The organism is Enterobacter sp. DTU_2021_1002640_1_SI_PRY_ASU_LCPMC_013, from assembly GCF_032389435.1.
In the GTDB taxonomy this organism is placed as follows: Bacteria; Pseudomonadota; Gammaproteobacteria; order Enterobacterales; family Enterobacteriaceae; genus Enterobacter; species Enterobacter hormaechei_C.
In genome coordinates, this window is sequence record NZ_CP135594.1 from 2,411,192 (window position 1) to 3,333,937 (window position 922,746).

Genomic DNA, 922,746 nt, shown 5'->3' on the forward strand with positions numbered 1-922,746 from the left:
TGGTCGGTGGTGACGGAATCGCCCAGCATCGCCAGAATGCGCGCGCCGTGAATATCTTTCAGCGGTGCAGGCTCCGCCAGCATTTCGTCGAAGAATGGCGACAGGCGAATATAGGTGGAATCATCCTGCCAGTCATAGGTATCGGACCCCACCACGTCGATCGCTTTCCATTCCGCTGTGCCTTCGAACACCTCCGCATACTCTTTGCGGAACATCTCGGTGGAAACTTTCTCTACCGCGCGCGCAATTTCGCGCGATGATGGCCAGATGTCTTTCAGATAGACCGGTTCATTTTTGCGATCGTGACCAATCGGATCGGTCGCCAGGTTAATGTTCATGTTTCCGGCCAGCGCATAGGCTACAACCAGCGGCGGCGAGGCCAGCCAGTTGGTTTTCACTAGCGGATGAATACGCCCTTCAAAGTTTCGGTTACCGGAAAGTACCGCGCCAACGGTCAAATCCCCCTGCTTGATCGCCATTTCAATAGGTTCAGGCAGTGGACCAGAGTTACCGATGCAGGTCGTACAGCCGTAGCCCACCAGGTTAAAGCCCAGCTCGTCGAGGTAAGGCGTGAGTCTGGCCTGTGCCAGGTAATCGGATACCACTTTCGAACCAGGCGCCAGGGAGGCTTTAACCCAAGGCTGTGGTTTGAGCCCCAGCTCTACCGCTTTTTTTGCCAGCAGCCCGGCAGCCATTAACACACTCGGGTTGGACGTGTTGGTACAGGAAGTGATAGCGGCGATCACCACGGCGCCGTCAGGGAGCTGATACTGATGCCCGTTCAGAACATAGTCCACCGGACGGTGATCTTTTTGTGCGGCGTTAACTTCCAGCTCATTGCTGGCGGCAAAGGCTTTCGGAACGTTGCTCAGGGCGACGCGGTCCTGCGGACGTTTTGGCCCTGCGAGGCTTGCCTCAACGGTGCCCATATCCAGCTCCAGCGTACTGGTAAATACCGGCTCGTCACCCGGGTTACGCCACATGCCCTGCGCTTTGGTATAAGCCTCAACGAGAGCCACCTGCTCCTCGCTGCGACCACTGAGGCGCATATACTCCAGCGTAACGCTATCAATCGGGAAAAAGCCGCAGGTCGCGCCATATTCCGGTGCCATGTTGGCGATGGTGGCCCGGTCCGCCAGCGGCAGTGAATCCAGACCATCGCCATAAAATTCAACGAACTTACCCACCACGCCATGCTTACGCAGCATCTGGGTGACCGTCAGAACCAGATCCGTGGCGGTAATGCCTTCGGACAATTTACCGGTCAGCTTAAAGCCCACCACATCGGGAATGAGCATTGATACCGGCTGGCCGAGCATGGCCGCTTCCGCTTCAATACCACCGACGCCCCAGCCCAGAACGCCAAGGCCGTTAATCATGGTGGTGTGTGAATCGGTGCCCACCAGCGTATCAGGGTAAGCTACCCACTCTTTATCCTGCAATTCACTCCAAACGGCTTTGCCGAGATATTCCAGGTTGACCTGGTGACAAATGCCGGTGCCCGGTGGAACAACGCTGAAGCGGCTGAACGCCTGCTGACCCCATTTCAGAAAAACGTAGCGTTCATGGTTACGTTCCATCTCCAGACGGACGTTTTCGCCGAAAGCATCGTCGTCACCAAAGTGATCGACGGTGACGGAGTGGTCAATGACGAGGTCTACCGGGGACAAGGGGTTAACCTTAGCCGTATCGCCCCCGAGACGCTTAACGGCTTCACGCATGGCAGCTAAATCCACCACCGCTGGCACGCCGGTGAAATCCTGCATCAGCACTCTGGCCGGGCGATAGGCAATTTCTCTGTCTGCATGAGCATTTTTCAGCCACCCTGCCAGAGCCTGGATATCCTCCTCGGTAACCGAGTCGCCATCCTGCCAGCGCAAGAGGTTTTCCAGTAAGACTTTCAACGACTTGGGTAACCGCGAAATGTCCCCAAGCGTTCTGGCAGCCAGCGGTAAGCTGTAGTAGCGCCAGGTTTTATTTTCCGCCTGTAATGTGTCCTTACTGGCTTCGCGTAGGGTTAACGACATAAGCTCCTCCTTAAAAACAGGGATGTCCTGACAATCATCAGGGCTGTAATTAAAGATAACACAAAGATGTCGTAACGTTTTGATAACAACCCAAATTGATAAATTTAGGAATGGTCCAACGCGAGGGATAAAACAAAAACCCCGCCGTGGCGAGGTTTTACGATTTAGTGCAAGGCCAGCCAGAGGAGCTGACACCAGAAGAGGATCGACGCTGAGAATACGCCGAGCCATGACCAGTATTTTACGGTTGTCATGTTATTCATCATAGGGACACCAGACTTTAATTATTTAAGGTTGCGAGGTCTGCCCTCGTTCTATATTGCTGATGTGTATTTATTAAGGAGTACAAAAGTGCACAGTCTATATTCAGACTATTTGCATCATTACGCAAAAATCAAAATTATTGTTTTTTGGGTTCGTCTTCCGCGAACACATCAATAAAGGCCTGCTGCTGCGGCGTCAGTTTCCAGGAAGCTGGCACGCTGGTTGCTGGCGCCTTACGGGCTTTGTGAGCATTGTCACGAAGCTGACACATCTCTTTTCTCGCTTCTGTACGCACCGTCATGACCATAATCAACCCCAGTAATTCCAGACAAGAAGAGCAACCACCACCCAGAACAGGGCAGAGCCAAGAAAGACCGCCAGCCAGGCTTTACGCTTAAGCGCGGGATCCCTTTGCGGTTCTTCACTTCCTGACGGCATTGCTAACCTCATACAATCGATATCGCTTATCATTTAGAGACCAAACAATTGGCACAAGTAATCATCTGATGAGATAAATCCTAAAGAAACTTTAGCCGAAAAGCCAGTGAATTTACGTATCCGAGCCCGGGAAAATTCAATCTTTTGACCAGAAATAAATAATTGAAAAGAATAATTTGCACAGCTGTAAATTAGTTTCTACTTTTGTCGCAAATTTGCGACAGTAAAACCATAGTCATCAAATGGGTTATGACGATATATGACAGTGGGCGTAGATGATGATAATTCTAATTCAGGTTTAAAGCGGAATGACGGTATCTTTCCCCAAGAGAAAGATACCGGGAGTGATTATTTGGCGGGAAGTTTAATGTCTTTAAACATCTCTTCGATGTCTTCATTGGAGCGTAACGCCACAGCTGTATCCACCACATCGCGCGTTAAATGTGGCGCAAAGCGTTGAATAAAATCATACATATAGCTGCGCAGGAACGTGCTGCGACGAAAACCTATCTTGGTGGTGCTGTGACTGAAAATATCATGCGCATCCAGACGCACCAGATCCGGGTCTGAGACAGGATCCACCGCCATGCTGGCAATAACCCCAACGCCCAGGCCCAGACGCACATACGTTTTTATGACGTCCGCATCCGTCGCCGTAAAGACAATCCGTGGCGTTAATCCGGCGCGGTTAAACGCGGTGTCCAGTTCAGACCGGCCCGTAAAGCCGAACGTATAGGTCACCAGCGGGTATTGCGCCAGTTCTTCGATTGTCACTTCGCCCTTCCCCGCCAGCGGGTGATCCGGGGTCACGACAATAGAGCGGTTCCAGTGGTAGCACGGGAGCATAACCAGATCATCGTACAGATGGAGCGCTTCCGTCGCGATAGCGAAGTCTGCATTGCCTTTAGACACGGCCTCTGCGATTTGCGTCGGTGAGCCCTGATGCATATGCAGGGAAACGCGGGGATAGCGTTCTATGAAGCCTTTGATCACCCCGGGAAGCGCATAACGCGCCTGTGTATGCGTGGTGGCAATATACAGAGAGCCTTTATCCGGCCAGGTATGTTCCCCGGCGACGGATTTAATGGCGTCGACTTTGGAGAGCACTTCCCGTGCGATGCGTATGATTTCCTGTCCTGCCGGGGTGACCTGAGTCAGGTGCTTACCGCTGCGGGCAAATATCTGAATACCTAACTCATCCTCCAGCATACGCACCTGCTTACTGATGCCGGGCTGAGAGGTATAAAGACCTTCTGCGGTGGAAGAGACATTGAGGTTATGATTGACGACCTCAACGATATAGCGAAGCTGCTGTAATTTCATGCCAGACCATCCGATTTAGCGCATGCGTCAATCGCTTAAGACGATTTGATAATAAGAAACGGGTTAACTATAACCACTATATCATTTATAGCCAGGCTGTATAGTACGGAACAAAAAATAATAACTACGTAATAAAAAAGGGCCGGAAGTCCGGCCCTTTTACAGGTAAGTTACGGTAAGGGAAGATTATTTCTTGCCTTCAACCCATTTCCCGTCGACGAAGAAGGCTGACCATCCGGTCGCTTTGCCCTCTTTCTCTGCCGCCACGTACTGCTGCTTCGTTTTACGGCTGAAGCGCACCACGGTTTTGTTGCCTTCCGGATCCTGCTGTGGCGCATCGGCCAGGTAACGCAGTTTCTCCGGCAGACGGTCGCGGAAGCGGTACAGCTCTTCTACCAGCGGCGCACGAGTTTCGCGCGATTTCGGGAAGGTGTTGGCCGCCAGGAATACCCCGGCAGCGCCGTCACGCAGCACGAAATACGCGTCTGACTTCTCGCACGGCAGCTCAGGAAGCGGAACCGGATCTTCCTTTGGCGGCGCAACTTCACCGTTACGCAGGATCTTACGCGTGTTTTTACAGTCGTCGTTGGTGCATGCCATGTACTTACCGAAGCGTCCCATTTTCAGATGCATTTCGGAACCACATTTCTCACACTCAACGATTGGACCGTCATAGCCCTTAATACGGAACTCACCTTCTTCAATCTCATAACCATCGCAGGTCGGGTTATTGCCACAAACGTGCAGTTTGCGTTTTGGATCGATCAGGTAGCTGTCCATCGCCGTGCCGCATTTCTTACAGCGGCGTTTGGCGCGCAGTGCGTTGGTCTCCGCATCGTCACCTTCCAGCACGTTGAGAACTTCGTTCTCCGGCACGAGGTTGATGGTGGTTTTGCAACGCTCTTTCGGCGACAGCGCATAGCCAGAGCAACCGAGGAACACGCCCGTGGTCGCGGTACGGATCCCCATTTTACGGCCGCAGGTTGGGCAGTCGATGCTGGTCAGGACCATCTGGTTAGGCAGCATGCCGCCCTCTTCAGGATCTTTCTCGGCTTTCTCAAGCTGATTGGTAAAATCGCTGAAGAAGCTGTCGAGAACTTTCTTCCACTCTGCCTTATGGCTGGCAACCTCATCGAGGCTGTCTTCCATCTGCGCGGTGAAGTCATAGTTCATCAACTCACGGAAGTTCGCTTCCAGACGGTCGGTGACAATCTCACCCATTTTTTCAGCATAGAAACGACGGTTCTCGACGCGAACGTATCCACGATCCTGAATGGTCGAAATGATTGACGCATAGGTGGACGGGCGACCAATGCCGCGTTTTTCCAGCTCTTTCACCAGCGATGCTTCGCTGAAGCGCGCAGGTGGCTTGGTGAAGTGCTGAGCCGGGACCAGATCAACCAGCGACAGCTCGTCACCTTTGTTGACTGAAGGCAGCGTTCTGTCTTCATCACCTTTACGCAACGCTGGCATCACTTTTGTCCAGCCGTCGAAGCGCAGAATGCGGCCGCGCGCTTTCAGGCGGAAATCACCCGCGCCGACGGTCAGCGTGGTGGAGTCGTATTTCGCTGGCGTCATCTGGCAGGCTACGAACTGGCGCCAGATCAGCTGATACAGCTTCTGGGCGTCCGCTTCCATATCTTTCAGCGATTCAGCCAGAACGGAAACGTCAGAAGGACGAATCGCTTCGTGCGCTTCCTGAGAATTCTCTTTGCTGGCGTACTGATTAGGCCCGTCCGGCAGGTATTTCTTACCGAAGTTGTCCTCGATATAGCCACGCACCATGTTGACAGCGTCCTGGCTCAGGTTGGTGGAGTCAGTACGCATGTAGGTGATGTAACCCGCTTCATACAAGCGCTGGGCCATCATCATGGTTTTCTTCACGCCGTAACCCAGACGGGTACTTGCCGCCTGCTGGAGAGTTGACGTGATAAACGGTGCGCCAGGCTTGCTGCTGGTTGGTTTATCTTCACGATCCAGAACCTGATAACGCGCTTTTTCCAGCAGCGCCACGGCGGCCATGGTCTGATCGCGATTTTCAGGACGGAACGGTTTGTCGTTGTGATGGCTCACCTGCAACGGCAGCGCATCGCCGCCCGGCGTGGTGACATTCGCATCCACTTCCCAGAACTCTTCCGGGACGAACGCTTTGATCTCGCGTTCACGCTCAACAACAAGACGAACAGCCACAGACTGCACACGCCCCGCAGACAGGCCGCGAGCGACCTTTTTCCACAGCAACGGCGAGACCATGTAGCCTACAACGCGGTCCATAAAGCGACGCGCCTGCTGAGCGTTAACACGGTCGATATTCAGTTCACCCGGCTTTTCAAACGCCTGACGAATCGCATTCTTTGTAATTTCGTTGAACACTACACGGCTGTAGCGTTTGTCATCACCCCCGATCACTTCCCGCAGGTGCCATGCAATGGCCTCTCCTTCGCGGTCAAGGTCGGTTGCGAGATAAATGTGGTCTGCTTTTTCAGCAAGCTGTTTCAGCTCGTTAACGACTTTTTCTTTGCCTGGCAGCACTTCGTAATGTGCATCCCAGTTGTGCCATGGGTTAACACCCATGCGGTTGACAAGCGCGCTACGTTCATCCTTTTTAGGCTTTTTAGCCCCTTTGGTGGAGGTAGAGTCTGCGCTCTTTTTGCTGGCTGAGCCACTGGTCGGCAAATCGCGAATGTGACCAACGCTGGACTTAACCACGTAGTCATTGCCCAGATATTTATTGATCGTTTTGGCTTTTGCCGGGGACTCAACGATGACGAGAGCTTTACCCATATTCACCTTTACCTAATTTAATTCTTCCAGGAATACGCCGCACGTTGATTTCCCTTCCGCTGACGACGAGCCATTGATATTGCGACGTCGTCAGGGGATATCAACCCCTATGTGTTACCGAACGTCAGAATGGCGACATCCAGGTCATTGAGTTTTCGGGTATTTTTCTCACATCAAAGTTCATTCGTGACGAATTCCCGGTCGAATGTCAAGCAATTCTGTTGCCAGAATGACGAAAGCGCACACTGTACCTGATAAAATTCGTTACGCAACTTTATTAGCATGCAAAAGCAAATCCCGCCAGCCAGCCCCTGTTTCTTATCCCCTCGGATAACAGGGAAAATTTGCCCCCGAAGCGACCCAGGCGTAGACTATTGTCACTGTTTAAGGAGTGGAATATGCAGAATACGACCCAACCCATTGACCGAGCTTCATTGCTTATCGAAGCAAACAAACTCATTCGCGACCATGAAGACACCCTGGCGGGAATTGAAGCGACTGGCGTGGAACAACGTAATGGCGTGCTGGTGTTCAGCGGTGAATACTTCCTTGATGAACAAGGGCTACCCACCCCGAAAAGCACCGCCGTGTTTAACATGTTTAAATACCTGGCGCATACCCTCTCAGAGAAGTACCACCTGGTCGATTAAAACGAAAACGCGAGGCATCTGCCTCGCGTTTTTCTTTACAGCAGCGGCTTTTGTCCGCGCTGCAACCAGCGTAGCAGCAGGCGATCCGCGCTTTCTGCCGCGCTATTGGTAAAACGGTCGAGCAGGCGCTTGCGTCGGGTGAAGCGCACCCCCACCAGCTCACGGCCTTCCATCAGGTTGAGCAGGAGGTCGTCGCTGGTACCCACCTCATCCACCAGCCCTTTCTCCTGCGCCTGCGTGCCGTACCAGTGCTCGCCCGTAGCCACCTGCTCAATGTCCAGCGTTGGGCGCATGCGGTGCACGAAATCTTTGAACAGATGGTGGGTTTCGTTCAGATCTTCCCGGAATTTCTGCCGTCCCTCTTCGGTATTTTCGCCGAGCAGCGTCAGCGTACGTTTGTACTGACCCGCCGTATGCAGTTCGATGTCGATCTCTTTATTTTTCAGGAAACGATTGAAGTTAGGGATCTGCGCGACCACCCCAATCGAGCCGATAATGGAGAACGGTGCCGCGACGATTTTATCCGCCACGCACGCCATCATATAGCCGCCACTCGCCGCGACCTTATCTACCGCAACGGTGAGCGGGATCTGTTTATCCCGCAGACGTTGTAACTGCGAAGCCGCCAGTCCATACCCATGCACTACGCCGCCTGGGCTTTCAAGGCGTACCACCACCTGATCCTGGGCTGTCGCCACGGCCAGCACCGCCGTCACTTCTTCACGCAAAGAGGAGACTTCATGCGCATCCATGCTACCTTTAAAATCGAGCACATAGACGCGCGGTTTTGCGTCAGCCTGTGGCGTGGCGAGCTTAGCTTTCGCCTTCGCGGCTTTGGCGTCCTGCTTATGTTTTTTCTTCTGGGCTTTTAGCCACAGCTTCTGTTGATGATCGTCAAGCAGCGCCAGAGACATCTCCTCCTGCATCTCTTTATACTGCTCGCTCAGGCGGGTAATGCGTAACTCACCACGCTGACGCTTACGCTGCGTCAGGTTGACAATCAGGACGGCAATCACCGCGACAGCAATAACCACCGTCGCGATTTTGGCCAAAAACAACCCATACTGAGAAAGTAATTCCACGCGTTCCACCTTGATTTAACCACGAATCTTTCACGCCAGTGTACAACAGCCCTGCGCAGGCGTCTCGCTCTGGACATTACCTCTGCGAGGCGGCTTCAGGAATCCCCCGTTTCTGGTTTAAATCTTTGCAAATTGTTAATTTCCCAGCGTTCTGTCCTGTAGACTGATTGAATTCTGACGCTGTTTCGGGCATAAAGCCGAAAAGTCATAAATAAAGGTGCAAGTCACGCCCAATGCGCCTGAGGAGCCACCGTGCATTATCAGCCACAAAAAAACCTTCTACAGAACCGCATCATTCTGGTTACCGGTGCCAGCGACGGGATTGGTCGCGAAGCGGCGCTAACCTATTCTGAATACGGTGCGAGCCTTATTCTGCTGGGACGTAATGAAGAAAAGCTCAAGGCCGTCGCCCGTGAAATCGAAAACGCCGGCGGTACCCCCACGCCCTGGTATACGCTCGATCTGCTGACCTGCACGCCAGCGTCATGTCAGGCCCTTGCCCAGCGGATCAGCACGCATTATCCGCGTCTGGACGGCGTACTGCACAACGCGGGGTTACTGGGCGAAGTGCGCCCGATGGATGAACAGGATCCGGAAATTTGGCAGCAGGTGATGCAGGTTAACGTCAACGGGACGTTTTTCCTGACCCAGGCCTTGCTTCCTTTATTACTCAACTCCGATTCCGGCTCGCTGGTATTTACCTCCTCCAGCGTGGGGCGTCAGGGGCGTGCGAACTGGGGGGCTTACGCCGTCTCAAAATTTGCCACCGAAGGAATGATGCAGGTGCTGGCCGAAGAGTACCAAAGCCGCCACCTGCGGGTTAACTGTATTAACCCAGGCGGTACGCGCACCAAAATGCGCGCCAGCGCCTTCCCGACAGAAGATCCGCAGAAGCTTAAAACCCCGGCCGATATCATGCCCCTTTACCTGTGGCTGATGGGTGACGACAGCCGTCGCAAAACCGGAATGACCTTCGATGCCCAGCCAGGCCGCAAACCGGGGATATCGCAATGAGTGAAGATCGGCATCAGCAGCGCCAGCAGCGTCTGAAAGAACAGGTTGATGCACGCGTGGCGGCCGCTCAGGACGAGCGCGGTATCCTCATCGTGTTCACCGGCAACGGCAAAGGCAAAACCACCGCCGCATTTGGGACCGCCACCCGCGCAGTCGGGCATGGGCAGAAAGTGGGCGTGGTCCAGTTTATCAAGGGTGAATGGCCCAACGGCGAGCGTAATCTGCTCGAGCCGCATGGCGTTGAGTTTCAGGTAATGGCAACCGGTTTTACCTGGGATACCCAGAACCGGGAAACCGATACCGCAGCCTGCCTCGCCGTCTGGGAGCATGCCAAAAGAATGCTTTCAGACCCGTCGCTGAACATGGTGTTGCTGGATGAGATCACCTATATGGTGGCGTATGACTACCTGCCGCTGGAAGCCGTGCTGGAGGCCCTCAGGAACCGCCCTGCACACCAGACGGCGATCGTCACGGGGCGCGGGTGTCATCGGGACATTCTGGAGCTGGCCGATACCGTCAGCGAGCTGCGTCCGGTTAAGCATGCGTTCGATGCGGGTATCAAAGCGCAAATTGGGATTGATTACTGAAGAAAAAAAGCCCGGTATATTCACCGGGCTTTTCAATTAACCGTTGTTATTACGGCTGCCAGAGCGGCGATTGCTGCTGACCTGGCTGTGACGTTTCACCGCACGGCGGATCTGATTCGCCTTCATGCGACGACGATCTTTCTCTACCGCCACTTTCGACGTGGTTTCTGGCGTCAGGCCAACCAGATCGCGCAGGTAGTTGGTTTGCGTCAGATCCAGTTCGGTATAGCCGCCACGTGGCAGGCCTTTCGGCAGCAGAATGTCGCCATAGCGGACGCGAATCAAGCGACTCACCTGTACACCGACCGCTTCCCACAGACGACGCACCTCGCGGTTACGTCCCTCTGTCAGGGTAACGTTGTACCACTGGTTAATGCCTTCACCACCGGTAAACTTGATGGTTTTGAACGCCGCAGGGCCGTCCTCCAGCTGAACACCACGCGACAGGTCGCGCAGTTTGTTCTCATCAACCTGGCCGAAAACACGAACGGCGTATTCACGTTCCACTTCACGACTCGGGTGCATCAGACGGTTTGCCAGTTCACCATCGGTGGTGAACAGCAGCAGGCCGCAGGTGTTCACGTCCAGACGCCCTACGGCAATCCAGCGGGCGCCACGCAATTTTGGCAGACGGTCAAACACCGTCGGGCGGCCTTCCGGATCGTTGCGGGTACACAGTTCGCCTTCCGGCTTGTAGTAAGCCAGTACGCGGCAGATCTGTTCAGCAGACTCTTTCACGGAGATAAGATGGCCGTCAATGCGGATCTTCAGCCCCGGTACGATTTCAACGCGGTCACCGAGCGTGGCGATTTTACCGTCCACACTCACGCGGCCTGCTTCAATAATGGCTTCGATTTCACGGCGCGAACCGTGGCCGGCGCGCGCCAGCACTTTCTGTAACTTCTCGCTCATTGAGCTTCCTCAGGTGTCGCCTTCACAGGCGTCGAATCAGGTCAAAAACAGGGCAACGCCCTGCTTTGATGGCCGCGTAGTATATCTGCTTACAGACTTACAAGAAAGGCTTAACATCGCCCACGCCTTCACGAATCACTTCTGGCGCATCTTCGGTGAGATCCACCACGGTGGTCGGCTGCTGGCCAAGATAGCCGCCATGAATAATCAGCTCCACCACCTTCTCCAGACGATCTTTGATCTCTTCCGGGTCGGACTCGGTAAACTCACTGCCCGGCAGCATCAGCGATGTGGAAAGCATCGGCTCGCCGAGGGTTTCCAGCAGCGCCTGGGCAATCGGGTTCGACGGCACGCGCATGCCGATGGTTTTACGTTTTTCCTGCAACAGACGACGCGGCACTTCTTTTGTCCCTTTCAGAATGAAAGTGTAGTTACCCGGCGTGTTGTTTTTAATCAGACGAAAGGCCACGTTATCTACATAAGCATAGGTCGACAGCTCAGAGAGATCGCGACACATCAGGGTGAAGTTGTGGCCGTCCGGCAGCTGGCGGATGCGACAGATGCGCTCCATCGCCCCTTTATCCTCAATTTTACAGCCCAGCGCGTAGCCAGAATCGGTTGGGTAGACAATAACGCCGCCTTTGCGGACGATCTCCACGGCCTGATTAATCAGACGTGGCTGGGGGTTATCCGGATGGATATAGAAAAACTGACTCATACTTCCCTCTCTTCAATTTGCTGTGGCTGTTCCCAGAGCTGCCAGACAGGCTCAACGCCCGCGGGTAACCAGAGCTTGCGCCCCAGTTCAATCCACGCGCAGGGCTGATGGAAATCTGAACCCTGTGACCCAAGCAGACCAAACTGACGGGCGTAGGTCGCGAGCTGCGAACGCTCATTGGGTGCCTGCTGACACTGGGCAACTTCCATCGCCTCACCGCCGCATTCGGCAAAGTGTGCCAGCAGTCTTTTCAGCCATTTAGCAGAAAGATTATACCGCCCCGGATGGGCCAGCACGGCCTTACCGCCAGAATGATGAATCACATCAATAGCTTGTTTTATTGTACACCACTGTGGGGGAACGTATCCGGTTTTCCCGCGCGCCAGATACTTTTTAAAGACATTCGCCATGGTCGTCGCCTTACCGGCATCCACAAGAAAACGGGCGAAATGGCCGCGCGTCACCGCCCCACCGTTCGCCAGCGTTCGCGCGCCTTCCAGCGCACCGGGAATATGCGCTTTTTCCAGACGTTCGCCAATCATCTCCGCGCGTTGATTGCGGCGTGTTTTTTGTTCTTGCAAAAAAGCACGCATGGCCGGATGTTCTGTATCGATGTTAAGGCCAACGATATGAATTTCGTGGTTTTCCCAGACCGTCGAGATCTCAACCCCGGCCACCAGATCCAGCGCCAGTCCGCTGCGGGCAATCTCGGCGCGCGCGGCGGGAATGCCGTCAGTGGTATCGTGATCGGTTATTGCCAGCGTGCCGACACGCATTTCAACGGCGCGATGGACCAGGGCTTCGGGTGTCAGCAGGCCATCTGAAGCCTGCGTATGGCTGTGTAAATCATAAATTACGGCGTAGGTGGTATCGCTCAAAGCACTTCCCATAACAGGTTGGAGACATCCGAAGCCCCTATGATACCGACTAACCGTGAAATACTGAAATCAGGGGTTGACAACACGCCATCGAACTAGTTAACTAGTACGCAAGTTCACACGAGAAAGGTATCTGAAAATGACAGCACATTTCGCTCTGCACGGTTGGTGGCGTACTTCCTGATCTTCGGGCAGTGTCACGCGTCTGCGAAATGCAAACAGATACCCGGCCCGCTACCCAGCGGGCTTTTTTTTGAACAGAATATGAGAACAACAACATGCAAACAGCCAAACCTCATCTCGAACTGCTGACCTGCGAGGCGGCCTATCGCCATAACCCTACCGCGCTGTTTCATCAGGTGTGCGGCGCACGTCCCGCGACGCTGCTGCTGGAGTCTGCTGATATCGACAGTAAGGACGACCTCAAAAGCCTGCTGCTGGTTGACAGCGCGCTGCGCATTACCGCGTTAGGTGACACCGTCACTATCAGGGCGTTGTCTGACAATGGCGCGTCGCTCCTGCCGCTGCTGGATGCGGCGCTGCCTTCAGGCATTGAAAATGAACGCCACCCGGACCTGCGTATTCTGCATTTCCCGCCGGTGAGCCAGCTGCTGGATGAGGATGCCCGCCTCTGCTCGCTCTCCGTTTTTGACGCCTTTCGCCTGCTGCAAAATCTGGTGGCCGTGCCGGAAGCTGAGCGCGAAGCAATGTTTTTTGGCGGGCTGTTTGCTTACGATCTGGTTGCTGGCTTTGAAGATTTACCGGAAACCGAGCAGGGAAATCGCTGCCCGGACTACTGTTTCTACCTGGCCGAAACCCTGCTGGTGATCGACCATCAGAAAAAATATACCCGCATCCAGGCCAGCCTTTTCACTCCGTCTGAGTCTGAGAAAAATCGCCTCGCGCAGCGCATCGCCCAACTGCAACATCAGATGTCAGAAGCACCGCCCGCGCTCCCGGTGCAGCGTGTTGAAAAGATGACCTGCGAGGTGAGTCAGACCGACGATCAGTACGGCGCGGTGGTACGTCAGATGCAAAAAGCGATTCGTGCCGGGGAGATTTTCCAGGTAGTGCCGTCCCGTCGCTTCTCACTGCCCTGCCCGTCGCCGCTGGCGGCTTACGATGTGCTGAAAAAGAGCAACCCAAGCCCGTACATGTTCTTTATGCAGGACAATGATTTCACCCTGTTTGGCGCGTCGCCGGAAAGCTCCCTCAAGTACGACGCCACCAGCCGCCAGATTGAGATCTACCCGATAGCGGGAACCCGTCCACGCGGCCGTCGTGCCGATGGCTCCCTGGACCGCGATCTCGACAGCCGCATCGAGCTGGAGATGCGTACCGACCATAAAGAGCTCTCCGAACACCTGATGCTGGTTGACCTGGCGCGTAACGATCTGGCACGCATTTGTACGCCTGGCAGCCGCTACGTGGCGGACCTGACCAAAGTCGACCGCTACTCCTTCGTCATGCACCTGGTATCCCGCGTGGTGGGTGAACTGCGCCACGACCTCGACGTTCTGCATGCCTACCGCGCCTGCATGAACATGGGCACCCTGAGCGGCGCGCCGAAAGTCCGCGCTATGCAGTTGATCGCCGAAGCGGAAGGACGCCGTCGCGGCAGCTACGGTGGTGCCGTGGGCTATTTCACCGCTCACGGTGACCTTGATACCTGCATCGTGATCCGCTCCGCCTACGTTGAGGACGGCATTGCCACCGTCCAGGCCGGGGCCGGGATTGTGCTGGATTCTGTTCCGCAGTCGGAAGCCGACGAAACCCGCAGTAAGGCGCGCGCGGTACTGCGCGCCATTGCTACCGCACACCATGCACAGGAGATTTTCTGATGGCTGACATTCTGCTGCTCGATAATATCGACTCCTTTACCTACAACCTGGCAGATCAGCTGCGTGCGAATGGTCACAATGTCGTTATCTATCGCAACCACGTTCCGGCCCAGACGCTAATTGACCGTCTGGCGACCATGCAAAACCCGGTGCTGATGCTCTCCCCGGGCCCAGGCGCACCGAGCGAAGCAGGCTGTATGCCTGAGCTGTTGACCCGTATGCGCGGCAAGCTGCCGATTATCGGCATCTGCCTCGGCCACCAGGCGATTGTCGAAGCCTACGGCGGTTACGTGGGTCAGGCGGGGGAGATCCTCCATGGTAAAGCGTCAAGTATTGAACATGACGGTCAGGCGATGTTTGCCGGTCTGCCGAACCCGCTTCCGGTAGCGCGTTACCACTCGCTGGTCGGCAGCAACATTCCGGCCGGGCTGACCATTAACGCCTCGTTTGAAGGGATGGTGATGGCGGTGCGTCACGATGCGGATCGCGTCTGCGGGATGCAGTTCCACCCGGAATCTATCCTGACGTCCAACGGCGCGCGTCTGCTGGAGCAAACGCTCGACTGGGCGCTACAAAAGCTGGAGCAGACCAACACCCTGCAACCGATTCTGGAAAAACTGTATCAGGCTCAGACCCTGAGCCAGCAGGAGAGCCATCAGCTGTTCTCAGCTGTCGTGCGCGGCGAGCTGAAGCCTGAGCAGCTGGCCGCTGCGCTGGTGAGCATGAAGGTACGTGGCGAAAGCCCGCAGGAGATCGCCGGCGCGGCAACCGCGCTGCTGGAAAATGCCGCCCCGTTCCCGCGCCCGGACTATCCGTTTGCCGATATTGTCGGGACCGGTGGCGACGGCAGTAACAGTATCAATATTTCCACCGCCAGCGCCTTTGTGGCCGCGGCATGCGGTCTGAAGGTGGCGAAACACGGCAACCGCAGCGTGTCCAGCCGTTCAGGATCGTCCGACCTGCTAGCGGCTTTCGGTATCAACCTGGACATGAACGCCGAGCGTTCCCGTGAAGCGCTGGATGACCTGGGCGTCTGTTTCCTGTTCGCGCCGAAGTATCACACCGGTTTCCGCCACGCGATGCCGGTTCGCCAGCAGCTCAAAACCCGTACGCTGTTTAACGTGCTCGGTCCACTCATTAACCCGGCGCACCCGCCGCTGGCGCTGATTGGCGTTTACAGCCCGGAACTGGTCCTGCCGATTGCGGAGACGCTGCGCGTCCTCGGTTACCAACGCGCCGCCGTGGTACACAGCGGCGGGATGGATGAAGTTTCCCTGCATGCGCCCACGCTGGTGGCGGAACTGAATAACGGCGAAGTGCTGAACTATCAGCTTGAGGCCGCTGACTTCGGGTTGACCCCGTACCATCAGGACGCCCTGGCGGGCGGCACGCCGGAAGAAAACCGTGACATTCTCACGCGCTTATTACAAGGTAAAGGTGAGGCCGCCCATGAGGCCGCCGTGGCGGCCAACGTAGCCATGCTGATGCGTTTACATGGCGAGGAAGATCTGAAAGCCAACGCCCAAAAAGTTCTGGACGTACTGCGCTCCGGTGCAGCTTACGATCGCGTTACCGCACTTGCGGCAAGAGGGTAAATAATGCAGACCGTTTTAGCGAAAATCGTCGCCGATAAGGCCATCTGGGTGGAAGCCCGTAAGCAACAGCAGCCGCTCGCCAGTTTTCAGAATGACGTCGTTCCGAGCAGCCGTCGTTTTTATGATGCGCTCCAGGGCGCGCGTACCGCGTTTATTCTGGAGTGTAAAAAAGCGTCTCCGTCCAAAGGCGTGATCCGCGACGATTTCGACCCGGCGCGTATTGCCGGTATCTACAAGCATCATGCGTCTGCCATTTCTGTGCTGACGGATGAGAAATATTTCCAGGGCAGCTTCGATTTTCTGCCCGTTGTCAGCGGCATCGCGCCGCAGCCGATTCTGTGCAAAGACTTTATTATCGACCCGTATCAGATCTGGCTGGCGCGCTTTTACCAGGCAGATGCCTGCCTGCTGATGCTCTCCGTTCTGGATGACGAGCAGTATCGCCAGCTCTCCGCCGTCGCGCACAGCCTGAATATGGGCGTGCTGACCGAAGTGAGCAACGAAGAGGAGCTGGAGCGCGCCATCGCGCTGGAAGCCAAAGTGGTCGGCATTAACAACCGCGACCTGCGCGACCTGTCGATTGACCTCAACCGTACGCGCCAGCTTGCGCCGCGTCTGGGCGCGGGCGTCACGGTGATCAGCGAATCCGGGATTAACAGCTACGCTCAGGTGCGCGAACTCAGCCACTTTGCCAACGGTTTCCTGATCGGCTCCGCGATGATGGAACACGACGATCTTAATGCGGCCGTGCGCCGCGTGTTGTTGGGTGAGAACAAAGTCTGCGGCCTGACCCGTGAACAGGATGCGCAGGCCGCATATGAAGCGGGCGCAATCTATGGTGGTCTGATCTTTGTTGAGTCCTCTCCTCGCGCCGTTAATGAGGAACAGGCGCGCAAGGTGATCGCGACTGCGCCACTGAGCTACGTGGGCGTGTTCCGCAATGCGGATTTCAACGACGTTGCGGCAAAAGCGGACGCGTTATCCCTGAGCGCGGTCCAGCTGCACGGCGATGAAGATCAGGCGTACATCGATGCTCTGCGACATGTTCTGGCGCCTCAGGTTCAGATCTGGAAAGCGCAAAGCGTTGGCGCCACCCTGCCCGCGCGTAACCTGAAGCATGTTGATAAATACGTGCTCGACAACGGCCAGGGCGGCACGGGGCAGCGTTTTGACTGGTCACTGCTGCGTGGCGAAGTGCTGGACAATGTCCTGCTGGCGGGGGGATTAAGCCCCGATAACTGTGTGGAAGCGGCCAAAACCGGCTGCGCAGGCCTCGATTTCAATTCAGGCGTAGAGTCCCAACCGGGCATTAAAGACGCCAGCAAGCTGGCATCGGTATTTAAAACTCTGCGTGCATATTAAGGAAGAGAAGATGACGACATTACTTAACCCGTATTTTGGTGAGTTCGGTGGGATGTATGTCCCACAAATCCTGATGCCCGCGCTGCGCCAGCTGGAAGAAGCGTTCGTGAGCGCACAGAAAGATCCGGCGTTTCAGGCGGAGTTTACTGACCTGCTGAAAAACTACGCCGGTCGTCCGACTGCGCTGACAAAGTGCCGCAACCTGACCGAAGGCACTAAAACTACGCTGTATCTTAAGCGTGAAGATCTGCTGCACGGTGGCGCGCATAAAACTAACCAGGTGCTTGGCCAGGCGCTGCTCGCGAAGCGGATGGGTAAAACCGAAATCATCGCCGAAACCGGCGCGGGGCAGCACGGTGTGGCCTCAGCGCTCGCCAGCGCCCTGCTCGGTCTGAAATGCCGCATTTACATGGGGGCGAAGGACGTTGAGCGCCAGTCGCCAAACGTGTTCCGTATGCGTCTGATGGGGGCGGAAGTGATCCCGGTGCACAGCGGTTCTGCCACGCTGAAAGATGCCTGTAATGAAGCGCTTCGCGACTGGTCTGGCAGCTACGAAACCGCCCACTACATGCTCGGTACCGCCGCGGGCCCGCACCCGTTCCCGACCATCGTGCGTGAATTCCAGCGCATGATCGGCGAAGAGACTAAAGCGCAGATCCACGAAAAAGAGGGTCGCCTGCCGGATGCGGTGATCGCCTGCGTTGGCGGCGGATCTAACGCCATCGGCATGTTTGCCGATTTTATCGACGAAACCAGCGTTGGGCTGATTGGCGTTGAGCCTGCCGGCCACGGTATTGAAACGGGCGAGCATGGTGCGCCGCTGAAGCATGGCCGCGTGGGGATCTACTTCGGCATGAAGGCCCCGATGATGCAGACCGATGAAGGGCAGATTGAAGAGTCTTACTCAATCTCTGCCGGGCTGGATTTCCCGTCCGTAGGGCCGCAGCACGCGTTCCTCAACAGCACCGGCCGCGCGGATTATGTCTCCATCACCGATGACGAAGCGCTGGAGGCCTTCAAAACGCTGTGCCGCAATGAAGGGATCATCCCGGCGCTGGAGTCTTCCCACGCGCTGGCGCACGCGCTGAAAATGATGAAGGAAAACCCGGAAAAAGAGCAGCTGCTGGTGGTAAACCTTTCCGGTCGCGGTGACAAAGATATCTTCACCGTTCACGATATTCTGAAAGCACGAGGGGAAATCTGATGGAACGCTACGACAACGCATTTGCACAACTGAAAGCTCGCCAGGAAGGCGCCTTCGTTCCCTTCGTGACGCTGGGCGACCCCGGCCCGGAGCAGTCGCTGAAGATTATCGACACCCTGATTGATGCCGGTGCCGACGCGCTGGAGCTCGGTATTCCGTTCTCCGATCCGCTGGCGGATGGCCCGACCATTCAGAACGCAACGCTACGCGCGTTTGCCGCGGGCGTGACGCCGAGCCAGTGCTTTGAAATGCTGGCGGCGATCCGTCAGAAGCACCCGACCATTCCGATCGGCCTGCTGATGTACGCCAACCTGGTGTTCAGCCGCGGTATTGATGCGTTTTACGCAGAGTGCGCCCGCGTGGGCGTTGACTCCGTGCTGGTGGCTGACGTGCCCGTTGAAGAGTCTGCGCCATTCCGTCAGGCGGCAATGCGCCACAACGTCGCGCCGATTTTCATCTGTCCACCGAATGCCGATGACGATCTGTTGCGCCAGATTGCCTCTTACGGACGAGGTTACACCTACCTGCTCTCCCGTGCGGGCGTCACCGGTGCGGAAAACAAAGCCGCGCTGCCGCTGCATCATCTGGTGGAGAAGCTGGCAGAATACCATGCTGCACCGCCGCTTCAGGGCTTTGGCATTTCCTCACCGGATCAGGTTACTGCGGCGATTGACGCGAAAGCCGCCGGAGCCATTTCCGGTTCGGCTATCGTGAAAATTATCGAGAAGAACGTGGATAAGCCAGAGCAGATGCTGGCTGAGTTACACGCATTCGTCACATCCATGAAAGCGGCCACGCGCAAGGCGTAACCGTTAACACCGTCTGGCCCCGGCGTCAGGCGGTTTTCCCTTCTCTCTTCCTGAAAGAAGCAGGTCAAAATTGATCCTGTCGATATTTTCGGTGTGAATGACTTTCCAAACTTTCGCGTAAGCGTATGATCTGGGCTCTTTTTAGCGTTACCCTTCTGAGTTCAGAGGTTATTCATGTCATGGCATTCCTTCAAACAGACTTACCTGGTTAAGTTCTGGTCACCTGTTCCGGCCGTTATCGCGGCAGGCATTCTCTCTACTTATTATTTCGGTATTACCGGCACCTTCTGGGCTGTTACGGGCGAGTTTACCCGCTGGGGTGGGCAGCTATTACAGCTGGCAGGTGTCCATGCCGAAGAGTGGGGCTACTTCAAACTGATCCATCTTGAGGGCACACCGCTGACCCGCATCGACGGGATGATGATCATTGGCATGTTCGGCGGCTGTTTTGCGGCCGCGCTGTGGGCCAACAACGTTAAGTTGCGCATGCCGAAAAGCCGCATCCGCATTATGCAGGCCGTGGTCGGCGGCATCATTGCCGGGTTTGGCGCCCGCCTGGCGATGGGCTGTAATCTGGCCGCGTTCTTTACCGGTATTCCGCAGTTCTCGCTGCATGCCTGGTTCTTTGCCGTCGCCACCGCCATCGGCTCCTACTTCGGTGCTAAATTCACCCTGCTGCCGCTGTTCCGCATTCCGGTGAAAATGACGAAAGTTAGCGCTGCCTCTCCGTTAACGCAAAAACCCGATCAGGCGCGTCGTCGCTTCCGCCTCGGTATGCTGGTCTTTTTTGCCATGGTTGCCTGGGCGATTTGCACGGCGATGAATCAGCCAAAACTCGGCCTGGCCATGCTGTTCGGCGTCGGTTTTGGTCTGCTGATTGAACGCGCGCAGATCTGCTTTACCTCCGCGTTTCGCGATATGTGGATCACCGGACGAAGCATGATGGCGAAGGCGATCATTGCCGGTATGGCCGTGAGCGCGATCGGCATCTTCAGCTACGTTCAGCTCGGCGTGGAACCGAAAATCATGTGGGCGGGCCCAAATGCCGTCATTGGCGGGCTGCTGTTTGGTTTTGGCATCGTGCTGGCGGGCGGGTGTGAAACCGGCTGGATGTATCGCGCTGTGGAAGGCCAGGTGCATTACTGGTGGGTGGGTCTGGGTAACGTGATTGGCTCTACCATTCTGGCCTACTACTGGGATGACGTCTCTCCGGTACTGGCAACAAACTGGGACAAGGTCAACCTGCTGAATACTTTTGGTCCACTCGGGGGGCTCCTGGTGACCTATGCCCTGCTGCTTATCGCCTTCTTACTGGTTGTTGCACAAGAGAAGCGCTTCTTCCGACGCGCCACCGCCAAAACTGAAACTCAGGAGAATGCCGCATGAAAGAGATCGTGCCTGATTATCGTCTCGATATGGTGGGTGAACCTTGCCCTTACCCGGCCGTCGCCACGCTTGAAGCGCTACCGCAGCTAAAGAAAGGTGAAATTCTGGAAGTGGTGAGCGATTGCCCCCAGTCGATCAATAACATTCCGCTTGATGCCAAAAATCACGGCTATACCGTGCTGGATATCCAGCAGGACGGACCAACCATTCGTTATTTAATTCAGAAGTGATTTCACGATCTAAAAAGGCCTCTCAGAGGCCTTTTCTAGTTTACTGGCTTTGGCCACCGTCGTCGTCTGAGCTTCGGCAGGCATGAATGAATGGTGAGACGTGTTCCGCAAACGGAACAGATAGCACCGTGAGGTAGGCTATGTGCTGGGCTGAACGTCGTGAACTGAAACTGTTTACCTGCACAAACCGGACACTCAAATTTGATGTTGGGGATATCCCCTCCAGCCAGGTGTGTGGAACAACCACCATACAGCAATCACCGGCTGACAGGGGATATATCTTCTGTCAGAAACGATAGCCTGCTGAGAACATAAATACCCACGGATCCAGACGGGTATTGATACTTTGCTGCTGGCCGCCAGCTTTAAAGCGCACGTCCGTATCAATGTCCATATACCAGACCGAGGCGTTGATCAGCCAGTCACGATTAATCAGATAATCCAGACCAACCTGCCCCGCCACGCCCCACGAGTCTTTCAGGCTGAGATCGGAGAGCCCGGCCTCTTTACCGGTATCGTTAAATTTCTCATCAAAGAAGGTGGTGTAGTTAACACCTGCACCGATATAAGGGCGCACCTTGCTGCTGGAATCGCCGAAGTACCACTGCGCCATCAGCGTTGGTGGTAAATGGTGCACCGTGGCAATGTCCCCGGTCGGTCCTAAACCGACGCGGTGACGGAATGGCGTGGCGGCTAAAAGCTCGACGCCAATGTTATCCGTTGCCATATACGTGAACGTCAGGCCTAACTGGGTGTTATTGCTGACGTTAAACCCGCCCATACCCAGTACATTATCGGACCCTTCCGTTGGACGCACCGTTGCCGAACCGGCACGAATAAAGAATTCGCCTGCTTCATGCGCGTACGCGCCGCCAGAGAGACTGCTTAAGATAAGGGCTGCCACCGCTAATTTTTTCATATCCGCTCCATCGTTGTGGTTTTAATTGCGGAGGAGAATATACTCACAAATGAGTAATAAGTGATCTAACACAGATCACATTAAAACCAGTAAGTTAATATTCATTGATCTAGGTTAATTTTTGGTGACGCCTCATAAAGCAATAAGTTGTTACCGCGTCAATTTTTGGCATTTCATGGTTACAAAATTTTCTGTTTTCCCTCTCTTGCGCTTCCTGTAGCGGCTGGATAATTTATCGCTCTCACAATGTGATTTGATGCGTTCTACTTTTGCAGGTGTGCCATGAGTGATCATAACCCGTGCATGACGTGCGGAGCCTGTTGTGCGTATTTTCGAGTCTCTTTCTACTGGGCTGAAGCCAGCGATGGCGGCGGCACCGTTCCGGTTGATCTCACTGAACCCTTGACCCCTTTTCTGAGCTGTATGCGCGGCACCAACCAAAAACAGAGCCGCTGTGTGGCACTGCAAGGTGAGCCTGGGGTATCCACACGCTGTTCCATTTACGCGGATCGCCCCAGCCCGTGTCGCACTTTCGCGATGTCGGGAGAGGATGGGCAGGTCAATGAGGCATGCAATCGCGCCCGCGCCCGCTATGGATTACCGCCGCTTTACAAAGATATGCTTTTCCATACAAGCCTTGATGCTGCCACCAGCGTGTTATCCGGTGTACAATTGCCGGCTAATTAACACCTGCAATACTCAAGGAGAGTGCATGTCTATCACGGCGAAGTCTGTCTACCGTGACACGGGAAATTTTTTCCGCAATCAGTTCATTACCTTTTTACTGATCGCGTTGTTGTGCGCCTTTATTACGGTGGTGCTGGGTCATGCGTTCTCACCCAGTGATGAACAGATTGCCACGCTGAGCCAGGGAGATCATCTTGCAGGCAGCGCAGGGTTGTTTGACCTTGTGCAGAATATGACGCCAGAGCAACAGCAAATCTTGCTGCGCGCATCTGCGGCATCTACCTTCTCGGGCCTGATTGGCAACGCCATTCTGGCGGGTGGCGTGTTGCTGATGATCCAGCTGGTGTCTGCCGGCCAACGCGTCAGCGCGTTACGTGCAATCGGGGCCAGCGCTCCGGTGCTGCCAAAACTGTTTATCCTCATCTTCCTTACCACGCTGCTGGTCCAGATGGGGATAATGTTGGTTGTCGTTCCGGGCGTGCTGCTGGCTATCGTGCTTTCATTCGCGCCAGTAATGGTTGTGCAGGACAAAATGGGCATTTTCACCGCCATGCGCAGCAGCATCAGGCTCGCATGGGCCAATATGCGACTGGTCGCCCCGGCCGTTGTCAGCTGGCTGCTGGCCAAAACTCTGCTGTTGCTGTTTGCGCCGAATTTTGCGGTGTTAACGCCAAACGTCGGAGCGGTTGTCGCCAATACGCTGAGCAATCTGATTTCAGCCGTGCTGCTGGTCTATTTGTTCCGCCTGTACATGTTAATTCGTCAGTAACTGGGATCGCAGAATGAAGCAGTTTCTTGATTTTTTACCGCTGATCGTATTTTTCGCTTTTTATAAGCTGTACGACATTTATGCCGGCACGCTGGCGCTGATTGTGGCAACGGCTGTGGTGCTGATTTACAGCTGGGTTCGCTATCGCAAAGTTGAAAAGATGGCGCTCATCACCTTCCTGATGGTGGCGGTGTTTGGAGGTCTGACGTTGTTCTTCCACAATGATGAATTTATCAAATGGAAGGTCACGGTGATTTACGGCCTGTTTGCGGGCGCACTCCTCATCAGCCAGTGGGTGATGAAGAAACCACTGATCCAGCGCATGCTGGGGAAAGAACTGACGCTGCCGCAGGCTGTGTGGGGGCGTCTGAATATCGCCTGGGCGCTATTTTTTATTCTGTGTGGTCTGGCGAATATCTATATCGCATTCTGGCTGCCGCAGAATATCTGGGTCAACTTCAAGGTGTTTGGCCTGACGGCGCTGACCCTTATCTTCACCCTGCTCAGCGGCGTTTATATTTATCGCCATATGCCGCAGGATGACAAGCACTGATCCTTCTGGCCAGATCGCCACGCGGTCTGGCCTCTTTTCCCGCCTTCTCTTTTCTCTACATCCTTCCTGCGAAAATGTCTGAATCATGAAGATCTTATGGAGATTGCTGTTACTTTATTGTAATGATAATGACTATCGTTAATATTCGCCATCGCATTTTTAACAAATGGAAATGAGTTGATGAATAGCATAATAAGATTTGCCCCGGCTACACTTACGCTCGCCATTTTTTCAACGCTATATTTAAAGCGCCAAACCTGTATCAATCCAGCGAAGGCTATCTGCTTTCCACCCGCGGCAATGGCTGCCCGAATAACGTTTCCGAAGGAAGCTGTTACCTGTTAGGTAACCCGGATCTGGATCCTGAAATCAGCGTGAACAAAGAGATTGGCCTGGCCTTTGCGCTGGAAGGCTACGGGGCTGGCATAACCTGGTTCCGCAACGATTACAAAAACAAGATCGTTTCAGGAACGGATGTGCTGGGCCAGACAAGCAGCGGCGCAAATATCCTTCAGTGGCAGAACGGAGGAAAGGCTGTTGTTGAGGGACTGGAAGGCAACCTCACCGTCCCGGTTATCCGCGACACGCTAACCTGGCGTACCAATGCGACGTATATGATTCAGTCTGAAAGTAAAGACACCGGCAACCCTCTGTCGATTATTCCAAAATATACCGTCAACACAATGCTCGACTGGCAGGTTAGCAGCAAACTTTCAGCGAACCTTAGCCGGACGATGTATGGCCGCCAGAAGCCAAGAGAAAATGCTGAAATCCGCAAAGAGCAGAATGCGATGTCAGATAAAGAGATTGGCGCCTATTCCATCGTTGGGATCGGCAGCAATTATCAACTGACAAAAGATCTCCGCCTGAATGCCGGGATCAGCAACCTCTTTGATAAGCAGATTTACCGAGAAAATGACGGTGCATCGACCTATAACGAACCAGGCCGTGCGTATTACGCAGGCGTGACCCTGTCCTTCTGACCCTAAGGCGCCTGCTCTGCGGGCGCTAACCCTATTCTCTCCAGCCAGAAATCATAGTAGCATCCCGCCTGAAGTCTTCAGTTACGAGTTTAAAAACAATGACAACAAATGACGCCCCACAGGGCGAACTGGTTTTACGCACACTGGCAATGCCTGCGGATACGAATGCCAATGGCGATATTTTTGGCGGCTGGTTGATGTCGCAGATGGATATGGGCGGTGCAATCCTGGCAAAAGAGATTGCACACGGGCGGGTGGTGACAGTCCGGGTCGATGGTATGACCTTCCTGCGTCCTGTCGCGGTGGGGGACGTGGTGTGCTGTTATGCACGCTGCGTAAAACGCGGCAATACGTCTGTCTCCATCAACATTGAAGTATGGGTGAAAAAAGTCTCTTCTGAACCGATTGGTCAGCGCTATAAGGCGACGGAGGCATTATTCATCTATGTGGCGGTGGATAGCGACGGTAAGCCCCGCCAGCTTCCACGGAGCTGATCCTCAGGTAAAAAAAAGCCTCCTTGCGGAGGCTTCTTTTATTCCATCTGTGCCCCGCCGTTCAGGCGGAAGACAATGTTCACAATCAACCCATTGCCGGGTTTACCGGCTTCATAGCGCCACCTGCGCATGGCCGATTTAACTTCGCGTTCAAACATATTCGCCGGCTGTGCGGACAGGATTTCCACATTATCGACACGTCCATCGGCCGTAACGTCGAATTTCACCCGTACACGCCCTTCAATACGTAACGCCTGAGCACGTGCCGGGTACTGCGGCTGGTTACGGCTCAGCGCGCGCGGGCCTGCTGGCGCCGTTACCGTCGGTTTTGTCGCGGTCGTGGTGTTATTCATCAGCGGACGTGACGGGGCGGCATTTTCAACCGGCTGCGTGGCGCGTGGCTCAACCGGACGCACTTCGCGTTTCGGACGCTCTTCCACCTTTTTGACCGGCTTGGGTTTTGGCTTCGGCTTAGGTTTCGGCTCCGGCTTATGGATCACCACCGGCGCTTCTTTCGGCGGTTCAGGAACCGGCTCTGGCTCTGGCTCGGGTTCAACAACGGGCTGTGGCGGCGGCGGCGCAACCTGCGGCGGCTCAAGATCCGCAGGCGATACCATGGTCACAGAAATTGGCTGCGCGGGCGCCGGCATTTCAATAACCTGATGAACCGAGGTATAGAGCAGACCCGCCACGACAGCACCGTGAATAACGACGGAAAGCAGCGTCGGCCATGGAAAGCGGCGAGGTAAATCAAGGGTCATCGAAGTCATAATCATCAACGTTAAAAAACCGAACCTCGATTTTAAATGCAAATAGCAATCATATTCAATAAGACACTTTGTCCTGGCGCAATTTAAGCGTACATGAGGGCAAAAAAGGGGCATCCAGATCAGGGTTTTAACATTGTTATTATCTTTACATTGCAGTCATTTGTGCTTTCACATAACGTAATTGTCACTTTTACCGGTTAAGGAGCTTTGCCGTGCTTTACGTGATTTACGCTGAAGATGTACCTGATTCTCTGGAAAAACGTCTTTCCGTTCGCCCTGCTCATCTGGCGCGTTTACAGTTGCTACAGGATGAAGGTCGGTTGCTGACCGCAGGCCCGATGCCTGCCGTTGACAGCAACGATCCGGGCGCGGCGGGTTTTACCGGCTCCACGGTGATTGCCGAGTTTGAATCTCTGGAAGCCGCACAGGCCTGGGCAGAAGCAGACCCGTACGTCGCAGCCGGCGTGTACGAGAAAGTCACGGTTCGCCCGTATAAAAAAGTGTTCTGAAACGAAAGGCTCCCTCGGGAGCTTTTGAAATCGCTTCAACACAATGAAATAAAAGGATTTATTTCAGGTCGCGTCCACAAATTGACCACATCGATAAGAGAAGCCCCGCAAATGCGGGGGTTTCTCGTATCAGTGGTAAATGATATCAATGTCCTTCTATTTTTTTAAAGACTTTAATTTAGGGAACTTCATGATTGTCCATTAATCGAAATGTGAGTCACCATTTATTTTCATAGTTCAACCATGGAGTTTTTAGTAATATCCATGTTATTATTGTTTATCTTTCCATCATGACTTACTAAACAAAGGGAATTATATGAGAATCAAAAATGAAATAGTTCAGGACGGTTATTTTTGGCTTCCTGGCGGTGAAGGCAGTAAGATATTCGGTACTTTTATTATGAGGGAGAATGAAAATATACATATCAAGTTAAAAGGTCTCTTCGAAGGTGACACTACATCTCCTGATAATGATATCTTTGATACTGTTCATGGATATACTGATCATCTTGGTTACATAACTTTCTCAGATTGTTTTTATACAAAACAGGACATTTCATTTGGTGGGATGTCAAATGGTAGCGCGACTTTATTGGTTAATCATGTTTATACAGGTGATCTACTTACTAACCCTAACGACTTACACTTAAAATCACTAACTTTTCGATTCGATCACTTAGATGAATGGTTGTCAATTTCAGGGATAAAAGTAGAGAGACAGTCGAGTAACTCAGAGAAACCTAATGCCATTTATTATAACAAACCCAACCCTATTTATTTTGATTTAGGAGAAGGGTTTAGTCTTTCTATAGATTTCTCATATTCCATACCGGGATTTCCGAATATTACTGAAGCGAAATTCACACAAAAAGCTTTTTTTAACCTTACTTCTGACAAACCTTGTGCGCTGTCTGAACTGGACAAAATGGCGCATAAGATCTTGAGATTGATATCATTATTTATTGGCACCCCATTAGTAATTTCAGATTTAGTAGCCAAGACTTTTACTGAAGATAAAATCATTAAAATATTCTATAAAAGTGCAGCATATGCAAAGAAAGAAAACATTTCTTTTCATGATATGAACTTTCTTTATAAGCATATAGAGGATGATCTTGGTGAATTAATACGAAAATGGAGCACTTCCCACGATCTCTTGCTACCATCTATTTCACTTTATTTTTCCTCTTTCACCGGTCAAAATGCCCTACTCGATGCAAGATTTCTCTCTTTAGTTCAAGGTTTAGAAACTTTCCACAGAAGAACTAGTAGTGAAAAATACATGGATGAGGACCTTTTTAAAAAATTAGTAGAAGAATTGCTGAATTCCTGTCCTGAGGAACATGTTAAATGGCTTAAAGGAAGAACTATGCATGGTAATGAAATAAGTCTTAATAGAAGGCTGGAACTCCTGATGGCTCCATTTTCAAATTTAATCGGCAATCAAAGAACCCTAGCTAAGCTAGCAAGAAAAATAAGCACGACCAGAAATTATAAAACTCACTATGACCCATCAGCTGAAAACGCAGCCGTGGATGGGATTGACATGTACAAACTCATCGTATTCATGGAATGTCTATTAAACTTGTTATTCCTAAATCATATTAACTTTCCTATCGAAAAATTAAATCTTCGCGTGGAAAATAATTCATGTAAATTGAATAAGCTTTTAAAATATTCACTTTCAAAATAAACAGCATAAATTTATACCCTCAAACAATAATAACTTTGAAAGATTGCTTTTGCGAAGATTTTTCGTCTAACATACTGAATAAAAAGAGTTCCTTCTGGTAAGGTACATATTAAAAACATCGAACAAAAGCCCCGCATTTGCCGGGCTTTCTTTTGTCACATCCACGTGATTTGTTGCTGTCCTGATTGCGTCGGGTGCGGTGGCACTGGCACGACTTCACCCGGCGATACAATGAAACGCTCGACCGTCTCAGTGGTGACGAACGTGCAACTGCAGTTGATGTTTGTGCACAGATGATACCGCTCTTTTGTCGTATCGGAAAAATAGCGACTAGTGCGAGCGTGGGCGGCGTAATGGCATTTTGGACAGTGGAACATGGCGAGTACCTCAGAGCGTTATTGATGCATCAATCTTAACCATTAAAACCTTATATATCAAACACATAAACAACTTTATTGTGTTATCTCTTCGCTTTCATACTCCACCTCCGAAACCTTAACCTCAAGCTCTAAGCCCGTCGTGTAGCCGTTCCCGTTAAGGTTATGCACCACCCGGCTGATGATCCAAGCCTGCTCGTCTATAACGCGCTTAAAGCCTTTCACCGCTATCGGCGTTTCAGGAAATAAATCAGCCCTGCCATTAGCCAGCGAGATTGAAAACTCAGCGACACCACGCTGTAGCTTGTCCCACTTTGCCTGAGCGGCGCGCATGGCCTGCGCCTTTGTCGTGTAGATGGTTGTTAGCTCCAGCACGTTGTCAGACTCACCGGCCATATACTCACCCTCGCGGGCTTCCTGCTCTTTTTTGGCTTTTACCTTTGCCATGGTTTTGGTCGCTTTCGGATCGCGCGTGCGATTTCCTGCAGAGAATTTAGATTATTCATGGGGAAAGGATGCCGCCGGGCGAGGCCAGCGGCAATTGAAAGGGGTTTTATGGTGGCTCAAACAACACACGTAGTTCTAAGATTTCTTCCACAATCTAATTTGAAATATCACGAAACTCTCTGAGAGTATTTTTAGCATCTAAAAAATCAAATTTAAATTCAGAAGCATTCCACTCACAAACCCACATTAAATATCAATACCAATAATAGCCGTCACATATCGCTTATACTTTAAACAACTCGAGCTAAGCAACAAACGCTGAACATTATCATCATGAAAACCATACTTTGGACATGATATTTTCAAGCCTCTCATTATTAATGACTCTCGAGACTGGTCAACACCTGCCATTACTTCATTAATCGTTTTTTTAGCATTGGATAAATGCTGAACATCATAATCCTGTGCATCTAACATCCGCACCAAAGATCGAATCAGATTTCTGATATTTGCAAACACACCCTGTGATTTGCAAAACGATTCCATGTAGGCAGCATCAATTGGCAACTTATTAAGGTCAAGAAGCATTTCACCCCAAGGAAAACTTATCATTCCTAATTCACGATGCTGAGCAGACATTAATTGTTCCCATCTAGCAAAACTATCGGTCACCACAACAGAACCTGTCACCTGAGCAATAAACAATGACATTTCATAATTAGGCTCCATCTTATTAAACATAACCTGCCCACTACCCTGCACTGTTGTATCTTGCAACATCATTAAGGGCGAATTTTCAGAAACCTTTTCAAAATCATCAAAGCGTAGTTCAGCCTCTTTAAAATCAATGCTCATCTGCTGAGCAATGTAATTAACTTTAGCTTCCCTTGGCAGCCCCACCGATGAATTCAACACATCTTGAATTATCAAGCTACGATGATATTGAAATTCATCTCCATTATATACAACTTGCTTATGCCTTCGTTTTTTAACCATCCTCATCATTTCCAATTTCAACTGAATATCAAATTCAGTTGGATCTGGAATAATATTAACCAAGCCCTTATCTATAAACGGTTCCAACTCAAGCATAAACAAAAACTCTTTTAGTGCTTGATATTTAAAATCCTCGGAGCGATGAATAGGATTAAATTCAGGCTTAATATTTATTGGGTTAGTTACGGGACTTTGGATTATAAACTCATCAAAAAATGATGACATCGGCACCGCATTAGAGTATATGGCCCTGATATCTAACAGACCTGAATATAATGCGCGACTTTTCCCGTCTGGTTTTGGCAGCAACGAATATATGTCTGTATCCTTAGGCCAAAGAAATTCATAAAACTCATAGATTTCCCTAACTTGCTTCTCTGACAACCCCTTTCTAACATCATCCCAGGACTTTCCATTATTAAGCCCTAACACATCTTTTATACATTGACAAAAACAAATATTCCTTTCTCTAATACTAATAAAATCCCACGTCGTTCGCATACCCACCGGTATATCTTTACAGCATTTTTTATATTTCTTTCCGCTACCGCAACCACAAGGGTCATTACAACCCATCTGTGACTCGTCTATTTTTTTTATTAGATATTCATTTTTATAAGTTGTCCTACCAAACTCATCTTGATAGTGAACGGATCCATCATCAAATTTGACAAACATTTCCCCCCCAAACCCAAATAAATCACTTAATTGTGGTAAGAGAGTGTTTTTTAGCTGAGACCAATCACATGAAATATCATCTTCCGGAAAAAGCCATTCCTCTCTTCCAGCTGCGATACATTCTTTTGATCTCGATTTAATAATATAGTTTATTTGAATTACTTGCTCTCTTGTTAGCTTGCGAGTATTGATAAAATTAATAGTATTAACCATACTCTGACGCAAACGTGTAGCATTAGTGCGTTGTTCCAAAGGATTTACATTTTCTGGAGATCGTGCATACTCTAAATTAGTTAAAATCAAACACCGATTTTTATCCAGAGGAAATATAGTCTGGGAACCCTTCAAAGAGATATCAGGGTCTCTAGGATACAGACATGCATCTGAATCAGGAGGACAAGCGTAATTATAGATAGTTACTGGATGATCCGAGGTAATGAATTTAACATCTGAGTCCTCAGCTGATACAAATTCCCTTACACCTTCTGCCCACAATGTACAATGCATAGTCCTGAGTGATTGCATCTCGACCATAAGGTTTTCCTGGGTTAAACCATGATACTGAGTTTTAATCCATTCCAAACCTTTGGGAGTTCGTAACTTTTGGGCATCCAGATAAGTAAAAAACTCCTTAAAGTTATGATGCCATTGCCCTTGGTCGTCAGTCAAAAAAGCCCGAACAGCCCTCGAACCATTATCATCGATTGGGCCAAACAATTTTCTTTCTATATCGTCATTAATATCACCATCAAATAATATTGAATATAAATCCTTTAGATACAGCTTCTGAGTGGGGTTATACCATTTTTTTTCATTGACAATTTTAACCTCAGAATTTTTTAATGGAAATTCCCTACGCGTCAAATAACATAAATGATTATCCCTCCCATCCATAAATCCCTTTTGATGCCATACCGGAACATAATGATTTTCTCGTGTTGTAGTCATTTTCCCTCACACCATTACACATAGTTAATTCATTCACAATTCATATGAAAAAACATCACCTTAGGAAAAATAAATTTTCACATAGGGAGGCAAGTTATTATAGTCAATTCAGATAGTTTGGTGTTACAAACTAACTTTAAATTATGCATTTTGCTTTAACAAATGTTTAGTGAAACTTCTTTAGATAGCCAATCACAAGCATTTCGACGAACTGCTCATGTTCTCTGCTAAATCCGAGTAGCTGCCGTTCTGCGTACTGTACGTCCTTAGCGCGCGGATTTGGCCGGTCCTTTAGGCCGTACTGATGGACACGCGCGATGCGCTGCACTTTGCCGGTAAATTCCACCACGGCACTATTTTCACGGCCACTGGCTTTCATGTACCGGTTAGTGCGCAGCTTTTGAAACATCGCCCGCTTAATCCGACCTCTTTTAGCCCTGAGAGGCTGACGCTTTCGCACCTGATACGGTGAGCCGTCCGGGGCTTTTTGCTGTTTGATGCGTTGCTGCTGCGCCGCTCTGAGCTGTTTCGCAATCTCACCGGCAAGCTTTCGACGCCCTGCAGGTGACAGAGCAGCAACCCATGCGCTTTCCAGATCACCAAGAGCCTGATAACGCAATATTGTGCTCAACGCCGGGCTGAAGGTATTAAGCCAACTACCATCAACCGCGACCTGATTACATTAGGTGGGATGTTTACTACCCTGATTGAGTCAGAAATGTATAACGGCGAGCATCCGTTTAGGGGGTTCAAAAAACTGAAAGAGCAGACTGCCGAAACGGGCTATCTCACTCTTGAGGAAATTGACGCCTTACTGGCAGCGCTTTCAGGAGATAATCGTAAAATTGCCGTCTTGTGTCTGAGTACCGGGGCAAGATGGGGTGAGGCTGCAAGGCTGAAAGCGGAGAACGTGATTCATAACCGGGTGTCTTTCGTTAAGACGAAAACCAACACACCGCGTACGGTCCCGATCTCTGATGACGTTGCGGCTTACGTAGTCGGCAAAACACGAGACTTTCTTTTTCCTGAAGCCAGTTATGCTGACTTCAGGCGAACCCTCAAAGAGGTTAAGCCCGATTTACCGGCCGGACAAGCAACACATGCGCTACGACACTCTTTCGCCACGCACTTTATGATTAACGGGGGCAACATCATTACACTGCAGAGGATCTTAGGTCATACGAAAATTGCGCAGACAATGGTCTATGCGCACTTCGCTCCTCAGTACCTGCAGGATGCGATTTCGCTTAACCCGTTGAAGGGTGCAAATGGTTGTCAGAGTGTCCACAATGTGTCCACACCCTAGCCGCTTTTTATGGCTTTTGGCTGCTAGTAGTATAACGTGAAGCCTTGTCTGGCGCGGCTTCCCAGCTACGCCAGACATTAAAAAGGCCCCCTCGGGAGCCTTTTCTTCATTCAGTGCAGCGACGCCAGCCTCGCCGCAAATCCGACAAACAGCAGACCTATCAGCCCGTTCCCCAGCTTCGCCAGTTTCTTTTTAGTTTTGAGGTAACGCGTGACAAACGCGCCTGAAAAAATCAGGAAGCTCATGTACATGAAGCTGATCAGCTCAAGCGTTGTGGCGAGGATCAGGAACGACGTGCCGGTATTCTTCGCATTGACATCAATAAACTGCACGAAGAACGACACGTAAAAGAGAATCGCTTTCGGGTTCGTCAGGCTCAGCACCAGCGAACGCTTAAGGATTGCGCTTGCCGGTTCGGCGCTACTTTCGTGCGCATTTTTTTGACGCGTCATAACGGACCAGAGCATTTTTCCGCCCAGCCACAGCAGATAAAACGCGCCCAAATAGCGGACAATATTAAATAATATCGGAGTGGTCTGGATCAACGCGGCGACGCCCGCCCAGGCCAGAAACATCAGCACGGCATCACCAATAAACACACCGGTGGCTGCCAGATAGCCTTTCTTAACGCCGTGGCCAATCCCTGTTTTCAGCACAAACAAGGTGTTCGGTCCTGGAACCAGCACGATAAAAAATGCGCCGACAACATAGGTCCAGAAATTCAGTACACCAAACTCCGCAAACACGTCTTACTCCTTTCGCTCAAAAACAGCGGGGATACCGGTAATTACGGTATCCCCTGAATCAGTTGCGCTATTGTACGCCGTTATAGCCATCAAGATAAGTCGCGGCCAGTTCGTTACCAAATAACAGGGCGTCTTTAATGTCCATGTCCGAAGACCATTTATCCTTCGCGTTGCCTGCGAACAATTCCTGCGACTTCGCATTTTCTTTCAGCTGATCGCGAATGCTTTGCGCGTATTCACTGGCTTCAGCCTGAGTCCGCCCTTCCGCGCGGTCAGCTTTGCCCCGGGCATAAAGCTCGCGGAACTGCGCCACGTTCAGCTGATAATTTTTCTGCACGCTGGAGGTGTAATTGCCGCCAGTAAAGCTGGACTGATGCGACACGAAATAAAACGCGTGCCGTTCGGGTGAGGTTTTGCTACTGGCACAACCGCTTAATATCGCAATCCCAAAGAGTGCTGCCATTACTTTTCCGTTCATCCTTTTTTCCTTTAATAAAAATGTATTCCCCATGCGAAAACATAATCTGCCAATGAGGAAAATGACGAAAGTCCTAAATCTTCCCTGAGCGCATCCAGCGCCAAAAGTACAATAAAAATCCAGAGATAAGGATTCATCTTTTAATATCATGACGTTATGGGAAGTTAGTATATCGCGGAAGCAGATGGGAAGAGACTGCAAAAATTGATAGCCTGGATGTTTAATGGGCACCTTTACGGTGCCCTTCATGCTTTTCAGATGTCCTGGACTGCGAACAACAGCGCGTTACGGTGTCTGTTCAGGCCACATTTTCTGATGGCGTGGATACGCATATTGCGGCGGGATTGTGCTTCCAGCCAACGAGCCTTACGACGACTCACCTGTCGCAACATGCGCCAGCGCCCAACTTCAGTTCTACTGCGCTTCATGTCTACAACTCTTTCTCTAACAGAGATGCCATTATATGCCTAAGCAGGCGGCAAACCAGCGCTTTTATCTGCCGTTTTTATTTGCCAGATGAATCCTGATGCGTAAACTCATAACAATACGCTTTCAAAAGGATTTTTTATTTATGACAACCTTCTACACCGTGGTGAGTTGGCTGGTCATTTTAGGATACTGGCTGTTAATTGCCGGGGTGACGTTGCGCATTCTGATGAAACGCAGAGCGGTACCTTCCGCCATGGCCTGGCTTCTGATTATCTACATTCTGCCGCTGGTGGGCATCATCGCCTATCTATCTTTCGGTGAACTTCATCTGGGTAAACGCCGCGCCGAACGCGCCCGCGCCATGTGGCCCTCCACGGCGAAATGGCTTGCCGACCTTAAAGCCTGCAAGCATATCTTCGCTGAAGAGAACAGTAGCGTGGCCGCATCTCTGTTCAAGCTGTGCGAACGCCGCCAGGGGATTGCTGGGGTAAAAGGCAATCAGCTGCAACTGATGACCTCTTCTGATGATGTGATGCAGGCGCTGATCCGTGATATCCAGCTCGCCCGGCATAATATCGAGATGGTGTTTTATATCTGGCAGCCGGGCGGCATGGCGGACCAGGTCGCCGAATCGCTAATGGCCGCTGCACGTCGCGGTATCCACTGCCGCCTGATGCTGGACTCCGCCGGAAGCGTGGCCTTTTTCCGTAGCCCGTGGGCAGGCATGATGCGCAACGCCGGTATCGAGGTGGTCGAGGCGCTAAAAGTGAATCTTTTCCGCGTCTTTCTGCGCCGCATGGATCTCCGCCAGCACCGGAAAATGGTTCTGATCGATAACTACATCGCCTACACCGGCAGCATGAACATGGTTGACCCCCGCTTCTTCAAGCAGGATTCCGGCGTGGGGCAATGGATCGATCTGATGGCGCGGATGGAGGGACCGATCGCGACCTCAATGGGCATCGTCTACTCCTGCGACTGGGAAATTGAAACCGGGAAACGCATTCTTCCCCCGCCGCCGGATGGCAATATCATGCCGTTTGAGGAAGCCAGCGGGCACACTATCCACACTATCGCCTCCGGTCCTGGCTTCCCGGAAGATCTGATCCATCAGGCACTGCTTACCGCCGCCTACTCCGCGCGGGAATATCTGATCATGACCACGCCCTATTTCGTTCCCAGCGACGACCTTCTGCATGCCATCTGTACAGCGGCACAGCGCGGAGTGGATGTGAGCATTATTATGCCGCGCAAGAACGATTCGCTGCTGGTAGGATGGGCAAGCCGCGCGTTCTTTAGTGAGCTGCTGGCCGCAGGCGTTAAAATTTATCAGTTCGAAGGCGGCCTGTTACACACCAAGAGCGTGCTGGTGGACGGAGAGCTGAGCCTGGTGGGTACCGTCAACCTCGATATGCGCAGTCTGTGGCTGAATTTTGAAATTACGCTGGTCATTGATGACGCCGGATTCGGTGGCGATCTGGCGGCGGTTCAGGACGATTATATCTCCCGCTCACGCCTGCTGGACGCCAGACTGTGGGCGAAACGTCCGCTGTGGCAGCGAATTGCCGAACGACTGTTTTACTTCTTTAGTCCGTTGCTGTAAAACGTGCCCAACGATGTTTAACAGGTAGTCATCATGGAAATGGATCTGAACAATCGCCTGACCGAAGACGAAACGCTCGAACAGGCCTACGATATTTTTCTCGAGCTGGCGGTCGATAATCTCGACCCTGCTGACGTCATTCTTTTCAACCTGCAATTTGAAGAGCGTGGCGGTGCTGAGCTGTTCGATCCGGCTGAAGACTGGGCCGAACATGTCGATTTTGATCTCAACCCGGACTTCTTCGCCGAGGTGGTGATTGGCCTGGCAGATGAAGACGGCGGAGAAATTAACGACATCTTTGCCCGCGTCCTGCTGTGCCGCGAGAAAGATCACAAACTGTGCCATATTCTCTGGCGCGAATAATAAAAAAGGCTGCCCGCGCAGCCTTTTTTATTTAATCCGGTAAGGCATTTCCACAGCGGTGACAAAACCGCGCGCCGGGTTCATGATTCCCCTGCTGACAATTCAGACATTTGCGTTGCTGCTTGCTGTTCTGGAAGGCGCTGCTCATATGGGTGGTAATTAACCCCGTCGGAATCGCTATCACCGAATAGCCGATCAGGATAAGAACCGATGCCACAATACGTCCGAGCGGCGTATGCGGGGTAATATCACCATAGCCCACGGTGGTCACCGTGACGATAGCCCAGTAAACAGACGCATTAAGCGTGGTAAACCCGTATTTCGGCCCTTCGATTAAATACATAAGGGAGCCAAAAACGATCATCACGATACCAATAAACGAATAGAAGAGAATCAGCTGGTGGCGGGCGCTGACAATGGCAACCCAAAAAACCCGCAGCGACGGCATAAAGCGCAGCAGTTTGAGAATTCGTAACACACGAATCGCCCGCATTGCGCGCCAGGCAAACACATAATTCAGGCTGATCTCAGGCCACAGCCACATGACATACAGCGGCAGGATGGTGGCTAAATCAATAAATCCCCAGAAGCTGAAAACGTATTTCGCCGGATTTGGCCAACTAATGACCCTCAGCACATATTCCGCAGTAAACACCAGCGTGACAATCAATTCCAGCCAGACGAAAACGTGCCACTCCTCATACGTCATGTGGTACTGCGTTCCGGCGCCGGATTCGATAAAGATAATAATGACGCTAATCAGCGCAAATAAACCACACAGACCTTCGAAGCGGCGACCGGAAACCGTTTCAGGATCAAATAAAAGGTGATACAGCCGCTGACGGGCCGACGTGAATAATCGCGACACATTAACCTCGAAAAATAAGGGCTGACATCATGTCAGCCCTTGCGATTATAACGGGTCTACTTTCAGGCAGGAAACCGCATGTCGGAAACTGCCCTCCAGAACCGGCCGTGTTTTTGCACATTCCGGGCCGGCTATTGGGCACCGCGTACGGAATACGCAGCCTGAAGGCGGGTTGATTGGCGAAGGCAGTTCACCTTCCAGAAGCTGAATGGTTTTATTTTTTTCCAGGTCGGGGTCCGGAACGGGAACCGCAGACATCAGCGCTTTGGTATAAGGGTGCAGCGGATTGTGGTACACCTCATCATACGTGCCCAGCTCCACGGCGTGGCCCAGATACATGACCAGCACACGGTCCGAAATGTGTTTTACCACCGCCAGATCGTGGGCGATGAAGATCAGCGACAGCCCCATTTCCCGTTGCAGTTTCTGTAGCAGGTTAACCACCTGGGCCTGGATGGAAACGTCCAGCGCCGAAACCGGCTCATCACAGATAATCAGTTTTGGTTCAAGGATCAACGCGCGTGCGATACCGATACGCTGGCACTGACCGCCTGAAAACTCGTGTGGGTAGCGGTTGATGAGGTTAGGCAACAGACCCACCTTGAGCATCATCGCTTTCACCCGATCGCGAATTTCATGGCGCGGCATCTTCGGATGATAGGTGCGCAGCGGCTCGGCAATGATTTCGCCAATGGTCATACGCGGGTTCAGGGACGCAAGCGGATCCTGGAAAATCATCTGGATGTCGCTGCGCACCTCGCGCCATTCATCCGGCTTCATCCCCAGTAGATCTTTGCCAAGCCAGGCCACTTTTCCGTCGGTGGCTTTCACCAGGCCGATGATCGCCCGCGCAAACGTCGATTTGCCGCAGCCGGATTCGCCCACCACGCCCAGAGTTTCGCCTTCGTACAGGCGCAACGTGACGCCATCCACCGCTTTCAGGGTTTTGGCAGGCTGCCAGAACCACTGTTTACCATCTTTGATATCGAAATGGACCTTCAGGTCAGCGATTTCGAGCAGCACATTTCTTTTTTCGTCGATTGCGTTCATACCAGCTCCTCCAGCGGCTTAAAGCAGGCACGCAGACGGCCTGGGGCAAACGCTTCCAGCGGCGGTGCGCTGTTACAGATTTCCATCGCATGCGGACAACGCGGCTGGAACGGGCAGCCTTTTGGCAGACGCAGCAGGTTTGGCGGGTTACCCGGGATAGTCAGCAGCGACTCCCCTTCCGCATCGAGACGCGGTACGGCATTCAGCAGCCCGATAGAGTACGGATGGGCTGGCTGGTAGAACACATCGCGGGCATTACCGTATTCCATCGTGCGGCCTGCATACATGACTAACACTTTGTCGCAGATCCCGGCAACGACGCCTAAATCGTGGGTGATCATAATGATGGCGGTGTTGAACTCGCGCTTCAGCTCGTTCAGCAACGTCATGATCTGCGCCTGAACGGTCACGTCCAGGGCGGTGGTTGGTTCATCAGCGATCAGCAGTTTTGGCCGGCAAAGCAATGCCATCGCGATCATAACGCGCTGACGCATACCGCCGGAAAACTCGTGCGGATACATGCGCATGCGCTTGCGTGCTTCAGGCATTTTCACCGCATCCAGCATTTTGACGGACTCTTCAAACGCTTCGGCTTTACCCAACCCCTTGTGGAGCATCAGCACTTCCATCAGCTGTTCGCCCACCCGCATATAGGGGTTCAGGGACGTCATCGGATCCTGGAAAATCATTGAAATCTGCTCGGCGCGCAGCTTGTTCAGCTCATGTTCCGGCAAATTCAGGATCTCTTTCCCGTTAAACGTCGCCGAACCGCCGATCACGCCGTTTGACGCCAGCAGGCCCATCAGCGCGAATGCGGTCTGGGATTTACCGGAACCGGATTCGCCCACAATGCCCAGCGTTTCACCGGCACGCAGGTCGAAGTTGAGATCGTTAACGGCAGTAACATCACCGTCGGGGGTTTTAAACGTCACGCGGAGGTCTTTAACGTCCAGCAGTGCGCTGGTCCGCTGTTGCGCCTGTGGCGCGGTTGCCGTTTCAATAATGGTCATGACGGCGCTCCTTAACGGTCTTTCGGGTCGAGGGCATCACGCAGGCCATCGCCGATAAAGTTGAAACAGAACAGGGTGACGACCAGGAAGCCCGCCGGATACAGCAGTAACCACGGTGACACTTCCATGGAGTTTGCGCCATCACTTAACAGAGCGCCCCAGCTACTCAACGGCTCTTGCGTACCTAATCCCAGGAAGCTCAGGAAAGATTCAAACAGGATCATACTTGGCACCAGCAGGGAGGCGTACACCACCACCACGCCCAGCACGTTAGGAACGATATGACGCACCACAATATTGGCGGTAGAAACGCCGCCAACCTGTGCGGCTTCGATAAACTCCTTACGTTTGAGGCTCAGCGTCTGGCCGCGCACAATACGCGCCATATCCAGCCAGGACACCATCCCGATCGCCACGAAGATCAGCAGGATATTTTGACCAAAGAAGGTCACCAGCAGAATGACGAAGAACATGAACGGGAAGGAGTTCAGGATTTCTAGCAGACGCATCATCACGGAGTCCACTTTCCCGCCGAGGTAACCGGAAAGCGAACCGTAAAGCGTGCCGACGATCACCGCCACCAGCGCCGCCGCGATGCCAACCATCAGGGAGATACGGCCGCCAATCGCCACACGCACCAGCAAATCACGCCCGGAGGAGTCGGTGCCGAAATAGTGCCCGGATTCCATATCCGGCGCGCTGGACATCATGCCCCAGTCCGTATCGAAATAGGTGAACTGAGAGAGCATTGGTGCCAGGGTTACGAACAGCGCGATAAGCACCAGCACGACCAGGCTGGCAACGGCGGCACGGTTATGCATAAAACGACGGCGGGCGTCCTGCCAAAGGCTACGACCTTCGACCTCCAGCTTTTCACTGAAGTTTTCCAGCGCCTCGCTGTTTTTCTTACTCAACATCATGGCGTGCTCCAGTTAGTAACGGATTTTCGGGTCGATAACGGCATATAGCACATCGACAACGGCATTAAACAGAATGGTCAGCGCGCCCACGAGGATCGTCAGGCTCAGCACCAGCGAATAGTCACGGTTAAGCGCCCCGTTAACAAACAGCTGCCCGATGCCCGGCAGGCCATAAATGGTTTCAATCACCATTGAACCCGTGATAATGCCGACGAAAGCCGGACCCATATAGGAGAGTACCGGTAACAGTGCAGGCTTGAGGGCATGACGGAAAATAATCCGGCGCATCGGCAGCCCTTTCGCACGGGCGGTACGGATGAAGTTCGAGTGCAGGACTTCAATCATTGAACCGCGGGTAATACGGGCGATGCTGGCGATGTAGGCCAGAGATAATGCCACCATCGGCAATATCATGAACTTCAGCGCCCCGCCGTTCCAGCCGCCCCCGGGAAGCCATTTCAGGGTTATGGCGAATATCATGACCAGCAACGGCGCGACAACGAAGCTGGGGATAACCACCCCGGTCATTGCGACCCCCATTACGGCGTAATCCCATCGGGTATTTTGTTTTAGCGCAGCGATAACGCCCGCAGTGACACCGAGAACAACGGCCAGGATAAATGCAGCAGCCCCTAATTTAGCCGATACCGGGAAGCTGGACGCCACCAGGTCGTTAACGGAATAGTCTTTATATTTAAATGACGGACCAAAATCACCGTGTGCAAGTTGCTTCAGATAGTTGAAGTACTGCGTGGTGATAGGATCGTTTAAATGGTATTTCGCTTCGATGTTGGCCATAACTTCTGGCGGAAGCGTGCGTTCACCGGTAAAAGGACTGCCCGGTGCAAGACGCATCATGAAGAAGGAAATTGTAATTAGAATAAATAACGTTGGAATCGCTTCAAGACAGCGACGCAGGATAAATTTCAACATTGCCCGTACCTTCTGGCGTGTGCCTGATGAATGTTACAAAATAGACACAGTGGGGCAAGCTCGCTCGCCCCACGTATTGCCATTAATGCTTGATAATATAAAGATTCTTAACGGAAATATTATCCAACGGGTCTTTACCGGTATAACCCCCTACCCATGGTTTCACCAGGCGGGCGTTAACGTAGTAGTAAACCGGAACGATCGCAGAGTCTTTATCGAGCTGTTGTTCTGATTTCGCGTACAGATCGGCGCGCTGGGCGTCATCTGCCACCTTCAGGGTTTCGCCAATCAGCTTATCAAACGCCGGGCTCTTATAGTGTGCGGTATTGTTCGAACTGTCGCTCAGCATGGTGTTCAGGAATGAGGTCGGTTCGTTATAGTCCGCACACCATCCTGCACGAGCCACGTCAAAGGTTCCCTGGTGGCGCGTATCGAGGAAGGTTTTCCATTCCTGGTTTTCCAGCTTCACGTTCACGCCGAGGTTTTTCTTCCAGATTGACGCGACGGCAATAGCCAGCTTTTTATGCAGATCGGAGGTGTTGTACAGCAGGCTAAAGGTCAGCGGCTTGTCGGCGGTATAGCCAGCTTCAGCCAGCAGTTTTTTCGCTTCTTCGTTACGTTTTTCCTGGGACCATTTGAACCATTCAGGTTCAACCAGCTTCATACCGTCGGTGTAAGGCGGGGTGTAGCTGTAAGCCGGCAGGTCGCCCTGATTCTTCACTTTATTCACGATAATGTCGCGATCCAGAGCCAGCTTCAGTGCGGTACGAACACGTACGTCGGTGAACGGTGCTTTCTGGTTGTTAATTTCGTAATAGTAGGTGCACAGATACGGATCGACGTGAACTTCTTTAGGGATCTCTTTTTTCAGCTTCTGGAACAGTTCAATCGGCATATTGTTATAGGTCATGTCGATTTCACCGCTGCGGTAGCGGTTCACGTCCGTCACTTCAGAAGAGATTGGCAGGTAGGTGACCTGATTGATAACGGTCTTCGCATTATCCCAATACTGCGGGTTGCGCTCCAGCACCATACGTTCGTTAACGACCCAGTCCTTCAGCTTATATGCACCGTTGGTCACGATATTCGCAGGCTGCGTCCATTTTTCACCAAATTTTTCTACTGCGGATTTTGGTACCGGGGAGACGGACGGGTGAACCAGCAGCTTATAGAAGTACGGAACAGGTTCGCTCAACGTCACTTCAAAGGTGTTGGCATCGATGGCTTTTACGCCCAGGTCGGTAACTGGCTTTTTACCCGTGATGATGTCATCGATATTGGCAATATGGCCATACTGGAGGTAACTCGCATACGGAGAGGCGGTATTCGGATCCGCCAGACGCTGCCAGCTATAGACGAAATCTTCGGCGGTAACCGGCGTACCGTCGGACCATTTGGCATCTTTACGCAGATGGAAGGTCCAGACTTTAAAATCTTTGTTGTCCCATTTTTCCGCCACGCCCGGAGCCGGGTGGCCGTCCACGTCAGTCACCAGCAGACCTTCAAACAGATCGCGGTTAACGTTAGACTCTGGAACTCCTTCAATTTTGTGCGGGTCAAGAGACTGCACTTCCGCACCGTTATTACGTACCAGCGTTTGCTTCTCAGCCAGCTGAACACCAGCAGGAACGTCCGCAGCCATTGCAGCGTTGCCCGCGATTAGCGCAGTTAAAATCCCCGCCGCTACCAGACTTTTTTTTGTGATGATGGACATTGTGTTGATACTCCACTCATTATAATGACCGGCCTTCGCCAGTTGTGTAATCCCCTGTTGGGGCCTGTACAGCGCAGGAGTTTTTTTTGCTACTGTCAGGTTCTTTTTTTACTTCTTGCTATCACCGACTTCATTATTACTGACCGCTCGTACGGCGGTCTTGCGTCGATTCTTTACACCTCTCCCCTGTCAGAGAGATGCGTTGGATATCTTATGTGAGGGCTATATGAAAATAGTTCTCATCAACTTGTTTAATGCTGCAAAATATAAGGCCGGAAAGTACCAAATGGTGCCAACTCTCGCCAATACATTTTGCAAATTTGTTAAGCATTTCTCTTTTACGATGGCTGGCATAACTATGGCGCCAGCCCTGGCTTACGCCGAAACCAATAAAAAGAGATGTAATTCATACAGATAAGAAATTTTGTTGCTACAAACGCGACGACATAGCTTACCTGATCGATTTTTCACGATAATTTAACAATTGATTATTATTTAGCACATTCGTCTGAGTCAGCGTCGAAATTACTAATATCATTTCGGTTATCTGTCAGCAAGCCCCAGAGTATCATGTGAGTAAAATAACAGAGGGTTTGAGGGATTTATGCGCGGCAAGGGGAAATGAAAATAAACAACCCCTTGAAAAACAACAGAAGAGGATTATTAGTAGAACTTATTATGACTGGCGCCTATTTCAACTTTATTTATATGATTTGCAGATAATCACGTAAAAAAAACGGAGCCGCTGGCTCCGCTCTTTCAAATGAAAGTCAGTGTACTAACCCGGGGAATATACTTTTTATACCGGTAACGATAAATTCGATGCCCAACGCCATTAACAACAGACCCATGATACGGGTAATCACGTTGATGCCCGTTTGTCCCAGCAAGCGAACCAGCCATGGCGCCATACGAAATACACCCCAGCAGCACAGCGCGAACAGCGCAATAGCGACGGAAAAGCCAATCAGGTTCATCAGGCTGTGGTAGCGCGTTCCCCAGACAATAGTGGAACTGATCGCCCCCGGGCCCGCCATCAGCGGCAGTGCCAGTGGCACGACCCCGATGCTCTCGCGGATAGCTGTCTCTGATTTTTCCTGCTTGTTCTGTTTATCCTCCCCCAGCTTGCCGCTGATCATCGACATGGCAATCGTCACCACCAGGATCCCGCCTGCTATACGGAACGAATCAATCGAGATGCCGAAGACCTGAAGAATGGCGTCCCCGAGATAAAGAGACGTAAGCAAGATGATCGCCACCGACAGGTTTGCCGTCAGGTTGGTTTTATTTCGTGCCGCAGCCGTCTGATAGCTGGTCATACTAATGAAGACAGGGATGATCCCTACCGGGTTAACCAGAGCAAACAAGCCGATAAAAAACTTGAAATATGTAGGGAAATCAAAGAGCGTTTGAATCACATTAAGCTCCGCAATTGAGCATGGCCAGGGAGAAACTGCGTGTCATGATAAATCCGCGCTGAAGATACGCTTTTTAGCCGCATACTTCACCAGAAATCTGTTCTTAAACGTTATCAATTCATGATGTTAAACATTTGTGTAATCAATGATATCGCTGCTTCCAATAGTTACTTAATTATTTAACAGTAGAATAATTAGCACAAAATAACCCTGCTGAAAGGTATCAGCTTAGGACAAAATTGATCTCGATCATAATTTTCGTACTCAGAAGTGAGTAATCTTGGTTACGCCGCCAGGGAGATCACCTATCAAAAAGGTATGATGCTAAGGTAAGGCTCTTTTAGTAAATTAGTGAGCTGGAGCAGTGAGTAATCCTTTGTTTTACTGTGTGTTACGCAAGTGGGATCGGCTCTGACTATACTGTCAGACGTATCGAGCGCTGGTTTACTAAAAGAGTTTAAACATTATCAGGAGAGCATTATGGCTGTTACCAATATCGCTGAACTGAACGCCCTCGTCGAGCGCGTAAAAAAAGCCCAGCGTGAATATGCCAATTTCACCCAAGAACAGGTTGATAAAATCTTCCGCGCGGCCGCTCTGGCTGCTGCTGATGCTCGAATCCCTCTCGCTAAAATGGCCGTTGCCGAATCCGGCATGGGTATCGTTGAAGATAAAGTGATCAAAAACCACTTTGCTTCAGAGTATATCTACAACGCCTATAAAGATGAGAAAACCTGCGGTGTGCTGTCAGAAGACGACACTTTCGGCACCATCACCATTGCAGAACCGATCGGCATCATTTGCGGTATCGTTCCAACCACTAACCCAACCTCTACCGCCATCTTCAAATCTCTCATCAGTCTGAAGACACGTAACGCAATCATTTTCTCCCCGCATCCACGTGCGAAGGACGCCACCAACAAAGCAGCAGATATCGTGCTTCAGGCAGCCATTGCTGCGGGTGCGCCAAAAGATCTGATCGGCTGGATCGACCAACCTTCTGTTGAACTGTCCAACGCACTGATGCATCACCCGGACATTAACCTGATTCTGGCGACCGGTGGTCCTGGTATGGTTAAAGCTGCGTACAGCTCCGGTAAACCAGCCATCGGCGTAGGCGCAGGTAATACCCCTGTGGTGATCGACGAAACGGCTGATATCAAGCGTGCTGTTGCCTCTGTGCTGATGTCTAAAACCTTCGATAACGGCGTTATCTGTGCATCTGAACAGTCTGTTGTCGTGGTTGATTCGGTATACGACGCCGTTCGTGAACGTTTCGCCAGCCACGGCGGCTACCTGTTGCAAGGTAAAGAACTGAAAGCCGTTCAGGACGTGATTCTAAAAAATGGTGCGCTGAACGCGGCTATCGTAGGTCAGCCTGCATATAAAATCGCTGAGCTCGCTGGCTTTAGCGTCCCTGCTACCACCAAGATTCTGATTGGTGAAGTGAAAGTCGTTGATGAAAGTGAGCCGTTTGCTCACGAGAAACTCTCCCCGACGCTGGCAATGTACCGTGCGAAAGATTTCGATGACGCGGTAGACAAAGCAGAGAAGCTGGTGGCGATGGGCGGTATCGGCCACACCTCTTGCCTGTACACCGACCAGGATAACCAGCCTGAGCGTGTTGCTTACTTCGGTCAGAAGATGAAGACGGCACGTATCCTGATCAACACCCCTGCTTCTCAGGGTGGTATCGGTGACCTGTACAACTTCAAACTCGCACCTTCCCTGACTCTGGGTTGTGGTTCCTGGGGTGGTAACTCCATCTCTGAAAACGTTGGTCCAAAACACCTGATCAACAAGAAAACCGTTGCTAAGCGAGCTGAAAACATGTTGTGGCACAAACTTCCGAAATCTATCTACTTCCGCCGCGGCTCTCTGCCAATCGCGCTGGATGAAGTGATTACTGATGGCCACAAACGTGCGCTCATCGTGACCGACCGTTTCCTGTTCAACAATGGCTATGCAGACCAGATCACCTCTGTTCTGAAAGCGGCTGGCGTCGAAACTGAAGTCTTCTTTGAAGTTGAAGCTGATCCAACCCTGAGCGTTGTACGTAAAGGCGCTGAACTGGCGAACTCCTTCAAACCTGATGTGATCATCGCACTGGGTGGCGGTTCCCCAATGGACGCCGCGAAAATTATGTGGGTGATGTACGAACATCCGGAAACTCACTTCGAAGAACTGGCGCTGCGCTTTATGGATATCCGTAAACGTATCTACAAGTTCCCGAAAATGGGCGTGAAAGCGAAAATGATCGCCGTCACCACCACTTCCGGTACTGGTTCAGAAGTGACGCCATTTGCCGTTGTGACTGATGACGCAACCGGTCAGAAATACCCGCTGGCTGACTACGCACTGACGCCAGATATGGCTATCGTTGACGCCAACCTGGTCATGGAAATGCCGAAATCACTGTGTGCGTTCGGTGGTCTGGATGCGGTAACTCACGCTCTGGAAGCTTACGTTTCCGTACTGGCTTCTGAGTTCTCTGACGGTCAGGCTTTGCAGGCGCTGAAACTGCTGAAAGAAAACCTGCCAGCTTCTTACAACGAAGGTTCGAAAAACCCTGTTGCGCGTGAACGTGTACACAGTGCGGCAACCATCGCGGGCATTGCGTTTGCTAACGCCTTCCTGGGTGTCTGTCACTCCATGGCGCACAAGCTGGGTTCACAGTTCCACATTCCTCACGGTCTGGCGAACGCCCTGTTGATCAGCAACGTTATCCGCTATAACGCCAACGACAACCCAACCAAGCAGACTGCATTCAGCCAGTACGACCGCCCACAGGCGCGCCGTCGTTATGCTGAAATCGCAGATCACCTGGGTCTGAGCGCACCGGGCGACCGTACTGCCGCGAAGATCGAGAAACTGCTGGCATGGCTGGAGAGCCTGAAGGCTGAACTGGGTATTCCTAAATCTATCCGCGAAGCAGGCGTTCAGGAAGCTGACTTCCTCGCTCACGTAGATAAGCTGTCTGAAGATGCATTCGATGACCAGTGCACTGGTGCTAACCCGCGCTACCCACTGATTTCCGAACTGAAACAGATCCTGCTGGATACTTATTACGGTCGTAACTTCACTGAAAGCGATGTCGCTGCCGTAAAAGTTGAAATCCCCGCAGTTGTAAAGGCTGACAAGAAAGCGAAGAAAAATGCTTGATTGACAGTATGATAAAAAAACCCGCCGCTGGCGGGTTTTTTTATATCTGAGGATCCGTAAAACATTCTTATTATTTTCGATTGTCGCCCTGTAACGCCGTCAGCGAGCCTACAGCCAGCGCCTCTTTATAATGCTTGCGGCAGACCGAGACATAACGTTCATTGCCTCCTATCACCACCTGCTCGCCATCAGCATAGGGTTTACCCGACTGGTCCAGGCGAAGAACCATACTTGCCTTGCGGCCACAAAAGCAGATTGTTTTCAGCTCAACCAGCTTATCCGACCAGGCCAGCAGATACTGACTGCCGGCAAATAACTCCCCACGAAAATCGGTACGTAATCCATAGCAAAGAACGGGAATATCCAGCTCATCAACGACCTCTGAAAGTGCATGGACCTGCTCTCGGGTCAGGAACTGGCTTTCATCTACCAGCACGCAATGGACAGGCTTAGAGGCATGCTCGGCACGAATGTCCTCCAGCAGGTCCGTTTCAGGGTTAAACAGCCTTGCAGGCGACGAGAGCCCTATTCTTGAGCTCACCTTCCCTGCCCCAAAGCGATCGTCGATTTCGGCGGTATAAACAACGGTACGCATCCCCCGCTCCTGATAATTGTATGAGGATTGCAGTAACGCCGTCGATTTCCCTGCATTCATTGCCGAATAGTAGAAATAAAGTTGTGCCATTGGCCGAAGAACCCTAATCAATGTGTAATATTCCCGATGGATCATTGTACCATATTTTGTACCGTTATCAGCGGCGGGCTGCGCTCTCCAGCCTGCCATGCATCAGTAAATCCTTCGCGAGTGGCGCAAAATAATGCGTTAAAACAGGCAGTAAAGGCATTAAACACTGACAATAAGGTGAGTCCGCAACCAGAGATAACACTTCTTTTTATAGTGTCTTCTTCGTTCATTAAAATTCACTATTTATTAACTATTCTTGTCTTCGCTGCGCTTACTCGGGGTAATACAAAAGGCTGATATTTATCAACCGCAACTATAATTCCTGAGGTAAAAGTCACAAAACATACACGCAAATGACGCGCTTTTGCCGTTTGAAACGATATCTCACAGACCCAACAAACAATGAAATTTAAGTTAGCGTAATTAATAATAGCGTCGTTTATTTTGTATTTTTTGAATTCCTTACATTCCCACCTATTGCACAAGTGAAATTAAGGCTCTATTATTAGGACAACAAACCCACCCCCATTATAAGTTTGAGATTACTACAATGAGCGAAGCACTTAAAATTCTGAACAACATCCGTACTCTTCGTGCGCAGGCAAGAGAATGTACCCTTGAGACGCTTGAAGAAATGCTCGAAAAATTAGAGGTTGTAGTTAACGAACGTCGTGAAGAAGAAAGCGCTGCTGCGGCTGAAATCGAAGAACGTACACGTAAACTGCAACAGTATCGTGAAATGCTGATTGCCGATGGTATCGATCCAAACGAATTGCTGAACAGCATGGCTGCGGCTAAAACCGGTACCAAAGCAAAACGCGCGGCACGTCCTGCTAAATATAGCTACATCGATGAGAACGGCGAAGAGAAAACCTGGACCGGCCAGGGCCGTACTCCTGCTGTAATCAAGAAAGCAATGGACGAACAAGGTAAACAACTGGATGACTTCCTGATCAAGGATTAATCTGGAAAGATTCTGAAAAATCCCGCTTAATGCGGGATTTTTTATGCCTGTAATATTTGCCCGAACATCTCCTTACATTCTGTCATATTGTGAGGCTCCCTATTTAACGTCCTTGACAATCCCCCGCCAATTACGGAGCGACAGGCATAAAAAAACCGGTGGGCATCGCTCCACCGGTCTTGTTCACTGGGCTGTGAGTTTATTACTTAATACCCACGCTACCTTTGAGCCAGGCTTTAAATTCTTCACCCAGGCTGTTATGGCGAATACCATATTCGACGAATGCCTGCATATAACCGAGCTTATTCCCGCAGTCATGGCTCTTACCTTTCATATGGTAGGCTTCCACGGTCTCTTTCTCGATCAGCATATCGATAGCATCCGTCAGCTGGATTTCATCGCCCGCACCCGGAGGCGTTTTCGCCAGCAGAGCCCAAATTTCAGCACTCAGGACGTAACGACCAACGACAGCAAGGTTAGACGGCGCGACGTCCGCTTTAGGTTTTTCAACAACGCCAACCATCGGTACGCTTTCGCCAGGTTGCAGGTCAACGCCTTTGCAGTCAACCACGCCGTAAGCGGTCACGTCGTCGACTGGCTCAACCATAATCTGGCTGCTGCCGGTTTCGTCGAAGCGTTTAATCATTTCCGCCAGGTTTTCCTGGGAAAGATCGGACTCGTACTCATCAAGAATCACGTCAGGCAGAATAACCGCGACCGGCTCATCACCCACTACCGGGTGTGCACACAATACTGCGTGCCCCAGGCCTTTCGCCAGGCCCTGACGAACCTGCATAATGGTAACGTGTGGAGGGCAAATAGACTGCACTTCCTCCAGCAACTGGCGCTTAACGCGTTTTTCCAGCATTGCTTCGAGTTCGAAACTGGTATCGAAATGGTTTTCGATAGAGTTTTTAGATGAATGCGTCACCAGCACAATTTCGGTGATACCTGCTGCAATACATTCATTCACGACATACTGGATTAATGGCTTATCAACCAGAGGCAGCATCTCTTTTGGGATTGCCTTCGTCGCTGGCAACATCCTGGTACCCAATCCCGCCACCGGGATAACGGCCTTTCTGACTTTCGAATTAAGGGCAGCCATTGAAATTCTCCTGAACTGTTCAAGTTTTGAACTTTTATGCATTGAATAACGCGTTGAGTATACAGTCTCAGCCACTAATACGGGTCTGAAAAGAACGCGTTGCCGATCAATTAAGACAAATACGCATGAAACTTGCAGCGATAGTAGCACTGCCAGCAAAAACACAGGTAAAGCAATCTGAAAAATAAAATCTGACTGCTTACTCCGTGGACAACATTAAGCGTAACCGCCCTCCGGCACCCCAAATTTGGCACTGCCAGGAGGTGCAGCGATGGCTAATTTGATTAAGGTAAGTATTTCCCAGCGTTCCCAACGGCACGCCGTTACTCACCTGAATATGGTGTTCGCCGGTATTCAGCGTGGCATTTAATCCCGCAGAGACCAGAATAAGGTTATTCAACCCGCTGTGATAATAGCCAACCAGAAGCGGGAACTGCCCCGGCAAATTGGCCTGGCGAAAAAGTTGGTTGACCTGTTTTAGTAAACTGCCTAACTCAGGAAGTCGTTGCCCCTGATGGGATAATTGTTCCTGTAGCAATCCATTAAACAGCGCCCGGAGTAATAAGGCCGCCAGAACGCCGTTATCTCCCGCCCGGGTAACATCCAGGCAATAAAAAGCGAGGTCAGAATCTGATAGCGGCGCAATATCCAGCACCAGTCCAGGCTGGTCAGCCGCTACCAGTTGGCGATAATTCACTCTGCAATGAGAGATATTTTGCTGCACCGGCGGCTGAAGTTCCTGAAGCAGCTTCGCGGCCGCGAGCGGATTACTGACTAAAGCATCCCAGTCCTGGAAAAGACGTTCTTCTTCTTCCACCCGGGAATTAAACATATTGGGATACAGGCAGGCCAACACCGTTTCACGCAGACGGTTCAAATCTTTAACCGGTTTGAGCAGAATATCCTGCACACCTAAACGCAACGCCTTAGCAATATCCGCCATATTTTCGGTGGCCGAGATCACCAGTATCGGTGTCTGATAACCTTCATTACGCAGATTTTCCACCAGCATTAATCCGTCCATGCGCGGCATCTCAAGGTCGCAGATCATCAGATCAGGCGCCATGCTGGCCATTTTTTCCAGTGCCTCGACGCCATCTTCGGCAAGGGACGTGGTTGCACCCAGTGAGGATAACCACGAATCCAGTAGCGATCGGAAAACGGGCTCGTCTTCAACTATCAAAATATGTTTTCCGGCCAATGGCTGTGTCATGGTTCCTCCCCTGGCTGACAGTTACTCAATAGTGGCATGCTATTGGTACTATCGCCTGTCAGATTTTGCTGAAGTAATCAAAAAAGTGCTCAACGTGCTGTACGCACAAAAGGCAACAGTTCATCTATTTTCTTTTCGACGGCTAACGAGCCCGCTGCTATGGCGGCCTCAGCCCGGTGGAAATCAAGGGTAGAGATTTGTGGACAATAGGGTTGAATAAGAATATCCGGAGGATCGCCAGCCATACGATTTCGCTTCAGGCGATTCTCAAGGATTTGAATAGAGGTCGTCATGATTTCAATGGCGTTCGGCGCAGGCACCGCGCGACGGGCGGTCAGGCGCCCTATTCTGCCGCGTAATCGCGCATGCCAGGCAAGTTTCTCTTCTTCCGCATCATCGCTTTGAAGATTAACCGGCATCAAATCTTGCTGCATAAGGTGTGCGTCGTGCTGTAAATCCACGGCAATAACGATATCCGCCCCCATGGCGCGGGTCAGAGAGATGGGTACAGGATTCACTACGCCCCCATCAACGAGCCAGTAGCCGTTGTGAGGCACAGGCGCCATTAACCCAGGCATGCTACAGGATGCACGAACGGCGAGATGAATATCCCCTTCGGTGAGCCATAACTCCCTGCCCGTACTGAGGTTGGTTGCAACGGCACCGAAAGGCATTTGGCAGTGGCTGAAGTCAGCGAGGGGCATTATCTTACGAAACTGATTGAACACGCGTTCGCCGCGCAGCAGGCCGCCACGCTGCCAGGAGAGATCCATCAGGCGCAGCACATCCCAGTAACTGAAGGAGCGCACCCAGCTTTCAAGCTCCGGGAGCTTACCGCAGGCGTACGCGGATCCGACCAGCGACCCGATAGAACATCCTGCGACAATATCAACGTCAATCCCCATCTGGTTTAAGGTATTGATAACGCCAATATGTGACCAACCCCGGGCTGCACCTGAGCCCAACGCCAGTCCAATTTTTACCTTTCTCATTAGCCCTGTTTTACTTCCCCTGGATTCCCGACATAGCGTCAACGCACCTGCTCAGTTAACATATTGCTACCTTAAGCGTTTAACGCCTTATTTTTTGTTCCAGGAAGAGAATCGTGTCTCAACTCTGCCCCTGTGGTAGCGCTCTGGAGTATAGCCTATGTTGCCAGCGATATCTTTCTGGCGAGCAGGTTGCACCAGACCCGTCACACCTTATGCGCTCGCGGTATACTGCTTTTGTGATCAAAAACGCAGACTACCTGATTAAAACCTGGCATCCGTCCTGCCATGATGCCGATTTTCGCCAGGAGATTGAAGCCGGATTTGCCAACACCGTCTGGCTGGGCCTCACCGTCTTTGAAGCCGCTCCCGGCCGCGATGCCAACGAGGGCTATGTCAGTTTTGTCGCCCGCTTTAGCGAACAAAACAAGCCCGGCGCCATCATTGAACGCTCACGGTTCTTAAAGGACAGCGGGCAATGGTATTATATTGACGGCACACGTCCGCAATTTGGTCGTAACGATCCCTGCCCCTGTGGTTCAGGAAAAAAATTTAAAAAGTGTTGCGGCAGTAATGCCTGACAACTCAGACTTCGCAAATACATAAACAGGATTTCCCGGCGATGCAATCATTACAACGTAAAGTTCTGCGCACTATCTGTCCCGATCAAAAAGGGCTGATCGCACGAATTACCAACATTTGCTACAAGCATGAACTGAATATCGTGCAGAACAACGAGTTCGTTGACCACCGTACCGGTCGCTTCTTTATGCGTACCGAACTGGAAGGCATTTTCAACGACACAACCCTGCTTGCCGATCTGGACAGCGCCCTGCCGGAAGGCTCGGTGCGCGAGCTGAACCCGGCGGGCCGTCGCCGCATTGTCATTCTGGTCACCAAAGAGGCGCACTGCCTGGGCGATCTGCTGATGAAAGCCAACTACGGTGGCCTGGACGTCGAAATTGCCGCCGTCATTGGCAACCACGAGACGCTGCGTACGCTGGTAGAACGTTTCGACATTCCGTTTGAGCTGGTCAGTCACGAAGGCCATACCCGTGAAGAGCACGACAACCTGATGGCAGCTGCGATTGAAGCGCATAACCCGGACTACGTGGTGCTGGCGAAATATATGCGCGTGCTGACGCCATCCTTCGTGGCGCGCTTCCCGAACAAGATTATCAACATCCACCACTCCTTCCTGCCAGCCTTTATTGGCGCGCGTCCGTATCACCAGGCATACGAGCGTGGGGTGAAGATCATTGGCGCAACCGCGCACTACGTGAATGACAATCTGGACGAAGGTCCAATCATCATGCAGGACGTGATTCACGTGGATCACACCTATACAGCAGAAGATATGATGCGTGCTGGCCGTGACGTTGAGAAGAATGTACTGAGCCGTGCGCTGTATCAGGTACTTGCTCAGCGCGTCTTTGTGTACGGCAACAGAACGATTATTCTTTAATCCCTCGGAAAATGAATTGATTAGCTTTACGCCTTTACGGATAAAAAGCAGGCAAACAGCTTCATTTTCCTAAAGGAATGCTTTACAGGGGCGTCTCATTTGATATGATGCGCCCCGCTTCCAACAGGAAGCAGGCCAGTTAAAAGTATTACCCCGTGGTGGGGTTCCCGAGCGGCCAAAGGGAGCAGACTGTAAATCTGCCGTCATCGACTTCGAAGGTTCGAATCCTTCCCCCACCACCATCTCCAGCTTTACCTCAAAATATGAATTACCCCTGGTGGGGTTCCCGAGCGGCCAAAGGGAGCAGACTGTAAATCTGCCGTCATCGACTTCGAAGGTTCGAATCCTTCCCCCACCACCATCACTTCCAGATTCTTAAGCACTCACTCAAGCACAATGCTCCATATTTCTCGATGCCGGGAGTAATCCTTCCCTGCCTGTTTTCCCCGGTGGCGCTTCGCTTACCGGGGCTACGAATAGGGTCTGTAGGCCGGGTAAGGCGCAGCCGCCACCCGGCATCCGCACGCCCCCCCTGGATCGGGGACAAAAAAAACCCCGCAAATGCGGGGTTGGATTAATACAGCGAATCAGCGACGAGCACGCACAACCTGATATTTGCGCGTCAGGTACTCCACCGGCGCACTCCAGATGTGCACCAGGCGAGAGAACGGGAACAGCACAAACAGGGTCATACCCAGCACCAGGTGAACGCGGAAGATAAACGCCACGCCGTCCAGATGCTCAGAAGCGCCCCCGCGGAAGGTCACGACAGACTGCGCCCATCCAACCAGCTTCATCATCTCGCTGCCGTCCATATGCTGCGCAGAGAATGGAATGGTCAGCAGACCAAGCGCACACTGCACCATCAGCAGGGAGAGGATCAGGATGTCCGCTCCGGTCGTGGTAGCCCGCACGCGTGGGCTGAACAGACGTCGTTTCAGCAGCAGCAGACCACCCACCAGGGTCATCACGCCACAGGCGCCGCCGGCAATCATCGCCATCTTCTGCTTCACTTCAATCGGCAGCCACGCTTCGTACATCCAGTGCGGGGTCAGCATCCCCAGGAAGTGGCCGGCGAAAATTCCCAAAATCCCGATGTGGAACAGATTTGACGCCAGGTTCATCCCTTTACGATCCAGCATCTGGCTGGAGGCAGCACGCCAGGTGTACTGGCCATAGTCATAACGCAGCCAGCTTCCCACCAGGAATACGGTGCCCGCGATATACGGGTAAATGTCAAAGAAGAACATATTCAGGAAGTGCATTAGTGCTGTCCTCCGTTAGAGATATTCAAATATTGCGGAGCCACCGCTCCGGCAAAACGACGCTGATGCGCGGAGATTTCAGATTCGCCACAGCTCTGGTCAGCAAAGAATTTCACCTGCTCTTCTTCCCAGACGGCATCCAGTGCTTGTGGGGTATCGTCACGGGCTTCATCCGCAATTTTTTCCGCCACTTTTTGACTGTCAACCGAGGCGTTAGCCAGTTTCACCAGCAGATCGAACAAGACTGCATAGCTGCTCTCACGTTGCTGGAGACGCGCGCCGAGCAACGCCAGAATAGGAGCAATGTCCTGCAACCCGCCCAGCGCTTCCTCTTTCGGCAACTGTGCCAGATATTCCAGATACAGCGGCAGGTGATCCGGCAGCTCGCGGCTGTCGAGTTGCAAACCGTGCTGCTCGTAATGGGCCATCAGATCCACCATCGCCTGACCACGGTCGCGGGATTCACCGTGAACGTGTTCGAACAGCAGCAGAGACGTGGCACGGCCCCGGTCAAACAGCTGGCTGTAGTCCGCCTGCGCATCAAGAAGATCGCGTGCCAGCAGATCGCGGAGGAAAACGCCCAGCTTCTGGGCATCCTCTTTATCCAGGTTTTCAGATGACGCGAGTGCATCAAAGAGTTCCTGTTGATGCTGCACAAGCGCAGCATCAGGGTACTCGAGCAGACGCGAAACAATGACGAGTTCAATCATTGGTGCGGCTCCGTTTTGCTGGTCACATCCATCGCGTCAATGCGGCGGCTGTTGAACAGGTTGAATTTGCTGTCTGACCCGTGGCAACCGTCGCCAAAGGTAAAGCCACACCCACTTTTCTCCGGGAAGGCCTCGCGAGCCAGTTCACGGTGGCTGCTCGGCACCACGAAACGATCTTCGTAGTTAGCGATTGCCAGATAGCGGTACATCTCCTGCGCCTGCGCTTCGGTCAGACCAACCTCCTCCAGCGCGCGGGTATCGTTAACGCCGTCAACGGTTTCCGCACGTTTGAAGTGACGCATCGCCAGCATACGTTTCAGCGCCAGCAGTACCGGCTGGGTATCCCCTGCGGTGAGCAGGTTGGCCAGATACTGAACCGGGATACGCAGGCTTTCCACGTCCGGCAGAATGCCGTTGCTGCCCAGTTCACCCGCGTCCGCCGCAGACTGAATCGGAGACAGTGGCGGCACGTACCAGACCATCGGCAGCGTGCGGTATTCCGGGTGCAGCGGCAGGGCCAGCTTCCAGTCCATCGCCATTTTGTACACCGGGGACTGCTGTGCGGCGTCAATCACGCTCTGCGGAATACCGTCTTTCAGCGCCTGCTCAATAACCTTCGGATCGTTTGGATCGAGGAAGACGTCCAGCTGACGCTGATACAGATCTTTCTCGTTCTCGGTGCTTGCGGCATTTTCAATCGCGTCCGCGTCGTACAGCAGCACGCCGAGGTAGCGGATACGACCTACGCAGCTCTCTGAGCAGACGGTGGGCATACCGGCTTCGATACGCGGATAGCAGAAGATGCACTTCTCAGACTTACCGCTCTTCCAGTTGAAGTAGATTTTTTTGTACGGGCAGCCGGTGATGCACATACGCCAGCCGCGGCACTTGTCCTGGTCGATCAGCACAATGCCATCTTCTTCACGCTTGTAGATGGCGCCGCTTGGGCAGGTCGCCACGCACGCCGGGTTAAGGCAGTGTTCGCACAGGCGTGGCAGGTACATCATGAAGGTGTTTTCGAACTGGCCGTACATCGCCTTCTGCATGTTCTCGAAGTTCTGGTCTTTGGCGCGTTTTTCGAACTCGCCGCCCAGAATCTCTTCCCAGTTTGGACCGCTGGTAATTTTGTCCATGCGCTGGCCGGTGATCAGCGAGCGAGGACGGGCGATCGGCTGGTGTTTGCTTTCCGGCGCGTTGTGCAGGTTCTGGTAGTCGTAATCAAACGGCTCGTAGTAATCATCAATGCCCGGCAGATGCGGGTTAGCGAAGATTTTACCCAGCAGCATGGCACGGTTACCCATGCGCGGTTGCAGTTTGCCGTTGATTTTACGGATCCAGCCGCCCTTCCACTTCTCCTGGTTTTCCCAGTCAGTCGGGAAGCCGGTACCCGGCTTACTTTCCACGTTGTTGAACCAGGCGTACTCCATACCTTCACGGCTGGTCCAGACGTTTTTACAGGTGACTGAGCAGGTATGACAGCCGATGCATTTATCCAGATTCAGCACCATGCCGACTTGTGAACGAATTTTCATTTTACGCTCTCCTGTACCTGGTCATTACCTTCGCCATCTAACCAGTTAATATTCTTCATCTTACGTACCACCACGAACTCATCGCGGTTCGATCCTACGGTGCCGTAGTAGTTAAAGCCGTAGGCCAGCTGGGCATAACCACCGATCATGTGGGTCGGCTTCGGCGTAATACGGGTCACGGAGTTGTGAATACCGCCGCGCTGCTCGGTGATCTCAGACCCCGGCAGGTTAACGATACGTTCCTGCGCGTGGTACATCATGGTCATCCCGGCCGGTACACGCTGGCTCACCACCGCACGTGCCGTCAGGGCGCCGTTGCTGTTGAACACTTCGATCCAGTCGTTATCTTCGATACCCAGATCTTTGGCGTCCGCTTCGCTCATCCAGACGATTGGCCCCCCGCGCGACAGCGTCAGCATCAGCAGGTTGTCGCTGTAGGTGGAGTGGATACCCCACTTCTGGTGCGGCGTCAGGAAGTTCAGCGCCTTCTCAGGGTTACCGTTCGATTTCGCGCCCATCACCGTTTTCACGGAGCGGGTGTCGATTGGCGGACGGTAAACCAGCAGGCTTTCACCGAAGTCACGCATCCACTGGTGATCCTGATACAGAGACTGACGGCCAGAAAGCGTGCGCCATGGGATCAGCTCGTGAACGTTGGTGTATCCGGCGTTATAGGACACATGTTCATCTTCAAGGCCAGACCAGGTCGGGCTGGAGATAATCTTGCGCGGCTGGGCCTGAATATCGCGGAAGCGGATTTTCTCTTCCTCTTTATTCTTCGCCAGGTGCGTGTGGTCACGACCGGTAAACTCGCTCAGGGCCGCCCAGGCTTTCACCGCCACGTGGCCGTTGGTTTCCGGGGCCAGGGTCAGGATCATCTCTGCCGCATCAATTGCCGTGTTCAGCATCGGCTGGCCTTTCGCCGGGCCGTCTGCTTTGGTGTAATTGAGCTTGCGCAGCAGGTCCATTTCGCTCTGGGTGTTCCAGGCGATGCCTTTACCGCCGTTACCGATCTTCTCCATCAGCGGGCCGATAGAGGTAAAGCGTTCGTAAGTTGCCGGGTAATCACGTTCAACCGGAATAATGTGCGGCGCGGTTACGCCCGGGATCAGGTCGCACTCGCCTTTTTTCCAGTCCTTCACGTCCAGCGGCTGAGCCAGTTCGGCAGCGGAGTCGTGCTGGATTGGCAGCGTCACCACGTCGGTCTCTTTGCCCAGGTGCCCTACACAGACTTCAGAGAATTTCTTCGCGATGTCTTTGTAAATTTCCCAGTCGCTTTTTGATTCCCACGCCGGGTCAACGGCCGCAGACAGCGGATGAATAAACGGATGCATATCCGACGTATTCATGTCGTCTTTTTCGTACCAGGTGGCAGTAGGCAGCACGATGTCGGAGTACAGGCAGGTACTGGACAGACGGAAGTCCAGCGTCACCACCAGATCCAACTTGCCGTCGAGACCGTTGTCTTTCCACTCCACTTCTTCCGGCTTCACGCCGCCCTGCTTGCCGAGATCTTTACCCTGAATACCGTTTTCGGTACCGAGCAGGTATTTCAGCATGTACTCGTGGCCTTTACCGGACGAACCCAGCAGGTTAGAGCGCCAGATGAACAGGTTACGCGGATGGTTTTTACCGTTCTCCGGCTGTTCTGCCGCGAAGCGGATTGAGCCGTCTTTGAGGGATTTAACGGTGTAGTCCACCGGTGACATGCCCGCTTTCTTCGCCGCTTCCGCAATACGCAGCGGGTTCGTACCCAGCTGCGGCGCAGACGGCAGCCAGCCCATGCGTTCAGCACGCACGTTGAAGTCAATCAGGTGGCCGCTGTAGCGGGATTTATCCGCCATCGGCGACAGCAGCTCCTGGGCGGTAACCGTCTCGTAGCGCCACTGGCTGGAGTGGTTATAGAAGTAGGAGGTGCTGTTCATGTGACGGGCCGGACGCTGCCAGTCAAGGGCAAACGCCAGCGGTTGCCAGCCGGTCTGCGGACGCAGTTTTTCCTGGCCCACGTAGTGCGCCCAGCCGCCGCCGCTCTGCCCGACGCAGCCGCAGAAGATCAGCATGTTGATCAGGCCGCGATAGTTCATATCGAGGTGATACCAGTGGTTCAGACCGGCACCGACGATGATCATGGAGCGACCGTGGGTTTTGTCGGCGTTTTCCGCAAATTCGCGGGCGATACGGGTGATCTGGGCGCGTGGCACACCGGTGATCTGCTCCGCCCAGGCTGGGGTATAAGCCTTCACGTCATCATAGCTGGTCGCGCAGTTTTCGTCGTTCAGGCCGCGCTCCAGGCCGTAGTTCGCCATGGTCAGATCGTAGACGGTAGTGACCAGAGCAGTAGAACCGTCCGCCAGTTGCAGGCGCTTCACCGGCAGCTTGTGCATCAGAACGTTTTGCAACTCAACCTTGTTGAAGTGCTCAGAACCTTCACCACCAAAGTACGGGAAGCCGACATCGGCGATCTCATCCTGGCTGCCCAGCATGCTGAGACGCAGCTCCGTCTCTTCACCCGTGGTGCCGTTACGCTGCTCCAGGTTCCATTTGCCTTTTTCGCCCCAGCGGAAGCCGATAGAACCGTTTGGCGCCACCAGCTCGCCGTTGCTGTTGCAGGCGACCGTTTTCCACTCCGGGTTGTTTTCCTGACCCAGCGCGTCCACCAGATCCGCGGCACGCAGCATACGGCCTGCGGCGTAATAGCCGTCACGCTCTTCGAGCATCACCAGCATTGGCATGTCGGTGTAGCGACGCACGTAATCGGTGAAATACTGGCTTGGCTTGTCGAGGTGGAATTCACGCAGCATGACGTGGCCCATCGCCAGCGCCATTGCGGCATCGGTACCCTGTTTCGGCGCCAGCCACAGGTCGCACAGTTTGGCGATTTCGGCGTAGTCCGGGGTCACGGCGACGGTTTTGGTCCCTTTGTAACGTACTTCGGTAAAGAAGTGCGCATCCGGGGTACGGGTCTGCGGAACGTTAGAGCCCCAGGCGATGATGTAGCTGGAGTTATACCAGTCGGCGGACTCCGGCACGTCGGTCTGCTCACCCCAGGTCTGAGGCGACGCTGGCGGCAGGTCGCAGTACCAGTCGTAGAAGCTCAGGCAGGTACCACCGATGAGTGACAGGTAGCGCGCGCCGGAGGCGTAAGAGACCATCGACATCGCCGGGATTGGCGAGAAGCCTGCCACACGGTCAGGACCGTAGGTTTTCACGGTGTAGACGTTGGAAGCCGCAATCAGCTCGTTCACCTCTTTCCAGGAAGAACGAACGAAACCACCGCGACCACGCGCCTGTTTAAAGCTTTTCGCTTTGTCGGCATCTTCAATGATGGAGGCCCAGGCATCAACCGGATCGCTGTGCTGCGCTTTCGCTTCACGCCACATTTTCATCAGGCGTTTACGCATCAGCGGGTATTTCAGACGGTTGGCGCTGTAGAGATACCAGGAGTAGCTGGCCCCACGCGGGCAGCCGCGCGGCTCGTGGTTCGGCATATCCGGACGGGTACGCGGATAATCGGTCTGCTGCATTTCCCAGGTCACCAGACCGTTTTTAACGAAAATCTTCCAGCTACATGAGCCAGTGCAGTTTACGCCGTGGGTAGAACGGACAACTTTGTCATGCTGCCAGCGTTGACGGTAACCGTCTTCCCAGTCCCGGTTGGTATCCAGAACCTGGCCGTGCCCATCGGCAAAAGTTTCACCCTTCTGTTTGAAGTAGCGAAACCGGTCCAAAAATTTGCTCATCGGGTATCTCCTGTGTGGAGCCTGTGGCTCTCTAAATCGACATTGCTGATTTGCAGCGAAGGTAACGCTATGAAAGATGGTGAGAATTGATAACGATCAAGACGAAGGGGGACTCTGAGGGGAGGTATTAGATCAAATACCACCAAAGCGGTAGCCGTTAATATTTTTTAACTTTATGATTTATATGGATATATTTTATTTATCGTACAATAGGTGAGGCAAAATTTAACATCTTAGGTATTAAGGGGTAGAAACACCTGTAAAGCGATGGCGATCGCAGCGTTACCTGCGTATGACCACAGGAAAAGCTATTAGTATGTTGTAACTATTTAGCGATTAAAAAAAGCGCGGCACTCAGGCCGCGCAAACGGATAATCAAGCTTACTTGTTTTTCTTGGTATTACGGCCATATACCAGCCAGGTGATGACCACGCAGGCGATATAGAAGACGAGGAATATTTTCATCGCACCCGCCGGAGAGCCGGTCAGATCCAGTGAGATGCCGAACGCTTTTGGAATAAAGAAGCCGCCAATAGCGCCAATCGCAGAGATAAACCCAAGCGCCGCAGCGGTATCGGTGGCGGCTTCACGCATTGCCTGCTCGTCGCTCCCACCCTGCGCTTTCACGCGGTCCATGGTCAGCTTGCGAAAGATGACAGAGATCATCTGGAAAGTAGACGCACTGCCCAGCCCGGCGGTCAGGAACAGCACCATGAATACGCCGAAGAAGGCAAAGAAGTTACCCCCCTCACCACCCGCAGGCAGCGTCAGGAACAGCAGCGCACAGAAGATGGCCATCACAACAAAGTTCACCAGCGTAACGCGCGTTCCCCCCAGACGGTCGGAGATCATCCCGCCCAGCGAACGTGCCAGCGCGCCGATAAACGGACCGAAGAAGGCAAACTGAAGGATCTGCACGTCCGGAAACTGGGTTTTAGACAGCATGGCAAAGCCTGCGGAGAAACCGATGAACGAGCCGAAGGTCGCCAGATACAGCAGCGCCATCACCCACAGGTGGCCACGCTTCAGCACCGGCAGCTGCTCGCTCAGTGACGCTTTGGACGCGGACAGATCGTTCATGAAGAACCACGCCGCCAGGGTAAAGACCACCAGGAACGGTACCCAAATCCAGGAGGCGTTTTGCAAGAACAGCACGGAACCGTCGGGCTGCGTCACACCGCCGCCGCCAAAGGCCGCAAAAATGGAGACAGAGATCGCCAGCGGGGCAATCAGTTGCATCACGCTCACGCCCATATTACCGAGGCCGCCGTTAATGCCCAGCGCACCACCCTGCTTCGCTTTCGGGAAGAAGAAGCTGATGTTTGCCATACTGGACGCAAAGTTCGCCCCCGCAAAACCGCACAGCAGAGAGATAATCACGAATACGCTAAACGGTGTGGAGGTATCCTGCACCGCAAAACCGAGCCACACGCACGGTACGATCATGATCCCGGTACTGAAAGCCGTCCAGCGACGACCACCAAAGACCGGCACCATAAACGCGTAAGGAACGCGCAGCAGTGCGCCTGAAAGCGACGGCAACGCGGTCAACATAAACAGCTGATCGGTGGTAAAGGTAAAGCCCACTTTTGGAAGGTTAACCGCAACCGCACTAAACAACATCCAGACGCAAAACGCCAATAACAGACATGGAACGGAAATCCACAGATTACGACTTGCTACACGGTGGCCGCGCTGTTGCCAGAACGCCGGATCCTCTGGACGCCAGTCTGTAATAACGGCACCAGTTTCCCTTTCGGGAGCGGAAGAGTGACTCATAGACACCTCTGATTCTCGAATGATGCTGCAAACATTAGGGCTTTAGAACGGCGGTAAGTTGATATAAATCAAAGGAAAAGTGGGAGGTTTTGCGGCGAAAAAAAAGCCATCACTCTTAATGAGTAGATGCAAAACGTAAAAAAGGTGTGGTTTTTCACGGTGCTGACGCATCCCTGCTTCGTCCACCCACTAACCGTTACCCCTCTGGCAATTTAGAGGTAATCCTTTATTGGTATGGGTATACTCCAGGGTATGCACCAGAATAGCGCCATTCCTGCAATCAGGTCACGTCAGGAGCCCGGCAACTCTATGTTAAAAAGATGTTTATCTCCGCTGACGCTGGTTAACCAGCTGGCGCTTATTGTTCTGCTGTCCACCGCTATCGGTGTGACCGGCATGGCTATTTCTGGCTGGCTGGTACAGGGTGTACAGGGTAACGCGCATGCCATCAACGAGGCAGGCTCGCTACGTATGCAGAGTTACCGGCTGCTGGCGTCGGTGCCGCTGACGCAGGCTGACCAACCGCTTATCGATGAAATGGAGCGTACCGCATTCAGCCCTGAACTGGAAAGAGCCGCCATCCGTGACGGTCAGCAATCTCAGCTTAAGGCGCTTCAGGGCTACTGGCATACCCAGCTGGAGCCTGGGTTAAAGCGGGCGGAAGACCGGGAAACGGTCGCCCGGGACGTCGCCGGGTTTGTGTCACGCATCGATCATCTTGTCTCCTCATTCGATCGCACCACAGAGTTACGCATTGACCGTGTGGTGATGGTTCACCGCGCAATGGCGCTGTTTATGGGTTTGCTGCTGATTTTCACGGTTATCTGGCTACGCGCGCGGTTGCTTAATCCCTGGAAACAGCTCCTGGCGATGGCCCGCGCCGTCACACAGCGCGATTTTACCCAGCGCACGCACATCAGCGGGCGCAACGAAATGGCGATGCTCGGCGAGGCGCTCAACACCATGTCGGCAGAGCTATCAGAAAGCTACGCGGTACTGGAACAACGCGTCCAGGAGAAAACCGCCGGGCTTGAGCAGAAAAACGAGATCCTCTCTTTCCTCTGGCAGGCGAACCGTCGCCTGCATATGCAGGTCCCGCTTTGCGAACGTCTCTCGCCGGTACTGAACGGCCTGCAAAATCTGACTCTGCTCCGCGATCTTGAGCTACGGGTTTACGACGTTGAAGATGAGGAAAACCATCAGGAATTTACCTGTCAGTCGGACATCTCCTGCGACGATAAAGGGTGTCATCTGTGCCCGCGCGGCTTGCCGCCGCTTACCACCAGCGGCACGACCCTCAAGTGGCGGCTGATGGACAGCCATACCCAGTACGGTATTTTGCTGGCCACCCTGCCCGCCGGACGTCACCTGAGCCACGACCAGCAGCAGCTGGTCGATACGCTTGTTGAGCAGCTCACGGCCACGCTGGCGCTCGACCGCCACCAGGAGAAACAGCAGCAGCTGATCGTGATGGAGGAGCGTGCCACCATCGCCCGCGAGCTGCACGACTCCATCGCCCAGTCCCTCTCCTGCATGAAGATGCAGGTGAGCTGCCTGCAAATGCAGGATGAAGGCATGCCCGAGAGCAGCAAACAGCTGCTCAGTCAGATCCGCAACGAGCTTAACACCTCGTGGGTTCAGCTTCGCGAGCTGCTGACCACCTTCCGTTTGCAGCTCACCGAGCCGGGGCTGCGCCCTGCGCTGGAGTCCAGCTGTCAGGAGTTTAGCGCCCGGCTGGGCTTCCCGGTGAAGCTGGATTACCAGCTGCCACCGCGTTTTGTCCCCTCTCACCAGGCGATCCATTTGCTGCAAATTGCCCGCGAAGCCCTGAGCAACGTGCTCAAGCATGCCGAGGCGACGGCCGTCACGGTCACCGTCAGCTGCCAGGATAATCAGGTGAAGCTCAGGGTTCAGGATAACGGCCGCGGCGTGCCGGAAAATGCCGAACGAACGAACCACTATGGTTTAATTATCATGCGAGACCGCGCGCAAAGCCTGCGCGGTGATTGCCAGGTTCGCCGGGGAGAGTCAGGTGGCACCGAAGTAGTGGTCACCTTTATACCCGAAAAGTCCCTCATAACTGCTCAAGGAGAAAACCATGACTAATCAGGAACCGGCATCTATCCTGTTGATTGACGATCATCCGATGCTGCGCACTGGCGTTAAACAGCTTGTCAGCATGGCGCCAGATATCACCGTCGTCGGGGAAGCCAGTAACGGCGAACAGGGTATTGAACTTGCCGAATCGCTCGATCCTGATTTGATCTTGCTCGATCTCAACATGCCGGGCATGAATGGCCTGGAAACCCTCGACAAGCTGCGGGAAAAATCCCTCTCTGGCCGGGTGGTGGTCTTCAGCGTCTCAAACCATGAAGAAGACGTAGTCACCGCCCTCAAGCGAGGGGCAGACGGCTATCTGCTGAAAGATATGGAGCCGGAAGATCTGCTCAAGGCGCTGCAACAAGCTGCCGCAGGCGAGATGGTGCTGAGTGAAGCGTTAACGCCGGTACTGGCCGCCAGCCTGCGTGCGAACCGCGCCACGTCTGATCGTGACGTCAGCCAGTTGACCCCGCGCGAGCGTGACATTCTGAAGCTGATTGCCCAGGGGCTGCCGAACAAAATGATCGCCCGCCGTCTGGACATCACCGAGAGCACGGTCAAAGTGCATGTCAAACACATGCTGAAAAAAATGAAGTTAAAATCCCGCGTCGAAGCCGCCGTCTGGGTGCATCAGGAGCGCATTTTTTAACTTACTCATCCGGCAGCAACTTCCACCGTGGATCGTCGGCAGGCATTGCGACGAGCGGTTGCACCACGGAAAGCGTGATCTCATTGGAGGAGACACGCTGCCCATCCTTATCTTCCACCACGGCCGTAAGCCGCCATGTATTTTTCGCCCCTTCCGAATCATCCCATGCAGGCATGATCACACTCCAGCCATCGCTGCTGTTGCCGTTTGGCGGTGAGGTCAGGCTGAGCGCCTGGGTATCACCCAGCCAGTGGATCTGCCGGATACCGTGCGTGCTGCGAATTTGCAGCTTCAGCATCACCGTTTCGCCTGACTTAAGATCCCACGGCGGCGTGGCCAGATATACCGAGAGGGTTTTGCGCTGACGGAATTCCATCACGGGCAGATTATCGCGATCGGGTGAATCATAGCGGCTGCCCCGCAGCGATCGCGTCGCCGCCACTTCCCCGGCGGAAAGCTGTTTCGCCAGCGGCACGCCAAAACGATAGTTGAGCTTCAGCCCGAGGTTATTCTGGCTAACGCCGCTCTCCCCCTGCTTATGGGCAGCCGTCAGGGTGACCAGCGGTACGGGGGTATAGTTCAGCCCCAGGTTGACCGCAACCGGGTTGTGATACCCCGTACCGCTGTTAAACAGATCGACGTTATCGCCAAAATACTGTTCAAAGCTGACGCTGGTGTTCAGGTGGTGAAACCAGGGAAGCCAGGCTTTGGCCGTTACGTCGTATCCGCGCGCCATGCGCTGCTCGCGGATGTCGGAACGCGGCTGCCAGCCAGCGAACGGCTGGTAGTAATTGGCCGACAGGCGCAGGTTTTCACCCCACGCCTCTGCGCCCAGCCCGGCACGTTGCAGGTTGTCTTCCAGCAGGTTGTCGTAAAAAGTGTTGTAGCCCAGCAGCCAGTTTCCGGCAACCCAGCGCTGACCTGCCCCGACGTTACTCACCAGCCCGTCTGTCTGCTGCGTCAGCCCAAGCTGGCTCCAGCTCAGATAACGGGTGTTGTCGTTCCAGGGGATAAACCAGCTTCCGCTGCTGCCGTTAAAGTTGCCGTCGTCATCCACCAGCACATTGACGTTGGCGTTTCCCCAGGGTGAAAGCCAGGATGCAATCTGCTCGTTGACTTCCCCGCTCACGGCATCCCGCACCTTGCCAAACGCGAACTGTCGCGCCTGCTGCCCGGCCGTCAGGCCGTTATCGGTCATACTGGCTTCACCGAAGGCCTTTGCCATTTCAGCCAGATGCTTTTCGCCTTCGCTGCTCGGTTGCGCCATACCGAGATCCGGCAGACTATCGCCGTTGTTATCAAACGGATTTTGCGCCTGCTGCACGAAGGATTTCGGCGCACCATGAACGGCTCCAGCCGTAAAAAGGGGGAGTAACAGCAAAAAACGGATGCGGGACGATACAGCCTTCAACGTCGTCAATCAGAACCTGTGTTTATGAACAAACACTTATTATGTTAACGCCATAAGCCCTGAAAACCAGTCTTAACAGAAATTTCAGGAATATCCTGAAAAGATTTATCGGATGGCGGCTTCGCCTTACCCGACCTACAAATTCGTACCGGTGCGAAGCCGCCACCCGACGCCCTTACACTATTATCCCAACAGCGCTTTCAGCTCCGGCACGCAGGAACCACAGTTCGTGCCGCAGCGCAGCTTCACGCCCAGCGCTGGGGCAGAATCACAGCCTCCGGCTATTGCCTTACGTATCGTATTTTCACCCACGCTGAAGCAGCTACAGATAATTCGCCCGGGATCGGCATCTTCGTCCGGCCGTTGCCCGTGCAGCAGCGCATGGCGTTCAGCAAGTTGGACGGGCGCAGCAGCAAAGGCTTCTTCAATAAACGCATGCGCCAGCGCCGGCAGCGTATGGCCCTCCCAGTAGCCCAGCATCAGCTCGCCGTGATGCCAGGCGAGCACGCTGCTGCGTTCTCCCGTCTGTGCCACCTGTAACTGCCAGCCCCGACCGCTGGCGTACGCCATGATCCACGACAGCAACGGCTGCTCCCCCGCCACCGTCAGACGTGAGGCTTTACGCCACCAGCAGACCGACGGCGGCAGCGCTGGCAGCTCGCGGGCATACAGTTCACCCTGCCAGGCGGGTAGCCAGGGCATGATCCTCACCGCGGTTTGTTTACTCTCCGGCTGGCCGGACCCGGCATCAACCCGCCCTTCCACCAGCGCGTTGACCTTCCCCTGCCGGGCAAATTGCGCGTTCCAGTGCATCGGCGCAAACAGCTCGCCTGCACGCTGCGCGGTGGAGAGACGTACTCTGGCAACCATCACTCCGCGCGGGGAGCTTACCCGCGCCAGCTGGCCGTCAGTCAGCCCGGCGCGCGCCGCATCGGTTGCGTTCATCTCAACAAAAGGCTCATCGATATGCTGCATCAGACGCGGAACATACCCCGTGCGCGTCATGGTGTGCCACTGATCGCGGATCCGCCCGGTATTCAGTATCAAGGGGTACAATTCGTCGACGCCTGCCCCATGCGGGGAGGGGTCAACCGGAACAAGCGTTCTTTGCGGGAAATCACCGGCATGCCACTGATACGGCGCCAGCTCGTCCCACGCCTCTCGCGACAGCGACGCCAGTTCGCGCAGGTTTAGCGCCCGTTCGCCGTTATTTTCAAACGCCGTTAGCGCCGCATGTTCACAAAATATCTCCTGAGGGTGTTCCCAGGCGAAGGCATCGCCATAACCGAGCTGGTCTGCGACCCGGGCGATGATCCACCAGTCCGGTCTGGCCTCGCCCGGCGCAGGCAGAAAGGCGCGCTGGCGGGAGATACGGCGTTCAGAATTGGTCACCGTGCCGTTTTTCTCGCCCCAGCCCAGGGCGGGAAAACGGATATGGGCAAACCGGCTGGTGTCCGTCTCCTGCATCACCTCAGATATCATGACCAGCGGGCAGGCCGCCAGAGCCTGGCACACCGCGTGGCTGTCGGGAAGTGACACGGCAGGGTTGGTGCCCATGATCCACACCGCCTTCACCTCGCCGCGGGCAATGGCGTCAAACAGTTCCACCGCCATCAGGCCCGGGGTCTGCGCCAGCCGTTCCGTTCCCCAGAAACGCGCCACGCGCGCGAGATCGTCCGGCTCGAAGTTCATGTGCGCCGCCAGCTGGTTCGCCAGTCCCCCCACTTCCCGCCCGCCCATGGCATTTGGCTGTCCGGTCAGCGAAAACGGGCCGCAGCCAGGACGGTTGAACTTCCCGCTGGCAAGATGCACGTTAATGATGGCGTTGCACTTGTCGCTGCCGCTGGAGGACTGGTTGATCCCCATGGTGTAGAGCGTGATCGCGCGTGGCGCGGTGACAAACCAGTCGTAGAAGGTGCTAATCTCGTCTGAAGGCAGATCGCAAAACGCCGCCACGCGAGGGATCGGCCACTCGCCGCGCCCCTGGATCAGATTGAGCAACCCCACAAACAGCCCGGCGTCGCTGCCGGGTCTGAGCGCGAGGTGGAGATCGGCGATATCGCAGGTGGCGGTTTTACGCGGATCGATCACGACCACTTTCATCTGCGGATTGTTGTGTTTTGCCTGCACCAGCCGCTGATACAGCACCGGATGCGTCCAGGCCGCGTTCGAGCCAACGAGTACCACCAGATCGCTGTTTTCCACGTCCTCGTAGCTGCACGGCACCACGTCTTCACCGAAGGCGCGTTTGTAGCCCACCACCGCCGATGACATGCACAGCCGCGAGTTGGTATCAATGTTCGCCGCCCCGATAAAGCCTTTCATCAGCTTGTTGGCGGCATAGTAATCCTCGGTCAACAGCTGGCCGGAGGCATAAAACGCCACCGCCTGCGGCCCCCATTCGTTGATGATGTTCCGCAGCCGCTCGCCCGCTTCGCCCAGCGCCTGCGGCCATGCCACCTCCCGGCCATCGACAACCGGGCGCAGCAGTCGTCCCTGTAGCCCTGTGGTTTCCCCAAGGGCAGATCCTTTTACGCACAGACGACCGAAATTCGCCGGATGAGTTTCATCCCCCCGAATGCTCACCTTTTCACCGTCTGCGCTGGCGACCACGCCGCAGCCCACCCCGCAGTAAGGGCACGTTGTCCGGGTTTCCGTCATGAGGCCTCCGCACGCATCACCAGCTCTTCATTTCCAACCCATACCTTACCGTTTTCAATTTTTACCGGCCAGGCACGCACCGCAGGCGCCCCGCTCTCAGCCTGACACCCGTCGCGCAGACGAATACGTTGCTTGTAGAGCGGCGAGATCACCACCGGTTCCCCCGCCGCATCGCCGAGGATGCCGCGTGACAGCACGTTCGCGCGGCTGCCCGGCTCCCGATCGTCGAGGGCATAAACGGTTTTGCCAAAGCGGAACAGCGCAATCGGTTTGCGCCCAAGATGCGCGCCAATGCCCGCCTGCTCCGGGATCTCGTCGATGTTACAAATTTCCTGCCAGCGCTTGTTCTCCTCCGCGGCGGGGACGTTCACCGCGGTGCGGAACAGCGCCAGGCGGTCAGGATCGTTAAGGGTGGTTTGCCATTCGCACTGGTAGGTCTCCACCACCCGGGCCATCTCCTGCTCCAGCTCAAGGGCGATCCCCAGGCTGTCGTTGAGGATCACCTCGCGCAGATAGTCGAGGCCGCCTTCCAGGTTATCCATCCAGGTACTGGTGCGTTGCAGACGATCTGCCGTGCGAATGTAGAACATCAGGAAACGGTCAACGGTGCGGATCAGCGTTTCGTCGTCCAGATCGCTGGCGAAGAGATCCGCGTGGCGCGGCTTCATCCCGCCGTTGCCGCACAGATAGAGGTTCCAGCCTTTGTCCGTGGCAATCACCCCTACGTCTTTGCTCTGCGCCTCTGCGCACTCACGGGTACAGCCGGAGACCGCCATTTTGATTTTGTGCGGCGCGCGCAGGCCCTTGTAGCGGTGCTCCAGCCTGACCGCGAGGCCGGTGGAATCCTGCACGCCGTAGCGGCACCAGGTCGACCCGACGCAGGATTTCACCGTGCGCAGGGATTTCCCGTAAGCATGTCCGGTCTCAAACCCGGCCTCCACCAGCGCCTGCCAGATTTCCGGCAACTGTTCGAGCGTGGCGCCAAACAGGTCAATACGCTGCCCGCCGGTAATTTTGCTGTAAAGGCTATAGCATTTCGCGATCTGGCCGATGGCGATCAGCCCGTCGGCGGTCACTTCACCCGCAGGCATCCGCGGGACGATGGAGTAGGTTCCGTCCTTCTGAATATTGGCGAAATAGCGGTCGTTGGTGTCCTGCAACGGCAGATGCGCCGGTTTCAGCAGATACTCGTTCCAGCAGGAAGCCAATACCGATCCCACCAGCGGCTTACAGATCTCGCACCCGTGCCCCTGACCGTAGCGGCTGATAAGCTGGTCGAAGGTGCGGATATGGTTGACGCGCACCAGGTGGTAAATCTCCTGACGCGAGTACGGGAAGTGTTCGCAGATATCCTTTTTCACCTCCACGCCCTGCGCTGCAAGCTGGAACTCCATCACCTGCTTCACCAGCGCGCTACAGCCTCCGCAGCCGGTCGCCGCTTTGGTGCACTGCTTAATGGCGCCGATATCCGTTGCGCCCGCGCTTACCGCCTGGCAGATATCCCCTTTGCTGACGTTATGACACGAACAGATCTGCGCGCTTTCCGGCAGCGCCGCCACGCCCAGCGCTTTCGGCGCGCTGCCTGACGATACGGGTAAGATCAGCGTTTCCGGCTCTTTTGGCAGGCTGATGCCGTTGAGCATCATCTGCACCAGCGTGGCGTATTCGCTGGCATCGCCCACCAGCACGCCACCCAGCAGGGTATTGCTGTCGTGGCTGACCACAATCTTTTTGTAGATTTGCTGCGGCCCGTGCGTCCACTGGTAGCTCAGCGCGCCCGGCGTGCGCCCGTGGGCATCGCCAAACGACGCCACATCCACGCCCAGCAACTTGAGTTTGGTACTCATATCCGCGCCGGTGAAGCGCTTCTCCTCACCCGCCAGCACAGCGGCGGCCACGCGCGCCATCTGGTAGCCCGGTGCCACCAGGCCAAAGATTTTCCCCTCCCACAGCGCGCATTCACCGATGGCAAGCACATCCGGATCCGAGGTCCGGCAGCCGTCGTCAATGCAGATCCCGCCGCGCTCGCCGACAGCCAGCCCGCTGCTGCGCGCCAGCGCGTCCTGCGGACGAATACCGGCAGAGAAGACCACCATGTCCGTTTCCAGCTGTTCACCATCGGCAAAACGCAGCACCAGCCCGTCGTCTGTGGTGGCAATCTCCGTCGTCGATTTACTGGTGTGTACCCCTACGCCCAGCGCCTCAATTTTCTTGCGCAACATTGCCGCGCCGTCGCTGTCGAGCTGCACCGCCATCAGGTTAGGCGCAAACTCCACCACGTGGGTTTCCAGCCCGAGCTGCTTAAGCGCATTCGCCGCCTCCAGCCCCAGCAGGCCGCCGCCAATTACCACGCCGCGGCGAGAGCCTGCCGCATGGGCCGCAATGTTGTCCAGATCGTCAAGGGTGCGGTAGACAAAACAACCCGGCAGATCGTTGCCCGGAACGGGCGGTACGAACGGGTACGAGCCGGTCGCCAGCACCAGCTTGTCCCAGTGAGTCTCATGGCCACTGGCGGTACGCACTACGTGTGCATCACGATCGATAGCGACGATCTGCTGCGAGAGGCGCAGCTCAATGCCGTTTTCGGCAAAGAACGCCCTCGCCACCAGCGAGAGCGAGTCCGCGCTGCGTCCGCCAAAATATTCCGACAGATGCACGCGGTCATAGGCGGCATAGCGCTCTTCGCCAAAAACAATAATCTGATACTGCTGATGCAAATTGCGGTTAACGCAGTCTTCGAGGAAATGATGGCCGACCATACCGTGCCCAACCACCACCAGAGTAGGTTTTGTCATAGCGTTCTGTCCTGCAACCTGCGGTTGCGTTGTGAAACGATCGAACAGCCAGTCCGCGTGGGCGGGCGCAGCCGTTGCCAGTAAATCGGTAAAGGTTGCCGCGCTGCGGCAGTCACCCAGCAGCAGCACGCCAGCCAGCGCCCCCTGATGGATCAGTAAACGTCGATAGTGACGAGTCAGCGGATCCCATGAACTCCAGACCACATCGTCCGCCTGCGCCGTCGCGCGTCCGAGGCTGAACAGCTCCAGCCCGGTCACCTTAAGGCGCACGCCGTTGTCGACAAGGGTAAACGGCGCGGTGACCTCCCCGGCCAGCCGCGCGGCAAGAATATCCGCCTGCGCCAGACAGGGGGCGACCAGACCAAACGTCTGGCCGTCAATTTCGCAGCACTCGCCGATGGCGTAGATATCCGGCACGGAGGTTTGCATCTGCTGATCCACCACGATGCCGCGCGCGCAGCGAATGCCGCTGGCTTTTGCCAGCGCGACGTTGGGCTGTACACCCGTAGCCAGCACCACGCGCGTGGCGGCGATGCGGCGTCCGTCGAGCAACGTCACGGCATCGTCAGCGATGGCCGTGATGCCGGAGGCGAGTTCACAGCGTACGCCCCGCTTCGCCAGCGCCTCGTCAAGCAGCAGTCCCGCCTGCTGATCCAGCTGCTGTTCCATCAGCCACGTGCCGCGATGGATAAGCGTGACGTTGTCACCGTTTCGCGCCAGCGCTGCCGCTGCCTCCACGCCGAGTACGCCGCCGCCCAGCACTACCGCCGGCCCGGAGATATTCTGGATGGCGCGGGTCTCTGCCAGGGTGCGAAAGGTGAACGCATGCGGTGCATCGCCGCCGGGGATCGGCGGCACTACAGGGGTAGACCCGGTGGCAAACACCAGCGCATCCCAGCCCAGCGTGCGAGCAGAGGTATGCACTTCACGCGCGTTGACGTCTACTGCGAGCGCCTTTTCTCCTCGCAGCACCGTCACGCCTCGTGCCGTGTACCAGTCTTCATCGTGCAGACAGATGTGCTCCGCCTGCTTTTCGCCACCCAGCACTGGTGAAAGCTGGATGCGGTTGTACGCCTGCTCAGGCTCGTCACCGATGACGGTGACAGCGAAACGACCGGGAACACGCCCGGTGAGCGACGCAATCAGCCGGGTTGCCGCCATACCATTACCGATAATGACCAGTCGCATCGTGCCCCCTCATTACGCCGCTTTCGGCTGTTTTTCGTAGAGGAAATGGAGGATCTGCTGGCGCATGTGGTGATAGCGGCTGTCATCCGCCAGCTGCACCCTGTTGCGCGGGCGCGGCAGATCGACGCGCAGGATCTCACCCACGGTGGCCGCCGGGCCGTTGGTCATCATCAGTACGCGGTCAGAGAGCAGTACCGCCTCGTCCACGTCGTGGGTGATGAGCACGATGGTGGTGTTCAACGCCTGCTGGATCTGCATCACCGAGTCCTGAAGATGGGCGCGCGTCAGCGCATCGAGCGCGCCAAACGGCTCATCCATCAGCAGCACTTTCGGCTTCATTGCCAGCGCCCGGGCAATCCCGACGCGCTGCTTCATACCGCCGGAGATCTCCCCGGGGCGCTTATGCAGCGCGTGGCCCATCTGCACCCGGTCGAGGTTGTGCTCAATCCACGCTTTGCGCTCAGCCTTACTCATGGTGTGACGGAAGACCTGATCCACCGCCAGCGCCACGTTGTCGAAGCAGGTCAGCCACGGCAGCAGGGAGTGGTTCTGAAACACCACCGCGCGCTCGGGCCCCGGCCCGGCGATTTCGCGGTTGTCGCAAATCAGCCCCCCTTCCGTCGGCAGCGTGATCCCGGCGATGAGGTTCAGCAGCGTCGACTTGCCGCAGCCGGAGTGACCAATCAGACTGACGGTTTCGCCCTCGTGGATATCAAAAGAGACGTTGTGCAGCGCCAGAAACTCGCCGCTGGCGGTGGAAAAACGCTGGCTCACGGCCTGGACCTGAATTAACGGTTTCATCTTCACTCCTTATTTTTCCTGCCAGCTAAAGCGACGGGCGATCAGCATCAGCCCCTGCTCCAGCAGCAACCCGACCACGCCAATGATGACGATGGCGATGAGAATGTTTTCGACGTTGAGGTTGTTCCACTCATTCCAGATCCAGAATCCAATGCCTAAACCTCCGGTGAGCATCTCGGCGGCGACAATCACCAGCCAGGCAATGCCAATGGAAAGACGTACCCCGGTCAGCACCGCAGGCAGCACGGCGGGGAAAAGAATGCGGCGCATGATGGTCCACTCTGAGAGTTGCAACACCCGGGCCACGTTGAGGTAGTCCTGCGGAATACGGCGTACCCCTTCAGCGGTGTTGATCACCATCGGCCAGATGGAGCAGATAAAAATGGTCCAGCTCGATGCAGGCTCCGCTTTCTGGAACAGCAGCAGGCCGATAGGCAGCCAGGCCAGCGGGCTGACCGGACGCAGGAGCGCGATCAGCGGGTTAAACATGCGCGAGAAAAAGGTGAAGCGGCCAATCAAAAAGCCCAGCGGAATGCCCGCCAGCGCCGCCAGACCGAAGCCGATGGCAACGCGCTGCAACGACGCCAGCACGTTCCAGCCAATGCCCATATCGTTTGGCCCGTCGCGATAAAACGGATCGGCAAACAGGGTCATGGCCGAATCGAGCGTGCTGAGCGGCGTCGGAAAGCCTTTACTGTTTATCGCTGCCAGCTGCCAGAGCACCACCAGCAGGCCGAGACCGAGCAGCGCCGGGATGACGCGCTGTAAAAAATCATTCATCCGACGCGTAAACGCTGGCGCACGACGGCGAACCTGTAGCGGAGGCAGGACAATCACTTCCCCGCTCTCTGACGTCTCTTGTGGTTTTGTATTTTGCAGATGCTGCATACTCAGGCCCCTTTACGGTGAATGGCGAAGCGGTTGGCGTACCCTTCCGGATCGGTGCCGTTCCAGACGGTGCCGTCCATCAGGGTGCTGCTGCGATACGGTGATGACGGTGTGGACATGCCGCCCACGGCGGTCGCGGCATCCTGCCAGACCGCGGTCTGGTTAATGCGCTGTGCAATGCCCTCGTAATCCGGCGCGGCGTTGAGCAAGCCCCAGCGGCGGAACTGAGTTAAGAACCACATGCCGTCTGAGAGATACGGGTAGCTCACGGCACCCTCGTTGAAGAAACGGATCGGGTGCGCATCCTGCCAGCGCTGACCGACCCCGTTGTCGTACTCGCCGAGCATGCGTCCGGTGAGATACTGTTCCTTGCAGTTGAGCCAGGCGCGGCGCGAAAGGATCTGCGCGGTTTCGCGTTTGTTTTCCGCTGACGCCTCGATCCAGCGCGCGGCTTCCATCACAGCGCTCACCAGCGCCCGTGCGGTGTGCGGATTTTTCGCCACCCAGTCGCGTCGGGTGCCGAGGATCTTTTCCGGGTGATCGGCCCAGATGGACTGTGACGTGGCGGCGGTAAACCCGATGCGGTCGTTAATCGCCCGCGCGTTCCACGGCTCGCCGACGCAAAACCCGACCATGTTGCCAATGCGCATGTTCATCACCATCTGCGGCGGCGGCACCACCACGGTGCGCACGTCGTCAAACGGGTTAATCCCCGCGCTGGCCAGCCAGTAGTAGAGCCACATGGCGTGGGTCCCCGTCGGGAAGGTATGCGCGAAGGTGTAGGTTCCCGGCGCCTGCTGCGCAATCAGCTTTTTCAGCCCGTCGAGGTCACGAACGCCCTTCTCCGCCAGATCGCTGGAGAGCGTAATGGCCTGACCGTTCTGGTTGAGGGTCATCAGGTTCGCCATCTGCTGCGGCTTGCCCGCGATACCCAGCTCCAGACCGTACAGCAGGCCGTAAAGAATGTGTGCAGCGTCCAGCTCGCCCGCCACCAGCTTGTCGCGCACCGCCGCCCAGCTCGCCTCTTTGGTCGGCACAATAGTAATGCCGTGTTTTTTATCGAACCCCTTCAGGGCCGCGATAACCACGGGCGCGCAGTCGGTCAGGGGGATAAACCCGATACGCACGGTATCCTGCTCCGGCTTATCTGACCCCGCCGCCCATGCGGCCTGCATGACACCCGGCAACAGCATCGCACCACTCGCCAGCATGCTGGCCTGCAATAACCGCCGTCTCGACAAATCCGCCATAATTGCTCCTGAAAAAAGGCAAAAAAAAGCGCCCGACGGTGCTGAAGCACCGCTGGACGCCTTTATCCCGAAGACGCATGCACCGCCGTTGGCGCATCGTCGAAAATGGTTAATCTGTTAATGCAAAGGTAATGCCAGCTTTTCATCCCCGGCGTTACGGGGTTTCTGCAAGAAGAGCGCTGTATTACGCACCTCAATCAGGCATAAATTGCCCACTGACTGTGCAACTACTCCCCAGGGGGTATCTTCCACAGATTTTTCACCGTAAGCAGCGCACGGGCGATATCTACCATGCGTTGGTTTTTATCCATCGCCATTTTGCGCAGGGCGGTCCACGCCTGCTCCTCGCTCATGTTCTGGTGCGTCATCAGCACGCTTTTGGCTTTGTCGATGGTCTTACGCTCCTCCAGCGTGTCGCGCAGGGAAGCAAGCTGACGGGAGAGTTGCTCAATTTCACGCGCCTGCTGGCGCACCAGCGGCAGCAGCGGTTTATCCGGAAATCGCGCCAGGATATCGTCGTGTTCATCGTCTGCGTGCAGGTTTTCGCTATAGCGGCGCTCCTCAACTGCCGTCATCAGATCGGCAATTGCCACCTCCTCCAGCGTGCGCAGGTGCTCAAGGCGCGCGGTTTGCAGGGCAAACCATTTGAGGGCGGTATCACCGTTATCTGCCGGAGGCTGGCGGGTGCACGCTTCACGCCTGAGTTTTTCAGTCTCCAGACCCGGCTGGCAGTTAAGGATAAACGTCTCCTGCACGTCTGGAGTGCAATGGGAGATAAAAACCTCAAAGCAGGCCTGCTGGCCATCAATGCGATCCACCAGCCGCTGGCGGGTTTCATCGTCAAAGAATCCCTGGGTGAAACCAATAGCCCCCAGCGCCCGCTCTTGTCCCACAAGTTCTTTGCCCTGCATCAGGCTGTAAAGGGCCACAAATCGGCCCGCGATGTGCGGATCGTCAATGCTGTCGCTGAGTTGGGGTACGATACTGAGCAAATGTCGCAGTATGCGGCTGTAATGTTCCATCGCCTGCGGCGCGGTGACGCATTGACCTGTAACGCCATCACGCAGCGCCGTTAGCGTCTCAAGGCCGTGCAGTGCGCTGGCAATACGTTCGCACAGGGCGCTGCCCGGCAGCGGTTCGTTAAACTGAAGGTGCAATGCGGCGAGGTTTTCATCCACCAGGGCCCTGCTGGCCTTGCATTCAGGCGCGTACAATTTGCCCTGCGAGCAGAGCCAGACATTTGACGCACCGCGCTCGCACTGTAGCATATGCACCAGTCGACTGATGCCGTTCACCAGTGCGCCCAGCTGCGCCAGTCTGCCGAGCTGTTCCTCGCGCAACATTCTCGCACGCTGGAACCATTCGGTTGCGCCAGGGGAACTGCCAGCCACTATCGTCATCGTTTCTCTCCCCGATACGTATTCTTCGGTACGAGAAGCAATATTCGTGCCTTTTCAAAGAACAGGAGTCAACATGCAGAAGATTGTGATCGTCGCCAACGGTGCGGCCTACGGCAGTGAATCCCTTTTTAACAGCCTGCGCCTGGCAATCGCGCTGCGCGATAAGGAGAGTGAGCTGGAGCTGCGCCTCTTTTTGATGTCCGACGCCGTCACCGCCGGGCTAAAGGGGCAGAAACCCGCAGAGGGCTACAACATTCAACAAATGCTGGAGATCCTGACCGCGCAAAACGTTCCGGTCAAACTGTGCAAAACCTGTACCGACGGGCGCGGCATTACCGGGCTGCCGCTGATTGATGGCGTGGAAATTGGTACGCTGGTGGAGCTGGCTGAATGGACGCTTTCCGCCGATAAAGTATTAACTTTTTAATAATAACCCGCTAAAAATATTATTTTCTTATGGACGCGGTTTCAGCATCAAGTTTACCTGCACCGTTGCCGATAGGCATGGAAACAACACAGCAGGTATTACACTTATGTTCAGATCCATACGCGCCCGCATCATTGCCGCGACGACAGTCTGTCTGGTCGTCGCCCTTCTTCTTAATACCATTATTAACTTTCAGGTCACGCGCCAGGATAATCAGCAGTCGCAGCGCGATATTCTGACCAGCACCAGCGCCAGCCACAACATGGCGATTGCCGACTGGGTGAACAACAAAATGACCGTCATCACCTCGGCGCAGCCAGTCGCGCTCAGCGACGATCCGGTTCCGGTGTTTAAACAGCTTGCGCTGGCGGGTGGATTCACCAACGTCTACGTGGGTTATGCCAGCAAAACGGCTAAATTTTCTGACCCAACCGGGGTACCCGCTGATTACGATCCCACCCTTCGCCCGTGGTATCAGCAGGCCGTCAGCGCTGATGGCCCGGTAGTGACTGCACCCTATGTGGACGCGGGCACCGGGAAACTGGTGGTGACGTTCGCGGTACCCGTTAAAGAGCAAGGTGCCCTGAAAGCGGTGGTGGCGGGCGATGTGGCAATGGACAGCGTGGTAGCTAACGTGCGCGGTATTCACCCGACCCCGGCCAGCAGCGGACTGCTTCTGGACAGCAACGGCACCGTTATTGCCGGCAGCGATCCTGCGCTGACGCTTAAGCCTTTTACGGAGACGATCAAAGGGACCGATTTTGCCACCCTGAAAAGCGGCAACCTGGTTGACGGAACGTTTAACGGACGCGAAAAAACGTTCCTGGCCACCGCCGTACCGGGGACGCACTGGCTGCTGGTTGTGGCGCTCGATAACGGCGATGCCACCGCCGGGATGCGGTCATTGCTAAAAGCATCTGCACTGTCTCTGGCGATCCTCGCCCTGCTGAGCGGAGCCCTCATGCACCTCCTGATTGCCCGCCTGCTTAAGCGGCTGTCCGGTATCCGTGACGCGATGAACAGCATTGCTAACGGTACTAACGATCTGTCGCAGCGTCTGCCGGATAAGGGGGGCGATGAAGTGGCGCAAATTGCGCAGGCGTTTAACGCCTTCAGCGATAAGCTTTCTGTGGTGATGGTCCAGCTGCGTGATGCCAGCGCCTCAGTGAAAAACGCAGCGCATGAGATTGCGGCAGGTAATCAGGATCTTTCCGGGCGTACCGAGCAGGCGGCATCAAGCCTTCGCGAAACCGCCAGCGCCGTGGAAGAGATCACGGCCTCCGTTACGCAGTCAAACGAGTCGGCAGCAGAAGCGAATGAACAGGCGAGCAAGGCCTCTGCCGCCGCATCCCGTGGTGGCGACGTCGTCGCTCAGGCCATCAGCACCATGCAGTCCATCGAACTGGCTTCCGCGAAAATCGGCGATATCACCAGCGTCATTGACGGCATCGCCTTCCAGACCAATATTCTGGCGCTTAACGCCTCGGTGGAAGCGGCGCGTGCCGGGGAACAAGGCCGTGGGTTCGCGGTCGTTGCAGGGGAAGTACGTAACCTGGCCAGCCGCAGCGCTCAGGCGGCGAAGGAGATCAAATCCCTTATTGATTCCACCACCGAAAGCGTTGCAACCGGCTCCCGGTTTGTGCACCTTGCGGGCGACAGCATGGATGAGATCCGCGCCAGCGTCGGGAGCGTGTCAGGCATTATGCGTGAAATATCCATTGCCACCCGCGAGCAGATGAAAGGGATCCATGAGATTAACCACGCGGTGACTCACCTGGATCGCATGGTGCAGCAGAACGCCGAACTTGTTGTACAGTCTGCTGCGGCGGCCAGCGCGCTGCAAAGCCAGGCGGGCGACCTTGCTGAGACCGCTGGCCATTTCCGCATATAATTTTTCCCGGGCGCGCGTTAAGCAGGGTAAATGCGCGTCCGCTGAAAGGTTTCAGGGATTTTGTCATTTTTGTTTAATCGTTGCGCCATTTTTTGATCGAAATCAGCATCCCATCCCTGCCCCTTTGGTGTTATTCAATGAGTAAATTGTGAACAACATCACGCTCGGGATGGGCAAAAACGACGGGGTATAAAATGGCACGAGTTAAAACGAGTCTGAAACTGTTTGGCGGGGATACGGTAGTGGTGCGTTGCTCAGAGCGTTGCCGCATCCATCTGATGAGTACAAAAGGACAGAAGCAATCACAGGCAGATATCCTTACCGTCCAGGACGATAAGGCCTGGCTGACGGTGCCTTACACCGGCACCTGGGATGTGCTGATCGACAGCCACAGCCAGTCGCTCGAACATTCCGTAAGTTACGTGGCGGCTTAACAGTAAACGCCCGGCCAGCCGGGCGTATTATCAGGCAAAACCCGGCCGCAGCGTATTGCTGAGCGGGTTCCCTTCCAGCAGCGCTTTCACCTTCACCACCAGCTCACTCAGACAGTCGTCCTGCATGCCGAGACGCGTCAGCTCCTGATCGAGCGAGAAAAGGTACTGGGCGTTAGTGCCCAGCGGTCCGCTGGCGGCGGCAATCAGCGGGGCAATCACCTGGGTTCGGGTGTCGGCTTCATACAGCGGGTGGCGCGGATCCATAATGAACACCAGCGCGTTGACGGTGCGCCCGTCATCCAGTTCCAGCTTGCACCAGCTGGGCATATAGCAGCCGGTAATCATCTCGCGCTTCCACAGCAGCGTCAGCTCATCTTCCAGCGTGGTATCCGGTAGCCGGTATGCCACGCCCGTGGTGCGCCCGCCCTCTTTTAGTGCAAGCATGCGGCCAGGCTGACAGGCGCTGCCGCGTCCGGCGGTCAGGCGCAAACAGAAGGCGCGGTGCCAGCCAGGCAGCGTTCCGGTTGCTGATTCAACAAATTCGAGCGCCGGGTTCCACATCAGCGAGCCGTAACCAAAGATCCAGACCGGGCCATCATCCGGGCGGCAGGCCAGCGTTGCCGCAAGCGACGCCGCACGTTGTTCAGCCGACCACAGAAGCGATTCCTCAATAGCACCAAATGCCGTCTTACAATCTGCCTTCATCAAGAAATCACGCGTTAACACATTCCACCTCCGCCACTGCATGCTTCCTTGCGACATCTGTAATTCGCCTTCCCGGCATTCTGTGCTGTTCATTTTAACAGCAGTTGAGCAACGATAAGCAATTCGCGGGCCAGATGCAATACAGCGGCAGGTCAACCGCCTGAAATGTCAAAATGGAGGCAGCGTGTTATTTGGCGGCTATTTCTTTTTGTGCCATTTATCATCGTCCCCTTTCTCATAGTCATTTTTCACGGCGGCCCAGGCCACCTTATGCGCCGTCTCTTCACGGCTGGCATCGTCCCGGCGATCTTCTTTATCTTTGTACTGATCCCAGGCGCTGTTAAAGGCTTCTTTGTAGATATCCTGGGCGTGGGCAGGCAATACGTTTTGCACGTTATCCGGTAATTCGCTTTTCGATTTGTATGGCATTGTTAACCTCTCTTTTGGCTAAAAGGTAAGTGTGGACGACGATACGCGAGGGTGCCACCCGACAGAAAGAAATGAACAATATAAAAACGCAATTCATTGTTATTAAACCAATATTTAACAGAGATAAGGCATTATAAGCCTCAGGCATAAAAATTTTAATAAAGGGTAAAATTAAGTAAAAAATACAGGGTATTTAACAGATTTCTGTTAATTTAATACCTTTAAAATCTATCTATAATTACAAGCACCTGCATTGTTGGAGAAACACATGACAGCAACACACGAGGCGGTAAAAACCCGCCACAAGGAGACCTCTCTCATTTTCCCGGTTCTGGCACTGGCTGTGCTGCTCTTCTGGGGAAGCAGTCAGTCATTGCCAGTGGTTGTGGGGATCAATATTCTGGCTCTGGTGGGTATTTTAACCAGTGCATTTAGCGTGGTACGCCATGCGGATGTGTTAGCCCACCGTCTTGGAGAGCCGTATGGGTCATTAATTTTAAGCCTTTCGGTTGTGATTCTTGAAGTCAGTTTAATTTCCGCATTAATGGCCACCGGCGACGCCGCGCCAACGCTAATGCGCGATACGCTCTACTCCATCATTATGATTGTTACCGGCGGCCTGGTCGGTTTTTCACTTTTATTAGGTGGTCGCAAATTTGCCACCCAGTACATGAACCTCTTTGGCATTAAACAGTACCTGATCGCCCTGTTCCCGCTGGCGATTATCGTGCTGGTGTTCCCGATGGCGCTGCCGGGTGCAAATTTCACCACCGGCCAGGCGCTGCTGGTGGCGCTGATTTCCGCGGCGATGTACGGCGTGTTCCTGCTGATCCAGACCAAAACGCACCAGAGCCTGTTTGTTTACGAGCATGAAGACGACGGCGACGACGATGACCCGCATCACGGTAAGCCGTCGGCGCACAGCAGCGCGTGGCATACGGTTTGGCTGATCGTGCATCTGATTGCCGTTATTGCGGTCACCAAGATGAATGCGAACCCCCTGGAGGCGCTATTAACTGAACTGAACGCGCCGGTCGCCTTTACCGGTTTCCTGGTGGCCCTGTTGATCCTGTCGCCAGAAGGCCTGGGAGCGCTGAAAGCGGTGCTCAATAATCAGGTGCAGCGTGCGATGAATCTGTTCTTCGGCTCCGTTCTGGCGACCATCTCCCTTACCGTTCCGGTGGTGACGTTGATTGCCTTTATGACGGGGAATGAATTGCAGTTTGCGCTGGGTGCGCCAGAGATGATTGTGATGGTGGCATCCTTGCTGCTGTGCCAGATATCCTTCTCCACCGGCCGCACCAATGTGCTGAACGGCGCGGCGCATATGGCGCTGTTTATTGCGTATCTGATGACGATATTTGCGTAATTTTTTTGCCGGGTGCGCTGCGCTTACCCGGCCTACGAAACCCGTAGGCCCGCGCAAGCGTAGCGCCGCCGGGCAAAGAAAAACCCGCCGAAGCGGGTTTTTTTATTAGTTGCTGGTATCCAGCTCGTCGAAGCTCTTCACCAGATCGTCAATCGCTTTGATCTGTTTCAGGAACGGCTCCAGCTTATCCAGCGGCAGCGCGGATGGACCGTCGCATTTCGCGTTCGCCGGATCCGGGTGCGCTTCAATGAACAGACCCGCCAGGCCGGTTGCCATACCGGCGCGCGCCAGTTCGGTCACCTGCGCACGACGCCCGCCAGACGCGGCGCCAAACGGGTCGCGGCATTGCAGGGAGTGGGTCACGTCGAAAATCACCGGGGACTGGTTAGAGACGTTCTTCATCACGCTGAAGCCCAGCATATCCACAACCAGGTTGTCATAACCGAAGTTTGAACCACGGTCGCACAGGATCACCTGGTCGTTACCGCCTTCGATAAACTTGTCGACGATGTTACCCATCTGGCCAGGGCTCACGAACTGCGGTTTTTTCACGTTAATCACGGCACCGGTTTTCGCCATCGCTTCTACCAGGTCAGTCTGGCGAGCGAGGAACGCCGGAAGCTGAATCACGTCTACCACATCAGCCACGGGCTGTGCCTGAGACGCTTCGTGCACGTCGGTGATCACTTTCACGCCAAACGTCTGTTTCAGCTCCTGGAAAATCTTCATCCCCTCTTCCAGGCCCGGGCCACGGTAGGAGTGAATGGAGGAGCGGTTGGCTTTGTCAAAAGAGGCTTTAAACACGTACGGGATGCCCAGCTTTTGGGTCACGGTCACGTAGTGTTCGCAGATGCGCATAGCGAGATCGCGGGATTCCAGAACGTTCATACCGCCAAACAGCACGAACGGCAGGTCGTTTGCCACGTTGATATCACCAATGCTAACCACTTTTTGTTTCATAGGATCGCCTTATTCAGGTGTGAATCGGAATTAAGATTAATGCAGTGTAATGTGTTTATGCGCGATCGCGTTAATCTGCGCGCGGATCATCTCGCTGATCGGGTCTTCCGGACATTGCTCGACGAAATAATTCAAATCATTCAGCGCCACGTGCTCGCAGTCGAGCTGCGCATAAATCAGGCCGCGGTCGCGGATTTCGTACGGATCTTCCGGATTGAACTGCAACAGCACTTCGCTTGCGCGCAGAGCCAGCTCCATCTGACGCTCTTCCATCAGCGCAGACTTCAGCGTATCCAGGAGCTTGCGGATCACTTCGGCGTTATCGGCTTCATCGAGATCTTCATTGAACAGCTCAGCTATCGGGCTGATGTTGCCTTTCAGCCAGACGTCCAGCGTATGCTCATCCAGCGTGTCGCCGTTAAACGGATTGATTAACCACATCTCACCGTCCAGCCACTCCGCCCGCAAAATCATCTGCGTCGGGAAAATGACCGGCACCAGTGGAATATCCAGCTCGTGCGCAACCCACAGTAAAATGGCGCCCAACGCGACGGCGCTGCCCTGACGATTTTTCAACACCTGGTCCAGCCACAGTGCGTCAGACAGGCGGTACACGCCTCGCGTGTCGCAGAAACCCCATTCGCCGTAGAAAAGCTCAATCAGCTTCTCTAATTGCCAGTCCTGCGGACGTGCCTGATTGATCTCCTCGCGCGCCAGGCTGACCAGATTCTCCAGTTCAGCGTAAACGTACTGTGACGTAAAATCGTCGCGGATCATCTCTGAAATCAGGATCATACCATCGCAGAGCGGCACTTTGTTAAATTCGAAATCGGCTAAGGACCTCATGACTTACCCCAGTAACGGTATTCTTGTGGTGGCGAGTTTAATGATGATGTACAGCACCACCAGACCCAGCAAAAAGGCGATAAACCCTGTCTGCTGGCTGCGCGGACGATGACGCCCAAGCGCGATAAAACCCAAAACGATGTAGATGATAACGCCAAACAGCTTTTCAGTCAGCCATGCGCCTTTATCAGTAAATGGCAGATAGCCGGTTTTCCACATTAACCCGGCTCCGGAAAGGAACAGCACCGTGTCGATACAGTGCGGGGCGATGCGTACCCAGCGGGCGTTAACCAGCGGATTGTTGCTGTAGCGCCACCAGTAGCGGGCAATGAAAAAGCCAATGGTCAGGGCAACGGAAACCAGGTGAACGGAGATCAGCAGCGTAAACAGGCTCATGACCACTGCCCCAGCGTCAGACGTTCATTGCCGCCGTAATCCCGGCAGGTTTCCACGGCAGCGTATCCGGCACGCGTAAACAGCGCTCGCACCGCCTCTCCCTGCGTCCAGCCATGTTCCACCAGCAGCCAGCCACCGGGAAGCAAATGTTGTCGTGACGTTGTCACAATGTGATCGAGATCCGCAAGTCCCTGATTCGCAGCGACCAGCGCGGTCAACGGTTCAAAACGCACGTCGCCCTGCGCGAGATGCGGATCGTCTTCGTCGATGTAGGGCGGATTGCTGACAATCATTTCGAACACACGGCTTTCAAGCGCGGCAAACCAGCTGCTTTGCAGAACGGAAACATTGTTCAGCCCCAGCCGTTCAACGTTGCGCCGCGCGAGAGCGACCGCATCAGGCATTACGTCTACCGCCGTCACGGTGCAGTACGGTCGCTCGCTGGCAAGCGCCAGCGCAATCGCGCCGGTGCCAGTACCGAGATCGAGGATCTGACACGGCTGCGCCGGTAACCGCGCCAGCGCCTGCTCCACCAGACACTCGGTGTCCGGGCGCGGGATCAGCGTGGCCGCTGAAACGTACAGCGGAAGTGACCAGAACTCGCGTTCGCCAACCAGGTGCGCCACCGGCTCGCCGGTTTTACGGCGGGCAAGCAGCGCCTCCAGCTGCGATTGCTGTTCAGCGGTCAGCGCGGTTTCGCCGAAAGCCAGCAGATACGTGCGGGCTTTACCCGTCACATGCTCAAGCAGAATTTCGGCGTCACGCTTCGGGCTTTCACTTGCAGAAAGCTCACTGGCGGCATGGCGTAACCAGCGCTGAAAATCCATTAATCCTGCTCGGACAGTGCCGCCAGCTGGTCGGCCTGGTATTCCTGCACGATAGGCTCAATCAGCATATCGAGCTTGCCTTCCATCGCCTCATCCAGACGGTAGAGCGTCAGGTTGATGCGATGGTCGGTTACGCGACCCTGCGGGAAGTTATAGGTACGGTTACGGTCGCTACGATCGCCGCTGCCCAGCAGGTTACGGCGGGTAGAGGCTTCCGCCTGCTGGCGTTTCGCCATTTCAGCCGCGTGGATACGGGCGCCCAGCACGGATAACGCTTTAGCCTTGTTCTTGTGCTGGGAACGTTCATCCTGACACTCAACCACAATCCCGGTGGGCAGGTGAGTAATACGGATAGCGGAGTCGGTGGTGTTAACGTGCTGACCACCTGCCCCTGAAGAGCGGAAGGTGTCGATGCGCAGATCCGCCGGGTTGATATCCGGCAGTTCCGCTTCCGGCAGCTCCGGCATCACCGCCACCGTACAGGCTGACGTATGAATGCGTCCCTGTGATTCTGTCGCAGGCACGCGCTGCACGCGGTGACCGCCGGATTCAAATTTCAGTCGACCGTACACGCCGTCGCCGCTGATCTTGGCGATAACCTCTTTGTAGCCGCCATGCTCGCCTTCGTTGGCGCTCATGATCTCCACGCGCCAGCGACGGGATTCGGCATACCGGCTGTACATACGGAACAGATCCCCGGCGAACAGCGCCGCTTCGTCGCCACCGGTACCGGCGCGGACTTCCACAAAGGCGTTACGCTCATCATCCGGATCTTTCGGCAGCAGAAGCACCTGAAGCTGCTGCTCCATCTCTTCTGAACGCGCTTTTGCGTCCTGCAACTCTTCCTGCGCCATCTCGCGCATCTCAGGATCGTCGAGCATCATCTGCGCGGTTTCGATATCTTCCTGGACCTGTCGCCAGTCGGTAAAGCATTTTGAAACATCACTTAACTGCGCGTATTCACGCGACAGCGCGCGAAAACGTTCCTGGTCGGCAATGGTCCCGGCATCACCGAGCAGCGCCTGGACTTCTTCATGGCGCTCGTGCAGAGCTTCCAGTTTAGCGACGATAGAAGGCTTCATAGGCGTAAATGCACCTTGTCTTAGAAAATGGGTATAGGGCGCTATTCCAGCCCGAGGCTGTTGCGCAGAATAGTCAGGCGTTCATCGTCCCCGTCACGGGCAGCCTGCTGAAGAGATTTGGTTGGGGCATGGATCAGGCGGTTGGTCAGTTTCCAGGCTAAATCCTGCATAATCGCCTGCGCGTCGCCGCCCTGTTCAAGGGCCGCTAACGCTTTGGCCGTCAGGTCATCACGCACCTGCTCCGCCTGACCGCGGTATTCGCGGATGGTCTCGCTGACGCTTTGCGCGCGCAGCCAGGCCATAAATTCGCTGGTTTCCTGTTCAACGATGGTTTCCGCCTGCACAGCCGCCGCCTTACGCTGGGCAAGGTTGTGCGAAATGATGCTTTGCAGGTCATCCACGCTGTACAGGTAGGCGTTCGCCAGTTTGCCCACTTCCGGTTCGACATCACGCGGAACGGCGATATCCACCAGCAGCATCGGCTGATTGCGGCGGGATTTCAGCGCACGCTCGACCATCCCTTTCCCGATAATCGGCAGCGGGCTGGCGGTAGAACTGATAATAATGTCCGCCTCTTTCAGACGTTCATCGATGTCGCTCAGCGCAATCACCTCAGCGCCCACTTCATCTGCCAGCACCTGCGCACGTTCGCGGGTGCGGTTGGCAATGATCATCTTCTTCACCTTGTGTTCGCGAAGATGGCGCGCCACCAGCTCGATGGTTTCGCCCGCCCCCACCAGCAGTACGGTGACGGTCGACAGGGATTCAAAAATTTGACGGGCAAGGGTACAGGCCGCGAAAGCAACCGAAACCGCACTGGCGCCAATGTCGGTTTCGGTTCGCACACGCTTCGCCACGGAGAATGACTTCTGGAACATTCGCTCCAGTTCGCTGGCTTTCAGATGCCCTTTCTGGGAATCCGCGAAGGCTTTTTTCACCTGGCCGAGGATCTGCGGCTCGCCCAGCACCAGCGAATCCAGACCGCTGGCCACGCGCATCAGATGGCTGACCGCATCGTTATCCTGATGCCAGTACAGACTGTTGCGCAGCTCCTCTTCGTTGAGGTTGTGGTAGTCACACAGCCAGCGGATCAGCGCCTCGTGCAGGTTATCCTGCTCCTCCACGCTTAAATAGAGCTCGGTACGGTTGCACGTCGACAGCACCACGCCACCCTGCACCATCGGCTGTGCAAGCAGGCTGTCCAGCGCCAGGTCGAGCGTATCCGGCGAAAACGTAACGCGTTCTCGCAGTGAAACCGGGGCCGTTTTGTGGTTAATACCGAGTGCTAATAGGGTCATGTTGAGCGGGAGTAGTACCAGCGTTAATAAGGTTAGCAGGACGCATCATACAGGATGCGCGAGATCAATAAAAGAGACTGCCCCCTTTCGGAGTAATAGCTTACGCCACGCTTTGAGATAATTTGAACGTAGACGGTGGCACCCTTCAACGCTAGCATTAACAGTTATAACTGCAACGTATCTCAAGGATTTGTCATCATTATGACCCGAATGATTCGCCTGCTGCCTCTGGCGGCCCTGGTTCTGACCGCCTGTTCCGTTCATCAGCCGAAAGGCCCGGGCAAAAGCCCTGACTCACCGCAGTGGCGTCAGCACCAGCAGGATGTGCTGAAATTAAGCCAGTACCAGACCCGCGGTGCATTTGCTTATCTCTCTGACGAACAAAAAGTTTACGCTCGCTTCTTCTGGCAGCAAACGGGTCAGGACAACTATCGCCTGCTGCTGCTGAACCCGCTGGGCAGCACCGAGCTGGAGCTTAACGCGAAGCCTGGCGAAGCGCAGATCACCGATAACAAAGGCCAGCACTACACGGCAACCGACGCCGAAGAGATGATTGGCAAGCTGACCGGGATGCCGATTCCGCTCAATAGTCTGCGCCAGTGGATCCTTGGCCTGCCGGGTGATGCGACCGACTATACGCTCGACGATCAATACCGTCTGAGCCAGGTAAACTACACCCAGGGCGGTAAAACCTGGAAAGTGGTGTACAGCGCGTATGACAGCAAGACGCAACCGTCGCTGCCGTCCAATATGGAGCTGACGCAGGGTAGCCAGCGTATCAAGCTGAAAATGGACAACTGGATCGTTAAATGATGACCCACTGGCCCTCTCCCGCAAAACTGAACCTGTTTCTCTACATTACCGGGCAGCGCGCTGACGGCTATCACACCCTGCAAACGCTGTTTCAGTTTGTCGATTACGGCGACACCATCTCCATCGAACCGCGTCAGGACGGGCAGATTTGCCTGCTGACGCCGGTCGACGGCGTGGCGCATGACGATAACCTGATCGTGCGCGCTGCCCGCCTGCTAATGAAAACGGCGTCGACGTCGGGTCGTCTGCCGGCGGGAAGCGGTGCGGATATCCGTATCGACAAACGCCTGCCGATGGGCGGCGGTCTTGGCGGCGGCTCATCAAACGCCGCGACTGTACTGGTGGCGCTTAACCACCTCTGGGGCTGCGGTCTGACGACGGACGAACTGGCAGCGTTAGGGTTGACGCTGGGCGCCGATGTACCGGTGTTTGTGCGCGGCCACGCGGCGTTCGCTGAAGGTGTCGGTGAAATCCTCACGCCGGTCGATCCGCCGGAAAAATGGTATCTGATCGTTCACCCTGGCGTGAGCATTCCTACCCCGGTCATCTTTAAAGATCCTGACCTGAAAAGAAATACCCCGGTACGGTCAATAAAAACGTTATTAAATTGTGAATTCAGCAACGATTGCGAGGATATCGCAAGAAAACGTTTTCGCGAGGTTGATGCGGTGCTTTCCTGGCTGTTAGAATACGCGCCGTCGCGCCTGACCGGTACAGGGGCCTGTGTCTTTGCTGAATTTGACACCGAAACCGCCGCCCGTCAGGTGCTTGAGCAAGCGCCGGTTTGGCTGCATGGTTTTGTAGCACGCGGGATGAACACCTCCCCCCTACAGCAGGCCATTCTGGCGCAGACTGAGTTTCGGTGACAACGTCACCCTGTTCCAGACGTTGCATCGCGCTCTTTAATACACCGCCTGGATAGCGTTTGCTTAGGCCCCGCAGTTTGCGGCGAACGCTATCCACCACTGGACGCATGCCTGAGGTTCTTCTCGTGCCTGATATGAAGCTTTTTGCTGGTAACGCCACCCCGGAACTAGCACAACGTATTGCCAACCGCCTGTACACTTCCCTCGGCGACGCCGCTGTAGGTCGCTTTAGCGACGGCGAAGTCAGCGTACAAATTAACGAAAATGTACGCGGTGGTGATATTTTCATCATCCAGTCCACCTGTGCTCCAACGAACGACAACCTGATGGAATTGGTTGTTATGGTCGACGCGCTGCGTCGTGCTTCTGCTGGCCGTATCACTGCTGTTATTCCTTACTTTGGCTATGCACGTCAGGACCGTCGCGTCCGTTCCGCGCGTGTGCCAATCACCGCTAAAGTTGTCGCTGACTTCCTGTCCAGCGTCGGCGTTGACCGCGTACTGACGGTTGACCTGCACGCAGAGCAGATCCAGGGCTTCTTCGACGTGCCGGTTGATAACGTATTCGGCAGCCCAATCCTGCTGGAAGACATGCTGCAACTGAATCTGGACAACCCGATTGTGGTTTCTCCGGACATCGGCGGCGTGGTACGTGCTCGTGCTATCGCGAAGCTGCTGAACGATACCGACATGGCGATCATCGACAAACGCCGTCCACGCGCTAACGTTTCTCAGGTGATGCACATCATCGGTGACGTGGCTGGCCGCGACTGCGTGTTGGTGGACGACATGATCGATACCGGCGGTACGCTGTGTAAAGCCGCTGAAGCGCTGAAAGAGCGTGGTGCGAAACGCGTATTCGCTTACGCCACTCACCCGATCTTCTCCGGCAATGCGGTAAACAACCTCCGTAACTCCGTCATTGACGAAGTTGTGGTGTGCGATACCATTCCACTGAGCGACGAGATCAAAGCGCTGCCAAACGTGCGTACGTTGACTCTGTCCGGGATGCTGGCCGAAGCGATTCGTCGTATCAGCAACGAAGAATCGATCTCTGCAATGTTCGAACACTGATCGAACACGGCCAAAAAACCCGCTACGGCGGGTTTTTTTGTTTATAGTATTTATTTGTATGACTTATGCCTCCTTCACCTGCCATTCACATGACAGATGATGCGCACACGGATGATAGATAATTGTGAAAAACGTAACCTCCTCACATGTTCTGCCCTTTCGCGCCCTCATCGACGCCTGCTGGAAAGAGAAATACACATCGTCACGCTTTGTTCGTGACCTGATAGCCGGGATCACCGTCGGGATTATTGCCATCCCGCTGGCGATGGCGCTGGCGATTGGTAGCGGCGTCGCGCCGCAGTACGGGCTGTACACCTCGGCCGTTGCGGGGATTGTGATTGCGCTGACGGGCGGGTCCCGCTTCAGCGTCTCCGGCCCGACTGCCGCCTTTGTGGTGATCCTCTACCCGGTTTCCCAACAGTTTGGTCTGGCAGGCCTGCTGGTTGCCACCCTGATGTCCGGCATCTTTTTAATTCTGTTTGGTCTGGCCCGCTTTGGTCGCCTGATTGAATATATTCCCCTTTCCGTAACGCTGGGGTTCACCTCGGGGATTGGGATTACCATCGGGACCATGCAGATTAAGGATTTCCTCGGCCTGCAAATGGCCCATGTTCCGGAGCACTATTTACAGAAAGTGGGCGCGCTGTTTATGGCGTTGCCGACGGCCAACCTGGGCGATGCAGCCATTGGCATCGTTACCCTCGGCACACTTATCGTCTGGCCTCGCTTAGGCATTCGTCTCCCGGGGCATCTGCCCGCTCTGCTGCTGGGCTGCGCGGTGATGGGCGTTGTCAACCTGCTCGGTGGACAGGTCGCCACCATTGGCTCCCAGTTCCACTATGTTCTGGCGGACGGCTCACAGGGCAGCGGCATTCCGCAGCTGCTGCCGCAGCTGGTTCTGCCGTGGGACATGCCGGGCTCAAGCTTCACCCTAAGCTGGGATTCCCTTCGCGCTCTGCTGCCTGCCGCGTTCTCCATGGCAATGCTGGGCGCGATTGAATCCCTGCTCTGCGCCGTCGTGCTCGACGGCATGACCGGCACTAAGCACAAAGCCAACAGCGAGCTGGTCGGCCAGGGCTTAGGGAACATCGTTGCACCGTTCTTCGGCGGTATTACCGCTACGGCTGCGATTGCCCGTTCCGCCGCGAACGTACGTGCGGGCGCGACATCACCGGTTTCGGCGGTCATTCACTCCCTGCTGGTGATCATGGCGCTGCTGATCCTTGCCCCGCTGCTTTCATGGCTTCCACTCTCTGCCATGGCTGCGCTGCTGCTGATGGTGGCCTGGAACATGAGTGAGGCGCATAAGGTGGTTAACCTGCTGCGCCGTGCGCCGAAAGACGACATTATCGTGATGCTGATCTGCATGTCGCTGACCGTGCTGTTCGATATGGTTATCGCCATCAGCGTCGGCATTGTGCTGGCCTCGCTGCTCTTTATGCGCCGCATCGCGCAGATGACGCGTCTCTCCCCGGTTAACGTTGAGGTGCCTGACGATGTGCTGGTGCTGCGCGTGATTGGCCCGCTGTTCTTCGCCGCAGCGGAAGGTCTGTTCAGCGATCTGGAATCCCGCATTGCGGGCAAACGGATTGTGGTGCTGAAATGGGATGCCGTCCCGGTGCTGGATGCCGGCGGTCTGGATGCCTTCCAGCGCTTTGTTGCGCGTCTGCCGGAAGGCTGTGAACTGCGGGTGAGTAACCTTGAATTCCAGCCCCTGCGCACCATGGCGCGCGCGGGCGTGCAGCCGATCCCTGGCCGATTGTCCTTCTACCCTAACCGTGAAGCTGCGTTAGCAGATCTATAATCGTTCCGAAAAGCCAACACATAAAAAAAACGACTCATTTGAGAGTCGTTTTTTTATGTTCATTATTTCTACAGACTAGCTATGCTTGCGCTGGTCGCGGCGGCATCGTTTATCGTAATGGCGCACCCACCAGTATTTATCGCAGACTTCCTCATGTCCGCTCACGCGCGCCCCGGCGAGCCACAATACCGCACCAAGGAAGATACTCAGCACCGCGCCATGCGCAAAGTATTGTGGGAGGTCAAGCTGCGGTAATTGGTTTAAGATTGAATAACCGACACCGGCGACCATCACGAACAGTCCCAACCCCATTAGCACGTTACCGAGCATTGAAGCGTTTTTGCGTTTCATATGTCACCTCCGGAACTTTGGGTTGTCAGGGGAAAAGCCCCTTCTCCTTGTGTGTAAAGTATAGACAACGCCTCTTATATGAGTTGCGTGAATGATCACATTTACTGATAACTCCCGGACAAAAATTTACAAATAAGACATTGAACAGCTTGAAATTCTAATTGTTCAAAGAGGAAATTATTCGCATTTCGGTGTACAGCAGGCAGAACTTTGTCAAGCGGCGCGCCAGACAGTAAACTACGCGCCAGATCTGGAACCCATTAGGAAGTAAATCGTGACGATTAAACTGATTGTCGGCCTCGCCAATCCGGGCGCAGAGTATGCCGCTACCCGCCATAACGCCGGCGCCTGGTATGTTGATCTGCTGGCGGAGCGTTTGCGCGCTCCCCTGCGTGAAGAAACCAAGTTTTACGGGTATACCTCACGCATCAATCTTGCGGGTGCTGACGTGCGGTTGCTGGTGCCAACCACCTTTATGAACCTGAGCGGCAAAGCCGTGGCGGCCATGGCAACATTTTATCGCATCAATCCGGATGAGATCCTGGTGGCCCACGACGAACTGGACCTGCCGCCAGGCGTGGCGAAGTTCAAACTGGGCGGCGGTCATGGCGGCCACAATGGTCTGAAAGACATCATCAGCAAACTGGGTAATAACCCTAATTTCCACCGTTTGCGCGTGGGAATCGGCCATCCGGGCGATAAAAACAAAGTTGTTGGTTTCGTACTGGGTAAACCACCGGTTTCTGAGCAGAAGTTGATTGACGAAGCGGTGGACGAAGCGGCCCGCTGCACCGAGATTTGGCTTCAGGACGGCCTGACGAAAGCCACCAATCGACTGCACGCTTTCAAAGCGCAATAATCGGCGCCCTGGGGCTTTTTTACCGCGCGTCGCGCGGGTTACGTGTATAATAGGCGTAGTTATTTACTTTTCTTCAATCGGTTATCGTTAACGGATTGATTATCAAGATATTAAGGTGATTTAGAAATGGGATTCAAATGCGGTATCGTCGGTCTGCCAAACGTGGGCAAATCCACCCTGTTCAACGCGCTCACCAAAGCAGGTATTGAAGCGGCGAACTTCCCGTTCTGTACCATCGAGCCGAACACCGGTGTTGTTCCTATGCCCGATCCGCGTCTGGACCAGCTCGCGGAAATCGTGAAGCCGCAGCGCATTCTGCCAACCACCATGGAGTTCGTGGACATCGCGGGCCTGGTAAAAGGCGCATCCAAAGGTGAAGGCCTGGGCAACCAGTTCCTGACCAACATCCGTGAAACCGAAGCGATCGGCCACGTTGTGCGCTGCTTCGAGAACGACAACATTATCCACGTTAACAACAAAGTAGATCCGGCTGACGACATCGACGTCATCAACACCGAGCTGGCCCTCTCTGACCTCGACACCTGCGAGCGCGCCATTCACCGCGTGCAGAAGAAAGCCAAAGGCGGCGACAAAGACGCGAAAGCGGAACTGGCTGCGCTGGAAAAATGTCTGCCACAGCTGGAAAATGCCGGCATGCTGCGCGCGCTGAAAAACCTGACTGACGAAGACAAAGCGGCGATCAAATACCTGAGCTTCCTGACCCTGAAGCCAACCATGTACATCGCCAACGTTAACGAAGACGGTTTCGAGAACAACCCGTATCTGGACAAAGTGCGTGAAATTGCCGCGGCTGAAGGTTCTGTAGTGGTTGCGGTTTGCGCTGCCGTTGAATCTGATATTGCAGAGCTGGACGACGCCGACCGCGAAGAGTTCATGGCCGAGCTGGGTCTGGAAGAGCCGGGCCTGAACCGCGTGATCCGCGCGGGTTATGAGCTGCTGAATCTGCAAACCTACTTCACCGCTGGTGTAAAAGAAGTGCGAGCGTGGACCATCCCTGTGGGCGCGACCGCGCCTCAGGCGGCCGGTAAGATCCACACCGACTTCGAGAAAGGCTTCATTCGCGCGCAGACTATCGCGTTTGAAGACTTCATCACCTACAAGGGTGAGCAAGGCGCGAAAGAAGCAGGCAAGATGCGTGCGGAAGGGAAAGATTACATCGTTAAAGATGGCGACGTGATGAACTTCTTGTTTAACGTTTGATTTGTTTTGAATGAAAAAAATCCACGCTTTGGCGTGGATTTTTTTTCGCGTGTCCTATCAATAGATAACTAGTTTGCCCGCTGGCCAAGTACCTGACCATCCACAGGGCATATGCCCAGCTTCATAAACATTAATTAAGCCTTCAAAAGCGAATGGCTCATGTAGTAAAGAACTATACGCATCTTCAAGCAAGTAATTCACAAGGTCCCATTTTAAGTTCTCAGTCATTGATCCTTTCTCAGACTCTGGGAAGATTATTTTTGGGATAATATCATTCTCCACAACTTTCTTAGCTTCTTTGACCAAAGAGTTCCAATATTGATATTTGTTAGTGTGTTTTTTTGCGAGATAGCCCGTTATTTCATAACCAGCCTCCAAGGTGGCACTTTCCCATTCATCGCTATTCAAGCCTTTTATAAATAAGCTAAGGGACTGAGCCTGGATAACACCAGGGAGTGTCGTTGCTACACCAAGATTAACAAACCAATTAATATTATTTAACCTATGTATTGCTAACTGGGATATCTTCATTTTTTAACCTGATTTATTCTACATGGGATTCTAGCTGCTTTCATACCACCAAGCCTGTCATGCTGTTTTATAATAAAACCCTATGATTTGTGTCACAGAGCTTTATTAAAAATATGAATATCAAAACAACAGCAATCGAAGTAAATAAATCGATTAAATTTTTAAATATTCTTTAAGAAAGATCTTCTTCTGCTACTAATCCATTAACAAAATTGGCAAATGAATTTGTCAGATATCTTTGAAGTTTTATGTGATTCTCTTGCATAGTCAAATCCTCATCAAAAGAATCTGTAGCAAAATATACTATTGAGTAATTGTCTAAATCTAGACAGAAGAAATTCCCTCCCCAATCATTTGCGAAAGGAAGCAGGTTTTTAGGAATCACTTCCCTATCCAACATGCTGATATAACAACCGTCGATTAAAGATCTAGGGTCATTATTTGTCTGACTATTATAAACAAACGGTTTAAACCCTGCCACCTCTACTGGCTCAAAATCTTCATCACCGTCCCACCAACTTTTCTCAGGAGTGCCACCATTAAATTGCAGATAATGTGAAACGAAATCATCCGGAAGAGTAATAGATAATTTCTCTTCCGTTCTAGTAATATCTGCACGTCCAATCTTTTTTTCACAGTTACTGAAATGGTTCATAGGTTATACCTCACTGATGACAGTTTGCACGCAATTTTTTCGGGACACGCCCCTTCAACCAGCCTTTAGAATGAGAAACAGCAATGGCTTCTTGGGAACCATATTTTACACCAAAATATTTCTCGAATTGTGAGACTGAGCCTTTATGTGGGAAAGTAGCTTCATGCGCAGAAGTTTTTACTAATTGCATTGTTGTCCTTCCTGTGGCTGGGTCAAAATCATCGACATGATGCCATGTATATCCAGTTGCATCGCTTTTAGAAATACCGGCTGCCTTGAAAGCCTCGGTGAAATCTCTATCTCGAGTTCCTTGCATTGTAATAGATACAATATTCTGTTTTGTTCCATTGATTGGGAAAAGATCTGGGCTTCCTGTAAAGTCGACTCCCTTTAATGCCAACCCCCACGGATCCACCCATCCCAGCGCATTCGGCGCATACTGGTAAAGGTTTATCCCCCCCGCCAGCCCTATCGGGTCCTGTTGCGTAAACCGCCCGCAGTCCGGGTCGTAATACCGGAACAGATTGTAGTGCAGCCCTGTCTCACGATCCAGGTATTGCCCCTGCATGCGCAGGTTCTGAGAATATCCTGATACCTTCGTCTCGCTTTCCCGTAGCAGCTTGCCCCAGGCGCTGTTCACCCCTTCCCAGCGCACCTGCCCTTCGCTATCCGTCATCCGCTCCGGCGTGCCGTTGGGCTGACAGTGGAACCAGAAGATTTCCGGGGCATCAACGCCGTCAATACGTGCCAGCGGATCGTAGCTGTCCTGATCGCTGTAGACGTAGGTCAGCGGCACGTCCCCGTGCACCTCCTGCAACAGCCGGAACCCTTCCCAGACAAACCGCGTGGTGACCGGCTTGCCGGTTGGCTGCCCGCCCAGCATCTGGCGGCGCGTTTTGCTGATGCGTCGCCCGAGCGGATCGTAGCGGAAGCTGACCTGCGTCTGCGGCCTGTTGCGGTCCCGCGGCTGGCTGATCACCTCCGTCAGGCGGTGCTCACCGTCGTAGCGGTAGTGCCAGCGGGTCTGTCCGTTATCTTTCTCCACGGTGCGTCCGTGGACGTCATAGCGCCAGCGAATGCCGTTCAGCTGCGTCAGCCGGTTGTGCGTAACCTTCTCAGCAGATCCTTCGAGCGGGTTACCGGTAGTATCCCAGCGGTGCAACCAAGAGCACTGAAAATTACCGGTAACTATATCCCGGCGATGCAGGCGGCCAAGACGGTCATATTCGCTGCGGGTTCGTTAGTGTTAGTAGTTTGCGCCACGGTTGAATCCGATAATACTGAACTGGACGATGCCGACCGTGAAGAGTTTATGGAAGAGCTGGGTCAGGAAGGGCCAGGCGCGAAAGAAGGAGGCAAGATGCGTGCATAAGGAAAAGACTACATTGTTGAAGATGGCGATGTGATGAACTTCTTGTTTACGTTTAATTTTTATGAACGGGAAAAATCCACGCTTTCACGTACATTTTTTATTAGGGAGTCAAAAAAATATCTTAAAGATCTGACTTCTTGCTCACCTCCAAAGAAATGATTTGTGTAGTCGCAAGCTTTAACGTCTGAAAAGGCACCTCGATTAATCACTCAACAAGTAAGGCCAGACTCTAATACTTAGCGAGGCTGACACCACCGTTTCTTAGGAGAGGTCTGCCGGTCGACAATAATATATCCTCTAAATCCCTTTTTTTGCGAGCGGGAATCGTTAAAAGTTTTGAATCGCATTTTATCATAATAAGCAGGGCCTGATCGAGACAACGCGTTACGCTTCATACCATTTAAATAAAACCAATCATGCCAGCCATTTTGGTTTTCCACATAGCTAAAGACAACAACCCCTTCTTCGTTCAGATGATTTTTAAGTAATAGAAAAATGTGCCTCGTGGCAGTGCAGGCAAAGAAGCTTTTGCCCTAAGCATCAAATAGGGTTACAACGGTTAATAATGGCTTTTTATCGGTTAACACAAAAACTAACTCGCGTGTTGTAAGACCATTGCATAATCTAAAATGGTATGCTGAAAATTTTTTTTACCCTTTAGCAATGATAACGTATCTATGATTTGTTCCATTCTTTATCCAGAACATTTCATCTTGAGGTAACGTTCCATTACCGCAGAAATCAACAAGCTCACCTTGCCAACCATCAGGAACATATTTTTGATAATGCATACTTTCAACATACTCCGAATATAGTCTTTTATTATCAAAATCTATAAGCAAATCCGGCATAAGATCATATATATCCCACCAAGTTGTTTTTTGCGAAAGCCTACTAAAAAACTCATCAGCTATGTCATCCTTATCGAATGAATAGCCATCTTTAATTAACCCATCAATAAATATCTGCGCGTTTTCTTCATTTACTACGGGTATGTCATATCTTTCCTTATGGACATCCTGTAGATTTATTTCCACCCCACTTTTCACAAAATCCTCTATCCATTTAATTCTATCTAAAACCCACATTTCTTTGAACGCCACGAACCAATAATATATTCCTTCTTTCTTTACTATCACAAGGAGATCATCATCTTTATTAATATTCATATAGTAACCTATTTTACATTACCGGAGCCTGGAATCGCTACTTCTTCAAGCCATTCTGCCCATACTGATGGTAATACATACGATCTACCTGGCGTTGTTGGATCAACGTGCTTAGGAGCCAATCCCCCTTGATTTAACGGATTAAGCATGCGTCAGGGGGTTGTGCGTGTCCTTTCCAGCAAGTCGTTCGAGGTGGATTACCAGCAGACGATCGCAGTTGTCATAATTTCATTATTGCGTACAGCTGGTAAAAGACTTTTAAATGCTCAGAGTCTAATATCTAAAGACTTTACACTTAAAAGAATGAGCATGACGTAAAGAAAAAGGGAAGTTGCGTGCAGAAAGCAAAAAATCAAATCGTTAAAAATGGCGATGGGATGAACTTCTTGTTTAAAGTTTGATTTGTTTTTTATGAAAAAAACGAACTTGTGCACTCTTAGGAAAATAGAACTCAAGGTATTTTTCAGCTCTGTCTTGAAACGTTCGGTCTTTGACGTAGTTATAAGAACCATTAAAATATTTGTACGCTTCAGCAAATTGATTCAACTCATAAAAAACCATGCCGAGGACGATTAACGGCGCTGTCTCTATATCCGATCCACGTGTACTAAGTATCCTCTCCCCCCATTTTTTCGCCTCATCGTTCTCCTTGAGAGCAAAGCAAGCACTGTACATGTACGCAGAGTTGCAGTTGGCAATTTTCCATTCGATCTGCGGCTCAGGAAGAGCCTGCCGGACATTTTGTTATTGCTCTAAAGCCTCGGCTTATTTTTTTATCATGAAATTCGTTTCCTTTTTCTACAAGAGATGTAAATATTATTCATGTGTTTATTCATTAGCAATAGCAAATAAACCTCCTCACCTATAAAAAGGGGAATAAGAAATAAATGCTTTTAGAAGCAAGGAGGTATCTAAGACAGTAAATCTTTATTATTAAAAAACTTAAAAACTAACCAAAAAAGAATTTCTTAAACCCTTCAACCTCAACATCTTTTAGTTTAGTTTTAAGCATCACATCGATATCTTCCAGAAAATCTTCTCTTAAATTAAATTCATCATCTGTAGCATCACCATCATAATTATTTTGTTCCATCTCAATAGCAGAACAAAAAGCATTCAAAAAGTCAGCTAAGGAACCAGAAATTATAAAGTTTCGTTTTTGAATGCTACCATAAACAGGAGATGTTAGATTTTGGGTGTCACAAAAAAGAACGTCACCATTTCTTTCAGCAAAGATTATATATTCATCGCGCCAAGCCGTATCATTTTGAACTCGCCAACCGGATAATATTTCGTTGAGATCTTGAGGTTCAATAATCTGTAAATAAAAAGTACCATCAAATGTTGGACTGTCATTTAAAATCAAATGACGATAAAAAAAATCAACCTCCCCATTTAAATTCACGGGAAAAGAAGTCTCATTTTCATCGTCTGTATAGTCTATCTCTCCCATATTCAATTCATTCATTTTAAATTTGTTCACAAGATCTTGGACTGCATTTTTTATGTTCATCTTTCCACCTATAATTGCTTACATCGTTGTCTAGATTTTAGTGTTCTTTCTCTATCGATTAAGCGCCCACGCGTCGAGTTCTTAGTATTCCCTCTATGTCCTTGATCACCATGGACATGCTCATTGAACTTGTCGGGATGGTTATGATTTTTCAAGAATACAATGTTCCTCGGATCACCTTGCCATTTGGAACCAAGTGTACCATTGCCTTCTACCGAATTGATATGATGCCCGGTATAGCCTGCCCGGGACATCACAGAGGTTAGGCTCTTGTTGGGAGTCTTCAAAATTAAATCCCTCTCTTGCGCTGTCCAATTTCTTGTGCCAGCCCCACCATCCTGCAATAAGGCTTTTTCTTGCACCCATGCCCTAGAAATAGCAGAGCTTCTAGCTCCACCTTGAGCAGAAAGAGAATCATGTGGCCGGTAACGAATGAGATCGTCAGGAGTCAACCCCCACGGATCTGCCCACCCCAGCGCATTCGGCGCATACTGGTAAAGGTTAATCCCTCCCGCCAGCCCTATCGGGTCCTGCTGCGTAAATCGTCCGCAGTCCGGGTCATAATACCGGAACAGATTGTAGTGCAGCCCTGTCTCACGGTCCAGGTATTGCCCCTGCATACGCAGGTTCTGGGAATATCCTGATACCTGCGTCTCGCTTTCCCGCAGCAGTTTGCCCCAGACGCTGTTCACGCCTTCCCAGCGCACCTGCCCTTCGATATCCGTCATCCGCTCCGGCGTGCCGTTGGGCTGACAGTGGAACCAGAAGATTTCCGGGGCATCAACGCCGTCGATACGCGCCAGCGGGTCGTAGCTGTCCTGATCGCTGTAGACGTAGGTCAGCGGCACATCACCGTGCACTTCCTGCAACAGCCGGAACCCTTCCCAGACAAACCGGGTGGTGACTGGGTTACCGGTTGGCTGTCCGCCCACCATCTGGCGACGCGTTTTGCTGATGCGTCGTCCGAGTGGGTCATAGCGGAAGCTGACCTGCGTCTGCGGCCTGTTGCGGTCCCGCGGCTGGCTGATGACCTCCGTCAGGCGGTGCTCGCCGTCGTAGCGGTAGTGCCAGCGGGTCTGGCCGTTATCCTTCTCCACGGTGCGGCCGTGGATGTCACAGCGCCAGCGAATGCCGTTGAGCTGCGTCAGGCGGTTGTGCGTGACCTTCTCAGCAGACTCTTCAAGCGATAAAGGTTCTGTAGTGGTAGCGTTTTGGAACGCGGTTGAATCCGATATCGCTGAAATGAACGACGCCGATCGTGAAGATTTCATGGCCGAGCAGGGTCTGAACCGCGTGATCCGCGCGGGCCATGAGATGCTCAGCCTGCAAACCTACTTCACCGCGGGCGTAAAAGAAGTGCGTGGACCATCCCTGTGGGTGCGACTGCGCCTCAGGCGGCTGGTAAGATCCACACCGACTTCGAGAAAGGCTTCATTCGTGCGCAGACTATCGCGTTTGAAGACTTCATAACCTACAAGGGTGAGCAAGGCGCGAAAGAAGCAGGCAAGATGCGTGCGGAAGGGAAAGATTACATCGTTAAAGATGGCGACGTGATGAACTTCTTGTTTAACGTTTGATTTGTTTTGAATGAAAAAAATCCACGCTTTGGCGTGGATTTTTTTATGGAGTAACGAACTTATCCCCTTTTGCGCAGATAGAACTCCAGATATTTTTTAGGTCTATCCTGAAACGCACGCTCTTTGCCGTAGTTATAAGCATCGTTAAAATATTTATACGCTTCCTCGAATTGATTTAACTCATAACAGACCATGCCGAGATCGATTAAGGGTGCAGTGTCTATATCCGATCCACGTGTCCGTAATGTCGTCTCTCCCCATTTCTCTGCCTCAGCGTAATCCGCGTGATCAAAATATGCGCTGTATATGCAGGCAGAGATCCAGTTGGCGAGCTCCCATTCGAGCTTTGGCTCAGGAAGAGCTTGCCAGGCTTTTTGGTATTGCTCTAAAGCCTCGACGTATTTTTTATCATCGTGAAACTCGTTTCCTTGTCCAATAGTATATTATTATAGATATTATCATACTTAAGTCCTTGCCCTTTTAAATAAAAAACCTTGCCTAAGAAACCGCCAGAAACACCATAATATATGGTTAAATTTTTATTTAAAATTATAAAGTTATTACATTGCAATCAATCATTTTATAGCAAATATTTTTTAGTATTAATGACTCTATGACATTCCAATCACCACCACCGAGGCCAGCTCCTATCCTTGGCATTTGTACAGAAAGGCGATTCACTAAAGCAAAGTCAGATAATTTTTCAAGACAAACTTCCAGAGAGTCATAACAAACGTATTGTTTCTTGTCGTTGATATTTTTCTTTATACCATCCTGCGCATACATATTAGCAATAAATATCTTCTCCTGAGCATCAACCATAACAAAATCAACCATTCCTAATTCTGGGAAGTTATTTTCTTTGAAGCTACTAAGATAGCTTTTTTTTGCCGCAGGATATTTATTTGAAAGGGACAGAACAAAACCTTTACCCCACTTCCCTTTATTGTTCACAATATGAGCAATAACTGTGGATTTTTTCAAAGGTTCCACAGCATCTCCAAACAAGTATTTTATTCGCTTTTTTTCTTGCAATGAACTCGTTGATGTTTGCCAGAAAACTTCAAATTCCTCATTCGAAATTTCTTCGGCGTCACTTAAGTCCAGGTCGCTTTTCTTACCATCATACAGCAGGAAGCCAACTTTTTCATTTTTATCTAGCAAAGAGGAAGAAGCATAATAATTACCATCTATAATATTTATTTGTCGCGTGGCTACCTCTCCTATGAACTCATTGAGAATAGTCCCTTCACCTGCAATAAAATCAACACTTCCTTTATAATATTTTTTCACCTCAACCACAACTCCTCCCACTTTTAACAATTCTTTTAGAGACATCAAGATCTTTTGTGTTTAAGATCAAAAATGTATTTTTCCGGGGTTCAATTACATCTAAGCCAGTAACATCTATTTCGACAAAATGGCTTATACCTTTTAATTTCCTCGCATCACCATATATATCAGCTGCTAATTGACCCAGAGACATTTTTCCAGTTCCTCCAACATCTTTGAGTGTTCGTCCGCCAATCATTTCAGGTCTGATATTAGTGAAGTATTGTCCATCCCCGAAACGGGCGTGTATATCTCCTGATGAAGGTCTTATTACACCACTTTCCGTGATACCTTTCATCCCTTCTTCAGTCGTGTAGTGAATTAATGTTTTAGGAGTCAACCCCCACGGATCCACCCATCCCAGCGCATTCGGCGCATACTGGTAAAGGTTTATCCCCCCCGCCAGCCCTATCGGGTCCTGCTGCGTAAACCGTCCGCAGTCCGGGTCGTAATACCGGAACAGATTGTAGTGCAGCCCTGTCTCACGGTCCAGGTATTGCCCCTGCATACGCAGGTTCTGGGAATATCCTGATACCTGCGTCTCGCTTTCCCGCAGCAGTTTGCCCCAGGCGCTGTTCACCCCTTCCCAGCGCACCTGCCCTTCGCTATCCGTCATCCGCTCCGGCGTGCCGTTGGGCTGACAGTGGAACCAGAAGATTTCCGGGGCATCAACGCCGTCAATACGCGCCAGCGGATCGTAGCTGTCCTGATCGCTGTAGACGTAGGTCAGCGGCACATCACCGTGCACTTCCTGCAACAGCCGGAACCCTTCCCATACAAACCGGGTGGTGACTGGCTTGCCGGTCGGCTGCCCAAACAGCATCTGGCGTCGCGTTTTGCTGATGCGGCGCCCGAGCGGGTCATAGCGGAAGCTGACCTGCGTCTGCGGCCTGTTGCGGTCCCGCGGCTGGCTGATGACCTCCGTCAGGCGGTGCTCGCCGTCATAGCGGTAGTGCCAGCGGGTCTGGCCGTTATCCTTCTCCACGGTACGACCGTGGATGTCATAGCGCCAGCGAATGCCGTTCAGCTGCGTCAGGCGGTTGTGCGTGACCTTCTCAGCAGAGCCTTCGAGCGGGTTACCGGCAGCATCCCAGCGCCACTGCTCCTGGCCGGGCAGCGTGCCGTCCTGAACCAGCAGACGTCCGGCGCTGTCATACTGCCAGCGGTACCAGCTGAACGGGTTATCGTCCCGCTCTTCGCGGACCAGGTTATTGCGATAGTCGTAATCCCAGCGGCGGGACCAGCGGCGCGGCGACGGGCGCTGGGCATTGCCGGTAAAGACGTCCCGGCGATGCAGTCGGCCAAGGCGGTCGTATTCGCTGCGGGTGGTCAGCAGCCCCTGCGTACGGCTGGTTTCACGGTGGAGTTCGTCGCGGGTAAAGTCGGAGACCGAGAGCTTATCAAGGGCAATGCTGAGCAGATGCCCGCTGCCGTAGTAGAACTGTTTCAGCTCCCGGCCATCGGGCAGCGTGACGGAGGTGCGGTTACCCAGCGCGTCATACTCCCACGCCAGCTCCCCGTGCTCGCCCGTTTCGCGCGTGACGCGCCCGAGCGCGTCATACTCAAACACAAGCTCCTGCTCGGCCTCGGCGCTCCAGGCATCGACTGAAAGCGCGGGATGCAGCCCAATCCGGCTCAGAAGGCCGGACGGGGTGTAGTGGTAGCGGGTCTGCCCCTCCGGCGTGGTGCGGGCGACCAGCTGGCCGCTCGCGCTCCAGGCGAAGGCATGGGTAATGGCCTCCGGATGTCCGCCGGCAAAGGTGCGCGCTATCGTACGCCCGCAGGCATCGTAGCGATACTGCGAGGCCACGCCATCCAGCCCAACCTCTTCCAGCAGCAGCGAGTCCGCGCCCCAGCGGAACTGATACGCTTCGCCGTTTTCGTTTTCCAGGGCAATCAGACGCCCGCGGCTGTCCCAGCGGCGACGCACCTCTTCACCCTGTGTATTACGGGTGGCGGTTAAGCGCCCTGCCTCGTCGTATCTGAACTCGCTCTCTTTCCCGTCGGCGCCCGCATGCTTCACCGGCAGACCACGTTCGTTCCATTTGAGCGACTCGGTCCAGCCTTCTGGTCGGTCGAGCTGCACCGGACGCCCTGCGGCGTCGTAGCGGTAACGCGTCTCTTCGCCGTCGGCGCTTATCTCAGCCACCAGCCAGCCCAGCGGATGATAACGGTATTGTGTCACTCGGCCCGAACAGTCCGTCGCACGCACCATCTGCCCGGCCTCGTTGTACTCCTGGTAACGGCTGTTCCCGGCGGCATCGACTTCTTCCACAACCTGACCAAACTCGTCCCGACGCAGCAGCGTGGTCTGCCCCATCGGATCCACCACGCGTTTCAGCCCGTGATGTTCGTCATACAGGAACCGGGTGGCGCTACCGTCGGCTTCAATGATGGACGCCGGAAGCGCACGGTGCTCCAGCCAGGTGGTGGTGCGGGTATTGCCGTCGGCGTCGATCTCCTGCACCCGGTTGCCCATATCGTCATAGACGAAGGTGACGGCATTACCCAGCGGATCGATGCGACGCGTGAGGAGTTCGTTGTCATCCCACTCGTAGCGCCAGTTCTCACCGCGCTCGTCAACGTAGCGAACAATCAGGTTTTGCGTGTTCCAGTAATGCTTTCGCGTCTGACCGTCGTAGTGATCGACGGTCGTCAGCCCGGCGGCTAAATCGTAGGTAAAGCGACAGCCGTCGCCGGTGCTGGTGCGATTTTCCACCACGCGCCAGTGGTCGAATTTTTGCCAGCGGTATTCGCTCTCCAGCCCGCCCGGCAGACGGTGCCAGACCATCAGGCCATCATCGTTATAACGGTATTCACGGGTGACCACGCCGGAGGCATCCGTTGCGCTGGCCAGTTGGCCGCGCGCGTCGTACCCCCACTGCATCAGCGGCCATGTCTGGTTGCCGTCAAAATGGCTCGCCGAGGTAACGCGCTGCGGGAAACGTTCATCGTCATAGCGCAGGGTGACATCGATCGCTCGCGGCTCATCGTGCAGACCTACCAGCCGCCCGTGCTCATCCCATTCCGTCAGCAACGCGTTGCCGTATTCGTCGCTGAGGGAGGCCAGGCGCAGGATGGAGGGGTTAGCGCGGGTCGGTTTATACAGACGCCACACCGCGCCGTCATCGTCGGCAATCGCCACGTCTCCGCTCTCATTCCGGCGGATGATAATGCCTTCGCTGATGCTGTAAAACGCGCGGTCGACCGGCGGCAGTTCAAAGCTCAGCTCGCGCCCGGTTTCATCGAACCAGGTGGCGTTGTTTTCTTCCAGCGTCAGATAGCTGTCAAAGGTGGTAGCCCAGCCCAGACCAAACAGCCCTTCGCGGGTGGTCAGGCTGTTGTAGCTGCGCTGCCAGCGCAGCGGAAAGCGCCCCGGCAGCGAGAAATCGAGTTCGTCGTCGTCATTCAGCACCTTCACGCCGGTAGCGGCGTGAACCGGGTGCGAGGAGCCGAACACGGCGTTGACGGCCATATCCGCCAGCATCCCGCCACCGGCAGCAGCCAGCGCGCAGGGCATGTTTTTCAGGATCTTGCCCGGACGCCCGCGCAGCAGGGAGAGCGCAATCATCCCCAGCGCCAGACCCGGCGTTTTGCCGCTTTTGATGTCGCGGACCGTGAGCGTGTCGCCGCCAATGATCACGTTCGGGGATACGTCGTCGGAAACGGTGCCCTCGCAGGTGGTGCGATCTTTTGCGCGCACCGCAGGCTGTCCGTTGATGAAGACGCTTTTAGATCCTTCCGCCAGATACTGTGGCCCGGAGTGTTTATCACACGCCACCTTGTCTTCTTCCAGCGGCGAGGTCCCCGCGGCGGCAGAGGCGACGCTGGGCTGCCACATCTCGCTGCCGAACTGTCCGGCAGCGGAGAGCAGCATGCCCGCGTAGTCGGCAAAGCTGCCCGGCGACTGCGGCTCAGGGGACGGGGTATCGGCAGGCGTTAACGTCCCGGCGGCGCGCGCAGCGGGAAGTTTATTTGTCAGAACATTGCTCGAACCGGTGGTGATTTTGCCCGCGGGCGACGGCGGGAAAAGCGCGTTACCCAGCCCTTCAGCGGCGTTGCTGATATCGTCGGTGATCCCGGCGACGTTCGCCAGAACCCCACCAATAATGCCGCTCAACAGACAGCTGGAGCCAATTGCCGCCACGCCTGCTGCTGCTGCCCCGGCTCCCAGCAGTGGGGCCGCAACGGTCGCTGCCGCGCCCACCGCCGCGCCAATCACCGCATAGGCAGCGCCTTCCGCCACAATGCTGGTAATATCAGCAAAAATGCTGGAGTGAATAATCTCGTCGCCCTTACGGGCCGCGTTGTTATCGCTCATGCCTTACACATTCCGGTTGTCGTTTAGCGTCAGACTCTGCTTCAGTGCGCTCCAGCGCGCCTCGTCCTCTTCCGTAAAGGCTTTTAAGGCCGAGAGGGTAAAAATCATCAGTACCGGTTTGCCTGGCGTCTGTACGGCCAGCTGTTTTTGCCACAGGCGCTGGCCGTTACGGTCAAAGGTGGTCTCAACTTCTACCCCATCAATGTTGCCGGCAGGCCCGGCTTTTACGTGCTGAAATTCGCTCTGGGCGATCTCACCCATCTGAGGACGCAGCACGCCCCACTGCCGGTGAAACTCTTGTTCGTAGTCGCTGCCGTCCGGGATAACGCCGCGGCTGACCACCACGGACAGCCCGCTTTCGTCATCGCGAATGATGTTCATGCTGTTGTCCTGCCAGGCGGCAGGAAAAAGGGTAAAGGAACCTTCCTGGAGGGTGTATTTCATCGGTGAACTCGCGTCTAAAATTGCTAAAGGGTTTTACGTGCCGCCACGGACAACCCGGCGGCAGACAGAAAGCGGTTACTCTTCCGGGGGCGTAAATTTCTCCTGCACCGCCGCATCAATATCCCCTTTATGCCCCGATCCCGGTGCTGTTGTGCCCGGTTGGGTGCCCGACGTATTCAGGTGCAGCTTGCCGCCCGTGGTGATATAGCCGTCCCCTTCAACGAAGAAGTTGAACTCTTTGCCGATCAGGTTAATTTTGCCGTTAGCGTTAAGCTCAATAGCACTCTCGCCCGAGACCAGCCGCAGCTTCGTCCCGGAAGCAATAACATACTGCTCTACCGCCGCATCCAGCTTGCCTTTACCCGTCAGGATCTCGGTTCCGCCTTTCACGGCCTGGGTCTGATTAGCCTCCACGCGATGCAGCTCATTTTTCTTCACGTAATGGCTGCGCGCGCCGCCGACGCTGTGCGTTTCATCATTTTTAACGCTGGTGTCCATGTTACGCTCGGCCTGGATCCACACCTGCTCTGCGCCCGCCTTGTCCTCAAAGCGCAGGGCGTTGGCGTTATCCACGGAACCGTCTTTTGTCCGGCTCATAAAGCCCATCTGCGTCGCGGCAGCCGGCAGCGCCCACGGCGGCATGCTGGCTTCGTTATACACGCGGCCGGTGATAATCGGACGGTCCGGGTCGCCGTTGATAAAGTCCACCACCACCTCATCGCCGACGCGCGGGATCTGCACCCCGCCGTAGCCCTGGCCCGCCCAGGCGCTCGACACGCGCACCCAGCAGGAGCTGGTGTCATCGCCCTTCGCCAGACGGTCCCAGTGGAACTTCACCTTCACGCGGCCATATTTGTCCGTCCAGATACTCTCCCCCTGCGGACCCACGACTTTCGCCGTCTGCGGGCCGTAGGTGCGCGGCCACGCCGTGCTCTGCGCCGGACGGTAGGACACCGACGCCGGGATAACGGTGAAATCGGTGCGGTGAATGGTTTCCCCCTCACCGCTCGCGTAGCGGTTCTCCTCGAAGTGGTAACCCGCCGCCGTCACCAGATACTCGCCGTTGTCACTGAAGAACGGCGCGTTGGTCAGGGTAAAGATGTGGCCCGGCGCAATGCCCGCCGCCGTGGCCGTCGCCTGAATCTGCTGATGCTCCACCTGCCAGCGCTCCTGACGGATGCGGGCGTAGAACTCCGCATGCCCTGTCTCCACAAAGCGGCCCGGCCAGTCGTACACGTCGATGCTGCCCGGCTTCGGGGACGCCGGGTTCTGCTGCGCCTGGAACAGCCACGCGTTCGGCTTGCGGAAGTCATAGTCGTCGAGGCTGTAAATTCCCGGCGTGACGCTGTCCTCCAGCGCCCACTGGCTGATGCCCTCTTCATCCGTACTGCCACCGGACGGCGTCTGATGGTAAGGAATGACCTCATAGCCGCTGAACGGCTGGTGCTGGGTGGCGGCGTCGGTCAGTACCAGAGTGTGTTTGTCGGCCTCGTGGCTGAAGTAGTACGCAATCCCCTCCAGCTCCATCAGGCGGCTGATAAAGTCCAGGCTCGATTCCTGATACTGCACGCAGTAGTCCCACACCCGGTAGCTGCCGGTGAGTTTGTCTTCGAGGTTAACCTGATGCTCACCCAGCAGGGTTTTGACAATCTGCGGTACCGTCTGGCCCTGGAAGATACGCAGGTTACGGTCGCGCTTCATCGGCCACAGGTCCGGCTCCACCGTCAGCTGGTACACCGCATAGCGGGTGCCCGTCAGCTCCACGGCGCTCACCGCCACGCGCGTCACCTTGCCGTTGATATAGCGGGGGGTGAGCAGGTTCTGCGTGGGGATGGTCACCGTGACCGGCTGGCCCAGCAGCTTGCTGCGGTCAATGCGCGCGTCCGTACCAAGCAGGGTCAGCGTCAGCGCGAACGACTCGGACATCGCCTCGCGGCCGGAGAGTTTCCAGAAGAGCAGCCCCTCAACCGGGAGCTGGACGGTAATTCGGTTGAGCATAATCTTTATTCCGTAATGGTTTATGCTGGGAACGTTTATGAACGTAAAGCTAATTTCGACGAGATGGATTTGGATTGATGCAATGCTGGGTTGATTTGTCTGAAGGTACGAACTTTCGTATTTATAAATCCAAAGAGTGCAGGCTTATGGAAACTCCGGAAAAAACCTTATCTCTGGCTTTCATGAAAGTTGAGCAATCACTTAACCGGCGCAGGTGGCCACACGCCCCCTTTCTGAATAAGTTTCTCTTTTATTTCGTTTAACTTCTCGTATTGCTCGCTGCCTCGATCAAGTCCACTCAGCGCGTCCGCAAGCGCATTGCTCATTGACCAGCCATTTTTAGCCTTAACTGACGGGTCCGCTCCACGATCGAGCAGTAACAAGACATGATCGTAAGCCTGGTTATCCAGCGCATCAAACACCAGCGTTTTACCCAGTGAATTGGTTGCATTGACGTCAGCTCCGCTATCGAGCATGGCTTCCAGCGTCTCTGTATTTTTCGCTTTTAGCGACTGGAAGATGATGGGTTCGTGGAAGACCTTATCTTTCACATTGGGCGAAAGGCCACCCTCCAGCATAGCGTTGATCCAGTCTGCGCTGTCCCCCTTCAGGGCAAATTCGGCAGGGCTGCTTTTTCCCTGCGGTCGAGGCTGGAGCGGATCTGCGCCGGCCTTAACAAGCAACGTAATCACCTTTAAATGGGGCGATGTTTTTTTATCATTAATCGCGTTGCCGATGGCCCAAAAAAGCAGGGTCATATCCTGCTTTCCCGGTTTATTAAGATCGCTGTCTGGTGCAAGCGTCTTCACCGCGTCGACATCACCTTCTTCAATCGCTTTCGCCAGTTCAAGCTGCTGACCGCTGAAGTAGTCCTGTGGATTAAGGTCCATATCCTGCTTACACCCCTGAATCATGAATAAAAAACATAACGCGACAAAAGCCATCAACCGTTTTTTCACAATCGACTCCCGATTATCGAAATATCCTCGTCCTTCTGTTGCTCTATGCAATCAATCGCCTGATTAATCCCGTGGCGGTCCAGCGCGCTTCCGGTTCCACCGGGAAGATCGTGGGGTATTCCGGCAGCATTAGGGCTCAGCGCAGAGATTTCCTCTTTGAGGATCCACGAAGGGACATGCCCTTTCATCGTTTTCAGATCCTCCCAGGGGTTAACTTCCTGAATCTTCGTCAGCAGCTCACCTTCAACCCGATAAGCCTGGATATTATCCGTACTGCCTAATATCTTGCCGCCGTATTTTTCTACGGTTCCGGCATTCAGGCCGGCGGCGTTGAACGTCCACCCCGCTTTCCCGCTGCCCATGGAGGTTGCAGAGGCGAGGCCACCGCCAAGGGAATGACCGGCAATATCAATATTCTGGCCTGACCTTGCCAGCTCCTTACCGATACTCACGGCCTTTTTATAATAATCTGAAGCCATACCCATGCCCTGTGAGAAGTTATTCGACCAGTCAGCCCCGTTTACCACCGGCGCCAGCTCCCCTTTGGTCAGTAAAGAGGAGACATTCTCAGACAGAGAGGCGAAACCAGGCTCGCGCGATCCCCTGAATACCAGCGTGGGGTTCATATCTGTACCAAACACTTCCGGCTTTGGTTGATAGACGCGCGCCAGAAAATTGGGGGACGTATCATCGTCAAAGAGCATTGATTTGTTCAGCCCGAACTTTCCTAACAGCGCATCGTCATTACTGATATCCGTCCACCCCTCCGGCACGCCCGGTGTGGTTTCCAGCGGGTTCACGGTCTTATAAATATTTTCCGCAAGCTTCGCTTTTTCCACCGCGATATTATTCGCCGCCAGACGCTTCGCGGCGATCTGGGCATCCGGATAAAGGCTATTACTCCCCTTCGCAATCAGATCTTTACGCGCCTGCCAGCGCTCTGCTTTGGTCATCTTCTGAAGCTGCCCGGCATAGGTTTTACCGTCCTTGCCCGGAGTAGGTTCATCCGGCACCTGTGCCGTTTTAGATTTCACCACCTGTTTTGGCAGTACCGTTGGCGCAGGGCGAGATCCGTACGTTCTCACCATGGTTTCGTAGCGGTCGACAATCGTACTCACCGGATACCAGCCCAGGCCGACCAGCGAGGCAGCCTGGAGTTGCCCTTTGGTATTGATATAAAAAATTTCCGTTACTGATGACCAGTCACGAAAACTTTCGTCAATGGCAACCACCCTGCCCATCTCTAAATCCTGCGCGATCAGCGTGCGGGTATCGCGCCCGGACTGATAAGGATTCGCACCGGTGATCGTGCGCAGCAGATCGTAGCGCGTGAAGAGCGAGCGCAGCGAATGGTCGGGAACCGACATAATCCACTGTCCGGCAACGGACGGGCGGATAATTTTCGCAAACAGCGCTGGCGAGACGTTCTCGTGGAACAGATAGACAAACTTGATGTTATACATTCGCTCCGTCCTGTTACCCGCAGGCTTACGGATTCACCAGCCAGGTGCCTGGCTTCGCAATATCCAGCGTCTGGGTACGCGTTCTTCCATTGCCTTCCAGTTCAATGCGGGTCTCGCCCGCAGGCAATTTCAGCGATGCGTAACCGTTATTCCCCGGACGCAGCGCTTTAGACTCGCCGTTCACCTTCAGCGTCTCGCCATCAAGCATGCGGATGTAGACCAGCGCGACCGGGCTGGCGTCGACAGGCGGCGCACTCTGCTGCGCCGTAGCCGGTGGCGCTACCGGCTCGCTCACGTCTGCCGTTGCCGGTCTGGTTTCCGCCTGGGAGGAGGTCTCAGCCAGAGGGCTTACGGCAGGGGTTTGCGCCGTCTGCTCTGGCGTTTCCTGACTGCCGCCGCCGAACAGCATCGCACCGGCAACCACCCCAACCAGCACGCCCGCGGCCACCAGCCCCGGAAGCTTGTAACGTCGCCAGTCCAGCGCGGAAGCAGATGTCTCCTCTTCCACCGGCACCAGCATCGTGCCGGTCTTCTTCGCGGTAAGCACCTCGTCGATACCGGCGACGGGCATCTCGATCAGCGCCGCGAACTCCTCAATGGATTGCGGACGGTCTTCCATATGCAGCGCCAGCGCCTTGTCGATGGCCTGTAGCAGCGGGATGGAATAGCCCTGCGGCATCAGCTCCACCAGCGGTTTGCAGGTGTCCTGAATCGAGCGTACCACGCTGACCGGTGGCGGAGAGCCGACGATGAGGGTGCGCAATACGGCGCCGAGCGCGTAGATATCCGTCCACGGCCCCTGCTCGCTTTCATTGTCGTCGGTATACTGCTCGATAGGCGCGAAGCCCGGACGCAGCATGGTTTCCGTCTCATCCGAGAGATTACCGATGGTGCGGCGCGCCGATCCGAAATCGAGCAGCACCGGCAGGCCGTTATCCTGAATCTGAATGTTATCCAGCGAGATGTCGCGGTGCAGATAACCCTCGTCGTGGATCGTTTTGATGGCGCCGAAGAGCATTGGCAGCATGCGGCGGATCCACGCCTCGTTAATCAGCTCCGGTTTCTCTTCGCGCAGACGCGACAGCGTGGTACCGCTGTAAAACAGCGTCCCCATATAGGCCGTGTCGTTTTGCACCCAGAAACGCAGTACGTGCAGCAGGTTCGGGTGGTTAAAGCGCGCCAGCAGGCGGGCTTCCTGGATGAAGCTGTTCAGACCGGCAGAAAACGCTTTGCCGAAGCGCTCGCTGCGCAGCACCAGCGTCATATCCTCGCCGCGCACGGCGAGGGAGGAAGGCATAAATTCTTTGATAGCGATAGTGCGTTCGAGCTGGTGATCCCAGGCGCGATAGACGATGCCGAATCCGCCGCCGCCAATCACCTCTTTTATCTCAAACTCATTGAAACGGTACCCGACCGGGAGCGCGTTTGGGACAGTCCGATTGTTATCATTATCCGTCATCTTTTACAGTTCTCTTGATGATTATTACGCGGCAAACTGACAGTGGAACTCGCCCTGCTCGCAGGTGACATGCAGACGTCGGTACTGCTCGTCGCTGCGGCTGGCGGTAAGTAAAATCTGGCTCATCTGAGGCAGCAACGTATTGGTCAGAATCGCATCCACCATACGCCCGCCCGACTCAACCTCGGTACAGCGCTGAACAATCTGTTCGACCACGCTGTCGTCAAATTCAGAAATAATGTTGTGATTCTCTTCCAGACGACGCTGAATGCGCCTGAGCTGAAGACGCACAATCTGCCCCAGCATCTCGTCGCTCAGCGGGTAATACGGCACCACCAGCAGGCGGCCCAGCAGCGCAGGCGGGAACACCTCCAGCAGCGGCTGGCGCAGGGCGCCGCTTAACGCGTCAGGCTCCGGCATCAGTTCCGGGTCGGCGCACATGGCTGCGATCAGGTCGGTGCCGACGTTAGAGGTCAGAATAATAATGGTGTTACGGAAATCAATGTGACGCCCTTCGCCGTCCTCCATCCAGCCCTTGTCGAAGACCTGGAAGAAGATCTCGTGCACGTCCGGGTGCGCTTTTTCAATTTCATCCAGCAGCACCACGCTGTAGGGACGGCGGCGCACGGCCTCGGTTAAGACGCCGCCTTCACCATAGCCCACATAGCCCGGAGGCGCACCTTTTAACGTCGAAACGGTGTGCGCTTCCTGGAATTCACTCATGTTGATGGTAATAACGTTCTGCTCGCCGCCGTAAAGCGACTCCGCCAGCGCCAGCGCGGTTTCAGTTTTACCCACGCCGGATGGCCCGCAGAGCATGAATACGCCGACCGGTTTGTTCGGATCGTCAAGCTTCGCCCGCGAGGTTTTTACCCGACGGGCAATCAGATCCAGACCGTGACGCTGACCAATAACCCGCTGGTTCAGCGTGTCGGCCAGGTTCAGCACCGCGTCAATCTCATTTTTCACCATCCGGCCCAGCGGGATCCCGGTCCAGTCTGAGACCACCGCAGCCACCACGTTCTCATCCACCGCGGCAAACAGCAGCGGTTCGTCACCCTGTAAGGTCTTCAGCGCCTGCTGCTGTTCTGCCAGCTGGCCGCGCAGTTCAGCCGTATCCTCATCACCCGCCGCAAACAGCGCGGCACGCAGACGGATAATCTCCTGCACCCGCGTGCGCTCTTCTTCCCAGCGACGAGCCAGGGCTTCGCGCTGGGTTTCGAACGCGTCACGTTCGGCGGTTAAGGCCGCCACACGCGCCGGATCGCCCGCCCCCACGCGCGCTTCGCGTTCAGCAATCTCCAGCTCCACGTCCAGGGCCGCCAGGTGACGCAGACAATCTTCCAGCTGGGCAGGCGGCGCGCTCTGGCTGACGGCCACGCGCGCGCAGGCGGTGTCCAGCAGCGCCACCGCTTTATCCGGCAGCTGACGCGCAGGAATATAGCGATGCGACAGTTTCACCGCCGCGCTGACCGCTTCGTCGAGAAGTAAAACCTGATGATGAGTTTCCAGCGGCGACACGGTGCTGCGCAGCATCAGCACGGCTTTGGCTTCGTCCGGCTCGTGAACCTGTACGGTCTGGAAACGGCGGGTCAGCGCCGGATCTTTCTCAATGTATTTTTTGTATTCCGCCCAGGTGGTCGCGCCGATGGTGCGCAGTTGCCCGCGCGCCAGGGCAGGCTTGAGCAGGTTAGCAGCATCGCCGGTGCCCTGCTGACCGCCAGCGCCAATCAGGGTGTGGATCTCATCGATAAACAGAATAATTGGCGTGGCGCTGGACTGCACCTCGTTAATCAGCGCCTGGAGGCGCGCCTCAAATTCCCCTTTCATGCCCGCTCCGGCCTGAAGCATGCCGATATCCAGCAGCCACAGCTGAACGTTTTGCAGCGGCTCCGGCACGTCGCCGTCAGCGATACGCAGCGCAAGCCCTTCCACCACCGCCGTTTTCCCGACGCCGGCTTCCCCGGTCAGCAGGGGGTTGTTCTGGCGACGACGCATCAGAATATCGACCATCTGGCGGATCTCTTCATCGCGCCCCACCACCGGGTCGATTTTCCCTTCCCGGGCGCGCGCCGTCAGATCCTGACCATACTGCGCCAGCGTGCCCTGCGCAGCCGGTACGGCCCCGGCAGGCGCGTCCGCAGCGGCGGCGGCCTGCTGGCTCTCTTTGCTGCTGGCGCAAATGGCGTCGAACTGCTCGATCAGCACCTCGACGTTAAGACGGGTGAACTGCGCCGAAATGCTTTTCAGCACGTTAGCCAGATTCCACGTTTTCAGTATGCCGATCAGCAAATGGCCGCCGCGGATGCGGCTGACGCCAAACTTCAGCGAGCCGTAGACCCAGGCGCGCTCGACGGCGCTGTCGATATGCTCGGAAAGATCAGACACGGAACTCGCGCCACGCGGCAGGGCATCCAGCGCCGCTACGATATCGCGTGTCAGCTGCTGTTCATCAAGGGCGAAGTGACGGATGACCTGTTGCAGATCGCCATCCTGCTGCTGCATCAGCTGATGCAGCCAGTGCACCAGCTCAACGTACGGGTTGCCGCGCAGCTTACAGAAGGCAGTCGCGCTTTCCAGAGAGGTAAATAACAGCGTATCCAGTTTGCCGAAAAGCACGGCACGGCTAATTTCTGACATGTTAGTTTCCATTAACAATGATTCGGTATACGGAAGGATTATCGCTCTGCGCGATACACCAGATCGCCACGCGGAACAGGCTGAGGCTGAAGGCCGAGCCAGGTGTTGTACCCTAATCGCCCGGCACTACCGAGCGTGGCGCCCTGCACCGCATCGGCGCGCAGGATCACCCGTGTTTCCCATTCAAATTCCACCCCGGCGTACTGTCGCACCCAGTCGCGCAGCTCGGTCACCCACCCTTCGCCCGGCAGAAAACGGTTGTAGTCGTCTGCGCTCAACGGGCCAATCTCAAGCCGAAATTTATGCTGCACGTCGCGTACCGCAATGCCGAGAAAAGCGGACTCTCCCATGCGCGGCATACGCCGCCCCTCGCCCAGCTGTGCCTGCTCCCGCGTTGAGAGCGGCATCCACTGCGGGACGTTGGCCACCAGCCTGACCGGCACGTTGAAATAGTTGCGCAGGATTTTCTCCAGCCCTTCCGGGTCCCGTCCGTGGCGGGTCAGGTGCCCGGCGTGAGTAAAGCGGGCGTGCGCGCTCAGGCTGCCTTTCGACATCTGGGCAGGCTGCCCCATACCAATCAGCGATGCCAGATACCCTTCGAAGCGCCTGTTGTCGTCGCGATCCAGTGAAACGGCAGGCTGCGCGTCCGCCCAGGCGCGGTAGAACAGCAGCGTCAGGCGGTGGTGAAAGAGGTCGGCAAACGCGCTGAGGCTGTGATCCTGATGATGATGAATACGCTCGCGGGCATACTCAGTCATGTGCACCGGCAGCGGGCCGTTAGGACCAAACAGGCCGAAGCTCAGTATGAAAACGTCATGCAGTCCGTTCTCTTCCCGCTGCCGGACCTCAGCAACCGTTGACGGCGCAAAGCCCATTGAAGGCTGCTGACCAATACGCAGCGGCTCAAATTTAGGCAGCGGCGCGCGCCCCAGCGGGTAACGTTCACCGCCCTGGGCATCAATGCGTCTTAACAGCTGGAACAGATCATAGCGCCACGGCGTCTCGCGCACCCCGCGCCAGAACGCATCGGGCAGCGGCGTCAGGCGATGCACGCGCAGCGTTGCAGGGGCAACTTCACTCATACCAGCGCCCTTTTACCCATGCGCGGCGCCCAGTAGCCGATTTCACCACGCTGCTGGCTCTTGAGCGTGAACTCCGTAAAACTGTTGATGGAGACCAGGCGGGCAAAAAGGCGTTCCAGCACGCTGCCGAAAAGCCATGGGCTGGCGCCGGAAAAGGCGCGTTCGTCCACCGTCAGGGTGATGCCGATCCCGCGGGCGAACACCACCGGGCCGGGTTCAGGCACGCGACGGTGCACCGGCTCCAGCACGCAGTGACGAACGCCATCCACCTGACGGGCAACCGGCGTCTCGGCAAGGTTGGCGTATAGCCCTAACAGCTGACGCAGCGCGGCTGCGCCCTCTTCGTTTTCGCTGTCCATCAGGCTGAGGTAGTTCATTTGCAGCTGGCTAATGAGCCGCCAGGTGCTGAACCCTTCGGCCAGCGCCGGACGCGGCGGCGTCGGGCCTTTACGCAGGGTTAACGCCTTCACCGGCATGGAGTCGGCCATAATAAACTGCCCAAGCTCCTGCTGGAGCATCAGCGGCAGGTCACGGCTGGTGCACAGCACCTCGGCGGAAATGTAGCGCAAATTCTCCTGCCACGGCGCGTGCTGCGCATCCACCAGCGAGACGAAGACCTCCGAGCCGATATAGCCCGTGCGGGTGCCATAGCGCAGCGCGTGTTCGGAGAGAACGCGCTGCTCACGGCGCAGGGAAAAATAGGCGCCGTAGTTGCCCGCGTCTCCGCTCCAGGTACTCCAGAACGGACGAAACGTCTGGTCGTCCCGCTGACCATCCGCGCTGGCATAGATTTTTTTCACGGCATAAATTTCATAATCCAGCGGGCGGATGTTATCCACCACCAGGTGGTATTCATGCTGGCTTTCGCTCAGCTTCTGCCGGGCCGCCACTTTCGGGAACAGGTTGATCACCGGCGTGCAGTGCAGCGCCAGGTGGCTGGCATCCACCACGCGCTCCAGCTGATCGTCGCTCTTGTCGAGCAGAATGAAGATATCAAACGCTTTTTCGTCTTCGCAGCGCTGGATCAGCTTGCCCAGCCCGCTCAGGCTGATGAAACGAAAACGCGCCGGGAACGCAAAGTACTCCTGCAACAGGCGATAGCCGTCGAAGTTGCGCAGATCGTCCGGGAGCAGCGCCTGGTCCGCATTAAAGCCTTCCTGACGCAGGGCGTCAGACGACAGCAGCTGGCGCTGGGGCTGCTTGCTGACCGTCTGGCAGACAATACCCGCGTGGTGCTCCATCACCAGCTCCAGCAGCTTCAGCGCCTCGATGTCCGGGCCGCTTAAGAAGAACTCCAGGCGGTCAAAGTCCAGGTGCCCGAGATGCTGCGGGCCATCGCAGGCAATGCGGATCCGTAAGGCGCTGCTGATCCCCCGCTGGCTCAGGCCGAGCTGGGCCAGCGGCAGATCGGCGGGAACGCCGCCCAGCTCGATCCGCTCAATTTTTAACGGCAGCAGGTTCACCTCGTGCGCCGTGGTATAGCTGCACGTAACGCCGGTTTTTTTCAGCGCCAGGCTGTCCATCATGGTGCCGCGCGGCACAATAAAGCCTTTGCTCAGGTCGCCGCGGCTGCTGTCGGGCTGAATTTCAGCGATCGCCATCGACGGCGTAGGCGCCAGATAATTTGGCGCAATCATCTCCAGCATACGCTGTGAAAAGCGCGGAAATTCGGCGTCCATTTTCATCTGCACGCGGGAGGTCAGGAAGGCGAAACCTTCCATCAGGCGCTCAATGTACGGGTCCGCCACTTCGATGCCGCGCATGCCGAGCCGCCCCGCCACTTTCGGGTAGCGTTCGGCGAACTCTGCGCCCATCTCGCGCAGATAGGCCAGTTCACGGTTGTAATATTCGAGCAGTTTGCTTTCCATAATTACCCCGCATCCTTCAGTTCAAAATGGCCGTTCTCAAGATCGACGTCAGTGCGAAAGAGAAATTCCAGCGGATACGGCACGCACCACAGGCGACCTTTGATTTCGATAGACAGAACGTTGTGCAGATCTAACGAGGAGGTATCGGACACGCAGCGAACCTGAAGCCCCTGCGGCAGGATCCGCGGTTCAAAGTTAATAATCGCTTCGGTGAGCTTGCGCTGAATGTCGTGCCATTCAATATCGGACATTCTTTTCCCCGCCAGCGGCGCCACGCCAAAGTTAACGACGGAACGGCTCACCTGCGTCAGCCCGCTCAGATCGCTGGAGGCATCGTGGTTAATGGTGTTAAACAACCACTGTAAATCCCGCAGGACGTTACGACGCAGCGCGGCGTGGGTAATCAGATTGCTGTTGGCGGACTCGCGTTTTTTTTCCGGATCGTTATCCGTCAGGCGATCCAGCAGTGAGGGCTGCATTTTGTCGCGCGCCCCCACTTTCTCCTGCCTGCTGCGGGCCTGCCAGCCGCTGCGCAGCAGATCGCCTTCGCCAGCGGGATTACTCATCCGCACCATCCGAGGTAAATGTCACCAGGCTCAGGGTAAGCAGCGGGCTTTCGCTTTGCTCGCTCAGCCAGGCTTTCTGCCCCATGCCTTCATACAGGGCGCCGTCATCGTCCAGCGGGAGCCACTCGGTGGTACGCCCCAGCTTAACGCTGTCTGGCGCCCCGTCAGCAAACGGATAACGCGCCGGGATCTGACACACCTGCTCGGTGCCGTCCGTGAGGCGGACCAGCGCATGACGCCACACCAGATCGGTTACGCTGGCCGGAGCCTGAAAACGGATCGCGTCGATGGCGCAGAACGGCACCCAGAAATAACGGCCATTGACCAGGGTTTCACACACCGGCCCCAGACGGGCATCGCCGTCCATCAGCCATTCAAAGGTGTGGCTCTCTTCATTCTCCAGCGTGACCTGCCCGCGGCTTGCCGGGGCCTGTTCGAGTGCCGCCAGGCGCAGCGTTTGCGCTTGCCCGGCGCTTTCGGTCAGCGCCTGGGCTAACGTCGTCAGCCACGGCCACTGCGCCTCGGGCATTGCCGGTCGCGCCTCTCCCGCGAACACGCGCGCACGCTGCTGTTCACCCTGAATGGCCTGCTCCAGCAGCGTTACGGTCGGTTTTGCCTGCGGCTTCAGCGCCAGCCAGCTCTTCAGTTGCGTCAGGGCGCGCGCCCAGTTGCCGCTGAGGATCAGAAACTGCACAAACGCAGCGCGCAGATCGGCATCCGCCGGACGGGCTTTGATATCGGCTTCCAGGCGAAGCAGCGCGTCGCTAATCGACTCCCCCGCCAGACGTTGATAAAGCGTATTCATAGCCCCTCCTTAATTCGCCGCGCGCCAGGCGCCCACTGCCGGATCGCGCAGCTGCGGGCGCAGCGTGTCAATCAGAACAACGTTCAGCTCCGCGCCCGGTGCAACCCATGCGCTCCAGATCTTCTTCACCTCTGCGATACGCGCCTGGAGTCTGGCGTCGTCGCTGGCGATCTCACGGGTGATTTCCACCGCCACCGTGCCGTTGCTCTTCCAGCCGTTCAGGGTGCTGTCGTACGGCAGGATCATCCAGCTCTGGTCGCTGTTCGGGGTGCTGAAGACCATGCGTTCTTTGTTGACGGAGGTGATCAGCGCCTTTTCAGGATCGACCGCGTTGTTCAGTCCCATCACCGGGAAGCCGTGAATGTAGGTGACCGGAATCGCTTTCTGCGTCCCGTTACGATTCTGCGTCACCACGGTGTGGCCGCTGAGCCAGCTGCCGTTGCCGCAGCGGGTGGTGTCGGAATCCGGAATAAACAGCGCTGGCGCGGAGGAGCCGCCCTCCCAGAAGGTGCGCAGGTGGCAACCGTCCTGAAGCGTGAACTCCTGCCATGGCGTACGATCTGCCGCCACGGTGTGCGTCTCCGGATTCTGGTCAGGCGGTAGCAGCGCGCCTGAGGTGGTGGTCGTTGCCGCCGCCGCTTCCTGCTGCTTCACCACCAGCGCCCAGTCCTGCGCTTTAGCCGCTGTGCCCCGGGCAAGCGTCGTGCCTTCCGGATCGTTAAGCGTCCAGTTCAGGGTATTCAGCTTGCTGCACTGGTGCTCCAGCAGCGAGCCAAGGCGCGGCACGAAGTTTTCCAGCACCGAAACCTCTTTCTTGCCGTTCGCCACGATACGCAGCGCCACGTCCGCCTTACACCAGCTTTGCGGCGTATTGTCTTTAATGTTGTCGATCCAGATATCCAGCTTCTGCGCAGGAGACTGCACGATGCGGAAGTTTTCAGCCTGTGCGGTGGTCGCCACCGTCAGAAGAGCCAAACCCGATAGCCAAAGTTTCATATCAATCCTTGTGTGTCTAATCAGTTCCGCAGGGAAGAAATTGTGCTGCGTCAGAGAGCGTATGCAGCAAAGTGGTGTCCTGAGGGTTGCCCATCCACACCGCCACGGCGGTATAGTTATCCTGAGCATTGCCCTCCTGTTCGGCATTCTTTTGAATGATTTGGTTCATTAAGGTCAGCCACTCCTGTGGCGTATTGACCATGTGCAGCGACTGCTTCATCTGCTCTTCGCTGACGCCGTGCCAAAAACCGTCGGTGCAGAGCAGGAAGGCATCACCGTCCTCAACCTGCACGACATCGCTGTAGCTCGCTTCCGGTCCGCCATTCTCAATACCCAGCGCCAGATACAGCAGGTTGCTGTTGAGATCGTCGGTCTGATGCCCGGCATCTTTCATCTGCTGGACGAGGCTGTGATCGGTGGTGACATGCCACAGCCAGCCGCGGCGAAACAGGTACAGGCGGCTGTCTCCGGCGTGCGCCCAGTAAGCCAGACGGTAATCCCTGTCGATAAACAGGCTGACCAGCGTGGTGCCCATCCGGCGATAGTCCTGCACGGCCTGTTGTTCGCTGAGAATGGTGCGGTTCGCCGTTTGGACGTAGTCACGAATATGCTGCGCATTCAGGTGCTTGTCGCCGTCAAAGCGGGAAATAATGCTGTTGCGGGCCAGCTCAGCGGCCACCTCGCCGCCCGGCAGGCCCGCGATGCCGTCACAGACGACAAAGCAGGCTGAACGTTCCCCGATGGTTTCTCCCGTCTGATCCTGGTTGCTGGCGCGCGTCCCCTGGCGGGAGAGAGAAGCCGTTGCGATATTCATTTTTCTTCCGATCCGCTTTGTGAGTCTTTGTACTGATTGACCTCCATGTCATAGGCATGGAGGAAGGCTTCGCCAAACAGGGTATGGAAGTCGTCCTCGATCTCGCCCGCCGTCTCGCCATAGCTGCGAACGAAATAATCCCACAGCGCGGCTTTACGGCTGCCCGGCAGCGCCATGCGTGATGTCATCCCGTTCTGCTTCGCCTGCTCTTCCAGCTGTTCCGGGTTAAAGGATTGCAGCATGGCGGCGATAATGGCGCGGATACCAGAGATCATCCCTAGCTGGTGTGCCTGGAGATCGATCAGCGCATCACGCACCGATTTGGTCGGCGGCATAAAGCCCGGCATCGGCGTGCCGAACATCTGGATCAGCACCGTTTTCCCGGTCGGCAACAGTTTGAACGGGTTGTTCGCATCGTCGAGCACCATAGTCATATCGGCTTTCACCCCACGCTTGAGGATGGAGCGCGAGGAGAGCAGCGCCACGGTCCCCTGCGAGAACATGCCCAGGATCTGACCCAGCTGACGCATATTTTCCCGGTCAAACTGCGGCACCGGCTGCATTTCGCTCAGGCCCATGCCCTCCAGCAGCGCCTCCAGCAGTTCGCCCTGAAGCACCTCGCCCCGCTCGCCGATCTGCGCGGAGGCAGCAGGCGAAGCAGCGTTTTTAACCGGGTCGATACGCAGGCGGCCTTTAGGCGCCTGCGCGTTGCTGCGCGCCACGGCCTGCGGTGTTGGCATGGTGAAGCCAGCGTAATCAGGGCGCGCGGGCTCCTCTTCCGCGCGCGGCGCGTCCTGTGGTTCAGTCGGTTCCGGATCGAACAGCGGTGAGCTGGCCAGCGCATCCTCTTCCTGTGCGGCTTGCGCTTCAGGCTTTGGCTCCGGCTTATCGGCCACGATTTCATCCGGATGGGTTAACGGCGCGCCGCCCATCAGGCCGAGAGGGTCATCGTGACGCGCGGCAGGTGCGCTCGCCGACCCGCCAAACAGGGCTAACGGATCGAGTTCGTCCGACGCCTCTTCCTTTGGCTGGGCAGGTTTGCTTTCGTCCGGCTGTACCAGCGTTGAAGGGGTGACATCGTCAAAGATGCTCTCTTTTTTAAACAACGCTTCATCGCTGAACAGCGTGTCCGGGTCAACGTTTTTACGTTCAAGCGACGGATCGGCATCGTTGAACATCGCCAGCGGGTCTTCGGCATTCCGCTCCGGGGCCGCAGGCTGGGAGAACGGGTCGTGGGAGGCCGCGGGCTGTGGTTTTGCCCGGTTGCTGGAGATGCTGTCGGAGATGGAAAACTCCTGCATCAGGCTGTCCCAGATTTCCGACGGCACGGCCGTAGGTTCAGCTTTTCCGCGAGGCGCGGCGCTGGCCGGTTTCGGTTGCGGCGCTGGTGCAGGTGTCGCCGCTGGGCGCGCCTGCTGCATGCTGGCCGCCATGCGGCTTACGGGCTGGGTGTCATGAATGAGTTCGCTGACTTCAATGCGATAATCATCAATACCGAGAATATCCCCATCCTGAAGCTCAACCTGACGCCCACGCTCCAGCGGGATATCATTCAGTACCACGCGGGTAACGCTGCCGCGGTTCGTGACGCGGCATTCGCCACTGGCGTCGACGTGAACGATGGCCTGCAAACGCGAGATGGTGCGGTCATTGTCCGGCAGCACCAGATTGTTATCCGTACCGCGCCCAATGGTGCCGCCCGGGGCATAAAAATCACAGCTGCTTTGCGGCGGCTGATGACCGGGTTTCGTAGAAATAATCGTGAATCGCATGGCGTATTCCTGCTGGTATGATTAGCGCTCAAACGCTGCCGCTCTCGGGGGTGAGAACGGCGGGGTTTGGGGGTTAAGGGCTGATTGAAGCTATTTGACTACATTCAGGAAAATAATGCCGATAAGCAGCCATAGCGTAAAAAGTAAGGCCTGAACTTTATAGCGTCGATGCAGTTTTAATATCCAGCCGATTCTCTCTTCCGGTAAAGCCTGAACGAATTTATAGGCATCGTCCTGAACATTTCTGTCTTTGGTAAATTTCATCTTCACGCCTTTGCGAAGACGAACAAACCAGATTATTTTTTGATAGTTCGCCAGCGAACCAAAAAATGATGCGTAATTTGTCACCAGATCGAGATCGTAGCCTTTTTGCCTATATTCTGAAAGAAGCTGATTATATTCGGCCTCGTGTTTTTTAAAATAACGGGAACTGATGAAGTCCATAATTACGACAAGTAAAAATAAAACAACAATCAGAAATAAAAGAATATTTTCTAAATTCACCATAGCTTATCCATGACATATTCAGTTGCTCCACCGGCAACTTCGCCACCAATGTATCCACCCGCAGCGGCGCCTACCACAGAACACGCGAGCAACCCTACACCACCTGTTGCCACGCCCAATGCAACACATACGCCAGCCCCAGCCATGGCGCCATATTTTCCGCCATAAATCCCGCCCGCAAGACTGGCGCCAAATTGACTGTACTTCTTAACGGCGACTTTGGAACAACTCTGCTCTCTACCTACTGTACAGGCATCGTAAACTTCATTGGTTGTGTTTGCACCAGCGAAGCCGATAGCAAGCCATCCTCCCATTTTCAGAAAACGGGCAGCTTTTGAAGCATTGTCTACATATGTTGAATACCCTCGTATCGAGGCAACACCCGCAGTACTCCATTCGTGGACAATTGACCTGCTTGATAAACCTAAAGCGTGCTTGATTTCTTCATAAGGTTTCAGTTTCAGCGTGAGTCTGGACAGCTTATTTAATAAAACGTCCAGCTCAGAAAAAAGTTTTTGCCTTTCAACAAAAAACTGCTGCCCGATCAATGTGCCTTGCGTTCTGTATTGATTTTGATAAGCCAGTTCGATAGCTTTTAATTTCTTTTCTATTTCGCTAAAGTACCTTTCACCTGCATCAGCAACCACCCCAAGAGATTTATCCATAAAATTAGTTAATGCTGCGATGGTACTAAAATGCTTGTTAAAGAAATTAGCTTCATCTGTATTCAGTTCTGCCAATGCTCCATTAACCTTTTGCTTTGCATTTTGTAATTGTTTTAGCTGAACCGCATTTTCAGCACCCGTAGCATTAAGGATCAATATTTGCCCGGGTTTTAACCACCGTGTGTCCCTGTTCACTTGCATAAAATAACGTGCCGCTTCACTGTCTGGTTTATTGAACAGCAGCCTTGCCTGGAAATCTAACGTACCAGCCTGCTGAACAACACAATAACCAGGAGCAACCGTTGATTTTACGCTCATATTGACATCCCTTTGCAAACGAAATTAAGTCTCTGTAAATAATGACCGGGGAAAACTCCCCGGTCACGCGCGCAATTACGCTTCTTTATTTTCTTTGATGTTCCAGCCAGCGCTGCTTTCAGCACCTTTACCACCGGCAGTGGTCTGCTCCCAGTACTGCTGTTTCACTTTCGCAGCCTGGAATGCATAGGTCACGCCAACGGTATCGCCGTTGTCTGCACCCGTGTACTGAACGGAAGTCACGAGAACGTCTTCCAGGGTGATGCGGGTGTATTCAACCTGTTGACCACCCGCTTTGCAGACGGACAGTTCAACTTTGGTCAGGTGTTTACCGCTTGCGCAGTGTTTCAGGATTGCTGTAGTGGATTTGTCGATCAGAGCGTTAACGTGCAGATCGTTAAAGTTCACTTTACCGGCACCGCCGCCACCGCCAACGCTCATATTACCTGGCTGGGACGCGCCCCAGGAGAAGGAGGTAATATCAGTCCAGCCGGTGTGGTTAGAATCTTTAGATTCGCCCGTAACACCCTCGACCTTCAGAAACATATCAATAGCCATAATATCTACTCTTCGTGGATGAACAATATTGCTTTCGAAAAAGCCCTTATATGGCAAACAGGAAAGCATGGGGCTGAATAAAACCGTCCATATTTTACCTCTGCCTCATATCAAACGACCCGTGTCATTTGACAGTCTTACATTCCCCCTGAACGAAAGGAAAGAATGTGAAGTCTTATATTATTGTGGATTATCCTGAATCCAGGTGCGGTCAGGATTTCCGATGATTAATTGAGGAACAAGTTGATTAAGTTCGTCACTATGATAAAGACGCAGGCAGTTTAAGGTTACGCCTTTTACATCGGGTTTTCTCTCAGAATGAAAGGCATTGGTTGCGCCTTTATATTTATTAATAAGAGCATTAATTTTGTCATTGCCATTTTCAATATCGAAAGGCACCCATTCCAGTAATGCGCTACTGCTACGGGCTGCATCCAGAGAAAACTGGCTTTTATCATCTGCAACTTGTGCCAGGCAGCGAGAAAAAACAACGTCTTTAACAACTTGCTTATAAGGCATTTTTTTGACAAACGACACCGGATCGTCAGTTGCATACACAGAGGCGGAACTGGTGAGCAACAGTAGACTAGCAATCATTTTTTTCATGGCAACTCCCAAAAATTAGCTTTGGTCGTCGTGTAATTCGTCTCCGGCGCATTGAAATAACAGTGATCCGAACAGGTTAAACCATTCCAGAATGTTGCATGACCTGCGGCGTCACTCCAGCCCTGTACCTCAAACAGAATGACGCCCTTTTTGTTGGCTAATTGCTCAACGGGTAAGGAAGGATAACTCACGATCATGTCAGGTTTACCCCACTGACGCGTCAACCAGGCAATGACATCCTTTACGCGGTAGAAGTACCATTTATTATCAGCACCGGATACCGTGAGATTTGCAATACGCGGAACGGGATGCCCGGTATAGTTAAGAACATAACTCATCCGTACGGCACAACTATTTGACCACCCGCCCTCATCTGGCGCTATTTCGAAGTTGTGCTTAACTTTGCCGCCGATAACTTGCTTAACTTTGCCGATAGAATCATTTGCATCGTAAATACGTGTTGCCGCCGCCCAGGCAGCAACAAACGAAGGTCTCGCGGTCATATTTCCTCTCAAATTTCCATACTATAAAGCTAACGCCGGGCATGGCCCCCCGGCGGCAATTATCATTACGCGTCCTTCGTCTTCAGCGACGGCAGTTTAGATACCAGACGCAGGGAAACGGTCAGACCTTCCAGCTGGTAGTGCGGACGCAGGAAGAACTTCGCGGCGTAGTAGCCCGGGTTGTCTTCGATTTCCTGCACCTGCACTTCCGCCGCCGCCAGCGGTTTGCGGGACTTGGTTTCCTGGGAGGAGTTAGCCGGGTCGCCGTCCACGTAGTTCATCACCCAGTCGTTCAGCCAGCGTTCCATCTCTTCGCGCTCGCGGAAGGAGCCGATTTTGTCGCGCACGATGCACTTCAGGTAGTGAGCAAAACGGCAGCAGGCGAACAGGTACGGCAGACGGGAGGCCAGGCGCGCGTTCGCGGTGGCGTCCGGGTCATGATACTCGGCCGGTTTTTGCAGGGACTGCGCGCCGATGAAGGCGGCGAAGTCGGAGTTTTTGCGGTGCACCAGCGGCATAAAGCCGTTTTTCGCCAGTTCCGCTTCACGACGGTCGCTGATGGCGATCTCGGTCGGGCACTTCATGTCCACGCCGCCGTCATCGCTCGGGAAGGTGTGGCACGGCAGGTTTTCCACCGCCCCGCCGGATTCCACGCCGCGAATCGAGGTGCACCAGCCGTACTCTTTAAAGGAGCGGTTGATGTTGGCCGCCATCGCATAGGCAGCGTTTGCCCACGAGTAGCTGTTGTGGTTCGCGCCGTCGGTCTGCTCTTCAAAATCAAAGCTGTCGACCGGGTTGGTGCGAATGCCGTACGGCAGACGCGACAGGAAGCGCGGCATCACCAGGCCCAGATAGCGGGCATCTTCGGATTCACGCAGTGAACGCCAGGCAGCGTATTCGGTGTTCTGGAAGATTTTGGTCAGGTCGCGCGGGTTAGCCAGCTCCTGCCAGGACTCCATCTGCATCACGCCCGGCGCGGTGCCGGTGATGAACGGACAGTGGGCCGCAGAGCCGATGCGCGCCATCTCGCCCAGCAGCTCAACGTCCTGCGGGCTGTGGTCGAAGTAGTAGTCGCCCACGATGCAGCCAAACGGCTCGCCACCGAACTGGCCGTACTCCTGCTCGTAGATTTTTTTGAAGATCGGGCTCTGGTCCCAGCCCACGCCCTTGTAGCGCTTCAGGGTGCGGCCCAGCTCCTGCTTGGAGATGCTCATAAAACGGATCTTCAGCATCTCGTCGGTTTCGGTATTGTTCACCAGGTAGCTCAGCCCGCGCCAGGCGCTCTCCAGCTTCTGGAACTCCTCGTGGTGAATAATCTGGTTCACCTGCTGTGAAAGCTGCTCGTCAATACCGGCAATCAGGTTCTGAATGGTGCGGTAGGTATCGTTTGAGAAGGTCACGGTGTTTTCCAGCGCCTGCTGCGCCAGGGTTTTAACCGCGCTTTCTACGGCAGAGCGCGCCTGATCGGTTTTCGGGCGGAACTCTTTATTCAGCAGCGCGCTGAACTCGTCCTGGCTGAACGCCTGGCCCGCCTGCTGATCGTGTTGTTGAGTCTGGTTGCTCATCGATTATTCCTCGCTACCTTTCGCACTTTCGTCATTTTTTGGCAACTGGCTCAGGGATTTGAGCAGCGTCGGATCCTGGAGAATTTTCGCGATCAGCTCTTCCGCACCGTTTTTACCGTCCATGTAGGTCAGCAGGTTGGAGAGCTGGGTACGGGCTTCCAGCAGCTTGTTCAGCGGCTCTACTTTGCGGGCCACCGCGTCCGGCAGGAAGTCGTCCATGCTGTCGAAGGTCAGATCGACATTGAGCTTACCTTCGCCGGTCAGGGTGTTATCCACCTGGAACGCCACGCGCGGCTTCAGCGCCTTCATGCGTTCGTCGAAGTTGTCGATGTCGATTTCCAGGAACTTACGCTCGTCGACGGCTGGCAGATTTTCCACCGGCTTGCCAACCAGATCGGCCATAACGCCCATCACAAACGGCAGCTGAATTTTGCGTTCTGCGCCGTAGATCTCTACGTCGTACTCGATCTGCACGCGGGGAGCACGGTTGCGTGCGATGAATTTCTGTCCACTGTTACTCATTGCCATGATGTTCTCCATCAAAGATGCGCGGTGAAGGTGAAACGGCAGACTCCATGCCTGTCGTCATAATGCCAGGACGCGTCATTCGCGGCGTCCAAAGATGTTTTCCAGTTGGTTAACGCCGTCTGGCGCCAGGTCGCGAATAATGTCCATAAAGTTGAGTTCAGACAGCCGCTGCACCCGTTCAATCATCAGCGGTGCGGGATGGCTGGGTTCGTACTGCGCAAAATACTGTTTCGCTTTTTCCAGCATCAGCTGGGCGTCGGCGCGGCTGGTCACCTGCACGCTGCGCCAGTCCGTCACCTGCTGAACGGGCGACGCGGCCACCGGCTGCGGCTCGGCAAGCTGTTCAGCCTGCGCGTCACGGTTCGGCAGCAGCTTGCTGATATCGGTCACCTGACAGGCGCTGGAAACCAGTCCGACAGTTTTCAGCAGCTGTTCCATCTCCGGGACGCCACTTTCCCCGAGATAGCCGGTAAGCAGTTCGCGGATGGCCAGAAGGCGTTCGTTGATCACGATTACCGCTTCGGTGCCGGGCTGATCGCCCCGGGCCAGCTCATCGATCAGTCGTGGACGACCGCCCGGATAATCCGGACACTCGGTTTTACTGCCGTCAAGCAGCGCCTGGGCGTCACGGAGCGCAATCTCATCGCCGTTTGAGCGGAGCAGTGAGGCGTTACGCACCGCGACCGTCAGGTCAGATTTATCACTCAGCCCGGCGAGGGCGTTGATGCGGTAGAACGGATCGGTTTCGCCATACTCTTCCAGCAGCGGGTAAAGTTGCTCCCAGTAACGGGACAGGGCTTCCTGCACCAGCAGTAGCCCGTCGGCGTAACCTGCCAGCCCGCGACGACGCGTCCAGGCATGGGTTAACGCCAGCATGACGCGAAGATCTTTGGTGCGTCCCAGCAGGCTGGTGGCGAGTTTTTCCACCGTGTTCCAGTCGGCAGGCTCTGCCGGAATGATGGTGTCGCCAAACTGCTGCTCGGCTTTGCCCTGACTGGCCTGACCCATGGCCTGGAAATCAGCGTCGTACTCCAGATTTTCACCGCAGGGGTTATCGGGGCTTATCGGCGCGAGAAATTCATCGATATTCATAAGATCCCTGCTTATTCAAACATAGGCGGGTAAAGACCGTGGCGGCCCGGACGGGCGCCGCCTGCCGGATCGAACAGCAGCGTAAAGAGCTGCCCGGTGAAGTTTCCGCTGTGGACGTGGGTGTACAGCGGATAGCCGTCGCAGCGGTTTGTCCACCAGTAGCTGGTCTGGCGCAGCGGATCAAAACACTCCGCCGCCTGCGGCCAGCCCAGCGTGCTCTGACCATCGTCGTCATAGCCAATCACGTCGAGAATGTCGGAACGCTTTTGCGGCTCAACCGGCTGGGGCGCCGGGATGGTCATCAGCATTTCATCCAACTGGGAGGCAGAATAGCTGTTACGCACCGCGTGCAGCCCCAGACGGCCAAGCTGCTGGTACCAGCTTTCAGCCTGCCCGAGCAGGCGGGATGACCACTCGGTCGGGGTGAAACTCAGTTGCAGGCATACCGGATAGTGGCGGCCTACGCTGTCACGACCCGGCAGCAGGCAGCCCATCTGAATCATCTGGCTACCGAGCATCGGCGGGACGACAAAGTTCCACACCGGGGCTTTTGAAAACAGGCGCTCGCCGCTGCGCTGCTCTTCCTGTTGCCAGGCCAGCAGGCCGACCTGGAACCAGTGCGACCACTGGCGTTGCAGGGTATCCGGAAAGCGACGCTGCAAAAAATCTCCGGCGCTGGGTAATTTGCCATACCAGCTATAACGGTTCATCGCAGGGGTATTTGTCATACGGCTGTCCTTGCGGTTATGGGCATGAGAAACGGGGAAGCTGGAACGGGTTGCGGATGCTGTTCGGGGCAAACTCCAGCGTGACCTGATGTCCGTCGACGTTGAAGGTCGCCTGACGGCTCAGGCTACCCGCGCCAGGACTGGTGCGCGCTTTGTCGAAAAAGCGGTTGAGCGCCCAGGAACCGTTGGTCACCAGCGTTGCGGTGCTGCCATTGGTCAGACCGAGCTGCATACGCACCTGGTTCGTCCCGCCCGGCCCCGGCCAGTTCATGATCTGCACCGCCTGCGGACCGTGGCTGTAGCGCAGCAGCTGGCCGTCCACGTCCAGCGTCAGGTTCAGAATGGTGTTGTCCATCCGCACGGTGCGCACCGTCACCCTGAAGGATGGCGTGGTCGCGCCGTTGGCAAAGAAGGCATCGCGGACAGACTGCGCCTGCTGGAACGGACGCAACAGCCCTTCGCTGCCCGGCAGCGTTTTACCGTCGATGCCCGGCATAAAGCGCCAGTTCGCCTGGGTGGTGTCCACCTTGTTGGTCAGGTTGTCGCGGAAAAAGGTGTCCATCAGTCCGGTGCCCGGCGCGAACATGCGGGCGAGATCGTCCGGCGTCACCTCGGTGCTGGCGCTGCGCACCAGTGGATAACGCCCGGCAATCGCCTGACGGCAGAACCCACCCACTTCCACGTTAATGCGCTTACGCACGTTCTCCAGATCGCGACGCTGGGTATCGCTGCTGGCGCCGACGGCCATATTGCTGAACATGGTTTGCAGCCCGCCCGGCAGACGTCCCGCGCTGGCTTGCAGGCGGCTGATTGCATCACCGCCCGGCGCAGGCATACCGCTGTTTGCCGCATCCTGAACGGCGGTCAGGTAGCGATAAAGCTCGTCAACCTGCTTAAGAAAATCGTCAAAGACGATGGTCTTGCCACCCTTCTCCAGCGGCTGCGCCAGCTCAATCATCGGCGCATAGTGGTCAGTCACCAGTTGTTCAGGCGCCTGCGTCACAACCGCGCCCTGCGTCGGGGCGTTGTCACCGTTGCTGAACAGCGCTTCCAGCGTGCGGGTGGCGCGGTTGCTTTGGTCTTCCGCTTTCTGCGCATCTTCCGGCGCAGGCGCAGTGCGCGACAGGGTCAGCACCTTGCTCAGGTTAAGCACCAGACGGCGCAGCGGCGAGTTGGTGCCTGAAAGCAGGCGCGCGGTGTTGATGCGCTGGGAAAGATCGGCGCTGTTGTTGAGCTGAATGTCAGCGAGAAAGCGATCCCAGTTGACGATAAAGTCGCGCATGTAGAGCTGGCGCACGGCGTTGTCGATCTGCTGTTTATCTTCCTGGGCGGTGGTCGCTCCCAGTACCCAGGCGTCGTCCTCGTGCAGGGCGGTGGTCACGCTGTCGATCTGGTCGTTGAAGCTCTTCCAGTAACCGTCCGGCGTATAGAGGCCCGGTACGCCTTCACTCACCGGCTTGCCGCTTTTACGGGAAAACACCAGCTCGCTCTGCGGGCCGCCGAGATCTGAAAGCGAAACCGGCTTCAGGTTCTCATCATGCTCCAGCAGACGTTTCAGGCGGCCATATACGCGAGTTGAGAGCGGCTGCTGGTTGATAAGCGCCCTTTCACGTGCCACCAGATCCTCATCCTGCGCATACGGTGAAGCCTGAATTTTTGGCTCCAGCAGCTGCGTCAGGTGCCATTCCAGCTCCTGAAGCTGCGCCTGCGTCACGTTCTGCGGCAGGTTGCGTTGCAGGTTGAGCATCACCCACGAGTGCAGGAATTTGCCGTCATAGTGCTTCGGCTGATAGAGCATCTGATAGGCTTTCAGCGCCTCGTAGCTGTACTCCACGTCGCTGCCGTTGTCGTTGCGCAGCCAGGTGGTAATGTGCATCGCCACGGCGGGCAGCAGCATCTGATCCAGCGCCTTCTGGTACAGAGACTGCGAGGCATCGCTGACGTCATCCCCGCGATAAAGCCCCATGCGGCGGGAAACCGGCGGGTCGTTAACGTCGAAGGCATTGCTTTTCGGCAGATCCACCAGGCTGTTAAGCAGCGGCAGAAGTGCAAACAGATCGCGCTGGGGCTGGTTTTGCAGCGCCTTGCTCTGCTGCTCCAGCATCGGCACTTTTGCGTCCACTTCTTCCAGATAGGCTTTATTTTTGGCGTAGCTGGTCAGCCACAGGCCACCCAGGATCACCAGCAGGGCCAGCAGCGCCGCGTAGCCGGACCACATCACGGCGCGGTTGCGCAGTTCCCACCAGCGGTTTTCCCCGGCGATGCCCGCTTCCTGGAAAATCACGTTTTGCAGCAGGTTTTTAATGAAGAAGCTTTGGCCCTTCGCGCCCGGGATCGGCGCCTCTTTGCTCACCGAATCCCAGCGCGTGCTTTCCCCCCCTTCAGGTAAGGAGAGCGCGCGATTCAGCTCGCCCATCACGCGGTCAAACGGCATCCCTTCCTGAGTGCCGCTGGCAAAGTAGATGCCGCGCGGCGAAAATTCGGTTTCGAAGTTTGAGCGAGCAAAGACCGTGCTCAGGTAGTCAGCCAGCAGCGGACGCAGCGCGGCGAACTCCTGCGGGAAGAGATAGGCTTCCGCACGGGTTTTGGCGTCATGCTCTTTGAGCATGGTTTCCGGAAGGCCAGCATCCAGACGCTGTTGCAGCAGGGAAAATTCCTGCTGGAAGTTGCCCATCAGGTCGTAATCGGCGTGTTTGGTCTGCTCCCACGGCAGCGTAAAGCCCCAGATCTGGTCGCGCTGGGCTTTGTCGTAATCCGCAAACCAGGCGCGGAAGCCTTTAAGCAGGTCCGCTTTGGTCACCATCACATACACCGGGAAGCGAATACCCAGCTGTTCATGCAGCTCGGAGAGACGCTGGCGCAGGTTGACCGCCTGCTGGCGCGAGGCCTCAGCGGACTGCGAAAGCAGGTCGGAAATGCTGATGGTGATAATCACGCCGTTAATGGGCTGGCGACGGCGGTATTTACGCAGCAGGTTGATAAATTCCAGCCACTCCCCGGCGTCCTGAACCTGCTCGCTCTCCTGAGTGGTGTAGCGCCCCGCGGTATCCAGCAGAACCGCCTCGTTGGTAAACCACCAGTCACAGTTGCGCGTGCCGCCAATGCCGCGCAGCGCGGTTTTACCGAAGCGATCCGCCAGCGGGAATTGCAGCCCGGAGTTGGCCAGCGCGGTGGTTTTACCTGAACCCGGCGCGCCAATAATGACGTACCACGGCAGCTGATAGAGGTACTGTGTGCTGAAGCGCTGCGTCCACTGCGCGCCATGTCCCGCTTTGCTGAAGTGGGCTTTTTTCAGCATCTGGGCGGCTTCATCGAAACGCCCGGCAAGGATCTGCTCCTCGCTGTTCAGACGTTTCTGCGGATCGGCCGCCTCCGGGCTGGTGGTATTTTCGTTGAGCTTGTCCATCAGCTTACGGTTCAGCCAGGCGTTATACAGCCGCGGCAGAATGTGGCTCTGGGCCCAAATCAGGTAGACCACCGCAATGCTGATGACGCGGTTCTGCTCTGATTCAAGGGGCCGGGTATCCACGATGGACAACAGCGGGCCAATCATCCAGATGACCGCCGCGAGCGCCGTTACGCCCAGGAAGCTCCACAGAATGCGATTGGTCAGTATAGAAAGTAGAGTTGTCAGCATCCTTAGTTTCCTTGCGGCAATCCGTTCAGCTCGGCCTGGGTATTGTCAGGCGATACCAGCAGCGTAATCTCTACGCGGCGGTTACGGGCGCGATTTTCAGGCGTGGTGTTAGGCGCTACCGGGTTGATCTCACCCCGCCCTTCGGCTTTGACACGCTCAGGCTGTGAGAGGCTACCCTGGAGCTGTTTTTGCACCGAACGGGCGCGCTCAAGCGAGAGTTCATAGTTGGAGGCGAAGCGTGCGCTGCGGATCGGCACGTTGTCGCTGTACCCCACCACCAGAATTTTGCCGCTGACGTTATTCATCGCCTGGGCGATGCGGTCGATGACCGGCTCATAGCGATCGCGCACCACCGTTGAGGCCGAGGCAAAGAGTCCGTCCCCTTTCAGGATCACCACGCTGCGATCCGCCTCATCCTTAACGGCCACCAGACCGGCATCAATTTCTGGTTTCAGGAAGCCGCGCAGGTTCAGCACCGCCGGCAGCTGACGCGCAGGCTGCTGGATCGTGGTTTCCGGCAGTTGGGACTGGTAAATTTTCGCCAGCACCGGGCTGGTGTTATCACCCAGACGCCAGTTCAGCACGATATAGAACAGGCAGGCGATAAAACCGACCAGCGCCACGCACGCCCAGAGTGGGATCATCGGCCGCCAGAGCTTGCGCAGAACGGGGCGATCTTCCGGGTGCGGCGAGAGCGGCGGCGGATAGCTGCCGCGCACGCCACGGATCATCTGCCACAGGCGCTGTTTGATGGTTTCAAGCTGGGTCCGGCCATTGTCCAGCACGCGGTAGCGGCCTTCAAAGCCGAGCAGCAGACAGTAGTTGATCATCTCCAGCAGCAGAATGTGTTCGCGCGGATTCTGCGACAGACGCGCCAGCAGCTGGAAAAACTTCTCACCGCCCCAGGTTTCGTTATGAAACGTCACCAGCAGACCATTGCTTGACCAGACGCCGCTGCTTCCCCACGGGGTCAGCGCGGCGGCTTCGTCCAGCGCCGTGCAGAGGCAGTAGCGCGCGCCGACAATCACTTCATACGGTAAGCCCGCCTGCTGGCATCGCACTTCGAAACGGCGAATTTCGTCAATCAGGCGCTGGCGCAGCCCGACCTGATCGTCGTGGGAAACCGAATGACGGATTTGCGGAATCGCATTGAGCAGCGGATTGGCGGCCGCCACCAGCTGATTGTTCCCACTGGCTCCGGTAAACACGGCATCACTGCCGGTATCCTGTCGTTCCTGCATATTAAGCGCTCGCTTTATTATTCTGTCGGGCTACGGATGGCCCAGAACTCCATATCGAGACCCGGGAATTCCCCTGCGAGATGCAGCGCGAATGCCCCGGACTTGTCCATCTCGTGCCACAGTTCGCTGCCCCTCTCGAGCTCGAAATAGCTGTAGCCTGCATGCCACGGGATCTGCGGCGGCGCGACGGGCATTGCCCGAAGCATGATGCCCGGCAGCTGGAGCTGAACCAGATCGCGAATTTTCGACACTGGCGCAACCTTCATCTGGGCAGGGAAATGGGTTTGCAGGTGTTCGCCGGGGACATTGGCTTTTACCGCCAGCACGAAGCCAAATTCGCGGACCATGCTGGTCTCCGGCACGGTGGCGATGTTCAGCCCGTGGGAGCGTTCGTGCAGCGGCAGCTGGATGGCATGATCTTCCATGACCAGCGACAGCCCCTGACGCAGCATCAGCATCAGTTTGCTGAAGCAAACGGCGAGATCGTCATGGTCGTATACCGGCAGTATGCTCTCTGCGGTACGCTGCGGCGTCCAGGTGGCGAGCTCCGTGGCAAACGGCAGCCAGCTGCGCCAGAGCGCTTCAGGGTGAAGCAACGGCAGCGTTTTTAAATGTGAGACGTCGCCAAGGTGGCGGTTGATCAGCGAGAGAAGCGTGAACTCAACCATCTCGGACGTATTGAAACGCCCCGGCTGGCGCAGTCGACCGCCGATCTGCTGGCTACGCTGCACCAGCAAGCCGTGCAGGTCATTGATCATACCGTACAGCTGCGGGCTGTTATTGGCGTTCAGCATTGGCGGAATGTAGCTGTTATCCAGCCGCACGTGGTTGTCGTTGCGCTTTTCGGTAACGTACGCCACGCCGATGGCAGTCCATTCTGCCGTCAGATCTTTCTCCAGCATCAGGGTCAGACGCAGGCGGCCAAACTGGACCGTCGCCTCCCCGACCGACATGGCGTTGTCGTCTTCCACCTCTTGTTCAAAGGTAATAAAACGCGCCAGAGAAGACTGCTCCTCGCTGAAAATCACCTCTTCACGGCCACCGCGACGAACCGGCAGCGCAAGCACCACCTTTTCATTGGTGAGATTATCGGGGATTTTTAGCGGAGCCGGACCGTTGCGGTCGCTGCGAACCTGGAAAAAGGTGCCGTCAGGCAGCAAACCGCTACAGTAGCTCAGGGCAATACACCCCTGGCGTAGCATCGCTTCATCCAGCTCAAGGTCGAGAAAGCCCCAGAGATACGATCGCTGCAAGGCCCCCCACTCACGAACGTGGTTGAGGAGGTAGCTTTCTGTCCGCTGAAAATGGTGGGGACGCAGGAACATGCCCTCGGTCCAGACGACCTTTTCTGCTTTCGTCATGATGATCTCTTTCCTGTTATGAAGGGCGTTACTGGCTGATGACCCGGATACCATTTACGTCAAGAAAGACGCTGGCCTGGAGTTCATCTGCGGACCATTTCCAGAACTGGTAAATCGCGTTTTCGCCGGGAACAGGCAAAGGAAGTGAGACGCGCCATTTTTTGCCGTCCAGCGCCTGGTATTCCGCCATCACGCCGATATAGCGCGCTTCCGGTGAGCTTTGTCCGCTCAGGGTTTTCGAAAGCTGGCCCGGCATCAGGAAGAACACATCGCTGTTCAGCAGATTCGCGCCAAGCGTGGCTGACGCGTTGTTCTGTAAGGAGTAGAAGTCACTGGACATGAAATCCGCATCGGATTTCAGCAGCAACACTCTGACCTTAAGCGGCGCAGAATCATTGATTTGAGGATGAGCCTGAAACTGAAGATTGTAGCGGGAGGGGTCGCTGTGTGAAGACGACGAACAACCACCGATCAGCGCAAGAATCAACGCAAAAAAAGGGAACCACATCCGATGAAAATTTTTATTATTCATAAAAATATGCTCGTGAAACCCGTTTAGTTCAGGATCCAGGTACCGTTCGCGCTGTCTTTGCAGGCTTTGCTGTTGCCATCGACATCAACACAGGTGGTTTTCTTACGCGCTTTCGGGCGCAGTGCCTGTTTACGCACGGTGGCTTCGTACTGGTCAGCCTTGATCACGGCACGCATCGGCACATAACCAATCAGCTGTTCACTCCCTTCATCGGCCAGCGCCATCCAGAAATGTTCAACCTGCCCCAGCACAACGTAAGTTTTGCCGGTCTCAAGCGTACGGATCACTTTTCCGCCGTAGTCAGGACGGCTCATCAGGGATGCCGGGTACATGGCACGGTACGGTTCATTCACCTGAGTGAACTCCGCCGGAGGGGTAACAGCGTGACGGTGCGTCAGCGTGATGCCATTCACCTGGCTGGTCACAATCGTATCATCGGTGATCGCTGGTTTCTGCGGCGCCTTACAGCCCGCCACCGCCATAACAAACAGAAGTGATAACAATACGCGCAGTTTCATATGCTTTTCCGTAGCGATATTTAGAGGATGAAGAGAGGGGATAAAATTTGACTTAGGTGCTATTGTTAAAATAGTCAGGTTTTTCCGGGGCGTTACTATTATTTGGGCATAGCTACCGCACGAGCCTTGAGAATAAGGCCCAGCGTAATCCTGACATATTTTGACAAACGGTAAGCAAGTTTACATGAGCTGGTCACCTTTTCAATATTTCCTTTCTCTCTACTACTGTTTAATGAAGCAACCGCCCCACCCTGAGATTAATCTGAAAAATACACAAGTCATGCAACACCATGATTTAAAAACAAAAATATACAAAAGAGAACCATTATCACTAACGTAACATCGCTATTTTCGCCACTACCATAATTAGTAGAATGGAGAATTTTTCAGTTGCGCATGAATATATTTCACATGAATTATTTAATGTATTGATAGCATCTCTACAAAACTCAGGGACGCCATCCCAGCGAATTAAGAAAACATAGTAAGGATCGAGAAATTAATTTCACGCCACAAATTAACTTTATGCTCCCTCTTTCTGACGGTAATTTTTTCTCTTCCGGGTCGTATGAATAATTAAGCCTCACTACAATTTCATTCACCAGAGCATTGCTTAAAATATAACCACACCCTCCCGAATGGCGGATAAAAACGCTGCTTTCGCCTGGCGAATTCTATTTTGTATTTTATCGTCACTACACTATCGCTTGCTTTTCTTCATTGCGACGACTTATTACTAACATGATGAAAATTTGTTATGCGTTCTTTGCTTTTCCTGGCCATAGCTCGCAGCACGAGCGGCAAAGACAGTGTAGTTGGGGTACAAAAGACGTGCCGTGGCCAGCATCGGGCGTTTGAACAGAACCGTGGATCATACAGTCAACGCTCTCCTCTTGACTTATTTTGTGATAAAGGTACTTTTCAGGACATGAAGAAGATCCTGATTATCGTTCCCGATGGTGGCATGTTGTTTGAGGCCGCCGGTATCGCCGACATTCTGATGCAGGCCAACCGGCTGCACCCGGACGGCTTTGCGCAGCCCCGCTACCGCATCATTATCGCCACCACCCAGCCTCATCTGGTGATCCACGGCCAGTCCGGCTTGAACCTGCTGGCGGACTATCGCCTGCCGGAGCTGGATCCGCGCGAGCCGCTGGACACGATCATCATTACCGGCCGCGGCATGAATGAGCTGGAGAGCACCGCCGTGGTGGACTGGCTGCACCTGGCCGCGCCGCATGCGCGACGCGTCGCCTCTGTCTGCGGCGGGGCCTTGCTGCTGGCACAGGCCGGATTGCTCGATGGGCGCCGGGCAACGACCCACTGGCGGCTTCTGGAAACCCTGAAAACCCGCTATCCTGCGGTCAACGTTGAGGGTGGCCCGCTTTATGTTCAGGATGGCCCCGTCTGGACGTCCGGCGGCGTCAGCTCCGGGTTTGACCTGACGCTGGCGCTGGTGGAGGATGATTACGGCTTCACCCTCGCCCGCAATGTGGCGCAGGATATGGTGATGTACCTGCGTCGGCCTGGCGGCCAGCTACAGTTCAGCCGCTATAATCTGGAGCAGTCTGGCGCGACCGGACCCGTCAGCGAACTGCAAAGCTGGATCCTGCAAAACCTCACCGCAGATTTGTGCGTCGAAAGGCTGGCCGAACGGGTCGCCATGAGCCCGCGCAACTTCACCCGCGTGTTCACGCATGACGTGGGCGTGCCTCCGGCCCGTTATGTCACCGAAGCGCGCCTGGCCGCCGCCCGACAGCTTCTGGAGCAGACCCAGGATCCGCTTGAGGTCATTGCCGAAAAAAGCGGGTTTGGTACCAGCATCAACCTGCGCCGCGTTTTTGAAAAGCAGCTTCATCTCACGCCGGGCGAATACCGCCAGCGCTTCCACTGCCGCAGAATGGCGTAATATGATCCTTTTTTGTCATTTACGCCATCTGACCTGACGCCTACAGTAACTCCAGACAACACAGATAAGGAGTGCATCATGGTTAAGGTCGGTATTAACGGTTTCGGCCGTATCGGACGTAATGTCCTGCGCGCGGCGCTGGGCAACCCAGATCTCCAGATTGTGGCCATTAACGATCTGACGGACAGTAAAACCCTCGCCCATCTGCTGAAATATGACTCTCTGCTCGGCACGCTGCCGGTGCCTGTGGAAGCGGCGGACGGCGCGCTACAGGTTGACGGGCAACGCATCACCGTATTCAGCGAACGCGACCCGGCAAACATTCCGTGGAAAGACGCTGGCGTTGAGGTGGTAATCGAAGCCACAGGCTTCTTCACCGAACGTGAAAAAGCGGCGGTGCATATCACGAGCGGCGGCGCAAAACGCGTCATTATTTCCGCCCCGGCTAAAAATGATGATCTGACGGTGGTAATGGGTGTGAACCACACGCTGTACGATCCGGCCCAGCATTTTGTGATCAGTAACGGGAGTTGCACCACTAATGGTCTGGCGCCAGCGGCGCAGGTGCTGCACCAGCAGTTTGGCATTGAGCACGGGCTGATGAACACCACGCATGCCTACACCAACAGCCAGGCGCTGCATGATCAGCCGGAAAAAGATCTGCGCGGCGCGCGCGCGGCAGCATTATCCATTGTGCCTTACTCCAGCGGCGCGGCAAAAGCGCTCGGGAAAGTGATCCCCGAGCTGGACGGTAAACTCACCGGGTATTCTCTGCGCGTGCCGGTTCCGGTGGTGTCGATTGTCGATCTGACGGTGACGCTGAGCCGCAACGTAACCGCCGAAGAGGTGAATGACGCGTTCCGTCAGGCTGCCACCAGCGGGCCGTTGAAAGGCATCCTGGGCTACAGCGATGAACCGCTGGTCTCCAGTGATTATCAGGGCGACCCGCGCTCATCCATCATCGACGGGCTTTCAACGCTGGTTATTGGCGGGAATATGGTGAAGATCCTGTCGTGGTATGACAACGAATGGGGCTTCTCCAACCGTCTGGTGGATCTGGCGGTGCTGATGGATAAGAAAGGGTTGTAGCCGATCGCATTGCCGGGTGACGCTTGCGCATACCCGGCCTGCAAAATGGCCCCTCTGCCTGCTAACAGGGGGGCATCATGACACTCTTCAGAAATAATATTTAAACCGCACACGACCGCCATAACGATCGTCGTTCTTATCGCTTCCCTTTTTCGGCGACGCGTTCACCCACGAAGCGTAGGCACCCAGGTAAATGTTAAAGTTCTTCATCTTCATTACGTTGGGAATAAGGTATGACGCATGGACAGTGTGAATATCATACTCACCCGGATCGGTGATCCAGCAATCATTCTCACACTCTGCGTCAAAGGTTGAAGTGTTAAATTCGTCGATTTCGTTATGCGCATAAATATAGCCCAGCTCAGCGTTACGCCACAGGGCATTGACGCCGGAGGTGAAGTCCGTTTCGTCTGCGGCGTCAAGATACGCTGTGTTGAGATTCACGACTATGCCATCCTCAGGATCGGCTTTCAGACCATCCCAGGTCATGGTGAATCCGTAACCGGTGCGGTCAGACTGATCGACCCAACGACCCGCGTCATCCCGATAGCCATAAGCATTGTTGACCAGCTTGGTTTCCATGGCGACGGCCGTTGAGAACGGGCCGTCCTGCCACGAAATAACTGGCCGGACATAGGCGACGTTCTTATCATTTTCCAGTTCCGCGCCATGGTAGCGCTGGTCGACGTACAGATCGCTGCCGTCTTTGAACAGCGTATTCAGCTCGAAATACCAGTTATCCAGCGTTTTACTCATCAGGAAGTTACCGCCGCTGTCGGTACGGCCACGCCCCTCTTTCAGCATATAAATGTAACCATAGCCGTCGCTATAAAGATCGTCCGCTGTATTGCCTGAGTATTCAACAAAGGTATCCTGGTTGAGCGGGAACATATCGTAGGCTTCAAAACGTCCAACTTTAATTTCCCAGTCGTTTTCTGCGCCAAAGAAAAATACCGCATCATCAAGGTACATTTGCCCTGCCAAATCGCCCAGTGGTTGTACAGAAAATCCGGAAAAATGGCCGTTATCCATTTTTCGATAACCATCAAACCCCAGCAAAATACGACCATTAATATCCCACCGTTCTTTATCTCCCGGCGCCCAGTCGCTATTAGCACTTTGCTTAACAGAAGTCAGACTGCCGGTTTTGCTGGCAGCATCCATATTAAATTCCACATCGCCATAAAATTTTATATCTCCAAAGCCCGAAAGCGTCAGCTTCGGTGGTGCGTCTTTATTGACGGGCTCTTCTGACTGGACGACCACGGGAGCAGCCTGCTGACTGGCCGCCTGCTGTTGTTTCAACGCCTCGATTTGCGCCTCCAGTTGCGCCAGTTTTTCATCTACGCTCGTCGCGCTTTGTGCCGCAAAAAGAGAGCCAGAACAGAGTGCCCCCACGAGGACAACCATTTTTTTTAATTGCATAGAATCCATCCTGAAATAAAAGTGAATACCCAAAGTGATGGGCCACTCTATTTCGTCTAAATGTTTTTCGGCAGGCTATTATGTTTTTTGTTATGTCGGTTATGTTTTTTACTTTGTGTGACCTTCACGGAAAGTTATTCGCGGAATGTAATAAAGAAACACAACCCCGTTCACAGAATTAAAAAAGGTTGCAACCCATAAGCCTGGTCAATATTCATAGTGTGCCCTGACAGGATATTTAATTAAAATCATTCCCCAAAAAACATTCCCCGAGTAAATAGTTTTCGGCGCGCTTCTCACGTCCGGGCGCGGCGGTAAATTGTCTGGTAATGCGCAAAATGGGATATCTAACACGCGAAGCGGGCAATATTCGTCTAAGGTTTTCAGGTGATTGACGACAGCGGTGACGCTGCCCAGCGACGAATGGAGATGAACCGATGATAAAAACTCGAATGCTACGCCCTGGCTTGTTACACCTTACGTTGGCAGGCGCCCTACTCGGTGTTACCGCATTTGGTTATGCTGAAGACCAGCCAACGAGCCAGCAAAGCTCACCTGATATTCTCCTTGGCCCCCTCTTTAATGAAGTACAGAGCGCCAAACTGTTCCCGGATCAGAAAACCTTCGCGGATGCCGTTCCCAAAAGCGACCCGCTAACCATCCTGGCGGATTACCGGATGCAGCATACCCAGTCCGGTTTTGACCTGCGCCACTTCGTGGAGATGAACTTTATCCTGCCGAAGGAAGGTGAGAAATACGTTCCCCCTGAGGGCCAGAGCCTGCGCGAACACATAGACGATCTGTGGCCTGTACTGACCCGCACCACTGACAAAGCGAACAAATGGGACTCCCTCCTGCCCCTGCCAAAGCCCTATGTCGTGCCGGGTGGACGCTTCCGCGAAGTCTATTACTGGGACAGCTATTTCACCATGCTGGGCCTGGCCGAGAGCGGCCACTGGGATAAGATCGGCGACATGGTGGACAACTTCGCTTACGAGCTTGATACCTGGGGCCATATCCCTAACGGTAACCGCAGCTACTACCTGAGCCGCTCTCAGCCGCCGTTCTTCTCGCTGATGGTGGAATTGCTGGCCACGCATGACAGCAACGCGTTGAAGAAATACCGTCCGCAGATGGAGAAAGAGTACGCTTACTGGATGGAGGGGGCTGATGGGCTCCAGCCTGGTCAGGCGAACAAACGCGTGGTGAAGCTGGATGACGGCTCGATCCTCAACCGCTACTGGGACGATCGGGACACGCCGCGCCCTGAGTCGTGGCTGGATGACGTGACCACCGCCAAAAATAACCCTAACCGTCCGGCCACCGAAATTTACCGCGATCTGCGCTCTGCCGCAGCCTCGGGCTGGGATTTCAGCTCCCGCTGGATGGACGATCCACAGAAGCTGGGTACCATCCGCACCACCAGCATCGTGCCGGTGGATCTGAATGCGCTGATGTTTAAGATGGAAAAACTGCTGGCCCGCGCCAGTCAGGAAGACGGCGATAACGCCAGTGCAAGTAAATATGACGCGCTGGCCTCCGCACGTCAGAAAGCCATGGAGAGCCACCTGTGGAACGATAAAGAGGGCTGGTATGCGGATTACGATCTGAAAACCGGGAAGGTGCGTAATCAGCTGACGGCCGCAGCCCTCTTCCCGCTGTACGTGAAGGCCGCATCACAGGATCGCGCCGATAAAGTGGCCGCAGCCGCGTCGTCACGCCTGCTGAAACCGGGCGGTATTTCTACCACCACCATCAACAGCGGGCAGCAGTGGGATGCGCCGAACGGCTGGGCGCCGTTGCAGTGGGTAGCGGTGGAAGGGTTGCAGAACTATGGTCAGCAGAAAGTGGCGATGGACGTAACCTGGCGTTTCCTGAAAAACGTTCAGCATACCTACGATCGCGAGAAGAAACTGGTTGAGAAGTACGATGTCTCTTCGACCGGTACCGGCGGTGGCGGCGGTGAGTATCCGTTGCAGGACGGTTTCGGCTGGAGTAACGGCGTGACGCTCAGGATGCTGGACATGGTCTGTCCGAAAGAGAAGCCGTGCGACAGCGTACCGGAGAATCAGCCTGCGGCAAACGATGATGTTGCACCTGCGAAACAGGCGGCGCAGTAGCGCCCCTCACCCTGACCCTCTCCCCGGTGGGGCGAGGGGATGGTTCCGTGCAATAGATTGGCCCGGTAGCGAAGCGCCACCGGGCTTTTTTCAGAAGCTGTAACTCGCCCCGACCTGGAACGTGCGGTCACGGCCTATCCAGCAGTTGGTCGCGTCATAACAGGTGAGCGTCTCTTTGTTGGTGACGTTCTGCGCGCTCGCTTTCAACGTCAGCCCCTCCAGCGATGGCGCCAGCTCGCCCATGCGGTAAGACGCCGCCAGATCGTATTGCGTCGTACCGCCCAGCTTGCCTGCGTCGTTGGCTGGCGAGATCTCCATCGGCCCGGTGTAGCGTGCCCCTGCCCCCAGCGTTAACCCTCTCAGCGGCGTGCTGTCTAAGGTGTAATCCCCCCACAGATTAAAGGCGTTCTCAGGGACCTGCGTCGGTCGTTTGCCCTGATACTTGTCATCTTCGGTATTGATGGCGTGGGTGTAGGCATAGTTGGCAATCAGCGTCAGGTTATCCGTTGGACGACTCATAGCGGAAAGCTCCGCGCCTTTCGATTCCACTTCCCCGGTCTGGCGATAGTTGAGGAAGCCCGGATCGCTGGTCACCACATTTTTCTGACGAATGTTAAACACCGAGGCGGTGAAGGTGGTTGCGTATTCCGCCAGCAGGTATTTCACCCCACCCTCCACCTGCTTGCTGGTGGTGGGCTTAACGTCTTTCGCGGTCAGCGTGCCCTGCGGCGATACCGGGGCGAACCCTTCCGAATAGCTGATAAACGGCGAGAGACCATTGTCGAAGGCATAAAGCGCGCCCAGTCGCTTGGTGAGGCGATCCTGCGATACCCAGGCTTTGTCACCGTTTTGCAGATAGTTGGTGGTGACAGAACGGTAGTCGTCATAGCGCAGGCTGGCCAGCACGTTCAGCCCGCCAAACGCAATCTGATCCTGGAGGTAATAGCCATTCTGCTGATAGCTGAGACGGTTTTTCTGCGCGGTTTCAAGCCCCAGCGCATCGTTATCGATCTGCGAGTGATCCGGATTACGCATATCGATACCCGGTGTGGACGAGGCGTAACGATAATGGAAGTGAGAGTTCAGCTTCTGGTAGTCAAAGCCCGCCAGCAGATGATGTTTCCAGTCCCCCAGCGCGACGGTTCGGGTGATCTGGTTATCAATGTTGAAGCTCTGTAAATCTTCATCCGTGGTATAGGCGAAGCGGTTAAGCTGGTAGAACTCGCTGCCCGTCCCGGTGGAATAGGCGCTGCGCTGGTGGGTGTCCACGTCAAAGTAGCGCGCTTTCTGGCTAAAGCCCCAGCCACTGTCAAACTCATGTTCAAAGCTGTAGCCCAGCATCCACTGACGCTGCTTAAAGCCGCTCCACTCATCCCCGGCATAGTCACGACGATCGGCGTATTTAGACCGCAGATAGCTAAGCGGCATCGGATCAGACGGCGTCAGGCTCGGCGTATTTTGCGCCAGCGCGTCAATGGTCAGGCGCGTTTTGTCGTCCGGCTGCCAGGTCACGGAGGGGGCCACCAGATAGTTTTCATAGCGCGTGGTGTGCGCCTGTTCGTCACTCTCTGTCGCTTTACCCAGCAGGCGATAGTTCCAGTCGCTGGTCGCAATCTGCCCCGTGGAATCCAGGTACCCCTCTTTCAGATTGCGGTTTCCGGTGTTAAAGCCCAGTTCTGTTTTCGCCTCTTTCTGCGGCTTTTTACTCTGAATATTGACCAGCCCGCCCGGGGAGCCGCCGCCATACAGCACGGATGACGGCCCCTTCAGAATATCGACGCTCTCAATCAGCAGCGGATCGATTCGCGCTTTAGTGTTCCCGGTGACGTTATAGGGAAGTTGCAGGCCGTTGTAGAACTCCTGCTCGACGTTAAACCCGCGGATTTTGTACTCGCTCATGTAAGAGGTGCTCCCGCGCACCTCCGTGGAAACGCCCGGCGCATAGCGCAGGATCTCGTTTACCGAACTGGCGTGCCGCTGCTCAATCTCTTTAGCGGCAATGGTGTTGATCACCTGCGGCGTTTTACTTTCCGCGACGGCTGATTTCGTGGCGCTGTTGGTCCAGGCAGGGAGCGCGCTGCCCTGCTCTGTACCGGTCACCACGATTGTGGGTTCTTCTGCAAAAGCCTGTGTTTGCAATGCCAGCGTGACGGCGCCTGCCAACGCGCATAACGCAAAACGTGAGGTGCTCATAGTGTCGTCTTGTTATTAGATGGTGTTGGGAACGCCAATTATTATCATTTCCATTAGCAAATCAATATCGGCGGAGAAAAACAGATCGTTTGTATTAAGTTTCATGCCAGCGTGCCGATAACCCAGAGACAGTCTGTCATCTATCGAGGAGCCATCTGGCGTGAGTAGCTACAGTGAGCAGTTCCTGAAACAAAATCCGCTGGCTGTATTAGGGGTGTTACGCGACCTGAAAAAGGGCGAGGTGCCGCTGCGCATCAACTGGTCAACCAGCCAGTTTATCAGCAAGATCCTGGACGTGACGGCAGAACACCTGATCGTGGATCTGGGTAGCCAGAGCGAAGAAAACCGTGCCGCGCTACAGGCAGAAAACCTCTCGGTGATGGCCGAAACGCAGGGGGCTAAAGTCGAGTTTATACTGCCCCGCCTGACCACGATCGCGTACCAGGGTTTGCCTGCGTTTATCGCTCCCCTGCCCGCTAACCTCTGGTTCGTGCAACGCCGCGAGTTTTTTCGCATCAGCGCCCCGCTTCACCCGGCCTATTTCTGTAAGGCAAAAATGCCGGACAAAAAAGAGTTCCGCTTTCGTCTCTTCGACCTGTCACTGGGCGGGATGGGCGCGTTAATGGATACGCCGAAGCCGGAAGGACTGGTGGAAGGCATGCGTTTTAGTCAGATTGAGCTGGATATGGGCGGATGGGGACGCTTCTGGTTTGACGCCCAGCTGATTGCCATCAGCGAGCGTAAGGTGGTGGACAGCAAAAACGAAACCATTACCACGCCGAGACTGAGCTTTCGCTTTCTGAATGTCGGTCCAGGCGCCGAACGCGAACTACAGCGCATCATCTTCTCACTGGAGCGTGAAGCGCGGGAACGCGCGAATAAAGTGCGCTGAAAGGCGTCGGGCAGCGTGCAGCCGCCCGACAAAGGCGTTACATGGCGTCCATCGCTTTCTGTACTTTCCAGATATAACGTGGAGCTTGTGCTGACGGATGATTCTTCACAACGTGCTCGAAGAATTCATCTTTATCCATATCGTTAATCTCTTCTATCGCCTCTTTGCGATCGGATGAGAAGGTTCGCAGCAGCGCGCCGGCTCCGTTAACGTACGACACCACCAGCGCATATTGCATCACTTCCGGATCGTCAATCCCCTTCAGAATGCCATGCTCCAGAATGCTCAGGTAAGCGGTTCCCATAGAGATATTACGTTCCGGGTTTTTCAGCTCGCTGGTGGATGGCTGTCCCTTCCAGCCCATGTAGCGATAGACCTCTCTTCCCGCCGTCGAGGCTTTTAACTGCATCAGCCCCACCGCATTCGATTTACTCACCAGCGTCGGGTTGCCGCCGGACTCCACGGCAATGATCGCCGTGATCAGACGCGGGCTCACGCCCCAGGCCTTCCCGGCTTGTTCGCTGATCGGCATCCACTGCATGGCCCGCTTTACCGGCACTTCAGGGTTCCAGGGGGGATTTTGATAATCATGTTTTGAACTACAGCCAGCGAGCAGCACAATCAAAAAAGCAAACCATCTCAATTTCACGTCATCTATCCTTATAGCCGGTCATCGCGGTACGTCGCCCCTTGAAGCAGGCGGCGTATAAGCGGCATGATATAGACAATTAGATTCTCATTCAGCAAGGAATTGCCATGCCTCAGTTTCATCTCATCGCACCGTCAGGCTACTGCATCAACCAGGAGGCGGCACAGCGGGGCGTTCAGCGCCTGCTGGAAATGGGCCATCAGGTAGAAAATCAGACAATTATCCCCCGCCGCATGCAGCGTTTTGCCGGTACGGAGGCGCAGAGACTGAGCGATATCAACAGCCTGCCGACGCTGGAAGGTGAAAACACTATTGTGCTGGCCGTGCGCGGCGGCTATGGCGCAAGCCGGCTGCTGGAGAGCATCGACTGGGCCGGGCTGGCCGCGCGCCAGCTGCAGGATCCGCTGTTAATCTGCGGACACAGCGATTTCACGGCGATCCAGCTCGGCCTGCTGGCGTTGCATAACGTCATTACCTTTAGCGGCCCGATGCTGGCCGGCAACTTTGGTGCGCCGGAACTGGATGCGTTTACGCAGGACCATTTCTGGCGCGCCCTGCAAAACCCGACGTTCACCGTCGAGTGGCAAGGCAATGGACCGCACTGGGAATGTGAAGGACAGCTGTGGGGCGGCAACCTCGCGATGCTGGTGTCGCTGATTGGAACGCCGTGGCTGCCGCAGATCACGGACGGCATACTGGTGCTGGAAGATATCAACGAACACCCGTTCCGCGTCGAACGTATGCTGTTGCAGCTGTATCACGCCGGGATTCTGGATCGGCAGTCGGCCATTGTGCTGGGCAGTTTTAGTGGTTCAGCCCCCAACGATTACGATGCGGGCTATTCCCTGGAGACGATGATTGATTTCATTCGTTCCCGGCTGGATATCCCGGTGATCGCCGGTCTGGATTTCGGCCATGAGCAGCAAACCGTTACCCTGCCGCTGGGTGCCCAGGCGCACCTTGTACTCGATAATTCAGGCAGTCGGTTAACAATCAGCGGTCATCCGGTCTTAAAGGCATAAAAAAGCCGTTATTCCCCCTCAATAAAACGCAGTTAACGTTGTTATTATGTTAGGGTTTTAATAACAGCGTTCACATTGAGGTGGGAGTAAGACGACATTGGGTGCCACAGCGATAATCAGTCTTTTCATTCTGGGTTCCATCCTGGTAACCTTTAGCATTTTATTAAGTTCATTTTCATCGCGTCTTGGCATACCTATTCTTGTCATTTTCCTGGCTATCGGCATGCTTGCCGGGATCGACGGTATCGGCGGTATCCCCTTCGATAATTACCCTTTCGCCTATATGGTGAGTAACCTCGCGCTGGCGGTGATTCTGCTGGACGGCGGCATGCGCACCCAGGCAAGTTCGTTTCGCGTTGCCTTAGGCCCGGCGCTGTCTCTGGCGACCGTCGGCGTGCTGATCACCTCCGGCCTGACCGGCATGATGGCGGCCTGGCTGTTTAATCTCGATATAATGGAAGGCCTGCTGATTGGCGCGATTGTCGGCTCTACCGATGCGGCAGCGGTTTTCTCGCTGCTCGGCGGCAAGGGGCTGAACGAACGCGTTGGCTCCACGCTTGAGATTGAATCCGGCAGTAACGATCCGATGGCGGTGTTCCTGACCATTACCCTGATAGAGATGATCCAGCAGCACGAAACCGGCCTGAGCTGGATGTTCGCCTGGCACATCCTTCAGCAGTTTGGCCTCGGGATTGTCATTGGTCTCGGCGGCGGTTACCTGTTACAGCAAACGATCAACCGTATTACGCTGCCTTCCGGCCTTTACCCGCTGCTGGCCCTGAGCGGCGGGATCCTGATCTTTGCCGTCACCACCGCGCTGGACGGCAGCGGTATTCTGGCGGTTTACCTTTGCGGTTTCCTGTTGGGCAACCGACCGATTCGCAACCGTCACGCCATTTTGCAGAACTTCGACGGTCTGGCCTGGCTGGCGCAGATTGCCATGTTCCTGGTGCTGGGCCTGCTGGTGACGCCGTCGGACCTGCTGCCTATCGCCGTACCAGCGCTGCTTTTGTCGGCCTGGATGATCTTCATCGCCCGTCCGCTGTCGGTGTTTGCCGGGCTGCTGCCGTTCCGCGGGTTTAACCTGCGTGAGCGGATATTTATCAGTTGGGTGGGGCTGCGCGGCGCGGTGCCGATTATTCTGGCAGTGTTCCCGATGATGGCCGGGCTGGACAACGCCCGCCTGTTCTTCAACGTCGCCTTCTTCGTGGTGCTGGTGTCGCTGCTGTTCCAGGGGACGTCGCTGGGCTGGGCGGCGAAAAAAGCCAAAGTGGTGGTACCGCCCATTGGCTGGCCGGTCTCCCGCGTGGGGCTGGATATTCACCCTGAGAATCCCTGGGAACAGTTTGTCTACCAGCTAAGCGCCGATAAGTGGTGCGTGGGCGCGTCCCTGCGCGATCTGCATATGCCCGCTGAAACGCGCATTGCCGCCCTGTTCCGGGATAACGCCCTGCTTCACCCGACCGGCAGCACGCGGCTGCGTGAGAACGATATCCTCTGCGTGATTGGCCGCGAGCGCGACCTGCCTGCCCTCGGCAAGCTGTTCAGCCAGTCGCCCCCGGTGGCGCTGGATCAGCGTTTCTTCGGCGATTTTATCCTTGAAGCCAGCGCCCGCTTTGCGGATGTGGCGCTGATTTATGGCCTGGAAGGTGGACTGGAGAATCGCGATAACCAGCAAACACTGGGTGAAATTATTCAGCAATTATTAGGGGCTGCGCCGGTCGTCGGTGACCAGGTGGAGTTTGCCGGGATGATCTGGACGGTAGCGGAGAAAGAAGATAACGCGGTGCGCAAAGTCGGCGTAAGGCCGATGGAGGAGGAGGCGGAGTAGCTGCTTTTTTGCCGGGTGGCGCTAACGATTACCCGGCCTACGTTCGGGCTTTTGTAGGCCGGGTAAGGCGAAGCCGCCACCCGGCACACACACACACATGTTACACCGTCACAACAGGCACTCTTGGCGCCAGCGCGCACATCAGCTCATACCCGACGGTGCCCGCCGCAGCGGCCACATCATCAATTTTAACCTCGTTGCCCCACAGCTCAACCGGTGACCCGATCCCCGCCTGGGGACACGGCGTCAAATCGATGGCCAGCATATCCATGGAAACGGTGCCTACCGTGCCGGTGCGCACGCCATCGACCCACACCGGCGTGCCGCTTGGGGCGATGCGCGGATAACCATCTGCATAGCCCCCCGCCACGATACCGATGCGCTGTTCACCTGCTGCCCGATAGCGGCTGCCATAGCCCACCGTATCGCCCGCTTTCAGGGTTTGCACGCCGATAATCTCGCTTCGTAACGTCATCACCGGCTTCAGGCCGCTGTTGGCAATATCCTGCCACTGACCTGAGGGTGACGCGCCGTACAGTACGATCCCCGGACGTACCCAGTTGTAGTGCGCCTCGGGATGCCAGAGCGTTGCCGCTGAGTTCGACAGCGAGCGCGGACAGTCCAGACCTTCTGCCGCCTGCTCAATGCGGACCATGGCATCGGCAATGCCGTCCGGCTTTTCCGCATCGGCGAAGTGCGCCATCAGCGTCATCTCACCGACGTTTTTCAGCGCACGAAGCTGCTGCCAGACCGTATGCACCCGTTCAGGCTGGAAGCCCAGACGGTTCATCCCGCTGTTCACTTTGAGATAGATATCCAGCGGGGCATGCAGCTTCGCGTCCTGGATGGCCTTGATCTGCCAGTTACTGTGAACGCTGGTCGTCAGGCGGTACTTATCCAGCAGAGGCAGATCCTGCGCATGAAAGAATCCTTCCAGCAGCAGGATCGGTCCTTTCCAGCCGCGCTCGCGCAGCAGGATGGCCTCTTCCAGATTCAGCAAGGCAAAACCATCGGTGCCGCCGAGCGCACTCCAGATACGGTCGATACCATGACCGTAGGCGTTGGCTTTCACCACCGACCAGACACGAGAACCCGGCGCAGCACGGCGAACAATTTGCAGGTTATCCTTCAGCGCCTGCAAATCCAGCTGGGCCAGAATGGGACGGGACATGACGACTCCTTAATTATGCGCGCCGTGCAGGTGTTGTGGACGCGATGGGGTAAACCCTGATTGATAGCGTGCGGCGCTCAAATCGTCAAACGGAATTGCCGGCGTCCGCCCGGAGATCAGGTCGCTCAGCAGTTGGCCCGAACCGCAGGCCATGGTCCAGCCAAGCGTGCCGTGGCCGGTGTTGGTCCACAGATTTTTATATGGCGTACGGCCCACAATTGGCGTGCCGTCCGGGGTCATTGGGCGCAGGCCGGTCCAGAACGTTGCCTGCTCAATGAAGCCGCCGCGCGGGAAGAGATCGCCCACGACCATCTCCAGCGTTTCACGACGCGGTTTGAGCAGCTCGGTATTGAAGCCTACGATTTCCGCCATGCCGCCGACGCGGATCCGGTTATCGAAGCGGGTGATGGCGATTTTGTAGGTTTCATCGAGAATGGTCGAGACCGGCGCGCCGCTGTCCTCTTTCACCGGGATGGTCAGGGAGTAGCCTTTCAGCGGATAGACCGGGATATCCAGGATCCCTTTCAGCATCGCGGTTGAGTAGGAGCCAAACGCCATCACGTAGGCATCGGCTTTGATCACCTCTTCCCCACACTTCACGCCGTAAATCTTCTCCCCTTCCGACAGCAGTTTGTCGACAGAAGTATTGAAACGGAATTTCACCCCGGCCTGCTCACACATGCGCGCCAGACGCTGGGTGAATAGCTGGCAGTCGCCGGTTTCATCGTTCGGTAAACGCAGACCGCCCGTCAGCTTATGCGCGACCTCGGCAAGCGCTGGCTCCACCTGCGCCAGCTGGCTGGCTTCCAGCAGCTGATACGGTACGCCCGCATCTTCAAGCACGGCGATATCGCGGGTCGCGTTTTCGTACTGTTGCGCGGTACGGAACAGCTGAAGCGTGCCGCCCTGACGCCCTTCATATTCAATGCCCGTTGAGGCACGCAGCGCCTTCAGGCAGTCGCGGCTGTATTCCGCCAGCCGCACCATACGCCCCTTGTTTTCCATATAGTGGCGGGTGTCGCAGTTGCGCAGCATCTGCCACATCCATTTAAGCTGGAACTGCGTGCCGTCAAGACTTATCGCCAGGGGCGCATGTCGCTGAAACATCCATTTGATCGCCTTCAGCGGAACGCCCGGGGCCGCCCACGGCGCAGCGTAGCCCGGAGAGATTTGCCCCGCATTCGCCGCGCTGGTTTCCAGCGCCGGACCGGATTCGCGATCGATAACGGTAACCTCATGTCCCGCCTGACTTAAATACCAGGCGCTGGTTACGCCAACGACACCACTTCCCAGTATGACAACACGCATAGCCACTCCATTATGAGCAAAAGAACAATCATCTAATTACAGATTGATAACCTAGTTGAAAATATTATTCAACATATGACTTTTTTATGGTGACTCAACTCACATATCCCGCTGTATCAGGGGATGGCGCTTATTTGGGATCTCCTGCTGCGCGTTATTTTTAACCAGTAGAAAATTCTGTAGGCACCGCTTTTTTTGCCGTATCGAAAACGCGAAATCGCAAAGAAAAAATTTCTGCGCCCCGCGTATTTGAATGGGGTGATCTATGCTTGAAAGGAGGCTCTCCAGTCAGAGAGAGCGACCAACAACGAGGGCGCGCTAATGGCTACACTAGATTCCATGTCCAGGGACAGCACCCGTCTGAGCGATGGACCCGACTGGACCTTCGAGTTGCTGGATGTCTACCTGGCGGAGATCGACCGGGTGGCCAAACTCTATCGTCTGGATACCTATCCCCATCAGATTGAAGTCATCACCTCGGAACAGATGATGGACGCTTACTCCAGCGTCGGGATGCCAATTAACTATCCGCACTGGTCGTTTGGCAAAAAATTCATTGAGACAGAGCGGCTGTATAAGCACGGGCAGCAGGGACTGGCGTATGAAATCGTCATTAACTCTAACCCGTGTATTGCCTATCTGATGGAGGAGAACACCATTACCATGCAGGCGCTGGTGATGGCGCACGCCTGCTATGGACATAACTCGTTCTTCAAAAATAACTATCTGTTCCGCAGCTGGACGGACGCCAGCTCCATCGTCGATTACCTGATCTTCGCCCGCAAATACATTACCGACTGCGAAGAGCGCTACGGCGTGGACGAGGTGGAGAAGCTGCTGGACTCCTGCCACGCGCTGATGAACTACGGCGTTGACCGCTATAAGCGCCCGCAGAAGATCTCATTGCAGGAAGAGAAAGCCCGGCAGAAGAGCCGCGAGGAGTATCTGCAAAGCCAGGTGAATATGCTGTGGCGCACCCTGCCGAAACGTGAAGAGGAGAAAACCGTCGCCGAGGCGCGTCGCTACCCTTCCGAGCCGCAGGAAAACCTGCTGTACTTTATGGAGAAAAACGCCCCGCTGCTGGAGCCGTGGCAGCGTGAGATCCTGCGCATCGTGCGCAAGGTGAGCCAGTATTTCTATCCGCAGAAGCAGACCCAGGTGATGAACGAAGGCTGGGCGACCTTCTGGCACTACACCATTCTTAACCACCTGTACGACGAAGGAAAAGTCACCGAGCGGTTTATGATGGAGTTTCTGCACAGCCACACCAACGTGGTATTCCAGCCGGCATATAACAGCCCGTGGTACAGCGGCATTAACCCGTACGCGCTCGGCTTTGCCATGTTCCAGGATATCAAGCGTATTTGTCAGTCGCCCACCGAAGAGGACAAATACTGGTTCCCGGATATTGCCGGTTCCGACTGGCTGGAAACGCTGCACTTCGCGATGCGTGATTTTAAGGATGAAAGCTTTATCAGCCAGTTCATGTCGCCGAAGATCATGCGTGATTTCCGCTTCTTCACCGTACTGGATGATGACCGCAACAACTACCTGGAGATCTCCGCGATCCACAACGAAGAGGGTTATCGCGAGATCCGCTCGCGCCTGTCATCCCAGTACAACCTGAGTAATCTTGAACCGAACCTTCAGGTCTGGAACGTGGATCTGCGCGGCGACCGCTCCCTGACGTTGCGCTATATTCCGCACAACCGCGCGCCGCTGGATAAGGGGCGTAAGGAAGTGCTGAAGCATGTGCATCGCCTGTGGGGATTTGACGTGTTGCTGGAGCAGCAGAACGAAGATGGCAGCGTGGAGCTGCTGGACCGGTGTCCGGCGCGGTTGAATACGCTGTAGTTTGTTGCCGGGTGGCGGCTACGCCTTACCCGGCCTACGGGTTTTGTAGGCCCGGTAAGCAAAGCGCCACCGGGCGAAAAAAAACCTCTCAATCGAGAGGTTTTTTCTTTTACCGGCCCTGAATCGCCAGATCGCCCGGCAGCGTTTTCTGCATCCGGTGCCAGATTTCACCGGAGTCGTGGCCGTAACGACGCACCGTTTCATAGACCTGATCGTGCAGCCCTTCGGTGCAGAGTTTGCTCAGTTTATGGTAGAAGCCGAGCGCCAGGCTGCGGGCTTCAGGGTTAGCAAAGTAGTGACGACCAATGCGCGTATATAACCCTTTCATTCCATTCAGGATCAGACCGTAAACCGGATTGCCGGAAGCAAACGCCAGACCGCGGAACACATTGTAATCCAGGGTCGCAAAGGCATCCGCGTGGTCTTCCACCTCATTAGCGGTGGCAAGCACTTTCAGCGCATCTTCAGGATGCTGACGAAACGCGGTGCGGATGAAAATGGTGGCGATGTTGGTGCGCACGGAAAGCAGATTATCAATCAGCTGCGGTACGCTTTCGTGGTCGAGACGCGCCAGCGTTTCCAGAATGTTCAGCCCGGACGTTTCCCAGAAGTTGTTCACCTTAGTGGGTTTGCCATGCTGTATCGTCAACCAGCCATCGCGCGCCAGACGCTGGAGCACTTCTCGCAGCGTGGTACGGGTGACGCCAATCAGTTCAGAGAGTTCGCGTTCAGCAGGTAGAATTGATCCCGCAGGGAAACGATTATTCCAGATGCTTTCAATGATGTACTCTTCCGCGAAACCCGCCGGGCTCTGCGCCTTAATGACCATAGTGAGATTTCCATTACACAGCTTTAGCAAATTGCACTCATCATACCAGAGGCGCGCAGAGGCAGATAGCGCAGCAGAGACAGAAAAGAGGGATCGCCGTTTCATTTTTATGAAATTTACAAATGGCTTAATCCCCCGCTCTGCCGCCATTTTTGCGTATACTGATGTCTTGTCTTATTTGACGGGTAAAGGACGTCTGTCGTGGAAATTTCATTTGGGCGCGCGCTGTGGCGCAACTTTTTAGGTCAGTCACCTGACTGGTACAAACTTACTTTACTGGTATTCCTGGTCGTTAATCCCGTTATCTTTTTGCTGGATCCCTTCGTTGCCGGGTGGATGTTGGTCGCCGAGTTTATCTTTACCCTGGCGATGGCGCTGAAGTGCTATCCGCTGTTGCCCGGCGGGCTGCTGGCGCTGGAAGCCGTGGTCATCGGAATGACCAGCGCGGAGCATGTTAAAAACGAGATAGCGTCGAATCTTGAAGTCCTGCTGCTGCTGATCTTCATGGTGGCGGGGATCTACTTTATGAAGCAGCTTCTGCTGTTTATCTTCACCCGTTTGCTGCTGAGCATTCCGTCGAAAACGCTGCTCTCGCTGGCGTTTTGCCTCGCCGCGGCCTTCCTCTCTGCCTTCCTGGATGCGCTGACGGTCGTGGCGGTGGTGATCAGCGTCGCCGTGGGCTTTTACGGGATTTACCACCGGGTGGCCTCGTCTCGTCCTGGCGATAACTTGCAGGACGACAGCCACGTTGAGGCGCACAACCGCGATGTGCTGGAACAGTTCCGCGCGTTTCTGCGCAGTCTGATGATGCATGCGGGCGTGGGGACGGCGCTGGGCGGCGTGATGACCATGGTCGGGGAGCCGCAAAACCTGATTATCGCCAAAGCGGCTGAGTGGCATTTTGGCGAATTTTTCCTGCGCATGGCGCCGGTCAGCGTGCCCGTGCTGGTCTGCGGGTTAGCAACCTGTGTGCTGGTCGAAAAATTCAACCTCTTTGGGTATGGCGCGAAGTTACCCGAGCAGGTCCGCCAGGAGCTGCATAAGTTTGACGAGCAGAGCCGCAAACAACGCACGCGCCAGGAGACGCTGCGCCTGATTGCACAGGGTTTTATCGGCGTGTGGCTTATCGCTGCGCTGGCCTTCCACCTTGCCGAGGTGGGGCTGATTGGCCTGTCGGTAATTATCCTTGCAACCAGCCTGGGTGGCGTTACGGACGAACATGCTATCGGAAAAGCCTTTACCGAAGCGCTGCCGTTTACCGCCCTGCTGGCGGTGTTTTTCGCCGTCGTGGCGGTGATTATTGACCAACATCTGTTCGCGCCGATCATCGCATTTGTGCTTCAGGCTACGCCAGATTCGCAGCTAACGCTGTTCTATTTGTTTAACGGTCTGTTGTCCTCTATATCCGATAACGTCTTTGTCGGGACGGTATACATCAATGAGGCCAAAGCCGCGATGGAGCAAGGGATTGTCAGCAGTGAACAGTTCGAACTGCTGGCGGTGGCGATCAACACCGGAACCAACCTCCCCTCCGTGGCAACCCCGAACGGTCAGGCGGCATTCCTCTTCCTGCTGACCTCGGCGCTGGCACCACTCATACGACTTTCTTATGGAAGAATGGTCTGGATGGCGCTGCCGTATACGCTGGTGCTTACCCTGGTTGGTTTGCTGTGCATCAAAATTACTCTCGTTCCCTGTACGCAATGGTTATTGCAAGCAGGTATACTTGCGGCGCATTAAAATTCGTTTACACTGCGCTGTCTAAGCATGTTCCAGGGAAATGATTATGTTGCGATTTTTGAACCAGTGCTCACGCGGTCGCGGAGCGTGGTTGTTGATGGCCCTGACCGCCTTTGCGCTGGAAATGGTCGCGCTGTGGTTTCAGCATGTGATGGGGCTGAAACCTTGCGTACTGTGTATTTATGAGCGTTGTGCGCTGTTCGGCATTATGGGCGCGGGTCTGGTAGGTGCGATTGCACCCAAATCACCGTTACGCTATGCGGCAATTGCCATCTGGCTGTACAGCGCCGGGAAAGGGATTGCGCTTGCCTGGGAGCACACCCAGATGCAGCTTCACCCGTCGCCGTTTATGACCTGCGATTTTGCCGCCCGCTTCCCGAGCTGGCTGCCGCTGGATAAATGGCTGCCGCAGGTGTTTGTGGCCTCCGGTGACTGCTCTGTACGCCAGTGGGAATTCCTGACGCTGGAGATGCCGCAGTGGCTGGTGGGCATTTTTGTCGCCTACTTTGTGGTGGCGTTGCTGGTGCTGATTGCCCAGCCGTTCAAACCAAAGAAACGCGATCTTTTTGGAAGGTAAAAGCAAAACGGCAACGTCAGTTTTGTAGGTCGGGTAAGCGCAGCGCCACCCGACAAGATTGCGCATAATAAAAAACCCGCCTCGGCGGGTTTTTTATTATCACCGATTAGGGTGATTCATAATGTGGTCTTCCCAGTCGCGCACCTCGGACTCTTTCACCGCAATGTGGCGCACGGAAATACGTTCGCCGTGCATCGCCGCTTTCGACCCCGTCAACAGCGGATGCCATGTCGGCAGATCTTTTCCTTCCGCCAGCAGGCGATACGCGCAGGTATGCGGCAGCCACTCAAAGGTCGGCAGATTTTCACGGGTTAACTTGATGCAGTCCGGCTCATATTCGAAACGGCGCTCATAGTTGCGGCACTGGCAGGTTTTGATGTTTAACTGCTTGCAGGCTACGTTGGTGAAATAGATCTCGTCCGAATCTTCATCCATCAGCTTATGCAGGCAGCACTGCCCGCAGCCGTCACACAACGATTCCCACTCCGCGTCGGTCATGTCGTCGAGAGTTTTGCTTTGCCAGAAAGGAATGTCGTTCATCAGGATGTCCACACGTCAAAATAGAGCGCACCTTATAACGAGTCTGGCACGTTGATGCAAGTTTTGCCGCCCTTTTCAGGCGGCAAGGTGCTTTTACAGCACGCGGGTTTTCAGCGACAGGCCGTTAAAACTGACGTCCAGTTCGTCGCCGCCAAGCAGCGGCCCCACACCTTCCGGAGTGCCGGTGAGGATCACGTCGCCAGGTTTCAGGGTGAAGAAGCGGCTCATGTAGGCGATCAGCGGAACGATCTTATGGATCATGTCAGCGGTTGTTCCCTGCTGGCGGATCTCGCCGTTGACCTTCAGGCTGAGCGGCGTGTTCTGCGGATCGTCGGTAAATTCACTCACCGGAACGAAACCGGAAATCGGGCATGAATTATCAAAACCCTTGGCTTTTTCCCACGGCTGCCCCGCTTTCTTCATTTTGCCCTGGACGTCACGCAGCGTCAGGTCGAGCGCGACACCGTAACCCGCAATCGCTTTCTCTACATGCTCTTCGGTTGCCTGGCGCAGCGTCGCGCCGATCAGCACCGCCAGCTCCACTTCATGATGCACCGAACCCAGTCCCTGCGGCAGAACCAGCGGCTGGCGAATATCGCACAGTGCGGTTTCTGGCTTAATAAACAGAACCGGCTCTTCCGGCACGGCGCTGCCCATCTCCTGAATATGTTTTGCATAGTTGCTGCCCACGCAGACCACTTTGCTGACGGGATAATCCAGTAATGCACCTTGCCAGTTATGATGTTGATACATGGTCGACCCCTAATCGGTTGATGAGTTGTTCCCGGAAGGACCCGGGCTTATTTCTTTCCGCTCAGCTCAAGGTGCTGTTTTAATAAATTCTCCGGTGGCGGCGGAAGCTGTAAATAATAGCCCTGCTCGATTAACGCCTTTTTGACTTTCTCAAGATCGGCGTTCACCAGCTTCTTACGACCGTCCAGCGGCAGCAGCATCGCCAGCTGCGGTCGGCCAAAGCTTTTCATTAATTCTTCAGGCACGCGGGAAAAATCGTCTTTCTTTTCGACATAAAGGTAGGTCCGGTCGCGGCTGGTACTTCTGTAGATCACACAAAACATGTTTTTACTCTGAATTAATGGGTGGTTGCTTGCCTCAATATACTCCTGACTATAACATGCCTGATACTCTTCGGAATATCGCGGCGATGTGTTGCGGTTAATAGCAAATTGAGTAAGGCCAGGATGTCAAATACGCCCATCGAGCTTAAAGGCAGTAGCTTCACCTTATCAGTGGTTCATTTGCATGATGCAAAACCCGAGGTTATTCGTCAGGCGTTAGAAGACAAAATCGCGCAGGCTCCCGCTTTTCTTAAGCATGCTCCTGTCGTCGTCAATGTAAGCGACCTTGAGGGGCCGGTTAACTGGAAGCGACTCCAGCAGGCCGTCGTCTCCACGGGGTTGCGCATCGTGGGTATTAGCGGCTGCAAAGACGCAGAGTTAAAAGCCGAAATTGAACGCGCGGGTTTGCCCTTGTTAAACGAGGGCAAAGAAAAAGCCCCGCGTGCAACGCCTGCAACCGTTCCCGCTCCCCCGCCTCCGGCGCAAAATGTAGCCCCAGTCACAAAAACGCGATTGATTGATCTGCCGGTTCGTTCCGGTCAGCGCATTTATGCGCCAAACTGTGATCTGATTGTTACAAGCCACGTCAGTGCGGGCGCAGAACTGATTGCAGATGGCAATATTCACGTTTACGGTATGATGCGTGGGCGTGCGCTTGCGGGCGCCAGCGGCGATCGAGAAGCACAAATTTTTTGTACTCACCTGACGGCAGAACTGGTGTCTATCGCAGGTGAATATTGGCTGAGCGATAAAATCCCAGCCGAATTTTATGGCAAAGCGGCCCGTCTGCAACTGGCAGATAACGCTTTGACCGTTCAACCGTTAAATTGATCCCTTTTAACAAGGAATTTCTATGGCACGCATTATTGTTGTGACTTCGGGTAAAGGAGGCGTTGGCAAGACCACCTCCAGCGCGGCCATCGCTACTGGTTTGGCCCAGAAGGGAAAGAAAACCGTCGTAATCGACTTCGATATCGGTCTGCGTAACCTGGACCTGATCATGGGTTGCGAGCGTCGCGTGGTGTATGACTTTGTGAACGTCATTCAGGGCGATGCCACGCTGAACCAGGCGCTGATTAAAGATAAGCGTACCGAGAACCTCTACATTCTTCCGGCGTCTCAGACCCGTGATAAAGACGCGCTGACTCGCGAAGGCGTGGAAAAGGTGCTCGACGATCTGAAAAAGATGGAGTTCGACTTCGTGGTCTGCGACTCCCCGGCCGGTATCGAAACCGGCGCGCTGATGGCGCTCTACTTCGCGGATGAAGCCATCATCACCACCAACCCGGAAGTCTCGTCAGTACGTGACTCCGACCGTATTCTCGGCATTCTGGCCTCGAAATCCCGCCGTGCGGAAAATGGCCAGGAGCCAATCAAAGAGCACCTGCTGCTGACCCGCTACAACCCGGGCCGGGTGAACAAAGGTGACATGCTGAGCATGGAAGACGTGCTGGAGATCCTGCGCATCAAACTGGTTGGCGTGATCCCGGAAGATCAGTCCGTGTTGCGCGCCTCTAACCAGGGCGAGCCCGTGATCCTGGATACACAGGCAGACGCAGGTAAAGCGTATGCGGATACCGTTGACCGTCTGCTGGGAGAAGAACGTCCTTTCCGCTTCATTGATGAAGAGAAGAAAGGTTTCCTCAAACGCCTGTTCGGAGGATAAGTTATGGCATTACTGGACTTTTTTCTCTCGCGGAAAAAAAGCACCGCCAACATCGCAAAAGAACGTCTGCAAATCATTGTGGCGGAACGTCGTCGTAGCGACGCCGAACCGCACTACCTGCCGCAGCTGCGCAAAGACATTCTGGAAGTGATCTGCAAATACGTGCAGATTGACCCGGAAATGGTCACCGTTCAGCTGGAGCAAAAAGACGGGGATATTTCGATTCTGGAGCTGAACGTGACGCTTCCGGAAGCGGAAGAGTCGCGTTAATCCGTTTGTGGTTTTGTAGGCCGGGTAAGCATCGCGCCGCCCGGCAATTTCCCCGGTGGCGCTGCGCTTACCGGGGCTACAATTCTTTAGCGTGGATACCCTTCCAGCAGGGTGTTCAGGCGTTCGGCCATCAGTTCCCCCCGCCATCCGGCGACCAGTTCCGGTAAACCATTTTGCGGTTTCAACTTCCAGTGCCAGTTCAGCAGCTGGTTAATCTGACGACGTGAAGCCAGCAGTTCGGCACTCAGTTTGCTTTCCCCCGCCACCGTCTGCACCAGCGCTTTGATATCTTTGAACGCCTTGCGGTAGCCCGGCATATCCATCAGGTTAAGCAGCTGTTCTGGCAGTGCGTCCTCCGGCAGCTGCTGAGCTTTCTCTACCATCGCGAGCAGCGTTTTACCGTGGAAACGGATCTCACTTCCGGAAAGGCCAATGCTGTCCAGCTCACCAAGGCTACCCGGCATATAGCGCGCCACCGCCCACAGGTGTTCTTCACGCACCACGAAGTTAACCGCCAGATCGCGCTCACGCGCTTTACGCAGACGCCAGTCAGCCAGCAATTGCAGACAGGCCAGTTGACGGGTGCGCAGCTGCCAGGCGTTGGTGATGTCACGCCAGGCTTCTTTCGGATCAACCACTTCCTGGCGACGCTGCTGCGTCATGCGGCACTCGTCCAGTGCGGCAGACAGCCAACCGGACGCCTCAGCCTCTTTCATGAGCTGGCCGGCAATTGGAAGAAGATAAAAGACGTCTGCCGCGGCGTATTCAAGCTGACGCGCCGTCAGCGGACGCGCGAGCCAGTCGGTACGCGATTCGCTCTTATCCAGCGTCAGACCGGTGTACTCTTCCACCATCGCCGCAAAACCCCAGGAGAGCGGACGACCGCTGAACGCCGCGAGGATCTGGGTATCAATCAGCGGCTGCGGCATGATGCCAAAGGTGTTGAGAAATACTTCCAGATCTTCACTGCCCGCGTGCAGATATTTGGTCACGGCGGTATCCAGCAACAGCTCGCGCATTGGTGCCCAGTCGGTAATGCCGAGGGGGTCAATCAACGACACGTGTTTGCCGTCATACATCTGAATCAGACCCAGCTGCGGATAGTACGTTCGGGTGCGGACAAATTCCGTATCCAGGGCGATAGCGGGAAATTCACGCGTCACCTCGCACAGCGAAGCCAGCTCGTCGTTGGTAGTGATCATCTGGTAATTCAAATCGGACTCTCTTTTGTTTGCGCCCATAAAAAACGCCGGATTAACCGGCGTCTGGGCGATTAACGTGAAGCTCAGGCCTTATTGTCCACTTTGGCACGGGCTTCGTCACGTAATTCTCGTCGTAATATCTTCCCGACGTTGGATTTCGGCAGCTCATCCCGGAATTCCACCAGCTTCGGCACTTTATAGCCCGTCAGCTGACGGCGACAAAACGTTATCAGCGCATCCTCGGTCAGAGAAGGATCTTTCTTGACCACAAATATCTTCACCGCTTCACCGCTGCTGCCGGAAGGAACGCCCACCGCCGCCACTTCCAGCACGCCGCTGTGCTGCATCACCACGTCTTCGATTTCGTTCGGATAGACGTTGAACCCTGACACCAGGATCATATCTTTCTTGCGATCGACGATGCGCAGGAAGCCTTCGTCATCCATCACCGCGATGTCGCCCGTGTGCAGCCAGCCGTCTTTGATGATCTCATCCGTGGCATCCGGTCGTTGCCAGTAGCCCAGCATCACCTGCGGCCCTCTGACGCACAGCTCTCCTGGCTCGCCGTGAGGCACTTCGTTATCCTCATCATCTACTAGTTTTGCTTCCGTCGACGGGACCGGCAGACCGATACTGCCGCTGTGATAGTCGATATCATGCGGGTTAACGCTGACCAGCGGGGCGCACTCCGTCAGGCCATAGCCTTCCAGCAGATACTGCCCGGTGAGTTTCACCCAGCGCTCGGCAACCGCCTGCTGAACCGGCATCCCGCCACCCGCAGAGAGGTGCAGCGTGGAGAAATCGAGCTGCTGGAACTCTTTATTGTTAAGCAGCGCGTTAAACAGGGTGTTCACGCCGGTCATGGCGGTGAACGGGTATTTCGCCAGCTCTTTGACCAGCCCCGGAATGTCGCGCGGGTTGGTGATCAATACGTTTTGACCGCCAAGCTCAATAAACAGCAGGCAGTTCATGGTCAGCGCAAAAATGTGATACAGCGGAAGCGCGGTGATCACCAGCTCCTTGCCCGGGTGCAGCAGCGGCCCGTAGGTGGCATTAACCTGCTCAAGGTTCGCCAGCATATTTCGGTGGGTCAGCATCGCCCCTTTCGCCACGCCGGTGGTGCCGCCCGTGTATTGCAGAAATGCCAGATCCTCGGACACGATCTCCGGCTTCACGTACTGCATCCGGTAGCCCGCATGCAGGGCGCGGCGGAAGGAGATGGCATCCGGCAGATGGTATTTCGGCACCAGCCGCTTAACGTATTTAACGACAAAGTTGACCAGCGTACCTTTCGCGGTAGAGAGCTGGTCGCCCATGCGCGTCAGGATGACGTGTTTAACCTGGGTTCTTTCAACGACTTTTTCCAGCGTGTGGGCAAAGTTGGAGACAATCACAATCGCCGCCGCGCCGCTGTCATTCAACTGATGTTCCAGCTCGCGCGGGGTATAGAGCGGGTTAACGTTAACCACGATCATCCCTGCCCTGAGGATCCCGAACAGCGCCACCGGGTATTGCAGCAGGTTTGGCATCATCAGCGCGACGCGATCCCCTTTCTGCAAGCCCAACCCTTCCTGTAAATAGGCTGCAAACGCCCGGCTGCGCTCTTCCAGCTTACGGAAGGTCATCACTTCGCCCATATTCACAAATGCAGGCTGGTCAGCGTAGCGCCGTACCGAGTGCTCAAATAATTCAATCAGGGATTGATAACGGTCAGGATTGATCTCCGCAGGGACATCCGCGGGATAACGGTTAAGCCAAACCTTTTTCAATGCATCACCTCTGAAATGAGTGTTCGTCGTCATCACAGCCCCGATAATAAACAGTTTGTTAACATTATATTAACTCAGCGTACCAGTTTATTAATTGTTCAGATTGCAGGTTGCGAAGCGCGTCACTCTTTTTTTTCGTTTTATCCGTAAAAAAACAGAGACAGCGGCTGAGCCGCTGTCTCTTTCCTAACAATAACAGTAAGTTACTCAGTTACGATTGTTTGAACCTGTGCAGGGCCTGGATTGTACCAACCCCAGCCACCGTAGCCGTAACGATACGGATGCGGTCCCCACATCCACGGATCGATTGGCTGTGGCGGCATCACCACCTGCTGGGCGATACGCCAGCGTTTGTAGCCGTTCACCTGCATGGTCATAAATTTGTATGGCGTATTGCCGATTTTCCCCGCCACCGAACCGGTAATCGGCCCGACGACGGTTACCAGCTGCCCGCGGAAATCTACCGGATCGAGGAAGCCGCTGACGTCAGCGTAGATCCGCCCGCGCGAGGCTTCACCCAGAACAGGCCGCGCGCCGTCATCCAGCGGGACAGTGGCAATCTCCAGCTGGGTTTTCCCCTGCTGGTTTAGCACTTCAACCACCTTGCCGCCAAACCGCGCTTCCTGCCCGACATACAGCTCCGGGGCATTCATCACGCGTACCAGATCCTGCTGTGGCGTCGGGCTGGTGCCCTTGATCGCATCAGGAACGGTGACGCACCCGCTCAGTGCTATGGCAACCGCGCCTGCCATAAGAAAGCGTACAACTTTAGTCTGAACCGCCATGATGCGACTCCTTTTTCTCAGTTCCTGTTACTGAGATTCACTCGCGGCCAGGAAGTTTCTTCCACGCGACGGTGTTTCGTAAATAAACCGGTTCAGCATGTTCAACCGCCACGGTTTTTCCTGCGGCAAGTAGCTGACAGGCAATCGGCAGCATATCTTCTGCGGCGGGCAGGAGCATGTTACCGTCCACCAGCGTAAGGCCGGTGTCCTTCGCCATCTCAGGCCATGCTGGCCAGCCGGTTCCGACCGTCGCCCACTCACCGGAGAGCTGTTTCAGGCGCCCGGTGACGGCTTCAGGTTTAAGCACCGCTTCCGTCTCTTCGCCGTGCCAGACGCCGTTTTCGTCACGGGTGTACTCCGCCCAGTAGACTTCCCCCATGCGGGCATCAATTGCAGCCAGCACGCGGGTGGCGCCGGTCATGCGCCAGGCGCCCTGAGCCATGGTCGCAAGCGTTGAGACGCCGATCATCGGCAGGTCAGCGCCCAGCGCCAGCCCCTGCGCAATGCCAATCCCGATACGTACGCCCGTAAAGCTGCCCGGACCACGGCCGTAGGCCAGCGCGTCGAGGTCAGTCAGGGCGGTGTTGCCCTCGGTTAAAATGGTTTTTACCAGGGGCAGAATACGTTGGGTGTGTTCCCGTGGGCACTCTTCGAAATGAGCAAAAGTCGTACCGTCGTTCCACAGGGCAACGGAACAGGCCTCTGTCGCGGTATCAATAGCCAGAATTCGCATCAGTCGTCGCGCTCTCGCAATGGTCAGTCACAAAATGGCGCGCATCTTAACACACTCCGGGAAGAATTACTCCGCCGTCGGGTTCGCCAGGAAGCGGACAGCGCGTTTAATATCCCGCGTGCGCGGCGCGGGCGGCAGGCTGGCGAGGAAGGTCGCGCCGTAGGGACGCATCACCAGGCGGTTGTCGCAGATCACCAGCACCCCGCGGTCGGTGACGTCGCGGATCAGTCGCCCTACCCCCTGTTTAAGCGTGATGACCGCGTCCGGCAGCTGGACGTCGTCGAACGGATCGCCCCCGCGCAGACGGCAATCCTCCATGCGCGCCTTCAGGAGCGGATCGTCCGGCGATGTGAACGGCAGCTTATCGATAATCACCAGCGAGAGCGTATCGCCGCGCACGTCCACCCCTTCCCAGAAGCTGCTGGTCGCCACCAGCAGGGCATTACCGGCGCTGACAAACTGCTGGAGCAGCTGGCCTTTACTGGTTTCCCCCTGCAACAGCACCGGTAGCGTCATGGTGGCGCGGAACTGCTCGGCCAGATCGCGCATCATGGCGTGTGAGGTGCAGAGCATAAAGCAGCGCCCGTTGTTAGCCTCAATCATCGGCTTCAGCATGGCCGCCAGATGGCGCGCCGCGCCCGGCTGGTTAGGCAGCGGCAGATTGCGCGGCACGCACAGCAGCGCCTGTTTCTCATAGTCGAACGGACTCGGCAGAAGCAGGGATTCCGCCTGCTCAATGCCGAGGCGCTCGGTAAAGTGGTGCAGATCGTCATTGACCGACAGCGTGGCCGAGGTAAAGACCCAGGTGCCGGGCTTTTGCGCCATCACCTCTTTGAATTTATCAGCAACGGTCAGCGGCGTGAGCGCCAGGGTGAAGTGGCGCGAGGTACATTCGTACCAGTAGCTGTAGCCCGGCTGGTTGATCTCTTTCAGCCGCTTCAGCCGCCCACGGTAGAGCGTGGCGCGCTCGAAAGCGGCGTCGAGCAGCGCTGAACGTCCGAGGGACAGCTTCGCCACGTCGTAACAGAGTTCAAGGGCATCATCGAGCAGCAGCAGCGCGCGCTGGATATTTTTGTCTGCGAGCAGTTCGCGCAGGTTGCCGCGATAGCCCGGCTCGCCAAGCTGTAAGCGGAAATCCTGTGCGCATTGCGCCAGGCGGTCCGCGCACTTCTGCAACTGCTGGGTATCTTTGAGTTCGGTGCGATAGGCAATGGTAATATCTTTCGCCAGATCCTGAAGCTGACGGCTGGAGAGCGACTGACCAAAATACTGGCTGGCGATGTCCGGTAGCTGATGGGCTTCATCGAAGATCATCACCTCCGCCTCCGGGATCAGCTCGCCGAAACCACTGTCCTTGACCACCATATCCGCAAGAAACAGGTGATGGTTCACCACCACCACGTCGGCGTCCATCGCGGTTTTACGCGCTTTCACCACAAAACAGTCTTTATACAGCGGGCAGTCGCTGCCGAGGCAGTTGTCATTGGTGCTGGTCACCAGCGGCCAGGCCGGGGAGTCTTCCGGCACGCTCGCGCAGGTGCTGATGTCGCCCTCCTCCGTCTGGTTGGCCCAGGCGCGCAGGACGATCACATCGCTCAGGGTTTGTACCGGCAGGTCGCCGCCCGCCAGCGCCTGCTGTTCGAGACGCTCCAGACACAGGTAGTTAGAGCGCCCTTTCAGCAAGGCCAGACGCCCTTTGTATTTCAGCGCTTTCGCCACCGTGGGTAAATCGCGGCTGTAGAGCTGATCCTGGAGCGCTTTTGATCCCGTAGAGATGATCACCTTCTTTTTCGCCCGCAGCGCAGGAGCGAGGTAAGCATACGTTTTCCCCGTACCGGTGCCGGCCTCCACGACCAGCGGCTGCGCCTTGTCGATGGCGTGCGCGACGGCATGCGCCATCTGACGTTGGGGTTCGCGCGGTTTAAAGCCGGGAATAGCCTGTGCTAACTGACCTTCTGGGGAAAAATCGTCTGCCACGGTGTTCTCTCACTGTATTTTTGCACAGGGATTATGTCAGCCCCTTCTCTCCGGTGCCACCCCAAATAGTGACGACGGCGGAACATTATGGCAGTCTTGCCGCCTGACGACGAAAGATAACGAGGATATGTTTATGACAATTACGCGCATTGATGCCGAAGCCCGCTGGTCTGATGTGGTGATCCACAACCAGACGCTGTACTACACCGGCGTCCCTGCCAATCTGCACGCCGACGCCTTCGAGCAGACCGCCAACACCCTGGCGCAGATCGACGCCGTACTGGAAAAACAGGGCAGCGACAAATCCCGCATTCTGGATGCGACGATTTTTCTGGCGAATAAAGACGATTTCGCGGCGATGAATAAAGCCTGGGATGCGTGGGTGGTGGCGGGTCACGCGCCTGTACGCTGCACCGTACAGGCCACGCTGATGAAACCGGAATATAAGGTTGAGATCAAGATTATCGCGGCAGTGTAAGCCGGTTATTCTTCATCTTCATCCTCAAAGCGCGCCACGATCCGCTCGCCGGTATGGGTGGCGCGAAGTTCTTCCGCGACCTGGGAAATTGCCTGTCCGCTGCTCATCCCCTGGGACATCAGCTCCTGAATACGTTCAACGGCTTTCTGCTGTTGGTCATGGCTGAGAGAAGGTAAACCTGCAAACATCGTTAACTCCTGCTAAATTATTCGCGCTAATTATTTCACGCTGCCCGGTAGTATGCCATACATGAACATGCGCTTCCCCACTGTTATGACCTTGCCCTGGCGTGCAGACGCCGCCGAGTTCTGGTTTGCCCGTCTGAGCCACCTGCCTTTTGCGATGCTCCTGCACTCCGGGCATGCGGATCATCCCTACAGCCGCTTTGACATTCTGGTGGCCGACCCGGTTAAAACGCTGACGACCGATGCGCTGTCGCCAACGGACGATCCGCTGATGCGGCTCCAGAACGAGATCCATGCTCTGGGCTTATCTGCCACACCGGATCCGGATCTGCCTTTCCAGGGGGGCGCGCTGGGCCTGTTTGGTTACGATCTGGGTCGCCGTTTCGAAAAGCTGCCCGAGCATGCGCAGGCGGATATTTCCCTGCCGGATATGGCGGTGGGGCTGTATGACTGGGCGCTGATCGTGGATCACCGTAAGCAGACGGTTTCTCTGCTAAGCCACCGGGACGTGCAGGCGCGTCTGGCCTGGCTTGAGGCGCAACGGCCCGCCGCCCCGGAACGCTTTATGCTAACCTCCGGCTGGCGCTCGAACATGAGCGCGGAGGAATACGCGGAAAAATTCTCCCGCGTGCAGGCGTATCTTCACAGCGGCGACTGTTATCAGGTCAACCTCGCCCAGCGTTTCCAGGCGGCATACGAGGGAGACGAATGGCAGGCGTTTACCCGCCTCAATGCCAGCAATAAGGCCCCGTTCAGCGCATTTTTACGCCTTGAACACGGCGCCATCCTCAGCCTTTCGCCTGAGCGTTTTATTCACCTGGCTGACGGTATGATTCAGACCCGCCCGATAAAGGGCACCCTGCCGCGCCTTGCGGATGCCGACGCCGACCGTCAGCAGGCGGAGACGCTGGCGGCCTCGCCGAAAGATCGCGCTGAAAACCTGATGATTGTCGATCTGATGCGCAATGATATTGGCCGCGTCGCCGAGCCGGGCAGCGTGCGCGTGCCGGAGCTGTTCGTCGTGGAGCCATTCCCGGCGGTGCATCATCTGGTCAGCACCATCACCGCACGTCTGCCGGCCTCGCGAACCGCCTGCGATCTGCTCCGCGCCGCGTTTCCGGGCGGCTCCATTACCGGCGCGCCGAAGGTCCGGGCGATGGAGATCATCGACGAACTGGAACCGCATCGCCGCAACGCCTGGTGCGGCAGCATCGGCTATGTGAGTCTGTGCGGCACCATGGATACCAGCATCACTATTCGCACCCTGACGGCCTGCGACGGTAACCTGTACTGTTCCGCAGGCGGTGGCATTGTGGCCGACAGCCAGGCGGAGGCGGAATATCAGGAAACCTTTGATAAAGTGAATCGTATCCTGAAACAACTGGAGAACTCACGGTGAAGAAAGACAACCTGACGCTGGATGATTTTCTGTCGCGCTTTCAGCTTCTGCGGCCCCAGGTTAACCGCGCCACGCTGAATCAACGTCAGGCGGCGGTGCTGATCCCGGTCGTGCGTCGTGAGCAGCCGGGTCTGTTGCTTACCCAGCGCTCACCGCATATGCGAAAACACGCCGGTCAGGTTGCGTTCCCGGGCGGCGCGGTGGACAGCACCGATGCATCCCTGATTGCCGCCGCACTGCGCGAAGCGCATGAGGAAGTGGCGATCCCCCCGGAGGCGGTCGAGGTGATCGGCGTGCTGCCGCCAGTGGACAGCGTAACCGGTTTTCAGGTCACGCCGGTCGTTGGCATTATTCCGCCCGATCTTCAGTATCACGCCAGCGTCGATGAAGTTTCAGCGGTATTCGAAATGCCGCTGGAAGAGGCCCTTCGTCTGGGTCGCTATCACCCGCTGGATATTCACCGCCGCGGACACGATCATCGGGTCTGGCTGTCGTGGTATCAGCATTATTTTGTCTGGGGCATGACGGCAGGCATCATTCGTGAGCTGGCCCTGCAAATCGGCCTGAAGCCTTGACTATACTTTACATTCCACCCTTTTCTGGCAGGTTTGCGATCGGCGTCGCGCTATTAGCAAAACCATCGTTAACCATTAGTTTAATTCATGTGAATAGTTAAGCCGAGGTTGGTGTTCCCTCTTACACTATGCGCAGTTATAACATCGTTACTGGAACCCCAGTAACCCTGTCAGGAGTGTGAAAGTGATTAGTATATTCGACATGTTCAAAGTGGGGATTGGTCCATCTTCTTCCCACACTGTAGGGCCGATGAAGGCCGGTAAACAGTTCGTCGATGATCTGGTCGAAAAAGGATTACTGGAAAGCGTTACCCGTGTCGCCGTAGACGTTTACGGTTCACTGTCATTAACGGGTAAAGGCCACCACACCGATATCGCCATTATTATGGGTCTGGCGGGCAATATGCCGGACACAGTTGATATTGATGCCATTCCGGCATTTATCCGCGACGTGGAAACGCGCGGTCGTTTGCTGCTGGCTAACGGCCAGCACGAAGTGGACTTCCCGCAGGATGACGGGATGCGTTTTCGTAGCGACAACCTGCCGCTGCATGAAAACGGCATGACCATCCACGCCTGGAGTGGCGAAAAAGAGATCTACAGCAAAACTTACTACTCCATCGGCGGCGGCTTTATCGTTGACGAAGAACACTTTGGTAAAGAGAGTGCGGGCGACGTCAATGTGCCCTATCCGTTTAAATCGGCCACCGAGATGCTGGGCTACTGCAAAGAGACCGGTCTGTCCCTGTCAGGCATGGTGATGCAGAACGAACTGGCGCTGCACAGCAAGAAAGAGATCGAAGACTATTTTGCTAACGTGTGGCAAACCATGCGCGCCTGTATTGACCGCGGGATGAACACCGAGGGTGTTCTGCCTGGGCCACTGCGCGTGCCGCGTCGTGCCTCTGCTCTGCGCCGCATGCTGGTCACTACCGACAAGTTCTCCAATGACCCAATGAACGTGGTCGACTGGGTGAACATGTTTGCCCTCGCGGTTAACGAAGAGAACGCAGCGGGTGGTCGCGTCGTGACGGCGCCGACAAACGGCGCGTGCGGTATCGTTCCGGCGGTGCTGGCCTATTACGATCACTTTATTGAGCCCGTGACGCCGGACATCTATATCCGTTATTTCCTCGCGGCAGGTGCTATCGGCACGCTGTACAAGATGAATGCGTCCATCTCCGGTGCTGAAGTGGGCTGTCAGGGTGAAGTGGGCGTGGCCTGCTCTATGGCAGCAGCGGGTCTGGCGGAACTGCTGGGCGCCAGCCCTGAGCAGGTGTGCGTGGCGGCGGAAATCGGCATGGAGCACAACCTCGGTCTGACCTGTGACCCGGTTGCCGGCCAGGTGCAGGTGCCGTGCATTGAGCGTAACGCCATCGCCTCCGTCAAAGCGATCAACGCCTCACGTATGGCGATGCGCCGTACCAGCGAGCCACGCGTGTCGCTGGATAAGGTTATTGAAACTATGTACGAAACCGGCAAGGACATGAACGCGAAGTACCGTGAGACCTCGCGCGGCGGTCTGGCCATTAAGGTGCAGTGCGACTAAGCTTTCCTTTCGCCCATCTGCAACGGATGGGCGAATTTTCCCCTCTCGTCTCGTCGCTTCACGTATTCCCCACTACACTGTCACTGTTGCGTCTGGCTTTTCCGGCCGGTGCTTAACAGGCGACCGTTCATGCAAACTGCACAAACGATCATTAAAGACTATCGCCGAAAACGCGTTATCGTCTGTGTCACGGTTGCGCTCGTTACGCTCGTCCTGACGCTGGGTATTCGCTTTATTTCACAGCGCAACATAAATCAGGATCGGATCCACGACTTTACCCACCACACCGTGCATGCGCTTGATAAGGTGCTTCTTTCGTTAGAGGCCCAGCGGGAAACGCTACTTTCACTGGTTGGCATACCCTGTTCCGAAGCAAATCTGATCCTGCGAAAACAGGCGGCGATCCTCCAGACCGTACGCTCCATCACCCTCATTCAAGACGGAATACTGTATTGCTCAAGCGTCTTTGGCAGCCGTAATGTGCCCGTCAGTGAGTTTGTGCCGGAGCTGCCGGTCAGTGAATCCAGGCTGTTGCTGCTGACCGATCGGTGGCTGGTAAAAGGCAGCCCGGTACTGATTCAGTGGTCTCCCCTCGCGAGCGACGGCAACGACGGGGTGATGGAGGTGGTGAATATCGATCTCATCACTAAAATGATTCTCGAGCCGCAGCGGCCGCAGATCACCGACGTTGTCCTGAGAGTGGGAGATAACTTCCTCCGCGACGGGCAACAGGTGACGACTACGCCGACCTTCGATGAAAACGCCTCCCTGCTGGAACAATCGTCACAACATTACCCTTTCAGCGTCACGGTGAGCGGCCCCGGGCCTGGCGAAATGGCGTTAAAAAATCTGCCCACCCAGCTGCCGCTGGCGTTAATGCTCAGCTTACTGATGGGCTATATCGCCTGGCTCGCCACCGCGCGGCGCATCAGTTTCACCTGGGAAATCAATATGGGAATTGCGGCCAGGGAGTTTGAGCTCTTCTGCCAGCCGCTGGTGAATGCCCGCACCCGGGAATGCGTCGGCGTCGAGATCCTCCTGCGCTGGAACAACCCGCGTCAGGGATGGATTTCGCCCGATGTCTTTATCCCTCTGGCCGAAGAACATAACCTGATTGTTCCACTTACCCGCTACGTCATCAGCGAAACGGTGCGGCAGATAGGCTATTTCCCGGCCTCGCGCGATTTCCATATCGGCATTAACGTGGCCGCCAGCCATTTTCGCCGCGCTGCGCTGATCCAGGATCTCAACCGCATCTGGTTTAACGCCAGCCCTGTTCAACAGTTGATCGTGGAGTTAACCGAACGCGATGCGTTGCTGGATGTGGATTACCGCATAGTGCGGGAGCTGCACCGCAAAGGGGTGAAACTTGCGATTGATGATTTTGGTACCGGCAACAGCTCACTTTCATGGCTAGAAAAACTGCATCCGGATGTGCTGAAAATTGATAAATCCTTCACCACCGCGATCGGCACCGACGCCGTGAACTCAACGGTAACGGATATTATTATTGCGCTGGGTCAGCGGCTGAATATTGAACTGGTTGCGGAAGGGGTGGAAACCGAGGAGCAGTCACGCTACCTGCGCCGTCACAGCGTACATATTTTGCAGGGGTACTTGTATGCGCGGCCAATGCCGCTGCGCGAATTTCCGAAATGGCTGGCGGAAAGTCACTCTCCGCCAGCCCGCCACAACGGACACATCGTGCCCTTACTGCCGTTACGCTAGATAGCGTTACTCTTCTTCGTCGTGTGCAGAGTGCTCTTTAACAATACGCACCATATCAACGCGATAGTCGTTGGCTTCGACGATGGTAATTTGCAGCGGCGGCAGCTCCAGCACATCACCAATACGCGGGATCTGCCCGTTAACGGCAATCACCAGCCCCGCGACGGTGGCAATGTCTTCATCATCATTGACCACGTTTTCGACGCCCAGCGTGTGCGAGAGCGCGTGCAGGTCGGTGGTGCCTTTCACCAGCCAGCCGTCACCGTCGGCAACGATTTCCGGGGTTTCATCCGCATCAGGGAATTCACCGGCAATGGCTTCCAGCACGTCCAGCGGCGTCACCAGGCCCTGTACCACACCAAATTCATTGGTGACGATAACAAAGCTCCCGCGGGCACGACGCAACACGCCCAGCAGGTTGATCGGATCCAGCGTCTCCGGTACCACGATGGCGGGCGACGCGGCCGCTACGGCCTCGACGTTAACGCCCTCTTCCAGCGCCACCAGCATCTCTTTCGCGCGTACCACACCGATAATCTCATCCAGCTCACCCCGGCAGACCGGGAACAGGCTGTGTGGCGAGGAGAGCAGCTGCTGACGAATTTCGTCGACGCTCAGGTTGGCGTCCACCCAGCTGATCTCACCGCGCGGCGTCATAATGCCGCGCAGGGAGCGGGAAGCCAGCGAAAGCACGCCGTTGATCATGTAGCGTTCTTCTTCCACAAACGCGCCTTCCGGCACCGGAACCGGGTTACGGTTCTCGTTATCAGCCTGCACGTTGACCTGACGACGTCCGCCCATCAGTCGCAGAATCGCATCTGCGGTACGGGCTCGCAGCGGCTGATTCGACTGCTGCTTAATAAAGTTACGGCGCGCAATCTGGTTAAACAGCTCGATCAGAATCGAGAAGCCAATCGCGGCGTACAGGTAGCCTTTCGGAATATGGAAGCCAAACCCTTCTGCCACCAGGCTCAGACCAATCATCAGCAGGAAGCTCAGACACAGCACAACGACCGTCGGATGCTGGTTGACGAAACGCGTCAGCGGTTTTGACGCCAGCAGCATTACCGCCATCGCAATCACCACCGCCGCCATCATCACCGGCAGATGGTTCACCATGCCGACTGCCGTAATCACCGCATCCAGAGAGAAGACCGCATCAAGCACCACAATCTGGAGAACAACCACCCAGAAGCTGGCGTAACCCTTACCGTGGCCATCATCGTGCTGCCGGTTCTCCAGCCGTTCATGCAGCTCTGTTGTGGCTTTGAACAGCAGGAACAGTCCCCCCACCAGCATGATTAAATCGCGGCCGGAGAAGGTGAAATCCATGACGGTGAACAGCGGCTTCGTCAGGGTAACCATCCACGAGATCACAGACAGCAAGCCCAGACGCATGATCAGCGCCAGCGAGAGGCCGATCAGACGGGCTTTATCACGCTGTTTCGGCGGCAGCTTATCCGCGAGGATGGCGATAAACACCAGGTTATCAATACCGAGAACGATCTCCAGCACGACCAGCGTAAGCAAGCCTACCCAGATTGACGGGTCCATTAAGAATTCCATGACACGCTCCTGCTAAAGGAATGACAAAACGGTGCCCCGCTAATTTCGGGCATTTCAAAGGGAATGAGAGTCGATGCGTGGCGAAGATCGCCGATGAATAAGGCGCGGAATGGCCTGGAAGATGACTGACGTCGGTGACGGTCCATATAGTGGGCTGTAGCCCTATACTCCTGAATAATTAAACGGACGCTAAACATATCAGAGACAATTGGTTTTTAGCAAAGATTTACGTTCCTTTGCAAACTTCTGTAACACACGCGGATTAACTTAAAGAAAAATCTGTAAGGCGTAGCTAAATTACGGATCTTCATCACATAAATTATTTTTTCACTATCTAAAATAATTCGCGGAAGTCTTAGTTTTTTGAACTCTAACCCTTATCTGAATCGATTCGGTTCGCCAATACGATTCTCAGTACGCCTGCCTGGCAGACGTATACATGATAATAAAAGGAGGTAGCAAGTGACCATTGCTATTGTCATAGGCACACATGGTTGGGCTGCGGAGCAGTTACTCAAAACGGCAGAAATGCTGTTGGGCGAGCAGGAAAACGTCGGCTGGATCGATTTCGTTCCCGGTGAAAATGCCGAGACGCTGATTGAAAAATACACTGCTCAGCTTGAGAAGCTGGATACCAGCAAAGGCGTGCTGTTTCTCGTGGATACATGGGGCGGCAGCCCATTCAACGCTGCCAGCCGCATTGTCGTCGATAAAGAGCATTATGAAGTCGTCGCCGGGGTGAATATTCCGATGTTGGTGGAAACCTTCATGGCGCGTGACGACAACCCAGGTTTTGATGAACTGGTGGCACTGGCGGTGGAAACCGGTCGCGAAGGCGTGAAGGCGCTGAAAGCGCAGCCGGTTGAAAAACCGGCACCTGCCCCTGCTGCACCAAGGGCGGCAGCACCGGCGAAGCCAATGGGTCCGAACGATTATATGGTTATCGGCCTTGCGCGTATTGATGACCGTCTGATCCACGGCCAGGTGGCAACACGCTGGACCAAAGAGACCAACGTACAACGCATCATCGTGGTCAGTGACGAAGTGGCCGCCGACACTGTCCGTAAAACCCTTCTTACCCAGGTTGCACCGCCGGGCGTCACCGCGCACGTCGTGGATGTCGCCAAAATGATCCGCGTTTACAACAACCCGAAATATGCGGGTGAGCGCGTGATGCTTCTCTTCACCAACCCGACAGACGTCGAACGCATTGTTGAAGGCGGCGTGAAAATCACCTCCGTTAACATTGGCGGTATGGCATTCCGTCAGGGCAAAACGCAGGTCAACAACGCGATTTCAGTGGATGCGAAAGATATCGAGGCCTTCAACAAACTGAATGCACGCGGTATCGAACTGGAAGCCCGTAAGGTTTCCACGGACCAGAAACTGAAAATGATGGATTTGATCGGCAAAGTGGGGAAATAAGCCCGGGCCGGTTTTTCATATAGAGCTTATGTAATAGGAGAAGTGCAATGGAGATTACTACTCTTCAGATTGTGCTGGTGTTCATCGTCGCATGTATTGCGGGTATGGAGTCCGTACTTGATGAATTTCAGTTCCACCGCCCTCTGGTGGCCTGTACGTTGATTGGCGCCGTTCTCGGTGACATGAAAACCGGTATCATCATCGGTGGTACCCTGGAAATGATCGCCCTCGGCTGGATGAACATCGGTGCGGCAGTTGCGCCAGATGCCGCGCTGGCGTCCATTATTTCAACCGTTCTGGTTATCGCTGGTCATCAGAGTATTGGTGCCGGTATCGCGCTGGCCATCCCGCTGGCCGCAGCGGGTCAGGTGCTGACCATTATCGTCCGTACTATTACCGTGGCCTTCCAGCACGCGGCGGATAAGGCGGCCGAAAACGGCAACCTCACCGCGCTCTCCTGGATCCACGTGTCTTCCCTGTTCCTGCAAGCGATGCGTATCGCAATCCCTGCGGTTATCGTGGCGATTTCTGTCGGTACCAGCGAAGTTCAGGGCATGCTGAATGCGATCCCTGAAGTGGTTACCAGCGGTCTGAATATCGCCGGGGGTATGATCGTGGTGGTCGGTTATGCGATGGTCATCAACATGATGCGCGCGGGCTACCTGATGCCATTCTTCTACCTCGGCTTCGTTACCGCTGCGTTCACCAACTTCAACCTGGTTGCGCTGGGTGTGATTGGTGCGGTGATGGCGATTCTTTATATCCAGCTCAGCCCGAAATACAACCGTGTCGCGGGTGCCCCTGCACAGGCTGCTGGTAACAACGATCTCGATAACGAACTGGACTAACAGGTGAGCGAAATGGTTGATATGACAAAAACTACCACTGAGAAAAAACTCACTCCGGGTGATATTCGTGGCGTGTTCATCCGTTCTAACCTGTTTCAGGGTTCATGGAACTTCGAACGTATGCAGGCGCTCGGCTTCTGCTTCTCCATGGTGCCGGCCATCAAACGCCTGTATCCGGAAAACAACGAAGCACGCCGTCAGGCAATTAAGCGTCACCTGGAATTCTTTAACACCCATCCTTATGTTGCGGCGCCTGTTCTGGGCGTGACGCTGGCAATGGAAGAGCAGCGTGCGAACGGGGCTGAAATCGACGATGGTGCCATCAACGGTATCAAAGTTGGTCTGATGGGGCCGCTGGCAGGCGTGGGTGACCCGATCTTCTGGGGTACCGTGCGTCCGGTCTTTGCGGCGCTGGGCGCCGGGATCGCCATGAGCGGCAGCCTGCTCGGTCCTCTGCTGTTCTTCATCCTGTTCAACGCGGTGCGTCTGCTGACCCGTTACTACGGCGTGGCGTACGGTTATCGTAAAGGGGTGGATATCGTTAAGGATATGGGCGGCGGCTTCCTGCAAAAACTGACTGAGGGGGCGTCAATCCTCGGCCTGTTTGTAATGGGGGCGCTGGTTAACAAGTGGACGCACGTGAACATCCCGCTGGTGGTATCGACGATCACTGGTCAGGATGGTCAGACGCGCGTTACCACCGTGCAGACGATTCTGGACCAGCTGATGCCGGGCCTGGTACCGCTGCTGTTAACCTTCGCCTGTATGTGGCTGCTGCGTAAGAAAGTGAACCCGCTGTGGATCATCGTTGGCTTCTTCGTCATCGGTATCGCGGGCTACGCCGTCGGCCTGCTGGGTCTGTAATAAAATGCGTTACCGACCGGGGGCTTGCCCCCGGTCTTTTTATCTGGAGGATGAATGACTGTCACGGACACCGTACTGGTTTTATTTATTGTTGCCCTTCTGGCTTACGCGATCTATGACGAGTTCATTATGCCTCGCCGCCACGGCGAGACGCTGCTGACCCTTCACCTCTTACGCCGTGGACGCATTGATGCGTTTATCTTCGCCGGTCTGGTAGTCATCCTGATTTACAATAATGTGACCAGCCACGGCGCAATATTAACCACATGGTTATTATGTGCGCTGGCATTAATGGCGATTTACCTGTTCTGGATCCGCTCGCCAAAACTCATTTTTAAAAAACACGGATTCTTCTTCGCCAATGTCTGGATAGAATATAACCGTATTAAAGAGATGAATTTATCCGAAGACGGGGTTCTGGTGATGCAATTAGAACAACGCCGCCTGCTCATCCGGGTCAAAAATATTGATGACCTGGAAAAGATCTACAAATTACTCGTTAAAACTCAATGAGTTAATATTATAGCATCGGCTATATATTGCATTATTCTTAAACCAGAAATATAGCCGATGCTATATCTCCTCTGTTAATTGCCTTATATTTGTTAACGATATTTTCACGCATAAATCTAAATGAAAATCGTTATCAATATAGTGGCTATATAAAGCCATCTTCGTTGTTGTTTTATATTCTCAAAATATGTTAAGGTTGCGCCCGTCGTTGGGGAGTAGCCGATTTCCTGCCTGCGGGAAATGTACGTGTCAACATACTCGTTGAAAAACGTGGCGCGTACGGATCGTTTTCAGCACACTTACTGTGTCAAAAGCGATCAGGCGAGACCATAGATACATCAACTGCTGTTTACTGGGGGCAGTGATGTGTCATATGGATATCCCCGGTCTGGACGCTCTTATGAATATCTCCGCTACGATCCTTCTGGCTTTTGGCATGTCCATGGACGCATTTGCCGCCTCTATTGGTAAAGGTGCCACCCTCCATAAACCTAAATTTTCCGACGCCCTGCGTACCGGTCTCATCTTTGGCGCTATCGAAACGCTGACGCCGCTTATCGGCTGGGGTCTGGGGATGCTCGCCAGCCAGTTCGTGCTGGAGTGGAATCACTGGATTGCTTTCGTGCTGCTGGTGTTCCTCGGCGGACGCATGGTGATTGAAGGCTTTCGTGGTAACGGCGATGAAGATGATGCGCCGCTGCAACGCCACGGCTTCTGGCTTCTGGTGACAACCGCCATCGCAACCAGCCTGGATGCAATGGCCGTGGGTGTCGGTCTGGCGTTTTTACAGGTCAATATTATCGCCACCGCGCTGGCGATTGGCTGCGCCACGCTGATCATGTCAACGCTGGGGATGATGGTGGGTCGGTTCATTGGCCCGCTGTTAGGCAAACGCGCCGAAATTCTGGGCGGTATCGTGTTGATCGGGATTGGTGCCCAAATCCTTTGGGCACACTTCGCGGGTTAACCTTCGCGCTGCCAGCAATGGATGCTGAAATCCGTCTGGCAGCGAAATTCTGTTTGCGCTGCCAGCGTTTCCCACACCTCTGGTTTTGCCCGCCACGCAAACGGCGTCATTTGCAGTAACGCCACCGCCTCACTTCCCTGCAACGTCATTTCATACGCTACCGACTGCGCCTGCTTTAACGCAAAGCCCGCCAGCTGTTCAGAGTGAGGCGCATGCAGGTGAACTTCATCATAGATCAGCCCTTTTAGCTCCAGCAGATGACGCGGCCCTGGCGTGACGGTGATAACCCAGCCACCGGGCTTAACGACGCGCGCCAGCTCCTCAGCCTTGCACGGCGCATAGATACGCACCACGGCGTCCATACTCGCTTCCTCAAACGGCAGGCGGTGGCTGGAGGCCACGCAGAACGTTACCGCTGAGTAGCGTTTTGCTGCCGCACGGATAGCCACTTTCGACACGTCCAGCCCGTAAGTTTCGGCGCCCTTCTCAGCCGCCACGTCAGCAAACGTGGCGGTGTAGTAACCTTCGCCGCAGCCGATATCCAGCATGGCGGATGCGCCTTCTGTCAGATATTCACGGAGTAAGACGGCAACGGCATCCCTGAGCGGTTGATAGTGCCCGGCATCGAGAAACGCCCGGCGCGCCTGCATCATCTCCGCGCTGTCACCCGGGTCCCGGGAGCGCTTGTACTGTACCGGCAGAAGATTTACATAGCCCTCTTTCGCCCGGTCAAACTGATGTCCCTGTGGACAGATAAACGTTTTCTCCGCGCGCGTCAGCGGCGCGTGGCAAAGGGGACAACTGAAAGACATGACAGCTCCAGGCGTAAACCAAAAGGCGAAGTGTACCGCTATTCGCCAGGGTTATAAACGGCTGGGTGACGCATCACGATCAGATGGTCAGAATCTGCCGGCAGCCCGTCTGGCTTCACGTTTTCCAGGCGCAGGACGTTACCCATAATTTCGCTGAACACGGGCGCAGAAACGGCCCCGCCATAGTAGGCACCATTTTGCGGATCGTTGATCACCACCACCAGCGCGAAACGGGGATCGCTGGCAGGCGCAACGCCTGCGGTATAGGCGACGTATTTATCCACATACTTACCATGTTCATCGATTTTTTTGGCCGTCCCGGTTTTTATCGCCACGCGATAGTTACGCACCGCCGCTTTGACTCCACCGCCGCCGGGTAACGCAACGCTCTCCATCATATGTTCCACCTCGTGAACAATTTCCTCGGGCATCACCCGCTTGCCAATCACCGGCGGGTCGATACGGGTAATGGACAGAGGCCGTTCAATGCCGTAGCTGCCGATGGTGGCATACACATGCGCCAGCTGGAGGGGGGTTACCATCAGGCCATACCCAAAGGCAAAGGTCGCCCGATCTAACTGACTCCAGAATTTTCGCTGCGGCAGTAAGCCTGCGCTTTCTCCCGTTAAACCAAGCCCGGTACTCTCGCCAAAACCAAAGTTTTTATAGGTATCCAGTAACCGTTGCACGGGCATCGCCAGCGAAAGACGGGATACGCCTGTGTCGCTGGATTTTTGCAAAATCCCGGTCATCGTCAGCTCGGGGTAGTAGCCCACATCACGAATACGATGACCATCAATGGTGTAGGGGTGCGTGTCTATCACGCTGTCAGGCTGTACCAGTCCCTGCTGTAGCGCCGTCATCAGCACCAGGGGCTTAACGGTAGAGCCAGGTTCAAAGGTGTCGCTGATCGCGCGATTGCGAAAATCATCCAGCGTTGCCCCTTCCCGGTTGTTGGGGTTGAAGTCAGGGAAGCTCGCCATCGCCAGAATTTCGCCCGTCCGGATATTAATCAGCACCGACGCGCCTGACTCGGCTTTGTTCCACGCCACGGCATTATCCAGCGCGTCTTCGGTGATAGTTTGCAGGCGTTCATCGATACTAAGCTGGATATTATGTGCAGGTACGGGAGCCACCTCCGTGAGGTTCTCAACCACATGCCCGTAGCGATCTTTCCTGACCAGCCGCACGCCTGCCTTCCCGGTAAGCTGCGTGTTAAAGCTTTTCTCGACGCCCTCAATGCCCTGACCATCAATATTGGTGAAGCCAATCAGGTTCGCCGCCACGTGCCCGGCAGGATAAAAGCGGCGGGACTCATCGCGAAGGTTGATGCCGGGGAGACGCAGCTTATCGATCCACTTTGCCTGGGCGGGATCAACCTGACGGGCCAGGTAAATAAATCGCCCGTGCGGGTTACTGTTAATTCGCGATGCGAGCGTGCTCAGAGAAAGGTGTAAGGCATTTGCCAGGGCCTGCCAGCGCGAGTCAAAACCGATCCCCCCTTTTTCCAGCACTGTTTTGGGATCGGCCCAGACGGCCTGGACGGGTACGCTCACCGCAAGGGGTCGCCCTTCACGGTCAACAATCATCCCACGCGGGGCGTCTATCGCCACTTCGCGCAGGGAGCGCATATCCTCCTGCTTCACCAGATTATCCGGTTTGATAATTTGTAGCCACGCTACGCGGCCCAGCAGAAACGCAAGGCTACAAAAGATGGCGAGACACAGAAGTGCAAAACGTGCCGGAGTAAAATTTCCGGTGGTGGTTATTGTCTTTTTTTTCACCTTAACCCCAGGGCTGTTAATCAACGCCCTGATTTAACGGGAAAAGCGGATAATAAGGCGGGAAAACAATGCTAATAATCTCGCGGGTTTGCAACAAGATAATAACAGAGGAGGATTACGTAATATTTTGAAAAATAAGCGAATAAAAAAGCCCCGCATCGGCGAGGCTTATGTCTGAGATCGAAGCGCTGAGCGCTTCAGTCAGCAGTGATTCGATCAGATAGCAGTTACGTTAACCGCAGCTGGGCCTTTCTGGCCATCCTGAATTTCGAACTCAACGTTCTGGCCTTCAGCCAGAGTTTTGAAGCCGTTACCCTGGATTGCAGAGAAGTGTACGAACACGTCTTTGCTGCCGTCAGCAGGAGTAATGAAACCAAAACCTTTAGACTCGTTGAACCACTTAACTTGACCTTTAATCTTTGCCATTTGCAAAATTCCTTAGAGTGTTTTCTTAGCCCGCAGGCTTTGACATAGATAAAACTGAGACATTACTGCTTGAGGCACTAATATAAGGTTCGGCAGAGAAGCGGTATTCAACGACAACGTGTTTACTCAGGACTTCTTTACTGAAAATGCCACACATAAACAGAACTGTACCTCGTTTGACCCAAAACGTGTTATCACACACAACGTTTAATATGGCAAGCCATTTTTAAACGTGTCTCGATCCGCCGCACAAATTCAGACGTTACTCCATAACAATCTGCACAGTTATGCGAATTGTTAAATGAAGCGCCACCTGACCTCACTGCCCGCAGGGTGCGTTGACGCGCCCTGTAATCAAAGACATTTTAAACATAGCTCAATCATTTCAAAGCGTCCATCCCAATCCCAGAATTTCTTTAAAGGAATGACTGAGTTAGAACATTTTGTGAAAAGTTATGCTGAAAACATTGCAACGCACCAACATGTGTCAGGGAATATACGATGTTAATTACATTTTGCTAACTGTATTAAAAACCACCATTTAATAAGTGTTATTCTGCACCAAAATAATGAAATTTTTATGACTCTGCCTCAAAACAAGGCAAGCAAAACGTTTCGATAAAAATAAAACACTTCAGGAAAGATAAAGCACACTATTTATTCAACGAAACTGAATTTGTTAAATAAGGATAAATATTCGCCAGTTTTCAGTGTGCTAAAACATGAGTTAACTGCTGCTTAATTAAATGCAGGGATGTTGTGGGATGCATTTGATAAGGGAGGGGATTTACGCCGTACGTCAGGCCACCTCCCCGCTCCGGGCAGACTATCGTTCAGCTACCAGGCGAATGAAGTCTTCCTCGTCTTGTTGTTGAGCAACAGCGTCCTTCGGTACCGCTTTCTCCTCCGGCTCGTTGGCTTCGCACAAACGACGCAGCAGTGCAGTCTGCCGTTTCTGCTGATCGAGCAATGCTTCCAGCAGCTCAATCTGTTCGTTTGTGCGGGAGCTGGCGCGGTTAACGAAAAACCACAGCACCAGCCCAACGACCAGCACCACCAAAGACATTACCAGGGATGCAATGCTCAGCAGCCCCGAATTCAGTAACTCACCCATTTCACCACCTCAGTAAAAACCGCTATTTTACCACTGCCGCCGCGTAAGGACATCACTCAGCGTAAAAATGGTCTCTACCAGGGGATAAACTTATTGATTGAACAAATGCCGCTAAAGAACTGTACATCCTGATCGCACATCACATTGATAGTCTGCGTCCACAGCACCACGCATGCTATCAACACTATAATCAGAATTACCCAGCGTATTTTTTTCACTCCACACTCCGTCTTATGACCTGATACAGCCAGGTTATCACGGTTATCTTAAACAGGGGCTAACTGTACCTTCAACAGACGCTTTTCGGAATCATGCACTTGTTTCACTGCGTAAAGCCGTTACGCTTACTCTATGACAACAAAGAAAAAAGAGGCAACGATGCGTTTACTTATTCGTACAGTAATTGTACTGGCCATTGTCTGGATCGGCCTGTTATTAAGTGGGTACGGCGTATTAATGGGGAGCAAAGAAAATGCCGCGGGTCTGGGTATCCAGTGTAAATATCTTACCGCCCAGGGGATAAGCACGGCTCAGTACATCCATTCCGACAGCGGGATCATCGGGTTAACCAACTGTCCTGTGCTGCGTAAATCATCTGTTGTGGTTGATAACGGTTAATCAGCGCTGAACTTCGCTTACAGAAACGCCGCAAAAGTGCGGCGTTTTTATTGGTGGCGTCGATCAGAACGGATAATCGTTATAGCCCATCTGCTCTGAAATTTTGCGCGCTGCGGTATGCAGAATCGCCACATATTCATGAAGACGCTCTTCAGAGAAACGCAGCGTTGGGAACGAAATGCTCAGGCCCGCAATGACAACGCCGAAGCGGTCAAACACCGGCACACCGATGCAACGCAGCCCCTCTTCCTGCTCTTCGTTATCTTCCCCGTAACCCTGCTCACGCACTTTATCCAGCACGCTCAGCAGTTCTTCCGTACTGGTAATCGTGCGGTCGGTGCTGCGTTTGTACTCCACCCCGTCAAGGATTTGCTTCACCTCTTCGCGATCGCGCCAGGCCAGCAGTACTTTACCAATTGCGGTGCTGTACAGCGGGTTACGACGACCAATGCGTGAATACATGCGCAGGTTGTACATGGAGTCAATTTTGTGGATGTAAACAATGCTGTCTTCATCCAGCGCACCGAGGTGAATTGTCTCTTTCGTCAGTCGTGAAAGTTCACGCATCTGAATGTCAGCGCTGCGGATCAGATCCACGTTCTGCAAGGCACGGGCGCCCAGTTCAAACAGTTTCAGGGTCAGAGAATATTTTTCTGATTCTCCTTCCTGCGCGACATAACCCAATGATTTCATCGTCTGCAAAAAGCGATAAACGGTGCTTTTCGACATCATCACACGCTGCGACAACTCTGTAATACCAATTTCACGCTCTTCTCCGAGCGCCTGCAAGATGCCAAACACCTTCAGCACGGAAGAAACAGAATCTGGCTGCTTATCCAAATCTGCGATTGCCATTTATCACCTCATGGAGAGTGTTTTATAAAAATCAGAACCGGTTTTTATTATAAATTCGTGTGATGCGTGCTGCAATCTATCTGGGTTTACTTCGTTACAAATCTGCGACATAAAACCGAAATAACGATGCTAAAATAGTTACTCTGAAAATAATTTCACGCTGAGTCATTCTTTCCCCATGCAAAAAAACGTTTCTGATGGCCTGCCCTTACCGCAGCGGTACGGGGCAATTGCCACTATTGTCATCGGTATTTCGATGGCTGTCCTTGACGGTGCGATTGCCAACGTGGCTCTTCCTACCATTGCCAAAGACCTTAATGCTTCGCCGGCAAGCTCCATCTGGATTGTGAACGCGTACCAGATAGCGATTGTGATTTCCCTTCTGTCACTCTCTTTCCTGGGCGATATGTTTGGTTATCGCCGGGTTTACCAGTGCGGGCTGGTGGTCTTTACCCTCACCTCGCTCTTCTGTGCCCTTTCAGATTCACTGCACACCCTTACGCTGGCGCGTATCGCGCAGGGCTTTGGCGGCGCGGCGCTAATGAGCGTGAACACGGCCCTGATACGGCTTATTTATCCTCAACGCCACCTGGGGCGCGGCATGGGCATTAACTCCTTTATTGTGGCCGTGTCGTCCGCTGCCGGCCCAACGATTGCCGCCGCCATCCTGTCCGTTGCCTCGTGGCAGTGGCTGTTTGCCATTAACGTGCCGCTGGGCATTGTGGCGATCTTCTTCGCCCTGCGCTATCTTCCGGAAAATGGTCCGAAAAGCACCATGCCACGTTTCGATCTGCCCAGCGCCGTGATGAACGCGCTGACTTTTGGCCTGCTGATTACCGCGCTGAGCGGATTTGCGCAGGGACAGTCTCTGTCGCTCATTGCCGCAGAAATCGTTGCCATGCTTATCATCGGCTTTTTCTTTGTACGACGTCAGCTGGCGCTGCCCGTGCCGTTACTGCCGGTGGATTTGCTGCGTATTCCGCTGTTTTCGCTATCCATTTGTACCTCCATTTGCTCGTTCTGCGCCCAGATGCTGGCGCTGGTTGCGCTGCCGTTCTTTTTGCAGAGCGTGATTGGCCGTTCGGAAGTGGAGACAGGCTTGCTGCTCACGCCCTGGCCGCTGGCAACCATGGTGATGGCCCCGCTGGCCGGTTACCTTATTGAGCGCGTCCATGCCGGGCTTCTGGGGGCGATTGGGCTGGTTGTCATGGCGGTGGGACTGTTTTCGCTGGCGCTCCTGCCCGCCTCGCCGGGGGATCTGGATATTATCTGGCGCATGATCCTGTGCGGGGCCGGTTTTGGTCTGTTCCAGTCCCCTAATAACCACACGATTATCACCTCTGCCCCACGTCATCGCAGCGGTGGCGCCAGCGGGATGCTGGGCACGGCAAGACTGTTAGGGCAAAGCACCGGGGCCGCACTGGTGGCGTTGATGTTTAACCTTTCCGGGCAGAATGCGACACACGTTGCGCTGATTACCGCAGGGACCCTGGCGACCCTCGCGGCTGTCATTAGCGGCCTTCGCGTCACCCAGCCAAAGGCGCAGGCATAAAAAAACCGGGCGGAGAATGGCTCCAGCCCGGTTCTTTTCAACCCGATTACGTTACTTCAGGTATTCGCCGCTACGCAGCGCTTCAATACGTTTATCCAGCGGCGGGTGAGACATAAACAGCTCGCTCAGCGACTTTGATTTGCCGTTGATGCAGAAGGCCATCATGCTGTTTGCTTCCTGCGGCTCGTAGCTGGTTTTAAGACGTTGCAGCGCAGCAATCATCTTTTCACGACCCACCAGTTTCGCGGAACCGGCATCCGCGTGGAACTCACGATGACGGGAGAACCACATGGTAATGATGCTTGCCAGGATACCGAACACCAGCTCCAGCACCATTGAAACAGCAAAATAGATCAGCGGGTTGCCGTTGCTCTCTTCACCCTCATCACGGTTGCCACCCATAAACCCGGCAGCAATCTGTGCCAGAATACGAGAAATAAAGATAACGAAGGTGTTCACCACCCCCTGGATCAGGGTCATGGTGACCATATCGCCATTGGCGATATGGCTGATCTCGTGAGCAATAACCGCTTCCGCTTCGTCACGGCTCATGTTTTGCAGCAGGCCGGTACTGACGGCCACCAGGGACGCGTCACGACGCGCACCGGTAGCAAACGCGTTAATATCCGGCGCGTGGTAGATGGCTACCTGCGGCATGGCAATGCCCGCCTGCTTTGACTGCTGAGCAACCGTGCTCATCAGCCACTGCTCCATATCGTTACGCGGTTGCTCAATAACTTCACCGCCCACGGATTTCAGTGCCATCCACCTGGACATCAGCAGTGAAATGAAAGAGCCACCGAAACCAAACAGCAGCGCCATAATCAACAGACCCTGAACGCTGCTCGACTGAATTCCCGTCAGGCTTAGCACCAGCCCGAATACCACCATCACCGCCAGGTTGGTGAGCAGGAAGAGCGCGATTCGCATCATAATATTCTTTTAACCTCAGTTTAACAAAACGCACTATGCGATTACCCACATCGTATGGGTATTACGACTATTTTCAAGCATCCAGACGGCGTAAGTCACCAGAAAGACACAACTTTACACAATTGGAAATCTGCCTGACGGAAGGAGGAGGTACATAAAGAAACAGGCACAATTTCTTGTGCCTGTTGGGGGATTATTTTGTCGGAGCAGGTTGCAGGGCGGGTTTCTCTTTTTCCAGCTTCGCGAGATCAAGCGCGATATGCACCGTCTCGTCCAGATACGGATCGGGCTCCTGGTAATCCTTAGGCAGATCGTCCAGTTTTTTGAGCAGAGGCTTGCCTTCACGTTTGAAGCGATCGTTGATACGCGCCAGACGTGTCGCGTCATCTTCATTGTTCTCTTTCTCACGCTGGGCGTAGTTCAGAGACACAATGTTCCGTTTCGCTTTCAAAGCGTTGAAACGCGCGATGTCCTTCATGATGTACTGGAATTCCGGATCCTTCCCGATGCGATCGTTGTGATTTTTCAGCAGTTCCGGTCCGAACTGTTTCATATCACCCGATTTCACGAATGTCGCGGCATCAATGCTATCCCACGGCAGCGCGTTATCTTCAAACTTCTCGCCCGTTTCCGTCTCTTCGGTACCTGTCGGCATCATGATATCCGGCGTCACGCCTTTGCGCTGCGTACTGCCGCCGTTGACGCGGTAAAACTTCTGAATGGTGTACTGTACTGAGCCCAGCGCAGGCCACTCAGGGCGCAGCATCTGGTCGTAAATACGGTTCAGAGAGCGGTACTGCTGAACGGTGCCCTTGCCAAACGTCGGTTCGCCGACGATTAATGCCCGGCCGTAATCCTGCATGGCAGCAGCGAAGATTTCCGATGCAGAGGCGCTGAAGCGATCGACAAGCACCACCAGCGGACCCTTATAGTAGACCACACCATCGGTATCGGCATCTTCACGCACTTTACCGTTGTTATCGCGCACCTGTACCACCGGGCCAGACGGGATAAACAGCCCGGAAAGCGAGACGGCCTCGGTCAACGCCCCGCCGCCGTTGCTGCGCAGGTCAATGATCACGCTGCTGACATTCTGCTTTTCAAGCTTCTGGAGCTGCACTTTCACATCATCGGTCAGGCCGACGTAGAAACCTGGGATATCCAGAACGCCAACCTTCTCTTTACCCACGGTTTTCACCGACATTTTCACCGCGCGATCTTCCAGACGGATACGCTCACGGGTGAGAGTAACGATACGGGTTTTAGTCCCCTTACCGGCTGGCAGGATCTCCAGGCGAACTTTGCTGCCCTTCGGCCCTTTGATCAGCGCAACAACGTCATCAAGACGCCAGCCAATCACGTCCACCATGCTCTTTCCGGTTTGACCCACACCGACAATACGGTCGCCTACGCTGATCGCTTTGCTTTTCGACGCAGGGCCACCGGCCACCATGGAGTTGATTACGGTGTAATCATCGTCCATCTGAAGCACAGCACCGATACCTTCCAGAGACAGGCTCATTTCGGTATTGAACTGTTCGGTGTTACGTGGAGAGAGATAATTAGTGTGCGGATCAATTTCATGCGCAAACGCGGTCATCGCCAGCGAGAAAACATCTTCACTGTTGGTCTGCGCCAGACGACGAATAGCGAATTTGTATCGACGATTTAACGTCTCACGGATCTCTTTCTCGTCTTTGCCTGTAAGCTTGAGGCTCAGTTCGTCATATTTGACTTTTCCGTCCCACAGCGCATTCAGTTCAGCCTCGTCTTTCGGCCATGGCGCTTTGCTGCGGTCCAGATTAAAGGTGTCGTTGCCGGTGAAGTCCATCGGACGTTCCAGCACTTTCAGCGCGTATTGATAACGCTCAAAACGGCGCTTTTGCGATAAGTTGTACAGATCGTAGAACAGATCGAGCTTTCCGGAGCGCAGCTCATCACCCACTTCGGATTTGCGTTTAGCGAACTGTTCGACATCGCTGGCCAGCAGTACGTTATGGCTGTAATCCAGCAAGTTCAGATAACGGTCAAAGATTTTGGCCGAAAAGGCCTGATCGAGATCGAACTGACGATAGTGCGAACGAGTAAAGCGCGACGTCACGCGCTCACTCACCGTCCCGTGCTGAGTCTCTTCCTTGAGCACCGGAATTTGATCAACACGCGTAATATCGTCCACAGCGAAAGCGTGGCCTGTTATAGCAAACAGGCCAGCCAGCGCGGTGAGCTTAAAAAAAGTGTTCATGCCAGGCTCGGCCTCCGTTTCAGAACAACAAGTGTTCTGCGCGTACTATCATTGACATACCAGAAGTCAGCTGTACACGAACGCCGTCTTTGGTGATTTCCAGTACGGTGGCGTCCATCGCATTGTTACCCGCTTTGACCTTCAGAGTCTGACCGACGCTCAGTGCGTTAATGTCAGAAACTGGGGTATGGCGCGGCTCTTCGCGCGGCGCACGTGGGGCTTTAGCTGCGGGTTTGTCAGCACGCGGTTTGCGATCGTTATTTTCAGTACGACGCGGTGCCGGGCGCGGTTTACGCTCGCGACGAGGGGCGTCTTCCTGACCGTTTGCCGCTGCGGCTTCGCGTTTTTTCGCCTGCTGTTCCGCACGCTGTGCCTGCACGCGAGCTTTGGCTTCTTCAAGCTGCTTACGCGCATGTTCTACGTGTTGCTCGTCCAGCTCACCGCACGGGTTGCCGTCAAGGTCGACACGGGTCGCACCCGGCTTGATACCGTACAGGTAACGCCAGCTCGAGGTATAAAGGCGCAAGGCAGAACGAAGCTGCGTTTTGCTGAGGTTCATCTCCCCCTCAACGCGCGCGACCAGATCCTGAAAGATACCGACTTTCAGAGGACGCGCTTCACCTTCAGCGCTGAAGCACTGCGGGAAACGCTCGGCCAGAAATGCGATAACTTCTTTACTGCTATTCAACTTAGGTTGATTTTCCATGAAATTTCCTGATTACAACGGACGTTGCCAACAAGCGCAGGCATGAACAGGCGACATTATAATGACGCTATCAGTAAATGCTACGTTATCCGTTGATTATCCTGCGACGCTCGCAAAGAATTTAAGATAATCGGTCTCTGCCAGAACATTTTCCAGGTTTGCGGCCAATGCGCGCAGCCCCTGCTCATCCTCGGCAGTAAAGCGGCTGAAGACCGTGCTGTCGATATCCAGAACGCCAATAATCTGATTTTTAACCATCAGCGGCAGTACGATTTCAGAATTGCTGCTGGCATCGCAGGCAATGTGGCCGTCAAACGCATGAACATCTTCGACACGCTGAACCTGACGGGTCGCCACTGCGGTACCGCACACGCCACGACCTACCGGGATGCGTACGCAGGCGAGTTTACCCTGGAAAGGCCCCAGCACCAGCGTGTCACCTTCCAGCAGATAAAAGCCCGCCCAGTTCACGTCAGAAAGGCGTTCGAACAGTAACGCACTGGTATTTGCCAGAGTGGCTAAGAAACTGGTTTCCCCTGCCATTAATGCCTTAAAATCGCGATTCAGATCCGCGTAGAATTCTGTTTTGTTCATTATTCAACCACTTAGTTATCTTACATAGTTACCGCATAGCCTATTAAAATAAGCATTAAATGCGCTCATGCTCAAGATGAATCCGTTCATGAGTTATTATAACTTTCAACAATACTAATCTGTGTGCGACTGATGGCCCTAAAAACACCCCAAATTACGCCGACACGAAAGATCGTTGTCCGTACGGTAAGCCAGGCTCTGCCCCGTGCACATTATCAGCGTTGTCCCCAGTGCGATACGCTTTTTATGTTGCCGAAGATGAAATCGCACCAAAGTGCTTTTTGTCCATGCTGCGATGCCAAAATCCGCGATGGCCGGGACTGGTCATTGACGCGTCTGGCGGCAATGGCGGTCACCATGCTACTGCTGATGCCCTTCGCCTGGACCGAGCCGCTGTTAAAGCTCTACATGCTTGGCGTGCGTATTGACGCTAACGTGTTGCAGGGGATCTGGCAGATGACGCGCCAGGGCGATCCGCTTACGGCCGCCATGGTGCTGTTCTGCGTCGTCGGCGCGCCGTTGGTGCTGGTCGCGGCAATTGCCTACCTGTGGTTTGGCAACATTCTGGGGATGAACCTGCGCCCTGTCCTGCTCATGCTGGAAAAGCTCAAGGAGTGGGTGATGCTGGACATCTATCTGGTAGGCATTGGCGTGGCCTCCATCAAGGTGCAGGATTATGCGTTTTTACAACCCGGCATTGGCCTTTTCGCGTTTATTTCACTGGTCCTGCTGAGTATTTTGACTCTGATTCATCTGAATGTTGAACAGCTTTGGGAGCGATTTTACCCGCAGCGCCCCGCGACCCGGCCTGATGAAAACCTGCGCGTCTGCCTGGGCTGCCATTACACCGGTTTTCCGGATAAACGCGGGAGATGCCCACGCTGCCACATTCCGTTAAGATTGCGACGCAACAACAGCCTGCAAAAGTGCTGGGCGGCGCTAATCGCCTCCCTGGTATTTTTGTTCCCGGCCAACATGCTGCCGATCTCCGTAATTTATGTGAACGGCGCCCGTCAGGAAGATACTATCCTTTCGGGGATTATCTCTCTTGCGCACAGTAACGTGGGGGTCGCCGCCATTGTTTTCATCGCCAGTATTCTGGTGCCCTTTACCAAAGTGGTGGTGATGTTTACGCTGCTTATCAGCATTCACTTTAAATGCGAACAAGGACTACGCACCCGCATCCTGCTTCTGCGATTTGTGACCTGGATTGGTCGCTGGTCGATGTTGGATCTGTTCGTGATTTCGCTGATGATGTCGCTCATCAATCGCGATCAGTTACTTGCTTTTACCATGGGACCCGCAGCTTTTTATTTCGGCTCTGCGGTGATATTGACTATTCTTGCAGTGGAATGGCTGGACAGCCGCTTACTTTGGGACGCACATGAGTCAGGAAACGCCCGCTTCTCCGACTGAAGCGAGAATTAAAACAAAACGCCGCATTTCGCCATTCTGGTTGCTGCCTGTCATCGCGCTGATGATCGCAGGCTGGCTTATCTGGACGAGCTATGAAGATCGCGGAAGTACCATCACGATTGATTTCCAGTCTGCGGACGGCATTGTCGCCGGACGTACCCCCGTTCGCTTCCAGGGGGTGGAAGTGGGTACCGTGCAGGATATTTCCCTTGGCAAAGGGCTGAACAAAATCCAGGTCCGGGCGAGCATTAAGTCTGATATGCAGGATGCCCTGCGTGCCGAAACGCAGTTCTGGCTGGTCACGCCTAAAGCCTCCCTGGCCGGCGTTTCCGGGCTGGATGCGCTTGTGGGCGGTAACTATATCGGCATGATGCCCGGCAAAGGTGAGCCACAGGATCACTTTGTTGCGCTGGATACCCAGCCGAAATATCGGCTGGATAACGGCGATTTGATGATCCATCTCCGCGCGCCGGATTTGGGCTCGCTGAACAGTGGTTCTCTGGTCTATTTCCGCAAAATTCCGGTAGGCCGCGTTTACGACTACGCCATTAACCCGAACAAAGATGGCGTGACCATTGATGTACTCATCGAGCGCCGTTTTACCAACCTGGTGAAAAAAGGCAGCCGCTTCTGGAACGTCTCAGGCGTCGATGCCGACCTGAGCTTAAGCGGTGCGAAAGTGAAGCTTGAGAGCCTGGCGGCGCTGGTGAATGGCGCTATCGCCTTTGACTCACCTGCTAACTCCAGCCCTGCCGCCGCAGAAGATACCTTTGGCCTGTACGCCGACCTGGCGCACAGCCAGCGCGGTGTCATCGTCAAGCTGACCCTGCCGGATGCCAAAGGCCTTAAAGCCGGTTCGACCCCGCTGATGTACCAGGGTTTAGAGGTCGGGCAACTGACAAAATTAACCCTCAATGCGGGCGGTTCCGTTACCGGCGAAATGACGGTGGATCCGAGCGTGGTGGATCTCCTGCGGGAAAAAACGCGCATTGAACTGCGTAATCCGAAGCTCTCCCTCAGCGACGCCAGCATCAGCTCTCTGCTGACGGGAAGCACCTTTGAGCTGATCCCCGGCGAAGGTGCGCCGAACAAAAACTTTGTTATCGCGCCGGCGGATAAAGCCCTGCTGCAAAAACCCGGCGTGTTGACGGTTACGCTGAATGCACCGGAAAGCTACGGTATTGAAGCCGGGCAACCGCTGATCCTGCACGGTGTGCAGGTGGGCCAGGTCCTCGAACGTAAGCTTTCGGAAAAAGGGGTCTCCTTCTCCGCCGCCATCGATCCGCAGTACGGCAACCTGGTCCACGGCGACAGTAAATTTGTGGTTAACAGTCGGGTCGACGTGAAGGTGGGTCTGGACGGGGTTGAGTTCCTCGGCGCCAGCGCCAGTGAGTGGGTTAACGGCGGGATCCGCATTCTGCCGGGCAGCAAAGGTGCGCTGCGCGAAAGCTATCCGCTGTTCGCCAATCTGGACAAAGCCATTGAAAATAGCCTCGGCGACCTGCCAACCACCACGCTGACCTTAAGCGCTGAAACGCTGCCGGATGTCCAGGCGGGCTCCGTCGTGCTTTACCGTAAGTTTGAGGTGGGGGAAGTGATCACCGTTCGTCCTCGTGCGGACGCGTTTGATATCGAACTGCATATCAAGCCGGAGTACCGCAAGCTGCTCACGCCAAACAGCGTGTTCTGGGCTGAGGGTGGCGCGAAAGTGCAGCTCAACGGCAGCGGGCTGACCGTACAGGCATCGCCTCTCTCCCGTGCCCTGCGCGGTGCGATCAGCTTCGATAACCTGAGCGGCGCCGGCGGCAACATGCGTAAAGGTGACAAGCGGATCCTCTTCCCGTCCGAAACCGCGGCGCGCGCGGTCGGGGGCCAGATTACCCTGCACACCTTTGATGCCGGTAAACTGGCAGAAGGCATGCCCATCCGCTATCTCGGCATTGATATCGGGCAGGTCCAGAAGCTGACGCTGATCACCGCGCGCAACGAAGTGCAGGCGACCGCCGTGCTTTATCCGGAATATGTGCAGACGTTCGCCCGGGCAGGCTCGCGCTTCTCGGTAGTTACGCCGCAAATTTCTGCCGCAGGGGTTGAGCATCTCGATACCATACTTCAGCCGTACATTAACGTTGAACCGGGTCGCGGCAACGCACGTCGTGAATTTGAGTTGCAGGAGGCCACCATCACCGACTCCCGTTATCTGGACGGTCTGAGCATTGTGGTTGAAGTGCCGGAAGCCGGTTCGCTGGGCATCGGTACGCCGGTCCTGTTCCGCGGCATTGAAGTAGGGACAGTAACAAGCCTGACGCTGGGTAATCTGTCCGATCGCGTGATGGTCGGCCTGCGCATCAGCCAGCGTTATCAGCATCTGGTGCGCAACAACTCGGTGTTCTGGCTCGCTTCAGGCTACTCGCTGGACTTCGGCCTGACCGGTGGCGTGGTCAAAACGGGGACCTTTAATCAGTTCATTCGCGGCGGCATTGCCTTCGCGACGCCGCCTGGCACGCCTCTGGCGCCTAAGGCGCAGGCAGGTAAACACTTCCTGCTGCTGGAAAGTGAACCGAAAGAGTGGCGCGAATGGGGAACGGCGCTGCCGCGTTAATCTCGCAGGCTCCGGTGTCAACGCGCCGGAGCCTTTATGTTACACTGCGCACCTGAATGTTTCCCTGTGGTGTGCCCGTGGCTCAAAACTCCGTATTTCTTCCCGAACAATTCCTCGCACAGATGCGCGAGGCGCTTCCAGCTCATCTCTCTTTCGACGATTTCGTCGCCGCCTGCCAGCGCCCTTTGCGCCGGAGTATTCGCGTCAATACGCTGAAAATCAGCGTCGGGGCGTTTCTGGATCTCGTCTCCCCCTACGGCTGGCAATTAACGCCGGTGCCGTGGTGTGAAGAGGGGTTCTGGATCGAACGGGATGACGAGGAGAGCCTGCCGCTTGGCAGCACCGCCGAACACCTGAGCGGGCTGTTTTATATTCAGGAAGCCAGCTCCATGCTGCCGGTTGCCGCGCTGTTTGCCGACGGGAACCAGCCTGAGCGGGTTATGGATGTCGCGGCAGCGCCGGGCTCTAAAACCACGCAGATTGCCGCCCGGATGAACAACCGCGGCGCGATCCTCGCCAACGAATTTTCCGCCAGCCGCGTTAAAGTCCTGCATGCCAATATCAGCCGCTGCGGGATCCACAACGTCGCGTTAACGCACTTCGACGGTCGCGTGTTTGGCGCTGCCCTGCCGGAAGCCTTTGATGCCATCCTGCTCGACGCGCCCTGCTCCGGCGAAGGCGTGGTGCGTAAAGATCCTGATGCGTTAAAAAACTGGTCCGTTGAAAGCAACCTGGAGATCGCCGCCACGCAGCGCGAACTGATCGACAGCGCGTTTCATGCCCTGCGCCCAGGCGGGACGCTGGTTTACTCTACCTGCACGCTGAATCGCGATGAAAACGAGGACGTCTGCCTGTGGCTCAAGCAACGCTATGTGGATGCCGTCGAGTTTCTGCCGCTGGACACCCTCTTCGACTCGGCCAGTCATGCGGCCACGCCTGAAGGCTTCCTGCATGTCTTCCCGCAGATTTACGATTGCGAAGGCTTCTTTGTTGCCCGTCTGCGTAAAACCCGCGCCGTCGATCCCTTGCCTGCCCCTAAGTTTAAGGTCGGCAACTTCCCGTTCACGCCGGTCGAAGGCCGTGAGGCGGCACAGGCGCAAGCGGCTGCGAGCAAAGTCGGCCTGCACTGGGATGAGAGCCTGCGCCTCTGGATGCGTGACAAAGAGCTGTGGCTGTTCCCGGTCAACATCGAACCGCTGATTGGTAAGGTGCGTTTCTCCCGCCTCGGTATTCGCCTGGCGGAGATCCACAACAAAGGCTATCGCTGGCAGCACGAAGCGGTCATTGCGCTGGCCGGCAGTGAGAACACCTTTGCCCTGACGCATCAGGAAGCGGAAGAGTGGTATCGCGGTCGTGACGTTTACCCGGAAGACGGCCCGTCACAGGATGAAGTCATCGTGACGTATCAGGGTTATCCGCTGGGGCTGGCGAAAAAAGTCGGCTCGCGGCTGAAAAACAGCTATCCGCGCGAACTGGTACGCGATGGCCGTCTGTTTACCGGTAACAACCGCAGCGCCTGAAAAAAAGCGCATTTTTTTACTGGCGATTTCGCTCTCCTTGTCTAGGATCAAAAATGGGTGACTGCACTGGTCATACCAGATTTTGGGCAACAAACCGGAGAGCATTATGACGAAAACCAGCGTACGCATTGGCGCTTTTGAAATCGACGACGCTGAATTGCGCGGCGAATCACAAGGCGAACGAACGTTAAGTATTCCCTGCAAATCCGATCCGGATTTGTGCATGCAGCTGGACGCCTGGGATGCAGATACCAGCGTCCCGGCGATCCTTGATGGGGAACATTCCGTTCTGTACCGTGAGCATTACGACAGTAAAACCGATGCCTGGGTCTTGCGTCTTGCCTGACCCAAAGAGAACCCGCCCGAAGGCGGGTTATTTATTACTGAAGCTGCGCCAGCGTCAGAAAGCCCCCGAATACTGCCCCCGTATCAATGTAGTGCAGATTGTTAAAATCGTAGCGTTTGTCCACAGGCGTATGTCCAAACCAGAAGTGATCCGCGCCGCTAATGCCCTGCCCTTTGCCCACCATAAAGCCCATTAACCGGTCGCGATCCCACAGCACGCGCTGGGCATCCACCGGCTTATGCCAGCCATATTCGGCGGAGGGATAATCCGCATGAGCAATCACGTTCAGACCGTTTTTGCAGGTTATTTCAATAATGTGCGGTAAGTCCCGACACGCATCGAGTAAACCCTTCGCCTGTTTTTGTTGAGCGTCCTTAAGCCCGGTATACCAGTTACCGCCATTTATCGACCAGAGACTAAAATCATTATTTTCAAGCGCATCTAACGCCATTTGCTCGTGATTACCGCGTACCGCATAAAACCAGTTTTCCTGCATCAGCTGTAAACATTTTACGCTGTCAGGCCCGCGATCGATAATATCCCCCACCGAGATCAGCAGATCCGTATCAGGATTAAAATGCCGTCGTTTCAGCTCATCTATAAGCCACTGATAGCAACCATGAATATCGCTGACAACCCAGACATGACGCCAGTGTTCTCCCTCTATTTTCTGATACATAACGCCTCCTGTAAGAAGTATAGCTGCCACAGAAAATGTCATGAGCTGGCGTTGGATTTTGCGAATCCAAACAAACCATAAACCAGCCGGAAATAAAGATCGCTGCGCTATTAATCCCTTATTCCCTGGCCTTTAAAATAGAGCGGAATAAAAAGAGGGATTTTCACGTGTCAAACATACACCTGCAAAACGATGTTTTTTATCCGCATCGCACAAATATTATTTCTGAACTGGTGAGAGGAAAACGCGTTCCCGGCCCAATCTGGCACAAACGTGATTACCGGTTAAAGTTCCTACTGCGCTCGCTTTTATTCTGGTCCTCCACCCATCGCATGCTGGAGGCATTATCCGGGCGCGATGATTTCGACAGGCTGCTCGCCTCTCAAATTACCTTGCCGAGCAAAACTCACCGCCAGTATCTGATGCGCGGCCTGAACTCAAACGACCGGGCCGATGCTATCGTCAGCCACTATCAGTGGATTGATAGTCTGAAAAACATCGCCCTCGCCCACGCGCTGACCAGCCCGCAAGAGGTGCCGGTTGTCCGGTTCGAGGCAAAAAACGGCGAAATCTATACCGTCCACGCCTCGTCCGCAGGTAAGGCCGAACGCGAAGGCGAAAGCACGCTTTGGCTGCACGACAATGACAATACGCTGCTTGCCAGCCTGACGTTCTGTGTCGCACGCAGTAACGGCCGTATGGTGCTGGTGATCGGCGGCCTCCAGGGTCCACGTCGTCATGTTTCACGGGAGGTGATTAAGCAGGCTACCCGTGCCTGCCATGGTCTTTTCCCGAAACGCGTGCTGATGGAGGTGATCTTCCAGCTTGCCTCACGCTCGAACATCAGCGCGATTTTTGCCGTCAGCGATGAAGGCCATGTTTTCCGCGCGCTGCGCTACCGTCTGAGCAAAGGCCGTCATTTTCACGCCAGCTACGACGAGTTCTGGGAAGGCCTGAACGGAAAGAAACTCTCCCCCTTCTGCTGGCAGATGCCGCTCCAGATGGAGCGTAAAGCGCTGGAGGAGATTGCCAGCAAAAAACGCGCCGAATACCGTCGCCGCTTTGCGTTACTTGATGATATTGCGGCTTGCGTACAGGCGCGCATTGATCCCGCAGTCGTCTCAGGCAAAAAACAAACAAAAATTTAACAAAACAGCCAAAAAGGACTGGACTTACGCCTGCCGGGTTGTGGTATGTTTGAGGCAGGCGCACAGGAAGTGAACCTTCTGCTGAGACGAAAACCGGATTTTATCGTTTATTTTCAATCAGATAAAAAGAGACCGAATACGATTCCTGTTTCCGCTTCAACCAGTCCTTTTTGAATTTATTCAAACACTTACATATCAGAAACCCGTTTTTAACGGGTTTCAATGCTTACCAATACATCCATTCAAGATCAAACCGTTGCCATCTTTTTCGAGTGGGCGACGAGTGAACTTCGGGATCGCTTCGATCCGAAATCTCCCCAACTTTGCGTAGCTCCTTCCAGTTTCGAAACACGCAGCTTTACGCCCTCCCATACCATCAGCATAATCCCCACCGATCCGATTGTAAGACTTAACCAGCGCGCGCTACTTTTTCTCCCTGCCCTATACTTTCAGTCTTACTGACTGGAGGTTTCTATGTGTGGACGTTTTGCACAAGCCCAAACCCGTGAAGAATATCTGGCATATCTGGCCGATGAAGCCGATCGTGGCATAGCTTATGACCCGGAACCTATTGGCCGATTCAACGTCGCACCCGGTACCAAGGTCCTGCTACTGAGCGAACGCGACGAGCAGCTGCACCTAGATCCGGTTTTCTGGGGCTACGCACCTGGATGGTGGGGCAAACCGCCATTGATTAACGCGCGTGTAGAAACCGCAGCCACCAGCAGAATGTTCAAGCCTCTCTGGCAGCATGGCCGGGCGATCTGTTTTGCCGATGGGTGGTTCGAATGGAAGAAAGAAGGCGACAAGAAACAACCCTACTTCATTCACCGGGCCGACGGGCAGCCGATATTCATGGCGGCGATCGGCAGCACGCCATTTGAACGCGGCGATGAAGCAGAGGGCTTCCTGATTGTGACATCTGCTGCTGACAAAGGACTGGTCGATATTCACGACCGCCGGCCACTGGTTCTGTCGCCGGAAGCTGCAAGGGAATGGATGCGCCAGGACGTAGGCGGGAATGAAGCTGAGGAGATCATTGCCGACGGGACAGTGCCCGCCGACAAGTTTATCTGGCATGCCGTTACGCGCGCCGTTGGCAATGTGAAGAACTAGGGGCCGGAGCTGGTCGAGCCGCTTTCTTGAGACTGGTAATCATATCGGCAATCCGTCGTCTAATGCGCGGTTGATGAAGAACGTCACTCGGCCAAGAACTTCGACCTCTTGCAGTGCGTTTCCTTCTATTGCCTCTCCATCATCTGTAATGAGCGACTTTCCCATCAACTTGGCAAACTGCGTATGACCATCGCAAAGTATAAGCAGCACATCCCCGGGCGCGCATTTGGCTGCTGGCTCAATGACTGCAAATCCTGAATCAGTTTCAAGCACCCTACTTTCTGCGCCGATGTTGCAAATCACCTCGGGTGAAAGTTGGCGCTCGACATAATCGCTTGCAGGTGATGCAAATCCCATTACTGGACCCTCCCCATGTTACGCAGGATCCAGTATCTGTTATCGCTACCGTCTGTCGTCTTGTCAGCAAAGTCTTTTTGGTATCGCTTTATCCAGGCATTCGCTTCTTCGCGCGTGTAGTGCCAGTTGAACTCCCGCAATTTCTCTACGAATGCGTCTGTGGTCAGGTAACGATACCCCTTGGGGTTTAACTCTATGGCCGCAACAAACGCGGCATGAATGTCTGCTGTGCGTGGCATAATCACCTCACAAAATAACTGTATGCATATACAGTATCGTCAAATATGAGGGTCGATCAAGTTTCACAGTGGTGCTAAACTTCAGACCTTTCCGAATTGACTGATTTATATAATGTTAAAGCTCTTTGCTAAGTACACATCAATCGGCGTCATTAACACGCTGATTCACTGGGTTGTGTTTGCTATCTGCATATACGCGTTTCACACAGGTCAGGCGCTTGGTAACTTCGCCGGATTCGTCGTGGCAGTGTCATTCAGTTTCTTTGCAAACGCCAGGTTCACGTTTAAGTCTTCGACAACCACGATGCGCTACATGCTGTATGTAGGGTTTATGGGAACCCTGAGCGCAGCTGTTGGTTGGGCCGCCGATAAGTCCGGTATGGCTCCGATCGTGACTCTCATTCTTTTCTCCGCCATCAGCCTGGTGTGCGGTTTTATTTATTCAAAGTTCATTGTTTTTAGGGATGCGAAATGAAAATTTCTCTCGTCGTTCCCGTCTTCAACGAAGAAGACGCGATACCTATTTTTTATAAAACGGTTCGGGAATTTGAAGGGCTTCAGCAGCATGAAGTAGAGATAGTCTTCATCAATGACGGCAGCAAAGACGCGACAGAATCAATAATTAACTCGATTGCCATTGCTGATCCGCTTGTGGTTGCGCTGTCGTTCACTCGAAACTTTGGGAAAGAGCCAGCTCTATTCGCCGGCCTTGATCATGCAACTGGTGAGGCGATCATCCCGATTGACGTAGACTTGCAGGACCCTATCGAAGTCATTCCTCACCTTATCGAGAAATGGCAGGCCGGTGCTGATATGGTTCTGGCTAAACGCTCTGATCGCTCAACAGATGGCCGACTGAAGCGCAAGACAGCTGAGTGGTTCTATAAGCTGCACAACAAGATCAGCAATCCGAAGATTGAAGAAAACGTTGGTGACTTCCGTCTCATGTCTCGTGAGGTTGTAGAAAATATTAAGCTTTTACCTGAGCGTAACCTTTTCATGAAAGGTGTCTTGTCATGGGTTGGTGGTCGCACTGATGTAGTCGAGTACGCCCGTGCCGAGCGTGTTGCAGGCAGCACGAAGTTTAACGGCTGGAAGTTGTGGAACCTGGCACTTGAAGGGATCACAAGCTTCTCTACATTCCCTCTGCGTATGTGGACTTACATCGGCCTGTTTGTTGCTGGGGTGGCATTCCTTTACGGCGCGTGGATGATTTTCGACACTTTGGTGTTCGGTAATGCTGTCCGTGGATATCCATCTTTACTGGTATCTATTCTTTTCCTTGGCGGCATTCAATTGATCGGTATCGGCGTACTGGGAGAATACATTGGCAGGATATATGTTGAAGTAAAAAATCGTCCAAGATATGTGCTTAAAAACAAGGGCAAGAAAGATGATTGAACAGTTCTTCAGCAGATACAAAATTGCGTACATTGCAGGATTAGTGTACATCCTTCCTATCATTATTGCAGGACGTATGTTCAATGATGATATAGGAAGGGCAACGGAGGGTTATACTAAATGGGGTGTAAACGGAAGGCCACTAAGTGACTGGATTATGGAGGGTCTAAGCTTTGGATTCCCTATAAGTAACCTTTCCCCTTTCACCATAATTATTGCATTGCTAATTACTGTGCTCTGCGGCGCTCTACTTGCTGAGCACTTTGGTGTTGAGGATAAGGCAAAAAGAAACATACTGGCTTTTTCTTTTATTATATCTCCGTTTTATTTAGAGAATCTTTCTTATCAGTTCGATTCTCTGCCTATGGCTTTATCATTATTATTCGCATCTCTTGCGTTCACAATCCCAGGAAAGTTCAGACCTTTAGCTGGCTGTGCAGTTGGCACCGTCTTGCTGATTGGCACCATGTGTCTTTATCAGCCATCTATAAATGTGTACATCATACTAGTTTGTTTTGCTGCAATACTAGCTGGAATAAATAGCGAAGGTCGCATTTTACTTACCGCTTTATACAAAGCCATATCATTACTTGTAGCTCAGGTGATTTACTCTTTAGCAATTGTGCCTGCCTTTATCGAGGGTGATTACAACACAAATCACAGTATTATGATTACTGAAAAACCAGATCCGGTAGGTCTGCTTTTTAGTAATGCTCAAGCATTTTACGATAGAGTATTAAACTCACTAGATACAACGGCATACGTGATAGCAGTTGCTCTGGTAGTATTGCTATTAGTGATATGGATAAAGTCTTTATTTACACACAATAACAATAAAAACAAATTAAACCTTGCGTTTGATAAGTTAACTATACTCATTGCATTTCCAGTTATTTTTATATGCATAGCTGGCCCCTTACTATTACTCTACAAACCAGTGACAAACCCCCGCGTATTGCTTGGCGTTAATGCCATAGTATTCATTGGGGTATTCTGTTCGACATATTTCTTAAGCCGATACTGGAAATTCCTGATGATTGTACCAGTGGTTTACGCGTTCTCACTTTCCGCAGCGTATGGGAATGCTTCAACCATGCAAAAAAGGCTTGATGAATATCGGGCAATAGTAATTGCCAAAGATATTAACAATTTAAATAAACCATTTAAGAATCTTGTATTTATAGGCATGCCTGACATTTCCAAAGTTTCTAACAGATACGCAGATAACTTTCCAGTAATTCGACAATTGATAACTCCGTCAATTAGAGAGAACTGGGTTTTTGCAAACTATTTTATGCGACAGTATGGCGTTTACCTTAACTATATTCATATAAGCAAAGGTAGGAATGAAAGGGATGTTCTTTGCTCGCAAAATAAATGGAATAAAAGCAATGATTACATTCTGATGCACAACGATGAGACTATTGTGGTGGATTTTACAAAGTGCAAAGGTAAAAATTAAAAAATAGGCCGCTTGAGCGGCCTTATTTTAAACAATTAGCTGGAATGTCGGCGGTGTCCCGGAGAAGTCCCCAGACTGTGTACATACCCAGCCTAGTTTCACTGATGTCCCTGGCGTAGTGATAAATATTTTATCCCCGCTGTACCACTTACCTGCTGTTGGGACTGCTGCGGCATGGAAGATGCGACAATTAGCTGTGATAGCACTGCTGATATATGGCCCAGTATTAACCTGCACGGCCTGGCCCACAGCAAAGTCTATCGTATCGTTTCCAATATTAGTCATTCTCACCGTCGCCGTGGTTGATCTGTAATTCTGATACCCAACCTGAGAACCAGCGAACTGAGCTGTCAAAGGCAAAGTGAAGTAAGCAATACTTGCCGATGTGAGCGTCCCGGTGGTGTCGTTGAAATCTATCGTCCAGTTACCTAACTGGATCCTTGAGCACCCTGAAAAATCTGCCATGCCTAGGTATGAACCGGTTACGTAATTAGCCCGAAGACTCACATCACCGATGTACAAATCTGTTATGCCCTGCGTGATAGAGAACATTGAATGCAGAATGCTTGGCCCCACTCCTGCAAGTACGCAAGACCCATCAATCTTACCGATGCGTACAGTGCTATTCACGTTATCAGGCCTGCTTCTTAATATTGGCATAATAGAGGAAGAAAAATTGTTATCTATGTACAGTACATCTATTCTCAAGGTTCCACTGTATGAATATGTGATGCCATAACCTGAGGACTCCCTGATTCGAAGAACTCCGATATTTAATATTCCTCCAGCGTTCACGACGGGCTCTCCAAGACCATTATCTACAACCATAGAACCGATTGTTACCCTGCTTCCATCAAGGCAATAAATACCGTTGTCGTGTATTAGTCTCGCAGTAATTTGCCCGAAAGTAACTTCTGAGGTAGAAGCCACAATAATTCCGCCCTGACTATCGTATATATCAACTTCTGGATAAGTTCCCCGTTGAGCAGTGGATGATACTGTAAAAGATGCTGGCTGCGGGTCAACACCAGAACTGCCTTTTTGTATGTTGCGTACAACTAAGGACATGTTATTACGGATGCCGTCGTCCTGTATGGCATTCTGTATTCCGTAGGTGACCCGGTCTGTGCCTAAAATATTCGACACTTTGACGCGTCCTACAGTGTCAGTTCCTTTATTGATAAAGCCACCAGCGCCAAAGTTCTGCATATCAATATCGATGTCATACGTTACATTCGCTCCAGTCAATGTCAGGAGCGTACGACCGTATGCCGTGGAAAAATCAGCAGTAGAGGCTTTCATTCTCCCGGTCAGGCTGAACCGACTTGAAGGGATGCTAACGACATTATAATTCTCCCCCATTATTTTCACGTCAAGACCAGAGGCGCATGCTTTCAACAGGCGTGCAGAGTTGTCAGATCCTGTATTCCCATCCCAGCATCCATATTCTTCTGTGCTGACCTGTTTATTTTTGACGCACCGCCGCCACACAGCTCCGCCGGACGTTTTGATATAAAGACCGCCATCTTCTACCAGCGATCCGGGATTAACACTGCGGAAGAAGCCGCCACCACCAAATTTGTCTGAGTAATAATTTTGTACCCGGATTAACTGGCCAATGCTCTTTGGTTCAGTTTCACGGAGGGTGGCTACATCTGGACACTCACCAAGCAATCTGAACCCATCAGTATTCCCTAATTGTGTTCTAAGAGATGCGTCACCAACACTTAACCATGCTCCAGGACCTATGCCGCCTGTAGATTCTGGAGTGGAGTCAGGAGATACCACCTTCGGGAAAGGACCGTCCCAGCGATAATATTCGCCGGTCGCTTCAAGTCGCAGAACCTGGTTTGGAAGCGTAAGCGTATTTCCGTCTTCAAAGCTGTCCAGGGTGATATACCCGAACTGGGAGATGGCCTGCTGTGCCAGCCAGCGCAGGCCCTCGATCGTATAATGCTTATTGCCGAAACGGTCAATGTAAGTCCATCCCATCGAGGTAACGAACTCGTCAATTTTCCCGGCGTTGTATTTCAGATCAATCGGTGATTCGCTCGGGACCGGTTTCTGAGTAGGTGTGGTAGCCATATTGATTCCATAAAAAAACCCGGCGCGGTGCCGGGTCTGGTTGGTCGGGGACGGCTCTTATTGGTAGATGGCGTCGCTGTATTCCGCGACGGTCAGAGATACCGTGTTATCTGTGTTCGGTTTGATGCTATTGACCGTCCATAGCTGACTGTCCAGTTCCTCAACTGTCGCAATGAGATAGCGCGACGGGAGCTGCACAGTGTCACCGTTCCATATGTTGAGCTGAATGTTAGGGATAGTCGCGGTGAATCCGTACTTCGTGTCGCTACGGGCGGTGGCCGGATAACGAAGAGTTGGGTTACCCAGGCTGTCGGTCACCAGCACGTACATATCCCCGGAAAAGGTGATCGGTTCGCTGGTATCGAAGTTATCGCCGGCGCGCCCGGTGATGTATCCCTGTTGCTGGTTGCTGTCGTAGATGTCGGGCATCTGAATGACGCTGCCTACCTGAATAATTCCGTCCTCGAAAACTTTGGCGTTCATCTTCACCCGGGAGTAAATCAGACGTTTCGTTTCGCGCAGCGCGCGCTCCCGAGCCTGGTACTCATTACGGAAACCGACGATCTCCAGCTTGTTCGGGTTCTCAGCTTCCTGCTCGACGATGGCGCCGTTCAGCACGCGGTAGTTGATGTACGTCTTGTTGTTCGTGGTCGGGTGAACATAGGAGACTTGCACGCCGTCATAACCGCCAGGCAGCGTGGCTTCGTACGTCATTTTGTACTCGTCCGTCTTCATGTTTGCCCGGTTGAATACTGCCGCCGGGTAGTCAACTTTCTGATCCCTGGTGAAAGTGAGCACACCGTCATCCCAGTAGGCCACCACTGAAGCCGCGTTGCAGATCGCTTGCACGCGGTCGCCGAGAGAGTCATTCTCATCGTCAAACGTGTAGTCGAAGTAGCCCAGACGCTCGTCAGGCAGGCTTTCAGCAATAGAGTACAGACCGTACAGGTCAATGCTGCTAACCGGCTGTGCACCCATCACAAGCCAGGTGTGCGCCACAGCATCAGCGAACGAGCGCGACGGTCTCAGTGTGTAATCCACCGTCTGCGTGTCGAGGTCGTACGTGATGGTATGACGCGTCACCAGCGCGTTATATTTGCGCTCACGGCTCCCCAGCGCGTTCTCTGTCGCCCTCACCTTCACCCGCACCAGCGTGTCGGTCGGGTGGACGACATTCGTGCGGATGTTAATGCTGTGGATCTCTTCGACCTTCAGCAGTGACGCGTCGCCGGAGTTGTCCGTGCGCTGGAAGCTGACCGCGTACTTCCCGAACCCGCCGATCGGAGTGATCTTGTCAGTGCGATAAAACACCTCACTCGTCGACTGGTGCGGCGTCGTCTGCCGGTACGTAAACGTCTGCTGCGTTCCCGGCACCTGGTTGTAGTCGTCGTCGATTTTCCAGATGACAACCTTCCAGTTGGTCTCTTTCTTCCCGCCGAGGCTGGACTGAGTATGCAGCCACAGCTGCGTTGACTCGACCGGGGAGAAGAACGGCCCCACTACCAGCGCCTCGTTATCGTTCAGGATAAACTTCGTAGTGTTGATCGTGGCGTTAGCCGGAATGTCCTGCGGCCCCTCCAGCTGGTTCATCGTGAACGTGTACCAGCGCACCGGGTTAACAACCGCGCCGTCGTTTGTTTCAACGGCGGAGATCAGCGTTCCGGAGAATGTCGCATCGGTAGTAACGTTGCCGGAGGCCGTGCTATACGTCACGTTGATGGTGAAGGTTACAGCGTGCGGCAGCACCAGCCCCATGAAATAGTCGAACTCAGCCTGCTTAACGATTTTCATCGCTATCTGGCCGCCGGAATACGTTCCGTTGACCACCGTGTTTGCCGTTGCTGTTTCGATCGGGAAGTCGCTGGCTTCGTTCTGCCCGGGAACCTCCTGACCGTCAACATCATCGAACCCGTAGCCTTCGACGATCTGCGGGATTACTTCGCCAGGCTGGAAGAACTGGAATTCGGCACCGGCCAGAGAGCCCAGGCTGGATTCTGAGTAGCGCACTGACTCATAATCGTATTTGCCGATCCCGATGCACATCCACTCTGTAACGTACTTCAGGCCGCCGTCGGTGGACGTCTGGTGCACGTATTCGAACACCGACTCCTGAATCAGATCCGGGAACGAACGAATCTGCCCGTAAATGTCCGGCTTGGCCTTGTAAACGCGCGCGGTGTTTGTCTGACCGGTCAGGCTATTGTTCGGTGAGTCGACGGTATTACCGCCGTTGTTCGCGATTGCCGGCTTCGGCGCCAGGAACGAAAACACCTGGCCCACCACTTTAAAGATCGGGCTCAGGATGTCGCCGACAATACCCTTTGGCTGGTCGAATATCTGGATGTGGTCCAGTTCGCTCAACTCAAACGCCAGCTCGTCATCGTCGCCCAGCTTAACTCCGTTGCGGACGATCATCAGATCACGATGAAATGTAGCGTCATTGGCCACCAGCCAGTCATAAAAAAGGGTGCCGTTTGGCACCCTGCAACGCAGCTTAGGCGTTCCTGGAAAATTCGATATCTCAACCAGCGCCATATTCGAAAAACTCCACTTTGGTGAATGCCCGCTGAATGACCAGCAACGAGTCCATGCGTACGCTTCCACTTTCGCCTCGCGAGTGCAGCGCCTTCCGGTTCAGCACCAGTCCAACGTGTGCCGGCTGCGCGCCGCGGTATCCAACGAATATCCCGCCCTCGACCGGCTTATCGGCCTGGCGCCAGAAGACGACGTCGCCCTGATAGCAGGTGAAGAAGTCAGCCCCGGCTTCGTAGTCCGGCGTCTGGTGCAGCTCAATGCCGAGGACATGGCGGTAATACAACACGCACAATCCCCAGCAGTCGACTTTCTCGAACGAGCAGGCCCGGTTAGCCCACGGCACGCCGATCATCCTGCTGATAAAATCAGAGGTACTGAAGTCCCGTGTACTCGACTGGATCATAAAGGCGACCAATATTGTTATTCAGAGGGTTGGTGACGGAGAGCGTGACCGATGCGGCATCAGCATCGATATCCACCGTCTTGACGTAAAGCTGCCACGACTTAATCGGCACCGACACATCGCCGCTGTCGAAGATCTGCCGCGTGGCCGTGATGGCAGTCAGCCTGGCCGCACCCTTCCACTGTTTCATCAGCGCTTTGATATCCGAAGACAGCCGCCCAAGCTTCACCGTCGCGTCGATAACCGGAGTACCACTCTGCTGACTCTCTTCGATTTCAAAGCGCGCTGGCGTGTACGTCTGGCCGCCGAGCGTCTTCGGGAAGAACTGCTTATCGACCAGGCGGACATAGCCAAATGATGGATGGTAGAACGTGATGGTGTCGTACAGCCCGCGCGTCGGGCGCTGCTGCTTGTATTGGCGGAAATTCATGTTTAACCGCTCCTAAAAGTAAACCCCTTGTGTCTTTTGCGCTTTCCCGCCACACAGTTTCTAACTGTCGCGTAATCAAAGCCCATACCCCTAATTTCTTTTTCTCCACATAAGGTGTACTCTTCACCTGTACTCAGTCGTGTAGCAATAACTGGCGCTGAGAATCGGTGATGATTCTGCCCAGATTTTGGCACCCTCAGTCCATGAGTTAAGGCGTGAATGTTATTGTCAGAGTGAGTGCACCACTCCAAATTACTCACGGTGTTATTCAGCTTGTCACCATCGATATGATTTACCACCTCTCCTTCAGAGCCACTTCCCAAGAAATGAGAGGCAACAATCCTATGAACGCTCAATTGCTTGCAACCATTTTCATTGCATAGCGTTACGTGCGCGTACCCCCGAACAGTTCTTGGCTTAAGAATTCTTTCTTTGATATTCCTTCCATCAGAAGTAAGCCTCGCAAGGCTGGTAATCATCCCTGATTCTGAAACGGTATAAAAACCTTCATAACCATCTATTGGCATTACGCGCATGATTCATTTTCCAGTGGCTTATATATCACTGATTATATCATTTTATATAGGCATCACGGCACTCTCGGTAAAGATTCCGGGTCGCGCCCGTCAGGATAACCAGTAACAACGATATCCAGCCACGAATCCCATGGCGGCGGTAGTTCAACAATGATATCGTCGAACTCGTCGTCAGCGTTGTACAGATGGTTGGCAATAACGGTTCCTGTCCATGTCACCACCCCGCCAGAAATATTGGTCTGGACAGGGAAGCCATCTTTCGTAAAGTGAAGCTCCTGAACTTGCAAGCCACTACCGCCAAGATTTATCGGCATTCTGAACCAATAAAGACCGCCGTGAAGATAGTTGGGACTACGTAACCATTGCTGAAATGCTCGGTCTTCCGCCAAGGTGAAAATCCACGTCAGGGACCAGGTCACTTTCAGGTCGTCGGTTTGATTCTCGAAGATAGCCGGGCCGACCGCTGGCTGATCAGTCTGGAACCCGGTATCGAGCGTCATGTTTTTGCTGACCTTCTGCGCCAGCGGCAGCCAGTCGGGATAGTCGATAATTGGCATCAGCCCTGCCCTCTTGGCGTGCGTTTAACGTTCATGTTGCTGGTTATTGCGTTACTGATTGGCCCACCGTTATTCAGGTCAGCGACGATCACATCCACAGTCACGCCGCCATTGCCGTCAGAACTGGCCTGCGCATCTATTGATGAGCCGTTATAGTTCTGAACATTTAAGACAACGTTGATGCCTCCGCCACCCTGCATATCCTTATTGCTGATTACCTTGCCGTTGTCGCCCGGTATCATGTACTGCTTACCGGTGCTGGCCTGGTAAATCTCTGGCTTACCTCGCTCACCTACCTGATACATGCTTCCCGCTGACACAGGTCCGCCATTGTATCTGGCTCCAGCCAAAGCCAGCCCTTGAGCAAGCCCAACGGTAGATGCAATACCAGCCATCGCTGGCGCTGAGTTTGCGCCAAAGGATGCAAGGCTGGCCAGCGCTGCGGCTGGAGCCCATGCGGCCGCCGTCGTGGTAGCCATACCGACAGAAGCAGCGGTAGAAGCTGCGCCCAATGTCTGACCGATAATGAAGTTTTTGAGAGCCTCTACCCCAACCTGGACTAGCGCATTTACCACGCTATTCAGCATCGTGTTACCGAGTGAGCGCATAGCATCCTGCGCTGACATCGTTCCGGTGATCAGCCCGGTTAACGCATTGGATGCATTACCTGAAAACGCATCCACCGCGCTTGTCAGCATTTCATAACCAAGACCTTGTTGACTGAGCAATTGCCACTGAGCGGCTGTCATCTGCTCATTGAACTGGTTTTCCTGCGCAGTCTTTAAGGCAAGGTACTGGGCATCGGTAGCTGCCTTTGCAGCAACGAACTGATCGTAATTTATTTTCCCTTTTTGGTAACTTTGCTGGAGTATCGCCTGTTCCTGCTGCTGATATTGCTGCATCAGGGCTAACTTCTGGTTATTTTCGTTCACCAGTTGCTGTACCGGGTCAACTTCGGCTCGGGCAGAAGCTACCGGATTGACTGTGGCCTGGGCGTTAATCTTGGCGAGGTTATTCTGGTGCTCGAGCGCCATTTTCTCCGTGGCAGCGTTATACTCCTTGAGATCTATTTTCCCAGCGTTCAGTGCGGCCTTCAGATTTTGCATGGATTCGGCGTAGGATTTATTCTCCGCCTGCAAAGGGATTGCCTTAAGTGCTTCAGTTACCCCTCTGGCTGCCGCTGCTGCATCCCATGCTTTGGCGGCGTATTCTCCAGCCTCTTTAATCTGTGCTTGAGTTGCAGCGCTACCGAGTGACTGCTGAGCATTCAGAACAGCTTGCGCACGAGACAACTCACCCAAGCTTCCTGCGGAAAGTTGCGCCTTCTGTCTAAGCTCTTCCAGCTTTTCGTTAACGGTCTGCTGCGCCTTAGCATATTTTTCTGCTTCCTTTTCGGCCTGAGTCTTTTTCTTTTTCCCTGTACCAGCAACAGCCTTTATCTCGATCGGCTTTGTGTTTGCCGCGGTCTGTGATGCTTTGGAAACAGCGTCCAGGTCGCCAACCAGCATGGCGGCTTTATTGCTTAGCCCGGCCAGCGCTTTGTTTTGCGCCTCCCAGCCATCAAGCCCAAGCCATGACCAGGTTCGCGCCCGGCGGGTAAACATCTCTGCTGTGCTGTTCAGTTCTGAAATCTGCGCATCCGCTGAGATTGCCTTCCCCACCAGCCTGTCGAGAGAGGCCGTCATCGAGTCGATAACCGCAACCAGTCCTGTGCTTGCGCCTGTCGCCTGGTTAACAGAGTCAATCATCGACAGGAATGAGTTTGTCAGCGCGGTATTAGCCTGTGAAAGCGTGCGCGGGAGTTTCTCGAACTCTGCATTCACTGAACCGGTTTGCTTCTGAATTGCGTTGAGGGCATCTTCTGCCGTCAGTTTCCCGTCCAGCATCAGCTGACGAAGCTCTCCGATGCTTACACCCATCCCGGCGGCAATCTGGCGCGCCAGTTCCGGCATTTGCTCAAGGATGGAGTTGAACTCCTCAGCCCGGACAGTGCCGGAGGAAATTGACTGGCCGAACTGACGAAGAGCATTCGCCATTTCTTCGGAAGAGGATCCGCCAATGCGACCTATTTTCTGAAGTGTTTCGGTGAGCTGGATGATCTGGCCGTTCGTCGCGCCGGTATCGCGCAACGCCGTGCTGAGAGTCTCCCACAGCTTCGCTGTATCCTGTAGCGAACCACCCGTTGCCGAACTGATGCGCATCAGACTCTGCATAGTCTGCGAGGCTGTCGCTGCGCTACCAGTGAGCCTCTCTATACGCGCGTTGAGCTGGCTCATGTTATCAGCAGCAACGAGAAACGCCTTACCCCAGTCAACTACAAGTGAGGCGGCAATTGCCCCGGCGACGCGGTTGATGTTCGTCTGCAACTCATCCATCTTTTTGGCTGCATTGGTCGCCGAGTTGCCGATGGAGTCGAGCGACTTATTGGCCTTTCCCTGCGCCTTGAGCAAGCCAGATACATCGGCCTCGATGTCGTAATAAATCTCGCCTGCTTTCTCAGACATCAGTTTTCTCCGGGCATAAAAAACCCACCGGTTGGTGGGTTAGTTATTCGTGTAGTTTATTGGCATCGTTCGATGTAGGCCGGCGGTGGTGGCGTATCTTTCGAGCTGAGGAAGTGATCACCAAGGGTGTAGTCGACACCTTTTGAGAACATCCCCTTCGATTTCATTTTCAGCTCAACAAAGAATGGATGAAACCCTGCATAGGCACCGAACCCGTTCTTTCCGTTGATTTCCCCGCAAACAACTGCGTTAACACGGCCATCATCGGCATCTGTCATCTTCACGACTTTCACGTTACGGAATTGTGCGCTGCCAGGATCCAGCAGATTGGCGGACACTTCAAATTGTGCCAGCGAAATTGCCTTTTCCTCGCCCGGCTTGCAGCCAGCCAGAACCAGTGGAATCACCAAAGCCAAAAGTATTTTCTTCACTCTTATCCCCTGAGTATTTTTGTCGTGCCATCATACGCCCGGTCGGTCGGGGCTGGTACATCCATTATTAACTCAGGCCGCCTTCTTTGCTGATTTTTCGCGCTCAATCATTTCCTGCCACCGGCGATCGTCATCTTCCATAACCGCGTCATACTCTTCCTTGGTGAAGCCTTTCTGGTCAGGATATTTGGCGTTAAGCATCATGGCGAATTCGGTCATGGTAAGGTTTTCAGCCTCTTCCCTGCTGATCCCGAAATGGTTGCGCGCCGCCATGATGTATTCAGTCGCATGAAACTCCGGCGTCGTTTCCTTGCTTTCGTGCTTCTGCAACTTACGAACCTTCGCCCGTCCGATAACGCCATGCATGATCAGTGACTGAGCTATCAGAATCAGGTTCTCAGGCGGAAGCGCGCCGCGGTGCCATACGAATGTGCGCCTGCCAGTACGTGAAAGCTCATGCCAGCCTGTCAGCTCAGAAACGTCCTCGTCACAGCAGGACTGAATGACGTTAATAGCCGAGAGCAATGCCTCACGGACAAATGCGGCAGAACCTGCTGCATCAAGTGCCCAGCGTGGCAGCGAAACGTCACCGAAATAGTGGGCGTAAAATCTGCGCTGATGCTCTGGTATCGCACTGTGAATTTCGCGCGCCGCCTCAAGCATTTTCGCCACATCGTCATTGAACAGCGCATAGAAGGTGCGGACGATATGCTCTGGCTCGCCGATTCGCGTCATATTACGGAACGATGGCCGGAAGAAGTATTCACGGCCGCCAGCACCAATCAGGCACTCGCCAATTTCTTTCAAAGGGGTCATATCGCTCTCCATAACCAGTATCAAGGGCAGCACGCCGCCCTTTGTAGTGATTACGGTGCGGCAGTCACGGTAACTGCACAGGTGTCGGTGAAATCACCGTCAGCAGTAGTAGCCGTAATAGTCGCGGTGCCCTCGGCTACTGCTGTCACCAGGCCGGTTGAACTGACGGTGGCGATGGATGGCGCCGAAGTCGTCCAGGTGATCGCTTTATTAGTCGCATCGGTTGGCTGAACCGCGCCGCTGAGTTGCTGGGTTGCTCCAACGACCAGAGAAGCAGTTGCAGGAGTTACTTCAATGCCAGTGGCCGCGATAGAATCAGCTACCTTAAACACAACAGTGTCAGCGTCGTAGACCTTCCACTCGCCGGAGAAGGTGGAGATATCGTTGGTACCGAAATCACCAGACCATGATGTGGTGTTCATGTAACCCTGGATGTAAGTACCGGCGTTCTCACCCGCAAAGTCGAACCGCACCCACAGGTTAGGCTGACGGCCTGCCTGCACTTCGTCAAAGATGTACTTCGACAGACGCCACGCGCCGATCTCGTTATCTTTATCAGACTTGCGAAACTCCCCTTCGCCGGAGATCGTCAGATCCATGTTGTTGACCAGGTTCTCCACCAGCCCTTTAGCATCATCTGCCTCGGAGTTGATGGTGTTCATCGAATAGTCGATGCCCTTGGTCGTCATAGCGCCGAGACGCTTCCACTCGGAAAGCGCTGGCACTGCGTCGGGACAGCCAAAGGCCATGCGTAGCACAGCTACTTTCCCGATCAGCTTGCCAAAATCATTAGCACAGCCTTGCATGTGTACCTCTCAAATAAAAAAGCCGCCGAATGGCAGCCTGATGGGTTGGTGATGGGGTTATTCGCCGTAGACGCAGGAAAATTGTAGGCGGAAGACGCATCGCCCTTCTGCGGTAAGAATTGGTGATGGAAGATTGCCCATATTTTGAATCATCCCGAGGCATTCATCAGCCAGAGGGTTGTCCTGCACATATTTCAGTAACTCTTTAGCCTTTTCTGTGGCTAGGCGTCGCTTATCTTTTGCCGCCACAAGATCAACGGAGACATAATAATCTGCGCCCAAATCGTTCTGGATTTCCGTGCCGCCATTTGGACGAAAAACGATAAAGGAATCAGTTAACTTTCCCGAATCTTCAAAAAACAGTAACTGCACTATCCAGCCGGTGGTAAGCCCTGCGGCCACAAAAGAGTTTTTAACCCTTTCGAACATAGCATCGGTCATACTTGTAACTCCTTACGCATGATCTCCGCACGTTGCTTTTTGGTTTTCTTAACAGCCTTTGTTAGAAATTGAGGCTCTCCATGTGGATCCCAGAAATTACCCTGATTGGAAGCAAAGGCTGTTCTTCCGTCACCGGTCTGAAAAGCCGCCACGCTGGACCTTGGCTTACCCTTTAACTTTCCAGAGGCTTCGTGGACATATGCAGCGTATTCAGCAGAGTAACCAATAGTTCCAACTACCTTTGTCCCAAGCAGATTCACGTCCTGGTATTGTGAATTAATCAGATTCGAAGTATCTATTGGAGTCATTACGGCCGCTTCACTACCAACAAGCATTAGTGATGCCCTGATTCCTCTAACTATTTTGCGCCCCTTGACGTCGTTTATTATCGCATCTAGACCGCGTTTTGCCTCAGCAACCCCCTTCACTTTGATGCCCATGGCTACACTCCCGTAATTATCGCCCAGTCATCTTCCAGACCGTCGAGAGTGTCGTTCCAGCGCGTCACGTGACGGACCTCATCAGCACCTGCTACGACCGGATCCTGCTCAGCACTAACACCAATCAGGATGTAATCGCCCTCATCAGCTAACGCATACGCAGTAAAGAAGGTGTTTTTTACGACAACCTCTTTACCGATGGAGCCGAGCTTTGCAGACAGGCCGCCGATGTAGTCGCACATGATGGTTTCAGGCGGTTCATATGGGTCGACAGGATCGCCCCACTCGTCATTACCGCCCGCTCCCTTGCGCCATATCGTGCATGGCTTGTTGTATGACCATGAAGCAGTAGACGACATCAGCCCTCCTTCCAGCGCAGCACCTTCGCGCCGGTCGCCCGGATGCGCTCACAGTTGATATGCCACTCGCCGTCCGACTTAACGTAGCCGGTAGTCTCCCGCCCGGTGTCAGTCATCACCCAGACACGTACGAATGAGCGCGGCAGCCCGTGCTTAACTGATTTGTACGTCATCACTTATCTCCGCACATGCAGCCGCCCTTCCCGATCCAGATACCTGCAAACGCTGGCGCGGCGGTAGGGTCGGCAGGAATGAGAGCAGTGGCGCATCCGTATTTATCCAGACCGCGGAGCAGGTTTAGCGACCCCTTCCAGCGATCTGAGAACGACTGATAGCGGAATGATTCTGACGCCCCGCTCGGCGCGGTGTGGCTGGATACGTACTTGTCACCCTGCCCCAGAGCCATCATGCCCAACAGGTAGGACTGGATCAGTAGCGCGGTAGCCGGTGAGTAGTGCGCATCAAGGCATTCCTGAATGCTATTAGCCTGCTCTACGAGCGCTTCTAAGATGAAATCAGGCAGCGTTATACCTACTGACTTCAGATATTCTTTGGCCTGTTCTGTGGTAATCATGCGGGCCTCTGATAAGCCCTCCGGAGAGGGCATAAAAAAACCGCCTTAGCGGCGGCTGTTATTCAGCAGGGAAAAGCTTTTCGAGTTCGCCATCCGGTAACAGCTCACTGAGCTTTTCAGCGCCCAGATTGCCTTTGAACTCAATGCCCAGCTGGGTCAGGCGCTCCTGAATGATCTCTTTGCGAGATTTTTCACCGGTACCGGCATCAGGTGTTGCAGGTTTCAGCTCACCACCAGCCTCACCTTTCATCAGACGGACGTTAGACTTCAGCGCCGGGTGAAGATCTTTCAACTCCACCACGTCGCCAATCTTCACGCCGAACCATGGGCGCACAACTTCGTATTTAGCCATGCTGTTTCCTTACGCCAGGTTAGCGCCGTAGACAACGCCGGACAGGCCCTGATCGTCTGCGGTGATTTGCAGACCTTCAGCAGACATGATCTGGAAGTTGTAGTTAACGTTTGGCAGTGGACGCGGCAGCGGAACAACCCCGACAGCCATGCCCACCAGTGGAGAGATCACGTCACGGCGACGAACGTACGCGATAAACTCGTTACCGGTCAGCGCGAAGCTCATGCGGATTTCTTTCACCGGCGCGAACGGAAGAACCGCCTGCAATACAGTGCCGCTTACAACGCCATTCACCACGTACGGCTGAGCCAGGTTCGCCCAGATTTCCGGGGAAACCCACATTACATCGTATGCGGCGACTTTGTTCGTGCGGGCGTTAGTACCGAATGCGCCTTTACCGAAGAACGCAAAGAGCGCGGTCATGTCGGCAGTAGTAAGGTCGATATTCGCGCCACCAGAACCGGACCCGAGGTTGATCTTCTTGGTGTTTCGGTGGTTCTTAATGCCCTGCGCCGGATATGACTGAACCTGAATTTTTGAATCACCGTTCAGGTAGTAGTTAACTCGCTTCTGGTTGAACTTGCGCATCTTCGCCATCTGCGAATCCAGCACCAGATCAATGCCTACAGAGTTAAGGCCAGCAGCATGACGCCAGTTAACACCGTAGCCAGCAGTGAACACCGGAATCGGGTCGCCGTCGCTCGCGTAGTCAGTGTGGTCGAAGGAGAACGGTGCCTGGCCATCGATGCTTACTGACACGTCGTCAGCGATGTCGCCTACCACGTTATACAGCTTGGCGGTTTTACCGACCGGCAGCACCGTCTGAACGCCGATCAGGTCGTTCACGATTTCCATGCCGATTTCTTGATCACGCAGCTGGAGCACCTGACGGTCAATCTCAGCCCAGAAGTCACGGGATAAGCCGCCCACTGCGTTACAGGCCAGCATGTCAGCAGTCATCATCGCGCGGTTAGCGGCAATGATGGAATCGTTCTGTAGGTTCCACATGTTGCGGTTTGCCCACAGCTCATTCCAGTGCCCGCCAAGGCGGGAGTTTGTCGCCAGCGTCTCTTTAGAGAAGTACATATGTGTTTGTCCTTTTGTTACGCGCCAGCAGCGGCGGCAGTGCCAACGCGCATGCGCACGCGGATGAAATCGGTAGTGCTGGCAGCGATGGTGTATTCATCCTGGCTATATCCGATCACTGAATCAGTGTCATCGGTTGCCAGGGTAAACTGACCGGCAGTGCCGAGCTTGATCGGGCTGTCTTTTTTATACGCACCAGGCAGGCAGCGCAGCGCCAGCTCACGACCTTCTTCGACGTAGTTGCCTACTGCCGAATCGCCGGCAGGGATTTCTTCGGTGATTGTCAGGCCCTGGTGGTAACCGACATCGATGATGTACAGGCGTCCGGTTAGCGCAGTGGCCTGAGCGAATTCATCGGATGAGTTGATGGTTGCGGCGGTACCCGGAAGTAGCGCTGCGGCCGTAGTGCGGGTTTCGGTCTTGTACAGAGACTGACCGTCGATATTAACGCGACGATAACGTGGCATTATTCCGGCTCCTTACTTGAAGTGTTCGTCTGCGGCAGGTGCGCCAGTTTCTTTGTGCTGTTGAGCATTGTTGGTGCCCAGAGGAGCAGCTTCGCCCAGCGACTTGAACATTGCGTCCAGCGCATCGCCAGAAAGCGCGTTGGCCACGATGTCGCCATGGACCTTAGCAACCGCATCACGCTTGGCTTTCTCTTCAGCGCGGGTGTTAGCAGTCAGGGTTTCCGCGAGCTGATTCTGATTGGCTTGCAGCGCATCAACCTTTTCCGCGAGAGGCTTAATAGCCGCTTCGGTATTGGTCGCAACAGCCTGGCCGATCATGCTGCCGATTTGTTCCAGTTCTTCTTTGGTTAAAGGCATGTCGCCCTCCGTTTTGTGGTTTGGTGCAGGCTGTTCCTGCGGTGTGAATAGAGCTTTGAATTTGTTGGCGACGACTGTCACCCATGATTCCTGGCGCGCAACTGCGGTTCCGGTATCGTCGATGGTGATCTTCCCGCCATCAGCGGAATAACCGTAAACCTGAGCGTCTCCACCATTGCGTACGATTACCACTTGCGAGTCAGTGAAATCAGCAACCCACGCATACTGGTTCTCTCCAGGAGCAAACTTCGCCTTAGCTGCGCGATCTAGACGCTGCTCGCGCTCCCGGTAGGATTCGCCTACCAGTGCTCCGGAGTTCGCCTTAAGTGGCTGAGCGAGGTCAGCGTTAACCATCAGGCCAACGCCCTGCTCAGGGGTGGCTGCCCCGACTTCATGCAGCAGGATCGCGTCGTGGTCCATGCTGTAGATCTTGGCAACCCAGTCAGCGCCGGTAGCGCGTTGCTGCTCGTTCGGTTCAAGCTGGTCGAGGAAAGCGGCCACGCTGGTATGAATGGGTGGCACGTCATCACCGCGCTCAATGGCTGCGACACGCTCAAGCAGTTCTTTACCGCCTTCTGACTCACTGGCGCGAGCCACATCAACCCACTTTTCGAGGTAAATGCGATTGCCGGACTTCTTAACGTTGCGGTTCCATGCGCCGATATGGCCTGCGTTAATCCCCTCTGGCGAGAAAGCAGAAACGAACTGGCCGTTAACCTGAGGATGACCCAGCGGCGCCAGGGTGCCTTCCAGCCCCTGATAGTGGGCATTGATTTCATCTTCCGTGTACAACCCGCCATTCATGACGACGTTCGCCGGAAGTGTGTAACTCGGCAGCACTAGGTGCTCGCGATCGTTGTATGTTTCACGCCGGATAGACTGGCTGTTCACCTTCGTGGTGATGTTGACCTGCATAGGCATAGTTATTTCTCCGCCCAGGCGTAACCGCGCGCCTGCATCGATTTATATTCCTGTTTGAGTTTGGTAATGGTGTCCGGGAACTGAGGTTTGCCGTCGTCATCGACCAGAACTGACTGCTGGCTGCATTTGCAGTTGATGGAGTTGCCATCCTTGCTGTACCAGTCACGGACCTCTTCATTGGTGTAGAGGTGGGCGTGACGCACTGCATGGGTATGTCGGGTGGTCGATGACAGCGCCGAGATGTGAACCAGAAGGGTTTTAAGGCCGAAGAGGTCATTCGCCTCTTGATCTTCATCCCACTTAGCCCTGCGCAGTGCGGTGGTCACTTCTGTACGCGCGATTCTGTTCGCCCGGCGTTTCTCGATGCCGGTCTGGTCTGTCAGGTTGCGGGCAATATCCAGCGGATTGAGACCACGCCCCACGCCATCAGTCAGCACACGCGCCATATCGCGCTTAACGTCAGCCGTCAGCCCCTTCATTTCCTCAAATACACGCGCATGCACCAGCGCCATTCGTTGCTGGTACGGGTCGCTTGCGAGGATGGAAGCCAGCGACTCACGACCAGCGGCGTACACCGGCGACTGCTGGCTGAGGTTGTAGAATGACTGCCCGGTCCCTTTCTCCGATGCCAGATCGATGTACTCGTAAAACCACAGGTCGTAATCGCCACCTTCAAGCAGCACCTGATCAACCAGATAACTGGCATCGTTCAGGATGATGGAGAGTAGCGTTGGGTTTAGTTGGTATTCGTATCTGGCGTTTACTGCAAGGGAGGAAGGTATTTTGTCGAGTGCTGATTTGTACGCTTTGCCAATCTTATTCATTCGCCTGGCGAAGTCTTTCATTGCCCGGCGCTCCAGCGCATCAGCCCCGGTCGGATCCTGATAGTTACGCGGCAGAATCGGTGGCTTCGGCTTCTTCGTCGCCATCCTCTTCTCCTAAAGGCTCTTCGTCGTCATTGTCATAGCCCGCAGCCGTGCGAATCTCTTCACGGGTGAACGCGGGTTCATCGCCGCTGCCCTGCATGGTCTGGTTAATCTCACCCATGGTCTTGGCGTTAGTGAGCTTCTCAGTGCCGGTCTGTTCGTTCAGGTCATCCCAGATAACAGCCTTTTGGCTAACAGAGTCGATGATTTGCAGTTCAATCAGCTTGTCGCAGAAATCCTCTATCTCGAAAGCGAGGTCTACACGGCGCGACTGGCAGCGAGCGTTGAAATATTTCTGGTCTTCGGTGCTGGAGCGCTCAGCTTGCTGATTACCAACAAGAATACGCGTCGGGATATCTACCCCGGCAGCGCCGGTTTGCAGGTTCACGTCATAGGTCGGAGACGGGTCTGAAACTGGAGAAACCAGAGATGTTACGCTTGCTCCTTGCAGGGAAAGCAAAACATCGTTCCCACGGTTCATTTCGCGAGCCGCCTCGTTGAACTTGTCCTGCAATTCGTCAACGCTGACGTTGTACATTGATGCCAGGCTGCCGAAGTCGATTTCTTTATCGAAGCTCAGCGCCAACTGCCGGGCGGCGTTCTTGAGGAATGACTCACCAGACCCGCCCTCTACTTTCTCAAGGCTCACAAAGGCGTTATAAGCGGGCTCAAGAAATCCAATGGCATCATCTGAGTAATCACCAAGGATGAAAACGCGGTCGGGATGGATATTAACGCGGCGACTTGAACCATTCGGCAACCGTTCGGCGTACTGCCACATTTTCGGCTGACCGTAAGTCTTCGAGTTCAACCCAGTGTCCCACTCGCTCACCGTGAGCGATCCGGCCCACGCCACTGATATTTTCTGAAGACCTCGCCCTTTGGTAACCGGAAGGTTCCAGTCTTTTTCATCGCGGACGTGCAGAAGGATGCCTGCATAACGACCGACAAGGCGACGGCGATCAGCCTCGGCAAATGAGCGCCAGAACCGGTTGTTGAATACCTGCTTTGACTTTTTTTCCCAGGCGGTTTCGTTTTCGCTCTCGTCGGCATCATCACCCTCGATGATTTCCGGGTTCGTCTGCCAGCACTTGCCCACCAGCTTCTCTACTGCGCCGTGAGCTATTCCTCCGCGTCGGTACAGGGCGTAGAGGTTTTCGTAGGTTACCTGCTCAGGGAATCCATACTCGCACCAAGCAGAGTGGCGCTTATTGTCCAGCCCCATTGTAGGCGCCAACAGCCCCATACGGGCGCGCGCCATCCGCGCATCGTTAAGAGCGTGATTTACCGCAAGTGTTAATTTATCGCTCATTCGTGCCTCGCAAATTCGCCATGAAGACTCTCCCTCATCTCAATTAGCCAGGCCTCAACTACGCTTCTAGATGCAGAGAACTTGCGGTGGATTTTTCCGTTATCCCAAATTCTTCCCTGCCACCCGCAGTTTTTTGAGTGCCACGAAAGTCCCTTAACGCCGGATGAGTTATCTTTCCGAAGTGGGGTGTTCTTTAGGTTTTCTGCTCTCGTTGCTGGGCGAAGGTTTTCGATTTTGTTATTGGTGGTATCGCCATCTTTATGGTCGACATCAACCAATGACCCAAGCGCGCCATGCATCAATACCCATACCACTCTATGGGCAAGATACTTTTTCTTATTGATGGTGACGTAGTAGTAACCACGCGCGCCGTTGTAGCTTCCGGCATGGTCTCCGGCTTTAACTCTCCCAGAGCTTTTTATCCACACCAGTCCAGTTGGGCTTGAGGGGTTGTATGCAACACACTCCCGGATTTTATGTATGTCAAAGCCCCCGTTATCACCAACGGCGAGAGTTAATTTGTCAGTCATGGATTGTCCGTTGGTGGATTTATGGCAATAAAAAAGGCCGCCGTGGCGACCTATAACTTAATTAGTGCTTATTGCTTGTCTGGCTGGATGCCGGATAAATAAATTTCGATTGCGCCCGGATCTACAGGGGATTCGCTAACTGATAACTGGTCAAGTTTGATAGTAAACTCAGAAGTACTTATTGAAGAAACAAGGCGTACCTGAATCATCTTGCCTATGCGTGCGACTAATTCTTTGCAAACTGAAGAACAGTCTGAAGGAATGCCACTCGCTGTAACCTCAATATGCCCACCAGGAGTAGGCTGGTAATAACTGAACTTAACAATCTCTCCCAAAACAACGTCTTTTTCTTGTCCGTAATTAACTTGTACTACAGTTTTCTGATCAATCATGCCGCCTCCATAGGTCGATTTCACAACATATTATCGGCATCAATCTGTCCAACTTTAATTCACGTTCCCCTTAATCTCTTAGGGATCATCATCCCGGCCACCTGGCCCTTGCGCTTAATGTGTCCGTCGAGGCTGTAACGAATACCGTCCCAGCAATGCTCGTAACCATCGGCGAGCTTCGGCAACACCTCACCGGTGATGCGGTCCGTTTTGTACGACCACATGCGGGCCTCGCGCGCGACGTTCTTGCAGCGGGGATGGATAATGATTTCGTCGAATCCGCGAAGGTGCGCGATCCCGTCCTCAACGCTACCCTGCCACTTATCGGCAGCCGAGATGTTGAATCCCTGCCGCTTGAGATAGCTTATCGTCTCAGGTCGTGCCGCATCAGCCTTAATTGGCCAGTCACGCGATCCGGGGATTGTGTCGTATAGCTCTGGCATGTGGTCGAGCTCTGTCTGCTGCCCGTATGCCTCGTACTCAATGTACAGCCGGTTGTGCAGGATGAACGAACGCACCAGTGTGTTAGGGTCTTTGGCGAAACCGAAGTCGGCACCGAAGAACAGGCGCTCAGGTTCTTTCCAGAGGTTTTCCGAGAACTCAGCGATCCGGTATTTTCCGGCCAGTACCTGCTTATCTGAGTTTTCAAGGTAAGCCCCCTCCCAAACCCATGCATATGTTGCCGGGTCGAGGCGGCGTTGGTCGTTCTGTCGCTCACCTTCCAGCACGTCGGGGAACCACGGGTTATCCGTGTAGTTCATTTCAACGGTGATGCAGTCGTCACCAGCCTCTTTGCGGAAACGCTTATCCGTGGCGCTACCGTCGCGCTCCGGGTTCCATGTTACCCAAATCTCTGAACCTTCCTCACGGACTGTCGGGCTCAACTTCTGCCAGGCTATTTCGCTGACTGATTCAGCCTCATCAACCCAGCACAGCAGGATGCGAGCTTTCGACTTGATGCTGTCGAGGTTATGCCGCAGACCGCAGAACACGTAGTTAACGCTCTTGTCGATGGTGCGGATGTACTTCTCGCCGATGTCAAAGTTGGAAGCCAGCCAGGGGACAGACAGGATCGCCTGTTTCACCTCCTGCATGCTCGACTCTTCCAGCGAGTTCATGAACTCACGCGCGCAGAGGACCACACCGCTCTCACCGTTCATCATCGACTGATACGCCTTTACGGCTGTCATCAGCGCAAATGTGCGCGTCTTGGCGCTACCACGCCCACCGTGCGAGCACCGGTAACGTTTATTCACGGCGGTGAACAGCGGCGCAAGCTTCGCGGGGATCGGCAGTTGAACGGCGTTACTCATGCTTTCGGCTCAACAGGTAGTAGCTGGATGATTGTCGGCTGCGGAGTCATGCTGCCATCAGGGCTTGTGTGCTCGACTTTCTGGCGATTGGTGTAGGCATCGCCCATTTCTTTGGCGGCCTGCTCGATAAGCTGCGAGGTCATGCCGTAGTTCTTCATCTTTTCAGCATTGGTCGCCATTCGGTCGAGAACGCGCAACCGGTACGCTTTATTTGCGATCGGAATGTCACCGATCTCATTCTGGAATCGTTTACGGGTAGCGTTGAACAGGTCAATCCACTTCTGGCTCAACTTGGCCGCCATTGCATTGCCGGGCGTATATTGCGACACCTGCTGCCGTGAGACATCGATGTCATATTCAGCCTTTACAAGCTCAATGACTTTTACCGGGGTCTCGTAGCAGGCGAGTGATTGAACGATGAAGGCTTTAACCTCTGTCGATAATGCTGCCACAGGCTACCTCCATGACAATCTGAATAAAGCGTTACGCCAGCTTTAGCATGCACGTCCCGCATGACCTGGCTATATCGATATGAGCTACTTCTGCTGGCGCATTGGCAGCATCAACGAGCTCCTGCACTTCTTTACTGGCACCGTATCGACGTACGACACCAGTGAATTCTTCGACGTCGTGGCCGCGCAGTGTAAGCACTGGCTGCCCGGTCTCTTTGTTGAACTTAGGCGCACCGAAATCATCGGTGGCCTGGGCAATGTGATAAAGCTCATGCTCTACCAGTGCGCAGAACTCAAGGTCACTGCATTGTGAGCAGTAATCGGCCGCCAGTGTGATGATGAACTTCGGGATTCGCCCGAACCATTCATGCATCTGCTGTTCCATTCTGGCTTTCTGCCAACCACCGGCGCGGAGCATTACCTGTTCGGCCTGACCGAGAACGTAGCGCCCTTTCTTCGCAAACGAATCTGACGCCCACATGAAGCAGAGATCCGCCTCTAATAGGTGTCCGTGGTCAGGGTTATGGATGCTGCCGGTATCGCTGATGATTTGGCGACTTACCCATTCATGCACTTCATTGGCGGGAATGAGCCTGGTGTATGGCTGCCAGTTCTCGGAGTCGATAAAGTTAACTGGCGGATATGGCCTGCGCTCGTCATCGTTCTCCATGTCTCACTCCGTAGGTAGCTCGATTCACATGCATCAGGAAAAGTGCTATAAGAAAAATCCAATAATTTTAAAAGGAATATCTTCATGCCAAGCTACAAGTTCAATCCGCAAACCGGATCTATGGAAATCGATCAGCCAATTTCACGTATTACAATAGACAATACCGGGGTAGTTAAATCAGAAGAAAACGTCATTGATGGTGTAACCACTCAGTACTTCGAATATCAAAACGGTGGCTATGTAACAGTAAAAAAACTCGATGGTAGCAATGAGATTTCAGGTCACAACGTGTCGGTTTCATTTGCAGAAGATGAAGACAAACCTGGCCACGTTCATGCAACATATAAGATGCGTGATTAAAATCTTTAGCCACCTAAGTTAGGGTAAGTTCAAACGACTGGGTGGCGCGATTTTTTGCGTTACTCAGTTTTTAACATAATAGACCTTTACATCCCATCTGCCGTTACTGGCGTGAACTCCACTCGCTTCACATCAGCAGGAGCGAAATACAGCCACTGGCCCGTTTCCGTCGCCAGCGGCACAAAGCCGTTAACCAACTCAGGCTGACGTCGTGACATCTTGCCCGTGTATTCGCCGCCGTCGTTCGTAGTCAGTTTGATGATGTAGATGTCGGACATTAAGAGCCTCTTTATCCGCTAAAGGGGATAATGGATTGATTATCCTTTGCAGGGGATAATCTTTTAACCCTCACTATAGAAGGTATCGAAAGTCCAACGCGTTGGACTTCTTGCTTAGTAATAAGAGACCACTATAGAAAGGCCAATCCCAGCCTGAGAAACCTAATTTGAAAAGGAGATTAGATGCTTACTTCCCATGACTGGGTTGCGATTCTGCACGCCCCAACAACATACCTACTTGTCCGGTTTATGCTGAGCGTTATCCATCACAGGATAACTGGAAAGCCATTGATTTGATAATAGAGTTGCCATTACGATGAGCCAACCCATGGTGATGGCAACAAAAAACCGCCCTGAGGCGGTTAATTATTTTTCTCTTTAAAGTAATAACCAATAATGAATCCGAGCGAAGTGCCAAGGGCTCCGATTATGACGGCAAGAACTTTATCGAGTTCTAGTAGCTTTACGCTTGCAATTTCATTGTCAAGGCCCTGGGAGTGCAGATCCTTCATCCATCCAATGGCAAGAGAGTTGTACCAGAGAACAAAACCAAAGCAGCCAGCAATTAAAATGAAGAAACAGATTAGGAACGTAATTGTCAACGTACTTCTTGTCCTTCCATCTCTGTGTAAATTGTTAATGGCGCTTTCTTCAACAACAGAAATTTTACCCTTATTGCTTTGAATTTGTGACTGATTTTGTTTTATTTTGTCACTTATTTCCTGAATGCTAATCGCCATTGATATTCACGTCTGACGACGCCCCCAATGCTTTAACTACTTGGGTGTAATCTCTCCACATAGATTGGTTATAGTTGTGGGAGTGAAGTGTTGATTGAAGTATCGGCTCCAGAAGACCTTTAAGCTGCAACCAAACAGCCTGCTCCTCCTCTGTCATAGATTCTTTGAGAGATAAAGTTTGGTAGATAGAGATCACATTTTGCGACAAAGAGTTTAGATCTTCATTTATCTGATCAGCTGTAGCCCTAAACTTCGCCAACTTTTCAACCATTTGTTTCTTATTGATTTTTTCCACTACTCACCTTCAAAGAGAATGAAACTAAGGAGGAAATATAACATGTTCCAACTTCGTTTTTGTACTTCCTGTACTTGTGGCTAATATTTATCCTTATCTCGACCCCTAGAAGATTCTATCTCCCTAATTCCTGCCTTATCCAGATTGCACTGCCCCAGCGCCGTGTATAGCTGAGCGTTTAACTCCAGACTTGCCTGCCAAGTGAACGGAACTGCCATTCCGGGGATCGGCGTGTCTGCGGTCAGGTCAGCGCTTATCGGCACCACTGGGGCCGGAACGTAAACCGTCTGCATATTCCCGCAGGCTGTCAGCAGCGGAAGAAGGAACAAGCTGGTTAGCGCACGGATCGCCTTCAAGCGCCTGCCTGATGTAGACAATGCGCGTTTCGCCCCTTTGAGCCAGTTCGTTCTTAGCATTCTGGGTAGCCTGTGAGATGTCGCGGATGATGTTCATCGTGGTGATCACGTTGTTGGTGATCGCCTCTGATTTGTCTGCCCTGACCGTTGCTTTATCGCGCTGGTCTTTGTAGGCGATGGCGTTGTCGCGATAGCGGTTCACGAAGAACGCCAGCACGCCGATTACCGCCACCACAATCAGTTGCAGCCAGTAACGCTTTACCAGTGCGCTAATCACGGCAGGAACAGAGCGCGCTCCGCCTCACGCCGACGGGTCAGGCCGTTTATGACTTTGCCACCAGCTTTATTCCAGCGCAGGAACTCATCGGCAGCGCCAGCGTAATCTCCGGCGTTGAGTTTTCGCAGAAGAGTAGATGTCGACAGTGACCGGGCGCCGAGGTTGTACGTGAACGACACCAGGGCGTCGAATTGCCCCTGAGTCAGACCGACTTTAACCAGACGGGACACGTCATTTTCATAGCTGACCAGTCCGGTCTTCAGCAGGCGCTCAGCCGTTTCCTGCTTAATCGTCATCCCAGCGCGGATTGGTTTGCCGTCGACAGGCTGAGTCCAGCCATAGCCAATCGTCCAGACGCCAACGCTGTCCTGGTACGCGGTAAGCTTGCAGCCTTCGAACTCTTTGATCAGGGCAATGCCTTTATCACTGGTTTGCATTCTTCATTCCCGTCAGGCGCTCCCAGAAGTACGTCAGTGCTACGGAGCCCATCGCCCCGCTAATACCAGACGTAACCAGGATCATGTAAAGGCTCAGACCGCTTTCAACGCTGATCAGGCCACCAATGAGACCGGTAAAACCGGACACTGCAATTTGTGCCAGCGCGTTGATCCAGCTCCAGGTGGCTTTGTTCTGCTTAACGTCAATAAGGTATCGGACCAGGCCGCCCCAGCATGACAGAGCAAGGACAATCAGCCATGACACTCCGGCAATGCTTTCTTTATCTTGCATACGTTTAGCCATATCACCTCCGAAAAACGGGGTGCTGTTTGTGTAGTGGGGAAAGGCCGTCAGACACGATAGATACGTGGCATCTGGAATTGATTGTCTGCGGCCTGAATAAAAAACCCGGCGACAGGCCGGGAAGATGAGGGTAAGGCAATGTCGGCTCTATGGCCGAAGGGTCCCAGGTAGTGGGTTTGGGTCGCCCGTCTGGATTCGAACCAGCAATCAACCAATTATGATTTGGGAGCTTTACCGCTTAGCTACAGGAAAATAAAAAGGCCGCCTGAGCGACCTGTCTGTTGAGTTGCAACTTCACCACATTTTGAGCCCACGTAAAAAGCCTCTTAGGCCTTCAGCGTGCCTCCTGTAATGCGATGTGCACTCATCGATAACATCATGAGCTGACACAAAGCGAAGCGACTTACAACCGACCTCTTTGTGCAACTTGTTTTTGACGTTGAATATTCGAACACTAAAAGCATCATCCACCTTTCTGATTTCGTAACGATAGGTGATGTTGTTAGTGCCGCCAACATAAAGCTGGAAGTTCTTCATGATGAGGCCTCTCTGTTTTCACTGGAGGCCATATTTTACATAAGTAAAAAAAGATTATTAACTTTTAAAGACCACTTGGTTTACATAAAGCACAAAAAACAAAGCCCCGCACGGTGGCGAGGCTCTTAATTCTTTGTCGACCTACGAAGCTATGGCGACGATATCAGACTTACATGAAATATATGCGTTTCAGTTCGGTTTTGCAAGACTTACATCTAAATTTGTCGCCTTTTGTTGTGAACGTGATCGCGTTACAGAGATAAGCGCACCGCTATCGAGTCGCTTAAAGTTGTTGCGCATAGCCAGCCAATGAGGCAAATACGTTTCTGTCCAAGTGGATTTAGCCACGCCCGCCAGTTCCGCCAGCGCCTGGTATTCATACGTTTCCCGCCCCGCCAGCTCTGCTTTCACGTCCTGCGCCGCCAGCCAGATAAGCTTCTTCAGGCGTTCCATCGTCTTGCCGGCCACTTTCTTCGTGCTGAGCTGTTCCCGGAACTCTTCCCACGCCCACTGGGTGATCGACACCTGGTATTCAAAGCGGGTGTTCTCGCTGTAGTTCCACAGTAGCCACGCTTTCTGATGTTCTTCCAGAGACAGGACAGCACGGCGCCAGGATGCCGTAACGAACTCCAACGGGCCCACCAGCGCGATGGATGATCCCTTAGCGCGGGACTGGTTGCCGCTCATCGGCGGGCCGTCAGGGTTAACTTTCCGGCCGGTGACCGGGTCGGTGATTTTCTTCCGGCCCCGGCTGCGCACCGTCGCGGTGAATTGCGCGTTCTCGGCGAAAGCTACCAGCTGCCCTTTCGTCGCCCCGCTCAGATCTGCGGTCGCCACCATGATCTGCTGACGTACGTATTCCAGTTGCTGACTGTTCATCATGCGGCTTCCTTCTGTGGCTGGTTTGTTTTTGTCTGGCTGTGCTTTGCTACTGGCGGCATGCTGGCGCGCTTTACGCTTTCGGCCTGGTACCGCAGGAAGTCTGTGTGGTTCATTCGGCCTCCAGTTCGGTGATGGTCAGTTCAAGCCTGCCGCCTTTGACGATCGGCATTCTCTTCACGCTGTAGTAATCAACCTGCTGGTCATCGAGCCAGAAACCGGATTTCGTCAGGGCATCGAATGCGGCCTTTTGTAGATTGTCCAGGTCCCGGCGGCGGCGATCCGGCATGTGGCACTCGATACGGATTTTCACGGGCGTGGTCAGGCCGATATCGAGCATTGAGTCTTTGATAATTCTGGCGACGCTGTCTCGGTACGCCTGCCCTTCTGCGCTGATGTGCGTGCGCCCGCGATTATGCCGATAGTAGCGGTTGTTGCTCGGCGGCCATGGGAGACTGATGCGATATTCATTCATGCTTTTACGAGCCCCTCTTTAAGCCAGATGACCTGAGTGCGAGCCATGCCTTCCAGCGCGCACTCCTTTGCATATTCCGCATCGACCAGGCGGGTGCGGCGATCAATCTCGTCGTGGCAACTGCTGCATGCGATGGTGGCGATCAGGTCAGGCGGCTTGATTCCGGTCCCGCAGAGGCCAGCAATACGGATGTGGGCCAGTACCGAGGTTTCAGCGTTGCCGTTGCATACGCCGGGGATCCGCACCTGACATTCGCGGCCGCGTGCCGCTTTGCATAAATTAGCCATGCGCCCTCCTCGCCGCGAGACTCAGCCATTTCTGATCCACCAGGCGGGCGGTGTAGTCTTTCAAGGTCGGGATGTCGGACGGCTTAACCGCTGGCTTGCGCTGGCGGCGCGCCGGAACGCTGAAGATTTCGTTGGTGATGACGCGGGATAGTGGAGTAGACATCACGCCTCCTGCTTATCGCGCAGCTGCTGGTATTCGCAACCGTTCGGAATTGTCAGGGCCAGGCCGAACTGGGCGCACCACATTTCAACCTTCACCAGGAAGATATGCATTTCGCCTGTATCGAGGTCGGCGGTGTGGCGTGGCTCCCAGGTCGTGGTTTTCTCACCGGTGATGAAGTCGGTGTAGGTCACCTCTTCACAGCCGAGATAGGTTTTCTTGAGGTTGCGCTTAACCCACTCCGGAGTCGCGTCGGTACGTCCGGAGCTAACCAGGTACTCGCTGATTTCCGTGTACCACATGTGGCTGAGCGCGTTCTGCGACAGGCTGCGCTTCTCGCGCCATGGTTTGACTTGCAGGCGGAAACATTGCCCGGCATCCAGCAATGGCTGAATCTGCTGGCCAATGGCCGCGAAGTTGCCGCGATGGAGTTTGATGCCGTCTACTGGCAGAGTCATACGGCCTCCTTAACGGAAACCGCAGAATGCAGAAAATCGCAGGTGCATTTCTGCATCTGTGACAAGGTGAGGAGTTCAGATTGTGGTCGCATTTAAGTCCCCTTAAATGCGCAGAAGTCACCGGAGTTGTTCAGGCTCCGATGACATGATTATGGCGGGTTGATTTTGATTAATCAAATTTTGCATTTACTCACCACAAACTTAATTTTTTCTCCAAAAATTATTAGACTAAGGTGCCACATGTTTGATGTGTCAGTGCTGATCGCAAGGAGCGTATGTGCCATTACCAGAAAAGCTAACCTATGTGCATGCAGCATTAAGTGCCGCGTTTGCCTTCGCCTTGATTAGACATTACCTTGGCGGGGACAAGGATCCCTCTGTTAAATCCAGGTTGTTGATAACAATTCTGATTATGATGTCAGCTGCCGCGCTAGCCGCTGGCTTTTTTTGGCCCGATTACCATTCATGAGAAAAATGGCCTTGAAGAGAAATTGTCTGGCGATTGTAAATGAACCCTCACAACTCAAATTTCTTTCACCTATTTAAATACGCAGACTAATAATTACTGTAACTTTAAGACTCCAATCAACTGGCCGGAGGGGACCATCCCCAACATCCAATTCAAGTGCCAGGTTTGTTCGAACAAAAAGTTCTTTTTTACGACCTTTAGTTCAGACTTAAACCAACCTCATGGTGCGGTTTGCTCCGTCTGTGGAACACGCCTCACCTCTATATCTTGCATACCTATACCGAGACGGAGACGGTGGCAAAAGAAGGGTGTTTAGAACGAGGCCTCACCTGAGGCCTCCGCTGTCTCATCACTTCACCTCCTGCTGCGGTGCTGCTGGCCGAGGGTGCCAGTGGGTAAAGGTGCTGGCTGGTAGCTTATCGTATTCCTCGTACCAGTCCTGCCATTCCTTGCCATCCCACGCATAAGCAGCGTACTGAACCACGTCGCCACAGCATGTGATAACTGGCACACCGATATGCGGCATCCTCTCACTGCAAGCCACCCAACCATCCTGAATCACCGGATAGTTGCCGCTGGGCGACTCGGCAATTTTTGGCGAAGAATCCAGAGCTGGCGCGGTCTGCATGGTGGTGGGCGACTCGGCGTTTTCGGCACCCTGAAGCATGGCGGCGCGGCAGGATAAGATGCCGGCCTTAACCTTGTGCCATGCCTCGTGGTCACGGTCTGAGATACGCAGAACTTCTTCCATTGCTGATAGCAGTTCATCAGGCACAGATACCGGCGCTGGAGGGGCGGAATAGAGCTGATTAACTCCATCGGGCATTCCCGAAAAATCGCTATCGTCTACCGGCCCAGCGTTTAACCAGTGATTGCCTGACACTTCCACTTCAAATACCGGCTCCGCTTCGAGCGATGCCAGCGCTAGCTTCATCGCAGCGAGCGCATTGGCCGCATCTTCGTTTACTGCGCCGGGCACAGCATCGCGCTCTTCTTCAAGCTCCATTATGGTCTTCACTAGCCATTCTTTTAGGGTAGTGCTCATTGGGCGGCCTCCTTGCGAAGTTGGACGGCGATGTCTTCGAGTACTCTATCAGCGAACGAGCGATCGAAATCCCCCTCTGGCGCATCAGCCATAAACTCTGTAGATGTGAGAATCATCCGTGCGATGTCTGCCGCGTTCTTCGCCGTGTCATCGATAAACCCAGCCTCCCATGCGGCCAGCATCCTGTTAGCAACAAAGTGAGCGCCTTCCTTGTGGGCCTGCGCCCGCATTTTAGCCAGCAAAGCGTCGGTCGCTGGTGTTTCGTCCAGCAAATCAGTCAACGCATCAAATTCGGAAGGCTTGACGACATATTTCAATTCGTCACCGTTAATCTCACACTCTTCTGATGTTTTGCTTACTGCGGTGATTGCATTTTTCAGCCCCGCATTCTCCGCAGCCATCGCCGCGCACTTGGCTTCAAGCTCGGATAATCTGTCACTGCATTCCGCCAGCACCATATCAACATCAGTATCCAAAGGTGGGACGTGCATACTGGCGAGGCCTTTGGTGAAATCGTCAAGAGCCTTTTCGATTCGTTCTTTCAATGCTGGATGTGTATTATTTTTCATGCTCTCACCCCGTATACACTTAAAATTCGTTTCATCACCGCGCTGTTACGGCACTCCTGGCAGATCACGTTTGTCTCTGTACGCCGAACCAGCTTCGAATTTCCCTTCGGCATAGCAGGGATAGTTTCCGGTGCGTATTTCATGCCGTAGCTGGTCAGCCGATACAGCCGCTGGCCGTGCTTGCCTTCGAACTCGATCAGGCCGTCTGCTAACAATGTGCTTAACGGGCCGGAAATCTTTTTGGTGGTCATGCCGATCATGCTGGCAATGCGAGCACTATTCAGGCCCGGGTTGTTACGCAGGGCTGCAAGAATCTGCCCACGGATTGTTATGGTCATATCACACCATCCCGTTCGACTTGTTGCGGTTGTACTTCGCCTGAAGCAGCTGGATCGGCGTTGGCCCGTGTTCGGCAGCCGGTGCTGCAATTGCCCGGCGCACCGGCGGCACTGGCTTACCATCGGTGACGCGCTTCTCCCACATGTCCAGAAGATCACCCGCCTCGCGTGCCAGCTCACCATGCGTTAACTGGCGCTCTGTGCTGCGATGACGCAGTTCTACGCAAATGTGGTACATGACCGGCTGCGACCAGGGGAATTGCTCGCTGGAGGTGAATTCGAACGAACGGTTACGCCAGTCCCAGTATTCGGCGATCACCTGGTCAACGTTGACGCCCAGCACCCCGCCGCTCTGTTTGCACCAGGCGACGAACTGGCCCGGCGACGGCAGGAATGGGCGCTCCTGGCGGCGGGCAATGCGCATACCGGCATCGACCTGAGCCATGGTGTGGATCCCGTTCTCCTGAAACGCCAGCAGCCACTGACGGCGGAATTCGTTAAGGTCTTCCTGGGTGCGGAAGTTCGCCATGCTGGCCGGGAACGCGGCACGCAGCTGGTTGAACAGTCCGTTGAATACCTGCGCTACCTGCTCGACCGGCGCTCGTTCCTGATACTGCTCTGGCAGGTTATGAGCCATGCGACTCATCTGCTCGCGGTCGTGGTTACGCATCTGCTCTGCAAGAGATTTCATCGAATCACCTCATAGGCCCAGTCAGTGTTGTTGAAGTCCAGATCCGGCTTAGCCGCACGCTGCCCACCTACGGCGTTTCGCTGCATCGTCAGCTTGTCCCACTGCTTACGCAGGCTTTCAGGGCTCAGGATGTTGGTCTGCCAGAAGTGGTGTTTGCTTGCCCAGTCATACAGCGCACAAATGTCCTGGTGCGACCGGTTGTCTATCTGGCGCATCAGGCGAACGGTGTTAGACCAGGAGGTCATGTCCGGGGCTTTGCAGGTTGGGTTAATCAGCTTCACCCTGGAGGAAATCCACTTAGCGATCTCGAGGTCTTCAGCCGATCCCCACTTCGCACCGGATGGGGTGTAAACCGCAGCGTCTGGATGAGCTGATAAAAATTTCTTCAGACGTGCGTCAGAGGATTCGTCAGAATTCTCGGACGAAGATCTTTTAATGTTTTTATTGATGTTATTACATTGTTGTTCATGATTCTCGGTGAAACGCTCGGGTAAATGCGCTCCGTTATGCGCGGCATAACCTTCCGAAGCTGCGCCATTACTGGATTCGCCATGCTCGGCATTAAGCGCGGAGATATGCGCGGTGATACGCTCGGGTAAATCGTCCATTTTTTGAGCATATTCAGCGTAATTTGTGATGGTTATCACAGAGCCCTTTCGCTTCTCTCCGGAGCGAGAAATCATCCCTTCACGCTCGAAAACATCAAGCATCCTGTCTACGGCGTGGCGACTGCATGGCTTCCCTTCCCTGTCGCATAAATTCAGCCCGAGATCGGCTGAGGTGGTGACCAGTTGTCCGGTTTGCAGCGGCCATTGGCGACCTTTGAAGTTTGCTGTATATGGCTGGCGAGCAGCACACAGCAGCAGGTTTTCCCACAGCGTGCGCAGGAAGACGTCCTTCGACCAGGTTTGCTTAAGAACACTCCGGTACAACGGGATGAATCCGGTTTTCTGGTTCTCCATCCGGTTGCTCCTGGCGGCGGAATGCGCCGCGAAATTTGCGTAAGCGACGTTCGACACAGTTAAACCTCCTGCGCCTGGCGTTTTGGATTAGCGTTTGTCATAATGACCTCGCAATTGACTAGCGTTTGTTGCACCAGAAAGTCGGCTCTGTTCGCGCAGACCGGCTTTCGCCATTTCTGTAGTTCTCACATGACCCCCAGCATCGATGTAACCATCGTCATCAGCGGCCCCACCTGCTCCGGCATGAGGCGGAACAGCGACGCTATACCCTCGCTTACCTCTTTCAGCTTCTGATGCTCTGGAGCGTCCAGCAGCACTGCCTGCTTAGCCTCGGCACACTCTTTCATCGCAGAGGCGATCAGCGACATCGTGTCGTTCTGTGGCGCCAGGCGGTTGCGAAATTCCAGCGGCAGAACGGCCATGATTGCGGGCGTCAACTGGCGCACGTTCTCGCGGTACTGCTCAGAGTCGAAACGGTTATCCAGAAAGCGAAAAAGTTTCTGGCGCGCCCTGCTGATGTCTTCCGGGAAGCTGATGGCGGTCCCGCCCTGCTCCCGGTACTCGTTGATGATCAGCGCCGAAACGACGTCCTGATTGTCCAGCGCAGACGACCATGCCCGGACCGCATCGCGGATCTTTTCGTGGTCCGGCGCCGCCTTAGGTTGAGCGCGGTTTATCATCGCTCCAGGGTGTATTCCGGTATTGTGTTGATACGCAAGTGAATGCATTTGCTATTCCTGATGTTCCTGTTTCTTACTGTGAGGAAATTCGCGGTACTCGACCGCCTTAACCTCGCCAGTAGGAAGCTTGTTGATGAAAATCTGACGGCCGACCCTGATCGCTTTGCTAATTGCCGTTTGATGGACACCAATGGCATCAGCTGCTTTTACCTGGCCAACTTCGTCGACATACTCGGCGAGTGAAATTTTCATGTTTAGCGTTGCTCCTTACCGTTAATACAAAAACAATACCACAAGTATTAGATAAATCAATACCGCCGGTATTTTAAAAATATGAGCTTTGGTATTAATATCTGATAATGGAAAAGAAAAAGATCCTCACCCCCGCTCAAGTGGCTGACTCACAGCGTTTAAAAGCCCTTTACGAAGCGAAGAAAAAAGAACTGGGAATTACTCAGCAATCCATTGCGGACGCGCTGGACATATCTCAGGGTGCCGTCGGCCATTACCTGAATGGAAGGAATGCTTTAAATACAGCGGTAGCATCAGTATTTGCGAGGCTTCTTGGGGTTAGTGTCTCTGATTTCAGTCCGTCACTTGCGAAGGACATCTCTGACATGAGCTCGGTAGCATCGGAGAATACTTCGTTCGCCGGGCATTATTCACCTGGCTCAAAATATCCGGTGATTAGTAAAGTCCAAGCAGGCGCATGGTGTGAAGCTGTTGAGCCGTACACCCTAAAGGATGTAGACCTTTGGCTTGAATCAGATGCTCACATTCAGGGAGAGGCGTTCTGGCTGCAGGTAGATGGTGACTCGATGACAGCCCCTGCTGGTCTTAGCATCCCTGAAGGTACCTTCGTTCTTTTCGATACGGGCCGCGAGGCGATCAACGGCAGCCTAGTAATAGCAAAGCTATCTGATTCTAACGAGGCGACGTTTAAGAAGCTGGTGATCGATGGTGCACAGAAGTATCTGAAGGGGCTCAATCCCCAGTGGCCGCTTGTGGCAATTAACGGCAACTGTCGGATCATAGGTGTCGCTGTAGAGACAAAATTACGATTGATATAATTTTAGCGTTAACGGTTCAAAGTTAACTGTAACGTAACCATGACTCACACGGAAAGTTAAATGAACTTCTCTATCTTCGGTGGCGATATCGACCTAGGCGCAATGCCCGACAGCATTAAAGAGCTTAGGATTTTTTGGGAATCGTTGTATGATAAGTGCCCTGTAATAGCGTTGCTCTTGATATTGATGGTTCCGGTGACGTTGCTTTATATCATCTACACTGTAGGTAGCATCTTTAAAAATGAACGATCTCTTGATAAAAAGGTCGTAGAAGCAATGAAGAAATCGAAAAAGAGGGGGAAAAAGAAATGATTGTTAACATGCTGTCAGCTCTTGCCCTTGCTTTAGTTATCGTTGCGTACTGGGTATTGTGCCGCAGGCGCGCATTGAGATATCAGAAAAAAGCTGTAGAGCTTATCGAAGAATACTTTGAAGATAGGGGTGTTCCAGAAGTAGATAAAGAGTCGTTGTATCGCTCTTACCGTCTATCTCGTAAATTTTATATGTTGCCCTTATGCGCCATGGCGTGTCCGTTCGTCTTGGCTTACATGTTGATAGCAAAAGGCAAGCTCGACATTAAGCCAACTCAGAGAGCGAACAACAAACTCTATGATGCAGCTTTTGATCAGTGCATGAAAATGACAATCAGCAAAAATCCAATATCTTCTATATTGGCGATTGCGTTGATTGGATTAAGTTTTGCTTTCGCAATCCCGGTTGGTGTCATCCTTAACAGACTGTCATCAATGCCTACAGCTGCTGGAATAGCAAACCTTTTTGCAACCATAAGCTCAGTGGCTTCAAGAAAAGCTCACGGCCACTAATATTACAAACCCGGCCACCGCGCCGGGTTTCTTATGCCTTTAACCCTACTCGCCTACTCTCTCCATCCCTCTGATCTTCTCTTTGCTTCCAGCTCAGCCACTTTAACTAACTGCTTCCTTTTCTTCATGATAGTTATCAGTTGCCGGTATCCGTGGTGCGCCGGTGCGTAAAACTCAGCCGGGTATTTGTTACCCGTCAAAGCTTCGTACTCAGCAGCCTGCTTGTTATGTTTTGCCTTCAGCGCGGGGAAAGCTAGTTCAGCTAAAGCCACATGTTGCTCGCAGAACTGGATGGCCCGTTCAAGATTATCGCCAACGTCTCGTTGCTTATAGTGCTCTTTGATTTTCTCCTGGAGTTTGAAGTGCAAATCAACTATCTGCTCGTCACTAAGCCATCGAAGGCCGCCAACCCACTCCTTAGTATCCATTGCCGCCTCAGCCTGCTGTTTTTTTCAGCATATCACCGGTATTTACAAAAATAAATTCTCTTATATTTCATATCAATAGTATTAATCCTTAATTTAATAATACTAGAAGTATTGATATAAGTTAATACCGCTAGTATTGTTACCCCATCGAAACGAAACATCGACAGCTGAGCGAAGTTAGCCAGCGGCGGACAGCAAGTGGCCTGCTTTTTAAAAACATGCAAAGTCGGAACAGCACTCGGTAATCCTGTTTAGACCCCAACGCACAAAATGCGGCGTATCACCGGCGGCGAACCGGTCGGTGAGAAGGCTACCCCCTCGCGAGAGCGATAAAGGCGTGGGAACGGGCAACACTGGCGGGATGAGAGGTGCGAAGCGCAAACAGATTTATTCCAGTCCATTCGAAGCTGAGTGGGCTGGGCTGAATCAACCCACGCAACAAAGGAGCTTCTATGCGACGGCAAAGCTATATCGCTCACAAATAATTGGTACCACAAATGCTTTCGGAAACCCCGGCGATGTCGGGGTTTTTGGTGAGTGCTTTGGGCTGGCAGACGGTTATCAGCTAGTTGGTGAGGTAATGGCTCACCAAGGCGACGACGGCCTTCCTTGCTTCATTGTGGGGAGCCAGCACCAAAGCATTTCTCCCGCATCAGCGGGTAACGACAGAGGGTAAGGCGATGGAGTGGATTAAGTGTAGTGAAAGGCAGCCGCTGAAAAATCGACTGCTACTGCTTTTTGTTGATGGTGATTATGAGTTTGGAAAGTTGCAGGAAGATGATTTTTGGATCTACACAAACGGCGCATTTAAGAAGCGCTATGCACCTCAGGAAGTAACGCATTGGGCAATGCTCAATCACCCTGAATAACCCGCCACGGCGGGTTTTTTATCGGTCATACATAGGCAGATTTTCGAGTCTGCCCATTTATGACAACCGGCGGCCATCCACCGCTCATTAGCGCAGAAGTCTTGTATTAACCGTTCCGTTCGCCGCGATAAGGCCAAGAGGGTTTATGAGAAAAGAACAGCCAATATCACGCCTGACTGAGCCAGAAATGGCAAAACTCGCAGTTAAGACGGTTCAGGAATTTGTTAATGCCTGCCACTGCCAAAACGAAGATGACGTTCTTCTGGCATTAAGCTTCTGGCTGAATGTGGGCATGGAAGCGGGTGAGCTTGTCCAGCATGGGCATAAGGTTGTCCTGCAATGATGACAGTCACCCACAACGGCAAGCAGTACACCGCCAAAAAGCTCAACGATAACGAGTGGCAGCTGACGTCGGTATCGGCACCGCGCGACAAGCTGACGCTGAACCGCTGGCAGATGCATATAGCTGGCCTCCTGGAACAGGTTGAGGTGAAGGTATGATCAACCACTACGGCACCACCCCGCTCATTCGCCAGTGCGTCACGCCCGGCATGATGGCAATGCATGAAGGCCGAACCTATCGCGTCTCAGCAGTCATTCAGGAGCGCAAATGGGTGTACCTGCACACCGACGCAGAAATCATCCGCCTCAGTGACTGCGTGATTGACGTCCTTCTGGACGGTCACGGCAACCCTATCCAGCACTAACCACCCTATTCAACCGATCGGCCTGGCTCAATGCGGGCGGGATCTGCACATCCAAATTTCAGGAGTTCAGCCATGAATATTACATGCGAGTGCGTTGATATGCGCACGTCCGTCGGGCCACACAACACCATCAAAGTTGAGATGGAAGGCGTTATCCTGGCCGGCACAGTTAAAACCCGTGACGTACTACCCCAGCTCGATGGCGCAGAAGTCATCGAGTGGCTGGCTGAGCAGGGTTACATCATCACTCATCAGGAGCGCGCAGCATGACGGCCGCAGAACGTTGGGATGAAGAGTCATTCCTGCGCCTAATGCGCGACGTGCTGCCGGAAAAGCCGGAAGGTGATGACGAGCCAGTTAACCTGGCTGCCGAGCGGCAGAACCCGATCATTAGTTGGGATGAATTTGCGGGGAACTACACATGACAGATAAAAAAGTATACGCCGCCATTAGCAGCGTTGCTTCAGCGCTGGCTGAGAAGGGTATCAGCAAAGAAAGGAAGCAAGGTAGTCAGGTCAATTACGCGTTTCGTGGTATCGACGACATTTACAACGCGCTGGCCCCGGAGTTGGTAAAAAACAAACTCCTGATCCTACCCCGCTACACCGAACGCACCAGCGTCGAGCGAACCAGCAAAAATGGCGGTGCGCTGTTCTACATCACGGTTCGTGGTGACTTCGATTTCGTCAGCACCGAGGACGGCAGCATCCACACCGTCACCACCTATGGTGAAGCGATGGATAGCGGCGACAAGGCCACAAACAAGGCCATGTCGATAGCATACAAATACGCGGCGTTTCAGGCGTTTTGCATCCCAACTGAGGAAACTGCAATCGACGCGGATGCCGAAACCCATCAGGTGCAACCGGCAGATGCCGATCAAATTCTCGCTGAATTTACTCAGTACGCCAGTACTGAAAACGACAGCAAAAAATTGCAGGCGCAATACGCGACAACATGGTCACGTCTGAATGGTTTTGCTGATCACCAGGCTAAATGCAAAGACGTCACCGGCATTCGACTAAAAGAACTTAAACAGGCGGCTTAAATGGCGATTAACACAATCACAGTGTCAGGAAATGTCGGTAGAGACGCGGTACTGCGCGTCACGCCAAACGGGAAACACATCGCCTCGTTTTCACTCCCGGCAAAATCTGGGTTTGGCGAGAATGAGAAGACATCATGGCTGAATTGCAAGATGTTCGGGGCAATGGCCGAGAAGCTCTCTGGCGCGATTGTTAAGGGAGCAAAGGTTGCTGTTACTGGCGAGTTTGTAATTGAGGAGTGGACTAAGCAGGACGGTTCGCAGGTGCAGACACCGACAATCCTGGTACGGGATATCGATCTCCCACCACGCGGCACGCCAGGAAATGATAACCCCCGTCAACAGGCATCATCGCATCCACAACACCAACGGCAACAACTCTCACCGGCACCACAACATCAACCAAGCGAACCACCAATGGACTTCGACGACGACATACCCTTTTGAATCATCTCCCGGTCAGGAGAAACCAATGAACAAATTTACCCCCGAATATCGAAAACATCTTCTCCGGCCAATCCCTGACCGGAAACTTAGCCCGCAAGAACGCGCCGATCGCAAAGAGCTTTACCAGATCATCCGTGAGGAGCGTGAGAACGATACATCACCGGAAAAACCATCGACTTACAGGCCATGTGATCCATATCTGAATGACAACCGCAAAGGTCTTGGCGGTGCTTCAAGGAGTGACTAATGACTCACGCTCACGACGACATCAGGGTTGGCGCTCTGTGCCTTCCCTTCATTGGTAACGGCTGGCTAATGCCATGGGGTGAAGTGGTCAGCAATCCATTAAAGGCGCAGAGGCTCGCTGAGGAATATCGGGAAAGGCAGGAGGCTGCATGAATAACATCCCCCACCAGGATATAGACTCCCTCATAAAATAAGGCGCCCTTTTCGTTTCAAACCATTCTGGCGGCAAAGATAGTCAAACGATGCTTATCAAGCTGCTTGAAGTTATCCCGCCACAGCAGATCGTCGTGGTGCATGCTTCGCTTGGCGCCATGGAATGGCCGGGCGCGCTGGAGCTGGCACAAAATCAGGCAGAGGACGCTGGCCTGCCGTTCATCGTCGCCAGGGCGAGAAAGACCCTGCTGGAGATGGTAGAGCGCCGATTTGAAAACCGCCCGGAGGTGCCGAGTTGGCCCTCAGCCAGCACCCGCCAATGTACCAGTGATCTTAAGCGTGGCCCTATCCAGCGTGAAGTGAGAGCCTACGCAAAGGCGAACGGTTTCAAGGTGATCGTCAACTGCCTCGGTCTACGCGCCGAGGAGTCGCCTGGTCGAGCTAAGCGTCAGGTATTCCGCAAGAACGAAACTGATTCCAACTCGGTGCTGACCTGGTACGAATGGTTGCCAATTCATGAGCTGAAGGCCGAAGAGGTGTTTGTTTCAATTCGCGAGGCTGGTCAGGAACCGCATTACGCTTATGCGCTGGGAAATGAGCGCCTGAGCTGCGTGTTCTGCATCATGGCAAGCCGAAACGACCTGCGTAACGGTGGACGGCATCACCCCGAGCTGCTTGAGCAGTACGCAGCGCTGGAGGAGCATACCGGGTACACGATGCACATGAACCGCATCCCGATAAAGGAGCTGGCAGCATGACCGTAAAATATTCCCTTATCTACGCGGATCCTCCCTGGTCTTACGGCAATACCATCAGCAACGGCGCTGCTGCCGATCACTACTCCACCATGAAGCTCATCGACATCAAGCGCCTGCCTGTGTGGGAGCTTGCCGCCGAAAACGCGGTGCTGGCGATGTGGTACACCGGCACGCATAACCAGGAAGCTATCGAGCTGGCCGAGGCCTGGGGCTTTACCGTTCGCACGATGAAAGGCTTTACCTGGGTGAAGCTGAATCAGAACGCGGAACTGCGCATCAACAAGGCGCTGGCCGATGGTGAAGTCACCGACTTTTACGACTTTCTCGATCTGCTTAACACCGAGACGCGCATGAACGGTGGCAACCACACCCGGGCCAACACCGAAGACCTGTTAATTGCCACCTGCGGCGCCGGGCTTGAGCGAAAGCACGCCGGGATTAAGCAGGTGGTATATAGCCCGCTCGGCGCGCACAGCGAAAAGCCATGGGAAGTGCGCCACCGGCTGGAGCTGCTTTACGGTGATGTGCCGCGCATTGAGCTGTTTAGCCGCAGCGCAGCGCCAGGCTGGCACCACTGGGGAAATCAGTGCGCCACCGCCGCGGTTGAATTGCTGCCCGGCTGCGCCATCGATGTTGTGAAAACGGAGGCCGCATGACGCCAGCAAATGAAAACGCAATCCGCGCCGCCTGCCGCCGCTGCACCGAGGAAATCCAGCAGGCCATGCGCAAGAAGCCAAAGCCAAACTGGAACGAAACGGTGACTCCCATCATCAACAAGCATCACAAGAAAATTGAAGCTCTGGGAGTTAGCCTCCTGGAGTTCGTCGTCAAAACTGGCCGCCTAAATGGGCGGTTTGGAGCCGAACAATGACAACAGAATTTAAACCCCTACCCGTCGAACGCGACCAATACGGCTACTGGACTCACCCGCTTTACGATGAATTTTTCGATGGGCGTGAATATATCTCACCTGATGAATTCAACGCATGGCTGGATAAGAGCGGCCTTGAGTGGAAAGTGGTGTACCGCGATGAAGATGACGTCGACCCCGATGTGGACGGCTATGACATTTCAGCGTGGCAGCCAGAAACACCCGCCGGTGGTGGTTGGTTTGTCGGTTCAATTCACGACACAGAAGATGGTGCCGTCTGCATCTGGCTGCGGCACGCTGGCGGTGCGGCATGAACAGAGCCGCACCCGTTGATTTGAGGAAAAGCCTCGAAATTGCCAACCACCTGGCGCACATCGGGATTCGCTTTGTGCCGATCCCGGTGGCGACCGAGGAAGAATTCCAGACGCTGGCCGCCGAGCTATCTCGACGGCTTGAGCAGATGGCAGTCGAAGCCGAGAAGAATGATGGCGGTGCAGCATGAATGCACTAATCACCAGGTCGCTAAAGCGGCCTTTTTTATTGCTGGCGTTCACCTTCAACCGAATTAACCGACAGTTCCGGGAGCATTGACCATGGCCGATATCATCGACACCGCAGCAGAGATTGAAGAGCTTCAGCGTAACGCTGCCATTTCCGCTCACCGCCTAAACCGCAACGCTGTATCAGCTGAGCATTGCGCTGAATGCGGCGAGGATATCCCGGAGCCGCGGCGCGCTGCCGTTCCCGGATGCCAGACATGCGCGGATTGCCAATCCGTCATTGAGCTGAAGAATAAGCCGAGGGGGATCCAGTGAAAGAGCGCGGAATGATTTTTAACGGCGAGCTTATATACGACTGCATGGATATTGTTTTGCTGTAAACAATAAAATTGCATTAACATCCTATATGGTTTTAAGAAAAGTAGAGCGATAGTTTCTGGAAGGTTAACAACGACTCAGCCATAAAGAGGAAAGAAATGCCATATTTTATCTTTTTTGAACAGGGTAAGCAGCCCACAAAACATTCTGTAAGTAGATTCCCTGAAGATGTTGATTTGTTTCAGGCTAATGGAACAAAACGCCATGTCTATACAGCATCCATTTTCCCTGAAAATAAAGAGTATTTTTATGCATATGAGAAAGGTTCTGCGGAACCAAGCGAAAAGGACGTTCTAGACGCAGCTAAGATATTGGACATTCCTCCCGTCATAAGACACATCTGACATATCAAACCCTAATACCGCCCAATGTGGCGGTTTTTTTGTGTTATTAGATAATGATTGATGATCATTAAGAAGGCTTGATCGCCAATAAGCGCAGGAATGGCGTACATAAGCTGCTGTTTTTTTTCTGAAAATTGATTGTTTAGTTAGCTGAAACCTCACCCTTACTTCCCAAAACAAATAACAAAAAGTTTCGACGCAACTGATAGCCAGTTATGAGCTGGCTATTGGGTGCGAAAGCGCCACCTCGTGATCCCTTTTGCCCGGCCCCGCGCCGAGCTTCTTTTTACCTGATTTCGATTAATCAACACGTCAACGCGGCCTCGCATATAATGCCAGGTGGCTAAGGAGTTCTCATGGCTAAGCTTCTCAATTTGCAGGAATGGGCTGCTGAGGTCTACACGACTCCACCCTCCCTTTCTACTCTGCGTAGATGGACGCGGGAGGGGCGAATTTATCCCGCGCCTGAGCTGCACGGAAAGGAATATAAAGTTCAGCCTGACGCTATCTACGTGGATCCGCGCAAGAAGAATCTGCGCGCTAAACCGAAACACACCAAACTGCCGTCCGGCGGCACCTTACTGGAGAGACTGACTCATGGCGAAAAGGCCAGTACGTTACGACGCTAACCTGCCCCGTAACCTGACCTATCGTAAAAGAGACAGACTTTACAGCTGGCGCAATCCGGTGACCGGGCAGGAGATTTCTCTTGGCCGGATTGATCGCAAGGATGCTGTTGCCCAGGCCATTGAGGCCAACAACTACATCGACCAGAATTACCTTCCCTCTTCTCTCCTGGATCGCATAAAAGACGTGCCCACTTTCACAGTGGCTGCATGGCTGGAGCGTTACGAGGTGATTCTCGAGCGGCGCGAGCTGAAACCAAACACGATGAAGGTCAGGCGAAACCAGATCGCAACCATAAAGGAAGAGTTCGGAAAAATACCCCTCGCATCAGTCACCACAAAGGATATCGCCTCATTCCTTGAAGCGTACATTCTCTGCGATAAAAAAAGCATGGCTTCCGGGCTACGGTCTGTTCTGATGGACATCTTCAGGGAGGCGATTGTGGAAGGACATGTCGACAGGAACCCGGCAGAACCGACGCGAACGCCGACACCGAAAGTTAAGCGGGAACGCTTGCTGCTCGAACAATTCACGGTCATCCGCCAGGCTGCGTTAACTCATTCTGAATGGGCGCCAAACGCATGCGATCTGGCACTGGTCACCGGCCAGCGGCGGGAGGATATCTCACTGTTCAGGTTCAGTGACATTAAAGATGGGAGGCTTTTCGTTACGCAGGAGAAAACAGGTCACAAACTGGCACTTCCCCTTGATTTGAGGCTGGACGTCGCCGGGCTTGTGTTGCAGGATGTCATTGATCGTTGTCGGTTGAACAACCCTTCCGACTTCATGCTTTACTCGCCGGTTCGCCGCGGGGGTAGAAAGCCGGGGCCGCTGACTCCTGACGGACTCACCCAGGCCTTTGCAGAGATAAGGGATTCGACCGGGTTAAAATTCGGACCTAACCCACCGCCTTTCCATGAGATTAGAAGTCTGGCGAGCAGGCTCTATGAAAAGGAGCGCGGAGAGGATTTTGCTCAGCGTTTACTTGGCCACAAAAATTTAACAATGACCAAAAAATACCTGGACGCACGTGGTGCAGAGTATGTTATGGTTTAGACAGGATATGGAATATTCGAGTAATTTTCGGGGGATTTCGTGTTAACACCTAAAAAACCCTTGAAAAACAAATAGATAAAAAGAGACCGAATACGATTCCTGTATTCGGTCCAGGGAAATGGCTCTTGGGAGAGAGCCGTGCGCTAAAAGTTGGCATTAATGCAGGCTCAATCGCCTTGCCCTTTAAGAATAGATGACGACGTCAGGTTTTCCAGTCCACAGCAAAAGTGGTCTGAAAAAAAGCGTCAGAACATCACTAAATGTGAAAAACCGCAGAGCTTTTACAAGCACCTGCGGTTTTTTTTTACTGGAAACCTGACGGCTAGCAGAGCTTTTCAGCGCGCTCAATAAACGGCGCCAGACTCTTCTTCTGCCCGGGGTTTGCCGGGTCATCTACCTGGATCACGCTGACAGGCTGTCCGTTACTTTTCCCGCTGGCAACCTGCTGCTCCGCCACGTCATTTAACGGATACTGCACGAGCGTACTGGGATTGATGACATACAGTGCGTTACCGGGACGGCAGGTAAGCATGACTTCTTCACGATTAAATGCCCAGTTGTCCTTACCCACTTCAAACCGGCTGACGGTGATGACCTGCGGCGCGGCCAGCGCACTGGTGGCACAGGTGAGAAGTAAAAGAGAAAGCAGTGTCTTTTTCATATGTTATTTAACCTTGTCAGAAGGGTTCCCAGGTCGCGAACAGGCTGACGGCCGCCAGTACCAGCGCGCCCAGCACCACCTCTGCCTGTGTCATCCTGATAAAAATCTGTTGTTCCCGCCCGGCCTCCGGGCGAAAGCGTGGCACAAGAAAATACCGATTCGCCAGCGCAATTGCCACCATCATCATGACCAGCGCACATTTGAACAACAACAGCTGGACATAAGGCGCCTGCCACGGCACGTTTATGCCAACAATAAAGAGCGTATTGATTATCCCGGTCAGCAGCACGCCTGCCACGGCGTAATGCCCCACGCGGGAGAAGCGCATCATGGTAAAGATAGCGGCTGGCTGCCAGCGGCCTTTCGCCAGACGCATGCAAAACAGCAGCGGCAGTAAACCACCCACCCAGGTCGCGGCGCAGAGCAGGTGAAGCGCATGGTTGAGACGATGCAACGCTCCCGGTGCGCCACCGTTCATCGCGGCATGTCCCACGCCCGCCAGCAGCACCAGCTGCCCCATCGCGAGCAGTAACAGCCGTGAGCCTTTTTGCGGGGTAAGCCATGCAGCGCCCGCCGTCACAGCGGCCAGCACCATTTGCCACAACCAGACGCCGCCAAATTGCGTTCCCAGCACGCTGCGCCAGACCGCCGGACGAATGACATCGCCCCAGCCGTTGCCCATCAACCCACTTTGCAGGCCAAACATCAGCAGAGCCGCTATCAGGCTGATTAAGGCCGCGAGTTTCTGCTGCCGCTGGAAACGCCGGATCATGAGGCGCTGCAACGAAGACGGCGCAAACCAGACGCTGTAGAGCGCGTTGCCGAAAAGCAGCATCAGCGCAGCAAAATGGATAAAGCGTAACGCGACGTAGCTCAGGGTCAGCATGCTATTTCACGCTAAAGTGATAGCTGCCTTTGGTTTTGTGGCCATCCACGGAGACCACATGCCAGTCCACCGTGTAGGTGCCGGACGTCAACGGTTTCTCAAGAGGAACAATCAGCTTTGCGTTATCCTTCTCGTCACGCTTCACCGCGCCGGTCTGGATCTTGTGCTGCTGTGCGTCTGTCACCACCACGCCGCTGAAGGCAGGCTCAATGCCTTCCGAGAAGTTCAGGGTAATGACCTCTGGTGCCACCGCAACGGTATTTTCCTGCGGGGATTGCTGCTTAAGATGCGCATGGGCCAGAACTGAGGGCGTGATGGCTGAAGAGAGCAGAAATGCCAGCGCGCACGCGACACGGGAAGGGGTAAAATGCATCACAATCATTCCTTTTCGTTATGCCTGAATGCTAAAGAATAACTCTGTATAATTAACGAGTCGAGGAACATCCTTTGCTCCCTTGTCATCGTTGAACAATCGCGGTAACGTTGCCGCCGCAGAAAAAGGAGAAGGAAATGAACGTTAATCTGGCCGCCCTTCCTCAGGACGAGATGGACAAAGTGAATGTCGATCTCGCCGCCGCGGGGGTCGCATTCAAAGAGCGTTACAACATGCCCGTCGTGGCTGAAGTGGTAGAGCGTGAACAACCCGCGCATCTCCGCGACTGGTTTCGCGAACGTCTCATTGCGCATCGCCTCGCCTCCGTCAATCTCTCGCGCCTGCCGTACGAACCTAAAGTTAAATAAGCTTAACGTCTCGTTACACTTCCTTACGCGTTATGTGGCAGGATAAGAAAACCCTGATAAATTTAGGTGTAATCTTAAAATCCCAGCGACTTAGTGTATAAGGAAGTCACGATGTCACGATGGAATATTGCCGCGGCTCAGTATGCCCCGCGGCACAACTGTGTTGATGAGCACGTAAAACATCACCTGTACTTTATTGCCGAGGCTGCCTGGCATGGGTGCGATTTGATCGTCTTTCCGGAGCTTTCGCTTACCGGCCCAGGCGGAACATCCTTACCCCCACCCCCTGACGATTTGCAGCTTGCCCCCCTCCTTCACGCCGCCCAGTCACGTTTCATCACGGTGATTGCTGGTATTACACTCCAGCAACACGGCCAGCGCCAGAAAGGACTCGCGCTTTTCACCCCTAACCTGTCGACCATCCGGCGTTATCCGCAGGGCAACGGTGCGGGTGTTATTCCTGGCGATAAACGGTTAACCATCGTGGATAACCAGGCTGACGCCCCGGAACTGGACCCGGAGGCAACGCTGTTCACCAGCAGCCTGGCCGTGGGCGAGCATCGCTGGCGGCAATCCATCGGTTCGTTACAACGCTTCGCGCACAAGTACGCCATCGCGGTATTAATGGCGAACGCGCGCGGCGGTAGCGCGTTATGGGATGAAAAAGGTCAGCTGATCGTACGTGCCGATAAGGGAGAACTGCTGCTAACCGGTTCTTTAGGCCAACAGGGTTGGCAAGGCGATATCATTCCATTAGGCTAGGCATTTTAGGATCAGGAGCGATCAATGCTGCGCGTTATCGATACCGAAACCTGTGATTTGCAGGGTGGAATTGTGGAAGTCGCTTCTGTCGACGTGATTGACGGAAAGATAGTCAACCCAATGAGCCATCTGGTGCGCCCGGATCGTCCCATCAGTGCGCAGGCGATGGCGATACATCGTATTACGGAATCGATGGTGGCGGATAAGCCGTGGATTGAAGAGATCATCCCTCTTTACCACGGTAGCCAGTGGTATGTGGCCCATAACGCCAGCTTTGACCGCCGCGTGCTGCCGGAGATGCCCGGCGAATGGATTTGCACCATGAAGCTGGCGCGCCGTCTGTGGCCGGGGATCAAATACAGCAATATGGCGCTGTATAAGTCGCGTAAACTCAGCGTGCGGACGCCGGAAGGGCTGCATCATCACCGCGCCCTTTACGACTGCTACATCACCGCAGCGCTCCTGATTGATATCATGAATACTTCCGGCTGGACGCCAGACGATATGGCGACCATTACCGGGCGCCCCGCGCTACTGACCACCTTTACGTTCGGAAAATATCGCGGGAAGCCAGTATCGGAAGTGGCGGACAAAGATCCGGGCTATCTGCGCTGGCTGTACAACAACCTCGACAGAATGAGCCCGGAACTGCGCCTGACGCTGAAGCATTATTTAGGCGAAGCCTGAGTCCCCGCCCGGCCTGGCAGCGTATCCTGCGCCAGGCCAATCAAAAAGGCGTACTCCAGCGCCACCCCTTCATAGGATTTAAATCGCCCTGATTTCCCGCCGTGCCCCGAGTCCATATCGGTACACAGCAGCAGCAGATTATCGTCAGTTTTCAGCTCACGCAACTTCGCCACCCATTTCGCGGGCTCCCAGTACTGTACCTGGGAATCGTGCAGGCCGGTGGTCACCAGCATATGCGGATAGGCTTTCGCCTCGACGTTATCATACGGGCTGTACTCTTTCATGTAGCGATAATAGGTTTCATCCTGCGGGTTCCCCCACTCCTCAAACTCCCCGGTGGTCAGTGGAATGGACTCATCCAGCATGGTCGTCACCACGTCCACAAACGGCACCTGGGCGATAACCCCTTTAAACAGTTCAGGCCGCTGGTTGATCACGGCGCCCATTAGCATGCCCCCGGCGCTGCCCCCCATGCCAAAGCAGAGCTGCGGATCGCCATAACCCTGCGCGATCAGCGCATCGCAAACATCAAGGTAGTCATTAAAGGTATTTTTCTTTTTGAGAAATTTTCCGTCTTCATACCAGTGCTGACCCAGCTCGCCGCCGCCGCGAATATGGGCAATCGCATAAACAAAACCGCGGTCGAGCAGGCTCAGCCTGCTGCTGCTGAAATCGGCGTCCATGCTGGATCCATAGGAGCCATAGCCATAGACGAGGATGGGGTTTTTACCTTTGTTGAAGTGCGCCTTGTGATAGACGAGCGACACTGGGACTTCAACGCCGTCGCGTGCGGTCACCCACAGGTGCTCACTGCGATAATTTTCCGACTCAAAACCCCGGACCTCAGCCTGTTTAATCACCTGACGCTGCCCGGTGTCCATATCCAGTTCAAACAACGTATCCGGGGTGGTCATCGACGAATAGCCGTACCGCAGGCGGGACGATTCCGGTTCCGGGTTAAAGCCGATCCACGTTACGTAAGCCGGGTCATCGAACGCAATGCCCACCACTTCGCGGGTTTTGCGGTTGATTTGGCGGATACTGGTCAGTCCGCGCTGACGCTCTTCCACCACCAGCCAGTCGGTAAACAGGGTGAACCCCTCCAGCATCACCTGATCGCGCGCGGGAATTAACACTTCCCATTTGCGTTCATCGCGCACTTTGGTTTTATAAAGGCCAAAGTTTTTGCCCTCGCGGTTCGAACGCAGGTAAAAGCTGTGCTGGAAGTGATCCAGGCTGTACTCATGATCTTTACGGCGCGGCAGGAAGCACAGAGGCTGCGCATCCGGCAGCTCTGCATCCAGCAGCAGCACTTCTGAGGTGGTGGCGCTGGAGAGGAAAATGATCACGTAGTGGCGAGACGACGTTTTGTGCAGGCTGACATAGAACGTCTCGTCTTTTTCCTCATACACCAGTTCATCGTCGGCGGAATCGGTCCCCACCGTATGACGCCAGACCTGATAAGGCAGCAGCGTTGAGGCATGCTTTTTAACGTAGTAGACCGTTTCTGAATCGTTACACCAGACGAAATCGGGGGAGACATTATCCAGCATTTCGGGATACCAGTTTCCCGTTTCAAGATTGCGGAAACGCAAACCGTACTGGCGGCGGGAGAGGTAATCCTCAGCCAGCGCCATAATGGCGTTATCGGGGGAAATGGACATGCCGCCCAGCGTATAAAACTCACTGTGGGCCGCACGTTTGTTGGCATCCAGCAGGATCTCCCATTCGTCCCACTCGGCGCTCAGCACAGACTGGCGCTGGTAGATGGGATATTCGTTTCCCGGCTCATAAATATGGCGATAGCGATAACCGTTTTTGCACCACGGGGCAGAGACATCACGCTGGGGGATACGCTGCACCATTTCCTTCAGAAGTTGATCCTGAAGCGCCTGCTGGCTGGCCATGACCTGGCGGCCATAGTCGTTTTCCTCGTGCAGATAGTCCAGCACCTCTGGCCGGGAACGAGAATCGTCCCGCAGCCAGTAGTAGTTATCTATACGCGTATCGCCATGCGTGGTGATCGCATAAGGAGTACGTCGGGCTTTTGGAGGCATGGCATTCTTACTTTTTCGTTTTACATCCTATAAGGTTGGCAAAACACGCGTATGATGCAAGCGAAACATGGCCTTCTAGCCCACGAGGGTCTGCTTCTGCTGCTGAATATCCTGCTCAATTCCCTCACGAACGTCCTGTGGGATCTTCAGCGCATCGCCCAGGGCGTTCAGGTAGCTGCGCTCCATAAAGTGATCGATATCGATGGCGGCACAGCTCAGAAAATAGAGTTCCAGCGCCTCTTCTTCGTTTTTCACGCTTTGCGCCAGACGCTGCGGATCAAGCGGCTGTTCGATCGCCTGCGCCACCAGCGCCCTGCCCTGCTCCTCAACGCCCGCTTCCCGCATCTGCTGTTCAATTGCGGCACGTTCACTGGCATCAATATGCCCGTCGCTCTTGGCCGCAAAGACCAGGGCGAGGATCAGACGTTCGGTGCGTAAATCTAACGGCGATACCTGCTCCCCGTACTGCGGTTCATCCTGATGCGCGCTGCGCACATTGTCTTTGTATTTGTTCCATAAGACGGAGCCTGCAATAGCCCCTCCGCCTGCCAGCAGCGCGCCGGTACCGTATTTGGTAAGCAGTTTCCGCGATGATTTATTGGCAACCAGCAAACCGGCCAGCCCGCCGAGCGCACCCGGCACCAGCAGCTTGCTCAGACCCTGCTCGCCGGACGACGAGCCTTTTTGTCCCAACAGGGATTGCAGTTGATTCATCCAGCCTGACATATTTTTCCTCACGTAACAGTGCGTAACCTTCACAGCCTAAGCGAGCGGGTGTCAGGAAATGTCTGTCAGTACTAAAGAAGCGCAAATTTCACCCCTGTCCGGTTATCCCCATACAAGACAGACGCAAACGTTTTCGTTTATACTGCCCGCATCTTTTTCAGGGGGATTTTTATGACTCGTTTAGGAACCGCGCTGCGTCCCGCCGCGACGCGCGTCATGCTGTTGGGATCGGGTGAACTGGGTAAAGAAGTGGCCATTGAATGCCAGCGTCTGGGTGTGGAAGTGATTGCGGTGGACCGTTACGCGAATGCGCCCGCCATGCACGTCGCGCATCGCTCGCACGTCATCGATATGCTTGACGGTAATGCGCTGCGGGCGTTAATTGCCGACGAAAAACCGGATTTCGTGGTACCTGAAATTGAGGCAATTGCCACTGAGATATTGGTTGCCCTTGAACAGGAAGGGCAGCGCGTGGTGCCCTGCGCCACTGCGGCAAAACTGACCATGAACCGGGAAGGCATTCGTCGCCTGGCGGCAGAAGAATTACAGCTCCCGACCTCCAGCTACCGTTTTGCCGGGGATAAAGCTGCGTTTCTCCAGGCCGTAGAGGAGATTGGCTACCCGTGCATCATTAAGCCGGTAATGAGCTCCTCCGGCAAAGGGCAGAGCTTTATCCGCGACAGCAGCACGCTGGACAACGCCTGGGACTATGCCCAGCAGGGCGGCCGAGCCGGGGCCGGGCGCGTCATCGTGGAAGGCGTGGTGAAGTTTGATTTTGAAATTACCCTGCTCACCGTCAGCGCCGTGGATGGCGTTTATTTCTGCGACCCGATTGGTCATCGGCAGGAAGACGGCGATTATCGCGAATCCTGGCAGCCGCAGCAGATGAGCGCGCTGGCGCAGGCACGCGCACAGGAGATCGCCCGCAAGACGGTGCTGGCGCTGGGCGGCTACGGCCTGTTCGGCGTGGAATTGTTTGTTTGCGGCGACGAGGTGATCTTCAGCGAAGTCTCCCCTCGCCCGCACGATACCGGGATGGTAACGCTGATTTCACAGGATCTCTCCGAGTTCGCGCTGCACGTACGCGCTTTCCTCGGCCTGCCGGTTGGCGGCATCCGTCAGTACGGCCCGGCAGCCTCGGCGGTGATCCTGCCGCAGCTGACCAGCCAGAATGTCACCTTTGATAACGTCGAAGGTGCGGTTGGCGCAGGTTTGCAGGTCCGGCTGTTCGGCAAACCGGAGATCGACGGAAGCCGTCGTCTGGGCGTGGCATTAGCAACCGGAGAAAACGTGGACGAAGCCGTCGCGAGAGCAAAAAGAGCGGCTGCGAACGTCAGCGTAGCAGGATAAAAAAACGGGCCGAAAGGCCCGTTTTAACTGTCTGGCTGGCCGGGTTAGGCGCAGCCGACACCCGGCAAACAAACTTACTGTTTCGCGCCTTCTACCGCTTCGCGAGCCAGTTTAGTGATGCGATCCCAGTCGCCTGCTTCCAGCGCATCCGCCGGAACCAGCCAGGAGCCGCCGATGCACAGCACGCTTTTCAGCGCCAGATAGTCACGGTAGTTGGCCGGAGAGATGCCGCCCGTTGGGCAGAAACGCACCTGGGAGAATGGGCCCGCAATCGCCTGCAACGCTTTGGTGCCGCCGTTCGCTTCAGCCGGGAAGAATTTGAACTCTTTCAGGCCGTAGTCCATGCCCAGCATCAGTTCAGAAACGGTGCTGATACCCGGGATCAGCGGAATAGAACCTTCGGTTGCGGCTTTCAGCAGGGGCTCAGTCAGCCCCGGGCTGATGGCAAACTGTGCGCCCGCTTCGGTCACTTCCGCCAGTTGCTGCGCATTCAGAACCGTACCGGCACCAATGATCGCTTCCGGCACTTCTTTGGCGATAGCACGGATCGCATCCATCGCACAGGCGGTACGCAGGGTCACTTCCAGAACGCGAACGCCACCCGCAACCAGTGCCTTCGCCATTGGGACAGCGTGCTCCAGTTTGTTTACCACAATAACCGGCACGACAGGGCCAGTGGTCAGGATTGCTTCTGCACTTGTTTTCCAGTTTTTCATCAGAGTTTTCTCTCGCCAGATCGTTAAAATCAAGTCGTCTTAAAACGTAATACAGGTTGCGCCCTGCTCCGCACCGGAGAGTTTCTCACGCAACGCACCAAACATTTCGCGTCCGGTACCCACGCGTGACGCGCTCAGGTCAGGAATATGTGGCTGACGCGCCGCCAGCTCTGCTTCATCCACCAGCAGGGTTAACTCGCCTGTCTGACCGTTAACGCGGATCATGTCACCATCACGCACTTTCGCCAGCAAGCCGCCGTCGTAGGCTTCCGGGGTGACATGAATCGCTGAAGGCACTTTACCGGATGCCCCTGAAAGGCGTCCATCGGTTACCAGTGCAATTTTGAAACGGCGGTCCAATAATACACCAAGCGGCGGCATAAGTTTATGTAATTCTGGCATCCCGTTCGCTTTTGGTCCCTGATGACGCACCACGACCACACAGTCTTTATCAAGCAGACCCGCGTCAAAGGCAGGTAAAACGTCGTGCTGGCTTTCAAACACCACCGCCGGGGCTTCGATAACCTGATTCTCTTCCGGTACGGCAGAGGTTTTCATCACGGCACGTCCAAGGTTACCGCTCAGCACTTTGGTGCCGCCGTGAGGAGAGAACGGCTGTTCGAAGGTTGCGATAACCTGAGGATCGAGCGAGTCGCTCGCCCCTTCGCGCCAGTCCAGCTCACCGTTGTTCAGCCACGGTTCAAGGGTATAGCGATGCAGGCCAAAGCCCGCCACCGTGTTGACATCCTCATGCAGCAGGCCGCCTTTCAGCAGCTCGCGCATCAGCACCGGCACGCCGCCCGCGGCCTGGAAGTGGTTGATGTCCGCCGGACCGTTCGGGTACAGACGCGCCATCAGCGGTACCACGGAGGAGATATCGGAGAAGTCATCCCAGTTGATCAGAATGCCCGCCGCGCGCGCCATCGCGACAAGGTGCATGGTATGGTTGGTTGAACCGCCGGTCGCCAGCAGGGCGACAATCCCGTTTACGATGACTTTTTCATCCACCATTTTGCCCATTGGCATCCACTCGTTGCCGTTACCGGTCAGGCGCGTCACCTGACGGGCTGCGGCTTCGGTCAGCGCTTTACGCAGTGGCGCATCCGGCTGGATGAACGACGAGCCCGGCAGCTGCATACCCATAAACTCCACCACCATCTGGTTGGTGTTGGCCGTACCGTAGAACGTACAGGTGCCCGGCGCATGATAGGACGCGGCTTCCGCTTCCAGCAGTGCCTGACGGTCCGCTTTTCCTTCGGCATACAGCTGGCGGATACGGACTTTTTCCTTGTTTGGCAGACCGCTAGCCATCGGGCCTGACGGCACAAAAATCGCTGGCAGATGGCCAAACGACAGCGCGGCCATCACCAGCCCCGGGACGATTTTGTCGCACACGCCCAGATAGAGCGCGCCATCAAACATGTTGTGAGAGAGGCCCACTGCCGCCGACATGGCGATCACTTCGCGGCTCAGCAAGGACAGCTCCATACCGTCCTGGCCCTGGGTTACGCCATCACACATGGCCGGCACGCCGCCTGCAACCTGGCCCACCGCGTTCACGCTGTGCAGCGCATTGCGGATGATAGCCGGGTAGGCCTCATACGGCTGGTGGGCTGAAAGCATGTCGTTATAGGAGGTAATGATGGCGATATTGTTACGCAACATGCTTTTCAGCGCGTCTTTATCACCAGGCTGGCAGGCCGCAAAGCCGTGGGCCAGATTCCCGCAGGCCAGCTGAGAGCGATGGACAGTTTCACTCTTCGCCTGTTCGATGCGGGCAAGGTAGGCAGCACGGGTCTCTTTCGAGCGTTCAACGATGCGTTGTGTTACGCGTAACAATGTCGGATTCATAAAAGCTCCTCTAATTTATCTGTCCAGGCTCGGGAGTTTACACAGTTTCTGACGGTTGTTAACAACGCTGAAACGCCTGATATCCGGAGCACAGGGGCAAAATGTCTGAAGGGAGTGTAATAAAAAAAGCTCCGCGGGTGAATCCACGCGGAGCTTAAAAGATAAAAATTATGCCACTTGCTGTGTTAGATCATGTTACCGGTAAAATAACACCTTTGGGCTAGAGACGGGGTTATTCAAACTCGTTCCAGGAGCGTCCATCACGGGTGATCATCGCAACGGAGGCGACAGGTCCCCAGGTTCCCGCCTGATACGGTTTTGGCGCGTCCTGATCGGCTGCCCACGCTTCAGTGATAGAGTCGACCCACTTCCACGCCTCTTCCACTTCATCGCGGCGGACGAACAGCGCCTGGATACCACGCATGGTTTCCAGCAGCAGACGCTCGTAAGCATCGGCGAGATGCGTCTGGTTGAAGGTTTCAGAGTAGCTCAGGTCCAGCTTGGTAGTTTGCAGGTTGTGTTTGTGATCAAGGCCTGGCACTTTGTTGAGGATCTGAATATCCACACCCTCGTCCGGTTGCAGACGGATGGTCAGTTTGTTCTGCGGCAGTTCCTGCCAGGATTCTTTGAACAGGTTCAGTTCCGGATTTTTGAAGTAGACCACCACTTCGGAGCATTTTGCCGGCAGACGTTTACCGGTACGCAGGTAGAACGGCACACCGGCCCAGCGCCAGTCGTCGATATCCACACGGATCGCCACAAACGTCTCGGTGTTGCTGGACTTGTTCGCGCCCTCTTCTTCCAGATAGCCAGGAACTTTTTTCCCCTGGGCAAAACCTGCGGTGTACTGGCCGCGCACGGTTTTCTCACGCACGTTGGAGCGGTCAATACGGCGCAGTGATTTCAGCACTTTCACTTTGGCATCACGAATGCTGTCGGCCGTCAGATCTGACGGTGGAGACATGGCAATCATGCACAGAATTTGCAGCAGGTGGTTCTGGATCATGTCACGCATCTGGCCGGCCTGGTCGAAGTAGCCCCAACGGCCTTCGATGCCCACCTCTTCCGCCACGGTAATTTCCACGTGGTCGATAGTGCGGTTGTCCCAGTTGTTCACGAACAGGGAGTTGGCAAAACGCAGCGCCAGCAGGTTCAGTACCGTCTCTTTGCCCAGATAGTGGTCAATACGGTAAACCTGACACTCCTCAAAGAACTCGCCCACCTGGTCGTTGATTTCACGCGAGGTCGCCAGCGACGTACCCAGCGGTTTCTCCATCACCACGCGCGCCGGTTTGGCGTTCAGCTTCGCTTCGCCCAGACCTTTGCAGATGGCGCCGAAGGTGCTTGGGGGCATGGCGAAATAGTTAATAGTGACACGATTTTCCTGGTCAAGCATTTCACCCAGACGGGTAAAGGCGCCTACATCGTTGACGTCCAGGTTGCAGAAATCGAGACGCCCGCTCAGCTTATCCCAAAGGCTTTCATCGATTTTCTCTTTCATGAACGTTTCGAGCGCCTCGCGCACGACTTTGGTATAAGCCTCCTTATCCCAGTCTGCGCGTCCTACCCCAAGGATTCGGGTGTCGGGATGGATCTGGCCCGCTTTTTCGAGCTGATACAGGGAAGGCAGCAATTTTCGGCGTGCAAGATCGCCTTTCGCGCCGAAAATGACCAGGTCACATGCCTGGGCTGTTTGCGTTACCGCCATGTCATTCTCCTCAGTTAGATCGCCTGGTACTCTGCCAGGTATCGTTGTAATTTTATTACAATGCACTGTACTGCTTTTACGCGTTTCCTGAAACCATTAGCGCTTAACGTCGCGTGCGATACGGTGATTTTTCGTCACCCGGGCCATAACGCCCGTCTGATGACGCAACAAACGTCGATTCTTTGCGCAACAGGGTCAGAGCAAAACCCGACGTCGATCAAGTAATGAAAAAAAACAACAACATTTCTTGTCGACGATTACCCTTTCGGGAGTCCCGGGGGTAATATCGGCTAAATCGAATCAAGATTTCATCTCTTTATGAAATCGTTTATGCCCTCATGAGCGTCTTGTTAACAATGAACATGCTGGAAAAAATCCAGTTTCAACTGGAACACCTTAGCAAATCCGAGCGCAAAGTGGCTGAAGTTATTCTCGCCGCGCCCGCTCAGGCGATTCATTCAAGCATCGCTGCTCTGGCACAGGAATCGGGCGTCAGCGAACCGACGGTCAATCGATTCTGTCGTAGTCTGGACACGCGCGGCTTTCCTGATTTTAAACTGCATCTGGCCCAAAGTCTGGCAAACGGCACCCCGTATGTTAATCGCAATGTAGATGAAGACGACAGCGTTGATGCTTACACCGCAAAAATATTTGAATCGGCTATGGCCACGCTCGACCACGTTCGCCAGTCTCTGGACATGAGTTCAGTGAATCGCGCGGTCGATCTTCTCACGCAGGCCAAACGGATTGCCTTCTTTGGCCTTGGCTCGTCCGCCGCCGTGGCGCATGACGCCATGAATAAGTTCTTTCGCTTTAACGTGCCGGTGATTTACTCCGATGACATTGTGCTGCAACGCATGAGCTGTATGAATTGTAGTGAAGATGATGTCGTGGTACTCATCTCCCATACGGGCCGCACCAAGAGCCAGGTGGAGCTGGCGCAGCTCGCGCGTGACAACGATGCGATGGTCATCGCCCTGACGACGGCAGGTACGCCGCTGGCCAGGGAAGCGACGCTCGCTATTACCCTGGACGTACCGGAGGACACCGACATGTACATGCCGATGGTCTCCCGCCTGGCGCAGTTGACGGTCATCGACGTGCTGGCGACCGGTTTTACCTTACGACGGGGCGCAAAATTCCGGGATAACTTGAAGCGGGTCAAGGAAGCCCTGAAAGAATCGCGTTTTGATAAAGAATTGCTTATAAAGAGCGATGTTCCCTAATAACTACGATGTACGATTTACGGCATTCGGTCCCCTCGCTACTGCCTTGCGATAGATGAAGGCCGATTCTATGTTCACGCAACACCAAAGTTGTTTCAGTCAACGGAGTATTACATGTCCAGAAGGCTTCGCAGAACCAAGATCGTCACCACCTTAGGCCCGGCCACCGACCGCGATAATAACCTCGAAAAGATTATCGCCGCGGGTGCCAACGTGGTGCGCATGAACTTCTCTCACGGTACGCCAGAAGACCATAAATTACGTGCCGACAAAGTGCGTGAAATCGCAGCTAAACTGGGCCGCCATGTTGCTATCCTCGGTGACCTGCAAGGTCCAAAAATCCGCGTATCGACCTTTAAAGAAGGCAAAGTCTTCCTCAACATCGGCGATAAATTCCTGCTGGATGCCAACCTGAGCAAAGGCGAAGGCGATAAGGAAAAAGTGGGTATTGACTACAAAGGTCTGCCTGCTGACGTTGTGCCTGGCGACATCCTGCTGCTGGACGACGGACGCGTACAGCTGAAAGTGCTGGAAGTTCAGGGTATGAAGGTATTCACCGAAGTGACCGTCGGCGGCCCGCTCTCCAACAACAAAGGCATCAACAAACTCGGCGGTGGCCTGTCTGCCGAAGCGCTGACCGATAAAGACAAAGCGGATATCGTGACCGCAGCGCAGATCGGCGTGGATTACCTGGCCGTCTCCTTCCCGCGCTGCGGCGAAGATCTGAACTATGCTCGCCGCCTGGCGCGCGATGCAGGCTGCGATGCGAAAATCGTTGCGAAAGTGGAACGCGCTGAAGCGGTCTGCGATCAGGACGCGATGGACGACGTGATCCTGGCGTCTGACGTGGTGATGGTTGCCCGTGGTGACCTGGGCGTGGAAATTGGCGACCCTGAACTGGTCGGTATCCAGAAAGCGCTGATCCGTCGCGCGCGTCAGCTGAACCGCGCGGTGATCACCGCCACCCAGATGATGGAATCCATGATCACCAATCCAATGCCGACCCGTGCGGAAGTCATGGACGTGGCGAACGCCGTGCTGGATGGTACCGATGCGGTGATGCTGTCAGCGGAAACCGCGGCAGGTCAGTATCCGGCAGAAACCGTGGCCGCCATGGCGCGCGTGTGCCTGGGTGCAGAGAAGATCCCAAGCATTAACGTCTCTAAACACCGTCTGGACATTCAGTTCGACAACGTGGAAGAAGCGATTGCGATGTCTGCGATGTACGCAGCCAACCACCTAAAAGGGGTCACGGCGATCATCACCATGACCGAATCTGGCCGTACCGCGCTAATGACGTCCCGTATCAGCTCCGGTCTGCCGATCTTCGCCATGTCCCGTCACGAGCGTACGTTGAACCTGACGGCGCTGTATCGCGGCGTGACGCCAGTATACTTCGACAGCACCAACGACGGCGTGGCCGCCGCGCACGATGCCGTGAACCTGCTGCGCGACAAAGGTTATCTGGTATCCGGTGATATCGTTATCGTGACGCAGGGTGACGTGATGAGCACCATCGGCTCAACCAATACCACCCGCGTACTGACCGTAGAGTAAGCTCCGCTCCCCTCTCCCCTAAGGGGAGAGGGGTGAAGGTTTCCTATTTCTTCGGGAAAAGCTCTTTACGCTTGTACGGCTCTGTTTCGCCAGGTTTGCGCGTTTTGAGCAGCTTCAGGATCCACGTATATTGCTCCTTATGCGGCCCCACCAGCACCTCCACCTCTTCATTCATGCGACGTGCGATGGTGTGATCGTCTGCGGTCAGCAGATCGTCCATCGGCGGACGTACCTCAATGCTCAGGCGATGCGTTTTACCGTCATAAACCGGGAACAGTGGGATCACGCGGGCGCGGCAGACTTTCATCAGGCGACCAATCGCGGGTAGCGTGGCTTTATAGGTTGCGAAGAAATCGACAAACTCGCTGTGTTCCGGGCCGTGGTCCTGATCGGGCAGATAGTAGCCCCAGTAACCCTGACGTACCGACTGAATGAAAGGCTTAATGCCATCGTTTCGGGCGTGCAAACGCCCGCCAAAGCGACGGCGCACGGTATTCCAGACGAAGTCGTAGATTTTGTTTCCCTGATTATGGAACATCGCCGCCATTTTCTGGCCCTGCGACGCCATTAACATCGCCGGAATGTCTACCCCCCAGCCGTGCGGCACCAGGAAAATCACCTTTTCATCATTGCGACGCATCTCGTCGATGATCTCCAGCCCTTTCCAGTCAACGCGTTCGACGATCTTCTCCGGCCCTTTCAGCGCCAGTTCCGCCATCATCGCCATGGCCTGTGGCGCGGTGGTATACATGTCATCAATGATTGCTTCGCGTTCGGCGTCGCTTTTATCCGGAAAACAGTACAACAGATTTATTTGCGCGCGGCGGCGTGCGCTTTTACCTAAGCGCCCTGCCAGGCGCCCCACTTTGCCGAGCACCGGATCGCGGAGGGAAGCAGGTAGCAACGCCATGCCAGCAAACGCGTATACGCCAAGCCAGGCGCCCCAGTTACGCGGGTGGCGAAAAGATTTTTCAAACTCGGGAATGTACTCAATATTGTTTTTTTTGGTTTCCATGCGGGTTCCAGGGTCTGGTGACGCAAAAATATATTCGGATAGTGTAGCGAGGCTGCCGCCCGCGCACAAAAGAAAAAGCCGGCGCATACTGACGCCGGCTTTTTAAATCAGGAGAGCTTAGTCGAAGCGCAGCTGCGGCATCACCTCTTTCACCTGCGCCAGGTAATCTTTGCGATCTTTGCCGGTCAGCCCTTCGGTACGCGGCAGTTTTGCCGTCAGCGGGTTAACCGCCTGCTGGTTGATCCACACTTCGTAGTGCAGGTGCGGACCCGTCGACCGGCCGGTGTTACCGGACAACGCGATGCGATCGCCACGTTTCACTTTCTGGCCCGGTTTGACCAGCAGTTTACGCAGGTGCATGTAGCGGGTGGTGTACGTACGACCGTGACGAATAGCAACGTAGTAGCCAGCAGCACCGCTGCGTTTCGCCATGACCACTTCACCATCCCCTACCGCCAGCACTGGCGTGCCCTGCGGCATGGCGAAGTCAACGCCACGGTGCGGCGCTACGCGGCCAGTTACCGGGTTCAGACGACGCGGGTTAAAGTTGGAGGAGACGCGGAACTGTTTCGCCGTTGGGAAACGCAGGAAGCCTTTTGCCAGACCCGTACCGCTGCGGTCATAGAACTTACCGTCTTCCGCGCGAATAGCGTAGTAGTCTTTGCCGTCTGAACGCAGACGAACGCCCACCAGCTGGCTCTGCTCGCGCTTACCGTCCAGCATTTCGCGGGACATCAGGACAGAGAACTGATCGCCTTTTTTCAGTTTGCGGAAATCCATCTGCCACTGCATGGCTTTGATCACCGAGCTGATTTCAGCGCTGGTCAGGCCGGCATCGCGTGCGCTGGAAACAAAGCTGCCGCCGACGGTCCCTTTCATGACGCTGTTAACCCAGTCGCCCTGCTGCAATTCGCTGGTCATTTTGAAACCGTTTGCAGTGCGATCGTAGGTGCGGGTTTCGCGACGGGACATCTCCCAGGTCAGACGTTGCAGATCGCCGTCGGGCGTTAGGGTCCAGGAAAGCTGCTGACCAATTTTCAGGTTACGCAGCTCTTTATCGGATGCGGCGAGCTGGCTGATGTTGCCCATGTCGATACCGTACTGGTTCAGGACGCTGCTCAGCGTATCGCCAGTAGATACAACATATTCATGAATGCCGGCTTCATTCTGGATCTTGTCATCCAGCTCATCCTGGGGAATCGCTTCATCTTCCTGAGCGGCCTGATCGATAGGCTCGCTGGCCTCAGGCAGCAGAGAGCGGATCTCGCTCTTCTCCAGTTCGATGGTTTTAATGATTGGGGCGGAACTCGGGTGGTAAACATAGGGCCGCCAGACGGCGACCGCTAATGTGAGAACTGTAAGCGACCCCAGCATAACGCGGTGGGGTCGAGGCAGATTGTTAAATGCCAGGGCGACAGAGCGGGCTATCTGTTGCACGTATTCACTTCCTCGTTAATCTCCTTTCAGGCAGCTCGCATACTGATTCGCCAGTTGGCTGAGGAACTGCGAATAGCTCGCTTTGCTCAACTGGATGTTCGTACCTAGCGGGTCAAGGGTTCCCATGCGCACGGATGTTCCCCTGGCCACGGCTTCTACGACCGCTGGCCTGAACTGTGGCTCAGCAAAAACGCATGTCGCTTTTTGCTCAACCAACTGTGTTCTGATTTCATGTAAACGCTGCGCACCAGGCTGAATTTCAGGGTTGACGGTAAAATGCCCCAGCGGGGTCAGACCGTAATGTTTCTCGTAATACCCGTAGGCATCATGAAAAACGAAGTACCCTTTTCCTTTAAGCGGTGCGAGCTCGTTACCCACCTGTTTGTCGGTTGCAGCTAATTGAGCCTCAAAATCCTTCAGGTTGGCGTCGAGTTTGATTCGACTTTGCGGCATAAGTTCCACTAATTTGTCGTGGATTGCAACCGCTGTAAGCCGCGCTATCTCTGGGGAGAGCCAGAGATGCATGTTGTATTCGCCGTGATGGTGATGGTCGTCACCTTTTTCACCGTGAGCATGGTCGTGGTCGTGTTCGTCACCCTCGTCCTCAGCTCCTTTCATGAGTAACGGTTTCACGCCGGACAGCCCGGCAATCGTCACCTGTTTCTCAGCGGGAAGCTGACTGGCTGACTTCTGCATGAACGCTTCCATCTCAGGACCAATCCAGACGACTAAGTCCGCGTTCTGTAAGCGTTTTACATCAGATGGACGCAGGGAATAATCATGCTCGGAAGCACCATCAGGCAGCAGAACCTGGGTCTCAGTGACCCCATCCGCGATGGCAGAGGCGATAAACCCAAGCGGTTTAAGCGAAGCGACAACGGCGGCGTTAACATCTTGTGCTGTTGTACCCCAAAGAGCAGCGGATAAAGCTGCGAAAAGAAGCGTATTTTTCTGTAACATAATGCGACTAATCATCGTAATGAATGCGTGGAATGTGATATTATAACATTCTATGACTTCTGCAAGCTTAAATTGACATGACGACTTTAGTTTCTCTTGAAAATGTTTCGGTCTCATTCGGCCAGCGCCGCGTCCTTTCTGACGTGTCGCTGAATCTGAAGCCCGGCAAAATACTCACGCTGCTCGGCCCTAACGGTGCAGGCAAGTCGACGCTGGTACGCGTCGTATTAGGCCTGGTAGCCCCTGATGCAGGTGTTATCGTCCGCCAAGACAAGTTGCGTATCGGCTATGTGCCGCAAAAATTACACCTCGATGCCACCCTGCCCCTGACGGTGAGCCGCTTCCTGCGCCTCCGTCCCGGTACGCGTAAAGCGGATATCCTCCCGGCGCTGAAACGCGTTCAGGCGGGACATCTTGTTGAGGCGCCCTTGCAAAAGCTGTCGGGCGGTGAAACCCAGCGCGTATTACTTGCCCGCGCCCTGCTCAGCAGCCCTCAGCTGCTGGTCCTGGACGAGCCGACGCAGGGTGTTGACGTCAACGGTCAGGTTGCGCTGTACGATCTGATTGACCAGCTCCGTCGGGAGCTAAACTGCGCGGTGCTGATGGTGTCCCATGATCTGCATCTGGTGATGGCCAAAACCGACGAAGTGCTGTGCCTGAACCATCACATTTGTTGTTCCGGCACGCCGGAAGTGGTGTCAATGCATCCGGAATTTATCTCTATGTTTGGCCATCGTGGCGCCGAGCAGCTGGGCATCTATCGTCATAATCACAATCACCGCCATGATTTACAGGGACGAATCGTCCTGCGTCGGGGAAATGGACACTCATGATTGAACTGTTACTGCCCGGCTGGCTGGCCGGGATTATGCTTGCCTGCGCCGCGGGTCCACTCGGCTCGTTTGTCGTCTGGCGCAGAATGTCCTATTTCGGCGATACGCTGGCCCATGCTTCATTGCTGGGTGTGGCGTTTGGTTTGTTACTGGACGTGAACCCGTTTTATGCGGTGATTGTCGTCACTCTGCTGCTGGCTGCCGGTCTGGTCTGGCTGGAAAAACGCCCTCATCTGGCAATTGATACCCTGCTCGGCATTATGGCGCACAGCGCCCTGTCGCTGGGCCTGGTGGTAGTGAGCCTGATGTCAAACATCCGCGTGGACCTGATGGCCTATCTGTTCGGCGATCTGCTGGCCGTCACGCCCGAAGATCTGGTTTCTATTGCCATTGGCGTGGCAGTGGTGCTCGGGATCCTGCTGTGGCAGTGGCGAAATTTACTGGCTATGACCGTCAGCCCGGATCTGGCCTTTGTCGACGGCGTGAAGCTTCAGCGCGTGAAGCTGCTATTGATGCTGGTGACGGCGTTAACCATCGGCGTGGCGATGAAGTTTGTCGGCGCGCTGATCATCACGTCGCTGCTGATAATCCCTGCCGCCACGGCGCGCCGTTTTGCGCGTACGCCGGAGCAAATGGCCGGTATCGCGGTGATTATCGGAATGATCGCGGTCACGGGCGGGTTAACTTTCTCGGCGTTTTATGACACGCCAGCAGGGCCGTCGGTGGTATTGTGCGCGGCGGTGTTGTTTATTTTCAGTATGATGAAAAAGACCGCGCAGTAGTCAGCATATCCCCGGTGGCGCTTCGCTTACCGGGGCTACCATTTATCGCTGCTTACGGCATCGCGGGCGGCGTAATGCCGAAATGATTCCACGCCCGCACCGTTGCCATACGACCACGCGGGGTACGCTGCAAGAAGCCCTGCTGGATCAGATACGGCTCCAGCACGTCCTCGATAGTCTCACGCTCTTCGCCAATTGCCGCCGCCAGGTTATCCAGCCCTACCGGCCCGCCAAAGAACTTATCCAGCACCGCCAGCAGCAGCTTACGGTCCATATAGTCAAAGCCTTCGGCATCGACATTCAGCATATCCAGCGCCTGGGCGGCAATCTCAACGGAAATCGTGCCGTCGTGCTTCACTTCGGCAAAGTCACGCACGCGGCGCAAGAGACGGTTAGCAATACGCGGCGTACCGCGAGAGCGTTTCGCCACTTCAAACGCCCCTTCCTCGCTCATCTCCAGCCCCATGTAGCGCGCGCTGCGGCCAACGATATGCTGAAGATCTGCAACCTGATAAAACTCCAGGCGCTGCACAATACCAAAGCGGTCGCGCAGCGGAGAGGTCAACGACCCGGCACGCGTCGTCGCGCCAATCAGGGTGAACGGCGGCAGATCGATTTTGATGGAGCGAGCAGCCGGACCTTCGCCGATCATGATATCCAGCTGATAGTCTTCCATCGCCGGGTAGAGCACCTCTTCCACCACCGGTGACAGGCGGTGGATCTCATCGATAAACAGCACGTCGTGCGGTTCAAGGTTGGTGAGCATTGCCGCCAGATCGCCTGCTTTCTCCAGTACCGGGCCGGAGGTGGTACGCAGGTTAACGCCCATTTCATTGGCGACGATATTCGCCAGGGTGGTTTTACCTAACCCCGGCGGCCCAAAAATCAGCAGGTGATCGAGCGCATCGCCGCGCAGCTTTGCCGCCTGGATGAAAATCTCCATCTGAGAACGAACCTGCGGCTGGCCGATGTACTCATCCAGCAGTTTGGGACGGATCGCGCGATCCACCACGTCATCTGGCTGAATAGTGCCTGCCGATACCAGGCGGTCTGCTTCAATCATCCTTTACCTCACAATGCAGCGCGCAGCGCTTCACGAATCAGAGTTTCACTGCTGGCATCCGGTTTAGCAATTTTGCTCACCATCCGGCTGGCCTCCTGAGGTTTATAGCCCAGCGCCACCAGCGCGGCAACCGCTTCCTGCTCGGCATCATCATCAGATGCAGGCGCGCCCGGGGAAGTCAGCACCAGATCGGCTGCCGGCGTGAACAGATCGCCATGCAGACCTTTGAAGCGGTCCTTCATCTCGACAATCAAACGCTCGGCGGTTTTCTTCCCGATGCCCGGAAGTTTAATTAACGCAGCCGGATCTTCACGCTCAACGGCGTTCACAAACTGTGGCGCTGACATACCGGACAGAATCGCCAGGGCCAGCTTCGGCCCGACGCCGTTGGTTTTAATCAATTCGCGGAACAGGGTGCGTTCCTGTTTGTTATTGAAGCCGTACAGCAGCTGAGCGTCTTCACGCACCACAAACTGGGTAAAGACAACCGCCTCTTTGCCCGCCTCCGGCAGCTCATAGAAGCAGGTCATTGGCATATGGACTTCATAGCCCACGCCCCCCACTTCCAGCAGTACTAACGGGGGTTGTTTTTCAATGATGATGCCTCTGAGTCTGCCTATCACGTGACGCTCCTGCGTTCTGGAAGAAATTAACTGCCGACATAATAAAAAAAGGCTGGATAAACATCCAGCCTGATTTGTCATTATCGTAACCTGCCTCGCGCCAGATTGAGCCGCGACTCGCTCATTTGCATCGCATTCTGGCTGACGTGACAGTGGGTAATCGCAATGGCCAGCGCATCGGCGGCGTCGGCCTGCGGGTTCGCGGGAAGCTTTAATAAGGTACGCACCATATGCTGCACCTGGCTTTTCTCCGCGCTACCGATGCCCACCACCGTCTGCTTAACCTGTCTTGCCGCGTATTCGAATACCGGCAAATCCTGGTTCACGGCAGCGACGATGGCAACGCCGCGTGCCTGACCGAGCTTTAGCGCCGAATCAGCGTTTTTCGCCATAAAGACCTGCTCGATGGCGAAATAGTCCGGCTGGAACTGGGTGATGATCTCCGACACGCCCGCATAGATGAGCTTCAGGCGCGACGGCAGATCGTCCACTTTGGTGCGAATACAGCCGCTGCCGAGGTAGGTTAGCTGGCGTCCCACCTGACGGATAACGCCATAGCCGGTGACGCGTGAGCCGGGGTCAATCCCGAGAATAATCGACATCACGCGTCTCCCGTAAACGGTTTACAGGCTCTCATCAGAGAGTCGCTGCAACCTCATCAGAGATTTCACCGTTGTGATACACTTCCTGCACGTCGTCGCAGTCTTCGAGCATGTCGATCAGACGCAGCAGTTTGGGTGCGGTTTCCGCATCCATGTCCGCTTTGGTAGACGGGATCATGGAGACTTCAGCGTTATCCGCCTTCAGGCCAGCCGCTTCCAGCGCATCGCGCACGGCACCCATCTCTTCCCATGCGGTGTAAACATCAATAGCGCCGTCGTCGTAGGTCACCACGTCTTCCGCACCGGCTTCCAGCGCCGCTTCCATGATCGCATCTTCGTCGCCTTTCTCGAAGGAGATGACGCCTTTTTTGCTGAACAGGTACGCTACAGAACCGTCTGTGCCCAGGTTGCCGCCAGTTTTGGTGAACGCGTGGCGCACTTCCGCAACGGTACGGTTACGGTTGTCGGACAGACACTCAACCATCACCGCCGTACCGCCAGGACCGTAACCTTCATAAATGATGGTTTCCATGTTCGCGTCTTCATCACCGCCCACGCCACGTGCGATGGCACGGTTCAGGGTGTCACGCGTCATGTTGTTGGACAGGGCTTTATCCACCGCTGCGCGCAGACGTGGGTTAGAGGCCGGATCGCCGCCGCCCAGACGCGCCGCTGTCACCAGCTCACGAATGATTTTGGTAAAGATTTTACCGCGTTTGGCATCCTGTGCCGCTTTGCGGTGTTTGGTGTTGGCCCACTTACTATGACCTGCCATAAAAAGTTCTCCAAAAATCGCGCCTTCTCAGGCAGCGTTAATTACAAATTCTTCAATCGCCTGCCGGTTGCTCCACGACTTGGTCAGTGCGGCAGCATCCGCCGCATTCACCCAGCGGTAGGTCAGGTGTTCCGTGAACACGATCTCCCGCTCATGGGGAAGCGCAAGGCAGAACCACGATTCCGTATTGCGCTCAATTCCCGGTGCATAGCGATGACGTAAATGGCTAAAAATTTCAAACTCCACCGTGCGCTGACAGTCCTTCAGGGTCAGTTGCTCGTAAGCAACATCAATGGCGACCTCTTCCTTTACTTCACGCGCGGCGGCCTGCGGCGCGGTCTCCCCCTCTTCCAGGCTGCCGGTAACCGACTGCCAGAAATCCGGATCGTCGCGCCGCTGCAACATCAGCACCCGCTTCGTGTCTTCTGCATAAATGACCACCAGAACCGAAACGGGACGCTTATATGCCATATCAGTTTTTCTCTTCCTTCTTCACCACCTCAATGCCCAGCTCAGCCAGCGCGGCCGGGTTGGCAAAGCTTGGCGCTTCAGTCATCAGACACGCCGCTGCGGTGGTTTTCGGGAAGGCGATCACATCACGGATGTTGTCGGTGCCGGTCAGCAGCATGGTCAGACGGTCAAGACCGAAGGCCAGACCAGCGTGCGGAGGGGTACCGTACTTCAGGGCGTCCAGCAGGAAGCCAAACTTCTCGCGCTGCTCCTGCTCGTTAATGCCCAGAATGCCGAACACGGTCTGCTGCATTTCACCGCTGTGAATACGCACGGAACCGCCGCCCACTTCGTAGCCGTTGATGACCATATCGTAGGCGTTTGCCACCGCGTCTTCCGGCGCCGCTTTCAGCTCTGCCGCCGTCATCTCTTTTGGCGAGGTGAACGGGTGGTGCATCGCGGTCAGGCCGCCTTCACCGTCGTCTTCAAACATCGGGAAGTCGATTACCCACAGCGGCGCCCATTTGCTTTCGTCGGTCAGGTTCAGGTCTTTGCCAAGCTTCAGACGCAGCGCGCCCATCGCATCCGCAACCACTTTCTTGTTGTCTGCGCCGAAGAAGATCATGTCGCCGTCCTGCGCGCCGGTGCGCTCAAGGATCGCTTCCACGATGTCCGCATTCAGGAATTTCGCCACCGGGCTGGTGATGCCTTCCAGACCTTTTGCACGCTCGGTTACTTTAATATAGGCCAGACCTTTCGCGCCGTAGATCTTGATGAAGTTGCCGTAGTCGTCAATCTGCTTACGGCTCAGGGCAGCACCGCCCGGAACGCGCAGGGCAGCCACGCGGCCTTTCGGATCGTTAGCCGGGCCAGCAAAGACCGCGAACTCAACGGCTTTCACCAGGTCTGCCACGTCCACCAGCTCCATCGGGTTACGCAGGTCTGGTTTGTCAGAACCGTAGCGACGCTCGGCTTCCGCGAAGGTCATGACAGGGAAATCGCCCAGCTCAACGCCTTTCACGTCGTTCCACAGGCTACGCACCAGGGCTTCCATCACCTCACGCACCTGCTCAGCGGTCATGAAGGAGGTTTCCACATCGATCTGGGTAAATTCTGGCTGACGGTCAGCGCGCAGGTCTTCGTCGCGGAAGCATTTCACGATCTGATAGTAGCGATCGAAGCCGGACATCATCAGCAGCTGTTTGAAAAGCTGTGGTGACTGCGGCAGCGCGTAGAATTTGCCTTTATGGACGCGGGATGGCACCAGGTAGTCGCGCGCGCCTTCCGGCGTGGCTTTGGTCAGCATCGGGGTTTCGATATCAAGGAAACCGTGGTCATCCATAAAACGGCGCACCAGGCTGGTGATTTTCGCACGGGTTTTCAGGCGCTGAGCCATTTCCGGACGTCGCAGATCCAGGTAGCGGTATTTCAGACGCGCTTCTTCGGTGTTGACGTGGTTGGAGTCCAGCGGCAACGCTTCCGCGCGGTTGATGATCGTCAGATCGGACGCCAGCACTTCGATAGCGCCGGTCGCCATGTCGGCGTTGACGTTTTTCTCGTCACGCGCACGCACGGTGCCCGTCACCTGAATGCAGAACTCATTGCGCAGCTCAGAAGCCAGCTTCAACGCATCAGCGCGATCCGGATCGAAGAACACCTGAACGATACCTTCGCGGTCACGCATATCAATAAAGATAAGGCTACCAAGATCGCGACGACGATTGACCCAACCACACAGGGTGACCTGCTGCCCGACGTGGGACTGACGCAGCTGCCCGCAATATTCTGTACGCATGAGATATCCCTTAATTAGCCGCAGGCTGATTGTCGCCTGTCTCGCAGGCTACGATGTCGCAGCTTTCTGTATGTCACAACTGGATGAAAAAAGGCGGCTATTATACTGGAAATTCTGCCGCACGATAAGAGCGAAGCACGGCCTGACGCGCGTTTGCTGAACTCTTATTGCCTATTCTCACAAAAATTAACAAAATTATCCGACCGATAACAGGCCATCACGTCGTAAGGTGTAGAAAAGCAATCATTTGACGGGAGTGACGATGTTTACACTTGATGCCACCAAAACCGCCCTTGTGGTCATTGATTTACAGGAAGGCATTCTGCCTTTTGCCGGTGGTCCGCACACCGCTGACGATGTGGTCAGCCGCGCTGCGCGCCTGGCAGAAAAATGCCGCGCCAGCGGCTCGCCTGTTGTTATGGTGCGCGTCGGCTGGTCCGCTGATTTCGCCGAAGCGTTAAAACAGCCGGTTGATGCCCAGGCCCCGGCGCAGGCGCTGCCGGACAACTGGTGGACATATCCTGTCTCGCTCGGTAAACGCGACAGCGATATAGAAGTTACCAAACGCCAGTGGGGCGCATTCTACGGCACCGACCTGGAGCTCCAGCTGCGCCGTCGCGGGATCGACACGATTATTCTGTGCGGGATCTCCACCAACATCGGTGTGGAATCCACCGCCCGTAACGCCTGGGAGCTGGGCTTTAACCTGGTGATAGCGGAAGATGCGTGCAGCGCAGCCTCTGCGGATCAGCACCAGGGCAGCATGACCCATATCTTCCCGCGTATCGGTCGCGTGCGCAGCACGGATGAGATCCTCAGCGCGCTATGATGTACGTGGGCCTGCCCCAGTGGTCGCACCCGAAATGGGTGCGCCTGGGTATTACCAGCCTTGAAGAGTATGCCCGACACTTTAACTGCGTGGAGGGCAATACCACGCTGTACGCCCTGCCCCGCGCGGAGATCGTCGAACGCTGGCGCGAGCAAACCACCGACGACTTCCGCTTTTGCTTTAAATTCCCGGCGACCATCTCCCACAACGCCGCGCTGCGCAACTGCGATGATTTAACCCACGAGTTTTTCACCCGGATGTCGCCTCTGGCCAACCGTATTGGCCAGTACTGGCTCCAGCTTCCCGCCACGTTTGGCCCGCGCGACCTGCCTGCCCTCTGGCAGTTTCTCGACGCCCTGCCGCATGGCTTCACCTACGGCGTAGAAGTAAGGCATCCGGAATTCTTTGCCAAGGGCGACGCGGAGAAAGCGCTCAATCGCGGCCTGCATGAACGATCGGTCAACCGCGTGATCCTCGACAGCCGCCCCGTACATAGCGCAATCCCGCACAGCGAAGCCGTTGTTGATGCCCAGCGCAAAAAACCGAAAGTGCCCGTCCACGCGATCGTAACGGCACAGAACCCGATGGTCCGGTTTATCGGCAGCGATAACATGCAGCAAGATGAGGAGATGTTCGCCGTCTGGCTGCAAACGCTGGCGAAATGGGAGCACACCACCACGCCGTACCTTTTTTTACATACGCCGGATATCGCACAGGCGCCTGAACTGGTCGATGCTCTCTGGCAGGCCTTGCAGCAGGCGGTTCCGTCGGTTGGCCTCGCGCCGTCCATCCCACAACAATCTTCTCTTTTCTGAAATCACCCCCTATCATAGAGACGTGCCATCTGCCAAAAACAGGGAGTTAGTATGGTCAGCGCGCTGTATGCGGTGTTAGGTGCATTACTGCTGATTAAGTTTTCATTTGATGTTGTGCGCCTGAGAATGCAGTACCGCGTCTCGTACGGTGACGGGGGCTTTTCTGAGCTACAAAGCGCAATCCGCATCCACGGCAACGCGGTCGAGTACATTCCCGTCGCGTTAATTTTACTGCTGTTAATGGAGATGGATGGCGCAGAAACCTGGATGGTGCACGTCTGTGGGCTGCTGCTGATAGCAGGGCGTTTGATGCATTATTATGGTTTTCACCACCGCCTGATCCGCTGGCGTCGTTCCGGCATGAGCGCGACCTGGTGCTCGCTTTTGCTGATGGTGCTGGCTAACCTTTGGTATATGCCGTGGGAGTTGGTTTTCTCCTTCCATTAGCGCACAATATGCCCCTTTATTTTTCCCGGATTTTTACGTTATGTCAGATCGCGACACGCTTTTTTCCGCGCCTATCGCCAGCCTGGGCGACTGGACCTTTGATGAACGGGTAGCCGAAGTCTTCCCGGATATGATCCAGCGTTCTGTTCCCGGTTATTCCAATATTATCTCCATGATCGGCATGCTGGCGGAGCGTTTTGTTCAACCCGGCACGCAGGTCTATGACCTGGGCTGTTCGCTGGGAGCGGCAACGCTGTCCATTCGTCGTAACGTTCATCACGAAGGCTGCAAGATTGTGGCTGTCGATAACTCACCGGCTATGGTTGAACGCTGCCGTCGCCACATTGACGCGTATAAAGCCCCTACGCCTGTGGAGGTGGTAGAAGGCGATATCCGCGATATCGACATCCAGAACGCCTCGATGGTGGTACTGAACTTTACCCTTCAGTTCCTGGTGCCGGACGATCGTCAGCGGTTGCTGGATAAAATTTATCAGGGCCTGAACCCGGGCGGCGCGCTGGTGTTGTCTGAGAAATTCAGCTTTGAAGACGCCAGCGTGGGCGAACTGCTGTTCAACATGCACCATGATTTCAAGCGTGCAAATGGCTACAGCGAGCTGGAGATCAGCCAGAAGCGCAGCATGCTTGAAAACGTCATGCTGACGGATTCCGTAGAAACCCACAAAGCGCGCCTGCGCAAAGCCGGATTTGAACACAGCGAACTGTGGTTCCAGTGCTTTAACTTTGGTTCTCTGGTGGCGCTTAAAGCCGGAGACGCAGCATGATCGAGTTCGGTAATTTCTATCAGCTGATTGCCAAAAACCACCTTTCCCACTGGCTGGAAACCCTGCCTGCGCAAATTGCCACCTGGCAGCGCGATCAGCAGCATGGTCTGTTGAAGCAGTGGTCCAACGCCGTGGAGTTTCTGCCTGAACTGACGCCTCATCGTCTGGATTTACTGCACAGCGTGACGGCTGAGAGCGAAGAGCCGCTCCCGGCCGGGCAGATCAACCGCATCGAAACGCTGATGCGTAACCTGATGCCGTGGCGCAAAGGGCCGTTCTCGCTGTACGGCGTAAACATCAACACCGAGTGGCGTTCCGACTGGAAGTGGGATCGCGTTCTGCCGCATTTATCCGACCTGACCGGGCGCACCATTCTGGACGTGGGCTGCGGTAGCGGCTATCACATGTGGCGCATGATCGGCGCAGGCGCGCATCTGGCCGTCGGTATCGATCCGATGCAGCTGTTCCTGTGCCAGTTTGAAGCGGTGCGTAAGCTGCTGGGTAACGACCAGCGTGCGCACCTGCTGCCGCTGGGTATCGAGCAACTCCCTGCCCTGAAAGCGTTTGATACCGTTTTCTCGATGGGCGTGCTGTACCACCGTCGTTCCCCGCTGGAGCATCTCTGGCAGTTGAAAGATCAGCTGGTCAGCGGCGGCGAACTGGTGCTGGAAACGCTGGTCATCGAAGGCGATGAACATGCCGTTCTGGTGCCGGGCGATCGCTATGCGCAGATGCGCAACGTTTACTTCATCCCTTCCGCGCTGGCGCTGAAGAACTGGCTGGAGAAATGTGGATTTGTCGATGTACGCATCGCCGATGTGTGCGTGACGTCAGTTGAGGAACAGCGCCGCACCGACTGGATGATCACCGAATCGCTGGAGCAATTCCTCGACCCGGACGATCACAGTAAAACCATCGAAGGCTATCCGGCCCCGATGCGTGCGGTATTGATTGCGACCAAGCCGTAGCCTTTAGCCGGGTGGCGGCCGCGCCTTACCCGGCCTACGCGTCGCACGTTTTCTCCAAAATAGTTCAAGTTGCAGCAAGGCGGCAACGCAGCGAATCCCCGGGAGCTTACATCAGTAAGTGACCGGGGTGAGCGAGGCGGCCAACGCGGCTGCGGCTTGAAATATGAAGGAGAAAAAAAGGCCCCTGTGTAATTTGCAGGGGCCTGGTACAAGCAAGCATCATATTGGGCGACATGATGCGCGGTAAAAATCGGTACGTTGCTACACGTGATGACGTTCAATCAACGATTTCATTACCGCAACCGACTCTCCATCCACACCGTAGCGCGAGTACTCATCCGCTTCAGCATCCGTCGACATTGACAACCCTGTATTGCGATAACGCATGGGTGAAGGTATCCATTTACCCGCTGAGCTATGAAGCTCTTCAACCCCTGCGTTTAAAAACAGTTCCAGATTGCTGGCGCGTACTCCTGCGCCCGCCATGATTATTGGAACACCGGAATGTGCTTTTAGTTCCGTAATTAATTTCAGTCCTTTTTCAGCCGAGGACTGCTGGCCCGACGTCAGAACGCGCGCCACGCCCAGTTCTGCCAGCATATCAAAGGCTTGTATCGGATCCTGACACATATCGAACGCACGATGAAAAGTGACCGCCATCCCCCGGGCGGCGCGCATGACCTGACGCATACGCGGAAGATCGATGTTGCCGTCTTCGTCCAGCACACCGATCACCAGCCCCGGAAAACCGGAATCACGGACGAGGGCGATATCCTCAAGCATGGCACTGAACTCACCCGCCGTATAACAAAAATCACCGCCGCGCGGGCGAATAATCGGGTGCACCGGAATGGTGATGGCCTGGCGGGCTGATTTCAGCACGCCAAAGGACGGAGTTAATCCCCCTTCTTTCGGTGCCGCGCAAAGCTCGATGCGATCGGCCCCCTGCCGTTGCGCAGTGACGGCACACTCCACGCTGTAACAACAAATTTCCAGCAGCGCCATGTCATCCTCCTTAAATTTCACTCAACGTACCATCGTGGCACGTTGCCCGATTAATGTCTGGATCGACGCTCACAATGCTTACGCTTCGCTGGCGACGATCTGCTCGATAGTCCAGGGATGGAATTTCACCGTCACGTTGCCGTCCGTTACGGCAAGCGTAGGGTTCGGTAAGCGTTCGCGCTCCCCTTTTGGCGAGCTGGTTTTGACGAAAATACCCGGCTGGCTTAACCCCTCGTCGGAAAGCAGCGCCAGCGCACGGGCGTTCAGCGTCTCGGGCTCCCCAGGCAGAACAATTTCGATATGCTCCCAGCCTTCGTGCGGATAACGCTTCTCTCCTGGCCAGGGCAGTTCCACAACGGTGAATTGCCAGTGCGCCACCGTTACCGGCGCGTGAAGTTTGAACAGGCAGATCGGGCGACCGTTAATGATATTCTCCGACAGCAGTTCTCCGCACTGCTCAAAGCCACGCCGCCAGCGTTCGGCGGTGGCATTCTGGTGGCAGCGCAAAGAGATGTGATCGGCCTCAAGCGGCGCGATATCCAGCCCGAGACGGGTGGCAAGTTCTGTGAACGCCTGAGTGAAGCGCGGTAAATCTGCGGAAATATCATGCAGTTCGTCAATGGTATGCCAGTTCGCCATAGGTCAGTCTCGTTTCGTGTCGCAAAGCCGCTAATTTACTCTGTTGCCCTCTGTCGACCAACCGCAGAATCACGGTTTTTTCGACTGCATGATTATGCATACCGTCTTCGCCTGGATTCTGAGCGATCTTCGCCCCCCGCAGGGCTGACGCCCGAAGGCATTTGCAGTATACTCCCGCCCTAAATTCTTAAACTGGCGTGGGTGTTTTTTACCCGCATCAAAAACGTAAGGTATCCAGGTGAATATTCAGGCTCTTCTCTCAGAAAAAGTCAGTCAGGCACTGATTGCCGCAGGTGCGCCTGCGGATTGCGAACCACAGGTTCGTCAGTCAGCGAAAGTACAGTTTGGCGACTATCAGGCTAATGGCGTGATGGCAGTGGCTAAAAAACTGGGCATGCCGCCGCGACAGCTCGCTGAGCAGGTACTGACGCATCTGGATCTCACCGGCATCGCCAGCAAAACCGAAATCGCCGGTCCAGGCTTTATCAACATTTTCCTTGAGCCTGCGTTCTTGGCAAGCCACGTTGACGCGGCGCTGAAATCTGACCGTCTGGGCGTGGCTCAGCCAGAAGCGCAGACCGTGGTGGTTGACTACTCCGCGCCAAACGTGGCGAAAGAGATGCACGTCGGTCACCTGCGCTCCACCATCATCGGTGACGCGGCGGTGCGTACCCTCGAGTTCCTTGGTCACAAGGTGATCCGCGCTAACCACGTAGGCGACTGGGGCACGCAGTTCGGCATGCTGATCGCGTATCTGGAAAAGCAGCAGCAGGAAAACGCAGGCGAAATGGCGCTGGCAGACCTGGAAGGTTTCTACCGTGAAGCCAAAAAGCACTATGACGAAGATGAAGCCTTCGCCGAGCGCGCACGCAGCTACGTGGTGAAACTTCAAGGCGGCGACCCGTACTTCCTCGAGATGTGGCGCAAGCTGGTGGACATTACCATGTCCCAGAATCAGCTCACCTATAACCGTCTGAACGTGACCCTGACCCGTGACGACGTGATGGGTGAAAGCCTGTATAACCCGATGCTGCCAGGCATTGTGGCGGACCTGAAAGCTAAAAATCTGGCGGTGGAAAGCGAAGGCGCAACGGTGGTGTTCCTTGATGAGTATAAAAACAAGGAAGGCGAACCGATGGGTGTGATCGTCCAGAAAAAGGATGGCGGCTATCTCTACACCACCACCGACATCGCCTGTGCGAAATACCGTTACGAAACCCTGCATGCGGATCGCGTGCTGTATTACATCGACTCCCGTCAGCACCAGCACCTGATGCAGGCGTGGACTATCGTGCGTAAAGCGGGTTATGTGCCGGATTCCGTGCCGCTGGAACATCACATGTTCGGCATGATGCTGGGTAAAGACGGTAAGCCGTTCAAAACCCGTGCGGGCGGCACCGTGAAGCTTTCCGATCTGCTGGATGAAGCGCTGGAACGCGCGCGTCGCCTGGTGGCCGAGAAGAACCCGGATATGCCTGCTGACGAGCTGGAGAAACTGGCTAACGCGGTTGGGATCGGCGCGGTGAAATACGCGGATCTCTCCAAGAACCGTACCACCGACTATATCTTCGACTGGGACAACATGCTGGCGTTTGAAGGCAACACGGCGCCATATATGCAGTACGCTTATACCCGCGTACTCTCCGTCTTCCGTAAAGCCAATATCGACGAAAGCGTGCTGGCGAATGCCACGGTGACCCTTACCGAAGATCGTGAAGCACAGCTGGCTGCCCGCCTGCTTCAGTTCGAAGAGACGCTCTCCGTGGTCGCGCGTGACGGTACGCCGCATGTTATGTGTGCTTACCTGTACGATCTGGCCGGTCTGTTCTCTGGCTTCTACGAACACTGCCCTATCCTCTCTGCCGAGAGCGAAGCGGTGCGTCACAGCCGTCTGAAGCTGGCGCAGCTGACGGCGAAGACACTGAAGCTCGGTCTGGATACCCTGGGTATCGAAACCGTAGAACGTATGTAAAAAAGAAACCCGGCGAGCGCCGGGTTTTTTATTATCAGAAATATTTCCGCAAATATTCCGTCAGACACAGAATCGCCATTGCCTGGCCATACGGCATCGAGGTCAGCGGTATCTGGCGGTAAAACGCCAGATCGCTCCCCATCCCCGTCCCGAAGGACGTTTGCAGCAGCTCCCCTTCCGGCGAGATGTTTTGCACGATGCCGCGAATCGCTTTCTCCGCCACCTCTGCGTACTCTGCGCCGACATAACGCTTGCGCACGGCTTTCAGAATGCCGTAAGCAAACCCTGCCGTGGCCGACGCCTCCAGATAAGAATCAGGATCGTCCAGCAGCGTATGCCACAATCCACTCTCGTCCTGACATTTTGCCAGTGCGGCGATCTGCGCGTTCAGTACCTGCACCAGATAGCGACGAACGGCGTTGTTTTCCGGCAGATCCACCAGCTCGAGGAAATCCGGGATCACGATGGTCAGCCAGCTGTTGCCGCGCGCCCAGCGGGCCCGGGCAAAGTTGTGATTACCGTCGTAATTCCAGCCGTGGAACCACAGCCCGGTCTCCCGATCCATCAGATTCTGTACGTGGAGCAGGAACTGATAGATCGCCTCCTCGACGTACTCCGGCTTGTTCAGCAGCTTGCCGATTTTCGCCAGCGGCAGCACCGTCATCATCAGCGTGTCATCCCACATCTGCTGATGGTTCTCTTCCGCCAGGGTGATGTGCTGCATGCCGCCATGTTCGGTGCGCGGCATCTCATTCATCGCCCATTCCGCCCAGCTTTCCAGCCACGGCAGCCAAGCAGGGTTTTTGGTCTCTTCGTAGCGATACGCCAGCGTCAGGAACGGCGACATGGTATTCACGTTTTTGGTGGTTGCGCCTTCAGCGAAACGGTCAGCAAACCAGCTGTCGATAATCTCGCGCATGCCTTCGTCACCGGTCTGGCAGTAATACTGCCAGATACCGTATAAACCGACGCCGTGGGTCCATTCCCATCCGGCCCAGCCTTTGGTGTCGATCACGCGCCCGTCGTCCAGCCGCAGCAAAAACTCACCCGTTTTGTCGTGGATATTGACCAGGTTATGCGTCACCTTTTGAATCAGCGATTTCAGCTCATCCCTGGCGATAAAGCGCTCAGGCTGACGCAGTAACGGGCTATGTTTGACAGGCCAAACTTTCATCATCTTAACCTCTGTTGTATGTCGAATTCAGTACCGCGCGATCCTTCAGCGAAGGGGCCGCTGGCTTATTGCGATTCAGATAACCGATGTTGTTGTTGCCCCACAGGGATTCATACGGCATTCCCGCCAGCATCTCCACGGTAGCGCGGGCCTGCGGGGTCACCGCCTCTGGCATCGCATGGCCGGACTCGCGCATTTTCGCGGTCTCTTCACGCAGGGTGCTGTGGGTCTGCAAATTGAGTTTGAAGCGCAGGGAGACAAGGAAGCCGCAGAACAGCACCAGAATAGTGCCAACGCTCAGGATCATCAGAATGGTGTGGCTCACTTCCGCAGGTTGCACTTTTTGCCCGCTGACAAAGCCCGACATCTGCATCACGATCCCCACCAGCATCACCGCACCGGCCTGAGACGCTTTACGGGTCAGCGTCATGATGCCCGCGAAGATCCCTTCGCGACGCTGACCGGTGATCACTTCGTCCACGTCAGCAATGTAGGTGTAGGTATTCCACGGTACGTAGTTGATACCCCCGCGGCCAAGACCGGCAACCGCAGAGATCAGCAGCAGCAGAGCGTAAACGTCGCTCAGGCCCGCGTAATAAAGCACCGCGTAAGAGAGCGAGGCCAGACCAAACAGCACGACCACCATGCGGTAAGACGGCGCAGGTCCGAAGCGAATGCACAGCGGGATCATGCCGATCACGGCGAGGAACTGGAAGATGGCCATCGTGCCCAGCAGGTTGGACGCCATTGACGCCTCCTGCATCAGCACAAATACCACGTAATAGGTGAACACCGCATTAAAGACGTCCTGGGCGATGTAGCCGCCAAGGTACATCCCCAGATGCTGGCGGAAAATCTTGATGCGCAGCGTCGAACTTAATTCGACAAAAAGACGGTTCAGGCTCTGGCCCAGGGTCAGCTTTTTCTTCTCTTCCTCGGCACGCAGAGCCGCTTCAGACCACTCTTCGCGCGGACGCTCCCAGGTGAAGAACCAGACGAAAGTAAGCATCAGCGCGCAGAGTACGGAGAAGACCAGGCTTGCATAGAAGAAGGAGATCGCGTTGTCTTTGCCGAAATGCGTGAGCAGGATCCCCGGCAGGAAGGAGGCCAGAATGGCGGACATCTGCGCCATAGAGATTCGCGCCCCGGAGAATTTGGTTTTCTGTTTGAAATCGTCCGTCATCTCCGGCACCAGCGTTTCGTACGGCACCAGGATCATGGTGTAGACGATATCAAAGATCAGATAGGTCAGCAGGTAGTACCAGAAACTCATGTCCCCTACCCACATCAGCGAGTAGCTGAAAACGCAGGGAATACCGAGCAGGATGAAGAACTTACGACGGCCAAAACGCTTGCCCAGCCATGTGGTGCCAAAGTTATCGGTTAAAAAGCCCATTAACGGGCTGACAACCGCATCCAGCACCCTTGCGGCAGCGAAGATAAAGGTTGCTTCAATCGGTGTGAGTCCACAGAAGGTGGTATAAAAATACAAAAGCCAGGCGGCCGTCAGGGCGGTAGTCCCCGCCCCGAGGAAGTCCCCTGACCCGTAAGCAAAATAATTTGCGAGTCCAATTTTACGTGTTTTCATTGCCGTCAACCCTAATCAGTTTTGGGAGACTCCCTGTAAGCAACCTCGTCCGGGAGTTTTTACACGGCTACAGTAAAAGTATCGACCTGTTGATACCTTTCTGTTTCTGCCATCACAAAGTGGTGAATGGCAAAAACGCAAAGAGTGTCAATACGCGTGTCACTGATTTATAAAACAGCGTTTCTTTTGTATCAAAAGGGAAGGTCATTTTTGCGAGCCAGCCTTCAGAAATGCCTGGAGACTGGCGAAAAGGCGGGCAGTTAGCGGTAGTTGACGAGCACCTCGTTGCGCTGAACCTTCAGCGCCGGGATGAGACGTCCACCGCCTGGCACTTCCCAGATAAAGCGTAAAGGCTCCTGAGCAGACACCCCGTTGAAGGCCTGGGTAGTGCCACGTTGTCCCTCGATTTCCGCGCAGCGGGTCAGCGAGCACAGCCGCACCCGCAACCCGGCCGGTGTGGGTCCCGTCAGGGTATAATTCCAGGCCACCAGCGTCATCTGCCCGGACACGGGCTCAGAGGCGGACAGCGGACGGGAGGAGATCGACTCCCCCCGATGGTTGAGCGTTAAGCCGATACTGCTGGCCTGCCATGCCCCCTCGCCTGCGGCCTGCGCCGCCAGCGGGAAAAGTAAGATCCACAGCCACTTACGCATTATTTCCCTCCTATGGTCGCCGTCATGCGAATATTGCGGTTATCGGATAGCTCCATATTCGACAGCACCACCAGCTGGTTCAGGCTCCGGCGCAGGAAGCGCGACAGCAGCGGACGCAGCGCGTGATTCACCAGCAGCACCGGCGGCGCGCCCAGCATCTCCTGACGCGCCAGCGCCTCCTGGGTTTGCGCCAGTAATCTGTCCGCCAGACCCGGCTCCAGCCCGCCACCGCCCTGCAACGCCTGAAGCAGCAGACGTTCCAGCGGCGTATCCAGGCCAATGACCTGCACTTCGCCGGTTCCCGGGAACCATTGCTGGGTAATGGCGCGTCCGAGCGCCACGCGTACCACCGCCGTCAGTTCGTGCGGATCGCTTTGCAGCGGCGCATGTTCGGCCAGCGTCTCAAGGATGGTGCGCATATCGCGAATGGGCACCTTCTCATCGAGCAGATTTTGCAGCACTTTGTGCAGGGTGGTTAAGGTCAGTACGCCCGGCACCAAATCTTCGGTCAGCTTCGGCATCTCCTGCGTTACGCGGTCGAGCAGCTGCTGCGCCTCCTGACGTCCAAACAGTTCCGCGGAGAACTGGCCAATCAGGTGGTTGAGGTGCGTCGCCACCACGGTACTGGCCTCAACGACCGTGTAACCCTGAATCTGGGCCTGCTCTTTCAGGGCGCTCTCAATCCAGATTGCCGCCAGACCAAAGGCCGGGTCGGTCGTCTGCTCACCCGGCAACGTGCCTGCGGCGGTGCCCGGGTTAATCGCCAGCCAGCGGCCGGGGTACGCATCACCGCTGCCGATTTCCACCCCTTTCATCAGGATGCGGTAGCGCGCGGGCGGGAGATCCATATTGTCCCGGATGTGGACCACCGGCGGCAGGAAGCCCATATCCTGGGCGAATTTTTTACGAATGCTGCGGATACGGCCAAGCAGCTCACCATCCTGCTGGAAATCCACCATCGGGATCAGGCGGTACCCCACTTCCATCCCCAGCGAATCTTCGAGCTGTACGTCGTTCCAGGTGGCTTCCACCGCCTGGGTGTTCTCAGGCATTTTGACCGGCGCAGGCTCTGCCTTAGGCTGCGTTTCCCGGCCACGCATCCACCAGGCAAGCCCCAGCAGCGCAGCGGTGAACAGCAGGAATACCAGGTTTGGCATGCCCGGCACCATACCGAGCAGGCCCAGCACCGCCGCAGAGAGCAGCATAACGCGCGGGTTGCTGAAGAGCTGCCCCACCATCTGCTCGCCCACGTCCTGATCGGTACTGACGCGAGTCACAATCACGCCCGCCGCGGTGGAGATCACCAGCGCCGGGATCTGCGCCACCAGACCGTCACCAATGGTCAGCAGCGTATAGCTTTCCGCCGCGTGGCCCATGTCCATGCCGTGTTGCAGCACGCCGACGAGCAGGCCGCCGACGACGTTAATCACCATGATCAGAATGCCCGCGATGGCGTCACCGCGCACAAACTTACTCGCACCGTCCATGGAGCCGTAGAAATCTGCCTCCTGGGTCACTTCGGCACGGCGTTTTTTCGCTTCATCTTCCGCGATCAGCCCGGCATTCAGGTCGGCGTCGATGGCCATCTGCTTGCCCGGCATCCCGTCGAGCACGAAGCGCGCGCCCACTTCAGCGATACGCCCCGCCCCTTTAGTGATAACCATGAAGTTGATAATCACCAGAATGACGAACACCACGATACCGATGGCGAAGTTGCCGCCCACCAGGAAGTGACCGAAGGCTTCGACCACCTTGCCCGCCGCCGCCGCGCCGGTGTGCCCTTCCATCAGGATGATACGCGTGGAGGCAACGTTCAGCGCCAGGCGCAGCAGCGTGGTGAACAGCAGGATCGTTGGAAACGCGGCGAACTCCAGCGTGCGCTGGGTGAACATCGCCACCAGCAACACCATGATGGACAACGCAATGTTGAAGGTGAAAAGCAGGTCGAGGATAAATGCCGGTAACGGCAGCACCATCATCGACAGAATTAGCAGGATCAGAATCGGTCCGGCAAGGATCTGCCATTGCGTCGATTTCAGGTTGCCGGGCAGGCGCAACATTGCCACCAGATTAGCCATCAGTGTCCTTCTCGTTCAAAAAATCCAGTGCTTCAGGCACCGGCAGGTTCTCAGGTTTTACAGGTCGTTGACCGCCCGCTAAACGCCAGCGTTTCAGTTGCCACACCCAGGCCAGCACCTCTGCGACAGCGGCGTAGAGCTGGCCCGGGATCTGTTGTCCAATTTCCGCGTGGCGATACAGCGCGCGAGCCAGCGGCGGTGCTTCCAGGATCGGCACACGGTTTTCCGTGGCGATTTCACGAATGCGCAGCGCAATCAGCCCGGCCCCTTTCGCCACCACTTTCGGCGCGCTCATTTTGTTTTCGTCGTACTGAAGCGCCACGGAGTAGTGAGTCGGGTTGGTGACGATGACGTCGGCTTTCGGCACATCTTCCATCATGCGCCGACGCGCGGCGGCGCGCTGCATCTGGCGGATACGGCCCTTAACGTGCGGGTCGCCTTCCATCTGCTTATATTCATCGCGGATGTCCTGACGCGACATTCGCAGCTTTTTGATATGGGAATAGATCTGGAAGATAACGTCGAACGCCACCATCGGAATAATGCTGAGTACCACCAGCAGCGAGCATAACCCGACCAGGTTCAGGGCATTCTTCATCGCCGTCATCGGGGACTCGCTGATCAGGCGCATCATCTCCGGCCAGTGGTGCCACAAAAAAAACCCGGCGGTACTGCCCATAAGAAGCGATTTCAGGATCGCTTTAAGAAGCTCAGCCCCGGTTTGAGCGGAAAACATTTTCGCAATGCCGGGGAACGGATTGAGCTTAGAGAATTTCGGTTGCAGCGATTTACCGCTGAACACCAGGCCACCGAGCATGACCGGCGAAACCAGGGCCACGATGACCACGCCCGCGATCAGCGGCAGCAAGGCGAGCATCGCGCTTTTCACAAGGTTGATGATCTGAATGAGGATCAGATTGGGGTCATTGACCATGCTGTGATCAAAACGTAAGCCAGCAGAAAGCATTCCCGCCAGTCTGCGGGCGAGCATCTCCCCGCCCCACCAGATTATGCAGACGCCCACCACCAGGATCAGCAGGGATGTCAGCTCTCGGGATCGGGGGATCTGCCCATCCTCACGGGCTTTTTCAAGTCGGTGGGGTGTGGGGGCTTCTGTTTTGTCGTCGTTCTCTTCTGCCACTGTGCCTGCTCGCAGCCCATTAATTCACGGGTATCATGCCTAAGAATTACTTTGGCAATCGCGTAAACAAACCAATAAAAAGGGCCGATTTAATCCCTTAACACCCATTACGCCTGCCCCTGGTTTCGTTTCTTGCGTAACGCATTCCAGTTTTAAAATTTTCATTCTGGACCGTCTGGTAACCCCTGATTGGGTTTGATAGCTTTCCTTAAAGGCCTCAATAAAAAGGATGTTTTATGAAGTGGAGTAAGTTGTTAAATAGCAGCAGACGCAAAGATAAAGAGAAAAATCCGGATTCAAAAAAGTCAGACCTCGCCGCCGGTAGGCAAGAGATTGAACGAGACTTTGACCGCTTACTCTTCGCAGCGCCAACCCGTCGTTTAGCTGATAAAACGCAGGTTTTCCCACTGGATCTGAATGACAGCGTACGTACCCGATTGACCCATTCCCACGAAGTGGCGAATTTTGCCAGAGGCATCGGGATGCGTCTTGCCTTTGAAATGAAAGAAGAAATATTTGGAAGCGACTGTAACCACTTAATACTGGAACGCGATGTCCCCGCTCTGTTGGCAACGATTGGACTGGCACATGATTTGGGTAATCCTCCTTTCGGGCATCAGGGAGAGGCAGCGATGGCGACGTGGTTTCGTCGCAATTTGGCTCCCCTGGTAGCGCATGATTTCGATGAAGAAAGCGGCAGGATATTCAATGATTTCATGAACTTCGATGGTAATTCTCAAACGCTTCGCCTTGTGACCAGACTTCAAATTATCAATGATAATTATGGTTTGAATCTTACCTATGCGTCACTTGCAGCCATGATTAAATACCCTCAGTCCTCCTACATCAAAAACAAGAAATGGAGTAAACATGGGTATCTGTTCTCGGAAGAAAAAGTGGTACATGATATTTGGCAGGAAACAGGCCTTTCTGAAGGACTCAGACATCCTTTTACCTATTTAATGGAAGCGTGTGATGACATAGCGTATTCAATTCTTGATGCGGAAGACACCATAAAAAAAGGGCTGGCATCCTATCAGGATCTGATTAGTTTTCTGACAAGCTGGAAAAACGGAACAGATCAAACAATTAATCAGTTGGTAAAAAAAGTACAGGATAAGAATCGGGAATGGGACGACCGAAAACAAGAGCTCTCCCCCGCCGAAATCAATGATATGAGTATGCAAATGTTCCGTGTGCACGGAACAAATGTACTCATTACGAGTGTTGTTGAGGCTTTTCGACAGTGCCATAAACAGCTTTGCAATACCGAGTGCGCTATTAAGGACCTGATCAGTATCAGTGATGGAAATGAACTTTGTTCAGCGTTGAAAAAATTTGATCAAACCCGTGGCTATCGTCATCGAACCGTACTTGAGCTGGAGCTGAAAGGCTCAAACTACATACAGGGACTCATGGACATGCTCTGGGTAGGTATAAGGGGTCGTAAAAGCGGTGGAAAGGAATGGGATACACCCTTTGGTCGTTATGCTTATGGCCGAATCTCTGAAAACTACCGCCGAGTGTTTGATGATAAAGAAAACAACTTACCCCCCCTTTATAAAGAAGCGCAGTTGCTCGCTGATGCTGTTTCAGGAATGACAGACAGTTATTTGATACGCCTTCACGATGAGCTAAAATCGCTTTATGAATATGAAAGTCGTCTCCAGCCATCAACGCCTTAAGCTAAGAATCGAAGATTTCTTTGACGTTAGCGAAGAGCGAAAGCAAGCCAGAGCGCTCATCGACGCTCTGGCTGAGCGCTCGCACGCGTGGATTTTTGGCGGGATGATTCGTGATATCGGCCTTTTTGGGCGTGGAGGCTTTACTTCGGATATCGATCTGGTCATTGATCTGTCACGAGAAGAGCTGATTAACGCGCTGAACAGACACAACATCGAATGTTTCAGCGTAAATAAGCTGGGCGGGATCCGCTTCCATTACATGAGTCTGGATTTTGATATCTGGAGCATCAATGATACCTGGGCCTTTAAGAACAGGATTGTTGAGTTTAAAGATACCTACAGCTTGTTGAATACAACGCTGATGTCATGGGATTCAATTCTTTACGATGTGAAGAAGAAACATCTCATTAGTCCTGATAACTATCTCCACGACTTGCATCACCGTCGGCTTGAACTCGTATTACAGAAAACACCTAACGAAGTGGGTTCTGTTATCAAGATCTTGCGCACAATCTATAACAAGCGAGTCCAGATCCTGGGGCCGCAGTTGACCGATTTTTTGTTACAGGCTCTGCATGAACACAGCTTTGACCAGCTAAGGCAGTATGAATACGGTAGTTATCGCTCTTCTTCCTTTAGCGTCGAGGATCTGCGTCGTCTCAAAGAAGACCTCTGTCATTTCCGAACCGGATTCGATATAAAAATTCGAATTTAAACCATAGAAAACACCACCTCAATGAGGTGGTGTTTTTACATTAAAAACCAAGACTGTCCAGCAGATCGTCCACCTGATCCTGGCTTGCCACCACGCCCGCTTTGCTGGTGTCAAGCTGTGGACCATTGAGCAGGCTTTCGTTCTCGCGTTTCGGACGGGCAGCTGGTTCCGGTATGTTCTCCAGCAGCACCATCAGCAGCTGACGTTCAATCTCCTGGATCACATCCATCATGCGCTTGATCACCTGGCCGGTGAGGTCCTGGAAATCCTGCGCCATCATGATGTCCAGCAGCTGGGCGTTAGTGAAGCTGGTGTGGCCCGGCACGTCACCCAGGTACTGACGGGTATCCGTTACCAGTTCGCGGGCATCCGCCAGCTCAATAGGGTTCTCAAACCACTCATCCCAGCGTTTGCTCAGCGCTTTCGCACCCTTCTCCATCGCATCCTGGTGCGGCTGCGAGGCTTCAACGCTGTTCAGCGCACGCTCGGCCGCCTGCGCGGTCATCTGCACGACGTAGTCCAGACGGTCGCGCGCGTCAGGGATGGCTTCCGCCGCTTCGGCGATAGCCTGGTCCAGCCCCAGCTCACGCAGGCTGTCGCGCAGCATGCGGGTCAGGCTACCAATGCGGGCAATAATGTCGCTCGGCGAATGTTCTTCAACGGGTTTCATAGCAGGTTGCAACATATCCATCACCTCACATGCCGAGTTTCTCGAAGATCTTCCCGAGCTTCTCTTCCAGAGTCGCCGCGGTGAATGGCTTCACCACGTAGCCGCTTGCGCCCGCCTGTGCGGCGGCAATAATGTTCTCTTTCTTCGCTTCTGCGGTCACCATCAGCACCGGCAGAGAGGCCATGCCCGCATCCGCGCGGATGGTTTTCAGCAGTTCGAGACCGTCCATGTTCGGCATGTTCCAGTCGGAAATCACAAAACCAAACCCGCCAGCCTGGAGTTTGTTCAGCGCATCCACCCCGTCTTCTGCTTCTTCAACATTGTTGAAGCCCAGCTCTTTCAGCAGGTTGCGCACAATGCGACGCATGGTGGAAAAGTCATCCACAACCAAAAACTTAAGCTCTTTATCCGCCATAAAATAATACTCCTGAGTCAAATACGTATTGCCTGTCCGGCACTGATTTTCGCCAGCATCTGCTGGCTTACCTGGCTAAGATCGACCACTTCGCTTACGCCACCCATATTGATGGCCTCGCGCGGCATGCCGAACACCACACAACTTGCTTCATTCTGCGCAATCGTCCAGGCGCCAGCCTGGTGCATCGCAAGCATTCCGGCGGCGCCGTCGTTGCCCATCCCCGTCAGGATCACCCCAACGGCGTTGCGCCCCGCATGTTTCGCCACCGAATGAAACAGCACATCCACCGACGGGCGGTGCCGGTTAACCGGCGGCCCGTCATGAATTTTGATTTGATAGTTCGCCCCGCTGCGCGCCAGCTCCATGTGCTTGTCACCCGGGGCGATATAGGCGTGACCCGGCAGCACGCGCTCGCCGTCTTCCGCCTCTTTCACGCTGATCTGGCACAGCTTATTCAGGCGCTCCGCGAACGAACGGGTAAACCCTGGCGGCATATGTTGCGTGATCAGAATACCCGGGCTTGAGAGCGGCAATGGCTGGAGTACATGGCGAATTGCCTCTGTTCCTCCGGTTGACGCCCCAATGACCAGCAACTTTTCCGAGCTGAGTAACGGCCCTGCCTTCAGGGTTGCCGGAGCTGCCATCGGCTTGTGGGCCGCGAGTTTTGCGCGCGACGCGGTACGGATTTTCTCGGCGATCATCTCGCTGTACGCCAGCATCCCCTCGCGAATGCCGAGCTGCGGCTTGGTGACAAAATCCACCGCCCCCAGCTCCAGCGCGCGCAGGGTGATTTCTGAACCTTTACCGGTCAGAGATGACACCATCACCACCGGCATCGGGCGCAGGCGCATTAATTTTTCCAGGAAATCGATGCCATCCATGCGCGGCATTTCAACATCCAGCGTCAGCACGTCGGGGTTATATTTTTTGATTAAATCCCGCGCGACCAGGGGATCGGGTGCTGTCGCCACCATCTCCATATCGCTGTGGCTATTGATGATTTCGGTCATGATCTGACGCATCAGCGCCGAATCATCGACAGACAATACCCTGATTTTACTCATGCTTTTTCCTTACTCAGCGCATATACCGTTTGCCCACGCAGGCTAAACTCACGCACGAGGTTGCTGAAGTTTTCCGAGTGCCCGGCAAACAGTAAACCGTCAGGCTTGAGCAACGGAACAAAGCGACGCAAAATGTCCTGCTGCGTCGTTTTATCAAAATAGATCATCACGTTACGGCAAAAAATGGCGTCGAATGGCCCCGGAACGTTGTACTGCTTATCCAGTAAATTAACGGGAGCAAATTCCACGCAGTTCGCCAGCTCCTGGCGTACGCGCACCAGTCCTTCATGCGGGCCGGTACCGCGCATGAAGTAACGCTGTAGCTGCTGAGGAGACAGCGTTTTAAGCTCATCCTGGCGATAAACGCCGTTACGGGCTTTTTCCAGCACTTCGGTATCGATGTCGCTGGCGTACACTTTCCAGCGGCCCGGCGCCATGCCCAGGGTGTCCGCCAGGGTGATGGCCAGCGAGTACGGCTCTTCCCCGGTAGAGGCCGCCGCGCTCCAGACGCGATACTCTCCGCTACGGCGACGGGCGTGTTCCGCCAGCACCGGGAAGTGATGCGCCTCGCGGAAAAACGCGGTCAGGTTGGTGGTTAATGAGTTGATAAATGCCTGCCATTCGGCGCTGTTCTGGTTCGCTTCGAGCATGCTCAGATAGCGGCCAAAATCATCCAGCCCCAGCGTACGCAAGCGCCGCACCAGCCGGTTGTAGACCATGTCTCGCTTATGGTCCGCAAGCACGATCCCCGCACGCTGGTAGATTAACTGACATATCCGACGAAAATGCGCGTCGGACAGCGCGAGGCGCTGTGTCATCTGCAACAATAATGACGTTTGCCCTGAGGGCATGGGTGATGTCATAGCGCCTTCTTAATCACATTCAGGATACAACGGGCACGGCCTGTGACCGTCCGACTTCTGTTACTGCTTCAACGTGCTCTTTCACATTAAATACGGCGACCAACCCGGTAAGGTGATCCGCCTGGTTTGCCAGCTGATCGGTAGCCGCCGCCGCCTCTTCCACCAGTGAGGCGTTCTGCTGCGTAACCTGATCCATCTGTGTAACGGCCTGCGCCACCTGCTCAATACCACGGCGTTGTTCATCAGACGCCGAGGCAATCTCGCCCATAATGTCGTTAACCCGCGTCACGGAGGTGACAATCTCGTGCATGGTCTGCGCGGCGGTATCCACCAGCGCGGAGCCCTGCTGAACGCGGGAGACCGACTCTTCTATCAGCCCTTTGATCTCTTTCGCCGCATTGGCGCTGCGGCTGGCGAGGTTTCGGACTTCACCGGCAACCACCGCGAACCCGCGCCCCTGCTCCCCGGCACGCGCCGCTTCAACGGCCGCGTTCAGCGCCAGAATATTGGTCTGGAACGCGATACCGTCGATGACGCTGATAATGTCGCCAATTTTCTGCGAGCTGGCGGCAATCTCCTGCATCGTGCTGGCGACGTGAGAGGCCTGATCGCCCCCACGTTTCGCCGTCATCGCCGCCTGTTTTGACAAGTCGGACGCCTGACGCGCGTTATCGGCGTTCTGGCTTACCGTCGCGGTCAGCTGCTCCATGCTGGCCGCCGTCTGCGCCAGCGATGCCGCCTGCTGTTCGGTGCGGGATGAGAGATCGTTATTGCCTGCCGCAATCTCGGAAATCCCGGTATGCATGGCGTAACTGCCCTGGCGAACGTTGCTTACCGTTTCCCGCAGCGACCCCTGCATCGCCTTCAGGCTGGCGAAAATCGCTGATATTTCATTCCTGCCATACACGGCCACCGGACGCGCCAGGTCGCCCTTCGCCATACTGTCGAAGTGGCTGCTGACGATGGCCAGCGGCTGGACGATCATTTTGCGCGACCACCACAGCGAGCCGCCGGTCAGCAGGGCGGCCAGGATCACCATGGTCAGGAATATCGCCCCTGACATGCGGTAGCTGGTACGGCTGTCCGCACCGGCACGCGCCACAAACTGGTTAATATCCTGCTGCCATGCGTTAAAGCTGCCGTCAAACGCCGCCTGAGACGCCTGTACCGGCGCAGTCAGGAAGTCAGAAAGCTGGTTGTTCTCCAGCCACGTCGCCTGATGGTCGAGATCGCCGTACCACACATCAAAGGTCTTTTTCATGGCGACTTTCAGCGCTTTCTCTTTCTCACTGACCGCCTCCTGCGCCATAAAGGCCTTAAACTGCGCGTCGGCCTGCTTCAGGCTGCTGCGGGCCACGACCATCAGCGTCTTAATATCCTCCGGCGGATAGCTCAGCGCGGTTAACGTCCCTGCTTTGTTCAGCGCAGTGCTTGCCTGCAACAGCACGGCACGCGTTTGTGCCAGTGCGGAGCGCTGCTGATTACTCGTCTCAACTTCCTGCAAATTCTGATAGCCATCGCGAAACGCCCAGAAAGACAACCCGTTACTGCCAACCTGCAAAACCCCACACAGGATCAGAATCAAAAACAGTGTGGTCGAGATACGAATACGATTTAACATCCACGCTCCCATCAAGCGGCAAGCAGCCGCGGTTTAATTGTCAGTCAAAATGTTTCCCAGTTTTCATCTTGTCCGGTCACCGCTGCGCGCGTACGTGTTGTCACGGGCGCCGGGGTTGCTTCGCTGTACGCCGACCGCGAGCTGACCGTATTTGTCGTTTTTGAAGTAAGACGGAACGCCGAGACGGCCATTTTCAGGCGGCTCGCCTGGTCCTCCAGCGCAGCGGCCGCGGCAGCGGACTCCTGCACCAGGGCGGCGTTTTGCTGCGTCACACGATCCATTTCCGATACCGCCAGGGCGACCTGGTCAATACCACGACTCTGCTCATCCGATGCAGAGGCGATTTCACCCATGATGTCCGTCACGCGCGTCACGGCATTCACGATGTCATTCATGGTTTCACCCGCACTTTCCACCAGCACCGAGCCGGTATCCACGCGTGAAACAGAGTCTTCAATCAGGGCTTTGATCTCTTTCGCCGCATTGGCGCTGCGGCTGGCGAGGTTACGCACTTCGCCGGCGACCACGGCAAACCCGCGCCCCTGCTCGCCCGCACGCGCCGCTTCAACGGCCGCGTTCAGCGCCAGGATATTGGTCTGGAAGGCGATACCGTCGATTACGCTGATGATGTCGGCGATTTTCTTCGAGCTGTCGGCAATGTCATGCATGGTTTTCACCACGCCGTCGACCACCCGACCGCCGCGCTGGGCGGTGTCGGACGCGCTTTCTGCAAGCTGCGACGCCTGGCGGGCATTGTCGGCATTCTGCTTCACGGTCGCGGTGAGCTGCTCCATGCTGGCCGCCGTCTCTTCCAGTGCGGATGCCTGCTGTTCGGTACGGGACGAGAGATCGTTGTTGCCCATCGCGATTTCACTCGTGCCGGTATAGATGGCATCCGCCCCCTCGCGCACGTTGGCGACGGTATCAATCAGCGAACGCTGCATATGGTCGACGCTGGTTGCCAGCTCGGTGATCTCATTGCGGCCAGAAACGGTCAGCGTTTTCGTGAGATCGCCCCGGCCAATATCACGGATATGGGCAATGACGCGGCCAAGCGGGTTAAGAAGGATATGACGAATGCCGTACCACACGGCCACCAGTACGATGACCAGCGCGAGGGCGAGAACCGCCATCTGCCATTTAGCGAAACGGTAGTCGTTCTGGCTTTGCGTGAATGCGGAGTGATAAAGCTCGCCGCTGGCTTTGGCGTACTCGCCGAGCGCCGCGCCGAGGGCGTTCTGCATTCCCTGGGTCGGCTGCGCGAAATAGGCGTCCATATTGCCCTTCTCCAGGAACTGCACCAGCTCCGTGAGGCCGGCGAAGTAGGCCTGATATTTTTCATCTATGTTCGCGCTCGCCTGCGCCATTGCCGGCTGAGGGGCGATTTTTTTGAAGGCGTCGTAATGTTTCGCCGCGTCTGCCAGCGTGGCGCGCGCATTCTTCAGCAGTTCCGTTTTTGCGCTGCTCTGCTGGTTATTTGGGTCCATCATCATGCGGGCAGACGAGCGGCTCAGGTTGATACGCGTCTGCAACATCAGATCCCAGGTCGTGGTCAGTTCGCTTTGCTGCATTCGCAAATCGTTCGAGGCCGCGAAGCTGTCCTGGTTCTGTTTTAACGACGAGAAAAAGAGGCCGCCAGAAGTAAGCTGAAGAAGTGCGAAAATGACCAGCACCATCATAAGCATTGTGACAACGCGGATACGGTTCAACATACAACACCTTCTCATAGATTTATTAACGGTGTTATCGGCACAGGCCACAGGAACTTTACATTTGCGAAAGGGAAAAGCGCGGAGGGTCAGAACGCGACGTCGACAATCAGCGTGTCGGTATAGGTTCCGGCAGGCGGCGTGGCCTGGCTGGTCAGAACTTTGGCGGTGTAGTTGTAGGTACGTAAAAGCCCGTCCGTACTGACCTGCGATGAGCTGGCGCTGGCCCAGCGCTCGCTGCCGCTGCCGCCCCAGCGGTTGCTGGTCGCCTCTTTATAGATGTCGTAACTCATGAAGTTGCTGCCGCTGACCATACGACGCACGTTGTTCAGGGCATTTGCCCCATTATTAATGCCTATGGTGTAGGTGCTGCCTTTGGTGCAGGTGACGGCAACCGACTGTGAAACGGTGGGAAAATTTTGCACCAGCGGCGCGCTGTTAAAATTCACGTCCGGCGTGGTCATGGTGCTGCAATCGTTGGTGACGGTCATGTTGAGGAGGATCGAGGTGGTTGCCGTACCGGTTTGCGGGGTCAGGCACGCTCCGACCGCGCCAACGGCGCACACGTTGTAGTTAATGCTGAACGTTAACAACACCTGATACGGCCCGGCGGTGACGTTCTGCCCCATTACGGTCCGGAAATAAAGGGGAATGTTGTAGCGCCTTGAACCCAGCAGCCCGAGCAGCGTATTTCCGTTCCAGGTATAAGCTTTGCTGATTTGTACTTCACTGTTTCCGCCGCAGCCGGACGCCCCGCACAGCCGCGCAGGGATGACATCGGTAATAGCCGCGTTGTCCGTACGCTTCATGGTCGCCCGGCTATTCGCGAAGACGGATGCCGAAGTGTAATTCAGCGTCACCGAGTCGTTGGTTAACAAGTTGAGAACAGTGTCGCAGGTCACCACCAGCGTGCCCGTCGTTTCCACTTCCCCGGTGCCGCTGAGTGCGAACGAGGTGATGCTGCCAAACGAGGCATTCACCGTACTGACGGTACAGGCCGCCCAGCTGCCGCCGGAGCACAGCAGCAGGAGCGCGATTAACAGGCGTCTCACGGCGCCTCCCGACAGGTCAGCGGACCGTAGGTTTGCAGCTTATGTTCAGGGTTTGCGCCAACGGTCAGCGTTGCCGTACAGCGTTTACCCTCCGGGGTGATGACCTCGAGCGGATTCACGTCGTTGAGGTTTTCCAGCCAGGCGAGGCCGTCGTAGCCGACAACCGCGCTGCTGCGGGACGCGCGTCTGACCTGGCTTCCTACCGGGATCGCATTGCCCTGCGCATCGTGCAGGATCACGCTGGCAACCCGCTCCTGCTCCATCGGGAAATCCACCAGATAACCGTTATGCCGACGAATCGCCACCCGACGCTCGGTCTCTTTCAGCCGGGTATCCGCGGGTAAGTTCAGGGTATCAATGCGGTAACTTGCCGGGTAATAGGCGGAAACGCCGCTCACCAGCAGATAGCCTTTGTTATTGGTTTTTCCGACCGGCTGGTTTTCGTAGCTGACGGGAACATCCGGATGTCCGTCGGTGCTGATCACCACAAACGCATCGTTGATTTTGTTCGCCGCAAACAGCTCACCGTCCATCAGCACGACAGAGCCCATCGCCTCGCCCCACCAGGTCATCATGCCCTTCTCACCGTAGCCGCCGCCCTGTAGCTCCACGTTGTTATTCCGCCAGCCGAGCGTGGCCTGCTGATAGTTACTCGACCGCGACTGGTTGGCCCAGGCCATGTTCCAGCTAAATCCGCCGTCTGAAGGCATCGAGTGGTTGTAGTTAATGCGTTGAGTGCTGCCTGCGTCAGGGGTGTTTTCAAAGGTGACGGCGGCGCTGTCACGTTCGCCGAGGGGAACCTGCAACGACAGCGCAACCGTCCAGTCGCCCCGCTGCTGGTCACGGCTGGCAGCCAGATAAATACTGCTTGAGCCCCACAGATTACGGCTCCAGGAGAGGTTGAGCAGCTCAGTTTTCTGGCTGTCAAAACTCTCAACGCCGATCCATGCCGCGCCGATATTGCCGTATCCGCCGAGGTTAAAGGTTAAGGAATACTGGTCGGTATTGCGGCTCAGGCTGGCAACGGGGTTATCATTTTCATCATAAACGGTGGGCTGATCGTACAGGGCGAGATTGCCAAAACCACGATCACGTCGGGTATGCTGGGTCGCTACGCTAAACTCGCTGGTGTTGTATTGATAGCCCCAGTTTATCTGGCCGCCGCTATCGCCGCGCATGCGGCTTTGGGTCCACGAGGTATTTACCACGCCAAAACGCCCGAGCTTCAGTACCGTGCCCGCGCCGCCAAGCGCCAGCGACTCCGCCCCTTCCGCATGCCCCTCCAGCGTCAGCCAGTCGGTCACCCCGTAGCGGTACGATCCGCTGCCCGCCGCCGGGCCATAGTCAAGATTCTCAATACCGTAGTTACGCCGCAGGCTGCCCAGCGTCACGGCGCCGTCGCTTAACCCCTGCTTAAGCAGATCGCTGCTGACATAAAACGGCAGCGTGGTACTCACCTGACGACCCAGCGCATCAGTGGTAACCAGTACTGCATCGCCAGCACCGTTGATATACGGCAGATTGGTGAGGGTAAACGGCCCCGGCTGAAGGCGGGTGGAGCCGGAACGGTAGCCATTAATAAAGAGATCGACCGAGGTCGGGACAGCCGCCTCGCCGGAAAACGCCGGCAGCGGCCAGGTCACCAGATCCGGACGCAGGGAGAAGTCGCGCCCGTAGCTGATCCCGCCCATGCGCACGCTGGTGCTCCAGCTCAGCGCATCGCTGATGACGTCCCCGGCGGACCAGGTGGTGGCATCCTCTTCGTTGGTGATCAGTAAGGTAGAGTCATAACGCACGTACCCTTCCTGCTGCCCGCTGTTACCGATGAAATTCTGCCGGGCGTAACCCGTCGATGAAAATGAATAATCCTCATTGAAATAGCGGAACTCGTGCCATACCGATGCCTGGCCGCCCGTGTGTTCGGAATGGTTGGTATAAACGTCGTAATTGAGCAGCGCGCCGCGGCCATAGTGCGGCTTGCTTTGCGTGCTCTGTTCGCTGAACGGCGTGATCCGCGCCGCGACCCAGTCCCGGGGGACCGTCAGCAACAGGCGCTGGGCCGTGCTGTCGTACTCTGCGCGTACCGACGTAAGCGTCGAGAGATTCACCTCTCCGGCTGGCACATGCGCGGGCGGCAGCCCGGCGCGGAGCAAATCCGCGCCCGAAATAAACCAGGCTCCCTCGCGCTGCGTCACCGGCACCACCAGACCCGTGTCATAGTGGTTCAGCACCAGGGCGAGCTGAAATACTGCTTCGCCGTTCATCGTCCGTGCATCCGGCGGCGGCGGTAAACTGTCGTCGCCGGTTTCGGCAAAGGCGCTGGTACTGACGCAAAGCAGGATCATCATCGCCGGTTTCAGTTGACGGGCGTCGATTGCCATTGCGTATCCCTGGCATTAATTTGCGCGCTCATCCGGTTCGGCTGATAAATCCCTGCCGGAAGCGGCCAGCTTCGGGTGCTGCCTGGCAGCACATAACCCAACAGCCCCTCGGCAACCGTGCGTTTTTGCCCGCCCTGCTCAACCGCAACCTGGCTGAGCCGGACGTGCACATCCCCCTGATTACGGACCTGAAGCGCGGGTTTCCCCCCTTCCTGAACGACCCGCCAGCTCAGCTGTTGAGTATTCGCCAGCGCGTGGTGCGCCCCTTCGTTGAGGGTGGGGATCCCCTGCCCATAAACAAATAAGGGAATGGAATAGCGCATTTGCAGTTTGAGGCCCATGGACGGTTCCGCTTTGGCATCCGGCTGGGGAATTTCATCCACAATAATGCGGTAGGCCTGCTCAACCCCCGACGGGATTGTCCCCTGCTTGATCAGGCGAATAAGCTGTTTACTGCCTTTGGCGATGGTCACGATCGGCGGGCTGGCGACCACATCCTGCTGGGCGGTGTAACGCTCATATCCTCCCTCCTGCTTCCAGCGCACAATACGCACCTGCATTGTCGTGGCGCTGTTGCCCTGATTCTGGATCCACAATTCAGTTGCTCTGGCCTCTGCCGAAAGCCACGGATCGATGGGCCACAAAAGAATGGTTGCCGCTGCCTGCGCCTGGCCCGCTGCCAGAGCCGTTGCCCCCAACAGACCCACCAGGCCTGATCGCTTGAAAAATGGCTTCATCGATGTTCTCCCTTTCCTACCATGACAAGGTCACGGTGAGTTGATCTGAATATGTTCCCGGCAGGCTAAACCCCGTCAGGAGCGCGACGCCAAAAAGAGGCAGCGCGATGTTATTGCTGTTGGTATAGGTAATCTGTATGGGCTGGTTAACCCCAATTTCGCTGTTCGCCGCCAGAGAGCTGCTGCTGTAGAGCCGGTAACCAACAACTTCGGTCCCACCTGAACGCGTCATCCGTCGCACCGAGCTGTAATTCTGGCCGCCGTCAATGCTCATGCTCAGCGCCACGCCCGGCGTGCAGGCGATGGACAACGCACCGTCGGCGACAAAGCTGGTGCTGACCGGCGTGTTGTCCACGCCGTTACGGGTTCCAAAATCCAGCGTCCCAAAGCGCCCGCCCGTGCCGGTACTCACCGAGCACCCTGGTACTACCGTCGCGCTCACCCTGAAGGACTGGGAGGTCACCGCTCTGGCGTCGCAGATCATCATCAGCCCGACGATCAGGGCCAAAAAAGGGTGCACGACGCCCTCTGCGCTTTCGCGCAGACATAAACACAATGCCTTCATGGCTGAATCAGTAGGTGACGCTGACGTTAATCGTGTCGGTATAGGTTCCCGGTACAAGCGTTACGCTATTGCCGCCGCCCGTTATGCGCCCGTAGAGGGTATAGCTGTCCACCCCGCCCGCCGTGGAGGCAACGGGCAACGCGGCGTTGTTAGCGATCACGTTGTTGTACCCGCTGTCGCTATAGAGGCTGTATGCCACGCCCTGTGCCGCATTGGCGGTGTTCACCAGATAGCGGGCGGGTGTGCCGGGGGTGCCGACAACGGTTCCGGGTGCGGTCGCGTTGGTGTTGCCGGTGATCGCCACCGTGTAACTGGCAGTGGTACATTGAATGGTAAAGGTGTTTCCGCCGCTGGCCCCGGTTAACTGGGTTGTCAGGGTGGAGAATGTCGCAGGATGGGTCCCGAAATCGAGTGTCCCGAAGTTAATGCCGTTTTGCGTTGGCGAGCCGTTGATCAAACAACCGTTCGTCAGCGTCAGCGTCGCCCCGATAGTACCGCTACTGGTGACTGCCAGCGCCTGACCGACAGTCGCCGCCGTCAGCAGTGTACCCGCGCAGATAAAAAGAAGTGTTCTTTTCATTTACCACCCTCCAGAAGAAATAATGGTCCGCTTACCCTATTTTATTCATACTGTTCAGTATGTTAGCCCCGCTTAAACATTCCCCGGCGCGGTTACTGAGAATTTAGTTTATGGTTCACGCTTCAACCACTTTCAGCGAAGGTGAGACACCCGCCCTCCAATTAACATACTATTAACAAACATTACAAAGAGTTAGCAAAATAAAACGGGCATTATTCTTGCTTAATTTGAGGATATATCGCCTGTAATGTGATCCGCATCACAATATATCGTCATTGTAAAAACAACGAATTTCATAAAAATTAAAAACAAGTTGTAACTCACGCAGCTTTACTTCAATTTATGCCCCGAATATTTTCCTGCGCTTAAATAAAAATTTTGTATGCATTGACGCAGGAAACTCTTTTAGCGCATAGAGGATCTTTTTGTGGCAAGTGCAAACAAACTCACGCTCTTCATCGTGATTTTCATGCTGGCGGGCATTCTTTCAGGTGCGGCAATCCATGAGTATGCTTCGCCCGACGCGATACAGGCCTGGTCGGAGAACATCACCCTGCTGACCGATATTTTCCTGCGGCTGATTAAGATGGTGATTGCCCCGCTGGTGTTCAGCACCCTGACGGTGGGCATTATGAAGCTGGGTGAAACGTCGACGATTGGGCGCGTCGGGGGTAAAGCGATGGTGTGGTTTATCAGCTCATCCGTACTTTCCATTCTGGTGGGGCTGTTTATTGTTACCCTTGAACAACCCGGCAGCGGTCTGAACCTGAGCATTCCGACAGAGACGGTTGATACCGGCCTGGCCGTTAGCGGGATGTCGCTGAAAGCCTTCCTGTCACACACTATTCCAACCAGTATTGCCGGCGCGATGGCGAACAATGAGATCCTGCAAATTGTGGTCTTCTCGATGTTCTTCGGCATCGGCGGCGCGTCATTAGGTCAAAAATTCAACGCCCCGCTGGTGGCGGCGCTGGATGTGGTCTCCCACATTATGCTGAAAGTGACGGGCTATGTGATGTACGTTGCGCCGCTGGCCATTTTTGCCGCGATTTCGTCCGTGATTGCCACTCAGGGTCTGGGCATTTTGCTGAACTATGCCTCGTTCATTGGCGGTTACTATGTGGCGATCCTTCTGACCTGTCTGGTATTGCTGGCGGTAGGTTACATGGTGCTGAAAAAAGAGATTTTCCGTCTGGTGGCGATGCTGAAAGATCCGGTGCTGGTCGCGTTTACCACCAGCAGCTCAGAAGCGGCATACCCGAAAACGCTGGAGCAGTTAGCGCGCTTCGGCTGTTCACGTAATATCGCCTCTTTCGTCCTGCCGATCGGCTACTCGTTTAACCTGGTCGGCTCCATGGTGTACTGCTCGTTCGCCTCGATGTTTATCGCCCAGGCATACAACATTCACCTGAGTTTCACCGAGGTGACGGTGCTAATGTTAACGTTGATGCTGGCCTCGAAAGGGATTGCGGGCGTACCGCGCTCGTCGCTGGTGGTGCTGGCGGCAACTATTCCGAGCTTTAACATTCCGGTGGCCGGGATCCTGCTGCTGATGGGGATTGACCATTTCCTGGATATGGGACGATCGGCCATTAACGTGCTGGGGAACGGGATTGCGACGGCGATGCTGTCGCAGAATGAAGGGGCGCGGGAAGCGGAATCAGCGCTGGTGGAGCAGGAGGCGTAAGGATACAAAAGAGCCGGGTGGCGCTGACGCTTACCCGGCCTACGTGTTCGAGCCATTTGTAGGCCGGGTAAGGCGAAGCCGCCACCCGGCTTTGTTTTATGCTACATGATTCGCCGCGATATCCAGCAGCGCCATCTCTTCGCTGTTCAGCAGCTTCTCAATATTCACCAGAATCAGCATACGCTCGCCGAGCGCACCCAGCCCCGTCAGGTATTCCGTCGACAGCGTGACCGCAAACTCCGGCGCAGGACGGATTTGATCGGCGGTCAGCGACAGCACATCAGACACGCCATCCACCACGATCCCCACCACGCGCTGCCCCAGATTCAGGACGATCACCACCGTGTTATCGTTGTACTCCACATCGCCCTGGCTAAACTTCACGCGCAGGTCCACGATAGGCACAATCACACCGCGCAGGTTGGTCACACCCTTGATAAACGCTGGCGTGTTCGCAATGCGCGTTACCTGGTCGTAACCGCGAATTTCCTGCACTTTCAGGATGTCGATACCGTACTCTTCATCCCCTAAAGTGAAAACCAGGAATTCCTGTCCAGATGGCTCGCCCGCCAGTTTCGTTACGTTACTCATACCGGTCATGTTATTACCTTTTACTTAATCAGGCGGCTGTGTTCGCCACACGTTGTTCACGATTTAATCCCTGAAGTGCCGATACATCGACGATCAGCGCGACGCTACCATCACCCAGGATGGTGGCAGCAGAGATCCCCGGCACTTTGCGGTAGTTACTTTCCAGGTTCTTAACCACCACCTGATGCTGACCAATCAGCTGATCGACCAGCAGCGCGTAGCGGCGTCCGGCGCTTTGCAGGATCACAACGATACCCTGCGTGGCCTCGGTTTTTGCCCCGTCCACTTCAAACACTTTCCACAGTTCCACCAGCGGCAGGTACTCGCCGCGCACTTCGAGCACGCGCTCGCCGCCCGCCAGCGGATGCAGATCTTCTTCACGCGGCTGGAGGGACTCCATCACCGCGTTCAGCGGCAGAATAAAGACTTCGTCCGCCACTTTAACGGACATGCCGTCAAGAATGGCCAGCGTCAGCGGCAGCAGGATGCGAATCGTGGTGCCCGCGCCCTGCTTAGACTGGATCTCAACGTGACCGCCCATCTCCTGAATGTTACGTTTCACCACGTCCATGCCCACGCCGCGGCCGGAAACGTCGGTGACCTGCTCTGCGGTTGAGAAGCCCGGGGCAAAAATCAACATGCCCACTTCTTCGTCGGTCATATTTTCGTTGACCGCCATTCCCTGCGAAATCGCCTTCGCCAGAATGCGCTCGCGGTTCAGGCCCGCGCCGTCATCGGTCACTTCGATGCAGATGTTGCCGCCCTGATGTTCCGCTGACAGGATCAGGTTGCCCACGGGCGATTTTCCAGCTGCTACGCGGTTTTCCGGCAGCTCGATGCCGTGGTCGAGGCTGTTACGCACCAGGTGCGTTAACGGGTCGATAATGCGTTCAATCAGGCTCTTGTCCAGCTCGGTGGAGCTGCCCATCAGCGTGAGTTCGATCTGTTTGTTGAGCTTGCCGGCCAGGTCGCGCACCAGGCGCGGGAAGCGGCTGAAGACATATTCCATCGGCATCATGCGGATGGACATCACCGATTCCTGCAAATCGCGGGCGTTACGTTGTAACTGGCCCATGCTGGTGATGAGATCGCCATGGGTCACCGGGTCCAGCTCGTTGGAGCGCTGGGCCAGCATCGACTGGGTGATGACCAGTTCACCCACCAGGTTGATCAGCTGATCCACTTTCTCCACCGCCACGCGAATGCTCGTGGACTCGCTGGAACGCGCCGCTGGTTTTTCACCGCGGGCCGGAGCGGCCGTCTCTTTTGGCACGGCTTTCAGGGCCGGGGCAGCGGCAACTACCGCAGGGGTATTCTCTGCCGGAGCAGGCGCTTCAACGGCCGCCGCCTCGGTTTCAAACGCAATCTGATCCGCTTCAATCACGAAGCAGAGCACCGCCACGATGTCATCCTGGCCGATCCCGCCGTCGAGCGTCGCGGCCAGGCTGTCTTTGCCCTTCACCACGTTGCTGAGCGTCGCCAGGTTCCCCAGCTCCTCTTCCAGCAGGTTGACCTCGTTCTCCTTCAGACGTGACAGCACCACGCGCAGTTTTCCTGCGGGCGCGTCAGGCGCCGTATCGGGTTCGGCCACGGCGTCAACAACGCTCAGTTTTGCCGCAGGGACAGCGGGCGCAGACGCCTCACCTTTGGCTTCCAGCGCTAACTGACGCAGCGCGTTGCAGATGTATTCAAAGCTGGCGGCATCAGGCTCTGCCGAACTTTTATAGGCGTCGAGCTGTTCCTGCATAATATCTTTCGTTTCCAAAAACAGGTTGATAATGTCGGTATTGAGCTGCATCTCACCGCGTCGTGCTTCATCCAGCAGGTTTTCCATTAAATGGGTGGTTTCCTGCAAAATGGTAAATCCAAACGTTCCGGCACCGCCTTTAATGGAATGCGCCGCACGGAAGATGGCATTGAGCTGTTCTGAGTCCGGTGCCTCTGGCACCAGATCCAGCAAATGTTGCTCCATATCGGCCAACAATTCGTCGGCTTCATCAAAAAATGTCTGGTAAAAATCGGTAATATCCATGCTCACGCTATCACCTCGGATTGGCTGGTGGCGATGTTGGAACGGCAGCCGAAGGGACGGCCCCAGGCTGTTTTAAATCGTCCAGTGACTCATTCTGACTTTCGGCGTTTTCATGCAGGATGGCCTGCTCCGCCTGCTGGTTCAGCACTAAAAGACTGATACGACGGTTGATGGCGTCATCCGGTCCGCGGTCGGTAAGGCGCATGGTTGCAGCCATGCCGACCACGCGCAGGACCTTGCCATCATCAAGCCCACCCGCCACCAGCTCGCGACGCGAGGCGTTGGCGCGATCGGCAGAAAGCTCCCAGTTGCTGTATCCTTTCTCTCCCGTGGCGTACGGGAAATCATCCGTGTGTCCGGACAGGCTAATGCGGTTTGGAATACCGTTCAGCACCGGTGCAATCGCACGCAGAATATCGCGCATGTAAGGCTCCACGTCGGCGCTGCCGGTTTTAAACATCGGCCGGTTCTGGCTGTCGATGATCTGAATACGCAGCCCTTCCTGTACCAGGTCAATTTTCAGATGCGGACGCAGCGCGCGCAGCTTAGGGTCCGCTTCAATCAGCTGATCCAGGTCACCGCGCAGTTTTTTCAGGCGCGCCTGCTCCATCCTTTTTTTCAGCTCGTCGATGTTAGGCTGTTTTTTCACTTCGCCCTGCTGCTGGGTGTAATCGTCACCGCCGCCGGGGATCGGGCTGTCGCTGTTAGAAATGCGCGGCCCGCCGGTGACCGCCGTCGCCAGCGGCGTCCTAAAATATTCCGCAATCTGAATAAGCTCTTTCGGGCTGGAGATGGAGATTAGCCACATCACCAGAAAGAAGGCCATCATGGCGGTCATAAAGTCGGCGTACGCGATCTTCCAGGAGCCGTGAGAACCGTGCCCGTGCCCCTTATGCTTGCGCTTTTTTACGATGACGATCGGATGGGACTGGTTTTTCATGCGTCCTCAGTTGTCGTCTGTTGGTTAGGGTTTTTCACCGCGCGCACGTGCTCTTCCAGTTCGATAAACGACGGACGTTCGCTGGAGTAAAGCGTCTTACGACCAAATTCGACGGCAATCGGTGGCGCATAACCGTTGAGGTTTGAGAGCAGCGTAATTTTCACGCACTGCATCATTTTGGTGGTTTCGGCGCTCTTCTGGCGCAGCACGCTCGCCAGCGGGGAGATAAAGCCGTAGGCCAGTAAAATACCGAGGAACGTCCCCACCATCGCGTGGGCAATCAGCGCCCCCAGTTCAGCCGCCGGGCGATCCGCCGAGGCCAGAGCATGAACGACGCCCATGACCGCCGCCACGATGCCGAACGCCGGAAGCGAGTCGCCCACCAGCGCCAGGCTGTTGGCCGGTACTTCGGACTCGCTCTCGTGGGTTTCGATCTCTTCGTCCATCAGGGCTTCAATTTCGAAGGTGTTCATGTTGCCGCTGATGATCAGTCGCAGGTAATCGACGATAAAATCGAGCATCATCGCGTCGGCCAGAATACGCGGGTAGCTGGCGAAAATTTCGCTCTCTTTCGGGTTTTCGATGTCCCGCTCCAGCGAGAACATCCCCTGCTGACGTGACTTCGCCATCAGGCGATAGAGCAGCGCCAGCAGATCCATATACATGCTTTTGGTGTATTTCGAGCGACGAAACAGCAGCGGAATCGCCTTCAGCGTGCCCTTGATCGATTTACCGTTGTTACCAACGATAAAAGCCCCTACCCCTGCACCGCCGATGATGACAAGTTCAGCCGGTTGATAGAGTGCTCCAAGGTGCCCGCCGGTCATCATGTAACCGCCGAAAACTGTACCGAGAACTACCAGGTAACCTAATAAGATAAGCACGACATCATCCTTCCGCTAGTGACTATGGCAGGACGTTCATTTCGAGCGCATGACCTGAACGCAGGGTAAAAAAAAGCAGCGGTAATCGCTTACCGCTGCTGGAATCTTGCCCACAGGTTCGGGTTAAACAGCGTGTTCGATCTGTTCATCCAGCAGTTGTGGAATAATATCGGCAGCATCCCGGGAAAGTTTACGTCTTTTTACGGCTCGGGATGGAGGCTGGCACAAACTACAGGCGAAGCTGCCCGCAGGCTGGTGCGCGTGGGTAATGAAATTGCCGTCACAGCAGTTGCAGCGGGACAATTCAAGCATTCCGCTTTCAACAAAACGCACCAGCGTCCAGGCGCGGGTCAGCGCCAGCAGGGGTCCCTCTTCCTGCTGCGGGCATTGCTCAAGGTAAAGTTTGTAGGCTTTGATCACGGCATCAACGCCGCTGCATAAGCCCGTTTTAAGCAGGTACTGCCAGGCGTTACAGAACATGGAAGCATGAATGTTCTGCTCCCAGGTCATGAACCAGTCAGTCGAAAACGGCAGCATGCCTTTTGGCGGCGGGCTACCACGCAATTCTTTGTACAGCTTGATCAGACGACCACGGCTCAGCTGCGTCTCGCTTTCCAGCATTTGTAAACGCGCACCGAGCGTGATGAGTTCCATCGCCAGCTGGATATCACGGGCTTCCTGAACAATGCTTTTTTCGCTCATTGTTAAGCCCTTTTCTTCCGGGCTACGTCATCAGGCTGGCTGATTTCGTTGAGCAGGCGGGTGGAGAGAAGAATACCAGTGTGGATCTGTTGCAGATCGTCCACGCGGGATTCCTGAGTCAGACGCGTAATGGTCTGCGGGTTATCAAAACGGAACTGGCAGACAAGTTGATTGGTTTCAGCCAGCTTGACCATTTGCGGGAGGGTTAATCCACCCAGCATGGTTGCCATCTCTTCGTTAACACCCAGACGAAACATCGCTGACGGTTTGTCCTGACTAATCAAACGCTGCGCGAGCAATAAATACGACAAATTGATGTCATAAATATGTTTTAGCAACTCGGATGTATGCATTTTTCCCATCCCGAATAACCAACTATTATTTTTATGCGGAAAGACCGCACCCCGTGATGTCGCCGGGAAATCACCCGGTATAAAAAGAAAAGGCCAAATGCATAGTTGAATTTAGGTTTGTACGTCGTAAAGCGCGTGACCGGTTAACATGGCCAAAATGTCGGTTACACATTTTATCTTTTCTTACAAATAACTAAGATTTTTCCTAATTCGACGCAAACTCTACTCGTCAGTTTTGACACATACAATGCAGCCCCCCCTGGAATTTAAAAAAAATGTGATCTACGTCACATAATTTACGCGAATGTAACCCATAAATCCATCAGCGTGACTTGTAATTTGACTATTTATTGAGCAACTGAAGCTTGTTTATATTCTTATGGAACGAATACTCATGCAGAGGGATGAGGGGATCGGGTATGAAAATTGCTACGTCGAAGAAGCACTGCCCTTTCGCGTCACAACGGGCGCGAACGCCAGAGAAGAGGCGGAGTTAATTAAGTAAAAACAGCAGCTTAAGTTTTCCTTTCGAGAAAAAAGTTTCCATGGGTAACCATCACGCTTGCGTTGACGATCGGTTAACGCGATTTAACAGCCCGGAAGGCTAAATGTGTGATTTACGTTAAGTTGTTAATTACTTTCATTTAGCGTCCCCATTTCGTTATTCTTCTTATAAGAATAATTAATGAATAATTATGATAAGCTTCACACTATTGTCGCATGTGCCTCTTGCAGAAGCGGCAGATTCGCGGTAAAGCTTGAGAAACGTGTCATTCTGACATAAAAGGAGTGTGTGATGAGTTACTCCCATCTTCTTGTTTCTGTTGCGGTTTCCCCCGAAAGTCATCAACTCGTCGCCCGTGCCGTTTCCATTGCCCGCCCGAATAATGCCCGCATAAGTCTGATTACCCTGGCGGCTGAACCCGAAATGTATAATCAACTGGCAGCGCCAATGCTGGAAGATATTCGTGAGGTTCTTCAGGAGGAAACGCAGCAATTTCTGCGCGAGCTGGTTGAGCGGGCAAAATATCCTGTCCACCAGACGGTGATTGCCACCGGCGAGTTAAGTGGACATATTCTCGACATTTGTCAGAAACAGAATGTTGACCTGGTCATTTGCGGAAATCATAACCAGAGCTTTTTTTCCCGGGCGGCATGCTCGGCAAAATCCATCGTTTCGTCAAGCCAGGTGGATGTCCTGCTGGTGCCTCTCGGGGGCAATTAATGCCCCCGGAGAAAATCAGGCGAGTTTAGGGAAGGTCGCGATCTTTTTTTGCAGATCACCTTCCTGAGTTTGCGGCTGGATCGCGCGCAAATCGTCAATAAAACGCGCCTGCCAGCGGTTGATATCATTCTTAACGATGGTCTCCATCATTTCTGAATGACGTGAAATACGTTCCGCAAGCGGCATGGTTAACGCGCGGTTCAGGGCATTTGCCACGTCATCGCGATCGTAAGGGTTCACAATCAGCGCCGAGGTTAACTCGTTTGCCGCACCGGCAAATTGGGACAGCACCAGCACGCCCGGGTCAGCAGGATCTTGTGCTGCTACATACTCTTTTGCCACCAGATTCATCCCGTCGCGCAGCGGGGTGACCAGCCCGACGTCCGCATAGCGGAACACTTTCATCAGGATTTTGCGCTCAAAGTGCTGATTCAGATAGAAAAGTGGAGTCCAGCCGAGCTGACCATAGCGCCCGTTGATGCGCCCTGCTTCGGTCTCCAGCTGGTGACGAATATCCTGGTAAGCCTGAACCTCACCGCGCGAGGTCGGCGCTATCTGGGTATAGCGGATCTTGCCGTGATGCTGCGGGAATTTATCCAGCAGGGTTTCATAAGCGAGGAATCGCTCCGGCAACCCTTTGGAATAATCCAGTCGTTCAACCGAAAAGATATTCTTAACGTGCTTGAGTTCGTCCTTGAGCTGGGCAAGCTTCGGTGGCAGCGGACCAGAGGCCTGCTCGGCGATTTCGTCTGGCTCAATACCAATCGGGTAGACTTCGGTATGGAAATTTCGTCCCCACGCGGTGTGAGATTTGCCGCCGTGAGTGACCAGCCGGGTTTTACCCGACACGCTGTCGAGGAACGCCAGCCTGTCATTTTCCGTCTGGAAACCGAGCAGGTCGTAATCAGACAATGCTTCAAGAATTTCATCATGCTGCGGCAGCGCCGTAAAGATCTCCGGGGTCGGGAACGGAATATGCAGGAAGAAGCCGATTCGGTTCTTCACACCTCGTTTTCGTAGCTCCCTGGCGAAGGGCAGCAGATGGTAATCGTGGATCCATAAAATATCGTCATCTTCGATCAGCGGCAGCAGTTTATCTGCCAGCAGCGCGTTAACGCGCATGTAGCCTTCATAGGATTCACGCTGGAATTTCACCAGATCCAGACGATAGTGAAACGCTGGCCACAGCACGGCGTTTGAGAACTCGGAATAATATTCATCGTAGTCCTTCTCGCTAAGGGCGAAGGAGGCCCACGTGATATTGCCCCGTGACACCTTTTTTAGCGGTTTCTCATCATTACTGATTTCCCCGCTCCAGCCAAACCAGAGACCACCCGCGGCTTTGAGGGCACCTAATACCCCGACCGCCAGGCCACCGGCACTGGCTTTTTTATCATCCGGCGGTGCGATGCGATTAGAGACGACGACTAAGCGACCCATAATGATTTCTCCCGTTGTTTTGCGCTATTTGTTGTTGTTGCTGGTTAGCGACGTCAGATATCCACTGCCAGACGCTGGCGACATTTTCCAGCCGCCATCCGGCAATGGTTTCACCAGATCCAACCTTGACAGACATGCCCTGGGCCTGGTTTACCACCCTGAACCCGGCCTCGTCGGTCAGGTCATCCCCAAAAAAGACTGGCGTACGCCCTTTGAACGGCGCTTCCGCCATAAACGCTGCAATGGCAGCGCCTTTATTAATTCCTGCCGGTTTAATCTCGACCACACATTTACCCGGCTGTAACGCCAGCTCCGGATGGGCTTCCGCCACGCTTCTTGCCACCGCAAATATCGCCGCCTCATGATGGGGCGCCTGACGGTAGTGCAGCGCAAAGGCCATGCCTTTGGCTTCCAGTTCCGTACCGGGAAGCATTTCCAGAGCCGAAGAGAGTTGCGTATGCAGCGCCTGAATCAGCGTGTCGGGGAGTGAAACTATATGCAGTTGATCATGGATATCGCGGCGCTCCGCTCCGTGCACACCGGCCAGCGGAAAGTGATAAGGACTGGCGAGCACGTCCAGCTCGGCCATTGAGCGCCCTGAAATCAATGCCAGTGCCCCCTCGTTCTGTCGGGAGAGCTGCTGCAAATTCTCTAACACCGTGTCCGGTACAACGACGTCATCCGGATGCGGTTCAATCCCGGCGAGCGTCCCGTCGAGGTCAAAAAAGAAAGCAAATTTTCCGGGCAGTACAGGCGGTGCGGTTAACAAGTCAGCCACCCTAATCCTCCTTACAGTGAACAAAACAGCCATGTAAGTATAGACAGTGTGACGGTGCTCGCCATTTGGCAACCGGCCCGTCAGCAAAACTGGCGGGCCGGTCAGGGGGTCAACTATGGTTAATAGTTGAGCATATTGATGGCTAAAAATAAATCAGACGGTACGCTTCGCTTTTTGCTTGTAACGGTCGAAGATCACCGCTGCCAGCAGGATCAGGCCGCGTACGACGTACTGAGAGAACGGAGAAATATTAAGCAGGTTCATGGCGTTCTCCACGGTCCCCAGAATCAGGATCCCCGCCACCACATATGAGATTTTTCCGATGCCGCCCTTGAGGGAAACGCCCCCTAAAACGCAGGCTGAGATGACGATCAGCTCATAACCAATGGAGGTCATTGGCTGGCCGCTGGTCATACGCGACGCCAGAATAATCCCCGCCGCCGCCGATACCAGCCCGGAAAGCACGAAGATAATGATCTTGGTCCGTACGACCGGGACACCCGCCAGACGCGCCGCCTCTTCATTGCCGCCAATCGCCAGCGTGTTACGGCCAAAGGTGGTGCGGTTAAGCAGGAAGCCGAACAGGATAAGACACGCGACCGTCAGCCAGATTGGCGCAGGCAGCCCCAGCCAGTTCGCATAGCCCAGCGTGAAGAAACGCTCGTCTTCAATCCCCACGGCTTTCCCGTCGGAGATGATATAGGCCAGACCGCGCACGATTTGCATGGTCGCCAGCGTCGTAATCAGGGCGTTAATCTTCAGGCGCGCAATGACAAACCCGTTCACCAGGCCGCTCAGCACGCCGAGCAGCAGCCCGGCTAGCACGCCGATCCACAGGCTTTCGGTCATGTTGATCACCACGGCAGTGGTGACGCCAGCACAGGCAATCACCGAGGCAACCGACAGGTCAAAATCGCCGGAGGCCAGGCAGAACAACATTCCGCAGGCCACCATGCCGGACATGGAGATAGCCAGCCCCAGCCCCTTCATATTGATGAACGTGGCGAAATTCGGCACAAAAATCGCGCAGGCGACGAACAGGGCAGCAAAGACCACCAGCATGCCGTACTGGTCCCAGATGCGGCCAAAACTGAAAGCCGACTTCGGCGCTCCGGATGTAGTAACAGAGGACATCATTGACTCCTTACTCAGGCGACAGCCTGGCTAACTTTAGGCATGGCGAGACTCAACGCCTGTTGTTCATTCGCCTGTTCATGCAGCAATTCACCGGCAATTTCACCTTCACGCATCACAACAATGCGGTCGGCGACACCCAGCACCTCAGGCAGATCGCTGGAGGCGAACAGGACCGCCACACCGCGTTTTGCCAGTTCATAGATGACGTTATAGATTTCGTGTTTCGCCCCCACGTCGATACCGCGCGTTGGCTCATCCAGCAAAATGACCTTCATATCTTCCGACAGCCAGCGCCCCAGAATGGCTTTTTGCTGGTTGCCGCCGGACAGGTTCATGATCAGCTGTTCAGCCCCGGGGGTTTTGATGTTCAGCGAACGGATATGGTGATCCGCGTTGCTCGCCTCCCAGCGGTCGTTAATCAGACATCCCGCGCGGATGAACTTGCGCCGGGCAGAGATGTTGATGTTGTCGCGCACCGAGTGCACCGGAATAATGCCCTCGGCCTTTCGATCCTCCGGGCAGAGCATAATCCCCGCGTTAATCGCCTGCGCAGGCTTCTGAATATCGACCTTTTTCCCGTCGACGAAAACCTGGCCCTGGGTTATGCGGGTGCCGCCAAACAGCCCTTTCATCAGCTCGCTGCGCCCTGCCCCCACAAGGCCAAACAGCCCGACGATTTCGCCGCTGCGCACCGAGAGTGAAATGGGCGTGCGCACGCCCGGGGCTTTGACGTTATCCAGACGCAGACGCTCAGGGCCATACTCGCGCGGTTTCCAGTGGTAAATATCCCCCAGATCGCGTCCGACCATCGCCTGCACCAGTTGGTCATGGTTGACCTGCTGCATATCGGTGAAGGTGCGCACGTAGCGGCCATCTTTAAACACGGTGATGGCATCGCTTAAGGCAAAAATCTCTTCCATTCGGTGAGAAACGTACAGAATGATGCGGCCCTCTTTGCGCAGCTCGCGGATCACGCGAAAGAGATTTTCTATTTCACGCGCCGAGAGCGAGCTGGTTGGCTCGTCAAAAGCGATAATTTTGGCGTTACGTGCCAGCGCTTTGGCAATTTCCACCATCTGCCACTGGCCGATGGAGAGATACTTAAGGGGCGTTTGCGGATCGACATCCAGCCCAAGGTGCTTGAGCTGCAAGCCCGCTTCATAGTTGAGCAGCGAGCGGTTGACCACGCCGCTTTTATGCGGAAGCTGGCCCAGATAGATGTTCTCCGCCACGGTCATTTCAGGAATGAGATGCAGCTCCTGATAGATGATGGCGACGCCCGCATTTAACGCTGCCGTGGTGTCGGCAAAGGCCACCTCTTCGCCGCGAATAGCCAGCGTGCCGGTGGTGGGCGTATAGTTGCCGCTGAGAATTTTTAGCAGCGTGGATTTTCCCGCGCCATTCTCCCCCATCAGGGCGTGAACCTGGCCGGCATAGCAGTCGAAGCTGATATCGGTCAGCGCGTTTACACCGGGGAACGTTTTACCGATGCCGCGGAAAGAGAGATACGGATCAGACTGTTGCATAACGACTCCGTGATTCCTGTAGTGTGTACGTCTGGCCCCTCACGGTGAGTGAGGGGCGCAATCACAGCGTATTACTTACCGCCCAGTCCTTTTTTCGCCAGCTCCTCTTTGAAGTTATCGCGGGTGATCAGCACCACATCGGTCACTTCGGTGAATTTCGGCGGCTCAACCCCTTTGGTCACCCAGTTGTAGAGCATTTCGCTGGATTTATAGCCGTGGACATCCGGGCTTGGCAGCAGAGAGCCGTAGAAACCGGTCGCCTGCGCTTTAGACAGTTCGCTCACGGCGTCAACGCCGTTGATGCCGATCCCGATCACGTCCGGTGCTTTAAAGCCCTGGCCTTCCGTTGCACGCACGCCGCCCAGTACGGTGTTGTCGTTCATCCCCACCACCAGCCAGTGCTTCACTTCCGGATGCTGGACGAGCATGGAGTTCGCCGCATCAAAGGCGCCCGGAATATCGTTGGATTTGGTCGGTACTTTGTAGATCTGTTTTTCCGGGAAGCCAGCCGCTTTCAGGGCGTCCATGGACCCGGTAGTACGACGACGGGCGGTGTCCAGCTCGTCAGCGGTAATGGCCATCACGGCGGTCTCTTTGACATCCCAGCCGCGTTTTTGCATCTCTTTGTAGAGCTCCTGGCCCTGACGCTCACCGATTTTAGTGGCCGCCATCATTACCAGCGGAACGGTATCCATCGGTTTACCTTTGGCGTTCACGAACTGATCGTCCACCGCAATCACTTTCATGTCGTAACCGCGCGCTTTCGCGGCAATCGCTGACCCCAGTTTTGGATCCGGCGTACAGATAACGAAACCTTTCGCGCCGCTGGCCGCCAGGCTATCAATGGCGTTCAGCGTTTTCTCACCGTCAGGTACGGCGATTTTAATTACCTCAAATCCCAAATCTTTTCCGGCTTTATCAGCAAATTTCCATTCGGTCTGGAACCACGGCTCTTCCGGCTGTTTAACCAGAAAACCGAGCTTTAAATTTTCAGCGATAGCGGATTGTGACATAACGGCAGCCAGGCCGATGGCCGCCAGCGCTTTAGTAAATTTGTGCATGGTAAACTCCAGCTTTAGCATTCTTATCTGTAGGGAATAATGGCGAACAACTTATTTAATCGGACTTAAAACAAGGCATTAGCGCTTACCTCGTCATAAGCGTTATTGCTGGAGATAGTTTTAGCGGGAAATTAATCATCCATAAGAGAGCGACATCACACCGCAGAATTACAGTAATTGCGTACATAAATTCAGCGAAAAATGACATAAAAAAGGACGTAATTGTCCTACAAATGGAAAGGAGTTAAGCAGGATTATCCATAAGGTCAGCTAAGAAATCCCTGTAACCCGGACGCCTTAGCGCCCGGCAGAAAAATTACCAGCGGTAATAGATGTGTTCAGCATGATCGCGCACGGGGGCGTCGTCACCCAACAGACGAGCAGAGAGCGTCAGCGCAAAGTCAAAAGCGTGCCCCAGCCCCTTGCCGCTGATGAGGTTATTATCCTCAACGACCGGCGCATCCACATATACTCCCTCATCAACGCTCTGCCAGAGATCGCCGGAACAGACGTAGCGACGCCCCTTCAGTAGCCCGTTACCGCCCAGCACCCGCGCGGCCGCAGAGCAGATTGGGCAGATGAGTTTGCCGTGCTCGTCATGCGCGGAAACAAAGCGGAGCACCTGCTTGCTAGCCGCAAGATTGACGCTCCCCTGCGGCCCACCGGGCAACACGACTGCGTCATACAGCGTATTAATGCGCTCCGTTAACGTACTGTCAGCCACCATGGGGATATTGTGGTAACTCACTACCGCACGGGACTCCGCACAGGCCAGCGTCTCCACCTCAATCTGTAAACGCCGCAGAATATCAATCGTGATAATCGCTTCTGCTTCTTCAAAACCGGGTGCCAGCAGCACCGCAACGTTAGCCATCATAAACCTCAACGAATGAAACGATGTAAAACAGTGTTTCATTTTCACTCTTTATCAGATCACAATCTTGCGACGCGATCACAGAACCGTATATTGAGTGAAAATTGATTTAGCTCAAATTTGATACGACAGGATATATTTGCAGATATTATTTCTGATTTAACACTTTTACAGAATTTCCCGCCAAAGAACGTTTCCTGAAACGATAAAAATGAGCGATATTAATTTTACACCCATTAAAATCAACAAGTTATATTAAATCCAATCTCTTACCCCTCTTTCTGTTCTGGGCTATATTTAAATTTGTAATGTATGGTAAACACAGTCCGATTAAGAGTTTTCTTAAGTCAAAGAGAAGCGTATGCTTATTTTAATCGAACACAGGAAGTGAATTTTCGAGTTTTTTACCTTGCAGAAATCTATTTCTGCCATTCAATCGTCAATACCTGCCGGGTCAGGTTAAGTAGCGGACATCAAGTCCCACAGTCAATAAGGATATGAGAATGACTACCCAAACGATGATGCAAAAACTGAATGCCCAGATGAACCTGGAGTTTTATGCTTCAAATCTGCATCTGCATTTGAGCGCGTGGTGTTCCAGAAAAAGCCTCAACGGCACTGCCACCTTCTTTCGTACTCAGGCGCAAAGTAACGTCACGCACATGATGCGCGTCTTTAACTTTTTGAAAGCTGTCGGGGCAAACCCTACCGTCAAAGAGCTTGAAACGATTGAAGATAATTACACTTCTCTGGAAGAACTGTTTCAGAAAACGCTCGAAGAGTATGAGCAACGCTGTGCGAAGCTGAGCAAACTGGCTGATGAAGCCAAAGCGCAACGGGACATCATTACCCTCAAGTTTTTACGTGATATGGACAGAGAGCAGCAGCAGGATGGCATGCTGCTGAAGACGCTCGCAGATGAAATCCGCAACGCGAAACGCGCGGGGATTTGTCTGGAGCAGACGGACCGCCATCTTCTCGACATTGCTACCGTGCAACACCACTAGGTCCTTCACCCGCTCCCGTCAGGGCTGAGAGTTCCCCACAAAATAATGCCTGCACAGACGGCCCCCTCTCCCTTGAGGGAGAGGGCTGGGGTGAGGGGGAACATACGGCTCTGGTGGTCATTCCGTTCACTTTATGTTCCTTGCTACTCTGTCACGGCATAACCGGTGAACGTGCCAGGGTGGCTCAGTCGCCACCACCCTGGCGACCCGGGCTTCCGGCGGAAAATCGCCGCTTCGCGGTACCTTCGGCTTATTCCTTCCGGCTTATCGGGGACGGGCGGAGGTAACATCCCTGTAAAGCCCGCCCTCTCGGCGCATCCCTGCGCCTCGCCCCGGCCTACAGGAAACGCCTCAGCGATTTACAGCCGGACCGAGGCATCGCTGAAAGCCTTCAGTTATTCTGAAGGCAACGTTATCGCTATTGCTTTCAAATTACTGGGGATCCCTCAGCCCGTCAGGGAGTGGGTACCAACTCCCTGCTTTTGCTGACATTTAACAAATCAGATCTTGCTCCCAATGAATAACCATACATCGTGTAATGATTTGTTTAATTACATTCATTAACGAGGGAGCATCATGATCACCATTGAGTTTATTGTCATTATCCTCTGCCTGCTGATAGGCACCCGCTTCGGCGGGATGGGCCTGGGGCTGATAAGCGGCATCGGCCTGTTTGTTTTGAGTTTTGTCTTTGGTCTGCAACCCGGTAAACCGCCGGTTGACGTGATGCTCACGATCCTCGCCGTCATCGGCTGTGCGGCCACGCTACAGACCGCCGGTGGCCTGAATGTAATGATGCAGTTTGCAGAGCGCCTGCTGCGTAAACATCCCCAGCACATCACCCTTCTCGCACCGTTTACCACCTGGATGTTGACCTTCCTGTGCGGGACCGGGCACGTCGTCTACACCATGTTTCCCATTATCGCGGATATCGCCCTGAAAAAAGGCATACGCCCGGAACGGCCGATGGCGGTGGCCTCGGTGGCATCTCAGATGGCGATCACCGCCTCCCCCGTTTCCGTGGCCGTCGTTTCGCTGGTCTCGATTCTTGGTGCGCAGCACGGTATCGGCCACGCGTGGGGGATCCTTGAAATTCTTGCGGTCTCCGTACCGGCCTCACTGTCTGGCGTCGCCATTGCGGCACTGTGGAGCTTGCGTCGCGGGAAAAACCTCGCAGACGATCCTGAATTTCAGGAAAAGCTGAAAGATCCGAAACAGCGGGAGTTTATCTATGGAGGAACGGAGACGTTGATGGATCAACGTTTCCCGAAACAGGCCTACTGGTCCACGTGGATCTTCTTCGCCGGGATTGCCGTAGTGGTCCTGCTGGGTGCGCTGCCCGAGCTGCGTCCGGCGTTTGAGATCAAAGGCAAAATGACGGCCCTGTCGATGAACCTTGTCATTCAAATGATGATGCTGATCGCCGGGGCCATCATGCTGATGACCTGCAAGGTGAATGCGTCGGCCATTTCAAACGGGGCGGTATTTAAGGCGGGGATGGTCGCGATTTTCTCGGTGTTTGGCGTGGCGTGGATGAGCGATACCTTTTTTCAGGCGCATCTCGACGAGCTGAAAATTGCGCTGGAGGGGGTGGTGAAAAGTCATCCCTGGACGTATGCCATCGTGCTGTTCCTGGTATCAAAACTGGTCAACAGCCAGGCTGCGGCCTTGACCGCGGTCGCCCCGATGGGGTTGATGCTGGGCATCGATCCGAAAATGCTGGTGGCCTTCTTCCCGGCATCCTACGGCTACTTTGTGCTGCCCACCTATCCGAGCGATCTGGCCTGTATCGGGTTCGATCGCTCCGGCACCACCCGCATCGGTAAATTCATCATCAACCACAGCTTTATTCTGCCGGGGCTGATTGGCGTCAGCTGTGCCTGCGTGGTGAGCTATCTGCTGGTGCAGACGTTCTTCTGATCCTTCTGCGGGCGACAGGCTCTGTCGCCCTTCGACGTAAAAGCAGAAAAGAGTTTCTAATTTTAAAACATCGGTTTATTTTAGTGTGACTCACCCTGCGGTGTGAAGCGGAGTTCAATCAGCGCAATCGCTTTCTGGATCGCGCGGAGCGTAACCGGGTCCGCCGCAGCAGGATGGTTGGTGAAATCGATGTTTTTCAGTTGGGTCGACATCTTTTCGCGTACCTCAACCGGCGCGATAACGTCAATCACATCAAGGATTTGTTTGATAACCAGCTGGCAGGCGACGACGTCAGATACCAGTTCCTGATCGGCGCTCAGGTTTTGTGACATGGGGTTCTCCTTATTCAAAGGCCGCCATAGTAGCAAAACAGACGCCCTTCCATCTCCCTCTCGTCGTCCGCAGACATAAAAAAACCTGCCGAAGCAGGTTTTTTTATCAGAACATCGCACCCGGTGGGACGTCTTTAAACGTTGTGCAGTAGTTTGCCCACATGCTTTTCAGGATTTTGCGCAGTTTCATTATGTTGCTCCAGTAACGTGTTATGCAGGTGTTATTGTCAATACGCTTATAATATGACCACCATCACAAAAATCAACCATTTTGCGACCTGCATCACGGTTATTAAACCCTCAGTGCTGCTGGTTTGTTAAAAAAAGCCATGATAAATCCGCACGTTACAGGCTTATAAATTCCAGTAAATGTTTATAAAATTTTTTGAGCGGGCAGGAAGAGAATGAGTGAAAACGTATCCGGCAAAGAGAGCCGTGGATTATCGCCTGCGGCGCTGCTGGTGGCCGGTGCTTTCTTTATGGAGTTTCTGGATGGGACGGTGATCGCCACCGCGTTGCCGGATATGGCAAAAAGCTTCGGCGACCAGGCGGTGGATCTAAATATCGGCATCAGCGCCTATCTGATCACCCTGGCCGTACTGATCCCCGCCAGCGGCTGGATCGCCGACCGCTTCGGCGCGCGAAAAGTGTTTGCCCTCGCGCTGGCGATCTTCACGCTGGCCTCGGTATTTTGCGGCCTGTCCACCACGCTCGATCAGTTCGTTGCGATGCGCGTCCTCCAGGGCATGGGTGGCGCGCTGATGGTGCCCGTAGGTCGCCTGGCCGTGCTACGCACCACGCCAAAACATCAGCTCATCACGGCAATCGCCACCCTGACGTGGCCTGCGCTGGTCGCGCCGATCATCGGCCCGCCGCTGGGTGGGTTCATTACCAGTTATGCCGACTGGCGCTGGATCTTCTTTATTAACGTGCCGCTGGGGATAATCGCCATTTTGCTGGCACTGCGCATCATTCCAGACCTGCATGAAGATACGCGCCGACCGTTTGATTTACCGGGTTTTGTTGTCACCACCCTTGCCATGGTGAGCCTGGTTTATGCGATGGAGTTGATGGGCGCAGAGCCTCTGCGAACAGGATTAACCGCCACGCTGTTTATCGTCGGTGTCGTCGCCTTAAGCCTGGCGCTGCGTCACTTTAAGCGGGCAACCTGGCCGATGATCAGGCTCGATGCGATGCAGGTGCCGACGTTTCGCGTCACCCTGTACGGCGGATCGCTGTTTCGCGCCTCCATCAGCGCGGTTCCGTTCCTGTTACCGCTGATGTTCCAGGTCGGCTTTGGCATGGACGCGTTCCATTCTGGCCTGCTGGTGCTGGCGGTTTTCGTTGGCAATCTCACCATTAAACCGGCGACGACGCCGCTTATCCGCAGCCTGGGGTTTAAGCGGCTGTTGCTGATTAACGGTGCGTTGAATGTCCTGGCGTTGCTGGCCTGCGCGTTTCTTACGCCGCAGACGCCCGCGTGGCTCATCATGCTGATCCTTTATCTGGGCGGCGTTTTCCGTTCGATTCAGTTTACAGCCATCAGTACGCTGGCTTTTGCGGATGTGCCATCGGCGCAGATGAGCTATGCCAATACCCTGTTTTCAACCGCAACGCAGCTTGCCGTGGGGCTTGGGATCACGCTCGGGGCGATTGGTATTCGTATCGGGGAAAAAGTCAGTGAAGCGATAGGGGTTGCCGGTATGCCGGGAATGAGCTTCCGGCTGGCATTTGTGGCGATCGCGCTGATCTGCCTGGTGGGAATGGTTGACACGCTGCGTCTGACTAAAGATGCGGGCAGCGCGGTCTCATCGAAAAAGTAACGCTATCTGCCGGGCAGGCAACGCACCGCCCGGCAAAGTAAATCAGCCAACAATACCGCGCACGAAGGCTTCAATCTCTTTGTCCTGGCAGTTCTCGAAGAAGCACTGCTGGAAGCGCTGGCCTGATACGGCGGTTTTAACCAGCTCAGGATCGATTGCTCGCAGGGTATCCAGATAGTTTTCTTTCACCACCGCCGCTTTCACCTGGTTCAGGATCCCGGCGTTACGCACCTGCGGCTCTTTACGCTCTGGTGGATAGCCTTCGCCATTGCGTCCGGTAAACGCTTTCTCAAAGATAAAGCGTACGTTCAGTTCTGCCCCCCAGCCGAAGCCCTTCGCAAACGGCAGAGAAAGCGCGTTACCGTTGTTGATTTGCGCAAACAGGAAAGCATCCGCAGGATCGATGCAGTAACCGCAAATCACACCCGGATGGATGTTCAGGGACATCAGCGCGCCCTGCCCGGTACCGCAGCCGGTAACAACAAAATCAACGGCTTTAGCGTTAAGCAGAATGCTCGCCATGATGCCCAGGTGAATATAGGTGAGATGATGATCGTTCTCATCACTCATACCGACGTTATAGACCGGAAAACCTTTCTCATCAGCAACGGCTTTCAGCTCATTAAGGATGATGGGATTCTTAGCGGCCTGGCTGTTTTCCATCATCAGTGCAATTTTCATCTTGTCTCTCCTGAATGCATGGCGGGCGATCCCGCTGTGGATACCTTTTCAACTTAACCTTACTATCAAACAAACGCACTTTCAAATTAAGTGAAAACTTGTTTTAAAAAACAAAGATGCGCTCACAATTTCGCGCGGTGGCCCGGCTCGTTGCACAGTGAGAGGGCAGATCCTCCGGCTATTCCAGCCATTGCGTACCATCGCGTTGGTTACAATGGCGTATTTCCCGTCACGCAGAGTGAACCATGAAACGTGTAATCATAGCCGGAACGATCCTGTTGCTCGCCGGGTGCAGTATCAACCGTCAGGCAGAAGTCAGCAGTACGGATGCCCCAAACGGAATTGTGCGCCTCGACTATGGCCAGGCCATGCTGCAAAACGCCTGGTCTGATGAGTATGTTAATAACGGTACGGCAACCAAAGCCTGTCAACATATGGGCTACGCCACTGCGTCAGCCTACGGGCAGCCAATTAAAACCTGCACCCTGATCAGCGGTTCACTCTGTCTGAACGAAAGTGTGACCATTCAGTATAAATGTCAGGGATATGCTGTTACCTCTTCCAGCCAGAATCCGTGGTATTAACCGCTACTGCCAGTCACGCTGGCAGTTTATTTAATAAGAACTAAAACAATTCTCATTAATAAATATAAATGGCGGCAATGCGTTTTATTCCCATTCGTATTTTTAATAAAGAAATATTTATTTTACTTTTTGCAAATAATTAAATAACAAATTATAGTGTCGCTCATCGTGAACCAGAATTAATAAACCGGAGCTGCACCATGTTAAAAACTGAAATGATCGACAAGCTCAATGCGCAAATGAATCTTGAGCTTTTTTCTTCCCTGCTTTATCAGCAGATGAGCGCCTGGTGCAGCTATCACAGCTTTGAAGGGGCGGCCGCCTTCCTGCGTCGTCATGCCCAGGAAGAGATGACGCACATGCAGCGTCTGTTTGATTACCTGACGGACACCGGCAGCCTGCCGCGCATTGATAACGTGGCATCGCCTTTTGCCGAATACGGCTCTCTTGATGAACTGTTCCGCGCCACCTATGAGCATGAACAGCTGATCACCCAGAAAATTAATGAACTGGCTCATGCCGCCATGACCAGCCAGGATTATCCAACCTTTAATTTCCTTCAGTGGTATGTGGCTGAACAGCACGAAGAGGAGAAGCTGTTTAAATCCGTGCTGGATAAATTATCTCTGGCAGGTAAATCCGGGGAAGGTCTGTACTTCATTGATAAAGAGCTGTCGACGCTCGATACCCAGAATTAACAGAAAAGCGGTGCTGAGTTTTCAGCACCGCATTATTTAATGGCGGCAGATTTTACTTTCGTGAGTGGAAAATCCGTCTGCTGCCGGAATGAATTTTCCGCGCGCCGCCAGAAACGCCACCAGCTCCGCGGCCGTCATCTCTGAAGCTGAACAGGTATGGAAACGCGCCGCTTCGCCAAAGCGGGCATGTATCGCCTCAACCAGACTCTCCTCCGTATAGCGCTCACCTGACTCAATCATCATATTCAGCACGTCGTGTCCGTGAATTGACATGGTTACCTCTCGCAAATAAAAAGCAGACTAAACGCTCCCTCCACGGCACGCTTTGCGCTGGCTCAGGTTACCCTTTTCTTTTTGTAAATTAATCATTACACCCTATGTAACGGTGATTTGACGAGATAGTGCTTTTCCCTTACTCTGCGCCGCAGAATGAGTCGCGGTATGGAAGCGTTGTAGAGGAAAGCGTGAAGAACAGAACTCTGGGAAGTATTTTTATCGTCGCCGGAACGACAATTGGCGCAGGAATGTTGGCCATGCCGTTGGCTGCCGCCGGCGTCGGGTTTGGGGTTACCGTAGTGCTGCTGGGCGGTCTGTGGGCCCTGATGTGTTACACCGCGCTATTATTGCTGGAGGTTTATCAGCATGTCCCTGCCGATACTGGCTTAGGCTCCCTGGCCGCACGCTATCTTGGACTCTACGGGCAGTGGATCACCGGTTTCAGCATGATGTTCCTGATGTACGCCCTGACTGCCGCTTACATCAGCGGCGCCGGGGAGCTGATTGCGTCAAGTATCAATGACGGCTTCGGTGCGTCGCTTTCACCGGAAACAGGCGCCATTGTCTTTACGCTGATTGGTGGCGGCGTAGTTTGCGCGGGCACATCGCTGGTCGATCTGTTTAACCGTTTTTTGTTCAGCGCCAAAATTCTCTTCCTGATTGTGATGCTGGTGCTGCTGGCACCGCATGTGCACAAGGTTAACCTGCTCTCCCTCCCGCTGGAGAAAGGTCTGGCGCTTTCGGCCATCCCGGTTATTTTCACCTCCTTCGGTTTTCACGGCAGCGTGCCGAGCATCGTGAGCTATATGAACGGTGATATTCGCAAGCTGCGCCGCGTCTTTGTTATCGGCAGCGCCATTCCGTTGATTGCTTACCTGTTCTGGCAGCTGGTGACGCTGGGCAGTATTGATTCCAATACCTTTATCGGCCTGATGGCAGAGCATTCTGGTCTGAATGGATTCCTGGTTGCCCTGCGTAACGTGGTGGCCTCTTCACACGTGGAGCTGGCGGTACATCTGTTTGCAGACCTGGCGCTGGCAACCTCCTTCCTCGGCGTGGCGCTTGGCCTGTTTGACTATATGGCGGATCTGTTCCAGCGTCGCAATACCGTTGCGGGACGCTTACAGACGGGGGCGATGACCTTCCTGCCGCCGCTGGCCTTCGCGCTCTTTTACCCGCGCGGGTTTGTGATGGCGCTGGGGTATGCTGGCGTGGCATTATCGATTCTGGCCCTGCTGCTGCCTTCCCTGCTGGCGTGGAAGAGCCGCATGCAGCATCCGCAGCAGGGGTATCGCGTGGCGGGTGGTAAGCCGCTGCTGTGCGTGGTGTTTGGTTGTGGGGTGGTGATTATTCTGGTGCAGATTTTGATTGCAGCGGGGATGCTGCCGGAAGTGGGGTAACTTATTTATACAGGTCCTGAGGGACTGTTCCGTTCACCTTAAGATCAACAGAATATAATTTTTTCACAGCATGTGAACGGGATAAGGGGGCCGCCGCGGCCCCCTTATCCATCCCCGCGGCCCCGCGGAAAATCGGTGCTTCGCACTGCGCTCACCTCCCGACCATCTGCCTGCGGTCGGCTCAACTCGACATCCTGTCTCGATTCGCCTCTGGCCGCCATCCATGGCGTCCAGCCCTTGTCATCTGGTCTCCGGTTCGCCGATTTTAGCGGGGACTCAACACCCGTGCCCCATTCAGGCCACAAAAATTAATGATTTAATGCAGGCAGCAGCTCTTAAACTTCTTCCCACTCCCGCACGGGCACGGATCGTTACGCCCCACCTTCGACCCGTTCACGATCGGCTTTTTCGCTTCCGGCTGCTGCGGGTTAGCCACCCAGTAGTTATACAAACGCAGCGCCGCAGGCTGAATGCTCTCGATGCTGGCCATGTACTCCTCTTCGGTCAGCGCATCCAGCTTCTCGCTGTTCTCTTCCGTCCCGTGCAGGGCAATCACCGCCAGGTCCGCTTCCAGCGCTTCCGGCAGGGATGACCAGTCCGTCAGCGCCACGCCGCGCATGTAGCCATAGCACCACTCTTCCACCACGGTATAGCTCTGACCGTCAACGTCGTTATAGCCAAACAGCGGTTCAAACTGATCCGGGTATTCGCTCAAACGCTCGGCAATATCGTTCATGTGCTTAAAGCAGAGATCGATAAAACGGTTCATCTCACGATCGTTTTTCCAGCGCGGAATATATTTCTCACCACCCCAGACCGCCACCAGCCAGGTGTCGGGCTCCACCACAACGGGACCGGAAAGTACTGCGGTAAGCATGCCGTCCAGTTCGGACACGTCAATCACGGATGCATCGTCGTGACCGTAAGAGATTAATGTCTCTTCCAGCCACGCCATCTCGCTTTCATTTAATGGGCCTTCAGCCATTGCTGATACTCCTGATAAAAAAAACGATCCTGACATATATCGCCGCGCGTGCCTATCTGAAGTTTAGGTCTTTATTGCTGCAAAAACGTGCAAATCGTGACCGTTGCACAACTTATGGGCTTTGTTGTTAAGGAGATGTGATCTCCGCTGTAAATTCATCTCATCCCGCAAAGGCGCATAAAACGGCGCTCTATACTCAACGTGTTGTGACCCGGTCAAGGGATTAACCATTCTGGCAACCTTTTTGCTTAATGTTCTGCGCGCTTCGCGGTGCGTGGGATCCTCGCCGTATTAAGCATGAGATTGCTTCTAAAGTGCATTTTGTTCTCGCTCTTGTTTTTGGATTTACGATGCCATCAGGCGTTCGGGTTTATACCTGGTGCAAAAACCTCTTTGCTAAGGAACATAATAATGTCGCTGAAATTTACCAAAACTCCCCTCTCCCTGGTGCTGGCCGGTTGTCTGGTGACGGCCTTTTCCGCGCAGGCCGATATCGTCATCGGCGTGGCCGGGCCGTTCACAGGCCCGAACGCAACCTATGGCGATCAATACTGGCATGGCGCTACGCAGGCGGCGGAAGACATTAACGCCGCTGGCGGGATCAACGGTGAGAAAATCAAACTGGTTCAGGGCGACGACGCCTGCGAGCCCAAACAGGCCGTCGCCGTTGCCAACCGCTTAGTCGATCAGGATAAGGTGAAAGCGGTCGTCGGCCACTTCTGCTCCTCGTCGACCATGCCCGCCTCCGAGGTCTATAGCGATGCCGGGATCCTCTCCATCACCCCCGGCTCAACGAACCCGCTTATTACCGAACGTGGCATGAGCGATATATTTCGCATGTGCGGACGTGACGACCAGCAGGGCCAGGTCGCCAGCGATTTCATTCTTGATAAGCTGAAAGCCAAACGGGTGGTCATCATCCACGATAAAGACACCTACGGTCAGGGGCTGGCGGACGCCACTAAGGCGGCGCTGGCGAAACGCGGCGTGAAGGAGGTGATGTACGAAGGGTTATCCCGCGGGGAGAAAGACTTCAACGCGCTGGTGACCAAAATCGGCGCACAAAAACCGGACGTGGTGTTCTTCGGAGGCTGTCACCCGGAAGCAGGCCCGCTGGTTCGCCAGATGCGTGAACAGGGCGTGCAGGCGAAGTTCTTCTCGGGAGACTGTATCGTCAATGAAGAGATGGTCACCGCCGCCGGTGGGGCGCAGTACACCAACGGTATTTACATGACCTTCGGTAAAGATCCGCGCCTGATCCCGGAAGGAAAAGCCGTCATCGAGAAATTCCGCACCGGTAAATTTGAACCTGAAGGATACACCCTCTACGCCTACGCGTCTGTGCAGGCTATCGCGGCGGCATTCAAGGCCACGAAAGGGACGGATTCCGCAAAAGCCAGCGAGTGGCTGAAGGCCAACCCTGTCGACACGGTGATGGGTAAAAAAGCCTGGGACAGCAAAGGTGACCTCAAAGTCTCTGACTACGTGGTCTACCAGTGGGATGACAAAGGCAAATATAAAGAAGTGCCATAACGGGACGGAATCTGCTCAGCGCCGGCAGGTCTGACTGTCGGCGTAACCCTTTATTCAGGTGCGCGACCATGAGTACATTCTTCCTGCAACAATTAATTAATGGCTTAACGCTGGGTTCGGTCTACGGTCTTATCGCCATCGGCTACACCATGGTGTACGGCATCATCGGTATGATCAATTTCGCCCACGGCGAAGTGTATATGATCTCCGCCTATCTCTCGGCCATTGGCCTGGCCCTGCTGGCGTTTTTTGGACTCCACTCCTTTCCGCTGCTGATCCTGGGGACGCTGGTTTTCACCATCGTGGTCACCGGCGTTTATGGCTGGACGATTGAGCGCATCGCCTATAAGCCGCTACGCAACTCGACGCGTCTGGCACCGCTGATTTCGGCCATCGGGATGTCGTTGATACTGCAAAACTACGTCCAGCTCAGCCAGGGCCCGCGCCAGCAGGGCGTGCCCACCATGCTGGATGGCGTGCTGCGTTTTCACCTCGGCGAAGGGTTTGTCCAGATAACCTATACCAAAGTCTTTATTCTCATCGCCTCGTTCGCGGGCATGCTGGTGCTGACCTGGATTATCAACCGTACCCGCTTAGGACGCATGTGCCGTGCGGTGCAGCAGGATCGTAAGATGGCCTCCATTCTGGGTATCAACACCGACAGAATTATTTCGCTGGTGTTTGTTATCGGCGCAGCCATGGCCGGGCTGGCGGGCGTGCTGATCACCATGAATTACGGCACCTTTGATTTTTACGTCGGGTTTGTTATCGGCATCAAGGCCTTTACGGCGGCGGTGCTGGGCGGCATCGGCTCTCTGCCCGGTGCGATGCTTGGCGGGCTGATTCTGGGCGTCGCAGAAGCGCAATTCTCCGGGATGGTGAACTCGGATTATAAAGACGTGTTCTCGTTTGGATTGCTGGTCTTAATTCTGATCTTCCGTCCTCAGGGGCTGCTGGGCCGCCCTGTCGTGGCTAAAGTGTAAGGAATAACGCGATGACCTCTGACGGTTTTTCCCTGAAGCGCTGCATTCTGGACTCGATTTTTTCCGGAATGATCGCCCTGATTATTTTCGGCCCGATTGCGGGCGTGATACTGGATGGTTACAGCTTTACCTTTGACGGCCAGCGGCTGGCGTGGATTGTAGGCACGGTGATGGTGGGACGCTTTTTACTGAGCGCCTTTTCAGCTACGGCGGCCGGAAGACGTTTACAGGCACGGTTTGAATCCGACAATGCGGGGGTGTATGTCCGGCCGCCGGCGTATAAAAGCCGCATGCGCTGGATCATTCCGCTGATTGTCACGCTGGCGATCTGCTTCCCGTTTGTGGCCACTAAATACGTTCTGACGGTTGCCATTCTCGGACTGATCTACGTCCTGCTCGGTCTTGGGCTGAACATTGTTGTTGGCCTGGCAGGGCTGCTGGATCTGGGTTATGTCGCCTTCTATGCCATTGGCGCTTACGGGCTGGCGCTCGGGTATCAGTATCTTGGACTTGGGTTCTGGAGCATGCTGCCGCTGGCGGCGCTGATGGCCGCGGGCGCGGGCGCTCTGCTCGGCTTTCCGGTGCTGCGCATGCACGGGGATTATCTCGCCATCGTCACGCTCGGGTTTGGCGAGATCATCCGCCTGGTGCTGAACAACTGGCTCACCTTCACCGGCGGGCCTAACGGCGTTTCAGCCCCTGCCCCGACCTTTTTTGGCCTGGAGTTTGGCCGACGCGCCAAAGAAGGCGGCGTCCCCTTCCACGAGTTCTTCGGCCTGACCTATAACCCCAACTTGAAGTTTATCTTCATCTATGCGGTGCTGTTCCTGGTAGTCATGCTGGTGCTGTACATTAAACACCGGCTGACCCGAATGCCCATTGGACGGGCGTGGGAAGCGCTCCGTGAGGATGAGATTGCCTGCCGTTCAATGGGGCTAAATCACGTTCTGGTCAAACTCTCGGCCTTCACCCTGGGCGCATCGACGGCAGGTATCGCCGGGGTGTTTTTTGCCACCTACCAGGGGTTTGTTAACCCGACCTCTTTCACCTTTTTTGAATCGGCCCTGATCCTCGCCATTGTGGTCCTGGGCGGGATGGGCTCCACCGTCGGCGTCGTACTGGCCGCCTTTGTGCTGACCGTCACGCCGGAACTGCTGCGCAGCTTTGCGGAATATCGTGTGCTGCTGTTTGGCATGCTGATGGTGGTGATGATGATCTGGCGTCCTCGCGGTCTGATCCGCATCAACCGCAGCGGATTTGCCGTGCGTAAAGGAGTAGCGCCATGAACGCAACGATTTTGCGTGTAGAACATCTGATGATGCACTTCGGCGGGATCAAGGCCTTAAACGACGTCAATCTTGAGGTGCAGCGCGGCTCCATTACCGCACTCATTGGGCCTAACGGCGCGGGAAAAACGACCGTCTTTAACTGCCTGACCGGTTTCTACCGGGCCTCCGGCGGCAACATTCTGTTCAATGCACGAAATAAAACCACCAATGTCATTCAGGTGCTCGGTCAGAAATTCCAGCCGGGCGACTGGCTCAACCCGGCGCAGCTTGGTCAACGCCTGTTCTATAAAATGTTTGGCGGCACACATCTGGTGAACCGCGCGGGTCTTGCGCGCACGTTTCAGAACATCCGCCTGTTCCGCGAAATGTCCGTTGTGGAAAACCTGCTGGTGGCACAGCACATGCGCGTCAACCGCAATCTGCTGGCGGGGGTGCTGAACACCCCTGCGTATCGTCGGGCAGAAAACGATGCGCTGGACCGGGCGTTTTACTGGCTGGAGGTGGTGGATCTGGTGGATTGCGCGAACCGTCTGGCCGGGGAAATGTCCTATGGTCAGCAACGACGCCTCGAAATCGCCCGCGCCATGTGTACCGGCCCGGAGATGATTTGTCTCGATGAACCTGCTGCCGGCCTGAACCCGGTGGAGACGCACAAGCTGAGTGAGATCATCCGGTTCCTGCGCGACCACCATGACATCACGGTTTTGCTGATCGAGCATGATATGGGGATGGTGATGGGCATTTCAGATGACATCATTGTGCTCGATCACGGCGATGTGATTGCCAGAGGTAAACCGGCTGAGATCCAGCACAATGAAAAAGTGATTGCCGCGTATCTGGGCACCGACGAAAGCGAGGTAAACCTGTGAGCGAACCGATGCTTCAGTTTCAGGATGTGGATGTTTTCTACGGGGTGATCCAGGCCTTGAAGCAGGTTTCGCTTGAGGTTAACAAAGGGGAAACCGTGGCCCTGATTGGCGCTAACGGCGCGGGGAAGTCAACATTACTGATGTCTGTGTTTGGTCAGCCCCGGATCCGCAACGGGCAGATCCTCTTCTGCGGCGAGGATATCAGCCACAAATCTACCCACTATGTTGCCACCGGCGGCATCGCGCAGGCACCTGAGGGGCGACGCATTTTCCCGGATATGTCTGTAGAAGAGAACCTGCTGATGGGGACAATCCCCGTCGGCAATCAGCATGCAGCGGAAGATATGCAAAGCATGTTCGACCTCTTCCCCCGCCTCAAGGAGAGACGTAACCAGCGGGCGATGACGCTCTCCGGCGGTGAACAGCAGATGCTGGCTATCGCCCGCGCGCTGATGAGCCGTCCCAAACTTCTGCTGCTGGATGAACCCAGCCTCGGCCTCGCGCCAATTGTGGTTAAACAGATTTTCCAGACGCTGCGCGAACTGGCCCGTAACGGAATGACGATTTTTCTGGTCGAGCAGAATGCGCACCACGCGCTGAAGTTGTCCGACCGCGGCTATGTGATGGTTAACGGGCAGATTCGGTTAAGCGGCAGCGGCGAGGCGTTGCTGAAGGATCCGGAGGTGAGGAAGGCGTATCTGGGTGGAGTGTGAAATGAAAAGGCTATAGTGAGAAAAACTCACAGTAATCCGACATGTGGCTGGTATCCGATTCGCCCACAGTTCTTCAGCTTGGTCTTTAAGCATATCTCCACTATGCTCGCTGGCTGCACGGGCATGAACAACCACCAGTCAACCACGCCACACTGTTGCACAGAGCGTGGTATGGCATTTGATAACTTCAGAGTCCATCAACTTTTAGTTGATTATTGAGCGACCGTTGAAGTAAACCGTTTAATATACTGCGTACCATTATCCTTTACCTGTTTAGAGTAGTTTCATGAAGAAAATAGCATTTATCATCCCATTGCTGTTAACTGCTTGCAGCGCTAATCAGCTTGATTCAAGGGCGCAATCTGTGCGTGTTACTAACGGCGATCCAAAAGGTGATTGCACTTTCCTCGGGACAGTTACAGGTGAGCAAGGTAATTTTCTCACCGGTGGCTGGACTTCAAATGCCAATCTGGAAACTGGCGCTTTAAATTCACTACGCAATAATACGGCAAAGTTAGGTGGAAACGCAGTTTCCCTTATAACTAACCGGGCTGGTAACAGCGGTTACTACGATGGTAACGGTGGCGGTTCACAAGAAACTAACGTTGTTATCACCGGTAGCGCGTGGCGCTGCAATTAAATCTATATGCCGCAGTGTACCGACGTATCAGTATGGTGTCTTGCGGCCCTTATTTCCTTGTAATTGTTAAGAATTATTGATTTAATTCACTCTGCAAACTGTTACAAGGTGAAATTAATGAATAAAATAACTAATGAAGGGGCTAAAGTCTACACGCCATTTACGCTGAATCTTTATGACTGGTGGGTTCTCAGCATTTCCAATAATTATGCATGGCGTTGCCCGACAAAGAAGTACCTGCTTCCTCACTTTTTACAACATTTAAGTTTGAACCATCTTGATATCGGAGTCGGGACCGGATATTACCTCAGAAGTATCCCCGCTAACTGCAACATTTCTCTTATGGATCTAAATTCTGCCAGCCTGAGTGCTGCATCAGCAAAGGTTGGGGAAGCGAGAATCCAGAGTAAAATTATACACGATGTTTTTGAATGTTATCCTGAATCACTCCGTGATAAATTTGATTCTATATCCATGTTTTATCTTCTTCATTGCCTTCCGGGAAGTATGTCAGACAAAGGCACCGTCATTGAAAACGCCAAAATGGCTTTGACTAAAGATGGCGTTCTTTACGGTGCAACCATCCTGGGTGATGGAGTAATACATAATGGTTTTGGAAAGAAGCTAATGACTGTTTACAACCGAAAAGGTATCTTTTCAAATACCCATGACTCTGAGGATGAATTGAGAAAAATACTTTCAAGGCATTTTGTTAATGTTGAAGTCATCGTTAAAGGAGTTGTAGCTCTTTACACTGCTTACAGCAAGAGATAACCAAAACTCGCCATTCCATATTATGGGATGGCGTTTTCTTCATGCTATCTGGCCGGAAACTTTTTATACAGAGTGCACACCGCAACGTCGTAAATAATTGCCACCTGCTTACTGTCCACTCCGTTTGCGACCAACCTGCCTGAGCCCATTGCTCTGGAGTAAATTTCGGACATCTGCCACCTATTCACCTTTATCACGGGCTGCCGCCAGTCCTGCCCGGGTGCGTTCAACGTTCCACTCCCTTTCTATCTCGGCCAGGACTGACATTATGTAAAAATGAAACGCCCCACTGAGCTGGAAGTGTCGATGCTGTCCATTACATAGTTAGTGGAGGCTTGTTTTGCACAAGCTTAAACTCGTGAAGAGTATCCGGTATACCTGACCGACGAAGCTGAACGTAACATCGCATACGATCCGGAACCGATTTGTGTGTACAACGCTGCCCCCGAAACAAAAGTATTATAACGCGACGAGCAGCTGCATCTCGATCTGGTGTTGCGAGGCTACGCATTTGGATGGTGGTACTATTACGAGGAGTAGTTGCAACATCCGCCCTGGCACGGAGCAGACCAACCAGCTGGTTGACAGGTCCGCTGTGTGCGAATTGCAGACTTAGTGAGATAACAAGTCCTGCTTTTTAAAGTCAAAATCATGGCTCGAGCCCACCGTGAGCTCTCCTTCCTGTGATTCCAGAGCCAGCAACCCCCTCCTCTCCCTGAGAAGTTTTTTTTGTATCCTACACTAAAAGCCCTCAAACAATCTCATAACCCTCATTGACCTTCAAGTTGACTTTAAACCTATACTACAGTTACGGTTGAATCAAGGCCGGTAACAGGATCGGTACTTATCAGTTAGTTCTGCCCTTTACGAAGAGTTGAGCAGGATAAGCACTGCCTAATGACAGTTTATCTGAGTGGAGAAGTGACATGGGTTATGTAACAACTCGCGATGGCGTTGAAATCTTCTACAAGGACTGGGGTCCAAAGGATGGTCAAGTTATTTTTTTCCATCACGGCTGGCCTCTGAGTAGCGATGACTGGGACGCCCAGATGTTATTCTTCGTAAATAAAGGCTTCCGCGTTGTGGCACATGACAGACGTGGGCATGGTCGTTCGGAACAGGTATGGGATGGCCACGACATGGATCATTATGCAGATGATGTTGCAGCCGTTGTGGAACATCTCAATGTACAGGGCGCAATGCATGTTGGCCATTCAACCGGCGGTGGCGAAGTTGTACGTTATATTGCCAGACATGGTGAAGATAAAGTTTCAAAAGCCGTGTTAATCAGTGCCGTACCGCCATTGATGGTGAAAACCGACAATAATCCACAGGGAACGCCCAAATCAGTATTTGATGACCTGCAAGCGCAACTGGCTGCTAATCGCGCCCAGTTCTTTTACGACGTTCCTGCTGGACCTTTTTATGGATTTAACCGCTCCGGTTCGGCTCCTTCCGAAGCTGTTATTTATAACTGGTGGCGACAGGGTATGATGGGGAGCGCCAAAGCGCATTACGATGGGATCGTTGCTTTTTCGCAAACCGACTTTACTGAAGACCTGAAAGGAATATCCATCCCTGTACTGGTGATTCATGGCGATGACGATCAGGTTGTCCCTTATGATGATTCCGGTAAGTTGTCGGCTGAACTGGTCAAAAATGGGAAACTCAATACTTATAAAGGAGCTCCCCACGGCATACCCACTACACACGCTGATCAGGTTAACGCAGATCTTCTTGCATTTATAAACAGTTAACCTGGCTGATAAAATATCTAAATTCTTTACTCCGTTACCGGTATTTTGTACCGGTGACGGAGTCATCATGGTTGTGTACAAGGGAGCCGTGTCTTACAAATCAGGCTTTGTTAATTAACTCTTCATACTGAAACAGATCTGGCACAATGTCTGCCAGATTACTTAATAGAATGAAGAACCGGCGCATCAACCTGCATCAGCCTCATAACCCGCAACATATTTTCCTGGCATGAAATACCCTCCGGCCTGTTTTCGATGCCACTGATTAAATTCAGTATCATGGTCTGATTTTCCCTCAGTTGCTGCTGTAGGAGTCGGATCTCCTCAACCCTGGATTCAAGAGAAGCAACTAATCCTTCATGGTTCCAGCTTCCTTTACCCTGAGGTAATACCTGACGGATTTGCTCAAGCGTGAACCCAAATCTTTGTGCCCGGTCAATAAGCATGAGTATCAATGCGGTCTCAGGCGGATAATGGCGATAGCCATTATCCTGTCGGGGAGGAGCACTGATCAGGCCTTCCGCCTCGTAATAACGTATGCGGGAAGGTGTTAGACCCGTCGCTTTTGCCAGATCTCCTATCTTCATTTCATCTCCGGTGAATGTCTTGACATTAAAGTTAACTTTAATCTTATACTTTTAAAAAAGTCAATGTCCCGGTACATCAGCCAAAAATTGTATGAAGAGGAAATAAATGCAAACGATTCTGGGAGCAAGCGGACAGATTGCCCGGGAACTTGCCCGCGAGTTAACACATTCCTTCAGTGCTGACCTAAGGCTTGTCAGCCGCAATCCGCATAAGGTCAATGACACTGATACCCTTATGTCAGCTGATTTGCTTGATGGCAGTCAGACCCTGAATGCGGTAAAAGGTAGCCGCATTGTGTATTTTGCAGCAGGCCTACCACCGGATTCCTCCCTCTGGGAGAAGCAATTTCCGGTGATGCTTCAGAATGCACTGAATGCCACCCGGCAAGTAGGGGCTCATTTTGTCTATTTTGACAATACGTATATGTACCCTCAGGACAGCAGACGACAGACGGAAGACATGCCGTTTCAGCCATCTGGGAGAAAAGGGCGTGTCCGGGCAATGATGGCGAACATGGTGCTAGAGGAGATGCTGCGGGGTGAGATTCCTGTACTCATTGGTCGTGCCCCTGAATTTTATGGGCCCGGGAAAACCCAAAGTTTTACAAATGCTCTGGTTTTAGACAGGCTTAAAGCAGGAAAAAAACCACTCGTCCCATTGCGTGATGACACATTACGAACGCTCATCTGGACCCCCGATGCCAGCAGGGCTTTAGCGCTGCTGGGTAATACTCCAGATGCTTATGGCCAGACCTGGCATCTGCCCTGCTGCGAAGAACCAATTACATATGCGCAATTTGTTTCTCAGGCATGCAGTGTTTTTGGAAAAGAGACCTCATGGTCTGTTCTCAATAAAATCCCCTTATACATCGCAGGTATATTTTCTAAAGGGCCGCGAGAATTGCGAGAGCTCCTTCCGCGCTACGAAGCAGATAATCTTTTTGATTCTTCAAAATTTAAGTCACGTTTCCCGGACTTTCGTATAACAACTTATCGGCAGGGCCTGGAAAATTTATACACTGAATGGAAAGCAACATCTGCGTTAAATAAAGATGACTAACCACTCTGGCTGGTTGTTAACAACAATCTCTGACAAACACCAGAAGGTTCTAGCATGATTCGGTCTATATTACATGTTGTTACCAATGTATCTCATTATGACGACCCGGTGCATAAAACCGGGCTTTGGCTGTCAGAGCTCACTCATGCGTACGATATTTTTGCAGCTCACGGCTTCAGACAAATAATCGTGAGTCCAGCAGGTGGCCAGTCCCCCTTAGAACCACGATCCCTCAAGTGGCCATTTTTAGATAATTCTGCTCGGAACTGGCTTAGTGATCCTTCCAGAATGGAACTCCTTGAGAATACTCTCAGTCCTGAGCAAATCGACTCCTCTGAATATGACGCAATTTATTTCACTGGTGGTCATGCTGTTATGTGGGATTTTCCAGAAAATGTTAGGCTTCAGCAAATTACGCGGGATATTCATGAACAGAGAGGCATTGTGTCCTCTGTTTGCCATGGTTATTGCGGTCTGTTGAATACCCGCTTATCTGATGGTGAGCTTCTCGTTAAGTCCCGTAGAATCACTGGCTTTTCATGGACAGAGGAAATTCTAGCGGGTGTCTCCCGTGAGATGCCATACAACGCGCAGCAGGAGATGAAGCAAAGGGGAGCCAGATATGAGAAGGCTTTGCTACCATTTACCCCCAACGTTGTCGTTGACGGGCGACTGATCACAGGACAGAACCCATTTTCAGCGAAGCTGACAGCCATGCGCGTGGTGTCACTTCTCGATTATTGACGCCAGAATTAGACTGAGATTCACGATTGCGAATCCCCCGTTTTTATAAAAAGCCTCAAATTGATTCGGAGCAATTTTGAATGATGTCTGTAGCTGGTAGTTACTGATGTTAAGTTCTGAACTCAACCTCTTGAACGTTAACAGGATAGATGAGATGAAATTGATTGAGATAACAAAACCAGGCGGCCCTGAAGTGCTTAAAGTAAGCCAGGGCAAAATACCGGAATGTGGTGAGAACGAGGTTCTCATTTCAGTAAAAGCCGCAGGGGTAAATCGTCCTGATATTATGCAGAGGGAAGGGAAATATCCTATGCCGGAGGGTGTTACCCCTGTCCCTGGACTAGAAGTTGCTGGGATCGTACATGCAATTGGGAAAAACGTTACTCACTTTTCAGTCGGGGATCGTGTTTGTGCGCTCACCAATGGTGGCGGATATGCTGAATTTTGTGCCGTTCCGGTCAGTCAGGTGTTGCCTGCGCCAAATAACTTAAGCCTTACGGAAGCCGCTGCACTTCCTGAAACATACTTTACTGTATGGGCCAATCTTTTTGCTCTGGGGAAAGTGAAACCTGGAGATGTTGTACTAATCCATGGTGCCGCAAGCGGTATTGGGACAACCGCCCTCGCCTTATGCTCTGCCATGAATATTAAATTATTCGGTACCGTAGGAAGTGATGAGCAAGTTCTCGCTCTGAAAAAGTACGGGGAGATGATTAACTTCAGGACACAGAATTTTGAAGAAGAGATTCTGGGCAGAACTGACGGGAAAGGGGTTGATGTTATTCTTGACATTGTCGGTGCCTCATATTTCAACAAAAATCTGCATATTCTGAAAAAAGATGGACGACTCGTGCTGATTGGTTTTATGGGGGGAAGGGTTGTTAAGGAGTTTGATATTCAGGAGCTCATCCTTAAAAGAGCCCTGGTAACAGGCTCAACGATGAGGAGTCGGAATAACGCGGAAAAAGGAGAAATAGCCCAACAGCTGATACAAAATGTATGGCCTTTAATCGAATCAGGAAAGTGTAAACCTGTCATACACCGGGTTGTTAAATTTGAAGATGTCCGGACAGCACATGAATTACTTGAGGCCGGAAACCACATAGGTAAAGTCATTCTTACCCTTGAATAAATGGACATCCCCGCATTTAGTGCGATGAGTTTAGCGGGCGTGAGTATATCCATTCAAGCCCGGGAGGATTATACAATCCTCAGCGGTCCCGTCCCGGGAAGTTGCATTATAAGATTGGAACCCATTAACATTGCAGGTGTATAGGCACCTCCTGCAACCTGATTCACCATCAGGAACTCAACCACGGTTAGTCGGGGGGCAGTAATGCCCTCTGTTTGTGGCGAAGCCGAATGGCGAAAGAATGGCGAATGGCGAAAATTAGGCAATAAAAAACCACCTTTCGGTGGTTTACACGACACTGCTTATTGCTTTGATTATTCTGCATTTTCCCATGGTAGCCGGAGTGGGACTTGAACCCACACAGCGCGAACGCCGAGGGATTTTAAATCCCTTGTGTCTACCGATTCCACCATCCGGCCAGGGAAGAAAGTGGAGGCGCGTTCCGGAGTCGAACCGGACTAGACGGATTTGCAATCCGCTACATAACCGCTTTGCTAACGCGCCTTAAATCTGTTGTCTTTCGACCTGCACCCGCAAACTGCCGATGCATTAATCTGGAGCGGGAAACGAGACTCGAACTCGCGACCCCGACCTTGGCAAGGTCGTGCTCTACCAACTGAGCTATTCCCGCATGTCATCAAGTAACTATTTAACTACTTCCTAACCACTTGATTTCATTGTCGTCCGGCTAACTGTGCCGCCGTTCGATGCGTTGCATTCTACTGATATGACGTTTTGAGTCAACGTTATTTTTTGCATCTCAGGATCGTTTGCTGAAAATTAAGCCGAAACGATCACTGTTCAAGCAAATCACCGCGCGCAGCGTTCAAATATTGCAGCATTGACCACAGCGTCAGCACCGCCGCAACCCACAGCAGACCAATGCCGGCCCACTCTACCCAGGCATTCGGACGCCACAGCATCCATACCAGCGCCGCCATCTGTGCGGTGGTTTTAACTTTACCGATCCAGGACACCGCCACGCTGCTGCGTTTACCCAGCTCCGCCATCCACTCGCGCAGGGCAGAGATAATAATCTCACGGCCAATCATGGTCGCGGCAGGCAGCGTCACCCACCAGGTATGATAATGTTCCGCCACCAGCACCATCGCGATTGCCACCATCACCTTATCCGCAACCGGATCGAGGAACGCGCCAAAGCGGGTACTCTGGTTCCAGCGACGCGCCAGATAACCGTCAAACCAGTCCGTCACGGCAGCGATCAGGAAAATAAGCGCACAGGCAAAAGGCGCCCAGACGACCGGCAGGTAAAATGCCAGGACGAAGAACGGAATGAGCACAACGCGAAAGAGAGTGAGCAACGTAGGGATATTAAATCGCATGATGACGGTAACTGTCTGTTGTCAGTAAAATTTAGCTCTATGTTGCTACAGAGCCCTCAATGTTTCAACGAGTAGTAGATCTTTTCTGCCAGCCCTTGCGAAATACCCGGCACTTTTGCAATTTCTTCCATACTGGCGTTGAGTAATCCTTGCAATCCGCCCATATACTTCAACAGCATCTGGCGACGTTTTGGCCCGACGCCTTCAATCGTCTCAAGGGTACTGGTATTTTTCACTTTCGCCCGTTTTTTACGGTGCCCACTGATGGCGTGATCGTGCGACTCATCGCGGATATGCTGGATCACGTGCAGCGCAGGGGAATCCGGCGGCAGGCTAAAGCCCTCGCCTTCCGGCTCAAAGAACAGCGTTTCCAGGCCAGCCTTACGATCTGCCCCTTTCGCTACCCCTAGCAGCAGCGGATGGTTCTTATCCCACTCCACGTCGAGCGATTCAAATACCGCCTTCGCCTGCCCCAACTGCCCTTTCCCGCCGTCGATAAGGATAACGTCCGGGATTTTGCTCTCTTCAATCGCTTTACCATAGCGACGGCGCAGCACCTGGTTCATGGCGGCATAATCGTCACCGGGCGTAATGCCGGTGATGTTATAGCGACGATACTCTGCCCGCAGCGGACCGTTGGCATCAAAGACCACACACGACGCCACGGTCTGCTCACCCATCGTATGGCTGATGTCGAAGCATTCCATGCGTTTCACTTCCGGCAGCTTAAGCAGCGTAGCAAGCGCGGTTAAACGCTGGCTGACGGTCGACTGCTGGGACAGTTTGGTGGTCAGCGCCGTGGCGGCATTGGTTCGCGCCAGCTTCAGATAACGCGCGCGATCGCCGCGCGGTTTCGTCTGAACATTCACCCGGCGGCCTGCCAGCTCTGAAAGCGACTCCGCCAGCAGGGTTTTATCATCGAGCGTGAAGTCGAGCAGGATCTCCGAGGGCAGCGTACGCATCTGGCTGCCCTGCAAATAAAACTGGCCGACGAAGGTCTCCACCACTTCACCCAGCTCAGTGCCGCCCGGCACTTTCGGGAAGTAGCTGCGGCTGCCGAGCACTTTGCCCTGACGAATAAAAAGCACATGAACGCAGGCCAGACCGGCGTCAAAGGCTACGCCGATAACATCGAGGTCGTCGCCCGTATTGGAAACAAACTGCTTCTCGGTCACCCTGCGCACCGCCTGAATCTGGTCGCGGATGCGTGCGGCCTCCTCAAATTCCAGCGCCGCGCTGGCTTTTTCCATACGGGCAATCAGTTGCGTCAGCACCTGATCGTCTTTCCCGGCTAAAAACAGGCGGACATATTCCACCTGCTGCGCGTACTCTTCTTCGCTCACCAGCCCTTCAACGCACGGCCCCAGGCAGCGGCCAATCTGATATTGCAGGCATGGCCGGGAGCGGTTGCGATAAACGCTATTTTCGCACTGGCGAACAGGAAAGATTTTTTGCAAAAGCGCCAGCGTTTCCCGCACGGCATAACCGTTCGGGAACGGGCCGAAATATTCACCTTTTGCATGCTTAGCGCCACGATGCATCGCCAGCCGCGGGTGCGTGTCGCCGCTCAGGAAGATAAACGGATAGGACTTGTCATCGCGCAGCAGAACGTTGTAGCGCGGCTGATACAACTTAATGTAGTTGTGCTCAAGGAGCAGCGCTTCCGTTTCCGTATGCGTTACGGTGACATCAATGTTATGTATAAGTGCGACCAGCGCTTCGGTTTTACGGGAGGCAAGGTTGCTGCGGAAATAGCTGGAAAGGCGTTTCTTCAGATCTTTCGCCTTACCGACATAGATAACCGTACCGCCAGCATCGTACATACGGTAGACGCCTGGCTGGCTGGTGACGGTTTTCAGAAATGCTTTTGAATCGAACGCTTCACTCACTGACTTATTAACGACTCCGCATTGCACAAACCATGGCGAATGGCCAGGTGAGTCAGTTCGACATCACCGTGAATGTTCAGTTTACTGAACATTCGATAGCGATAGCTGTTGACCGTTTTCGGGCTGAGATTCAGCTGCTCTGAGATCTCATTCACCTTCTGACCTTTAGTGATCATCAGCATAATCTGCAATTCGCGCTCAGACAAACTGGCAAACGGAGATTCCGTTTTTTCCGGTTCAATCTGACTCAGAGCCATCTGTTGAGCAATATCAGAAGCGATGTAGCGCTGCCCGGCGTGTACGGTGCGGATCGCATTGACAACTTCCTGCGGCGCGGCGCCTTTACTGAGATACCCGGCAGCACCCGCCTGCATAACCCTGGCAGGCAGCGGATTTTCGGTATGGACGGTCAGCATGATGACTTTGGTATCAACGAACATGCGCGCGATTTTGCGCGTGGCTTCAAGCCCGCCAATACCGGGCATGTTCATATCCATCAGCACCACGTCTGCGGAGTTAGCGCGACACCATTTGACGGCATCTTCGCCACAGCACGCCTCGCCGGCAACTTTAATACCCTTTATATCTTCAAGAATGCGTCGTATCCCTGCGCGCACCAGTTCGTGGTCATCAACAAGAAGGACGTTGATCAAAGGAAATGTCTCCAGAATAGGGATAACGCTACTGACTGCTAATTGGGTTTATATTAACGGTTTTCCATGCAAGATTAAAACGCTAAAAAATCGGCTATTCGATTCTGGTCTCGTTTTTGGAAATTAAGCTGTACAGTAAGTGGAAAGAAAACCCTTGCCCGCCGGGCTTTTACCGCTATTTTTTAGCATCGACATTCGAAAAGTTACTAAAACAGTTGTTAACTCAAACGAAAAAGAGCGCGCGATTTTTTGTAACAACAATTAACGAATGGCGAACCGGGGATAAACATTTAATTGTCGCTAACATATTGGACAGAGTACCTTCATAATCCGCGCCGCCCAATAATCACTGCGCGATAAGTATAAAAAACAACCACTGCATTTTTTGCCGTAGCTTGTGGTATACTCCGCCGCCTTAACTTTCATCGTCGCGCTCATGCGCTGTTTTATAATGAGGAAAATAAATGAGCACACCTGAATTTGCCACTGCCGAGAATAACCAGGAACTGGCACAGGAAGTAAACTGCCTGAAGTCGCTGCTGACGCTTATGCTACAGGCGATGGGCCAGGCTGATGCTGGTCGTGTGATCATTAAAATGGAAAAACAGATCGCGCAGATGGAAGACCAGGCGGAATCCGCTGTTTTTGCCAATACGGTTAAGCAAATTAAACAAGCCTACCGCCAGTAACAAAAACGGCTGGATGCAAAGCATTCAGCCGTCTTCTCGTCTGACACGCAGAACGTGATATCAGTCAGATAAGCCCCGTCGCCGCGGCATAACACGCTATCTGGATCTTATTCGGTGCGTTGAATTTCTTCTGCATATTCTTTTGATGGAAATTGACGGTATTTTCCGAGATGGAGAGAATGATGGCGATTTCTGCCGACGTCTTCCCTTCTGCGGTCCACTTCAGAATTTCCCGCTCACGCTTGCTGAATTTCATTTCAGGCGGCATCACCGTCTCATGTTCAAAGCGCAACAGTGTGGTGAGCGCCATCTGGACGAGCATTTGTAAACGCAGCTCAATTTCTTCACTGGATATCGAGTGTGCCTGTAAGCTGGTACATGACACGGAAAGGAAACCGAGCGCATGATTTGGCATCATCAGACACTGCGTTATTCCCTTGCGTAAACCGTGGTCCCGCGCGCCGTCCCATAATTGCTGGGCATCCGTGAATAATTCATCCGTCCAGGGCAAATGTCCCTGAATGAAATTCTCCGGCTTCAGCACCGGGTCAATGGCGAAATAATTCTCGGACTGATATTGCGCCATCCATTGTTGCGGATAACTGGAATGGACGGATGTTCGCGGGCGGGTAAATGGCACAGGGTGTCGAACACAAAGCGCATAATAATCGAATTCAAGCGCCTGCGTTTGTCGCTGAAGTTCCTGATATACCTCTTCGGCACAGGTCATTTCCTGAAACCGGAGGAAGCATTCCCGTCGCCAGGTGAAAAAGTCTATATCCCTCATACTTACTGAATGAAGCCTCTGATAAAGATAATCATTATTATGGTGAATATAACCTAACACATAAAGCATGATTATTTATATAAAATATCGGCCACAGGTAGATTATCTTTAATTTAGCGATGGCTTATCCACATCAGGCGGAATAAAAAAGCAACAGAACGGAGTTTAAGGGAGGATAATTTGCTCCAGAAGCGGCATCTGGAGCAAATTGAACGCTAAAATGCTACTGCATTAAGAATTTTTCAAGGAACTGACGGGTACGGGGCTGCTGCGGATTGGCAAACAGCGCTTTAGCCGGCCCCTGCTCAACTATTCTCCCCTGATCCATGAAAATAGCCCGATCGGCAACGTCTCGAGCGAAGCTCATTTCATGCGTCACAATCACCATCGTGCGTTTCTCCTGCGCCAGCTGTCGGATCGTGTTCAGTACTTCCCCGACCAGCTCAGGATCGAGCGCGGACGTAGGTTCGTCAAACAGGATCACATCCGGGCGCATCGCCAGCGCGCGCGCAATGGCGACACGCTGCTGCTGCCCGCCAGATAAGCGACGCGGATAGCTCGTCTCCTTCCCTGCCAGCCCAACCTTCGCCAGCAGCTCGCGGGCGCGGACCGTCGCGTCTTCCTTAGGTTCACCCTTGACGATGACCGGCCCTTCAATAATGTTTTCCAGCACCGTGCGGTGCGGAAAGAGATTAAAGCTCTGGAACACGAAGCCGACATGCTGGCGCAGGCGGCGAATCAGCCCTTTTTGCTGGCTGATGGGTTTCCCGGTATCAATGGTGATATCACCCACGCGGATCGTCCCGCCTTCGGGCTGCTCCAGTAAATTGATGCTGCGCAGCAGCGTGGTTTTGCCTGACCCGCTCGGGCCGATAATTGCTACCACTTCGCCCTGCTCAACCTCAAGGTCAATGCCATGCAGCACCGTTTGCCCGTGGAATTTTTTCACCAGGTTTTTGACGTCAATTGCACTCATTTTGGATCACGCTCCTGGCGGTTAAGCTGGTTTTCAAAATAGTTTTGCAGAGCGGACAGCACCGTCGCCATCACCCAGTAAATCAGCGAGGCCGCCAGATACATGGTAAACACTTCCAGCGTGCGCGAGGTGATCAGCTGCGCCTGACGGAACAGCTCCGGCACCTGAATGGTCGCCGCAAGCGAGGTGTCTTTCACCAGGCTGATAAAGCTGTTGCTCAGCGGCGGCAGCGCCACGCGCGCCGCCTGGGGCAGGATCGCCCGGCGCAGCGTCTGCCACGGGGTCATCCCGATACTGGCAGCCGCTTCCCACTGTCCTTTATCGATGGACGAGATCGCCGCACGCAGCGTTTCAGAGGTGTACGCCGCCGTATTCAGCGACAGGCCAATCATCGCCGCCGGGATCGGATCCAGCTCGATACCGAACTGTGGCAGCCCGTAGTAAATCATAAACAGCTGGGCGATAAGCGGCGTTCCGCGGAACACGGAGATGTAAAACCGCGCCAGCCACCGCACCGGCCAGATGTTCGACATGCGCATCAGTGCCAGCACAAACCCGAGCACCAGCCCGAAGAACATCCCGCCGATACTGAGCTGTAAAGTAAACACCGCGCCCTTAAGCAAGAACGGCAGCGAATCAATAACCAGTTGAATACTTTCTTGCATTATTATTTTTCTACCTGATTTTTAGACATGAGGATGATAGGCAAACAGCGCAGGCGCCCCGCCAGTATGAACAAACAAAATGGGTCCTTCATCCTTAAAGCGCTTGCGGGCGATGCCGTCGATCAGGCCCGCCATTGCCTTGCCGGTATAGACCGGGTCGAGCAGAATACCTTCGAGACGGGCCAGCAGCTTAACCGCCTCCATCCCTTCATCATTGGGGGTGCCATAGCCCGGCGCGAAATAGTCATCCCACAGCAGTATTTCCGCCTTCGCCTGAAGCGCAAGCTGTTCAGCCACCGCCTGTTGCAGGGTGACGACTTTCGGCTTCTGGTCCGCAACGCTTCTGGAAACCGTCACGCCAATCAGCTCGACCTCCGGCATCAGTTGCTCAAGCCCGACCGCTAAACCAGCATGGGTCCCCGCACTGCCGGACGCCACCACCACCGAGGATAAACTCACCGCGCCTTCGCACTGCTGAGCGATTTCCAGCGCGCTCTCAACATAGCCGAGGGCACCCAGCGCATTCGAGCCGCCAACCGGGATCACGTACGGACGAAAACCCTGCGCTTCCAGACGCGTCGCCAGCTCGTCGAGCTGTGCAGCCGGGTCGGTCAACGCGTCGACCATTTCAACCTGCACGTTGAACAGATCCAGCAGCAAACGGTTACCGTTAGTCAGGTAATTCTCTGCCTGCGTCCCGATCGGGTTCTCCAGCAGGGCTACGCAGTGGAGTCCCAGCTTCGCCGCCACTGCCGCCGTCTGGCGAACGTGGTTAGACTGAATTGCCCCGGCGGTGATCAACGTGTCAGCCCCCTCACGCAGGGCATCGGCGGCGAGAAACTCCAGCTTGTGCAGCTTATTTCCGCCCATCGCCATGGGCGTCACATCGTCACGCTTAATGAATATATCGCGCCCCAGATAGTCAGAAAATCGCGGCAGATACTCCAGCGGCGTGGGTGCGCCGATAAATTCCAGACGGGGAAAGCGCGTTAAATTCTGTAGTGACATGGTTCCTCCGGTCACGCAAACAATTGTTATTTCATTATGCACGCAGACGCGCGAGAAATAAAAAAGGCGCTTTTAAAAGCGCCTTTTTTGTCAGTCAGAGACTTATTTCGTCACGTCTGCGCCGAACCATTTCTCAGAAAGCGCCTTCAGGCTGCCGTCTTTCTGCATCTCAGCAATGGCGCCGTCGATGGCTTTCAGCAGATCCTCGTTACCTTTACGCACCGCCACGCCGGACTCCTGACGGGAGAACGCATCACCCGCGACAGCCAGGGTATTGTTGGTTTTCTTCACCAGATCCAGCGCTGCCAGGCGGTCAACCAGAATGGCGTCAATACGGCCTACGCGTAGATCCTGGTATTTCGTCGGGTCATCATCGTAGGTACGGATGTCCACGCCCTGCACGTTCTGGCGCAGCCACTCTTCGTAGTTGGTGCCCAGACCGACGCCGACTTTCTTACCTTTCAGGTCCGCTGCGGACTTGATGCTGCCTTCGTTACCTTTCTTCACCAGCGCCTGAATACCGGACACGGTGTACGGCGTGGAGAAGTCATACTTCTTCTTACGCTCGTCAGAAATGGTTACCTGGTTAATCACCACGTCAATACGTTTGGAATCCAGTGACGCCAACATCCCGTCCCATTTGGTGGGTTTCAGGGAGGCTTTAACGCCGAGGTGTTTCGCCAGCTCCTGCGCAAACTCCACTTCAAAACCGGTCAGTTTGCCGTCGTCGCCCTGGAAGCTGAACGGAGGATAGGTTCCTTCCAGCCCAACCAGCAGCGTGCCGCGCTCTTTAACTTTGTTGAGCAGATTCTCTGCCGCGAACGTTTTCACGCTCATCCCCGCGACCAGCGCAACGGCCATCATCCCCATCAGCGCCTGACGACCCAGAAGTGCTAATTTCATAAGTACCCCGATACAGTGGAATTTTTGAGTAGTGTAGAGAAATCGCCTGCAACGTCAAAGGCGGCTGCGCTACATCTTATTCTTTTTTAATATATATCAGAAGTTGTTCCGGCGCGGACTTTCTGCTTTATGACGCCCGGCATCTGGACTTTATATTGCGCGTACTTTCGCAGCGCGATGCGGTAATTATTGGTACTGGTGGCGGGCAACCAGGGTTCCAGATTTTCATCCAGGTATCCGGTCGTCAGCAGATCGCGGGAGATATTTTGCATGGTCAAATGCTGACCCAGGCGGCGCAGGCGAACCACGTATTCACGCACGGTGCCGTGACTCATCTCCGTTTGTTCAAACAGGAATTGCTTGAAGCCGATAATATCGAAGAAGTCGCTTTGCTCTTTGCAATGGAGATCGCCACAGAAACGGCAAAGCGCTACCCACTCTTTTTGCTCTTCAAGCCAGGCGGCTTCATCCATCAGCGTGTCGAGGCGGGAAATCGCAATCTTATTCACGATTTCACCGCGACGAACCAGCGTGATGCGGTCGAGTAATTTTTTACAGTGGGCGCAATGCGTCTGGCTGTGTTTAAAGTCTTTCAGGTAGCGGCTTAAAGGCCGTCTTTTAGATTGCTGCACCGTCATGATAACTCCTGGTTGTCAATACGTTGTGCGGCATTTCCAAGGCGAATAACTCACCTATAACTTACCCAGTTTTGTGCGCAGGCGTTTAATGGCCTGGCTGTGCAGCTGGCTCACCCGTGACTCGCCCACCTCCAGCACGGCGCCAATCTCTTTGAGATTGAGCTCTTCCTGGTAATAGAGGGTTAACACCAGTTGCTCACGTTCCGGTAAAGCTTCAATCGCTTCCATCACGCGCTGGCGTAAATTCCCTTCCAGTAAGTGGTGTAACGGGTTTTCTTGCTGATGTTCATCCGTCACCAGCTCGATGCTATCGCCATGCTCTTCGCGCCACTCATCATAAGAGAAGAGTTGGCTGTTATTGGTATCGAGCAACATCTGGCGATACTCTTCAACAGGAATGCCCAGACGCTCCGCTACTTCGGTTTCCGTCGCGTTGCGCCCCAGCTCCTGCTCCAACTGCCCCATCGCATGCGCCACTTCGCGCGCGTTGCGGCGAACGCTGCGCGGCACCCAGTCGCGGCTGCGCAGCTCGTCCAGCATCGCACCACGAATACGCTGCACTGCGTAAGTCGTAAATGCCGTTCCTTGCAGAGCGTCGTACCGGTCAACTGCATTCAATAACCCGATACCGCCCGCCTGTAGCAGATCGTCTAGTTCCACGCTCGCCGGCAAACGCACCTGGAGGCGCAATGCTTCGTGACGCACCAGCGGAACATAACGCTGCCACAGCGAGTGTTTATCCATTACACCTTCAGCGGTATAGAGTGAATTCACGATAAACAGCCCTGCGTTAGTTGAGTTATCGGCATGATTATCCGATTCTGGAGGGGTTTTAATCGGGTGAATAGTGGGTGAAATGAGGGGTTATTTGGGGGGTTACGCGTAAATGCGGACAGAAAAAACCCCGCCGAAGCGGGGTTTGAGCTTAATCCGGCGATTAGCCTTGCAGCAGAGACAGAACCTGCTGAGGAACCTGGTTAGCTTTGGACAGCACGGAGTTACCGGCCTGCTGGATGATTTGCGCTTTAGACATGTTGGACACTTCGGTCGCATAGTCGGCGTCCTGAATACGGGACTGCGCTTCAGACAGGTTGGTGGTGGTGTTGTTCAGGTTGGTTACCGCAGAGCTCAGACGGTTCTGTACCGCACCCAGAGAAGAGCGGAATTCGTCTACTGATGCGATTGCAGAGTCCAGCGCGGCCAGAGGGCTGGCTGTTTTGGTGACAGAATTATCATCCACAGCATCAGTAGTGGTCGTTACTACAGCTTTGTCTACAGTAGCTGGTGTGGCAGTGGCATCACCTTTAGTGAATGCAACGGTTGCCTTAGTGTAGTTACCATCTGCATCCTTAGTCGCGTACTGAGTAGCACCGTTTTTATCTTCATAAGTATACAAGTCAACAGCGTTGCCAGAAGTATCTTTAATGTCTGCGCTAGCAACTGTTACGTCATCAGTACCATCTTTACCTGTTACATTTGAGCCAACCGCAGTGAAACCACTGGTAACGTTGAAGTCATTTAGGCCCAATTTAGTTGAATTGATTTCTTTCAGGTTGATAGTGATGGTCTGACCGTCGTTAGCACCTACCTGAATTTTCATTTCCCCGGTTTTAGACAGCACGTTCACGCCGTTAAACTGAGTCTGTTGTGACACACGGTCAATTTCAGCCAGACGGGAGGTGATTTCATCCTGAATAGAAGACAGGTCGGATTCAGAGTTAGTTCCAGTCGAAGCCTGAACGGTCAGTTCACGAACACGCTGAAGGTTGTTGTTGATTTCAGACAGCGCGCCTTCAGTGGTCTGCGCCAGAGAGATACCGTCGTTAGCGTTACGTGCAGCCTGAGTCAGACCTTTGATGTTAGAGGTGAAGCGGTTAGCGATAGCCTGGCCCGCAGCGTCATCTTTCGCGCTGTTGATACGCAGACCAGAAGACAGACGCTCGATAGAAGAAGACAGAGCGGACTGGTTCTTGTTGATGTTGTTCTGAGTGATCAGCGAGAGGCTGTTGGTATTAATGACTTGTGCCATGATTTCGATTCCTGTTGTTCATCAAATCTGTTTGGTTAGATTTGGGTTTCCACCCTTCGGCTTCATCGCCGTCAAAGGTGTTATCGTCTGGTCCAAACCAACCTTTAGATATTTTTTCAGGATCGCGTTAATTTTTTTAGCCACGGAAAAGCTCTTCTCTATTACCGTTATTCCCGCCATTAAAAAAAAGAAATTAACCGTAAACTTTCCCCCATTAAGGCCGATAACCCCACTATTCGTTCTACGTGTCGATAGATTAAGGAATAAATATGGCAAGTATTTCATCATTGGGGATTGGTTCGGGTCTTAAGTTAGCAGACATTCTGGATAGTCTGACCACGGCCGAAAAAGCACAGCTGACGCCAATTTCCAAACAACAGACATCGTATACCGCCAAGCTGAGCGCTTACGGCACGTTGAAAAGTTCACTGGAAGCGTTTCAGACCGCCAACACCGCGCTGAATAAAGCCGACCTGTTTACAGCGACCAGCACGTCGAGCAGTACCACGGCATTCAGCGCCACCACTACCGGCAGCGCGATTGCCGGTAAATACACCATCAGCGTGTCGCAGCTGGCGCAGGCGCAAACCCTGACGACCAAAAACGCGCAGCCGGATACCAAAACGGCCATTGCCACGGCTGACAGCAAGATCACCTTTACCGCCGGTAACGGTAAAGATCCGGTGACCGTCGATATCAGCGCGGCAAACTCCTCGCTGACCGGCATTCGCGATGCGATTAACAAAGCTGACGCCGGCGTGACCGCCAGTATTATTAACGTCGGTAATGGTCAGTACCGTCTGTCCATCACCTCCACCGAAACCGGGGCGGACAACGCGGTCAGCATCAGCGTGAGCGGCGACAGCGCCCTGCAATCCTTTATGGGTTACAACGGCACCAGCACCGACGCCAGCAACGGCATGACAGAAAGCGTCACCGCGCAGAACGCCAAGCTGAAGGTGAATAACGTCGATATCGAAAATAGCAGCAACACCATCAGCGATGCGCTGGAAGATATCACCCTGAACCTGAACGATGTCACCACCGGTAACCAGACGCTGACGATCGCTAAAGATACATCGAAAGCGGAAACGGCGATGAAAGCCTGGGTGGATGCCTACAACACCCTTCAGGACAGCTTTGCATCATTAACCAAATATACGGCGGTTGATGCGGGTACAGATGCGCAGGATTCCAGCAACGGTGCCCTGCTCGGAGACAGTACGCTGCGTACTATCCAGACGCAGTTGAAAACCATGCTGGGCAACTCCGTCGGCGGAACCGCCTATAAAACGCTGTCTCAGGTCGGCATTACCTCCGATCCAAGCACGGGCAAGCTGGAGCTGGACAGCGACAAGCTGAAAAAAGCGCTGACGGATAACCCGTCTGCCGTGAAAGATTTGGTTGTGGGTGACGGTAAAACCACCGGGATCACTACCACCATGGCCACCCATCTGACTGACTGGCTTTCCAGTAAAGGCATTATCCAGGCGGCCAAAGATGGCGTCAGCAAAACGCTGAATAAGTTAACGGATCAATATAACGCCGTGAGCGAACGTATTGACGCGAGAGTGGCGCAGTACAAAGCCCAGTTTACCCAGCTGGACGTACTGATGACCTCGCTGAACAACACCAGCAGCTACCTGACGCAGCAGTTCGAAAATACGTCCAGCAACAAGTAGTAAACGCTAATCAGACCCGAGGGGGATAACATGTACGGCGCAAAAGGCACGCAAGCCTACGCAAAGATAGAAGTTGAAAGCGCGGTGATGAGCGCCAGCCAGCAGCAGCTGGTTATCATGCTATTTGATGGAGCCCTCAGCGCGCTGGTACGCGCGCGTCTGTTCCTGGCAGACGGTAATATCCCGGCAAAAGGGCTGGCGCTCTCAAAAGCCATCAACATTATCGAAAACGGGCTGAAGGTTGGCCTGGTGGAAAATAACGGTGATGAGCTTACGCAAAACCTGATTGCCCTTTATGCCTATATGGTACGTCGCCTCCTGCACGCCAACGTGAATAACGACGCCAGCGCCATCGAAGAGGTGGAAAACTTGCTGCGCAATATCGCTGACGGGTGGAAGGAGGTTGCCGGTACGCCACAACTGATGCAGGACGCCGTCTAATGAGTAACGCACCGCAACTTTATGCCCTTTATCAGCAACTCCTTGAGCAGAGCCAGTTGATGTTGCGACTGGCCCGGCAGGGACTATGGGATGATCTGATCATCTGTGAAACCGACTATGTTAATGCGGTGCACTCACTGGCTCGTCTCACTCAGGAAAGTGAACCTTCGATGCAGATTCAGGAGCAGCTTCGCCCGACGCTGCGGGTGATCCTGGACAACGAAGGCCAGGTAAAAACGTTGCTGCAAGCCAGAATGGATGAACTGGCGAAGCTGGTTGGGCAATCCTCCATCCAGAAAACCGTTCTCTCCACCTACGGTAACCAGGGCGGTCATGTCCTGGTTCCGCAAAGTAATAGCGATATTAATTAGCCATTTAACTGGCGTTCGAGCGTTAACCGTTGCGTTCGCCAGGCATTTCTGCCAAACCTGCTCCATACTTGAGTTTCGCGACCTCATGGAGATGGTGCATGCGCAACCCAACACTTTTACAATGTTTTCACTGGTACTACCCCACCGGCGGTGAACTGTGGCGAGAAGTCACGGCATTAGCCCCCAACCTGAACGAAATCGGCATCAATATGGTCTGGTTACCGCCGGCATACAAAGGGGCATCCGGCGGCTATTCCGTCGGGTATGACTCTTATGACCTTTTCGACCTCGGTGAGTTTGACCAGAAAGGCAGCGTCGCCACCAAATACGGCGATAAAGCCCAGCTGCTGGAGGCCATCAACGCCTTAAAAAGCAACCAGATTGCGGTGCTTCTGGACGTGGTGGTCAACCATAAAATGGGGGCCGATGAAAAGGAACCCGTCCGCGTGCAGCGCGTGGATGCTCAGGATCGCACCCAAATCAGCGATGAGATCATCGAATGCGAAGCCTGGACGCGTTACACCTTCCCCGTTCGGGCCGGGCAGTATTCGCAGTTCATCTGGGATTACAAATGCTTCAGCGGTATCGACCACATTGAAAACCCCAATGAGGACGGTATCTTCAAAATCGTGAACGACTACACCGGCGAAGGCTGGAACGATCAGGTCGACGACGAAATGGGCAATTTCGATTACCTGATGGGTGAAAACATTGATTTTCGCAACCACGCGGTGACGGAGGAGATCAAATACTGGGCGCGCTGGGTGATGGAGCAAACCCACTGCGACGGCTTCCGCCTGGACGCGGTAAAACACATCCCGGCCTGGTTCTATAAAGAGTGGATTGAGCACGTCCAGGAGGTGGCCCCGCAGCCGCTGTTTATCGTGGCGGAATACTGGTCTCACGAAGTGGATAAATTGCAGCACTACATCAATCAGGTGGACGGTAAAACCATGCTGTTTGATGCGCCACTGCAAATGAAATTTCACGAAGCCTCACGCCAGGGACGCGACTACGATATGAGCCAGATTTTCACCGGTACGCTGGTGGAAGCCGATCCGTTCCATGCCGTGACGCTGGTAGCCAACCACGATACCCAACCCTTGCAGGCGCTGGAAGCCCCGGTTGAAGCCTGGTTCAAACCGCTGGCCTACGCGCTCATCCTGCTGCGTGAAAACGGCGTGCCGAGCGTATTCTATCCGGATCTTTTTGGCGCCAGCTATGACGACACCGGCGGGGATGGCGAGACGTATCACATCGATATGCCGGTGATTGAACAGCTCCACGAGCTGATCCTCGCCCGGCAGCGTTTTGCCCACGGCGTGCAGACGCTGTTTTTCGATCATCCAAACTGCATTGCGTTCAGCCGCAGCGGGACTGAGGAGCACCCGGGCTGTGTGGTGGTGCTGTCGAATGGTGATGACGGCGAGAAGACCATCTGCCTCGGGGAGAATTACGGCAATAAGACCTGGCGTGATTTTTTAGGCAACCGCGAGGAAACCGTGACCACGGCGGCGGATGGCGAAGGGACGTTCTTCTGTAACGGGGGAAGCGTCAGCGTCTGGGTGATTGAGGACGCGCTGTAGTGCTGGTACAGTGCGGTCTGATGCCCTCACCCCGACCCTTTCCCGCAGGGAGAGATATCCCCAGTAATTCGAAAGCAGAAGCAATAATGTTGCCTTCATAATAACTGAGGGCTTTCAGCGATGCCCTGGTCCGGCTGTAAATCGCCGAAGCGTTTCCGTAAGGCCGGGGCGAGGCGCAGGGAAGCGCCGAGAGGGCGTGGCCTGCATGGATGCAGGCTCATGCCCGGCCCGATAGCCTGAAGGAAAAAGCTGAGGGTACCGCGAAGCGGCGATTTTCCGCCGGGAGCCCGGGTCGCCAGGGTGGTGGCGACTGAGCCACCCTGGCACGTTCACCGCTCATGTCGCTACAGAGTAGCAAGGAACATAAAGTGAACGGAATGACCACCAGAGCCGTATGTTCCCCCTCACCCCAGCCCTCTCCCTCAAGGGAGAGGGGGCCAACGGTGAAGGCATTATTTTGTGGAGATCCCTCAGACCACGGGTAGAGGGCGCAAAACCTAAAACGGTTACGGAAGCTTACTCTCCAGCGGATTCTTGCTCAGGTAATCTGCGCATTCCACCGTTGGACGGTCAACCTTGTACAGTTCCATACCGTCATACTCCAGCGCCGCTCCATCACGCTCCAGCGGATAGACATCCAGCTTACGCGTCACGTTGTAATAATCATCTGAACGCAGCATGATCTTACCCGGCACCGCGATAACGCGCTGCCACTGACGGCAATCCAGCGTATCCCCCTCTGGCGTCACCACCAGCGTGGCGATCGCTTCCGGGCTCACCATCGCGCTCTGCGGCCCTTTCGACTGCCAGTAACCTGCCAGTTGCGAAGGTACCGGGTGCTTAATCACTTCCTGATAGTTATCTACCTGAACACATCCCGCTAACGTCAGCATCGCAGCCACAATTGCTACTTTTTTCATCATCTTTCCTGCATGCGAAGAAAAAAATATTGTGGCATTAAAGCCATCAGGCTGCCAGCGTAAGATAGGTATTGATTAAACCTGCATGCCCATCACTTCCTGGTATGCCGACACCAGCTTGTTACGCACCTGCAACCCCATCTGCAATGACACCGACGCTTTTTGCAGATCGGCCATCACATCGTTGAGCGCCACGCCGGGTTCGCCAAGGGTAAATTTCTCAGCCTGGGTACGGGCCGCGTTTTGCTTGTCGCTGATCCGGTCCAGCGCCGCATGCAGTTGACCGGCGAAGCTAACGCCCGGCGGCTGGTCAGCCACGCTCTGATTACGGGCGGTCATCGCCGTTGCCTGTAACTGACTGAGTACCCCTTCAATGCCCTGTATAGCCATGACTCTCCCCTGGATGGTTTTTTACGAGGTCAAGACTAACAGCTTGTCAATAAGATAATGGCGGTAAATAGCGTTAAAAAACCAGGTTATTTGACGCATAGAAAATCCCGAATCATCAAATAATGGCAGGGCCATCAGTATGGAACTTTTGTCGTGTTTGCCGACCCGGGAGTCAGTTTTGTTTCTCTACACGAATAACGTAAACCACCAGGATTTAAGAGGTGCGCAATGAGTGCGACAGCAGCATCGACAGCGCCGCAGAATAAATCACTCGAGTGGATGAACCGCCTTCGCGCCAACCCTAAGATCCCGTTGATTGTGGCAGGCGCTGCCGCCATTGCGATCGTTGTCGCGATGGTCTTATGGGCAAAAAGCCCGGATTACCGCACGCTCTACAGCAACCTTTCCGATCAGGATGGCGGCGCCATCGTCACCCAGCTGACCCAGATGAACATCCCGTATCGCTTTGCCGATAACGGCGGTGCGCTTGAAGTACCGGCAGATAAAGTGCACGAGCTTCGCCTGCGTCTCGCCCAGCAGGGGCTGCCAAAAGGCGGCGCGGTTGGGTTTGAGCTGCTGGATCAGGAAAAATTCGGCATCAGTCAGTTCAGCGAGCAGGTTAACTACCAGCGCGCGCTGGAGGGTGAGCTGGCCCGTACGATTGAAACCTTAGGCCCGGTGAAAAGTGCCCGTGTGCACCTGGCGATGCCTAAGCCGTCCCTGTTTGTCCGCGAACAAAAGTCCCCTTCTGCCTCTGTGACCGTTAACCTCGAACCTGGCCGTGCGCTGGATGAAGGGCAGATCAGCGCCGTCACGCACCTGGTCTCCAGTGCGGTGGCCGGCCTGCCGCCGGGTAACGTTACGCTGGTGGATCAGAGTGGTCATCTGCTGACGCAGTCCAACACCGCCGGGCGCGATCTCAACGACGCTCAGCTGAAATACGCCGCGGATGTGGAAGGCCGTCTCCAGCGTCGCATCGAAGCGATTCTGGGCCCGGTGGTCGGCAGCAGCAACGTACACGCGCAGGTCACCGCGCAGATTGATTTCTCGAATAAAGAACAGACCGAAGAGCAGTACGCCCCGAACGGGGATGCCTCCCGCGCCGTGTTACGCTCGCGTCAGATCAATGAGACGGAACAGGTCGGCGGCCAGTATCCTGGCGGTGTGCCGGGCGCGCTCTCTAACCAGCCTGCGCCTGCCAACGCCGCGCCAATCTCCACCCCGCCGGCAAACCCGCAGAACGGTCAGCAAACGAATCAGCAGACGACCTCGACCGCGAACAGTACCGGCCCGCGTAACAGCAGCCGTAACGAAACGACCAACTACGAAGTCGACCGGACTATCCGCCATACCAAACTGAACACGGGCGATATTCAGCGTCTCTCTGTTGCCGTGGTGGTGAACTACAAAACGCTGCCGGACGGTAAACCGCTGCCGCTCACGGCGGAGCAGATGAAGCAGATCGAAGATTTAACCCGCGAAGCGATGGGCTTCTCTGAAAAACGTGGCGATACCCTCAACGTTGTGAACTCACCGTTCAACCCGGTGGATGAGACCGGTGGCGAACTGCCGTTCTGGCAACAGCAGGCGTTCTTCGATCAGCTGATGTCCGCAGGTCGCTGGCTGCTGGTGCTGATTGTCGCGTGGCTGCTGTGGCGTAAGGGCGTTCGTCCTCAGCTACAGCGCCGTGCTGAAGCCGAGAAAGCCGCGCTGGAACAGAAGAACGCGCGTCCGGACGAGGAAGAAGCGGTTGAAGTGCGTCTCAGCAAAGATGAACAGATGCAGCAGCGCCGTGCTAACCAGCGTATGGGCGCAGAGGTGATGAGCCAGCGCATTCGCGAAATGTCAGATAACGATCCGCGCGTCGTCGCGCTGGTCATCCGTGGTTGGATGGGTAACGAACATGAGTAATACGCTTACAGGCACCGATAAGAGCGTCATCCTGCTGATGACCATTGGCGAAGATCGCGCGGCGGAAGTGTTTAAACACCTCTCCCAGCGAGAAGTGCAGATCCTCAGCGCGGCGATGGCCAACGTGCGCCAGATCTCCAACAAGCAGCTGACAGAAGTGCTGGCGGAGTTTGAGCAGGAAGCCGAGCAGTTTGCCGCACTCAACGTCAACGCCAACGAATACCTGCGCTCCGTGCTGGTTAAGGCGCTGGGCGAAGAGCGCGCCGCCAGCCTGCTGGAAGATATTCTCGAAACGCGCGACACCGCCAGCGGGATCGAAACGCTCAACTTTATGGAGCCGCAAAGCGCCGCCGATCTTATTCGCGACGAGCACCCGCAGATTATCGCCACCATTCTGGTCCACCTCAAACGGGGTCAGGCGGCCGATATTCTGGCGCTGTTTGACGAGCGCCTGCGCCACGACGTGATGCTGCGTATCGCCACCTTCGGCGGCGTCCAGCCAGCCGCGCTGGCGGAGCTGACCGAAGTGCTGAACAACCTGCTCGACGGCCAGAACCTCAAGCGCAGCAAAATGGGCGGCGTGAGAACGGCAGCGGAAATCATCAACCTGATGAAAACGCAGCAGGAAGAGGCGGTTATTACGGCGGTACGCGAGTTCGACGGCGAGCTGGCGCAGAAAATTATCGACGAGATGTTCCTGTTCGAAAACCTGGTCGAAGTGGACGACCGCAGTATCCAGCGCCTGCTTCAGGAGGTGGACTCCGAATCGCTGCTTATCGCCCTCAAAGGCGCCGAGCAGCCGCTGCGCGAGAAATTCCTGCGCAACATGTCCCAGCGTGCGGCCGATATCCTGCGCGACGACCTGGCCAACCGTGGCCCGGTGCGTTTGTCTCAGGTGGAAAACGAACAGAAAGCGATCCTGCTTATTGTTCGTCGTCTGGCAGAAACCGGCGAGATGGTGATAGGCAGCGGAGACGACACCTATGTCTGATGAACTGTCGTGGAAGCGCTGGACGCCTGACGACCTCTCCTCTCCCACCGCAGAGTTCACCCCTGCCGTTGTGTCGTCCGACGAGGGCGACGCCGGGGCGGGCATCCCCGAGCTGAGTGAAGAGGAACAGCGCGCCCAGATGCTGGCCCAGATGCAAATGCAGGCGCACGAGCAGGGCTTCAACGCCGGGATGAACGAAGGCCGTCAGACCGGGCACGCACAGGGTTATCAGGAAGGGCTGGCGAAAGGTTTAGAGCAGGGCATCGAGCAGGCGCGCCAGCAGCAGGCGCCGCTGCATGCCCGCATGCAGCAGCTGGTGAGCGAGTTTCAGCACACGCTGGATGCGCTCGACAGCGTGATTGCCTCGCGCCTGATGCAGATGGCGCTGGAGGCGGCCCGTCAGGTGATCGGCCAGACGCCGGTAGTGGATAACGCCGCGCTGATTAAGCAGATCCAGGCCCTGCTCCAGCAGGAGCCGCTGTTCAGCGGCAAACCGCAGCTGCGCGTTCATCCTGATGATTTGCAGCGCGTGGAAGAGAGCCTCGGCGCGACGCTGAGCCTGCACGGCTGGCGGCTGCGCGGCGATCCGTCGCTCCATCACGGAGGCTGTAAGGTCTCGGCGGATGAGGGCGATCTGGATGCCAGCGTCGCGACCCGCTGGCAGGAACTGTGCCGCCTGGCGGCACCGGGAGTCGTCTGATGACCGCTCGCCTTACGCGCTGGCTTAACACGCTCGATAATTTTGAAACGAAGATGGCGCAGCTGCCATCCGTTCGTCGTTATGGACGCCTGACGCGCGCCACCGGTCTGGTCCTGGAAGCCACGGGGCTGCAACTTCCGCTCGGCGCCACCTGCGTGATTGAGCGTCAGGACGGGGGGGAGACGCGTGAAGTGGAAAGCGAAGTGGTCGGGTTCAACGGTCAGCGCCTGTTTCTGATGCCCCTTGAAGAAGTGGAAGGGATTTTGCCCGGCGCCCGCGTCTACGCGAAAAACATCAGCGGTGACGGCCTGCAAAGCGGCAAACAGCTCCCGCTCGGTCCGGCGCTGCTGGGCCGCGTGCTGGACGGAAGCGGCAAACCGCTCGATGGCCTGCCCTCCCCTGATACCAACGAAACCGGCGCGCTGATCACCCAACCCTTCAACCCGCTGCAACGCACGCCAATCGAGCACGTACTGGATACCGGCGTGCGGCCGATTAACGCCCTGCTCACCGTGGGACGCGGCCAGCGTATGGGGCTGTTTGCCGGCTCCGGCGTGGGTAAATCGGTCCTGCTCGGCATGATGGCGCGTTATACCCAGGCGGACGTTATCGTGGTTGGCCTGATTGGTGAGCGTGGTCGCGAAGTCAAAGATTTCATCGAAAACATTCTGGGTGCGGAGGGCCGCGCCCGCTCGGTGGTGATCGCCGCGCCTGCGGACGTGTCGCCGCTGCTGCGTATGCAGGGTGCCGCCTACGCCACGCGTATTGCGGAAGATTTCCGCGACCGGGGCCAGCACGTGCTGCTGATTATGGACTCCCTGACCCGCTACGCGATGGCGCAGCGTGAGATTGCGCTGGCCATCGGCGAGCCGCCCGCGACCAAAGGCTACCCGCCGTCGGTCTTCGCCAAGCTCCCGGCGTTGGTTGAGCGCGCGGGGAACGGCATCAGCGGCGGAGGCTCCATCACCGCGTTCTATACGGTACTGACCGAAGGCGATGACCAGCAGGACCCGATTGCCGACTCCGCGCGCGCGATCCTCGACGGCCATATCGTGCTGTCGCGCCGTCTGGCCGAAGCCGGGCACTACCCGGCCATTGATATTGAAGCGTCGATCAGCCGTGCGATGACGGCCCTGATCACCGAGCAACACTACGCCCGCGTGCGTAACTTCAAACAACTGCTCTCCAGCTTCCAGCGCAACCGCGATCTGGTGAGCGTCGGGGCGTACGCCAAAGGCAGCGACCCGATGCTCGATAAAGCGATTGCCCTGTGGCCGCAGCTGGAGGCATTTCTGCAACAGGGTATTTTTGAACGCGCCGACTGGGAAGATTCCCTCCAGGCACTGGAGCTGATTTTCCCGCAGGTGTAACACAGGTGGAGGGCGAAGGTCATGGCGCAGAACAGCACGTTATCAACGCTGAAAGATCTGGCTGAAAAAGAAGTTGATGATGCCGCATTGCAGCTTGGCGCAATGCGACGCGGGTGCCAGCAGGCTGAAGAACAGTTGAAGATGTTAATCGACTATCAGCATGAATATCGCACCAACCTTAACACCGACATGACGCAGGGCATTGGTAGCCAGCGCTGGATTAACTATCAGCAGTTTATCCAGACGCTGGAAAAGGCGATTGAGCAGCATCGCCAGCAGCTCAACCAGTGGACGCAAAAAGTCGATACCGCGCTGAATTTCTGGCGCGAGAAAAAACAGCGGTTGCAGGCCTGGCAAACCTTACAGGACCGGCAGATTGCAGCCTCGACCCTGGCGGAAAACCGTCTGGATCAGAAAAAAATGGATGAGTTTGCCCAGCGCGCATCAATGAGGAAACCAGAATGATCACACTGCAACAACTGCTGATGACCGACAGCGACCCGTCCGGCGGCACGCTGACCGGGAAAGGCGCTGAGGGCGCGCAAGATTTTCTCTCTCTGCTGGCGGGCGCGTTGACCGAAACCACCGGCAAAGGCAAAGATGCCCCGCTGACGCTGGCGGACCTGAAAGCGGCGGGCAGCAAGCTGTCGACAGCGGCAAAGGAAAAAAACGGTGATACCACGCTCCAGGCCAAAATCGCCGAGCTGCTCTCCCGTCAGGAGACCCTGACTGGTGAAGATACCGCCGTCTCCCTGCAAAGCCTCGTCTCCGGCCTGAAACCCGCCGCGAATACGGATGCGCTGAAGGCGCTGACCCAGCCGGAGGCGAAAACAAACAGCGAGACCACGACTGAAGAAGAGGAGCTGGCCGGGTTAAGCGCGCTGATGGCGATGTTACCGCACCAGCAGACCACCATCCCGGTCGCGACGCAGCCTGCGAGCACCGGGGAGATCGCCCCCCGTGCCGCCCTCCCCTCTGCGCTAGCCCAGACGGACAACGGCCAGCATCAGCCGCTTAGCCATGCGTTAACGGGTCAGGAAAAAATGCCGGTTCAGGACAGCGACACGTCGCTGCCCGCCACGGCAGCCGTTACGCCAGCCGTCGCCGCCGTCGCAGAGAAGCAGGACGTAGCGAGCGCGGCGTCGTCTGCCGCCAGCCCAACCGCGACGCTGGCCCCGATCGTCAGTCACCTGGCGCCTTCACAGCCTGCCGCTACCGTTGCGACAGCGCCGGTGTTAAGCCAGCCGCTGGGCACGCACGAATGGCAGCAGAATCTGAGCCAGCACATCACCCTGTTCACAAAGCAGGGACAGCAGACCGCAGAGCTGCGTCTGCACCCGGAGGATCTGGGTCAGGTGCAAATTTCGCTTAAGCTGGATGACAACCAGGCGCAGTTGCAGATGGTTTCGCCCCACAGCCACGTCCGCGCGGCGCTGGAAGCGGCCCTGCCGATCCTGCGCACGCAGCTTGCGGAAAACGGCATTCAGCTTTCCCAAAGCAGCGTCAGCAGCGAGGGCTTTGCCGGGCAACAGCAGTCCTCATCCGGGCAGCAACAGCACACTTCGCGTTCCGGCCAGCATGGCGGGTTTAACGATGAGAGTGAAGAGTTATTGCCTGCCCCTGCCGCCCTGCAATCCGCCGCGCGCGGCAGCCGTGCCGTAGACATCTTTGCCTAAACGCCAGAGGTAACGTGATTATCCCCGTCTTTTCCACGCTTTGACCTAAGCCGGACACGGGATAATCACCGTATTAAGCTGTACCGAAACAGGAAGCTCGTATCAGATGACAGACTCCGCTATCACCAAAAAAAGCAAGCGTTCCATCTGGATCCCGCTGCTGGTGTTGATTACCCTCGCGGCCTGCGCCACCGCAGGCTACAGTTACTGGCGTATGCAGCAGGAACCCTCCAGCGCGGCCGCCAAAGCTGAAGCGCCGCCTCCACCGGCGCCGGTCTTCTACCCGCTGGATACGTTCACCGTGAACCTGGGCGATGCGGATCGCGTGCTTTACGTGGGTATTACGCTGCGTCTGAAAGATGAAGCGACCCGTGCACGCCTGAACGACTACCTGCCAGAAGTGCGTAGCCGTCTGCTGCTGCTGTTTTCTCGTCAGGATGCCTCAGCGCTCGCCACCGATGTGGGCAAGCAAAAGCTGGTCGATGCCATTAAACAGACGCTGGCGACCCCGCTGGTAAACGGCCAACCTAAGCAGGAAGTCACTGACGTTCTGTATACAGCCTTCATTCTGCGGTAACGACATGGGCGACAGTATTCTTTCTCAGGCAGAAATCGATGCGCTGCTCAACGGCGACAGCGATAAAAGTGACGAACCGAAGCCGGGTCTGACCGGCGACGATAATATTCGTCCCTACGATCCCAATACCCAGCGTCGCGTGGTGCGCGAGCGTTTACAGGCGCTGGAGATCATCAACGAACGTTTCGCACGTCAGTTCCGTATGGGGTTGTTTAACCTGCTGCGTCGTAGCCCGGATATCACCGTCGGTGCGATCCGCATTCAGCCGTATCATGAGTTTGCCCGCAACCTGCCGGTGCCAACCAACCTTAACCTGATCCATCTGAAACCGCTGCGCGGTACCGGTCTGGTTGTGTTCTCGCCAAGCCTGGTGTTCATCGCGGTGGATAACCTGTTCGGTGGCGATGGCCGTTTCCCGACCAAAGTGGAAGGCCGCGAGTTTACCCATACCGAACAGCGTGTGATTAACCGCATGCTGAAGCTGGCGCTGGAATCCTACAGCGACGCGTGGAAAGCGATTAACCCGCTGGAAGTGGAGTACGTGCGTTCCGAGATGCAGGTGAAGTTTACCAACATCACCACCTCCCCGAATGACATCGTCGTGAACACCCCGTTCCACGTCGAGATCGGCAACCTGACGGGCGAGTTCAACATCTGTCTGCCGTTCAGCATGATTGAACCGCTGCGCGAACTGCTGGTGAACCCGCCGCTGGAGAACTCGCGTCACGAAGATCAGAACTGGCGTGAAAACCTGGTGCGTCAGGTGCAGCATTCACAGCTGGAGCTGGTAGCCAACTTCGCCGACATCTCCATGCGGTTATCGCAGATCCTGAAATTACAACCCGGCGACGTTTTGCCGATAGATAAACCCGACCGCATTATTGCCCATGTGGATGGCGTACCCGTGCTGACAAGCCAGTACGGCACGATTAACGGCCAGTATGCGTTACGCGTTGAGCACTTGATCAACCCGATTTTGAATTCGCTGAATGAGGAACAGCCCAAATGAGTGACATGAACAATCCGTCCGATGAAAACAGCGGAGCACTGGACGATCTGTGGGCTGACGCGTTAAACGAGCAGAAAACGACGCCGACGAAAAGCGCGGCAGACGCGGTCTTTCAGCAGTTAGGCGGCGGCGAAGTCAGCGGCACGTTGCAGGACATCGACCTGATTATGGACATTCCGGTCAAGCTGACCGTTGAGCTGGGTCGCACCCGCATGACCATTAAAGAGCTGCTGCGCCTGACGCAGGGTTCCGTGGTGGCGCTTGACGGTTTAGCGGGTGAGCCGCTGGATATTCTGATCAACGGCTACCTGATTGCACAGGGCGAAGTAGTGGTGGTGGCCGATAAATACGGCGTACGTATCACCGACATCATTACCCCTTCCGAACGCATGCGTCGTCTGAGTCGTTAAGTATGAAAACCCAGGCAACACTGTCCGCGCCCTCCGCCGTACCCGGCTCACCGCTGCTCCAGGTGAGCGGCGCGCTGTTCGGTATTATTGCCTTTATCCTTATCGCCGCCTGGCTGGCAAAGCGTTTCGGTCTGGCGGGGAAAACGGCCGGTACCCGCGGGTTGAAGGTCAGCGCCAGCACCCCGCTAGGACCGCGCGAGCGCGTGGTCATTGTGGAGGTGGAAGATGCACGACTGGTGCTGGGCGTGACCGCCTCCAGCATTAACGTCCTTCACACGCTCCCCCCTGCGCCTGTCACGGTGGAGGCTAACGCCCAGGCCCCTGCGGATTTCCAGTCCGTAATGAAGAGTTTGCTCAAGCGTCCCGGGAGATCCTGATGCGCCGTTTGTTATTCCTTACGCTGACAGGCCTGGGCCTGTTCGCGCCCTCTGTGTATGCGCAACTGCCGGGGCTGGTTTCCACGCCGCTGGCGAACGGGGGACAAAGCTGGTCCCTGTCCGTGCAGACGCTGGTGTTCATTACCTCGCTGACCTTTATCCCGGCGATCCTGCTGATGATGACCAGCTTCACCCGCATCATCATTGTGTTTGGCCTGCTGCGCAACGCGCTCGGCACGCCGTCCGCGCCGCCTAATCAGGTGCTGCTGGGTTTAGCCCTGTTCCTGACTTTTTTCATTATGTCGCCGGTGATCGACAAGATTTACACCGAGGCCTACCAGCCGTTCAGCGAAGATAAAATTTCCATGCAGGTTGCCCTGGAAAAGGGGGCACAGCCATTACGTGAATTTATGCTTCGCCAGACGCGCGAAGCGGATCTGGCCCTGTTTGCCCGTCTCGCTAACACCGGTGAGTTACAGGGGCCGGAAGCGGTGCCGATGCGCATTCTGCTCCCGGCGTATGTGACCAGTGAGCTGAAAACGGCGTTCCAGATTGGCTTCACCATTTTCATTCCGTTCCTGATTATTGACCTGGTGATCGCCAGCGTCCTGATGGCGCTCGGGATGATGATGGTCCCACCCGCAACCATTGCCCTGCCCTTTAAGATCATGCTGTTCGTGCTGGTCGACGGCTGGCAGCTGCTGGTCAGCTCGCTGGCGCAGAGTTTCTACAGTTGAGGAGCGCGCAATGACGCCTGAGTCGGTCATGATGATGGGCACGGAGGCGATGAAAGTCGCGATTGCCGTCGCCGCGCCCCTGCTGCTGGTTGCGCTGGTCACCGGTCTGATTATCAGTATTCTCCAGGCCGCCACGCAGATTAACGAAATGACCCTGTCGTTCATCCCGAAGATCATTGCCGTCTTCGTGGCGATTATCGTTGCCGGGCCATGGATGCTCAATTTGCTGCTGGACTATATGCGCAACCTGTTCACCAATCTGCCTTACATCATCGGCTGACGGACGATGCTGCATTTCACCAGCGATCAGTTTGTTCAGTGGCTCGGGATCTATTTCTGGCCGATGCTGCGCATCATGGCGCTGATCTCCACCGCCCCCATACTCAGTGAAAAGTCGGTGCCTAAACGCGTCAAAATTGGGCTGGGCATCGTTATCACGATTATCGTTGCCCCTACCCTGCCAGCGGTGGATATCCCGATCTTTTCCCCGAATGCGATCTGGATTGCCCTGCAACAGGTGATGATTGGCGTGGCGGTCGGGTTTACGATGCAGCTCGCCTTCGCCGCGGTACGAACGGCGGGTGAACTTATCGGTTTGCAGATGGGCCTGTCTTTCGCGACGTTCGTTGACCCGGGCAGCCATCTGAATATGCCCGTGCTGGCGCGTATTATCGACCTGCTGGCGATGCTGTTGTTTCTCTCGTTCAACGGCCACCTGTGGCTCATCTCGATGCTGGTGGACACCTTCCACACGCTGCCGATTGGCGACAACCCGGTAAACAGCAACGCGTTTCTGGCGCTGGTGCGGGCTGCCGGGCTGATCTTCCTCAACGGGCTGATGCTGGCGCTGCCGATCATTACCCTGCTGCTCACCGTTAACCTCGCATTAGGTTTACTCAACCGAATGGCTCCGCAGCTGTCGGTATTCGTCATCGGCTTTCCGGTGACTTTGACGGTTGGCCTTTTATTAATGTCATTATTGATGCCACTTATAGCCCCCTTCTGCGAGCATTTATTCAGCGAGATATTCAATCTGTTAGCGGATATTGTCAGCGAACTTCCACGCAAATAATAACCCGCAGTGTTTGCAATGTCTTTCTGAGGATATTCCTAAAAATAATCTCGAAAAACATCTACCAGGATATATCTGACGCGGTTTAAATGTTTCTAACCACCTCACAATACTTAATATTTACTTTACTTTAAGATGATTCCTGGCAAATTATACGTAACTTTACGGGATAGTGAGTTCGCCTGAAAGTCTTTGTCATGCTCACAGGTTTTATTAGATTTTTTCCATCCCGTATGGCTGTTTATGAGCTCTCAGGCAGGTGGTGAATTATCGTTACGCATTGAGTGAGGGTATGCCATGTCAACGATCATTATGGATTTATGCAGCTACACCCGGCTAGGGTTAACCGGGTATTTAGCAAGCAGAGGGGTAAGAAAGAGAGACATCAACGATGCACACACCGTTGAAGAACTCGCAGCCGCTTGTGACGCCCACAAGCCCGGCGTGGTGTTTATTAATGAGGACTGTTTCATTCACGACCCCGCTAACAGTCAGCACATTAAGCAGATCATTAATCAGCATCCTAAGACCCTGTTTATTGTTTTTATGGCGATCGCCAATATTCATTTCGATGAGTATTTGTTGGTGCGTAAAAACTTATTAATCAGTTCGAAATCGATTAAACCAGAGTCGCTTGATGATATCCTGGGCGATTATTTGAATAAAGAAGTTAAGAATGTAGGGGCGATTAACTTACCCACCCTATCATTAAGCAGAACTGAATCAAGTATGCTAAGAATGTGGATGGCTGGACAAGGGACAATTCAGATCTCAGATCAGATGAATATCAAGGCAAAAACAGTATCGTCACACAAAGGAAATATTAAAAGGAAAATTAAAACGCATAATAAGCAAGTCATATACCATGTCGTACGCCTGACAGATAATGTGACGAATGGGATTTTCGTTAATATGCGCTAATTTGCACGGCCATGTTGTACCCTACCTTGATCTCTGGCCTGGCCAGAGATTTTGCTTTTCAGTAGCCGGAGCCGGGGAGAAGACGCCCCCGACGCCGCCCTATTCCGCCGTTTCCACAAAGATCCCATCCGGGTGCCCCAGTTCGTTGAAGAACCAGATGCCGAGCGGGTAATCTTCCAGCGACACCAGATACATTGTGCCTTCATTAAATTCTTCTATAGCCAGCACCACGCCCGGGCGGCGCGGCCCACCGTCCGTTTTGACGGTTACCCGATCGTTGACCTTCATACATTCCTCCTGTGGTTTTGAGCCAGTGTAGAACAAATTGCATTGCCTGGCATCGCCACCTGGCGCGAATGGCGTTTTTGTGTGCGGTCTATACTTAACTGTTGAGACGATTAAATGAGGAACCCGCCATGAAGACCGACAAAGAGTACAGCGACACCATTAAGCGTGAGGTTGAAGTGGATGTCGATGCCCTGCTTGCCGCCATCAATGAAATCAGTGAGTCCGAAGTTCATCGCGCGGAGGATAATTCCGACCGTGTCGTGGTCAATGGTAGGGATTACCATACCTACCGTGAACTGGCTGAAGCATTCGAGCTGGATATCCATGACTTTAGCGTCTCGGAGACGAACCGCTAAGGCGAAAAAAATCCCGGTCATGGGGATGACCGGGATCAAACTTGCTTATGCAAGAAGCACTTGTAAATTCGTTACACCAGGAAATCTGATGCAGGTAAGACATTATCCCCAACGGAATAGTCTTACAAGCATATATTCTCTTAGCGAATATTATATTTTATACATGTGAATTTTGGTTATGAGTATAAACATGCGCCGCCTGTGGGTTTGTCGGGATCGTTTCCACTTCAACGGCGCGTCAATGCCTGTTTTTTTAAGATTTATCTTAGGTGAAATCATCACCCGGGAGACGTTATGCCTTCGTTTGAGGAGACTCTGCTTGTTTTTACCGACCTCGACGGCACGCTGTTGGATTTTCACACACTCGACTGGCAGCCTGCGGCCCCCTGGCTGGAAAAGTTAATGGATGAACAGGTACCGGTCATTCTGTGTAGCAGCAAAACCGCGTCCGAGATGGATGACATCCAGCAGGAGCTGGGGCTTGGCGGGTTGCCCTATATTGCGGAAAACGGCGCGGTGATCCAGCCTGACGTACGGTGGGAAAACGCCGCACGGTTCATCTCAGAAAAGAAGCATGACGATATCCGGCAGTGTATTGCCCGGGTACGCCAGGAGATGCATCTGAAATTCACCACCTTCGATGACGTGGACGAGCGCGTGGTCGCCGAATGGACCGGGCTGAGCCGTCCCCGCTCGGTGTTTGCGCGTAAACACGAGGCTTCCGTGACGCTGATCTGGCGTGACAGTGATGAACAAATGGAACGCTTTGCCGCCGAACTCGCCCGGCAGGGGCTGAAGATCGTCCAGGGAGCACGCTTCTGGCATATCCTGGACACCTGCTGCGGCAAAGACGTGGCGGTTCACTGGCTTGTGGAACAGTATCGCCTGCACGAGGGTTCCGAACCGACGACGCTGGGCCTGGGCGACGGCCCCAATGATGCCCCGCTGCTGGACAGCGTAGGCTTTGCCGTCGTGGTGAAAGGCTTCAACCGGGAGGGTATCAGCCTTAAGAACAACGATCCCGCCCGGGTTTATCACACTCAGCACACCGGGCCGACCGGCTGGTGCGAGGGGCTTGATTACTTTTTGACGTGATCCTGCCAGATGACCTGGTTACGCCCGCGCTGTTTCGCCTCATACAGACGCGCATCGGCGGTGGATTGCAGATTTTCGAAGTGATAATTGCCCTTCTCCTGCGCGCCAGAGACGCCAAACGACGCACTTACGCGCAGGGTGGTACTTTTCTTAATCAGGATCTCTTTGCTGTCGATACGCTCGCGGATCTGCTCTGCGACTTCCGCCGCCTCTTCAAGCGTCATGCCCGGCAGCACCACACAGAACTCTTCGCCCCCGACGCGTCCGGCAATATCTTTAGTCCGGAGGGTGCTGGCAATCAGACCCGCGGCATGGGACAACACCTTATCACCCGCCTGATGCCCGAACCGATCATTGATGCTCTTGAAGCAATCAAGATCGATCTGAATGACCGAGAAAGGCAGCGACTGCTGTTCACACTGCTTCGCCAGCATTTTCGCCTGCTCGAACAGCGACCCACGATTATTCAGCCGGGTCAGAGGGTCGTGCCAGGCCTGCCATTGCAGCGAGTTCTGCATCGAATACATATTACTGACCATGCGCCGGATCACCAGCCATGAGATGAGCAGCATCGCGGTGAACAGCGCCCAAAGCAATGCCAGCACAATGCTGATGCTGCCGAAATCACCGCGCACCCCTTCGTCCAGGGTGTGCACGCGCAGGACGATGCCATCAAAATGGTCGAGACGCTCCCAGCTGACAAAACGACTCCCCAGGCGAATGCCGCCTTCAGAATCCGATTCTATCGCGTGCGCTATCTGCGCTAATTCGCGCGCGTCAAAATGATTAACGTCCGCAGCCGGTGATTCAGACGTTGCAAGCTGGGTAAGCCGACTGTCATACAGTTGGTATTCCCCTTCCGGGTTATCGCCCACGGCTTCCACCAGCAGGCGACGCAGGGTGGCAAAGGTGAAATCCATCGCCACCACGCCATACCAGACGTGATTGTAATAAACCGGCACGCTGGCGGTGATCAGCGGCTTTTTGCCGACAAAGGTGGAAGGCGGCGAGATAAACCAGCGCACGGCACGCGCACGGTTTTCACGCTCGGACTGTTGGGTAAACCAGGGCTGAGTGACCAGGTGGTAATAGCGCTGCACGATATCGCTGGAATTTCCCGGCGTATCCGTTTCCAGAAAGAATCCGGCGCGAGAGACATAAATCACGCGCTCTTCGTTGCGGGAAGGGCTGGATGCCAGACGCAGCAAATACCCCACTTCAAGCGCGGCGGACAGTTCATTATTAAGGTACTCATCATCACGGTTCAGAAGGGTCGTCTTTTCAACGAAGGCATCCGAAACACCGTTGATCGGTAACGTGCGCTGTTTATCAACCGCAATTTGCCAGCTGGGGGACGTGCGCAAATGCGCAAAACGCTTTACCGCATCATGCAGCACGCCAAACGCCAGCGGCGTTTCCAGGGCATCACGCATGCTGTGGCGAAAAAACAATAACTTATCGACGCTGAACTGAAGCTGTCTGTCCAGCGCACTGGCAACCGTTTCCAGATGGTTACGCTGGCTGGAGATATAAGCATCTTCCAGTACCACAACTTCGCGCCAGGTCAGGAGGGTGGAAAAGATCAGGACAACGATAAAACAGAAGTTAACAATCAAACGGGGATTGCTACGCTTATGCAGCCACTGCAAAAAAGATTGTTTTACAACAAAGGTATCGTGCTGCACACACACTCCCTGATTGTCGCTCACCATCCGATATGATAAGTCTTCTGCCAGTAAAAACGCCCGGCAAGGCCGGGCGTTGTGTGATTAAGCCTTGTCGCGTTTTTGCCTTTTATTAGCAGGCTGAAGCTCGTCTTCGCGAAAAGCCTCCCGCTTAATGCCGTATCCATCATGCCACCGACACTCCACCATTCCGCTGGAATACCCGGTGACGATCATACCTGGACCACCATTTTTGGGCTTAACTTCATCACTGATCAAAAAGACCATACCTGCCTCCTGTATCAGGGTGAAACGTTTTCAATTTAGACGAGGAATGGTCTTTTTGCACCCGGGGTCAGCAATAATTAATGCGATTTCCCGCGTACTTTTCCAACCAGCTTAACAACGGCTACCACAATCAGACCGACGATAAAGCCCAGCACGAGGTTAAGCAGTGTGGGCAGAATTGCAGCAACTACCGCTCCCTGGCCTGACGCAAAATGTTCAATCATGTGATGCAGCGAAGCAACACCGTGCACGATAATTCCGCCGCCGACCAGGAACATCGCCAAGGTTCCCACCACCGACAAGGTTTTCATCAGCCACGGCGCCAGCACCAGCAGGCTTTTCCCAATGCCGCGCGCAATTGCGCTGGATTTTTTTTCCAGCCAGAAGCCGATATCGTCCAGCTTGACGATCAGCCCGACCAGGCCATAAACCCCTATCGTCACGAGGATCGCAATGCCGGACAGGATCAGCACCTGGTTTATCAGAGGGGCATCTGAGACGATCCCCAGCGTAATCGCCACAATCTCGGCCGAGAGGATGAAGTCCGTGCGGATCGCGCCTTTGACCTTATCACGCTCGAACGTTTTTGGATCCTGCGCGGCCAGCGCTTCCAGACGCTGCTGGCGCATTTCCGGGGTGTCTTTCTCTTTGCGTGCAGCGAACATATGCAACACTTTTTCGGCACCCTCGAAGCACAGGAACGCCCCACCAATCATCAGCAGGGGCGTAATGGCCCAGGGTATAAAGGCGCTAATCAGCAGCGCCAGCGGAACGAGGATCACCTTGTTAATAAAGGACCCTTTCGCAACGCCCCACACCACCGGCAACTCACGGTTCGCCCGCACGCCGCTGACCTGCTGCGCGTTAAGCGACAAATCATCTCCCAGTACCCCGGCGGTCTTTTTCGCCGCCAGTTTTCCCATAACCGAAATGTCATCCAGCAAGGTGGCGATGTCGTCCAGTAATGTTAATAAGCTACTTCCTGCCAAAATCTCTTTCCTTCTTTTTTTGCTAATTAAGTGAATAGTATGGAACAAAACTCACCGCCCGGAAACTGGCACCTCGCGTCAACAAAAATTTCACATCAACAACACAATTAAAGCACTCGCCAGGCTGATAGTTTTGGCGTTAACTATGAGCGAACTTTTTATTTCGTCGTGAGGGACTATGCGTTTCCGGCATTTATTACCGCTCATTGGAGCACTCTTTTCCCTGTATATCATCTGGGGGTCCACCTATTTTGTCATTCGTATAGGCGTGGAAAGCTGGCCCCCGCTGATGATGGCCGGTATTCGTTTCCTTACGGCCGGCGTGCTGCTGATGGCGTTTTTATTGCTGCGCGGCCACAGACTACCGCCGCGGCGTCCCCTGCTTAACGCCGCCCTGATTGGCCTGCTGCTGCTGGCGGTGGGCAATGGCGCGGTAACCGTCGCCGAACACCAGAACGTTCCGTCGGGCATCGCCGCAGTAGTCGTCGCAACCGTGCCGCTGTTTACGCTCTGCTTTAGTCGCCTCTTCGGGATCCGCACCCGTAAGCTCGAATGGCTGGGCATCGCGATTGGGCTTGTGGGTATCATCCTGCTGAACAGCGGCGGTAACCTGAGCGGGAACCCCTGGGCTGCCGTTCTGATCATGATCGGCTCCATGAGCTGGGCCTTCGGCTCGGTCTACGGTTCACGCATCGAGCTGCCCTCCGGGATGATGGCAGGTGCGATTGAGATGCTCGCGGCAGGCATTGTGCTGCTGATGGCCTCCGCGTTGACGGGTGAAAAACTGGCGGCGATGCCAGACCTTTCAGGTTTCCTGGCCGTCGGGTATCTGGCGCTGTTTGGCTCCATTATCGCCATCAACGCCTATATGTACCTGATTCGCAACGTCTCACCGGCGGTTGCCACCAGCTACGCCTACGTTAACCCGGTGGTTGCCGTGCTGCTGGGTACCGGTTTTGCGGGCGAAGTGCTGTCGACGATTGAATGGCTGGCGCTGGGTGTGATTGTCTTTGCCGTGGTACTGGTCACGCTGGGTAAATATTTGCTGCCCGCGAAACCGATTGTCACGAGGTGTGAGGTGGAGAAACCGTGATCGGGTGAATGCCCTGGGTATCGATCTGCGCGGCCTGACCGCCGCCGCAGATCCACTCTTCCAGCCGCTCCGTCAGTTCCACGTCATTCAGCTTCATTCTTCCACGCAGCGCGCACTCCCAGACAATCAGCACCCGCCAGCCCTGAGCGTAAAGCTGAGAAACATCGCGTTTATCACGCTCGACGTTCCTGCCAATCTTCTCCAGCCAGAAGTCGGTGCGTGTCGCCGGGACTTTAAACAGATAGCAGTCGTGATGATGCCAGAAACAGCCGTGGGTAAAGATGATGCACTGGTACGCGTCGATGACGAAATCAGGACGCCCGGCAAGCGTGGCATCCTGAACCCTGAATTCAAACCCGACGGCGGTCAGGAGGCCCGCGATCCGTTTTTCAATCGCGGTATCACGCGTGCCGATGGCACGCATGTTTTTACTGCGCGTGGCCTTATTGTGAACGTCCGCCATCGACGGCCTCGCTCTGACGAAGCTGAACGGCCTTGCTGATGCGTGAGGCCAGCAGTTTAGCTACCGCGGCAAAGGCGGGCACCACCACCGAGTTGCCAAACTGACGATAGGCCTGGGTATCCGACACCGGGATGCGAAAACTGTAGCCCTGCGGCGTCTCAAAGCCCATTAAGCGGGCGCACTCGCGCGGCGTTAAGCGCCGCGGCCGGTGCTGTTGGTTCTGTGGATCGTCAAAATCTTTTTCGCCCAGCGCCTTATCCCAGCCGCGATCGATAAGAATTTCCGCACCATCTTTGTAATAGCGCGCCGACAGCGTACGCGTCACGCTGTCAGGATTAAGCGGATTGACCATGCCAAACCCAAAGCCATTGCCTTTGGCCTGATGCTTTTTGGCATAGCGATAGAGGTATTTCCACAGCACCGGGGTCAGAATGAATTTCGCATCGACGGCGGGCTCCAGCAGATCGGCCACCGTCGGGCGGCGCGCCGGATACAGCGAGGGCAAATCACGCAGCGTAAAATCGCCTTTCAGATTGAGATCGCGGCGGAAGCCCACCAGCACGATGCGTTCGCGGTGCTGCGGCAGGAAGTGTTTGCCGTCGATAATTTTCGGATCGTCCGGCCCCATGTCCTCTGCATCCGCCACGTCATAACCCAGTTCATCCAGCGTTTGCATGATAATGCGGAAGGTTTTGCCGCCGTCATGACTCTTTAAATTCTTGACGTTCTCCAGCACAAAAATTGCCGGGCGGCGGGCATCAATGATCCGGGCAACATCAAAGAACAGTGTGCCCTGCGTATCGCAGGCAAAGCCGTGTGCGCGTCCCAGCGCGTTCTTCTTCGACACGCCTGCCAGCGAGAACGGCTGACACGGAAAGCCCGCCAGCAGCACATCGTGCGCCGGAATAGTATTGCGAATGTGTTCGGCGGCCTCTTCATCGCTGACGCCGGTTTTGTGGCTCAGCGTGACATCCCGAATATCCGCGTTGAACTGGTGCGCATCGGGATCGCAGTACCAGTTGGCTTTATAGGTACGGACGGCATGTTTGTTCCATTCACTGGTGAATACACACTGCCCGCCAATAGCTTCAAAGCCATGGCGAATGCCGCCGATACCGGCAAAGAGATCGATAAAGCGAAAGGCATAATTTGGATGCGCAGCAGGAGGACGCGGCAGCAAATTTTGCAGATAGCGGAACTCACCGTCGCTCAGGCGGTGCCCTGCCCTGTCGCTTATCAGCAGCCGCTTGAGTATCGCCGGGCTCCAGTGGCTCTCGCCATGGGCCACCAGCTGGTTTGCCAGCGTTTTAGCATCATACATTTCCAGCAGCTGACGCAGGAGTGCCTGCACGGCTGCCGTTGATTTCTCAACCCGCTCAGGTGCGGGCACAGTCACTGATCGATTTTCCTGCATTCTCTTAACCGGACAATAAAGACAGAAAACAGAGTACCACAGTTCAGGATCGCACACTGCGACGGAAATGGGTCAATATCTGGCTGTCGGTTCCGAGGTAATCGCCCTGTAATTCGGCACTCAGCTTCGCCATAAACTGAATCAGAAAATCGGCATTGTGACGCGCAAGTTCGCGCCCCCGCGCGGTTTGCATGGTGTCAGGCAGGCGCAGGAGTTTGGTCTGAAAGTGGTCGAGCGCGAAGGCTTTATCATCCAGCGCTCGTGTTCCGGCGAACGGGTCGTCGGCATCAAACAGCGCGGCGCCCAGCGCACCGGAGACGGCAAAGACGCGCGCCAGGCCGATAGCGCCTAACGCCTCCAGCCGGTCGGCATCCTGCACAATTTTGGCCTCCAGGCTTTGCGGCGCGATACCGGCACTGAAGCTGTGCGCTTCAATAGCATGCTCAACGGCTGCATAACGATCCGGCGGAAAATCAGGAAAGTCGCGACTGAGGATCTCACGCGTTTTTCGCGCTGCCAGCCGCGAGGAGTGGCTACGTTCCGGGTGATTTTTCGGCAGGCTGACAATGTCATGGAAGTAGCATGCGGTCAGCACAACCAGCGGATCGCTATCCTCGTCAGCCATAATACCCTGCGCCGTCATCCAGACGCGGTGAAAATGGGCGATATCGTGCGCCGCATCATCAGTAAAATGATTTTCGTCGAGCCAGCGCTCAAAACGGTGTTGCCACTGCGCAAGTTCCATCATCCTGTCCTGTTGCTCAAAAGTGAGTGAATTATAATACACCCGAATTAAAATCCTTTATAAATAGAATTACGAAATACTTAATAATAATTACCCGCTATATTTTCAATGAATTAATTCATATGAAAAATAAAGAGATAAAAAGAAATATTTTGTAATATTTTTACCACTTTAATTACATTTATTTTTGAACCTAAATAATAATCCATAGAATAGTATCAGCCATGTAGTTACGGAGGGTAATTACATATATTCAGACAATTTATATTTAAAGGGAATATATAATGAAAAGAAAAGTTCTGGCAATTCTCGTACCCGCGTTATTAATGGCTGGCGCAGTAAATGCGGCGGAAATGTATAACAAGAATGGCAACAAAGTTGACCTGTACGGTAAGGTTGATGCGCGTCATACCTTCTCCGACAACCCTGGCGACGACGGCGATGAAACCTATGTACAGGTGGGTTTCAAAGGCGAAACGCAGATCACGAACGACCTGACAGGCTATGGCCAGTGGGAATATAAAACCTACGCTAACGACACCGAAGGCGCAGGGGATAAATCTTTCAACCGTCTGGCATTCGCTGGCCTGAAATATGGCGACTACGGCTCATTTGATTACGGCCGTAATTACGGCGTCGTGTATGACGTTGAAGCCTGGACCGATATGCTGCCGGTATTTGGTGGAGATTCTTACACCTGGACGGATAACTATATGGTTGGCCGTACTAACGGTGTGGCGACCTACCGTAACAATGATTTCTTTGGTCTGGTCGATGGCCTGAACTTTGCGCTGCAATATCAGGGAAATAATGAAGGTGGACCAAACGAAAATCAGGAAGGCACCAAAAACGGCCATGATGACGTTCGTTTCCAGAACGGCGACGGCTTCGGTATGTCTACCACCTATGACTTCGATTTCGGCCTGACGCTGGGTGCGGCTTATTCTTCCTCCGACCGTACTAACGACCAGGTCGCTTACGGCGCTGGCACCTATAACCGCTTCAGCAAATATGCTGGCGGTGAACGTGCGGAGGCGTGGACAATCGGTGCTAAATACGATGCTAATGATGTCTACCTGGCCATGATGTATGCGGAAACCCGTAACATGACTCCGTACGGCAACGATGGCATCGCCAACAAAACACAGAACTTTGAAGCCGTAGCGCAGTACCAGTTTGACTTCGGTCTGCGTCCATCCCTGGCGTGGGTCTATTCTAAAGGCATCGATTTGGGCGGTAACGATTATCACCCAGGCAATGGCTATGACTATGTAGACCAGGATCTGGTTAACTACATCGACGTGGGCGTGACCTACAGCTTCAACAAAAACTTCTCCACCTACGTTGATTATAAAATCAACCTGCTGGACGAAGATGATGCCTTCTACAATGACAACGGTATTGCTACCGATGACATCGTTGGCGTAGGCATGACCTACCAGTTCTAATCCCCATCAATATTAAAGCCCGCGATGCGGGCTTTTTTTATTTGACGCTGAAATATTACGGCGCTTCCTGCAAGGCCAGGCGAACAAACCCGTTATTCTGCGCCAGCAATTCATGCGCTTTCCAGGCATCCAGCCCCGTCAGCACCATCAGTACCGCCGTTTTGCACTGGTGGTTACAGCTTTCCAGCGCGGCCTTCGCCTGCGCCCGGCTACATCCCCCTGCTTCCATCACAATGGCAATTTGTCGTTCGGCCCATCTGGTGTTGCTTGCCTCCAGATCAACGCGCAGGTTGCTGTACACCCGTCCGGAACGTACCGCCAGACCGGTGGTGATCATATGCAGGATCATGCTTTGCGCAATGCCTGCTTTAGCGTTGGTATACCCAGCCACCACATCCGCGCCCAGATCGGGAGCAATGACCATGCTCGCCAGCTGCGCCGCTTCACTTTGCGCATCCTCCGTAATGAGCGCAACCGTTGAACCCAGAGACCACGCATGACGCATCGCGCCCCATACCCATGGGGTTTTGCCGCTGACGGACAGCGCCAGCATCATGTCATGCTCGCCAAATTCTATCGTCTGAAGGTCGGCAACGCCGCGCGCGTAGCTACCGGCGTGATCGCCTGCTGTCATCGCAATGACGGGATGTTTTCCCGGCGCAAACGCTTCTGCCGCCTGTTCAGCCACGCGTCCGGACGCGCCCGCGCCGGTCAGTACCAGACGTCCGCCGTGGCTAAGCGTCGCCGCCGCGTTATCCACCACGCGGGCCAGCATACTTAAGTGAGGGGTAAGTGCAGAAGAGATTTGCGCGTCATCCTGGTGTATGACGTTAAGCATATCCAGCGTCGATAATCTGTCGATGTTCGTGGTGCTGGCGTGCCGTCTTTCCCTGGCCGTACCGGTAAGCATAATGCTCATAAACTGCCTCCTTATTATGAGTACCCTCACACTATAAAGTGTTTTATATAGGTCACCTGAGAGGAGGCTCACGAAACGCCTCTCTTTACATGGCTTTATGAAACGCCCGTCATCAGCGATAATTAGCCCTTTCTTATTCATCGCGGAGTGTTAATGAGCGATTTGCAGCCCTTCCCCCCGACGCGCAAGCGCCCTATGAAGCTGAATACGCTGGTTACGCTGATGGTGTGCGCGATTATCGGCTCGGTGCTGCTGGTGGTCTTCGCGCTGTACTCTGTGCAGATCACCCGCGCCACGCGCGATGACGTGAAAGATACCGCGCTGGGTATCGCCCGGACGCTGGCCGACAGCCCGGAGATCAAGCGTGGCCTGATGGAATCGCCGCAGGCTGGCATCATCCAGCCGATTGCCGAGGCGGTGACGAAGCGCAACGACCTGCTGTTTACCGTGGTCACCGACCTGCGTGGGATCCGCTATTCCCATCCAAACGAAGCGCTGTTAGGTTTGCATTTTATTGGCGACGATCTGACGCCCGCCCTGGAAGGGAAAGAGAATGTCTCCGTTAACCGCGGCGCGCTCGCGGAAGCGCTGCGCGTCTTTACGCCCGTGTATGACGATCGGCACGACCAGATCGGCGTGGTGGTGGTGGGTATTTCGCTGAATAAAGTTGAAGATCAGATTGCCCGCGGGCGGCTCAACGCCGTTTGGACCATCTTATTCAGCGTTCTGATGAGCTCAGTGGCGATATGGGGTCTGGTCCGGGTTCTGAAACGTATCCTCTTCGGGCTGGAGCCTTACGAGATCTCCGCCCTCTTTGAGCAGCGCCAGGCCATGTTGCAGTCCCTGCGCGAAGGCGTGATGGCCGTGGATATGCACGGGCGCGTGACGATGATTAACCACACCGCCAGAGAAATATTACTCCTGACCTCGGGCCAGCACTCCGAAAGCAGCAGTGAACCACTGCTGGCCAGCCTGCGCGAAGTATCCAGGACCGGCATTGCCCGCCAGGATCAGGAGATCGGCTGTAACGGGCGGCTGCTGCTGTGCAACATGGTCCCCGTGAAAAGCCAGAATCAGGTGATCGGGGCGATCAGCACGTTTCGCGATAAGACCGAAATCAGCCAGTTAATGCAGCGTATTGATGGCATGGTCAGCTACGTTGATGCCCTGCGCTCCCATACGCATGAGTTTATGAACAAGCTGCACGTGATCCTCGGCCTGCTGCACATGAAGCGCTACGATAAGCTGGAGGAGTACATCATCCAGACCGCGCAGAATTATCAGACGGATATCGGCGCAATACAGCGCAAAGTTAAATCGCCGGTCATTGCGGGCTTCCTGCTGGGTAAAATTAACCGCGCTAAAGAGGCCGGAGTGACCCTGACGCTGGCGGAGGAGAGTCAGCTTCCCGACACCGCCAATGAAGAGCAGGTTGCGGTGCTGATCACCGTGCTGGGCAATTTAATCGAAAATGCCCTGGATGCGATGGAAGGCCAGCCGGAAGGCGAGATCGGCCTGCTGCTACATTATCAGAACGGCTGGCTGAGCGGTGAGGTCAGCGATGACGGTCCCGGCATTGATCCCGAGCGGCTGGAGGCTATTTTTACAAAGGGCTACTCAACAAAAGGTGAAAACCGCGGCGTTGGGCTGTTCCTTGCGCGTCAGCAGATCCAGAATCTGGGCGGAGATATTACCGTCGAGTCGGAGCCTGGCGTATTTACCCAATTTTTTGTTCAGATCCCCTGGGATAGCGAGAGGAATATCGCGTGATAAATGTGTTAATTGTCGATGATGACGCCATGGTAGCCGACCTCAACCGTCTGTATGTTAACCGCGTTGAGGGTTTTAGCTGCTGCGGCGTCGCTTCCACGCTCAACCAGGCCGAGGCGTTGATCGCCAACCCAGGCCAGCCGATCGATCTGGTGCTGCTGGATGTCTATATGCAGCAGGATAACGGGCTGGATCTGCTGCCCATCATCCGCGCGTCGGGCCGCCCGATTGATGTCATCATGATCTCGTCGGCCTCCGACGCCACAACGATCCAGACCTCAATGCACTATGGCGTGGTGGATTACCTGATTAAACCGTTCCAGTTCCCGCGTTTTGAAGAGGCGCTGAACGGCTGGAAGGCAAAGCGCAGCCTGATGGGATCGCATCAGTATTATGAACAGGCCGACGTCGACAGGCTGATCCACGGCGGCGCTCCGGAGCTGGCCGACAGCAAAAAATTACCGAAAGGCCTAACGCCGCAGACGCTGCGCACCATTTGCCAGTGGATCGACAGCCATCCGGAGATAGAATTTTCCACCGACGATCTGGCGAATGCGGTCAACATTTCCCGCGTCTCCTGCCGCAAATACCTGATCTGGCTGGCGCAAATTAATATCCTGTTCACCAGCATTCACTACGGCGCTACCGGCCGGCCGGTATATCGCTACCGTTTGCAGCCGGAACAGGTCGGCCTACTCAAACAGTACTGCCAGTAATTCGGTAGCTGTCGTCCAGAAGGGTAAAACGGAAGTGGTGCATCGAGGAGATCACCACTTCTTTTGTTTTGGTGACAAAGATGGCTTCAATATCGGGGCGCGAACGCAGCGCGGCGCAGCCCTTTTCCACGCCCATGCCGTAGATCAGCGTGGTCCAGATATCGCCGTCGAGGGAGTCTGGCGAAATAATCGTCACGCTGTCCAGTTCGTTATCCAGCGGGTAGCCGGTGCGTGGGTCAAGTATGTGGTGATAACGTTTGCCGTTCAGCTCGAAGTAGCGCTCATAGGTGCCTGACGTCACCACCGACCGGTTTTCGACCGTCATGGCGCCAATCAGCGCGTCACCGGCGAACGGTTTTTTCAGGCCGACGCGCCAGCCGCCCTCCGGCGAGCCTAACGTCTGGACGTTGCCGCCAAGGTTGATCAGCCCAAGTTCAACGCCCTCTTTATGCAGGTAATCCCGCACCCTGTCGGCGATATAGCCTTTAGCAATGGCCCCCAGATCGATCTCCATTCCCTGGCGAGTAAGAAACACGCTGCTGTTGGCTTCATCCAGCACCACGTCCGCAGGATGCGTGATGCCCAGCAAGGCGGCGATCTCGCCTGCGGGCGGTACCGCGTCCCCCTTAAAGCCAATTTTCCAGCGCTTCACCAGCGGGCCGATCGCCAGGTTAAAGGCGCTGTCTTTAAGCAGGCTGGCCGCTTTCGCGCAGCGGATCAGCTCGAACACCGGGCGACTGACGGCAACCGGATGCTGACCGGCCGCATGGTTGATGTCCATTACCTGGGAATGCGCTCGGTTAACGGTAAGCAGATCTTCGTACTGTTTGATCAGGCGAAACACGCGAGAGGCAAGCGCTTCGTCATGGGAAAAGAGTTTCAGGAGGATGGGCGATCCCATCAGAACGGCGGAGTAGCTGTAAACGCGATGGCTATCAGGCATTTCATGAGTCCTCAGATGTAGCCCCGGCAGGCACCGCGCCGCCGGGGAAACAGGAGCCTTACCGTGTTTTCGAACGCATAGCCGCCTGATGTCCTGCAAGCGTACCAAAAATAATGATATCTGCCACCGCGTTACCGCCGATGCGGTTACCGCCATGGATGCCCCCGACAACCTCACCCGCAGCAAACGCTCCCGGCAATACGTTGTGGTTGCTGTCCAGCACGCAGGTTTCTGTGTTAATGGTCACGCCGCCCATGGTGTGGTGAACGCCCGGTGCAATCTGAATGGCGTAGAACGGCCCTTCGTTGATTGGCGCACGCAGCGCGGTGGTGCGGCCGAAATCATCGTCGTGCTGTTTCTCCACAAAGCCGTTGTAGCGTTCCAGCGTTGCCAGGAACTGGTGGTGATCCATCCCCAGCGCTTCCGCCAGGGCTTTTGGCGAGCTGGCGCTGGTAACAAACCCTTTTGCGATGTACTCATCCGCGGCTTTGTTTTTGGCGCGAACATGCTCGTCAAAGACGATGTAAGCGTATTTCTCCGGCAGCGCGATGATCTGCGCCGAGACTTTGTCGCGGGTCGACATTTCGTTATAGAAGCGGTTGCCCTGCTGGTTTACCAGAATCGCCCCGCCGCCGCGGATGGATTCGGAAATCAGATACGACGTTTTCTGCTCAACGGTTGGGTGGATCTGAATTTCGCCCATATCCACGGTGCCCGCACCGATACGCTCCAGCAGCGCAATACCGCCTCCGGTCGCCCCTTTGTGGTTGGTGGTAACAAACCCTGCCAGATCCGGACGGTATTTCACCACCATCTGGCTGTTGGCGCTGAAGCCGCCCGTTGCCACAATCACGCTTTTGGTTGCCACGGTGAGGGTTTCGTTCTCTTCGGTGGTCAGACGCACGCCGGTCACTTCGCCATTTTCGAAAATGATGTCGCTCACGGAGGTATCCAGCATCACCTCGATGTTGCGCTTATTGACGTTACGCACCAGGCCGCTGATCAGATACCCGCCCACTGCGGAACCGTCTTTCGGACGGTGCGTACGGTCGATGCTCATCCCGCCGGTGGTGGTAATGTCGTTCAGCATAATGCCGCGCGTGGCCAGCCATTCGATGGCCTGCGGCGCGTTCTCGACAAAGCGACGCAGCAGTTCAGGGTCGTTCTTGTTGCCACCGCCTTTCAGACTTTCCTGGTAGAACAGCTCTTTGCTGTCCTGAATACCTTTCACGCGCTGGAAGCGGGTCTCCGCCGCGTTCATCCCGGCCGAGGCTTTAATGGTGTTCCCGCCGATGGTGGGCATTTTCTCGACGATCAGCACGCTCGCGCCTTCGTCATGCGCCTGAATCGCCGCTGCCAGACCGGCGCCGCCGCTGCCGACCACCACCACATCCACGCTTTTAGTCTCATTCGGGTCAGCGCCCTCTTCCGCCGCCAGCGCTTTGCTGGATTTCAGCATCGCCTTCGAGACCGCTTTTTTCACCGCCTCGCTCTGGCTGGTCGCGCCCGTAATCGCGTCCACGTGCGGGGTGTTGGCATCCAGAATACGGGTACGGATCTCTTCGAAGCTGGTGACAAACTCGACGTCTTCACTCGGGCCGGAGGCCAGTTCGATATCGGCGATGCGGTCGGTTTCGAGGCTGACGTTAATCACCAGCTCGTTAGCATCGTCCTGCACTTTTTCAATAAAGGTGCCCGGTTTGAATTTAGATTCGCCCATGCTCATGTCGCGGATCATCGCTTCCACCAGCGAGAAGCGCCACAGCGGTTCCGGGATGCTCAGTTCTTCGCGTCGGGTGCTGTCCATAAACAGCTCCAGGCTTTCGCCCGCCGCGATGCGATCGGTCCAGTCCGGATAGGCGATGGTGGCGCGGCCAACGGCAATCAGGTCGTAACCGTGATCCAGCGCTTCATTCACATCCGTGGCATTCACCACGCCGCCAACGCCCATTACCGGTACCTGCGCCAGCGTGTCAGAGCGCATGGCGCAGTATTTTTCGATAAGTGGCGTCGGGTCCTGAGTATCGACGATAGAAGGACGCAGGGCGGCGCCAAGGGAGAAGTGGAGATAATCCACCCCGCGCGCGGCCAGTTTTTCCAGCAGATACAGGGTGTCTTCGAAGCGAATGCCCGGGACTTCAAGCTCTTCCGGAGAGAAACGGTAGCCAATGATAAACGCGTCGTCCGCGTACTGGCGCACCATCTTGTGGGTAATGTCCAGCACCGCCAGCGGGAATTTCGCGCGGTTATCGCGGCTGCCGCCCCACTCGTCGTCGCGCTGGTTAGAGTTCGGGGAGAAGAACTGCTGGATCAGATAGGTATTCGCCCCGTGGATTTCGACGCCGTCGAACCCGGCCTGAATTGCGCGGCGCACGGCTTCGCCAAACTTGCCGATCATGCCTTCCACCTCTTCCGCGGTCAGGGCAACCGGCGTGGCGGCACCGTCACGCGGCGCGGCAACGGCGCTTGGGCCAACCGGCGTGCGACCGCCGATCAGTTTTGGGTCGACCATGCGACCGCCGTGGTAGATTTGCAGCAGGGCTTTGGAGCCTTTTGACTTAATGGCGTCAGCGATTTTTGCCAGCCCGGCGATTTTCTCGTCGTTATCAATACCAATTGCGCCCGGGAACGCCAGGCCGAGATCGTCAACAAAACAGCACTCAACGATGATGGTGCCAATGCTGCCAGCGCGGGCGCGGTAGTACTCCACCAGCTCGCTGGTCACGGTACCATCGTAATAACCGGTACAGGTTGTCATTGGGGCCATTAACAAACGGTTTTTCAGTTCAGTACCATTCGGTAATGTGAAGGGGCTTAAAATACGTTCGTTAGTGCTCATAATAGAAACTCCAAACTTTAAAAATTAAGAATTCGTTATCGGGATGATTTTTTATTTCGTGTTTTTTGCCGATGTCATGATAGTAATATAAAGCTTTTTTTAGTTTCCAAAGCCATTACGTTAGTTAATAAACTATTTAATCCCTTCGGTAACATTAATAACACATTGGTGTTAGCGGGAATGTTTCACCTGTTCACAATAATTTAAAAAAAGTTAAATTAGAAAAGGTCAAACCAATACACCACGCCTGGTAAAAAACCTTATAATACAACAACAAACAAAATCACCAAAATTTAAATGTTATAGTTTTGATACATAAAATGCGTAAAATCAGCGAATAACCACACTACTCAGAGTGGTTATTATAAAAAGTATAAAAATAGCCATTCAGTTCCGTTTTTTTGATCGCGATCAATAGTTATGGCATTCAAAAGAGCAATATAAAAACATCATCATTTTTTATTTAGCGCAAACCAAAATGCGTTAAATCGCTATTAGTGAAAACACAAATCCGCACCTTAAATAACTAAAAAAAGCAAAAAGGATATTTCAATCGAATTTGTGTTTTCGCCGGGCGACGAATTTTTGACAACTTAAGACGTGAAACTATGAATACAAAAACTGCTGTAACGCCTCCTGCGGCGAATCTGGCATCAAATGGAACAGCAAAACGACTGCTGATGATGGCTTTGCCCGTCATTGTTGCCGTCCTGCTGTTGTTTGTCCCCGTTCCGGAAGGGCTGCCGCCTTATGCGTGGCACTACTTCGCCATCTTTGTCGGCGTCATCGTCGGCTTAATTTTCGAACCGCTGCCGGGCGCCGTGATCGGTCTTACCGGCGTCGTGGCGATTGCGCTGTGCAGCCAGTGGGTACTCTTTAGCCCGGAACAGCTGGCTGACCCAAAATTCAAGCTGGCGGGCGCCTCCTTTAAATGGGCGGTCAGCGGGTTTGGTAACTCCACCGTCTGGCTGATTTTCGGTGCCTTTATGTTCGCCGCAGGCTACGACAAAACCCGCTTCGGCCGCCGTCTGGCGCTGATTCTGGTGAAGTACCTGGGCCGTCGCAGCCTGACGCTCGGTTACGCCATTACGTTTGCGGACCTGCTGCTGGCCCCGTTCACCCCGTCCAACACCGCGCGCAGCGGCGGGACCATCTACCCGATCATCGCCAACCTGCCGCCGCTGTACGGTTCAAAACCCAATGACCCAAGCGCGCGCAAAATCGGTTCATATCTGATGTGGGTAGCCATCACCGCGGCCTGTATCACCAGCTCGATGTTCCTTTCCGCTCTGGCACCTAACCTGCTGGCGCTGGCGCTGGTAAAAAGCACGGTTGGAATTGATATCTCCTGGGGGACCTGGTTCCTCGCCTTCCTGCCGCTGGGCATCCTGCTGATCCTGACCATGCCGCTGCTGGCTTACTGGTTCTACCCGCCGGAAGTGAAGGTAAACAACGAAGTACCGCTGTGGGCGACCCGTGAACTGGAAAAACTGGGCAAACTGTCGCGCAATGAGATCCTGCTGCTGGTGTTCGTGTGCTGTGCGCTGCTGATGTGGATCTTCGCCGCGGCGTGGATTGAACCGGCCATGGCTGCCCTGCTGATCGTTGGCCTGATGCTGTGGACCGGCGTGCTGGAGTGGAACGATATCACCGGTAACAAAGCCGCGTGGAATACCTTCGTCTGGTTCGCCACCCTGGTGGCGCTGGCGGATGGCCTCTCCTCCACCGGTTTTATCAGCTGGCTGGGTAAAGAAGGCGGCCTGCTGATGAGCGGTATCTCTCCGGGTGTCGCCACCATCGTGCTGCTGCTGGCGTTCTACCTGCTGCACTACCTGTTCGCCAGCACCACCGCGCACACCACGGCGCTGCTGCCTGCGATGCTGACCATCGCCTCCACCATTCCGGGCATGAATATGGAAGTGTTCGTTCTGCTGATGGTGACCTCGCTGGGCGTGATGGGGATCATCACCCCTTACGGTACGGGTCCAAGCCCGATTTACTACGGTAGCGGCTACCTGCCAACCAAAGACTACTGGCGCCTCGGCACCATCTTCGGTGCCATCTTCCTGGCGGCCCTGCTGCTGATTGGTTATCCGTGGATGTCCATGATGTTCTGATTCCTGACCGCCGGACATTTCCTCCGGCGGTTAAATTTTTGTGGAGCAAGCTATGTCAAACAAACCCTTTATCTACCAGAACCCCTTCCCCCTCGCGCATGACGACACCGAATATTATCTGCTGACCAAAGAGCACGTTTCCGTTGCCGAGTTCGACGGTCAGGAAGTGCTGAAAGTCGAGCCAGAGGCGTTGACCCTGCTGGCACAGCAGGCCTTCCACGACGCGGCATTTATGCTGCGCACCTCTCACCAGAAGCAGGTTGCGGCTATTCTGAGCGACCCGGAAGCCAGCGAGAACGATAAGTACGTTGCCCTGCAATTCCTGCGCAACTCCGAAATTGCGGCGAAAGGCGTGCTGCCCACCTGTCAGGATACCGGTACGGCAATCATTATGGGTAAGAAAGGCCAGCGCGTCTGGACCGGCGGCGGTGACGAAGCGGCGCTGAGTCAGGGCGTGTATAACACCTATATTGAAGACAACCTGCGCTACTCGCAGAATGCGGCGCTGGATATGTATAAAGAGGTGAACACCGGCACCAACCTGCCCGCGCAGATCGACCTCTACAGCGTTGATGGTGACGAGTATAAATTCCTGTGCATGGCGAAAGGCGGCGGTTCCGCCAATAAAACTTATCTGTATCAGGAAACCAAAGCGCTGATCACCCCGGCGAAGCTGAAAAATTATCTGGTTGAGAAGATGCGGACCCTCGGCACCGCGGCCTGCCCGCCTTACCATATCGCCTTCGTTATCGGCGGAACCTCAGCGGAAGCCACGCTGAAAACCGTCAAGCTCGCCTCTGCGCGCTACTACGATGGCCTGCCAACCGAAGGCAACGCGCACGGCCAGGCGTTCCGCGACGTCCAGCTTGAGCAGGAACTGCTTCAGGAAGCGCAAAACCTCGGCCTTGGCGCGCAGTTCGGCGGGAAATACTTCGCGCACGATATTCGCGTGATCCGTCTGCCGCGCCACGGCGCCTCCTGCCCGATCGGCATGGGGGTCTCCTGCTCCGCTGACCGCAACATCAAGGCGAAGATTAACCGCGAGGGGATCTGGATTGAGAAGCTGGAGCACAATCCGGGCCAGTATATTCCTGAATCCCTGCGCCAGCAGGGAGAAGGCGACGTGGTAAGCATTGATCTGAACAAGCCGATGCCCGACATTCTGGCGCAGCTTTCCTCGCACCCGGTATCCACCCGCCTGTCGCTGAGCGGCACCATCATCGTGGCGCGCGATATCGCCCACGCGAAGCTGAAAGAGCTGCTCGACAACGGGGAAGAACTGCCGCAGTACGTTAAAGATCACCCGATTTACTACGCAGGCCCGGCGAAAACGCCAGAAGGTTACGCGTCTGGCTCACTCGGCCCGACCACTGCGGGACGTATGGACTCCTATGTGGACTTACTGCAATCCCACGGCGCGAGCATGATCATGCTGGCGAAAGGTAACCGCAGCCAGCAGGTCACCGACGCCTGCCATAAGCACGGCGGCTTCTACCTCGGCAGCATCGGCGGCCCGGCGGCGGTGCTGGCGCAAAACAGCATCAAGAGCCTGGAGTGCGTGGCGTATCCTGAACTGGGAATGGAAGCCATCTGGAAAATTGAAGTGGAGAACTTCCCGGCGTTTATCCTGGTGGATGACAAAGGCAACGACTTCTTCCAGCAGATCCAGAATAAACAGTGCAAAGGGTGCTCACAGCGCTGAACGTTTCCATAACGCCGGAAGCAGCGACAGCGTATCGTTGATCAACCCGCGCTTGTCGCTGCCCGGCTTCCAGATAGTGACCATCGTCTGGCTTATCCCCTGGCTGCCCACTTCGGTGGGCAGCCTTTTTACATTTTTCCACTGCGTTGCCTGAAGATGGGTCGGCAAAAACCCCCAGCCGCAGCCCTGCTCCAGCAGGCTGCGCAGCATCTCCAGTTCGTTAGTGAAAAGCGTGTGCCCTGAAATTTGCAGGCGACGGGCAACCGGCTCGTCTGACGCGGGATGCATAATCACCTGTGGCACCAGAGAGAGATCGAGCAGCGACACCGGCGACGCAACCTCCGCAAAAAGCGCCGTTGCGGCGTAAAAATCCATTTCGATCGCCCCCAGCGCCCGCCACTCCATCTCATTGCCCACGCTGCGGTTGCGCGCCTGGCAGATCCCCAGATCGGCCTGACCGTTTGCCAGCATCGCTTCCGCCTCATCGCGCGATGCGCTGGTCAGGCTCAGGCGGATCTTTTTCGTCGCCAGTGTGGCAATCAGCGCCTGTAAAAAAGCTCTGGGGGTGAACGGATCGTAAGCGAGGGCAATGTCCTGCGTCGCGCTGTCCGGTACCGATCTGGCAAACGCCTCAAACGCTTTGACCTGGCGCATCAGCAGGTGCGCCTGTCGCTGAAGCTGCTCCCCCTCCGGCGTCAGGCGCAGGCTGCGCCCCTCCCGCAGGAACAGAGCGTAGCCCAGCCCATCCTCAAGGAAATCGATCAGATCCCGCAGGGTAGTACGATCTTTGCCGAGTTTACTGGCCGCCTTCATCAAACTGCCATGCTCAGCGACGGCGGTGAACGCCTCAAGCTGGGCAAAGGAATAGATCAGTGATGCCACGTCATTCTCCACGCGATTTTTACGGGGGATTTTCCCCCATAACGCGTTTTTTATTATAGGCCGCAGGTTCTTAAACTGAAGTCCTTCCTGAGCCAAACGAGATAAATATGAAAATCAAAACAAACCGCACGCTGCTCGCGGCGCTGGTTGTCAGCAGCCTGCTCTCGCCCGCTGTTATGGCGGCCTGCAACGGTACCGACCTCACCACCTGTCCGGCGCCTTTCGATGCCAGACTCCCGGACGCGCATACCATGCTCACCTGGAGCCAGGCCGATCGCGTGGTGGGCTTTCGCAATGACTACCGCAACTACGCGGGGGATGTGTTCCGCCACGGCAACGCTACGCCGCTGCTGCCCGCAGAAAAACCGCTCACCGATGCCCGCTATCAGGTGAAGGGTAAGAGTTACACTCTTCAGGATTACCTGAAACGCCAGAACGTCAGCGGCATGCTGGTGCTGAAAAACGGCAAAGTGGCCTATAAATACCTGGGTGAAGGCAATACCGACTCAACGCTCTGGACGTCGCGTTCCGTGGGCAAATCGGTGGTCTCCGCGCTGGTGGGTGCTGCAATTAAAGAAGGGAAAATCCACTCGCTGGACGACCTTGTCACCCAATACGAACCTGACTTAAAAGGCACCGCCTGGGAGGGCGTAACGCTAAAACAGCTCATCACCCACACCTCTGGCGTGGCGTGGAACGAAGATTACACCAACCCGCAATCTGACTTCGCCCGGCTTACCGAATGCGAAGCGAAGCCGGGCACCTACAACTGCGTGCGCACCCTGGTGAAAGGGTTACACCGTGAACACCCGGCGGGCGAAAACTGGTCCTATTCCTCGGGTGGCGCCTGGCTGTTAGGCGATGTGCTTGAGCGCGCCACCGGCATGACGCTCGCGGCGTATCTGGAGAAAAGCATCTGGCAGCCGTACGGCATGGCGAGCGACGGCGTGTGGCATGCCTACAGCAAAGGCCAGCACGACGTGGGTGCGCATGGGTTCAACGCCACGCTGGAAGACTGGGGGCGTTTCGGGGAGTTTATCCTGCATAACGGTACGCTGCCGGACGGGAAGCAGATCCTCCCCGAGGGCTGGGTGAAACAGTCCTCAGCCTGGACACAGGCCAAAGGATCGGTGTCCGACGCGCATCCGAAGGGGTTATACGGCTACCAGTGGTGGAACAACGAAGTACCAGCCACCGCCACACACGTGGAGCCGAAAGTCGAAAATTCGCTGAAGGATTCCCTGTGGGCGCTGGGTATTTTTGGTCAGATGATCATGGTTAATCAGAAAGAAAATCTGGTTATCGTCCAGTGGTCCACCTGGCCGCAGGCAGAGCCGTCATTCAGCGCCCAGCCGCTGGAAGCGTCGCTGATGTTTAGCGCGATTGCGAACGCGCTGCGCTGATAATCCCAAGCCAGGCCCCGCCTGGCTTCTCACCTGCGCGATGTCACAAAACAGCGATATCAGCAACTTAGCGAAATCGGGTAAATAAAAGATCACCGAAATGTTAAGTTATTGTTGAATATGTAAATACTGGTCAACGCTTTGTCATTAATGCACCACACGCATCAGTCCATGCGCTATTTGCGCTTATTAATTTCCACTTCCTGATCCAGTTTTCAGAAACAGACGAGCATAACGTCACTATAAAACTGGAGATAATCATGGTTTCCTCAACCTCACCTGCAACGCTTCGTGCCAAAGCGGGCGCGATTTTCCGCGTCACGTCGGGCAACTTTCTTGAGCAATTCGACTTCTTTCTGTTCGGCTTTTATGCCACCTACATCGCCCATACTTTTTTTCCGGCAAGCAGTGAATTTGCGTCGCTGATGATGACCTTCGCCGTCTTTGGCGCGGGCTTCCTGATGCGTCCGATCGGGGCCATTGTGCTGGGGGCTTACATTGATAAAGTGGGTCGCCGTAAAGGGCTGATCGTCACCCTGTCAATTATGGCCGCCGGAACCTTCCTGATCGTGCTGATCCCTTCTTACCAGAGCATTGGCCTGTGGGCGCCGCTGCTGGTGTTGACCGGCCGCCTGTTGCAGGGTTTTTCGGCAGGCGCCGAGCTGGGCGGGGTTTCGGTTTATCTGGCGGAGATCGCCACGCCGGGCCGCAAGGGTTTCTACACCAGCTGGCAGTCGGGTAGCCAGCAGGTCGCCATTATGATCGCGGCGGCGATGGGCTTCGCCCTGAATGTGGTGCTGGAAGAGAGTGCCATTCGCGAATGGGGGTGGCGTATTCCGTTCCTGTTTGGCTGTCTGATTGTGCCGTTTATCTTTTTCCTGCGCCGCAAGCTCGAAGAGACCGAGGAATTCAGCGCCCGTCGCCACCATCTGGCAATGCGTCAGGTCTTCACAACGCTGCTCGCCAACTGGCCGGTAGTCGTCGCGGGCATGCTGATGGTGGCGATGACCACCACCGCGTTTTACCTGATCACCGTTTACGCGCCGACCTTCGGTAAAAAAGTCCTGATGCTCAGCGCGTCGGACAGTCTTCTGGTCACGCTGCTGGTGGCGGTGTCCAACTTCATCTGGCTGCCGGTGGGCGGCGCGCTGTCGGATCGCTTCGGGCGTAAACCGGTGCTGATCGCCATGACGCTGCTGGCGCTGGCGACCAGCTATCCGGCGCTGACGATGCTGGCCGCAGCCCCGAGCTTCTCAATGATGCTGACCGTGCTGCTGTGGCTCTCTTTCCTCTACGGCCTGTATAACGGCGCGATGATCCCGGCCCTGACGGAGATCATGCCAGCAGAGGTGCGCGTGGCGGGCTTCTCACTGGCTTACAGCCTGGCAACGGCGGTCTTTGGCGGTTTCACGCCGGTGATTTCGACTGCCTTAATTGAGTACACCGGCGACAAAGCCTCTCCGGGCTACTGGATGAGCTTTGCCGCCGTTTGCGCCCTGCTGGCAACGCTTTATCTCTATCGTCGTAGCACGTTAATCCTGCAAACTGCCGTTAAGGAGTGATCCCTCATGCTTACATTCAGAATGGTGATTGCCGCCCTGACCTTCGCCGCCCTCAGCGCGGGCGCGCTTGCGCAGGATGTGACGGTGATGATTTCTGGCGGCTTCAAAGCGGCGCTGGAGAAGCTGACGCCGCAGTACGAAGCGCAAAGCGGCGACAGGCTCATTGTGATCTCCGGCCCGTCGATGGGCAAAACGCCGCAGGCCATTCCGGCCCGGCTCGCCCGGGGCGAAAAAGCGGACGTGGTGATTATGGTGGGCGATGCGCTGGCGAAACTGGAACAGGATCGCAGGACGGCGGCGGGCTCCCGCGTGGAGCTGGCGGATTCGCCCGTCGGGATGGTCGTCAAAGCGGGCGCGCCGGTGCCGGATATCAGTACGGTGCCTGCCCTGCGGCAAACGCTGCTGAAGGCGCATTCCATAGCTTATTCCGACAGCGCCAGCGGCCGGTATGTAGAGAGTCAGCTGTTCCGTAAGCTGGGCATCGACGGCCAGGTTCACGATAAAGCGCACCGGGTTGAGCGCATCCCGGTGGCGTCTGAAGTGGCAAAAGGGAAATACGATCTCGGCTTTCAGCAGGTGAGCGAGCTTCTGCCGGTCCCGGGGGTGATGTTTGTGGGTAAGTTGCCTGACGACATGCAGTACATTACCCGTTTCGCCGGAGCCGTAACGCAGAAGGCTGACCATCCCGAACAGGGAAAAGCGCTGCTGGCCTTTCTCTCTTCGCCACAGGCCGCCAGCGTCATTACGGCAACGGGCTTAACGCCCGTCAGTGCACCTCGCGATACTGCTCGGTAATCAGCGTTTCGAGTTCGGCAGCAATATAGGACTGGATCCGCCCGCGGCGGCGGATCAGCCCCACGGTTCGCCTGACTTCAGGCTCGGTTAAAGGTACCGACGTCAGCAGCGAATGCTCTGCGCGGGGCATTGACATGGCGGGAACGGCCGCAATGCCGATCCCGGCTTCAACCATCCCCAGCATGGTCGTCACGTGCCGCGTTTCGCAGATGCTGGGGCGTTCAGGCCGAATATGCCCGACCCGCTGGTCGAGAAGATTGCGGTTGCCGGAGGTCTTATCCAGACCGATATAATCCTGCTGATAAAAAGCCTGCCACGTCAGGCTTTTTCTTTTTGCAAGCGGGCTGTCGCGCCGGCAGGCAGCCACGTAGACATCCTCCACCAGCGGGACAAACTCGATGTCGGGCTGCAAACTCCGGGCAAAGCAGATACCAAAATCCGCCTGTCCGCGGGTGACGGCCTCGATAACATTTCCGGCGCTGCTGTCGATCAGTTTTATGCGCACGCGGGGGTAACGGGACTGAAAGCGGCGGATAACATCCGGCATAAAGTAACAGGCGGCGGACGGCACCGTCGCCACGGTGATTAGCCCCGTACGCTCCTCGCTGGCCTTATCGATATCCGAAAGCATGGACTCCACATCAGCAAGCAGCTGTCCGCATCGGTCGGCAAAGGTCTGTCCATACAGGGTCAGCGTGACGCGCCGGGTGGTTCTGTCGAACAGTTTTGTCCCCAGTGCCGCCTCCAGCTTTTCAATTCTGCGACTCAACGCCGACTGGGAAAGGCAGATAGACTCCGCCGCAAGACGGAAATTGCCATATTCCAGTAAAGCGCGGAAGGCATAGAGATCGTTGAGGTCAAAATTGACGGGCATACTGACGGGATCCTTAAGCACGGTAGGGTAAGAAGAGATTTATCATAGTCGCGCACGACATACTTCACAAAATGAAGGGGATACCCCTAAAGCGCTATCAACCTGACGGCACATAGTGATAGTTTATGCGGGCTGGATTCCTCTTAAACAGGCTGCCAGTCTGCATGCAGCCGAAGAGGAGTGTCATACTGCTTAACAGAGTATGTTGGCATGCTAACAGCCCCTGACCTTTCCATTTTGTTCACGTGCGAGTAACGAGCAAAGCGATGATTAAGTGGCCCTGGAAAACGAACGACGCTGGTCGAAATATGGCGCTGCCCTGGGATGAGGCTCTGGCGATCCCCGTGCTGGCGAATCTCTTGCCTGAAGAGCAATCAAAGCTGATTCAGCTGGCCGAGCGTTTTTTACAGCAAAAACGGCTGGTACCGCTACAGGGCTTCGAACTGGATCCGCTTAAAAATTCCCGCATCGCCCTGCTCTTCTGCTTGCCGGTGCTGGAGCTGGGTATCGAATGGCTGGATGGATTCCACGAAGTGCTGATCTACCCGGCGCCGTTTATCGTCGATGATGAGTGGGAGGATGACATCGGGCTGGTGCACAACCAGCGTATGGTGCAGTCCGGGCAAAGCTGGCAGCAAGGGCCAATCATCCTCAACTGGCTGGATATTCAGGACTCGTTCGATGCCTCGGGCTTCAACCTGATCATTCACGAAGTGGCGCATAAGCTGGATACCCGCAACGGCGATCGCGCCAGCGGCGTGCCGCTGATCCCGCTGCGTGAAGTCGCGGGATGGGAGCACGACCTGCACGCGGCGATGGAAAACATTCAGGATGAGATAGACCTGGTGGGTGAAAGCGCGGCCAGCATTGATGCCTATGCCGCGACCGATCCCGCCGAGTGCTTTGCAGTGCTGTCCGAGTATTTCTTTAGCGCACCTGAGCTTTTTGCCCCGCGCTTCCCGGCGCTGTGGCAGCGTTTTTGCCAGTTTTATCAGCAGGATCCGCTCCAGCGTCTACGGCAAAGTGAGGACGCAGCCAGCACATCCTCTCATCCGTTCCACTAATGTTCAGCAGAGGTACGATCGGTCGATCGTACCCACACGCTCACCGCGAGAAACAGCAGCGCCATTCCCCATGCGGCAGTAATCAAAAACTGCTCACCGTAAAAGCGCGTCACCACGGGTACCAGCAGCGCGCTGGCCCCGTACCCCAGCGTATGGCTGGTGGCGATCACCCCTGCGCCTTTGCCCGTCGTCAGCCGATCGTTGAGCAAAAGCTGGTATCCCGGCGTTGCCATGGCGGCCCCCAGCGAAGTGATGACAATTCCCACGTAGAACAGGGCTAAACTGGCGAGACACATCAGCCCAAGACCCGCCACCATCAAGACCGCGGCAATTAAGAGTAAAACTCTCGGGGTAAAATGCTGCGGGCGTACCACCAGAAACTGCGCCGCCAGGGTCGCCAGCGCGGCCAGGCTCAGCAGCAGCGCGACATGATGGCTGATTTGCACGGCATCGGCATTAAATAACGGGTAAAGATGCGGCGATAAACCAAGCTGCATCAGGCTGACCAGCGCCGCCAGCAGCAGTGCCAGCACCAGGAAAGGCAGCATGGAGGCCTGTAACCGCGTCGACTGGTGCGCCACCGGCGGCAGCGGGGGATCGGCGGCTTCGCGCAGCACCAGCAGAAGCGCGATAAACGGTGCCAGCGCCATCAGCCAGAGCGGTGCGACCGGGCTGACGCTGAGCATCAGCGCGGCCAGGGGCGGTCCCAGCAGACGCCCGCAGCTCAGGCCAGAGCTTATCGTCGCCAGCGCCGCCATCCTTTTATCCAGCCCCGCGCGTTGAATGGCCCACGTCTGGGCCGCAGGCACCAGCCCTGATACCGTCAGGCCGTACAGCATGCGCGACAGCACCAGGCCTGCCATTCCCCAGAAAGCATTCAGCGCGCCGTTCGCCATCGCCCAGACCACCAGCGCCATCACGACAAAGCTCGCCAGATAGCCGCCCAGCGAGGCCAGCATAACGATCTTACAACCGTGCCGCTCGCTCTGGCGTCCCCACCAGGGCGATGCGGGTAAAAAGAGCATCGAGCCGAACATCAGCAGCCCGGCCCAGACGGAGAGCGACAGTCCGGTCAGGGAGACCAGCTGCGGCAGCATAACCAGCAAACCGTTTTGCCCAATACCTAATAAACCGGCACCCAGTGCCAGGGGCCAGTTAGCTTTAGGGGTCACAACGTCAGTGAGATTCTCAGTACGGGTGCGCATAAAATTGTGAAGATAATGTCAATAAATGTGTGGAAATTATGAAGTTTATGAAAACAAATATTGCAAAAATAGTTGCCACTGTAAACAGAATGAATATCATAACGAGAATTATTATCAGTCATGGAATGAGGTACAACTATGCGTACTCTGCCCCGCTCCGCCGGTACAGATGTTGCGGCCCAGTGTTTTTTGAACGCGCTGCTGCGCGAAACGAAGGACTGGCATTATCTTCCCGCAACCCGTGCGGATGAGTTATCACAGATTCATATCCCGCTCTCACCAACCCAGGCCATTCGGGTTCCGGTACGCTATTTCTCCCCCACGCAGCATCACCAGTATCGTTTTCCGGCAACGCTGATTCAGGCCGACAGCGACGGCGGTGACACGGTCACATTTCATCAACTGATTGATTTTATTATTCAAAAAGAGACGGTAAAAGGCGAGCTGGATGCCGATACGCTGGCTCGCTTTAAGCAGCGCGTCCTGGAAAGCCATACGCACACCTGGCAGGCCATTGATTTACGCCACAACTGGGCAAACCTGCGCGATAAGCCGCTGACGTTTGCCGAAGCGGAACAGGCGCTGCTGGTCGGCCATGCTTTTCATCCTGCCCCAAAGTCGCACGAGCCGTTTAACGAGGCCGAGGCGCGTCGCTATCTGCCGGATTTCGCCTCCCGCTTCCCGCTGCGCTGGTTTGCGGTTGAGCATGAGCTGATTACCGGCGACAGCCTGAATGTCTCCCTGCGGGAACGTCTGCTGCGCTTTGCAGCGCAGAGCGCGCCGGCCCTTCTCGGTCACTTCACCGACACCTGCTGGCTGCTGCCGATGCACCCGTGGCAGGCCGACTATCTGCTGGAGCAGGACTGGTGCCAGCGTCTGGTAGAAAAAGGCGCCCTGCGCGATCTGGGCGAAGCCGGTGCGCAATGGCTGCCCACCAGCTCTTCCCGCTCGCTGTACAGCGAAACCAACAGCGACATGATTAAGTTTTCCCTGAGCGTGCGGCTGACCAACTCCGTGCGCACGCTGTCGGTGAAAGAGGTTAAGCGCGGCATGCGCCTGGCGCGGCTGGCGAAAACGGCACGCTGGCAGGAACTTCAGGCGCGCTACCCGACCATGCGCGTGATGCAGGAGGACGGCTGGGCGGGGCTGTGCGATGAGCACGGCGTCGTTCAGGAAGAGAGCCTGATGGCCCTGCGCGTCAACCTGCTGTTCGATACTCCTGAAACGCAAACCAACGTGCTGGTGAGCCTGACCCAGGCCGCGCCGGACGGCGGCGACAGCCTGCTCGCCGCGGCGGTGCGTCGTCTGAGCCAGCGTCTGGATCTCCCGCTCGCCCAGGCCGCGCGCTGCTGGCTGGACGCCTACTGCGACCGGGTATTGCTTCCGCTGTTCAGCGCCGAGGCGGACTACGGTCTGGTCCTGCTGGCGCACCAGCAAAATATCCTCGTTGAGATGCAGCAGGATTTCCCCGTCGGGCTTATCTACCGCGACTGCCAGGGCAGCGCCTGGACCGAAGAGGCCGACGCGTGGCTGAAAGAGTCGGGCGAAACCGAGGTGGAAAACCGCTTCGGTGAGAGCCAGCTGCTGCGCTACTTCCCTTATTACCTGCTGCTGAACTCTACCCTTGCCGTCACCGCCGCGCTCGCCGCCGCCGGCTTCGACAGCGAAGAGAACCTGATGTCCCGCGTGCGTGACGCGCTGGCGGAACTGCGCACGACGGCGAAGCAGACCCGCTGCCTCGATTACGTGCTCGACAGCCCGACCTGGAACTGCAAAGGCAACTTTTTCTGCTATCTGCACGATCGCAACGAAAACACCATCGTCGATCCGGCGGTGATCTATTTCGACTTTAGCAACCCGTTTTATAAGGAGAAGGCGTGATGGCAAACGCGAATATCGTCCATTCCGGCTACGGCTTTCGCTGCACGGCCACGGAACAAAACCTGCCGCTGACGCTGGGTCTCGACGGCAGCGCGGTGCTGGAGCGGCTGACCGGGCTCCCGGACGGCTGGCTGGTGGACGCCCTCGACCAGCTGTTTGTTGCCGCGCCCGCCCTGACCGGCATTACCCTGCCGTGGGCAGCCTGGCAGGATGAACCTCAGGCGCAGGCGCTGTTTAGCCTCGTTCACGGGGATTATCTGGCGCGTGAAATTTTCTGGCAGCTGCCGCTGTGGCTGAAAGGCGAACGTCCGCAGGCGAGCGGCGGAATGCAGTTTGACGAAAGCCGTCAGCTGTACGTCCCGCTGCGCCCTCACCGCCCGCAGAGCGAGGTGTACCGCCGTTACGATCCGCAGATTAAGCGCACCCTGAGCTTCCGCGTGGCGGACGTGGCGCTGGACGGCGAGCGCTTTACCCGCTGGATGAATAACCCGCGCGTAAATGCCTTCTGGGAGATGGCGGGACCGCAGGCCGAGCAGGAAAACTACCTGCGCCGCCAGCTTGATTCGACGTACTGCTACCCGGTTATCGGCTGCTTCGATGACCAGCCGTTCGGCTATTTTGAACTCTACTGGGCGGCAGAAGATCGCATTGGCCGCCACTACCGCTGGCAGCCCTTTGACCGCGGGCTGCACATGCTGGTGGGTGAAGAAAACTGGCGCGGCGCGCAATACATCCGCAGCTGGCTGCGCGGCCTGAGCCACTATCTGTATCTCGATGAACCGCGCACCACGCGCATTGTCGCCGAGCCGCGCTTCGACAACCAGCGTCTGTTCCGCCATCTGGCGTCCGCCGGTTTCGACACGGTGAAAGAGTTCGACTTCCCGCACAAACGCTCCCGTCTGATCATGAGCGAGCGTCACCGCTTCTTCCACGAGGTGGAACTGTGAACGCACTCTGGCAGAAAGTGAACCGCGAGATGGTGGCGAAGATCCTCGCCGAACTGGAATATGAACGCACCCTGCGCGCCGAGCCGGTTTCGGCGGACAACTGGCGCATCAGTATGGGCAACGCGTGCTGGCAGTTTCGCGCCACGCGTGGGATATGGGGCTGGCTGCATATTGACCCTGATACCCTGACCACCACCAGCGGCGCGGCGGTCGAAGCGGAAAACGCGCTGCTGCAACTGGCCACCGTGCTGGAGATGAGCGACGCGCAAACGGCGGAGCACATGGAAGATCTCTACGCCACGCTGCGGGGTGACATGCAGCTGTTGCAGGCGCGTGAAACGCTGGATGCCGATGCGCTGATCCACCTCGACCCGGACGAACTACAGTGCCTGATGCGCGGTCACCCGAAGTTTATTTTCAACAAGGGACGCCGCGGCTGGGGGCTGGATGCCCTGCGCCTGTACGCGCCGGAATATCGCGGGCGTTTCCGCCTGCACTGGGTCGCCGTGCAGCGCGAGCGTCTGGTCTGGAGCAGCGACGCCGATTGCGATATTAACGCCCTGCTCTCCAGCGCCATGGACGATGCCGAGCGCGAGCGGTTCGACGCCCGCTGGCAGGAGCTGGATCTGGACGACAGCTGGCTGCCGGTGCCGCTGCACCCGTGGCAGTGGCAGCAAAAAATTGCCATTCATTTCCTGGCGCAGCTCGCGCGCGGTGAGATGGTAGAGCTGGGTGAGTTCGGCGATGAGTATCTGGCGCAGCAGTCCCTGCGCACGCTGACCAACGCCAGCCGTCGCGCGCCGTATGACATCAAGCTGCCGCTGACTATCTACAACACCTCCTGCTATCGCGGTATTCCGGGCAAGTATATCGCCGCCGGTCCGCTGGCCTCGCGCTGGCTACAGCAGCAGTTCGCCAGCGATGCCACGCTGATTCACTCCGGGGCGCAGGTGCTTGGCGAACCCGCAGCCGGATATCTGTCGCATCCGGGTTATGCCGCATTGCCTGAGGCGCCGTACCGCTATCAGGAGATGCTGGGGGTGATCTGGCGCGAGAACCCATCCTGCTATTTACAGGATGGCGAACAGGCGGTGCTGATGGCGGCGCTGATGGAAACCGATAACCAGGGGCGCCCGCTGATTGACGCGTGGATCAAACGCTCGGGGTTAACCGCTGACGCATGGCTGGAAAAGCTGTTTGAGGCGACGGTGATCCCCTTCTACCACCTGCTCTGTCGCTACGGGGTGGCGCTCATCGCCCACGGCCAGAACGTCACGCTGGTGATGAAAGATTACGTTCCGCAGCGCATTTTGCTGAAGGATTTCCAGGGCGACATGCGCCTGGTGGATGAAGATTTCCCGCAGGCGCAGAGCCTGCCGGAGCAGGTAAAAGCGGTGACGGCGCGCCTCAGCGCGGATTACATCATCCACGACCTGCAAACCGGCAACTTTGTCACGGTGCTGCGCTTTATATCCCGCCTCACCCTGCAATGCGGCGTGAGCGAAACCCGCTTCTATCAGATCCTGGCGCTGGTGTTACGTCGCTATATGGCCGCCCATCCGGATCTTGCGGCGCGCTTCGCCAAATTCGACCTGTTTAAGCCGCAGATTATTCGCGTGATCCTCAACCCGGTCAAACTGACCTTCTCTGAACACGACGGCGGCAGTCGCATGCTGCCGAACTACGTCTGCGATCTTGATAACCCTCTTTTTCTGGTCTCCCAGGAGTCAGCGCAATGAAAACCTATGATTTCATCGGCATTGGTATCGGTCCGTTCAACCTCAGTATTGCCGCGCTGGCAGAGGGGCTGGACGGTTTTAGCTCGCTGTTTCTTGAACGCAAGCCGCACTTCTCCTGGCACCCGGGGATGATGGTGCCGGACTGCCATATGCAGACCAGCTTCCTGAAGGATCTGGTCAGCGCCGTGGAGCCTACCAACCGCCACAGCTTCCTGAACTATCTGGTACAGCGCAAAAAGTTCTACCGTTTCCTCACCACCGAGCAGCGCACCGTGTCGCGCGAGGAGTTTGCCGACTACCTGTGCTGGGCGGCGGATAACCTCACTAACCTGGCCTTCAGCCAGCAGGTACAGCAGGTCAGCTTTGATGAGCAAAACGGCCTGTTTGAGGTCGTGACCCAGCGGGATCGCTTCCTGGCGCGCCACGTCTGCGTGGGGATTGGGAAGCAGATCAATCTCCCAGACTGCGTCACCGCGCAGGACGACACCTGCTTCCACGCCAGCGAAATGATGCTGCGCACGCCGGATTTAGCGGGCAAGCGCGTCACTGTCGTCGGCGGCGGCCAGAGCGGTGCGGATCTGTTTTTAAATATCTTCCGTGGGGAGTGGGGGCAGCCGCTGAGCCTCAACTGGGTGTCGCGCCGCAACAACTACAACGCGCTGGATGAAGCCGCGTTTGCCAATGAGTATTTCACGCCGGAGTACGTGGACAGCTTCTCGACCCTTGGTGACGACGCCCGACGTCAGATGTTGCAGGAGCAGAAGATGACCTCCGACGGGATCACCACGGAGTCGCTGCTGGCCATCTATCGCGCCATGTATCACCGCTTCGAAGTGCTGCGCGAAAAACCCTGGGCGCATCTGATGCCGTCCCGCTCGGTGACGGCGCTGACGCGCCAGGAAACCGGACATCGCCTCAGCATCCAGCATCACCTGGACGGCGGGCGCGAACAGCTGGAGAGCGACGTGGTGATTTTCGCCACCGGCTACCGCGCCGTGCAGCCCGCGTTTCTCGCCCCGCTCTCTTCCCGACTGCGTCTGGATGAGAATGAAGCCTTCTGCATCAACAACGATTTCACCCTTGAATGGGACGGCCCGCAGAGCAACCGCCTGTTTGCCGTCAATGCCGGGATGCACCGTCTCGGTATTGCCGAACCCCAGCTCAGCCTGATGGCCTGGCGCGCGGCGCGAATTTTGAATCGCGCTCACGATGACGAGCCGTTTGAGCTGGCAACCACCCCCGGCGTGATCCACTGGCGGAGCACCACCAGCCCGGAGAGCAGCCAGGTTTTTAAATCATTAATGAAGACCACCGAGTACTGACACACACATTCAGGATCAACATAACAATGAAACGTTCTCATCTTTGGGTTTTAAATCCGTGCTTGCTTGCCATGCTTTCTACCTCTGCGTGGGCGGAAGAACAAAAGGAAGAAGATATTGTGGTCTCCGCCAGCCGGGCACATCGCAGCGTGGCAGAGATGGCGCAAACCACCTGGGTTATTGAGCGGGCGGAAATTGAGCAGCAGGTTCAGGGCGGGAAAGAGATTAAAGACGTGCTGGCCCAGCTGATCCCCGGCATGGACGTCAGCAGCCAGGGACGTACCAACTACGGCATGAACCTGCGCGGTCGCTCCATGATGGTGATGGTGGACGGCGTACGTCTGAACTCTTCCCGCAGCGACAGCCGCCAGCTCGACTCTATCGATCCGTTCAACATTGACCGTATCGAAGTCATTTCCGGCGCCACCTCGCTGTACGGCGGCGGCAGTACCGGCGGTCTGGTGAACATCGTCACCAAAAAAGGCCAGCCGGAGACCGAAGTGGAGTTCCAGACCGGGGCAAAAAGCGGGTTTAACAGCCATAACGACCATGATGAGAACGTCTCCGCAGCCGTGAGCGGCGGCAATGACAACGCCTCTGGCCGTCTGTCGGTCTCCTATCAGCGCTACGGCGGCTGGTATGACGGCAACGGCGACGAGGTGATTATCGATAACACCCAGACCGGCTTGCAGTATTCCGACCGTATCGACGTGATGGGGACAGGCACCATCAACATCGACGATCATCAGCAGCTCCAGTTAACCACGCAGTACTACAAGAGCGAATCCGACGGCAAGCACGGCCTGTTCCTTGGGGAGAATTTCGCTGCGGTCACGGGCGATGCCAAAGCCTATAATAAAGATAACCTGAACTCTGACCGTATCCCGGGCACAGAGCGTCACCTGATCAACCTGCAATACTCGAACACCGATTTCTGGGGTCAGGATCTGGTTGCGCAGATTTACTACCGTGACGAGAGCCTGACCTACTACCCGTTCCCGACGCTGAGCAAAGGCGCGGTGACCAGCATTGGCGCGTCCCAGCAGAAAACCGATTTTTACGGCGGCAAGCTGACGCTGAACAGCAAGCCGATAGACGACCTGACCCTCACCTGGGGTGTAGACGCCGATCATGAAACGTTCGATGCCAACCAGCAGTTCTTTGACTTGAGCAAAGCGGCGGCGAGCGGCGGCATGGAGCTGGACAATGCCTACAACGTGGGCCGTTATCCGGGTTACAGCATTACCAACCTCGCGCCGTTCCTGCAAGCCAGCTATGACATTGACGCCATCACCCTCAGCGGCGGCGTGCGTTACCAGTACACCGAAAACAAGGTGGACGATTTTGTCGGCTACGCCCAGCAGCAGGCAATCGCCACGGGCAAAGCGACCTCCGCTGACGCGGTGCCGGGCGGGAAAACCGACTACAACAACTTCCTGTTTAACGCCGGGATCCTTGGACGTCTTACCGAACAGCAGCAGCTGTGGTTTAACTTCTCCCAGGGCTTCGAGATCCCGGACCTGGCGAAGTACTACGGCTCCGGCACCTATCAGCTGGTCGATGGTCACTATCGCCTGCAAAACAGCGTCAACGTGAACGACTCAACGCTGGACGGTATTAAGGTCAATGCTTACGAGCTGGGCTGGCGCTTCACCGGCGATAACCTGCGTACCCAGGTGGCGGCCTACTACTCGCTCTCGGATAAAACCATCACCATCAACAAGAGCGACATGACCATCAACCTGGAGGACGATAAACGTCGTATCTATGGGGTTGAAGGCCAGGTGGACTATTTCTTCACCGACAGCGACTGGAGCACCGGGGCGAACTTTAACGCCATTAAGTCCGAAACGCGTGAAAACGGGAAATGGGAGAAGCTGACGGTCGACAGCGCCAGCCCGTCTAAAGCCAGCGCATGGGTTAACTGGGCGCCGGGCGACTGGGCCCTGCGCGTGCAGAGCACACAAACCTTCGACGTGTCTGACGCCGACGGTAAGAAGATTGATGGCTATAACACCGTTGATTTCCTGGGCAGCTACGCCCTGCCGGTGGGCAAAGTCAGCTTCAGCGTGGAAAACCTGCTGGACAAAGACTACACCACCGCCTGGGGCCAGCGCGCACCGGGGCTGTATAGCCCAACCTATGGCTCACCGGGTCTTTATACTTATAAAGGCCGTGGACGTACGTTTGGTCTGAACTACTCCGTTCTGTTCTGATCCTGCGCGCCGCCTGCGGGCGGCGCATTTTGCTGTGCAATTTGAAAGCAAATTTGCTATTAAATCATCGGTTTGCTGAAATTCTCGGCAAACGAACAAAAACGGTGTTTTCCCCTTTGACAAGGCGCACGCAGGTCGATAATATGCGCCTCGTTCACACGATTCCTCTGTAGTTCAGTCGGTAGAACGGCGGACTGTTAATCCGTATGTCACTGGTTCGAGTCCAGTCAGAGGAGCCAAATTTGAAAAGCCTGCTTTTAGAGCAGGCTTTTTGCTTTTGTGGGTTACAACACAAACTCGTAATGAGAACCATCGGGTAGTTCTACATCCAGCCGTAGCTTCCCTCCGGCGGCCTCAACGTAGCGTTTCAAAGAAGAAAGCTTAATATCGCGTCCTGCCTTTTCCATGACGGCGACAGTAGGTTGTTTAATACCCAACGCCCTGGCCATATCTACCTGCGTTTTTTGCACTTTTTCACGTAACTCGGCCAGATGGATATTGAGCAAAATATCCGTTGCCATTGCCTGTGCGCTGGCAACAACCTCAGGTTTTTCATCTGCAATAAGCTGCTCCAGGGTTCTGCCCATCGCGTTAATTCCTCTCTTTTAATGTGTTCAGCCAGCGAGTGTATTCCCGATCCGCAACGAGAAGCATCTCATCGTAAAATCGCCTTTCATTACCGTCCTTATTGCCCGCACACAGTACAATACCCGTACGGTTCGGATCGAAAGCGAAAAATGCCCTCAGCGGATCACCCTTACTCTGAATACGCAACTCTTTCATGTTGCTGTGGCGGGAGCCTTTCAGCGTATCGGCATACGGTCTGGACAGACCCGGTCCCCTCTCCTGCAAAACAAGTAGCGCGGCCAGTACGCTGGCTCTCTCGCTATCGTTTAATGAGGTGAACCAGTCGTCAAACCTGTCCGTAGTTTTAATCGCCCACACGGGACCTCCTTGTACAACATAGATCAAAAACTATATAGATGCAAAACTATAGTGCCGATTATGCAGACAGATTGGCTGGTATGCAGGTTAAGGATGCAAAATATGGAAGCCGTCTTCAGAAATAAAGGAGAAACAGGGTGAAGGGGGAATACAAGCCCGGAAAGCGCAGCGCACCCGGGCAAACGCGTAGTTAAATCTGATAATCAATCGCCACTTCTTCCGGCTCCATCACCTGGCGTTTGATCTCATCTACGGAGAGCCCCGCATTGCACAGCTCGATAAAACGCCACACATAGTTACGCTGAAGCTGCCCGCGCTTCAGCCCGAGCCAGACGGTGTTCGCATCGAACAGATGACGCGTATCCAGACGCACCAGATTACCAGCCTCATATTCTCCGCCAGACTGCTCGGCCACCAGGCCAATCCCCAGCCCTAACTCGACGTAGGTTTTGATCACGTCGGAATCCTGCGCGCTCAGCACCACGTCCGGCGTGAGCCCTTTACGCTTGAACGCTTCATCTATGCGCGAACGCCCGGTAATGCCCTGCCGGTAGGTGATAAGCGGCCATTTGACGATCTCTTCCAGCGTCAACGGTGAAACCTGGTTCAGCGGGTGTTCGGCGGGTAATAGCAGGCTGTGGTGCCAGCGGAACCACGGGAACGCCACCAGCAGCGGGTCATTGCTCAGCCGTTCACTGGCGATACCGATATCGGCCCCACCGTTATGCAGCAGCACTTCAATTTCCTGCGGCGTGCCCTGGATCAGTTCGAGACGTACGTCCGGGAAGATCTCACGAAATGCTTTGATAACCGTCGGAAGGCTGTAACGCGCCTGTGTATGGGTGGTGGCGATAGTCAGCACACCGGAAGCGTCGTTGGTAAAGAGATCCGCCAGCCGACGAACGTTGCTGGCCTCGTTGAGAATGCGCTCAGCGATGGTCAGCAATGCCTTGCCTGGCTCGGTCATACCCAGCAGGCGCTTGCCGCGACGGATAAAAATTTCAATGCCTAACTCCTCCTCCAGCTCGCGGATATGTCGGCTGACGCCCGACTGAGAGGTGTAAAGCATATTGGCGACTTCGGTCAGGTTGTAATCCCGCCTGGCCGCCTCACGAATAATTTTAAGTTGCTGGAAATTCACAATTCACTCCGGCGCATCTGACATAAGGCTATTGTTAGAGTCAGGCGGGCTGGAGAACAAATAATAAAAACCAGCATCTTATGCTTATTTGGAATATCAGCTGACGAGTTGCAGCTCGCGATTTTCCAGCGACGGCTTACTGACCAGAGACATCAGGATCTCTTTCACCGCCTGCGCCTGCGGTGACAGGGAGCCGCGCGCGGACATATTCAACGACAGCGGTAAGCTCATGGATGGCGTGGTGATGCGGGCCATCCAGCCGTTCGCCGCGCTGCACAGTGAACGTGCGGCAGACTCGGGCAGAACCGTTACACCCATGCCGCTGGCAATGGCGGCAGTCAGCGTGGAGATGGAATCAATCTCGCCGATAATCTTCGCCGTCAGACGGCGCAGCGAGAACGCTTCGTCAACGCGCACGCGCACGGCACTGTAGTCGCGCGGCAGGAACAGGTTCATCTCTGCCACAGCGGTTAAATCAATGCTCTGACCGGGACAATCACGGGTACCGACCAGGTAAAGATCTTCCTTCAGCAGCGGCTGGCTGGTGATCCCGGCAACCGGGGAGCGATCGTACAGCACCGCCATATCCAGCTGACCGTTGAGCAGTTTGTCATTGAGCACGGAACCACTGTTCTCATGCAGATAAACCAGCACTTCCGGTAGCTCCGCGCGCACCGCCTGAAGCAGCGGCATGGTGACAGACGATGCGGCCGTTCCCGGCGCCAGGCCAATGGAGACATGGCCGCTCAGGGTCTGACCCACATTGTGCACGGCCAGCTGCGCCTGTTCACACTGACGCAGGATCGTGCGGGCATGGGTATATAAAATTTTTCCCGCTTCGGTAGGCGTTACGCCGCGCTTGGTGCGGATCAACAGTTGCTGGTCCATTTCGCCTTCCAGAGTCGCGACCTGCTGGCTCAGCGCAGGCTGCGCGATATGCAGCACTTCAGCCGCCTGGGTCAGGCTGCCGATATCGACGATTTTTACGAAGTATTTCAGTCGTCTTAAGTTCATGTTGCCCCCTGTTCGAAAATAGCGTGCCGGTAACGGCTGTGTTGTTAAACAGGTTTTGCAATATGGATGCCAGTTTTTTGCAGCGGGTGTATGTCTCTGCTAAGCGGCTGAAAATAAGGAAAGCCAATCACTAGTGCCTGTTTTGAGACGGGGACAACGGTTTCCGATCTGCCCCATTCGGGGTATATCTGCACAATAATGGTGCATTCCGTTGGCAAAAACATCACTTTGCTGGTTTTGTCAGCAAACAGTTCAAAGTCGGCGATCCATCCTTTGACAAGGCGTACGCAGGTCGATAATATGCGCCCCGTTCACACGATTCCTCTGTAGTTCAGTCGGTAGAACGGCGGACTGTTAATCCGTATGTCACTGGTTCGAGTCCAGTCAGAGGAGCCAATTTCCTGTTTTCATGCATCCTTGCGAATCATTATATGATGTTAGTTCAACAGGTTAGCGTGAAAATTCTTCCCGGTGCATTTTGATTTTACCCTCCGCATCGGGAAAAATTGGTGGTCAAATCTGGGGTCAGGTTAGTTCGATAATGGAGTGACCCCCATATGTCCCTTACCGACGCGAAAATCCGCACTCTCAAGCCTTCTGATAAACCCTTTAAAGTCTCCGATTCCCACGGTCTGTATCTGCTGGTCAAACCGGGTGGCTCACGTCACTGGTATCTCAAGTACCGTATTAACGGTAAAGAATCCCGCATTGCGCTGGGTGCCTATCCTGCCGTCTCCCTCTCTGATGCGCGACAGCAGCGTGAAGGTGTCCGTAAAATGCTGGCGCTGAATATCAACCCGGTACAGCAGCGGGCTGCTGAACGTGGCTCACGAACACCGGATAAAGTTTTTAAAAACGTGGCGCTGGCGTGGCATAAAAGTAACCGGAAATGGTCGCAGAACACCGCTGACCGTCTGCTTGCCAGCCTGAACAATCACATCTTTCCGGTTATCGGGAACCTGCCTGTATCAGAACTTAAACCCCGTCATTTCATTGACCTGCTTAAAGGGATCGAGGAAAAAGGTCTGCTGGAAGTTGCGTCCCGCACGCGGCAGCACCTGAGTAACATAATGCGCCATGCGGTCCATCAGGGGTTAATCGATACGAACCCGGCAGCAAACCTTGGCGGCGTGACCACACCTCCTGTCAGACGGCACTATCCTGCCCTGCCACTGGAGCGACTGCCTGAACTGCTTGAACGTATTGAGGCATATCATCAGGGCCGCGAACTTACCCGGCTTGCCGTCCTGCTGATGCTGCATGTGTTCATTCGCTCCAGTGAACTGCGTTTCGCCCGCTGGTCAGAGATTGATTTCACAAACCGGGTCTGGACGATACCCGCGACGCGAGAACCCATTATTGGCGTGCGTTATTCCGGGCGCGGGGCCAAAATGCGAATGCCGCATATCGTCCCCCTCTCAGAACATGTCATCGCCATTCTGAAACAGATTAAAGATATCACCGGTAATAATGAACTGGTCTTCCCCGGCGACCATAACCCGTATAAGCCAATGTGTGAAAACACGGTCAACAAGGCATTGCGGGTTATGGGCTACGACACAAAAAAGGATATCTGTGGCCACGGCTTTCGGGCGATGGCATGCAGTGCGCTGATGGAATCGGGTTTATGGTCAAAGGACGCAGTAGAACGCCAGATGAGTCATCAGGAGCGCAATACCGTGCGCATGGCTTATATTCACAAGGCAGAACATCTGGAAGCCCGCAAGGCGATGATGCAGTGGTGGTCCGATTATCTGGATATATGCCGTGAAGCCTACGTTCCACCATATTTCCTTATCAGAAAATAAAGCATTACGCCAGATAGTTCATGAACTATCTGGCGTAACAAATCAACCCCATATCGGCGTCAATTGATATGGTTTTTTTTAGTTTAAATCCCATGACTGCGAAGGAGTAATGACTCCTGTAGGGTATTTGCTTTTGAAAAAGGCTATAGCCTCTTTGCGGATGTTCTCTACAGAACATTCCATAGTCTTAAAACAGCCGACAAAGGAAAACTCTAAGAGATGCAGATCAGGCTCCTGACGTATCGAACACGCTGCTGGTTTAGGGCGAGAAGGTACTCGGCTATTAACTTGACGTGAACATTACTGTGTTTGCTTCCCAGCCCCACTCATTCTCCCGGTAAAACCGGATTGTTATCAAGACTGATTAAATAGCAAATAAAAACAACTTTCTCGTGAAAGATTGCATTCACTTTAACGGAATTGAAAACATCACACGCAAAATATCATGTAACTTTCATGGTTTCATGTGATAAGCTAACTCACGTCCCTTGTAAAGTTACATGAGTTTATCTTTCCGATGCGAGTTTGCAACGTCTTATGGTGCGCGCACATCACAAAGTAACGCAGGTAAACGCTGTGACATGTAGGGGCCAACAAACAACTTAACTTTACCTTTATAACCACATGATTTTTGGAATGATTTATGACTGTATCGTTCAAACGTCGCATGTTGTGCTTAACCGGTACACTGGCTGTAATCGGGCTGTTCCTTTCAAAACAGAGCGTCATACCCGGCGCGTATGCACTTGAGACATCAAACTTTAAAACGGTGCGAACTACGTCCGCAGTTGTTCATACGGTAAACGACTGGGTCGAATTCTCGGGAAAACTGGAAGCCACCGATGAGGTCACTGTACGTTCAAAAGTTACAGGCTCGATTGTGGATGTTAAGTTCAGGGATGGTCAGTTGGTCAGGAAAGGCGATATTTTATTTATTATCGATCCAGCCCCTTATAAGACTGAACTGGCCCGGGCTCGTGCAGCATACGCGCAGGCAAAAGCGAAGCAGGACTTGGCATTGCTGGATCTGTCCCGGGGTAAAAAACTTATCGGGACCCATGCTATCTCACAGCGCGATTATGACGTTCTGAACAATGCCGCTCGGGAATCGAAAGCAGCCAGGGAGATTGCCGAAGCTGAGGTCGAGAGCGCCAGGCTCAGCGAAAGCTATACCCGGATCACCGCACCGGTAACTGGCCGTATTTCCAGAGCAGAACTGACAGTCGGTAATCTGGTCGCAGCCGGTATTGACAGTCCAGTTCTTGCATCCATTGTTGCTCTTGATCCCTTGTATGTCGCTTTTAATGCGGATGAACGAACCTATCTTAATTATATCGACAAGCTTTCAAATAAAGACAAACCTGAAGTGCTGGTAGGACTGGCCGATGAAAAAGATTATCCACATAAAGCCATTCTTCATTCTGTGGATAATCATCTCAGTACTGAAACCGGCACTATCAGGATGCGCGCACTTCTTGATAATCCATCATCAAGGTTGCTTCCCGGTTTACAGGCCCGGGTCAGACTCCAGGCAAGCAGATCTTATACAGCAGTATTGATTGATCAGACACTGATCCGCACCGACCAGGACAGACGCTATGTTCTGGTAGTCGGAAACAATGACAAAGTTGAATATCGCCCCCTCGAACTGGGAAACAAACAGGGGGAACTGATTGTTGTGAAAAAAGGCCTCAATAAGGGTGACAGAGTTATTTCCGGTGGGGCGCAGTTGGTCAGCCCCGGTGAAACAGTCGTTGTCAGCAAAGATGAATCCCCTTCTTCAAAATCCCGGGAAGGAAATAAGTCATCATGAAAGTATCAAAATTCTTTATCGACAGGCCGGTTTTTGCTGGAGTACTGTCTGCGTTGTTCATTCTGGCAGGGATTATCGCCATATTTCGTCTACCGGTATCGGAATACCCACCGGTTGTCCCCCCATCCGTTATCGTTCATGCCCAGTATCCTGGAGCCAATGCCACCACGATTGCACAGACGGTTGCAGCTCCAATTGAGGAAACTGTGAACGGCGTAGAGAATATGCTGTATATGCAGTCACTTTCAAATGAGGATGGCAATCTCTATCTGACAGTGACCTTCAAACTGGGCACAGATCCCGATCAGGCTCAGCAATGGGTGCAGAACCGGGTGTCGCAGGCTCTGCCCCGGTTACCTGAAGATGTCCAGCGACTGGGTGTCACAACGAATAAAAGCTCGCCGAATATCACACTTGCCGTTCATATGATATCGCCTGATGGCAGATATAACGATAATTACATCAGTAATTACGCCATACGTAACATCAAAGACCAGCTCTCGCGTATTGAGGGAGTTGGCCAGGTATCAGTATGGGGCCCCGGTGGTTACGCGATGCGAATCTGGCTTAATCCTGATGCTATGGCTGCTCGCGGACTGACGACATCAGATGTCGCCTCTGCTATCCGTGAACAAAACGCCCAGTCACCAGTGGGAAGCGTTGGCGCAGCCCCTATGGCAGAAGAAACACCGTTACAGTTGTCAGTTAATGCCAGCGGTCGGCTTAAAACGGCTGAAGAATTTGGCAACATTGTGCTCCATGCCCGACAGGATACCAGAACGACATTATTGAAGGATGTCGCCCGTATTGAACTGGCCGCTGAAAATTATGCCATGCGTACTTACCTGGATAAAAAGCCTGCGGTAGCGCTGGCCATACAGGAGTCTCCGGGCGCAAATGCTCTGGAAATTGCCTCACAAGTAAGTCGCACAATGAACGATCTGAAAAAACAGTTCCCTGAAGGACTGGATTACCAGATAGTTTATAATCCAACCAAATCAGTCAGGGCGGGTATAGAAGCTGTGCTTCATACTCTTTTTGAGGCCATACTCCTCGTGGTACTGGTTGTTTTTCTTTTCCTCCAGACCTGGCGAGCATCAATCATTCCTCTGCTGGCTGTTCCCGTTTCGATAACCGGCACAATGGCATTTCTGTACCTTTTTGGGTTTTCAATCAATGCCCTGAGCCTTTTTGGCCTCGTCCTGGCTATTGGCATTGTCGTTGATGATGCCATTGTTGTTGTTGAAAATGTAGAAAGAAACATAGAAAGAGGCATGACGCCATATCATGCCGCCTGCAAGGCTATGCAGGAAGTCAGTAGTCCCATTATTGCGATCGCGCTGACGCTGAGTGCCGTATTTGTTCCGCTGGCTTTTATGAGTGGCCTGACCGGAAGGTTTTATCAGCAGTTTGCAGTGACAATAGCAGTTTCAACAATTATCTCCGCTATTAACTCCCTTACGCTCTCACCGGCTCTCTCTGCCATGCTGCTGAAGCCACGTGATTCAGACAGCGACTGGCTTACGCGCATTATGCATCGTAGTTGTGGACGGTTCTTTACGGTTTTCAACCGCCTGTTCAACAGTAGTGCCAGGCGATATGAAAAAGGTGTTGGCGCGCTTGGCCAGCGCAAGATTCTGATTATGGTGATTTATGGCATTCTGCTGGCAATCACGCTGTTCCTGGGCAGGTCTGTTCCCGGGGGGTTTATCCCTGCTCAGGATAAGGAATACCTTATCAGTTTTGTGCAGCTTCCTGCTGGCGCATCATTGTCCAGAACAGACCGGGTACTGGAAAAAATGAATGAAATAGCACGAAGTGAGCCAGGAGTATCTTCCACATCTTCTTATGCTGGATTGTCTGTAAACGGCACCACCACAAGCCCTGGTTCCGGTCTGACATTTGTCCTCCTCAAGCCTTTTGAGCAACGGCCAGGCATCAGCGCAGATGATGTTGCCGCCTCTCTGAATGCCAGATATCGGTCACTTCCCGGCGCAGATTTTGCGGCCGTTTTCCCGGCACCACCCGTTATGGGTCTGGGTTCCCTGGGGGGATTCAAATTGCAGCTTGAAGACAGAGGAAATATCGGTTACGACGGAATGGCCGAAGTACTTCGACGCTTTCAGGCAGAAGCAGCTAAATCACCTGTGCTGACGCCACTTTTTTCAACGTACCAGAATAATTTTCCACAAATTAATGTCGATATTGACCGTAATCGCGCCAAACAACTTGGGGTGAACATCAGTGATATCACTGAGACATTACAAACCTATCTTGGCTCATATTACGTAAATGATTTCAATATAATAGGTCGTGTATATCAGGTAAGAATGCAGGCTGACGCAGAGTTCAGGGCAACCCCGGAGGATATACTGAAACTACAGACCCGAAATGCCGATGGCAATATGGTACCGCTGTCTGCCATAGCCCGTATTGAGCCGACACACGGTCCTGAGCTGGTTACCCGTTATAATGGTTTTACAGCGGTCGATCTTAGTGGCGCGCCTGCTCCGGGCTATTCTTCAAGTCAGGCGATGGAAGAGATTGAACGTATAGCAAAGAAAACGCTACCACCCGGCGTAGAGTATGAGTGGACAGACCTGACCTACCAGCAAATTCTTGCAGGCAACAGTGCCGTCTGGATTTTCCCACTCTGTGTATTCCTGGTATTCCTGGTGCTGGCTGCCCAGTATGAAAGCCTTACGCTCCCTTTGGCTGTCATTATGATTGTTCCAATGAGTATCCTTTCTGCACTTACCGGGGTGTGGCTCACTCATGGGGACAATAATATCTTTACGCAAATTGGATTTATCGTCCTGGTCGGGCTGGCATCTAAAAATGCCATTCTTATCGTTGAATTTGCCCGTGAACTTGAACTTTCAGGTAAGTCTGCCTGTGACGCAGTGAAGGAAGCATGCCGTCTCAGGCTGCGTCCTATTCTGATGACCTCTCTGGCTTTCATCATGGGTGTAATCCCCCTGATGGTATCGCATGGAGCAGGCGCTGAAATGCGTCAGGCTATCGGGATATCGGTATTCTCTGGAATGCTTGGCGTCACCCTTTTTGGCTTGTTTATGACTCCCGTGTTCTACCTGTTAGCCCGACAAATATCAGGGAAACCACTGCACTCGGCCACTTTACCGGACGCACCTGAGGAACGGCCGGTAACAGAACAGGCTTCAGACTAAAAATTCATGATGACCTTTCAACAGCCGGACACTATATGATGCCCGGCTGTTGAATTTATTTATGTTTAAGGACTTCCGGCACAAGCTTATCAAGGGTAAGTTCAGCAAAGCGGTTCGTAATCAGACGTCTCGCCTCTTCAAGCGTATCACTTATTTCATTGTTAACTGCATCCTCTATCAGGCATTTGTCATGCTCAGTCGCCCAGCCTATTGAAAAAAGTTCAGTGCTGCCAATAGCGTGGAAAACCTGAAGGAGAGTGATGTCTCCGAGAGGTTTCTGGAGTGTCCAGCCACCTCCATGCCCTTTTTCAGAATGAATGATACCCGCCTGTTTGAGCCCCTGGAAAAGGCGTCTGACCACAACCGGATTCGTATTAATCATCGAGGCTATATCTTCGGAGGTAACGGGATCGCGGATTTTATCCATATGTATCAGCACGTGTAATGCACGGGACAGCCGATGGTCTTTTCTCATTTTTAATCCTGTTTGCTGCGGAATTTCTTATGAAACTTTCGTTGTTGCATAAGTGGTGGGATATCATGTATCTTATACTATTACATGATATCCATACAGAGAGTATTTTTATGTCATTCGAAAATGTGTCAGAACAGTTATGGGTCTGCCTCGTCATTGCACTGATGTCCAGTTGCATTTCAATCACCGTCACACAGCAGGAAATGTTTCGCCCGTTGCGTGAATGGATGGTCAAAAAAAATGCCATGATAGGCTACCTTTTCAGTTGTTTTTATTGTTTTAGTCACTGGGTGGTTTTTGCCGGTGTTGCAATTTACAGGCCCGTTCTTGTTCATTCAGGCTTCTGGTTAATTGACCTTGCGGTTACGGCATTCTTTACCATCGGTTTAACGGCCATGTTCAGCGGGATCATTCTGAAAGTGATGAGAAACGCTATTGCCAAGGCGATTGAAGAAAAAGAAATGAAAGACAAGCTGGGTTTGTAACTCGAATGGAGCCTGAAAACCTGGTGATGAAAGCAGGACGGTTAGCCCGGCAATCTGCGCATATAAATGGCAGGACTGCTTTACGCTTTCACACCAGGTTTTGCGATGTTTTTACATTCGTCTTCCACGCAGCTCACAGATGTACAGGTACAAACTGGTTCTGGCTGCCGGTGTTGATGTGCCGGCAGGTGTTGCTGACATTTTTGTTACGAACGAAAATCCCACAGGTTATTCAGATAAACTTAATATCAGCATGAACTGTTAGCGTCCTGGCGTCTCAGTCCGGTTTGCAGTGAACGTTTGCGCATGAATATCGACAGTTGCAGATTAGTGTGTCGACGTCGCTGCTTCGAGTTGCGCAGGTTCCATCAGTGCGAATGCTGTGCGCATTTTACGCGTCTCCTCTCCGGGGCTGCGACCAAACAGTCTTTTGAACTCCCGATTGAACTGCGACGCACTTTCGTAGCCGACCCGCGCTGCTGCCCCTGCTGCAGTAACGTTGTCCCGTATCATCATCAGTCGCGCCTGATGAAGACGCACTGACTTGATGTACTGGATGGGAGAAGTCGCCGCAACGGCTTTGAAATGCGCATGAAAAGCCGGTACGCTCAGGCCAGCTTCGTGCGCAAGTGAAGCCACATCCAGTGGCCGGGCGTAATCGAGGTGGATACGCCGTAACGTACGCGCAATACGTCCAAAGTTGCCATGACAGGCCAGCGCAGCACGAATGGCTCCGCCCTGTTCACCCAGCAGAACACGAAAAATCAGCTCTCGCACAATCCCCGGCCCCAGAACCCGCGCTTCAAGTGGTGAAAATAATACCTTCAGAAGACGAACTGTCGTATCTGCCAGCGTGTCGTCAAGTGGTGTGGAGACAATGCCAACGGGTGAACCTGATGCAGTGGCATGGTGATCGACAGCCATAACCAGGTCTGCCACCGCTGTCATATCCAGACGAATGGACACAGCAAGCAAAGGCTCTGCCGGGCTGGCATCTGTCTCGCTTGAAAATGGCAGAGGTACTGACAGCACCAGGTAGTGCAATGGGTCGTAGTGGTAAACCCTGTCAGCCAGGTAACCTCTTTTGTGCCCCTGACAGACAATAACAATGCCTGGTTCGTACAACACGGGGGTACGCCCCAGTGCGCCGTCAGCACGCATCAGACGCACGCCATCCAGCAACGTACGGGTGTGACCTTCATGTGGGGCGAGCTGGCAAATCATAGCCGCCATTTCGGACTGTTGAGATATGGAGGGCAATCTTTCTGGCATACAGCAGACCTGCTAATTGAATTTAATGATTATATTTTCACTCCCTGCATGCTTAAAAATCAATAAAGAAAATAGGATTAGGCAATGATGCAAGAGAGTCAGGCCTGTCGTCGTATATGTCCTCTCTTTATGATACCAGCCTGTTTGATATTCCAATGACATTCCCTGTCCCGCCCGGTGACAGGCAAGGAGGAGTGATGAAAACAGTGGTATCAGAAACGTCTAAAGTGGTCATTCTTACCGGTGCCAGTAGTGGTATAGGTGAGGCCACAGCCCGTCATCTTTCCCGGAAGGGGCATCATTTGTTTATCGGTGCCAGACGTATTGAAAAACTGACCGCACTGGCGACAGAGTTGCGGGCAACGGGGGGTAATGTTGATGCCATGGCAATTGACGTCACACGACCAGAAGATTTGCAACGCATCGCAGCCAGGGCGCTGGAGAAGCACGGACGCATTGACGCGCTCATAAATAACGCTGGCGTTATGCCACTCTCACCGCTGGCAGTGTTGAAGGTCGAAGAGTGGAACCGCATGCTGGATGTCAATGTTCGGGGCGTTCTGCACGGGATAGCCGCCGTCCTGCCGATCATGCAGGAGCAGGGTTATGGTCACATTATTAACATTGCCTCTACAGGCGCGTATACGGTCTCGCCCACAGCCGCTGTCTATTGCGCCAGCAAGTTTGCCGTGCGCGCTATTTCTGACGGGCTTCGGCAGGAGACCGACGCGATCCGGGTGACGCTGGTCAGCCCGGGAGTGGTCGAGTCAGAACTTGCCGATCATATTACGGACGAAACAGCCCGGGCTGCCATGCGCGAATTCCGGCGCATCGCCTTACCTCCGGAGCCCGTGGCGCAGGCAATCGCTTATGCCATTGAACAACCCGCTGACGTTGATATCAGCGAGCTCATCGTCCGCCCTGTGGCCAGTCCTCATTAACCGTAAACATGTTTTCATTTATTCAGGAGTGTTCATGTCAGAGTCAGGCTCTTTTTCCAGGGCTATGCCCTTTGCAGGCCGTGTTGCGATCGTCACCGGTGCCGCCAGCGGTATCGGCCTGGCGACCGTCGAACTGTTGCACCGCCAGGGCGCACGTATCGTCGCAGTTGGCCGGGGGGATAATGTCAATGCGCTTGCACGCGAAGGCGTTGTCCCTGTTGTCGCCGACGTGACTCAGGAAGCCAGTGCGGAACTGGCCGTGCGGACTGCAACAGAACAGTTCGGTCGCCTCGACGTCTTAATCAACAACGCAGGCATCATCATCAACCAGCCGGTGGCAGAAATGACGCTCAGGGAATGGAACCAGGTCATGGCTGTTAATGCCACAGGCGCATTCCTTTTCTCAAGGGAAGCCATGCGCCCAATGATGGCGGCAAAATCGGGTGCAATCGTTAATATTGGTTCTTACGCCTGTTATCAGTCTTTTCCCGGTATCGCCGCCTATGCAGCTTCCAAGGGGGCGCTGGCACAGTTAACCCGTACACTCGCGCTGGAGGCTATCGCTCACGGTATTCGTGTTAATGCAGTCGGCTCCGGAGATGCGGTGACAAACATCACGAATACAATCCAGCCCGACGGGCAGGCATATCTGGCAGAGCATGGTCGTAAAGCGCCTGTTGGTCGTGCAGCCCACCCCGATGAAATCGCAGAAGTCGCAGCCTTTCTGGCGTCAGACAGGGCCAGTTACATTGTCGGCGCAGTAGTTATGGCCGACGGTGGCATGAGTGTCGCCATTCAGTGATGCAATTCATTTTTCAACAACAGGAGTCTCCATCAATGCAACAACAAACCTCCCCTGCAAAAGTCTGGTTTATCACCGGCGCTGCTCGTGGTATTGGCCTTTCGCTGGCACGCCAGTTACTTGCACGAGGCGATGCCGTAGCCGCAACCTCCCGCACCCTGACCAGTCTGCGTCAGGCATTTGGCGACGATAACGCGCGACTGCTTTCGCTGGAGGTGGACCTGGTGAACGAAGTCAGCGTTCAAAAAGCCATCGACAGCACCATTGCCGCCTTCGGGCGCATCGACTGTGTGGTCAACAATGCAGGCTACGGCCAGCAGGGCACCATTGAAGCATTAACCGACAGCGAATTGCGTCGCAATTTCGATGTTAACGTGTTTGCTCCCCTGCATGTACTGCGCCATGCCCTGCCGCATATGCGTACGCGGCGCAGCGGCCATATCTTCAACGTGGCGTCGATCGTGGGCTTTCAGGGCGGTTACGCGGGCTGGGGCAGCTATGTCGCCAGCAAATTCGCACTGGCCGGTCTGACCGAAACCCTGGCGGCCGAACTGGCCGAGCTGAACATCAGAGCCACAGTGGTCTATCCTGGACCGGTGCGCACCGGGTTCCTGTCGAAGGAGACGCTGGTCGTGGCCCAGCGCACAATCGCTGACTATACCGAAGCTCAGGCCTCGCTGGACCTCCATCTGAACGGTCTGGACGGCAAACAGGCGGGCAATCCTGATAAAGTCGCTTCTCTGATACTGCAGGCGGCCAGTGCTGACGCCCCACCCGTGCATCTTTTTGCAGGTAAGATTGCCAACACTCTTGCTGAACAAAAAATGCATGCAGTGAGTCAGGACCTTGATGTCTGGCGAAGAGCGTCAGACGCCACGGATTTTGAAGAGTAATAACCCATTCCCCGGGGACATGTGAACCACACTGTCCCTGATTTTCTTTCTGGAGGATATCTCATGCATGACAGCCTGCCTGCGGAAAAAGCGTACCGTATTCTTGAAGCTGGTCCCGTTATTCTGGTGTCCACCAGGGGGACAGATGGCCGAACGAATCTGATGACCGCAGGTTTCCACATGATGATGCAGCATGCCCCACCGCTGGTCGGTGTTATTATCGGCCCCTGGGATTACAGCTATCAGGCGCTGTCAGATACCGGGGAATGTGTTCTGGCTGTACCGCCAGCCGGGATGGCAAAGGCCGTTGTGGACATCGGTAATTGCTCGGGGGAAACAGACGACAAATTTGCGCGTTTCGGCCTGACGCCCGTCGCCGCGCAATCGATCAGTGCGCCTCTGGTAGATGAATGCCTGGCTAACCTGGAGTGCAGAGTGGTGGATGACCGCCAGGTGCGGCGCTATAACCTGTGGGTGCTGGAAGTTCGGCGGATTTGGCTTGACAGCGCATGGCAGGAACTGCGCCTGCTCCACCATCAGGGCGACGGCCGTTTCAGTGTCGACGGAGAGATGCTTGACCTTAGTGACAGGATGGTAAAATGGCGCGACCTGATGAACTGAATGTTGTTCCATTCTGACTACAAGCGCTTGCTGGCAATACATCACCGGTAAAAGCCGGTAATGTATTGTCATGAAAAAGGACGCAGGTCTTGTGATCCATCCCGTAGCAGGATCTTACGGCCAACAGAATGAAAATGTACGCTAAAAAGTTAACTCTCTTTTTACTTTACTGACGATTATCCGGGTGACTTAACATCGTTCTGCTCCAGTCATAAAAAGCGCGAACTGACGGTGGTATATACCGGCTATAGGGGTATACCAGGGATAGCGGTAATTCAGAGGTGCTGTTCTCCAGACAGGAGACCAGTTCCCCGCTTTGCAGGTACGGCATAGCCAGATAACTGGCGACACGGATTAACCCAACCCCCTCTATCCCGGCCTGAATATAGGCATCGGTATCGTCAACGATTAGCACCTCTCTCATACGGATCGCCCGATCCCCACCATCAAGGGTAAAAAACCATTCAGTTGTGCGTCCGGTGCGGTGATTCAGATAGCCAACCGCGTGATGCTTTTCCAGTTCATCCAGTTTTTGCGGCTTGCCGAAAGCATCAATATAAGACGGCGCGGCCAGAACTACCCAGGTAAAACCAGGCAGTGGGCGGGCAACCAGGGTTGTTGAATCTTCGATCCTGCCAGTACGGATCACGCAGTCATATCCTTCCCTGATGATATCCTCAACATTATCGCTTGAGCACAGCATCACTTCCAGCCCGGGGTACTGGCGGAGAAACGACGGGAGTCCGGGGATAATGCAATGTCGGGCGAGGGACTGGGGCATCCCCACTTTGAAACGGCCTCCTGGCTGCTCAGATCGGGCGGGAAAAGACGACTCCATGGCCGCAATATCCGTCAGGATCCTTTTGCATTCGTCGTAGTAGCGCAGGCCCTCCGCCGTGATGCTGAGTTTGCGGGTAGTACGCTGCAAAAGCTGGATACCAAGCCAGGATTCCAGCTCCCGGATAACCCTAGAAACCGTAGAGCGTGGCAGACCCAGCACTTCTGCCGCTCTTGCAAAGCCATGAGTTTCCACCACGCTGACATAGACCTGCATTGCTGCCAGTTTATCCATCCTACCCTCTTGCCTGTAGATATTGATTATCCCGTCAGAGCGAACAGTCTAACCCGGTTTAGGGATCTTATCGAACGTACATCATCGCCCTACACTTTCTCCCGGACACTGAACACGGCTAAAATAGTATAAGGAACTAACATGGCAGAGCATAAATTACACTCAGGTGAAAAAATACTGGTGCTGGGCGCAGGACAACTCGGGGCGGCTGTACTGCAGCATCTGCTCCCCGCAGTCTCTCAGCGAGAAGGCACTGTGTGCGTTATCGTTTCGCCTCGTGCCAGGGATGAACAAGGTCAACTGCGCGCTTCCACGCATCAAAAATATGTGGATGCCGAAGCAAAATTAATCCCTCTGGACATCGCCGACAGCACGATGGACGCCCTGAAGGATCAGTTTAAAGAGTTTGATACCGTTATCAATTGTATGGGGTTTGTTGCAGGCGCAGGCACCCAGATAAAAATCACCCGCGCAGTACTGGAAGCCGGAGTTAACCGCTACTTTCCATGGCAGTTTGGTGTTAACTACGATGTCGTCGGCAAAGGCAGCGGCCAGCCGGTCTGGGACGAACAGTATGATGTAAGAACCTTACTGCGAGAACAACACAACACCGAATGGATCATTATCTCCACCGGTATGTTTACCAGCTTTCTCTTCGAGCCTGCATTCGATGTGGTGAATTTATCCGCACGGACTATCAATGCGCTGGGGGGATGGGACACACAGGTTACAGTAACTTCTCCGGAAGATATCGGCCGACTCACCACCGACATTTATCTACATCAGCCGCGTATTGCCAACGAAGTGGTGTTTGTTGCAGGAGAAACGACTTCCTATGGTGAACTGGCAGAAACGGTCGAGCGAGTGACACAACAAACCTTTGTAAAAAAGGTTCTGACCCTGCCGACCCTGCTGGAGGAATTGCAGGCCAGCCCGGATGACCAGATGCTTCGCTATCGTGCGGCCTTCGCCCGAGGAGACGGTATGTGGTGGCCGATGAACGACACCTGGAACGTGCAGAATAATATTCCCACGCAGAATATCGCAGCCTGGCTTAAGTCATGCATTTAATTATTAATCAAGGGATTATCAATGAAAACTACCATGACGTTGTTATTCGTCTCTATAGTCCTGCCTTTTTCAGTCTGTGCTCAAACCGTGACGGCAACAGGCGATACGGAGCAGACGGAAGAAAAAAATTCGCCAGCAGGCTGACAGGGATTATAAAATCACCGAAGCCCGCATGGGAAATAAAGTACATATCACAGCAGAAAAAGTCCTGCCGGAATAAATAGATCTGGGTGAAACAGCCCCTTGAATTTACCAGGTATGGCTGTCGACGCAGTCAAGGATATTTATATCGTATTACATACTGGAGGTTTTTATTTTGATTCGTCAATAAATTTATAAAGTATAACGGGTGGGTAACTGAGAGTTTTACCGTACGTGTCAGGTAAAACTCCCCCACCATCATGTACAGCAACTCCAGTCTCCCCCCCTGCAGCAGTACTTGCGGATACCTAGTTCAGAAAATTGCGAATGACTTACACACCCGGCATATCTGAATGACCTGTTCTGAATTCCTGGGGACTGCTTGCAGGCAGATATCATTGCGTAACTAAAAAAGTCATATAAGATTTTGTCCTAAATAAAATCAGGATGTAAGGTGCCTGTTAAACAAAATAACGATTTAATGGAAACCAAATAATGTTTAGTTCTGTAATCTGATAATTTATAATAATTTGTACGGTTGTGAAATTTAAAAAATTACCGTCAGGTAGAGAGGCGAGTAACTGGCGTGGCTACTCACCTCACACCCGATATATGAATACTACAGGATACTGATAGTATTTTTCTCGTGGCTCAAATTTTCAGCCAATTAAGTCCTGCAACTCACTGACCGTATTGTGGCTTGAGTACCTGTCAAGCAGACCAAACAACGGGTCCCATTCATGGATTTCAAGTTTAGCGATGAGACCTTCACGAGCAAAAGGGTCCGCACTGATCATGGACTGGACTTCATCGCGCGTCTCAGCCCTGAAAATAAGAAATCCCGCCCGCAGCGGCGTGTTTTTGAGCGGACCGGACGCTAACAGTTTGCCCTGTTCTATCAGCCCTTTCAGATAAATCACATGCTCGCGCACAAAGGTATTCCACCCGGTGCCATCCGGATGGTCCATTCTGACAATATAAATGTGCATCGTTTTTGCTGTCCTGTTCATGAGACAAAAAATAAGCATAATAAGTATTAGCAGTTTTTAAAATTCGCCAATATTGAGTTCTGAAACAACCAGGAGTAGCGAATGCTGGATAAACTTACCGGAATGCGGGCCTTCGTTGTTGTGGTTCAGACAGGCTCTTTTGTTGCGGCCGCAGACCGGCTCGATATGTCGCCTCAGATGGTGGCCCGCCATATCGCCACACTTGAGAAGCAGCTTGAAACGCGCCTGCTTAACCGAACGACGCGCAGGCAAAGCCTGACGCCGGCAGGCTCGCTGTACTACAGGCGTTGTGAAACAATTTTACAAGCCATCAACAGTGCAGAACGGGAAGCAAGCAGTTCGAGTGCGATTCTTGCAGGTACGCTACGGCTGAATGCGCCGGTAACATTCGGCCGTTATGTCTTAGTGGATTTTTTGAGCATATTTCTTGAGCGTTATCCGCAAATGCGTATTGAACTTATTCTTTCTGATGACGTTATTAATCCTGCTTCAGAAGATTTTGACCTGGTGATACGCATCGGCGAGCTTGATAAGAAACTCAGACTTGCGGCAAAACCGTTTCCTGCGTACCGATTTATTGCATGCGCTGCTCCTCAATACCTGGCAAAGTACGGTCATCCAGAACAACCTTCTGATCTGAAACATCATGAGTGTCTGGTTTTTGCACCTTGGTCTGCGGGATTAAGCCATTACTGGCCTTTTTCCAGCAGTGAGGGATATGCGGAAGTGATGGTAAACTCTCGCCTGGCTATTAACGACTGGGGAGCAATCCTTGAGGCGGCATTAAGAGGTACTGGCTTGCTATTTGGTTATGAAAAGGGACTTGAACGATTTATTAAAATGGGAAAACTCGTTCCTGTTCTGGAAGATTTTAATATTCCCCCTCGGGAAATGCATTTATTGTATGACCCTTCTCGGGCTAAAGAAAACCGGTATAAAGTTTTTATTGACGAATTGTATGAACATCTTAGCTAATTATTCCGCTAAGCCTTTTAATAACAGCAATCTCACTTAGGCATCACTGCTGTCAGTCAATTTCACTGCAGATGCGCAATAGCCTATCTCATTGGGCTATTTATTTTGCCATTAGGAACGAACATTCACCTGAAATCTGAGATGAAATTTCTTTTTTATTTAAGACACCTGACTTGTCTTGAAGTAAGGCTATCTCCTCTGTTCAGGTGGTTAAATTCAATCTGCCATTACAAAACCAGCAGAACGGTGTTAGAAGTGAGGGATTTTTGAAGTGCCCCCCTCCCTGGACATTCTCAGAATGGGCAGTACCTGCAATTTTATCCGTTGGAACAGACATCTGACTTAAACCGGTGTCCGTGCTGCGCTGCAAACGCTTCGAGCGGCAGAGTATTGCCCTCAGGCACGGTGATGGTGATCGGCGCCCCCACCAGGCGGCTGCCCTCGGGAGGGAGGGGGTAGGTTACAGCAGATGCAGCGGGAACCAGAATACCAAGCGTAAAAACGAACGAGGCAAATCGAATCATAGTGTTCTGTACTCAGTCAAAGAGAAAGCCTGCCGGTGGGCAGGCTTAGCCTACTCATTCAGTCATCTTTCGTCGTGCGCCATCTCCGGGTAAGGACTTTTTCTGCTTCAACAATCATGAACATCGCAAACCCAATCAGGAAGGTAATGATCCAGTAGCGGAACGGTAGCGCTTCGGTACCGAACAGCATTTGCATGAACGGCGCATAGATGATCAGAAGCTGAAGGGCCAGAAGTACGCCGCTCACGATCCATATCCCCTTGTTAGCCAGCAGACCTTTACTCAGGGAGAAGCCGTCGGTGACGCGGCAGTTGAGCATGTAAAACCACTGTGCGGTGACCAGCGTTTGCAGCAACACGGTGCGAATGAACTCCGGTGAGTAGCCGCGTGGTTGCAGCCAGGCCTCCAGCACAAAGGCGCTGATGGCAATCATCAGGCCGACAAACACCACTCGCCAGATTGCATAACCGTCCATCACATGCAGGTTTGACTTACGCGGCGGCCGGTTCATGATGTCCTTCTCACCCGCTTCAAACGCCAGGCCAAACGACAGCGTTGCCGAGGTTGCCATGTTCATCCACAGGATCAGTACCGGCGTTAGTGGGATCAGGTTCCCCGCCAGCAGGGCAATAATGATCAGCAAGGCCTGGGCGATGTTGCTCGGGATAACGAACAAAATGGTCTTTTTCAGGTTGTCGTAGACCCGACGCCCTTCATGGACCGCCCGGGCAATGGTGGCAAAGTTATCATCCGTTAACACCATATCGGCGGCTTCTTTGGTGACTTCAGTACCTTTGATCCCCATCGCGATGCCGACATCCGCCCGCTTCAGCGCAGGCGCATCGTTCACCCCGTCCCCCGTCATCCCGACCACTTCCTGCTTACTTTGCAGCGCCTGCACCAGGCGGAATTTATCTTCCGGGCTGGTGCGGGCAAAGATATCGTATTTTTGCGCCGCCTCGCTCAGCTGGTGATCGTCCATCGCCTCCAGCTCGCGCCCGGTAATGGCGCTCGCCGCGTTGCCAATACCCAGCATCTGTCCAATGCTCATCGCCGTTTGTGGATGATCCCCGGTAATCATTTTCACGCGAATGCCCGCCTGCAAGCAGTCGGCAATGGCCGAAATAGCTTCCGGGCGCGGGGGATCCATCATGCCCGCAATGCCTAGCAGTATGACCCCTTCTTGCAGATCCGCATGCGTCAGCTCGCGCTGCCCGCTGGCAGCCGGTTTCCAGGCCGCAGCCACCATGCGCAATCCCTCGCGCGCATACTCTTCAATCTTCTCTTCCCAGTAGTGCAGGTTGAACGGCTCCAGCCCGTTTTGGGTCTGCTGGTGCTGGCAAAGACGGAAAAGGACGTCCGGCGCACCGGTGATTAACATCACCTCTTCGTCGCCCAGGCGATAGAGGGTGGACATGTATTTATATTGCGAATCAAATGGGATTTTACTGCGCAATTCGGCGTCAATTGCCGGAAGCGGAATTTTGGCCGCCAGCACCTTCAGCGCGCCTTCGGTAGGCCCGCCGGTGATTTTCCACAGCCCCTGCTCATCTTTGATCAGCTGGCTGTCATTACAGAGATCGACGGTGCGCAGATAGCGCTCCAGCACAGATCCCGGGTTCACGGTGACCGGTGTCGGATCGTCAACGGTGTGAATAGTACCCACCGGCTCGTAGCTGTCTCCGTCCACGCGGTAGGTGGTGTCCGCGGTAATCACCGCTTTTACCGTCATCTCATTCATGGTCAGGGTGCCGGTTTTATCCGAGCAGATAACCGTCATCGCCCCCAACGTTTCCACGGTTGGCAGCTTGCGAATAATCGCCTTGCGACGCGCCATCGCCTGCACGCCCAGCGAGAGGATGATCGAGATAATGGCCGGTAATCCTTCCGGCACCGCCGCCACTGCAAGGCTAATCAACGACAGCACCAGCTCTGATACGGGCATATCACGGAAGATAAGACTGAAAACGAACAGCGCCAGCATCATCACCAGAATGGTGATAAAAATGGTCTTGCCGAGCTTGTCCATTTGCACCATCAACGGGGTACGGTGTTTTTCAATGTCTGACATCATCTGGTTGATATGGCCGAGTTCGGTCTCCCCACCGGTCGCCACCACCAGCCCTTTTCCCGCGCCGGAGCTGACGGTGGTGCCAGAATAAAGCAGGTTGTAACGGTCGCCTAACGGCAACTCCCCGTGGAGCGCATCGCTGCTTTTCTCCACTACCGTGGATTCGCCGGTGAGAATAGCTTCTTCCACCCGCAGATTGTGCGCCTCTGTCACGCGAAGATCGGCAGGAATGCGATCCCCGGCGCGTATCACGACGATATCTCCGGGCACCAGTGCTGTCGTCGGGATAGTTTCATGGTTGCCCTGCCGGATGACCACAGCCTCGCTGGAGAGCATATTGCGAATACTTTGCAGCGATTTCTCCGCATTGCTCTCCTGAATATGGCCAATCAGGGCGTTAATGATGGCTACCCCAAGAATGACAAACATATCCACCCAGTGTCCCATTATCAGCTTCAGCAGCGCCGCCGCCAGAAGGACGTAAATAAGGACATCGTTGAAATGGGCCAGAAAGCGCAGCCAGCCAGGTTTACCCGGTTTTTGCGGTAAGGCATTTTCACCGTATTTTTCCAGCCTGGCGGTGGCTTCTGTACTGCTAAGTCCGTCGAGGCTGGATTGGATATTTGTCAGGGTTTCATCAACGGTTTGTTGATAATACGGACGGTGAGGCTTTTCTGTTATCATCGTTCCTTCCTCGGGTTCTTTTCAGAAATCACCTTGCTTTCATGACATTAACGAATAACGAAAACAGGAACATGCGCGTAACGAACGATACTCGCCGCCTCTGACCCTAATAAATGAGTTTGAATATTTGGATTACGCGATCCCACAATAATCGCACCGACGTTAAGTTCATCGGCCAGTTTGATTACCTCATCACGTATATTCCCGCTGCGAACATGTAGATGGACATTTGCTTCCGGCAGGTTGATTTTCTTTACCAGCGCAGCCAGTTTTTCTTTAGCATTATTAATCATATATTCATCCATCTTTCTCGCGTCTGCAATAAAACCGCGGGTCAGTTCCGCCGAGAACTTTGGCATAACGTACAGCAGATGGACATTACCCGATGCGCTTTGCGCCAGGAATTGGGCATGCTGTAGCGCTTTATCAGACAATGCTGTTTCGTATACATCCACCGGCACCAGAATCGTTTTATACATATCAAGCATCCTTTTTATAACCAACACAACAGTGAGTGAATCAGGAGAGATCGCATCAAACCCATGGGTACAGGCGTGAATGCCTTTTACGGAAAAAAAGGAATGAATGCTATTAAACGTAGCACAGGAATATCAGGATGTTATTCAAAGGGGATACACCATCGTAACGCTTGTTTCGCCTGAGTATGTCACGCCACTAATAATGGTTATTTAACATTTATTTATTCACCGACTATGCTCATAGTCAGGCATGCAACACGTTTATTCTCTTTATCCCGCGCCACCTTCAACCTCATGGAGGAATGCATGTACGGTTTAAGCCTGATTCGCCTTGGTTTGTTTATTGCGCTCGCCATTATCGCCAGCACAGCAATCGGTTTATTTACCTATGTGGTCGTCTCGGCCCTGGCAGAATAGCGCCACCCCAGCATTGATGACGAAATAAATAAAACAATTATTATCAGGGGAATACTGTGAAGCGCTACCTCTCTCTTCTGCCTGCTGTTTTATTGCTGCTGACGGCGTGCGATCCGAAACCCGACCGCGCCGCGCCCCTGCCGAAAATGGTAAAAGTCGCAGAGGTGGTCAAGGCCGGCAACGCGCAGCAGCGCGTGTTTCCCGCCCGTATTGAATCCGGCGATGCCACGGATCTCGCGTTCAAACGAGCCGGGCAGATTGAGACCCTGGACATTCGCCAGGGTGCCGTTGTCAAACAGGGGCAACGGCTCGCCAGCCTCAACGCCCGTGAAGCCCGGCAGCGCCTGAACGACAGGCAAACGGCGGCGACCCTGGCTCAGCGGCAATTCGCCCGCTTCCAGACCCTGGCGGGACGCCAGGCCGTGTCGAAAGCCGAGATGGATGTCCAGCGCGCCAACCGCGATTCAGCAAACGCCGCGCTACAGATTGCGCGCGAAGAATTAAGCCAGATGACGCTCGTCGCCCCCTTTAGCGGGACAGCGGCCAGCGTCCATGTGCGAAATCATCAGGTCGTCTCCGCCGGCCAGCTCGTCGTCACTTTGACCCGTACCGATCTGCTGGACGTGGTGTTCAGCCTTCCAGAGAACCTGTTTAACACCTTCGATATTCGCAATGCGCAGTACAAACCGGTAGTGAGGATCAACGCCCTGCCCGGTCGCGAGTTTACCGCTGTGTACAAAGAGCACTCAGGCAGTAGCGACAGCAACACATTGACCTGGCAGGTGATTTTAACCATGCCCCGCCCGGATGATTTTCCCGTCGTGGGCGGCGTCAGCGGAACGGTCACCATCAATTTAACCAACCTTCCGGCTGGTGTGGGCAGTGAGGCGCTGGTAGTGCCGGTTGAAGCGGTCTTTAACCCGGATAACCGCCCGCGCAATGAGCCACATGTCTGGGTGGTGACGGGCGAAGGCGATACGTTGCACCTTGAAGATCGTAAGGTCAGCGTGGGGCAAGTCAGCGCTGAAGGGGTCGTCATCGTCGGTGGGCTTAAGGCCGGTGAACGCGTGGTGGCCGCAGGCGTTGGGGAGTTACATCCCAACCAGCCGGTACGTATCTGGACGCGTGAACGGGGACTGTAATGGATATCTCTCGTCAGTTTATCAGCAACCCGGTTCGCGTCTGGCTGACGATTTTGCTGCTGGGCGTAGGCGGCATTATTGCCCTGTTGAACATTGGCAGACTTGAAGATCCGGCGTTTACCATCAAAACGGCGGTAGTGATCACCCATTATCCGGGCGCGTCGGCGCAGCAGGTTGAGGAAGAGGTCACCCTGCCGCTGGAAAATGCGCTTCAGCAGTTACCTTATCTGGATAACGTCAGCTCCATCTCCTCCAGCGGCCTGTCGCAGATCACGGTCAATATAGCCTCGCGCTACCACTCAAATGCACTGCCGCAAATCTGGGATGAACTGCGTCGCCGGGTCGGAGATGCCGCCAGACAGTTTCCACCCGGCGTAGTGACCCCGTTTGTGAATGACGATTTTGGCGATGTGTTCGGCTTTTTCTTTGCCATTTCCGGAGATGAATTCAGCAATCCGGAACTGGTCCGGTATGCCGAGCAGCTGCGCCGGGAGTTGGTCCTCGTGCCAGGCGTGGGCAAAGTGGCCATCGGCGGAGCCCTCACTCAGCAGATTAACGTGGACATTTCTCTGAGCAAAATGGCCGCGCGCGGGATAACGCTGAACCAGCTTTCTGCCCAGCTCAGCAGGCTGAACGTGGTCTCCAGCGCGGGAGAGATCCCCTCCGGTACCGAGTCAATTCGTCTGCATCCTACCGGTGAATTCGAAAGTATTGACGAGCTGGCCGATCTCATCGTGACCCCGCCCGGCGTTGGGGCGGCTACCCGCTTACGGGATATTGCCACCCTGTCACGCGGGCTGGATGCGTCCCCTGCCAGCATCTACCATGCCAACGGCAGAAAAGCCGTCACCATGGGCGTCTCCTTTATCCCCGGCGTTAACGTGATCGACGTGGGACATGCCCTGGAGGCGAAGCTAGAGCAGATGTCAGCCGAGAAACCAGCAGGTATCCATATCGACCTGTTTTACGATCAGGCGGCGGAGGTCGGGCATTCCGTTAACGGATTTATCATTAACTTCCTGATGGCGCTGGCGATTGTCATCGGCGTGTTGTTGATCTTTATGGGCTTACGCAGCGGGATCATTATCGCCTTTTCCCTCGCCCTCAACGTGCTGGGCACGCTGCTGATCATGTATCTCTGGGGTATTGAACTACAGCGCATTTCACTGGGTGCGCTGATCATCGCCCTCAGCATGCTGGTCGACAATGCCATTGTTATTGTCGAAGGGGTACTGGTAGCCCGGCAGCAGGGCTCGTCCCTGATGAACGCCATTAGCGACATTATTCGCCGTTCTGCGCTGCCGCTGCTGGGTGCAACGGTCATCGCCATCCTGGCCTTTGCGCCCGTCGGGCTGTCACAGGATTCCACCGGCGAATACTGTAAGTCGCTGTTTCAGGTCCTGCTGATTTCGCTCATGCTGAGCTGGTTCTCAGCCCTCACCATTACGCCAGTGCTGATTAAGTGGTGGCTGTTTAAACGAGATGCTGCACCGCCAAAGGCCGACGAAACGGATCCCTATGACAAACGCATCTATCGGATCTATCAGGGTGTGCTCAACGCGCTGTTACGGCGTAAAGCGCCAACGCTGGTAGTGATGGCCGCACTGCTGGCCGCCGCCATCTGGGGCTTTGGCTCGGTGCGGCAGAACTTCTTCCCCTCCTCCAGTACGCCAATTTTCTTTGTCGACCTCTGGCTCCCTTACGGTACCGACATTAACTGGACCGAGAAGATGACCGGTGATATCGAGAAAACCATTAACGGCCAGCCAGGCGTGGAAACTACGGTCTCGACGATTGGTCAGGGAAGTATGCGATTTATTTTGACCTACAGCGGACAGCGGCAGTACAGCAACTATGCGCAAATTATGGTGAGAATGGACGACCAGCGTAACATCCCCGCCCTGACCCGCCACATGGATGAATACATCGCACGGAACTATCCGCAGGTTAACGCCAGCACGAAGCGGGTGATGTTTGGCCCCTCCGGCGACAGCGCCATTGAAATACGTATTAAAGGCCCCGATCCGGACAGGCTGCGTCTGATCGCCAGCCAGGTAGACAACATCCTTACGCGCGATCCGGCGACGGACAGCGTCAGGAACGACTGGCAAAACCGCAGCAAAGTGATCCGCCCGCAGTACGTCACCGCGCTGGGACGTGAGCTTGGCGTGGATAAGCAGGACGTCGATAACGCACTGGAGATGAATTTCTCCGGCAGTCGGGCAGGACTGTACAGAGAAGGCAGCGACCTGTTGCCCGTGGTGGTGCGCCCGCCGGAAAGCGAGCGGCTGGACGCCAATCACCTGAATAACGTTCTGGTCTGGAGCCAGACCCGGCAGCAGTATATTCCGCTGAGCAACGTCATCAGCGGCTTCGCGCTGGAGTGGGAAGATCCGCTGATCCTGCGCCGTGACCGCTCCCGCGTGCTGACCGTGCAGACCGACCCTGACCCGCTAAGCCAGCAAACCTCCGGCGATATTCTCGCCCGCGTGAAGCCGCAAATTGATGCCCTGCCCCTGCCCCACGGCTACAGCATTGAGTGGGGCGGTGACGCGGAGAACTCCAGCGAAGCGCAGCAGGAGCTATTTACCACGCTGCCGCTCGGCTATCTGGTGATGTTTGTGATCACGGTGCTGATGTTCAGTTCGGTGAAAAACGCCGTCGCCATCTGGCTGACCGTGCCGCTGGCGCTGATCGGCGTGACGCCGGGGTTTTTAATTACCGGCATCCCTTTTGGCTTTATGGCGTTGATTGGCCTGCTGAGCCTGAGCGGGATGCTGATCCGCAACGGCATTGTATTGGTGGAAGAGATAGAACAGCAGAAAGCGCAGCAGGATCAGCACAGTGCGATCGTTTACGCCGCCACGTCGCGCCTGCGTCCCATCCTCCTCACCGCCTTTACGACCGTACTCGGCCTCGCCCCTCTGCTGCTGGATGTGTTCTTCCAGAGCATGGCCGTTGTGATTATGTTTGGGCTTGGGTTTGCTACAATCCTGACGCTGCTGGTACTCCCCGTAATTTACGCGTGTTTCCATCGTAAGGACAAAGCTGAACAACAATGAATGCGACAGGGCTGAATATCATCAAGACGCTGGGGTGTATGACGGCGGTTACCTTTTTCACCATCTACAACACCTGGGATCATTACGATTATGACTATCACTGGATCCTCGGTTTTTTAACCTTCATTTCGACCATCGCCACGCCGTTATTTTTTGTGGTTGCAGGGTATCTGGACGGGCAATCCCGACACGGCACGCGCTGGCAGCTGGATAAGATCAAAAGCCTGGTGATCGTCTTTCTGTTCTGGGTAACGATTTACTACCTGTGGGAGCCCTATCAGCGCGGATATCTGATCCAGCCCTGGTTCGTGTTCGCGTTTATCGTGATTTACACGTTTCACCCGGTGGTGGAGTGGCTCAGCCAGCGACGAACGCTCTTTTGCGGGGTAATTGCCGCCCTGCTGCTTTTCTCATACGGGTACGATTTACTGTCAGCCCTCTATCCTGATGCCCATGTCCTTTCATTGTCGCCGCAGTATCGCCTGTGGACGTGGCTGCTGTTTTATCTGACGGGGCAGCTCTTTTGCGATCCGCAGATCGCGGCGTGGATCGGCCGCAAAAATGTGGTCAGGGCAGCGGTCATCGCCATACCGTTTATTTATCTCTTCACGTGGTTTTACGAACGGCACTTCTTTTTTGCGCTATTTAAAGCAGACAGAAACGCCTTTATTCTCACCGGATCGCAAATCTACATTCTGATTATTGCCCTGGTGATTGCGGCCAACGGCGTGCGTTTTCGCCGCAATGCGGAGTTTAAAGAGTCCGTGCTGGCCGCCATTAGCAAAACCATGACCGGGGTCTATATTATGCACTACTCGGTGTTTCACCTGCTGACCGCGCTCATTCCGGTGACGTCCCTGAGCACCAAACTTGCTCTGATTGTGCTTACGTTTGTTACGTCGGTCCTGTTTTCGCTGCTGATCCTGTCCAACGCAGTGGCCAAAAAAGTGATCACCCTCTAAAAGCCCAGGCGCAGCCAGGCAAACAGCACGTTGCCGTTGTTGTAGGTCCCGGGAATATAGGTGAACTGGACGGTGACGCGCTTATATCCGGCAGAGAAAAGCGGGAAGATAAACGGCAGCGGGACATAGTTGGCAAAGTCGTCGCGTGCCGTGATCCCCGCAGCGGCCCCCAGCCCCAGACGGAAATCTTTTGCGTTATCCAGATACCAGCCTTTCTCCCAGCCGTAGCCCATCGCAGGCTGCCATTCGTTATGTGAATCTTTGAACATCATGGCAAAGAGCGCGCTCCAGTTGCCCTCGTCGTTGTAGCGGGACACGCCCAGCCCCCCGCCCCACGGCATTTCGTTGTAGTTGTCGGTTTTCTCTTTGTCATACATGAATCGAGCATGCCAGCTCAGAAACGGAAGGTAGAGATCGTAACGATCCGGCTGTTCCCAGGTTTGCGCAATATCGTCCGTTACTGCATCCCACCAGCGGTGAATACGCTGTTCGCCATAGACTTTCGGCTCCGCATGCAGCGGAGATACGACTAAAAACAGGACTACCCACAGTGCAGGAAAGAGGCGTTGCATCGTTATACCCTCAGCTTACGTTACGCAGCGATCGTTATTACTGTAAACCATTCAGCCCTAACCGGAGCCAAACAGGCTGATTTATGTTGTCGCCCGATAAGATGAAATTTATTTATTCTGCGCTTTCAGGAAAGATAAAAACGTTTTCTCAGGCCGCCTGTCGCGGTAGTCTCATACATTCCGTCAATATGACGGCCGTGATGTGAGTGACCTTTTCTTATACCAATAATTAAAAATCAGTACAGACAGGACAACTATGGACTCCACCCTTATCTCCGCTCGCCGCAACGAGGAGACACCTTCGCTTAACCGCGCCCGCCGCGCCGCTTTAGGTAGCTTCGCAGGCGCCGTCGTCGACTGGTATGACTTTCTGCTCTACGGTATTACCGCTGCGCTGGTCTTTAACCGTGAATTCTTTCCCCAGATCAGCCCCGCCATGGGCACGCTTGCTGCGTTTGCCACCTTCGGCGTCGGTTTTCTGTTTCGTCCTCTGGGCGGGATAATTTTCGGCCACTTCGGCGATCGCCTTGGCCGGAAACGTATGCTGATGCTCACCGTCTGGATGATGGGCATTGCCACCGCGCTGATCGGTATTTTGCCCTCCTTTGCCTCGATTGGCTGGTGGGCTCCGGTGTTGCTGGTGACGCTGCGCGCCATTCAGGGCTTTGCCGTCGGTGGTGAATGGGGCGGCGCGGCATTGCTGTCCGTGGAAAGCGCGCCGAAGAATAAGAAAGCGTTTTACAGCAGCGGCGTGCAGGTGGGTTATGGCGTGGGTCTGCTGCTCTCCACGGGCCTGGTGTCGCTAATAAGCCAGCTCACGACAGACGAGCAGTTCCTGAGCTGGGGCTGGCGTATTCCGTTTATCTTCAGCATTGTGCTGGTCGTGGTGGCCCTGTGGATCCGTAACGGCATGGAAGAGTCGGCTGAGTTTGAACGGCAGCAGCGCGAAAAACCGGTCGCGAAGAAACGGCTGCCGGTGATGGAAGCGCTGGTGCAGCACCCTGGCGCTTTTCTGAAAATTATCGCCCTGCGCCTGTGCGAACTGCTGACGATGTATATCGTCACCGCCTTTGCCCTGAACTATTCCACGCAAAACCTCGGCCTGCCGCGGGAATTGTTCCTGAATATTGGCCTGGTGGTGGGCGGGATCAGCTGCCTGACCATCCCCTGCTTCGCCTGGCTGGCGGATCGCTTTGGCCGTCGACGGGTGTATATCACCGGGGCGCTCATCGGCACACTCAGCGCCTGGCCGTTCTTTATGGCGCTGGAGGCACAGTCGGTCTTCTGGATTGTCTTCTTCGCGATCATGCTTGCGAACATCGCTCACGATATGGTGGTCTGCGTGCAGCAGCCAATGTTCACCGAGCTGTTTGGCGCAAGCTACCGTTACAGCGGCGCGGGCGTGGGATATCAGGTGGCGAGCGTGGTCGGCGGCGGGTTTACGCCGTTTATCGCCGCCGCGCTGGTAACGTTCTCCGGCGGTAACTGGCACAGCGTGGCGATTTATCTGCTGGCGGGTTGCCTGCTTTCTGCCGCCACCGCCCTGTTGATGAAGGAAACCGCGCACAGCTGATCTCCTCACTTTTGTTTCACAGGCGTGTGACATACTATCGGGTAAAGCCGCACACCTGTGGAACAAGGAGACAGACATGAATAATAAGGGCTCCAGCCTGACCCCGGCTCAGGCGCTGGAAAAACTCGACGCACTGTATGAACAGTCCGTCAATGCACTGCGCAGCGCCATCAGTGACTATATCGAAACAGGGAAACTTCCCGATGAAAAGGCCAGAACCCAGGGCCTTTTTGTTTATCCATCGCTCTCTGTCACCTGGGACGGCAGCGCCAGCAGCAATCCGAAAACCCGCGCCTATGCGCGTTTCACCCACTCCGGCTGTTACAGCACGACCATCACGCGACCTGCGCTGTTCCGCCCCTATCTGGAAGAGCAGCTTACCCTGCTGTATCAGGATTACGGCGCGCATATCAGCGTTGAGCCGTCCCTGCACGAGATCCCTTACCCGTACGTGATAGACGGCTCAGCGCTGACGCTGGATCGCTCCATGAGCGCGGGGCTGACCCGCCACTTCCCGACCACTGAGCTGTCGCAGATTGGCGATGAGACGGCGGACGGGATCTATCACCCGGCAGAGTTTTCACCCCTGTCGCACTTTGATGCCCGCCGTGTCGATTTCTCGCTGGCACGCCTGCGCCACTACACCGGCACCCCAGCCGAACATTTCCAGCCGTTCGTGTTGTTTACCAATTACACCCGCTATGTGGACGAATTTGTCCGCTGGGGCTGTAGCCAGATCCTCGATCCGGACAGCCCTTACATCGCCCTATCCTGCGCGGGCGGGATCTGGATCACCGCCGAAACCGAAGCACCGGAAGAGGCCATCTCCGACCTGGCGTGGAAAAAGCACCAGATGCCAGCCTGGCACCTGATCACCGCCGACGGTCAGGGCATTACGCTGATTAACATCGGCGTTGGCCCGTCGAATGCGAAAACCATCTGCGACCATCTGGCGGTACTGCGCCCGGACGTCTGGCTGATGATCGGCCACTGCGGAGGCCTGCGTGAAAGCCAGCTGATTGGCGATTACGTCCTCGCCCACGCTTATTTGCGTGACGACCATGTCCTTGACGCGGTTCTGCCGCCAGATATTCCTATCCCGAGTATCGCGGAAGTGCAGCGCGCCCTTTACGACGCCACCAAAGAGGTGAGCGGCATGCCGGGTGAAGAGGTGAAGCAGCGCCTGCGTACCGGTACGGTCGTCACCACCGACGATCGTAACTGGGAGCTGCGCTATTCCGCCTCCGCCCTGCGTTTCAATCTCAGCCGTGCGGTCGCAATCGATATGGAAAGCGCCACCATTGCCGCGCAGGGCTATCGCTTCCGCGTCCCTTACGGCACGCTGCTGTGCGTGTCCGATAAACCGCTGCACGGCGAGATCAAACTGCCGGGCCAGGCGAACCGTTTCTACGAAGGGGCGATCTCAGAGCATCTTCAGATTGGCATTCGCGCCATCGATTTACTGCGTGCAGAGGGCGACAAACTGCATTCCCGCAAGCTGCGCACCTTCAATGAGCCACCGTTCCGCTGATAACAAGGACCCACTCACCCGGCCTGGGATTCCGTAGGTCGGGTAAGCGGAGCGCCAGCCGACAATTTCACGAACGCAGAAAAGCAAAAAGCCTGCTTTAAAAGCAGGCTTTTTAAATTTGGCTCCTCTGACTGGACTCGAACCAGTGACATACGGATTAACAGTCCGCCGTTCTACCGACTGAACTACAGAGGAATCGTGTGAACGGGGCGCATATTATCGATGCGCCCTGAGGATGTCAAAGGGTGAATGCAGATTTTCAATCGTTTGCCGATTTATTCTCCACTTCGCACATTTGTCAGGCACTTGCCGTTTCCGAAACCTCCTGCTCCGGTTTTTTTCGCGGATATTTCCACAGCCAGCGCCCGCTCACCATTCGCCAGTAGAACAGCGCCCCGCGCACGGCCCAGTCAAGGAACATCCCCAGCCAGACGCCGACAACGCCCATACCCAACATTACCCCCAGCGTGTAGCCCGCCACAACGCGACAGCCCCACATGCCGAGCATGGAGACCCACATCGCAAACCGGGCATCGCGCGCCCCTTTCAGCCCGGCAGGAAGTACCCAGGACGCGGCCCAAATTGGCATAAACGCCGCGTTGAGCCAAATGAGCACCTTCACGACCTCCTTCACGTCATTTTCATGCGTATAGAACGAGGCCATCAGCCCGGCAAAAGGCGCAGTTCCCCACGCAATCGCCGTCAGTCCAATAGTTGAAAGCCAGAAGACGTGCCGAAGTTGCCGTTCCGCCTGCCCTATCTGCCCCTTTCCGAGACGTCTGCCGGTGATGATCGTCGACGCCGACCCCAGCGCGTTTCCCGGCAGGTTAATGAGCGAGGCGATGGAGAAGGCAATAAAGTTGCCGGCGATGACGTCCGTTCCCATCCCGGCAACAAACATCTGCGTCAGCAGTTTCCCACCGTTAAACAACACGGATTCGATGCTGGCCGGAATCCCGATCCCCATCACTTCCCAGATAATGGCGAAGTTAAGTGGACGAAAATAGCTTTTCAGCGTCAGGCGCAGCGATGGCGTAATTCCCGCCATCAATACGCCAATTATCGCCGCCGCACCAATATAGCGGGAAATGGTTAGCCCTAAACCCGCGCCGACAAAGCCCAGCCCCTCCCAGGAAAAGACGCCGTAAATCAAAACGCTGCTGATAATGATGTTCAGGATGTTCATGCCGCCGTTGATCAGCAGCGGAATTTTGGTATTTCCTGCTCCACGAAGCGCACCGCTACCAATCAGCGCGATGGCAGCCGCCGGATAACTCAGCACCGTCATTTCCAGGTAGGTGAGAGCCAGATCCTTCACCTCGCTGGTCGCTTCTCCCGCGACAATGTCGATAATTTCTTTGCCGTAATAATGGATAACCGCCGCAAGGATGATCGAAAAGAGGGTCATGATCATCAGCGACTGTCTGGCCGCTTCGCGGGCACGCTTCGGATCAAGCTTGCCCAGGCTAAACGCCACCACCACCGTCGTACCGAGATCGATAGCGGCAAAGAAGGACATCACAACCATGTTGAAACTGTCCGCCAGCCCTACCCCGGCCATGGCTTCTTTACCGAGCCAGCTCACCAGAAAGGTGCTCAGCACCCCCATTAGCAGGACGCAGGTATTCTCCAGGAAAATAGGCACGGCAAGGGGGGTGATTTCACGCCAGAACAGAACTCGATAGCTCTTACGTTTTGCATACCAGGGCGTGCGCATAATCGCCTGGCGTAGGGGTGCGGTGACGTTCAAAATGGACCTTAGCGAGAAAGTTGAAACTCCATTTCAAATGATGGGGCAGAAATGCGTATCCTGCAAAGTATTTTCCATAAAATTATGTTTGGATTTACAACAAAATGACGACAGAATCATCAAACAAACGCTTTTGCCTGAGATCAGGTTTGACAAAAGTTTTTTCGCCGCTAAGATAAGCCTCCACAACGATTCCTCTGTAGTTCAGTCGGTAGAACGGCGGACTGTTAATCCGTATGTCACTGGTTCGAGTCCAGTCAGAGGAGCCAAATTTAAAAAGCCTGCTTTTAGAGCAGGCTTTTTGCTTTTCTGCGTTCGTGAAATTGTCGGGTGGCGGCTTCGCCTTACCCGACCTACGTGATAACAGTCCTGTAGGCCCGGTAAGCGCAGCGCCACCGGGCAACAGAGTGTGCGATTACTCGCCTTTAGCGTCGACGTTTTTGATTTCGCCCATCACTTTCAGCTTCTTGGAGATGTCGCGACGCTCTTTGGACAGCTCAGCGTTTTTGATGATGTAGTCATCAACGCGATCTTCATAATCGCTCTTCATGCTGGCGATGATGCCCTGAATAGCTTCAACGCTCATGCCAGGCTTGATGTAGTCGCTCAGGTTGTCCAGCAGCAGGACACGTTTCTGGTTGTCACGGATCTTCTTCTCTACGTCCTGGATTTCGCGCTGTAGCTTGTTTTTGCGGCGGAACAGGCGGACGAACTCCAGAACATCCTGGAACGAAGGCTTGGTAGTTTCCATTTTTACACCCCTGATAATGTGAGATTCGGATTCGTTAAAGCAACCGTTTTAACAGACAGCGGCTGCGAATGACAATGAGTATATCGTTTAAAACCATCATAACCCTAATTGTTGCTGAATCGAAGCAGCAGGCATCACATACGCTTTTTATTTGCGCAGCGCCCGGCAAATCAGCTGCGATAACAACTCCAGCTGTCGCGCCAGCTCCATACTCAGCCAGACATAACCATGGATGGGCGTTTCCGCCACATTGTCTCCCTGGCGCTCATTCATCAGCTGTTTAAGCTCGGCGACGATTTCGTTCAGCCGCTCGCTGTTCGCCCGTATCGGCTGTGGGTTACCTTCGTAGAGCGCATGGGCGATGGTCAGCAGGGTTTGTTGCGTCATCTGCTGCGTCTCTTTCAGCGTATGCGCGTTGAGCATCAGAAGATGGCTGGGGCGTGAGGCCCAGTGGGCATTGATTTGCAGTTCAAGCATACAGACCAGATTACGGCTGACCGTCTGAATAGCTTCAAAAATGGCTTTCTGGATATGGGTTTCTTTGCTTGCCGGGGTAATCAACCCGCGCATTTTGACCACATCATTGAGGATTTTTTGCAGGTGCTTTTCCAGCCGCGGGCGCTCAATCAGATTCGGCGAAAACCCGGCCTGGTAGACCCGGTTAAATGCCGTGACGTAGTTTGCCATCTGAATGCGCCAGTGCAGGAAGGCGCGCTGCGGCCAGATACCGGTAAACAGCATGGCGAGCAACGAGCCGAGGATCACGTCCCCGCTTCGCCACAATGCGGTGGTCATATCGCCCGCCGGTGCGCCGACCACAACCGCGAGCGTAATGCCAATCAGCAGCGCCTGATACGGTTTCTTGCCAAGGGCAAGCCACCCGCAAAGAAACATCGCCACCGCGCACCACAGCAACATGACCGGAAACGAAATCAGCTCCAGCTTCAGGGCGATAAGCCCAAGCGCTGAGCCTAAAACGGTGCCGCCTATGCGTTCGAAAGCGCGCGGGACCACGTTCCCCCAGAATGAGATCGGCCCCATCACCACCACCAGCGTGATCAGCGGCCACGTCCCTTCCGGGATATCCAGCAGACGAACCAGTACGAAGGTCAACACAAACGCCAGCGCAATGCGGCAACCGTGCACCACGCGATAATGTTTGTATAACCGAATTTCAAAAGGGGTTAATGACTTGTCGGGGCGCACACCCGTCTCCAGCTCTACGGCAAACCACAATTGTACTGTGTTTTCAGCCGGGTGGATCGCGCCCGGCTGAAAAACCCTGCATTCCGCAGGATTATCCCACTTTGTGCTCTACCGGTACAAACATCTCAATATCCCAGTAGCCGTCAGCATTGCCATCGTTCAGATAGCGTTCGAAGCAGGGTTTTGCTGCAATCTGGAATTTGTTGTCTTCCAGCAGGGAGTTGAAGAACTGATACCATGGAGTGGCGAAATCATGATTTTCGACGCGCGCGGCGGCAATAGCATACTCTCCGGCAGCAATTTCGGTCATCATCACCCCTTCGCTGTTTTCAGGAATAGTGAAATCGTCCGCTACCGTTACGGCGGTAACGCAGCGGAGCTTTTCTGCCGGCACGTCATCCGGATTGTCATAATAAACGGCCACCCACTCCTGCGGCTGAATATGACGCCCGTCTACCCACATGACCAGCTGTTCAAATCCCTGCTTGACCGTCTTTTCCCACGGCCCCACGAGATGAAAGCCAGCGATCGTACGTTTCTGTTGCTGCCTGATGCTGTAGTCCATGCTGCCTCCGTTTATTACTGTATATATATACACTGTAAAGCAGAATCGAGATTATCGGCAAACCAGGAGTGTTTATTATGTGAGCAGACTCGCAACACTGCCAGTCTGCCCAAAAAGGTCAGAGTTTATGATGCAGATAATCGCCGAGGCGGGAGAAAAGGCCGCCCTTTTCAACGCTTTCCAGCGTAACCAATGGCCAGTGCGCTACCACCTTGTCACGATCGTACAGCTGGATCTCCCCTACCCGCTGATGCGCGGCGATCGGCGCTTCCAGCTCTTTTTTATCCATCACGTATTTCGCCTTGATGTTTGGCACTTCCGATTTGGGTAATGCCAGCCAGAAGTCCTGATCCGTGCCCAGCGCGATCTGCTCTTTATCGCCGTACCAGATGCGCTCGGTTCCCACCTTTTTACCGTTATGCAGGATCTGCACCGTATCAAAATTTTGCTGTCCCCAGTGCAGCAGCTTGCGCGCCTGATCTTCACGTCCTTTCGGGCTGTCTGCCCCCATCACCACCGCAATCAGTCGACGCTGACCGTCCACCGCGGAGGCAATCAGGTTAAAGCCCGCGCCCGAGGTGTGACCCGTTTTCAGGCCATCCACGTTCATGGTCTTATCCCACAGCAGGCCGTTGCGGTTCTGCTGGGTGATGCCGTTCCAGGTCAGGCTCTTTTCGCTGTACATGTGATAGAACTCAGGCTCGCCGTGAATGATGGCCCGGGAAAGCACGGCGAGATCGTAAGCGGAGCTGTGCTGACCCGGTGCATCCAGCCCGTGTACGGTTTCGAAGTGGGTATCGCGCAGGTTCAGCTTTTCAACGTAGTCATTCATCATCCTGACGAACTGCGGCTGACCGCCCGCCACGTGATCCGCCAGCGCCACGCAGGCGTCATTGCCGGAATCAACAATCAGGCCGCGGCTGAGATCGCGCACGGAAACCCGATCGCCCTCCTTCAGAAACATCAGCGACGAACCGTCAAAGACCGGATTGCCTTTTGCCCAGGCGTCACGTCCGACCGTCACAATGTCATCGGGGCTGATGCGGTGGCTATCAATAGCACGATCGACAACGTACCCCGTCATCAGTTTGGTCAGGCTCGCCGGATTACGCTGCTGATGTTCGTTGCCCGCCGTTAAGATTTGACCCGTGGTGTAATCCATCAATACCCAGGAGCCAGCCTGGATGGCAGGCGGCTGAGGTGAAAAATCCAGCGGCTCGGCAGCCAGCGCGGATGAAATACTCGAAGCGAGTAAAGAAACAGCAATAAACAGACGGCGTTTCAACGGTATATCCTCAGGTCAGTAAAAATCGATGACCTTTTTACGGGAGTTCTGATGTCGTTACCTGCCTTAATTGCAAAAAAATGTGACAGCACGCAGATTTTTTCGGAACAAATCTCGCAAATTTCTTGCCTGACGGTGCTTTTTATTCGGACTGCTCACCCCAATCGTTTACCATAGAGACGTCAATTTTTAACAGGATGAGATTACTGGTGTCTGACTCTGCCGCGCGCCCGACTTTTTTGTTCCACGATTACGAAACCTTTGGCACCCATCCGGCGCTGGACCGACCGGCGCAGTTTGCGGCTATCCGAACCGATGACGAATTTAACGTCATTGGCGAACCCGAGGTGTTTTACTGTAAACCCGCCGATGACTATCTGCCGCAGCCGGGCGCGGTGATGGTGACGGGCATCACGCCTCAGGAAGCGCGGGATAAAGGCGTTAGCGAAGCAGAATTTGCCCGTCGCATCCACGACCTGTTCACGGTACCCAATACCTGCGTGGTGGGTTACAACAACATCCGTTTTGACGATGAAGTGACGCGCAATATCTTCTACCGCAACTTCTACGATCCGTATGCCTGGAGCTGGCAAAACCGCAATTCACGCTGGGATTTGCTGGATATCATGCGCGCCTGCTATGCGCTGCGCCCGGAGGGGATTAACTGGCCGGAGAACGACGACGGCTTGCCGAGCTTCAGGCTCGAGCACCTGACGCGGGCCAACGGCATTGAGCACAGCAACGCCCACGACGCGATGGCAGACGTTTACGCGACCATCGCAATGGCAAAACTTGTAAAAACCGCGCAGCCGCGCCTGTTTGAGTATCTGTTGAGCCATCGCAGCAAGCAAAAGCTGATGACGCTGATTGACGTGCCGCAGATGAAACCGCTGGTGCATATTTCAGGGATGTTCGGTGCGTGGCGCGGGAATACAAGCTGGGTGGCGCCGCTTGCCTGGCATCCGGACAACCGTAACGCCGTCATCATGGTGGATCTCGCCGGAGATATCTCCCCGCTGCTTGAGCTCGACAGCGACACCTTACGTGAACGGCTCTATACGCCGAAAGAGGCGCTGGGTGACCTGCCAGCCGTACCGGTAAAACTGGTGCACATCAATAAGTGCCCGGTGCTGGCGCAGGCCAACACGCTGCGCCCGGAAGACGCCGACCGGCTGGGGATTAACCGTCAGCACTGCCTCGATATCCTGAAAGTGCTGCGCGACAACCCGCATGTGCGCGAGAAAGTCGTCGCCATTTTTGCCGAAGCAGAGCCGTTCGTGCCGTCTGAGAATGTGGATGCGCAGCTTTATAACGGCTTCTTCAGCGACGCCGATCGCGCGGCGATGAATATCGTGCTGCAAACCGACCCGCGTAACCTGCCCGCGCTGGATATCACCTTCGCAGATAAGCGCATTGAGAAGCTGATGTTTAATTATCGCGCGCGCAACTATCCCGGCACGCTGGATGAAGCAGAGCAGGAACGCTGGTTACAGCATCGGCGCAACGTGTTTACGCCGGAGTTTCTTAATAGCTACGCCCAGGAGCTGGAGATGCTTTACGGTCAGTATGAAGGGAATGCTGAGAAGCAGGCGCTGCTGAAAGCGCTGTTCCAGTATGCGCAAGAGATTGTCTGAATAGCGGGTACAAAAAAGCCGGAGGCGATGTCTCCGGCTTTTTTTTGCCGGGTGGCGCTAACGCTTACCCGGCCTACGAAACTGTAGGTCGGGTTGAGCATAGCCGTCACCCGACACAGTCTTACGCGACGTCTTCGTACTGAGGAACCGGGTTGCGGAAGCTTCTGGTCACGCAAGCCAGGTAAATCAGACCGATTGCACCCCAGATCAGACCCAGAACCATTGAGCTCTCTTCCAGGTTGATCCACAGGGCGCCCACCGTCAGGGCACCACACACTGGCAGCACCAGATAGTTGATGTGGTCCTTCAGCGTCTTGTTGCGCTTCTCACGGATCCAGAACTGCGAAATCACGGAGAGGTTAACGAAGGTGAACGCCACCAGCGCACCAAAGTTAATCAGCGCCGTGGCCGTTACCAGGTCGAATTTAATCGCCAGCAGGGCAATAGCGCCCACCAGCAGCACGTTCCACGCCGGGGTACGCCATTTAGGATGCACGTAACCGAAGAAGCGGGTTGGGAACACACCGTCACGGCCCATCACGTACATCAGACGAGAAACGCCCGCGTGCGCAGCCATACCGGAAGCCAGTACGGTGACGCTGGAGAAGATCAGCACGCCCCACTGGAAGGTTTTACCCGCCACGTACAGCATAATTTCAGGCTGTGATGCATCCGGATCTTTAAAGCGAGAGATATCCGGGAAGTACAGCTGTAAGAAGTAAGACGCACCGATGAAGATCAGGCCGCCAATCAGCGCGGTCAGGAAAATCGCTTTCGGGATCACGCGCTCAGCGTCTTTGGTCTCTTCAGACAGAGAAGAGATACCGTCGAAGCCCAGGAACGAGAAGCACAGGATAGTCGCACCGGTGATCATCGGCACTACGTGCGCGCCTTCAGACCAGAACGGACGGGTGCTGGTCAGCGTACCTGCGCCTTCCCCGTGGGAAACGCCGTAAATGATCAGCCCAACGATAACCGCAACAATCCCCATCTGAAGGATCACAATCAGGGTGTTGAAGTTAGCCACGGTCTTGATACTGCGCAGGTTAGAGATGGTCATAAAGGCCACCAGCGCCACAACGAAGATCCACGACGGCACGGAAGGCACCAGCGCTTCGAAGTAAATTTTTGCCAGCAGAATGTTGATCATCGGCATGAACAGGTAGTCCAGCAGTGATGACCAGCCCACCATAAAGCCAACCGCCGGGCTAATGGATTTCTGAGCATAGGTGTACGCAGAGCCTGCGGACGGGAAACGGCGAACCAGTTTACCGTAGCTCAGCGCTGTAAAGAGGATGGCGACCAGCGCAAAGGCGTACGCCGTTGCAACGTGACCGTCAGTAAGGCCTGATACGATACCGAATGTATCGAACAGCGTCATCGGTTGCATATAGGCAAGGCCCATCATAACAACCGGAATCAACGTAAGCGTTTTACGTAATTCCACGCGAGAGGTGTTTGGAGTTGCGTTATGCGACATAGTTATTCTCCTTTACGGTGATAACCGCCACGTAAGCGAAAAATTGCCCCATTTCTTTCTTCCTCAGCGACAACAACTGTCGGATTTTAGTAAATATCTATCCGGTACGAAGCCCGGCCTCTTGGTTTTTAGTTTCGTTTCGTACATGCAAAAAAAAATAACCGACGCCTTTTATATCGTCGATTATTCATTTGTTTGCAGCGGCGGCATTTTGCCCTATTCCAGATACAAAAGGCAATACATTGAGAAACCTGCCCATAAATTAATTTTACTAACTGATTGATTTCCCATCATCTGCCTGAGCGTAAACTGTGGCGATAGCACTATTTGCTAAAATTTCGTCTCGCCACCAGGCGCTGGCAAGCCCGGCGGTCTGTTCATTCCAGCCCACCCATACCGATTCGTTACTGCTTTGCGCTAAAACCTGTTTTTCTACCAGCGCTCCGCTGTCAATAAACCGCTGCGCTAAATAACGGGGAAGGTAACCGCACCCCAGGCCGCTTATTTGCAGCTCCAGCTTGGTTTTAAAATCAAAAACGGTGATGGCCTCCTGCTCATCCAGCAGCTGCGATGAAATGCCGCATTCGGGGCGAGAACTGTCTCCAACCACAATGGCGCGATAGTTTTTAATGACGCGTCGGGTAACAGGCTCCGGTTCATTCGCCAGCGGGTGATGAGGCGCAACGGCAAAAACCTGCTCCAGAAAACCGAGCCGCGCAAAACCAAATTCGCTCAACTGGGGAGGCTCATGCAGCGCCCCAACGATGATATCCGCCCTGCCCTGCGTCAGGGCCTCCCAGGAACCGCCCAGCACGCCATTGATAAAAACCAGCCGGGTGACGCTGTGGCGCTGATAGAACGCCTCAATAAGCGGGGTAAGCAGGGAGAAAGGGAATGTATCATCAACCCCAATCACCAGCTCATTTTCCCAGCCCTGGTGAAGTTTGACGGCCTGTTTTTCCAGCTCGCGAACCGTATGCAGCACGTCACGCCCTTTTTCCAGCAGCATCTGCCCTGTACGGGTGAAACGCGCGCGATGCCCGGTGCGGTCAAGGATTTGGATATTAAGATCGCTCTCGAGCTTTTGCACGGTGTAGCTCAGAGCCGAAGGGGTTTTATAGAGCTTCGCCGAGGCGGCGGCAAAGCTCCCCTCTTTTTCCAGCGCATCCAGAATAACAAGAACATCCAGCAGCGGTTTCATCTTCGCCCCCTTGCGGTGTGCGATTGTCTCCGCCGGCGCAATTATTCCATGGGCATAACCAGCGGATCGGGATACTGATATTCAAATCCCAGTTCATGGCAAATACGATTGCCATCAATAATTTTGCCTTTGCGTTCCCCCTGCGCCTCGCTGAATACCGGCGGCGCCAGGCCCAGCTGGCGCGCCATCAGCGGATAAAAGGTACTGCGCGGCGGATGCGAAGGCGCACATATATTATAGATGTGCCCCCCTTTCGGAGCCTGCAAAAGCAGTTCAATTGCACCGATAACATCCTCAAGATGCACAAGATTAACCCCGTGCTGGCCATCCGGCGCAGATTTACCGGCAAAGAAGCGCCCCGGATGACGCCCCGGCCCCACCAGCCCGGCCAGACGTAAGATATCCACCTGCGTGCCAGGCAGATTGTGCAGCCAGTCTTCCAGCTCTTTCAGTACCCGGCCGCTGGCGGTCACCGGACGGCGCTCGGTGTTTTCTTTCGCCGTACCGTCGATATCGCCATAGACGGAGGTGGAGCTGGTGAAAATGATACGCGGGATATGGTGCGCCAGGGCGCTGTCGACAATCTCCTGCACCGCCTGCAAGTAAAAAGACTCACCCGGGCCGCTGCGCCGCGCCGGTAAGGTAATGACCAGCGCGTCCACATTCATCAGTTCATCCAGCTCGTCGGTATCGCAGATAAGCTCGGGTTCGAGACGCAGCTCGACACCATCAATGCCGCACATGCGTGCCGCTTCAACCCCATCTCGGGTGGTCTTACTCCCTGTCACCTGCCAGCCTTTCGCGGCTAATGACATCGCCAGTGGCATTCCTAACCATCCTAACCCGACAATCGCGACCTTTTTCATTACATTCTCCGCTTAACGATGCCTGTTATAAGGCTACGCCAGCCTGGTGGAACGCACAATTCATACCATCAATATGAAATGAATTAATGATCAAAAAAAGCCCTTGCTTTATGGCGTACAACTGGTTTAGGTTAAAAGACATCAAATGCATAAGCATTCAACGAGAATTTATATGACACGCGTTCCTTTTAAAAACCACCATCATCACCATCATCCTGACTAGTCTTTCAGGCGATGTGTGCTGGAAGACGTTTGGATCTTCCAGTGGTGCATGAACGCATGAAAAAGCCCCCGGAAGATCTTCTTCCGGGGGCTTTTTTTTGGACCGCATTCAGACAGGTTAAAACAGGCTAACGAGGAACACAGAATGTTAGATAACTCACGTTTACGCATAGCTATTCAAAAATCAGGCCGTTTAAGCGACGATTCACGCGAACTGCTGGCCCGCTGCGGGATTAAAATCAACCTGCACACCCAGCGCCTGATCGCCCTGGCTGAAAATATGCCGATCGACATTCTGCGCGTACGTGATGACGATATCCCGGGCCTGGTGATGGATGGCGTCGTTGATCTCGGCATCATCGGCGAAAACGTACTGGAAGAAGAGTTATTAACCCGCCGCGCGCAGGGCGAAGATCCGCGCTACTTTACCCTGCGTCGTCTGGACTTTGGCGGCTGCCGCCTGTCGCTGGCTACGCCGGTCGATGAAGCCTGGGACGGCCCGGCCGCGCTGAACGGCAAACGTATCGCCACCTCTTACCCTCACCTGCTGAAGCGTTACCTCGATCAAAAAGGCGTGCAGTTTAAATCCTGTCTGCTGAACGGCTCCGTTGAAGTGGCGCCGCGTGCGGGCCTGGCCGATGCCATCTGTGACCTCGTCTCCACCGGCGCCACGCTCGAAGCGAACGGCCTGCGCGAAGTGGAGGTGATCTACCGCTCCAAAGCCTGCCTGATTCAGCGCGACGGCGAGATGGCCGACGCCAAACAGCAGCTCATCGACAAGCTGCTGACCCGCATTCAGGGCGTGATTCAGGCGCGTGAATCCAAATACATCATGATGCATGCGCCGACCGAGCGCCTGGACGAAGTGATTGCCCTGCTGCCGGGCGCTGAGCGTCCAACCATTCTGCCGCTGGCGGGCGACCAGCAGCGCGTGGCGATGCACATGGTGAGCAGCGAAACCCTGTTCTGGGAAACCATGGAAAAACTGAAGGCGCTGGGCGCAAGTTCCATTCTGGTGCTGCCAATTGAGAAGATGATGGAGTAACGACCATGAGCTTTAACACAATCATCGACTGGAATACCTGTAGCGACGCGCAACAGCGCGAGTTGCTGATGCGCCCGGCAATTTCCGCCTCGGAGAGCATCACCCGCACCGTGGCGGAGATCCTCGATAACGTCAAAGCCCGCGGGGACGACGCGCTGCGCGAGTACAGCGCGAAGTTTGATAAAACTGAGGTCGACGCGTTACAGGTTACCGAGCAGGAAATCATTGATGCCAGCAATCGTCTGGGTGATGACATCAAACAGGCGATGGCCGTCGCGGTGAAAAATATTGATACCTTCCACACCGCGCAGAAATTGCAGGCGGTGGATGTGGAAACCCTGCCCGGCGTACGCTGCCAGCAGGTGACACGCCCGGTGGCGTCCGTTGGCCTCTATATTCCCGGCGGCTCTGCCCCGCTGTTTTCGACCGTCCTGATGCTGGCCACCCCGGCACGTATTGCCGGTTGTCAGAAGGTGGTGCTCTGCTCTCCGCCACCGATCGCCGATGAGATCCTGTACGCGGCGAAGCTGTGCGGCGTGCAGGCGATCTATAAAGTGGGCGGTGCGCAGGCGATTTCCGCCCTGGCGTTCGGGACGGTATCCATTCCTAAGGTCGACAAAATCTTTGGCCCGGGCAATGCGTACGTGACCGAGGCGAAACGCCAGGTCAGCCAGCGTCTGGACGGCGCGGCGATTGATATGCCTGCTGGTCCGTCTGAAGTGCTGGTGATTGCCGACAGCGGCGCTACACCGGATTTCGTGGCCTCTGACCTGCTCTCGCAGGCCGAGCACGGCCCTGACTCGCAGGTGATTTTACTGACGCCAGATGCCGACATGGCCAAACGCGTGGGCGACGCCGTTGAGCGTCAGCTGGCTGACCTGCCGCGTGCGGAAACGGCACGTCAGGCGTTATCCGCCAGCCGCCTGATTGTGGCCCGCGATCTTGACCAGTGCATCGCCATCTCCAACCAGTACGGTCCTGAGCACCTGATTATTCAGACCCGTAACGCGCGTGAACTGGTCGACAGCATAACCAGCGCAGGCTCGGTGTTCCTCGGCGACTGGTCACCGGAATCCGCCGGGGATTACGCCTCCGGCACCAACCACGTACTGCCCACGTATGGCTATACCTCAACCTGCTCCAGCCTGGGGCTGGCGGATTTCCAGAAGCGCATGACCGTGCAGGAACTCTCCCGCGAGGGATTTGCCTCGCTGGCGTCGACCATTGAAACCCTGGCCGCCGCCGAGCGCCTGACTGCCCACAAAAATGCCGTGACGCTGCGCGTTGCCGCCCTGAAGGAGCAAGCATGAACATCGAAGAATTAGCCCGCGAAAATGTCCGTCTCCTGACGCCCTATCAGTCTGCGCGTCGTCTGGGCGGCAACGGCGACGTCTGGCTGAATGCCAACGAATATCCCACGGCGGTGGCCTTTGAGTTCTCGCAGCAGACGCTGAACCGCTACCCGGAGTGTCAGCCGAAAGCGGTGATCGAGAACTATGCGCAGTATGCAGGCGTGAAGCCTGAGCAGGTGCTGGTCAGCCGTGGGGCTGATGAAGGGATTGAGCTGCTGATCCGCGCCTTCTGTGAGCCGGGTAAAGACGCGGTGATGTACTGCCAGCCTACCTACGGGATGTACAGCGTCAGCGCCGAAACCTTTGGCGTAGCCTGCCGCAACGTGCAGGCGCTCGACAACTGGCAGCTGGATTTGCAGGGCATCGCCGATAACCTTGACGGCGTGAAGGTGGTGTTTGTCTGTAGCCCGAACAACCCCACCGGGCAGATTATTCATCCGCAGGATATCCGCACCCTGCTGGAGATGACGCGCGGCAAGGCGCTGGTCGTCGCTGATGAAGCCTACATTGAGTTCTGCCCGCAGGCGACGCTGACAGGCTGGCTTGAGGAGTATCCGCATCTCGTTGTGCTGCGTACCCTTTCCAAAGCCTTCGCCCTCGCCGGCCTTCGCTGTGGATTTACGCTGGCAAATAAAGCGGTTATCGACCTGCTGCTGAAAGTGATCGCCCCGTATCCGCTCTCAACGCCGGTTGCCGATATTGCGGCACAGGCGCTGGCCCCGCAGGGCATCAGCGCGATGCGCGAGCGTGTGGCGCAGATCCTGGAAGAGCGTCAGTATCTTGTTGATGCCCTTAAAACGATTCCGTGCGTGGAGCAGGTGTTCGACTCGGAAACCAACTACATCCTGGTGCGCTTCACCGCCTCAAGCGCGATATTTAAATCGTTGTGGGATCAGGGCATTATCTTACGAGACCAGAATAAACAACCTACCCTGAGCGGCTGCCTGCGTATTACCGTCGGCACCCGTGCAGAGAGCCAGCGCGTGATTGACGCCCTGAAAGCGGAGAAAGTATGAGTCAGAAGTATCTCTTTATCGATCGTGACGGCACCATCATCTCGGAGCCACCCAGCGATTTTCAGGTCGATCGTTTCGACAAACTGGCGTTTGAACCCGACGTGATCCCGGTGCTGCTGAAGCTTCAGAAAGCAGGCTATAAGCTGGTGATGATCACCAACCAGGACGGTCTGGGCACCGACAGCTTCCCGCAGGTAGACTTTGACGGCCCGCACAACCTGATGATGCAGGTGCTGACCTCGCAGGGCATCGCCTTCGACGAAGTGCTGATCTGCCCGCATATGCCTGCCGACGAGTGCGACTGCCGCAAGCCAAAAGTGAAGCTGGTTGAGCGTTATCTGGCGGAAGAGGCGCTGGATAAAGGCAACAGCTATGTGATCGGCGATCGCGTCACGGATATCACGCTGGCGGACAACATGGGCATTGCGGGCCTGCGCTATAACCGCGACACGCTAAACTGGGCGATGATTGGCGAGCAGCTCACCCGACGCGACCGCTATTCCCACGTTGAACGCAACACCAAAGAGACGCAGATCGACGTGAAGGTCTGGCTCGACCGCGAAGGCGGCAGCAAGATCCACACCGGCGTCGGTTTCTTTGACCACATGCTGGATCAAATCGCCACTCATGGCGGCTTCCGTATGGAGATCACCGTTAAGGGCGACCTGTATATCGACGATCACCACACCGTGGAAGATACCGGCCTGGCGCTGGGCGAAGCCCTGAAGCTGGCGCTCGGCGACAAGCGCGGCATCAACCGCTTCGGCTTTGTTCTGCCGATGGACGAGTGCCTGGCGCGCTGCGCGATGGATATCTCCGGGCGTCCGCACCTGGAATACAAAGCCGACTTTACCTATCAGCGCGTGGGCGATCTCAGCACCGAGATGGTGGAACACTTCTTCCGCTCGCTTTCTTACACTATGGGCCTGACGCTGCACCTGAAAACCAAAGGCAAAAACGATCACCACCGCGTCGAGAGCCTGTTCAAAGCCTTTGGCCGTACCCTGCGCCAGGCGATCCGCGTGGAAGGTGACGCCCTGCCCTCGTCGAAAGGAGTGCTGTAATGAACGTGGTGATTCTGGACACCGGATGCGCCAACCTGAACTCCGTACAGTCGGCGATTATGCGCCACGGCTACGAGCCAGAGGTGAGCCGCGACCCGGACGTGGTGCTGCGCGCGGATAAACTCTTTCTGCCGGGCGTTGGCACCGCCCAGGCGGCGATGGATCAAATCCATGAGCGCGAGCTGGTGGATCTCATCAAAGCCTGTACTCAACCGGTGCTGGGCATTTGCCTCGGCATGCAGCTGCTTGGCCGCCGCAGCGAAGAGAGCAACGGCGTTGATCTGCTGGGCATTATTGAAGAAGACGTGCCGAAAATGACCGACCACGGCCTGCCGCTGCCGCACATGGGCTGGAACCGCGTTTATCCGAAGGCGGGCAACAGGCTGTTCCAGGGTATTGAAGACGGCGCGTACTTCTATTTTGTTCACAGCTACGCCATGCCCGTGAATGCCTACACCATCGCCCAGTGCAATTACGGCGAGGCGTTCACCGCCGCCGTGCAGAAAGATAACTTTTACGGCGTGCAGTTTCACCCGGAACGCTCCGGCGCCGCCGGTGCGCAACTGCTGAAAAATTTCCTGGAGATGTGATGATAATTCCCGCTTTAGATTTAATTGACGGCACGGTTGTTCGTCTCCACCAGGGCGATTACGGGCAGCAGCGCGACTACGGCAACGATCCGCTGCCGCGGTTACAGGCTTACGCAGCGGAGGGCGCTGAGGTGTTGCACCTGGTCGATCTGACCGGCGCGAAAGATCCGGCCAAACGCCAGATCCCGCTGCTTAAAACACTGGTGGCTGGCGTGGACGTCCCGGTGCAGGTGGGCGGCGGCGTGCGTACGGAAGCCGATGTTGCCGCCTTACTGGACGCGGGCGTGGCGCGCGTGGTAGTGGGTTCGACCGCTGTGAAAGATCCTGAGAGTGTCAAGGGCTGGTTCCGCCGCTTCGGTGCGGATGCGCTGGTGCTGGCGCTGGATGTGCGCATTGACGCGCAGGGTAACAAGCAGGTCGCGGTCAGCGGCTGGCAGGAAAACTCCGGCGTAACGCTGGAAGAGCTGGTCGGGATGTATCTCCCCGTAGGGCTGAAGCACGTCCTGTGCACGGATATTTCACGCGATGGTACGCTCGCAGGCTCTAACGTCTCGCTGTATGAAGAGGTTTGCGCGCGTTATCCGCAGGTGGCGTTTCAGTCCTCTGGCGGTATCGGCGACCTGGCGGATATCGCCGCTCTGCGCGGAACCGCTGTACGTGGCGTGATCGTGGGTCGCGCGCTGCTTGAAGGCAAATTTACGGTGAAGGAGGCGATTCAATGCTGGCAAAACGGATAATTCCCTGCCTGGACGTGCGTGATGGTCAGGTTGTAAAAGGCGTGCAGTTCCGCAACCACGAGATCATTGGCGACATCGTTCCCCTGGCAAAACGTTATGCCGAAGAAGGCGCAGACGAACTGGTATTTTACGATATCACCGCCTCCAGCGATGGCCGCGTGGTGGACAAAAGCTGGGTGGCGCGCGTGGCAGAGGTGATTGATATTCCCTTCTGCGTGGCGGGCGGGATTAAATCTGCTGACGATGCGGCGAAAATTCTCTCTTTCGGTGCGGACAAAATTTCGATTAACTCCCCTGCGCTTGCAGATCCGGAGCTGATTACGCGTCTGGCGGACCGCTTTGGCGTGCAGTGCATTGTCGTGGGGATCGACACCTGGTTTGATACCGCGACGGGCAAATATCACGTTAACCAGTACACCGGCGATGAAAGCCGCACGCGCGTCACCCAATGGGAGACGCTGGACTGGGTGCAGGAAGTACAAAAACGCGGTGCGGGTGAAATCGTGCTGAACATGATGAACCAGGACGGCGTACGCAACGGTTACGACCTCGAGCAGCTGAAAAAAGTGCGCGCGGTCTGCCAGGTTCCGCTGATTGCCTCCGGCGGCGCGGGCACCATGGAACACTTCCTGGAAGCCTTCCGCGATGCGAACGTAGACGGCGCGCTGGCGGCCTCCGTGTTCCACAAACAGATTATCAATATTGGTGAGTTAAAAACGTACCTGGCCGACCAGGGCGTGGAGATCAGGGTATGTTAACAGAGCAACAACAGGCGCAGCTGGACTGGGAAAAAACTGACGGATTACTGCCGGTGGTTGTACAGCATGCCGTTTCAGGCGAAGTGCTGATGCTGGGATACATGAACCAGGAGGCACTGGCAAAAACGATCGACAGCGGCAAGGTGACGTTTTTCTCGCGCACCAAACAGCGCCTGTGGACGAAAGGGGAAACCTCGGGTCACTTCCTGAATGTGGTCAGCATTACGCCAGACTGCGACAACGACACCCTGCTGGTGCTGGTCAACCCGATTGGGCCTACCTGTCACAAAGGCACCAGCAGCTGCTTTGGCGAGGCGAGCCACCAGTGGCTGTTCCTCTATCAGCTGGAACAGCTGCTGGCAGAGCGTAAATCAGCAGATCCCGAGAGCTCGTACACGGCGAAGCTGTACGCCAGCGGCACCAAGCGTATTGCGCAGAAAGTGGGTGAAGAAGGTGTTGAAACGGCGCTGGCGGCCACCGTGCATGACCGGGAGGAGCTGACGAACGAAGCGTCGGATTTGATGTATCACCTGCTGGTGCTGCTTCAGGATCAGGAGCTGGATTTAACGACGGTGATTGAGAATTTGCGGAAACGACATAAATAAAAAAAGACCGGGGAGACCCGGTCTTTTTTTGTGTGTAAATCAGGCTCTTGGCTTGTAGTTTCTCAGCGCGTTACGGCCGAGGACGACACCAGAACCGATAATTCCGCCGAGCAGTACTGCAAGGATGAGGGTAATAGCAATTTTCGGGCTGTCGCGTCGGATAGGCAGGTTCGGCTTCATGACGTAACGATAGACGTGAATAGTGTCTGGGTTAACGTTGAGGTTCTGAATATCCAGTAAATTTTGTTTGGTTTGGTAGTAAGCGCCTGAGAAGACCAGCGGGCGAGACGCTTCGTTATCAACCATTGACTTGAGCGCTACGGTACCCAACAGGAACATGGTTTCCTGAGTAACATCCTGAGTCTGTTGAAGCTGCGGAGTGGTGATCTTAGCGGCTTCTGCGTTCTTCAGCGCCTCAGTAATCTGCTTGATGCGTAGATCTTTCTGCTCCTGAGCAACTTTCTCCTGATTCTGGAGGGAGTCGTTCAGGGTTGTGATCTGCTGCTTGAGGTTATCTCTGAGATCAAGCGTCAGTTCTTTTGCCGTCTGCTCGTCAACCTGCTGAATGTACTGAGCTAATTGCTTTTGAGCTGCTTCAGCGGATTCGCCCTGATAGCTTACGGTTAAAGGCAAACTTTGTCCTTTAACGGTAGGCTCAATAGTCAGTTTTTCCGGATCTTCCTGATTCTCCAGCGCCTGAGCTAATGCCGAGAAGGAGGAATTGAAACGTCCAATAGCACGATTCTGAATGTCTAACATGGAGGGAGCTGCCCCGCCATAGAGGATATTCAATGCATTGGAATAGGTGGCGATTTGTGCCGCATCAGGCTGGGCTATGATGGCTGATGACGTCCATTTCTCTTTGGCTACAGTGATGTAAACGCCAGCAAGAACGATAAAAGCAGCAATAAAAGCCCCTATTACCCACTTACCACGCCACAGCTGTAGCATTACATCAAGTAAATCAATTTGCTCCGGGTCATTGTTACGTGCGACCAGGTTATTGTTGTTTTGCGTCATACAATCCCTAACAGATGAAAAAGGGCAAAAATAATCTTGTTCCCTTAGTGTATCTGTTGCTGAAGAATTTTCTATAAGAATCCGATGAGTTATATCGGAAAGATGGGTTATGTAAGTTCAAGGCGACGCGCTATCATAGTCGGATTCTGATGTCTGGGGCATCAACAAGAACACTGTGAATGAGGGAAGCTATGAAATTTCTGGTAACGGGCGCGGCGGGCTTTATCGGTTCTCATGTCAGCAAGCGCCTGCTTGATGCAGGGCATGAAGTTGTTGGGATGGATAATCTGAATGATTACTATGACCCTAACCTCAAGCTCGCTCGTCTCGAACTGCTCAAATCCGAGAGTTTCACCTTCCACAAGCTGGACTTAGCGGACCGCGAGGGCATGGCTGCGCTCTTCGCCAATGAGAAATTTGACCGCGTAATCCATCTTGCCGCACAGGCGGGCGTGCGTTACTCGCTGGAAAACCCGCATGCCTACGCTGATGCTAACCTGGTAGGTCACCTGAACGTGCTGGAAGGCTGTCGCCACAACAAGGTTCAGCATCTTCTGTATGCTTCATCCAGCTCTGTTTACGGCCTCAACCGTAAGATGCCGTTTTCTACCGACGACTCCGTAGACCATCCGGTATCCCTGTATGCGGCAACCAAAAAAGCCAATGAGCTGATGTCGCATACCTATTCGCATCTGTATAACCTTCCGACCACTGGCCTGCGCTTCTTTACCGTCTATGGCCCGTGGGGCCGACCGGACATGGCGCTGTTCAAATTCACCAAAGCCATGATTGAAGGCAACAGCATCGACGTATACAACTACGGCAAGATGAAGCGCGACTTCACCTATATCGATGATATTGCGGAGGCGATTATTCGCCTACAGGACGTCATTCCTCAGGCCGATGCCGACTGGACAGTCGAAACCGGTTCGCCAGCAACCAGCTCTGCCCCGTATCGCGTGTATAACATCGGCAACAGTTCACCTGTCGAACTGATGGATTACATCACCGCGCTTGAAGAGGCGCTGGGCAAGGAAGCGGTGAAAAATATGATGCCGATCCAGCCGGGGGACGTGCTGGAGACCAGTGCGGACACCAAAGCGCTGTATGACGTTATTGGGTTTAAACCACAAACCTCAGTCAAAGAAGGCGTGAAAAACTTCGTCGACTGGTACCGCAACTTCTATAACGTTTAAAAACAAAAAACCCGGCAGATTGCCGGGTTTTTTTATATCACGATTTTAATCAGTCGCTGCCGAACAAATCGCGGGTATAGACTTTATCTTTCACGTCCGCCAGCTCTTCCGCCATACGGTTGGAGATAATTACATCCGCTTCTTTCTTAAACGCATCCAGATCGCGAATGACGCGGGAGTGGAAGAACTCGTCTTCCTGCATGGCCGGTTCATAAATAATGACCTGCACGCCCTTCGCCTTAATACGCTTCATGATCCCCTGAATGGAAGAAGCGCGGAAGTTATCGGAACCGCTCTTCATGATCAGGCGATACACGCCCACCACTTTCGGCTGACGCGCCAGAATGGAATCCGAGATGAAGTCCTTACGCGTGCGGTTGGCATCCACAATGGCGGAAATCAGGTTGTTCGGCACCGCCTGATAGTTTGCCAGCAGCTGCTTGGTATCTTTTGGCAGGCAGTAGCCACCGTAACCGAAGGACGGATTGTTGTAATGGTTACCGATACGCGGGTCAAGACACACGCCCTCGATGATCTGACGGGTGTTCAGACCTAAGCTCTCGGCATAGCTGTCAAGTTCGTTGAAGTAAGCCACACGCATCGCCAGATAGGTATTGGCGAAAAGCTTAATCGCCTCTGCCTCGGTGGAATCGGTGAACAGCACCGGAATATCTTTTTTGATTGCGCCTTCCTGAAGCAAAGCAGCAAAACGCTCTGCACGCTCGGAACGCTCGCCAATCACGATACGGGATGGGTGCAGGTTATCGTATAACGCCCTGCCCTCGCGGAGAAATTCCGGCGAGAAGAAGACATTATCAATACCCAACTCTTCTTTAATCGATTTGGTGAAACCCACTGGAATTGTCGACTTGATGATCATCACTGCGTTCGGGTTGATTGCCGTAACGTCTTTAATCACCGCTTCAACGGTAGAGGTATTGAAGTAGTTGGTTTTGGGATCGTAGTCGGTTGGCGTGGCGATGATGACGAAATCCGCATCGCGGTAAGCATCTTCTTTGTCCGTGGTAGCGCGGAAGTTCAGCGGTTTGGTCGCGAGGTATTCTTCAATCTCTTTATCGACGATCGGGGACTTCTTCTGGTTAAGCATGTCCACTTTTGCCTGCACGATATCCAGCGCAACCACTTCATGGTTTTGTGCAATCAGAATACCGTTTGAGAGACCAACATAGCCTGTTCCGGAGATGGTTATTTTCATTTGTTTGACTTCTACACGTTTGAGTTTTTGATGACCATAACACAGTCACCACAATGATTAACTAAGCGTTTTTTATCGCTAACCTTCATTCGCTGTCAAGGTTTCAGGTTTTTTGAAAAATGTTTTTGCTCAACAAAAAGACCTGTCGTTACACTAAGCAAAGCACCTGTTTTACAGCGACAATAAGACGTTAAAGGGCAGTCGAGAGTAAGTAGAGGAAAACTGCTTACTTCGTCAAATCAGACTAATCCCTTGGTCAGATTCAGCAGATACTGACCATACCCGGTCTTTTTCAATGGTTCAGCGAGTACCCGAAGTTGTTCGGCATCAATAAAACCTCGTCGGAACGCAATCTCTTCAGGACATGATACTTTTAGCCCCTGTCGCTCTTCAATTGTGGCGATAAAATTGCTTGCTTCGATCATACTCTGATGCGTTCCGGTATCCAGCCAGGCGTAACCGCGCCTCATCATCGCGACAGACAATCGTCCCTGCTGCATATAGATGCGGTTGATGTCGGTAATTTCGAGTTCACCTCGCTCGGACGGCGTTAAACTTTTGGCCATCTCAATCACATCGTTGTCGTAAAAATAAAGACCGGTTATTGCGTAATTACTCTTGGGTTGCTGAGGCTTCTCCTCAAGGCCAATTGCAGTACCGTCTTTATCAAACTCAACGACGCCATAGCGTTCCGGGTCGCTGACATGATAGGCGAATACGGTCGCACCCTCTTGCTGGCTTGCTGCGCCTTCAAGCAGTCTGGGGAGATCGTGTCCGTAGAAAATATTATCGCCTAATACCAGCGCACAATTATCCTCACCGATAAACTCTTCACCCAAAATAAACGCCTGGGCAAGGCCATCCGGGCTCGGCTGCACTTTGTACTGGATATGCAATCCCCACTGGCTACCGTTTCCGAGCAGTTGTTCAAAACGGGGAGTGTCCTGAGGCGTGCTGATAATCAGAATATCCCGTATACCTGCCAGCATAAGCGTAGAGAGCGGATAATAGATCATTGGCTTATCGTAAATTGGCAACAATTGCTTACTTACGGCCATAGTCACGGGATAAAGACGTGTACCCGATCCGCCAGCTAATATAATCCCTTTACGTTTCGTCATTTACTTACGCTCCCCATAATTTTGCTCAATCCAGCTCTTATAGGCGCCGCTTTTTACATTCGATACCCACTCCTGGTTATTCAAATACCATTCAACCGTTTTACGGATGCCGCTTTCAAAGGTTTCCAGGGGAGTCCATCCGAGCTCGTCGCTAATTTTATGAGCATCAATTGCATAACGTCTGTCGTGTCCAGGACGATCCGTGACATAAGTAATTTGTGCGCGATAGGATGTTTCTTTCGGTACCATTTCATCGAGCAGATCACAAATGGTCTGAACGACTTCAATATTTTTCTTCTCGTTATGGCCGCCAATATTATAGGTTTCTCCCGGCTTACCCGTGGTCAGAACCGTATACAGTGCACGAGCATGATCTTCAACGTATAACCAGTCACGGATCTGATCGCCCTTTCCATAAATCGGCAATGGTTTATCATCCAGCGCATTGAGGATAACAAGAGGAATCAGCTTTTCAGGAAAGTGGTATGGGCCATAATTATTCGAACAATTTGTCACAATCCCGGGTAAACCATAGGTGCGTATCCAGGCTCGAACTAAATGGTCGCTGGATGCTTTTGACGCTGAGTAAGGGCTGCTTGGCTGGTACGCTGTTTTCTCAGTAAACAGCGGTAACGGGGTGGAGTCATAATGTTCATCGGGATGAGGCAGATCGCCGTAAACCTCATCAGTTGAAATGTGATGGAAACGGAAAGTAGATTTTGCTGCCTCATCCAGTGAAGACCAGTAAGCACGGCTTGTTTCTAACAGGATATAGGTGCCAACAATATTGGTTTCAATAAACGCAGCGGGACCGGTAATAGAACGGTCGACATGGCTCTCGGCAGCCAGGTGCATTATCGCATCAGGCTGATGGATAGCAAAAATACGCGCCATTGCCTCTTTATCACATATATCGGCATGCTCAAAAACATAGCGTTCGCTATCGCTTACTTCACGCAAGGATTCCAGATTACCGGCATAGGTCAATTTATCAACGTTAACAACGCTATCCCGAGTATTGCTAATAATATGTCGGATAACCGCGGAACCGATAAAACCGGCACCGCCAGTAACTAGAATTTTCACGCAATCTATTCCATTAAACAGTAGGTGGATAGGGCAAGATAAAAAAGCCCGGTATCTCTACCGGGCTCGATGGCATGGCTAACCGTATATTAATCCAGCCATTCGGTGTGGAACACACCTTCTTTATCCGTACGCTTATAGGTATGCGCACCGAAGTAGTCACGCTGTGCCTGAATCAGGTTCGCTGGCAGAACGGCAGCACGATAGCTGTCGTAATATGCCACCGCAGCGGAGAAGGTCGGAACCGGGATACCATTCTGCACCGCGTACGCAACAACATCACGCAGCGCCTGCTGATATCCGTCAGCAATTTGTTTGAAGTAAGGTGCCAGCAGAAGGTTTGCGATACCCGCGTTTTCAGCATAGGCATCGGTGATTTTTTGCAGGAACTGAGCGCGAATGATACAGCCGGCACGGAAGATCTTCGCAATCTCACCGTAGTTCAGATCCCAGTTGTTCTCGTCAGATGCCGCGCGCAGCTGAGAGAAGCCCTGCGCGTAAGAGACGATTTTACCCAGATACAGCGCGCGACGGACTTTTTCTACGAACTCCGCTTTATCACCAGCGGGTTTAGCCTGAGGACCAGACAGCACCTTAGATGCCGCAACACGCTGCTCTTTCAGAGAAGAGATATAACGTGCAAATACGGATTCGGTGATCAGGGACAACGGCTCACCCAGATCCAGAGAGCTCTGGCTGGTCCATTTACCGGTACCTTTGTTCGCGGCTTCATCCAGAATCACATCAACCAGGTATTTACCCTCTTCATCTTTCTTGGTGAAGATATCTTTGGTGATGTCGATCAGGTAGCTGTTCAGCTCGCCTTTGTTCCACTCGGTGAAGGTCTCTGCGAGCTCCTCGTTGGAGAGGTTCAGGCCGCCTTTCAGCAGAGAGTAGGCTTCAGCAATCAGCTGCATGTCGCCATATTCAATGCCGTTGTGAACCATTTTCACGTAATGACCAGCGCCATCAGGACCGATATAAGTCACACACGGCTCACCATCTTCCGCAACCGCAGCGATTTTGGTCAGAATAGGCGCAACCAGTTCGTACGCCTCTTTCTGACCGCCAGGCATGATTGATGGACCTTTCAGGGCGCCCTCTTCACCGCCGGATACGCCGGTACCAATGAAGTTGAAGCCTTCAGCAGACAGTTCACGGTTACGACGAATGGTGTCCTGGAAGAAGGTGTTGCCGCCATCAATAATGATGTCGCCTTTATCCAGATACGGTTTCAGTGAATCGATAGCTGCATCGGTACCTGCGCCCGCTTTCACCATTAACAGGATACGACGAGGTGTTTCCAGAGACTCAACGAACTCTTTAACCGTATAGAAAGGAACCAGTTTTTTGCCTGGATTCTCAGCGATGACTTCTTCGGTCTTATCACGGGAGCGGTTGAAAACGGAGACGGTATAACCACGGCTTTCGATGTTGAGCGCCAGGTTGCGCCCCATCACTGCCATACCGACAACGCCGATCTGTTGCTTGGACATTACATACTCCTGTCAGGTGTGGTCGCCGCGAATGATAGCGGCTTGGGAATCACTTCTCATAACTCTAAACAATACTAAAGTCGTTATCAAATAATTTCACAAAGCATTAACTATTTTTTATGTTCAAAAGTTACCTGCAAATATTATTAAATGGCTTTAGCGATCGAGTACTATCACGCGTTATTTATATGGTCAATAAACTCATCATTCTTGAAAAATCGCACTAATTCAAATTTCTTTGGCTGGAATGAACTTGCATTAATGATTAGATTTTCGAGATCTTCGATATCCCAACAAATCATTGCAAATTCCTTTTCCCCCATATATTTAGCAATGTCAGACTGATGTTTATCCAAACGATCTAAATTTGGGGCAATGATGATTTTTTTCTCGTGATCTAAAAGAGAAAATATTGATCCAGCGCCTGCGTGACTGATTACAAGATCATAATGAGAATATTCGTTCTCAATAGATTGAATAAATTCAACTTCCTTGTAATTTTCTGTTTCAGGGTTTGACAGGCCATTCGCCTTTTGGCACATAAAAAAATTGTTGGCCATATGTGGAAGCGCTGAAATTGATGCAATCTGCTTGATAAGTTTATCAAACCGAGTGGTGCCTACGGTCACTAAAATTTTCATAGCACTCCGGAAAATTTGGCTTTTTTATACTGTTTTAAAAGCGTCTTGTGCTGCACATAAAACTCATCCGCAATTAAAGACATGATTCTACCAGTGAAGGACTTCGTTTCGAATCTGGACCATGTTTCGAGATGAATTATTTTTGCACCAACAATATATTTAAAATAAAAAGCGGGAATAAGAGCTACACCGGGTCCCGTTGAAACGACCACTTTTATTCGATGAGTTTTATGAATCTGTAAACAGACCTTGATCTGATGTAACTGATTGAAGCGAAGCACACTAGTGAACGTTGAGTATTTATTTCTAAATTCACGAGTGACATAATGCTTATCAGACCATTCTTCCTTAATTTTATAATCTGAGAGACTGATTTTATTTTTATTTATTTCTCCACCAATTCTTTTCATCAATCTGTTCATCTGGGCTCGGTGTCCTCCCTCGCCGTAAATGAATAAAGCACTATCCTCTATGTTCATGTTAAACTGCTTCTCCATTCTTAAAAGCCGTCCTGATCAGGATTCTAAAATAAGCGTATCTGATTAAATATAAAACCATCAGGAATAAAGACATTATTGGGATAAGATATATCACCGAAATACTAATGAAGTATTGCCATAACAAAAACAATGACAGAACCACAATAAATACAAAAAAGTTGAATATCAGTGAGATTTTTTCTTTACCAAGGAATAATATTATATTTGACTGAACTAATGATAGTTGCGAAGAGAGAGTAAAAAGCATTACAGGCACGACAATTGCCAGTATTTCGTTAAAGGTTACATAGGAAAGCGATAATTTAACATAAAAGATTAGTGGCAGGATACTACCAAAGCATACGAGCGCTGATATGATGATAACTTTTTTATTTATCGCAAGATAAACTTTTTCTTCTTTGGACTTAGCACACTCCACCAACTCTCGATAAAAGTAGTTCATGTATGCACGTGAGAAGACAGATATAATTCCAATTATGCTAATTGTGAGACCCAGTACCGACATTGATTCATCGGGAAGTAACTCACGGGAAAAGTAAGGTAATAGAAAAACGATCCCTGTAGAAATGAGCCCCACGAAGCCAACATTTAGGGAGAATTTCCAATCCAGCCCATTGAAAGCCTTGCTATCAGATACGGTTATCCATGCTCGCTTAACATATATATAGTAAATAATTTGGTTAATTATTGTCGCGATTAAGTAAGCAAGGAAGAAAATATCAAGAGGCTTTAAAGAGACAAGATGTAGTTTGCACAGCAGCATTCCTGCCGCGAAAAGAACCAGCGCTAGCAAATCATAAATTAAGCCAGGGAGTGCCTTTTTATAATAAATATAATAATAACGATAGATTTGGTTGATAGCCAGACATGCAAGAGAGCCAGCGAATATTAAGGTGTCAATTAAATTTAAGTCAAGTGTTGGAGTCGCCAGTGCTAAGGTAATAACCGAGGCTGCTGCAATACTAAGGAGTAAAACGTAATTAAAGTATTTCATGCTCACTTCAGAGCCATCTTTAATGAGCGTTGTACCAAGTCCCTGACCGAGGAATATCACTGCAACAGTTAAGAATGAATAATAAACAGCAAAGAGCGCAATGTCTTTTTGGACAAACACAAGAGTCAACAAAAAGAAGATTATAACCCTTGCTGCTCCAGAAGATACAGTATATCCAAGCCAAATTAATTTATTAATTACAAACATTTAAATGCCTCAAGCAGCTTCGTTTGCGCTATTTCTTTCGTATAGCTGTTTAAGACCGTTTGCTTAGCCTGATGAGACATCGCTTGAAGCGTTTGTGGTGACATCTTGAGCATTTGCTCAATTTTAATTTTATAGTGTCCGTCCTCGTAAACAATAAAACCATTTTGGTTATTATCGATGAACTCGTTGAAAGAGGGGATATTACTTAGAAGTGGAATCATCCCCGTAGCCATCGCCTCCAAAGGAACCAGTCCAAGGCTTTCACTTTCTGAAGGATAGATTAGCACATCATGTTCCTGAAAAATTTCAGCCAAGCGAACGTGCCCTACGGCAGGCGAAAATTCAATATTTGGTAAATGAGCTGCACTTTTCACTAACGAACTCAGCTCTGGACCATCCCCAACAATAGTTAAGTGAATTTTACTTTTATCATCGTCGGACAGGTTTTCAATTGCCTGTATTGCCAGATCCACACGTTTACTCTTGATGAGTCGTCCAGCAAAAAGTAGTTTAAGCGGAACACCGAATTCACGATTTTTAAACGCAAAGAGTTGGGTATCAACGCCGCCAGAAGGGCTTATTGCACATTTAACTTCATCGAGTTGATATTCATTTTTGGTAAATTCCAGATAAGACTTTGAAGGAAACACTATTTTTACCGCATTTTTCAACGCATTAGAAACAATTGCCTTCTTAATACGAAAGAACATTCCACTGGTTCCGTTGAGCCGCTTAACGTCACCGCCGTGTACGTGCACTACAATTTTTTTTCTTCTGACACAATTGCCCATTTTTACCGGCAGATAGCAATGAGACGCATAATGCAAATAAAGACAATCACTTTTGGTCAAAAGAACTTTAACCAAAATAGAGATATAAAAAACAAGATAGTTATAAATTTTAGTAACTTTGCTTTTTGAGATTTTATTAAGAACACATAATTCAATATCATGTCCATTATTACGCAGCGAATCAGCTGCGTTTTTAACGAACCCGCCCAGATGTGGCGTATCCGAACCTGGATACATATTACTTATGAGCAAAATTTTCATTCGAAGGCCTTTTCAATAGACAACCAACTATCGTGCTAATCGCTTTAATGATCATTACACATAAAAAGAATTTAAATGAGATATACATAAACACTTCTAAACCGTCACGCACCCAGAAGAAGCAGTAGCCAATGCAGGTTATAAATGTAATCTTTATCGTAATCATCCTGGTTTTTTTGGTTACTGCGTCAATGAGTTTTAATGTGCTTCCAGTAATAAGTCCCCAAAGCCAAAACCAGGTTGTGCCAAACATAATAATAAAGCTACCTACTATCGTTGGTGATATGGTCAACTGCGTATCCATATTCAGGATATAGGTTGTATAAAAATAGCCGTTATTCAAAAAGTTAATCGGTTTTGACTCCCATAAAAAACGAGGAACAATAATCGCAAACTCATTGAAGAAGGTTGAAAAATACTGAATATTACCTGTTTTATCAATATATTCAATAATATCTTTGATTGCATAAATCGGAGAGAAAGAATCTAAAGCGAATGAAATCATGACTGATGAGCCAGACAGAAGCATACTGATCACATCATCAAGACTGGATCCATAACGCAGAGCACCCAATACAATTAAAGCTACACAGCAACATGCTGATAGTATAGCTATTTCATTTATACGGAGTACTTTTTTCTCATAGGCAAAATAAGTTATAGCAAGAACTGCCGCGCCCATTACATTTCTTGAGCCGCCTATAACGTAGTAATAAACAGAACCACAGAAAATAGCCAATGCGGTTGCCAATATAAAACGTAATTTAGTAGGTTTACGAAGAAAGAACACAATCGAGGAAGGAACAAATGCGTACATTAAAATAATTGACAGGCCGCCACCCGAATTCTGTTCAAGACGAGCTTCGTAACCACCACCAAATGCGACCCCATTATTTTTCACATAAATCATTAAAGCAAAAATGTATAAAACCAGACCACAAACGACAAATATTTTTGAGTTAATACTTCTGAACCATGAATTAGACAAATCATCTGAATGATTATACCGCGAGGACACTTTTATTGGTGTTATAAAATATGACAAATGGATTGCGAACAAACTTAAGAATGAGAACCAAAATACCTGAGTATATCCCTCCTCTAGCGGAATACCCTGTATCCAGACAGATAGATAATATACAAAATTCACCACGAAGTAAAAAATAGTAAAAACGCGAATATATACGCCTTTTATAAAGTATATGGTGCAAATAATATATAAAAGAGGAAGTAAAAAATACAGAGATGCCATCAATCTGCCTTTAGGTAAAATATTAGCATTACTAATAAAGGGAATGAGCCACAACGCTCAATATGGTCGGGCCACGCTACCGCCCCTGGCTCCTAAGCTACCAACATGCTTATATTCTATAACAAATTTTTGAACGCCGAATACGCAGGTCCGGTTCATAAAAATATGCGGATAATTGTCTGACGTATCTCACTTAGAAACAAGCAAAAAGTTATAGACTATCGTACTAAGACTCGCTCTTATCTGTGTCAGAAACATTAAAAGGTGGTAGCGTTCTATCCATTCCGAACGCTTACCACCTTAGATCAATACTTTGCGGGAGTATACCGAAGGTTTAGTGCTCTTTAAGCAACTTCTCAATCCGGCTTCTGAACTTCGCCCCTTCCTTCAGGTTACGCAGGCCATAGTTCACAAACGCCTGCATATACCCCATTTTCTTACCGCAGTCATAGCTATCGCCGGTCATCAGCATCGCATCAACCGACTGCTTCTTCGCCAGCTCAGCAATCGCATCGGTTAGCTGGATACGATCCCAGGCGCCCGGCTCGGTTTTTTCCAGTTCAGCCCAGATATCCGCATTCAGCACATAACGGCCGACTGCCATCAGGTCAGAGTCCAGGGTCTGCGGCTGATCGGGTTTTTCGATAAACTCAACGATCCGGCTCACCTGCCCTTCCGTCTCCAGTGGCTCTTTAGTCTGAATAACAGAATACTCAGAGAGATCGCCCTTCATACGTTTCGCCAGCACCTGGCTGCGGCCCGTCTCGTTGAAGCGAGCGACCATTGCCGCCAGGTTGTAACGCAGCGGATCGGCGGAAGCGGTATCAATAATGATGTCCGGCAGAACCACGATGAACGGGTTATCACCCACCACCGGGCGCGCGCAGAGGATTGAGTGCCCCAGACCCAGCGGCTGCGCCTGACGCACGTTCATGATGGTCACGCCAGGAGGACAGATAGACTGAACTTCTGCCAGAAGCTGGCGCTTAACACGCTGCTCAAGCAGCGCCTCGAGTTCATAAGAGGTGTCGAAGTGGTTCTCAACGGCATTCTTCGAAGAGTGCGTCACCAGAACGATTTCTTTGATCCCCGCAGCAACAATCTCGTCGACGATGTACTGAATCATCGGCTTGTCAACGATCGGCAGCATCTCTTTAGGAATGGCCTTTGTGGCGGGCAACATGTGCATGCCCAAACCCGCTACCGGTATGACTGCTTTCAAATTAATCATTATTTCTTCCACCTTAAAATGGTTGACGAATTATAGCTTTTAAACCTGTTTTCGCCAGCATGTTTTGCCGTAAATATGAAGTAATCCTAGGTCACCCCACCACAAATTACAGTAGTTGTAATCTGAATAGATCGCGATTCCGTACCAGGAATAGTCGCAAAATAGGCTGTAGGATTACCTGTGCGGCAGCGCAAAATTCAACCGTTCCGTATTCACCACGTGTTGATCGACCCGATCAATATCCACCGAACTCTGCCCCTTTTCATTAACCGCTTTTATGTTCGCGAGCGACAACAGCGTCTCGTTTTTGGCCATAAACTTCCCACGCACGTCTTTGCGCAAGTCGAAGTTCATCTTAAGCGCTGGTCCCGTCGCTGACTCCTGCATCACGTTGATATTACGCAAGAAAAGGTGCTGTGGCTTGTTGTGCAGCTCAAGCGTTGCCCGCTGCATGTTGACGTTGGTGATGGCAACAAACGAGGTGGCATTGCCGGAAGAAATCTGTATCCCGCGCAGCTTATAGGCAAGCTGTCGGTTATCCAGGCGAATATCGTTAAGTTTGAAGTTTTGCGGTATCGACAGATAATCGCCCTTGATCACGCCATACCCGATTAACATTCCGGCGCTGTTCACCATATCGATATTATCAATAACGAAATTATCACAGCCATAAATAGCTACCGTCGCGTTATCAATTCCGGCCTTTTTACTGAAGTCGGGAGTAATATTGCTGGCCTTGATATTACGGATCACAAAGTGTTTACCGTTTTCAACATGGACCAACTGCCGACAGTTGCTGCCGGTGATATTTGCCACCACGAAGTTTTTAACGGTCTGCTGTTCCGGATAGTCATTGTCGTACGTGCTGCCAGCCAGCCCAATGCCTATCCCCCAGTTGATCTTGCCGTTTGTGCAGTTGATGTTATCGATCACGTGGTCAGAGATCAGGATATTGCGGTCGTTAATCGCCACGTTCCACTCAATCGCGTCACCCTGCAAGTGGCTGAATTTACTGTTGGTTATGCGCGCACCGACCACCTGATTATGAAAACCCTGGCGCAGAATGGCGTAGTTGGCCTGGCTCACGGCAATGCGATCGATAAGCAGGTTACGCATCACTCTCGGCTTTTTACCGCCGATGTAGATCTGGGTGACGGGGCCGAAGCCGCTCATCGCCAGCCCTTTAATGACACAGTCGGAGCCACGCACGTCCAGCGTAATGTTATGCGTGCGCCCCTCTCCTTCCCCAATGACCTTACAGCCTTCCTGGAGCACAAACCGCCCGCGGCCATTGCCCTTCAGCGCACCGCGGATCAGCAGGGTTTTGCCATCAGGAATGAAAATGCCGGTATTGATGTTTCCACAGGTTAACCCGGCGGGAACAACAACGGTATCGCCCTCGGTAAATGCCTGCTTAAAGGCGGCGATCCAGTCGTTATTGTTGTAGCGATCGACAGAAACCGTCTTCCCGGTTGCCGCCCGCACAGCGCGGGGCGACAGCAGCGGCATGGCAGCCAGGACGGATAAAGAAGAGACAAATCGGCGTCGGGTAATCTTTTTCAGCATACAACCTCAGCGTTACAGCGTTTGCAGCAGGCTCGCTAACTGGCGATTAATCACCTGCTGATTGAATTCTGCTTCAACTTTTTGCCGCGCATTTTGCAGCACAGGGATCAGCGTCTGCTGATCGATATCACTGAACGCAGCCAGACGATCCGCCAGCGCCAGCGCATTGTTTTCAGGGACCAGCCAGCCGGAGTGTTCAGAGGTGATCAGCTCCGGGATACCGCTGTGTAGTGTCGAGACCACCGGAATGCCGACCGCCATCGCCTCCATCAGCGCCACGGGAATGCCTTCCATATCGCCGTCGGCGCCGGTTACGGAAGGCAGCAGGAACACATCCGCATCATCAAGCATGGCTTTCACTTCGTGGCTCGGCTTGAAGCCCGGCATCTCGACCACGTCTTCCAGCTGATACTGTTCAATCAGCGTGCGCAGGCGACGCTCCCACGGCCCGATGCCCAGGATGCGGTAGTGGAAGTCCACGCCGCGCGCCTTCAGCTGGCGACAGGCTTCGATGGCTACGTGCAGCCCTTTCTTTTCGGTCAGGCGGGCAACAGAGATAATTTGCAGCGGCTTGCCCGGCACCTTGACCGGTCGCTGGGTGAAACGTTCCATATCCACGCCCATGCGTGAAACGGTGATTTTCTCGCTCGGGCACCCCATAGTTTTCAGGCGTCCGGCCCACAGGTTGCTTATCGGCAGCATCATGTCGCCACGGCGAAACAGCTGCTGATATTCCGGCGTGTAGTGGTTCAGTACTTCCCGGCTGGAGATGTCGATACCGTGGAAAATGGTTGCGATTTTGCCGTCAATCACCCCCAGCTCACGCAGTTTTGCCGCCGTTACGCCCGCCGGGCCAAAGTGGGCGATAAAGACATCGGCCCGGTACGGCTGGGCCGTTTGCCCGCAAATGGCGGAAAGGATCAGGTTGCGGGCCTCCGCCCCATAGCGCGACATATTCAGCGCCCGCCACGTCGAGGCGCGATGAAGGCCGCGCAGCGTCTGGCTGGCGCGATGGCGCAGTTTGTTCATTCGTCCGGTGGGTTCATCCTGCAACCAGCGGGTTTTCGCCTCCAGCACATACCGGGTATACGCCGCATGGGTGTTTTGCGTATCGCCCTTTTGCAGGGCGATAATCTCCACGTCATACCCCATATCGATAAACGCGGTGATTTGGTTCAGCACAAAGGTTTCAGACGACAGCGGAAATTTCAGTAAGAAGAAACCAACCTTCATTTCCCCTCCCGGACGCGGTCGAGTACGGATTTCACCATGCCAATACCTTTTTCGCGTTCGGCTTTTACCGCCACCGCCAGACGTTCGTTGATCGCAGGCAGCTGACCGAGCGTGTCGCCCACCATCGCACCCAGCGACCCGTCCAGCAGATGACGAATATCAACGGCCATTTCCGGCATGCCGAGCTGCTGCATAATGCCCGCGGACTTGTGTTCGTAGTTAATGGCGATGGCTGGCGTGCCGAAGTTCATCGAGATAATGGCCGAGTGCAGACGCGTGCCCACGGTCAGGTCGCAGGCGGAGAGCAGCTTGCCCATCTCAAGGTCGTTCAGCTCGTCCATCACCACGTGATAGCGGGACGGATCGTTCACCAGGTTGCGCAAGTTGAGCGCCACCATACGGTCATCTTTGTTGTAGCTGTCGATACCGGTACAGGTGGAAAGCGCCAGCACCTGGTAACCGCTGTCCAGCACGCGGTTCACCACATCGGCAAAGGCTTTCTCGTACGCCGCCTGGGTCGTGCCGAGGCGTTTATCGAACGGAGCAAGTTCACGCAGGGTAATGGCGACGGTTTTCTGCTTTGCCGCCACGTCCAGCCAGTGCTGTACCGCGTAGCTGGCCTGGAAACTGTCATCCTGATGATCCACCAGCCAGGCGGTGTCCACACCGTGCTCCACTTTGGTGGTGTCGATTTCACTGCGCTTCATCATGTCGAGGCTGACCGATTCACGCAGGATCAGCGCGTCGCAGTGGCCGAAGACATAGTTCGCCAGCTGGTTAAACTGCGGATCCTGGAATGGCCCGACGCTGTGGCCAATCATAAACAGCGGCTTTTTCGCCATGAACGTACAAAGCGCATGCTCAAACTGTGGCACGCCGTAGAGATCGACGAAGAACGAACCGCCCACCTGGATAATGGCGTCATAGCCGGACAGCAGACGAACAAAATCGGTAAAACCCTGCGCGATGGCGATGTTGCGCAGCTTGCCGGTGTCGGTCACGCGAGAAAGCAGCACCTGATGCTGGTAGCGGCGACGCAGCACTTTCTTCACGCGCCCCATCACCCCCGCGGCGTTGTTGTGCTGTTTCATCTGGCTGTAGAGCGGGTCGCCCATCACCGGGCGGTTCAGTAACCAGGATGAGCTGACCGGATAACGGCTCATCACATCCACTTCTGTCTCAGGCTTAAGGGTGTTAATTGCATCCAGTAAACCGCGCAGGATGGCGCTGTCGCCACGGTTGCCGCAGGTATGGTTGCCAAGAATAAGTAATTTCATAATGGCCTCGTAAAATTAGCCTGCGCGAAGCAGCGTTTTCATTTTTTCGTTACGGCAAAACTGGCGCTTCATCTCGACCACCAGCGCATTGCGTGACAGCACAATCATCACGGCGAACGCCAGCGCGCCTGCCGCGACCTGCACCGCAAGCAGCGCCGCCAGCGGCAGATGCCCGTTGAGCACCACGCCCAGGCCGTAGCTCACCGCAAGCGTCGGTAAGGAGAGATAAAACGGCAGCCACAGGCTGAGGATGTACTGACGGTAGCTGGAGCCCAGCACCGGTTTGATCATCACGAAGTAGCTCAGCACGGTATTGACGATTTGCACCAGCAGGAAGCCGAGCGTCACGCCAATGGCGCCCGCCGTGTGGCCGCCCACAATAATTGCCGGAATAAACAGGAAGGTTTTAAACACGTTGAACTTGAAGCTGATATCCACGCGCGCCTTCGCCATTAGCAGAGAACCAATCGGGTTCCCCACCGAGCGCAGCAGCCCCACGACGCACAGCAGTTGCAGGATCGGGATGATGCTGTTCCACTTCTCGCCAAACACCAGCGGTACGAAATTGCTGGCAACCACCATCAGCCCCAGCAGCACCGGGAAGTTGATGATCCCCACGACGGAGAGCAGCTTGTAAAAGTTCACGCGCAGCTTTTCGGTATCGTCCTGAATTTTGGCGAACGCCGGGAACAGCACGCGGGTAATGATAGGGTTGAGCTTCATCGGCGGGACAACCGCGACGTTATACGCCAGGTTGTAGCCACCCGCGACGCTCGCGCCCAGAATGCGCGCCAGCACCAGCGTGGAGAGGTTAGTATTCACGTAGTTGATAATGCTGTCTGCCGTCAGCCACGCGCCGAAGCGCAGGTTGGATGAAACAGACGCCAGCGAGAAATGCAGCCCCGGACGGTAAATCTTGCGGCCAAAGTAGCCGAACAGCAGCGTACGTACGGCAGAGTTAACCAGGTAACCGAGGATGGCGGTCATCGCCAGCGGCCAGAAATGGGCGCTGACCACGGTGAAGGTAAAGCCCGCCAGCACGGCGCTGGTTTCAATCATGCCGATTTTGTTGAACTCCAGCTCCTTCTGCATCAGCGCGCGGAACTGCTGCCCGTGCGGGATCACCACGAAAGCGAACGACAGGGTGCGCATCAGCGGCGCCAGGTCCGGGTTATGCAGCACGCCGGCAATCACATCGCTCAGCAGGAACACCAGCACAAAAACGAAGATACCCAGCCCGACGTTCAGCCAGTAAAGCGTGGTCAGCTCCAGATGGCTGATCTCCTTACGCTGGATAATGGAGTTGGCGATACCAAAGTCCGACAGCGTATCGGCCAGGGCGATAATCACCAGCGAGACGGTCAGCAGACCAAACTGGTGATTATCGATAATGCGCGCCAGCACCGTCATCTGCACCAGGCCGAGGCCAATGATGACGATGGTGGCCATGGCTGACCATTTCGCGCCGCTGATGGTTTTTTCTCGTAAGCTCATCTTAGTACGCCGCTTTGTTCACGAAGCCTTTGAAAACGGTCAGAAAAACAATCTTGATATCGAACCAGAGGCTCCACTCGCGGATGTACTCCAGATCGAACTCGATACGTTTTTCCATTTTTTCCAGCGTGTCGGTCTCGCCGCGCCAGCCGTTGATCTGCGCCCAGCCGGTGATGCCTGGCTTCACCTTATGGCGCAGCATGTAGCCTTCAATCAGGGTGCGGTACTGCTCGTTATGGGCCACGGCGTGAGGACGAGGCCCGACGATGGACATCCCGCCGGTGAACACGTTGATGAACTGCGGCAGCTCATCGAGCGAGGTACGGCGCAGGAAGTTGCCCACGCGGGTGACGCGCGGATCGTTCTGCGTCGCCTGGGTCACCACCTTGTCGTTCTCCATCACCTTCATAGAGCGGAATTTCCACACCATGATCGGCTTACCGTCCATGCCGTAGCGGGTCTGACGGAAGATGATCGGCCCCGGCGAGCTGAGCTTCACCGCCAGCGCAATGCAGCACAGCACCGGGGAGATGAGCAGCAGGATCAGGGACGAAAGGACGATATCTTCCACGCGCTTCAGCACGCGGTTAATCCCCGACAGCGGCGTGTCGTACAGTGGAACAACCGGTACCCCGTTCACCTCTTCAATACGGGAGTGGAGAATATTGAAGGTGAAGACATCCGGGATGAGGATCACCGAGCAGGTGGTATCCGCCAGCTCGCGCATCAGTTTCTTGATGCGGGATTCATCTTTCATCTGCATGGCGATGTAGACGTTATGAATTTTGCCGGCTTTCGCATCGTCAATAAGCTGTTCGTAGTTACCTGCCCAGTCGGACGGCACGCCGCCGGGCTTCGCGTCGTGATAAATCCCGACCACTTCAAAACCTAACCACGGCTCTTTGCGGAAGCTGTCGAGCAACACCTGTCCCACCGGCAGGTCGCCCGCCACGGCAACGAAGCGACGGTTATACCCGCGGTTGCGCAGCCAGCCCGCGCCAAAGCGGATCAGCGAGCGGCAGACCACCATGCCAATGCTGGTTAACAGATACCAGCAGAGATAGGTCACAAGACGGTTATCAAAATCATGGCTGAACGCCACCAGCCCTGCGCTGAAAACCAGGCTTAAGGTCCAGTTCTGGAGCAGCAGCATCAGTTCGGTGGTCATTTTGACGCCGCGCCATGAACGATAGAAATCGGTCATGCCGCCGATCATCTGAAACACCACCAGCGCAATCAACGCCATCAGCAAGTGCATGTATAAGAACGACTGCCCGCTGACCCAACACACCGCCCACAGTCCGCCGACCATGATGGTGATATCAGAAAAACGCTGCACCATAGAGATTAACGATGCATTCGTTCTCGCTCGTTCGCGCTTTTTTAGATTTGTCATCGTTGTTCCTTTAGTTCTAAACCTTACCCCTCGCCCCTCACCCCGGCCCTCTCCCCAAAGGGGAGAGGGTGTTCAAGTTCCCTCTCCCCTTTGGGGAGAGGGTTAGGGTGAGGGGTAAGGTTTTCTTTTTACTGATTCAACAGCGCCAGAATGTCCTTCGTTCGGGCTTCCATCAGCGCGGTATCGGCGCGGGACTCCACGTTCAGGCGCACCACCGGCTCGGTGTTGGAGGAGCGCAGGTTGAAGCGCCACTGCGGGAACGCCATGCTGATACCGTCGGTACGGTCAATCTCCAGCGCATGAATGGCAAAGTGATGTTCTACGCGGGCAATGGCCTCAGCGGGCTGTGCCAGTTTGCTGTTGATCTCCCCGCTCGCCGGGAACGCCGCCATGCGGTCGCGCACCAGTTCGCCCAGGCTCTTCCCTTTCAGGCACAGCAGCTCAGTCACCAGCAGCCACGGGATCATCCCGCTGTCGCAGTAGGCAAAATCACGGAAATAGTGGTGGGCGCTCATCTCGCCGCCGTAGATGGCGTCTTCCTCACGCATACGCTCTTTGATAAACGCGTGGCCGGTTTTGGACATCACCGGTTCGCCGCCCGCGGCCTTCACCACGTCGACGGTGTTCCAGGAAAGACGCGGATCGTGAATGATTTTCGCCCCCGGGTTTTTCTCGAGGAACGCTTCCGCCAGCAGGCCAACGATGTAGTAGCCTTCGATAAACTGCCCTTTCTCGTCGAACAGGAAGCAGCGGTCAAAATCGCCGTCAAAGGCGATACCCATATCGGCGCCGTGCTCAATCACCGCGTTGCGGGTGTCGTCGCGGCACTCCGGCAGCAGCGGGTTAGGGATACCGTTCGGGAAGTTGCCGTCAGGCGTGTTGTGCACTTTGACGAAGGTCACCGGCACGTTCAGCGCCTTAAAGCGGGCTTCAAGTGCATCGACAACCGGGCCTGCCGCGCCGTTGCCGGAGTTAATCACCAGCTTCAGCGGTTTGAGGTTCGCCACGTTGATGTAGCCCAGCAGGTGGTCGATGTACTCTTTTTGCAGGTTAATCTGCTTATAGCTGCCGCGTGTGGCTTCATTCACCGGCGGGAAGTCGTTGGCCTCGGCCAGACGCTGCACGTCACGCAGGCCGGTGTCACCGCTGATAGGACGCGCGCCCTTGCGTACCAGCTTCATGCCGTTGTAGTCCATCGGGTTATGGCTGGCCGTCACTTCGATACCGCCGTCCACGCCCAGGTGGAAGGTGGCAAAATAGATCTCTTCGGTACCGGAAAGGCCAATGTCCAGCACATCGACGCCCGCGTCCTGTAGCCCTTTCGCCAGCGCCAGCTTCAGGGATTTGCTGGTCAGACGCACGTCGCCGCCCAGCACGATAGTTTGTGGTTTCAGGTATTCGCCGTACGCGCGGCCGATGCGCCACGCAATGTCTTCGTTCAGCTCTTCGCCCAGCTTGCCGCGAATATCGTAGGCTTTAAAACAGGTTAATTTTTCCATGATGACCCCTTTTTCAGGCAACAGTTGGCCCTGACCATGTAATGGCCAAATTTATTTTTGTCATTCGTAGGCCCGGAAAGCGCAGCGCCACCGGGCATGATGCGGAGTGCTACACGCGCCCGTAGCGATCCTGGAAGCGGATGATGTCGTCCTCTTCCAGATAGGAGCCGGAACGCACCTCAATTAAGTCGAGCGGAATTTTCCCCGGGTTCTCCAGACAGTGCGTCGCCCCCAGCGGAATATAAATGGACTCGTTTTCACCGAGCAGCTTCACTTCACCGTCGATGGTCACTTTGGCGGTCCCCGCCACCACCACCCAGTGTTCGGCGCGGTGATGGTGCATCTGCACCGACAGCCCTTCTCCCGGCTTCACGGTGATGCGTTTCACCTGGTAACGCTCGCCGGCGTCGATGGAGTCATATTTGCCCCACGGGCGGTAGACTTCGCGGTGAATATGGTGTTCGTGGCGGCCATCGGCCTTGATCTGCTCCACCACTTTTTTAACGTCCTGCACGGCATTACGGTCGGCAATCAGCACCGCGTCTTTGGTCTGCACGACCACCAGATCCTTCACCCCTACCGTGGTGACGAGGCCAGATTCGGCGTAGACGTAGCTGTTTTCCGTTTTGTGGCTGATCACATCCCCGTGATGGACGTTACCCTCCGGGGTATGCGCGCTGATCTCCCACAGTGACGACCAGGAGCCGACGTCGCTCCAGCCAGCATCCATCGGTACCACTACCGCATCTGCCGTACGTTCCATTACCGCATAGTCAATGGACTCTTCCGGACAGGCGAGGAAGGCTTCTTCGTCCACGCGGATAAAATCGAGATCCGGATCCACCACCGCCATCGCTTTTTCGCAGGCGCGTAAGATATCCGGGCGATATTTTTCCAGCTCTTCTAGGTAGCGACCGGCGCGGAACAGGAACATACCGCTGTTCCAGTAGTATTCACCGCTCGCCACGTACGCCTGCGCGGTTTCCAGATTCGGTTTTTCAACAAACTGCGCCACGTCAAACGCCACGCTGTCGCCTTCACCCGGCGTCACGCTGCCGCGGCGAATGTAGCCATAGCCGGTTTCCGGGAGATCCGGCACGATGCCGAAGGTCACCAGCTTGCCGTTCTCAGCGTAAGGAATCGCCGCGCGTACCGCGTCGCGGAAGGCCTCTTCCTGCTGGATGACGTGGTCAGCCGCCAGCACCAGCATCAGCGGGTCGCAGTCCGGGCTGCTGCGTTTTGCCGCCAGCGCCGCAAGGGCAATGGCAGGCGCCGTGTTGCGTCCGGCAGGCTCCAGAATGATATTTTCGGTCAGTTTGTTCAGCTGGCGCAGCTGCTCGGCAACGATAAAGCGGTGCTGTTCGTTACAGATCACCACCGGGCTTTCACACTCCACGCCGTGCAGACGGTTAACCGTCGTTTGCAGCATGGTGAGGTCGCCTTTCAGGCACAGAAATTGTTTTGGATAAAGCACGCGGGACAGTGGCCACAACCGGCTCCCGGATCCACCCGCCATTACGACCGGATACAAAGTGGTTTGACTCATGATTTATCCCCGTATATCTGCAATAAATTGGCTCAGCACGTTCTCTTTCTCGAGCGTGCGTTCGGCATATTCACGTGCCACCGTGTTCTCTTTTGGCATGGCGAGTGCCTGCTCAATTCCGGTCACCAGCGCAGGAACCGATTCCGGCTCCACGCAAACGGCAATGCCCGGGTAGCTGTTGCACAGCTGGCCTAATTCTGTTGCGGCTTCTGCCGTAATCACCGCGTTTCCGCCCACTGCCAGAATGTTGGTCAGCTTGGACGGCAGCACCGCATCCGCCGCGCCGCGTTTTTGCACCACCAGATGGCAATCCGCCATTTTCAGCAGCGCGGGCAGCGCGTCATAAGACTGAAGCGGGAAGAAGCGGATGTTGGTCAGTCCGCGCTCGCTGGCCATTTTTTCCAGCCGCGCTTTACCGCCGCCCTGCCCGACTATCACGAACATCCACGGGTGTTCGCTCAGCTGAAGCGCGGCGTCAATCACGCTCTCCAGCCCCTGTTTTTCGCCGATGTTGCCTGAGTAAAGAATGATTTTTTGCTCAGCAGGCAACCCGAGCTGCGCGCGTAACGCCTGCGCATCCTGGTCTGTCACATCGCGGAAGCGCGCCACTTCGGACCAGTTCGGAAAGAAGATCACTTTTTCCGCCGGGACGCCCTTCTCCTGCGCCTTGTTCATCATCGAGCGCGAAATGGTCGAGACGTAATCCACGTTGTGCAGGCCGCTGCGCTCAAAGGCGCTGGCGAGCTTCGCCACCTTGCCGCCCTTGCCTTTCCCGGCCATTCCCAGCCCGAGCATGGCGTCCACTTCATAATCCTGAATGTGCAGCAGGGTGCGCGCGCCGGAGAGTTTGCCCAGCAGGCGCATGCCTGGCGTGCAGAACAGCGTCGGCACCACGCCGATGATGCGATCCGGCTTCCAGCGACGCTGCGCCATCAGCGGGAAGAAACTGCTCAGGGCAAAGCTGCCCAGATGAATTAAACGTTTCAGCGTCGAGGGCTGTTTCGGCACGTAGAGCGGGCAGCGCCAGACGGTCGCGGCCCCCTCTTCGCGGCGGTAGCGCCAGCTGGAATAGCGTTCGCCTACCTTCCACTCCGGGTAATACGGCGGGGCAGTAATCACCCGCACGTCATGTCCCTGGCTCGCCATCCACTCGACCATCTCGCCGGTGTATTTCCCGATACCGGTAAGCTCCGGCGAGTAGTTAATTCCGTAGACGAGGATTTTCATAGACCTGGCACCTCGGCCTGACGTTCGGCAAGGAAGTACGCCCGACTGTTGTCATGGACGTTGTCGCTTGCCAGCAGCGCCTCTGGCGTTAACCAGCGGTAATCGTCATGCTGAGAATCAGGCAGACGCAGGTCTGCCTCACTCACCTTCAGGCGGAACCCCAGCACGATGTAGTGCGTGGTGAACCCGGTGCCTGAAAAGTTATCGTCATAGAAGTGCTGCCAGACCCCGTAAAACTGGCCCGCTGCCATCGGCAGTTGCAGGCCCAGTTCCGCCAGAGTGAGACGCTCAAACGCATCGGTAAGCGTCTCATCCTTCTGCACGCGCCCGCCGGGCACGAACCAGAAGCCCTGTGCAGGACGATTGGTTCGTTTCCCCAGCAAGAACTCGCCGCGTTCGTTCTCCACGATCAAATCGATTGAGATCAGCGGAGTGGAACGCACTACCGTGGCAAAATCTTCCTGACTTAAAAACATCATTACCCCCGGAAGCGGTGCTGGTTTTCCAGGAACCACTGGTAGGTGCTGGCCAGCCCCTGCTCCAGTGAGACCTCGTGATACCAGCCCAGCTGATGCAGACGGGTCACGTCCAGCAGCTTGCGCGGCGTGCCGTCCGGTTTGGTGGCGTCAAACACCACGCGTCCTTTGTAGCCCACCACCTGCGCGATGGTCTGCGCCAGCTCGCGAATGGTGCAGTCCACGCCGGTCCCGACGTTAATGTGCGACAGCATCGGCTCGGTGTTTTCCTGCCACACCTCGCGATCCAGCTCCATGACGTGAATGCTGGCCGCCGCCATGTCGTCCACGTGCAGGAACTCACGCATTGGCGTACCGCTGCCCCACACCACCACGTCCGGGGCGTTTTCGGCAGTCGCCTCGTGGAAACGACGCAGCAGCGCCGGGATCACGTGCGAATTGCTCGGGTGGAAGTTGTCGTGCGGTCCGTACAGGTTGGTCGGCATCACCGAGCGATAGTCGCGGTTATACTGACGGTTGTAGGATTCACACAGCTTGATCCCGGCAATTTTGGCAATCGCATACGGCTCGTTGGTGGCTTCAAGCGTGCCCTGCAACAGTTCGCTCTCCGCGATCGGCTGCTTCGCCATTTTCGGGTAGATACAGGATGAGCCGAGGAACAGCAGCTTATTCACGTTGTGCAGATGCGCCGCGTGAATGATGTTGCTCTCAATCATCATGTTCTCGTAGATGAAATCCGCCGGGTAGGTGTTGTTAGCGACAATGCCGCCCACCTTCGCCGCCGCCAGATACACCTGGTCGATACGTTCGCTGGCGAAGAAGTCCTGCACCGCAAGGCTATCAAGCAGGTTCAGCTCGTCGCGGGTGCGAACAATCACCTCAACGTCGCCGCGCTGTTCCAGCTGGCGGACAATCGCGGAACCCACCATTCCGCGATGACCGGCGACAAAAATACGTTGTTTTGTCATTCTCAGGACTCCAGCGCGATGGCAACCTCGTAGCCATGAGACTTGAGCAGGGAGTGTTTTTTCGCTGCTTCAAGATCTTTGGCCACCATCTCGGATACCATTTCTTGCAGGGTGGTTTCTGGTTTCCAGCCCAGTTTCTCGTGCGCTTTGGTTGGGTCGCCCAGCAGGGTTTCCACTTCAGCAGGACGGAAGTAACGCGGATCAACCTGGACAATCACGTCGCCTGGCTTCACGCCCGGTGCGTCGTGGCCGGTTACGGAAACAACGATACCCTTCTCTTCCACGCCGGTGCCTTCGAAGCGCAGCTTGATGCCCAGCTGTGCCGCAGCCATCTCAACGAACTGACGTACGGAGTACTGCACGCCGGTCGCGATCACGAAGTCTTCTGGCTGTTCCTGCTGCAACATCATCCACTGCATTTTCACGTAGTCTTTCGCATGGCCCCAGTCACGCAGGGAATCCATGTTGCCGAGGTGCAGGCAAGACTCCAGGCCCTGAGCGATGTTGGCGATCGCGCGGGTGATTTTGCGGGTCACGAAGGTTTCGCCGCGACGCGGAGATTCGTGGTTGAACAGAATGCCGTTACAGGCGTACATGCCGTAGGATTCACGGTAGTTCACGGTGATCCAGTAAGCGTACAGTTTCGCCACAGCGTACGGAGAACGCGGGTAGAACGGCGTGGTCTCTTTCTGCGGAATTTCCTGCACCAGACCGTACAGCTCAGAGGTAGATGCCTGGTAGAAGCGGGTTTTCTTCTCAAGACCAAGGAAGCGAATCGCTTCCAGCAGACGCAGCGTACCCATCGCATCCACGTCAGCGGTGTACTCCGGGGACTCGAAGGAAACCGCAACGTGGCTCATTGCCCCCAGGTTGTACACTTCATCCGGCTGTACTTCTTGCAGGATGCGGGTCAGGTTGGAGGTATCGGTCAGGTCGCCGTAGTGCAGATGGAATTTCGGGTTTGCCGCATGCGGATCCTGGTAAATGTGATCGACACGCTCGGTGTTGAATGAAGAGGCACGACGCTTAATACCGTGAACTTCATACCCTTTTTCCAGCAGCAATTCTGCCAGGTAAGAACCATCTTGTCCGGTAACGCCGGTGATGAGAGCGACTTTAGACATGTTTATATTCCTCTGTACTTATCAAAGTTTTTCAGTTTCAACGCGTTCGCGTATCACCACTGCGGGGTTGCCACGGCAAATTTTATTTGCCGGAAGCGATTTAAAAACGCTGCTGCGGGCACCGACTACCGTGCCATCGCCAACAGAAACACCGGGTGCAACAAAGACGTCTGTTGCCAGCCAGCATTTTTCACCGATCACAACAGGCGAAGCGGTAATATCAAAATGCGGGCTCATAAAATCGTGGCTGCCGGTGCACAAATAACACTTCTGTGAAACCACCGAATTTGCGCCAATCGTAATCTCGCCAAGGGTATATAACACCGCGTCATCCCCAACCCAGGCGTAATCCCCAAGCGTTAATTTCCAGGGATAAGTAATTTTCACCGAAGGTCGAATGACTACGTTTTTTCCTATTTTTGCGCCAAACAGACGCAGTAAAAATGCGCGCCAGCGGTACAGTATTTGCGGCGACCAGGCAAATAACGTTGCCTGTACAGCCCACCACAGTTGAACTTTAATACCGCTCCCGCCCCGAAAACCTTTCGGCACGGAGAATCCATTTAATTCCTGCATTACGTTTCCTTATATCTCAGGCTTTGTTATATAAGGCTTTCGCTTTACCCGTCGTTTTCAGACGTAAGAAATAAGATAATTCCGCCCAGAACCCCGGCACGCGTAATATTTTACGCTGCACGTTTTTGGCATCCTGGCACAGTTCCAGATTATTCGAGGTTGACACGCCACCCATTGAAAATTCAGATACCAGTCCTTTAATTCGACGGAACGGGTAGCCAGATTTATACAGGCTGGCGGCCAGGGCATAATCTGATGACACTTTATAGCGCAAATCGTAAGGCTGTTTTTTCAGGCCGCTCATTGGGAAGAAAATAGCCTGATGGCTGGCCGGGAGGCTGTGGTAGATATACCAGCCTGGTTTCGCGCCGCGCAGCACTTTTTTCCCCTCGCCGAAATCAAGCAGCGCATCACCGATAAACATGGCATCTTCTTTCTGGCGCGCCAGCTGACGGGCAAACAGCGCCACATCTTCATGGAACACATCGCCGGAATTGAGGAAGATCGCGTAACGCCCCTGCGCCATGTTGATGCCTTTATTCATGGCATCGTAAATACCTTTATCTTTCTCGCTGATGTAACGTAAGTTGAACTCACCGTTGAGTTTTTCCAGGAACTCCGCCGTGCCGTCGTTCGAGCCGCCATCGACCACGATCCACTCAAAAGTGAGGCTCGGATCGCGCGCCAGGTTGCGCAGCGAGCGCCAGGTTTTTACCACCCCTTCGTAGTTACGAAAGGCGACAGTAATGACGCTAAGAAACATAAATCACCTCATTTCGTCATACGCTCGTAATATTCAGCGCTTTGCGCAAAATAAACGGACATACAATTAAGAATGCATATTCCGGGCTAAATATTGACCCGGTAAAAAACAACGACACCGGTGTGAACAGATAAAGTTGCACGCGAAAGTTCTGGTTATCACCAAACGCGTTAATCATCATTTTGAAAACTTTAAACAGATACCACAGTGTCAACAGTACGGCGAACCAGGAAAAATAGATAATTAACAGATACAGACCATTGTCTATGGTTTTACCGACATCCGCACCGTTAAAGATTCCGAATGATGCAACATATTCGTAAAGTGAGCCGAATCTTACTACGCCATCAATATGGGTTAAGGAATAACCCACCATCACCAGTGGACCAATGATGCGATAATAGGACGACGAACCTTCCGTTCCCAAATCACCCAGACGTTCAGAAATGTACGGAAACGCAAATATTACGCCCACTAAAAATACCGTCAGAGAGATTATCGCCAGCGGCAGTTTTTTCTTAATCGCCTCTTTGTTCAGGTACTGGAACGCCCACTCCAGCAGGTAAAACAGAATAAACGTCATTACCCCGGAGAACGACCCTGACAGAACGATTCCTGCAAGAATCATAGCATCGGTCTTGGGGGTTTTGATACCGAACTGTTTGATGCTGAGCCAAATTGAGATTAATGCCAGAGCAAAAAACGCCGGTTCAAAATAGAGCGCGGTTGTACGCTTGCCACCAAACTTAATGAAGTTCAGTACATAGCTGTTACTGTATATAAGATATTTCGAAATTATTTCCATCAGGCTACTGCCGCCTGTGAGAATAATTTGCGCCATCTCCATTGCCGCAAGCACAACAATCAGCCCGACGACAATATAAAAGAACCTGAGGATTTTCCTATAATTGTGCGGAGAAATAGTTTTAAAGCGAATACTCCACACCATGCCAATAATGATAACGATATAAACAAACAGCATGGTGGAGGTGACATATTTGCTGGCGTCCAGCGACTGACCAAAGATGTAGTTAAACGCCGTCAGACCAAACCCGATGCCCAGTGAAATCATCAGCTTTTTGAGGTTAAGCTTGTCAACGTAAAGCAACAGCAGAACCGGCAGGAAGGTGACGATAGTGATCGGGAAGCTTTCACCGAGCTGGGCAATCTTAACGTTGACCAGCAGGTAGATCAGCGGCAGCAGCAGATAACTACAGATTCTGATAGAACGAGACATACTCCTCCAGCATCTGTTGTCCACTGTACGCTTTACGGCTGCGGTTGCGGAACGATTCCAGGTCAGTGCCAAAAACAGCCTGCGCGATATCGGCCTTCGACAACTGCACCAGCGGCAGCACCTCATTTTCACTAAAGGTTTTACCGCCCGATTTCTCCAGCACCTCACGCGCGGCGTCGCTGTGGGTGGCAATCACCGGTACGCCGATGGAGAGCGCTTCGCACAGGATCAGCGGGTAGTTGTCCACGCGGGAGCTGAACACCAGCGCGTCCATACCGTTCAGCGCGCTCATCAGTTTGCGCTTGTCGGTTTCAAACCCGTGGTTCACCACGTTAGCGCCTTCGAACGGCGAGAATTTGCCAAAGGTATGCAGTTCAATTTTGTCGCCGAGCGCCATCATGTCGCGCACCAGCTGCTGGTTGGTTTTGCCGTCGTAGCGCAGGTCATGGGCGACGACCGCAATTTTCGGCTTACCGGGGGTAACGGCTACGGGCGTCAGTTCGGCCAGGATCGCTTCCGTTGCCACATCAATACCGTTGTTGATGATCTGGCAGCGCCCTGCTCCGTACAGGCTATTAAAAGCGTCCGCCACGTGCTGGCTTGGGGAGATAAAGGTGCAGCCGAGCGAGAGCATATCGCGGAACAGCTGACGCTTACCCTCAACCAGCTGATGCGCGCGATCGACCTTCACCGGCGGGTAGTTGCTGAGCGTAGGGCATTTCTGGCAGTTATCTTTCCAGCCTTCGCAGCCGTCGGTAAAGGCGCAACGTCCGGTCACGCTCCAGTGGTCGTGCAGCGTCCAGACAAATCGGGTATCCGGCTTGTGCGCCTTCACCTTGCCACAAAACGCCACCACCTCTTCCAGATTCAGCCAGTAGCTGTGCAGCACGTGGAAGTGCAGCACAACCGGGCCGCGAGTGCGGGTGACGGTGCGGTAGAGATTATTCAGGTTGCCGAACAGGTCGCGGTTAAACAGGCGGAACAGCGCAATATTGGCGATGGAGGTCAGACGTGGCGTCTGCTTCAGCACCTGCGGATAGTTATCATGGCTGACGCTTTTCTTGCCGCCTTTACCGTAACCGTAAACAAAGCGCGACTGGAGTCCTTTTTGCAGCGCGCGCTGGTGCAGATCCAGCGCTACGCCTGCCGCCCCGCCCTCTGCGAGGCGTACGTTAAATTGCAGAATGTTCATTTAATCACCTTCACGCGGGCTTTCTCGCCCACCACCAGCGCGTTGTCCGGAATGCTGTCCAGCACCACGCTGCCTGCGCCAATCGTCACGTTATTACCCACGGTAATGTCCCCGATCATCACCACGTTGGCGCCCAACTCGACGTTATTGCCAATCACCGGGCAGGCCAGGCTGTCTGGCCCGCGGTTGCCGATTGTCACCCCGTGGCGAATGGTGAAATCATCACCCGCGACGACGAACTTGTTGATGACCACCGCATAGCCGTGATGAATGGTAAAGCGGCGGCCAATGGTGGCAGCGGCCTGAATTTCATAGCCAAAAAAGCATTCGGTGATGATGCGGTACAGCACCAGCACCGGCGCGGCCCAGATATTGTTCAGCACATTTTTTTTGCGCCACACCGAGCAAAAGTGCGCAATACGGTAGGCCAGAACCATGCAGCACGGGCGCAGGCTCCAGCTGTTAGCGCGGCAATCTTCCAGAAACATTATTTCCCCCGAAGCCCGTCAGCCAGACGCTTGCCGTTACGTACCGACAGCAGCGTCAGCAGCGTGCGCCAGTTCATGCGCTTATTACGGATCTGATACAGGGTGAAGAGCTGATACTTCCGGCTGGCACGGTCAAACTTGTCCTTGTGCTTGCGGTAAAAATGGAAGTAACCCGAGAATTTCTTCGGCGACGAGGTGATTTGCATCTCCCCGTGATTGATGTGCAGGATCTGCGTGGCCTCTTCCACCTTCCACGGCTCGCCGTACTCCACCACCATCCGCAGGAAGATGTCGTAATCCTGCGCGGCCTTCAGCTCGGTATCGAACAGGCACTCCTTAAAGCGCCATGCCCAGGTAAACACCTGATTGCCGATAATGTTGCGCTTGTAGAACAGGCGGCGGGAATACGGTGATTTCGGATACAGCGGCAGGCTGGCCGGCTGCGAATAGACCTCGCCCTGGCAAACATAGTCATTGGCATACAGAAACGCGTGGGTCACCAGCTGCGCTTTGTGCGACAGGAAGATTGACAGACGGTTTGGCGTCCATTCGTCATCGTCGTCGATACCGGTCAGATACTGCCCTTTCGCCTGCATAATCGCCTGGTTGCGCACCGCACACGCCCCGGAGTTGATGGCGTTGTGGGTGTACACCACGCGCGGGTCGTTCAGGTCTTCAACAAACTTTTGCAGTTGTTCGTAAGAGGAGGAACAGTCATCCACGATAATCAGTTCCCAGTTATCGTAATCCTGACGCAGGACCGATTTAATCGCGCGGATCGCCAGCTGCTGACGATTCCATGTCGGCATATAGATAGAAATCAAAGGGCGTTGTGTGGTCATGGTCTTCCCCTTATCCCTCACCCCGACCCTCTCCCGGAGGGAGAGGGAGAAAAGCTGCACCATGCAGTCCTCTCTCCCCCCTGGGGAGAGGGTTAGGATGAGGGGGATTATTATTTACTGTCAGACTTGTATTCGTACTCGTAGTAGCCGTAATCCTGATACCCGGTCGCGCGGCGGAAGATGGAGTTCAGAATGACCCCCTTCACCTCAATACCGTTCTGCTCAAAGCGGCTCAGGCTGGTTTCCACTTCCTTCAGGGTGTTCACCGCATAGCGTGCAACCATCAGCGTGGTGCCCGCATGACGCCCTACCACGGCAGCGTCGGTGACCGCCAGAATTGGTGGGGTATCGATCAGCACCAGGTCATAGTTTTTGCTCGCCCACTCAATCAGCTGCGTGAAGCGCTCGCTCATCAGCAGTTCAGACGGGTTCGGCGGCACCTGGCCACGCGGGATCAGGTCAAATTTCGGAATCGACGTCGGCTTGGCGCTCTCGCTGATTTCCCCTTTACCGAGCAGGATTTCCGACAGACCGTTAACGTTGTTGGTCCCCAGCAGCTCATGGGTGTAGCCCTTACGCATATCGCAGTCGATCAACAGCACGCGCTTGTTGGTCTGGCTCACCACCGCCGCCAGGTTGGCGCAGACGAAGGTTTTACCGATTGACGGGCTGACACCGGTCATCATCAGGACGTTGTTTTTGGCCTGCATCATGGCGAAGTGGAGGCTGGTACGCAGGCTGCGCACCGCTTCAATCGCCAGGTCAGTCGGGTTACCCACGGCCAGCAGCTGGCTCTGTTTGTAACGCTTGACGCCCTTAACGGTTTTGACGCTGTCACGGGACTTCTGCCACTCTGAAAGCGGGATGCTGGCGTACACGCTGATCCCGTTCTCTTCCAGCACCTGCGGGCTTTCGATACCGCGGTTGAACAGCGAGCGCAGCAGCACGCCGACAATGGAAAGCATCAGGCCGAGAATAATGCTGCCGAGGATAATCAGCGCTTTCTTCGGCTTCAGCACGCCCGGCTGGGTAATCGCCGGGTCAACGATACGCACGTCGCCGACGGTGCTGGCTTCGGTGATTTTCAGCTCCTGCTGTTTGTTCAGCAGCTGCATGTAAACCTGCTGGCCGGATTCCACATCACGCGTCAGGCGTACAATTTCCTGCTGCGTCTTCGGCATCGCGGTCACGCGGTCATTCAGCTTCGCCTTCTCTTCTTCCAGGGTACGACGTTTCTCCAGCAGCGTGCGGTACGCCGGGTGACGTTTGGTATAGAGCTTGGAAATCTCCGCCTCTTTGAAGGTCAGCTCGTTCAGCTGCGCATCAATATTCACCATGGAGTCGAGAACCGATTTCGCCTCCAGCGGCAGATCGACGGAATCCTTGTCCTGACGGTACGCGTTCAGCTTGTTCTCAGCGTCATCCAGACGGGCGCGCACCTCCGGCAGCTGTTTACTGAGAAACGCCAGGCTTTTTGCGGCTTCCGCTGACTTACGCTCAACGTTCTGCTCCAGATAGTTGCGGGTGATGCTATTGAGGATGTCGCGAATTTGATCCTTGTCTTCACCGGTGAAGGTCATGCTCAGGACGCCGGTGTCCTTGCCGTTTTCGGTGACGGTCAGGTTGTTTTGCAGGTTGTTGATCATCCCGAGCGTCGAGAATTTGGTGACCGTAAACTCCCCGCCCTCATGCGCCTGAATTGCGCTGACCTTGATGCTGACGCCCTCTTTGGTCAGCATCTGCCCCACCTCGCCGCGTGCGCTGAAGCCCGCGTCGCTGGTCAGCTGATACTGTTTTGGTCCCAGCACTGTCAGGGTAAAGGTTTGGTCCCCTGCCCCTTTTGGGATCACGAAGTCGGTCACTTTTACCGTATCGTTACTGCGCCCCATCAGGCGATCCCAGCCTGCGCCAAATACCGGGAAGGTGTTTTTGGTGACCGCGATATCCAGCCCCAGATCGTGAACCGTTTTGCCCAGTACCAGGCGCGACTGGATCAGCTGAATTTCGGCTTCCGATGCCGGCGGCTTGTTGGCCAGCGCCGAGCCGATATCCTGAACCAGCGAGTTTCCGGTATTTTGTTCGATCTGCACCAGCGCGTCGGCGCTGTAAATAGGCGTCGCGAACAGCGTATAAACGATCGCCGCCACGGCAAAGATGGCGGTAATACCCAGCACCCACCATTTCGCTTCAATAACGGTCCCTACCAGGCGACCGATATCGATTTCATCACTGCCCGACGTCGGGGCGGCAGAAGGTCTTGTTTTTTCTGTCATTGTTATCCCTGCTGAGCTTTCAGTGCCTGCGCCCACTGACGGGCAGACTGGTCTAGTAAGGTGTATACCGCCTCAAAGGCCTCGCGGCTCTTGCGATACGGATCGGGAATTTCGCGCTCACCATCCCAGTGACCAAACAGCATCACCTTGCCGCGCATCTCCGGTGCGATATCGCACAGCGCGTGAATGTGGCGTTTTTCCATCGCGAGGATCAGGTCATATTCCCGGCACATCCGGCCAGAGACCTGACGGGCAACGTGCCCGTCGAGTGAGAGGTTATGCTCAAGGGCAACGCTTGCGGCACGTTCGTCGGCACCTTTTCCGACCAGCGCGCCCAGCCCTGCGGAGTCGACCGTTAACGCAGGCTGGTAATTTTTCAACAGCCTTTCAGCCGTGGGGGAACGGCAAATGTTCCCCACGCACACCACCAGAATTTTGTTAAACATCGCGGCTTACCAGTTATGAACGTCGCTCGCCGTATCCGTCATGTAGCGAACGCCACTGATGGTAGGCAGCAACTGGTTGATCAGACGGTTCCAGCGGGCAACCGGCGCGGTGGTGACATAGACCACATCGTACGGCTGGAGACGGAACGACGTTGCCATGACCAGGGACGTCGCGTCGGACATATCCAGCTGGTAGATGTTGGCAATCTTGCCCTTCGCGTTTTCGCCTTTGATAGGACGGATCACGAAGATACCGCTGGCGTTGGAGGCGGTCAGATCGATGCCTTCCGCATTGCCCAGCGCTTCGGTCAGGGTCATACCGCTGAAGTCCATCTTGAGGGTGCTCTGTTTCTTCACTTCACCCATCACGAACACTTTCAGATCGTCGTTGCGCGGCACGTACAGAATATCGCCCGGATAAAGGAGGCGGTTCTGGGTCAGGTCACCGTTTTGCATCAGCGCCTGAAGCGAAATGCGCTGCTCTTTGCCGTTGTGGGTCAGCACCACGTTGCGCCAGTCAGCGCCGTCGGTTAAGCCGCCTGCGGCATTGATCGCATCGAGAACGGTGAGCGGGACGTTAGTGATCGCCTGCTGGCCGGATTTATTGACCTGGCCAGAGATATAGGCTTTCTGGGATCGGAACGCGGCGATATTAACGTCCACCTGCGGGTCAGCAATGTACTGCGCCAGGCGGCCGGTAATATCACTACGGATCTCAGCAAGCGTTTTGCCCGCGACGTGCACTTTGCCAATGTAGGGATAGAACATGGTGCCATCGGACTGTACCCAGTTACCGGTGTCGCTTGAGCTGCGGTACTGGCCCGCAGGCGTGGTCAGCTCCGGGTGATCCCAGACGGTCACGTTAATGACGTCACCCGGACCCACGCGATACTGGTAAGAGGCAATTTCCTGGTCCAGAGACATATTTGGCTGAGCAACATTTGGACGTGGGCGTAATTGTTCTACCAGACGTGGGGTTAATGGATACACATTCACCATTTTGTCGAGATCAAAATCAGCATCCTGCTGTTTAATCACATCCTTGCCCATTGTCGACATATTGCTGCCGGGAAAGACCGTGCAACCACTCATCAAGGTCACAGACACCAATAATGGCATCAATTTCATTTTGGATTTCATCATTGATTATTTATCACTTTGGCAGAGTAATTATCCTGTGCAATTAAAATAAGCGCGGGTCGTGGTGACAATCAGAATGTAGTTAATCATTTAGCAATATAACTGGCATCAGTCCTAAAAAAAGCTTATTCATCCATTGGCTATTGACAGAATAATTGAGGCTGATTCACACGCTTTCAGGCACGCTACCGCCCTTGGCTTTCAGTTACCAATCCACTGACTAAACAATGCGTTATGGTTAGACACCCTCTTGGATAAGGCCTTTTGCGAAATATATCAAACGCCTCACAGGGGCGATTGATAATGTATAACCTTCACCAAAGACCGAAACAAAAATAGCAACAAGGAGATTTAACATTTGATGCTGGAAGAATTGTTGCAGCTAACCTAATAGCAGGCAAGGAGACAACCGTCCTAATATTCGTTTTTAAGATTAATATTAAGAGCAAAGTTTTAAGGTTTTCGGATTTTCTTTATATTGACAAAATAGATCGCCGGACCATTTATTGCGATATATCCTAAATATCGTTTTATGTAATTAAATCTTCGCAATTAACTTATTTACACCGCCCGGCAAATGGGGTTTACCTGAGTGTAGCATTAAGAGAAATCTCACCCCGGCATTGCAATTTCCGTCGGCTTTATCCATGATCGAAGTGTGACATTAGTCATATAACAGAAGGTATTGCATTTACTATGGAATGGATTGCCGATCCATCAATCTGGGCCGGGCTGGTGACGCTGGTCGTCATCGAATTAGTGCTCGGCATTGATAACCTGGTGTTTATCGCCATCCTTGCCGATAAATTACCCCCTTCACAACGCGACCGCGCCCGGGTGACGGGTCTTCTGCTCGCCATGGTGATGCGTCTGCTGTTACTGGCCTCAATCTCCTGGCTGGTGACGCTGACCAAACCCTTATTCAGCGTGCAGGGTCTGAGCTTTAGCGCCCGCGACCTGATCATGCTTTTCGGCGGATTGTTCCTGCTGTTCAAAGCCACGGTTGAGCTTAATGAGCGGCTGGAAGGAAAAGACAGTGAAAACCCCACCCAGCGACGCGGTGCAAAATTCTGGCCAGTGGTCGCTCAGATAGTGGTGCTGGATGCCGTCTTTTCTCTCGACTCCGTGATCACGGCCGTCGGGATGGTTGACCATCTGGCGGTGATGATGGCCGCGGTGATCATTGCCATCACCCTGATGGTGCTCGCCAGTAAAGCCCTGACGCGCTTCGTGAACAGTCACCCGACTATCGTCATCCTCTGTCTGAGCTTCCTGCTGATGATTGGCTTTAGCCTGGTCGCGGATGGTTTTGGCTTCCATATCCCGAAAGGGTATTTGTACGCCGCCATTGGTTTCTCAGTGCTGATTGAGTTTCTCAACCAGCTGGCCATTTTCAACCGTCGCCGTTTTCTCTCCGCGAACCAGACATTACGACAGCGCACCGCAGATACGGTGATGCGCCTGCTGAGCGGCAAAAAAGAGGATGCCGAGCTGGATGCTGAATCCGCGGCGATGCTTGCCGACCACAGCGACGGGCAGATCTTCAACCCGCAGGAACGCCGGATGATAGAGCGCGTGCTTAACCTCAACCAGCGCTCGGTGAGCAGTATTATGACCTCCCGCCATGACATTGAGCATATTGACCTGACGGCGCCGGAAGAGCAGATCCGCGCCCTGCTGGATAAAAACCAGCACACCCGGGTGGTTGTCACCGGCGGTGAAGAGGAAGAAGAGCTGCTGGGCGTGGTACACGTGATTGACCTCCTGCAACAGCAGCTTCACGGCGAGCCGCTCAACCTGCGGGCGCTGGTGCGCCAGCCGCTGGTCTTCCCGGAAGCGCTACCGCTGCTCTCCGCGCTGGAGCAGTTCCGCAACGCGCGTACCCACTTCGCGTTTGTCGTTGATGAGTTTGGTTCTGTGGAAGGGCTGGTAACGCTCAGCGACGTGATGGAAACCATCGCCGGTAATCTGCCTAATGAGGTGGATGAGATCGATGCGCGTCACGATATTCAGAAAAACGCCGACGGCAGCTGGACCGCCAACGGCCATATGCCGCTCGAAGATCTGGTGCAGTTCGTTCCGCTTCCGCTGGATGAGAAGCGCGAATACCACACCATCGCCGGTTTGCTGATGGAATATCTGCAACGTATTCCGCAGCCGGGCGAAGAGGTCCAGGTGGGGGATTACATGATCAAAACCTTGCAGGTTGAGAGCCATCGCGTGCAGAAGGTGCAGCTGATACCGCTGCGCGGTGAAGATGAGATGGATTTTGAGGTGTAAAAAAGCCGGGTGGCGCTTCGCTTACCCGGCCTACGGTGTCTGGCTTTTATAGGCCGGGTAAGACAAAGCCGCCACCCGGCACAACAGGCATCACAGCTTATCGAGCAGCTTTTTCACATCCTTACCTGACTGAGACTCTTTATTGCGGTCCGCCCAGTCATTCAGCCGACGTTTCGCTTCATCCTGAAGATGTTTACGCAGGATCTGATCGACCTGCAAACTGTAATTCAGCGCCTGCCATTTTCCGTATACGCGCAGCGGTATCGGCGTCTCTTTCAGGAACTCCACAAGCTGGCCTTCGCCTTCCCAGCCAGCCTTCACGCGGACGTTGAAGCGGGTGTCTGCCGTCTCTTTCACCAGATCCAGCGCGCCGGTTCCGGTCAGCGCCAGCAGTGACGAAGTCCCCTGCATGTCGTCCAGCGAGAGCTGACCGTTGTCGAGGGCAAGCTCGCTGGTAAAGCTGTCCAGACGGGTTGCGCTGTCGTAGTTTTCATTCGCTTTCACGCTGCTGCTGCGCTCTACCGCCTGCTGCACCAGCTGCTGGAAGTTCAGCCCTTCCATGCGCGAATCTTTCAGCTCAACGTGCGCCTGCCCCTGCCAGCTACGACGGAAGGCGTCCGCATCAATCTTCGTACCAGAGAAATCCCCTGCCAGCGACAGCTGCCCCGTGAGGGCAATCGGGTAATTAAAGGCTTTCAGGATGGTGCCAATCTCAACGTTTTCCAGACGCGGCTGGAACGCAGCGCTGGCAACGTCTTTGCGTACATCCAGCGAGCCCGGCAGGGAGAGGTTCCCTGCTCCCATTTTTCCGCTGAGCTCGGAGATGACCAGCAGGCCGTTGTGGTTGAACATCTGGCTGCTGACGTCAGTAAAATCAATCCCACGCCAGCGCACGCTGTTCGCTTTCAGCAGAATGTCGGCGGTAAATCCGCGCAGGCCGTTGTAGTCAGGCTGATCGAGATTTGAGGAGATCACCGGACGCGACTGCGTGACCTGGCTTTGCCCCACCTGCGTGGCTCCCTCATCGGTCGCGTTCACCGGTTGGGGCGGAAGCAGGTTCTCGAGGTTCAGCTTGTCGAATTGCAGATCCAGCACCCACTTAGGTTTCTCATCAAGCGTGACGCTCGCCTGCCCCTTCAGGGCACTGTCGTTGGCCTGGAGGTTGAGCGCGTTCAGTTCGAGCTGTTTGCGCTCTTCATGCCACACCGCCTGCATCGTGCCCTGGCCGGCAATCCCCTTCGCGGGTAAATCCGCGCCGGTCAGCTGCCAGTTAAGCTGCTGAACGTCCGCCGTCAGCTGGTGCGGATAATCAGAGGCGTTCACGTTCGCGTTCATCGACAGGTTGAGATCGCGCTGATTGCGGTTGATCCGCCCGGAGAACTCCATGGTGGCGTGATGGTTGGCGTCCTGCTCCATCCTGAGGTTGATATTGCGTACGGTGATCTGTTCGTCATCTTCATGCTGGAAAACCAGCACGCTGTCAGCAACTTTCAGATTACCAATATCGAACGACCAGCCGGTGTCAGACGGGACGTCAGGCAAGGTGTTTTCACGCGGTGCGACCGGAGCATCCGCCTGACGAACGGCTTCGGTTTGCGGCGTAAGCTGAATCACCGCCCCTTTCAGCATCACCTGTTCAACCTGGAGCTGATGGGATAAGAGCGGGATGAGCGCGACATCAAGACGCATGTTATCCGCCGTGACCAGCGGCTGCGCGGCACCCGGCGCGGTGAGGGACATACGTCCGGAGAGAATGCTGAGCTGAGGCCAGACGTGCCAGCGCAGCGGCCCGTCCAGCTTGAGTTCATACCCGCTGCGCGCTTCCACCTGCCGCACCATGTAGGCCCGGAAGTCATTCGGGTTAACCAGCAGCACCAACGCTGAAAGGCCAGCCACCAGCACCACCAGCAAAATCATCAGCGTTGTCAGAACTCTTCTCATGGCTTCCTCAGTGAACTCACAGATCAGTCTTTATCGATACGACTGGCAACCGCACCCTGCTGGTCGCGATATTTTGCGTCCTGACGGCGGTTATAAGGACGGTCTGCCGGGCCGGTCAGCGGTTCAAAGCTCAACGCACCAATCATCATTCCCGGACGAAGCGCCAGCGGCAGTTTACCGGCGTTAAAGAACTCCAGCACGATACGGCCAGACCAGCCCGGATCGATACGGTGCGCGGTGACGTGCACCATCAGGCCCAGACGCGCCAGGGAAGAGCGTCCGTCAAGCCAGCCGACCAGGTCCGCAGGCAGCGTGACCGATTCAAAGGTCACCGCCAGCGCCAGTTCGCCAGGATGGAGATAAAACGCCTCTCCTTCTTCGATGACGATTTCGTCGCTCATGACGCGATCCAGCGCCGCACTGACTTCGTCTTTCGGCCCGCTGAGGTCTATAAACGGTGCCGTGTGGCCGCTGAAGGTGCGGAATTTATTCCCCAGACGCACATCGACGGTCACGCCGTTAATACGCTCAACCGGCGGACGCGGGGTGATAGACAGGCGGCCTTCATCCAGCCAGGCTTCTATATCGCGGTCACAAAGACGCATGGCACTTTCTCCTTTCGTGCATCGCGCCCTGAAGCCTTACGGCGTCAGGGCAAAACCAGGTTATCTCTGAACGGTACACAATTCACACGGCTTATTCAAAAAACTGACTGATTTTCGCTTTTAAGATATCAATGGCAATACGGTTTTTACCGCCGCGAGGCACGATAATATCGGCGTATTGTTTCGAAGGCTCAATAAATTGCAGGAACATCGGGCGAACGGTTTTCTGATATTGCGCCATCACGGAGTCCATGGAGCGGCCGCGTTCGTTAACGTCGCGTTTAATACGCCGCATCAGGCAGATATCCAGCGGAGTGTCGACGAAAATCGAGAAGTTCATAGATTCGCGCAAACGGGCGTCGGTGAGCAGCAAAATCCCTTCAAGGATAATCACCTTCTTGGGCTCGATACGGATCGTTTCCTGGGTGCGGGTATGTTCCACGTAGCTGTAGACGGGCAGCTCAATCGCCTCGCCGCGCTTCAGCGCTTCCAGATGCTGGAACAGCAGGCTGTGATCCATCGCACTGGGGTGGTCGTAGTTGGTTTTTACGCGCTCTTCCATCGAAAGATGGGATTGATCTTTGTAATAGCTATCTTCGGGAATCACACCGATATGCTCATCACCCACTTGTTCACGCAGTTCGCGATAAAGCGTACTGGCAATAAGACTTTTACCTGAAGCCGATGCGCCGGCGATGCCTATGATGACGCACTGATGAGACTTATCAGTCATAAATTTAGCGACCTGATTAACCTGGATGTAAGGAAGGACGACGCCGGAGCGTCAAACGCGGCAATTATAGGGATTTCGGGGGCGTGATACCAGTCGAATGCGCAGGTTATGCGAGGCGGGCTGAAAAGCGCCGTTTCACGCCTTTAGCGAAATTTTTACGCGCGGTTTTTCGCCATTTCATCACCCTTCTTCGCAGAGTAACTATTTTATAAGTCTATGAAGTCAAAATCTGACCACTCAGCATATGAATTGTAAAATGTTTGTACTAGCATAAACCAAATTATTAATTTCACGCGTCCGGACCTGGCTCCTGACAACATGGCGTCCCTGGATAGAGCGGTAATGAATAAACAATACCAGCGGGTTTTGGTTACTACCCCACATCCTTTACTGCGGCTTGTCTTTCTGGGTCTGGTCACGTTCATCTTCACCTTATTTTCCCTCGAGCTGACTCGCTTCGGTACGCTGCTGGCGCCACTATGGTTCCCGACTTCAATTATGATGGTGGCGTTTTACCGCCATGCGGGAAAAATGTGGCCCGGCATTGCGCTCGCCTGCTCCTTTGGCAATATTTTTGCCTCGTGGATGCTCTTCTCATGGGCATCGATCAACATCACCTACACGGCGATCAATATCATTGAGGCCACGGTTGGCGCGCTGTTACTGCGTAAGCTGCTCCCCTGGTATAATCCGCTGCAAAACCTCAACGACTGGGTCCGGCTTGCCCTCGGCAGTGCCCTGGTGCCGCCGCTGGTGGGGGGCGTTCTGGTTCATTTTCTGGTGCCGAGCGCGGAGCCGCTGCGTAATTTCCTTGTCTGGGTACTTTCAGAAGCCATTGGCGCACTGGCGCTGGTGCCGTTAGGTCTGCTGTTTAAGCCGCATTACCTGCTGCGCCACCGCAACCCGAAACTGCTGCTGGAAACGCTGGTGACCCTGGTCGTCACGCTGGTTCTTAGCTGGACGGCAATCACCTGGCTGCCGTGGCCATTCACCTGCATTATCGTTCTGCTGATGTGGAGCGCGGTCCGTCTGCCGCGTATGGAAGCGTTCCTGATATTTTTATTCACCATCATGATGGTGTCCCTGATGATGGCGCGAAATCCGCTCTCCATGACGCCCTCCAGCATGATCGTCACCTTCAACGCGCCGTGGCTCCCCTTCCTGATGATGCTGCTCCCCGCCAACATTATGACGATGGTGATGTATGCCTTCAGGGCCGAGCGTAAACATATTACGGAAAGCGAAGAACGTTTTCGCAATGCGATGGAGTATTCCGCGATTGGTATGGCGCTGGTGGGCATTGAGGGCCAGTGGCTCCAGGCCAACAAGGCGCTGTGCAATTTCCTCGGTTACAGCCAGTCTGAGCTTCAGTCGCTCACGTTCCAGCAGTTAACCTGGCCGGAAGATTTAAATACCGATCTGGAGCAGCTGCAACAGCTGATTCACGGCGAGATCAACACCTACACCCTCGAAAAACGCTACTACACCCGCAGCGGCGAGGTGGTGTGGGCGCTGCTGGCCGTCTCCGTTGTGCGCCATGCCGACGGCACGCCGCTCTACTTTATTGCCCAGATTGAAGACATCAACGATCTGAAACAGACCGAGTGGGTGAATAAGCGTCTGATGGAGCGTATCACTCTCGCTAACGAAGCCGGCGGAATCGGGATTTGGGAGTGGGATCTCGAGCCGGACGTGATCAGCTGGGATAAACGAATGTTTGAACTGTACGAGATCCCCCCGCACATCAAACCCACCTGGCAGCTCTGGCATGCGGCCATGGTGCCTGAAGATCGTACGCACGCCGAACAGGTCCTGCGTGAGTCACTCCAGGCCAGGGTACCTTTCAAGCTGGAATTTCGCATTCGCGTCAAGGATGGCATTCGCCACATTCGTTCGCTGGCGAACCGGGTGCTGAACAAACAGGGCGAAGTGGAGCGGCTGTTAGGGATCAACATGGATATGACCGAGGTGAAGCAGCTGAACGAGGCGCTGTTCCAGGAAAAAGAGCGCCTGCATATCACCCTCGACTCCATCGGCGAAGCGGTGCTGTGTACCGACATCGACATGAACATCACCTTTATGAACCCGGTCGCCGAGAAGATGAGCGGCTGGTCGCAAAGCGAAGCGCTGGGTCAGCCCATTCTGAAGGTGCTACACATTACCTTCGGCGAGAACGGTCCGTTAATGGAAAACATCCACAGCGGCGATATGTCCCGTACCGATATCGAACAGGATGTGGTGCTTAACTGCCGCAATGGCGGCAGTTTCGACATTCATTACAGCATAACCCCCCTCAGCACTCTGGAAGGACACACCATCGGCTCGGTGCTGGTGATTCAGGACGTCACCGAGTCGCGCAAAATGCTGCGCCAGCTGAGCTACAGCGCTTCCCATGACGCCCTTACCCACCTGGCGAACCGCGTCAGCTTTGAAAACCATCTTAAGCGCCTGTTGCAGACGGTACAGGAGACTCATCAGCGTCACGCGCTGGTCTTTATCGATCTTGACCGTTTTAAGGCGGTGAACGATACGGCAGGCCACGCGGCGGGCGACGCTCTCCTGCGCGAACTCTCTTCGCTGATGCTGACCATGCTGCGCTCCAGCGACGTGCTGGCGCGTCTGGGCGGCGACGAGTTTGGCCTGCTGCTGCCGGACTGCAACGTCGAAAGCGCACGCTATATTGCGGGCCGGTTGATCGACGCCATCAACAACTATCATTTTTCCTGGGAAGGACGCCTGCACCGCATTGGCGCCAGCGCGGGGATTACGCTGATTGACGACACCAATTATCAGGCTGCGGAAGTGATGTCGCAGGCCGATATCGCCTGCTACGCCTCGAAAAACAGCGGGCGCGGCGTGGTCACCGTCTACGAACCCCAGCAGGAGCGGATCCACAGCACGCGCAGCATGATGTCGCTGGATGAGCAGTGGCACATGATTAAAGATAACCATCTGCTGATGATCGCCCGCAGCGTCGCCTCGCCGCGCATTCCCGAGAGCAGCAGCTTCTGGCTGATTTCCTTGCGGCTGTGGACCAGCCAGGGAGAAGTGCTGGAAGAGCATGCCTTCCGCGCCGGGCTGGCGGAGCCGGAGCTGCTGCACGCCCTGGACCGACGTATATTCAGCGAATTTTTCCGTACCTATGCCGCACAGGTGGCGGCCAAAGGAATGGGCGTCGCGCTGCCGCTCTCAGAAGCGGGTTTAGCCAGCGTCACGCTGGTGGATGAGCTACTCGACCTGATCACCAGAGGTCCGCTGCCGGCGCGGCTGCTGCATCTGGCGATCGCCGTTGATGTGCTGAGCAATACGGATGAAAACGTGCAGCAGGGTCTGCAAAAGCTTCGTCAGGCCGGCTGTCGCGTGGTGCTAACCCGGGTCGGACGCGATATGAACGTCTTCAGCCAGCTCAGCGCCAACACCGCTGATTATCTGCTGCTGGATACAGACATGGTGACCAACGTCCACGGCAATCTGATGGATGAGATGATGGTGACAATCATTCAGGGCCACGCCCAGCGTCTGGGCATAAAAACCATTGCCGGGCCATGCCATCAGTCGATCATGATGGATACGCTGTCGGGCATCGGCGTTGATTTTATTTACGGCGACACCATCGGGGAAGCGCAGCCGCTCGATCTACTGCTGAATACCAGCTATTTCGCCATCAACTGACGGCGACCAGCCGTCGGTGTACCAGATATGTAACAGCGCATACGAGCGCCACGGCTGCCAGCGTTCGGCATAGCGACGGATCTGCGCGGGCGTCATACCGGCAAAGCGCTGTTTAATCAGATAGTCATCCGGCAGGAAAACATCCTTCGCCTGCCAGCCGCGCAGGGCCAGATAATTCGCGGTCCAGCGCCCGATGCCGGGGCGCTGCTGTAGCGCCTTCATCCCGGCCTCAACGTTCGCAGGCGGGAACAGCGGGAATTCACCGTCCACCACCGACTGCGCCAGATGAATCAACGACTCCGCACGCCTGAGCGGCATCCCGAGGGCTTTCAACGCCAGCGGATCTGCCGCGGCCAGCACCTCTGGCGGAGGAAAGCAGAGATAGCCCGGCGCATCCTCAATGGGTTCACCGCACAGCGCCACCACCCGTGACGCCAGTTTTGCCGCCATCGCCACGCTCACCAGTTGCCCGAGAATGGCGCGCACGCCCTGCTCGTATGCATCCATCGCGCCGGGCAAACGTAAGCCCGGCCGCGCCGCGCCGAGCTCGCCGAGAGTCTGCGCAATGTGCAGCGGGTCGCAATCGAGGTCAAACAGGCGGGAGATGCGGTCGAGGCAGATATCCGCCACCGTGCTCAGGCCAGGGCTGAGCGACACCGCCAGCGTAGGGGTTGCGCTGTCTGGCGTAACCCGGAAAACGCCCTGGTGCCCGGCATAGCCAAAACTGCGCTCGTAGTAATCCTCCGTAACGGTCTCAACCCCCGTGACCGCACGCGCGGCAAGAAAGCCAAACATCCACGACCAGTCGTAGGGCGGTTGCCAGTTCAGAGTGTACATCGTCTCTCCTTTTGTATTTACCTCAGCATAAACCGAAAGATCGCGTTGCGCCTTGCTTTCATATTCCTGTTGTCGCCTGGCAGACATTTCGCTAAAGTCTCGCCCCTTCTCACCGGCATGGGGATTTATTGTGTTTATTGGATTCGACTACGGCACCGCAAACTGCTCGGTTGCGATAATGCAAAACGGACAACCGCAGCTCCTGAAAATGGAAAACGGCAGTACGCTGTTGCCGTCAATGCTTTGTGCGCCCACGCGTGAAGCGGTGAGCGAGTGGCTGTTCCGCCACCATCAGGTTCCGGCCACGGCGGCGGAGACCCAGGCGCTGCTGCGCCGTGCGGTCAGCTTTAACCGCGAGGAAGATATCGACGTTACCCCGTCCAGCGTGCAGTTCGGCCTCTCTTCCCTCGGGCAGTACATTGAAGACCCGGAAGAGGTCTACTTCGTTAAATCGCCGAAATCCTTCCTCGGCGCCAGCGGCCTGAAGCCGCAGCAGGTGGCGATGTTTGAAGACCTGGTCTGCGCGATGATGCTGCACATCCGCAATCAGGCGCAGTCCCAGGTGCCGGATGCCATCACCCAGGCGGTGATTGGCCGTCCGATTAACTTTCAGGGGCTGGGCGGCGACGAAGCCAACCAGCAGGCGCAGGGGATCCTTGAGCGTGCAGCGCACCGGGCAGGCTTCCGTGACGTGGTGTTCCAGTATGAGCCGGTTGCGGCGGGGCTGGATTTTGAAGCCACGCTGACGGAAGAGAAACGGGTGCTGGTGGTGGACATCGGCGGCGGTACGACGGACTGTTCATTACTGCTGATGGGTCCCCAGTGGCATCACCGTCGCGATCGTGAAAATAGTCTGCTGGGGCACAGCGGCTGCCGCGTGGGCGGTAACGATCTTGATATTGCCCTGGCCTTCAAGAGCCTGATGCCGCTGCTCGGCATGGGCGGTCAAACCGAGAAAGGCATCGCCCTGCCGATCCTGCCGTGGTGGAACGCGATTGCCATCAACGACGTCCCTGCCCAGAGTGATTTTTACAGCACCGCGAATGGCCGTTTCCTCAACGATCTGGTGCGTGATGCGCAGGATGCAGAGAAGGTCGCACTTCTGTATAAGGTGTGGCGTCAGCGCCTGAGCTACCGCGTGGTGCGCACCGCCGAAGAGAGCAAAATTGCCCTTTCCGATCGTCCAGAGCATGCGGTTTCGCTGCCGTTTATCAGTGACGATCTGGCTACGGCTATCACTCAGGAAGGGCTGGAAATTGCGCTGACTCAGCCGCTTCAGCGTATTCTGGAGCAGGTGCAACTGGCGCTTGAGAACGGCAACGTGAAGCCGGACGTAATTTACCTGACTGGCGGTAGCGCCCGTTCGCCGCTGATCAAGAAAGCGCTGGCGGAACAGCTGCCGGGGATCCCGATTGCCGGCGGCGATGACTTTGGCTCCGTTACGGCAGGGCTGGCGCGCTGGGCGCAGGTGGTGTTTAGCTAGCATTGGTGCGGTCTGGTGCCCTCACCCCGGCCCTCTCCCACGGGGAGAGGGTGAAAACCGCTGCGCCACACTCAGACAATTCCCGACAGTCTTCCATATTTCCTCCATTTTTCCGCTGTGTTAGCTGACTAAACTAGTATCATTCCCCGAAAGAGTTTCAGGATGAGAACGTATAACGATGAAAGGCAGTAACAAATCCCGCTGGGCAATCGCCGTTGGTCTGATTGTGGTGGTCCTGGCCGCCGCCTGGTACTGGCACAGCCAGTCCGCGAACTCCACGGCACCTGCTGGCGCTAATAGCCCCTCACAACGCTCAACGGGCGGCGGGCGCCACGCTATGCGCGGCGGTGCGCTGGCACCGGTGCAGGCGGCAACGGCGGTGAATAAAGCGGTGCCTCGTTATCTCTCCGGGCTGGGAACCATCACCGCCGCCAACACCGTGACGGTACGTAGCCGCGTGGACGGTCAGTTGATGGCCATCCATTTCCAGGAAGGTCAGCAGGTAAAAGCCGGCGATCTGCTGGCGGAAATCGATCCAAGCCAGTTTAAGGTTGCCCTGGCGCAGGCGCAGGGGCAGCTCGCGAAAGACAAAGCCACCCTCGCCAATGCCCGCCGCGATTTAGCCCGCTATCAGCAGCTGGTAAAAACCAACCTCGTGTCGCGCCAGGAGCTGGACACCCAGCAGTCTCTGGTCAGTGAATCTCAGGGCACCATCAAGGCCGACGAAGCCGCGGTCGCCAGCGCCCAGCTCCAGCTCGACTGGAGCCGGATCACCGCGCCGATTGACGGCCGCGTGGGCCTGAAACAGGTTGATATCGGGAACCAAATCTCCAGCGGCGATACCACGGGCATCGTGGTGATCACCCAGACGCACCCTATCGATCTCGTCTTTACCCTGCCGGAAAGCGACATTGCGACGGTGATACAGGCGCAGAAGGCCGGAAAAACGCTGGTGGTTGAAGCCTGGGATCGCACCAACAAGCAGAAGCTGAGCGAAGGTTCGCTGTTGAGCCTGGATAACCAGATCGACACCACCACCGGCACCATTAAGCTAAAAGCACGCTTCAACAATCAGGACGATGCGCTGTTCCCGAATCAGTTCGTCAACGCGCGAATGCTGGTCGCGACCGAAGAAAACGCGGTAGTGATCCCGACGGCGGCCCTGCAAATGGGCAGTGAAGGCAACTTTGTCTGGGTGCTGAACAGCGAAAACAAGGTCAGCAAACACCTGGTGAAAACCGGCATCCAGGACAGCCAGACGGTGGTGATCAGCGCCGGGCTGTCCGCTGGCGACCGCGTCGTGACCGACGGTATTGACCGTCTGACCGAAGGGGCGCAGGTCGAGGTGGTGGAAGCGCAGGATACAGGAGCAAAAGCCTGATGCAGGTGATGCCGCCGAGCTCTACAGGTGGGCCATCACGCCTGTTTATTTTACGTCCGGTTGCGACGACCCTGCTGATGGTGGCGATCCTGCTGGCCGGGATCATTGGCTACCGTTTTCTGCCCGTGTCGGCGCTGCCGGAAGTGGACTACCCGACCATTCAGGTTGTCACCCTCTATCCGGGCGCCAGTCCGGATGTGGTGACGTCCGCCATCACCGCCCCGCTGGAGCGTCAGTTTGGCCAGATGTCTGGCCTGAAGCAGATGTCTTCCCAGAGCTCCGGTGGCGCTTCGGTCGTCACGCTTCAGTTCCAGCTCACGCTGTCGCTGGACGTCGCTGAGCAGGAGGTGCAGGCCGCGATTAACGCCGCCACAAACCTGCTGCCGTCTGACCTGCCGAATCCACCTGTTTACAGCAAGGTCAACCCGGCGGATCCGCCGATCATGACCCTTGCCGTGACTTCCTCCGCCATGCCGATGACCCAGGTGGAAGACATGGTTGAAACCCGCGTGGCGCAGAAGATTTCGCAGGTGACCGGCGTGGGGCTGGTGACGCTGGCGGGCGGTCAACGCCCCGCCGTGCGCGTCAAACTGAATGCCCAGGCCATTGCGGCGCTGGGGTTAACCAGCGAAACCATTCGCACCGCCATCAGCAGCGCCAACGTCAACTCAGCGAAGGGTTCGCTGGACGGCCCGACCCGCGCGGTCACGCTCTCCGCCAACGACCAGATGCAGTCCGCCGATGAGTACCGTCAGCTGATCATTGCCTACCAGAACGGCGCGCCGATCCGTTTGGGCGACGTGGCAACCGTTGAACAAGGCGCGGAAAACAGCTGGCTCGGGGCGTGGGCCAATAAGCAGCAGGCGATTGTCATGAACGTTCAGCGCCAGCCGGGCGCGAACATTATTGATACCGCCGACAGCATTCGCACCATGCTGCCGCAGCTGGTGGAAAGCCTGCCAAAATCGGTCAGCGTGAAAGTGCTCTCTGACCGCACCACGAATATTCGCGCGTCAGTGACCGACACCCAGTTCGAGCTGATGCTGGCGATTGCGCTGGTGGTGATGATCATCTACCTGTTCCTGCGCAACGTCCCGGCAACCATCATTCCCGCCGTCGCCGTGCCGCTCTCGCTGGTCGGCACCTTCGCGGTGATGGTGTTCCTCGACTTCTCGATTAACAACCTGACGCTGATGGCGCTCACCATCGCCACCGGGTTTGTGGTGGACGACGCCATCGTGGTAATCGAGAACATCTCGCGCTATATCGAAAAAGGTGAAAAGCCGTTAGCCGCCGCGCTGAAGGGCGCGGGGGAGATCGGCTTTACCATTATCTCGCTCACCTTCTCGCTAATTGCGGTGCTGATCCCGCTGCTGTTTATGGGCGATATCGTCGGGCGGCTATTCCGCGAGTTTGCCGTGACGCTGGCGGTCGCCATTCTGATCTCTGCCGTGGTGTCGCTGACGCTGACGCCGATGATGTGCGCCCGCATGCTGAGCCACGAGTCCCTGCGCAAGCAAAACCGCTTCTCGCGCGCCTCCGAGCGGATGTTCGAGCGCATTATCGCCGCCTACGGCCGCGTGCTGGCGAAAGTGCTGAACCATCCGTGGGCAACGCTCGGCGTGGCGCTCGGCACCCTGGCGCTCAGCGTCATGCTGTGGATTTTCATTCCGAAAGGCTTCTTCCCGATTCAGGACAACGGCATTATTCAGGGCACGCTTCAGGCGCCGCAGACGGTCTCCTTCGCCAACATGGCGCAGCGCCAGCAGCAGGTGTCTGAGATCATCATGAAAGATCCGGCGGTGGAAAGCCTGACTGCCTACGTGGGCGTGGACGGCACCAACCCGTCGCTCAACAGCGCCCGCCTGCAAATTAACCTTAAACCGCTCGATGACCGCGACGATCGCGTTAACGCGGTGATTGAACGCCTGCAAAGCGCGGTGGCGCGCGTGCCGGGCATTGAGCTGTATCTGCAACCGATCCAGGATTTAACCATTGATACGCAGGTGAGCCGCACGCAGTACCAGTTTACGCTCCAGGCCACCTCGCTTGAGGCGCTGAGCACCTGGGTGCCGCAGCTGGTGGACAAGCTGAAAGCACTGCCGCAGGTTTCTGACGTCAGCAGCGACTGGCAGGATAAAGGGCTGGCGGCGTACGTGAACGTCAACCGCGACACCGCCAGCCGTCTGGGCATTACCATGTCCGACGTGGATAACGCCCTGTATAACGCCTTTGGCCAGCGCCTGATCTCCACCATCTATACCCAGGCCAACCAGTATCGCGTGGTGCTGGAACATAACACCGAAAACACGCCCGGGCTGGCCGCGCTGGACACGGTGCGCCTGACCAGCAAAGACGGCGGGATTGTGCCGCTCAGCGCCATTGCCAGCGTGGAAGAGCGTCACACCCCGCTGTCGATTAACCATCTCGATCAGTTCCCGTCCACCACCATTTCGTTCAACGTGCCGGACGGGTATTCCCTGGGCGAAGCGGTGGAGGCCATTCTGGGAGCGGAGAAAGAACTCAGCTTCCCGTCCGATATTCAGACCCAGTTCCAGGGCAGTACGCTGGCGTTCCAGGCCGCGCTGGGCAGCACCGTCTGGCTGATTGTCGCGGCGGTGGTGGCGATGTATATCGTGCTTGGCGTGCTGTATGAAAGCTTTATCCACCCAATCACCATCCTCTCCACCCTGCCGACGGCGGGCGTGGGGGCGCTGCTGGCGCTGATGCTGGCGGGGAGCGAGCTGGACGTCATTGCGATCATCGGCATCATCCTGCTTATCGGCATTGTGAAGAAAAACGCCATCATGATGATCGACTTTGCGCTGGCCGCCGAGCGCGAGCAGGGTATGGCGCCGCGCGAGGCCATTTACCAGGCCTGTCTGCTGCGTTTTCGTCCGATCCTGATGACCACCCTCGCCGCCCTGCTGGGCGCGCTGCCGCTGATGCTGAGCACCGGCGTGGGGGCCGAACTGCGCCGTCCGCTGGGCATCGGGATGGTGGGCGGCCTGCTGGTGAGCCAGGTGCTGACGCTGTTTACCACGCCGGTTATCTACCTGCTGTTTGACCGTCTGGCCCTGTGGACGAAAAGCCGCTTCCCGAAACGTGAAGAGGAGGCGTAAGTGAAGTTTTTCGCCCTCTTCATTTACCGTCCGGTGGCGACGATTTTACTCTCCGTCGCTATTACCCTGTGCGGCGTGCTGGGCTTCCGGCTGCTGCCGGTGGCCCCGCTGCCGCAGGTCGATTTCCCGGTGATCATGGTCAGCGCCTCGCTGCCGGGTGCCTCGCCGGAGACCATGGCGTCATCAGTGGCGACGCCGCTTGAGCGCTCGCTTGGGCGAATTGCCGGGGTTAACGAGATGACCTCCAGCAGTTCGCTGGGCAGCACGCGCATCATTCTGGAATTTAACTTCGACCGGGATATCAACGGCGCGGCGCGTGACGTGCAGGCCGCGATAAACGCCGCCCAAAGCCTGCTGCCAAGCGGCATGCCGAGCCGTCCAACCTACCGCAAGGCTAACCCGTCCGACGCGCCGATCATGATCCTGACGCTCACGTCAGAGACCTACTCCCAGGGCGAGCTGTACGATTTTGCCTCCACCCAGCTGGCGCAAACCATCGCCCAGATTGACGGCGTGGGCGACGTGGACGTCGGCGGCAGCTCTCTGCCCGCCGTGCGCGTGGGGCTGAATCCGCAGGCGCTGTTTAACCAGGGCGTGTCGCTGGACGACGTGCGTTCCGCCATCAGCAACGCCAACGTGCGTAAGCCGCAGGGCGCGATTGAGGACAACAGCCACCGCTGGCAGATCCAGACCAACGACGAGCTGAAAACCGCCGCCGAGTATCAGCCGTTGATTATTCACTACAACAACGGTGCGGCGGTGCGCCTGAGCGACGTCGCCAGCGTCACCGATTCGGTGCAGGACGTGCGTAACGCCGGGATGACCAACGCCAAACCGGCGATTTTGCTGATGATCCGCAAACTGCCGGAAGCCAACATTATCCAGACGGTGAACAGCATCCGCGCGCGCCTGCCGGAGCTCCAGGAAACGATTCCGGCGGCCATCGACCTCCAGATTGCGCAGGACCGCTCCCCTACCATCCGCGCCTCGCTTGAGGAGGTAGAGCAAACGCTGATCATCTCCGTCGCGCTGGTGATCCTGGTGGTGTTCCTGTTCCTGCGCTCGGGGCGCGCCACGCTGATCCCGGCGGTGGCGGTTCCGGTATCGCTGATAGGCACCTTTGCCGCCATGTACCTGTGCGGGTTTAGTCTTAACAACCTGTCGCTGATGGCGCTGACGATTGCCACCGGGTTTGTGGTGGATGACGCCATCGTGGTGCTGGAAAATATCTCGCGCCATCTGGAAGCGGGCATGAAGCCGCTCCAGGCGGCGCTTCAGGGGACACGCGAAGTGGGCTTCACGGTCCTGTCCATGAGCCTGTCGCTGGTGGCGGTGTTCCTGCCGCTGCTGCTGATGGGCGGCCTGCCGGGGCGACTGCTGCGCGAATTTGCCGTCACGCTTTCCGTCGCCATCGGTATCTCCCTGGTGATTTCGCTGACGCTGACGCCGATGATGTGCGGCTGGATGCTAAAGCGCAGCCAACCGCACTCGCAGCCGCGCAGGAAAGGCTTTGGCCGCGTCCTGATAGCGATGCAGTCAGGCTATGGCAAATCGCTGAAATGGGTGCTGAACCACACGCGTCTTGTCGGGCTGGTGCTGATAGGCACCATCGTCCTCAACGTCTGGATGTATATCACCATCCCGAAAACCTTCTTCCCGGAGCAGGATACCGGCGTGCTGATGGGCGGTATTCAGGCGGACCAGAGTATTTCGTTCCAGGCGATGCGGGGCAAACTGCAAGACTTTATGAAAATCATCCGGGAAGATCCGGCCGTGGATAACGTCACCGGCTTTACCGGCGGCTCGCGCGTTAACAGCGGGATGATGTTTATTACCCTTAAGCCGCGCGGTGAACGTCACGAAACGGCGCAGCAGATCATTGACCGCCTGCGGCTGAAGCTCGCCAAAGAGCCGGGGGCAAATCTGTTTTTGATGGCCGTTCAGGATATCCGCGTCGGTGGACGACAGGCTAACGCCAGCTATCAGTACACCCTGCTCTCAGATGACTTAGCTGCCCTGCGCGAGTGGGAGCCTAAGATCCGTAAAGCGCTGGCCGCGCTGCCGCAGCTGGCGGACGTGAACTCCGACAGCCAGAATAACGGCGCCGAGATGGCGCTCACCTACGATCGCGAAACCATGTCCCGCCTGGGCATTAACGTTGAAGCGGCCAACAGCCTGCTTAACAACGCCTTCGGGCAGCGTGAAGTCTCCACCATCTATCAGCCGATGAACCAGTACAAGGTGGTGATGGAAGTTGATCCGCGCTACACCCAGGACATCAGCGCGCTGGACAAGATGTTTGTGATCAATAATGACGGCAAGGCGATCCCGCTGTCTTACTTCGCCAGCTGGCAGCCGTCGAACGCGCCGCTGTCGGTGAACCACCAGGGGCTTTCCGCCGCCTCGACCGTGTCGTTTAACCTGCCAACCGGTTCGTCGCTGTCTGAGGCCAGCGACGCCATCAACCGCGCCATGACCCAGCTCGGGGTGCCCTCCTCCGTACGCGGCAGCTTTGCCGGCACGGCGCAGGTGTTCCAGGACACCATGAACTCGCAGGTCATTTTGATTCTGGCGGCTATTGCCACGGTTTATATCGTGCTGGGCGTGCTGTACGAAAGCTATGTGCACCCGTTGACCATTCTCTCCACGCTTCCCTCTGCGGGCGTGGGGGCGCTGCTGGCGCTGGAGCTGTTCGGTGCCCCGTTCAGCCTAATCGCGCTCATCGGGATCATGCTATTAATAGGTATTGTGAAGAAAAACGCGATTATGATGGTCGACTTTGCCCTGGACGCCCAGCGTAACGGCAACCTGACGCCGGACGAGGCGATATTCCAGGCCTGTCTGCTGCGTTTTCGCCCGATCATGATGACCACGCTGGCCGCGCTGTTCGGTGCGCTACCGCTGGTTATATCCGGCGGTGACGGCTCTGAACTGCGCCAGCCGCTGGGGATCACGATTGTCGGCGGCCTGGTGATGAGCCAGCTGCTGACGCTCTACACCACGCCGGTAGTCTATCTGTTCTTTGACCGACTGCGGCTGCGTTTTTCGCGTAAAAAGAGAACCACGGTGACCGAGTAAATGACCGACCTACCCAGTAACGTTCGCTGGCAATTGTGGATCGTCGCGTTCGGCTTCTTTATGCAGTCGCTGGACACGACCATCGTGAACACCGCCCTCCCCTCGATGGCGAAAAGCCTGGGGGAGAGCCCGCTGCACATGCATATGGTGATTGTCGCCTACGTGCTGACGGTCGCCGTGATGCTGCCCGCCAGCGGCTGGCTGGCGGATAAAGTCGGTGTGAGAAACATCTTCTTCACCGCCATTGTGCTGTTTACCACCGGGTCGCTGTTTTGCGCCCAGGCCAATACCCTCGACCAGCTGGTGATGGCGCGCGTGCTACAGGGCGTCGGCGGCGCGATGATGGTGCCCGTCGGGCGGTTAACGGTGATGAAAATTGTTCCGCGCGAGCAGTATATGGCGGCGATGACCTTCGTCACCTTGCCCGGTCAGGTCGGCCCGCTGCTTGGCCCGGCGCTGGGCGGTATTCTGGTGGAGTATGCCTCCTGGCACTGGATCTTCCTGATCAACCTGCCGGTCGGTATTATCGGCGCGATTGCCACCCTGACGCTGATGCCGAACTATAAAATGCAGACCCGGCGCTTTGATTTCGTTGGCTTTATCCTGCTGGCGTCTGGCATGGCGACGCTCACCCTGGCCCTCGACGGGCAAAAAGGGCTGGGGATATCCTCCCTGTCGCTCGCCCTGCTGGTGGCGCTGGGGATCACCGCGATTCTCTGGTATCTGTGGCATGCCAGAGGCAACGCTAACGCGCTGTTCAGCCTGAATCTGTTCAGGAATCCCACCTACCGTCTTGGTCTCTTCGGCAGCTTTGCCGGACGCATCGGCAGCGGCATGTTGCCGTTTATGACGCCGGTGTTTTTACAGATTGGGATGGGCTTCTCGCCGTTCCACGCCGGGCTGATGATGATCCCGATGGTGCTCGGCAGCATGGGGATGAAGCGTATTGTGGTGCAGGTGGTGAACCGCTTTGGCTATCGCCGGGTGCTGGTGGCCGCTACGATCGGGCTGGCGTTGGTTTGCCTGCTGTTTATGGCCGTGGCGCTGCTGGGCTGGTACTACATCCTGCCGCTGGTGCTGTTCTGCCAGGGTATCATCAACTCCATGCGCTTCTCGTCGATGAACACCCTGACGCTGAAAGATCTGCCGGACGAGCTGGCGAGCAGTGGTAACAGCCTGCTGTCGATGATCATGCAGCTCTCCATGAGCGTGGGAGTCACGGTCGCCGGATTGCTGCTCGGCATGTACGGTCAGCACCATCTCAGCGCCGACACCCCCGTCGCGCATCAGGTCTTTTTATACACTTACCTCAGCATGGCGGTAATTATCGCCCTGCCCGCTTTTATCTTTGCCAGAGTACCGAATGACACGACCAAAAACGTCGTGATCCGACGCGGCAAAAGGAGTGCACCATGAAATTCTGGCGTCCGGGGATCACCGGTAAGCTTTTTGTGGCAATTTTCGCCACCTGTATCGTCCTGCTGATTACCATGCACTGGGCGGTGCGGGTCAGTTTTGAGCGCGGCTTTATTGACTACATCAAGCACGGTAACGAACAGCGACTACAGGGCTTAAGCGACGCGCTGGGCGAACAGTATAGCCTGCACGGTAACTGGCGTTTTCTGCGCAATAACGATCGCTTTGTGTTTCAAATCCTGCGCTCGCTGGAGCACGATAATGACGACGACCGCCCGGGGCCGGGCATGCCGCCGCACGGCTGGCGCACCCAGTTCTGGGTGATAGATCAGGAGATGCGCGTGCTCGTTGGCCCACGCTCTCCGGTACCGCCGGACGGTACAAAGCGCGCCATCATCTCGAACGGCGCCACGGTGGGCTGGGTTATCGCCTCGCCGGTCGAGCGGCTGACGCGCAACACCGACATCAACTTTGACCGCCAGCAGCGTCAGACCAGCTGGCTGATTGTCGCGCTTTCTACCCTGCTTGCGGCGCTCGCCACCTTCCCGCTGGCGCGCGGCCTGCTGGCGCCGGTTAAGCGCCTGGTGGAAGGCACGCACAAGCTGGCGGCGGGTGATTTCTCGACCCGCGTGGACACCCGCAGCCAGGATGAACTGGGCAAGCTGGCGCAGGACTTCAACCAGCTCGCCAGCACGCTGGAAAAAAACCAGCAGATGCGCCGCGATTTTATGGCCGACATTTCGCACGAGCTGCGCACCCCGCTGGCGGTGCTGCGCGGCGAGCTGGAGGCGATTCAGGACGGCGTGCGACAGTTCACCCCCGAGTCCGTGGCCTCGCTTCAGGCGGAAGTCGGCACGCTGACCAAGCTGGTGGACGATCTGCATCAGCTTTCCATGTCCGACGAAGGCGCCCTGGCCTACCAGAAAGCCCCAGTCGACGTGATCAATATCCTTGAAGTCGTGACCGGCGCATTCCGCGAACGCTTCGCCAGCCGTGACCTGAAAATCAACCTCTCGCTGCCGGACAGCGCGGTGGTATTTGGCGACAGAGATCGCCTGATGCAGCTGTTCAATAATCTGCTGGAGAACAGCCTCCGCTACACCGACGGCGGCGGCGCGCTGCATATCTCCGGCAGGCAGGAAAACGGGCGCTTTGCCCTGACCTTTGCGGACTCCGCCCCTGGCGTGAAAGATGCGCAGCTGGAAAAACTGTTCGAGCGCTTCTATCGCACCGAAGGTTCACGCAACCGCGCCAGCGGCGGTTCCGGCCTTGGGCTGGCGATTTGCGTTAACATTGTTGAGGCCCACGGCGGCACCATCCGCGCCGCCCATTCGCCTTTTGGCGGGGTTAGCATTACAGTAGAGTTACCTCTGGAACGGGATTTATCGAGGGAAGCATGACCGAGTTACCGATTGACGACAACACACCGCGTATTTTGATCGTGGAAGACGAGCCTAAACTTGGACAACTGCTGATCGACTATTTGCGTGCCGCAAGTTACGCGCCAACGCTTATCAGCCACGGCGACCAGGTGCTGCCCTACGTGCGCCAGACGCCGCCGGATCTGATCCTGCTGGATCTGATGCTGCCGGGTACCGACGGCCTGACCCTGTGCCGGGAAATTCGTCGTTTCTCCGATGTGCCCATCGTGATGGTGACGGCCAAAATCGAAGAGATCGACCGTCTGCTGGGGCTCGAAATCGGCGCCGACGATTACATCTGCAAGCCTTACAGCCCGCGGGAGGTGGTCGCTCGGGTGAAAACCATCCTCCGCCGCTGTAAGCCGCAGCGTGAATTGCAGGTGCTGGATGCGCAAAGCCCGCTGATCGTCGACGAAAGCCGCTTCCAGGCGAGCTGGCGCAGCAAACTATTGGATCTCACCCCAGCGGAGTTCCGCCTGTTGAAAACGCTCTCCCACGAGCCGGGCAAAGTGTTTTCCCGCGAGCAGCTGCTCAACCATCTGTATGACGATTACCGCGTGGTGACCGACCGCACCATCGACAGCCACATCAAAAACCTGCGCCGCAAGCTGGAGGCGCTGGACGCCGACCAGTCGTTTATTCGCGCGGTGTACGGCGTGGGTTATCGCTGGGAAGCGGATGCGTGCAGGATTGCTTAATATTTGCTTTAACGATGATTACCTGCCCAGGTAATCATCGTTCTTCATAACATTCACTTTCTAACAACACCCCTACCTGATTTGACAATTGCAAATTGTAATGTTTGATGTTAAAAACGAAATAAATCACAATATTACGGCTTCAAGAAATGCAAAATGTTATTGGTAATTTATTCATTATCATCACCACAGCTATAAGCGTTGCCAGCCTTTTCTTGGGGTTATTTGCTTATAATAAAAAAATGAAAACAAAAGCAATACAAAAAATAGAACTCCTCATACCTAAAAAAAACAGAATAACCAAGTTTTCCGAGCAATGGGTAAGCGCTTTTTTCCTGGCATTCGGTAATCATGCATTCTCAAAAAGGCAATTAATCACCATACCGTTTTTATTGATTTTATATTCCAGTATCTTATTTGTAGTTTGGTATCTCTGGGTGCTGACTTTTAGAAATCCTGAGCACATCATTCCTCAACATCTGCCATTGACCATTAAAGTTGCATTACATGACTTTATTCATTTTGGCTTTTGGTACTCTTTACTGCTTGATGTGATGTCAATTTATCTTATCAGAGCTTACATTAACGCAGGTCTATCGAAAGGGTTTTCGTCTGTAAAATCGATCGTTTATTTTTCTTCAATTGTTCTGGGCGTTATGCTCTCATTTACACTTATCGTCACCCATCTTAAAAATGCTTCGATTGAGGACCTCTATATCCAGCAAGGCCTGTATTTTGAAGACAGACCTGTAATGACATGGAACCCGCTGGAAGTGATACGGTCTTCACTGGATTTCATCGATAACGAAACCATGATTATCTTTACCTCAAAAGGGGCAATATCTAACTACTTCATTCCGCAGGCTATCATGTTTTACCTTTCCATGTTTACGCAATTGACGCTGCTTATTGTTTTCATCAGCTATATGATCACAAAAATACTGCATAACATTCGAACAGTTGCCATCTGGACAGTCAAGTATTCTGGAACGGCTACGATGAATGCCATTGGTTTCATTCTTATCGCCGGTATTATTCTACTTGCTTTAATATATTTGTGTTTGTATGTCATATCGCTAATGGTTTAAAGATACGAAGTATTATGTCATCTGAAAGGGGTGAGGCGCTTTACCTCCCCGCCCCGCAGCGCTACAATGCCCGCCCTTAAAGTGGGGGATCTCCCCTTACCGCTGCACCAGGTGCACGCGGATCTGACCTGTCATCAGAACGAGAACAAACATGTTTAAACCGGAACTCCTTTCCCCGGCGGGAACGCTGCAAAATATGCGTTACGCTTTCGCCTATGGTGCCGACGCCGTCTACGCGGGCCAGCCGCGCTACTCGCTGCGCGTGCGTAACAACGAATTCAACCACGAGAATCTTCAGCTCGGCATCAATGAAGCGCATGCCCTGGGCAAAAAATTCTACGTGGTGGTGAACATCGCGCCGCACAACGCCAAGCTGAAAACGTTCATTCGCGACCTGAAGCCGGTCGTGGAGATGGGGCCGGACGCGCTGATCATGTCGGACCCGGGTTTAATCATGCTGGTTCGGGAGAACTTCCCGGAGATGGACATTCACCTCTCGGTGCAGGCTAACGCCGTCAACTGGGCAACGGTGAAATTCTGGAAACAGATGGGGCTGACCCGCGTCATTCTGTCCCGCGAGCTGTCCCTCGAAGAGATCGAAGAGATCCGCACCCAGGTGCCGGATATGGAGATCGAAATCTTCGTTCACGGCGCGCTGTGCATGGCCTACTCCGGCCGCTGCCTGCTCTCTGGCTACATCAACAAGCGTGACCCGAACCAGGGCACCTGCACCAACGCCTGCCGCTGGGAATATAACGTTCAGGAAGGCAAAGAAGATGACATCGGCAATATCGTGCACAAACACGAGCCGATCCCGGTCACCAACGTTGAGCCAACGCTGGGTATCGGCGCGCCTACCGACAGCGTGTTTATGATCGAAGAAGCCAAACGTCCGGGCGAATACATGACCGCCTTCGAAGACGAGCATGGCACCTACATCATGAACTCCAAAGATCTGCGCGCCATCGCACACGTCGAGCGTTTAACCCAGATGGGCGTACACTCCCTGAAAATCGAAGGCCGCACCAAGTCTTACTACTACTGCGCCCGTACCGCACAGGTGTATCGCAAAGCCATCGACGATGCCGCCGCCGGCAAACCGTTCGACACCAGCCTGCTGGAAACGCTGGAAGGTCTGGCGCATCGCGGCTATACCGAAGGTTTCCTGCGTCGTCACACCCACGACGACTACCAGAACTACGAGCATGGCTACTCTATTTCCGAACGCCAGCAGTTTGTAGGCGACTTCACCGGCGAACGTAAAGGTCCGCTGGCCGCCGTCGCCGTCAAAAACAAATTCACTAAAGGCGACAGCCTGGAGCTGATGACACCGCAGGGCAACATGAACTTCCGCCTCGAGCACCTGGAAAACAAAAAAGGTGAGGCGATAGAGGTCGCACCTGGCGACGGCCATGTGGTCTGGCTGCCGGTTCCTGAAGAGGTAGAGCTGGAGTTTGCGCTGCTGATGCGTAATTTTGAAGGTGAAAATACCCGAAATCCACACGGCAAATAGTCAATCAACGGGATTTTTTCACGCTGGGATAATTCTTAGAATCGGATCACATACCGCTTCGTTCAATACGGGTATTATCCCCCCGCTGAAAAACATAACCCATAAATGCTAGCTGTACCAGGAACCACCTCCTTAGCCTGCGTAATCTCCCTTACGCGGGCTTATTTTTTTTACCCCTGAAAGTTAAAATGGAGTTGCGTTGACCTGGTGGGGGGTCGTGTCGGCATTTGGCATAGCATATAAGGGAATCGTACAGACAAAGGATCTGTATCCCATCTTTTAATGGATTAGAGAAGGATGAAAACTATTCGGAACATTCCTAATTGTAAGAGATGGCAGCCCCCTTACTCTTGATTCAATAACAGCCTACGATTCACCTGGACGGAGAGAGATGAAGTGACATTCCCAGGTCAGTTTTCAAAGGATATTCCAGATTACGAAATCGCACGTAGTCTTGGTCTTGCCTCTGGCTGCGATATAAATTTCACAGCACTTGCAGGTCAACTGGACTGTAGCAGAAATTTTAATCAGGCCGGGATTATCTACTCAGACGGTGCACGTCAGTGGTTAGTAAGGCCATCAAGAAGAATTGCGACACCAAACGAAAGCTCGGTTAGTCATGTAGTCATAACCAAAGTAAATGCCTCGTTAGTTAACCCTGTTCAGGCAACAACGGCGACGATTAAGTCCCCTTCCCTGGCAACTGAAATTGGTTCAACGGCAATTTCCTGCGGAGCCGCAATACTTACTGTTGTACTTGCGGCAGGTGCCGGCATGGCTATTCCACTCACCGCAGGGTCTTCCGGTGCTATAGCCGCTGTGATCTTGGCCGGTGGTGTTGCGACAGGAATTCAATGTGCAAATGGACTTGGCCGCCTGTCGTTGATTGCTATGAATCATGATGACTATGTTGCGTGGATGGACTCCCAGGAGTGGTATACAGCAACCAACACAGCCATGGATGCGATTTCTCTTGCCGGGGCTGCTGCGGGTTTAAAAAGCGCTGTATTGACCTATCGCCTTCTTAACCGTTCATCGTCTGAGAGTTTGCTCTCTTTATTACAAAAAATGAGCCGGGCTGACCGTACGCGATTAACAGAGGAGATTATTCGTATCCGCAATCCCGGCATCTCGAATTCAGGTGTAAAAGCCGCAATGAAAGCAGGCGTGTATCCTAAACGTTATCCGTCAGAAGCGTTGCAGTTGCTCTTACAGCGTGAGTTGCTGAACACCATTTCAAATTCCTCTGCCTTTGTTGGAAGTGCTATCTCAGGAAATATCAGAAATCCGCAGAATGTTGCACAAACGGGTAAATACATTTTTGGTTTAATTCAGTCTTTTTCATTTACAGGAAGTTATTGACTCGTCCATGATGAAATACATTAAAAATAGCCTTACATTAAGTGCCTTGGTTAACAGTAAAATGGCGACCGATGATCTCCACCAGCTTGAAACATTAAAAGAAGAATTAAAAGATCAGTTCGGCGTTCCTGTGGGCGTACATATGACAGGGATTCCTCTGGCAGTTAGCACATTACTTGCTATTTTTTGCTACGCCATGGTGCAAGTTTCCCTCTGGCTGTTGCTGTTTCGCTGGCTCGGCTTAGCTGAATTTAAGGTTATGATGGGAGTATTCATTGCAGCAATTGTGTATTGTCTGATAGTGATGAGCACGATGTTTCTGACTACACGGGGATCTTTGCCTGGATATAAACTGCATATTTTCGTCATTACGCTGACAGGCATAATGAGCATCGTTTATTTCATCTGGACAGGGATTTCGCTTTTAATCGGCCCTGTTGAGAACTACACACCGCAAATAACCTCTTTGTTGGGGCTGGGTTTTTTCTGTCTGAACATTAAGTGGATGGATTCATCGATTTTTTACCGTTCAATTGCGCTAACGCTACATAATCGGGTCTGGCGTAAGCAGCTCAAAATTGAGGCAAGGCCAACGTCAGGCCTCTAACGTTAACCACAATTGCCATTTGAGTGCCAGTAACAGCCATGTAAGCGCTACGGGGTTCTTTGGTCGGGTTCAAAGGCCCCCTTACGCGGGCTTATTTTTTTGCCTTTCATCCTGTTCTTACCCGCTTTTTCCTTCTCTGGGATACACTCTTTCTATAGTTAAAAAAGGGAGCAACCCGGATGGCATCCTATCCAGACAGTTTATTAATTCTCAATGGCAAAAGTGCAGGCAACGATCTGTTGCGCCAGGCGATCACCGAATTGCGTGAAGATGGCGCGCGCATTCACGTGCGGGTGACCTTTGAAAAAGGCGATGCGGCACGCTATATCGACGAAGGCATCAGGTTAGGTGCTGAGACCATCATTTCAGGCGGCGGCGACGGAACAATCAACGAGATCGCTGGTGCGCTTATTGACCTCAACACAGCACATCGCCCGGTGATGGGCATTTTACCGCTCGGTACCGCCAATGATTTTGCCACCAGCGCCGGCATACCTGAGGATTTAGGCAAAGCACTGCAACTGGCTATCCTCGGGAAAGCGACCGCCGTCGACATTGCACAGGTGAATGAAAGAACCTGCTTTATCAACATGGCTACGGGCGGTTTCGGCACGCGGATCACCAGCGAAACGCCGGAGAAGCTGAAAGCCGCGCTGGGCGGCGTCTCGTACCTCATTCACGGCCTGATGCGCATGGACACCCTCAAGCCCGACAGCTGTGAAATCCACGGTGAGAACTTCCACTGGCAGGGCGACGCGCTGGTGATTGGTATCGGCAACGGACGTCAGGCAGGCGGCGGACAGCAGCTTTGCCCGGAAGCCCTGATTAATGATGGTCAGCTACAGCTGCGCATTTTTACCGGCGACGGGCTGCTGCCCGCGCTGTTTACGACGCTGACGCAGCCAGAGGAGAGCCCCAATATCATCGCCGGGAAATCCGCGTGGTTTGAAGTGATCGCCCCACACGGTATGACCTTTAACCTTGATGGCGAACCGCTGAGCGGAGAGAAATTCCGCATCGAAGTTGTTCCGGGCGCGTTGCAGTGCCGATTACCGCCGGATTGTCAGCTCTTGCGCTGATGGTTTGCCGGGTGGCGGCTACGCCTTACCCGGCCTACAGGACCGAGCGCGTAGCCGCCACCCGGCTAAAACCCGCACAACCCTAATACACCGCCACCTCCCGCGCCATCTCGCGGGAATACTGCTGTGAGGCATTGACCAGCATCCGCGTATAGTCGGTTTTGGCCTGCCCGGCGACCAGTTCGTCCACCGTCAGGCTTTCAAGGATTTTGCCATACTGCATTACCGCCACCTTCTGACACAGATGGGCAATCACGCCCAGATCGTGGGTCACCATCAGGTAGGTCAGGTTCGACTCACGCTGAAGTTCCGCGAGCAGGTTGAGGATTTCCGCCTGCACCGAGACGTCCAGCGCCGAGGTAGGTTCATCCAGCAGCAGCACCTGCGGCTCCAGAATCAGCGCCCTGGCAATCGCCACGCGCTGGCGCTGCCCGCCGGAAAGCTGGTGCGGATAGCGATCGCGAAACGCCCGGTTAAGCCCAACTTTATCCAGCAGGGCGTGAACGCGCCGCTCCCGATTTTTTATGCGGTGAATGTGCAGCGGCTCTTCCAGAATATCGCCGATAGTGTGACGCGGATGCAAAGAGCCGTACGGATCCTGAAATACCATCTGCACCCGGCGGCAGCGTTCCTGGCTGATACGTTTTTCCAGCCGCTTGCCGTTAATCGCCAGCTCGCCCTCCCAGTGGGTAAACAGCCCGGCAAGGCATTTCAGCACCGTGGTTTTGCCCGAACCGGACTCCCCCACCAGGCCGTAAATCTCGCCGTCCCTCACGCTGATATTCACATCGTCCAGCACCTGATTACGCTTCTCGCCCTCGCCAAACGTCAGGTTAAGGTGTTGTATCTCGATCATCTCTGCTCCTTACTCGGTGAGCCAGCTGGCCTGACGCTGTAATACCGGCAGCGTCGGTCGGCGATGGTTGATTTCCGGTAGCGCGCTGATGAGCCCCTGGGTGTAGGGATGCCTGGCGTTGTGCAGATCCTTCGCGGCAATCGACTCCACCACCCGTCCGGCGTACATCACCAGCACCCGGTCGCAGAAGCTGTGCACCAGGTTGATGTCGTGGCTGATAAAGATCAGCCCCAGACCGCGGGACTGCACCAGGTCATCCAGTAACCCCAGCACCTGCAAGCGTACCGACACGTCCAGCGCCGAAGTCGGCTCGTCGGCAATGACCAGCTCCGGATCGGCGATCAGCATCATGGCGATCATGATGCGTTGCCCCTGCCCGCCGGAAATCTCGTGCGGACAGAGGTGATACACCCGCTCCGGCTGGCGAATGCGCACCACGTCGAGCATCTCCAGCACTCTGGCTTTGGCTTCCGCCTTGCGCCCCGGATGATGGGTCAGCCAGGCTTCGGCAATTTGGTCGCCCACGCAGACCACCGGGTTAAGGGAGTATTTCGGGTCCTGCATGATCATCGAGATGCGCTTGCCGCGAATGCCGCGCATCTGCGCCTCGCTGACGGCCTGTAAATCGACATCGCCAAACTGCATCCGCGCGGCGCGGATCTGCGCTTTGGCCGGATGCAGGCGCAGCAGCGCCCGCCCGACGGTGGATTTACCGGAACCGGATTCACCGACAATCGCCAGCTTTTCGCGTCCGAGCTGGAAAGAGACGCCGCGCACCGCGTGGGTGACCGCGCCGCCGTTGATAAAATCGACGTGGAGATCGCGCACGTCGAGCATCGGGTTATTCGCTACGAGGATCGAGGATGTCACGCAGGCCATCTCCTAAGAAGTTGAACGCCAGACTGTTGATCAGGATCGCCAGCCCCGGAATAGTCACCACCCACCAGCACTCCATCATGTAGGTACGACCGCTGGAGATCATCGCTCCCCACTCCGGCTCCGGCGGCTGTGCGCCAAGGCCAAGAAAGCCCAGCCCGGCGGCGGTGAGAATGATCCCCGCCATGTTCATGGTGATGCGGATAATCACTGACGGCAGGCACAGCGGGACAATGTGACGCCACAGTACGCGCACCGGGGAAGCACCCTGAAGCCGCACGGCGGAGATAAAATCGGCCTGGCGCAGAGAGAGGGTTTCGGCGCGCGCCAGACGGGCAATCGGCGGCCAGGCGGTGAGCGTAATCGCAATCACCACGTGCTCCAGCCCCGGCCCGAGCGCCGCGACAAACGCCAGCGCCAGCACCAGGCTGGGGAAGGAGATAAAGATATCGGTGACGCGCATCAGCACCGCGTCCACCCTGCCGCCGAAATAGCCTGCGGTCACGCCCAGCAGCAGCCCCAGCGGGCCAACGGTCACGGAGACCAGCAGCACGATGTAGAGCGTGATGCGCGCGCCGTACACCAGCCGGCTGAAGATGTCCCGGCCAAACTCGTCGGTGCCGAACCAGTGCAGTGCGTTCGGGGCGACCAGCGCGTTATTGAGGTCCTGCACCAGCGGGTTGTACGGCGCGATCAGCGGGGCAAACGCCGCCACAATCAGCAGCAGCAGGATAATCCCGCCGCCGATGGCGGTGAGCGGATTGCGCGCCATCTTGCCGACGAAGCCCGCGGCGCGGCCCAGCGTGCGTCTGATACGCTGGCGGCGTTCGGATGGCCCGGTCCCCAGCGGCGAATCCAGAGAAACGGTCATGATTTCGTCCTCGGGTCAAAGAGTTGATACAGCATGTCGGAGAGCAGGTTCAGCATCACGAAGATGACCCCCACCAGCAGCACGCAGCCCATGACCGCGTTCATATCCCCGAGCAGCAGGCTGCCGGTGAGATACGAACCGAAGCCCGGCCAGGAGAAGACGGTTTCAATCAGCACCGCCCCCTCCAGCAGCGAGCCGTAGGCCAGCGCCACTACCGTCAGGAGCTGCACGAGAATGTTGCGAAACGCGTGATTCCAGATCACCTGACGTTCAGTTAAGCCCTTCACCCGGGCAGTGATAATGAACTCCTGCGACAGCTGCGCCAGCATGAAGCTGCGTGTCATGCGGCTGATGTAGGCCAGCGAGTGGAAGCCGAGCAGCGACGCGGGCAAAACCAGATGGTTAATGGCGTTCCAGAACACCGCGCCGTTCCCGGCCAGCAGCGCATCCACCGTCATCAGTCCGGTGCGGCGTGGGACTACCCCCTCCAGTCCGAGATCCAGACGTCCCGCGCCTCCCACCCAGCCAAGCCAGGCGTAGAACAGCAGCAGCCCCATCATCCCGACCCAGAAAATCGGCGTGGAATAACCCGCCAGACTGATGATGCGCACCACGTAGTCGGAAACGCTGTTGCGCCGCGCCGCCGCCAGTACGCCCAGCGGAATGCCCAGACCCGCACCGACGATAATCGCCATCGTAGCCAGCTCGAGCGTCGCCGGGAAGACGCGCAGAATATCGGCAGTCACCGGTTTACCCGTCAGCAGGGCATTGCCCAGATCGCCGTGCAGCAGGTTATTGAGGTAAATACCGAACTGAGCCAGCAGCGACCGGTCGAATCCCAGCTGGTGATAGACCTGCTGATAGGTGCTGTGGTCGGCATCCGGTCCGACAATCGCCAGCACCGGATCAACGGGCATTACGCGGCCGATGAAAAAGGTCAGCAGCAGAAGGCCGAACAGCGTCACCACCACCTGCGTTAACCGCTTTGAGAAGCGTCGGGTCCGTGAGCCGGGCGCGAGAATTGCCACACTCATTTGTCACCTCCGGTTTTGTAGACCTCACGCAGGAAGGTGGTGGCCGACGGGTGCGACTGGAAGTTCTTCACCTCGTTACGCACCACCACCGAATCGACCATCTGTGACAGGGGGATCATCGCCGGGATCAGTTCGTCGTAGCGGACCTGGATCTGCTGGTAGTCGGCGATCTGTTTTTCCGGATCGCGCTCCAGCAGGGCCTTGTCGATCATTTCATTGAGCGGCTTGTCGTAGAAGCTGGTACGCCAGCCCTGGAAATTGGTCAGCCGGGCTTCGTCACTGTTGTCCGGGTTATAGACCAACGCCCGCAGGCTGGAGTGCGGATGGGGTTCGACGCCGCTACCGCCGCGCCCCACCAGCATGTCGAACTTGCGCTCGCGCATTGCGCCGTAAATCTGGTTCCCGGTGCCGGTGATGATTTTGGCGTTGATGCCCGCCTGCATCAGCGTCGACTGCACGGCGATGGCGATATTGAGGAACGGCTGATCCGCCAGCACCCGCAGGGTGGTGTCAAACCCGTCCGGGTAGCCCGCCTCCGCCAGCAGCTTTCTGGCGCGCGGGATATCGAGCCTATAGCCCGGGTCCGGCAGCGTGGACGGCATACCGGCCTTGATCGGGCGCTGGTGCAGCACGCCGTAGCCCGGCATCAGCGCGCTGTTGATGCCCTGATAGTCAATCAGATAGCGCACCGCTTCGCGCACCTTCGGGTTAGCGAAATGCGGCTCTTTCATGCTCATCGCCACGTAGTAGACCGTGCCTTTCTGCACGGCTTCGACGGTGAGCTGCGGGTCTTTGCGCAGGGCGTTAATGTCCGCCACCGCCATGTTGTTGGCAACGTCGAGGTCGCCTTTCTCAATCATCAGGCGCAGGGTTTGTGACTCCTGGAAATGACGCAGCACCACCCTGCTCATTTTGGGTTCTTCCCGCCAGTATTGCGGGTTGCGCTGCATGCGCAACATGTCCTTCGCCTGCCAGGTTTCCAGCATAAACGGGCCGGAACCCGCTTCGTTAGTGGTCAGCCAGCGGTTGCCCCAGTCGTTATTCACCGCGTGCTGCTGCACCGTTTTGCTGTCGAGCACGCCGAGGTTGCCGAGCGCGCCGAGGGAGTAGATCACCAGCTGCGGATCGTTAGGCTTAGGCAGAACAATTTGCACCGTGTAGGCATCGGGGGCGCTGATTTGGCTGTCGATGTTTTGCTTAGAAAATCCATACGACTTCCACACCGAGGCTTGGGCAAGGTTGAGGTGCAGCAGACGGCGCATCGACCAGACCACATCCTCCGCCGTCAGCGGGTTGCCAGAGTGGAATTTAACGTCGTCACGCAGGTGAAAGGTCAGGGTTTTACGGTCCGGCGAAATATCCCAGGACGTCGCCAGCGCGGGCCGGACGTTGGTGAGCGCGTTCGGGTCCAGCTCCACCAGCGAATCGTAGAGATTGACCACTATGCCGACCACTTCGTTACCGGTCATCGCCGCCGGGTCGAGTGTCAGGAGGTTGTTCATATTCATACCGATGATGAGCTGGTCGGGCGGCGTTTTTGCATATGCCGCACCGCTCCCCATCATCAGCGAGAGCGCGAGCAGGCACGCCCCGGCTAAGGGAGATCGTTTCATGTATATATCGCCTGTAGGGTACGTTTTTATCTGTCAGTCGTGGCTGACGGTATTGGCTTCGATATATGCAAAATTAATGTCTTCGCCCAGTCCCGGGCGGGTCGGCAGGCTGACCATGCCGTGTTCGTCCATCGGGTCCACCAGGCTGTTGAGGTACGCCGCCGGTTGGTCGTAGTCGAGGAACGGGTGCAGCAGGCCGCGCTCGTACCAGCGGCAGTTTTTGATGGCGCCAATCACCGCCAGGCTCGCCGCGCCGTTGCCGTGAACTTCGCAGTCCATCCCGAAGGCTTCCGCAAGGTTCGCCACCTTCAGCGTCGGAGAGATGCCGCCCACGCCGTTTGACCCCGCGCGCAGGATGTCGCACGCTCCGGCTTTGATCCAGTCCGCGCGGCTGTGGTGCTTTCCGCCCAGGCTTTCCGGCCCGATAATCGGGATCGACAGATTTTCCGCCAGCCAGGCGTAGGAGGCCATGCTCTCCTCTTCCATCGGTTCTTCGAACCAGGCGAAGTTGAGTTTCTCAAGCTCTTTACCGATGTACAGCGCCTCGGTGCGGCTATACCAGTGGTAGCCGTCGATCATGAGATCGATATCCGGCCCCACCGCTTCACGCACGGCGGCACAGGCTTTGACGTCCATCTTAGGGTTGGGCGCAAAGGAGACCGGCGGCATCCAGGTGTGCAGCTTGATGGCCTTGTATCCGCGCGCCACCAGCGTCTCGGCAAAGCTGGCGTACTCTTCCGGCGTGGATAATCCGCCCGGCAGATCGTCGCCGCACATGGTGCTGCCATAGGCCGGCACCTTATCGCGATAGCCGCCAAGCAGCTTCCAGACCGGCAGGTTGAGCTTACGGCCAATCAGATCCCATAGCGCCTGTTCAACGAAGCCCAGCGCACGCTCGGTCAGCTGATGCGCGCTTCCCCGCTGCCAGTGCGCCAGATCCTGCCAGATGCGTTCCCGGTTGAATGCGTCCTGCCCCACCAGCACTTTGCGAAAGAAGGTATTGACCACAAAGGGGCGCACCACTTCCGGCGGCGCGAACGAATATCCGCGGGTGCCCTCTTCTGCCGTGATGGTCAGCATCGCCATTTTGGCCATGCTCTCCGGCCCAGGATGCGAATGCCCCGCGGCGTCAGAGACCCGACGCGTCGGGTACTGAAAAACGGTGACGTTAACAGATTCAATTTTCATTATCAGTCCTTAAGTCCGGCGATAAGCCCAGATGCAGAAAATGACAAAGGGGTTTTATGATTTTAAAAATGCGTTTCAGTATGTAATTTAAGCATAAAAAATCAGCACGTCCTCGGACAAAACGCGTTAAGGAGAGGCTATTTTTTGGGCATATGCACGGTCGGACGTGACAATTTTCACAAAAGCGCGGGGAAATGTGAGGTTGATCGGGAGACGTTATTTGAAGGTAAGCGCAGAAGCAGGAATATGCTGACCGGCAACAACCCGCGGAAACTTCTGCGCTTACAAATCAGTCAACTAACCCGCTTCCGGGGCTGGAACGGCAAGCGTTTCCAGCAGCGCATGCATAGACGCATACCGGCCACTGGCATTGTTAAAGCTGGCATGATGGCACGCTGGCGAGACGATGAGGGTTTTGAGCCCCGCACTAAGGGCGGCACGGTAGCCGCTCTGGCTGTCCTCAATCACTATGCACTGCGAGGCCGTCAGGCCTAATTTTCGCAGCGCCGAGAGATAGACGGCAGGGTGCGGTTTTCCGTAGCGTTCATCGTCGGCGCTGCAAATGACCTCAAAATAGTGACCCATCCTGAGTTTCTTAAGCACCGCATGCACGATTTCATGCGACGAAGAGGTGGCAAGTGCAATCCGGTAACCTGCCTCACGAAAATACGACATCACGTCGTAGATGCCCTCTATCGCTTTGCCTTCCCGGCCAATCAGTTCGATGATGCGCAGACGAATGGCCGCTTCAATCATTTCAGGATCGGCCTCAAGTTTGCAGTATTCGCACCAGGTCCGGGCAATCTCATCCAGCCGCTTGCCTTTCGTCAGTGACTCACACTCTTCGTCGCTGACCTCAGCACGCCAGCCTGCCAGAGCTGCTTTCTGCGCCTGACGCCACAGGCCTTCGGAGTCAATGATGACGCCATCCATGTCAAAAATTACCGCCTTAACATCCATCATACGTCTCCGTGAATGGCCCGACGCTGCCGTCAGGCCTGAATAAATTACGAAATTCCGACCGTTTCACCCTTACAGGTTTCCTGACGAACAAACCCAGGCTGTTCAACCCGAATAAACGGACACAGGATGAAGGCCACGACATACAGCGCCGTGTAGGCAATGACCACGCCGAGCGTGCTGAACCAGGGCAGCAGCACCACGGCAATCGCCGGCGCAAGGAAGTTAGACAGGCCGGCTGACAGGTTATACACCGAAATCGCCGCCCCCTTGTGCCGCGGCTCCAGCGCCGGGAACACCGCCGCCATCGGTACGAAGGCCGCCACAAAAATCCCCAGCGCGATGGCCGGCACCAGTGCCATGGCAAAGTTATGCCCGAAGTGCTGCGGAATGTAGTAAAACGCCAGGCTCGAGAGCGCCATCCCGATGCAGCCAAACCAGCGCACCACCCGCATCCAGCCCATTTTTTCCGCCACCACGCCCCAGAAGACGTTCGAGAAGATGGTGGTGAAGAAGAATACCGCCCAGACCTGAAGCCACTCGGAGGTGGTGAAGCCCAGTTCGTCAACAAACATCATCGGCATGATGACGGCAAACCCGAACAGGGAGAGGGTGTTGATGATACGCACCATGCTGGAGAGCAGAATACTGCGGTTGGTGTAGAGCAGCGTCGCTGCACGGCCCAGCTCGGCGAATTTTTCCCGGGTGGAGAGAGTCTGCATATGCCGTGGCGTTTCCACCTTACGCAGAGAGACCAGCGCAATGATCCCGCCGGTTACGCAGAATGCCAGCGCCAGCCACAGCGTGCCCATCTCCCCGATGTGCGGAATGGTAAAGCTCGGAATGTAGCTGCCGAACACGCCGATGCCGATAGAGTAAACCGCCCAGAACCAGCCCAGCGCCGCGCTGGTACTGTCGCTGCGAACGTTATGCACAATGGCGACGATAAAGGCATAGAGGAACAGCGGATAGGCCAGGCCGCGGATCCCGTAGAACAGCAGAATTAATGCGTAATTTGCCTGACCCAGACCAAAAACGAGAAACAGGACGTGGAAAACGCACCACAGCACGAAGCCAATCAGCATGGTTTTTTGCGGGGTGATGATTTCAGCCACCACGCCGGAAATCCATGCGGAGAGCGCCGCCGCGAGACCGTAGAGCGTGAAGGCGAAAGAGGCCTCAGCAGGCGTGAAGCCCAGCGCCTTAATATAGTGAGACAGAAATGCCAGCTCGAAACCATCGCCCGTCATAAAGACCGCGATAGCGATATACCCCCAGACCAGACTCAGGGGTAATCCCAGCCATTGTTTGTTATTTAACGACATATTGACCTCGTTTTTAGGGTACAGGGAACCGCTCCGGCAGCATCGCCGGAGGGTCTTTGCCACAGAATTATGGGTTTCGGTAGTTCAGGTCGTTTTGGTAAAGCGCGTTAAACTGCCGGTAACGCGTCATCAGCGCACGGTGGCGCGCCGGATCGCTGCGCCAGGTTTTATAGACTTCAGGCTTTTCGCACACGGAAGCCAGCGGCTTACCGGCGGCGAGGCAGGCCAGCCGTGCAGCCCCCAGCGCGCCGCCGGTTTCACCGCCCTTATGCGTCACCACCGGCATCGCCAGGATATCGGCCAGCAGCTGGGCCCAGAAAGGGCTACGCGCCCCGCCGCCGACGAGAGAACATTGTTCAATCTGCGTGCCGCTCTCCTGCAACACGCGAAGGCCATCGGCAATCCCGAAGCTAACGCCTTCCAGCACCGCATACCCCATCAGCGCACGCTGGCTGGAGTGCGTTAGCCCCCAGAACATGCCCCGGGCATTGGGATCGTTATGCGGCGTACGTTCCCCGGACAGGTACGGCAGGAACATTGGCGCACTCGCTTTCTCCGCATCGCTTAGCTGGGCGATCTCCTCAAGCAGCTCCAGCTCCGTGACGCCCACCAGACGGCAAAACCACTGCAAACAGCTGGCGGCGCTTAACATCACGCTCATCTGGTGCCACAGGTTTGGCAGCACGTGACAGAACGCGTGCACGGCGGACTGCGGCGCCGGACGATAGGCATCCGTGACCACAAACAGCACGCCGGAGGTGCCCAGCGAAATAAACGCATCGCCCGGTGAAACGGCCCCTACCCCTATCGCGCTAACGGCGTTATCTCCCCCGCCGCCGGCAACGATAACCGAGGGGTTCAGACCCCACCGCTGCGCTACCGCAGGTTCGAGTAGCGCCGAGACCTCACACCCTTCCACCAGCGCAGGCATGGCGGCACGCGACAGTCCACATTTATCCAGCAGTGCATCCGACCAGTCTCGTTTTCCCACATCCAGCCACAGCGTCCCGGCCGAGTCCGACATATCAGAGATTTTTTTTCCGGTCATTTTGAAGCGCAGATAATCCTTCGGCAGCAGCACGGTGGCGAGACGGCTGAAGTTCTGCGGCTCATGACGGCGCACCCAGAGCAGCTTTGGTGCCGTAAACCCCGGCATTGCCAGATTCCCCGCCACCTGGTGCAGCTCGGGCGCCATCTCTTCCAGCTCTGCGCACTCCTGCGCGCAGCGGGTGTCATTCCACAGGATGGCCGGACGCAGGGGTTCACCCGCGGCATCCAGCAGTACCGCACCGTGCATCTGTCCGGAAAGGCCAATGGCTTTTATCGCCTGCCAGTGGTGGCCGCACTTCTCCCGGAGGGTGGCAATCAGGTATTCGGTTGCCTCCCACCAGGCTTCCGGCGATTGTTCAGACCAGTGCGGCTTCGGACGCTGTATCGTCAGCGGCGCGCTATGGGTGGCGACAACGCCGTTGTTTTCGTCAATGACCAGCGCCTTTACTTCTGATGTGCCAAGATCGATGCCCAGATACATACCCACCTCTCACTTAATCAGCGCGTAGACGTCAGCGATTTTTTCACGCAGAAGCGCGGCAAAATCTTCCCGGCCGGTCAGATCGCCAAACAGGGCGGTATCGCTGGCATATCGGGCTATCGGATCGTCCGATTCGAACATCGCATGTACCGCAGAGGCGTTGAGGATACCGTCCTGGTATTCATACGGCAGCTTGCCGTGATGCCACTGCTCCATATAGACGTAGAACAGCGCAGGCAGCATCGCGGTAGCGTCAGGACGTACCCCGCGCTGGTAACATTCACGCAGCGTTGGGGCTATCATCGCCGGGATCTTCGAGAACCCGTCGGCCGCCACGCGCTGGTTGGTGTCCTGAATCCAGGGGTTGGTAAAACGCTTAAGCACCACGTCGCGGTAGGCTGGCAGATCGATGCCATTATCTCCCAGGCAGGGAATGACATCTTCCGTCACGTAGCGGTCGGCAATCTTGTAGATAAACTCTGTCAGCGTGCTTTCATGGATATACTGCTGCCCGACCAGAGTACCCGCCCAGGCGATACAGCTATGGGAGGCATTGAGGATGCGGATCTTCGCCTCTTCATAAGGGATGACGGATCCCACCAGCTCCACGCCCACCGTTTCCAGCGCGGGACGAACGTCGCGGAAATTGTCTTCAATCACCCACTGAATAAAGCGTTCCCCCATAACCGGGGCGTTATCGTCTATGCCCGTCCGGGCCTTAATGCGCGCCGGGAGATCGGCTGCCGGACGCGGTGTGATGCGATCCACCATGGTATTCGGACAGGTCGCGTTAGCGCTCAGCCAGTCGATGACCCTCTGTTTGCCGCTGAGGGTTAAGAATTCAATCAATCCGTCGTGGAAGCGCTCGCCGTTATGCCGCACGTTGTCACAGTTAAGCAGGGTTACCGGACCCGCTCCGTTCGCCATACGCGCTTCGAGCATCCGGGCAATTGTCCCGTAGATGGTTTTACAGCCGCCCTTAATATCGCTCGCCAGATCGGCATTGGCCACATCCAGCCTGTGGCTGGTATCCAGATAGTAGCCCCCCTCCGTCACGGTAAACGCGATGACCCGAGTCTGCGGGTTCGCCCCTTCGGCAATCAGCGGCTGCAAATCCGCCTGCCACGGGATCAGCGTCTGAATCGAGGCGATCTCTTCATAGTCTCTCTCGCCTTCCGGGCTGACGGTCTCCAGTACATATCGCCCCTTCTGCGCGGCCAGCGCCTGCACCACATGTTCGGCATCGTTGCGTATATTGCCGGCAGCGATGTGCCAGCGCGTATCGCCGCCGGCAATCAGGCGGTGCAGATACCACGCCTGATGCGCACGATGAAAAGACCCCAGCCCAATATGTAGCCATGTGTATTTCTCGGTCATTGTTCTGTTCTCCAGTGAGGTTATGGCTGAACTGTAGATGATCATTTGATTAAAATAAGAGCTACAGATCACAAAAGAACAAATGACCATTCAAATAACAAATGACCAATAAAGAGCAAACCGCTTGCCTCAGCGCGGAGCACCCGCCAGAATGACAGACAATTGTTGTGGGTGTTGACCGCCCTCAACCCCACTCTTGAGGCAGGGAAACGTGAGCAAAGAAGATGACATCAGGCTCGATCAAAAAGTGCGGGCGGCATGGATGTATTACATCGCCGGGCTTAATCAAAGCGAAATTGCCAGCCAGCTCGGCACATCAAGACCGGTGGTGCAGCGGCTGATTGCCGCCGCGAAAGAGGAAGGCATTGTCTCGATTGGGCTTCATCACCCTGTCGCTAACTGCCTCGATTATGCGCAACTTCTCGCGGAAAAATATCACCTGACCCACTGCAACATTGTGCCCGTCTACCGCAATGAAAGCGCGCTGGATAGCGTGACGTTTGGCTGTTATCAGCTGATGGCCCGCTACCTGCAAGGTGATAAACCCACGGTTGTCGGAATTGGCTCCGGACTGACGCTAAAAAAAACCATCAAGCGTATCGATTTTGACAGCCACAACACCCGCTGTGTCGCCCTGATCAGCGCCATGAACGAGCACGGGCAATGTAACTATTACGATGATGTGCCGTTGCTGCTGGCGCGTAAAATTCAGGGAAAATATTACCAGTGGCCGGCGCCGCGCTATGCTCAGTCCAGCGAGGAGCATGAGATGTGGTGCTCAAACCGCCTGTTCCGTAACGTCTGCGCCGTGGCGGATGCAGCCGATGTGATTTTTGTCGGCATCGGGGCGCTGGGCAGGCAGAGCCCTATCTTCAAAGACGGGTTTATCGATGAGGCACAGCTGGAAGAGTTGACCCAGCGCGGTGGCGTTGGCGAAATACTCGGACGCTTTATCGATGCCGACGGCCAGGTCATCGACAGCCAGATTAATCGCTTTATTACCAGCTACGATATTCGCCAGAGCCAGTGTCCACGTATTGCGGCCGCCTGCGGCGAGGATAAACGCCCGGCGATCCTTGCCGCCCTCAAAGGCGGCTGGGTAAACGGTCTGGTGACGGATGAACAGACCGCGCGCTGGCTGCTGACGCGTCAGGGCTAGCCCGTGACGCTCTGGCTGCCAATCAGTTCCGGTGGGATCTCAATACGTCTGACCGAGGTATCACCGGAATCGAGAATTTCAAATACCTTCTCCAGCATCGCCGGGACGTCCTGGCGCACCATGTCGATATCATGTCCCAGCAGAGAGACAAATGGGTCCCAGTCAAAACAACCCATCGGCGGCTGATTTTGGCCGGTCTGCCCGTATTGGGCCAGCCAACGTACCACCCCCTCCAGCGAAATGGTCGAATTGACAAACAGCCCCTTTAGCGCCGTCGATGGCGACGGGAAGGTGGCTCTGAGCTGCTCCTCCACGCGCGATGACGAGTACCCGGTGACCAGCAGCTGCTGTTCCGGAACGGTCAGCCCATGGGCCTGATGGGCATCAAGGAACCCGCGCAGGCGCTCTGCGGTGTTGTTATCACTCCGGCGTCCGCCCACGAAGGTCAGCGGAGCCAGCGAACCAAACCGTTTAAAGCTGCTGGCGAGGATCCGCTCTGTCAGCATCTTCGCGCCGCCGTAGTTATCCGAAATGATAGAGGGTGCCAGGGTACCCGGCAGATCCAGATTTAGCGTAGGTACGCCCGCCTGATGACAGAGTTCAGCAATTTTGTCCGGGTGTGTCGCCCCCGTGGCAATGACCCAGTCAACCTGCCAGGAGAGCATGGCACGGGCGGCATCCAGCTCGAGTTCCGGCTGACGGCGTGTGCAGGTAATAATCGGCAACAGCCCTCTGGCACGCGCCATCTCTTCGAATTTTTCCGCTATAGAGCCGAAATAGCGGTTGTCATATTTCGGCACAATCATGCCGATAACGTTCGATTTCTTGCTGCGCAGCAGGCTTGCCTGACGGTTAACCGCGTAGCCCTGCTCTTGTGCAATGCGGGTTACCTTCTCTGCCAGGCTGGCGCTGATGCGGCGTTTCTTCCAGTTGCCATTCAAAATAGCACTCACCGCGCTGGCAGAAACGCCGGTGAGTTCCGCCAGATCGTAAATGGTCGTTTTCTTCGTTTTCTCAACGCGCGTCACAAAATCGCCTCTTCATTTTGAATGTCTCTTGCTGGAGAAATAAGCAAGTGCTAGATCTGCTTCATCGATTGAGCAGTTTGCTTCACGCGTCAGTCAGAACCCCCGTTCTTCACGCGAAAGCAGACACACCCTAAAAATCATCTCTGCATAAAGGATTATAAAATGAATCACTCTGTCCCCTCCATGAATAGTTCCCTTCAGGGCAAAGTCGCTGCTATCACTGGCGCCGCCTCAGGTATTGGCCTGGAGTGTGCAAAAACGCTGCTCGGCGCTGGCGCTAAGGTGGTGTTAATCGACCGTGAAGGCGAAAAGCTTCAGCGCCTTGTCGCCGAGCTGGGCGAGAACGCGTTTGCCCTGCAAATCGATCTGTTCAAACCCGAGCAAGTCGACGCGATGCTGAGCGACATTGTCGGCCTCGCCGGCGGCCTGGATATTTTTCACGCCAATGCAGGCGCCTACATCGGCGGGCCGGTTGCTGAAGGCGACCCGGACGTCTGGGATCGCGTACTGAACCTGAATATCAACGCCGCCTTCCGCTGCGTTCGCGCCGTACTGCCGCATATGATTGCGCAGAAGTCAGGCGATATTATCTTCACCAGCTCCATTGCGGGCGTGGTGCCGGTTATCTGGGAGCCGATCTACACCGCGTCCAAATTTGCCGTTCAGGCGTTCGTGCATACCACCCGTCGTCAGGTCGCGGAACATGGCGTACGCGTCGGAGCCGTTCTGCCTGGGCCGGTAGTGACGGCTCTGCTCGACGACTGGCCGCAGGCCAAAATGGATGAAGCGCTGGCAAACGGCAGCCTGATGCAGCCGATTGAAGTCGCAGAATCGGTGTTGTTCATGGTGACCCGTTCGAAGAACGTTACCGTCCGGGATCTGGTGATTCTGCCTAACAGCGTCGATCTTTAAGGGCCGCAAGGATGAAGAGTACACCAGAAACCGTTATCGGCGTAGACGTCGGCTCCGGCAGCGTCCGCGCGGGCATTTTCGATCTCAGCGGCAGGCTGCTTTCCCACGCGACGCAGAAAATTGCCACCGTGCACCGCAGCGGAAGCCGCGTGGAGCAGTCCAGCGCCGAGATCTGGCAGGCCGTTTGCCGCTGCATCCGCGAGGCGCTGGCGCGCTCCGGGACGACTCCGCAGAGCGTTGCCGGCATCGGGTTTGACGCCACCTGCTCGCTGGTGGTGTTGGACAACAATGGCGAACCGCTGGCGGTCAGCCCAGACGGTGAAGCGGAAAACAATATTATCGTCTGGATGGATCACCGTGCGACAGACCAGGCGGAGCGCATCAACGCCACCCATCATCCGGTGCTGGACTACGTTGGCGGGAGAATATCGCCCGAAATGGAGACGCCCAAGCTGCTGTGGCTGAAAGAAAACCACCGAGAGATCTACGATCGCGCCTGGCAATTTTTCGATTTGGCCGATTTCCTGACCTGGCGCGCGACCGGCGATCTCACCCGTTCCATCTGTACCGTAACCTGTAAATGGACGTGGCTGGCCCATGAGAATCGCTGGGACCCGGACTATTTCCGCACCGTTGGCCTGGACGAGCTGGCCGGAGAAGATTTTGTCCGCATAGGGCAGCATATTGCCGCCCCCGGCACCCCTTGCGGCGAGGGCTTAACGGAGCAGGCCGCGCGTGAGATGGGCTTGCTGCCAGGCACGCCGGTGGCGGTAGGGTTAATTGATGCCCACGCTGGCGGCATCGGGACGTTGGGCGTTGGCGGCGGCGCGCTGAACAATCTCGCGTATGTTTTTGGCACCTCATCGTGCACCATGACCAGCGCCGAGAGCGCCGTTTTTGTGCCCGGCGTTTGGGGGCCTTATTTTAGCGCGATGGTACCTGGGCTGTGGCTGATTGAGGGCGGACAAAGCGCCGCGGGTGCCGCTATCGATCGGTTATTAAGTTTCCATCCTGCCGCACCGCAAGCGCGCCAGCTGGCACAGGAATCAGACCTGCCGCTGCCGGTTTACCTGGCGGACCGGCTTTTACAGACCTTCGCCACCGCCTCAGAGGCGGTGAACCTGGCAGCAGGACTGCACGTGGTACCCGAATTTCTGGGTAACCGCGCGCCCTTTGCCGATCCCCATGCGCGGGCCACGATCTGCGGGCTGGGCATGGAGAACGATATCAATAACCTGATGGCACTGTATGTGGCCGGTCTGTGTGGTATCGGTTACGGTTTGCGACAAATCATTGACGCCCAGCGTGAATGCGGCGTACAGACCGAAAATATCGTTATCAGCGGCGGCGCGGGCCAGCACCCTTTCGTCCGCCAGCTGCTGGCAGATACCTGCGGGCTGCCGGTGTTAGCGACCCAATGCAGCGAACCGGTATTACTGGGTTCGGCCATTCTCGGGGCGGTGGCGGGAAATATAGCCCCTTCAGTGACCGATGCCATGAAACAATTTACCCACGTGGATAAATATTTCTATCCGCAAGCGAACTATCAGTCCCTTCATCTGCGTCGATACGAGGCTTATAAGCAGTTACAACAGACTGCGACAGTAATCAGAGAATAAATACACGTCAGTATATTTAGAGAAAAAGACAATAAGAAAACTCACGCCGGAATATTTCCGGTGTGGGCTTACCTGTACGCTACAAACGAGGTCAATATGTCCGAAATAAATAAACAGTGGCTGGGATTGCCGCTGAACCTGCTATGGGGATATCTGGCGATCGCGGTCTTTATGACGGGTGACGGTTTCGAGCTGGCATTCCTGTCGCACTATATTAAATCACTGGGCTTCACGCCTGCTGAAGCCTCTTTCGCCTTCACGCTCTACGGTCTCGCGGCGGCGCTCTCCGCGTGGATCTCCGGCGTGGTGGCTGAAATCATCACCCCGCAAAAAACCATGCTGATTGGCTTCGTGCTGTGGTGCGTTTTCCACGTCCTGTTTCTCGTTTTTGGTCTGGGTCAGGCAAATTACGCATTAATGCTGCTGTTTTACGGGATCCGCGGCCTGGCCTATCCGTTATTTTTGTACGCCTTCATCGTGGTCATTATTCATAATGTGCGTAGCGATAAATCCAGCTCGGCGCTGGGCTGGTACTGGGCGGTTTATTCCGTAGGTATTGGCGTGGCGGGCAGTTATATTCCGAGCTTTACCATTCCGCACATCGGGGAGATGGGCACCCTGTGGCTGGCACTGGCGTTTTGTCTGGCGGGGGGAATCATCGCCATGGTATCCCTGCGCAGCGTCAAAACCCCAACGCACATGCATAATCTCTCCACCCGGGAAAAATTCGCCGAGCTGGGCCGTGCAGCGACGCTGCTCTACACCAACCGCAGTATTCTGCTCTCCAGCATGGTGCGTATCATCAACACCCTCTCCCTGTTCGGGTTTGCCGTCATCATGCCGATGATGTTTGTTGACGAACTGGGCTTCACCACCTCCGAGTGGCTTCAGGTCTGGGCGGTATTCTTCTTCACCACCATCTTCTCGAACGTCTTCTGGGGCGTGGTGGCGGAAAAAATGGGCTGGATGCGGGTGGTGCGCTGGTTTGGCTGCATCGGGATGGCGCTCTCGAGCCTGGCGTTTTACTACATTCCGCAGCACTTCGGGCATAACTTTGCCATGGCGCTGGTCCCGGCCATCGCGCTGGGGATTTTTGTGGCGGCCTTCGTACCGATGGCGGCGGTGTTCCCGGCGCTGGAGCCGCGGCACAAGGGGGCGGCGATTTCGGTGTATAACCTGTCAGCCGGTCTGTCTAACTTCCTTGCGCCGGCGATTGCCGTGGTGCTGCTGCCCTGGTTCAGCACGCTCGGCGTGGTCATCGCCTATACGGTGCTTTATCTGCTGGCTTTTGTTCTGTGTGCCTTTATCCGCGTCACGCAGCCGGGCTTAGAAAAAGCAAATAGCAGCAAGAGAGGGATGGCGGGTCTGCTGAATACTCCTCATCCTGAAACGCTGAAGGAGTAAGCGAGAGAACTTTCCTGCCGGGTCACGCTTATCCCGGCAGGAAGATGCGTGCGATTAGGCAATCGTCACTTTATTGTCCAGATAGACATCCTGAACCGCATTAATCAGCTTCACGCCGTCGGCCATGGATTTTTTAAACGCCTTGCGGCCCAGGATCAGCCCCATTCCGCCGGCGCGTTTGTTAATCACCGCCGTGCGCACCGCGTCGGTCAGATCGGTTTCACCGCCTGCTGCACCGCCGGAGTTAATCAGCCCGGCGCGGCCCATGTAGCAGTTAGCCAGCTGGTAGCGCACCAGATCGATAGGGTTGTCGCTGGTCAGCTTGCTGTAGACGCGGTCGTCGGTATAGCCAAAGTTCACCGCTTTATACCCGCCGTTATTCTCGGCCATTTTCTGCTTCACGATGTCCGCGCCGATGGTTGCCGCCAGGTGATTTGCCTGACCGGTCAGATCCGCTGATACGTGGTAATCCACGCCGTCTTTCTTAAACGCGTTGTTACGCAGATAGGCCCACAATACGGTCACCATCCCCAGCTCGTGCGCGCGCTCAAACGCGGCAGAGATCTCTTCTATCTGCCGACGCGACTGCTCAGAGCCAAAATAGATAGTCGCCCCGACCGCTACCGCACCCATGTTGAAAGCCTGTTCGACGCTGGCGTACAGTGTCTGGTCGTATTCGGTTGGGTAGCTCAGGGTTTCGTTGTGATTCAGCTTGACGAGGAACGGAATGCGGTGAGCATAGCGGCGGGAAACGGAGGCCAGCACGCCATACGTCGATGCCACACAGTTACAGCCCGCTTCAATCGCCAGCTCGACAATGTTTTTCGGGTCAAAGTAGAGCGGGTTAGCAGCAAACGACGCTCCCGCCGAGTGCTCTACGCCCTGGTCAACGGGCAGAATGGAGAGATAGCCGGTCCCGCCCAGACGACCGGTATTGTAAAGCGTCTGCATGTTTCGCAGTACGGCAGGCGGACGGTTGTTGTCGACCATGACGCGGTCTACGTAATCATGGCCAGGCAGATAAAGCTGGTCGGCTGGAATGGTCATACAACGATGCTGTAAAAGGCTGTCGGCGTCTTTGCCAAGCAGTTGCGCAATATCAGTCATAGTGATGCTCCCGTAAGTCCGACATGATGTCGGAGCGTGTGATCCAAGCCCACGTTTTTGCAGGCAGACTAAGCCTGGTACCGACTTAACCTATTTTCCACCATTTGCAACTTTTTTAAGCACAATCTGCTGGCTCGTTTCGTGTACAACATTTTTGTTACACTGATCAAACAATCGCCTTAAAGGTATTTAAAAGGTATTATCACATGGTATGTTACATGCGTACCTCTGACATGCAGGATTAAAAAATGAAAACGAAAGTCCAACTGTCATTCATGATGTTCGTTGAATGGTTTATCTGGGGCGCATGGTTTGTGCCGCTGTGGCTGTGGCTGAGTAAGAGCGGGTTTACCGCCGGGGAAATTGGCTGGTCGTACGCCTGTACCGCGATTGCCGCGATCCTCTCTCCCATCCTTGTCGGCTCGCTGACGGACCGTTTCTTCGCCGCCCAGAAAGTGCTGGCCTTGCTGATGTTCGCTGGCGCGATTCTGATGTATTTCGCAGCACAGCAAACCCAGTTCAGCACCTTCTTCCCGCTGCTGCTGGCCTACTCCCTGACCTATATGCCGACCATCGCGCTGACCAACAGCATCGCCTTTGCGAACGTCGATGACGTGGAGGCTGATTTCCCGCGCATCCGCGTGATGGGCACCATCGGCTGGATTGCCTCCGGCCTGGCGTGCGGCTTCCTGCCGCAGATGATGGGCTATAGCGACATCTCTGACACCAATATCCCGCTGCTGATGACCGCTGCCAGCTCCCTTCTGCTTGGCGTTTTCGCGCTGTTCCTGCCGAATACCCCGCCGAAGAGTACCGGCAAGCTGGATTTCAAAGTGATGCTGGGGCTGGATGCGCTGATCCTGCTGCGCGATAAAAACTTCCTGGTGTTCTTCTTCTGCTCGTTCCTGTTCGCCATGCCGCTGGCCTTCTACTATATCTTTGCCAACGGCTATCTCACCGAAGTGGGGATGAAAAACGCCACCGGCTGGATGACCCTCGGCCAGTTCTCTGAAATCTTCTTCATGCTCGCTCTGCCATTCTTTACCAAACGCTTTGGTATTAAGAAGGTCTTGCTGCTGGGCCTGATCACCGCCGCCATTCGCTACGGTTTCTTTGTTTACGGCGGCGCCGAGCAATACTTCACCTACGCCCTGCTGTTCCTCGGCATTCTGCTGCACGGAGTAAGCTATGACTTCTATTACGTCACCGCGTACATCTACGTGGATAAAAAAGCGCCCGTGCACATGCGCAACGCGGCGCAGGGCTTGATCACGCTGTGCTGTCAGGGCTTTGGTAGCCTGCTGGGTTACCGTCTCGGCGGCGTGATGATGGAAAAAATGTTCGCATATAAAGAGCCGGTGAATGGGCTGACCTTCAACTGGGCCGGAATGTGGACGTTTGGTGCAATCATGATTGTGGTGATTGCCGTGCTGTTTATGCTGTTTTTCCGCGAATCGGATAAAGAGATCACCGCAATTGAGGTGGTTGATGGCGATACCGCGCTGACACGAGGGGAAGTTAAATGAAACAAGACCGTATTCTCGGTGCTCTTTACGGGCAGGCGTTAGGGGATGCGATGGGGATGCCGTCGGAGCTGTGGCCGCGCAAGCGGGTGAAAGCGCACTTCGGCTGGATCGACCGTTTCTTACCCGGCCCGGCTGAGAATAATGCCGCCTGTTACTTCAAGCAGGCCGAATTTACGGATGATACGTCGATGGCGCTGTGCCTGGCCGACGCGATTATCGAATGCGACGGGGAAATTAACCCTGACGTTATCGGTAAGCATATTCTGGACTGGGCGCTGGATTTTGACGCGTTCAATAAGAATGTGCTCGGCCCGACCTCCAAAATTGCCCTGAACGCCATCCGTGACGGCAAGCCGGTGAGCCAGCTGGAAAACAACGGCGTCACCAACGGGGCGGCGATGCGCGCCTCCCCGCTGGGATGCCTCCTGCCAGCCACGCGTCTGGCGCACTTTGTGGAACAGGTTGCGTTAGCCTCCAGCCCGACCCATAAATCGGATCTCGCCATCGCCGGTGCGGTGGTGATCGCCTGGGCGGTTTCACGCGCTATCGACGGCGAGCGCTGGCATCACATCGCCGATGCCCTGCCGGGTATTGCCCGTGCGGCGCAGGAGGCGAACACGACCACCTTCAGCGCATCGCTTTCCGCTCGTATTGAGCTGGCCCTGAAAACCGTGCGCGAAGCCAACGGTACCGAGTCCGCCAGCGAGCAGATCTATCAGCTTATTGGCGCGGGCACGAGCACCCTTGAGTCCGTTCCGGCGGCGATTGCGATGGTCGAACTCGCGGGCACCGATCCGAACCGCTGCGCGGTGTTATGCGCCAACCTGGGCGGTGATACTGACACTATCGGCGCGATGGCAACGGCCATCTGCGGCGCGCTGCACGGTGTACAGGCCATTGATCCGGCACTCAAAAACGAACTTGATGCCGTAAACCGGCTCGATTTCGGCCACTACTGTGAAAAACTGCTGCACTTCCGGGAGCAAAGGGAGGGCGTATGAGTGCTTTTGCCCGCCGTCTCGAAACCCTTCACGCCACGCGCCCCGTAACGGTACTCGGCGCGGCGGTCATCGACGTGATTGCCGACGCCTACGCCCTGCCCTGGCGCGGGTGTGATATCGAGCTGAAGCAACAGGGAGTGAATATTGGCGGCTGCGCGCTGAATATCGCCATCGCCCTGAAGCGGCTCGGCATTGCTGCGCAAAACGCCCTTCCCGTCGGCCACGGCGTGTGGGCCGATATTATCCGTAACGCCATGGCGAAGCAGGATCTGCACAGCGCCGTGGAAGCGGAAACGGGCGATAACGGCTGGTGCCTGGCGCTGGTGGAGCCTGACGGTGAACGGACCTTTATGTCGTTTAGCGGCGTGGAGAACCAGTGGCAGCAGCGCTGGCTGGACGGGTTAAGCGTGCCAGCAGGGAGCCTGATCTCTTTGTCCGGCTACCAGCTGGCGTCCCCCAGCGGTGAGCTGCTGACGGCCTGGCTGGAAAGTCTTCAGGATGCGACGCTCTTTATCGATTTCGGTCCGCGCATCGCGGATATTCCCGACCCGCTGATGGCGCGGATCATGGCCTGCAAACCAATCGTCTCGCTCAATCGTCAGGAGGCGGAACTTGCCGCCGAATGGCTTGGCGTAAACGTGGAAGAGCTCGGCACACGGTGGCAGCAGAGGTTTGGCGCTGCGCTGATCGTACGCCATGATAAAGACGGGGCAGTCTGGTACGACGGTGACGCTTCCGGACACGTTCCGGCGTTTCCTGCTACCGTGGTCGATACCATCGGCGCGGGTGACAGCCATGCGGGAGGTACCCTTGCCGGGCTGGCCGCGGGATGGTCACTGCCAGAGGCGGTGCAGCTTGGCAATGCCGTAGCCGCCTGGGTAGTCAGCCATCGCGGTGGCGACTGCGCGCCCACGCGCGAGGCCCTACTCCTCGCACACAAAGACGTATAGGTCGCTGCGGCAGTAGCTGATGCTGTACTCAATTGGCCGGTGCTGTTGATCGAGCGCGACTTGCTTGATCACCAGCACCGGTATCTTATCGTCCATCTTGATATGCGCCTGAAACTCGCTGTCCGGCATCCGGGCGCTGACGCGGGAACGGGTGCGCTGCGGAAAGATATTCTGGCTGCGGAAGTAATCGTAAAGCGAGACGCCGATGTCGTCCGGATTGGGGATTAATCCTACCGGTACCCAGGACTCCTCTATTGATACCGCATCGTCATCCACGTAGCGGATGCGCTTAAGCAGAAATACATCGCTGTCCGGCGCAAGGGAAAGGTGGCGGGCGATCTCCTCCGGACATTTCACGACGCGTTTATTAACCCACAGCGTGTTGGGCGTTTTGCCCCGCAGCACCACCTGCTGAGAAAACCCGCGCGCCTCTTTTAGCGAATATTCAAAAATATTGTTGATTTGCGTACCGTATCCACGCGCGCGGGTGACGACGCCGGCCTCTTCCAGCGCCTGCATCGCTTTACGCACCGTAATGCGCGACACACCGGCCAGCTGGCTCAGATCGCGCTCGCCAGGCAAAATATTACCGTGCGCAAGCACGCCGCTGCGTACCGCGTTTTTAACCGTTTCGGCAAATTTCAGGTACAACGGCGTGTTGTCCGGTGCGGCAATTCGTTCCTTGAGTTGAGCAATTAACCGGGTATGCGCTTGTTCCATCTCTGTTTTTCTCTGGCATAAGGTTTTATGCCAGTATACGGCTTACCACCATGCATGAAAATGGTGAACCGGCCCAATACCGTGACCCACTTCCAGAGAATCTGCTTTTGCCAGCGCGCACGAGAGCCAGATCTTCGCCTCCTGCACCGTATCCGCCCAGTTCGCATTTCGGGGACGCAGCGCCGCCAGCGCCGCCGAGAGCGTACATCCCGTGCCGTGGGTGTTTTTGGTCTGTACCCGCGGGGCAGTGAAACGTTGAGCGCCATCGCGGGTGAAGAGCCAGTCCGGGCTTTCTGCATCATCAAGATGACCGCCTTTCATCAGCACCGCGCTGCATCCCATCGCCAGCAGCGCATTGCCCTGCTCTTTCATCTCACGTTCGTTTTGCGCGTGTGACGCATCCAGCAGCGCGGCGGCTTCAGGGAGGTTTGGCGTGATCAGCGCCACCTGCGGCAGCAGCTTTTTACGCAGGGTGTCGACGGCAGAGGCGGAGAGCAACGGATCGCCGCTTTTGGCCAGCATCACGGTATCGAGCACCACGTTTTTTATCTGATAACGTTTGAGACGTTCAGCGACCGCTTCAACAATGTCCGCCTCTGCAAGCATGCCGATTTTGGTGGTGTCGATGCGTACATCGCTGAATACCGAATCCAGCTGTGCGGCGACAAAATCCGGCTCAATACGATATACCGACTGTACACCACGCGTATTTTGCGCCACCAGCGCGGTGATAACCGAGCATCCGTAAGCGCCGAGCGCAGAGAAGGTTTTCAGGTCTGCCTGGATCCCCGCTCCGCCGCTGGGATCGGTTCCCGCAATAGTCAAGGCATTAATGCGTGTCATACCAGCTCCTCCAGCGCGTAAAGCGCATCCAGAAACGCCGGGGCAAAGCTGCCGGGGCCCCGGCTGTGAGTCAGTGCAGCTGACCCTGCGCGCTTCATAAAGCCGCAGGCTGCCGTCGCATTATCAAGCCTGTCGCCAGGCAGCGAACAGCAGGCGGCGACGACCGCCGAGAGCGCACAGCCTGTTCCCACCACGCGGGTCATCAGCGGGTCGCCGCCTGCGACCGTACGGGTTCGCTGACCATCAGTGATATGATCCACTTCTCCTGTGACGACCACAACGGCATGGGTCTGACGGGCGAGCGTCTGCGCAGCGGTCAACGCGCTCGCTGCCGTATCGGTGGAATCAACCCCGCGCCCGCCCGCACTCATTCCGGCAAGGGCGAGGATTTCGGAGGCGTTTCCACGAATGGCCGCAGGTTTAAGGGACAATATTTGCTGGCAAAATCGGGTGCGGTACGCCAGCGCGCCAACCGCAACCGGATCCAGAACCCAGGGCGTACCCGCGGCTACCGCGCTCTCAATGGCCCGACGCATCGACTGGGCGCGCGGCGCGGTGAGTGTACCCACGTTGATGAGCAGGGCATCGGCAAGCGCGGCAAACTGTTCCGCCTCCTCGGCTTCGATCACCATTGCCGGGGAAGCACCCAGCGCGAGTAAAACGTTGGCGGTGAAGGTCTGCACGACATCGTTGGTCATACAGTGCGTGAGCGGGGAACGGGTTCGGAATTGATGTAAAACGTGTGAGTCGAGCAGGTCAGGCTGCATGGTTTCGCTCCTGCCGTGCGTGAAGAAGCGATGACCGGGTAGGCATCTGACTTCCCTACGCTGGCATTATCCAGATCAGGTAATACGGGTATTTCTCAGCCTTCAATGAAGAAGGGCACCCCGAGTCATGAAGATTGAATCTCTATACTTTTTGCCAGCTTAGGGGAAGTGGGTTGCTGTTGCAAGCCCCGCCTTTCCGGTCATCGCATCTACAACTTGAAAATAAGCATAACCCCTAATTTAACCCCCATTTTGACCCCCACCCCAGATAGCAAAAAAGGTCATAAGCATCGCTTCCCTCTCAACAAGACATAAACCATCAGAAAAGCACTCCGCCACAGCAATTAGGAATAGTCTGTATTTATTTTTATTTATATAAATCAAATTGATACATCAATCGTTTTTATCGATCATATATTGCTTATTGATCGTTATTATTGATCAATTTTTATAAATGGAGCATTATCAGCCTGTTACACTCACGGAGAAGACTCATGCAGACTGAATTTATCGCAGAACCAATAATGAGCATTGACGAGAGATTACTGGGGGTTGAGCTTCTCACTCGTTTCATTTCCAGTGAAGGGCGCTCACATCATCCGGAGTATGTGATTTCATCCTGGGATTTGGATAGGAAGCGACTCTTTCTGTACGAGCAATGCGGTTTCATTGCCAGCAAACAAAAGTGGTTCGAAAGGAATAATCTGTTTTGCACACTAAACATTGATCAACAAATGGCTTTTCTCGTTCGGCACGATCACATATTGATAAAAGCGTTTGAATCTATGCCATTCGTCAAACTTGAGCTTTCTGAGCATTTCCCTGGTTTGGATAAGGGATTGAAAAGCCCTTTGTTAAAATCGCTGAGCCAGGGTGTGAATGGACTATGGCTCGATGACCTTGGCGCAGGAAACGCGAATGTTGTTAGTTTGATGGAAGGATACTTTGAGGTTGTAAAGGTAGATCGCTGCTTCTTTAATCAGCAGGTGCAGAAACCAACCTTCTACCCGCTGATTGCTTCCATTCAAAAACACTGCGGCAAAGTTATTATCGAAGGGATTGAGAATCGAGAATATTTGGGAATACTGCGTGAGGTGGGGATTTGGGGATTACAGGGGTATCTTTTTAAATCTGTCCCCTTTAAAAACGTGGATTTATTGCTGTAGTGATGAAAACATCAAAAAAGGGGCTTACGCCCCTTTAATGTATCACCCGCCTATACTGCTTTGACCGCTACTCATTGAAAGCGTTAACGACTGTGCGAAGCTGGCTTGTGAGGCTCTCGCCTGGAAGTCTACATAGTCGGCTAATCTGCCTGTGTCAGATTGGATCGTCAGTGGTACGGACGGTGCAACCGTCAGGTTAAATGTAGGATTCAGATTATACGCTGGTGCTTTGCCGCTGCTGAGTGACATTGCAGAATCACGCAGAGAATCACCTGCAAGGTTATATTGATTCGCCGCAGTCCCCGCTTGCTGATTACCTAAGCCCAGCCAATCTTTGATAGCCGGAGCCACTGAACGGGTATCGAAGCCCGTCTTATCAGCGATCCACTGCGCAGCATCATTGGCAGAGCCTGTAACAGCACCATCATAGAGAGCCTGGGCCGCTGGTTTATCTTTTTCAGCAAACCATTCAGGGAAACGAGCGCGAAGCCCAGAATTCAGATCGGACACTACACCGGAGATTTCAGAAACAAATCCTGTCATCTGAGATGCCAGATTACCTAATCCCTCACCTAATAGCCCTGCACTCTGATTGATTACCTCTGTATTTTTCACCAGCTCATCACCACCATCAGCAAATCCTTTCATAAAGCCTGTAAAAATGCTGTTATCAACGCCGTTCATCAAGTTACCCATCGCAACGGACAGATCGCCGTAAGCGTAAGTTTGCTTGATCTGCTCGTTGTTCAGCGTCTGACCGCTATCAATAAGGCTTTTCAGGGTAGAAATAAACTGCTCGCCATTATTCTTGAACAGGTCTACATAGTGCGCCCCATCATCGAAAATGTTCTCCAGCAGGTGAGCAATCTCCCCATCTGAATATCCGCGACGTTGCCCTTCGTTAACAGTAGATTGAATGAGATCCAGGGGATTATCCTCGAAAGGAGAAAGCTGCGATTTGTTCCAACCAAACTTGTTAAGTATTTCCTCGATGTTGGCGTTGCCGCCCTTCCATTTTCCGCTCTTCTGATCGAATTGGCTGTTCATCAGGGTTTCACTGATTTTCTCGCGGGTATCTTTCCCGAAGCCATCTGTGATCTTGTCCACATTGGCGCTCTGAACACCGTGTTGTTGCCCCCAGGAGACAATCGATTTCACTGCATTTGGGTTCAATTTCATGCGTTCCGACATACGGACAAGCTCAAGATTTTCATTCCCTTTGTCACGGATACGGGACAGGATGCCAGCGCCGCCAGCTAAAGCCGCTGTTGCGCCAATAAAGCCAGCACCACCTCCGATCAAAGTATGTCCTCCTTTGATACCAGCCGCCGCTCCTGCATAGTCGGTTTTCTTAGCATGGCGTAATGCTGCCGCCTGTGCTTGTGTGGATGCCGTCACTTTCGCTTGAAGAGCCGCCTCACGGCGCATAAGGGTGATTCTTTCACGTAGTTCATAGTTTAACTTCGCGCTACTGATCTGGTTATTACGGAAAAGCTCAGTCTGCTCGTGAGCGAATTTGGCAAACTGGTATTGCTTCGCCGGATCAAGGCCGTATTTGCCTGCAATGCCTTTCATCTGGAGAATGGATGATCTGCGTTTCAGGTCGGCTGTCTCGTTACGCTTCGCAATTTTTGCCGATTCTCTCGCCTGTGCTTTCCCTGCTTTTTCTGCCTGGCGTTGTTGCTGTTTTAGATCATTAGGCGTTTTAGAAGGGGCGGATTTTGCGTCTGCCACTTTTTCACGTATCGCTTGTCTGCGCTGCTTTTGAGCCTGAAACCGAATTTTCGGGTCTTTAATCTTAGAAAAATGGCGTTGAAGATCATCAGCGGCTTTCTTCGCCTCTGCAATGTCCTCTTTCGAAACTTGAAAACGTACCGTGTTGACGATAGAACTTGTGTGAATCTCAAGCATTACCACCGCCTTGTTTCTCAATAAAGAAGTCGATAGCTTTTGACGGGGATTCGCCGTATTGGTGCATACGCTGACGAACTCCGTTATAACTCACGCCGTAAATCTTGCAGATCTGAGCTAATGTTAATAACTCAGTAGCATCGTCTATTTTCACTGTACCTGATGTGGCACTCTTTACGATTAGTTCCATTATTTACCTCTTAAACAAAAAAAGGGGAAAGCGTATTTCTACGCCCTCCCCCTCTCGTGGTTTTCTCTTTAATCGGGATTACTCAGACAGAGATCCGAATACAATAGCCGTAGGAATATTATTGATCGGTAGGAAGCTGGATTCCGTTGCAATAGATGGGAACTGCCATTTAGCATCTGCAATCACGTATTGGTGATGTAACCCTGCCTCTTTACCTAACGTCAGGTGACGCACCCCGATTCCGGTGTGTAGAACAAGCGCGTTGGCGCTGTCAGACATACGAGGAATAACGGCGAAACCGTCCACACCGATTTTGTCAGTGATGAGGCTGTAACCAGAGAGATCGATCACCGTAACACCGTTCAGAGTCCAAACTTCATAGGCCGGATTTGCTGACGCTGTACGTGTAGCGAAGTTTTCACCGCTTTGAAGTGGTAGTGTGTATACCATGAAATCTTTCACCGATGGGTGATAACGAAGGGCTTTAGCAGCCTTACCAGCCGCCAGGATCACTGTCCCTTGTTTCTGCTGTGCCAGACCATCACCAAGCGCCACATTCTGAATACGTGTGATTTCGCTTAGTTGCTCGAAGATGTTCGCCGTGCCGCTCACGTCAAGGGTGTATTCTGTGCGACTACCGCCAGCGAGGAAATCAAGATCACCCTGTCCGGCAAACTCGCTATCAACACGCAGACCAAGCAAAGCGTTAACCAAATCCACTTCAACGGCGTTATTAGCCATGCTGTATTGTGAATCGGAGAAATCACTAAGAGCAATGCTCACCTGATCGGCTGTGTCACTAACACCTCTTGAGGCGTACTGTTGCAGATCTAAACTGGTGACGCTGTTCAAAACACCGAAATATTTCATGGTGTACAATGAGTTAGTAAACTCTGGACGCTGTGCGCTGTTCCAGTCTGATTGAGCGTATGGGCTATTTTCCTTCGCTACCAGATTTTTTACATCGGTTATTTTTTCAAGCGCGATTGTATTGACTGCGTGGTGTTCCTCTCGGAATAATCCGAGGGTGGTGATGATGGTGTTGAGTTGGGTACTGAATACGAACGGGCTTGTAAATGATTCGTAAATAGCGCCGCTAAATAAATCTTTTGCCATTGTTATTATTATCCTTGAGGTTATTACGTAGTGCGAAGCGCTACAGTGTCGAAGTCTGAGAAAGTGAAGCCGAGCGTTGCAAGCTGAGCCTGAGCTAATGAATCATCCAGACCGCCAAACTCGATCCCCGCAAGGGATAGAATGACGTGTACAGGGGAAGCCACAATAAAGGCTTTGCTTCCTGCTTTGACTGGCTCGACCACTACGTAAGCAATGTCACCAGGGGTGACAGCTTTTGCACCTGTTGCGGTTACGAGGTCGCCAACAATGAGAGAATCGGGAATACCGGATTCCACACGGATCAGCTTGTCCTGGAGAATGGCATCGCTTGTATATGCGATCACTTTGTATCGAGCGTGGGAGTTATCCCCGTTCAGGGTTTGAAATGTTCCAAACTGCATTATTATTTTCCTTGAGCTAATGTTTTTAATCGTGCCTGTAGTCCTTCAAGAGGATTAACAGGAGTATTTAAATTTTTGGTTATGGTGTGCTGTGAAAATTTTAATTCTTCAACTGAGCACCCTGCACATTTGGCAATAACTGAAAGCTGATCATCTGTATAAGATGTTATTTCATCAGCCAGCTTGTTAATATGCGTAGTAGAGTTCATCAGGAACATATCGTTCCTCCTAACTAATCTTGTTATGACCGAAATAAAAATAAAGCCAACTTGTTACGGTCGGCTCTATTATAGCGGGGGAATAATCTTAGGAGAAAACCCCGCTGATCACTATCACGTGATTTGCTTTCACGCTGGCAGATGTGATCAATGGAATCTCAATATCATTGCTGGAAACAACAATAGGAGAATGCCAGACGTAACGTAGAAACATCATTGACGCTTAGTTTTGTCTGACTACATCCACCCTAACGGAGTGAATGAGAGTTAAAGAGCGGAATGCTCTTCTCTAAAATAATGAGTTCTCAGAGGAAGGAAGAGAGCGCCGGATTATCCCCGGATCATCCCGGAACAGGGCAGCGCTCTCCCCTTGTTAGACCGATATCAAGGAAAGTGAAACGACACATAACAAAACCGTAAGAGAGAAGTAACGATTTTAGAGAAGAGGGCTAATTTCGTAGCCATCCCCTCACCTGGAGCTACCAGGGAATCTATAGATGAAGCAGAGGAATGAGTTTTATCTCACCCATATCTAATTATAACCGATTTCGTTATGAATGTCAATAGGAATCATTATCATATTGAGAATTATTTTCATCACACTGTGCGAGCAGGTCGCTTAATTCATCCTTACACGCTTCCAGAGACAGCGCCGACTGTGTAACCTCTCCTATCAGTTCCTGATCCTCGCGTAGACTGTCTGAGCGCTCTACAGAGAGAATAATCCCTTCCAGCGCCACCGCTGACAGGTGAAGCATTTTAACAGCGTCAGAGAGGCTCTCAGGCGCGTTCTCAGGGCTTGCCTTATATACGGCGTTCACTGCCTCAAGAAGCGGAATGTGTAGCTGGTCGTGAAATTCCTGTAGCATTAGGTCAATATCGATTTTAGTCATTATTCATTTGTTCCATTGTCATTTTGATTTTATTTGCAGCAGCCAGGAAAGGCGCTGCGAGAGTAAGGATTCTGTTTTCAAGGTCATCAAGTGCCATTATTTTTTCTTCATCTGTCAGAAAAGCATCATTGATGACATTCTCGATTTCATCGTAATACCATTCGCAACATTTAACGTGCTGCGCGAATCTTTTAGTTTGTGTTGTCTGTGTGTGCATTATTCTGTGTTGCTGTCTCCGATGTTAAATAGTTCATCAAAATCCCTGACTCCCGCCACGGTGTTATTCATTGCGTTGAATGTGAGGTAATGACGTAAAGAGGTGAAACCGAGGCACTGCCATTTTTTAAGCTGGCTATCATCCCAGGTGTAAACCTTCCGTTTACGTGGGCGGTAATACGCACCAGGACAGGAAGTGAGGATATCATTCAAAGCAGCCCACTCTTCCACAGAGGGCGGTTGTGAATGCACTTCTTCAACGTGTTCTATTAGTTCACCAGGGATTTCTTCAAGAGACTTTACGTACAGGCGGGAAGGCTTAACTCTGGTGGTGTTCTCTCGCTCAATGCGTGTGAGCGTGTTCCGTTCTTTCTTAGACATTGCACCTCGTCTTAGTGATTCGAGGTGATGAAAGAAACGTTATGGTTAACGTCAAAATCGTAATACCCGCCCCTGCGAGTAATGGTGATCACCTTCGCGTCTTTTAGGAGCGAAAGCCAATATCTGATCCCGCTTTCCGAGTAGCCCAGGGCAGACGCCAGGGTTTTGACGCTGGAACGGAATGTTCCATTCTCACGGTGGAGTCTTGCAAGGTGGTTATAGATTCGTCTGCATACTTCATTGCATCCGAGTTGAAACTTTGTATCTTCGTTCAATAGGTATAGGCTATTCATAATCCTCCTGGTTAAAATGGTATTGGGTCGAATCTTGAATAAAGATGCGGGTGAAGTTGTTCAAAGCGTTCCTCTAACCTCTCCTCAATTCTTTTTGGTAGGCGTTTACCGTCATTCTGTAGGACACGACGCGCATACGCTGTAAATGTGTCGAATCTTTGGCTTTGTCTCAGACTTTCGGGACGTGAGAGCCGCTCACAAACAGCCTCAACAATCACATCATCATCAATGACCATTTGATCGCTTTCCGTGGTTGTTGCAACGCTTTCATGGGTGCCCTCAGCAACGATCACAGCATCCTCTATGACATTAGTCATTGTTGGTGCTGGCGGTTCCAGGTGTTCTGGTGCATCCCAATTCGGCGCATCATCCTGCGTTTCCTCTGCGGTAGCTGGTTCAGGCGCTGCCTGGTGTGTCACTACGTCAGAAATGATATCAGGCTGCACTGCCAGTGCTTCTGGTGGGGTAATGTGCGCATCAGTGATCGGAAACGTGCGGTAAACTTTGGAACGATAACCAGGGTTTTTCTCTTTCGTGATTAGCCCTGCATCTTGCAGCTTCTTAATGAGTTTGCAGGTTCTCTCCCTGGATAAATCGATCACCTTTCCAAGTTCTACCTGACTTTCGTAACAGAAATTCCCTGAGTTTTCCCATCCCTGAAAATAGCAGTACAACTTTTGCGCCTTGGGGCAAAAGTCCATGTAACCATCCTGGAGGTTGGGAGAATAAATTCTGGGAATGTCTCGGAAATAATGTGGGGTGTTAATTGTACGATCTTTTACTTCACCAGTTTTCTTGTCGGTGTATTGGTAGTCTGCCTTAATCTCGGCGAGGGTTTTTGCCATTGTTCTATGCTCCTATGTATGCTCAGTAAATTACGAATGCTCTTCATTTGGGTTTTCTCCGCTTCTCATTCGTGGGGGGATGTAAATGCTGTTTCGTAGTTGTTACGCGCCAGCTTTCGAATATTTAACCGCCAGGTTTTGACACTCTTCAAGAAGTAGTGCGCTTACGCTCATTTTTCGGCGCTTTGCTTCTTTGAACAGAATCTGGAATGTGGCATCCGGTATCATTAACGATGTGGACGGCGGTAGTTTGGTTTTCTTCTCGATCATTCTGGTTTCCTCCTGGGTTAGCTGGTCACTGGGGTGAAATTTGGCGTTGCTCGCCATTCATCAAAGCGTCGGATCGCTTCCTCGAACATTTTCACCCTGTCCGTTTGTTCACTCTTACGCGCTCGGACAAGTGAACTGTAAACAAGTGTTCGTGTTGTTCGGCCTGTAATCAAATCGGCGTAGATTTGGTCAACGTTGAAGTAACGCATGTTGTTTGCTCCTGTTTGGTTTTCTCCAGACGCAAAAAAGCCCCCGCACCAAAAACCTGGTGGAGGCTGCAATTCATGCGTATGGAATGTTGTCAGATGGGTTAGATGATAATGATTATCACCATACTTTTAATAGTACACTAAAAGCACACATGTTGTCAAGCTATTTTTCAATAACTTCGAAAAAGTCAAGTGCATTACGTGCTTTATACCAAAAATGGATGGTTGCTGTCAATTGAAATTTGTGGTAGAACTTGCCACCAGAGAAGATAGCCACAAGAAACTCACAAAACAGCCTGTAACACTCTCTGCGGCGTTCTGACGTACTGAGGCTACCTCTTCATTACCTACCCTCTCAAAACCGCTTACAGCGCGTCTGAGGCGCTCTATTTGCATCACTGCCGCCCTCTGGCACTTATCCCACACCAACACCAAGAATCTGCACTCAGAAGATTGAGCGGTAGCGAGATCGGACAGGTGTAGATGATTGGATATGTTGGCTTAGTGAATCGTAACACGGTGAGCTTTAGCCCCTGACTTACTGAAACCTTGCATGGGTGAACGTTAGTTCATGAATGGATGGTTGAAGTTAGTCAGCTTATCAGATGGACAATCAACGGTAGTTGGTTGGTCAGATGGTAATTCCGCGCACAGCGCAAAGATGAATTACGCCGTGGGCGTAATGTGCATGTGCCTGACTCACGTCAAGGCCAAAGCCTGGCACAATCCCAACTTGTAAAGAGGTGTAGCTTGCGCAGCGCTGTGAGCGGAACGAGGCCAGCCAACGTAGCCCGAAAGGAAGCGAAGTAAGGCTGCTTGCCAGGAGTGACGGCGATAGGCGCCAGGCAAAAGATCTTTGCGACAAGCGCAAAACCATGAAAGATAGTCTTATAGATCTTAGTATTATAGTTAAGTAGTCTTATAGAGTGACATAACGTCACAGATAACGTGCCCCAGGTGTGACGCAGCGTCACAGAAGTAGTTTGTAAGTGTGACATAACGTCACAGATGGGATGATTAGTATGTGTGACGCTCCGTCACATAGCCGGGTTTTTCCGTGTGTTCTCGTGCAGAGAGTGACAATACGTCACTATACAACGGTAGATCGTCGCCCTGCTCACTACGAATCGCACATGCAACAATCCTAAGAAAAACCAGAGGCAAATCTTAGATTAACCCTATCAAAACCCTACATTAATAACGTCAAAACCTATCTTAAATGACAGGTAAAGAATCGGTGTAGATGTAGGTCAAAGTGGATTGTTCACTTTCATTGTAAGAATGCTCAACTTAGCCAAACCCTTATGTAGCGCGGATACGCCGCTGTTTGTCATGAAAACTACTTTGCACCCGTGCCGGATTCGTTGAACGAGTTCTTTAAAATTGAAACAATGTTTCTTTTTCCATGCCAAAACCCGCCAATTAGTTAGCATTATAATCATTTCATGATGCAATCAGTTGCAAGTGCATAAACTCCGCATAATCTGTGCATACAGGCAGGTTAGCGCCGCCCTCGCCTAACAACCTCAGATTTATCAGAATAGAATCAATTAGATAGACAACAACCACACACAACCATCTGTAGTGTGATGTTCCGGTGATACCGCTCTTCTTCGTGCCGATCTGACTATTTGGCAACGTCCAAACACATGTTTATAAATGCCAACATTATGAATTTGTTGAAGATATTTCAAAATCATGCAGATTTCGATCTGGGTGTGCCTGATCTTCGCGTTCAGCACTGGACACAACCGCGCCATTTACCACACATAACGAAGATCAATTTTTGATCATTTCTTATTTCAACATACTGAAATTGATCATATTATTTTTTAATTAAGTTTAGATGTGTGTCCTTATGGGAGGGTAAATTGAACAGAGCAGTGGTGTTAGATGAACAGCAAGCCAAAGCGATCAGGGAGTGGTTAAACGCTCATAACAAAAGCCTGATAGCTGACGTTACATTAATGATGCAAGCCGCCGTACTGCGTGTGGGGGATGCCGTAGCTTTGCGCTTCGACGAAGTGATCAACGGTGAGATTGACATAGAAGAACAGAAGACAGGGAAGCGTAAAGCCCTCACCCTTCCGGCTCCAGTGGTGCAGATGATCGCACGTCGCCGTGCTGAGTATCCGCATGATGTGCATGTGTTCAGGAGCCAGCGTAACCGATCAATGAACAAGCAAGCGCCTGTACGACGCGAGGAAGTGAGCAAGCAGATCGCAGAGGCCGCTAAAGCTATCGGTATTCATGGCACTGTATCTGCACACAGTTTTCGAAAGGCGGGAGGCAATGCTCTTTTTAAGCGTTCTGGAAATAACCTGGCCCTCGCTATGACCGTGCTCAATCACAGCAACATCACTGACACCAGGCGCTATCTGGAATTAGACAAGCAAGCCGTTAGCCGTGTGATCAATGAGATGGATTTATAAGGGGTACACATGAAAAACAGCTTACTGGTGCTGACACTGGGGATCATGCCAGCCCCGGCGAATGCCGGACAGATAACCCTGATTTTCAGTGATGAACAGGAGACTGGAAACGCGAAGATGGCTGGACGTTGTTAGAAAAATCGTTAGCCTTAGCTGCAACTCAACAAAACATTGAAATTGCAAAAGGGGTAACGTACGGTGATTTTACATTCACAAGCGAAACATTTAAGGAAGAATATAACAGCATACCTGGACATGAAATTGATATAACCTATCCAATTGTTTCTAACCATACTCATCCTCGATCAGCAAAGATCATATCTAACTATTTCAAAGGTCGTGCCGCGAGCTTGGTTTTCAATAACAGAACTTCACCTTGGCCAAGTAATTTTGGTTGGAGTGAAGAGTATAAAAGCACTTATACCAGTGACTATATTGAAGGATATTACATTGCATACTGTAATAACCATATCCTAAGTATTCTCCATAATGTTAGTTGGTATGGCGCAGGCGCAGCTCACCCGAACAGTCATTTCGATGTTAGCAATTTCGTTGTAACCGACGATGATTATTCCTATAAATTTTCATTATATGACCTCTTCATTGATGAAAAAGGGTACGATGCTATTAACAAAATTAAAGAAAGGCTCATATCGGATGCGCCCCGTGTATTCTGGGAAAGAACTGGAGAAAAACCTGAGGAATCTGATATGGAATGGTTAATTAGGGGGATAACGGATAGTACATTGAATATTTTCACCATTAGTGAATCAGGATTAACTTTCCATTTTGCTCCATATGAGATCCACTGCTACGCCTTAGGTCAGTGGGAGTTATTCATATCTTTCTTTGATATCATTGATTATCTTAAGCCAGACGGTATTTATTCATTAATTAAAGTCGTATAAATTCGTTAATGGCTACCTTTGTCATGAAATGAGGAAGGAAGAAGTAAATAGTTAGAACCGAGGTAATTTAACGTATATGTGAAACTTCGCCTCCCCTGAAAATTAAGTTAACCGCTGGCTTTGTGCGACGTATAATGAGGTCAGCGGTTTAAAATGCCAGCCATAACCGGAAGATTGTTTTATGGAACCACAGGCTTTAAAAGGATAGACACTACCTTTGGCAACATCACTCCAGGGGCTGATGCACCTTTTTATGGAATTTTTCCTTGCTTCTGATAATAATCCTTCCAAAATCTCATCGGTGACTCTCCACAATAATCAGACAATTCTTTGAAATCAGAATTAAACTGAGGGAGATTTTTAGCCAATGTTATTTGTTTCGGTAGTGCACCTGTACCATCTCCAATAACTTTAAAAGTCATTGCACCGCGCTTTCTATCCTCGTTGATTAATTCCAGTGCCGCAACTGTTTGCATTTTACCCTCATGCAACTGCTTCAAATAGAACTTTCGGTTAAAGAAGAAGTCACGGAATGTTGGCGCGTCTGCTTCAAGCCTAATATCCCACGTGAGGGGTAGAGCATCACAGATTTTTTCACTCATCAATTCACCGCTCGCGCTTCCGTCCTCGGATGCCTCCATACTCAAAGTCATCTTTGGTTGTGAAGGATCTAATCCCAGGTCGCCACTGTCGACTAAGTATTCAGCATTTGTTGACCATTGACCTGTTAAAAATTCACTATCGTAGATGTAGGTCTTCTTCAATTCCTTATACGACGAAGGAATTTTCACTAAACTATCTAAGGCACCACTGAAACTGGTCAGAAACCCCGCAAGATAGATTAAAACGTATTTACCCCATTCGAGTTTTTTCATGAGCATCCAGCACGAGAATTTTTTTATATTTTACGTAACCATCAAAATTTTAACAACAGTAGCCATATTGCCCGTTGGGGAGCCTACTTAGGACGCCCAATCAATCCCATCAATCACATAAGAAATTGAGGATAAGGGGAACGTATGCAGATAACGCTTAGTGATCCCTCCGCTCTTCTCGTGGCCTACTGTCTGTTGAAGATGAAGAATATTCGTCACCCAACCTGCCATTGCCGAAGAACAGACGGAATGACGTATGGAGTGCAGCAACCGCCGTTGCCCGTAATCATCTTGATACGGAATCCCAAGCTCATCACGGAGATCAGCGAACATTTTTCCGATCTTTGTCATGTTCGATCCTGCCACCTCTGAGAAAATCCGCTCTTTCCATTGGCGATCAACATAGTCCATAAAACCCCATTCGATCAGCTTGGGATGAATAACTACCTGCCTTGTGGCATTTTCCGTTTTGCCCTGGCCTCCCTCCGCAATCAGGAAATAATAGCGCTGACTATCTTCATCGTATTTGATCTGTGACTTCTCCAGTTTGGCAATCTCCCCCCTTCTGGCTCCAGTGTACGCCAACAACAATGTGATCCATTTTTGCCAGTTATCTGGCTGCTTGAGCGCCCATCCCACAAATTTTCTCATTTCCGCCGCACTGTATGCGCCAAACCTCGCTTTCGACGGTGCAGCGACGACACCATCAGTTGGCGATTTAGGCAGAATGTCTTTGCCCTCGGTAAGAAAAGTTTTGAACAGTGATTTGTAGATCTTGAGATGCTTATGGATGGCCTCAACACCCACCAGCTCATCAGGTGGCACATCATCACACTCGATCAATTGCTGAACCGTCATTGACCTATAAGGCTGCACCACACGCTTAGGCAAGTTTTCAACAACTTCCATCACCTGCTTAATGTCTTGTTTGGTAATCGTCGTGACATCAGTTTCCCCTCCCAAGACAGTTAGCAGCACTTCCATGTAGCGCTCATTTGCCATTGAGATCGATTTCGTCCAGTTGCGCCCCTTTTCATCTTTGTACATAGCCCACGCATCCGACAGGGTTAGCACTTTTTCCGGTTCGGCTGGCGGCTGAGGTTCCACGAGTTCAGAAGGAACAATTATCTGCTGTTGGGGTAAGAGTGGATTTCTTGCAGCCCTGCGTTCTGACGCGATCAGATTTGATAAGAACGCTTCAAACACAGGGAGCGGAGTAGTTAATGATTTAAGAAAAGGGATATGCGGAAGGATGCTGATCATCAAAGCAGATGCTTCACGATAGCTGTCAGTGGACAGTGATTTTTTGTATGACCGCCCATCAGATAAGCGGATCTGAATGTAGTAGTTACCGTACCTCTTGAAGGTGTACGGAAGTGATTTTAACCTCATAAACATCCCCTTTTTGTACCTCAAGTGCATTCAGCACGGACAAAAAGAGATGCAATCTCATGATAAGTAGGCCAAATTTTGGCCCCCTACGCTGGCATTATCCAGATCAGGTAATACGGGTATTTCTCAGCCTTCACAAAGAAGGGCACCCCGAGTCAAATAAAAAAATCAAAAGCTTGCGATTAACGTCCCGTTAATCCCTGTTCTGGATCATGCCAGCGGAAAGCCAAAGACTCAACCCTAAAAAATGCTCTATGTTCCAGCTTGTATCCCAAGCTGTATCCCACATCCAAACGACAAAAAGGCCGGATTGCTCCAGCCTCGTTTTGTTGTGATCTTTCGTTGTTGTTCTCGAATTCATTGCTGAACCAATAATAAACCTTGAAGGTAAGCTGTTAGGAGTCGAACTTCTTACGCGGTTTACGTAATTCTGTGGTAAAGGATTTCCTGTTATCTTCGACCTTAATGCACGTAAAATGACCAGACACATTTTGGGAAGGAGTCTTTAATGGATATTGCGCTGCTCAACAGGGGCTGGAACAGAACATGGTCAGATACCATGGTGAATCTGGAAGCCCGGAAACTCGTCGAAACAGCAAACCGGCTGTCAGCATTCTATTTGCAAGATGGTCTTACACGTATCAAGTTTGTCGAAGAGATAAAACAGGTGGTAGATAAAGAATTTGAAACTGCACGACGGGCCAAAACCGATGAAGAATGCATTGCATGCATCAAAAATCTGCGTGCCGAAAAGGATAATCTGCACGAACAAGAACGCCTGTTAAGAACCAGAGCCGCACAGCTTTATGCAAAGGTCGAGTTTGTCAGGGAAAACAATAAAATCGTCGGATACGTGATTTCGGCAATCCATATAGTGTTATCTGGGGCAGCATTATTTGGTGGGATGGTTATGATGTCCACTATGACCCCTGTCGGAGTTCTTGCAGGAGCAGTTTTATTTATTGATGGTATTAACGGTATAACAAAAGAAGCAAGCCATCTTCGCTATGGTGAACAATCCAAATCGGAAGGAATTTTTGCTGATGGCGCAATAGAAACCGCACAATTTCTGGGGTTTAGCCCAAAAAATGGATTAGCTTTTTATAATGCGATGACTCTGGGGGCTAGTGTCTATAGCATCTACGGCTTAGCAAGGAAACCAGGGGCTTGGCGATTATTTCGTTGGTTGCCGCGTGATTACTACCGAAAAGTTGATACAATGAGCAAGCCTAAGCTGACGATGAAAATCGCTGGGTATGGTGTCAAAGCGAAAGTCATTTTTGATCTTCTGGCTACTGATAACAGTACTAATTAATATTTGTTCGCCCTACAGAATCGCCAGGATTTATAAGCAAGTACAGGCGGTTGTATAAAAATTGCAACCGCTGCACCACAAGAAAGGCCAATTGCACCAGAGAAAACACTCTCCTGAGATGCGAATATCACCAGAAAAATGAATACAGCAAGACAACCGGATACAACCCACATAGCGAGAATAAAACGCCTTGCCAGGTCCCTAATGGCATTCCCCAACGTTCCGCCATAGCTTTCAACGTTGTTTTTTATCTTCTTCAAATCCGATGGTGTAAAGCCAGAACTCAACAAAGCCTCATCAGTCACTTTCATATCGTCTCGTCCCTTATCTTCCAGAAGTGTTTTCCCAATCGCTGATTGTGCAAGCAATCATACTGATGAACTTTACAGCAATCCAGCCGAAACTATGCGGCAGACTCTACCGTCCTTTCCTTAGTCCTGGTAGTACCAAGACGTTACAACCAAGCCAAACCATCTATCACATAACAAACTGAGCGTAACGGAAAGGTGTGCAAATAGCGTCTGGTAATACCAGAGCCGCTCTTCTCATGACCGACCACCTGTTGCAGATGTGCCAGGTTACCCACCCAACCAGCTAAACAGCCAGAAATCATCGTATGCCAAAAGCTATGCACCCAATCGCCGCTGCCCATAATCATCAAGATAAGGAATGCCAAGCTGATCTCTAACATCTGCTAAGACCTTGCCGATCTTCGGCATGTTTTTACCAGATACAGGCGAGAAGATTTTCTCTTTCCATTGGCAGTTAACAAAATCAAGGAAACCCCACTCGATCAGTTTGGGATGGATCGCCACCTGCCTTGTAGCGTTCTCGGTTTTACCCTGCCCTCCTTCCGCGATCAGGAGATAGTGCCGCTGGCTATCTTCATCAAATTTGATCTGTGATTTCTCCAGCCTGGCGATCTCCCCTCTTCTGGCTCCCGTATATGCCAACAGCAAGGTGATCCACTTCTGCCAGCCATCAGTCGGAGACTTCTCCAGAATATCTTTATTGTCAGTCAGGAAGGTTTTGAACAACGATTTGTAAATCTTCAAATGTTTGTGGATAGACTCAGCGCCAACCAAGTCTTCAGGTGGCACATCATCACACTCGATCAGTTGCTGAACAGTCATCGACCGATAAGGCTGTACAACACGCTTTGGAAAGTTTTCAACAACTTCCATCACCTGCTTGATGTCCTGCTTGGTTATCGTCGTTACGTCTGCTGATGCACCGAGGACAATTAACATGACTTCCATAAAGCGCTCATTGGCCTGTGAAATTGCCTTCGTCCAGTTTTGGACTTTCTCCTTTTTGTACATATTCCAAGCGCCAGCCAGTGTTAACACATCCTTTGACTGTACTTCAGTGTGTTCTTCCTCATCTTCTGAAGGTGTAACAACCTCGCGGTATTCATGAGCAACCATCGGCTGAATATTGCGCCGCACATCATTCAGAAATTGGTGCGCCAGCCATTGTTCATTCTGCTGCTTCAGACTATTGCCATACTCAGAAAGACGCTTACCGAAGTGATCCGGTTGGATGGTTCCACGTTGGACCAAAGGTATTACAGGAGAAGCAAAAGACATGAGCAACTGCGCCTGAGTGTGGCTGTCAGTCTCTAACGACTTACGGAAAAACTTATTATCAGGCAGGCGAAAAAGAACGTAATAAACCCCGTTACGTTTAATGGTGTGGCGTATGGTTTTGTGTCCCATTTGGAGAGCTTCAATGTGTTACGGCTGAACAATACGGGACGAAAAGGAGTAATAATCTTTTGATTTATATGAGGATAATCGCCAGGACTACGCTGGCATTATCCAGATCAGGTAATACGGGTATTTCTCAGCCTTCACAAAGAAGGGCACCCCGAGTCAAATCATTTATAAAACAAAAGCTTAAACAATACTTTGTTATTTAGTGTACCCGTGGTTGAGCCTACTGACAACCTTTTCCCTTTATCTCACTGTCTTAGAAAGTACAGACGGGTTCAGGTTACACAAAAAATGAGAAATTCCATTGTTCATTTTCCGGTATTATTTGTACTGAATAAATAACTAACAATGAATTCACATTGCAAACATCTTTATTTAATGTCTACATTGAAAATCTTACGGAAGAATATCTTACCCGTTATTTAAACACACCCACTCGATAATGTTTACTTTCAGCTTTAAAGGTTGTGATTTTCATTTGAAAACCCCCGTGTAAATCATAATTTCCATCACTTAAATAAAACCGTATAAATGTCAAAATAAAATATCATTAAAATCATAAGGTTAAATTAGGACAGTTCGCAAGTATGTAATAACAAATTGATTTCAAAGAAGAAATAACGCAATAACCTTATTTCCCTTCATTCTTACCATTAATAAAAAACATGATTAAAATCAATATTTATTGCCGCGAAATATTTATAGTTTCGCTCCGTTACCAACATAACTATAAAATTCGACACACTTAAACTTACCCATTCAGCTCTGCTTAAACAAACGTTAGCAATATCGATAGCGTATATTTTATCTGCCAAACACTGTGAGTCATTTCAAATGAAACCTGTTAGTAAAACCGTAATTGCTGTCGCTATTATCGGTGCTCTTTTTGCTGGTTCAATGAACGTAGCTAAAGCTGCTTATGTAAATGTAACTCTTAACGATAATGTTACCAATCCAGGTACTTTTATTCAGGTTCAAGGGACTGACAACACCGCATATAACCTTGATAACATCAAGGCTAGCAACACTCAACAAGACGGACAAATCTATAATCTGCAAGGGGATATTGTTAAAGCAAACATTGCTATCAATAATGCGCAAGATACTGCTAACACTGCTGTAAATAAAGCTGATGCTGCTCAAGCTGGTGTTAATGCTAATGCACAATTTAACTCTACTTTGAATCAGAAAGTAGATGATAACAAAGCTGATCAGATTACCACCGACAACAAACAAAATATTTTGATTAATGACATTGAAAACAAAGCAGACACAGCTTTACAAGGTGTTGTTAACAATGGTTCCGATATTAAATCATTGCAAGATGATAGCGCGTTACAAGGTTCTGTATTGATTAACCATGATCAACGGATCACCGCTTTAGAGAACCAAACACCACCTAAAGACGGTGTTAATGGTAAAGATGGTGTTGACGGTAAAGACGGGGCAACGGGTGCTACAGGCGCTGTAGGTGCAACTGGTGCGCAAGGTTTGAAAGGTGATACAGGCGCACAAGGTATAGCTGGGAAAGATGGTGCTCCAGGTGTTAAGGGTGAGAAAGGAGATAAAGGAGATTCCATCAAAGGTGATAAGGGCGACACTGGCGCTAAAGGTGATAAAGGGGATGCAGGTAAAGCTGGCTCTAACGGAATCACAACTACCATCACTAAGAAAGAAGTTGATACTAAAACTATCAATCTGGTTAAGTCACTCAATAACCAAACTACAGCACAAGCTAAAGATCTGAAAGCTACTCAACAAGTGTTCGCACAAGCGCAAGCTAACACTAACTCTCAATTCAAGAGCCTGAAAGATGAAGTTGATAGCAATCAGAAAGAAGCCCGTTCAGGTGCTGCTAGCGCTGTAGCTATCGCCTCTATGCCTCAAGTAGAGAAAGATCAGGCTGTAATGTTCTCTGCTGGTGTAGGTAGCTTTAAAGACGAGCAAGCTGTTAGTGTGGGTGCATCCTTCCACGTTGGTAGCAACACCATCGTTAAAGCTGGCGTAAGCGATTCTACAAATAATGATCTTGCTATGGGCGCAGGTATCGGGATTGGCTTTTAAGTAAAACACGTAACTCGACTACATTCATAATAGAGGGAGCTTTTCAGGGCGACAGTACTTCGCTGATGGAAAGTATGATGATGGCCAATAACATGCTCAAACACATTTTTATTTCAGCTGCCCTGTATCTAATGCTTATTTCGGTCGGCGTCTGGATCGGCATTATGTACGTTTCTTATTATTTGTGTCGTTTTTAAGGTGATAAAATGAAAAAATCAATGATGCTAGTGTTAAGCGCTGCCGTACTTGCTGGGTGTATTTCGCCTGCGCACGCCATAAACGCCCATTATAGCGCTCAATTAGAGCGTTCGGGATGCACGCAAATTAGCGCTGGCGATGGCTCTTGCGATATCAGCAAAACCAAAGCGGAAAACGCGGCACAACACGAACCAACGACATCCGTTCACGATCCCCTGCGTGAAGCCTCGTTCTCGTCGGATACGGTTAACGCCACGCTTTCTAACGGCTTTTTTAGCGCTACCGTTAACGGCAAGAAAGCCAGCGTTAAACGCCTGAATGCGAATTTCTATGAGATCCGTGGTAACGGTTTTGTGATATCGCTAAGCCTGGATGAAAACGGTATTACGGACGCGTCGTGGAATAAAACGAAGGGACGCGAACACGGTATTTTACGCGTTAGCCAGAAATAAACAGCGTAAGGAGGCTCACTGCCTCCTTTTCACCTGACAATCGCACGATTTGTCACACTCTTTTGTCTGATTTTACAATGCGGATAAATCATACGTAAGCTGCTGTTTTTATTTAGCATAAAGTGCGATTTTCCCCATACAAATGGCGATCTTCCCTGCCCTGTGCCCTGTGTCACAAAACAGTAAACAAATTAACCATTGAGCCCGGTGGCAAAAGGCTCTATATTGGCGGCGTTTTTTTCAGGCCCCATCTGTTTTTTAACTTTTTATTCAATCGTTGCTCATAACGAAGCGGCGGTTGTAGGAGTGATATGATGACGGATAAAGTCCGTATTGACACCGTAGATGCCCACAAAAGCAACGAAACCTATCTGGCCCGTCAGGCCGAATTTGAATCTAACGTCAGGAGTTATCCGCGCAAACTGCCTTTAGCGATCACGAAAGCAGAAGGCGTGTGGATCACCGATGCAGATAATAAAGAATACCTTGACTGTTTAGCAGGCGCAGGCACCCTCGCGCTTGGACACAATCATCCTGATGTGCTGAAAAGCATCCAAAATGTCATTACCAGCGGCTTGCCGTTACATACCCTGGATCTGACCACGCCGTTGAAAGACGCGTTTTCAGAATACCTGCTCTCTCTGTTGCCTGGTCAGGGCAAAGAGTACTGCCTGCAATTCACTGGCCCGTCCGGGGCTGACGCCGTTGAAGCGGCGCTGAAGCTGGCGAAAAAAGTGACCGGTCGTAGCGGTATCATCAGTTTCTCTGGTGGTTACCACGGTATGACCCACGGCGCACTGTCCGTCACCGGCAACCTGTCTCCGAAAGAAGCGGTTGACGGTATGATGCCAGAAGTCCAGTTCATGCCTTACCCACACGAGTACCGTTGCCCACTGGGTATCGGTGGTGAGGCGGGCGTGAAGGCGCTGACCTACTACTTCGAAAATCTGATTAACGACGTCGAAAGCGGCGTGCGTAAACCTGCCGCAGTGATCCTCGAAGCCGTTCAGGGTGAAGGTGGCGTGAACCCGGCGCCTGTTGAGTGGTTGCAGCGCATCCGTAAAGTCACTCAGGAACACGGTATCCTGCTGATCCTCGACGAAGTCCAGGCTGGCTTTGCCCGTACCGGTAAATTCTTTGCCTTCGAACACGCAGGCATTGAGCCAGACATCATCGTGATGTCTAAAGCAGTCGGTGGCGGTCTGCCGCTGGCCGTGCTCGGTATCAAAAAGCAGTTCGATGCATGGGCGCCAGGTCACCATACCGGTACTTTCCGCGGCAACCAGCTGGCGATGGCTACCGGTCTGACCACGCTGAAGATCCTGAAAGACCAGAACATCGCGGGCAAAGTAGCTGCACAGGGCGAATGGCTGAAAGGCCAGCTGAAAGAGATGGCGAAACGCTATCCGGTGATCGGCCACGTTCGCGGTCTGGGCATGATGATCGGTATTGAAATCGTTAAGCCACATGAAGCGGCCGACCACATGGGTTGCTTCCCGGGCGATGGCGAGCTGTCTGCACTGATCCAGAAGAAATGCTTCGAAGCGGGTCTGATTCTGGAGCGTGGCGGCCGTAACGGTATCGTTCTGCGTCTGCTGCCTTCTCTGCTGATCAGCGATGACGAGCTGAAAGTCTTCCTGGATAAATTCGAGCAGGCACTGCTTGCTGCGGGCGTTAGCCCGGCGTAACCGGAGTTGTTGAATACGATGTCTGATTCAAACCCAATTTTGTTCTCCTCTGCGCAGAGCATTGAAGCTTACCAGCAGGCGATTGAACAAAGCACTCAGGCTGTGATGCAGTGGCTGAAACAGCCTGAGATGTACCAGGGCAAAACGGTCGCGGAGCTGCGCGACCGTATTAAGCTGGATTTCAACCCGAAAGGGCTGGGCAACGAAGCGGCGATTGAACGCGCCGTGGAGTTCTTCCTGAAAGACAGTTTGTCCGTTCATCACCCGCAGTGCGTGGCGCACCTGCACTGCCCAAGCCTGGTGGTTAGCCAGGCGGCGGAAGTGCTGATCAACGCCACTAACCAGAGTATGGACTCCTGGGATCAAAGCCCGTCCGCAACCATCATTGAGATCAAACTGATCGAGTGGCTGCGTACCCGCGTGGGTTATCAGGCTGGCGACGCAGGCGTCTTCACCAGCGGTGGCACCCAGAGTAACATGATGGGGCTGATGCTGGCGCGTGACGCATTCTTTGCGCGTCAGGGCCACTCGGTTCAGCAGGACGGTCTGACAGGCGATCTGCGTAAGATCCGCGTGCTGTGTTCGGAAAATGCCCACTTCTCCGTGCAGAAAAACATGGCGCTGATGGGTCTGGGCTACCAGTCCGTGGTGCAAGTGAAAACTGACGAATTCTCCCGCATGGATCTCACCGATCTGGCGGCGAAAATCGAACAGTGCAACGCGAACGGCGAGCAGATCCTGGCGATTGTGGCCACGGCCGGTACGACCGATGCGGGTGCTATCGATCCGCTGCGTGCTATTGCTGAGCTGGCTGCGAAACAGAATATCTGGGTGCACGTTGATGCGGCCTGGGGCGGCGCGCTGCTGATGTCTGAGCAGTATCGTCACTACCTGGACGGTATCGAGCTGGTGGATTCCGTCACCCTGGACTTCCACAAGCAGTTCTTCCAGACCATCAGCTGCGGTGCGTTCCTGCTGAAAGAAGCGCGTCACTATGAACTGATGCGCTATCAGGCGGCCTATCTGAACTCTGAGTTCGATGAAGAAGCGGGCGTACCTAACCTGGTCTCCAAATCTCTGCAAACCACGCGCCGTTTCGACGCGCTGAAACTGTGGATGAGCCTGGAAGCGCTGGGTCAGGAGCAATACGCGGCAATCATCGATCACGGTGTGACGCTGGCGCAGCAGGTTGCGGCTTACGTGAAAGAGCAGTCTGCTCTGGAACTGGTGATGCAACCCCAGCTGGCAAGCGTGCTGTTCCGCTTCCGTCCGCAGGCGCAGCTGGATGACGCCGGTATTGCCCTGCTGAACCAGAAAATTGGCGATGCGCTGCTGGAGTCTGGCCGTGCAAACGTCGGTGTGACCGAGCATAACGGTATCACCTGCCTGAAGCTGACCCTGCTGAACCCAACCGTGACGCTGGAGGACGTAAAAATCCTGCTGTCTCTGGTTGAGCGTACCGCGCAGGAAGTGATGGCGAAGTAATACTTATCCCTCTCCCACCCGGGAGAGGGATTGTTTTTCCCGCGCTAACGCCTTTCCCCTTTTTTCCTCGAAGCATAACCGTATTCATACTGGCTGTACCCCGAGCTGTAATACAGCGCTGCGGATTTAACAATATCGTTGAGGATTGTGCCGCTGACCTTCACGCCAACGTGCTGTAACCGTTTAACGGTATTCTCCATCTCTTTCACGCTGGTTTTATCGAAACGGGCAACCATTAGCGTTGTTCCGGCTGCTCTGGCAACCAGCGCGGCATCGGTGACGGCCAGAACCGGCGGTGTATCAATGATGACAATGTCATATTGCTCGTTAACCCAGGACATGACGGAAAGGAATCGTTCGCTTAACAGCAATTCTAACGGGCGCAGGGGTTCCGGGCCGCAGGTGATGACGTCAATTCCCCCTTTTTCAGCATGCTGAATGACCCCCGCTAAGTCGCGTTTCCCTTCGAGCAGGCAGGACAATCCGTGGCGGTTCTCCAGACCAAAAATATTATGAACATAGCCCTGGCGCATATCCGCATCAATAAACAGCACCCGCTGACCGCTCTGCCCGGCGATGGCCGCCAGGTTCGTCGCCACCAGCGTTTTTCCGCAGTCCTGCGTGGGGCCAGAAATCATCACAATGCGGTTCTCAGCCTCCATCATGGTGAAATGCAGACTGGTCCGCAGCCCGCGTACTGCTTCAACAAACATATCAGCAGGGCGATCGACGGGCAGGAAAGGCACATCCGAGGTTTTGTGTTTCCAGCGACGAGAAAACGGATTTTTTCTGCGCAACTGCGTTTTACTCCACAGCCACTGTGAACGTGGCAACGTAGCCAGAACCGGCATCCCCTGCGCTTCCAGCTGTTCGGAAAGCGTGATCCCACGTTTGAACGCCTGACGTACCAGCACGGTCCCCATTGAGAGCATTAGCCCGAACAGCGCGCCAAGAACGATGATTAACGCTTTACGCGGCTTTATTGGGTCCGGCAGCGTAACAGCCTCATCAATGATCCTCACATTCCCGACAGCGCTGGATCGGGAAATATTCAGCTCCTGCTGGCGCGTCAATAGCTGTAAATAAATCGTGCGACCCGACTCAACATCGCGGCTCAGGCGTAAAATCTCCTGCTGCGTGGAGGGCATAGCTGACACACGGTTATTGAGACGCTCCCGTTCCCGCTCAAGGGTCTGTCTCTTTTCATGCAATGCACGATAGGTAGGGTGACTCTTTTTAAAGAGCTGGGAGATCTCTGCCTCCCGGAACGTCAGCTCATTTAGCTGATTCTCAACGTTAACAACCTGATCCAGGACAGATTTTGCCTCCAGAGACAGGTCCACCGAGTCGCGCTGCGCCCGGTAGGCATTCAGCCGCGCTTCTGCCTGATCCAGGTCCGCGCTGATTTTCGGCAACTGCTCCTGTAAAAAATCCAGACTACGAGAATCCTGAGCCTCCTGGCGCGCGATATTTTGCTGGAGATAATTTTCAGCAATTGCATTCAGCACCCGGGCGATGTTGTCAGGATCTTCGCCCGTCAGGGTTAAGGTCACGATACCGCTCTGTTTCTCCGATTCCGCAACCGTGAGACGCTTCTTCAGCGCGTTGATCGTCTCAAGCCGCGTCAACGACTTAAGCGAAAATTGCGTGCCTGGCATCGCCTCAATCGACGTCACCAGCAGAACGATCCCTTGCGTAACCAACGTTTTCCCAACCCGACCATCTGCCTCAATGTTTTCGCCCGTCAGGTGATACTTGCCTGCTCCCTGTACGGTCAGCGTGAGCTCTTGCGCTTTGCCTTCCACCTGCGGGATCTGGAGTTCGCCTAACGTTATGTTGCCCTGCTCACGCCCTTGCAGACGCTGCCAGAGATGCCCCACCACAGGCAAAACGCGCGGCTTAGCCTGCTGCGTCAGACCTAATTTGTCGACGGTCTCGCCGAGGATCATGCGGGATTTCAGCAGTAAAATTTCAGGGGCAACATCCGGCGACACATCGGTGCCCAGCTGGCTCAAACCTTTGAGCAGGTTGTTATCGTGTTTGTTTTCTATTTGCACCATGGCATCCGCCTGATAAACAGGTGGCGTAATCCAGGCATAGAGACCGGCGCACAGGATGGACAGGAACGTCACGCACAGAATCATCGTGCGGTGGTCGATCATCTCGACGAGCAAACGAACGAGATCGACTTCATGTTGTTGGGGTGCCGCTGCACCATAATTGTCTGTTGTGTAAGACGACATTAATGCTTCATTCCTTGCTGACCTAAACGACGTGCCCATTCCTGACTGGCTTTACCCAATAGCCCGAACACATATTCAAACGCTTCCCGGCTTTGACGGTAGGGATCGGGGATCTCCTGCGGCTCCAGCCATTGCCCAAAAAGCAGCGACTTTCCTCGAATCTCCGGCGCCATGGCCGCAATGAAGCGAAGATGTTCCGGCTCCATAACCAGGATAAGATCGGATCCCTGCATCAGATTGCGTGTCAGCCTGCGCGCCACATGGCCGTCGAGGGAAATCCCATGCCGCCAGGCTACGTCCTGGGCGCTGTCATCCGCCGGGCGCCCTTCAAGCCCGAATATGCCCGCCGAGGCGATATATCTGTCGGGCAGGTGCTGGCGTAAAAGCCGCTCCCCAATTGGAGAACGGCAGACATTTCCGGTGCAAACCACGAGTATTGATTTGAACATTATTGCGGCCACGATCTGATGTAACGAACCGTTTCGGTAAGGTCATGCACCCCGCTGATGGTCGGAACAAGCTGTGATATCACGCGATTCCAGCGGGACAGTGGTGCAGTGGTGACATAGACAATGTCATAGGGCTCAAGCTGAAACTCGGTGCCTAACACCATGGCTGACGCGTCCTGAGCATTGAGCTGGTAGAGGTTGGCAATTTTTTCTGAACGCTCGCTTTTCGGCAGCGAACGAATGACAAAAATTCCGGTGGCATCGGCCATATTCTGGTTCAGCCCACCGACATTGCCCAGCGCTTCGGCCAGGGTCATGCCGCTGCGATCCATTTTCAGCGTGCTCTGTTTAACGACCTCGCCCATGACGAACACTTTCAGCGCATCGTTACGGGGGACAAACAGAATATCGCCGGGATAGAGCAGCTTATTTTGCGTGAGATCGCCATGCTGCATCAGCGCATACAGCGAGAGGCGCGTGTCCTTCCCATTATGCGTCAGCACGACATTGCGCCAGTCTGCGTCGGCAGAGAGCCCCCCAGCGGCGTTCACGGCATCCATGACCGTTAACGGAATATTGGTAATAGCCTGCTGCCCCGACTTCACCACCTCGCCCGTCACATAGGCTTTTTGTGAGCGAAAAGAGGCGACGCTGACGTCCACCTGCGGGCTTTCAATAACATTGTTCAGCCGGGCCGTGATCTCCTCGCGTACCCGTGCGACCGTTTTGCCAGCCACCTGCAATTTACCGACATAGGGATAGAAAAGCGTGCCGTCGGCATTGACCCAGTTACCGGTGTCACTGGCGCTACGATACTGCCCTGCCGGGGTTGTCAGTTCAGGGTGATCCCAGACGGTGACGGTCAGAATATCCCCAACGCCGATACGGTATTCCCAGTTTTTGACCTGTTCATCCAGATTAGGATTTGCCTGAGATTTCAAAACCGATGGCCGCAATTTTTCAATTAACGAAGGCGTAAGAGGATAAACATCAATCCGTTTCTCCAGACGATCATTTGCATCTTCTGCGGCAATTATCTTTTTCCCAGCGAGATCGAGATGCTGGCCAGGGGAAAATACGCAGCCAGATAATGGGGTAATAATTAAAAATAATATCGATACAACTGTTGTGTTTTTCATTTATTACATAATATCTTTTATAGTAGTGATTATCGTACACAGGATAAAACTGTTACACTTTACTCAAGCACAAGCTGCTGTTATTCAATGAATTAACAGAACCACAAAGAGTATTTATAAAACCACACGACATTCCTTTGGACAGACTTTTACAGCCCTGCATTGTCTTAATCAGGCATTCGGAAAGAGGGTTTCAGGCAATCTTAAATGTTCTATTTGTTGAATGCATGCCTGAATCTTAGTAAATTTGCCTGGAAAATGTTTTTTCAGAATTAATTAATAAACCAATAATTATGTTATCTGTATAAGCTCATATTTATTCGTCGAAGTAATAATTAATGACGGTTGCGACTACACAAAACCGTGCACTTTTGTTACATTTTTTGCAAACTCACCCTGTGAGGATACTTAAAATGAACTGTCTGCCATCCGTTTGCGGATCTGCACACAAAAAGTATCAGTAACGATATGACTGGAGAAAAAATGGCTAAGCGTAAATTGTTGCTTCTGGGTGTATTACTGTCACTGGTGGGGGCCGCGCACGCTGCACCGCAAGCATCGACAGCGCCTTCCGGCATCAAGGCCTATGAAGAACAAGAGTTTATTGCCGATTTTACGAAGTTTAAAATCGGCGACACCGCGCCCGCGCAGTATCAGACGCCTGAGTACACCATCAAACAGTACCAGCTGCGTAACCTTCCTGCGCCCGATGCCGGCACACACTGGACCTACATGGGTGAGAATTATGTTCTGATTGGCGATGCCGATGGCAAAATCTACAAAGCCTATAACGGAGATATTTTCTATCACCGCTGATACGATCCTAATCCGTCCGTGGCAGGAGAGCGATCGCCCTTTCCTGCGCACGCTCTTCCTTCACGCCCGACGTGAAGCCTGGCCGTGGCTGGACAGTTCTGCGTGGCAGCTTGAAGATTTTGACGCGGCAACCCTGGACGAAGGGATTTGGGTGGCGGAGCAGGATGGGCACCGACTTGGCTTTGCCTCAGTCTGGACGAACGATAATTTTCTGCACAACCTGTTTGTCGATCCGAACTATCAGAGCCTGGGCGTCGGACATGTGTTGCTTGAACACGTGCAGAAGACGTTTACCAGCACGGGTTCACTCAAGTGTCTGGTGAAGAATGAGCGGGCGGTTGCGTTTTACCAGCGCCACGGCTGGCACATTGAGGCGACGGGAGATTCTCCGGACGGAGAGTATTATTTGATGCACTATCGGCTTGGGTAAAGTCAGGTGGCGCTACGCTTACCTGACCTACAAAATCGAGCCAGGCCGGGTAAGGCGAAGCCGCCACCCGGCACTAACGCGCAGAGGCGTTACACCGCGCGGAAGGCGATTTCACCCGGAATGACTTCGCCCTGCCAGTAAAGCTGCGCCGCAACGCGCCCCGCCAGCTGACGATAGATTTCCGTGAATTCGCTATCCGGACGGCTGACCACCGTTGGCTTACCGCTATCCAGATCTTCACGCAGTGTGATATGCAGCGGCAGTTGCCCCAGCAGTTGCGTGTGGTATTGCGCCGCCAGCTTTTCGGCGCCACCGGTACCAAAGATAGGCTCATGGTGCCCGCAGTTGCTGCAAATATGCATGCTCATGTTCTCAACGATACCCAGTACCGGCACCTCCACCTTCTCGAACATGACGATGCCTTTTTTAGCGTCGATCAGCGCGATATCCTGCGGTGTGGTGACCACGACGGCGCCGGTAACCGGAATGTTCTGCGCCAGCGTCAGCTGGATATCACCGGTGCCCGGCGGCATGTCCAGTACCAGATAATCGAGGTCAGGCCACATTGTCTCCTGCAACATTTGCAGCAGCGCCTTGCTGGCCATCGGGCCACGCCAGACCATTGCGTTATCGTCCGTGACCAGGTAACCAATGGAGTTGGTCGCCAGACCGTGCGCCACGATTGGCGCCATGTGGGTGCCGTCCGGCGAAGTTGGACGCTGGTTTTCCGCCCCCAGCATGTTTGGAATGGATGGGCCGTAGATATCCGCATCCAGAATGCCGACTTTCGCCCCTTCTGCCGCCAGCGCAAGCGCCAGGTTCACGGCGGTTGACGATTTACCCACCCCGCCCTTGCCTGAACTGACGGCGATGATGTTCTTCACGCCGTTAACGCCCGGCTGGTTTTTCACGCGTTTCAGCGTGGCAATGCTGTGGCTTAGCTTCCAGTCAATTGCTTTTGCGCCGGTAATGCGCAGCAGCTCAGAGCTGGTTTGCTCTTTCAGGGCATCAAAGGCGCTGGTCCAGACGAACGGCATCTGTAGCTCAATGTGCAGCGTATCGTCCAGCCATGCGACGTGATGAAGCGCTTTCAGCGTCGTGAGATTGTGCTTCAGGGTTGGATGCTGAAAATTAGCCAGCGTCCCGGCGACCATTGCTCGTAAGGCTTCCGGTGATTTGGCCTGGGATTGAGAACTCATCCCGACTCCTTTGTTCTTGTGAATAAGACCTTAGACAAACAAGTTTACCTGAAAGGCCGCGGTTTGTGCTTACTTAATAATGCCCCTTTTGGTAATATCGAAAACCCTTTTCACAGTTAAAAGAAGTAATGCCTACTATGACTCAAGTCGCGAAAAAAATTCTGGTAACGTGCGCCCTGCCGTACGCCAACGGCTCAATCCACCTCGGCCACATGCTGGAGCATATCCAGGCTGATGTCTGGGTCCGTTACCAGCGAATGCGCGGCCACGAGGTGAACTTCATCTGTGCGGACGATGCCCACGGCACGCCGATCATGCTGAAAGCGCAGCAGCTGGGCATTTCCCCGGAACAGATGATCGCCGAAATGAGTCAGGAGCATCAGACCGATTTTGCTGGCTTTGACATCAGCTATGACAACTATCACTCCACGCACAGCGACGAAAACCGCGAGCTGTCAGAGCTGATCTACACCCGTCTGAAAGAGAACGGTTTCATTAAAAACCGCACCATCTCTCAGCTGTACGATCCGGAAAAAGGCATGTTCCTGCCGGACCGTTTCGTCAAAGGCACCTGTCCGAAATGTAAATCCCCGGACCAGTACGGCGATAACTGCGAAGTGTGCGGCGCAACCTACAGCCCGACCGAGCTTATCGAACCGAAGTCCGTGGTCTCCGGCGCGACGCCGGTGATGCGTGACTCCGAGCACTTCTTCTTCGACCTGCCGTCGTTCAGCGAAATGCTGAAGGCGTGGACCCGCAGCGGTGCGTTGCAGGAGCAGGTGGCGAACAAAATGCAGGAGTGGTTCGAATCCGGTCTGCAACAGTGGGATATCTCCCGCGATGCGCCATACTTTGGCTTCGAAATCCCGAACGCGCCGGGCAAATATTTTTACGTCTGGCTGGATGCGCCGATTGGCTACATGGGGTCGTTCAAGAATCTGTGTGACAAGCGCGGCGACACCGTCAGCTTCGACGAATACTGGAAGAAAGATTCCGATGCCGAGCTGTATCACTTCATCGGTAAAGACATCGTTTACTTCCATAGCCTGTTCTGGCCAGCAATGCTGGAAGGCAGCAACTTCCGCAAGCCGACCAACCTGTTCGTACATGGCTACGTAACGGTGAACGGCGCGAAGATGTCTAAATCTCGCGGGACGTTTATTAAGGCCAGCACCTGGCTGAACCACTTTGACGCGGACAGCCTGCGCTACTACTACACCGCGAAGCTCTCTTCCCGCATCGACGATATCGACCTGAATCTGGAAGATTTCGTGCAGCGCGTGAACGCGGACATCGTCAACAAGGTGGTGAACCTGGCGTCCCGTAACGCAGGTTTTATCGCCAAACGCTTTGACGGCGTGCTTTCTGCCGAACTGGCCGATCCTGAGCTGTATAAAACCTTCACCGACGCCGCCGCTGCGGTTGGCGAAGCCTGGGAAAGCCGTGAATTCGGTAAAGCCATTCGCGAAATCATGGCGCTGGCAGACGTGGCCAACCGCTATGTCGACGAGCAGGCGCCGTGGGTGGTGGCGAAACAGGAAGGCCGCGACGCCGACTTGCAGGCGATCTGCACCATGGGTCTGAACATGTTCCGCGTGCTGATGACCTGGCTGAAGCCGGTTCTGCCGCAGCTGGCAGCCCGCGCGGAAGCATTCCTGAACACCGAACTGACCTGGGATGCCATCCAGCAGCCGCTGCTCGGCCACAAGGTGAACACCTTCAAGGCGCTGTATAACCGCATCGAGATGAAGCAGGTTGACGCGTTGGTGGAAGCATCCAAAGAAGAGGTGAAAGCGGCTGCCGCACCGGTGACCGGCCCGCTGGCGGACGATCCGATTCAGGAGACCATCACCTTTGATGATTTCGCCAAAGTCGACCTGCGCGTGGCGCTGATCGAAAACGCGGAGTTCGTGGAGGGTTCTGACAAACTGCTGCGTCTGACCCTGGATCTGGGCGGCGAGAAGCGTAACGTCTTCTCCGGCATCCGTTCTGCGTATCCGGACCCGCAGGTGCTGATTGGTCGTCAGACCGTGATGGTCGCCAACCTGGCACCGCGCAAAATGCGCTTCGGCATCTCTGAGGGGATGGTGATGGCCGCAGGCCCGGGCGGGAAAGATATCTTCCTGTTAAGCCCTGACGAAGGCGCGAAGCCGGGTCAGCAGGTGAAATAACAAAAAAGCCGGAGAGTGTCTCCGGCTTTTTTTTGCCCGGCGGCGCTGCGCTTGCACGGGCCTACGGGTTTTGTAGGCCGGGTAAGGCGAAGCCGCCACCCGGCTAAAAATCACTCCTTCGGATGATGCACCCGGTGGGTCAGCCCGCGCAGGAAATTACGCAGGAACTGGTCGCCGCACTCGCGGTAATTTTTGTGGTCCGGCGCGCGCATCATGGCGGTCACTTCCGGCACGGATACGCGGTATTTTTGCTCCGTCATGATCGCCACAATATCGTCCGTTTTCAGCGAGAACGCGATGCGCAGCTTTTTCAGCACCGTGTTGTTGTTCACCCGGCGCTCCAGCGCCAGCTCTGGCGCGGCCGGATCTTTGCCACGCTTGTCGTAAATCAGGCCGTTCAGGAAACCCGACAGAATGATGTCAGGGCAGCGAACAAAGCCCTCTTCGTCTTCTTTGGTCATCCAGGTGTCGAAACCGGCAGACGTGGATTCCATGTCGGAGAGCGCAAGAATGCGCACCATGTCATTATTGTTCGCTTTCAGGGTGTAGCGCAGGCTACGAAGAATATCGTTACTTAGCATAGAGCCTTCGAATGTCGATGATGCAATGGCGCGCAGTGTACCAGTTTTACAGCCCTATCGCCTCTTTCAAACTTTTCAGGTAGCGGCGGCTGACCGGGACGGTTTGCCCCGCGCGCAGCACCAGCTCGGCCTGGCCGTTATCTTCCAGACGGATCTCCTTCAGGTGCGCCATGTTCACCAGATACTGACGATGGCAGCGGATCAGCGGCGTGCGGCTCTCCAGCGTGCGCAGGGTCAGCTCGGTAAAGCCTTCGTTGCCTTCGGCGCTGGTGACGTATACCCCGCTCAGACGGCTGCTGACAAAGGCAACGTCGTCCATTTGCAGGAGGTAAATCCGGCTGTGCCCGGTACAGGGGATAAACTTCAGGGGCTGCTGATGCTCCGGCAGCAGCGTCACGTCCTGCACGGTACGCTCCTGATGCAGGCGGGTCAGGGTCTTTTCAAGCCGTTTCTCTTCAATCGGCTTCAGCAGATAATCAAACGCGTGCTCTTCAAACGCCTTTACCGCGTACTCATCAAAGGCCGTCAGAAAGACGATATAGGGACGGTGCTCCGGGTCGAGCATGCCGACCATCTCCAGCCCGCTGATGCGCGGCATCTGAATATCGAGGAACAGCACGTCCGGGCGCAGTTTATGCACCGCACCGATGCCTTCAATCGCATTGGCACATTCCCCCACAACCTCGATATCACTCTGCTCCTGCAACAGAACACGCAGGTTTTCCCGTGCTAACGGCTCATCATCGACAATCAGCACTCTTAACATGCGTTCTCCTCCAGCGGCAATCGTAAGGTAATTCGGGTATAGCGGTCTGGCTCACAGGCGACGGTGATACCGCAGTCGTCACCAAAATGCGCGCGCAGGCGTTTATCCACCAGGCTCATGCCCAGACCGCCTGACGCGGAAGCTTCATACAGCCCCGCGTTGTCTTCAATATCCAGCACCAGATGGCGGTTAAAACGGGAAGCGGAAATCATAATCTCTCCACTTCCCAGCAGCTGCGACGTCCCATGCTTAATGGCATTTTCTACAATCGGTTGCAGGGTAAAGGCCGGAAGATGCTGATACGCCAGATCGTCCGGGACGGATAACGACACCTGTAAACGTGACTGGAAGCGCGCTTTTTCAATTTGCAGATAGGCGTTTACATGCTCAATCTCGTCCGCGAGGGTGACGATCTCCGAGGGTCGCTTCAGATTTTTGCGGAAAAAGGTCGAGAGAAATTGCACCAGCTGCGCGGCCTGATCGCTGTCGCGGCGGATCACCGCTTTCAGCGTGTTGAGCGCGTTAAACAGGAAATGCGGGTTCACCTGAGCGTGCAGGAGCTTAATTTCTGACTGCGTCAGCAGCGCTTTTTGCCGTTCATACTGCCCCGCCAGGATTTGCGCCGAAAGCAGCTGGGCGATCCCCTCCCCCAGCGTGCGGTTGATGGAGCTGAACAGGCGGTTTTTGGCTTCGTAAAGCTTAATAGTGCCCATGACGCGCTGGTTTTCGCCCCGCAGGGGAATGACCAGCGTAGAGCCGAGTTTGCACTGCGGATGCAGGGAACAGCGGTACGGCACTTCATTTCCGTCGGCATACACCACTTCACCCGTTTCAATAGCGCGCAGGGTATAGGCCGAGGAGATCGGTTTGCCCGGCAGATGGTGGTCGTCGCCGGTGCCGGTAAATGCCAGCAGCTTTTCGCGATCGGTAATCGCCACGGCTCCGATATCCAGCTCTTTATACAGCACCTGCGCCACCTTCATACTGTTCTCCTCGTTGAATCCCTGCCGCAGGATCCCTTCCGTCGACGCCGCAACTTTTAAGGCGGTGGCAGAAAATGCCGAGGTGTATTTTTCGAACATGGCGCGTTTGTCGAGCAGAATGCGCATAAACAGCGCCGCACCTACGGTATTGGTGACCATCATCGGTGCGGCAATGCTGCTGACCAGATGTAACGCATCGTCAAACGGGCGCGCGATCAGCAGGATGATCGCCATCTGCGCCATTTCCGCCACGAAGGTAATCGCCCCTGCGGTAAAGGGACTGAACACTTTATCCGGGCGACCGCGCTTAATCATATAGCTGTGGACGAGACCACCGAGCAGCCCTTCGACGATGGTGGAGATCATGCAGCTCAGCGCCGTCATACCGCCCATCGAATAGCGGTGCAGGCCGCCGGTTAACCCCACCAGACCGCCGACAACCGGGCCTCCGAGCAGCCCGCCCATTACCGCGCCGATGGCGCGCGTATTGGCGATGGAATCTTCGATATGGAGACCAAACCAGGTCCCCATAATGCAGAATATGGAAAATACGACGTAGCAGAGGAATTTGTGCGGCAGACGGACGGTGACCTGCATCAGCGGGATAAACAGGCGCGTTTTGCTCATCAACCAGGCGATGACAAGGAACACGCACATCTGCTGAAGCAACAGCAGCACCAGATTAAACTCGTACATACTCACAAACCGCACATTCTAAAAACGCGTAACATACACTGATAGCGGTTAACTTTCTTTGAAACGTGCCAAAAAAGCGATAAATCGTGTCCGCCATCACACCTTTTGCCGGAGATAACCTGTCTTTCGTATAATTTGTACAAAAAAGAATCAAATCTTCCTGGTTCCGCAAAGTGGGTCTACAGTTAAGCTGGGGACGCGCAAGCCTGGGGGCGAAAATGGCGCTTTACACAATAGGTGAAGTGGCACTCCTGTGTGATATCAATCCCGTTACGCTACGGGCGTGGCAGCGACGGTATGGATTGCTTAAGCCGCAAAGAACGGACGGCGGGCACCGCCTGTTTAACGATGCGGATATTGACCGGATCCGCGAGATCAAAAGCTGGATCGACAACGGCGTACAGGTCGGCAAGGTAAAATCGCTTCTGAGCCAGGACGATCCCGATACGCAGCTTCTCTGGCGCGAGCAGCAGGAAACGCTGCTGAGGCTGTTGCAGAGTGGCAATTTGCAGCGTCTGCGCGGCTGGATCAAAGAACAGGGTCGAGACTACCCGGCGCAAACCCTGATCACCCATCTTTTTATTCCCCTACGGCGTCGGCTTCAGTGTCAGCAAACCACCTTACAGGCACTGCTCAGCATGCTTGATGGCGTGCTGATTAACTATATTTCCGTCTGTCTTGCCTCAGCGCGGAATAAAAACAGCAAAGATGCGCTGGTGATCGGCTGGAACGTACACGATACCACCCGACTGTGGCTCGAAGCCTGGATTGCCACCCAGCAGGGCTGGCGCGTTGACGTGCTTGCCCACTCCCTGGCCCAGCTCAGGCCGGAACTGTTTGAGGGACAGACGCTGCTGGTCTGGTGCGGCGAAGTCCCCTCCGCTTCCCAGCAGCAGCTCCTGACGGAATGGCGCGAACATGGTTATCCCGTTTACTCGCTGGGGCCAAATGCGTCGTAACGGCATTTAATGGTTCATTAACAGCTGCGCTTCACCGTATAATTGTTCCGTTAACAACAGGAGCACATGATGAAGGCAACGAAACTGGCCGTAATTACCCTCTTTGCACTGATGGCCATCAGCGGTATCGGTGGCGTTATGCTTGCAGGTTATTCATTTATTGTTCGCGGCGGTGTTGGCTGAGGTATCCGGCCAGGCGTTCAAACAGGCGATCCACCACAATCGCCGCCAGCGCAACCAGAACCGCCCCCTGAATAATGTAAGCCGTATTAAACCCGCTTAACCCGATAATGATCGGCGTTCCCAGCGTATTGGCTCCGACCGTCGAGGCGATGGTTGCCGTACCAATGTTGATAATCACGGACGTTCGCACGCCGGCGATAATCACCGGTGCGGCCAGCGGCAGTTCGACCTTCACCAGCCGCTGCCAGGCGCTCATCCCCATCCCTTCCGCTACGCTCAGCACCGATGCAGGCACCGCCGCAATCCCCGCCAGCGTCCCTTGCAGAATGGGCAACACGCCGTACAAAATCAGCGCAATGATGGCAGGCTCCTGCCCAAAACCGATCGCCGGCACGGCAATCGCCAGCACGGCCATCGGCGGGAAGGTCTGCCCCGTTGCGGCGATGGTCTCCACCAGCGGACGAAACTCCCTGCCCGCGGGTCTCGTCACCGCAATACCGGCGCCTGTGCCCAGCACGATGGCAATCACGCTTGACACCGCCACCAGCCAGAAGTGCGCCAGGGTGAGATTAACAAAGCTCTCCTGCTGGTACACCGGGCGCGGCAGCCCGGGAACAAGCGCATTAAACAGCGCCGCGCTGTGCGGCATCAGGTAGAGTAAGGCGATAAACAGCCCTGTCAGCCAGAGTAACGGATCACGGACCCACTTCACGCGTCACCTCCCCCGCCAGCAGATCGCGAAAATGGATCGTCCCACATGGCGTCCCCTGCCCGTCCGCAACGGGTAACACCTCGCACTGCCGGGCGACAAACGCCGACAGGGCATCGCGCAGGCTCATCCCATCGTGCAGCGGTTCACCACCGATTTGCGCATCCTGCGGACGCAGATAGTCCCTGACGGTGCGCAGCGAGAGCAGCCTGACGCCCAGCTCGCTGCGGCCAAAAAATTCACGCACAAAATCATTCGCCGGCGAGGTTAACAGCTCAAGCGGCGTACCCTGCTGGACGACTTCGCCGTGATCCATCAGTACCAGACGATCGGCCAGCCGCAGCGCTTCGTCGATATCATGCGTCACCAGCACGATGGTGCGCCCTAGAATACGGTGGATGCGGCTCATCTCCGCCTGAAGTGCGCCGCGGGTGACCGGATCCAGCGCGCCGAAGGGCTCATCCATCAGCAGCACCTGCGGGTTAGCGGCCAGCGCGCGCGCCACCCCGACCCGCTGCTGCTGTCCGCCGGAAAGCTGGTGCGGATAGCGGTCGCGAAGCGACGCGTCCAGGCCCAGCAGCGCCATCAGCTCGTCGACACGCTCATTGATCTTCCCCCGGGACCATTTTTCCAGCTGTAGCACGGTGGCAATGTTCTGGGCCACCGTCCAGTGGGGAAACAAGCCGATGGACTGAATGGCGTAGCCCATACGCCGCCGCAGTTCCAGCACCGGCAGGCTGCGGATCTCCTCTCCGGCAAAGCGAATCGTCCCGCTGTCATGTTCCACCAGCCGGTTGATCATCTTCAGCGTCGTCGATTTTCCCGACCCCGACGTCCCGATCAATACCGAGAACGCCCCCTCGGCAAAATGCAGATTGAGGTGGCTTGCCGCCGGACGGCCCGCAAAGGTTTTACTCACATCATGAAATTCAATCATTGGCTCTTCTCCTGAGCAGCGCGAGCCACAGGGCAAACAGGGCATCCAGTACGACCGCCAGCGCAATCGTGGGCACAACGCCCAGCAGCACCAGATCCAGCGCGCTGCTGAGCAGCCCCTGGAAGACCAGTGCCCCAAAGCCGCCCGCCCCGATCAGCGCGGCAATCACCGCCATCCCCACGGTTTGCACCGTCACCACCCGCAGGCTGCGAACCAGCAGCGGAAGCGCAAGCGGCAACTGTATTTTCCAGAAACACTGGCGCGCGCTCATCCCCATCGCATGGGCGCTTTCCAGCACGTCGGGCGGAACCTGGCTTAACCCCGCCACCACGCCGCGCACCAGCGGCAGCAGCGCATACAGCACAAGGGCGATAAGGGCAGGCGTCAGCCCGGTTCCGGCAATGCCTGCCGCGGCCAACGCAGGGAAGGATTTCACCAGACCGGCCAGAGGGGCAATCAGCAGGCCAAACAGGGCAACGGAGGGGATGGTCTGAATAACGTTGAGCACGGTAAAGACGGCACCCTGGCGGCTGGGATGCCGGTAGCACCCTATACCCAGCGGCACGCCCAGCAGCAGCGCCGGGATCAGCGTCCCGAACAGGATCGTCAGATGTTGCGCCAGCGCGTTGTCAAACACCTCCTGGCGGTTGACGTACTCTTTTAACAGCGAGAGCTGATTCAGATCGCCGCTGAAGAGGATCAGCAGAGGGATAACCCAGAATTGCGCGTTCAGCAGCCAGCGCCAGACGGGTAGCGGCGTGAGACGGCGAATGGCATCGCTACAGACCAGCAGACAAAGTGCCAGCCACAGCCACAGCCCGCTGCCAATCGACGTGCGCGCCAGCGGGCTTTCAACCGAGGCCATCTGCGTTGCCGCCTGTCCCGCGCTCCAGAACAGCACGATAAACAGTGCTTCGCTGAGCAGAAGCGTCAGCCAAAGGGCGGCTCGCCCTGGCCAGAAGGCTAAGGCTACAGTACTCGCCAGCGCCGCGCCCAGTAGTAGCGGCGTAAATGACCAGATCTGCCAGAGCGCGCGCGGTTCGCCCGACACCAGACGGTTTGGCGCGACATTTACAAAGGGTAACGCGACCGCCGCAATGGCCACACAGGCCAACAGCAGCAGGACGCGGTTATGACATTTTATTGGCACAGCCTTGTCCTGTTACTTCACAAGCCCTTGTTGTTTCAGGAAGTCGGCAGCCACCTTTTTGGCATCCAGCCCCTCAACGGCAATGCTGGCATTCAGCTGTTGCAGCGTTTTCGCATCCAGTTTTTCAAACACCGGTTTGAGCCATTCCGCAATATCCGGGTAGGCTTTCAGCACCGCCTCGCGCACGACCGGGGTTGGGGCGTAAATTGGCTGAACGCCTTTCGGGTCGGTCAGGGTTTGCAGACCAAGCGCCGCGACCGGGCCGTCGGTGCCGTAGGCCATCGCCGCGTTGACGCCGGAGGTTTGCTGCGCCGCCGCCTTAATGGTCACCGCCGTGTCGCCGCCCGCCAGCGAGAGCAGCTGAGACTGATCGAGCTTGAAATCATAGGCTTTTTCAAACGCTGGCAGGGCATCAGCGCGCTCGATAAACTCTGCCGAGGCCGCGAGCTTAAACTCGCCCTTCTCTTTCAGGTAGCGGCTGAGATCGTCAAGCGAGGTGAGCTTGCCTTTCTCGGCAATATCTTTACGCACCGCGATGGTCCAGGTGTTGTTGGCCGGTGCCGGCGTAAGCCAGACCAGCTTATTTTTTTCCGCGTCCAGCTTTTTGACTTTTTCGTACCCGGCTTTGGCATTTTTCCAGGCCGGATCGTTTTCATCCTTGAAGAAGAATGCCCCGTTGCCGGTGTATTCCGGGTAGATATCCAGCTCGCCGGACGTGATGGCACCACGTACGACAGGCGTGGTGCCAAGCTGTACTTTATTGACCGTTTTCACGCCGTGGCTTTCGAGTACCTGCAAAATGATATTGCCGAGCAACGCGCCCTCGGTATCAATTTTGGAACCCACCTTAACCGGCTCTGCGGCCTGTAGCGGCAGGCTTAGCGCCGCCAGAAGCACCGCCGATCCTGTTATCCCCTTAATAATCGTCATTCTGCTTTCCTCATTATTTTGTGGCCTTTTTCATAGGCTTGAGACAAAAGCGTAGCTTAAAACAGCGAATTTAACCGTTTTTCGTACAAGATGAGAGGCATCCCCCGCCAGGCGGGGGATGGGGAGGAAGGTAAGATTATTGCAGCTCGAATTCGGCTTTGTTCACGCGGGCGGAATCCACGCCAATGAAGACGTTGAATTTGCCAGGCTCGGCATCGTATTTCATCTGCTGGTTCCAGAACTTCAGCGCATTCACGTCAATCGGGAAGCTGACCGTACTGGTTTCGCCCGGTTTCAGGTTGACCTTCTCGAAGCCGCGCAGCTGTTTCACCGGACGGCTCATGGAGGCCGTGACATCCTGAATGTACATCTGGATCACCGTCGCGCCTTCGCGTTTGCCGCTGTTGGTCACCTCCACGCTGGCGGTCACTTTGCCGTCATGCTTCATCGTAGGCGCTGATATTTTCACGTCAGAGACCTTAAAGGTGGTGTAGCTCAGGCCATAGCCAAACGGATACAGCGGGCCGTTCGCCTCATCGAAATAACGAGACGTGTACTTGTTCGGCTTGTCGGCGTTATACGGACGACCGGTGTTCAGGTGGCTGTAGTAAACCGGGATCTGCCCGACGGAGCGCGGGAAGGACATCGGCAGCTTGCCGGACGGGTTGTAATCGCCAAACAGCACGTCGGCAATGGCGTTACCGCCTTCGGTACCGGCGAACCAGGTTTCCAGAATGGCGTCAGCCTGCTGATCTTCTTTCACCAGCGCCAGCGGACGGCCGTTCATCAGCACCAGCACCAGCGGCTTGCCGGTGCCCTTAAGGGCGGCGATCAGATCGCGCTGGCTTTGCGGGATAGTGATGTCGGTCCGGCTGGAGGCTTCGTGCGCCATCCCCTGCGCTTCACCCACCACCGCGACCACCACGTCGGACTGCTTCGCGGCGTTCACCGCTTCGTCGATCATCTCTTTCGGCGTGCGCGGATCCACCTTCACCGCTTCCTCATACTGGTTGAGGAAGGTCACGATGTCTTTATCGTTGGTGACGTTCGCGCCTTTGGCGTAAACCACTTTTGCATTATCACCCACGGCGCTCTTAATGCCGGTCAGCACGGTAACGGACTGATCCGCCACGCCTGCGGCGGACCAGCTGCCCATGACGTCACGCTTGCTGTCGGCCAGCGGACCGACCACGGCAATGGTGCCGGATTTTTTCAGCGGCAGCGTGTCGAGACGGTTTTTCAGCAGCACCAGGCTTTCGCGCGCTACTTCCCGGGCTTCTTTACGGTGCAGACGGCTTTCGGCGTTGGTGTCCGCCGGGTCTGAATCCTTCGGCCCCAGATGGCTGTAAGGATCGTTAAACAGCCCCATGTCATATTTCACGTTCAGCACGTGGCGAGCGGCGTCGTCCAGCTCTGCCATCGTCACTTTGCCGCTCTTCACCAGCCCCGGCAGGTATTTGCTGTAGTACTCGTCGCTCATGCTCATGTTGATGCCGGACTTGAGCGCCACGCGTACCGCGTCTTCCGGATCGGACGCCGTGCCGTGTTTAATCAGCTCTTTAATCGCGCCGTGGTCAGAGACGGTAATGCCCTTAAAGCCCCACTGGTCGCGCAGCACATCTTTCAGCAGCCACGAATCGGAGGTGGCAGGCGTGCCGTTGAGAGAGTTCAGCGCTACCATCACCGCCCCGCTGCCCGCGTCCAGCCCTGCCTTGTACGGCGGCATGTAGTCGTTGAACAGGCGCTGTGGGCTCATGTCGACGGTGTTGTACTCTTTACCGCCCTCCACCGCGCCATAGGCGGCGAAGTGCTTGACGCTGGTCATCACCGAGTAACGATCTGCCGGGCTTTTGCCCTGCATCGCTTCCACCATGGTTTTGCCCATCGTGGCGGTTAAATACGTGTCTTCACCGAAGCCCTCCGAAGCGCGGCCCCAGCGCGGATCGCGGGAGACGTCAACCATCGGCGCCCAGGTCATATTCAGGCCGTCGTCTGCGGCTTCATATGCCGAAACGCGCCCGACGGTTTTCACCGCATCAAGATTAAAAGAGGAGGCTAAGCCGAGGCTAATCGGGAAGACGGTACGCTGGCCGTGCACCACGTCATAAGCGAAGAATAGTGGAATTTTCAGGCGGCTCAGCTCCATCACCTGATCCTGCATCTTGCGGATATCCTGGCGGGTAACGGTGTTAAAAATGGCCCCTACCTGCCCGTCTTTGATCATCTCGCGAATGGCTTCTTTCGGGTTATCCGGACCGACGCTGATCAGGCGCAGCTGGCCGATTTTCTCATCGACCGTCATCTTTTTGAGTAAATCCGTGACAAAGGCGTCGCGGGCTTCGGGCGTGAGCGGGTGATTACCAAACAAATCCTCTGCCAGCGCAGGTTGCAGCGCCAGGCTGACGGCAACACCTACAGAACATAGCCATTTCATGTTGTTATTCTCTCTCATCAATAACCGCGGGAAGCACCCGGCCAGACCGTGCGAAAAGCGCAGTGTGCCATAAAGCCTGAAAACCTTGCAGGGTTATTCTCTGATTTTTCTCATGAATACCCGACCGCTCAACGGCTAATCGCGCTATGCTTTACAGCGAGAAATTTGCCCCACCACAAGGAGTGGAAGATGTCTTCTGTTCGAACTGACGATAACACTACATTTATTAACGAACTGTCTCGCCTGGTTGGTCACTCTCACCTGCTTACCGACCCGGCCAAAACCGCCCGGTATCGGAAGGGCTTTCGCTCCGGCCAGGGCGACGCGCTGGCGGTAGTCTTCCCCGGTACGTTGCTCGAACTGTGGCGCGTGCTCAGCGCCTGCGTTGCGGCAGACAAGATTATTTTAATGCAGGCTGCGAATACCGGCCTGACCGAAGGCTCCACGCCGAACGGCAACGATTACGATCGTGACATCGTGATTATCAGCACCCTGCGCCTCGACAAACTGCACCTGCTGGACAAGGGCGAACAGGTGCTCGCCTTCCCCGGCACCACGCTTTACTCGCTGGAAAAAGCGCTTAAGCCGCTGGGACGCGAACCGCACTCGGTGATCGGCTCATCGTGCATTGGCGCCTCGGTGATCGGCGGGATCTGCAATAACTCCGGCGGCTCGCTGGTGCAGCGCGGCCCGGCTTACACGGAAATGTCGCTGTTCGCCCGTATCGATGAAAACGGCAAGCTGACGCTGGTTAACCATCTGGGGATCGATCTGGGCGTAACGCCAGAGCAGATCCTCAGCAAACTCGACGATGACCGCGTAAAGGACGAAGACGTTCAGCACGATGGCCGTCACGCGCATGACCACGATTACATCACCCGCGTGCGCGATATCAATGCCGATACGCCGGCGCGCTATAACGCCGATCCGGATCGCCTGTTTGAATCCTCCGGCTGCGCGGGCAAGCTGGCCGTTTTTGCGGTGCGCCTCGATACCTTCCCGGCAGAGAAAAAGCAGCAGGTGTTTTACATTGGCACCAATCAGCCGGAGGTGCTGACAGAGATCCGTCGTCATATTCTGGCCGAGTTCACTCACCTGCCGGTGGCGGGCGAGTATATGCACCGGGACATTTACGACATCGCCGAGCGCTACGGCAAAGATACCTTCCTGATGATCGACAAGCTCGGCACCGACAAAATGCCGTTCTTCTTCACCATGAAGGGCCGCACCGACGCGATGCTGGAGAAAGCATCGCTGTTCAAACCGCACTTCACCGACCGCTTTATGCAGAAGCTGGGTAACGTCTTCCCGGCGCATTTACCGGAGCGGATGAAGACCTGGCGCGACAAGTATGAACACCATCTGCTGCTGAAAATGGCCGGGGACGGAATTGCCGAAGCGCAGAGCTGGCTCACCGAATTCTTCAAAACCGCCGACGGGGATTTCTTTGCCTGTACGCCGGAAGAAGGCAGCAAAGCCTTCCTGCACCGCTTCGCCGCGGCGGGTGCTGCCATCCGTTATCAGGCGGTGCATTCCGAAGAGGTGGAGGATATTCTGGCGCTGGATATCGCCCTGCGTCGCAACGATACCGAGTGGTTTGAACATCTGCCGCCGGAGATCGACAGCAAGCTGGTGCATAAGCTCTATTACGGCCACTTTATGTGCTATGTCTTCCATCAGGATTACATCGTCAAAAAAGGGGTTGATGCACACGCGCTGAAAGAACAGATGCTGGCGCTGCTGCACGAGCGTGGCGCGCAATATCCTGCCGAGCACAACGTAGGACACCTGTACAAAGCGCCGGAGACGCTTAAACAGTTTTATCGCAAAAATGACCCTACAAACAGTATGAACCCGGGCATTGGTAAGACAACGCGGAAGAAATACTGGAAAGAGAGTGCCGAAACAGAGGAACACAATACGCAAGCCTCTGATGAACTCTTATAGCCAAATTTAAGAGATTGTTAAGCCCTCCTCAAACGTACTAGAGTATCTGCCTGTTGCCAGAGAAACGTTTTTCTGGCTTTCCAAACATGGAGCGGGCAGAACATGTCGGCTGTAGAAATTTTCCCCGAAACTGAAATCGAGGTGCGCGACGCCCTTCCTGACGATGCGCATGCCATCTCGGCGATATACGCCTGGCATGTGCTTCATGGCCGTGCGTCCTTCGAGGAAGTTCCTCCCACCGTCGATGAGATGCGTCAGCGGATGAAGAGCGTGACCGACAGCGGTTTACCGTGGCTGGTTGCGCTGTATCGCGGCATTGTTGTCGGCTACTGCTACGCCACGTTTTATCGTCCACGCCAGGCCTACCGGTACACCCTTGAGGAATCCATCTATGTGGATGCCAGCACTACCGGGCGCGGGTTTGGATCGGCCTTACTCCAGGCACTGATCGCCCGTTGTGAACAAGGGCCCTGGCGGCAGATGATTGCCGTGGTTGGTGACGGAAACAATAATGCGGGATCGTTACGGCTGCATAAAAAACATGGCTTCGAGGTTGTCGGTCAACTGCGCAGCGTGGGGTATAAGAAGGGCGACTGGCGGGATACGTTGATCATGCAGCGTCCACTCAACGATGGTGACTGGACGCTGCCGGAATAGGCGCTTTCGCCCGGTGGCGCTTCGCTTACCGGGCCTACGTATCGGGGCCGCTTTAGGGCAGTAGGCCGGGTAAGGCGAAGCCGCCACCCGGCTCGCAAGGGCGGCTCAGTCGTTCTGCGCCGTCGCCATCTGTTCTGCTTTCTGCTTTTTATACGCCAGCGCTGAAGCCGGCACCGGCTGCACTTTCCCGGTTTCAATCCAGGTGCGCAGGCGGCTGGCGTCCGCAAAGTGGGTATATTTGCCGAAGGCATCCATCACCACCAGCGCCACTGGCTTACCGTTAAACACGGTGCGCATCACCAGGCAGTGCCCTGCCGCATTAGTGAATCCGGTCTTGGTTAACTGAATATTCCAGTTATCGCGATACACCAGATGGTTAGTGTTGCGGAACGGCAGCGTATACGCCGGGCTCGAGAATGTCGCCATCTCCTCACGCGTGGTGCTGAGCTGACCAATCAGCGGGTATTGCTTACTGGCGATCAGCAGCTTGGTTAAATCACGCGCCGTCGAGACGTTATGGATCGACAGACCGGTTGGCTCCACGAAATGGGTATTTTTCATCCCCAGCGCTTTGGCTTTGGCGTTCATCGCGCGAATAAACGCGTCGTAACCACCAGGATAATGATGGGCAAGGCTCGCCGCCGCGCGGTTCTCAGAGGACATCAGCGCCAGCAGCAGCATATTTTTACGGCTGATTTCACTGTTCAGACGCACGCGAGAGTAGATCCCTTTCATCTCTGGCGTGTGGCTGATATCCACCTTCAGCTTTTCGTCCAGCGGCAGTCGTGCATCAAGCACTACCATCGCGGTCATGACTTTGGTTATGGAAGCGATCGGGCGCACCAGATCCGGATGACTGGCGTAGATCACCTTGTTGGTATTCAGGTCAACGATCATCGCGCTGCCGGACGCAATCTGGGGTTGCGCAGCAGCGGTGGCGACTGCGGTCGTTTTGGCGATGGCTGGCGCGGCAGCGGACGCGCCCAGCAGCAGCGCCAGGCTCAGTAATGAAACTCGGAATTTCAGCATGGTGAGACTTCTGATAATTATTCACGCACGTAATGACGTACACCGCCTGCGTCAACGGATAAACGCAGGCTGGCATCGGCATCATAGCGGTCACCGTGCGTTGTCGCCAGCGGAGAATCGTGAACAGATGCTGCATTGCTGGCATTTACGCCAGCAATGCAGTGAGCTTAAAAGAGACGGTATCCATAACCCCACAGAATAACCGTCAGGGCCAGTAGCGCCTCGAGAACCAGTACGCCGATGGCAAGCGTGGAGCTGGAGAAGCTCAGGCCCTCTTCTTTATTGATATTGAGGAAGGTTGGCACCCCTACATACAGCAGATAACCGGTGTAAAAGAGGGCAACCGTACCGATCAGCGCGCACAGCCAGACCAGTGGATAGAGCGCGACAATACCGCTTAAAAACAGCGGGGTCGCGACGTATCCGGCGAAGACCATACAGTGTGCCAGCGACGGGCGCTGCGGATAGTTGCGCGCCATCCAGTGGATGACCCGCCCCATAACCGCCACCCCGGCCAGCATCAGGCCATAAAACAGAATGGCCAGGTACAGTCCGGTAAACCAGGAAAGCTGAACCACGGTGCCGTCACCAAAGTTCCAGCCTATCTGCGTAGTACCAATAAACGCGCAGACCACCGGCACCGCTGCCATCAGCAGGACATGGTGGGTATAGTGATGCGCGACCGTTTCGTTCTCGTTACGGATCACCTGCATTTCACGATCGGGATGGGAGAAAAGTCCCCAGACATGGTTCATAACGCCCCCTTGTTGTCGGCCCGTCAGCGATAGCTTAAGTATAATGCAGGCTTTAGATTATTTTATGTACAGTGGGAAATTTCCGTTGATTGCCGCGCGGTTGATGGATGGGGTATATGCTTAACGCAGGCACAGTAAGGGAGATGACGTTTACGTAATGGATATCAACGGTCTTATTGAACAATATGGATACGCCGCGCTGGTGATCGGCAGCGTCGCGGAAGGCGAAACCATCACGCTGCTGGGCGGGGTGGCCGCACATCAGGGATTGCTGAAATTCTCGCTGGTGGTCGCCGCCGTCGCGTTGGGCGGTATGATTGGCGATCAGCTGCTCTACTTTCTGGGGCTGCGCTTTGGCCCGACCCTTTTGCAACGTTTTACTAAGCATCAAAAGAAAATTCGCCGTGCTCAGCGGCTTATCCAGCGACGTCCCTGGCTGTTTGTGATTGGCACCCGCTTTATGTACGGCTTTCGCATCATTGGGCCAATACTGATTGGCGCGAGCCGCTTACCGCCGAAAATCTTCCTGCCGCTGAACATTCTCGGGGCGATTGCCTGGGCGCTGATTTTCACCACGCTTGGCTACGTGGGTGGCGAAGTAATAGGTCCGTGGCTGCATAATCTCGATCAGCATCTAAAACACTGGGCCTGGTTGATCCTGGTTGTTGCGGTGGTGATTGGGGTACGGCTGTGGATGCGGCACAGAGAGAAGAGGCGGGATCAGGAGTGAGTGCGGCCTGATGCCCTCACCCCGGCCCTCTCCCACAGGGAGAGGGGGTTTTTAGTTCCCTCTCCCTGTGGGAGAGGCTTAGGGTGAGGGGAATGCTTATTCCGCAGGCTTAAACTGCGGATTCGCCAGCATAAAACCGCCGTCGACGATAAACGACTGCCCGGTGGTGTAGCTGGCGTCGCTGTCACACAGCCACGCCACCAGGCTGGCAATTTCTTTGGTATGCCCTGGCCGTGCCAGCGGGATTTCCGGCATTGCGCCTTCTTTCACTTCGCTGTCGTCCATATCATTCATCGGCGTGGCGATTGCTCCGGGCGCAACGGCGTTCACCAGAATCTTATGTTTGACCAGCTCCAGCGCCATCGACTTTGTTAACCCGCCCAGCGCATGTTTGGCCGCCGTATAGGCGCTGGCGTCCGGCAATGGCGTATGTTCATGCACCGAGGTGATATTCACGATCCGCCCCCCTTCCCCCTGCTTCACCATCTGACGCGCCGCGATTTGCGAGCAGAGAAACGCGCCGTCCACGTCAACGGTGAATATGTGCCGCCAGTCGTCAAACGACAGGTCCAGAAATGGCGCTTTATTCATCGCCCCGGCATTGTTAACCAGCACATCCAGCCGCCCGAAACGCGTAATCAGGGTTTCAATGGCCTTTGCGCCTTCCGGCAAATTGCTTAAGTCGAGATGAATGGCCTCGGCACGCTGCCCGCGCGCTTCAATTTCACGGCAGGTTGCCAGCGCCCCTTTCTCATCTGAATGCCAGGTTACTCCGACATCAAACCCGCGTTCGGCCAGCATCAGGGCCGTCGTTTTGCCAATTCCTGAATCCGATGCGGTAACAATTGCGACTCGCGTCATATCCACCTCCTGAAAATCTGCAAAGAGGTAAGTATAGATAATGCGCAACTTTAGCCGTGATGATATCCGCCACCGAGCGCGGAAGTGAGCTGGAGCGTGGCATCCACGCATTGACCTTTCAGCATCAACCCGGCAATACGCTCTTTGAGCGCCGGAATTTTTGCTTCACTCACCCGGGATCCGGCAATGATCCCCGCGCTGAAGCGCGCCTGTGCCAGCGCAACGACGCGCGCCGCATCTTTTTCGATCTGCTGCTGGTGCTGATTTTTGGCGGTCAGCGTTTCCACTTCGCTGGCCGTCCGGGCAACCTGGTTTACGGCATCTACCACGGCCTTGTTGTAGTTCGCCACGGAGAGGTTGTTTTGCGCCTGGGCGATATCCAGGTTCGCATTCAACCGACCGCTGTCAAAAATTGGCAGCGTCAGCCCGGCGGTTACGCCCATTTGCTGCGCAGATGAGCGGAACAGGTCACTCAGGTGCAATGCATCCTGCTGCAAGAATGCCATCAAATTGATGTCAGGGTAGAACGCGGCTCTGGCGGCATCCACTTCGCTCATGGATGCTTCGATATACCAGTGCGCCTCCTGCAAATCCGGGCGCCGAGCCAGCAGTTCATAACCGAGCGTTGATGGCAACGACGCCTCTGCGTCAGGTAAGGCATGCCGGGCGAGCGTGACTGAAGGGGTATGGGTCAACGCATTCAGACGCGCCTCAATGACCTTCATTTTGCCGTGCACGTCAGCGAGCTGTTCATCGGTTTTGCTGGCATTAATATCCGTTTCAACGCCTTCCACCGAGGAGGTAATGCCGTGCTGATAAAGCTCACGATCGGCACCGATGATATTTTCCTGCTCCCGTTTGATTTGCGCGAGTACGTCACCCACCGCGACCTCGGTCTGCCAGTCCCAGTACAGCCGCGCGACGCTGCTGGCGAGCAGCTGGCGGGTCTGCTCCAGCTCCGCTTTTTGCGCATTCACCTGACCGATGCGGGCCTCAATTTGGGCGCGGTTTTTACCCCATAAATCCAAATCCCAACCCGCCGTCAGACCAAAGGTGCCGTTGGTGTACCAGGGGCCGGTTGTTCCCGCCGCCGGATCGGTCAGCGCAAATGGACCCATCAGCCCCTCTGCCGACATTTTTTGCCGTTCAACATCTGCGGAAAAATCCAGCTGTGGACCCTCAGCAGCGACAGCGGCTTTCGCCTGTGCTTCCGCCAGGGTAATACGCTGACGGGCAATTTGCATATCCGGCGCATCCGCCAGCGCTTTGTCGATCAGCGCGTTGAGCTGGGGGTCGTTAAAGTCTTTCCACCATTCGCTTTTTGGCCAGTCGGCATGACGCAGTTGGGTATTTACAGCTGCGGCGGCGGCTTGCGTTTTTACTGGAGACACCGTGGCATGTTCCGGCGCGCAGGCGGCCAGCATAAAAACAAGAGGAGCACTCAGAGATAAAGTAAGAGAACGTTTCATTACGCCATGAACTCAAAAAAATAAAGGCGCAACTTACGCTTACTGACGTTCCGTTTTTTAGTAACGCGTGGCAATCCGCATATTGTTATACATTTTCATATCCGGAAATTTATTCCCCAAGACAATGATTTAATTTCATGTATTCATGCTAATTATGAATTGGCTGCTACACTTACTTCGACAGACATACGCAGGAGAGGCGAATGAAAATATTATTGTGGGTTATTTTGATTATATTTCTGATAGGGCTGCTGGTGGTTACCGGCGTATTCAAGATGATTTTCTGATTCTGTTGCCCGGCTCCGTGCCGGGCAAACTCTTCACACTTCGCTCAGGATTTTGACTGGATCACCCGGGCAATATCCGCAGACGTCTGTAGCGTACGGATCTCCTGAAATAATCCCAGCGCGTCGTCGTACTCTTTACGCAAATAACTCAGCCACTGCTTAATGCGCGCGACGTGATACAAGCCGGTATCGCCCTGCTTTTCCAGCCGCGTGTATTTTTGCAGTAGTTTCACCACATCCGCCCACGGCATCCGCGGCTCATTATATTTCACCACCCGGCTGAGGTTCGGCACGTTCAGCGCACCGCGGCCAATCATCACGGCATTACAGCCGGTCTCTTTGAGGCAGGCCTGCGCGCTCTCGTAATCCCAGATTTCGCCGTTGGCAATCACCGGGATCGTAAGCCGTTTGCGGATCTCGCCAATCGCCTGCCAGTTAATGCGCTCGGCTTTATAACCATCCTCTTTGGTTCGCCCGTGCACCACCAGCTCGGTGGCGCCCGCCTGCTGCACCGCGTCAGCAATTTCAAACTGCTTGTCGTCGCTGTCCCATCCCAGACGCACTTTGACCGTCACCGGCAGGTGCGATGGAACCGCCTCACGCATGGCCTTTGCGCCGCGATAAATCAGCTCCGGATCTTTAAGTAGCGTCGCCCCCCCGCCGCTGCCGTTGACCAGCTTTGACGGACAGCCGCAGTTAAGATCGACGCCGTACGAACCAAGCGCTACCGCGCGGGCGGCGTTTTCAGCCAGCCACTCAGGATACTGGCCGAGCAGCTGGACGCGCACCAGCGTACCGGACGGAGTGCGGCTCTGACGATGCAGTTCCGGGCAGAGACGATAAAATGATTTTTCTGGCAGCAACATATCGACCACGCGCAGAAACTCCGTCACGCAGAGATCGTAATCGTTCACCTCGGTAAGCAGCTCGCGCACGAGAGAGTCGAGCACACCTTCCATCGGGGCCAGTAAAACACGCATTCTGAGTACCTGTGAAAAAAGACGCGCTATAGTAGCTGCTCTCTATGTATGTTGAAAGCCCGGCGTTCCATTGCGGAATATCTGGTATGCCCAAAATTCATGATGTGATCCGTGGCACATTTTCAGGTTTAATTGTATGATGAATACGTCTCAGCAAGGACTTTCACCATGAGCAAATCACTGAATACTATCTGGCAATACCTTCGCGCCTTCGTCCTCATTTATGCCTGCCTGTACGCCGGCATTTTTATCGCTTCGCTGCTGCCGATTACGATACCCGGCAGCATTATCGGCATGCTGATCCTGTTTGTGCTGCTGGCATTACAGGTGCTGCCCGCGAAATGGGTTAATCCGGGGTGCTTCGTTCTCATTCGCTATATGGCCCTGCTTTTTGTGCCTATCGGCGTTGGGGTGATGCAGTATTACGATGTGCTTAAAGCGCAGTTCGGCCCGATTGTGGTCTCCTGCGCCATCAGTACGCTGGTGGTATTCCTGGTCGTCAGCTGGAGTTCACACATTGTGCATGGCGAACGCAAGGTCGTCGGGGAGAAAACAAAAAAATGATGGCGAATATCTGGTGGTCCCTGCCGTTAACCCTGGTGGTGTTCTTTGCTGCGCGTAAGCTTGCGGTGCGTTTCAAAATGCCGTTGCTCAACCCGCTGCTGGTCGCCATGGTGGTGATTATTCCTTTTCTGCTGCTCACCGGCATTCCTTATGAGCGTTACTTCGCCGGGAGCAAGATCCTTAACGATTTGTTGCAGCCTGCCGTGGTGGCGCTGGCGTTTCCTTTATATGAGCAACTGCATCAGATCCGCGCGCGCTGGAAATCCATCATTACCATCTGCTTTGTGGGTAGCCTTGTTGCGATGATCACCGGTACCTCGGTGGCCTTATTGATGGGCGCGTCGCCGCAGATCGCCGCCTCTATCCTGCCTAAATCCGTCACCACGCCGATTGCCATGGCCGTAGGCGGCAGCATCGGGGGCATTCCGGCCATCAGCGCCGTGTGCGTGATTTTTGTCGGTATCCTGGGCGCGGTGTTTGGTCATACGCTGCTGAATATCATGAAAATTCGGACCAAAGCGGCACGCGGTCTGGCAATGGGTACCGCCTCGCACGCGCTGGGCACCGCACGCTGCGCGGAACTGGATTATCAGGAAGGGGCATTCAGCTCGCTGGCGCTGGTGATCTGCGGGATTATCACTTCCCTGGTCGCGCCGTTTATCTTCCCGGTTATTCTGGCAGTATTGGGCTAAAATTTGCGATACGTCGCGCAAATTTCATTTTCATTTCATAAGTTGCACACATAATGAGATTTGGATCACATATAAAGGCCGTGCGGCTCCGTACACTACCGATCCATTAACCTTGATGAGGCAACGTCATGCATCCACGTTTTCAAGCTGCTTTCTCTCAGCTTGCAGAGAATTTGCAATCAGCCCTGGCTCCGGTTCTGGCGGATGCGCATTTCCCCGCCCTGCTGACGGCAGATCAGGTCACGACGCTTAAACAGGCAACGGGGCTGGACGAAGACGCGCTGGCTTTCGCCCTGCTGCCCCTTGCGGCTGCCTGCGCCCGCGCTGACCTCTCCCATTTTAACGTAGGTGCAATTGCGCGCGGCGTGAGCGGGACCTGGTACTTCGGCGGAAATATGGAGTTTCTCGGTGCGACCATGCAGCAAACCGTCCACGCGGAGCAGAGCGCCATCAGTCACGCCTGGCTGCGCGGCGAAAAAGCCCTGCGCGCCATCACCGTCAACTATACCCCTTGCGGCCACTGCCGCCAGTTTATGAATGAGCTGAACAGCGGTCTTGAACTGCGTATCAACCTGCCGGGACGCGCACCGCATACGCTGGGTGATTACCTGCCGGATGCTTTCGGCCCGAAAGATCTTGAGATCAAAACCCTGCTGATGGACGAGCAGGACCACGGTTATGCGCTCTCGGGAGATGAGCTGAGCGAAGCGGCCATTGCCGCCGCCAATAAAAGCCACACGCCATACAGCAAATCTCCAAGCGGCGTCGCCCTTCAGTGCCGCGACGGCCGCATCTTCACCGGCAGCTATGCAGAGAACGCCGCATTTAACCCGACGCTGCCTCCGCTCCAGGGTGCCCTGAACCTGCTTAGCCTGAACGGGTATGACTACCCGGATATTCAGCGTGCAATCCTGGCTGAAAAGGCCGATGCGCCGCTTATCCAGTGGGACGCGACCGCAGCCACGCTGAAAGCGCTGGGCTGTTCAACCATCGACCGCGTGCTGCTGGCATAATCTGTTCGGCGGGCAGAGTTGCCCGCCAGTCTGACGAAAAACCCCTCAGTTGAATCGCTGTTTCTTGCGCTAACCAGGCGGGTACAGTAGCCTGAGGGAAATTTCATCATCGGTACGAGCCATCTGCATGTTAAAGCGCGTGTTTTACAGCCTGTCTGTCCTGGTCGGCATACTGCTGTTGATCGTGCTGGGTCTCGACCGCTGGATGAGCTGGAAAACAGCCCCCTACATTTTTGATGACCTACAGGATCTCCCCTACCGTCAGGTTGGCGTGGTGCTTGGCACCGCCAAGTATTACCGCACCGGTGTCATAAATCAGTATTACCGGTATCGTATTCAGGGCGCGCTGAACGCCTATAACAGCGGCAAGGTGAACTATCTGCTGCTGAGCGGCGATAACGCGCTGCAAAGCTATAACGAGCCGGTGACGATGCGCAAAGATCTGATTGCCGCAGGCGTCGACCCGGCCGATATCGTGCTCGACTACGCCGGATTCCGTACGCTTGATTCCATCGTGCGTACCCGCAAGGTGTTCGACACCAATGATTTCATCATTATTACCCAGCGTTTCCACTGCGAACGGGCGCTGTTTATCGCCCTGCATATGGGCATTCAGGCGCAGTGTTATGCGGTGCCATCGCCAAAGGATATGCTGAGCGTGCGCGTACGTGAGTTTGGCGCCCGTTTTGGCGCGCTGGCTGACCTGTACTTATTCAAACGTGAACCGCGCTTTTTAGGCCCGCTGGTGCCGATCCCAACGATGCACGAAGTGCCGGAGAATGCGCAGGGTTACCCGGCGGTAACGCCAGAGCAGTTGCTGGAAATTCAGAAGAAGTAATCCAGTTCCACAATGCGTGATATAAAACGCATTACTCTCTTTTTAGTCACCTAATGAGTGATATAAGTAGCACTACTTGTTTTTATCACTGACTATGAGTAATATTTTACACATTGTCGCGTTATGGAGGTGAGATGGAGACGTTAACCGTACAGGCATATCTGAACGAAACATGGACGGATATCGCTCTCATCAAATATCCAGGAAGTGAAAAAAATGACTGGAATACCACGCAGTTAGACTATCTCACTGAGTATGCGATTAATTATCTCGACTATGATGATTTTCACGCAGTCTCAGTCAATCACCCTGTATCACTCTTTTTTGATGACCATGGCCAACCGGGCTGGCTGCGATTTATCGACGATATCATTCCCGCCGGAGCAAGTCGCCGTTACTGGATAAATGCGCTCAATATCAGTGAATTACCCGTTGGCCAGCAAAATTTCTTATTGCTGAAATTTGGCACAATGTCCCCTGTCGGGAATTTGCGCATAAAGGAATCCGTCCCAGAATGGAATAAATTCGCCAGCACTAAAACGTTTACGGTTGCGGACGTCATCAATCGTGCGGCCGATTTTCTGGATTATGCCCAGGAGAGAGGCGCGGCGGCGGGTGGTGCAACCGGTGCTGGCGGTGAAGCACCTAAACTTTTGCTGCGCTGTAGTGAAACTGATGCCATCTGGATCGATACCTGGCAAAACGAGCCGGATAATCGGGACCGCTATTATCTGGTTAAATATCCACGCGGTAACAGGACAGAAGTGGATTGTAATATTCTGCGGGCTGAATTCCATTATTACCATGAGCTTAACGCGATGGGTATTTCCACGATCCCAGTGGAAACAATGCGCCTTGAAGAAGGTAGCCATTACCCGTCTCTGTGGTTACCGCGTTTCGACATAGTGAGAAATGAGCAGAACCAACTGGTCAGGCTGGGTATGGAATCAGTGTATTCGCTATTACAAAAGGCACCCGGCACCCTCCTTGATCATGAGACAACGTTGCGCGCGTTAATTAATAAAATCACCTCCAGCCATATGGTTCAGCAGCAGGGCTATCATTTTGATATTCCGGGTTTTGTAACAGAATGGGTGCGTCGCGATCTGCTAAATATTATTTTTGGAAATAGTGACAACCATGGGCGAAATACCGCCTTTGTGAAGGCTGAAAATCAAATTATGCTCTCCCCTGTGTATGACTTTGCTCCGATGAAAGCCGATCCTGAAGGGATACCAAGAACCCTGAAGTGGTCATTATCTTGCGAATCAGGGGGGGATTATAATTTCAACACTATCGCACAAACGCTGGCAGAGTGGATCCCTCCCGCAACGTTACTTGACGCTCTGCATGAAACAGCCGTTCAGCTTATTGATCTCCCGGAAAGACTGGCGGCGCGAGGCGTTCCGGAACAGATAATGGAAATGCCCGCGATTGGATTTCGCTACATCACGGATAAACTTTCCCGTTGGGGTTTATTATGAAAACATCTAATGAAGCTGAATCAGAGCTTTTACAGACATTAGCTCAAGTACGCAGCGTAAACAAAAAGCGACATCATGACGAGGCGGAAGATCCGGACAAGTCATCGGTAGTGAAGAGGCAACGCGTTTCACAAGGCTTAACGCGGATTAGTACTCTCGATCGCCAGGCTGTATTGCATGCAGCCATACGGGACATTTTGCTGGGGAAAATCACACAGGGAGAGGCGCTGAAAAGGCTCAGGGTCGAGGTGTTAGGGCTGAAGCAGGATGAATATGCAAAGCTGGTCAGCGTATCCCGGAAAACATTGTCGGATGTAGAAAATAACAGAGGCAATTATTCCGCTGACGTTATAAATAAAATCTTTAAACCCTTTGGGCTTCAAACCGGACTAGTGCCCGTTTCAAAATCGCTTATCGCTTCACTTTTTTCATAAAAAAACCCGCATCGCTGCGGGTTTTTTCATTCCAGCGCTTACTTCTTACGCGCGTACTTCAAGGAATCCAGCGCAACCGCGAAGATGATGATGGCGCCCTTGATGATGTACTGCCAGTAGGGGTTCACGCCGATGTAGGTCAGGCCGTAGTTGATAACGGTGAAGATGATCACACCGGTCACCACGCCCAGCACGGTACCCACGCCGCCGCTGAAGGAGACGCCGCCAACCACGCAGGCCGCAATCGCATCCAGTTCGTACATAAAGCCGAGGTTGTTGGTTGCAGAGCCGATACGGCCTGCTTCCAGCATCCCGCCGAAGGCGTAGAAGACCCCGGACAGGGCGTAAATCATCAGCAGGTTCAGAGCCACGTTGACCCCGGAGACTTTCGCCGCTTCAGGGTTACCGCCGATAGCAAAGATGTTTTTACCGAAGCGGGTTTTGTTCCACAGGATCCAGACGAACGCCACCGCAATCAGCGCATAGAAGGTGATGTAGGAGAGACGGAAGCTGCCCAGCGCAACAAACCCCTGCGTGAAGGTCGAGAAGCCGCTGTCGAAGCCAGAGATTGGAGACGCGCCGACGAAATCGTAGTACAGGGAGTTGATACCATAAACGATGATCATCGTGCCAAGCGTGGTGATGAATGGCGTCACGTTCAGGTAAGCAATGATGATGCCGTTAATCAGGCCAATTACCGCGCCGATGGCGCACACGATCAGGATCACCACGAAAATCGGCATGGTCGCCATCTCCGGGAATACCTTGTTGGCGTTTTCCATCGACTGCAACAGGGTCGCCGCAATGACCGCCGCCAGACCCACCTGGCGCCCTGCCGAAAGGTCAGTCCCCTGGGTAACGATAAGTCCCGCCACGCCAAGCGCGATAATAATACGTACGGAAGACTGGGTCAGAATGTTACTCAAGTTCAGCAGACTTAAGAACGTAGGGTCCTGGAAAATAATAATCGCCAGCAAGACTAAAAGAACAACGTAAATACCGCCTTCTTTCAGATAAGTGAGAAAACTTTTTTTATTTAACGCACTCATGAGGAGCCCCTGATCTTAAAGGTGCAAAGACGCAAGACGCAAAATTTCGTTTTGCGTTGTCGTTTTGGTTTCAACAATACCGGCAACGAGACCATTGCTCATAACCAGAATACGGTCTGTGATCCCTAACAATTCCGGCATTTCGGAAGAAATAATAATGATCCCTTTATCTTTTTTCGCCAGCTCGGCGATCAGCTGGTAAATCTCAAATTTTGCACCCACGTCGATACCGCGCGTAGGTTCATCCAGCATCAGAATTTCAGGCTGGGTTAATAGCCAGCGACCAATAATGACTTTCTGCTGGTTCCCTCCCGAGAGTGAGCCAATTTGCGTGCGGTGGCCCGGCGTTTTCACGCGCATGGAGTCAATCACCCACTGGGTATCGCTCTTCATGCGGGAATTATCCAGCAGCCCGACTTTGTTTTTGTAATTGCGAATATTAGAAATTAACGAGTTAAAGTTAATATCCAGATAAGCATAAATACCGGTGGAACGACGCTCTTCCGTCACCAGCGCAAAGCCATTATTAATGGCTTCGTTGGCGTTGTGGTTGTTGATCTTCTTACCGTGCAGCGTAATGGTGCCTTCGGCTTTCTCACGGATACCAAACAGGGTTTCCACGATGTCGGTGCGCTTGGCGCCCACCAGCCCTGCGATGCCAAGGATCTCCCCCTTGTGCAGATCGAAAGAGACATCGCGGATAGACGGCTGACGCAGCGAGGTCAGGTTACGCACCTCCAGAATCACTTCGCCTGGCTTGTTTTCTTTATCCGGGAAACGCTGGTTCAGAGAACGGCCAACCATCATGGCGATGATCTTGTCCATATCCAGCCCTTCCAGCGGCTGGGTGGCGATCCACTGGCCGTCGCGCAGGATGGTGATTTCATCGCACAGCTGGAAGATCTCTTCCATTTTATGTGAGATATAGACAATGCCGCAGCCGCGATCTTTCAGCTTACGAATAATGGTAAAAAGGTGGTTAACCTCTTTTTCCGTTAATGACGATGTCGGTTCATCCATGATCACGATTTTCGCATCATAGGAGAACGCTTTGGCAATTTCGATCATCTGCATCTGGGAAACGGATAATGTCCCGACGCGTGCGCGCGGGTCGATATCAATATCCAGCTCATCAAAAATGGCTTTGGTGTCGCGATACATTTTATCCTGATCGACAAAGACACCTTTGGTTGGATAACGACCCAACCACATATTATCCATAACTGAACGTTGCAGAACCAGGTTTAATTCCTGGTGTACCATCGAGATACCGTTCTCCAGCGCTTCTTTCGCTGAATGGAAGTCGATCTCTTTTCCCTGAAAAAGAATGCTGCCAGAATCTTTTTGATAGATCCCAAAGAGGCATTTTAATAATGTTGATTTACCCGCACCGTTTTCACCCATTAACGCATGAATAGAGTGTGGACGAACTTTTAAATTAACATTATCGAGCGCCTTAACACCGGGGAATGACTTGTTGACACCGGTCATTTCCAACAAGTATTCACCGGACGACTGAGTAGTTGTGCTGACCATAATTATACCTTGTTGGCCTCGCATATCGCGTTATAAAAGGGCGCAACGAATTGCGCCCAGTGAAGACAATGCAGATAACTTATTTACCGATAAACTCAGCCAGGTTGGACTGGTCTACGCCCACGTAAGGAACGCGAACGATTTTGTTGTCAATTTTCCAGTTAGTCCCGTCAGCGGCGCCTTTACCGTCGGCCAGGTTTTTCGCCAGATCGAAGGTGGCTTTCGCCTGGTTGTTGGCATCGTTCAGCACGGTACCGGCCATAGCGCCAGATTTCACCAGCGCCAGCGCTTCTGGCAGGGCATCCACACCGAACACAGGAATGGCGGACTTGTTGTGGGCTTTCAGGGCTTCAACGGCACCCATTGCCATCGCATCGTTGTTGGCGATGACCACTTCAATTTTGTTGGCGTTCGGACCAGAGAGCCACGCGTCCATCTTATCTTTCGCCTGAGCGGTGTCCCACATTGCGGTGTCTAACGCCAGCTGCTGGGTTTTCAGGCTCTTGTCGTTCAGCTCTTTAATAACGTAGGTGGTACGTGCTTCAGCATCCGGATGGCCCGGTTCGCCTTTCAGCAGAACGAACTGAATCTGACCATCTTTGTTCAGATCCCAGTTCGGGTTCGCCGCCCAGTGTTTCGCAATCAGATCGCCCTGGATAATCCCGGACTCTTTGGAGTCGGTACCCACGTAATACGCTTTGTCGTAGCTGTCCAGCGCCTTACGGGAAGGTTCTTTGTTGAAGAAGACAATTGGCACGTTCTGGCCGCGCGCTTTCTCGATCACCGTGCCTGCCGCCGCCGGGTCAACCAGGTTAATAGCCAGCGCTTTCACGCCTTTTGCCAGAAGAACGTCAATCTGATCGTTCTGTTTGGACTGGTCATTCTGGGAGTCATTCATCAGCAGTTGCACGTCTGGCGCTGATTTAGCATCTTTTTCAATTGCTTTACGCACAACGGACATGAAGTTGTCGTCGTATTTATAGATAGTCACGCCAATACGGGTATCCGCTGCGTGCGCTGCTGCGCCAAAAAGCATGCTTGCCATGACAGCAGACAGAGTCAACACCTTCTTATTCATGGTATCTCCGGTTTTTTTTTATGCAGGGTAGTTCTTGTGAAAAACGGTCGGCGGGCAGAAGTTAATAAAACGTTACTGATCGCCGAAGTTCACTTATAAAATGTCCAGCTTCCGTGTTCGGTAACGCTCCAGAAATGCGTTTTATTCGTTGTTTGAGGCATGCTGGTAACGGTAAAAGTGAATAATCACCGTTACATTGTGTTTCAGCCCCTAAAACGCTGACATCATAGACAGCGGCTTGTTAAGATACTGTGAATTTACTCACAGATTGAAAACGGTTACATCACGTGATGTTATCAGTTAGTGATCGGAGCCACAGTTTGTCGGATAGCGACCGAATGGCGGCGTACTAAAGTCGGCATAAAACAATGCGTTGCGTCAGGATCTAACAGCCCTGCCGCCCCCTGTAACGCCAGCTCTGTCGCCAGTTTCGCCATCGACGCAATGGGGTAACGCACCGTTGTCAGCTGCGGATCGGTGTAACGGGCAATCGGGATATCGTCAAAGCCGATCAGCGATAAATGCTGTGGCACCGCAATGCCGTTGTCTTTCAGCGCGGTAAGCGCACCTGCCGCCATGCTGTCGTTATAGGCAAACACGGCCGTCAGCTGAAGATTACGCCCCAGCAGTTCCACCATTGCCGCTTCACCGCCCTGCATGTCCGGCGAACCGGTACCTACCCAGCTTTCCAGCGGCGCAATGCCCTGCTCTTTCAGGGCGTTTTGCCAGCCCTCGCGGCGCATCATGTCGTCTTCAATACCGTGGCTGGAGGCCAGATAACCAATGCGCTGATGGCCGTTGCTGATGAGCATCCGCGTCGCCATCATCGCGCCGCTGATGTTATCCAGACCGACGCAGCGGTGCGCGTAGCCGGGGACGATACGATTGATCAGCACCATGCCGGGGATTTGCTCCATAAACCCGGCCAGCTCTTCATCGCTCAGGGCTTTAGAGTGCACAATCAGGGCGTTACAGCGCTGGCGGATCAGTACCTCAATGGCATAACGCTCTTTTTCAGCCTCGTGATAGCTGTTGCCAATCAGCACATATTTCTGGTGCTGCTGGGCAACGACGTCCACCGCTTTGACCAGCGCGCCGAAGAAGGCGTCCGACACGTCCATCACCACTACGCCAATGGTATCGCTGACCTGCGTCGCCAGCGCCTGGGCATTAGCGTTTGGCCGGTACCCCAGCTGGGTCACGGCTTTCATTACGGTTTCACGCGTTTCAGGGCTGACCAGCGCACTGTTGTTCAGCACGCGGGAGACAGTAGCAACAGAAACACCCGCCTGGCGGGCGACGTCACGAATGGTGATCATATTCACCACCCTTTAAAGGATTGCAGCAACTCACAGACACCCCCTGTGTTTAGCAAGGTGGCTATTCTGGCAGCGAGAGAGAGGAGACTACGTGAAGAAGCTCACACAGATGAAAACGCTTACATCCGTTTTGTTAATGATTGTGATCCAGATCGTTATCTGGATGTATTACGCAATGACACGCCCGAAGCACGGGCGGTTAACCGTCGCCATGCCCATTCCAGCGGGCCCTGGCGGAAAAAACGCAGCCAGACAACCGAAAACACCACGTTAACAATCCAGACCGGAATAACAAACGCCAGCAGCGTCAGGCGGTCGAATTTCATAAACAGGCCGAATCGGTAGAAAAGCGTGGTGCATATCAGCGTTTGCAGGATGTAATTGCTTAACGCCATCCGCCCAACGCAGGCCACCGCACTGACGATCCACAGGCGGGAAAGCTGGGGCCAGAAGCCGTAGATCAGCGCCGCATAGCCAATAGTCTGGAACGGCGCGCTCAGTTCGCGCGGCACCTGCAACAGGAACGCACACCAGCGGTAATCCCACTGAAGATGCCACTGCATCATCACCGCCGGGAGGTTGATGATCACGCCGAGCAGCACCAGCCCTGCTCCCGTACGACGATAGTGTCGCAGGCTAAATTCCCCTTTCAGCCAGCCGGTGCGCATCAGGGCTGCGCCCATCAGCATCATCCCCGCCAGTTGCCAGCCGTATTGCGCGCCCAGCGCCAGCAGGTTATCGCCGAGCATATCGGCCCGGTTGCCTATCGCTTCCATGCCGCCTTTCAGCTTCCAGAACTGCTCATATTGCAGGTTGGCCGCATCCGGGATCCATGAACGACTGGTGGAAGCATCGGCAATCATGCCAAGCAGCAATAACACGGCCAGTCCCATGACATAGAGCATCACGCCGGTATTAAACAGGCTTTTCACACCGGGCGCGTCGCGGATCAGCCGCCAGCAAATCAGCCCCACCAGACCATACGCGAGCAGAATATCGCCGTCCCAGAACAGCAGCCCGTGAATAAAACCGAGGATAACCAGCAGGGTTAAACGCGACTGGATCCAGCGCGTACCGCGTTTGAGGAGAAGCTGAAGTCCCGCGCCAAACAGAAGCGCAAAGAGGGTCAGGAATTTAACCTGTGCAAAGAGATCGAGGATTGCCCACGTCCAGGCGTCGCTGCGCGTGATGTCGCCATACCACGCAGGATTCAGATAGGCGGCCTTCGGCAGACCGAAGGCGCTGATATTCAGCAGCAGGATACCGAGAATGGCGACGCCGCGAACAAAATCGAGCGTGACGTTTCGCTCCATGGTCCCTGCCCTGTCTGATTAGTTGTGGTGACGCACGGCGCGCAGGAACTCCTGGCGGGTGTTCTGGCTCGATTTGAACAGGCCGCCCAGCGAAGTGGTGGTGGTTGCGCTGGTTGCATCACGCACGCCGCGCGCCTTCACGCAGTAGTGCACCGCGTCGATAGACACCGCCACGTTGTTAGTACCCAACAGAGTTTGCAGTGCGGTCAGGATCTGCTGCGTCAGACGCTCCTGCACCTGCGGACGCTGGGCAAAAAACTGCACGATGCGGTTGATCTTGGACAGGCCAATGACCGTATCTTTTGGAATATAGGCCACCGTCGCTTTACCATCGATGGTCACAAAGTGATGCTCGCAGGTGCTGGTCAGCGTGATATCGCGTACCGTCACCATCTCATCGACCTTCATCTTATTTTCAATGACGGTGATTTTCGGGAAGTTCGCGTAATCCAGGCCGGAGAAAATTTCGTCGACGTACATCTTCGCGATGCGGTGCGGCGTCTCCATCAGGCTGTCGTCGCTCAGATCGAGATTCAGCAGTTGCATGATCTCCGTCATATGGCCGGCGATCAGACTCTTGCGGGTATCATTGTCCAGCTCCTGCACGGGCGGGCGCAGTGGCGTTTCAAGACCGCGCGCAACCAGCGCTTCATGGACAAGGGCTGCTTCTTTACTGAGTGATGACATTCTTTTCTCCTGCAGGTGTGGCGTCTTTTGCCCTCGTTGTGGCAAAAGTGTGCGCTCATTGTGCGTGAGGCGACGCACATAATCCAGTATTCACGACGATAATTATTGCAATTGCTGTTGCCTTTCAGCCTGACGGTTCCAGACTAACGCTCCGCCAACGAACAGCGCGATCCCCGCCAGCCCCAGCGCAGGTTCCAGCCGATGCGTGAGCCAGGTCGACAGTGCCGACGTGACCGGACCCACCAGCTGACCAATGGCATACCCGGTGGTGAGCAGTCCCGCCATATAACGCGTGTGGTCTGGCGCCAGCTCGCGACCGAACAAAAGAGAGAGCTGCACGGCGCAGAGGAACCCGCCGCCCACCAGCAGCCCACCCGTCAGCAAGCCGCCTATGCCCGGCAGCAGCCAGGCCGCCAGCACGCCAATCCCCTGTAACCACAGAACAATCGCCAGCCTGCGGTTAGCGCTTGATGTATGCCGCAGGGCAATGCTGAGCGCAATTCCCACCACCGAGGCGGCGCCAAATATCGGCCAGACAAACTGGGCAAACAGGCTGCCGGGAAAACGCACCGCCGCCATTTGCGATAAAAAGGTCGCCGGGAGGATATAGCCGAACCCTGCCAGGCTGTAGCTCCAGACCAGACGCTTGAGATCTGCGGTCAGCAGCAGCGGTTCAGGCGCGGTACCGGGCCGATGGAGCTGCCCGGACCGCGGCAGGTAGCGCGCCACCAGGGCAATCAGCACTAGCGCCAGCACGCCATAGATTTGCCATGCCGCCCCGGCCGAGAGGGATTTCGCCTGAATATAGACGGCGAGCAACCCGCTCAGGGCAATCCCCGCGCCCGGACCGGCAAACACGGCCGCGCTGAGGCCCGGTTTGCCCAGCTGCCCCAGCCGCTCGTTGGTCCAGGCGGCAATCAGCACCATCGACCAGCCGCTCATGCAGCCGATCACAAAGCGCAGCAGACCGTGAACGACGGCATTATCTGCCGCCGCGGAGAGCAGCGTCAGCGCCACCGCACCGGTGATGCCAAGCCAGAGACGCGTTTCAACGAAGCGATGGGCGCGCATGGCATCCCATGCCCCCACCAGATAGCCCAGATAGTTCATTGCCGCCACCAGCCCCGCGCTGGTAAGCGTGAGTTGCCCGGCGGCTATCATCAGCGGCACCTGAGGCGTGAAGGCGAAGCGCCCTATCCCCATCGCCACGACCAGAACCACAAATCCGCTGAGCGCGATACGCAGCGCCATGATCGCTCCAATTGTTAAAGAAAAGTAAATTTATGATGCAACATCTCGCCGTCCTGCGAAAGTGAAAGTTGCTCACAGGTCAATGAAAACTCTGTATTATGCGTTTTATGAATCGTCTTACCTTTAAGGAGCCCTGCATGGAACTGCTCGAAGAGCATCGTTGTTTTGAAGGTCGACAGCAGCGCTGGCGGCACGACTCCACCACGCTGAATTGTGCTATGACGTTCAGCATTTTCCTGCCCCCTGCGGACAATCCACCGGTGCTGTACTGGCTTTCAGGCCTGACCTGCAACGACGAAAACTTCACCACCAAAGCGGGTGCCCAGCGTATTGCCACCGAACTGGGCATTGCGCTGGTGATGCCAGATACCAGCCCGCGTGGCGATGACGTGGCCGACGATGCCGGATACGATTTGGGTAAAGGCGCCGGGTTCTATCTCAACGCCACGGAACAACCGTGGGCGAGCCATTACCGCATGTATGACTACATTCGCGATGAACTGCCTGCCCTGGTGCACTCTCAGTTCGCGGTCAGCGAGCGCTGCGCGATAAGCGGACATTCGATGGGTGGCCACGGGGCGCTGATAATGGCGCTGAAAAATCCGGGGAAATACACCAGCGTGTCCGCATTTGCGCCGATTGTGAACCCAACGCAGGTGCCGTGGGGGCAAAAAGCCTTTACGCACTATCTGGGTGAAGATGCAGAAAAATGGCAGGAATGGGACAGCTGCGCGTTGATGCTGGCGAGCGACTCGGCGAATGCGATTCCGATGCTTATCGATCAGGGCGATGCGGATCAGTTCCTCGCCGGACAGCTACAGCCTGCGGTGCTGGCGGAAGCCGCGCGCCAGAAGGACTGGCCGCTAACGCTGCGCATTCAGCCGGGATACGACCACAGCTATTACTTCATGGCGTCCTTTATTGAGGATCATCTCCGCTTCCATGCGGAGCATCTGTTCAGGTAAGTTCCGCCTTTTGCCCGGTAGCGCCTCCTGCCTACCGGGTCTTTCCCCTCCCCCTCATTTACATAATTCTATCCGCTTGAATCCAGGCTGGTTTCCTTACATCTTCGTCAAACACAAATGATTTCAATTATCATTTGTGTTTACAATTCTACATTCTTTTGTACAATTCCAGGCTCTTCTCCATCTCAAAGAGTTCTTACAAGACAAAAACATACAGTTCTCAGGGTTATCCCGATGGAGTTTTATTCATTTTTATACGGAATGTACAAATGACAATACCGCGCATTAAGCTCCTGGCCGTCGCCATTGGCGCTGCCACATGTTCCCCCTTCGTTCACGCAGCCGATCAGGACACCGTTGTCGTCACCGCGACGGGTTTTGAACAAAAAATCCAGAATGCCCCCGCCTCCATCTCTGTGATTTCAAAACAGCAGATTGAAGATAAAGCCTACCGTGATGTTACCGATGCCCTGAGAGACGTCCCGGGCGTTGTCGTCACTGGCGGCGGGAGCAGCAGTGATATTAGTATTCGCGGCATGGCCTCTCAGTACACCCTGTTCCTGGTGAACGGCAAACGCGTCAGTACGCGAAGCACCCGCCCCAACAGCGACAACTCGGGTATTGAACAAGGCTGGCTGCCGCCGCTGGAGTCCATTGAGCGCATCGAGGTCATCCGCGGCCCGATGTCCTCGCTTTACGGCTCCGATGCTATGGGTGGCGTAATTAACGTCATTACCAAAAAAGTCTCGAACACTAAAGCCTGGACCGGTTCGTTGCATGGCGATGCGACCTTCCAGGAAAACAATGATTCCGGCGATATCTTCCAGACCAACGCCTACGCTTCTGGTCCCCTGATCGACGGACTGCTGGGCGCAAAAGTGACGGGGCTGTTGTCACGCCGCGCAGAAGATAAAATCGTGAACGGCTATAACGAGCAGAAAATGCGTAACGGTGGCATTACGCTGAACTTCACGCCGGACGAGAAGAACGATTTCGACCTCGACTTTGCTCGCGAGCTTCAGGACAGAAACAGCACCCCGGGGATGTCGAAAGCGGCTGAAACCTGCCGGGGAACAACCTGTACGCCAAATACCAAAAGCGACTCGCGCTATGAGCACACGACCTACTCCTTAACGCACAGCGGGTATTACGACGACTTCAATACCACCAGCTATATCCAGCAGGAAGAGACCAATAATCCAGGTCGCAAAATGCGCTCCTATAACACCACCTTCAACAACCAGAACCAGATTTTCCTCGGCGATCATACGTTGACCCTCGGCGGGCAGTATCGTTATGAGAAACTGCGCGACAAGGGTAATCAGCTGGAAGCTGCTGACGGACTGAACAAACTGACGCGCTGGAGCTGGGCCCTGTTTGCCGAAGATGAATGGGCAATGACGGAAAGCTTTACGTTGACCGGCGGTCTGCGTATGGACAAAGACCAAAACTACGGTACTAACTGGACGCCGCGCGGTTACGGCGTATGGCACCTGGCCGATCAGTGGACGTTAAAAGGCGGGGTTTCGGCTGGCTATCGTGCGCCGGATCTGCGTCAGTCGTCTGCCAGCTGGGGCCAGGTAACGGGTGGCGGCCGTCTTGACGGTATCATCGTTGGCAACCCGGATCTGAAACCAGAGAAGAGCCTGAGCGAAGAGCTCGCCCTGCTCTGGGATAACAACGATAACCTGAATGCCGGCGTGACGCTGTTTAATACCGACTTCAAGGACAAAATTACGGAAGTTCGCCGCTGTAACAGCAGCGCCGATCCCGCCTGTACGATTGGCGATCACAGCTATGATTTCGTCAGCGATCGCGTCAACGTGGACAAAGCCAACATGCGCGGTGTGGAGTCCTCCTTCGGGTGGAAGATCACACGTGATGTGAACTGGACTGCAAACTACACCTATACGGAGTCCGAGCAGAAGAGCGGCCAGTTCTCCGGCAAGCCACTGAACAAAATGCCGAAACACATGTTCAACACCACCCTGGACTGGCAGGCGACGCCCGACATCGGATTCTGGAGCCGTCTGAACCTGCGCGGTAAAACGTCTGAGTACCTGAGCCGCACGTCAATGTCCCAGGGTACGCCGTCCTACACTCAGGTTGATGTCGGTATGCGCTACAACGCCAACAAAAACCTGCTGGTTACTGCCGGTGTGTATAACGTGCTCGATAAGCAGATTGATTACGATACGTATGACACCGTGCTGGATGGCCGTCGCTATACCGTCGGCATGACCTACAGCTTCTGATCTGCCCATAAAAAAGCCCGCTCAACTGAGCGGGCTAAAAGGGAGGAAGTGCGGTTATTGTTTAAATCGTTCCGGGAAATCCATTTCACTGTAGCGAACGAAGCGTGTTCCTTTCGTCAGTTTGTAGCCAAACCAGATGATCAGGAACAGCGGAATGCCAATATAGGTGGCCGTGACGGCACCCCAGTCAATGGTGTCCGCAAGGAAGGCCTCATAGTTCTGACCCAGGGTAATAATCAGGCACAGAACGAAGGCGAAGATCGGCCCCAGCGGGAAGAACCCTGACCGGTACGGCAGATTATTGAGATCATGCCCCTGCTTGACGTACCCGCGACGGAAACGGTAGTGGCTGATGGCAATGCCCAGCCAGGCAATAAAGCCCGTCATACCAGAGGTGTTAAGCAGCCACAGGTAGACCGTCTGATTGCCGAACATGGAGGTCAGGAAACAGAGACCCGCAATCACCGTGGTCGCATACAGCGCGTTGCGCGGCACGCCACCGCGAGACAGTTTCGAGAAAATACGCGGCGCTTTACCGTCGCAGGCCAGGGTGTAGAGCATGCGGGTGGAGGCGTACATCCCGGAGTTACCCGCAGACAGTACCGCCGTCAGGATCACCGCGTTCATCACCGCCGCGGCAGAGAGCAGACCCGCGTGCTGGAAGACCAGCGTGAACGGGCTGACGCTGATGTCTTTCACATCGTTACGCAGCAGGCTTGGGTCGGTATACGGAATGATCAGGCTGATAATCAGGATCGCGAACACATAAAACAGCAGGATACGCCAGAACACTTGACGCACCGCGCGCGGAATGTTCTTCTCCGGGTTTTCGGATTCACCGGCCGCGATACCAATCAGCTCGGTCCCCTGGAAGGAGAAGCCGACAATCATCGCCACGCCAATCATCGCCGAGAAGCCCCCGGCAAACGGCGCATCGCCTATTGTCCAGTTACTCCAGCCCGCCGGTTCAGCCCCTTTGAAAATACCAACGATCATCGCCACACCGACGACGATAAAGATGATGACGGTTGCCACTTTAATCAAAGAGAACCAGTATTCCGCTTCGCCAAAGCCGCGCACGGAGATGTAGTTCAGCAGGAAGATGACCGCCAGGAACAGGGCGCTCCAGATCCAGCCTGGCGTGTCCGGGAACCACCAGGTCATTACCAGCTGTGCGGCGACGAGGTCAACGGCGATGGTCACCGCCCAGTTGTACCAGTAGTTCCAGCCCAGCGCGAAGCCGAAGCCTTCCTCAACGTATTTTTGTCCGTAGGTCGAAAACGAACCAGACACCGGCATGTATGCCGCCAGTTCGCCCAGGCTGGTCATCAGGAAGTAGACCATCAGGCCAATCAGGATATAAGAGAATAATGCCCCACCCGGGCCGGCTGCCGAAATTGTTGCGCCAGAGGCAACGAAAAGACCCGTACCGATGGAGCCGCCAATGGCGATCATCGTCAGGTGACGCGCCTTAAGTGCGCGACGTAGCGCGGGCGCTTCTGTGGTTTTAGTTTCTGAAACCATGTGAAAATGCTGTCCATTCAATAAATGAGGCGCGATTGTAGCAGACGATCTGCGTTGCTTCCGGCAGAAATGCTCAGTTATAAGAGAGCTTCATGACTCGGTCAGGATTATAAGTAAAGCATAAAAATGTGGGGTGATAAGCGCACATAGCCCCGGTAAGCGAAGCGCCACCGGGGAACGTTAAATGGCGCAGTAGCGCAGAAAACGCTGGAGTGAGCTGGAAAGGTGTTTCTGACGATGATGGATGCACCACAGCGTGCGCACCAGCTTCGGCAGCGGAACGGGGATCTCAACCAGAGAGCCGGTTTCCAGCTGTTCGGCAATCACCCGTCGGGAAAGACAGCTAATGCCCAGGCCATGACGCACCGCATGCTTAATCGCCTCGGAGTTACCTAACTCCATCCCTAACTGGAACTGCGGCAGATGGGACAGCAGCAGATAATCGACAATCTCACGCGTGCCGGAGCCCTGCTCTCGCAGGATCCACTGCGCCTGCGCCAGACGCTCCAGCGTCACCTCGCCCTGAAGTAAAGAAGAGGCCGGGGAGGCAAACACCACCAGCTCATCCTCCAGCCAGGGTTCCGCAATGATATCCACGTTGTGGCACGGCCCTTCGATAAGCCCGATGTCCACGCGGAAATCGATCACCGCGTTAATCACGTCCTGGCTGTTGCCGACGCTCATTTCCAGCGGCAGGGTCGGAAAATCCCGGCGGTAGCGGGCAATCACTTCCGGCAGGATGTAGTTACCGATCGTGCTGCTGGCGTAGACGCGAATAGCGCCGTTGTCCTCGCGGAACAGCTGTTCGATCTCCGTTGCCTGCTCCAGCAAGGCCAGGGCACGCGGGTACAGCAGGCGGCCATGCTCGTTCACCACCAGCCGCTTTCCTACCCTGTCGAAAAGCTGAACGCCCAGTTGCCCTTCAAGATCGGTCAAGGCCGCGCTAACGGCGGACTGCGAGAGCGCCAGCATTTGTGACGCCTGGGTTGTCGAGCCGCTTTTCAGCACCTCGGCAAAAACTTCCAGCTGACGCAATGTAATGTGCATGGTTGCTTACCACTTATAAAGATTGATTATAAATATATAATCAATTTTATTTTTAAGCCAGAGCGCCGTAACCTTTAGCCAGACAAAGGAGAAGGTTATGTCAGAAATCACCTTACAACATCATCGTACAGTGTGGCACTTCGTGCCGGGTCTCGCGCTCAGCGCCGTGGTTACCGGCGTGGCCTTATGGGGCGGGAGTATACCGGCGGTTGCCGGCGCAGGGTTCAGCGCCCTGACGCTGGCCATTCTGCTCGGCATGGTGGTCGGGAACACCGTTTATCCACACATCTGGAAATCCTGCGACGGCGGCGTGATTTTCGCCAAGCAGCATTTATTACGTCTCGGGATCATCCTTTATGGCTTCCGTCTCACCTTTTCGCAGATTGCGGATGTGGGTGTCAGCGGGATTGCCATTGACGTCCTGACCCTTTCGAGCACCTTTTTACTGGCGTGCTTTATCGGTCAGAAGATCTTTGGGCTGGACAAACAGACCAGCTGGCTGATCGGTGCGGGTAGCAGCATCTGCGGCGCGGCGGCGGTACTGGCAACAGAACCCGTCGTTAAAGCCGAAGCCAGTAAAGTCACGGTTGCCGTCGCGACGGTAGTTATCTTCGGTACGCTGGCGATCTTCCTGTATCCGGCCATGTATCCGCTGGTGGCGCACTGGTTTAGTCCGGAAACCTACGGCATTTATATCGGCTCCACCATGCACGAAGTGGCGCAGGTGGTGGCGGCAGGTCACGCCATTAACCCGGAAGCGGAAAACGCGGCGGTCATCGCCAAAATGCTGCGCGTGATGATGCTGGCCCCGTTCCTGCTTTTCCTCGCGGCGAGGGTTAAACAGCTTGCTCCGGCAGGCGGCAGCGAGAAAAGCAAAATCACCATTCCGTGGTTTGCGATCCTGTTCATCGTGGTCGCTGTCTTCAACTCTTTCCACCTGCTGCCAAAAGCGATGGTGGATATGCTGGTGACGCTGGATACGGTCCTGCTGGCGATGGCGATGGCGGCGCTGGGCGTCACCACACACGTCAGCGCGCTGAAAAAAGCCGGCGCGAAACCGCTGCTGATGGCGCTGGTGCTGTTCATCTGGCTAATCGTTGGCGGTGGTGCGATTAACCTTGCGATACACAGCCTGTTGGCATAAACCATCTCGTTCTTCTCCTGTTAACCCGCTATCATAGGCATTTCGGGTTAACAGGAGTCTTTTTATGAAATATGTTGGAGCGCACGTCAGCGCTGCCGGTGGCCTTGCGAATGCCGCCATTCGCGCCGCCGAAATCGAGGCGACCGCTTTCGCCCTGTTCACCAAAAACCAGCGCCAGTGGCGCGCCGCAGCGCTCACCGCTGAAGTGATTGATGATTTCAAAGCCGCCTGTGAGAAATACGGCTACGGGCCTGGCCAAATCCTTCCCCATGACAGCTACCTCATTAACCTAGGTCACCCGGTTGCCGAGGCGCTGGAAAAATCCCGCGAAGCGTTCCTGGATGAGGTTCAGCGCTGTGAACAGCTGGGGCTGACGCTGCTGAACTTCCATCCCGGCAGCCATCTGATGCAGATTGACGAAGACGCCTGTCTGGCGCGCATCGCCGAGTCCATCAACATTACGCTGGATAAAACCAAAGGCGTCACCGCAGTGATTGAGAACACCGCCGGTCAGGGCAGCAACCTTGGCTTTAAGTTCGAACATCTGGCGGCGATTATTGACGGCGTGGAAGATAAATCCCGCGTGGGGGTGTGCATCGATACCTGTCACGCCTTTGCCGCCGGCTATGACCTGCGCACAACCGAGGCCACGAAAAATACCTTCGAGGAGTTCGAGCGTATTGTCGGTTTTAAATACCTTCGCGGTATGCACTTAAACGATGCGAAAAGCGCGTTCGGCAGTCGCGTTGACCGCCACCACAGCCTGGGCGAAGGCAATATCGGCCACGATGCGTTCCGCTTTATCATGCAGGATGCCCGCTTCGACGGCATTCCAATGGTGCTCGAAACCATTAACCCGGATGTCTGGGCGGAAGAGATTGCCTGGCTGAAGGCGCAGCAAACCGCTGAACAGGCGGCATAAAAAAAGCCGGGCTGCTTACGCACCCGGCTTTTTTTGTAGGTCGGGTAAGGCGAAGCCGCCACCCGACACCTCTTTTAGGCTGCTTTTGCGACCACTTCCGCTTCCGGGCGCTTCAGCACCGCGTAAGACAGGCCTGCCACCAGCGTACCGGCAACAATCGCCAGCAGATAACCCAGCACCGGCGTGATGGCGCCAGGGATGAGCAGGACGAACAGACCGCCGTGCGGCGCCATCAGTTTCGCACCTACCGCCATGGAGATAGCCCCCGTCACCGCACCACCCACGATACAGCACGGCAGAACACGCATTGGATCGCGTGCCGCAAACGGGATTGCGCCTTCGGTGATGAAGCACAGGCCCAGCACCAGCGCCGCTTTACCGCCTTCCTGCTGCGCTTTATCGAACTTACGGCGGGCAATAATCGTCGCCAGACCGAGCGCCAGCGGAGGCACCATACCGGCCGCCATGATCGCCGCCATCGGCGCGTAGGTCTGGGTACTCAGCAGGCCAACGCCAAACGCATATGCCGCTTTGTTCACCGGACCACCCATGTCGGTACACATCATACCGCCGAGGATTGCGCCCAGCAGCACCGCGTTCGCCGTCCCCATGGTTTGCAGCCAGTGGGTCAGACCTTCCAGAATGCCCGCGACCGGCTTACCAATCAGGTAAATCATCGCCAGACCGACCACCAGGCTGGAAATCAGCGGGATGATCAGGATAGGTTTCAGCGCCTCCATACTCTGCGGTAGCTTCAGCTTCGAGCTGATCAGCTTCGCCACATAACCGGCGAGGAAACCGGCAATGATACCGCCGATAAAGCCAGAACCGGTGCTCACGGCGAGCATACCGCCGATAAGACCCGGCGTCAGACCCGGACGGTCAGCAATGGAGAAGGCGATAAAGCCCGCCAGCACCGGCACCATCAACGCAAACGCGGAGCCGCCGCCAATCTGCATCAACGCGGCCGCCAGTGTGCCCGGCTCTTTAAACGCCTCGATACCAAAGGCGAAGGAGAGCGCAATACACAGGCCGCCCGCCACCACCATCGGCAGCATGTAGGACACGCCGGTCAGCAGGTGACGATACGCGCCCGCAGACTCTTTTTTCCCTTCGGTCGCAGTTTTAGCCGCACCGGTTGCCTGATACGGTTTGGCTTCTGCCAGCGCCTTATCAAATTCCTGCGCGGTCTTCTTCAGCGCCAGGCCGGTAGAGGTACGGTACATCGGCTTGCCGGCAAACTTCGCCAGATCCACTTCGATATCCGCCGCCACAATCACCAGATCGGCTTCCGCCACCTCTTCCGGCGTGATGGCATTGCCCGCACCAACAGAGCCGCGGGTTTCAACCTTCACCCACCAGCCACGTTTTTTCGCTTCGGTTTCAATGGCTTCAGCCGCCATAAAGGTGTGCGCCACACCTGTCGGGCAGGCCGTTACCGCAACAATGCGTTTCGGCCCAGCGGCGGCAACCGGCGCCGCCTCAACAGGTGCGCTGTAAACCGTCGCATGACCTTTTGCTTCGCTCAGAAACAGTTCAGGGTGTGCCACCGCGCGATTAATATCACCCAGCCACACTTTTTTGCCGTTCAGGGCGCTGTCAGCGGGGATTTTGTCGCCCAGAACAATCGCCATTTCAGCATCACCCGGGTTATCAATGATATCCAGATGCGCTTTTTGTGCCGCCGCGCCCAGCAGGGTCTTCGCCATATAGGCACGAGCCTGTCCGAGACCGGAGTCAATGATCAGCAGCGTTTTCATTATTCCTCTCCTGCTGTTAGTTAAAAGGTTTTAAGTCAACGCGCGCCATCATCGCGGCTAACTGGGTACGATCGGTAATACCGACATTGCTCTGGCTCACGGCCAGGGCCGCAACGGCGGTAGCAAGACGTAAGGTATGTTCACTGGATTCGCGCATCAGCAGACCGTAGATCAGGCCGCCAACCATCGAATCCCCGGCACCCACGGTGCTAACCACCTCCATTGAAGGCGGTTTGGCAATCCATTCCCCGGAGGCGTTAACCCACAGGGCACCTTCTGCACCCAGCGAAATCACCACGTGAGCGATACCCTGCTCGCGCAGCGCATGGGCAGCGTCAATCACATCCTTTAATTCTGGCAGCTTACGGCCCGCCCAGATCTCCAGTTCGCGGCGGTTAGGTTTAACCAGCCATGGCGAGGCTTTCAGACCGGCGACCAGCGCGTCGCGGCTGCTGTCGAAAATAATGCACGGGCACTGGCTGCGCAGGCGCGTCATCCAGTCGGTGAACGCTTCCGGGCTGACGCCGGACGGCAGACTGCCGCTGACGCACACCATGTCAAACTGGCCCAGCCAGCTCAGGGAATCGGCAACAAAGCGCTCCCAGTCAGCCGGGGTCACTTCGAAGCCGGAGAAGTTCAGATCGGTCACTTCACCGTCTTTCTCGGTCAGCTTAACGTTGATGCGGGTACGGCCCTGCACAACCTGAAAACGGTTAGCGATGCCCAGTTCACTGAACAACTGCTGAAAACCATCCTGGTTGTCTTTACCGAGGAAGCCGCCTACGGTGACGTCGATGCCGAGATCTTTCAGCACCTTCGCCACGTTAATCCCTTTTCCTGCGGCATGCAGGCCGGTCGTCCGCACCAGGTTAACTTCGCCACGCTCAATTTCCGGACAGAAACCCACCAGATCGTAAGCCGGGTTCAGCGTAATGGTCGCAACACGTCTGCTCATTATGCGCCCTCCCCCAGACCGGCCGCGATGGCGTCGCCAATCGCTTTCAGCGCCTGTTCAGCATCCGCACCCTGCGCGGTAAAGCGCAGACGATGGCCTTTCTTCACGCCCAGCGCGACAACTTTCATCAGGCTGCGCCCGTTGGCTGGTTTACCCGAACCGTCCAGATTGGTCACGGTGATCTCACTTGCAAATTGTTTAATGGTATTCACCAGCATGGTGCCCGGACGGGCATGCAGGCCGTGTTCGTTACGCACCACGTACTCTGCGCTCAGCAGGTCATCCGTCAGCGCATCGTCGCTGGTCAGCAGGGCCAGCACCGTCGCCGCGTCTGCGTTCAGCAGTTTTTCAGCTTTATTGTTCAGCAGCAGATCGCCCAGACGCTTCAGCACGGATACCGGCTGATCGTCCGCCATGGCGACCGTTACCAGCATCGCGGCGCGTTCGCCGTCTGTCTCAAAGGCAACCGCAGCACGGCTGACCGCGATAGCGCTACGCAGGTTGCCTTCAGCACTGTCGTTCAGCCAGATGCCCTGACCCAGGTTTAATGGCTTATCATTGATGGCGCGCGTCACAAAAGTGGTATCTGCCGCTCCCACTTCTTTCAGGCGGGCCGCGTTCAGCGCCTGGAGCGTCAGCAAATCGGACGTAACGACGTCCAGCGTCAGGGTTTCATTATCCAGCTTCAGCGCTTCGCTCTGTTTTTCGCCCATCAGCAGGGCACGCAGCTCTTCAGCAGTGGTGGCGGATTTAAGCTGTTCCGCGACGGCATCATCGCTCAGCACGTGCGTCAGCTGACGCAGCAGGCCCAGGTGTTCGTCACCGCTGGCCGCGATGCCAATCGCCACATAAGCCACCTGACCCTCGCCCCACAGCACGCCCTGCGGGAACTGGAAGACCTGCACGCCGGTTTTCAGCACCTGATCGCGGGTGTCCGTGGTGCCGTGCGGAATTGCAATACCGTTACCGAGGAAGGTGGAGGTCTGCTGTTCACGCGCCAGCATGCCGTTGACGTAGCCGTCAGCCACGTTGCCAGCCTGCACGAGCGCAGCGGCGACCTGGCGAATAGCCTCTTCTTTATTCCCGGCCTGTTCGCCCGGGTGAATATCCTGAACAGATAACTGGAACATGATTCTCCTCTCCTGCTGAAATTGAATCGTTTCAGCTTAACTGAGAAACCAGGCGCTAACCTGCTTCGTCAGGACAGGCAAGATAGCGCTGAAACGTTTCAAGAAGTCTTGTCTTTTCTACAAAAGGTTGCAAGAAAAGTTACATTTCTTGTTGCAGAATTTAGAAGTGCAGCACATTTCTTCTTCAGTCGGGAGGTTTTTGCTGATGTTCAGCAAACAGGTTCAGCACGCTTCAGCGAAACGGCGATAAACTGAAATGCTATTTTGATTTATTGTGGCAATCTTGATTTTGCCCTCTGTTTATTTAATGACAGGCGGCGTAAACTCCGCCTCTCTCTGTTACTCGCAAAGACTGAACATGCATAACACCCCCGCTGCCGCCTCACCAAAGCCTTTTGATTTGACGTCAACGGCGTTTTTGATCGTTGCTTTTCTCACCGGTATTGCCGGTGCGTTACAAACGCCTACGCTGAGCCTGTTTCTGACCAACGAAGTTCACGCCCGCCCGGCGATGGTTGGCTTCTTCTTCACCGGGAGCGCCATCATCGGCATTTTCGTCAGCCAGTTTCTTGCCGGGCGTTCAGACCGCAAAGGCGATCGCAAAAGCCTGATCGTTTTTTGCTGCCTGCTTGGAGTGTTTGCCTGCCTGCTGTTTGCCTGGAACCGTAACTACTTCATTCTGCTGTTCGTGGGCGTCTTCCTGAGCAGTTTCGGCTCGACCGCCAACCCGCAGATGTTCGCCCTTGCCCGCGAGCATGCCGACCGCACCGGGCGAGAAGCGGTGATGTTCAGCTCGATACTGCGCGCGCAGGTGTCGCTGGCCTGGGTGATTGGCCCCCCGCTCGCCTACGCGCTGGCGATGGGTTTTGGCTTTACGGTGATGTACCTCAGCGCAGCCGTGGCCTTCGTGGTATGCGGCGCAATGGTCTGGTTCTTTCTGCCCTCCATGCGCAAAGAGCCGAAAGTGGCGACCGGTACGCTGGAAGCTCCGCGACGTAACCGGCGCGACGCGCTGCTGTTATTCATTATCTGTACGCTAATGTGGGGAACCAACAGCCTCTATATCATTAATATGCCGCTGTTTATTATTGATGAGCTGCATCTGCCGGAGAAGCTGGCCGGGATCATGATGGGAACCGCCGCGGGGCTTGAGATCCCCACCATGCTGATTGCGGGCTATTACGCGAAGCGCTTCGGCAAGCGCTTTTTGATGCGCGTCGCCGCCGTAGCCGGGCTGCTGTTTTATGTCGGTATGCTGACGGTTCATACGCCAGCCCTGCTTCTTGCTTTACAGGTGCTGAACGCCATTTACATCGGTATTCTGGCCGGTATCGGCATGCTCTACTTCCAGGATCTGATGCCGGGTCAGGCAGGCTCTGCCACCACCCTTTATACTAATACCACCCGCGTGGGCTGGATTATTGCAGGCTCACTGGCGGGCGTTGTGGCTGAAATCTGGAACTATCATACGGTGTTCTGGATTGCGCTGGTGATGTGCGTCCTGACGCTGAGCTGCCTGACGCGAATCAAAGATGTTTAAGGCGCGGTGAGCGCTTCCAGCTCAAGCAGATAAGTGATGGCCTGCTGGCGCGTACTGCCGCACATTTCGGCGGTTGGCTGGAGCCCGGAGCACACCTTCGGGCGCAGGGGCGAGCCAAAGATCATGCACAGGTTAGTGTCAGAGAGCTGAACGCAGCGGGTATTGGCAGGCTTGCCCTCCGGCATGCCTGGAATGGGGCTTGAGATGGACGGTGCGGTACAGCACGCGCCACAGTCGGAACGACAATCCATACATGCTCTCTGTTGGTGGCAGATGCCCGCGCAGTCGGGCATTGCGCGCACAGTAACACCTTTTATGTATTGATAGCAAAACCCACGAATTCCGCTTGCCTGAAAGGCCGCGCGCGAGTAATTTGGCGCGATATTTTTTACCTCCCGTAAACAGGATTACTGCAATGCCAAGAGCGAACGAAATTAAGAAAGGTATGGTACTGAATTACAACGGCAAACTGCTGATTGTGAAAGATATCGACATTCAGGCACCCAGCGCCCGTGGCGCAGCAACGCTGTACAAAATGCGTTTCTCCGATGTCCGCACCGGCCTGAAAGTGGAAGAACGTTTTAAAGGCGACGATATCGTCGATACCGTGACCCTGACCCGTCGCTACGTTGATTTCTCCTACATCGACGGCAACGAATACGTGTTCATGGATAAAGAAGATTACACCCCGTATATCTTCACCAAAGATCAGATCGAAGAAGAGCTGCTGTTTATTCCTGAAGGTGGGATGCCGGACATGCAGGTGCTGACCTGGGATGGCGTGCTGCTGGCGCTGGAGCTGCCGCAGACCGTTGATCTGGAAATTGTTGAAACGGCGCCGGGCATCAAAGGCGCGTCTGCAAGTGCGCGTAACAAACCGGCTACCCTGACTACCGGTCTGGTCGTACAGGTGCCAGAGTACCTGTCAGCGGGCGAGAAAATCCGTATCCATATCGAAGAAAAACGCTATATGGGTCGTGCTGACTGATCGTGCTTTTCGCCCGGTGGCGCTACGCTTACCGGGCCTACAAAAAACCGGCTCTGATGCCGGTTTTTGTGTTTTTGTAGGCCGGGTAAGGCGCAGCCGCCACCCGGCAACAACCTTTACAGCAGTTCAGGATACTTCGTCATTTTCAGCGCCAGCTCGATACCGCGCACTTCCGCCATCCCTTTCAGACGGCCAATCGCCGAATACCCTGGATTCGTTTTCTTGCGCAGATCGTCCAGCATCTGGTGCCCGTGATCCGGACGGAACGGGATAGGACGTACATCCCCCGCCTGCTTACGACGTACCTCTTCAGAGAGAATGGCATCCACCACCGCAACCATGTTCACATCGCCGCCAAGATGGGCTGCTTCGTGGAAGGTTTTCGGGTTCTCTTCACGGCAGGTTGCACGCAGGTGGGTGAAATGAATGCGATCGCCGAAGGTTTCGATCATCCGCACCAGATCGTTATCCGCCCGCACCCCATACGAGCCCGTACACATGGTAAAGCCGTTGTAGATGCTATCCACCGTCTCTTTTAGCCACTGCATATCTTCAATGGTCGACACGATACGCGGCAGGCCGAGGATAGGGCGCGGTGGATCGTCCGGATGAACCGCCAGCCGCACGCCGACTTCTTCTGCCACCGGCACAATAGCGCGCAGGAAGTGCGCCATGTTTTCACGCAGCTGGTTTTTATCGATATCGCCATATTCCGCCAGGCGCGCGCGGAACTGATCGAGGGTATAACCCTCTTCCGCACCGGGCAGGCCCGCGATGATATTGCGAACCAGCTTCTCAATGTCCGCTTCACTGGCGGCATTGAACCACGCCAGCGCCTGCTGCTGCTCTTCGGCGGTGTAGTCTGCTTCCGCCCCCGGACGCTTCAGAATGTGCAGTTCGAAAGCCGCAAAAGCGATTTGATCGAAACGCAGCGCCTTCGAACCATCGGCCATTTCATATTCCAGGTCGGTACGCGTCCAGTCCAGAATTGGCATAAAGTTATAGCAGACGGTATCAATACCGCAGGCTGCCAGGTTGCGAATGCTCTGCTGATAATTCGCAATCCAGGTATCACACTCACCGGAGTGGGTTTTGATATCTTCGTGAACCGGAATACTTTCCACAACAGACCAGGTTAACCCCTTCTCTGCCAGCTGAGCCTGACGCTTTTGGATTTCCTCCACCGGCCACACCTGACCGTTCGGAATATGATGCAGCGCCGTGACCACACCCGTTGCGCCAGCCTGACGCACATCATCAAGAGAAACCGGATCGTTCGGCCCGTACCAACGCCAGGTTTGTTCCATTGCCCCACCCTCTCAAGTTGTTATACCAATATATGTTACTTCAATGACGACTACCATACATGTTTAATCGAAGTGGTCAATACAGCACACGGCATTGATTGATCAAACTCACATAACAGGGATATTTACGGCTTACCAATTTAATTTGTTGTCATATAACTTTACACTGGCATTGTTAATTAATGGTTAATCAGGTGTGTATTACATGAAGACTATTGCCTCCACCGCGCTTCCTGCTCATGTCCAGCAGCCCCGCTACGATCGCGAGCAGTTACGCTCCCGCATCGTCCATTTCGGTTTTGGCGCGTTCCACCGGGCGCATCAGGCGTTGTTAACAAACCGGGTACTGAATGCCAAAGGAGGCGACTGGGGAATTTGTGAGATTAGCCTCTTTAGCGGCGATATCCTTATGGGCCAGCTCCGGGCGCAGGATCATCTGTTTACCGTGCTGGAGAAAGGTGCCGAAGGCAATCAGCCCATTATTATCGGTGCGGTAAAAGAGTGCCTGAACGCCAAACTCGACTCGCTGGCAGCCATTATCGAGAAATTCTGCGAACCGCAGGTGGCAATTGTCTCCCTCACCATTACCGAAAAAGGCTACTGCATCGATCCGGCGACGGGAAAACTGGATATGCGGAACAGCCGCATACTGCACGATCTCGAGCACCCGTCTGAGCCGCATTCCGCGCCGGGTATTCTGGTTGAAGCCCTTCATCGCCGCCGCGAGCGGGGCCTGCCGGCGTTTACCGTGCTCTCCTGCGACAATATTCCCGACAACGGCCATGTGGTGAAAAACGCCGTTCTTGGCATGGCCGGAAAGCGTTCCGCAGAGCTGGCCGCATGGATCGAGGCGCACGTGAGCTTCCCTGGTACCATGGTCGACCGAATCGTGCCCGCCGCCACCGACGCCTCACTCGCGGAAATCACCCAGGAACTTGGCGTTGAAGATCCCTGCGCCATCAGCTGTGAACCGTTCATTCAGTGGGTAGTGGAAGATAACTTTGTCGCCGGGCGTCCGGAGTGGGAGGTTGCAGGCGTACAGATGGTTGAGGATGTCCTGCCCTGGGAGCAGATGAAACTGCGGATGCTGAACGGCAGCCACTCCTTCCTCGCGTATCTGGGCTACCTTGCCGGCTACGCGCACATAAATGAATGTATGCAGGACGACAGTTTCCGCGAGGCGGCCCGCAGGCTGATGCTGAATGAGCAGGCCCCTACGCTGCGCATCACCAACGTTGATCTGACAGCCTATGCTGACAGCCTGCTTGACCGCTTCGCCAACCCGGCCCTACAGCATCGTACATGGCAAATCGCCATGGACGGCAGCCAGAAGCTGCCTCAGCGCATGCTGGATGGGATCCGCATGCATCTTGAGCGTAACACCGCCTGGCCATTACTGGCGCTGGGGGTGGCGGGCTGGATGCGCTACGTCAGCAGTACGGACGAACAGGGCAACGCCATTGACGTACGCGATCCGCTGAGCGACAAATTTCAGGCCATTGTCGCTACCAGCAGCGACGCAGAACGCGTTAGCGCCCTGCTGACGCTAAATGAAATCTTTGGCGACGACCTGCCGCAAAACCCTGTCTTTGTCGAGGCAATCACCAGCGCGTACCAGCGCCTCGTCCGGCTCGGCGCGCGCCAGGCCGTTATCGAAACGTTAAAAATTTAGCGATTATTGCGTTTAAGGCGAACGGTTTTGTGCTCCGTTCGCCCTCCCTCTTCTCAATGCCCGATTTTTTCGTCAGGATGATAGATAGTTGTTACTACATCACAATTATTTATCGGAGCGCACGTGACCAAAACCAACCTGATCACCGGTTTTCTAGGCAGCGGTAAAACTACGTCCATTCTGCATTTGCTGGCCAATAAAGACCCGGCGGAAAAGTGGGCCGTGCTGGTCAACGAATTTGGCGAAGTGGGGATCGACGGCGCGTTGCTCGCCGACAGCGGCGCGATGGTGAAAGAGATCCCGGGCGGGTGTATGTGCTGCGTGAATGGTCTGCCGATGCAGGTCGGGCTGAATACGCTGCTGCGTCAGGGCAAGCCGGACCGTCTGCTGATTGAGCCCACCGGGCTGGGGCATCCTAAGCAAATCCTTGATTTACTGACCGCCCCGGTATACGAGCCGTGGCTTGAGCTGCGTGCGACGCTTTGCCTGCTCGACCCCCGCCAGCTGCTGGATGAAAAAGCGATCAATAATGACAATTTCCGCGACCAGCTCGCCTCGGCAGATATTATCGTGGCGAATAAATCCGATCGCGCGACGGCTGAGAGTCAGGCCGCGTTCCAGTCCTGGTGGCAGCAGGCTGGCGGTGGACGTCAGTATGTGCAGACGACCCAGGGCAACATTGATGGCGCCCTGCTCGACCTTCCCCGCCTCAACCAGACGCAACTGCCTGCCAGCGCTGAGCATTCGCATAGCCACGGCGCGAAGCAAGGCCTGGCTGCACTGAGCCTGCCGGAGCATCAGCGCTGGCGTCGCAACCTGAACAGCGGCCAGGGGCATCAGGCCTGCGGGTGGATCTTCGATGCCGATACGGTTTTCGACACCATTGGTATACTGGAATGGGCGAGACTCGCGCCGGTTGAGCGGGTAAAAGGGATCATGCGCACTCCGGATGGTCTGGTGCGCATTAACCGTCAGGGCGAGGATTTCTTTATTGAAACCCAGAACGTCGCGCCACCCGACAGCCGGATAGAGTTAATTAGTGCGGTTAATACCGACTGGAATGCCCTCCAGTCAAGCCTGTTGAAGCTTCGTTTAAGTTTGGGCGGCTAACGTTGCCCCTGATTTCACACATTGCTGAAGACTATGACGACTCGACTTCCTGCTATTTTATTGCTCAACGCTGCCGGCCTGGCGATCTTTTTCTCCTGGTATATCCCGGCGGATCACGGTTTCTGGTTCCCGCTGGATTCCGGGCTGTTCCACTTCTTTAACCAGGCGCTGGCGAAGAGTGAAGCCTTCCTGTGGCTGGTGGCGATCACCAACAACCGCGCGTTTGACGGCTGTTCGCTGCTGGCAATGGGCTGTCTGATGCTCTCCTTCTGGCTGAAGGAAGACAAAACGGGTCGTCGCCGTATTCTGATTATCGGCCTGGTGATGCTGCTGACGGCCGTGATTATTAACCAGCTGGCGCAGCATCTGATGCCGGTTAAACGCGCCAGTCCTTCGCTCTTTTTCCCGAATATTAACCGCGTCAGCGAGCTGCTTCATATTCCAACCAAAGATGCCTCGAAGGACAGTTTCCCGGGCGACCACGGTATGATGCTGCTGATTTTTGCAGGCTTCATGCTGCGCTATTTTGGTAAAAAAGCCTTCGCCATCGCCCTGGTTATTGTGGTGGTATTTGCATTCCCGCGGGTGATGATTGGCGCTCACTGGCTGACAGATATCGCCGTAGGCTCCCTCACGGCGGTGTTAATTGGTTTACCGTGGGTGCTGATGACCCCACTCAGCGATCGCATAATAGGCATTTTTGATCGCTATCTTCCTGGCAAATTTAAACAAGCTGGAAACAAATAAATAACGAAAATTAACACCATTCATCAGGGATCGTTTTCGATCCCTGCGTCACTTCTTTTCGGCGTCATTCAACGCTGTCATCACCCCGTCATACAATTCGTGATAAAAATGAAGCAATTGCAGGGATTACCGATATGAATGGCGGCATTTTGAGCAATTCCGCGCTGTAACTTTGTGTATCACATTTTCTTATAAAAAAACGGACTTTTTTGCTCGCAATACCCCGTGCAATCGGTTAACCTCGAACTCGTTTTGCCCCACTGAGATAATTATTATCATGGTGAATAATTTTGTGCGTTGAGCCACAGTTTTCACCATAAAGAATTGTCTCATTGTGAACAGATTATTAGTCTCGTCACGGTTGGCATTTTTATAACGATATTTTCGTTAAGGACTTCAAGGGAAAACAAACAAAATGGTCAAATCTCAACCAATCTTGAGATATATCTTGCGGGGGATCCCGGCGATTGCAGTGGCGGTTCTGCTTTCGGCATGTAGTACGACGAACACCGCGAAGAATATGCATCCTGAGACGCGTGTTGTGGGAATGGAAGATTCCTCTTCACTGCAAGCCTCTCAGGATGAATTTGAAAATATGGTACGTAATCTCGACGTTAAGTCGCGTATTATGGATCAGTATGCTGACTGGAAAGGCGTGCGTTACCGTCTGGGCGGCAGCACCAAGAAAGGCATCGATTGTTCCGCATTCGTACAGCGTACGTTCCGTGAACAGTTTGGGTTAGACCTTCCGCGTTCTACTTATGAACAGCAGGAAATGGGCAAATCCATTTCGCGCACTAAACTGCGCACGGGCGATTTAGTCCTGTTCAGAGCGGGTTCAACCGGTCGACACGTTGGCATCTATATCGGTAACGATCAGTTTGTCCATGCTTCCACCAGCAGTGGTGTGACGATTTCCAGCATGAACGAACCTTACTGGAAGAAGCGCTACAACGAAGCTCGCCGCGTTCTGAGCCGTAGTTAATATTGCTGTCGTATCGTTGGTTATCCCTTGGCTGGCGATACGATAAAAAAAGCACTGCTCCGGCAGTGTTTTTTTTTGCCCGTTACACTGATAACTATCCAGCGGCATTTCAGGAATCACGACATCTATGTTTACCCGCTACTTCTCCAGCAACCGCAAGATTCTGTTTCTCAGTTTCCTTACGGGGTTATTCACTGCCCTGCTCCTGGGAGCATTACAGTTTTACTGGAGTTATCACAAGCGAGACGTCAGATTCGATACCCTTATTACCGATTTAAGCGTCTACATGGAGAGCTATTTTGATGAGCTCAAAATGTCGATTGATACGCTCCAGCCACTCACGCTAAACAGCTGCGAGGAAGTGAGTGCCGCCCTGACCTCCCGGGCGGCCTTTAGCATCAACGTGCGCGCCTTTTTGCTGGTCAGGGATAAAAACGCCTACTGCTCTTCCGCCACCGGCCCGATGAATGTCCCTCTGGAAGCGCTTATTCCTGAACTGCACATCAATAAACAGGTTGATATGGCGCTCCTGCCGGGCACTCCTATGCTGCCGGACAAGCCCGCGATTGCCATCTGGTATCGCAACCCACTGGTGAAGGACGGCGGTGTATTTACCTCCGTTAATCTTAACCTGACTCCTTATCTCCTCTACACCTCAAGACAGGATGAGTTTGCCGGTATTTCCATCATTATTGGCGATTATGCGTTATCAACCCATTCCGGAACGCTGGTCCCTGCGCGTGATTTGCCTGATATCCCGGTCCGTACCGCCACGCTGAAAAATGTGCCTCTGACCATCCATGTTTATGCGGAAGCCTGGACGACCGATGAAGTGCTGTACGCCCTGTTTTTCGGCCTGGTCTGCGGTATCGCGGCGGGCCTGTTGAATTTCTATATTCTTACTATCCGTCTTAATCCGGGGAAAGAGATCCTCACGGCCATCAAGCGCGACCAGTTTTACGTGGTCTATCAACCCGTCGTGGATGCGCAGTCGCTCAAAATGACCGGGCTGGAAGTCCTGATGCGCTGGAAGCATCCGGTGATGGGAGAAATTCCGCCGGATGCCTTTATTAATTTCGCTGAAGCGCAGAAGCTGATTGTCCCGCTGACGCTGCATCTTTTTGACCTGATTATCCGCGATGCCCCTGTCCTGCAAACGGTGCTCCCGCCTGGGGCCAAGTTTGGGATCAACATCGCGCCCGGTCATCTGCATGCGGAAAGCTTTAAAGAGGATATGCGCGCGTTTGCCGCCGCCCTTCCACCCGATCACTTCCAGATTGTGCTGGAAATAACCGAGCGCGACATGATCAACCACCGCGAGGCTAATCAGCTATTCGAATGGCTGCACGTAGAAGGTTTTGAAATCGCCATCGATGATTTTGGCACCGGCCACAGCGCGCTGATCTATCTGGAACGCTTCACGATGGATTACCTGAAAATTGACCGTGGCTTCGTGAATGCCATCGGGACTGAAACCGTCACCTCGCCAGTGCTTGACGCGGTGCTGACGCTGGCAGAACGCCTGAATATGTTAACCGTTGCCGAGGGTGTTGAAACGCCGGAGCAGGCGGCGTGGCTGCGCGAGCATGGCGTGAACTATCTTCAGGGCTACTGGATCGGCCGCCCGATGCCGCTGGAGCAGTTCAGGACGTGGCAACCCGACATCACGCTCGGGGAATAATTTCACAATCACGGCGCTGTCCCTTATTATTCTGTTCAACCGAGCCTGCCTGTGAACAAAGGGATCCGCCGCACTATGATTATGCGCGTTGTGTTGACGCTATTGACGCTGGTGAGCCTGTCGAGCCAGGCGCAGACCATCAAAGAGAGCACGGCCTTTGCCGTCATTGGCGAGCCGAAGTACGCGGTTAAGTTTAACCACTACGATTACGTCAACCCCGCCGCTCCGAAAGGCGGAAACGTGACGCTTTCCGCCACGGGAACGTTTGACAACTTTAACCGCTTTGCCCTGCGCGGCGTGGCGGCAGCACGTACCGAATCCCTCTATGACACGCTGTTCGTCACCTCCGACGACGAGCCCGGCAGCTATTATCCCCTGGTTGCTGAGAACGTGCGTTACGCCGATGATTTCAGCTGGGCAGAAATCGCGATTAATCCGCGGGCGCGTTTTCACGACGGTACGCCGGTTAGCGCCCGTGACGTGGCATTCACCTTTCATAAATTTATGACCGAAGGCGTGCCGCAGTTTCGTCTGGTGTACAAGGGCACCACGGTGAAAGCCATCGCCCCGCTGACCGTGCGAATCGAACTCCCTGAGCCGAACAAAGAGAATATGCTGAGCCTGTTCTCCCTGCCCGTCATGCCCGAATCCTTCTGGAAAAATCATAAGCTGAGCGATCCCCTCTCTACCCCGCCGCTGGCCGGAGGGCCGTATCGCATTACCGACTGGCGAATGGGCCAGTACGTGATCTATTCCCGGGTGAAAGATTACTGGGCAGCCACGCTGCCGGTAAACCGGGGCCGCTGGAACTTCGATACAATCCGCTACGATTACTACCTGGATGATAACGTGGCCTTCGAGGCATTTAAGGCAGGCGCGTTTGATTTACGCGTCGAGAACAGCGCCAAAAACTGGGCGACCCGCTATATCGGAAAAAATTTCGCGAAAGGGTATATCGTTAAAGACGAACACAAAAACGAATCCGCGCAGGACACGCGCTGGCTGGCGTTTAATATTCAGCGCCCGGTTTTTTCCGATCGTCGGGTGCGTGAAGCCATTACCCTGGCGTTTGATTTCGAATGGATGAACAAAGCGCTGTTTTACGGAGCCTACAGCCGGGCGAACAGCTATTTCCAGAATACTGAATATGCCGCCCGTGATTATCCCCACGCGGACGAGCTGGTTTTGCTGGCGCCAATGAAAGCGGAGCTCCCGCCGGAGGTGTTCACCCGCGTATTTGAACCGCCCAAATCCGACGGAAACGGGTTCGACCGGGACAACCTGCTGAAAGCCAGCAACCTGCTGGATGATGCTGGCTGGGTGCTGAAAAATCGGCAACGGGTTAATGTGCAAACCGGTAAACCGCTCAGCTTCGAACTGCTGATTGCCTCCGGCGCAAACGATCAGTGGGTGCTGCCATTTAAGAAGAACCTTGCCCGGCTTGGCGTCACCATGAATATCCGCCAGGTCGATATGGCCCAGTTAACCAACCGCAAGCGCAGTCGCGATTACGACATGATGCAGACCCTGTGGGCCGCGCAGCCGTGGCCGAGTTCAGATCTGCAAATCTCCTGGGCATCGGGGTATATCGACTCCTCGTACAACGCCCCGGGCGTAAAGAGCCCGGTGATTGATGCGCTGATTGCAAAAATTGTCGCCGCTCAGGGCGATAAGAACAAGCTTCTGCCGCTTGGCCGCGCGCTCGATCGGGTCTTAACCTGGAACTATTACATGCTGCCGATGTGGTATATGGGCGAAGATCGCGTGGCCCGCTGGGATAAATTCTCCCTGCCTGCCGTTCGCCCGGTCTACACCCTCGGCTTTGACACCTGGTGGTATGACGTGAATAAAGCCGCAAAACTGCCCGCAGAGCGGCGTTAAGGAGTGACGATGGGCGCTTATCTTATCCGCCGGCTGCTGTTAGTGATCCCGACGCTGTGGGCCATCATTACCATTAACTTTTTTATCGTCCAGATCGCCCCCGGCGGTCCGGTGGACCAGGCAATTGCGGCAATAGAATTTGGTCACGCTGGCGGCATGCCGGGCGGCGGCGGTGAAGGAATGGGGGCCAGCCATGCCCGGACGGGCGTGGGCAACATCAGCGAAAGCCACTACCGGGGCGGTCGCGGACTGGATCCGGAGGTGATCGCCGAGATTACCCATCGCTATGGTTTTGACAAGCCGCTGCACGAGCGTTATTTCAGGATGCTCTGGGATTATGTCCGTTTCGATTTTGGCGACAGCCTGTTTCGCAGCGCCTCGGTGTTAACCCTGATCAAACAAAGCCTGCCGGTTTCCATCACGCTCGGACTGTGGGGGACGCTGATTATTTATCTGGTCTCCATTCCGCTGGGGATCCGAAAAGCGGTCTACAACGGTAGCCGTTTCGATATCTGGAGCAGCACATTCATTATCATCGGCTACGCTATCCCGGCGTTTCTGTTTGCCGTGCTGCTGATTGTCTTTTTCGCCGGCGGCAGTTATTTCGATCTCTTCCCGCTGCGCGGGCTGGTCTCTGCGGATTTCAGCACCCTGCCGTGGTATCAGAAAATCACCGATTACTTCTGGCACATCACGCTTCCGGTGCTGGCAACGGTCATCGGCGGATTTGCGGCGCTTACGATGCTGACCAAAAACGCCTTTCTTGATGAGATCCGCAAACAGTACGTCGTCACCGCGCGCGCCAAGGGTGTCGGTGAAAAGCAGATCATGTGGAAGCACGTTTTTCGTAACGCCATGCTGCTGGTGATTGCCGGTTTCCCCGCCACGTTCATCAGTATGTTTTTTACCGGCTCGTTGCTGATAGAAGTGATGTTCTCGCTCAACGGATTAGGGCTGCTGGGCTATGAGGCCACCGTCTCCCGTGATTATCCGGTGATGTTTGGCACACTCTACATTTTCACCCTGATCGGCCTGCTGCTGAACATCATCAGCGATATCAGCTATACGCTGGTCGATCCCCGTATCGATTTTGAGGGCCGCTGATGTCGCGTTTAAGCCCCGTCAATCAGGCCCGCTGGGCGCGTTTTCGCCACAACCGTCGCGGCTACTGGTCGCTGTGGATCTTCGCCGTCCTGTTCGCCTTAAGTATGTGTTCGGAACTGATTGCCAATGATAAACCCCTGCTGGTGCATTTCAAAGACCGCTGGTATGTACCGGTGCTGGCCACCTACAGCGAAAGCGATTTTGGCGGCCCGTTTGCGACGCCAGCCGAGTACCAGGATCCCTGGTTACGTGAACAGATAGCGCAGCACGGCTGGGCTATCTGGGCGCCGATTCGTTTTGGCGCGAACAGTATTAACTTCGCCACGTCCACCCCCTTCCCTTCGCCGCCTTCCGCGCAAAACTGGCTGGGAACGGACGCCAACGGCGGCGATGTGCTGGCGCGCATTCTCTATGGCACCCGCATCTCGCTCCTGTTTGGGCTGCTGCTGACGCTCTTTAGCAGCGTAATGGGCGTTGTGGCGGGTGCCGTGCAGGGCTATTACGGGGGTAAAATAGATTTATGGGGACAGCGCGTGATTGAAGTCTGGTCCGGTATGCCGACGCTGTTTCTGATTATCCTGCTGTCCAGCGTGGTACAGCCTGGCTTCTGGTGGCTGCTCGGGATCACCGTCCTGTTCGGCTGGATGGCGCTGGACGGGGTGGTGCGCGCGGAGTTTCTGCGTACGCGGAATTACGACTATATTCGCGCTGCGCAGGCGTTAGGCGTGAGCGATGGCGCAATCATCTTCCGTCACATGCTTCCCAATGCGGTGGTGGCGACCCTCACCTTCCTGCCGTTTATTTTGTGCAGCTCCATTACCACCCTGACGTCGCTTGATTTTCTTGGTTTCGGTTTGCCGCTGGGCTCACCGTCCCTTGGCGAACTGCTGTTGCAGGGCAAAAACAATCTCCAGGCCCCCTGGCTGGGCATCGCCGCATTCCTCTCCGTGGCGGTGCTCCTTTCCCTGCTGATTTTTATTGGCGAAGCCGTGCGCGATGCCTTCGATCCCAACAAGGCGGTATGACATGACCCGGCCTCTTCTGAGCATAGAGAACCTGTCGATTGCGTTTTCAAAACAGGGCGAATCACGCACGGTGGTGACGGATTTATCGTTGCAGATCCAGCGCGGAGAGACGCTGGCGCTGGTCGGGGAATCCGGCTCCGGTAAGAGCGTTTCGGCGCTGTCGGTGCTGCGCCTGCTCCCTTCCCCGCCGGTCAGCTATCCGCAGGGGGATATTCTGTTCCATAGACAATCGCTGCTGAACGCTGACGAGCAAACCCTGCGCGGCATTCGTGGCAACAACATCGCCATGATTTTTCAGGAGCCGATGGTGTCGCTCAACCCACTGCATACCCTGGAAAAACAGCTCTATGAAGTGCTGTCACTTCATCGGGGAATGCGTAAAGAGGCAGCGCGGGGTGAAATTCTGGACTGCCTTGAACGCACCGGTATCCGTAATGCGGCGAAACGGCTGAACGATTTCCCGCACCAGCTTTCCGGCGGCGAGCGCCAGCGCGTGATGATTGCAATGGCCCTGCTCACGCGCCCCGAACTGCTGATTGCCGATGAACCTACTACCGCGCTGGACGTCACGGTACAGGCACAAATTCTGCAACTGCTGCGCGAACTGCGCGACGAGCTGAACATGAGCCTGCTGTTTATTACGCACAACCTGAGCATCGTGAAAAAGCTCGCTGACACGGTGGCCGTGATGCAAAACGGCCGCTGCGTGGAACAGAACCGGGCATCCGCCCTGCTGAGCGCGCCTCAGCACCCGTATACACAGCGCCTGCTCGATAGCGAACCCGCTGGCGACCCGGTTCCGCTTAACGCTGACAGCGCGCCGTTGCTGAGGGTTGAGGGGCTGTCGGTGTCATTCCCGATCCGCAAAGGCATTTTGCGTCGCGTGGTCGATCACAATCATGTTCTGAAAGAGATGAGCTTCGCTCTGCGTCCGGGCGAATCGCTTGGGCTTGTGGGCGAGTCCGGTTCAGGCAAAAGCACCACCGGCCTGGCGCTGCTGCGCCTGATCGCCTCTCAGGGAAGCATTGTTTTTGACGGCATGCCGCTGCAAAACCTGAATCGCCGGATGATGCTTCCCGTGCGTCCGCGGTTGCAGGTGGTATTTCAGGATCCAAACTCTTCGCTTAACCCGCGCCTGAGCGTATTACAGATTATTGAAGAGGGCCTGCGCGTCCACCAGCCGACAATGACGGCGCAACAGCGTGAAATCGACGTGATGCGGGTGATGGCGGAAGTGGGTTTAGATCCCGAGACCCGGCACCGGTATCCGGCTGAGTTTTCCGGCGGACAGCGCCAGCGTATAGCGATTGCCCGCGCGCTGATCCTGAAACCGGAGCTGATCGTGCTGGACGAGCCAACCTCTTCCCTGGACCGCACCGTGCAGGCGCAAATTCTGGCGCTGCTGAAGGGGCTACAGGAAAAGCATCGGCTGGCATATATCTTTATCAGCCACGATTTACAGGTGGTGCGTGCGCTTTGCCATCAGGTGGTGGTATTGCGGCAGGGAGAAGTCGTTGAGCAGGGAGAGTGCCAGCGCGTATTCACCGCGCCGACGCAGGATTACACGCGCCAGCTATTGTCCGCTGACTAGCACTCAGAAAGGATATTGACCGGAGAACGGCTCGGCAATGGCCACGCCGAAGTTTTTCAGACGACAGGTGGCGGCAAACTCATCCTGGCTGTTAACAAACAGGCACGGCTCACCTTCGCATTCCAGCACGGAGCTGTCCACTTCGATGTCCGTCAGCGCCTGGCTGAGACGTTCCATGACCGGCCACGCATTTTCATCGCTCGGGCTGAGCAGTTTGAGGGCCACCAGACAATTATCCTCCCCGGCAACGCTTTGCGGAATCGGTTCAACTTTCGAACCTGCAAAACCCGTCGACCAGCGATAGCTCTGGGGCAAGCGATGGACAATCGAGAGTTGTAATGTATTCACGTTCAGATCCCCGGAAGCAAATTTACTTCACAATTTATTTACATTTATAGTAACACATCATCGCCAACCTGCACTGTTTAGCGGATTTTATAGGCGTTGCAGGCTCGCGTCGGCGCTATATGTACCCGTTTCTGCGATCTAACTCAACCTTTTTAAATACAATGATGTGACTTTTTACACAAATAGATTTTACATAAAAGAAACAAACACAGGGTAAACGAACGGAGGGTTGGTTGATATGGGTCAACAAAAAGGCCCGTCACGGGCCTTAAGTGGTCATTTATGCGCCGTCTTTCGCGGCCGGCTGGCGTAAAGATAGAAGAGAATGGAGCAGGTCGCGCAGAGGGCAATCGCCCACAGCATCGGCCAGGCGGTATTAAACGTCGCCGTCGAGAGCAGCGCCCCGACTATCGCGCCAATTCCGAAACGGAACGTTCCTGCCAGCGACGAGGCGGTGCCCGCCATATGCGGAAATTCGTCGAGGATCACCGCCATCGCGTTGGATGAAACCATCGACACGCAGCCGACAAACGCCGCCACGCCCACCACCAGCGCCCAGAAACCGACGCCCAGCAACGCGCTCAATACCAGCCAGATAGCCATCACGAACTGGATCCACAGCCCGGCGCGGAACATATTCAGCGCCCCAACCCGCCGGACAAAGCGGCTGTTGATAATGGTCATCACAAACAGGAACACAATATTCAGCGCGAAGTAGTAACCAAAATGCTGGGGTGACACATGGTTCAGTTCGATGTACACAAACGGCCCCGCGCTCAGGAACGAGAACATTCCGGCAAAGCTGAAGCCGCTGGCCAGCATATAGCTCAGCACACGCTTATGGCGAAACAGCGAGGCAAAGTTGCCAAGCGTGGTGCGAATGTGGAACTTCTGACGTCGCTCGACCGGCAGCGTTTCATCGATAAAGACGAAGATCATCACCGAGGCCAGCAGCGCGGCAATCGCCAGGATCCAGAAAATCGCATGCCAGCTGAACCACACCAGGACCGCCCCGCCCACCATAGGGGCGACCAGCGGCGCAATTGTCGTGACCAGCATGACGAACGACATCATGCGTGAGAACTCTTCCTTCGGGTAGACGTCGCGCATCAGCGCGTTAATCACCACGCTTGCCGCAGCCGCCGCCAGGCCATGGAAGAAACGCATCACAATCAGCTGATCGATACTCTGCGCCAGCGCGCAGGCCACCGCCGCCGCGGCAAATATCAATGTCCCGCCCAGGATAACCGGTTTACGCCCCAGGCTGTCTGCCATTGGGCCATAAAATAGCTGACCGAGGGCAAAACCAAGAATGTAGGTGCTGAGCGTCATCTGCGCGCTGCCTGCCGGTACGCCAAACTGCGCGGAAATCACCGGCAGCGCGGGCAGATACATATCGATAGACAGCGGCATCAGCATGGCCAGCAGGCCAAGGATAAATACAATTTTAAACGACGAGTGTGGCCTGGTGGTCACAGGGTTCTCCTGAATTTAGCGTGAAGGCAGCCCGACGCTGGCAATCTCTTCTTCCGTCAGCGGGCGATATTCCCCTGGGGCCAGGTCTGGATCGAGTTCAATCGCGCCGATACGTTCACGATGCAGCCCCACAACGTGGTTGCCCACGGCGGCAAACATCCGTTTCACCTGATGGTAGCGGCCTTCACTGATGGTCAGACGGACATCCGTGGGGGTGAGGATTTCCAGCACCGCCGGTTTGGTCAGATCCTTCTCATTATGCAGCTGAACGCCTTTCGCGAATTGCTCTGCCGTGTCATCCGAGACCGGAGACTCAAGCATCACCCGATAGGTTTTCTCACAGTGATGGCGCGGGGAGGTGATGCGGTGCGACCACTGGCCGTCATCGGTCATCAGCACCAGGCCGGTAGTATCGATATCCAGTCGCCCTGCCGCATGCAGCTTGTGCGCCACAGGTTCGTCGAGGAAATAGAGCACCGTCGGGTGATCCGGATCGTCCGTTGAACAGACGTAACCTTCCGGTTTGTTGAGCATGAAGTAGCGCGGGCCATTCTGCTGGGTCAGCGGGTTGCCGTCATACTCCACCTGGTGCTCAGGCTGGAGTTTAAAAGCGCTGTCTTTCACAATGTCGCCGTCCACGGTTACGCGGCTGGCGCGAATTTCACGCCCGGCAATAGCGCGGCTTACGCCGAGTTGCTGAGCGATAAACTTATCAAGTCGCATGAAATCTTTTTAGCCTTAATGGTGCTGGAAGTCGGACTACGCGTCCGAAAAAGAAGCAGTCAGAAACAGTTCAGTATAATGGTCTGGTTGCGCCACTCAAGGGAAAAAGTTTCGTGGCATACTATATGCGAGTTAACTGAATAGAGAAGCCATGACGTTCACATTACGCCCCTATCAGCAGGAAGCCGTTGATGCCACCCTCGCCTGGTTTCGCAAGCATCGGGAGCCCGCCGCCATCGTTCTCCCGACCGGAGCCGGTAAAAGCCTGGTGATTGCCGAACTGGCGCGCCTGGCCCGCGGACGCGTGCTGGTGCTGGCACACGTCAAAGAGCTGGTGGCGCAAAACCATGCCAAATATTGCGCGCTCGGCCTGGAGGCCGACATTTTTGCCGCCGGACTGAAGCGCAAAGAGAGCCACGGAAAAGTGGTGTTTGGCAGCGTACAATCCGTTGCGCGCAACCTGGAACTGTTTCGCAGCGAGTTTTCCCTGCTGATTGTCGATGAGTGTCACCGCATCAGCGATGACGACGACAGCCAGTATCAGCAAATCCTCACTCATCTGAAAAAGGTGAATCCTCACCTCCGTCTGCTTGGCCTTACCGCCACGCCGTTTCGTCTGGGCAAGGGCTGGATTTATCAGTTTCATTATCACGGCATGGTGCGTGGCGATGAAAAGGCCCTGTTCCGCGACTGTATCTATGAGCTTCCGCTGCGCTACATGATCAAGCACGGCTACCTGACGCCGCCGGAGCGGCTGGATATGCCGGTCGTGCAGTACGATTTCAGCCGCTTACAGGCGCAGAGCAACGGGCTGTTCAGCGAGGCAGATCTTAACCATGAGCTGAAAAAACAGAAGCGGATCACGCCGCATATCATCAGCCAGATTGAAGAGTTCGCACAAACGCGCAAAGGGGTGATGATTTTTGCTGCCACTGTCGAACACGCGCGCGAAATTACGGGGCTGCTGCCCGCCGACGACGCGGCGTTAATTACCGGTGAAACCCCCGGCCTGGAGCGCGACAGCCTGATTGAGGACTTCAAAGCTCAGCGGTTCCGCTATCTGGTGAATGTCTCCGTACTAACCACCGGCTTTGACGCCCCGCACGTCGACCTGATTGCGATTCTTCGCCCGACGGAATCCGTCAGCCTGTATCAGCAGATTGTTGGCCGCGGGCTGCGTCTGGCGCCGGGCAAAACCGACTGTCTGATCCTTGATTACGCCGGTAACCCGCACGATCTCTATTCGCCGGAAGTCGGCACGCCAAAAGGCAAGAGCGACAACGTGCCCGTTCAGGTTTTTTGCCCTGCCTGCGGGTTTGCCAACACCTTCTGGGGGAAAACCACCGCCGACGGCACGCTGATCGAACATTTTGGCCGCCGCTGTCAGGGCTGGTTTGAAGACGATGAAGGCCATCGCGAACAGTGTGACTTCCGCTTCCGCTTCAAAAACTGCCCGCAGTGCAATGCCGAAAACGACATTGCCGCCCGCCGCTGTCGGGAGTGCGACACGGTCCTGGTCGACCCGGACGACATGCTGAAAGCGGCGCTGAAGCTGAAAGATGCGCTGGTGCTGCGCTGTTCCGGCATGGCCTTACAGCCCGGCGCGGATGAAAAAGGCGAGTGGCTAAAAATTACCTACTACGACGAGGATGGCGCAGACGTCAGCGAGCGGTTCCGGGTCCAGACGCCCGCCCAGCGCACCGCGTTCGAGCAGCTCTTTATCCGCCCGCATACCCGCACGCCTGGCGTGCCGCTGCGCTGGATAACCGTGGCCGATATCGTGCGCCAGCGGGCGTTACTGCGCCATCCTGATTTTGTTGTCGCCCGTAAAAAAGGGCAGTTCTGGCAGGTGCGTGAGAAGGTCTTTGACTATGAAGGACGCTTTCGCCGGGCAAACGAATTGCGCGGTTAACGGGACTTTTCGTTGATGCGCGAGCCATTTGAGTATAAAATGCCGCCCGCTTCACATCCGTGAGGCAGAACACTCACCTGCTGCTGGGTCGCCTGTAGTAGGGTTTTAAATACAGAGAGAAATCAATGTTCACTATCGAAGCAGAAGTACGTAACGTGCAGGGTAAGGGTGCGAGCCGCCGCCTGCGTACCGCAAACAAGTTCCCGGCTATCGTTTACGGTGGCGAAGCTGCTCCAGTTGCTATTGAACTGGATCACGACAAAGTATGGAACATGCAGAACAAAGCTGAATTCTACAGCGAAGTTCTGACCATCGTTGTTGACGGTAAAGAAGAAAAAGTGAAAGTTCAGGCTGTTCAGCGTCACGCGTTCAAGCCAAAACTGACTCACATCGACTTCGTTCGCGCGTAATCGCAAACCTGTCGAGAAAAACCCCGCGTTTGCGGGGTTTTTTTATGGCTGTTACTTACCGCCTGAGGTGCGACGCTGGAGCTGGTCGCGCAGATTCGGCGGCGTGCCTTTAATGGTCAGCGTGTCGGTGGCCGGGTCCCAGAAGATACGTTCCCCGAGCAGCATGGCATCAAAGTTAATGGTTAACCCACCGCCGCTACCGGCAAATTTCGTCAGCTGACGCAGCGTACTGCGATCCGCCGGAAAGCTCTCTTCCAGCTCATAGCCTTTTTCCGCAGTAAATTCCTGGAAGCTGACTTCGCTGACGCCTGCCAGCTCTTTGGACAGCGACTCCAGCTCAATCTCTTCTCCAGCCTGTAGCTGCTCGTTGCAGTAGCTGTAAACCTGCTGACGCACGGTCTGACGCTCAGATTTATCAAGCTGCGCCTCAGCCGTAAAGTCATCCACCGCCTGGAGGAGACCTTTGTTCTGCGCTTTGGCATTCAGCCCTTCGCTGGCGCCGAGGAAGTCCATAAAGAAATCCGCCACTTTGCGGCCCACACGGCCTTTAAGGAAGGTCAGATAGCGCGTTGATTCCGGGTTGGTTTCCCATTCGGTTAAATCGATACGCGCCACAATATCCGCATGGTTGATATCCAGGTAGTGCGTTGAGCTGATATCCAGCTGCTCGTTCACGCGCATACTGCTTAAGTTATTCAGCACGGTGACCAGCAGATACTCTACCGCCAGATAACGGTAGTGGCAGAACAGGACGATACCGCCATCGGCGAAGGGATATTTCGCCAGCTCGTCACGCAGACGGCCAGTAGCAGCGCGGCTGAATGCCAGGAAATCCTCTTCGCCCTGACGTTGCAGGCGCAGGCTATCCGCCAGTTCGCTCTCTTCGCTGAACAAGCCATAGGCTTTATTTTTCGCGCTGTAGACGCGATGCAACTCCGCCATCATCTCGACAACGGTAGGCGTTGGTTCCAGTAACGAATCGCGCAGCACCACTTCAAGGGTTTGCTCATCACGCTTGATAAGCTGGTGCAAGGCAATCTGGTTGATTTCCAGACTCATGATAAACTCTCCTTTTAGACCGGGCGGTATTCAACCACCACCAACGCATGTGTGCAACAGAAGATAAAAAAGGGGAAAAAAAGCTGTTGCTACGGTAATATGTCGCCCTTCTCTCAATAAACTGATTTTGATTTATGCCACAACATTCCCGCTACAGTGACGAACACGTTGAACAATTGCTCAGTGAGCTGGTCAACGTACTGGAAAAACATAAAACGCCAACCGATCTCTCCCTGATGGTTTTGGGAAATATGGTTACCAACCTGATCAATACCAGCGTTGCTCCGGCTCAGCGTCAGGCGATCGCCAAATCTTTCGCCCAGGCTTTGCAGTCCTCCGTTAGCGACGACCAGGCACACTAAGGGAAACGAACAACAGTTTATGGTGACGAATCGTCAGCGCTACCGTGAAAAAGTCTCCCAGATGGTCAGCTGGGGGCACTGGTTTGCCCTGTTCAACATTCTGTTGGCGATGGTGCTCGGCTGCCGTTATCTGTTTGTGGCGGACTGGCCAACCACGTTAACCGGGCGCATCTACTCGTGGATGAGCCTTGTTGGTCACTTTAGCTTTCTGGTCTTCGCCACCTATCTGCTGATCCTGTTCCCACTGACGTTTATCGTCATGTCGCAGCGGCTGATGCGCTTCCTGTCCGCCATTCTTGCGACGGCGGGCATGACGCTGTTGCTGATCGACAGCGAAGTCTTTACCCGCTTCCACCTGCACCTGAATCCTGTCGTCTGGGAGCTGGTGATTAACCCGGATCAGAACGAGACCGCGCGCGACTGGCAGCTGATGTTTATCAGCGTGCCGATCATCCTGCTGATCGAAATGCTGTTCGCCACGTGGAGCTGGCAAAAACTCCGCAGTCTGACCCGACGCCGCCATTATGCGAAGCCCGTCGCGGCGCTCTTTTTCGCCTCATTTATCGGTTCGCACCTGATGTATATCTGGGCAGATGCGAACTTCTACCGCCCGATTACCATGCAGCGCGCAAACCTGCCGCTCTCCTATCCGATGACGGCGCGTCGTTTCCTCGAAAAACACGGCCTGCTGGACGCTCAGGAGTATCAGCGTCGTCTGGTCGAACAGGGTAATCCGGAAGCGGTCAGCGTGCAGTATCCCCTGAGCGATCTGAAATATCGCGACATGGGGCGCGGTCAGAACGTGCTGCTGATTACCGTCGATGGCCTGAACTATTCCCGCTATGAGAAGCAGATGCCAGCGCTGGCTGAATTCGCTGAGAACAACATCGTATTCACTCAGCATATGAGCTCCGGTAATTCGACCGACGCGGGTATTTTCGGCCTGTTCTACGGCATTTCACCGAGCTATATGGACGGCGTGCTGTCGGCCCGTATTCCGGCGGCATTGATTACCGGGCTTAATCAGCAGGGCTACCAGCTGGGGCTGTTCGCCTCTGATGGTTTCAACAGCTCGCTGTACCGCCAGGCGCTGCTGTCTGATTTCTCACTGCCCGCCGCGCAGAGCCAGTCTGACGATCGGACCGCTGACCAGTGGATAGACTGGCTGAAGCGCTATGCGCAGGAAGATAACCGCTGGTTCTCCTGGGTTGCGTTTAACGGCACAACGCTTGATGACAGCAATCAGAAAGGCTTCGCGCGCCGCTATAGCCGTGCGGCGGGCGATGTCGATGCGCAGATCGGCCGCGTGCTGACCGCCCTGCGCGACGCGGGCAAGCTGGACAATACGGTCGTGATTATCACGGCGGGGCATGGCGTGCCGCTCGGCGACGAGGCGAAGGGCATGGAGTGGTCGCGTCCGAACCTGCATGTTCCCCTGGTGATCCACTGGCCGGGCACTCCCGCGCAGCGTATCAACATGCTCACCGACCATAAAGACGTCATGACCACGTTAATGCAACGGCTGCTGCACGTCAGCACACCGGCAATTGAATACTCGCAGGGACAAGACCTCTTTAGCGCCACGCGGCGTCATAACTGGGTCACGGCTGCTGGCGGAAACACGCTGGTGGTGACCACGCCGACGTTGTCCCTGGTGCTGAACAGCAACGGCAATTACCAGACGTATAACATCGAAGGCGAGAAGCTGAAAGACCAGAAACCGCAGCTCAGTTTGCTGTTGCAGGTGCTGACAGACGAGAAGCGCTTTATCGCTAACTGATTATTTATGAATCAGTTAGCGTTGCTTGCCCCTTGCATTCAAAAAGGAATCGAGTAGTATTCCTTTTATGCGTCGGCACGTAGCGCAGCCTGGTAGCGCACCGTCATGGGGTGTCGGGGGTCGGAGGTTCAAATCCTCTCGTGCCGACCAAATTATCCCACAACTTTTGTCTAATACAGTCCAGACAAGGCCATAAATCACTGATTAAACAGTAGGTTAAACAGACCTACAGTTTAATCAGTTGTCTACAGAAAGCCATCTTGATACATTGAAATCCAACCTTCTTGGGCATAGCTATGGGCATACACTGATGTGAGTACCCAGAGCCCTATGCCTATACATCTTCATAGATCCTATGGGAGGACGGTTATGGCTCGTCAGACAAAACCCTTGAGCAATACGGAAGTAAAAAATGCTAAAACTACTGACCGTACTTTGATCCTGTATGATGGGGACGGCCTGGAATTGCAGGTCACCCCTAAAGGTTCGAAACTCTGGCGTTTTCGTTATTACAAACCATTCACACGTAAGCGTGCGATGATTAGCCTGGGTTCCTACCCTTCAGTCTCTCTATCTGAAGCTCGTCGACTTCGTGAAGATGCTCGTATTCTTTTAGGGAAAGATATCGATCCGCTCGAGTATAAAAAGACAGAATACTTACTCCAAAAAAGTGCTACTGAAAGCACATTTGAAAAAGTCGCAAGTGAATGGTTCAAAACTAAAGAGTCAGCGGGACTGGCAACTCATACGTTAAACGATATCTGGCGTTCTTTGAGCAATTATGTGTTCCCACACATCGGATCCCTGCCTGTTGCAAATATCACTGCTCAACAATTTATTGGAGCACTGCAACCCACTCATGCGGCAGGACGATTAGAAACGGTGAAACGACTGAGCCAGCGTATTAATGAAGTCATGGATTATGCTCTTAACTCTGGTCTGATATCTGTCAACCCAGCAGCCAGAATCGGACGAACGTTTCATAAACCCAAAGTGAAACATCGCCCCGCCCTCTCACCAGAACAATTACCACTTTTGATGAAAACTCTGGCATTTGCCAGTATCAGAAGGCAAACCCGTTGTCTGATTGAGTGGCAATTACTCACCATGACCCGCCCCGCGGAAGCCGCAATGACTCGTTGGGATGAGATCGATTTTGACACAAAGGAATGGCGTATTCCAGCTGGCCGCATGAAGATGAAACGTGAACATATCGTGCCACTTTCAGAAGAAGCTCTGGCCATTCTCGAAGTGATGCGCCCTATCAGTAAGCACAGGGATTATGTTTTCCCTGGATATAGAAATCCACTTGAAGCAATGAACAGCCAGACGGCAAATATGGCGCTTAAACGTATGGGTTTTAAAGGCTTGCTTGTAGCACATGGTATGAGGGCGATAGCATCTACTGTACTCAATGAGAAAGGATTTCCTCCAGACGTAATCGAGGCAGCATTAGCCCATATTGACACTAACGAGGTCAGGAGAGCATATAATAGGGCGCAGTATCTGGAGCAACGCAGAGAAATGATGGGCTGGTGGGGAAAGTATGTAGAGTCAGCGTCATACAGCAAAACTAGTGTCGGTGCCATGGCTGAGTAAAACAATTATGAATGAAGTAACCTTTATCTTCGTGATGGTAATTCAATTTTACCTCACCAGTAAAAAAATGAGTGTGGAAGTGAGGCCAGAAATTTTACCGCAACCCATTAATTGAAAATATTCCTTATAAAATAATGTGTTATATATAAAAACATGATTATAGATTCATCTTTTCAATTGAATGCCTTAAATCAATTTTGGCAAAAATCTCGTATACGCCGTAAGTTGGCTTAGCCGTGCTATTTGTGCTGGCTTAGCATCATTGCTTCTCATGTACGCTGGCTATTGCAATACACGCCTTTTGCGGGAACTAACTCATCCCCCTCACAGATATAGCCATCAAGATTACTATTACAACCATCTGTCCTACAGCCAGCGCCCAGCTTTCGCCGACTCAGCGAACATACGAATAGTCAGCGGCTTAGATACTTACTTAACAGGTTCGTTAGTGAACCACCTCCGATAGGACATTTCTCTTTTCAATAGGTAATTCGAATCGAAGTTAATCACTGAAAGGTCAACATTGAACTTCTTACCATAGCTTTCTATGGCTAAGCCAGCTCATCCCATTCGGTGTATTATTGCAGTGGTGTATCCATCTCAACTTGAACGAGCTGAAAAGTAAGAGTCTCCGCTAATGAGAAATGTGCCTCGAAGGTCTCAGCAGCCACGAGGATGCCAACACCAGGCAGAATACTTTCATTACTGGCTTCAACCGTGTTTCGGCAGAGCAGCAAAATACCCCAAAGTTCTGCACCGACTTGTAGCAGAAAGTGCAGAAGATTTGGATGACATTTTCGTCTGGCAGGAATCACGTAACCTATAGAAACGCTGACTTTCCGTTACGATAAAATGATTTTTCTTGTTGGATCTACGAAGAAAATACTGCGTTGCGGGTGAAAAATAACAGTTTCTGACTACCCTGACGGCACACTGGCATTCAAATATGGTTACCGTCAGCTTAAATATCAGGAATTCGATAAGCTGAAATGCATCAATCAGGAGCAAAATGTTGATAAAAAACGTCTTGGTGAAGTCCTGAAACTAGTGCAGGACAGGATGGATGAGCTGGAAAGAGTTGGCAAACGGGACAGAGGTATAAAGATGCCCAGGCGGCGTGCGCAGGCCAGAGTCCGGAAGCAACTGAGGGCAATTAATCCGGTGCTTGTAGATCCGGAAGAGCTCAGAGCCAGTCTGAAACACTATCCCCTGCTCTTTTTGGACTCTTCGGTTCAAATTTATCTGTGGCAGTGTGATGAAGTGCAAAATTCTGCAAACACGCCAGTTGGTTTTACAACCAAGAACCCTCATTACTCTTCTGGTCTTACTAGCACAGCACATACCTTCAAGAATAATAAGGGGATACCAGAGTATGGCAAGATGTACGGCTCCTGTACGTGGACACACCTCGGCAGCGGCAGCTGCTGCCTGTCCTGCATGTCGTAATCGCAGTGGCTATAGCCGCAGTAGCTACAGTTATGATAGTTATTCTTCTTACTCCTCATCGAGCACTAACGGTGGCGGAAGTTATGGAGGCAGTGGCGGAGGATCCAGCAGCAGCAAAAAGCCACGCTGGTCAAAATCGGGGTCTTCCGTTTCTTACACTACAGCCCAAGTACAATCACTCACGCCGATTCGACAAGCGGTTGAGAAGCTTGCCGCAGAGAAACCAGACCTGCGCGACGTTTTTCTGTGCCATGCCTGGGATGACCGACAAGGTATAGCCAAAGAGCTGCACGATTTGCTCGAAGCGGCAGGTGTCAAAGTATGGTTTAGCGAAAAAGATCTTGCCCTTGGAGTTCCTATGATGCGTGCCATTGATAAAGGATTGGCAAACTCTCGAATTGGCCTAGTATTGGTAACTCCCGCATTGTTAAACCGCCTTCCTAAAGAAGGGGTTGCCGATAAAGAGCTTTCTGCTTTACTGGCAGGTAACCAGCTCGTTCCTATTGTGCATAACACGACGTATGAAGCTCTTCGTAATGTCAGTCCCTTGCTTGCATCCCGAAGTGGCTTGGATACGGGAGAAGATACACTGGCAGTTGTTGCAACAAAAATCGCAGAGCTGATTACTGTTTAGTTTAGCGAGGCACAACACGTTCTAATATTGATGGCTAATGAATCTGGTCTGCTATTGCAGACCAGATATCTTGAATACTTAATGTTTCCTTCCCCATTGGTCGTGTCACTTCAGGTGACCTTTTAAACTGGTTCAAAGAGATGACCTTTTAAGCTTGTAATAACGGTATGAGAAACCTGGCGGGCGTTTCCGGTAACTGACAGGCAAAAGGCGGTGGCAAATATACCGGAAACGACCGGATACGCGCCTGATAGATTTTACCTGGCGGCATAGTCATACAGCCTGCAGGATCCTCCCCCCTTGACAGGAAAATAACGTGAAAAGTCACGTTATACCGTCTTTCCCTCCCCCGGACACACAACCGGACTTAGCAGCGTGCAGAATATCCCGTTAAAACGACAGTGATGAAACGGGACAGGATGTACAATTTTAATACCGCGCATACGCGTTCTCACAAACGCCTTCCGTCAGGCTACGCTCCTGTCCCCGGGCATCCACATGGCCAAAAGATCTTGTGTGGTTTAGGCAAAACTGAAGCCGGCTTAAACGTCATAACCCCCCACTCTTAGTCTTCCTAAGAAAATTCCTGGTTCTGCAGTCCTTTGTCACGATAAGCTGTAATTCAGGTCTATAGCTATCCGGCAAGCGCTACTTACCACAACACAGGTTAAGCTGGTATGCCTAACCGGCATCCCGCCTCAATACGCGGTAGTTTTTCTTCAAAGTGGAGGCGAAGTGCCTCAAGGAGCCATGTCCGGCATTTCACGCGTTAGTGTCCATTAAAAATGATGGACACTATTTTTCCGGAAACGGAGTCTGCTGCGCAGACGGTCTAATTGAGATGTATATGGTCTTACCCCGTATTGCAAGACTGCAGTTATGCCTACGTTTTAAACGGCAGCGCAACGAGTCCCGGCGGGATTTGGGATCCTGATTGGTGTTGAAATATTTCTCCTGACATTTCTCTGCTGGCAAGCCCATCTGACCTAGCAACAAAAGGACAAATACTTTTCTGGAAAACAGTCGCTGGCTGGTTTGGCGAACGGGATGTCGAAGGTTTTGTTGGCATAGCGTTACTCGAGATATGCACGATTACCACTATCGCGGACTATCAGCTGATTATCCGGCGTATTGAGCGTAAACTGTAAGCGTTCCTGGCGACGTTAAGCCCCCGTTGCGCTGACACCAGACGCCGGCAGGAACGCGTCTCAGCGAGACCGGACACTCCGGACTCGCCAGCTTCATAGACACCACAACCACGCATTGAGGGCTATGACGGTCACAGATAACTGGATGCTCAGACGCTTTTCATACTTTGATCGATTGTTTTCAGAAGTGTAGAAGCAAGCGACGTCTGATCCCCTAAGTTCTGCTGGGTATTCAAATCCATGTTATGCAAAAATGCCTGACAAAGCTTTTTAAATTCAGAGCCGCCCTCTTGCCACCGACCAACAAGACCGGACACACCCTTATTTTCGTTACCCAGCAAATAATCTTTGGTTACCGGACCTGTCAAATATCCATCTACACGATCACTGGCAATCATACTTGCCAGCATATTCACACCACTAAATTCATCTGTCGGCCATCCTAGGGTTTTTAGATACGTTTTATCGCTTTCTGTCAGATTATCTTCAACCTTGTACGAGGTAAACTCATGGCCACACGGTAAAATTTCTTTTTTATACGTAGGCTTAAAATCCGCATCGCTCTTTAATGTTTTATCGACAGCACTGACTGTTTTTGGTTTACTATCTACAAGTTCATCTTTCATTGTTTTAAATAAACCGGAAAAAGAAGTACTGATTTCACTTTTTTTATAATTTATTTGACTGGCTGAATTATTAACATTCACATCTGATACCAGCATATTACACCTCTGTCTGTAATACATAACCGGCCACCCGATGTGACCGGTTATGATTCTACTTAAACATAAAACACGGTGCAATCATATCCATCAATATATGGCGGATTGAACAGCCCACCGGAGAGATTACCCACTTTCATCCTCAGAGCCAGTAAGCAGTCAGCCGGGTAATTATTACCGGCCGCATTGATAGTGCCGCTGCCAGATGCGGTTATGTCGGCAAACCCCAGTTCTGCACCGGCAGGTGTAAGGATATACAGACGAACGCCGATCTGGCTAGTCCAGCTACCAAATCTATCGCGGTCATAGTTATATTTAATATGATCAATTTTACCCGATGGCGTACTGCCAAGCGGTGACAGAGTTGAACCGGTGACCCATTCCCCCCCATTTACTGGATGTGGTCCGAGACCAGCACGATACCAGCTACCGGCGGCTAACGTTCCCAGTGACTGTTCCGCCTCAATGTGTTTTTTTACGATTTCCGCCAGTTCACGGTCTTCCTGGCCAGGAGGTGTATTAAAAAAGACCACATCATGATGATTTTTTTTGCTGACATCCGGAGGAAGAATTAACTTACTCATATATGTGACTCCTTTTCGTCTATACATAAATTATGCGCATGATAACGATGCCAAGTAAGCATAAACCGCCATAGCCGATTCTTTCCACATATATATAAAAATATAACTCACACTCTCAATCTATATGGAGCATCCAGCAGCTTCACTCTAAAAAATTAATCATTGTTATTGAGAACAATTCACAAGAAATAAATAAACAACAGTGATAAATAAATTTCAAATAAAAACCTGACGGCTGCAACTTATTTTTACAGGTAATTAACCATAACATCCGATTGCCCGCACCGTCTGAGAGGCCTTGAGGACGTTTCCGGTAACTGACAGGCAAAAGGTGGTGGCAAATATACCCGAAACGACCGGACATCTGAGACGTTGGGCGGGCGTATGAAGGCTATCCCTGATGCGCATGTCAGGATGAGCCTTTAACTACATGCATCCTTCGGGTTGCGCCGTCAAGAATGCATCAAGTTTCAGTCCGCCTGAGCCGACCGGGGAGATCGTATTTCGCTCAAGCGGTCATAGACTAAAGGCGATAAACTCCGCAGTGTGTCCATCACGACACCGCAGCAACGTACGGTACCCGATGCCGCCTGGGCACAGCCCGGTCCGGGTTTACTGACGCGGCGCATAAGTCCTATCTCCTGCAGTATGCGTATGACGGCCAGTACAAAGTTAAACGCCTGAGCAACATGCACGGCCTGTGCCATCAGTATATCTAAACAAGGCATGCGGCACCTATCGGCTGGAAGGTCCACAGCGCAGGCGGGCCAACCGCCAGAGAGCTGACCCCGGCCCAGCGTTAGAGCGACGCTCAGGCCCATCAGATCATCAGCCATGAACTGAGGCACAAAGCGAACGCAATTAACAAAGCTGTACCTGGGGCGTTAGTTGCCAGTCAGCTTCGGTGCATCCACAGGTCATGCACCTGGCCTGCCAGCATGAAGTAGGCTGCCCCCAGTAATATGATCAGCAACACAAGCCCTCTGGACTGGGCCGAAAAACGAGTGAAACGCGCCAGAGAAAACCAGAGAGAAGACAAGGCCCCTGTCGCACGCTGGTTCATCAAAGCCAGATAGTGCAGTGATCGCATCGTGGCGACAAACGTTGCCCCGATCCCCATCGCTACCCCGGATAGCTGGCACAGTATCCAGATCCGCTGAGAATCGTTCAGCACGCGCCAGTAATAATCAATGATCCCGTAAAAAAAAGTCGCCTCGCGTGCGCCGGAAATGATCCCCGCCTGAGCCAGTTGCATCAGGTATAACGATGCGCCCATCGCAATCAGTGGCATGAATATATACCAGACCCATTCGACGCTGCTGAATTGCCCCCGCATCGCAGAAGCCAAACCGGCCGCCAGTATAAAAGCCGTGCAGGACAATACGACGCTGTCCCAGTAATGCAGGACATCATGGACATAGCGGCTATATCCCCAGATAACCACCGCCATCACAATAAATACGGCCCCGAACCATGCCAGACCGTCATTCGACGACGAAACGGTACCCCGGCTCTGTTTCACCACGATGGTTTGTTTAAAAACAATCATCGCTTGTTGCACGGTAGCGGGGGCAGCAGCCGGAGGAGACTGATTGAGTCCGGCAAACAGCATACCCAGAATGGCTCCTATAAGCGGGGAAATCACAGCACTTTGTATCAGCGGGTTGTTCACCCAGGTCATAAACGCGTCCAATCACGACTCCTTTGCATACTTATGAGGTTATACAAGACAGAAAGAAAAGCCGCCTGCCGGGGGGGCAGCCATTACCTGCCCCCCCGGCAGGCGGCTTATTTATCGGCCCTGCTGCATTTTCTGTATTTTTATTGGTCTTTCTAGATCATGGTGGAAAGACTCAGAAAGCCATATTTAACTTTCCGTAATGGAACATCACACCTAGCTTGAAACTCTCGCGGTTTCGGTATCCCCTGGTTTTAATTCTAAGTAGTCGGATCTGGCTGTTCAGCGCCTCAGCATTACAGTTCGAAACACGATGACGCATGGCATTCAGTATTCCTTACAACCGTTTTTATGTTTCTGTCAGCGTTTTTCATCATCGATACCTCACAGTTAACCGACTGTGATATTCACCGCAACCAGCCATTCATGTGTTCTTCACTCCAGGGCTGATCCCAAATATTTATTGCCTGCTCTTTCAGCGTCCAGCACGGGCTTATCTGATGCATTTGTTTACGCAGCCACTTCAGTTTCTCCTGCCGGAATTCCGTCATTGATTTGTCGTTGTACTGCCACAGAAAACGTGTCCCCTTTTGCCTGGCGACGACTTTCGGCTGGAAGGGGAGAATGTTCATTCTGGCGGTTCTATTCACCACTTCGCCAGGTTACTTAGCCACATGGAACCAGTCGAAGGCTATTTTCTCAACCGCACAGGATAAGTGGATTCCCGCCGCACGTATATATCTCGCATTCCTGTCTATTGAGAGTATTTTGCCAATCTGCAACTGTCCATGAGTCAGGGACCGAAGATAAGCAGCAGGACTTTCTGCGCTGCGGTCACCCGTTAAAGCCAAAACCCGTCCATCGCGGTCAGAGACCACCTTTCTATAGCGATATCCTTGTTTAAAAACAATTTCATTTACATTCATATGGCGCGCTGCAAACGGCTTTTTTATCCGTGCAAGCCCTCGCTTAAACGCGTGAGTCGTAATGCATCAACAGCATTCCAATGGGGCTTCAGTTGGTTCTTAACGGCATCAACAGTGCAGTTTATCAGCCATGAGAGCTCGAAAGATTCAAACACCAACAAATACCGGCTGCCGACCCCCACGCAAGGAAGAGGCAGAGTCTGCCTGCCATGCTCCGTACACATAATTCTGGGAACATGACCTTCAACTAAAGCCGCGGGCTGACAGACATCAAGATGCCGCCATTTACGGTGGCGGCGATCATGAATGGGACACGATTTTCCGCAGGTCTGACAGGTTAACCGGGCATTTTTTCTATACCTCACGGTACGGTAAAAGAACCGGATCGCTCGTCAAGGAACAGGGATTCAACCTGCCACGGCGCGGACAAATTGAGAATGTGGGCATAGTGGGATTTTTCGTCCATATAATTTTATGGTGATGCTTACCTTAAAATTATATTATTATTTTTCGCCCATTTTCTTAATCTTCCATTAGCGTTGGCGTAAGGTGAAGAAGTATTAAATGAGATCATTCTTCCCATCGTCCATGTTGTGTACCATGGTTTTCCATACAAAACTTCATCAGTACGCGCATCAATAAGCTTTATAATTTCATTTTTTACAGTCTGAAGTTCAGATACTAATAAGTCATAATTTAACTCATTGTAATCTGAGTAAAATTTTTGAGCAAGAAGACCAAGCTGGTTCCATTTGTAGCCAGTTTCCGGGAAATCGACAGGCAGACCTTTGGCATCAGCAGTGATCCACTTTACAACCAGAGAATTCCATCCGAGCAGATACGAAACAAGGTCACGAACACTCATCTCTGTACCCATAACATGCCCATCCATTGAGCTATCAGAAGTAATGTCGGGCGGGATAGAGTTAAGGTAACTAATTAATTTACTAAAGTTTTTATCAATAGCTAAAAGTAGTTCAGCTTTTGTCTGCGGCACACTCATAAATAATTCCCTCACATTTAAAAAGAGACACCATAAGGCGCTGTGTGGTGTTTGAAAATTAATCAATTATGTCCTAGTCACCAAATTAGGGGAAGATCCGTTTATAATCAGTCGATTGGTCTGTTTACCGTTCGTGCGCAGAAGATACTGGCGTGTCGTTGTAGTCATCACCGTCAAAAACACAAGGCTTTGCTGGGCATCATTGCATTACGGTCATGATTTCAGGCTGTACTCAGCCAGCTAAAGCACGATACAGAATAATCATCTGACCTGCAATTCGTTGATGATAAAGGTTAGGCCCCGTGAATCCCGTCCGAATATTGCATAACTATCCGCTTAGCACGTCTTTCATCAGGGTTCGAATCGATTACGACTCATCATGACCGTTTATAGTCCCTGCAATCTTTCCCCTTTATTTTTAATGAAGAACAGGCAGACTCCGCAAACAACGGTTTGACATGTCGGGGAAGCCCTTATCGTAAAATATGTTCCGTTTCCCAAACGGAGCCCTTAATTGAACAATTAAGGGCATTCGTGCTCAGGTAAGTACCAATAATAAAAACTCGCGCTACGCTCAATATTACCCGTCTGGCTTACACCAAACCCGACGGAATCACAAGCCTACCGCTTCTCTCTTGAGTCCGGCATGTGCCAGGCAGCGATAGGCTACTCTGGCAACTTTACAGCGTCAGTGGATGAATGCTCAGGAAACTACATTAATGTCCGGCTTCAAACGCACATGATGAGTTTGCTATGAGGAAATGATGTGAAATATCTTATATTTCACTCGAAAATCAATGATTGGACTTATGCATAACGCAGGAATATTTCGGACGTTCATGAAAGGATTGATAGTTGAGATGGAGCGTTTTCAGGCTCGAAAAAAGCATGCTGTCTGTTGTCAGAAAACGATGTTAACAACCGTAAGGACGACGACCATGAGGATACGCCACCTTTATTATTTCTTGATTGTCGCAGAAGAACAGAATTTTGCTCGTGCTGCGGCCAGAGTACATATTGAACCTTCTCCACTGTCTCGTGCTATTAAGGAATTAGAGAACCAGCTTGGCGTGAGACTTCTTGACCGAACCAGAGGACGTATAAAGCTGACATGGCCAGGAGAGATTTTCCGTGAAGAGGCGCGCCGGATGCTCTGTTTCTTAGATAATGCAAAGACCCGTGTGCATTCCGCCTCTCTGGGTTACTGTGGCCGGGTACGTATCGGCCTCACAGATGGTCTTGCCCAACCGAAACTTACACAATTACTTGCACGATGCCGGGAAGATGAACCCCGGACCGAGATCCGGATCGTGGAGATGACGGTCAACGAAATGCTTCAGGCTCTCTATCATGATCAGATAGACGTCGGTTTTTCGGTGGAGGGTGAGAATACCGAAGGTTACGCAAAGCAAATGATCTGGGCAGATCGTCCCGCAGTAGCGATCCCCACTCACCACCCGCTGCTTTCCTTTGAGAAGATTCCCCTTATTGAAGCTCTTCGTTATCCTCTCATCCTCTGCCATCCCGAACAGTGTGCCGGGGGTTATAATGTCATTCGCAGGTGGATCGGTGATCACTCACTGCCTTTACCTTCCATTGCCGAGTATGTTTCTGGCCATGAACCAATGATAATGCTTGTTGCAGCCGGCTATGGTATTGGAATCGGTATAAAGTCGCAGATTGCGCTCTACCGCCACAGTGATGTGGTTATCAGACCGATGGCAGATGAAATTCCAGATACTCCGACATTTGTGGTAACTTCTGACAAAACTCTCTCACCTGAACTACAACGTTTCATCAAACGTGCACTGGAAATCGGTAATTTGTCCACCAACTGACATGGATCCCGCATGGCATCCATTAGAAACCTTATAAGGTGCCATGCTTTTTTCGACACGCATCGGACCAAAAAAGTATCCTTATTCAGTTGCAGCAGGATTTTTATATGACAATTCGATGAAATCAACCGCATCCGCTATCGACAAAAAACCGAAGTATCTGCATGTCAAGCTGCGTTTACGTAACTTGTACGACGATTCAGATCATCCATCCGACAAATAAATACAGACGCAATCTGTACATTATTTAACCGCACAAGCATCTTCACTCACGATGCTTTATCAAATTCTTGCGGCCACCAATACTGGAGCCTTTCAGGTTCGCTCTTACGACTGAAGGTATCAGCAAGAGCAAAACCATCAATGCGGTGGTCTGTACAATCCTATTGTTTGTAGTGTTCTAACGGTCGCATTTATCTAATACGGATTGTACCTAAGAAATTCCACCAAGTATCAAGGAGTGACCACAATGTACCAACAGAACCCCGCTCCATTAACAGAGCGCCGTATATTGCGACGCGCAGAAGTTGAGGTAAAGACAGGCTTTAAGCGAGCTCATATCTACAGCCTGATGAAAGATGGTAAGTTTCCCAAGGCGATAAAGCTGGGGGTCCGCGCCGTAGGCTGGGACTCGGCTGAGATCGAACAATGGATCATCGAACGCCTTAAAACTCGCATCTGACTCTGCTTCCTGAATGCATTTTAAGAGGGGCCAGCCATGCAGGCGATACCAATTATCCCGACAAAAGGTGATGCGACCATCGCAGCGAATTCTGGCAGCGTCATCGCCGATGCTGGATTGCGGATATTGTTGCTTGATCTTGATAGCCAGCCAACGGTCCCATCGTACTACGAGGTAAAGGATCGGGCGCAAGGTCGCATTTATAAACAGTTAGCATTTAACCAGCGAAGTATTTCGCGACCAATCTCTCGCACAGCTACGGAGAGGCCAGGCATAACCCTGTCTAATGATGAACACAACCAACTGAATACTCTGTTGCTGCCTGCCTCTGATAGCGGAATGAGGCTGCGAAATCTGCTGCCAGTATTTCAACGCCGTAACGATCTTATGATGATTGACATACAAGGCTCTTGCACAGTGCTTTTTGAGATTGACATAATAGCATCAGGGGCTGTGGTCGCGCCAGTAACTCCCGGCATTCATACTGCTCCAGAGCCACGGCGCGGTACCCTTAAATTAATCGAAGTTATCGCCCCTTATCATCACCCCGGCATCGATATACCACCGTTGCAATTGTTAATCAATCAGGCACCGCCAGACTCAGAGAATTCCCGCTTATTCCGGCCGTCATTGCGCATGATCTTCCATGAAAAAATAGGCGAGGATGCCATGCATACTGAAGTCCTGGCAATCGGAGCACTTCCACATGTGGCAACGCAAAGCCTGCCAGCCCACCGGGGTGAATACCGACGTCCGGGAGTCGGAGTAGTCCTCGCTACGCTCGATATTATTCGACGACTGGCCACCGGGTTGTCCCAGCATTGGCGTGTGTGTTTCAGCCATTTGTCTGGCAAAATCGGCAGGAGACATTCTCATGTCAATCGCTCATGAACTTGCTCGAGGCCACAAGCAACTTCTGCCTCTCATTGAATTTGCACTGAGCGAAGGCTGGAGCGTTTCCCGCACGTCCGGCGGTCACCTCAAATTCATCAAGCCGGGATTGCCGCCAATTTTCACGAGTTCGACGGCCAGCGATCACCGTACTGAACGCAACGCCCGTGCCATGCTGCGCCGCGCGAAAGTTAAGGATGCCATAGCCAGCCCTGACGGAAAGGAGACCGGCCATGTCTGATATCTCCGAACAAAAAATAGCTGCCAGGTTAATGAGCGATGGCTTCGTGCGTACAGATCCGGTAACAAGTACATTGGCAGATCCTGTCACAGACACCCCGGTGATCGTGACACTTGATGAGTTGCGCCCGTACGAGCTTGATCCGCGTCTTACACGCAACCCTCTCTATGACGAAATCAAGACCTCAATCCGCGAACGCGGCCTGGACGCACCGCCACCCATCACAAGACGCCCTGGTTCATCTCACTACATTATTCGCAATGGTGGCAACACACGGCTGGCTATACTGCGTGAGTTATGGGCAGAGACCAGGGATGAGCGCTTCTTTCGTATCAGTTGTCTGTTCCGCCCCTGGCCTGAACGGGGCGAGATTGTCGCTCTGACCGGACACCTCGCAGAGAGCGAATTGCACGGCAGCCTTTCGTTCATCGAGCGCGCACTTGGCGTCGAAAAAGTTCGTGAACTCTACGAGCAGGAAGACGGCAAGTCACTGTCGCAATCAGAGCTTTCCCGGCGCCTCAGAGCCGATGGCTATCCAGTGCCTCAACCCCATATCAGTCGCATGCAGGAGGCCATCCAATACCTGCTGCCAGCGATCCCACAGGTCCTCTACGGAGGGCTGGGTCGCCATCAGGTAGGGCAACTGACCAGTTTGCGCCGGGCCAGTGCCAGGGTTTGGGAGGCACACGCCGCGGTCAGACAGGTTGATATTGATTTCGCCACGCTGTTCCAGGATGTTCTTGCCGTCTTTGATAACACAGTCGGCAACTTCAATCTTCAACGCGTCCAGGATGAACTGATCGGGCAGATGGCCGATCTACTCGGTGTGGTATATGACACCCTCGCTCTCGAAATCGTCGACGCCGAGAAACGCTGGCAAATTCTGACCAGTGAACCCGTCGCTGCACCGCCAGCTAAACCTTGCGTGGCGACGTCGCCACAACCCGTACCAGCGCACCGTTCTCCCCTACCCCCTTCGTCACTGCCGCCCCTTGAGGCGCCGGTACCAGAATCCAGTATGCAGACAAAGCCAGGCCCGGTACAACCGCCCGTTTCCGTCGATGAGCAGGACGAAAAGGACGAGAGGTCAATGCTGATTCAGGAGCATATTGTCTCGGCCGCTCCAACGACCGATCGCCTTCTGTCACTTCAGCGCCTGATTGCCGACCACACCGGAGAGCCGCACAATAATTTCGAGAACAACGTCCTTCAAGCCATCCCCGTACAGGTCGGCGGTCTTTATCCGATCTCAGATATATGGTACATCGACCCTGATCTGAACGATCCCGATCGGTTGCGCACGCATATTGCACAGTTCGCACTGGAAATTGCCACTGAAGCTGGCGTGGGAGACCATATCGTCCCGTCCGATTTCGGCATCGGCTTCTCATGCACAGATCAGCTCCCACAGATCCCACACGCAGACACCGCCGTCACGATAGCGTCTCCCAGTGCAATCCTGACGCTATTGCACGTTTTGAGCGCACCTTATCTTCCGGCCAGCGCCTCCGCGACGCGTCTCGACACGGCACGACTGGCAGAGGAGTTGGGCGTCCTGCTGCTTGGAATGGCGCAGCCGATCACTCCGCCCCGGAACCATTTCCATATACTCACCGACAATGGACTGGTGAAATTGTTCCGTCTGATGCGCCTGGCACGCCGACTGCTGGAGCTCGAGGCTGGCATCAAGGGTGGCGATGGCATCATAACCGGGTCTTGAGGGAGGACACCATGTCGAATCCTCATCCTCTCAATCAGGCAGTGATCGCGCAGGCACTCCACGATTTGCGCAACGGTCAATTGCGCCGCGCCAAATCCATGGGATTTGAGGATGAAGATCTCGATGCGCTCAAACATCCCGCCATGGCCAGTGTACTGGCCAATGCCCGGGTATCCTGGTGCTCTGTGACAATAAATCGAGATGTTGTGCAACGCCTGCTGCACCAATGGGACAACGTGCAAAAGGAAATCCATGTCATCGATCGCCTGTTGACCCTTGGTGCCAGCACTGAACTTATCAGTCGTTTCTATGGACTGACACATCAGGAAATTGCTGTGCGCCGCGGCGTCCTCGGACTCCCCAAACGCAAGGGGCGCCATCCCGTCCTGACAGAGGAGCAGGATTGCGACCTCTGGAACCGCTGGACGGACACGGTCAAGGAGAACGGTGTGGCGTTGACCGACGAAACGGTGATGCTTGGCATCGCCGCAGACCTTGCCGAGAGCATGGGTCTGCCCATCTCTGTCATCTGGAGCGCCATTGTCAGGTGGATCGATGAAGGACTGATTTGAGCATGGACAACTCGCGGCAATCAAGCGGTCCCGTATCGCTGGAGTACCTTTTCGATGAGGCGCTTCAACAAATGCAGGCTCAGCAACCGCCTCCAGCTCCTGCCCAATCAGTTCCTGCACACCAGACTGACGGTTTTATTTTCAGCGGTAATCGCCATGACTCCGTACCTCGCGCTTTACTCACGGACAATCGCCTGACACCGCTGGAGCGCAATGCCTGGCAAGTGTTCCGGTTGTTGCTCAACGAGGATGGCATCACGGCGTTTCCAACGTACGACCAGCTTGCCCCCTGGCTAGCATCGATGCCATGCGCCACCAGAGCCTCGCATGAAACGGTCGCGCGCGCGCTGACCTTGCTACGCCTCACACGCTGGATCAGCCTGGTACGACGCCGGCGCGACTCCAGGACGGGGCGCATCCTGGGCAACCTATATGTACTGCACGACGAACCTCTCACACCCTACGAAGCCATCCAGCTTGATGCTGATTATCTGTGGCTTGTCAGCCAGTCACTGGACCACGCAAGCAAATCCATCCAGCGCGTCAGCGTCCACACGCTCAAGGAAATGACCGACGATCCCCTGCTCAGAGGACGTGAGCTGCCGAGCCGGCTGCAGGTGCTATCACAGCGTCTGAAAATACAAGGTTGGGTTGAGCCGAAAAGTTATCCACAAGCTGTGGGTAACTACGATTCCGAAGATGGACAAAATGACCTTCTTCGGAATCGTGACGACCTGTCTTCGCCATCCGAAGCAGGCGAAAAAACCAGCAAAACCGACTCGCTTCGGATTCCGAAGACCGATAGTACAGTACGTAAAGAAAAAGAAATAAAAGAAATCAGTACAGTACCGCGCGGGTTGGGCATGCTTCACCTTCCCGAGCGCTTCAGGTTACTCAAGGCTGAACAGCAGTCAGGGGCATTAGCCGCGTTGCAGCCGGTTGATCCCGATCTGCATCAGGCTGTTCTCGATGAGTGGGATGCCCGATGCCGCGCCAGCACTGTTCGCAATCCGGCCGGTTACTTGTTTGGCATTATCCAGAAAGCCATGCGCGGTGAGTTCCGGGCCTGGGCTGGACAGAGGACACAGCCCGAGACAACGTTTACACGGACCGAGCAACCACGGCAACAACCCGTAGATCCAGAAATGGCTCAGGCCCATATCGCCCGACTGCGCTCGATGCTTCGCTTGTCGTAAATCTTACCTCTGTCGTCGAGTAGTCGCGGCCATATCAGGTAATTGGTCGTCATCGACCATGGCGAGTAATTCCACTCAGTTCCATAGTCGCCTATACCCCGGGTATAGCTCAACACACAGCCTTCCGGTGGCTGCACCCTGATTTCTGCCCTGTTTGACAAGGCTGTAGTCCACTAAGAACCATAGACGCCTATCCCCCGGGTATAGTGCAACATACAGCCTTCCGCCCTTGACTTGCGCCACCCCGGCCCGACCAAGAATTCGATTATTCCCGGGAGGAGATGCAGGCCTACACCAAGGGTACAGAAGAACAGGCTCCTTTTCCGTACCGGAGCAATTCCGGAACGTTGCTCCCGCAAACAGGTTCCCGCTTACGAAACCGGGCCAGTCGCGCCAATGCCGGCTCACAAACAGGCACAGCTTTGGTGCGGTTTGATGACTGACGGCCTTCCGGCCAACGGCGATGCTGCCCCCTCGTTCCAATACCGGGAGTCGCCAACATGGCAAACGAAACAGAATCTATCCAGTTGAACCTGGGGGCGTTGCGCAGCGCGATGTCGCTGACGTTGCATACCCACCATGCCTCACGCATCTGGCACGGGCGCACACCATCCGAAGGCAAACCCGGCATCATCGGCCTCAACGGCTTTGTCGCCATCATGAACAAACTGAAGCGCGGCGCAGAGCAGGACGATCCCTATTCGGACTGGTGGATGCTGCGAATCGAAGACAAGCTCAGCACAACCAGGGAACAGCTTCAGGCCCTGCGTGAGCAGGTAGACCAGGCACTCTCCGACATCCCGCAGGCGCTCAGCCTCGGCGAAAACCTCAATGTACAGCCCGTCAAGCTACCGCTGTTCGTCTCATCCCAGTTGGGTTTTATGGCGGTTTATCTTCTCGCCGACTATGACGATCTTGCCCGCCGTCTGATCCTCGCGCATCACACGGCCCTGATCGATCGCAGCACCCTTGAACGCTGGCTGGGAGAAGGAGCGCATTCCCTGCGCAGCCTCTTCAGCCTGGCGCAGCAGTACCGCTACTCCGGCACGAAACGCGACGACTTCGCAGCCAACAACGCAATTGCACGTGCAGCAATTGAGAAGTATGGCGAGCTGCCGCAGGATGTACTCGAAGGCGAGCGCCGCTCCCGCTTCGCACCGCCGCTTATCCGGCGTTCGCCTCTGGCCTCGGGCACCAGCCGGTCCGGAACATCGGCTGTCGTACCGGCCAGTGACACCGACCAAGCTGCGCCAGCCGATTCCGATGACGAACCCGAGGGTGAAGCATCCGCGTCTTCGGACGAAGAGGATTCATCAACATGAACGCGCCAAGCCGCTTCGAAGCGCTGGAACAGGCTGACTTCCAGAAGCTGGAACACGCAGCCTACCTAAAAGGCCTTTTAAGACCCTTTAAAGGTAATGGGGAGCTTGCGACCTGGGCCAGCCAGTGCGAAGCACTGCGGGACGACCTGATTGGACTGGCGCAGTGCAAAGTGCTGGCGCAGGCCCGCAGCCATCCCTTCAACCTGTTGCCCGTTCAACTGTCGCAACAGACCACTGGCGCAGGGACAACCTTTCTTCGCTGGCGCAACCTCGATCGTTCCAGCATGGGCGTGGCGCTGTGGGAAGGACTGATTGCCAGCCCCGCCACGCCGATCGGCCTGATTGACGACCTCCTTGCGCTGGAACAGCAGCGCATCGTGCTGAACATGCAGATCAGCCTGTGCCACACCCTTGCCCGGCAGGGTATGGAATGCGCCAGCAAGGTGACGTCGGCGCATGCGGCATATCAACGCCGGGCCGCCGGCAGGACCGGTACAGATCCATCTAACGAAGGCTATCGTCATGAGCAGGACTGATGCTACTGCGCAGTCCTGGTTAAACAGCCCCCGTACTGGCGACTACTGCCAGATGTTGAGATGGATGAACCTTGATGACATAAGGGTGCAAGCCTTCCCACGGAGGTCATTTCGTGGTGTTCCGGGACAACTTCGTGCCACCCCACATTTTCGCCGGCTCACGGGGTGGCAATACCGTACTCGACTCTTTCACGGGCTGCGGCATGACCACCGTGGTCGCGCGCAGCCTGCAACGGCATTGCATCTGTTGCGAATTGTACCGGTCGTTCATCGACCTGCAGCGCCTGCACTGATGCCATTCAATCAGACATTTCCAGCCAGTAAGGAGTTTCCACTATGAGCACGCATTTCTATGGCGAAGGCAACATTGGCTCTGCGCCGGACTACCGGGAGTTTCCGAACGGGAACGAAGAACCAAGAAGATTGATGCGTCTGAACGTCTATTTTGACAACCCTGTCCCGTCCAGGGACGGGTTTGAAGACCGCGGCGGCTTCTGGGCCCCCGTGGAAATCTGGCACCGCGAAGCCGAGCATTGGAAGGGCCTGTACCAGAAGGGCATGCGCGTTCTGGTCGAAGGACGCGCCGTTCGCGACGAGTGGGAGGATGCGGAAGAAAACGAGCGCGTCACCTTCAAGATCGAGGCGCGGCGGATCGGCATCCTTCCCTATCGGGTCGAGGCCGTAACGCTCGGCGCGAAGCCACAGGAGATCGAGGGCGAAGCGGAGACGAAGCCAAAGGAGACCAGGGGGCAGAAGGAACCGAAGCAGGGTAAGGCGTAAGAATAGGCAGCACCGAGGGCGGGTGTAGCAACCAACACACGCTCTCAATGCGCCAGTGATCTTATGTCTCCCTGGATGTGCTCTGCACCTGCAGCGACATTCACTTTACTCAGGGTAAGTCCACTGGATTCCACTGAGTTCCGCTTGCGCACCGATGGCGAAGCCACTGTACATCGTTCTTTTGCGACGATTATTACTCACTGCCGCAACGATGTACCCGGCGTGCAAGAAGTCGGTCATCATGGAGTCCACTTTGTTTACTGCCCGCCGCTACTCTTACCGGCATGCTGGTGCTCATTCAACGATCACCATGTCATTGCCGGGGAGGCTGCATGCGACTGTATCTGTGCGAGAAGCCCTCGCAAGGAAAAGACATCGCCCGAGTGCTGGGTGCCAGGCAGCGTGGTAACGGCTGCTACAACGGACCCGGTATCGTCGTGACCTGGTGCATCGGCCATCTGGTCGAAGCGGCGCCACCGGAAGCTTATGGGGAGCAGTACAAGCGCTGGTCCATCGAACAGCTTCCGATTCTTCCAGAGCGCTGGCGCAACGAGGTCAAGTCCACCACCGCCACGCAATTCAAAGTGGTCAAACGGCTGATCGCACAAACCAGCGAACTGGTGATTGCAACCGACGCGGACCGCGAGGGGGAGATGATCGCCCGTGAGATCATCGACCTGTGCGGCTACCGTGGATCCATTCAGCGGCTCTGGTTGTCAGCGCTCAATGATGCGTCCATCTGTAAGGCGCTGGAGGCCCTGAAACCGTCGAGCGAGACATTGCCAATGTACTACTCGGCACTCGCCCGTTCACGTGCGGACTGGCTGATCGGCATGAACCTCAGCCGCTTGTTCACCCTGCTCGGCCGGCAGGCTGGCTATCAGGGCGTGCTGTCCGTCGGTCGTGTGCAGACCCCTACACTGAAGCTGGTCGTTGACCGCGATCGTGAGATTACGCGTTTTGTTTCCGTGCCGTACTGGGCTGTCGAAGTAAAGTTAGCCCATTCGGGCCAGGCATTCTCCGCCACCTGGGTACCACCCGAAGGTACCAGCGATGAGGCTGGAAGGTGCGTGCAACAATCCGTGGCATTGCATGCGGCAGATCAGATACGCGATGGCCGCAACGCGCTGGTACAATCGGTGGAAACCGAGCGCGTGCGCGAAGTGCCGCCACTGCCTTTCGATCTCGGCACGCTGCAGGAAACGTGCTCCAGGCAGTTCGGCCTCGACGTCCAGGAAACGCTGGACATTGCCCAGGCCTTGTACGAAACGCACAAGGTGACGACCTATCCGCGCAGCGACTCCGGCTATCTGCCGGAAAGCATGTTTGCCGAAGTGCCGGCAGTGCTCGACGCCATTGTTACCACCGATCCCAGCCTGCGCCCGCTGATCGACCGGCTCGACAGAAATCAGCGTTCACGCGCCTGGAACGACGCGAAAGTGACGGCCCACCACGGCATCATCCCGACGCTGGAGCCCAGCAATCTTTCAGCCATGTCGGAGAAGGAACGGGCGGTGTATGGTCTGATCCGTGCGCACTTCATTGCGCAGTTCATGCCCCACCACGAGTTCGACCGGACGGTAGCACGGTTCTCGGCAAGCGACCAGTCGCTGCAGGCGAACGGCAAACAGGTGATTGTTCCGGGCTGGCGGCTCGCACTGATCAACGGCGAAACGGAGACGCATGACGGCAAGGACGACGAACCCGCTCAGCGGAGCCAGATCCTGCCGCCTCTGAGCAACAGCACCCGCTGCGGTATCGAGCAGGTAGAGTTGAAGGCGCTGAAAACAATGCCACCCAGGCCCTATACCCAGGGTGAATTGATCAAGGCCATGAAAGGCGTCGCCAAACTGGTGACCGACCCGCGGTTGAAGCAGAAACTCAAGGAGACGACAGGCATCGGCACCGAAGCCACACGCGCCAGCATCATCAACGGCTTGCTCGGCCGGAGCTATCTGGTCAAGAAAGGCCGTTCCATTCGCGCTTCGGATGCCGCGTTTACGCTCATTGACGCTGTGCCGTTCGCCATTGCCGATCCGGGTACGACGGCCGTGTGGGAACAGGCCCTGGACATGATTGAAGCTGGACAGATGACGCTGGACACGTTCATCGAAAAGCAATCCATCTGGATCACGCATCTGGTCCGGGAATACGGAAGTAGCAGCTTGTCCATCAAGGTCCCCGAAGGTCCGACCTGTCCTGTATGTGGTGCCGCGACCCGGCAACGTACCGGCAAGACCGGCGTCTTCTGGTCATGTAGCCGTTACCCCGACTGCAAGGGCACCGTGGAGATCGAATCGTCCGGTGGCAAGCGTCCGGGCACCCGCAATCGGCGCGCGCCCCGCAAGACTTCCTGACGTCAGACACGTCCTGCCCATACCGCGATTCCCAGCGGTTGTCAGGCATTGCCCTGCCAGTGGCGGGGTATCCCGAGCATGTCTCCGCCTTCTGCAAAGGCATGTTCCCCTCCAGCGGTTCGTGTCGCCGGGAGGGATGAAGGTGTTTTCCTGCCCGGTTGCGTAAACGCAGCCTGTTGATCAGCGATTTCTCTGTCCGATCCGAAGGGTCTCCTGGCACCCTGCATGCGTGGCGCCAGGAGACCCTTCCGGGACGACGGTGTTCGATTCCGGTGCCCGCCGGTGAAACAACGGGTTCCTTTTGTGCGCGGATGTGCGCCAGACGATGCCGGCCCCAGCCACGACACGGGTCGGGTGCGACCGCTGACACAGCGACAGACTCATGACGACAGTCTGAGCCCTGTGACAGCCCACAGGTGGTTTCCTTGTCAGTCGCTGGAGGCATTCAGCCTCCAGCGCCCTGTTCCTCTCCTTCTTCACTTTGCACCACCGCCGTCCATTGGTCGCGCGGTCAACCACTACAGCAAAAGGCAGGAGAATACGGACAAGATGCTCGGGCCGGATCTGATCGCACGCTCCGTCGCGGTGCGTGGACGGGAAGGCGGCGCAACGGCCGGGCTGGGTATCGCAGTCGCAATGGGCTTGCTGGCGCGTCAGGCGGTTCATGCTTACCGAATGCGAGTGTTTCCAGGGAATGCCCGACAACTACACCCAAGGGCCGTATTGTGGCAAGCCTGCAGTCGATGCACCGCGCTACAAGGCGATCGATAATTCGATGGCCGTCCCCTGCATCACCTGGCTTGGCCAAAAGCTCTCCAGGTTCATGGACATATAGCTTCTGGCCCACAAGTATCATGGCATGCAGTAACGCCGTACGGCCAGTTGCGCACACGTCAGCGGACAGAATGGGCTCACGTGCTTTCGCCCTGACGGCTGTTGCTATGACATGGACCTTGTAGCGGCGCGCAGATGCCACAGGGCGACTTCCCGTGCATGCTCAAACTCTTCCTCGTCGCCCATTAGCGCGGCCACGTTGGCAACCGCTTCGCATGCCACCCAGGCGAAGACGAGCTGTTCGGTTTCCAGATCGCCGCGCAATTCATTGACCCGCTGCCCCTGTTCAATCAACTCTCGAAAACGTGTCCGTTTGTTCTGTCGGTAGGTCTGGATACGCTCACGAATTGGCCCCGGGCGGCAACGGAATTCGCTGCTAACCGCATTGAGAAAACACCCGCCGGGCAACGTTCTTGATCGCACGAAGTCGTACCAGCCCTCCAGCAATGCGGTCAGGCGATCCAGAGGGCTGTTCCTGAACATTGCCGGTTCGACCACGGTACGCCGGTAGATATCCATCGCCTCGTCGAGCGTCGCCAGTTGCAACTTTTCCCGGCTACCAAAAAGCACCTGGATGCTGCTCTTGGGGACGTTCGCCTCGCTGCTGACGCGACCAAAGGTCAGCCCTTCCAGTCCCGTTTCGGAAGCCAGTCGAACGGCTTCGGCCAGGATAGCACCGCGGGAGCGATCTCCCCGCTCACGACGACCGTCCCGCGACCCTGTGCTGACTGTATCGATCATGAAAACTCCTCCATTGCAGGTTTGCATGTTGTCTATTATAGTAACAAATACGATCGTATGTATTTATTTTAATGAGATACCCACTGCAAATCCTTATCTCTCCCTCGGGCCTGACGTCCAGAAGCCGCTGGCTAGCTCTGGCCACACTCTTGACAGGTAATTTCGTCGTCATTCTTGATCTGTTCATCGTCCATGTGGCGGTGCCCGAAATGCGTGCAGGGCTACCGGCCTCAGAGGTTCAGGTCCAACTGGTGTTGGCAAGCTACGCCGCTTCCTATGGCATCTGCCTCATGAACGGCGCGCGGCTTGGGGATATGTATGGACGCCGCCGCATCTTCCTCTTCGGCATGGCTCTGTTCACCGCAGCTTCGCTGGGCTGTGGTATGAGCCCGACTGCTGGTGTCTTGATCGCAGCCAGAATCGCTCAAGGCATGGGTGCTGCGTTGCTAATGCCGCAGGTACTGGCCTCTATTCGTCTGCTGTTCGCGGACACGGATCGGACGCGGGCGTTCGCCATCATGGGTGCCGTACAAGGCGTGGCGGCTTCGGTATCGCAGTTACTCGGAGGCTGGTTAATCGAACACGGGCCCGGCGACCTGGGCTGGCGCATGGTATTCCTGATTAACCTACCGATCGGCGCCCTGGCGCTGATCGTGGGACGCAGGGTGCTACCGGAATCGACGCTGATGCAGGCCCGCATCGACATCGCAGGATCGCTTACCGGTGCCGCTGCCATCGCATTGATGCTGGTCCCGGTCATGCTTGGCCGGGACCAGGGATGGCCATGGTGGTCCTGGTGCATGCCACTGCTATCGGTGGCGGTATGGGCTGCATTCCTGTGGCATGAACACCGGTTGGCGAAATCGGGCGGCCTGCCGATGTTCGACGTTGCTCTATTACACAACCGCCCCTTCCTGGCTGGCGCCTTTGGCATGTTCTTCTTCTACTCGGCCATCAGTTCGTTTTTTCTGTCACTGACGATGCTACTGCAAGGGGGGCTCCATCTCTCACCGCTGATGGCAGGACTCATCTTCACACCTTCGGCCGTGGCGTTCTTTGCGGGCTCACTGGCGGGTCCGCGACTACAAAACTACATGGGCGAAGGAACCTTGTTTGCCGGGCTGTGCATCTTCGGCCTGGGACTGGCACTGGCGATATGGGTGGGTTGGACAAACCCTGACAGTTTGGCCTGCCTCGTAATATCGCTGATACTCAACGGTTTTGGCCAGGGCATGGCGATTCCGGCGGCGCTCGGCATTCTGCTGGGCCGCGTGGCTGACGCCCAGGCCGGCGTGGCGTCGGGGCTGGTCAGTACCTTGCAAGCCCTTGGCAATTCGGCGGGTGTCACGATCGTCGGGGCCATCCTGTTCACCGGACTGGCGCACATACCGGGCGCAGAATCAAGTAATCATGGTGTTGCCCTGGCACAGGCCACCTCATACAACATCCTGGCGACTCTGATCAGCCTGGTATTGTTCAACTGCACATTGAACAGCAAGCCGGAAAGACAAGACGGCTGACCACGAAATTACATCATTTTCGCCGCATCTTCTTGGTGCCAGCCCACGAACTCCACTTCGCTGGCGCGGACAGCTTCGGGCATAGCGGGCGAACGGATGGAACACATGCGCTATTGCCCGCATCCCCGCGCTATGAAATCGGTCGGGTGTGCGCGCTCTCGGGCAACAGGAGCTTGCGTGCATCCTTCAACAACAGCAGTAGCTGCTGCTCCCGTACGGGTGATGCCTCGAAACCGAAGCGCTGGTAGAAGCGTGCGGCCTCATCATCGATCGGATGCGTCAGCATGGCCCGCACGCCAGCTTGCTCGGAGATGATGACCGTGCGCCTGATTGCTTCCTGCAGCAACCCCACGCCAATACCGCACCCGTGCTTACGCTGGTCGACAGCCAACCGCGCCAGGATGACAACGGGAACGGGATATCCACCCATTCCCTTTCGCACACGATCAGGCGCTTCGAGGGTATCGATCTGGCCCACTGTCAGGCTGAAATACCCAACGACCCGCTGTTCGTCGGCCACGACATAGGTTTTGGCTGAGCCGCTGGACTGTGACTGCCGGGCATGCCGCACCAGCCAGTCGTTCAAACTGGCTTTGCCGCAATCGAATTCGTCGAGCGCATGCCCTGCGGCGAGCGCTGACGGCTCCGTCAATGCCATCAGCTACTCCACGGTGCGGGACGCGAGAACAGATCCTTCAGCCCGGCATTGTCCTGCGCCGGCCGATCCAGCAGATCCAGAAGCGCGTGCGACTGGCTGCCCGAGACCACGAACAGGCGCTGGTCAAGCAATGTCTGTTCAGCCGCCTGATAGGCGCTGTCAAGGATGAAGTCCGTCATCGACTTGTGAGCGACATCGGCCGCCCGTCGCAACACGGCTTCCTGCTGCTGCGTTGCACGCAGCCCGAAGCGCGCGGTTTTCGTTGCTGAAGTACCCATAGAAGCATCTCCGAAAGTTGCATTTTGTACGATACGTTAGCACAACAGGCGTACAAAATCCAGCCCCACCGTGCAGGACAACAAGGTTGACCCTGCACGCGGATTGGCCCGGGACGGCAGCATCTACCGCTGCCAGTCTTGCGGCAGGTGTTGCTGATCCCGATCAGCGCCATGCCAGCAGCCAGGTCTTCAGGCTGCGCCGTGAAACAACCACGTAGACCGATCCAGTCCGCCTCGCATCGTTTTCGCGGATGCACGCCACAGCCGGCGTAGATGCACTTCGTCCCCGCGCGATCACCGCTCTTCCAGTTCACGCCCGGCGCCAAGCGGCCAGCCACGGCGCATCTTCGCTCGCGCTTTCATCCTTCGCGTCCACTTCGGCGCACGACTTTCAGGAGGCCTCAATGGGCACTATCCGTCTCAAAACCAATCAGCACCGTCTGATTTCCAACCTGCGACATGCCTTCAATCCGCAGTCCATGCTCGGTGAACTGCTGCAGAATGCACGGCGAGCCGGTGCGAACCAGATCCACATCACTGTGGACGACGCCTCGATCACCGTCAGCGACGACGGCACCGGCATCGCCGACATGCAATCTCTGATTCATATCGCCGAATCCGGCTGGGACCCGGAACTACAGGCGCGTGAGAACGCCTTCGGCATGGGCGTGCTTTCGACCTTGTATTTTTCCAAACATCTGTCGGTGCATTCGGGTACGCAGGCGTTCAGTGCCAGCACCACGACCATCATCCACGGCGATGGCATTGAGGTCCATGCTAAGGAAGCTCGCATCGGCACGGAGATTCGTCTCGATGGTGTGCAATCTCCAACCTCCGGCGTCCATCTGTTGACCTGGGTGGCACAGCAACTCAAGAAACTCTGCGAAGCCTTTCCGGTGCCTGTCTTCCTCAATGGCACAGAGCTGGTTCGACCACTGGTCAATCCCGACCTGCAATGGCGCGAGACGCCTGTCGGCCGGATTCTGCTCAACCTGGAGGCTTCATGCGTCCAGTGGCAGTGCTTCCTGCAGGGGCTTCCTCTCGGTTTTCCGCCCAGAGCATCGAATTATCATGTGGTCATGCTGCGCGATGACATGATCGCCCGGCTTCCTGATCGGCAGCATCTGCTCAATGAGGCTGACGAATATGTCCGTATCCAGGCGGCGATCAATCAAGCCTACCGTCAGGCCTTGATCGAATCCAGGCAGCAGTTGCCGGGCAGCGAGTTCGTGGAGCACCACGCCGAAAGGTGCCTTACCTCATCCAATGCAGACCTGCTCAACGATATCCCATTCGTTCCGTTGGCATGGTTCCGCGACTGGCACGACACTCCTCCAGGACATTGCCGCTTCTGGGAACGCTATCACCGGACCGGAATATCGGCCAGTGAGGGTCTGAAGGAGGTCGGCGTCTGGTGCATCGACAGCGAGGACGATGATCAGTCGACTGCCGAGGTCTACCTTAGTGCTCGCAAAGGGTTTCTGCTGGAGGAAACACGGCTGGATTCTGAGCATTGGCTGATGCCCATGGTCCGAACGATCAGGCCCGAGCAGATTGTCGTCCAGCATGCCACCAGGCTTTATGAAGACAATCACGCCAGCCTGGCGGACGGCGCTCTCTCGCTGGTTCTGGTCGAAGGCCTGCGCGTCAGCCTGGAAGGCGAGCCCGGCGAGTATCCGGTACATGCCGTGCGCAGGGTCGACACCCTCTACCTCACCGTAGACGTGGGCTCCGTCACCCGGCTGATTTCGGACTACATATTCGATGACCGTTACGACGAAGCCAGTGAGGCCGAGGACGAGCGGACCATCGATACCTTCATCGCCATCGGCTCCTCGCAGGACCCGGTTCGCGTCATCAGCGCCTTGTTGCCGGACATGCTGCGTTATACGCCTCAGCCGAAACTGGCAGGCGCGACGGTGCGGCTGGTCTTCGATGATGAAGGCAAGCTACATACGATCACCAATTGATCCACCTCACAAACGCTCCGTCGGGAGCGTTTTTTTTGGGCAATAGGGCCAGGTCTGCATTCCGATTGACGCAGGACGAAGACGCACTGGATCGTCATGCTCATTCCCATGCGTTGCTGATGTTTTCAGCGCCATGCCAGCAGCCAGGGTCTTTCCGGCTGTGCCGTGGAGTTCTCCGCGCCGACCCACCAGTCCGCCACGCATCACCTTCGCGGACGCACGCCATCACGGCGTCGATGCATTTCCATCAACCCACGGGACGCTTCCACTTCCGTAGGGATGTGGCGCCTCCCGCCATTGTCAGGAGAACACCATGTCCATTGCTTCACATCCCCAACCCCGGATCGGCCATCTGGCCTTGTTCTGGGTCGGCAAGCGTCTGCCCCTACGAGTGCTGAGAAGCGCAGCAGGCTACTACATCGGCACGACCGATGAAGAAGGCCCGGTCTCGCGCGAGTCCATCGAATATTTCCCCAGTATCGAAGTTGCAGCGACCGCTCTCGAAAACGGTGAGTGGCAGCAGCGTTCGCATCCTTGATCGTACAGCAACAGGAGTCATAGCGATGAACCTGAAAATTTCTCTCCCCCAAGAGGTCGTCGATCAGATCGCGCTTGAAGAAGCGCATATCGCATTGGCGCCATCCGCCTTCTTCCGTACCTGGAAGCGCGGCGTGGAGATCGCCGGTGTCGCGTGGTTTGGCGACGGCACCCGCGAAGGATTTCTGAATGCGGCCAGCAAATGGGATCTGCGGCCCAACTTGCTTCTGCTCAACGATGCCCTGAGCGTCCTAAGTGGCGGACAGCGGCTCTTCCTTTCTGCAATGGTCAGCTTCTACAATAACCGCGAGGGCGCTGCGATGCTCAAGCGTATCGGCTTCGAGGGTCTCACCGATCTCGGCGGACTCGACCTGGAACGCAGGAAAGTGATCGCGCAACTGGTGCTCAACTACAGCGGCTGGTGAGCCCGGTTCATTGTTTTCCGACCGACTGCTCGCCTCTGTCCTGGCGTCTCCCTTCTACTCCCCATGCAGATGCTCATGTCCGCAGGGACGTGGCTCCGCCCATTCATCGAGAGAAGCCATCATCATGGCGAATAATTATTACGAAGCTACCGGCGTTCTGATGCTGGAAGACGTTACGCCTGTTATCTCCGCACTGTTCGGCGCTTTCAATCTCGACGCCAATTATCTAGGGAACGGGCGGGCATTCATCGCAACGATCGCCGAAACCAACGATCCGCAATGGAGTGACGTGCTGGAGGGCCTGACGAACCTATCCACTCAGCTCAACATTTCACCTGGTGAGGAACCCGAGACGACAATCGATGTGGTTCTTGAAGCACTCGCCAGGCATTTCCACGCCGATCAGGACGAAGATCTCGAAAACCTTATCGAACATCATCCGTTTGATGGTGACGCAGACCTCGAAGCCTTGTTCCTGATCGCCTCTTGCTTCAACGATGGCCATAACTTTATCGCTATTCAGTTCGAGGGTTGCTGGTACTGCAGCAAACCAAGGCTGTTCGAGTTGGGTGGTCATGCCTGCTTCATCAGTCGGGAGATCAGGCTTTTCGGGAACTCCGCTCAGGCGCTGGAACTCGCAACTGATCTGCAAAAGGCGCTGCGGGAGGGCGATCTGACTGTAGCAACCGCCCGCATAACACTTAAAACGGCAAGACTGCTTGCCGGGGTTCAAGATCACAATAGCCGCCGGGAACTGCGGCAACGCATAGCCGAGGGTCTGCTCCAAAATCAGGACTGAGCTTTCGACCAAGGCTGCGCATTTTATCCACCCACCGGGGCGTTATCCCCGGAGGGGGCGCTCCGCCTAACTCGCTGAAGAAATCTCATGTCCCAGACTCTCAATCCCTTCATCCGCGGCTATCAGCACTTGCATTTCGTCCGCACGCTTTGCATCACCCACGCAGACGACAGCCCGCCAGTCTGGCGGCCGCTGCATCCCAGCCAGGCGCATCTGCCTGACGAACAGATCGCGCAGTTTCCCTGCATTCTGTGCAACGACTTTGCGTTGATCACCGAAGGCCAGGAAATCCTGAAGGAACTGGAAAGCCAATGTCAGACCGATGGAGTTGTGCGCACGGTAGTCTATGCCATTACCGGCGATGACTTCGATCAGCCTGTTCATATCGCAGACACCTACTCCGGAAAATCTGCGGAGGAAGTGATCCACCGACTGAACTTCGAGACCGGCTTTTACAGCCGGTGCTGGGAAATCAGTACGGCGCACATTACCGAAGAGGCTTCCCGCTACCTGGCCGAGTTGGCTGATATCGCCACCCCGACTGCCTTCCAGTTCATCGCATTCCGCATTCCCTGTAGCCCGGCGATTGGCGTAAAACTGATCGCCACGCCATGGACAGATGAGAACCTGTTGCAGATTGAGGGCATTACCGCTGCACAACTGCGACAGCAACATCTGGACAAGGGCATGCCGGAATCTCTGGTTGATACTCTCCATCTGGCGGCTTTGGCCGACATCCGCATCCTGATCTTCGATGCCGATGCCCCGATCCTGGATGGACTGCCACAATATGAAGAATAACTGTAGATTGAAATTAGAGCCTCCTCGCGAGGCTCTCTTTTTTATAGTTCCATGTGGTTCGATTTTGTATTTTCTGGAAACCTTATGACGATGCCGTCCGATACCGAAGTTGCCCCTGTACAGAAACCCGATGCAGCTTCTGCCAAGCTGAAGCAAGCTGTCAGAAACATCGTGGCTGCAAAGGACGCATTGGATGCAGCGCTAGATTACCTGCTTCGACATTCCTCGTGCCCCCTGAGCTGCCCAATGCAGCCGGTTCCGCTGTCGATGTTTCCGCCTTCACCAGGGCCATAGTGCCTTTTCTGGATTTGCGGCAATCGGTCGGCAGCGCGCGCTCATGTTCCACTCGACATGTTACTGGGCGAATCCTGGCGGTGAAGGGAGGCACCCTCCGCCACCGGGCTTGCCGACTATTTGCTGCAAGATGAACGCTCGACACCGGGAGACCGAGACCAGGCCATCGTGTTTGAGATCGCTCCGCTGGGAGTGTGGTTCGCACACGAAGGCAAGAACCACGTCCACTTCCTGCGCTCCGGTGGTGCAATCGAAATGCCTGCGATAGTGACCACCGTTGATTACCCGGCCGCCAGCCGGCTGGCGCTCTACCGTCTGGCAGTTGCTGGCAGGGAGAAGATGTGGTGCATGTTGGACGACCGCCTGGCAAAGCGTTTACGGCTACCAAAACTGACCCATACGCTCTTGACAGCCTACGGCCTCACCCCCGCGAACACCAGGCCAAAGAACCTGCCTTCGCCTCACATGATTACCGACGCACTTCAGCAGCAGGAGCGCCATGGAGGGAACGGTCCGGATATCGACCTGGACGTGCTCCGTGGACGCATTGCGGAAAAAGCCTCCGGGGAAACGTTCACCGAACTCAGTCTGCTGGACGCCCTGGCAGGCGGCCTGCTCAGAACCCGGTGACGGTGGATCGCATCCGCCAGCACGATTCTTCTCGGCGTCCTGGCGCTGAGCATGGCGTTGCCGCAGCCCTGGGGGAGCGAGATCCGATTTCTGGCCACCGGCGTCATTGGCGGGTTTGTCGCAAGTTTGATGTTCCCCTGGATGCAGGTTCGTCACAAGCACCTGCGACGCGACGATCTGTGATCCCGCAACGACGGAATACGTTGAAGAGACTGCTCCGATAGGCGCTAACAATTCGCAGCGCCATAGATCAACCTGACGACATGTTTGCTGGCGTTGCCGGCTGCATGCCCAGGCAGTCGAGACCTTCAAGACTGCGGTGCCTCGTTGCACTGGTTGGTCTGTTCTACCGGCGCATTCCGCACCAATCACTCAACCCACAAGGGACACCCTCCCTTGTGGCGGGAATCCCTTGCTTTTTTCAAGGAGTTCCCATGGACCGTTCTCTCATCAAGTCCCTGATGCCTTCGCTTGTCGCAGCCCATGTGCCGCGCAATGCGCGAGGTTTCAAGTACCGCGTATTTGACGATCAGCCACAAGTGTCGGCATTCGGCTTCTCGATCGACCCCGATGCCTTCGACGGCAAAGTGGTCGCGACCACCGGCGATGCCATCATCGTCAGGGTCAAACCCACCGAGTTCGCGGTGCTCGATCCCAACCTGGTGACTTCGGTCCCCGAAGAAGGAGCTAGGGTGCATGTCCAACCCTACGCGCGGCGCCGGTTCGACGGCCTGCGTGCGGACACCCCGGAAGAGCGTACGGAGATGACGTCTGACGGCATCCCCTACACCGTCAAAACGCATGTCCTTGGTTCCGCACCGGCCAAGCTGCCCATCCCCAAGCCACAGTGCCTGGAACTGGGCCAGCTCATCCAGCAACTGGAGGAAATGCCGGCGCCCGATGGCTTCCGGCGTATCACCCACATGCTGGTCGATGCGGGCGCCCGTGACTTCACCTGGGTCGATCCAAAGCCGTCCAGGATCATCGAGACGCCTCCGGCGATCAGCTTCGCGGTTTCGACCGGGAAGTTCGAGGGCCGGGTGACGATCCTTTATGACCGCGCCGGCGACACCTACGTGGTGGAGCTGCATTGCGATGGCGAACTGGTCGATCGGCACGACGAGGTGTATTTCGACATGCTCGGCGAAGTGCTGGAGCATCTGATCGATGACGGGCGCTGGCGCCTGATCGACGTGAGCGTGATCAACGCCAAGGCTTCACGGCGACGTCAGGCGGTGTCGGCGTGACGTCCACGGCAAGCGGCTCCTGGGTGGTGTATTCACCCAACGAGTCAGCCGTCAGCGACAGCGCCGGTTTCTGGTCCAACGAGTTCGGCTGGGTCCTGCTCGACCAGGCGACACGCTTCTCGAAGGAAGAGACCGGGAGCTTACAGCTTCCGCTCTCGACTGGCCGTGATGCGCGCTTCGTTCCATGGCAGGAAGCCCGGCAGTATTACGGCTGAATCCGTACCCTGGCGGGGACTTGCCCTTCACGCTTTCCATCCACTCAGATGTAGGGCCTTTTTCTTCAACGTTGAGGTATCCATCATGTCAGAAATCACTTGCAGTACATCCTCACAGACCATCGGGGAGACCCATCCCGCGTTCAATGAAACCGCGTGGAGGGCTGTTTGCGAGAAGTTCGCCGTGCAAGCCAACAACGGCTGCGGACTGTCTCACGACTACTACGTCGAACGCTTCAGTTCACAGGTTGAGATACACATTGCTCTACTGCCTGAATGCCAGCGCGCACAGGCTCTGCAGATAGCACAGGAATGGGACTATGCAACACCAGTCGAAAGGCAGGAAACCCGGTACTGGAATGCACAGAATGGCTACTGCACACACGGAATTGAGCTGGGTTGCTGCCCGGCCGGTTGCGGTTCTTAGGGATTGGCACTTAGCCCCATTGCTGATCACCCAGCAAGCCCCCGCCTCGGGGGCTTCTTTTTTTCAGCACCCCGATATCGCACACCAGGCTCCGCCGCTGTTGAGAAACAGCATACAACCGGGTTACGCCGTGCGCGCTACACGACAATCGGCATGCTCGCACGACTCACGTTCAGCGGCCGAACAATAAGGCGACAGGCCAGTACCCATTCCGGATGGCCGTCCAGAGAAGCAGATGCCACGCTACAGCCATGTTGCGCTGACCACGGTCAGCAACATGCCCAGGTAGCCATGATCTTCAAGGCTACCGCGCGGTTCCGTCCGCGTGATCACACCAGTTCGCATTCGGCATCCCAGCGCGAACGACCGTCGAGCAATCGGCGGTGATGCCAACCTGGTTGTTGCCGGATCTCACGATCCATCAACCCGCGCGGGGGTTACACACCTCCCGTACGGGGTCGGTGTGTCTCCGCTTTTTTGTCCTCAAGTCTGGAGATTCACCATGACCACTTCCAACGAAAAGTCCTTTTTCGACTTGCACATCACCGGCCTCGGCTACCTCAATCGCATCCGCGAAGTGAAGCCGAAGAAAGGTGATCCGTTCCTGGCTTGCGATATCGCAGCGCTTAATGGTCCGAGCAACGATGTCTCGTACGTGCGTTTCGATACGCGCGTTTCGGGCACCGATGCCCAGCACCTCATTCGTCGCTGCATCGATGCCGTCGAGGCGGAGAAGAAAGTGATGATCGGGTTCCGCCTGGGCGACCTGTGGACCGACACCTTCACCTATTCCAAGGGTAAGCGCGTCGGCGAACAGGGTGTCAGCCTGAAAGCCCGCCTGCTGTTCGTCAGCTGGATCAAGGTCGATGGCGTTCTGAAGTACAAAGCCGAACCCAAGCCGGCCGAGTCCGAACAGGACGCTGCGGAGCAATCCGCAGCGCCTGCTCCTGCGCCGCAGGAAGTGCCGGTTCCGGAAACCTCCGAGCCGGTCAACGAACCTGCAGACGAAGCCGCCGATGCGCAAGCACCAGCACTGGCCGAGTCGTTCTGATCCGCAAGGCCCCCTCACAGGGGCCTTGTTCTTTTCATCAGCCGGGCATCCCAGACACAGCGCTGTCGGCGGAGCCCGCTCGTCCATTCTTCACCAGGAGCACTCTATGATTACCCTTCCGGGCCAGTTGGCCATCAAGACAATCCACGGCAGGAATGGCGACTTTAATGTCGGCCACTTTTCGACCAGCATTGGTGAGTTTGTCATAAAGAATTCGGGATTGGACCAGTATAACGAAGGCAAATACGACGGTGATTTCGTCATCGCCAAAATCCGCCCCTCCACCTACAACACCAGTGGGCGGATGATCATCGAAATCCGCGCCCATCTGGGTGGTATGCCCCTCTCAAACAGCGATCGCCTGAGCAAGGACGAAGCCCAGCGGCTGAGCCCGCAGGAGATCGTTCCTATTGATGAGGAAGCGCAGGCTCCTGCCGCAGCCACCAGGCCTCCAGCCAGGACCAAGGCCCGCAGCATGCGCGATCCACTGGTCGACACCACGCCGTTCGGAAGCGAACCAGCGGCAGCATCACCCACCGACGCCTCGGCTGAAGATGACGACGCGGCACTGTTCGGCATGCTCTGGCCGTTGAGCGAAATCGTGAAACTCGACGCAACCGTCGACCGCCGCATCCTGCGTCAGCAGCGCGACCGTCTCGATGCGATGGGCTATCGGTTTGAACCTCTGTTCCAGGACTGGCTCCAGGTCAACGTCTGACCGGCGTTGATACATCACCCATCGGGGCGCCTCCCCGATGGAACAGCGTCCGATGATTTCAAAAGAGGAGCTTCATCATGAGTCGACACTACTTCGACACCTCCCACAAGGGATTTCCCATCATCGTCGTGCTCGGCTGGGACCGGCCGATGCAATATTTTTTCCTGACCATCGAAAAGTCTGCCGAGATAATCGACGACGCCATGCAGGTCGAGGACGACCACTTCCTGTACAGCAATCTGCACGAGACCGATCCTTTCGGTCATAACCTTGACTACTACCGCGAGGTCTTGCGGTATTTTCAGATCATCGTGCCCGAGAGCCTGTTCAGAGAGGCGCAATCCGACGCCGCAAGGAATGTCGGCAATCGCCTCACCAGGCATCAGGCGGATGGTTCATTCACCGAACTGGGGATCTGAAAGGCCCACGTTATCCCTGCCAGGGCATTCACTGCTCTGTTGAGCGTGCTTTACGTGCGTACCACGATCACAGATGCACAGCGCGTTCGGCATCCGCCTTTCGAGTCGTCTGAACTTCCCGTCCATCAGTCTTCGGACTGACCCTGCATCGCAGGTTTTCCACGCACGCGTGCGCGTCTGGTTTTGGCCAGTCGTCGATTTCGCTTGCCCAATCCTCAAGGAGATAGACATGCAACTCGCATCCCGTTTCGCATCACGTTCCCCGATCCTGCGTGCTGATCATCCTCTGTCGGATGACCAGATCCGCGCAGTTGCTCCTTCCATCTACGCGGACGCCCCGCACGAAAGCCGCTCCTTACGGTACAGCTATATCCCGACCTCCGCCGTTCTGGCGAAACTCCGCAATGAAGGGTTCGAACCCTTCATGGTGTGCCAGACCCGCGTGCGTCGTGAAGACCGTCGCGAGTTCACGAAACACATGATCCGTCTTCGCCATGCAAGCCAGATCAACGGCAAAGAGGCGAATGAGATCGTCTTGCTGAATTCACATGATGGCACCAGCAGTTACCAGATGCTGGCCGGCATGTTCCGTTTCGTGTGCCGGAACGGTCTGGTGTGCGGCGATATCGTTGGAGACGTTCGTGTGCCTCACAAGGGCAATGTGACGGACCATGTAATCGAAGGTGCCTACGAGGTCCTGAGCGGCTTCGACCAGGTGCAGGACTCCCGCGAAGCCATGCGAGCCATCACGCTCGACGATGGGGAGGCGGAAGCCTTTGCGCGATCGGCCCTGACGCTCAAGTACGACAGCGACACCAAGGTGCTGCCGATAACTGCAAGCCAGGTTCTGGCAACGCGCCGGTTCGATGACAACCGGCCGGATCTGTGGTCGGTGTTCAACCGGGTACAGGAAAACCTCGTCAAAGGAGGTCTGTCCGGTCGGACTGCCTATGGCCGTCATCAACGCACGCGCCCTGTACAAGGCATCGATCAGAACGTCCGCCTCAATCGGGCGCTGTGGCTGCTGGCCGAAGGCCTGCGGCAACTGAAAAACTGATCTGACGCGGGAATTGCTCGTTTCAGGCAATTCCCGAGGTTTTCACCCACCGCTCCTGACGGAGCATTCCTCCCCCACGAGCTGGTGCTGCCCCTGGACCTTCCAAAGGACACGAACATGCCCGATACAACATCTTCGCAACCGCTTCTTCGCATTGATGAATGCCCCGACCTGATGGCCAAGAAGATCCTCGTCTCGCAGAACACATCGGGAGAGGAGGTGTGCCGGAGTCCGGGTTGGATGCACTCAACACGGACGGCAATTCGGTAGAAGTGGCGATAGCAAGACAACTTGTCGCTGCCTGATCACCATGCAGCACTTCAACAGCCCTTCGGGGTCGTTATTTATCGTCAGTAAAGGACGTCAACCATCTGATGAAACCTTGGTCTTGATCGCTTTGATCCAATGCTGCGTAGTAGAGCAGTCGAAGATGACGATCCTCGTCAATCGTAAGCTTCGTGTATTCGAAAGCGACATGGCCGTAGCCTGTAAGAGATAAACGCTGCCAACTCATATTCAGACCATGGATGGTCTGTTCCTGCCACCAAGCTTTGAAATCGGGAGAGACCTTTTCCAGGTCCTTGATCAAAGCGCAGATATCAGGCTCTTGCGTCGCCCGGACAAAATCTCGCCGGAACTCAGATAGCAGGTGGAGGGCTTGATCCTCCCAAGGGCTAAACAACGCCTGAGTTGCAGGATCAGCGAATAGCATCCAGAGCAGGTTCCGGCGTTCCGGGGCATGTTTTGAAAAGTGGAACACTCGGTCTGCGGCTTGGTTCCACGCCAGCACATCCCATCGAAGATTGATCACGTAGGCAGGGCGTAGCGCCAGGTCGCCCATCAGACGGTGGACGACTTGCGGTACGACACACCATGTCTTTCCTGGTTCTGCGGGAGGACGCTGCTGGCTTAGCAGATAGAGATACCGGCGCTCAGCGGCGTCCAGCTTCAGGACCCGTGACAGGTTGTCCAGAAATGTCGCCGATACGCTGATATCACGCCCTTGCTCCAGCCACGTGTACCAGGTCAATCCGACTCCGGCCAATGCAGCAACTTCCTCGCGTCGCAGGCCTGGCGTACGGCGGCGTCCGCCAGACGGAAGACCAACATCAACAGGATGCAAGCGCTCGCGCCGACTACGCAGAAAGTCAGCTAATTCCTTTCGCGTGCGCTCCATCGTTCTAGCTGTGCTCATCCCATCACCTTTAGTAACAGCATAAATGGTTAGATTGTAATAGACAAATAAGTTGCACACAATAGGTGCGACTTGCCCCAAAGGCGTGCAAAGCCTTCGGGCAACCATTGAAAAAGGATGAGTGAAATGTAGCCAGAGCTAAGAGGAAATAACCATGTACCAAACTTTACTGAATGAAAAACTAAGTGCCTTGAAAGTATCCGGGCAGTATCGGACCTTTGTGACACTAAACAGAATTTGCAGCCAATATCCGCTATCCCTCCACGCAAGACCCTGCGTACAAAGGACTGCGAACCTCGCTGACCACGATCATGGCTAATCCGGCTTCTCCGGTATTGCCATTGCTTGACCGTGACCGTGACCGTGTTACCCAAACCCTGGGGAAACCTCCTGACAACCTGTCTCCCATGTATGACCGCATGGGCATGGAATTGGCAATCGGCCTGAATACCTGGCTGGCGGAATACGAAGTGTCACTTTCTTTTTAAACTGCAACTGTGGGGCGACACATGTGTCGCCCCAATTCTATTAGTTGGAAACCTATGATGTCGAACTACAAAAAAAGCTCACCAGTCTATCTCATATCGTTGGGGGCATTTGCCCTTGGGATGGCCTCCTACGTTACCGCTGGGCTCCTGCCGATGATCGAAACGGCTTTTTCTGTGTCCGTAGCGATTGCGGCGCAGTTGGTCACCGCCTTCACGCTGGCCTATGGGCTGGGCTCACCAATCTTTGTCGCGTTGTTACCCGCACATCAGCAGCGAGCAGACTTGCTGTTCGCCCTCGGAGTATTTGTTCTGGCCAATGCAGCCAGTGCGCTATCCACTGATTTCACGGTTCTGATGGTTTTCCGCGCCATCGCTGGTATTGGAGCAGGTGTCTATCTCGCGATGGGCATTGCCGCCTCTGCGGCGCTTTCCCTCCCTGATCAGCGAGGGAAATCAATCGCCGTAATCATGGGAGGTATGGCCAGCGGAACAGTGCTGGGCGTTCCTTTGAGTCTGCTCCTGGCGGAACAACTCGGCTGGCAATCTGCGCTGTGGCTGGTCACGCTGCTGGGGGGCATTGCTTTCGTAGGGCTGTTTGCCCGGCTTCCTGCATTGCCAACGGCACAGGCAATTCCACTCAAGGCCAAGCTCGCATTGCTCACAGATAGCCATGTGGTGGTCATCCTTTTGGTTTCCCTGCTCGCGGCGATTTCCAGCTTGGGAATGTATACCTTTCTGGCTCCGCTGATAGCTGCCGCTGAACCAGACTCATCTCCCTCAGTTACGCCATATCTTTGGGTATGGGGTGTTGGTGGAGTGCTGGGCAGCTTCCTGATCGGTCCTCTGGTGGATCGTGTAAAGGGACCGACGCTGACACTGTGGATTATGGCCATTCTGGCAGTTGCTCTGCTTTTACTGCCAGTCTCGTTGTCAACCGGCCCATGGTTGGTGATGCTTCCGATCGCCGTTTGGGGTGCCGGGGGCTGGGCGCTGCAGGTTCCTCAAAACAATGAGTTGATCAAAGCTCGTGAACAACAGGGTGATGGCAATCTTGCTGTGGCGTTGAACGAATCCGCCCTCTATCTGGGAAGCGCGCTCGGCGCTGCATTGGGAGGAGTGTTACTTCTCCAGCAATGGCCTGCGTGGATGTTAGCGACGAGCGCAGGGGCAGTCGCTATTATCGGCGCAATACTTCAACTGCTTAACTTACGCAGGAAGTCATGACTCGCATTACTACGGCCCTCCGGGGCCGTTTTTTTGAGAGAAGAAATCCCATGTCACTATAGCGGAGATAAACCCCGAGGCCAGCAGCGTCAGCAAGAGGCCACTGGCCAGCTCCAATGGCACCGCCTCGAGCGAACATACTCGCTTGATGATCGGCTGTGTGGAGTCCAGCACAATCGCGCCGCGATTCCAAAACGCCTGAGTGACGAAGCGAGTCTGAGCAGGCCGGCTCATAGCGGCCGCTCTCTGAAATGAAAAATAGGGGCAGCCGGCAGTTCCCTTTGTTTGCTGATGCCCCCGCCATGAACGGCGATTGTGACGGTTCAACGCTTCAGAGAACCGACACATGCAACCATTCAGCCACTTCCATCGCCATCTGGCGGGCTGCGGCCTGCTGATCGCAGCCGCACTGATGGTTGGCTGCGCCACGACGACGCCTCCGCCGAAGGCCGCCCCCATCGCGAAGCCGGCGATCGTACCGGCAAAACAGAAGCCGGAATTCGTTCCGGTCGTTCGCTATGGACGTTATACCCTGGTCGAACTGGCCCCGGCATCGGCACAGCAAGACCTGCTGTTGCAGGTGGTCGATATCGCCATACCCGACACGCGCACCGCGACCGTGGGCGATGCGTTGCGACACGTCCTGCTACGTTCCGGCTACCAGCTCTGCTCAGTGGGCGAGATCACCGCACTCAATTCACTGCCGTTGCCGGCATCCCACTATCGGTTGGGGCCGATGCTTCTGCGTGATGCCCTGCTGACGCTGGCCGGTTCTGCGTGGGATCTGAAAGTCGACGATGGCGCCCGCCGCGTCTGCTTCACCCGCGCTCCCCAGCCAGCATCTGCCCTGAGCCAACCGGCCGCACACTCTTCCTCGAAGGCGGCCGGTCACGTTGAGAAACGCCCGCTCACCACGGAGGTCCGGCCATGACCATCATCCCCGGCTCCGGCCACCGCTCGCGCGTACCGCTGCTGCGCGTGGCCACCATCACCTGGGTCTTGCTGATCAGCGCTGGTGCGGTGGTCAATCATGTGGCGCTGTCCAACCTTGCCACACAGGCCGGGGACAGCGCACAAAGTACGCAAGTCGCTGTCCTGGAAGCCAGGCTGGCAGAACTGGGGCAGCAGCTCGAAGCGCAGCGGCAACAGCCCGACACGTTGACGACCGCGCAGTTCGAAACCGAGCGCCTGGCCATCGAGCAACGGGTTTCCAGGATCGAGCAGGCGCTCGGCGAACGGCTGACAGCCGAAAGCCTCTCTCCATTGCAAAGCCGCATCGAGCAGTTGGAGGCCCGCCTGGCGAAAGCCGCCCAGGTCGCTCCCACCCCAACCCGGACGCTGAAGAACCCGGCCACCAGGCCCAAGGTGGCGGCGCCTCCATTCAAGGTCATCGGCCTCGAAATGCGCGGCGGCGAGCGTTTTTTGTCGATCCAGCCTACGGGAGCCGCTGCCTCCTCCCTGACAGGCGTTCTGCGGCCCGGCGAAACGGAGGCCGGCTGGCGGCTGGAAACCATCGAAGACCACACCGCGGTGTTCCAGAACGGCGGCCAGGTTCTTCGCGTGGTCGCGCCATAGGAGGGCCAGATGAACTGCAGGATCATTTCGCTTGCGTTGGCGACCAGCCTTGCCGTCTGCGCCGTCTCCGCGGCAACGGCGCAGAACGCACGAACAGCCACTTCTCCGGTTGTTCCCGGCCAGGAACAGCCTGCAATTACGGCCAACAGCGATGAACAGAATGCCCGCGAATGGGGGCTTCGCCCGGAGGAATGGACGCGCTACCGGGAAGTGATGCAGGGGCCTCTGGGCATCTTCTCGCCCAATCTCGACCCGTTGACAGCACTTGGTATCGAGGCGCGTTCGGACGATGAACGTCGCCGCTACGCCGAATTGCAGGTGCAGGTTGAAGCACGTCGCGTCGAAAAAACACTGGCGTATCAGCGCGCCTACGACGCCGCCTGGCAACGCCTGCATCCCGGCATGCAGCGCGTCAATCTGCCGGGAGCCAACATCGCTTCCAGTGCGAATGCCGCATCAAGCGATGCGCGCCGTATGGCCGTATTCGTCAAGGACGAATGCGCCCCATGCGGTCAGCTTGTCCAGCAATTGCAGGCTTCGGAAACCGAATTCGATCTCTACATGGTCGGAAGCCGCCAGGATGATGCCCGCATCCGCAATTGGGCGAAGCGGGCACGTATCGACCCCTCCCGTGTCCGCAACGGCTCCATAACCCTCAACCATGACGCAGGCCGCTGGTTATCACTGGGTCTGCCGGGAGATCTGCCAGCCGTCGTGCGGCAGGTTGGCGATCAATGGCAACGGAAGTGAAGCGCTACGCGCGCCTGCTCGCGCTGCTGGCCGGCTTCATGGCCGGAACCACCCAGGCTACAACCCAGGAGATACCCCCACCTGCCTACCAGCTTGCAGCGAAACGCGCCGATATTCCGTCCCCGGTCCTGTATGCCGTGGCCTTGCAGGAAAGTGGCCTGCAGCGTGGCGGCCGGCTGGTTCCCTGGCCCTGGACTCTGAACGTGGCTGGCGCGGCCCGCCACTTCAGCAGCCACGCAGAGGCCTGCGACGGGCTACGCAAGGCGCTACGCGAAGTTCCCCTGACACGCATCGACGCCGGCCTGGCTCAAATCAACCTGGGCTACCAGAAGCACCGCTACAGCAGCCCCTGCGATCTGCTCGATCCATACCGCAACCTCGCCATCGCGGCCGAAATCCTGCGCGAACAACACACACCCGGCGAGGACTGGTTGGTCGCCATCGGCCGCTATCACCGCCCGGCCGGCGGCGCACCCGCTGCGCGCTACCGGCGCAGCGTCAGCCAGCACCTGGCGCGCGTGGTCGGTCCTTCCCGTGCTGACGCTTCCACAAGGAGGAATACACCATGAAACCTGCCTTCGTCGCCACCGTGAGGCCGATTCTTTGCGCTTTGTTGTGCACAGCCGGTCTGCCAGCCCTGGCGGCCGGCCAGCCACCTCTCGTCGTGGTCGAGGATCATGGAGGCGCCTCCGCTCTGCCTTACTACCAGGCGCTGGACCTGCCGCCACACCGGGATCAGCCGGGTCCGCCGCGTATCTTCGTGCCGCCGGCCGAAGGCAAGACCTTCAGCGAAGCCGATATGCTGCCCGTGCGCTCGGAGCGGCTGTCACCCGGCGATGAGCCTCGCCGGGTGATACAGGCTCCGGGCCTGACACCCGTCTTCCTCATCGGTGATGACGAACGCTCACGCGCCTGGTTGCTTGAACGCAAAGCAGCGTTGCACGAAATCAGCGCCATCGGTCTCGTGGTCAATGTCGGATCAGCAGAGACACTGGTGGGACTGCGTAAACTGGCACCCGAGCTCACCTTGTCCCCCGTATCGGGTGACGACCTCGCTCAGCGACTCGGACTGCGGCACTACCCGGTCCTGATCACCGCCAGCGGCATCGAGCAGTGAGCAAGCCGTCATGGCCCAGCCTCATGCAGTCGAAGTGCTGCTGCGGCCAGCGGTGGAGCTATACACCGTTGCGGTTTGCGCTGGCGCCGCGTTGCTGTGCATGGTGGCACCCTGGTCACTCGCGTTAAGCCCGCTGCTGGGATTCAGCAGCACTCTGGCATTTCTCGTATTTGGCGGCATCCGCCTGCGCGAGGCGATGGCCATCCTGCGATACCGCCGCAATATCCGCCGCCTGCCTCGCTATGTCATGACCAGTCGCCAGGTGCCGGTCAGCCGGCAGCGTCTGTTCATCGGCCGCGGTTTTCGCTGGGACCAGCGCCACACGCACCGGCTGATGCAGACCTATCGACCAGAATTCCGGCGCTACGTCGAGCCGACACCGATCTACCGCCTTGCCCGGCGCGTTGAAGAGCGCCTGGAGTTCGCACCGTTTCCGCTTTCAAAGCTCGCTCGGGTGACTGCATGGGACAACCCGTTGAATCCCGCGCGGCCGCTGCCGCCGGTGGGAGGCATGCCACGCCTGCACGGCATCGAGCCGCATGAGATCGCCGTCACCCTGCCGCTCGGCGAACGGGTCGGCCACTCGCTTGTGCTGGGCACCACGCGCGTCGGCAAGACCCGGCTGGCTGAGTTGTTCATCACGCAGGACATCCGCCGCAAGAACGCCGCCGGCGAGCATGAGGTCGTGATCGTTTTCGACCCCAAGGGTGACGCAGACCTTTTGAAACGGATGTACGTCGAAGCCAAACGCGCGGGGCGCGAGGGCGAGTTCTATGTGTTTCATCTCGGATGGCCCGACATTTCGGCGCGCTACAACGCCGTGGGGCGTTTCGGCCGCATCAGTGAAGTGGCGACCCGCATCGCAGGGCAGCTTTCGGGCGAAGGCAACAGTGCGGCGTTCCGCGAATTTGCATGGCGTTTCGTCAACATCATCGCAAGAGCTCTGGTAGAGCTGGGACAGCGGCCGGACTACCTACTGATCCAGCGCCATGTGGTAAATATCGACGCCCTTTTCATCGAATATGCCCAACACTACTTCGCCAGTCATGAGCCGAAGGCGTGGGAAGTCATCGTCCAGCTTGAAGGCCGGATCAACGACAAGAACATGCCCCGTCACATGATGGGCAGGGAGAAGCGCGTCGTCGCGCTGGAGCAATACCTCTCCCAGGTGCGCGTGTACGATCCCGTGCTCGATGGCCTGCGCTCCGCCGTGCGTTATGACCGTACCTATTTCGACAAGATCGTCGCCTCGTTGCTGCCGCTGCTCGAAAAGCTCACGACCGGTAAAATCGCGCAACTGCTCGCGCCTAACTATTCCGATCTGAACGATCCACGACCAATATTTGACTGGATGCAGATCATCCGCAAGAGGGCGGTCGTCTACGTTGGCCTGGATGCCCTGTCGGATGCGGAGATCGCCGCAGCGGTCGGCAACTCGATGTTCAGCGATCTGGTTTCCGTGGCCGGACACATCTACAAATTCGGGATCGATGACGGGCTTCCCGGTGCCGCCTCCGGGGTGAAACTGCCGATCAACATCCATGCTGATGAATTCAATGAACTCATGGGCGATGAATTCATCCCCATGGTCAACAAGGGCGGCGGTGCCGGCCTGCAAGTCACGGCCTATACCCAGACCCTCAGCGATATCGAAGCGAGGATCGGCAACCGTGCCAAAGCTGGCCAGGTGGTCGGCAACTTCAATAATCTCTTCATGCTACGCGTGCGCGAAACCGCAACCGCTGAGTTGCTCACCAGGCAGCTTCCAAAGGTCGAGGTCTACACCACGTCGCTGATGAGCGGGGCCACCGACAGTTCGGATATTCGCGGGCAGACCGATTTCACCAGCAACACCCAGGACCGCATCACCACGACAAGCGTCCCATTGATCGAGCCGGCGCACGTAGTGGCGCTACCGAAAGGACAGGCCTTCGCATTGCTGGAAGGCGGAAATCTTTGGAAGGTGCGCATGCCGTTGCCAGCCCCAGATCCCGACGAGGCGATGCCCAGGGATCTGCAACAACTGGCGGGCTATATGCGTCAGCACTACGTCGAGGCTGGCGACTGGTGGGAAAACCAGGTGCTTCCCGGACGACAGGATGAACCGCTACCGGACGACCTGCTGGACGACTTCCGGCACATAACCGCAGCCGATGGCGAGGCGGTTGTATGAGTGATCCGGCCACTACCGCGCAACGCCAGCAGAATCGCCAGCAAGGGCTGATCGCCAGCATCATCACGATGCCGTTTCGCCTGTTCGGCGTTCTGTGCGGTTCGTTGCTCCTTTGTATCGTCATCGAATGCGTGGGCATGCACCTGTTCTGGCCGGACGAAGGATGGCGGCACGCGCAGGGCATGCTCGACTATGAACTGTCCCAGCTCTCCGGTCATTTCACCCGCAGCGCTCTGGTACAGGAACCGGGGCGCACTGCGCATTGGCTGGTCGAACAAGCCTACGATTGGATCTTCGTCAAGACCGGCCTGCTGGAGTGGATGCGCAACGCGGCGAACCAGGCCAGTGCTCCCAGCCACAGCGGAACACGCGATTTCCGGTACTACATCAGCCAGGCATATGTCTGGATAGAAAGCTACCTGATCGCTGCGGCGTTCATGGCCCTGGTGTTCATCGTGCGCCTGATGGTGCTGGTGCTGACATTGCCGCTGTTCCTGATGGCCGCCTTCGTGGGGCTGGTCGACGGCCTGGTGCGCCGCGACATCCGCCGTTTCGGCGCCGGGCGCGAATCCGGCTTCATCTATCACCGCGCCAAAGCATCGCTGATGCCGCTGTCCGTGCTGCCCTGGGTGATCTATCTGGCGCTTCCTGTTAGCATTAGTCCATTGCTCATCCTGCTGCCAGGCGCAGTACTGTTGGGGTTGGCGACTGACATCGCAGCCGGAAGCTTCAAGAAATACTTATAGTTGCGACGTGAAAGTTATTTCATATTTAAAAAACAAAGAGTCATTGCATATGAAATATAACTATAAGCTTCACCAGTTATTGTCAAACACATAAACGCTGAGTGGCAATTGATCTGTTGTACGATCAACAGTAGCCCACGAGGACAGGCATGGCGGGTAACGGCTTTGCCGGAAGCTCCTTCGGAAAGTAGCCATCGTAAAATGCGGCCAGTGTCACGAGATAGTTTTTCGCGGCGCCACTGCTTGACATAGATGAGGGTACCGACAGGCGTGCCAGCCTTGCCGATGCAGACCAGGATTTGCTGGCGTATCGAAACCGCGGATTTCATAGCGCCCCCGATGCGGGCGGCTCGCTGCGCACGCGTTTGGGAAGGTCTTCGTCCATCAAGGTCAGGCCGATGTCGTCGCGCGCGGTATCCAGCAGCCCCGACAGGGCCTGTATCTCGCCGAAGACATGCAGGGCGCGGGCAAAGAAGTGGATAGGCACGCGTGCATCGCCTTTTTCCATGCGACGTACAGTAGATACCTATGCGCCCATACGCTCGGCAGGCAGTGGCAGTGGCAGTGGCAGTGGCAGTGGCAGTGGCAGTGGCAGTGGCACATTTAATTTATCACTCTTACAGGCGTATTTATTTTTTAATCTGTTTCCATGAGACAGACTATTGCACTCCCCCCCCCCAACTTTCAATAACCGTTCCCAGGAGAGCGAAGTTCACTTATTAACACTCTCATAGGAATAATAATTTTTGCATCGTACGAGAGTTGCCAGACTGCGCGTCGTGCCTGTTTCCAACGAAAGCGTAAGAGCAGTATTCGCTTCCCCCACACCGCGCTCCAACAGCCTCAAGACGCACATACACCGGCATCCCCAGAATGTGGTGAATCGCCCGTTCCCATTGTTTGCGGTTTTCGCGCGCTCATCACCGCAGCATCAGGCCATTACGCATCAACGGGGAATGCAAAATGGTTCCGTCCTGTCACTTGGCACTTGCAAAGCGCAGCGTATTAGCTGCGGTGCTGCTTGCCTGCCTGTCGACGGCTCTGCCAGCGACCGCGGCCGACGACAGCAATGAGAAGGAACACCTGGCGGCAGTCGTTCGCCAGCTGGACCTGCTCGATCGCCTTGCGAAGCAGTCCGCCGTGTCCGCATCGCAGGAACGCGCCCGCTATCACTTCGACTATACGCGCCTTGCAGCTGACCTGCAGCGCATGCGTGCCGGTATCAACGACTACCTGACACCGCAGCGCGCCCAGCCGCGCGACCCCGGAGCGTTGCAGGGAGATTACCGACAGGAACCCGAACAGGAGCCGAAGCAATGAATGCCAGCCAGATCAACGCCTTCCAGGCCAATGGCGGCTTCACCCCATCCGCCGTATCCGTCGTGCTGCTCGGCACCGTGTTCGCGGTGCTGCTGCTGTGGGGCGTGTGGGCACTGCGCACTGCCTATGTCGGCTGGTCGGAACAGCGGATTTCCCAGCGTCAGTTTCTCGGTGTCGCGGTGCGTTTTTTCGCCATGTACGTCGTGCTGACTTTTTTCCTCCTCTCGTAACGCAAAGGCTCACATCATGAATCCGGTTTCGCATCTCTTCCGTTTCACTCGCATTGCGGCCCTGGCGTCCCTGCCGGTGTTTGCCATGCTGGGTTCATTCGCCCATGCTCAGGGCCTGCCCACGCTTGAAGACCCGTCGCGCGGCAAGGGTTCGGGCATCATGGATACGCTACGTAATTACGGCTATGACATCGTGATGCTGATCGCCCTGCTGGTTGTGGCGTCTATGTTCGTAGGTGTTTGCTACCACGCCTACGGCACCTATGCCGAAATCCACACAGGCCGCAAAACGTGGGGACAGTTCGGCCTGACCGTGGCGGTTGGTGCGGTCCTCCTGGTTGTTGGCATCTGGCTGCTCACCGAAGCCACCGGCGTTCTGTGAGGGAAGAACATGCCTGAACATCAGGACGTCCGGCCTGACGGAACGGTTGCGTTCCTCCCGCATCGCCTCAATCGCCATCCCGTGGTCGTGCGCGGCCTCACAGCGGATGAGTTGTGGGTGTGCGCAGGCCTGTCGGGCACGGCAGGTCTGTTAGTGGGCATTCCGCTGGCCATTATTTACTCAATGATCGCCATCGCTCCCACTGCCATTGTACTCGGCATCGCCACCGGTGTTTCCGCCGGAGGCAGCATACTGCGCCGCCAGAAGCGCGGAAGGCCTGATACCTGGCTGTACCGCCAGATCCAGTGGTACATCGCGCGACAGCATCCGGGTCTGGCCCAGTTCCTCGGCGGCCGCGACCTGGTGACCCGTTCAGGCTACTGGACGACCAGACGGAGGGCCAGCTCGTGAGCCGGTTCAGGAACGAGATCACCCATCTCCAGTCACATATCATGACCCTACGCCTCGGAGCAGGCGCTTTGTTCCTGGTCGCCCTGGTGATGGGGATCGGCTGGTGGAGCGCACCGCGCGACCTGACCATCCACGTGCCACCGGATCTGCGCTCGGGCAGCACCCGGAAATGGTGGGAGGTGCCGCCAGAGTCGGTTTATTCCTTCTCGTTTTATATCTGGCAGCAACTCCAGCGCTGGCCCGTCAATGGCGATGAGGACTATCCCCGTAACATTCATGTGCTGTCGCCTTACTTCACACCATCCTGCCAGAGTTTCCTGCGCCACGACTACGAGTCTCGACGTACGGGTGGCGAACTGCGTCAACGGGTTCGCGGGATCTATGAGATCCCCGGTCGGGGCTACGGCGACGACCCAACCCTGCGTGTAAAAGCAGTCTCGGACCGCGACTGGATCGTCACGCTGGATGTGACGGCGGACGAATACTACGGTTCCGAACAGGTCAAGCGCGCGCTGGTGCGCTACCCCCTCAAGGTCGTGCGCTCGGATGTCGATCCGGAACGCAACCCATTCGGTCTGGCCATCGACTGCTACAGCGGTGCGCCGCAGCGCATCACCACCCCCGACCCCGTGACACCGACCGGTACAACATCCGGCGGGCTCGGCGGCGCTTTGGGAGAGACGCCATGAAACATGTCCTTTATACCCTTGGACTGCTGGTGACCACGAGTTTGCCGACCACGGCCCAGGCGCTGGAAATCCTGCGCTGGGAACGACTGCCGCTGGCCGTGTCTCTGCAGGTGGATCAGGAGCGCGTCGTCTTTATCGACCGCAACGTCCGCGTCGGCGTACCGGCATCGCTGACAGGCCGCCTGCGTGTCCAGAGCGCCGGCGGCGCGATCTACCTGAGAGCCAGCGAGCCGATCGAGCCCACCCGGCTGCAACTGCAGGACGCCGACAGCGGCGCGCTGATCCTGCTGGATATTGCTGCCGAAACGGCGCCAGCAGGTCAGCCACCGATGGAGCCAGTGCGCATTGTCGAAGCTGAAGGTACACCCACCCGTTACGGCGACCTGGCAGCGGCGGCAAAGAGCGATGAAAACGGCGAGCAGGAAGCGGTCTCCCACACGGCACGCGAGACGCCCGTGCCGGTGGTACTGACGCGCTATGCCGCCCAGAATCTTTATGCCCCCCTGCGTACTATTGAGCCGGTATCAGGTATCACGCGCGTCACTCTGAAGCGCAACCTGCCGCTGGACACTTTGCTGCCGACCCTGCCGGTTCGCGCTCGAGCGCTCGCTGCCTGGCGGCTTGATGGCCTTTGGGTGACCGCCGTGCGCCTCACCAATACTTCGAAAAGCAGGCTGTCTCTCGACCCACGCCTTCTGCAAGGCGACTTCATGACGGGAGCATTCCAGCACAACACGCTGGGGCCGGCTGGTTCGCCCGAAGATACGTCGGTGGTTTATCTGGTCACGAAAGGACACGGCCTGGCCGAATCACTGCTGCCTGCGATCAGTCCCGTCAATACGGCGCTGAACCTGCCGGAACCGAAGACACCAGCACGGAAAAACGGAGACTGTCATGAAAGGTAATGGTCTGCTCAAATGGCTAATGGTCCCGATGGCGCTGTTGCTGGTGTTCGTTGGTGTGAAGTTGTTTTCCGGCGGGGGGAGTCAGCCCGACCGGGACGGCAGAGCCCAGCTTACGCCTGAAGAAGCCAGGACACTTGGCATCGAAGGCGATACGCCGCGGGATACGGTGGCGACCCTGGTGGGCCAGGTCCGGCAACTGCGCACCGAACTGCAGGCTGCGATGACCGACAACAAGATCCAGAAAGCGGAGAACGAACGCCTGCGCCAGCGTGAGGGCGCCATTGATCGCCGTATCCAGAGCGCCCTGGAAGCCGAGCGCAACCAGTTGAAAAACGACCGCGAACAGGTCGCCAGCGAACGCCAGCAAACCCAGGGTTTGCTGCAGGAGCTACAGCGTCAGTTCGAGAACCTGAGTAGCAAGAACGGTCACGCCGATCTGCCGGTCGGTCTTGGCCTTGAACCGGGCGATGGCGCAGGCCTCGGAACCGATGGCGTGCGCTGGATCGAGCCGGAAGATGCGCGCAGCGATGGCAAGAACCGCAGTCCCGGCACTACGGGGAACTTCACATTCCCGAACAGCTTCCGCCCGGCACAGAAAACGCTCGACACCAAACAGAATACGGTCGTGGATGCCGGTCGCAAAGCGGCCGGCATCTCCACCGCCAGGCCGGTCTATACCGTGCCGACCAACGCCACGCTGATGGGTTCGATTTCAATGACGGCCTTGATCGGGCGCGTGCCGGTTGACGGAACCGTGAACGATCCATATCCCTTTAAAGTTCTGATCGGTCCGGACAACCTCACCGCCAATGGCATTGACATTCCCGATGTCGCCGGTGCGGTCGTCAGCGGCACGGCGTCGGGCGACTGGACGCTCTCCTGCGTGCGTGGGCAAATCCGCTCGGTCACATTCGTGTTCCATGACGGAACCATCCGCACGGTGCCGGAGGACGGCGAACGTGGCAGCAACCGTCAACAGAACAGCAACGCCAGTGGCAACAATACGCAGGATGGACTTGGCTGGATCAGCGATCCCTGGGGCATTCCGTGTGTTAGCGGCGAACGGCGTAGCAACGCCCAGCAATATTTGGGCACCCAGGCGCTGATCACCGCTGCCGGAGCGGGTGCGGCGTCGCTGATCAAGTCGGACAACGGCAGCGTCGCGGTGGTCGCCAACAACAACGGCTCGCTCGGTACGGTCGGCATTTCCGGCAACGAAGCGATGGGCCGCATCCTGGCCGGTGGTGTCCAGGACATGTCTCAGTGGGTGAACAAGCTCTATGGCCAGGCGTTCGCAGCCGTGTACGTCAGGCCCGGCGCCAGGGTCGCGGTTCATCTCGAACACCCCCTCATCATCGATTACGACCCGAAGGGGCGCAAGGTCGATCATCGTCCCGGAGGTGCTTCTGATGTACAGGATCTGGATTAACGGCCTGACGGTGCTGGTCATCGCCGTAGCGCTTGGCGGCTGCTCAACCAGCAAGGAAAAACTGCTGCCTCACGATGGGCAGAACATGCTGGATATCTGGAACGAGGAAACCGGCGGAAACGCCCGCGGCGGCCAGACCGCCCGGCAGTTGCTCGACGCAAGGCAGTCGCTGCGCCGCCCGCTGACCGAAGCCGATATGAAGGCCGCACCGGTAGTGAATGCCAGCTACACCCGCACAGCACAAAACGAGATCTACCGGCAGTTCCAGCGCCTGCCGAATCCCGATCTCGTGATGTACGTGTTTCCCCATCTCGCGGGCACCGATCCGGTGCCTGTCCCCGGCTACACGACGGTCTTCCCGCTGTACCAGCGCGTGCAGTACGCCATGCCGGGCGAACGAACCGAGAATTACTGATGGGACCGTTCTTCAAACGCCGCGTTACGCAGACACTTGCGGATAGCAGCTCCTCGCCAGATGCTCCACAGGGCGCATGGGAGCGCTATCTCGCGCAACTGCAGGCCCATGGAATCCCTGAACCCGGCAAGCGGGATGCCAGCCGCAGGCCAGCGACATTGAGCGATGAGCAGGCGCTGTACGACGTTTCGCCGTCCTTTGCCGACCTGCTGCCGTGGGTGGAATATCTGCCGGAGTCCAGGTGCATGCTGCTGGAGGACGGAGTTTCCGTCGCTGCGTTCTTCGAACTGATGCCGATCGGCACGGAAGGACGCGAGGCATCCTGGCTGGCACAGGTCCGCGACGCGCTGGAAAATGCAATCCAGGACAGTTTCGATGAGCTGGACGAGTCCCCCTGGGTGATCCAGTTGTATGCCCAGGATGACGCTGACTGGAACCGCTATCTTTCCACCCTTGAAAACTACCTTCAGCCCCGCGCCAGGAAAAGTGCGTTCACGAATTTCTATCTGCGTTTCTTCGGACACCATCTGCGCGCCGTCTCCAGAGAGGGAGGGCTGTTCGAGGATCGCACCGTCACGCGCTTGCCCTGGCACGGGCAGACGCGCCGTGTCCGGCTGGTCGTTTACCGGCGCGTCGGTAACGCGCCGGCCCGGCGCGGACAATCGGCTGAGCATGCACTGAATGTCATTTGTGAACGCCTGGTCGGCGGCCTGGCCAATGCTGGCGTGCAGGCGCACCGCCTGGATGCCGCCGCTATCCATGCCTGGTTGCTGCCCTGGTTCAATCCCGGTCCGGCCCTGCTGGGTCCGACAGCCGAAGACCGTGAGCGGTTCTATCGTCTGGCATCCTGGCCGGAAGTGACCGGAGAGGACGATCTGGAACTTGCCAGCGGCACCGATTTCGCGCAGCGGCTTTTTTTCGGCCAGCCGAGGTCCGATGCGGAAAACGGCCTCTGGTTCTTCGACGGCATGCCCCATCGCACCATCGTGCTCGACCGCCTGCGCACGCCGCCGGCAACCGGTCACCTGACTGGCGAAACCCGCAAGGGGGGTGACGCCTTCAATGCCCTTTTCGACCAGATGCCCGAGGACACGACCATGTGCCTCACTCTGGTGATCACACCCCAGGACATTCTCGAAACCCATCTGAACCATCTGGCGAAAAAAGCGGTCGGGGAAACCCTGGCATCGGAACAGGCGCTCAAAGATGTGCAACAGGCGCGCGGGTTGATCGGCAGTTCGCACAAGCTGTATCGGGCTTCACTGGCGTTCTATTTGCGCGGCCGCGACCTTGCCGATCTCGATAGGCGCGGCCTTCAGCTCGGCAATGTCCTGCTCAATGCTGGCCTGCAGCCTGTACGCGAGGAAGACGAAGTTGCTCCGCTCAACAGCTATCTGCGCTGGCTTCCCTGCGTTTACGACCCCGGCAAGGACAAACGGCAATGGTACACCCAGCTTATGTTTGCCCAGCACGCGGCCAATCTGGCTCCGGTCTGGGGACGCAGCCAGGGAACCGGCCATCCCGGCATCACCTTCTTCAACCGCGGCGGCGGCACCGTCACGTTCGACCCGCTGAACCGGCTCGACCGGCAGATGAATGCGCATCTGTTCCTGTTCGGTCCCACCGGATCGGGCAAGAGCGCGACCCTGAACAATATTCTCAACCAGATCGCCGCGATCTACCGCCCGCGGATGTTCATTGTGGAGGCAGGCAACAGCTTCGGCCTGTTCGGTGATTTTGCGGCGCGGCTGGGGCTCACAGTGCATCGCGTCAGGCTGTCACCCGGTACCGGCGTGAGCCTCGCACCGTTTGCTGATGCCTGGCGTCTGGTCGATACGCCGGGCAAGGTGCAGACACTCGATGCGGATGCGCTGGACGAAAGCACAGGAAAAGAAGAAACAAATGAAGGCGACGAACAGCGTGATGTGCTGGGCGAACTGGAAATCACCGCCCGGCTCATGATCACTGGCGGCGAGGATAAGGAGGAAGCCCGAATGACACGGGCCGATCGGAGCCTGATCCGTCAGTGCATACTGGAGGCTGCAAAGCGCTGCGTATCCGAAAAGCGCACAGTCCTGACCCGAGATGTACGTGATGCGCTGCGTGAGCGCGGAGGAGACCCCACCTTGCCTGAAACGCGCCGCACACGCCTGCTGGAGATGGCCGATGCAATGGATATGTTCTGCCAGGGTATCGACGGTGAAATGTTCGACAGGCCCGGTACACCATGGCCTGAGGCGGACATCACCATCGTCGATCTGGCGACCTTCGCGCGGGAGGGTTACAACGCACAACTCTCCATCGCCTATATTAGCCTGATCAACACGGTGAACAACATCGCCGAACGCGATCAGTTCCTCGGGCGTCCCATCATCAACGTGACCGACGAAGGGCATATCATCACCCGGAACCCGCTACTCGCACCCTATGTTGTGAAAATCACGAAGATGTGGCGAAAGCTGGGAGCCTGGTACTGGCTCGCCACTCAAAACCTCGACGATCTGCCGAAAGCGGCAGAACCTATGCTCAACATGATTGAGTGGTGGATCTGCCTGAGCATGCCGCCCGATGAGGTGGAGAAGATCGCCCGCTTCCGGGATCTCAATGCATCGCAAAAAGCCCTCTTGCTCTCGGCAAGGAAGGAAGCTGGCAAATTCACGGAAGGGGTGATCCTTTCAAAGTCGATGGAAATACTGTTTCGCGCCGTTCCACCGAGCCTGTATCTGGCCCTCGCCATGACTGAGCCGGAAGAAAAAGCCGAACGCTACCAGCTGATGCAGCAGTTTGGCATCAGCGAACTCGATGCGGCGTTCAAGGTAGCCGAAAAAATCGACCAGGCCCGCGGCATCAGCTCTTTACCGCTGGACGCACTCAACTGATGCGCAAAACCTGAAGCCCCCCACTACCCGGGGTTGGGCAAACTCGCGTTGTTTACTTCAGCATTTGGCCGGTTATGTTCAACTGTGAGGACAAATCATCACTAAGCGGCTCGACATTGCGGCGGGCTATCAGGAATCTGTCATGCAAATATCGTTTCTTACACGTTTTCATCGCCGCATGCTCGGTCCTCTGACTGTTGTCGTGCTTTCTTTACTGCTTGTAACCACGTGGTACGAGGCAAGCCGCACCAGCTTACCGGCAAAAGACCACACGGAAGATGTTGCTGCTCTACAGTATCCCCGTAACCCGCCGTGGCGTTACGGACAAGCCGATGCACGTTTTACACTGGTTTTGTACGCTGATCTTGAATGCCAGTATTGCAGGAGATATTACCCGGTGCTCAAAGCCTGGGTTGATCAGCATCCTGAGACGAACCTGCAATGGCATCATCTGCCCCTTCCCATGCATGAACCGGCAGCATCGCGACAAGCCCAACTGGCTGAATGTGTGGGTGAATCCAGTGGTCAGGCGGCGTTCTGGCAAGCGGTCACCTGGATTTATCAACAGACTCGTGGCGATGGTGCTGGATTACCCGAAAGCATCTCGTTCCCGGCACTCACGCCAGCCATTCAACTCTGCCTGAATAGTCCCCGACCAAAAGCAATCGTTCAGGAGCAGGCCAGCGAAGGTGCGCGTGATGGGGTCACCGCCACTCCAACCCTGAAACTGAGCGATAACCAGAATGACCGGACTCTTTTCCTGCCCGGCCCAGTCGAAGGTGATGCGCTACTTTCAGCGTTGGATTTGCTATCCGCAGGCAGTAACGCCGACCAGGCAGAGAACACCGAAATGTCCGCTGATGTTGTCAGCGTCATGCCCAGGTAGCCTTCGATCATCAAGGCTACGACGCGAATTGCTCGCGTTGATCGATCCCGTTCGCATCGCATCCGCTCCGCGAACGACCATCACCTGTGTGATGGTGGATGCCTGATATTCAGCACATTACGTCTCATCATCCCATGAGGGCACCCTCCTGGGTGTACTCCCCTATACTTCCTTTGGAGGTCGCTATGTCCACTATTCCATCCATTCTCGATGCTCATCGGGATTCGAAAACAAATCCGTTCAATTTGCACGATGACTGGATTATTGAGCAGGCCATCGCCTTATTAGAACAGCGTGTGTTCAGGAGTGGGCCAGCACTGGAAGGCCCTGACGCCGTCCGGGATTATCTGCGTCTGAAATTGATGGAAGAAGCCAACGAAGTCTTTGCCGTTGTGTTTCTCGATAATCGCCATAAGGTTCTCGCGTATGAGCCGATGTTTAAAGGCACCATCAACGCAACCACCATATATCCAAGGGTGGTCGTCCAGCGAGCGCTGACCATCAATGCCGCCGCCACAATTTTATGCCACAACCATCCCTCGGGCATGGTTGAACCCAGCCAGGAAGATCGCACGATCACCGCCCGTCTGAAAGAAGCATTGGCAATGGTGGATGTTCGGGTTCTGGATCACTTCATCATCGGTAAAGGCAATCCTTATTCCTTCGCCGAAGCTGGTCTGCTGTAGCCATTGCTGGTGCGCATACCTTCGGCGGGATCCTTATCCAGTTAGCTTTCAACTCTGTGCGGGCTATTCCGGCCTGTGGTGGTGGAGGGTCAGTGAGTTCCTCTGCAAAGCCTCATATGAAGTAAAATATGACAATTTTCCATGCTACAGGCCTGCGTTTACGCGCTTGCATCCTCAGGTTCAGTCTGATCGACCATTTCTATCGAAGCCATCCAAGAAAAGTGATTCAACTGGAAGTCGGATGATCATTGGTGGGAGCTCGGTCTCCCACTTTCATACGCTTAAACAGAGCCAACCTGAGCCTCACGACGTTGAATACTCATGCCAGGCGTGACTGGACAGCCACCCGCAGATTGGCGACGAATCCCCTCTGGTCGGGATTGCGAAAACGGAGGAATGGCAGATTAACCAACACCACTGGCGCCAGGTTGTGGTAATTCAGCTATCACCCCGACGATAAAGAAAGCCGTTTGGTCATTTCCCTTAGACTACGCTGGCGGAACCCCGTGATAAGCGCGATACAGCGCAAGCTACTGGAGTCCTGTATCGGCCCTTCTCAGCTTCGTAAGGCGGACATCAGCGTTATTGATGAATCCCGAATGTTTCGTACGTCGTCACCACGTGGCAAAACAGTTGCCTTAAACTATGGTTGGAAGCCCATCCCTGTAAAGTCCTCAACTGCCTGAAACGCTATGTTTTTCCCGCCATTGGGTAATGGTTATCGCTCAGGTTGAAACCCGCCGTCTGGCGCAGCTGGTGAAGGCGATTGACGATAGAGGCGTGCATGACGGTGTCGGCCGGTACGCCTGCATCTGACCAAAATCATGTGCTACGCCTTACAACAGGATCTGATTAAATATAATCCGGCTTATGATTTTGAGGGTGTCGTGCCCCCCGGTGGTAACCTAACATCACTCCGCCCCCCGCAACTGAAACTCCTGCCAGAACTGCCGGAGAGGATGAGTAATTACAAAGGGAGGGAATTGACTCGTCTGGCGCTGGAGCTCAATCTGCATGTCTTTCTGCGCTCCAGTGAACTACGTTTCGCAACTGGATGAGTTTAACCTGAAAGCCCATATCTGGAGGGTGCCTGTAAAGCGTGAGGCCGTAACGGCGTGAGGTTTTGAGAGCGTGCCACAAAAATGAAGGATGAAAATCTGGTGCCGCTGGCGCAACAGGCGGCTGTTCTGCTGAAACAGATTCAGACGATATCTGGCGAATCAGTTTTTGTTTTTAGGCTACACGCGTCAAATATGAACGTATGAGATTGACTGAAAACAAAAAAAGGGATAAAATAAGAGCAATTTGCATTTTGTGCTCTTTCAATACAAGCTGCAATACATAGTTTTCACATGTGTTTACTAAGTCTTTGAATTTAAAATAATCAGTTTTAGATTTTTTTCCTTCACAGCGATAAGGTGATCCATATGACTGATGTACGTATCACATGCATTACACTCTCTGATACCAATGCTATCCACGAACATATTACTCATGTAGGCAGCCCTCAGTTCAATCCGCAAGGGAGTAAATGGACAGTTGCGCAGGTTATAGCGGCGATTGAAAAAAAAGAGCATACTTTTCATGTAACTGATGAATATGGCAACACAGCCTATGTTGGTGTTGTAGATCCCAAAGATGGACGAAAGAAATTTATCCGAACTTATGCCGATGGCAAATGGAACAACAATCTTCTTTCGTTACCACAATGTTAAAACTACAGGGGCGAAAGCCCCTTCAAAAAGTCAAGAGCAAAAACATGCTGAATAAAAGGCGATGTCCTCAAAAAAGAATCCTGAAAGAAACCTTGAGACAGTACAGGACTTCCTACGTTTTTTCTCACTCTGTTTAAATAAAAAAATTGACTTTAAGAGCTTCATTTTCAGGGAGTACGAACATGCAAATCATAAACTTATCCCATCAGGTTTGCGAAGCGATAGCTTTCAATAAAAAAGGATTCAGGCCGAAGCTGCCATTCTTAAAAGTGTTATAAGATATCTAACAGAAATGAGCTGGTTCCACCACCTGCAGAATGTTGGTTTAAGGGCGATATTCATTTAGTTACAAACCAATTTGTGGTTGCCGATCGTCATGAAAATGAAAAATGACTCCCGGCGCATGAAACTATATCGTATGCTATTTTTATTGAGGTATGACTACCCCGCTCATGTACCCAAGTTACCATGGAATTGCAAAACATTTATATTTTCTCAAAACATTGGGGATGAAAAACCTCGTCAAGAACTTCTATATTGAGGAATGATGCATCGTTTTTTTGCGAGACATTATAAAATATTTATCCTTCTGATTTTCCTGTATACAAATTTCGGCCATATCTAAATAACTGTTCCTAATAGTAGATCACTTCCGGGAACTTACACCAAATTGAAGGTACCCTTCAATATTGAAGTGTTTAAACGACAATCAAAGATCCAGCTTTTCCAGCAATATCCGTCTGTACACATTAGTCTGCCGTTTGATGAATCCTGTCTTTTTATAAAGCTCATTTGCTGCTACACGTCCTGAACGGGACGTCAGATCAATATAACGTGCTCCGTAGGTACGTGAGTAAACAATAGCAGAATGAAGTAATTCAGAGGCGACCCCTCTTCGTCTGAACCGGGTACCGACAATCACGTCTTCAATGATACACTTCTTACCCGACAGCAGTGTCACGCAAACTAATGTCAACATACCCGCTGGTGCTGGTATTGCATCATCATAAGCCACAAATATTTGTACCGATTCAGAGTTAATAATTCCTTTAAGAACATCGGCTTCCAGATCTGATGCTGTTTCTGACAGTTCAGACAGTAAATTCGTCAAATCGGAAACCAGAGTTTCAGTTACTGATGAAAGACATTCAACCCTGATGTTCTGCATTCCAGCACCGCTCCTGTGAGTTTACTTATATGGCTGCCCATATTCAGGCAATAGCGTATTTTTTCAGGAACTCAGTCCCGGTTGTGGGATCTGACCAATCGTCAGAGACTCCAAATCACCAGCCGGACTGAGCAATGCCAATTATAGCTTCCATTTCCCGTACTGAACGACGCATGATGCAGAAAACTGTTCACAGAACAAAGGATAAAAACCATGCCCGCAGACTGACCGCCATGCTGATGCTGCACCGGGGCGACAGTGTCAGCTATGTTGCCAGAACACTCTGTTGCGCCCGCTCATCCGTGGGCGATGGATTAACTGGTTTACGTTATATGGTGTGGAAGGCCTGAAGTCCTTACCCGCAGGGCGTGGCCACCGCTGGCCGTTTGAACATATCTGTGCACTGCTGGGTGAACTTGTAAAATATTCTCCGGGCGATTTTGGTTATCAGCGTTCACGCTGGAGCACGGAACTGCTGGCGATAAAAATCAGGGATATAACCGGATGTTCGTTACATGCCTCCACGGTTCGTCGCTGGCTGCCCGCTGCTGGTCTGGTATGGCGCAGAGCTGCCCCCACACTGTGTATCCGTGATCCGCACAAAGATGAAAAACTGGCGACGATAAACGAGGCACTGGCACAGTGCAGCCAGGATCACCCTGTGTTTTACGAATACGAGGTGGACATCCATCTTAATCCTAAAACCGGCGCAGACTGGCAACTACGGGGTCAACAAAAACGCGTGGTAACGCCGGGTCAGAATGAAAAATACTATCTGGCAGGCGCACTGCACAGTGGCTCGGGCAGAGTCAGCTATGTGGGAGGCAGCAGCAAGAGTTCATCGCTTTTTATCAGCCTGTTGCAACATCTGAAGGCGAGTTACAGGCGGGCAAAAACGATTACGCTCATCGTGGATAACTACATCATCCATAAAAGTCGTAAAACACTGGGCTGGCTAAAAGAGAACCCGAAGTTCAGGGTGATTTACCAGCCGGTTTACTCACCATGGGTGAATCATGTTGAACGCCTGTGGCTGGCATTGCACGAAACTATTACCCGTAATCACCAGTGCCGCTCAATGTGGCAATTGTTGAAGAAAGTCCGTCACTTTATGGATACCGTCAGTCCGTTCCCAGGTGGAAAACATGAACTGACAAAAGTGTAGCGGTATTAGGATCACTTATTTAGAAATCATGGAAGCCCGATTCATTGCCTGGCTGATCTCCTTCTTAATTAAGTCCAGATAACGCTTGAATCGCTACGGGGTTAGCAGATACCTGTGAGTCATTTAATATGCCTTAAAGAAAGGTGTCCATGAGAGGTGTACGTTATCCCGTTTTGGTGTTTTGAACTTCAGTGTCTTCCCTGGCCTGTTGTTTTGTTGAGCTGCAATAGGATCCAGTTCCTGTTGCGTTTATTGGTCTTCCGATTAGCCAGTCACTCCCCTTGACGAGACGAGGTAAAACGGACACTCCGTATTTCCGATTGTTGACTGACGCACAGGCAGGTTCCGGATGAACTTTGAGGCTCACAACAACATGTTTCAGGAGTCCGGCCATGCTCGACCTGTTTTGCACCCGATCCGGGCCGGTACGCTTTCCCTCGGCAATAGCCTGCGCCTTATACATTGCTCTGGGGCCAGCCAGCCAGGCGGCCAACGCCGTCGAGGTGACGGTCTTTACAGACCGGTTCGTGACACTGACATCCACGGCCAACGCCACTGTCATCCGCCTCGATGCGGTTCAGGATATCGAGGCCAGCCTCGCGGAGGATCTGCCCCATGATCCGAATCACGCCCAGACCATTGCCCTGGGACGCCTGCAGCAGGGCGGAGCACGGCTGCAACGCGATCTGACGTCCGCCTGGCAGGGCGTGGCGGATGCATGGATCCTCAGCATTTCGAGCGTTCCCGCAGTCGTGGTCGACCGGCGCTACGTTATCTACGGCGAACCGGACGTAGCCAGAGCAGTTGCTCGTATTGAGGCATACCGGAGGACGCAGCCATGAAACGCACTCGCCGCCTCCGTGCAGTAATTACAGCACTGATGTTTGGAAGCGCGTCGTCAGCTTCCGCACTCAATACTGCAACGATCACAGCTTCTGCTCTGTCTCCGGACTGCCTCGAATACAGGGTCGTCGGGATCTGCTACTGGCTCTTCTGCACGACCTTCGGCTGCTCGGTACGAACATCAGTGAAAGTGCGGCACTATGTGCCGGATGCCGTGGTATCCAGCTACGCCAGTACCGGCGCGAACCCGTGGGTCGAAGTGCGGGCCATGAGCATGCCGAACACCACGGCACAGGCCGGTGGCGATGGCACGACAAACCAGGGTCACGAAAACAACCTGTCGAAATTCAAGAACGCTGACGTGATCGGCCATCCCGGCAGCGCGGTCCTGGGGCAGCTCGCCAGCGCTTCGGGCTATTCCTGCAAGGGTGCCGGCACTGCCTTCATGCCATACCTGCTGAGTACACTCGATACGGTGGCCTGGCGCTACAACGTGCCGGAGACCGTCTATCCGGAAGCGCTGCTCCCCGGCATGCGGGAGATCGGCGCGCGAACCTCTCTCAACCTGTGGGGCTCCGTCTATCCGAGGGGCGGTTTCCTCCACCAGACCGACGATTACAAGAGCGGAGCCGTTGTCGCGCAACGCGCCGGCGATATCGTCACCCGCCGTGGCCAGACCCATGTCTACCAGCCCCTGCTTGCCACTGCGCGCGACGGCTACTGGCCGGCTGGTGAGCTTGTCGAAGGCGATGCCGCCACGGGCAAGTGGCAGGAACTCACGCCAACCATGTCCCGCTCGTGCGCCATTTTCCCCCATTCAAACCAGCGCGTACAGGCCCTTCAGGGTGACTATGCCTGGACTCTCTGGCGGCCATACAGCTGCTGCCAGCGCCGGGGCCAGACATTCCTTGGCAGCGTGGACTTCGGTGGAGGATATGAACGATGACTTCATCCCCCCTCACTCCTGCTGTCCACAAGTATTTACGTCGGGGCCTGCTCGTTTACGCCCTGACGGCAGCATCCTCTGGGGTCGTCGCCCAGACGAGCGTCAACGACTATGGCCTGCAACATCGCGGCAGCGTCATCGGCGACGATGTGCTGTACAGCATCGGCGGCGGCCGGGCTGTATCAATGACTGGCGCGGCCAACATGCGCTCGATCGGCGTTGGTACTGGCTGGAACAGCAATCTGATTTGCGGCGACATGAGCCTCACCACGACCCTTCAGAACCAGTTGAACGGGATCACCAACGGTTTCCAGACCATCATGTCAAACGTGATCCAGAACGCCACCAGCGCGGTGGCTTCTTTGCCCGCGCTCATTATCCAGCGCGCCGATCCCGCTCTCTATAACCTGCTCTCCAATGGCGTCCTGCAGGCCAGGCTCGACTTCGATCGCTCGAAGCTCACCTGCAGGGCAATCGCGAACCGGATGGCCGACACGGCAGGTGGCCAGCTCGGCTGGGACCAGCTCGCGGAAGGCATGGCGCTCAAGAAGGCCGTTGCCAGTACTGATGCGGTTTCCGCAATCGAGGAAGCCGAGAGCAGCAAGGGCAATGAGGGCGTTCCGTGGGTGGGTGGGAATAATGCCGGTGGAACAGGACAGGCACCTGTCCGCGTGGTCGCCGACGTAACGCGTGCCGGCTATAATCTGGTCAATGGCCGCAGCATTGATGACACGTCCTCCATCGATTCCGGCAGTTGCGGCGACCGGCTGACATGCCAGACCTGGAGTTCTCCCCAGGCTGCAGTCACCTGGGCCACACGAGTGCTTGGTGAGCAGGAACAGCGCACATGCGAGAGCTGCACGAAGACGCAGACTACACCCGGCGTCGGGCTAACCCCGCTCATCCAGGAAGAATACGAGGCCAGGCTGGAAATCCTGCAGGAACTTATCTCGGGCAGCCAGCCGATGAGCTTCGACAACCTGCAGAAAGCCAGCAGCACGTCGCTACCAATCACTCGTGGCGTGATCGAGGCGCTGCGTGATGAACCCGACCAGGACATTCTCGCACGGCGCCTTGCTTCCGAGGTTGCGCTCGCCAGCGTACTGGAAAAAGCCTTGCTGCTTCAGCGCACGCTGCTGACAGGGCGGATGGAGCCGAATGTGGCAGCGAACGAAATGGCCCAGGATGCGGTCACGCAGGAGAGCAACATTCTCGACCGCGAGATCAACAACCTCAGGACCGAGCTCGAACTGCGCCGTGAGCTGGCTAATAACTCCCCGATGCAGATCATCCAGCGCCACAGCACCCGGGCCGCGGGTTCGCGCGGCGTATACCAGGGTGATCCCATCCCCAATCGCCTCGACGAGTTGCAGCGCCCGCAATCGGGAGGAAGCAATCCATGATCCCGGCCTGGCTTCGCTGGCGATGGCTGTTCAATCGCCGCGTCGGTTACGCACTGCTCTTAACGGTCCTGCTGTTCGCTATGGCGATCGCCATCAACGTGATCGGCATCCGTGTGCTGGGCAGCATCGAGAGCTGGGAGCGCTGGATGGACGAGCATACCGGCTATTTCCTGGCCTGGCGTCTGCTGCTCTACACGGGCATCGCCTGCGGATGGCGATGGATGCGCAAACGGGTTCTGGATCGCGAACCCGGTACGGCATCACACGAGCGCCTTATCCGTGTGGAAATCGCCGGCGTGGCAGCTCTGGTGGTCCTTGAAGGCAGCTTGCTGCTGCAATCCCCTTAGGACGGAGGACTCAATGACGCTCTACACGTCCGATTACCTTGAGTATTACCTGACCCTCGTCGGATGGATCGTCCACAACGGCATATGGTCGGTCCTGGTTGCCAGCGGCCTGTTCGCGCTTCCGTTTCTCACCATCGTGATTCAGGAGTGGCTGAAAGCGCGCGCGGAAGGGGCCGATGAAGGCAACAAAGGCATGCTCTCCTCAATGCGGATCGAGAACCGGGTGTTCGTCGCCATCGTCGTTATCATGTTCGCCGGCATTCCGTTCATCGACGTGGATCTCAACACCATCAGTTTTGACCAGTCACGCTCACGCCAGTGCCAGGTAAACGTCCCCGCGCCCGGCGATACCGGCTGGAGCCAGTCATTCACCACGCTCAACAACCAGTCCGCCAAGGTACCGGTCTGGTGGTTTTTCATGCACTCGATCTCGAAGGCGGTCACCAGCGCCGCCGTCGCGGCAATCCCGTGCGGAACTGACCTGCGGCAGATGCGGATGGACATCGACAACACCCGTATCGACGACCCCCTGCTGGCTCAGGAAGTAACAGATTTCGCGCTCAACTGCTATGGCCCCGCGCGGGCCAGGCTGTTCATGAACCGGCCGAACCTCAGTGAGGAGCAGATGGCTGACGTCAGTTGGATCGGTTCAAGTTACTTTATCGACACGCCGGGATATTACGACACCTACCGCTCCAGCACACCCCGCGAGTCCTGGCCTTACAATGACAGTCGCGATGCCGGATTGACTGAGGTACCGAGCGGTGCCGGATATCCGAATTGCCGGGAATGGTGGTCAGATGGCTCAACTGGCCTGCGCGCTCGCCTGCTGGCTCAGGTCAATCCCAATCTGCTTTCGCGCATGGCGAACTGGGCCGGCTTCATCTCCAGGACCGAACTGGACGATTCGGTGATCCGCGCGATTGCCGCTCCCCGGCAACAGAAACTGAATCAGGGCACCGTCTACACTGACTACGGCGGACAGATCGACAAGACCTTGACGAATATCGTGACGAGGGGGGCGGGTGATGCGGGGTTGGGGGTTGGCGCCCTGGGTTTCTTCCCGGCGATGGACGTCATGCGCCAGGCGTTGCCCATGTCGTTGTCGCTGCTCAAGATGGCGCTGGTGATCTGCATCCCACTCGTGCTGGTGATCGGCACCTATGACCTGAAAACCCTCGTCACGGTGAGCGTGGTACAGTTCGCCCTGTTCTTCGTCGATTTCTGGTTCCAGCTGGCGCGCTGGGTCGATTCCACGATCCTGGACGCGCTCTATGGCTGGGGGTGGGGCTACAACCGTCCGATGACCAATTTCGATCCGGTGATGGGGCTCAACAACGCCTTCGGGGATATGCTGTTGAACTTCGTCATGGCGACGATGTTCCTGGTGTTGCCCGGGTTCTGGCTCGCCGGCCTTGGCTGGATTGGGATTCGTACGGGGCACACACTTCAGGGACTTACTGAAGGAACCAAGGGTGCTACGCAAGCTGGCTCGAAAGGTGCAGGAGCCATTTCCGGCAAGCTGAAGTGATTTTACCGGTCAAAGGTCCTTTTCATCCGGATAATCCGGGTGATCGTAGTCATTGTAGATCACGGGATCGTAGCCTGGCGTTTTTCTAAGCTCATGAATATCGAGGAACGGCCACTCGTCCTCTTCCGCTGCATCGCTGCTTCCGGCTGATCGGGCAAGTGCGACTAAGAACAGGAATATCATGGCCAGCCAGAAGGCGACATAGAAGATAACGCCGAGCACCCCAAGCTTGACGGCCCACACCAGAGCGGTTGCGACACCACCCGGTGTTCCAACAGAAACCAGCCACACGACGACCCTATGCTCGCGGCGCAGATAAGCACGCCAGACCTGGCCGAGCCAACGGCCGAAACGTTTTGCAATACTGTTGCGGGTTGTTGTATTCATGCTGATCACCTGCTCTGCGTTGCACGATAGCTCCAGTTGCCTCCTGCTCGCCTAGTGCAATCATTTCACTACGAATGGATTTCGTATAGTCAGACTGTCTTCCAGTATCTGCCCGTGATTCATGTCCTCGCTGTAGAGCGTGCTGCAATTGGCTGATGCTGCGGCCGCCACAATGCAGGCGTCGTAGAACGACAGGCGATGTTGTTCCGCCATCCACCGGGCCTGATCGTGGGTCGTCTCCGTCAGCGGAACGACCCTGCAAAAGCTGCGCACCAGTTCCAGGAACTGGGCGATCTCATCCCAGCTCATCTGAAGCTTGCGCTGGCACACGTTTGTAACCTCGTTGAGCACCTGCACGCTGATGACAGGGTAAGTCTTCAGCAACGCCTCCGCACTATCGGCCTTGGCCGCATCGGCCGATAGCAGATAAAGCACCACATTGCTGTCGAGAAAATGTTTAAATTTAGCCACGGGCATTGGCTTCGTCACGACTGAAACTGAAATCTTCCGGCAGCTTGCCGCGAAAAGCACGCAGACGTTCCAGTAAGGCATCGGCACCGGGTTTTTTGCGAACCGCGAATGTACGCGGATCATCCACGATGATTTCGATATCGTCCCCTTCACGCAACTCCAGCGCTTCCACCAGCGTGGCCGGGAGACGCACGGCGAGACTGTTACCCCATTTGGCGACTTGCATGCTTAACCTCCTCCATAGATATACTTTGCCATTGTATATCCAACACGCCTAAATGCAAGGTCCTGCTGTGCCGCATCCGATGAACGGCGTAAAAAATCCGTGTTCGCCACAGGGGAATATCTCTTACAAGAGGCTTGAGGGTCAATGGACCGAAAACGTACGCCAAGAGCATAACCGTTTGATAAATTTATATTTATCTATGAATCATTGCCCTGTTTTTTTACATTGCTCGGTAGACGAATGTTCTGGTAGCATGACATGCATCGACGGAGGGTCTTGCCATGCCTGATAAATGTTTTCCCCATTTCCAATCAGATACCGATACTGTTATTCCCGTTTCTGTCGTTAGAGGGATACCTCCCGGACAATGCCGTGCTGCTCTCCATCTTTTTTGGAACGCTTTTTCCAGAAAATTGCGTTTCACTCTCGGAACTGAGAAGAAGACCCTGCGATTTCTTGAGCGTTGTATAGCTCCAAAACAAACCGTATGTGCGATTGATTCTGCCGGGCAGCTTGCTGGTTTTGCTGCTATTAAAAGTAGCCAGTGTGCGTTTATCAATCCAACACTTGCCACTTTTTTCAATGAATACGGAATCCCGGCAGGTTTTGTTCGCGCATTAATAATGAATCAGCTGGATTATAAGCCTGCCGTTAATGAATTAATGATAGAAAGTATATGTGTAAACGAGTGTTATCGGGGAATGGGGATTGGACAAATCCTTCTTTCGCATATTAAATATTTAGCTGTTCAGCAGGATAAAAACCTTACTCTGGATGTTATTGCAGAGAATAACGGTGCAAGAAGACTTTATGAACGTACCGGGTTTTATGAAATTGGGCGAAAAAAACTCTTTTTTTCCGCCCCTCTGTTTGGCTTTCGGCACGTAATAAGAATGCAGTTTAGTCCTCACAGTCCTGATTCAGGATCCATGATGAGACAGTCCTGAGTGCCCCGGGCGAATATGCGTATTTCCCTGACAGCAGAAACAATCCCTGTTTCCAAAAGGGCCACTGAGAGGAAAGCTGATAATCAAACCATTCACTTCGTAAAAGCCCGTGAGTTGCCCCCGGCAATTTCCTGATACAGCGGGGAGTGCCCGCTGGTAGTGCTTTGGCCCAGACTGCGGTTGTTTCATCAGCGTCTACATTCCGGTCATCCTTGCCCATCAGAATTAACACCGGAGTATGTGTGGCGGAAATATCTTTCGTCGCATCAGCCAGGGAATTCCTGCGTTCGAAGTCCTGGCGCATACATTGGGAGTTGCAGGGAAGAACAACTGCTTCTTCTGTAAACTGGCGGTCAAAAACCACTGCTTCATGTTTTTTAGCATCCTGAATATCATTCAGGGAGCGACCTTCGACTTTAAGTCGTTGTCCTGTATAATATATGCTCTGATCTCGCCAGTTTATCGCCGCACCTATCAGTACAGTAAATTCAGTTGTTGTAAGTTGGCTTGCCTGCGGTACAACCCAACCTGCCTGCGAGAAGCCAAGATAACCTCCGCGACTTTTTTTTAGCTCTGGCTGTTCTCTCAGTTTTTTTAACGCCAAAACCGCCTCCTCTGCGCGATCTGACATCGTCTGTGCCAGCCAGTTACCTGTACTATTACCCACACCAGGTTTATCCCATGAAAAAACAGCAATTCCCTGTGAGACAAGAAATTTAACCAATGGAATATATCCACCTTCTGACCAGCGGTCCTGAGGTCCGTCTCCATGAACTAAAAGCACAAATGGAGGAGAAACCTTACCGGGAGGAAGAATCAACGTCCCCACCAGAACATCGTTATTATGCTTAAAAGATACAGTATGTTGTTGCCCGTACTCTGAAAGATCGAAATCAGATAATCGGGTAAGTAAAAAAATAATGAGAATGACAATCATAATTGAAAATGACACAATATATTTAAGCATATATAACTCTTTATAATTTATAAAAATCAAATATCAGCTGATTCTTTTAATACTTAATAAACGGTTGAGCGTGCAATATTGAGTTCCCGTGATATTTTTTGTTGCACTGTATCCATTGTTTTAAGGGTTATTATTTTTGACCGTTCCACAGTTCGTTTACGTCCAAAACGAACGCCATTCAGCCTAGCTTCCTGTCGACCTTCATTTGTGCGCTCCAGTACTCTTCTTCTCTCAGCCTGCGCCACGGCAGTCAAAATAGTCACCACCATTTTCCCCATTTCACCGTCGGTACTAAACTCGTCGTCGATAAAACGGATAGCCACTCCCTGGGCGTCAAATTTTTTTATCAGTTGGATCATATCGGCGGTATCGCGACCATGACGGTCAAGTTTATTAACCAGAACAACATCACCGTCTTCCACTTTCATACGCAGCAGGTCCAACCCCTCCCTGTCGGTTGAACTGTCGGATGCCTTATCCGTAAATATAAGGTTTGCTTTCACACCTGCGTCTTTGAGTGCTTTGACCTGAAGATCAAGAGATTGCTGATTGGTTGAGACCCAAGCATAACCAAAAAGTCGCATAAAAATGTACCTTAAATCGAATATCGGACAACTCCTGTCTATTATTACAAATTTACGATTTAATAGACATATAAATGTAGCCATTTTACGATGTCCGATAATCTATAATATTTCGGACAGTTACAAAGTTGTTAACAAATAACCGTCAGGAAGGTTCAGACAGCAACAGGCTGCGGGTGAACTCCGTGGACAGCCACCCCAGCTCGGTGTTCATGACCGCTTCACTGTGCGCCGCCCCGGCTTCCGGCCAGAAGAAAGCGATGCCGATATATTTAATCAGCAGGCTCAGCAGCAGCGAGGATAGTACCACACCCACTAGGGCCCACGGCCAGCCCCAGAGCAGGTTATACAGCATGCCGTGTTTGCGCTCCGGCAGCGTTTGCTGCTGCTGGGGACGTTTTACCTCAGCCATTCTCGCCTCCCGTGACCGGCACGTTCAGGACCGGACCGTCCCGCCACCAGGATTCACCGCTGTGATAGTTGCGCCGCATCTCCTCCGCGATTTTCTCAATACTTTCCGGCATCAGCACATCATCAGCATCCCCGGCAGGCAGCGGCATGCGAATCTTCCATAGCTGCCCGCCTTCCAGCAGGGCAAACGCCTGCCCTTTCGGCAGCGTCACGATATCGGCCGGCTCCAGCAGCGGGACTTTTACCGTCCCGACGCGGTCCTGGGTGCTGGAGGTAAAGTCCTGGTCAGCGTTGACATCTGCCGTGTCCTGGTGCCCGGAGACCAGCGTTTTGGTGTAAATCTCCACTTGCGGCAGCTGCGTGGTCAGCAGCTCGGCGGTGCGGTTTTCCCTGACACGCAGCATAATGAGGTTGTTGAAGTTACCCTGTACCTGGGCCGTCTTGGCCGCATTCCCGATGCGTGCCTCAATATCCGAAGAGGTCTGGGCATCAGAACGTTTACGGCTCATGCCTGTTTCCTCTCGCTGTGGTAACCAAAGTCATAGCTGCCTTCCTGAAATGCCGAAAAAAGCGTATAGCGCCCGTCAAACTTAATTTTCACCGTGCCGGTCGGCCCCTGCCGCTGTTTACCGACAATGATTTCAGCCACCCCGGCATCAGGGGTCCCGGGGTTGTAAACCTCCTCCCGGTAGATAAACATGATGAGGTCCGCATCCTGCTCCAGCGACCCTGAGTCACGCAGGTCGCCATTGTTGGGACGTTTATCGGCCCGCTGCTCCACCTGACGGTTGAGCTGGGAAAGCGCCAGTACCGGACAGCCCAGCTCATTGCCAAGTGCCTTGAGCGAGCGGGAAGTTTCTGATATTTCCTGGGTGCGCTTTTCCTGTTCGGGGAACGGACAAGCTGCAGATAGCCCAGCATGATGAGAGAGGGACGGCCATATTTACGGACATAACGCCGGGCACGGGCGCGCAGTGTGGCCGGAGTCTGGTAACTGGTGTCATCGATAATGAGGCGGTTTTGCCACTCAATAATGCGGCCGGTGGCCTCAGACACACGGGCCGTCTTCATCATCCATATTGCCGCTGCGAAGCCGGCTCACCTCCACCCGGCCATCCATCGTCAGTCCGCATCAACAAGAAGCGTTCTGAGGCCAGCATCAGCAACAAAACCGGCAAGGTAAGCAGCAAACGTGGATTTGCCTTCTCCACCTTTGGGAGAGATAACGGGAAGTATTATCATTTTGCACATCCAAATCAAGGTGTTGGATGTATGCCCAAATGAATGATCACATTTTTACAACAAAGGGAATAAGCCCTTAACATTTCGGCAATTGGATTGAAAATCCCCGTGTCCTTGGTTCGATTCCCGAGTCCGGCACCAACATTTAGTCCATAGACATCCATCAAAGTTTGTGAATTGCTAAAAATCAGCAAGTTAAATTGGTCTCACTGTACATAACGCTGGCTGGTTAGGCGAACGGGATGTCGAAGGTTTTGTTGGCATAGCGTTACTTGAGATATGCACGGTTGCCACCATCGCGGGCTTTCAGCTGATTATCCGATTTATTGAGCGTAGACTGTAGCGTTCCTGCCGACGTTAAGCCCCGTTGCGCTGACACCAGACGCCGGCAGGAACGCGTCTCGCGAGTCCGGACACTCCGGACTCGCCAGCTTCATAGACTCCACAACCACGCATTGAGGGCTATGACGACCACAGATAACTGGATTCTCAGACGCTTTTCATACTCTGATCGATTGTTTTCAGAAGCGTAGAAGCAAGCGACGTCAGATCCCCTAAGTTCTCCTGGGTACTCAAGTCCATAATATGCAAAAACATCTGGCATAATTTTTTAAATTCCGGCCCTTCTCCCTGAAGACGATCAACAAGACCGGCGATCCCCTTGCTCTTGTCACCAAGTAAGTAATCTTTGGTAACCGGACCGGTCAGAGATCCGTCAACCCTGTCAAAAGCAATCCAGTTGGCAAGTTCATTAACACCACTTGCGGTGGCTGTCGGCCATCCCAGGGATTTAAGATACGTTTTATCGCTTTCTGTCAGATTATCCGCAACGTTGAACGAGGTATATTCCTGACCTGACGGTAAAATTTCTTTTTTAAATTTCGGCTTAAAATTCGCATCGCTCTTTAATGTTTTATCGACAGAACTGACAGTTTCCGGTTTACTGTCTACATGTTCATCTTTCTTTGTTTTAAATAAACCGGAAAAAGAAGTACTGATTTCACTTTTTTTATAATTTATTTGACTGGCTGAATTATTAACATTCACATCTGATACCAGCATATTACACCTCTGTCTGTAATACATAACCGGCCACCCGATGTGACCGGTTATGATTCTACTTAAACATAAAACACGGTGCAATCATATCCATCGATATACGGTGGGTTGAATAATCCGCCAGTAACATTCCCGACTTTCATTGCCAGCGTCAGACGACAGTTAGCAGGAATACCGTCTCCCGTAGCAGTGACCGTGCCACTACCGGACGCAGTGATATCCGCAGTACCCAGTTGAGCTCCAGTCACATTATTATAAATAATTAACATAACTGAAATTTGACTTGTCCAGCTACCATATCCGTCCCGGTCATAGTTATAATTAATATGATCAACTACACCAGATGGGGTAGATCACAGAGGAGACAGTGACCCATTGACTACCCACACGCCTCCTTGAGTAGGGTGTGGACCCAGACCGGCACGATACCAGCTACCGGCGGCTAACGTTCCCAGTGACTGCTCCGCCTCAATGTGTTTTTTTACGATTTCGGCCAGTTCACGGTCTTCCTGACCTGGACGCGTTTTAACAAAAACCACATCATGATGACTTTTCACACCGACATCTGTCGGAAGAATTAACTTACTCATTTATGTGCCCCCTTCCGTTTACAATGACATTATCCGCACCTTAAGCAAGGCGCAATTAAGCATAAGTAGTCAGAGCCGATTCTTTCCACATAAATATTAAAATTTAATTCACCATTTCCATCCATATGGAGTATCTAGCTACTTAACTCTAAAAAAATCAATCCTTGTCACTAACAATAATTAACAAAAAATAAATAAACAACAGTGATAAATACAGTTCAAATAAAAAACTGACGACCGCGACTTACTTTTGCACGTGATTTACCATAACAACTGATTGCCAGCATCGTCTGTGTAACAGCAGGAAGCCAACTGATAAGAAATCCCGGCGATCGCTGAAGGGTGACGATATGCTGGAAGCTTTGAAAGCCTTACAGAGTCGTTCTGATGAAATATTCGGTTATAATACTCAAAAGATATAGGGAATAATATAGAAAAAGACATGGGCTGTAGTTTATTTAAGGGCTAGTCGATATGACCCGCATCAATAAGCGCCATACGAAGATGCTTTTGAATGAAATCTGCTTTATAAATGCTGTATCGGTGGGTATTATTTTCACATAATAGCATCGCATTTTTTTTCATTAAAGCATACTGAACAGCTACGTCATTGTTTTTAATCAGGTAATCACGAAATGCCAGATGTTTTACTATTTGAGCATCCCCAGTGGTAAAAGCATGGATGTGATGACTACGCTGATTTCCTCCTTTTGTGAAGTACCTACGATTTGAAATGCCATGTTCACCACGCACAGTATATCCGGCACGCTCCATTGCCTGATTCAGACTGTCCAGTTCATCAAGATTAGTAACTTCAATTAATATATCTATCACTGGTTTAGCTGATAATCCTGGCACCGAGGTGCTACCAATATGGTAAATCTGGGATATCACTTTACCAAGAGTCATCTGCAACAGAGAACGTTCGCTCTCAAATAACGCAGGCCACATTTCATCATATTCAGTAACAGTCAACATTCGCATATTCAACAATCACCCTTTTAATGTATTTTAAGTATTCACAATAACATAAATCGAATCTGCTGGCTTGCAGACAATACCTGTCTTCATAACGTTTAGGACATTTCAATTTTGCTGGCAGGCGGATATCTGAACTTAGCCTTAACAGGAGAGGCCCTGAGGGCGTTTCCGGTTGCTGACGGGCAAAAGGTGGTGGCAAGAACACCGAAAACGACCGGAAACGCGCCTGACAAATTTTACCTGACTACACAGTCAGGCCGCCAGCTGAATCCTCCCCCTTAGCCAGAAAATAACGCGGGAAGTCCCGCTTTCCCCCCCGGACACACAACCGGACTTAGCACAGTGAAGAATGTCTCGTAAAAACGACAGTGCCGGAACGTGACAGGGTTATGTATTTGTAATACCCGATCTCATCATCTCATGCCCAGGCGGTCATTGGCAGAATAGTCAGCACCGGTCACCTACACCGGGTTTTCACCGGCTCCCCCGCCTGCTCACGCACCACCCGCAGGCACATACCATCAGGCATGGGTGCGAACATTCTCAGATGGCTTACCAGCCTCAACGTTTATCATCCTTCTCGTGACTCCGCTGACGAGCTGACTAGTTGTGCCACTCCCCACGGACGGCCTTCTTTTTTTGCTCAATGCTGTTAACAGGCTACCAGCTCAGTACACCCTTATCGTCTGCGGCAATTTCTGCTGCTTGTTTTTGCTGCAACACACCCTTTTACCTGCCCGCAGGTGGGACGGTCACTTTAAAGCGACAGCGCAAAGTGACCGTCCGCATATTGCCCCAGCCCGTCCTTGTCCGCGCGACTTCTGTCGGAACCGCCACCATCTGACAGGACATTATAGCCTGCCATTATCCTCGTCAACCATCGACTACCTAAGGAGGAAAAGACCGAATGCCGAGGCAGGCCGGAAGGCCGAGGGGAATATCCTGAAAACCGTCAGGCGGCCGCACCGAGTGCATCAACGTACCCCGCAACACCTCACCTGACACACCGCCCCGGTGCAGGTATTCGTCTTCTGACCAGCGTAACCGGGGAAAGGTCAGAATCATTGCCATTTGGTAACCATGGTGGGGAAATAAATGGGTATGCACCATTAAGGGGAAATGCGGGATAGCATAATTAAAACAACATTCTATCAATTAGGAAATTATAACGCAGAAAAAAAATAGGTAACATGGCTTATAACCCAGAGAAAAAATAACTCTAAGCAGCGAAAAAATAACCAATTTTAAAAATATCTGATAAATTCAGGTTTAAATCTTCTTTATCCATGAGTACTGATATGTTTTTGGGGCAGGGAAATGAGTTCTTCGTCTGTAGCTACCTAAATCTTCATGTGAGCAATAAGTGCACTTATTTACAAAGTCAATACTACTTTTCGGAACACCCTCGGAAATCAAAATAGTTTTACAAAATAATGAAATATCAAAATAACGACTATTTACACTCCTTTTTTTTGCAAAGCGTCCTGGTTCGGAGTCATTAAAAGAATTCGTTAATCTAAAATATAATTCACTATAATCCCTCTTTATTTTTTAACCATATCAGAAGAAAGGAGCGAAATCATAAAATCAGATGAAACTTCGTAACAGCAAGACATAATATGAGGCCCACCAGCCACTATTATATCACTACTGGACGTATAGTTAGCATTAAACTGACGCAAACAGTTTTGAATCACTCCACTAATAATTCCCCGCCAGCCTGCATGTACAACCGCGATACATTCACCATCAATAGAAGATAAAAGTAAAGGAATACAATCAGCAGTAACAATATTTATTGGCATACCTTGCAATGATGTAAATATAGTGTCGGCTTCAGTTTGATTTGCAAAGGTAATCATACTGTTGTCATTGAAGCAAAAAACCTCAGAACCATGAATCTGGTGTACTCCAACAGAAATATCGGGATCAAAGCACCTGGATTCGGTGACATTAAGGAAAGCATGTTCGATACCAGGTAATTCTGAAAGTAAAGATGAATAAAAAGGCATAATTAATCAACCTCGCTCAACTGAGTTGCTATAGATGAAACAGCATTATCCTCTATATACTTAATCGAACCAAAGAAATTATTCGGGATAAAGGAAAAACATAGTACTTGCTATACTTATTTCAAATATAGCCAGAAATAGAAGAAATGCCACTCATGGTTAGGCGTATAGCGCTGCAAGTTGACCTTGTGGCCGGCTGGCCACTCGATGCCGTACTGCCGGCAGTAGAGGCTGTTTGTGGTCGAGACGCCTGACCATCATGCGGCGCACGCAGGTGTTGCCGATTCATACCAGGCGTGAATAGCCTCATCGTCCAGCCAGAAAGGAGAGAGAGCCGGGGTTGATGAGGGCTTTGTTGTAGGTCTTACAGTTGATGATTTTGAACTTTTGCTTTGCCATGGTGGCCCGATGCTGAAATAACATGTAGTGATCAGATCCGCCAGTCTCCTAAAAGTTCAATTTATTCAACAAAGCCCCAGCAGGCAATAAACCCAATCAAAATAATTAATAAATGTGACTTGTATTTTTTAATGACTTCAGATGTCCAAACAAGAAAGGGTCAAATCTGGTAACATAAAAATCACGATTTTAATAACCGTAAGAAAAAAAACTGGTGGATTTGTGTTATGGATAATAATGAAATAGTTTTCTCTAAAAATCAGAGCATTGCTATTTGGGATGCTTTGAATAAAATACCCAGTAATTATGACCAAGAGGAAAACCCATTAGATTTTGAAAGTTTAGCAGCTAACATACTCAATGAAACCATTGAAAAAAAATGGTTTTAAAAATAAAGGAGAAAGTTGAAAGCAACCACTCACCATATTTATTAATAAGAAACTTTTTGTCAATAAAAGATTTACCCCCAACCCCAACGGATGACAAGAGTCCTGATTCACAGGGTTGGCGCGTTCCTGCTGCCGCGCTTATGGGATTACTCAGATTAACCGGTCACTCAGCACGCTCTTTTCTGGATGAAATGAATGGACGTCTCTGTCATATGGTAATGCCTGCTAAAAATGATGACAAAAGCTATAAACGCTCTACTAAAGAGCTTTTATTTCATACAAAAGTAGTCAATGGTTATTTCATTGAAGAAAATCCATGTATAGGACAACCTGTTTCACCTGAATCATTTGGGTTAATTGGATTACGTAATCCTGATAATATTTCTACTACGTTATTGCCATTACGCTCAGTGCTTGCAAAACTGGAGCCTGAAACGATTAATGAACTAATGAAACCTATTTTCCATTCAAACAGTCAGTCCTCATTTGACCGCAACATCTGCATTGATAATATTCCAGTACTAAAGATATTAAATGATGGTGCAATGGGAATACGTTATAGCCATAGCAAATTGACGACAAAAGATAAAAATGGAATTGAAGCGTTAAAAATTTTAACTGAATTAATAAACTCATCTAAAAAAACACTCCACATCTCACTGAATCCAGGCGATATATTGTTAATTAATAATAGAACCAGTCTCCATGGGCGCACCACTATAGCTAGCTCTGCAAAATTTAGTGGTTTAGATAGATGGCTATTGAGAGTTTATGGATATAAACTTAGCACACTGCCTGTGCTGAAAACCCAAAATGATAAAAAACATGTTATGGAAGTTACTCAATGACTGAGCTGGAAACTAAAATAATTCATTTCTTAAATCTTGAAATGGCAAATAATAGTGATGCTTCACATGATCTTGGACATCTAAAACGAGTGGCGCAAAACTGTAAAAAAATTCAAAAAAATGAAGGAGGAAACATAGAGATATTAATAATATCAAGTTATTTTCACGACATTATTAGTTTGCCAAAAAACTCTCCTGATAGACATCGCTCATCTGAGTTCGCAGCTCAAAAAACAATAAACATATTAGATAAATATTTTCAGGAGATTCCTTCAAATTATTACGCACCAATAGCTGACGCAATTCGTTCCCATAGTTATAGTGCGAATATTTATCCAAAAACCTTAGAAGCAAAAATTTTACAGGATGCTGACCGGCTTGATGCGTTAGGCGCAGTGGGTCTGGCAAGAGTGTTTTACATAGCAGGCAGACTTAACCAAAAATTATTTGATGATAGCGACCCATTCGCCCAAAATCGTCTCTTGAATGATAAAGAATACGCCCTTGACCATTTTTACCATAAGCTATTTAAATTGCCCGACACACTTCAGACCAATAAAGGGAAAGAGCTAGCAAAAGAAAGAGTAGCTATACTCAATAACTTTATCGAAAACTTAAAAAAAGAACTCGTTAATTGATAACCGTCAGTAAGGATAGAAAATGATTATTGATTGCGTTTACAAAGCTGTTAGAACCCAGAATGAACTTCAACATGCCATGGAGATATTAAACTCTGCAGATATATTATCAGGTGATTCATCTATTGTAAGGCAATATGAAAAAAATCTTTGTGAATACTTCCATAAAAAGCATGCAATTGCTGTATCCTCTGGTACAGCAGCGCTTCATGCGAGTCTAGTGAGCACAATCAAGCCCGGTGATGAAGTTCTGGTTCCAGTAATTTGTGTTCCAATGACAATTTCAGCAGTTCTTCAGGCTGGAGGTGTCCCTGTTTTTTATGATTGCCGCCCCGATTCATTTCGTCCGGATCTACCTTCGCTGGAGAACAAAATCACCACTTCGACTCCGGTACTAATTTCTGTCTCTATGTGGGGGTATACATCTCTCGATCAAGACACACTATCCTTTTGTAAAAAATACGGCATTACAATAATAGAGGATGCAGCCCAATCGGCTGGTACACGTTCAGCTTTAGGTTATGACGGAACTATTGGTGATATTGGGTGCTTCAGTACTCATGAGTTCAAATTAATCAGCACGGGTGAAGGTGGATTTATTCTTACTGATTCAGAATTTTATGCAGAGAAGATCAGATCTTTCACCCACATAGGATTTAGTGAATCGCGCAAAAGCTTCGGTTATCATGACGGATTAAACTATAAACTCTCTGCATTTCAGGCAGCTATCGGAATTATTCAACTCGCTAATCTCGATATAAAAATTCAGGGTAGGAATGCCAGAATTGCACAATGGATGCAACTCGCGAATAGCAATCACATTCATTTTATGCAAGATAAAAATATAATCCGACATAATGGATATTCGCTATGTTGTTTGCTGGATGAGTTTTGCAATCTTACAGGAAAAGAGCTGGCCATCAGTCTTTATGAAAAAGGTATTAACACTGACACTTTCAGATATAAAAATACAATAGTTTGTAATTACCCTCTCTATGCAGACTTTTACTCTCCGCCAATATATAAAAGTGATAACTCACAAGACTTTCCCAATGCAACAAAATTAGTGAGTAAGATGCTTGTTTTACCTTGCCATGAAAGAGTAAGTAACGAAGCTATTAAACAAGCAACTCTAAGTATCCAAGATATTATTGAGGAATAATAATGCCATTATTTCTAGGTGTGTTGGCAAATATAATCTGGGGTTTAACCCCAGTATATTTCTATTTTTTCAGAAATTATGATGCTTATAATGTAATTTTTATGCAGGTGATTTCAACTTTAATTTTATTGTTGTTTTTACGAGGTCATCGGTTCTCACTAAAACTTATCTTATCACATATTTTCACTGCTGGCCTGCTATTCATAAACTGGTTAAGTTATTTTCTCGCTATTCAGTCTGGTAGAACCATTGAAGCATCTCTCGGATACTTACTACTACCTTTTTTAACGATCCTTTGCGGGGTTTTCCTACTTCGTGAGTCAATTACCAGGAATACTGTATTGTCGTTATTTATCAGTTTGATAGGAGTTTTATTTCTTATTTATACAAATAAGCAAATCCCATTTTTTGGTATCATGATTGCAGCAAGCTTTGCAATCTATATAACCATTCATAAGTTGATGAAAAATCATGACCCTGTCACATCGCTACTCCATGAACTATTAATAATTATGCCGTTATTCCTGGTTTTTTCCTATTTATATAATGATCGATTAGTAATTGACCTGTCTAATAACTTGGCATTACTTCCGCTAGGAGTAATTGTCACCTCCCCTTTAATACTCTACCTGACAGCTATTAAAAGTTTAACGCTACTTAAAGCTGGAGTTATACAATTGATTTCCCCGATCATTATCGTCATCGTTTCTGTATTACTTTTCAAAGAGCCAATGGGAATCCAAAATTTAGTTTCATACATGGTGATAATCGCAGGTTTCATGTCCATTATCTTATGTAAAAAAAATATTAATTAAGGTGCTATACTATAATGGAATTTCAAGAAACAAAAAATGAAATCGTTAAAACAATTATTGTTCTTAACAAAAAATACATGCAAAAAGATAAAAATGAAGGTTTCCTGGTAGGTGCAACGAGTTTTTCGCTACACATGAAAAATCTCATTAAAAGAAACAATGGTCATGTTGGTTCCCTTTATTACGAGAGAGAAGATAATATATCCGCACCAATTTTATACAAGGAAGGTAATGATAGTGATTTTTCTTTGTGTATTAAATTTAACTATTCTATGCCGACAGATATGCTAACGGGAACATTGAGGAATGCTTTTAGTATATTTTCAGAACGACTAGAAAACCCTTATGATAAGTTTATAGTATATTATCAAACAGATACTCTTTTGTCATATCACCCCGTTGAAATTCCTTATTGCGTGACTCACCACGGTCCTTTTATTGAGGATTTCGTGCATCACTACTCCTATAAGGAAGCTAGCTACGCATTTGGTGGAAATGATAAAGTAAATCATCTTTTCAAACAACAAAATAAAGGGATTTCTGTTCTTAAAAATGGAAATGGCTTCGCTATCTTGCATTCATCAATACAAAAAAACTATCTTTCTAATAAAGGTATACCACAGGAAAAATGCTTAAAAATTACGCCACCTGTTAATCTGCCCATACATATCATTAGTGATGAAATTAATATCCCAACCATTCATGAATTTATGGAAAAAATCACTGCAGACGATATAATTTTATTGACAGCCGTAGCAAGGCTTGACTATTTCAAAAATATTGAAATGTTCCTTAAGGCATCAGTTAAACTCGCTGAGACTAATCAGAGAATAAAGATTTTAATTATCGGAGATAATCAAGATTATGAGGAGAGACGTGAAAAAATGCATAACATGATTCCATTAGCCATTAAGGACAGATTCATTATTTATCCAAAACTTTCACCAACAAAATTAAACTCAGTATTTAGAGCATTGAAGAAAAAGGGAATTTTTGTCTGTACTTCTCGCTATGAAACTTTTGGTATTACCCCTCTTGAAGCTGCACTTTCTGGTATCTATACACTTATGCCAGCTCTTGACTCAGTTGAAGCTTCGCTCTACTTTAAAGATGAGGATCGCTTTTATTATGACACCACAGAGTTAGTTGTTAAACTAAAAAGTATAATAAAACTTGAAACTTATAATAACACAACCCAACAGAAGTATATTGAAAATATTTTCTCAACAAGCAATTTTAGCCAGAGTGTCTACAAAGCGTGGGATGCAATGTCTACTTATCTCAAGCAGAAAACAACAATACAATAAATAGATAAAACAGGCAGGTATAATAATCATACCTGCCAACGAGTATAGTATTAATTGAATCAACTTGCGACATACTTAACACCAGCAATTACATACCATTGAGTTTTAATTATCTCACGTGTATACTATTCAATGTATTATACGGAGACAATAACAATGAAAACCAACAGAAAACAAGATTTGTTATATTCTTGGTTTTTCCTGCAAGTAGCGAAACATCAGGGTTTTTCATCAGCAGCCAAGAAAATGGATGTATCGCGCTCATCGATAATGTCAAATATAAAAAATCTTGAGGAAAGATTTAATATTAGATTTATTAATAGAAACACACGTTCCTTTTCCCTTACTCCTGAGGGTAGCTATCTGTATGAACAAACATTAAAAATTGATGAGATATTAACTGAGACAATTAATTCGTTAGAAGAGTTGTCCTCCTGTATCCGCAGAGAAATCGTTATTAAGCTGCCACTTTTATTCGATGTACCAGAAATACATCATGCAATCTCTTGTTTCATGAATACTTATGCAGATATTATTGTACACACTACTTACGATGATTATTTAGGAAACTTAATTGAAGAAGAAGTCGATTTTGCCATCCACATTGGAACATTGCCGGACTCAGGTTATTACTCAAAGCTCATAGATAATTTTGAATCTTATATTTTTGCCTCACAGGCATACCTTGACTCTCACGGAACACCATTACATCCTGATGATCTTACTCATCATAAGTGTATTAACTTTGTTCATTGTTTGACGGGTAATAAGTGGCCATTCAGGAACAAAACTACGAGAAGTTTAGAGTTATTCCCTCTTGGACAAACTTTAAGGGTTTCAAGTGAAAGAGCGGTAGTGTCTTTCGCTGAACAAGGTTTAGGTATCGGCTCAGGACTAAGCTTTCTTTGTCTGGATAAAATCAAGAACAAAACACTATTACCTGTTTTACAAGAGTGGACATATCCAATACCCGCTTTTTTCATTTTCCACTCAAATAGCCACCTCAATTCATATACTCGTTTGTTAATGGATACTCTTGATGCCGTGATCAAACAGCTAAAAGAAAAGTGACTTAACAGTAAGCGTACAGCGGGAACCGTATTGACGGGGGGCTTTGTTGAATAAATCGAACTTTTAGGAGACTGGCGGATCTGATCACTACATGTTGTTTCAGCATCGGGTCACCATCCGTGCCTTAAACAAAATGACGCGAGCAGACATGCCAGAAAGTGTACGAATTGCCTGAGAATTGACTGAAAGGGATAGCTTTTATTTAACCCCGATTTATTCAACATAGTCGTTCCTGAGCAAAAAAGATTATTTCTTTCCATTACATAAAATTAACATCTTCTGACCCGGAACTCAGAAATTCATGAAGGGCGCGACGACAAAGGGATGCCTTCAGTGCCCGTATTCCTGCACATCAAAACTGGCCTGCAGCGTTATATTCAAGGGCCAGGCAAGGGCAAAAGGTCAGCAAGGGGCAAGGGAATGGGGCCCAAGGGGAATGGGCCTGTCTGAAAAGGAAAAGGCTCTACTGTTACCGCGATATCAGGTGCTCTTATGTTCTCGCTGTTCCAACGAAAACGATCCGTTCAGGCTGCTACCGTAGTGTCTGCTACTGCCATAAAAGGTAAAGGGCTGATGCGGCCGGAACCGGCCACTTCTCTGCTGGCCACGTCTCGCAGGCAGAAGCTGCTGGAACATATCTGGCAACGCACATCGCTCTCACGCACGCAATTCGGGGTGTTGTATCTCAGACCGCTTGAACGGTACGCCGAACTGGTCCAGCAATTTCCCGCGTCGGAATCGCATCATCATGCCTATCCCGGGGGCCTTCTCGATCACGGGCTTGAGATCGTCGCCTATGCACTCAAGCTAAGGCAGTCCCACCTTCTACCGTCAGGAATGACACCCGAGGACCAGGCCGCGCAAGCCGAAGCATGGACGGCCGCCACAGCCTATGCCGCGCTGCTCCATGACATTGGCAAGATCGCCGTCGACCTGCATGTCGAGATGAGTGATGGCAGCGTGTGGCATCCCTGGCACGGGCCGTTGCAGCAGCCATACCGCTTTCGCTATCGCAAGAACCGCGAGTATCGCCTGCACAATGCTGCAAGCGGATTGCTCTACAACCGCCTGCTCGAGAGTGAAATTCTCGACTGGCTTAGTGGCTACCCTGAGCTATGGTCAGCACTGATCTATGTGCTGGCGGGACAGTACGAGCATGCCGGCGTGCTGGGCGAACTGGTCACCCAGGCCGACCGCGCTTCCGTGGCGCAGGAACTCGGTGGCGACCCGGTTAAGGCGATGGCTGCACCCAAACATGCGTTGCAGCGCAAGTTGCTGGAGGGGCTTCGCTACCTGCTCAGGGAAGAGTTGAAATTGAACCAGCCTCAGGCTTCAGATGGATGGCTGACACAGGACGCGTTGTGGCTCGTCTCCAAGACGGTTTCTGACAAATTGCGCGCACATTTGCTGTCGCAGGGCATTGAGGGGATCCCGGCCAACAACACGGCTGTGTTCAACATCCTGCAGGACCACGGCATGCTGCAGGCCACATCTGACGACAAAGCCATCTGGAAAGCGGTCGTCACCAGCGAGTCAGGCTGGACGCACACATTCACGCTGCTTCGGCTCGCACCGGCACTGATATGGGAAGGCAGCGAGCGTCCGCCGACGTTTCAGGGCACCGTGGAGGTGGTGCAGGAGGATGCCGCTTCCGCAGACGTGTCGCCTGTGACAACGCCTGTAGCAGAGCCGCCTTCGCGTGTATCCGGAGTTACATCCACACCTGCGCCCTCCTCGGGTGCACCCGCCGTTCCAGACACCACCAGCGATAGTGTCGGTGACCTGCTGGATTTGCTCGGGACGGCGGATACTGCGTCATTGTCAGTCACGGCATCTTCAGATAAACCGACCATCACCGACCAGACTTTAGCGCCGGGCAGGCCCGCACCTGCCACTCGACAGTCAGAGACCGAGACGAACGATGTCCGGATGCCTCCGTCCGGGGAGCATTTCATTGTCTGGTTACGAAGTCATATCGAAGCCCGTAAGCTGATCATCAACGATACAAAAGCTCTGGTGCATACTGTGGCCGATACGGTGTATCTGGTCAGTCCGGGCATTTTTCAGCGCTACGCACAGGAGCACCCACAGACAGCATTCCTGGCCAGGCAGGAGCAAATCGCAGACTGGCAGTGGGTACAGAAACGCTTCGAGAAATTGCATTTGCACCGTAAACAGGACAGCGGCCTCAACATCTGGACGTGTGAAGTCTCCGGGCCGCGAAAATCGCGCCGCCTGCATGGTTATCTTCTGGAAGACCCAAAAAGTATTTTCCCGGAAGTGGTACCAAACAACCCATATCTGGCACTTCTCATGAGCACATTCCCCCCACCGCAGGCAAGTAAACCGTCCTGGTTTCCTTAAGTCTCCTCACGAATATGTTGAACCAACAGGCATGCCCTCTCCTCACACTCAATGTTCTGATCCAACTGGAGATATACCGGACTACGCGTCCCTTATTCAGCAACGGAGAAAGAGAGACTGGGGGTAATGAACCGGAGGCTGTCACTGACAGGAACTTCTTATTGATGTTAGCATGCTTATCTGCCGGGCGAGACGATCCTGCTAACCGGGGGCGGTTTGTTCTTAAATAGTCTCGTTCCGGCTTCAATCACCTCTGGCCCGCTTTGCCTGCTTAGCAGCGTACCTGACACCACCTTTTTGCAGGACGCCAGAAAAGATTCTGCTTCATCAAAGCTCATCCATGATCCTGAGTCAGCTCCGGTAATTCAGTTCTCCCTCATAGGTCAGGCTCATGCTTTGGTATCCTGGAGCTTATCGGGGGGACAGGTCCCTTTTCAAGCAACTGCCTGTATTGTCTTTCATAGAGGTTCATAGTGAATACACCTTTTTCAGTAACAATACCGTGCACTTTATACGACACTTATAAATATAATGACGTTTATGGTTATAAAAAATGGTTGTAATGGGGATGTAACATAGTTCGTTCTTTGCTCATAGCAGCCCCAGTGCCACCTATCCGTCCGCTCTGTGCCCAGGCTGTGTGAAAACACCAAATCACCTTTTGGCCTAGACGATGATTTCATACGATCAACCATTCTTTATCAACCCATGCGACGGACTGACTTTTTATTAAAATTATAGACATACAAATCAATACTGCGGGAAAGGGCTGCAATAGCGCAGAACCCAGACTCAGCTGTGGCGCTTTATCAGTTAAAAGGAGTAAATATGGAAGTAACGGTAGAACTGTGTCCGCTACATGAATGGGAATCCATGGTGAAAATTTTTATCGAGATGGAAGAACATTATTATGGCAAGGGCATCATTCAGGAACCACTGTTGAAGAATTACCTCCGCAATCGACTGTTCAGTCAGCTCTCCGGTACTCTGGTGGTCAGGGCTCGCTGCGACGCTCATATTATTGGGCTGGCGTGCTGCAGTATTCTCTACCCTTCTCCCCGGTACAGTGGTCAGTTGCACGTTAAAGAGCTTTATATCACCCAGAGTGAGAGAGGGAAAGGCACTGGGAAATCTATGATGCGCTTTATTGCAAAACTCGCTCTGGAACATGAGTGTCAAAGCATCAACTGGAATGCCGAGAAATCAAACGCTGGAGCAAACCGTTTTTATCAGTCCTTAGGGGGCAGAATAAATGATGGCATTGTGAGTTATTATCTCCATGGTGAACTCCTGAGTAAACTGACTTCCGAAAGTTCAGCAGAACCTGGCGGCTATACTGGTTAGGCTACCACACTGCCGATTATGCTTGCCGGGGAGGTCGAGAGTTGATTAAGATTCAATCAATGACTTGCGCGTTAAAGTGGTACAGAAATGCCTCAAATAACACTCCATTTTCTGAACGCTCATAAAAAACTCACCGTTCACTGTGAATGGCTTCAAACTAAACTGACCGATACCTACGTACAAGCTGCAAGGTTGATGCCGATTCCTTCACTGGATGTCGTGGTTAAGGCCGGTAAGTATGTTATCCCTGAAAAAGGGCATGCCGGTTTTTGTCCTGAAGCTGGCGTTATCTACATAACTGTCGATCCTGAAAACCCCGCATTCTGCAAAAACGATGCGCATTCTATTGAACGTATGTTTGCTCATGAACTGCACCATGCTGCAAGGTGGACAGGACCGGGATACGGCTCAACGCTGGGCGAGGCGCTAGTCTCTGAAGGGCTTGCCGGACATTTTTCACTTGAGATTTTTGGTGGTGAACCTGAGCACTGGGAAAGCCTCAAGTTCGACACTGTTGAGCCCTACGGTCCACAAATACTGGAAAACTGGCATCGCACTGATTACGATCATAATGGCTGGTTTTTCGGAACCGGAGATTTTCCAAGGTGGCTGGGATATTCCGCAGGGTTCAACCTGATATCCAGGTATCTCGCAGCATTCCCCCATTTGAAAGCTTCAATGCTGGCAAACATAAAAGCTGAGGAGTTAACAGGTTTTATATGAAGTGCCGATTCCTGATTTCTCTGAAGCCAAGGTTTTACTCATGAGCGAAAGCTGAATAGTCCGCTTCTTGCTGTGAGATCAAAGCGGACAGCAGCCTGCAATCCCGTCTGCTCCATACCAAAACGTTTAACGCTTGTGCCACTCAATCAAAATTCACAGGTAAGAACTCGTATCTGAGAACACAGGTACGCCCCGCTTTTTCAGCTGTTCTTATTGAGGGTAAATTTTCCGGAAGAATCGTTCCTGTCATCAGACAAGCGTCCCGGCTAAAGTGGTAAAGATGGTTTTGCAGCAAACACTGTGCCCGCGAAGCCAGAGAGCGCCCGCGAAACGCGGGAAGGATGACTTCTTCAGTAACGCGATAACCCTTTAAAAAGGCCACATCCCCCTTTTCGCAAACGATCAGTCCGGCACGAACGCCTTGTTCGTTAACAATATACGCATTGCCTTGCAGAATATGGCTTAGGAGGTCTTCGTTATTTATGGAGCACAGGTGCCCGGTCAAGGCAGGAATTGTGGACAACGTATGCTGGTAGGCCTCAGCCAGAGCCTGTCGGCACCATTCGAAATCAGCGCTTGCAGCGGTCTTCAGGGTAATGGCGTCATCATAATATTCTGGACCATTAGGCAGGCAGGACGCATATATAAGCTGATCTGTCACCCCCTGAAAGGTATGGTAGCCAGGCGTGAGCTGGCGAATGTGCAGTGGCTTTAACTCCGCCCACTCCCGGCTAACAGCTTTGAGCACGGAATCATCAATGACTGCGCTTGAAGCGACTATATCAATAAAAGGGCAGTTAATATCGCCCCCCCTGTAACGCGCACCTGTCAGAAAATATTGACTATTGATGCGGAGTTTTCGCTGTAAAAAATATGCCCGGGGCAATCCCACCTCTTTCCACGGAAATTGCTCCGCGAAGGTGTTGTCGAAGCATTTTTCTTCATGCCCGTAGATCCATTTTTCAAGCCAGCTACAAAGGGTTTGCTTTGACAAAGGTAGCTCTGCATATTGGGAAAGCATATACCCAAGCATCATATCCATCTGAAATCGTCCCCTGTGGCAAGTCAAGCTCCCCGAGTGTTCTGTTTTTTTATTCATATAGCAAGTGGATTCTTAAGCTGTAAACTCCTCTTTTCGTTCCAGGCAGGCTGTTGATTTGATCAAGGCTGATACACACTCTGAGTGATAATGCGGTCTATATGCGACGCTTACAGAAAAGACACAATCAACAAGGTTGTTGCAGACGTGAGGCGAAACGCAGCACCGCGGTCACCAAACTGTGCTGCAACAACTGCGGAACAACAACAGACAAACATTCATCAACGGAAATGGCACAACAGCCTGTTTCCCGTATCCCTTACAGGCGGGACGTTCCTTTTCTTTCTCTGAATGCAGGTTGCTGATAGCGTGCAATGAGGCGGCGACGTACCACCCGACGGTACAGTCCCTGACGATGACAGTCCTGCGCCAGATGGTACAGTTCATCGTAACAAATATCCTTGTGAACCACGATCCAGTCTTTGACCGTCTGCTGCAATGTATCGCTGGTATGGCTGAGTGCGACAAGGTCCGTACCACTTACCGGTGCTGAGGGAATATTATCCGGGAAATGGTATCGTTTATGGATTGTGACGACAGGTGAACCTGCCAGGTTAAATAAACCTGTCACTACCAGAAGTAACATCATTCCCGTAACTGTCAGCAGCACTGCACCGGGCTCCGGTCGCAGGTCACGCGCACTGACGATGGTGAAACCGATACAGGCGGTCCAGACAAGCAGAGCCCCTGTCAGGGCTGGTCGGTGAATCGTCATTCTGGTTCTGTGATGCTCATTCTCGCGGGCAATGGCGTTCTTTACCATGTGCCGGATGAGCGTGATATCACTCTCTGGAGTCATCGTGCAGCCCCTCCTTTTATTGGCTCAGCGAAAAAGCGTCGCGGTAGAGGTGCTGCCAGTAACGAAGCCGTTGCCGGAAATACTGACGCATGGCGGCGGGCTGAGCCCGTTCCAGTTCGCTGATGTTATGTTCTGGTGTGCGGTCACGGCTGAGGCACATGGCATGAAAAGCGGCCATGTCAGCGGCGATACGTTGCTGCTCTTCAACAGAAAGCGGGACGAAATTTTCCATCATGCATATCCTCCTGTTTGCGGCGATCCCATACAAAAAGAACGGATGCTGGTGTTAAGTCAGGTCTCCCGACAGAAGCCGGGACTGTTTGTGAGTGTTAAAAACTACTCCCCGGAATCGGTTCTGTAAACTTCGTCTCACTACCACAGGCCGGGTGCGGATGTAGGTTTACCCTGGCAGGTCACCTGCAGGATGTTGTCCTGCAGGTAAGGTAATAAATTTCCCTGGTGTAACGGCACAAAAACTAACTGACTGTTAATTAAGTTTTTTTGTATATAATAAGCACTATATAGTCACTATCTTAAACCAGTTTAAACTCTTTGATGGCTAATTACACTACCTTATTGCATTTTTCTGACTACGGTAGGTATATGGCAGAGCCATTTTTGAAAAACAGAACCCGGTTTACCTCTTCACTGGACAATCAACTCGTGCCGCTTTTCAATGCGTTAGCACAAAAAACACGCATTCCCAAGAGCCGGTTACTGGATGAGGCTATAGAGGATTTACTGAAGAAACACAATGTTACAGACAGTTCTAAAGGCGACCTGAAGACCTGATCGGTCAGCAAAAGAGACTGGAAAGGTTACTGAAATTGATGAACCTGCCCATATAACCTTACACATGCTGTGACCACTTGTTATTTTTGAAAGATTTTGGTGGCTATCAGTTAATGAGCTTTCTGCGTCCATTAGCTGATGGTCATGGAATCGTTCACTTTTAGCTCTGTTCATACAGCTACCAAATGAAGAATCTCCTGGATTTTTCATTCCGTCATTTACGAGAGTTTTGCCCGACTGAAGTCGTCCGGTTGGAATTGGCCTCATCCTCACTCACTGCTCTCAGAACAGATTAGCTTTGTACAGAACATTTCGCAGGAGCAAGCCAATGACCGATTACCTTCGTAGGCAAAAATTTTAAGTTCCGTAACGCGGATTATTGATGGGAAAAAGACCAAGAACTCTTTTTCCCATCATTCACGAAAATTCACTAAAACGTGATACAGATCTGCTGTGATGGATTATGATAAAGTACCATAAAACCAGCCCTTATTCTTTTATGGATATCGATGAAGTCGCCGATAATTTTTTAATTCCCGATAAAAATATACATCTGTTAACTTCACTCAAATGATAAATAATTTTTAAAATAAAACCGCAGCCACTTTCACATAACTGTAGAGTCCGGAAGATATTGGAAGTGGCTTTATTTAATTTTTTCACCAGCTATTACTCTTATTATTATCGCAGTAATGAATGCCACACAACCTCCAGCGGCTAGTACAGTGTAGGATATTTCCCATTTTCCCGTCAGATCCATCATCATACCAAAGCATAATGGGGAAAAAGAACCAATACCGAATCCTAACAGAGATCTGATCCCCATTATTCGTCCGAGCATTTTCGGATCAACATTATCCGCAATAGCTGCTGAAAGGACACCTGAATCGCCAAGGATGAAAAAATTCCCAATGAACGCACACACAAGAACCCACCCCGTTCCCCATGTAACTGTCCACCCTGTAAGTAACGAGCACAGCCCCCCCAGACCTCCCATAACGATTAATACAGTCGCCCGGTTAAAATAATCTGAGATGGTACCCACAATAAACGTCGACAGCATACCGGATAAATGGATGACAGTTGCAATCAACATGCTGTTTATGACAGGGCTGTTTTGATAAGGAATTAGAGTGTTGTAAATCAGACTTGGCGTCCACGTCCAGCTACCCAGAAGCTCCCAGCAATGTGCAATATATCCAACCAGCAGGAGCAATGCCACGGCATTCCATTTTCTTTTTCTCCTTTCATTTTGTGGATGTGAAAGCTTCGATGGTAAAACACGATCTGAAACATTTCTTAGCGCCAGGCTACTCGTCACACTCCCTGCAAAAACACAACCTGCGCACAGATAAAATGCTGCCGCCGTACCCCATGTTGAGGCCCCCCACGATGAAATAAATAAAGAAAAAAGATATCCAAAGGAACCGCCAGCCAGGATCATTCCTACCGCATAGCCTCGTCTGGCTGCGCTGTGCATTTGTATCGCCATCATAATTGCTGGCGTATATGCTCCTCCCTGCGTCAAACCTATAAACCCTATCAGTAACGCTGCAGAAAAATAAGAATGGGCAAAAATCCCAAATAAAAGTAGTGCTATGCCCCCGATCCAGGAAAAGACAAGATATACCCGTCGGGGCCCAAAATAATCGCTTAGCCATGAAGCAGCAAAAAGCGCAAGCGCATTACTGATATTAAATATCGTCTGCAGTGAGCCTGCATAAGAGGCATCCATATGCCACTCGTTACGGGTCACAGGCAATGCCCCTGCAAGAGCCATCGTTCCGATACAGCATGCGGCCCGGCCAACACAAAATAAATAAAATACGTTCAATTGCATTACCGATGATTGACTGTCTGATAAAAAATCTTAGAAGGTACAAAAGCGTGTGACAAACGATCTTTTCTCAATGAAATAGTTGAGTTATAGTCAACCAATGATACGAATTCGTACCCTTCCTCATTTGCTGGCGTTTGATGCAGCTGCCCGTCATGAGAGTTTTTCCCTGGCGGCGATGGAGCTTTGCCTTACGACCGGCGCGGTCAGTCGTCATATCACCAATCTGGAAACAAAGCTGGGTGAAGAGCTGTTTTTCCGTGGACATAAAAAGGTGAAACTTACACCGCGGGGAAGAATATTTGCGCTGACCTGCAGAAAAATACTGGATGAACTGGCGGCGGCTGAAGCAGCGTTTACAGAAAAACCTGCAATTCATTATATTACGATTAACTGTCTGCCCACCTTTTCCATGTACTGGTTATTACCAAGGCTGGCTGATTTTCACCAGGCCTGTCCTCACATTCACATCAACGTTGTCACCAGCACTGGTATGATTACTCCCGGTTCCGATTTTGCCATTCGGCGCGATCCGATTCATTTTCCGGGTATGGAAGCGGTACCGTTTCTTGAAGAGAGAAGTATTTTAGTATGCAGCCCCGCCAGTTTCCTGAAGCAACAAGCACAATCTCCGGACAATACTCTCATCCATATCCGCGTTCGCAATGATTTGTGGGATAAGTGGTCTGCTCAGGGATTAACGTTACCCGAAAACATCACCCGCCATGTTCATCTTGACCATACTTTTGCTGGTATCCATGCCGCCGAGGAGAACCTGGGGATCGCGCTTGTTCCACGAATTTTTTGTGAGAAGCACCTGGCCAGCGGGCGTCTGGTCTGGCTTGACAGCTATGGCACCCTGCTGTCGGGTAACTATTTCCTGGTCAGGCAGAAAAGAGAAACACCGGCCATGCGGGAATTCATTACCTGGCTCAGGAACAGTGTTTTTACTGCACCATTAGAGCCAGGGAAGTATGAATGAGATATTATTTTAACTAAGCCGGATGTGTACCTTCTGAAATATTTTCACAAGGTTTCCAGTCCGATTGGTTTACCGGTTATATAATCGTTTCAGGCCATCCTTCAGATCCTGTTTCAGATCATCCATATCTTCAAGACCAATCTGAAGCCGCAGCGTCATACCTTCGGGAGACCACTGAGTGGCCGTCCTGTATTCAGCGCAGTTAAAAGGAATAATGAGACTTTCAAACCCTCCCCAGGAGAATCCCATCCCGAAAATGCTCATATTATCCAGCATGTCATCAACATTATTCTGATTAAACCGCTCCTTAAGCACTATAGAAAAGAGCCCTGTGGAGCCGGTGAAATATTTTTTCCAGTTTTCATGTCCAGGACATTCTTCAAAAGCCGGATGCAGTACTCTGCTGACTTCTGGCTGACTCTTCAGCCAGTGCGCTATTTCCAGTCCGCGGACTTCAGCCTCTTTTACTCTCAGGTACATCGTACGTAATCCTCGCAGCGCCAGGAAACAGTCCTCAGCCCCCGGCAACATAGCCATTGCATCATAGGCCTCTCGTAATGCAGGCCAGTGAGACGCGTTTGCTGATACCAGCCCCATCAACAAATCTGAGTGCCCACTGAGATACTTTGTACCTGCTTCAACGGACAGGTCAATTCCATGCTCGTGAGCCCTGAAAAACAGAGGTGTCGCCCAGGTATTATCAATAATTGTGCTGATACCATGTTTTTTGGCTACGGCCACAATTGCGCCAATGTCCTGAACTTCGAAGCTTTGCGAGCCCGGGCATTCGAGCAGAATTGCCCGGGTATTTTCCTTAACAAGCCCTTCAATATCAGCCCCAACAAGTGGGTCGTAGTAGGATACCGATACGCCATATTTTGCCAGTAGCGTATTACAGAAATTCCGGGTTGGGCGATAAACGGAATCCGTGACAAGGATGTGATCTCCTGCCCGGGTCACAGAAAAAAGGGCCAGTGCCAGGGCGCCCAGACCTGAAGGTGAAATAACCGTTCCGGCTGAATCGCTCAGAGCAGACCATGCATTTTCAAGGTTCTCAATAGTTGGCGTCCCGGCTGTACCATAAGAAAACCGGGCTTTTTTATTACGGATATCTTCACAGTTTTTATAAACCACCGTAGAGCCCCGATAGACAGGCGCATTGACAAAACCACTTTGCTCTTCCGGATTTCTGCCCAGCATTGACAAACGTGTACTAATTTTAAATTTTTTCAGTTCTGAATTGTGTTTCATTGGTTAACCTTTTATTCGAAAAACTTAAAAAAGGGTGAGAGACAGAGCAGTACACCGGTTCCTGAGATAAAGAGCACACGCCCGGAATAGTATTTCCTTAGTTGCGGGACCTTAAACACAAGGTAGCAAGGGATGATGCAGGAGACAATTCCGTAAACAGGTGCGCCTATTTGCTGCAGTAACAGTACCGGAAAATGTGTCAGAACCCACACCCACAACAAGAGAACGATAAATACTGAAACACCGATACTGACACCTGTTTCATTAATAGACTTCTCATCTACAAAGCGCGAAAGGATGTTCATTACAATCCCCTTCATGGCTTCCTGGAAACCAAGGAAGATACCAAAAAAAGCAGTTACAATGGCAAAGATGTTCAGAAGAATGGACATTATTCTGACAATCTCCCCAGGAATAACTTTCGCCACAATTGCCATTGCTGAAATATTATTTTGCGCAGCTTCAGTAGCCTGTTCATGACTTAAGGAAAATGTAAAGGAAAAAGCGAAGAAGAGTACTGCGCACACCAGTATTCCGTAGGCAATACGGCTAACCCGTAATGCCCGTAGCGTGGCAATTTGCGGATCTGATTCTATTTTGCGGAAGGCAACATTCATGGGGCTAAGGATCTGAACGAAAAGGATGGAAAACAATGTGAAAGGGAGCGTCAGTACTGTACCAACCAGTAATTCTCTGATGGGAGGAAAATTACTGATGTTCCGCATATCCCAGTGGGGGATCATAACCAGTCCCAGCAGTACCACCACCGCCAGCTTTATCAGTACCATAGGTCCTGAAACCTTGAAAAGCAATTTTTCCCCCTGAGCAGCAATGCTGACCAGTAAGGCTAACACCACAAGTCCATACCACCAGTTATCCGACAGCTTGTCAGCCGTTATCTCAAATGTCTGGAAATACGATGCGCTGTCAAACGTCGCCGCGAGGGAATAAGTCAGCATCCCTTTGAGAAGCATTATAAAATATGCGACACCGAGGAAGAACCCCCAGTTTTTCCCAAGATAAAATGTTATTACACCGGAATAATCTTTACATTCAGGACTTTGCGATAATGTTTTTAGATAAAGAGATTGCATCATATAAAGTGCCGGGTAGGCAATCAGTACTGACAGAGTAAATACCCAAATCCCTTTCAGTCCAATCTGGACCGGAAGAAAAATAATCCCGCCACCGATTGCCATACCGATACAAAGAATAACCCAGCCGGCATCATAGGCTGTAAAAGGTATTTTGTCAGAGGTTATTCTTTCAGAAATATCAGAGTTGTTGTTCATGATGTTACCATTATGTAAGTTAAACAAGAAACATCTTCTTTTATAGATAAGCACACTGACTTTGACATCTCTAATACAAAAATCTTATTCTGTGATCGAGGCGGTATAATTTTCATAATTAATGAATTATTCTCAACTCATTATTGAACATATGGAAAATATAATAAAACAGCTTGAAGCACATTAACTTTAATATAAAAATAAACATACTTAAGACATAACATTATTTATAATACTTAATCAATTTACTGATAAATAACGAATGGAGAATTATATGTTAGGTTCAGGTACGTTGAGTCAGCTAAGCGTTTTCGTCAGAATAGTTGAAGCAGGAAGTTTTACAAAAGCAGCCCATGAATTAGGACTTTCCTGTTCAGCCGTCAGTAAAAGCCTGTCAAAACTGGAAGGACAACTGGGAAAAACTCTAATAAAAAGAACCACAAGGAATATATTCCTTACAGAACATGGTGAAGCAGTGTTTAATCGTGCCATTATGTTGCTGGAAGAATGTGAAGATATGTTTTCTCAGGTCCGCAGTTATTCCGAGCCGGAGGGGCACCTGCGATTATCCTGTTCTGTTGCCTATGGTTCTAAAGTCCTGCCAGATTTAATCACTACTTATCAAAAAAAATATCCACGTGTAAAATTCCATGTTGATTTAAATGATAATATAATCAATTTATCAGAGACTAATTTTGACATGGTCCTGAGGATAACAAAAAAGCTTACTGAGTCTGATAGTAATTACTATCTTGGACAAATCAACTGGATATACTGTTGCTCACCTCAGTACCTTTCTGAAAACCCAGAAATAAAAACTCCGGAGGACCTTATTAATCATCGATGTCTCACCAATCCGGTAATGGCTTACCATGACAACTGGGTATTTTCAGGTGAAAATGGAGAAATAATGATACCTGTTGAATCAGTTATCACCTCTAATTCAAGTCTTACATTACTGAATATTTTACTAAATAACGATGGTATCTCCTGTCTTCCGGACTATCTGGCTTCAATATATATAAAAAAAGGAATCCTTTCACATATTCTTCCTGAATATCACGCTGGACTCTCACATCATTTGTATGCTATTGAAAAGAAAGCAAGATATATTAACCCGTTAGTGAGAACGTTTATTGAACACTTAAAACACGAATTAACCTTACCAGAAAACTTATCGGACTAGAAAAAATTATGATACCGGCATAGATTACCTCGTCGGTACAGAAAAAAATATTAACTGACATCATTTTTATTTATAATCATCGGAAAAATGCCTAGGGCATTCGGTAAATTATGAATAAGCGTAATGTGAAACAGATCAACCGGCAACTCAGTTTTAGGGAAGCATTAATGAGGTCAGTTGAATTGACTACCAGTGTTAACGATATACGAACCAATCAGCATAACTACTAAAACCAGTCAAGAAGTTATTTACATCCTTTTTTAGTCAACGCGACGTCACTTTCAACCAACGTTACGGACGTTTTCGATCTGTACAGTATTTTTCCGCAGTAAAAACCACGCTCCGGTTTGCCTGGAAAAAGATTTATACACAACATGCAGTAGCGGAGGATACCCTTAAAAAAACAATGGAGGCGTAAAGGACGCACTGGCAGAAAGCAGCTCAATTAAAGCCCGGCGCTACGGAAGGGAAAAGAGTCATATACCTAGTGAGACACATCCGGGCCATCATATTTAAATTTCCGCTGCAAGTGCATTTCGATGCATCAGGTCTGGTTGCCAGGTATCGTTAACTGGCAGGGAAGTTGTCCCAGCTTGTCACGAATATCTTCGTCAAGACGATCATCAGTCACAATATCGGTCAGGGAACTGAGAGGAATGACATTAAACAGTGACCATGCTCCATATTTTGAGCTGTCTGCAATCAGAACACGCCGTCGCGCATTAGCAACGATATCACGCTTAACACCAGCCTTTTCTTCTGTCGGCGCGGTTACCCCTTTCTCAATGTCCCAGCCGTTACAGCTTAAAAAAGCGATATCCGGCCAGATATTCTGCAGCAGCTTCCTGCCATGTTCGCCAATACAGGACTGGCTGGATTCATCAATATGCCCTCCGATAATGGTGACTTCAATTTGCTTAAACTCAGAGAGAAATAAGGCAACGTGCAGATCGCTTGTAATAACCCTGAGCGGTAAATGCGTCAGCTGTCGTGCAAGTTCAATCGTGGTCGTTCCCGCATCAAGAACGACCGCATCGCCAGCTTTCACCAGCGCGGCAGCCGCGCAGGCAATGGCGTGCTTTTCTGACAGGTTACGCTGCATCTTTTCCATCGTCGTCGGCTGTGAAGGGATAAACCGGTTGAGGGTGACGCCTCCATGCGAGCGGCTGACCACCCCCTCCTGATCAAGTTTGATCAAATCGCGACGGATTGTCGCAGGAGAAGCGTTTGTTACCGCCACAAGCTGGTCAACTGTGACCAGATTATGCCCCTTCAGATAATCCATAATCTGTTCTAACCGGTTATATCCTTTCATTTTACTCCCGTGTAATTTGCATGGCTAACTTAATGGAAATCGCCATACTTTCCGGTTTCGCTATTCCGGTCCAGGCGATATCAAACGCGGTACCATGGTCCGCAGAAGTACGGATAAACGGCAACCCTGCTGTAATATTAACCCCATCGTAAAAGCCCAGCAATTTTAACGGAATATGTCCCTGATCGTGATACATCGCCACCACAATGTCGTACATGCCTTCATGACACTGCATAAAGACAGTATCCGGCGGACACGGGCCGGTAACATTAAGCCCTTCAGCTTTCATTGACACAACTGCCGGACCCACGGTTTTGATTTCCTCATCCCCGAACAGTCCGTTTTCCCCGGCATGCGGATTCACGCCAGCCACGGCGATGCGCGGGTTTTCGTAACCCACTCGTTTTAAGAAAGAATCTGCCACACGAATCACCGTTTTTACCCGATCCTGATTTAAGGTATCAAGGAATTTACGCAACGCGATGTGTGTTGTCACATGAATGACTTTCAGTTTGTCGGTGTAAAGTACCATTGCATAATCTTTACTGTCGGTCAGGTGTGCCAGCAGTTCTGTATGCCCCGGATAGAGGTGCCCTCCCATATGAAGCGCCTCTTTATTCAGCGGTGCGGTGGCAATGGCTTTTACTTCCCCCGCCATGGCCAGTTCAGTGGCACGCCTCACACACCGGTAGGCAAGGTCACCGGCCTGAGCCTGTACAACCCCCGGAGCCAGGGAGTCAGGATCGTCGAGAGGTTCATCCAGAATGTTAATCACGCCTGGAGCAAACGACGCCTCGCTTACCCTGTCAATAACCCGCAGCTCAGCGCAAGGCGTAAGATTGAGGGCCTGTATACGTTTAAATGTCTGCGCACAGCCAACCACCACAACCGGAGCGCCGGACAGTTCCCCTGTAGCCAGTGATTTCAGAATAATTTCCGGACCAATCCCTGCAGGATCACCCATCGTTACAGCAATAATGTTATTCACCTGTCTTCTCCTCAATAAAATGCAGAACCTTAAGCAACGTGGTTTCGTCACCAAAACCGCCTGCCCTGGTCATCACCGGTCGTTGCCATTCGCAACCTGAAAAATATCCCCACGGGACGCATCCGGCGACGCGCCCATGAATTTGAAAACCTCTGGCCCCCAGGGCACGGGCAACGGCAATCGCCACATCACCACCGGAGAGATATATTCCGTCCGGCGCAGAACGCCGCAATACGTCACGAGTCAGCGCACCCAAAAATTCACAGATTCGTTCACCACATTCCGCCCGGCTTATCCCCCACCTTTCGCAGACAGCCGTCACCCTGTGCCGGGCGAGTGCATCCTGAGAGGTATAAACCAGGCAGTGGTCCCCCCGGTTCAGAGCGGTAATAATGGTTTCCTGATAATGCGCGGCGGAAGACTCAAAAATGTCATTGATATCAATGAAAACCTGCTCACACCGGGTATGCTGCACGGCGTAAGCCAGCTGTTTCTGAGCGATTTCACTCATCGATCCGACCACTGCAAGCCCTGCCGGATGTTTTTCCGGCACCAGACGACGCGCCAGAGCCTCGCACAGTCCGGCAGATCCCACGAGGAGTGGTTTATCCCTGGCCTGCGTGGCATGCCTGATGATCTCATCCAGATCGTCATCCGTTTGTGCATCGACAATCAGCACCGCCGGAAACGCTGATGTCCCCACAGCAAGAGCCGCAGGCAGTTCGCGGGGCTGGATATTCCTGCAGTTTCCTGAAAACAGCTCTGCGATATTCTCGCTGACGACAGGCGTCCTGGGATCGCTTGCAAATTCCGTCTCCGTCAGCACCACCCCATTAACCAGGCAACGTCCCCCAAGGGTGATCCGTCCTGCAGCAGGAAACGCCGGGGCAACAATCACTGCCGGGCTCCCCGTGACACGCTGCATGGCCATGACTTCTTCACCGGGATTTCCCCGAAGTGTCGAATCTATTTTTTTTACCATCCATGCCGGTGAATGCTGACGAAGTACAGACTGCATCATCTGCATCACTCTGGATGCCGCCTGATGGCCGGGAAGTGCACGACTGTCGCTGTTAAGGATAAGCGCCTGTGCATCACTTTTATATTCCGCATCAAGCGCCACTTCGGCGGACAACCCCGCCAGTGCCAGGCTGACTCCCGCATCATTCGCGCCCGTGAAGTCATCAGCCATAATCAGTACCGTCTGGTCTGAGTTCAGTCTGTTCATCCCTACCCCGTATCGTTTAACCTTCAATGATTATATTCAATCACATTTGATTAAGTGTGAGCAAGATCAACTTATTTAATTCGCAGATAAATTATAAAATCAGGCACAGCGTGAGAATGACTGAAATTAATGATTGATTTTAATCATTGGTCGAAAAGTGAGGAGAACAGTGTGGTAACGATTAACAGTACTCTGATTAGCGGCGCGGGGGCCATTCCCGCGCTTGCCCCATTACTTGCAGGGAAACAAAAACTCTTACTGGTCAGCGACAGCAATATCATCAGGCTTCCTGCAACCCAACAGATTCTGGTGTTGCTGCAGGAAAACGATCGCGAAGTACAGATTATTGACAACGTGCCACCTGAGCCGAGTCAGCATGATGTGAGCGCCATTATGTCTGACGCGCTGGCAGAGGGAACAGACCTGGTCATTGGTATTGGTGGCGGGAGTGTCCTGGACGTTGCCAAACTGTTATCAGTTCTGTATCACCCGCAATCCCCCGGTCTGGAGGCATTGCTCGCCGGTGAAAAACCGACCGGACGCATTACTTCGCTGCTGATCCCCGCTACGGCAGGCACGGGTTCAGAGGCGACGCCGAACGCCATTCTGGCCATTCCGGAACAGAATACTAAAATCGGCATCATTTCCCCGGTACTGCTGCCTGATTATGTCGCATTACTGCCGGAACTGACCACGAGTATGCCGGCGCATATCGCCTCCTCCACCGGTATTGACGCATTATGTCACCTGATCGAGTGTTTCACGGCCACTGTCGCCAGCCCGGTCAGTGATAATGTTGCGCTGACGGGATTGCGTAAGCTGCTGCATAACATTGAAACGGCAGTGACTGAACCTGAGAATCTGAATGCGCGTCTTGAAATGTTATGGGCCTCATACTACGGCGGCGCAGCCATCACGCATGCAGGTACTCATCTGGTGCATGCGCTCTCATACCCTCTCGGGGGCAAATATCACCTGCCACACGGCGTGGCAAACGCCATTCTTCTGGCCCCCTGCATGAAAGTGGTTCGCCCCTCTGCCATCGAAAAATTTGCTCAGGTCTGGGATCTGGTGCCTGAGGCGGACATGACCCTGACTGCAGAAGAAAAATCACACGCTCTGGTGGAATATTTTGCCGCTCTCGTAAAACGACTCAACCTGCCGGATAACCTGGAAGCCCTGGGCGTTCCACGCGAGGATATTCCTTCTCTCGCTGACGCCGCGCTGAACGTGAAACGCCTGATGAATAATGCGCCCTGTTACGTTGATCATGCCGACGTACAGGACATCTACCGTACCCTTTTCCGGACAAATTCACCTTACAGGAGGATGCAATGAGAAAAAAAATTGAGGGGGTGTTGACTGCCATCGTGACGCCATTTGACAGCGAAGGGGCATTCAGTGACGCAGCCCTGCGACGCCAGGTCCGCCGGCAGCTTGATGCCGGTAACGGCATTTTTTGCGGCGGCACTAACGGTGAGTTTTTTGTACTGAACGAGCAGGAGAAAGTGGCGGTCACCGCCACCTGCGTTGACGAAGTCGCTGGTCGTGCGAACGTTGTGGCACATATCGGTGAAATATCCACACGGGAAACCATCCGTCTTGGGAAACAAATTGAAAAGCTGGGCGTGGACGCAGTTTCTGTTATCACCCCGTATTTTGTCCCCTTAAAACAAAATGAATTAATTACCCATTATACCGCTGTTGCCGATGCACTCAGCGTGCCGGTGTTTTTATATAATATTCCTGCCCGCACCGGGAATACACTCGAACCGCAGACCGTCCTTAAGCTGGCGCAGCATCCCAATATTATTGGCATCAAGGACAGTGCAGGCAGTTATGAAAGCCTGAGCAGTTTCCTCAGTGCAGTAAAAGATACGGACGATTTCAGCGTCCTTAACGGTCCTGATTCACTCATCCACCAGGGGTTTGTTGACGGTTGTTCCGCCTGTATTTCAGGCCTGGCGAACGTTGCACCGAAAGAGATCAACGCCATATGGGCCCTTTTCAGAGCGGGTGATATTGAAGGCTCACGACAGGCGCAGGAAAACGTAACCTCTTTGCGGACAGAACTGTATAAAGTTGCTTTTTCCCCCGCAGCCGTAAAAAAAGCCCTCGATATTATGGGCCATGATGTCGGGGAAAGCCGTTACGCTGTCGCGTTTGATCCACAACAGGTAAGCACTATACGCCAGTTAGTGGCCGGTATAGCCCGTTAAGCATTTTTAAATCGTCATAAGAATACCGGGCACTTTCCAGTGCCCCGGCTTCATACGCCCTGTTACGAGAGGCAAAGATGAAAACATTTACCGCTGAAGATACCCTTATTATTATCGGGATAGTTGTTGCTTATATTATTTTTACCACCTGGCTCACCTTCCGTCTCCGCAGTAAAAATTCCGGGGATTTTATGGAAGGTTCACGCGCCATGCCCGCTTTTATAGTGGGCATTCTCCTGATGTCAGAATATATCGGTGCCAAATCAACCATCGGAACCGCTCAGGCCGCATTTGAAAGCGGTATCGCCGCCTCATGGTCCGTTCTCGGTGCGGCAATTGGTTTTCCGTTATTTGGCCTGATACTGGTCAGGCGAATTTACAGCACCGGCAAAATCACCATTTCCGGCGCAATTGCTGAAAAATATGGAAACAGTACAAAAAATATTATTTCCATCATTATGATTTATGCCCTCCTGCTGGTAAACGTGGGTAACTATGTCAGCGGCGCGGCGGCTATCTCAACGGTGCTGCATGTGAACCTGCCCGTGGCAGCATTCATCACAGCCATCGTCAGTACCTTCTATTTTGCGTTCGGTGGGATGAAAGGCGTCGCCTGGGTCACCATGCTGCACAGCGCACTGAAATACTTCGGCGTTCTTGCGATCCTGGCTTTCGCCCTTACCCAGACCGGCGGTTTTAAACCGATGATTGAACAGATGCCGGCATTCTACTGGACCTGGGACGGGACAATTGGTGTCAGTACAATCATCGCCTGGCTTATCGGCACCATTGGCTCTATTTTTTGCACCCAGTTTGTTATCCAGGCGATCTCGTCAACCAAAGATGTAAAATCTGCCCAAAGATCCACCTGGATTGCCTTCTTTTTCTGCCTGCCCATTGCCTTTGCCATCGCCATTATCGGTGTTGCGGCGAAATACCTGCATCCGGAAATTAACAGTCTGTATGCCATGCCCGTTTTCCTGCAGGACATGAACCCCTGGCTGGCTGGTCTGGTGACGACCTCGCTTGTGGCCTCCATTTTCGTCAGCGTGAGCACGGTGGCACTGGCCATTGCTTCCCTCGTGGTAAAAGACTTCTATGTTCCGATGCGCAATCCCACACAGGAACAGGAATTTAAAGCAACGCGCTGGATTTCCCTCTTTATTGGGTTCCTGCCCCTGATTTTTGTTCTTTTTGTACCGGAAGTTCTTAAGCTTTCCTTCTTTACCCGCGCCATTCGTCTGTCAATTACCGTGGTAGCCATCATTGCTTTCTATGCCCCCTTCTTTAAAAGTGCCCGCGGAGCAAACTGCGCGTTGTTGGGGGCGTGCATTGTGACTTCTGTCTGGTATCTGCTGGGCGATCCTTACGGTATCAACAACATGTATATTGCCCTGCTCACACCGGCAGTGATTATGGTTATTGACCGTCTGATCCCCAACAAAGCCGGACATAAAACGTCTGCCCCGGTAAATAATAATGGAGTCTGATATGAACATAACAGTAAATCGCGACGGTCTGCTTCGTCCGGACGAAGATGACAAACGCATCATGACGGCCATGCTGCCTTCGGTCTGCCCGCAAAATCATGCCGCCAATATTCTGCCTTTGCCGGATGGTTCGCTTATGTGCGTCTGGTTCGGTGGCACACAGGAAGGTATTGCCGATATTTCTGTCTGGAGCTCCCGCCTGAGTGCCGGAAGTGAACGCTGGAGTGATGCAGTTAAACTCTCTGATGACGCCGGGCGTTCAGAGCAAAACCCGGTTCTGTTTCTCGCACCGGATAACACGCTGTGGCTGATGTGGACCGCACAGCTTTCGGGCAACCAGGACACCGCGATTGTCCGTTACCGTACCTCAGGCGATCTGGGAAAAAGCTGGGGAGAAATTGCGACCCTCCTGGATAAACCCGGCACTTTTATTCGCCAGCCGGTCACCGTATTACCCGACGGTAAGTGGTTACTTCCGGTCTTTTATTGCCGCACGAAGAACGGTGAAAAATGGGTGGGAAATGATGACATCAGCGCAGTAAAAATTTCCTCTGATGAGGGTAAAACCTGGCGGGATGTTGAGGTGCCTGAGAGTCAGGGCTGCGTGCACATGAATATCACACCTCTAAAAGATGGTACCCTGGTCGCGCTGTTCCGCAGCCGCTGGGCAGATAATATTTACTGCAGCCACTCTGCCGATGGCGGTGAAAGCTGGTCGGTGCCTGAGCCAACCCCTCTTCCGAACAATAACTCCTCCATCCAGGTGACCACCCTGCGGGATGGCAGGCTGGCGCTGGTATTCAATAATATGAGTGCCGCCGGTGCATCCGAACGGCGGGCCTCACTGTATGATGAAATAGATGATGGCGACGACAGCCGTAAGGAGCCCGTGGTTACTGAAGGACGCACTGCATTCTGGGGCGCGCCACGTGCGCCAATGACGGTGGCCCTGTCTTCCGATGGCGGCAAAAGCTGGCCATGGCAGCGGGATCTTGATGTGGGCGATGGCTACTGTATGACCAATAACTCTCTCGAAAAGCTTAACCGCGAGTACTCCTACCCCAGTATTAAACAGGGAGAAGACGGGCAGTTACATATTGCCTATACCTACTTCCGCCAGGCGATAAAGTACGTTCGCATTTCACCTGAATGGGTTCAGGAGACAGCGTCATGATTATTGGTAATCTGAATGCCCTGCCGCTGGCAGGGTTACCCTCCTTTCTGAAGTCCGTGCTAGCAGATCCGCGCTGCCGGTTTGAAGCACTGCAGGCCAGGGAAGACGGCCGCTGGCAGCCAGAAGGTGTGGACTGGTACTGCAACCTGGGCCCCGCACAGACGCAGTCTGAATCCCGTCGCCATACGGAATATCATCATCTGTGGGTCGACATACAGGTGATGCTGAAAGGAACCGAAATCATCAACGCCGGCGCACAGCCGGCTATCCACCCGGATGATGAGGAGCGTAAGCCCGACCTGTTTATTACCACAGAAAGCAGAAAAAATGTGGCAATAACGCTGATTCCCGGGGATTTCGCTGTATTTTTACCCGGAGAACCACACCAGGCGCTGTGTGCTGCACAAGAACCTCAGACAGTACGTAAAGCCGTTTTCAAAATACCACTGAGTAAAACGGAGGTCTGAGTGCGTCATGCCATAGTCACCGGAGCAAGCTCCGGAATAGGCGAAGCAATCGTCACCCGCTTACTGGAGGAGGGCTGGCGCGTGACAGGGCTGAGCCGTACGCCGGTATTACGGGATAACCCGTCCTTTGACAGTGTTAATGTCGACCTCAGCGACAGTGATGCTCTGCAGGCACTTTTACCTCTGCTTGCCCTGCCCGATGCGGTCATTCATGCTGCAGGAATGATGGCAGCAGCGCCACTGGGTGAACTGAGGCCAGAAGAAGGTGAGCGTCTGTGGCGGTTGCATGTTGGGGTTGCTGAGAGGCTGATGAATCACTTTGCCCCACAAATGTCTGCCGGCGGGCGGATCGTGATTATCGGGAGCCGGACGTCACGGGGCATGGCTGGCCGGTCACAATATGTGGCGACCAAAGCGGCACAGGTGGGAATGGTCAGAAGCTGGGCTGCAGAGCTGGCTCCCAGGGGCATTACGGTTAATGTGGTCGCTCCGGGTGCAACACAAACTCCGATGCTGGGCGCACAAGGCAGGGAAAGCTCTCCCGTGAAGGTTCCCCCAATAGGCAGGTTAATTAAACCTGAAGAGGTGGCCTCCCTGACAGCGTGGCTGCTCTGCGAGTATGCCGCCCCGGTTACAGGTCAGGAGATACTCATCTGCGGCGGCTCATCTTTATAAACCACATACTCCGGGCTTCATTGACAATGTTCGCGGACCGGACGATAACCATTTCGGCGGTCAAACACCTTTAAAACTACGCTGGAATAGTTTCAGTAACCGAACGAAGCGGGCCGAAATACTTAAAGCAGCCGCGGTGATAGTGTGCGAAGTTCATCCGACAGATGCTCATGGAATAGACTTAGAAGACGGCTAGCGGATCGCTTTCATTTTTTTATTGCCATTGATGGGCAATGGAAAATGAAAATCAGTCAGTGGACTGACGATAAAGAGGGGTAAGAACTTGAATTTGTTAACGATAAGTGCTCCCGCCATTTTATGGCTGTTAAGCAGTTGATTTCGAAGACGCTGGTCAGACAATATGGTCACAAACGTGACGTGTGTGAGATCACTCCAGAATAAAGGAAGGCTCGTTTTTAGCGACGTTGCGGTAAGCTTACTCAGGCTAAAGTGTACTTGAGCAACTGCTCTTTTAACGTCCTCAGAATACAATTTACTAACCACATTGCTGATAAATTATCCAGAATGAAATAGTATTGAGTGCCCTAGAGGCCCAATCATATTGCCCGGATAAGTGATTTAAGATCCTTCTAGCGTTATGACTATGTAGTCAGGTAATATTTATCGGGCGCGTTTCCGGTCGTTTTCGGTGTACTTGCCACCACCTTTTGCCCGTCAGCCACCGGAAACGCCCTCAGAGCCTCTTCGACTGTAATTGCAAGTTTAAAATGTCACCTTTATCTCCACTATTGAAATGTCTGTTCCCGGAACACAGTCAATGATTACTCAGACTCCGGTGTATATCGTCAGCCAGGTCCTTAACGCATCATCTGGGCCAGACGGTCATATCCGAGACAATGAGAAAACGGAAAATCGCATCAGTCCCCGATCCGTGTTCCGGCCTTCAAATGGATAAGGAACATCTGCCGCTGCTGGATAATCAGAACCCGCCATGACGAAACGAAATATTTGCCAGCGCTGGAGGCGCGAAAATCGCCCTACTGATGCCGTAGAATGTCTCAGGGCGTGAACCGGACGCTACGGCTATAATGATGTGCAAATTAACTTGAAACAGGTTACGGGGTAAACTATACCGGAAAGTGTACAATACCATGTCTCTGTTATGGTGGTAAGATCATCGGGGTCAGGGTCAAGGTGCCTGGACGAATAATGGGGATCAGTTCTCTGTTAGGATTTGGTATTGATCCCTTTTCTCCATTATGTTTTGGTATGGTAATGGATTTAACCGGAAGATGGGAAATGTCCTACAGCGTGCTGGCCGCAGGCGGAGGGGTGGCATTTATCGCTGCGATAATCATAAAAATACTGGTTTTCAATAAATAAAAAAGTCACTGATGATATCAGCTCAGACTCCAGCAATTGTGCAAGAGTGCCTGTAAATATCTGTTCAATAAAATTACGAATAAAACCTTACTGGCACCACGGGAAATAGATTCATACTCCGTAATGCCAGTAATATTATTCACAGCATTCGAATGGCATCATTAAATGACCATCACTACGCTTACTGTTAGTTATCCTCTAAATAAAAAGTACTTTCCGAAGATGTTTTTATCATTTTAAGCTTCAGCCATCAAACTGTTCAAACGCTTCCATGACTTTTGTCGAGTAAACATATGCGGCTCCGGCATTTAAGGTAATAGCCGTGCCAAGTGCCTCTGCGACCTCTTCTTTTGTGGCTCCAGCTTTACGTGCGGAAGAAGCATGAGAAGCAATACATCCTTCACATCGGGTTGTCACAGCCACTGCAAGTGCTATTAATTCGCGGGTTTTTGCATCCAGATGTCTGGACTTATGTAATGATTGATTTAAAGAGGAGAAGGCTTTAATAACTTCCGGGTTCGCTTCGGCCAGAGTGGTTGCATTGGTACGTAATTCGTTTAGTGTGTCTTTCCAGTTTTGCATCTTTCTTCCTCACTATGGAATATTGAGAAATGTATTTTTGGGACAGAGACAATCCATATTCAACAACATAATGTGATCAGCAATCAGGATATGCCGTACATATAATTACTACACTAAAACCATAACCCGGTCAAATAAAAACACTCTATAGAGTAGAAAGCAGACTTATTTAATTAAAGAGAATTACTTATTCACAGTTCATGAAAAGATAAAATCGTCATTGCTACCTAATAATAAGATATTCACTGGATGCATGAGAAAAAAACTCAACTGGAACCATAGTCACTGAATTTTTCACCGAATTTAAGTATGAAATTCAAAAATGCTTGAGCAGCTGGCGTCAGTGAACGATGCTCACTTAGATATATATCAAAATTACGGTTAAGTACCGGTTGCTTAAGCGGAACAAGCCTCAATCCATAACTGTCAGCCAGTGTTGACACAAACGGACCAGCCAGGACAACACCAGCACCTACCGCAGCCATGGCCAGTGCCGTTGCCATGTGATTAACAACAAACGCCACCTTAAAAGGAGGAGAACTCCCAATACTGAGAGCAATAAAATCGATTGATTCGCTCCCCACCACAATGACAGGCTCTTTCTTGAGTTCTCGCCAGGTTACCTCCCGACCAACAAAACGATGTTCCGGATGGCATACAACATGAACGGGGACAGAGAAAAATGGAATTTTCTTTATGTCCAGATGTAATTCTCTTTCAGGTCCCAAACCTAACTCTGCCCCCCCTGTGAATACGTTCTGTTGAACCTTTGCCATAGGTACATCAACAGGCACTATTCTAATTCCCGGGAATTCAAGAGTAAATGCTTTGATCATTTGCGGCAAAAGTGTGCATGCGATTAAGGGTGCTGCTGCAATATTAACGACTGCAGAACGTAGTTCTTTCAGGTCACGAACATAACGTTCAGCCTGGTTATAATCCTCAACAATTTTAGTAGCAAAAGGCAAAAATGACTCACCCATGACAGATAACCTCACAGATCGTGAAGAGCGATCAAAAAGTGTGAAACCAGTCAAAGTTTCTAATTCTTTTATAAGGAGACTAACCGCTCCCTGAGTCAGATGCATTAGCTTAGCTGCACTGGTAAAACTCCCTGTATTTGCAACAGTTATGAATGCTGAAAGCTGACGGAAAGTATAGTTCATTAGCAAGCCTCATAAATCTATTAAAAACCTTCGCTTTACTAATAGTACAGCTAAATGCACTATTTTTCCATATATTTACAAGCAGTATAAGTCACACTCTCTAACCATAATATTATTTATTTTACTGATTAAAGATTACGAGAGGTTTAACATGTCTTTAGATAAAACAGCATCTGAAACCCTACAAACAGACAAACCATCACGACAACGCTTTCATATAGTGGGAATGCTATTCATTGGGATCATGGTCGCTTATCTTGACCGGGTCAACGTATCTGTATTTGCGGCCGATAGTGATTTTTTAAATTACTTTGGCATTGCCGGAAATCCTGTGCAAATTGGATTAATGATGTCTATTTTCCTAGCAGCATATGGCATATCCGGGATTGTGTTAAGCCCAATAGGTGATTATCTGGGCCCACGGAAGTCAATGACTATATGTATTATCACAATGGCAATCTCAATGCTCATCGGGGGTGTCAGTACAACTTTCATCGTATTCCTTGTTGCTCGCGTTATTCTTGGTCTCGCAGAAGGCTGGTATTACCCGATGCAAAATCTTTATGTTAAAAACTGGATCCCACCAAGAGAACGAGGTCGCGCTAATGCGACGTGGGTGATTGGCCAGTCACTCGCCCCTGCTATCGCGATGCCATTGTTTACCTGGATAATTGCCGAACATGGCTGGAGGGAAAGTTTCTTCTTTTGCATGGCTCTAAGCCTTATACCTTTATACCTTTTCTGGTTCCGATCAACAGATAAACCAGAAGATCATAAAAAAGTTAACAAAGAAGAATTACAACACATCCAGAATGGTCTTGCTGATGAACGTTCTAATGCCAGTCAGCAAACTAAGTTAACATTTAAAGAAAGAATTAAACCGTTTGCTAATAATCCCAAATACTGGTTACTTGTCTTGTGGTATATCAGCCTGCAGGTTGTGTACTGGGGTCTGGTATCCTGGCTTCCGGCTTACCTGAGAACTGCTAAGGGCTTTTCCTGGGCAGAAATGGGGTGGCTTGCTTCTATGCCATTTGTTGCTGCTGTTTTGTTAAAAACAGTAAATGGAATTCTGAACGACAAGATTGGAAGAAGTGCTCCATTATTATTCCTAGCTATGTTCCTGGGTGGAATTTTTATCTTCCTTGCATCTATTGTAACAGGCAAATATCCCGCCGCATTTTGCATGATTTTCGCCTTTGGATTTGCGTCAATGGCAACTTCTTCCGCATGGACTTTGCTCCAGACGCTGATCCCGGCAAGTTCACTTTCTTCAGCGAGCGGCATAATGAACGGCCTTTCTTTAGGACTTTCCTCTCTGTCGCCTGTTTTCCTTGGTGCAATTATTCATTTTACTGGTAGCTATGATACTGGCCTTTTTGGTCTGGTTGCAGTGTGCGCAATTGCCTCTGTCGCATCCGGTATTTTAGTAGCTAAAAAATGTTAAGAAATAATTCTTAGTGGAAGGAGTAATTATATGAAGATTACAAGTGTTGACATCATCGACGTTAAAAATGATTTCCAGAGTGCGAGCAGTAAATGGCGACCAGTGGTTGTCCGTATCAATACCGATGAAGGGATCAGTGGTTTCGGCGAGGTAGGGATGGCGTATGGCGTTGGCGCCTCTGCAGGATTTGGTATGGCGAAAGATCTTGCACAGTTACTCATTGGCATGGACCCAATGAAGAACGAAGCCATCTGGGATCTTATGCAGAAAAAAACATTTTGGGGGCAAGGTGGTGGTGTTGTATTTACCGCAGGAATGAGCGGCATTGATATCGCCCTTTGGGATATTAAAGGAAAGGCGCTTAATACGCCTGTTTATCAACTGCTTGGTGGTAAAACAAGAGATAAAATCAGAACTTATGCAAGTCAGTTGCAGTTCGGCTGGGGTGAAGGTTCTGATAAAGCAATGCACGTGGAGCCCTCACAGTATGCAGAAGCAGCCCTTGTCGCCGTAGCCGAAGGATATGACGCCATTAAAGTAGATGTACTGGCTATGGATCCACATGGGAACTGGAATAAACAAAATCTGTGCGGCGTTATGCCTGATAAAGTTTTACGCCTCGGTTATAATCGCCTGAAAGCCATGCGTGATGCCATCGGGCCAGATGTTGATATCATCGTTGAAATGCATGCCTTTACAGATACAACGGCAAGTATTCAGTTTGGAAAAATGATTGAAGAACTGGGTATTTTCTATTATGAAGAGCCGGTTATGCCGCTTAACCCCAAGCAAATGAAAAAAGTGGCTGATAATGTGAACATACCGATTGCTGCGGGCGAGCGTATTTTCACCCGCTGGGGATTCCGGCCATTCTTTGAAGACGGTTCGCTTTCTGTCATTCAGCCAGATATTGCTACCTGTGGCGGAATTACTGATGTGAAAAAAATATGTGATATGGCACATGTCTATGATATGACGGCCCAGATCCATGTGTGCGGCGGCCCCATTTCGACAGCGGCCGCGCTCCATATGGAAGCCGCAATCCCTAATTTCATTATCCATGAGCTCCACCGTTATGCATTGCTTGAGCCTAATATCCGGACCTGCAAGTACAATTACCTGCCCAAAAATGGAAGCTACGAAGTACCAGATCTTCCGGGAATTGGCCAGGAACTGACGGCAGAAACAATCGCAGAATCAGATAAAGTTACAGTAAGGTAGTAACCAGCCACAACTCCGGATGCCTCCTGGAGTTGTGGCTCTTCATTTTATTATTTTTCCACAAGGTATAAATATGAAACATCGCCTTGTCATTACTTGCTCAATGCCAGAAGGCATTAATGAACATATTTCTAAAAATTTCGATGCTTTGTTTGTTCACCGGTCACTGTCTGATTATCATCAGTTAATTACTCTCCTTGAAAAACACAAAGCTGAAGGTGTACTGACTGGCGGTAATATAGAACTAAGCAAACAGGCTATTGATAAATTCCCCTCAAGTGTCAAAGTAATCTCAACTTATAGTGCAGGTTACGATAATATTGATACTGTGGCTGCCAGAGCGAGAGGGATAATTGTAACCAATGTCCCTTCAGGTTCAACGGAATGCATTGCTGATTTTACAATGATGTTACTTTTATGTGCAACTCGCAGAGCCAGAGAATATCATGAATTAATGCAATCAGGCTGGGGAAGAGTACTCGGGTTTGGGGAAATGCTGGGAGTCAGAGTATCAGGAAAAACACTTGGAATTTTAGGTATGGGTAAAATAGGACAAGAACTGGCCCAAAGAGCCAGAGGATTTAATATGAAAATAATTTATCACAACCGAAACCGTCTCCCTCCGGAGCAGGAACTTGGGGCCAAGTTTTTCAAAAACCTTAACGAGATGTTACCGCATTGTGATTTTCTTTCTCTTAATGCTCCCGGAGGGACGGGTTCAGACCATATTATCAACCGAAAATCACTGGCATTGCTTCCGGAACGAGCCATCCTTGTTAATACAGCGAGAGGAAAATTGATTGATGAGGATGCATTACTGGAAGCTCTCGAATCGGGGAGACTGGCAGCAGCGGGCTTAGATGTATTTGAATCAGAGCCAGATTACAACCAGAGATTCAAAGGGCTAAGTAATTTATTCCTGACTCCTCATGTTGCCAGTGCAACAGTCGAATCACGCTCTTTTATGGTATCCAGAGCCCTTGATAATATTTCAGCGATTTTATCCGGCAAACCGCCATTAAATCCAGTCTGAAATATAACATCAACCATAAAATAGCCTCAAAGGTTTATGACGTTTCGGAAAACCACCAAAATGGACTAGAAAGCTATCATCACCGCCAGTGAAAGAGCAAAACATGCTTATTCATAAGCAATTAAGGGCACCAGTATCCAGACAGCCATCAAGGTAATATGTTTGAACATATGAGAAGCCAGTGAAAATTGGATTTAATTATTTCTACAGCACTTGATCCTAAAGCGCCTGGAGAAAGATTTCCTGTTAGGAGCGGGGGGAGTCATGGTATTATCAGGTCACGATATGGACAGGATTTTGAATGAGCGTCTCTACTTTCACTTCAACAGGTGTCAGCAGATCCACGTCAACCCCCGGTACATGAATCGAAACAATCAGACTATAGCGTGCGTCAGAATCGTATCGTTCCAGGGCCTGACGCGTTCGCCACCATCCCTGTGCAGGAAAAACGGCAAGTTTGCCACAGTTCGCCAACTCTGCGGCGGAGCCTCGCCAGATATCCTGATGTAGCGAGCCGCGGTGACGCTGATTAGCGCCTAGAAGCCAGTTGTTATCATTTCCCGTTCGGCGGTCCCCCTCTTCTTCCGCGGCGGCATTCACGCGCACAATGAAGTCTTCATCTCTTTCATGAGGACGCTTCATCACGAAACGCAGGCGGTGAGAAGGATAATGGAAGCGCGATTTATGCCCGCGGGCGGACGGATTAGGTTCAATGAAATAGGAAAGCGTTACGCGCATCTCAACCTCAGCCCCCTGTAGATTCAGAAGCTCATCCACAGGCCAGGGCAGGGCATGCAGGTTCATGTTCCGGGTTTTTACACCTTTGCGTGTTTTAATATAAGGCTTCAGGCTACTCTCCTCCACCAACGTCAGGCTATTGCTGACGCTCCAACAGGCCAGCTCCATATCTGGAACTCCCCATCCACAATGGCGTACCAGACTGGCATACCCCGTCTGACTGTTCGAAGGGAACATACGCAGCATTTCTGGTGTCCAGCGCGCAGAATGAGTAATGAGCGCGCGGATGGTCTCAGGGCGATAACCAGGATAAAGATCCATCAGGCTGGCAGCCATTCGGGCACATAACGCAGAGGCCGCACTGGTAGCGTTCGTTGTCCAGTAAAGACGACGATGTGGATTGTATGCGGTAGTTAAAAGTTCCAGCTCAGGGAAGTTGTCGGCATCGTTGCCGTTAGATGCTGCATTACCGCCCTCAAACACCACGTCAGGCTTGAGCGGCCATTCACTGCTCCAGGCTGAAGAGGTTGAGGAAAAAGGGCTTACGCCGCCCGCAGCTGCAACAGGCCTGTAATCAGCGTAATCCAGCGTGGTTTTCTCCGTAAAGGCCCCAACAGTCAGCGCATTCCACGCCTGCCCTGGATCGTGTATCTGATTAACCGACAGGCTGTCCGGATAGGTATTCCAGTGATTACGGTCAAAAATATTGCCCGCTGAGAGCACAAACAAACGCGGGATAGGATCCCCCGCATCAGCATCGGCGGCAAGGCTGTCCACCATCGCCGACCAGGCAGATGGGCGGCCAAAATCACGGTAGAACGTTGACGTTACAGCAGAACTGAAAACGCGGCGCCTACCGCCGTTAAAGACCTCTGGCCGGTTTACCGCCTCGCTGAAGAGTCGGGCATGCTGTTTTGCTTCGCCCACGTTTGCTCCCTGCGCAGGCGTAAGTTTTACCGACTCGAGGCGGTGCCTGATGACAAGAGTTTTTCCAGAGGAGAGCGCATCATAAAGGTCACCGAATGCAGCCAAACCCGCCATGCCGGTACCGTGGTCGGCACGATCGTCAGTCCCCCAGTCTGGATTGACGGTATGCATATCATTGACGCTTAGGAGCGGTTCAAGGAGAGGGTGTCCCCGGTTCACGCCCGAGTCAAGTAGGCACACAAAGGGAACATCTTCCTCTTCGGCGGGAGCTTCAAGGCGAAGTAGCATTTCCTGAGCCCACAGGCGCTGATCATCCTGTCTGAGGCCGGTGAAAAATTCTGCAGTGTCTTTAGCCCGCCTCAATTCAGCAATACAGTTAAGTAGCATTGTGCCCTGAGCGAGTTGCTGTTGTGACCCAAACATCCAGGTCACGGTACGTTCAGGAAATGTCACAATGTGCTCACTTACCTCACAGGGCGTTGCTTCTACAAGCATCCTGAAATCGTGAAGAACGGCCAGGCGATCGCCTTTCACGGGGAGCCAGACTTCCCACCAGAATGCCAGCGCTTCGTCCGCCGGGAGCAGATCCGGAACATCAGTCCAGAGAGAACGGAGGGTTGCAAGACGAATGTCTGCCAGGGTGTTGATCAGTGGCTTATTATCAGCGGCGACACCATCCGCGCGTTTTTTTCGGTTTACATAATCAATCAGATAATTTTCGAAGTGCTCGATTTTACCTTCGGGAATAAACACATTTGCTGAGATAACATCCCCATCCTTCCGCACACTAAGCAGTTCGATTCGTTGTGTAGGGTCACGTGGCGTTTCGTACTTCAGGCTTTCAAATGCCAGCGGCACATCCGCCCGGCCCACAAATTCCACCTGTACCCCCGCACCGCTGCGCAGTTCGGCCTGGCCCTGCGCTTCCTGGTTCTGAGCTGCAATAATGCGTATACGCTTGAGTCGACTCAGGAGGAATCCGGCGTGCTGTTCCCGGTTGAGTTCAGGCAGTGCAGGACGGTTACCACCCGAGGTATGAGCAGTATATTTGAGCGCTGTTGATGTTCCCGGAAGTGTCAGGTGTAGTCTTCGTTTATTTGTTGGTTCCGTCATTTTTAGCTGGGCTCAGTCTCTTATTCATCAGCCTTTTACCGATATCATGCCGCTCTTCAAGCGCTTTTTTAAGCAGGCTCAACTCTGCGCAACTGCTGTCATTCATGATGGCATCTTTGATTGACTCATCTGCTGCACGGCAAATTTCCGCATAGCTTAGTCCTTCCAGAAGCGGGGCCACACTGGCTCTGCGAAACGGTTTAGGAGCAAAGTCACCCAAACGCGTCTGCAGCAGAGCCTGCGCCTGCTTCACAGAGGGCAGATGATATTCAATTACGTCATCAAACCGGCGAAACAGGGCATAATCGAGAACTTCAGGATGGTTAGTTGCAGCAATGATAACGCTATTTGAATTGTCCTGTTCAATCATCTGCAGAAAGCTGTTCAGTACGCGTCGAATTTCACCTACATCGTTAGTGAGGGTGCGCTGCGAACCAATAGCATCAAACTCATCAAAGAAATAGACGCCACGAATCTCAGCAATGGCATCAAACACCTGACGCAGCTTTGCGGCAGTTTCACCCATAAATTTAGTGATAAGCGCGTCCAGGCGAACCTGAAAAAGCGGGATCCCAAGCTCACCCGCCAGCGCAGAGGCCGTCAAAGTCTTTCCGGTTCCTGGCGGCCCAACCAGTAACACTTTGCGGCGAGGTGACAGCCCGTGTTCACGGATACGGTTCATCATCCGCTGCTCGCGGATAATTCGCTGAAGCTGAGATTCGGCTGAAGCTTCCAGCACAACATCAGACAAACGGTAGTCTGGCTCGCTGATAATGAGCAGGTTGCCAAGATCGGTACGAGACTTCGCAGCACCGGCAAGCGGTACAAGCTTGCCGTCTTTACCGCTGGCAAGCTTTGCTTTGCCTTTATCAAGCATGCCTACCAGCTCTTCAGCCAGCCGACCATGTCCCTGCCGTGCTTCGTGCGCAGCAACTTGCATGGCCACTGAGTAAAAGTGTCCATCATCGCGACTGATATGCGATTTAATAAGTGCTTTAATTTGCTCTGCGCTTGCCACGTTGTTAACCCTGCTATTCTGAGCCTGTAGAGGCATACATTCACTTAAGAGTGTAGCAATGAAGCAGATCCCGAGTAAATGTTATTCACGCTATCCCCCATTATTAAGACCTCATAGAAATCACAGTGTGTTGCGCCGAAAAATTACCAGCCATGTAATCTCAGATCGGCCTTAAACCTTGCTGCTTTTTCAGGTTCTGAACGCTACAACGATATTTGGTGTTAACGATTTTATGTCCGTTGTTCGCTCATAACAGACCTGGTCCGGTGTCATTCTGACCGACACATACCAGAAGCAGATGCCCCTTCCCTATCCAACACCCATCTCATAACATTAGAAAAAACAACAAATTAAAAATGTCAATGTCATACAACTTCACCTTCAATTGTAATGAGAACCATTCTCATATTAAAATGGTCGCGTGATGATTAACTTTTGATGCATTCCGCATGTCTGACCGCGCCGCCAACACCGCTGCATTAACGCTTGAATCGCTTTACGGCGCGCATTACGGCTGGCTTAAAAGCTGGCTTACCCGCAAGCTGCAATCCACCTTTGATGCTGATGATATCGCTCAGGACACGTTTGTGCGGGTGATGCGTGGCGATACGCTCTCAACTGTTCGCGACCCCCGCTCCTTCCTCTGTACTGTTGCCAAAAGGGTGATGGTCGATCTTTTCCGTCGCAACGCGCTGGAAAAAGCATACCTGGAGATGCTCGCGAATCTGCCAGAGGCGCTGGCACCCTCGCCCGAAGAGCGCGAAAGCCAGCTGGAAACCCTGCAACTCATCGATACCATGCTTGATGGCCTGAACGCGAAAACGCGAGAAGCCTTCCTGCTTTCACAGCTGGAAGGATTAGCTTATAGCGAAATTGCGCACACGCTGGGTGTCTCCGTCAGCTCAGTGAAAAAGTACATCGCCAAAGCCATCGAGCACTGCCTGCTGTTTCGCCTGGAGCACGGTTTATGACTCCTTCACTTACCGACTCCCGCCGCCAGGCACTGCGCTCGGCATCGCACTGGTATGCGGTATTAAGCAGCGAACGTGTCAGCCCGCAACAGGAAGCACGCTGGCAGCAGTGGTATGAAGAGGACAAGGATAATCAGTGGGCCTGGCAACAGGTTGAGAATTTGCGCAGCCAGCTTACCCGCCTGCCGGGTGAGTTTGCCAGCCGCGCGCTGCACGACACGCGCCTTACCCGCCGCCACGTCATGAAAGGTCTGCTCCTGTTACTCGGCGTCGGTGGAAGCTGGCAGCTCTGGCAATCTGAAACCGGTGAAGGCCTGCGTGCAGACTACCGCACCGCGAAAGGTGCGATCGGCCAACAAAGGCTGGAAGATGGCACACTGCTCACACTCAATACGCAAAGCGCGGCAGATGTCCGTTTCGACACACATCAGCGCATCGTCCGGCTCTGGTACGGCGAGATTGCCCTCTCCACAGCAAAAGACAGGCTGCAACGCCCTTTCCGCGTTCTGACACGCCCGGGACAGCTCACCGCATTAGGCACAGAATTTACCGTCCACCAGCTGGACAACCTTACGCGTCTTGCGGTTCAGCAGCATGCCGTTGAAGTCTCTCTGGCAAATCCTCCGCATAAAAAACGTATCGTAAAAGCTGGCGAGAGCCTGACATTCAGCGCTTCGGGATTTGGCCCGCTGACGTTAACCGATAACGAAAGCGCCAGCTGGACGCAAGGGCTTCTGAGCTTCAGCGATAAACCCCTGGGTGAGGTGGTTTTTACACTCAGCCGCTACCGCAACGGTATAGTGCGCTGCGATCCCGCAGTGGCCGGGTTACGGCTGAGCGGGACCTTCCCGCTTAACAATACCGATGCGATCCTGGACGTTATCGCCCAAACGCTTCCCGTGAAAATTCAGTCAGTTACGCGTTACTGGGTCCATATCTCTGCAGTATAAGAAAAATAATTCTCATTTCGATTGTCCTTTTTCACCGTCTCGTTCGACTCATTACTGAACACAACAAAAATGATGATGGAGAGGGTATGACGCCTTTATGCGTTTTTCGCAAAACAACACCTTTGGGTAACGCCATTCGCCTGAGCCTGCTGCCGCTGGCCGGGCTGTCGTTATCTGCCTTCGCTGCGCAGGTTGATATCGCCCCGGGTTCGCTCGACAACACCCTTAACCAATATGCCGCGCTCAGCGGAATTACCCTCTCGGTTGATGCCAGCCTGACGCGCGGCAAACAGAGTAACGGTCTCCACGGTGACTACGACGTCGAAACCGGGCTGCAACACCTGCTGAACGGTAGCGGCCTGCAGGTGAAGCCGCTGGGGAATAGCAGCTGGACGCTGGAGCCTGTTCCTGCGCCCCAGGAAGACGCCCTGACCGTGGTGGGCGACTGGCTGGGGGATGCGCGTGAAAACGACGTATTCGAACATGCTGGTGCACGTGACGTTATCCGCCGCGAGGATTTCGCCAAAACCGGCGCAACATCCATGCGCGAGGTGCTTAACCGCATCCCTGGCGTTACCGCTCCGGAAAACAACGGCACCGGCAGCCACGATCTGGCGATGAACTTTGGTATTCGCGGTCTGAACCCGCGCCTGGCCAGCCGTTCAACGGTGCTGATGGACGGTATTCCCGTGCCGTTTGCCCCTTACGGCCAGCCGCAGCTTTCACTGGCGCCCGTCTCACTCGGCAATATGGATGCGATAGATGTGGTACGCGGCGGTGGCGCGGTTCGCTACGGCCCACAGAGCGTGGGCGGCGTGGTGAACTTTGTTACCCGCGCTATTCCGCAAGACTTTGGCATTGAAGCAGGCGTAGAGGGTCAGCTCAGCCCAACATCCTCACAAAATAACCCAAAAGAGACACACAACCTGATGGTGGGCGGCACGGCAGATAACGGTTTCGGCACCGCGCTGCTTTACTCCGGGACGCGTGGCAGCGACTGGCGTGAACATAGTGCAACGCGCATCGATGACCTGATGTTGAAAAGCAAATATGCGCCGAACGAGGTGCATACCTTTACCAGCCTGCTGCAATACTACGACGGTGAAGCCGACATGCCCGGCGGCCTATCTCGTGCAGATTATGACGCCGACCGCTGGCAGTCCACCCGCCCGTATGACCGCTTCTGGGGTCGGCGTAAGCTGGCAAGCCTGGGCTACCAGTTCCAGCCGGACAGCCAGCATAAATTCAACATTCAGGGCTTCTACACCGAAACGCTGCGCAGCGGCTACCTGGAACAGGGCAAACGCATCACGCTTTCTCCGCGTAACTACTGGGTTCGCGGCATTGAACCACGCTACAGTCAGAGCTTTATGATTGGCCCAACCGCGCACGAAGTGGGCGTAGGTTATCGCTATGTGAGTGAATCCACCCACGAAATGCGTAACTACACCGGCACCAGCGGCGGTCAGTTACCGACCGGATCAAGCCCTTATGACCGCGATACCCGTTCCGGTACCGAGGCGCACGCCTGGTATCTGGATGACAAAATCGACGTCGGAAACTGGACCATTACGCCTGGGATGCGCTTCGAACATATCGAGTCATACCAGAACAATGCCATCAAAGGCACGCATGAGGAAGTGAGCTATAACGCCCCGCTTCCGGCGTTAAACGTGCTCTATCACCTGACTGACAGCTGGAATCTTTATGCAAACACCGAAGGCTCGTTCGGTACAGTACAGTACAGCCAGATTGGCAAGGCTGTGCAAAGCGGCAATGTGGAACCTGAAAAGGCGCGAACCTGGGAGCTCGGAACCCGATACGACGATGGCGCGCTGACGGCGGAAATGGGGCTGTTCCTGATCAACTTTAATAATCAGTACGACTCCAACCAGACCAATGACACGGTTACCTCACGCGGTAAAACACGTCATACCGGGCTGGAAACTCAGGCGCGTTACGATCTCGGAACGCTGACGCCAACGCTCGATAATGTCTCCGTCTATGCGAGCTATGCGTTTGTAAACGCGGAGATCCGCGAAAAAGGCGACACCTACGGCAATAAGGTGCCATTCTCCCCGAAACATAAAGGCACGCTGGGCGTGGACTACAAGCCGGGCAACTGGACCTTCAATCTGAACAGCGATTTCCAGTCCAGCCAGTTTGCGGATAACGCCAACACTGTGAAAGAGAGAGCCGACGGCAGCACCGGGCGCATCCCGGGCTTTATGCTGTGGGGGGCACGTGTGGCCTATAACTTTGGTCCACAGATGGCTGATCTGAACCTCGCATTCGGCGTGAAAAATATCTTCGACCAGGCGTATTTCACCCGCTCTTACGACGACAACAACAAAGGCATCTACACAGGCCAGCCTCGCACGCTGTATATGCAGGGGTCATTGACGTTCTAAATTCTGGTTGCCCGGCCTGCAGTCTGGTTTTGTAGGTTGGGTACCGCCGCCCTTAGAATAAGGCTCATTACGATAATGGGGCAGGTCAGCAAGCAGGTTTTAACGCCGTAATCGTTTCGGGTTCCTGGTTTCCGATCCAGATTGCGGGAAATGACTGACCGATGTTCGGGGCTATATGTCCCGTGATGACTGGAGCAATACTGCTGCCAACAGCGATTTATGTACTATTTCCGGAGGCTCCTTCAGACAGCGTAACCGTCATTCCTGCCCGAAATGACAGTGACACTTACTAATGGAAAATCATTACTGTAGAGACAGGAATTGGCTCCGCATTACCAATAATTCCCCTCTTTTTGGCATGTTGTCTGCATTGCAATGCATCAGTCACTTCCGAACAAATCTCGGGTATAAACTTTATCCTTAACATCCTCCAGATCGGGTGCCATACGATTTGAAATAATAACATCTGCCTGTTGTTTGAAAGCAAGCAAATCTCTTTCAAGACAGGAGTTAAAGAACATCTCTGCCTCAAGAGACGGTTCGTAGATAATCACGTCAACGCCCTTTGCCTTAATGCGCTTCATAATACCCTGAATTGAGGATGCACGGAAATTATCAGAGCCGCTCTTCATAATCAGTCGATAGATCCCCACTACTTTCGGTTTCCTGGCAAGGACTGAGTCGGCGATGAAATCTTTACGGGTCCGGTTAGCGGCAACAATGGCAGAAATGATATTATTCGGTACAGACTGGTAGTTTGCCAGTAATTGCTTGGTATCTTTTGGCAGACAGTAACCACCATAACCAAATGAGGGATTGTTGTAATGATTGCCAATACGAGGGTCGAGACATACCCCCTCAATAATCTGACGTGAATTCAGGCCCAGGCTTTCTGCATAGCTGTCGAGTTCATTAAAATAAGCCACACGCATCGCGAGATAAGTATTGGCAAAAAGTTTGATCGCCTCAGCTTCAGTCGAACCGGTAAATACTGTGGGTATGTCTTTTTTTATTGCTCCTTCCCTCAACAACTCAGCAATTTTAAATGCGCGTTCAGATCGTTCACCAATGATAATCCTGGAAGGGTGCAAATTATCGTAGAGAGCCCTGCCCTCGCGCAAAAATTCTGGTGAAAAGATAATATTTTCAGTATTAAATTGTTCTCTCATCGCAGCAGTAAAACCTACAGGTACCGTTGACTTGATAATCATTACTGCATAAGGGTTGATTTCTGTCACGTCCCTGATGACCGACTCTACGCTGGAGGTGTTAAAATAATTCGTTCTGGTGTCATAATCGGTAGGCGTTGCAATAATGATGTAATCAGCGTTTTTATAGGCAGCCTGTTTATCAAGGGTCGCTTTGAAATGAATATCTTCTGATGTTAAAAACTGTTGTATTTCCCTGTCGACGACAGGCGAGATACGATTATTCAACATCTGAACGCGTTCTGGGATGATATCCAGCGCAACAACCTCATGATGCTGTGCAATAAGCAATCCATTAGACAAGCCAACGTATCCGGTTCCTGAAACAGTAATTTTCATTCAACTCCCTCATAACAAGTACATTTATAAAAACCATTACAACTCACACTAAAATTACCGCATGAAAAGTTTGGCTTTTTCCGAAAACCTACAAAGCAGAAAAATATCATGCTATATAGTTTTATACTATACCCCTTCATGAAGTCCAACTTTCCCGGACAGGTTCAAATTCAAGCTTCACATCACATAAGCAGCACAATGTTATTGCCGGACTCAACATAACAAACCATGTAATAATAAACATCCCGCTCCTACAACCCGACAACAATTAATAAACAGTTGTGACTAATCAAACCCACAGACAACGCTCAGCAACGGGAGCTATCTGCTTTATTAGCATGCAATTAAAAGCCTCCATGCAATATTCTGGATATATCGCATATCAGCATCAAAAGGTCATTCGCCCCGCCGTACCAGTAGCAACAGAAACAGATACCTCACCTAAAATGATGTGATATGTAAGTATATATTATAAGAACGCCTGTTTTCTCATGAAGCCTGCCCTTTGTTGCCTCTCCGGCTATCCTTCTTTATACAGTGTATCAGCACGACTCCGGTAACGATAAAACACACGCCGACTAACCCGCTAAGTGAATATGGCTCATGTATGTCAGGAATAAATAATGCCATAAGCCAGACAACAGCGTAACTCAGACTCAACAGTGAGTATGCTTTACCCAGTTCCATTAGCCTCAGGGCCAGAAACCATAAAAACATTGATAAGCCATAACAAAGCAACCCCAAAAATAAGAAATAACCCGGCTCACTACCTGTGAGCAGGGCATGAAAAAATGCCCTCATGTCGAGCAATGGTGGCATGCCAGCCATCGCATATTTCATGGACAACTGAGCGACACTCACCAACAGTACACTGCATAAAGCAAACAGAATTCCCATTACTGATACCCTCCCAGCATGATGACGCCGCCGATGATAAACATTATGCCAGTCCAGTGGCGAACCGTAACAACCTCCTTCCAGATTATTTTTGCGGCCAGTGTTACCCATATAAAATTCAGGCTCAGCATTGGATAGGCAAGGCTGACCGGTGTGGTTTGCAATACCCATAACCACACCACCATGCCAAACGACAACAATATTACCGCAATCAAAAGCCATTTAATCGCATGATACCGTTGACTTTTGTCTTGTGGACTGGCCGCTATTTTCTGGCAAACCTGACCCATACAGGTCAACAGACTGACTGTTAAGATCCCGCACAAATTCATGGTCGTTGATTATACTCCAGATAGATAAATCTGCCGCTCCTGAATACATAATCCGGCTCGGGAAAATGCATCAGTACATCATTGTCATGTTTACCCGCCAGAAGGACTAAAGAAATATCACCTTCACTACGGTGCAAACGGAGCCATTCGTCAAAATCAGACGCTGAAATATATTTATATGATGAGTCAGGGTAGCTGAGACCATAATCCATCTCTCCTTTGTGGTCGAAGAAATAAATATCGCTACGTTTTAACTCCCAGGCTAAACCAGCAGCAACGCCCGGATTGTTAGACAGGATATAACGACTCGCAGAGAGGGGCTCTCTTAGTGTCTGAATAAAATGCTGGGGCTGTTTGCTGTCAATAATGTGCTGTGGAACGGCATAACCGATGAGCAACGCCACGCCAAGCGGACAGAGCGCGGAAAGTACCCAGCCCCTTTGGCCACTACAGAGGGCGAAAATGCCTCCTGCGGACCAGAAGGCAAATGCGATTAAGGCACTGTAGAATGCCACAGGCTCTGCAGATGAGTAAAGCGGGCGGGGCATAACGCTGCTGAAAAACAGGGCTATTAAGCCGATCACACCGAATACGATGTTAATCCACGCATTGGCTTTAAATATTTTGCTGTGGACGGCCTGAAGATGAAGCGCTGCGTGCGCCATAAGCAATGCCAGCGGAGCAAAACAGGGAAGGATGTAAGTGAGCAGTTTTCCTTTCGCGATGCTGAAAAAAATAAGGGGCATTACGACCCAGCCCAGTAAATAGAACAATGCAGGCTCACTGGCTTTTTTTGTCCACCCATGGTGCAGTGCATGTGGAAGTAACCCAAGCCAGGGCAGTGTACCGAGAATGATAACCGGAATGTAATACCAGAACGGCGCTTTATGCTGTGCTGCATCTGAATCGGCTAATCGCTGGATATGTTCAACCCAGAAAAAATAGTTCCAGAAATCAGGTTCTCTTAAAGCAATAGCTATCGCCCAGGGCAATGTTATCAACAGGGCGCTGAATACAGCCAGCCACCCATAAGTGACCACCTGTTTCCAGTTTCGCATCAGGCATATCCACGGTATGACAGCCACAACGGGGACCACCAGGGCGAGAAAACCTTTCGTCATGACGCCCATACCACAGAGTACACCAAGCAAGAGATACCAGAAGATTTTTCCCCTGACAGTCCGGGACAGGGTCGTTTTCCAGAATGCACACATAGCAGCGGTCAGCCAGAGCGTGAGCATCGGATCGAGTACGGCATAGGTACCCACACCATAAACCAGCAAAAATGTCAGGTAGATCACAGCCGACATCACTGCCAGGCGTCGGTTTTTCCACTGAGACCATGCGAACCATGCCACCATTACAGCAGAGAGGGTGATGGATAATACTGAACCAGACCGGACAGCCAGGTTACTGTCTCCAAATATCCATTGCCCGATATTGTTTATCCAGTATCCCATGACCGGTTTCTCAAAATAGCGCAGGCCAAACAAGTGGGGGACGATCCAGTCTCCCGAGGCAAGCATTTCCCGGCTAATTTCAGCATACCGCGTCTCATCCGGCTGCCATAACATCCGCAAATTCAAAGGCAGTAAATAAAAAAGTGTAAACCCTGAAATTAAAAGGATCAGACAGTTATTTTTTTTTGACATTCAGGATGAGCCCTCCGTTTGATAGCCTAACCAGCCTTCCCGTCCGGGTTGTTCGCTGCGAATCACTTTTCCTGTGGAAAGCGTTTGACTGTCCCGGGGAAGCAGTTCACCCAGCGAACAGAACTGAATACCTTCTTTTTCAGCCTCAACCAGTAATGCATCAAACCTTTCTGCAATGGTAATCCCTTCCACCTCCGCATGGATCGTGTAGACATGCGTTTTATCTTCCATCTGGATCAAATCCATCAGATAACGATTGAAGTCCATTGCATTTATGTTACGGCCCACGACTTCATCCCATGTGGGTAAAGTAACCGGGATTTGTACTGTCCCAGTCGTTCCGTCTGAGAGGCAGGGTCTGAAGGGACTGCTGCCACGACAGTCACTGTTATAGCGAAAACCAAAGGATTCCTTGATGCGAATGATCCTGCTATCTGCACGCCAGCCTGCCGCGGCGGAACATGTTACTGGCTGATTGATTATGGCTTCCAGCGCCTGTTTGCCACGTGAGATTTCATCGTACAGCCGTGCTTCACCCCAGACACCTGCAAAAGCCTGCCATGAAAAGTGATCCCAGGCATGCAGACCAATTTCATGGTCCCGCGCTGTTTCCCGGATAATCCCGGCATTTCCTGCTCCAATAATACGCCCCGGCCAGGCCGTGCCGGCGAGCAGAATATCCCAACCATATAGCGATGCAGCACGGGAACGTAGCATTTTCATGAGAAATGCCGGCTTGAGGAGTCGCCATAAATGGCGCCCCATATTATCGGGCCCGACACTGAAAAAAACGCTGGCACGAATGTCATGTTTCCGCAGTATATCCAGGAGGCGCGGCATCCCGTATCGTGTCCCGCGCCAGGTATCAACATCTATGCGAAGGCCGACTTTCCTCATCAGTTTCTTTCCGCCAGTTCCACTGTCTGAAGGAAGAAGTCCAGCGTTTCCTGAACAGTGGTTTTCATCTCAACCTGTGGAGACCAGTTCAGCAGGCGCCGGGCATTACGGATACTCGGTTTCCGGTGTTCAACATCCTGATACCCTTTACCATAATAACTGCTGCTCTCGACCTCCCTGTAACCCGCAAAAGGTGGAAAATAATGGCGTAACGGATGTGTCTCGAAACACTCAAGCAACATTTCGGCCAGTTCCCTGATGCTGGCTTCGTTCTCAGGATTGCCAATATTAATGATCTGACCATCACAGATTCCGTTTTTATTTTCAATGATACGGAAAAGTGCCTCAATGCCATCACTGATATCAGTAAAACAACGTTTCTGACGCCCCCCGTCAATCAGTTTAATCGGTGAGCCTTCGACCAGATTCAGTATCAGTTGTGTGATGGCCCTGGAACTGCCTATTCTTGCTGCATTCAGGTTATCAAGTCTTGGCCCCATCCAGTTAAATGGGCGGAATAGAGTAAACTTCAGGCTCTCCTTTTCTCCGTATGCCCAGATAACACGATCTAACAGCTGCTTGGAAACAGAATAAATCCAGCGTTGTTTATTAATGGGACCAACAGTGAGGGGGGAATGGTCCTCATCGAACACTTCATCTTCACACATACCGTATACTTCAGACGTTGAAGGGAAAATGATACGTTTATTGTATTTCACACAGTCACGAATGATTTTAAGGTTCTCCTCGAAATCCAGTTCAAAAACCCTCAGCGGATTTCGGGTGTATTCTATCGGAGTGGCAATCGCAACTAGGGGCAAAACAACATCACATTTTTTGATGTGGTATTCGATCCATTCGGAGTGGATACTGATATCCCCTTCCACAAAATGGAACCGCGCATTATCGAGGAAGCGGCTGACGGCATCCGAACTGATATCGAGGCCATAAACTTCGTAATTATCGTCCTGCAATAATCTTTCCGTCAGATGATTACCAATAAAACCGTTTACGCCCAGAATTAAGACGCGGGTGGGACGTTGAATGGGCCCCGCATGGAGAGAAGAGATAATCGCTCCACTCACCAGCCCTAATGCTCCAGCCAGCTGGTGTCCCTGCATATAAATACCATTTTCAGTCTGGCCAGTAACCACCTCCAGGGCACCTTCACCACAAGAAATGAGCAACGGAGAGGTACTTATCACTGTCCCCGGACGCGTGGCATGTTTATCCATATGCATTATGGATTTCCAGACGATGAACTTTGTTGCGCCCACATAACTGAATGCGCCAGGCCATGGCTCAGAAACGGCGCGAACGAGATTGTGAAGCTCAGACACAGGTTGTGACCAGTCAAGCCTGCCATCATCAGGGGTACGACGACCAACACGGGTCGCTTCGTCTTCATTTTGTACACTTTCCGGCCATGAACCACTTCTGATCACGGGTAAACAGCGGCGTAACAGCATCTGCGCAGATTCACACATTTTACGGTGTAAAGTCAGGGCAACGTCTTCAGGTTCAATTGGGATGGCCAACTGATCCACAATGTTACCCGCGTCCGCACGTGTGTTCATACGATGTAGCGTGACCCCGGTTTTCTTTTCTCCGTTAACCAGCACCCAGTTGAGTGGGGCACGCCCGCGGTATTTCGGCAATAATGAACCATGCAGATTAAAAGCACCGATGCTGGCCGCCGCGAGAATTTCTTCGCTCAGCAGATTACGGTAATAGAAAGAGAAAATGACGTCTGGTTCTTCTTTTTTAACGTGGTTAACCCATAAAGGATGGTTTATATCTTCAGGAGCATAAACAGGAATGTTTTTTTCCGCTGCCAGTTTTGCCACTGAACCAAAAAAAGGATTCTCTCCCTGGTTATCAGCATGTGTGTACACTGCTGTGATTTCATAACCAGACTCCATCAGGGCATTAATACCCGTACAACCCATATCATGATAGGCGAAAACAATGGTTCTCATGATTAATTATCTCTCTCAGAACTAGCAGGCTTGTCATTAGTGATGATGCTGTGGATAAAATAGCGTGGTCGGGCACGAACGTCGTTGTAAATACGTCCGATATATTCGCCCAATAACCCCATACCGATAAATTGTGCACCAATGAATGTAAACAGAACGGCAAAGAGCATAAAAACACCATCAGCAGCCCATTGCGGTCCCAGGGCCAGACGTAAAATAATCAACAACAATGAAAGCAAAAACCCCGAAAGTGCCACAATACTCCCAATAACGCTCAACAGCCTCAGTGGGGTTGTCGTAAGACAAGTCACTAAGTCGTACATCAGGTTGATAAGACGCATAAAGCTGTATTTGGAATCCCCAAACTCACGCTCAGCGTGGTGAACCGGGATCTCAATGGCATTACGTGCAAACGTATTCGCAAGAATAGGAATGAACGTACTGCGCTCCTGGCAACGAAGCATAGCTTCCACGATATTTCGACGATACGCGCGCAACATACATCCATAATCGCCCATGACCTTACCAGTAGTATGCTGGATTAGCCGGTTGATCATACGTGACGCGGTTTTACGAAAAAGGCTGTCCTGCCGATTCTGTCGCACAGTCCCCACCACATCAAAGCCTTCCTCAGCTTTAGCAACCAGCCGCGGTATCTCTTCAGGAGGGTTCTGAAGATCTGCGTCAAGGGTGATTATCAGGTCGCCACTGACACGACTGAACCCGGCCATAATGGCGGAATGCTGACCATAGTTCCTGTTTAAAAGCATCGCGATGATATGACTCCCTGGCGCACGGGCAGCCAGCATTAACTGTTCAGCAGAACTGTCGTTGCTTCCGTCATCCACCAGCAGGATTTCATAATCTTTTTCCGTTTGTGCACACGCCAGCTCTGTCCTGCGAATAAGCTCAGGCAGAGATGCTTCTTCGTTGAAAACAGGGATGACAACGGAAATTTTTGTTAAAGGATTTTCGATGGACATCTCACTGCCCCTGAATTTCATGGAGTGCGTCAATAACGCGGTTTGTGTCATCATCGGTCATATCCGGAAAAAGAGGCAAACTACAGATACGAGCGCTGTTCCATTCAGTATTCGGAAGTGAAATACCCGGGAAGTGTTCACGATAATATTTTTGCGTGTGCGCCGCACGGAAGTGAAGCCCGCTACCGATTCCTCTTTTCTTTAGCTCTTCGATTAATTTATCCCTGTTGATGCCAGTAAGATGCTCATCCACACGAATAATGAATAAATGCCATGCATGAAGATGTTCCCACTGAGGAATGGCAAGCGGGAGATAAGGCGTATTAGTCAGAGCTTCCTTATAGTGAGCTGCTATCTCTGCACGACGAGCATTAGCCTTTTGAAGTTTCTTGAGTTGTACGACTGCAATTGCGGCATTCAGATCTGCAAGGTTGTATTTAAATCCGGGAGAGATCACCTCAGCCTGAGGGGCCCGTCCCTGCGTCTGTCGATCAAAAGCATCAACGGCCAACCCGTGAAATTTAAGGCTCCGGATCCGTCCAGCAAGTTCATCGTCATCCGTCACAACTAACCCCCCTTCCGCGCATGTCATATTCTTGATTGCATGAAAAGAGAAAATGGCAGTACCGGCATTTCCGACATGCTTACCCTTATAAAGGGTACCGGCAGCATGCGCTGCATCCTCAATGACCGGAATACCGTACTTCTGGCCAATCTTTTGAATAGCGTCCATATCAGCCGGAGCTCCTGCATAATGGACAGGAATAATAGCCTTAGTTCGTGAGCTGATCGCGGCTTCAATTGTTTCAGCACTGACCATAAGATTATGCCTATCAACATCAATCATGACGGGAACAGCACCCAACAGGACAATCATATTTAGCGTTGAAACCCATGTCATCGAAGGAGTAATGACCTCGTCTCCCGGACCAATACCTAGCGCCATTAGCGTGATATGCATTCCTGCGGTCGCAGAACTAACCGCTATGCCGTGCCGGTTACCGGTTAACCTACAAAAGGAATTCTCCAGTTCCAGATTTTTAGGCCCAGTTGTGATCCAGCCGGATTCCAGCACCTCCCTGACTGCCTGCTGCTCCTCTCCAGACAAGGAAGGACGCGAGAACGGCAAAAATTCGTTCATGATTTACTACCCCTGACACAGATGGACTATATTCCGATGAAACGTGGTCATGATAGAAGGGTAATGTGTAAATGATGTGGAGAAACCGTTCAAAGACCAGGTGAGGTGAAGGAAAAGTGTATAGAGACGTTAGAATATGTATTAAATGGTTAAAAGTAACATGATTAAAAAATCATTTCGACAGCATGTGAGGCTCAAACTAACAGATAAACGCTCATGATGACTGCTGCGGGGTAATAATATAACAGGTTTATGAGTAATCAACTTATTCAATGTGCTTACCCGCCCGTACAAATCGCCGTCATTTTGCAAAGACATACCTCGACCATACGAGACACCCACTATCTTGAAAAACGAAAGGTTTAAGACACCTTTTTCAATAAGGATACAAGGAGCATGTTAACATCACGGATATAATGAATGAAGCTTCCTTGTATGTTTGTTATAGCATAGCACGATTCAGTTGAACCAGGCAGGAGCGCTTCGATGCAGGCTTTTTACTCGCGGCAGTATTCAAAAGATAAATAGTGAAGCAACAGCGTCGATAAGACACTTCAAAGCCGTTGCATGAACTTTCCTGTCGTTTATAATCATTCTGAATCGCAAATGGTTACAGTTTCAGTCCCTTACCATTAATCATAAGGCGAGTTTAAATACAACTATGTGTAATCGGGATAGATTTAGTGGAATCCACTGGAGACCGGGTATGTTAGATGGTGAAAAGAAAATTGTTTTGTTAGCTGAGGATGAGACTGATATTGCGAAAGTTGTTATTGCCTATCTGGAGCGGGATGGCTTCGAAGTCCTGCATGCTATTGATGGGGAGATCGCATTAAGGATTGCTGAGCAGAACAACCCCGATTTTATTATACTTGATATAAAAATGCCCAAAAAAGATGGCTGGCAGGTACTCAGAGAACTGCGCAACGCGACTGATACTCCCATTATGATGCTGACCGCCCTGGATACTGATATTGATAAAGTCTTTGCGCTAAAAACAGGTGCAGATGATTATCTCGTCAAACCTTTTAATCCCGCAGAACTGATGGCTCGAGTCCATGTCATTTTAAAAAGAAGCCAGTACCACCAAAAAGATGAGATACTAAAAATCTATAAAACAAAAAATCTAGAGATCAATAAAACAACACACGAAGTCTTTGTAGGACCGGCACGTATTAACCTCTCAGAAGAACTGACCTCAACTGAATTTAAAATATTAATGCATCTTATCAGATACCCTAAGCGGGTATTTACACGTGAAGAGATTATGGATGCCTGTACACATGAGGGTAACATAAGTGAACGCACCATTGACAGCCATATCAGTAAGCTGAGAAAGAAAATACAACAAGCGGGGGTATTTTATGTCCCCGAAAGTGTCAGGGGTTTCGGCTATCGTCTTGGGGACTGATTATGAAAAGAAAGACAATTCTTCAAAAGCTTTTTGAACTTCTCAGTATTCTGACAATTCTTGTTATGGTTGTCACAACGTTAGTGTACTATATCTACGGATTCTTGGTTAATCTGAATATGGATGAGATGGTCCCGGATGATTTTGACTATCTCAATACATTAGTCTCCACATTAACCTCCATTCTTATCGCCTTCTTTTTTTCTGTCACCTTTACCAAAAGGCTATCTCCGCCGCTCGCCTCTATAGCTTCTGCAGCAAGATCTATCGCTGAAGGTGATCTTAAAGCCCGTGCCGACAGTGGACATAATGAACTGATTGAACTTGACAATATGGTCAGAGATTTTAATTTAATGGCCGAAAAGCTGGAAATCATGTCAAGAGATATGCAGGTATGGAACGCGACTATCGCTCATGAACTGCGAACACCAGTGACTATCCTGCGGGGTAACTTACAGGCAGTTCTGGATGGTGTCATGCAATCCGATCATGAACACACGTTGTTACTCCTAAATCATGTTGATAACCTGGCTTCGCTGATTGATGACTTACGTATTGTGAGCCTTGCGGATTCAGGGAAAATAAGATTGTACAGAGAGCACACATCCATTAATGAAATGCTGCTGGAAATCAAGAAATATGTCACCCCAGAGTTCCAGCTTCACAATAAAAACCTTGATATCCGGGCAGAAGAGATTGTCGGATATGTTGACAACGTACGACTGAAACAAGCTGTAATGGCACTACTTCATAATGCATTACAATATTCCAATGAAGGTAAAATATCCTTATCATGTTATTGTACGCATAATAAAATAATAATCTCCGTTGAGGATCAGGGGCCCGGGATACCTGAAGAACATCGTGCTCATATATTTAAACCTTTTTATCGCATACATGAAACACAACGTCTTACCCGCAATTCATCTGGTCTTGGATTATCTGTTGTCAAAGCTATTGCTGATGCTCATGGAGGTTCAGTTACGTGTGATATGAACTGCAACGGGGGAACGGTTTTCAAAATTATTCTTTAATGAGTTTTAATAGAACTTATATCCAGGCCGGATTACGCATTTTACTTGAAATGATTACCTTGTTGAGAGCATAGTGCTATTATAAATATTTATGAAGATACATTAAATTCAGTTCAGGGGCTGGGGGACTAAATATAATCCACATAAAGTAAAAAGCAGTGAATGACAGTAACATTCAGTTGCATTACGTGAAAATATCAAAAATCAAACGAACTCATGCAGGACCATGAGTGTTCATAACGTTCTAATGCAGCAAGCTCTGCATTAATTTTTGTCACAGATGAGTACTCCATTAATATAAAATCGTCCTGACTAGCAGCGCTTGTAATTTCACATTGTATGATCGCTGAATCAATAGCGACGATAATGTCAAGTATTAAGTTCGAACATCGTTCGTTGTGGATTTCAGCAGATAATGTATTTTTACCTTCTTTAAGAAACTCCCGGGATATTTTCAATCCAGCAATCGATGAACACATGAGGGATTTATCCACTCGCCCCTTCACAACCATCTGACTTACAATACCCGACAGTATTAATATAACTGACTTAATGTCATTGTGAATTGTTTTTAAGATATCACCCTTGTTACTGAAATTGTTTTTTGTAACAAAGGGAAAGCAATCATGATCATCAATATATTGATATAATAACGTCACGACTTCAGTTGGGGTAATGTTGATTAACTTTATCTTAGCATTCACTGATGCTTTCAATTCATCATCTATCTCTATCTTTAGCGAACCCATGATACACATTATTTCCTGAAGCGATTAGGCATTTATAAAATAAAACCCTACACCAGCCATCTTTAACTGGTATAGGGTTAACATCAGAACTGGTAAACAGCCCCAAAACCAACAACATTGTCTGTATTAATACCAAGCGTACGGACAGCATTGTTATTATTTCTTAGCAGATTGATTTTATAATCTGCATACACCGACATATTTTTATTAAAGTAATAGTAGGTACCAATGTCTATATATTTTACCTGATAAAAATCACCCACACCCTCTTTAGAGGCTTTAGACTGCAGGTAACCAAGGGATGGACGTAAACCAAAATCAAACTGATATTGTGCCAACAGTTCAAGGTTTTTAGTCTTATCAGTTACCCCTGTAATATTGCCTGCGAGCGCAGTCATATTACGCGTTTCAGCATATGTTGCAGCCAGGTAGATATTATTTGCGTCATATTTTACTCCTGTAGCCCATACTTCAGCCTGTTTCGCGTCGTTAAGGGTATTTGCACGCTGCTGTTGTGTACGGTTTGAATTCGAATAGGCAGCTGCCGCTGAAATGCCCATACCAAAGTTATAGGAAACTGATCCTCCCCAGCCATCACCATTCTGAGAAAGCACATTTGCCCGCCCATTGTTATTTTCCGTGGGGCTTCCATTTTTACCCTGATATTGCAGGGCAAATGTAAGGCCGTCCACGAGTCCGAAGAAATCAGTATTACGATACGTTGCAAGATTGCTGGCACGACCCGTCATAAAATTATCAGCTTTTGTATAGGTATCGCCCCCAAAAACAGGCAGCATATCCGTCCATGCCTCGACATCGTAGACCACCCCATAATTGCGCCCGTAATCCAGGGAACCATAGTCACCAAATTTCAGTCCTGCAAATGCCAGACGCGTCCAGCTGCTGTTGTCTGATTTCTCAGGTTTGTTGCCCTGTATATTATACTCCCACCGCCCATAGCCGGTCAGTTGGTCATTGATCTGGGTTTCCCCCTTAAAACCGAGTCTGACATAGGTAGCATCACCATCAGCCCCTTTATTTTTGGACGTAACATGGCGCGCGTCGACTTTACCATAGAGATCGAGCTTGTTTCCGTTTTTGTTATAAATTTCTGCAGCCCAGGCTGACTGAGTAGCCGTGATAGCCACTAAAACAGCGAGAATTGTTTTTTTCATCATTTAATCTCTTCTATTAAATTTAGCCACTGTATTTACCCCATCACGTTAAAATATAACCCCGGGGTTGAGACGTTTGTATATCATCAGAAAAAACAAAATCAACACCTGTTTTTATAAAATCTTACAAACACTGATGATATATATTATCTCTCCCACCTCCCTGTAGAACTAAAATCTTTTAGGCTGTAAATTTAAAACAAAAACAGAACAATCATCCTAAAAAACATCACAAAGCAACTAATAACACCAAAAATAATACTTTGTAATAGTATGAAACATACATTGAGAGCAGGTGCAGAATATTGAGGAAAGGTGTAGAAAGTGAATATAACGTTCTGGTTCTGAGACACCCCCACGCTGAAATAGTTTCATTCTCAATAATAGTAACGACAATCATATACAGACTAATTCTAAATTACCCATTCTTATTTTGACCATCCCGAGAGCTGACATGGAGGATCATGAATACTGTCTATAGCTGGTTGGACGGTATTATTATGGCCCATAATGTTCAGCCGCAATGATGTGGTTTGATATCCCTAAGGAACGCTAACGTGCCGTGTGATAATGCGTTTTAACCGATACTGGAAATGACTTAGCATGAAATACGTGCAATATTCACCCCAGAATTTAACATTTTCTTTAACCGTACACCGTCGTGTATATCAGCACTGACTCATAAAGTACTGTCTATGGCGAAGAGTGTTACCCTGAAGCCAGATGGAGGCTACAGAGTATGACGCCTGTGCTCGTACAACTGAATAACGGGGGGAGTCCCGGCAACACCTATACGTCTTTCATGCAGCTGAGTATTTAATTTCGAATCGTTGTTCCTTAATAATTAAACGAGATCCTCCTTGTCATTCTCAAAATAGAAATAAACTAATTTTCACCGAAACAGCTGTACTTGCATGTTGTTATCTTATTGCCCACCTCTGGTTCTAAACAGAGGGATCATTGTTGTATTAAGGATTTTATGATTTGTATTGGCTTGTGGATCTTTCCTTATGTGTTCTGTCCCAACAGGGCGAAGAGTCCGTATGTCACTAGTTCGAGTCCAGTCAGAGGAGCCAATTTCCTGTTTTCATGCATCTTTGCGAATCCTTATCTGATGTTGATTCAAGAGGTTAGCGTGAAAACTCTTCCCGGTGCATTTTGATTTTACCCTCCGCATCGGGAAAAATTGGTGGTCAAATCTGGGGTCAGGTTAGTTCGATGACGGAGTGACCCCCAAATGTCCCTTAACGACTCAAAAATCCGCAACTTAAAACCATCCGCAAAACCCTTCAAAGTTTCTGATTCTCACGGTCTGTACCTTCTTATCAAACCAGGCGGCTCACGTCACTGGTATCTCAAATATCGTATAAACGGTAAAGAATCCCGCATTGCACTGGGTGCCTGGCCTGCCGTCTCCCTGTCTGATACCCGCCAGCAGCGCGTAGGTATCCGTAAGATGCTGGCGCTGAACATCAACCCGGCACAGCAGAGGGCTGCTGAACGCAGAGCCTGCACACCAGAGAAGGTGTTTAAAACAGTGGCGCTGGCATGGCATAAAAACAATAAAAAGTGGTCGCAGAACACCGCTGACCGTCTGCTTGCCAGCATGAACAACCATATCTTTCCTGTAATTGGTCATCTGTCCGTCACGGAGCTTAAACCCCGTCATTTCATTGACCTGCTGAAAGGCATTGAGGAAAAAGGGCTACTGGAAGTCGCGTCCCGTACGCGGCAGCACCTATGCAACATCATGCGGCATGCGGTCCATCAGGGATTCATCGACAGTACCCCGGCGGCAAACCTTGACGGCGTGACGGCTCCGCCCGTCAGACAGCATTATCCTGCCCTGCCGCTGGAACGACTGCCTGAACTGCTTGAACGGATTGACGGTTATCATCAGGGCCGTGAACTGACACGGCTGGCCGTCCTGCTGACGTTGCATGTGTTCATCCGTTCCAGTGAACTGCGCTTTACCCGCTGGTTAGAGATTGATTTCAGAAACCGGGTCTGGACGATACCCGCCACTCGAGAACTCATTGCAAACGTGCGTTACTCCGGACGCGGTGCCAAAATGCGCACTGCTCATATTGTCCCCCTCTCAGAACAGGCCATAGCCATTCTGGGACGGATTAAGGAAATATCCGGCGGGTATGAACTGGTGTTCCCCGGCGACCATAATCCGTATAAACCGATGTGTGAAAATACAGTCAATAAGGCACTACGTATGATGGGATATGACACGAAACAGGATATCTGCGGGCACGGTTTCCGGGCAATGGCGTGCAGCGCCCTGATGGAGTCCGGTTTATGGTCACAGGATGCGGTGGAACGCCAGATGAGTCACCAGGAGCGCAACACCGTGCGTCTGGCTTACATTCATAAGGCTGAGCATCTGGAAGCCCGCAAGGCGATGATGCAGTGGTGGTCAGATTATATCGATACATGCCGGGTCGCATACGTACCACCTTTTAACACAGGGCGGGATAAAAACAACGAAGCGGCATGACCAATAACAAAAAGCTGTATCAGCATACCCTAGTACAGCTTTATTCATTTCTGATGGCTTGTCAACCCCGCAACCCCGACCCGTCGCTGCCTGTAGAAAGCTGTTACACGATAACAACACGCTTGCGCCGTCAGCCCTGGAGTGCCACTTCATTTGAGAGCAAGGATCATCCATACTGCCCCAGCGACGAGAACGGCATCAATGAGAAGCTCGAACATGTGCGTCTGGAGTATCTGGACGAGACGTTTCGCAATCATCGAACCGACGAACAATGCGATGCCGATGGCAAGTCCATGTGTGAGGACAGGCTGCGCGAGTGCGCCCGATATACCGAACGTAGCTAGCTTGCCAGCGTAGAGCAGGATTGCGCTTGCCGCCTCTGATCCCAGAAATACGCCGCCACTCATTCCGTAGCCGGTGAATACTGGCACACTGAGCGGCCCGGTAGAGAGCACGAATCCGGTCAGGAACCCGACGATCGCCCCGGCAAAGCTCATATGCCAGATGTTCAGATGTTCAGATGGAGATTCGATCGTCTGATGAGACGACGCAGCGGGATCATCGCAAGGAAGAAAGCTGCCAGGAATACCTCCACTGTGCCAGGAGAAATCGTAAGTAACGTGTGCGCCCCGAGAACAGCCGCAGGAACTCCCGCCAACGAATAGGCAAACACCGGTCGCCAACGAATCTCATGCCACCAGACAATCACCCGTCCCATGTTGCCGAAAAGGGAGACGATCGCCATAACTGGCACAGCAATCCGTGGCCCGTACGTGGTGACGAGGACGGGCAGCATGATTAACGACGAGCCAGTGCCGACGACACCGCTGAGTACTCCGGCACCGAGAGCGAGGAAGAAGAGAAGTAAAAGTGCAATCATCGGCTTTAGGATCAACCAGGGCCATCGCTCGCAGCCGCAAGAAGCGGCACCAGGATGTCGCTGATCGGCGTTGGAATGCTGTGAACCCGGCCGCGACGCGCAATGACGCCGTTGCGGATATCCCATTCGAGCGGTCGGCCAGCTTCTCGATCCGTGAGGATGGAGGTGCTCATGTCTGCAGGAGCCACCCGGAACTTATCGAGGATCTCCTGCGGCACTTCGTCTCCGAGTTCAGCGCCCTCTGCACGTGCCACGGTCAGGCATTCCTGCAGATAAGCCAGCGTAAGCCTGGCGATATCAGCACGGCCAAACATGCCTGAGCGGCGGTGCGTGAGTGCCATGAGTCCAGCCACCGCATTCTGCATCAGCTTGCGCCAGGCCAGGGAGCTGAAATTCGCGGCCAGATCTACGGAGCACCACGTGCCTTGCAGCGCTGCGGCCACTACACGGGAAGCTGGTGCGTCTGGCACGCTGAGGCGCGCCTCACCACGCAAGCGTACCGAGCCATCGGACTGCGCTTGTGCAGGGAACCACACGACAGCGGGAACGATCTGTCCGGGCAGAGAGTACGTAGCGAGCCTGTCCAACTGTTCGACCCCGTTCTGGAGCACGCAGACAACCGTCTCCGGGCCAGTCAACGCCCTGAGCCATTCTGCTGCCGCGTCGATTTGTGTGGACTTGACTGCCAGAAAGATAAGATCAACCGTGCGAGTGATTTGTGCCGGATTCGTCTGTACCGGACCGGGTACGGTGATAAAGCGGTCGCCATCTTGCAAGGTCAGGCGATCGCGGGGAGTACGTCCACACAGCAATGGTGTGCGGCCGACTTCGTGTAACGCCGCCGCGACTGTTGTGCCGATGGCACCTGGACCTAAAACAGCAACAACTGTATTGATTTCAGTGTTCATGAATGCGGACTCCTTGCAACAGAATCTAATTACGTGGTGGTTGTGCCCTTCCCAAAGGACATGTAATATATTACATATGAACAAAGAAATTGGTAATAGAATTTCAGAAGGTGAGCAGCGGTTACAGCAATGGCTTGGCAGCATTCACGCCCGAAGCGGCGACATCGCTGCAAGTGAGGCTAAAGTTGTCGATCTCCTGCTTGTCGATCCTTTGTTTGTCGGTACAAGCACGGCAGCACAGGTTGCCACCCGTGCTGGTGTATCACCGCCGACAGTAATACGCGCTGCACGAGCGATCGGGTTCACCGGGTTCACTGAACTCAAGATAGAGATTGCCCGGGCTCGTGGCACTGCCCAATTCTTTGCCCCGCCTGAAGTTCTTACAGCGGATGCGACGCTGGCATCAGTGCTGGAAACATCAATTCGTGCTGGTGTAGACGCACTGACTGCGCTCAGCGGTGCTATCGAAATCTCCGCACTTGATGAGGCGGTCGATTTAATCCAGAGCGCACGCCAGGTATTTGCATTTGGTGCTGGTCCCTCTGCGACGGTTGCCGCTGATGCGGTCTTTCGTTTGCGGACGGCGGGTGTGATAACCGTCAGTATCCAGGATTATTTATCAGCGATGATTGCTGCTCGTCTACTCGGTCCAGGCGACGTCATCATCGTCGTCAGTTCAACAGGGCGTACATCATCCACACTCTCCATCGCTGATGCAGCATCCTCGGCAGGAGCATCGCTTATTGCAATAACTAACCAGTACGATACCCCACTGGCGACACTCGCCAACGTTTCGCTCGTTGTTGGCGGAATGCCACTCCCGGCACAGATGGCCGCTGCCGGGAGTCGACTGGCCCAGCTCGTCGTTATTGATACGCTGGTCGCTGCTCTCACTCTGCGGGATAAAGAACAAAGTCGCCGGGCTGAACGGGCGGGTATTGATTTGCCCGATATGTCCTGATGCAGTTCAGCACGGTAGCAATGATTCTTACTGCTGCGGTAGCTCATGCAGTATGGAATATAGCCTCAAAATACAAGAGGGAAGACACTCTTGTGTTCGTCTGGGCGTACAGCTGTGCCTCAGCATTGCTGTAGGTCCCGTTCAGCCTCATTCTGATAGTTGAGGGACAACAGGAGCTCGACTGGAGACTCGCTGTCGGCGCAGTTATCTCGTCTGCACTTCATATCGCTTATTCTCTAATCTTGCAGGCTGGCTACGAGCACGCCGAACTGGGTGTTGTTTATCCGATTGCCCGGGGAAGTGGACCAGTTCTGACGATACTGTTTGCAACCCTTCTCATGGGAGAACGGCTTTCACCAGGCGCTTTACTCGGCGCTTTTATCGTTATCGCTGGTATTTTCGTTGTCACCGGCAATCCGTTCAGGAGCGGAAGCCGACCACTACAGGGAATGCTTTGGGGGGCAGCGACAGGCACCGCCATCGCTGGCTATACACTCTGGGACGGTTATTCGGTAATCTCTCTGCACCTGAATCCAGTGAGCTACTACGCCAGCACACTCCTGCTACAGAGTCTTATTCTTACCCCTGGTGCGATGCGGCGACGAAATCGCATTCCAACTGCTGTACGTGTGGATATCATCCCAATCCTTATCATTGCTGTATGCTCTCCCCTTGCCTACATCCTTGTACTGACAGCCATGCAGAGCATGCCACTGGCACTCGTCGCTCCTCTCAGGGAAACATCCATTATTGTCGGCTCTCTTCTTTCGTACTGCCTGTTTCGTGAAAATCATCTGGCACGCCGGATTGCCGGTGCAGTGATGGTGCTGACCGGCATCGCAATAATTAGCCTTTGATCGCTTCGTTGGATGCCAATCGTCGTCTCATTGTCAGCGTGGATCGTTCGTCGATATACTCTGTTCATGGTACAGGTATCAAGTCCGCTTCCTCTGTCTGTGGCTGTTAGCGCCATTGAGATAAGACTGTATAAACCGCCATCAGTCCTAGTATTGGCATCCCGTACCACCATTATTTAAATGTTCTATGGACACACGCTGTTATTTGAAGGTTAATCCCTAGTCGAATGATTATCCATGTGAGTGCTTTTCCAGCCAGGCCTGATGGGATATGGCTGGCATAGATAGTTCAGTTTTCATCACCAGTTTGATCGCAAAGCTATGCCACATAGCACTATTGGCTTTATAATCATTAACGGTAAAAGTGGTATTGAATAGTGATACTCCGATGCAACACATTCAACATGTAGCCTGATTCTGATAACCGCTTTCGTTAGAAATGGCTTACTCCATAGCGAGAGTTCGTGATGCTCAAAACAGAAAATCTCAACACTATGATATCAATTGATGAGATTCACTTTGCTGACTGGCAAATCTGGCCACAGCTAAGGATTCTGTTACATCGGGGTAAGCCAGTAAGAATTTCTGCCAGAGCTTTTGATGTTCTGGTTGTTCTGGTGAGTGCCAGAGGTAAAGCGGTAAGTAAAGAATCTTTACTTACGCAAGTGTGGGGAAATGAAATCGTCGAAGAAAATAATCTTCAGGCACAAATTTCAGCTATACGCCGCATACTGGGACATGACCGCCATCTACTGGTTACTGAATTTGGTTGTGGTTATCGCTTTAATATCAACAAATCGCCAACTGAACCGCTCTCTAAATCAAAAATACCTGAGCCCGCTATTACCCCTTTTCTAGCGTCGATTCTGGGGCGTGATAAAGCTGTGCAGGAATTATGCGCCTTATTGGATCAATACCGTCTGGTGACGATTACAGGCTCAGGGGGCGTGGGTAAGACTCGTCTGGCATGGGAAGTCGTCAGCCTTACACACTCGCATTTTCCTGATGGTATATGTGTGGCTGAACTGGCGCATATCACCGAAGCATCCAGCTTGCTATCTGTTATTTCACAAGCGCTCCATCTTCCATTAGCTGCCATTCATAATGATGCCAATTTACGGCAACAGCTTGCACGGCGTCGATGTTTACTGCTGATTGATAACTGTGAACATGTAATTAGTGAACTGGAAGCAGTTATTACGTTTCTCCTGCACCTGGCTCCCCATATAAAACTGTTGTTGACCAGCCAGGTAGCGTTACAGGTTGCCGGCGAGCAACAATATCTACTACCGCCATTACAAGTTCCTGAGAGCGAAGAGGCTGATACCCACGATTTACTGACTTTTTCCAGTGTCCGCCTCTTTATCGAACGCGGGCAGGCCAACCGACATAATTTCCATCCATCAGCCAGCGAACTGTCGTTGATTGGCGAGTTATGCCGTCATCTTGACGGTCTGCCGTTGGCGATTGAACTTGCGGCCTCCCGTCTGCCAGTCATGAGTGTCAAAGAGATCTATAGCCGACTGGAAGACCGTTTCCAGCTATTGAGCAATACGCACAGCTCTCTGGTGCCCAGACATCAGCAAATACTGACCACGCTGGAGTGGACTTATCAGTTACTCAACACACGTGAACAAAGATTATTTTGCTCTCTGGGGATCTATACCGATATGTTCAGTGTGAAATCAGTAAGCGACTTTCTGCTTATTAAAGACAAACATCGCTGGCAGGTTGTTGACGATCTGCAAAGATTGCTGTCTTTATCCCTGATTCAGGTCAGTACTCAGGTACCAGAGACCCGTTTCCGCCTGCTGGAAACCATGCGCCAGTTCGCATGCGATAAACTCAGGCAACAGGGTGAATATACTGGTATTGAGGCCCGTTTTGCCGGTTATTATAAAGATCTGGTAGAAGAGGCCCGAGGTGATTGGTTTATGCTGCCAACGGGACAGTGGCGTGAACGTTATAGCCATATGCTTAATGATTTGCGGAGTGTATTACAGCAAACGTTGACTGAGGGGGCTGATCCCTCTAAAGGGCTTGAGATCTTACAAGAGATGACCCCTTTTTGGATTGAATATTCACTCTACGATGAATGTCAGCGCTATATCTATCCTCTGCTTTATGAAAATACTTCTCGGGTAGTATTAACGCTGCACCAGAGAATGAATCTCAGCGCTGTAGCAGGTAAGGCGTCAACCTGGGCAAAAGGCCCTACGCCTGAAACACATTCAGCCTGGAAAACTGCACTGGCGCTTGCAGAAAAGCTCGACGACAAAGAAATACGTTTACAGGCTCATTACGGATTATGGTTGTATTATCTCCGTACTGGCGAGCTGGATAAAGCGCTTGAGCATGCGCAATCTATGTGCGAGCTAGCACGGTCCATTAGTGACGAGGAGGCGATGGCAACCGGGCTGCGTATTCTCGGTGTATCCCTGCATTTTTTGGGACGTCATTATGTCGGGCGTGATTATCTCCAGCAATCTCTTGACTGGTATGAACATGGCGAATTAAGTCACTCTTTCCGTTTTGGTCTTGATCAAGAGACCGCCGGTCAGGCCTTTCTGTCTCGTTTACTATGGTTACAGGGTGAGTATAAGGCCGCGAAACATATGGCATGGCGCGGTGTTAAAAAAGCCGCTCGTTTGCAGCATGTCTGCTCTCTTTGCTGTGCACTGGCTGAAGGCGCTTGTATGACAGCGGCACTGGATCGTAATCCACGTTGGGTTATAAGGGCCGCAAACTGGCTTATTCATCTTGCAGAAAGGCATGATTTGTATTTCTGGAAGACATACGGCGAGCTGTTTCTTGTTTGGGCCAAACAGTTCAGTCATACCGATGTTAGTCAGACCACACTGTTTAGCTCGTTGCGGGCTATGGGATTAGACTGGCAATATTCCCCCTTGTTGTCGGAAATTGATACCGGGTTATCGCTGAGAACCGCCCGCCAGGATCATGAAAACTGGTGCACGCCTGAGCTGATGCGTCTTTCTGCCACTCAATTACCTCCTCAGGAGCAACGCCTGCTGTTGGAGCAGGCCCTGGACAAAGCGCACCAGCAACAGGCTCATGGCTGGGCCCTCCGTATTGCTTATTCATTGGCGACATTGCAGGCTGAAGCCGGGGAAAAATGGGCTGCTAAACAATTGATACAGGACGCTTTACATGATGTTGATGTCTCAGATAGGGCGACGGATGTAAAAAATGCTATGGCACTATGTGCCCGAATTGAGACCTGAATATTTACGTCTCACGGTTATTAACATCCCCAGGATCACGAGCCCTGCCCCCGCTGTAGAAATCAGCGCCCAGTTATGAGTTGTCTCCCATATCCAGGTGGCAGTCAGTGAGCCACATGCTCCGCCAATAAACATAACGCACATAAATAGTGTATTAAGGCGGTTTCTGGCCTCCGGACGCAAAGAGTAAATCGTGTGCTGATTAGCTATTAGTACACATTGTTCACCCGCATCCAGTAGTAGAATGCCCACCACCATACCCGCCATACTGTTCCATCTCCAAAAAACAGCCCAGGCTAGCAACATGAGTATCACACCAAAAACAACCATTCGGAATGGTCCTTGACGATCGCTGAAACTTCCCGCCAGAGGCGCGCACAAAATACCGATTAACCCCAAAGCAGCCAGGGTTCCGGTTACCCCTGCACCATAATCGTAGCGATGAGCTAACCAGAAAGGGAGCACGGTCCACAGCACGCTGAAGGAGGCAAACAGCATTGCTTGTGTAAGAGTTGCACTACGCACCTGCGGCTCGCTTTTCCACAGCTGTCCTAATGAACGTAATACCGCCAGATAGTTAAACTTTGGCGTTGGCAACGACTGAGCAGGCAAAATGCGCAAGATGAAAAATATAGCCAGCAATGTCATGATCGCGCCGGACAAAAAGACACCGCGCCAGCCGAAATACTGACTAATAAGGCCTCCGATAGCCCGGCCAGCAAGGATACCTGCCAGGACACCGCTCATCACCGTACCCACGGTTTTACCTCGTGCAGAAGTTCTGGAAAGCGAGGCGGCAAGCGGCACTATCTGTTGGGCTACTGTTGCAGCCATCCCGGTAAGGAAGGAGAAGAACACCAACACTGTCGCCGTTGGGGATAACATCATGCCGATCAGTGCCAGGAAAAGCACCTGCGCTTGACGCAGGATAAGCCGCTGACGTTCAATATAATCGCCCAGTGGGATCAGAAAGAATAAGCCCACCGCATAGCCTAACTGGGTGCCCATGGGGATCAAAGAAACAGCCCCCCATTCATTGGGAAAGGATCCGGCAATTAAATTCAGGACAGATTGATTAAAATAAATATTAGCCACAACAATACAACAAATAATCCCCAGCATAAGAATCCTGGCAGAAGAAAGCTCGTGATTGTCCGAACGCATTGACCACTCCTGGCACTAAACTCAATATTGTCTGGAGTATAAGCAAAGGCGACACCCAACTCTTTGACCATTTTTTTCAGACACCTGAATTCTGATGCACAAGCTCCTGAAAAAGAGATTTGTTACTAATACTGCTCATGTTATTGACTGTGCTTAACTTGAGGAGCAACAAATGGATTTAAAACTGACTGGAAAAGTGGCTCTGGTAACTGGAGCCCGTACCGGAATTGGTTTCAGCATTTGTGAAGAATTGGCCGTGAATGGTGTGCATTTAGTCATGGTGGCCAGACGAGAACCTGAGCTGATTCTTGCTGCGAAAAAAATTTCAGATAAATACGGTGTTTCGGTGCTGCCTATTGCCGGGGATGTGACTGATCCCAGACTACCTTCTTTAGTGGTTGAACAAGCGGAAAAGGTTTATCAGCGTATTGATTTACTGGTGAACAATGCCGGAAGAGCCCATGCGGGCACGCTGTTAACCACTTCGGAAGAAGACTGGCAGATAATGACTGAGACCAAATTCTCCGCCATGCGACGTTTTTGTAAGGTAATCATCCCCGGGATGCAGAGACGAAACTGGGGGCGTATTGTCAATATCTCATCCATTGGCGGAATCTACCCTAATCCGCAACTTACCGCCTCACACGCACTGAGCGCCGCTATCAACAACCTGACCCGTAGTTTAGCACTTAGCGTGGCTCCGGATGGCATTCTGGTCAATGCGATCGGAGTGGGTGCTGTCGCGACGGATAACTGGGCGCAGAACATGCTACCGAATGTCCGCAATCGTCGTCCTGAACTGGCTGACAGAACAGACGAAGAGGTAATGGCATTACTGGGTAAAGAGAAAACGCCTGTGGGCCGCTTTGGACTTCCTGAAGATATTGCTGCAATTGCTGCGTTCCTACTTTCTGGGAGGAATCAGTTTGTTACTGGACAGACAATTGAAGCATCAGGCGGAGCAGACAGATTTATGTAATATCTTCCATTCAACTTAAATAATGTTTGAGGATTGAATTAGTTTAACCTGATATTTGTTCTTCTTTTCAATCACTGCGAAATATGAGGCCGGACATGGGGGACTGAAACGCTAAGAAGCCCCCGCGTCAATATAATCCAAATATTATAACGTAATAGATCCCGCACCATGAAATTAATTTCACTGGAAAATTCATGGTGTTTTTTAAAAAAATAGAAACAGAGGTGAACCACTATGTCAAAAAAACAAACACTATCAAACACAAAATATAGTTCGCCTGACTGGCTGACTATCCGTGAAGCAGTCGAAGTGATAAATAAAAAAGGACTGAAAATTAAAAAAAAGTGACATTTACAGGCATGCATTACATGGCAGCATTCATCTCTCTATTTACTTTCAGTCGCCAATTACATTACGAAAAATACAGAGGTCGGGCTACAAAGTAAGGCTCAGACCATCTGATACGTCATCAATAAATCGTTTATGCCTTCTTGACAAAAAAGCGTTTATTGAAGGACATAATTTTATTGTTAGCACTACTGGCAAATATATCATTCCCACAGAGAGAGTTATTGACACTCTATTGATTGGATATGAATATGTTCTAGTACAAAAATTACTTGCCCAATCTCTTAAAATACCATTACCTGTAACAGGAGCTATTGATTTTAATCATGGCATAACAGTTAGCTTACAAGGAGAACCATTTCAACTATTCGATAAAATGACATGGGAAGAAAGAATAACACAAAAAATTATGCAACTCCCTAAAAACATTTCACCAGATGTACATGAAGAGATATTCTCAAAGAAGATAAATAACTACCTGGGGAAAGAGTATTTCCCGGCTCATATTTTACCTCGGGATGCCTGGTTTGTTATTCGACATGCTGAACTTGATAAAGTCATTGACATCATAACCAATAGCAGAGTGCCCCCATTATCTGCAACGCGAATATCAACACCACTATCTCGTTTTTTCTGGCTGGCCTGTAAAAACAATGAAGTCATCCGTCCATTAATTAGTAAACCGTACAAACTACTATCTATTTTCGAACAATGGGCATCTGACGAAGGCATTACCGACAGGCTCAGTGGTGATACGTTAAAAACTGCACTCGTACGCGGTTCCCCCACATCAATGTCGGATTGACGCAAGTGAATTTTACCAAACCCAAATGTCCGTATTAAGGACTCTAAAATCAGTAATACGGACATAATTAGTTTTTTTGACTCTTTTTTCGTTGTCACCTCAAGGGATATTATATTTCTGCATTACGGGTATAAATACATATCATCAATTACCAAGCATTAGAAATGTAAAAACAAAACAGTACTTAAATGCTCACAACCCCACACATACATAAAAGCCACTCCTTATTCAAGGAGGATTTAGCCGACTTGCATAGGTTCGATCGAATCCAAAATGCGCAAAATAGATTAACCTTAATTTATCCAACCATTAAATACACACATGGGTTCGTAATTATATTCCAATTAACGAATCCAAAATTTACTCACCAATACATTACACATGCAAAAACACGAAAACATACATTGCACAGAAAGACTTAGATTCATTTACAATAAAATAAATGAGTGATTTCATTTCGTTCAACAAATCTATAACTGAGGTACTAAGGCCATGATTACTAGATGAACCCGTCCATAATCCAGATAGTTACTAAAGATTTAAAAACTCATCCTTATGATACGAGTAATTACCTTGCTCCCTAGAAGACTTGCTTTTAATATTTACGGCATTTTTTCTATACCGGTGCGGTGGGACATTATACCTTTTCCGAAATGCCCTGGTTAATGATTGCTGAGAGTCAAAGCCAAATCGCATCGCGATGTTTATCAAAGGTTCATTTGTTGTAATAACAGCCTCTAAAATAAGACATAATTTTTTCTCTCTGATAAAACCTCCCAGGCTCTGCCCTGTTTCAGAAAAAAACAGTCTCTGCAAATGCCATTTTGAATATCCGGACCTGATAGCCACATCATCAATTTTTAGTGGCATCTCTATATTTTTGTTTATCCAGATAATTAAGTCATTTACAAAATCTTTTCTGTTTTTCATAACCGAAACCTTAGAATTACTCTACTAGAAATACATTTTCATCAGGCATATAGTTCAAGAGCTGACAATCCCTAAGTTCTGCATAAATCCTCAATAGAAACCATACTTTTTATTATGGTGTGATGGATATACTCGCAGACAGTCCAGCCACCAATTCAACTCCCTCCGGCAATCTGTCAATATGAATCCGAACCGGGATACGCTGCGCGAGCCGCACCCAGCTAAAGGTTGGCTCGACATTAGGCAGGCCAAGCCCCCCGGTCTCGTCATTGTTATCATCTATTCCGCGTCCGATACTCTCAACATGACCCGTGATCACCGGCTTAAATCCCATCAGCGTAATGTGTGCAGTATTTCCCGTGCGGATATGTTGCAACTTAGTCTCTTCAAAATAGCCAACCACCCAAAAACTATTGGCATCAATGATGGAAACTTTAGTTTCTCCCGCTGTGGCATAGTCACCAGGGCGAAGCCGCAAATGTGTGACATAGCCCGTAACCGGAGACCGAACAATAGCATGCGATAAGTTAAGCTCTGCAAGGTCCAGCGCAGCCAGTGCACCGTGGTAATTAGCCGCAGCGACGCTGGCTGCGCTGGCTGTTTGTTGTAAATCCTCGCTGGAAATCACCCCTTTAATCTGAGAGCGTCGCCTCGCCGCATCCTGGCGCATCAGCATTTCATGACGTTTCGCCTCAACATCAGCCTGGGCGCTGACCACTGCCAACCTCAACCAGTGCGGGTCAATGGAATAGAGCACATCGCCCCGATTAACCCACTGATTATCGCGGACGGCCACATTCAGAACCGGTCCAGAGACATCCGGCGCAATCTGGACCACATCCGCACGAACCCGACCATCGCGGGTCCAGGGGGTTTGCACATAATGTTTCCAGAGAATAAAAGCCAAAAGCGTAGCAACCGCCACAGCGCTGAGCGTCAGCAAATAGCGGCCCAGTAGAGAAAGTAACGATTTCATTTTAAAAACCCCAGTTCGGTCAGTCCCTGCAACAACAGGTAAAAAGTAATAATAAAGATGGAAAAATCGATCATCGGGCGAAACGGCAAGCGACGGTAACCCTTGCTTAGCGAGAAAAGATGCACGAGTAATAGCGTACAGGTGAGCGCGACGAGGGAAATTAACAGTAGACCGGGTACAAAAACGCCCTCAATATTGAAATCATTGATCATCGGCAGGCTCCATTTCCTGAGTGCTTAATGCGCAGTACAGATCAACCAGTTGATTAACATGATGCTGCGATAGTTCATCTGCTACGGACAGGCTACGCTCAGTCAGGCTGACAATCCGTTCAAGTAAGGTGTTAATATCCGTCGGGTGTGTAAGACAATTGAGAACCTCTTTTATTTCTTTGTCTGCATGCGCATCCCATCGGCGTAATCGCATTACACACAGGCCTATACGCAGGGTGTGCAAAAGATGATTCAATGCCTGTTCTGATGACTGTCCGCTGCGCGGCAAACGCGGCAGTATCAACGCAGCCCGATCGATCATCAGGTTGATCCAGAGAGTTTCATCAGTATTCAACACACCTTTCACGCTGCGGTTAATATCGCGCTGGCATAATTTAAGCAGGCGTTTTATTGCCGCATCTGCCTGCACAGTCTGCAGAAAGCCCATGCTGAATACCGCAAAGCCAGTTGCAGAAAATAATGCGATAGAGGTATTCACCGCCACGGCAAAATCCCCGCTGTAATGAGCACCCAGCTCGCACAAAATAGGCAGCGTCAGTGTGATCCCCATCGCCATAAACGTGGTGGGCGGCCTTGCCTGGAGCGATCCGGCAAGCAGATATACCGGAGCTAGAACCACTACCAGCACGATAAAATCACTAACTTGCGGTAGGAGAACGAAGCTGTAGATCAGGCTTATCACAACGCCCCAGAAGGAGCCGATAATGTACTTAACAATATGCGGGGCAGGCGTATCGAAGCTGCCAAACAGTGTGCAACAAACGCCAAGGATAGAAACCGCCGTACCACCATCAGGCCATGCCGAGAAAATCCACACCAGACAGCCGCTCATGATGATGGCGAAAGCGCCCAGTGCGGTGCGGGCAGCAGTAAGAGGATCGCGGTGGAATACATACCCTTTCACGGTATTCATTTCCGTGTGCGCAGGCGTCTGTTTCGCGTGATGAATGGCATCCGAAAGACGATAGCACTGCTGCACAAGGACAATGGCCTCTGTCAGGTAGCGCATAAAACTTACACGCAGCGCTTCTTCAAAAGTCAGCTCATACACTGAATAGCGCTGTAGTAATTTTTCACTGCATTTTTTGAGCGCTTCCCCCTCGCTTTTGAATTTTCCTTCATCTTTGCAGGCCAGCCAGACCTCAACATCGGCCATTAAAATTTGCACATCGGAAGGTATCGTCGCTATCAGCGCTAAACGGTCACGTAACTCACAGTTAACAATGACTAATCGCGCAAGCCTGTCATGAAGCCTTTTTCTCGCTTGCCGGACCGGCACAGAGAACGCAAAATCATAAGGGATATGATGGCTGATGCCCTGCAGGAACTGCAATGCCAGTGCCATATGCAGCGGCGAGGAAACAGGATCGGGTTTGCCTGTTAAAGTCTCTGCGATACGCTGTCGCGCCGCGAGTAGCGTCTGCGACAATTTACTGTTGAACTGGCCTGAGATGCGCGCGGGCAATACATAACGATGAATAAGTGCCGCGCAGAAGATACCGATCATGATTTCCTGTACCCGAGTGATAGCGATGTCAAAAATCGCGCCAGGATCGGACACCGCAGGAAAACCAATCAGACTCGCAGTGTAACCAGCAAGTACAAAACCATAGGCCCGGGGCGTGCGTTCCAGCAAGGACAAATAGAGGCAGAATGTAATCCAGCCTGTCAGTATCACGCTGCAAAATACGGGGGAATTCACGAACGTGGGTACAATTAATACCGTCATGCCCGCGCCGATTACCGTTCCCACTAGACGATACAAACTTCTGCTTAGCGACGCTCCGACGGAAGTTTGGGAAACAATATACACGGTGATAATGGCCCAGGAAGGCCGCTCCAGGCCAATTGATAACGCAATGTAGTATGCGAGCATCGCTGCGGCAAAACTCTTCGCGGAATAGAGCAGAGCGTTCGCATCATTCAGTAGTGAAGGAGAAGCCATACCGCGAAGACCATGGCATATCGTGTGTAAAAAATGAAAGTAACTCGCGTTAATTTTTTTCATGCCGGAAATTATCACCGGCTTGCATATCCACTTAAATACTCTATTCTGTCAAAAAATACCTAAATGTTGCCAATCTATGTTACCCCCACTTGCCAATACGCTGTTCGATCCGGATACCACCTCCTGCCCCGCAGTCGCGCGTCATTTGGATTTTGTCGATTACGCAGCCGAAGTGCCTGTGCATACGCACCGCAAAGGGCAATTGATTATTGCCCTCTATGGGGCGGTCATTTGTCGCGCCGAAAATGATATCTGGATCGTGCCGCCTGATTGTGCCGTCTGGATCCCCGGGGGAGTGCCACACAGCGCAAAAGCTACCTGGAATGCGCATCTCAACTATCTGTTTATCGAACCCGGAGCTGTTGCGCTGCCGGAGCGATGCTGCACTCTGGCTATTTCGGGTCTGATCAAAGAACTCGTTGCTCGTTTAACCCGCGAGGGCGTCGGATACCCACCAGAAAGCCATCTCGCCAGACTGACCAGAGTAACACTTGATGAATTAGCCACCATGCCTCAGCAGAAGCTGAGCCTCCCTGTGTCGTCGCATCCTAAAATCCGCGCCATGGCCGATGCTCTGGTCAGTCAACCTGATGACCGAAGCACATTCAAAACATGGGCAAAAAGACTGGCGCTTAGCGAGCGTTCTCTCGCGCGTTTAATGCTGCGCGAAACCGGGTTGACGTTCGGACGCTGGCGTCAGCAACTGCAACTGATAATTGCTCTCCGGGAACTGGCTAGCGGCGTTTCGGTTCAGAATGTTGCAGCTAATCTGGGGTATGAATCGGTTAATGCATTTATCACCATGTTCAAAAAAACAATGGGCAGTACACCCGCGCACTATTTTGCCGAACGGAAAACAAGCTCACACTTAACCGATATATAGCGACATCAGGTTATCCAAGAAACCAGAGGTGCGTCATAGAGCCGTACGCAGCATCCCGACGTATCCGTCTCCCTGTGCGGGGTACCACACCACAGAATCTTTACCGCATGGAACCTCCAGCCAGTACTATAAAGCAATATCCTCCGTATTATTGTTCTGCGTTATTGCGTCATGTTCAATAATTATACTGTCTGCTGATGCCTGGGAAGTGATGTTATGTATGTACGGTAGTGCATCCGGAAATGGCGGCGGCAGTGAATATCACTCCGCTGAATGAGCATTCTTTAATATCGTAAAAAAGAACCGGCATGGTTTTCTGCCTGACCATACGGCTGATGCCAGAAAATCGTTCTTACTTGATTGTGATTCGGCAGACCAAGTAGCTATCAGCCAGGTTATTAATAAGTATGGCCGCGTCCGTGGTTAATACTGGCGGACCGGGAGCAAGGGCGTGACGGTTTTCAGGTTTTTACGGCTTCTGTTTTTCGCGGATTAAGGAGCGAAGAAACAGGGGCCGTAAAAATGAGGCAGCGGAAAGAAATATTTTCGCGGGTTAAGGAGCGAAAATAATTTAGGCACCGCACCTCACCTGCAAACAGCCGCGCCCACGCGGATTTTGCAGGCCGGGGGGAGCCGGATAAATTTCGCCGCCCCAGCGAGCGAAAAGCTGTCGCCCACGACAGCGGTTTACCCGGGGGGCACAGCCCCGCACACCGTCGCGGCTAAGTCTCCGGCCCAAAGCCGGTAGCGTGGCACGACCACCCTCTTTAAAGGTCAGCTTCCCTTTTATTCCCGCTGCAAGGAACGAGCAAAGGGAAGAAAAAGGCGAAAGCGACCGTCTTAAAGAGGGTGGTCGCGCGTAGCGCGTGACGGTGTGCCGCCTTTGACCCTGGGGGTTTTGACGCAGCGTTCAGCGGAGTCATTACCCCCATGTGACAGGCAGTGAGGGCGTCCAGCCCGAACGTAATGACACACGCCGTTGCCCGTGATTCGGTCGTTTCAGGTGGCGGACGACCACGGGTCGGCTGTCATCTGAAAGCGCGGATAGCTGACAACGGCATGATCTCTCCACACCCAAAAGGCCCTCGGGCCGTTAGGCACTTCACCAATAAATAGACTTTTTTATTTGAAGCGAGGCACGATCCAACGCTACAAACTCATGATTGTTCCGATTGACCGATAGCCGCAAGTCCCCACTGACGCTTGCGAGAGTGGGTCTACCCATTCGAACACGCTATTTTTACTGACCTGCTGCCCGTTGAGTAACACACTACGCCGTTAGCAATGCCCGCTGCTGACACAAAGCGGCCAGCCCAGTTGGCGGTCAGGTCCGCTATGAGCGAACTGCGGACATCGTGGAGACAACGTGCTGCTGGGTGCGGATGTCCCACGGCACGTCATATCGCTCGCCGTATTACTTGTTATTTTTTTTTGAAACGAGAAGTTGATACAATTCCTTCAGGGATAAGGCTAATAACTCATTCTCCCTGATGAGATTTTTATCAGCGTCTATACCCTCTGCGCATGATTCATTTAAATAGTTCAGAGTTTCCTGATCATCATCCAAGCATTCATAGCTGCCTGAATAAAATTCATCGCAACTTGCTTTGTTATTTTTGTCAATGTAACCAATGCATTGAATCACGCCTTTAACAACTTCAGCAGCAGAATAAACAAAGTAACTGCAGTCATTTATATAGCGTTCAACATCAGAAATCATATAAAAATAGTGCATAGAGGTTTTTTCAATTTCAAATTCACTTGAAATCGTAGCAGCTTCACATTCAAGGTCTTTCAGACTATCTAACATTATGGAAAGTTTACATTGTTTTTCTTGCACAGTTTCATTCTTAAATAACTCTCTACCCTTTGCCCTGACATTTATTCTTTCTTCAATTGCATAAATATAAGCAGGATATACACGGGACCACACTTGGTTTACTTTCAGGATTAACCGGTCTCTTTTCAGCCTTTCTTTTTTAGCTATAAATTCTGCATATAGCGCAGCATCCTCTTCGCACCATACATCAACTTTTCGTTTATAACCTAACTTTAATTCTTTCCCTACGCATACAGGAAACAAAGGATCAAAGTCCTTTAAGTATTCAAACTCACTTAGATAGAATCCTATATTATAACGATTAAATAATTGTCTAAACTCTTTTCCACTTAAGGTTTTCATTGTCTCGTCCACTCCATTTTCATTAAAGCAAAGTCAACAAGATAAAACCATAAACACTCTTACACAACCAGTTGATGTTTTTCAAATAGAGGATAATATAAGACAAGCATAACCTCGACTACTCCTACCGTTGTTTTGCGTCACAGAGCGCCTGCCGGACAGCTGCATCACAGACCAGACGGAACTACTGCCGTCGATTAATCAGATGGCAGCGCATGAACACGCTCAACAACCCGTTTGACAGCTTCAATTTTGAGCTCTTCTGGATAACGTTTACCGTGTAAGTATCCCTGCAAAATGAGCCATCAACTTTTAGGGAGTCTCTGGCACTCCAGCTTCCGCTTCTGGCACAGAACAGACAGCCCTTATAGATGTGACAATAGTAGCGATCACCAAATGCATGAGACCGCTCAAATCAGTTTTATTTAACCAGTTTTGGTTGGTGGTCTTGACAGGGAGAGCTTTCAGGTTTAGCTTACTTATTAGCCAGTTATTGGCAAAGGCGATCCCAGTCAGAGGAGCCAATTTAAGGGAAGCAGACGTTCACTGACGTCTGCTTTCTGCATTTCTATCAGTTGGTTATCCCCTTCTTCAAGTTCACCCTCGTTCACTAAAAACCACTCGAAGCCATATCATTTTGATGGTAAAAATGCTGGTAATACTGGTTCGATTTCCCTTTTACCAACAAACGAGGGAGTGTTTTCATGTCACTGACTGATATTAAAGCAAAAAATGCAAAACCCCTTGAGAAGGAATACAAGCTAACTGATGGCTTTGGTATGTTCCTTCGTGTTACCCCTAAAGGTTCGAAATTCTGACAAATGGCTTATCGTTTCGAAGGGAAGCAAAAACTCTTCTCTATTGGTGTTTACCCTGCTGTTTCTCTTTCTGACGCAAGACAACGCCGTGATGAGGCCAGAAGGTTTCTTGCTCAGGGCATTGACCCTATTGCAAAGAAACAGGCAGAGGTTAAAGAACTCAAGGCCAAGCGTGATAAGACACGTTGCTTCGCTATGGTGGCAAAAGCTTGGTTTGCCACGAAAACAAAATGGTCAAAAGATGATGGTGATTCCGTATGGAAGCGTCTTGAGACCTATGTCTTCCCGGCGATTGGAGATAAAGATGTTGCTGAACTGGATACGGGTGATCTGCTGGTTCCGGTGAAAAAGGTCGAAGCACTTGGTTATCTTGAAGTTGCCACGCGCATTCAACAATACATTACGGCGATCCTCCGCCATGCAGTCCAGCAAAAACTGATACGCCATAACCCTGCCTATGATATGGAAGGTGCTGTTCAGAAACCACAGACTGAACACCGCCCGGAACTGGAAGAAATTTCTCAACTACTGAAAAAAATTGCCGAATACAGAGGTCGCAGGTTAACTATACTGGCTATTCAGCTCAATTTGATGATTTTCATTCGTTCCAGTGAGCTTCGTTTCGCTCGCTGGTCTGAGATTGATTTCAAAAGTAAGTTATGGGTGATACCCGAACAGCGGGAAGCAATTGAAAACGTCAAACATTCGACTCGTGGGGCCAAAATGAAGCGTAAGCACTTCGTTCCCCTTTGTAAGCAGGCCATGAAGATATTGAAAGAGATCCGACAACTGACTTATGAAGAAAGTCATGATGACGGATTAATCTTTACTGACTGTTATGACTCGTTTAAACCCATGAGTGAAAACACCATCAACAAAGCCCTGCGCAATATGGGCTATGACACGAAGCAGGACATCTGTGGACACGGTTTCCGCACACTGGCCTGTGTAGCCTTAATTGAGTCTGTGTGGTCAGAAGACGCTGTAGAGCTTCAGATGAGCCATAAAGCAACAGCGTTCGTGCTGCTTATACCCACAAGGCTAAGCACCTTGACCAGCGCCTCCTGATGCTCCAGTGGTGGGCTGATTATCTGGATGCGAACAGCAACGGTATGGTCAGGCCGTTTGAGTTTGCGAATAATCCGCTGTAAAATCATGACCTGAAATCTATAGTAAGTTCGATGTTAAAACTTACTATAAGTAATAAATTATGGTATCCATACTAAAGGAAATGATAATCAATGGAGAAGGAAATACCACTTTATCAAAATGAGTATGGTTTACCAAAAGATCGGGCAGCAGAAATCCGTAGAGCTTACCAGTATCAAGATTCAGTTGGCGCTCAACTTTTGATTCTTGCAGTTAAAAATAATTGTTATACAGAGGTATGGTTCGAGCATTACGAAGATATCATAGCAATAAAAGTAGATGGGTATATCGATGTTTACCAAGTGAAAACAAAAATTTCTGATTCTAAATGGAAATCCAATGATGCTGAAATCATTAAAACAATCAGCAGATTCTGTGAGTTAGAGAAGCTACATGGGCAAGCCATTCAAAAATATTTTTTTCATTCAAATAACGATGTATATATACCTCAATCAACATCTACTATCCCAGAAGAAATAGTAAAAAGCCCTTTAAAGATAAAGGAATTATTTGCTTGTACGGAAATGGATGAGAAGTTAACCCATCTATTAAATAAATGGGTAGGGAAAATTGACCAACCATACGACATATTGGTTAACGTATTAGCGAAGATAGAATTTATCAAAGGGAAATCACTCACAGGATTTCAATATGAGATTACCGCAGATTTAGCAACCCTACCAAAGATACGAAATCTTTCACACGACAAAATAAAAAACATAAGTGATGATCTATTAAGTATCATTAATAAAGCAAACTCACTTGATACAACTGCTACTAATTCCTATTTGTCAATAATAGACACTAATGGTTTAAGTAAAAATCAAAACTTAAGTAAGAGAGTGAAGGTTTGTGAAATAAAAAAACTAATTAATGCTGAAAGCAATAAAATAAGAAATGGAAAAATAATAAAAATACTATCTGTAGCTACTGTGATCATCATCCTTTTCATTATAGCATTTTTAAATCTCAAACCTGAAAGCTTACTTGAACGTTCTGTTCGAATCATCAACTCATCAAGAAGCAGAACTACTCCACCTGAGTTTGATGAAGCTATTTCTGCTATTAGGAGTAATGATTTATCTCTTGAGGGCATTGATCTATCAGGAGCAAATATTCAATGCAAAGATATGTCAAAACTAAACCTACGTCGTAGCGTCCTAACTAATTTGATGGGGACTGGTGCTAATTTTGATAACGCAAAACTTTATTTGTCTCAATTCAATAAAAGTGAACTTAATGCTAGCTCTTTCAACAATACGGTAATGGATGGAACCAATTTTAAGGACGCAAATATGCTTGGTTCATCCTTGAAAAAAGCCATTGCCCGTAATTCAAATTTCAGTAAAACAACACTCAATGGTGCAAATCTGTCTGACGCAGATTTTTACCACTCAAATTTCAGTAGCGCTGATTTGTCACAATCTGAACTTATATCGGCAAATTTACAGCACTCTATATTAACAAACGCGAACCTAACTGGAGCAAATATTACAAATACAGACTTAAGGGATTCTATAGGATTGAAACAAAATATGTTAGATAAAGCTTGTTTTTCGCCTAAACAGCCACCATTGATCTCTCCTCCTTTAACTCTCCCCAAACAGAGTTGCTATAAAACAGAAGCAGAACATGATGATCGATATGTTCTGCAATATGCTCTTAAGGTCACAGGGATGATGGCGGTTATTAATGGATTTTGTGGTAAGGGGAAAGTAATTGATAGGCCTTCTGATGTATCTGGTAGACCTGACTTAAATATAGAAATCAATATTGAACCAAATGCACGATAATACATATTCATGAAGAAATTAGATAACTCAAGATTCAACATGCTAAATGGAAAAATTATAGTTTGGAACATATATAAAAAAGAATACTCCAATGGGAAAACGATAAAGCCCCTCTCAAATTTTCACTCTATTATTTCAGGAGCTTGCTATATTTTTTATCAGTCTATTTAGTGCAGGGCCTGACAGCATATCTAATAGTTATTTTTTATAGCTGGCTACATTAGGCTTTGCCATATCGACATTATTAAATATATGTTTCTCCTTATTTTATACGTTCATGAATAATGAAAAAGAACTTATTTTTGAAATCCACACCTACAGCCGTACTGGTAATATTATTAAGTTTATCATTATTACTTCCCGTGCTGTCATTTATATTCCTTATATTCTATTACTCTATATATATAGGTTTTATCGTATTAACTTGCGTTATCGCCGTAAAACATTCGAAGAAGATTATTTCTAATGAAATTAAAGAAACAATAAGTAAGCAGGCAAAAATAAGAAAAATGCTAATTAATAAAAAGAAATATTATGAACCTGGCATCTTTTTTAAACATAATGACTTCCCAATTCTTACTCAAGAAGAAGAAAAAAATAGAATTATTGAGTTTTATTTTCATATTAAAACTAAAATAACCATAGATAATTGGATGAAAACGATAAACCAAGATAAAATTAACATTAATACAAAAGCCTTAACCGAATATTTATTAGTCATTCTGTCTGAAATATACAAGTCAGAGGACTCGAACAATGAATTATTAGAAGAAATAAAAAAGATTCTTCTTTTATGTGCTACTAAAGTGAAAAAGTGTAGCGGGGTTTCAAAATGGTGTGATAACCGACAAGTAACCTTGAGGATGAGCAATCTCGCCTTGACTAAACACCCTTTATTTACTAAACAATAACTAATTGTTTTATATCAATTACTTTAACCTAAATAGCGACAACAATCATATTGAAAGTGAAAGTAATGCAAGGTGCTCATAGTTAGATAATTACGACAACAACCGATTGTTTTTAATTGACATTTAAATCAAAAGAAAACAATAATGATGGTAAATAATAGAGTTGTTTTCGCGATCCCATTAATAACAGGAGGTACAGATGAAGTTCGAGTCCAGTCAGAGAGCCAATTTCCTGCTTTCATGCATCCTTGCGAATCCTTATCTGATGTTGATTCAGCAGGTTAGCGTGAAAACTCTTCCCGGTGCATTTTGATTTGCCCCTCCGCATCGGGAAAAATTGGTGGTCAAATCTGGGGTCAGGTTAGTTCGATTATGGAGTGCCCCCCATATGTCCCTTACCGACGCGAAAATCCGTACACTCAAACCTTCTGATCGCAGCAAGGGCCGCAGCGGCACCTCCGCCGACTTCATCAATCCAGCCATCATCATCATCCAACTCATTAGGCCCTTCATCATGACGAATGTCTTTCTGCTGATTAATGCCAATAACTGACTGGATAATGACTGATCTCGCTGAATCAGAGACGCTCGCAAGGTAGTCAGAACAGAGGATCTCTTCCCCGCCCTTGCGGATAAAAAAATCGATATCGTTCTGTTTTATCGCTAATACCGGCTGTGCCAAAAAATCATTGATTAAGATTTTATTGCTGGCAACGCTGGCGCGAATTTTTCCTATTGAATGAAGAAAATCACTTGTTTGGTTCATGTTGTATCATTCCTTTTTCATGGCAATGAGTTTCAAAAACGTAATGATCACAGGTACTGAAACTTCAATGATAAACAACACGAGAACGCAAGTAGCGTTGCTATCACCATTGCGCCAGATACCTGACAACGCCGACAATAAGAAGAAAGCAACAGCAGAGACAATCATGGACAGGCCATAAATACGATTGGCCCTAAACCAGATTGAAGGGTTATTTAACGTTAATGCGGTTCGGACACCGTACCAGCGATTGGGGTTAATTTTTTGCTGGGCAAGGGGGATGGCAATAACAAGTAGAAGCAGACTGCCAATGCTGAGGTAGAAAAAATTCTCGTTCACTGGATACTCCTGCCCATGATTTTCTCGAATAAGGCTGCCATTACCATAACTTATATCAGAATGAAATATGACACTCAATATAGCTGACTCACATCAATATATCCCGGCAAATAAGGTTAAAAAATGATTCAGATCAAAAAAACATAATTAAGGATAGCATTGATGATAACTTCTAAATAAATAGTAATTGCATCAACCTTTTTCATTGTAATATTTTAATCCTGACAACATTTTTCAGGACGAATGTCGACCCTGCAAATTTGGTATTGATTATTGTGCACAGCCAAAGATGTCTGCCGAGTGTAGATTAAATCTCGAGAGGAGTTCTATATACAGACGGCTAGTTCGTTCAATGCTCTGTAAACAGACTGATGACATAAATGATAATATAAAGGCGTTCTGTTTTCTCGCATGATACATCAAAGAAAAATATGTGAAGAACAATATTTGATGATCTTACTTGCACTACATTTTACCAAGTGGAATCCTTTCCATGGATTTTAAGATCCCATTGAGTAGTATCGCAAAGGTTACAGGGCCGACGCCTATATTCCTTACTCTCTGGTGAGCAACAATAAAGTGATTGCTAACGCCTCTGCAAATATCATCGATCTGGTCTGGTAGGGTGAACCCCGGCGCTATATTCAAATCGGCACCGTGATGACCGATGTCGACCATCGCAACAAAGGTCTGGCCGGTCAGCTTGTTAATGAAATTCTGGCGGACTGGCAGGATAATGCCGACGCATTCTTTCTCTTCGCTAACTCAACAACCGTTGATTTTTATCTAAAATTCGGCTTCAAGCGCACCGACGAACATCAGTATATTATGCCGGTGATGCCCGCATCTGGCGTCTTCCGCAAGCTGGATATGGACCAGCCGCAAGACGTTGCGCTATTGCAGCAGTACTATCAAAAATCAAATCCATTTTCACAGTTGCGGTTACAGAATAACTTCGGTTTATTAATGTTCTACTGCTCCGCTTTTATGAAGCACTTCGTCTATTATTCTGAGAATAAATCAGGCTATCGCGATTGCAATGCAAAACGGTCCGGTGCTGATCTTCTTTGATATTTTCTGCGATAGCGGCCGCTCGCTATCAGCCATTATTAACGAGCTTGCCGACGAAAATAATTATCAGGCCATACTGGGCTTTACCCCCCAAAGAGAACCGGGTTGGCGAGTATGAAAAAATCGAAGGCGAAGATATTTTGTTTATCTACGGACAAAAAGAAAATATCTTCAAAGAGAATAAACTGATGTTCCCACTGTTATCCCACGCCTGAACCTGAGCAGCAGCCGTATCCCTATGGCTGCTGCGCTTCTCAGCCTCTGCAGCCTGCAGTTTTCTTCCGGCCAGCTACAAAATATAGAGACTGGCATACGATAATGAAAAGCGTTATCATAAGAAATAAATAATTACATCTGGCATTAGATTTTAATCAAAACGCTTTAAAAAGAGCCAGAACACGCTAATAACGGTACACCACCAGTTAGCCATGAGCAGTGTCATCAGTTTACCTTATGGATAAAGGAGAGATGACGCATGAGCACGCATACCGCAGCTCAACACCACGCTTCAACTGACCGGTCAGAACCGACTGAGTCAGCGAATTTTTCCGGGTTTCCCGCCCTTTTAGTTGGCCTGTGCTGCCTGCTTCCGCTTAATGTACTCGCCGCAGAGAGCGAAGAGCAGGAGAAAAAGCGCACGGATAGTAATTATCAGGATCAGGACCTGATGATCGTTACCGGCGAAAAAACCGCCCGTTCGCTACTCGATACCGGCTCCAGCGTTGAGGTATTCGATAGCCGACAGATCGACAGCATGCCGGGAGCTGAAACCGTCTCAGACCTGATGCGCATGACTGCCAACACCGTCGATATTGGTATCGGTAACGATCTGCCCACCGTGCGCGGGGTGGATGGTTCCGGGCCGAGCACCGGAGCCGGAGCGTTTCTCAGTGGTACCCGTCCGCGCCTGGGGCTTTCTCTTGATGGTCGCTCGCTGACCTACAACGAACAGGCCTACGGCCCGCAGTCGCTGTGGGATATGGAACGGGTGGAAATTTTTCGCGGACCGCAGAGCTATATTCAAGGCCGTAACGCCATTGCCGGGGCCATCGTGATGACATCAAAAGACCCGGATTTTGGCTGGGAGAGCGCCTTCAAAGGCGGCGCGGGTAATCAGCACTCGTCCCAGCTTGCCGCGATGGTCAACGCTCCGCTGATTGAAGAACAACTGGCTTTCCGCGCCAGCGTTGATCGCCAGCGGCGGCGCAGCGATATCGATTTACCAGCCTACGATCCGGTCGGCGATCCGAGCGAAGTACAAACCACCAGCGCTCGCGCCAAGCTGCTATTCAACCCGGCAGGCCTGCGCAATCTCACCACCAAACTCACCTTCAACCACTCCGATAGCGGAGCCCCACAAAACGAAAGCCTTAACCCGATGCCGCACCCAACCAGCTCTCGTTACGACTGGCGGCGGGCGGTGTTCAAAAGCAACGTCAATAGCGGTATCTGGGATCTTGCCTGGGAAGGCGATGACGGCCTGCGGCTGGAAAACCGCTTTATTTACACTGGATTCCACATTAACCGCTACGTCGCCGACGGCCTGCCAAAAGCCAAAATCGATGGTACTGAAGTGCACGTCGAACCCGTCGTGCACTTCGGCAATAGCGACAGCCGCCTGCGGGGGTTTGCCGGATTACGCTATTTCGACGCCTCACAGGATGAGTCAGTCTATATCTTTGGCGGTTCCACCTTCACCGACGATACCCGCACCAGTTCAGCCTACGGCGAGCTGACCTGGGCGGTCACGCCGCAGGTGGATATTACGACCTCCACCCGCCTTGAGCGCGAGCACCGCAAACGTCTCGGCGGCAGCCAGAGCGTGCGCATTGATTTTGACGAAACCTACAACGTCTTTTTACCGAAACTGGACGTTGCCTGGAAACCTGAGGCCAATCAAACCTGGGGGGCACGCGTTGCGCGAGGCTATAACGCCGGCGGCGCGGGGATCACGCTGAGCGCGCCGATCACCAGCTACAACTATGACTCGGAATACGTCTGGAACTATGAGCTTTATACTCGCCACGCCTTGAACGATGGCAACGTAGTCTTAACCGGCAACCTTTTCTACAACGACTACAAAGATATGCAGCTCCCCTATTACCTCGCCGCCAATTCTACGGTAATCCGTAATGCCGATAAGGTTGAAACCTGGGGCGCAGAGATGGGAGCCACCTGGACACCGCGTTGGGATTTGGAGCTTTCCGGCAATATCGGTTTACTGAAAACCAAAATTGCCGAATTCCCCGGCAGCGGCGTTGAAGGTCACGAGTTGGCCCGTGCTCCTGCGTATACCGCCAACGTCGGCGCCGCCTGGCAGGTTGCCAGCGGCTGGGAGCTGAGCGGCAACGTCGCCTTCTCCGACTCCTACTACTCCGCCTACGACAACGACTCACGCGGCCGCATCGGCTCTTACTGGTCGGCGAATGCACAGCTGGCTTACACCTTTATGTACGGCCGGGCGACGCTGTTCGCGCAAAACCTGTTTGATTCCGACCGCAAGGTGATGGTCAGCGGTAACGATGTTTATACCGCCATTCAGCAGCGCTCACGTATGATTGGCGCCGCCGTGGAATTACGCTTTTAATGAAAACATTGACTGGAGATAACAGGATGTCTGGGATCCACTCTCGCTTATTCGCCGCTTCGCTTATCGCGGTAGCTTCGTTTACTCAGGCGCAGGAGATGCTTATCAAGCCGGAAGATATTCATCGCGCCGCCGTCGCACCAGCGGTAGTTGAGCTGGCCTGGAGTGCAAAACAAAATGCCGTGTTTGTCAGCTCTCCGGACTGGAAGGATGAGAAAAAATCGACCGTTCTGCGCCTCAATCCGCAAACTCTGGAAACGCAGGCCACCATCTCTATTGATGTCAAAGGTTTTGGCGTCGCGCTGGACGATGAGAATAATCGTCTCTATTTGACCGAAGGCTTCAACGGCAGCGTGGGGATTGTTGATATCGCCACCAACCGCAGTCTCGGGTCAATCAAATTACAGGAACAGGTCAATATCGAGTCAGCCTTGCGTAAAGCGGGCATGGCCGGTGAACACCTTGATTTTATGCTTTCTGAACTTAAACGTTTTAAAATCAGCGAAGGCTATCTGTATAAAGTCCGCGAGGCGCGATTTGATGCCCAGACCGGGCGTCTGTTCCTGCCCGGCCTCGGTTACGGCGTGGACAGCGTGCTCTACGTGGTGAATACCCGCACCGGCAAACTGGAGAAAACCCTTCCCGGCTTCGGTTTCTATGCCGTCGGCATCGCAATTGATGAAAAAGGACGCCGCGTATTTGTTTCAAATATGCAAGGTCAGCTTTTTTCCGTCAATGCCGATACACTGGAAATAACCAGTAAGCATGAGATCCAGGCCGATCAACTGCTGAATCTGGTTTATGACCGCAAAAACGATCGGATTCTGGGCGTTGACCAGGGGATCGATCGCGACAAGTACCGCAACTATCATCTGAAAGAAACCTACACTCGCCGCAGCAGCGGGCATCGCCTGTTCGCTCTGAACGCTCAGGACGGCAAACTTCTGGCCAGCATCGAGACCAAAGAAGTGCCGATTTCCCTGCTGCTGGATGAGGATAGCGAAAGGATCTACGTCACCAATCGCGGCGGCATTCGAGTGGAGAAAGGCACGGGCTCGCTTTCCGTCTTTGAGAGTAAAACACTGGCTCATCTGCAAACCCTTCCGCTGCTTCCACACCCAAACAGTCTGGCGCTGGATAGCAAAACGCACGCGCTGTTTGTCACCGTGAAAAACGATGGAGCGGCGGCAAAAGCCAATAATAACGAGAGCGTCGTGCGCATTCCTCTACGCTGATAGTTGATTCGTAGAACGTTGAGGCCCGGCTTGCTGTCGGGCCTTTTATTGCCATCACCAGCCACTGTTCAAACGCCTGCAGCGCTGATTCATTGATCCCGCTTTCCAGCGGCTTCACCAGACAAAAGCGCTTACTCAGGCTGCGGGCCTGCGGCCAGGGTGCAACCAGCAGCCCGCATTCGAGCTCTTTTTCGACATAAACCTGAAACACCAGCGCAACGTCCTGCCCGGCCAGCGCGGCGGTGATCGCCATTTCATGCAGTACGTAGCGCACCCCCTGCGCCGGTTTATCCAGCATAATTCCGCACTCTTCAGCGTAGTGATGTTAGGTATCGGGATTCTGCCGTCGATGAATGCGCGGCAGCTCGTTCAGTTGGCTGACGATGTCCCTTCCCGTGAGTAAGGCTGAGTGGCACACTGGCAGCAGCCTCTCCTTAAACAACACTTGTATGTGCATTCCGGCCCATGCGGGATGTTCAAAGTGAACTGCCGCATCAAAACCGCTGCCGGTGATGATAAATGGATCGGTTCTGACCGCGATGTTCAGCGTGATATCCGGGTGCTGGCGATGAAAATCGTCCAGGCGGGGAATTAGCCAGCTGTTGGCGAAGGTGGGCGGCGCGGCGATTTCCAGACTTCGGCTGCCGTTCGCTGCCCCCATCAGATACTGAGTGTCGCGTTCAAGCCGTTCCAGCGTTTCGCGTACATGGTGGGCATAGCGTACCCCGATAGGGTTCAGCCGTACCCGGCTCCCCGTCCGCTCAAACAGCTTACAGTTCAGCAGGGACTCAAGCCGGACAATTTGTCGGCTGATCGCCCCTTCGGTAAGCGATAGCTCTTCCGCCGCGCGGGCGAAATACCGTGCCTGGCGGCAGCCTCAAAGGCCTGCAGAGAGGTACTGCTGGGGAGTTTTCTTCGCATAATATGAATCTCTACTGGCTTGAGCATTGATGGCAAAATGTCATTAAGCAATGAAATAAATGACGGTCGCCGAAATGGCGGAGTCGTTTGGGATAACCTACCCTCATGATGCTTATCACCAGAATTTGCGTTTCTCCAGCGTCAGCTTCCGTAATACCAAAGCAACCAGCATTTCTTTCCTGCACGACAGTCAATTTGATGAGGTGACGTTCGCCAACACGCCGCAGGCTTGGGCGTTTTTCGCCTTCAATGACGTGACACTCGCCGATAGCCTTCATCAGCAGACCATCACCAGTGGGGAAAATGACAAAGTCACCTTTGAGGGAGCAATGAAATAGCACGGTTCTCCGGCGGCGCGAGCCCCCAGATTTAACCGAGCTCAATCCCTGATTTAAATGGCTTTTCCCGATGCTTTCTCCTGATAAACCCGGCGCTTAAATTCAATTTCATTATCCTCTCAACAAACCGCTCGCGACCAGGAAGGCCAGGATGTACACTGTTTCCAGTTGCGAACGATGAAGCACCCTTCAAACGACATCATCACTTAAATACTGGCATTCAGCAGCAGGATTAACTTACTTACAGACATTAAAACATGCAGCTTAAGCCACTCACTAAAGGTCGTTTTCATAGCATTTGGCAGCAGGACGATGCGTTTATTGAGAGAACATTTCGCGAACGGCTCTCAGACTCGCAGCTTATTGCTGAAAATGAACATCTTTATCATCAGGGCCAGGTTGTAGACCGTTGAATCATGGTCGAATCAGGTAGAATATCCCTACGTTACAGCGCGGAAAATGGTCGCCGTTTTCAGCTGGGCACGATGGAATGAGATGAGCAACTTCTTGCTGAAATGGAGTTTTTCACACGCTATCGTTGCCAGCTCGATATCGTGCCTGAAGACCCCCTTACCGTTGCGGTATGCAGCTGCAAGCGCTTTGAAGAAGTGCTCAATCAACTTCCAAAACTGGCGATATTTTTTGCCAGCGCGATGGCGGTAGACTATCAGGGCATGCTTGAAATCTTCTTGCACCGCATGCTCTACCCCATCGCTCACAATTTACTCTTTCAGTCTTTATGCTCTCTCGGGGACCGAAACTGGTGGTTTTTACAGGAAGGGAATTCATGATGTCATGTAAAACACAACTGAACCGGAAAATAGACAAGAACGCTCAATGCAAGATCGGGACGATGAAATAAAAAGGCATTAACATCCATTATTTTTTGATAAAAGGATTTTAGAGGCAGTCATGATAATTGCAGATTGTTCATCGCCATCAGGTAACACATATTTTGTTTTTCCACATATTTTGAAACCGAGGTTTTTATAAAATTCAATGGCCCCTATGCTGACCTCTAATACAATGACTTGCATAGCGGTATTTTTGGGGATCGCATTCGCAACGGCCTCTATCATTGCACGCCCGGTACCTGAAGATTGTGCGTACTTGATGACATAAACACCCCATATGTATGCAACATTATCCCGTATGGCATACATACAGCTACCGATGATTTTTTTACCCATCATTGCCAGCACGACATGAATATCTTTATCATCTAATAAACCACCTAAACTTTCATCATCTAATGTCCTGATCATAGTCAGCGTTATGTCTTCCCCTAATTGTTTTGTATATGTTTGACACCAGCACAATTTTAGAAATTCTCTCAACGCCTCTCGTTCAGAAACACTCTTTAAATTAAAATTTTTATTTATATTCATAACAAAACACACTCAGCACAGGACAAATATAAATTTAGCAGCACACGGAACAGCTACGCAATGATTGTAGGTATATTAACATTCTGATGAATAATACATCCATCATATTGCTCCCATACAGGTATTGTTTCCTTTTCAAAGGCATGGTGATATGCAAATATATTTACTGGTATCATTTCTCTTTCAATGAACATTGAACCCGTACCTTTCTGGTAATTCTCAATTACAAACGGGTCAGTAATGTTAAAAGAAAAATAGGATAAATCATTATGTAAGGCATTACCACTTCTCGCAAATTGACCGAATGAAACACTGATGCCTGGAAGTTTCATCTCAATCAGTTCACGGACAGAAGTAACTTTTAATTTTCCAGTTTCAGAACTGCCTTTGCATTTTATATGCAGATTATGCAACATAACCAGTAATCTGTGTTCAGGATATTGATTTAAAAGCATCATCAAATTATCTGCCATTTTACCTGCTCGCCATTCATAATATAGTGAGCCGAGCTTGTACTTCTCATACAGGAGAACTTCTTGTTGCCTGTACTGTCTCCATTGTTCCGGAAAGTCATGAAGCCGGCGCCGGGGGATGCAATCTATTCCCAGAGAAGGAATATCATTTTTAATTGACCATGCAAGAATATCCTGAATTTCCCTGTTCCTCATTACCTTCGGGAAGTTAGCCATCCTTTCTATCGCGTTTTCATGTAAGTTATGGGAAAATGACATTCCGGAGCTGTCTGCTTCAAAAACGAGAATGCTCATTTCCTTAAAGTGTTTTCTGGCAACAAACAGCCTGAACGTATTAAATCTGTCCACGCCATGAATTGATTCACCCAGAAAGACAATTTTCTTGTCAAGAAGAAATTTATCAAGCGAAATAATCATTTCATTCCCCGGCCAACCAGATTCTATTCTAATATTACAAAAAAAGTAATTTTCATACAATGATGAAATTCAAACAAAAGGAATATAATTCATAAATTGTGACTTTCCTGATTCAAAACATTAACGAGGGAGACAGATGAAGATATTTCCAAAGAGTTCATGTGGGTTGGCACGGTAGCTGCAAATCAGGTGGAGGGGGCATATCTGGAAAAAAAGGAAAGTCTTGTTGGCCTCAGGTCTGCAGCCGCATGGTATCTTCGGAGACGTATTAGAGCGCCTGCCGGGTGACAAGGGTACCCTGAGTATGGAATGTAATTCGCATCTAACCAATTAAGAGTGGGGCTGGCAAATTGATGTAGGTTTACGTACCTTGAACAATGTCCTCTGGGATAGTTACCAGAAACCGATTTTTATCGTAGAAAACGGACCTGGAGCGAAAGATAGCATCGAATATGCCCTCCGCCCGTCCCCATTTCAAGCTGACGGGAGTGACTGAATTTTTGTTCTGGTGTTGCACAAACAATGTTGTAAAATGCGCAACTGGCTGCAAATTGTTTATATTCGCACTATCGATAATGAACGGCCAGAGCGGCAGGCAGGCTAACCTCTGGTTTGCCTGCCGCACTCCTCACCCTGCATAATCAGCTTGTCTTTGCCCGTGCCTTCCCGGCAATACCTCACCGCAGCTAATACTCACTGACTCATCAATGACCATAACAACGCCCCTGCTCTGTTCTGCAAATCTAACTTCAGGGCGTCATCAGCTAAACACGAAAAGCATAGGACGATTCACAGGCCCGATTATGTCGGCAGTCTGGTAAAAAGAACCATAGCGCTTGTTGCTACAGGCCAGCTTCAGTAGCCATCGTTATATCTGCTCTGCAGTTTATAACGTCGTTTGGTTTCAGCCCTCCGCCCATCTGGTGGAATACTGGAGGCCATACTGATACAGTGCTCACGCCGACGGGCGATTGCCTCCCGCGCTTTATCGCCCATGGTGTTATCAAGTACCACCAGCCAGCGACGTGCCGCCCGGTGCCACTGACCGCGATTCTCCAGCTCTTCAGCAAGTTTATCGTTCAGCTCCATATTGCTCCGTCTGTCAGTCATTGCATCTGACCGTATAATACCGTGTTTTCTTTCACTCCGGGATATAGGTTCTTTCATCGGTCCCACTGCAAAATGGCTCCTGAAGCCTTACTGACGTAGTACATCCTGTGTGTTCTGCCACAGGAGGAAACAGCCACTCTAGAGCGTATATCAGAGGCTATGCGCCAGCAGAAAGGTATCCTTTGCTCGTGCAACACGTGAAGCTACCTCGTGTGTTCGTAAAGCCCCCTCCTCCTAGCCAACTGTTTTCTTAAGAGCCTGGTTGGACTAATCCCCAGTCCATGGATGGACGGCTGGGGATAAATAATAATGTCAGGCCAGGCCGACCAGTCCACGAATAACGTAGCGGATTAATGCCGTCATTTCTTGAATGTGATTTTCGTCACAGAACCAGTCTGGAGTTTATCCCCTGCAGTCCCATACATAGACACCAGATAAACAGCGCCATCAGTCGCGACGGCCAGGTGGTTTGGCGTATCATCCACTGGGATATTGGCGACCAGTTTGCCGTCCCGATCCAGAACAGCAACCGTTCCGCCCGCACGCGTCGCGGCGAAAACCTGCGACGTCACCGCATCCCAGACGACAGAGACGCCTCCGGCACCGATGTAGGTATCCGCGAGAACTTTGCCACTCGCATCAAGAACCACGACATTGTTTGTTTCCTGTGATGCGACATAAAGACGACCAGTCTCAGGATCGCGAGCGATGTCGGTTGCGCCCCGCGCCTCAGGTACTTTCACCGTCGTGCTCTTGCCCGTTTTGAGATCAATCCAACCCACCCATGGCGTATCGCGGCTGACGCCGTAGAGTTTCCCACCGGTGCTGTCGAGGGCAAGATCGGTGCTGTTAAACAGGGTTTTGCCACGCTCTACCAGGAACTCCAGTTGGCCGACGTGTTCAAGTGTATTTGTGTCATATACCTCGACAAAACCGGTCAGCGCTGCACTGACATAGGCGCGATTGTGGCTTTCATCAATAATCACATCGCGTGGGTGCGCGACCGAACCTTCCGAGAAGACTTTCACGACGGAAAGCGTTTTTGCATCATAGACGGTCACCGTCTCGGCAAGGGTGTTCGTCGTCCAGACGTGATCATGGACATTGTCGACACCGACACCGAAGACACCAATCTGCTCACCCTTTCTGTCTTTAGGCAGCTCGGCCTCGGCTTCGACAGCTAGGGTTCCGGCGTTCAGTCTCAGCAGGCGGCTACCATCCTTCGGGCCGCGTGCAGAGGTAACGAACAGCGTCCCGTCAGCCGAAACTGCCGACTGGTACGCTCGCTCGCCGACGGGCTTTGTTTGCAGGCTGAAAGCCTCAGCGTTTTGCGGGGGTACAACCTGGGACAATTTCAACATGACCTGCGACACGCTGGCGGGATTTTGCGTGATAACCGTGAGTGGATGAAGGCCTGGAGCAGCATCGGCTGGAACCGTCAGCGGAATAGTGAGGTTTCCCTTCTCGTCGGCGGTCAGTGGTTCAGGGGTCAGGACTTCATCCCCCTTTAGTATGGTGACGGTCGTGCCCGTCTGAAGGTTCTTAATAGCTATAGAGGTTTTATCTCCGGGCTTAACAGGTACTTCCCGTGATCCGGCACGGATACTGCCAGGAAAGGTAGTAGTGGCGGTTGTCCACTGGCTATTGGCAAATGCAGTTGTCGCAGTTAATATCGCAACAGCGGAGGCCAGCAGTACTGAACGGACTGAAATTCTTATCATCTTATCCCCATAAATTGTATTGATGCAGCACCTCAACGCAGACAATGCCAGCGTTCACGTTAATCACCGGTTGTCACCCACTCGTCTGGTCTTATTTGCCGCCATGAGAAATATATGTTGGCACTGGCAGGTAAAATATATCACATCCAATGGAAATGATTATTATTCTTGTTTCTGAAAATCTCTCAAACTGGTTGAGTTCGATTAATAGAGAGGGCTCTGATGAACCTAATCTTCTGTATTTTAGGAAGTTTCATGAATCAAGGCGCATAACAGAATTCTTTTCCGTCAGTTACAATCGCGTTTAAGTTACCGTCCTTTCGGTGTCACATTAAGGTTTACTGATTAGACAACTTTTTCTTAAAACAGCTTATAGATAAGCGTTCAGCGAGTGCCGTATTGCCAGTTATTTATCGGTGAAGCACCCTGCAGGGTCATCAACATCCTGATGACCATTCCGCATGACTCTGAGAAACTCAGCTGATTCGGCCAGTAACCTTTCAGATGTTCCGCCATTTTTATCATCTGATATCTCACCAGATTTTACGCCAGTAATACCCCCACAGTTCCTGCTCCACAAGCTTCGGCTTTTTACTTCTCAGCGTCAACCTGCTCAGTTGCATCGTCTGTTTTATCTCCCGGTAATCCGGTCCCCCTTGTGTTATTGGAATGGAGGCCTGCTCTTGAGTATTTTACGGGAAAAAATTGATCACCAGTGTGGCCATGAATCCTGTCTGACAGCAGGTGAAAAACCAGTATGTCAGGAAGACTACATAAAATTATTCATCTGCATTTTCTGGGGATTACGTGATATAACTGTCGCCAGCGCCTTTACCTAGACATTCACTATCTTGCGCTTGAAATACCAGTAACCAGTCCGCTTATGACGATCCCTGCGATACCCGCCAGCACTCCTATAGAGCTCCATTAGTCCGGACTGAACTTTGCCAGAACACCATTCCGGATCATGTTTCCGGAAGTGTCCAAGGCGATACCGGTTACAAATTTGTTCATATTGGCCCCCCCCCCCCACCTCCGCATCAGGGAAGCGTCATGGGTGGAGGATAAATAATACCTCTCAGATGAGAGGTCATCTGATTCATAGGTAGAAAAAACCCGCATACGCGGGTTAAGAAAAACAAATTTTCTTTAAAAGGCATGTCCATCATCACAAGGAAATGCTTGGTTGAATTTTCCTGTATAAGTGAACGTTTGACAACAAATAATGATAATTAACTTATTTTTCGAGTAAATACGATCGTATGCGAATATACGGTGGTGCTGATCTAGTAGGATCAGAGAATAATACAACAGCAGTACGAACTCTGCGTGCTATCTGCCTTGGCAAGAAGAATTATATCTTCGGTAATGTTCACGGCGGGCGAGCATGACCCCTGCTGTACAGACTGATCGAGACGTACCGTCTGAACGGTATCGATCCGGAAGCGTACCTGTACCACAGTTTGAGTTTTCTGCAGGAATGGTTTTCTAACTGGGCTGAAGAATTTCTGCCGTGAATCGTAGTTATTACCACTAAATAACTGGCAATAAGGCGCTCACTGAGCGCTAACGAAAGTTAGGTAACACACTGGTAGTTCCGCATCCCTTAGGCTGGCCGATAACGACAATTACTACATAACCGATGGCAGGCGCACGTTTGCCAGTTCACCGGGGTTCAGTGTTTACCACACCATTACGCAGCCCAGAAAGTAACGGCATGGCAGAATGGATGTAAGACTATAATAATCTGCATCCGTATAAGGGCGAATATCATGATGCCATGTTATCAGTTAATTAGCCGCGTCCGTTTTATCAGAAGCTACTCCTTCACCCACCATTATTTGGTGGTGGATACTTTGTCGAATGTGTCAGAAACTCACCAGAGCGCATTGAGAAGATGCTTACTATTCGATAGGATAATAATAATGAGAGTATATATAATTACAGATAATCACCTTCTCTTTTCTGGGATGAAATTTATATTAACAAAACATAACATTAACCTATGTCTATTCTCTATTCAGGATATGAGAAGCCATGATGCCCACTGCAGTGATACTTTTTTTATCGAATGTCAGCTTAGAGAGGCTGATATAGAGCCATTGAGTTCGTTATACACAGCTGGTGCTAGGATCTGTTTCTTGCAAAGAAGCCCGATCGCCTGGAACGGTGAATTCGCGCCAAATTTTGTTGATATTACAGTTCAAATCGCGGATCTTACTCCTGCCATTCTTGACATCATTTATCTGCCCGTACAGAGTAGTCAGAATATGCTTACTTTGACAGTAAGAGAATATTCCGTTGCGCGCATGCTCCTTAGTGGACACTCAGATGAAGATATTGCTTCTTCTTTTTCAATCACAAAACGCACGTCCAAAGACTATATTCACTCTGTTTTAAAGAAGCTTGGAGGGAAATCCATTGCAGAACTTTTCCTCCAGAAAAACATGATTTACGGTAGCATTTCCGCCACCCCGGGACTTAACGTCTTAACGGCGGTTAATGAAGAAATTCGTGACCAATCCTCTGAGATTATCGTTCAACGAGCGTAACCGGTTAGACGGATCTCAGCCTGAGCATCTGACTGTTCTTTGTTAATAGAAGAGTCCGGCCCGCCTTTCTTTACCCAGGAGTAAAGACTGTGGGTGGTGATATCGAGACGTATTGCAACGCTGGAAACAGAATGGTCACGATCAACAACCTGTTTAACTGTTTCAATTTTAAACTCTTCAGAATAACGCTTACTACTCATGGGCGCCTCTCTGTAAGCCATTTAATGGCTCTGAGGTGTCTGTTAAAGCCGTGGCGATTCGCACAGCTACTTCGGAGTGGGATCCACCAAGAATTATCATTGAAATTAAAATGATAAACTCAAAGAATATACTTTGAGTTTATCTTAATTAAAAAATCACTCTGTAACTATTTCTTTACCCTCAATAATAAGAGAATCTTCTTTTAGAATGATGCCTTTAAAGAGAAGCTGTTCAATTACCTCTGAAATAACTTTACGTAAAGTTCCACTTGTGGCTTTAAATCCAAGAGATCTAGAGATAGACATAACTATCTCTTCTTCTGTCGCACCAAGGTTATTTTTTACTACCTGAGAAATTCCGACAGCAATCTCTTGAGGCGGCAACATTTCGGATTTACGCAGTCCCGACGACTGAACATTCTGTCGGTTTCGTAAGATAATATTTGATTTCTGATGTATTAAAAATTGTCCATCCTGATAGATATTACCTTTATTGCAGACCAGATTAACAGCTCTGTTCACAACGGCCTCAATTCTGGCCCCTGCACGTTGTAATCCCCAGGCCGTTCGCAACCTGGTGATAACCTCGCTTACATGAACAGGAGATTCAACCTCAACTATCTGCTCAATAATTTCGCTGAGAATACCCAAGGGGGTTTCATGCAGTTCATACCCCATATTAGCGGATGGAATGGCCTCCACATAGGCAATATCAGAATCTTTCGCAGTATCCGAATCGACAAGACCAATTTCTACTACTGGTCCCCTATCGACAGTCACAATTTCAACAGGTACTGCACGAGTCCTTTGCCTCAATTGTTCAGTCCGTTCTGATAGCTCTTTCTTGGCAGACTCTATAGCCTGGAGTGTTCGTTCCAGTTGTTCTTCAGGACGGTGGAACCAATCCGTACTCCAGATACGATGGATAATCCACCCATGATCTTCAAGTACAGCCTGACGCAACCGATCGCGTTCTCGCGCAGAACGTGATGAATGATAAGCACGACCATCGCACTCAATACCAATCAAGTATCGCCCAGGCATATCTGGATCAGCAATAGCTAAATCTATAAAGAATCCAGCAATACCTACCTGAGGATGGACTTGATAACCCGCTTTCTGAAGCGCATCAGCAACCTGCTCTTCAAATACACTATCCATTTCTCTTTCAGTCCGTTGAGCTAACGATATCCGACCGGTACGGGCATATTGCAGGAAGAGTTTAAAGGCAAATACACCCTTGCCCTTTGCTCTTTCCAAATCAATATCTTCGTCTGTGATCGAAGCGAAAACCTCACATCGACGTTTGGCTCGGCTGATTAATACATTCAACCTTCTTTCCCCTCCCTCTGACCCCAGGGGACCAAAACGCATCGCCATGTATCCTTGCGTATTTCTGGCATAGCCGACGGAGATCATAATTACATCACGTTCATCACCTTGTACGTTCTCAAGGTTTTTAACGAAGAAAGGCTCGCTCGGATGCGCATTGAAGAACTCTTCTAAATCGGGATTCAGACGGCGTAGTAACTCGAGCTCGTCCTGAATAGCCTTACGCTGGGAAACAGAAAATGTTGCAACACCGAGCGACTGTTCCGGATATTTACGGGCATGCTCCATGATTGCTTTAGCGACAGCTTTAGCTTCTATCGTATTGGTTCCCTTACCGCCTGATTCGAACACACCATCCGGGATGTGATGGAATTGCAGTCCCATACCTGCTTCCTGAGTATACGGGCTCGGCACGATGAAGAGTTTATTCTCATAGAACTGGCTATTGGATACAGCAATCAACGATTGATGACGGCTGCGATAGTGCCACCGCAGCATACGTTGAGGTAATCCCCTGGCAACAAACAGGCCCAACACACTCTCTATATCAGCAACCTGAGATATTTCATCATCATCATTCGCAGCAGATTCTGTCATTTTAGCGAAGAATCGCGTAGGTGGAAGTTGGCGTTCATCCCCGACGACTACAACCTGCTTACAGCGAGCAATTGCGCCAATCGCATCAACTGGTTGTATCTGACTCGCTTCGTCCATGACCAAGAGATCGAACTTTTGTTTTCCCGGGATGAGGAATTGAGCAACAGATAACGGGCTCATCATCATGACCGGCTTGAGTGCCTGAATCGCCACTCCAGCCTTTAGCATTAACTGACGAATGGGTAAATGCCCCCTTTTTTTCACCATTTCCGAACGCAGAACTCCCACAGGGCCGATACCACCACTCCTGGATGGGATTTGTCTATGATGGACACGCGCAACCTCAAGACTGGCGGCTTTGATACGTTTAAGGTCAAGCTCTGCAAATCCTGCAACCTGACGAGAATGAAGCTCACCATCAAAACGTACTAAATCGGGTTCTTCGAGAGCCATAATTTTAAGTAACGACTCAAAATAGGTCCGCTCGACGGCAGAAATAGCAGAATCTAGCGAAAGATCCCCACTAGCAAGTTTTTCTACTACTTCAGATAATCCATATTTTCGGGCCTGCGTAACACGATGCTGGTACGCAACCCATTTAGAGAGTTGTTCTGAATTTTCTGCCCATGTTTGAAGCTTCTCGCACACAAGCGCTATCTTTAATTTATCAGATGATGAACCCAAAAGGGTTTCGATTGTTCCTTTTAATTCCCTCGCGACTTGTTCCAGTCCATTGACTATCTTTTGGCTGGACAGATGAGTTTCTCGTGCAATATGGGCAGTTTCAGCTCTGTCTGTCAGTTTTGCCGCTACGAAACGTAACGCACAGTTCTCCTCTAACCAGGAACAAGCCTGACTCAGATAATCCCAATCAGATGACAGCTCTTTCCACTGTTCGTCAAAAGCGCTTTTTGCAAGCGGGGCTTCTGCACGTATTTCTGCAATCAGTTTCTGCAACTCAACTATTCGGGTGATTAGCTGGCTACGCTCATCAATACGAGCAGGAGGGTTAACCATTACACGAAAGCATTGTTCATCAATCGCTATGAGATTTTGGATTTTCTCTTCAATGAAAACTAATGAGACGCGGGTGATAGATACCTGATTGGAAAAATATTCCTCAGGTGAAAAACCGAACGCGCTCCATAAGATGTCTAACTGGGTCCGAACTTGCTGCAGTAACTGGCTTAGTTGTTGCGCACGAAGCTTCACACCTTCGCGGTCAATAAGCCGGCTGGCCAACAAACGAGCCTCAGCGCCTACACCACGGAGCGTTCTCATCCATTCAACTAATGCCATTAAAGAAGAGCTGTCACTTCTTTCGCCGCGCCAATCACTACCGAAAGCAGAATGACCAAAATCATTACCTTCCTGAATTTTTTTCCTCTCTGCCTGAGCCTTAATCAACTTGTCCAACAATAAGATCTGCTGCTCAACGGGCAACGAGCGATCTTGCAGTAAAGAACCAACAAGTCCCCTCGCTTTTCTCCAGTTTCCATTGAGATATCGGAAAATACCAGTATGGCTAGCCAGGAGATTTCTGGCCTCCTGAACATCCGTATTCCAGGCTACCTCATTAATGTGGGAATCAAGAGCTTCGCTAACGGTTCTGAAGGAGGCAATCGACTTAACCAGCTCAGCAGCTTTCTCAATACCATGATCCCAGACTGATGCGATAAAGGCGTCGGGACTGGCGTTAGGGGCGGCAGCAATTCTTTCACCCAAGGTGATGAGACGTTCGATTTCCTGAACGGTGTAATACCCTTCCTGAGTACCGAGTTCTTCATGTAAACGAGCAGCATCAAGACGCAACTTAGATAAAGGTTTAACCAGAGAACGAGCGGCAGAAAAACCATTAACCTGAAAATCACGAGGAAGCCTTGCCAGCGCATCTTCCAGTTCGGTAACTGGAGTTTCAATTTCTTCAGTTACTATATCTGCCACAAGATCCAAGCGAGCTTGCTGATACTGCTTACCCACTGCAATAAGTCGTTTAACTGCAGGCGCATTATCATGCCAAACAGCAGAAATAAAGGCCTTCGCTGACAGGTCGGGGGCTTTATTGATGCATTCAGCAACCTCCACTAATTTATCAATTGAAGAGAATGTTTCCGGTACGGGTGTAACAGAAAGCTCAGCAGACAGATTTGCAACAACGTTTTTAAGACATCCAACATCTCTTTCAAGCTCTTGCAGACGTGGAAGTAATTTTTCTACATCTATAGGTAATATCTGCTCAAGACCAACGCCATTCCACGGATGCTGAGCGGGCAACCCCATATCCCGGATGCGATCAACAATCTCTTTCACGAGCTCAAGACGTTTCTCAAGATCGCTGGCATTCCAATGCTCAAATTTTTCGAGATGAAAATCGGTCGGAGCCTGGCCTAACTGACGTAACCGAACAAGATGCCCCATGACCTGATAGGGAGAGAAAGTTGAAGGATGATATATCTTATGCAGCCTTGCCGGATGCTCGTTAAGTTTATCCCTCGCCTCCGTTAGGTTTCCTACCAGTGTGTCTGGGAACTCACCTCTTGGAGATCCCAGCTCCCAGACCCTTTTCAATTCCTCCAGGAAGACCCTTTTATTCGTCTTATTACTATGCAACTCTAAACAGGCGTCGCCCACACCCGCATGGTCAAGGCGACGTTTCACCACTTCAAGCGCGGCCATTTTTTCTGCGACAAATAAGACAGTTTTGCCATCTGCCACTGCAGAAGCAATGACATTCGCAATCGTCTGAGATTTCCCTGTCCCAGGAGGACCTTGAATAATAAGGTTTTTCCCTTTCCGTACATCATGGATAGCAAGAGTTTGGGAGGTATCGCTATCCATGATATGGAGCATATCCCTCGGCGAAATAAAAGGATCTATAGGTGCATCATCTGAAATCCTTTCATCCCTCTCATCAAACCCATCAACCATAAGTGACTGAATAAGAGGTTGTTCTGTGATATTGTCATTCTCTGGCCAGTTTTCTGGATCTAAATCCCGGTACATGAGGAACTTAGCGAAGGAGAAGAACCCCAGAGTAATATCGTTTTCTTGAACGCTCCAGTCAGGTTTTGTCTGCACCGCCTGAGCGACCTCATTGATATACCCTGAAAGATCCAGCTCCTCATCGGTGTTGATCTTAGGCAATAAAATCTCATGTGCTCGCTGTAGATATGCTTCCAGAGAAAGGTTTTCACTAATCTCATCCTGCCTTGCCCGTAGTTTAAACCTCTCACCAGCAGTTCCACGCTCAAGAGACACGGGGATCAAGATTAAAGGGGCATATCTGACATTTTCTTTATTATTGGGATCAATCCATTTTAAGGTTCCGAGCGTCAGATAGAGTATGTTTACACCCTGTTCTTCTTCTAACGTTTTAGAATCGTGGTAAAGATCCAACAATCTCTTTTGCAAACCTTGCGGAGTTAGCCTTGTTTGTAGTTTTGTATCCTGATGCTCAGCACTGATCGCTTTCGGAGCTACATCATCATCAAAAACAAGTAACCTATCATCCACAAGAGATTCATCCGAATCAGTTTCAATGTCCTCAACATCAATTAATTCCCCCTTCCTGCCTACCCGTCCCGGTAGAAAAGTAAATGCTTTCCCTTCTTTAACCAGTAAACGATAAATCTCAGTAGACCTCTCATCGATAATGTCTAAGAGTTTGGCAGTCTTAGAGCGAGGGATATTGAGGAGTTTATTGCGCGCAGATAAGTCAAGAAGCTCTGTGCGAGCTCGTTCTAGTTTTTGCTGAAGAGAAAGACTGGTATTCTTAAACAGTGAATCTTCGTTATTATACATGGCTGGGATTCCGTGGGTTCCATAAAATCATCATTGCATACCCAGTCTGTAGCGTAACGAAGGTATTCAACGTCAGAATGTTACCATCTTAGCCATTTTTTTAGGATAATTCTAATCGATATCGTTGAAATCAAGGTTAGTAAAGCCCTTTCACACTAGCTTCTATTCTGCTGAGTGGGGAACAGGCTTTAGCCTGTTTCCCGTAGAGTGACACACCTCACTGTTAAGGCATCTTTATCTGTGACAGAAAAACAAAAATCTACAACACATATAAAATTAATTCTGCGTAAAACAAAAAAAACAGAATAAAACTCTCCTCTCTTCAACCAAGAGCCTGTTCATATAAAATATATTTTTTCTAGTAACACCTATTGGTAATCATTCGGTTGATCTTGACAGGAAGGAGCTTCTGGCTTAGCTTTTTATCATCCAGTTAGTGGCGGATATCCCGGTCCCAAAACTACATAACTGTTCCTAATAGTAGATCACTTTCTGATATCCACACCAGATCGAAGTGTATTCTTCAGTATTAAAGTGCTGAAAGGACAATCAAAGATCCTACTTTTCCAGCAATCCCCGCCGGTACACATTAGTCTGGCGTTTAATGAAGCCAGTCTTTTTATAAAGCTCATTCGCCGCCAGACGTCCTGAGCGGGACGTCAGATCAACTTAACGTGCTCCGTAGATACGTGAGTAAGTAATGAAACACCAGTGTACAGAAGTTAAGCTACTGCGCCGACGGAGTCAGAGGCACAGAATAATACGAAAACGTTTCGGTCTGCTATACAACTGCTGATCACCCCTCGCAGAATCCCCCCATAGCCCCTCTAACACAGCCACAACAGAACCCAAGGTAACAACCTGATGTGTCAGCCTCGCATATCCAGCGCGGGAATAGCCGGTAATGGCTGTTCCTGCCGCAGCTATAATAAGATGACGCTATCATATTGAATTACTATCAGTTTTGACAGACAGTACGAGTTGTATACCTACAAAAATCATGAGCTTTAAAAGCATATTATCGTCGTGTTATACGCAACAAAATGAGTTACAAACCGACGTAATTTGCAATGAGACAAAGGCGAGTGTTATGTTATTACATAACTTATGACAACAATGCATTTTACATGAACAACAATCTCCCTTACCCCATACCTGTGCTTGATGCAGCAAATTTGTGCATTGCGATAGATGCTCATCATCTGGTCAGAGATATCAACTTACGCGTGTTTAAAGGAGAACGAGTTTGTATTATTGGTTCATCGGGGTCAGGCAAATCGTTAACAGCGAAAGCTATCATCGGTACATTACCAGCAGAGCTGAAATTACAGGGTACAGTCCGAATCAATGGAGTTGAAATTAGTGGAATACCACCTTCCCGTCGACCACAGACTACCCGTGTATCGGCTATCTTTCAGGATTCCTCTACTGCCCTCAATCCATTAATGCCGGTTGGCCGTCAGCTGGCTCTGGCATTGAAAACGAGTGATGACGCAGTGCTGACTTCCTTACTGGACTCACTAAAGCTGAGCGATATCCCTGAATTGCTGAATCGATATCCTTCTGAGCTTTCCGGTGGTCAGCGTCAGCGGATCTGCATCGCTCTTGCCCTTGTGGGGAAAAACGATTTACTGATTGCGGATGAACCAACAACAGCGCTGGATGTGATCAGTCAGCAGCAGGTCTTACAGGTACTGAGCAACCGTACAACGCCTGCATTTTCACCGGCACTGCTTTTCATTACCCACGATATTGCCGTTGCCGCTCAGCTCTGCCAGCGGGGGATCGTGATGGAAAAAGGCGAGATTGTAGAGTGTGGCACCATGGTGCAACTTCTGAATACTCCAGAACATCCTTATACACGCAAACTGGTTCAGGCAGCACGAAATGCTGATCAGTTACTGGCAGCACACTCTCATGAGGTGCTGGTCGGATGAATTCTTCATTTAAATTTGCCACTCATGATTTCATTCACGTCGACAATATTACTAAGTATCGGGGCAGAGCCGTTTCGCCCTGGCCCCAAAATGCCCCGAAAAGTGCCATTCTTGAACATTTATCTCTGACGCTACGGCGGCATGAACGTGTGGGGCTGGTTGGTGTATCAGGCTGTGGAAAGTCCACATTGCTCAAGGCAATCCTGGCCCTGGAACATATTGATAACGGGACGATTTATTGCGACGGGAAGATTGTTACTCCTGGCTCTGCCCGCTCCCTGAGATGGTATCGTCGCCGGGTTCAGTATCTTCCCCAGGAGCCAGCAAGTACACTTCCTCCCTTGATGCGGATTAAAGATATCCTCAGTGAACCGCTCAGGCGACTGAGTCATAGCGGTAACGCCCTTCCTGACCTTGCCCAAGCCCTAGAACAGGTTGAGCTCAGTCCCGGATTCCTGGACAAGCCAGCCGGTTCGCTTTCGGGAGGTCAGGCTCAGCGTGTCGCTCTGGCAAGGGCGTTAATTATCCAGCCGGTTTTCTTACTGGCAGATGAACCGGTAAGTGGGCTTGATTTGCCATTACGTGAACAAATCAAATCCCTGCTCTTACGGGTAGCGGAAGAAAACCGTATGGGGTTACTACTGGTATCCCATGACATATCTATGCTGGCAGGATTATGCGAAAGAACTCTGGTCATGGAGGCCGGTAAAATCATTGAAGATCGCCCGACTCAACAGTTACTGCACTTGCCCCATCATCCTCATACCCGCCAGTTACTTAAAGCCGTACCAGGGATTTTGTCAACCCGTCTTTGACGGGCAGAACACAAACATATTATTAATTTTAACGAAATGAATACCATGAAGCCGGAACAGATCTCAGGGAAGAGCTTACAATCTTTACCTCCATTACTGCTGACCAGCCAGTTTATATTCAATACCGGATTTTATGCAGTTGTCCCTTTTCTTGCGATTTACCTGCGGGATGACATGCTACTGTCAGGTGCAGCCATTGGTCTGGTTCTTGGCCTCAGAACATTTTCGCAACAGGGCATGTTTCTGGTGGGCGGGGCGCTGACCGACAGGTTTGGTGGGCGCATCGTCATCCTCTGGGGCTGCCTAATCCGTATCACGGGATATTTGCTGCTTGCGACCAGTACTTCGTTATGGGGAGTAACTCTGGGTGCCTGTCTGACCGGGGTCGGTGGCGCACTCTTCTCGCCAGCGATAGAGTCCCTGATAGCGCAAGCCGGTACACAAAGTGAAAAAGAAGGCAAACGTAGCCGTTCCGAATGGTTTGCGTTGTTCTCTGTTTGTGGGGAACTGGGTGCGGTCATCGGGCCGCTGCTGGGAGCGTTGCTGACAGGATATAGCTTTCAGTATGTGGCTCTGGGTGGTGCGGTCATCTTCCTTCTTGCGCTTATTACGCTGTATTTCTCTCTGCCTGCAAATCCTAATCATCGCGGCCACCTGCAGATCGCCCCCTGGTGGACCGCATTTCAGCAGAAACGCTTTGTTGCCTTCATTTTCGCGTACAGTGCGTATCTGTTCAGTTATAACCAGCTATACCTGGCGTTACCTGTCGAACTGCGTCGTTCTGGTGGGAGTGAGTCAGATCTTGGACCTCTGTTTATGCTGGCCTCTGTGTTGATTATATTCCTTCAATTACCACTGGCACGTTTTGCCCGGCGGAGAGGGGCATCACAGATGTTACCTGCTGGTTTTTTACTGCTGTCACTAGCCTTTTTTAGCGTTGCGCTGTTTGCCAGTACATCGCCTCCTGACAACGGGTTACGCCTGCTCCCGGCGATTTCACTGGTGACGTTGCTGACATTCGGCCAGATGCTCATTGTTCCTGTCGGTATGGATCTGATCCCCGCGTTTGCCGGAGATAAAAATCTGGGGGCACATTACGGGGCACTTTCATCCATGGGAGGCGTGGCCGTCCTGGCAGGAGGTTTTGGGTTTGGCGGATTACTGGATCAAGCACTGGTTCCTTCTGCACTTGCATATATTCCATGGTTGTTAATGGGCTGTATTCCGTTATGCAGTTCTGCAGCCATGCTGTTTATTTGCCGGGGTTTACCCCTCCGCCGCACAGTTGATCAATAAGGACTCTTGAATGAATACGGATAAAACATTTTGGCCGGTTTACGGGCTTCTTTCAGCAACCCTGCTGCTGACCGGTTGTTTTAATGAACCGCAGGACGAAACAGTCAATGCCAGAGAAGACAGAATTAAAGTGGCACATCTTCTGCCGCCTCGCTCTGGCCTGACACCGCTCAGTGATGACGCGTTTAAATTATCGCGATGGAGTACAGTAGAAACGCTGGTAGTTCTCAATAGCGCGGGTGACGCGCAACCGGCACTTTCGACCCGGTGGCAACAGGTTAATGAAACCACCTGGCGCTTTGAATTACGCCCGAATGTCATGTTTCATGATAACACAGCGCTGAACGCACAGGCTGTCGTCAACGCCCTCAGCGTCGCGGCCACAGCCACGCCCAAACCGCGAATTCTTGATGGTGTAAAACTTACAGTGAGGGCTGAGAGCGATAATGCCGTGCTGGTTTCTACCGAAAAGCCGGATCCTCTTCTCCCTCAGCGACTTTCCAGTCCTCAACTCGCGATTCTGTCCCTGAATGCATATAAAGAGCACGGCGTTGTGGATCCGGTCAATGCAGGGACGGGACCTTTTATCTTACGCACCGTGAACGGAACGAGTAGCGCATCGCTAGATCGTTTTGATGGTTACTGGGGTGGGAAAGCGAAAGCCAGCGGCATTGACGCCAGCTTTGTACCGGATGGCGCTGCGCGTGCGGCCGCATTGCGCACCGGTACCGCCGATATCATTGAAGCCATTCCCGTATCTCAGGCTCCTCTTCTGGATCAATCCCTGGTGCATGAAGTGCCGATGCCCAGAACCAATACGCTTTATCTCAATACCGCCCGGGGGGTGATGAAAGACCCCGCCATGCGCGCAGCGGTAAGGGAGGCCATAAATCGTCAACAAATTGTTGATACGGTATATGAAAAACGGGCCGATGTTGCAAAGGGACTTCTAGGGCCCGCGTTACCGTGGGCTGATCAATTACGTAAGCCTGTCACCAGTCCCGTCAATCCCGGTACGCCAGGAGGTGCAACCATAACACTGGCGACTTTCAGCGATCGTGCTGAATTACCGGAAGTTGCTGTTTATCTGGCTCAGCAACTGACAAGTGCCGGCTTTACGGTAAAACAGGTAGTTCGCGAATACTCTCAGATTGAGGCTGATGCACTGGCCGGTAAGTTTGATGCCTTTATCCTGTCCCGTGCCACCGTTCTGGATTCGGGTGATCCCGTCGCCTATATGTACAGCGATTTCTCCTGTGAAGGCTCGTTCAATATTTCCCAACTGTGCCGCCCGATGATTGACGAAGCGCTGAAAAAAGCCAGTGAAACGCCAGCCGGTGAGGCCCGCCGTCAGGCAATCATGAAAGCAGAAAATATGATCCTTGCCAGCGATGCTGCTATTCCTATGTTGCACGAACGAGTCATTCAGGGGGAGAGCGCCGCACTGAAAAACGCGGTTCGTGATCCTCGTGAGCGTATGCTTATTAACAGCCAGACGCAGTTAGTCGCTGGCGATCAACGCTCTACAGTACAGTGATAAAAGGAGTTGGTAATCAATGAGTGAATCGCTGTCCTGCCGGATCTGTTCCAAAATTAATCAGGTCAATTATCTGGTCCCAGGTTCCCTGGTGACGTTGCTGTCACGAACCATGACGCTGGCCGGTATTATCGTACTGATTGGGATGTTGCCATGGCTTTCAGGTCAGGATCCAGCCCTGGCATTACTTCGTGCACGCTCCGCCGAGCAGGAAGCGACGTCAGAAGCACTGGCAGCGATTCGACTTTCACTGGGGCTAGAACAGGGTCCACGGCAACTGCTCATTAACTGGATCAGTGGCCTCCTGCAGGGAGATGCCGGAAAATCCTGGATTTCTGGGCACCCGGTTCTTCCCGGTATGCTACAGGCGGCCCAGGTATCACTGACATTGATGATCATGTCTGCCGGAGTGGCTTTCTTCCTGGCAACTGTGATTTGTGTTCCTACTTTTCGCCGCGGACTCCATGGACGCTCGTATCGTTCGACAGGCTTCTTTTCGGCAATATTTACCTCACTGCCCGAGTTTCTGTTGGCATCTTTTTTACTGGTCGTCGGCGCAGTCTGGCTGGAATGGTTCCCCCCTTACGGCTGGAATAGTCTGCACTATGCAGTATTGCCCTCACTGGCAATGGGAATACCGGCAGGCGGCTATCTGGGCCGTATTTTCTCTGATGCATTAGCCGCGACTTTCAGTGAGAACTGGATTATCACATGGACAGTCTCTGGAATATCCCGATGGCATATCACCTGCGCAGTACTTAAACGAACATTATCCACTGTGATGCCGTTAATTGGTCTTATCCTGGTCTCCCTTACAGGAAGCGCAGTGGCGGTAGAAAAAATATTTGCTATCCCAGGACTGGGGAGAGCAACGCTGGGAGCCGTGGTCGCGCTGGATCTTCCTGCGTTACAGACAGGTATTCTATTTCTTCTGGTTATTGCTTTTTTGTTCGGAATACTGGCTGCTGGCATCAGATATCTCATCCTGGGCCGGGCGTTACGTACTTCATCCATGCCAGCAACAAAAGAGCCTGATGAAGACAATGGCCGAATGTCATTCATCCTGCCGATTATCTGTGCTGTCGCGTTGACAGTGCTTCTGTTGACTGGCTTACCGCGGGATCCTTATTTGTCAGGATTCCCGCGCTTGGCTCCCCCATCTTTTGCATTGCCCTTTGGCGCTGACGCAATGGGGCGTGATTTGCTCGCGCGTGTTGCACATGGCACTGTGCATACCTGTATTCTGGCGCTAATCGTCTCATTTATTTGTTTGTGTCTCGGATTAATAATTGGTCTCTTTCCCCGCGTGTTTGTAGGACCAACCGAGATGGCTAATGCGTTACCTCCTGTCATTGCTGGTTTGCTTGTCGTGTCAGTCAGCGGTCCCGGCAGCTCGGGGGCCGCCATCGCAATAGCAGCTGTAGGCTGGGCTCCCCTCGCCACGCATACTGCCGCGCTGGTCACTGAAATTCGTGCCAGACCTTATATTAATATGCTACCCGTTATCGGAGTTGGCTGGTTACGCCAGAATCTGTTCTATGTTTTTCCTGCGTTAATTGGCCCTCTTTTCCGTCATGCCATGTTACGATTACCCGGAATTGCGCTGGCTTTAGCATCACTGGGATTCCTCGGACTTGGAGCCTCGCCACCTGAGCCGGAATGGGGAAGGGTTCTTGCTGAAGGGATGCCTTATCTGGAGCGTGGTTTTTGGGTGGTACTGGCTCCGGCATCTGCGCTGGGGATACTGTCAGTCATGGGGGTAAGTCTGGCGGGGTTAACGGGTCGAAAAGTTAAGCGCGTATGATGCTCCTTTGTCGCAGAAGCTGTTTTTGAAGCTGGGGGCATCATCTTCTGTACCCGTATCTGGCTGGTTGCCTGTATCACCGATATCTGAAAAAACCTTCAATGGCATGGAACGAGATACAGAGGATCTGCGTGCGCAACTGAAGAAACTGCGCCGAATGGTGTTCTGCACCCGTTCAGAAAAACTGAGCCACGAGGTGACTCATGTTAAAGCGCGGCTGAAACAGCTCAAACAGGAAAGTGATCGTTGCAACGGGCGCGAAGACGCCCCTCAGGTTCCCTGCCAGTCACGATACCGTCACCCGCTTCCACGGGAACACCTTTCCCCTGAAAGGCACCGACTGGAGCCCGCAGAACCCTGTAGACTGCATGAGGTGGAGTGGCAGTCTGCGTCGTCAACTCAGGGATATCAGCGCGGTGCAACTGGAGCTGGTTGCCAGCCCCCTGAAAGTAATCCCCACAGGCAGGATGTGGACCTGACGGTGGCGCAGCTCTCCAATTGGGTAGAAGCATGCTGCCGGTTAATAGTCCGCTGGAGGAGTCGCTTTACGGCCAGGTGATAGACACCCGCAAGCTGCATACGGATGACACTCCGTGCCGGTGCTGGCATCGGACAGAAAAAATACGAAAACCGGGCGCATCTGGAGCTATGTACGAGATGACCGGAATGCCAGTTCACCAGATCTCTCAGCAGCGTGGTTTGTGTACTCTCCGGACCGGCAGGGAAAACATCCATAGCCGCCCCTTCGTCCCTTTCGGAGTATCCGGCAGACGGATGTGTTCACAGGTTATGATCGACTGCTCAATGCCAGACGTTAGGATGGTGCACTGATCAAAGTAGCGGGCTGGCCCCATGTCCGCCGATAATCTACGACGTGTACATCAGCAGTAAAAGTGCCATAAGAAGAAGGGCCCGAAACGCATCGACGAGATGTACGCCATCGTGGTGTAAATACGTGGCAGACCGAAAGCAGAGTGTCTTGCTGTCAGACAGGCGCGAAGTAAACCGCTGCTGGCATCAGAGACAATAAATCTTATATTTGTATCCATTTTTAAATGGTTATATGGTACATGATTGACATATCTTTGATAAAAAAGGATTCTTATCAGCATATTCTTCTAAAATACAGTCCATGAATGACCCCCAACGAATGAATTACTCAGGTTCACGGTGCTTGCTCTCAAGAAAGCTATAATTTTCAAAGCTGACTCAGTCCACTTGTATAGCATGGCGTTACTGCCAGAGTTGCATGGTCCCACCATGGATTGCGGGTGAGTTTCACGTGCTGAATACTAAACCCCGCTGAAATAATTTCATTCTGCAACGAAATGAGCGGCATCAGTGCTCTCCATGGCATGCCTTTCCTGTAAAGGATATGTCTTATCGCGTCATATTGCTGGCGGTCTTCCTCATATCCTGGCTCACCGCACATACTGCTGATAATGAACGTCCCGTTTTCCCTGAGCAAACGTCTGACCGCTCTGTAAGCCTGTCCACGTAGGTTTCCCGTAAGACAGTGCATGCAACTGCCGTCAAAAATCAGATCGAAGCGATTTTCCCCCAGTTGCACCAGCGAGCAGACATTATCGTGCAGAAAAACGCCTGAAATCCCCTGTCGTGCGAAATTTTCACGCGCCCAGTCAATAGCTGTTGGCGAAAAGTCCACGCCACAGACATGATATCCTTTCCGGGCAAACCACAGGGATGCCATCATTCCGTTGCCACACCCCAGTTCCAGGATATGGCTCCCCGTCTCGGGTAAATGGTCCGTGGCGGCCAGTGAATCGAGCGTTTCTGTCAGTTTTGCCCATGCCCGGGGATAGCCATCACCAGTCCAGGCGGGTTTATCGTTATTACGGAGTTCCTGGTATATCTGCTCGTAGGTTTCCATTATGCTTTCCCGGTCACTCTGCATTAAACCACCTCAGGCCCTTTCATAATGCTGTGCCACGGATGAATGCCTGTTCTGGTGCGGTGAGCTTTTATGCCCGGGATTGCATACCTTATGTGTACCGCGGAGATAGTATCTGCCATCAGAGGAGGGTCTCGTTCCTCCAGGACAACCATCCATACCTCGCTGACCATTATTCCCGGCAAGCCCGGCTCCGCCGTTGGCATCATTTGTACGCCACAGTCTGTACCCGTCCCTTGAGTCACTCTGCCCGGAATATGTGAATGCTGAAAATGCCAGGGCAGACAGCAGATAAAAATTCAATGCCTTACTCATACTTTATCCTCTTTTCGCATCCACTATCTGACTGTCATCGAATCAGCCTGCTGTTCAGTCACTTTCAGACCCGTCCTCGCGAGCGCAGTACGGAGAGCGTCCCGGATGGTCATCCTGCCTCTAACGGGATTTACCCTGACCGCAGCCGTTCTGTTGAGGTCCGCCCTGATAAAACACCCGGTGCCGTGCGCCAGTTGCTGAGCAGTTTCATCAAACCGGGAGAAACTGATGTCATAATCCGCAATGGTGTCACACTTCCCTTCTGGCACATGAACGTGCGGGGAAGCACCGCATGAAATAATTAACAAAACCATACCAGTACTCAAAATCTTTTCAGAAATACACGTCAATGCCCGTTTCGTTACATTCACCGGATGAATCCTTATGACACAGCGATAATAGTGACAAAGTTATTAACTTGTTATTTCAGTGAGTAATTTTTATTTAATAAATTTATCAGCAAAGGTAAGAAACTGTTCCCAGTCATAAGGCGTGATATCGTGTCCACCAGAACGAATGTGATAACTCAGCGTTCCCGAAAGTGGCGTACTGATTCGTGGCATTTTCCGATACACGGGTTCACTATCAGTTTTACCTGCAAGCTTCCACACAACTGCGGCTTCTTTTAATCCAGTGAATTCGCCCATAGGGTCAGACCATAAATCATCCTCAGCACTGGCAACATACACTGGCCGGGGAGCAAGAAGACTGATAAGGCAGTGGGCGTCAACGGGCATTGTTTCTTCTGCATCTGAAAATGACTGATACTCATCAGTAAACCAGTGCGGAAAATGCGTCGCAATATCTGAAATCCTTTCGCCAAACTTTCGACGGGAAATAGCGCAACCCCCTTCTCCTGATTCATTCGCAATCACACCGGCAAAACGCGCGTCGCTGGCAGCAGCCCACAGAGAGGCCTTGCCCAGCCGGGAATGCCCTGTCGCAATAACCCTCTTTTCATCAATGGAGTAAACTTCTTTGAGACAGTCCAGTACCTTACTCATCCCCCAGGCCCAGGTGGCAATCGCTCCCCAGGTAAAGGGGATATCAGAATATGCATCGAACAACGGCTGTACACTCTCAGTCCGCCCGTCACGTTTATCCGGAAAGAAATCGGCATTGTGAAAACTCACCACGGCATAGCCCCGTTGAATAATCATTTCGAGAGGCCACCTTGCACTGTGTACCCCTGCCGAATCCGCAGTAGCATGTCCGGTATCGTCAATGCCGAGTGAGGGCCGCGGAAAAGTCCATGCGCCTGATAAAGGGAGGGGAAACAACCGGGTCAGGGACTGATTACCCAGCACATTGGGGCCCAGAAATGCAGGCACAGGCCCCTTAACATTGAGAGGACTGAAAACGACAAATTGTGTCAGGCGTATATTCCGGTCACTCAGATATAAATCGTAACGCTGAGCCCGTATCCCTTTTATCGTGTTGACCTGTTCTGAACCGGCTTTCTGGCAATGAACCTTTGCCTGTAACGGTGAAGTACCAAAAATACACTGTTCATAATCTTTCATTATTTCCGGCCTCTTCCTGGCAAACCATTCTTCAAAGGAAGATATATGCCTCCCGTCAGGCATCGATAATAAATCAGGCAATATCTGGGATACGACTTTCTCTTCATCATAATTGGGGCTGGAACCCTCCGGGCCTGCAAAAATATTCCGGGATTTATACACAAAACCGCCTTAGTCTTTTTGATGATGCGCCAGTGCACAGTAACATTCAATATCAGTAACGTCATTCAATCTCTGATCGGTTTTTTTACTGGTTGGATGCTCGATTCCCGACGCCCACTACAAACAGAGCCTGACCGGCTCCTTACTGAGCAACACGTGAAGCTTGTCAACAACCACCTGGCTCCCGGGTGTGATATATCTTGAAACAGACCACCTCGTTCTACACATCCATTCCTGGAAAGGCGAAAGCAGACAGACATGTGAAAGCAGTTCTTCTGTGCAGCCCTCAGACCATGTCTATTCATTTATGCAGGAAAAGCGCAAATGACAGAGCACTGAACGTCGATTATTCGCACGGGAAGAGTGGCAGAGTTTCCTTTATTACCAAGTCGTACAGCAAAATCGGTATTTCCTTTAAAAAAGTCTCCCGCGATCGGTGATCGTAATATCAAGTCTGAACTCAGGAAGCCGGAACTGGGACTAACGAGTTGCGGGGTATGTCACGGCGGCCTCCCTGTACTACAGGACTACAGGAATGAACAGGCACTGGAGGGAACGCTGCTGCCTTAATCTCCCAGAAATGCCTTTACCCCGTTTCGGATATGGGGGGATTGTTGTCTTAACTAAGCCTGGCGTATCCCGTTTCCGTACATACTTCGCCACATGTATACCCATTGCAAGTATACGCGATTCCGCCATAGTGCATACGCAGCATGCCGGAACTGCTGACACGCATATTGAGTTATCTGCAGGAACGGGAATTGAGGCAACTTGCCGTCCCTGCTCACACGAAATGTAGGCTATGGATGTCATGTCTGATATCCACATTTACCTTCAAAGATGCATTTCGAGCGTTTCGGTTAAGATAAAAATCCGGACATAATGTTAATCTCCCCGTAACAGTTTCCCATCACGCTGACTGGCTGAAGACTGTATAAGTTTACGCTGCTTGCCCAGCACTTTGATACCGATAAGTGTAATAATCCATGCCATTCCCCCCATAACCAGGTAGGTATCTGCAAAACCATGTTTATCATAAAAATAACCAGCAATAGGGTTGATTGCCGTGATACCCAAGTAGTTAAAGCAACCCAGAACCATGTAGATGGTACCCGTCAGTCTTTTATCAAAATATGCGGCCAGATATTTGAAAATCGAAACCAGCAGTAACGACATCTCCAGGCCATAAATCGGTTTAATCACAATAATCATCCAGGGATGTGTTGCATATGCGGATAAAATAAGCCTTAATCCGATAATAAAACCAGCAAGCAGCAGACCATTTCGTGCGCCAATGCGATTGATAAGGAAAGGTACCGTAAACATTAACGCGAATTCACAGGCAGACTGTACAAACCCCATATATCCCAGAGCGGAATTCCCCGTCTGGTGATCAGCAAAAAAAGTGACAAAGTATCGTGGAAACTGCTGTTCTGCACTCTGCATCATCCAGATGATTCCACCGTAGAAAAGCATCAGCACCCAGAAACCTGCGTCATGAAAAAGCAGTCCGAGATCCTGTTTATTAACCTTTTCTTTTTTAGCCGCATTGACAGCCTGCCAGTCGATGCCCTCGCCGGTGGTCTTGAGAGAAAGTAAAACAAGAAAGACCAGTACCGTTCCCGCTGACGTAACAATAAAATTAAGGTGAGGGTTAATATTAAATAACTGTCCGGAAAATACAGAGGCCACGGCCCAACCAGCGGACCCCCACATCCGCACCTGACCGAACTCAAATCCCCAGGCTCTACTGTAACGGTCTGCATACGATTCAAAAACTAAAACCCCTGCAAGGTAGGCAGTTCCCAGATAAAGCCCACCAATAAACATGCCAGCAATCAGGTTTGTTTGTAACAGAGTTTGATAAATAAAAATGAAAAAAGGAGCAGCAAAAACAGAACATATTGCCACACAGAGCAATAAATTTTTCTTTAGCCCCAGTTTATCCATGATATAACCAAACACAGGTTTTATAATCAGTGCAAATAGTGCATTTACGGAAAGAACATATCCTATATTCACACTACTGAGCCCAATATTGTCCCCTAACCAAATAGCCAGAAAAGACCAGGTGGCAGACCACGAAAAGTAAAATAAGAATAAGCACAGGCTTATGCGGATATAAGCGTTTCTATTAGACACGGCCATCGTCATAATTTACTCCAAGATACTCATCAGGCAAAGAGTGGAAGGCACAACATGTTGCTCTGTCGCAATATCTCGCTGAATGGGAAGCGCTTCCCATCTGAGGAAGTGAGTCGGTTGTGTCTGGTATAACTCCGGCAGAATCTGAACCTCCGCAGAAGGATCAATACATTGCTCGGCTATATAATATTTTTCTGGTAATGGCTTCACCTCACCATAACATGTGTTAATGAGGGTAAGGTCCTTATCATCTATCCACCATTCACCGCTGATACCATTGCGCAGTGCAAATGTCACAACAATATAGCTGCCATTATGGTATGGCGAGGAGATAATCACCTCCGGTGGGATGGAGCCCATTCCTTTAAAATCCCAGCGGAAGTTCCAATCACTCAGTTTTTTTATTATCCACCGCTCACCTTCAGGACGCGCTATCCATGCCTGCGAGTTCCCATTTTCATCATAACGATGCCACGTTATTAATACATTTCCTGCATTATCAAAGCCGATATTCTGGCTCATATTGATCAGTCCGTGCTCCACTGGGGCAGGATCAACAATGTCTCCACTATCCCGTGTTGCTGGTAATGATATGGGTTTTCCGTCATGGGTAAACCAACGCAACAGATCCGGACTACGGGCGTAAGACAGATCATGGCATGTTTCACAATGCGGTGTGTCACGCCACATCCAGATCATATGCCACAGATTATCCGGACCAAACACAGGCAGACGGGCATAGGCATTCATTTTCCCCATACCACTCAGCAGAGGTTTATCGAGCAATCTTTCCCAGCAATGCCCCACGTCATTCCAGCGATTATAAATATCATCTCCATTTCCGCTTTCTCCATCACGATAACGGAACAGTAACTCGCCATTATGGCCATAAAAAAATAACGGATAAGTCGTGCTTTCTTCTCGTTCTCCTGTCATTGTTTGTTGAACAAGAGAATGAATGTCATGATTTTTTTGCGAGCGAAACCATACTAACTTGTCTTTGTGCATATTTCCTGATAAATGGATATGGCCTTCGTTATCCATCGCGAGCGTTAAATAATTATGGCTGTCATGTTCAGTCTGATGCATAAAGCGGTTTCTATCAGGAAGCCATTCTCCCTGAGGCTGGCTATATACCCATTCTTTACCATCCAGTTCTCTACTGGCAACAGTGATGCAATGCTCGGGGTCATAATAAGCAACATATATTTTATCCCGAACAAGAAGAGCATAATCTACTGTAAAGTCGGAACAGCAGGGTCCTATCGCTGAAATGGCTATAGATTCACTTTTTTTATTCACGTATCGTCTCCTGAATTTATTTTAATAAACGTCAAAAATGGGTTGTTTCTGATGATTTAAAACCTATACCTGCATTCATGTTTTATGATTTTTCAAAAAAATTATTTTTGAGAAAATGCTCATCAGACTTTATACACCTATTTCTGAACATGAAAATAATTCATTATCCACGCCTCTGTGCAGCAGAGAGCATAAATATATTTACCGATGAAATAACCAATGGGCTTTATGTGGTTATCATGTGTTCTACTGATAATGAGTGCAAGCATGATAAAAGCCTTCAATCTGTTTTCTCCGGTCTGAAGTAAATATGTTCTTCCTGCGCCACCACTTCATCTGGTCTACCTGTCATCATATTTGCAATCCGGAAAGCGAATTCAAAAGAAACTCCCAGACCTCGTCCTGTGATAAGATTTCCATCCACGACAATATCTTCTCCGGTATATATCCCGTCAGTACACCCTTTCCATAAATTACCGGAGCAAGTATACTGTCTCCCTTTAAGAAGCTGGTTCATACCCAGAACCCGTGCCGGCGCCGAGCACAATGCACACAACCATTTTTCTAATGCTTCATGCCGTTTGATAAAGCTGATAACCTTCTGATTCGATGATAAGGATATAGTTGACTTCGGCCCTCCGGGTATGATGACCGCGTCATAAACGAACTCCATTATATCTTCAATTCGTTTATCTGCATTGATTGATAAAGAAAAATAAGCATTTGTCATTATCAAGCCGGAGCAGGATATGATATCAACACCAATACCAAGCCTTTTCAAAACATCATAAATTATAACGGTTTCGGCCTCTTCAAAACCGTCTGAAATCAGTAACGCAGCTTTCATAATTTCCCCCTTTGCTGTCGGTCAGTGTGGACCGACCACAACATAATGATGGTTAGAAATAGTAACGGGCCCCCACTCTGATACGATATTGTTCCTTATTGTAATCGACCCAACGGTCAAGCCAGGATAACTCAAGATACGGTTTCCAGTGCTGATTGTAGGTGTAAATCAGTTTGTTATTGAGTTCCCAGCTATGGTCCTTACCCGTTTTCTGATTGAAATCGTTAACGGCGATGTAGTAGTCTGGTTCAAACGTATAGGACCAGGTATCGTTAATCTTCAGGTTCCAGTACATGACAAACTGATGGGTGTCATTTTTATCAAATTCGCCTAATGTATTAAGCGTGTCGTAATTCTTATGATTGTAGCGATAACGGGCAGTGACATTAAAATCTGGGGTGAACTTGTAATTTATATCTCCATATCCGGATATACCTGACCCCGCATTGCTGGTATTAACTAGCCCACCCAACTGGAATGTCAAGGCAGGTGTTGCCTTATACACCGGATACCATCCCTCCAGCTCATTATAACTGCTTTTAAGTTCATTCCAGCGATTAGTATTATATGCATTGGTATACATAATCCCTGCGCCATTCTCAAAACTGTACCCCGCACGCAACGCAAGTTCATGTTTATCGGAGGCTGTATTATACGCTTCCCTTGCTTCAATATATCCGGCAGCAGTAGCTATTTCTGAATAAAATGCAGAGGTGAGCACTACTATTAAAATAGCATTATAGAGTTTCATTGTTTTTTCCTGTTTATAATTAGTAATGAATTATATTATTATCAGAAGTAAAGACATTATTTAAAGACTATCATCACCCTCCTTAATTGAGCGCCCCCAGAGGGGCGTTCTGTTTACCAGTAAAGCTTCCAGCTTTGAGTCATGCGCACCAGCGCTTCAACGTAAAAATAATCTCCCCAGCTTGCACACTCATCAACACCTTTATTACTGGCAAGATGATATACAGAATGTTTAAGCAAACCATTACAGGGGTCATTTTTTTCGGCCAGATAGTTCTGAGTCAATGAAGACATAATCTTTCTGGATGCATTCAGATAATGTTTTTTTTCCGGATCCGTCACTGGTAAATGTTTACAAAGTTCAAGTAATCCACAGACCGCTATTGCCGCAGATGATGAGTCGCGCAGAGCATCTGTGCCGACCAGTGCGAGATCCCAGTGACACACGCCGTCTTCTGGCAGACGATTGAGGAAATAATTCGCCAGCCGTTTCGCCAGTTCCAGTAATTTTCTGTCGCCAGTATAAAGATAACTGAGTGTAAACCCATAAATACCCCATGCCTGTCCCCGCGACCAGCAGGAATCATCCGCATAACCTTGTTGAGTATTGCCGTAACGGGGTTCTCCACTTGTGACATCCATATAATAGGTGTGGTAAGTCGATGCGTCCTCACGAATTAGATAGCGTGCAGCCTGACATACGTGTTCATACGCAGCCTGTGCAAAACGCTGATCGCCTGTTTGCTCGCTGGCCCAGTACAGCAGCGGAAGATTCATATTGCAGTCAATAATCATCCTTCCTGCCTGTTCTGGATCAGAAAGATCGCCCCAAGCCTGAATAATACGGGCTTTCTCATGAAAGCGTTCCAGCAATGCTTCAGCTGCGAGCAGGGAAAAACCACGGGCGTCCCTGTTACCTGTCAGCCTCCATGCTGCCACACATGAAAGGGTGTAGAGAAATCCGAGATCATGGGTATTCGTGTCGTGGCGACCAGCAATACGCAGCCCGAAAGAACGTACATTTTTTTCAGCCATCAAACGGTACTTTTCGTCCCCGCTCATCTCCCAGGCAAGCCATAGCTGTCCGGTCCAGAAACTAGTTGTCCATTCCACGTTATCTGTCAGCGGATAATAGCCATTTACGCAGGTCTCTGCGGGGAAATACTCACCGAAATCCGTTAAATTACGGCTGATCAGTTCAAGAACCCGCTGACGTGCCTGTGCTAACTCATCATAAAACTGACGGTTATCCGGAGATTCATCCGTCATATCAAGCAACGGTTCTTTCACGATATTATTTAACATATTTCGATTCCTTTACGATCAGGTCTTATGGCACCTGTTTATTGATGGACTTTTTTTGGGGGATTCGGGTTATTAACTCTGACTGAGAGGTCTCGATTACTCCGACAAGCAGAGAGTGTCAGGGTCGAAATCAGTGTAAAGCCGAGAGCAATACATCCCATAATAATGTAAGTCTTTTCAAAGCCGATTTTGTCATAGAGCTGACCCGCTGGGGCAGATACCACTACGTTACCTACATACAACATGGCCTGGTAACCCAGCAGATACATGGTTGCGTTAACGCGTTTGTCAAAGTGTTCGGCAATGTATTTGAAAATGGAAACCAGTAACAGGCAGATTTCCAGACCGTACAGCGGTTTGAGTACGGAAATGAGCAGATGGGAATCACATACCCCTGAAATGATGAGACGGGCTCCCACAACCAGGCCGACTATTAACAGACCCTTCTTAGCCCCGACATAATTCACGAAGGCAGGAATTACCATATACATGATAAATTCCATGCCAGACTGTACGGTACCCAGATAACCAAATACCGCATTTCCCTGATGTACATCATCAAAGAAAGTCACAAAATAGCGGGAGAACTGCTGTTCCGCGATGAACATCATCCAGGCCACACCGGCAATATACATACAGAACGCCCAGAATTTACCACTTCTTAATAATGCCCAGACGTCCGCGGGCACAATTTTCTGCTGAGAAAGTACTTCACTGGCATGAGAAGTATGCGTATTAACTTTCAAACTGAAAAGGACAAACAACATTATCACGGATGTGACGCTACCCAGGATAAAGTTATATGCAGGAGAAAGATTAAACAGAATACCGGAAAAAGAAGATGCCACCGCCCAACCCAGTGAGCCCCACATCCGTATCTGTCCAAACTCCATCCCATTGAGGCGACTGTAACGGTCCGTATAGGATTCACATGCGGCTACACCAGCATACCAGGCAAAACTTAGATATACAGCACCAACAACTATCCCTAGCATAGTACTGGATATCAGCAGAGGCTGATAAACATAAATAAAGAACGGTGCCATCAGTGCAGACATAGCAACAACGAAATAGAGCAGGTATTTATTCATTCCCAGCTTGTCAAGAATATATCCATACATGGGTTTCAGGATAACGGAAAAAATACCATTCACTGCAAAAACCGTACCAATGACGGTACCACTCAGGTTTGTTTTTTGTCCCAGCCAGATAGCCAGCAGTCCAATACTTGCAGACCATGTGAAGAAGTACATAAAAATAAATGAACTTATTTTATAATACTCAGCCCGGTTTGATGATGTTATATTTTTCATAAACGCCTCGTTAAGATGCAGCCATTTATTGCAGGTTCAGATACTGGCAGAGATATATTTCTCTCTACCGGCATGACGGACACAAAGAGTATTATCCCGAATACTTAATTGAGGTCTGGTGGTATATTTCCTGTTTTTCTCTCCTTCAGCAGAAACGGCACTGACAAACCAGCTTATCCCTCGAGGGACCTCACCCGACAAAGTGGGAATGGCTCCACATTCAGCAAACATAATGCTGCTGTTGGGAGGAGTGACGACATAACCAGGTACCCTGCGAGCATAAGGTGATAAATCACGAATAACACTCGAACCATTTCCTGCGCAGAGATGACTTTCCCGATCGTCTCCCGGAGTAAAAATGTCTGCGCCATTCATCACTGCGAAACCGCCTTCAACAGCCTTTAGGTTTCGAGCGCTGTCGATACGGTGAACACGAACGTGCCATTCGCCGCAGGGAACAAGCCATGTATCAATATGAACGTCATGCCACGGAGACCAGCGAGACTGGATATAGTCATCATGGACGGAAACCAGATCACATCCTCTCCTTCCACGCCAGTAATCATCATTTTCACTTAGAAGTAGCATGGAATCACAGGCAGCATGTTTAATACCATATCGTCCCCGCTCAATGGTAAATCCGAACAGGCAGGAATAAGCAAATTTGGTATATTTTGCCTCTGTATTGACGTAATTATTAAGTTCCAGTTGTCCGGAAGTCAGCATGTAAACATGCCTGCTATTCTCAGGGTGCAAAATTATCTGTGAAGCCTGAGGAATTACGTGTTGTTCTTTCAGCGTCGGAAGCGGCTGTTCTGTAGATAACCAGAACTCACTATCTTCAGGAATGGCCAGGATAAGGAAATTCTTTAGTGACCAGTAGGGAGATCCCGGTGAATTATAATCTTCGCAGAATGCCAAATTGGGATAGGCATAACCTAGAGTCATTATTCCATCCCGATCCAGAAAAGGTTTGTTCTGCCACCACCGTAAATTACGCAAAATCAGTCCCTTCACCTGCCCTGGATCGAGAACATCCAGCCCAGAAAAGGCCACTGCACTCCAGAACGCGACAGTAGCAAACCGGTAAGTCAGACTACGACCAAAAGGAATGGAGGAACCATCTGCCGCTGACATGTAGACAAAGTCGTTTGCAAATAACCGGGCACGGTTACGCAGTTCTTCTGCCCGTAGTGGATCGTCTTCGTTATTCAACGTGGCATAAATCAAACCATAAAAGTGGAATGCCATGGAGATGTAATAATCACGGGGACGGCCATTGCCATCTGAATACCATCCCCTTCCCAGATAGTAGGCTTCCATCATTTCGAAACGCTGATTAATGACGTCCGGGTCCCAGGGCAAACCCGCCCGTTTAAAACCCAGCTGAACCATAATGGCAAAATAATTCCAGTTACTGTCCGGCATAACGGCAGTCGAAATCTGATTCAACCAGTGATAAAAATGCGACAGTTCTGTTTCAGAGAATTTATCTGTCAATCTATCCTGCAACAGCGCCAGTCCCAAGCCATAAACTGCCATTTCAACAAGACGTTGGTCGTACGGACCCGTGTCTCCCCAGTACATCGTTGATTGAGGGTCTGTCCCTGCTTTAATCATCTCAATATAGTGATTGCTAAAATGCTCATTCTCTCCGGAAGCCATAAGTGGGAAAACGCCCCACAAAGCGCGGGATAACCCTTCCATACGGGCGATTTCTGGACCGTAATGTGCACAGGTATCACCGAGCGAAAATCCGGCATTGTCCGAAGAAAAGTGCTTGTTGAGCGGTTCCAGTAAGGTGGAAAGAAAGTGAATCACATCCTTCCTTGAGGACAAAGGATTTGATTTGATTTTCTCGTAGCACATGCTGTTACCTCTGATATAAAGTCTTTTCCATCTGTTCCGGTAAGGAAATACCCGGGATGAACACAGAACCAGTTGATGCGCCGAGGATAAGGAGGACTTATTGCTCAAAATGTTATCAACTTCACATATCCAGCAAGGTAATGGCACATTATTGTTGAAAATTTAAAAATACGTTTCATTAATACCATTCTCCAACTGAAAACTTGGAAATATTGCACCATGGTTTCTCCGTTTATTACCGACAAACTTGAACATATCCCACTCCGGGACAGCATTATCTCGTTCAACCGGCTGAATGCTAATCCTGTCCGTTACCATCACTGGCATCAGTGCCTGGAAGTTATGTATATTGAAGAGGGATACGGAGTGGTGATTGCAGATAACCGGCATTACACGTTGCGCCCTGGAAGACTTTTTATCTTCCCACCTTTCACTCTGCATAAAATCATGGTTGAGGAAAGCACGGCCAGCACTTATCGTCGGACAATCATCCATGTTGATCAAAGTGCACTATTGCACTCCTTCGATGCCTTTCCACACCATCAAAAGAAATTCAGTCAGTTGTCCACGCGAGGAAGTCAAGCGTTTGTTGCCGACCTTACCGAGTTGCATCTCTGGCTTACTACTCTGTTTACACATTACAGTATGCTTGCGGAAGAACATGAACTGGACAGAGAAAATGTCGCCACTTTACTTCTGTCCCTGTTCAGTATGCTACCAACACCAGAAAAGGATGTTCAGGCGAATGAATACAAGCTTTCCGCTCAGGTGATGTTATGGGTGGAGGAAAATTATATGAAGAAAATCAGCCTGGATAACATGTCATTAGATTTAAACAAATCAAAAAGCTATATATCCCGGAGATTTCATGCAGAAACAGGAGAAAAGATTAATGAGTATATTACTACCTACAGATTAAGAAAAGCCTGCGAGTATCTACAACGAAGCCCGAGGAGTGTCAATGAGATAGGAAATCTGGTCGGTTATTCCGATGCAACCTATTTTATTACTGCATTTAAAAAAGGGATCGGCGTCCCTCCTTTGAAATATCGTAAACGCCATCAGAAATGAAAGTCTCTCACCTACTATTATTTCAGGCATTCGGATAGACAGAGCTACAAATCGGCTATCACGAAATACAACGCCTTGTTTACATGCTGAAACTGAAGAATAAACTCGTCCGTTGAAATTCTTAGCCACTCACAGCATCCCACCTTTCTGTTCCTGAAGGGCCTGCTGACAGTATTCATGAAAACAATTTGAAGTAATGGCGCGCTTGAGGGGCGAGATCATTTGTAGCACTTCATAATTCTCCATATTAATACAGAAAGAAAAGTTAGATGCGGTCACTCCTTCCGACCCAATGCCAAATACCTGTGTGATTCATAGATATCATCTTACCATCATGACTTGTTATGAAAAGCCTGAACACTTTATCCAAAGCGATGCTCAGCGCCTGGGAATGACAGGGTGATCGTGAATACTCTGTCAGCTTTCGTTAATTCGGATGGACTGATACAGATCGATGTGATGGTGCTATGTCACCATCACCTTTACCGGCTTATAGGTTTTTTCTGCGTTCTGTAAGATCCTGAAACTGGGCAAACCGGGCCCACTGGCCATAAGTGCCGACAGATGGATACAGAGTATCAGAGTCGGGATTATGGCTTGCAGATATACCAGTTTTTTACACTGTACAAGGTACAAATTCAGAGCTTTTGGCTCCGCAGGATTGAACAGAAGGGACAGTTACAACTTGGTACCGGCACGGCAATGCATGTGCCCATTGGTAACGTCTGAGAGGTAATACCGTGCTGACTGTAAAAATCACTGAGAATGCCGTTCTCTACCGTTCTTAGCTGCTGCCCTGAAAACCCGGGCGCCTAGTGCATCTTTCGCCTGAAAAGCCATCGCTTGTGCCGATGCCATCGTTAAAGACAGGGCAATGATCTTTCTGATTTTCATCTACCCCCTTGTGAAGTTTTCTTTAGAAACTACAGGCAGGTCAGTGTATACGTGAGCTCAATATGGTTATCTCAGAGCGTGAAGGCTTCGTTAACAACCATTTAAGACTTGTGCAATACCATGTATCGATATGTATAGCAAAGCCGCTGGAACATCAGCGGAAAAATGAGCGTCATTGGTTCAGCATATGACCTGCTATTTTAGATCCGTTATTGCAACAGATAGAGTAACCTGAAATTGGGATTAATGTTCAGCGTACAACCCCACGCAACGCGGTGCAGAAAGCACAGTTACAGCCTGCTATCGGCGCAATCTGTGTCATTTCTTCATTTTTCGCTTCGGAAGGAATGGCGTGACCATTGGGAACCGAAGTGACATTCGCTTTCTGACCAACAGGCACAGGCGATGTCGACACGAATGTCGCTGCATGGAAAGATGTCACTAACAGTGTCGCTCCAACAATACTAAATACTTTCATTTCATCGCCCATTATACATAACAGCAGTACGTCAATTTAACCCTGCCTGATATTGAAAGCCAGATATTATCGCTGAAATAGTATGCACATTTATTACAAAATGACACGCAACCAGAGTTCATCATACTGAAGTGTAAGATAGCCCCATGTAATAACCCTCTCTCTTTGTACTTACTGGGGGTCAGCGATGGAGAATAATCTTGGCTTTACGACCAGTGAAATTCACCTGAACCTACCCTGGCCGTTGAAGTTTGACTCCGGGCAAGCAACAACCACTGTGGAAATTGCCTGATAGATGAGCATTAACCATCGCTACATGGCGGGCGTCCAGTACGATAAAAACGCGATCGGATCCAACATAGCTCCTGTAATGCCACTTCCTGATCGCACTGTTCCGACATAATATCCCTGTCAACCGGACCAGTAAGGCCCGCATATCAACGTATAAAAATGGCACCTGCAGTAGAATAACTCCCTCACTGTTCTGAGGTCACAGGAGGTATCACAATCTGATAGTCAGCACAGCTCGCGATGGGGTCTTCATCATGCGTAATCAGAACCACTACAGCTCCCGTACATGCCCGTTGCTTAAATCGAGTAGCCACCTGCAAAAGCCAGCCCGGAAGTGGGCTCATCAAAGATAAACACTTCCCCTGTGCTCCTGCAGGGCAAGCGACACGATACCCTTTTGTCACGGACCACCAAAGAGCGCCACAGGATGAAGCTCAAGCAACTTGCTCAGTCCCATATTCACAATCACGTTATCCAACGCCTGTTGGTGACTACACATCGCCCATCCGCAACTCCTGTGCAACGCTGGCACCGAAAAGCTGATGATTGACATCCTGGACGCCATTTTCACCACATAGACTCATAACTCGACCACGATGGAAATGCAATGCTCGTTTTCCTGGGTGGTGATTGGTGATAAGTTATTCCGTCACTAATGGCCGATGTTCAGCAACCGTCAGAAGCAGTTTTTTCAGGGGCTGCGGCTGGGTTCTACAGAGGACTGTCCTTTCTTCTGGGTATCAGGAATGAACTATATTCATTCCTACCGTACGCATCGGTATGATGGAGGCTGGAACGAGATACCTGGATGGGAGTACGTTCCCATGAATGCTCAAATCTAACGCCGTTTTACTAACGACATTTTGCAATGTTGGCGAGACAGCCCTCCCCCTTACAGAGCTACTGGATTTAACTACCGGCCTACGCCACACCAGGGAAAGGATACATTATCGCGCACACTGGGCTGCCAATCCGAATTATGCCAGCCCTGGTCCGACAACACAGGACGATAGCCAGTCTTTATCTGAAAGTTATTTTTCTGGTCGTATTGGCCTCAACTATACATTGGGTGATGACCGGAACGCCTATGCCACCTGATCTCATGAGCACATATCCGGCGGATTCAGCAACTGGGATACCAGTATCTCCAGCAGAGAGTCGTCAACACCTTATAAAGCCTCTATCGTTGACAGTTATGAGATTGGTGCGAAAGCATTGATCCCTTCACTTCACCGGGAATTCAACCCGGCTTTATGCTACAGCAGAACCCGCAACGATCATTACTATGCCCTGATCAATCCCAGCCGTAGTTTTGCAACCGTTACTGAAAATCTTGATACAAAGAGTCAAGGTGAAGAGATATCTGCAACCTGGAGGCTCAATATTGACTTCATGCTAAAAATTGGCATGGATTATATATACGCTGGCGACGATAACTAAACTCCCGGAAAACAGCCAGTCTGGCGGGCAAGAAGGAAATCGTATTCCTGATGTAGCACGTTGGGGGCTTCGCTCGACACGGACTACTCGCGCCCCATGCAAGTTGCAGACTTACAGGTCGTGTTCAACACCAGCCTGAATTATCGCTATAGCAGTCAGCGTGGAAGCTGATGTCGGCAACAACTTCTAATCAGGAGAAACTTATCTACTGCATGCGAGACTGGTTTTTAAGAGCACTTACGAGGATGTCTACCTGAGGTCCACCCAACTTGCTGAATAATCGTAGCCCGATTTACGGATTCTACTATCCGACTGTGGATGCGGATTATGGTGGAACGGGTAGAGACGCCCGGGTAGGGACGATCAGAGAAGGTCTGATTGTAGGCTTAAGCTACCTGTATTATTTCTGACTTTATCGCACCGTAAATCCCCCCCCTGTCATTTACGGTGCTCCCTTCTCGGGTGGCCAGACAACCCGTTTTATCAAACGACCAGTGAAATAATTCCATTGTTCATTATTTGGTAATAGCCGGACAGGCTTGCGCCAGCGGGGAACTATGGTGTCAGAGTCTGGACCCGTCGCAGGGCAACGCGTTGGTGGGATGCTTCTGTCTGGTAAATCTCAGCAGCATCAAACCCAAAGAAATATAGAATTGGAATTTTCTAGCAGTTGCATGTTTATGGGGGCTCACTCGGGTAGCCACGCACATCCTCATAATTAGACGGGTTTACCACGCCGTAAAAACCAGTACAAACCGACTGAAGATGTTGAAACGTCATCCGTATGGCATGCGAGTTTCAAATAATTGACACTACGAATTATAACATAACTCAGTTGTAAAGCCGCTCAACAAAGTAAAAAACATTGTTGATGAATTTTACACTATCAGAAGTGATGATTGCTTGTTTTCATTTTTAGAATATAAATATATCCAAATCGACATTTCGCAGATGAAAGCTAGTGAACATATATTATTTAAATCAGATCATATTCCAGTTAACTATCAAAGCGGAAATTCAAATTAACGATGAATACGCATCTCGTACTGCACGTTACATTCACCCTGTTATAAATTTGTAACAACTGTTTATTAAACTGTTCTTCTGAGTCATATAACCTAAGAAAACAACAGGAAGTCGATATGAGCAGACCCCTTAAGTCGGTGTTTAAAAAGGAGCACAGCGATGAGATCAGTAACCACAGCGTGAACCCCGTCTTTTCTGATGTAGTCAGCGCTTTTATGTCCCGTCGCCGCTTTCTGCAAATGGGAATGGTGGCCGGCGCTGCCGTTTCCTTTCCCTATCTAGTCAAGCCGGAAAATGCCTTCGCGGCGAAGGCAAATCCCTCAGCATTATCCAAAGCGGTGTCGCTGGGCTTCACCAGCATTCCCGTTTCGACCGCAGACACTGTCACCGTGCCGGAAGGCTATGTAGCCCGTCCGTTTTATCGCTGGGGTGATGCTGTGGGCATAAAGGGCAATCTGCCGGAATTTAAATTCGATGCCAGCAACACCACCGACGAACAGGCAGCGCAGGCCGGTATGCACCATGACGGCATGGCCTGGTTTAGCCTGCCGCAGGGCGAAGAGAACCCGACACACGGCCTGCTGGCGCTCAACCATGAGTACATTGATAACGGCATGCTGTTTAAAGACGGTACCGCCAACTGGGATCTTGATAAGGCCCGTAAGGGCCAGAATGCGATGGGTATATCAGTTATCGAGGTGGAAAAAGATAACGTGGGCTGGCACGTGGTCCGTCCCTCCAGCTTTGCTCGTCGCATAACCGTCAATACCCCCATGCAACTGAGCGGTCCGGCGCGTCGGCAGGCGTTGATGAAAACCGCCTCCGATCCGCAAGGTGAAGTGGTACTGGGCACCATGCAAAACTGCGCCAATGGTCAAACCCCGTGGGGAACGTACCTGACCTGTGAAGAGAACTGGTCGGATATTTTTGTTAAAAAAGCGCCGCGTAACGTGCTGGAGAAGCGCTACGGCATTAGCGATAGCGATGAATCCTATCGCTGGAACGAGGTTGACGAACGTTTCAGCGTCGATAAAACGCCCAACGAGCCGAACCGCTTTGGCTGGGTGGTGGAGATAGACCCCTACGATCCGACCTCCACACCACGCAAACATACCGCATTAGGCCGCTTTAAGCATGAAGGTGCCGCCGTGACACTGGCGGGTGATAACCGCGTTGTGGTCTATATGGGCGACGATCAAAAATTTGAATACATCTATAAATTCATCTCCGAAAACAAATATGACCCGAGCGATCGCAAGGCAAATATGCAGTTGCTGGAGTCAGGCACGCTCTATGTCGCCAGATTTAATGACGACGGTTCCGGCGACTGGCTGCCGCTGATTTTCGGTGAAAATGGCCTTGATCAAAGCAATGGTTTCGACAATCAGGGCGATCTTCTGATCAAAACGCGGCTTGCTGCCGATACGGTGGGCGCAACAAAAATGGATCGCCCGGAATGGATCGCTGTTGATACCCATGCGAAAGGCAGCGTGTATTGCACGCTCACCAACAATTCCGATCGCGGTAAAGAGGGCAAAGCCCCGGTAGACGCAGCCAACCCGCGCGCCAACAACCAGTTCGGCCACATCATGCACTGGCGCGAAGAGGGTGCAGACCCCTCCTCAGCGAAATTTACGTGGGATATTCTGGTGCTCGCCGGGCGTACTGACAGTGACGATCCTGAAGCGAAAGGCTCCATGCAGGGGGCAGAATTCGGCAGCCCTGATGGGCTCTCCTTCGATCACCGCGGCGTGCTGTGGATCCAGACCGATGTCTCCTCCAGTACGATTAATAAAAAAGCGTATGAAGGGATGGGGAATAACCAGATGGTGGCGACCCTGCCCGGCACCAATGAGTATCGCCGCTTTTTGACCGGGCCACGCGGGTGTGAAATTACCGGTATCGCTTTTACGCCGGACAACCGTACATTGTTTATTAATATCCAGCATCCCGGCGAAGGCGGCGACGACATTACCGATCCGGGCAACCCTCGAGCTATCTCCAACTGGCCAGATTCCAGATCAGACGGACGACCACGCTCTTCAACAGTAGTTATTACTAAATCAAATGGCGGGATAATCGGTACTTGATCCATCTGGTGCCCTTTTGGGCACCATTTTTTATGGCAACAGCTTGATCCTCCCTACATTCCGCCAGGTATCAAACAATTAATCTCGCTGTTATCTGAGGGAATTAACCTTAGCCTTTTATGTTTTCTCTTACTCGCTGAAACGATTATCAATTTTAACGCTACATTAAGCCTTGCTTCGTACATGCACGTTCCTTATCAAAAAATCGATTAAACGTTTACATCTTAATTGTTATGTTATAACGTTCCAAAAAGTAACTAATTATGTGGAATGGATGTCATGCACGACTACTCTTTGCGTTTTGCAAATCTGGCGCTGGGTTATGAGGGTTTACCTGCGATACAAAATATTACCGGGACGATACAAAAAGGCTCCCTTACTGCCATCATTGGCCCTAACGGTTCCGGTAAGTCAACACTGCTTAAAGGTATCGCAGGGATTCTGGCTCCATTAAGTGGCTCCTGTGCCGTAGAGCCAAAGGCGCGCATTGCCTATCTGCCACAGATATCGGAATTGGATCGCACTTTCCCTGCAACTGTTTCAGATTTAGTTTCCCTGGGTTTGTGGCCTGAAAGAGGGTTACTCCGTCATCACAGAATTGAGGATCGTAAACGGCTTATTGATGCATTGGGGTCAGTAGGATTAGCAGGGTTTGAAAAAAGACAGATTAGTGCATTATCCGGGGGGCAGCTTCAACGCGCGCTCTTCGCACGGGTCATTCTTCAACAGGCAAACATCATCTTGCTTGATGAGCCTTTTAATGCCATTGACGCCACTACTATTGATGACTTGCTTGTGCTGATAAACCGCTGGCATGCTCAGAAACGTACTGTCTTAGCTGTCATGCATGATATCGGTCTGGTTAGAAATCATTTTCCACAGGCCATGTTGTTAAACGGTGAATTAGTGGCATGGGACGAAACAGAACAAGTTCTGCGCCATACCTCACTTCTACCGACACAGGATATGGGCACAGCAGGAGCTTTGCCTGGGCAACATGAGGCTACACATTCATGAGCTGGTTTTATGAATGGGTTCTTGCACCTTTTGTCGGATTTGGTTTTATGCGCCGGGCGCTTTATGGTTCATTTCTGCTTTGTTTAAGCGCTTGCCCGGTTGGCGTTTTTTTAACATTACGCCGTATGAGTCTGGTTGGTGATGCCATGTCACACGCTATCTTGCCCGGTGCTGCATTTGGCTTCTTACTCTATGGATTAGATATATTACCGATGACTATTGGTGGGCTTGTCGCAGGGCTGATAGTTGCTATTTTTGCTGGGGCGGTTTCCCGCTTAACAGTGCAAAAAGAAGACGCTTCAATGGCGGCTTTTTATTTGATCTCACTCGCAGTCGGCGTGCTCATTGTATCGCTTCGAGGCTCAAGTGTGGATCTTATGCATGTCCTGTTTGGCACAGTGCTTGCACTCAATCACGAAGCGCTGTTGTTAATTTTCTCTGTCGCGCTGCTCACACTTCTGCTGGTTTGTATATTCTGGCGCGCACTTATTGCTGAGTGCCTTGACCCTTTATTTCTTCGCTCAGTTTCACGATTGGGATCGCCAGTCCATTTTATTTTCCTGGCCCTAGTGGTACTGAATCTTGTCGCCGGTTTTCAGGCACTCGGCACTTTACTCTCTGTCGGGGTAATGGTCTTGCCAGCTGTGACGGCTCGTTTCTGGACGAGACGTGTAGCGACAATGTGCATTGCCTCTGTCCTGACAGGAATGCTTGCATGTATAAGCGGTTTGTTATTTTCATTTCATTTTTCGCTACCTTCAGGACCGTCAATCATATTATCTGTGGGAATTATGTATCTTGTCTCTGCTGCTGCCATGATGGTGAAAAATATCCGTTTAAAAAAACTTCGTTAATCTTTTCACTACAAATCGAGGAAATTATTTAATGAGAAAACACGGTTTTATGTCTTTATGCATCCTGACGACATCAATGCTTTTTTTATTTTTTACTTTCCCAGCGAAAGCGAAAATTAATGTCATAGCAAGCTTTTCTGTTATTGGCGATATGGCAAGAAACATCGGTCGGGACCGCATCGAACTGCGTACTATTGTCGGCCCTAATGGCGATGCCCATGTTTATGAGCCCTCTCCTGCTGACGCGATCGCTATGTCTAAAGCGGATGTCATACTGGTAAATGGTTTACAGCTTGAAGGTTTTATTTCACGGTTGATCGAGGCAAGTGAAACTTCCGCACCGGTAATTGAAACAACAAAAGGAGCAAATATTCTCCAGGACCCGGCCGGCGGACACTATCACTTTTATGACGGTAAAGCGGTCTTTCATGCTGCACCGTTTGATCCACATGCCTGGCAATCAGTAGGGAATGCCAGAATATATGTGAAAAATATTTCAGAAGCCTTTTGTGCACAAGATAAAAGTAATTGTGATTTTTATCAGGCTAATGCCCGTGCTTATGATGAAAAACTTGCGGCTCTGGAAAATAAAATTATTAAGACTGTCGCTACGATCCCACAAGAAAAGCGTACTGTCGTCGTAGGCCATAATGCATTCAAATATTTTGAACAGGCATATGGTATACATTTCCTTTCCCCTCAGGGTATATCCACCGAATCAGAGGCCTCTGCCGCTGACGTTGCCGGCATACTTAAGAAAATTAAAGAAAATAACGCATCAGCGGTTTTTTCTGAAAATATTTCCAATCCACGTCTGGTTGAACAAATAGCCAGAGAAGCTGGCCTTAACGTGGCTGGCGTGCTTTATACAGATGCCTTGTCAGAACCAGGAGGACCGGCTTCTACCTACCTGGAAATGATGGAACATAACGTAACGGCGATTGCAACAGCGGCGAGCAATAGCCGTAATACCCAGCCATAAATACCCGCCGATTAGTTTTATATATGATGGAGAACATTATGAAGAAACGCTTATTAACTACTTCAATCTCAACGCTGCTTTTGGGCCTTTCTGTGATGCCTGCTTTCGCAGATGAAGACGTAACCGCATGGCGTCTGTTCGTCGCCGATCATGATAAACCCGTGGTGAATGTTATTGATGCACTGGATGGAGATAAGCTCGCAACATTTAATGTTAAAGGCCCTGCAAATTTATCTCGCAGCGAAAGTGGTGCCACAATTTTCGCTATCCAGGGTAGTGCTGGCGTAGTATCCACAATCGCTTCAGGCATTGCTTTCCATGATCACGGAGATCATGCAGACATTGATATTGACGCTCCAAAACTATTACCGCTGGAACTAACGGGTAAAAAACCTGGTCATTTTGTTGAACGTCAGGGCAAAATTGCCCAGTGGTTTGACGGGGAAGATAGCGCGCAAATCCTGGGTGAAAGCTCCGTTCTTAAAGGTCAGAAGAATATAACTAAAGTAAATGTTGTTGCGCCACATCACGGCGTTGCTGTTCCTTACGATAATTATGCTGTCGTATCCATTCCCAACCCTGATGATGCGTCAAAACGACCTGTCGGCGCTCGCGTGGTGGACCTGCAAGGTAAAAAAGTGGGTGATGATGCCTTATGCCCCGGACTTCACGGCTCAGCCGGCTCGGGTGATACTTTTGCCCTATCATGTGAGACTGGCCTCCTGCTGATTACGCAAAAAAATGCGGCACCGGTTATCAGGCACCTTCCCTACGCGAAAACGTTGCCAGAGGGAAGCACATCCACCTTGATCGGTGGTAAGGGAATGCAATATTTTATCGGTAATTATGGGCCAGACCGGATTATTCTGGTCGACCCTACCGAATCGGATAGCTTCCGTTTGATTCAGTTGCCTACCCGTCGAGTCCATTTCGTTGTAGACCCGGTACGCGCGAAATTCGCCTATGTGTTTACAGAAGACGGAAAGCTTAATCGAATAGATGTCCTGAAAGGAGAAATTTCGCAGTCAGTGCGTGTCACTGATCCCTATTCAATGGATGGCCACTGGAATGATCCGCGGCCGAGAATCGCAGTCGCTGACAATAAAATTTACGTCACCGATCCGTTGAAAAGTAAAATTATTGTGTTAGACGCTACTTCTTTTAAAAAGACCAGTGAAATTAGCGTCGAAGGGCAGCCATTTAATATTGTTGCAGTCGGAGGTTCAGGAAAAGTACATGGTGAACATCACGATCATGAAGCTCATCATCATGATGATGACCACGCTCATTAATACTTGTAAAACCTAACAACGCCTTTCACAGTAGATCTGCTGATAGCAGATCTACTTTATGGCTTTAATAATCTTTTTGAATTTACCCTAGGAATAACATCCATGAATATCAAATTCCCTTTCATATTATTCACCTCACTTTACAGCATTTACTGCTCTAGTTGATTACATCAAAATCTTTTCAGCTTTCAGCTCTTACAAGTAATATATTTATTTAACTATCTCAAAGCTTTTGACTACGCAACATTGAACAGAAAGGGCAATTGCATCCAGGTACTGCCACAGCAGCACAGGTTCCTAAAGTCGTCGTCTGGAACTGCCTGCTATGCTGGCTGTAAAAGTTACTGATGATGCTGTCTTCTGTTGTGCGCAACTGCTTTCCTGAAAGATCTGAACCAGTCGTATCTTTCGCCTGAAATGCCAGAGCCGAAGTCGAAGCCATTGTCAGGGAGAATGCAATTATCTTACTGATTTTCATGTTAACCTCTTGTTAAATCTTCCTCTGAAACTACAGTATGAAAAAAAGCATAACAACCAGTTATCTTTCGGTATGCGGAATATGTGCCTGTATGTTATAAAATAACATAACACACCCGCAAAAAAATGATACTATTGGGCTGTGATGTTCCTCTACAAAAGGCGTTCTGGCTGACTGTAACCAATGCGTACGCGGGCTATAATGGCCAGATATAGCCTAGCATCACACACCTTGTCGTATTTTTGCAAGCTTAAACGCTTCAGGCCTGCCCATGTTGGACAGGCTTTTTGTTAATGCCGCTGAACAGGATCTAGTTTATTAGCTTTCTGATCCTCATTTCAGTGGTGAACACCGACTGGGAAATTACTGTGCGGCCGGGAAATGTAACGTAGCAAAAGCAGGAAAATCCTTTGCCGTTTTCCCAAGTAATCTTTCAGGAGAGAAATCACTCAAAAGCGAAGAACGCTTGTCGTGGAGAATCTCTTCCGCGCAAAGCCGTCCGATCAACGGCCCCAGTGTCATGCCACTGTGCGTCACCATGAGGTAGATCCGTCGCTTAGCAGAGATGTAACCAAGTCCTGGAAGTCCATCTGCCGGTCGGGAACGCTGCCCAACAGCTATACGTTCCAGCTGTGCCATTTCCATATTATTAAATAGCTTCCGTAGCCTTTTGTGCATTTCTTCACCGATATAGCCATCTACCGGTGCCGGGTTTGCAGGATTGGCAAAGCTGTCAAGGTCAGGACACTGAAGCAGTAATCGCCCCCCTCCTTCTGGCCGGACATTTAACCCTGGCGTGATTAAATTCGCCTGTAACTGGGTTAGCACCGGGCACGTATAGCCCAGAAAACCACATGCGATTTTATTTGGCTGGTTCGGATCGATCATTGCCAGTTGCTGCCCAAGTAGCGAAGCAAGTTCGGCAGACCATCTTCCCGCCGCAATGACTATACTGTCTCCCTGCCAACGTTCGCCATTGGCAAGGCTTATCTCTGCCCTATTATTTTCTTCAGTTAACTCTGTCACTTCGCTTTGTGTTTTCAGTTCGGCGTTATAAACACGAAGCTCGGACACCAGCCATGCCATAAAAACGGAAGGTACCAATAAGCATTCACCTGGAAAATACCAGATATCTCCCGCATGAGACCCCACTCGGATTTCAGGGACTTTGCGCTTAAGTTCATCTGCGGAAAGGTTCTGAACAGGATAGTTCAGTTCCGAAAGACGGCTAACCCGGTCTTGTAACCGTTTTTGCTCTGGCGCACCAGCCGCCCATTCATAAGTCCCTGTCGCTTTTAGCCATTGACCTTCTGTGGTCCGTTCCTGTTGTAGCCGGATATGCTCGTCAATCGCCAGCGCATTAAGATGATGATAACTTTCCGGTGTTTTGCCATTTGAATTAATCCAGGCAAAAGTCGTGCTGCTTGTCCCCGCCCCCACATGGCTACGCTCAAAAACAGTGACTTTTGCTCCCTGTTGCGCCAGGGAACGGGCCACGGACAGCCCGAGTACGCCAGCACCAATAACTGCTATTTTTTTGACCGACATGCCTTTCCTCCTTTTTATCAGCTTCCTGACGTTGGGCTTTATTGTGGCTTATCGCCAGGTTCATTCAATACGATTTCCATTGAAGGAGCTGATGTAAGCTTATCTTTATATTCAGCTGATATGTCAGGAAGGCTGGTAAACTGACCATCAAGAAAAAGAAAATCTATCTTACTGGCAATATCCTCCAGCGCTTCGATTTCTGTTTTGAGATTTTCCCCCTTTTCCTTATTGCCATCCAGAAGCCAGTCAATGGTGCCGTTTTGTTTGGTTAATCCACCAAGATCAATGACATGACCATCGATATTCTGTGCAAGAATGCGGTTTTCACACAGGAAAAGTAGATAAGGCATACGGTCTTGTTTACTGGTTTCGACCATAACTGCTTCCTCCAGATTATTGGGCTGATACAAATGATTCGTCAGAATTCGCAATAAAAATATGAATTAAAGTATAGAAATTCTCGCTGATTATGTCGTTTGCTCTCAGCGGTGCTCCTGCTTAGCGACTAAGGAATTTTGTAAACAGGGAATCAATATTCCCGTTGATGTTGATTAAGCCACTGGGCTACCGAGCTGGCAAAGTAAGTCAATATGCCGTCTGCCCCGGCGCGTTTGAAGCATATAAGTGACTCAAGCACCGTTTGCTCTTCGTCGAGCCAGCCATACCGGAACGCGGCCATATGCATCGCATACTCACCAGAAACCTGATAGGCAAAAACGGGTACCGCAAAAGTGTTCCTGGCTTCTCTGATAATATCCAGATATGGCATGCCCGGCTTAACCATCACCATATCTGCCCCCTCCTGCAAATCCTGAGCAATTTCATGCAACGCTTCCTTCGCATTCGCCGGGTCCATCTGATAATTCTTTTTGTCCCGCTTGCCCAGCGCCATGGCAGATTGAGTGGCTTCGCGAAAAGGACCGTAATAGTTTGACGCGTATTTCGCTGAATATGCCATGATCTGAACAGTCAGCAGGCCATTCGTTTCAAATGCCTGCCTGATATGCCCGATGCGGCCATCCATCATGTCGCTTGGCGCGACAATATCTGCACCCGCTTCGGCGTGCGTAAGCGCCTGTCTGGTCAGAATTTCTTTTGTCGGCTCATTAAGCACATATCCATGTTCGTCAATGATGCCGTCCTGACCATGTGACGTATAGCGACTGAAAGATTGTCCAGCCCCTGGGATGCCAGAAAACCGCGCCAGGCGCATTGTCCTGAAAATGAAACAAATCCAACTCCCGACCCAGCTTGCGATGGTCGCGTTTCTCCGCTTCAGCCGTTTTCTCAAGCCAGCCATCAAGCTGTTTTTTGCTTGCCCATGCCGTGCCATAAATCCGCTGCAGTTGTACATTGCTGGCTTCCCCCTGCCAGTACGCACCAGATACGTTAAGCAACTTCATATTTTTCAGAAAACGAAGATCCGGAATCAGTGGGCCATTAAAGCCGTCTGTGAACTGTTTGAGATGGCATAATGTCACCGGCTCATCTGCCGGTATTTCCATCAGCCTCGTTGATTTGAATTTCTCTCCCTGCCGCTCAAAACAGTCGACTGCTTGCGCTCGCGTAACCTGCTCTTTAAAAACCGGCGGGTTTTCGGCGATCAATTTTGTCATGTGCTGCTCAAGTTTCAGCAGATCGCTGCTGGTAAAAGGCTTATCTGTCGCGAAATCGTAATAAAACCCTTCTTCTGTCAGATGCCCTTCAACCCCCCTGGCAGAGGGAAACAGCTGATTTACAGACGCAGCAAGAACGAGAACGCAGCCACGGCGAATCGGGTCCAACGCTTCTTCGTCAAAAAGCGTGATGATATTGAGCGTGCCACTTTTCTGCACTGCCTCGATCAGATCGATATATTGGCCATCGATTTCAGCATACACGGCGTTTTTCGCGACGGAAGAACCGATACTTTCCGCGACGTTCTGCAACGTGGTCCCTTTTCTGACGAGCTTCAGAGAGCCATCAGGAAGAGTAAAGGTGAGAGGTTCTGACTCTGTTATAAGCGCTTCTGACATTTTCGTATCCCGACATAGCTCAGTGATTAACAGCAACTATGTTGCATTAACCCACAAATTAACGCAACCTTGTTGCATTAAAAGCGCCACTCGGGAGTACCTGAATATGTTAAGGGAAAGCACGGAAATGTTATTAAATGGTAAAGATAATCTTTACCATTTAAATACGTCTCACGTTAAGGCATACAATTTACAGTATGATATAACGTATAACTGATAACTAACTACGATTCTGTCAGGTGGAGAAAATGTTTCAACTTTTGCTCGCCTTGAGAACGGTGTTAAGCGCCATCGCAAAAGACTGAACATATCTGGATAGACATTATCAAATGAAAAACAAAAGGTTACACTCCCCCCTCCTGCCAGCGGAATGACAAAGAACATGGTGGGATAGCGAATACAGACGGAAGAGGTAATATAAAATGAAAAAGCGCATTGCCTGCCTGCTTTCATTCCTGCTTTCATTGTATACCTGTACAGCACTCGCCAGGCATCAACAACTAATGCACAATGTATACGATACGCAAGAAAGCCAGAGCAAAGTTAACGAAATCCTGTCCGCCGTCTCTTTTCACGGGAATGAACTTAGCTATGGCGAACGTATCGCTGAGATATCTTCCCGTTTACTCGGGACCGCTTACCAGGCACATACGTTGATCGGTTCATCTTCGTTGCAGGAGAGGCTGGTCACTAACCCCAGTACCGTGGATTGTTTTACTTTTATTGATTATGTTCGCTCCATGGCACACGCCAGTAGCTGGCAAACTTATGTATCTGAACTTGTTAAAACCCGTTATACAAACGGAATGATTGATTTTACTGGCAGAAAACATTTTTTCACGGACTGGGCGGTCACATCTCCGCAAAATGCACAAGATGTTACTCAGGACATCAGCCCGTATACTATTACTGTCAACAAACAGCTAAACCAGAAGAATAAAAAACAAGAATATGTTAAGGGTCTCGGCATTATCTCACGCCGGATAAGCTATATACCGGCTTCTGCAATAGATAAAGAGGTAATAAATAAACTGCAAACAGGTGATTACGTGGGTATTTATTCAACAAAAAGAGGACTGGATGTTTCACATGTTGGGATCATTATCAAAGCCCACAATAACATCTGGTTCAGAAATGCATCGTCATTAGCGAAAAACAGAAAGGTGGTTGACTCACCTTTTATTAGATACATGGCTACAAAACCGGGTATTGTAGTTTTACGAGAGAAAACAGATCAATACCCCTGAAAAGGAGAATAGTGTGTCAGGCAATAGCGCCTTTACCCACGCCCTCAAAGGCATGGACTTCTATTTTCGCTGCGGGTAAACCGTGCTCAATTGATTGCCTGATAAATAAAGCCAGTGACTCAACCGTGGTATCACACGGCAGAATATCTACAACCTCAGAACAAAGCATGATTTCAAAGTACCCCTGAAAACTCCGCCAGGAAGAACATGTCAGCCCCTTATGCCAGTATGCTACGGCACGCGGTGACAGTGTTGTAACGGTAACGACATCTTCCCGACTTAACAGATAAGCGTTATTCCATCGTTTTGCCCATTCCTGTTCCCGCATATAGCTTCGCTCACCATCCACAAAAATTCTTATTGCAGAGCGATGCCCATGCGCTATTCTCTGGCAATTTCCGCGGTGTTTTTTCAGTCCATGCGAGTAATGATAACTGTCACCATTAATAGTTTCCGGCCGTAACGTTATCGTTATGTCTTTTACTCCCTGCGGCAAATACGCCAGTAAATGTTTTTCTATTTGGGATTTAAGGCAACGGGAAGTAATATTATCTGCCTGGACCAGCCAGAAACTCTCCTGCGGCCCGGAAATAAAACACCGGGTCTCCCCATTCTTACACAGCATGGCAACTTCCGTCGTAGTGCCTGCATGACTAACAATAATATGACTATTTTGTTCCGGCACAATCAGGACATGATCGGCCAGTTTATCAATTTCATGTTTGATACTTTTTTTTGCATGTGAGAAATCCATTACCATTAATTCAGCATTCAGATCCCCCTCAAGAATAATATTAACGATAAGGCTATCGCCAATCAGTCCGGCTTCCGCATTAAGGAAACTAAAATCCATGACCGTCAGATTATTAATAAAAAGTTTCACCACCACCTCTTTAATAAAACAGAAAAGCCTCTTCCGCAAAAGGGTTAAAGAGGCAAGTATGAATTTGCTACATTAATAACAAATCGTTAACAATACGGTTTTATGTTAACGGCACCAGCCGGGCCATACTCAGAATTCATTTCGCAACAGCTGATAACCTTCCACCAGTTTGACATTAGTGCTGGCGACTTCTTCTGAAAATTGTAAAGAAGCGGGGTCCACTTTCGAATAACTCTTAAGATCGGAATCTGGCCCCACGCGTTCCGTTGATGGAATATAGGTATTCTCAGGCAAGGTAACGCCATCCACAACTGCATTATAGCGAATAACACAACCCGTCTGAATATGACAGTTAAACAACACGCTGTTGAATCCAATAAATACCCGCTCATCAACCTGACAGGGGCCATGCACTATTGCACGGTGGGCAATAGACGTTCCGCTTCCTATCGTCACTGGTGCGCCACTTTTTGAGTGAATAACCACCCCGTCCTGAATATTAGAGTGGGAATGGATAATGATAGGATCCATATCCCCTTCTGCATTTAGCTCGTCAGCACGGATAACCGCATAGGGTCCGACGTAAACATAATCATGAATAATGACACGTCCACAAATTACCGCGGTGGGATCGATATAGGCCTTTGTTGACACCACTGGGGTATGACCTGATGGGTTTTTACGTAACATTTTTACTTCCTTTCCAGTGAATACGGGCAACGGCATTATGGGGATGCAGGCTTTCCTGATGCTCAACCCTGATATCAAATGCTTCACAAAAGGGTGCACAACGAAAAACATTATTGAGCCGACGGGCAGCATCTTCGCAAAACATCAGATTCTGACCGTTAGCCAACGCAAAAGCCTGTTCGTCGCTCCGCTTGACGACCGTTTGCACGGCTGTCCCGAGAGCAACTTCAGCATAATCAATCAGCTCAAGCACAGGCAGTGATTTTGCTTCAGGATTAAGACGGATATTCACCCATGCCCAGCTTCGCTGGCTGTGCGGGGTTGCCGGCATTCCTTTCTCAACAAGCCAGTCGGCTATCTCTGCTGCCGGGAGCCTGTCGATCCGGTTACCAAAGTCTTTGCTAAACTGCAAACCCGCAACGTGGCGGCTAAGCGCAGCGGAAGCCGGGCAGGTTGACGAATAAGGGATACCCACTTTGAGGGTAACCGTAAAAGATTGCCTGAGTTCGGCGCTCAGAGTCAGAGGATAGGCTTTCCAGCCGGAGTGATTAGAATTTAACGACTTACGCGACAGTAACAACTCCCCTGAGATCTCAATACTGGCTTCATCACTACGTCCCTGATGAGACACCAGAAATGCTTTCAACACATGTTGCAATAATGCCGGTGTGATTTCCCCTTGTGTCAGTTCGTCCAGAAGAAGATAAAGGCGAGACATATGGATCCCCTTTTCAGCTTCAGGTGAACTGAGAAGGTTTATTCCGGCATTAACCTTTGCGGCTACCGGCCTGCCTGCGATATCTACCGGCAGATCAATTTGCTCCATACCGACCCAGGATAATGACTCACCCTCATCGTCGCCCTTAGTGGACTGAATATCCGGTAGCATGCCGGGGCATAGGGTTTGTTTCGCTGCCATTCTCATATTTACCTGCCTGATCTGATATTTACTCTCATCCCTACCCTCCCGCCGCCTGAGCTACCGCTTTATTTCTTTCGGTACTGAACCTCAACTTTTTCCTCCTTGGTTTTGGCTTCAATACTTAATTCTGCGGTGGGCCTGAGTAGCAGGCGTTGCAGACCGATAGGTTCGCCTGTATCCCGGCAGAAGCCATATTCTCCTTTTTCAAGCCGTATAAGCGCTGCATCATATTTCGGCAACAGGCGGCTTTCTCTGTCTATCTGTCTGAACAGCAGACGTAACTGCTCTTCACGAATGGCGATGTCACCTTCGTCACCCGTTTCTGGATTATCCTGCAGTTGTTGCTTCATCTGGTCTATATGATCAAGCACCTCCTGCCTTTCGTGGCGGATAAGCCGCCGGAAGTAGTCCTGTTGCACATGATTCATGTAATCTTCTGGCGGCATAGCCAGGATTTTTTCTCGTTCAGCGCGGGTAGGTTTAGTCATGTCCTGTACCGATAAAATTGCGTAATGAAACGTTATAACATAACATCAACTATCGCTGCAAAATAACCTGTTAAGCCAGCCGGGCCACTTTCGTGGGCCAGGGATCGTGGAAAATCCCCCCCTGCTGCCACCAGAGAATTTCCTCTTCAGTGAGAAAACACTGGCGCAATGCGAGGGCAAAATCGTCAATTTCGCCGCTCTCGCCAATAACAGTCAGGCAGCAGCGCCGGTCACCAAATCTGCCAGGCATTTTTGCCAGTTGCTGACGGATAGCTGCGCGTTCTTCCTTTGTCAATGAATTATCAGTGTGAGTCAGGACCCCGGCTTTCCAGTAGCTTATGAATTCGAGATTGATGCTCCCTGCTGCCTGGTTCCACAATAATGCCAGGTCATCTCTTCCCGGTAGCCAGAAAAACCCCTTGCTGCGGTAAACGCCTGCGCCCATGAAGCGATGGCAGATATCCCACAGCCGCTGCGGATGAAATGGACGGTCATCCTCAATGACTCGCCACGAAATATCATATTTTTTGTTGGGTTCAGCCAGCAAAACTGCGTCAATGGCATCCTGAAGCTCATCGATAAGTAACGCCACCCGATGAAAATCGTAATCCGGCATGGAAAGCAATTCATCCAGCTGTAAATTTCCCCAGGGCACGGCCATAATTGCAACCTGCGGATTAAGTGGATGTATGGCTCTGGCTACCTCAGTAACCACATAGAAGGGTAACCGGTCGTTTTTGGTTAGTAAGAGCTTATTACAGAACATAATCTGTTCTGCCAGCAGGCTTTCCACTCCCCGGGTCCCTTTGTTGAGGTGTTCCTGGAAAACCGGAATAAGCTTCTTTCCACCATCGTAGTCATCATTAAGCATGACCGTATCTACAAGAGACAAAAATGCTTTGAGACTTACCTGGGTGTGTTCTCGCAGATAGCGGACCAGGGGAAGAGGATGGCTGCTGCCTGACGTTTCCAGTAAAATAAAATCCGGAGACCTTTTTTCGAGCAGGTTTTTCAGCGCGGAATCCAGCTTCTGGATCCCACTTCTGCTGCTGATACTGTCTGCTGAAATACTCACAAAATTGTTACTGGCTGCATCAACGATTTCTGTGTTGGCTATCAGGACGCCATCCACATCAAGTTCACTCATGTCATTAACGATGACGGATACAGCCATTCGCCGTTTGTGTGCCTGTGTAAGAAGGTTTTTTAGCAGAGTAGTTTTCCCTGCCCCCAGAAAACCATTAAGGATAATGAGCGGTGTTCTTTTCATAGCATCCAGCCTTATGCCGCTAAACGTTAATGCAATCAAGTTGCAATAATACCGGCTTCCTGCCAAAATTCAAATGACATGACTCGGGGGGGAAATATGACAACACCAGCAGCCAAAACGTATGACTGGAAGCAAACGTTGCGCACACATGGTTTGCGGGCAACGCCATCCACCCTTGCTACACTGCAGTGCCTTGAACATGCCAGCCAGGCCATGAGCCATGACGATTTAACTCAGCAACTGGGCGAGCAGGCTCCCGATCGTGTGACCCTTTACCGAATACTGGAGCGGCTAATGCAGGTAAGTATTGTCCAGCGTTATACCGACTCGGCAAGAACTCAGCGTTTCGCTCTGACCCAACGGGCTGCCGTAGGACTTTTTGAATGCGATAACTGCCATCATGTTATTCCTATTGAGCAGGATCCAGCCCTGGAAGCGGCCATTGAACTGGTAAAATCACATCTCACTGGACATGGTATGACCGAACGGGAAATTACCCTTTCCAGCCATGGTATCTGTCCGGACTGTAATCGTACTATCACCAAATAATTTTTTTCTTATCCCGGACGACTGTTAATTAGCGCCAGGTGTGTTCGTGTGCTGCTATCTAAAAATAATGAGGTAAACGTAATGATTAAACTAACAAACACACTTGGTATGCAAAAGGAGCTATTAGTTCCGGTTAAAGAGAGCAAAATCGGCATGTATGTATGCGGCGTGACGGTTTATGACCTTTGCCATCTGGGGCACGCCAGAACCTTTGTAGCTTTTGATATGATTGTCCGCTACCTGCGTTTTCGCGGATACGATGTGACTTTCGTGCGTAACATTACTGATATAGATGATAAAATTATTCAGCGCGCCCGTGATACGGGAAAGGACTGGCGCAGCCTGACAGAACGGATGGTGCATGAAATGCACATTGATTTTGCAAAGTTAGGTATCCTGCCACCAGACTTCGAACCTCGTCCCACAGAGCACATCCCCCAAATCATCAGTATGATCGAACGACTTCTGCATCGACAATTTGCTTACATTGCAGAGAATGGTGACGTCATGTTCTCCACTGCATCGGCAAAAGACTATGGAAAGCTTTCGGGACAGGATATTACCATGCTTCGTGCCGGGACCCGCATCGAAGTGAATGAGTATAAACGCGACCCGCTGGATTTTGTTCTCTGGAAACGGGCAAAACCCGGCGAGCCTGTCTGGCCATCACCCTGGGGTGAAGGGAGACCTGGCTGGCATATTGAATGTTCTGCCATGAACTGCCATTACCTTGGTACCCATTTCGACATTCATGGCGGTGGCTCGGACCTGATATTTCCCCATCATGAAAATGAGATTGCCCAGTCCACCTCCGCCAATGATGGCCCTTACGTAAATTACTGGCTTCACACCGGCATGGTGACGGTGAATAAAGAGAAGATGTCGAAATCGCTGAATAACTTTTTTACCCTGCGCGATATTCTGCACCGGTTCGATGCCCAGAGTGTGCGCTTCTTCCTGCTAAGCGCACATTATCGTAAGCCGCTGAATTATAGCGAGGAAAATATTCACCTCGCGCGCGCCTCTCTAACACGGCTCTACACCGCATGCCAGTTCGCTGACGGGTCTCGATCTGAACAGCATGATGCATGGCGGGCCAGATTCTGTGAGGCAATGGATGATGATTTCAATACACCCCAGGCGCTTGCCATTTTATTTGAACTGACAAGAGAGATTAACAGGCTTTGCGGAACGAATGATGATGAAGCCGCAGCACTTGCCACCACGCTGAAAGACCTGGGGAATGTGCTGGGTTTGCTTGAACAATCAGCGGATGCCTTTTTGAAAAACCGCAGTGATCTTCATCCTGCAGAACTGCAACTTATTGAAAAGTTAATTCACCAGCGCAGTGAGGCGCGACGTATGGGCGAATGGGACAAGGCCGATCGTTTAAGAAATGAATTAGCGGAGCAAGGCATTGAGCTTGAAGATGTCGGCGAAAATACCTCATGGCGTATCCGATAAGGTGTCCCTCTGGATGTAAAAAATTTCAACATCAATTGTTATGTTATAACGTAATGCAAAGGGTAATTCTATGAACCAACCACGCGAAGTCGTTATTGTCGGTGCGGGTCCGGCTGGGGTGGGTATGGCGGCGCTTCTTCGTCGGAGCGCCGTACAGGATATCCTTGTCGTGGATAGTCACGAAGTGGGTGCCTCCTTTATGCGCTGGCCGGAAGAAACCCGCTTTATTACTCCTTCTTTTTTTTCCAATCCGTTCGGACAAGCCGATCTTAATGCTGTGACGCCTGACAGTTCCCTGGCACTTTTCTGCGGTGAAGAACACGCCGGGGGAAACACGTACGCAAAATACCTCAATGCCGTGCTGGATGAGTATCAGATCCCCGTCATGGCCCCCGCCAGGGTTGTTAAGGTGGCCTTGCTCAGTTCAGGTCATTTTATGCTGACAACAGAGACAGGAGAGAGAATTGAAACGCGCTCATTTATATGGGCTACAGGTGAATTCCAGTTCCCTGACCGGCAGATTTTTCCGGGAGCAAAAATGTGTTGCCATTACGCTGATGTGTCCAGCTGGAAGGACTTCCGAAAAGGCGATTACATCGTGATCGGCGGCTATGAAAGCGCGGTGGATGCCGCTGTAAACCTGCTGGAAAATGGTTCATCGGTAAAAATGTTGACCCGCTCAGCCCCCTGGTCAGCTAACCATATCAGCGATCCCAGTCTATCGCTTTCTCCTTACACTCGTGAGCGTTTGAACAGAGTGATGAATCACCGTCTTTTCGAAATTTATGAAGATGCGGATGTCTGTGAAGTAATCAGAATGCCCGGCCCGGGAAGTTCTTACAAAGTCCATACCACAAACGGACGCGCCTGGGCTACTGACGAGGTACCTGTGCTTGCTACCGGCTTCCAGTGTGGCGGGGGAGCAAAGCAACTGGCTGCTTTTTTTGAATGGAATGATGATGGTTATCCGGTATTAACGGACGAAGACTGCTCAACCCTTTTTCCTGGTTTGTACCTTGTCGGCCCTCACGTGCGGCATGCCGGTAATATTTATTGCTTTATCTATAAGTTCCGTCAGCGCTTTCCCGTCGTGGCAGAAAGTATCACGCGTCATCTGGGCCTGCCCTCTGAAGGAGTACGGGACTGGTGGGTTCTGCCTTCAGAGCCTGATTGCTGTGCCGATGAGGACTGTGCGTGCTGAGGTCCGTGTTTATGCAATCATTCGTTTTAATGGGATTAGAAAGTGCAGGAAAATCTACCCTGTTTAATATTCTGACGGAAAGTGCTGCCAGTGATGAGCGTAATTTCAGGGGATCGACCGTCGTATGTCGGGAAGGTCACATTAATGATGCGGGGATCTGCCTGGTTGATACACCAGGTATACGTTTTCAGAGCGACAGTGAAACCACGAAACTCGCCCTTAATGCGCTAAACCAGCATTATGGCATTCTGGTGGTTCTGCGGGCCACACACGCTCAGCAGGAGTGGCAAACGCTCTGTCACCTCATACCGCCACAGGCAAAACACCTTGTTATACTCCTGACCTTTGCTGATAAGATCAGAAAGGGCCTTCGGGAAGTGACTGTATACCTGAGCGAAACATCAGGTGCGTCTGTACTGGCAGTCAATGCCCGGGAAGCTGGCAGCAATGTTCGCCAGGAAATAGTGCAGTTGCTGTTGCAGGATAAACCTGCACCCTCCGCTGTCTCTTTACCCCGTCATAAGATACCGGTAATTCATCTGCTGGCTGAATCTCCTCAACAAACGATATTTGAACATCGCTGGGGTGGAAAAGTTGCTGCAATAATATGCCTTTTCCTGCTGTTTGCCGTTCCGGTATGGGGGGCATGGCTGCTGTCAGATTTCATTCAGCCTGTCATTGACAGTGCGGTTATTCAGCCGCTTGAGAATATAACGACCAACTGGCCCGACATTCTGCAAGCATTATTTGTCGGCAATTACGGTCTTTTTAGCCTGGGACTCTATTCTTTCGTATGGGCCTTTCCTGTGGTGGTACTGGTCGGAATATCTCTTTCACTGACAGACGACAGTGGGCTTAAGGAAAGAATTACAGCGACGCTGGATCCCTGGTTGCGAAAAGTGGGTCTCAGCGGCCAGGATCTTATTCCAGTATTAAGTGGGTTCGGCTGTAATGTCGTGGCGGTTTTTCAGAGCCGTTCGTGTTCGCGATGCACCCGGCATGCCTGTATAAGTATGATTAGCTTTGGGTCCGCTTGCAGCTATCAGACCGGGGCGACGCTTTCTCTTTTTAATGCCGCCCATCAACCCTGGCTCTTTATCCCCTATCTCAGTCTGCTGTTTATCACAGGCGCAATACATACGCGACTCTGGAACGGGTCGTTGAAGCCTGGCCAAAACCAGCGTCTGACAGAGCTCACCTGGCTACAATGGCCGCGCAGGCGAAACGTGGCGTGGATGCTGAGAAATATCCTCCGTCAGTTCCTTATGCAAGCTATGCCACTGTTCCTGATTATCTGCCTTATTGCGGGAATGCTTGATTACGCAGGTATCACCCGCTGGCTGAGCGAAACTACTGCGCCTTTACTTCATCTTTTTAAACTGCCGGCAGAACTGATGCCAGGGATCATTTTTTCACTGCTAAGGAAAGATGGTTTGATGGTGCTCAATCAGGATGGCGGCAGCTTAATACAGTCCCTCAGTACATCACAGATACTGCTACTTGTCTGGCTCGCCTCTACGTTGATGGCCTGCCTTGTCACGGTATTTACCATCGCCCGGGAAATAAACTGGCGGTTTGCCGCGGCAATAGCAGGAAGACAGGCGCTGAGTTCGTTGGTTGTGGCTCTGGTGATATCCCTGTTATTCATTCATGGAGCATGAATATGATCCCCAAAACATACCAGCAATGGTACCGGTGCATTACAGAAGAATGTGGCATTCCCCTGACGCAGGCATTCATTACATCCCGCCTGGCTGTTCTTCAGGATCCCGGACACCAAGAAACCAGACGTTTTGTCTCGTTATATGGGCAACATCATCTGAATAGTGTTGTACAGTGGTTCAAAAAAGCTGGGGAAGAATTGTTGTAAATCGGCCCCCTTTTCGCTCTCATACGAAGGCACCCGACAAATGCGGGTGCCTTCGATTCATTTTTCGAACCAGGGCTCAACAGGATCGGAATAATACCGCCACTTTTGAGGCCCTTCTGCCATTTCTGCATCCGTTAACAGGGCAGATTCCAGCCTGTTGCGCAGTTCGGATTCATTCATATCCATTCCAATAAAAACGAGTTCCTGACGGGCATCACCAATGCCATCTATCCAGTTAGACATGATGAACTTCAGTGACTCAGCATCCTCTGGCCAACGTTCTTTCGGCACACTCGCCCACCACATGCCCCCCAGCCCCTGGCGCGCAATGCCACCTGCCTGTGACCATGAACCTGCAAATTCCGGACGGCTGGCCAGCCAGAAGTACCCTTTTGATCTGACGACGCCATCCAGCTCGTTTTCCATCACCTGCCAGAAACGGGTCGGATGAAAAGGCCGACGGGCGCGAAAGACAAAGCTGGAAATTCCGTATTCTTCTGTCTCCGGCGTATGTTCACCGCGCAATTCTTTCAGCCAGCCAGGTGCCTGAGCGGCTTGATCAAAATCGAACAGACCGGTATTGAGTACGTTATCCAAGGGGACCTGTCCAAATTGCGAAACAACAATCCTTGCCCGTGGATTAAGCGAGCGTAAAACCGCCATCAGTTTTTCTTTTTGCGCTTCACTGATAAGGTCAACTTTATTAAGGACCAGCACATCACAGAATTCAATCTGATCGATCAGCAGGTCAACCACGCTCCTTTCATCGCCTTCACCGAGCGATTCTCCGCGTGACTGTATACTGTCTTGCGAACCATAATCCTTCAGAAAATTGTACGCATCCACCACAGTGACCATAGTGTCAAGGCGGGCCACCGTCGAAAGGCTTTCACCGTCATCGCCCGCAAAGGTAAAAGTTTCAGCAACAGGCAGAGGCTCAGATATACCGGTGGACTCAATGACAAGCTGATCAAAACGCCCTTCTTTTGCCAGACGATTAACTTCGAGAAGAAGATCTTCGCGCAATGTGCAGCAAATGCAACCGTTGCTCATTTCAACCAGTTTTTCATCAGTCCGGGAGAGTTCTGCACCACCTTCCCTCACCAGGGCAGCATCAATATTCACCTCAGACATATCATTAACAATGACAGCAACACGACGGCCTTCCCGGTTGTTCAGAATATGGTTAAGCAGTGTCGTTTTCCCTGCTCCCAAAAATCCCGAAAGTACGGTAACCGGCAGGCGTTTATCGCCATGAAAATTTGCACTGACTTCGGACATTACCTTACATCTCCTCAGATATTCGTTGTGTTCGGATTAACCAGGATCGTTGAGCACGGTTAGCTCATCGCCTTTGATGGCGTTGTAAAAACAACTCCGCCGACCTGTGTGGCAGGCTCCACCTTTTTGATCCACAAGCAGTAGTACCGCATCTCCGTCGCAATCCAGACGGATATCATGTACTTGCTGAACGCAGCCGGAGGTCTCACCTTTTCGCCAAAGGCATGATCGGGATCGCGACCAGTAACAGGCTCTGCCAGTCAATAAGGTTTCATCAAGAGCCTGTTGATTCATCCAGGCCAGCATCAACACCTCTCCAGTGTCATATTGCTGTGCAATCGCAGCGATCAATCCATGAGAATTCCAGGGTATTGATGCCTGGATATCTTCAAGTTTAAAAACTGCACCTGCATGGGCTTTTTCCAGTAAGAGAAACATTGGCACCTCACTTATCATGTGTTATGTTATAACGTAACAATCAAATTTGCCAGTTCTTCTTTACTTACATGGCACGATCAAAACATCAGTAGATTTCCATCGTTTCAGGACAAGAAAAGATAACATCGCTTGAAAATTACAGGAGGCCCGGTGAGTAATAGCCCATATTCTCTAAGTACAAGGGACACTGCATTATCGTCTACGGATTGTTCCGGGCTGAGAGAGCTGATTGAGAGTAAGAAAATACGAATCACACCGCTCCGGGAGAGAGTTTATAATTTCGTCAGTCATGCTAAAGAAAAAGGCATTAGCGCATACCAGATACTGGAATTAATGAAGAAATATAATCCGAATGCAAAACCGGCTACGGTTTATCGTTCTCTGGATTATTTGCAACAGGCAGGGATTATCGTAAAAATAGAATGCTGTAGTAAATTTATCAGAAAAAATAATTTATCCTCTGATGTTGTAACTCTTTTTTTGATTTGCTCAAATTGCGGAACAATAATTCAACATACTGACCACCTCATTCATACTTACATTGAGAAAAAAGCAATAGATTATGGTTGTGCTGTACAAAAAAAAGATATTGAAGTTAAAGTGATTTGCCCTGATTGTCGAGGAAAGGGTTAAATCACCAATACGAATAATTATTGAAATCGAGCCAGGCGGTAAATCAATTTTAAAATATCTAAAAGCCATCACACTATTACCTGACTCCATAATAAATATAACCGTCCACAAGGAGTATCGGTTGCTTTCATAATTGGCGTCAACAACCTCAATCATTCACAATGAATAAAAGACGTCAGAGCCTGATTTTTCTGCCTTAAATGACCTTAACAGGCCGTATTTCTGGACGAATTTCGTGCGAGTATGGTGATAATAAACACCCCGCCAATGCCCGCCGTAATAATGCCAATTGGTAGTTCCTGCGGTGCCAGTATCGTCCGGCTGACTATATCGCCGCCACACAGTAATATTGCACCCCAGACGCCACACAAAGGTAACAACAACAGATGCTTAACTCCTGCAAAATGCCGACACAAATGAGGCACCATTAAGCCAACAAATCCAATCACGCCAGTCAATGCCACCAACAACGATGTTGCCAGGGCGCAACAAAGAAAAATCTCGATCCGCAGACGACTTACGTTAATCCCCAGCGACAGCGCTGTCTGTTCTCCTGCCAGCACGCCATCCAGCGAGCGCCACCGCAACAGAACAAAGGCAATCAGTAGCACCAGGCTGAACACGGCAAAGGGCAAATTGTCCCAGCTGGCTAAACCCAGACCGCCCAGAGACCAGAACAGTACAGAGCTGGCCGCCCGCTGATCGCCGGAAAAAATGAAATAGCTGGTCAGCGCCCCGAACAAAAAAGAGATAGCAAGCCCGCAGAGAATAAGATGCTCAGCTCCGCGTTGCTTTTTAAAATGAAACAGCAGCATCACTACGATGGCGGAACATACGCCACCGACAAACGCCGATACCGGGAGCGTAAATGCACCGAGTCGATCGCCAAAGCGGGTGATCACCAGTACCGCCCCCGCTGACGCGCCGGAGGATAGCCCGAATAAAAAAGGATCGGCCAGATCATTACGGGTGGTAGTCTGTAACAATGCCCCCACCATTGCCAGTCCCGCCCCGGTCAGCACAGAGAGTAACATCCGGGGGACGCGTAAATCGGTCACGATTCTGCTGACCATGGCAGATACCGGCTCATTCGTCAGCTTCAGTGCTCCCAGCACCTGCATTAGCGACAGTGGCACTGTCCCTCTGGTAATACTGAATAACATCAACCCGATCAGCACCACCATCGCTCCCCACATCGCCCAGTGATAACGGTACGACATGAGCATCACTTCGCCGCTGTCGGGTACATTGCCCGCGCGAGTTTTTCCACCGCATCAACGTTAGCGGGTCCCGGCGTCAGTTCAGCATATTGAAGCTTCAGGTAGCGCTGATGCTGTACCGCTGGCGTCAGTTTCATTAATGGATGTTTCTCCAGAAAACGACGCAGCGCATCTGCCCCGCTCCCCGTCTGGTAATCCAACAAAATAATAAAATCCGGCTCAGCCGCCGCGACGCTTTCCCAGGAGGTTGTGCCCCAGCTGGTATCCAGCGCCTCCATTGCATTTTTACCACCAGCCGCCTCAATAATGGCCGTAGGCATCGCATATTTACCACTGGTAAACGGTTTATCCTCGCCTGAGTCGTAGACGAACACCTTTAAAGGACGGGTACCTGCCGCTGGCTTCGGCAGTTCGTTTAACCTCTTTTTCCAGCCGCTGACCAGGGCCTGTGCGTCATTGCGCCTGCCAAAAATCTTACCCAGCGTGAGGACATCGTTATACAGCAGATCCATGGTGGCTTTATTTTTGTGCGCAGTGGTGAACACACAGCTTTCACTCAGAACAAAAGTTTTGATGCCATATTTGCTTAGCGTGTCCGGCGTCACTTCGCCGCCCACTTTCATTCCATAGTTCCAGCCAGCGAAAAAGAAATCAGGTTCGGGGGCCAGTAATGTTTCAAGGGTGGGATATTTTGGTGCCAGTTCCGGGATCGAACCCATCGCCTGTTTAAATTCCGGCGTCATTTTGTACCAGCCACTAATACCGGTCAGCCCAACGATGCGATCCTGCAAATGCAGTGCAAACGCCATTTCTGACATATTAAGGTCGTTAATAACCGCCCTTTTCGGCGGACTGGCGAAGGTGACAGGCGTCCCACAACTTTCAATAGTCACCGGGAAATCGGCAGCACTGGCTGCTGAAGCTGACAGTACCGCCAGCAGGGATATAAACCGTTTTTTCATTACTGACTCTCAGGGAATAATTTATGCACAATGCGGCACTTCAAAAATACGTAACGCCTTTCCTGTATGAGGATGCGGCACGGTAAAACTGGTCAAGCCAAAGACGGGATAAAGGTATTCTGATACCAGTACCCTCTCCGGCGTGTCACAGATCACTGACTGCCCCTGAGACAGGAGAAGAACACGGTCAGCAAAGGATCCTGCCAGTGTCAGATCGTGCAATACCGCCACGACGGTGATCCCCTTACTTTTCACCAGCGAAAGGAGTTCCGCACGTCCGGGGGGATCGAGATGGTTGGTGGGTTCATCAAGCAATACCAGCTCGGGCGTCTGTGCCAGCACCCGAGCCAGCGCGGCCCGCTGTCTTTCGCCACCGGAAAGCGCAACCAGTGAGCGCCTGCGTAGCCGCTGCAATCCGGTATCTTTAATGGCTTTTGCGACAATCGCATCATCTACATTGCGCGGGACATCCCCGGCATGAGGGATACGCCCCAGCGCCACATAGTCCTCAACGGACAGTCTCATATCGGGTGTATCATTCTGCGCCAGAACAGCAACCTGTCTGGCCCGCTGTTGCCGGGATAAAGCAGACATGTCGCGGCCCCGCAGACGAATTTCCCCTTTCAGATGGGTCAGTTCCTGACTGATTGCTCTCACGAGGGAAGTTTTACCGCTGCCGTTAGGCCCGATAATGGCCAGACATTCTCCTGCTTTGACCGCAAAATGGATGTCTGAAAGCAACGTCCCGCCGCCTGGCCGCGACAGAGAATGGATATTAACGCTGAGAATACTCTCCAGCGTATCAAAATAATCTTTTTCAATCAGATTACTTACGATATTACGCTTCACGGTGTTCCTTCTTGATTTCTGTACTGGCAATTAGGACGCCGTCGACATCCTGTTCGTTCAAATCGTTCACGATGACGCACATCGAAGCTGCTTCTGGAGTATCTGCATTAACAAATTTTTAACCGCGTGGTTTACCCTGACTAAGGAAACCGTTCAGGACCGTTAGCGGTTCTCTCTCCATTTAGCCTCTCTCAGTGGTGACCAATCAGCCGCAGCAATTTGACTGTTCCATCCGCATAACCAGCGGTCAGATATTCCCCCTCAGGATGCCAGCACAGCGCGCTAACTGCTTCGTCATCAGCCAGAATCGCCAGTTCCTGCCGTGTTCCTGCATCATAAAGGAACAGGATGCCGTCCTCCGCACCGCTGGCAAGCCACTTACTGACGGGACTGAACGATAGCGCCGTAATTGTTCCCAGATGTACCGGCAGGTAATCAGGCTCAGTGCCTTCCGGCCCCTCGCCACTGCAATCCCAGATCAGCATTTCCTCCCCAGCACCAGTAGCAAACAACTGCCCATCATGGCTCCAACAGAGATGACGAACCTTTGAGTTATAACCACTCATCTGGCACGATTTTTCTACAGATTTCGCCCAAAGCAGCACGATACCTTCCTGGCTGCCTGCTGTTATCCACGCACCATCCGGACTGGCGGCCAGACTGAGTAATGATCCTTTCCAGGAATAATTTCGTATTGGCTCTGCTTTGCCGGGTTGCCAATGGCTGACCTGACCGTAACACGACGTCACAATACTGCCGTCAGCCATCCATTCCAGCCCTGTCAGCGTGCTGTCCACAGGCTCAAAAGCCTGCTTAAGTAACCCCCGGTCATCCCACAGTTTGAGTTGCTTACCGGCAATGCTGGCAAGCATACCACCAGATGACCAGGCCAGTTTTTCCACCCAGCCCCGCCCCGCTTTCCAGCATGCGGAGGGTTCGCCAGTTACCGGCTCCCATATCACAATAGAATCATCCTGGCCCCCGCTGGCGAGTTTCTGCCCGTCCGGCGACCAGGCCAGCGCCGTCGTACCTAATTCATGTGCTGAATGCCGCCATAGCATACGACCATCATCCCCCGAGTAAAGCGCAACCTCGCCATCTGCACTAGCGCAAGCCAGTAATTCCCCAGACGGCGACCAGGCTAACAGGTTGATATAGTCATTAGCATTCGTCGCCCACAATGGAACCAGCTGCTGTCGAAATTCAGTACTACCTGTCACGCCAGACATGCCTGTACTCCCCTGATCAACATCTGACGATCCAGATTGCGACCAATAAAGACGATCTCACTGCGTCTTGGCTCTCCGACTTTCCATTCACGATCAACATTGACATCCATCAGCATATGAACCCCCTGAAAAACCACCCGCTGGTCTTTTCCTGCCAGGTTCAGAATGCCCTTGGAGCGGAAAATATCCTGTCCCCGCGATGACAATAGCAATCGTAACCAGTTGTTCAATTTATATTCCGATAACGCACCGTCCACGGTAATACCTACGGACGTCACTTCCTCGTCATGGCTGTGTGCTGCGCTGAAGGCGCGGGATATGACAGGCTTTTGCGCCACATTATTACAGTACAGCGCCAGTTCAAACTCTTCAGGCAGATGCTCGGTTACCAGTGCATAATTTCCCTCTTCGGGGATCGCTATTCTCAGCGTCTGTGCTCCGGTTTCAGGGACCAGGAGCGATACAACCCGAGGTGAAGGAACCAGTTCAACATCCACTTCCCCCCGCAAACTGTCACGGGAAAATGCGTTATCAGCCTGCGCGATAAACTGCATAAAGGTGTGTTCGTTGCTTTCAGGTACGGCAGTAAACAAAACATCGATGGACGGATCAGACCCGGTGGTGTAATGCAGTTCGGTTACGCCCGCCGATAAATGCCAAATGCCTGCCCACTCAAACGGATATTCAGGTTCCAGAAACTGTGGACGTTCCTGTAAGACGCGCTGTAAATCAAACCCACCGACATCCAGCACCGTAGGGATATCAACTTCTGCATTCACGGTGCGTTGGATCCGCGCGAGGGCGTTCATGCTGCGCAGGCGAACCTCCAGTTCGTCCAGTTCAGCGGGTGAGACAAGATCGGCCTTATTCACCAGGAGAACATCGGCAAATGCGATTTGTTCGCAAAGTTCACTGCTGTCGTCCAGATGCAAACCGGCATGTTTGGCATCCACCACTGTGATGATACCGTCAAGACGAAGTGCAGAACTAACTTCATCATCAACGAAGAAAGTCTGTGAAACCGGCCCGGGATTGGCCATCCCGGTGGTTTCGATCAGGATACGGTCAAACTTATCGCAGCGGCGCATCAGACGACTCAGGATACGAATCAAATCGCCCCGCACCGTGCAGCAGATGCAGCCATTATTCATCTCAAAGACTTCTTCATCTGCATTGATGACCAATGCATCATCTATACCGATTTCACCGAATTCGTTCTCAATAACCGCCACCCGCAGGCCGTGCTGCTGGCTGAGAATATTGTTCAGTAGTGTGGTTTTGCCTGATCCCAGAAACCCGGTCAGAACGGTAACGGGAATACGATTATCTGTATTCATACTAAGCCTTCTTTTCATTCCGCCCATATCTAGTATGTTATAACATAACAATAAATAGTTAAGCTAATCTGTATTTTGATTCGGGGAAAACCATGGCAACAAATCTATTCTTCCAGCTTTATCTGCAAGTCCTGGATGGTTCATCACTTTGGGTTAATTAGCCCGCTTAACCGGGAATAAACTATCAACATGACCAGCAATATTTTTGTAAACAGGTTAACTATAGGACTACTGGGTAGACAATAAGTGTGCATGTCAAAGCTGTCTGAGCTCATCGGAAACCGCATCAACAAGTTCATGATCGTGACTTATCATCAGCACGCCACCGCCTTGATTAACAAATTGTTTTACCGCATCCATCAACGTTGCCGTTGTCGCAGGATCCAGCATGGACGACATTTCATCCAGAATCATAAAGTCAGGCTTCGTTGCCAGTGCCCTTGCCATTGCTGCTCTCTGGAGCTGTCCGTCAGACACCTGACCAGGATATCGGTTAAGCAGGTCTGGCGTCAGGACCACTCTTGCCAGAATGGCTTCAATATCAGCATCAGGCCTGGCTGTCTGCATGATCGTTTTCTTTAACGTCAGCCGGGGATCGCATGAACGCCGGGGAGACTGAAATACCATACCGATTTTACCGCGGGTCGCTGCACCGGAACGGGTCCGGACATTTTTGACCTCAATACCATTACAGATAACACGGCCGGCCGTGGGGACAACAAGACCAGCCATTACCCGCCCGAGCGTTGTTTTTCCCCGTCCTGACGGTCCGGTTAATCCCACTATTTTCCCGGGAGGTATTATCAGATCAATTCGATCAAGGATACGCACCTCTTGCCCGCCGGGGCGTCTGAACTCAACAACAACATCACTGGCAACTAAACCCTGCATTGCGCCTCCTCCGATAAAGCGAGCCGTGTTTCATAAGTGTAATCATCGGCAAGGTTTGTCAGTTCCGGCGGTGTACCCGGCATCCGGTGTAACCCATTTCGGGGCAGGGCAGCCAGTAAGTCCCGTGTATACCGACTTTGTGCACCGCCATTTAAGACTATTTTTGATTCACCGCTTTCGACAATCCGGGAGGCATAACAGACGCTCACCCTGTCTGCCACGCCGGTATCAACAAGCGCGCTGATATCATGTGTAATTAACATAACTGCTGCACCCCGATCGGCAATCTGGCGTAACAGACGAAACATTCCCGCTTTACGTTCCGGATCCAGAGACGCCGTGGGTTCATCTGCAATGACAATGTCAGGTGCACCCGCCAGGGCAAATGCCACTGCCGCGCGTTGAGCCATCCCTCCCGAAATTTCATGTGGATACAGTTCCAGTACATCAGGGTCGAGACCAACCTGAATTATTAACTGTTCCGGCGACAGGGTACCTTTAAGAATAGTGATGGTTTCCGCCAGTTGTGCGCCTACGGTCCGGACGGGTGTCAGAAAAGTGGCAGCAGACTGAGGGACAAGTGCAATGTGTCTTCCGGAGAAATCATTTTGTTTTCCAAGGATATTCTGTCCGGAATAAACCACTTTTCCTGTTACCCGCGCGGTTGCAGGTAACAGACCTGTGATAGCCTGCGCAATGGTGGACTTTCCGCATCCGGATTCGCCAATAAGGGCATGAATTTCCCCCCGTTCAAGGGTCAACGAAATATTCGTAGCAGAATGCACCATTCCCCCCTGCCTCAGCGGTATCCGTACAGTTAATTTATCAATCATTAGGATCATCTGAATGACTCCTGTTTACCGGTGATCCGCTTTCTCAAATCATTACCGATGATCGATACGGATAATGTTGCGCCAATCAGAAACAGGCAGGGAAACAGTAACATCCACCAGTGCCCCAGAAGTATCGCGCCCTGTGCATCGGATAATAATGTGCCCAGCGATGGCATGTGGGGAGGAAGTCCAAGCCCGAGGAAAGACAGTGTCGATTCATGCCAGATAGTATGAGGAATAAGCAGTACTAAACCGATCAGAGCCTGCCCCAGAGCCGCTGGTGTCAGGTGGTGCCATATTATCTGCCACCGGTTCATGCCCGAGAGCCACGCGGCTTCAATAAATTCCGCATGCCTTATGCCAATGATTTGGGCCCGTACCACCCGGGCGATATAAGTCCAGTGTGTCAGAACCAGTGAAGCAATAATGGCGATGACGGAGCCCTTAAAAAGCGAGACGATCAGTATCCCAATCAGGAGATGAGGAAGCGCATTTACGCCATCGGTTGTTCTCATAATGGCGCGGTCAACCCATCCTCCGCTCATTCCGGCAAGCGTGCCGAGAACAATGCCGAAGACACAGGAGAATGCAGCCGTTATCGTTGAAATAACCAGCGAGATACGCAGCCCCTGTGCGATACGTACAAAAAGATCGTGCCCGTCAGAATCCGTTCCAAACACAGCCTGCTCGCCAGGAGGCTGCCCTGACATAGTGAAATCCGTCATCACTGGATCGACATCGCTCGCCCAGGGAACAAGGACGGCATAACCAATGATGAAGAAAAATACCGCCCATGTCACACACAGGGGAATGTTCAGGTGGCGCGGAGAAAGCGATAAGATTTTAAGCATCAGCGTCAACCCGCGGATCAAGAATAACAAACAGAATGTCGGAAAGAAGATTGCCGACCAGAACAAGTACCGTTATGGCGACGGTCAGGAATGTCAGCAACGGGAAATCCAGTGACTGTGCACTCCGTACAAGGGCACTTCCCAGACCCGGCCAGGCAAAGATGGCTTCCACCAGAACTGAGCCCGCCACCAGTTCCGGTAGCCTTGACCCCACCAGGGCAATAAACGGTGGCAGCGCTGTCGGTATGACATGATGGCTGATGATCCGGCTGTAAGGGATCCCACGGACACGGGCCCCACGTATGGCATCAGAAGCCAGCACATCCAGTATTGACTCCCGTAGACTCAGGATGAGCCAGGGAAGTTGCGTAATACCCAGTACAACGCCCGGCAGGATCAGATGTATCACGGTGGATGCCAGGGTGGCCTCCTGACCGGGCCAGGTCAGCCCGCCTGTCGGAAGCCAGTTGAGATACAACGCGAAAATACTCAGTGCCGCGAGCGCGAGCACAAAAGGTGGAATGGTCTGTAAAATGGTCGCCAGCACAGAAATGGCCCGATCCACCCAGCCGTTCGGATGAAGCCCGGCACGAACGCCGAGCACAAACGCGAGAAATACGCTGATGAACAGGCCGGTGAGTCCCAGCAGAAGTGTCCAGGGCAGACGCTGATGCATGACCTGCATCACAGGTTGCTGATACGCTCTGGAGGTTCCCGGATCCCCGGAAAATATGCCTTTGATCCATTCCCACCATGCCGCATACCACGGCATATCAAGATTCAATGTTGCAGCCAGACTGGCCTGCTGCTCATGTGTCATTCCCCCGGCAAGTCCCCCCAGATACGCATCAAGCGGATCGTAAGGACTGACCGTGGCGAGGGCAAAGATGCCCAGCGTCACCAGCAGTAGCAGGGGCACCAGGAAAGCCACGCGTCTGCTGACCATCAATAGAATTTCATGGCGGCGGCGATGCCATCGCCCGGAAGAGATTTTCATTACCTACTTTTCCCATTCCTCAATGGCGAACCAGGGACCAAAACCCACACCGTGAGAATGCGGCTCCAGAATTTCTTTAACGTTCTTAAAGCCCTGTTCCCGCTGCACGTAAACATGGTTCAGATAAGCCAGTTGCAGTACGGCGGGTTTTTTATGGTATTCCTCCTGGAGTTCCCGGTAGAGTTCGGCCTGTTTATGACTGTCAGTCTGGGCCCGCGCTTCATCAAGCAAACGGTCTATCGCCGGGTTACGGTAATCAGAGGCATTATCCCAGCTGGCGCCGACACCCGGTTCAGCATATTTTGAGTGCAGAATATGATAAATTTGTCCGTCAACTGAATACGGCACCACACCGCCACCCAGCATGACCGGGGTATTTGCATAAACTTCACGCGTAACTGATTTGGAATCCCTGGCCGAAGGGGTCACCTGAATGCCAATTTTCTTTAAGTCGTTCACAGCAGCAAGCGTAAGATCCCGGCGGGAGCGATCGCGGTTAGGGTAATAAATGACCTCAAACGCGGCACGCTGCCCATTTTTGACTCGAATACCATCCGGCCCGGTTTTCCAGCCAGCTTCATCCAGGATTTTTTTAGCCCGTTCAGGGTCATAGGTAAATTCCTGCGCCGGATCGTATGCTTCACCATAAAAGGGAGCCAGGAATGCCGAGTTAGCGACACCGTATCCTTTCAGTACATACTTAACCATATTTTCACGATTAACCGCATAGTTTACGGCCAGTCGGACAGCATCATCCCCTGTGACAGGGTTTCCGGCCGGAAGGCTGATTGCACGCCAGTCCCCGGATTTAACCGAAATGACATTAAATTCAGGTGGTTTAAATGTTGAAGCCAGCTCTGCAGGCAGAACGGTCCCGTCACCTTCTCCGGCTCTGAGCTGCTGGGCACGTGCATTATCATCAGCGGTATAACGGAAGATAATTTTATGAACTTTGGGTTTAGGTCCCCAGTAATCAGGCCGCGCTGTCAGGATTGCCTGATCCGGTCTCAGTTCGGTGAGCGCATACGGGCCGGTACCCACAGGTTTATTATTAAGGAGAGAGGTTTCTGCGCGGCCCAGATGAGCGAAATCAAAAGCTTCTGATGGCGCAATACCATTTATCAGGCGGCGATCAAAATTCGCGAGTGGTTCTTTCAGGGTAAATTTAACCGCATCTTTCTCTGCTTCTACGTTTTCAATATTGTCCCAGGTGGAAATTTCAGTGGAAGCTGAACGGGGGTCAATCAGTGCCTTGTAGGTTGCGACAACATCTTCCGGTCCAAAAGTCGTTCCGTCCGAAAATTTCACATCTGTGCGTAAGGGAACTGTCCATACCTTGTTATTTTCACTGGCAACTGCCGGACCGGATGCCAGTTTTGGATTCAACTGAGGCTGGCGGTCAAAAACCCCCGTTTCTACCCGGTAGAGTCCCTGGTAGATATGCGACTCGCCACTTCGTCCGTGGCCCAGCACCGGATTGTAGCGGCCAAGCTCGTAGCTCTCCAGGATGACAACCGTATCAGTGCCAGCCTGAGCAGAAGTCTCAGCAGAAAAGCCGGAAGGAGTAAGAAACAACGCGCTGGCAATTACGCTGGATAAGTACAGCGGTGCAAAGTAATCAGATACTTTCATTAATATTCCCCTGCTAAAATTATTTACCATTCCCGCTCCTTTAGGGACGGGAAGTCATTATCAGAAACTGTAGGTTACCCCGACGCGATAACGCGTCTGACGTTCGTCCGTATATTTACTGCCCGGGACGTTAGCCACGGCCACATAGGGTTTCCAGTTTTTATCTATCGTGTAAGAGACTTTAATATCGTGGGTCCACTGATAATCTTTATTGTCTGCAACTGGCGAGTAATATTCAGAATTAGTTTTATGATATTCCAGTTCATATTCCATTCCCCAGTTTCCCGGCAGACGATAACTGACAACGGAGGTTATTGTAACCCCTTTTTCCTGTGTGTCCTTCTCTGTATTGATATTGCCGCTATAACGCTTGTAGAACGGACGCAAGCGTAAAGACCAGTTAAGATCGTCGGTAAAATATACGTAGCTTTTTACATAGGGTCTGTAATTTGTATAACTGCTGTCAACCGCCAGATTGATACCGCCCTCTAGAGCAAATAATTTGTTCAGGCGATACAAATAACTGGGGACCACTTCATAGCCATCACTGACATTTTCATGGTAAACTTTATTGCTCTTAGCGTCAGAATCTCCCGTTTTCCATTTTACTTCCGAAGACAATCCGAAACCATTACTGAATCTGTGCGAAATAAGCAAACGATCCTTTTGCGAATTTTCAGCTGTATCCTTGACTTCATGTCTATAATCTATACTGACTGCTAAAGCATTGGCACTTAATAACGATGCAATTGTAAAGGCAACTACTTTTATATCCATAATAAACCCCAGTTTTCAGTATTGAAAAAATCCAGTAATAGTAAAAAGAAAAATCAGTAACTAGTTTGGGGTTTTGCTTGTATCCAACACAATGTCATTCTGTGTTAAAATTTCAGGCTCATTGCTAAAAATCAGTTTTAATGCCTTTATGCAGATACAACAAACTGATAACAAGGTGATATGCAGTAAACAAGCACGCGGACATATGTAATCCCTTCTCAGATCAAACCAATCTTTCTTGATAACCGCATACGCCAGACAAGCACTTGAAATCCCCCAAACAGCCGCTTCAAATGATACGTTATAACATAACATCTATTAATGTAAACACAAAATTTCTTACACAACTTACATATTCAAGATAGGGCTTTCAGGGTAGGCATACCGCTCTGCAGGAAGAGAAAAGCATATTTTTACTCACAATATCAGCAAGTTAACTTCACCCCGATTCCTTTATCATTATAATGATGTCAGGCTATAGTAGCGAGTTAAGGCAATATATTTGCTTTAAAGAGCGCTGAGTTAGCCATGCTGGTTAATCAGCCCCCCTCTGCTAAGTGATGGGAAGTAACATTTGAGGAGTATAATTAAAGTACAGTGAATTATTGTATGTCCGGTCGTCGCCAGAACCATCCCATTTCAAATTGTAACATCCTTATTGAAACTTCGCGCCAAGAAGAGTTTAACCACACCTCTGAAATATATTTTTTTATTGAAAAATGCTTAATCAATAATATTTTACACTAAAATCCTTATCCCCTGAACAAACAGACCTGAGATTTGTCCTAATGTCTGTCGTCAATTTAACAAGGAATTATCACGTTGAAAATATCACCTCGTGCAGCATGGGTGTCTGTATTCATAATAAGTATCCTGCTCTGGATTTTCATTTTTATGGGGGCGCGGTATGTCTTCTGACAAAAAGATATTTAATCAGCAGAAAGATCCCCATCAGCTAACTGAACTCAGGGAAAAGCTGAAATCGCTTGGATTGACTGAAGAGCAGCAAAAATGGCTCGAATCCGTATTAGTAGAGCAAGAGGTAAGAGATACAGACGATCCAGAGCAGGAGTAGTGATTATGACAATCTGGAAACGTACCTTACCGCAAACTCAACCGCAATTGATTATAAGCGGGATTATATTTAATCTTAACATAACAGTTCACATATCAATCACAAGTTAATATTTCTATCTAACTTAATCATTAATCATGGGTGGAAGCTGTATATCATGAAAAAGACTAATAACGAAGTTGATTATTTTAACATTCCAACAGGTAAGCTAGTTGAAGAATGTACCTTTCCCCGCCATGAAGGGAGGATTTAGAAATAGTAACCGCCTCATTAAAATAGGTTTCCATAATATGGAATATCATACTCAGTCCATGATTTGATATAAGATGTATATAAACCGAACGCATTGTCTGTGGCAGAAAACGTACGATAGATGATAGCGAAAAAAACACAATATAGTAAGTATCGCTTGCAGCGATTTATCGTTCACACTTAATGGTGTATTTAATGCTTCATTGACCTTCATTTTGTGACATCAGCATTCTTTATTGAGAGGTATTCCTTTGATTTCACTTTCCTAACTAACCGTAAGAATTTCACATGAGACATAGGAATGCCTTAGAACCATTGAAGAGTCAAGAGCTGAGAATCTCAGCAGGACCACCGGATATCTACTGATATCACATCTTTGACATTCAGTCCCGAAAGGAGATTTTCAACGTCACTGCAGTCCGCCGGGAAAATGAACCTGCTAACATTCCACGTTCAGCAGCCGTGAACTCCGGGCATTGCGGGAATTACTGAAAAAGAAAAAAAGATGTGTTCCGGGGATTGACCGGACAGAATGTCCCACAAAATATCGGGCTTGAGGGAGTAACGAAACAGCAGGCGCGAGCTGATGCAATCACGACAGCAATACGTACTGTTGTTCATTTTACATAAACGCTATACTGACCGCCAGCTCTTGTGGTGAAACTTTTCTGTCGTGTGCTGTATAAGCCTCCCGAGTTTTGGTTAGAATTACCTTAATCATATCAAGACCTATCCGCCCAGATTGATTTCTTTTGCGAAGGGTATGCCGCTCGAAAAGACTTCAGCCCAGCGATCGGGAAAAATTTACTTCCACCAAAGCCCCTCCCAATTCCCAGCGTCTACAGCGAAAACTCACCCTGACCATATGAATGGAATATATATCCCTGAGTCAGTAAACAACAAGAAAAACCCCTTAAGAATTAAACAGATCATATACCGCTGTGGTAACCGCTGTCTGGAGGGGTATATGCCTGTTTGAAGCGCTCTTTTATTTTTCTTGAAATATTAATGGGGCGACGTATTACTCTCTTACACGCAGAACTGTAAAAACTTTGATGCAATTCGGCAACGATTATGGTTTAGTGATGATGCTGAGCAAAGTTACAAAATTTTATAAAACAGGAAGCAGGTTAAGCCCACCTCTTTTTTACCTATTTTTAACTGGATATCATTCCTCTCTGCCTCCTCAAAACCTCTTTTTTGATAGAACTGAAAGGATGACCCTGAGTCGGTAAAAAGATAGACAAGTTTTCCTTTTTCAAGCCTTTCCAGTTCATTAAGAAGCAGGGTTCCCACCCCCTGCCCCTTCGTTTCTGGTGCAACCGCGAAAAAATTCACTTCTCCCGCCGGATGATGGTTTTCCTTCAGTTTTTTCAACATCATGTTATTAACTCGATCATAACAGCCCGATGTTTCTGAAAAAAGCTTATGCACGAACCATTCGAAGGCCTTCACATACATACGTCGGAGCAGAGACTGGAAAAGCTTGGGCCGACCACACATATCGACCAGGAGTACCCCCACCAGTTGGCCTCCTGCGTACGCACCAATTGCACAGGTGGCCTTGAGTAGTTCAAGATTCCAGAAATAATGGCTGTACAGGTAAAGTTGCAGCTTACCTGATGTGTACCAGTTAAGATGCATTCCTGAAACCGCGAAATGTCTGGCACGGTTGAAATCTTTTTTACATATTGTTTTTATTATAAAATCCATGAGTTGCCTCCGAAAAAAACTGGTCAATCATAACTTCTTTTCAGGGATAGTATCCAAGATGACTTATTCAGCCAGGCAAATCAACTTATTTAGTCACACCACATCCGGCCCCTTCATAAAAATGTACTAAGTTGACATAACCTTCACTGAACATTGACCGAAAGTTGATAAAAAGAAGTTAGCCTGTCTGGAATATAATATCCGGGATGAAAACCATGTTCAAAGATAAATTAAAAATGCTGGAATATCGCTTTAAGGTCGTTCGCGCTAAAATGGTCAGCGACGAATCTTACCGTAAAAAAAAATTTAAAAAACTCTTTGGCAAGGAGCTGAATCTGTTCCCTCCTCGGACTCTTAATGAAAAAATAAACTACAGGATGATTTTCCAGAGAAATGATTTTTTTACTATCATCGCGGACAAAATAGCTGTGCGGGATTACATTGAACGTAAAGTTGGGAAGGAGTATCTGATCCCTTTACTGGCTATATATGATGAAATAAAAACGTGCGATTTCAATAGTCTTCCTGATAAATTTGTAATGAAATGCAATCATGACAGCGGAAGCGCCATTATTGCTTATGACAAATCAGAGTTAAATAGAAATGAAGTCGTTCGTCATTTTAGATGCCACATGAAGAGAAATCCTTATTACACCAACCGCGAATGGCAATATAAAAACATCAGGCCACAAATATTAGTTGAGGAATTAATCGATGTGTTTGAAGGCAGAAGCAAAGATATCACACCTGAAATGTTCCGAATTCACTGTTTCCATGGAACACCTCATTTCATAGAGGCTGATTTTACCACATCTGATGGCAGAGAATTTTCAAATATCTATAGCCCTGAATGGGAGTTACAGCCTTTTAATCTGGAATGCATAAACACACCATACCCCATTGAACGCCCCTCTACATTAAGCAAAATGCTTGAACTGGCGGGGAAAATTGCAGTTGACTTTGATTATTGCAGGATAGATCTTATGTCCGGCCAGGAGCAGATTTATTTCAGTGAGATCACCCTTACGCCTGAAAGTGGTCAGCTGAAATTCCATCCGCAGGAATGGGATGCTCGTATGGGAAAATACTGGAATCTTTGAGTAAGCCATCTGTCATTTAAATACCGGGCATCCGATGGGTGCCCGGTAAAAAATCAGAAGGTATAGAAGGCACCAATCGTAAAGGTGAAATAATCGTCCTTATCAGTAACAGGACTGTGCCTTACCCGCTCTGGAAGTGTGGTGTAGCGCAGATCTGCATAACCGGACCAAGTATCGTTGAAGGAATGCTGCCAGTTTATACTGTAATCAACCGCATTTAGCCCACCTCCTGCGCTGTATTTTCTGAAACCAGAGTCAACGCTCTGTTTATTATTTACACCGAACCACGTATTATTAAAACGCGCATCGCCATATTTACGTTCAGTGCTCACCATCACCGTATCATTGTCATCATCAAATAACACAGCGTTAAGCTTGATATTATATTGCATTCCCTGACTTTCTGTTAATGGTGCAATAATATTACCCTCAAACCCCAGCCAGTCCGTCATCCACCACCCCATCGTGCTGGTTGTGGTCAGTGCGGTTTTTATTTTACCCATTCCGCGAAGTTTTTTGTCTCCCTCCTGAAACCAGGAATCCTCGTCTGTACGTCCGGCCGAATAACCAAGCGTCTGGCCAAGGTAGAGGCCGTTATTAAATTCATGAAGATAGCCGGCTCCCTTTTCTGTATTAAGGAACCACTCGCCGCTTCTCCACTCAAAAAAAGGAGCGGCCTGCCAGGTATATTTATCTGATCCGGTATATTTGGGCGCATACTGAGAAGCCGCACCAATAGTTAGTTCAGAACCACTGTTCTGAAGTGCGGCTTGCGATGAAAACGGCAGTACAATTAATATTGCCAGCGCGACTCTTATTTCCTTCATAAAACTCCCGGAATGAATTATGCTTATCAAGAAAGCGCAGTATGCACATAATTAATCAATTTACACACAAGATTCAGTCAAGATTCAGTCAAGGTGCAAATGTGAAACGTGTTTTAATAATTGAGGATGATCTGGATGCGGCTAACGTGCTTGAAGCTTATCTCAAGCGCGAGCAATTCCAGACATCTCTGGCCAACAATGGTCAACGAGGTCTCGAACTGGTTTTCAGCTGGAAACCCGACATTATCCTGCTGGATGTCATGCTCCCCGCCATGAGCGGAACGGATGTCTTGCTTGCCGTGCGGCGACGAAGCGACGTTCCGGTTATCATGATCACCGCCCTGAGTGAAGGGCCAGAAAAAATCAGCGCCTTACGTTTCGGTGCCGATGATTACGTTGTTAAGCCGTACAATCCCGGGGAAGTTGTCGCCCGGGTTCATGCCGTTCTGAGGCGTTGTACCGGTGTACGGACGGGTGATGTCCTTCAGTTCAGAGAACTCAAGGCCGACATGGAGTCCATGACAGTCCGTGTGGAAAAAGGAGATGGTCAGGCGATCGCCCTCGATTTAACACCGACTGAGCTGTCCTTGCTGCTCACCTTCCTGCGGGCTCCACATAAGGCATTTACCCGGCAGGCACTCCTTGAAGCCTGTCTGCCGGAAAGTGACGCACTTGAGCGGGTGGTTGACACACATATCTATAACTTGCGTAAAAAGCTGGAAGCCGCCGGGCAGACTGATATTCTGCTCAATATCAGGGGGATCGGGTACAGGTTTGCGAGAACATGAAAACAAAAGATATGCATCGGAATGATACCACTTCATTATGGCGATGGATCTGTAAGCGCCTGATATCTCTGGCTGTCGGTAGCATAATCATCATTGCCTTTCTGATGTGGGTACGTTTTTATGTCGAAAATAAATGGCATGAGTACCGTATGCCAGAGGATGTCCGGGCAGAACTCTCTGTACTGATCAAGCACCCGGAACAGAATATTACCCGATACCATGAAATTATTGATACATGGTATGGCATCGCCTATTCAGATCCGCGGATGGGAGTGGTGGACTGGATGATACTGGGCGTACTCGTTCTTATCTTTATACCAGTAATCTTCTGGCTTACCCTAAGAACGGCCCGTCCTGTTTCACTCCATATCAGCAGGCTGGCGCATGCTGCGAGAGCAGTTTCTGAGGGGGGCTTTGGCACAAAAGTTCCCGTACCGGACACGCTTCCTCTTGAACTGCGTAGCCTCAGTGAGAACTTTAACGGGATGTCCATGCAGCTCGAACGATATGAAAAGGATTTAAAAAAATCGCATGTCATTATGGCACATGAACTGCGCTCTCCGCTGACAGCCGCCATTGGTCGACTACAGGGGGTTATTGATGGTGTCTTTGAACCCAGTGAAACGCAACTTGGCATGATTATGCGCCAGTTGAATGAACTTAACCGGCTTGTCGATGACCTGCACTTATTGAAACTTGCCGATGCAGCACAACTTAACCTTACCCTGATCCCCACCGATCTCGGTAAGATTATCAGGGAAAAGGTGGCATGGATTACTCCCTCGGCGAACAAATCCAGCGTAAACATTACCTGCCATGGGGCTCCTGGCGTAACCTGTATGGCAGATCCGTATCGCATTGGTCAGGTATTTTTGATCCTGATGGATAATGCCCTCAAGTATGCCGCTGACGGCGGTATTCTTGATATCAGTTACGAAATCACCGAAAAAGATGTCAGTGTCGTTTTCCGTGATCACGGCCCGGCAGTATCTGATGAATTCCTGGAAGATATTTTTACTCCTTTTGTACGTGAAGATTTGTCCCGGACACGTCATTCCGGCGGCTCAGGGCTGGGATTGTCCATTGCCAGGGCTATCTGCCACGCCCACGGCGGCAATATTGCAGTTGAAAAAAACAGAAACCGCGGATTGACCTTCAGAGTCACACTGTTACGGAATTAATTATTTTTCCGTTGATGATTCCTTAACAGAAGATCTGCTGAATCTTGTAGATAGTGCGTTTAAATACATGGTAAACGGGGGCTTACCATGTCATCAGATTTTTTATTATGTTTAATATCTGTTTATCACAAAATTGCCAGAGATGGTACCCTTCTCCTCACCATCGTTTTTTTTCTTGTTTTTATGGAGATAATTATCTGCATCATAGTAGATGCCCCTGGAAAGGATAAACAGGAATGAGCCTGTAACAGACGAAAGCTATAATATCAGCGATTTCCCCATCGGGTGAGCCAGCCCTGATAAGTTTGTGGTCCCTGTATTCCTAGTACAGACCGATGGAGATGTCATTTTCTTTTTCCTGCATTCGTAAAGTTCACGTATATCATTTATGTTATTCCACATCAGCAGGCTAACCGGACTGAACTCACAGAAGCAGGATCCAGTCCTCCGTTTGGGTCATTAAAGTACAGGGTATCTTCATTTCCGCTATAAAGGAGCAGATCGATACAGGGCGCACTTTTATAGAAGAGCGCGTTACCAAAAACCATGTGAGGTAAGGCACTGAGTATCTCCTGTATTTTGCTTTTGTCGTAGCATCTCACTCTGCCAGCAAAGTGCAGCTTAAAAAGGTTCACGTATAGCTCGGCAATATCCGAAGCAGCCATTTCATTCAGTCTGTAGCTTTCACCGCCCTGATGAGACATTGCCTCAGTTCACTGTTCCTTTTCGTGTGGTTTTGGCTGAAAAAGTCTCCCTCAACAGATATATTTTCCTCTTTTCTCTGAGCGCAAAAGTAACATTTCGAATATTCCTCCGATTTACAGCAGACATTCTGTTTGTTTTTTGGAAAAATAATTTTGCTATGTGCTACTGGTATAACGACTTCATCATAAGAAGTGGATAATTACACCAGAAATTAAGGCCAACATTTTTACACTCTGTATCGAAACAAGCCCCCCTCACTTCCCCCTTTATCTGATAGTGACAGATATAGTCATTCACACCCTGAGCGTGACATTTTTCAGTGATTCAGGGTATGCGCTTACTGGCTACGAATATTGTGCCCGTATCATGTGGTTTGATGATTGCCGCTTTGCTTTCGAGCCAGTAATGGCTCCACGTTCGTTAACGTCTATTCAGGGCAAGCAGACAAATTCCATTTGAATGAACATACGCTGAGGCGCTTGATACCTGGGCCTGGCACGAGTGACATCAAAAGGTGAAAGGCAGGATTTCTGTTGCGGTTAAGCTGAAGAAAGGCCCGACTCCAGAAATCCCCGTTTGTAACTGTTTTCCCGGTGCATGATGACCCCGCGGCACGAAGGACGCCCCGCAGGATGCCGAACTGGCATTAGAGTTAATGTTCACGCTATCCCCACGAGATAAAAGCCCGGTCACGACATTGCGGATATCCGGTTACTCCGGGCTGTGGAATGGTTCTCACATCGGGGTAGCCTGCTACTGTGTGAACTGATTATGCAGTGGCTCAGCCTGCAACAACTGAAACGCGCCAGGCCGACACGATCCGCAACGTTCTGAATGCCCAAGTTGGCCGCACAGTAGCCCTTACGGGGCAGCATGTTGCGAGTATTGGTAACACAATTCCATTGACTACAGACCCGAAAGCTATAGCAGCGAACGCTTTGATGGCAACAGCGCTGGTGCCCCAAATCAAAGTCGTGAGTGAAATCATCAAAACTACTGACGAAGGAATCGAAGCGTTGTTTAACACATAGCCAGATGCTGATCTGTTCAAATCACTTCGATGCAGGCATTACAGCAATAACCGGGCGGAGTGGTCAGAAATGCAGGGGACAATGGCGCTGGCAATATGTGAGGCTCGTCCGACAGATATTCGTGGGATGGGCAGCCAGGACGGTTAACGCATCATCTGGGCCAGACGGTCTTATCAGGGACAATGAGAAAACGGAAAATCGCATCAGTCCCCGATCCGTGTTCCAGCCTTCAAAAGGATAAGGAACATCTGCCGCTGCTGGATAATCAGAACCCGCCATGACGAAACGAAATATTTGCCAGCGCTGGAAGCGCGAAAATCGCCCTTACTGATGCCATAAAATTTGTTGAATGTCTCTGAGTGTGGAGCGGGCGTTAATTTATTATTCTCCATAAAGAAACGTACAACATCCGGTATATATTGACACTTCGTCCATATTAAAGAAAGGCTTTCTGATAGATACTGACGTCTGACCGTTCCCGCCCGAACAGTCAGTGTCTGATGCCCATAAAAGCTCTTATTATTTATTAAATGGTGTTGTCGCCCCCCATGACGGAGAACAGTTTCACGCTTTGTACCAGATATTTTAAACGGGCGCTTAGCATTTGTTTCTGAAGTTCTAGTAGCTCATTTTTTTTCTGTATCAGGTTTTCCCTGCTGATTTGTCCAGCCGTCCAGGTTGCCTGTGCCATCTGATACTGTTTCAGCGAGGCCGCATACACGGATTCACTTTGTTCATACTGCTGTTTTATCGATGCCTGCCCGGCAAGCGCATCCGAGACGTCCCTGAAAGCCTGCTGAATCGCTTTCTGATAATTTACGATTTCAATATTTTTATTCAGCTCAGCAATGCTCAGATTTGCTCTGTTTTTCCCGCCATCGAACAGTGGCAGATTAACTGACGGAACGAAACTCCAGTTAGCTGTACCGCCTGATAATAGGTCTCCCAGTTCAGCTGAGGAAGAGCCCCCCGCCGCCGTGATAGATACTGACGGGAAAAAGGCGGCCCTGGCTGCCCCGATTCTGGCATTAGCCGCTTTGAGCTCATATTCTGCTGCCACGATGTCAGGACGACGAAGCAGGACATCGGAAGGTAACCCGCTTTTAAGGGAAGGAAAATGCCAGTCCTGATCCAACGTCACACCAGTGAACAATGAAGCAGGCAGCGGCCTGCCAACGATAAGCTGAAGCGCATTATAATCCTGCTGCGCCTGCAGACGAAGCCTGGCCAGTTCAGCCTCTGCGCGCCCGGCATCCTTTTCAGCATCAATGACTGCATCCTGGCTTAGCTCGCCAGCCTGCATTGCTTTTCGCGACATGTCCTTTTGCACCAGTTTGTTTTCCAGTATCGCGCGGGCAACTTCGACAGCCTCACGATCGGCCAGGTAAGCCAGGTAGGTACTGACAGACTGTTCCATAAGGCTGAGGCGCAGCGCCCTCGAAGACGCATCTGCGGCCAGGTATTCGTTCAGGGATGCATCCCTCAGACTGCGCAGACGTCCCCAGAAATCAACTTCCCATGAGGCCGAAACCAGTTTGACATCGTACTGATGATAGGTCACCGCACCAGTATCGACAGTATCAAAAATGCCGGCTGGCTCATGTGCAGCAGTCTTTTCGGCCGTAAGACTGACGTTGGGGAAGTAGGAGAGCCGGTCAACACCATACTGCGCTCCAGCTTTTTTCAGGTTAAGTGCCGACACCTGCAAATCCTTATTGCCATCCATAGTTAGTTTTAGCAATTGCTGAATCTTGCTGTCGCTGAAAAATGGGTCTGAAGCATGTGTTGCCTCATTTCCATCGAAGGAGATATCATGCTGGTTCCATGCCAGTGGGGCCGGACTTACAGGTCTGGTGTATTCAGGGGACAGGCTGCAGCCGGATATCATCAGTACAGTCATCATTGTGACGGTTAAAAAAGAAAGTCTCATTGTTCCTGGGGCCATTACCCTGTCTCCGAAATATCATCGTTTTTCATGCCAGACAGAACTCTCGTCTGTAGGGGGTCATTATCCAGACCTTTATCAATAAATGGTCAAGAGTGATTCAAGGAAGCTGTAATATATCGCGTCATTGACGATTGTTTTTTCGATATTGATTATTTCTTGACAGTCTCTTCGGTGTTCCTTGTTCATTTTATGGTGTAATCGCGGCATGAATTAAACCGAGATGAGCGCTATGCACTTTCAGAACACAACAAAGAGCCAGAGTCTGCCCTTGGCGTATCCAGCCAGAAAACGTATGGCGGTAACGATCTGTGCACTATTTATTCCACTGTTCATGTCCGGATGTGATGACACACCGTCTGTCTCCAGCGACGCCCTGCGTCCCGTCAAAACCTGGACGGTACCGACTGCACAACAGGCGCCGTCGTCAGCATGGACGGGAACCGTTGAACCTGCTGAAGAAGTCACGCTGCATTTTCGTATTGACGGCAGACTCGCTTCCAGACCTGTCGATATTGGCTCTCCGGTGACAAAAAACCAGACCGTTGCCACCCTGACTGGCTCCCAGAGCCAGGAAGAAGTGGCTGCTGCACTTGCGGAGTATCAGGATGCGTTTGCTGCAGAAAAAAAAGGGCGTCAGGATCTGGAGCGGACCAAAAAGCTTTATGAAATCGGAACGGCTTCTCGGGCACAACTCGAAGAAGCCATCGCATCTGTTACTGCATTGAATGCGCGGAAAGTACGGGCACAGGCGCAGAAATCCGGGGCACTTAACGAATCGGGGTTCAGTACCCTTAAAGCCCCCTTTGACGGTATCGTCACGCTTTTCACTCCCTATCCGGGACAAACTGTCACCGCTGGCCAGGATGTGGTCAGAATAGCCTCAAGAAATGCAGAAGTGCAGTTCAGTGTGCCCGCTACTGTGGCAGCGAAACTGCATGAGGGAGACAGCATTTCAGTCATTGCAGGTGAGAGAAAAACCAATGCACGGATCCGCTATATCAGTCCCCAGCTTGATAACAGTACCCGGACAAGTCTGGTCCGGGCTAGTCTGTCGTTACCCGAAAACGCAATACTATATGGCAGCGCTGTGTCAGTTGAGCTGAATGAAAACACTGGTAAGGTGATCCCGTTGCCCGCCTCCTCCCTTATGCGCGCAGGCAATCAACCTGCTGTATTTGTCGTTGATCCAAAGACCCATAAACTGGAATCCAGGGACGTTACCATACAACGTTATTCCGTTGACAAGGCATACGTTTCTGCCGGACTTCAGGCTGGTGAACAGGTGGTTGCTGCTGGCGTAAGCACCCTGACGGACGGTGAAAAAGTGGCTATCAGTGCAGGGGCCGTGAAATGAATTTTGAAAAATATAACCTTTCGTCCTGGGCCTTGGGCCACCAGCAGCTCGTCAGTTTTTTGCTGCTGATTATTATGGTTGCAGGCTGTTTGTCATTTACGTCACTTTCCCGGGATGAAGATCCAGCCTTTACCATTAAAACGGCGATCATCAGTGCAGACTGGCCTGGTGCATCACCGGAGGAGATGGTGAATCTCGTTGCCGATCCGATTGAGAAGACCGTTCAGGAGCTACGCTGGTTTGACAGCGTTGACAGCCAGACCCGTGCTGGTCACACAGAAGTGACCGTTAATCTGCTTGATGCCACCCCGCCTGCAGAAGTCAAACCCTCCTGGCAGGAACTGCGAAAGAAAATGCGCGATATTGCCGCCACTCTTCCCGACAGTGTTGGCGAACCAGTGGTTAATGATGAATATGACGCCACTTACGGGACCATCTACGGTATTACTGCTGATGGATTCAGCAACGCAGAACTGAGAGACATAACAGACCGTATCCAGCGTGAACTGCGTACCGTTAAAGATATCGGTCGTACAGTCCAGCTTGGCATCCAGCATGAACAGATAGTACTCAGCTTCTCCGCGCGTCAGCTGTCCACGATGGGGATTTCGCCTGACGACATCATGTCGGCGCTCAGGAAAAATAATGCCGTCACCCCCTCAGGTAGCCTGCGTACACTCAATGATCGGGTCAGCATCGATGTCAGCGGAACCAGTCTCACCGAGGGTTCATTAAAGCATATCAGCCTGCGTTCCGGTGATCGGACGCTGCCCCTTACTGATATTGTCAGTATTACACGGAAGCCTCCGCAAACACCTGAACCAGTTTTCCATGTCAACGGTCAGCCGGCTCAGGGTATTGCGATTGCTATGCTTCCTGGCGGCAACATGCTTGAGTTTGGCCCCGCACTTGACCAGAAACTGGAGCAGATTAAAGCCACATTACCCCACGGAATAACGGTATCGAAAATTGCCAACCAGCCTGCCATCGTGGATGAGGCTGTGGACGGCTTTCTTCATGTCCTGATGGAAGCCATTGTTATTGTTATGGCAGTTTCCTTTGTTTCCCTTGGTCTTCGTGCAGGTCTGGTGGTAGCTGTAGCGATTCCAATTGTGCTGGCGCTGACATTCACGGGCATGGAGCTGGCCGGCATCGGACTTCAGCGGATATCCCTAGGTGCACTTATTATCGCCCTGGGTCTTCTGGTCGATGACGCGATGATCACTATTGAATCAATGGTTTCGCACCTTGAAAAGGGAGAACCACTGCGAAAAGCAGCCTCCAGCGCCTTCGTGAAAACGGCATTTCCAATGCTGACCGGCACACTGGTGATGATTGCGGGCTTTATTCCCGTAGGTTTTGCCAAATCCATGGCTGGAGAGTACTGCTATTCACTTTTTGCAGTAATCTTCATATCACTGCTTAGTTCCTGGGTTGTTGCAGTCCTGTTTTCACCGATCAGCGGGGTGTGGTTGCTTGCTGGCGCCAAACTCCATAAACATGACGAAAACAGGAAAGGTCGCCTGAGCCGGGCATATGAATCGCTTCTCTCCTTCTCTCTTCGTCATCGTCTCGCGATTACCGTCTCATCCGTGCTGCTTTTTGGGCTATCCGTCTGGAGCAGTCAGTGGCTGAAAAGTGAGTTTTTCCCGGCGTCGGACCGTCCTGAACTTCTTATCAGTATGACATTGCCGGAAAATACCACGCAGCAGGCAACGGAAAGCCTGACAAAGCGGCTGGAACAAATTCTGGATAAAGAGGATGGAGTCCAGAGCTATTCCTCATACATTGGTACCGGAGCCGTACGGTTTTATCTGCCAATGGATGTCCTGTCAGATGCTGAAAATATTTCGCAACTGGTTGTGGTGGCAAAAGATCTGGATACCCGTAAAGCACTGCAGGCAAAACTGACCGGAATTCTTCATGATCAGTTCAGCGATATTGTCACGCGTATCTCCCCACTGGAACTGGGGCCCCCAGTAGGCTGGCCGCTTAAATACAGGGTGACCGGGCCGGATTTCAACCAGACGCGGATCTATGCCCGCCAGTTATCAGCAATTCTGTCGAAAGATCCACGAGTGACGGGTCTTAACATGACCGCAGGCGATCCACAACGTGCGGTAAACATTCACATTGACCAGACTGCTGCAGGCATGGTCGGCCTGACTTCTGAGCGTATTGCCGACACGCTGAACATGTTCTATTCCGGCGTGCAGGTGACTGAACTTCGTGAAGGTAACCGCCGCACAGAGGTCATTTTGCAGGCAAGCGAAGCGGACCGTAATAATCTGGCCGGCCTTGAAGGTACGCTCATCACAAGTGAGAGTGGTGCAAGGGTACCTTTATCCCAGGTAGGATCATTCTCATGGGGTTTAAAAAACCCGGAGATCCAACGGCGTAACAGGGAATCTTCTGTGACTATTCAGGCTGATGTCACTAACGGACAAAACGTCGACAATGTCGGGAAAGAACTGTTACCACGTATCGAAGAATTCAGGGAAAAAATGCCGACAGGGTATAACGTCTCCGTGAGCGGAGCTTCTGAGGAGTCGGATAAAGGTAACGATTCCCTGATGTCCGTTCTGCCGGTGACTATTATCGTCATGCTCGGAGTGATGATGATACAGCTACAAAGCTATTCACGTGTGATCCTGGCCACACTGATGGCCCCTTTCGGCTTCATTGGCGTTGTAGCGGCTTTACTGCCTACCGGAACGCCGCTGGGGTTTGTGGCACTTCTGGGTGTTATTGCCCTGAGCGGTATGATTATTCGTAACGCCATCATCTTGATCAGCGAGGTTGATGAAAATCTTAAACTGGGACTGGCAAATAATGAATCTATCGTGAATGCGGCGAAGCACCGGGCCCGCCCTATCATGCTGACAGCCTGTGCAGCAATTTTCGGTATGATCCCCATAGCAAGGCAAGTATTCTGGGGACCAATGGCATTTGCCATTATCGGTGGTCTGGTTGCTGCTACCTTTTTCACACTGACTCTTTTACCAGCACTTCTAAGTTTTTTACTTGACCATGAGTCCCGTCGGACTGAAGAGATACAATAATAATTAGTATGGGGCAGTATGTGACTGCCCCCTTCTTTTTGTCAGATTAATTGAGGTTTCACATGCACATAACCATATGAAACCTCGATGATGATGCTCTTTTCATCGGCCAGACAGCCCACCTCATCGAACAAAATGTCCCCCTTGATAAATCCTTAACAGATAATTGATAAGACGTTGAATTTTTGATGTTATTTTACCTGCTTCCACCTTGGAAGAGGAATAGCGATAAAACATTAATCTGTATTCGATGATGATCCAATTTATGAAATTCGACTAAATAAAACAGCAAGGAATAAATCCCCACGTTAATTGTTTTGATATGAATCATTGATTCACTCGAAGCGGATAAATAGACAACAGTAAAATAGTAAAAAAACAGGCATCATATAAGTTAAGGAGATAAAAAGTGAAATGTAACGAAAAAATCGACGTCAGTATAATCATCCCCGTATTCAATGCAGAAAAAACACTGCCATCACTCATTAATTCGTTACTTTCAGAAACAAGGGTTAATATCGAAATTATAGTTGTTGACGATGGCTCAACTGACAACACTAACGAAATTTTAAAAAAAATAACAGATAACAGAGTCGTCCTGGTGGAACAACCAAACAGAGGGGTTTATGCAGCCAGAAATCTGGCATTAAGCATGCATCAGGGACGCTGGGTCATGTTCATCGATGCAGATGACGCAATATCAAAAGATTTTGTTTACAACCGGTTACTGGTGGCAGAACAAGGTAACTTCGACGTTGTCATATTCAATGGACATCGAATCGGCATCGATAAAAAAAGTCTCCCTCAACCTGTTCACAAAAAGCAATTATATAATTGCCCATTATCAGGCCATGAATGGATTGATATTTGTGTTAAAAACAAAGAATGGCCACACTACTTATGGCTCCAGACAATAAAATCTGAATATATTAAAAAAAATGAGTTATCTTTTATACCGGGATATAGTCACAAAGATATCACCTGGACGGTAGACCTTGCTTTAAAAAACGGCTCATTTTATATATCCAGCCTCTATGACTATACCTACATGATTAATACGGCTTCCATAACACAGAGAAGTGATTATTATGACAAAAGAGCAACAAGTTATATCGAAGTTATTAGCTATATCCTTAGATGTGCTCATGAACAACAGAGCAAATCCCTCAAGTCCAGATTGCAGAGCCATGCATTAGTTGAAGCAAGACACTTTCTCGGCTTACTGAGGAGAAAAGTGATACATAAGCATGCGATTCGTTTGGATTTTAATAAAAACATTGATCTTGCTGATTTATTCCGAGGTGTCAGAAGTATGAGTGATCTATTCTTTTTTGTAAAATTGTTTTTAAAGACAAAACGATAACATCCATCAAAATAAAATTATTCTACATGCAACATATACTGGGTTAGTTTATATCATCAATTGAATATCTTTCCCACTAAAGAGCTTCACGAAATAGTAGCTTACTGGGATGAAAAATAATCCGGATTGTAATCTGCTATATCGCCAAACCACATGGGGCTTTACAGGAGTTCACTACATGTATATTGGCGTTGCAAATACATCCTTGTATGGATCACAAAGTAACATTTCACGATCCTGAGAGATATACTGGGCAAGGATCTTTACAGGGCAATCTACATACTCTGCGGCATAAAAAATTGTGAGGTTCTTGAGTTAATTGCTAATCCAAATCGTATGCATTTGGTGTAATTATCCTACCTAAATTTCGATATCAACTCTGTTGGAGCATCTGAAAGGACGCAGTGCTATCAGGCTCTACTATCGTTTTTCACATATACGAAAGAAGTTGTGTGGTAATCACTTTTAGTCCTGTCGTTACTTTTTAGATGCTTTCGGGGTGAACGAGGAAATTATCAGACAATATGTGAAGCATCAGCAGAAAACGAAACAAACACATGAAAAGCAGATGAAATTGTAAGGGCTGGAAATGAAAGATGGCAATAGACCGCTTCAGGGGGCAGTCTCCCCCCTGTAAGAAGGTAGCTTTTTACTGTGACGACATTTCTCTTTCAAAAGAACGTAATATTGTGCTCAACTTGACAAGGCCTTCATAATTTCCATCCTGGAAATACTGATCATTAACAAGTTTTATTTGCTCCAATTTTGTCAAGGAATCATACACCTGATGAGCCACACTGTGTACGTCAAAAATATCTTTTCTGTCAGTTCCCTGCAAATACTCAGCCTTCAAGTATACTGTTAACCTGTTAATTACACTGGTGTTTTTTAAGTAAATAGAGGAAAGAACTTCTTGTTTTATCTTTGCTGAAGAAGTTGGAGATTGAATAACAGGTATTGCTGTTTTGTTCAAATTTGAAACTATTTCCGGCGTTGAACTACTACACGCGCTTACAAACGCTATGCATATAAAAACTATGCCTCTCGTTCCATTGACAATTTTCCTATAATCCTTAGTAGATTTAATATACATTATTTAATATCTCACTTACGTAATTCATATATTCTTCCCTTCCACGATCACAGATGGTTCTGGCATGCCTGGTAAACACATAACTTGCGTTTTTAATTCCAGGCACATTAATCTTGATTATCTGATACCTACATCAAGATTCAATCAATAATCCATCAACAAACAATCAATTCCGATAAGATACATTAAAATCATTACTAAAATACAAAACCCTGTACCTTACATTGCATATTATTTGCAATTTTAATTATTTCATACTTATGACAGGACTAAATATTGTAGGCCTTCCACGGCAACAAATGATTATTTTTTTAACCTTATTCTGATAAAGCTTTCTTCTTCTACTGCTTTTGGCGTAAATAGAACAGGAACAAACCATCGTAAAGCTACTCTATCTTCTAAACGATATTTGACGGCCGACGAAACTGCAGGTCTTATTTTCCTATTGCGTATCACTGAAATTATATGTAATGTCGATGAATTAACCAAACTATTATAAATAAATTCATCATTCTATGAAATATACGACACGCCAACACAATGGAGGAATAAATGCCCAAGTCAACAAATGCTCATATCCACTTCCGCATATTTCCCATATACGTTTATGTAGGTTAAGGTACTCAACAGTTAGGATATTTTATACCCAGCAATATGAGTATAGTGCCGGGTAGACATTACTATTCAGTAGAACGACTCTCTAGTGAAAGAGCTTTCTGCGGTGTTATGCTGGAAGAATGTGTTAACCAACTGCATTCCAACGTCGAAGAGATGAAGGCCCGCACTGTGCCAGATCCAGATATAGTCATTCCCCCCTGAGAATTACACTTTTCAGTGATTCAGGGCATGCGCTTACTGGCTACGAATATTGGGCCAGTATCATGTGGTTTGATGATTGCCGCTTTGCTTTCGAGCCAGTAGGTACTCCACGTTAGCTAACGAATACTCAGGGCATGCAGACAAACTGTATGGCTATATTTCTTTCGAAGAACGTGGAATGCATACCAATCCCCGATAAAAAGGAGTTGGTGATGACTGCAAAAGATCAGTTTGCTGCTCATGTTGGTCTGGACTGGGCGGATAAAAAGTGCCCCTGACCCCGAAAATGATCCAGCCGTAATCAGGAATAACCGACTTCTGATCCTGACCCCGAATATGCTCTAGTCATAATCAGGAATAAACGGCTTCATGTTGGCTGCATGTTCTGGCAACCGGCAGATTTTTCAGCGAATTCGGATGGCGTCATCCAGCCCAGTGCTGAATGGGGACGCCTCTGGTTATAGTGTATGCGCCAGGCCTCGATTTTGCACCGCGCATCCTCCAGGGACATGAACCAGTCTCGTTCAGACACTCCTGGCGCAGCCTGCCATTGAACGACTCCACTGGGACATTGTCCGTCGGTGTTCCCGGTCGAGAGAAATCGATACGGATCCCCCGTTCATACACCCACTTGTCCAGCATTTTTCCTGCAAATTCAGAGCCGTTATCGGTTTTCAGCAACTGTGGTAAGGGGCGTCTGAGCGCTATGCTGTTCAGCATCCCTGCAACCTCCGTTGAACGCAGATCCCCAAACATTCTCGCGTGAATTTTTTTCACAAAAGCTCTCTGACCGGTTTGTCCTAGAAATGAACTTGAAATGCTTCCCTGGGTCGATACCAATAAGGAGGTCACTTGTGCTCTGCTTCTGTCTGTCGATGAGAGGTATAGTGAATTTCATACTCTTCCCGGTATAGAGTTTCGCCCCATAAAACCGGTTTGTTATCAGAAGTTAAATAGGTATGCTGCCGTACAAGGATAGGTCGAGTGCGTTTGATTTTAAGCTGCTGCGCCGCTTCTTGGTCAGGAAGAGCTACCCGAACCTGATTTGTGATAGTCTGTATATCTATTCTCAATACGTGTTCAAATATATTTTGAAGTGCGTTCGCTTCTAATTCCTGTTTGTCTATTTGCAATGCAAAAATAGAGGGCATATAGCGTATTTCAAGCGCGATAGGTTGCTGATTAATCAAGCGAAGCCTTAACAACCGGTGAATGCGTTCCTTTTTTGAAAGCATCAGTTTAGTTTGTAACAGTTCGGATGTTGTCACAGGAGTGAACTCTACGACGTGATACTCAAGATGTTTATCGACGCCAATCAGATCCTTTTCGAAAAAACCAAGTGTTTGCGTATCCATTACGGTGACAACAGAAGAATTTTTGACGAAAGTTCCTCGCCCTCTCACGCGTTCAATCAACCCATCATTAAGCAAGCCTTGCATCGCGTGAACCACGGTGGCGCGTGTTGTATTAAATTGTGCAGCGAGTTCATTTTCAGAAGGTAGAAGCTCGCCTTGTTTATAAACATTTTGTGCTATTCCGTTGCGTAACGCTTCTCTAATCTGCATGTAAATCGGCAAATTGCGATGCATGTCAAAGTAATCCTTTTTTTCAGGTTGCATAGTCAACTAATCAATCTAGAAAGTAATGATATGTCATTCTAGCAGATTTTATCTTCAGGTGTGGCCAGGTAAACGCACATAAAATGAGTCAGATAATATGATTTTTGATACGCATGCACATGTTTTTGTTCGGGGGCTGCCATTGGCTCAGCATTGTCGTTATATCCCTGATTACGATGCCACTCCAGAGAACTACATCACCTATTTAGATCGATTCGGTATTGATGCTGGTGTATTAGTACAACCCAGCTTTCTTGGGACAGATAATCATTACATGCTGGAGGCCTTGCGCCGTTATCCAACACGGTTTCGCGGTGTGGCAGTGGTAGAGCCAAATGTTTCACGCGCTGAGCTTAATGAAATGGCGCAATCAGGTGTGATAGGTATTCGTTTAAATTTGATCGGTGCTGATTTACCCAATTTTGCATTACCAGAATGGCAACAACTCATTAATCATGTAAAAGAGTTGGGCTGGCATGTTGAGTTGCATCGGGCTGCGAGTGATTTGCCTAATCTAGTTAGGGCATTGCTCAAGTCAGAAGTAAAAATTGTTATTGATCACTTTGGCTTACCCTCTCAAGCGGACAAACAAAACGATCCTGGATTTCAGTTTCTACTTGAACATGCTGCAAGTAATAATATTTGGGTTAAATTGTCTGGTGCTTATCGCAATGGTGGTGCCGCGACTGCGGATGAGAATGTCAAACCTCTGATTCCTCTTCTACTTCAACATTTTGGTCCCTCGCATTTATTGTGGGGAAGTGACTGGCCACATACGCGATTTGAGGACACATTTAACTATCAGAAAACATTCGAATTATTTAAATATACAATACCTGATGTTGAGATAAGACAATATATTCTCTCGAAGAGTGCGGAGTCACTTATTAATTAAATTTCAGGAAAAATTGGAAGGTTGACCATGAGCATTTTTTATAAAAAAAGCTGGTACAAGTGGATTGTGTTAGTGGTTTGTATCCTTGCCTATTCGTCAGGAAATCTGGTGCGCTGGAACTATACGGGGATCTCTCAATACCTTATTGGTGAATGGAATATTGGTAAAGAAGAGTTAGGGATACTGGGATCCGCGTTTTTTTACGCTTATGCAATAGGGCAAAGTCCGTGGGGAACACTTACAGATATACTGGGTGGCAGGAAGGTTATCTCTATCGGTATTTTACTGACTGCTGTTATGTTTTCCCTCTTCGCTTATGCAGGTGGATATCATATTGCCATTATTATCAGGGCATTAATGGGGTTTGTTGGCGCAGCAACATTTGTTCCTTGCATGGCGGTACTTTCTCGTTGGTTCAGTAAAAAAGAGCGAGGTATGGTATTAAATATCTTCTCTGGTACTGGTGGAGGATTAGGTGAGCTTTGGTCATTTTTATTAATGCCATTAATATCATTATTTATGGTAGGGGGCGCTACTGTATTTGGATTAAGCTCATGGCGTGCCTCCACTTTAATTATGGCCTTCGTTACACTGGCGATCATGATGCTATGTTTTGTCGGTATGCGCTCGGATCCATCGGAGTTAGGACTACCTTCTGTTGCCGAGCAAGAGACGTGTAAGCAGGTAAAAGATAATAGCTACAAGGTTACCCTGCTTAATGCTTTACGTGATCCATGGTTCTGGGTAATTACGTTTTCCTGGCAAGGTTTTACAGTTTCTTTACGTCTCCTGCCTGCATGGTTGCCTATTTATGCCGCAGCTTACTACAAGCAGACTCAGGGATTATCAAACGTAGAGGCGATGGTTGCGGGCGGAATGATGGCATCTGTGTATGTTGCTGGCCGAATCCTGGGAACTCCCTTATTTGGTAAATTATCTGATTTTTTGCTGATTCGCCATAGTGTCCCTAGGACACTTATGATTGCTTTTTTTCATATATTCATTACACTATCGATGTTTGTTTTAAGCTATCAGATGCCATCTACACTACTATTTGCAATATTAGTTTTTGTAATCGGCGCAGCAATTAATATGTTCCCTTTGGTTAACGCAGCTGTTGCTGAAATCTGGCCGGTTAAAACGGGTGGTGCATTAATGGGAATGGTGAATACGGTCGGCCAATTGATTGGCGCTTCTGCTTTAGCTTATAGCGGATTCATGGCGGGAAAATTCTCTATTGCTGGTGCTGGTTACAGCTTTGAATATCGCGGGATTTGGTATTTGGCAATGATATTTAGCTCGATTTCCATTATTGCTTCTCTTTTAGCCATGCACCGTGAGAAACAAAGTATTAGAGAAAATGCAGCGAGCCAATAATATGAAATTTAATGATATTTTTGGACGAGTTAAACGTTCAGAAAACAGAAAGATGGCCGCCATTACGCAATTCCTTAAAAAGAATGATTTAAGCGTGGATACCACCGTCGAAGTTTTTATTACCGTTACGCGCGATGATCGTCTTATTGCCTGCGGCGGTATTGCCGGAAATATCATTAAATGCGTTGCTATCTGCCAATCCGTGCGCGGCGAAGGGCTGGCGCTGACGCTGGCTACAGAGTTAATCAACCTCGCCTACGAAAGGCATTGTACGCACCTCTTCATCTACACCAAAACAGAATACGAAGCGCTCTTTAAACAGTGTGGCTTCTCAACGCTGGCTGATGTGCCTGGCGTGATGGTGCTCATGGAAAACAGCAATACGCGCCTGAAACGCTACGCTGAATCCTTAACGAAACTGCGTCATGACGGGAAAAAAATCGGCTGTATCGTCATGAATGCCAACCCCTTCACAAACGGGCATCGCTACCTGATCCAGCAGGCCGCCGCACAGTGCGACTGGCTGCATCTGTTCCTGGTAAAAGAGGATACGTCGCGTTTTCCGTACGAGGACAGGTTTGATCTGGTGATCAAAGGAACAACGGATATTCCACGCCTGACTGTGCATCGCGGTTCCGAGTACATCATCTCGCGTGCGACCTTTCCGTGCTACTTCATCAAAGAACAAAGCGTCATTAACCACTGTTACACCGAAATCGACCTGAAGATTTTCCGCCAGTACCTGGCGCCAGCATTGGGTGTAACACACCGTTTTGTCGGCACGGAACCGTTTTGCACCGTCACCTCCCAGTACAACCACGATATGCGCTACTGGCTGAAGACGCCAACGCTTCCCGCCCCCCCCATCGAGCTGGTGGAAATTGAGCGGCTGTGTTTCCAGGAGATGCCGATTTCCGCCTCCTGGGTGCGCAAGCTGCTGGTTAAAAAAGATCTCACGGCTATCGCACCGCTGGTTCCCAACCCCACTCTGCACTATCTGCAAGGCATGGTTGAACGTAACCCGTCCAGCGCGGTAGTCCGCCAAAAGACCCCGCATTAGAAACAGGTGAAAAATGAAAATAGACCAGGCTGCCGTCGCTGGCACACTTGAGTCCGGTGATGTGATGATTCGCATTGCTCCACTCGACACGCAGGATATTGACCTGCAAATCAACAGCAGCGTTGAAAAACAGTTTGGCGACGCCATTCGCGCCACCATTCTGGATGTGCTTGCCCGTTATAACGTCCGCGGCGTGCAACTAAATGTTGATGACAAAGGCGCGCTGGACTGCATTTTGCGTGCGCGGCTGGAAGCGTTACTGGCTCGCGCCAGCGGCATCCCCGCTCTGCCGTGGGAGGATCGCCAATGATTTCCGCCTCTCTGCAACAACGTAAATCCCGCACCCGACGCAGTATGCTGTTCGTCCCCGGCGCAAATGCCGCGATGGTCAGCAACTCGTTTATCTACCCGGCCGATGCGCTGATGTTCGACCTGGAAGACTCCGTCGCGCTGCGTGAAAAAGATACCGCTCGCCGTCTGGTGTATCACGCCCTGCAACACCCGCTGTACCGTGATGTGGAAACCATTGTCCGCGTTAATGCGCTGGATTCCGAATGGGGCATTAACGACCTTGAAGCGGTGGTTCGCGGCGGCGCTGACGTTGTCCGTTTGCCGAAAACCGACACCGCTCAGGATGTTACCGACATCGAGAAAGAGATCCTACGCATTGAGCAAACCTGCGGCCGTGAACCCGGCAGCACCGGACTGCTGGCCGCAATCGAGTCGCCGCTGGGCATTACCCGCGCCGTTGAAATCGCCCACGCCTCCGAACGTCTCATCGGGATCGCGCTGGGGGCGGAAGACTATGTGCGCAATCTGCGTACCGAACGTTCCCCGGAAGGCACCGAGCTGCTGTTTGCCCGCTGCTCCATTTTACAGGCGGCACGCTCCGCAGGCATTCAGGCGTTCGATACCGTCTATTCCGATGCCAATAACGAAGCGGGCTTCCTGCACGAAGCGTCACACATCAAACAGCTGGGTTTTGACGGCAAGTCCCTCATCAACCCACGCCAGATTGAACTGCTGCACAACCTGTATGCCCCGACGCTTAAAGAAGTCGCCCATGCGCGTCTGGTCGTGGAAGCCGCAGAAGCCGCCGCCCGTGAAGGCCGCGGCGTCGTCTCCCTGAACGGCAAAATGGTAGACAGCCCGGTGATTGAACGCGCCCGTCTGGTGCTCTCCCGTGCAGAACTTTCCGGCTTTGCGAAGAATAAGGCAAAAAAATGACGCAGAAAATCGAACAACTTCAACGACAAGAACGGATAGCGGCCTTTAATCGCCATGCCGAAAGCGAATTTTCCGCTTTTCAGAGCACTTCGAAACTGAATTTACAGGCGCAAAAACGGCGCGATAAAAAACTGTGCGCCACGCTTGAAGAAGCCATCCGCCGTTCTGGTTTACAGGATGGAATGACCATCTCTTTCCACCACGCTTTCCGTGGCGGCGACCTGACGATCAATCTGGTGATGGACACCATCGCCTGTATGGGCTTTAAAAACCTGACGCTGGCCTCCAGTTCGCTGAGCGATTGCCACGCGCCACTGGTCGGGCATATTCGCCAGGGCGTCGTGAGCCGAATTTACACGTCTGGTCTGCGTGGCCCCCTGGCGGAAGAAATCTCCCGCGGATTGCTGAATGAGCCCGTACAAATTCACTCCCACGGCGGTCGCGTCCATCTGGTGCAAAGCAGTGAGCTCAATATCGATGTGGCCTTCCTCGGCGTGCCGTCCTGCGATCCGTTTGGCAACGCCAACGGTTACACCGGTAAAGCCTGCTGCGGTTCGCTGGGCTATGCGAAAGTGGATGCCGAAAACGCCCGCCAGGTTGTTCTGCTGACGGAAGCGCTGCTGCCGTATCCGCATAATCCAGCCAGTATCGCCCAGGACCAGGTGGATCTCATTGTGCAGATCGAACGGGTAGGCGACGCCGACAAAATTGGCGCAGATGCGACCCGCATGACCACCAACCCGCGTGAACTGTTGATCGCCCGCAGCGCGGCAGACGTGATTGCCAACTCAGGCTATTTCCAGGAAGGCTTCTCTCTGCAAACCGGAACCGGCGGCGCCTCTCTGGCAGTAACCCGTTTTCTGGAAGACAAAATGCGCAGCCGCGATATTCACGCGGATTTCGCGCTGGGCGGCATTACCGCCACGATTGTCGACCTGCATGAAAAAGGGCTGATCCGCAAATTGCTGGACGTACAGAGCTTCGACCGTAACGCCGCAGAATCGCTGGCCCGCAACCCGAATCACATCGAAATCAGCGCCAACCAGTACGCCAACTGGGGCTCAAAAGGCGCATCGGTCGATCGTCTGGATGTCGTGGTGCTGAGCGCTCTGGAGGTGGATACCCGGTTCAACGTGAACGTGCTGACCGGTTCCGATGGCGTACTGCGCGGCGCGTCAGGCGGTCACTGCGATACCGCCGTTGCCGCCGCGCTGTCGATCATTGTCGCGCCGCTGGTTCGCGGCCGCATTCCGACGCTGGTCGATAACGTGCTCACCTGCGTAACGCCTGGCTCCAGCGTCGACATTCTGGTGACCGACCACGGCATCGCCGTTAACCCGGCGCGCCCGGAGCTGGCGGAACGCCTGAAAGAAGCGGGAATGAAAGTGGTCTCCATTGAATGGCTTCGTGAACGTGCGCAGTTGCTCACCGGCCAACCCCGCGCCATTGAATATACCGATCGCGTCATCGCCGTAGTGCGTTACCGCGACGGTTCGGTCATTGACGTTGTTCATCAGGTGAAGGAATAAGCCATGCACCTGCTCCCAGAACAGGCCACTCGCCATGCGGTTTCCATTCCCGAGCTGCTCGTCAGCCGTGATGAGAGACAAGCGCGGCAACATGCCTGGCTGACGCGCCATCTCACTCCACTGGTCTCCTTTACCGTGATGGCGCCCGGCCCGATTAAAGACAGCGAGCTTACTCGCCGAATCTTCAATCACGGCGTAACCGCCCTGCTCGCCGTGGCGAAAAAAGCAGGCTGGTCTGTCAGGGAACAGGCTGCACTGGCCTCAGCCAGTGGGCCGGAAGGGTTCCTCGCCATTGAGGCGCCGGCCCGCGATCTCAAGCTCGCCACGATCGAGCTTGAGCATCAGCATCCGCTGGGACGTTTATGGGATATCGATGTGCTGACGCCGGAAGGCGACATTCTGTCCCGCCGTCATTTTTCGCTTCCTGCCCGCCGCTGCCTGTTGTGCGAGCAAAGCGCCGCTGAATGCGCCCGGGGGAAAACCCACGCGCTTTCCGACTTACTTATTCGCATGGAGGCGCTGCTGCATGATGCCGATTCCAGCCACATCAACTGATTCCGCCGCCATTCCTCAGACGCTGCTTGACGCGTACGCCCTGCTGGCGTGGCGCGCCATGCTGACTGAAGTCAATTTATCTCCCAAGCCGGGTCTGGTCGATCGCATTAACTGCGGCGCGCACAAAGACATGGCGCTGGAAGATTTCCATCGCAGCGCGCTGGCCATTCAGGGCTGGCTGCCGCGTTTTATCGAATATGGCGCGAGCTGCGCGCAGCTGCCGTCAGACGACGTACTGAAAGGGCTACGTCCATTAGGTATGGCCTGCGAAGCCGACATGTTTCGCGCCACTGCCGGCGTTAACACGCATAAAGGCAGCATATTTTCCCTGGGACTGCTCTGCGCCGCCATCGGACGCCTGCACCAGCAGCGTTCCCCGATCACACCTGCAAACATCTGCTCGACCGCCGCAACATTTTGCTGGGGTCTGACCGAGCGTGAACTGCGACAGAACAATCAACAACTCACCGCAGGTCAACGCTTGTACCAACAGCTGGGGTTAACTGGCGCGCGCGGCGAAGCCGAAGCGGGTTACCCGTTAGTGATCCGCCATGCTTTACCACACTACCGCGCATTGCTGGGGCAGGGGCGCGACCCCGAGCTGGCGCTGCTCGACACCCTGCTGCTGCTGATCTCAATGAACGACGACACCAACGTCGCATCACGCGGCGGCGCGGAAGGCCTGCGCTGGATACAACAGCAGGCGACAACATTATTACGGCAAGGAGGCATACGTTCTCCTGCCGATCTTGAACATCTCCACCGGTTCGATCAGCAGTGTATTGCACGCAACCTCAGCCCTGGCGGCAGCGCCGACTTGCTGATCGTCACCTGGTTTTTAACCGCCCTCACCAGGGTACCTGTTTATGTGAAATAATAAAGATGTATCAGGAGTTAATTGTGTTAAAAGAATACCGTAAGCACGTAGCTGAACGTGCAGCCGAGAGGATTGTGCGCAAACCCTTAGATGCAACCCAAATGGCCGCGCTTGTCTAGCTGCTGAAGAACCCGCCTGCGCGCGAAGAAAGAGTTCCTGTTAGACCTGTTATCGCCCCAGGGTGGCTTCCCTCAGCATCAGGGGTCAATCGCTGATTAATGCCCTAGTAAATGATCAGAGGAGAAGAAAACTATGCGTTCCGCTTCATCGAGGTAATGTACCAGAAAAACCGCAACTGAAAATGGCGCAACAACTACCACTCGATTTCTACCGGATACTGAAGATGAAGAATAAATCCCTGCTAAATCAATGGGTCGCTGACGTTAGTGAGGGTGGACTCATTGACCTTCATCGTGTTGAAGTGGGGATAGAAGCTGATGCCACAGTGATAAGCGAAGCATGTATTCTCAGATACGAGTTTTTACCTGTAATGTTTAGTTAATCGGCATATGCATTAATTGTCAAATGCAGAAACATGATAATAGACTGAACCTGAGCATTAAACCAGTTGTCACACGGTGATCTAATTCTGACTATATCACTATCCTCTTCCTGTAAAGCGGACAATGTGAGGAGCGTTTAGGTCTGCTACGAGCGACAGCGGACCTTCAACTTCAAGAGAGCTGTCTGATTATTTTGCGCTAAAATTACATATTTTTTCCAATAGAGTACCTTTTCCAAGGCGACGAATTCCCGTTAAGGTTTGAGGTGAGTAGACCGCCGTTTAACCGGACGGTCCCCTCCTCAGAACCGGACTTACGGAACTACCGCATCCGACTCCCGACAGATCAGTGTCCCCACACATATTCAGCGAGAATGGAACATTGACTGGGTTCTCCATCGCGATGAATATCCCAGCATTTTCAGGATCAGATCCAACTTTTCCCATGTCGCATGTCGCATGTCGCAAGCCACACAAACTATCACCTGACTTGCTTGAACTGTGGACAGTAAAGTGATGCCTAAAACATTGTTGTCATCAATATAGTTAAACACCACTTATTCATCACACATAACCCTACAATGCCTATAGAAAATTTTTACGCACAGCAACCGTAATCGCATGTCAGTTTTGATTTCTGGGGTTATGTTAAGTCATTGAGAATGATTTCCTATTTTAGGCATACCTTTAGGCATAGCTAAAAAATACGAATTAAATTAAAACAATTAAATCATAAAGTTATCACCTAAAGTTTTTTCCTCTCGTGCCGACCAAAACTACACAAAAAAACCAGCCGCTTATGGCTGGTTTTTTATTGCCTGTCTCCGCATGCGCAATGCTTAGTGTTTTTCACGCCCACCGAGAAAGAAAATCCCCAGCGGAATCGCCAGCAGGACGGTAAACACCAGGCTGTAAACAAAGATCATCGCCGATTGCAGGACAAACATGCTGGTTGTCCAGGCAGAGAGCGGGATGTTGTACTGCTCAATCACACCGACAATGGTTGCTCGCCCCACGCATGCAGCAGCAATCATAAACACAACCAGTAACGCCAGCAGGAACTTGCGGCCTTCAGCTGTCTTCAGTTTTTCCCGTACCATCTCCCCTCCCTTTACAGATGAATAACAATAATTAACGCGTAAAATAACACGATCGCCGCACCGACTCCACTACAGCATTAAACACCAATAAATGAATATAAAAGCAGTGCATTACTCCGTTTAAAATGAAAATGTGAGTAAATTACGCCAACCATTCACGTGATATATGTTAGTCTTTCCAGGATCGTTTTAACAAAAAGGAATGACAGTGAAAAACGCACCTAAATTTGCCATCGCCCTCATCGCCGCTGCGTGCGCCAGCAGCAGTGCTTTCGCCAGCGAAACCCGGAAAGAGCAGCCGCTGGAAAAAGTTGCTCCGTATCCGCAAGCGGACAAAGGGATGAAGCGCCAGGTTATTCAGCTCCCGGCTCAGCAGGATGAAGCAAATTTCAAAGTTGAGCTGTTAATCGGCCAGACGCTGGAAGTGGACTGCAACCAGCATCGTCTGGGCGGCCAGCTGGAAAGCAAAACGCTGGAAGGCTGGGGCTATGACTACTATGTCTTCGACAAAGTAACCTCGCCAGTCTCCACCATGATGGCGTGCCCGGACGGCAAGAAAGAGAAGAAATTTATTACCGCGTATCTGGGTGATAACAGTCTGCTGCGCTATAACAGCAAGCTGCCGATCGTCGTATACACGCCGGAAAACGTGGATGTGAAATATCGCGTATGGAAGGCGGATGAGACGGTAGGACAAGCGGTAGTTCGTTAAAAATAAGTCGGGTGGCGCTCTCGCTTACCCGACCAGGAAAGGGTGCGTTCTGGTGCCCTCACCCCAGCCCTCTCCCTCAAGGGAGAGGGGGCCGTCTTTGTGGGGAACCCTCAGCCCACCGGGAGAGGGAGAAAACACTAAAAACGGTAACGGATGTTACCGTTTTGCGTTTACCTTACAGCGCGATATCCGCTACCGGCTTGCTTTCCGCCTGAGGCTTCAGCTCTGCCTTTGGCGCAGAATCCGCAGCCTGCGGTTTGACGTATTGTAGTTGCAGAACGCGGCTGGTGTATTCCAGCTCTTGTTCCGTGGCTTCAACGTTACCGTTCAGCTTCGTACCGTAGGATGGAATAATGGTTTTCAGCTTCGCCTGCCATTCCGGGCTGGATACTTTATCCTTAAACACTTTTTCCATCAGGTGCAGCATGATTGGCGCAGCGGTAGACGCCCCCGGAGATGCCCCCAGCAGCGCGGCAATGGTGCCATCCTTATCGCTTACCACTTCGGTACCCAGGCGCAGCACGCCGCCCTCTTTCGGATCGCGTTTGATAATCTGCACGCGCTGACCCGCCTGCCACAGACGCCAGTCTTCTTTCTTCGCCTGCGGATAGTACTCTTTCAGCGCCTCGAAGCGTTCTTCATCAGAGAGCATCACCTGGCTAATCAGGTATTTCACCAGATCGAAGTTATCCAGCCCCACGTCCATCATTGGCTTAACGTTTGACGTCGTGGTCGCGCTCAGCAGATCCCACAGGGAACCGTTTTTCAGGAATTTGGTGGAGAATGTGGCGAACGGCCCGAACAGCACTACGCGCTTACCGTCCAGCATGCGGGTGTCGATATGCGGAACGGACATCGGTGGTGCGCCCACAGAGGCCTGACCGTACACTTTAGCCAGATGACGGTTAACCACTTCCGGGTTTTCCGACACCAGGAACTGGCCGCCGACCGGGAAGCCCGCGTAGTCGTCCGCTTCCGGAATACCGGACTCCTGCAACAGTTTCAGCGCCGCGCCGCCCGCACCGATAAACACGAACTTCGCCTTAATCACATGCTCGGCTTCGTTGTTTTTCAGATCGGCAACGGTCACGCTCCAGCTGTTATCCGCGTTGCGCTTGAAACCACGCACTTCGGAGCTGAGTTGCAGGTTAAAGTTCTCTTTTTTCTTCAGAGAGGACACCAGCTGACGGGTGATTTCACCGTAGTTAACGTCTGTACCAATTTCAGTGCGGGTCGCCGCTACTTTCTGGTTCGGATCGCGGCCTTCCATGACCAGCGGCGCCCACTCTTTGATTTGAGCGTGATCTTCAGAGTATTTCATCCCGCGGAAAAGCGTGCTCTGTTGCAGGGCAGCGTAGCGCGCGCGCAGGAAGTTGACGTTTTGATCGCCCCACACAAAGCTCATGTGCGGTACGGTGTTGATGAAGGAGTGTGGATTGTGCAACACACCGCTGTTCACCTGGTGAGACCAGAACTGACGTGAGATCTGGAACGCTTCGTTGATCTCTACCGCCTTCTCGATACTAATGGAACCGTCCTTTTTCTGCGGCGTATAGTTCAGTTCCATGAGTGCCGAGTGCCCCGTCCCGGCGTTGTTCCAGCCGTTAGAGCTTTCCTGTGCCACGCCATCGAGGCGCTCGACCATGGTCATGGACCAGTTCGGCTCTAATTCCTGAAGATACGTTCCCAGCGTGGCGCTCATGATGCCGCCACCAATTAAAAGGACATCCGTTTCCTGCTCTTTTGGTGCGTCAGCCTTCGCCGCCATCGAGACGACGTTCAGCCCCACGGCCAGAGAAAAGAGCACGGCAGTCATTTTTTTCATCATTTATGCCTTAGTTGAATAGTGCTTGATGCGTGGAAATTACAGGTGAAACACGCTGCGGTGGCACGGTAGCAACTTTTAAATATTGTTTAAAGGTTACGAAATTATTGTAATTGTGAAATTTAATGATGGATTGTTTGTAGGGATTTGGCAGACAGGCTGGCACCCGACGATTTTCCTGGCTATCATGCTGCACTTTGTGATCGCGCGCACGGAAGCCTGCCCCTACCAGCGAATTGTTATGTCATTACCCCACTCGTCTGTACCTCAAGAAGGCCATGTCGCCACTGTTTTACGTTCGCCTCACCGTCTGATGCGCGAAACCCTGGCCGGTGTGATTACCGCGCTGGCGCTGATCCCGGAAGTGATTTCGTTTTCCGTGGTCGCGGGCGTGGATCCGAAAGTGAGCCTTATCGCCTCCGTGGTGCTCTGTTTCGCCCTTTCCCTGCTCGGCGGGCGTCCGGCCATGGTGACGGCGGCGGCAGGTTCCGTCGCGCTGGTGATTGGGCCGATGGTCCATCAACACGGCGTACAGTACATTCTGCCCGCGGTGGTGATGGCAGGCGTGATTCAGATCCTGTTCGGCGCGCTGGGTATGGCGCGGCTGATGCGCTTTATTCCCCAGTCGGTGATGACCGGGTTTGTTAACGCCCTTGGCATTTTGATTTTCTTTGCCCAGGTGCCCCATTTCTGGAGCCGAAGCCCGCTGATTGTGGGCCTGTTCGTGCTGACACTGCTGATTGTGCTGTGGGTGCCACGCTATATCAAAAGCGTGCCTTCTCCGCTGATTGCCATTGTGCTGCTGACTTTGTTCACCGCCACCAGCGGGCAAATCCTGCCGACGGTAGGGGATGAAGGTTCCATGGGCGGCGGTTTGCCGGGCTTTACGCAACTGCTGGTGCCGCTCAATCTGGAAACCCTGAGCATCATCTGGCCGTGCGCGCTCAGTATCGCTTTCGTTGGCCTGCTGGAATCCTTGTTGACGGCAAAACTGGTTGACGAGCTGACCGCTACCCCCTCCAGTAAACGCCGCGAGAGCATCGGGCTGGGCGTGGGCAATATTATGGCCGGGTTCTACGGCGGCATTGCGGGCTGCGCGATGATTGGGCAGACCATCGTTAACGTGGAGATGGGGAAAGGCAGAAGCCGTATCTCCACCCTTGCGGCGGGCATCGTACTGCTGGTGCTGGTTACGGCGCTCAGCGAGGTGATGGCCAAAATTCCGATGGCGGTACTGGCGGGAATTATGGCCATTGTGGCCGTCAAGACCTTTAGCTGGCATAGCGTTCAGCCCGGAACGCTGAAAAACGCGCCGGTGGCTGAAACCGTCGTGATGCTGGTGACGGTTGTGGCAACGGTTTTCACCGGCAACCTGGCAATTGGCGTGCTGGGCGGGATTATGATGATGTTCATCCTCCCTGCCCGACTTAAGCAAAAAGCGCTGGCTACAGAAGAAAAATCGTCGCCAGTCCAAGAAAAATAAAGAAACCGCCGGTATCGGTAATGGCGGTGATCATCACGCTCGATCCCACCGCGGGGTCGCGCCCCAGCCGGGTCATGGTCAACGGGATAATCACGCCCATCATCGCCGCCACCAGCAGGTTCAGCACCATTGCCAGCATCATGACCCCGCCCAGCGCCATATCATCATACAGCCACCAGGTAATGCCGCCCATGATGCCGCCCCAGACCAGGCCATTAATCAGCGCGACGCCCATCTCCCTGAAAATCAGCCACGAAAAATTACCCGGCTGAATGTTTTCCAGCGCCAGGGCGCGAACGATCATGGTGATAGTCTGGTTGCCGGTGTTCCCGCCGATCCCCGCCACAATCGGCATCAGCGACGCCAGGGCCACCAGCTGGGAAATGGTATGTTCGAAGCCGTCAATAACGCGGGACGCCACGAACGCGGTGCATAAATTGATGGCGAGCCACGCCCAGCGCGTTTTGACGGCCTTGCCGACGGAGGCATGAACGTCATCTTCGGCACTAATCCCGCCAAGGGCACGCAGGTCGTTATCGGTCTCTTCATAGACCACGTCAACGATCTCATCGATGGTCAGACGCCCCATCAGCTTGCCCACCGAATCCACCACCGCCGCGCTCACCAGGTCATCACGTTCGAAGGTACGCGCCGCTTTTTCGGCATCGTCTTCCGGCGAGAAGACCATCGGCTCGGTTTCCATGACCTCACTCACCCGCTGCTGGGTGCTGTTCAGCAGGATCGTTTTCAGCTCCAGCTCCCCGAGCAGGGTTTTATCCCGCGAGGTGACGAACAATTTATCGGTGTTGTCCGGCATACTGCCCAGGCGACGAAGATAGCGCTGCACCGTACCCAGGGTGACGTCCGGGCGCACGGTGATGACGCCAAACTCCATGATCGCGCCGACGCTGTTTTTCTCGTAGTGCATCACCTGACGCACGCGCGCCCGCTCTTCCGCAGGCAGGGAAGCCAGCAGGCGTCCGGTCAGGTTGCGCGGAAGATGCTGAACGAGGTAAATCTGCTCATCGATATCCAGCGTTTGCAGGGCGTCAAGAATGTCCCGGTCGCTCATCTCATCGATAAGGTCATCCCAGACGTTTTCCGAGGCTTCAAGCAATACCTGACCGCGCTCGTGATCCTGCACCAGCCGCCACAGGGCGTGGCGCTCTTCGGAAGGCAATGCCTCCAGGGTGTCCGCCAGGTCCGGGGGCGGTAAATGTGCAACCAGCGCACCTACCTCAGCAATATCGTCGGCCAGCGTGCCGACATCATATTGCTCAGCCAGGGTTAGCTTACCCAATAACGTTGACGTAACCGCTTTATCGGTCGTCAGGAGCCAGATGAGCCGCGCACGCTCCTGGTCACGCTGCCTGGCGCTGTTTTTCTTTAATACCGACATCAATCATAAATCCATTAAATGAGTTGGCGTTAAGCATAGCGCGGGGATATGTAAATAAGAATAAACGGCGGGTCGGGATGGAGAAAAAAACGGCATATATGAAAAATTAGTGTGCCGGGCGCCACCCGGCACAATTGCAATCAGGCCGTACGCGCCACCGCGTCCCGTGACGCCGCATCACGCTCATCGCCGGTCAGCTCGCTCAGCTTGCCGTCGCGCATCTCCAGCAGACGGTCGGCGTGAATGAAGTAGTGATCGTCATGGCTGATGGCAAAAATGGTTTTTCCCATCGCCTGCATCAGCGGCAGCAGTACCTGATAAAACTCGCGACGGAAGTGCGGGTCCTGATCGGCGGCCCACTCATCCAGCAGGATGATGTCGCGCTCTTCGGCCAGAGCCAGCAGCAGCGCCACGCGTTTCTTCTGCCCTTTCGACAGTTTGAGATTCAGGATTTTGCCATCCTGAAGCTCCAGCTTGTGCGACATTTGCAGGTGCGCAAGCCACTTCTCCACCAGCGCCGGATCCGCCTGCTGCCCTTCCGGTCCCAGCAGCCGGTCGAACAGCCAGACGTCGGTAAATACCGCCGAGAAGAGCTTGCGGTAGTCCTCCGGTTTCTCCGCGCTCAGCGCTTTACCATCCAGCAAAATTTCACCCGCCTGCGGCTGGTAGAGGCCCGTCAGCAGCATCGCCAGCGTGGATTTGCCGCTGCCGTTGCCGCCGATAAGGAACAGCAGTTCGCCGCGATGAATGGTCAGGTTTATCGGCCCTACGGAGAAGGCGTTATCCTGATAGCGGAAGGTAACGTTACGCAGCTCCAGCGTTTGCCAGTTCGGGAAGGCCTGCGGGCGCGGGAACTCAGCCTTAAACGGCGCAAGGTCGAATTTCTTCAGCTTGTTGAAGGCCACCTGAGCGCTCAGCAGCGTTGGCAGTGCGCCAACGGCCGACAGCAGCGGCGTGCGTAAAAACAGCAGCGTCAGGGAGTACGTTGCCGCCACGTTGGTATCCGCCCACCCCAGGCTATTCGCCATCCAGAACACCAGGCCAATGGCGCCCAGCATCATGATGTTGGACCAGTTCACGGCGCTCAGGTGGAACGTATCGGCGCGAATAATGTGATGACGATATTCGTGCGCATCCGGGATATAGAGATGGTTGAAGATATGCTCGGCACGCTCGCGGTTCAGCGTCAGCTCTTTGCGCCCTTCCAGCACCGTCTGATAATCGTTATAGAGCTTGTCTTCCGTTTCGCGCAGCACCGCCATGTGCTTATAGACGCGTGATACCAGCAGGAATCCGCCCCAGATGGTAATAACAATCCACAGCGCCGTTACCGCCAGCATTTTGCTGGAGAGCCAGGCGAGATAGGCTGCCGAGCCAAATGTCAGGATGATCCCCTGCACCAGCTCCGGCAGGCGCACAAAGGCGATGGTAATGGCGCGCACATCGCTGGTCAGCCCCGCCAGCAGAGAGGCACTTCCCAGCTGCTCGATGCGTTCCACCTGAGTATCAAGGATCCGTTTGATGAACTCACTGCGCAGACGGAAAACGAAATGGTGGCCGAGGGCGGTCAGCGCCAGCTGTGACCCGAGCGTGACTGCCATCAGCAGCAGCAGTAACCCCAGAAATTCCGGCAGGACGGAGAGTGACGTGTCGACCATTTCGATCAAACGCACGTTAATGAAGGCAATCAGGCCGATCCCCAGCGCCGCGCTGGCAAGGCTTAACGCCATCACCGCGATAAAAGGCCAGCGATACTGCCGCCAGACAAGAAGAAGTAGTTGCATGCAGAGCAATCCGGACAAGAAAAATCAGCCAGCAGTGTAAACTGCCTTTCACACACATCAAGAATAATTCTTATTTTTATTCTCTGTATGCCGCCTGACGGAACGTGAGGTTGTAGCGAAACGCCCCCGCCACCGGGTGATCGCCAGGTTTAAGCGGCTGAATACCGTGGTAAAAAAGCCGTGATTCACCGCCCCAGACCACCACATCACCATGCTCCAGCATCAGCCGTTTGAGCGGGTCGTTGCGCCGCAGGCCGCCAAACTGAAAGACAGCGGGCAGCCCAAGGGATACCGAGACAATCGGCGCGCGCAGGTCCGGCTCGTCCTTATCCTGATGCAAGGAGAGCTTTGCCCCAACGGCATAGCGGTTGATAAGACAGGCATCGGGTCGAAAATCAGGATATCCGGCCGCCACGGCGGCAGCATGACACAGCGCCTGAAACGCCTCCGGCATCGGCGGCCACGGCTGATCCGTCAGCGGATCGTTCGCGGCATATACATAGCCCCGCTCATTCGTCGCCCATCCCAGTTCGCCGCAGTTGGTCATCGCCACGGACATGGTATACCCGCCCGGCGTAACCATATGGCGAAATGGCGAACAAGCGGTAACGGCATCAATACCGTCGAACAGCGCCGCCGCGCGGGAAAGCGCGAAGCGTCTCAGGATCGTCGCCCCCGGCGCGAGCGGCTCGTGCCAGGGTTCAGCATCAGCAAAAAGATCGAGCATTATCCCTCCGGGTTGTTCGCCTCACGTTTCAACAATAGCATCTTACGCGCTGCGCCCCAGCGATAACCCGACAGCGCACCGTCGTTACGCACCACGCGGTGGCAGGGGATGACTATCGCCAGTTTGTTGGCACCGCAGGCCCCCGCCACGGCACGTACGGCATTGGGTTTACCAATGGCCTTCGCCACCTGCTGATAGCTTGCCGTTTCACCGCAGGGGATATCCCGCAGCGCCTGCCAGACCTGCTGCTGGAAGGCGGTACCACGGATATCCAGCGGCAGCGTCAGCGGCGTCTCGCGGCTGTCGACAGAGGCAATAACCTGCCGAACACGCCCGGCAAACGCGCCTTCCATCGGTTCACGGACGGCAAGCGGAAACAGTGACAGCAGCTCAGCCGTCAGCCCGGCGGCGTCATCACCCAGCAGTATTGCGCAGATCCCGCGCTCGCTTTCCGCCACCAGACAGCGGCCCAGCGAGCAGTCACTGATGGCATAGCGGACCGCAGCCTCTCCGTTGCGGTACTGTTTTGCCGTCATGCCCAGCGCGCCGTTGGCTTTACGGTAGTAACTGCTGCCGTCCGGAAAGCCAGCGGCCAGTACGGCGTCGGTGATTTTACCGCCCTGTGCAAGCAGGCTGCGCAGGCGTTGTTCACGCGCGGCCTGCTGCCATGCTTTCGGCGTCATGCCGGTGACGGATTTAAACAAGCGGTGGAAATGGAACGGACTCATGGCAACCTGCTGCGCCAGTGCCTCCAGGTTCAGCGCGGCATCCTGTTCAAGCAGTCGACAGGCCAGCGCAATGTTGGCCTTTTTCTGCGCCATAGGGTCGACCTGGTCCGGCCTACAGCGCTTACAGGGGCGGAAACCCGCCTGCGCTGCCTGGTGAGCATCAGGATAAAAGCAGACATTTTTACGCAGCGCGTGGCGGGCGCGGCAGGACGGACGACAATAAATGCCGGTCGTCTGCACGGCAAAGACAAACTGGTTATCCGCACGCGGATCGCGGGCCAGTACGGCCTGCCAGCGATCCTCATCGGTAAGATAGGTTGTGTTTTTCATTATCGGCTCCTCTTACAAGCATACGCTCAGCTTGCCTGAACGCCACCGAACAAAAACCCGCAACCTTGCTTTTTAATTTTTTTCGCTCACCAGGAAGCTGTTGAACTGCGGCGAACTCCAGGTTTTAAATCCGTCAGCCTCTTTGGTGATCATATAGACGGCCAGCCCTTCCTGACGCACCACCTCTTTGGCCTTCTCCGTGCCGAGCACCATCAATCCGGTATCCCAGGCATCCGCTTCCAGCGCGGTTGGGGCTATCACCGTTACGGACACCAGGTTGTGGGTAATCGGGCGTCCGGTTTGCGGATCAATCACGTGCGAGATACGTTTGCCATCCAGCTCGTAATAGTTGCGGTAGCTTCCGGAGGTGCTTATACCGTGCCCGTTGATGTCGACAATCGCCTGCACCGCGTTCTGCTGATCGGTTGGTTTTTGGATGGCCACTCGCCACGGCCTGCCGCTGGCGTTCATGCCCCGGCTGACGAGCGCGCCCCCGACGGAAACCAGATAACGCGGAATACCTTCCTGCGCCATCAGGGCCGCGAGATGATCCGCAGCATACCCCTCGCCTACCGTGGAGAGATCCACAAACAGGTCGGGAATATCTTTTTGCAGGTATTGCTGACCGTACTGGGAGATCACCGCCAGATGCTGTAACCCCGTACGGGCGCGGGCGTCGTCGATGGCGGCTTGATCGGGTGTAGTCACCGGCTGCTTGTTGGGGCCAAATCCCCACAGGTTCACCAGCGGCCCCACGGTCACATCCATTGCGCCGTTGGTTTTGTAGCCCACGCGCATGGATTCCGTGACGATATCGGCCATCGCTTCGCTCACCGGCCACAGCGAGGTGCTGCTGGAGCGATTGAAACGCATCAGCGCTGAGTCATTTTTATAGGTAGAGAGTAGCTGATCGTCGGCATCCAGCTGCGCCTGAATTTTACCGCGTAATTCTTCAGCGCGGGATTTATCAATATCAATCACGCTGACGCGCCAGAAGGTCCCCATGGTTTTCCCTTCCAGCACCGTCGCGGCGGGTGCGTCGATTTTTGTGGGCTGTGTGGAAGAGTCACACGCGGTCAGGAGTAAAAAAGTCGCCAGAACGCTGGCGCGTAAAAAAGTCATATCCATTGGTTATTATCCTCATGCCAGGGCGGCAAGAGTACACTAAAACAGCGTATTTGTAAGACCCTAAAAAAGCATGAAAAAAGGGGCCTGTCGGCCCCTTTGTCGCTGTATGAGCAATTAGAACTGGTAAACCAGACCCAGCGCGACGATATCGTCAGTACCGATACCTGCTGCGCGAGTGAAGTCGTTCTCATCAACCAGGTTGATTTTGTAATCAACGTAGGTGGACATGTTTTTGTTGAAGTAGTAAGTCGCGCCAACATCAACATATTTCAGCAGATCCTGGTCGCCGTAGCCGTTTTCCAGGTCCTTACCTTTAGATTGCAGGTACGCCACGGATGGACGCAGACCGAAGTCGAACTGATACTGCGCAACCACTTCGAAGTTCTGCGCTTTGTTAGCCCAGCCCAGGTCGCCCGCACGGGTCGCGTTGTAAGTCTGA

845 protein-coding genes, 11 tRNA genes, 43 pseudogenes, 4 riboswitches and 2 other annotated features (2 of these 905 only partly in view) are annotated in these 922,746 nt (G+C 53.0%); of the genes and pseudogenes, 408 read left to right on the forward strand and 491 right to left on the reverse strand.

Going from position 1 to position 922,746, the window contains the following annotated elements; translation table 11 throughout:
- From acnA to topA, 6 genes are all read right to left on the reverse strand, one after another.
- Positions 1–2,027, reverse strand: the 5' portion of a protein-coding gene (gene acnA, locus RS584_RS11485; RefSeq protein WP_017693321.1) for an aconitate hydratase AcnA. 649 nt of this gene lie to the left of the window's left edge; 2,027 of the gene's 2,676 nt are visible here — the first part of the coding sequence; its start codon is at positions 2,025–2,027; its stop codon lies off the left edge, out of view.
- Between the two features lie 164 nt (positions 2,028–2,191).
- The gene (ymiC, locus tag RS584_RS11490; protein WP_032103392.1) at positions 2,192–2,290 is read right to left on the reverse strand and encodes a small membrane protein YmiC; all 99 of its coding nucleotides are present in this window, start codon (positions 2,288–2,290) and stop codon (positions 2,192–2,194) included.
- A 137-nt stretch (positions 2,291–2,427) separates the two neighbouring features.
- Positions 2,428–2,592 carry a hypothetical protein gene (locus RS584_RS11495; protein WP_162183706.1) on the reverse strand — a complete coding sequence of 55 codons (165 nt, stop codon included), beginning with the start codon at positions 2,590–2,592 and terminating at the stop codon, positions 2,428–2,430.
- Between the two features lie 8 nt (positions 2,593–2,600).
- Positions 2,601–2,741, reverse strand: a complete 141-nt coding sequence (locus tag RS584_RS11500; RefSeq protein ID WP_213083754.1) for a YmiA family putative membrane protein — start codon at positions 2,739–2,741, stop codon at positions 2,601–2,603.
- A 336-nt stretch (positions 2,742–3,077) separates the two neighbouring features.
- Positions 3,078–4,052 (reverse strand): HTH-type transcriptional regulator CysB, encoded by a 975-nt coding sequence (gene cysB / locus RS584_RS11505; protein ID WP_006810844.1) that lies wholly within the window; start codon positions 4,050–4,052, stop codon positions 3,078–3,080.
- A 186-nt stretch (positions 4,053–4,238) separates the two neighbouring features.
- On the reverse strand, positions 4,239–6,836 hold the full coding sequence (gene topA / locus RS584_RS11510; RefSeq protein WP_017384217.1) for a type I DNA topoisomerase: 2,598 nt from the start codon (positions 6,834–6,836) through the stop codon (positions 4,239–4,241).
- Between the two features lie 398 nt (positions 6,837–7,234).
- On the opposite strand from topA, the gene RS584_RS11515 reads away from it, so the two are divergent.
- Positions 7,235–7,486, forward strand: a complete 252-nt coding sequence (locus RS584_RS11515) for a YciN family protein (RefSeq protein WP_003856804.1) — start codon at positions 7,235–7,237, stop codon at positions 7,484–7,486.
- 35 nt (positions 7,487–7,521) lie between these two features.
- Here RS584_RS11515 and sohB read toward each other — a convergent pair whose 3' ends face one another.
- Positions 7,522–8,568 (reverse strand): protease SohB, encoded by a 1,047-nt coding sequence (sohB, locus tag RS584_RS11520; RefSeq protein WP_023296716.1) that lies wholly within the window; start codon positions 8,566–8,568, stop codon positions 7,522–7,524.
- Between the two features lie 252 nt (positions 8,569–8,820).
- Here sohB and RS584_RS11525 point away from each other — a divergent pair, with 252 nt between their 5' ends.
- On the forward strand, positions 8,821–9,582 hold the full coding sequence (locus RS584_RS11525; RefSeq protein WP_017384219.1) for a YciK family oxidoreductase: 762 nt from the start codon (positions 8,821–8,823) through the stop codon (positions 9,580–9,582).
- Complete coding sequence (gene cobO, locus RS584_RS11530; protein ID WP_315749881.1) at positions 9,579–10,169, forward strand: cob(I)yrinic acid a,c-diamide adenosyltransferase; 591 nt, start codon at positions 9,579–9,581, stop codon at positions 10,167–10,169. The genes RS584_RS11525 and cobO overlap by 4 nt, the downstream gene beginning before the upstream one ends.
- A gap of 36 nt (positions 10,170–10,205) precedes the next feature.
- Here the strand turns inward: cobO and rluB are convergent, their stop codons facing one another.
- The 3 genes from rluB to rnm form a co-directional block, all read right to left on the reverse strand.
- A complete protein-coding gene (rluB, locus tag RS584_RS11535; RefSeq protein WP_003856794.1) occupies positions 10,206–11,081 on the reverse strand; it encodes a 23S rRNA pseudouridine(2605) synthase RluB in 876 nt (291 codons plus the stop codon).
- A 97-nt stretch (positions 11,082–11,178) separates the two neighbouring features.
- Positions 11,179–11,799, reverse strand: a complete 621-nt coding sequence (locus RS584_RS11540) for an L-threonylcarbamoyladenylate synthase (RefSeq protein ID WP_003856793.1) — start codon at positions 11,797–11,799, stop codon at positions 11,179–11,181.
- Positions 11,796–12,689, reverse strand: a complete 894-nt coding sequence (gene rnm / locus RS584_RS11545) for an RNase RNM (RefSeq protein WP_023303837.1) — start codon at positions 12,687–12,689, stop codon at positions 11,796–11,798. Before rnm ends, RS584_RS11540 begins: the two co-directional genes overlap by 4 nt.
- 127 nt (positions 12,690–12,816) lie before the next feature.
- On the opposite strand from rnm, the gene trpL reads away from it, so the two are divergent.
- The 8 genes from trpL (at position 12,817) to yedF (ending at position 21,104) form a co-directional block, all read left to right on the forward strand.
- Complete coding sequence (gene trpL / locus RS584_RS11550) at positions 12,817–12,861, forward strand: trp operon leader peptide (protein WP_071524153.1); 45 nt, start codon at positions 12,817–12,819, stop codon at positions 12,859–12,861.
- Positions 12,838–12,932: a sequence feature (Trp leader region), on the forward strand. (Overlaps the previous gene by 24 nt.)
- A 23-nt stretch (positions 12,933–12,955) precedes the next feature.
- A complete protein-coding gene (locus RS584_RS11555) occupies positions 12,956–14,518 on the forward strand; it encodes an anthranilate synthase component 1 (RefSeq protein WP_193042501.1) in 1,563 nt (520 codons plus the stop codon).
- On the forward strand, positions 14,518–16,113 hold the full coding sequence (gene trpD / locus RS584_RS11560; RefSeq protein ID WP_017384223.1) for a bifunctional anthranilate synthase glutamate amidotransferase component TrpG/anthranilate phosphoribosyltransferase TrpD: 1,596 nt from the start codon (positions 14,518–14,520) through the stop codon (positions 16,111–16,113). The genes RS584_RS11555 and trpD overlap by 1 nt, the downstream gene beginning before the upstream one ends.
- 3 nt (positions 16,114–16,116) lie before the next feature.
- Complete coding sequence (trpCF, locus tag RS584_RS11565; protein WP_315749883.1) at positions 16,117–17,475, forward strand: bifunctional indole-3-glycerol-phosphate synthase TrpC/phosphoribosylanthranilate isomerase TrpF; 1,359 nt, start codon at positions 16,117–16,119, stop codon at positions 17,473–17,475.
- Between the two features lie 10 nt (positions 17,476–17,485).
- Positions 17,486–18,679 (forward strand): tryptophan synthase subunit beta, encoded by a 1,194-nt coding sequence (gene trpB, locus RS584_RS11570; RefSeq protein ID WP_315749885.1) that lies wholly within the window; start codon positions 17,486–17,488, stop codon positions 18,677–18,679.
- Positions 18,679–19,488 carry a tryptophan synthase subunit alpha gene (gene trpA, locus RS584_RS11575; RefSeq protein WP_015570379.1) on the forward strand — a complete coding sequence of 270 codons (810 nt, stop codon included), beginning with the start codon at positions 18,679–18,681 and terminating at the stop codon, positions 19,486–19,488. The genes trpB and trpA overlap by 1 nt, the downstream gene beginning before the upstream one ends.
- A 174-nt stretch (positions 19,489–19,662) precedes the next feature.
- On the forward strand, positions 19,663–20,874 hold the full coding sequence (gene yedE / locus RS584_RS11580) for a selenium metabolism membrane protein YedE/FdhT (RefSeq protein ID WP_017384226.1): 1,212 nt from the start codon (positions 19,663–19,665) through the stop codon (positions 20,872–20,874).
- The gene (gene yedF / locus RS584_RS11585; protein ID WP_003856774.1) at positions 20,871–21,104 is read left to right on the forward strand and encodes a sulfurtransferase-like selenium metabolism protein YedF; all 234 of its coding nucleotides are present in this window, start codon (positions 20,871–20,873) and stop codon (positions 21,102–21,104) included. The genes yedE and yedF overlap by 4 nt, the downstream gene beginning before the upstream one ends.
- A gap of 286 nt (positions 21,105–21,390) precedes the next feature.
- Here the strand turns inward: yedF and ompW are convergent, their stop codons facing one another.
- Positions 21,391–22,023, reverse strand: a complete 633-nt coding sequence (gene ompW / locus RS584_RS11590) for an outer membrane protein OmpW (protein ID WP_047365562.1) — start codon at positions 22,021–22,023, stop codon at positions 21,391–21,393.
- A gap of 282 nt (positions 22,024–22,305) precedes the next feature.
- Between ompW and RS584_RS11595 the strand changes: the two genes are divergently transcribed.
- The 5 genes and pseudogenes from RS584_RS11595 (at position 22,306) to yciA (ending at position 25,509) form a co-directional block, all read left to right on the forward strand.
- A complete protein-coding gene (locus tag RS584_RS11595; protein ID WP_315749888.1) occupies positions 22,306–22,710 on the forward strand; it encodes a YkgJ family cysteine cluster protein in 405 nt (134 codons plus the stop codon).
- 25 nt (positions 22,711–22,735) lie between these two features.
- Entirely contained in the window at positions 22,736–23,479 is a 744-nt protein-coding gene (locus tag RS584_RS11600; RefSeq protein ID WP_315749890.1) for a YciC family protein, read from the forward strand.
- Between the two features lie 13 nt (positions 23,480–23,492).
- Positions 23,493–24,032 carry a septation protein A gene (locus RS584_RS11605; protein WP_003856762.1) on the forward strand — a complete coding sequence of 180 codons (540 nt, stop codon included), beginning with the start codon at positions 23,493–23,495 and terminating at the stop codon, positions 24,030–24,032.
- A 239-nt stretch (positions 24,033–24,271) separates the two neighbouring features.
- Positions 24,272–25,015: pseudogene (locus RS584_RS11610) on the forward strand (TonB-dependent receptor domain-containing protein); the annotation flags it as partial.
- A gap of 98 nt (positions 25,016–25,113) precedes the next feature.
- Positions 25,114–25,509 carry an acyl-CoA thioester hydrolase YciA gene (yciA, locus tag RS584_RS11615; protein ID WP_003856759.1) on the forward strand — a complete coding sequence of 132 codons (396 nt, stop codon included), beginning with the start codon at positions 25,114–25,116 and terminating at the stop codon, positions 25,507–25,509.
- A 38-nt stretch (positions 25,510–25,547) separates the two neighbouring features.
- On the opposite strand, the gene tonB is transcribed toward yciA, so the two are convergent.
- Positions 25,548–26,270 carry a TonB system transport protein TonB gene (tonB, locus tag RS584_RS11620; RefSeq protein WP_032619568.1) on the reverse strand — a complete coding sequence of 241 codons (723 nt, stop codon included), beginning with the start codon at positions 26,268–26,270 and terminating at the stop codon, positions 25,548–25,550.
- Positions 26,271–26,491: 221 nt separating this feature from the next.
- On the opposite strand from tonB, the gene RS584_RS11625 reads away from it, so the two are divergent.
- Both RS584_RS11625 and RS584_RS11630 read left to right on the forward strand, forming a co-directional pair.
- Positions 26,492–26,788, forward strand: a complete 297-nt coding sequence (locus tag RS584_RS11625; protein WP_003856755.1) for a YciI family protein — start codon at positions 26,492–26,494, stop codon at positions 26,786–26,788.
- 316 nt (positions 26,789–27,104) lie between these two features.
- On the forward strand, positions 27,105–28,481 hold the full coding sequence (locus RS584_RS11630) for a HEPN domain-containing protein (RefSeq protein ID WP_315749892.1): 1,377 nt from the start codon (positions 27,105–27,107) through the stop codon (positions 28,479–28,481).
- Positions 28,482–28,636: 155 nt separating this feature from the next.
- Here RS584_RS11630 and RS584_RS11635 read toward each other — a convergent pair whose 3' ends face one another.
- From RS584_RS11635 to RS584_RS11650, 4 genes and pseudogenes are all read right to left on the reverse strand, one after another.
- Entirely contained in the window at positions 28,637–28,858 is a 222-nt protein-coding gene (locus RS584_RS11635) for a DNA-binding transcriptional regulator (RefSeq protein WP_315749894.1), read from the reverse strand.
- Between the two features lie 75 nt (positions 28,859–28,933).
- Positions 28,934–29,323 (reverse strand): annotated as a pseudogene (locus tag RS584_RS11640) (phage late control D family protein); the annotation flags it as partial.
- 228 nt (positions 29,324–29,551) lie between these two features.
- Positions 29,552–31,927: a DUF4238 domain-containing protein gene (locus RS584_RS11645; RefSeq protein ID WP_243452351.1), complete on the reverse strand. Its 2,376-nt coding sequence runs from the start codon at positions 31,925–31,927 to the stop codon at positions 29,552–29,554.
- 166 nt (positions 31,928–32,093) lie between these two features.
- Positions 32,094–32,549: a phage virion morphogenesis protein gene (locus RS584_RS11650; protein ID WP_080296607.1), complete on the reverse strand. Its 456-nt coding sequence runs from the start codon at positions 32,547–32,549 to the stop codon at positions 32,094–32,096.
- On the opposite strand from RS584_RS11650, the pseudogene RS584_RS11655 reads away from it, so the two are divergent.
- Positions 32,499–33,233 (forward strand): annotated as a pseudogene (locus RS584_RS11655) (tyrosine-type recombinase/integrase); the annotation flags it as partial. The gene RS584_RS11650 and the pseudogene RS584_RS11655 overlap by 51 nt on opposite strands.
- 110 nt (positions 33,234–33,343) lie before the next feature.
- On the opposite strand, the gene leuE reads toward RS584_RS11655, so the two are convergent.
- The 4 genes from leuE to RS584_RS11670 form a co-directional block, all read right to left on the reverse strand.
- Positions 33,344–33,979, reverse strand: coding sequence for a leucine efflux protein LeuE (gene leuE / locus RS584_RS11660; protein ID WP_045911825.1), 636 nt, complete (start codon positions 33,977–33,979; stop codon positions 33,344–33,346).
- A gap of 67 nt (positions 33,980–34,046) precedes the next feature.
- Complete coding sequence (locus RS584_RS11665) at positions 34,047–34,457, reverse strand: Exc2 family lipoprotein (protein WP_315749898.1); 411 nt, start codon at positions 34,455–34,457, stop codon at positions 34,047–34,049.
- An 11-nt stretch (positions 34,458–34,468) separates the two neighbouring features.
- The gene (locus tag RS584_RS23395; protein ID WP_208971014.1) at positions 34,469–34,594 is read right to left on the reverse strand and encodes a KPN_01571 family protein; all 126 of its coding nucleotides are present in this window, start codon (positions 34,592–34,594) and stop codon (positions 34,469–34,471) included.
- A 117-nt stretch (positions 34,595–34,711) separates the two neighbouring features.
- Entirely contained in the window at positions 34,712–34,885 is a 174-nt protein-coding gene (locus tag RS584_RS11670) for a YciY family protein (RefSeq protein ID WP_017384232.1), read from the reverse strand.
- A gap of 143 nt (positions 34,886–35,028) precedes the next feature.
- On the opposite strand from RS584_RS11670, the gene cls reads away from it, so the two are divergent.
- Both cls and RS584_RS11680 read left to right on the forward strand, forming a co-directional pair.
- Positions 35,029–36,489, forward strand: coding sequence for a cardiolipin synthase (gene cls / locus RS584_RS11675; RefSeq protein WP_003856750.1), 1,461 nt, complete (start codon positions 35,029–35,031; stop codon positions 36,487–36,489).
- A gap of 33 nt (positions 36,490–36,522) precedes the next feature.
- A complete protein-coding gene (locus RS584_RS11680; protein WP_003856748.1) occupies positions 36,523–36,852 on the forward strand; it encodes an HI1450 family dsDNA-mimic protein in 330 nt (109 codons plus the stop codon).
- A 31-nt stretch (positions 36,853–36,883) separates the two neighbouring features.
- On the opposite strand, the gene RS584_RS11685 is transcribed toward RS584_RS11680, so the two are convergent.
- The 7 genes from RS584_RS11685 to RS584_RS11715 all read right to left on the reverse strand — a co-directional run bounded on the left by RS584_RS11685 (position 36,884) and on the right by RS584_RS11715 (position 44,765).
- Positions 36,884–37,720: an ion transporter gene (locus tag RS584_RS11685; protein WP_315747928.1), complete on the reverse strand. Its 837-nt coding sequence runs from the start codon at positions 37,718–37,720 to the stop codon at positions 36,884–36,886.
- A gap of 45 nt (positions 37,721–37,765) precedes the next feature.
- Complete coding sequence (gene oppF / locus RS584_RS11690; protein ID WP_315747929.1) at positions 37,766–38,770, reverse strand: murein tripeptide/oligopeptide ABC transporter ATP-binding protein OppF; 1,005 nt, start codon at positions 38,768–38,770, stop codon at positions 37,766–37,768.
- Positions 38,767–39,780 (reverse strand): ABC transporter ATP-binding protein, encoded by a 1,014-nt coding sequence (locus RS584_RS11695; RefSeq protein WP_017384234.1) that lies wholly within the window; start codon positions 39,778–39,780, stop codon positions 38,767–38,769. Before RS584_RS11695 ends, oppF begins: the two co-directional genes overlap by 4 nt.
- An 11-nt stretch (positions 39,781–39,791) precedes the next feature.
- The gene (gene oppC / locus RS584_RS11700; RefSeq protein WP_003856740.1) at positions 39,792–40,700 is read right to left on the reverse strand and encodes an oligopeptide ABC transporter permease OppC; all 909 of its coding nucleotides are present in this window, start codon (positions 40,698–40,700) and stop codon (positions 39,792–39,794) included.
- Between the two features lie 12 nt (positions 40,701–40,712).
- Positions 40,713–41,633: an oligopeptide ABC transporter permease OppB gene (gene oppB / locus RS584_RS11705; RefSeq protein WP_003856738.1), complete on the reverse strand. Its 921-nt coding sequence runs from the start codon at positions 41,631–41,633 to the stop codon at positions 40,713–40,715.
- 82 nt (positions 41,634–41,715) lie between these two features.
- Positions 41,716–43,347, reverse strand: a complete 1,632-nt coding sequence (gene oppA, locus RS584_RS11710) for an oligopeptide ABC transporter substrate-binding protein OppA (RefSeq protein ID WP_003856736.1) — start codon at positions 43,345–43,347, stop codon at positions 41,716–41,718.
- A 770-nt stretch (positions 43,348–44,117) separates the two neighbouring features.
- The gene (locus RS584_RS11715; RefSeq protein ID WP_315747931.1) at positions 44,118–44,765 is read right to left on the reverse strand and encodes a YchE family NAAT transporter; all 648 of its coding nucleotides are present in this window, start codon (positions 44,763–44,765) and stop codon (positions 44,118–44,120) included.
- Positions 44,766–45,245: 480 nt separating this feature from the next.
- Here RS584_RS11715 and adhE point away from each other — a divergent pair, with 480 nt between their 5' ends.
- Entirely contained in the window at positions 45,246–47,927 is a 2,682-nt protein-coding gene (gene adhE / locus RS584_RS11720; protein ID WP_032103375.1) for a bifunctional acetaldehyde-CoA/alcohol dehydrogenase, read from the forward strand.
- Positions 47,928–47,997: 70 nt separating this feature from the next.
- Here adhE and tdk read toward each other — a convergent pair whose 3' ends face one another.
- On the reverse strand, positions 47,998–48,612 hold the full coding sequence (gene tdk, locus RS584_RS11725; RefSeq protein ID WP_003856726.1) for a thymidine kinase: 615 nt from the start codon (positions 48,610–48,612) through the stop codon (positions 47,998–48,000).
- 41 nt (positions 48,613–48,653) lie between these two features.
- Complete coding sequence (locus tag RS584_RS11730; protein WP_315750047.1) at positions 48,654–48,842, reverse strand: hypothetical protein; 189 nt, start codon at positions 48,840–48,842, stop codon at positions 48,654–48,656.
- Between the two features lie 320 nt (positions 48,843–49,162).
- Here RS584_RS11730 and hns point away from each other — a divergent pair, with 320 nt between their 5' ends.
- Positions 49,163–49,576, forward strand: a complete 414-nt coding sequence (gene hns, locus RS584_RS11735; protein ID WP_003856724.1) for a histone-like nucleoid-structuring protein H-NS — start codon at positions 49,163–49,165, stop codon at positions 49,574–49,576.
- A gap of 202 nt (positions 49,577–49,778) precedes the next feature.
- Here the strand turns inward: hns and galU are convergent, their stop codons facing one another.
- From galU to rssA, 3 genes are all read right to left on the reverse strand, one after another.
- Complete coding sequence (galU, locus tag RS584_RS11740; RefSeq protein WP_003856723.1) at positions 49,779–50,684, reverse strand: UTP--glucose-1-phosphate uridylyltransferase GalU; 906 nt, start codon at positions 50,682–50,684, stop codon at positions 49,779–49,781.
- 199 nt (positions 50,685–50,883) lie between these two features.
- A complete protein-coding gene (rssB, locus tag RS584_RS11745; protein WP_003856721.1) occupies positions 50,884–51,897 on the reverse strand; it encodes a two-component system response regulator RssB in 1,014 nt (337 codons plus the stop codon).
- A gap of 89 nt (positions 51,898–51,986) precedes the next feature.
- Positions 51,987–52,889: a patatin-like phospholipase RssA gene (gene rssA / locus RS584_RS11750; RefSeq protein WP_315747933.1), complete on the reverse strand. Its 903-nt coding sequence runs from the start codon at positions 52,887–52,889 to the stop codon at positions 51,987–51,989.
- 113 nt (positions 52,890–53,002) lie between these two features.
- Here rssA and RS584_RS11755 point away from each other — a divergent pair, with 113 nt between their 5' ends.
- From RS584_RS11755 to RS584_RS11770, 4 genes are all read left to right on the forward strand, one after another.
- Positions 53,003–53,467, forward strand: a complete 465-nt coding sequence (locus RS584_RS11755) for a YchJ family protein (RefSeq protein WP_315747934.1) — start codon at positions 53,003–53,005, stop codon at positions 53,465–53,467.
- Positions 53,468–53,508: 41 nt separating this feature from the next.
- The gene (purU, locus tag RS584_RS11760; RefSeq protein ID WP_003856715.1) at positions 53,509–54,351 is read left to right on the forward strand and encodes a formyltetrahydrofolate deformylase; all 843 of its coding nucleotides are present in this window, start codon (positions 53,509–53,511) and stop codon (positions 54,349–54,351) included.
- Between the two features lie 157 nt (positions 54,352–54,508).
- Positions 54,509–54,593, forward strand: a tRNA-Tyr gene (locus RS584_RS11765).
- Between the two features lie 34 nt (positions 54,594–54,627).
- A tRNA-Tyr gene (locus RS584_RS11770) sits at positions 54,628–54,712 on the forward strand.
- 226 nt (positions 54,713–54,938) lie between these two features.
- Here the strand turns inward: RS584_RS11770 and narI are convergent.
- The 5 genes from narI to RS584_RS11795 form a co-directional block, all read right to left on the reverse strand.
- Positions 54,939–55,616, reverse strand: coding sequence for a respiratory nitrate reductase subunit gamma (narI, locus tag RS584_RS11775; RefSeq protein WP_015570365.1), 678 nt, complete (start codon positions 55,614–55,616; stop codon positions 54,939–54,941).
- Positions 55,616–56,326, reverse strand: coding sequence for a nitrate reductase molybdenum cofactor assembly chaperone (narJ, locus tag RS584_RS11780; protein WP_315747935.1), 711 nt, complete (start codon positions 56,324–56,326; stop codon positions 55,616–55,618). Before narJ ends, narI begins: the two co-directional genes overlap by 1 nt.
- Positions 56,323–57,858 carry a nitrate reductase subunit beta gene (gene narH / locus RS584_RS11785; RefSeq protein ID WP_017384243.1) on the reverse strand — a complete coding sequence of 512 codons (1,536 nt, stop codon included), beginning with the start codon at positions 57,856–57,858 and terminating at the stop codon, positions 56,323–56,325. Before narH ends, narJ begins: the two co-directional genes overlap by 4 nt.
- Entirely contained in the window at positions 57,855–61,598 is a 3,744-nt protein-coding gene (locus tag RS584_RS11790; RefSeq protein ID WP_315747936.1) for a nitrate reductase subunit alpha, read from the reverse strand. Before RS584_RS11790 ends, narH begins: the two co-directional genes overlap by 4 nt.
- Before the next feature lie 381 nt (positions 61,599–61,979).
- Positions 61,980–63,377, reverse strand: coding sequence for a NarK family nitrate/nitrite MFS transporter (locus tag RS584_RS11795; protein WP_017693303.1), 1,398 nt, complete (start codon positions 63,375–63,377; stop codon positions 61,980–61,982).
- A gap of 309 nt (positions 63,378–63,686) precedes the next feature.
- Here RS584_RS11795 and narX point away from each other — a divergent pair, with 309 nt between their 5' ends.
- Together narX and narL are read left to right on the forward strand one after the other, a co-directional pair.
- Complete coding sequence (narX, locus tag RS584_RS11800; protein WP_193042512.1) at positions 63,687–65,483, forward strand: nitrate/nitrite two-component system sensor histidine kinase NarX; 1,797 nt, start codon at positions 63,687–63,689, stop codon at positions 65,481–65,483.
- The gene (narL, locus tag RS584_RS11805) at positions 65,476–66,126 is read left to right on the forward strand and encodes a two-component system response regulator NarL (RefSeq protein ID WP_003856701.1); all 651 of its coding nucleotides are present in this window, start codon (positions 65,476–65,478) and stop codon (positions 66,124–66,126) included. The genes narX and narL overlap by 8 nt, the downstream gene beginning before the upstream one ends.
- Before the next feature lies 1 nt (position 66,127).
- Here the strand turns inward: narL and RS584_RS11810 are convergent, their stop codons facing one another.
- The 7 genes from RS584_RS11810 to nasR form a co-directional block, all read right to left on the reverse strand.
- Positions 66,128–67,546, reverse strand: a complete 1,419-nt coding sequence (locus RS584_RS11810; RefSeq protein WP_315747937.1) for a YchO/YchP family invasin — start codon at positions 67,544–67,546, stop codon at positions 66,128–66,130.
- A 174-nt stretch (positions 67,547–67,720) separates the two neighbouring features.
- A complete protein-coding gene (locus RS584_RS11815; protein ID WP_315747938.1) occupies positions 67,721–70,198 on the reverse strand; it encodes a nitrate reductase in 2,478 nt (825 codons plus the stop codon).
- A complete protein-coding gene (gene nirB, locus RS584_RS11820; protein WP_315747939.1) occupies positions 70,195–74,181 on the reverse strand; it encodes a nitrite reductase large subunit NirB in 3,987 nt (1,328 codons plus the stop codon). The genes RS584_RS11815 and nirB overlap by 4 nt, the downstream gene beginning before the upstream one ends.
- A gap of 12 nt (positions 74,182–74,193) precedes the next feature.
- On the reverse strand, positions 74,194–74,982 hold the full coding sequence (locus RS584_RS11825) for an ABC transporter ATP-binding protein (RefSeq protein WP_032648515.1): 789 nt from the start codon (positions 74,980–74,982) through the stop codon (positions 74,194–74,196).
- Positions 74,983–74,991: 9 nt separating this feature from the next.
- Positions 74,992–75,870 carry a nitrate ABC transporter permease gene (ntrB, locus tag RS584_RS11830; protein WP_032671624.1) on the reverse strand — a complete coding sequence of 293 codons (879 nt, stop codon included), beginning with the start codon at positions 75,868–75,870 and terminating at the stop codon, positions 74,992–74,994.
- A gap of 2 nt (positions 75,871–75,872) precedes the next feature.
- The gene (locus RS584_RS11835; RefSeq protein ID WP_315747941.1) at positions 75,873–77,120 is read right to left on the reverse strand and encodes a CmpA/NrtA family ABC transporter substrate-binding protein; all 1,248 of its coding nucleotides are present in this window, start codon (positions 77,118–77,120) and stop codon (positions 75,873–75,875) included.
- A 227-nt stretch (positions 77,121–77,347) separates the two neighbouring features.
- A complete protein-coding gene (nasR, locus tag RS584_RS11840) occupies positions 77,348–78,520 on the reverse strand; it encodes a nitrate regulatory protein NasR (RefSeq protein ID WP_033486841.1) in 1,173 nt (390 codons plus the stop codon).
- A gap of 73 nt (positions 78,521–78,593) precedes the next feature.
- On the opposite strand from nasR, the gene RS584_RS11845 reads away from it, so the two are divergent.
- The 3 genes from RS584_RS11845 to RS584_RS11855 all read left to right on the forward strand — a co-directional run bounded on the left by RS584_RS11845 (position 78,594) and on the right by RS584_RS11855 (position 81,272).
- On the forward strand, positions 78,594–78,947 hold the full coding sequence (locus RS584_RS11845) for a DsrE/DsrF/TusD sulfur relay family protein (RefSeq protein WP_015570354.1): 354 nt from the start codon (positions 78,594–78,596) through the stop codon (positions 78,945–78,947).
- 106 nt (positions 78,948–79,053) lie between these two features.
- On the forward strand, positions 79,054–80,838 hold the full coding sequence (locus RS584_RS11850; protein WP_315747942.1) for a methyl-accepting chemotaxis protein: 1,785 nt from the start codon (positions 79,054–79,056) through the stop codon (positions 80,836–80,838).
- Between the two features lie 194 nt (positions 80,839–81,032).
- Positions 81,033–81,272: a hypothetical protein gene (locus RS584_RS11855; RefSeq protein ID WP_015570352.1), complete on the forward strand. Its 240-nt coding sequence runs from the start codon at positions 81,033–81,035 to the stop codon at positions 81,270–81,272.
- Positions 81,273–81,302: 30 nt separating this feature from the next.
- Here RS584_RS11855 and RS584_RS11860 read toward each other — a convergent pair whose 3' ends face one another.
- Positions 81,303–81,998: a gamma-glutamylcyclotransferase gene (locus RS584_RS11860; protein ID WP_017384255.1), complete on the reverse strand. Its 696-nt coding sequence runs from the start codon at positions 81,996–81,998 to the stop codon at positions 81,303–81,305.
- A gap of 177 nt (positions 81,999–82,175) precedes the next feature.
- A complete protein-coding gene (gene chaB, locus RS584_RS11865) occupies positions 82,176–82,406 on the reverse strand; it encodes a putative cation transport regulator ChaB (protein ID WP_003856674.1) in 231 nt (76 codons plus the stop codon).
- 268 nt (positions 82,407–82,674) lie between these two features.
- On the opposite strand from chaB, the gene chaA reads away from it, so the two are divergent.
- Positions 82,675–83,775, forward strand: coding sequence for a sodium-potassium/proton antiporter ChaA (chaA, locus tag RS584_RS11870; RefSeq protein WP_003856672.1), 1,101 nt, complete (start codon positions 82,675–82,677; stop codon positions 83,773–83,775).
- 105 nt (positions 83,776–83,880) lie between these two features.
- On the opposite strand, the gene kdsA is transcribed toward chaA, so the two are convergent.
- From kdsA to hemA, 6 genes are read right to left on the reverse strand one after another with little or no spacing between them, the layout of a single operon-like run.
- Positions 83,881–84,735 (reverse strand): 3-deoxy-8-phosphooctulonate synthase, encoded by an 855-nt coding sequence (kdsA, locus tag RS584_RS11875; protein WP_003856671.1) that lies wholly within the window; start codon positions 84,733–84,735, stop codon positions 83,881–83,883.
- Between the two features lie 36 nt (positions 84,736–84,771).
- Positions 84,772–85,581, reverse strand: coding sequence for an invasion regulator SirB1 (sirB1, locus tag RS584_RS11880; RefSeq protein WP_006810913.1), 810 nt, complete (start codon positions 85,579–85,581; stop codon positions 84,772–84,774).
- A 3-nt stretch (positions 85,582–85,584) separates the two neighbouring features.
- Positions 85,585–85,977: an invasion regulator SirB2 gene (sirB2, locus tag RS584_RS11885; protein ID WP_063133431.1), complete on the reverse strand. Its 393-nt coding sequence runs from the start codon at positions 85,975–85,977 to the stop codon at positions 85,585–85,587.
- On the reverse strand, positions 85,974–86,804 hold the full coding sequence (prmC, locus tag RS584_RS11890) for a peptide chain release factor N(5)-glutamine methyltransferase (RefSeq protein ID WP_193042506.1): 831 nt from the start codon (positions 86,802–86,804) through the stop codon (positions 85,974–85,976). The genes sirB2 and prmC overlap by 4 nt, the downstream gene beginning before the upstream one ends.
- Positions 86,804–87,886: a peptide chain release factor 1 gene (gene prfA, locus RS584_RS11895; RefSeq protein WP_003856667.1), complete on the reverse strand. Its 1,083-nt coding sequence runs from the start codon at positions 87,884–87,886 to the stop codon at positions 86,804–86,806. Before prfA ends, prmC begins: the two co-directional genes overlap by 1 nt.
- A 41-nt stretch (positions 87,887–87,927) precedes the next feature.
- Positions 87,928–89,184 carry a glutamyl-tRNA reductase gene (gene hemA, locus RS584_RS11900; protein WP_003856666.1) on the reverse strand — a complete coding sequence of 419 codons (1,257 nt, stop codon included), beginning with the start codon at positions 89,182–89,184 and terminating at the stop codon, positions 87,928–87,930.
- A 201-nt stretch (positions 89,185–89,385) separates the two neighbouring features.
- On the opposite strand from hemA, the gene lolB reads away from it, so the two are divergent.
- From lolB to dauA, 4 genes are all read left to right on the forward strand, one after another.
- Positions 89,386–89,997, forward strand: coding sequence for a lipoprotein insertase outer membrane protein LolB (gene lolB / locus RS584_RS11905; protein ID WP_003856665.1), 612 nt, complete (start codon positions 89,386–89,388; stop codon positions 89,995–89,997).
- Positions 89,994–90,863 carry a 4-(cytidine 5'-diphospho)-2-C-methyl-D-erythritol kinase gene (gene ispE, locus RS584_RS11910; protein WP_315747944.1) on the forward strand — a complete coding sequence of 290 codons (870 nt, stop codon included), beginning with the start codon at positions 89,994–89,996 and terminating at the stop codon, positions 90,861–90,863. The genes lolB and ispE overlap by 4 nt, the downstream gene beginning before the upstream one ends.
- A gap of 125 nt (positions 90,864–90,988) precedes the next feature.
- A complete protein-coding gene (gene prs / locus RS584_RS11915; protein ID WP_003856663.1) occupies positions 90,989–91,936 on the forward strand; it encodes a ribose-phosphate diphosphokinase in 948 nt (315 codons plus the stop codon).
- Between the two features lie 124 nt (positions 91,937–92,060).
- Complete coding sequence (gene dauA, locus RS584_RS11920) at positions 92,061–93,740, forward strand: C4-dicarboxylic acid transporter DauA (protein WP_058685770.1); 1,680 nt, start codon at positions 92,061–92,063, stop codon at positions 93,738–93,740.
- Between the two features lie 75 nt (positions 93,741–93,815).
- Here dauA and ychH read toward each other — a convergent pair whose 3' ends face one another.
- Complete coding sequence (ychH, locus tag RS584_RS11925; RefSeq protein WP_003856655.1) at positions 93,816–94,091, reverse strand: stress-induced protein YchH; 276 nt, start codon at positions 94,089–94,091, stop codon at positions 93,816–93,818.
- Between the two features lie 274 nt (positions 94,092–94,365).
- Here ychH and pth point away from each other — a divergent pair, with 274 nt between their 5' ends.
- Together pth and ychF are read left to right on the forward strand one after the other, a co-directional pair.
- The gene (gene pth / locus RS584_RS11930) at positions 94,366–94,950 is read left to right on the forward strand and encodes an aminoacyl-tRNA hydrolase (RefSeq protein ID WP_148972647.1); all 585 of its coding nucleotides are present in this window, start codon (positions 94,366–94,368) and stop codon (positions 94,948–94,950) included.
- Positions 94,951–95,076: 126 nt separating this feature from the next.
- Positions 95,077–96,171, forward strand: a complete 1,095-nt coding sequence (ychF, locus tag RS584_RS11935) for a redox-regulated ATPase YchF (RefSeq protein WP_003856650.1) — start codon at positions 95,077–95,079, stop codon at positions 96,169–96,171.
- Between the two features lie 57 nt (positions 96,172–96,228).
- Here the strand turns inward: ychF and RS584_RS11940 are convergent, their stop codons facing one another.
- The 3 genes and pseudogenes from RS584_RS11940 to RS584_RS11950 form a co-directional block, all read right to left on the reverse strand.
- Complete coding sequence (locus tag RS584_RS11940; protein ID WP_017384271.1) at positions 96,229–96,702, reverse strand: hypothetical protein; 474 nt, start codon at positions 96,700–96,702, stop codon at positions 96,229–96,231.
- 172 nt (positions 96,703–96,874) lie between these two features.
- Complete coding sequence (locus tag RS584_RS11945) at positions 96,875–97,357, reverse strand: SMI1/KNR4 family protein (RefSeq protein WP_315747945.1); 483 nt, start codon at positions 97,355–97,357, stop codon at positions 96,875–96,877.
- 10 nt (positions 97,358–97,367) lie between these two features.
- Positions 97,368–98,594 (reverse strand): annotated as a pseudogene (locus RS584_RS11950) (RHS repeat-associated core domain-containing protein); the annotation flags it as partial.
- Here RS584_RS11950 and RS584_RS11955 point away from each other — a divergent pair.
- Positions 98,553–98,729: pseudogene (locus RS584_RS11955) on the forward strand (hypothetical protein); the annotation flags it as partial. The pseudogenes RS584_RS11950 and RS584_RS11955 sit on opposite strands and share 42 nt — an antisense overlap.
- Before the next feature lie 650 nt (positions 98,730–99,379).
- On the opposite strand, the gene RS584_RS11960 reads toward RS584_RS11955, so the two are convergent.
- From RS584_RS11960 to RS584_RS11975, 4 genes and pseudogenes are all read right to left on the reverse strand, one after another.
- Entirely contained in the window at positions 99,380–99,898 is a 519-nt protein-coding gene (locus RS584_RS11960; RefSeq protein WP_315747946.1) for a hypothetical protein, read from the reverse strand.
- A gap of 949 nt (positions 99,899–100,847) precedes the next feature.
- Positions 100,848–101,411 (reverse strand): hypothetical protein, encoded by a 564-nt coding sequence (locus RS584_RS11965; protein ID WP_017384278.1) that lies wholly within the window; start codon positions 101,409–101,411, stop codon positions 100,848–100,850.
- Positions 101,412–101,419: 8 nt separating this feature from the next.
- Positions 101,420–101,773, reverse strand: a complete 354-nt coding sequence (locus tag RS584_RS11970; protein ID WP_071524148.1) for a hypothetical protein — start codon at positions 101,771–101,773, stop codon at positions 101,420–101,422.
- An 84-nt stretch (positions 101,774–101,857) separates the two neighbouring features.
- Positions 101,858–102,595 (reverse strand): annotated as a pseudogene (locus RS584_RS11975) (RHS repeat-associated core domain-containing protein); the annotation flags it as partial.
- On the opposite strand from RS584_RS11975, the pseudogene RS584_RS11980 reads away from it, so the two are divergent.
- Positions 102,591–102,988 (forward strand): annotated as a pseudogene (locus RS584_RS11980) (DUF933 domain-containing protein); the annotation flags it as partial. The pseudogenes RS584_RS11975 and RS584_RS11980 sit on opposite strands and share 5 nt — an antisense overlap.
- Positions 102,989–103,537: 549 nt before the next feature.
- Here the strand turns inward: RS584_RS11980 and RS584_RS11985 are convergent.
- From RS584_RS11985 to RS584_RS12125, 29 genes are all read right to left on the reverse strand, one after another.
- The gene (locus RS584_RS11985) at positions 103,538–104,326 is read right to left on the reverse strand and encodes a macro domain-containing protein (protein WP_052683444.1); all 789 of its coding nucleotides are present in this window, start codon (positions 104,324–104,326) and stop codon (positions 103,538–103,540) included.
- Positions 104,283–108,641 carry an RHS repeat-associated core domain-containing protein gene (locus RS584_RS11990; protein WP_315747947.1) on the reverse strand — a complete coding sequence of 1,453 codons (4,359 nt, stop codon included), beginning with the start codon at positions 108,639–108,641 and terminating at the stop codon, positions 104,283–104,285. Before RS584_RS11990 ends, RS584_RS11985 begins: the two co-directional genes overlap by 44 nt.
- A 3-nt stretch (positions 108,642–108,644) precedes the next feature.
- A complete protein-coding gene (locus RS584_RS11995; protein WP_193042414.1) occupies positions 108,645–109,085 on the reverse strand; it encodes a DcrB-related protein in 441 nt (146 codons plus the stop codon).
- 75 nt (positions 109,086–109,160) lie between these two features.
- Positions 109,161–111,083, reverse strand: coding sequence for a type VI secretion system Vgr family protein (locus RS584_RS12000; protein ID WP_165747035.1), 1,923 nt, complete (start codon positions 111,081–111,083; stop codon positions 109,161–109,163).
- A gap of 197 nt (positions 111,084–111,280) precedes the next feature.
- Positions 111,281–112,027, reverse strand: coding sequence for an ankyrin repeat domain-containing protein (locus RS584_RS12005; RefSeq protein ID WP_315749971.1), 747 nt, complete (start codon positions 112,025–112,027; stop codon positions 111,281–111,283).
- Between the two features lie 11 nt (positions 112,028–112,038).
- A complete protein-coding gene (locus tag RS584_RS12010) occupies positions 112,039–113,505 on the reverse strand; it encodes a hypothetical protein (protein ID WP_063859192.1) in 1,467 nt (488 codons plus the stop codon).
- Between the two features lie 25 nt (positions 113,506–113,530).
- Positions 113,531–114,964 (reverse strand): serine/threonine-protein kinase, encoded by a 1,434-nt coding sequence (locus tag RS584_RS12015; protein ID WP_315747948.1) that lies wholly within the window; start codon positions 114,962–114,964, stop codon positions 113,531–113,533.
- A 24-nt stretch (positions 114,965–114,988) separates the two neighbouring features.
- Positions 114,989–117,604, reverse strand: coding sequence for a type VI secretion system ATPase TssH (tssH, locus tag RS584_RS12020; protein ID WP_032648551.1), 2,616 nt, complete (start codon positions 117,602–117,604; stop codon positions 114,989–114,991).
- Between the two features lie 38 nt (positions 117,605–117,642).
- Positions 117,643–118,686 carry a type VI secretion system baseplate subunit TssG gene (gene tssG, locus RS584_RS12025; RefSeq protein ID WP_315747949.1) on the reverse strand — a complete coding sequence of 348 codons (1,044 nt, stop codon included), beginning with the start codon at positions 118,684–118,686 and terminating at the stop codon, positions 117,643–117,645.
- Positions 118,683–120,554, reverse strand: coding sequence for a type VI secretion system baseplate subunit TssF (tssF, locus tag RS584_RS12030; RefSeq protein ID WP_023296775.1), 1,872 nt, complete (start codon positions 120,552–120,554; stop codon positions 118,683–118,685). Before tssF ends, tssG begins: the two co-directional genes overlap by 4 nt.
- A gap of 2 nt (positions 120,555–120,556) precedes the next feature.
- Positions 120,557–121,120, reverse strand: coding sequence for a type VI secretion system baseplate subunit TssE (gene tssE / locus RS584_RS12035; protein WP_015570336.1), 564 nt, complete (start codon positions 121,118–121,120; stop codon positions 120,557–120,559).
- Positions 121,113–121,925, reverse strand: a complete 813-nt coding sequence (locus RS584_RS12040) for a type VI secretion system accessory protein TagJ (protein WP_315747950.1) — start codon at positions 121,923–121,925, stop codon at positions 121,113–121,115. Before RS584_RS12040 ends, tssE begins: the two co-directional genes overlap by 8 nt.
- A 9-nt stretch (positions 121,926–121,934) precedes the next feature.
- Positions 121,935–122,921, reverse strand: a complete 987-nt coding sequence (locus tag RS584_RS12045) for a hypothetical protein (protein WP_315747951.1) — start codon at positions 122,919–122,921, stop codon at positions 121,935–121,937.
- A gap of 16 nt (positions 122,922–122,937) precedes the next feature.
- The gene (locus RS584_RS12050; RefSeq protein WP_003859969.1) at positions 122,938–123,735 is read right to left on the reverse strand and encodes a PP2C family protein-serine/threonine phosphatase; all 798 of its coding nucleotides are present in this window, start codon (positions 123,733–123,735) and stop codon (positions 122,938–122,940) included.
- Positions 123,732–125,507 (reverse strand): type VI secretion system-associated FHA domain protein TagH, encoded by a 1,776-nt coding sequence (gene tagH / locus RS584_RS12055; RefSeq protein WP_315747952.1) that lies wholly within the window; start codon positions 125,505–125,507, stop codon positions 123,732–123,734. Before tagH ends, RS584_RS12050 begins: the two co-directional genes overlap by 4 nt.
- Before the next feature lie 90 nt (positions 125,508–125,597).
- A complete protein-coding gene (locus RS584_RS12060; RefSeq protein ID WP_315747953.1) occupies positions 125,598–126,014 on the reverse strand; it encodes a hypothetical protein in 417 nt (138 codons plus the stop codon).
- Entirely contained in the window at positions 126,008–126,997 is a 990-nt protein-coding gene (locus RS584_RS12065; RefSeq protein ID WP_315747954.1) for a hypothetical protein, read from the reverse strand. The genes RS584_RS12060 and RS584_RS12065 overlap by 7 nt, the downstream gene beginning before the upstream one ends.
- 75 nt (positions 126,998–127,072) lie before the next feature.
- A complete protein-coding gene (locus tag RS584_RS12070) occupies positions 127,073–127,555 on the reverse strand; it encodes an Hcp family type VI secretion system effector (protein ID WP_014884229.1) in 483 nt (160 codons plus the stop codon).
- Between the two features lie 180 nt (positions 127,556–127,735).
- Entirely contained in the window at positions 127,736–128,161 is a 426-nt protein-coding gene (locus RS584_RS12075; RefSeq protein ID WP_017384300.1) for a T6SS amidase immunity protein Tai4 family protein, read from the reverse strand.
- Positions 128,158–128,664, reverse strand: a complete 507-nt coding sequence (locus RS584_RS12080; RefSeq protein ID WP_017384301.1) for a type VI secretion system amidase effector protein Tae4 — start codon at positions 128,662–128,664, stop codon at positions 128,158–128,160. The genes RS584_RS12075 and RS584_RS12080 overlap by 4 nt, the downstream gene beginning before the upstream one ends.
- A gap of 65 nt (positions 128,665–128,729) precedes the next feature.
- The gene (gene tssC, locus RS584_RS12085; RefSeq protein WP_006810956.1) at positions 128,730–130,229 is read right to left on the reverse strand and encodes a type VI secretion system contractile sheath large subunit; all 1,500 of its coding nucleotides are present in this window, start codon (positions 130,227–130,229) and stop codon (positions 128,730–128,732) included.
- Between the two features lie 3 nt (positions 130,230–130,232).
- The gene (tssB, locus tag RS584_RS12090) at positions 130,233–130,757 is read right to left on the reverse strand and encodes a type VI secretion system contractile sheath small subunit (protein ID WP_008502644.1); all 525 of its coding nucleotides are present in this window, start codon (positions 130,755–130,757) and stop codon (positions 130,233–130,235) included.
- A 75-nt stretch (positions 130,758–130,832) separates the two neighbouring features.
- Positions 130,833–131,849, reverse strand: a complete 1,017-nt coding sequence (gene tssA, locus RS584_RS12095; protein ID WP_315747955.1) for a type VI secretion system protein TssA — start codon at positions 131,847–131,849, stop codon at positions 130,833–130,835.
- Between the two features lie 11 nt (positions 131,850–131,860).
- Positions 131,861–132,577 (reverse strand): type VI secretion system-associated protein TagF, encoded by a 717-nt coding sequence (gene tagF, locus RS584_RS12100; RefSeq protein WP_315747956.1) that lies wholly within the window; start codon positions 132,575–132,577, stop codon positions 131,861–131,863.
- Positions 132,578–132,593: 16 nt separating this feature from the next.
- Entirely contained in the window at positions 132,594–136,214 is a 3,621-nt protein-coding gene (tssM, locus tag RS584_RS12105; RefSeq protein ID WP_045335080.1) for a type VI secretion system membrane subunit TssM, read from the reverse strand.
- A 2-nt stretch (positions 136,215–136,216) separates the two neighbouring features.
- Entirely contained in the window at positions 136,217–137,455 is a 1,239-nt protein-coding gene (locus tag RS584_RS12110) for a DotU family type VI secretion system protein (protein WP_003859963.1), read from the reverse strand.
- 17 nt (positions 137,456–137,472) lie between these two features.
- On the reverse strand, positions 137,473–138,816 hold the full coding sequence (gene tssK, locus RS584_RS12115; RefSeq protein WP_015570328.1) for a type VI secretion system baseplate subunit TssK: 1,344 nt from the start codon (positions 138,814–138,816) through the stop codon (positions 137,473–137,475).
- A gap of 28 nt (positions 138,817–138,844) precedes the next feature.
- A complete protein-coding gene (tssJ, locus tag RS584_RS12120) occupies positions 138,845–139,348 on the reverse strand; it encodes a type VI secretion system lipoprotein TssJ (RefSeq protein WP_032103578.1) in 504 nt (167 codons plus the stop codon).
- A 23-nt stretch (positions 139,349–139,371) separates the two neighbouring features.
- Positions 139,372–139,866 carry a hypothetical protein gene (locus tag RS584_RS12125; RefSeq protein WP_006810964.1) on the reverse strand — a complete coding sequence of 165 codons (495 nt, stop codon included), beginning with the start codon at positions 139,864–139,866 and terminating at the stop codon, positions 139,372–139,374.
- Between the two features lie 928 nt (positions 139,867–140,794).
- Between RS584_RS12125 and RS584_RS12130 the strand changes: the two genes are divergently transcribed.
- The gene (locus RS584_RS12130; RefSeq protein WP_315747957.1) at positions 140,795–141,775 is read left to right on the forward strand and encodes a GlxA family transcriptional regulator; all 981 of its coding nucleotides are present in this window, start codon (positions 140,795–140,797) and stop codon (positions 141,773–141,775) included.
- Between the two features lie 78 nt (positions 141,776–141,853).
- Positions 141,854–142,864: a type I glyceraldehyde-3-phosphate dehydrogenase gene (gap, locus tag RS584_RS12135; protein WP_033486825.1), complete on the forward strand. Its 1,011-nt coding sequence runs from the start codon at positions 141,854–141,856 to the stop codon at positions 142,862–142,864.
- Between the two features lie 87 nt (positions 142,865–142,951).
- Here gap and RS584_RS12140 read toward each other — a convergent pair whose 3' ends face one another.
- The gene (locus tag RS584_RS12140; RefSeq protein ID WP_315747958.1) at positions 142,952–144,289 is read right to left on the reverse strand and encodes a carbohydrate porin; all 1,338 of its coding nucleotides are present in this window, start codon (positions 144,287–144,289) and stop codon (positions 142,952–142,954) included.
- 437 nt (positions 144,290–144,726) lie between these two features.
- Between RS584_RS12140 and RS584_RS12145 the strand changes: the two genes are divergently transcribed.
- Positions 144,727–146,409 carry an alpha,alpha-trehalase gene (locus RS584_RS12145; RefSeq protein WP_150326175.1) on the forward strand — a complete coding sequence of 561 codons (1,683 nt, stop codon included), beginning with the start codon at positions 144,727–144,729 and terminating at the stop codon, positions 146,407–146,409.
- Between the two features lie 90 nt (positions 146,410–146,499).
- Here the strand turns inward: RS584_RS12145 and RS584_RS12150 are convergent, their stop codons facing one another.
- The gene (locus tag RS584_RS12150) at positions 146,500–148,602 is read right to left on the reverse strand and encodes a TonB-dependent siderophore receptor (RefSeq protein ID WP_193042405.1); all 2,103 of its coding nucleotides are present in this window, start codon (positions 148,600–148,602) and stop codon (positions 146,500–146,502) included.
- Positions 148,603–148,762: 160 nt separating this feature from the next.
- Between RS584_RS12150 and RS584_RS12155 the strand changes: the two genes are divergently transcribed.
- Positions 148,763–149,494, forward strand: a complete 732-nt coding sequence (locus RS584_RS12155) for a flagellar brake protein (protein ID WP_165747043.1) — start codon at positions 148,763–148,765, stop codon at positions 149,492–149,494.
- 37 nt (positions 149,495–149,531) lie between these two features.
- Here RS584_RS12155 and emtA read toward each other — a convergent pair whose 3' ends face one another.
- Complete coding sequence (emtA, locus tag RS584_RS12160) at positions 149,532–150,143, reverse strand: membrane-bound lytic murein transglycosylase EmtA (protein WP_017384310.1); 612 nt, start codon at positions 150,141–150,143, stop codon at positions 149,532–149,534.
- 107 nt (positions 150,144–150,250) lie between these two features.
- On the opposite strand from emtA, the gene ldcA reads away from it, so the two are divergent.
- Both ldcA and RS584_RS12170 read left to right on the forward strand, forming a co-directional pair.
- Positions 150,251–151,165 carry a muramoyltetrapeptide carboxypeptidase gene (gene ldcA / locus RS584_RS12165; RefSeq protein ID WP_315747959.1) on the forward strand — a complete coding sequence of 305 codons (915 nt, stop codon included), beginning with the start codon at positions 150,251–150,253 and terminating at the stop codon, positions 151,163–151,165.
- Positions 151,166–151,262: 97 nt separating this feature from the next.
- Positions 151,263–152,996, forward strand: coding sequence for a potassium/proton antiporter (locus RS584_RS12170; RefSeq protein WP_315747960.1), 1,734 nt, complete (start codon positions 151,263–151,265; stop codon positions 152,994–152,996).
- 100 nt (positions 152,997–153,096) lie between these two features.
- Here the strand turns inward: RS584_RS12170 and dadX are convergent, their stop codons facing one another.
- Both dadX and RS584_RS12180 read right to left on the reverse strand, forming a co-directional pair.
- Positions 153,097–154,167, reverse strand: a complete 1,071-nt coding sequence (dadX, locus tag RS584_RS12175; protein ID WP_032653929.1) for a catabolic alanine racemase DadX — start codon at positions 154,165–154,167, stop codon at positions 153,097–153,099.
- Positions 154,168–154,176: 9 nt separating this feature from the next.
- Complete coding sequence (locus RS584_RS12180) at positions 154,177–155,475, reverse strand: D-amino acid dehydrogenase (RefSeq protein WP_015570317.1); 1,299 nt, start codon at positions 155,473–155,475, stop codon at positions 154,177–154,179.
- Between the two features lie 321 nt (positions 155,476–155,796).
- Between RS584_RS12180 and RS584_RS12185 the strand changes: the two genes are divergently transcribed.
- The gene (locus RS584_RS12185) at positions 155,797–157,329 is read left to right on the forward strand and encodes a SpoVR family protein (protein WP_315747961.1); all 1,533 of its coding nucleotides are present in this window, start codon (positions 155,797–155,799) and stop codon (positions 157,327–157,329) included.
- A 109-nt stretch (positions 157,330–157,438) separates the two neighbouring features.
- Here RS584_RS12185 and fadR read toward each other — a convergent pair whose 3' ends face one another.
- Positions 157,439–158,158: a fatty acid metabolism transcriptional regulator FadR gene (gene fadR, locus RS584_RS12190; RefSeq protein ID WP_003859951.1), complete on the reverse strand. Its 720-nt coding sequence runs from the start codon at positions 158,156–158,158 to the stop codon at positions 157,439–157,441.
- 201 nt (positions 158,159–158,359) lie between these two features.
- Here fadR and nhaB point away from each other — a divergent pair, with 201 nt between their 5' ends.
- The gene (gene nhaB, locus RS584_RS12195) at positions 158,360–159,898 is read left to right on the forward strand and encodes a Na(+)/H(+) antiporter NhaB (RefSeq protein ID WP_196322742.1); all 1,539 of its coding nucleotides are present in this window, start codon (positions 158,360–158,362) and stop codon (positions 159,896–159,898) included.
- 46 nt (positions 159,899–159,944) lie between these two features.
- On the forward strand, positions 159,945–160,475 hold the full coding sequence (dsbB, locus tag RS584_RS12200; RefSeq protein WP_017693268.1) for a disulfide bond formation protein DsbB: 531 nt from the start codon (positions 159,945–159,947) through the stop codon (positions 160,473–160,475).
- Between the two features lie 99 nt (positions 160,476–160,574).
- Here dsbB and RS584_RS12205 read toward each other — a convergent pair whose 3' ends face one another.
- The 3 genes from RS584_RS12205 to RS584_RS12215 form a co-directional block, all read right to left on the reverse strand.
- The gene (locus RS584_RS12205; protein ID WP_015570314.1) at positions 160,575–161,015 is read right to left on the reverse strand and encodes a YcgN family cysteine cluster protein; all 441 of its coding nucleotides are present in this window, start codon (positions 161,013–161,015) and stop codon (positions 160,575–160,577) included.
- 93 nt (positions 161,016–161,108) lie between these two features.
- Positions 161,109–161,768, reverse strand: coding sequence for a fumarylacetoacetate hydrolase family protein (locus RS584_RS12210; RefSeq protein WP_017384317.1), 660 nt, complete (start codon positions 161,766–161,768; stop codon positions 161,109–161,111).
- Positions 161,769–161,815: 47 nt separating this feature from the next.
- A complete protein-coding gene (locus RS584_RS12215; protein WP_315747962.1) occupies positions 161,816–162,091 on the reverse strand; it encodes a YcgL domain-containing protein in 276 nt (91 codons plus the stop codon).
- Positions 162,092–162,214: 123 nt separating this feature from the next.
- On the opposite strand from RS584_RS12215, the gene minC reads away from it, so the two are divergent.
- From minC to minE, 3 genes are read left to right on the forward strand one after another with little or no spacing between them, the layout of a single operon-like run.
- Entirely contained in the window at positions 162,215–162,922 is a 708-nt protein-coding gene (gene minC / locus RS584_RS12220; RefSeq protein ID WP_015570311.1) for a septum site-determining protein MinC, read from the forward strand.
- 22 nt (positions 162,923–162,944) lie between these two features.
- Positions 162,945–163,757 carry a septum site-determining protein MinD gene (gene minD / locus RS584_RS12225; RefSeq protein ID WP_315747963.1) on the forward strand — a complete coding sequence of 271 codons (813 nt, stop codon included), beginning with the start codon at positions 162,945–162,947 and terminating at the stop codon, positions 163,755–163,757.
- A 3-nt stretch (positions 163,758–163,760) separates the two neighbouring features.
- Positions 163,761–164,027, forward strand: coding sequence for a cell division topological specificity factor MinE (gene minE / locus RS584_RS12230; RefSeq protein WP_003859937.1), 267 nt, complete (start codon positions 163,761–163,763; stop codon positions 164,025–164,027).
- Positions 164,028–164,113: 86 nt separating this feature from the next.
- Here the strand turns inward: minE and rnd are convergent, their stop codons facing one another.
- The 5 genes from rnd to RS584_RS12255 all read right to left on the reverse strand — a co-directional run bounded on the left by rnd (position 164,114) and on the right by RS584_RS12255 (position 170,493).
- The gene (gene rnd / locus RS584_RS12235) at positions 164,114–165,229 is read right to left on the reverse strand and encodes a ribonuclease D (RefSeq protein WP_315749973.1); all 1,116 of its coding nucleotides are present in this window, start codon (positions 165,227–165,229) and stop codon (positions 164,114–164,116) included.
- Between the two features lie 83 nt (positions 165,230–165,312).
- On the reverse strand, positions 165,313–166,998 hold the full coding sequence (gene fadD, locus RS584_RS12240) for a long-chain-fatty-acid--CoA ligase FadD (RefSeq protein WP_017693264.1): 1,686 nt from the start codon (positions 166,996–166,998) through the stop codon (positions 165,313–165,315).
- A gap of 203 nt (positions 166,999–167,201) precedes the next feature.
- Positions 167,202–167,783 (reverse strand): Slp family lipoprotein, encoded by a 582-nt coding sequence (locus RS584_RS12245; RefSeq protein WP_315747964.1) that lies wholly within the window; start codon positions 167,781–167,783, stop codon positions 167,202–167,204.
- A gap of 37 nt (positions 167,784–167,820) precedes the next feature.
- Positions 167,821–168,516 (reverse strand): tRNA (adenosine(37)-N6)-threonylcarbamoyltransferase complex dimerization subunit type 1 TsaB, encoded by a 696-nt coding sequence (gene tsaB / locus RS584_RS12250; protein ID WP_015570308.1) that lies wholly within the window; start codon positions 168,514–168,516, stop codon positions 167,821–167,823.
- A 66-nt stretch (positions 168,517–168,582) separates the two neighbouring features.
- A complete protein-coding gene (locus RS584_RS12255; protein WP_023303884.1) occupies positions 168,583–170,493 on the reverse strand; it encodes an ATP-dependent DNA helicase in 1,911 nt (636 codons plus the stop codon).
- A 133-nt stretch (positions 170,494–170,626) separates the two neighbouring features.
- On the opposite strand from RS584_RS12255, the gene RS584_RS12260 reads away from it, so the two are divergent.
- Complete coding sequence (locus RS584_RS12260; protein WP_045911200.1) at positions 170,627–170,971, forward strand: RidA family protein; 345 nt, start codon at positions 170,627–170,629, stop codon at positions 170,969–170,971.
- A gap of 5 nt (positions 170,972–170,976) precedes the next feature.
- Here the strand turns inward: RS584_RS12260 and RS584_RS12265 are convergent, their stop codons facing one another.
- A complete protein-coding gene (locus RS584_RS12265; protein WP_003859925.1) occupies positions 170,977–171,159 on the reverse strand; it encodes a YoaH family protein in 183 nt (60 codons plus the stop codon).
- 61 nt (positions 171,160–171,220) lie between these two features.
- Between RS584_RS12265 and pabB the strand changes: the two genes are divergently transcribed.
- The 4 genes from pabB to RS584_RS12285 all read left to right on the forward strand — a co-directional run bounded on the left by pabB (position 171,221) and on the right by RS584_RS12285 (position 176,407).
- On the forward strand, positions 171,221–172,555 hold the full coding sequence (gene pabB / locus RS584_RS12270; RefSeq protein WP_017384323.1) for an aminodeoxychorismate synthase component 1: 1,335 nt from the start codon (positions 171,221–171,223) through the stop codon (positions 172,553–172,555).
- The gene (locus tag RS584_RS12275; RefSeq protein ID WP_017384324.1) at positions 172,552–173,130 is read left to right on the forward strand and encodes a CoA pyrophosphatase; all 579 of its coding nucleotides are present in this window, start codon (positions 172,552–172,554) and stop codon (positions 173,128–173,130) included. Before pabB ends, RS584_RS12275 begins: the two co-directional genes overlap by 4 nt.
- 184 nt (positions 173,131–173,314) lie before the next feature.
- On the forward strand, positions 173,315–174,679 hold the full coding sequence (gene sdaA, locus RS584_RS12280) for an L-serine ammonia-lyase (RefSeq protein ID WP_045907225.1): 1,365 nt from the start codon (positions 173,315–173,317) through the stop codon (positions 174,677–174,679).
- Between the two features lie 129 nt (positions 174,680–174,808).
- Complete coding sequence (locus tag RS584_RS12285; RefSeq protein ID WP_315747965.1) at positions 174,809–176,407, forward strand: cyclic diguanylate phosphodiesterase; 1,599 nt, start codon at positions 174,809–174,811, stop codon at positions 176,405–176,407.
- A gap of 6 nt (positions 176,408–176,413) precedes the next feature.
- Here the strand turns inward: RS584_RS12285 and yoaE are convergent, their stop codons facing one another.
- A complete protein-coding gene (gene yoaE / locus RS584_RS12290; protein WP_006810992.1) occupies positions 176,414–177,973 on the reverse strand; it encodes a CNNM family cation transport protein YoaE in 1,560 nt (519 codons plus the stop codon).
- Complete coding sequence (locus tag RS584_RS23400) at positions 177,961–178,170, reverse strand: protein YoaL (RefSeq protein WP_077579975.1); 210 nt, start codon at positions 178,168–178,170, stop codon at positions 177,961–177,963. The genes yoaE and RS584_RS23400 overlap by 13 nt, the downstream gene beginning before the upstream one ends.
- 265 nt (positions 178,171–178,435) lie before the next feature.
- Here RS584_RS23400 and manX point away from each other — a divergent pair, with 265 nt between their 5' ends.
- The 5 genes from manX to mntP all read left to right on the forward strand — a co-directional run bounded on the left by manX (position 178,436) and on the right by mntP (position 182,590).
- The gene (gene manX / locus RS584_RS12295) at positions 178,436–179,398 is read left to right on the forward strand and encodes a PTS mannose transporter subunit IIAB (RefSeq protein WP_017384327.1); all 963 of its coding nucleotides are present in this window, start codon (positions 178,436–178,438) and stop codon (positions 179,396–179,398) included.
- 47 nt (positions 179,399–179,445) lie between these two features.
- Positions 179,446–180,246: a PTS mannose transporter subunit IIC gene (manY, locus tag RS584_RS12300; protein ID WP_003859914.1), complete on the forward strand. Its 801-nt coding sequence runs from the start codon at positions 179,446–179,448 to the stop codon at positions 180,244–180,246.
- A gap of 12 nt (positions 180,247–180,258) precedes the next feature.
- A complete protein-coding gene (locus RS584_RS12305; protein ID WP_006810994.1) occupies positions 180,259–181,110 on the forward strand; it encodes a PTS mannose transporter subunit IID in 852 nt (283 codons plus the stop codon).
- 54 nt (positions 181,111–181,164) lie between these two features.
- Entirely contained in the window at positions 181,165–181,623 is a 459-nt protein-coding gene (locus RS584_RS12310; RefSeq protein WP_315747966.1) for a DUF986 family protein, read from the forward strand.
- 198 nt (positions 181,624–181,821) lie between these two features.
- A riboswitch (yybP-ykoY riboswitch) is annotated at positions 181,822–182,022 on the forward strand.
- A 1-nt stretch (position 182,023) separates the two neighbouring features.
- Positions 182,024–182,590 (forward strand): manganese efflux pump MntP, encoded by a 567-nt coding sequence (mntP, locus tag RS584_RS12315; RefSeq protein ID WP_023296797.1) that lies wholly within the window; start codon positions 182,024–182,026, stop codon positions 182,588–182,590.
- Here the strand turns inward: mntP and rlmA are convergent.
- From rlmA to mgrB, 6 genes and pseudogenes are all read right to left on the reverse strand, one after another.
- Positions 182,587–183,402 (reverse strand): 23S rRNA (guanine(745)-N(1))-methyltransferase, encoded by an 816-nt coding sequence (rlmA, locus tag RS584_RS12320; protein WP_315747967.1) that lies wholly within the window; start codon positions 183,400–183,402, stop codon positions 182,587–182,589. The genes mntP and rlmA overlap by 4 nt on opposite strands.
- Positions 183,403–183,440: 38 nt before the next feature.
- Positions 183,441–185,186 (reverse strand): peptidoglycan glycosyltransferase FtsI, encoded by a 1,746-nt coding sequence (ftsI, locus tag RS584_RS12325; protein ID WP_032648589.1) that lies wholly within the window; start codon positions 185,184–185,186, stop codon positions 183,441–183,443.
- 216 nt (positions 185,187–185,402) lie between these two features.
- Positions 185,403–185,612: a transcription antiterminator/RNA stability regulator CspE gene (gene cspE, locus RS584_RS12330; protein WP_001062678.1), complete on the reverse strand. Its 210-nt coding sequence runs from the start codon at positions 185,610–185,612 to the stop codon at positions 185,403–185,405.
- Between the two features lie 12 nt (positions 185,613–185,624).
- Positions 185,625–185,769 (reverse strand): annotated as a pseudogene (locus RS584_RS12335) (DUF2627 domain-containing protein).
- A 669-nt stretch (positions 185,770–186,438) separates the two neighbouring features.
- Positions 186,439–186,726 (reverse strand): YebO family protein, encoded by a 288-nt coding sequence (locus RS584_RS12340; RefSeq protein WP_017693259.1) that lies wholly within the window; start codon positions 186,724–186,726, stop codon positions 186,439–186,441.
- Positions 186,727–186,800: 74 nt separating this feature from the next.
- Positions 186,801–186,944 carry a PhoP/PhoQ regulator MgrB gene (gene mgrB / locus RS584_RS12345; RefSeq protein WP_003859906.1) on the reverse strand — a complete coding sequence of 48 codons (144 nt, stop codon included), beginning with the start codon at positions 186,942–186,944 and terminating at the stop codon, positions 186,801–186,803.
- A gap of 160 nt (positions 186,945–187,104) precedes the next feature.
- Here mgrB and RS584_RS12350 point away from each other — a divergent pair, with 160 nt between their 5' ends.
- On the forward strand, positions 187,105–187,344 hold the full coding sequence (locus RS584_RS12350) for a YobH family protein (RefSeq protein ID WP_017384332.1): 240 nt from the start codon (positions 187,105–187,107) through the stop codon (positions 187,342–187,344).
- Between the two features lie 63 nt (positions 187,345–187,407).
- Here the strand turns inward: RS584_RS12350 and kdgR are convergent, their stop codons facing one another.
- Positions 187,408–188,199, reverse strand: a complete 792-nt coding sequence (kdgR, locus tag RS584_RS12355) for a DNA-binding transcriptional regulator KdgR (RefSeq protein WP_015570299.1) — start codon at positions 188,197–188,199, stop codon at positions 187,408–187,410.
- Between the two features lie 178 nt (positions 188,200–188,377).
- Here kdgR and RS584_RS12360 point away from each other — a divergent pair, with 178 nt between their 5' ends.
- Positions 188,378–189,751 carry an MFS transporter gene (locus tag RS584_RS12360; protein WP_017693257.1) on the forward strand — a complete coding sequence of 458 codons (1,374 nt, stop codon included), beginning with the start codon at positions 188,378–188,380 and terminating at the stop codon, positions 189,749–189,751.
- Between the two features lie 51 nt (positions 189,752–189,802).
- Here RS584_RS12360 and htpX read toward each other — a convergent pair whose 3' ends face one another.
- The 4 genes from htpX to RS584_RS12380 all read right to left on the reverse strand — a co-directional run bounded on the left by htpX (position 189,803) and on the right by RS584_RS12380 (position 194,226).
- Positions 189,803–190,684, reverse strand: coding sequence for a protease HtpX (gene htpX / locus RS584_RS12365; RefSeq protein ID WP_015570297.1), 882 nt, complete (start codon positions 190,682–190,684; stop codon positions 189,803–189,805).
- 193 nt (positions 190,685–190,877) lie between these two features.
- Complete coding sequence (gene prc / locus RS584_RS12370) at positions 190,878–192,926, reverse strand: carboxy terminal-processing peptidase (RefSeq protein ID WP_039270564.1); 2,049 nt, start codon at positions 192,924–192,926, stop codon at positions 190,878–190,880.
- 19 nt (positions 192,927–192,945) lie between these two features.
- Complete coding sequence (gene proQ, locus RS584_RS12375; protein WP_315747968.1) at positions 192,946–193,632, reverse strand: RNA chaperone ProQ; 687 nt, start codon at positions 193,630–193,632, stop codon at positions 192,946–192,948.
- A gap of 96 nt (positions 193,633–193,728) precedes the next feature.
- Positions 193,729–194,226, reverse strand: coding sequence for a GAF domain-containing protein (locus RS584_RS12380; protein ID WP_315747969.1), 498 nt, complete (start codon positions 194,224–194,226; stop codon positions 193,729–193,731).
- A 132-nt stretch (positions 194,227–194,358) separates the two neighbouring features.
- Here RS584_RS12380 and yebS point away from each other — a divergent pair, with 132 nt between their 5' ends.
- The 4 genes from yebS (at position 194,359) to RS584_RS12400 (ending at position 200,110) form a co-directional block, all read left to right on the forward strand.
- Positions 194,359–195,642 (forward strand): membrane integrity lipid transport subunit YebS, encoded by a 1,284-nt coding sequence (gene yebS, locus RS584_RS12385; RefSeq protein ID WP_193042397.1) that lies wholly within the window; start codon positions 194,359–194,361, stop codon positions 195,640–195,642.
- The gene (locus RS584_RS12390) at positions 195,611–198,244 is read left to right on the forward strand and encodes a PqiB family protein (RefSeq protein WP_193042396.1); all 2,634 of its coding nucleotides are present in this window, start codon (positions 195,611–195,613) and stop codon (positions 198,242–198,244) included. The genes yebS and RS584_RS12390 overlap by 32 nt, the downstream gene beginning before the upstream one ends.
- 56 nt (positions 198,245–198,300) lie before the next feature.
- Positions 198,301–199,764 (forward strand): 16S rRNA (cytosine(1407)-C(5))-methyltransferase RsmF, encoded by a 1,464-nt coding sequence (gene rsmF / locus RS584_RS12395; RefSeq protein ID WP_410493075.1) that lies wholly within the window; start codon positions 198,301–198,303, stop codon positions 199,762–199,764.
- A gap of 106 nt (positions 199,765–199,870) precedes the next feature.
- Positions 199,871–200,110: a YebV family protein gene (locus RS584_RS12400; protein ID WP_003859885.1), complete on the forward strand. Its 240-nt coding sequence runs from the start codon at positions 199,871–199,873 to the stop codon at positions 200,108–200,110.
- 34 nt (positions 200,111–200,144) lie between these two features.
- On the opposite strand, the gene pphA is transcribed toward RS584_RS12400, so the two are convergent.
- Positions 200,145–200,789, reverse strand: coding sequence for a protein-serine/threonine phosphatase (gene pphA, locus RS584_RS12405; RefSeq protein WP_060460316.1), 645 nt, complete (start codon positions 200,787–200,789; stop codon positions 200,145–200,147).
- Between the two features lie 167 nt (positions 200,790–200,956).
- On the opposite strand from pphA, the gene RS584_RS12410 reads away from it, so the two are divergent.
- A complete protein-coding gene (locus RS584_RS12410; RefSeq protein ID WP_060460315.1) occupies positions 200,957–201,937 on the forward strand; it encodes a VirK/YbjX family protein in 981 nt (326 codons plus the stop codon).
- A gap of 474 nt (positions 201,938–202,411) precedes the next feature.
- Positions 202,412–203,053 (forward strand): SOS response-associated peptidase, encoded by a 642-nt coding sequence (locus RS584_RS12415; RefSeq protein WP_315747971.1) that lies wholly within the window; start codon positions 202,412–202,414, stop codon positions 203,051–203,053.
- 39 nt (positions 203,054–203,092) lie between these two features.
- Here RS584_RS12415 and RS584_RS12420 read toward each other — a convergent pair whose 3' ends face one another.
- Together RS584_RS12420 and RS584_RS12425 are read right to left on the reverse strand one after the other, a co-directional pair.
- Entirely contained in the window at positions 203,093–203,410 is a 318-nt protein-coding gene (locus RS584_RS12420) for a hypothetical protein (protein WP_315747972.1), read from the reverse strand.
- Positions 203,410–203,649 carry a hypothetical protein gene (locus RS584_RS12425; RefSeq protein WP_315747973.1) on the reverse strand — a complete coding sequence of 80 codons (240 nt, stop codon included), beginning with the start codon at positions 203,647–203,649 and terminating at the stop codon, positions 203,410–203,412. Before RS584_RS12425 ends, RS584_RS12420 begins: the two co-directional genes overlap by 1 nt.
- A gap of 112 nt (positions 203,650–203,761) precedes the next feature.
- On the opposite strand from RS584_RS12425, the gene RS584_RS12430 reads away from it, so the two are divergent.
- The 3 genes from RS584_RS12430 to RS584_RS12440 are packed head-to-tail and all read left to right on the forward strand — an operon-like array spanning position 203,762 to position 206,512.
- Entirely contained in the window at positions 203,762–204,124 is a 363-nt protein-coding gene (locus tag RS584_RS12430; RefSeq protein WP_058687452.1) for a GtrA family protein, read from the forward strand.
- On the forward strand, positions 204,121–205,050 hold the full coding sequence (locus RS584_RS12435; RefSeq protein WP_058687453.1) for a glycosyltransferase family 2 protein: 930 nt from the start codon (positions 204,121–204,123) through the stop codon (positions 205,048–205,050). The genes RS584_RS12430 and RS584_RS12435 overlap by 4 nt, the downstream gene beginning before the upstream one ends.
- Positions 205,043–206,512 (forward strand): glucosyltransferase domain-containing protein, encoded by a 1,470-nt coding sequence (locus tag RS584_RS12440; RefSeq protein ID WP_180993953.1) that lies wholly within the window; start codon positions 205,043–205,045, stop codon positions 206,510–206,512. The genes RS584_RS12435 and RS584_RS12440 overlap by 8 nt, the downstream gene beginning before the upstream one ends.
- 27 nt (positions 206,513–206,539) lie before the next feature.
- Here RS584_RS12440 and RS584_RS12445 read toward each other — a convergent pair whose 3' ends face one another.
- The 26 genes from RS584_RS12445 to RS584_RS12570 form a co-directional block, all read right to left on the reverse strand.
- On the reverse strand, positions 206,540–208,597 hold the full coding sequence (locus RS584_RS12445; protein ID WP_253132853.1) for a hypothetical protein: 2,058 nt from the start codon (positions 208,595–208,597) through the stop codon (positions 206,540–206,542).
- 57 nt (positions 208,598–208,654) lie between these two features.
- The gene (locus RS584_RS12450; protein WP_315747974.1) at positions 208,655–211,132 is read right to left on the reverse strand and encodes a host specificity factor TipJ family phage tail protein; all 2,478 of its coding nucleotides are present in this window, start codon (positions 211,130–211,132) and stop codon (positions 208,655–208,657) included.
- Positions 211,119–211,484, reverse strand: a complete 366-nt coding sequence (locus RS584_RS12455; protein WP_315749975.1) for an NlpC/P60 family protein — start codon at positions 211,482–211,484, stop codon at positions 211,119–211,121. The genes RS584_RS12450 and RS584_RS12455 overlap by 14 nt, the downstream gene beginning before the upstream one ends.
- 13 nt (positions 211,485–211,497) lie before the next feature.
- Positions 211,498–211,965: a hypothetical protein gene (locus tag RS584_RS12460; RefSeq protein ID WP_063407846.1), complete on the reverse strand. Its 468-nt coding sequence runs from the start codon at positions 211,963–211,965 to the stop codon at positions 211,498–211,500.
- Between the two features lie 2 nt (positions 211,966–211,967).
- Positions 211,968–212,501 carry an NUMOD4 motif-containing HNH endonuclease gene (locus tag RS584_RS12465; protein WP_315747975.1) on the reverse strand — a complete coding sequence of 178 codons (534 nt, stop codon included), beginning with the start codon at positions 212,499–212,501 and terminating at the stop codon, positions 211,968–211,970.
- A gap of 53 nt (positions 212,502–212,554) precedes the next feature.
- Complete coding sequence (locus tag RS584_RS12470) at positions 212,555–213,058, reverse strand: hypothetical protein (RefSeq protein WP_315747976.1); 504 nt, start codon at positions 213,056–213,058, stop codon at positions 212,555–212,557.
- Positions 213,058–215,562, reverse strand: coding sequence for a tape measure protein (locus RS584_RS12475; RefSeq protein WP_315747977.1), 2,505 nt, complete (start codon positions 215,560–215,562; stop codon positions 213,058–213,060). The genes RS584_RS12470 and RS584_RS12475 overlap by 1 nt, the downstream gene beginning before the upstream one ends.
- Positions 215,563–215,618: 56 nt before the next feature.
- Positions 215,619–215,993, reverse strand: a complete 375-nt coding sequence (locus RS584_RS12480; RefSeq protein WP_255401205.1) for a membrane lipoprotein lipid attachment site-containing protein — start codon at positions 215,991–215,993, stop codon at positions 215,619–215,621.
- A gap of 72 nt (positions 215,994–216,065) precedes the next feature.
- A complete protein-coding gene (locus tag RS584_RS12485) occupies positions 216,066–216,809 on the reverse strand; it encodes a DUF6246 family protein (protein ID WP_315747978.1) in 744 nt (247 codons plus the stop codon).
- A 50-nt stretch (positions 216,810–216,859) separates the two neighbouring features.
- The gene (locus RS584_RS12490) at positions 216,860–217,615 is read right to left on the reverse strand and encodes an Ig-like domain-containing protein (RefSeq protein WP_059512186.1); all 756 of its coding nucleotides are present in this window, start codon (positions 217,613–217,615) and stop codon (positions 216,860–216,862) included.
- A gap of 57 nt (positions 217,616–217,672) precedes the next feature.
- The gene (locus tag RS584_RS12495) at positions 217,673–218,056 is read right to left on the reverse strand and encodes a hypothetical protein (protein ID WP_128111505.1); all 384 of its coding nucleotides are present in this window, start codon (positions 218,054–218,056) and stop codon (positions 217,673–217,675) included.
- The gene (locus RS584_RS12500; protein WP_315747979.1) at positions 218,053–218,496 is read right to left on the reverse strand and encodes an HK97 gp10 family phage protein; all 444 of its coding nucleotides are present in this window, start codon (positions 218,494–218,496) and stop codon (positions 218,053–218,055) included. Before RS584_RS12500 ends, RS584_RS12495 begins: the two co-directional genes overlap by 4 nt.
- A gap of 2 nt (positions 218,497–218,498) precedes the next feature.
- The gene (locus tag RS584_RS12505; RefSeq protein WP_032665488.1) at positions 218,499–218,855 is read right to left on the reverse strand and encodes a hypothetical protein; all 357 of its coding nucleotides are present in this window, start codon (positions 218,853–218,855) and stop codon (positions 218,499–218,501) included.
- Complete coding sequence (locus tag RS584_RS12510) at positions 218,855–219,028, reverse strand: hypothetical protein (RefSeq protein ID WP_059364071.1); 174 nt, start codon at positions 219,026–219,028, stop codon at positions 218,855–218,857. Before RS584_RS12510 ends, RS584_RS12505 begins: the two co-directional genes overlap by 1 nt.
- Positions 219,028–219,429 carry a hypothetical protein gene (locus tag RS584_RS12515; RefSeq protein ID WP_153688522.1) on the reverse strand — a complete coding sequence of 134 codons (402 nt, stop codon included), beginning with the start codon at positions 219,427–219,429 and terminating at the stop codon, positions 219,028–219,030. The genes RS584_RS12510 and RS584_RS12515 overlap by 1 nt, the downstream gene beginning before the upstream one ends.
- 58 nt (positions 219,430–219,487) lie before the next feature.
- Positions 219,488–219,781, reverse strand: a complete 294-nt coding sequence (locus RS584_RS12520; protein ID WP_315747980.1) for a hypothetical protein — start codon at positions 219,779–219,781, stop codon at positions 219,488–219,490.
- A gap of 9 nt (positions 219,782–219,790) precedes the next feature.
- A complete protein-coding gene (locus RS584_RS12525; RefSeq protein ID WP_315747981.1) occupies positions 219,791–220,867 on the reverse strand; it encodes a major capsid protein in 1,077 nt (358 codons plus the stop codon).
- Positions 220,868–220,884: 17 nt separating this feature from the next.
- Positions 220,885–221,334 carry a hypothetical protein gene (locus tag RS584_RS12530; protein WP_032669780.1) on the reverse strand — a complete coding sequence of 150 codons (450 nt, stop codon included), beginning with the start codon at positions 221,332–221,334 and terminating at the stop codon, positions 220,885–220,887.
- 12 nt (positions 221,335–221,346) lie between these two features.
- A complete protein-coding gene (locus RS584_RS12535) occupies positions 221,347–222,612 on the reverse strand; it encodes a hypothetical protein (RefSeq protein ID WP_315747982.1) in 1,266 nt (421 codons plus the stop codon).
- Positions 222,613–222,614: 2 nt separating this feature from the next.
- Positions 222,615–223,541 carry a phage minor head protein gene (locus RS584_RS12540; RefSeq protein ID WP_315747983.1) on the reverse strand — a complete coding sequence of 309 codons (927 nt, stop codon included), beginning with the start codon at positions 223,539–223,541 and terminating at the stop codon, positions 222,615–222,617.
- Entirely contained in the window at positions 223,501–224,850 is a 1,350-nt protein-coding gene (locus RS584_RS12545) for an anti-CBASS protein Acb1 family protein (protein WP_315747984.1), read from the reverse strand. The genes RS584_RS12540 and RS584_RS12545 overlap by 41 nt, the downstream gene beginning before the upstream one ends.
- A complete protein-coding gene (locus tag RS584_RS12550; RefSeq protein ID WP_315747985.1) occupies positions 224,847–225,380 on the reverse strand; it encodes an HNH endonuclease in 534 nt (177 codons plus the stop codon). The genes RS584_RS12545 and RS584_RS12550 overlap by 4 nt, the downstream gene beginning before the upstream one ends.
- Before the next feature lie 68 nt (positions 225,381–225,448).
- Positions 225,449–225,772, reverse strand: a complete 324-nt coding sequence (locus RS584_RS12555; protein WP_288764501.1) for a hypothetical protein — start codon at positions 225,770–225,772, stop codon at positions 225,449–225,451.
- A 59-nt stretch (positions 225,773–225,831) separates the two neighbouring features.
- A complete protein-coding gene (locus RS584_RS12560) occupies positions 225,832–227,085 on the reverse strand; it encodes a PBSX family phage terminase large subunit (protein ID WP_315747986.1) in 1,254 nt (417 codons plus the stop codon).
- A complete protein-coding gene (locus tag RS584_RS12565) occupies positions 227,082–227,537 on the reverse strand; it encodes a DUF2280 domain-containing protein (protein ID WP_315747987.1) in 456 nt (151 codons plus the stop codon). The genes RS584_RS12560 and RS584_RS12565 overlap by 4 nt, the downstream gene beginning before the upstream one ends.
- A gap of 31 nt (positions 227,538–227,568) precedes the next feature.
- Positions 227,569–228,207, reverse strand: a complete 639-nt coding sequence (locus tag RS584_RS12570) for a putative metallopeptidase (protein ID WP_315747988.1) — start codon at positions 228,205–228,207, stop codon at positions 227,569–227,571.
- Positions 228,208–228,291: 84 nt separating this feature from the next.
- Between RS584_RS12570 and RS584_RS12575 the strand changes: the two genes are divergently transcribed.
- On the forward strand, positions 228,292–228,567 hold the full coding sequence (locus RS584_RS12575) for a hypothetical protein (protein ID WP_315747989.1): 276 nt from the start codon (positions 228,292–228,294) through the stop codon (positions 228,565–228,567).
- Between the two features lie 86 nt (positions 228,568–228,653).
- Here RS584_RS12575 and RS584_RS12580 read toward each other — a convergent pair whose 3' ends face one another.
- The 20 genes from RS584_RS12580 to RS584_RS12675 all read right to left on the reverse strand — a co-directional run bounded on the left by RS584_RS12580 (position 228,654) and on the right by RS584_RS12675 (position 239,056).
- The gene (locus RS584_RS12580) at positions 228,654–228,845 is read right to left on the reverse strand and encodes a hypothetical protein (protein WP_315747990.1); all 192 of its coding nucleotides are present in this window, start codon (positions 228,843–228,845) and stop codon (positions 228,654–228,656) included.
- Between the two features lie 362 nt (positions 228,846–229,207).
- A complete protein-coding gene (locus RS584_RS12585) occupies positions 229,208–229,585 on the reverse strand; it encodes a hypothetical protein (protein ID WP_315747991.1) in 378 nt (125 codons plus the stop codon).
- Positions 229,575–229,880, reverse strand: coding sequence for a hypothetical protein (locus RS584_RS12590; RefSeq protein WP_315747992.1), 306 nt, complete (start codon positions 229,878–229,880; stop codon positions 229,575–229,577). Before RS584_RS12590 ends, RS584_RS12585 begins: the two co-directional genes overlap by 11 nt.
- A 246-nt stretch (positions 229,881–230,126) precedes the next feature.
- Complete coding sequence (locus tag RS584_RS12595) at positions 230,127–230,513, reverse strand: DUF2570 domain-containing protein (RefSeq protein ID WP_315747993.1); 387 nt, start codon at positions 230,511–230,513, stop codon at positions 230,127–230,129.
- Positions 230,510–230,950 carry a lysozyme gene (locus RS584_RS12600; RefSeq protein WP_315747994.1) on the reverse strand — a complete coding sequence of 147 codons (441 nt, stop codon included), beginning with the start codon at positions 230,948–230,950 and terminating at the stop codon, positions 230,510–230,512. Before RS584_RS12600 ends, RS584_RS12595 begins: the two co-directional genes overlap by 4 nt.
- Positions 230,937–231,242 carry a phage holin family protein gene (locus RS584_RS12605; RefSeq protein ID WP_122008274.1) on the reverse strand — a complete coding sequence of 102 codons (306 nt, stop codon included), beginning with the start codon at positions 231,240–231,242 and terminating at the stop codon, positions 230,937–230,939. Before RS584_RS12605 ends, RS584_RS12600 begins: the two co-directional genes overlap by 14 nt.
- Positions 231,243–231,431: 189 nt before the next feature.
- A tRNA-Ile gene (locus RS584_RS12610) sits at positions 231,432–231,506 on the reverse strand.
- A gap of 474 nt (positions 231,507–231,980) precedes the next feature.
- Positions 231,981–232,670: a bacteriophage antitermination protein Q gene (locus RS584_RS12615; protein WP_032652813.1), complete on the reverse strand. Its 690-nt coding sequence runs from the start codon at positions 232,668–232,670 to the stop codon at positions 231,981–231,983.
- Entirely contained in the window at positions 232,670–232,786 is a 117-nt protein-coding gene (locus RS584_RS12620) for a hypothetical protein (protein WP_094166857.1), read from the reverse strand. Before RS584_RS12620 ends, RS584_RS12615 begins: the two co-directional genes overlap by 1 nt.
- A complete protein-coding gene (gene rusA, locus RS584_RS12625) occupies positions 232,783–233,145 on the reverse strand; it encodes a crossover junction endodeoxyribonuclease RusA (RefSeq protein WP_058687461.1) in 363 nt (120 codons plus the stop codon). Before rusA ends, RS584_RS12620 begins: the two co-directional genes overlap by 4 nt.
- Complete coding sequence (locus RS584_RS12630; protein ID WP_028013586.1) at positions 233,142–233,432, reverse strand: DUF1364 domain-containing protein; 291 nt, start codon at positions 233,430–233,432, stop codon at positions 233,142–233,144. Before RS584_RS12630 ends, rusA begins: the two co-directional genes overlap by 4 nt.
- Positions 233,425–233,595, reverse strand: a complete 171-nt coding sequence (locus RS584_RS12635; protein ID WP_315747995.1) for a NinE family protein — start codon at positions 233,593–233,595, stop codon at positions 233,425–233,427. The genes RS584_RS12630 and RS584_RS12635 overlap by 8 nt, the downstream gene beginning before the upstream one ends.
- Positions 233,595–234,050, reverse strand: a complete 456-nt coding sequence (locus RS584_RS12640) for a YbcN family protein (RefSeq protein ID WP_023277185.1) — start codon at positions 234,048–234,050, stop codon at positions 233,595–233,597. Before RS584_RS12640 ends, RS584_RS12635 begins: the two co-directional genes overlap by 1 nt.
- Before the next feature lie 818 nt (positions 234,051–234,868).
- Positions 234,869–235,564 carry a DUF551 domain-containing protein gene (locus tag RS584_RS12645; protein WP_315747996.1) on the reverse strand — a complete coding sequence of 232 codons (696 nt, stop codon included), beginning with the start codon at positions 235,562–235,564 and terminating at the stop codon, positions 234,869–234,871.
- Positions 235,561–236,133 (reverse strand): ead/Ea22-like family protein, encoded by a 573-nt coding sequence (locus RS584_RS12650; protein WP_410493076.1) that lies wholly within the window; start codon positions 236,131–236,133, stop codon positions 235,561–235,563. Before RS584_RS12650 ends, RS584_RS12645 begins: the two co-directional genes overlap by 4 nt.
- Entirely contained in the window at positions 236,130–236,471 is a 342-nt protein-coding gene (locus tag RS584_RS12655; protein WP_315747997.1) for a winged helix-turn-helix domain-containing protein, read from the reverse strand. Before RS584_RS12655 ends, RS584_RS12650 begins: the two co-directional genes overlap by 4 nt.
- A 1-nt stretch (position 236,472) precedes the next feature.
- A complete protein-coding gene (locus RS584_RS12660; RefSeq protein WP_315747998.1) occupies positions 236,473–237,162 on the reverse strand; it encodes a replication protein P in 690 nt (229 codons plus the stop codon).
- Positions 237,159–238,124, reverse strand: coding sequence for a replication protein (locus tag RS584_RS12665; RefSeq protein ID WP_315747999.1), 966 nt, complete (start codon positions 238,122–238,124; stop codon positions 237,159–237,161). The genes RS584_RS12660 and RS584_RS12665 overlap by 4 nt, the downstream gene beginning before the upstream one ends.
- A 185-nt stretch (positions 238,125–238,309) precedes the next feature.
- Positions 238,310–238,852 carry a toxin YdaT domain-containing protein gene (locus tag RS584_RS12670; protein ID WP_032680701.1) on the reverse strand — a complete coding sequence of 181 codons (543 nt, stop codon included), beginning with the start codon at positions 238,850–238,852 and terminating at the stop codon, positions 238,310–238,312.
- Between the two features lie 3 nt (positions 238,853–238,855).
- A complete protein-coding gene (locus RS584_RS12675; RefSeq protein WP_006176184.1) occupies positions 238,856–239,056 on the reverse strand; it encodes a Cro/CI family transcriptional regulator in 201 nt (66 codons plus the stop codon).
- Between the two features lie 107 nt (positions 239,057–239,163).
- Here RS584_RS12675 and RS584_RS12680 point away from each other — a divergent pair, with 107 nt between their 5' ends.
- From RS584_RS12680 to RS584_RS12690, 3 genes are read left to right on the forward strand one after another with little or no spacing between them, the layout of a single operon-like run.
- A complete protein-coding gene (locus RS584_RS12680) occupies positions 239,164–239,874 on the forward strand; it encodes a LexA family protein (RefSeq protein ID WP_060460443.1) in 711 nt (236 codons plus the stop codon).
- Between the two features lie 60 nt (positions 239,875–239,934).
- The gene (locus RS584_RS12685; RefSeq protein ID WP_060460444.1) at positions 239,935–240,186 is read left to right on the forward strand and encodes a hypothetical protein; all 252 of its coding nucleotides are present in this window, start codon (positions 239,935–239,937) and stop codon (positions 240,184–240,186) included.
- Positions 240,183–240,698: a hypothetical protein gene (locus RS584_RS12690; RefSeq protein WP_060460445.1), complete on the forward strand. Its 516-nt coding sequence runs from the start codon at positions 240,183–240,185 to the stop codon at positions 240,696–240,698. The genes RS584_RS12685 and RS584_RS12690 overlap by 4 nt, the downstream gene beginning before the upstream one ends.
- Before the next feature lie 53 nt (positions 240,699–240,751).
- Here RS584_RS12690 and RS584_RS12695 read toward each other — a convergent pair whose 3' ends face one another.
- Positions 240,752–241,126 carry a hypothetical protein gene (locus RS584_RS12695; RefSeq protein WP_060460446.1) on the reverse strand — a complete coding sequence of 125 codons (375 nt, stop codon included), beginning with the start codon at positions 241,124–241,126 and terminating at the stop codon, positions 240,752–240,754.
- Positions 241,127–241,806: 680 nt separating this feature from the next.
- Here RS584_RS12695 and RS584_RS12700 point away from each other — a divergent pair.
- The 19 genes from RS584_RS12700 (at position 241,807) to RS584_RS12790 (ending at position 249,127) form a co-directional block, all read left to right on the forward strand.
- Complete coding sequence (locus RS584_RS12700) at positions 241,807–241,995, forward strand: DUF551 domain-containing protein (protein ID WP_045907316.1); 189 nt, start codon at positions 241,807–241,809, stop codon at positions 241,993–241,995.
- A gap of 145 nt (positions 241,996–242,140) precedes the next feature.
- The gene (locus tag RS584_RS12705) at positions 242,141–242,338 is read left to right on the forward strand and encodes a hypothetical protein (RefSeq protein ID WP_045328631.1); all 198 of its coding nucleotides are present in this window, start codon (positions 242,141–242,143) and stop codon (positions 242,336–242,338) included.
- Positions 242,335–242,496, forward strand: coding sequence for a hypothetical protein (locus tag RS584_RS12710; protein ID WP_154400843.1), 162 nt, complete (start codon positions 242,335–242,337; stop codon positions 242,494–242,496). Before RS584_RS12705 ends, RS584_RS12710 begins: the two co-directional genes overlap by 4 nt.
- Positions 242,493–242,702 carry a cell division protein FtsZ gene (locus RS584_RS12715; protein ID WP_006809788.1) on the forward strand — a complete coding sequence of 70 codons (210 nt, stop codon included), beginning with the start codon at positions 242,493–242,495 and terminating at the stop codon, positions 242,700–242,702. Before RS584_RS12710 ends, RS584_RS12715 begins: the two co-directional genes overlap by 4 nt.
- A 72-nt stretch (positions 242,703–242,774) precedes the next feature.
- On the forward strand, positions 242,775–242,972 hold the full coding sequence (locus RS584_RS12720) for a hypothetical protein (RefSeq protein ID WP_039273286.1): 198 nt from the start codon (positions 242,775–242,777) through the stop codon (positions 242,970–242,972).
- Entirely contained in the window at positions 242,969–243,127 is a 159-nt protein-coding gene (locus RS584_RS12725; protein WP_157843358.1) for a hypothetical protein, read from the forward strand. Before RS584_RS12720 ends, RS584_RS12725 begins: the two co-directional genes overlap by 4 nt.
- Complete coding sequence (locus tag RS584_RS12730; RefSeq protein ID WP_315748000.1) at positions 243,124–243,750, forward strand: ERF family protein; 627 nt, start codon at positions 243,124–243,126, stop codon at positions 243,748–243,750. Before RS584_RS12725 ends, RS584_RS12730 begins: the two co-directional genes overlap by 4 nt.
- Positions 243,751–244,194 (forward strand): single-stranded DNA-binding protein, encoded by a 444-nt coding sequence (gene ssb, locus RS584_RS12735; RefSeq protein WP_315748001.1) that lies wholly within the window; start codon positions 243,751–243,753, stop codon positions 244,192–244,194.
- A 25-nt stretch (positions 244,195–244,219) separates the two neighbouring features.
- A complete protein-coding gene (locus RS584_RS12740; protein WP_048339497.1) occupies positions 244,220–244,441 on the forward strand; it encodes a hypothetical protein in 222 nt (73 codons plus the stop codon).
- On the forward strand, positions 244,441–244,593 hold the full coding sequence (locus tag RS584_RS12745; RefSeq protein WP_121909535.1) for a DUF1317 family protein: 153 nt from the start codon (positions 244,441–244,443) through the stop codon (positions 244,591–244,593). The genes RS584_RS12740 and RS584_RS12745 overlap by 1 nt, the downstream gene beginning before the upstream one ends.
- Positions 244,594–244,682: 89 nt before the next feature.
- Positions 244,683–245,351 carry a phosphoadenosine phosphosulfate reductase family protein gene (locus tag RS584_RS12750; protein WP_315748002.1) on the forward strand — a complete coding sequence of 223 codons (669 nt, stop codon included), beginning with the start codon at positions 244,683–244,685 and terminating at the stop codon, positions 245,349–245,351.
- Positions 245,348–246,007: an MT-A70 family methyltransferase gene (locus tag RS584_RS12755; protein ID WP_315748003.1), complete on the forward strand. Its 660-nt coding sequence runs from the start codon at positions 245,348–245,350 to the stop codon at positions 246,005–246,007. The genes RS584_RS12750 and RS584_RS12755 overlap by 4 nt, the downstream gene beginning before the upstream one ends.
- Complete coding sequence (locus tag RS584_RS12760; protein ID WP_315748004.1) at positions 246,004–246,222, forward strand: hypothetical protein; 219 nt, start codon at positions 246,004–246,006, stop codon at positions 246,220–246,222. The genes RS584_RS12755 and RS584_RS12760 overlap by 4 nt, the downstream gene beginning before the upstream one ends.
- Positions 246,219–246,536 (forward strand): hypothetical protein, encoded by a 318-nt coding sequence (locus tag RS584_RS12765; protein ID WP_305869881.1) that lies wholly within the window; start codon positions 246,219–246,221, stop codon positions 246,534–246,536. Before RS584_RS12760 ends, RS584_RS12765 begins: the two co-directional genes overlap by 4 nt.
- Entirely contained in the window at positions 246,533–246,724 is a 192-nt protein-coding gene (locus RS584_RS12770; protein WP_315748005.1) for a DUF1382 family protein, read from the forward strand. Before RS584_RS12765 ends, RS584_RS12770 begins: the two co-directional genes overlap by 4 nt.
- A 91-nt stretch (positions 246,725–246,815) precedes the next feature.
- Positions 246,816–247,037: a TraR/DksA family transcriptional regulator gene (locus RS584_RS12775; protein ID WP_315748006.1), complete on the forward strand. Its 222-nt coding sequence runs from the start codon at positions 246,816–246,818 to the stop codon at positions 247,035–247,037.
- A gap of 161 nt (positions 247,038–247,198) precedes the next feature.
- The gene (locus RS584_RS12780; RefSeq protein WP_063932422.1) at positions 247,199–247,444 is read left to right on the forward strand and encodes a hypothetical protein; all 246 of its coding nucleotides are present in this window, start codon (positions 247,199–247,201) and stop codon (positions 247,442–247,444) included.
- Between the two features lie 356 nt (positions 247,445–247,800).
- Complete coding sequence (locus tag RS584_RS12785) at positions 247,801–248,073, forward strand: excisionase (protein WP_023300430.1); 273 nt, start codon at positions 247,801–247,803, stop codon at positions 248,071–248,073.
- The gene (locus tag RS584_RS12790) at positions 248,042–249,127 is read left to right on the forward strand and encodes a tyrosine-type recombinase/integrase (RefSeq protein ID WP_315748007.1); all 1,086 of its coding nucleotides are present in this window, start codon (positions 248,042–248,044) and stop codon (positions 249,125–249,127) included. The genes RS584_RS12785 and RS584_RS12790 overlap by 32 nt, the downstream gene beginning before the upstream one ends.
- Positions 249,128–249,449: 322 nt before the next feature.
- Here the strand turns inward: RS584_RS12790 and RS584_RS12795 are convergent, their stop codons facing one another.
- The 3 genes from RS584_RS12795 to yobA are packed head-to-tail and all read right to left on the reverse strand — an operon-like array spanning position 249,450 to position 251,047.
- A complete protein-coding gene (locus tag RS584_RS12795; RefSeq protein ID WP_060460457.1) occupies positions 249,450–249,788 on the reverse strand; it encodes a YebY family protein in 339 nt (112 codons plus the stop codon).
- A 16-nt stretch (positions 249,789–249,804) separates the two neighbouring features.
- Positions 249,805–250,674 carry a copper homeostasis membrane protein CopD gene (gene copD / locus RS584_RS12800; RefSeq protein ID WP_060460458.1) on the reverse strand — a complete coding sequence of 290 codons (870 nt, stop codon included), beginning with the start codon at positions 250,672–250,674 and terminating at the stop codon, positions 249,805–249,807.
- A 1-nt stretch (position 250,675) separates the two neighbouring features.
- Positions 250,676–251,047, reverse strand: coding sequence for a CopC domain-containing protein YobA (gene yobA, locus RS584_RS12805; RefSeq protein ID WP_017384342.1), 372 nt, complete (start codon positions 251,045–251,047; stop codon positions 250,676–250,678).
- Between the two features lie 137 nt (positions 251,048–251,184).
- On the opposite strand from yobA, the gene RS584_RS12810 reads away from it, so the two are divergent.
- The 3 genes from RS584_RS12810 (at position 251,185) to exoX (ending at position 252,864) form a co-directional block, all read left to right on the forward strand.
- Positions 251,185–251,415 (forward strand): DNA polymerase III subunit theta, encoded by a 231-nt coding sequence (locus RS584_RS12810; RefSeq protein WP_003859784.1) that lies wholly within the window; start codon positions 251,185–251,187, stop codon positions 251,413–251,415.
- Between the two features lie 111 nt (positions 251,416–251,526).
- Positions 251,527–252,177 (forward strand): carbon-nitrogen hydrolase family protein, encoded by a 651-nt coding sequence (locus RS584_RS12815; protein ID WP_058685749.1) that lies wholly within the window; start codon positions 251,527–251,529, stop codon positions 252,175–252,177.
- Positions 252,178–252,201: 24 nt separating this feature from the next.
- Entirely contained in the window at positions 252,202–252,864 is a 663-nt protein-coding gene (exoX, locus tag RS584_RS12820; RefSeq protein WP_015570288.1) for an exodeoxyribonuclease X, read from the forward strand.
- Here exoX and ptrB read toward each other — a convergent pair.
- Both ptrB and RS584_RS12830 read right to left on the reverse strand, forming a co-directional pair.
- The gene (ptrB, locus tag RS584_RS12825) at positions 252,846–254,921 is read right to left on the reverse strand and encodes an oligopeptidase B (protein WP_315748008.1); all 2,076 of its coding nucleotides are present in this window, start codon (positions 254,919–254,921) and stop codon (positions 252,846–252,848) included. The two genes, exoX and ptrB, sit on opposite strands and share 19 nt — an antisense overlap.
- 75 nt (positions 254,922–254,996) lie before the next feature.
- Complete coding sequence (locus tag RS584_RS12830; RefSeq protein WP_315748009.1) at positions 254,997–255,647, reverse strand: tellurite resistance TerB family protein; 651 nt, start codon at positions 255,645–255,647, stop codon at positions 254,997–254,999.
- A 171-nt stretch (positions 255,648–255,818) separates the two neighbouring features.
- Here RS584_RS12830 and purT point away from each other — a divergent pair, with 171 nt between their 5' ends.
- Complete coding sequence (gene purT / locus RS584_RS12835; RefSeq protein WP_315748010.1) at positions 255,819–256,997, forward strand: formate-dependent phosphoribosylglycinamide formyltransferase; 1,179 nt, start codon at positions 255,819–255,821, stop codon at positions 256,995–256,997.
- A 74-nt stretch (positions 256,998–257,071) separates the two neighbouring features.
- Here the strand turns inward: purT and kdgA are convergent, their stop codons facing one another.
- The 3 genes from kdgA to zwf form a co-directional block, all read right to left on the reverse strand.
- Positions 257,072–257,713, reverse strand: a complete 642-nt coding sequence (gene kdgA, locus RS584_RS12840) for a bifunctional 4-hydroxy-2-oxoglutarate aldolase/2-dehydro-3-deoxy-phosphogluconate aldolase (RefSeq protein WP_003859774.1) — start codon at positions 257,711–257,713, stop codon at positions 257,072–257,074.
- Positions 257,714–257,752: 39 nt separating this feature from the next.
- A complete protein-coding gene (gene edd, locus RS584_RS12845; RefSeq protein WP_017384346.1) occupies positions 257,753–259,564 on the reverse strand; it encodes a phosphogluconate dehydratase in 1,812 nt (603 codons plus the stop codon).
- A gap of 232 nt (positions 259,565–259,796) precedes the next feature.
- On the reverse strand, positions 259,797–261,272 hold the full coding sequence (gene zwf, locus RS584_RS12850) for a glucose-6-phosphate dehydrogenase (RefSeq protein ID WP_003859771.1): 1,476 nt from the start codon (positions 261,270–261,272) through the stop codon (positions 259,797–259,799).
- 356 nt (positions 261,273–261,628) lie between these two features.
- Here zwf and RS584_RS12855 point away from each other — a divergent pair, with 356 nt between their 5' ends.
- Both RS584_RS12855 and pyk read left to right on the forward strand, forming a co-directional pair.
- Complete coding sequence (locus RS584_RS12855; RefSeq protein ID WP_003859769.1) at positions 261,629–262,498, forward strand: MurR/RpiR family transcriptional regulator; 870 nt, start codon at positions 261,629–261,631, stop codon at positions 262,496–262,498.
- A gap of 114 nt (positions 262,499–262,612) precedes the next feature.
- On the forward strand, positions 262,613–264,055 hold the full coding sequence (gene pyk, locus RS584_RS12860) for a pyruvate kinase (RefSeq protein ID WP_003859767.1): 1,443 nt from the start codon (positions 262,613–262,615) through the stop codon (positions 264,053–264,055).
- Positions 264,056–264,098: 43 nt separating this feature from the next.
- Here the strand turns inward: pyk and lpxM are convergent, their stop codons facing one another.
- The 3 genes from lpxM to znuA form a co-directional block, all read right to left on the reverse strand.
- Positions 264,099–265,070 (reverse strand): lauroyl-Kdo(2)-lipid IV(A) myristoyltransferase, encoded by a 972-nt coding sequence (gene lpxM / locus RS584_RS12865; protein ID WP_015570283.1) that lies wholly within the window; start codon positions 265,068–265,070, stop codon positions 264,099–264,101.
- Between the two features lie 117 nt (positions 265,071–265,187).
- Entirely contained in the window at positions 265,188–266,507 is a 1,320-nt protein-coding gene (gene mepM, locus RS584_RS12870; RefSeq protein ID WP_003859762.1) for a murein DD-endopeptidase MepM, read from the reverse strand.
- A gap of 15 nt (positions 266,508–266,522) precedes the next feature.
- Positions 266,523–267,467 (reverse strand): zinc ABC transporter substrate-binding protein ZnuA, encoded by a 945-nt coding sequence (gene znuA, locus RS584_RS12875; protein WP_032103662.1) that lies wholly within the window; start codon positions 267,465–267,467, stop codon positions 266,523–266,525.
- Positions 267,468–267,544: 77 nt separating this feature from the next.
- Between znuA and znuC the strand changes: the two genes are divergently transcribed.
- Positions 267,545–268,300 carry a zinc ABC transporter ATP-binding protein ZnuC gene (gene znuC, locus RS584_RS12880; RefSeq protein ID WP_017384350.1) on the forward strand — a complete coding sequence of 252 codons (756 nt, stop codon included), beginning with the start codon at positions 267,545–267,547 and terminating at the stop codon, positions 268,298–268,300.
- Positions 268,297–269,082: a zinc ABC transporter permease subunit ZnuB gene (znuB, locus tag RS584_RS12885; protein WP_315748011.1), complete on the forward strand. Its 786-nt coding sequence runs from the start codon at positions 268,297–268,299 to the stop codon at positions 269,080–269,082. The genes znuC and znuB overlap by 4 nt, the downstream gene beginning before the upstream one ends.
- A gap of 52 nt (positions 269,083–269,134) precedes the next feature.
- On the opposite strand, the gene ruvB is transcribed toward znuB, so the two are convergent.
- From ruvB to aspS, 6 genes are all read right to left on the reverse strand, one after another.
- Entirely contained in the window at positions 269,135–270,145 is a 1,011-nt protein-coding gene (ruvB, locus tag RS584_RS12890) for a Holliday junction branch migration DNA helicase RuvB (protein ID WP_315748012.1), read from the reverse strand.
- A gap of 8 nt (positions 270,146–270,153) precedes the next feature.
- The gene (gene ruvA, locus RS584_RS12895; protein WP_003859751.1) at positions 270,154–270,768 is read right to left on the reverse strand and encodes a Holliday junction branch migration protein RuvA; all 615 of its coding nucleotides are present in this window, start codon (positions 270,766–270,768) and stop codon (positions 270,154–270,156) included.
- Positions 270,769–270,848: 80 nt separating this feature from the next.
- Positions 270,849–271,370, reverse strand: a complete 522-nt coding sequence (gene ruvC, locus RS584_RS12900) for a crossover junction endodeoxyribonuclease RuvC (RefSeq protein ID WP_003859749.1) — start codon at positions 271,368–271,370, stop codon at positions 270,849–270,851.
- 34 nt (positions 271,371–271,404) lie between these two features.
- Positions 271,405–272,145, reverse strand: a complete 741-nt coding sequence (locus RS584_RS12905; protein WP_003859747.1) for a YebC/PmpR family DNA-binding transcriptional regulator — start codon at positions 272,143–272,145, stop codon at positions 271,405–271,407.
- A 27-nt stretch (positions 272,146–272,172) separates the two neighbouring features.
- Entirely contained in the window at positions 272,173–272,616 is a 444-nt protein-coding gene (gene nudB / locus RS584_RS12910) for a dihydroneopterin triphosphate diphosphatase (protein WP_023296808.1), read from the reverse strand.
- A gap of 1 nt (position 272,617) precedes the next feature.
- The gene (gene aspS / locus RS584_RS12915) at positions 272,618–274,390 is read right to left on the reverse strand and encodes an aspartate--tRNA ligase (RefSeq protein WP_017384352.1); all 1,773 of its coding nucleotides are present in this window, start codon (positions 274,388–274,390) and stop codon (positions 272,618–272,620) included.
- Positions 274,391–274,652: 262 nt separating this feature from the next.
- Here aspS and RS584_RS12920 point away from each other — a divergent pair, with 262 nt between their 5' ends.
- The 5 genes from RS584_RS12920 to cmoB are packed head-to-tail and all read left to right on the forward strand — an operon-like array spanning position 274,653 to position 278,233.
- The gene (locus RS584_RS12920; RefSeq protein WP_017384353.1) at positions 274,653–275,219 is read left to right on the forward strand and encodes a hydrolase; all 567 of its coding nucleotides are present in this window, start codon (positions 274,653–274,655) and stop codon (positions 275,217–275,219) included.
- Positions 275,216–276,034, forward strand: a complete 819-nt coding sequence (locus RS584_RS12925; protein ID WP_315748013.1) for a DUF72 domain-containing protein — start codon at positions 275,216–275,218, stop codon at positions 276,032–276,034. The genes RS584_RS12920 and RS584_RS12925 overlap by 4 nt, the downstream gene beginning before the upstream one ends.
- 51 nt (positions 276,035–276,085) lie before the next feature.
- Positions 276,086–276,481 carry an MAPEG family protein gene (locus RS584_RS12930; protein ID WP_003859737.1) on the forward strand — a complete coding sequence of 132 codons (396 nt, stop codon included), beginning with the start codon at positions 276,086–276,088 and terminating at the stop codon, positions 276,479–276,481.
- Between the two features lie 40 nt (positions 276,482–276,521).
- Positions 276,522–277,265: a carboxy-S-adenosyl-L-methionine synthase CmoA gene (gene cmoA / locus RS584_RS12935; RefSeq protein WP_003859735.1), complete on the forward strand. Its 744-nt coding sequence runs from the start codon at positions 276,522–276,524 to the stop codon at positions 277,263–277,265.
- On the forward strand, positions 277,262–278,233 hold the full coding sequence (gene cmoB, locus RS584_RS12940) for a tRNA 5-methoxyuridine(34)/uridine 5-oxyacetic acid(34) synthase CmoB (protein WP_015570275.1): 972 nt from the start codon (positions 277,262–277,264) through the stop codon (positions 278,231–278,233). Before cmoA ends, cmoB begins: the two co-directional genes overlap by 4 nt.
- 261 nt (positions 278,234–278,494) lie before the next feature.
- Here the strand turns inward: cmoB and cutC are convergent, their stop codons facing one another.
- Entirely contained in the window at positions 278,495–279,238 is a 744-nt protein-coding gene (gene cutC, locus RS584_RS12945) for a copper homeostasis protein CutC (RefSeq protein WP_315748014.1), read from the reverse strand.
- 78 nt (positions 279,239–279,316) lie between these two features.
- A complete protein-coding gene (locus tag RS584_RS12950; protein ID WP_015570274.1) occupies positions 279,317–279,877 on the reverse strand; it encodes a VOC family protein in 561 nt (186 codons plus the stop codon).
- 238 nt (positions 279,878–280,115) lie between these two features.
- Between RS584_RS12950 and argS the strand changes: the two genes are divergently transcribed.
- Complete coding sequence (gene argS, locus RS584_RS12955) at positions 280,116–281,849, forward strand: arginine--tRNA ligase (protein ID WP_023294934.1); 1,734 nt, start codon at positions 280,116–280,118, stop codon at positions 281,847–281,849.
- A 34-nt stretch (positions 281,850–281,883) separates the two neighbouring features.
- Here the strand turns inward: argS and RS584_RS12960 are convergent, their stop codons facing one another.
- The 5 genes from RS584_RS12960 to flhB all read right to left on the reverse strand — a co-directional run bounded on the left by RS584_RS12960 (position 281,884) and on the right by flhB (position 288,483).
- Positions 281,884–283,023, reverse strand: coding sequence for a glycoside hydrolase family 105 protein (locus tag RS584_RS12960; protein ID WP_026080697.1), 1,140 nt, complete (start codon positions 283,021–283,023; stop codon positions 281,884–281,886).
- A 4-nt stretch (positions 283,024–283,027) separates the two neighbouring features.
- A complete protein-coding gene (locus tag RS584_RS12965) occupies positions 283,028–284,611 on the reverse strand; it encodes an MFS transporter (RefSeq protein ID WP_017693238.1) in 1,584 nt (527 codons plus the stop codon).
- 260 nt (positions 284,612–284,871) lie between these two features.
- Positions 284,872–285,264, reverse strand: a complete 393-nt coding sequence (locus RS584_RS12970; protein ID WP_023303901.1) for a flagellar protein FlhE — start codon at positions 285,262–285,264, stop codon at positions 284,872–284,874.
- On the reverse strand, positions 285,264–287,342 hold the full coding sequence (gene flhA / locus RS584_RS12975) for a flagellar biosynthesis protein FlhA (protein ID WP_003859723.1): 2,079 nt from the start codon (positions 287,340–287,342) through the stop codon (positions 285,264–285,266). The genes RS584_RS12970 and flhA overlap by 1 nt, the downstream gene beginning before the upstream one ends.
- Positions 287,335–288,483: a flagellar biosynthesis protein FlhB gene (gene flhB, locus RS584_RS12980; protein WP_017693236.1), complete on the reverse strand. Its 1,149-nt coding sequence runs from the start codon at positions 288,481–288,483 to the stop codon at positions 287,335–287,337. Before flhB ends, flhA begins: the two co-directional genes overlap by 8 nt.
- A 236-nt stretch (positions 288,484–288,719) precedes the next feature.
- Between flhB and RS584_RS12985 the strand changes: the two genes are divergently transcribed.
- Entirely contained in the window at positions 288,720–290,168 is a 1,449-nt protein-coding gene (locus tag RS584_RS12985; protein ID WP_315748015.1) for a dGTP triphosphohydrolase, read from the forward strand.
- On the forward strand, positions 290,131–290,883 hold the full coding sequence (locus tag RS584_RS12990) for a hypothetical protein (RefSeq protein ID WP_047051628.1): 753 nt from the start codon (positions 290,131–290,133) through the stop codon (positions 290,881–290,883). The genes RS584_RS12985 and RS584_RS12990 overlap by 38 nt, the downstream gene beginning before the upstream one ends.
- Before the next feature lie 40 nt (positions 290,884–290,923).
- Here RS584_RS12990 and cheZ read toward each other — a convergent pair whose 3' ends face one another.
- From cheZ to RS584_RS13045, 11 genes are all read right to left on the reverse strand, one after another.
- Entirely contained in the window at positions 290,924–291,568 is a 645-nt protein-coding gene (gene cheZ, locus RS584_RS12995; RefSeq protein WP_003859718.1) for a protein phosphatase CheZ, read from the reverse strand.
- A 10-nt stretch (positions 291,569–291,578) separates the two neighbouring features.
- Positions 291,579–291,968: a chemotaxis response regulator CheY gene (gene cheY / locus RS584_RS13000; RefSeq protein WP_000763862.1), complete on the reverse strand. Its 390-nt coding sequence runs from the start codon at positions 291,966–291,968 to the stop codon at positions 291,579–291,581.
- A 17-nt stretch (positions 291,969–291,985) separates the two neighbouring features.
- A complete protein-coding gene (locus RS584_RS13005; RefSeq protein WP_014884341.1) occupies positions 291,986–293,035 on the reverse strand; it encodes a chemotaxis response regulator protein-glutamate methylesterase in 1,050 nt (349 codons plus the stop codon).
- Entirely contained in the window at positions 293,032–293,898 is an 867-nt protein-coding gene (gene cheR / locus RS584_RS13010) for a protein-glutamate O-methyltransferase CheR (protein WP_017384409.1), read from the reverse strand. The genes RS584_RS13005 and cheR overlap by 4 nt, the downstream gene beginning before the upstream one ends.
- A 19-nt stretch (positions 293,899–293,917) precedes the next feature.
- The gene (tap, locus tag RS584_RS13015) at positions 293,918–295,519 is read right to left on the reverse strand and encodes a methyl-accepting chemotaxis protein IV (RefSeq protein ID WP_315748016.1); all 1,602 of its coding nucleotides are present in this window, start codon (positions 295,517–295,519) and stop codon (positions 293,918–293,920) included.
- Positions 295,520–295,563: 44 nt separating this feature from the next.
- Entirely contained in the window at positions 295,564–297,231 is a 1,668-nt protein-coding gene (tar, locus tag RS584_RS13020; RefSeq protein ID WP_017384411.1) for a methyl-accepting chemotaxis protein II, read from the reverse strand.
- Between the two features lie 86 nt (positions 297,232–297,317).
- Positions 297,318–298,280, reverse strand: a complete 963-nt coding sequence (locus RS584_RS13025) for a spore coat protein U domain-containing protein (protein WP_315748017.1) — start codon at positions 298,278–298,280, stop codon at positions 297,318–297,320.
- Complete coding sequence (locus RS584_RS13030; RefSeq protein WP_315748018.1) at positions 298,277–300,661, reverse strand: fimbria/pilus outer membrane usher protein; 2,385 nt, start codon at positions 300,659–300,661, stop codon at positions 298,277–298,279. Before RS584_RS13030 ends, RS584_RS13025 begins: the two co-directional genes overlap by 4 nt.
- Positions 300,637–301,398, reverse strand: coding sequence for a molecular chaperone (locus tag RS584_RS13035; RefSeq protein ID WP_315748019.1), 762 nt, complete (start codon positions 301,396–301,398; stop codon positions 300,637–300,639). Before RS584_RS13035 ends, RS584_RS13030 begins: the two co-directional genes overlap by 25 nt.
- Before the next feature lie 16 nt (positions 301,399–301,414).
- The gene (locus tag RS584_RS13040; protein WP_315748020.1) at positions 301,415–301,963 is read right to left on the reverse strand and encodes a spore coat U domain-containing protein; all 549 of its coding nucleotides are present in this window, start codon (positions 301,961–301,963) and stop codon (positions 301,415–301,417) included.
- A gap of 7 nt (positions 301,964–301,970) precedes the next feature.
- Positions 301,971–302,543 carry a spore coat U domain-containing protein gene (locus RS584_RS13045; RefSeq protein ID WP_315748021.1) on the reverse strand — a complete coding sequence of 191 codons (573 nt, stop codon included), beginning with the start codon at positions 302,541–302,543 and terminating at the stop codon, positions 301,971–301,973.
- A 427-nt stretch (positions 302,544–302,970) separates the two neighbouring features.
- Between RS584_RS13045 and RS584_RS13050 the strand changes: the two genes are divergently transcribed.
- Entirely contained in the window at positions 302,971–304,230 is a 1,260-nt protein-coding gene (locus tag RS584_RS13050; protein ID WP_017384415.1) for a dicarboxylate/amino acid:cation symporter, read from the forward strand.
- Between the two features lie 96 nt (positions 304,231–304,326).
- On the opposite strand, the gene cheW is transcribed toward RS584_RS13050, so the two are convergent.
- The 6 genes from cheW to flhD all read right to left on the reverse strand — a co-directional run bounded on the left by cheW (position 304,327) and on the right by flhD (position 309,732).
- Positions 304,327–304,830 (reverse strand): chemotaxis protein CheW, encoded by a 504-nt coding sequence (gene cheW / locus RS584_RS13055; RefSeq protein ID WP_003859699.1) that lies wholly within the window; start codon positions 304,828–304,830, stop codon positions 304,327–304,329.
- A gap of 19 nt (positions 304,831–304,849) precedes the next feature.
- The gene (cheA, locus tag RS584_RS13060) at positions 304,850–306,859 is read right to left on the reverse strand and encodes a chemotaxis protein CheA (protein WP_017384416.1); all 2,010 of its coding nucleotides are present in this window, start codon (positions 306,857–306,859) and stop codon (positions 304,850–304,852) included.
- A gap of 4 nt (positions 306,860–306,863) precedes the next feature.
- A complete protein-coding gene (gene motB / locus RS584_RS13065; protein WP_003859697.1) occupies positions 306,864–307,793 on the reverse strand; it encodes a flagellar motor protein MotB in 930 nt (309 codons plus the stop codon).
- Positions 307,790–308,677: a flagellar motor stator protein MotA gene (motA, locus tag RS584_RS13070; RefSeq protein WP_003859696.1), complete on the reverse strand. Its 888-nt coding sequence runs from the start codon at positions 308,675–308,677 to the stop codon at positions 307,790–307,792. Before motA ends, motB begins: the two co-directional genes overlap by 4 nt.
- Before the next feature lie 123 nt (positions 308,678–308,800).
- On the reverse strand, positions 308,801–309,379 hold the full coding sequence (flhC, locus tag RS584_RS13075) for a flagellar transcriptional regulator FlhC (protein WP_003859695.1): 579 nt from the start codon (positions 309,377–309,379) through the stop codon (positions 308,801–308,803).
- A gap of 2 nt (positions 309,380–309,381) precedes the next feature.
- Complete coding sequence (flhD, locus tag RS584_RS13080; protein ID WP_003859693.1) at positions 309,382–309,732, reverse strand: flagellar transcriptional regulator FlhD; 351 nt, start codon at positions 309,730–309,732, stop codon at positions 309,382–309,384.
- Between the two features lie 796 nt (positions 309,733–310,528).
- Between flhD and uspC the strand changes: the two genes are divergently transcribed.
- A complete protein-coding gene (gene uspC, locus RS584_RS13085; protein WP_017384418.1) occupies positions 310,529–310,957 on the forward strand; it encodes a universal stress protein UspC in 429 nt (142 codons plus the stop codon).
- Between the two features lie 15 nt (positions 310,958–310,972).
- On the opposite strand, the gene otsA is transcribed toward uspC, so the two are convergent.
- The 6 genes from otsA to RS584_RS13115 all read right to left on the reverse strand — a co-directional run bounded on the left by otsA (position 310,973) and on the right by RS584_RS13115 (position 317,773).
- Positions 310,973–312,397, reverse strand: a complete 1,425-nt coding sequence (gene otsA / locus RS584_RS13090) for an alpha,alpha-trehalose-phosphate synthase (protein ID WP_017384419.1) — start codon at positions 312,395–312,397, stop codon at positions 310,973–310,975.
- A complete protein-coding gene (gene otsB, locus RS584_RS13095; protein WP_023303910.1) occupies positions 312,372–313,175 on the reverse strand; it encodes a trehalose-phosphatase in 804 nt (267 codons plus the stop codon). Before otsB ends, otsA begins: the two co-directional genes overlap by 26 nt.
- A gap of 153 nt (positions 313,176–313,328) precedes the next feature.
- The gene (gene araH, locus RS584_RS13100) at positions 313,329–314,309 is read right to left on the reverse strand and encodes an arabinose ABC transporter permease AraH (RefSeq protein WP_014884358.1); all 981 of its coding nucleotides are present in this window, start codon (positions 314,307–314,309) and stop codon (positions 313,329–313,331) included.
- A gap of 14 nt (positions 314,310–314,323) precedes the next feature.
- Positions 314,324–315,838, reverse strand: coding sequence for an L-arabinose ABC transporter ATP-binding protein AraG (gene araG, locus RS584_RS13105; protein ID WP_315748022.1), 1,515 nt, complete (start codon positions 315,836–315,838; stop codon positions 314,324–314,326).
- Between the two features lie 71 nt (positions 315,839–315,909).
- Complete coding sequence (gene araF / locus RS584_RS13110) at positions 315,910–316,899, reverse strand: arabinose ABC transporter substrate-binding protein AraF (RefSeq protein ID WP_017384422.1); 990 nt, start codon at positions 316,897–316,899, stop codon at positions 315,910–315,912.
- A 316-nt stretch (positions 316,900–317,215) separates the two neighbouring features.
- Positions 317,216–317,773 carry a DJ-1/PfpI family protein gene (locus tag RS584_RS13115; protein WP_047727142.1) on the reverse strand — a complete coding sequence of 186 codons (558 nt, stop codon included), beginning with the start codon at positions 317,771–317,773 and terminating at the stop codon, positions 317,216–317,218.
- A 503-nt stretch (positions 317,774–318,276) separates the two neighbouring features.
- On the opposite strand from RS584_RS13115, the gene RS584_RS13120 reads away from it, so the two are divergent.
- The gene (locus RS584_RS13120; RefSeq protein ID WP_017384424.1) at positions 318,277–318,780 is read left to right on the forward strand and encodes a non-heme ferritin-like protein; all 504 of its coding nucleotides are present in this window, start codon (positions 318,277–318,279) and stop codon (positions 318,778–318,780) included.
- 576 nt (positions 318,781–319,356) lie between these two features.
- Positions 319,357–320,700 carry an anaerobic C4-dicarboxylate transporter gene (locus RS584_RS13125; protein WP_315748023.1) on the forward strand — a complete coding sequence of 448 codons (1,344 nt, stop codon included), beginning with the start codon at positions 319,357–319,359 and terminating at the stop codon, positions 320,698–320,700.
- Positions 320,701–320,780: 80 nt separating this feature from the next.
- On the opposite strand, the gene RS584_RS13130 is transcribed toward RS584_RS13125, so the two are convergent.
- Together RS584_RS13130 and azuC are read right to left on the reverse strand one after the other, a co-directional pair.
- The gene (locus RS584_RS13130) at positions 320,781–321,032 is read right to left on the reverse strand and encodes a DUF2766 family protein (RefSeq protein ID WP_003859683.1); all 252 of its coding nucleotides are present in this window, start codon (positions 321,030–321,032) and stop codon (positions 320,781–320,783) included.
- Positions 321,033–321,138: 106 nt separating this feature from the next.
- Positions 321,139–321,222: a stress response protein AzuC gene (gene azuC, locus RS584_RS13135; protein ID WP_003859682.1), complete on the reverse strand. Its 84-nt coding sequence runs from the start codon at positions 321,220–321,222 to the stop codon at positions 321,139–321,141.
- A gap of 214 nt (positions 321,223–321,436) precedes the next feature.
- On the opposite strand from azuC, the gene RS584_RS13140 reads away from it, so the two are divergent.
- Positions 321,437–322,855: an MFS transporter gene (locus RS584_RS13140; protein ID WP_032669613.1), complete on the forward strand. Its 1,419-nt coding sequence runs from the start codon at positions 321,437–321,439 to the stop codon at positions 322,853–322,855.
- A gap of 42 nt (positions 322,856–322,897) precedes the next feature.
- Here the strand turns inward: RS584_RS13140 and RS584_RS13145 are convergent, their stop codons facing one another.
- Positions 322,898–323,536 carry an RpiB/LacA/LacB family sugar-phosphate isomerase gene (locus RS584_RS13145; protein WP_003859680.1) on the reverse strand — a complete coding sequence of 213 codons (639 nt, stop codon included), beginning with the start codon at positions 323,534–323,536 and terminating at the stop codon, positions 322,898–322,900.
- A 245-nt stretch (positions 323,537–323,781) separates the two neighbouring features.
- Between RS584_RS13145 and yecR the strand changes: the two genes are divergently transcribed.
- Positions 323,782–324,120: a YecR family lipoprotein gene (gene yecR, locus RS584_RS13150; protein WP_015570249.1), complete on the forward strand. Its 339-nt coding sequence runs from the start codon at positions 323,782–323,784 to the stop codon at positions 324,118–324,120.
- A gap of 200 nt (positions 324,121–324,320) precedes the next feature.
- Positions 324,321–324,818 (forward strand): non-heme ferritin, encoded by a 498-nt coding sequence (gene ftnA, locus RS584_RS13155; protein WP_003859676.1) that lies wholly within the window; start codon positions 324,321–324,323, stop codon positions 324,816–324,818.
- Positions 324,819–324,854: 36 nt separating this feature from the next.
- Here the strand turns inward: ftnA and RS584_RS13160 are convergent, their stop codons facing one another.
- Positions 324,855–325,091 (reverse strand): YecH family metal-binding protein, encoded by a 237-nt coding sequence (locus RS584_RS13160; RefSeq protein ID WP_003859673.1) that lies wholly within the window; start codon positions 325,089–325,091, stop codon positions 324,855–324,857.
- Between the two features lie 191 nt (positions 325,092–325,282).
- On the opposite strand from RS584_RS13160, the gene tyrP reads away from it, so the two are divergent.
- Entirely contained in the window at positions 325,283–326,494 is a 1,212-nt protein-coding gene (tyrP, locus tag RS584_RS13165; protein ID WP_315748024.1) for a tyrosine transporter TyrP, read from the forward strand.
- A gap of 316 nt (positions 326,495–326,810) precedes the next feature.
- On the opposite strand, the gene RS584_RS13170 is transcribed toward tyrP, so the two are convergent.
- Complete coding sequence (locus RS584_RS13170) at positions 326,811–327,479, reverse strand: YecA family protein (protein WP_003859671.1); 669 nt, start codon at positions 327,477–327,479, stop codon at positions 326,811–326,813.
- Between the two features lie 411 nt (positions 327,480–327,890).
- Here RS584_RS13170 and RS584_RS13175 point away from each other — a divergent pair, with 411 nt between their 5' ends.
- The 7 genes from RS584_RS13175 (at position 327,891) to RS584_RS13205 (ending at position 334,280) form a co-directional block, all read left to right on the forward strand.
- Entirely contained in the window at positions 327,891–329,012 is a 1,122-nt protein-coding gene (locus tag RS584_RS13175; protein ID WP_213774302.1) for a branched-chain amino acid ABC transporter substrate-binding protein, read from the forward strand.
- Between the two features lie 68 nt (positions 329,013–329,080).
- The gene (locus RS584_RS13180) at positions 329,081–329,995 is read left to right on the forward strand and encodes an ABC transporter permease subunit (RefSeq protein WP_003859667.1); all 915 of its coding nucleotides are present in this window, start codon (positions 329,081–329,083) and stop codon (positions 329,993–329,995) included.
- 11 nt (positions 329,996–330,006) lie between these two features.
- Positions 330,007–331,281 (forward strand): high-affinity branched-chain amino acid ABC transporter permease LivM, encoded by a 1,275-nt coding sequence (livM, locus tag RS584_RS13185; protein WP_015570245.1) that lies wholly within the window; start codon positions 330,007–330,009, stop codon positions 331,279–331,281.
- A complete protein-coding gene (locus tag RS584_RS13190; protein ID WP_003859662.1) occupies positions 331,278–332,153 on the forward strand; it encodes an ATP-binding cassette domain-containing protein in 876 nt (291 codons plus the stop codon). Before livM ends, RS584_RS13190 begins: the two co-directional genes overlap by 4 nt.
- The gene (locus RS584_RS13195; protein WP_017384431.1) at positions 332,150–332,866 is read left to right on the forward strand and encodes an ABC transporter ATP-binding protein; all 717 of its coding nucleotides are present in this window, start codon (positions 332,150–332,152) and stop codon (positions 332,864–332,866) included. Before RS584_RS13190 ends, RS584_RS13195 begins: the two co-directional genes overlap by 4 nt.
- 286 nt (positions 332,867–333,152) lie before the next feature.
- Entirely contained in the window at positions 333,153–333,506 is a 354-nt protein-coding gene (locus tag RS584_RS13200; RefSeq protein WP_071993550.1) for a DUF4156 domain-containing protein, read from the forward strand.
- A 117-nt stretch (positions 333,507–333,623) separates the two neighbouring features.
- A complete protein-coding gene (locus RS584_RS13205) occupies positions 333,624–334,280 on the forward strand; it encodes a class I SAM-dependent methyltransferase (protein ID WP_032669608.1) in 657 nt (218 codons plus the stop codon).
- Positions 334,281–334,324: 44 nt separating this feature from the next.
- On the opposite strand, the pseudogene RS584_RS13210 reads toward RS584_RS13205, so the two are convergent.
- A pseudogene (locus RS584_RS13210) lies at positions 334,325–334,594 on the reverse strand (recombinase family protein); the annotation flags it as partial.
- Positions 334,595–334,658: 64 nt separating this feature from the next.
- Here RS584_RS13210 and RS584_RS23405 point away from each other — a divergent pair.
- Together RS584_RS23405 and RS584_RS13220 are read left to right on the forward strand one after the other, a co-directional pair.
- Positions 334,659–334,742: pseudogene (locus RS584_RS23405) on the forward strand (SOS response-associated peptidase); the annotation flags it as partial.
- Positions 334,743–335,206: 464 nt separating this feature from the next.
- On the forward strand, positions 335,207–336,037 hold the full coding sequence (locus tag RS584_RS13220; protein ID WP_315748025.1) for an alpha/beta fold hydrolase: 831 nt from the start codon (positions 335,207–335,209) through the stop codon (positions 336,035–336,037).
- 158 nt (positions 336,038–336,195) lie between these two features.
- On the opposite strand, the gene RS584_RS13225 is transcribed toward RS584_RS13220, so the two are convergent.
- Complete coding sequence (locus RS584_RS13225) at positions 336,196–336,624, reverse strand: MerR family transcriptional regulator (RefSeq protein ID WP_015570242.1); 429 nt, start codon at positions 336,622–336,624, stop codon at positions 336,196–336,198.
- Between the two features lie 106 nt (positions 336,625–336,730).
- Between RS584_RS13225 and RS584_RS13230 the strand changes: the two genes are divergently transcribed.
- The 3 genes from RS584_RS13230 (at position 336,731) to RS584_RS13240 (ending at position 339,560) form a co-directional block, all read left to right on the forward strand.
- Positions 336,731–337,684, forward strand: coding sequence for an NAD-dependent epimerase/dehydratase family protein (locus tag RS584_RS13230; protein ID WP_163294257.1), 954 nt, complete (start codon positions 336,731–336,733; stop codon positions 337,682–337,684).
- A gap of 54 nt (positions 337,685–337,738) precedes the next feature.
- Positions 337,739–338,428 carry a type 1 glutamine amidotransferase domain-containing protein gene (locus tag RS584_RS13235; RefSeq protein WP_315748027.1) on the forward strand — a complete coding sequence of 230 codons (690 nt, stop codon included), beginning with the start codon at positions 337,739–337,741 and terminating at the stop codon, positions 338,426–338,428.
- A gap of 154 nt (positions 338,429–338,582) precedes the next feature.
- The gene (locus RS584_RS13240; RefSeq protein WP_198421954.1) at positions 338,583–339,560 is read left to right on the forward strand and encodes an NAD(P)H-quinone oxidoreductase; all 978 of its coding nucleotides are present in this window, start codon (positions 338,583–338,585) and stop codon (positions 339,558–339,560) included.
- Positions 339,561–339,892: 332 nt separating this feature from the next.
- Here the strand turns inward: RS584_RS13240 and RS584_RS13245 are convergent.
- From RS584_RS13245 to uvrY, 6 genes are all read right to left on the reverse strand, one after another.
- A tRNA-Leu gene (locus RS584_RS13245) sits at positions 339,893–339,979 on the reverse strand.
- An 11-nt stretch (positions 339,980–339,990) separates the two neighbouring features.
- Positions 339,991–340,064: transfer RNA gene (locus RS584_RS13250), tRNA-Cys, on the reverse strand.
- 51 nt (positions 340,065–340,115) lie between these two features.
- Positions 340,116–340,191 (reverse strand) — tRNA-Gly (locus RS584_RS13255).
- 163 nt (positions 340,192–340,354) lie between these two features.
- Positions 340,355–340,903, reverse strand: coding sequence for a CDP-diacylglycerol--glycerol-3-phosphate 3-phosphatidyltransferase (pgsA, locus tag RS584_RS13260; protein WP_003859652.1), 549 nt, complete (start codon positions 340,901–340,903; stop codon positions 340,355–340,357).
- Positions 340,904–340,959: 56 nt separating this feature from the next.
- Positions 340,960–342,792 (reverse strand): excinuclease ABC subunit UvrC, encoded by a 1,833-nt coding sequence (gene uvrC, locus RS584_RS13265; RefSeq protein WP_017384477.1) that lies wholly within the window; start codon positions 342,790–342,792, stop codon positions 340,960–340,962.
- A complete protein-coding gene (gene uvrY, locus RS584_RS13270) occupies positions 342,789–343,445 on the reverse strand; it encodes a UvrY/SirA/GacA family response regulator transcription factor (RefSeq protein ID WP_017384478.1) in 657 nt (218 codons plus the stop codon). Before uvrY ends, uvrC begins: the two co-directional genes overlap by 4 nt.
- Positions 343,446–343,909: 464 nt before the next feature.
- On the opposite strand from uvrY, the gene RS584_RS13280 reads away from it, so the two are divergent.
- On the forward strand, positions 343,910–344,134 hold the full coding sequence (locus tag RS584_RS13280) for a DUF2594 family protein (RefSeq protein ID WP_003859644.1): 225 nt from the start codon (positions 343,910–343,912) through the stop codon (positions 344,132–344,134).
- Positions 344,135–344,198: 64 nt separating this feature from the next.
- On the opposite strand, the gene sdiA is transcribed toward RS584_RS13280, so the two are convergent.
- The 8 genes from sdiA to RS584_RS13320 form a co-directional block, all read right to left on the reverse strand.
- On the reverse strand, positions 344,199–344,921 hold the full coding sequence (gene sdiA / locus RS584_RS13285; protein WP_045333304.1) for a transcriptional regulator SdiA: 723 nt from the start codon (positions 344,919–344,921) through the stop codon (positions 344,199–344,201).
- Positions 344,922–345,144: 223 nt separating this feature from the next.
- Entirely contained in the window at positions 345,145–345,897 is a 753-nt protein-coding gene (gene tcyN / locus RS584_RS13290) for an L-cystine ABC transporter ATP-binding protein TcyN (RefSeq protein ID WP_003859634.1), read from the reverse strand.
- Positions 345,894–346,562, reverse strand: coding sequence for a cystine ABC transporter permease (gene tcyL, locus RS584_RS13295; protein WP_003859632.1), 669 nt, complete (start codon positions 346,560–346,562; stop codon positions 345,894–345,896). Before tcyL ends, tcyN begins: the two co-directional genes overlap by 4 nt.
- Positions 346,563–346,583: 21 nt before the next feature.
- Positions 346,584–347,570, reverse strand: coding sequence for a D-cysteine desulfhydrase (gene dcyD / locus RS584_RS13300; RefSeq protein ID WP_315748028.1), 987 nt, complete (start codon positions 347,568–347,570; stop codon positions 346,584–346,586).
- A 102-nt stretch (positions 347,571–347,672) separates the two neighbouring features.
- Entirely contained in the window at positions 347,673–348,473 is an 801-nt protein-coding gene (gene tcyJ / locus RS584_RS13305; protein ID WP_003859627.1) for a cystine ABC transporter substrate-binding protein, read from the reverse strand.
- Positions 348,474–348,559: 86 nt separating this feature from the next.
- Positions 348,560–349,111, reverse strand: a complete 552-nt coding sequence (gene fliZ, locus RS584_RS13310) for a flagella biosynthesis regulatory protein FliZ (protein ID WP_015570235.1) — start codon at positions 349,109–349,111, stop codon at positions 348,560–348,562.
- Between the two features lie 54 nt (positions 349,112–349,165).
- Complete coding sequence (locus RS584_RS13315) at positions 349,166–349,885, reverse strand: RNA polymerase sigma factor FliA (protein WP_003859623.1); 720 nt, start codon at positions 349,883–349,885, stop codon at positions 349,166–349,168.
- A 163-nt stretch (positions 349,886–350,048) separates the two neighbouring features.
- Positions 350,049–351,140 carry a FliC/FljB family flagellin gene (locus RS584_RS13320; RefSeq protein ID WP_109937510.1) on the reverse strand — a complete coding sequence of 364 codons (1,092 nt, stop codon included), beginning with the start codon at positions 351,138–351,140 and terminating at the stop codon, positions 350,049–350,051.
- Between the two features lie 269 nt (positions 351,141–351,409).
- Between RS584_RS13320 and fliD the strand changes: the two genes are divergently transcribed.
- The 4 genes from fliD (at position 351,410) to amyA (ending at position 355,220) form a co-directional block, all read left to right on the forward strand.
- Positions 351,410–352,822: a flagellar filament capping protein FliD gene (gene fliD, locus RS584_RS13325; RefSeq protein WP_017693218.1), complete on the forward strand. Its 1,413-nt coding sequence runs from the start codon at positions 351,410–351,412 to the stop codon at positions 352,820–352,822.
- Positions 352,823–352,852: 30 nt separating this feature from the next.
- The gene (fliS, locus tag RS584_RS13330; RefSeq protein WP_003859616.1) at positions 352,853–353,263 is read left to right on the forward strand and encodes a flagellar export chaperone FliS; all 411 of its coding nucleotides are present in this window, start codon (positions 352,853–352,855) and stop codon (positions 353,261–353,263) included.
- Positions 353,263–353,634, forward strand: coding sequence for a flagella biosynthesis regulatory protein FliT (gene fliT / locus RS584_RS13335; protein WP_006811148.1), 372 nt, complete (start codon positions 353,263–353,265; stop codon positions 353,632–353,634). Before fliS ends, fliT begins: the two co-directional genes overlap by 1 nt.
- A 98-nt stretch (positions 353,635–353,732) precedes the next feature.
- Positions 353,733–355,220: an alpha-amylase gene (amyA, locus tag RS584_RS13340; protein ID WP_003859614.1), complete on the forward strand. Its 1,488-nt coding sequence runs from the start codon at positions 353,733–353,735 to the stop codon at positions 355,218–355,220.
- Positions 355,221–355,726: 506 nt separating this feature from the next.
- Here the strand turns inward: amyA and yedD are convergent.
- Positions 355,727–356,140 (reverse strand): lipoprotein YedD, encoded by a 414-nt coding sequence (gene yedD, locus RS584_RS13345; RefSeq protein ID WP_003859613.1) that lies wholly within the window; start codon positions 356,138–356,140, stop codon positions 355,727–355,729.
- A gap of 75 nt (positions 356,141–356,215) precedes the next feature.
- Complete coding sequence (gene fliE, locus RS584_RS13350) at positions 356,216–356,530, reverse strand: flagellar hook-basal body complex protein FliE (RefSeq protein ID WP_047353395.1); 315 nt, start codon at positions 356,528–356,530, stop codon at positions 356,216–356,218.
- Between the two features lie 228 nt (positions 356,531–356,758).
- Between fliE and fliF the strand changes: the two genes are divergently transcribed.
- The 14 genes and pseudogenes from fliF to rcsA all read left to right on the forward strand — a co-directional run bounded on the left by fliF (position 356,759) and on the right by rcsA (position 368,281).
- Entirely contained in the window at positions 356,759–358,441 is a 1,683-nt protein-coding gene (fliF, locus tag RS584_RS13355; protein ID WP_017383346.1) for a flagellar basal-body MS-ring/collar protein FliF, read from the forward strand.
- A complete protein-coding gene (fliG, locus tag RS584_RS13360; RefSeq protein WP_003859608.1) occupies positions 358,434–359,432 on the forward strand; it encodes a flagellar motor switch protein FliG in 999 nt (332 codons plus the stop codon). The genes fliF and fliG overlap by 8 nt, the downstream gene beginning before the upstream one ends.
- Complete coding sequence (gene fliH, locus RS584_RS13365; RefSeq protein ID WP_315748029.1) at positions 359,425–360,132, forward strand: flagellar assembly protein FliH; 708 nt, start codon at positions 359,425–359,427, stop codon at positions 360,130–360,132. The genes fliG and fliH overlap by 8 nt, the downstream gene beginning before the upstream one ends.
- The gene (gene fliI, locus RS584_RS13370) at positions 360,132–361,502 is read left to right on the forward strand and encodes a flagellar protein export ATPase FliI (RefSeq protein WP_045338581.1); all 1,371 of its coding nucleotides are present in this window, start codon (positions 360,132–360,134) and stop codon (positions 361,500–361,502) included. Before fliH ends, fliI begins: the two co-directional genes overlap by 1 nt.
- A 21-nt stretch (positions 361,503–361,523) precedes the next feature.
- Complete coding sequence (gene fliJ / locus RS584_RS13375; RefSeq protein ID WP_315748030.1) at positions 361,524–361,967, forward strand: flagellar export protein FliJ; 444 nt, start codon at positions 361,524–361,526, stop codon at positions 361,965–361,967.
- Positions 361,964–363,178, forward strand: a complete 1,215-nt coding sequence (gene fliK, locus RS584_RS13380; protein WP_063660084.1) for a flagellar hook length control protein FliK — start codon at positions 361,964–361,966, stop codon at positions 363,176–363,178. The genes fliJ and fliK overlap by 4 nt, the downstream gene beginning before the upstream one ends.
- A 106-nt stretch (positions 363,179–363,284) precedes the next feature.
- Entirely contained in the window at positions 363,285–363,755 is a 471-nt protein-coding gene (gene fliL / locus RS584_RS13385) for a flagellar basal body-associated protein FliL (RefSeq protein ID WP_003859598.1), read from the forward strand.
- A gap of 4 nt (positions 363,756–363,759) precedes the next feature.
- A complete protein-coding gene (fliM, locus tag RS584_RS13390) occupies positions 363,760–364,764 on the forward strand; it encodes a flagellar motor switch protein FliM (RefSeq protein WP_003859594.1) in 1,005 nt (334 codons plus the stop codon).
- A complete protein-coding gene (fliN, locus tag RS584_RS13395) occupies positions 364,761–365,174 on the forward strand; it encodes a flagellar motor switch protein FliN (RefSeq protein ID WP_315748031.1) in 414 nt (137 codons plus the stop codon). Before fliM ends, fliN begins: the two co-directional genes overlap by 4 nt.
- Positions 365,175–365,176: 2 nt before the next feature.
- The gene (gene fliO / locus RS584_RS13400) at positions 365,177–365,551 is read left to right on the forward strand and encodes a flagellar biosynthetic protein FliO (RefSeq protein WP_015572438.1); all 375 of its coding nucleotides are present in this window, start codon (positions 365,177–365,179) and stop codon (positions 365,549–365,551) included.
- The gene (gene fliP / locus RS584_RS13405) at positions 365,551–366,288 is read left to right on the forward strand and encodes a flagellar type III secretion system pore protein FliP (RefSeq protein WP_015572437.1); all 738 of its coding nucleotides are present in this window, start codon (positions 365,551–365,553) and stop codon (positions 366,286–366,288) included. Before fliO ends, fliP begins: the two co-directional genes overlap by 1 nt.
- Before the next feature lie 10 nt (positions 366,289–366,298).
- Positions 366,299–366,568 carry a flagellar biosynthesis protein FliQ gene (gene fliQ / locus RS584_RS13410; protein WP_003859587.1) on the forward strand — a complete coding sequence of 90 codons (270 nt, stop codon included), beginning with the start codon at positions 366,299–366,301 and terminating at the stop codon, positions 366,566–366,568.
- 6 nt (positions 366,569–366,574) lie between these two features.
- Positions 366,575–367,367, forward strand: a pseudogene (fliR, locus tag RS584_RS13415) (flagellar biosynthetic protein FliR); the annotation flags it as partial.
- Between the two features lie 290 nt (positions 367,368–367,657).
- Complete coding sequence (gene rcsA / locus RS584_RS13420) at positions 367,658–368,281, forward strand: transcriptional regulator RcsA (protein WP_003859584.1); 624 nt, start codon at positions 367,658–367,660, stop codon at positions 368,279–368,281.
- Positions 368,282–368,380: 99 nt separating this feature from the next.
- On the opposite strand, the gene dsrB is transcribed toward rcsA, so the two are convergent.
- Positions 368,381–368,569, reverse strand: coding sequence for a protein DsrB (gene dsrB, locus RS584_RS13425; RefSeq protein ID WP_003859583.1), 189 nt, complete (start codon positions 368,567–368,569; stop codon positions 368,381–368,383).
- Positions 368,570–368,697: 128 nt separating this feature from the next.
- On the opposite strand from dsrB, the gene yodD reads away from it, so the two are divergent.
- Together yodD and RS584_RS13435 are read left to right on the forward strand one after the other, a co-directional pair.
- Positions 368,698–368,925 (forward strand): YodD family peroxide/acid resistance protein, encoded by a 228-nt coding sequence (gene yodD, locus RS584_RS13430; protein WP_017383339.1) that lies wholly within the window; start codon positions 368,698–368,700, stop codon positions 368,923–368,925.
- Positions 368,926–369,219: 294 nt separating this feature from the next.
- Entirely contained in the window at positions 369,220–370,020 is an 801-nt protein-coding gene (locus RS584_RS13435; protein WP_315748032.1) for a mannosyl-3-phosphoglycerate phosphatase-related protein, read from the forward strand.
- On the opposite strand, the gene dgcQ is transcribed toward RS584_RS13435, so the two are convergent.
- The 3 genes from dgcQ to RS584_RS13450 all read right to left on the reverse strand — a co-directional run bounded on the left by dgcQ (position 370,005) and on the right by RS584_RS13450 (position 372,961).
- Complete coding sequence (dgcQ, locus tag RS584_RS13440; protein WP_126340344.1) at positions 370,005–371,705, reverse strand: cellulose biosynthesis regulator diguanylate cyclase DgcQ; 1,701 nt, start codon at positions 371,703–371,705, stop codon at positions 370,005–370,007. The genes RS584_RS13435 and dgcQ overlap by 16 nt on opposite strands.
- An 84-nt stretch (positions 371,706–371,789) precedes the next feature.
- Positions 371,790–371,972, reverse strand: coding sequence for a YodC family protein (locus tag RS584_RS13445; RefSeq protein WP_003859574.1), 183 nt, complete (start codon positions 371,970–371,972; stop codon positions 371,790–371,792).
- A gap of 77 nt (positions 371,973–372,049) precedes the next feature.
- Positions 372,050–372,961 carry a DUF808 domain-containing protein gene (locus tag RS584_RS13450; RefSeq protein WP_045342336.1) on the reverse strand — a complete coding sequence of 304 codons (912 nt, stop codon included), beginning with the start codon at positions 372,959–372,961 and terminating at the stop codon, positions 372,050–372,052.
- A gap of 178 nt (positions 372,962–373,139) precedes the next feature.
- Between RS584_RS13450 and yedA the strand changes: the two genes are divergently transcribed.
- Positions 373,140–374,054: a drug/metabolite exporter YedA gene (gene yedA / locus RS584_RS13455; protein WP_045338589.1), complete on the forward strand. Its 915-nt coding sequence runs from the start codon at positions 373,140–373,142 to the stop codon at positions 374,052–374,054.
- Here the strand turns inward: yedA and RS584_RS13460 are convergent.
- The 3 genes from RS584_RS13460 to RS584_RS13470 are packed head-to-tail and all read right to left on the reverse strand — an operon-like array spanning position 374,026 to position 376,676.
- Positions 374,026–374,517, reverse strand: a complete 492-nt coding sequence (locus RS584_RS13460; RefSeq protein ID WP_017693140.1) for a very short patch repair endonuclease — start codon at positions 374,515–374,517, stop codon at positions 374,026–374,028. The two genes, yedA and RS584_RS13460, sit on opposite strands and share 29 nt — an antisense overlap.
- The gene (locus RS584_RS13465) at positions 374,498–375,931 is read right to left on the reverse strand and encodes a DNA cytosine methyltransferase (RefSeq protein WP_086524581.1); all 1,434 of its coding nucleotides are present in this window, start codon (positions 375,929–375,931) and stop codon (positions 374,498–374,500) included. Before RS584_RS13465 ends, RS584_RS13460 begins: the two co-directional genes overlap by 20 nt.
- A 43-nt stretch (positions 375,932–375,974) precedes the next feature.
- Entirely contained in the window at positions 375,975–376,676 is a 702-nt protein-coding gene (locus RS584_RS13470) for a phosphohydrolase (RefSeq protein WP_033486933.1), read from the reverse strand.
- Positions 376,677–376,960: 284 nt separating this feature from the next.
- Here RS584_RS13470 and ompC (RS584_RS13475) point away from each other — a divergent pair, with 284 nt between their 5' ends.
- The gene (gene ompC, locus RS584_RS13475) at positions 376,961–378,124 is read left to right on the forward strand and encodes a porin OmpC (protein ID WP_193042592.1); all 1,164 of its coding nucleotides are present in this window, start codon (positions 376,961–376,963) and stop codon (positions 378,122–378,124) included.
- A 55-nt stretch (positions 378,125–378,179) separates the two neighbouring features.
- On the opposite strand, the gene RS584_RS13480 is transcribed toward ompC (RS584_RS13475), so the two are convergent.
- Positions 378,180–379,043 (reverse strand): N-acetylmuramic acid 6-phosphate etherase, encoded by an 864-nt coding sequence (locus RS584_RS13480; RefSeq protein ID WP_165729996.1) that lies wholly within the window; start codon positions 379,041–379,043, stop codon positions 378,180–378,182.
- Between the two features lie 153 nt (positions 379,044–379,196).
- Between RS584_RS13480 and RS584_RS13485 the strand changes: the two genes are divergently transcribed.
- Both RS584_RS13485 and dcuR read left to right on the forward strand, forming a co-directional pair.
- Positions 379,197–380,813, forward strand: coding sequence for a sensor histidine kinase (locus RS584_RS13485; RefSeq protein WP_315748033.1), 1,617 nt, complete (start codon positions 379,197–379,199; stop codon positions 380,811–380,813).
- Entirely contained in the window at positions 380,810–381,529 is a 720-nt protein-coding gene (dcuR, locus tag RS584_RS13490) for a two-component system response regulator DcuR (protein WP_045339044.1), read from the forward strand. Before RS584_RS13485 ends, dcuR begins: the two co-directional genes overlap by 4 nt.
- Here the strand turns inward: dcuR and RS584_RS13495 are convergent.
- Positions 381,510–382,472, reverse strand: coding sequence for an FAD:protein FMN transferase (locus RS584_RS13495; RefSeq protein WP_315748035.1), 963 nt, complete (start codon positions 382,470–382,472; stop codon positions 381,510–381,512). The two genes, dcuR and RS584_RS13495, sit on opposite strands and share 20 nt — an antisense overlap.
- A 58-nt stretch (positions 382,473–382,530) precedes the next feature.
- The gene (locus RS584_RS13500) at positions 382,531–385,311 is read right to left on the reverse strand and encodes a flavocytochrome c (protein WP_315748036.1); all 2,781 of its coding nucleotides are present in this window, start codon (positions 385,309–385,311) and stop codon (positions 382,531–382,533) included.
- 608 nt (positions 385,312–385,919) lie between these two features.
- On the opposite strand from RS584_RS13500, the gene RS584_RS13505 reads away from it, so the two are divergent.
- Positions 385,920–387,428 carry an anion permease gene (locus RS584_RS13505; RefSeq protein WP_017383327.1) on the forward strand — a complete coding sequence of 503 codons (1,509 nt, stop codon included), beginning with the start codon at positions 385,920–385,922 and terminating at the stop codon, positions 387,426–387,428.
- A gap of 52 nt (positions 387,429–387,480) precedes the next feature.
- On the forward strand, positions 387,481–389,130 hold the full coding sequence (fumA, locus tag RS584_RS13510; RefSeq protein WP_045333373.1) for a class I fumarate hydratase FumA: 1,650 nt from the start codon (positions 387,481–387,483) through the stop codon (positions 389,128–389,130).
- On the opposite strand, the gene RS584_RS13515 is transcribed toward fumA, so the two are convergent.
- Positions 389,119–390,024: a LysR family transcriptional regulator gene (locus RS584_RS13515; protein ID WP_315748037.1), complete on the reverse strand. Its 906-nt coding sequence runs from the start codon at positions 390,022–390,024 to the stop codon at positions 389,119–389,121. The genes fumA and RS584_RS13515 overlap by 12 nt on opposite strands.
- A 95-nt stretch (positions 390,025–390,119) precedes the next feature.
- Here RS584_RS13515 and RS584_RS13520 point away from each other — a divergent pair, with 95 nt between their 5' ends.
- The 3 genes from RS584_RS13520 (at position 390,120) to RS584_RS13530 (ending at position 393,772) form a co-directional block, all read left to right on the forward strand.
- Positions 390,120–391,415: a serine hydrolase gene (locus RS584_RS13520; protein WP_315748038.1), complete on the forward strand. Its 1,296-nt coding sequence runs from the start codon at positions 390,120–390,122 to the stop codon at positions 391,413–391,415.
- Between the two features lie 260 nt (positions 391,416–391,675).
- Positions 391,676–392,977 (forward strand): MFS transporter, encoded by a 1,302-nt coding sequence (locus tag RS584_RS13525; RefSeq protein ID WP_032648822.1) that lies wholly within the window; start codon positions 391,676–391,678, stop codon positions 392,975–392,977.
- A 6-nt stretch (positions 392,978–392,983) separates the two neighbouring features.
- Entirely contained in the window at positions 392,984–393,772 is a 789-nt protein-coding gene (locus RS584_RS13530) for a substrate-binding domain-containing protein (RefSeq protein WP_315748039.1), read from the forward strand.
- Here the strand turns inward: RS584_RS13530 and RS584_RS13535 are convergent.
- Positions 393,744–394,646 (reverse strand): LysR family transcriptional regulator, encoded by a 903-nt coding sequence (locus RS584_RS13535; RefSeq protein WP_003859540.1) that lies wholly within the window; start codon positions 394,644–394,646, stop codon positions 393,744–393,746. The genes RS584_RS13530 and RS584_RS13535 overlap by 29 nt on opposite strands.
- A gap of 266 nt (positions 394,647–394,912) precedes the next feature.
- Here RS584_RS13535 and mtfA point away from each other — a divergent pair, with 266 nt between their 5' ends.
- A complete protein-coding gene (mtfA, locus tag RS584_RS13540; RefSeq protein WP_003859539.1) occupies positions 394,913–395,710 on the forward strand; it encodes a DgsA anti-repressor MtfA in 798 nt (265 codons plus the stop codon).
- On the opposite strand, the gene RS584_RS13545 is transcribed toward mtfA, so the two are convergent.
- Positions 395,707–396,915: an MFS transporter gene (locus tag RS584_RS13545; protein ID WP_315748040.1), complete on the reverse strand. Its 1,209-nt coding sequence runs from the start codon at positions 396,913–396,915 to the stop codon at positions 395,707–395,709. The genes mtfA and RS584_RS13545 overlap by 4 nt on opposite strands.
- A 138-nt stretch (positions 396,916–397,053) precedes the next feature.
- Between RS584_RS13545 and RS584_RS13550 the strand changes: the two genes are divergently transcribed.
- The 6 genes from RS584_RS13550 (at position 397,054) to RS584_RS13575 (ending at position 405,259) form a co-directional block, all read left to right on the forward strand.
- The gene (locus tag RS584_RS13550) at positions 397,054–398,796 is read left to right on the forward strand and encodes an IucA/IucC family protein (protein WP_315748041.1); all 1,743 of its coding nucleotides are present in this window, start codon (positions 397,054–397,056) and stop codon (positions 398,794–398,796) included.
- Positions 398,796–399,743, forward strand: a complete 948-nt coding sequence (locus tag RS584_RS13555) for a GNAT family N-acetyltransferase (protein WP_315748042.1) — start codon at positions 398,796–398,798, stop codon at positions 399,741–399,743. Before RS584_RS13550 ends, RS584_RS13555 begins: the two co-directional genes overlap by 1 nt.
- The gene (gene iucC / locus RS584_RS13560) at positions 399,740–401,482 is read left to right on the forward strand and encodes an IucA/IucC family protein (protein ID WP_047063113.1); all 1,743 of its coding nucleotides are present in this window, start codon (positions 399,740–399,742) and stop codon (positions 401,480–401,482) included. The genes RS584_RS13555 and iucC overlap by 4 nt, the downstream gene beginning before the upstream one ends.
- Complete coding sequence (locus tag RS584_RS13565) at positions 401,479–402,804, forward strand: lysine N(6)-hydroxylase/L-ornithine N(5)-oxygenase family protein (RefSeq protein ID WP_017383315.1); 1,326 nt, start codon at positions 401,479–401,481, stop codon at positions 402,802–402,804. Before iucC ends, RS584_RS13565 begins: the two co-directional genes overlap by 4 nt.
- A 26-nt stretch (positions 402,805–402,830) precedes the next feature.
- A complete protein-coding gene (locus RS584_RS13570; RefSeq protein ID WP_023303946.1) occupies positions 402,831–405,020 on the forward strand; it encodes a TonB-dependent siderophore receptor in 2,190 nt (729 codons plus the stop codon).
- A gap of 163 nt (positions 405,021–405,183) precedes the next feature.
- Positions 405,184–405,259 (forward strand) — tRNA-Asn (locus RS584_RS13575).
- A 45-nt stretch (positions 405,260–405,304) separates the two neighbouring features.
- Here the strand turns inward: RS584_RS13575 and RS584_RS13580 are convergent.
- The 4 genes from RS584_RS13580 to nac form a co-directional block, all read right to left on the reverse strand.
- A complete protein-coding gene (locus RS584_RS13580; RefSeq protein WP_017383313.1) occupies positions 405,305–405,607 on the reverse strand; it encodes a helix-turn-helix domain-containing protein in 303 nt (100 codons plus the stop codon).
- A gap of 4 nt (positions 405,608–405,611) precedes the next feature.
- Positions 405,612–405,965, reverse strand: coding sequence for a type II toxin-antitoxin system RelE/ParE family toxin (locus RS584_RS13585; RefSeq protein ID WP_193042600.1), 354 nt, complete (start codon positions 405,963–405,965; stop codon positions 405,612–405,614).
- Between the two features lie 190 nt (positions 405,966–406,155).
- Complete coding sequence (gene cbl, locus RS584_RS13590) at positions 406,156–407,106, reverse strand: HTH-type transcriptional regulator Cbl (RefSeq protein ID WP_017383311.1); 951 nt, start codon at positions 407,104–407,106, stop codon at positions 406,156–406,158.
- 96 nt (positions 407,107–407,202) lie between these two features.
- Positions 407,203–408,120, reverse strand: coding sequence for a nitrogen assimilation transcriptional regulator NAC (gene nac / locus RS584_RS13595; protein ID WP_003859531.1), 918 nt, complete (start codon positions 408,118–408,120; stop codon positions 407,203–407,205).
- Between the two features lie 320 nt (positions 408,121–408,440).
- Between nac and RS584_RS13600 the strand changes: the two genes are divergently transcribed.
- The 4 genes from RS584_RS13600 (at position 408,441) to RS584_RS13615 (ending at position 414,929) form a co-directional block, all read left to right on the forward strand.
- A tRNA-Asn gene (locus tag RS584_RS13600) sits at positions 408,441–408,516 on the forward strand.
- Positions 408,517–408,677: 161 nt separating this feature from the next.
- Positions 408,678–409,928 carry a tyrosine-type recombinase/integrase gene (locus tag RS584_RS13605; protein WP_044173424.1) on the forward strand — a complete coding sequence of 417 codons (1,251 nt, stop codon included), beginning with the start codon at positions 408,678–408,680 and terminating at the stop codon, positions 409,926–409,928.
- 643 nt (positions 409,929–410,571) lie between these two features.
- Positions 410,572–411,741 (forward strand): efflux RND transporter periplasmic adaptor subunit, encoded by a 1,170-nt coding sequence (locus RS584_RS13610; protein WP_104876748.1) that lies wholly within the window; start codon positions 410,572–410,574, stop codon positions 411,739–411,741.
- The gene (locus RS584_RS13615; protein WP_315748044.1) at positions 411,738–414,929 is read left to right on the forward strand and encodes a multidrug efflux RND transporter permease subunit; all 3,192 of its coding nucleotides are present in this window, start codon (positions 411,738–411,740) and stop codon (positions 414,927–414,929) included. Before RS584_RS13610 ends, RS584_RS13615 begins: the two co-directional genes overlap by 4 nt.
- Positions 414,930–414,984: 55 nt before the next feature.
- Here the strand turns inward: RS584_RS13615 and RS584_RS13620 are convergent, their stop codons facing one another.
- Complete coding sequence (locus tag RS584_RS13620) at positions 414,985–415,404, reverse strand: Rrf2 family transcriptional regulator (protein ID WP_109231158.1); 420 nt, start codon at positions 415,402–415,404, stop codon at positions 414,985–414,987.
- Positions 415,405–415,433: 29 nt separating this feature from the next.
- On the opposite strand from RS584_RS13620, the gene RS584_RS13625 reads away from it, so the two are divergent.
- Positions 415,434–415,889 carry a hypothetical protein gene (locus RS584_RS13625; RefSeq protein ID WP_306344578.1) on the forward strand — a complete coding sequence of 152 codons (456 nt, stop codon included), beginning with the start codon at positions 415,434–415,436 and terminating at the stop codon, positions 415,887–415,889.
- 327 nt (positions 415,890–416,216) lie between these two features.
- Here RS584_RS13625 and RS584_RS13630 read toward each other — a convergent pair whose 3' ends face one another.
- On the reverse strand, positions 416,217–417,122 hold the full coding sequence (locus RS584_RS13630; protein ID WP_038807512.1) for an AraC family transcriptional regulator: 906 nt from the start codon (positions 417,120–417,122) through the stop codon (positions 416,217–416,219).
- Between the two features lie 236 nt (positions 417,123–417,358).
- Between RS584_RS13630 and RS584_RS13635 the strand changes: the two genes are divergently transcribed.
- From RS584_RS13635 to RS584_RS13650, 4 genes are all read left to right on the forward strand, one after another.
- Positions 417,359–418,102, forward strand: coding sequence for an SDR family oxidoreductase (locus tag RS584_RS13635; RefSeq protein WP_315748045.1), 744 nt, complete (start codon positions 417,359–417,361; stop codon positions 418,100–418,102).
- 34 nt (positions 418,103–418,136) lie between these two features.
- Complete coding sequence (locus tag RS584_RS13640) at positions 418,137–418,904, forward strand: SDR family NAD(P)-dependent oxidoreductase (RefSeq protein ID WP_080895582.1); 768 nt, start codon at positions 418,137–418,139, stop codon at positions 418,902–418,904.
- A 35-nt stretch (positions 418,905–418,939) separates the two neighbouring features.
- Positions 418,940–419,797: an SDR family oxidoreductase gene (locus RS584_RS13645; protein ID WP_038807488.1), complete on the forward strand. Its 858-nt coding sequence runs from the start codon at positions 418,940–418,942 to the stop codon at positions 419,795–419,797.
- Positions 419,798–419,860: 63 nt separating this feature from the next.
- Positions 419,861–420,418: a flavin reductase family protein gene (locus RS584_RS13650; RefSeq protein ID WP_038807489.1), complete on the forward strand. Its 558-nt coding sequence runs from the start codon at positions 419,861–419,863 to the stop codon at positions 420,416–420,418.
- A gap of 166 nt (positions 420,419–420,584) precedes the next feature.
- Here RS584_RS13650 and RS584_RS13655 read toward each other — a convergent pair whose 3' ends face one another.
- On the reverse strand, positions 420,585–421,490 hold the full coding sequence (locus RS584_RS13655) for a LysR family transcriptional regulator (protein WP_038807490.1): 906 nt from the start codon (positions 421,488–421,490) through the stop codon (positions 420,585–420,587).
- Positions 421,491–421,631: 141 nt separating this feature from the next.
- Between RS584_RS13655 and RS584_RS13660 the strand changes: the two genes are divergently transcribed.
- Together RS584_RS13660 and RS584_RS13665 are read left to right on the forward strand one after the other, a co-directional pair.
- On the forward strand, positions 421,632–422,561 hold the full coding sequence (locus tag RS584_RS13660; RefSeq protein ID WP_080895583.1) for an aromatic alcohol reductase: 930 nt from the start codon (positions 421,632–421,634) through the stop codon (positions 422,559–422,561).
- A gap of 21 nt (positions 422,562–422,582) precedes the next feature.
- Positions 422,583–422,781: pseudogene (locus tag RS584_RS13665) on the forward strand (DUF1471 domain-containing protein).
- A gap of 580 nt (positions 422,782–423,361) precedes the next feature.
- Here the strand turns inward: RS584_RS13665 and RS584_RS13670 are convergent.
- Positions 423,362–423,691, reverse strand: a complete 330-nt coding sequence (locus tag RS584_RS13670; protein WP_075324490.1) for a YciI family protein — start codon at positions 423,689–423,691, stop codon at positions 423,362–423,364.
- 102 nt (positions 423,692–423,793) lie between these two features.
- Here RS584_RS13670 and RS584_RS13675 point away from each other — a divergent pair, with 102 nt between their 5' ends.
- Positions 423,794–424,687: a LysR family transcriptional regulator gene (locus RS584_RS13675; protein WP_315748046.1), complete on the forward strand. Its 894-nt coding sequence runs from the start codon at positions 423,794–423,796 to the stop codon at positions 424,685–424,687.
- 353 nt (positions 424,688–425,040) lie between these two features.
- On the opposite strand, the pseudogene RS584_RS13680 reads toward RS584_RS13675, so the two are convergent.
- The 3 genes and pseudogenes from RS584_RS13680 to RS584_RS13690 form a co-directional block, all read right to left on the reverse strand.
- Positions 425,041–425,211: pseudogene (locus tag RS584_RS13680) on the reverse strand (L,D-transpeptidase); the annotation flags it as partial.
- A gap of 58 nt (positions 425,212–425,269) precedes the next feature.
- On the reverse strand, positions 425,270–427,966 hold the full coding sequence (locus RS584_RS13685; protein ID WP_315748047.1) for a cation-transporting P-type ATPase: 2,697 nt from the start codon (positions 427,964–427,966) through the stop codon (positions 425,270–425,272).
- Positions 427,967–428,013: 47 nt separating this feature from the next.
- Positions 428,014–428,445: a universal stress protein gene (locus RS584_RS13690; RefSeq protein WP_003859525.1), complete on the reverse strand. Its 432-nt coding sequence runs from the start codon at positions 428,443–428,445 to the stop codon at positions 428,014–428,016.
- Positions 428,446–428,918: 473 nt separating this feature from the next.
- Between RS584_RS13690 and RS584_RS13695 the strand changes: the two genes are divergently transcribed.
- Genes RS584_RS13695 through RS584_RS13705 form a run of 3 tightly spaced genes read left to right on the forward strand, consistent with a single transcriptional unit; the run spans position 428,919 to position 434,028 of the window.
- The gene (locus RS584_RS13695) at positions 428,919–430,004 is read left to right on the forward strand and encodes an efflux RND transporter periplasmic adaptor subunit (RefSeq protein ID WP_315748048.1); all 1,086 of its coding nucleotides are present in this window, start codon (positions 428,919–428,921) and stop codon (positions 430,002–430,004) included.
- Positions 430,004–433,066 carry an efflux RND transporter permease subunit gene (locus RS584_RS13700; protein ID WP_315748049.1) on the forward strand — a complete coding sequence of 1,021 codons (3,063 nt, stop codon included), beginning with the start codon at positions 430,004–430,006 and terminating at the stop codon, positions 433,064–433,066. Before RS584_RS13695 ends, RS584_RS13700 begins: the two co-directional genes overlap by 1 nt.
- 38 nt (positions 433,067–433,104) lie before the next feature.
- Complete coding sequence (locus RS584_RS13705) at positions 433,105–434,028, forward strand: acyltransferase (RefSeq protein WP_026080612.1); 924 nt, start codon at positions 433,105–433,107, stop codon at positions 434,026–434,028.
- Here the strand turns inward: RS584_RS13705 and pagP are convergent.
- Entirely contained in the window at positions 434,025–434,600 is a 576-nt protein-coding gene (pagP, locus tag RS584_RS13710; RefSeq protein WP_003859516.1) for a lipid IV(A) palmitoyltransferase PagP, read from the reverse strand. The two genes, RS584_RS13705 and pagP, sit on opposite strands and share 4 nt — an antisense overlap.
- A 256-nt stretch (positions 434,601–434,856) precedes the next feature.
- On the opposite strand from pagP, the gene shiA reads away from it, so the two are divergent.
- On the forward strand, positions 434,857–436,173 hold the full coding sequence (gene shiA / locus RS584_RS13715) for a shikimate transporter (protein ID WP_017383305.1): 1,317 nt from the start codon (positions 434,857–434,859) through the stop codon (positions 436,171–436,173).
- Between the two features lie 76 nt (positions 436,174–436,249).
- Entirely contained in the window at positions 436,250–437,704 is a 1,455-nt protein-coding gene (locus RS584_RS13720; protein ID WP_015572404.1) for an AMP nucleosidase, read from the forward strand.
- Positions 437,705–437,823: 119 nt separating this feature from the next.
- On the opposite strand, the gene RS584_RS13725 is transcribed toward RS584_RS13720, so the two are convergent.
- Together RS584_RS13725 and emmdR are read right to left on the reverse strand one after the other, a co-directional pair.
- Positions 437,824–437,899 (reverse strand) — tRNA-Asn (locus tag RS584_RS13725).
- 103 nt (positions 437,900–438,002) lie between these two features.
- Positions 438,003–439,421 carry a multidrug efflux MATE transporter EmmdR gene (emmdR, locus tag RS584_RS13730; RefSeq protein WP_023294986.1) on the reverse strand — a complete coding sequence of 473 codons (1,419 nt, stop codon included), beginning with the start codon at positions 439,419–439,421 and terminating at the stop codon, positions 438,003–438,005.
- Between the two features lie 226 nt (positions 439,422–439,647).
- On the opposite strand from emmdR, the gene RS584_RS13735 reads away from it, so the two are divergent.
- Positions 439,648–439,723 (forward strand) — tRNA-Asn (locus RS584_RS13735).
- A 146-nt stretch (positions 439,724–439,869) separates the two neighbouring features.
- Here the strand turns inward: RS584_RS13735 and RS584_RS13740 are convergent.
- The 4 genes from RS584_RS13740 to dacD all read right to left on the reverse strand — a co-directional run bounded on the left by RS584_RS13740 (position 439,870) and on the right by dacD (position 443,267).
- Entirely contained in the window at positions 439,870–440,205 is a 336-nt protein-coding gene (locus RS584_RS13740) for a DUF496 family protein (RefSeq protein ID WP_000450410.1), read from the reverse strand.
- 147 nt (positions 440,206–440,352) lie between these two features.
- Complete coding sequence (locus RS584_RS13745; protein WP_017693112.1) at positions 440,353–441,411, reverse strand: FUSC family protein; 1,059 nt, start codon at positions 441,409–441,411, stop codon at positions 440,353–440,355.
- Positions 441,412–441,502: 91 nt separating this feature from the next.
- Positions 441,503–441,976, reverse strand: coding sequence for a DNA gyrase inhibitor SbmC (gene sbmC / locus RS584_RS13750; protein WP_032671710.1), 474 nt, complete (start codon positions 441,974–441,976; stop codon positions 441,503–441,505).
- Positions 441,977–442,094: 118 nt separating this feature from the next.
- On the reverse strand, positions 442,095–443,267 hold the full coding sequence (dacD, locus tag RS584_RS13755) for a serine-type D-Ala-D-Ala carboxypeptidase DacD (RefSeq protein ID WP_047740833.1): 1,173 nt from the start codon (positions 443,265–443,267) through the stop codon (positions 442,095–442,097).
- Between the two features lie 191 nt (positions 443,268–443,458).
- Between dacD and sbcB the strand changes: the two genes are divergently transcribed.
- Positions 443,459–444,895 carry an exodeoxyribonuclease I gene (gene sbcB / locus RS584_RS13760; RefSeq protein ID WP_410493081.1) on the forward strand — a complete coding sequence of 479 codons (1,437 nt, stop codon included), beginning with the start codon at positions 443,459–443,461 and terminating at the stop codon, positions 444,893–444,895.
- A 121-nt stretch (positions 444,896–445,016) separates the two neighbouring features.
- Here the strand turns inward: sbcB and RS584_RS13765 are convergent, their stop codons facing one another.
- The 4 genes from RS584_RS13765 to RS584_RS13780 all read right to left on the reverse strand — a co-directional run bounded on the left by RS584_RS13765 (position 445,017) and on the right by RS584_RS13780 (position 448,442).
- Positions 445,017–446,375 (reverse strand): APC family permease, encoded by a 1,359-nt coding sequence (locus tag RS584_RS13765; RefSeq protein WP_006811203.1) that lies wholly within the window; start codon positions 446,373–446,375, stop codon positions 445,017–445,019.
- Positions 446,365–446,427 (reverse strand): membrane protein YoeI, encoded by a 63-nt coding sequence (gene yoeI, locus RS584_RS13770; protein WP_099458931.1) that lies wholly within the window; start codon positions 446,425–446,427, stop codon positions 446,365–446,367. Before yoeI ends, RS584_RS13765 begins: the two co-directional genes overlap by 11 nt.
- Positions 446,428–446,646: 219 nt before the next feature.
- Complete coding sequence (locus tag RS584_RS13775; protein WP_315748050.1) at positions 446,647–447,576, reverse strand: LysR substrate-binding domain-containing protein; 930 nt, start codon at positions 447,574–447,576, stop codon at positions 446,647–446,649.
- Positions 447,577–447,617: 41 nt separating this feature from the next.
- Positions 447,618–448,442: an SDR family oxidoreductase gene (locus RS584_RS13780; protein ID WP_017383300.1), complete on the reverse strand. Its 825-nt coding sequence runs from the start codon at positions 448,440–448,442 to the stop codon at positions 447,618–447,620.
- A 172-nt stretch (positions 448,443–448,614) separates the two neighbouring features.
- Between RS584_RS13780 and hisL the strand changes: the two genes are divergently transcribed.
- The 9 genes from hisL to hisIE all read left to right on the forward strand — a co-directional run bounded on the left by hisL (position 448,615) and on the right by hisIE (position 455,831).
- Positions 448,615–448,665 (forward strand): his operon leader peptide, encoded by a 51-nt coding sequence (gene hisL / locus RS584_RS13785; protein WP_099516347.1) that lies wholly within the window; start codon positions 448,615–448,617, stop codon positions 448,663–448,665.
- Positions 448,641–448,764, forward strand: a sequence feature (His leader region). It overlaps the preceding gene by 25 nt.
- A 45-nt stretch (positions 448,765–448,809) precedes the next feature.
- Positions 448,810–449,709, forward strand: a complete 900-nt coding sequence (hisG, locus tag RS584_RS13790; protein WP_000886595.1) for an ATP phosphoribosyltransferase — start codon at positions 448,810–448,812, stop codon at positions 449,707–449,709.
- A 5-nt stretch (positions 449,710–449,714) separates the two neighbouring features.
- Complete coding sequence (gene hisD / locus RS584_RS13795; protein WP_047728944.1) at positions 449,715–451,019, forward strand: histidinol dehydrogenase; 1,305 nt, start codon at positions 449,715–449,717, stop codon at positions 451,017–451,019.
- On the forward strand, positions 451,016–452,077 hold the full coding sequence (hisC, locus tag RS584_RS13800; protein ID WP_193041882.1) for a histidinol-phosphate transaminase: 1,062 nt from the start codon (positions 451,016–451,018) through the stop codon (positions 452,075–452,077). Before hisD ends, hisC begins: the two co-directional genes overlap by 4 nt.
- Entirely contained in the window at positions 452,074–453,141 is a 1,068-nt protein-coding gene (gene hisB / locus RS584_RS13805; RefSeq protein ID WP_015572397.1) for a bifunctional histidinol-phosphatase/imidazoleglycerol-phosphate dehydratase HisB, read from the forward strand. Before hisC ends, hisB begins: the two co-directional genes overlap by 4 nt.
- On the forward strand, positions 453,141–453,731 hold the full coding sequence (gene hisH, locus RS584_RS13810; RefSeq protein WP_086524636.1) for an imidazole glycerol phosphate synthase subunit HisH: 591 nt from the start codon (positions 453,141–453,143) through the stop codon (positions 453,729–453,731). Before hisB ends, hisH begins: the two co-directional genes overlap by 1 nt.
- Positions 453,731–454,468 carry a 1-(5-phosphoribosyl)-5-[(5-phosphoribosylamino)methylideneamino]imidazole-4-carboxamide isomerase gene (gene hisA, locus RS584_RS13815; RefSeq protein ID WP_315748051.1) on the forward strand — a complete coding sequence of 246 codons (738 nt, stop codon included), beginning with the start codon at positions 453,731–453,733 and terminating at the stop codon, positions 454,466–454,468. The genes hisH and hisA overlap by 1 nt, the downstream gene beginning before the upstream one ends.
- Positions 454,450–455,226 (forward strand): imidazole glycerol phosphate synthase subunit HisF, encoded by a 777-nt coding sequence (hisF, locus tag RS584_RS13820; RefSeq protein ID WP_003859481.1) that lies wholly within the window; start codon positions 454,450–454,452, stop codon positions 455,224–455,226. Before hisA ends, hisF begins: the two co-directional genes overlap by 19 nt.
- Positions 455,220–455,831, forward strand: a complete 612-nt coding sequence (gene hisIE, locus RS584_RS13825; protein WP_017693103.1) for a bifunctional phosphoribosyl-AMP cyclohydrolase/phosphoribosyl-ATP diphosphatase HisIE — start codon at positions 455,220–455,222, stop codon at positions 455,829–455,831. Before hisF ends, hisIE begins: the two co-directional genes overlap by 7 nt.
- 39 nt (positions 455,832–455,870) lie before the next feature.
- Here the strand turns inward: hisIE and wzzB are convergent, their stop codons facing one another.
- Positions 455,871–456,851, reverse strand: a complete 981-nt coding sequence (gene wzzB / locus RS584_RS13830) for an LPS O-antigen chain length determinant protein WzzB (protein ID WP_045348859.1) — start codon at positions 456,849–456,851, stop codon at positions 455,871–455,873.
- Between the two features lie 191 nt (positions 456,852–457,042).
- On the opposite strand from wzzB, the gene RS584_RS13835 reads away from it, so the two are divergent.
- Positions 457,043–458,047: an NAD-dependent epimerase gene (locus RS584_RS13835; RefSeq protein WP_315748052.1), complete on the forward strand. Its 1,005-nt coding sequence runs from the start codon at positions 457,043–457,045 to the stop codon at positions 458,045–458,047.
- A gap of 49 nt (positions 458,048–458,096) precedes the next feature.
- Here the strand turns inward: RS584_RS13835 and ugd (RS584_RS13840) are convergent, their stop codons facing one another.
- The 30 genes from ugd (RS584_RS13840) to RS584_RS13985 form a co-directional block, all read right to left on the reverse strand.
- Entirely contained in the window at positions 458,097–459,263 is a 1,167-nt protein-coding gene (gene ugd / locus RS584_RS13840) for a UDP-glucose 6-dehydrogenase (protein WP_003859477.1), read from the reverse strand.
- Between the two features lie 239 nt (positions 459,264–459,502).
- Entirely contained in the window at positions 459,503–460,384 is an 882-nt protein-coding gene (gene rfbA / locus RS584_RS13845) for a glucose-1-phosphate thymidylyltransferase RfbA (RefSeq protein ID WP_017693099.1), read from the reverse strand.
- A complete protein-coding gene (gene rfbB / locus RS584_RS13850) occupies positions 460,385–461,470 on the reverse strand; it encodes a dTDP-glucose 4,6-dehydratase (protein ID WP_315748053.1) in 1,086 nt (361 codons plus the stop codon). It abuts the gene before it with no gap.
- An 89-nt stretch (positions 461,471–461,559) separates the two neighbouring features.
- The gene (gndA, locus tag RS584_RS13855; RefSeq protein WP_315748054.1) at positions 461,560–462,966 is read right to left on the reverse strand and encodes an NADP-dependent phosphogluconate dehydrogenase; all 1,407 of its coding nucleotides are present in this window, start codon (positions 462,964–462,966) and stop codon (positions 461,560–461,562) included.
- 173 nt (positions 462,967–463,139) lie between these two features.
- Positions 463,140–463,607 carry a PssE/Cps14G family polysaccharide biosynthesis glycosyltransferase gene (gene pssE, locus RS584_RS13860; RefSeq protein ID WP_017693096.1) on the reverse strand — a complete coding sequence of 156 codons (468 nt, stop codon included), beginning with the start codon at positions 463,605–463,607 and terminating at the stop codon, positions 463,140–463,142.
- The gene (gene pssD, locus RS584_RS13865) at positions 463,604–464,104 is read right to left on the reverse strand and encodes a PssD/Cps14F family polysaccharide biosynthesis glycosyltransferase (RefSeq protein WP_017693095.1); all 501 of its coding nucleotides are present in this window, start codon (positions 464,102–464,104) and stop codon (positions 463,604–463,606) included. The genes pssE and pssD overlap by 4 nt, the downstream gene beginning before the upstream one ends.
- Entirely contained in the window at positions 464,088–465,308 is a 1,221-nt protein-coding gene (locus RS584_RS13870; protein ID WP_315748055.1) for a hypothetical protein, read from the reverse strand. Before RS584_RS13870 ends, pssD begins: the two co-directional genes overlap by 17 nt.
- Complete coding sequence (locus tag RS584_RS13875) at positions 465,299–466,360, reverse strand: glycosyltransferase family 4 protein (protein WP_315748056.1); 1,062 nt, start codon at positions 466,358–466,360, stop codon at positions 465,299–465,301. The genes RS584_RS13870 and RS584_RS13875 overlap by 10 nt, the downstream gene beginning before the upstream one ends.
- Entirely contained in the window at positions 466,338–467,612 is a 1,275-nt protein-coding gene (locus RS584_RS13880) for a WzyE family oligosaccharide polymerase (RefSeq protein WP_315748057.1), read from the reverse strand. Before RS584_RS13880 ends, RS584_RS13875 begins: the two co-directional genes overlap by 23 nt.
- A 334-nt stretch (positions 467,613–467,946) precedes the next feature.
- Complete coding sequence (galF, locus tag RS584_RS13885; protein ID WP_045142424.1) at positions 467,947–468,843, reverse strand: GalU regulator GalF; 897 nt, start codon at positions 468,841–468,843, stop codon at positions 467,947–467,949.
- A 174-nt stretch (positions 468,844–469,017) separates the two neighbouring features.
- The gene (gene wcaM / locus RS584_RS13890; protein WP_315748058.1) at positions 469,018–470,409 is read right to left on the reverse strand and encodes a colanic acid biosynthesis protein WcaM; all 1,392 of its coding nucleotides are present in this window, start codon (positions 470,407–470,409) and stop codon (positions 469,018–469,020) included.
- Positions 470,410–470,421: 12 nt separating this feature from the next.
- A complete protein-coding gene (gene wcaL / locus RS584_RS13895; RefSeq protein ID WP_315748059.1) occupies positions 470,422–471,642 on the reverse strand; it encodes a colanic acid biosynthesis glycosyltransferase WcaL in 1,221 nt (406 codons plus the stop codon).
- Positions 471,639–472,919: a colanic acid biosynthesis pyruvyl transferase WcaK gene (gene wcaK, locus RS584_RS13900; RefSeq protein WP_006811234.1), complete on the reverse strand. Its 1,281-nt coding sequence runs from the start codon at positions 472,917–472,919 to the stop codon at positions 471,639–471,641. The genes wcaL and wcaK overlap by 4 nt, the downstream gene beginning before the upstream one ends.
- Positions 472,920–472,934: 15 nt before the next feature.
- Positions 472,935–474,413: a colanic acid undecaprenyl disphosphate flippase WzxC gene (gene wzxC / locus RS584_RS13905; RefSeq protein ID WP_315748060.1), complete on the reverse strand. Its 1,479-nt coding sequence runs from the start codon at positions 474,411–474,413 to the stop codon at positions 472,935–472,937.
- A 1-nt stretch (position 474,414) separates the two neighbouring features.
- Positions 474,415–475,809 carry an undecaprenyl-phosphate glucose phosphotransferase gene (gene wcaJ / locus RS584_RS13910; RefSeq protein ID WP_032619344.1) on the reverse strand — a complete coding sequence of 465 codons (1,395 nt, stop codon included), beginning with the start codon at positions 475,807–475,809 and terminating at the stop codon, positions 474,415–474,417.
- A gap of 128 nt (positions 475,810–475,937) precedes the next feature.
- The gene (gene cpsG, locus RS584_RS13915) at positions 475,938–477,308 is read right to left on the reverse strand and encodes a colanic acid biosynthesis phosphomannomutase CpsG (RefSeq protein WP_032648865.1); all 1,371 of its coding nucleotides are present in this window, start codon (positions 477,306–477,308) and stop codon (positions 475,938–475,940) included.
- A 109-nt stretch (positions 477,309–477,417) separates the two neighbouring features.
- Positions 477,418–478,854, reverse strand: coding sequence for a mannose-1-phosphate guanyltransferase (gene cpsB / locus RS584_RS13920; RefSeq protein WP_017693088.1), 1,437 nt, complete (start codon positions 478,852–478,854; stop codon positions 477,418–477,420).
- 3 nt (positions 478,855–478,857) lie between these two features.
- Entirely contained in the window at positions 478,858–480,081 is a 1,224-nt protein-coding gene (gene wcaI, locus RS584_RS13925) for a colanic acid biosynthesis fucosyltransferase WcaI (RefSeq protein ID WP_022651482.1), read from the reverse strand.
- Positions 480,078–480,557, reverse strand: a complete 480-nt coding sequence (locus RS584_RS13930) for a GDP-mannose mannosyl hydrolase (RefSeq protein WP_065186924.1) — start codon at positions 480,555–480,557, stop codon at positions 480,078–480,080. Before RS584_RS13930 ends, wcaI begins: the two co-directional genes overlap by 4 nt.
- 2 nt (positions 480,558–480,559) lie before the next feature.
- The gene (locus RS584_RS13935) at positions 480,560–481,525 is read right to left on the reverse strand and encodes a GDP-L-fucose synthase family protein (RefSeq protein ID WP_032671736.1); all 966 of its coding nucleotides are present in this window, start codon (positions 481,523–481,525) and stop codon (positions 480,560–480,562) included.
- Positions 481,526–481,527: 2 nt separating this feature from the next.
- Positions 481,528–482,649 carry a GDP-mannose 4,6-dehydratase gene (gene gmd, locus RS584_RS13940; RefSeq protein WP_003863514.1) on the reverse strand — a complete coding sequence of 374 codons (1,122 nt, stop codon included), beginning with the start codon at positions 482,647–482,649 and terminating at the stop codon, positions 481,528–481,530.
- Between the two features lie 21 nt (positions 482,650–482,670).
- Positions 482,671–483,225: a colanic acid biosynthesis acetyltransferase WcaF gene (gene wcaF / locus RS584_RS13945; protein ID WP_015572376.1), complete on the reverse strand. Its 555-nt coding sequence runs from the start codon at positions 483,223–483,225 to the stop codon at positions 482,671–482,673.
- A gap of 16 nt (positions 483,226–483,241) precedes the next feature.
- A complete protein-coding gene (gene wcaE, locus RS584_RS13950) occupies positions 483,242–483,988 on the reverse strand; it encodes a colanic acid biosynthesis glycosyltransferase WcaE (protein ID WP_003863510.1) in 747 nt (248 codons plus the stop codon).
- A gap of 16 nt (positions 483,989–484,004) precedes the next feature.
- Complete coding sequence (gene wcaD / locus RS584_RS13955) at positions 484,005–485,225, reverse strand: colanic acid polymerase WcaD (RefSeq protein WP_015572375.1); 1,221 nt, start codon at positions 485,223–485,225, stop codon at positions 484,005–484,007.
- The gene (gene wcaC / locus RS584_RS13960; RefSeq protein WP_045328792.1) at positions 485,200–486,417 is read right to left on the reverse strand and encodes a colanic acid biosynthesis glycosyltransferase WcaC; all 1,218 of its coding nucleotides are present in this window, start codon (positions 486,415–486,417) and stop codon (positions 485,200–485,202) included. Before wcaC ends, wcaD begins: the two co-directional genes overlap by 26 nt.
- Complete coding sequence (gene wcaB / locus RS584_RS13965) at positions 486,414–486,905, reverse strand: colanic acid biosynthesis acetyltransferase WcaB (RefSeq protein WP_003863505.1); 492 nt, start codon at positions 486,903–486,905, stop codon at positions 486,414–486,416. The genes wcaC and wcaB overlap by 4 nt, the downstream gene beginning before the upstream one ends.
- Positions 486,905–487,747 (reverse strand): colanic acid biosynthesis glycosyltransferase WcaA, encoded by an 843-nt coding sequence (wcaA, locus tag RS584_RS13970; RefSeq protein ID WP_017383272.1) that lies wholly within the window; start codon positions 487,745–487,747, stop codon positions 486,905–486,907. The genes wcaB and wcaA overlap by 1 nt, the downstream gene beginning before the upstream one ends.
- A 110-nt stretch (positions 487,748–487,857) precedes the next feature.
- Complete coding sequence (gene wzc / locus RS584_RS13975) at positions 487,858–490,020, reverse strand: tyrosine-protein kinase Wzc (protein ID WP_015572374.1); 2,163 nt, start codon at positions 490,018–490,020, stop codon at positions 487,858–487,860.
- Positions 490,021–490,022: 2 nt separating this feature from the next.
- Entirely contained in the window at positions 490,023–490,466 is a 444-nt protein-coding gene (wzb, locus tag RS584_RS13980; RefSeq protein WP_003862078.1) for a low molecular weight protein-tyrosine-phosphatase Wzb, read from the reverse strand.
- A gap of 6 nt (positions 490,467–490,472) precedes the next feature.
- The gene (locus RS584_RS13985) at positions 490,473–491,609 is read right to left on the reverse strand and encodes a polysaccharide export protein (protein ID WP_003862079.1); all 1,137 of its coding nucleotides are present in this window, start codon (positions 491,607–491,609) and stop codon (positions 490,473–490,475) included.
- Positions 491,610–492,302: 693 nt separating this feature from the next.
- Here RS584_RS13985 and RS584_RS13990 point away from each other — a divergent pair.
- On the forward strand, positions 492,303–493,886 hold the full coding sequence (locus RS584_RS13990) for a TerC family protein (RefSeq protein ID WP_015572372.1): 1,584 nt from the start codon (positions 492,303–492,305) through the stop codon (positions 493,884–493,886).
- Positions 493,887–493,976: 90 nt separating this feature from the next.
- Here RS584_RS13990 and asmA read toward each other — a convergent pair whose 3' ends face one another.
- The 3 genes from asmA to udk form a co-directional block, all read right to left on the reverse strand.
- A complete protein-coding gene (gene asmA, locus RS584_RS13995; protein WP_315748061.1) occupies positions 493,977–495,827 on the reverse strand; it encodes an outer membrane assembly protein AsmA in 1,851 nt (616 codons plus the stop codon).
- 23 nt (positions 495,828–495,850) lie between these two features.
- Positions 495,851–496,432: a dCTP deaminase gene (gene dcd / locus RS584_RS14000; RefSeq protein WP_006811250.1), complete on the reverse strand. Its 582-nt coding sequence runs from the start codon at positions 496,430–496,432 to the stop codon at positions 495,851–495,853.
- A gap of 91 nt (positions 496,433–496,523) precedes the next feature.
- The gene (gene udk / locus RS584_RS14005; RefSeq protein WP_000130320.1) at positions 496,524–497,165 is read right to left on the reverse strand and encodes a uridine kinase; all 642 of its coding nucleotides are present in this window, start codon (positions 497,163–497,165) and stop codon (positions 496,524–496,526) included.
- A 342-nt stretch (positions 497,166–497,507) separates the two neighbouring features.
- Between udk and RS584_RS14010 the strand changes: the two genes are divergently transcribed.
- Complete coding sequence (locus RS584_RS14010) at positions 497,508–500,837, forward strand: diguanylate cyclase (protein ID WP_315748062.1); 3,330 nt, start codon at positions 497,508–497,510, stop codon at positions 500,835–500,837.
- On the opposite strand, the gene alkA is transcribed toward RS584_RS14010, so the two are convergent.
- Positions 500,802–501,674: a DNA-3-methyladenine glycosylase 2 gene (gene alkA, locus RS584_RS14015; RefSeq protein WP_315748063.1), complete on the reverse strand. Its 873-nt coding sequence runs from the start codon at positions 501,672–501,674 to the stop codon at positions 500,802–500,804. The genes RS584_RS14010 and alkA overlap by 36 nt on opposite strands.
- Before the next feature lie 130 nt (positions 501,675–501,804).
- Here alkA and yegD point away from each other — a divergent pair, with 130 nt between their 5' ends.
- The 12 genes from yegD (at position 501,805) to yegS (ending at position 519,922) form a co-directional block, all read left to right on the forward strand.
- The gene (gene yegD / locus RS584_RS14020) at positions 501,805–503,157 is read left to right on the forward strand and encodes a molecular chaperone (RefSeq protein WP_315748064.1); all 1,353 of its coding nucleotides are present in this window, start codon (positions 501,805–501,807) and stop codon (positions 503,155–503,157) included.
- Positions 503,158–503,335: 178 nt separating this feature from the next.
- Positions 503,336–504,538, forward strand: coding sequence for an MdtA/MuxA family multidrug efflux RND transporter periplasmic adaptor subunit (locus tag RS584_RS14025; protein WP_126495775.1), 1,203 nt, complete (start codon positions 503,336–503,338; stop codon positions 504,536–504,538).
- Entirely contained in the window at positions 504,538–507,660 is a 3,123-nt protein-coding gene (locus tag RS584_RS14030) for an MdtB/MuxB family multidrug efflux RND transporter permease subunit (protein WP_017383264.1), read from the forward strand. Before RS584_RS14025 ends, RS584_RS14030 begins: the two co-directional genes overlap by 1 nt.
- Positions 507,661–510,738, forward strand: coding sequence for a multidrug efflux RND transporter permease subunit MdtC (gene mdtC, locus RS584_RS14035; RefSeq protein ID WP_045357020.1), 3,078 nt, complete (start codon positions 507,661–507,663; stop codon positions 510,736–510,738). It abuts the gene before it with no gap.
- Positions 510,739–512,154, forward strand: a complete 1,416-nt coding sequence (locus tag RS584_RS14040) for an MFS transporter (protein WP_315748065.1) — start codon at positions 510,739–510,741, stop codon at positions 512,152–512,154.
- Positions 512,151–513,554 carry a two-component system sensor histidine kinase BaeS gene (gene baeS, locus RS584_RS14045; protein WP_047726978.1) on the forward strand — a complete coding sequence of 468 codons (1,404 nt, stop codon included), beginning with the start codon at positions 512,151–512,153 and terminating at the stop codon, positions 513,552–513,554. The genes RS584_RS14040 and baeS overlap by 4 nt, the downstream gene beginning before the upstream one ends.
- Entirely contained in the window at positions 513,551–514,273 is a 723-nt protein-coding gene (baeR, locus tag RS584_RS14050; protein WP_015572364.1) for a two-component system response regulator BaeR, read from the forward strand. The genes baeS and baeR overlap by 4 nt, the downstream gene beginning before the upstream one ends.
- A 149-nt stretch (positions 514,274–514,422) precedes the next feature.
- Entirely contained in the window at positions 514,423–515,361 is a 939-nt protein-coding gene (locus tag RS584_RS14055) for a hypothetical protein (RefSeq protein ID WP_015572363.1), read from the forward strand.
- A gap of 151 nt (positions 515,362–515,512) precedes the next feature.
- A complete protein-coding gene (yegQ, locus tag RS584_RS14060; RefSeq protein WP_017383261.1) occupies positions 515,513–516,874 on the forward strand; it encodes a tRNA 5-hydroxyuridine modification protein YegQ in 1,362 nt (453 codons plus the stop codon).
- Between the two features lie 396 nt (positions 516,875–517,270).
- On the forward strand, positions 517,271–518,236 hold the full coding sequence (locus RS584_RS14065; RefSeq protein ID WP_315748066.1) for a hypothetical protein: 966 nt from the start codon (positions 517,271–517,273) through the stop codon (positions 518,234–518,236).
- A 7-nt stretch (positions 518,237–518,243) separates the two neighbouring features.
- Positions 518,244–518,843: a hypothetical protein gene (locus RS584_RS14070; protein ID WP_052687651.1), complete on the forward strand. Its 600-nt coding sequence runs from the start codon at positions 518,244–518,246 to the stop codon at positions 518,841–518,843.
- Between the two features lie 179 nt (positions 518,844–519,022).
- A complete protein-coding gene (gene yegS, locus RS584_RS14075; RefSeq protein WP_015572360.1) occupies positions 519,023–519,922 on the forward strand; it encodes a lipid kinase YegS in 900 nt (299 codons plus the stop codon).
- Positions 519,923–520,004: 82 nt separating this feature from the next.
- Here yegS and RS584_RS14080 read toward each other — a convergent pair whose 3' ends face one another.
- The 10 genes from RS584_RS14080 to dalD form a co-directional block, all read right to left on the reverse strand.
- Positions 520,005–520,778 (reverse strand): ABC transporter ATP-binding protein, encoded by a 774-nt coding sequence (locus RS584_RS14080; protein ID WP_023295028.1) that lies wholly within the window; start codon positions 520,776–520,778, stop codon positions 520,005–520,007.
- A 9-nt stretch (positions 520,779–520,787) separates the two neighbouring features.
- Positions 520,788–521,648 (reverse strand): ABC transporter ATP-binding protein, encoded by an 861-nt coding sequence (locus tag RS584_RS14085; protein ID WP_315748067.1) that lies wholly within the window; start codon positions 521,646–521,648, stop codon positions 520,788–520,790.
- Complete coding sequence (locus RS584_RS14090; RefSeq protein WP_015572358.1) at positions 521,620–522,525, reverse strand: ABC transporter permease; 906 nt, start codon at positions 522,523–522,525, stop codon at positions 521,620–521,622. Before RS584_RS14090 ends, RS584_RS14085 begins: the two co-directional genes overlap by 29 nt.
- On the reverse strand, positions 522,522–523,559 hold the full coding sequence (locus RS584_RS14095; RefSeq protein WP_017693076.1) for an ABC transporter permease: 1,038 nt from the start codon (positions 523,557–523,559) through the stop codon (positions 522,522–522,524). Before RS584_RS14095 ends, RS584_RS14090 begins: the two co-directional genes overlap by 4 nt.
- Complete coding sequence (locus RS584_RS14100; RefSeq protein WP_315748068.1) at positions 523,556–525,172, reverse strand: ABC transporter substrate-binding protein; 1,617 nt, start codon at positions 525,170–525,172, stop codon at positions 523,556–523,558. Before RS584_RS14100 ends, RS584_RS14095 begins: the two co-directional genes overlap by 4 nt.
- A 33-nt stretch (positions 525,173–525,205) precedes the next feature.
- Positions 525,206–526,360 (reverse strand): mandelate racemase family protein, encoded by a 1,155-nt coding sequence (locus RS584_RS14105; RefSeq protein WP_315748069.1) that lies wholly within the window; start codon positions 526,358–526,360, stop codon positions 525,206–525,208.
- A 297-nt stretch (positions 526,361–526,657) separates the two neighbouring features.
- Complete coding sequence (locus tag RS584_RS14110; protein WP_015572355.1) at positions 526,658–527,323, reverse strand: HAD family hydrolase; 666 nt, start codon at positions 527,321–527,323, stop codon at positions 526,658–526,660.
- Positions 527,324–527,367: 44 nt separating this feature from the next.
- Positions 527,368–528,645, reverse strand: coding sequence for an RbtT/DalT/CsbX family MFS transporter (locus tag RS584_RS14115; RefSeq protein ID WP_193354478.1), 1,278 nt, complete (start codon positions 528,643–528,645; stop codon positions 527,368–527,370).
- A 67-nt stretch (positions 528,646–528,712) separates the two neighbouring features.
- Positions 528,713–530,176: a xylulokinase gene (gene xylB, locus RS584_RS14120; RefSeq protein WP_315748070.1), complete on the reverse strand. Its 1,464-nt coding sequence runs from the start codon at positions 530,174–530,176 to the stop codon at positions 528,713–528,715.
- 9 nt (positions 530,177–530,185) lie between these two features.
- Positions 530,186–531,553 (reverse strand): D-arabinitol 4-dehydrogenase, encoded by a 1,368-nt coding sequence (dalD, locus tag RS584_RS14125; protein WP_315748071.1) that lies wholly within the window; start codon positions 531,551–531,553, stop codon positions 530,186–530,188.
- A 211-nt stretch (positions 531,554–531,764) separates the two neighbouring features.
- Here dalD and RS584_RS14130 point away from each other — a divergent pair, with 211 nt between their 5' ends.
- On the forward strand, positions 531,765–532,712 hold the full coding sequence (locus RS584_RS14130; RefSeq protein WP_315748072.1) for a sugar-binding transcriptional regulator: 948 nt from the start codon (positions 531,765–531,767) through the stop codon (positions 532,710–532,712).
- Here RS584_RS14130 and RS584_RS14135 read toward each other — a convergent pair.
- On the reverse strand, positions 532,709–533,740 hold the full coding sequence (locus RS584_RS14135; RefSeq protein ID WP_032654226.1) for a substrate-binding domain-containing protein: 1,032 nt from the start codon (positions 533,738–533,740) through the stop codon (positions 532,709–532,711). The two genes, RS584_RS14130 and RS584_RS14135, sit on opposite strands and share 4 nt — an antisense overlap.
- A 162-nt stretch (positions 533,741–533,902) precedes the next feature.
- On the opposite strand from RS584_RS14135, the gene RS584_RS14140 reads away from it, so the two are divergent.
- The 3 genes from RS584_RS14140 to RS584_RS14150 all read left to right on the forward strand — a co-directional run bounded on the left by RS584_RS14140 (position 533,903) and on the right by RS584_RS14150 (position 537,675).
- Positions 533,903–534,652, forward strand: a complete 750-nt coding sequence (locus RS584_RS14140) for an SDR family oxidoreductase (RefSeq protein WP_017693070.1) — start codon at positions 533,903–533,905, stop codon at positions 534,650–534,652.
- A gap of 11 nt (positions 534,653–534,663) precedes the next feature.
- Positions 534,664–536,271, forward strand: coding sequence for an FGGY family pentulose kinase (locus tag RS584_RS14145; protein WP_315748073.1), 1,608 nt, complete (start codon positions 534,664–534,666; stop codon positions 536,269–536,271).
- A gap of 96 nt (positions 536,272–536,367) precedes the next feature.
- Positions 536,368–537,675, forward strand: coding sequence for an RbtT/DalT/CsbX family MFS transporter (locus tag RS584_RS14150; RefSeq protein WP_058692015.1), 1,308 nt, complete (start codon positions 536,368–536,370; stop codon positions 537,673–537,675).
- A gap of 54 nt (positions 537,676–537,729) precedes the next feature.
- Here the strand turns inward: RS584_RS14150 and fbaB are convergent, their stop codons facing one another.
- Positions 537,730–538,782: a class I fructose-bisphosphate aldolase gene (gene fbaB / locus RS584_RS14155; protein WP_015572352.1), complete on the reverse strand. Its 1,053-nt coding sequence runs from the start codon at positions 538,780–538,782 to the stop codon at positions 537,730–537,732.
- A gap of 248 nt (positions 538,783–539,030) precedes the next feature.
- Here fbaB and RS584_RS14160 point away from each other — a divergent pair, with 248 nt between their 5' ends.
- Genes RS584_RS14160 through RS584_RS14170 form a run of 3 tightly spaced genes read left to right on the forward strand, consistent with a single transcriptional unit; the run spans position 539,031 to position 542,259 of the window.
- Positions 539,031–540,308 (forward strand): nucleoside permease, encoded by a 1,278-nt coding sequence (locus RS584_RS14160; protein WP_315748074.1) that lies wholly within the window; start codon positions 539,031–539,033, stop codon positions 540,306–540,308.
- Positions 540,305–541,309 (forward strand): ADP-ribosylglycohydrolase family protein, encoded by a 1,005-nt coding sequence (locus RS584_RS14165; protein WP_015572351.1) that lies wholly within the window; start codon positions 540,305–540,307, stop codon positions 541,307–541,309. The genes RS584_RS14160 and RS584_RS14165 overlap by 4 nt, the downstream gene beginning before the upstream one ends.
- A complete protein-coding gene (locus tag RS584_RS14170) occupies positions 541,306–542,259 on the forward strand; it encodes a PfkB family carbohydrate kinase (protein ID WP_023295037.1) in 954 nt (317 codons plus the stop codon). The genes RS584_RS14165 and RS584_RS14170 overlap by 4 nt, the downstream gene beginning before the upstream one ends.
- Here the strand turns inward: RS584_RS14170 and RS584_RS14175 are convergent.
- Genes RS584_RS14175 through thiM form a run of 3 tightly spaced genes read right to left on the reverse strand, consistent with a single transcriptional unit; the run spans position 542,233 to position 544,589 of the window.
- Complete coding sequence (locus tag RS584_RS14175; protein ID WP_003859242.1) at positions 542,233–542,979, reverse strand: GntR family transcriptional regulator; 747 nt, start codon at positions 542,977–542,979, stop codon at positions 542,233–542,235. The genes RS584_RS14170 and RS584_RS14175 overlap by 27 nt on opposite strands.
- A gap of 42 nt (positions 542,980–543,021) precedes the next feature.
- Positions 543,022–543,822: a bifunctional hydroxymethylpyrimidine kinase/phosphomethylpyrimidine kinase gene (gene thiD, locus RS584_RS14180; RefSeq protein WP_017383356.1), complete on the reverse strand. Its 801-nt coding sequence runs from the start codon at positions 543,820–543,822 to the stop codon at positions 543,022–543,024.
- Entirely contained in the window at positions 543,819–544,589 is a 771-nt protein-coding gene (gene thiM / locus RS584_RS14185) for a hydroxyethylthiazole kinase (RefSeq protein ID WP_017693063.1), read from the reverse strand. The genes thiD and thiM overlap by 4 nt, the downstream gene beginning before the upstream one ends.
- Positions 544,590–544,624: 35 nt before the next feature.
- Positions 544,625–544,722, reverse strand: a riboswitch (TPP riboswitch).
- Between the two features lie 361 nt (positions 544,723–545,083).
- On the opposite strand from thiM, the gene RS584_RS14190 reads away from it, so the two are divergent.
- Positions 545,084–545,755: an EAL domain-containing protein gene (locus RS584_RS14190; RefSeq protein WP_070533799.1), complete on the forward strand. Its 672-nt coding sequence runs from the start codon at positions 545,084–545,086 to the stop codon at positions 545,753–545,755.
- 42 nt (positions 545,756–545,797) lie between these two features.
- Here the strand turns inward: RS584_RS14190 and RS584_RS14195 are convergent, their stop codons facing one another.
- From RS584_RS14195 to RS584_RS14245, 11 genes are all read right to left on the reverse strand, one after another.
- A complete protein-coding gene (locus tag RS584_RS14195) occupies positions 545,798–547,666 on the reverse strand; it encodes a hypothetical protein (protein WP_315748075.1) in 1,869 nt (622 codons plus the stop codon).
- Positions 547,659–547,856: a hypothetical protein gene (locus RS584_RS14200; protein ID WP_070533796.1), complete on the reverse strand. Its 198-nt coding sequence runs from the start codon at positions 547,854–547,856 to the stop codon at positions 547,659–547,661. The genes RS584_RS14195 and RS584_RS14200 overlap by 8 nt, the downstream gene beginning before the upstream one ends.
- A gap of 78 nt (positions 547,857–547,934) precedes the next feature.
- Positions 547,935–548,972, reverse strand: a complete 1,038-nt coding sequence (locus RS584_RS14205) for a major capsid protein (RefSeq protein WP_315748076.1) — start codon at positions 548,970–548,972, stop codon at positions 547,935–547,937.
- Between the two features lie 23 nt (positions 548,973–548,995).
- Positions 548,996–549,373, reverse strand: coding sequence for a hypothetical protein (locus RS584_RS14210; RefSeq protein WP_070533792.1), 378 nt, complete (start codon positions 549,371–549,373; stop codon positions 548,996–548,998).
- 2 nt (positions 549,374–549,375) lie between these two features.
- Entirely contained in the window at positions 549,376–549,591 is a 216-nt protein-coding gene (locus RS584_RS14215; RefSeq protein WP_127341375.1) for a hypothetical protein, read from the reverse strand.
- A 560-nt stretch (positions 549,592–550,151) separates the two neighbouring features.
- Positions 550,152–550,484, reverse strand: a complete 333-nt coding sequence (locus RS584_RS14220) for a hypothetical protein (protein WP_315748077.1) — start codon at positions 550,482–550,484, stop codon at positions 550,152–550,154.
- Entirely contained in the window at positions 550,477–550,701 is a 225-nt protein-coding gene (locus RS584_RS14225; protein ID WP_070533788.1) for a hypothetical protein, read from the reverse strand. The genes RS584_RS14220 and RS584_RS14225 overlap by 8 nt, the downstream gene beginning before the upstream one ends.
- Positions 550,701–551,081, reverse strand: a complete 381-nt coding sequence (locus RS584_RS14230) for a hypothetical protein (protein WP_070533785.1) — start codon at positions 551,079–551,081, stop codon at positions 550,701–550,703. The genes RS584_RS14225 and RS584_RS14230 overlap by 1 nt, the downstream gene beginning before the upstream one ends.
- A 304-nt stretch (positions 551,082–551,385) precedes the next feature.
- Positions 551,386–552,219: a hypothetical protein gene (locus RS584_RS14235; protein WP_315748078.1), complete on the reverse strand. Its 834-nt coding sequence runs from the start codon at positions 552,217–552,219 to the stop codon at positions 551,386–551,388.
- A 102-nt stretch (positions 552,220–552,321) separates the two neighbouring features.
- Entirely contained in the window at positions 552,322–552,489 is a 168-nt protein-coding gene (locus RS584_RS14240; RefSeq protein WP_022649293.1) for a hypothetical protein, read from the reverse strand.
- Between the two features lie 17 nt (positions 552,490–552,506).
- A complete protein-coding gene (locus RS584_RS14245; RefSeq protein ID WP_223862628.1) occupies positions 552,507–552,698 on the reverse strand; it encodes a hypothetical protein in 192 nt (63 codons plus the stop codon).
- A 1,871-nt stretch (positions 552,699–554,569) separates the two neighbouring features.
- Here RS584_RS14245 and RS584_RS14250 point away from each other — a divergent pair.
- Genes RS584_RS14250 through RS584_RS14260 form a run of 3 tightly spaced genes read left to right on the forward strand, consistent with a single transcriptional unit; the run spans position 554,570 to position 556,038 of the window.
- Complete coding sequence (locus tag RS584_RS14250) at positions 554,570–555,130, forward strand: tyrosine-type recombinase/integrase (protein ID WP_315748079.1); 561 nt, start codon at positions 554,570–554,572, stop codon at positions 555,128–555,130.
- A 9-nt stretch (positions 555,131–555,139) separates the two neighbouring features.
- Positions 555,140–555,265, forward strand: coding sequence for a hypothetical protein (locus RS584_RS14255; protein ID WP_315748080.1), 126 nt, complete (start codon positions 555,140–555,142; stop codon positions 555,263–555,265).
- Complete coding sequence (locus RS584_RS14260; RefSeq protein WP_315748081.1) at positions 555,259–556,038, forward strand: DUF3298 and DUF4163 domain-containing protein; 780 nt, start codon at positions 555,259–555,261, stop codon at positions 556,036–556,038. Before RS584_RS14255 ends, RS584_RS14260 begins: the two co-directional genes overlap by 7 nt.
- Before the next feature lie 251 nt (positions 556,039–556,289).
- On the opposite strand, the gene RS584_RS14265 is transcribed toward RS584_RS14260, so the two are convergent.
- Positions 556,290–556,913 carry a hypothetical protein gene (locus RS584_RS14265; protein ID WP_180250665.1) on the reverse strand — a complete coding sequence of 208 codons (624 nt, stop codon included), beginning with the start codon at positions 556,911–556,913 and terminating at the stop codon, positions 556,290–556,292.
- A gap of 87 nt (positions 556,914–557,000) precedes the next feature.
- The gene (locus tag RS584_RS14270; RefSeq protein ID WP_180250666.1) at positions 557,001–558,305 is read right to left on the reverse strand and encodes a tyrosine-type recombinase/integrase; all 1,305 of its coding nucleotides are present in this window, start codon (positions 558,303–558,305) and stop codon (positions 557,001–557,003) included.
- A 67-nt stretch (positions 558,306–558,372) separates the two neighbouring features.
- A riboswitch (TPP riboswitch) is annotated at positions 558,373–558,468 on the reverse strand.
- 345 nt (positions 558,469–558,813) lie between these two features.
- Here RS584_RS14270 and RS584_RS14275 point away from each other — a divergent pair.
- Positions 558,814–559,620 carry a DUF4225 domain-containing protein gene (locus RS584_RS14275; protein WP_315748082.1) on the forward strand — a complete coding sequence of 269 codons (807 nt, stop codon included), beginning with the start codon at positions 558,814–558,816 and terminating at the stop codon, positions 559,618–559,620.
- Here the strand turns inward: RS584_RS14275 and RS584_RS14280 are convergent.
- Both RS584_RS14280 and RS584_RS14285 read right to left on the reverse strand, forming a co-directional pair.
- The gene (locus RS584_RS14280; RefSeq protein ID WP_063138628.1) at positions 559,617–559,931 is read right to left on the reverse strand and encodes a hypothetical protein; all 315 of its coding nucleotides are present in this window, start codon (positions 559,929–559,931) and stop codon (positions 559,617–559,619) included. The genes RS584_RS14275 and RS584_RS14280 overlap by 4 nt on opposite strands.
- 143 nt (positions 559,932–560,074) lie before the next feature.
- Positions 560,075–561,338, reverse strand: a pseudogene (locus RS584_RS14285) (integrase).
- A gap of 67 nt (positions 561,339–561,405) precedes the next feature.
- Positions 561,406–561,502, reverse strand: a riboswitch (TPP riboswitch).
- A 667-nt stretch (positions 561,503–562,169) separates the two neighbouring features.
- Between RS584_RS14285 and RS584_RS14290 the strand changes: the two are divergent.
- The 4 genes from RS584_RS14290 to RS584_RS14305 all read left to right on the forward strand — a co-directional run bounded on the left by RS584_RS14290 (position 562,170) and on the right by RS584_RS14305 (position 567,222).
- Positions 562,170–563,399: a YadA-like family protein gene (locus RS584_RS14290; RefSeq protein ID WP_315748083.1), complete on the forward strand. Its 1,230-nt coding sequence runs from the start codon at positions 562,170–562,172 to the stop codon at positions 563,397–563,399.
- Positions 563,400–563,605: 206 nt separating this feature from the next.
- A complete protein-coding gene (locus RS584_RS14295; protein ID WP_315748084.1) occupies positions 563,606–564,049 on the forward strand; it encodes a hypothetical protein in 444 nt (147 codons plus the stop codon).
- A gap of 311 nt (positions 564,050–564,360) precedes the next feature.
- Positions 564,361–565,737 (forward strand): diaminobutyrate--2-oxoglutarate transaminase, encoded by a 1,377-nt coding sequence (locus RS584_RS14300; RefSeq protein WP_015572345.1) that lies wholly within the window; start codon positions 564,361–564,363, stop codon positions 565,735–565,737.
- Between the two features lie 18 nt (positions 565,738–565,755).
- Positions 565,756–567,222 (forward strand): aspartate aminotransferase family protein, encoded by a 1,467-nt coding sequence (locus RS584_RS14305; protein WP_315748085.1) that lies wholly within the window; start codon positions 565,756–565,758, stop codon positions 567,220–567,222.
- A gap of 44 nt (positions 567,223–567,266) precedes the next feature.
- Here the strand turns inward: RS584_RS14305 and RS584_RS14310 are convergent, their stop codons facing one another.
- The 3 genes from RS584_RS14310 to RS584_RS14320 are packed head-to-tail and all read right to left on the reverse strand — an operon-like array spanning position 567,267 to position 571,053.
- Complete coding sequence (locus tag RS584_RS14310; RefSeq protein WP_315748086.1) at positions 567,267–569,465, reverse strand: polysaccharide biosynthesis tyrosine autokinase; 2,199 nt, start codon at positions 569,463–569,465, stop codon at positions 567,267–567,269.
- Positions 569,465–569,914 carry a protein tyrosine phosphatase gene (locus tag RS584_RS14315; protein WP_060459950.1) on the reverse strand — a complete coding sequence of 150 codons (450 nt, stop codon included), beginning with the start codon at positions 569,912–569,914 and terminating at the stop codon, positions 569,465–569,467. The genes RS584_RS14310 and RS584_RS14315 overlap by 1 nt, the downstream gene beginning before the upstream one ends.
- Positions 569,914–571,053 (reverse strand): polysaccharide export protein, encoded by a 1,140-nt coding sequence (locus tag RS584_RS14320; RefSeq protein WP_315748087.1) that lies wholly within the window; start codon positions 571,051–571,053, stop codon positions 569,914–569,916. The genes RS584_RS14315 and RS584_RS14320 overlap by 1 nt, the downstream gene beginning before the upstream one ends.
- A 483-nt stretch (positions 571,054–571,536) precedes the next feature.
- Between RS584_RS14320 and RS584_RS14325 the strand changes: the two genes are divergently transcribed.
- A complete protein-coding gene (locus tag RS584_RS14325) occupies positions 571,537–571,869 on the forward strand; it encodes an RcnB family protein (RefSeq protein WP_315748088.1) in 333 nt (110 codons plus the stop codon).
- Positions 571,820–572,299 (forward strand): GNAT family N-acetyltransferase, encoded by a 480-nt coding sequence (locus tag RS584_RS14330; protein WP_032103267.1) that lies wholly within the window; start codon positions 571,820–571,822, stop codon positions 572,297–572,299. Before RS584_RS14325 ends, RS584_RS14330 begins: the two co-directional genes overlap by 50 nt.
- Positions 572,300–572,388: 89 nt before the next feature.
- On the opposite strand, the gene apbC is transcribed toward RS584_RS14330, so the two are convergent.
- Entirely contained in the window at positions 572,389–573,498 is a 1,110-nt protein-coding gene (gene apbC, locus RS584_RS14335) for an iron-sulfur cluster carrier protein ApbC (RefSeq protein WP_017383367.1), read from the reverse strand.
- Between the two features lie 137 nt (positions 573,499–573,635).
- Here apbC and metG point away from each other — a divergent pair, with 137 nt between their 5' ends.
- Positions 573,636–575,669, forward strand: a complete 2,034-nt coding sequence (metG, locus tag RS584_RS14340; protein WP_015572338.1) for a methionine--tRNA ligase — start codon at positions 573,636–573,638, stop codon at positions 575,667–575,669.
- 110 nt (positions 575,670–575,779) lie between these two features.
- Here the strand turns inward: metG and RS584_RS14345 are convergent, their stop codons facing one another.
- From RS584_RS14345 to RS584_RS14355, 3 genes are read right to left on the reverse strand one after another with little or no spacing between them, the layout of a single operon-like run.
- Positions 575,780–576,250: a DUF1456 family protein gene (locus RS584_RS14345; RefSeq protein WP_315748089.1), complete on the reverse strand. Its 471-nt coding sequence runs from the start codon at positions 576,248–576,250 to the stop codon at positions 575,780–575,782.
- 46 nt (positions 576,251–576,296) lie between these two features.
- Positions 576,297–577,016 carry a two-component system response regulator BtsR gene (gene btsR / locus RS584_RS14350; protein WP_015572336.1) on the reverse strand — a complete coding sequence of 240 codons (720 nt, stop codon included), beginning with the start codon at positions 577,014–577,016 and terminating at the stop codon, positions 576,297–576,299.
- Complete coding sequence (locus RS584_RS14355; RefSeq protein WP_032648895.1) at positions 577,010–578,695, reverse strand: sensor histidine kinase; 1,686 nt, start codon at positions 578,693–578,695, stop codon at positions 577,010–577,012. The genes btsR and RS584_RS14355 overlap by 7 nt, the downstream gene beginning before the upstream one ends.
- A gap of 218 nt (positions 578,696–578,913) precedes the next feature.
- Between RS584_RS14355 and mlrA the strand changes: the two genes are divergently transcribed.
- Positions 578,914–579,654: an HTH-type transcriptional regulator MlrA gene (mlrA, locus tag RS584_RS14360; protein WP_017693055.1), complete on the forward strand. Its 741-nt coding sequence runs from the start codon at positions 578,914–578,916 to the stop codon at positions 579,652–579,654.
- A gap of 69 nt (positions 579,655–579,723) precedes the next feature.
- The gene (locus RS584_RS14365) at positions 579,724–579,837 is read left to right on the forward strand and encodes a protein YohO (RefSeq protein WP_017383372.1); all 114 of its coding nucleotides are present in this window, start codon (positions 579,724–579,726) and stop codon (positions 579,835–579,837) included.
- Here RS584_RS14365 and RS584_RS14370 read toward each other — a convergent pair.
- The 5 genes from RS584_RS14370 to bglX all read right to left on the reverse strand — a co-directional run bounded on the left by RS584_RS14370 (position 579,812) and on the right by bglX (position 585,997).
- On the reverse strand, positions 579,812–580,549 hold the full coding sequence (locus RS584_RS14370) for an ABC transporter permease (protein WP_315748090.1): 738 nt from the start codon (positions 580,547–580,549) through the stop codon (positions 579,812–579,814). The genes RS584_RS14365 and RS584_RS14370 overlap by 26 nt on opposite strands.
- Positions 580,533–581,483 carry an ABC transporter ATP-binding protein gene (locus tag RS584_RS14375; protein WP_039270368.1) on the reverse strand — a complete coding sequence of 317 codons (951 nt, stop codon included), beginning with the start codon at positions 581,481–581,483 and terminating at the stop codon, positions 580,533–580,535. Before RS584_RS14375 ends, RS584_RS14370 begins: the two co-directional genes overlap by 17 nt.
- Positions 581,476–582,633 (reverse strand): ABC transporter permease, encoded by a 1,158-nt coding sequence (locus RS584_RS14380; RefSeq protein ID WP_159403413.1) that lies wholly within the window; start codon positions 582,631–582,633, stop codon positions 581,476–581,478. Before RS584_RS14380 ends, RS584_RS14375 begins: the two co-directional genes overlap by 8 nt.
- Before the next feature lie 12 nt (positions 582,634–582,645).
- Positions 582,646–583,563, reverse strand: a complete 918-nt coding sequence (locus RS584_RS14385) for an ABC transporter substrate-binding protein (RefSeq protein ID WP_015572333.1) — start codon at positions 583,561–583,563, stop codon at positions 582,646–582,648.
- Between the two features lie 136 nt (positions 583,564–583,699).
- Positions 583,700–585,997: a beta-glucosidase BglX gene (bglX, locus tag RS584_RS14390; RefSeq protein WP_315748091.1), complete on the reverse strand. Its 2,298-nt coding sequence runs from the start codon at positions 585,995–585,997 to the stop codon at positions 583,700–583,702.
- A 189-nt stretch (positions 585,998–586,186) separates the two neighbouring features.
- On the opposite strand from bglX, the gene dld reads away from it, so the two are divergent.
- Positions 586,187–587,944 (forward strand): D-lactate dehydrogenase, encoded by a 1,758-nt coding sequence (gene dld / locus RS584_RS14395; RefSeq protein ID WP_315748092.1) that lies wholly within the window; start codon positions 586,187–586,189, stop codon positions 587,942–587,944.
- A gap of 102 nt (positions 587,945–588,046) precedes the next feature.
- Positions 588,047–588,601: a GNAT family N-acetyltransferase gene (locus RS584_RS14400; protein ID WP_017383377.1), complete on the forward strand. Its 555-nt coding sequence runs from the start codon at positions 588,047–588,049 to the stop codon at positions 588,599–588,601.
- 105 nt (positions 588,602–588,706) lie between these two features.
- Here the strand turns inward: RS584_RS14400 and pbpG are convergent, their stop codons facing one another.
- Positions 588,707–589,630: a D-alanyl-D-alanine endopeptidase gene (pbpG, locus tag RS584_RS14405; protein WP_045331159.1), complete on the reverse strand. Its 924-nt coding sequence runs from the start codon at positions 589,628–589,630 to the stop codon at positions 588,707–588,709.
- Positions 589,631–589,797: 167 nt separating this feature from the next.
- Positions 589,798–590,385: a Yip1 family protein gene (locus RS584_RS14410; RefSeq protein WP_003859296.1), complete on the reverse strand. Its 588-nt coding sequence runs from the start codon at positions 590,383–590,385 to the stop codon at positions 589,798–589,800.
- A 157-nt stretch (positions 590,386–590,542) separates the two neighbouring features.
- On the opposite strand from RS584_RS14410, the gene RS584_RS14415 reads away from it, so the two are divergent.
- Positions 590,543–591,115 (forward strand): DedA family protein, encoded by a 573-nt coding sequence (locus RS584_RS14415; RefSeq protein WP_045331157.1) that lies wholly within the window; start codon positions 590,543–590,545, stop codon positions 591,113–591,115.
- Positions 591,116–591,211: 96 nt separating this feature from the next.
- Here RS584_RS14415 and RS584_RS14420 read toward each other — a convergent pair whose 3' ends face one another.
- The 3 genes from RS584_RS14420 to dusC form a co-directional block, all read right to left on the reverse strand.
- A complete protein-coding gene (locus RS584_RS14420; protein ID WP_023295053.1) occupies positions 591,212–591,976 on the reverse strand; it encodes an SDR family oxidoreductase in 765 nt (254 codons plus the stop codon).
- Between the two features lie 50 nt (positions 591,977–592,026).
- Positions 592,027–593,445: a multidrug resistance outer membrane protein MdtQ gene (mdtQ, locus tag RS584_RS14425; RefSeq protein WP_315748093.1), complete on the reverse strand. Its 1,419-nt coding sequence runs from the start codon at positions 593,443–593,445 to the stop codon at positions 592,027–592,029.
- Positions 593,446–593,776: 331 nt separating this feature from the next.
- Positions 593,777–594,712, reverse strand: a complete 936-nt coding sequence (gene dusC, locus RS584_RS14430; protein WP_015572323.1) for a tRNA dihydrouridine(16) synthase DusC — start codon at positions 594,710–594,712, stop codon at positions 593,777–593,779.
- Positions 594,713–594,880: 168 nt separating this feature from the next.
- Between dusC and RS584_RS14435 the strand changes: the two genes are divergently transcribed.
- The 6 genes from RS584_RS14435 to RS584_RS14460 all read left to right on the forward strand — a co-directional run bounded on the left by RS584_RS14435 (position 594,881) and on the right by RS584_RS14460 (position 599,737).
- Entirely contained in the window at positions 594,881–595,276 is a 396-nt protein-coding gene (locus tag RS584_RS14435) for a CidA/LrgA family protein (protein WP_003859308.1), read from the forward strand.
- On the forward strand, positions 595,273–595,968 hold the full coding sequence (locus tag RS584_RS14440) for a CidB/LrgB family autolysis modulator (protein ID WP_180262830.1): 696 nt from the start codon (positions 595,273–595,275) through the stop codon (positions 595,966–595,968). Before RS584_RS14435 ends, RS584_RS14440 begins: the two co-directional genes overlap by 4 nt.
- Positions 595,969–596,096: 128 nt before the next feature.
- Positions 596,097–596,981 (forward strand): cytidine deaminase, encoded by an 885-nt coding sequence (gene cdd, locus RS584_RS14445; protein WP_032103253.1) that lies wholly within the window; start codon positions 596,097–596,099, stop codon positions 596,979–596,981.
- 127 nt (positions 596,982–597,108) lie between these two features.
- Complete coding sequence (gene sanA / locus RS584_RS14450; RefSeq protein ID WP_017383381.1) at positions 597,109–597,819, forward strand: outer membrane permeability protein SanA; 711 nt, start codon at positions 597,109–597,111, stop codon at positions 597,817–597,819.
- 134 nt (positions 597,820–597,953) lie between these two features.
- Entirely contained in the window at positions 597,954–599,303 is a 1,350-nt protein-coding gene (locus RS584_RS14455) for a type II toxin-antitoxin system HipA family toxin (protein ID WP_180262828.1), read from the forward strand.
- Positions 599,300–599,737, forward strand: coding sequence for a helix-turn-helix transcriptional regulator (locus tag RS584_RS14460; protein ID WP_180262827.1), 438 nt, complete (start codon positions 599,300–599,302; stop codon positions 599,735–599,737). Before RS584_RS14455 ends, RS584_RS14460 begins: the two co-directional genes overlap by 4 nt.
- 38 nt (positions 599,738–599,775) lie before the next feature.
- Here the strand turns inward: RS584_RS14460 and mglC are convergent, their stop codons facing one another.
- The 7 genes from mglC to RS584_RS14495 all read right to left on the reverse strand — a co-directional run bounded on the left by mglC (position 599,776) and on the right by RS584_RS14495 (position 607,970).
- Positions 599,776–600,786, reverse strand: coding sequence for a galactose/methyl galactoside ABC transporter permease MglC (mglC, locus tag RS584_RS14465; protein WP_003859318.1), 1,011 nt, complete (start codon positions 600,784–600,786; stop codon positions 599,776–599,778).
- Between the two features lie 15 nt (positions 600,787–600,801).
- Positions 600,802–602,322: a galactose/methyl galactoside ABC transporter ATP-binding protein MglA gene (mglA, locus tag RS584_RS14470; protein ID WP_003859320.1), complete on the reverse strand. Its 1,521-nt coding sequence runs from the start codon at positions 602,320–602,322 to the stop codon at positions 600,802–600,804.
- A gap of 79 nt (positions 602,323–602,401) precedes the next feature.
- Positions 602,402–603,400, reverse strand: coding sequence for a galactose/glucose ABC transporter substrate-binding protein MglB (mglB, locus tag RS584_RS14475; RefSeq protein ID WP_315748094.1), 999 nt, complete (start codon positions 603,398–603,400; stop codon positions 602,402–602,404).
- A 296-nt stretch (positions 603,401–603,696) separates the two neighbouring features.
- Entirely contained in the window at positions 603,697–604,719 is a 1,023-nt protein-coding gene (gene galS, locus RS584_RS14480) for an HTH-type transcriptional regulator GalS (RefSeq protein WP_003859324.1), read from the reverse strand.
- Positions 604,720–604,874: 155 nt separating this feature from the next.
- Positions 604,875–606,032, reverse strand: a complete 1,158-nt coding sequence (gene yeiB / locus RS584_RS14485) for a DUF418 domain-containing protein YeiB (protein WP_015572318.1) — start codon at positions 606,030–606,032, stop codon at positions 604,875–604,877.
- Between the two features lie 18 nt (positions 606,033–606,050).
- Positions 606,051–606,719, reverse strand: a complete 669-nt coding sequence (folE, locus tag RS584_RS14490) for a GTP cyclohydrolase I FolE (RefSeq protein WP_015572317.1) — start codon at positions 606,717–606,719, stop codon at positions 606,051–606,053.
- Between the two features lie 102 nt (positions 606,720–606,821).
- The gene (locus tag RS584_RS14495; protein WP_315748095.1) at positions 606,822–607,970 is read right to left on the reverse strand and encodes a YbfB/YjiJ family MFS transporter; all 1,149 of its coding nucleotides are present in this window, start codon (positions 607,968–607,970) and stop codon (positions 606,822–606,824) included.
- 137 nt (positions 607,971–608,107) lie between these two features.
- Here RS584_RS14495 and fghA point away from each other — a divergent pair, with 137 nt between their 5' ends.
- Both fghA and RS584_RS14505 read left to right on the forward strand, forming a co-directional pair.
- Positions 608,108–608,935, forward strand: coding sequence for an S-formylglutathione hydrolase (fghA, locus tag RS584_RS14500; RefSeq protein WP_315748096.1), 828 nt, complete (start codon positions 608,108–608,110; stop codon positions 608,933–608,935).
- Positions 608,936–609,204: 269 nt separating this feature from the next.
- Positions 609,205–611,190 carry a ligand-gated channel protein gene (locus RS584_RS14505; RefSeq protein ID WP_315748097.1) on the forward strand — a complete coding sequence of 662 codons (1,986 nt, stop codon included), beginning with the start codon at positions 609,205–609,207 and terminating at the stop codon, positions 611,188–611,190.
- Positions 611,191–611,244: 54 nt separating this feature from the next.
- On the opposite strand, the gene RS584_RS14510 is transcribed toward RS584_RS14505, so the two are convergent.
- Together RS584_RS14510 and yieE are read right to left on the reverse strand one after the other, a co-directional pair.
- Positions 611,245–612,714, reverse strand: a complete 1,470-nt coding sequence (locus RS584_RS14510) for an amino acid permease (RefSeq protein WP_006811308.1) — start codon at positions 612,712–612,714, stop codon at positions 611,245–611,247.
- A 180-nt stretch (positions 612,715–612,894) separates the two neighbouring features.
- Positions 612,895–613,761 (reverse strand): DNA-binding transcriptional regulator YeiE, encoded by an 867-nt coding sequence (gene yieE / locus RS584_RS14515; RefSeq protein WP_017383387.1) that lies wholly within the window; start codon positions 613,759–613,761, stop codon positions 612,895–612,897.
- A 97-nt stretch (positions 613,762–613,858) separates the two neighbouring features.
- Between yieE and RS584_RS14520 the strand changes: the two genes are divergently transcribed.
- Together RS584_RS14520 and nfo are read left to right on the forward strand one after the other, a co-directional pair.
- Entirely contained in the window at positions 613,859–614,905 is a 1,047-nt protein-coding gene (locus RS584_RS14520) for a YeiH family protein (protein ID WP_315748098.1), read from the forward strand.
- Positions 614,906–614,969: 64 nt separating this feature from the next.
- Positions 614,970–615,827, forward strand: a complete 858-nt coding sequence (gene nfo, locus RS584_RS14525; protein WP_315748099.1) for a deoxyribonuclease IV — start codon at positions 614,970–614,972, stop codon at positions 615,825–615,827.
- Positions 615,828–615,901: 74 nt separating this feature from the next.
- On the opposite strand, the gene fruA is transcribed toward nfo, so the two are convergent.
- From fruA to fruB, 3 genes are read right to left on the reverse strand one after another with little or no spacing between them, the layout of a single operon-like run.
- A complete protein-coding gene (gene fruA / locus RS584_RS14530) occupies positions 615,902–617,587 on the reverse strand; it encodes a PTS fructose transporter subunit IIBC (RefSeq protein ID WP_015572312.1) in 1,686 nt (561 codons plus the stop codon).
- 16 nt (positions 617,588–617,603) lie between these two features.
- Positions 617,604–618,542, reverse strand: a complete 939-nt coding sequence (fruK, locus tag RS584_RS14535; protein ID WP_006811313.1) for a 1-phosphofructokinase — start codon at positions 618,540–618,542, stop codon at positions 617,604–617,606.
- Positions 618,542–619,672 carry a fused PTS fructose transporter subunit IIA/HPr protein gene (gene fruB, locus RS584_RS14540; protein ID WP_315748100.1) on the reverse strand — a complete coding sequence of 377 codons (1,131 nt, stop codon included), beginning with the start codon at positions 619,670–619,672 and terminating at the stop codon, positions 618,542–618,544. The genes fruK and fruB overlap by 1 nt, the downstream gene beginning before the upstream one ends.
- Positions 619,673–620,030: 358 nt before the next feature.
- Here fruB and setB point away from each other — a divergent pair, with 358 nt between their 5' ends.
- A complete protein-coding gene (gene setB, locus RS584_RS14545; protein ID WP_315748101.1) occupies positions 620,031–621,212 on the forward strand; it encodes a sugar efflux transporter SetB in 1,182 nt (393 codons plus the stop codon).
- Here the strand turns inward: setB and RS584_RS14550 are convergent.
- Positions 621,209–621,463, reverse strand: a complete 255-nt coding sequence (locus RS584_RS14550) for a YkgJ family cysteine cluster protein (RefSeq protein ID WP_003859353.1) — start codon at positions 621,461–621,463, stop codon at positions 621,209–621,211. The genes setB and RS584_RS14550 overlap by 4 nt on opposite strands.
- 164 nt (positions 621,464–621,627) lie before the next feature.
- Between RS584_RS14550 and yeiP the strand changes: the two genes are divergently transcribed.
- On the forward strand, positions 621,628–622,200 hold the full coding sequence (gene yeiP, locus RS584_RS14555) for an elongation factor P-like protein YeiP (RefSeq protein WP_003859355.1): 573 nt from the start codon (positions 621,628–621,630) through the stop codon (positions 622,198–622,200).
- 116 nt (positions 622,201–622,316) lie between these two features.
- On the opposite strand, the gene uxuA is transcribed toward yeiP, so the two are convergent.
- Entirely contained in the window at positions 622,317–623,507 is a 1,191-nt protein-coding gene (uxuA, locus tag RS584_RS14560; RefSeq protein WP_015572308.1) for a mannonate dehydratase, read from the reverse strand.
- A gap of 205 nt (positions 623,508–623,712) precedes the next feature.
- On the opposite strand from uxuA, the gene RS584_RS14565 reads away from it, so the two are divergent.
- The 9 genes from RS584_RS14565 to yejF all read left to right on the forward strand — a co-directional run bounded on the left by RS584_RS14565 (position 623,713) and on the right by yejF (position 635,303).
- The gene (locus RS584_RS14565) at positions 623,713–625,179 is read left to right on the forward strand and encodes a fructuronate reductase (protein WP_315748102.1); all 1,467 of its coding nucleotides are present in this window, start codon (positions 623,713–623,715) and stop codon (positions 625,177–625,179) included.
- Between the two features lie 123 nt (positions 625,180–625,302).
- Complete coding sequence (locus RS584_RS14570) at positions 625,303–626,289, forward strand: CobW family GTP-binding protein (protein ID WP_017383393.1); 987 nt, start codon at positions 625,303–625,305, stop codon at positions 626,287–626,289.
- 33 nt (positions 626,290–626,322) lie between these two features.
- A complete protein-coding gene (locus RS584_RS14575) occupies positions 626,323–627,036 on the forward strand; it encodes a phosphatase PAP2 family protein (RefSeq protein ID WP_023295065.1) in 714 nt (237 codons plus the stop codon).
- A 415-nt stretch (positions 627,037–627,451) separates the two neighbouring features.
- Entirely contained in the window at positions 627,452–628,021 is a 570-nt protein-coding gene (gene mepS, locus RS584_RS14580; protein WP_003859364.1) for a bifunctional murein DD-endopeptidase/murein LD-carboxypeptidase, read from the forward strand.
- 127 nt (positions 628,022–628,148) lie between these two features.
- A complete protein-coding gene (locus tag RS584_RS14585; RefSeq protein ID WP_315748103.1) occupies positions 628,149–629,702 on the forward strand; it encodes a cyclic di-GMP phosphodiesterase in 1,554 nt (517 codons plus the stop codon).
- Between the two features lie 75 nt (positions 629,703–629,777).
- The gene (locus tag RS584_RS14590; RefSeq protein ID WP_315748104.1) at positions 629,778–631,583 is read left to right on the forward strand and encodes an extracellular solute-binding protein; all 1,806 of its coding nucleotides are present in this window, start codon (positions 629,778–629,780) and stop codon (positions 631,581–631,583) included.
- A gap of 9 nt (positions 631,584–631,592) precedes the next feature.
- Positions 631,593–632,687, forward strand: a complete 1,095-nt coding sequence (locus RS584_RS14595) for a microcin C ABC transporter permease YejB (RefSeq protein WP_003859369.1) — start codon at positions 631,593–631,595, stop codon at positions 632,685–632,687.
- Positions 632,687–633,712 (forward strand): microcin C ABC transporter permease, encoded by a 1,026-nt coding sequence (locus tag RS584_RS14600; protein WP_315748105.1) that lies wholly within the window; start codon positions 632,687–632,689, stop codon positions 633,710–633,712. Before RS584_RS14595 ends, RS584_RS14600 begins: the two co-directional genes overlap by 1 nt.
- 1 nt (position 633,713) lies before the next feature.
- Entirely contained in the window at positions 633,714–635,303 is a 1,590-nt protein-coding gene (yejF, locus tag RS584_RS14605; protein WP_315748106.1) for a microcin C ABC transporter ATP-binding protein YejF, read from the forward strand.
- Positions 635,304–635,306: 3 nt separating this feature from the next.
- Here the strand turns inward: yejF and RS584_RS14610 are convergent, their stop codons facing one another.
- The 3 genes from RS584_RS14610 to rsuA all read right to left on the reverse strand — a co-directional run bounded on the left by RS584_RS14610 (position 635,307) and on the right by rsuA (position 637,850).
- Positions 635,307–635,651 carry a YejG family protein gene (locus RS584_RS14610; protein ID WP_003859372.1) on the reverse strand — a complete coding sequence of 115 codons (345 nt, stop codon included), beginning with the start codon at positions 635,649–635,651 and terminating at the stop codon, positions 635,307–635,309.
- Between the two features lie 276 nt (positions 635,652–635,927).
- A complete protein-coding gene (locus RS584_RS14615; RefSeq protein WP_017383400.1) occupies positions 635,928–637,127 on the reverse strand; it encodes a Bcr/CflA family multidrug efflux MFS transporter in 1,200 nt (399 codons plus the stop codon).
- Positions 637,128–637,142: 15 nt separating this feature from the next.
- Entirely contained in the window at positions 637,143–637,850 is a 708-nt protein-coding gene (gene rsuA, locus RS584_RS14620; protein ID WP_017383401.1) for a 16S rRNA pseudouridine(516) synthase RsuA, read from the reverse strand.
- 151 nt (positions 637,851–638,001) lie between these two features.
- On the opposite strand from rsuA, the gene RS584_RS14625 reads away from it, so the two are divergent.
- Positions 638,002–639,762, forward strand: a complete 1,761-nt coding sequence (locus RS584_RS14625; protein WP_315748107.1) for a DEAD/DEAH box helicase — start codon at positions 638,002–638,004, stop codon at positions 639,760–639,762.
- Between the two features lie 125 nt (positions 639,763–639,887).
- Positions 639,888–640,172 (forward strand): 50S ribosomal protein L25, encoded by a 285-nt coding sequence (gene rplY, locus RS584_RS14630; RefSeq protein ID WP_015572298.1) that lies wholly within the window; start codon positions 639,888–639,890, stop codon positions 640,170–640,172.
- Positions 640,173–640,223: 51 nt separating this feature from the next.
- Here the strand turns inward: rplY and yejK are convergent, their stop codons facing one another.
- Positions 640,224–641,231: a nucleoid-associated protein YejK gene (gene yejK, locus RS584_RS14635; protein ID WP_017693031.1), complete on the reverse strand. Its 1,008-nt coding sequence runs from the start codon at positions 641,229–641,231 to the stop codon at positions 640,224–640,226.
- Between the two features lie 134 nt (positions 641,232–641,365).
- Between yejK and RS584_RS14640 the strand changes: the two genes are divergently transcribed.
- From RS584_RS14640 to RS584_RS14660, 5 genes are all read left to right on the forward strand, one after another.
- The gene (locus RS584_RS14640; RefSeq protein ID WP_001135586.1) at positions 641,366–641,593 is read left to right on the forward strand and encodes a YejL family protein; all 228 of its coding nucleotides are present in this window, start codon (positions 641,366–641,368) and stop codon (positions 641,591–641,593) included.
- Between the two features lie 19 nt (positions 641,594–641,612).
- Positions 641,613–643,373 carry an LPS biosynthesis-modulating metalloenzyme YejM gene (gene yejM / locus RS584_RS14645; protein WP_315748108.1) on the forward strand — a complete coding sequence of 587 codons (1,761 nt, stop codon included), beginning with the start codon at positions 641,613–641,615 and terminating at the stop codon, positions 643,371–643,373.
- A gap of 73 nt (positions 643,374–643,446) precedes the next feature.
- Positions 643,447–643,523: transfer RNA gene (locus RS584_RS14650), tRNA-Pro, on the forward strand.
- Positions 643,524–643,742: 219 nt separating this feature from the next.
- Entirely contained in the window at positions 643,743–644,972 is a 1,230-nt protein-coding gene (locus RS584_RS14655) for an integrase domain-containing protein (protein ID WP_315748109.1), read from the forward strand.
- Positions 644,973–646,344: 1,372 nt separating this feature from the next.
- Positions 646,345–647,052 (forward strand): toll/interleukin-1 receptor domain-containing protein, encoded by a 708-nt coding sequence (locus RS584_RS14660; RefSeq protein ID WP_315748110.1) that lies wholly within the window; start codon positions 646,345–646,347, stop codon positions 647,050–647,052.
- 673 nt (positions 647,053–647,725) lie between these two features.
- On the opposite strand, the pseudogene RS584_RS14665 reads toward RS584_RS14660, so the two are convergent.
- The 6 genes and pseudogenes from RS584_RS14665 to RS584_RS14690 all read right to left on the reverse strand — a co-directional run.
- A pseudogene (locus RS584_RS14665) lies at positions 647,726–647,818 on the reverse strand (IS66 family insertion sequence element accessory protein TnpB); the annotation flags it as partial.
- Positions 647,819–648,349: 531 nt separating this feature from the next.
- Positions 648,350–648,922 carry a hypothetical protein gene (locus RS584_RS14670; RefSeq protein ID WP_315748111.1) on the reverse strand — a complete coding sequence of 191 codons (573 nt, stop codon included), beginning with the start codon at positions 648,920–648,922 and terminating at the stop codon, positions 648,350–648,352.
- A 59-nt stretch (positions 648,923–648,981) separates the two neighbouring features.
- Entirely contained in the window at positions 648,982–649,506 is a 525-nt protein-coding gene (locus RS584_RS14675; protein ID WP_315748112.1) for a hypothetical protein, read from the reverse strand.
- A gap of 895 nt (positions 649,507–650,401) precedes the next feature.
- A complete protein-coding gene (locus tag RS584_RS14680; protein ID WP_315748113.1) occupies positions 650,402–651,199 on the reverse strand; it encodes a hypothetical protein in 798 nt (265 codons plus the stop codon).
- A gap of 160 nt (positions 651,200–651,359) precedes the next feature.
- Positions 651,360–652,576: pseudogene (locus tag RS584_RS14685) on the reverse strand (ISL3 family transposase).
- An 18-nt stretch (positions 652,577–652,594) separates the two neighbouring features.
- Positions 652,595–653,113, reverse strand: coding sequence for a ClbS/DfsB family four-helix bundle protein (locus tag RS584_RS14690; RefSeq protein ID WP_315748114.1), 519 nt, complete (start codon positions 653,111–653,113; stop codon positions 652,595–652,597).
- Between the two features lie 109 nt (positions 653,114–653,222).
- Between RS584_RS14690 and RS584_RS14695 the strand changes: the two are divergent.
- The 14 genes and pseudogenes from RS584_RS14695 to RS584_RS14760 form a co-directional block, all read left to right on the forward strand.
- Positions 653,223–653,357, forward strand: a pseudogene (locus RS584_RS14695) (IS110 family transposase); the annotation flags it as partial.
- Between the two features lie 595 nt (positions 653,358–653,952).
- Complete coding sequence (locus RS584_RS14700) at positions 653,953–654,951, forward strand: LysR family transcriptional regulator (RefSeq protein ID WP_315748115.1); 999 nt, start codon at positions 653,953–653,955, stop codon at positions 654,949–654,951.
- 469 nt (positions 654,952–655,420) lie between these two features.
- Entirely contained in the window at positions 655,421–655,633 is a 213-nt protein-coding gene (locus RS584_RS14705; protein WP_315748116.1) for an AlpA family transcriptional regulator, read from the forward strand.
- Positions 655,634–655,669: 36 nt separating this feature from the next.
- Positions 655,670–656,524, forward strand: a complete 855-nt coding sequence (locus tag RS584_RS14710; RefSeq protein WP_315748117.1) for a ParA family protein — start codon at positions 655,670–655,672, stop codon at positions 656,522–656,524.
- Complete coding sequence (locus RS584_RS14715) at positions 656,508–656,765, forward strand: type II toxin-antitoxin system HicA family toxin (RefSeq protein ID WP_315748118.1); 258 nt, start codon at positions 656,508–656,510, stop codon at positions 656,763–656,765. The genes RS584_RS14710 and RS584_RS14715 overlap by 17 nt, the downstream gene beginning before the upstream one ends.
- On the forward strand, positions 656,758–658,485 hold the full coding sequence (locus RS584_RS14720; RefSeq protein WP_315748119.1) for a ParB family protein: 1,728 nt from the start codon (positions 656,758–656,760) through the stop codon (positions 658,483–658,485). The genes RS584_RS14715 and RS584_RS14720 overlap by 8 nt, the downstream gene beginning before the upstream one ends.
- 11 nt (positions 658,486–658,496) lie before the next feature.
- Entirely contained in the window at positions 658,497–659,057 is a 561-nt protein-coding gene (locus RS584_RS14725) for a DUF2857 domain-containing protein (RefSeq protein ID WP_315748120.1), read from the forward strand.
- Positions 659,058–659,059: 2 nt separating this feature from the next.
- A complete protein-coding gene (locus RS584_RS14730; RefSeq protein ID WP_315749986.1) occupies positions 659,060–660,253 on the forward strand; it encodes an STY4528 family pathogenicity island replication protein in 1,194 nt (397 codons plus the stop codon).
- A gap of 500 nt (positions 660,254–660,753) precedes the next feature.
- The gene (locus RS584_RS14735) at positions 660,754–661,575 is read left to right on the forward strand and encodes a PFL_4669 family integrating conjugative element protein (RefSeq protein ID WP_315748121.1); all 822 of its coding nucleotides are present in this window, start codon (positions 660,754–660,756) and stop codon (positions 661,573–661,575) included.
- Positions 661,572–662,111 (forward strand): DUF3158 family protein, encoded by a 540-nt coding sequence (locus tag RS584_RS14740; RefSeq protein WP_315748122.1) that lies wholly within the window; start codon positions 661,572–661,574, stop codon positions 662,109–662,111. Before RS584_RS14735 ends, RS584_RS14740 begins: the two co-directional genes overlap by 4 nt.
- A gap of 134 nt (positions 662,112–662,245) precedes the next feature.
- Positions 662,246–662,404, forward strand: a complete 159-nt coding sequence (locus RS584_RS14745; protein ID WP_315749988.1) for a DNA methyltransferase — start codon at positions 662,246–662,248, stop codon at positions 662,402–662,404.
- A 43-nt stretch (positions 662,405–662,447) separates the two neighbouring features.
- Positions 662,448–662,891, forward strand: coding sequence for a single-stranded DNA-binding protein (locus RS584_RS14750; RefSeq protein WP_315748123.1), 444 nt, complete (start codon positions 662,448–662,450; stop codon positions 662,889–662,891).
- 332 nt (positions 662,892–663,223) lie between these two features.
- On the forward strand, positions 663,224–665,248 hold the full coding sequence (locus RS584_RS14755) for a DNA topoisomerase III (protein ID WP_315748124.1): 2,025 nt from the start codon (positions 663,224–663,226) through the stop codon (positions 665,246–665,248).
- 637 nt (positions 665,249–665,885) lie between these two features.
- A pseudogene (locus RS584_RS14760) lies at positions 665,886–666,083 on the forward strand (DNA cytosine methyltransferase); the annotation flags it as partial.
- Positions 666,084–666,187: 104 nt separating this feature from the next.
- Here RS584_RS14760 and RS584_RS14765 read toward each other — a convergent pair.
- Positions 666,188–666,823: a TetR/AcrR family transcriptional regulator gene (locus tag RS584_RS14765; RefSeq protein ID WP_315748125.1), complete on the reverse strand. Its 636-nt coding sequence runs from the start codon at positions 666,821–666,823 to the stop codon at positions 666,188–666,190.
- Positions 666,824–666,972: 149 nt separating this feature from the next.
- On the opposite strand from RS584_RS14765, the gene RS584_RS14770 reads away from it, so the two are divergent.
- Entirely contained in the window at positions 666,973–668,343 is a 1,371-nt protein-coding gene (locus RS584_RS14770) for an MFS transporter (RefSeq protein ID WP_315748126.1), read from the forward strand.
- Between the two features lie 130 nt (positions 668,344–668,473).
- On the opposite strand, the gene RS584_RS14775 is transcribed toward RS584_RS14770, so the two are convergent.
- Complete coding sequence (locus tag RS584_RS14775) at positions 668,474–669,001, reverse strand: GNAT family N-acetyltransferase (protein ID WP_315748127.1); 528 nt, start codon at positions 668,999–669,001, stop codon at positions 668,474–668,476.
- On the reverse strand, positions 669,001–669,279 hold the full coding sequence (locus tag RS584_RS14780) for a DUF1778 domain-containing protein (protein ID WP_012248294.1): 279 nt from the start codon (positions 669,277–669,279) through the stop codon (positions 669,001–669,003). The genes RS584_RS14775 and RS584_RS14780 overlap by 1 nt, the downstream gene beginning before the upstream one ends.
- 404 nt (positions 669,280–669,683) lie before the next feature.
- Here RS584_RS14780 and RS584_RS14785 point away from each other — a divergent pair, with 404 nt between their 5' ends.
- From RS584_RS14785 to RS584_RS14845, 13 genes are all read left to right on the forward strand, one after another.
- On the forward strand, positions 669,684–671,249 hold the full coding sequence (locus RS584_RS14785) for an ATP-binding protein (protein WP_315748128.1): 1,566 nt from the start codon (positions 669,684–669,686) through the stop codon (positions 671,247–671,249).
- A gap of 313 nt (positions 671,250–671,562) precedes the next feature.
- Complete coding sequence (locus RS584_RS14790; protein ID WP_315748129.1) at positions 671,563–671,787, forward strand: hypothetical protein; 225 nt, start codon at positions 671,563–671,565, stop codon at positions 671,785–671,787.
- A 25-nt stretch (positions 671,788–671,812) separates the two neighbouring features.
- Positions 671,813–672,211: a hypothetical protein gene (locus RS584_RS14795; RefSeq protein ID WP_410493082.1), complete on the forward strand. Its 399-nt coding sequence runs from the start codon at positions 671,813–671,815 to the stop codon at positions 672,209–672,211.
- 124 nt (positions 672,212–672,335) lie between these two features.
- Positions 672,336–673,010: a hypothetical protein gene (locus RS584_RS14800; RefSeq protein ID WP_315748130.1), complete on the forward strand. Its 675-nt coding sequence runs from the start codon at positions 672,336–672,338 to the stop codon at positions 673,008–673,010.
- Between the two features lie 87 nt (positions 673,011–673,097).
- Complete coding sequence (locus RS584_RS14805) at positions 673,098–673,811, forward strand: ABC transporter substrate-binding protein (RefSeq protein WP_315748131.1); 714 nt, start codon at positions 673,098–673,100, stop codon at positions 673,809–673,811.
- Between the two features lie 462 nt (positions 673,812–674,273).
- The gene (locus tag RS584_RS14810) at positions 674,274–674,735 is read left to right on the forward strand and encodes a hypothetical protein (RefSeq protein WP_315748132.1); all 462 of its coding nucleotides are present in this window, start codon (positions 674,274–674,276) and stop codon (positions 674,733–674,735) included.
- 434 nt (positions 674,736–675,169) lie between these two features.
- Complete coding sequence (locus RS584_RS14815; RefSeq protein WP_315748133.1) at positions 675,170–675,982, forward strand: GTPase; 813 nt, start codon at positions 675,170–675,172, stop codon at positions 675,980–675,982.
- Positions 675,979–676,197, forward strand: coding sequence for a hypothetical protein (locus RS584_RS14820; RefSeq protein WP_315748134.1), 219 nt, complete (start codon positions 675,979–675,981; stop codon positions 676,195–676,197). The genes RS584_RS14815 and RS584_RS14820 overlap by 4 nt, the downstream gene beginning before the upstream one ends.
- Before the next feature lie 85 nt (positions 676,198–676,282).
- Complete coding sequence (locus RS584_RS14825; protein ID WP_315748135.1) at positions 676,283–676,624, forward strand: hypothetical protein; 342 nt, start codon at positions 676,283–676,285, stop codon at positions 676,622–676,624.
- Between the two features lie 502 nt (positions 676,625–677,126).
- Entirely contained in the window at positions 677,127–677,675 is a 549-nt protein-coding gene (locus tag RS584_RS14830; protein ID WP_315748136.1) for an STY4534 family ICE replication protein, read from the forward strand.
- Positions 677,676–677,781: 106 nt separating this feature from the next.
- Positions 677,782–678,393, forward strand: coding sequence for a DUF3275 family protein (locus RS584_RS14835; protein WP_315748137.1), 612 nt, complete (start codon positions 677,782–677,784; stop codon positions 678,391–678,393).
- A 77-nt stretch (positions 678,394–678,470) separates the two neighbouring features.
- Positions 678,471–678,812, forward strand: a complete 342-nt coding sequence (locus RS584_RS14840) for a hypothetical protein (RefSeq protein ID WP_315748138.1) — start codon at positions 678,471–678,473, stop codon at positions 678,810–678,812.
- Between the two features lie 229 nt (positions 678,813–679,041).
- Entirely contained in the window at positions 679,042–679,869 is an 828-nt protein-coding gene (locus tag RS584_RS14845; RefSeq protein ID WP_315748139.1) for a DUF932 domain-containing protein, read from the forward strand.
- A gap of 340 nt (positions 679,870–680,209) precedes the next feature.
- On the opposite strand, the gene RS584_RS14850 is transcribed toward RS584_RS14845, so the two are convergent.
- Complete coding sequence (locus RS584_RS14850; protein WP_315748140.1) at positions 680,210–681,064, reverse strand: helix-turn-helix transcriptional regulator; 855 nt, start codon at positions 681,062–681,064, stop codon at positions 680,210–680,212.
- 311 nt (positions 681,065–681,375) lie between these two features.
- Between RS584_RS14850 and RS584_RS14855 the strand changes: the two genes are divergently transcribed.
- From RS584_RS14855 to RS584_RS14895, 9 genes are all read left to right on the forward strand, one after another.
- Positions 681,376–681,552: a hypothetical protein gene (locus RS584_RS14855; protein WP_315748141.1), complete on the forward strand. Its 177-nt coding sequence runs from the start codon at positions 681,376–681,378 to the stop codon at positions 681,550–681,552.
- 54 nt (positions 681,553–681,606) lie between these two features.
- Positions 681,607–682,776: an MFS transporter gene (locus tag RS584_RS14860; RefSeq protein WP_315748142.1), complete on the forward strand. Its 1,170-nt coding sequence runs from the start codon at positions 681,607–681,609 to the stop codon at positions 682,774–682,776.
- A 346-nt stretch (positions 682,777–683,122) separates the two neighbouring features.
- A complete protein-coding gene (locus RS584_RS14865) occupies positions 683,123–683,707 on the forward strand; it encodes a PilL N-terminal domain-containing protein (RefSeq protein WP_315748143.1) in 585 nt (194 codons plus the stop codon).
- Entirely contained in the window at positions 683,704–684,351 is a 648-nt protein-coding gene (locus RS584_RS14870; RefSeq protein WP_315748144.1) for a hypothetical protein, read from the forward strand. Before RS584_RS14865 ends, RS584_RS14870 begins: the two co-directional genes overlap by 4 nt.
- 9 nt (positions 684,352–684,360) lie before the next feature.
- Complete coding sequence (locus tag RS584_RS14875; RefSeq protein WP_315748145.1) at positions 684,361–685,101, forward strand: TIGR03759 family integrating conjugative element protein; 741 nt, start codon at positions 684,361–684,363, stop codon at positions 685,099–685,101.
- A complete protein-coding gene (locus tag RS584_RS14880; protein ID WP_410493083.1) occupies positions 685,086–685,670 on the forward strand; it encodes a transglycosylase SLT domain-containing protein in 585 nt (194 codons plus the stop codon). The genes RS584_RS14875 and RS584_RS14880 overlap by 16 nt, the downstream gene beginning before the upstream one ends.
- Positions 685,667–686,218, forward strand: coding sequence for an integrating conjugative element protein (locus tag RS584_RS14885; RefSeq protein WP_315748146.1), 552 nt, complete (start codon positions 685,667–685,669; stop codon positions 686,216–686,218). The genes RS584_RS14880 and RS584_RS14885 overlap by 4 nt, the downstream gene beginning before the upstream one ends.
- 10 nt (positions 686,219–686,228) lie before the next feature.
- Entirely contained in the window at positions 686,229–688,391 is a 2,163-nt protein-coding gene (gene traD / locus RS584_RS14890; protein WP_315748147.1) for a type IV conjugative transfer system coupling protein TraD, read from the forward strand.
- Positions 688,388–689,137 carry a TIGR03747 family integrating conjugative element membrane protein gene (locus tag RS584_RS14895; RefSeq protein ID WP_315748148.1) on the forward strand — a complete coding sequence of 250 codons (750 nt, stop codon included), beginning with the start codon at positions 688,388–688,390 and terminating at the stop codon, positions 689,135–689,137. Before traD ends, RS584_RS14895 begins: the two co-directional genes overlap by 4 nt.
- Positions 689,138–689,151: 14 nt before the next feature.
- Here RS584_RS14895 and RS584_RS14900 read toward each other — a convergent pair whose 3' ends face one another.
- On the reverse strand, positions 689,152–689,466 hold the full coding sequence (locus tag RS584_RS14900) for a hypothetical protein (RefSeq protein ID WP_315748149.1): 315 nt from the start codon (positions 689,464–689,466) through the stop codon (positions 689,152–689,154).
- Positions 689,463–689,645 (reverse strand): hypothetical protein, encoded by a 183-nt coding sequence (locus RS584_RS14905; RefSeq protein WP_315748150.1) that lies wholly within the window; start codon positions 689,643–689,645, stop codon positions 689,463–689,465. The genes RS584_RS14900 and RS584_RS14905 overlap by 4 nt, the downstream gene beginning before the upstream one ends.
- A gap of 455 nt (positions 689,646–690,100) precedes the next feature.
- Here RS584_RS14905 and RS584_RS14910 point away from each other — a divergent pair, with 455 nt between their 5' ends.
- From RS584_RS14910 to RS584_RS14970, 13 genes and pseudogenes are all read left to right on the forward strand, one after another.
- Positions 690,101–690,457 carry an RAQPRD family integrative conjugative element protein gene (locus RS584_RS14910; RefSeq protein WP_315748151.1) on the forward strand — a complete coding sequence of 119 codons (357 nt, stop codon included), beginning with the start codon at positions 690,101–690,103 and terminating at the stop codon, positions 690,455–690,457.
- Entirely contained in the window at positions 690,454–690,687 is a 234-nt protein-coding gene (locus RS584_RS14915) for a TIGR03758 family integrating conjugative element protein (protein ID WP_315748152.1), read from the forward strand. The genes RS584_RS14910 and RS584_RS14915 overlap by 4 nt, the downstream gene beginning before the upstream one ends.
- Positions 690,688–690,703: 16 nt before the next feature.
- The gene (locus tag RS584_RS14920) at positions 690,704–691,069 is read left to right on the forward strand and encodes a TIGR03745 family integrating conjugative element membrane protein (RefSeq protein ID WP_315748153.1); all 366 of its coding nucleotides are present in this window, start codon (positions 690,704–690,706) and stop codon (positions 691,067–691,069) included.
- Between the two features lie 9 nt (positions 691,070–691,078).
- On the forward strand, positions 691,079–691,480 hold the full coding sequence (locus tag RS584_RS14925) for a TIGR03750 family conjugal transfer protein (RefSeq protein ID WP_315748154.1): 402 nt from the start codon (positions 691,079–691,081) through the stop codon (positions 691,478–691,480).
- Positions 691,477–692,169, forward strand: coding sequence for a PFL_4703 family integrating conjugative element protein (locus RS584_RS14930; protein WP_315748155.1), 693 nt, complete (start codon positions 691,477–691,479; stop codon positions 692,167–692,169). The genes RS584_RS14925 and RS584_RS14930 overlap by 4 nt, the downstream gene beginning before the upstream one ends.
- Positions 692,166–693,074: a TIGR03749 family integrating conjugative element protein gene (locus RS584_RS14935; RefSeq protein ID WP_315748156.1), complete on the forward strand. Its 909-nt coding sequence runs from the start codon at positions 692,166–692,168 to the stop codon at positions 693,072–693,074. The genes RS584_RS14930 and RS584_RS14935 overlap by 4 nt, the downstream gene beginning before the upstream one ends.
- Positions 693,064–694,503, forward strand: coding sequence for a TIGR03752 family integrating conjugative element protein (locus tag RS584_RS14940; protein ID WP_315748157.1), 1,440 nt, complete (start codon positions 693,064–693,066; stop codon positions 694,501–694,503). Before RS584_RS14935 ends, RS584_RS14940 begins: the two co-directional genes overlap by 11 nt.
- Positions 694,484–694,918, forward strand: coding sequence for a TIGR03751 family conjugal transfer lipoprotein (locus RS584_RS14945; protein WP_315748158.1), 435 nt, complete (start codon positions 694,484–694,486; stop codon positions 694,916–694,918). Before RS584_RS14940 ends, RS584_RS14945 begins: the two co-directional genes overlap by 20 nt.
- Positions 694,918–697,797, forward strand: a complete 2,880-nt coding sequence (locus tag RS584_RS14950; RefSeq protein ID WP_315748159.1) for a conjugative transfer ATPase — start codon at positions 694,918–694,920, stop codon at positions 697,795–697,797. Before RS584_RS14945 ends, RS584_RS14950 begins: the two co-directional genes overlap by 1 nt.
- A gap of 178 nt (positions 697,798–697,975) precedes the next feature.
- Positions 697,976–698,683, forward strand: a complete 708-nt coding sequence (locus tag RS584_RS14955; protein WP_410493175.1) for a thioredoxin domain-containing protein — start codon at positions 697,976–697,978, stop codon at positions 698,681–698,683.
- Positions 698,684–698,868: 185 nt separating this feature from the next.
- Entirely contained in the window at positions 698,869–699,369 is a 501-nt protein-coding gene (radC, locus tag RS584_RS14960) for a RadC family protein (RefSeq protein ID WP_315748161.1), read from the forward strand.
- A gap of 487 nt (positions 699,370–699,856) precedes the next feature.
- Positions 699,857–700,604: pseudogene (locus tag RS584_RS14965) on the forward strand (tyrosine-type recombinase/integrase); the annotation flags it as partial.
- 192 nt (positions 700,605–700,796) lie between these two features.
- Positions 700,797–701,084: a DUF3892 domain-containing protein gene (locus tag RS584_RS14970; RefSeq protein WP_315748162.1), complete on the forward strand. Its 288-nt coding sequence runs from the start codon at positions 700,797–700,799 to the stop codon at positions 701,082–701,084.
- Positions 701,085–701,793: 709 nt separating this feature from the next.
- Here RS584_RS14970 and RS584_RS14975 read toward each other — a convergent pair.
- Positions 701,794–702,252 carry a GNAT family N-acetyltransferase gene (locus RS584_RS14975; protein WP_315748163.1) on the reverse strand — a complete coding sequence of 153 codons (459 nt, stop codon included), beginning with the start codon at positions 702,250–702,252 and terminating at the stop codon, positions 701,794–701,796.
- A 134-nt stretch (positions 702,253–702,386) separates the two neighbouring features.
- Here RS584_RS14975 and RS584_RS14980 point away from each other — a divergent pair.
- The 6 genes and pseudogenes from RS584_RS14980 to RS584_RS15010 all read left to right on the forward strand — a co-directional run bounded on the left by RS584_RS14980 (position 702,387) and on the right by RS584_RS15010 (position 708,487).
- Positions 702,387–703,417, forward strand: a pseudogene (locus tag RS584_RS14980) (IS630 family transposase).
- Between the two features lie 392 nt (positions 703,418–703,809).
- Complete coding sequence (locus RS584_RS14990) at positions 703,810–704,259, forward strand: TIGR03757 family integrating conjugative element protein (protein ID WP_315748164.1); 450 nt, start codon at positions 703,810–703,812, stop codon at positions 704,257–704,259.
- Positions 704,256–705,206 carry a TIGR03756 family integrating conjugative element protein gene (locus RS584_RS14995; RefSeq protein ID WP_315748165.1) on the forward strand — a complete coding sequence of 317 codons (951 nt, stop codon included), beginning with the start codon at positions 704,256–704,258 and terminating at the stop codon, positions 705,204–705,206. The genes RS584_RS14990 and RS584_RS14995 overlap by 4 nt, the downstream gene beginning before the upstream one ends.
- Entirely contained in the window at positions 705,203–706,609 is a 1,407-nt protein-coding gene (locus RS584_RS15000; RefSeq protein WP_315748166.1) for an integrating conjugative element protein, read from the forward strand. The genes RS584_RS14995 and RS584_RS15000 overlap by 4 nt, the downstream gene beginning before the upstream one ends.
- Positions 706,606–706,956: a hypothetical protein gene (locus tag RS584_RS15005; RefSeq protein ID WP_315748167.1), complete on the forward strand. Its 351-nt coding sequence runs from the start codon at positions 706,606–706,608 to the stop codon at positions 706,954–706,956. The genes RS584_RS15000 and RS584_RS15005 overlap by 4 nt, the downstream gene beginning before the upstream one ends.
- Before the next feature lie 13 nt (positions 706,957–706,969).
- A complete protein-coding gene (locus RS584_RS15010) occupies positions 706,970–708,487 on the forward strand; it encodes a conjugal transfer protein TraG N-terminal domain-containing protein (protein WP_315748168.1) in 1,518 nt (505 codons plus the stop codon).
- A gap of 9 nt (positions 708,488–708,496) precedes the next feature.
- On the opposite strand, the gene RS584_RS15015 is transcribed toward RS584_RS15010, so the two are convergent.
- From RS584_RS15015 to RS584_RS15025, 3 genes are read right to left on the reverse strand one after another with little or no spacing between them, the layout of a single operon-like run.
- Positions 708,497–708,874 carry a DUF3742 family protein gene (locus RS584_RS15015; protein ID WP_315748169.1) on the reverse strand — a complete coding sequence of 126 codons (378 nt, stop codon included), beginning with the start codon at positions 708,872–708,874 and terminating at the stop codon, positions 708,497–708,499.
- Between the two features lie 60 nt (positions 708,875–708,934).
- The gene (locus RS584_RS15020) at positions 708,935–709,345 is read right to left on the reverse strand and encodes a PIN domain-containing protein (protein ID WP_410493084.1); all 411 of its coding nucleotides are present in this window, start codon (positions 709,343–709,345) and stop codon (positions 708,935–708,937) included.
- On the reverse strand, positions 709,338–709,571 hold the full coding sequence (locus tag RS584_RS15025) for an AbrB/MazE/SpoVT family DNA-binding domain-containing protein (protein WP_315748171.1): 234 nt from the start codon (positions 709,569–709,571) through the stop codon (positions 709,338–709,340). Before RS584_RS15025 ends, RS584_RS15020 begins: the two co-directional genes overlap by 8 nt.
- Before the next feature lie 281 nt (positions 709,572–709,852).
- Here RS584_RS15025 and RS584_RS15030 point away from each other — a divergent pair, with 281 nt between their 5' ends.
- Positions 709,853–710,518 (forward strand): GNAT family N-acetyltransferase, encoded by a 666-nt coding sequence (locus RS584_RS15030; protein WP_315748172.1) that lies wholly within the window; start codon positions 709,853–709,855, stop codon positions 710,516–710,518.
- Here RS584_RS15030 and RS584_RS15035 read toward each other — a convergent pair.
- The 12 genes and pseudogenes from RS584_RS15035 to RS584_RS15090 all read right to left on the reverse strand — a co-directional run.
- A complete protein-coding gene (locus RS584_RS15035) occupies positions 710,472–711,485 on the reverse strand; it encodes an alpha/beta hydrolase family protein (protein WP_315748173.1) in 1,014 nt (337 codons plus the stop codon). The two genes, RS584_RS15030 and RS584_RS15035, sit on opposite strands and share 47 nt — an antisense overlap.
- Before the next feature lie 53 nt (positions 711,486–711,538).
- On the reverse strand, positions 711,539–712,069 hold the full coding sequence (locus tag RS584_RS15040; RefSeq protein WP_315748174.1) for a recombinase family protein: 531 nt from the start codon (positions 712,067–712,069) through the stop codon (positions 711,539–711,541).
- A gap of 148 nt (positions 712,070–712,217) precedes the next feature.
- Positions 712,218–712,481, reverse strand: a pseudogene (locus tag RS584_RS15045) (DUF4400 domain-containing protein); the annotation flags it as partial.
- Positions 712,474–712,965, reverse strand: a pseudogene (locus RS584_RS15050) (TraM recognition domain-containing protein); the annotation flags it as partial. The pseudogenes RS584_RS15045 and RS584_RS15050, both read right to left, overlap by 8 nt.
- 20 nt (positions 712,966–712,985) lie before the next feature.
- Positions 712,986–713,554, reverse strand: a pseudogene (locus RS584_RS15055) (DnaB-like helicase C-terminal domain-containing protein).
- A gap of 51 nt (positions 713,555–713,605) precedes the next feature.
- A pseudogene (locus RS584_RS15060) lies at positions 713,606–713,722 on the reverse strand (ParA family protein); the annotation flags it as partial.
- Between the two features lie 489 nt (positions 713,723–714,211).
- Positions 714,212–714,784, reverse strand: coding sequence for a hypothetical protein (locus tag RS584_RS15065; protein WP_315748175.1), 573 nt, complete (start codon positions 714,782–714,784; stop codon positions 714,212–714,214).
- A gap of 350 nt (positions 714,785–715,134) precedes the next feature.
- Positions 715,135–715,371, reverse strand: a complete 237-nt coding sequence (locus RS584_RS15070; protein ID WP_315748176.1) for a hypothetical protein — start codon at positions 715,369–715,371, stop codon at positions 715,135–715,137.
- Positions 715,372–715,836: 465 nt separating this feature from the next.
- Positions 715,837–716,355 carry a GrpB family protein gene (locus RS584_RS15075; RefSeq protein ID WP_315748177.1) on the reverse strand — a complete coding sequence of 173 codons (519 nt, stop codon included), beginning with the start codon at positions 716,353–716,355 and terminating at the stop codon, positions 715,837–715,839.
- A gap of 1,266 nt (positions 716,356–717,621) precedes the next feature.
- Positions 717,622–717,900, reverse strand: coding sequence for a laccase domain-containing protein (locus tag RS584_RS15080; RefSeq protein ID WP_315749994.1), 279 nt, complete (start codon positions 717,898–717,900; stop codon positions 717,622–717,624).
- Positions 717,897–718,364, reverse strand: coding sequence for a polyphenol oxidase family protein (locus RS584_RS15085; protein WP_315748178.1), 468 nt, complete (start codon positions 718,362–718,364; stop codon positions 717,897–717,899). The genes RS584_RS15080 and RS584_RS15085 overlap by 4 nt, the downstream gene beginning before the upstream one ends.
- A 269-nt stretch (positions 718,365–718,633) precedes the next feature.
- Positions 718,634–718,787, reverse strand: a pseudogene (locus RS584_RS15090) (hypothetical protein); the annotation flags it as partial.
- A gap of 203 nt (positions 718,788–718,990) precedes the next feature.
- Here RS584_RS15090 and RS584_RS15095 point away from each other — a divergent pair.
- From RS584_RS15095 to RS584_RS15140, 10 genes are all read left to right on the forward strand, one after another.
- On the forward strand, positions 718,991–719,152 hold the full coding sequence (locus tag RS584_RS15095; protein ID WP_315748179.1) for a hypothetical protein: 162 nt from the start codon (positions 718,991–718,993) through the stop codon (positions 719,150–719,152).
- The gene (locus RS584_RS15100; protein ID WP_315748180.1) at positions 719,143–720,000 is read left to right on the forward strand and encodes a TauD/TfdA family dioxygenase; all 858 of its coding nucleotides are present in this window, start codon (positions 719,143–719,145) and stop codon (positions 719,998–720,000) included. Before RS584_RS15095 ends, RS584_RS15100 begins: the two co-directional genes overlap by 10 nt.
- Entirely contained in the window at positions 719,997–720,638 is a 642-nt protein-coding gene (locus tag RS584_RS15105; protein WP_315748181.1) for an HD domain-containing protein, read from the forward strand. Before RS584_RS15100 ends, RS584_RS15105 begins: the two co-directional genes overlap by 4 nt.
- Before the next feature lie 22 nt (positions 720,639–720,660).
- The gene (locus RS584_RS15110) at positions 720,661–721,800 is read left to right on the forward strand and encodes an aminotransferase class I/II-fold pyridoxal phosphate-dependent enzyme (RefSeq protein WP_315748182.1); all 1,140 of its coding nucleotides are present in this window, start codon (positions 720,661–720,663) and stop codon (positions 721,798–721,800) included.
- Between the two features lie 2 nt (positions 721,801–721,802).
- Positions 721,803–722,615 carry an EamA family transporter gene (locus tag RS584_RS15115; protein ID WP_315748183.1) on the forward strand — a complete coding sequence of 271 codons (813 nt, stop codon included), beginning with the start codon at positions 721,803–721,805 and terminating at the stop codon, positions 722,613–722,615.
- Between the two features lie 14 nt (positions 722,616–722,629).
- Positions 722,630–723,922 carry a glycosyltransferase family 4 protein gene (locus RS584_RS15120; protein WP_315748184.1) on the forward strand — a complete coding sequence of 431 codons (1,293 nt, stop codon included), beginning with the start codon at positions 722,630–722,632 and terminating at the stop codon, positions 723,920–723,922.
- 156 nt (positions 723,923–724,078) lie between these two features.
- Positions 724,079–724,993: a LysR family transcriptional regulator gene (locus RS584_RS15125; RefSeq protein ID WP_315748185.1), complete on the forward strand. Its 915-nt coding sequence runs from the start codon at positions 724,079–724,081 to the stop codon at positions 724,991–724,993.
- Positions 724,994–725,485: 492 nt separating this feature from the next.
- On the forward strand, positions 725,486–727,357 hold the full coding sequence (gene mobH / locus RS584_RS15130; RefSeq protein ID WP_315748186.1) for a MobH family relaxase: 1,872 nt from the start codon (positions 725,486–725,488) through the stop codon (positions 727,355–727,357).
- Between the two features lie 828 nt (positions 727,358–728,185).
- Positions 728,186–728,701 carry a GNAT family N-acetyltransferase gene (locus tag RS584_RS15135; RefSeq protein WP_315748187.1) on the forward strand — a complete coding sequence of 172 codons (516 nt, stop codon included), beginning with the start codon at positions 728,186–728,188 and terminating at the stop codon, positions 728,699–728,701.
- Between the two features lie 87 nt (positions 728,702–728,788).
- The gene (locus RS584_RS15140) at positions 728,789–729,424 is read left to right on the forward strand and encodes a DUF2268 domain-containing protein (protein WP_315748188.1); all 636 of its coding nucleotides are present in this window, start codon (positions 728,789–728,791) and stop codon (positions 729,422–729,424) included.
- Positions 729,425–729,566: 142 nt separating this feature from the next.
- Here the strand turns inward: RS584_RS15140 and RS584_RS15145 are convergent, their stop codons facing one another.
- The 3 genes from RS584_RS15145 to RS584_RS15155 all read right to left on the reverse strand — a co-directional run bounded on the left by RS584_RS15145 (position 729,567) and on the right by RS584_RS15155 (position 731,557).
- Positions 729,567–730,457, reverse strand: a complete 891-nt coding sequence (locus RS584_RS15145) for a hypothetical protein (protein ID WP_410493176.1) — start codon at positions 730,455–730,457, stop codon at positions 729,567–729,569.
- A gap of 325 nt (positions 730,458–730,782) precedes the next feature.
- A complete protein-coding gene (locus RS584_RS15150; protein ID WP_315748190.1) occupies positions 730,783–731,238 on the reverse strand; it encodes a hypothetical protein in 456 nt (151 codons plus the stop codon).
- Between the two features lie 100 nt (positions 731,239–731,338).
- Complete coding sequence (locus tag RS584_RS15155) at positions 731,339–731,557, reverse strand: DNA polymerase III subunit theta (RefSeq protein WP_315748191.1); 219 nt, start codon at positions 731,555–731,557, stop codon at positions 731,339–731,341.
- Positions 731,558–731,925: 368 nt separating this feature from the next.
- Here RS584_RS15155 and RS584_RS15160 point away from each other — a divergent pair, with 368 nt between their 5' ends.
- A complete protein-coding gene (locus RS584_RS15160) occupies positions 731,926–732,114 on the forward strand; it encodes a ribbon-helix-helix domain-containing protein (protein ID WP_315748192.1) in 189 nt (62 codons plus the stop codon).
- Between the two features lie 646 nt (positions 732,115–732,760).
- On the opposite strand, the gene RS584_RS15165 is transcribed toward RS584_RS15160, so the two are convergent.
- Positions 732,761–733,870, reverse strand: a complete 1,110-nt coding sequence (locus RS584_RS15165; protein WP_315748193.1) for an MFS transporter — start codon at positions 733,868–733,870, stop codon at positions 732,761–732,763.
- Positions 733,871–734,051: 181 nt separating this feature from the next.
- Here RS584_RS15165 and RS584_RS15170 point away from each other — a divergent pair, with 181 nt between their 5' ends.
- On the forward strand, positions 734,052–734,933 hold the full coding sequence (locus tag RS584_RS15170; protein ID WP_315748194.1) for a LysR substrate-binding domain-containing protein: 882 nt from the start codon (positions 734,052–734,054) through the stop codon (positions 734,931–734,933).
- A gap of 69 nt (positions 734,934–735,002) precedes the next feature.
- Here RS584_RS15170 and metC read toward each other — a convergent pair whose 3' ends face one another.
- Positions 735,003–736,184 (reverse strand): cystathionine beta-lyase, encoded by a 1,182-nt coding sequence (gene metC / locus RS584_RS15175; protein WP_315748195.1) that lies wholly within the window; start codon positions 736,182–736,184, stop codon positions 735,003–735,005.
- 11 nt (positions 736,185–736,195) lie between these two features.
- Entirely contained in the window at positions 736,196–737,476 is a 1,281-nt protein-coding gene (locus RS584_RS15180) for an amino acid permease (RefSeq protein ID WP_315748196.1), read from the reverse strand.
- Between the two features lie 274 nt (positions 737,477–737,750).
- Here RS584_RS15180 and RS584_RS15185 point away from each other — a divergent pair, with 274 nt between their 5' ends.
- Positions 737,751–738,662, forward strand: coding sequence for a LysR family transcriptional regulator (locus tag RS584_RS15185; RefSeq protein ID WP_315748197.1), 912 nt, complete (start codon positions 737,751–737,753; stop codon positions 738,660–738,662).
- A 544-nt stretch (positions 738,663–739,206) separates the two neighbouring features.
- Here the strand turns inward: RS584_RS15185 and RS584_RS15190 are convergent.
- From RS584_RS15190 to dtnK, 3 genes are read right to left on the reverse strand one after another with little or no spacing between them, the layout of a single operon-like run.
- The gene (locus tag RS584_RS15190) at positions 739,207–739,977 is read right to left on the reverse strand and encodes a DeoR/GlpR family DNA-binding transcription regulator (RefSeq protein ID WP_315748198.1); all 771 of its coding nucleotides are present in this window, start codon (positions 739,975–739,977) and stop codon (positions 739,207–739,209) included.
- A 1-nt stretch (position 739,978) separates the two neighbouring features.
- On the reverse strand, positions 739,979–740,965 hold the full coding sequence (locus RS584_RS15195; protein ID WP_315748199.1) for a D-threonate 4-phosphate dehydrogenase: 987 nt from the start codon (positions 740,963–740,965) through the stop codon (positions 739,979–739,981).
- Positions 740,958–742,193 (reverse strand): D-threonate kinase, encoded by a 1,236-nt coding sequence (dtnK, locus tag RS584_RS15200; protein WP_315748200.1) that lies wholly within the window; start codon positions 742,191–742,193, stop codon positions 740,958–740,960. Before dtnK ends, RS584_RS15195 begins: the two co-directional genes overlap by 8 nt.
- Before the next feature lie 171 nt (positions 742,194–742,364).
- Between dtnK and RS584_RS15205 the strand changes: the two genes are divergently transcribed.
- From RS584_RS15205 to RS584_RS15240, 7 genes are all read left to right on the forward strand, one after another.
- On the forward strand, positions 742,365–743,531 hold the full coding sequence (locus RS584_RS15205) for an iron-containing alcohol dehydrogenase (RefSeq protein ID WP_315748201.1): 1,167 nt from the start codon (positions 742,365–742,367) through the stop codon (positions 743,529–743,531).
- On the forward strand, positions 743,528–744,412 hold the full coding sequence (locus RS584_RS15210) for a dihydrodipicolinate synthase family protein (protein ID WP_315748202.1): 885 nt from the start codon (positions 743,528–743,530) through the stop codon (positions 744,410–744,412). The genes RS584_RS15205 and RS584_RS15210 overlap by 4 nt, the downstream gene beginning before the upstream one ends.
- A gap of 77 nt (positions 744,413–744,489) precedes the next feature.
- On the forward strand, positions 744,490–745,902 hold the full coding sequence (locus RS584_RS15215; protein ID WP_315748203.1) for a sodium:solute symporter family protein: 1,413 nt from the start codon (positions 744,490–744,492) through the stop codon (positions 745,900–745,902).
- Between the two features lies 1 nt (position 745,903).
- Entirely contained in the window at positions 745,904–747,076 is a 1,173-nt protein-coding gene (locus RS584_RS15220) for a sialidase family protein (RefSeq protein ID WP_315748204.1), read from the forward strand.
- Positions 747,073–747,543: a YhcH/YjgK/YiaL family protein gene (locus RS584_RS15225; RefSeq protein WP_315748205.1), complete on the forward strand. Its 471-nt coding sequence runs from the start codon at positions 747,073–747,075 to the stop codon at positions 747,541–747,543. Before RS584_RS15220 ends, RS584_RS15225 begins: the two co-directional genes overlap by 4 nt.
- Positions 747,544–748,218 (forward strand): SDR family oxidoreductase, encoded by a 675-nt coding sequence (locus RS584_RS15230; RefSeq protein ID WP_315748206.1) that lies wholly within the window; start codon positions 747,544–747,546, stop codon positions 748,216–748,218.
- A 1,170-nt stretch (positions 748,219–749,388) separates the two neighbouring features.
- On the forward strand, positions 749,389–749,562 hold the full coding sequence (locus RS584_RS15240; RefSeq protein ID WP_315748207.1) for a hypothetical protein: 174 nt from the start codon (positions 749,389–749,391) through the stop codon (positions 749,560–749,562).
- A 243-nt stretch (positions 749,563–749,805) separates the two neighbouring features.
- Here RS584_RS15240 and RS584_RS15245 read toward each other — a convergent pair whose 3' ends face one another.
- Complete coding sequence (locus RS584_RS15245) at positions 749,806–750,144, reverse strand: carboxymuconolactone decarboxylase family protein (protein ID WP_315748208.1); 339 nt, start codon at positions 750,142–750,144, stop codon at positions 749,806–749,808.
- A 266-nt stretch (positions 750,145–750,410) separates the two neighbouring features.
- Entirely contained in the window at positions 750,411–751,310 is a 900-nt protein-coding gene (locus RS584_RS15250) for a LysR family transcriptional regulator (RefSeq protein WP_315748209.1), read from the reverse strand.
- Positions 751,311–751,461: 151 nt separating this feature from the next.
- Here RS584_RS15250 and RS584_RS15255 point away from each other — a divergent pair, with 151 nt between their 5' ends.
- Genes RS584_RS15255 through RS584_RS15265 form a run of 3 tightly spaced genes read left to right on the forward strand, consistent with a single transcriptional unit; the run spans position 751,462 to position 755,011 of the window.
- The gene (locus RS584_RS15255; RefSeq protein ID WP_315748210.1) at positions 751,462–752,757 is read left to right on the forward strand and encodes an MFS transporter; all 1,296 of its coding nucleotides are present in this window, start codon (positions 751,462–751,464) and stop codon (positions 752,755–752,757) included.
- Between the two features lie 30 nt (positions 752,758–752,787).
- Positions 752,788–753,978, forward strand: a complete 1,191-nt coding sequence (locus RS584_RS15260; RefSeq protein ID WP_315748211.1) for a mandelate racemase/muconate lactonizing enzyme family protein — start codon at positions 752,788–752,790, stop codon at positions 753,976–753,978.
- 34 nt (positions 753,979–754,012) lie between these two features.
- Positions 754,013–755,011, forward strand: coding sequence for a D-glycerate dehydrogenase (locus RS584_RS15265; protein ID WP_315748212.1), 999 nt, complete (start codon positions 754,013–754,015; stop codon positions 755,009–755,011).
- Positions 755,012–755,284: 273 nt separating this feature from the next.
- Here the strand turns inward: RS584_RS15265 and RS584_RS15270 are convergent, their stop codons facing one another.
- Both RS584_RS15270 and RS584_RS15275 read right to left on the reverse strand, forming a co-directional pair.
- Positions 755,285–757,789 carry a S8 family peptidase gene (locus tag RS584_RS15270; RefSeq protein ID WP_315748213.1) on the reverse strand — a complete coding sequence of 835 codons (2,505 nt, stop codon included), beginning with the start codon at positions 757,787–757,789 and terminating at the stop codon, positions 755,285–755,287.
- The gene (locus RS584_RS15275) at positions 757,770–758,807 is read right to left on the reverse strand and encodes an ATP-binding protein (RefSeq protein WP_315748214.1); all 1,038 of its coding nucleotides are present in this window, start codon (positions 758,805–758,807) and stop codon (positions 757,770–757,772) included. The genes RS584_RS15270 and RS584_RS15275 overlap by 20 nt, the downstream gene beginning before the upstream one ends.
- A gap of 449 nt (positions 758,808–759,256) precedes the next feature.
- Here RS584_RS15275 and fecI point away from each other — a divergent pair, with 449 nt between their 5' ends.
- From fecI to fecA, 3 genes are all read left to right on the forward strand, one after another.
- The gene (fecI, locus tag RS584_RS15280; protein ID WP_315748215.1) at positions 759,257–759,778 is read left to right on the forward strand and encodes a ferric citrate uptake sigma factor FecI; all 522 of its coding nucleotides are present in this window, start codon (positions 759,257–759,259) and stop codon (positions 759,776–759,778) included.
- The gene (fecR, locus tag RS584_RS15285) at positions 759,775–760,728 is read left to right on the forward strand and encodes a ferric citrate uptake sigma factor regulator FecR (protein ID WP_315748216.1); all 954 of its coding nucleotides are present in this window, start codon (positions 759,775–759,777) and stop codon (positions 760,726–760,728) included. The genes fecI and fecR overlap by 4 nt, the downstream gene beginning before the upstream one ends.
- 86 nt (positions 760,729–760,814) lie before the next feature.
- Positions 760,815–763,139: a TonB-dependent Fe(3+) dicitrate receptor FecA gene (gene fecA, locus RS584_RS15290; RefSeq protein ID WP_315748217.1), complete on the forward strand. Its 2,325-nt coding sequence runs from the start codon at positions 760,815–760,817 to the stop codon at positions 763,137–763,139.
- A gap of 380 nt (positions 763,140–763,519) precedes the next feature.
- Here fecA and ugd (RS584_RS15295) read toward each other — a convergent pair whose 3' ends face one another.
- From ugd (RS584_RS15295) to arnB, 8 genes are all read right to left on the reverse strand, one after another.
- Positions 763,520–764,686, reverse strand: a complete 1,167-nt coding sequence (gene ugd, locus RS584_RS15295) for a UDP-glucose 6-dehydrogenase (RefSeq protein WP_315748218.1) — start codon at positions 764,684–764,686, stop codon at positions 763,520–763,522.
- 489 nt (positions 764,687–765,175) lie between these two features.
- The gene (gene arnF / locus RS584_RS15300) at positions 765,176–765,694 is read right to left on the reverse strand and encodes a 4-amino-4-deoxy-L-arabinose-phosphoundecaprenol flippase subunit ArnF (RefSeq protein WP_410493085.1); all 519 of its coding nucleotides are present in this window, start codon (positions 765,692–765,694) and stop codon (positions 765,176–765,178) included.
- Positions 765,583–765,915: a 4-amino-4-deoxy-L-arabinose-phosphoundecaprenol flippase subunit ArnE gene (gene arnE / locus RS584_RS15305; protein ID WP_315748220.1), complete on the reverse strand. Its 333-nt coding sequence runs from the start codon at positions 765,913–765,915 to the stop codon at positions 765,583–765,585. Before arnE ends, arnF begins: the two co-directional genes overlap by 112 nt.
- On the reverse strand, positions 765,912–767,567 hold the full coding sequence (gene arnT, locus RS584_RS15310; RefSeq protein ID WP_315748221.1) for a lipid IV(A) 4-amino-4-deoxy-L-arabinosyltransferase: 1,656 nt from the start codon (positions 767,565–767,567) through the stop codon (positions 765,912–765,914). Before arnT ends, arnE begins: the two co-directional genes overlap by 4 nt.
- Positions 767,568–768,464: a 4-deoxy-4-formamido-L-arabinose-phosphoundecaprenol deformylase gene (gene arnD, locus RS584_RS15315; RefSeq protein ID WP_315748222.1), complete on the reverse strand. Its 897-nt coding sequence runs from the start codon at positions 768,462–768,464 to the stop codon at positions 767,568–767,570.
- Positions 768,464–770,443, reverse strand: a complete 1,980-nt coding sequence (gene arnA / locus RS584_RS15320; RefSeq protein ID WP_315748223.1) for a bifunctional UDP-4-amino-4-deoxy-L-arabinose formyltransferase/UDP-glucuronic acid oxidase ArnA — start codon at positions 770,441–770,443, stop codon at positions 768,464–768,466. The genes arnD and arnA overlap by 1 nt, the downstream gene beginning before the upstream one ends.
- A 2-nt stretch (positions 770,444–770,445) precedes the next feature.
- Positions 770,446–771,426 (reverse strand): undecaprenyl-phosphate 4-deoxy-4-formamido-L-arabinose transferase, encoded by a 981-nt coding sequence (arnC, locus tag RS584_RS15325; RefSeq protein WP_315748224.1) that lies wholly within the window; start codon positions 771,424–771,426, stop codon positions 770,446–770,448.
- Position 771,427: 1 nt separating this feature from the next.
- On the reverse strand, positions 771,428–772,567 hold the full coding sequence (gene arnB, locus RS584_RS15330; RefSeq protein ID WP_315748225.1) for a UDP-4-amino-4-deoxy-L-arabinose aminotransferase: 1,140 nt from the start codon (positions 772,565–772,567) through the stop codon (positions 771,428–771,430).
- Positions 772,568–773,273: 706 nt separating this feature from the next.
- Here arnB and RS584_RS15335 point away from each other — a divergent pair.
- Both RS584_RS15335 and RS584_RS15340 read left to right on the forward strand, forming a co-directional pair.
- Positions 773,274–773,978: a response regulator gene (locus tag RS584_RS15335; protein ID WP_315748226.1), complete on the forward strand. Its 705-nt coding sequence runs from the start codon at positions 773,274–773,276 to the stop codon at positions 773,976–773,978.
- A gap of 2 nt (positions 773,979–773,980) precedes the next feature.
- Positions 773,981–775,012, forward strand: coding sequence for an ATP-binding protein (locus RS584_RS15340; protein WP_315748227.1), 1,032 nt, complete (start codon positions 773,981–773,983; stop codon positions 775,010–775,012).
- Between the two features lie 197 nt (positions 775,013–775,209).
- Here RS584_RS15340 and RS584_RS15345 read toward each other — a convergent pair whose 3' ends face one another.
- Both RS584_RS15345 and ompC (RS584_RS15350) read right to left on the reverse strand, forming a co-directional pair.
- On the reverse strand, positions 775,210–775,761 hold the full coding sequence (locus RS584_RS15345) for a hypothetical protein (RefSeq protein ID WP_315748228.1): 552 nt from the start codon (positions 775,759–775,761) through the stop codon (positions 775,210–775,212).
- A gap of 83 nt (positions 775,762–775,844) precedes the next feature.
- A complete protein-coding gene (ompC, locus tag RS584_RS15350) occupies positions 775,845–776,936 on the reverse strand; it encodes a porin OmpC (RefSeq protein WP_315749996.1) in 1,092 nt (363 codons plus the stop codon).
- Positions 776,937–778,173: 1,237 nt separating this feature from the next.
- Here ompC (RS584_RS15350) and RS584_RS15355 point away from each other — a divergent pair.
- Positions 778,174–779,442 (forward strand): tyrosine-type recombinase/integrase, encoded by a 1,269-nt coding sequence (locus tag RS584_RS15355; protein WP_315748229.1) that lies wholly within the window; start codon positions 778,174–778,176, stop codon positions 779,440–779,442.
- Between the two features lie 149 nt (positions 779,443–779,591).
- Here the strand turns inward: RS584_RS15355 and RS584_RS15360 are convergent, their stop codons facing one another.
- From RS584_RS15360 to RS584_RS15370, 3 genes are read right to left on the reverse strand one after another with little or no spacing between them, the layout of a single operon-like run.
- Positions 779,592–779,939, reverse strand: coding sequence for a hypothetical protein (locus RS584_RS15360; RefSeq protein WP_315748230.1), 348 nt, complete (start codon positions 779,937–779,939; stop codon positions 779,592–779,594).
- A gap of 11 nt (positions 779,940–779,950) precedes the next feature.
- Entirely contained in the window at positions 779,951–780,322 is a 372-nt protein-coding gene (locus tag RS584_RS15365; protein WP_315748231.1) for a sulfite exporter TauE/SafE family protein, read from the reverse strand.
- An 11-nt stretch (positions 780,323–780,333) separates the two neighbouring features.
- Positions 780,334–781,230 (reverse strand): oxidoreductase, encoded by an 897-nt coding sequence (locus RS584_RS15370; protein ID WP_315748232.1) that lies wholly within the window; start codon positions 781,228–781,230, stop codon positions 780,334–780,336.
- 76 nt (positions 781,231–781,306) lie between these two features.
- Between RS584_RS15370 and RS584_RS15375 the strand changes: the two genes are divergently transcribed.
- From RS584_RS15375 to RS584_RS15385, 3 genes are all read left to right on the forward strand, one after another.
- Positions 781,307–782,191: a MurR/RpiR family transcriptional regulator gene (locus RS584_RS15375; RefSeq protein WP_315748233.1), complete on the forward strand. Its 885-nt coding sequence runs from the start codon at positions 781,307–781,309 to the stop codon at positions 782,189–782,191.
- A 242-nt stretch (positions 782,192–782,433) separates the two neighbouring features.
- Positions 782,434–783,048 (forward strand): EamA family transporter, encoded by a 615-nt coding sequence (locus tag RS584_RS15380; RefSeq protein WP_315748234.1) that lies wholly within the window; start codon positions 782,434–782,436, stop codon positions 783,046–783,048.
- Positions 783,049–783,515: 467 nt separating this feature from the next.
- On the forward strand, positions 783,516–786,290 hold the full coding sequence (locus tag RS584_RS15385; protein WP_315748235.1) for a winged helix-turn-helix domain-containing protein: 2,775 nt from the start codon (positions 783,516–783,518) through the stop codon (positions 786,288–786,290).
- Here RS584_RS15385 and RS584_RS15390 read toward each other — a convergent pair.
- Positions 786,267–787,454, reverse strand: coding sequence for an MFS transporter (locus RS584_RS15390; protein ID WP_315748236.1), 1,188 nt, complete (start codon positions 787,452–787,454; stop codon positions 786,267–786,269). The genes RS584_RS15385 and RS584_RS15390 overlap by 24 nt on opposite strands.
- A gap of 172 nt (positions 787,455–787,626) precedes the next feature.
- Between RS584_RS15390 and RS584_RS15395 the strand changes: the two genes are divergently transcribed.
- Both RS584_RS15395 and RS584_RS15400 read left to right on the forward strand, forming a co-directional pair.
- A complete protein-coding gene (locus RS584_RS15395) occupies positions 787,627–788,433 on the forward strand; it encodes an SDR family NAD(P)-dependent oxidoreductase (protein ID WP_315748237.1) in 807 nt (268 codons plus the stop codon).
- A gap of 234 nt (positions 788,434–788,667) precedes the next feature.
- Positions 788,668–789,586 (forward strand): annotated as a pseudogene (locus RS584_RS15400) (hypothetical protein).
- Between the two features lie 531 nt (positions 789,587–790,117).
- Here the strand turns inward: RS584_RS15400 and RS584_RS15405 are convergent.
- The 4 genes from RS584_RS15405 to RS584_RS15420 all read right to left on the reverse strand — a co-directional run bounded on the left by RS584_RS15405 (position 790,118) and on the right by RS584_RS15420 (position 793,733).
- Positions 790,118–790,516, reverse strand: coding sequence for a helix-turn-helix domain-containing protein (locus tag RS584_RS15405; RefSeq protein WP_315748238.1), 399 nt, complete (start codon positions 790,514–790,516; stop codon positions 790,118–790,120).
- Between the two features lie 112 nt (positions 790,517–790,628).
- Positions 790,629–791,492: an HlyD family secretion protein gene (locus RS584_RS15410; protein ID WP_004899294.1), complete on the reverse strand. Its 864-nt coding sequence runs from the start codon at positions 791,490–791,492 to the stop codon at positions 790,629–790,631.
- Positions 791,489–791,704 carry a DUF1656 domain-containing protein gene (locus tag RS584_RS15415; RefSeq protein ID WP_315748239.1) on the reverse strand — a complete coding sequence of 72 codons (216 nt, stop codon included), beginning with the start codon at positions 791,702–791,704 and terminating at the stop codon, positions 791,489–791,491. The genes RS584_RS15410 and RS584_RS15415 overlap by 4 nt, the downstream gene beginning before the upstream one ends.
- Positions 791,694–793,733: an FUSC family protein gene (locus RS584_RS15420; protein WP_315748240.1), complete on the reverse strand. Its 2,040-nt coding sequence runs from the start codon at positions 793,731–793,733 to the stop codon at positions 791,694–791,696. Before RS584_RS15420 ends, RS584_RS15415 begins: the two co-directional genes overlap by 11 nt.
- A gap of 76 nt (positions 793,734–793,809) precedes the next feature.
- Between RS584_RS15420 and RS584_RS15425 the strand changes: the two genes are divergently transcribed.
- Both RS584_RS15425 and RS584_RS15430 read left to right on the forward strand, forming a co-directional pair.
- The gene (locus tag RS584_RS15425; RefSeq protein WP_315748241.1) at positions 793,810–794,616 is read left to right on the forward strand and encodes a helix-turn-helix transcriptional regulator; all 807 of its coding nucleotides are present in this window, start codon (positions 793,810–793,812) and stop codon (positions 794,614–794,616) included.
- 136 nt (positions 794,617–794,752) lie between these two features.
- Positions 794,753–795,043 (forward strand): annotated as a pseudogene (locus tag RS584_RS15430) (conjugal transfer protein).
- Positions 795,044–795,615: 572 nt separating this feature from the next.
- On the opposite strand, the pseudogene RS584_RS15435 reads toward RS584_RS15430, so the two are convergent.
- Both RS584_RS15435 and RS584_RS15440 read right to left on the reverse strand, forming a co-directional pair.
- Positions 795,616–795,855 (reverse strand): annotated as a pseudogene (locus RS584_RS15435) (hypothetical protein); the annotation flags it as partial.
- 175 nt (positions 795,856–796,030) lie between these two features.
- Positions 796,031–796,798 (reverse strand): hypothetical protein, encoded by a 768-nt coding sequence (locus tag RS584_RS15440; protein ID WP_315748242.1) that lies wholly within the window; start codon positions 796,796–796,798, stop codon positions 796,031–796,033.
- A 704-nt stretch (positions 796,799–797,502) separates the two neighbouring features.
- Here RS584_RS15440 and RS584_RS15445 point away from each other — a divergent pair.
- From RS584_RS15445 to RS584_RS15455, 3 genes and pseudogenes are all read left to right on the forward strand, one after another.
- Positions 797,503–798,767 (forward strand): annotated as a pseudogene (locus tag RS584_RS15445) (tyrosine-type recombinase/integrase).
- Between the two features lie 90 nt (positions 798,768–798,857).
- Positions 798,858–800,558: a dsDNA nuclease domain-containing protein gene (locus RS584_RS15450; RefSeq protein ID WP_315748243.1), complete on the forward strand. Its 1,701-nt coding sequence runs from the start codon at positions 798,858–798,860 to the stop codon at positions 800,556–800,558.
- A 284-nt stretch (positions 800,559–800,842) separates the two neighbouring features.
- Complete coding sequence (locus tag RS584_RS15455; RefSeq protein WP_315748244.1) at positions 800,843–801,469, forward strand: hypothetical protein; 627 nt, start codon at positions 800,843–800,845, stop codon at positions 801,467–801,469.
- 370 nt (positions 801,470–801,839) lie between these two features.
- Here RS584_RS15455 and RS584_RS15460 read toward each other — a convergent pair whose 3' ends face one another.
- Together RS584_RS15460 and RS584_RS15465 are read right to left on the reverse strand one after the other, a co-directional pair.
- The gene (locus RS584_RS15460) at positions 801,840–802,235 is read right to left on the reverse strand and encodes a hypothetical protein (protein WP_315748245.1); all 396 of its coding nucleotides are present in this window, start codon (positions 802,233–802,235) and stop codon (positions 801,840–801,842) included.
- A 6-nt stretch (positions 802,236–802,241) separates the two neighbouring features.
- Complete coding sequence (locus tag RS584_RS15465; RefSeq protein ID WP_315748246.1) at positions 802,242–802,574, reverse strand: SdpI family protein; 333 nt, start codon at positions 802,572–802,574, stop codon at positions 802,242–802,244.
- A 519-nt stretch (positions 802,575–803,093) separates the two neighbouring features.
- Between RS584_RS15465 and RS584_RS15470 the strand changes: the two are divergent.
- The 3 genes and pseudogenes from RS584_RS15470 to RS584_RS15480 all read left to right on the forward strand — a co-directional run.
- Positions 803,094–803,860: pseudogene (locus RS584_RS15470) on the forward strand (GNAT family N-acetyltransferase); the annotation flags it as partial.
- A 260-nt stretch (positions 803,861–804,120) separates the two neighbouring features.
- A complete protein-coding gene (locus tag RS584_RS15475; RefSeq protein ID WP_315748247.1) occupies positions 804,121–806,232 on the forward strand; it encodes a TonB-dependent receptor in 2,112 nt (703 codons plus the stop codon).
- A 26-nt stretch (positions 806,233–806,258) separates the two neighbouring features.
- Complete coding sequence (locus tag RS584_RS15480; protein ID WP_315748248.1) at positions 806,259–807,467, forward strand: hypothetical protein; 1,209 nt, start codon at positions 806,259–806,261, stop codon at positions 807,465–807,467.
- Positions 807,468–807,522: 55 nt separating this feature from the next.
- Here the strand turns inward: RS584_RS15480 and RS584_RS15485 are convergent.
- Positions 807,523–808,388 (reverse strand): annotated as a pseudogene (locus tag RS584_RS15485) (LysR substrate-binding domain-containing protein); the annotation flags it as partial.
- A 59-nt stretch (positions 808,389–808,447) separates the two neighbouring features.
- Here RS584_RS15485 and RS584_RS15490 point away from each other — a divergent pair.
- A complete protein-coding gene (locus RS584_RS15490; protein ID WP_315748249.1) occupies positions 808,448–808,726 on the forward strand; it encodes a hypothetical protein in 279 nt (92 codons plus the stop codon).
- Positions 808,727–809,166: 440 nt separating this feature from the next.
- On the opposite strand, the gene RS584_RS15495 is transcribed toward RS584_RS15490, so the two are convergent.
- The 3 genes from RS584_RS15495 to RS584_RS15505 form a co-directional block, all read right to left on the reverse strand.
- Entirely contained in the window at positions 809,167–809,445 is a 279-nt protein-coding gene (locus RS584_RS15495) for a hypothetical protein (protein ID WP_315748250.1), read from the reverse strand.
- Between the two features lie 150 nt (positions 809,446–809,595).
- Entirely contained in the window at positions 809,596–810,114 is a 519-nt protein-coding gene (locus tag RS584_RS15500) for a GNAT family N-acetyltransferase (protein WP_315748251.1), read from the reverse strand.
- Between the two features lie 53 nt (positions 810,115–810,167).
- The gene (locus RS584_RS15505; protein WP_315748252.1) at positions 810,168–811,004 is read right to left on the reverse strand and encodes a hypothetical protein; all 837 of its coding nucleotides are present in this window, start codon (positions 811,002–811,004) and stop codon (positions 810,168–810,170) included.
- A gap of 298 nt (positions 811,005–811,302) precedes the next feature.
- On the opposite strand from RS584_RS15505, the pseudogene RS584_RS15510 reads away from it, so the two are divergent.
- Positions 811,303–811,455: pseudogene (locus RS584_RS15510) on the forward strand (family 1 glycosylhydrolase); the annotation flags it as partial.
- Between the two features lie 404 nt (positions 811,456–811,859).
- Here the strand turns inward: RS584_RS15510 and RS584_RS15515 are convergent.
- The 3 genes and pseudogenes from RS584_RS15515 to RS584_RS15525 form a co-directional block, all read right to left on the reverse strand.
- On the reverse strand, positions 811,860–812,114 hold the full coding sequence (locus RS584_RS15515; RefSeq protein WP_315748253.1) for a PerC family transcriptional regulator: 255 nt from the start codon (positions 812,112–812,114) through the stop codon (positions 811,860–811,862).
- Between the two features lie 359 nt (positions 812,115–812,473).
- Positions 812,474–813,835: a hypothetical protein gene (locus tag RS584_RS15520; protein ID WP_315748254.1), complete on the reverse strand. Its 1,362-nt coding sequence runs from the start codon at positions 813,833–813,835 to the stop codon at positions 812,474–812,476.
- Between the two features lie 414 nt (positions 813,836–814,249).
- A pseudogene (locus tag RS584_RS15525) lies at positions 814,250–814,479 on the reverse strand (IS4 family transposase); the annotation flags it as partial.
- Positions 814,480–815,145: 666 nt separating this feature from the next.
- Between RS584_RS15525 and RS584_RS15530 the strand changes: the two are divergent.
- Together RS584_RS15530 and RS584_RS15535 are read left to right on the forward strand one after the other, a co-directional pair.
- Positions 815,146–815,352: pseudogene (locus RS584_RS15530) on the forward strand (IS66 family transposase); the annotation flags it as partial.
- Between the two features lie 510 nt (positions 815,353–815,862).
- Positions 815,863–816,387, forward strand: coding sequence for a helix-turn-helix transcriptional regulator (locus RS584_RS15535; protein ID WP_315748255.1), 525 nt, complete (start codon positions 815,863–815,865; stop codon positions 816,385–816,387).
- An 8-nt stretch (positions 816,388–816,395) separates the two neighbouring features.
- On the opposite strand, the pseudogene RS584_RS15540 reads toward RS584_RS15535, so the two are convergent.
- Together RS584_RS15540 and RS584_RS15545 are read right to left on the reverse strand one after the other, a co-directional pair.
- Positions 816,396–816,587 (reverse strand): annotated as a pseudogene (locus tag RS584_RS15540) (transposase); the annotation flags it as partial.
- A gap of 156 nt (positions 816,588–816,743) precedes the next feature.
- Positions 816,744–822,317 (reverse strand): DUF3320 domain-containing protein, encoded by a 5,574-nt coding sequence (locus RS584_RS15545; RefSeq protein WP_315748256.1) that lies wholly within the window; start codon positions 822,315–822,317, stop codon positions 816,744–816,746.
- A 1,127-nt stretch (positions 822,318–823,444) separates the two neighbouring features.
- Between RS584_RS15545 and RS584_RS15550 the strand changes: the two genes are divergently transcribed.
- The 7 genes and pseudogenes from RS584_RS15550 to RS584_RS23415 form a co-directional block, all read left to right on the forward strand.
- On the forward strand, positions 823,445–824,254 hold the full coding sequence (locus tag RS584_RS15550; RefSeq protein ID WP_315748257.1) for an ABC transporter ATP-binding protein: 810 nt from the start codon (positions 823,445–823,447) through the stop codon (positions 824,252–824,254).
- Positions 824,251–825,069, forward strand: a complete 819-nt coding sequence (locus RS584_RS15555; protein ID WP_315748258.1) for an ABC transporter ATP-binding protein — start codon at positions 824,251–824,253, stop codon at positions 825,067–825,069. The genes RS584_RS15550 and RS584_RS15555 overlap by 4 nt, the downstream gene beginning before the upstream one ends.
- A gap of 45 nt (positions 825,070–825,114) precedes the next feature.
- Positions 825,115–826,365: an MFS transporter gene (locus tag RS584_RS15560; protein ID WP_315748259.1), complete on the forward strand. Its 1,251-nt coding sequence runs from the start codon at positions 825,115–825,117 to the stop codon at positions 826,363–826,365.
- A gap of 10 nt (positions 826,366–826,375) precedes the next feature.
- Positions 826,376–827,902: an ABC transporter substrate-binding protein gene (locus tag RS584_RS15565; RefSeq protein ID WP_315748260.1), complete on the forward strand. Its 1,527-nt coding sequence runs from the start codon at positions 826,376–826,378 to the stop codon at positions 827,900–827,902.
- Positions 827,903–827,921: 19 nt separating this feature from the next.
- Positions 827,922–829,706: an ABC transporter permease subunit gene (locus RS584_RS15570; protein WP_315748261.1), complete on the forward strand. Its 1,785-nt coding sequence runs from the start codon at positions 827,922–827,924 to the stop codon at positions 829,704–829,706.
- A 109-nt stretch (positions 829,707–829,815) separates the two neighbouring features.
- Positions 829,816–830,067: pseudogene (locus RS584_RS23410) on the forward strand (IS66 family transposase); the annotation flags it as partial.
- Between the two features lie 99 nt (positions 830,068–830,166).
- Positions 830,167–830,726: pseudogene (locus RS584_RS23415) on the forward strand (IS66 family transposase); the annotation flags it as partial.
- Between the two features lie 178 nt (positions 830,727–830,904).
- On the opposite strand, the gene RS584_RS15575 reads toward RS584_RS23415, so the two are convergent.
- Complete coding sequence (locus RS584_RS15575; protein WP_315748262.1) at positions 830,905–831,597, reverse strand: class I SAM-dependent methyltransferase; 693 nt, start codon at positions 831,595–831,597, stop codon at positions 830,905–830,907.
- A 284-nt stretch (positions 831,598–831,881) separates the two neighbouring features.
- On the opposite strand from RS584_RS15575, the gene RS584_RS15580 reads away from it, so the two are divergent.
- A complete protein-coding gene (locus tag RS584_RS15580; protein ID WP_315748263.1) occupies positions 831,882–832,229 on the forward strand; it encodes a hypothetical protein in 348 nt (115 codons plus the stop codon).
- 144 nt (positions 832,230–832,373) lie between these two features.
- Here RS584_RS15580 and RS584_RS15585 read toward each other — a convergent pair whose 3' ends face one another.
- The 8 genes from RS584_RS15585 to RS584_RS15620 all read right to left on the reverse strand — a co-directional run bounded on the left by RS584_RS15585 (position 832,374) and on the right by RS584_RS15620 (position 843,149).
- Positions 832,374–833,618 carry a hypothetical protein gene (locus RS584_RS15585; protein ID WP_315748264.1) on the reverse strand — a complete coding sequence of 415 codons (1,245 nt, stop codon included), beginning with the start codon at positions 833,616–833,618 and terminating at the stop codon, positions 832,374–832,376.
- Between the two features lie 885 nt (positions 833,619–834,503).
- Complete coding sequence (locus tag RS584_RS15590; protein WP_315748265.1) at positions 834,504–835,772, reverse strand: oligosaccharide MFS transporter; 1,269 nt, start codon at positions 835,770–835,772, stop codon at positions 834,504–834,506.
- Positions 835,773–835,775: 3 nt separating this feature from the next.
- Positions 835,776–837,065, reverse strand: a complete 1,290-nt coding sequence (locus tag RS584_RS15595) for a BNR repeat-containing protein (protein ID WP_315748266.1) — start codon at positions 837,063–837,065, stop codon at positions 835,776–835,778.
- Positions 837,066–837,345: 280 nt separating this feature from the next.
- A complete protein-coding gene (locus RS584_RS15600; RefSeq protein ID WP_315748267.1) occupies positions 837,346–837,912 on the reverse strand; it encodes a DJ-1/PfpI family protein in 567 nt (188 codons plus the stop codon).
- 52 nt (positions 837,913–837,964) lie between these two features.
- Positions 837,965–838,663 carry a porin OmpL gene (gene ompL, locus RS584_RS15605; RefSeq protein WP_315748268.1) on the reverse strand — a complete coding sequence of 233 codons (699 nt, stop codon included), beginning with the start codon at positions 838,661–838,663 and terminating at the stop codon, positions 837,965–837,967.
- Positions 838,664–838,776: 113 nt separating this feature from the next.
- Positions 838,777–839,967: a glycoside hydrolase family 88 protein gene (locus RS584_RS15610; RefSeq protein ID WP_315748269.1), complete on the reverse strand. Its 1,191-nt coding sequence runs from the start codon at positions 839,965–839,967 to the stop codon at positions 838,777–838,779.
- Between the two features lie 38 nt (positions 839,968–840,005).
- Positions 840,006–841,280, reverse strand: coding sequence for an oligosaccharide MFS transporter (locus RS584_RS15615; protein ID WP_315748270.1), 1,275 nt, complete (start codon positions 841,278–841,280; stop codon positions 840,006–840,008).
- A 36-nt stretch (positions 841,281–841,316) separates the two neighbouring features.
- Positions 841,317–843,149 carry a DUF2264 domain-containing protein gene (locus RS584_RS15620; protein WP_315748271.1) on the reverse strand — a complete coding sequence of 611 codons (1,833 nt, stop codon included), beginning with the start codon at positions 843,147–843,149 and terminating at the stop codon, positions 841,317–841,319.
- Positions 843,150–843,368: 219 nt separating this feature from the next.
- On the opposite strand from RS584_RS15620, the gene RS584_RS15625 reads away from it, so the two are divergent.
- The 6 genes from RS584_RS15625 (at position 843,369) to aztD (ending at position 854,584) form a co-directional block, all read left to right on the forward strand.
- Complete coding sequence (locus RS584_RS15625; protein ID WP_315748272.1) at positions 843,369–844,220, forward strand: AraC family transcriptional regulator; 852 nt, start codon at positions 843,369–843,371, stop codon at positions 844,218–844,220.
- 4,245 nt (positions 844,221–848,465) lie between these two features.
- Positions 848,466–850,439 carry a PhoX family phosphatase gene (locus RS584_RS15630; protein WP_315748273.1) on the forward strand — a complete coding sequence of 658 codons (1,974 nt, stop codon included), beginning with the start codon at positions 848,466–848,468 and terminating at the stop codon, positions 850,437–850,439.
- A gap of 279 nt (positions 850,440–850,718) precedes the next feature.
- Positions 850,719–851,456: a zinc ABC transporter ATP-binding protein AztA gene (gene aztA, locus RS584_RS15635; protein ID WP_315748274.1), complete on the forward strand. Its 738-nt coding sequence runs from the start codon at positions 850,719–850,721 to the stop codon at positions 851,454–851,456.
- Positions 851,453–852,310, forward strand: coding sequence for a zinc ABC transporter permease AztB (gene aztB, locus RS584_RS15640; protein WP_315748275.1), 858 nt, complete (start codon positions 851,453–851,455; stop codon positions 852,308–852,310). Before aztA ends, aztB begins: the two co-directional genes overlap by 4 nt.
- A gap of 31 nt (positions 852,311–852,341) precedes the next feature.
- On the forward strand, positions 852,342–853,292 hold the full coding sequence (gene aztC, locus RS584_RS15645) for a zinc ABC transporter substrate-binding protein AztC (RefSeq protein ID WP_315748276.1): 951 nt from the start codon (positions 852,342–852,344) through the stop codon (positions 853,290–853,292).
- Between the two features lie 38 nt (positions 853,293–853,330).
- Entirely contained in the window at positions 853,331–854,584 is a 1,254-nt protein-coding gene (aztD, locus tag RS584_RS15650) for a zinc metallochaperone AztD (protein WP_315748277.1), read from the forward strand.
- A gap of 223 nt (positions 854,585–854,807) precedes the next feature.
- Here the strand turns inward: aztD and RS584_RS15655 are convergent, their stop codons facing one another.
- The 5 genes and pseudogenes from RS584_RS15655 to RS584_RS15675 form a co-directional block, all read right to left on the reverse strand.
- On the reverse strand, positions 854,808–855,062 hold the full coding sequence (locus RS584_RS15655; RefSeq protein ID WP_315748278.1) for a hypothetical protein: 255 nt from the start codon (positions 855,060–855,062) through the stop codon (positions 854,808–854,810).
- A 363-nt stretch (positions 855,063–855,425) separates the two neighbouring features.
- The gene (locus tag RS584_RS15660; protein ID WP_315748279.1) at positions 855,426–856,610 is read right to left on the reverse strand and encodes an FAD-binding oxidoreductase; all 1,185 of its coding nucleotides are present in this window, start codon (positions 856,608–856,610) and stop codon (positions 855,426–855,428) included.
- A 38-nt stretch (positions 856,611–856,648) separates the two neighbouring features.
- Positions 856,649–856,987: a hypothetical protein gene (locus tag RS584_RS15665; RefSeq protein WP_315748280.1), complete on the reverse strand. Its 339-nt coding sequence runs from the start codon at positions 856,985–856,987 to the stop codon at positions 856,649–856,651.
- Positions 856,988–857,139: 152 nt separating this feature from the next.
- A pseudogene (gene hemB, locus RS584_RS15670) lies at positions 857,140–857,769 on the reverse strand (porphobilinogen synthase); the annotation flags it as partial.
- Positions 857,738–858,625 carry a TGS domain-containing protein gene (locus RS584_RS15675; RefSeq protein ID WP_315748281.1) on the reverse strand — a complete coding sequence of 296 codons (888 nt, stop codon included), beginning with the start codon at positions 858,623–858,625 and terminating at the stop codon, positions 857,738–857,740. The gene RS584_RS15675 and the pseudogene hemB, both read right to left, overlap by 32 nt.
- A gap of 422 nt (positions 858,626–859,047) precedes the next feature.
- Here RS584_RS15675 and RS584_RS15680 point away from each other — a divergent pair, with 422 nt between their 5' ends.
- Positions 859,048–859,872, forward strand: a complete 825-nt coding sequence (locus tag RS584_RS15680; protein WP_315748282.1) for a DUF1460 domain-containing protein — start codon at positions 859,048–859,050, stop codon at positions 859,870–859,872.
- Positions 859,873–859,888: 16 nt separating this feature from the next.
- Here the strand turns inward: RS584_RS15680 and RS584_RS15685 are convergent, their stop codons facing one another.
- From RS584_RS15685 to RS584_RS15705, 5 genes are all read right to left on the reverse strand, one after another.
- Positions 859,889–860,755, reverse strand: a complete 867-nt coding sequence (locus RS584_RS15685) for an isocitrate dehydrogenase (protein WP_315748283.1) — start codon at positions 860,753–860,755, stop codon at positions 859,889–859,891.
- A 129-nt stretch (positions 860,756–860,884) separates the two neighbouring features.
- The gene (locus RS584_RS15690) at positions 860,885–861,445 is read right to left on the reverse strand and encodes a carbonate dehydratase (protein WP_216298950.1); all 561 of its coding nucleotides are present in this window, start codon (positions 861,443–861,445) and stop codon (positions 860,885–860,887) included.
- Complete coding sequence (folE2, locus tag RS584_RS15695) at positions 861,435–862,370, reverse strand: GTP cyclohydrolase FolE2 (RefSeq protein ID WP_315748284.1); 936 nt, start codon at positions 862,368–862,370, stop codon at positions 861,435–861,437. The genes RS584_RS15690 and folE2 overlap by 11 nt, the downstream gene beginning before the upstream one ends.
- Before the next feature lie 62 nt (positions 862,371–862,432).
- On the reverse strand, positions 862,433–862,855 hold the full coding sequence (dksA, locus tag RS584_RS15700) for an RNA polymerase-binding protein DksA (RefSeq protein ID WP_315748285.1): 423 nt from the start codon (positions 862,853–862,855) through the stop codon (positions 862,433–862,435).
- A 70-nt stretch (positions 862,856–862,925) separates the two neighbouring features.
- On the reverse strand, positions 862,926–864,125 hold the full coding sequence (locus tag RS584_RS15705) for a CobW family GTP-binding protein (RefSeq protein ID WP_315748286.1): 1,200 nt from the start codon (positions 864,123–864,125) through the stop codon (positions 862,926–862,928).
- Positions 864,126–864,221: 96 nt separating this feature from the next.
- Here RS584_RS15705 and RS584_RS15710 point away from each other — a divergent pair, with 96 nt between their 5' ends.
- The 4 genes from RS584_RS15710 (at position 864,222) to RS584_RS15725 (ending at position 869,000) form a co-directional block, all read left to right on the forward strand.
- Positions 864,222–864,674 carry a Fur family transcriptional regulator gene (locus tag RS584_RS15710; RefSeq protein ID WP_315748287.1) on the forward strand — a complete coding sequence of 151 codons (453 nt, stop codon included), beginning with the start codon at positions 864,222–864,224 and terminating at the stop codon, positions 864,672–864,674.
- 81 nt (positions 864,675–864,755) lie between these two features.
- The gene (gene cysS, locus RS584_RS15715; protein ID WP_315748288.1) at positions 864,756–866,138 is read left to right on the forward strand and encodes a cysteine--tRNA ligase; all 1,383 of its coding nucleotides are present in this window, start codon (positions 864,756–864,758) and stop codon (positions 866,136–866,138) included.
- A 70-nt stretch (positions 866,139–866,208) separates the two neighbouring features.
- Positions 866,209–867,339 (forward strand): NAD(P)/FAD-dependent oxidoreductase, encoded by a 1,131-nt coding sequence (locus tag RS584_RS15720; RefSeq protein ID WP_315748289.1) that lies wholly within the window; start codon positions 866,209–866,211, stop codon positions 867,337–867,339.
- 11 nt (positions 867,340–867,350) lie between these two features.
- Positions 867,351–869,000 (forward strand): nucleoside recognition domain-containing protein, encoded by a 1,650-nt coding sequence (locus RS584_RS15725; RefSeq protein WP_315748290.1) that lies wholly within the window; start codon positions 867,351–867,353, stop codon positions 868,998–869,000.
- A 266-nt stretch (positions 869,001–869,266) separates the two neighbouring features.
- Here the strand turns inward: RS584_RS15725 and zigA are convergent, their stop codons facing one another.
- Positions 869,267–870,490: a zinc metallochaperone GTPase ZigA gene (gene zigA / locus RS584_RS15730; protein ID WP_315748291.1), complete on the reverse strand. Its 1,224-nt coding sequence runs from the start codon at positions 870,488–870,490 to the stop codon at positions 869,267–869,269.
- A gap of 36 nt (positions 870,491–870,526) precedes the next feature.
- Entirely contained in the window at positions 870,527–870,928 is a 402-nt protein-coding gene (hisI, locus tag RS584_RS15735) for a phosphoribosyl-AMP cyclohydrolase (protein WP_315748292.1), read from the reverse strand.
- 150 nt (positions 870,929–871,078) lie between these two features.
- On the opposite strand from hisI, the gene RS584_RS15740 reads away from it, so the two are divergent.
- A complete protein-coding gene (locus RS584_RS15740; protein ID WP_315748293.1) occupies positions 871,079–871,561 on the forward strand; it encodes a Fur family transcriptional regulator in 483 nt (160 codons plus the stop codon).
- 206 nt (positions 871,562–871,767) lie between these two features.
- On the opposite strand, the gene RS584_RS15745 is transcribed toward RS584_RS15740, so the two are convergent.
- The 11 genes from RS584_RS15745 to RS584_RS15795 form a co-directional block, all read right to left on the reverse strand.
- A complete protein-coding gene (locus RS584_RS15745; RefSeq protein ID WP_315748294.1) occupies positions 871,768–872,787 on the reverse strand; it encodes an iron ABC transporter permease in 1,020 nt (339 codons plus the stop codon).
- A complete protein-coding gene (locus tag RS584_RS15750; RefSeq protein ID WP_315748295.1) occupies positions 872,787–873,743 on the reverse strand; it encodes an ABC transporter substrate-binding protein in 957 nt (318 codons plus the stop codon). Before RS584_RS15750 ends, RS584_RS15745 begins: the two co-directional genes overlap by 1 nt.
- A gap of 21 nt (positions 873,744–873,764) precedes the next feature.
- On the reverse strand, positions 873,765–874,592 hold the full coding sequence (locus RS584_RS15755) for an ABC transporter ATP-binding protein (protein WP_315748296.1): 828 nt from the start codon (positions 874,590–874,592) through the stop codon (positions 873,765–873,767).
- 191 nt (positions 874,593–874,783) lie between these two features.
- Complete coding sequence (locus tag RS584_RS15760; protein ID WP_315748297.1) at positions 874,784–875,821, reverse strand: WD40 repeat domain-containing protein; 1,038 nt, start codon at positions 875,819–875,821, stop codon at positions 874,784–874,786.
- Entirely contained in the window at positions 875,809–877,158 is a 1,350-nt protein-coding gene (locus tag RS584_RS15765) for a GTP-binding protein (RefSeq protein WP_315748298.1), read from the reverse strand. The genes RS584_RS15760 and RS584_RS15765 overlap by 13 nt, the downstream gene beginning before the upstream one ends.
- Positions 877,159–877,413: 255 nt before the next feature.
- Positions 877,414–878,049, reverse strand: coding sequence for an ABC transporter ATP-binding protein (locus RS584_RS15770; RefSeq protein WP_315748299.1), 636 nt, complete (start codon positions 878,047–878,049; stop codon positions 877,414–877,416).
- Positions 878,037–878,891 carry an ABC transporter ATP-binding protein gene (locus RS584_RS15775; RefSeq protein ID WP_315748300.1) on the reverse strand — a complete coding sequence of 285 codons (855 nt, stop codon included), beginning with the start codon at positions 878,889–878,891 and terminating at the stop codon, positions 878,037–878,039. Before RS584_RS15775 ends, RS584_RS15770 begins: the two co-directional genes overlap by 13 nt.
- Positions 878,888–879,733, reverse strand: a complete 846-nt coding sequence (locus tag RS584_RS15780) for an ABC transporter permease (RefSeq protein WP_315748301.1) — start codon at positions 879,731–879,733, stop codon at positions 878,888–878,890. Before RS584_RS15780 ends, RS584_RS15775 begins: the two co-directional genes overlap by 4 nt.
- A complete protein-coding gene (locus RS584_RS15785) occupies positions 879,726–880,730 on the reverse strand; it encodes an ABC transporter permease (RefSeq protein ID WP_315748302.1) in 1,005 nt (334 codons plus the stop codon). The genes RS584_RS15780 and RS584_RS15785 overlap by 8 nt, the downstream gene beginning before the upstream one ends.
- Positions 880,731–880,733: 3 nt before the next feature.
- Entirely contained in the window at positions 880,734–882,392 is a 1,659-nt protein-coding gene (locus RS584_RS15790; RefSeq protein WP_315748303.1) for an ABC transporter substrate-binding protein, read from the reverse strand.
- Positions 882,393–882,422: 30 nt separating this feature from the next.
- Positions 882,423–883,139 carry an oligogalacturonate-specific porin KdgM family protein gene (locus tag RS584_RS15795; RefSeq protein WP_315748304.1) on the reverse strand — a complete coding sequence of 239 codons (717 nt, stop codon included), beginning with the start codon at positions 883,137–883,139 and terminating at the stop codon, positions 882,423–882,425.
- Between the two features lie 907 nt (positions 883,140–884,046).
- Here RS584_RS15795 and RS584_RS15800 point away from each other — a divergent pair.
- Entirely contained in the window at positions 884,047–884,214 is a 168-nt protein-coding gene (locus tag RS584_RS15800; protein WP_315748305.1) for a hypothetical protein, read from the forward strand.
- Positions 884,215–885,567: 1,353 nt separating this feature from the next.
- Here RS584_RS15800 and RS584_RS15805 read toward each other — a convergent pair.
- On the reverse strand, positions 885,568–886,179 hold the full coding sequence (locus RS584_RS15805) for a GNAT family N-acetyltransferase (protein WP_315748306.1): 612 nt from the start codon (positions 886,177–886,179) through the stop codon (positions 885,568–885,570).
- A 215-nt stretch (positions 886,180–886,394) separates the two neighbouring features.
- On the opposite strand from RS584_RS15805, the gene RS584_RS15810 reads away from it, so the two are divergent.
- Complete coding sequence (locus RS584_RS15810; RefSeq protein WP_315748307.1) at positions 886,395–887,279, forward strand: ATP-grasp fold amidoligase family protein; 885 nt, start codon at positions 886,395–886,397, stop codon at positions 887,277–887,279.
- Between the two features lie 53 nt (positions 887,280–887,332).
- Here the strand turns inward: RS584_RS15810 and RS584_RS15815 are convergent, their stop codons facing one another.
- Positions 887,333–888,106 carry a MipA/OmpV family protein gene (locus RS584_RS15815; protein WP_315748308.1) on the reverse strand — a complete coding sequence of 258 codons (774 nt, stop codon included), beginning with the start codon at positions 888,104–888,106 and terminating at the stop codon, positions 887,333–887,335.
- A 101-nt stretch (positions 888,107–888,207) separates the two neighbouring features.
- Here RS584_RS15815 and RS584_RS15820 point away from each other — a divergent pair, with 101 nt between their 5' ends.
- Positions 888,208–888,894 carry a response regulator gene (locus RS584_RS15820; protein WP_315748309.1) on the forward strand — a complete coding sequence of 229 codons (687 nt, stop codon included), beginning with the start codon at positions 888,208–888,210 and terminating at the stop codon, positions 888,892–888,894.
- Complete coding sequence (locus RS584_RS15825; RefSeq protein WP_315748310.1) at positions 888,891–890,075, forward strand: HAMP domain-containing sensor histidine kinase; 1,185 nt, start codon at positions 888,891–888,893, stop codon at positions 890,073–890,075. Before RS584_RS15820 ends, RS584_RS15825 begins: the two co-directional genes overlap by 4 nt.
- Positions 890,076–890,476: 401 nt before the next feature.
- On the opposite strand, the gene RS584_RS23420 is transcribed toward RS584_RS15825, so the two are convergent.
- Positions 890,477–890,779 (reverse strand): hypothetical protein, encoded by a 303-nt coding sequence (locus RS584_RS23420; RefSeq protein WP_410493090.1) that lies wholly within the window; start codon positions 890,777–890,779, stop codon positions 890,477–890,479.
- Positions 890,780–891,249: 470 nt separating this feature from the next.
- Between RS584_RS23420 and RS584_RS15830 the strand changes: the two are divergent.
- A pseudogene (locus tag RS584_RS15830) lies at positions 891,250–892,150 on the forward strand (IS110 family transposase); the annotation flags it as partial.
- 187 nt (positions 892,151–892,337) lie between these two features.
- On the opposite strand, the gene RS584_RS15835 reads toward RS584_RS15830, so the two are convergent.
- Positions 892,338–893,741: an efflux transporter outer membrane subunit gene (locus RS584_RS15835; RefSeq protein ID WP_315748311.1), complete on the reverse strand. Its 1,404-nt coding sequence runs from the start codon at positions 893,739–893,741 to the stop codon at positions 892,338–892,340.
- Between the two features lie 310 nt (positions 893,742–894,051).
- On the opposite strand from RS584_RS15835, the gene RS584_RS15840 reads away from it, so the two are divergent.
- From RS584_RS15840 to tnpA, 4 genes and pseudogenes are all read left to right on the forward strand, one after another.
- The gene (locus RS584_RS15840; RefSeq protein ID WP_315748312.1) at positions 894,052–895,113 is read left to right on the forward strand and encodes an efflux RND transporter periplasmic adaptor subunit; all 1,062 of its coding nucleotides are present in this window, start codon (positions 894,052–894,054) and stop codon (positions 895,111–895,113) included.
- On the forward strand, positions 895,110–898,175 hold the full coding sequence (locus RS584_RS15845) for an efflux RND transporter permease subunit (protein ID WP_315748313.1): 3,066 nt from the start codon (positions 895,110–895,112) through the stop codon (positions 898,173–898,175). The genes RS584_RS15840 and RS584_RS15845 overlap by 4 nt, the downstream gene beginning before the upstream one ends.
- A 409-nt stretch (positions 898,176–898,584) precedes the next feature.
- Positions 898,585–899,538, forward strand: a complete 954-nt coding sequence (locus RS584_RS15850) for a glycosyltransferase (protein ID WP_315748314.1) — start codon at positions 898,585–898,587, stop codon at positions 899,536–899,538.
- Positions 899,539–899,691: 153 nt separating this feature from the next.
- Positions 899,692–900,118: pseudogene (gene tnpA, locus RS584_RS15855) on the forward strand (IS200/IS605 family transposase).
- Between the two features lie 69 nt (positions 900,119–900,187).
- Here tnpA and RS584_RS15860 read toward each other — a convergent pair.
- The 3 genes and pseudogenes from RS584_RS15860 to RS584_RS15870 form a co-directional block, all read right to left on the reverse strand.
- Positions 900,188–900,631 carry a hypothetical protein gene (locus RS584_RS15860; RefSeq protein ID WP_315748315.1) on the reverse strand — a complete coding sequence of 148 codons (444 nt, stop codon included), beginning with the start codon at positions 900,629–900,631 and terminating at the stop codon, positions 900,188–900,190.
- 1,186 nt (positions 900,632–901,817) lie between these two features.
- Positions 901,818–902,128 (reverse strand): annotated as a pseudogene (locus tag RS584_RS15865) (integrase core domain-containing protein); the annotation flags it as partial.
- A gap of 170 nt (positions 902,129–902,298) precedes the next feature.
- Complete coding sequence (locus RS584_RS15870; RefSeq protein WP_315748316.1) at positions 902,299–903,039, reverse strand: GntR family transcriptional regulator; 741 nt, start codon at positions 903,037–903,039, stop codon at positions 902,299–902,301.
- Positions 903,040–903,166: 127 nt separating this feature from the next.
- On the opposite strand from RS584_RS15870, the gene RS584_RS15875 reads away from it, so the two are divergent.
- The 9 genes and pseudogenes from RS584_RS15875 to RS584_RS23425 all read left to right on the forward strand — a co-directional run.
- A complete protein-coding gene (locus RS584_RS15875) occupies positions 903,167–903,964 on the forward strand; it encodes an amidohydrolase family protein (RefSeq protein ID WP_315748317.1) in 798 nt (265 codons plus the stop codon).
- A gap of 27 nt (positions 903,965–903,991) precedes the next feature.
- Positions 903,992–905,341: an MFS transporter gene (locus tag RS584_RS15880; protein WP_315748318.1), complete on the forward strand. Its 1,350-nt coding sequence runs from the start codon at positions 903,992–903,994 to the stop codon at positions 905,339–905,341.
- Between the two features lies 1 nt (position 905,342).
- Positions 905,343–906,418, forward strand: a pseudogene (citC, locus tag RS584_RS15885) ([citrate (pro-3S)-lyase] ligase).
- On the forward strand, positions 906,415–906,711 hold the full coding sequence (gene citD, locus RS584_RS15890; RefSeq protein ID WP_012133370.1) for a citrate lyase acyl carrier protein: 297 nt from the start codon (positions 906,415–906,417) through the stop codon (positions 906,709–906,711). Before citC ends, citD begins: the two are co-directional and overlap by 4 nt.
- On the forward strand, positions 906,708–907,628 hold the full coding sequence (locus RS584_RS15895) for an aldolase/citrate lyase family protein (RefSeq protein WP_315748319.1): 921 nt from the start codon (positions 906,708–906,710) through the stop codon (positions 907,626–907,628). The genes citD and RS584_RS15895 overlap by 4 nt, the downstream gene beginning before the upstream one ends.
- On the forward strand, positions 907,625–909,157 hold the full coding sequence (citF, locus tag RS584_RS15900; RefSeq protein ID WP_315748320.1) for a citrate lyase subunit alpha: 1,533 nt from the start codon (positions 907,625–907,627) through the stop codon (positions 909,155–909,157). The genes RS584_RS15895 and citF overlap by 4 nt, the downstream gene beginning before the upstream one ends.
- A 3-nt stretch (positions 909,158–909,160) precedes the next feature.
- The gene (gene citX, locus RS584_RS15905) at positions 909,161–909,712 is read left to right on the forward strand and encodes a citrate lyase holo-[acyl-carrier protein] synthase (protein ID WP_315748321.1); all 552 of its coding nucleotides are present in this window, start codon (positions 909,161–909,163) and stop codon (positions 909,710–909,712) included.
- The gene (gene citG, locus RS584_RS15910) at positions 909,684–910,589 is read left to right on the forward strand and encodes a triphosphoribosyl-dephospho-CoA synthase CitG (RefSeq protein ID WP_315748322.1); all 906 of its coding nucleotides are present in this window, start codon (positions 909,684–909,686) and stop codon (positions 910,587–910,589) included. The genes citX and citG overlap by 29 nt, the downstream gene beginning before the upstream one ends.
- A 23-nt stretch (positions 910,590–910,612) precedes the next feature.
- A pseudogene (locus RS584_RS23425) lies at positions 910,613–910,705 on the forward strand (hypothetical protein); the annotation flags it as partial.
- Between the two features lie 1,225 nt (positions 910,706–911,930).
- Here RS584_RS23425 and RS584_RS15915 read toward each other — a convergent pair.
- On the reverse strand, positions 911,931–912,191 hold the full coding sequence (locus RS584_RS15915; protein ID WP_148384292.1) for a DUF2534 family protein: 261 nt from the start codon (positions 912,189–912,191) through the stop codon (positions 911,931–911,933).
- Positions 912,192–912,393: 202 nt separating this feature from the next.
- Here RS584_RS15915 and eco point away from each other — a divergent pair, with 202 nt between their 5' ends.
- The gene (eco, locus tag RS584_RS15920) at positions 912,394–912,903 is read left to right on the forward strand and encodes a serine protease inhibitor ecotin (RefSeq protein ID WP_032103230.1); all 510 of its coding nucleotides are present in this window, start codon (positions 912,394–912,396) and stop codon (positions 912,901–912,903) included.
- A 175-nt stretch (positions 912,904–913,078) separates the two neighbouring features.
- Here the strand turns inward: eco and mqo are convergent, their stop codons facing one another.
- A complete protein-coding gene (mqo, locus tag RS584_RS15925) occupies positions 913,079–914,728 on the reverse strand; it encodes a malate dehydrogenase (quinone) (protein ID WP_252010754.1) in 1,650 nt (549 codons plus the stop codon).
- 187 nt (positions 914,729–914,915) lie between these two features.
- Between mqo and RS584_RS15930 the strand changes: the two genes are divergently transcribed.
- Entirely contained in the window at positions 914,916–916,211 is a 1,296-nt protein-coding gene (locus tag RS584_RS15930) for a SulP family inorganic anion transporter (RefSeq protein ID WP_315750000.1), read from the forward strand.
- Here the strand turns inward: RS584_RS15930 and mgtE are convergent.
- The 6 genes from mgtE to RS584_RS15960 all read right to left on the reverse strand — a co-directional run.
- Positions 916,174–917,610 (reverse strand): magnesium transporter, encoded by a 1,437-nt coding sequence (mgtE, locus tag RS584_RS15935; protein WP_006811337.1) that lies wholly within the window; start codon positions 917,608–917,610, stop codon positions 916,174–916,176. The genes RS584_RS15930 and mgtE overlap by 38 nt on opposite strands.
- Before the next feature lie 140 nt (positions 917,611–917,750).
- The gene (locus tag RS584_RS15940) at positions 917,751–919,394 is read right to left on the reverse strand and encodes a multidrug ABC transporter permease/ATP-binding protein (RefSeq protein WP_017383408.1); all 1,644 of its coding nucleotides are present in this window, start codon (positions 919,392–919,394) and stop codon (positions 917,751–917,753) included.
- A gap of 76 nt (positions 919,395–919,470) precedes the next feature.
- Positions 919,471–920,121: a DNA oxidative demethylase AlkB gene (gene alkB / locus RS584_RS15945; RefSeq protein WP_315748323.1), complete on the reverse strand. Its 651-nt coding sequence runs from the start codon at positions 920,119–920,121 to the stop codon at positions 919,471–919,473.
- A complete protein-coding gene (gene ada, locus RS584_RS15950; RefSeq protein WP_315748324.1) occupies positions 920,121–921,179 on the reverse strand; it encodes a bifunctional DNA-binding transcriptional regulator/O6-methylguanine-DNA methyltransferase Ada in 1,059 nt (352 codons plus the stop codon). Before ada ends, alkB begins: the two co-directional genes overlap by 1 nt.
- Positions 921,180–921,251: 72 nt before the next feature.
- Positions 921,252–922,307: an FAD:protein FMN transferase ApbE gene (gene apbE / locus RS584_RS15955; RefSeq protein WP_315748325.1), complete on the reverse strand. Its 1,056-nt coding sequence runs from the start codon at positions 922,305–922,307 to the stop codon at positions 921,252–921,254.
- Between the two features lie 114 nt (positions 922,308–922,421).
- Positions 922,422–922,746: the final stretch of a porin OmpC gene (locus tag RS584_RS15960; protein WP_039270334.1), read on the reverse strand. It continues 770 nt past the right edge of the window; 325 of the gene's 1,095 nt are visible here — the last part of the coding sequence; its start codon lies beyond the right edge, outside the window; its stop codon occupies positions 922,422–922,424.

Bases quoted from the DNA above. Each gene is read 5' to 3' on its own strand.
- RS584_RS15680 (WP_315748282.1), top strand. From the start codon at position 859,048: ATGAAAAAGCGCATTGCCTGCCTGCTTTCATTCCTGCTTTCATTGTAT.
- azuC (WP_003859682.1), bottom strand. From the start codon at position 321,222: ATGAAACTGCGCAAAATCCTGAAAAGCATGTGGGCAAACTACTGCACA.
- RS584_RS14735 (WP_315748121.1), top strand. From the start codon at position 660,754: ATGGCAAACGAAACAGAATCTATCCAGTTGAACCTGGGGGCGTTGCGC.
- RS584_RS13030 (WP_315748018.1), bottom strand. From the start codon at position 300,661: ATGGCAATCGACGCCCGTCAACTGAAACCGGCGATGATGATCCTGCTT.
- RS584_RS15030 (WP_315748172.1), top strand. From the start codon at position 709,853: ATGCCTGATAAATGTTTTCCCCATTTCCAATCAGATACCGATACTGTT.
- RS584_RS15520 (WP_315748254.1), bottom strand. From the start codon at position 813,835: ATGATAAGAATTTCAGTCCGTTCAGTACTGCTGGCCTCCGCTGTTGCG.
- fliN (WP_315748031.1), top strand. From the start codon at position 364,761: ATGAGTGACATGAACAATCCGTCCGATGAAAACAGCGGAGCACTGGAC.
- RS584_RS12905 (WP_003859747.1), bottom strand. From the start codon at position 272,145: ATGGCAGGTCATAGTAAGTGGGCCAACACCAAACACCGCAAAGCGGCA.
- RS584_RS15395 (WP_315748237.1), top strand. From the start codon at position 787,627: ATGGATTTAAAACTGACTGGAAAAGTGGCTCTGGTAACTGGAGCCCGT.
- tsaB (WP_015570308.1), bottom strand. From the start codon at position 168,516: ATGCGAATTCTGGCTATTGATACCGCGACAGAGGCCTGTTCCGTTGCC.
- gap (WP_033486825.1), top strand. From the start codon at position 141,854: ATGGTTAAGGTCGGTATTAACGGTTTCGGCCGTATCGGACGTAATGTC.
- RS584_RS14495 (WP_315748095.1), bottom strand. From the start codon at position 607,970: ATGGCGCTGCGTATCGCGCTCAGCGGATTTGTGGTTCTGGTCGTGGCG.
- RS584_RS14255 (WP_315748080.1), top strand. From the start codon at position 555,140: ATGAAAAACAGCTTACTGGTGCTGACACTGGGGATCATGCCAGCCCCG.
- RS584_RS15005 (WP_315748167.1), top strand. From the start codon at position 706,606: ATGATCCCGGCCTGGCTTCGCTGGCGATGGCTGTTCAATCGCCGCGTC.
- RS584_RS12080 (WP_017384301.1), bottom strand. From the start codon at position 128,664: ATGACCGCGAGACCTTCGTTTGTTGCTGCCTGGGCGGCGGCAACACGT.
- RS584_RS15760 (WP_315748297.1), bottom strand. From the start codon at position 875,821: ATGTCTGGCGTGACAGGTAGTACTGAATTTCGACAGCAGCTGGTTCCA.
- RS584_RS14990 (WP_315748164.1), top strand. From the start codon at position 703,810: ATGCTCGACCTGTTTTGCACCCGATCCGGGCCGGTACGCTTTCCCTCG.
- RS584_RS15065 (WP_315748175.1), bottom strand. From the start codon at position 714,784: ATGCTGGTATCAGATGTGAATGTTAATAATTCAGCCAGTCAAATAAAT.
- rsuA (WP_017383401.1), bottom strand. From the start codon at position 637,850: ATGCGACTTGATAAGTTTATCGCTCAGCAACTCGGCGTAAGCCGCGCT.
- RS584_RS12380 (WP_315747969.1), bottom strand. From the start codon at position 194,226: ATGAACAAAACAGAATTCTACGCGGATCTGAATCGCGATTTTAAGGCA.
- RS584_RS23400 (WP_077579975.1), bottom strand. From the start codon at position 178,170: ATGTTTAGCGTCCGTTTAATTATTCAGGAGTATAGGGCTACAGCCCAC.
- cmoB (WP_015570275.1), top strand. From the start codon at position 277,262: ATGATCGAGTTCGGTAATTTCTATCAGCTGATTGCCAAAAACCACCTT.
- dtnK (WP_315748200.1), bottom strand. From the start codon at position 742,193: ATGAACAGACTGAACTCAGACCAGACGGTACTGATTATGGCTGATGAC.
- tcyL (WP_003859632.1), bottom strand. From the start codon at position 346,562: ATGCAAGAAAGTATTCAACTGGTTATTGATTCGCTGCCGTTCTTGCTT.
- RS584_RS14280 (WP_063138628.1), bottom strand. From the start codon at position 559,931: ATGAAAGTGACTGATGAGGCTTTGTTGAGTTCTGGCTTTACACCATCG.
- RS584_RS14910 (WP_315748151.1), top strand. From the start codon at position 690,101: ATGGTTCCGTCCTGTCACTTGGCACTTGCAAAGCGCAGCGTATTAGCT.
- RS584_RS15780 (WP_315748301.1), bottom strand. From the start codon at position 879,733: ATGCTTAAAATCTTATCGCTTTCTCCGCGCCACCTGAACATTCCCCTG.
- RS584_RS15245 (WP_315748208.1), bottom strand. From the start codon at position 750,144: ATGCAAAACTGGAAAGACACACTAAACGAATTACGTACCAATGCAACC.
- RS584_RS14730 (WP_315749986.1), top strand. From the start codon at position 659,060: ATGGACAACTCGCGGCAATCAAGCGGTCCCGTATCGCTGGAGTACCTT.
- znuA (WP_032103662.1), bottom strand. From the start codon at position 267,467: ATGTTACAGAAAAATACGCTTCTTTTCGCAGCTTTATCCGCTGCTCTT.
- RS584_RS13130 (WP_003859683.1), bottom strand. From the start codon at position 321,032: ATGTCACAAAACCTGAGCGCCGATCAGGAACTGGTATCTGACGTCGTC.
- narH (WP_017384243.1), bottom strand. From the start codon at position 57,858: ATGAAAATTCGTTCACAAGTCGGCATGGTGCTGAATCTGGATAAATGC.
- arnF (WP_410493085.1), bottom strand. From the start codon at position 765,694: ATGGGTAACACTGGCCGCAAAAATAATCTGGAAGGAGGTTGTTACGGT.
- fliL (WP_003859598.1), top strand. From the start codon at position 363,285: ATGACAGACTCCGCTATCACCAAAAAAAGCAAGCGTTCCATCTGGATC.
- mepS (WP_003859364.1), top strand. From the start codon at position 627,452: ATGGTCAAATCTCAACCAATCTTGAGATATATCTTGCGGGGGATCCCG.
- RS584_RS14345 (WP_315748089.1), bottom strand. From the start codon at position 576,250: ATGCTAAGTAACGATATTCTTCGTAGCCTGCGCTACACCCTGAAAGCG.
- sbmC (WP_032671710.1), bottom strand. From the start codon at position 441,976: ATGGACTACAGCATCAGGCAGCAACAGAAACGTACGATCGCTGGCTTT.
- RS584_RS12560 (WP_315747986.1), bottom strand. From the start codon at position 227,085: ATGAGTAACGCCGTTCAACTGCCGATCCCCGCGAAGCTTGCGCCGCTG.
- RS584_RS12570 (WP_315747988.1), bottom strand. From the start codon at position 228,207: ATGGAGAACGATGACGAGCGCAGGCCATATCCGCCAGTTAACTTTATC.
- araH (WP_014884358.1), bottom strand. From the start codon at position 314,309: ATGTCCTCTGTTACTACATCCGGAGCGCCGAAGTCGGCTTTCAGTTTT.
- RS584_RS12710 (WP_154400843.1), top strand. From the start codon at position 242,335: ATGATGACAGTCACCCACAACGGCAAGCAGTACACCGCCAAAAAGCTC.
- mobH (WP_315748186.1), top strand. From the start codon at position 725,486: ATGTTCTCGCTGTTCCAACGAAAACGATCCGTTCAGGCTGCTACCGTA.
- RS584_RS13240 (WP_198421954.1), top strand. From the start codon at position 338,583: ATGAAATTGATTGAGATAACAAAACCAGGCGGCCCTGAAGTGCTTAAA.
- RS584_RS15110 (WP_315748182.1), top strand. From the start codon at position 720,661: ATGATTATTGATTGCGTTTACAAAGCTGTTAGAACCCAGAATGAACTT.
- RS584_RS15860 (WP_315748315.1), bottom strand. From the start codon at position 900,631: ATGTATATTAAATCTACTAAGGATTATAGGAAAATTGTCAATGGAACG.
- RS584_RS11540 (WP_003856793.1), bottom strand. From the start codon at position 11,799: ATGAGTCAGTTTTTCTATATCCATCCGGATAACCCCCAGCCACGTCTG.
- RS584_RS12075 (WP_017384300.1), bottom strand. From the start codon at position 128,161: ATGAAAAAAATGATTGCTAGTCTACTGTTGCTCACCAGTTCCGCCTCT.
- RS584_RS12770 (WP_315748005.1), top strand. From the start codon at position 246,533: ATGAACAGAGCCGCACCCGTTGATTTGAGGAAAAGCCTCGAAATTGCC.
- RS584_RS12650 (WP_410493076.1), bottom strand. From the start codon at position 236,133: ATGAAAAATAATACACATCCAGCATTGAAAGAACGAATCGAAAAGGCT.
- fliI (WP_045338581.1), top strand. From the start codon at position 360,132: ATGACCGCTCGCCTTACGCGCTGGCTTAACACGCTCGATAATTTTGAA.
- RS584_RS15425 (WP_315748241.1), top strand. From the start codon at position 793,810: ATGTTACCCCCACTTGCCAATACGCTGTTCGATCCGGATACCACCTCC.
- copD (WP_060460458.1), bottom strand. From the start codon at position 250,674: ATGCTGACCCTGAGCTACGTCGCGTTACGCTTTATCCATTTTGCTGCG.
- RS584_RS15115 (WP_315748183.1), top strand. From the start codon at position 721,803: ATGCCATTATTTCTAGGTGTGTTGGCAAATATAATCTGGGGTTTAACC.
- RS584_RS11845 (WP_015570354.1), top strand. From the start codon at position 78,594: ATGCAGAAGATTGTGATCGTCGCCAACGGTGCGGCCTACGGCAGTGAA.
- RS584_RS13775 (WP_315748050.1), bottom strand. From the start codon at position 447,576: ATGAAACCGCTGCTGGATGTTCTTGTTATTCTGGATGCGCTGGAAAAA.
- yciA (WP_003856759.1), top strand. From the start codon at position 25,114: ATGACAACAAATGACGCCCCACAGGGCGAACTGGTTTTACGCACACTG.
- RS584_RS15815 (WP_315748308.1), bottom strand. From the start codon at position 888,106: ATGAAGGAAATAAGAGTCGCGCTGGCAATATTAATTGTACTGCCGTTT.
- fruA (WP_015572312.1), bottom strand. From the start codon at position 617,587: ATGAAAACGCTGCTGATCATTGACTCCGGTCTCGGACAGGCTCGTGCC.
- RS584_RS14145 (WP_315748073.1), top strand. From the start codon at position 534,664: ATGAAGAGTACACCAGAAACCGTTATCGGCGTAGACGTCGGCTCCGGC.
- RS584_RS12000 (WP_165747035.1), bottom strand. From the start codon at position 111,083: ATGCTCAACCGAATTACCGTCCAGCTCCCGGTTGAGGGGCTGCTCTTC.
- RS584_RS13565 (WP_017383315.1), top strand. From the start codon at position 401,479: ATGAAAACCTATGATTTCATCGGCATTGGTATCGGTCCGTTCAACCTC.
- RS584_RS12950 (WP_015570274.1), bottom strand. From the start codon at position 279,877: ATGGCGAACTGGCATACCATTGACGAACTGCATGATATTTCCGCAGAT.
- emmdR (WP_023294986.1), bottom strand. From the start codon at position 439,421: ATGCGCACGCCCTGGTATGCAAAACGTAAGAGCTATCGAGTTCTGTTC.
- RS584_RS13465 (WP_086524581.1), bottom strand. From the start codon at position 375,931: ATGCAGGAAAATCGATCAGTGACTGTGCCCGCACCTGAGCGGGTTGAG.
- RS584_RS13615 (WP_315748044.1), top strand. From the start codon at position 411,738: ATGAAAGTATCAAAATTCTTTATCGACAGGCCGGTTTTTGCTGGAGTA.
- RS584_RS14860 (WP_315748142.1), top strand. From the start codon at position 681,607: ATGATGTCGAACTACAAAAAAAGCTCACCAGTCTATCTCATATCGTTG.
- RS584_RS11680 (WP_003856748.1), top strand. From the start codon at position 36,523: ATGGAAATGGATCTGAACAATCGCCTGACCGAAGACGAAACGCTCGAA.
- lolB (WP_003856665.1), top strand. From the start codon at position 89,386: ATGACCCGAATGATTCGCCTGCTGCCTCTGGCGGCCCTGGTTCTGACC.
- RS584_RS13220 (WP_315748025.1), top strand. From the start codon at position 335,207: ATGGGTTATGTAACAACTCGCGATGGCGTTGAAATCTTCTACAAGGAC.
- RS584_RS14175 (WP_003859242.1), bottom strand. From the start codon at position 542,979: ATGGAACAAGCGCATACCCGGTTAATTGCTCAACTCAAGGAACGAATT.
- RS584_RS12575 (WP_315747989.1), top strand. From the start codon at position 228,292: ATGCCAAGCTACAAGTTCAATCCGCAAACCGGATCTATGGAAATCGAT.
- citG (WP_315748322.1), top strand. From the start codon at position 909,684: ATGATGCCGATTCCAGCCACATCAACTGATTCCGCCGCCATTCCTCAG.
- RS584_RS14385 (WP_015572333.1), bottom strand. From the start codon at position 583,563: ATGACGATTATTAAGGGGATAACAGGATCGGCGGTGCTTCTGGCGGCG.
- cls (WP_003856750.1), top strand. From the start codon at position 35,029: ATGACAACCTTCTACACCGTGGTGAGTTGGCTGGTCATTTTAGGATAC.
- RS584_RS15810 (WP_315748307.1), top strand. From the start codon at position 886,395: ATGTTCAAAGATAAATTAAAAATGCTGGAATATCGCTTTAAGGTCGTT.
- RS584_RS14905 (WP_315748150.1), bottom strand. From the start codon at position 689,645: ATGGAAAAAGGCGATGCACGCGTGCCTATCCACTTCTTTGCCCGCGCC.
- fliS (WP_003859616.1), top strand. From the start codon at position 352,853: ATGTACGGCGCAAAAGGCACGCAAGCCTACGCAAAGATAGAAGTTGAA.
- mtfA (WP_003859539.1), top strand. From the start codon at position 394,913: ATGATTAAGTGGCCCTGGAAAACGAACGACGCTGGTCGAAATATGGCG.
- RS584_RS14725 (WP_315748120.1), top strand. From the start codon at position 658,497: ATGTCGAATCCTCATCCTCTCAATCAGGCAGTGATCGCGCAGGCACTC.
- RS584_RS15915 (WP_148384292.1), bottom strand. From the start codon at position 912,191: ATGGTACGGGAAAAACTGAAGACAGCTGAAGGCCGCAAGTTCCTGCTG.
- RS584_RS12485 (WP_315747978.1), bottom strand. From the start codon at position 216,809: ATGACCCCTTTGAAAGAAATTGGCGAGTGCCTGATTGGTGCTGGCGGC.
- RS584_RS11695 (WP_017384234.1), bottom strand. From the start codon at position 39,780: ATGACCATTATTGAAACGGCAACCGCGCCACAGGCGCAACAGCGGACC.
- gndA (WP_315748054.1), bottom strand. From the start codon at position 462,966: ATGTCCAAGCAACAGATCGGCGTTGTCGGTATGGCAGTGATGGGGCGC.
- cpsG (WP_032648865.1), bottom strand. From the start codon at position 477,308: ATGGAAAAATTAACCTGTTTTAAAGCCTACGATATTCGCGGCAAGCTG.
- cheW (WP_003859699.1), bottom strand. From the start codon at position 304,830: ATGACCGGTATGAGTAACGTAACGAAACTGGCGGGCGAGCCATCTGGA.
- RS584_RS14240 (WP_022649293.1), bottom strand. From the start codon at position 552,489: ATGATCGAGAAGAAAACCAAACTACCGCCGTCCACATCGTTAATGATA.
- RS584_RS13605 (WP_044173424.1), top strand. From the start codon at position 408,678: ATGTCCCTTACCGACGCGAAAATCCGCACTCTCAAGCCTTCTGATAAA.
- RS584_RS15590 (WP_315748265.1), bottom strand. From the start codon at position 835,772: ATGACGATGGCCGTGTCTAATAGAAACGCTTATATCCGCATAAGCCTG.
- RS584_RS13705 (WP_026080612.1), top strand. From the start codon at position 433,105: ATGACGGCGGTTACCTTTTTCACCATCTACAACACCTGGGATCATTAC.
- RS584_RS12925 (WP_315748013.1), top strand. From the start codon at position 275,216: ATGATGTACGTGGGCCTGCCCCAGTGGTCGCACCCGAAATGGGTGCGC.
- RS584_RS14310 (WP_315748086.1), bottom strand. From the start codon at position 569,465: ATGTCGTCTTACACAACAGACAATTATGGTGCAGCGGCACCCCAACAA.
- RS584_RS12505 (WP_032665488.1), bottom strand. From the start codon at position 218,855: ATGTCGTCTACTGCTTCATGGTCATACAACAAGCCATGCACGATATGG.
- RS584_RS13125 (WP_315748023.1), top strand. From the start codon at position 319,357: ATGATCACCATTGAGTTTATTGTCATTATCCTCTGCCTGCTGATAGGC.
- xylB (WP_315748070.1), bottom strand. From the start codon at position 530,176: ATGTATCTGGGCATCGATCTTGGCACATCAGAAGTAAAGGCGCTGGTC.
- RS584_RS15405 (WP_315748238.1), bottom strand. From the start codon at position 790,516: ATGAAAAACAGAAAAGATTTTGTAAATGACTTAATTATCTGGATAAAC.
- ompW (WP_047365562.1), bottom strand. From the start codon at position 22,023: ATGAAAAAATTAGCGGTGGCAGCCCTTATCTTAAGCAGTCTCTCTGGC.
- yedE (WP_017384226.1), top strand. From the start codon at position 19,663: ATGTCATGGCATTCCTTCAAACAGACTTACCTGGTTAAGTTCTGGTCA.
- tcyN (WP_003859634.1), bottom strand. From the start codon at position 345,897: ATGAGTGCAATTGACGTCAAAAACCTGGTGAAAAAATTCCACGGGCAA.
- RS584_RS14880 (WP_410493083.1), top strand. From the start codon at position 685,086: ATGGCAACGGAAGTGAAGCGCTACGCGCGCCTGCTCGCGCTGCTGGCC.
- RS584_RS13630 (WP_038807512.1), bottom strand. From the start codon at position 417,122: ATGGCGGCTATGATTTGCCAGCTCGCCCCACATGAAGGTCACACCCGT.
- sbcB (WP_410493081.1), top strand. From the start codon at position 443,459: ATGAGATTACTGGTGTCTGACTCTGCCGCGCGCCCGACTTTTTTGTTC.
- tagH (WP_315747952.1), bottom strand. From the start codon at position 125,507: ATGCGATTCACGATTATTTCTACGAAACCCGGTCATCAGCCGCCGCAA.
- dcyD (WP_315748028.1), bottom strand. From the start codon at position 347,570: ATGTCACTACAGAATTTAACGCGCTTTCCCCGTCTGGAATTTATCGGC.
- RS584_RS13625 (WP_306344578.1), top strand. From the start codon at position 415,434: ATGAAACTTTCGTTGTTGCATAAGTGGTGGGATATCATGTATCTTATA.
- RS584_RS14690 (WP_315748114.1), bottom strand. From the start codon at position 653,113: ATGAGTGTGCCGCAGACAAAAGCTGAACTACTTTTAGCTATTGATAAA.
- amyA (WP_003859614.1), top strand. From the start codon at position 353,733: ATGCGCAACCCAACACTTTTACAATGTTTTCACTGGTACTACCCCACC.
- RS584_RS12140 (WP_315747958.1), bottom strand. From the start codon at position 144,289: ATGCAATTAAAAAAAATGGTTGTCCTCGTGGGGGCACTCTGTTCTGGC.
- RS584_RS11665 (WP_315749898.1), bottom strand. From the start codon at position 34,457: ATGAACGGAAAAGTAATGGCAGCACTCTTTGGGATTGCGATATTAAGC.
- RS584_RS11500 (WP_213083754.1), bottom strand. From the start codon at position 2,741: ATGAGGTTAGCAATGCCGTCAGGAAGTGAAGAACCGCAAAGGGATCCC.
- RS584_RS14320 (WP_315748087.1), bottom strand. From the start codon at position 571,053: ATGAAAAACACAACAGTTGTATCGATATTATTTTTAATTATTACCCCA.
- RS584_RS12260 (WP_045911200.1), top strand. From the start codon at position 170,627: ATGACAATTACGCGCATTGATGCCGAAGCCCGCTGGTCTGATGTGGTG.
- RS584_RS15215 (WP_315748203.1), top strand. From the start codon at position 744,490: ATGAAAACATTTACCGCTGAAGATACCCTTATTATTATCGGGATAGTT.
- ldcA (WP_315747959.1), top strand. From the start codon at position 150,251: ATGCCTCAGTTTCATCTCATCGCACCGTCAGGCTACTGCATCAACCAG.
- RS584_RS15825 (WP_315748310.1), top strand. From the start codon at position 888,891: ATGAAAACAAAAGATATGCATCGGAATGATACCACTTCATTATGGCGA.
- rnm (WP_023303837.1), bottom strand. From the start codon at position 12,689: ATGGGAAGTGCTTTGAGCGATACCACCTACGCCGTAATTTATGATTTA.
- RS584_RS15385 (WP_315748235.1), top strand. From the start codon at position 783,516: ATGCTCAAAACAGAAAATCTCAACACTATGATATCAATTGATGAGATT.
- RS584_RS14675 (WP_315748112.1), bottom strand. From the start codon at position 649,506: ATGAGTAAGTTAATTCTTCCTCCGGATGTCAGCAAAAAAAATCATCAT.
- yebS (WP_193042397.1), top strand. From the start codon at position 194,359: ATGGCCCTAAAAACACCCCAAATTACGCCGACACGAAAGATCGTTGTC.
- ychH (WP_003856655.1), bottom strand. From the start codon at position 94,091: ATGAAACGCAAAAACGCTTCAATGCTCGGTAACGTGCTAATGGGGTTG.
- prmC (WP_193042506.1), bottom strand. From the start codon at position 86,804: ATGGATTTTCAGCGCTGGTTACGCCATGCCGCCAGTGAGCTTTCTGCA.
- RS584_RS11670 (WP_017384232.1), bottom strand. From the start codon at position 34,885: ATGAAGCGCAGTAGAACTGAAGTTGGGCGCTGGCGCATGTTGCGACAG.
- fadR (WP_003859951.1), bottom strand. From the start codon at position 158,158: ATGGTCATTAAGGCGCAGAGCCCGGCGGGTTTCGCGGAAGAGTACATC.
- RS584_RS11730 (WP_315750047.1), bottom strand. From the start codon at position 48,842: ATGAACGAAGAAGACACTATAAAAAGAAGTGTTATCTCTGGTTGCGGA.
- fliJ (WP_315748030.1), top strand. From the start codon at position 361,524: ATGGCGCAGAACAGCACGTTATCAACGCTGAAAGATCTGGCTGAAAAA.
- RS584_RS12635 (WP_315747995.1), bottom strand. From the start codon at position 233,595: ATGTCTACTCCACTATCCCGCGTCATCACCAACGAAATCTTCAGCGTT.
- RS584_RS12510 (WP_059364071.1), bottom strand. From the start codon at position 219,028: ATGACGTACAAATCAGTTAAGCACGGGCTGCCGCGCTCATTCGTACGT.
- RS584_RS14460 (WP_180262827.1), top strand. From the start codon at position 599,300: ATGAAAACATCTAATGAAGCTGAATCAGAGCTTTTACAGACATTAGCT.
- RS584_RS13610 (WP_104876748.1), top strand. From the start codon at position 410,572: ATGACTGTATCGTTCAAACGTCGCATGTTGTGCTTAACCGGTACACTG.
- ntrB (WP_032671624.1), bottom strand. From the start codon at position 75,870: ATGCAGCATCTGCAAAATACAAAACCACAAGAGACGTCAGAGAGCGGG.
- RS584_RS13460 (WP_017693140.1), bottom strand. From the start codon at position 374,517: ATGGCGGACGTTCACAATAAGGCCACGCGCAGTAAAAACATGCGTGCC.
- RS584_RS12180 (WP_015570317.1), bottom strand. From the start codon at position 155,475: ATGCGTGTTGTCATACTGGGAAGTGGTGTCGTTGGCGTAACCAGCGCC.
- RS584_RS15460 (WP_315748245.1), bottom strand. From the start codon at position 802,235: ATGAACCAAACAAGTGATTTTCTTCATTCAATAGGAAAAATTCGCGCC.
- RS584_RS15775 (WP_315748300.1), bottom strand. From the start codon at position 878,891: ATGATCCTAATGATTGATAAATTAACTGTACGGATACCGCTGAGGCAG.
- sirB2 (WP_063133431.1), bottom strand. From the start codon at position 85,977: ATGAGCCTGTTTACGCTGCTGATCTCCGTTCACCTGGTTTCCGTTGCC.
- ompC (WP_315749996.1), bottom strand. From the start codon at position 776,936: ATGAAAAAAACAATTCTCGCTGTTTTAGTGGCTATCACGGCTACTCAG.
- cdd (WP_032103253.1), top strand. From the start codon at position 596,097: ATGCATCCACGTTTTCAAGCTGCTTTCTCTCAGCTTGCAGAGAATTTG.
- RS584_RS13175 (WP_213774302.1), top strand. From the start codon at position 327,891: ATGTCGCTGAAATTTACCAAAACTCCCCTCTCCCTGGTGCTGGCCGGT.
- RS584_RS12450 (WP_315747974.1), bottom strand. From the start codon at position 211,132: ATGGCGCTGGTTGAGATATCGAATTTTCCAGGAACGCCTAAGCTGCGT.
- RS584_RS15010 (WP_315748168.1), top strand. From the start codon at position 706,970: ATGACGCTCTACACGTCCGATTACCTTGAGTATTACCTGACCCTCGTC.
- RS584_RS15750 (WP_315748295.1), bottom strand. From the start codon at position 873,743: ATGAAAAAACGGTTTATATCCCTGCTGGCGGTACTGTCAGCTTCAGCA.
- hemA (WP_003856666.1), bottom strand. From the start codon at position 89,184: ATGACCCTATTAGCACTCGGTATTAACCACAAAACGGCCCCGGTTTCA.
- RS584_RS11555 (WP_193042501.1), top strand. From the start codon at position 12,956: ATGCAAACAGCCAAACCTCATCTCGAACTGCTGACCTGCGAGGCGGCC.
- RS584_RS11605 (WP_003856762.1), top strand. From the start codon at position 23,493: ATGAAGCAGTTTCTTGATTTTTTACCGCTGATCGTATTTTTCGCTTTT.
- RS584_RS15085 (WP_315748178.1), bottom strand. From the start codon at position 718,364: ATGCCTTTTTATTCATCTTTACTTTCAGAATTACCTGGTATCGAACAT.
- RS584_RS15575 (WP_315748262.1), bottom strand. From the start codon at position 831,597: ATGGAAACCTACGAGCAGATATACCAGGAACTCCGTAATAACGATAAA.
- dksA (WP_315748285.1), bottom strand. From the start codon at position 862,855: ATGACTAAACCTACCCGCGCTGAACGAGAAAAAATCCTGGCTATGCCG.
- RS584_RS15225 (WP_315748205.1), top strand. From the start codon at position 747,073: ATGATTATTGGTAATCTGAATGCCCTGCCGCTGGCAGGGTTACCCTCC.
- RS584_RS12475 (WP_315747977.1), bottom strand. From the start codon at position 215,562: ATGTCTGAGAAAGCAGGCGAGATTTATTACGACATCGAGGCCGATGTA.
- RS584_RS14110 (WP_015572355.1), bottom strand. From the start codon at position 527,323: ATGATGGATGTTAAGGCGGTAATTTTTGACATGGATGGCGTCATCATT.
- chaA (WP_003856672.1), top strand. From the start codon at position 82,675: ATGACAGCAACACACGAGGCGGTAAAAACCCGCCACAAGGAGACCTCT.
- RS584_RS15845 (WP_315748313.1), top strand. From the start codon at position 895,110: ATGAATTTTGAAAAATATAACCTTTCGTCCTGGGCCTTGGGCCACCAG.
- RS584_RS15545 (WP_315748256.1), bottom strand. From the start codon at position 822,317: ATGTATAATAACGAAGATTCACTGTTTAAGAATACCAGTCTTTCTCTT.
- RS584_RS14660 (WP_315748110.1), top strand. From the start codon at position 646,345: ATGGCAAGATGTACGGCTCCTGTACGTGGACACACCTCGGCAGCGGCA.
- RS584_RS14200 (WP_070533796.1), bottom strand. From the start codon at position 547,856: ATGGAACTAATCGTAAAGAGTGCCACATCAGGTACAGTGAAAATAGAC.
- cheY (WP_000763862.1), bottom strand. From the start codon at position 291,968: ATGGCGGATAAAGAGCTTAAGTTTTTGGTTGTGGATGACTTTTCCACC.
- yeiB (WP_015572318.1), bottom strand. From the start codon at position 606,032: ATGGAGCGAAACGTCACGCTCGATTTTGTTCGCGGCGTCGCCATTCTC.
- purT (WP_315748010.1), top strand. From the start codon at position 255,819: ATGACTCGTTTAGGAACCGCGCTGCGTCCCGCCGCGACGCGCGTCATG.
- fliH (WP_315748029.1), top strand. From the start codon at position 359,425: ATGTCTGATGAACTGTCGTGGAAGCGCTGGACGCCTGACGACCTCTCC.
- RS584_RS15565 (WP_315748260.1), top strand. From the start codon at position 826,376: ATGAATACGGATAAAACATTTTGGCCGGTTTACGGGCTTCTTTCAGCA.
- ompL (WP_315748268.1), bottom strand. From the start codon at position 838,663: ATGAAACTCTATAATGCTATTTTAATAGTAGTGCTCACCTCTGCATTT.
- RS584_RS12500 (WP_315747979.1), bottom strand. From the start codon at position 218,496: ATGGGCATCAAAGTGAAGGGGGTTGCTGAGGCAAAACGCGGTCTAGAT.
- htpX (WP_015570297.1), bottom strand. From the start codon at position 190,684: ATGATGCGAATCGCGCTCTTCCTGCTCACCAACCTGGCGGTGATGGTG.
- RS584_RS14400 (WP_017383377.1), top strand. From the start codon at position 588,047: ATGTCGGCTGTAGAAATTTTCCCCGAAACTGAAATCGAGGTGCGCGAC.
- RS584_RS13990 (WP_015572372.1), top strand. From the start codon at position 492,303: ATGGAATGGATTGCCGATCCATCAATCTGGGCCGGGCTGGTGACGCTG.
- RS584_RS15610 (WP_315748269.1), bottom strand. From the start codon at position 839,967: ATGTTAAATAATATCGTGAAAGAACCGTTGCTTGATATGACGGATGAA.
- RS584_RS15410 (WP_004899294.1), bottom strand. From the start codon at position 791,492: ATGAAATCGTTACTTTCTCTACTGGGCCGCTATTTGCTGACGCTCAGC.
- cpsB (WP_017693088.1), bottom strand. From the start codon at position 478,854: ATGAGTCAAACCACTTTGTATCCGGTCGTAATGGCGGGTGGATCCGGG.
- RS584_RS14830 (WP_315748136.1), top strand. From the start codon at position 677,127: ATGACCACTTCCAACGAAAAGTCCTTTTTCGACTTGCACATCACCGGC.
- RS584_RS11795 (WP_017693303.1), bottom strand. From the start codon at position 63,377: ATGAGTCACTCTTCCGCTCCCGAAAGGGAAACTGGTGCCGTTATTACA.
- RS584_RS15135 (WP_315748187.1), top strand. From the start codon at position 728,186: ATGGAAGTAACGGTAGAACTGTGTCCGCTACATGAATGGGAATCCATG.
- RS584_RS15550 (WP_315748257.1), top strand. From the start codon at position 823,445: ATGAACAACAATCTCCCTTACCCCATACCTGTGCTTGATGCAGCAAAT.
- RS584_RS13200 (WP_071993550.1), top strand. From the start codon at position 333,153: ATGAAGAAAATAGCATTTATCATCCCATTGCTGTTAACTGCTTGCAGC.
- RS584_RS14715 (WP_315748118.1), top strand. From the start codon at position 656,508: ATGTCAATCGCTCATGAACTTGCTCGAGGCCACAAGCAACTTCTGCCT.
- RS584_RS13985 (WP_003862079.1), bottom strand. From the start codon at position 491,609: ATGATGAAATCCAAAATGAAATTGATGCCATTATTGGTGTCTGTGACC.
- RS584_RS15390 (WP_315748236.1), bottom strand. From the start codon at position 787,454: ATGCGTTCGGACAATCACGAGCTTTCTTCTGCCAGGATTCTTATGCTG.
- mdtQ (WP_315748093.1), bottom strand. From the start codon at position 593,445: ATGAAACGTTCTCTTACTTTATCTCTGAGTGCTCCTCTTGTTTTTATG.
- RS584_RS14945 (WP_315748158.1), top strand. From the start codon at position 694,484: ATGTACAGGATCTGGATTAACGGCCTGACGGTGCTGGTCATCGCCGTA.
- ptrB (WP_315748008.1), bottom strand. From the start codon at position 254,921: ATGCCTCCAAAAGCCCGACGTACTCCTTATGCGATCACCACGCATGGC.
- RS584_RS12045 (WP_315747951.1), bottom strand. From the start codon at position 122,921: ATGAAACTTTGGCTATCGGGTTTGGCTCTTCTGACGGTGGCGACCACC.
- RS584_RS14420 (WP_023295053.1), bottom strand. From the start codon at position 591,976: ATGACGCGAGTCGCAATTGTTACCGCATCGGATTCAGGAATTGGCAAA.
- galU (WP_003856723.1), bottom strand. From the start codon at position 50,684: ATGGCTGCCCTTAATTCGAAAGTCAGAAAGGCCGTTATCCCGGTGGCG.
- dusC (WP_015572323.1), bottom strand. From the start codon at position 594,712: ATGCGTGTTTTACTGGCCCCGATGGAAGGTGTGCTCGACTCTCTCGTG.
- RS584_RS12435 (WP_058687453.1), top strand. From the start codon at position 204,121: ATGAAAATTTCTCTCGTCGTTCCCGTCTTCAACGAAGAAGACGCGATA.
- uxuA (WP_015572308.1), bottom strand. From the start codon at position 623,507: ATGGAACAAACCTGGCGTTGGTACGGGCCGAACGATCCGGTTTCTCTT.
- yedA (WP_045338589.1), top strand. From the start codon at position 373,140: ATGCGTTTCCGGCATTTATTACCGCTCATTGGAGCACTCTTTTCCCTG.
- yegQ (WP_017383261.1), top strand. From the start codon at position 515,513: ATGTTTAAACCGGAACTCCTTTCCCCGGCGGGAACGCTGCAAAATATG.
- RS584_RS14225 (WP_070533788.1), bottom strand. From the start codon at position 550,701: ATGCACACACAGACAACACAAACTAAAAGATTCGCGCAGCACGTTAAA.
- RS584_RS15800 (WP_315748305.1), top strand. From the start codon at position 884,047: ATGTCTTCTGACAAAAAGATATTTAATCAGCAGAAAGATCCCCATCAG.
- RS584_RS15570 (WP_315748261.1), top strand. From the start codon at position 827,922: ATGAGTGAATCGCTGTCCTGCCGGATCTGTTCCAAAATTAATCAGGTC.
- RS584_RS12050 (WP_003859969.1), bottom strand. From the start codon at position 123,735: ATGAATATCGCAACGGCTTCTCTCTCCCGCCAGGGGACGCGCGCCAGC.
- RS584_RS12965 (WP_017693238.1), bottom strand. From the start codon at position 284,611: ATGAAAACACGTAAAATTGGACTCGCAAATTATTTTGCTTACGGGTCA.
- RS584_RS11965 (WP_017384278.1), bottom strand. From the start codon at position 101,411: ATGAACATAAAAAATGCAGTCCAAGATCTTGTGAACAAATTTAAAATG.
- RS584_RS14600 (WP_315748105.1), top strand. From the start codon at position 632,687: ATGTCGCGTTTAAGCCCCGTCAATCAGGCCCGCTGGGCGCGTTTTCGC.
- RS584_RS15100 (WP_315748180.1), top strand. From the start codon at position 719,143: ATGGTTTTAAAAATAAAGGAGAAAGTTGAAAGCAACCACTCACCATAT.
- RS584_RS12150 (WP_193042405.1), bottom strand. From the start codon at position 148,602: ATGAGCACCTCACGTTTTGCGTTATGCGCGTTGGCAGGCGCCGTCACG.
- pssD (WP_017693095.1), bottom strand. From the start codon at position 464,104: ATGGAGAAGCAGTTTAACATGAACATAGAGGATAGTGCTTTATTCATT.
- RS584_RS15035 (WP_315748173.1), bottom strand. From the start codon at position 711,485: ATGCTTAAATATATTGTGTCATTTTCAATTATGATTGTCATTCTCATT.
- RS584_RS12145 (WP_150326175.1), top strand. From the start codon at position 144,727: ATGATAAAAACTCGAATGCTACGCCCTGGCTTGTTACACCTTACGTTG.
- RS584_RS14270 (WP_180250666.1), bottom strand. From the start codon at position 558,305: ATGAGGTTAAAATCACTTCCGTACACCTTCAAGAGGTACGGTAACTAC.
- RS584_RS12555 (WP_288764501.1), bottom strand. From the start codon at position 225,772: ATGATTGATCAGAAAACTGTAGTACAAGTTAATTACGGACAAGAAAAA.
- prfA (WP_003856667.1), bottom strand. From the start codon at position 87,886: ATGAAGCCTTCTATCGTCGCTAAACTGGAAGCTCTGCACGAGCGCCAT.
- apbE (WP_315748325.1), bottom strand. From the start codon at position 922,307: ATGGATATGACTTTTTTACGCGCCAGCGTTCTGGCGACTTTTTTACTC.
- aztC (WP_315748276.1), top strand. From the start codon at position 852,342: ATGAGAAAACACGGTTTTATGTCTTTATGCATCCTGACGACATCAATG.
- RS584_RS14940 (WP_315748157.1), top strand. From the start codon at position 693,064: ATGAAAGGTAATGGTCTGCTCAAATGGCTAATGGTCCCGATGGCGCTG.
- RS584_RS14950 (WP_315748159.1), top strand. From the start codon at position 694,918: ATGGGACCGTTCTTCAAACGCCGCGTTACGCAGACACTTGCGGATAGC.
- RS584_RS14090 (WP_015572358.1), bottom strand. From the start codon at position 522,525: ATGACCGTTTCTCTGGATTCGCCGCTGGGGACCGGGCCATCCGAACGC.
- RS584_RS15105 (WP_315748181.1), top strand. From the start codon at position 719,997: ATGACTGAGCTGGAAACTAAAATAATTCATTTCTTAAATCTTGAAATG.
- mglB (WP_315748094.1), bottom strand. From the start codon at position 603,400: ATGAATAAGAAGGTGTTGACTCTGTCTGCTGTCATGGCAAGCATGCTT.
- RS584_RS14070 (WP_052687651.1), top strand. From the start codon at position 518,244: ATGATGAAATACATTAAAAATAGCCTTACATTAAGTGCCTTGGTTAAC.
- RS584_RS12350 (WP_017384332.1), top strand. From the start codon at position 187,105: ATGCGTTTACTTATTCGTACAGTAATTGTACTGGCCATTGTCTGGATC.
- tssF (WP_023296775.1), bottom strand. From the start codon at position 120,554: ATGGAAAGCAAACTGCTCGAATATTACAACCGTGAACTGGCCTATCTG.
- RS584_RS15675 (WP_315748281.1), bottom strand. From the start codon at position 858,625: ATGTCAGAAGCGCTTATAACAGAGTCAGAACCTCTCACCTTTACTCTT.
- RS584_RS11600 (WP_315749890.1), top strand. From the start codon at position 22,736: ATGTCTATCACGGCGAAGTCTGTCTACCGTGACACGGGAAATTTTTTC.
- tonB (WP_032619568.1), bottom strand. From the start codon at position 26,270: ATGACCCTTGATTTACCTCGCCGCTTTCCATGGCCGACGCTGCTTTCC.
- nac (WP_003859531.1), bottom strand. From the start codon at position 408,120: ATGAACTTAAGACGACTGAAATACTTCGTAAAAATCGTCGATATCGGC.
- yieE (WP_017383387.1), bottom strand. From the start codon at position 613,761: ATGCACATTACATTGCGTCAGCTGGAAGTTTTTGCCGAGGTGCTGAAA.
- fliO (WP_015572438.1), top strand. From the start codon at position 365,177: ATGAAAACCCAGGCAACACTGTCCGCGCCCTCCGCCGTACCCGGCTCA.
- RS584_RS13535 (WP_003859540.1), bottom strand. From the start codon at position 394,646: ATGCCCGTCAATTTTGACCTCAACGATCTCTATGCCTTCCGCGCTTTA.
- RS584_RS12305 (WP_006810994.1), top strand. From the start codon at position 180,259: ATGGTTGATATGACAAAAACTACCACTGAGAAAAAACTCACTCCGGGT.
- RS584_RS15140 (WP_315748188.1), top strand. From the start codon at position 728,789: ATGCCTCAAATAACACTCCATTTTCTGAACGCTCATAAAAAACTCACC.
- RS584_RS12700 (WP_045907316.1), top strand. From the start codon at position 241,807: ATGGAGTGGATTAAGTGTAGTGAAAGGCAGCCGCTGAAAAATCGACTG.
- RS584_RS15630 (WP_315748273.1), top strand. From the start codon at position 848,466: ATGAGCAGACCCCTTAAGTCGGTGTTTAAAAAGGAGCACAGCGATGAG.
- RS584_RS14710 (WP_315748117.1), top strand. From the start codon at position 655,670: ATGCAGGCGATACCAATTATCCCGACAAAAGGTGATGCGACCATCGCA.
- wcaD (WP_015572375.1), bottom strand. From the start codon at position 485,225: ATGTCTCGTTCTATCAGAATCTGTAGTTATCTGCTGCTGCCGCTGATC.
- RS584_RS15555 (WP_315748258.1), top strand. From the start codon at position 824,251: ATGAATTCTTCATTTAAATTTGCCACTCATGATTTCATTCACGTCGAC.
- RS584_RS14595 (WP_003859369.1), top strand. From the start codon at position 631,593: ATGGGCGCTTATCTTATCCGCCGGCTGCTGTTAGTGATCCCGACGCTG.
- RS584_RS13635 (WP_315748045.1), top strand. From the start codon at position 417,359: ATGAAAACAGTGGTATCAGAAACGTCTAAAGTGGTCATTCTTACCGGT.
- RS584_RS15355 (WP_315748229.1), top strand. From the start codon at position 778,174: ATGTCCCTTAACGACTCAAAAATCCGCAACTTAAAACCATCCGCAAAA.
- RS584_RS15835 (WP_315748311.1), bottom strand. From the start codon at position 893,741: ATGAGACTTTCTTTTTTAACCGTCACAATGATGACTGTACTGATGATA.
- shiA (WP_017383305.1), top strand. From the start codon at position 434,857: ATGGACTCCACCCTTATCTCCGCTCGCCGCAACGAGGAGACACCTTCG.
- RS584_RS14455 (WP_180262828.1), top strand. From the start codon at position 597,954: ATGGAGACGTTAACCGTACAGGCATATCTGAACGAAACATGGACGGAT.
- metG (WP_015572338.1), top strand. From the start codon at position 573,636: ATGACTCAAGTCGCGAAAAAAATTCTGGTAACGTGCGCCCTGCCGTAC.
- RS584_RS14325 (WP_315748088.1), top strand. From the start codon at position 571,537: ATGGCTAAGCGTAAATTGTTGCTTCTGGGTGTATTACTGTCACTGGTG.
- RS584_RS13445 (WP_003859574.1), bottom strand. From the start codon at position 371,972: ATGGTCTTTTTGATCAGTGATGAAGTTAAGCCCAAAAATGGTGGTCCA.
- wzxC (WP_315748060.1), bottom strand. From the start codon at position 474,413: ATGAGCTTACGAGAAAAAACCATCAGCGGCGCGAAATGGTCAGCCATG.
- RS584_RS14790 (WP_315748129.1), top strand. From the start codon at position 671,563: ATGTCCATTGCTTCACATCCCCAACCCCGGATCGGCCATCTGGCCTTG.
- bglX (WP_315748091.1), bottom strand. From the start codon at position 585,997: ATGAAATGGCTATGTTCTGTAGGTGTTGCCGTCAGCCTGGCGCTGCAA.
- mglA (WP_003859320.1), bottom strand. From the start codon at position 602,322: ATGGTCAGCACAACTACTCAGTCGTCCGGTGAATACTTGTTGGAAATG.
- flhC (WP_003859695.1), bottom strand. From the start codon at position 309,379: ATGAGCGAAAAAAGCATTGTTCAGGAAGCCCGTGATATCCAGCTGGCG.
- yejK (WP_017693031.1), bottom strand. From the start codon at position 641,231: ATGAGTCTGGAAATCAACCAGATTGCCTTGCACCAGCTTATCAAGCGT.
- RS584_RS13930 (WP_065186924.1), bottom strand. From the start codon at position 480,557: ATGTTTTTAAGTCAGGAAGATTTTGCCACGGTAGTGCGTTCCACTCCG.
- RS584_RS15370 (WP_315748232.1), bottom strand. From the start codon at position 781,230: ATGAACACTGAAATCAATACAGTTGTTGCTGTTTTAGGTCCAGGTGCC.
- nasR (WP_033486841.1), bottom strand. From the start codon at position 78,520: ATGACGATAGTGGCTGGCAGTTCCCCTGGCGCAACCGAATGGTTCCAG.
- oppB (WP_003856738.1), bottom strand. From the start codon at position 41,633: ATGTTGAAATTTATCCTGCGTCGCTGTCTTGAAGCGATTCCAACGTTA.
- RS584_RS11985 (WP_052683444.1), bottom strand. From the start codon at position 104,326: ATGTCTCTAAAAGAATTGTTAAAAGTGGGAGGAGTTGTGGTTGAGGTG.
- RS584_RS15705 (WP_315748286.1), bottom strand. From the start codon at position 864,125: ATGAAAAGAACACCGCTCATTATCCTTAATGGTTTTCTGGGGGCAGGG.
- RS584_RS15440 (WP_315748242.1), bottom strand. From the start codon at position 796,798: ATGAAAACCTTAAGTGGAAAAGAGTTTAGACAATTATTTAATCGTTAT.
- RS584_RS15500 (WP_315748251.1), bottom strand. From the start codon at position 810,114: ATGAATATAAATAAAAATTTTAATTTAAAGAGTGTTTCTGAACGAGAG.
- dcd (WP_006811250.1), bottom strand. From the start codon at position 496,432: ATGCGTCTTTGTGACCGCGATATAGAAGCCTGGCTGGATGAAGGCCGC.
- RS584_RS15160 (WP_315748192.1), top strand. From the start codon at position 731,926: ATGGCAGAGCCATTTTTGAAAAACAGAACCCGGTTTACCTCTTCACTG.
- RS584_RS12040 (WP_315747950.1), bottom strand. From the start codon at position 121,925: ATGAATACGCTTTATCAACGTCTGGCGGGGGAGTCGATTAGCGACGCG.
- eco (WP_032103230.1), top strand. From the start codon at position 912,394: ATGACAGTGAAAAACGCACCTAAATTTGCCATCGCCCTCATCGCCGCT.
- yejF (WP_315748106.1), top strand. From the start codon at position 633,714: ATGACCCGGCCTCTTCTGAGCATAGAGAACCTGTCGATTGCGTTTTCA.
- RS584_RS13835 (WP_315748052.1), top strand. From the start codon at position 457,043: ATGAAATTTCTGGTAACGGGCGCGGCGGGCTTTATCGGTTCTCATGTC.
- RS584_RS14775 (WP_315748127.1), bottom strand. From the start codon at position 669,001: ATGGCATTGACGGAGCCGTCAGCGCTCGCCGCAGGGCATGCGCTCGAC.
- RS584_RS14800 (WP_315748130.1), top strand. From the start codon at position 672,336: ATGGCGAATAATTATTACGAAGCTACCGGCGTTCTGATGCTGGAAGAC.
- RS584_RS12015 (WP_315747948.1), bottom strand. From the start codon at position 114,964: ATGACGGATAATGATAACAATCGGACTGTCCCAAACGCGCTCCCGGTC.
- RS584_RS11855 (WP_015570352.1), top strand. From the start codon at position 81,033: ATGGCACGAGTTAAAACGAGTCTGAAACTGTTTGGCGGGGATACGGTA.
- minD (WP_315747963.1), top strand. From the start codon at position 162,945: ATGGCACGCATTATTGTTGTGACTTCGGGTAAAGGAGGCGTTGGCAAG.
- galS (WP_003859324.1), bottom strand. From the start codon at position 604,719: ATGATCACCATTCGTGACGTCGCCCGCCAGGCGGGTGTTTCTGTTGCT.
- RS584_RS14415 (WP_045331157.1), top strand. From the start codon at position 590,543: ATGGATATCAACGGTCTTATTGAACAATATGGATACGCCGCGCTGGTG.
- trpB (WP_315749885.1), top strand. From the start codon at position 17,486: ATGACGACATTACTTAACCCGTATTTTGGTGAGTTCGGTGGGATGTAT.
- mglC (WP_003859318.1), bottom strand. From the start codon at position 600,786: ATGAGTGCGTTAAATAAAAAAAGTTTTCTCACTTATCTGAAAGAAGGC.
- citD (WP_012133370.1), top strand. From the start codon at position 906,415: ATGAAAATAGACCAGGCTGCCGTCGCTGGCACACTTGAGTCCGGTGAT.
- RS584_RS14920 (WP_315748153.1), top strand. From the start codon at position 690,704: ATGAATCCGGTTTCGCATCTCTTCCGTTTCACTCGCATTGCGGCCCTG.
- RS584_RS15515 (WP_315748253.1), bottom strand. From the start codon at position 812,114: ATGACTGACAGACGGAGCAATATGGAGCTGAACGATAAACTTGCTGAA.
- fliG (WP_003859608.1), top strand. From the start codon at position 358,434: ATGAGTAATACGCTTACAGGCACCGATAAGAGCGTCATCCTGCTGATG.
- RS584_RS12490 (WP_059512186.1), bottom strand. From the start codon at position 217,615: ATGCAAGGCTGTGCTAATGATTTTGGCAAGCTGATCGGGAAAGTAGCT.
- fliZ (WP_015570235.1), bottom strand. From the start codon at position 349,111: ATGACGGTGCAGCAATCTAAAAGACGGCCTTTAAGCCGCTACCTGAAA.
- RS584_RS13780 (WP_017383300.1), bottom strand. From the start codon at position 448,442: ATGAAAAAGGTCGCGATTGTCGGGTTAGGATGGTTAGGAATGCCACTG.
- RS584_RS13485 (WP_315748033.1), top strand. From the start codon at position 379,197: ATGAGCGATTTGCAGCCCTTCCCCCCGACGCGCAAGCGCCCTATGAAG.
- RS584_RS12340 (WP_017693259.1), bottom strand. From the start codon at position 186,726: ATGGGTGAGTTACTGAATTCGGGGCTGCTGAGCATTGCATCCCTGGTA.
- RS584_RS14700 (WP_315748115.1), top strand. From the start codon at position 653,953: ATGAAAGGATTGATAGTTGAGATGGAGCGTTTTCAGGCTCGAAAAAAG.
- thiM (WP_017693063.1), bottom strand. From the start codon at position 544,589: ATGCAGCCTGACCTGCTCGACTCACACGTTTTACATCAATTCCGAACC.
- RS584_RS15710 (WP_315748287.1), top strand. From the start codon at position 864,222: ATGACAACACCAGCAGCCAAAACGTATGACTGGAAGCAAACGTTGCGC.
- RS584_RS15930 (WP_315750000.1), top strand. From the start codon at position 914,916: ATGCTGCACTTTGTGATCGCGCGCACGGAAGCCTGCCCCTACCAGCGA.
- aspS (WP_017384352.1), bottom strand. From the start codon at position 274,390: ATGCGTACAGAATATTGCGGGCAGCTGCGTCAGTCCCACGTCGGGCAG.
- tssG (WP_315747949.1), bottom strand. From the start codon at position 118,686: ATGAGTGAAGTTGCCCCTGCAACGCTGCGCGTGCATCGCCTGACGCCG.
- RS584_RS12130 (WP_315747957.1), top strand. From the start codon at position 140,795: ATGAAGAAGATCCTGATTATCGTTCCCGATGGTGGCATGTTGTTTGAG.
- RS584_RS14190 (WP_070533799.1), top strand. From the start codon at position 545,084: ATGCAGACTGAATTTATCGCAGAACCAATAATGAGCATTGACGAGAGA.
- minE (WP_003859937.1), top strand. From the start codon at position 163,761: ATGGCATTACTGGACTTTTTTCTCTCGCGGAAAAAAAGCACCGCCAAC.
- cmoA (WP_003859735.1), top strand. From the start codon at position 276,522: ATGTCAGATCGCGACACGCTTTTTTCCGCGCCTATCGCCAGCCTGGGC.
- RS584_RS12440 (WP_180993953.1), top strand. From the start codon at position 205,043: ATGATTGAACAGTTCTTCAGCAGATACAAAATTGCGTACATTGCAGGA.
- yejM (WP_315748108.1), top strand. From the start codon at position 641,613: ATGGTGACGAATCGTCAGCGCTACCGTGAAAAAGTCTCCCAGATGGTC.
- RS584_RS13235 (WP_315748027.1), top strand. From the start codon at position 337,739: ATGATTCGGTCTATATTACATGTTGTTACCAATGTATCTCATTATGAC.
- RS584_RS12695 (WP_060460446.1), bottom strand. From the start codon at position 241,126: ATGGATACTAAGGAGTGGGTTGGCGGCCTTCGATGGCTTAGTGACGAG.
- fliM (WP_003859594.1), top strand. From the start codon at position 363,760: ATGGGCGACAGTATTCTTTCTCAGGCAGAAATCGATGCGCTGCTCAAC.
- hisA (WP_315748051.1), top strand. From the start codon at position 453,731: ATGATAATTCCCGCTTTAGATTTAATTGACGGCACGGTTGTTCGTCTC.
- RS584_RS14150 (WP_058692015.1), top strand. From the start codon at position 536,368: ATGTCCGAAATAAATAAACAGTGGCTGGGATTGCCGCTGAACCTGCTA.
- yobA (WP_017384342.1), bottom strand. From the start codon at position 251,047: ATGCATTTTACCCCTTCCCGTGTCGCGTGCGCGCTGGCATTTCTGCTC.
- RS584_RS12985 (WP_315748015.1), top strand. From the start codon at position 288,720: ATGAAGTGGAGTAAGTTGTTAAATAGCAGCAGACGCAAAGATAAAGAG.
- alkB (WP_315748323.1), bottom strand. From the start codon at position 920,121: ATGCTCGATCTTTTTGCTGATGCTGAACCCTGGCACGAGCCGCTCGCG.
- RS584_RS14705 (WP_315748116.1), top strand. From the start codon at position 655,421: ATGTACCAACAGAACCCCGCTCCATTAACAGAGCGCCGTATATTGCGA.
- baeS (WP_047726978.1), top strand. From the start codon at position 512,151: ATGAAATTCTGGCGTCCGGGGATCACCGGTAAGCTTTTTGTGGCAATT.
- RS584_RS13530 (WP_315748039.1), top strand. From the start codon at position 392,984: ATGCTTACATTCAGAATGGTGATTGCCGCCCTGACCTTCGCCGCCCTC.
- RS584_RS12285 (WP_315747965.1), top strand. From the start codon at position 174,809: ATGCAAACTGCACAAACGATCATTAAAGACTATCGCCGAAAACGCGTT.
- RS584_RS14855 (WP_315748141.1), top strand. From the start codon at position 681,376: ATGGCTAATCCGGCTTCTCCGGTATTGCCATTGCTTGACCGTGACCGT.
- RS584_RS11495 (WP_162183706.1), bottom strand. From the start codon at position 2,592: ATGACGGTGCGTACAGAAGCGAGAAAAGAGATGTGTCAGCTTCGTGAC.
- RS584_RS13005 (WP_014884341.1), bottom strand. From the start codon at position 293,035: ATGAGTAAAATCAGGGTATTGTCTGTCGATGATTCGGCGCTGATGCGT.
- RS584_RS13690 (WP_003859525.1), bottom strand. From the start codon at position 428,445: ATGTATAAAACGATTCTGGTGCCGGTGGATGTATACGAAACAGCATTG.
- pphA (WP_060460316.1), bottom strand. From the start codon at position 200,789: ATGTATCAGAAAATAGAGGGAGAACACTGGCGTCATGTCTGGGTTGTC.
- RS584_RS15765 (WP_315748298.1), bottom strand. From the start codon at position 877,158: ATGAATACAGATAATCGTATTCCCGTTACCGTTCTGACCGGGTTTCTG.
- citF (WP_315748320.1), top strand. From the start codon at position 907,625: ATGACGCAGAAAATCGAACAACTTCAACGACAAGAACGGATAGCGGCC.
- RS584_RS13935 (WP_032671736.1), bottom strand. From the start codon at position 481,525: ATGACAAAACAACGTATTTTTGTCGCCGGTCATCGCGGAATGGTGGGT.
- hisB (WP_015572397.1), top strand. From the start codon at position 452,074: ATGAGTCAGAAGTATCTCTTTATCGATCGTGACGGCACCATCATCTCG.
- mlrA (WP_017693055.1), top strand. From the start codon at position 578,914: ATGGCGCTTTACACAATAGGTGAAGTGGCACTCCTGTGTGATATCAAT.
- gmd (WP_003863514.1), bottom strand. From the start codon at position 482,649: ATGTCTAAAGTCGCTCTCATCACCGGCGTTACCGGACAAGATGGTTCT.
- rusA (WP_058687461.1), bottom strand. From the start codon at position 233,145: ATGAATGAATATCGCATCAGTCTCCCATGGCCGCCGAGCAACAACCGC.
- cutC (WP_315748014.1), bottom strand. From the start codon at position 279,238: ATGGCGCTGCTGGAAATTTGTTGTTACAGCGTGGAGTGTGCCGTCACT.
- RS584_RS14160 (WP_315748074.1), top strand. From the start codon at position 539,031: ATGAAAACGAAAGTCCAACTGTCATTCATGATGTTCGTTGAATGGTTT.
- RS584_RS12815 (WP_058685749.1), top strand. From the start codon at position 251,527: ATGTCACGATGGAATATTGCCGCGGCTCAGTATGCCCCGCGGCACAAC.
- RS584_RS11990 (WP_315747947.1), bottom strand. From the start codon at position 108,641: ATGAGCGATAACAACGCGGCCCGTAAGGGCGACGAGATTATTCACTCC.
- RS584_RS13670 (WP_075324490.1), bottom strand. From the start codon at position 423,691: ATGCACATTTATATTGTCAGAATGGACCATCCGGATGGCACCGGGTGG.
- RS584_RS12445 (WP_253132853.1), bottom strand. From the start codon at position 208,597: ATGGCTACCACACCTACTCAGAAACCGGTCCCGAGCGAATCACCGATT.
- RS584_RS11515 (WP_003856804.1), top strand. From the start codon at position 7,235: ATGCAGAATACGACCCAACCCATTGACCGAGCTTCATTGCTTATCGAA.
- arnT (WP_315748221.1), bottom strand. From the start codon at position 767,567: ATGTCAAAAAAAAATAACTGTCTGATCCTTTTAATTTCAGGGTTTACA.
- RS584_RS11995 (WP_193042414.1), bottom strand. From the start codon at position 109,085: ATGAAATACACCCTCCAGGAAGGTTCCTTTACCCTTTTTCCTGCCGCC.
- RS584_RS12655 (WP_315747997.1), bottom strand. From the start codon at position 236,471: ATGACCATAACAATCCGTGGGCAGATTCTTGCAGCCCTGCGTAACAAC.
- ruvB (WP_315748012.1), bottom strand. From the start codon at position 270,145: ATGATTGAAGCAGACCGCCTGGTATCGGCAGGCACTATTCAGCCAGAT.
- RS584_RS15655 (WP_315748278.1), bottom strand. From the start codon at position 855,062: ATGAAAATCAGTAAGATAATTGCATTCTCCCTGACAATGGCTTCGACT.
- RS584_RS12760 (WP_315748004.1), top strand. From the start codon at position 246,004: ATGACGCCAGCAAATGAAAACGCAATCCGCGCCGCCTGCCGCCGCTGC.
- RS584_RS12775 (WP_315748006.1), top strand. From the start codon at position 246,816: ATGGCCGATATCATCGACACCGCAGCAGAGATTGAAGAGCTTCAGCGT.
- RS584_RS12605 (WP_122008274.1), bottom strand. From the start codon at position 231,242: ATGCAAGATAAAGAAAGCATTGCCGGAGTGTCATGGCTGATTGTCCTT.
- tssJ (WP_032103578.1), bottom strand. From the start codon at position 139,348: ATGAATAATAAAAATTTTCATCGGATGTGGTTCCCTTTTTTTGCGTTG.
- RS584_RS13045 (WP_315748021.1), bottom strand. From the start codon at position 302,543: ATGAAAAGAACACTTCTTTTTATCTGCGCGGGTACACTGCTGACGGCG.
- rssA (WP_315747933.1), bottom strand. From the start codon at position 52,889: ATGAGAAAGGTAAAAATTGGACTGGCGTTGGGCTCAGGTGCAGCCCGG.
- RS584_RS12600 (WP_315747994.1), bottom strand. From the start codon at position 230,950: ATGCAAACCAGTGATAAAGGCATTGCCCTGATCAAAGAGTTCGAAGGC.
- RS584_RS12790 (WP_315748007.1), top strand. From the start codon at position 248,042: ATGGCGAAAAGGCCAGTACGTTACGACGCTAACCTGCCCCGTAACCTG.
- RS584_RS12185 (WP_315747961.1), top strand. From the start codon at position 155,797: ATGGCTACACTAGATTCCATGTCCAGGGACAGCACCCGTCTGAGCGAT.
- RS584_RS13520 (WP_315748038.1), top strand. From the start codon at position 390,120: ATGAAAATCAAAACAAACCGCACGCTGCTCGCGGCGCTGGTTGTCAGC.
- RS584_RS23420 (WP_410493090.1), bottom strand. From the start codon at position 890,779: ATGTCTCATCAGGGCGGTGAAAGCTACAGACTGAATGAAATGGCTGCT.
- RS584_RS15210 (WP_315748202.1), top strand. From the start codon at position 743,528: ATGAGAAAAAAAATTGAGGGGGTGTTGACTGCCATCGTGACGCCATTT.
- apbC (WP_017383367.1), bottom strand. From the start codon at position 573,498: ATGAGTTCTCAATCCCAGGCCAAATCACCGGAAGCCTTACGAGCAATG.
- fliT (WP_006811148.1), top strand. From the start codon at position 353,263: ATGAGTAACGCACCGCAACTTTATGCCCTTTATCAGCAACTCCTTGAG.
- RS584_RS12465 (WP_315747975.1), bottom strand. From the start codon at position 212,501: ATGCGCGTAATGCCAATAGATGGTTATGAAGGTTTTTATACCGTTTCA.
- tssH (WP_032648551.1), bottom strand. From the start codon at position 117,604: ATGTCAGAAATTAGCCGTGCCGTGCTTTTCGGCAAACTGGATACGCTG.
- wcaB (WP_003863505.1), bottom strand. From the start codon at position 486,905: ATGTTTCTGGAAGATTGCCGCGCTAACAGCTGGAGCCTGCGCCCGTGC.
- cysB (WP_006810844.1), bottom strand. From the start codon at position 4,052: ATGAAATTACAGCAGCTTCGCTATATCGTTGAGGTCGTCAATCATAAC.
- RS584_RS11850 (WP_315747942.1), top strand. From the start codon at position 79,054: ATGTTCAGATCCATACGCGCCCGCATCATTGCCGCGACGACAGTCTGT.
- kdgA (WP_003859774.1), bottom strand. From the start codon at position 257,713: ATGAAAAACTGGAAAACAAGTGCAGAAGCAATCCTGACCACTGGCCCT.
- galF (WP_045142424.1), bottom strand. From the start codon at position 468,843: ATGATTAATTTGAAAGCAGTCATACCGGTAGCGGGTTTGGGCATGCAC.
- RS584_RS13655 (WP_038807490.1), bottom strand. From the start codon at position 421,490: ATGGATAAACTGGCAGCAATGCAGGTCTATGTCAGCGTGGTGGAAACT.
- RS584_RS15475 (WP_315748247.1), top strand. From the start codon at position 804,121: ATGAGCACGCATACCGCAGCTCAACACCACGCTTCAACTGACCGGTCA.
- RS584_RS15120 (WP_315748184.1), top strand. From the start codon at position 722,630: ATGGAATTTCAAGAAACAAAAAATGAAATCGTTAAAACAATTATTGTT.
- wcaK (WP_006811234.1), bottom strand. From the start codon at position 472,919: ATGAAATTACTTATTCTTGGCAACCATACCTGCGGCAACCGTGGCGAC.
- RS584_RS15240 (WP_315748207.1), top strand. From the start codon at position 749,389: ATGGGGATCAGTTCTCTGTTAGGATTTGGTATTGATCCCTTTTCTCCA.
- tdk (WP_003856726.1), bottom strand. From the start codon at position 48,612: ATGGCACAACTTTATTTCTACTATTCGGCAATGAATGCAGGGAAATCG.
- znuC (WP_017384350.1), top strand. From the start codon at position 267,545: ATGACGACTTTAGTTTCTCTTGAAAATGTTTCGGTCTCATTCGGCCAG.
- RS584_RS14740 (WP_315748122.1), top strand. From the start codon at position 661,572: ATGAACGCGCCAAGCCGCTTCGAAGCGCTGGAACAGGCTGACTTCCAG.
- arnD (WP_315748222.1), bottom strand. From the start codon at position 768,464: ATGAGGAAAGTCGGCCTTCGCATAGATGTTGATACCTGGCGCGGGACA.
- RS584_RS13650 (WP_038807489.1), top strand. From the start codon at position 419,861: ATGCATGACAGCCTGCCTGCGGAAAAAGCGTACCGTATTCTTGAAGCT.
- RS584_RS12470 (WP_315747976.1), bottom strand. From the start codon at position 213,058: ATGCCAATTATCGACTATCCCGACTGGCTGCCGCTGGCGCAGAAGGTC.
- RS584_RS14925 (WP_315748154.1), top strand. From the start codon at position 691,079: ATGCCTGAACATCAGGACGTCCGGCCTGACGGAACGGTTGCGTTCCTC.
- RS584_RS13740 (WP_000450410.1), bottom strand. From the start codon at position 440,205: ATGGAAACTACCAAGCCTTCGTTCCAGGATGTTCTGGAGTTCGTCCGC.
- RS584_RS12960 (WP_026080697.1), bottom strand. From the start codon at position 283,023: ATGAAAGTTTGGCCTGTCAAACATAGCCCGTTACTGCGTCAGCCTGAG.
- nudB (WP_023296808.1), bottom strand. From the start codon at position 272,616: ATGGCATATAAGCGTCCCGTTTCGGTTCTGGTGGTCATTTATGCAGAA.
- RS584_RS14935 (WP_315748156.1), top strand. From the start codon at position 692,166: ATGAAACATGTCCTTTATACCCTTGGACTGCTGGTGACCACGAGTTTG.
- RS584_RS15880 (WP_315748318.1), top strand. From the start codon at position 903,992: ATGAGCATTTTTTATAAAAAAAGCTGGTACAAGTGGATTGTGTTAGTG.
- RS584_RS13035 (WP_315748019.1), bottom strand. From the start codon at position 301,398: ATGAAGCCATTTTTCAAGCGATCAGGCCTGGTGGGTCTGTTGGGGGCA.
- RS584_RS11835 (WP_315747941.1), bottom strand. From the start codon at position 77,120: ATGGCGGATTTGTCGAGACGGCGGTTATTGCAGGCCAGCATGCTGGCG.
- tar (WP_017384411.1), bottom strand. From the start codon at position 297,231: ATGTTGAACCGTATCCGCGTTGTCACAATGCTTATGATGGTGCTGGTC.
- wcaJ (WP_032619344.1), bottom strand. From the start codon at position 475,809: ATGACAAATCTAAAAAAGCGCGAACGAGCGAGAACGAATGCATCGTTA.
- wcaL (WP_315748059.1), bottom strand. From the start codon at position 471,642: ATGAAGGTTGGTTTCTTCTTACTGAAATTTCCGCTGTCGTCTGAAACC.
- RS584_RS15620 (WP_315748271.1), bottom strand. From the start codon at position 843,149: ATGTGCTACGAGAAAATCAAATCAAATCCTTTGTCCTCAAGGAAGGAT.
- arnE (WP_315748220.1), bottom strand. From the start codon at position 765,915: ATGAATTTGTGCGGGATCTTAACAGTCAGTCTGTTGACCTGTATGGGT.
- RS584_RS14900 (WP_315748149.1), bottom strand. From the start codon at position 689,466: ATGAAATCCGCGGTTTCGATACGCCAGCAAATCCTGGTCTGCATCGGC.
- minC (WP_015570311.1), top strand. From the start codon at position 162,215: ATGTCAAATACGCCCATCGAGCTTAAAGGCAGTAGCTTCACCTTATCA.
- livM (WP_015570245.1), top strand. From the start codon at position 330,007: ATGACCTCTGACGGTTTTTCCCTGAAGCGCTGCATTCTGGACTCGATT.
- baeR (WP_015572364.1), top strand. From the start codon at position 513,551: ATGACCGAGTTACCGATTGACGACAACACACCGCGTATTTTGATCGTG.
- tcyJ (WP_003859627.1), bottom strand. From the start codon at position 348,473: ATGAAATTAGCACTTCTGGGTCGTCAGGCGCTGATGGGGATGATGGCC.
- RS584_RS15785 (WP_315748302.1), bottom strand. From the start codon at position 880,730: ATGAAAATCTCTTCCGGGCGATGGCATCGCCGCCGCCATGAAATTCTA.
- RS584_RS12515 (WP_153688522.1), bottom strand. From the start codon at position 219,429: ATGATTACCACAGAACAGGCCAAAGAATATCTGAAGTCAGTAGGTATA.
- hisG (WP_000886595.1), top strand. From the start codon at position 448,810: ATGTTAGATAACTCACGTTTACGCATAGCTATTCAAAAATCAGGCCGT.
- RS584_RS13320 (WP_109937510.1), bottom strand. From the start codon at position 351,140: ATGGCACAAGTCATTAATACCAACAGCCTCTCGCTGATCACTCAGAAC.
- dalD (WP_315748071.1), bottom strand. From the start codon at position 531,553: ATGACCGAGAAATACACATGGCTACATATTGGGCTGGGGTCTTTTCAT.
- RS584_RS14995 (WP_315748165.1), top strand. From the start codon at position 704,256: ATGAAACGCACTCGCCGCCTCCGTGCAGTAATTACAGCACTGATGTTT.
- RS584_RS15490 (WP_315748249.1), top strand. From the start codon at position 808,448: ATGACGGTCGCCGAAATGGCGGAGTCGTTTGGGATAACCTACCCTCAT.
- RS584_RS13140 (WP_032669613.1), top strand. From the start codon at position 321,437: ATGAGTGAAAACGTATCCGGCAAAGAGAGCCGTGGATTATCGCCTGCG.
- RS584_RS14755 (WP_315748124.1), top strand. From the start codon at position 663,224: ATGCGACTGTATCTGTGCGAGAAGCCCTCGCAAGGAAAAGACATCGCC.
- RS584_RS13660 (WP_080895583.1), top strand. From the start codon at position 421,632: ATGGCAGAGCATAAATTACACTCAGGTGAAAAAATACTGGTGCTGGGC.
- tssC (WP_006810956.1), bottom strand. From the start codon at position 130,229: ATGAGCAACCAGACTCAACAACACGATCAGCAGGCGGGCCAGGCGTTC.
- RS584_RS12690 (WP_060460445.1), top strand. From the start codon at position 240,183: ATGATTGTTAACATGCTGTCAGCTCTTGCCCTTGCTTTAGTTATCGTT.
- fumA (WP_045333373.1), top strand. From the start codon at position 387,481: ATGTCAAACAAACCCTTTATCTACCAGAACCCCTTCCCCCTCGCGCAT.
- RS584_RS14970 (WP_315748162.1), top strand. From the start codon at position 700,797: ATGACTGATGTACGTATCACATGCATTACACTCTCTGATACCAATGCT.
- ada (WP_315748324.1), bottom strand. From the start codon at position 921,179: ATGAAAAACACAACCTATCTTACCGATGAGGATCGCTGGCAGGCCGTA.
- hisF (WP_003859481.1), top strand. From the start codon at position 454,450: ATGCTGGCAAAACGGATAATTCCCTGCCTGGACGTGCGTGATGGTCAG.
- RS584_RS12745 (WP_121909535.1), top strand. From the start codon at position 244,441: ATGACTCACGCTCACGACGACATCAGGGTTGGCGCTCTGTGCCTTCCC.
- RS584_RS13675 (WP_315748046.1), top strand. From the start codon at position 423,794: ATGCTGGATAAACTTACCGGAATGCGGGCCTTCGTTGTTGTGGTTCAG.
- RS584_RS11815 (WP_315747938.1), bottom strand. From the start codon at position 70,198: ATGACGGAAACCCGGACAACGTGCCCTTACTGCGGGGTGGGCTGCGGC.
- rplY (WP_015572298.1), top strand. From the start codon at position 639,888: ATGTTCACTATCGAAGCAGAAGTACGTAACGTGCAGGGTAAGGGTGCG.
- RS584_RS12460 (WP_063407846.1), bottom strand. From the start codon at position 211,965: ATGAATTTCCGCCAATACAAGCAGCAGCGCCCGACGCGCGGGCTGTAC.
- RS584_RS14640 (WP_001135586.1), top strand. From the start codon at position 641,366: ATGCCACAACATTCCCGCTACAGTGACGAACACGTTGAACAATTGCTC.
- RS584_RS14055 (WP_015572363.1), top strand. From the start codon at position 514,423: ATGCAAAATGTTATTGGTAATTTATTCATTATCATCACCACAGCTATA.
- RS584_RS12430 (WP_058687452.1), top strand. From the start codon at position 203,762: ATGTTAAAGCTCTTTGCTAAGTACACATCAATCGGCGTCATTAACACG.
- RS584_RS13115 (WP_047727142.1), bottom strand. From the start codon at position 317,773: ATGGCTAACGTTGCGGTGCTGCTGGCACCCGGTTTTGAAGAAGCAGAA.
- RS584_RS15125 (WP_315748185.1), top strand. From the start codon at position 724,079: ATGAAAACCAACAGAAAACAAGATTTGTTATATTCTTGGTTTTTCCTG.
- RS584_RS12070 (WP_014884229.1), bottom strand. From the start codon at position 127,555: ATGGCTATTGATATGTTTCTGAAGGTCGAGGGTGTTACGGGCGAATCT.
- ruvC (WP_003859749.1), bottom strand. From the start codon at position 271,370: ATGTCGATTATTCTCGGGATTGACCCCGGCTCACGCGTCACCGGCTAT.
- rcsA (WP_003859584.1), top strand. From the start codon at position 367,658: ATGTCAACGATCATTATGGATTTATGCAGCTACACCCGGCTAGGGTTA.
- tssK (WP_015570328.1), bottom strand. From the start codon at position 138,816: ATGACGAAAGCAGAAAAGGTCGTCTGGACCGAGGGCATGTTCCTGCGT.
- RS584_RS14815 (WP_315748133.1), top strand. From the start codon at position 675,170: ATGGACCGTTCTCTCATCAAGTCCCTGATGCCTTCGCTTGTCGCAGCC.
- fliQ (WP_003859587.1), top strand. From the start codon at position 366,299: ATGACGCCTGAGTCGGTCATGATGATGGGCACGGAGGCGATGAAAGTC.
- RS584_RS13555 (WP_315748042.1), top strand. From the start codon at position 398,796: ATGGCAAACGCGAATATCGTCCATTCCGGCTACGGCTTTCGCTGCACG.
- RS584_RS12215 (WP_315747962.1), bottom strand. From the start codon at position 162,091: ATGTTTTGTGTGATCTACAGAAGTACCAGCCGCGACCGGACCTACCTT.
- RS584_RS14040 (WP_315748065.1), top strand. From the start codon at position 510,739: ATGACCGACCTACCCAGTAACGTTCGCTGGCAATTGTGGATCGTCGCG.
- RS584_RS14170 (WP_023295037.1), top strand. From the start codon at position 541,306: ATGAGTGCTTTTGCCCGCCGTCTCGAAACCCTTCACGCCACGCGCCCC.
- RS584_RS14375 (WP_039270368.1), bottom strand. From the start codon at position 581,483: ATGATTGAATTTCATGATGTGAGTAAAACCTTTGCGGGCCGTCCGGCG.
- RS584_RS12620 (WP_094166857.1), bottom strand. From the start codon at position 232,786: ATGAACCACACAGACTTCCTGCGGTACCAGGCCGAAAGCGTAAAGCGC.
- mntP (WP_023296797.1), top strand. From the start codon at position 182,024: ATGAATATCTCCGCTACGATCCTTCTGGCTTTTGGCATGTCCATGGAC.
- tap (WP_315748016.1), bottom strand. From the start codon at position 295,519: ATGTTAAATCGTATTCGTATCTCGACCACACTGTTTTTGATTCTGATC.
- RS584_RS12065 (WP_315747954.1), bottom strand. From the start codon at position 126,997: ATGAGCGTAAAATCAACGGTTGCTCCTGGTTATTGTGTTGTTCAGCAG.
- trpA (WP_015570379.1), top strand. From the start codon at position 18,679: ATGGAACGCTACGACAACGCATTTGCACAACTGAAAGCTCGCCAGGAA.
- RS584_RS15895 (WP_315748319.1), top strand. From the start codon at position 906,708: ATGATTTCCGCCTCTCTGCAACAACGTAAATCCCGCACCCGACGCAGT.
- RS584_RS12970 (WP_023303901.1), bottom strand. From the start codon at position 285,264: ATGCGTAAGTGGCTGTGGATCTTACTTTTCCCGCTGGCGGCGCAGGCC.
- RS584_RS14520 (WP_315748098.1), top strand. From the start codon at position 613,859: ATGTCAGAAATCACCTTACAACATCATCGTACAGTGTGGCACTTCGTG.
- RS584_RS14355 (WP_032648895.1), bottom strand. From the start codon at position 578,695: ATGTACGAGTTTAATCTGGTGCTGCTGTTGCTTCAGCAGATGTGCGTG.
- RS584_RS12920 (WP_017384353.1), top strand. From the start codon at position 274,653: ATGTTTACACTTGATGCCACCAAAACCGCCCTTGTGGTCATTGATTTA.
- adhE (WP_032103375.1), top strand. From the start codon at position 45,246: ATGGCTGTTACCAATATCGCTGAACTGAACGCCCTCGTCGAGCGCGTA.
- wzzB (WP_045348859.1), bottom strand. From the start codon at position 456,851: ATGACGCAAAACAACAATAACCTGGTCGCACGTAACAATGACCCGGAG.
- RS584_RS15870 (WP_315748316.1), bottom strand. From the start codon at position 903,039: ATGCATCGCAATTTGCCGATTTACATGCAGATTAGAGAAGCGTTACGC.
- RS584_RS13550 (WP_315748041.1), top strand. From the start codon at position 397,054: ATGCGTACTCTGCCCCGCTCCGCCGGTACAGATGTTGCGGCCCAGTGT.
- RS584_RS12455 (WP_315749975.1), bottom strand. From the start codon at position 211,484: ATGATCGGCGTGCCGTGGGCTAACCGGGCCTGCTCGTTCGAGAAAGTC.
- RS584_RS12680 (WP_060460443.1), top strand. From the start codon at position 239,164: ATGGAAAAGAAAAAGATCCTCACCCCCGCTCAAGTGGCTGACTCACAG.
- RS584_RS12245 (WP_315747964.1), bottom strand. From the start codon at position 167,783: ATGGCGGTTCAGACTAAAGTTGTACGCTTTCTTATGGCAGGCGCGGTT.
- nfo (WP_315748099.1), top strand. From the start codon at position 614,970: ATGAAATATGTTGGAGCGCACGTCAGCGCTGCCGGTGGCCTTGCGAAT.
- RS584_RS14105 (WP_315748069.1), bottom strand. From the start codon at position 526,360: ATGAAAATTGAATCTGTTAACGTCACCGTTTTTCAGTACCCGACGCGT.
- RS584_RS14835 (WP_315748137.1), top strand. From the start codon at position 677,782: ATGATTACCCTTCCGGGCCAGTTGGCCATCAAGACAATCCACGGCAGG.
- sdiA (WP_045333304.1), bottom strand. From the start codon at position 344,921: ATGAGGGATATAGACTTTTTCACCTGGCGACGGGAATGCTTCCTCCGG.
- fecR (WP_315748216.1), top strand. From the start codon at position 759,775: ATGACTCCTTCACTTACCGACTCCCGCCGCCAGGCACTGCGCTCGGCA.
- RS584_RS12740 (WP_048339497.1), top strand. From the start codon at position 244,220: ATGAACAAATTTACCCCCGAATATCGAAAACATCTTCTCCGGCCAATC.
- zigA (WP_315748291.1), bottom strand. From the start codon at position 870,490: ATGTCCGAAGTCAGTGCAAATTTTCATGGCGATAAACGCCTGCCGGTT.
- RS584_RS13525 (WP_032648822.1), top strand. From the start codon at position 391,676: ATGGTTTCCTCAACCTCACCTGCAACGCTTCGTGCCAAAGCGGGCGCG.
- RS584_RS14290 (WP_315748083.1), top strand. From the start codon at position 562,170: ATGAAACCTGTTAGTAAAACCGTAATTGCTGTCGCTATTATCGGTGCT.
- RS584_RS14975 (WP_315748163.1), bottom strand. From the start codon at position 702,252: ATGCAGAACATCAGGGTTGAATGTCTTTCATCAGTAACTGAAACTCTG.
- metC (WP_315748195.1), bottom strand. From the start codon at position 736,184: ATGAAACACAATTCAGAACTGAAAAAATTTAAAATTAGTACACGTTTG.
- RS584_RS12640 (WP_023277185.1), bottom strand. From the start codon at position 234,050: ATGACTCTGCCAGTAGACGGCATCAAACTCCATCGCGGCAACTTCGCG.
- ugd (WP_315748218.1), bottom strand. From the start codon at position 764,686: ATGAAAATTACTGTTTCAGGAACCGGATACGTTGGCTTGTCTAATGGA.
- uspC (WP_017384418.1), top strand. From the start codon at position 310,529: ATGAGTTACTCCCATCTTCTTGTTTCTGTTGCGGTTTCCCCCGAAAGT.
- RS584_RS14115 (WP_193354478.1), bottom strand. From the start codon at position 528,645: ATGTCGTTAAATAACAAACAATGGCTGGGATTACCCCTGAGTCTGGTC.
- oppF (WP_315747929.1), bottom strand. From the start codon at position 38,770: ATGAACGCAATCGACGAAAAAAGAAATGTGCTGCTCGAAATCGCTGAC.
- pagP (WP_003859516.1), bottom strand. From the start codon at position 434,600: ATGCAACGCCTCTTTCCTGCACTGTGGGTAGTCCTGTTTTTAGTCGTA.
- RS584_RS15660 (WP_315748279.1), bottom strand. From the start codon at position 856,610: ATGTCGGTCAAAAAAATAGCAGTTATTGGTGCTGGCGTACTCGGGCTG.
- arnB (WP_315748225.1), bottom strand. From the start codon at position 772,567: ATGAACGAATTTTTGCCGTTCTCGCGTCCTTCCTTGTCTGGAGAGGAG.
- pabB (WP_017384323.1), top strand. From the start codon at position 171,221: ATGAACATGCGCTTCCCCACTGTTATGACCTTGCCCTGGCGTGCAGAC.
- asmA (WP_315748061.1), bottom strand. From the start codon at position 495,827: ATGAGAAGAGTTCTGACAACGCTGATGATTTTGCTGGTGGTGCTGGTG.
- RS584_RS15415 (WP_315748239.1), bottom strand. From the start codon at position 791,704: ATGATCAATGATTTCAATATTGAGGGCGTTTTTGTACCCGGTCTACTG.
- RS584_RS12705 (WP_045328631.1), top strand. From the start codon at position 242,141: ATGAGAAAAGAACAGCCAATATCACGCCTGACTGAGCCAGAAATGGCA.
- hisI (WP_315748292.1), bottom strand. From the start codon at position 870,928: ATGTTTCTCTTACTGGAAAAAGCCCATGCAGGTGCAGTTTTTAAACTT.
- yegS (WP_015572360.1), top strand. From the start codon at position 519,023: ATGGCATCCTATCCAGACAGTTTATTAATTCTCAATGGCAAAAGTGCA.
- RS584_RS14245 (WP_223862628.1), bottom strand. From the start codon at position 552,698: ATGCGTTACTTCAACGTTGACCAAATCTACGCCGATTTGATTACAGGC.
- chaB (WP_003856674.1), bottom strand. From the start codon at position 82,406: ATGCCATACAAATCGAAAAGCGAATTACCGGATAACGTGCAAAACGTA.
- RS584_RS13645 (WP_038807488.1), top strand. From the start codon at position 418,940: ATGCAACAACAAACCTCCCCTGCAAAAGTCTGGTTTATCACCGGCGCT.
- narX (WP_193042512.1), top strand. From the start codon at position 63,687: ATGTTAAAAAGATGTTTATCTCCGCTGACGCTGGTTAACCAGCTGGCG.
- RS584_RS11595 (WP_315749888.1), top strand. From the start codon at position 22,306: ATGAGTGATCATAACCCGTGCATGACGTGCGGAGCCTGTTGTGCGTAT.
- RS584_RS13495 (WP_315748035.1), bottom strand. From the start codon at position 382,472: ATGCCTGATAGCCATCGCGTTTACAGCTACTCCGCCGTTCTGATGGGA.
- fliK (WP_063660084.1), top strand. From the start codon at position 361,964: ATGATCACACTGCAACAACTGCTGATGACCGACAGCGACCCGTCCGGC.
- RS584_RS15040 (WP_315748174.1), bottom strand. From the start codon at position 712,069: ATGCGACTTTTTGGTTATGCTTGGGTCTCAACCAATCAGCAATCTCTT.
- RS584_RS12755 (WP_315748003.1), top strand. From the start codon at position 245,348: ATGACCGTAAAATATTCCCTTATCTACGCGGATCCTCCCTGGTCTTAC.
- RS584_RS12525 (WP_315747981.1), bottom strand. From the start codon at position 220,867: ATGTACTTCTCTAAAGAGACGCTGGCGACAAACTCCCGCCTTGGCGGG.
- RS584_RS15270 (WP_315748213.1), bottom strand. From the start codon at position 757,789: ATGACGGAACCAACAAATAAACGAAGACTACACCTGACACTTCCGGGA.
- kdgR (WP_015570299.1), bottom strand. From the start codon at position 188,199: ATGGCAATCGCAGATTTGGATAAGCAGCCAGATTCTGTTTCTTCCGTG.
- RS584_RS12205 (WP_015570314.1), bottom strand. From the start codon at position 161,015: ATGAACGACATTCCTTTCTGGCAAAGCAAAACTCTCGACGACATGACC.
- yedD (WP_003859613.1), bottom strand. From the start codon at position 356,140: ATGAAAAAAGTAGCAATTGTGGCTGCGATGCTGACGTTAGCGGGATGT.
- rluB (WP_003856794.1), bottom strand. From the start codon at position 11,081: ATGAGCGAGAAGTTACAGAAAGTGCTGGCGCGCGCCGGCCACGGTTCG.
- RS584_RS15190 (WP_315748198.1), bottom strand. From the start codon at position 739,977: ATGAAAGGATATAACCGGTTAGAACAGATTATGGATTATCTGAAGGGG.
- RS584_RS14305 (WP_315748085.1), top strand. From the start codon at position 565,756: ATGTCTGATTCAAACCCAATTTTGTTCTCCTCTGCGCAGAGCATTGAA.
- RS584_RS14205 (WP_315748076.1), bottom strand. From the start codon at position 548,972: ATGGCAAAAGATTTATTTAGCGGCGCTATTTACGAATCATTTACAAGC.
- RS584_RS13180 (WP_003859667.1), top strand. From the start codon at position 329,081: ATGAGTACATTCTTCCTGCAACAATTAATTAATGGCTTAACGCTGGGT.
- RS584_RS23395 (WP_208971014.1), bottom strand. From the start codon at position 34,594: ATGAATCCTTATCTCTGGATTTTTATTGTACTTTTGGCGCTGGATGCG.
- RS584_RS13435 (WP_315748032.1), top strand. From the start codon at position 369,220: ATGCCTTCGTTTGAGGAGACTCTGCTTGTTTTTACCGACCTCGACGGC.
- dsrB (WP_003859583.1), bottom strand. From the start codon at position 368,569: ATGAAGGTCAACGATCGGGTAACCGTCAAAACGGACGGTGGGCCGCGC.
- aztA (WP_315748274.1), top strand. From the start codon at position 850,719: ATGCACGACTACTCTTTGCGTTTTGCAAATCTGGCGCTGGGTTATGAG.
- RS584_RS12310 (WP_315747966.1), top strand. From the start codon at position 181,165: ATGACTGTCACGGACACCGTACTGGTTTTATTTATTGTTGCCCTTCTG.
- RS584_RS15250 (WP_315748209.1), bottom strand. From the start codon at position 751,310: ATGAACTATACTTTCCGTCAGCTTTCAGCATTCATAACTGTTGCAAAT.
- RS584_RS14865 (WP_315748143.1), top strand. From the start codon at position 683,123: ATGCAACCATTCAGCCACTTCCATCGCCATCTGGCGGGCTGCGGCCTG.
- cspE (WP_001062678.1), bottom strand. From the start codon at position 185,612: ATGGCAAAGATTAAAGGTCAAGTTAAGTGGTTCAACGAGTCTAAAGGT.
- RS584_RS14100 (WP_315748068.1), bottom strand. From the start codon at position 525,172: ATGAAACGATCTCCCTTAGCCGGGGCGTGCCTGCTCGCGCTCTCGCTG.
- wcaI (WP_022651482.1), bottom strand. From the start codon at position 480,081: ATGAAAATCCTCGTCTACGGAATTAACTACTCGCCGGAGCTTACCGGT.
- mgtE (WP_006811337.1), bottom strand. From the start codon at position 917,610: ATGTCGGTATTAAAGAAAAACAGCGCCAGGCAGCGTGACCAGGAGCGT.
- RS584_RS15795 (WP_315748304.1), bottom strand. From the start codon at position 883,139: ATGGATATAAAAGTAGTTGCCTTTACAATTGCATCGTTATTAAGTGCC.
- RS584_RS14670 (WP_315748111.1), bottom strand. From the start codon at position 648,922: ATGCTGGTATCAGATGTGAATGTTAATAATTCAGCCAGTCAAATAAAT.
- RS584_RS15185 (WP_315748197.1), top strand. From the start codon at position 737,751: ATGTTAGGTTCAGGTACGTTGAGTCAGCTAAGCGTTTTCGTCAGAATA.
- RS584_RS13580 (WP_017383313.1), bottom strand. From the start codon at position 405,607: ATGGGCAGAACCCTGGAGCAGCTTATTGCAGATGAAAAACCTGAGGTT.
- fecA (WP_315748217.1), top strand. From the start codon at position 760,815: ATGACGCCTTTATGCGTTTTTCGCAAAACAACACCTTTGGGTAACGCC.
- RS584_RS12930 (WP_003859737.1), top strand. From the start codon at position 276,086: ATGGTCAGCGCGCTGTATGCGGTGTTAGGTGCATTACTGCTGATTAAG.
- RS584_RS14845 (WP_315748139.1), top strand. From the start codon at position 679,042: ATGCAACTCGCATCCCGTTTCGCATCACGTTCCCCGATCCTGCGTGCT.
- RS584_RS12795 (WP_060460457.1), bottom strand. From the start codon at position 249,788: ATGAAAAAGACACTGCTTTCTCTTTTACTTCTCACCTGTGCCACCAGT.
- RS584_RS14585 (WP_315748103.1), top strand. From the start codon at position 628,149: ATGTTTACCCGCTACTTCTCCAGCAACCGCAAGATTCTGTTTCTCAGT.
- RS584_RS12530 (WP_032669780.1), bottom strand. From the start codon at position 221,334: ATGCCACGTTATCGTCGCGTTAATATCGACGGTCAGTCTCTGTACAAG.
- RS584_RS14365 (WP_017383372.1), top strand. From the start codon at position 579,724: ATGAAGGCAACGAAACTGGCCGTAATTACCCTCTTTGCACTGATGGCC.
- RS584_RS12580 (WP_315747990.1), bottom strand. From the start codon at position 228,845: ATGTCCGACATCTACATCATCAAACTGACTACGAACGACGGCGGCGAA.
- RS584_RS15070 (WP_315748176.1), bottom strand. From the start codon at position 715,371: ATGAGTAAGTTAATTCTTCCGACAGATGTCGGTGTGAAAAGTCATCAT.
- RS584_RS12585 (WP_315747991.1), bottom strand. From the start codon at position 229,585: ATGGCGATTAGCATTCAGGAAATAAGTGACAAAATAAAACAAAATCAG.
- aztD (WP_315748277.1), top strand. From the start codon at position 853,331: ATGAAGAAACGCTTATTAACTACTTCAATCTCAACGCTGCTTTTGGGC.
- RS584_RS15720 (WP_315748289.1), top strand. From the start codon at position 866,209: ATGAACCAACCACGCGAAGTCGTTATTGTCGGTGCGGGTCCGGCTGGG.
- RS584_RS14575 (WP_023295065.1), top strand. From the start codon at position 626,323: ATGACGACTCGACTTCCTGCTATTTTATTGCTCAACGCTGCCGGCCTG.
- RS584_RS11825 (WP_032648515.1), bottom strand. From the start codon at position 74,982: ATGAAACCGTTAATTCAGGTCCAGGCCGTGAGCCAGCGTTTTTCCACC.
- araF (WP_017384422.1), bottom strand. From the start codon at position 316,899: ATGCACAAATTTACTAAAGCGCTGGCGGCCATCGGCCTGGCTGCCGTT.
- topA (WP_017384217.1), bottom strand. From the start codon at position 6,836: ATGGGTAAAGCTCTCGTCATCGTTGAGTCCCCGGCAAAAGCCAAAACG.
- aztB (WP_315748275.1), top strand. From the start codon at position 851,453: ATGAGCTGGTTTTATGAATGGGTTCTTGCACCTTTTGTCGGATTTGGT.
- RS584_RS14895 (WP_315748148.1), top strand. From the start codon at position 688,388: ATGAGTGATCCGGCCACTACCGCGCAACGCCAGCAGAATCGCCAGCAA.
- alkA (WP_315748063.1), bottom strand. From the start codon at position 501,674: ATGTACACTCTGAACTGGCAACCGCCCTACGACTGGTCGTGGATGTTT.
- RS584_RS15360 (WP_315748230.1), bottom strand. From the start codon at position 779,939: ATGAGCTTTGCCGGGGCGATCGTCGGGTTCCTGACCGGATTCGTGCTC.
- RS584_RS15095 (WP_315748179.1), top strand. From the start codon at position 718,991: ATGGATAATAATGAAATAGTTTTCTCTAAAAATCAGAGCATTGCTATT.
- RS584_RS14215 (WP_127341375.1), bottom strand. From the start codon at position 549,591: ATGTTCCTGATGAACTCTACTACGCATATTAACAAGCTGGCTGATGAA.
- RS584_RS14720 (WP_315748119.1), top strand. From the start codon at position 656,758: ATGTCTGATATCTCCGAACAAAAAATAGCTGCCAGGTTAATGAGCGAT.
- RS584_RS12005 (WP_315749971.1), bottom strand. From the start codon at position 112,027: ATGGCTTTTGTCGCGTTATGTTTTTTATTCATGATTCAGGGGTGTAAG.
- RS584_RS13160 (WP_003859673.1), bottom strand. From the start codon at position 325,091: ATGTCAATTCACGGACACGACGTGCTGAATATGATGATTGAGTCAGGT.
- prc (WP_039270564.1), bottom strand. From the start codon at position 192,926: ATGAACACTTTTTTTAAGCTCACCGCGCTGGCTGGCCTGTTTGCTATA.
- RS584_RS14265 (WP_180250665.1), bottom strand. From the start codon at position 556,913: ATGAAAAAACTCGAATGGGGTAAATACGTTTTAATCTATCTTGCGGGG.
- folE2 (WP_315748284.1), bottom strand. From the start codon at position 862,370: ATGAGAATGGCAGCGAAACAAACCCTATGCCCCGGCATGCTACCGGAT.
- RS584_RS14230 (WP_070533785.1), bottom strand. From the start codon at position 551,081: ATGTCTAAGAAAGAACGGAACACGCTCACACGCATTGAGCGAGAGAAC.
- lpxM (WP_015570283.1), bottom strand. From the start codon at position 265,070: ATGGAAACCAAAAAAAACAATATTGAGTACATTCCCGAGTTTGAAAAA.
- narL (WP_003856701.1), top strand. From the start codon at position 65,476: ATGACTAATCAGGAACCGGCATCTATCCTGTTGATTGACGATCATCCG.
- RS584_RS15255 (WP_315748210.1), top strand. From the start codon at position 751,462: ATGTCTTTAGATAAAACAGCATCTGAAACCCTACAAACAGACAAACCA.
- thiD (WP_017383356.1), bottom strand. From the start codon at position 543,822: ATGACACGCATTAATGCCTTGACTATTGCGGGAACCGATCCCAGCGGC.
- folE (WP_015572317.1), bottom strand. From the start codon at position 606,719: ATGTCATCACTCAGTAAAGAAGCAGCCCTTGTCCATGAAGCGCTGGTT.
- purU (WP_003856715.1), top strand. From the start codon at position 53,509: ATGCAATCATTACAACGTAAAGTTCTGCGCACTATCTGTCCCGATCAA.
- RS584_RS13145 (WP_003859680.1), bottom strand. From the start codon at position 323,536: ATGAAAATTGCACTGATGATGGAAAACAGCCAGGCCGCTAAGAATCCC.
- wzb (WP_003862078.1), bottom strand. From the start codon at position 490,466: ATGTTTAACAAAATTCTGGTGGTGTGCGTGGGGAACATTTGCCGTTCC.
- RS584_RS14095 (WP_017693076.1), bottom strand. From the start codon at position 523,559: ATGAGTGTGGCAATTCTCGCGCCCGGCTCACGGACCCGACGCTTCTCA.
- wcaM (WP_315748058.1), bottom strand. From the start codon at position 470,409: ATGCTGAAAAAGATTACCCGACGCCGATTTGTCTCTTCTTTATCCGTC.
- narJ (WP_315747935.1), bottom strand. From the start codon at position 56,326: ATGATTGAACTCGTCATTGTTTCGCGTCTGCTCGAGTACCCTGATGCT.
- motB (WP_003859697.1), bottom strand. From the start codon at position 307,793: ATGAAAAACCAGTCCCATCCGATCGTCATCGTAAAAAAGCGCAAGCAT.
- RS584_RS11790 (WP_315747936.1), bottom strand. From the start codon at position 61,598: ATGAGCAAATTTTTGGACCGGTTTCGCTACTTCAAACAGAAGGGTGAA.
- RS584_RS12535 (WP_315747982.1), bottom strand. From the start codon at position 222,612: ATGCCTATGCAGGTCAACATCACCACGAAGGTGAACAGCCAGTCTATC.
- RS584_RS14565 (WP_315748102.1), top strand. From the start codon at position 623,713: ATGAAGACTATTGCCTCCACCGCGCTTCCTGCTCATGTCCAGCAGCCC.
- RS584_RS14795 (WP_410493082.1), top strand. From the start codon at position 671,813: ATGAACCTGAAAATTTCTCTCCCCCAAGAGGTCGTCGATCAGATCGCG.
- RS584_RS13640 (WP_080895582.1), top strand. From the start codon at position 418,137: ATGTCAGAGTCAGGCTCTTTTTCCAGGGCTATGCCCTTTGCAGGCCGT.
- RS584_RS13870 (WP_315748055.1), bottom strand. From the start codon at position 465,308: ATGTTTGTAATTAATAAATTAATTTGGCTTGGATATACTGTATCTTCT.
- RS584_RS15535 (WP_315748255.1), top strand. From the start codon at position 815,863: ATGAGAAGCCATGATGCCCACTGCAGTGATACTTTTTTTATCGAATGT.
- RS584_RS14300 (WP_015572345.1), top strand. From the start codon at position 564,361: ATGATGACGGATAAAGTCCGTATTGACACCGTAGATGCCCACAAAAGC.
- hisD (WP_047728944.1), top strand. From the start codon at position 449,715: ATGAGCTTTAACACAATCATCGACTGGAATACCTGTAGCGACGCGCAA.
- traD (WP_315748147.1), top strand. From the start codon at position 686,229: ATGGCCCAGCCTCATGCAGTCGAAGTGCTGCTGCGGCCAGCGGTGGAG.
- RS584_RS11945 (WP_315747945.1), bottom strand. From the start codon at position 97,357: ATGAACCATTTCAGTAACTGTGAAAAAAAGATTGGACGTGCAGATATT.
- yeiP (WP_003859355.1), top strand. From the start codon at position 621,628: ATGCCAAGAGCGAACGAAATTAAGAAAGGTATGGTACTGAATTACAAC.
- RS584_RS15875 (WP_315748317.1), top strand. From the start codon at position 903,167: ATGATTTTTGATACGCATGCACATGTTTTTGTTCGGGGGCTGCCATTG.
- RS584_RS15940 (WP_017383408.1), bottom strand. From the start codon at position 919,394: ATGCAACTACTTCTTCTTGTCTGGCGGCAGTATCGCTGGCCTTTTATC.
- RS584_RS15840 (WP_315748312.1), top strand. From the start codon at position 894,052: ATGGCGGTAACGATCTGTGCACTATTTATTCCACTGTTCATGTCCGGA.
- RS584_RS11960 (WP_315747946.1), bottom strand. From the start codon at position 99,898: ATGAATATTAATAAAGATGATGATCTCCTTGTGATAGTAAAGAAAGAA.
- RS584_RS15145 (WP_410493176.1), bottom strand. From the start codon at position 730,457: ATGCTTGGGTATATGCTTTCCCAATATGCAGAGCTACCTTTGTCAAAG.
- RS584_RS15770 (WP_315748299.1), bottom strand. From the start codon at position 878,049: ATGCAGGGTTTAGTTGCCAGTGATGTTGTTGTTGAGTTCAGACGCCCC.
- RS584_RS14885 (WP_315748146.1), top strand. From the start codon at position 685,667: ATGAAACCTGCCTTCGTCGCCACCGTGAGGCCGATTCTTTGCGCTTTG.
- RS584_RS13620 (WP_109231158.1), bottom strand. From the start codon at position 415,404: ATGAGAAAAGACCATCGGCTGTCCCGTGCATTACACGTGCTGATACAT.
- RS584_RS12630 (WP_028013586.1), bottom strand. From the start codon at position 233,432: ATGGCTAATTTATGCAAAGCGGCACGCGGCCGCGAATGTCAGGTGCGG.
- RS584_RS15665 (WP_315748280.1), bottom strand. From the start codon at position 856,987: ATGGTCGAAACCAGTAAACAAGACCGTATGCCTTATCTACTTTTCCTG.
- RS584_RS14010 (WP_315748062.1), top strand. From the start codon at position 497,508: ATGAATAAACAATACCAGCGGGTTTTGGTTACTACCCCACATCCTTTA.
- RS584_RS15480 (WP_315748248.1), top strand. From the start codon at position 806,259: ATGTCTGGGATCCACTCTCGCTTATTCGCCGCTTCGCTTATCGCGGTA.
- fliD (WP_017693218.1), top strand. From the start codon at position 351,410: ATGGCAAGTATTTCATCATTGGGGATTGGTTCGGGTCTTAAGTTAGCA.
- ispE (WP_315747944.1), top strand. From the start codon at position 89,994: ATGATGACCCACTGGCCCTCTCCCGCAAAACTGAACCTGTTTCTCTAC.
- RS584_RS11940 (WP_017384271.1), bottom strand. From the start codon at position 96,702: ATGAAGATATCCCAGTTAGCAATACATAGGTTAAATAATATTAATTGG.
- RS584_RS14140 (WP_017693070.1), top strand. From the start codon at position 533,903: ATGAATCACTCTGTCCCCTCCATGAATAGTTCCCTTCAGGGCAAAGTC.
- RS584_RS12855 (WP_003859769.1), top strand. From the start codon at position 261,629: ATGAACATGCTGGAAAAAATCCAGTTTCAACTGGAACACCTTAGCAAA.
- RS584_RS14765 (WP_315748125.1), bottom strand. From the start codon at position 666,823: ATGATCGATACAGTCAGCACAGGGTCGCGGGACGGTCGTCGTGAGCGG.
- RS584_RS12765 (WP_305869881.1), top strand. From the start codon at position 246,219: ATGACAACAGAATTTAAACCCCTACCCGTCGAACGCGACCAATACGGC.
- RS584_RS12670 (WP_032680701.1), bottom strand. From the start codon at position 238,852: ATGCATTCACTTGCGTATCAACACAATACCGGAATACACCCTGGAGCG.
- cheR (WP_017384409.1), bottom strand. From the start codon at position 293,898: ATGACATCACCCATGCCCTCAGGGCAAACGTCATTATTGTTGCAGATG.
- RS584_RS12360 (WP_017693257.1), top strand. From the start codon at position 188,378: ATGCAAAAAAACGTTTCTGATGGCCTGCCCTTACCGCAGCGGTACGGG.
- hns (WP_003856724.1), top strand. From the start codon at position 49,163: ATGAGCGAAGCACTTAAAATTCTGAACAACATCCGTACTCTTCGTGCG.
- RS584_RS14210 (WP_070533792.1), bottom strand. From the start codon at position 549,373: ATGCAGTTTGGAACATTTCAAACCCTGAACGGGGATAACTCCCACGCT.
- RS584_RS15075 (WP_315748177.1), bottom strand. From the start codon at position 716,355: ATGCGAATGTTGACTGTTACTGAATATGATGAAATGTGGCCTGCGTTA.
- RS584_RS12675 (WP_006176184.1), bottom strand. From the start codon at position 239,056: ATGAAAATTTCACTCGCCGAGTATGTCGACGAAGTTGGCCAGGTAAAA.
- RS584_RS15600 (WP_315748267.1), bottom strand. From the start codon at position 837,912: ATGAAAGCTGCGTTACTGATTTCAGACGGTTTTGAAGAGGCCGAAACC.
- RS584_RS15560 (WP_315748259.1), top strand. From the start codon at position 825,115: ATGAAGCCGGAACAGATCTCAGGGAAGAGCTTACAATCTTTACCTCCA.
- RS584_RS15155 (WP_315748191.1), bottom strand. From the start codon at position 731,557: ATGATGGAAAATTTCGTCCCGCTTTCTGTTGAAGAGCAGCAACGTATC.
- RS584_RS12830 (WP_315748009.1), bottom strand. From the start codon at position 255,647: ATGTCAGGCTGGATGAATCAACTGCAATCCCTGTTGGGACAAAAAGGC.
- rlmA (WP_315747967.1), bottom strand. From the start codon at position 183,402: ATGTCTTTCAGTTGTCCCCTTTGCCACGCGCCGCTGACGCGCGCGGAG.
- RS584_RS15170 (WP_315748194.1), top strand. From the start codon at position 734,052: ATGATACGAATTCGTACCCTTCCTCATTTGCTGGCGTTTGATGCAGCT.
- RS584_RS14870 (WP_315748144.1), top strand. From the start codon at position 683,704: ATGACCATCATCCCCGGCTCCGGCCACCGCTCGCGCGTACCGCTGCTG.
- nirB (WP_315747939.1), bottom strand. From the start codon at position 74,181: ATGCGACTGGTCATTATCGGTAATGGTATGGCGGCAACCCGGCTGATT.
- RS584_RS12520 (WP_315747980.1), bottom strand. From the start codon at position 219,781: ATGGCTAAATACGAAGTTGTGCGCCCATGGTTCGGCGTGAAGATTGGC.
- fliE (WP_047353395.1), bottom strand. From the start codon at position 356,530: ATGGCTATACAGGGCATTGAAGGGGTACTCAGTCAGTTACAGGCAACG.
- trpCF (WP_315749883.1), top strand. From the start codon at position 16,117: ATGCAGACCGTTTTAGCGAAAATCGTCGCCGATAAGGCCATCTGGGTG.
- proQ (WP_315747968.1), bottom strand. From the start codon at position 193,632: ATGGAAAATCAACCTAAGTTGAATAGCAGTAAAGAAGTTATCGCATTT.
- RS584_RS12210 (WP_017384317.1), bottom strand. From the start codon at position 161,768: ATGTATCAACATCATAACTGGCAAGGTGCATTACTGGATTATCCCGTC.
- RS584_RS15420 (WP_315748240.1), bottom strand. From the start codon at position 793,733: ATGAAAAAAATTAACGCGAGTTACTTTCATTTTTTACACACGATATGC.
- RS584_RS14330 (WP_032103267.1), top strand. From the start codon at position 571,820: ATGGCAAAATCTACAAAGCCTATAACGGAGATATTTTCTATCACCGCT.
- RS584_RS14315 (WP_060459950.1), bottom strand. From the start codon at position 569,914: ATGTTCAAATCAATACTCGTGGTTTGCACCGGAAATGTCTGCCGTTCT.
- cheZ (WP_003859718.1), bottom strand. From the start codon at position 291,568: ATGTTGCAACCTGCTATGAAACCCGTTGAAGAACATTCGCCGAGCGAC.
- RS584_RS14505 (WP_315748097.1), top strand. From the start codon at position 609,205: ATGACAATACCGCGCATTAAGCTCCTGGCCGTCGCCATTGGCGCTGCC.
- RS584_RS11645 (WP_243452351.1), bottom strand. From the start codon at position 31,927: ATGACTACAACACGAGAAAATCATTATGTTCCGGTATGGCATCAAAAG.
- flhA (WP_003859723.1), bottom strand. From the start codon at position 287,342: ATGGCTAATCTGGTGGCAATGTTGCGCCTGCCCGGCAACCTGAAATCG.
- fecI (WP_315748215.1), top strand. From the start codon at position 759,257: ATGTCTGACCGCGCCGCCAACACCGCTGCATTAACGCTTGAATCGCTT.
- yedF (WP_003856774.1), top strand. From the start codon at position 20,871: ATGAAAGAGATCGTGCCTGATTATCGTCTCGATATGGTGGGTGAACCT.
- RS584_RS12265 (WP_003859925.1), bottom strand. From the start codon at position 171,159: ATGTTTGCAGGTTTACCTTCTCTCAGCCATGACCAACAGCAGAAAGCC.
- RS584_RS11630 (WP_315749892.1), top strand. From the start codon at position 27,105: ATGAGAATCAAAAATGAAATAGTTCAGGACGGTTATTTTTGGCTTCCT.
- RS584_RS15745 (WP_315748294.1), bottom strand. From the start codon at position 872,787: ATGCTCATGTCGTACCGTTATCACTGGGCGATGTGGGGAGCGATGGTG.
- RS584_RS14025 (WP_126495775.1), top strand. From the start codon at position 503,336: ATGAAAGGCAGTAACAAATCCCGCTGGGCAATCGCCGTTGGTCTGATT.
- dld (WP_315748092.1), top strand. From the start codon at position 586,187: ATGTCTTCTGTTCGAACTGACGATAACACTACATTTATTAACGAACTG.
- edd (WP_017384346.1), bottom strand. From the start codon at position 259,564: ATGAATCCGACATTGTTACGCGTAACACAACGCATCGTTGAACGCTCG.
- RS584_RS12810 (WP_003859784.1), top strand. From the start codon at position 251,185: ATGAACGTTAATCTGGCCGCCCTTCCTCAGGACGAGATGGACAAAGTG.
- RS584_RS12425 (WP_315747973.1), bottom strand. From the start codon at position 203,649: ATGCCACGCACAGCAGACATTCATGCCGCGTTTGTTGCGGCCATAGAG.
- RS584_RS14550 (WP_003859353.1), bottom strand. From the start codon at position 621,463: ATGGATTGTCGTTCCGACTGTGGCGCGTGCTGTACCGCACCGTCCATC.
- RS584_RS12390 (WP_193042396.1), top strand. From the start codon at position 195,611: ATGAGTCAGGAAACGCCCGCTTCTCCGACTGAAGCGAGAATTAAAACA.
- RS584_RS13225 (WP_015570242.1), bottom strand. From the start codon at position 336,624: ATGAAGATAGGAGATCTGGCAAAAGCGACGGGTCTAACACCTTCCCGC.
- RS584_RS15725 (WP_315748290.1), top strand. From the start codon at position 867,351: ATGCAATCATTCGTTTTAATGGGATTAGAAAGTGCAGGAAAATCTACC.
- tssM (WP_045335080.1), bottom strand. From the start codon at position 136,214: ATGCTGACAACTCTACTTTCTATACTGACCAATCGCATTCTGTGGAGC.
- setB (WP_315748101.1), top strand. From the start codon at position 620,031: ATGCATAACACCCCCGCTGCCGCCTCACCAAAGCCTTTTGATTTGACG.
- sirB1 (WP_006810913.1), bottom strand. From the start codon at position 85,581: ATGAGGTCCTTAGCCGATTTCGAATTTAACAAAGTGCCGCTCTGCGAT.
- araG (WP_315748022.1), bottom strand. From the start codon at position 315,838: ATGCAACAGTCTGATCCGTATCTCTCTTTCCGCGGCATCGGTAAAACG.
- RS584_RS12730 (WP_315748000.1), top strand. From the start codon at position 243,124: ATGACAGATAAAAAAGTATACGCCGCCATTAGCAGCGTTGCTTCAGCG.
- RS584_RS13875 (WP_315748056.1), bottom strand. From the start codon at position 466,360: ATGAAAATTTTGCTCATAAGTAATATGTATCCAGGTTCGGATACGCCA.
- RS584_RS14655 (WP_315748109.1), top strand. From the start codon at position 643,743: ATGGCTCGTCAGACAAAACCCTTGAGCAATACGGAAGTAAAAAATGCT.
- oppC (WP_003856740.1), bottom strand. From the start codon at position 40,700: ATGATGTTGAGTAAGAAAAACAGCGAGGCGCTGGAAAACTTCAGTGAA.
- RS584_RS12645 (WP_315747996.1), bottom strand. From the start codon at position 235,564: ATGAGCACTACCCTAAAAGAATGGCTAGTGAAGACCATAATGGAGCTT.
- hisH (WP_086524636.1), top strand. From the start codon at position 453,141: ATGAACGTGGTGATTCTGGACACCGGATGCGCCAACCTGAACTCCGTA.
- RS584_RS12545 (WP_315747984.1), bottom strand. From the start codon at position 224,850: ATGAGCGATAAATTAACACTTGCGGTAAATCACGCTCTTAACGATGCG.
- RS584_RS15505 (WP_315748252.1), bottom strand. From the start codon at position 811,004: ATGATTATTTCGCTTGATAAATTTCTTCTTGACAAGAAAATTGTCTTT.
- RS584_RS15260 (WP_315748211.1), top strand. From the start codon at position 752,788: ATGAAGATTACAAGTGTTGACATCATCGACGTTAAAAATGATTTCCAG.
- hisIE (WP_017693103.1), top strand. From the start codon at position 455,220: ATGTTAACAGAGCAACAACAGGCGCAGCTGGACTGGGAAAAAACTGAC.
- RS584_RS12665 (WP_315747999.1), bottom strand. From the start codon at position 238,124: ATGGAGAACCAGAAAACCGGATTCATCCCGTTGTACCGGAGTGTTCTT.
- fbaB (WP_015572352.1), bottom strand. From the start codon at position 538,782: ATGACTGATATTGCGCAACTGCTTGGCAAAGACGCCGACAGCCTTTTA.
- RS584_RS15340 (WP_315748227.1), top strand. From the start codon at position 773,981: ATGAAAAGAAAGACAATTCTTCAAAAGCTTTTTGAACTTCTCAGTATT.
- tssA (WP_315747955.1), bottom strand. From the start codon at position 131,849: ATGAATATCGATGAATTTCTCGCGCCGATAAGCCCCGATAACCCCTGC.
- rfbA (WP_017693099.1), bottom strand. From the start codon at position 460,384: ATGACGAAACGTAAAGGGATTATATTAGCTGGCGGATCGGGTACACGT.
- oppA (WP_003856736.1), bottom strand. From the start codon at position 43,347: ATGTCCATCATCACAAAAAAAAGTCTGGTAGCGGCGGGGATTTTAACT.
- fruK (WP_006811313.1), bottom strand. From the start codon at position 618,542: ATGAGCAGACGTGTTGCGACCATTACGCTGAACCCGGCTTACGATCTG.
- RS584_RS12685 (WP_060460444.1), top strand. From the start codon at position 239,935: ATGAACTTCTCTATCTTCGGTGGCGATATCGACCTAGGCGCAATGCCC.
- RS584_RS15180 (WP_315748196.1), bottom strand. From the start codon at position 737,476: ATGAACAACAACTCTGATATTTCTGAAAGAATAACCTCTGACAAAATA.
- kdsA (WP_003856671.1), bottom strand. From the start codon at position 84,735: ATGAAACAAAAAGTGGTTAGCATTGGTGATATCAACGTGGCAAACGAC.
- dadX (WP_032653929.1), bottom strand. From the start codon at position 154,167: ATGTCCCGTCCCATTCTGGCCCAGCTGGATTTGCAGGCGCTGAAGGAT.
- RS584_RS13765 (WP_006811203.1), bottom strand. From the start codon at position 446,375: ATGTCGCATAACGCAACTCCAAACACCTCTCGCGTGGAATTACGTAAA.
- RS584_RS12060 (WP_315747953.1), bottom strand. From the start codon at position 126,014: ATGGTGAATTTAGAAAATATTCTTTTATTTCTGATTGTTGTTTTATTT.
- fghA (WP_315748096.1), top strand. From the start codon at position 608,108: ATGGAACTGCTCGAAGAGCATCGTTGTTTTGAAGGTCGACAGCAGCGC.
- wcaC (WP_045328792.1), bottom strand. From the start codon at position 486,417: ATGAACATTCTGCAATTTAACGTACGCCTCGCAGAGGGCGGGGCGGCA.
- ftnA (WP_003859676.1), top strand. From the start codon at position 324,321: ATGTTAAAAACTGAAATGATCGACAAGCTCAATGCGCAAATGAATCTT.
- RS584_RS13500 (WP_315748036.1), bottom strand. From the start codon at position 385,311: ATGAGCACTAACGAACGTATTTTAAGCCCCTTCACATTACCGAATGGT.
- ychF (WP_003856650.1), top strand. From the start codon at position 95,077: ATGGGATTCAAATGCGGTATCGTCGGTCTGCCAAACGTGGGCAAATCC.
- RS584_RS14295 (WP_315748084.1), top strand. From the start codon at position 563,606: ATGAAAAAATCAATGATGCTAGTGTTAAGCGCTGCCGTACTTGCTGGG.
- RS584_RS14875 (WP_315748145.1), top strand. From the start codon at position 684,361: ATGAACTGCAGGATCATTTCGCTTGCGTTGGCGACCAGCCTTGCCGTC.
- RS584_RS13230 (WP_163294257.1), top strand. From the start codon at position 336,731: ATGCAAACGATTCTGGGAGCAAGCGGACAGATTGCCCGGGAACTTGCC.
- zwf (WP_003859771.1), bottom strand. From the start codon at position 261,272: ATGGCGGTAACGCAAACAGCCCAGGCATGTGACCTGGTCATTTTCGGC.
- citX (WP_315748321.1), top strand. From the start codon at position 909,161: ATGCACCTGCTCCCAGAACAGGCCACTCGCCATGCGGTTTCCATTCCC.
- RS584_RS12725 (WP_157843358.1), top strand. From the start codon at position 242,969: ATGACGGCCGCAGAACGTTGGGATGAAGAGTCATTCCTGCGCCTAATG.
- mqo (WP_252010754.1), bottom strand. From the start codon at position 914,728: ATGAAAAAAATGACTGCCGTGCTCTTTTCTCTGGCCGTGGGGCTGAAC.
- RS584_RS14195 (WP_315748075.1), bottom strand. From the start codon at position 547,666: ATGCTTGAGATTCACACAAGTTCTATCGTCAACACGGTACGTTTTCAA.
- RS584_RS15805 (WP_315748306.1), bottom strand. From the start codon at position 886,179: ATGGATTTTATAATAAAAACAATATGTAAAAAAGATTTCAACCGTGCC.
- RS584_RS12400 (WP_003859885.1), top strand. From the start codon at position 199,871: ATGACGAAAACCAGCGTACGCATTGGCGCTTTTGAAATCGACGACGCT.
- hisC (WP_193041882.1), top strand. From the start codon at position 451,016: ATGAACATCGAAGAATTAGCCCGCGAAAATGTCCGTCTCCTGACGCCC.
- RS584_RS13480 (WP_165729996.1), bottom strand. From the start codon at position 379,043: ATGAGCATTATGCTTACCGGTACGGCCAGGGAAAGACGGCACGCCAGC.
- btsR (WP_015572336.1), bottom strand. From the start codon at position 577,016: ATGTTAAGAGTGCTGATTGTCGATGATGAGCCGTTAGCACGGGAAAAC.
- rsmF (WP_410493075.1), top strand. From the start codon at position 198,301: ATGTTTCCCTGTGGTGTGCCCGTGGCTCAAAACTCCGTATTTCTTCCC.
- RS584_RS14805 (WP_315748131.1), top strand. From the start codon at position 673,098: ATGTCCCAGACTCTCAATCCCTTCATCCGCGGCTATCAGCACTTGCAT.
- RS584_RS12495 (WP_128111505.1), bottom strand. From the start codon at position 218,056: ATGACCGATGCTATGTTCGAAAGGGTTAAAAACTCTTTTGTGGCCGCA.
- radC (WP_315748161.1), top strand. From the start codon at position 698,869: ATGTCCACTATTCCATCCATTCTCGATGCTCATCGGGATTCGAAAACA.
- RS584_RS13280 (WP_003859644.1), top strand. From the start codon at position 343,910: ATGAGCACACCTGAATTTGCCACTGCCGAGAATAACCAGGAACTGGCA.
- RS584_RS12125 (WP_006810964.1), bottom strand. From the start codon at position 139,866: ATGAAACTGCGCGTATTGTTATCACTTCTGTTTGTTATGGCGGTGGCG.
- RS584_RS15580 (WP_315748263.1), top strand. From the start codon at position 831,882: ATGCTGAAAATGCCAGGGCAGACAGCAGATAAAAATTCAATGCCTTAC.
- RS584_RS15015 (WP_315748169.1), bottom strand. From the start codon at position 708,874: ATGAATACAACAACCCGCAACAGTATTGCAAAACGTTTCGGCCGTTGG.
- RS584_RS13880 (WP_315748057.1), bottom strand. From the start codon at position 467,612: ATGGCATCTCTGTATTTTTTACTTCCTCTTTTATATATTATTTGCACC.
- RS584_RS13570 (WP_023303946.1), top strand. From the start codon at position 402,831: ATGAAACGTTCTCATCTTTGGGTTTTAAATCCGTGCTTGCTTGCCATG.
- RS584_RS14955 (WP_410493175.1), top strand. From the start codon at position 697,976: ATGCTCGGTCCTCTGACTGTTGTCGTGCTTTCTTTACTGCTTGTAACC.
- RS584_RS15150 (WP_315748190.1), bottom strand. From the start codon at position 731,238: ATGACGATTCACCGACCAGCCCTGACAGGGGCTCTGCTTGTCTGGACC.
- RS584_RS14030 (WP_017383264.1), top strand. From the start codon at position 504,538: ATGCAGGTGATGCCGCCGAGCTCTACAGGTGGGCCATCACGCCTGTTT.
- tssB (WP_008502644.1), bottom strand. From the start codon at position 130,757: ATGGCAATGAGTAACAGTGGACAGAAATTCATCGCACGCAACCGTGCT.
- RS584_RS14220 (WP_315748077.1), bottom strand. From the start codon at position 550,484: ATGACTAAAATCGATATTGACCTAATGCTACAGGAATTTCACGACCAG.
- RS584_RS13505 (WP_017383327.1), top strand. From the start codon at position 385,920: ATGAATACAAAAACTGCTGTAACGCCTCCTGCGGCGAATCTGGCATCA.
- RS584_RS15000 (WP_315748166.1), top strand. From the start codon at position 705,203: ATGACTTCATCCCCCCTCACTCCTGCTGTCCACAAGTATTTACGTCGG.
- ompC (WP_193042592.1), top strand. From the start codon at position 376,961: ATGAAAAGAAAAGTTCTGGCAATTCTCGTACCCGCGTTATTAATGGCT.
- rnd (WP_315749973.1), bottom strand. From the start codon at position 165,229: ATGATCACTACCAACGACGAGCTGGCTTCGCTGTGCGAGGTGACGCGT.
- RS584_RS13205 (WP_032669608.1), top strand. From the start codon at position 333,624: ATGAATAAAATAACTAATGAAGGGGCTAAAGTCTACACGCCATTTACG.
- RS584_RS14275 (WP_315748082.1), top strand. From the start codon at position 558,814: ATGGATATTGCGCTGCTCAACAGGGGCTGGAACAGAACATGGTCAGAT.
- RS584_RS15625 (WP_315748272.1), top strand. From the start codon at position 843,369: ATGGTTTCTCCGTTTATTACCGACAAACTTGAACATATCCCACTCCGG.
- RS584_RS15365 (WP_315748231.1), bottom strand. From the start codon at position 780,322: ATGATTGCACTTTTACTTCTCTTCTTCCTCGCTCTCGGTGCCGGAGTA.
- RS584_RS12785 (WP_023300430.1), top strand. From the start codon at position 247,801: ATGGCTAAGCTTCTCAATTTGCAGGAATGGGCTGCTGAGGTCTACACG.
- RS584_RS15220 (WP_315748204.1), top strand. From the start codon at position 745,904: ATGAACATAACAGTAAATCGCGACGGTCTGCTTCGTCCGGACGAAGAT.
- RS584_RS14785 (WP_315748128.1), top strand. From the start codon at position 669,684: ATGGGCACTATCCGTCTCAAAACCAATCAGCACCGTCTGATTTCCAAC.
- wzc (WP_015572374.1), bottom strand. From the start codon at position 490,020: ATGACAGAAAAAACAAGACCTTCTGCCGCCCCGACGTCGGGCAGTGAT.
- RS584_RS14235 (WP_315748078.1), bottom strand. From the start codon at position 552,219: ATGGCAAAAACCCTCGCCGAGATTAAGGCAGACTACCAATACACCGAC.
- RS584_RS12660 (WP_315747998.1), bottom strand. From the start codon at position 237,162: ATGAAATCTCTTGCAGAGCAGATGCGTAACCACGACCGCGAGCAGATG.
- otsA (WP_017384419.1), bottom strand. From the start codon at position 312,397: ATGGGTCGCTTAGTCGTCGTCTCTAATCGCATCGCACCGCCGGATGAT.
- RS584_RS13685 (WP_315748047.1), bottom strand. From the start codon at position 427,966: ATGATAACAGAAAAGCCTCACCGTCCGTATTATCAACAAACCGTTGAT.
- RS584_RS12010 (WP_063859192.1), bottom strand. From the start codon at position 113,505: ATGTATAACATCAAGTTTGTCTATCTGTTCCACGAGAACGTCTCGCCA.
- RS584_RS15375 (WP_315748233.1), top strand. From the start codon at position 781,307: ATGAACAAAGAAATTGGTAATAGAATTTCAGAAGGTGAGCAGCGGTTA.
- yodD (WP_017383339.1), top strand. From the start codon at position 368,698: ATGAAGACCGACAAAGAGTACAGCGACACCATTAAGCGTGAGGTTGAA.
- arnC (WP_315748224.1), bottom strand. From the start codon at position 771,426: ATGTCCATCGAAAATCCTTTAACAAAAATTTCCGTTGTCATCCCTGTT.
- yoaE (WP_006810992.1), bottom strand. From the start codon at position 177,973: ATGGAATTCTTAATGGACCCGTCAATCTGGGTAGGCTTGCTTACGCTG.
- RS584_RS13470 (WP_033486933.1), bottom strand. From the start codon at position 376,676: ATGGAACTTGCGCAGTGGCAACACCGTTTTGAGCGCTGGCTCGACGAA.
- yecR (WP_015570249.1), top strand. From the start codon at position 323,782: ATGAAACGTGTAATCATAGCCGGAACGATCCTGTTGCTCGCCGGGTGC.
- exoX (WP_015570288.1), top strand. From the start codon at position 252,202: ATGCTGCGCGTTATCGATACCGAAACCTGTGATTTGCAGGGTGGAATT.
- RS584_RS14410 (WP_003859296.1), bottom strand. From the start codon at position 590,385: ATGAACCATGTCTGGGGACTTTTCTCCCATCCCGATCGTGAAATGCAG.
- RS584_RS13720 (WP_015572404.1), top strand. From the start codon at position 436,250: ATGAATAATAAGGGCTCCAGCCTGACCCCGGCTCAGGCGCTGGAAAAA.
- znuB (WP_315748011.1), top strand. From the start codon at position 268,297: ATGATTGAACTGTTACTGCCCGGCTGGCTGGCCGGGATTATGCTTGCC.
- sanA (WP_017383381.1), top strand. From the start codon at position 597,109: ATGTTAAAGCGCGTGTTTTACAGCCTGTCTGTCCTGGTCGGCATACTG.
- RS584_RS12110 (WP_003859963.1), bottom strand. From the start codon at position 137,455: ATGCAGGAACGACAGGATACCGGCAGTGATGCCGTGTTTACCGGAGCC.
- RS584_RS15615 (WP_315748270.1), bottom strand. From the start codon at position 841,280: ATGAAAAATATAACATCATCAAACCGGGCTGAGTATTATAAAATAAGT.
- tagF (WP_315747956.1), bottom strand. From the start codon at position 132,577: ATGACAAATACCCCTGCGATGAACCGTTATAGCTGGTATGGCAAATTA.
- RS584_RS14915 (WP_315748152.1), top strand. From the start codon at position 690,454: ATGAATGCCAGCCAGATCAACGCCTTCCAGGCCAATGGCGGCTTCACC.
- wcaE (WP_003863510.1), bottom strand. From the start codon at position 483,988: ATGTTTCTTAGCGTCATTACTGTCGCCTTTCGTAACTACGAAGGGGTG.
- RS584_RS14080 (WP_023295028.1), bottom strand. From the start codon at position 520,778: ATGATCGAGATACAACACCTTAACCTGACGTTTGGCGAGGGCGAGAAG.
- RS584_RS14850 (WP_315748140.1), bottom strand. From the start codon at position 681,064: ATGAGCACAGCTAGAACGATGGAGCGCACGCGAAAGGAATTAGCTGAC.
- RS584_RS13700 (WP_315748049.1), top strand. From the start codon at position 430,004: ATGGATATCTCTCGTCAGTTTATCAGCAACCCGGTTCGCGTCTGGCTG.
- ssb (WP_315748001.1), top strand. From the start codon at position 243,751: ATGGCGATTAACACAATCACAGTGTCAGGAAATGTCGGTAGAGACGCG.
- RS584_RS12415 (WP_315747971.1), top strand. From the start codon at position 202,412: ATGTGTGGACGTTTTGCACAAGCCCAAACCCGTGAAGAATATCTGGCA.
- RS584_RS15790 (WP_315748303.1), bottom strand. From the start codon at position 882,392: ATGGTAAATAATTTTAGCAGGGGAATATTAATGAAAGTATCTGATTAC.
- RS584_RS12715 (WP_006809788.1), top strand. From the start codon at position 242,493: ATGATCAACCACTACGGCACCACCCCGCTCATTCGCCAGTGCGTCACG.
- RS584_RS13190 (WP_003859662.1), top strand. From the start codon at position 331,278: ATGAACGCAACGATTTTGCGTGTAGAACATCTGATGATGCACTTCGGC.
- cysS (WP_315748288.1), top strand. From the start codon at position 864,756: ATGATTAAACTAACAAACACACTTGGTATGCAAAAGGAGCTATTAGTT.
- manY (WP_003859914.1), top strand. From the start codon at position 179,446: ATGGAGATTACTACTCTTCAGATTGTGCTGGTGTTCATCGTCGCATGT.
- RS584_RS12780 (WP_063932422.1), top strand. From the start codon at position 247,199: ATGCCATATTTTATCTTTTTTGAACAGGGTAAGCAGCCCACAAAACAT.
- pssE (WP_017693096.1), bottom strand. From the start codon at position 463,607: ATGAAAATTTTAGTGACCGTAGGCACCACTCGGTTTGATAAACTTATC.
- RS584_RS13170 (WP_003859671.1), bottom strand. From the start codon at position 327,479: ATGGCTGAAGGCCCATTAAATGAAAGCGAGATGGCGTGGCTGGAAGAG.
- RS584_RS14435 (WP_003859308.1), top strand. From the start codon at position 594,881: ATGAGCAAATCACTGAATACTATCTGGCAATACCTTCGCGCCTTCGTC.
- RS584_RS12750 (WP_315748002.1), top strand. From the start codon at position 244,683: ATGCTTATCAAGCTGCTTGAAGTTATCCCGCCACAGCAGATCGTCGTG.
- RS584_RS12420 (WP_315747972.1), bottom strand. From the start codon at position 203,410: ATGGGATTTGCATCACCTGCAAGCGATTATGTCGAGCGCCAACTTTCA.
- RS584_RS11635 (WP_315749894.1), bottom strand. From the start codon at position 28,858: ATGTTCCACTGTCCAAAATGCCATTACGCCGCCCACGCTCGCACTAGT.
- RS584_RS14440 (WP_180262830.1), top strand. From the start codon at position 595,273: ATGATGGCGAATATCTGGTGGTCCCTGCCGTTAACCCTGGTGGTGTTC.
- RS584_RS14625 (WP_315748107.1), top strand. From the start codon at position 638,002: ATGACGTTCACATTACGCCCCTATCAGCAGGAAGCCGTTGATGCCACC.
- RS584_RS13040 (WP_315748020.1), bottom strand. From the start codon at position 301,963: ATGAAGGCATTGTGTTTATGTCTGCGCGAAAGCGCAGAGGGCGTCGTG.
- RS584_RS12720 (WP_039273286.1), top strand. From the start codon at position 242,775: ATGAATATTACATGCGAGTGCGTTGATATGCGCACGTCCGTCGGGCCA.
- RS584_RS14780 (WP_012248294.1), bottom strand. From the start codon at position 669,279: ATGGGTACTTCAGCAACGAAAACCGCGCGCTTCGGGCTGCGTGCAACG.
- RS584_RS15025 (WP_315748171.1), bottom strand. From the start codon at position 709,571: ATGCAAGTCGCCAAATGGGGTAACAGTCTCGCCGTGCGTCTCCCGGCC.
- RS584_RS13545 (WP_315748040.1), bottom strand. From the start codon at position 396,915: ATGCGCACCCGTACTGAGAATCTCACTGACGTTGTGACCCCTAAAGCT.
- RS584_RS15690 (WP_216298950.1), bottom strand. From the start codon at position 861,445: ATGTTACGTAAAAACCCATCAGGTCATACCCCAGTGGTGTCAACAAAG.
- fliP (WP_015572437.1), top strand. From the start codon at position 365,551: ATGCGCCGTTTGTTATTCCTTACGCTGACAGGCCTGGGCCTGTTCGCG.
- dsbB (WP_017693268.1), top strand. From the start codon at position 159,945: ATGTTGCGATTTTTGAACCAGTGCTCACGCGGTCGCGGAGCGTGGTTG.
- RS584_RS14750 (WP_315748123.1), top strand. From the start codon at position 662,448: ATGAGCACGCATTTCTATGGCGAAGGCAACATTGGCTCTGCGCCGGAC.
- RS584_RS12990 (WP_047051628.1), top strand. From the start codon at position 290,131: ATGAATATGAAAGTCGTCTCCAGCCATCAACGCCTTAAGCTAAGAATC.
- pgsA (WP_003859652.1), bottom strand. From the start codon at position 340,903: ATGCGATTTAATATCCCTACGTTGCTCACTCTCTTTCGCGTTGTGCTC.
- arnA (WP_315748223.1), bottom strand. From the start codon at position 770,443: ATGAGAACCATTGTTTTCGCCTATCATGATATGGGTTGTACGGGTATT.
- udk (WP_000130320.1), bottom strand. From the start codon at position 497,165: ATGACTGATAAGTCTCATCAGTGCGTCATCATAGGCATCGCCGGCGCA.
- RS584_RS15455 (WP_315748244.1), top strand. From the start codon at position 800,843: ATGAAAAAGAACTTATTTTTGAAATCCACACCTACAGCCGTACTGGTA.
- wcaF (WP_015572376.1), bottom strand. From the start codon at position 483,225: ATGCAGGAATTAAATGGATTCTCCGTGCCGAAAGGTTTTCGGGGCGGG.
- RS584_RS13120 (WP_017384424.1), top strand. From the start codon at position 318,277: ATGACTACCCAAACGATGATGCAAAAACTGAATGCCCAGATGAACCTG.
- cobO (WP_315749881.1), top strand. From the start codon at position 9,579: ATGAGTGAAGATCGGCATCAGCAGCGCCAGCAGCGTCTGAAAGAACAG.
- RS584_RS12615 (WP_032652813.1), bottom strand. From the start codon at position 232,670: ATGAACAGTCAGCAACTGGAATACGTACGTCAGCAGATCATGGTGGCG.
- RS584_RS12550 (WP_315747985.1), bottom strand. From the start codon at position 225,380: ATGACTGACAAATTAACTCTCGCCGTTGGTGATAACGGGGGCTTTGAC.
- ymiC (WP_032103392.1), bottom strand. From the start codon at position 2,290: ATGAATAACATGACAACCGTAAAATACTGGTCATGGCTCGGCGTATTC.
- tssE (WP_015570336.1), bottom strand. From the start codon at position 121,120: ATGAGTAATCCCGCTGGCGAAGGCGATCTGCTGCGCAGCGGCTGGCAG.
- narI (WP_015570365.1), bottom strand. From the start codon at position 55,616: ATGCACTTCCTGAATATGTTCTTCTTTGACATTTACCCGTATATCGCG.
- RS584_RS15345 (WP_315748228.1), bottom strand. From the start codon at position 775,761: ATGGGTTCGCTAAAGATAGAGATAGATGATGAATTGAAAGCATCAGTG.
- fliF (WP_017383346.1), top strand. From the start codon at position 356,759: ATGAGTGCGACAGCAGCATCGACAGCGCCGCAGAATAAATCACTCGAG.
- RS584_RS14510 (WP_006811308.1), bottom strand. From the start codon at position 612,714: ATGGTTTCAGAAACTAAAACCACAGAAGCGCCCGCGCTACGTCGCGCA.
- RS584_RS15335 (WP_315748226.1), top strand. From the start codon at position 773,274: ATGTTAGATGGTGAAAAGAAAATTGTTTTGTTAGCTGAGGATGAGACT.
- RS584_RS12540 (WP_315747983.1), bottom strand. From the start codon at position 223,541: ATGGCGACGAAGAAGCCGAAGCCACCGATTCTGCCGCGTAACTATCAG.
- fruB (WP_315748100.1), bottom strand. From the start codon at position 619,672: ATGTTCCAGTTATCTGTTCAGGATATTCACCCGGGCGAACAGGCCGGG.
- ugd (WP_003859477.1), bottom strand. From the start codon at position 459,263: ATGAAAATAACCATCTCCGGAACAGGCTATGTTGGTCTCTCAAACGGT.
- rssB (WP_003856721.1), bottom strand. From the start codon at position 51,897: ATGACACAGCCATTGGCCGGAAAACATATTTTGATAGTTGAAGACGAG.
- RS584_RS14165 (WP_015572351.1), top strand. From the start codon at position 540,305: ATGAAACAAGACCGTATTCTCGGTGCTCTTTACGGGCAGGCGTTAGGG.
- RS584_RS14590 (WP_315748104.1), top strand. From the start codon at position 629,778: ATGATTATGCGCGTTGTGTTGACGCTATTGACGCTGGTGAGCCTGTCG.
- RS584_RS14840 (WP_315748138.1), top strand. From the start codon at position 678,471: ATGAGTCGACACTACTTCGACACCTCCCACAAGGGATTTCCCATCATC.
- wcaA (WP_017383272.1), bottom strand. From the start codon at position 487,747: ATGACCACACAACGCCCTTTGATTTCTATCTATATGCCGACATGGAAT.
- pbpG (WP_045331159.1), bottom strand. From the start codon at position 589,630: ATGCTGAAATTCCGAGTTTCATTACTGAGCCTGGCGCTGCTGCTGGGC.
- pyk (WP_003859767.1), top strand. From the start codon at position 262,613: ATGTCCAGAAGGCTTCGCAGAACCAAGATCGTCACCACCTTAGGCCCG.
- RS584_RS15450 (WP_315748243.1), top strand. From the start codon at position 798,858: ATGGAGAAGGAAATACCACTTTATCAAAATGAGTATGGTTTACCAAAA.
- trpD (WP_017384223.1), top strand. From the start codon at position 14,518: ATGGCTGACATTCTGCTGCTCGATAATATCGACTCCTTTACCTACAAC.
- RS584_RS14825 (WP_315748135.1), top strand. From the start codon at position 676,283: ATGTCAGAAATCACTTGCAGTACATCCTCACAGACCATCGGGGAGACC.
- flhD (WP_003859693.1), bottom strand. From the start codon at position 309,732: ATGCATACATCCGAGTTGCTAAAACATATTTATGACATCAATTTGTCG.